At 67.8% G+C, this 922746-nt stretch carries 826 protein-coding genes, 19 tRNA genes, 3 rRNA genes, 2 other RNA genes, 103 pseudogenes and 1 riboswitch (1 of these 954 cut by a window edge); of the genes and pseudogenes, 536 read left to right on the top strand and 417 right to left on the bottom strand.

What is annotated here, in order from left to right:
- On the top strand, nt 1-589 hold the 3' portion of the coding sequence (locus tag K1X59_RS13555; RefSeq protein ID WP_396652590.1) for an ABC transporter ATP-binding protein. 131 nt of this gene lie to the left of the window's left edge; the window shows 589 of its 720 coding nt (coding positions 132-720); the start codon falls outside the window, past its left edge; it ends in the stop codon at nt 587-589.
- A gap of 56 nt (nt 590-645) precedes the next feature.
- A complete protein-coding gene (locus tag K1X59_RS13550; RefSeq protein ID WP_183150468.1) occupies nt 646-1905 on the top strand; it encodes an FAD-binding oxidoreductase in 1260 nt (419 codons plus the stop codon).
- 51 nt (nt 1906-1956) lie between these two features.
- On the opposite strand, the gene gndA is transcribed toward K1X59_RS13550, so the two are convergent.
- Entirely contained in the window at nt 1957-2955 is a 999-nt protein-coding gene (gene gndA / locus K1X59_RS13545; protein ID WP_244632602.1) for an NADP-dependent phosphogluconate dehydrogenase, read from the bottom strand.
- A pseudogene (locus tag K1X59_RS21595) lies at nt 2944-3364 on the bottom strand (NAD(P)-binding domain-containing protein); the annotation flags it as partial. The gene gndA and the pseudogene K1X59_RS21595, both read right to left, overlap by 12 nt.
- 215 nt (nt 3365-3579) lie before the next feature.
- On the opposite strand from K1X59_RS21595, the gene K1X59_RS13540 reads away from it, so the two are divergent.
- Nucleotides 3580-4638 carry a D-2-hydroxyacid dehydrogenase gene (locus K1X59_RS13540; protein WP_220173481.1) on the top strand — a complete coding sequence of 353 codons (1059 nt, stop codon included), beginning with the start codon at nt 3580-3582 and terminating at the stop codon, nt 4636-4638.
- Nucleotides 4635-5132: a gluconokinase gene (locus tag K1X59_RS13535; RefSeq protein WP_244632019.1), complete on the top strand. Its 498-nt coding sequence runs from the start codon at nt 4635-4637 to the stop codon at nt 5130-5132. Before K1X59_RS13540 ends, K1X59_RS13535 begins: the two co-directional genes overlap by 4 nt.
- 8 nt (nt 5133-5140) lie before the next feature.
- Here the strand turns inward: K1X59_RS13535 and K1X59_RS21590 are convergent, their stop codons facing one another.
- Entirely contained in the window at nt 5141-5266 is a 126-nt protein-coding gene (locus K1X59_RS21590) for a hypothetical protein (protein WP_258566847.1), read from the bottom strand.
- 227 nt (nt 5267-5493) lie between these two features.
- Between K1X59_RS21590 and K1X59_RS13530 the strand changes: the two genes are divergently transcribed.
- The gene (locus K1X59_RS13530; protein ID WP_183150467.1) at nt 5494-6108 is read left to right on the top strand and encodes a 50S ribosomal protein L25/general stress protein Ctc; all 615 of its coding nucleotides are present in this window, start codon (nt 5494-5496) and stop codon (nt 6106-6108) included.
- Between the two features lie 99 nt (nt 6109-6207).
- Complete coding sequence (gene pth, locus K1X59_RS13525) at nt 6208-6789, top strand: aminoacyl-tRNA hydrolase (RefSeq protein WP_220173480.1); 582 nt, start codon at nt 6208-6210, stop codon at nt 6787-6789.
- Nucleotides 6790-6844: 55 nt separating this feature from the next.
- Here the strand turns inward: pth and K1X59_RS13520 are convergent, their stop codons facing one another.
- Together K1X59_RS13520 and trpS are read right to left on the bottom strand one after the other, a co-directional pair.
- Nucleotides 6845-7282: a hypothetical protein gene (locus K1X59_RS13520; protein ID WP_220173479.1), complete on the bottom strand. Its 438-nt coding sequence runs from the start codon at nt 7280-7282 to the stop codon at nt 6845-6847.
- A gap of 305 nt (nt 7283-7587) precedes the next feature.
- Entirely contained in the window at nt 7588-8592 is a 1005-nt protein-coding gene (trpS, locus tag K1X59_RS13515) for a tryptophan--tRNA ligase (RefSeq protein ID WP_183150465.1), read from the bottom strand.
- A gap of 74 nt (nt 8593-8666) precedes the next feature.
- On the opposite strand from trpS, the gene K1X59_RS13510 reads away from it, so the two are divergent.
- Nucleotides 8667-9368 carry a DUF4166 domain-containing protein gene (locus K1X59_RS13510; protein WP_220173478.1) on the top strand — a complete coding sequence of 234 codons (702 nt, stop codon included), beginning with the start codon at nt 8667-8669 and terminating at the stop codon, nt 9366-9368.
- Here K1X59_RS13510 and K1X59_RS13505 read toward each other — a convergent pair.
- The 6 genes from K1X59_RS13505 to sdhC all read right to left on the bottom strand — a co-directional run bounded on the left by K1X59_RS13505 (nt 9362) and on the right by sdhC (nt 15063).
- Nucleotides 9362-10201, bottom strand: coding sequence for an exodeoxyribonuclease III (locus K1X59_RS13505; protein ID WP_220173477.1), 840 nt, complete (start codon nt 10199-10201; stop codon nt 9362-9364). The genes K1X59_RS13510 and K1X59_RS13505 overlap by 7 nt on opposite strands.
- Before the next feature lie 10 nt (nt 10202-10211).
- Nucleotides 10212-11423 (bottom strand): YihY/virulence factor BrkB family protein, encoded by a 1212-nt coding sequence (locus K1X59_RS13500; RefSeq protein ID WP_183150464.1) that lies wholly within the window; start codon nt 11421-11423, stop codon nt 10212-10214.
- 144 nt (nt 11424-11567) lie between these two features.
- Complete coding sequence (locus K1X59_RS13495; RefSeq protein ID WP_183150463.1) at nt 11568-12335, bottom strand: succinate dehydrogenase iron-sulfur subunit; 768 nt, start codon at nt 12333-12335, stop codon at nt 11568-11570.
- Nucleotides 12336-12337: 2 nt separating this feature from the next.
- Nucleotides 12338-14164 carry a succinate dehydrogenase flavoprotein subunit gene (sdhA, locus tag K1X59_RS13490; RefSeq protein ID WP_183150462.1) on the bottom strand — a complete coding sequence of 609 codons (1827 nt, stop codon included), beginning with the start codon at nt 14162-14164 and terminating at the stop codon, nt 12338-12340.
- Nucleotides 14165-14182: 18 nt separating this feature from the next.
- Entirely contained in the window at nt 14183-14629 is a 447-nt protein-coding gene (locus K1X59_RS13485) for a succinate dehydrogenase hydrophobic membrane anchor subunit (RefSeq protein ID WP_183150461.1), read from the bottom strand.
- Entirely contained in the window at nt 14629-15063 is a 435-nt protein-coding gene (sdhC, locus tag K1X59_RS13480; protein ID WP_072591539.1) for a succinate dehydrogenase, cytochrome b556 subunit, read from the bottom strand. Before sdhC ends, K1X59_RS13485 begins: the two co-directional genes overlap by 1 nt.
- Nucleotides 15064-15242: 179 nt before the next feature.
- Here sdhC and K1X59_RS13475 point away from each other — a divergent pair, with 179 nt between their 5' ends.
- The 11 genes and pseudogenes from K1X59_RS13475 (at nt 15243) to K1X59_RS21580 (ending at nt 26739) form a co-directional block, all read left to right on the top strand.
- Nucleotides 15243-16358 (top strand): mannose-1-phosphate guanylyltransferase, encoded by a 1116-nt coding sequence (locus K1X59_RS13475; protein WP_183150460.1) that lies wholly within the window; start codon nt 15243-15245, stop codon nt 16356-16358.
- A 160-nt stretch (nt 16359-16518) separates the two neighbouring features.
- A complete protein-coding gene (locus K1X59_RS13470) occupies nt 16519-17631 on the top strand; it encodes a BMP family protein (protein WP_183150459.1) in 1113 nt (370 codons plus the stop codon).
- 107 nt (nt 17632-17738) lie between these two features.
- Complete coding sequence (locus tag K1X59_RS13465; RefSeq protein WP_183150458.1) at nt 17739-19253, top strand: ABC transporter ATP-binding protein; 1515 nt, start codon at nt 17739-17741, stop codon at nt 19251-19253.
- A pseudogene (locus tag K1X59_RS13460) lies at nt 19250-20568 on the top strand (ABC transporter permease). Before K1X59_RS13465 ends, K1X59_RS13460 begins: the two are co-directional and overlap by 4 nt.
- Nucleotides 20565-21850, top strand: a pseudogene (locus tag K1X59_RS13455) (ABC transporter permease). The pseudogenes K1X59_RS13460 and K1X59_RS13455 overlap by 4 nt, the downstream one beginning before the upstream one ends.
- Before the next feature lie 27 nt (nt 21851-21877).
- Entirely contained in the window at nt 21878-22276 is a 399-nt protein-coding gene (locus tag K1X59_RS13450) for a cytidine deaminase (RefSeq protein WP_067119220.1), read from the top strand.
- Nucleotides 22273-23567, top strand: a pseudogene (locus K1X59_RS13445) (thymidine phosphorylase). The gene K1X59_RS13450 and the pseudogene K1X59_RS13445 overlap by 4 nt, the downstream one beginning before the upstream one ends.
- Before the next feature lie 51 nt (nt 23568-23618).
- Nucleotides 23619-24733, top strand: a pseudogene (locus K1X59_RS13440) (adenosine deaminase).
- A 100-nt stretch (nt 24734-24833) separates the two neighbouring features.
- Complete coding sequence (locus K1X59_RS13435; protein WP_244632018.1) at nt 24834-25841, top strand: polysaccharide deacetylase family protein; 1008 nt, start codon at nt 24834-24836, stop codon at nt 25839-25841.
- A gap of 27 nt (nt 25842-25868) precedes the next feature.
- A complete protein-coding gene (locus K1X59_RS21585) occupies nt 25869-26216 on the top strand; it encodes a hypothetical protein (protein ID WP_258566846.1) in 348 nt (115 codons plus the stop codon).
- A complete protein-coding gene (locus tag K1X59_RS21580; protein WP_258567225.1) occupies nt 26188-26739 on the top strand; it encodes a carbohydrate kinase family protein in 552 nt (183 codons plus the stop codon). The genes K1X59_RS21585 and K1X59_RS21580 overlap by 29 nt, the downstream gene beginning before the upstream one ends.
- An 11-nt stretch (nt 26740-26750) precedes the next feature.
- Here K1X59_RS21580 and K1X59_RS13425 read toward each other — a convergent pair.
- The 10 genes and pseudogenes from K1X59_RS13425 to K1X59_RS13380 form a co-directional block, all read right to left on the bottom strand.
- A pseudogene (locus K1X59_RS13425) lies at nt 26751-27487 on the bottom strand (alpha/beta hydrolase); the annotation flags it as partial.
- A 9-nt stretch (nt 27488-27496) separates the two neighbouring features.
- Nucleotides 27497-28462, bottom strand: a complete 966-nt coding sequence (locus K1X59_RS13420; RefSeq protein ID WP_183150456.1) for an NAD-dependent epimerase/dehydratase family protein — start codon at nt 28460-28462, stop codon at nt 27497-27499.
- Nucleotides 28462-29412: a bile acid:sodium symporter family protein gene (locus tag K1X59_RS13415; protein ID WP_183150455.1), complete on the bottom strand. Its 951-nt coding sequence runs from the start codon at nt 29410-29412 to the stop codon at nt 28462-28464. The genes K1X59_RS13420 and K1X59_RS13415 overlap by 1 nt, the downstream gene beginning before the upstream one ends.
- Nucleotides 29409-30578 (bottom strand): NAD(P)/FAD-dependent oxidoreductase, encoded by a 1170-nt coding sequence (locus K1X59_RS13410; RefSeq protein WP_258567224.1) that lies wholly within the window; start codon nt 30576-30578, stop codon nt 29409-29411. Before K1X59_RS13410 ends, K1X59_RS13415 begins: the two co-directional genes overlap by 4 nt.
- A 209-nt stretch (nt 30579-30787) precedes the next feature.
- A pseudogene (locus K1X59_RS13405) lies at nt 30788-31944 on the bottom strand (mannitol-1-phosphate 5-dehydrogenase).
- The gene (locus K1X59_RS13400; protein WP_183150453.1) at nt 31941-32375 is read right to left on the bottom strand and encodes a PTS sugar transporter subunit IIA; all 435 of its coding nucleotides are present in this window, start codon (nt 32373-32375) and stop codon (nt 31941-31943) included. The pseudogene K1X59_RS13405 and the gene K1X59_RS13400 overlap by 4 nt, the downstream one beginning before the upstream one ends.
- A pseudogene (locus tag K1X59_RS13395) lies at nt 32372-34005 on the bottom strand (PTS mannitol transporter subunit IICB). Before K1X59_RS13395 ends, K1X59_RS13400 begins: the two are co-directional and overlap by 4 nt.
- A pseudogene (gene ptsP, locus K1X59_RS13390) lies at nt 34002-35685 on the bottom strand (phosphoenolpyruvate--protein phosphotransferase). The pseudogenes K1X59_RS13395 and ptsP overlap by 4 nt, the downstream one beginning before the upstream one ends.
- Nucleotides 35682-35963: an HPr family phosphocarrier protein gene (locus K1X59_RS13385; RefSeq protein WP_220173476.1), complete on the bottom strand. Its 282-nt coding sequence runs from the start codon at nt 35961-35963 to the stop codon at nt 35682-35684. Before K1X59_RS13385 ends, ptsP begins: the two are co-directional and overlap by 4 nt.
- Nucleotides 35960-36277, bottom strand: a complete 318-nt coding sequence (locus K1X59_RS13380) for a PTS sugar transporter subunit IIB (RefSeq protein ID WP_183150452.1) — start codon at nt 36275-36277, stop codon at nt 35960-35962. The genes K1X59_RS13385 and K1X59_RS13380 overlap by 4 nt, the downstream gene beginning before the upstream one ends.
- A 165-nt stretch (nt 36278-36442) precedes the next feature.
- Between K1X59_RS13380 and K1X59_RS21575 the strand changes: the two genes are divergently transcribed.
- Complete coding sequence (locus K1X59_RS21575; RefSeq protein WP_258566845.1) at nt 36443-37174, top strand: HTH domain-containing protein; 732 nt, start codon at nt 36443-36445, stop codon at nt 37172-37174.
- 154 nt (nt 37175-37328) lie between these two features.
- Nucleotides 37329-38363: a transcription antiterminator gene (locus K1X59_RS21570; protein WP_258566844.1), complete on the top strand. Its 1035-nt coding sequence runs from the start codon at nt 37329-37331 to the stop codon at nt 38361-38363.
- 9 nt (nt 38364-38372) lie between these two features.
- Here K1X59_RS21570 and K1X59_RS13370 read toward each other — a convergent pair whose 3' ends face one another.
- The 3 genes and pseudogenes from K1X59_RS13370 to K1X59_RS13360 all read right to left on the bottom strand — a co-directional run bounded on the left by K1X59_RS13370 (nt 38373) and on the right by K1X59_RS13360 (nt 41136).
- Nucleotides 38373-38636: an HPr family phosphocarrier protein gene (locus K1X59_RS13370; protein WP_183150451.1), complete on the bottom strand. Its 264-nt coding sequence runs from the start codon at nt 38634-38636 to the stop codon at nt 38373-38375.
- Between the two features lie 2 nt (nt 38637-38638).
- Nucleotides 38639-40307 (bottom strand): annotated as a pseudogene (locus K1X59_RS13365) (phospho-sugar mutase).
- Nucleotides 40304-41136 (bottom strand): annotated as a pseudogene (locus K1X59_RS13360) (purine-nucleoside phosphorylase). The pseudogenes K1X59_RS13365 and K1X59_RS13360 overlap by 4 nt, the downstream one beginning before the upstream one ends.
- Nucleotides 41137-41184: 48 nt before the next feature.
- Here K1X59_RS13360 and K1X59_RS13355 point away from each other — a divergent pair.
- Nucleotides 41185-42633, top strand: coding sequence for an NAD(P)H-quinone dehydrogenase (locus K1X59_RS13355; RefSeq protein ID WP_183150450.1), 1449 nt, complete (start codon nt 41185-41187; stop codon nt 42631-42633).
- Between the two features lie 63 nt (nt 42634-42696).
- On the opposite strand, the gene K1X59_RS13350 is transcribed toward K1X59_RS13355, so the two are convergent.
- Entirely contained in the window at nt 42697-44463 is a 1767-nt protein-coding gene (locus K1X59_RS13350; protein ID WP_183150449.1) for a biotin carboxylase N-terminal domain-containing protein, read from the bottom strand.
- Between the two features lie 78 nt (nt 44464-44541).
- A pseudogene (locus K1X59_RS13345) lies at nt 44542-45179 on the bottom strand (Maf family protein).
- A 23-nt stretch (nt 45180-45202) separates the two neighbouring features.
- On the opposite strand from K1X59_RS13345, the pseudogene K1X59_RS13340 reads away from it, so the two are divergent.
- The 6 genes and pseudogenes from K1X59_RS13340 (at nt 45203) to K1X59_RS13315 (ending at nt 50896) form a co-directional block, all read left to right on the top strand.
- Nucleotides 45203-46449: pseudogene (locus K1X59_RS13340) on the top strand (class I SAM-dependent RNA methyltransferase).
- Between the two features lie 42 nt (nt 46450-46491).
- Entirely contained in the window at nt 46492-47151 is a 660-nt protein-coding gene (locus K1X59_RS13335) for a response regulator transcription factor (protein ID WP_183150448.1), read from the top strand.
- Nucleotides 47141-47986 carry a hypothetical protein gene (locus tag K1X59_RS13330; protein ID WP_220173475.1) on the top strand — a complete coding sequence of 282 codons (846 nt, stop codon included), beginning with the start codon at nt 47141-47143 and terminating at the stop codon, nt 47984-47986. Before K1X59_RS13335 ends, K1X59_RS13330 begins: the two co-directional genes overlap by 11 nt.
- Nucleotides 47913-48377, top strand: coding sequence for an ATP-binding protein (locus K1X59_RS13325; protein ID WP_220173474.1), 465 nt, complete (start codon nt 47913-47915; stop codon nt 48375-48377). Before K1X59_RS13330 ends, K1X59_RS13325 begins: the two co-directional genes overlap by 74 nt.
- Entirely contained in the window at nt 48374-49381 is a 1008-nt protein-coding gene (locus tag K1X59_RS13320; RefSeq protein WP_183150445.1) for a hypothetical protein, read from the top strand. Before K1X59_RS13325 ends, K1X59_RS13320 begins: the two co-directional genes overlap by 4 nt.
- A gap of 316 nt (nt 49382-49697) precedes the next feature.
- A pseudogene (locus K1X59_RS13315) lies at nt 49698-50896 on the top strand (ROK family protein).
- A 31-nt stretch (nt 50897-50927) separates the two neighbouring features.
- On the opposite strand, the gene K1X59_RS13310 reads toward K1X59_RS13315, so the two are convergent.
- The 4 genes from K1X59_RS13310 to K1X59_RS13295 all read right to left on the bottom strand — a co-directional run bounded on the left by K1X59_RS13310 (nt 50928) and on the right by K1X59_RS13295 (nt 54630).
- Complete coding sequence (locus tag K1X59_RS13310) at nt 50928-51170, bottom strand: acyl-CoA carboxylase subunit epsilon (protein ID WP_396652545.1); 243 nt, start codon at nt 51168-51170, stop codon at nt 50928-50930.
- Entirely contained in the window at nt 51167-52756 is a 1590-nt protein-coding gene (locus K1X59_RS13305) for an acyl-CoA carboxylase subunit beta (RefSeq protein WP_396652544.1), read from the bottom strand. Before K1X59_RS13305 ends, K1X59_RS13310 begins: the two co-directional genes overlap by 4 nt.
- A gap of 91 nt (nt 52757-52847) precedes the next feature.
- Nucleotides 52848-53861 (bottom strand): hypothetical protein, encoded by a 1014-nt coding sequence (locus tag K1X59_RS13300; RefSeq protein ID WP_244632016.1) that lies wholly within the window; start codon nt 53859-53861, stop codon nt 52848-52850.
- Nucleotides 53862-53937: 76 nt separating this feature from the next.
- Complete coding sequence (locus K1X59_RS13295; RefSeq protein ID WP_183150442.1) at nt 53938-54630, bottom strand: NTP transferase domain-containing protein; 693 nt, start codon at nt 54628-54630, stop codon at nt 53938-53940.
- Nucleotides 54631-54878: 248 nt separating this feature from the next.
- On the opposite strand from K1X59_RS13295, the gene K1X59_RS21565 reads away from it, so the two are divergent.
- Genes K1X59_RS21565 through K1X59_RS13280 form a run of 3 tightly spaced genes read left to right on the top strand, consistent with a single transcriptional unit; the run spans nt 54879 to nt 58625 of the window.
- Nucleotides 54879-56777: an ABC transporter ATP-binding protein gene (locus K1X59_RS21565; RefSeq protein WP_244632015.1), complete on the top strand. Its 1899-nt coding sequence runs from the start codon at nt 54879-54881 to the stop codon at nt 56775-56777.
- Entirely contained in the window at nt 56753-58318 is a 1566-nt protein-coding gene (locus tag K1X59_RS13285) for a hypothetical protein (protein ID WP_220173473.1), read from the top strand. Before K1X59_RS21565 ends, K1X59_RS13285 begins: the two co-directional genes overlap by 25 nt.
- Before the next feature lie 40 nt (nt 58319-58358).
- Nucleotides 58359-58625, top strand: a complete 267-nt coding sequence (locus tag K1X59_RS13280) for a DUF3039 domain-containing protein (RefSeq protein WP_026049764.1) — start codon at nt 58359-58361, stop codon at nt 58623-58625.
- Nucleotides 58626-58627: 2 nt separating this feature from the next.
- Here the strand turns inward: K1X59_RS13280 and K1X59_RS13275 are convergent, their stop codons facing one another.
- Nucleotides 58628-59953, bottom strand: coding sequence for a nicotinate phosphoribosyltransferase (locus tag K1X59_RS13275; protein WP_183150441.1), 1326 nt, complete (start codon nt 59951-59953; stop codon nt 58628-58630).
- Nucleotides 59954-60017: 64 nt separating this feature from the next.
- Here K1X59_RS13275 and murI point away from each other — a divergent pair, with 64 nt between their 5' ends.
- From murI to K1X59_RS13250, 5 genes are all read left to right on the top strand, one after another.
- Nucleotides 60018-60848 carry a glutamate racemase gene (murI, locus tag K1X59_RS13270; RefSeq protein WP_183150440.1) on the top strand — a complete coding sequence of 277 codons (831 nt, stop codon included), beginning with the start codon at nt 60018-60020 and terminating at the stop codon, nt 60846-60848.
- Between the two features lie 54 nt (nt 60849-60902).
- Nucleotides 60903-61640, top strand: coding sequence for a ribonuclease PH (gene rph / locus K1X59_RS13265; protein WP_220173472.1), 738 nt, complete (start codon nt 60903-60905; stop codon nt 61638-61640).
- 2 nt (nt 61641-61642) lie between these two features.
- A complete protein-coding gene (gene rdgB / locus K1X59_RS13260) occupies nt 61643-62236 on the top strand; it encodes an RdgB/HAM1 family non-canonical purine NTP pyrophosphatase (protein WP_183150439.1) in 594 nt (197 codons plus the stop codon).
- A 61-nt stretch (nt 62237-62297) separates the two neighbouring features.
- A complete protein-coding gene (locus K1X59_RS13255) occupies nt 62298-62876 on the top strand; it encodes a dihydrofolate reductase family protein (protein ID WP_183150438.1) in 579 nt (192 codons plus the stop codon).
- An 85-nt stretch (nt 62877-62961) separates the two neighbouring features.
- The gene (locus K1X59_RS13250; protein WP_183150437.1) at nt 62962-63882 is read left to right on the top strand and encodes a cation diffusion facilitator family transporter; all 921 of its coding nucleotides are present in this window, start codon (nt 62962-62964) and stop codon (nt 63880-63882) included.
- Nucleotides 63883-63907: 25 nt separating this feature from the next.
- Here the strand turns inward: K1X59_RS13250 and ligD (K1X59_RS21560) are convergent, their stop codons facing one another.
- Nucleotides 63908-64879 (bottom strand): non-homologous end-joining DNA ligase, encoded by a 972-nt coding sequence (ligD, locus tag K1X59_RS21560; protein ID WP_258566843.1) that lies wholly within the window; start codon nt 64877-64879, stop codon nt 63908-63910.
- The gene (gene ligD / locus K1X59_RS21555) at nt 64837-65880 is read right to left on the bottom strand and encodes a non-homologous end-joining DNA ligase (protein ID WP_244632009.1); all 1044 of its coding nucleotides are present in this window, start codon (nt 65878-65880) and stop codon (nt 64837-64839) included. The genes ligD (K1X59_RS21560) and ligD (K1X59_RS21555) overlap by 43 nt, the downstream gene beginning before the upstream one ends.
- Nucleotides 65881-65938: 58 nt before the next feature.
- Between ligD (K1X59_RS21555) and K1X59_RS13240 the strand changes: the two genes are divergently transcribed.
- A complete protein-coding gene (locus K1X59_RS13240) occupies nt 65939-66748 on the top strand; it encodes a Ku protein (RefSeq protein WP_183150436.1) in 810 nt (269 codons plus the stop codon).
- 35 nt (nt 66749-66783) lie between these two features.
- Here the strand turns inward: K1X59_RS13240 and K1X59_RS13235 are convergent, their stop codons facing one another.
- Together K1X59_RS13235 and K1X59_RS13230 are read right to left on the bottom strand one after the other, a co-directional pair.
- Nucleotides 66784-67563, bottom strand: coding sequence for a DedA family protein (locus tag K1X59_RS13235; protein WP_183152837.1), 780 nt, complete (start codon nt 67561-67563; stop codon nt 66784-66786).
- A 97-nt stretch (nt 67564-67660) separates the two neighbouring features.
- Nucleotides 67661-67742: transfer RNA gene (locus K1X59_RS13230), tRNA-Leu, on the bottom strand.
- 124 nt (nt 67743-67866) lie between these two features.
- Between K1X59_RS13230 and K1X59_RS13225 the strand changes: the two genes are divergently transcribed.
- The 8 genes from K1X59_RS13225 to K1X59_RS22910 all read left to right on the top strand — a co-directional run bounded on the left by K1X59_RS13225 (nt 67867) and on the right by K1X59_RS22910 (nt 72339).
- Nucleotides 67867-68382, top strand: a complete 516-nt coding sequence (locus K1X59_RS13225) for an ATPase, T2SS/T4P/T4SS family (RefSeq protein WP_220173471.1) — start codon at nt 67867-67869, stop codon at nt 68380-68382.
- Nucleotides 68383-68402: 20 nt separating this feature from the next.
- Nucleotides 68403-69056 (top strand): CpaF/VirB11 family protein, encoded by a 654-nt coding sequence (locus tag K1X59_RS13220; protein ID WP_258566842.1) that lies wholly within the window; start codon nt 68403-68405, stop codon nt 69054-69056.
- Nucleotides 69053-69820: a type II secretion system F family protein gene (locus K1X59_RS13215; protein ID WP_244632007.1), complete on the top strand. Its 768-nt coding sequence runs from the start codon at nt 69053-69055 to the stop codon at nt 69818-69820. Before K1X59_RS13220 ends, K1X59_RS13215 begins: the two co-directional genes overlap by 4 nt.
- Before the next feature lie 375 nt (nt 69821-70195).
- Nucleotides 70196-70843, top strand: coding sequence for a type II secretion system F family protein (locus K1X59_RS13210; RefSeq protein ID WP_258566841.1), 648 nt, complete (start codon nt 70196-70198; stop codon nt 70841-70843).
- 19 nt (nt 70844-70862) lie between these two features.
- A complete protein-coding gene (locus K1X59_RS13205; protein WP_244632004.1) occupies nt 70863-71075 on the top strand; it encodes a hypothetical protein in 213 nt (70 codons plus the stop codon).
- A 1-nt stretch (nt 71076) separates the two neighbouring features.
- Complete coding sequence (locus K1X59_RS13200) at nt 71077-71478, top strand: TadE/TadG family type IV pilus assembly protein (RefSeq protein WP_183150435.1); 402 nt, start codon at nt 71077-71079, stop codon at nt 71476-71478.
- Nucleotides 71471-71902 carry a TadE family protein gene (locus K1X59_RS13195; protein ID WP_244632003.1) on the top strand — a complete coding sequence of 144 codons (432 nt, stop codon included), beginning with the start codon at nt 71471-71473 and terminating at the stop codon, nt 71900-71902. Before K1X59_RS13200 ends, K1X59_RS13195 begins: the two co-directional genes overlap by 8 nt.
- 53 nt (nt 71903-71955) lie before the next feature.
- Complete coding sequence (locus tag K1X59_RS22910; RefSeq protein ID WP_183150433.1) at nt 71956-72339, top strand: hypothetical protein; 384 nt, start codon at nt 71956-71958, stop codon at nt 72337-72339.
- 83 nt (nt 72340-72422) lie between these two features.
- Here the strand turns inward: K1X59_RS22910 and K1X59_RS13190 are convergent.
- A pseudogene (locus tag K1X59_RS13190) lies at nt 72423-73631 on the bottom strand (MFS transporter); the annotation flags it as partial.
- 120 nt (nt 73632-73751) lie between these two features.
- On the opposite strand from K1X59_RS13190, the gene prfB reads away from it, so the two are divergent.
- Nucleotides 73752-74864 (top strand): peptide chain release factor 2, encoded by a 1113-nt coding sequence (prfB, locus tag K1X59_RS13185; RefSeq protein ID WP_183150432.1) that lies wholly within the window; start codon nt 73752-73754, stop codon nt 74862-74864.
- A 57-nt stretch (nt 74865-74921) separates the two neighbouring features.
- On the opposite strand, the gene K1X59_RS13180 is transcribed toward prfB, so the two are convergent.
- The 4 genes from K1X59_RS13180 to K1X59_RS13165 are packed head-to-tail and all read right to left on the bottom strand — an operon-like array spanning nt 74922 to nt 76921.
- Nucleotides 74922-75734, bottom strand: coding sequence for a septum formation family protein (locus tag K1X59_RS13180; protein WP_258567223.1), 813 nt, complete (start codon nt 75732-75734; stop codon nt 74922-74924).
- Nucleotides 75734-75937 carry a DUF2510 domain-containing protein gene (locus K1X59_RS13175; protein WP_220173467.1) on the bottom strand — a complete coding sequence of 68 codons (204 nt, stop codon included), beginning with the start codon at nt 75935-75937 and terminating at the stop codon, nt 75734-75736. The genes K1X59_RS13180 and K1X59_RS13175 overlap by 1 nt, the downstream gene beginning before the upstream one ends.
- A gap of 25 nt (nt 75938-75962) precedes the next feature.
- Nucleotides 75963-76550, bottom strand: a complete 588-nt coding sequence (locus K1X59_RS13170) for a hypothetical protein (protein ID WP_183150430.1) — start codon at nt 76548-76550, stop codon at nt 75963-75965.
- Nucleotides 76547-76921 (bottom strand): DUF2510 domain-containing protein, encoded by a 375-nt coding sequence (locus K1X59_RS13165; protein ID WP_183150429.1) that lies wholly within the window; start codon nt 76919-76921, stop codon nt 76547-76549. Before K1X59_RS13165 ends, K1X59_RS13170 begins: the two co-directional genes overlap by 4 nt.
- Nucleotides 76922-77105: 184 nt before the next feature.
- On the opposite strand from K1X59_RS13165, the gene ftsE reads away from it, so the two are divergent.
- The 3 genes from ftsE (at nt 77106) to smpB (ending at nt 79660) form a co-directional block, all read left to right on the top strand.
- Nucleotides 77106-78209 (top strand): cell division ATP-binding protein FtsE, encoded by a 1104-nt coding sequence (gene ftsE / locus K1X59_RS13160; protein ID WP_220173466.1) that lies wholly within the window; start codon nt 77106-77108, stop codon nt 78207-78209.
- A complete protein-coding gene (gene ftsX / locus K1X59_RS13155; protein WP_183150428.1) occupies nt 78206-79120 on the top strand; it encodes a permease-like cell division protein FtsX in 915 nt (304 codons plus the stop codon). The genes ftsE and ftsX overlap by 4 nt, the downstream gene beginning before the upstream one ends.
- Before the next feature lie 63 nt (nt 79121-79183).
- Nucleotides 79184-79660, top strand: coding sequence for an SsrA-binding protein SmpB (gene smpB / locus K1X59_RS13150; protein ID WP_183150427.1), 477 nt, complete (start codon nt 79184-79186; stop codon nt 79658-79660).
- Nucleotides 79661-79670: 10 nt separating this feature from the next.
- Here the strand turns inward: smpB and K1X59_RS13145 are convergent, their stop codons facing one another.
- Nucleotides 79671-81161, bottom strand: coding sequence for a prolyl oligopeptidase family serine peptidase (locus K1X59_RS13145; RefSeq protein WP_258566840.1), 1491 nt, complete (start codon nt 81159-81161; stop codon nt 79671-79673).
- A 563-nt stretch (nt 81162-81724) separates the two neighbouring features.
- Between K1X59_RS13145 and K1X59_RS13140 the strand changes: the two genes are divergently transcribed.
- A complete protein-coding gene (locus K1X59_RS13140) occupies nt 81725-82672 on the top strand; it encodes a methylenetetrahydrofolate reductase (protein WP_220173464.1) in 948 nt (315 codons plus the stop codon).
- Between the two features lie 21 nt (nt 82673-82693).
- Nucleotides 82694-85001: pseudogene (gene metE, locus K1X59_RS13135) on the top strand (5-methyltetrahydropteroyltriglutamate--homocysteine S-methyltransferase).
- Nucleotides 85002-85067: 66 nt separating this feature from the next.
- Here the strand turns inward: metE and lexA are convergent.
- Entirely contained in the window at nt 85068-85754 is a 687-nt protein-coding gene (gene lexA, locus K1X59_RS13130; RefSeq protein WP_029262496.1) for a transcriptional repressor LexA, read from the bottom strand.
- Between the two features lie 287 nt (nt 85755-86041).
- Here lexA and K1X59_RS13125 point away from each other — a divergent pair, with 287 nt between their 5' ends.
- The 6 genes and pseudogenes from K1X59_RS13125 (at nt 86042) to K1X59_RS13100 (ending at nt 90432) form a co-directional block, all read left to right on the top strand.
- Entirely contained in the window at nt 86042-86410 is a 369-nt protein-coding gene (locus K1X59_RS13125) for a LysM peptidoglycan-binding domain-containing protein (protein ID WP_183150425.1), read from the top strand.
- Between the two features lie 54 nt (nt 86411-86464).
- A pseudogene (locus K1X59_RS13120) lies at nt 86465-87558 on the top strand (histidinol-phosphate transaminase).
- Nucleotides 87559-87628: 70 nt separating this feature from the next.
- Nucleotides 87629-88171: an imidazoleglycerol-phosphate dehydratase HisB gene (gene hisB, locus K1X59_RS13115; RefSeq protein ID WP_258567222.1), complete on the top strand. Its 543-nt coding sequence runs from the start codon at nt 87629-87631 to the stop codon at nt 88169-88171.
- Complete coding sequence (hisH, locus tag K1X59_RS13110; RefSeq protein ID WP_183150424.1) at nt 88168-88803, top strand: imidazole glycerol phosphate synthase subunit HisH; 636 nt, start codon at nt 88168-88170, stop codon at nt 88801-88803. The genes hisB and hisH overlap by 4 nt, the downstream gene beginning before the upstream one ends.
- A gap of 103 nt (nt 88804-88906) precedes the next feature.
- A pseudogene (priA, locus tag K1X59_RS13105) lies at nt 88907-89652 on the top strand (bifunctional 1-(5-phosphoribosyl)-5-((5-phosphoribosylamino)methylideneamino)imidazole-4-carboxamide isomerase/phosphoribosylanthranilate isomerase PriA).
- Nucleotides 89636-90432, top strand: a pseudogene (locus K1X59_RS13100) (SseB family protein). The pseudogenes priA and K1X59_RS13100 overlap by 17 nt, the downstream one beginning before the upstream one ends.
- Nucleotides 90433-90471: 39 nt before the next feature.
- Here K1X59_RS13100 and K1X59_RS13095 read toward each other — a convergent pair.
- Complete coding sequence (locus K1X59_RS13095) at nt 90472-90870, bottom strand: DUF1844 domain-containing protein (protein WP_183150423.1); 399 nt, start codon at nt 90868-90870, stop codon at nt 90472-90474.
- 223 nt (nt 90871-91093) lie between these two features.
- On the opposite strand from K1X59_RS13095, the gene infC reads away from it, so the two are divergent.
- The 3 genes from infC to rplT all read left to right on the top strand — a co-directional run bounded on the left by infC (nt 91094) and on the right by rplT (nt 92433).
- Nucleotides 91094-91747 (top strand): translation initiation factor IF-3, encoded by a 654-nt coding sequence (gene infC / locus K1X59_RS13090; protein ID WP_183150422.1) that lies wholly within the window; start codon nt 91094-91096, stop codon nt 91745-91747.
- Nucleotides 91748-91819: 72 nt separating this feature from the next.
- Nucleotides 91820-92014, top strand: a complete 195-nt coding sequence (gene rpmI / locus K1X59_RS13085) for a 50S ribosomal protein L35 (RefSeq protein WP_017828564.1) — start codon at nt 91820-91822, stop codon at nt 92012-92014.
- 32 nt (nt 92015-92046) lie between these two features.
- Nucleotides 92047-92433, top strand: a complete 387-nt coding sequence (gene rplT / locus K1X59_RS13080; RefSeq protein ID WP_017202428.1) for a 50S ribosomal protein L20 — start codon at nt 92047-92049, stop codon at nt 92431-92433.
- On the opposite strand, the gene K1X59_RS13075 is transcribed toward rplT, so the two are convergent.
- On the bottom strand, nt 92408-92893 hold the full coding sequence (locus tag K1X59_RS13075) for a DUF2809 domain-containing protein (RefSeq protein ID WP_220173463.1): 486 nt from the start codon (nt 92891-92893) through the stop codon (nt 92408-92410). The two genes, rplT and K1X59_RS13075, sit on opposite strands and share 26 nt — an antisense overlap.
- Before the next feature lie 57 nt (nt 92894-92950).
- On the opposite strand from K1X59_RS13075, the pseudogene K1X59_RS13070 reads away from it, so the two are divergent.
- The 21 genes and pseudogenes from K1X59_RS13070 (at nt 92951) to argH (ending at nt 115122) form a co-directional block, all read left to right on the top strand.
- Nucleotides 92951-93762: pseudogene (locus tag K1X59_RS13070) on the top strand (TrmH family RNA methyltransferase).
- Nucleotides 93763-93798: 36 nt separating this feature from the next.
- The gene (locus tag K1X59_RS13065) at nt 93799-94470 is read left to right on the top strand and encodes a response regulator transcription factor (protein ID WP_183150420.1); all 672 of its coding nucleotides are present in this window, start codon (nt 93799-93801) and stop codon (nt 94468-94470) included.
- 3 nt (nt 94471-94473) lie between these two features.
- The gene (locus K1X59_RS13060; protein ID WP_183150419.1) at nt 94474-95850 is read left to right on the top strand and encodes a HAMP domain-containing sensor histidine kinase; all 1377 of its coding nucleotides are present in this window, start codon (nt 94474-94476) and stop codon (nt 95848-95850) included.
- Complete coding sequence (locus K1X59_RS13055) at nt 95847-96809, top strand: TAXI family TRAP transporter solute-binding subunit (RefSeq protein WP_244632000.1); 963 nt, start codon at nt 95847-95849, stop codon at nt 96807-96809. Before K1X59_RS13060 ends, K1X59_RS13055 begins: the two co-directional genes overlap by 4 nt.
- Nucleotides 96810-97061: 252 nt before the next feature.
- The gene (locus K1X59_RS13050; RefSeq protein ID WP_396652543.1) at nt 97062-97811 is read left to right on the top strand and encodes an amino acid ABC transporter ATP-binding protein; all 750 of its coding nucleotides are present in this window, start codon (nt 97062-97064) and stop codon (nt 97809-97811) included.
- A 64-nt stretch (nt 97812-97875) separates the two neighbouring features.
- On the top strand, nt 97876-98793 hold the full coding sequence (locus tag K1X59_RS13045) for a glutamate ABC transporter substrate-binding protein (protein ID WP_183150417.1): 918 nt from the start codon (nt 97876-97878) through the stop codon (nt 98791-98793).
- Between the two features lie 79 nt (nt 98794-98872).
- Nucleotides 98873-99520 (top strand): amino acid ABC transporter permease, encoded by a 648-nt coding sequence (locus tag K1X59_RS13040; protein WP_183150416.1) that lies wholly within the window; start codon nt 98873-98875, stop codon nt 99518-99520.
- Nucleotides 99517-100419 carry an amino acid ABC transporter permease gene (locus K1X59_RS13035; RefSeq protein ID WP_183150415.1) on the top strand — a complete coding sequence of 301 codons (903 nt, stop codon included), beginning with the start codon at nt 99517-99519 and terminating at the stop codon, nt 100417-100419. The genes K1X59_RS13040 and K1X59_RS13035 overlap by 4 nt, the downstream gene beginning before the upstream one ends.
- Before the next feature lie 42 nt (nt 100420-100461).
- On the top strand, nt 100462-101502 hold the full coding sequence (pheS, locus tag K1X59_RS13030) for a phenylalanine--tRNA ligase subunit alpha (RefSeq protein WP_183150414.1): 1041 nt from the start codon (nt 100462-100464) through the stop codon (nt 101500-101502).
- Nucleotides 101502-104006 carry a phenylalanine--tRNA ligase subunit beta gene (gene pheT, locus K1X59_RS13025; RefSeq protein ID WP_220173462.1) on the top strand — a complete coding sequence of 835 codons (2505 nt, stop codon included), beginning with the start codon at nt 101502-101504 and terminating at the stop codon, nt 104004-104006. Before pheS ends, pheT begins: the two co-directional genes overlap by 1 nt.
- A 115-nt stretch (nt 104007-104121) precedes the next feature.
- Nucleotides 104122-105087, top strand: coding sequence for an NAD-dependent epimerase/dehydratase family protein (locus tag K1X59_RS13020; RefSeq protein WP_183150413.1), 966 nt, complete (start codon nt 104122-104124; stop codon nt 105085-105087).
- A gap of 40 nt (nt 105088-105127) precedes the next feature.
- Nucleotides 105128-105222, top strand: a riboswitch (TPP riboswitch).
- Nucleotides 105213-106061, top strand: a complete 849-nt coding sequence (gene thiM, locus K1X59_RS13015; RefSeq protein ID WP_183150412.1) for a hydroxyethylthiazole kinase — start codon at nt 105213-105215, stop codon at nt 106059-106061. (Overlaps the previous riboswitch by 10 nt.)
- Nucleotides 106058-107423, top strand: a pseudogene (thiD, locus tag K1X59_RS21545) (bifunctional hydroxymethylpyrimidine kinase/phosphomethylpyrimidine kinase); the annotation flags it as partial. The gene thiM and the pseudogene thiD, both read left to right, overlap by 4 nt.
- Before the next feature lie 68 nt (nt 107424-107491).
- Nucleotides 107492-107905, top strand: a pseudogene (locus K1X59_RS22480) (thiamine-phosphate pyrophosphorylase); the annotation flags it as partial.
- Nucleotides 107906-107928: 23 nt separating this feature from the next.
- Nucleotides 107929-108204, top strand: coding sequence for a hypothetical protein (locus tag K1X59_RS21535; RefSeq protein WP_258567263.1), 276 nt, complete (start codon nt 107929-107931; stop codon nt 108202-108204).
- Nucleotides 108205-108444: 240 nt separating this feature from the next.
- Nucleotides 108445-109496, top strand: a pseudogene (argC, locus tag K1X59_RS13005) (N-acetyl-gamma-glutamyl-phosphate reductase).
- Entirely contained in the window at nt 109493-110650 is a 1158-nt protein-coding gene (argJ, locus tag K1X59_RS13000) for a bifunctional glutamate N-acetyltransferase/amino-acid acetyltransferase ArgJ (protein WP_183150411.1), read from the top strand. The pseudogene argC and the gene argJ overlap by 4 nt, the downstream one beginning before the upstream one ends.
- The gene (gene argB / locus K1X59_RS12995; RefSeq protein WP_183150410.1) at nt 110647-111564 is read left to right on the top strand and encodes an acetylglutamate kinase; all 918 of its coding nucleotides are present in this window, start codon (nt 110647-110649) and stop codon (nt 111562-111564) included. Before argJ ends, argB begins: the two co-directional genes overlap by 4 nt.
- A complete protein-coding gene (locus K1X59_RS12990; protein WP_183150409.1) occupies nt 111561-112766 on the top strand; it encodes an acetylornithine transaminase in 1206 nt (401 codons plus the stop codon). Before argB ends, K1X59_RS12990 begins: the two co-directional genes overlap by 4 nt.
- A complete protein-coding gene (gene argF / locus K1X59_RS12985; protein WP_183150408.1) occupies nt 112763-113692 on the top strand; it encodes an ornithine carbamoyltransferase in 930 nt (309 codons plus the stop codon). Before K1X59_RS12990 ends, argF begins: the two co-directional genes overlap by 4 nt.
- Nucleotides 113692-115122, top strand: a complete 1431-nt coding sequence (gene argH / locus K1X59_RS12980; RefSeq protein ID WP_220173461.1) for an argininosuccinate lyase — start codon at nt 113692-113694, stop codon at nt 115120-115122. Before argF ends, argH begins: the two co-directional genes overlap by 1 nt.
- Before the next feature lie 204 nt (nt 115123-115326).
- Here argH and K1X59_RS12975 read toward each other — a convergent pair whose 3' ends face one another.
- The gene (locus K1X59_RS12975; RefSeq protein ID WP_183150407.1) at nt 115327-116166 is read right to left on the bottom strand and encodes a type IV toxin-antitoxin system AbiEi family antitoxin domain-containing protein; all 840 of its coding nucleotides are present in this window, start codon (nt 116164-116166) and stop codon (nt 115327-115329) included.
- 498 nt (nt 116167-116664) lie between these two features.
- Complete coding sequence (locus K1X59_RS12970; RefSeq protein WP_258566839.1) at nt 116665-117249, bottom strand: DUF1349 domain-containing protein; 585 nt, start codon at nt 117247-117249, stop codon at nt 116665-116667.
- Nucleotides 117250-117308: 59 nt separating this feature from the next.
- On the opposite strand from K1X59_RS12970, the gene K1X59_RS12965 reads away from it, so the two are divergent.
- Both K1X59_RS12965 and K1X59_RS12960 read left to right on the top strand, forming a co-directional pair.
- Nucleotides 117309-117953 (top strand): SatD family protein, encoded by a 645-nt coding sequence (locus tag K1X59_RS12965; RefSeq protein ID WP_220173459.1) that lies wholly within the window; start codon nt 117309-117311, stop codon nt 117951-117953.
- On the top strand, nt 117950-118750 hold the full coding sequence (locus K1X59_RS12960) for a hypothetical protein (protein ID WP_183150406.1): 801 nt from the start codon (nt 117950-117952) through the stop codon (nt 118748-118750). The genes K1X59_RS12965 and K1X59_RS12960 overlap by 4 nt, the downstream gene beginning before the upstream one ends.
- Nucleotide 118751: 1 nt before the next feature.
- Here the strand turns inward: K1X59_RS12960 and K1X59_RS12955 are convergent, their stop codons facing one another.
- A complete protein-coding gene (locus K1X59_RS12955) occupies nt 118752-119111 on the bottom strand; it encodes a MerR family transcriptional regulator (protein WP_183150405.1) in 360 nt (119 codons plus the stop codon).
- Between the two features lie 54 nt (nt 119112-119165).
- Here K1X59_RS12955 and K1X59_RS12950 point away from each other — a divergent pair, with 54 nt between their 5' ends.
- The 3 genes from K1X59_RS12950 to K1X59_RS12940 are packed head-to-tail and all read left to right on the top strand — an operon-like array spanning nt 119166 to nt 122209.
- Entirely contained in the window at nt 119166-120119 is a 954-nt protein-coding gene (locus K1X59_RS12950) for an aldo/keto reductase (RefSeq protein WP_183150404.1), read from the top strand.
- Between the two features lie 38 nt (nt 120120-120157).
- Nucleotides 120158-121459, top strand: a complete 1302-nt coding sequence (gene tyrS / locus K1X59_RS12945) for a tyrosine--tRNA ligase (protein WP_183150403.1) — start codon at nt 120158-120160, stop codon at nt 121457-121459.
- Nucleotides 121460-121471: 12 nt separating this feature from the next.
- Entirely contained in the window at nt 121472-122209 is a 738-nt protein-coding gene (locus K1X59_RS12940) for a DUF4184 family protein (RefSeq protein WP_244631998.1), read from the top strand.
- Between the two features lie 40 nt (nt 122210-122249).
- On the opposite strand, the gene K1X59_RS21530 is transcribed toward K1X59_RS12940, so the two are convergent.
- Both K1X59_RS21530 and K1X59_RS21525 read right to left on the bottom strand, forming a co-directional pair.
- Nucleotides 122250-122891, bottom strand: coding sequence for a CoA transferase (locus K1X59_RS21530; protein ID WP_258566838.1), 642 nt, complete (start codon nt 122889-122891; stop codon nt 122250-122252).
- 54 nt (nt 122892-122945) lie between these two features.
- Nucleotides 122946-123302, bottom strand: coding sequence for a hypothetical protein (locus K1X59_RS21525; RefSeq protein ID WP_244631996.1), 357 nt, complete (start codon nt 123300-123302; stop codon nt 122946-122948).
- A gap of 880 nt (nt 123303-124182) precedes the next feature.
- Here K1X59_RS21525 and K1X59_RS12930 point away from each other — a divergent pair.
- The 21 genes and pseudogenes from K1X59_RS12930 to K1X59_RS12830 all read left to right on the top strand — a co-directional run bounded on the left by K1X59_RS12930 (nt 124183) and on the right by K1X59_RS12830 (nt 147127).
- Nucleotides 124183-125706: ribosomal RNA gene (locus tag K1X59_RS12930) — 16S ribosomal RNA — on the top strand.
- Between the two features lie 421 nt (nt 125707-126127).
- Nucleotides 126128-129232: ribosomal RNA gene (locus K1X59_RS12925) — 23S ribosomal RNA — on the top strand.
- Between the two features lie 108 nt (nt 129233-129340).
- A 5S ribosomal RNA gene (rrf, locus tag K1X59_RS12920) occupies nt 129341-129457 on the top strand.
- The 16S, 23S and 5S rRNA genes sit together here, the layout of an rRNA operon.
- 165 nt (nt 129458-129622) lie before the next feature.
- Nucleotides 129623-130576, top strand: coding sequence for a hypothetical protein (locus K1X59_RS12915; RefSeq protein WP_183150402.1), 954 nt, complete (start codon nt 129623-129625; stop codon nt 130574-130576).
- A 307-nt stretch (nt 130577-130883) separates the two neighbouring features.
- Nucleotides 130884-131687, top strand: coding sequence for a M48 family metallopeptidase (locus K1X59_RS21520; RefSeq protein ID WP_244631995.1), 804 nt, complete (start codon nt 130884-130886; stop codon nt 131685-131687).
- Nucleotides 131687-132724, top strand: a complete 1038-nt coding sequence (locus K1X59_RS12905; RefSeq protein ID WP_183150401.1) for an HAD-IIA family hydrolase — start codon at nt 131687-131689, stop codon at nt 132722-132724. Before K1X59_RS21520 ends, K1X59_RS12905 begins: the two co-directional genes overlap by 1 nt.
- A gap of 53 nt (nt 132725-132777) precedes the next feature.
- Nucleotides 132778-132954 carry a hypothetical protein gene (locus K1X59_RS12900; protein WP_183150400.1) on the top strand — a complete coding sequence of 59 codons (177 nt, stop codon included), beginning with the start codon at nt 132778-132780 and terminating at the stop codon, nt 132952-132954.
- Nucleotides 132951-133748, top strand: a complete 798-nt coding sequence (locus K1X59_RS12895) for a TlyA family RNA methyltransferase (RefSeq protein ID WP_183150399.1) — start codon at nt 132951-132953, stop codon at nt 133746-133748. The genes K1X59_RS12900 and K1X59_RS12895 overlap by 4 nt, the downstream gene beginning before the upstream one ends.
- Nucleotides 133745-134665 (top strand): NAD kinase, encoded by a 921-nt coding sequence (locus tag K1X59_RS12890; protein ID WP_183150398.1) that lies wholly within the window; start codon nt 133745-133747, stop codon nt 134663-134665. The genes K1X59_RS12895 and K1X59_RS12890 overlap by 4 nt, the downstream gene beginning before the upstream one ends.
- Nucleotides 134662-136352 (top strand): annotated as a pseudogene (recN, locus tag K1X59_RS12885) (DNA repair protein RecN). The gene K1X59_RS12890 and the pseudogene recN overlap by 4 nt, the downstream one beginning before the upstream one ends.
- Before the next feature lie 17 nt (nt 136353-136369).
- Entirely contained in the window at nt 136370-138076 is a 1707-nt protein-coding gene (locus tag K1X59_RS12880) for a CTP synthase (protein WP_183150397.1), read from the top strand.
- A pseudogene (locus K1X59_RS12875) lies at nt 138069-138649 on the top strand (NUDIX domain-containing protein). The gene K1X59_RS12880 and the pseudogene K1X59_RS12875 overlap by 8 nt, the downstream one beginning before the upstream one ends.
- Before the next feature lie 3 nt (nt 138650-138652).
- Nucleotides 138653-139553: pseudogene (gene xerD / locus K1X59_RS22475) on the top strand (site-specific tyrosine recombinase XerD).
- A 153-nt stretch (nt 139554-139706) separates the two neighbouring features.
- Nucleotides 139707-140540, top strand: a complete 834-nt coding sequence (locus K1X59_RS12865) for a ParA family protein (protein WP_181156631.1) — start codon at nt 139707-139709, stop codon at nt 140538-140540.
- Complete coding sequence (locus tag K1X59_RS12860) at nt 140524-141381, top strand: ScpA family protein (protein WP_183150395.1); 858 nt, start codon at nt 140524-140526, stop codon at nt 141379-141381. Before K1X59_RS12865 ends, K1X59_RS12860 begins: the two co-directional genes overlap by 17 nt.
- A gap of 1 nt (nt 141382) precedes the next feature.
- Nucleotides 141383-142000: an SMC-Scp complex subunit ScpB gene (scpB, locus tag K1X59_RS12855; RefSeq protein ID WP_396652542.1), complete on the top strand. Its 618-nt coding sequence runs from the start codon at nt 141383-141385 to the stop codon at nt 141998-142000.
- Entirely contained in the window at nt 141997-142800 is an 804-nt protein-coding gene (locus tag K1X59_RS12850; RefSeq protein WP_183150393.1) for a pseudouridine synthase, read from the top strand. The genes scpB and K1X59_RS12850 overlap by 4 nt, the downstream gene beginning before the upstream one ends.
- Nucleotides 142797-143932: pseudogene (locus K1X59_RS12845) on the top strand (prephenate dehydrogenase). Before K1X59_RS12850 ends, K1X59_RS12845 begins: the two are co-directional and overlap by 4 nt.
- Nucleotides 143925-144647 (top strand): (d)CMP kinase, encoded by a 723-nt coding sequence (gene cmk, locus K1X59_RS12840; protein WP_183150391.1) that lies wholly within the window; start codon nt 143925-143927, stop codon nt 144645-144647. The pseudogene K1X59_RS12845 and the gene cmk overlap by 8 nt, the downstream one beginning before the upstream one ends.
- Nucleotides 144648-144687: 40 nt before the next feature.
- The gene (gene der, locus K1X59_RS12835) at nt 144688-146160 is read left to right on the top strand and encodes a ribosome biogenesis GTPase Der (protein WP_258567220.1); all 1473 of its coding nucleotides are present in this window, start codon (nt 144688-144690) and stop codon (nt 146158-146160) included.
- Nucleotides 146161-146221: 61 nt separating this feature from the next.
- Nucleotides 146222-147127, top strand: coding sequence for an NUDIX domain-containing protein (locus tag K1X59_RS12830; protein ID WP_220173456.1), 906 nt, complete (start codon nt 146222-146224; stop codon nt 147125-147127).
- A 130-nt stretch (nt 147128-147257) separates the two neighbouring features.
- Here K1X59_RS12830 and K1X59_RS12825 read toward each other — a convergent pair whose 3' ends face one another.
- The 5 genes from K1X59_RS12825 to K1X59_RS12805 form a co-directional block, all read right to left on the bottom strand.
- Entirely contained in the window at nt 147258-148679 is a 1422-nt protein-coding gene (locus tag K1X59_RS12825) for an HNH endonuclease signature motif containing protein (RefSeq protein ID WP_183150390.1), read from the bottom strand.
- A 61-nt stretch (nt 148680-148740) separates the two neighbouring features.
- Nucleotides 148741-149109, bottom strand: coding sequence for an RNA-binding S4 domain-containing protein (locus K1X59_RS12820; RefSeq protein ID WP_183150389.1), 369 nt, complete (start codon nt 149107-149109; stop codon nt 148741-148743).
- Nucleotides 149109-149777 carry a lysoplasmalogenase gene (locus K1X59_RS12815; protein WP_258566836.1) on the bottom strand — a complete coding sequence of 223 codons (669 nt, stop codon included), beginning with the start codon at nt 149775-149777 and terminating at the stop codon, nt 149109-149111. The genes K1X59_RS12820 and K1X59_RS12815 overlap by 1 nt, the downstream gene beginning before the upstream one ends.
- Nucleotides 149778-149875: 98 nt before the next feature.
- The gene (locus tag K1X59_RS12810; protein ID WP_183150387.1) at nt 149876-150331 is read right to left on the bottom strand and encodes a hypothetical protein; all 456 of its coding nucleotides are present in this window, start codon (nt 150329-150331) and stop codon (nt 149876-149878) included.
- A 34-nt stretch (nt 150332-150365) separates the two neighbouring features.
- Entirely contained in the window at nt 150366-150950 is a 585-nt protein-coding gene (locus tag K1X59_RS12805; protein ID WP_183150386.1) for a GNAT family N-acetyltransferase, read from the bottom strand.
- A 187-nt stretch (nt 150951-151137) separates the two neighbouring features.
- On the opposite strand from K1X59_RS12805, the gene K1X59_RS12800 reads away from it, so the two are divergent.
- Nucleotides 151138-151211: transfer RNA gene (locus K1X59_RS12800), tRNA-Pro, on the top strand.
- 191 nt (nt 151212-151402) lie between these two features.
- On the opposite strand, the gene K1X59_RS12795 is transcribed toward K1X59_RS12800, so the two are convergent.
- The 24 genes from K1X59_RS12795 to dnaE (K1X59_RS12680) form a co-directional block, all read right to left on the bottom strand.
- Nucleotides 151403-152626 (bottom strand): site-specific integrase, encoded by a 1224-nt coding sequence (locus tag K1X59_RS12795; protein ID WP_183150385.1) that lies wholly within the window; start codon nt 152624-152626, stop codon nt 151403-151405.
- Nucleotides 152613-152822 (bottom strand): AlpA family transcriptional regulator, encoded by a 210-nt coding sequence (locus tag K1X59_RS12790; protein ID WP_120776674.1) that lies wholly within the window; start codon nt 152820-152822, stop codon nt 152613-152615. The genes K1X59_RS12795 and K1X59_RS12790 overlap by 14 nt, the downstream gene beginning before the upstream one ends.
- Nucleotides 152819-153496: a hypothetical protein gene (locus K1X59_RS12785; protein ID WP_202045248.1), complete on the bottom strand. Its 678-nt coding sequence runs from the start codon at nt 153494-153496 to the stop codon at nt 152819-152821. Before K1X59_RS12785 ends, K1X59_RS12790 begins: the two co-directional genes overlap by 4 nt.
- 124 nt (nt 153497-153620) lie before the next feature.
- Nucleotides 153621-154112 carry a single-stranded DNA-binding protein gene (locus K1X59_RS12780; protein WP_183150384.1) on the bottom strand — a complete coding sequence of 164 codons (492 nt, stop codon included), beginning with the start codon at nt 154110-154112 and terminating at the stop codon, nt 153621-153623.
- A gap of 79 nt (nt 154113-154191) precedes the next feature.
- A complete protein-coding gene (locus K1X59_RS12775) occupies nt 154192-155958 on the bottom strand; it encodes a type IV secretory system conjugative DNA transfer family protein (RefSeq protein WP_183150383.1) in 1767 nt (588 codons plus the stop codon).
- Nucleotides 155959-156039: 81 nt separating this feature from the next.
- Nucleotides 156040-156507 (bottom strand): hypothetical protein, encoded by a 468-nt coding sequence (locus K1X59_RS12770; RefSeq protein WP_183150382.1) that lies wholly within the window; start codon nt 156505-156507, stop codon nt 156040-156042.
- A gap of 74 nt (nt 156508-156581) precedes the next feature.
- Nucleotides 156582-157040 carry a hypothetical protein gene (locus K1X59_RS12765; protein ID WP_183150381.1) on the bottom strand — a complete coding sequence of 153 codons (459 nt, stop codon included), beginning with the start codon at nt 157038-157040 and terminating at the stop codon, nt 156582-156584.
- A 50-nt stretch (nt 157041-157090) separates the two neighbouring features.
- Nucleotides 157091-158614, bottom strand: a complete 1524-nt coding sequence (locus K1X59_RS12760; RefSeq protein WP_183150380.1) for an ATP-binding protein — start codon at nt 158612-158614, stop codon at nt 157091-157093.
- Nucleotides 158615-158670: 56 nt separating this feature from the next.
- Nucleotides 158671-160134 (bottom strand): SCO6880 family protein, encoded by a 1464-nt coding sequence (locus tag K1X59_RS12755; protein ID WP_183150379.1) that lies wholly within the window; start codon nt 160132-160134, stop codon nt 158671-158673.
- 180 nt (nt 160135-160314) lie between these two features.
- Nucleotides 160315-161730 carry a conjugal transfer protein TrbL gene (locus K1X59_RS12750; protein WP_183150378.1) on the bottom strand — a complete coding sequence of 472 codons (1416 nt, stop codon included), beginning with the start codon at nt 161728-161730 and terminating at the stop codon, nt 160315-160317.
- Between the two features lie 36 nt (nt 161731-161766).
- Complete coding sequence (locus K1X59_RS12745) at nt 161767-162090, bottom strand: DUF6112 family protein (protein WP_183150377.1); 324 nt, start codon at nt 162088-162090, stop codon at nt 161767-161769.
- Between the two features lie 86 nt (nt 162091-162176).
- Nucleotides 162177-162476 carry a DUF6112 family protein gene (locus tag K1X59_RS12740; protein ID WP_183150376.1) on the bottom strand — a complete coding sequence of 100 codons (300 nt, stop codon included), beginning with the start codon at nt 162474-162476 and terminating at the stop codon, nt 162177-162179.
- Between the two features lie 76 nt (nt 162477-162552).
- Nucleotides 162553-163686 carry a M23 family metallopeptidase gene (locus tag K1X59_RS12735; RefSeq protein ID WP_309491578.1) on the bottom strand — a complete coding sequence of 378 codons (1134 nt, stop codon included), beginning with the start codon at nt 163684-163686 and terminating at the stop codon, nt 162553-162555.
- A 46-nt stretch (nt 163687-163732) separates the two neighbouring features.
- Nucleotides 163733-164431 (bottom strand): hypothetical protein, encoded by a 699-nt coding sequence (locus K1X59_RS12730; RefSeq protein WP_183150374.1) that lies wholly within the window; start codon nt 164429-164431, stop codon nt 163733-163735.
- Nucleotides 164432-164507: 76 nt separating this feature from the next.
- Nucleotides 164508-164972 carry a hypothetical protein gene (locus tag K1X59_RS12725; protein ID WP_183150373.1) on the bottom strand — a complete coding sequence of 155 codons (465 nt, stop codon included), beginning with the start codon at nt 164970-164972 and terminating at the stop codon, nt 164508-164510.
- Entirely contained in the window at nt 164959-166083 is a 1125-nt protein-coding gene (locus K1X59_RS12720) for a ParB N-terminal domain-containing protein (protein ID WP_183150372.1), read from the bottom strand. Before K1X59_RS12720 ends, K1X59_RS12725 begins: the two co-directional genes overlap by 14 nt.
- A complete protein-coding gene (locus tag K1X59_RS12715) occupies nt 166080-166922 on the bottom strand; it encodes a hypothetical protein (protein WP_183150371.1) in 843 nt (280 codons plus the stop codon). The genes K1X59_RS12720 and K1X59_RS12715 overlap by 4 nt, the downstream gene beginning before the upstream one ends.
- Nucleotides 166923-167185: 263 nt before the next feature.
- Nucleotides 167186-167632, bottom strand: coding sequence for a hypothetical protein (locus K1X59_RS12710; RefSeq protein WP_183150370.1), 447 nt, complete (start codon nt 167630-167632; stop codon nt 167186-167188).
- Entirely contained in the window at nt 167625-168341 is a 717-nt protein-coding gene (locus tag K1X59_RS12705; protein WP_244632597.1) for a DUF2637 domain-containing protein, read from the bottom strand. Before K1X59_RS12705 ends, K1X59_RS12710 begins: the two co-directional genes overlap by 8 nt.
- A gap of 95 nt (nt 168342-168436) precedes the next feature.
- On the bottom strand, nt 168437-169315 hold the full coding sequence (locus K1X59_RS12700; RefSeq protein ID WP_183150369.1) for a bifunctional DNA primase/polymerase: 879 nt from the start codon (nt 169313-169315) through the stop codon (nt 168437-168439).
- Between the two features lie 245 nt (nt 169316-169560).
- The gene (locus K1X59_RS12695; RefSeq protein WP_220173454.1) at nt 169561-170676 is read right to left on the bottom strand and encodes a hypothetical protein; all 1116 of its coding nucleotides are present in this window, start codon (nt 170674-170676) and stop codon (nt 169561-169563) included.
- Between the two features lie 420 nt (nt 170677-171096).
- Nucleotides 171097-171597 (bottom strand): hypothetical protein, encoded by a 501-nt coding sequence (locus K1X59_RS12690; RefSeq protein WP_183150367.1) that lies wholly within the window; start codon nt 171595-171597, stop codon nt 171097-171099.
- Between the two features lie 88 nt (nt 171598-171685).
- Nucleotides 171686-172411: a helix-turn-helix domain-containing protein gene (locus K1X59_RS12685; RefSeq protein WP_210274175.1), complete on the bottom strand. Its 726-nt coding sequence runs from the start codon at nt 172409-172411 to the stop codon at nt 171686-171688.
- A 142-nt stretch (nt 172412-172553) separates the two neighbouring features.
- Nucleotides 172554-176081, bottom strand: a complete 3528-nt coding sequence (gene dnaE / locus K1X59_RS12680) for a DNA polymerase III subunit alpha (protein ID WP_183150365.1) — start codon at nt 176079-176081, stop codon at nt 172554-172556.
- 125 nt (nt 176082-176206) lie between these two features.
- Between dnaE (K1X59_RS12680) and K1X59_RS12675 the strand changes: the two genes are divergently transcribed.
- Nucleotides 176207-177142 (top strand): LysR family transcriptional regulator, encoded by a 936-nt coding sequence (locus K1X59_RS12675; protein WP_183150364.1) that lies wholly within the window; start codon nt 176207-176209, stop codon nt 177140-177142.
- A gap of 125 nt (nt 177143-177267) precedes the next feature.
- On the opposite strand, the gene K1X59_RS12670 is transcribed toward K1X59_RS12675, so the two are convergent.
- A complete protein-coding gene (locus tag K1X59_RS12670; RefSeq protein ID WP_183150363.1) occupies nt 177268-178344 on the bottom strand; it encodes a site-specific DNA-methyltransferase in 1077 nt (358 codons plus the stop codon).
- Between the two features lie 255 nt (nt 178345-178599).
- Nucleotides 178600-179244: a bifunctional 2-polyprenyl-6-hydroxyphenol methylase/3-demethylubiquinol 3-O-methyltransferase UbiG gene (locus tag K1X59_RS12665; RefSeq protein WP_220173453.1), complete on the bottom strand. Its 645-nt coding sequence runs from the start codon at nt 179242-179244 to the stop codon at nt 178600-178602.
- Nucleotides 179245-179430: 186 nt separating this feature from the next.
- On the opposite strand from K1X59_RS12665, the gene mobF reads away from it, so the two are divergent.
- Nucleotides 179431-182940 carry a MobF family relaxase gene (mobF, locus tag K1X59_RS12660; RefSeq protein WP_183150362.1) on the top strand — a complete coding sequence of 1170 codons (3510 nt, stop codon included), beginning with the start codon at nt 179431-179433 and terminating at the stop codon, nt 182938-182940.
- Nucleotides 182941-183142: 202 nt separating this feature from the next.
- Nucleotides 183143-183478 (top strand): hypothetical protein, encoded by a 336-nt coding sequence (locus K1X59_RS12655; protein WP_183150361.1) that lies wholly within the window; start codon nt 183143-183145, stop codon nt 183476-183478.
- Nucleotides 183479-183806: 328 nt separating this feature from the next.
- Here the strand turns inward: K1X59_RS12655 and K1X59_RS12650 are convergent, their stop codons facing one another.
- A complete protein-coding gene (locus tag K1X59_RS12650; protein WP_183150360.1) occupies nt 183807-185072 on the bottom strand; it encodes an MFS transporter in 1266 nt (421 codons plus the stop codon).
- The gene (locus tag K1X59_RS12645; RefSeq protein ID WP_183150359.1) at nt 185069-186724 is read right to left on the bottom strand and encodes an ABC-F family ATP-binding cassette domain-containing protein; all 1656 of its coding nucleotides are present in this window, start codon (nt 186722-186724) and stop codon (nt 185069-185071) included. The genes K1X59_RS12650 and K1X59_RS12645 overlap by 4 nt, the downstream gene beginning before the upstream one ends.
- Here K1X59_RS12645 and K1X59_RS22470 point away from each other — a divergent pair.
- On the top strand, nt 186675-187385 hold the full coding sequence (locus K1X59_RS22470; RefSeq protein ID WP_309491577.1) for a protein-tyrosine phosphatase family protein: 711 nt from the start codon (nt 186675-186677) through the stop codon (nt 187383-187385). The two genes, K1X59_RS12645 and K1X59_RS22470, sit on opposite strands and share 50 nt — an antisense overlap.
- A gap of 15 nt (nt 187386-187400) precedes the next feature.
- Here the strand turns inward: K1X59_RS22470 and K1X59_RS12635 are convergent, their stop codons facing one another.
- Nucleotides 187401-187844 (bottom strand): MarR family winged helix-turn-helix transcriptional regulator, encoded by a 444-nt coding sequence (locus K1X59_RS12635; RefSeq protein WP_183150357.1) that lies wholly within the window; start codon nt 187842-187844, stop codon nt 187401-187403.
- On the bottom strand, nt 187841-188224 hold the full coding sequence (locus tag K1X59_RS12630) for a hypothetical protein (protein WP_183150356.1): 384 nt from the start codon (nt 188222-188224) through the stop codon (nt 187841-187843). Before K1X59_RS12630 ends, K1X59_RS12635 begins: the two co-directional genes overlap by 4 nt.
- Before the next feature lie 169 nt (nt 188225-188393).
- Here K1X59_RS12630 and K1X59_RS12625 point away from each other — a divergent pair, with 169 nt between their 5' ends.
- The 4 genes from K1X59_RS12625 (at nt 188394) to K1X59_RS12610 (ending at nt 191072) form a co-directional block, all read left to right on the top strand.
- Nucleotides 188394-188936 (top strand): TetR/AcrR family transcriptional regulator, encoded by a 543-nt coding sequence (locus tag K1X59_RS12625; protein ID WP_202045244.1) that lies wholly within the window; start codon nt 188394-188396, stop codon nt 188934-188936.
- Nucleotides 188933-189763: an NAD(P)H-binding protein gene (locus K1X59_RS12620; RefSeq protein ID WP_183150354.1), complete on the top strand. Its 831-nt coding sequence runs from the start codon at nt 188933-188935 to the stop codon at nt 189761-189763. The genes K1X59_RS12625 and K1X59_RS12620 overlap by 4 nt, the downstream gene beginning before the upstream one ends.
- A complete protein-coding gene (locus K1X59_RS12615) occupies nt 189760-190338 on the top strand; it encodes a hypothetical protein (protein WP_183150353.1) in 579 nt (192 codons plus the stop codon). Before K1X59_RS12620 ends, K1X59_RS12615 begins: the two co-directional genes overlap by 4 nt.
- Before the next feature lie 212 nt (nt 190339-190550).
- Complete coding sequence (locus K1X59_RS12610) at nt 190551-191072, top strand: glyoxalase superfamily protein (RefSeq protein ID WP_220173451.1); 522 nt, start codon at nt 190551-190553, stop codon at nt 191070-191072.
- 91 nt (nt 191073-191163) lie between these two features.
- On the opposite strand, the gene K1X59_RS12605 is transcribed toward K1X59_RS12610, so the two are convergent.
- From K1X59_RS12605 to K1X59_RS12565, 9 genes are all read right to left on the bottom strand, one after another.
- The gene (locus tag K1X59_RS12605) at nt 191164-191754 is read right to left on the bottom strand and encodes a recombinase family protein (protein WP_183150352.1); all 591 of its coding nucleotides are present in this window, start codon (nt 191752-191754) and stop codon (nt 191164-191166) included.
- A gap of 126 nt (nt 191755-191880) precedes the next feature.
- Nucleotides 191881-192666: an AAA family ATPase gene (locus K1X59_RS12600; protein ID WP_227991656.1), complete on the bottom strand. Its 786-nt coding sequence runs from the start codon at nt 192664-192666 to the stop codon at nt 191881-191883.
- Nucleotides 192667-192790: 124 nt separating this feature from the next.
- Nucleotides 192791-194227 (bottom strand): Mu transposase C-terminal domain-containing protein, encoded by a 1437-nt coding sequence (locus tag K1X59_RS12595; protein WP_153244274.1) that lies wholly within the window; start codon nt 194225-194227, stop codon nt 192791-192793.
- A gap of 9 nt (nt 194228-194236) precedes the next feature.
- The gene (locus K1X59_RS12590) at nt 194237-194803 is read right to left on the bottom strand and encodes a recombinase family protein (protein ID WP_047253623.1); all 567 of its coding nucleotides are present in this window, start codon (nt 194801-194803) and stop codon (nt 194237-194239) included.
- Between the two features lie 184 nt (nt 194804-194987).
- Complete coding sequence (locus K1X59_RS12585; protein WP_183150351.1) at nt 194988-195359, bottom strand: cupin domain-containing protein; 372 nt, start codon at nt 195357-195359, stop codon at nt 194988-194990.
- A gap of 83 nt (nt 195360-195442) precedes the next feature.
- Nucleotides 195443-195922, bottom strand: coding sequence for a YbaK/EbsC family protein (locus K1X59_RS12580; RefSeq protein WP_183150350.1), 480 nt, complete (start codon nt 195920-195922; stop codon nt 195443-195445).
- A 116-nt stretch (nt 195923-196038) separates the two neighbouring features.
- Entirely contained in the window at nt 196039-196431 is a 393-nt protein-coding gene (locus K1X59_RS12575) for a DUF2000 domain-containing protein (RefSeq protein ID WP_244631990.1), read from the bottom strand.
- A gap of 114 nt (nt 196432-196545) precedes the next feature.
- Nucleotides 196546-197493 carry a cyclase family protein gene (locus K1X59_RS12570; protein ID WP_183150348.1) on the bottom strand — a complete coding sequence of 316 codons (948 nt, stop codon included), beginning with the start codon at nt 197491-197493 and terminating at the stop codon, nt 196546-196548.
- Between the two features lie 18 nt (nt 197494-197511).
- Nucleotides 197512-198732 (bottom strand): cysteine desulfurase-like protein, encoded by a 1221-nt coding sequence (locus K1X59_RS12565; protein ID WP_183150347.1) that lies wholly within the window; start codon nt 198730-198732, stop codon nt 197512-197514.
- A 125-nt stretch (nt 198733-198857) separates the two neighbouring features.
- On the opposite strand from K1X59_RS12565, the gene K1X59_RS12560 reads away from it, so the two are divergent.
- Nucleotides 198858-199808: a LysR family transcriptional regulator gene (locus K1X59_RS12560; RefSeq protein WP_244632596.1), complete on the top strand. Its 951-nt coding sequence runs from the start codon at nt 198858-198860 to the stop codon at nt 199806-199808.
- 225 nt (nt 199809-200033) lie between these two features.
- Here the strand turns inward: K1X59_RS12560 and K1X59_RS12555 are convergent, their stop codons facing one another.
- Complete coding sequence (locus K1X59_RS12555) at nt 200034-200510, bottom strand: RidA family protein (protein WP_183150345.1); 477 nt, start codon at nt 200508-200510, stop codon at nt 200034-200036.
- Nucleotides 200507-201621 (bottom strand): annotated as a pseudogene (locus K1X59_RS12550) (pyridoxal phosphate-dependent aminotransferase). The gene K1X59_RS12555 and the pseudogene K1X59_RS12550 overlap by 4 nt, the downstream one beginning before the upstream one ends.
- Nucleotides 201622-201756: 135 nt before the next feature.
- On the opposite strand from K1X59_RS12550, the gene K1X59_RS12540 reads away from it, so the two are divergent.
- Entirely contained in the window at nt 201757-202308 is a 552-nt protein-coding gene (locus K1X59_RS12540; protein ID WP_183150343.1) for a helix-turn-helix domain-containing protein, read from the top strand.
- Nucleotides 202309-202444: 136 nt separating this feature from the next.
- Here K1X59_RS12540 and K1X59_RS12535 read toward each other — a convergent pair whose 3' ends face one another.
- On the bottom strand, nt 202445-203116 hold the full coding sequence (locus K1X59_RS12535; RefSeq protein WP_183150342.1) for an SDR family NAD(P)-dependent oxidoreductase: 672 nt from the start codon (nt 203114-203116) through the stop codon (nt 202445-202447).
- Here K1X59_RS12535 and K1X59_RS12530 point away from each other — a divergent pair.
- Complete coding sequence (locus tag K1X59_RS12530) at nt 203066-203521, top strand: TetR/AcrR family transcriptional regulator (protein ID WP_183150341.1); 456 nt, start codon at nt 203066-203068, stop codon at nt 203519-203521. The two genes, K1X59_RS12535 and K1X59_RS12530, sit on opposite strands and share 51 nt — an antisense overlap.
- A gap of 41 nt (nt 203522-203562) precedes the next feature.
- Here K1X59_RS12530 and K1X59_RS12525 read toward each other — a convergent pair whose 3' ends face one another.
- The 3 genes from K1X59_RS12525 to K1X59_RS12515 form a co-directional block, all read right to left on the bottom strand.
- Nucleotides 203563-204447: a DMT family transporter gene (locus K1X59_RS12525; protein WP_183150340.1), complete on the bottom strand. Its 885-nt coding sequence runs from the start codon at nt 204445-204447 to the stop codon at nt 203563-203565.
- A 231-nt stretch (nt 204448-204678) separates the two neighbouring features.
- On the bottom strand, nt 204679-205215 hold the full coding sequence (locus K1X59_RS12520; protein ID WP_183150339.1) for a DUF2231 domain-containing protein: 537 nt from the start codon (nt 205213-205215) through the stop codon (nt 204679-204681).
- 103 nt (nt 205216-205318) lie between these two features.
- Entirely contained in the window at nt 205319-206053 is a 735-nt protein-coding gene (locus K1X59_RS12515; protein WP_183150338.1) for a VIT family protein, read from the bottom strand.
- Between the two features lie 139 nt (nt 206054-206192).
- On the opposite strand from K1X59_RS12515, the gene K1X59_RS12510 reads away from it, so the two are divergent.
- The 8 genes from K1X59_RS12510 to K1X59_RS12480 all read left to right on the top strand — a co-directional run bounded on the left by K1X59_RS12510 (nt 206193) and on the right by K1X59_RS12480 (nt 214002).
- Nucleotides 206193-207410: a ferric reductase-like transmembrane domain-containing protein gene (locus K1X59_RS12510; protein WP_258566835.1), complete on the top strand. Its 1218-nt coding sequence runs from the start codon at nt 206193-206195 to the stop codon at nt 207408-207410.
- Nucleotides 207407-207616, top strand: a complete 210-nt coding sequence (locus K1X59_RS21505; protein WP_258566834.1) for a hypothetical protein — start codon at nt 207407-207409, stop codon at nt 207614-207616. The genes K1X59_RS12510 and K1X59_RS21505 overlap by 4 nt, the downstream gene beginning before the upstream one ends.
- Nucleotides 207613-208149, top strand: a complete 537-nt coding sequence (locus K1X59_RS12505; protein ID WP_220173447.1) for an FMN-binding protein — start codon at nt 207613-207615, stop codon at nt 208147-208149. The genes K1X59_RS21505 and K1X59_RS12505 overlap by 4 nt, the downstream gene beginning before the upstream one ends.
- 8 nt (nt 208150-208157) lie before the next feature.
- Complete coding sequence (locus K1X59_RS12500) at nt 208158-208910, top strand: FAD:protein FMN transferase (RefSeq protein ID WP_196383412.1); 753 nt, start codon at nt 208158-208160, stop codon at nt 208908-208910.
- Nucleotides 208911-208942: 32 nt separating this feature from the next.
- Nucleotides 208943-209611: a response regulator transcription factor gene (locus K1X59_RS12495; RefSeq protein WP_196383411.1), complete on the top strand. Its 669-nt coding sequence runs from the start codon at nt 208943-208945 to the stop codon at nt 209609-209611.
- A gap of 11 nt (nt 209612-209622) precedes the next feature.
- Nucleotides 209623-210123: a hypothetical protein gene (locus K1X59_RS12490; protein WP_220173446.1), complete on the top strand. Its 501-nt coding sequence runs from the start codon at nt 209623-209625 to the stop codon at nt 210121-210123.
- The gene (locus K1X59_RS12485; RefSeq protein ID WP_309491656.1) at nt 210077-210829 is read left to right on the top strand and encodes a HAMP domain-containing sensor histidine kinase; all 753 of its coding nucleotides are present in this window, start codon (nt 210077-210079) and stop codon (nt 210827-210829) included. Before K1X59_RS12490 ends, K1X59_RS12485 begins: the two co-directional genes overlap by 47 nt.
- Before the next feature lie 1193 nt (nt 210830-212022).
- A complete protein-coding gene (locus K1X59_RS12480; protein WP_244631986.1) occupies nt 212023-214002 on the top strand; it encodes an ATP-binding protein in 1980 nt (659 codons plus the stop codon).
- Nucleotides 214003-214029: 27 nt separating this feature from the next.
- Here K1X59_RS12480 and K1X59_RS12475 read toward each other — a convergent pair whose 3' ends face one another.
- The gene (locus K1X59_RS12475; protein ID WP_183150332.1) at nt 214030-214842 is read right to left on the bottom strand and encodes a GIY-YIG nuclease family protein; all 813 of its coding nucleotides are present in this window, start codon (nt 214840-214842) and stop codon (nt 214030-214032) included.
- Nucleotides 214843-214920: 78 nt separating this feature from the next.
- Nucleotides 214921-215661, bottom strand: coding sequence for a hypothetical protein (locus K1X59_RS12470; RefSeq protein ID WP_183150331.1), 741 nt, complete (start codon nt 215659-215661; stop codon nt 214921-214923).
- Nucleotides 215662-216103: 442 nt separating this feature from the next.
- Between K1X59_RS12470 and K1X59_RS12465 the strand changes: the two genes are divergently transcribed.
- From K1X59_RS12465 to K1X59_RS12440, 6 genes are all read left to right on the top strand, one after another.
- A complete protein-coding gene (locus K1X59_RS12465; protein WP_183150330.1) occupies nt 216104-217285 on the top strand; it encodes a tyrosine-type recombinase/integrase in 1182 nt (393 codons plus the stop codon).
- Nucleotides 217286-217495: 210 nt separating this feature from the next.
- The gene (locus K1X59_RS12460; RefSeq protein ID WP_183150329.1) at nt 217496-219436 is read left to right on the top strand and encodes an ATP-dependent endonuclease; all 1941 of its coding nucleotides are present in this window, start codon (nt 217496-217498) and stop codon (nt 219434-219436) included.
- Nucleotides 219433-221091: a UvrD-helicase domain-containing protein gene (locus K1X59_RS12455; protein WP_183150328.1), complete on the top strand. Its 1659-nt coding sequence runs from the start codon at nt 219433-219435 to the stop codon at nt 221089-221091. The genes K1X59_RS12460 and K1X59_RS12455 overlap by 4 nt, the downstream gene beginning before the upstream one ends.
- Nucleotides 221092-221409: 318 nt before the next feature.
- Nucleotides 221410-223185: a site-specific DNA-methyltransferase gene (locus tag K1X59_RS12450; protein WP_183150327.1), complete on the top strand. Its 1776-nt coding sequence runs from the start codon at nt 221410-221412 to the stop codon at nt 223183-223185.
- Nucleotides 223182-225500: a DEAD/DEAH box helicase gene (locus K1X59_RS12445; RefSeq protein ID WP_183150326.1), complete on the top strand. Its 2319-nt coding sequence runs from the start codon at nt 223182-223184 to the stop codon at nt 225498-225500. The genes K1X59_RS12450 and K1X59_RS12445 overlap by 4 nt, the downstream gene beginning before the upstream one ends.
- A gap of 21 nt (nt 225501-225521) precedes the next feature.
- Nucleotides 225522-226547, top strand: coding sequence for a hypothetical protein (locus K1X59_RS12440; protein WP_220173445.1), 1026 nt, complete (start codon nt 225522-225524; stop codon nt 226545-226547).
- A 380-nt stretch (nt 226548-226927) separates the two neighbouring features.
- On the opposite strand, the gene K1X59_RS12435 is transcribed toward K1X59_RS12440, so the two are convergent.
- From K1X59_RS12435 to K1X59_RS12425, 3 genes are all read right to left on the bottom strand, one after another.
- Complete coding sequence (locus K1X59_RS12435; RefSeq protein WP_258566833.1) at nt 226928-227851, bottom strand: oxidoreductase; 924 nt, start codon at nt 227849-227851, stop codon at nt 226928-226930.
- A 73-nt stretch (nt 227852-227924) separates the two neighbouring features.
- Nucleotides 227925-228914 (bottom strand): zinc-binding dehydrogenase, encoded by a 990-nt coding sequence (locus K1X59_RS12430; RefSeq protein WP_202045241.1) that lies wholly within the window; start codon nt 228912-228914, stop codon nt 227925-227927.
- A complete protein-coding gene (locus K1X59_RS12425) occupies nt 228907-229500 on the bottom strand; it encodes a TetR/AcrR family transcriptional regulator (RefSeq protein ID WP_183150324.1) in 594 nt (197 codons plus the stop codon). The genes K1X59_RS12430 and K1X59_RS12425 overlap by 8 nt, the downstream gene beginning before the upstream one ends.
- A 102-nt stretch (nt 229501-229602) precedes the next feature.
- Here K1X59_RS12425 and K1X59_RS12420 point away from each other — a divergent pair, with 102 nt between their 5' ends.
- From K1X59_RS12420 to K1X59_RS12405, 4 genes are all read left to right on the top strand, one after another.
- Nucleotides 229603-229989 (top strand): MmcQ/YjbR family DNA-binding protein, encoded by a 387-nt coding sequence (locus tag K1X59_RS12420; protein ID WP_183150323.1) that lies wholly within the window; start codon nt 229603-229605, stop codon nt 229987-229989.
- A gap of 85 nt (nt 229990-230074) precedes the next feature.
- On the top strand, nt 230075-232141 hold the full coding sequence (locus tag K1X59_RS12415) for a carboxylesterase family protein (protein WP_220173444.1): 2067 nt from the start codon (nt 230075-230077) through the stop codon (nt 232139-232141).
- 29 nt (nt 232142-232170) lie between these two features.
- Nucleotides 232171-232695, top strand: a complete 525-nt coding sequence (locus tag K1X59_RS12410) for a hypothetical protein (protein WP_220173443.1) — start codon at nt 232171-232173, stop codon at nt 232693-232695.
- Nucleotides 232692-232874, top strand: coding sequence for a hypothetical protein (locus K1X59_RS12405; RefSeq protein ID WP_220173442.1), 183 nt, complete (start codon nt 232692-232694; stop codon nt 232872-232874). Before K1X59_RS12410 ends, K1X59_RS12405 begins: the two co-directional genes overlap by 4 nt.
- On the opposite strand, the gene K1X59_RS21500 is transcribed toward K1X59_RS12405, so the two are convergent.
- The 4 genes from K1X59_RS21500 to helR all read right to left on the bottom strand — a co-directional run bounded on the left by K1X59_RS21500 (nt 232871) and on the right by helR (nt 236707).
- Nucleotides 232871-233269 (bottom strand): MFS transporter, encoded by a 399-nt coding sequence (locus K1X59_RS21500; RefSeq protein WP_258566832.1) that lies wholly within the window; start codon nt 233267-233269, stop codon nt 232871-232873. The genes K1X59_RS12405 and K1X59_RS21500 overlap by 4 nt on opposite strands.
- Nucleotides 233270-233440: 171 nt before the next feature.
- Nucleotides 233441-234103 carry an MFS transporter gene (locus K1X59_RS21495; RefSeq protein ID WP_244631978.1) on the bottom strand — a complete coding sequence of 221 codons (663 nt, stop codon included), beginning with the start codon at nt 234101-234103 and terminating at the stop codon, nt 233441-233443.
- A 38-nt stretch (nt 234104-234141) separates the two neighbouring features.
- Complete coding sequence (locus K1X59_RS12395) at nt 234142-234480, bottom strand: metalloregulator ArsR/SmtB family transcription factor (protein WP_183150322.1); 339 nt, start codon at nt 234478-234480, stop codon at nt 234142-234144.
- A gap of 94 nt (nt 234481-234574) precedes the next feature.
- Nucleotides 234575-236707, bottom strand: a complete 2133-nt coding sequence (gene helR, locus K1X59_RS12390; RefSeq protein ID WP_220173441.1) for an RNA polymerase recycling motor ATPase HelR — start codon at nt 236705-236707, stop codon at nt 234575-234577.
- Nucleotides 236708-236872: 165 nt separating this feature from the next.
- Here helR and K1X59_RS12385 point away from each other — a divergent pair, with 165 nt between their 5' ends.
- Both K1X59_RS12385 and K1X59_RS12380 read left to right on the top strand, forming a co-directional pair.
- Complete coding sequence (locus tag K1X59_RS12385) at nt 236873-237457, top strand: NADPH-dependent FMN reductase (RefSeq protein ID WP_183150321.1); 585 nt, start codon at nt 236873-236875, stop codon at nt 237455-237457.
- 344 nt (nt 237458-237801) lie between these two features.
- Nucleotides 237802-238185, top strand: coding sequence for a hypothetical protein (locus K1X59_RS12380; protein ID WP_183150320.1), 384 nt, complete (start codon nt 237802-237804; stop codon nt 238183-238185).
- 12 nt (nt 238186-238197) lie between these two features.
- Here K1X59_RS12380 and K1X59_RS12375 read toward each other — a convergent pair.
- Nucleotides 238198-241657 (bottom strand): annotated as a pseudogene (locus K1X59_RS12375) (error-prone DNA polymerase).
- Between the two features lie 411 nt (nt 241658-242068).
- On the opposite strand from K1X59_RS12375, the gene K1X59_RS21490 reads away from it, so the two are divergent.
- A complete protein-coding gene (locus K1X59_RS21490; RefSeq protein ID WP_258567262.1) occupies nt 242069-242326 on the top strand; it encodes a hypothetical protein in 258 nt (85 codons plus the stop codon).
- Between the two features lie 185 nt (nt 242327-242511).
- Here the strand turns inward: K1X59_RS21490 and K1X59_RS21485 are convergent, their stop codons facing one another.
- Entirely contained in the window at nt 242512-242946 is a 435-nt protein-coding gene (locus K1X59_RS21485; RefSeq protein WP_244632661.1) for a hypothetical protein, read from the bottom strand.
- A gap of 1155 nt (nt 242947-244101) precedes the next feature.
- Here K1X59_RS21485 and K1X59_RS12365 point away from each other — a divergent pair.
- The 6 genes and pseudogenes from K1X59_RS12365 to K1X59_RS12335 all read left to right on the top strand — a co-directional run bounded on the left by K1X59_RS12365 (nt 244102) and on the right by K1X59_RS12335 (nt 248490).
- Complete coding sequence (locus K1X59_RS12365) at nt 244102-244572, top strand: A24 family peptidase (RefSeq protein ID WP_183150318.1); 471 nt, start codon at nt 244102-244104, stop codon at nt 244570-244572.
- A gap of 50 nt (nt 244573-244622) precedes the next feature.
- Nucleotides 244623-244835, top strand: coding sequence for a response regulator (locus tag K1X59_RS12360; RefSeq protein ID WP_183150317.1), 213 nt, complete (start codon nt 244623-244625; stop codon nt 244833-244835).
- Complete coding sequence (locus K1X59_RS12355; RefSeq protein ID WP_183150316.1) at nt 244828-245442, top strand: CYTH domain-containing protein; 615 nt, start codon at nt 244828-244830, stop codon at nt 245440-245442. Before K1X59_RS12360 ends, K1X59_RS12355 begins: the two co-directional genes overlap by 8 nt.
- Before the next feature lie 61 nt (nt 245443-245503).
- Nucleotides 245504-246664, top strand: coding sequence for a type III polyketide synthase (locus tag K1X59_RS12350; RefSeq protein WP_220173440.1), 1161 nt, complete (start codon nt 245504-245506; stop codon nt 246662-246664).
- The gene (locus tag K1X59_RS12345) at nt 246661-247386 is read left to right on the top strand and encodes a methyltransferase domain-containing protein (RefSeq protein WP_220173439.1); all 726 of its coding nucleotides are present in this window, start codon (nt 246661-246663) and stop codon (nt 247384-247386) included. Before K1X59_RS12350 ends, K1X59_RS12345 begins: the two co-directional genes overlap by 4 nt.
- Nucleotides 247373-248490, top strand: a pseudogene (locus K1X59_RS12335) (FAD-dependent oxidoreductase). Before K1X59_RS12345 ends, K1X59_RS12335 begins: the two are co-directional and overlap by 14 nt.
- 55 nt (nt 248491-248545) lie before the next feature.
- Here K1X59_RS12335 and lpdA (K1X59_RS12330) read toward each other — a convergent pair.
- Nucleotides 248546-249943, bottom strand: a complete 1398-nt coding sequence (gene lpdA, locus K1X59_RS12330) for a dihydrolipoyl dehydrogenase (protein ID WP_183150313.1) — start codon at nt 249941-249943, stop codon at nt 248546-248548.
- A 9-nt stretch (nt 249944-249952) separates the two neighbouring features.
- On the bottom strand, nt 249953-250609 hold the full coding sequence (locus K1X59_RS12325; RefSeq protein ID WP_183150312.1) for a copper resistance CopC family protein: 657 nt from the start codon (nt 250607-250609) through the stop codon (nt 249953-249955).
- A gap of 100 nt (nt 250610-250709) precedes the next feature.
- Here K1X59_RS12325 and K1X59_RS12320 point away from each other — a divergent pair, with 100 nt between their 5' ends.
- From K1X59_RS12320 to K1X59_RS12310, 3 genes are all read left to right on the top strand, one after another.
- A complete protein-coding gene (locus K1X59_RS12320) occupies nt 250710-251195 on the top strand; it encodes an FHA domain-containing protein (RefSeq protein WP_183150311.1) in 486 nt (161 codons plus the stop codon).
- A complete protein-coding gene (locus tag K1X59_RS12315) occupies nt 251195-251881 on the top strand; it encodes a MerR family transcriptional regulator (protein ID WP_220173438.1) in 687 nt (228 codons plus the stop codon). Before K1X59_RS12320 ends, K1X59_RS12315 begins: the two co-directional genes overlap by 1 nt.
- A 100-nt stretch (nt 251882-251981) precedes the next feature.
- Nucleotides 251982-252527, top strand: a complete 546-nt coding sequence (locus tag K1X59_RS12310) for a MerR family transcriptional regulator (protein ID WP_183150310.1) — start codon at nt 251982-251984, stop codon at nt 252525-252527.
- Between the two features lie 68 nt (nt 252528-252595).
- Here K1X59_RS12310 and K1X59_RS12305 read toward each other — a convergent pair whose 3' ends face one another.
- Complete coding sequence (locus K1X59_RS12305; protein WP_026049812.1) at nt 252596-253408, bottom strand: ParA family protein; 813 nt, start codon at nt 253406-253408, stop codon at nt 252596-252598.
- Between the two features lie 93 nt (nt 253409-253501).
- Between K1X59_RS12305 and K1X59_RS12300 the strand changes: the two are divergent.
- The 4 genes and pseudogenes from K1X59_RS12300 (at nt 253502) to def (K1X59_RS12285) (ending at nt 259201) form a co-directional block, all read left to right on the top strand.
- Nucleotides 253502-256908, top strand: a pseudogene (locus K1X59_RS12300) (pyruvate carboxylase).
- A gap of 66 nt (nt 256909-256974) precedes the next feature.
- Nucleotides 256975-257379, top strand: coding sequence for a hypothetical protein (locus K1X59_RS12295; protein WP_183150308.1), 405 nt, complete (start codon nt 256975-256977; stop codon nt 257377-257379).
- Nucleotides 257376-258710, top strand: a complete 1335-nt coding sequence (locus tag K1X59_RS12290) for a MinD/ParA family protein (RefSeq protein WP_258566831.1) — start codon at nt 257376-257378, stop codon at nt 258708-258710. The genes K1X59_RS12295 and K1X59_RS12290 overlap by 4 nt, the downstream gene beginning before the upstream one ends.
- Nucleotides 258710-259201 (top strand): peptide deformylase, encoded by a 492-nt coding sequence (gene def / locus K1X59_RS12285; RefSeq protein ID WP_183150306.1) that lies wholly within the window; start codon nt 258710-258712, stop codon nt 259199-259201. The genes K1X59_RS12290 and def (K1X59_RS12285) overlap by 1 nt, the downstream gene beginning before the upstream one ends.
- 70 nt (nt 259202-259271) lie before the next feature.
- Here def (K1X59_RS12285) and K1X59_RS12280 read toward each other — a convergent pair whose 3' ends face one another.
- Entirely contained in the window at nt 259272-261104 is a 1833-nt protein-coding gene (locus tag K1X59_RS12280) for a long-chain fatty acid--CoA ligase (protein ID WP_183150305.1), read from the bottom strand.
- Nucleotides 261105-261256: 152 nt separating this feature from the next.
- On the opposite strand from K1X59_RS12280, the gene K1X59_RS12275 reads away from it, so the two are divergent.
- Nucleotides 261257-261946, top strand: a complete 690-nt coding sequence (locus tag K1X59_RS12275) for a 1-acyl-sn-glycerol-3-phosphate acyltransferase (protein WP_183152827.1) — start codon at nt 261257-261259, stop codon at nt 261944-261946.
- A gap of 48 nt (nt 261947-261994) precedes the next feature.
- Nucleotides 261995-263335 carry a class II 3-deoxy-7-phosphoheptulonate synthase gene (locus tag K1X59_RS12270; RefSeq protein WP_183150304.1) on the top strand — a complete coding sequence of 447 codons (1341 nt, stop codon included), beginning with the start codon at nt 261995-261997 and terminating at the stop codon, nt 263333-263335.
- 65 nt (nt 263336-263400) lie between these two features.
- Here K1X59_RS12270 and pknB read toward each other — a convergent pair.
- A pseudogene (gene pknB, locus K1X59_RS22905) lies at nt 263401-265354 on the bottom strand (Stk1 family PASTA domain-containing Ser/Thr kinase).
- 77 nt (nt 265355-265431) lie between these two features.
- Complete coding sequence (locus tag K1X59_RS12260; protein ID WP_258566830.1) at nt 265432-266619, bottom strand: LysM peptidoglycan-binding domain-containing protein; 1188 nt, start codon at nt 266617-266619, stop codon at nt 265432-265434.
- Between the two features lie 129 nt (nt 266620-266748).
- On the opposite strand from K1X59_RS12260, the gene K1X59_RS12255 reads away from it, so the two are divergent.
- Nucleotides 266749-267108, top strand: a complete 360-nt coding sequence (locus tag K1X59_RS12255; protein WP_345941066.1) for an Rv2175c family DNA-binding protein — start codon at nt 266749-266751, stop codon at nt 267106-267108.
- A gap of 12 nt (nt 267109-267120) precedes the next feature.
- On the opposite strand, the gene K1X59_RS12250 is transcribed toward K1X59_RS12255, so the two are convergent.
- Nucleotides 267121-268209: a polyprenyl synthetase family protein gene (locus tag K1X59_RS12250; protein WP_396652541.1), complete on the bottom strand. Its 1089-nt coding sequence runs from the start codon at nt 268207-268209 to the stop codon at nt 267121-267123.
- Nucleotides 268210-268306: 97 nt separating this feature from the next.
- Between K1X59_RS12250 and K1X59_RS12245 the strand changes: the two genes are divergently transcribed.
- The 24 genes and pseudogenes from K1X59_RS12245 (at nt 268307) to K1X59_RS12130 (ending at nt 293789) form a co-directional block, all read left to right on the top strand.
- Entirely contained in the window at nt 268307-268681 is a 375-nt protein-coding gene (locus K1X59_RS12245; RefSeq protein ID WP_183150301.1) for a DUF3040 domain-containing protein, read from the top strand.
- 252 nt (nt 268682-268933) lie between these two features.
- Nucleotides 268934-269365, top strand: a complete 432-nt coding sequence (gene mraZ / locus K1X59_RS12240; RefSeq protein WP_017830220.1) for a division/cell wall cluster transcriptional repressor MraZ — start codon at nt 268934-268936, stop codon at nt 269363-269365.
- A 102-nt stretch (nt 269366-269467) separates the two neighbouring features.
- Entirely contained in the window at nt 269468-270406 is a 939-nt protein-coding gene (gene rsmH, locus K1X59_RS12235) for a 16S rRNA (cytosine(1402)-N(4))-methyltransferase RsmH (protein WP_183150300.1), read from the top strand.
- A 318-nt stretch (nt 270407-270724) separates the two neighbouring features.
- Nucleotides 270725-270964: a hypothetical protein gene (locus tag K1X59_RS21480; RefSeq protein WP_258566829.1), complete on the top strand. Its 240-nt coding sequence runs from the start codon at nt 270725-270727 to the stop codon at nt 270962-270964.
- A 27-nt stretch (nt 270965-270991) separates the two neighbouring features.
- Nucleotides 270992-272770 (top strand): penicillin-binding protein 2, encoded by a 1779-nt coding sequence (locus K1X59_RS12225; protein WP_183150298.1) that lies wholly within the window; start codon nt 270992-270994, stop codon nt 272768-272770.
- A gap of 27 nt (nt 272771-272797) precedes the next feature.
- Nucleotides 272798-274209: pseudogene (murF, locus tag K1X59_RS12220) on the top strand (UDP-N-acetylmuramoyl-tripeptide--D-alanyl-D-alanine ligase).
- Nucleotides 274206-275312, top strand: a complete 1107-nt coding sequence (gene mraY, locus K1X59_RS12215) for a phospho-N-acetylmuramoyl-pentapeptide-transferase (protein WP_183150297.1) — start codon at nt 274206-274208, stop codon at nt 275310-275312. Before murF ends, mraY begins: the two are co-directional and overlap by 4 nt.
- Complete coding sequence (gene murD, locus K1X59_RS12210; protein WP_183150296.1) at nt 275302-276837, top strand: UDP-N-acetylmuramoyl-L-alanine--D-glutamate ligase; 1536 nt, start codon at nt 275302-275304, stop codon at nt 276835-276837. The genes mraY and murD overlap by 11 nt, the downstream gene beginning before the upstream one ends.
- A complete protein-coding gene (ftsW, locus tag K1X59_RS12205) occupies nt 276806-278011 on the top strand; it encodes a putative lipid II flippase FtsW (protein WP_183150295.1) in 1206 nt (401 codons plus the stop codon). Before murD ends, ftsW begins: the two co-directional genes overlap by 32 nt.
- Nucleotides 278008-279116, top strand: a pseudogene (locus K1X59_RS12200) (UDP-N-acetylglucosamine--N-acetylmuramyl-(pentapeptide) pyrophosphoryl-undecaprenol N-acetylglucosamine transferase). The gene ftsW and the pseudogene K1X59_RS12200 overlap by 4 nt, the downstream one beginning before the upstream one ends.
- A 7-nt stretch (nt 279117-279123) precedes the next feature.
- Nucleotides 279124-280522, top strand: a pseudogene (gene murC, locus K1X59_RS12195) (UDP-N-acetylmuramate--L-alanine ligase).
- A gap of 312 nt (nt 280523-280834) precedes the next feature.
- Complete coding sequence (locus tag K1X59_RS12190; protein WP_258567218.1) at nt 280835-281461, top strand: FtsQ-type POTRA domain-containing protein; 627 nt, start codon at nt 280835-280837, stop codon at nt 281459-281461.
- Nucleotides 281462-281647: 186 nt separating this feature from the next.
- A complete protein-coding gene (gene ftsZ, locus K1X59_RS12185; protein ID WP_183150293.1) occupies nt 281648-282790 on the top strand; it encodes a cell division protein FtsZ in 1143 nt (380 codons plus the stop codon).
- Nucleotides 282787-283494: a YggS family pyridoxal phosphate-dependent enzyme gene (locus K1X59_RS12180; RefSeq protein ID WP_396652540.1), complete on the top strand. Its 708-nt coding sequence runs from the start codon at nt 282787-282789 to the stop codon at nt 283492-283494. Before ftsZ ends, K1X59_RS12180 begins: the two co-directional genes overlap by 4 nt.
- A 43-nt stretch (nt 283495-283537) precedes the next feature.
- Complete coding sequence (locus tag K1X59_RS12175) at nt 283538-284011, top strand: cell division protein SepF (protein WP_131491280.1); 474 nt, start codon at nt 283538-283540, stop codon at nt 284009-284011.
- Between the two features lie 3 nt (nt 284012-284014).
- Complete coding sequence (locus K1X59_RS12170; protein WP_183150292.1) at nt 284015-284314, top strand: YggT family protein; 300 nt, start codon at nt 284015-284017, stop codon at nt 284312-284314.
- A gap of 181 nt (nt 284315-284495) precedes the next feature.
- Nucleotides 284496-285095: a DivIVA domain-containing protein gene (locus K1X59_RS12165; protein ID WP_183150291.1), complete on the top strand. Its 600-nt coding sequence runs from the start codon at nt 284496-284498 to the stop codon at nt 285093-285095.
- A gap of 9 nt (nt 285096-285104) precedes the next feature.
- Entirely contained in the window at nt 285105-285785 is a 681-nt protein-coding gene (gene lspA, locus K1X59_RS12160; RefSeq protein ID WP_258566828.1) for a signal peptidase II, read from the top strand.
- 2 nt (nt 285786-285787) lie between these two features.
- A pseudogene (locus K1X59_RS12155) lies at nt 285788-286710 on the top strand (RluA family pseudouridine synthase).
- Nucleotides 286711-286758: 48 nt separating this feature from the next.
- Nucleotides 286759-287358, top strand: a complete 600-nt coding sequence (locus tag K1X59_RS12150; RefSeq protein WP_183152822.1) for a GNAT family N-acetyltransferase — start codon at nt 286759-286761, stop codon at nt 287356-287358.
- 31 nt (nt 287359-287389) lie between these two features.
- The gene (locus tag K1X59_RS12145) at nt 287390-287992 is read left to right on the top strand and encodes an RNA polymerase sigma factor (RefSeq protein ID WP_183150290.1); all 603 of its coding nucleotides are present in this window, start codon (nt 287390-287392) and stop codon (nt 287990-287992) included.
- 22 nt (nt 287993-288014) lie between these two features.
- The gene (locus tag K1X59_RS12140; RefSeq protein ID WP_210274172.1) at nt 288015-289046 is read left to right on the top strand and encodes a hypothetical protein; all 1032 of its coding nucleotides are present in this window, start codon (nt 288015-288017) and stop codon (nt 289044-289046) included.
- A gap of 60 nt (nt 289047-289106) precedes the next feature.
- The gene (gene dnaE / locus K1X59_RS12135; protein WP_183150288.1) at nt 289107-292625 is read left to right on the top strand and encodes a DNA polymerase III subunit alpha; all 3519 of its coding nucleotides are present in this window, start codon (nt 289107-289109) and stop codon (nt 292623-292625) included.
- A gap of 72 nt (nt 292626-292697) precedes the next feature.
- The gene (locus K1X59_RS12130) at nt 292698-293789 is read left to right on the top strand and encodes a hypothetical protein (protein WP_220173436.1); all 1092 of its coding nucleotides are present in this window, start codon (nt 292698-292700) and stop codon (nt 293787-293789) included.
- A 116-nt stretch (nt 293790-293905) separates the two neighbouring features.
- Here K1X59_RS12130 and K1X59_RS22900 read toward each other — a convergent pair whose 3' ends face one another.
- A complete protein-coding gene (locus K1X59_RS22900) occupies nt 293906-294052 on the bottom strand; it encodes a hypothetical protein (RefSeq protein ID WP_396652539.1) in 147 nt (48 codons plus the stop codon).
- Between the two features lie 62 nt (nt 294053-294114).
- Here K1X59_RS22900 and K1X59_RS22895 point away from each other — a divergent pair, with 62 nt between their 5' ends.
- The 4 genes and pseudogenes from K1X59_RS22895 (at nt 294115) to K1X59_RS12115 (ending at nt 296748) form a co-directional block, all read left to right on the top strand.
- Nucleotides 294115-294648, top strand: coding sequence for a histidinol dehydrogenase (locus tag K1X59_RS22895; RefSeq protein WP_396652538.1), 534 nt, complete (start codon nt 294115-294117; stop codon nt 294646-294648).
- Nucleotides 294549-295222 (top strand): annotated as a pseudogene (locus K1X59_RS22890) (histidinol dehydrogenase). The gene K1X59_RS22895 and the pseudogene K1X59_RS22890 overlap by 100 nt, the downstream one beginning before the upstream one ends.
- Nucleotides 295223-295232: 10 nt before the next feature.
- Nucleotides 295233-295703: a transcriptional regulator NrdR gene (gene nrdR / locus K1X59_RS12120; RefSeq protein ID WP_183150287.1), complete on the top strand. Its 471-nt coding sequence runs from the start codon at nt 295233-295235 to the stop codon at nt 295701-295703.
- Between the two features lie 10 nt (nt 295704-295713).
- A pseudogene (locus K1X59_RS12115) lies at nt 295714-296748 on the top strand (quinone-dependent dihydroorotate dehydrogenase).
- Here the strand turns inward: K1X59_RS12115 and K1X59_RS12110 are convergent.
- Nucleotides 296723-297274 (bottom strand): annotated as a pseudogene (locus tag K1X59_RS12110) (DUF3043 domain-containing protein); the annotation flags it as partial. The pseudogenes K1X59_RS12115 and K1X59_RS12110 sit on opposite strands and share 26 nt — an antisense overlap.
- A 65-nt stretch (nt 297275-297339) precedes the next feature.
- On the opposite strand from K1X59_RS12110, the pseudogene K1X59_RS12105 reads away from it, so the two are divergent.
- The 5 genes and pseudogenes from K1X59_RS12105 (at nt 297340) to K1X59_RS12085 (ending at nt 302361) form a co-directional block, all read left to right on the top strand.
- Nucleotides 297340-298742 (top strand): annotated as a pseudogene (locus K1X59_RS12105) (dipeptidase).
- Nucleotides 298743-298812: 70 nt separating this feature from the next.
- On the top strand, nt 298813-299175 hold the full coding sequence (gene erpA / locus K1X59_RS12100; RefSeq protein ID WP_183150286.1) for an iron-sulfur cluster insertion protein ErpA: 363 nt from the start codon (nt 298813-298815) through the stop codon (nt 299173-299175).
- Between the two features lie 108 nt (nt 299176-299283).
- On the top strand, nt 299284-300186 hold the full coding sequence (gene coxB, locus K1X59_RS12095) for a cytochrome c oxidase subunit II (protein WP_183150285.1): 903 nt from the start codon (nt 299284-299286) through the stop codon (nt 300184-300186).
- 3 nt (nt 300187-300189) lie between these two features.
- Nucleotides 300190-301923: a cytochrome c oxidase subunit I gene (gene ctaD, locus K1X59_RS12090; protein WP_183150284.1), complete on the top strand. Its 1734-nt coding sequence runs from the start codon at nt 300190-300192 to the stop codon at nt 301921-301923.
- 3 nt (nt 301924-301926) lie between these two features.
- Nucleotides 301927-302361, top strand: a complete 435-nt coding sequence (locus K1X59_RS12085; RefSeq protein ID WP_183150283.1) for a cytochrome c oxidase subunit 4 — start codon at nt 301927-301929, stop codon at nt 302359-302361.
- Nucleotides 302362-302420: 59 nt separating this feature from the next.
- Here the strand turns inward: K1X59_RS12085 and K1X59_RS12080 are convergent, their stop codons facing one another.
- From K1X59_RS12080 to K1X59_RS12050, 7 genes are all read right to left on the bottom strand, one after another.
- The gene (locus tag K1X59_RS12080) at nt 302421-302840 is read right to left on the bottom strand and encodes a rhodanese-like domain-containing protein (RefSeq protein ID WP_183150282.1); all 420 of its coding nucleotides are present in this window, start codon (nt 302838-302840) and stop codon (nt 302421-302423) included.
- Nucleotides 302841-302922: 82 nt separating this feature from the next.
- Entirely contained in the window at nt 302923-303399 is a 477-nt protein-coding gene (locus tag K1X59_RS12075; protein WP_309491575.1) for a GNAT family N-acetyltransferase, read from the bottom strand.
- 62 nt (nt 303400-303461) lie between these two features.
- Nucleotides 303462-303866: a RidA family protein gene (locus K1X59_RS12070; protein WP_183150280.1), complete on the bottom strand. Its 405-nt coding sequence runs from the start codon at nt 303864-303866 to the stop codon at nt 303462-303464.
- A 76-nt stretch (nt 303867-303942) separates the two neighbouring features.
- Nucleotides 303943-305760 (bottom strand): cytochrome bc complex cytochrome b subunit, encoded by a 1818-nt coding sequence (locus tag K1X59_RS12065; RefSeq protein WP_183150279.1) that lies wholly within the window; start codon nt 305758-305760, stop codon nt 303943-303945.
- On the bottom strand, nt 305757-306833 hold the full coding sequence (locus K1X59_RS12060; RefSeq protein WP_183150278.1) for a ubiquinol-cytochrome c reductase iron-sulfur subunit: 1077 nt from the start codon (nt 306831-306833) through the stop codon (nt 305757-305759). The genes K1X59_RS12065 and K1X59_RS12060 overlap by 4 nt, the downstream gene beginning before the upstream one ends.
- A 36-nt stretch (nt 306834-306869) precedes the next feature.
- Nucleotides 306870-307670 carry a c-type cytochrome gene (locus K1X59_RS12055; protein WP_183150277.1) on the bottom strand — a complete coding sequence of 267 codons (801 nt, stop codon included), beginning with the start codon at nt 307668-307670 and terminating at the stop codon, nt 306870-306872.
- A 20-nt stretch (nt 307671-307690) separates the two neighbouring features.
- Entirely contained in the window at nt 307691-308248 is a 558-nt protein-coding gene (locus tag K1X59_RS12050) for a heme-copper oxidase subunit III (RefSeq protein WP_205828862.1), read from the bottom strand.
- A gap of 288 nt (nt 308249-308536) precedes the next feature.
- On the opposite strand from K1X59_RS12050, the gene trpD reads away from it, so the two are divergent.
- Nucleotides 308537-309607 (top strand): anthranilate phosphoribosyltransferase, encoded by a 1071-nt coding sequence (gene trpD / locus K1X59_RS12045; RefSeq protein ID WP_183150276.1) that lies wholly within the window; start codon nt 308537-308539, stop codon nt 309605-309607.
- A gap of 3 nt (nt 309608-309610) precedes the next feature.
- Nucleotides 309611-310597, top strand: a complete 987-nt coding sequence (locus K1X59_RS12040; RefSeq protein WP_183150275.1) for a PHP domain-containing protein — start codon at nt 309611-309613, stop codon at nt 310595-310597.
- A gap of 17 nt (nt 310598-310614) precedes the next feature.
- On the opposite strand, the gene K1X59_RS12035 is transcribed toward K1X59_RS12040, so the two are convergent.
- The 3 genes from K1X59_RS12035 to K1X59_RS12025 form a co-directional block, all read right to left on the bottom strand.
- Entirely contained in the window at nt 310615-311553 is a 939-nt protein-coding gene (locus K1X59_RS12035) for a 5'-3' exonuclease (protein ID WP_183150274.1), read from the bottom strand.
- Nucleotides 311554-311632: 79 nt separating this feature from the next.
- Nucleotides 311633-312169: a hypothetical protein gene (locus tag K1X59_RS12030; protein ID WP_183150273.1), complete on the bottom strand. Its 537-nt coding sequence runs from the start codon at nt 312167-312169 to the stop codon at nt 311633-311635.
- Between the two features lie 221 nt (nt 312170-312390).
- Nucleotides 312391-312939: a hypothetical protein gene (locus K1X59_RS12025; protein ID WP_183150272.1), complete on the bottom strand. Its 549-nt coding sequence runs from the start codon at nt 312937-312939 to the stop codon at nt 312391-312393.
- Nucleotides 312940-313174: 235 nt separating this feature from the next.
- Between K1X59_RS12025 and rpsA the strand changes: the two genes are divergently transcribed.
- The 11 genes and pseudogenes from rpsA (at nt 313175) to K1X59_RS11970 (ending at nt 325075) form a co-directional block, all read left to right on the top strand.
- The gene (gene rpsA, locus K1X59_RS12020; protein WP_183150271.1) at nt 313175-314629 is read left to right on the top strand and encodes a 30S ribosomal protein S1; all 1455 of its coding nucleotides are present in this window, start codon (nt 313175-313177) and stop codon (nt 314627-314629) included.
- 144 nt (nt 314630-314773) lie between these two features.
- Nucleotides 314774-315621, top strand: a pseudogene (locus tag K1X59_RS12015) (ABC transporter ATP-binding protein).
- Nucleotides 315618-316657, top strand: a pseudogene (locus K1X59_RS12010) (aliphatic sulfonate ABC transporter substrate-binding protein). Before K1X59_RS12015 ends, K1X59_RS12010 begins: the two co-directional pseudogenes overlap by 4 nt.
- A complete protein-coding gene (locus K1X59_RS12005; RefSeq protein ID WP_244631965.1) occupies nt 316654-317511 on the top strand; it encodes an ABC transporter permease in 858 nt (285 codons plus the stop codon). The pseudogene K1X59_RS12010 and the gene K1X59_RS12005 overlap by 4 nt, the downstream one beginning before the upstream one ends.
- Nucleotides 317502-319510, top strand: a pseudogene (gene acs, locus K1X59_RS12000) (acetate--CoA ligase). Before K1X59_RS12005 ends, acs begins: the two are co-directional and overlap by 10 nt.
- Nucleotides 319507-320809: pseudogene (locus K1X59_RS11995) on the top strand (O-acetylhomoserine aminocarboxypropyltransferase/cysteine synthase family protein). The pseudogenes acs and K1X59_RS11995 overlap by 4 nt, the downstream one beginning before the upstream one ends.
- A gap of 61 nt (nt 320810-320870) precedes the next feature.
- Nucleotides 320871-321389 (top strand): CoA-binding protein, encoded by a 519-nt coding sequence (locus K1X59_RS11990; RefSeq protein WP_220173435.1) that lies wholly within the window; start codon nt 320871-320873, stop codon nt 321387-321389.
- Nucleotides 321390-321419: 30 nt separating this feature from the next.
- Nucleotides 321420-322019 (top strand): dephospho-CoA kinase, encoded by a 600-nt coding sequence (coaE, locus tag K1X59_RS11985; protein ID WP_183150269.1) that lies wholly within the window; start codon nt 321420-321422, stop codon nt 322017-322019.
- Between the two features lie 112 nt (nt 322020-322131).
- On the top strand, nt 322132-322671 hold the full coding sequence (locus tag K1X59_RS11980) for a hypothetical protein (RefSeq protein WP_220173434.1): 540 nt from the start codon (nt 322132-322134) through the stop codon (nt 322669-322671).
- A gap of 37 nt (nt 322672-322708) precedes the next feature.
- The gene (gene uvrB, locus K1X59_RS11975) at nt 322709-324781 is read left to right on the top strand and encodes an excinuclease ABC subunit UvrB (protein ID WP_183150267.1); all 2073 of its coding nucleotides are present in this window, start codon (nt 322709-322711) and stop codon (nt 324779-324781) included.
- A 15-nt stretch (nt 324782-324796) separates the two neighbouring features.
- Entirely contained in the window at nt 324797-325075 is a 279-nt protein-coding gene (locus K1X59_RS11970) for a TfoX/Sxy family protein (RefSeq protein ID WP_258566827.1), read from the top strand.
- A 72-nt stretch (nt 325076-325147) separates the two neighbouring features.
- On the opposite strand, the gene K1X59_RS11965 is transcribed toward K1X59_RS11970, so the two are convergent.
- Nucleotides 325148-325390, bottom strand: a complete 243-nt coding sequence (locus K1X59_RS11965) for a hypothetical protein (RefSeq protein ID WP_220173433.1) — start codon at nt 325388-325390, stop codon at nt 325148-325150.
- A 44-nt stretch (nt 325391-325434) separates the two neighbouring features.
- Here K1X59_RS11965 and K1X59_RS11960 point away from each other — a divergent pair, with 44 nt between their 5' ends.
- From K1X59_RS11960 to K1X59_RS11880, 17 genes and pseudogenes are all read left to right on the top strand, one after another.
- Nucleotides 325435-325878: a MarR family winged helix-turn-helix transcriptional regulator gene (locus tag K1X59_RS11960; protein WP_183150266.1), complete on the top strand. Its 444-nt coding sequence runs from the start codon at nt 325435-325437 to the stop codon at nt 325876-325878.
- A 69-nt stretch (nt 325879-325947) separates the two neighbouring features.
- Complete coding sequence (locus K1X59_RS11955; RefSeq protein WP_220173432.1) at nt 325948-326703, top strand: DUF4129 domain-containing protein; 756 nt, start codon at nt 325948-325950, stop codon at nt 326701-326703.
- Complete coding sequence (locus tag K1X59_RS11950) at nt 326700-327224, top strand: hypothetical protein (protein WP_220173431.1); 525 nt, start codon at nt 326700-326702, stop codon at nt 327222-327224. The genes K1X59_RS11955 and K1X59_RS11950 overlap by 4 nt, the downstream gene beginning before the upstream one ends.
- A complete protein-coding gene (locus K1X59_RS11945; protein WP_220173430.1) occupies nt 327214-328185 on the top strand; it encodes a MoxR family ATPase in 972 nt (323 codons plus the stop codon). The genes K1X59_RS11950 and K1X59_RS11945 overlap by 11 nt, the downstream gene beginning before the upstream one ends.
- Entirely contained in the window at nt 328182-329495 is a 1314-nt protein-coding gene (locus K1X59_RS11940) for a DUF58 domain-containing protein (RefSeq protein WP_258566826.1), read from the top strand. The genes K1X59_RS11945 and K1X59_RS11940 overlap by 4 nt, the downstream gene beginning before the upstream one ends.
- Nucleotides 329492-329704 carry a hypothetical protein gene (locus K1X59_RS11935; RefSeq protein WP_220173429.1) on the top strand — a complete coding sequence of 71 codons (213 nt, stop codon included), beginning with the start codon at nt 329492-329494 and terminating at the stop codon, nt 329702-329704. Before K1X59_RS11940 ends, K1X59_RS11935 begins: the two co-directional genes overlap by 4 nt.
- Complete coding sequence (locus K1X59_RS11930) at nt 329701-330063, top strand: hypothetical protein (RefSeq protein ID WP_220173428.1); 363 nt, start codon at nt 329701-329703, stop codon at nt 330061-330063. Before K1X59_RS11935 ends, K1X59_RS11930 begins: the two co-directional genes overlap by 4 nt.
- A 9-nt stretch (nt 330064-330072) precedes the next feature.
- Complete coding sequence (gene uvrA, locus K1X59_RS11925) at nt 330073-332961, top strand: excinuclease ABC subunit UvrA (protein ID WP_183150263.1); 2889 nt, start codon at nt 330073-330075, stop codon at nt 332959-332961.
- Nucleotides 332961-334865: an excinuclease ABC subunit UvrC gene (gene uvrC, locus K1X59_RS11920; RefSeq protein ID WP_183150262.1), complete on the top strand. Its 1905-nt coding sequence runs from the start codon at nt 332961-332963 to the stop codon at nt 334863-334865. Before uvrA ends, uvrC begins: the two co-directional genes overlap by 1 nt.
- Nucleotides 334866-334901: 36 nt before the next feature.
- A complete protein-coding gene (gene rapZ, locus K1X59_RS11915; RefSeq protein ID WP_183150261.1) occupies nt 334902-335774 on the top strand; it encodes an RNase adapter RapZ in 873 nt (290 codons plus the stop codon).
- Between the two features lie 67 nt (nt 335775-335841).
- A pseudogene (gene whiA / locus K1X59_RS11910) lies at nt 335842-336818 on the top strand (DNA-binding protein WhiA).
- A 212-nt stretch (nt 336819-337030) separates the two neighbouring features.
- The gene (locus tag K1X59_RS11905; protein WP_183150260.1) at nt 337031-337657 is read left to right on the top strand and encodes a superoxide dismutase; all 627 of its coding nucleotides are present in this window, start codon (nt 337031-337033) and stop codon (nt 337655-337657) included.
- A gap of 114 nt (nt 337658-337771) precedes the next feature.
- Nucleotides 337772-338782 (top strand): type I glyceraldehyde-3-phosphate dehydrogenase, encoded by a 1011-nt coding sequence (gene gap, locus K1X59_RS11900; protein WP_183150259.1) that lies wholly within the window; start codon nt 337772-337774, stop codon nt 338780-338782.
- 10 nt (nt 338783-338792) lie between these two features.
- Nucleotides 338793-340007, top strand: coding sequence for a phosphoglycerate kinase (locus tag K1X59_RS11895; RefSeq protein WP_220173427.1), 1215 nt, complete (start codon nt 338793-338795; stop codon nt 340005-340007).
- Complete coding sequence (gene tpiA / locus K1X59_RS11890; protein WP_183150258.1) at nt 339998-340789, top strand: triose-phosphate isomerase; 792 nt, start codon at nt 339998-340000, stop codon at nt 340787-340789. Before K1X59_RS11895 ends, tpiA begins: the two co-directional genes overlap by 10 nt.
- A gap of 81 nt (nt 340790-340870) precedes the next feature.
- Nucleotides 340871-341119 carry a preprotein translocase subunit SecG gene (gene secG, locus K1X59_RS11885; RefSeq protein WP_183150257.1) on the top strand — a complete coding sequence of 83 codons (249 nt, stop codon included), beginning with the start codon at nt 340871-340873 and terminating at the stop codon, nt 341117-341119.
- Nucleotides 341119-341472: an RNA polymerase-binding protein RbpA gene (locus tag K1X59_RS11880; RefSeq protein WP_183150256.1), complete on the top strand. Its 354-nt coding sequence runs from the start codon at nt 341119-341121 to the stop codon at nt 341470-341472. The genes secG and K1X59_RS11880 overlap by 1 nt, the downstream gene beginning before the upstream one ends.
- A 74-nt stretch (nt 341473-341546) precedes the next feature.
- Here the strand turns inward: K1X59_RS11880 and K1X59_RS11875 are convergent, their stop codons facing one another.
- Together K1X59_RS11875 and K1X59_RS11870 are read right to left on the bottom strand one after the other, a co-directional pair.
- Nucleotides 341547-342620, bottom strand: coding sequence for a hypothetical protein (locus K1X59_RS11875; protein ID WP_220173426.1), 1074 nt, complete (start codon nt 342618-342620; stop codon nt 341547-341549).
- A 285-nt stretch (nt 342621-342905) separates the two neighbouring features.
- Nucleotides 342906-342976, bottom strand: a tRNA-Gly gene (locus K1X59_RS11870).
- Nucleotides 342977-343099: 123 nt separating this feature from the next.
- Here K1X59_RS11870 and K1X59_RS11865 point away from each other — a divergent pair.
- The 12 genes and pseudogenes from K1X59_RS11865 (at nt 343100) to K1X59_RS11815 (ending at nt 353241) form a co-directional block, all read left to right on the top strand.
- Nucleotides 343100-343173: transfer RNA gene (locus K1X59_RS11865), tRNA-Pro, on the top strand.
- Nucleotides 343174-343236: 63 nt separating this feature from the next.
- Nucleotides 343237-344721, top strand: a complete 1485-nt coding sequence (gene tig / locus K1X59_RS11860; protein WP_183150253.1) for a trigger factor — start codon at nt 343237-343239, stop codon at nt 344719-344721.
- A gap of 71 nt (nt 344722-344792) precedes the next feature.
- Nucleotides 344793-345287, top strand: coding sequence for a tetratricopeptide repeat protein (locus tag K1X59_RS11855; protein ID WP_183150252.1), 495 nt, complete (start codon nt 344793-344795; stop codon nt 345285-345287).
- An 82-nt stretch (nt 345288-345369) separates the two neighbouring features.
- Nucleotides 345370-345963: an ATP-dependent Clp protease proteolytic subunit gene (locus tag K1X59_RS11850; protein WP_183150251.1), complete on the top strand. Its 594-nt coding sequence runs from the start codon at nt 345370-345372 to the stop codon at nt 345961-345963.
- A 20-nt stretch (nt 345964-345983) separates the two neighbouring features.
- Nucleotides 345984-346625 (top strand): ATP-dependent Clp protease proteolytic subunit, encoded by a 642-nt coding sequence (locus K1X59_RS11845; protein WP_183150250.1) that lies wholly within the window; start codon nt 345984-345986, stop codon nt 346623-346625.
- A gap of 153 nt (nt 346626-346778) precedes the next feature.
- Complete coding sequence (locus K1X59_RS21475) at nt 346779-347201, top strand: sugar-binding domain-containing protein (RefSeq protein ID WP_258566825.1); 423 nt, start codon at nt 346779-346781, stop codon at nt 347199-347201.
- The gene (locus tag K1X59_RS21470; RefSeq protein WP_258566824.1) at nt 347198-347713 is read left to right on the top strand and encodes a sugar-binding domain-containing protein; all 516 of its coding nucleotides are present in this window, start codon (nt 347198-347200) and stop codon (nt 347711-347713) included. The genes K1X59_RS21475 and K1X59_RS21470 overlap by 4 nt, the downstream gene beginning before the upstream one ends.
- Nucleotides 347714-347742: 29 nt before the next feature.
- Nucleotides 347743-348710 (top strand): annotated as a pseudogene (gene deoC / locus K1X59_RS11835) (deoxyribose-phosphate aldolase).
- A gap of 13 nt (nt 348711-348723) precedes the next feature.
- A complete protein-coding gene (locus K1X59_RS11830; protein ID WP_220173425.1) occupies nt 348724-350166 on the top strand; it encodes an aldehyde dehydrogenase family protein in 1443 nt (480 codons plus the stop codon).
- Nucleotides 350163-351014 (top strand): aldehyde dehydrogenase family protein, encoded by an 852-nt coding sequence (locus K1X59_RS11825; protein WP_183150249.1) that lies wholly within the window; start codon nt 350163-350165, stop codon nt 351012-351014. The genes K1X59_RS11830 and K1X59_RS11825 overlap by 4 nt, the downstream gene beginning before the upstream one ends.
- A 176-nt stretch (nt 351015-351190) precedes the next feature.
- Nucleotides 351191-352459 carry an ATP-dependent Clp protease ATP-binding subunit ClpX gene (gene clpX, locus K1X59_RS11820; protein ID WP_183150248.1) on the top strand — a complete coding sequence of 423 codons (1269 nt, stop codon included), beginning with the start codon at nt 351191-351193 and terminating at the stop codon, nt 352457-352459.
- Nucleotides 352456-353241, top strand: a complete 786-nt coding sequence (locus K1X59_RS11815) for a hypothetical protein (protein WP_183150247.1) — start codon at nt 352456-352458, stop codon at nt 353239-353241. Before clpX ends, K1X59_RS11815 begins: the two co-directional genes overlap by 4 nt.
- 74 nt (nt 353242-353315) lie before the next feature.
- Here the strand turns inward: K1X59_RS11815 and K1X59_RS11810 are convergent.
- Nucleotides 353316-355364, bottom strand: a pseudogene (locus K1X59_RS11810) (M3 family metallopeptidase).
- A gap of 121 nt (nt 355365-355485) precedes the next feature.
- On the opposite strand from K1X59_RS11810, the gene K1X59_RS11805 reads away from it, so the two are divergent.
- Nucleotides 355486-356109 (top strand): transcriptional regulator, encoded by a 624-nt coding sequence (locus K1X59_RS11805; RefSeq protein WP_183150246.1) that lies wholly within the window; start codon nt 355486-355488, stop codon nt 356107-356109.
- Entirely contained in the window at nt 356106-356324 is a 219-nt protein-coding gene (locus K1X59_RS11800; protein WP_220173424.1) for a hypothetical protein, read from the top strand. Before K1X59_RS11805 ends, K1X59_RS11800 begins: the two co-directional genes overlap by 4 nt.
- A 23-nt stretch (nt 356325-356347) precedes the next feature.
- Here the strand turns inward: K1X59_RS11800 and K1X59_RS11795 are convergent, their stop codons facing one another.
- Together K1X59_RS11795 and valS are read right to left on the bottom strand one after the other, a co-directional pair.
- Nucleotides 356348-356563: a hypothetical protein gene (locus K1X59_RS11795; protein ID WP_183150245.1), complete on the bottom strand. Its 216-nt coding sequence runs from the start codon at nt 356561-356563 to the stop codon at nt 356348-356350.
- Complete coding sequence (gene valS, locus K1X59_RS11790) at nt 356563-359178, bottom strand: valine--tRNA ligase (RefSeq protein WP_183150244.1); 2616 nt, start codon at nt 359176-359178, stop codon at nt 356563-356565. Before valS ends, K1X59_RS11795 begins: the two co-directional genes overlap by 1 nt.
- A 158-nt stretch (nt 359179-359336) precedes the next feature.
- On the opposite strand from valS, the pseudogene K1X59_RS22885 reads away from it, so the two are divergent.
- Nucleotides 359337-360382, top strand: a pseudogene (locus K1X59_RS22885) (P1 family peptidase).
- A gap of 38 nt (nt 360383-360420) precedes the next feature.
- On the opposite strand, the gene K1X59_RS11780 reads toward K1X59_RS22885, so the two are convergent.
- The 9 genes from K1X59_RS11780 to K1X59_RS21455 all read right to left on the bottom strand — a co-directional run bounded on the left by K1X59_RS11780 (nt 360421) and on the right by K1X59_RS21455 (nt 369929).
- Complete coding sequence (locus K1X59_RS11780) at nt 360421-361233, bottom strand: serine hydrolase (protein WP_220173423.1); 813 nt, start codon at nt 361231-361233, stop codon at nt 360421-360423.
- Nucleotides 361230-362063 (bottom strand): serine hydrolase, encoded by an 834-nt coding sequence (locus tag K1X59_RS11775; protein ID WP_183150243.1) that lies wholly within the window; start codon nt 362061-362063, stop codon nt 361230-361232. The genes K1X59_RS11780 and K1X59_RS11775 overlap by 4 nt, the downstream gene beginning before the upstream one ends.
- A complete protein-coding gene (locus K1X59_RS11770; RefSeq protein WP_220173422.1) occupies nt 362060-363013 on the bottom strand; it encodes an LD-carboxypeptidase in 954 nt (317 codons plus the stop codon). The genes K1X59_RS11775 and K1X59_RS11770 overlap by 4 nt, the downstream gene beginning before the upstream one ends.
- Complete coding sequence (locus tag K1X59_RS11765; protein ID WP_220173421.1) at nt 363010-364659, bottom strand: ABC transporter ATP-binding protein; 1650 nt, start codon at nt 364657-364659, stop codon at nt 363010-363012. Before K1X59_RS11765 ends, K1X59_RS11770 begins: the two co-directional genes overlap by 4 nt.
- A gap of 1 nt (nt 364660) precedes the next feature.
- Entirely contained in the window at nt 364661-365575 is a 915-nt protein-coding gene (locus tag K1X59_RS11760) for an ABC transporter permease (protein ID WP_183150242.1), read from the bottom strand.
- Nucleotides 365572-366615 (bottom strand): ABC transporter permease, encoded by a 1044-nt coding sequence (locus K1X59_RS11755; protein ID WP_183150241.1) that lies wholly within the window; start codon nt 366613-366615, stop codon nt 365572-365574. The genes K1X59_RS11760 and K1X59_RS11755 overlap by 4 nt, the downstream gene beginning before the upstream one ends.
- Before the next feature lie 72 nt (nt 366616-366687).
- Nucleotides 366688-368520, bottom strand: a complete 1833-nt coding sequence (locus tag K1X59_RS11750; protein ID WP_183150240.1) for an ABC transporter substrate-binding protein — start codon at nt 368518-368520, stop codon at nt 366688-366690.
- 288 nt (nt 368521-368808) lie between these two features.
- On the bottom strand, nt 368809-369795 hold the full coding sequence (locus tag K1X59_RS11745) for a M20/M25/M40 family metallo-hydrolase (protein WP_258566823.1): 987 nt from the start codon (nt 369793-369795) through the stop codon (nt 368809-368811).
- On the bottom strand, nt 369756-369929 hold the full coding sequence (locus K1X59_RS21455; protein ID WP_244631946.1) for a hypothetical protein: 174 nt from the start codon (nt 369927-369929) through the stop codon (nt 369756-369758). The genes K1X59_RS11745 and K1X59_RS21455 overlap by 40 nt, the downstream gene beginning before the upstream one ends.
- A gap of 119 nt (nt 369930-370048) precedes the next feature.
- Between K1X59_RS21455 and K1X59_RS11740 the strand changes: the two genes are divergently transcribed.
- The 13 genes and pseudogenes from K1X59_RS11740 to K1X59_RS11685 all read left to right on the top strand — a co-directional run bounded on the left by K1X59_RS11740 (nt 370049) and on the right by K1X59_RS11685 (nt 381902).
- Complete coding sequence (locus K1X59_RS11740) at nt 370049-370729, top strand: GNAT family N-acetyltransferase (RefSeq protein WP_220173420.1); 681 nt, start codon at nt 370049-370051, stop codon at nt 370727-370729.
- Nucleotides 370730-370823: 94 nt separating this feature from the next.
- Nucleotides 370824-371513 carry a MurR/RpiR family transcriptional regulator gene (locus tag K1X59_RS11735; protein WP_183150238.1) on the top strand — a complete coding sequence of 230 codons (690 nt, stop codon included), beginning with the start codon at nt 370824-370826 and terminating at the stop codon, nt 371511-371513.
- Nucleotides 371510-371992 (top strand): hypothetical protein, encoded by a 483-nt coding sequence (locus K1X59_RS21450; protein ID WP_258566822.1) that lies wholly within the window; start codon nt 371510-371512, stop codon nt 371990-371992. Before K1X59_RS11735 ends, K1X59_RS21450 begins: the two co-directional genes overlap by 4 nt.
- Entirely contained in the window at nt 371911-372657 is a 747-nt protein-coding gene (locus tag K1X59_RS21445; RefSeq protein ID WP_309491574.1) for an enolase C-terminal domain-like protein, read from the top strand. The genes K1X59_RS21450 and K1X59_RS21445 overlap by 82 nt, the downstream gene beginning before the upstream one ends.
- A gap of 137 nt (nt 372658-372794) precedes the next feature.
- Nucleotides 372795-373574 (top strand): aminotransferase class IV, encoded by a 780-nt coding sequence (locus K1X59_RS11725; RefSeq protein ID WP_258566820.1) that lies wholly within the window; start codon nt 372795-372797, stop codon nt 373572-373574.
- A gap of 18 nt (nt 373575-373592) precedes the next feature.
- A pseudogene (locus K1X59_RS22880) lies at nt 373593-374686 on the top strand (dipeptidase).
- A gap of 76 nt (nt 374687-374762) precedes the next feature.
- Nucleotides 374763-374990 (top strand): glutamine amidotransferase-related protein, encoded by a 228-nt coding sequence (locus K1X59_RS11715; protein WP_202045235.1) that lies wholly within the window; start codon nt 374763-374765, stop codon nt 374988-374990.
- 214 nt (nt 374991-375204) lie between these two features.
- Complete coding sequence (locus K1X59_RS11710) at nt 375205-375393, top strand: hypothetical protein (RefSeq protein WP_202045233.1); 189 nt, start codon at nt 375205-375207, stop codon at nt 375391-375393.
- The gene (locus tag K1X59_RS11705; protein ID WP_220173419.1) at nt 375390-376913 is read left to right on the top strand and encodes a serine hydrolase; all 1524 of its coding nucleotides are present in this window, start codon (nt 375390-375392) and stop codon (nt 376911-376913) included. Before K1X59_RS11710 ends, K1X59_RS11705 begins: the two co-directional genes overlap by 4 nt.
- A gap of 207 nt (nt 376914-377120) precedes the next feature.
- Nucleotides 377121-378617, top strand: a complete 1497-nt coding sequence (locus tag K1X59_RS11700) for an ABC transporter substrate-binding protein (RefSeq protein ID WP_244631940.1) — start codon at nt 377121-377123, stop codon at nt 378615-378617.
- A 28-nt stretch (nt 378618-378645) separates the two neighbouring features.
- Nucleotides 378646-379590: an ABC transporter permease gene (locus K1X59_RS11695; protein ID WP_258566818.1), complete on the top strand. Its 945-nt coding sequence runs from the start codon at nt 378646-378648 to the stop codon at nt 379588-379590.
- Nucleotides 379591-380040: 450 nt separating this feature from the next.
- Nucleotides 380041-380397 (top strand): ABC transporter permease, encoded by a 357-nt coding sequence (locus K1X59_RS21430; protein WP_244631938.1) that lies wholly within the window; start codon nt 380041-380043, stop codon nt 380395-380397.
- Complete coding sequence (locus K1X59_RS11685) at nt 380394-381902, top strand: ABC transporter ATP-binding protein (protein ID WP_220173418.1); 1509 nt, start codon at nt 380394-380396, stop codon at nt 381900-381902. Before K1X59_RS21430 ends, K1X59_RS11685 begins: the two co-directional genes overlap by 4 nt.
- Here K1X59_RS11685 and K1X59_RS11680 read toward each other — a convergent pair.
- On the bottom strand, nt 381892-382542 hold the full coding sequence (locus K1X59_RS11680; RefSeq protein ID WP_183150235.1) for a pentapeptide repeat-containing protein: 651 nt from the start codon (nt 382540-382542) through the stop codon (nt 381892-381894). The genes K1X59_RS11685 and K1X59_RS11680 overlap by 11 nt on opposite strands.
- A gap of 322 nt (nt 382543-382864) precedes the next feature.
- Between K1X59_RS11680 and ileS the strand changes: the two genes are divergently transcribed.
- The 4 genes from ileS to ndk are packed head-to-tail and all read left to right on the top strand — an operon-like array spanning nt 382865 to nt 388437.
- On the top strand, nt 382865-386257 hold the full coding sequence (gene ileS, locus K1X59_RS11675) for an isoleucine--tRNA ligase (RefSeq protein ID WP_183150234.1): 3393 nt from the start codon (nt 382865-382867) through the stop codon (nt 386255-386257).
- Nucleotides 386254-387606, top strand: coding sequence for a folylpolyglutamate synthase/dihydrofolate synthase family protein (locus tag K1X59_RS11670; protein WP_183150233.1), 1353 nt, complete (start codon nt 386254-386256; stop codon nt 387604-387606). The genes ileS and K1X59_RS11670 overlap by 4 nt, the downstream gene beginning before the upstream one ends.
- Nucleotides 387603-388019 (top strand): DUF4233 domain-containing protein, encoded by a 417-nt coding sequence (locus K1X59_RS11665; RefSeq protein ID WP_244631936.1) that lies wholly within the window; start codon nt 387603-387605, stop codon nt 388017-388019. Before K1X59_RS11670 ends, K1X59_RS11665 begins: the two co-directional genes overlap by 4 nt.
- Nucleotide 388020: 1 nt before the next feature.
- Nucleotides 388021-388437 carry a nucleoside-diphosphate kinase gene (gene ndk / locus K1X59_RS11660; protein ID WP_017830321.1) on the top strand — a complete coding sequence of 139 codons (417 nt, stop codon included), beginning with the start codon at nt 388021-388023 and terminating at the stop codon, nt 388435-388437.
- Between the two features lie 73 nt (nt 388438-388510).
- Here ndk and K1X59_RS11655 read toward each other — a convergent pair whose 3' ends face one another.
- Nucleotides 388511-389128, bottom strand: a complete 618-nt coding sequence (locus tag K1X59_RS11655; RefSeq protein WP_183150231.1) for a vitamin K epoxide reductase family protein — start codon at nt 389126-389128, stop codon at nt 388511-388513.
- 283 nt (nt 389129-389411) lie between these two features.
- On the opposite strand from K1X59_RS11655, the gene K1X59_RS11650 reads away from it, so the two are divergent.
- Entirely contained in the window at nt 389412-392096 is a 2685-nt protein-coding gene (locus tag K1X59_RS11650) for an Rne/Rng family ribonuclease (protein ID WP_183150230.1), read from the top strand.
- Here K1X59_RS11650 and K1X59_RS11645 read toward each other — a convergent pair.
- Complete coding sequence (locus K1X59_RS11645; RefSeq protein ID WP_183150229.1) at nt 392061-392327, bottom strand: DUF4031 domain-containing protein; 267 nt, start codon at nt 392325-392327, stop codon at nt 392061-392063. The genes K1X59_RS11650 and K1X59_RS11645 overlap by 36 nt on opposite strands.
- 245 nt (nt 392328-392572) lie before the next feature.
- Between K1X59_RS11645 and rplU the strand changes: the two genes are divergently transcribed.
- From rplU to K1X59_RS11595, 11 genes and pseudogenes are all read left to right on the top strand, one after another.
- Nucleotides 392573-392881, top strand: a complete 309-nt coding sequence (gene rplU / locus K1X59_RS11640; RefSeq protein ID WP_045258321.1) for a 50S ribosomal protein L21 — start codon at nt 392573-392575, stop codon at nt 392879-392881.
- Nucleotides 392882-392899: 18 nt separating this feature from the next.
- Nucleotides 392900-393157, top strand: coding sequence for a 50S ribosomal protein L27 (rpmA, locus tag K1X59_RS11635; RefSeq protein WP_017202370.1), 258 nt, complete (start codon nt 392900-392902; stop codon nt 393155-393157).
- A gap of 101 nt (nt 393158-393258) precedes the next feature.
- Nucleotides 393259-394757, top strand: a pseudogene (gene obgE / locus K1X59_RS11630) (GTPase ObgE).
- Nucleotides 394754-395538 (top strand): annotated as a pseudogene (gene proB / locus K1X59_RS11625) (glutamate 5-kinase). Before obgE ends, proB begins: the two co-directional pseudogenes overlap by 4 nt.
- A 9-nt stretch (nt 395539-395547) precedes the next feature.
- Complete coding sequence (locus K1X59_RS11620; RefSeq protein ID WP_220173417.1) at nt 395548-396801, top strand: glutamate-5-semialdehyde dehydrogenase; 1254 nt, start codon at nt 395548-395550, stop codon at nt 396799-396801.
- Between the two features lie 64 nt (nt 396802-396865).
- Entirely contained in the window at nt 396866-397090 is a 225-nt protein-coding gene (locus K1X59_RS11615) for a hypothetical protein (RefSeq protein ID WP_183150227.1), read from the top strand.
- 6 nt (nt 397091-397096) lie between these two features.
- Nucleotides 397097-397702: a nicotinate-nucleotide adenylyltransferase gene (gene nadD / locus K1X59_RS11610; RefSeq protein ID WP_183150226.1), complete on the top strand. Its 606-nt coding sequence runs from the start codon at nt 397097-397099 to the stop codon at nt 397700-397702.
- Nucleotides 397699-398502: a hypothetical protein gene (locus K1X59_RS11605; RefSeq protein ID WP_258566817.1), complete on the top strand. Its 804-nt coding sequence runs from the start codon at nt 397699-397701 to the stop codon at nt 398500-398502. Before nadD ends, K1X59_RS11605 begins: the two co-directional genes overlap by 4 nt.
- Nucleotides 398457-398867, top strand: coding sequence for a hypothetical protein (locus K1X59_RS21425; protein WP_258566816.1), 411 nt, complete (start codon nt 398457-398459; stop codon nt 398865-398867). Before K1X59_RS11605 ends, K1X59_RS21425 begins: the two co-directional genes overlap by 46 nt.
- Nucleotides 398867-399247, top strand: coding sequence for a ribosome silencing factor (gene rsfS, locus K1X59_RS11600; protein ID WP_028501610.1), 381 nt, complete (start codon nt 398867-398869; stop codon nt 399245-399247). Before K1X59_RS21425 ends, rsfS begins: the two co-directional genes overlap by 1 nt.
- 1 nt (nt 399248) lies before the next feature.
- Entirely contained in the window at nt 399249-399941 is a 693-nt protein-coding gene (locus K1X59_RS11595) for an SDR family oxidoreductase (protein WP_183150224.1), read from the top strand.
- On the opposite strand, the gene K1X59_RS21420 is transcribed toward K1X59_RS11595, so the two are convergent.
- Nucleotides 399907-400176 carry a hypothetical protein gene (locus K1X59_RS21420; RefSeq protein WP_258567216.1) on the bottom strand — a complete coding sequence of 90 codons (270 nt, stop codon included), beginning with the start codon at nt 400174-400176 and terminating at the stop codon, nt 399907-399909. The genes K1X59_RS11595 and K1X59_RS21420 overlap by 35 nt on opposite strands.
- Nucleotides 400177-400305: 129 nt before the next feature.
- Nucleotides 400306-401612 (bottom strand): annotated as a pseudogene (locus K1X59_RS11585) (ATP-binding cassette domain-containing protein); the annotation flags it as partial.
- Between the two features lie 169 nt (nt 401613-401781).
- Between K1X59_RS11585 and K1X59_RS11580 the strand changes: the two are divergent.
- The 8 genes from K1X59_RS11580 (at nt 401782) to K1X59_RS11545 (ending at nt 410037) form a co-directional block, all read left to right on the top strand.
- A complete protein-coding gene (locus K1X59_RS11580) occupies nt 401782-402987 on the top strand; it encodes a dipeptidase (RefSeq protein WP_202045229.1) in 1206 nt (401 codons plus the stop codon).
- Nucleotides 402987-404606 carry an ABC transporter substrate-binding protein gene (locus K1X59_RS11575; RefSeq protein WP_183150222.1) on the top strand — a complete coding sequence of 540 codons (1620 nt, stop codon included), beginning with the start codon at nt 402987-402989 and terminating at the stop codon, nt 404604-404606. Before K1X59_RS11580 ends, K1X59_RS11575 begins: the two co-directional genes overlap by 1 nt.
- A gap of 32 nt (nt 404607-404638) precedes the next feature.
- Entirely contained in the window at nt 404639-405601 is a 963-nt protein-coding gene (locus K1X59_RS11570; RefSeq protein WP_183150221.1) for an ABC transporter permease, read from the top strand.
- Entirely contained in the window at nt 405598-406497 is a 900-nt protein-coding gene (locus tag K1X59_RS11565; protein ID WP_258566815.1) for an ABC transporter permease, read from the top strand. Before K1X59_RS11570 ends, K1X59_RS11565 begins: the two co-directional genes overlap by 4 nt.
- A 9-nt stretch (nt 406498-406506) precedes the next feature.
- Nucleotides 406507-407685: a Xaa-Pro peptidase family protein gene (locus K1X59_RS11560; RefSeq protein ID WP_183150220.1), complete on the top strand. Its 1179-nt coding sequence runs from the start codon at nt 406507-406509 to the stop codon at nt 407683-407685.
- Between the two features lie 29 nt (nt 407686-407714).
- Complete coding sequence (locus K1X59_RS11555) at nt 407715-408614, top strand: alpha/beta fold hydrolase (RefSeq protein ID WP_183150219.1); 900 nt, start codon at nt 407715-407717, stop codon at nt 408612-408614.
- Nucleotides 408615-408637: 23 nt separating this feature from the next.
- On the top strand, nt 408638-409645 hold the full coding sequence (locus K1X59_RS11550; protein ID WP_244631932.1) for an Lrp/AsnC family transcriptional regulator: 1008 nt from the start codon (nt 408638-408640) through the stop codon (nt 409643-409645).
- A 107-nt stretch (nt 409646-409752) separates the two neighbouring features.
- A complete protein-coding gene (locus K1X59_RS11545; protein ID WP_183150218.1) occupies nt 409753-410037 on the top strand; it encodes a hypothetical protein in 285 nt (94 codons plus the stop codon).
- A gap of 78 nt (nt 410038-410115) precedes the next feature.
- On the opposite strand, the gene K1X59_RS11540 is transcribed toward K1X59_RS11545, so the two are convergent.
- The 3 genes from K1X59_RS11540 to K1X59_RS11530 all read right to left on the bottom strand — a co-directional run bounded on the left by K1X59_RS11540 (nt 410116) and on the right by K1X59_RS11530 (nt 411949).
- Nucleotides 410116-410688: a CueP family metal-binding protein gene (locus K1X59_RS11540; protein ID WP_258566814.1), complete on the bottom strand. Its 573-nt coding sequence runs from the start codon at nt 410686-410688 to the stop codon at nt 410116-410118.
- Nucleotides 410689-410806: 118 nt separating this feature from the next.
- Complete coding sequence (locus K1X59_RS11535) at nt 410807-411397, bottom strand: DUF305 domain-containing protein (protein WP_183150217.1); 591 nt, start codon at nt 411395-411397, stop codon at nt 410807-410809.
- Between the two features lie 24 nt (nt 411398-411421).
- Nucleotides 411422-411949, bottom strand: a complete 528-nt coding sequence (locus tag K1X59_RS11530) for a hypothetical protein (protein WP_220173415.1) — start codon at nt 411947-411949, stop codon at nt 411422-411424.
- Nucleotides 411950-411998: 49 nt separating this feature from the next.
- Between K1X59_RS11530 and K1X59_RS11525 the strand changes: the two genes are divergently transcribed.
- Complete coding sequence (locus K1X59_RS11525; protein WP_183150216.1) at nt 411999-412364, top strand: cupin domain-containing protein; 366 nt, start codon at nt 411999-412001, stop codon at nt 412362-412364.
- Nucleotides 412365-412401: 37 nt separating this feature from the next.
- On the opposite strand, the gene K1X59_RS11520 is transcribed toward K1X59_RS11525, so the two are convergent.
- Both K1X59_RS11520 and K1X59_RS11515 read right to left on the bottom strand, forming a co-directional pair.
- A complete protein-coding gene (locus tag K1X59_RS11520; protein ID WP_183150215.1) occupies nt 412402-412578 on the bottom strand; it encodes a hypothetical protein in 177 nt (58 codons plus the stop codon).
- Nucleotides 412579-412772: 194 nt separating this feature from the next.
- Nucleotides 412773-412845, bottom strand: a tRNA-Ala gene (locus K1X59_RS11515).
- Between the two features lie 135 nt (nt 412846-412980).
- Here K1X59_RS11515 and K1X59_RS11510 point away from each other — a divergent pair.
- Entirely contained in the window at nt 412981-414066 is a 1086-nt protein-coding gene (locus K1X59_RS11510) for an NAD(P)-binding domain-containing protein (protein ID WP_183150214.1), read from the top strand.
- Here K1X59_RS11510 and K1X59_RS11505 read toward each other — a convergent pair.
- Nucleotides 414053-415078, bottom strand: coding sequence for a DUF2804 domain-containing protein (locus K1X59_RS11505; RefSeq protein ID WP_244631928.1), 1026 nt, complete (start codon nt 415076-415078; stop codon nt 414053-414055). The two genes, K1X59_RS11510 and K1X59_RS11505, sit on opposite strands and share 14 nt — an antisense overlap.
- 104 nt (nt 415079-415182) lie before the next feature.
- On the opposite strand from K1X59_RS11505, the gene K1X59_RS11500 reads away from it, so the two are divergent.
- Genes K1X59_RS11500 through K1X59_RS11485 form a run of 4 tightly spaced genes read left to right on the top strand, consistent with a single transcriptional unit; the run spans nt 415183 to nt 418418 of the window.
- Nucleotides 415183-415974 (top strand): hypothetical protein, encoded by a 792-nt coding sequence (locus K1X59_RS11500; protein WP_183150212.1) that lies wholly within the window; start codon nt 415183-415185, stop codon nt 415972-415974.
- Nucleotides 415971-416498, top strand: coding sequence for a hypothetical protein (locus K1X59_RS11495; protein ID WP_183150211.1), 528 nt, complete (start codon nt 415971-415973; stop codon nt 416496-416498). The genes K1X59_RS11500 and K1X59_RS11495 overlap by 4 nt, the downstream gene beginning before the upstream one ends.
- Before the next feature lie 28 nt (nt 416499-416526).
- Nucleotides 416527-417183, top strand: coding sequence for an SDR family oxidoreductase (locus K1X59_RS11490; RefSeq protein ID WP_183150210.1), 657 nt, complete (start codon nt 416527-416529; stop codon nt 417181-417183).
- A gap of 26 nt (nt 417184-417209) precedes the next feature.
- Nucleotides 417210-418418 (top strand): glycoside hydrolase family 3 N-terminal domain-containing protein, encoded by a 1209-nt coding sequence (locus K1X59_RS11485; RefSeq protein WP_244631927.1) that lies wholly within the window; start codon nt 417210-417212, stop codon nt 418416-418418.
- 3 nt (nt 418419-418421) lie between these two features.
- Here K1X59_RS11485 and K1X59_RS11480 read toward each other — a convergent pair whose 3' ends face one another.
- The 3 genes and pseudogenes from K1X59_RS11480 to K1X59_RS11470 form a co-directional block, all read right to left on the bottom strand.
- Nucleotides 418422-419300, bottom strand: a complete 879-nt coding sequence (locus K1X59_RS11480; RefSeq protein ID WP_183150209.1) for a 3-methyladenine DNA glycosylase — start codon at nt 419298-419300, stop codon at nt 418422-418424.
- A 15-nt stretch (nt 419301-419315) separates the two neighbouring features.
- Nucleotides 419316-420340 (bottom strand): annotated as a pseudogene (locus K1X59_RS11475) (App1 family protein).
- Nucleotides 420341-420344: 4 nt separating this feature from the next.
- Complete coding sequence (locus K1X59_RS11470; protein WP_183150208.1) at nt 420345-421016, bottom strand: DedA family protein; 672 nt, start codon at nt 421014-421016, stop codon at nt 420345-420347.
- 41 nt (nt 421017-421057) lie between these two features.
- Here K1X59_RS11470 and K1X59_RS22875 point away from each other — a divergent pair.
- The 5 genes and pseudogenes from K1X59_RS22875 (at nt 421058) to holA (ending at nt 429131) form a co-directional block, all read left to right on the top strand.
- A pseudogene (locus K1X59_RS22875) lies at nt 421058-422387 on the top strand (anthranilate synthase component I family protein).
- Nucleotides 422388-422421: 34 nt separating this feature from the next.
- A pseudogene (gene leuS / locus K1X59_RS11460) lies at nt 422422-424997 on the top strand (leucine--tRNA ligase).
- 138 nt (nt 424998-425135) lie between these two features.
- A complete protein-coding gene (locus K1X59_RS11455; protein WP_183150207.1) occupies nt 425136-425735 on the top strand; it encodes a ComEA family DNA-binding protein in 600 nt (199 codons plus the stop codon).
- Nucleotides 425732-428086 (top strand): ComEC/Rec2 family competence protein, encoded by a 2355-nt coding sequence (locus K1X59_RS11450; RefSeq protein ID WP_258566813.1) that lies wholly within the window; start codon nt 425732-425734, stop codon nt 428084-428086. The genes K1X59_RS11455 and K1X59_RS11450 overlap by 4 nt, the downstream gene beginning before the upstream one ends.
- 9 nt (nt 428087-428095) lie before the next feature.
- A pseudogene (gene holA, locus K1X59_RS11445) lies at nt 428096-429131 on the top strand (DNA polymerase III subunit delta).
- Nucleotides 429132-429211: 80 nt separating this feature from the next.
- On the opposite strand, the gene rpsT reads toward holA, so the two are convergent.
- Complete coding sequence (rpsT, locus tag K1X59_RS11440) at nt 429212-429472, bottom strand: 30S ribosomal protein S20 (RefSeq protein WP_183150205.1); 261 nt, start codon at nt 429470-429472, stop codon at nt 429212-429214.
- Nucleotides 429473-429695: 223 nt separating this feature from the next.
- On the opposite strand from rpsT, the gene K1X59_RS11435 reads away from it, so the two are divergent.
- Genes K1X59_RS11435 through K1X59_RS21405 form a run of 3 tightly spaced genes read left to right on the top strand, consistent with a single transcriptional unit; the run spans nt 429696 to nt 432300 of the window.
- Nucleotides 429696-431069, top strand: coding sequence for a glycoside hydrolase family 1 protein (locus K1X59_RS11435; protein ID WP_183150204.1), 1374 nt, complete (start codon nt 429696-429698; stop codon nt 431067-431069).
- Nucleotides 431066-431767 (top strand): MFS transporter, encoded by a 702-nt coding sequence (locus tag K1X59_RS21410; protein WP_244631923.1) that lies wholly within the window; start codon nt 431066-431068, stop codon nt 431765-431767. The genes K1X59_RS11435 and K1X59_RS21410 overlap by 4 nt, the downstream gene beginning before the upstream one ends.
- Nucleotides 431650-432300: an MFS transporter gene (locus K1X59_RS21405; RefSeq protein WP_244632586.1), complete on the top strand. Its 651-nt coding sequence runs from the start codon at nt 431650-431652 to the stop codon at nt 432298-432300. The genes K1X59_RS21410 and K1X59_RS21405 overlap by 118 nt, the downstream gene beginning before the upstream one ends.
- On the opposite strand, the gene K1X59_RS22445 is transcribed toward K1X59_RS21405, so the two are convergent.
- The 6 genes from K1X59_RS22445 to K1X59_RS11405 all read right to left on the bottom strand — a co-directional run bounded on the left by K1X59_RS22445 (nt 432295) and on the right by K1X59_RS11405 (nt 438805).
- Nucleotides 432295-432477 carry a hypothetical protein gene (locus K1X59_RS22445; protein ID WP_309491570.1) on the bottom strand — a complete coding sequence of 61 codons (183 nt, stop codon included), beginning with the start codon at nt 432475-432477 and terminating at the stop codon, nt 432295-432297. The genes K1X59_RS21405 and K1X59_RS22445 overlap by 6 nt on opposite strands.
- Nucleotides 432474-433025, bottom strand: a complete 552-nt coding sequence (locus tag K1X59_RS11425; RefSeq protein WP_309491569.1) for an alpha/beta fold hydrolase — start codon at nt 433023-433025, stop codon at nt 432474-432476. The genes K1X59_RS22445 and K1X59_RS11425 overlap by 4 nt, the downstream gene beginning before the upstream one ends.
- A 74-nt stretch (nt 433026-433099) precedes the next feature.
- Nucleotides 433100-434815, bottom strand: a complete 1716-nt coding sequence (locus tag K1X59_RS11420; protein ID WP_183150203.1) for an ABC transporter family substrate-binding protein — start codon at nt 434813-434815, stop codon at nt 433100-433102.
- Nucleotides 434816-434956: 141 nt separating this feature from the next.
- Nucleotides 434957-436885, bottom strand: a complete 1929-nt coding sequence (locus K1X59_RS11415; RefSeq protein ID WP_183150202.1) for an ABC transporter ATP-binding protein — start codon at nt 436883-436885, stop codon at nt 434957-434959.
- Nucleotides 436882-437820, bottom strand: coding sequence for an ABC transporter permease (locus K1X59_RS11410; RefSeq protein WP_183150201.1), 939 nt, complete (start codon nt 437818-437820; stop codon nt 436882-436884). Before K1X59_RS11410 ends, K1X59_RS11415 begins: the two co-directional genes overlap by 4 nt.
- 1 nt (nt 437821) lies before the next feature.
- Complete coding sequence (locus K1X59_RS11405; protein ID WP_183150200.1) at nt 437822-438805, bottom strand: ABC transporter permease; 984 nt, start codon at nt 438803-438805, stop codon at nt 437822-437824.
- Between the two features lie 239 nt (nt 438806-439044).
- Here K1X59_RS11405 and lepA point away from each other — a divergent pair, with 239 nt between their 5' ends.
- From lepA to hemW, 3 genes and pseudogenes are all read left to right on the top strand, one after another.
- Nucleotides 439045-440898 (top strand): translation elongation factor 4, encoded by a 1854-nt coding sequence (gene lepA / locus K1X59_RS11400; RefSeq protein WP_183150199.1) that lies wholly within the window; start codon nt 439045-439047, stop codon nt 440896-440898.
- An 82-nt stretch (nt 440899-440980) separates the two neighbouring features.
- The gene (locus tag K1X59_RS11395; protein ID WP_183150198.1) at nt 440981-441634 is read left to right on the top strand and encodes a DUF1990 family protein; all 654 of its coding nucleotides are present in this window, start codon (nt 440981-440983) and stop codon (nt 441632-441634) included.
- A pseudogene (hemW, locus tag K1X59_RS11390) lies at nt 441634-442850 on the top strand (radical SAM family heme chaperone HemW). Before K1X59_RS11395 ends, hemW begins: the two are co-directional and overlap by 1 nt.
- Before the next feature lie 10 nt (nt 442851-442860).
- On the opposite strand, the gene K1X59_RS21400 reads toward hemW, so the two are convergent.
- The 3 genes and pseudogenes from K1X59_RS21400 to K1X59_RS21390 form a co-directional block, all read right to left on the bottom strand.
- The gene (locus K1X59_RS21400; protein ID WP_244631921.1) at nt 442861-443232 is read right to left on the bottom strand and encodes a hypothetical protein; all 372 of its coding nucleotides are present in this window, start codon (nt 443230-443232) and stop codon (nt 442861-442863) included.
- A gap of 448 nt (nt 443233-443680) precedes the next feature.
- Nucleotides 443681-444187, bottom strand: a complete 507-nt coding sequence (locus K1X59_RS21395) for a carboxylesterase family protein (protein ID WP_258566812.1) — start codon at nt 444185-444187, stop codon at nt 443681-443683.
- 19 nt (nt 444188-444206) lie between these two features.
- A pseudogene (locus K1X59_RS21390) lies at nt 444207-444275 on the bottom strand (hypothetical protein); the annotation flags it as partial.
- Nucleotides 444276-444377: 102 nt separating this feature from the next.
- Between K1X59_RS21390 and hrcA the strand changes: the two are divergent.
- The 12 genes and pseudogenes from hrcA to K1X59_RS11325 all read left to right on the top strand — a co-directional run bounded on the left by hrcA (nt 444378) and on the right by K1X59_RS11325 (nt 454438).
- The gene (hrcA, locus tag K1X59_RS11380) at nt 444378-445409 is read left to right on the top strand and encodes a heat-inducible transcriptional repressor HrcA (RefSeq protein ID WP_220173414.1); all 1032 of its coding nucleotides are present in this window, start codon (nt 444378-444380) and stop codon (nt 445407-445409) included.
- A 38-nt stretch (nt 445410-445447) separates the two neighbouring features.
- A complete protein-coding gene (dnaJ, locus tag K1X59_RS11375) occupies nt 445448-446563 on the top strand; it encodes a molecular chaperone DnaJ (protein WP_220173413.1) in 1116 nt (371 codons plus the stop codon).
- A 2-nt stretch (nt 446564-446565) separates the two neighbouring features.
- Nucleotides 446566-447294, top strand: a complete 729-nt coding sequence (locus K1X59_RS11370; RefSeq protein ID WP_183150196.1) for a 16S rRNA (uracil(1498)-N(3))-methyltransferase — start codon at nt 446566-446568, stop codon at nt 447292-447294.
- A gap of 63 nt (nt 447295-447357) precedes the next feature.
- Entirely contained in the window at nt 447358-447708 is a 351-nt protein-coding gene (locus tag K1X59_RS11365) for an HIT domain-containing protein (RefSeq protein WP_183150195.1), read from the top strand.
- Between the two features lie 58 nt (nt 447709-447766).
- Nucleotides 447767-448813: a PhoH family protein gene (locus K1X59_RS11360; RefSeq protein ID WP_183152817.1), complete on the top strand. Its 1047-nt coding sequence runs from the start codon at nt 447767-447769 to the stop codon at nt 448811-448813.
- Nucleotides 448810-449268 carry an rRNA maturation RNase YbeY gene (ybeY, locus tag K1X59_RS11355; protein WP_183150194.1) on the top strand — a complete coding sequence of 153 codons (459 nt, stop codon included), beginning with the start codon at nt 448810-448812 and terminating at the stop codon, nt 449266-449268. The genes K1X59_RS11360 and ybeY overlap by 4 nt, the downstream gene beginning before the upstream one ends.
- Nucleotides 449265-450560, top strand: a complete 1296-nt coding sequence (locus K1X59_RS11350) for a hemolysin family protein (protein WP_220173412.1) — start codon at nt 449265-449267, stop codon at nt 450558-450560. Before ybeY ends, K1X59_RS11350 begins: the two co-directional genes overlap by 4 nt.
- The gene (era, locus tag K1X59_RS11345) at nt 450535-451449 is read left to right on the top strand and encodes a GTPase Era (protein WP_220173411.1); all 915 of its coding nucleotides are present in this window, start codon (nt 450535-450537) and stop codon (nt 451447-451449) included. Before K1X59_RS11350 ends, era begins: the two co-directional genes overlap by 26 nt.
- A 54-nt stretch (nt 451450-451503) precedes the next feature.
- Complete coding sequence (locus K1X59_RS11340) at nt 451504-452025, top strand: RNA polymerase sigma factor (protein WP_183150192.1); 522 nt, start codon at nt 451504-451506, stop codon at nt 452023-452025.
- The gene (locus K1X59_RS11335; protein ID WP_183150191.1) at nt 452025-453005 is read left to right on the top strand and encodes a hypothetical protein; all 981 of its coding nucleotides are present in this window, start codon (nt 452025-452027) and stop codon (nt 453003-453005) included. The genes K1X59_RS11340 and K1X59_RS11335 overlap by 1 nt, the downstream gene beginning before the upstream one ends.
- The gene (locus K1X59_RS11330; RefSeq protein WP_183150190.1) at nt 453002-453475 is read left to right on the top strand and encodes a hypothetical protein; all 474 of its coding nucleotides are present in this window, start codon (nt 453002-453004) and stop codon (nt 453473-453475) included. The genes K1X59_RS11335 and K1X59_RS11330 overlap by 4 nt, the downstream gene beginning before the upstream one ends.
- Nucleotides 453476-453497: 22 nt before the next feature.
- Nucleotides 453498-454438, top strand: a pseudogene (locus K1X59_RS11325) (NADP-dependent oxidoreductase).
- On the opposite strand, the gene K1X59_RS11320 reads toward K1X59_RS11325, so the two are convergent.
- A complete protein-coding gene (locus K1X59_RS11320) occupies nt 454435-455082 on the bottom strand; it encodes a hypothetical protein (RefSeq protein WP_220173410.1) in 648 nt (215 codons plus the stop codon). The pseudogene K1X59_RS11325 and the gene K1X59_RS11320 sit on opposite strands and share 4 nt — an antisense overlap.
- A 193-nt stretch (nt 455083-455275) precedes the next feature.
- Between K1X59_RS11320 and leuA the strand changes: the two genes are divergently transcribed.
- Entirely contained in the window at nt 455276-457030 is a 1755-nt protein-coding gene (gene leuA / locus K1X59_RS11315; protein WP_183150189.1) for a 2-isopropylmalate synthase, read from the top strand.
- 66 nt (nt 457031-457096) lie between these two features.
- Here leuA and K1X59_RS11310 read toward each other — a convergent pair whose 3' ends face one another.
- Nucleotides 457097-457789 (bottom strand): trimeric intracellular cation channel family protein, encoded by a 693-nt coding sequence (locus K1X59_RS11310; RefSeq protein WP_183150188.1) that lies wholly within the window; start codon nt 457787-457789, stop codon nt 457097-457099.
- Between the two features lie 34 nt (nt 457790-457823).
- Here K1X59_RS11310 and recO point away from each other — a divergent pair, with 34 nt between their 5' ends.
- Both recO and K1X59_RS11300 read left to right on the top strand, forming a co-directional pair.
- Nucleotides 457824-458567: a DNA repair protein RecO gene (gene recO, locus K1X59_RS11305; RefSeq protein ID WP_220173409.1), complete on the top strand. Its 744-nt coding sequence runs from the start codon at nt 457824-457826 to the stop codon at nt 458565-458567.
- Complete coding sequence (locus K1X59_RS11300) at nt 458564-459367, top strand: isoprenyl transferase (protein WP_183150187.1); 804 nt, start codon at nt 458564-458566, stop codon at nt 459365-459367. The genes recO and K1X59_RS11300 overlap by 4 nt, the downstream gene beginning before the upstream one ends.
- Here K1X59_RS11300 and K1X59_RS11295 read toward each other — a convergent pair.
- Nucleotides 459307-459918 carry an AAA family ATPase gene (locus tag K1X59_RS11295; protein WP_183150186.1) on the bottom strand — a complete coding sequence of 204 codons (612 nt, stop codon included), beginning with the start codon at nt 459916-459918 and terminating at the stop codon, nt 459307-459309. The genes K1X59_RS11300 and K1X59_RS11295 overlap by 61 nt on opposite strands.
- Before the next feature lie 69 nt (nt 459919-459987).
- On the opposite strand from K1X59_RS11295, the gene K1X59_RS11290 reads away from it, so the two are divergent.
- Nucleotides 459988-460680 (top strand): DsbA family protein, encoded by a 693-nt coding sequence (locus K1X59_RS11290; RefSeq protein WP_183150185.1) that lies wholly within the window; start codon nt 459988-459990, stop codon nt 460678-460680.
- On the opposite strand, the gene K1X59_RS11285 is transcribed toward K1X59_RS11290, so the two are convergent.
- Entirely contained in the window at nt 460677-461171 is a 495-nt protein-coding gene (locus tag K1X59_RS11285; protein ID WP_183150184.1) for a glutathione peroxidase, read from the bottom strand. The two genes, K1X59_RS11290 and K1X59_RS11285, sit on opposite strands and share 4 nt — an antisense overlap.
- Nucleotides 461172-461230: 59 nt before the next feature.
- Here K1X59_RS11285 and dusB point away from each other — a divergent pair, with 59 nt between their 5' ends.
- The 5 genes from dusB to K1X59_RS11260 all read left to right on the top strand — a co-directional run bounded on the left by dusB (nt 461231) and on the right by K1X59_RS11260 (nt 466601).
- Entirely contained in the window at nt 461231-462385 is a 1155-nt protein-coding gene (dusB, locus tag K1X59_RS11280) for a tRNA dihydrouridine synthase DusB (RefSeq protein WP_183150183.1), read from the top strand.
- Nucleotides 462375-463760 (top strand): deoxyguanosinetriphosphate triphosphohydrolase, encoded by a 1386-nt coding sequence (locus tag K1X59_RS11275; RefSeq protein WP_183150182.1) that lies wholly within the window; start codon nt 462375-462377, stop codon nt 463758-463760. The genes dusB and K1X59_RS11275 overlap by 11 nt, the downstream gene beginning before the upstream one ends.
- Nucleotides 463760-465619 (top strand): DNA primase, encoded by a 1860-nt coding sequence (dnaG, locus tag K1X59_RS11270; protein ID WP_220173408.1) that lies wholly within the window; start codon nt 463760-463762, stop codon nt 465617-465619. Before K1X59_RS11275 ends, dnaG begins: the two co-directional genes overlap by 1 nt.
- Before the next feature lie 36 nt (nt 465620-465655).
- The gene (locus K1X59_RS11265) at nt 465656-466429 is read left to right on the top strand and encodes an ATP-binding cassette domain-containing protein (RefSeq protein ID WP_183150181.1); all 774 of its coding nucleotides are present in this window, start codon (nt 465656-465658) and stop codon (nt 466427-466429) included.
- Between the two features lie 96 nt (nt 466430-466525).
- A tRNA-Asn gene (locus K1X59_RS11260) sits at nt 466526-466601 on the top strand.
- A gap of 165 nt (nt 466602-466766) precedes the next feature.
- Here the strand turns inward: K1X59_RS11260 and K1X59_RS11255 are convergent.
- Together K1X59_RS11255 and K1X59_RS11250 are read right to left on the bottom strand one after the other, a co-directional pair.
- On the bottom strand, nt 466767-468203 hold the full coding sequence (locus K1X59_RS11255; RefSeq protein ID WP_183150180.1) for an APC family permease: 1437 nt from the start codon (nt 468201-468203) through the stop codon (nt 466767-466769).
- A gap of 46 nt (nt 468204-468249) precedes the next feature.
- On the bottom strand, nt 468250-469347 hold the full coding sequence (locus tag K1X59_RS11250) for an alcohol dehydrogenase catalytic domain-containing protein (RefSeq protein ID WP_220173407.1): 1098 nt from the start codon (nt 469345-469347) through the stop codon (nt 468250-468252).
- Nucleotides 469348-469463: 116 nt separating this feature from the next.
- On the opposite strand from K1X59_RS11250, the gene K1X59_RS11245 reads away from it, so the two are divergent.
- A complete protein-coding gene (locus K1X59_RS11245) occupies nt 469464-470882 on the top strand; it encodes a CdaR family transcriptional regulator (protein ID WP_220173406.1) in 1419 nt (472 codons plus the stop codon).
- A gap of 62 nt (nt 470883-470944) precedes the next feature.
- Here K1X59_RS11245 and K1X59_RS11240 read toward each other — a convergent pair whose 3' ends face one another.
- Together K1X59_RS11240 and def (K1X59_RS11235) are read right to left on the bottom strand one after the other, a co-directional pair.
- Nucleotides 470945-471451: a septum formation family protein gene (locus K1X59_RS11240; protein ID WP_244631912.1), complete on the bottom strand. Its 507-nt coding sequence runs from the start codon at nt 471449-471451 to the stop codon at nt 470945-470947.
- Between the two features lie 129 nt (nt 471452-471580).
- Complete coding sequence (gene def / locus K1X59_RS11235; RefSeq protein WP_183150178.1) at nt 471581-472147, bottom strand: peptide deformylase; 567 nt, start codon at nt 472145-472147, stop codon at nt 471581-471583.
- Between the two features lie 61 nt (nt 472148-472208).
- On the opposite strand from def (K1X59_RS11235), the gene K1X59_RS11230 reads away from it, so the two are divergent.
- Nucleotides 472209-473303: a DMT family transporter gene (locus K1X59_RS11230; RefSeq protein WP_183152815.1), complete on the top strand. Its 1095-nt coding sequence runs from the start codon at nt 472209-472211 to the stop codon at nt 473301-473303.
- Between the two features lie 31 nt (nt 473304-473334).
- On the opposite strand, the gene pgl is transcribed toward K1X59_RS11230, so the two are convergent.
- The 6 genes and pseudogenes from pgl to tkt all read right to left on the bottom strand — a co-directional run bounded on the left by pgl (nt 473335) and on the right by tkt (nt 481444).
- Nucleotides 473335-474114, bottom strand: a complete 780-nt coding sequence (pgl, locus tag K1X59_RS11225; RefSeq protein ID WP_183150177.1) for a 6-phosphogluconolactonase — start codon at nt 474112-474114, stop codon at nt 473335-473337.
- Nucleotides 474115-474119: 5 nt separating this feature from the next.
- Nucleotides 474120-475053: pseudogene (locus K1X59_RS11220) on the bottom strand (glucose-6-phosphate dehydrogenase assembly protein OpcA).
- Nucleotides 475050-476600 carry a glucose-6-phosphate dehydrogenase gene (zwf, locus tag K1X59_RS11215; RefSeq protein ID WP_183150175.1) on the bottom strand — a complete coding sequence of 517 codons (1551 nt, stop codon included), beginning with the start codon at nt 476598-476600 and terminating at the stop codon, nt 475050-475052. Before zwf ends, K1X59_RS11220 begins: the two are co-directional and overlap by 4 nt.
- 21 nt (nt 476601-476621) lie before the next feature.
- Nucleotides 476622-478228, bottom strand: a pseudogene (locus K1X59_RS11210) (glucose-6-phosphate isomerase).
- Entirely contained in the window at nt 478225-479337 is a 1113-nt protein-coding gene (gene tal / locus K1X59_RS11205) for a transaldolase (protein ID WP_183150174.1), read from the bottom strand. The pseudogene K1X59_RS11210 and the gene tal overlap by 4 nt, the downstream one beginning before the upstream one ends.
- Nucleotides 479334-481444 (bottom strand): annotated as a pseudogene (gene tkt / locus K1X59_RS11200) (transketolase). Before tkt ends, tal begins: the two are co-directional and overlap by 4 nt.
- A gap of 203 nt (nt 481445-481647) precedes the next feature.
- Between tkt and K1X59_RS11195 the strand changes: the two are divergent.
- A complete protein-coding gene (locus K1X59_RS11195; RefSeq protein WP_396652589.1) occupies nt 481648-482568 on the top strand; it encodes a heme o synthase in 921 nt (306 codons plus the stop codon).
- A 93-nt stretch (nt 482569-482661) separates the two neighbouring features.
- Here K1X59_RS11195 and K1X59_RS21385 read toward each other — a convergent pair whose 3' ends face one another.
- Both K1X59_RS21385 and K1X59_RS11185 read right to left on the bottom strand, forming a co-directional pair.
- Entirely contained in the window at nt 482662-483147 is a 486-nt protein-coding gene (locus tag K1X59_RS21385; RefSeq protein WP_244631910.1) for a hypothetical protein, read from the bottom strand.
- 64 nt (nt 483148-483211) lie between these two features.
- A complete protein-coding gene (locus K1X59_RS11185; protein WP_183150172.1) occupies nt 483212-484318 on the bottom strand; it encodes a heme A synthase in 1107 nt (368 codons plus the stop codon).
- Between the two features lie 233 nt (nt 484319-484551).
- Between K1X59_RS11185 and sufB the strand changes: the two genes are divergently transcribed.
- The 8 genes and pseudogenes from sufB to K1X59_RS11150 all read left to right on the top strand — a co-directional run bounded on the left by sufB (nt 484552) and on the right by K1X59_RS11150 (nt 491224).
- On the top strand, nt 484552-485970 hold the full coding sequence (sufB, locus tag K1X59_RS11180) for a Fe-S cluster assembly protein SufB (protein ID WP_183150171.1): 1419 nt from the start codon (nt 484552-484554) through the stop codon (nt 485968-485970).
- The gene (gene sufD, locus K1X59_RS11175) at nt 485971-487176 is read left to right on the top strand and encodes a Fe-S cluster assembly protein SufD (protein ID WP_183150170.1); all 1206 of its coding nucleotides are present in this window, start codon (nt 485971-485973) and stop codon (nt 487174-487176) included. It abuts the gene before it with no gap.
- On the top strand, nt 487173-487499 hold the full coding sequence (locus K1X59_RS11170; RefSeq protein WP_183150169.1) for a non-heme iron oxygenase ferredoxin subunit: 327 nt from the start codon (nt 487173-487175) through the stop codon (nt 487497-487499). The genes sufD and K1X59_RS11170 overlap by 4 nt, the downstream gene beginning before the upstream one ends.
- 3 nt (nt 487500-487502) lie before the next feature.
- Nucleotides 487503-488273, top strand: coding sequence for a Fe-S cluster assembly ATPase SufC (gene sufC / locus K1X59_RS11165; protein WP_183150168.1), 771 nt, complete (start codon nt 487503-487505; stop codon nt 488271-488273).
- A 9-nt stretch (nt 488274-488282) separates the two neighbouring features.
- On the top strand, nt 488283-488612 hold the full coding sequence (locus tag K1X59_RS11160) for a metal-sulfur cluster assembly factor (protein WP_017202280.1): 330 nt from the start codon (nt 488283-488285) through the stop codon (nt 488610-488612).
- A gap of 93 nt (nt 488613-488705) precedes the next feature.
- Nucleotides 488706-489858, top strand: a pseudogene (locus tag K1X59_RS11155) (MalY/PatB family protein).
- Nucleotides 489855-490118, top strand: coding sequence for a hypothetical protein (locus tag K1X59_RS21380; protein WP_258566811.1), 264 nt, complete (start codon nt 489855-489857; stop codon nt 490116-490118). Before K1X59_RS11155 ends, K1X59_RS21380 begins: the two are co-directional and overlap by 4 nt.
- A complete protein-coding gene (locus K1X59_RS11150) occupies nt 490073-491224 on the top strand; it encodes an MFS transporter (RefSeq protein ID WP_258566810.1) in 1152 nt (383 codons plus the stop codon). The genes K1X59_RS21380 and K1X59_RS11150 overlap by 46 nt, the downstream gene beginning before the upstream one ends.
- Before the next feature lie 54 nt (nt 491225-491278).
- Here K1X59_RS11150 and K1X59_RS11145 read toward each other — a convergent pair whose 3' ends face one another.
- Complete coding sequence (locus tag K1X59_RS11145) at nt 491279-491770, bottom strand: TetR family transcriptional regulator (RefSeq protein ID WP_258566809.1); 492 nt, start codon at nt 491768-491770, stop codon at nt 491279-491281.
- A gap of 84 nt (nt 491771-491854) precedes the next feature.
- Between K1X59_RS11145 and K1X59_RS11140 the strand changes: the two genes are divergently transcribed.
- Nucleotides 491855-492553: an energy-coupling factor ABC transporter ATP-binding protein gene (locus tag K1X59_RS11140; RefSeq protein WP_183150165.1), complete on the top strand. Its 699-nt coding sequence runs from the start codon at nt 491855-491857 to the stop codon at nt 492551-492553.
- Entirely contained in the window at nt 492550-493143 is a 594-nt protein-coding gene (locus tag K1X59_RS11135) for a CbiQ family ECF transporter T component (protein WP_220173405.1), read from the top strand. The genes K1X59_RS11140 and K1X59_RS11135 overlap by 4 nt, the downstream gene beginning before the upstream one ends.
- A 2-nt stretch (nt 493144-493145) precedes the next feature.
- On the opposite strand, the gene K1X59_RS21375 is transcribed toward K1X59_RS11135, so the two are convergent.
- The 5 genes from K1X59_RS21375 to K1X59_RS11115 form a co-directional block, all read right to left on the bottom strand.
- On the bottom strand, nt 493146-493559 hold the full coding sequence (locus tag K1X59_RS21375; protein WP_244631904.1) for a hypothetical protein: 414 nt from the start codon (nt 493557-493559) through the stop codon (nt 493146-493148).
- A 131-nt stretch (nt 493560-493690) separates the two neighbouring features.
- The gene (locus tag K1X59_RS21370; RefSeq protein ID WP_244631902.1) at nt 493691-494458 is read right to left on the bottom strand and encodes an acyltransferase family protein; all 768 of its coding nucleotides are present in this window, start codon (nt 494456-494458) and stop codon (nt 493691-493693) included.
- A 97-nt stretch (nt 494459-494555) separates the two neighbouring features.
- Nucleotides 494556-495227, bottom strand: a complete 672-nt coding sequence (locus K1X59_RS11125; protein WP_183150164.1) for a response regulator transcription factor — start codon at nt 495225-495227, stop codon at nt 494556-494558.
- On the bottom strand, nt 495224-496483 hold the full coding sequence (locus tag K1X59_RS11120) for a sensor histidine kinase (protein ID WP_258566808.1): 1260 nt from the start codon (nt 496481-496483) through the stop codon (nt 495224-495226). Before K1X59_RS11120 ends, K1X59_RS11125 begins: the two co-directional genes overlap by 4 nt.
- Nucleotides 496484-496488: 5 nt before the next feature.
- Nucleotides 496489-497100 carry a DedA family protein gene (locus tag K1X59_RS11115; RefSeq protein ID WP_183150163.1) on the bottom strand — a complete coding sequence of 204 codons (612 nt, stop codon included), beginning with the start codon at nt 497098-497100 and terminating at the stop codon, nt 496489-496491.
- Between the two features lie 164 nt (nt 497101-497264).
- On the opposite strand from K1X59_RS11115, the gene abc-f reads away from it, so the two are divergent.
- Nucleotides 497265-498863 (top strand): ribosomal protection-like ABC-F family protein, encoded by a 1599-nt coding sequence (gene abc-f / locus K1X59_RS11110; RefSeq protein ID WP_017202270.1) that lies wholly within the window; start codon nt 497265-497267, stop codon nt 498861-498863.
- Nucleotides 498864-498892: 29 nt separating this feature from the next.
- Nucleotides 498893-500191 (top strand): pyridoxamine 5'-phosphate oxidase family protein, encoded by a 1299-nt coding sequence (locus K1X59_RS22440; RefSeq protein ID WP_220173404.1) that lies wholly within the window; start codon nt 498893-498895, stop codon nt 500189-500191.
- A gap of 36 nt (nt 500192-500227) precedes the next feature.
- Here the strand turns inward: K1X59_RS22440 and K1X59_RS11100 are convergent, their stop codons facing one another.
- The 4 genes from K1X59_RS11100 to K1X59_RS11085 are packed head-to-tail and all read right to left on the bottom strand — an operon-like array spanning nt 500228 to nt 501987.
- Nucleotides 500228-501040 carry an SURF1 family protein gene (locus tag K1X59_RS11100; protein ID WP_183150160.1) on the bottom strand — a complete coding sequence of 271 codons (813 nt, stop codon included), beginning with the start codon at nt 501038-501040 and terminating at the stop codon, nt 500228-500230.
- Nucleotides 501037-501231 (bottom strand): hypothetical protein, encoded by a 195-nt coding sequence (locus tag K1X59_RS11095; protein WP_183150159.1) that lies wholly within the window; start codon nt 501229-501231, stop codon nt 501037-501039. The genes K1X59_RS11100 and K1X59_RS11095 overlap by 4 nt, the downstream gene beginning before the upstream one ends.
- Nucleotides 501228-501575 (bottom strand): DUF3099 domain-containing protein, encoded by a 348-nt coding sequence (locus K1X59_RS11090; RefSeq protein ID WP_183150158.1) that lies wholly within the window; start codon nt 501573-501575, stop codon nt 501228-501230. The genes K1X59_RS11095 and K1X59_RS11090 overlap by 4 nt, the downstream gene beginning before the upstream one ends.
- A 55-nt stretch (nt 501576-501630) precedes the next feature.
- Entirely contained in the window at nt 501631-501987 is a 357-nt protein-coding gene (locus K1X59_RS11085; RefSeq protein ID WP_183150157.1) for a DUF4190 domain-containing protein, read from the bottom strand.
- A 424-nt stretch (nt 501988-502411) separates the two neighbouring features.
- Between K1X59_RS11085 and K1X59_RS11080 the strand changes: the two genes are divergently transcribed.
- The gene (locus tag K1X59_RS11080) at nt 502412-503122 is read left to right on the top strand and encodes a beta-ketoacyl-ACP reductase (RefSeq protein WP_183150156.1); all 711 of its coding nucleotides are present in this window, start codon (nt 502412-502414) and stop codon (nt 503120-503122) included.
- A gap of 15 nt (nt 503123-503137) precedes the next feature.
- On the opposite strand, the gene K1X59_RS11075 is transcribed toward K1X59_RS11080, so the two are convergent.
- Genes K1X59_RS11075 through glgC form a run of 3 tightly spaced genes read right to left on the bottom strand, consistent with a single transcriptional unit; the run spans nt 503138 to nt 505804 of the window.
- Nucleotides 503138-503833 carry an alpha/beta fold hydrolase gene (locus K1X59_RS11075; protein WP_183150155.1) on the bottom strand — a complete coding sequence of 232 codons (696 nt, stop codon included), beginning with the start codon at nt 503831-503833 and terminating at the stop codon, nt 503138-503140.
- A 43-nt stretch (nt 503834-503876) separates the two neighbouring features.
- The gene (gene serB, locus K1X59_RS11070; RefSeq protein WP_220173403.1) at nt 503877-504512 is read right to left on the bottom strand and encodes a phosphoserine phosphatase SerB; all 636 of its coding nucleotides are present in this window, start codon (nt 504510-504512) and stop codon (nt 503877-503879) included.
- A gap of 50 nt (nt 504513-504562) precedes the next feature.
- Nucleotides 504563-505804, bottom strand: a complete 1242-nt coding sequence (glgC, locus tag K1X59_RS11065) for a glucose-1-phosphate adenylyltransferase (protein WP_183150154.1) — start codon at nt 505802-505804, stop codon at nt 504563-504565.
- A 46-nt stretch (nt 505805-505850) separates the two neighbouring features.
- Here glgC and glgA point away from each other — a divergent pair.
- From glgA to K1X59_RS11050, 3 genes and pseudogenes are all read left to right on the top strand, one after another.
- Nucleotides 505851-507033, top strand: a pseudogene (gene glgA / locus K1X59_RS11060) (glycogen synthase).
- Between the two features lie 17 nt (nt 507034-507050).
- On the top strand, nt 507051-507836 hold the full coding sequence (locus K1X59_RS11055) for an ABC transporter ATP-binding protein (RefSeq protein ID WP_183150152.1): 786 nt from the start codon (nt 507051-507053) through the stop codon (nt 507834-507836).
- Between the two features lie 91 nt (nt 507837-507927).
- Nucleotides 507928-508185, top strand: coding sequence for a type B 50S ribosomal protein L31 (locus K1X59_RS11050; RefSeq protein ID WP_021200734.1), 258 nt, complete (start codon nt 507928-507930; stop codon nt 508183-508185).
- 74 nt (nt 508186-508259) lie between these two features.
- Here K1X59_RS11050 and K1X59_RS11045 read toward each other — a convergent pair whose 3' ends face one another.
- From K1X59_RS11045 to K1X59_RS11035, 3 genes are read right to left on the bottom strand one after another with little or no spacing between them, the layout of a single operon-like run.
- On the bottom strand, nt 508260-508544 hold the full coding sequence (locus tag K1X59_RS11045) for a hypothetical protein (protein ID WP_183150151.1): 285 nt from the start codon (nt 508542-508544) through the stop codon (nt 508260-508262).
- Nucleotides 508545-508598: 54 nt separating this feature from the next.
- Entirely contained in the window at nt 508599-509852 is a 1254-nt protein-coding gene (locus tag K1X59_RS11040; RefSeq protein WP_202045227.1) for an alpha/beta fold hydrolase, read from the bottom strand.
- Complete coding sequence (locus K1X59_RS11035; protein WP_183150149.1) at nt 509849-511852, bottom strand: DUF262 domain-containing protein; 2004 nt, start codon at nt 511850-511852, stop codon at nt 509849-509851. Before K1X59_RS11035 ends, K1X59_RS11040 begins: the two co-directional genes overlap by 4 nt.
- A 176-nt stretch (nt 511853-512028) precedes the next feature.
- Here K1X59_RS11035 and K1X59_RS11030 point away from each other — a divergent pair, with 176 nt between their 5' ends.
- Together K1X59_RS11030 and K1X59_RS11025 are read left to right on the top strand one after the other, a co-directional pair.
- Complete coding sequence (locus K1X59_RS11030) at nt 512029-512802, top strand: hypothetical protein (RefSeq protein ID WP_021200730.1); 774 nt, start codon at nt 512029-512031, stop codon at nt 512800-512802.
- Nucleotides 512803-513008: 206 nt separating this feature from the next.
- On the top strand, nt 513009-513512 hold the full coding sequence (locus tag K1X59_RS11025) for a DUF3145 domain-containing protein (protein ID WP_183150148.1): 504 nt from the start codon (nt 513009-513011) through the stop codon (nt 513510-513512).
- 149 nt (nt 513513-513661) lie between these two features.
- On the opposite strand, the gene K1X59_RS21355 is transcribed toward K1X59_RS11025, so the two are convergent.
- Both K1X59_RS21355 and K1X59_RS21350 read right to left on the bottom strand, forming a co-directional pair.
- A complete protein-coding gene (locus K1X59_RS21355; protein ID WP_258566807.1) occupies nt 513662-514387 on the bottom strand; it encodes a pyridoxal phosphate-dependent aminotransferase in 726 nt (241 codons plus the stop codon).
- A 17-nt stretch (nt 514388-514404) separates the two neighbouring features.
- Nucleotides 514405-515064 carry a GntR family transcriptional regulator gene (locus tag K1X59_RS21350; RefSeq protein WP_258566806.1) on the bottom strand — a complete coding sequence of 220 codons (660 nt, stop codon included), beginning with the start codon at nt 515062-515064 and terminating at the stop codon, nt 514405-514407.
- A 95-nt stretch (nt 515065-515159) separates the two neighbouring features.
- Here K1X59_RS21350 and K1X59_RS11015 point away from each other — a divergent pair, with 95 nt between their 5' ends.
- Nucleotides 515160-515825 carry a YitT family protein gene (locus tag K1X59_RS11015; protein ID WP_183150146.1) on the top strand — a complete coding sequence of 222 codons (666 nt, stop codon included), beginning with the start codon at nt 515160-515162 and terminating at the stop codon, nt 515823-515825.
- 80 nt (nt 515826-515905) lie between these two features.
- On the opposite strand, the gene K1X59_RS11010 is transcribed toward K1X59_RS11015, so the two are convergent.
- From K1X59_RS11010 to aceE, 6 genes and pseudogenes are all read right to left on the bottom strand, one after another.
- Nucleotides 515906-517144, bottom strand: a complete 1239-nt coding sequence (locus K1X59_RS11010; RefSeq protein WP_220173402.1) for a beta-ketoacyl synthase — start codon at nt 517142-517144, stop codon at nt 515906-515908.
- 96 nt (nt 517145-517240) lie between these two features.
- Nucleotides 517241-517489, bottom strand: coding sequence for an acyl carrier protein (locus K1X59_RS11005; RefSeq protein WP_017202249.1), 249 nt, complete (start codon nt 517487-517489; stop codon nt 517241-517243).
- Between the two features lie 68 nt (nt 517490-517557).
- A complete protein-coding gene (locus K1X59_RS11000) occupies nt 517558-518559 on the bottom strand; it encodes a beta-ketoacyl-ACP synthase III (RefSeq protein WP_183150145.1) in 1002 nt (333 codons plus the stop codon).
- Nucleotides 518556-519475: pseudogene (locus K1X59_RS10995) on the bottom strand (ACP S-malonyltransferase). The gene K1X59_RS11000 and the pseudogene K1X59_RS10995 overlap by 4 nt, the downstream one beginning before the upstream one ends.
- Before the next feature lie 90 nt (nt 519476-519565).
- Nucleotides 519566-520762 (bottom strand): CdaR family transcriptional regulator, encoded by a 1197-nt coding sequence (locus K1X59_RS10990; protein ID WP_183152814.1) that lies wholly within the window; start codon nt 520760-520762, stop codon nt 519566-519568.
- 28 nt (nt 520763-520790) lie between these two features.
- Nucleotides 520791-523517 (bottom strand): pyruvate dehydrogenase (acetyl-transferring), homodimeric type, encoded by a 2727-nt coding sequence (aceE, locus tag K1X59_RS10985; protein WP_183150144.1) that lies wholly within the window; start codon nt 523515-523517, stop codon nt 520791-520793.
- Nucleotides 523518-523670: 153 nt separating this feature from the next.
- On the opposite strand from aceE, the gene K1X59_RS10980 reads away from it, so the two are divergent.
- Nucleotides 523671-523743 (top strand) — tRNA-Val (locus K1X59_RS10980).
- A 71-nt stretch (nt 523744-523814) separates the two neighbouring features.
- On the opposite strand, the gene K1X59_RS10975 is transcribed toward K1X59_RS10980, so the two are convergent.
- A complete protein-coding gene (locus K1X59_RS10975) occupies nt 523815-524258 on the bottom strand; it encodes a hypothetical protein (protein ID WP_183150143.1) in 444 nt (147 codons plus the stop codon).
- 63 nt (nt 524259-524321) lie between these two features.
- Here K1X59_RS10975 and K1X59_RS10970 point away from each other — a divergent pair, with 63 nt between their 5' ends.
- From K1X59_RS10970 to K1X59_RS10960, 3 genes and pseudogenes are all read left to right on the top strand, one after another.
- Complete coding sequence (locus K1X59_RS10970) at nt 524322-524879, top strand: dihydrofolate reductase family protein (protein WP_183150142.1); 558 nt, start codon at nt 524322-524324, stop codon at nt 524877-524879.
- A gap of 69 nt (nt 524880-524948) precedes the next feature.
- Nucleotides 524949-525833: pseudogene (locus tag K1X59_RS22870) on the top strand (TIGR01777 family oxidoreductase).
- A 54-nt stretch (nt 525834-525887) separates the two neighbouring features.
- Entirely contained in the window at nt 525888-526841 is a 954-nt protein-coding gene (locus K1X59_RS10960) for an L-lactate dehydrogenase (protein WP_183150141.1), read from the top strand.
- A gap of 33 nt (nt 526842-526874) precedes the next feature.
- On the opposite strand, the gene K1X59_RS10955 is transcribed toward K1X59_RS10960, so the two are convergent.
- Nucleotides 526875-527639 carry an SDR family oxidoreductase gene (locus K1X59_RS10955; RefSeq protein WP_183150140.1) on the bottom strand — a complete coding sequence of 255 codons (765 nt, stop codon included), beginning with the start codon at nt 527637-527639 and terminating at the stop codon, nt 526875-526877.
- A 100-nt stretch (nt 527640-527739) separates the two neighbouring features.
- Here K1X59_RS10955 and K1X59_RS10950 point away from each other — a divergent pair, with 100 nt between their 5' ends.
- On the top strand, nt 527740-528576 hold the full coding sequence (locus K1X59_RS10950; RefSeq protein ID WP_183150139.1) for a helix-turn-helix transcriptional regulator: 837 nt from the start codon (nt 527740-527742) through the stop codon (nt 528574-528576).
- A 6-nt stretch (nt 528577-528582) separates the two neighbouring features.
- On the opposite strand, the gene K1X59_RS10945 is transcribed toward K1X59_RS10950, so the two are convergent.
- Complete coding sequence (locus tag K1X59_RS10945; RefSeq protein ID WP_183150138.1) at nt 528583-529422, bottom strand: aldo/keto reductase; 840 nt, start codon at nt 529420-529422, stop codon at nt 528583-528585.
- A gap of 42 nt (nt 529423-529464) precedes the next feature.
- Here K1X59_RS10945 and K1X59_RS10940 point away from each other — a divergent pair, with 42 nt between their 5' ends.
- From K1X59_RS10940 to rnpB, 4 genes are all read left to right on the top strand, one after another.
- A complete protein-coding gene (locus tag K1X59_RS10940; protein ID WP_183150137.1) occupies nt 529465-529887 on the top strand; it encodes a YchJ family protein in 423 nt (140 codons plus the stop codon).
- Nucleotides 529888-529923: 36 nt separating this feature from the next.
- Entirely contained in the window at nt 529924-530658 is a 735-nt protein-coding gene (locus tag K1X59_RS10935; RefSeq protein WP_183150136.1) for a zinc ribbon domain-containing protein, read from the top strand.
- A 246-nt stretch (nt 530659-530904) separates the two neighbouring features.
- Nucleotides 530905-532380, top strand: a complete 1476-nt coding sequence (locus K1X59_RS10930) for a bifunctional 3'-5' exonuclease/DNA polymerase (RefSeq protein ID WP_309491566.1) — start codon at nt 530905-530907, stop codon at nt 532378-532380.
- 42 nt (nt 532381-532422) lie between these two features.
- An RNA gene (rnpB, locus tag K1X59_RS10925) (RNase P RNA component class A) lies at nt 532423-532779 on the top strand.
- A gap of 70 nt (nt 532780-532849) precedes the next feature.
- Here the strand turns inward: rnpB and ppgK are convergent.
- Nucleotides 532850-533596 (bottom strand): polyphosphate--glucose phosphotransferase, encoded by a 747-nt coding sequence (ppgK, locus tag K1X59_RS10920; protein ID WP_183150135.1) that lies wholly within the window; start codon nt 533594-533596, stop codon nt 532850-532852.
- Nucleotides 533597-533664: 68 nt separating this feature from the next.
- Here ppgK and K1X59_RS10915 point away from each other — a divergent pair, with 68 nt between their 5' ends.
- The 4 genes and pseudogenes from K1X59_RS10915 to K1X59_RS10900 all read left to right on the top strand — a co-directional run bounded on the left by K1X59_RS10915 (nt 533665) and on the right by K1X59_RS10900 (nt 539181).
- Nucleotides 533665-533889, top strand: a complete 225-nt coding sequence (locus tag K1X59_RS10915) for an SPOR domain-containing protein (protein ID WP_183150134.1) — start codon at nt 533665-533667, stop codon at nt 533887-533889.
- A 2-nt stretch (nt 533890-533891) separates the two neighbouring features.
- Complete coding sequence (gene glnA / locus K1X59_RS10910; protein ID WP_220173401.1) at nt 533892-535229, top strand: type I glutamate--ammonia ligase; 1338 nt, start codon at nt 533892-533894, stop codon at nt 535227-535229.
- An 8-nt stretch (nt 535230-535237) separates the two neighbouring features.
- Nucleotides 535238-538210, top strand: a pseudogene (locus K1X59_RS10905) (bifunctional [glutamine synthetase] adenylyltransferase/[glutamine synthetase]-adenylyl-L-tyrosine phosphorylase).
- Between the two features lie 50 nt (nt 538211-538260).
- Entirely contained in the window at nt 538261-539181 is a 921-nt protein-coding gene (locus K1X59_RS10900) for a diacylglycerol kinase family protein (protein ID WP_183150133.1), read from the top strand.
- A gap of 32 nt (nt 539182-539213) precedes the next feature.
- On the opposite strand, the gene K1X59_RS10895 is transcribed toward K1X59_RS10900, so the two are convergent.
- From K1X59_RS10895 to glnA (K1X59_RS10875), 5 genes are all read right to left on the bottom strand, one after another.
- Nucleotides 539214-540359 carry an AI-2E family transporter gene (locus K1X59_RS10895; RefSeq protein WP_183150132.1) on the bottom strand — a complete coding sequence of 382 codons (1146 nt, stop codon included), beginning with the start codon at nt 540357-540359 and terminating at the stop codon, nt 539214-539216.
- A 93-nt stretch (nt 540360-540452) separates the two neighbouring features.
- A complete protein-coding gene (locus tag K1X59_RS10890) occupies nt 540453-541268 on the bottom strand; it encodes a hypothetical protein (RefSeq protein ID WP_220173400.1) in 816 nt (271 codons plus the stop codon).
- Nucleotides 541184-541831 (bottom strand): serine/threonine-protein kinase, encoded by a 648-nt coding sequence (locus K1X59_RS10885; RefSeq protein WP_220173399.1) that lies wholly within the window; start codon nt 541829-541831, stop codon nt 541184-541186. Before K1X59_RS10885 ends, K1X59_RS10890 begins: the two co-directional genes overlap by 85 nt.
- A 203-nt stretch (nt 541832-542034) precedes the next feature.
- On the bottom strand, nt 542035-542307 hold the full coding sequence (locus K1X59_RS10880; RefSeq protein ID WP_183150130.1) for a hypothetical protein: 273 nt from the start codon (nt 542305-542307) through the stop codon (nt 542035-542037).
- A gap of 113 nt (nt 542308-542420) precedes the next feature.
- Nucleotides 542421-543845 carry a type I glutamate--ammonia ligase gene (gene glnA, locus K1X59_RS10875; RefSeq protein ID WP_183150129.1) on the bottom strand — a complete coding sequence of 475 codons (1425 nt, stop codon included), beginning with the start codon at nt 543843-543845 and terminating at the stop codon, nt 542421-542423.
- Nucleotides 543846-543992: 147 nt separating this feature from the next.
- On the opposite strand from glnA (K1X59_RS10875), the gene K1X59_RS10870 reads away from it, so the two are divergent.
- Nucleotides 543993-544421, top strand: coding sequence for an RDD family protein (locus tag K1X59_RS10870; protein ID WP_244631899.1), 429 nt, complete (start codon nt 543993-543995; stop codon nt 544419-544421).
- A gap of 7 nt (nt 544422-544428) precedes the next feature.
- On the opposite strand, the gene K1X59_RS10865 is transcribed toward K1X59_RS10870, so the two are convergent.
- Nucleotides 544429-544920, bottom strand: a complete 492-nt coding sequence (locus K1X59_RS10865) for a RimK/LysX family protein (protein ID WP_183150128.1) — start codon at nt 544918-544920, stop codon at nt 544429-544431.
- Between the two features lie 20 nt (nt 544921-544940).
- Between K1X59_RS10865 and K1X59_RS10860 the strand changes: the two genes are divergently transcribed.
- Nucleotides 544941-546128, top strand: a complete 1188-nt coding sequence (locus tag K1X59_RS10860) for a RimK family alpha-L-glutamate ligase (RefSeq protein WP_017202222.1) — start codon at nt 544941-544943, stop codon at nt 546126-546128.
- Between the two features lie 67 nt (nt 546129-546195).
- Here the strand turns inward: K1X59_RS10860 and K1X59_RS10855 are convergent, their stop codons facing one another.
- Nucleotides 546196-546906 carry a DUF4191 domain-containing protein gene (locus tag K1X59_RS10855; RefSeq protein ID WP_183150127.1) on the bottom strand — a complete coding sequence of 237 codons (711 nt, stop codon included), beginning with the start codon at nt 546904-546906 and terminating at the stop codon, nt 546196-546198.
- A 160-nt stretch (nt 546907-547066) separates the two neighbouring features.
- Between K1X59_RS10855 and K1X59_RS10850 the strand changes: the two genes are divergently transcribed.
- Both K1X59_RS10850 and K1X59_RS10845 read left to right on the top strand, forming a co-directional pair.
- Nucleotides 547067-547678, top strand: coding sequence for a hypothetical protein (locus K1X59_RS10850; protein WP_183150126.1), 612 nt, complete (start codon nt 547067-547069; stop codon nt 547676-547678).
- 586 nt (nt 547679-548264) lie between these two features.
- On the top strand, nt 548265-548537 hold the full coding sequence (locus K1X59_RS10845) for a hypothetical protein (RefSeq protein WP_220174230.1): 273 nt from the start codon (nt 548265-548267) through the stop codon (nt 548535-548537).
- 7 nt (nt 548538-548544) lie between these two features.
- On the opposite strand, the pseudogene sucB reads toward K1X59_RS10845, so the two are convergent.
- The 3 genes and pseudogenes from sucB to K1X59_RS10830 form a co-directional block, all read right to left on the bottom strand.
- Nucleotides 548545-550268: pseudogene (gene sucB, locus K1X59_RS10840) on the bottom strand (2-oxoglutarate dehydrogenase, E2 component, dihydrolipoamide succinyltransferase).
- Between the two features lie 67 nt (nt 550269-550335).
- On the bottom strand, nt 550336-551709 hold the full coding sequence (gene lpdA / locus K1X59_RS10835; RefSeq protein WP_183150125.1) for a dihydrolipoyl dehydrogenase: 1374 nt from the start codon (nt 551707-551709) through the stop codon (nt 550336-550338).
- A gap of 3 nt (nt 551710-551712) precedes the next feature.
- Nucleotides 551713-553183: pseudogene (locus tag K1X59_RS10830) on the bottom strand (leucyl aminopeptidase).
- 113 nt (nt 553184-553296) lie between these two features.
- On the opposite strand from K1X59_RS10830, the gene K1X59_RS10825 reads away from it, so the two are divergent.
- The 3 genes from K1X59_RS10825 to K1X59_RS10815 all read left to right on the top strand — a co-directional run bounded on the left by K1X59_RS10825 (nt 553297) and on the right by K1X59_RS10815 (nt 556337).
- Nucleotides 553297-554238, top strand: a complete 942-nt coding sequence (locus K1X59_RS10825; RefSeq protein ID WP_183150124.1) for a proteasome assembly chaperone family protein — start codon at nt 553297-553299, stop codon at nt 554236-554238.
- Between the two features lie 168 nt (nt 554239-554406).
- Nucleotides 554407-555645: an RNA polymerase sigma factor gene (locus K1X59_RS10820; RefSeq protein WP_244631897.1), complete on the top strand. Its 1239-nt coding sequence runs from the start codon at nt 554407-554409 to the stop codon at nt 555643-555645.
- A complete protein-coding gene (locus tag K1X59_RS10815) occupies nt 555645-556337 on the top strand; it encodes a coenzyme F420-0:L-glutamate ligase (RefSeq protein ID WP_183150123.1) in 693 nt (230 codons plus the stop codon). The genes K1X59_RS10820 and K1X59_RS10815 overlap by 1 nt, the downstream gene beginning before the upstream one ends.
- Before the next feature lie 62 nt (nt 556338-556399).
- Here K1X59_RS10815 and K1X59_RS10810 read toward each other — a convergent pair whose 3' ends face one another.
- Complete coding sequence (locus K1X59_RS10810) at nt 556400-557416, bottom strand: sugar-transfer associated ATP-grasp domain-containing protein (RefSeq protein WP_183150122.1); 1017 nt, start codon at nt 557414-557416, stop codon at nt 556400-556402.
- A gap of 80 nt (nt 557417-557496) precedes the next feature.
- Here K1X59_RS10810 and K1X59_RS10805 point away from each other — a divergent pair, with 80 nt between their 5' ends.
- Both K1X59_RS10805 and K1X59_RS10800 read left to right on the top strand, forming a co-directional pair.
- Nucleotides 557497-558201 (top strand): alanine racemase, encoded by a 705-nt coding sequence (locus K1X59_RS10805; RefSeq protein ID WP_244631895.1) that lies wholly within the window; start codon nt 557497-557499, stop codon nt 558199-558201.
- Nucleotides 558198-559238 carry an alanine racemase gene (locus K1X59_RS10800; RefSeq protein ID WP_220173398.1) on the top strand — a complete coding sequence of 347 codons (1041 nt, stop codon included), beginning with the start codon at nt 558198-558200 and terminating at the stop codon, nt 559236-559238. The genes K1X59_RS10805 and K1X59_RS10800 overlap by 4 nt, the downstream gene beginning before the upstream one ends.
- Before the next feature lie 18 nt (nt 559239-559256).
- On the opposite strand, the gene K1X59_RS10795 is transcribed toward K1X59_RS10800, so the two are convergent.
- Nucleotides 559257-559475 (bottom strand): hypothetical protein, encoded by a 219-nt coding sequence (locus tag K1X59_RS10795; RefSeq protein WP_183150121.1) that lies wholly within the window; start codon nt 559473-559475, stop codon nt 559257-559259.
- Nucleotides 559476-559655: 180 nt separating this feature from the next.
- Between K1X59_RS10795 and K1X59_RS10790 the strand changes: the two genes are divergently transcribed.
- Nucleotides 559656-561782 carry a type IIA DNA topoisomerase subunit B gene (locus K1X59_RS10790; RefSeq protein ID WP_183150120.1) on the top strand — a complete coding sequence of 709 codons (2127 nt, stop codon included), beginning with the start codon at nt 559656-559658 and terminating at the stop codon, nt 561780-561782.
- A 72-nt stretch (nt 561783-561854) separates the two neighbouring features.
- On the opposite strand, the pseudogene K1X59_RS10785 reads toward K1X59_RS10790, so the two are convergent.
- Nucleotides 561855-564295: pseudogene (locus tag K1X59_RS10785) on the bottom strand (DNA topoisomerase (ATP-hydrolyzing) subunit A).
- Between the two features lie 44 nt (nt 564296-564339).
- Here K1X59_RS10785 and K1X59_RS10780 point away from each other — a divergent pair.
- Complete coding sequence (locus K1X59_RS10780; protein WP_258566796.1) at nt 564340-565461, top strand: alkaline phosphatase family protein; 1122 nt, start codon at nt 564340-564342, stop codon at nt 565459-565461.
- 3 nt (nt 565462-565464) lie between these two features.
- Here K1X59_RS10780 and sepH read toward each other — a convergent pair whose 3' ends face one another.
- Nucleotides 565465-566505, bottom strand: a complete 1041-nt coding sequence (gene sepH / locus K1X59_RS10775) for a septation protein SepH (RefSeq protein ID WP_183150119.1) — start codon at nt 566503-566505, stop codon at nt 565465-565467.
- 198 nt (nt 566506-566703) lie between these two features.
- Between sepH and K1X59_RS10770 the strand changes: the two genes are divergently transcribed.
- Complete coding sequence (locus tag K1X59_RS10770; RefSeq protein WP_046747247.1) at nt 566704-566997, top strand: DUF4193 domain-containing protein; 294 nt, start codon at nt 566704-566706, stop codon at nt 566995-566997.
- Nucleotides 566998-567073: 76 nt separating this feature from the next.
- Here the strand turns inward: K1X59_RS10770 and K1X59_RS10765 are convergent, their stop codons facing one another.
- The gene (locus K1X59_RS10765; RefSeq protein ID WP_183152810.1) at nt 567074-567538 is read right to left on the bottom strand and encodes a DUF3093 domain-containing protein; all 465 of its coding nucleotides are present in this window, start codon (nt 567536-567538) and stop codon (nt 567074-567076) included.
- A 12-nt stretch (nt 567539-567550) separates the two neighbouring features.
- On the opposite strand from K1X59_RS10765, the gene dut reads away from it, so the two are divergent.
- From dut to dxs, 5 genes are all read left to right on the top strand, one after another.
- Nucleotides 567551-568024: a dUTP diphosphatase gene (gene dut / locus K1X59_RS10760; RefSeq protein ID WP_183150118.1), complete on the top strand. Its 474-nt coding sequence runs from the start codon at nt 567551-567553 to the stop codon at nt 568022-568024.
- Nucleotides 568017-568604: a DUF3710 domain-containing protein gene (locus K1X59_RS10755; RefSeq protein WP_183150117.1), complete on the top strand. Its 588-nt coding sequence runs from the start codon at nt 568017-568019 to the stop codon at nt 568602-568604. The genes dut and K1X59_RS10755 overlap by 8 nt, the downstream gene beginning before the upstream one ends.
- Nucleotides 568601-569335, top strand: coding sequence for a DUF3159 domain-containing protein (locus tag K1X59_RS10750; RefSeq protein ID WP_183150116.1), 735 nt, complete (start codon nt 568601-568603; stop codon nt 569333-569335). Before K1X59_RS10755 ends, K1X59_RS10750 begins: the two co-directional genes overlap by 4 nt.
- 153 nt (nt 569336-569488) lie before the next feature.
- The gene (acnA, locus tag K1X59_RS10745) at nt 569489-572323 is read left to right on the top strand and encodes an aconitate hydratase AcnA (RefSeq protein ID WP_396652537.1); all 2835 of its coding nucleotides are present in this window, start codon (nt 569489-569491) and stop codon (nt 572321-572323) included.
- A gap of 157 nt (nt 572324-572480) precedes the next feature.
- Nucleotides 572481-574421 (top strand): 1-deoxy-D-xylulose-5-phosphate synthase, encoded by a 1941-nt coding sequence (gene dxs, locus K1X59_RS10740; protein WP_183150114.1) that lies wholly within the window; start codon nt 572481-572483, stop codon nt 574419-574421.
- Nucleotides 574422-574469: 48 nt separating this feature from the next.
- Here the strand turns inward: dxs and K1X59_RS10735 are convergent, their stop codons facing one another.
- From K1X59_RS10735 to K1X59_RS10725, 4 genes and pseudogenes are all read right to left on the bottom strand, one after another.
- Complete coding sequence (locus K1X59_RS10735; protein WP_183152809.1) at nt 574470-575165, bottom strand: SPFH domain-containing protein; 696 nt, start codon at nt 575163-575165, stop codon at nt 574470-574472.
- A gap of 140 nt (nt 575166-575305) precedes the next feature.
- Nucleotides 575306-575602 (bottom strand): glycerol-3-phosphate dehydrogenase C-terminal domain-containing protein, encoded by a 297-nt coding sequence (locus tag K1X59_RS21345; RefSeq protein ID WP_258567215.1) that lies wholly within the window; start codon nt 575600-575602, stop codon nt 575306-575308.
- Between the two features lie 15 nt (nt 575603-575617).
- Nucleotides 575618-576757, bottom strand: a pseudogene (locus K1X59_RS10730) (FAD-dependent oxidoreductase); the annotation flags it as partial.
- Entirely contained in the window at nt 576754-577365 is a 612-nt protein-coding gene (locus K1X59_RS10725; protein ID WP_220173397.1) for a TetR/AcrR family transcriptional regulator, read from the bottom strand. The gene K1X59_RS10725 and the pseudogene K1X59_RS10730, both read right to left, overlap by 4 nt.
- A 20-nt stretch (nt 577366-577385) precedes the next feature.
- Here K1X59_RS10725 and K1X59_RS21340 point away from each other — a divergent pair.
- The 4 genes and pseudogenes from K1X59_RS21340 to K1X59_RS10710 all read left to right on the top strand — a co-directional run bounded on the left by K1X59_RS21340 (nt 577386) and on the right by K1X59_RS10710 (nt 581537).
- Nucleotides 577386-578170: pseudogene (locus tag K1X59_RS21340) on the top strand (FAD-binding oxidoreductase).
- A 5-nt stretch (nt 578171-578175) separates the two neighbouring features.
- Nucleotides 578176-579006 carry an FAD-binding oxidoreductase gene (locus K1X59_RS21330; protein WP_244631884.1) on the top strand — a complete coding sequence of 277 codons (831 nt, stop codon included), beginning with the start codon at nt 578176-578178 and terminating at the stop codon, nt 579004-579006.
- Between the two features lies 1 nt (nt 579007).
- Nucleotides 579008-579910, top strand: coding sequence for a YegS/Rv2252/BmrU family lipid kinase (locus tag K1X59_RS10715; RefSeq protein ID WP_220173396.1), 903 nt, complete (start codon nt 579008-579010; stop codon nt 579908-579910).
- Nucleotides 579907-581537: pseudogene (locus tag K1X59_RS10710) on the top strand (GMC oxidoreductase). The gene K1X59_RS10715 and the pseudogene K1X59_RS10710 overlap by 4 nt, the downstream one beginning before the upstream one ends.
- Nucleotides 581538-581618: 81 nt before the next feature.
- On the opposite strand, the gene K1X59_RS10705 reads toward K1X59_RS10710, so the two are convergent.
- From K1X59_RS10705 to K1X59_RS10690, 4 genes and pseudogenes are all read right to left on the bottom strand, one after another.
- On the bottom strand, nt 581619-583763 hold the full coding sequence (locus tag K1X59_RS10705; protein ID WP_220174205.1) for a 3-hydroxyacyl-CoA dehydrogenase NAD-binding domain-containing protein: 2145 nt from the start codon (nt 583761-583763) through the stop codon (nt 581619-581621).
- An 8-nt stretch (nt 583764-583771) separates the two neighbouring features.
- Entirely contained in the window at nt 583772-584977 is a 1206-nt protein-coding gene (locus K1X59_RS10700) for a thiolase family protein (protein ID WP_183150113.1), read from the bottom strand.
- A gap of 72 nt (nt 584978-585049) precedes the next feature.
- Nucleotides 585050-586242 (bottom strand): annotated as a pseudogene (locus K1X59_RS10695) (ribonuclease D).
- Nucleotides 586235-586816 (bottom strand): DUF3000 domain-containing protein, encoded by a 582-nt coding sequence (locus tag K1X59_RS10690; RefSeq protein WP_183150112.1) that lies wholly within the window; start codon nt 586814-586816, stop codon nt 586235-586237. The pseudogene K1X59_RS10695 and the gene K1X59_RS10690 overlap by 8 nt, the downstream one beginning before the upstream one ends.
- Nucleotides 586817-586841: 25 nt before the next feature.
- On the opposite strand from K1X59_RS10690, the gene K1X59_RS10685 reads away from it, so the two are divergent.
- Nucleotides 586842-588017, top strand: a complete 1176-nt coding sequence (locus tag K1X59_RS10685; RefSeq protein WP_183150111.1) for a S9 family peptidase — start codon at nt 586842-586844, stop codon at nt 588015-588017.
- Here the strand turns inward: K1X59_RS10685 and K1X59_RS10680 are convergent.
- Nucleotides 587980-588411: a SufE family protein gene (locus K1X59_RS10680; RefSeq protein ID WP_183150110.1), complete on the bottom strand. Its 432-nt coding sequence runs from the start codon at nt 588409-588411 to the stop codon at nt 587980-587982. The genes K1X59_RS10685 and K1X59_RS10680 overlap by 38 nt on opposite strands.
- Nucleotides 588412-588430: 19 nt before the next feature.
- Nucleotides 588431-589324 (bottom strand): sulfurtransferase, encoded by an 894-nt coding sequence (locus K1X59_RS10675; protein ID WP_183150109.1) that lies wholly within the window; start codon nt 589322-589324, stop codon nt 588431-588433.
- Nucleotides 589325-589469: 145 nt separating this feature from the next.
- Between K1X59_RS10675 and zapE the strand changes: the two genes are divergently transcribed.
- The 3 genes from zapE (at nt 589470) to K1X59_RS22865 (ending at nt 592483) form a co-directional block, all read left to right on the top strand.
- Nucleotides 589470-590507 (top strand): cell division protein ZapE, encoded by a 1038-nt coding sequence (gene zapE / locus K1X59_RS10670; RefSeq protein WP_183150108.1) that lies wholly within the window; start codon nt 589470-589472, stop codon nt 590505-590507.
- Between the two features lie 133 nt (nt 590508-590640).
- Nucleotides 590641-591879 (top strand): ammonium transporter, encoded by a 1239-nt coding sequence (locus K1X59_RS10665; protein ID WP_183150107.1) that lies wholly within the window; start codon nt 590641-590643, stop codon nt 591877-591879.
- Between the two features lie 298 nt (nt 591880-592177).
- Nucleotides 592178-592483, top strand: a complete 306-nt coding sequence (locus K1X59_RS22865) for a type II toxin-antitoxin system PemK/MazF family toxin (RefSeq protein ID WP_396652536.1) — start codon at nt 592178-592180, stop codon at nt 592481-592483.
- Between the two features lie 19 nt (nt 592484-592502).
- Here the strand turns inward: K1X59_RS22865 and K1X59_RS10655 are convergent, their stop codons facing one another.
- The 6 genes and pseudogenes from K1X59_RS10655 to K1X59_RS10630 form a co-directional block, all read right to left on the bottom strand.
- Entirely contained in the window at nt 592503-593012 is a 510-nt protein-coding gene (locus K1X59_RS10655; RefSeq protein WP_220173395.1) for a DUF1684 domain-containing protein, read from the bottom strand.
- Between the two features lie 367 nt (nt 593013-593379).
- Nucleotides 593380-594729 (bottom strand): acyl-CoA thioesterase/bile acid-CoA:amino acid N-acyltransferase family protein, encoded by a 1350-nt coding sequence (locus tag K1X59_RS10650; RefSeq protein WP_258566791.1) that lies wholly within the window; start codon nt 594727-594729, stop codon nt 593380-593382.
- A gap of 28 nt (nt 594730-594757) precedes the next feature.
- Nucleotides 594758-595731 (bottom strand): annotated as a pseudogene (locus tag K1X59_RS21325) (Ldh family oxidoreductase).
- Nucleotides 595732-595741: 10 nt separating this feature from the next.
- Nucleotides 595742-596557 (bottom strand): ABC transporter permease, encoded by an 816-nt coding sequence (locus K1X59_RS10640; RefSeq protein WP_183150104.1) that lies wholly within the window; start codon nt 596555-596557, stop codon nt 595742-595744.
- Complete coding sequence (locus tag K1X59_RS10635) at nt 596554-597318, bottom strand: ABC transporter ATP-binding protein (RefSeq protein ID WP_183150103.1); 765 nt, start codon at nt 597316-597318, stop codon at nt 596554-596556. The genes K1X59_RS10640 and K1X59_RS10635 overlap by 4 nt, the downstream gene beginning before the upstream one ends.
- Nucleotides 597315-598376 (bottom strand): ABC transporter substrate-binding protein, encoded by a 1062-nt coding sequence (locus tag K1X59_RS10630; RefSeq protein ID WP_183150102.1) that lies wholly within the window; start codon nt 598374-598376, stop codon nt 597315-597317. Before K1X59_RS10630 ends, K1X59_RS10635 begins: the two co-directional genes overlap by 4 nt.
- Nucleotides 598377-598558: 182 nt before the next feature.
- Here K1X59_RS10630 and K1X59_RS10625 point away from each other — a divergent pair, with 182 nt between their 5' ends.
- Nucleotides 598559-598945 (top strand): SPW repeat protein, encoded by a 387-nt coding sequence (locus K1X59_RS10625; RefSeq protein WP_183150101.1) that lies wholly within the window; start codon nt 598559-598561, stop codon nt 598943-598945.
- A gap of 67 nt (nt 598946-599012) precedes the next feature.
- Here K1X59_RS10625 and K1X59_RS10620 read toward each other — a convergent pair whose 3' ends face one another.
- Nucleotides 599013-599432, bottom strand: a complete 420-nt coding sequence (locus tag K1X59_RS10620) for a GIY-YIG nuclease family protein (protein WP_183152807.1) — start codon at nt 599430-599432, stop codon at nt 599013-599015.
- Between the two features lie 141 nt (nt 599433-599573).
- On the opposite strand from K1X59_RS10620, the gene K1X59_RS10615 reads away from it, so the two are divergent.
- The 3 genes from K1X59_RS10615 to K1X59_RS10605 all read left to right on the top strand — a co-directional run bounded on the left by K1X59_RS10615 (nt 599574) and on the right by K1X59_RS10605 (nt 603359).
- On the top strand, nt 599574-600656 hold the full coding sequence (locus K1X59_RS10615; protein WP_183152806.1) for a sorbosone dehydrogenase family protein: 1083 nt from the start codon (nt 599574-599576) through the stop codon (nt 600654-600656).
- 76 nt (nt 600657-600732) lie between these two features.
- Nucleotides 600733-601698 (top strand): TIGR03885 family FMN-dependent LLM class oxidoreductase, encoded by a 966-nt coding sequence (locus tag K1X59_RS10610; RefSeq protein WP_183150100.1) that lies wholly within the window; start codon nt 600733-600735, stop codon nt 601696-601698.
- A complete protein-coding gene (locus K1X59_RS10605) occupies nt 601695-603359 on the top strand; it encodes an alpha-amylase family protein (RefSeq protein WP_183150099.1) in 1665 nt (554 codons plus the stop codon). The genes K1X59_RS10610 and K1X59_RS10605 overlap by 4 nt, the downstream gene beginning before the upstream one ends.
- Nucleotides 603360-603364: 5 nt before the next feature.
- Here K1X59_RS10605 and K1X59_RS10600 read toward each other — a convergent pair whose 3' ends face one another.
- On the bottom strand, nt 603365-603730 hold the full coding sequence (locus K1X59_RS10600) for an SdpI family protein (protein WP_220173391.1): 366 nt from the start codon (nt 603728-603730) through the stop codon (nt 603365-603367).
- Nucleotides 603731-603888: 158 nt separating this feature from the next.
- Nucleotides 603889-603964, bottom strand: a tRNA-Val gene (locus tag K1X59_RS10595).
- Nucleotides 603965-604115: 151 nt separating this feature from the next.
- Here K1X59_RS10595 and K1X59_RS10590 point away from each other — a divergent pair.
- The 5 genes from K1X59_RS10590 (at nt 604116) to K1X59_RS10570 (ending at nt 606000) form a co-directional block, all read left to right on the top strand.
- A tRNA-Gly gene (locus tag K1X59_RS10590) sits at nt 604116-604188 on the top strand.
- Between the two features lie 54 nt (nt 604189-604242).
- Nucleotides 604243-604313 (top strand) — tRNA-Cys (locus tag K1X59_RS10585).
- A 27-nt stretch (nt 604314-604340) separates the two neighbouring features.
- Nucleotides 604341-604412: transfer RNA gene (locus K1X59_RS10580), tRNA-Val, on the top strand.
- A 162-nt stretch (nt 604413-604574) separates the two neighbouring features.
- A complete protein-coding gene (locus tag K1X59_RS10575; RefSeq protein WP_183150097.1) occupies nt 604575-605447 on the top strand; it encodes a hypothetical protein in 873 nt (290 codons plus the stop codon).
- Between the two features lie 61 nt (nt 605448-605508).
- Nucleotides 605509-606000 (top strand): hypothetical protein, encoded by a 492-nt coding sequence (locus tag K1X59_RS10570; RefSeq protein ID WP_183150096.1) that lies wholly within the window; start codon nt 605509-605511, stop codon nt 605998-606000.
- Here K1X59_RS10570 and K1X59_RS10565 read toward each other — a convergent pair whose 3' ends face one another.
- The 10 genes from K1X59_RS10565 to K1X59_RS10520 form a co-directional block, all read right to left on the bottom strand.
- Nucleotides 606001-606174, bottom strand: coding sequence for a hypothetical protein (locus tag K1X59_RS10565; protein WP_183150095.1), 174 nt, complete (start codon nt 606172-606174; stop codon nt 606001-606003). It lies immediately after the preceding gene.
- Nucleotides 606175-606225: 51 nt separating this feature from the next.
- On the bottom strand, nt 606226-606987 hold the full coding sequence (locus tag K1X59_RS10560; protein WP_183150094.1) for a hypothetical protein: 762 nt from the start codon (nt 606985-606987) through the stop codon (nt 606226-606228).
- A gap of 75 nt (nt 606988-607062) precedes the next feature.
- Nucleotides 607063-607287, bottom strand: coding sequence for a hypothetical protein (locus K1X59_RS10555; RefSeq protein ID WP_244631873.1), 225 nt, complete (start codon nt 607285-607287; stop codon nt 607063-607065).
- A gap of 431 nt (nt 607288-607718) precedes the next feature.
- Nucleotides 607719-608333 (bottom strand): GntR family transcriptional regulator, encoded by a 615-nt coding sequence (locus tag K1X59_RS10550; protein ID WP_183150092.1) that lies wholly within the window; start codon nt 608331-608333, stop codon nt 607719-607721.
- A 167-nt stretch (nt 608334-608500) separates the two neighbouring features.
- Entirely contained in the window at nt 608501-609145 is a 645-nt protein-coding gene (locus tag K1X59_RS10545; RefSeq protein WP_183150091.1) for a hypothetical protein, read from the bottom strand.
- Nucleotides 609142-611769: a phage tail tape measure protein gene (locus K1X59_RS10540; RefSeq protein WP_183150090.1), complete on the bottom strand. Its 2628-nt coding sequence runs from the start codon at nt 611767-611769 to the stop codon at nt 609142-609144. The genes K1X59_RS10545 and K1X59_RS10540 overlap by 4 nt, the downstream gene beginning before the upstream one ends.
- Nucleotides 611762-612289, bottom strand: coding sequence for a hypothetical protein (locus K1X59_RS10535; RefSeq protein ID WP_183150089.1), 528 nt, complete (start codon nt 612287-612289; stop codon nt 611762-611764). The genes K1X59_RS10540 and K1X59_RS10535 overlap by 8 nt, the downstream gene beginning before the upstream one ends.
- Nucleotides 612290-612440: 151 nt before the next feature.
- Nucleotides 612441-613349: a hypothetical protein gene (locus tag K1X59_RS10530; protein ID WP_183150088.1), complete on the bottom strand. Its 909-nt coding sequence runs from the start codon at nt 613347-613349 to the stop codon at nt 612441-612443.
- A 166-nt stretch (nt 613350-613515) separates the two neighbouring features.
- Complete coding sequence (locus K1X59_RS10525) at nt 613516-614103, bottom strand: hypothetical protein (protein ID WP_183150087.1); 588 nt, start codon at nt 614101-614103, stop codon at nt 613516-613518.
- An 18-nt stretch (nt 614104-614121) separates the two neighbouring features.
- A complete protein-coding gene (locus K1X59_RS10520; RefSeq protein ID WP_183150086.1) occupies nt 614122-614748 on the bottom strand; it encodes a hypothetical protein in 627 nt (208 codons plus the stop codon).
- A gap of 190 nt (nt 614749-614938) precedes the next feature.
- On the opposite strand from K1X59_RS10520, the gene K1X59_RS10515 reads away from it, so the two are divergent.
- Nucleotides 614939-615508 (top strand): hypothetical protein, encoded by a 570-nt coding sequence (locus K1X59_RS10515; RefSeq protein WP_183150085.1) that lies wholly within the window; start codon nt 614939-614941, stop codon nt 615506-615508.
- 162 nt (nt 615509-615670) lie between these two features.
- Here K1X59_RS10515 and K1X59_RS10510 read toward each other — a convergent pair whose 3' ends face one another.
- The 7 genes from K1X59_RS10510 to K1X59_RS10480 form a co-directional block, all read right to left on the bottom strand.
- Entirely contained in the window at nt 615671-616528 is an 858-nt protein-coding gene (locus K1X59_RS10510; protein WP_183150084.1) for a helix-turn-helix domain-containing protein, read from the bottom strand.
- A 244-nt stretch (nt 616529-616772) separates the two neighbouring features.
- On the bottom strand, nt 616773-616958 hold the full coding sequence (locus tag K1X59_RS10505) for a hypothetical protein (RefSeq protein ID WP_220173390.1): 186 nt from the start codon (nt 616956-616958) through the stop codon (nt 616773-616775).
- 71 nt (nt 616959-617029) lie between these two features.
- Entirely contained in the window at nt 617030-617215 is a 186-nt protein-coding gene (locus K1X59_RS10500) for an AlpA family transcriptional regulator (protein ID WP_183150083.1), read from the bottom strand.
- A gap of 372 nt (nt 617216-617587) precedes the next feature.
- On the bottom strand, nt 617588-618124 hold the full coding sequence (locus tag K1X59_RS10495; protein WP_210274168.1) for a helix-turn-helix domain-containing protein: 537 nt from the start codon (nt 618122-618124) through the stop codon (nt 617588-617590).
- On the bottom strand, nt 618114-618467 hold the full coding sequence (locus K1X59_RS22860; protein WP_183150081.1) for a helix-turn-helix domain-containing protein: 354 nt from the start codon (nt 618465-618467) through the stop codon (nt 618114-618116). Before K1X59_RS22860 ends, K1X59_RS10495 begins: the two co-directional genes overlap by 11 nt.
- Complete coding sequence (locus K1X59_RS10485) at nt 618467-618835, bottom strand: hypothetical protein (protein ID WP_183150080.1); 369 nt, start codon at nt 618833-618835, stop codon at nt 618467-618469. Before K1X59_RS10485 ends, K1X59_RS22860 begins: the two co-directional genes overlap by 1 nt.
- Before the next feature lie 84 nt (nt 618836-618919).
- Nucleotides 618920-620083 (bottom strand): site-specific integrase, encoded by a 1164-nt coding sequence (locus tag K1X59_RS10480; protein WP_183150079.1) that lies wholly within the window; start codon nt 620081-620083, stop codon nt 618920-618922.
- Nucleotides 620084-620503: 420 nt separating this feature from the next.
- Between K1X59_RS10480 and K1X59_RS10475 the strand changes: the two genes are divergently transcribed.
- On the top strand, nt 620504-621448 hold the full coding sequence (locus K1X59_RS10475) for a DUF1254 domain-containing protein (protein WP_183150078.1): 945 nt from the start codon (nt 620504-620506) through the stop codon (nt 621446-621448).
- Nucleotides 621449-621493: 45 nt separating this feature from the next.
- Here the strand turns inward: K1X59_RS10475 and K1X59_RS10470 are convergent, their stop codons facing one another.
- Nucleotides 621494-622843 carry a deoxyribodipyrimidine photo-lyase gene (locus tag K1X59_RS10470; protein ID WP_183150077.1) on the bottom strand — a complete coding sequence of 450 codons (1350 nt, stop codon included), beginning with the start codon at nt 622841-622843 and terminating at the stop codon, nt 621494-621496.
- Between the two features lie 90 nt (nt 622844-622933).
- Nucleotides 622934-623343, bottom strand: a pseudogene (locus K1X59_RS21320) (hypothetical protein).
- Between the two features lie 178 nt (nt 623344-623521).
- On the opposite strand from K1X59_RS21320, the gene thrS reads away from it, so the two are divergent.
- Complete coding sequence (gene thrS / locus K1X59_RS10465) at nt 623522-625447, top strand: threonine--tRNA ligase (protein WP_244632583.1); 1926 nt, start codon at nt 623522-623524, stop codon at nt 625445-625447.
- Nucleotides 625444-626007 carry an HIT domain-containing protein gene (locus K1X59_RS10460; RefSeq protein ID WP_183150076.1) on the top strand — a complete coding sequence of 188 codons (564 nt, stop codon included), beginning with the start codon at nt 625444-625446 and terminating at the stop codon, nt 626005-626007. Before thrS ends, K1X59_RS10460 begins: the two co-directional genes overlap by 4 nt.
- Before the next feature lies 1 nt (nt 626008).
- Here K1X59_RS10460 and pdxY read toward each other — a convergent pair whose 3' ends face one another.
- Complete coding sequence (pdxY, locus tag K1X59_RS10455; RefSeq protein WP_220173389.1) at nt 626009-626860, bottom strand: pyridoxal kinase PdxY; 852 nt, start codon at nt 626858-626860, stop codon at nt 626009-626011.
- A 45-nt stretch (nt 626861-626905) separates the two neighbouring features.
- Nucleotides 626906-628213: an aminotransferase class I/II-fold pyridoxal phosphate-dependent enzyme gene (locus K1X59_RS10450; RefSeq protein WP_220173388.1), complete on the bottom strand. Its 1308-nt coding sequence runs from the start codon at nt 628211-628213 to the stop codon at nt 626906-626908.
- A 91-nt stretch (nt 628214-628304) separates the two neighbouring features.
- On the opposite strand from K1X59_RS10450, the gene pdxS reads away from it, so the two are divergent.
- On the top strand, nt 628305-629195 hold the full coding sequence (gene pdxS / locus K1X59_RS10445) for a pyridoxal 5'-phosphate synthase lyase subunit PdxS (RefSeq protein WP_183150075.1): 891 nt from the start codon (nt 628305-628307) through the stop codon (nt 629193-629195).
- A pseudogene (gene pdxT, locus K1X59_RS10440) lies at nt 629185-629798 on the top strand (pyridoxal 5'-phosphate synthase glutaminase subunit PdxT). The gene pdxS and the pseudogene pdxT overlap by 11 nt, the downstream one beginning before the upstream one ends.
- Before the next feature lie 45 nt (nt 629799-629843).
- Here the strand turns inward: pdxT and K1X59_RS10435 are convergent.
- The 3 genes from K1X59_RS10435 to K1X59_RS10425 are packed head-to-tail and all read right to left on the bottom strand — an operon-like array spanning nt 629844 to nt 631923.
- On the bottom strand, nt 629844-630215 hold the full coding sequence (locus K1X59_RS10435; RefSeq protein WP_183150074.1) for an FtsX-like permease family protein: 372 nt from the start codon (nt 630213-630215) through the stop codon (nt 629844-629846).
- Complete coding sequence (locus K1X59_RS10430; RefSeq protein WP_220173387.1) at nt 630212-631186, bottom strand: ABC transporter permease; 975 nt, start codon at nt 631184-631186, stop codon at nt 630212-630214. Before K1X59_RS10430 ends, K1X59_RS10435 begins: the two co-directional genes overlap by 4 nt.
- Entirely contained in the window at nt 631183-631923 is a 741-nt protein-coding gene (locus K1X59_RS10425) for an ABC transporter ATP-binding protein (RefSeq protein ID WP_183150072.1), read from the bottom strand. The genes K1X59_RS10430 and K1X59_RS10425 overlap by 4 nt, the downstream gene beginning before the upstream one ends.
- A gap of 124 nt (nt 631924-632047) precedes the next feature.
- On the opposite strand from K1X59_RS10425, the gene K1X59_RS10420 reads away from it, so the two are divergent.
- Both K1X59_RS10420 and K1X59_RS10415 read left to right on the top strand, forming a co-directional pair.
- Nucleotides 632048-633328: a histidine kinase gene (locus tag K1X59_RS10420; protein WP_183150071.1), complete on the top strand. Its 1281-nt coding sequence runs from the start codon at nt 632048-632050 to the stop codon at nt 633326-633328.
- Nucleotides 633309-633970: pseudogene (locus K1X59_RS10415) on the top strand (response regulator). The gene K1X59_RS10420 and the pseudogene K1X59_RS10415 overlap by 20 nt, the downstream one beginning before the upstream one ends.
- On the opposite strand, the gene K1X59_RS21315 reads toward K1X59_RS10415, so the two are convergent.
- The 4 genes from K1X59_RS21315 to K1X59_RS10405 all read right to left on the bottom strand — a co-directional run bounded on the left by K1X59_RS21315 (nt 633946) and on the right by K1X59_RS10405 (nt 636381).
- Nucleotides 633946-634116: a hypothetical protein gene (locus K1X59_RS21315; RefSeq protein ID WP_258566784.1), complete on the bottom strand. Its 171-nt coding sequence runs from the start codon at nt 634114-634116 to the stop codon at nt 633946-633948. The pseudogene K1X59_RS10415 and the gene K1X59_RS21315 overlap by 25 nt on opposite strands.
- Nucleotides 634113-634478, bottom strand: a complete 366-nt coding sequence (locus tag K1X59_RS21310) for a phosphotransferase (RefSeq protein WP_244631872.1) — start codon at nt 634476-634478, stop codon at nt 634113-634115. Before K1X59_RS21310 ends, K1X59_RS21315 begins: the two co-directional genes overlap by 4 nt.
- On the bottom strand, nt 634454-634897 hold the full coding sequence (locus K1X59_RS21305; protein ID WP_244631870.1) for a hypothetical protein: 444 nt from the start codon (nt 634895-634897) through the stop codon (nt 634454-634456). The genes K1X59_RS21310 and K1X59_RS21305 overlap by 25 nt, the downstream gene beginning before the upstream one ends.
- Before the next feature lie 221 nt (nt 634898-635118).
- A complete protein-coding gene (locus K1X59_RS10405; RefSeq protein ID WP_309491565.1) occupies nt 635119-636381 on the bottom strand; it encodes an aminotransferase class V-fold PLP-dependent enzyme in 1263 nt (420 codons plus the stop codon).
- 140 nt (nt 636382-636521) lie between these two features.
- Here K1X59_RS10405 and K1X59_RS10400 point away from each other — a divergent pair, with 140 nt between their 5' ends.
- The 8 genes from K1X59_RS10400 to K1X59_RS10365 all read left to right on the top strand — a co-directional run bounded on the left by K1X59_RS10400 (nt 636522) and on the right by K1X59_RS10365 (nt 645148).
- Nucleotides 636522-637283, top strand: coding sequence for a YebC/PmpR family DNA-binding transcriptional regulator (locus K1X59_RS10400; protein ID WP_183150069.1), 762 nt, complete (start codon nt 636522-636524; stop codon nt 637281-637283).
- Between the two features lie 45 nt (nt 637284-637328).
- On the top strand, nt 637329-637913 hold the full coding sequence (gene ruvC, locus K1X59_RS10395; protein ID WP_220173386.1) for a crossover junction endodeoxyribonuclease RuvC: 585 nt from the start codon (nt 637329-637331) through the stop codon (nt 637911-637913).
- Between the two features lie 9 nt (nt 637914-637922).
- Nucleotides 637923-638543 carry a Holliday junction branch migration protein RuvA gene (gene ruvA / locus K1X59_RS10390; protein WP_220173385.1) on the top strand — a complete coding sequence of 207 codons (621 nt, stop codon included), beginning with the start codon at nt 637923-637925 and terminating at the stop codon, nt 638541-638543.
- Nucleotides 638536-639561 carry a Holliday junction branch migration DNA helicase RuvB gene (gene ruvB / locus K1X59_RS10385; protein ID WP_220173384.1) on the top strand — a complete coding sequence of 342 codons (1026 nt, stop codon included), beginning with the start codon at nt 638536-638538 and terminating at the stop codon, nt 639559-639561. The genes ruvA and ruvB overlap by 8 nt, the downstream gene beginning before the upstream one ends.
- A gap of 71 nt (nt 639562-639632) precedes the next feature.
- The gene (gene yajC, locus K1X59_RS10380; protein ID WP_396652534.1) at nt 639633-640034 is read left to right on the top strand and encodes a preprotein translocase subunit YajC; all 402 of its coding nucleotides are present in this window, start codon (nt 639633-639635) and stop codon (nt 640032-640034) included.
- Nucleotides 640035-640090: 56 nt separating this feature from the next.
- On the top strand, nt 640091-641839 hold the full coding sequence (gene secD, locus K1X59_RS10375) for a protein translocase subunit SecD (protein WP_183150068.1): 1749 nt from the start codon (nt 640091-640093) through the stop codon (nt 641837-641839).
- Nucleotides 641839-642828, top strand: a complete 990-nt coding sequence (gene secF / locus K1X59_RS10370; protein ID WP_183150067.1) for a protein translocase subunit SecF — start codon at nt 641839-641841, stop codon at nt 642826-642828. Before secD ends, secF begins: the two co-directional genes overlap by 1 nt.
- Before the next feature lie 67 nt (nt 642829-642895).
- Nucleotides 642896-645148 carry a bifunctional (p)ppGpp synthetase/guanosine-3',5'-bis(diphosphate) 3'-pyrophosphohydrolase gene (locus K1X59_RS10365; RefSeq protein WP_183150066.1) on the top strand — a complete coding sequence of 751 codons (2253 nt, stop codon included), beginning with the start codon at nt 642896-642898 and terminating at the stop codon, nt 645146-645148.
- On the opposite strand, the gene K1X59_RS10360 is transcribed toward K1X59_RS10365, so the two are convergent.
- Complete coding sequence (locus tag K1X59_RS10360; RefSeq protein ID WP_183150065.1) at nt 645135-645686, bottom strand: type IV toxin-antitoxin system AbiEi family antitoxin; 552 nt, start codon at nt 645684-645686, stop codon at nt 645135-645137. The genes K1X59_RS10365 and K1X59_RS10360 overlap by 14 nt on opposite strands.
- A 63-nt stretch (nt 645687-645749) precedes the next feature.
- Entirely contained in the window at nt 645750-647102 is a 1353-nt protein-coding gene (locus K1X59_RS10355) for a DUF349 domain-containing protein (protein WP_220173383.1), read from the bottom strand.
- A gap of 226 nt (nt 647103-647328) precedes the next feature.
- On the opposite strand from K1X59_RS10355, the pseudogene K1X59_RS22855 reads away from it, so the two are divergent.
- The 3 genes and pseudogenes from K1X59_RS22855 to K1X59_RS21295 all read left to right on the top strand — a co-directional run.
- Nucleotides 647329-647685 (top strand): annotated as a pseudogene (locus K1X59_RS22855) (FAD-dependent oxidoreductase); the annotation flags it as partial.
- Between the two features lie 71 nt (nt 647686-647756).
- Nucleotides 647757-648110: pseudogene (locus K1X59_RS22850) on the top strand (FAD-dependent oxidoreductase); the annotation flags it as partial.
- A gap of 67 nt (nt 648111-648177) precedes the next feature.
- Nucleotides 648178-648567, top strand: coding sequence for a hypothetical protein (locus K1X59_RS21295; protein ID WP_258566780.1), 390 nt, complete (start codon nt 648178-648180; stop codon nt 648565-648567).
- Between the two features lie 18 nt (nt 648568-648585).
- Here K1X59_RS21295 and K1X59_RS10340 read toward each other — a convergent pair whose 3' ends face one another.
- Nucleotides 648586-648894, bottom strand: a complete 309-nt coding sequence (locus K1X59_RS10340) for a hypothetical protein (RefSeq protein ID WP_183150063.1) — start codon at nt 648892-648894, stop codon at nt 648586-648588.
- Nucleotides 648895-648999: 105 nt separating this feature from the next.
- On the opposite strand from K1X59_RS10340, the pseudogene K1X59_RS10335 reads away from it, so the two are divergent.
- From K1X59_RS10335 to aroQ, 11 genes and pseudogenes are all read left to right on the top strand, one after another.
- A pseudogene (locus K1X59_RS10335) lies at nt 649000-650381 on the top strand (replication-associated recombination protein A).
- Between the two features lie 181 nt (nt 650382-650562).
- Nucleotides 650563-651192: a 30S ribosomal protein S4 gene (gene rpsD, locus K1X59_RS10330; protein WP_183150062.1), complete on the top strand. Its 630-nt coding sequence runs from the start codon at nt 650563-650565 to the stop codon at nt 651190-651192.
- Between the two features lie 111 nt (nt 651193-651303).
- Nucleotides 651304-651492, top strand: a complete 189-nt coding sequence (locus tag K1X59_RS10325) for a hypothetical protein (protein WP_017202147.1) — start codon at nt 651304-651306, stop codon at nt 651490-651492.
- 53 nt (nt 651493-651545) lie between these two features.
- A pseudogene (alaS, locus tag K1X59_RS10320) lies at nt 651546-654205 on the top strand (alanine--tRNA ligase).
- Nucleotides 654202-654675: a Holliday junction resolvase RuvX gene (ruvX, locus tag K1X59_RS10315; RefSeq protein ID WP_183150060.1), complete on the top strand. Its 474-nt coding sequence runs from the start codon at nt 654202-654204 to the stop codon at nt 654673-654675. Before alaS ends, ruvX begins: the two are co-directional and overlap by 4 nt.
- Nucleotides 654676-655009: 334 nt before the next feature.
- On the top strand, nt 655010-656176 hold the full coding sequence (gene mltG, locus K1X59_RS10310) for an endolytic transglycosylase MltG (RefSeq protein WP_244631866.1): 1167 nt from the start codon (nt 655010-655012) through the stop codon (nt 656174-656176).
- Nucleotides 656161-656985 carry a shikimate dehydrogenase gene (locus K1X59_RS10305; protein ID WP_183150058.1) on the top strand — a complete coding sequence of 275 codons (825 nt, stop codon included), beginning with the start codon at nt 656161-656163 and terminating at the stop codon, nt 656983-656985. The genes mltG and K1X59_RS10305 overlap by 16 nt, the downstream gene beginning before the upstream one ends.
- A gap of 59 nt (nt 656986-657044) precedes the next feature.
- Nucleotides 657045-658273 (top strand): annotated as a pseudogene (gene aroC / locus K1X59_RS10300) (chorismate synthase).
- Nucleotides 658257-658777: pseudogene (locus tag K1X59_RS22845) on the top strand (shikimate kinase). Before aroC ends, K1X59_RS22845 begins: the two co-directional pseudogenes overlap by 17 nt.
- Nucleotides 658774-659862, top strand: coding sequence for a 3-dehydroquinate synthase (aroB, locus tag K1X59_RS10290; protein ID WP_220173380.1), 1089 nt, complete (start codon nt 658774-658776; stop codon nt 659860-659862). Before K1X59_RS22845 ends, aroB begins: the two are co-directional and overlap by 4 nt.
- A complete protein-coding gene (aroQ, locus tag K1X59_RS10285; protein WP_183150057.1) occupies nt 659859-660293 on the top strand; it encodes a type II 3-dehydroquinate dehydratase in 435 nt (144 codons plus the stop codon). Before aroB ends, aroQ begins: the two co-directional genes overlap by 4 nt.
- Nucleotides 660294-660304: 11 nt before the next feature.
- Here aroQ and K1X59_RS10280 read toward each other — a convergent pair whose 3' ends face one another.
- A complete protein-coding gene (locus tag K1X59_RS10280) occupies nt 660305-660616 on the bottom strand; it encodes a hypothetical protein (RefSeq protein ID WP_210274167.1) in 312 nt (103 codons plus the stop codon).
- Between the two features lie 359 nt (nt 660617-660975).
- Between K1X59_RS10280 and efp the strand changes: the two genes are divergently transcribed.
- From efp to K1X59_RS10110, 34 genes and pseudogenes are all read left to right on the top strand, one after another.
- Nucleotides 660976-661536, top strand: a complete 561-nt coding sequence (gene efp / locus K1X59_RS10275) for an elongation factor P (protein WP_183150055.1) — start codon at nt 660976-660978, stop codon at nt 661534-661536.
- Between the two features lie 3 nt (nt 661537-661539).
- Entirely contained in the window at nt 661540-661950 is a 411-nt protein-coding gene (nusB, locus tag K1X59_RS10270; protein ID WP_183150054.1) for a transcription antitermination factor NusB, read from the top strand.
- A gap of 43 nt (nt 661951-661993) precedes the next feature.
- Complete coding sequence (locus K1X59_RS10265; protein ID WP_244631864.1) at nt 661994-664957, top strand: DEAD/DEAH box helicase; 2964 nt, start codon at nt 661994-661996, stop codon at nt 664955-664957.
- Nucleotides 664958-665038: 81 nt separating this feature from the next.
- Nucleotides 665039-666616 (top strand): Rieske 2Fe-2S domain-containing protein, encoded by a 1578-nt coding sequence (locus K1X59_RS10260; RefSeq protein ID WP_183150053.1) that lies wholly within the window; start codon nt 665039-665041, stop codon nt 666614-666616.
- A 38-nt stretch (nt 666617-666654) separates the two neighbouring features.
- The gene (locus K1X59_RS10255; protein WP_183150052.1) at nt 666655-666912 is read left to right on the top strand and encodes a hypothetical protein; all 258 of its coding nucleotides are present in this window, start codon (nt 666655-666657) and stop codon (nt 666910-666912) included.
- Nucleotides 666909-667289, top strand: a complete 381-nt coding sequence (locus K1X59_RS10250) for a PIN domain-containing protein (protein ID WP_183150051.1) — start codon at nt 666909-666911, stop codon at nt 667287-667289. The genes K1X59_RS10255 and K1X59_RS10250 overlap by 4 nt, the downstream gene beginning before the upstream one ends.
- A 69-nt stretch (nt 667290-667358) precedes the next feature.
- Nucleotides 667359-667889 carry a bifunctional pyr operon transcriptional regulator/uracil phosphoribosyltransferase PyrR gene (gene pyrR, locus K1X59_RS10245; RefSeq protein ID WP_183150050.1) on the top strand — a complete coding sequence of 177 codons (531 nt, stop codon included), beginning with the start codon at nt 667359-667361 and terminating at the stop codon, nt 667887-667889.
- Nucleotides 667886-668851, top strand: a complete 966-nt coding sequence (locus K1X59_RS10240) for an aspartate carbamoyltransferase catalytic subunit (RefSeq protein ID WP_183150049.1) — start codon at nt 667886-667888, stop codon at nt 668849-668851. Before pyrR ends, K1X59_RS10240 begins: the two co-directional genes overlap by 4 nt.
- Nucleotides 668848-670151, top strand: a pseudogene (locus K1X59_RS10235) (dihydroorotase). The gene K1X59_RS10240 and the pseudogene K1X59_RS10235 overlap by 4 nt, the downstream one beginning before the upstream one ends.
- Nucleotides 670148-670660 (top strand): hypothetical protein, encoded by a 513-nt coding sequence (locus tag K1X59_RS10230; RefSeq protein ID WP_183150047.1) that lies wholly within the window; start codon nt 670148-670150, stop codon nt 670658-670660. The pseudogene K1X59_RS10235 and the gene K1X59_RS10230 overlap by 4 nt, the downstream one beginning before the upstream one ends.
- Entirely contained in the window at nt 670657-671835 is a 1179-nt protein-coding gene (gene carA, locus K1X59_RS10225) for a glutamine-hydrolyzing carbamoyl-phosphate synthase small subunit (protein WP_183150046.1), read from the top strand. Before K1X59_RS10230 ends, carA begins: the two co-directional genes overlap by 4 nt.
- A pseudogene (gene carB, locus K1X59_RS10220) lies at nt 671835-675121 on the top strand (carbamoyl-phosphate synthase large subunit). The gene carA and the pseudogene carB overlap by 1 nt, the downstream one beginning before the upstream one ends.
- A pseudogene (gene pyrF / locus K1X59_RS10215) lies at nt 675118-675962 on the top strand (orotidine-5'-phosphate decarboxylase). Before carB ends, pyrF begins: the two co-directional pseudogenes overlap by 4 nt.
- The gene (gene gmk / locus K1X59_RS10210) at nt 675955-676866 is read left to right on the top strand and encodes a guanylate kinase (protein ID WP_183150045.1); all 912 of its coding nucleotides are present in this window, start codon (nt 675955-675957) and stop codon (nt 676864-676866) included. The pseudogene pyrF and the gene gmk overlap by 8 nt, the downstream one beginning before the upstream one ends.
- A 65-nt stretch (nt 676867-676931) precedes the next feature.
- Entirely contained in the window at nt 676932-677186 is a 255-nt protein-coding gene (rpoZ, locus tag K1X59_RS10205) for a DNA-directed RNA polymerase subunit omega (protein ID WP_017204385.1), read from the top strand.
- Between the two features lie 88 nt (nt 677187-677274).
- The gene (gene metK, locus K1X59_RS10200; protein ID WP_183150044.1) at nt 677275-678468 is read left to right on the top strand and encodes a methionine adenosyltransferase; all 1194 of its coding nucleotides are present in this window, start codon (nt 677275-677277) and stop codon (nt 678466-678468) included.
- A 16-nt stretch (nt 678469-678484) separates the two neighbouring features.
- Nucleotides 678485-680443, top strand: a complete 1959-nt coding sequence (locus K1X59_RS10195) for a primosomal protein N' (protein WP_220173379.1) — start codon at nt 678485-678487, stop codon at nt 680441-680443.
- Between the two features lie 20 nt (nt 680444-680463).
- Nucleotides 680464-681383, top strand: a pseudogene (locus tag K1X59_RS10190) (methionyl-tRNA formyltransferase).
- A pseudogene (locus K1X59_RS10185) lies at nt 681380-682874 on the top strand (RsmB/NOP family class I SAM-dependent RNA methyltransferase). The pseudogenes K1X59_RS10190 and K1X59_RS10185 overlap by 4 nt, the downstream one beginning before the upstream one ends.
- Before the next feature lie 4 nt (nt 682875-682878).
- The gene (gene rpe / locus K1X59_RS10180; protein WP_183150043.1) at nt 682879-683559 is read left to right on the top strand and encodes a ribulose-phosphate 3-epimerase; all 681 of its coding nucleotides are present in this window, start codon (nt 682879-682881) and stop codon (nt 683557-683559) included.
- Entirely contained in the window at nt 683556-683819 is a 264-nt protein-coding gene (locus K1X59_RS10175; protein WP_183150042.1) for a phosphoribosyl-ATP diphosphatase, read from the top strand. The genes rpe and K1X59_RS10175 overlap by 4 nt, the downstream gene beginning before the upstream one ends.
- Before the next feature lie 38 nt (nt 683820-683857).
- Nucleotides 683858-684700, top strand: a complete 843-nt coding sequence (gene hisG / locus K1X59_RS10170; protein WP_183150041.1) for an ATP phosphoribosyltransferase — start codon at nt 683858-683860, stop codon at nt 684698-684700.
- Complete coding sequence (gene hisF, locus K1X59_RS10165) at nt 684700-685461, top strand: imidazole glycerol phosphate synthase subunit HisF (protein WP_183150040.1); 762 nt, start codon at nt 684700-684702, stop codon at nt 685459-685461. The genes hisG and hisF overlap by 1 nt, the downstream gene beginning before the upstream one ends.
- Nucleotides 685458-685817 (top strand): phosphoribosyl-AMP cyclohydrolase, encoded by a 360-nt coding sequence (gene hisI / locus K1X59_RS10160; protein ID WP_183150039.1) that lies wholly within the window; start codon nt 685458-685460, stop codon nt 685815-685817. The genes hisF and hisI overlap by 4 nt, the downstream gene beginning before the upstream one ends.
- Nucleotides 685818-686010: 193 nt before the next feature.
- Nucleotides 686011-686400 (top strand): Trp biosynthesis-associated membrane protein, encoded by a 390-nt coding sequence (locus K1X59_RS10155; protein WP_244631862.1) that lies wholly within the window; start codon nt 686011-686013, stop codon nt 686398-686400.
- A gap of 47 nt (nt 686401-686447) precedes the next feature.
- The gene (locus tag K1X59_RS10150) at nt 686448-686678 is read left to right on the top strand and encodes an HGxxPAAW family protein (RefSeq protein ID WP_183150038.1); all 231 of its coding nucleotides are present in this window, start codon (nt 686448-686450) and stop codon (nt 686676-686678) included.
- Nucleotides 686678-687451, top strand: a complete 774-nt coding sequence (gene trpC, locus K1X59_RS10145) for an indole-3-glycerol phosphate synthase TrpC (RefSeq protein ID WP_183150037.1) — start codon at nt 686678-686680, stop codon at nt 687449-687451. The genes K1X59_RS10150 and trpC overlap by 1 nt, the downstream gene beginning before the upstream one ends.
- Nucleotides 687451-688719: a tryptophan synthase subunit beta gene (trpB, locus tag K1X59_RS10140; RefSeq protein ID WP_183152803.1), complete on the top strand. Its 1269-nt coding sequence runs from the start codon at nt 687451-687453 to the stop codon at nt 688717-688719. The genes trpC and trpB overlap by 1 nt, the downstream gene beginning before the upstream one ends.
- A complete protein-coding gene (trpA, locus tag K1X59_RS10135; RefSeq protein ID WP_220173378.1) occupies nt 688716-689519 on the top strand; it encodes a tryptophan synthase subunit alpha in 804 nt (267 codons plus the stop codon). The genes trpB and trpA overlap by 4 nt, the downstream gene beginning before the upstream one ends.
- A 10-nt stretch (nt 689520-689529) precedes the next feature.
- Nucleotides 689530-690555: a prolipoprotein diacylglyceryl transferase gene (gene lgt, locus K1X59_RS10130; RefSeq protein ID WP_183150036.1), complete on the top strand. Its 1026-nt coding sequence runs from the start codon at nt 689530-689532 to the stop codon at nt 690553-690555.
- Between the two features lie 146 nt (nt 690556-690701).
- The gene (gene gltB, locus K1X59_RS10125) at nt 690702-695225 is read left to right on the top strand and encodes a glutamate synthase large subunit (RefSeq protein ID WP_183152802.1); all 4524 of its coding nucleotides are present in this window, start codon (nt 690702-690704) and stop codon (nt 695223-695225) included.
- On the top strand, nt 695218-696684 hold the full coding sequence (locus K1X59_RS10120; protein WP_183150035.1) for a glutamate synthase subunit beta: 1467 nt from the start codon (nt 695218-695220) through the stop codon (nt 696682-696684). Before gltB ends, K1X59_RS10120 begins: the two co-directional genes overlap by 8 nt.
- A 57-nt stretch (nt 696685-696741) precedes the next feature.
- Nucleotides 696742-698190: a pyruvate kinase gene (pyk, locus tag K1X59_RS10115; protein WP_183152707.1), complete on the top strand. Its 1449-nt coding sequence runs from the start codon at nt 696742-696744 to the stop codon at nt 698188-698190.
- 109 nt (nt 698191-698299) lie between these two features.
- Nucleotides 698300-698956, top strand: coding sequence for a triacylglycerol lipase (locus K1X59_RS10110; protein WP_183152706.1), 657 nt, complete (start codon nt 698300-698302; stop codon nt 698954-698956).
- A 22-nt stretch (nt 698957-698978) separates the two neighbouring features.
- On the opposite strand, the gene K1X59_RS10105 is transcribed toward K1X59_RS10110, so the two are convergent.
- Nucleotides 698979-699061: transfer RNA gene (locus K1X59_RS10105), tRNA-Leu, on the bottom strand.
- Between the two features lie 101 nt (nt 699062-699162).
- Between K1X59_RS10105 and K1X59_RS10100 the strand changes: the two genes are divergently transcribed.
- Together K1X59_RS10100 and K1X59_RS10095 are read left to right on the top strand one after the other, a co-directional pair.
- The gene (locus K1X59_RS10100; protein WP_017202127.1) at nt 699163-699783 is read left to right on the top strand and encodes an ANTAR domain-containing response regulator; all 621 of its coding nucleotides are present in this window, start codon (nt 699163-699165) and stop codon (nt 699781-699783) included.
- Nucleotides 699783-700361: a GNAT family N-acetyltransferase gene (locus K1X59_RS10095; protein ID WP_183152705.1), complete on the top strand. Its 579-nt coding sequence runs from the start codon at nt 699783-699785 to the stop codon at nt 700359-700361. Before K1X59_RS10100 ends, K1X59_RS10095 begins: the two co-directional genes overlap by 1 nt.
- Here the strand turns inward: K1X59_RS10095 and K1X59_RS10090 are convergent.
- Nucleotides 700336-700764, bottom strand: coding sequence for a hotdog fold thioesterase (locus tag K1X59_RS10090; RefSeq protein ID WP_183152704.1), 429 nt, complete (start codon nt 700762-700764; stop codon nt 700336-700338). The genes K1X59_RS10095 and K1X59_RS10090 overlap by 26 nt on opposite strands.
- A 44-nt stretch (nt 700765-700808) precedes the next feature.
- Between K1X59_RS10090 and polA the strand changes: the two are divergent.
- The 7 genes and pseudogenes from polA to K1X59_RS10055 all read left to right on the top strand — a co-directional run bounded on the left by polA (nt 700809) and on the right by K1X59_RS10055 (nt 710094).
- A pseudogene (gene polA / locus K1X59_RS10085) lies at nt 700809-703440 on the top strand (DNA polymerase I).
- Nucleotides 703441-703480: 40 nt separating this feature from the next.
- Nucleotides 703481-705157 carry a DUF885 domain-containing protein gene (locus K1X59_RS10080; protein WP_183152703.1) on the top strand — a complete coding sequence of 559 codons (1677 nt, stop codon included), beginning with the start codon at nt 703481-703483 and terminating at the stop codon, nt 705155-705157.
- A 55-nt stretch (nt 705158-705212) separates the two neighbouring features.
- Complete coding sequence (locus K1X59_RS10075) at nt 705213-706247, top strand: LLM class flavin-dependent oxidoreductase (protein WP_183152702.1); 1035 nt, start codon at nt 705213-705215, stop codon at nt 706245-706247.
- 49 nt (nt 706248-706296) lie between these two features.
- A complete protein-coding gene (locus K1X59_RS10070) occupies nt 706297-707649 on the top strand; it encodes an MFS transporter (protein ID WP_183152701.1) in 1353 nt (450 codons plus the stop codon).
- Nucleotides 707650-707714: 65 nt separating this feature from the next.
- Complete coding sequence (locus tag K1X59_RS10065) at nt 707715-708470, top strand: SGNH/GDSL hydrolase family protein (RefSeq protein ID WP_183152700.1); 756 nt, start codon at nt 707715-707717, stop codon at nt 708468-708470.
- A 19-nt stretch (nt 708471-708489) separates the two neighbouring features.
- A pseudogene (locus tag K1X59_RS10060) lies at nt 708490-709234 on the top strand (formylglycine-generating enzyme family protein).
- Between the two features lie 47 nt (nt 709235-709281).
- Nucleotides 709282-710094 (top strand): arginase family protein, encoded by an 813-nt coding sequence (locus tag K1X59_RS10055; RefSeq protein WP_183152699.1) that lies wholly within the window; start codon nt 709282-709284, stop codon nt 710092-710094.
- Between the two features lie 24 nt (nt 710095-710118).
- Here the strand turns inward: K1X59_RS10055 and K1X59_RS10050 are convergent, their stop codons facing one another.
- Nucleotides 710119-711444, bottom strand: coding sequence for a nitrate/nitrite transporter (locus tag K1X59_RS10050; RefSeq protein ID WP_183152698.1), 1326 nt, complete (start codon nt 711442-711444; stop codon nt 710119-710121).
- Between the two features lie 74 nt (nt 711445-711518).
- On the opposite strand from K1X59_RS10050, the gene K1X59_RS10045 reads away from it, so the two are divergent.
- The gene (locus K1X59_RS10045) at nt 711519-711887 is read left to right on the top strand and encodes a VOC family protein (RefSeq protein WP_183152697.1); all 369 of its coding nucleotides are present in this window, start codon (nt 711519-711521) and stop codon (nt 711885-711887) included.
- 1 nt (nt 711888) lies between these two features.
- On the opposite strand, the gene K1X59_RS10040 is transcribed toward K1X59_RS10045, so the two are convergent.
- Together K1X59_RS10040 and K1X59_RS10035 are read right to left on the bottom strand one after the other, a co-directional pair.
- Complete coding sequence (locus tag K1X59_RS10040; RefSeq protein WP_202045627.1) at nt 711889-712416, bottom strand: RNA polymerase sigma factor; 528 nt, start codon at nt 712414-712416, stop codon at nt 711889-711891.
- Complete coding sequence (locus K1X59_RS10035) at nt 712413-713000, bottom strand: hypothetical protein (protein WP_183152696.1); 588 nt, start codon at nt 712998-713000, stop codon at nt 712413-712415. The genes K1X59_RS10040 and K1X59_RS10035 overlap by 4 nt, the downstream gene beginning before the upstream one ends.
- An 80-nt stretch (nt 713001-713080) precedes the next feature.
- Between K1X59_RS10035 and K1X59_RS10030 the strand changes: the two genes are divergently transcribed.
- Nucleotides 713081-714103: a GNAT family N-acetyltransferase gene (locus K1X59_RS10030; protein WP_183152695.1), complete on the top strand. Its 1023-nt coding sequence runs from the start codon at nt 713081-713083 to the stop codon at nt 714101-714103.
- Between the two features lie 299 nt (nt 714104-714402).
- Nucleotides 714403-714723, top strand: a complete 321-nt coding sequence (locus tag K1X59_RS10025; protein WP_183152694.1) for a hypothetical protein — start codon at nt 714403-714405, stop codon at nt 714721-714723.
- Nucleotides 714724-714774: 51 nt separating this feature from the next.
- Here the strand turns inward: K1X59_RS10025 and K1X59_RS10020 are convergent, their stop codons facing one another.
- The 3 genes from K1X59_RS10020 to K1X59_RS10010 are packed head-to-tail and all read right to left on the bottom strand — an operon-like array spanning nt 714775 to nt 718049.
- Complete coding sequence (locus K1X59_RS10020; protein WP_183152693.1) at nt 714775-717132, bottom strand: excinuclease ABC subunit UvrA; 2358 nt, start codon at nt 717130-717132, stop codon at nt 714775-714777.
- A 27-nt stretch (nt 717133-717159) separates the two neighbouring features.
- Nucleotides 717160-717567, bottom strand: coding sequence for a VOC family protein (locus tag K1X59_RS10015; protein WP_183152692.1), 408 nt, complete (start codon nt 717565-717567; stop codon nt 717160-717162).
- A 5-nt stretch (nt 717568-717572) separates the two neighbouring features.
- A complete protein-coding gene (locus K1X59_RS10010; protein WP_183152691.1) occupies nt 717573-718049 on the bottom strand; it encodes a helix-turn-helix transcriptional regulator in 477 nt (158 codons plus the stop codon).
- A gap of 104 nt (nt 718050-718153) precedes the next feature.
- Here K1X59_RS10010 and K1X59_RS10005 point away from each other — a divergent pair, with 104 nt between their 5' ends.
- Nucleotides 718154-718750, top strand: coding sequence for an HdeD family acid-resistance protein (locus K1X59_RS10005; RefSeq protein ID WP_183152690.1), 597 nt, complete (start codon nt 718154-718156; stop codon nt 718748-718750).
- Nucleotides 718751-718823: 73 nt separating this feature from the next.
- On the opposite strand, the gene K1X59_RS10000 is transcribed toward K1X59_RS10005, so the two are convergent.
- Complete coding sequence (locus K1X59_RS10000; RefSeq protein ID WP_183152689.1) at nt 718824-719588, bottom strand: SDR family oxidoreductase; 765 nt, start codon at nt 719586-719588, stop codon at nt 718824-718826.
- Nucleotides 719589-719710: 122 nt separating this feature from the next.
- On the opposite strand from K1X59_RS10000, the gene K1X59_RS09995 reads away from it, so the two are divergent.
- From K1X59_RS09995 to K1X59_RS09980, 4 genes are all read left to right on the top strand, one after another.
- A complete protein-coding gene (locus tag K1X59_RS09995; protein WP_183152688.1) occupies nt 719711-720184 on the top strand; it encodes an NfeD family protein in 474 nt (157 codons plus the stop codon).
- An 11-nt stretch (nt 720185-720195) separates the two neighbouring features.
- Nucleotides 720196-721125, top strand: a complete 930-nt coding sequence (locus K1X59_RS09990; protein ID WP_183152687.1) for an SPFH domain-containing protein — start codon at nt 720196-720198, stop codon at nt 721123-721125.
- Nucleotides 721122-721898 carry a glycerophosphodiester phosphodiesterase family protein gene (locus tag K1X59_RS09985; protein ID WP_220174176.1) on the top strand — a complete coding sequence of 259 codons (777 nt, stop codon included), beginning with the start codon at nt 721122-721124 and terminating at the stop codon, nt 721896-721898. The genes K1X59_RS09990 and K1X59_RS09985 overlap by 4 nt, the downstream gene beginning before the upstream one ends.
- 123 nt (nt 721899-722021) lie before the next feature.
- Nucleotides 722022-722405, top strand: coding sequence for an RNA polymerase-binding protein RbpA (locus tag K1X59_RS09980; RefSeq protein ID WP_029263398.1), 384 nt, complete (start codon nt 722022-722024; stop codon nt 722403-722405).
- Here the strand turns inward: K1X59_RS09980 and lnt are convergent.
- The 9 genes from lnt to K1X59_RS09935 are packed head-to-tail and all read right to left on the bottom strand — an operon-like array spanning nt 722402 to nt 732122.
- Nucleotides 722402-723925 (bottom strand): apolipoprotein N-acyltransferase, encoded by a 1524-nt coding sequence (lnt, locus tag K1X59_RS09975; protein WP_183152686.1) that lies wholly within the window; start codon nt 723923-723925, stop codon nt 722402-722404. The two genes, K1X59_RS09980 and lnt, sit on opposite strands and share 4 nt — an antisense overlap.
- Nucleotides 723926-723936: 11 nt before the next feature.
- Entirely contained in the window at nt 723937-726411 is a 2475-nt protein-coding gene (locus tag K1X59_RS09970; RefSeq protein ID WP_183152685.1) for an RNA helicase, read from the bottom strand.
- Entirely contained in the window at nt 726408-727166 is a 759-nt protein-coding gene (tatC, locus tag K1X59_RS09965) for a twin-arginine translocase subunit TatC (protein ID WP_183152800.1), read from the bottom strand. The genes K1X59_RS09970 and tatC overlap by 4 nt, the downstream gene beginning before the upstream one ends.
- A gap of 57 nt (nt 727167-727223) precedes the next feature.
- Nucleotides 727224-727460 (bottom strand): twin-arginine translocase TatA/TatE family subunit, encoded by a 237-nt coding sequence (gene tatA / locus K1X59_RS09960; RefSeq protein WP_183152684.1) that lies wholly within the window; start codon nt 727458-727460, stop codon nt 727224-727226.
- A gap of 44 nt (nt 727461-727504) precedes the next feature.
- Nucleotides 727505-728488, bottom strand: coding sequence for a YafY family protein (locus tag K1X59_RS09955; RefSeq protein ID WP_183152683.1), 984 nt, complete (start codon nt 728486-728488; stop codon nt 727505-727507).
- Nucleotides 728485-729477: a YafY family protein gene (locus tag K1X59_RS09950; RefSeq protein WP_183152682.1), complete on the bottom strand. Its 993-nt coding sequence runs from the start codon at nt 729475-729477 to the stop codon at nt 728485-728487. The genes K1X59_RS09955 and K1X59_RS09950 overlap by 4 nt, the downstream gene beginning before the upstream one ends.
- Nucleotides 729477-730406, bottom strand: coding sequence for a hypothetical protein (locus K1X59_RS09945; RefSeq protein WP_183152681.1), 930 nt, complete (start codon nt 730404-730406; stop codon nt 729477-729479). Before K1X59_RS09945 ends, K1X59_RS09950 begins: the two co-directional genes overlap by 1 nt.
- Before the next feature lie 10 nt (nt 730407-730416).
- Nucleotides 730417-731433: a tRNA (adenine-N1)-methyltransferase gene (locus tag K1X59_RS09940; protein WP_220174175.1), complete on the bottom strand. Its 1017-nt coding sequence runs from the start codon at nt 731431-731433 to the stop codon at nt 730417-730419.
- Nucleotides 731430-732122, bottom strand: coding sequence for an HAD family hydrolase (locus tag K1X59_RS09935; protein ID WP_396652585.1), 693 nt, complete (start codon nt 732120-732122; stop codon nt 731430-731432). Before K1X59_RS09935 ends, K1X59_RS09940 begins: the two co-directional genes overlap by 4 nt.
- A gap of 81 nt (nt 732123-732203) precedes the next feature.
- On the opposite strand from K1X59_RS09935, the gene K1X59_RS09930 reads away from it, so the two are divergent.
- On the top strand, nt 732204-733052 hold the full coding sequence (locus K1X59_RS09930) for a PAC2 family protein (RefSeq protein ID WP_183152679.1): 849 nt from the start codon (nt 732204-732206) through the stop codon (nt 733050-733052).
- 7 nt (nt 733053-733059) lie between these two features.
- Here K1X59_RS09930 and K1X59_RS09925 read toward each other — a convergent pair whose 3' ends face one another.
- Together K1X59_RS09925 and K1X59_RS09920 are read right to left on the bottom strand one after the other, a co-directional pair.
- The gene (locus tag K1X59_RS09925; RefSeq protein WP_183152678.1) at nt 733060-733884 is read right to left on the bottom strand and encodes an undecaprenyl-diphosphate phosphatase; all 825 of its coding nucleotides are present in this window, start codon (nt 733882-733884) and stop codon (nt 733060-733062) included.
- A 41-nt stretch (nt 733885-733925) separates the two neighbouring features.
- On the bottom strand, nt 733926-735221 hold the full coding sequence (locus K1X59_RS09920) for a M20/M25/M40 family metallo-hydrolase (protein ID WP_183152677.1): 1296 nt from the start codon (nt 735219-735221) through the stop codon (nt 733926-733928).
- Between the two features lie 112 nt (nt 735222-735333).
- Between K1X59_RS09920 and K1X59_RS09915 the strand changes: the two genes are divergently transcribed.
- Nucleotides 735334-735416, top strand: a tRNA-Leu gene (locus K1X59_RS09915).
- 93 nt (nt 735417-735509) lie between these two features.
- Here the strand turns inward: K1X59_RS09915 and K1X59_RS09910 are convergent.
- Together K1X59_RS09910 and K1X59_RS09905 are read right to left on the bottom strand one after the other, a co-directional pair.
- The gene (locus K1X59_RS09910; protein ID WP_220174174.1) at nt 735510-736604 is read right to left on the bottom strand and encodes a VIT1/CCC1 family protein; all 1095 of its coding nucleotides are present in this window, start codon (nt 736602-736604) and stop codon (nt 735510-735512) included.
- A gap of 156 nt (nt 736605-736760) precedes the next feature.
- Nucleotides 736761-738503, bottom strand: coding sequence for a DEAD/DEAH box helicase (locus K1X59_RS09905; protein ID WP_183152676.1), 1743 nt, complete (start codon nt 738501-738503; stop codon nt 736761-736763).
- Nucleotides 738504-738649: 146 nt separating this feature from the next.
- Here K1X59_RS09905 and K1X59_RS09900 point away from each other — a divergent pair, with 146 nt between their 5' ends.
- Nucleotides 738650-739477 carry an SGNH/GDSL hydrolase family protein gene (locus K1X59_RS09900; RefSeq protein WP_183152675.1) on the top strand — a complete coding sequence of 276 codons (828 nt, stop codon included), beginning with the start codon at nt 738650-738652 and terminating at the stop codon, nt 739475-739477.
- 5 nt (nt 739478-739482) lie between these two features.
- On the opposite strand, the gene K1X59_RS09895 is transcribed toward K1X59_RS09900, so the two are convergent.
- Nucleotides 739483-740283, bottom strand: coding sequence for an RNA methyltransferase (locus K1X59_RS09895; RefSeq protein WP_244632566.1), 801 nt, complete (start codon nt 740281-740283; stop codon nt 739483-739485).
- Between the two features lie 106 nt (nt 740284-740389).
- Between K1X59_RS09895 and K1X59_RS09890 the strand changes: the two genes are divergently transcribed.
- From K1X59_RS09890 to K1X59_RS09880, 4 genes and pseudogenes are all read left to right on the top strand, one after another.
- Entirely contained in the window at nt 740390-741223 is an 834-nt protein-coding gene (locus K1X59_RS09890; protein WP_396652584.1) for a Sir2 family NAD-dependent protein deacetylase, read from the top strand.
- A pseudogene (locus K1X59_RS21280) lies at nt 741220-741559 on the top strand (histidine phosphatase family protein); the annotation flags it as partial. The gene K1X59_RS09890 and the pseudogene K1X59_RS21280, both read left to right, overlap by 4 nt.
- 89 nt (nt 741560-741648) lie before the next feature.
- Complete coding sequence (locus K1X59_RS22840; RefSeq protein ID WP_244632580.1) at nt 741649-741804, top strand: histidine phosphatase family protein; 156 nt, start codon at nt 741649-741651, stop codon at nt 741802-741804.
- Nucleotides 741805-741886: 82 nt separating this feature from the next.
- Nucleotides 741887-743206 carry an erythromycin esterase family protein gene (locus tag K1X59_RS09880; protein ID WP_220174173.1) on the top strand — a complete coding sequence of 440 codons (1320 nt, stop codon included), beginning with the start codon at nt 741887-741889 and terminating at the stop codon, nt 743204-743206.
- Between the two features lie 5 nt (nt 743207-743211).
- Here K1X59_RS09880 and K1X59_RS09875 read toward each other — a convergent pair whose 3' ends face one another.
- The 5 genes and pseudogenes from K1X59_RS09875 to K1X59_RS09855 form a co-directional block, all read right to left on the bottom strand.
- Nucleotides 743212-744018, bottom strand: a complete 807-nt coding sequence (locus K1X59_RS09875; RefSeq protein ID WP_183152671.1) for a CoA ester lyase — start codon at nt 744016-744018, stop codon at nt 743212-743214.
- Complete coding sequence (locus K1X59_RS09870; RefSeq protein WP_183152670.1) at nt 744015-744503, bottom strand: MaoC family dehydratase; 489 nt, start codon at nt 744501-744503, stop codon at nt 744015-744017. Before K1X59_RS09870 ends, K1X59_RS09875 begins: the two co-directional genes overlap by 4 nt.
- Nucleotides 744504-744513: 10 nt before the next feature.
- Complete coding sequence (locus tag K1X59_RS09865) at nt 744514-745662, bottom strand: acyl-CoA dehydrogenase family protein (protein WP_183152669.1); 1149 nt, start codon at nt 745660-745662, stop codon at nt 744514-744516.
- 2 nt (nt 745663-745664) lie between these two features.
- A pseudogene (locus K1X59_RS09860) lies at nt 745665-747587 on the bottom strand (biotin carboxylase N-terminal domain-containing protein).
- Nucleotides 747587-749140, bottom strand: a complete 1554-nt coding sequence (locus K1X59_RS09855; RefSeq protein ID WP_183152668.1) for a carboxyl transferase domain-containing protein — start codon at nt 749138-749140, stop codon at nt 747587-747589. The pseudogene K1X59_RS09860 and the gene K1X59_RS09855 overlap by 1 nt, the downstream one beginning before the upstream one ends.
- Nucleotides 749141-749251: 111 nt before the next feature.
- Here K1X59_RS09855 and K1X59_RS22420 point away from each other — a divergent pair, with 111 nt between their 5' ends.
- Both K1X59_RS22420 and K1X59_RS22415 read left to right on the top strand, forming a co-directional pair.
- Nucleotides 749252-749533, top strand: a complete 282-nt coding sequence (locus tag K1X59_RS22420) for a helix-turn-helix domain-containing protein (RefSeq protein ID WP_309491653.1) — start codon at nt 749252-749254, stop codon at nt 749531-749533.
- Entirely contained in the window at nt 749521-749859 is a 339-nt protein-coding gene (locus tag K1X59_RS22415) for a hypothetical protein (protein ID WP_309491652.1), read from the top strand. Before K1X59_RS22420 ends, K1X59_RS22415 begins: the two co-directional genes overlap by 13 nt.
- On the opposite strand, the gene K1X59_RS09845 is transcribed toward K1X59_RS22415, so the two are convergent.
- Genes K1X59_RS09845 through pdhA form a run of 3 tightly spaced genes read right to left on the bottom strand, consistent with a single transcriptional unit; the run spans nt 749852 to nt 753362 of the window.
- Nucleotides 749852-751237: a dihydrolipoamide acetyltransferase family protein gene (locus K1X59_RS09845; protein ID WP_220174172.1), complete on the bottom strand. Its 1386-nt coding sequence runs from the start codon at nt 751235-751237 to the stop codon at nt 749852-749854. The two genes, K1X59_RS22415 and K1X59_RS09845, sit on opposite strands and share 8 nt — an antisense overlap.
- A complete protein-coding gene (locus K1X59_RS09840) occupies nt 751234-752244 on the bottom strand; it encodes an alpha-ketoacid dehydrogenase subunit beta (RefSeq protein ID WP_220174171.1) in 1011 nt (336 codons plus the stop codon). Before K1X59_RS09840 ends, K1X59_RS09845 begins: the two co-directional genes overlap by 4 nt.
- Nucleotides 752245-752246: 2 nt before the next feature.
- Nucleotides 752247-753362, bottom strand: a complete 1116-nt coding sequence (pdhA, locus tag K1X59_RS09835; protein WP_183152666.1) for a pyruvate dehydrogenase (acetyl-transferring) E1 component subunit alpha — start codon at nt 753360-753362, stop codon at nt 752247-752249.
- 168 nt (nt 753363-753530) lie between these two features.
- Here pdhA and K1X59_RS09830 point away from each other — a divergent pair, with 168 nt between their 5' ends.
- The gene (locus K1X59_RS09830; protein ID WP_028501915.1) at nt 753531-754004 is read left to right on the top strand and encodes an Lrp/AsnC family transcriptional regulator; all 474 of its coding nucleotides are present in this window, start codon (nt 753531-753533) and stop codon (nt 754002-754004) included.
- Here the strand turns inward: K1X59_RS09830 and K1X59_RS09825 are convergent.
- Nucleotides 753976-754875 carry an alpha/beta fold hydrolase gene (locus K1X59_RS09825; protein ID WP_183152665.1) on the bottom strand — a complete coding sequence of 300 codons (900 nt, stop codon included), beginning with the start codon at nt 754873-754875 and terminating at the stop codon, nt 753976-753978. The two genes, K1X59_RS09830 and K1X59_RS09825, sit on opposite strands and share 29 nt — an antisense overlap.
- A gap of 168 nt (nt 754876-755043) precedes the next feature.
- Here K1X59_RS09825 and K1X59_RS09820 point away from each other — a divergent pair, with 168 nt between their 5' ends.
- Both K1X59_RS09820 and K1X59_RS09815 read left to right on the top strand, forming a co-directional pair.
- On the top strand, nt 755044-755958 hold the full coding sequence (locus K1X59_RS09820) for a helix-turn-helix transcriptional regulator (RefSeq protein WP_183152664.1): 915 nt from the start codon (nt 755044-755046) through the stop codon (nt 755956-755958).
- Between the two features lie 175 nt (nt 755959-756133).
- Nucleotides 756134-756451, top strand: coding sequence for a hypothetical protein (locus K1X59_RS09815; protein WP_183152663.1), 318 nt, complete (start codon nt 756134-756136; stop codon nt 756449-756451).
- A gap of 39 nt (nt 756452-756490) precedes the next feature.
- On the opposite strand, the gene K1X59_RS09810 is transcribed toward K1X59_RS09815, so the two are convergent.
- Nucleotides 756491-756751, bottom strand: coding sequence for a DUF6458 family protein (locus K1X59_RS09810; protein ID WP_183152662.1), 261 nt, complete (start codon nt 756749-756751; stop codon nt 756491-756493).
- A gap of 304 nt (nt 756752-757055) precedes the next feature.
- On the opposite strand from K1X59_RS09810, the gene K1X59_RS09805 reads away from it, so the two are divergent.
- Nucleotides 757056-757730: a GntR family transcriptional regulator gene (locus K1X59_RS09805; RefSeq protein WP_183152661.1), complete on the top strand. Its 675-nt coding sequence runs from the start codon at nt 757056-757058 to the stop codon at nt 757728-757730.
- A gap of 37 nt (nt 757731-757767) precedes the next feature.
- Here the strand turns inward: K1X59_RS09805 and K1X59_RS09800 are convergent.
- Together K1X59_RS09800 and K1X59_RS09795 are read right to left on the bottom strand one after the other, a co-directional pair.
- A tRNA-Ile gene (locus K1X59_RS09800) sits at nt 757768-757841 on the bottom strand.
- A gap of 30 nt (nt 757842-757871) precedes the next feature.
- On the bottom strand, nt 757872-758408 hold the full coding sequence (locus tag K1X59_RS09795) for a gamma carbonic anhydrase family protein (protein WP_183152660.1): 537 nt from the start codon (nt 758406-758408) through the stop codon (nt 757872-757874).
- 130 nt (nt 758409-758538) lie between these two features.
- Here K1X59_RS09795 and K1X59_RS09790 point away from each other — a divergent pair, with 130 nt between their 5' ends.
- Nucleotides 758539-759024, top strand: coding sequence for a Dps family protein (locus K1X59_RS09790; protein WP_183152659.1), 486 nt, complete (start codon nt 758539-758541; stop codon nt 759022-759024).
- A gap of 64 nt (nt 759025-759088) precedes the next feature.
- Here the strand turns inward: K1X59_RS09790 and K1X59_RS09785 are convergent, their stop codons facing one another.
- The 6 genes from K1X59_RS09785 to K1X59_RS09760 form a co-directional block, all read right to left on the bottom strand.
- Nucleotides 759089-760585 (bottom strand): amidohydrolase, encoded by a 1497-nt coding sequence (locus K1X59_RS09785; protein ID WP_220174170.1) that lies wholly within the window; start codon nt 760583-760585, stop codon nt 759089-759091.
- On the bottom strand, nt 760582-761223 hold the full coding sequence (locus K1X59_RS09780) for an FMN-binding negative transcriptional regulator (RefSeq protein ID WP_183152658.1): 642 nt from the start codon (nt 761221-761223) through the stop codon (nt 760582-760584). Before K1X59_RS09780 ends, K1X59_RS09785 begins: the two co-directional genes overlap by 4 nt.
- 40 nt (nt 761224-761263) lie before the next feature.
- Nucleotides 761264-762748 (bottom strand): sodium:alanine symporter family protein, encoded by a 1485-nt coding sequence (locus K1X59_RS09775; RefSeq protein ID WP_183152657.1) that lies wholly within the window; start codon nt 762746-762748, stop codon nt 761264-761266.
- A 96-nt stretch (nt 762749-762844) separates the two neighbouring features.
- Complete coding sequence (locus K1X59_RS09770) at nt 762845-763843, bottom strand: Fpg/Nei family DNA glycosylase (RefSeq protein WP_183152656.1); 999 nt, start codon at nt 763841-763843, stop codon at nt 762845-762847.
- Nucleotide 763844: 1 nt separating this feature from the next.
- Complete coding sequence (locus K1X59_RS09765) at nt 763845-764330, bottom strand: ribose-5-phosphate isomerase (protein WP_183152655.1); 486 nt, start codon at nt 764328-764330, stop codon at nt 763845-763847.
- Nucleotides 764331-764368: 38 nt separating this feature from the next.
- A complete protein-coding gene (locus K1X59_RS09760) occupies nt 764369-765556 on the bottom strand; it encodes a ferrochelatase (protein ID WP_183152654.1) in 1188 nt (395 codons plus the stop codon).
- Nucleotides 765557-765725: 169 nt separating this feature from the next.
- Here K1X59_RS09760 and pepN (K1X59_RS09755) point away from each other — a divergent pair.
- The 4 genes and pseudogenes from pepN (K1X59_RS09755) (at nt 765726) to K1X59_RS09740 (ending at nt 771605) form a co-directional block, all read left to right on the top strand.
- Nucleotides 765726-768277, top strand: a pseudogene (pepN, locus tag K1X59_RS09755) (aminopeptidase N).
- A gap of 147 nt (nt 768278-768424) precedes the next feature.
- Nucleotides 768425-769498 carry a mechanosensitive ion channel family protein gene (locus tag K1X59_RS09750; RefSeq protein ID WP_183152798.1) on the top strand — a complete coding sequence of 358 codons (1074 nt, stop codon included), beginning with the start codon at nt 768425-768427 and terminating at the stop codon, nt 769496-769498.
- Entirely contained in the window at nt 769495-769944 is a 450-nt protein-coding gene (locus K1X59_RS09745) for a globin (RefSeq protein WP_183152652.1), read from the top strand. The genes K1X59_RS09750 and K1X59_RS09745 overlap by 4 nt, the downstream gene beginning before the upstream one ends.
- Nucleotides 769941-771605: an FAD-binding dehydrogenase gene (locus K1X59_RS09740; protein WP_183152651.1), complete on the top strand. Its 1665-nt coding sequence runs from the start codon at nt 769941-769943 to the stop codon at nt 771603-771605. Before K1X59_RS09745 ends, K1X59_RS09740 begins: the two co-directional genes overlap by 4 nt.
- A gap of 106 nt (nt 771606-771711) precedes the next feature.
- Here the strand turns inward: K1X59_RS09740 and K1X59_RS09735 are convergent, their stop codons facing one another.
- Nucleotides 771712-772377 carry a hypothetical protein gene (locus tag K1X59_RS09735; protein ID WP_183152650.1) on the bottom strand — a complete coding sequence of 222 codons (666 nt, stop codon included), beginning with the start codon at nt 772375-772377 and terminating at the stop codon, nt 771712-771714.
- 50 nt (nt 772378-772427) lie between these two features.
- On the opposite strand from K1X59_RS09735, the gene K1X59_RS09730 reads away from it, so the two are divergent.
- On the top strand, nt 772428-773318 hold the full coding sequence (locus tag K1X59_RS09730) for an acyl-CoA thioesterase II (RefSeq protein WP_183152649.1): 891 nt from the start codon (nt 772428-772430) through the stop codon (nt 773316-773318).
- Between the two features lie 30 nt (nt 773319-773348).
- Here K1X59_RS09730 and K1X59_RS09725 read toward each other — a convergent pair whose 3' ends face one another.
- From K1X59_RS09725 to K1X59_RS09710, 4 genes are all read right to left on the bottom strand, one after another.
- Nucleotides 773349-773834: a thioesterase family protein gene (locus K1X59_RS09725; RefSeq protein WP_183152648.1), complete on the bottom strand. Its 486-nt coding sequence runs from the start codon at nt 773832-773834 to the stop codon at nt 773349-773351.
- A 7-nt stretch (nt 773835-773841) separates the two neighbouring features.
- Nucleotides 773842-775521: an energy-dependent translational throttle protein EttA gene (ettA, locus tag K1X59_RS09720; RefSeq protein ID WP_183152647.1), complete on the bottom strand. Its 1680-nt coding sequence runs from the start codon at nt 775519-775521 to the stop codon at nt 773842-773844.
- A 63-nt stretch (nt 775522-775584) separates the two neighbouring features.
- Nucleotides 775585-776085 carry a DUF6993 domain-containing protein gene (locus K1X59_RS09715; RefSeq protein ID WP_183152646.1) on the bottom strand — a complete coding sequence of 167 codons (501 nt, stop codon included), beginning with the start codon at nt 776083-776085 and terminating at the stop codon, nt 775585-775587.
- A gap of 83 nt (nt 776086-776168) precedes the next feature.
- Nucleotides 776169-776684, bottom strand: coding sequence for a single-stranded DNA-binding protein (locus K1X59_RS09710; RefSeq protein ID WP_183152645.1), 516 nt, complete (start codon nt 776682-776684; stop codon nt 776169-776171).
- A gap of 209 nt (nt 776685-776893) precedes the next feature.
- Between K1X59_RS09710 and K1X59_RS09705 the strand changes: the two genes are divergently transcribed.
- From K1X59_RS09705 to K1X59_RS09665, 9 genes are all read left to right on the top strand, one after another.
- Entirely contained in the window at nt 776894-777163 is a 270-nt protein-coding gene (locus K1X59_RS09705; protein ID WP_183152644.1) for a hypothetical protein, read from the top strand.
- Nucleotides 777164-777259: 96 nt separating this feature from the next.
- A tRNA-Arg gene (locus tag K1X59_RS09700) sits at nt 777260-777332 on the top strand.
- Between the two features lie 266 nt (nt 777333-777598).
- Entirely contained in the window at nt 777599-778171 is a 573-nt protein-coding gene (locus tag K1X59_RS09695; RefSeq protein WP_210274257.1) for a hypothetical protein, read from the top strand.
- A 165-nt stretch (nt 778172-778336) separates the two neighbouring features.
- Nucleotides 778337-778963, top strand: a complete 627-nt coding sequence (gene orn, locus K1X59_RS09690; protein WP_183152643.1) for an oligoribonuclease — start codon at nt 778337-778339, stop codon at nt 778961-778963.
- Nucleotides 778964-778999: 36 nt separating this feature from the next.
- Nucleotides 779000-779072, top strand: a tRNA-His gene (locus tag K1X59_RS09685).
- 92 nt (nt 779073-779164) lie between these two features.
- Complete coding sequence (locus tag K1X59_RS09680; protein ID WP_183152642.1) at nt 779165-779794, top strand: LysE family transporter; 630 nt, start codon at nt 779165-779167, stop codon at nt 779792-779794.
- 40 nt (nt 779795-779834) lie between these two features.
- Entirely contained in the window at nt 779835-780182 is a 348-nt protein-coding gene (locus K1X59_RS09675; RefSeq protein WP_183152641.1) for a metallopeptidase family protein, read from the top strand.
- Complete coding sequence (clpS, locus tag K1X59_RS09670) at nt 780179-780475, top strand: ATP-dependent Clp protease adapter ClpS (protein WP_183152640.1); 297 nt, start codon at nt 780179-780181, stop codon at nt 780473-780475. Before K1X59_RS09675 ends, clpS begins: the two co-directional genes overlap by 4 nt.
- Before the next feature lie 17 nt (nt 780476-780492).
- Nucleotides 780493-780981 carry a DUF2017 family protein gene (locus tag K1X59_RS09665; protein WP_183152639.1) on the top strand — a complete coding sequence of 163 codons (489 nt, stop codon included), beginning with the start codon at nt 780493-780495 and terminating at the stop codon, nt 780979-780981.
- Here the strand turns inward: K1X59_RS09665 and K1X59_RS09660 are convergent.
- The 6 genes and pseudogenes from K1X59_RS09660 to gatC form a co-directional block, all read right to left on the bottom strand.
- Entirely contained in the window at nt 780978-781559 is a 582-nt protein-coding gene (locus K1X59_RS09660; protein WP_183152638.1) for a hypothetical protein, read from the bottom strand. The genes K1X59_RS09665 and K1X59_RS09660 overlap by 4 nt on opposite strands.
- Complete coding sequence (locus K1X59_RS09655) at nt 781543-781860, bottom strand: hypothetical protein (RefSeq protein WP_183152637.1); 318 nt, start codon at nt 781858-781860, stop codon at nt 781543-781545. Before K1X59_RS09655 ends, K1X59_RS09660 begins: the two co-directional genes overlap by 17 nt.
- A gap of 37 nt (nt 781861-781897) precedes the next feature.
- A pseudogene (dinB, locus tag K1X59_RS09650) lies at nt 781898-783155 on the bottom strand (DNA polymerase IV).
- A 47-nt stretch (nt 783156-783202) separates the two neighbouring features.
- The gene (gene gatB, locus K1X59_RS09645) at nt 783203-784717 is read right to left on the bottom strand and encodes an Asp-tRNA(Asn)/Glu-tRNA(Gln) amidotransferase subunit GatB (RefSeq protein ID WP_183152635.1); all 1515 of its coding nucleotides are present in this window, start codon (nt 784715-784717) and stop codon (nt 783203-783205) included.
- Nucleotides 784717-786234, bottom strand: coding sequence for an Asp-tRNA(Asn)/Glu-tRNA(Gln) amidotransferase subunit GatA (gatA, locus tag K1X59_RS09640; protein WP_183152634.1), 1518 nt, complete (start codon nt 786232-786234; stop codon nt 784717-784719). Before gatA ends, gatB begins: the two co-directional genes overlap by 1 nt.
- Nucleotides 786231-786530, bottom strand: a complete 300-nt coding sequence (gene gatC / locus K1X59_RS09635; protein ID WP_136031845.1) for an Asp-tRNA(Asn)/Glu-tRNA(Gln) amidotransferase subunit GatC — start codon at nt 786528-786530, stop codon at nt 786231-786233. Before gatC ends, gatA begins: the two co-directional genes overlap by 4 nt.
- Nucleotides 786531-786596: 66 nt before the next feature.
- Here gatC and K1X59_RS09630 point away from each other — a divergent pair, with 66 nt between their 5' ends.
- Nucleotides 786597-788297, top strand: a complete 1701-nt coding sequence (locus K1X59_RS09630; RefSeq protein ID WP_183152633.1) for a long-chain-fatty-acid--CoA ligase — start codon at nt 786597-786599, stop codon at nt 788295-788297.
- 47 nt (nt 788298-788344) lie between these two features.
- On the top strand, nt 788345-790180 hold the full coding sequence (locus K1X59_RS09625) for a DEAD/DEAH box helicase (RefSeq protein WP_396652583.1): 1836 nt from the start codon (nt 788345-788347) through the stop codon (nt 790178-790180).
- Nucleotides 790181-790252: 72 nt separating this feature from the next.
- On the opposite strand, the gene ligA is transcribed toward K1X59_RS09625, so the two are convergent.
- Genes ligA through K1X59_RS09610 form a run of 3 tightly spaced genes read right to left on the bottom strand, consistent with a single transcriptional unit; the run spans nt 790253 to nt 794905 of the window.
- The gene (gene ligA / locus K1X59_RS09620) at nt 790253-792586 is read right to left on the bottom strand and encodes an NAD-dependent DNA ligase LigA (RefSeq protein WP_220174169.1); all 2334 of its coding nucleotides are present in this window, start codon (nt 792584-792586) and stop codon (nt 790253-790255) included.
- 39 nt (nt 792587-792625) lie between these two features.
- Nucleotides 792626-793723, bottom strand: coding sequence for a tRNA 2-thiouridine(34) synthase MnmA (gene mnmA, locus K1X59_RS09615; protein ID WP_183152632.1), 1098 nt, complete (start codon nt 793721-793723; stop codon nt 792626-792628).
- A 9-nt stretch (nt 793724-793732) separates the two neighbouring features.
- On the bottom strand, nt 793733-794905 hold the full coding sequence (locus tag K1X59_RS09610; RefSeq protein ID WP_220174168.1) for a cysteine desulfurase family protein: 1173 nt from the start codon (nt 794903-794905) through the stop codon (nt 793733-793735).
- Between the two features lie 100 nt (nt 794906-795005).
- Between K1X59_RS09610 and glgX the strand changes: the two genes are divergently transcribed.
- From glgX to glgB, 3 genes are all read left to right on the top strand, one after another.
- Nucleotides 795006-797078, top strand: coding sequence for a glycogen debranching protein GlgX (glgX, locus tag K1X59_RS09605; protein ID WP_183152631.1), 2073 nt, complete (start codon nt 795006-795008; stop codon nt 797076-797078).
- Nucleotides 797079-797169: 91 nt separating this feature from the next.
- Nucleotides 797170-799215 carry an alpha-1,4-glucan--maltose-1-phosphate maltosyltransferase gene (locus K1X59_RS09600; RefSeq protein ID WP_183152630.1) on the top strand — a complete coding sequence of 682 codons (2046 nt, stop codon included), beginning with the start codon at nt 797170-797172 and terminating at the stop codon, nt 799213-799215.
- Nucleotides 799212-801416: a 1,4-alpha-glucan branching protein GlgB gene (glgB, locus tag K1X59_RS09595; RefSeq protein WP_220174167.1), complete on the top strand. Its 2205-nt coding sequence runs from the start codon at nt 799212-799214 to the stop codon at nt 801414-801416. Before K1X59_RS09600 ends, glgB begins: the two co-directional genes overlap by 4 nt.
- Before the next feature lie 29 nt (nt 801417-801445).
- Here glgB and K1X59_RS09590 read toward each other — a convergent pair whose 3' ends face one another.
- Complete coding sequence (locus K1X59_RS09590; RefSeq protein WP_183152629.1) at nt 801446-802369, bottom strand: tetratricopeptide repeat protein; 924 nt, start codon at nt 802367-802369, stop codon at nt 801446-801448.
- Nucleotides 802366-804306, bottom strand: coding sequence for a glycosyl transferase (locus K1X59_RS09585; protein ID WP_183152628.1), 1941 nt, complete (start codon nt 804304-804306; stop codon nt 802366-802368). Before K1X59_RS09585 ends, K1X59_RS09590 begins: the two co-directional genes overlap by 4 nt.
- A gap of 180 nt (nt 804307-804486) precedes the next feature.
- Here K1X59_RS09585 and K1X59_RS09580 point away from each other — a divergent pair, with 180 nt between their 5' ends.
- A complete protein-coding gene (locus K1X59_RS09580) occupies nt 804487-805548 on the top strand; it encodes an AI-2E family transporter (protein ID WP_183152627.1) in 1062 nt (353 codons plus the stop codon).
- Nucleotides 805549-805560: 12 nt separating this feature from the next.
- Here K1X59_RS09580 and K1X59_RS09575 read toward each other — a convergent pair whose 3' ends face one another.
- From K1X59_RS09575 to rpsB, 9 genes are all read right to left on the bottom strand, one after another.
- Nucleotides 805561-806277: an alpha/beta hydrolase gene (locus tag K1X59_RS09575; RefSeq protein WP_183152796.1), complete on the bottom strand. Its 717-nt coding sequence runs from the start codon at nt 806275-806277 to the stop codon at nt 805561-805563.
- Nucleotides 806278-806279: 2 nt separating this feature from the next.
- Nucleotides 806280-806567 carry a hypothetical protein gene (locus K1X59_RS21260; RefSeq protein ID WP_244632564.1) on the bottom strand — a complete coding sequence of 96 codons (288 nt, stop codon included), beginning with the start codon at nt 806565-806567 and terminating at the stop codon, nt 806280-806282.
- 9 nt (nt 806568-806576) lie between these two features.
- Nucleotides 806577-807248: a transglycosylase SLT domain-containing protein gene (locus K1X59_RS09570; protein WP_244632563.1), complete on the bottom strand. Its 672-nt coding sequence runs from the start codon at nt 807246-807248 to the stop codon at nt 806577-806579.
- 66 nt (nt 807249-807314) lie between these two features.
- Nucleotides 807315-807893, bottom strand: a complete 579-nt coding sequence (locus K1X59_RS09565) for a DivIVA domain-containing protein (protein ID WP_183152625.1) — start codon at nt 807891-807893, stop codon at nt 807315-807317.
- Nucleotides 807893-809035 carry a phosphatidate cytidylyltransferase gene (locus tag K1X59_RS09560; RefSeq protein WP_183152624.1) on the bottom strand — a complete coding sequence of 381 codons (1143 nt, stop codon included), beginning with the start codon at nt 809033-809035 and terminating at the stop codon, nt 807893-807895. Before K1X59_RS09560 ends, K1X59_RS09565 begins: the two co-directional genes overlap by 1 nt.
- Before the next feature lie 5 nt (nt 809036-809040).
- Nucleotides 809041-809595, bottom strand: coding sequence for a ribosome recycling factor (gene frr / locus K1X59_RS09555; RefSeq protein ID WP_029263480.1), 555 nt, complete (start codon nt 809593-809595; stop codon nt 809041-809043).
- Between the two features lie 68 nt (nt 809596-809663).
- Nucleotides 809664-810380, bottom strand: coding sequence for a UMP kinase (gene pyrH / locus K1X59_RS09550; RefSeq protein WP_017830711.1), 717 nt, complete (start codon nt 810378-810380; stop codon nt 809664-809666).
- A gap of 92 nt (nt 810381-810472) precedes the next feature.
- On the bottom strand, nt 810473-811300 hold the full coding sequence (gene tsf, locus K1X59_RS09545) for a translation elongation factor Ts (RefSeq protein ID WP_183152623.1): 828 nt from the start codon (nt 811298-811300) through the stop codon (nt 810473-810475).
- Between the two features lie 43 nt (nt 811301-811343).
- Nucleotides 811344-812285 (bottom strand): 30S ribosomal protein S2, encoded by a 942-nt coding sequence (rpsB, locus tag K1X59_RS09540; RefSeq protein WP_183152622.1) that lies wholly within the window; start codon nt 812283-812285, stop codon nt 811344-811346.
- Nucleotides 812286-812714: 429 nt separating this feature from the next.
- On the opposite strand from rpsB, the gene K1X59_RS09535 reads away from it, so the two are divergent.
- Entirely contained in the window at nt 812715-813107 is a 393-nt protein-coding gene (locus tag K1X59_RS09535; RefSeq protein ID WP_258567202.1) for a murein hydrolase activator EnvC, read from the top strand.
- Nucleotides 813108-813128: 21 nt separating this feature from the next.
- Here K1X59_RS09535 and K1X59_RS09530 read toward each other — a convergent pair whose 3' ends face one another.
- Entirely contained in the window at nt 813129-814031 is a 903-nt protein-coding gene (locus tag K1X59_RS09530) for a tyrosine recombinase XerC (protein ID WP_183152620.1), read from the bottom strand.
- Between the two features lie 255 nt (nt 814032-814286).
- Nucleotides 814287-814919, bottom strand: coding sequence for a hypothetical protein (locus tag K1X59_RS09525; RefSeq protein WP_183152795.1), 633 nt, complete (start codon nt 814917-814919; stop codon nt 814287-814289).
- Nucleotides 814920-815016: 97 nt separating this feature from the next.
- On the opposite strand from K1X59_RS09525, the gene K1X59_RS09520 reads away from it, so the two are divergent.
- Nucleotides 815017-815628, top strand: coding sequence for a helix-turn-helix domain-containing protein (locus K1X59_RS09520; protein WP_183152619.1), 612 nt, complete (start codon nt 815017-815019; stop codon nt 815626-815628).
- A 90-nt stretch (nt 815629-815718) separates the two neighbouring features.
- On the opposite strand, the gene dprA is transcribed toward K1X59_RS09520, so the two are convergent.
- The 8 genes from dprA to K1X59_RS09480 form a co-directional block, all read right to left on the bottom strand.
- A complete protein-coding gene (gene dprA / locus K1X59_RS09515) occupies nt 815719-816882 on the bottom strand; it encodes a DNA-processing protein DprA (RefSeq protein WP_258567201.1) in 1164 nt (387 codons plus the stop codon).
- A gap of 29 nt (nt 816883-816911) precedes the next feature.
- Nucleotides 816912-818435 (bottom strand): YifB family Mg chelatase-like AAA ATPase, encoded by a 1524-nt coding sequence (locus tag K1X59_RS09510; RefSeq protein ID WP_220174165.1) that lies wholly within the window; start codon nt 818433-818435, stop codon nt 816912-816914.
- Entirely contained in the window at nt 818432-818794 is a 363-nt protein-coding gene (locus tag K1X59_RS09505) for a YraN family protein (protein WP_183152618.1), read from the bottom strand. The genes K1X59_RS09510 and K1X59_RS09505 overlap by 4 nt, the downstream gene beginning before the upstream one ends.
- Nucleotides 818795-818921: 127 nt before the next feature.
- Nucleotides 818922-819248, bottom strand: a complete 327-nt coding sequence (locus tag K1X59_RS09500) for a DUF2469 family protein (protein WP_017204525.1) — start codon at nt 819246-819248, stop codon at nt 818922-818924.
- A gap of 60 nt (nt 819249-819308) precedes the next feature.
- Nucleotides 819309-819968: a ribonuclease HII gene (locus tag K1X59_RS09495; protein WP_183152617.1), complete on the bottom strand. Its 660-nt coding sequence runs from the start codon at nt 819966-819968 to the stop codon at nt 819309-819311.
- Nucleotides 819965-820690 carry a signal peptidase I gene (lepB, locus tag K1X59_RS09490; RefSeq protein WP_183152616.1) on the bottom strand — a complete coding sequence of 242 codons (726 nt, stop codon included), beginning with the start codon at nt 820688-820690 and terminating at the stop codon, nt 819965-819967. Before lepB ends, K1X59_RS09495 begins: the two co-directional genes overlap by 4 nt.
- Before the next feature lie 118 nt (nt 820691-820808).
- Complete coding sequence (gene rplS, locus K1X59_RS09485; protein WP_026050001.1) at nt 820809-821156, bottom strand: 50S ribosomal protein L19; 348 nt, start codon at nt 821154-821156, stop codon at nt 820809-820811.
- Nucleotides 821157-821326: 170 nt separating this feature from the next.
- Nucleotides 821327-821815, bottom strand: a complete 489-nt coding sequence (locus K1X59_RS09480; RefSeq protein ID WP_183152615.1) for an MFS transporter permease — start codon at nt 821813-821815, stop codon at nt 821327-821329.
- A 110-nt stretch (nt 821816-821925) separates the two neighbouring features.
- Here K1X59_RS09480 and map point away from each other — a divergent pair, with 110 nt between their 5' ends.
- The gene (gene map, locus K1X59_RS09475) at nt 821926-822708 is read left to right on the top strand and encodes a type I methionyl aminopeptidase (protein ID WP_183152614.1); all 783 of its coding nucleotides are present in this window, start codon (nt 821926-821928) and stop codon (nt 822706-822708) included.
- A gap of 30 nt (nt 822709-822738) precedes the next feature.
- Here the strand turns inward: map and K1X59_RS09470 are convergent, their stop codons facing one another.
- Nucleotides 822739-823476: a class I SAM-dependent methyltransferase gene (locus K1X59_RS09470; protein ID WP_183152613.1), complete on the bottom strand. Its 738-nt coding sequence runs from the start codon at nt 823474-823476 to the stop codon at nt 822739-822741.
- 70 nt (nt 823477-823546) lie between these two features.
- On the opposite strand from K1X59_RS09470, the gene K1X59_RS09465 reads away from it, so the two are divergent.
- A complete protein-coding gene (locus tag K1X59_RS09465; protein WP_258567199.1) occupies nt 823547-824140 on the top strand; it encodes a histidine phosphatase family protein in 594 nt (197 codons plus the stop codon).
- A gap of 33 nt (nt 824141-824173) precedes the next feature.
- Here K1X59_RS09465 and trmD read toward each other — a convergent pair whose 3' ends face one another.
- The 4 genes from trmD to rpsP are packed head-to-tail and all read right to left on the bottom strand — an operon-like array spanning nt 824174 to nt 826185.
- A complete protein-coding gene (trmD, locus tag K1X59_RS09460) occupies nt 824174-824893 on the bottom strand; it encodes a tRNA (guanosine(37)-N1)-methyltransferase TrmD (protein WP_183152611.1) in 720 nt (239 codons plus the stop codon).
- Between the two features lie 19 nt (nt 824894-824912).
- Nucleotides 824913-825530, bottom strand: coding sequence for a ribosome maturation factor RimM (rimM, locus tag K1X59_RS09455; RefSeq protein ID WP_183152610.1), 618 nt, complete (start codon nt 825528-825530; stop codon nt 824913-824915).
- On the bottom strand, nt 825514-825744 hold the full coding sequence (locus tag K1X59_RS09450; protein WP_183152609.1) for an RNA-binding protein: 231 nt from the start codon (nt 825742-825744) through the stop codon (nt 825514-825516). Before K1X59_RS09450 ends, rimM begins: the two co-directional genes overlap by 17 nt.
- A gap of 6 nt (nt 825745-825750) precedes the next feature.
- Nucleotides 825751-826185 carry a 30S ribosomal protein S16 gene (gene rpsP / locus K1X59_RS09445; protein ID WP_183152608.1) on the bottom strand — a complete coding sequence of 145 codons (435 nt, stop codon included), beginning with the start codon at nt 826183-826185 and terminating at the stop codon, nt 825751-825753.
- A gap of 208 nt (nt 826186-826393) precedes the next feature.
- Here rpsP and K1X59_RS09440 point away from each other — a divergent pair, with 208 nt between their 5' ends.
- Nucleotides 826394-827545 carry a glutamate--cysteine ligase gene (locus K1X59_RS09440; RefSeq protein ID WP_183152607.1) on the top strand — a complete coding sequence of 384 codons (1152 nt, stop codon included), beginning with the start codon at nt 826394-826396 and terminating at the stop codon, nt 827543-827545.
- A gap of 18 nt (nt 827546-827563) precedes the next feature.
- Here the strand turns inward: K1X59_RS09440 and K1X59_RS09435 are convergent, their stop codons facing one another.
- Entirely contained in the window at nt 827564-828535 is a 972-nt protein-coding gene (locus tag K1X59_RS09435) for a sugar-binding transcriptional regulator (RefSeq protein ID WP_183152606.1), read from the bottom strand.
- A gap of 103 nt (nt 828536-828638) precedes the next feature.
- Here K1X59_RS09435 and K1X59_RS09430 point away from each other — a divergent pair, with 103 nt between their 5' ends.
- The 3 genes from K1X59_RS09430 to glpK all read left to right on the top strand — a co-directional run bounded on the left by K1X59_RS09430 (nt 828639) and on the right by glpK (nt 832749).
- On the top strand, nt 828639-830348 hold the full coding sequence (locus tag K1X59_RS09430; RefSeq protein WP_183152605.1) for a glycerol-3-phosphate dehydrogenase/oxidase: 1710 nt from the start codon (nt 828639-828641) through the stop codon (nt 830346-830348).
- A 91-nt stretch (nt 830349-830439) separates the two neighbouring features.
- The gene (locus K1X59_RS09425; RefSeq protein ID WP_183152604.1) at nt 830440-831195 is read left to right on the top strand and encodes an MIP/aquaporin family protein; all 756 of its coding nucleotides are present in this window, start codon (nt 830440-830442) and stop codon (nt 831193-831195) included.
- Nucleotides 831196-831234: 39 nt separating this feature from the next.
- Nucleotides 831235-832749, top strand: coding sequence for a glycerol kinase GlpK (gene glpK / locus K1X59_RS09420; RefSeq protein WP_183152603.1), 1515 nt, complete (start codon nt 831235-831237; stop codon nt 832747-832749).
- A gap of 7 nt (nt 832750-832756) precedes the next feature.
- Here glpK and K1X59_RS09415 read toward each other — a convergent pair whose 3' ends face one another.
- On the bottom strand, nt 832757-833683 hold the full coding sequence (locus K1X59_RS09415; protein ID WP_183152602.1) for a LysR family transcriptional regulator: 927 nt from the start codon (nt 833681-833683) through the stop codon (nt 832757-832759).
- A 78-nt stretch (nt 833684-833761) separates the two neighbouring features.
- Here K1X59_RS09415 and K1X59_RS09410 point away from each other — a divergent pair, with 78 nt between their 5' ends.
- Nucleotides 833762-834676 carry an EamA family transporter gene (locus K1X59_RS09410; protein WP_220174164.1) on the top strand — a complete coding sequence of 305 codons (915 nt, stop codon included), beginning with the start codon at nt 833762-833764 and terminating at the stop codon, nt 834674-834676.
- A gap of 7 nt (nt 834677-834683) precedes the next feature.
- Here the strand turns inward: K1X59_RS09410 and ffh are convergent.
- The 4 genes and pseudogenes from ffh to K1X59_RS09390 all read right to left on the bottom strand — a co-directional run bounded on the left by ffh (nt 834684) and on the right by K1X59_RS09390 (nt 838042).
- A pseudogene (gene ffh, locus K1X59_RS09405) lies at nt 834684-836242 on the bottom strand (signal recognition particle protein).
- Nucleotides 836243-836255: 13 nt separating this feature from the next.
- Complete coding sequence (locus K1X59_RS09400; protein WP_183152601.1) at nt 836256-836762, bottom strand: RNA polymerase sigma factor; 507 nt, start codon at nt 836760-836762, stop codon at nt 836256-836258.
- Nucleotides 836759-837418 carry a hypothetical protein gene (locus tag K1X59_RS09395; protein ID WP_183152600.1) on the bottom strand — a complete coding sequence of 220 codons (660 nt, stop codon included), beginning with the start codon at nt 837416-837418 and terminating at the stop codon, nt 836759-836761. The genes K1X59_RS09400 and K1X59_RS09395 overlap by 4 nt, the downstream gene beginning before the upstream one ends.
- A 36-nt stretch (nt 837419-837454) precedes the next feature.
- On the bottom strand, nt 837455-838042 hold the full coding sequence (locus tag K1X59_RS09390) for a TetR/AcrR family transcriptional regulator (protein WP_220174163.1): 588 nt from the start codon (nt 838040-838042) through the stop codon (nt 837455-837457).
- Between the two features lie 96 nt (nt 838043-838138).
- Here K1X59_RS09390 and lipB point away from each other — a divergent pair, with 96 nt between their 5' ends.
- Entirely contained in the window at nt 838139-838795 is a 657-nt protein-coding gene (gene lipB, locus K1X59_RS09385; protein WP_183152598.1) for a lipoyl(octanoyl) transferase LipB, read from the top strand.
- A complete protein-coding gene (gene lipA, locus K1X59_RS09380) occupies nt 838792-839781 on the top strand; it encodes a lipoyl synthase (RefSeq protein ID WP_183152597.1) in 990 nt (329 codons plus the stop codon). The genes lipB and lipA overlap by 4 nt, the downstream gene beginning before the upstream one ends.
- Before the next feature lie 11 nt (nt 839782-839792).
- Here the strand turns inward: lipA and K1X59_RS09375 are convergent, their stop codons facing one another.
- The 3 genes from K1X59_RS09375 to smc are packed head-to-tail and all read right to left on the bottom strand — an operon-like array spanning nt 839793 to nt 844809.
- Complete coding sequence (locus tag K1X59_RS09375; protein WP_183152596.1) at nt 839793-840293, bottom strand: DUF2004 domain-containing protein; 501 nt, start codon at nt 840291-840293, stop codon at nt 839793-839795.
- A 44-nt stretch (nt 840294-840337) separates the two neighbouring features.
- Nucleotides 840338-841210 carry a signal recognition particle-docking protein FtsY gene (gene ftsY / locus K1X59_RS09370; RefSeq protein ID WP_183152595.1) on the bottom strand — a complete coding sequence of 291 codons (873 nt, stop codon included), beginning with the start codon at nt 841208-841210 and terminating at the stop codon, nt 840338-840340.
- A 53-nt stretch (nt 841211-841263) separates the two neighbouring features.
- Nucleotides 841264-844809, bottom strand: coding sequence for a chromosome segregation protein SMC (smc, locus tag K1X59_RS09365; RefSeq protein WP_220174162.1), 3546 nt, complete (start codon nt 844807-844809; stop codon nt 841264-841266).
- 524 nt (nt 844810-845333) lie between these two features.
- On the opposite strand from smc, the gene K1X59_RS09360 reads away from it, so the two are divergent.
- From K1X59_RS09360 to K1X59_RS09345, 5 genes are all read left to right on the top strand, one after another.
- Nucleotides 845334-845618 (top strand): hypothetical protein, encoded by a 285-nt coding sequence (locus K1X59_RS09360; RefSeq protein ID WP_183152594.1) that lies wholly within the window; start codon nt 845334-845336, stop codon nt 845616-845618.
- Nucleotides 845619-845714: 96 nt separating this feature from the next.
- Nucleotides 845715-846797: a GNAT family N-acetyltransferase gene (locus tag K1X59_RS09355; protein WP_183152593.1), complete on the top strand. Its 1083-nt coding sequence runs from the start codon at nt 845715-845717 to the stop codon at nt 846795-846797.
- 101 nt (nt 846798-846898) lie between these two features.
- Nucleotides 846899-847594 carry an ABC transporter ATP-binding protein gene (locus K1X59_RS09350; protein ID WP_183152592.1) on the top strand — a complete coding sequence of 232 codons (696 nt, stop codon included), beginning with the start codon at nt 846899-846901 and terminating at the stop codon, nt 847592-847594.
- Nucleotides 847591-847800 carry a hypothetical protein gene (locus K1X59_RS21255; RefSeq protein ID WP_244632560.1) on the top strand — a complete coding sequence of 70 codons (210 nt, stop codon included), beginning with the start codon at nt 847591-847593 and terminating at the stop codon, nt 847798-847800. Before K1X59_RS09350 ends, K1X59_RS21255 begins: the two co-directional genes overlap by 4 nt.
- On the top strand, nt 847800-848912 hold the full coding sequence (locus tag K1X59_RS09345; RefSeq protein ID WP_258567198.1) for an FtsX-like permease family protein: 1113 nt from the start codon (nt 847800-847802) through the stop codon (nt 848910-848912). Before K1X59_RS21255 ends, K1X59_RS09345 begins: the two co-directional genes overlap by 1 nt.
- 66 nt (nt 848913-848978) lie before the next feature.
- On the opposite strand, the gene mutM is transcribed toward K1X59_RS09345, so the two are convergent.
- The 6 genes and pseudogenes from mutM to K1X59_RS09315 all read right to left on the bottom strand — a co-directional run bounded on the left by mutM (nt 848979) and on the right by K1X59_RS09315 (nt 854070).
- Entirely contained in the window at nt 848979-849842 is an 864-nt protein-coding gene (mutM, locus tag K1X59_RS09340) for a bifunctional DNA-formamidopyrimidine glycosylase/DNA-(apurinic or apyrimidinic site) lyase (RefSeq protein ID WP_183152591.1), read from the bottom strand.
- Nucleotides 849835-850527 carry a ribonuclease III gene (gene rnc / locus K1X59_RS09335; protein ID WP_183152590.1) on the bottom strand — a complete coding sequence of 231 codons (693 nt, stop codon included), beginning with the start codon at nt 850525-850527 and terminating at the stop codon, nt 849835-849837. The genes mutM and rnc overlap by 8 nt, the downstream gene beginning before the upstream one ends.
- 10 nt (nt 850528-850537) lie before the next feature.
- Nucleotides 850538-850747, bottom strand: a complete 210-nt coding sequence (gene rpmF, locus K1X59_RS09330) for a 50S ribosomal protein L32 (RefSeq protein ID WP_017830754.1) — start codon at nt 850745-850747, stop codon at nt 850538-850540.
- Between the two features lie 2 nt (nt 850748-850749).
- Nucleotides 850750-851298 carry a DUF177 domain-containing protein gene (locus K1X59_RS09325; RefSeq protein WP_183152794.1) on the bottom strand — a complete coding sequence of 183 codons (549 nt, stop codon included), beginning with the start codon at nt 851296-851298 and terminating at the stop codon, nt 850750-850752.
- A gap of 71 nt (nt 851299-851369) precedes the next feature.
- The gene (gene coaD / locus K1X59_RS09320) at nt 851370-851867 is read right to left on the bottom strand and encodes a pantetheine-phosphate adenylyltransferase (RefSeq protein WP_183152589.1); all 498 of its coding nucleotides are present in this window, start codon (nt 851865-851867) and stop codon (nt 851370-851372) included.
- A 30-nt stretch (nt 851868-851897) separates the two neighbouring features.
- Nucleotides 851898-854070, bottom strand: a pseudogene (locus K1X59_RS09315) (ATP-dependent DNA helicase RecG).
- A gap of 61 nt (nt 854071-854131) precedes the next feature.
- Here K1X59_RS09315 and rsmD point away from each other — a divergent pair.
- Entirely contained in the window at nt 854132-854752 is a 621-nt protein-coding gene (gene rsmD / locus K1X59_RS09310) for a 16S rRNA (guanine(966)-N(2))-methyltransferase RsmD (RefSeq protein WP_183152587.1), read from the top strand.
- Here the strand turns inward: rsmD and K1X59_RS22410 are convergent.
- Together K1X59_RS22410 and K1X59_RS09305 are read right to left on the bottom strand one after the other, a co-directional pair.
- Nucleotides 854722-855012 carry a hypothetical protein gene (locus K1X59_RS22410; RefSeq protein WP_309491651.1) on the bottom strand — a complete coding sequence of 97 codons (291 nt, stop codon included), beginning with the start codon at nt 855010-855012 and terminating at the stop codon, nt 854722-854724. The two genes, rsmD and K1X59_RS22410, sit on opposite strands and share 31 nt — an antisense overlap.
- Complete coding sequence (locus K1X59_RS09305) at nt 855009-855716, bottom strand: AIR synthase related protein (RefSeq protein WP_309491650.1); 708 nt, start codon at nt 855714-855716, stop codon at nt 855009-855011. The genes K1X59_RS22410 and K1X59_RS09305 overlap by 4 nt, the downstream gene beginning before the upstream one ends.
- A 23-nt stretch (nt 855717-855739) precedes the next feature.
- Here K1X59_RS09305 and K1X59_RS09300 point away from each other — a divergent pair, with 23 nt between their 5' ends.
- Nucleotides 855740-856225 carry a DUF3515 family protein gene (locus K1X59_RS09300; RefSeq protein WP_183152586.1) on the top strand — a complete coding sequence of 162 codons (486 nt, stop codon included), beginning with the start codon at nt 855740-855742 and terminating at the stop codon, nt 856223-856225.
- A 16-nt stretch (nt 856226-856241) separates the two neighbouring features.
- On the opposite strand, the gene K1X59_RS09295 is transcribed toward K1X59_RS09300, so the two are convergent.
- The 6 genes and pseudogenes from K1X59_RS09295 to leuC form a co-directional block, all read right to left on the bottom strand.
- Nucleotides 856242-857330 (bottom strand): D-alanine--D-alanine ligase family protein, encoded by a 1089-nt coding sequence (locus K1X59_RS09295; protein WP_183152585.1) that lies wholly within the window; start codon nt 857328-857330, stop codon nt 856242-856244.
- Complete coding sequence (locus tag K1X59_RS09290; RefSeq protein WP_183152584.1) at nt 857236-858393, bottom strand: NAD(P)H-dependent glycerol-3-phosphate dehydrogenase; 1158 nt, start codon at nt 858391-858393, stop codon at nt 857236-857238. Before K1X59_RS09290 ends, K1X59_RS09295 begins: the two co-directional genes overlap by 95 nt.
- Nucleotides 858359-859123 (bottom strand): 1-acyl-sn-glycerol-3-phosphate acyltransferase, encoded by a 765-nt coding sequence (locus K1X59_RS09285; RefSeq protein ID WP_183152583.1) that lies wholly within the window; start codon nt 859121-859123, stop codon nt 858359-858361. The genes K1X59_RS09290 and K1X59_RS09285 overlap by 35 nt, the downstream gene beginning before the upstream one ends.
- Nucleotides 859120-860487 carry a UDP-N-acetylglucosamine 1-carboxyvinyltransferase gene (gene murA / locus K1X59_RS09280; protein ID WP_183152582.1) on the bottom strand — a complete coding sequence of 456 codons (1368 nt, stop codon included), beginning with the start codon at nt 860485-860487 and terminating at the stop codon, nt 859120-859122. The genes K1X59_RS09285 and murA overlap by 4 nt, the downstream gene beginning before the upstream one ends.
- 66 nt (nt 860488-860553) lie before the next feature.
- On the bottom strand, nt 860554-861150 hold the full coding sequence (gene leuD, locus K1X59_RS09275) for a 3-isopropylmalate dehydratase small subunit (protein WP_183152581.1): 597 nt from the start codon (nt 861148-861150) through the stop codon (nt 860554-860556).
- A 3-nt stretch (nt 861151-861153) separates the two neighbouring features.
- Nucleotides 861154-862598, bottom strand: a pseudogene (leuC, locus tag K1X59_RS09270) (3-isopropylmalate dehydratase large subunit).
- A gap of 190 nt (nt 862599-862788) precedes the next feature.
- On the opposite strand from leuC, the gene K1X59_RS09265 reads away from it, so the two are divergent.
- Together K1X59_RS09265 and K1X59_RS09260 are read left to right on the top strand one after the other, a co-directional pair.
- Nucleotides 862789-864084, top strand: coding sequence for an O-acetylhomoserine aminocarboxypropyltransferase/cysteine synthase family protein (locus K1X59_RS09265; protein ID WP_183152580.1), 1296 nt, complete (start codon nt 862789-862791; stop codon nt 864082-864084).
- Nucleotides 864081-865394, top strand: a complete 1314-nt coding sequence (locus K1X59_RS09260; RefSeq protein WP_220174161.1) for an LLM class flavin-dependent oxidoreductase — start codon at nt 864081-864083, stop codon at nt 865392-865394. The genes K1X59_RS09265 and K1X59_RS09260 overlap by 4 nt, the downstream gene beginning before the upstream one ends.
- A gap of 23 nt (nt 865395-865417) precedes the next feature.
- Here the strand turns inward: K1X59_RS09260 and K1X59_RS09255 are convergent, their stop codons facing one another.
- Entirely contained in the window at nt 865418-866422 is a 1005-nt protein-coding gene (locus K1X59_RS09255) for a TerC/Alx family metal homeostasis membrane protein (protein ID WP_183152579.1), read from the bottom strand.
- A 198-nt stretch (nt 866423-866620) separates the two neighbouring features.
- Here K1X59_RS09255 and K1X59_RS09250 point away from each other — a divergent pair, with 198 nt between their 5' ends.
- The 5 genes from K1X59_RS09250 to K1X59_RS09230 all read left to right on the top strand — a co-directional run bounded on the left by K1X59_RS09250 (nt 866621) and on the right by K1X59_RS09230 (nt 870893).
- On the top strand, nt 866621-867280 hold the full coding sequence (locus K1X59_RS09250; protein ID WP_244632557.1) for a TIGR00645 family protein: 660 nt from the start codon (nt 866621-866623) through the stop codon (nt 867278-867280).
- Between the two features lie 55 nt (nt 867281-867335).
- Complete coding sequence (locus tag K1X59_RS09245) at nt 867336-867896, top strand: RNA polymerase sigma factor (RefSeq protein WP_183152577.1); 561 nt, start codon at nt 867336-867338, stop codon at nt 867894-867896.
- Nucleotides 867893-868993 (top strand): DUF4349 domain-containing protein, encoded by a 1101-nt coding sequence (locus K1X59_RS09240; protein ID WP_183152576.1) that lies wholly within the window; start codon nt 867893-867895, stop codon nt 868991-868993. The genes K1X59_RS09245 and K1X59_RS09240 overlap by 4 nt, the downstream gene beginning before the upstream one ends.
- Nucleotides 868994-869103: 110 nt before the next feature.
- On the top strand, nt 869104-869652 hold the full coding sequence (locus K1X59_RS09235; protein WP_183152575.1) for a helix-turn-helix domain-containing protein: 549 nt from the start codon (nt 869104-869106) through the stop codon (nt 869650-869652).
- A complete protein-coding gene (locus K1X59_RS09230; protein ID WP_183152574.1) occupies nt 869652-870893 on the top strand; it encodes an MFS transporter in 1242 nt (413 codons plus the stop codon). Before K1X59_RS09235 ends, K1X59_RS09230 begins: the two co-directional genes overlap by 1 nt.
- Before the next feature lie 56 nt (nt 870894-870949).
- On the opposite strand, the gene K1X59_RS09225 is transcribed toward K1X59_RS09230, so the two are convergent.
- Nucleotides 870950-871022: transfer RNA gene (locus K1X59_RS09225), tRNA-Glu, on the bottom strand.
- Nucleotides 871023-871171: 149 nt separating this feature from the next.
- Between K1X59_RS09225 and K1X59_RS09220 the strand changes: the two genes are divergently transcribed.
- Nucleotides 871172-871810 carry an MBL fold metallo-hydrolase gene (locus tag K1X59_RS09220; RefSeq protein ID WP_183152573.1) on the top strand — a complete coding sequence of 213 codons (639 nt, stop codon included), beginning with the start codon at nt 871172-871174 and terminating at the stop codon, nt 871808-871810.
- Complete coding sequence (locus K1X59_RS09215) at nt 871807-872334, top strand: GNAT family N-acetyltransferase (protein WP_258567197.1); 528 nt, start codon at nt 871807-871809, stop codon at nt 872332-872334. The genes K1X59_RS09220 and K1X59_RS09215 overlap by 4 nt, the downstream gene beginning before the upstream one ends.
- On the opposite strand, the gene pepN (K1X59_RS09210) is transcribed toward K1X59_RS09215, so the two are convergent.
- Complete coding sequence (gene pepN / locus K1X59_RS09210; protein WP_183152571.1) at nt 872331-874829, bottom strand: aminopeptidase N; 2499 nt, start codon at nt 874827-874829, stop codon at nt 872331-872333. The genes K1X59_RS09215 and pepN (K1X59_RS09210) overlap by 4 nt on opposite strands.
- A gap of 46 nt (nt 874830-874875) precedes the next feature.
- The gene (locus tag K1X59_RS09205) at nt 874876-875889 is read right to left on the bottom strand and encodes a DNA topoisomerase IB (protein WP_183152570.1); all 1014 of its coding nucleotides are present in this window, start codon (nt 875887-875889) and stop codon (nt 874876-874878) included.
- A gap of 298 nt (nt 875890-876187) precedes the next feature.
- Between K1X59_RS09205 and K1X59_RS09200 the strand changes: the two genes are divergently transcribed.
- Nucleotides 876188-878146, top strand: coding sequence for an exo-alpha-sialidase (locus K1X59_RS09200; RefSeq protein WP_183152569.1), 1959 nt, complete (start codon nt 876188-876190; stop codon nt 878144-878146).
- A gap of 83 nt (nt 878147-878229) precedes the next feature.
- Here the strand turns inward: K1X59_RS09200 and K1X59_RS09195 are convergent.
- The 8 genes and pseudogenes from K1X59_RS09195 to K1X59_RS09160 form a co-directional block, all read right to left on the bottom strand.
- A tRNA-Gln gene (locus tag K1X59_RS09195) sits at nt 878230-878301 on the bottom strand.
- A gap of 183 nt (nt 878302-878484) precedes the next feature.
- Nucleotides 878485-879812, bottom strand: a pseudogene (gene gltX, locus K1X59_RS09190) (glutamate--tRNA ligase); the annotation flags it as partial.
- A gap of 148 nt (nt 879813-879960) precedes the next feature.
- Nucleotides 879961-880725 carry a class I SAM-dependent methyltransferase gene (locus K1X59_RS09185; RefSeq protein WP_220174160.1) on the bottom strand — a complete coding sequence of 255 codons (765 nt, stop codon included), beginning with the start codon at nt 880723-880725 and terminating at the stop codon, nt 879961-879963.
- Nucleotides 880722-881980: pseudogene (locus tag K1X59_RS09180) on the bottom strand (MFS transporter). Before K1X59_RS09180 ends, K1X59_RS09185 begins: the two are co-directional and overlap by 4 nt.
- Complete coding sequence (locus K1X59_RS09175) at nt 881977-882753, bottom strand: fumarylacetoacetate hydrolase family protein (protein WP_183152568.1); 777 nt, start codon at nt 882751-882753, stop codon at nt 881977-881979. Before K1X59_RS09175 ends, K1X59_RS09180 begins: the two are co-directional and overlap by 4 nt.
- Before the next feature lie 99 nt (nt 882754-882852).
- Nucleotides 882853-883953 (bottom strand): branched-chain amino acid aminotransferase, encoded by a 1101-nt coding sequence (locus K1X59_RS09170; RefSeq protein ID WP_183152567.1) that lies wholly within the window; start codon nt 883951-883953, stop codon nt 882853-882855.
- Between the two features lie 61 nt (nt 883954-884014).
- Nucleotides 884015-885058 (bottom strand): 3-isopropylmalate dehydrogenase, encoded by a 1044-nt coding sequence (locus K1X59_RS09165; protein ID WP_220174159.1) that lies wholly within the window; start codon nt 885056-885058, stop codon nt 884015-884017.
- An 80-nt stretch (nt 885059-885138) separates the two neighbouring features.
- Nucleotides 885139-886673 (bottom strand): annotated as a pseudogene (locus tag K1X59_RS09160) (MFS transporter).
- A 96-nt stretch (nt 886674-886769) separates the two neighbouring features.
- On the opposite strand from K1X59_RS09160, the gene K1X59_RS09155 reads away from it, so the two are divergent.
- On the top strand, nt 886770-887312 hold the full coding sequence (locus K1X59_RS09155) for a TetR/AcrR family transcriptional regulator (RefSeq protein ID WP_183152566.1): 543 nt from the start codon (nt 886770-886772) through the stop codon (nt 887310-887312).
- A 61-nt stretch (nt 887313-887373) separates the two neighbouring features.
- Here the strand turns inward: K1X59_RS09155 and serA are convergent, their stop codons facing one another.
- The 3 genes from serA to K1X59_RS09140 all read right to left on the bottom strand — a co-directional run bounded on the left by serA (nt 887374) and on the right by K1X59_RS09140 (nt 889898).
- Nucleotides 887374-888978, bottom strand: coding sequence for a phosphoglycerate dehydrogenase (gene serA, locus K1X59_RS09150; protein WP_220174158.1), 1605 nt, complete (start codon nt 888976-888978; stop codon nt 887374-887376).
- Between the two features lie 123 nt (nt 888979-889101).
- Nucleotides 889102-889437, bottom strand: a complete 336-nt coding sequence (locus K1X59_RS09145; protein ID WP_183152565.1) for a hypothetical protein — start codon at nt 889435-889437, stop codon at nt 889102-889104.
- The gene (locus K1X59_RS09140) at nt 889434-889898 is read right to left on the bottom strand and encodes a hypothetical protein (protein ID WP_183152564.1); all 465 of its coding nucleotides are present in this window, start codon (nt 889896-889898) and stop codon (nt 889434-889436) included. The genes K1X59_RS09145 and K1X59_RS09140 overlap by 4 nt, the downstream gene beginning before the upstream one ends.
- Nucleotides 889899-889981: 83 nt before the next feature.
- Here K1X59_RS09140 and K1X59_RS09135 point away from each other — a divergent pair, with 83 nt between their 5' ends.
- On the top strand, nt 889982-890923 hold the full coding sequence (locus tag K1X59_RS09135) for a hypothetical protein (protein ID WP_183152563.1): 942 nt from the start codon (nt 889982-889984) through the stop codon (nt 890921-890923).
- A 2-nt stretch (nt 890924-890925) separates the two neighbouring features.
- Here the strand turns inward: K1X59_RS09135 and K1X59_RS09130 are convergent, their stop codons facing one another.
- Complete coding sequence (locus K1X59_RS09130) at nt 890926-891588, bottom strand: GntR family transcriptional regulator (RefSeq protein WP_183152562.1); 663 nt, start codon at nt 891586-891588, stop codon at nt 890926-890928.
- A gap of 247 nt (nt 891589-891835) precedes the next feature.
- On the opposite strand from K1X59_RS09130, the gene K1X59_RS09125 reads away from it, so the two are divergent.
- Entirely contained in the window at nt 891836-894493 is a 2658-nt protein-coding gene (locus tag K1X59_RS09125) for an FAD-binding and (Fe-S)-binding domain-containing protein (protein WP_309491649.1), read from the top strand.
- 63 nt (nt 894494-894556) lie between these two features.
- Here the strand turns inward: K1X59_RS09125 and ilvC are convergent, their stop codons facing one another.
- The 7 genes and pseudogenes from ilvC to K1X59_RS09090 all read right to left on the bottom strand — a co-directional run bounded on the left by ilvC (nt 894557) and on the right by K1X59_RS09090 (nt 903333).
- Nucleotides 894557-895585, bottom strand: coding sequence for a ketol-acid reductoisomerase (gene ilvC / locus K1X59_RS09120; protein WP_183152561.1), 1029 nt, complete (start codon nt 895583-895585; stop codon nt 894557-894559).
- A gap of 78 nt (nt 895586-895663) precedes the next feature.
- On the bottom strand, nt 895664-896173 hold the full coding sequence (gene ilvN / locus K1X59_RS09115) for an acetolactate synthase small subunit (protein WP_183152560.1): 510 nt from the start codon (nt 896171-896173) through the stop codon (nt 895664-895666).
- 3 nt (nt 896174-896176) lie between these two features.
- A pseudogene (locus tag K1X59_RS09110) lies at nt 896177-897978 on the bottom strand (acetolactate synthase large subunit).
- Nucleotides 897979-898029: 51 nt separating this feature from the next.
- Nucleotides 898030-899676, bottom strand: coding sequence for a dihydroxy-acid dehydratase (gene ilvD, locus K1X59_RS09105; RefSeq protein WP_244632577.1), 1647 nt, complete (start codon nt 899674-899676; stop codon nt 898030-898032).
- On the bottom strand, nt 899559-900542 hold the full coding sequence (gene otsB, locus K1X59_RS09100) for a trehalose-phosphatase (RefSeq protein WP_244632552.1): 984 nt from the start codon (nt 900540-900542) through the stop codon (nt 899559-899561). Before otsB ends, ilvD begins: the two co-directional genes overlap by 118 nt.
- A 60-nt stretch (nt 900543-900602) precedes the next feature.
- Nucleotides 900603-902008: pseudogene (locus tag K1X59_RS09095) on the bottom strand (trehalose-6-phosphate synthase).
- Between the two features lie 11 nt (nt 902009-902019).
- Nucleotides 902020-903333, bottom strand: coding sequence for an MFS transporter (locus tag K1X59_RS09090; protein WP_309491648.1), 1314 nt, complete (start codon nt 903331-903333; stop codon nt 902020-902022).
- A 207-nt stretch (nt 903334-903540) separates the two neighbouring features.
- Between K1X59_RS09090 and K1X59_RS09085 the strand changes: the two genes are divergently transcribed.
- Both K1X59_RS09085 and K1X59_RS09080 read left to right on the top strand, forming a co-directional pair.
- Nucleotides 903541-904746, top strand: a complete 1206-nt coding sequence (locus K1X59_RS09085) for a PLP-dependent aminotransferase family protein (RefSeq protein ID WP_258567195.1) — start codon at nt 903541-903543, stop codon at nt 904744-904746.
- 9 nt (nt 904747-904755) lie between these two features.
- Nucleotides 904756-905109, top strand: a complete 354-nt coding sequence (locus tag K1X59_RS09080) for a hypothetical protein (protein WP_220174157.1) — start codon at nt 904756-904758, stop codon at nt 905107-905109.
- Here K1X59_RS09080 and K1X59_RS09075 read toward each other — a convergent pair.
- Genes K1X59_RS09075 through K1X59_RS09065 form a run of 3 tightly spaced genes read right to left on the bottom strand, consistent with a single transcriptional unit; the run spans nt 905079 to nt 907700 of the window.
- Complete coding sequence (locus tag K1X59_RS09075; RefSeq protein ID WP_220174156.1) at nt 905079-906263, bottom strand: acetyl-CoA C-acetyltransferase; 1185 nt, start codon at nt 906261-906263, stop codon at nt 905079-905081. The two genes, K1X59_RS09080 and K1X59_RS09075, sit on opposite strands and share 31 nt — an antisense overlap.
- Nucleotides 906260-906925: a CoA transferase subunit B gene (locus K1X59_RS09070; protein WP_183152553.1), complete on the bottom strand. Its 666-nt coding sequence runs from the start codon at nt 906923-906925 to the stop codon at nt 906260-906262. The genes K1X59_RS09075 and K1X59_RS09070 overlap by 4 nt, the downstream gene beginning before the upstream one ends.
- Before the next feature lies 1 nt (nt 906926).
- Complete coding sequence (locus K1X59_RS09065) at nt 906927-907700, bottom strand: CoA transferase subunit A (protein ID WP_183152552.1); 774 nt, start codon at nt 907698-907700, stop codon at nt 906927-906929.
- Nucleotides 907701-907805: 105 nt separating this feature from the next.
- Between K1X59_RS09065 and K1X59_RS09060 the strand changes: the two genes are divergently transcribed.
- From K1X59_RS09060 to K1X59_RS09045, 4 genes are all read left to right on the top strand, one after another.
- Nucleotides 907806-908594 (top strand): IclR family transcriptional regulator, encoded by a 789-nt coding sequence (locus K1X59_RS09060; RefSeq protein WP_183152551.1) that lies wholly within the window; start codon nt 907806-907808, stop codon nt 908592-908594.
- A gap of 36 nt (nt 908595-908630) precedes the next feature.
- Nucleotides 908631-909065, top strand: a complete 435-nt coding sequence (locus K1X59_RS09055) for a MarR family winged helix-turn-helix transcriptional regulator (protein ID WP_183152550.1) — start codon at nt 908631-908633, stop codon at nt 909063-909065.
- Nucleotides 909062-910291, top strand: a complete 1230-nt coding sequence (locus tag K1X59_RS09050) for an MFS transporter (protein ID WP_183152549.1) — start codon at nt 909062-909064, stop codon at nt 910289-910291. The genes K1X59_RS09055 and K1X59_RS09050 overlap by 4 nt, the downstream gene beginning before the upstream one ends.
- A 95-nt stretch (nt 910292-910386) precedes the next feature.
- Nucleotides 910387-910815, top strand: a complete 429-nt coding sequence (locus K1X59_RS09045; protein ID WP_309491647.1) for a YbaK/EbsC family protein — start codon at nt 910387-910389, stop codon at nt 910813-910815.
- Nucleotides 910816-910937: 122 nt separating this feature from the next.
- Here the strand turns inward: K1X59_RS09045 and K1X59_RS09040 are convergent, their stop codons facing one another.
- Nucleotides 910938-911288 carry a metalloregulator ArsR/SmtB family transcription factor gene (locus tag K1X59_RS09040; RefSeq protein WP_183152547.1) on the bottom strand — a complete coding sequence of 117 codons (351 nt, stop codon included), beginning with the start codon at nt 911286-911288 and terminating at the stop codon, nt 910938-910940.
- A 240-nt stretch (nt 911289-911528) separates the two neighbouring features.
- On the opposite strand from K1X59_RS09040, the gene K1X59_RS09035 reads away from it, so the two are divergent.
- Nucleotides 911529-911927: an arsenate reductase ArsC gene (locus K1X59_RS09035; RefSeq protein WP_183152546.1), complete on the top strand. Its 399-nt coding sequence runs from the start codon at nt 911529-911531 to the stop codon at nt 911925-911927.
- Between the two features lie 74 nt (nt 911928-912001).
- Here K1X59_RS09035 and K1X59_RS09030 read toward each other — a convergent pair.
- Nucleotides 912002-912074: transfer RNA gene (locus tag K1X59_RS09030), tRNA-Lys, on the bottom strand.
- 154 nt (nt 912075-912228) lie between these two features.
- On the opposite strand from K1X59_RS09030, the gene K1X59_RS09025 reads away from it, so the two are divergent.
- The 3 genes from K1X59_RS09025 (at nt 912229) to K1X59_RS09015 (ending at nt 914293) form a co-directional block, all read left to right on the top strand.
- Nucleotides 912229-913026, top strand: coding sequence for an inositol monophosphatase family protein (locus K1X59_RS09025; RefSeq protein ID WP_244632551.1), 798 nt, complete (start codon nt 912229-912231; stop codon nt 913024-913026).
- 20 nt (nt 913027-913046) lie between these two features.
- On the top strand, nt 913047-913616 hold the full coding sequence (locus K1X59_RS09020; RefSeq protein WP_183152544.1) for a hypothetical protein: 570 nt from the start codon (nt 913047-913049) through the stop codon (nt 913614-913616).
- Nucleotides 913617-913696: 80 nt separating this feature from the next.
- Complete coding sequence (locus tag K1X59_RS09015; protein ID WP_183152543.1) at nt 913697-914293, top strand: hypothetical protein; 597 nt, start codon at nt 913697-913699, stop codon at nt 914291-914293.
- Between the two features lie 72 nt (nt 914294-914365).
- Here the strand turns inward: K1X59_RS09015 and K1X59_RS09010 are convergent, their stop codons facing one another.
- Nucleotides 914366-914818, bottom strand: a complete 453-nt coding sequence (locus tag K1X59_RS09010) for an acetyltransferase (protein WP_183152542.1) — start codon at nt 914816-914818, stop codon at nt 914366-914368.
- On the opposite strand from K1X59_RS09010, the gene K1X59_RS09005 reads away from it, so the two are divergent.
- Nucleotides 914817-915116 (top strand): hypothetical protein, encoded by a 300-nt coding sequence (locus tag K1X59_RS09005; protein WP_183152541.1) that lies wholly within the window; start codon nt 914817-914819, stop codon nt 915114-915116. The two genes, K1X59_RS09010 and K1X59_RS09005, sit on opposite strands and share 2 nt — an antisense overlap.
- Nucleotides 915117-915339: 223 nt before the next feature.
- Here K1X59_RS09005 and ssrA read toward each other — a convergent pair.
- Nucleotides 915340-915709: a transfer-messenger RNA gene (ssrA, locus tag K1X59_RS09000) on the bottom strand.
- Between the two features lie 140 nt (nt 915710-915849).
- On the opposite strand from ssrA, the gene K1X59_RS08995 reads away from it, so the two are divergent.
- Nucleotides 915850-916515 (top strand): SIMPL domain-containing protein, encoded by a 666-nt coding sequence (locus K1X59_RS08995; protein WP_183152540.1) that lies wholly within the window; start codon nt 915850-915852, stop codon nt 916513-916515.
- 4 nt (nt 916516-916519) lie between these two features.
- Here the strand turns inward: K1X59_RS08995 and hflX are convergent, their stop codons facing one another.
- The gene (gene hflX / locus K1X59_RS08990; protein WP_183152539.1) at nt 916520-918031 is read right to left on the bottom strand and encodes a GTPase HflX; all 1512 of its coding nucleotides are present in this window, start codon (nt 918029-918031) and stop codon (nt 916520-916522) included.
- 68 nt (nt 918032-918099) lie between these two features.
- Between hflX and K1X59_RS08985 the strand changes: the two genes are divergently transcribed.
- A complete protein-coding gene (locus K1X59_RS08985) occupies nt 918100-918747 on the top strand; it encodes a class I SAM-dependent methyltransferase (protein WP_183152538.1) in 648 nt (215 codons plus the stop codon).
- Between the two features lie 41 nt (nt 918748-918788).
- Here the strand turns inward: K1X59_RS08985 and dapF are convergent, their stop codons facing one another.
- From dapF to miaB, 4 genes are read right to left on the bottom strand one after another with little or no spacing between them, the layout of a single operon-like run.
- Nucleotides 918789-919661, bottom strand: a complete 873-nt coding sequence (dapF, locus tag K1X59_RS08980; RefSeq protein WP_220174155.1) for a diaminopimelate epimerase — start codon at nt 919659-919661, stop codon at nt 918789-918791.
- Between the two features lie 22 nt (nt 919662-919683).
- On the bottom strand, nt 919684-920214 hold the full coding sequence (locus K1X59_RS08975) for a dihydrofolate reductase family protein (protein ID WP_183152537.1): 531 nt from the start codon (nt 920212-920214) through the stop codon (nt 919684-919686).
- Nucleotides 920215-920247: 33 nt separating this feature from the next.
- Nucleotides 920248-921183: a tRNA (adenosine(37)-N6)-dimethylallyltransferase MiaA gene (gene miaA, locus K1X59_RS08970; protein WP_220174154.1), complete on the bottom strand. Its 936-nt coding sequence runs from the start codon at nt 921181-921183 to the stop codon at nt 920248-920250.
- Nucleotides 921180-922727, bottom strand: coding sequence for a tRNA (N6-isopentenyl adenosine(37)-C2)-methylthiotransferase MiaB (gene miaB, locus K1X59_RS08965; RefSeq protein ID WP_183152793.1), 1548 nt, complete (start codon nt 922725-922727; stop codon nt 921180-921182). The genes miaA and miaB overlap by 4 nt, the downstream gene beginning before the upstream one ends.
- Nucleotides 922728-922746: the final 19 nt, after the last annotated feature.

The raw sequence follows: 922746 nt of genomic DNA, 5'->3' as shown, positions 1-922746 counted from the left end.
CATGCCCGGGGAGTTCGTCACGATCCAGGGTCCGACCGGCGGCGGGAAGTCGACCCTGCTGCAGCTCCTCGGCGCGCTCGACACGCCCTCCGCCGGCTCGCTCCTGCTCGAGGGCAGGGAGCTCGCGTCGGCATCGGCGAAGGAGCTCGGTCGGATCAGGGCGGCGGAGATCGGGTTCGTCTTCCAGGGGTTCAACCTGGTGCCGACGCTCACCGCCGCGGAGAACGTCGATATGGCGCTCGAGCCTCTCCGCCTCGAGAAGACGGAACGCCGCACGAGGGTCGCCGAGGCACTCGCCCACGTCGGCCTCGAGGACCGTGGCGCACACCTGCCCTCCGAGTTGTCCGGCGGTCAGCAGCAACGTGTCGCGATCGCCAGGGCCATCGTGAAGCGACCGCGCGTTCTTCTCGCCGACGAGCCGACCGGCAACCTCGATGAGAGCATGCGTGACGAGATCCTGATGCTGCTCGAGTCGCTGTCCGCCGAGGGGATCACCATCATCGTGGTGACGCACGACTCCGCGGTCGCGCGACGCGCGACGCGACGGCTGCGTCTCGCGAGGGGCGTGGTGCAGGACATCACGACCTAGGGCGGGCCGGGGCGGGACCGGTGCGCGATGTCGGTACCCGTGGCTACAGTGTCGGCATGGCTGACAGCATCGATGCTTCTGTTCCTCCCCGCCCCTCCGTCCACCGCCCTCGCACCGTCGAAGAACTCGCCGACGTCGTGCGAGAAGCCGCCCGTGAGGCCGTCCCCTTGACCGTGGTCGCCGGCGGACACGGCCCGTGGTCGCATGTCCCCGCCGACGGCATGCGTCTCGAACTCTCCGAACTGTCCGGCATCGAGGTCGACGGTGCCACCGTGCACATCGGCGGCGGCGCGGTGTGGGGTGACGTCGCCACCGCGTTGGCGGCGCACGGTCTCGCACTCAGCTCCGGCGACACCGCATCGGTCGGTGTCGGTGGTCTCACGCTCGGCGGCGGCATCGGATGGATGGTGCGAGCCTGGGGTCTCGCCGTCGATCAACTGGTCGGCGCGCAGGTGGTCACGGCATCGGGCGACGTCGTCGAGGTCTCGCCCGAGGCGCATCCTGAACTCTTCTGGGCGTTGCGCGGCGGCGGAGGCAACTTCGGCGTGGTCACCCGCTTCGACTTCGCCGCGCACCCGTTGCCGGGCATCGCCTTCGCCGAGAGCGTCGTCGACGGCGATGCCGCGGAGGTCCTCCGCACCACGAGGGAGCTGCTGCGTACGGCGCCGCGCGAGCTCACCGTGACGTACATGGACGTCCCGCCGATGGATCCGAGCGCTCCGGCTGGTGCGCGACTGAGCGCCGTCTGGGCAGCTCCGGAGCCCGATCGGCTGCGCGCGGTGTTGGCTCCGATCACCGCGCTCGACGGGGTGCAGACCGAGATCACCACTCCGGCATACCGAGACGTGCTGATGGAGATGCCGCAGCCGGAGGGTGACGATGCTCCCGCGCCTCCCGGGTTCATCGGCGGCAACGGCCTCTACGCCGATCTCGACGACGAGCTCATCGAGCGGCTCGTCGCCTTCCGCCGCGCGTATCCGGCCTCCGTCGTCTTCCTGCGGTCGCTGGGCGGGGCGTTCCACGACGTCGCGCAGGAAGACACCGCGTTCCCCGCGCGCACGGCGAACTGGTTCGTGATGGCCGGCGCGTTCGACATCCCCGGGATGCTCGACGAGGCCACACGCTCCGCGATCGAGGCAGACGGGGAGGCGATCCGCGCCGGCCGCCTCGCCGAGTACGGCAACTTCGCCGACACCGAACGACCGGAGGCGGTGCCGGGTATGTTCTCGCCGGCAGCGCTCACCCGGCTGCGTGCGACCAAGGCGGCGTGGGACCCGCAGAACCTCTTCCGCCGCAATCACAACATCCTCGTGTGACGCACGAAGGGCCGGGCACCTCGCGGTGTCCGGCCCTTCGATGGCACGAGGTCAGTGCGTGTCTTCCGCCTCGATCTCGGTGCGGTCTCCCGACCACAGCGTGTGGAAGGTGCCTTCCTTGTCGATGCGCTTGTAGGTGTGCGCGCCGAAGAAGTCGCGCTGACCCTGCACGAGGGCGGCAGGCAGGCGGTCGGCGCGGATGCCGTCGTAGTACGACAGCGACGACGAGAACGCAGGGGCCGGGATGCCGGCCTGGGCGGCGGTCACGACAACCCGACGCCACGACGCCTGTGCCCGCGTGAACGCCTCCGCGAAGTACGGTGCCGTCATCAGCACCGGCAGATCGGGGGTCGCGGCGTAGGCGTCGGCGATGCGGTTGAGGAACTGCGCACGGATGATGCAGCCGCCGCGCCAGATCTTCGAGATCGCACCGAGGTCGATATTCCAGCCGTACTCGGCCGCACCGGCGCGGATCTCGTCGAAGCCCTGCGAGTACGCGACGATCTTGGAGGCGTACAGCGCCAGGCGGACATCCTCGATGAACTGCTCGGTGTCGTCGGCTGCGACCGTGAACTCCTCGTCGGGGCCGGGGAGGCCGCCGGCGACGGCGCGCTGCTCGGGGTGCGATGACAGCGAGCGGGCGAAGGTGGCCTCGGCGATGCCCGACACGGGGACGCCGAGCGAGAGCGCGGTCTGCACGGTCCAGGCGCCGGTGCCCTTGGCTCCGGCCTGGTCGAGGATCACGTCGACGAGGGGCTTGCCGGTCGAGGCATCCACCTGGCGGAGCACCTCGGCGGTGATCTCGATCAGGTACGACTCGAGCTCGCCCTTGTTCCATTCGGCGAAGATCTCCGCGATCTCGGCGGGCGACTTGCCCGTGCCGCGGCGGATCAGGTCGTAGGCCTCGGCGATGAGCTGCATGTCGGCGTACTCGATGCCGTTGTGCACCATCTTGACGAAGTGGCCGGCGCCGTCGTGGCCGACGTGCGTCACGCACGGCTCACCCTCGGCGATCGCGGCGATCGACTTGAGGATCGGGCCGAGCGTGATCCACGACTCGTCGGAGCCGCCGGGCATGATCGACGGACCGGTGAGCACCCTCCTCGCCGCCGGAGATGCCGGCGCCGACGAAGTTGATGCCGGTCTCCCTGACCGCCTTCTCGCGGCGGATCGTGTCGGGGAAATACGCGTTGCCGCCGTCGACGATGATGTCGCCCGGCTCGAACACCTCGACGAGCGCGTCGATCACGGCGTCGGTCGGGCCGCCGGCCTTGACCATGATGATCGCGGTGCGCGGCTTCTGCAGCGAGTCGGCGAACTCCTGGTAGGTGCGCGCCGGGACGAAACCGGCCGCGGGGTGCTCGTCGAGGAGCGTCTGGGTCTTCTCGTAGCTGCGGTTGAAGATCGCCACCGTGTTGCCCTCGCGGCTGGCGAGGTTGCGGGCGAGGTTCGATCCCATGACGGCGAGTCCGACGACTCCGATGTTCGCTGATGCTTCGGGCACAGAAGGCTCCTCGATCGTGAAGAAGGGGTGGTTTCAGCGTATCGCTGTACGGGAGGTCGGCGCTCACCTGTGTCACGAGGCGACGGACGTCAGAGGTGGCGGCGAGTTCGGCGAGGCAGGCTGTGCCCTCTACGCTGGTCGGATCAGTGCCGTGCGCGGAGGGAGTCCCGATGACAGAGCCCGAGACCAAGGTGCGAGCGGTCGTGGCCGTTCCCCTTCCCGAAGAGCTGTGCCGGCTCATCGAAGAGCGTGAGCCGCGTCTCGAGGTCGTCCGCGACCACTCCGTGATGCCGCCCATGCGCGGCCCCGCCGACTGGACGGGGGATCCGGCGTTCGTCCGCAGCCCCTCACAGCAGGCGGCGTTCGACGAGATGGTCGACTCCGCCGACGTCCTGTTCGGCATCCCGGACGTCGATCCCGCCGCCCTCGCCCGCACGGTGGCCGCGAATCCCCGTCTGCGGTGGGTCATGACGACGGCGGCCGGGGGAGGCAGCTCGATCAAGGCGGCAGGTCTCGACCGTGAGGCGCTGGACCGGATCGTGTTCACCACGAGCGCCGGCGTGCACGGCGGCACCCTCGCCGAGTTCGCCGTGTTCGCGGTGCTCGCCGGAGCGAAGGGGCTGCCGCGTCTTCTGGCCGACCAGCGCGCGCGCACCTGGCCGGAGCGCTGGGAGATGCGTCAGGTCGACGAGATGACGGTCCTGATCGTCGGCCTCGGCGGCATCGGTTCCGAATGCGCACGCCGCTTCCACGCTCTCGGCGCCGAGGTCTGGGGCACGACCCGGTCCGGACAACCTGTCGACGGCGTCGACCGCCTCGTGCCACTCGATGAGCTGGTCGATGCGGTGCGGAAGGTCGATGCGATCGTCGTGACGCTGCCCGAGACCGCCCAGACGCGACACCTCATCGGTGCGGACGTGCTCGCCGCAGTGCGTCCGGGCGTCATCCTCACGAACGTGGGCCGCGGCAGCGTCATCGACGAGGCGGCCCTGCTTCCGGCGCTGGACGACGGACGCGTGGCCTTCGCGGCACTCGACGTCTTCGAGCAGGAACCCCTCGATGACACGTCTCCGCTGTGGGCGCACCCGAACGTGCTGGTGAGTCCGCACACCGCCGCGCTCAGTTCGAAGGAGGAGGAGCGGATCGCCCGCCGCTTCGCCGACAACGCGACGCGCCTGCTCGACGGACAAGAACTGCGTGCCGTCGTCGACACCGTGGAGTTCTATTGAGCCTGCGCATCGTGGTGATGGGGCCGAGCGGCAGTGGCAAGTCCACGGTCGGCAGCGCGCTGGCCGAAGCCGTCGGCGCACGCTTCGTCGACGGCGACGACCTGCACCCGCTGACCAACGTCGACAAGATGGCCGCCGGCATCCCGCTCGATGACGACGACAGGATGCCGTGGCTGCGGACCGTCGGCGTGACGCTTCGCAGCGAGGATCTCATCGTGGTCGCCTGCTCGGCGCTGCGGCGGAGGTATCGTGACGCGATCCGCGCGGAGGCGCCGGACGTGTTCTTCGCAGAACTGGTGGTCGATCGGGCGACGTTGGCGCAACGGTTGGATGCCCGCGAGGCACACTTCATGCCGGCATCGCTGCTGGACTCCCAGTTGGAGACGCTCGAGTCGTTGCAGCCCGGGGAGACGGGCGTCCAGGTTCAGGCGTCGCTCGGCCTGGACGAAGAAGTGCGGGTCATCCGGGACGCCGTGCGGTCGTCAGCGGCCTGACGCCGAGATCAGTCCTTGCGGTAGCCCGAGCGGCCCATGGCGAAGAGGGCGCCGAGGCTGCCCACGACGGCGCACACGCTCATGGCGCCGATCAGCCACAGCAGTGCGTGCGAGAAAAAGGCGCCGTCGAGCATGGGGGTTCTCCGTGTTCTGCAGAAAAGGACCGGTGTCTTCAGCCTACCGGGTCATCCGGTACCATTGAGGCTGTACCTCGGCGAGGGATGCTTCTGCGCGTGCGCGTTCATCCGTTATCGACGCGGCGAAGCAAGCCCGGTGGCTTTCCTCACGCGTCCGCGTTCGAGTCCCACAATTCCAAGACCACCGCGCGGCGCCTTCGCTGCGTGCCCCGAAGGAGAACCCCATGTCTGAAGACACCAAGGTCCACGCCGAGCTCCGCGAGAGCTTCGGCAAGGGCTTCGCCCGCCGCCTCCGCGCTGCCGGCAAGATCCCCGCCGTCATCTACGGTCACGGCACCGAGCCCGTGCACGTGGCGCTGCCCGGCCACCAGGTCTCGCTCATCATCCGTCGTGCCAACGCGCTGCTCGAGCTCGACATCGAGGGCAAGTCCCAGCTCGCCCTGGTGAAGGACGTCCAGAAGGACCCCGTGCACCAGATCATCGAGCACATCGACCTGCTCGTCGTGAAGAAGGGCGAGAAGGTCGCGATCGACGTCCCGATCGTCGTCACCGGCGAGTCCGCCTCCGGCACCATCGTGAACCTCGACGCGACCACGCTGTCGATCGAGGCTGAGGCCACCCACATCCCGCAGAACATCGAGGTCTCGGTCGAGGGTCTCGAAGAGGGCGCGCACATCACGGCCGCCGAGGTGAAGCTCCCCAAGGGCTCCACGCTGCTCTCCGACCCCGAGGTGCTCGTCGTCGCCGTCTCCGTTCCTGCTGCTCCCACCGAGGATGAGGACGAGACCGCGGCCGAGGGTGAGACCGCCGAGGCGTCCGACGAGGCCGCCGCGGAGTGATCTCCGGCTGAATCATCACAGAGGGGACGCGATCCGATCGCGTCCCCTCTGTCGTATCCTGACCGAGGCGTTTCGCCCGCGCAGGGAGAGGACGAGGACATGGCATCGACCTGGCTCGTGGTCGGGCTCGGCAACCCCGGTCCGCGGTACGAGAACACCCGTCACAACATCGGTCAGATGGTGGTCGACGAGATCGCTGCGCGCCGGAACGAGGCGTTCCGCGAGCACAAGGGCGGGGCACGCGTCGTCGAGACGTGGCTGCGACCCGGTGCCGACAAGCTCGTGCTCGCGAAGCCCAACACCTTCATGAACGTCTCCGGAACCCCGGTGGCCGCACTGGCGCGGTTCTACTCGGTCCCCGTCGAGCAGGTCGTCGTCGTGCACGACGAGCTCGACATCCCGTTCGACACCATCAAGCTCAAGACCGGGGGCGGGCACGGCGGACACAACGGCGTGCGCGATGTCGCGCGTGCCCTCGGTACGGCAGATTTCCCCCGTGTGCGAGTGGGTATCGGTCGGCCCGTCGGCCGTCAGGACCCGGCGGACTGGGTCCTCTCGCCTTTCGGCAAGGAAGAGCGGCCCAACCTGTCGATCCTCATCGACGACGCGGCCGATGCGGTCGAGCTGCTCGTCGGCGAAGGGCTGCTCGCGGCCCAGCAGAAGCACCACGCTCCACGGTGATGCCGGCGCGCCCGGTCGCGTGGGCCGACGCGCCCGGCTGGGCAGGCCGGCGCGATCAGGCGGGATAGCTGGAGAAGCCGACCGCACTGCCTGCGGCGAGGGCCGACACCAGGACGATGAAGAAGATCACGGCTCCGACCACGGCGATGACGAGTGCGGCGATCCCCGCGCCGCGACCCCGTTTCTTGGCGATTGCGAGTATCCCGACCACGATGGCCGCGATACCGAGGATCGTCCCCGCCCAGAACGAGAGCTCGGCCCACAACACCTGATCCCGCGCGGGCGCGAGCACGCTGAGGTCTTCGGTGGTCGTGGTCGAGACGCCCTGGGGCAGGACGCGTCCGATCTCGAAGGCGCTGATCCCGACCACGATCGCGGGGACCACGGCGGCGACCAGGGCGAGGATCAGAGCGAGCATCCCGAGGTACGCCGACGGGCGCGGGGCGGTCTCCGGCACGGAGTAGGCGCCGGCCGGAGCGGCATACCCGCCCACGGGGACCTGATACGCACCGGGAGGGGCGGCCGGCGCGCCCTGCGCGGGCGCGTACGGAGGCGTCTGCGGATACGCGGGAGCAGCCGTCGGATACGGGGAGCCGCCGCTGGGGTGGGCGGAGCTGCGGGGTACGCGGGAGGTGCCGCCGGATATGCGGGTATTGCAGCGGGCGGCGGGACCACTCCGGATGGAGCCTCCGCGGGGGCGGCCCCCGATGCCGTGGGTGGCACGAACGAGCCGGGGTTCTCGGCGCCGGACGGGGGAGGCAGCTGCGGATCTGTCACGCCCCCATCCTAGGGCGCGGCTCAGACGCGGCGGAGCAGCCCCACGCGGTCGTACACATGGGACAGGGTCTCGTCGGCGACGGCGTCCGCGCGGCCGGCGTTCTCCGCGAGGATGCGGTCGAGTTCCGCGGGATCGTCGAGCAGCTCGAGGGCGCGGGCGCGCACCGGCTCGAACTCGTTCACGACGACCTCGGCGAGGCCCTTCTTGAAGTCGCCGTAGCCGCGCCCCGCGTACTCGTCCTCGATCGCCGCGACCTGACGCCCGGAGAGAGCGGCGTAGATCGTCAGCAGGTTCGAGACCCCCGGCTTGTTCTCCCGGTCGAAGCGCACTGACCCCTCGTTGTCGGTGACGGCCCGCATGATCTTCTTCGCCGACTTCGCCGGGTCGTCGAGCATCCACAGCACACCTGCGTCGCTCTCGGCCGACTTCGACATCTTGGCCGTCGGGTTCTGCAGGTCGTAGATGCGGGCGGTCTCCTTCTGGATGACCGGCATCGGCACGGTGAAGGTCTCGCCGAAGCGGGAGTTGAACCGCTCCGCGAGGTCGCGCGTCAGCTCCACATGCTGCTTCTGATCGTCGCCGACCGGCACGACGTCGGTCTGGTAGAGCAGGATGTCGGCGGCCATGAGCACCGGGTAGGTGAACAGTCCGACGCTGGTGGCATCGGCGCCGTATCGGCTCGATTTGTCCTTGAACTGGGTCATGCGGCCGGCCTCACCGAAACCGGTGATCGTGCTGAGTATCCACGCGAGCTCGGCGTGGGCGCGGACGTGCGACTGCACGTACAGCGTCGACAGCGAGGGCTCGATGCCCGCGGCGATGTACTGTGCGGCCGTGCGTCGCGTCTTCTCCCGCAGCTCAGCCGGATCCTGCGCGACGGTGAGGGCGTGCAGGTCGACGACCGAGAAGTACGCGTCGTAGGAGTTCTGCAGATCTCGCCACTGGAGCAGCGCGCCGATGTAGTTGCCGATCTGAAGGGAGTCGGCTGAGGGCTGCATTCCGGAGTAGAGGCGGGGTTTCGTCACAGCATCAATCCTATGGGGTGCGTGCGCGCGCTCTACGATGGGCGCATGATCTCACGCTCCCGAGGGAACCGGGCATGACCGCTCGGGGTGCGGTCTTCCTCGAGGTGCTGGGGGCGCAGGCAGACCGACTCCATCCGGCGATCCTCGCGCAGCTGCGGACGACCGTCGACGACGATCAGGCGGAGGGGATCTTCGTCGTCGCCGGCAGCCGTTTCCGCGGACTCACGGCGCTGGCAGCACCCGTCGTCGGCCCTGGGCTGTGCGTCACGCGCTTCGCGCGCGACGTGCCCTTCCGGATCCGCACCGCCACGTCGCTTTCCGACTCGGGCCGATCCATCCTCCACACCAGGCGCGAACTCCGCTTCGCGAAGGGGACGCAGCACGTCGTGGATCGGCTCACAGCCACCGCGAAGCCCGGCGTGGTCCACAACGCCCTCGGGGCCCGCGGACGCGTGGAGATGCTCGAAGAGTGCTCGGTCACGCCGGAGGGAGCCCTGCGCATGCGTACGCTCGCGGTCGCGCTGCGACTGGGCAGGCGCCGGATCGCGCTCCGCGGCATCCTCGGCGTGCACGTGGATCTCGTCGACGGCTGGGATGAGGCCCACGGGCGTCGCACGGTGTCGATGAGGGCCAGGAGTCCCTTGCTGGGCACGGTTCTGGAGTACCGCGGGTGGTATCGGTACCCCGAGCCCGAGCCCGAGCCCGAGCCTGAGCCCGAGCCCGAGCCCGATCCCGAGCCCGAGCCCGAGCCTGAGCCGCGGACGAGCGCTCAGTAGCGGTAGTCGACGACGACCGGAGCGTGGTCGCTCCAGCGTTGGTCGTAGGCCGCCGCGCGGGCGACGTGATAGGTCTCGACGCGCTCCGCGAGAGCGGGCGTCGCGAGGTGATAGTCGATGCGCCAGCCGGAGTCGTTGTCGAACGCCTGCCCGCGCATCGACCACCAGGTGTAGGGGCCGTCGATCTCGCCGTGGAACCGACGTCCGACATCGACCCAGCCCAGACCGGTGCCGATCGTGCCGTCGACCGCGGTGACCTCCGCGCCGGACTCACCGAGGAACCGGTCGAAGTATGCGCGTTCTCGGGGGAGGAAGCCGGCTTTCTTGCGGTTGCCTCGCCAGTTCTTGATGTCGAGCTCTCGGTGCCCGACGTTGAGGTCGCCGGTCACGAGCGCGAGAGCGCCGTCGGAGCCGAGCTCGCCGAGGCGGGTGCCGAACGCGTCGAGGAACTTCCACTTCTCGTCCTGCTTCGGGGTGTCGGCCTCGCCGGAGTGCACGTACGCGCTCACCACGGTCAGCGGCTGGTCGCCGAGAAGGTAGTCGGCCTCGATCCAGCGCCCCTTGGAATCGAAGTCCTCCGGGCCGAAGTCGGTGCGCGATGCGAGCGCAGGCGTGCGGCTGGCGATCGCGACGCCGGCGCGCCCTTTCGCAGTCGCCTCGTCATGGACGAACGACCATCCGGGGAGGGCGGCCTCGAGGTGCTCGTCCTGCCCACGGACCTCCTGGAGGGTGAGGATGTCGACGCCGGCAGCATCCAACCAGGAGCTCATCCCGTTGCGAGCCGCCGCTCGGATTCCGTTGACATTGACCGTGGCGATACGCAGATGAGGCATGTCCACCAGCCTAACGAGCGCCCCCGACATCCCGAGACGACCTGTGGTTGAGCTCCGCGAGCAGGCGCTGCGCGAGCGGTGACGCGGCCTCGATCGGCGGAGGACGGGAGGCCTCGAGATCGGCCAGTTCGCTCTCCGCCGCCCGCAGAGCCCTCTTCGCGCCCCAAGAGCGGAACCACGGAGCAGCCTCGCGGGCGGACTGCGCCTGTCGAACACGTACGCGTGCCGCCGTCAGCAGTGCCTCGTACTCCGCGCGCCGCCGCTCGGCCTCGGTCTGCTGCATGAGCGGGAGGTCGCGATCCTGCGCCGCGACCGCGATCCACGACGATGCCACGAGCATCACGACGCCGTTGACGCGGAACCACAGCAGCAGACCGATGAAGATCGCGAACGTGGCCAGGAGGGGATTGGAGGGCGTATAGCTCAGCAGGAAGCCCGCGCCGTACTGCAGCACGGTCATCGCGCCGCCGCCCAGAAGGGCACCTGGCCAGATGGTGCGCCAGCGCAACGAGGTTCCCGTGAGGAATCGCACCATCGCTGCCAGGGCCGACGACAGCAGCGCGAACGAGACCACCACCGTTCCGATGCGGATGCCGAGGTTGACCCCGTCGGAGCCGAAGTCCCAGTCGAGCAGGCTGAGGAGCCAGCGCAGCACCGTGGCGCTCGCCGAGCTGAGGAGCGAGCCGACGATCAGGGAGACGCCGAAGATCAGAGCGGCCAGCAGATCGCGGGCCTTCAGGATGATGTAGCTGCGCCGGTCGGGCGGGAGACCGAAGATGTCCCTGGTCGCGCGACGGGAGAACGTCACCCACCCGATGGCCGTCCAGATCACGGTGCCGAGCGCGATCGCACCGGTGATGCTGAGGACGCCGGTGGTGTTGGCCGCGATCTCCTGCACCTGCTCGGGGGTGGCCACACCGCCCTCGGGGACGATCAGGTTGGGGATGTAGCTGTTGATGATGTCGATCAGACCGTTGACGGCGTCCTCGCTGCCGCCGAGCCAGAGCCCTGCGATCGCGAAGGCGAGGTAGATCGCCGCGAAGATCGCGAAGAGAGCCTGATAGCTGACGCCGGCCGCCAGCAGGAAGCCGTTGTGCTGGAGGAAATGCCGCCAGACGCGGACTGGGAACAGGCCGAGCGTGCGTCGGGTGATCGCGGTCGCGCGCTCGACGGCGGCATCGAGGCGGCGAGCCTCACTCGAGGCGCCATCGGGATCGGACACCTGCCTACCCTATCCAAGCGTCGATGGTGGGGAGTGCGGCCTCTCGAGGGCGGTGGTGCTCCGCGCGAGAACAGGCGATAACGCGAGAACAGGCGGTCCCGTAAGGGAACCGCCTGTTCTCGTGTGATCGCCTGAATCGGCGCGTCAGGGGCGACCGCGAAGGACCGCCTGCTTGACCTCGGCGATGGCCTTCGTGACCTCGATGCCGCGCGGGCACGCCTCGGAGCAGTTGAAGGTCGTGCGGCAGCGCCAGACGCCCTCCTTGTCGTTGAGGATGTCGAGGCGCACGGCGGCGTTGTCGTCGCGCGAGTCGAAGATGAAGCGGTGCGCGTTCACGATCGCCGCCGGACCGAAGTACTGCCCGTCGGTCCAGAACACGGGGCAGGACGAGGTGCACGCGGCGCAGAGGATGCACTTGGTGGTGTCGTCGAAGATCTCGCGGTCGGCGATCGACTGCGTGCGCTCCTTGCCCTTCTCCGGCACGGAGCTGGCGACGAGGAACGGCTGCACCTCGCGGTACGACGCGAAGAAAGGCTCCATGTCGACGACGAGGTCCTTCTCCAGAGGCAGGCCCTTGATGGCTTCGACGTAGATCGGCTTCGAGATGTCGAGGTCCTTGATCAGCGTCTTGCAGGCGAGGCGGTTGCGGCCGTTGATGCGCATGGCATCCGAGCCGCAGATGCCGTGAGCGCAGGAGCGTCGGAAGGTCAGCGAGCCGTCGACCTCCCACTTGATCTTGTGCAGCGCGTCGAGCACGCGGTCGGTGGAGAAGAGCTCCACGTCGTAGTCGACCCAGTGCGGCTCGGCGTCGACCTCGGGGTCGAAGCGGCGGATGTTGAAGGTGACGATGAAGGACTGGATGCCCGTCTCTTCCGTCGTGTCCGCGGGTGCTTCCGCGATGGCGTTCGACATGCTCAGTACTTCCTCTCCATCGGCGGGTAGTTGAACTCGCCCTTGTCGTTCTTGGTGAAGACGACGGGCTTCCAGTCGAGCTTGATGTGGTCGCTGGGGTCGGACGAGTGCGGGTCGCCCGTGAGGTAGGCCATGGTGTGCTGCATGTAGTTCTCGTCGTCGCGCTTCGGGAAGTCATCGCGCATGTGGCCGCCGCGGCTCTCCTCGCGGTTCTGCGCGGCGTAGACGACGACCTCGGCGATGTCGAGCAGGAAGCCCAGCTCGACGGCTTCGAGGAGGTCGGTGTTGAACCGCTGGCCCTTGTCGTCGACGTGCACGTTCTTGTAGCGCTCACGCAGTTCGGCGATGACGCCGAGCACGTGCTGGAGCGACTCGTGCGTGCGGAACACCTGCGCGCCCTTGTCCATCTCGTCCTGCAGCGTCTTGCGAAGGACCGCGATGCGCTCGGTGCCCTGGTTGTTGCGCAGGCCCTCGAGCATGTCGGAGACGAAAGCGGCAGGGTTCTCCGGCAGCGGGACGAACTCGGCCGTCTTGACGTACTCCACCGCGTTGCGACCCGAGCGCTTGCCGAACACGTTGATGTCCAGCAGCGAGTTGGTGCCGAGGCGGTTCGCGCCGTGCACCGAGACGCACGCGCATTCACCTGCGGCGTACAGGCCGGGCACGACGGTGTCGTTGTCGGCGAGCACCTCGCCGTTGTTGTTCGTGGGGATGCCGCCCATCGCGTAGTGCGCGGTCGGCATCACGGGCACCGGCTCGACGACCGGGTCGACGCCCAGGTACGTGCGGGCGAACTCCGTGATGTCGGGGAGCTTGGTCTCGAGCACCTCGGCGCCCAGGTGCGTGCAGTCCAGCAGCACGTAGTCCTTGTGGGGGCCGGCGCCGCGGCCCTCTGCGACCTCCTGCACCATGCAGCGCGCGACGATGTCACGCGGCGCGAGGTCCTTGATGGTCGGGGCGTAGCGCTCCATGAAGCGCTCGCCCGAGGCGTTGCGCAGGATCGCTCCCTCGCCTCGCGCTCCCTCCGTGAGGAGGATGCCGAGGCCGGCGAGACCGGTCGGGTGGAACTGGAAGAACTCGAGGTCCTCCAGCGGAAGGCCCTTGCGCCACACGATGCCGACGCCGTCGCCCGTGAGGGTGTGCGCGTTCGACGTCGTCTTGAAGATCTTGCCGAAGCCGCCGGTCGCGAAGATGACCGCCTTGGCCTGGAAGACGTGCAGCTCTCCGGTCGAGAGGTCGTACGCGACGACGCCGGAGACCTGGGTCTTGCCGTCGGCATCCTTCACCGTCAGCAGGTCGAGCACGTAGAACTCGTTGAAGAAGTTGATGCCGAGCTTGACGCAGTTCTGGAACAGCGTCTGCAGGATCATGTGGCCGGTGCGGTCGGCCGCGTAGCACGCACGGCGGACCGGGGTCTTCCCGTGCTCGGCGGTGTGGCCGCCGAAACGGCGCTGGTCGATCTTGCCCTCGGGCGTGCGGTTGAAGGGGAGGCCCATGTTCTCGAGGTCGATGACCGCGTCGATGGCCTCCTTCGCGAGGATCTCGGCCGCATCCTGGTCGACGAGGTAGTCGCCGCCCTTGACCGTGTCGAAGGTGTGCCACTCCCACGAGTCCTCTTCGACGTTGGCGAGAGCCGCCGCCATGCCGCCCTGTGCCGCACCGGTGTGCGAACGCGTCGGATACAGCTTGGAGATCACCGCGGTCTTCGCGCCGGGGCCCGCTTCGATGGCCGCACGCATGCCGGCGCCACCCGCCCCCACGATGACGATGTCGAACTGGTGGTAGTGCACGCCGTCACGGACGACGGAATCCTGCGTCTCGGTAGTCACTTCTTCTTAGCCTTCTTCTCAGTTCCCGACCAGCGCGGCGCATTCGGTCCACAGGACGCTGTCCTCGGTCACACCCAGGCAGGGGTCGAACGTGAAGACGACGAGCGTGCCGAGGATGATGAGCAGGCCGGCTGCGAGGCCGAGCGCCCAGGTGAGCGCTTTGCGAGCGGTGTTGTTCGTGACGTAGTCGTTCACGATCGTGCGCATGCCGTTGGCGCCGTGGATGAGCGCGAGCCACAGCATCAGCACGTCCCACCACTGCCAGAACGGCGTGGCGAACTTGCCGGCGATGAATGCGAAGTCGAGGGCGTGGATGCCTTCGCCGACCATCAGGTTGACGAACAGGTGGCCGAAGATCAGCACGACGAGCACGACGCCCGACGCGCGCATGAAGATCCAGCCCCACTTCTCGAGGTTGACTCCGCGGCGACGGCGAGCCGGTGCGGCGATGGTCTGGGCGGTCATCAGTGTCCCCCTCCGAACCCGGCGAACGCGAGCATCAGGTGGCGCGGCACGAACCCGGCCATGATGATGCCCCACACCAGCAGCACGCCCCAGAAGAGCTGCCGCTGATACTTGGCGCCCTTGGACCAGAAGTCGACCGCGATGATGCGCAGTCCGTTCATCGCGTGGAACACGATTCCCGCGACGAGGACGACCTCGCCGAGCGCCATGATGGGGTTCTTGTACGTGCCGATGACGGCGTTGTACGCCTCAGGCGAGACCCTGATCAGTGCCGTGTCGAGCACGTGCACCAACAGGAAGAAGAAGATGGCGACTCCGGTGATGCGGTGAAGCACCCACGACCACATGCCTTCGCGGCCTCGGTAGAGGGTGCCGCGGGGGGTCTTGGACGTGGTTTCCGAAATCGACGGTGTCAAGCGAGCGCTCGTGGACACGGTCGTCCTCCCTGATCGATGTGCGTCGGTCGCGTGCACTGCTCTCGTTCAAGTGTGAGCCTGTCGAAGTCAGGCACGCCCGATCGTCCTCCATCCTATTCCTGTCAGAACACTGGGAGCGACGAAGGGGAGCCTAAGTATCTCGATGTCGAGATGTTCTCTGCGGCTACCCTGTCAGGGTGAGCGAACCCATCAAGGATTTCTACGCAGTGATTCCCGCCGGCGGCATCGGCAGTCGGCTCTGGCCGCTCTCTCGCGCGGACGCGCCGAAGTTCCTGCACGACCTCACCGGATCGGGGCACTCCCTCCTGCGCGACACCTGGGACCGTCTGGAACCGCTCACCGGATCGGACCGGATCGCCGTCGTCACCGGTCGTGCCCACCGCGCTGCCGTCGAGGCGGAGCTCCCCGGCATCGCCGACCTCAACGTCTTCCTGGAGTCGGAGCCTCGGGAGTCGGCGGCCGCGATCGGGTTGGCCGCGGCCATCCTGCATCGCCGCGAGCCCGACGTGATCATCGGATCGTTCAGCGCCGACCACGTGATCCGCAGCACCCGGGTGTTCGAGTTCGCGGTACGCGACGCCGTCGAGGTCGCCCGCGAGGGGTACATCTGCACGATCGGCATCACGCCGACGGAACCCGCCATCGGTTTCGGCTACATCAAGAAGGGGGAGGAGCTCGTGGTCGACGGTGCGCGCGAGGCCGCCCTCGTGGAGAGCTTCGTCGAGAAGCCCGACCTGGAGACCGCGAAGGAGTACATCGCCGATCGGGGCTACCTCTGGAACGCGGGCATGTTCATCGCGAAGGCGAGCGTGCTGCTGGACGAGATCGCGGCGAACGAGCCGGAACTGCACGCCGGGCTCCTCGAACTGGCCGAGGCGTGGGACGACCGTGATCGACGCGGCCCCGCCGTCGACCGGATCTGGCCGCGTCTGAAGAAGATCGCCATCGACTACGCGGTCGCCGAGCCCGCCGCGCGTCGAGGACGCCTCGCCGTCGTCCCGGGCCACTTCGACTGGGACGACGTCGGCGACTTCGCCTCTTTGACGAAGCTCATCAACAACGGGCGCAAGAACGACCTCGCCGTGCTCGGGCCGAACGCGCGGGTGCTGACCGACGGCGCGAGCGGGATCCTGGTCAGCCAGACCACGCGCGTGATCAGCCTGGTCGGCGTGCAGGACATCGTCGTCGTCGACACCCCCGATGCGCTCCTGGTCACCACGGTCCAGCACGCGCAACGGGTCAAGGGCGTCGTGGAGTCGCTCAAGCTCACCGGTCGCGGAGACGTGCTCTGACTGGTGCGCTTAAGAGCACGCTCCGACGCTCATCGGCTGGCTTGATTTCAGCTTTGTAACCTTTGGCCAGCGCAAACCGCGCGAGAGTGCGCAAATGTCGAAACAGTAGGTAACTTTGATCGATCCGCGATGGCCGCGGTTTCGTTGAGGGAGGCATCCGTTGACCATCTCCACCACCAAGAAGCTGCTCGGCGCGACCGTCGCCGCGGGCGTCATCTTCGCACTCGCCGGTTGCGGCCAGGCGCCGGCCGACAAGCCTGAGGGCTCCGAGAAGCCGGTCGACTCCGACTTCGTGCCGTGCCTCATCTCCGACGCCGGCGGCTGGAACGACAAGTCGTTCAACCAGTCCGCCAAGGAGGGCATGGACAAGGCCGCCGACGAGCTGGGCATCAAGCCCCTCGAGTTCGAGTCGGCGAACGACAACGACTACGCGCCGAACCTCGAGACCGCCGTCTCCGAAGGCTGCTCGCTGATCGTCTCCGTCGGCTTCAAGCTGTCGGCAGCCACGGTCGAGTCCGCTCTCGCCAACCCGGAGATCGACTACGCGATCATCGACGACTGGGCCGACAACGACTTCGACGGCAACGTCGATGCCCCGAACATCAAGCCGCTGGTCTTCGACACGGCTCAGGCTGCGTACCTCGGCGGCTACGCCTCGGCGGCATGGTCCGCGCAGAGCGGCGTCAACAAGGTCGGCACCTTCGGCGGAATGCAGATCCCGTCCGTCGCGGTGTTCATGGACGGCTTCCAGCTCGGCGTCGAGAAGTACAACGAGGACAAGTCCGCTGCGGTCGAGGTCTTCGGCTGGGACCAGGAGACGCAGAAGGGCTCGTTCACGGGCGGCTTCGACGCGAACGACACCGCGAAGCAGACCGCACAGGGCGTGCTCGACCAGGGCGTCGACGTGATCCTCCCGGTCGGCGGTCCCGTCTACCAGAGCGCTGCCGCGGCGATCGCCGACAGCGGCAAGGACACCCTGATGCTGGGCGTCGACAGCGACCTGGCGGTCGCCGACCCTAGCGTCGCCGGCATCACGCTCGTCTCGATCATGAAGGCGATCGACGTGGCTGTGAAGGACGCGACCATCGCCGCAGCCAAGGGTGAGTTCGACCCGGCCCCGTACGTGGGCACGCTCGAGAACGAGGGCGTCAAGCTCTCCGGCTTCGGCGACTTCGAGTCGCAGCTGCCCGACGGTCTGCTCGACGAGCTGACCGCTCTCCAGGAGCAGATCATCTCGGGCGACATCACGGTGGAGTCCCCGAACTCCCCGTAAGTCGTCGCAGGTCCAGCACGGGGCGAGTGGTGAGCAGGCGGCCACTCGCCCCGTGCCGTGGACGGACGATGATTCTCCTGGATGACTCTTCTGGATAAGGTGCAGATATGAAGCTCGAACTTCGCGGCATCACCAAGCGATTCGGCAGCCTCGTTGCCAACGACCACATCGATCTGGTGGTGGAGCCCGGCGAGATCCACGCGCTCCTCGGCGAGAACGGCGCAGGCAAATCCACGCTGATGAACGTGCTCTACGGGCTGTATCAGGCCGATGAGGGCGAGATCCTCCTCGACGACGAGGTGCAGCGCTTCCGTGGCCCCGGCGACGCGATGGCGGCCGGCATCGGCATGGTCCACCAGCACTTCATGCTCGTCCCGGTCTTCACCGTGGCCGAGAACGTGATGCTCGGACACGAGCAGACCAAGGCGCTCGGCACGCTCGACATCGCGAAGGCACGCGAGCACGTGCGGTCGGTCGCCGCGCGCTTCGGATTCGACATCGACCCGGATGCGCTCGTGGGCGACCTCCCCGTCGGAGTGCAGCAGCGCGTCGAGATCATCAAGGCGCTGTCGCGCGATGCCAAGGTGCTCGTGTTCGACGAGCCGACCGCCGTGCTCACTCCACAGGAGACCGACGAGCTGATGAACATCATGCGCCAGCTGCGCGACGAGGGCACGGCGATCGTGTTCATCACGCACAAGCTGCGCGAGGTGCGCGAAGTGGCCGACAAGATCACCATCGTCCGCCTCGGGCGCGTCGTCGGCGAGGCCTCGCCCACGGCCACGAACGCCGAACTGGCCTCGCTCATGGTCGGCAGGGCGGTGGAACTGACCGTCCACAAGGACCCGCCGCGGCTCGGCGAGGGCGGATTCGAGGTCAAGGGTCTACGCGTCCTGACCCCCACGGGTGCGATCGTCGTCGACGGCATCGACTTCGCGGTCCGCCCCGGTGAGGTCCTCGCGATCGCCGGGGTACAGGGCAACGGGCAGACCGAGCTGGTGGAGGCCATCGTCGGTCTCGCCGCCCGCGTCGAAGGCAGCATCGTGCTCGACGGCACCGAGCTCGTCGGCAAGAGCGTGCGGGCCATTCTCGACGCCGGTGTCGGCTTCGTCCCCGAGGACCGCACGGAGGACGGGCTCGTGGCCGGCTTCTCCGTCGCGGAGAACCTGATCCTCGACCGTTCGGACGACCCGGAGTTCAGCCGTGCGGGGACGCTGCGCCGCTCGGCTCTCGACGAGTTCGCGCGCGCCCGCATCACCGAGTACGACATCCGCACCCAGGGGCCAGAGACAGCTGCGGGCACGCTCTCGGGCGGCAACCAGCAGAAGGTCGTCATCGCCAGGGAGATGAGCCGCGACCTGCGGTTGCTCGTCGCGGCGCAGCCGACCCGCGGCGTCGACGTCGGATCGATCGAGTTCATCCACAAGCGGATCATCGAGACGCGCGACGCCGGTGTCCCCGTGATCGTCGTCTCCACCGAGCTCGACGAGGTCGCAGCTCTCGCCGATCGGATCGCGGTGATGTACCGCGGCACGATCGTCGGCATCGTCCCCGGCGACACGCCCCGGGAGACGCTCGGACTCATGATGGCCGGTGCGGCCGAAGGAGAGGTGGCCGCGTGAGCGGAGCGACGCCCGGCGCGGGCGATGCGACGAAGGGGATCCCGCCGCAGGAGCTCGCCACGAGCACCGGCACGGTTCCGCGTGATCCGGCGGATGTGCCGCCACCCCCGCGGGGCAACGTCATCCTCAAGGAGATCCTCCGCGGCAACGCCGTCACCACGATCCTCGCGATCGTGCTGGCGCTCGTCGTCGGCGGAATCCTCATCGCCTTCACGAACGAAGACGTGCAGGCGGCATCCGTCTACTTCTTCGCGCAGCCCGGTGACACGTTCGTCGCCGCCTGGAACGCCGTGTACAACGGCTACGAGGCGCTCTTCCGCGGCGCGATCTTCAACGCCAGAGGCGCGGACTTCGCGGCGCAGATCCGTCCCCTGACGAACACCCTCGGCTTCGCCGCACCGCTGATCGCAGCGGGTCTCGGCGTCGCGCTGGCGTTCCGCGTCGGGCTCTTCAACATCGGTGCACGCGGCCAGATGCTCATCGGCGTCGCGGTGGCGGCGCTGCTGACCTTCTCGCTCGACCTGCCCATCTGGCTGCACATCCCGGTCACCCTCATCGCGGGTATCGCCGGCGGCGCGCTGTGGGGCGCCATCGCCGGACTCATCAAGGCGCGCACCGGTGCGCACGAGGTGATCCTCACGATCATGCTCAACTACATCGCGTACTACCTGCTGCTGTGGATGATCCGCACTCCGGGTCTGCTGCAGAAGCCGGGCACGAACCAGGCGCTCGGCTCGGCGACTCCCGAGAGTGCGCAGTTCCCGACGTTGCTGGGGCCGCAGTTCCCGCTCCTCGACCTCGGATTCGTGATCGTCATCGTGGCGACCCTGTTCGTCTGGTGGCTCATCGAGCGCTCGTCGCTCGGCATGCGCATGCGCGCCGTGGGGAGAACCCGCACGCCGCCCGTGCCGCAGGCATCAGCGTCCAGCGCATCTACGTGTACGCGATGCTCTTCGCGGGCGGCCTCGCCGGTCTCGCCGGCATGAACCAGATCCAGGGCGCCGTCACCACGGGTGTCACCGAGACCATCGACGCGGGCATCGGCTTCGACGCGATCACCGTCGCTCTCCTCGGACGCAGCCGGGCGTGGGGCACCTTCGCCGCCGGCATCCTGTTCGGCGCGCTCAAGGCCGGCTCGTTCTCGATGCAGGCCCAGGACATCCCGGTCGACATCGTGCTCGTGGTGCAGTCGCTGGTCGTGCTGTTCATCGCCGCGCCGCCGCTGCTGCGCTCGGTGTTCTTCCTCCCCAAGACCGATGCCGAGAAGGCCGCCAAGGCGAGAGCCAAGGCCGCGAAGAAGGCGGTGACGGCATGATGTCGCTCGTGCAGACCCAGGCCGCAGACGGCACCGTGCAGCTCGCGACGGTGAAGGAACGGCACCTCAAGGCGCCCATCGTGCTCGCTGCTGCCACCGCGCTGCTGGCTCTGCTGTTCCTCGCGGTTCCTCGCGACGGCATCAGCACCTTCCGCCTCTCCGACCAGTCCTCGGCGCTCGCGCTGCCCGACGTGGCGCTGCCGACGGCGTCGACCTTCTGGGTCGTGTTCGGCATCCTCGTGGTCTTGACGGTCGGCGCATTCCTGCGCGCCTGGACCTACCGCACGCCCTCGCTGTGGTTGGTCATCGCGTACGGCGTCCTCGCCGTCTTCGCGTTCCTCGTATGGGCGGCCGCCGGGGACTCGTCCCGGTCACGAGCCTGCTCTTCGGCGCGGTGTCGCTCTCGGTGCCGCTCGTGTTCGGCGCCCTCGGCGGCGTGATCGGCGAGCGCGCCGGTGTCGTCAACGTCGCGATCGAGGGCCAGCTGCTCCTCGGCGCATTCTCCGCCGCCCTGCTGTCCAGCATCACCGGCAACCCGTTCGTCGGCCTGTTCGGCGCGATGGTCGGCGGTGTCCTCGTGGCCAGCGTGCTCGCGGCGTTCGCGATCAAGTACCTCGTCGAGCAGGTCATCGTCGGCGTCGTGCTCAACGTCCTCGTCACCGGTCTCACCGGCTTCCTCTACGGTGCGCTCCTCGCGCCGAACGAGGCGACCCTGAACACGCCGGTGCGGTTCCCGCGTGTCGAGATCCCTGTGCTGAGCGACATCCCGATCATCGGACCCGTGCTGTTCAACCAGACGTTCATCGGGTACCTGATGTTCATCACGGTCGCCGTGGTCGCGTGGGGGCTCTACCGCACCAGGTGGGGTCTGCGGCTGCGTGCCGTGGGCGAGCACCCGCAGGCGGCCGACACCGTGGGCATCAAGGTGAACCCGACCCGATTCTGGAACGTGCTGCTCGCCGGTGCGATCGCGGGCATGGGCGGTGCGTACTTCACGCTCGTCTCGGTGCCGCAGTTCGGCAAGGACATGACGGCGGGTCTCGGCTTCATCGCCCTCGCGGCCGTGATCTTCGGGCGCTGGGACCCGATCCGCGCGACGCTCGCTGCCCTGCTCTTCGGCTTCGCGACGAACCTGCAGAACCTGCTGTCGATTCTGAAGACGCCGATCCCCGGCGAGTTCATGCTCATGCTCCCGTACGTCGTGACGCTCCTGGCGGTCGCCGGGTTCGCGGGGCAGATCAAGGCTCCTGCCGCGGACGGCAAGCCGTACATCAAGTCCTAGGTCTGCCGGGAAGAGGGAAGCATCGCAATGACGGACATCGACTGGGATGAACTGCGTCAGGTCGCCACGGAAGCCATGACGAAGGCGTATGCGCCGTACTCGCGCTACCGCGTCGGTGCGGCCGCACTCGTCGGCGACGGGCGCATCGTCGCCGGCTGCAACGTCGAGAACGCGTCGTATGGCGTCACGCTGTGCGCGGAGTGCGCGCTCGTGGGCGATCTGCACATGTCGGGCGGCGGGCAGCTCGTCGCGTTCGTGTGCGTGAACAACGACGGACAGACGATCATGCCGTGCGGGCGATGCCGGCAGCTGCTCTACGAGCACGCGATGCCCGGGATGCTCCTGGAGACGGTCTCCGGCATCCGCACGATCGACGAGGTGCTGCCCGACGCGTTCGGGCCGCGCGACCTGGAGGACGCACGATGACGACGGTGGAGCCTTTCGACGCGGTGGACGTGATCCGCGCGAAGCGCGACGGAGGTGCGGTTCCCGAGGCGGCGCTGCGGTGGATGGTCGATGCCTACACGCGCGGGTACGTCTCGGACGCGCAGATGGCGTCGTTCGCGATGGCGATCTTCCAGCGCGGCATGGAGCGCGACGAGATCCGCGTACTGACCGACGCGATGATCGCTTCCGGGGAGCGGATGAGTTTCGCGTCCCTGGGCAAGAAGACCGTCGACAAGCACTCCACCGGCGGCGTCGGCGACAAGATCACGCTTCCGCTCGCCCCGCTCGTCGCCTCGTTCGGCGTCGCCGTGCCCCAGCTGAGCGGCCGCGGGCTCGGCCACACCGGAGGGACGCTCGACAAGCTCGAGTCGATCCCCGGATGGCGTGCCGCTCTCAGCAACGAAGAGATGTTCGCGCAGATGCAGGGCGAGGTCGGAGCGGTCATCTGCGCGGCCGGATCCGGTCTCGCTCCCGCAGACAAGAAGCTCTACGCCCTCCGCGACGTCACCGGCACGGTCGAAGCCATCCCGCTGATCGCGTCGAGCATCATGTCGAAGAAGATCGCCGAGGGGACGGACGCGCTCGTCCTGGACGTGAAGTTCGGTTCAGGCGCCTTCATGCAGGACATCGACCGTGCTCGCGAGCTCGCGAGGACCATGGTCGCGCTCGGCACCGACTCGGGCGTGGCGACCACGGCGTTGCTCACCGATATGAACGTGCCGCTCGGGCTCGCGATCGGCAACGCCAACGAGGTGCGCGAATCGGTCGAGATCCTCGCGGGAGGCGGTCCCGCCGACGTCCGCGAGCTCACGCTGGCCCTGGCCACCGAGATGCTCGCGCTCGCGGGGCAGCCCGACGCCGACGTGGAGGCCGCCCTCGACGACGGTCGCGCGATGGACACGTGGCGGGCGATGATCCGCGCGCAGGACGGCGATCCTGATGCCGAGCTCCCCACGGCGAGGGAGACCCATGTGGTCACCGCGCAGGCCGACGGCGTGCTCACCCGGATGGATGCACTGCCGTTCGGCGTCGCGGCCTGGCGCCTCGGCGCGGGGCGTGCGAGGGCGCAGGACCCGGTGATCTTCGAGGCGGGGATCGACCTGCACGCGAAGCCCGGCGACCGTGTCGTGGCCGGCCAACCGCTGTTCACGCTCTCCGCGGCCGACGAGGCCAGATTCCCCGAGCGATCGACGCCCTCGACGGCGCGTGGGAGATCGGCGACGCAGCTCCGGCTGCCGGTCCGCTGGTCCGCGAGCGCATCACGGCGTGACCTCCCGACCGCTAGCCTGAACTGAGCACATCCGCGACCGAGAGGATCACCATGTCGATCGATGCGAACGGCGACGTCACGCTCCAGGGCGTCTCCCTGCGGAGCCTGCCCAAGGTGTCGCTGCACGACCACCTCGACGGCGCGCTGCGGCCCGGCACCATCATCGAGCTCGCGGATGCCATCGGACTCGAGGTTCCGGCGAGCGACCCTGCCGCCCTCGGTGCGTGGTTCGCGAAGAAGAGCGACTCGGGCTCCCTGGTCGAATACCTCAAGACCTTCGACCTCACCACGGCGGTCATGCAGACCGCGGAGGGTCTCACCAGGGTCGCGCGCGAGTTCGTCCAGGATCTCGCAGCGGACGGCGTCGTCTACGGCGAGGTGCGCTGGGCCCCCGAGCAGCACCAGGCGAGCGGCCTCACGCTGGAGCAGGCCGTCGAGGCCGTGCAGCAGGGCATCGAAGAGGGGAGGATGCGGCCGACCGCGGCGGCCGCAGCATCCGCGTCGGACAGCTGATCACGGCCATGCGTCACACCGATCGGGCGAGGGAGATCGCCGAGCTCGCCGTCGACTTCCGCGGCCGTGGCGCCGTCGGCTTCGACATCGCGGGTCCGGAAGACGGATTCCCGCCGTCGAACCACCGTGCCGCGTTCGACTACCTCGCAGAGAACTTCTTCCCGGTGACCGTGCATGCGGGGGAGGCGGCCGGTCTCGCCTCGATCCGTTCGGCGTTGCTGGACGGGCGCGCGCTGCGCCTCGGCCACGGCGTCCGCATCGCCGAGGACCTCCAGGTCGTCACCCAGGAGGGCGATGAGGTGCAGGTGCAGTTCGGCGACCTGGCCCGCTGGGTGCGCGACCGTGAGATCCCGCTCGAGCTCTCGCCGTCGTCGAACCTGCAGACCGGTGCGATCGCCGCGTGGGGCGACACCCTCGTCGATCACCCCTTCGACCTGCTCTACCAACTCGGATTCGCGGTGACCGTGAACGTCGACAACCGCACGATGAGCGCCACGTCGCTCACGCGGGAGTTGGCGCTGCTGGTCGAGACCTTCGAGTACGACCTCGACGACCTCGAGACCTTCCAGTTCAACGCGGCAGCCGCGGCGTTCCTGCCGGTCGAGGAGCGGGAAGAGCTCGTGGAGATGATCGCCGAGGGATTCGACATCTGATCGTGGCTCCCGGGGGGAAGCCGCGCTCGCGGACAGCGACCGTCGTCGGAGTCTGCATGGCCGTCGTCCTGCTGGGGGCGGCGCTGCGACCTTCGCCTGGGTGAGCCGCGCGCAGCCGGATCCGATCCCGAAGGCGCGCACCGCGGCGCTCGCGCACCCGTTGACGCCGGCACAGCAGCTCGCGGCGGATGCGGACGACCCGCGGGCCTGCGCGGTGTCCTTCGTCGGCGAGGGTGCACCCACCGCCCCCGTCCTGCAATGGCAGGAGGCCCTGTATCAGGGGCTGCCGATCCCGCAGCTGGACGGTCGCGTGTTCGCCGGATGGTACGCGAGTGCGGCGGATGCCGGAGCCTTCACGGTCGCCGCGCGCGTCAACGGCGCCGACCTCGTCGTGTGCGACGATCAGCAGATCGAACTCTTCGCGGCATGGAAGACCCCGGAGGAGAACGCGGCGGACGGCGTGCGCGTGCCCATCCTCATGTATCACCAGTTCACGGCCGACCCCGACGGCGAGAAGGGCTGGTTGCGCGGGAACTACGCCTACATCGGCGACTTCGACGCGCAGATGACCCACATCGCGACGACCGGCTTCTACCTGCCGACATGGGACGAGCTCAGTGCGTTCATCGACGGGCGCCTCTCGCTCCCCGCCCGGAGCGTGATCATCACCGACGACGACGCCGACCAGACCTGGTTCGACCTCGCGGTGCCGGTCGTCGACGAGCACCGACTGCTGGCCACCTCGTTCATGATCACCGCGTACCGCTCCGATCCGGCGCCGTCGATCTACGTCCTGCGCCGGTCGCACACGCATGACATGCACCAGGCGGGCGACAACGGCAAGGGCCGGATGGTCAACTGGACCGCCGAGCAGATCGCCGCCGACCTCACCGTCTCCGCCGACACTCTGGGTGTGCGCGAAGTCATCGCCTATCCGTTCGGGCACTACGACGACACGGCGAAACAGGGCGTCGCCGCGGCCGGCTTCGAGATGGCACGGACGATCGAGCCCGGCTATGTCACGGTCGGCACGGACAAGCTCGCGCTCCCCGTCGTGCGGATCGACTACGGGATGGGGTTGGACGAGCTGGTGTCGCGCATCGGCTGACCTGCTTCGAGGCGGCAGGATGGTCGCATGCCCGCCTCCGTCTTCATCGCCGGCCCCGCGTCCTGGAACACGATCGTGGTGCTCGACCGGCTTCCGGAACCGGTCCCGCACATGCAGTTCGCGGAGGAGACATGGGAGACGGTCGGCGGTACCAGTGCCGGCAAGGCGCTGAGCCTGACCGCGCTGGGGCGGGCGGTGGACCTGTACGCCCTGGCCGGCGCCGACCAGGACGGCGAGCGGGTGCAGGCCGCGTTGAAGGCGAGCGGTGTGCGCGCACACTGGGGCCACGGCGTCACCGAGCGGCATCTGAACCTCATGACGCGCGGGTGCCAGGGTGTCGCTCTACGTGTCGACTCCCGTGGCGACGGCCGGTGACGCGGATGTGTGGGTTCGCGACCGGATGACGGCAGCAGGGGCGGTCGTGCTCGACCTTGCGGCGGAACCGCTGCGTCTTCTTCCGCTCGCCCGCGCGACCGGTACACCCGTGTGGGTCGATGTGCACGACTACGACGGGGAGGCCGACTACCACCGGCCTTTCCTGGAGGCGGCGGATGCGGTCTTCTGCAACGCCGACCGGCTCGATGATCCGGTGGCTTTCCTGCGTTCACGCGTCGCCGCCGGTGCGAGCCTCGCCGTGTGCACCCTCGGGGCGGACGGCGCGGTCGCGGTGGACGGGTACGGGACGGTGCATCGGGTGCCCGCGGTGCCTGTCGAGGTCGTCGACACGAACGGCGCAGGGGATGCCTTCCTCGCGGGAGTCCTCGATGCCCGACTCGACGGAGCCGACGTCCCCGCTGCGCTGGAGGCCGGGGCGCGGACGGCCGCGTCCGTGTTGCGCTCGCGGCACCTGCATCCGCTCTTGGATGCGGTGCTCGATGCCGGAAGAGGGGCGTCGTGACGGTCAGGGGCGAGGGGAGAGAGGAAGTCGTCGACCAGCTGCGTGACCTCGGCGTGCATGTCCTCGGTGGAGATCGACGGGGTGCCGTCGCCGTCCTGCGGGCCGTAGTCGCCGAACGACGCATGCGATGCGCCATCGATCTCCACCATCTCGGCGTCGGCCGGAAGAAGGCCGCGCGCATCGGCGATCTTCTCGGGGTGGACAGGCCGTCCTCGCTGCCGGCGATGCTCAACACAGGGAGGTCGCTGTTCGACAGATCGTTCGCGCAGTACGACCCGAACAGCACCAGAGCGTCGGCATCCTCGGCGAGCTGGCACGCGCGGACACCGCCGAGGGAGTGCCCTCCCACACCCCACACGTCGACGTCCGCGGCGGCGGAGGTGAAGGCGTCGAGCCCCCGCGGGTCGAAGAACGCCAGGTTGAGCCACGGGCGGGTGATGACCACCGTGACGCCGTCTTCGGCGAGACCCTGCAGGATGGCGGCGTAGGCCCAGGGATCGACCTTGGCGCCGGGGATGAAGACGAGTCCGAGATCGGAATCGCCGTCGGCCGGGGCGAGCACGATGCCCTGCTCGGCGTCGGTCACGGTGATCTCGGGATTCTCCTGCACAGTGGCGAGCGGCCCCGGTTCCGCGGCCATGACGCCGATCTGGCTCCACGCGACCACGCCCCCGACAGCGAGCACCACCACGATGGCGAGGCTCCACAGCACGCGCTTCAGGATCCGGCGACCACGCTTCTTCTGCACCCCTCAACGCTACTGCGCGGCGGGGTCGCTCCGGACCACTGCGGGGTGCGTGCGCAGGTACTCCTCGAACGCCTCGCGAGAGGTGCGCGTCGGCTCGTAGCCGAACACCTCTTTCAGGCGCCGGTTCGCGAGCACGGGTCGGTAGCGCAGGAACGGGACCTTCTCCGGGCCGTGCGCGGTGAGGTGCAGCGTCCGTCCCAGCCGCAGGCTCACGCTCAGCGCCCACGCCGGGATCACGAGCTGACGCTTGCGCAGCCGTGCGGCGATCTCGGGCACCGTCATCCGCCCGTCGCCGGCGACGTTGAAGATCCCGGACGGCCCTTCGGTGGCGGCCTTCACCATCACCGCCGCCACGTCGTCCACCCAGACGAAGACGAAAGGCGAATCGGAGCCGGCGATGCGGAGGAGGCGTCGTCCGTCCCAGAGGCCGGTGATCTGGTTCCGCACGGAGGGACCGAGGATCGTCCCGATCCGGAAGATCACCTGCTCGAGCTCGGGATGCGCCCCCCGGTGCTCGGCGAGCATCTCCTCGACGAGTCGTTTGTGCCGCGCGTAGGGGAAGGCGTCGTTGCCGCGCAGCGGCTGGTCCTCGTCGATCCACTCCGGGTTGTCGGCGTGATATCCGTATGCGGCGCCGGAACTCGAGACGACGACCCGCCGCACGCCCGTCCGGACGCACGCGGCGAGGACGTTCGCAGACCCCGTCACGTCGACGCGGTACTCCGCATCGACGTCGCGCCCCGGGTTCACGATGGCCGCCAGATGGACGACCGTGTCGATGCGGTGCTCCTGCAGCAGTGGAGGGAGTGCTGCGGGGTCCGTCACATCGAGGATCGCGTCGACGATGCCGTCGCGCGGCGCGCCCGTCCGCAGATCCGCGGAGACGACGACGTCCACGTCATCGCGCGTGGCGAGGGCCGCAGCCACGTGCGAGCCGAGGAAGCCCCCGCCTCCCGTGATGAGCACGCGCGACATCAGGCGGCCTCGACGGCGGTGCGACCGCTGGCGTCTCCGGTGGCCGATCCCGTGCGCTTCCTCGTGTGCCGGGCCCAGAGCCCGGCCAGCACGAGACCGGCGACGATGTCCCAGATGCCCCACCAGCCCGCGACGATGGCCATGCCCCCGAGTCCGTCGAAGAACAGGAACACGAGCCCGAGCCCGAGGCCCGCATTGCGGATGCCGACTTCGAACGTCATGGCCTTGCGCTCGCGGGTGCCGAGTCCGCCGACGACCGCTGTGCCGTAGCCGAGCGCGAGGGCGACGGCGTCATGGACGGCGACCACGAGCAGGATGATGCCCAGCACCTGAACGAACACCGCCCAGTTGCCGACGAGAGCGGCGATGATGAATCCGAGGAGGGCGATCAGGCTGAACCACTTCACGAAGGGCTGCACCCGCGCGCTGAACCCGGGGGCCTTCGCCCTGAGAAGGAGCCCGAGCGCGAAGGGGAGGCCCACGATGAGCAGGATCTCGAGCAGCATCCGCCACGGGTCGACCGCGACGTCGCGCAGCAGGGTGCGCGCGGTGGGGTGCAGCGAACCCCAGAACGTGATGCTGAGCGGCATCGCGAAGATGTAGATCAGATTCCCGACCGCGGTGAGCGAGACGGACAGAGCGACGTTGCCGCCCGATCGATGCGTCAGGACCTGGGAGATGTTCCCCGGAGGGCAGCACGCGACCAGCAGCATCCCGAGCGCCATGGAAGGCGGGACCGGGAGCACGAGGGTCAGCAGGAACGTCGCGATCGGGAGCAGGAGGAGCTGAGCGAGGATCGCGATCGCGAACGGTCGGGGGTGCTTCGCCACGACGCGGAAGTCGCTCGGCGCGGTGTCGAGGGCGATCCCGAACATGATCAGGCCGAGCACCACGTTGAGGATCGTGAGGGTCCCCGGCGTGAAGGAGAGGACGACGTCGTCGACGTTCATACGGCTGCCCCCAGGGCTGCCTGCTCGTGCCGCACCGCTCGGCGGTAGGCGTCCTTGTTGACGTAGTAGGCCATCCGATCCAGGCCGAGGTAGTGGTATCCGCCCGTCACGTCGGGCCAGGCGGCGCCGGTGACACGTGCGCGGAAGCGGTGGGCGCGCGCGGGGTCGTTCTCGACGGCTTCCAGGTATGCGCCCAGGAGGTCCGCCTGCTCGTAGCGACCCTGCCACCCGATGCCGGACGCCTCGATCATGCCCATCACGTACAGGCCGTTGAACGACGAAGGGAACACGTTCAGGAACAGGCGCGGCGAGGCGCCGCGCCAGTGCAGGTGCTGTCGGTCGACGAAGGGGTAGTCGAGGGTGTATCCCGTGGCGAGCAGCACGAGGTCGTAGTCGTCGGCGCTGCCGTCGCGGAAATGCACGGTCGTCCCGTCGAAGCGGTCGATGTCGGCGCGGATGCGCAGGTCGCCCTGGCCGAGGTGGTTCAGGATCAGGGTGTTCACGATCGGGTGCGACTCGTAGATGCGGTAGTCGGGCTTCGGGAAACCGAACCGCACCGGATCGCCGGTGAACGCCCGCAGCACCCGGCTGTCGAGCGCCTGTTTGATCCGTGCCGGGAGTGGACGGCCCTGGTTGAGGGTGTCGCTGGGCTTTCCGAACAGGTACCGGGGGACGAAGTAGTACCCGCGGCGGACGCTCATGTCGACGGAGACGGCGTGATGCACGGCATCCACCGCGATGTCGCAACCGGAGTTGCCCGCTCCGATCAACAGCACGCGCTTGCCGCGGAGCTGCTCGGGCGACGTGTAGGCGCTGGTGTGCAGCAGTTCGCCCGTGAACTCGCCGCGGAACGTCGGCACATTCGGTTCGGCGAGCGTACCGTTGGCGAGCACGACCCCGGCGTACCAGCGGGTCTCCTCGCCGTCGGGGCCGATGCTCGTGAGATCCCATCCGCCGTCGCGGGGCTCGAGGCGCGCGACCCTGGTCGAGAACCGGAAGAGTCCGGTCAGGTCGAAGTGGTCGGCATACTCCTGGAAGTACTCCTTCAGCACCCGGTGCCCCGGATAGTCGACGCGCGACCGCATCGGGAACTCCGCGAACTCGGTCGTGGTGCGCGACGAGATCAGATGCGCGGACTCGTACATCGTGCTGCGCGGATTGGTGATGTCCCACAGCCCGCCGACCCCGTGCGAGGCCTCGTAGCCGTCGACGTCGATCCCGCGCCTGCGCAGTGCGCGCTGCGGCCAGGCCGGACGGTCCCGCGCCGATCACGGCGTATCTGTTCATGCTGCTCCCCGCACGTCGCTGTGCTCTGAAAACGCCCCCGTCCTCCCGATCGTATCGGGTGGACGGGGGCGTCGATTCCGGAGCGGCGTCAGCCGATGCCGAGGTCTCGCTGACGGGCGGCCACGGCGTCCCGCACGCGCGGGAACAGCGGATGCTCGGGATCGATACCCGTGGTGCGCACGGTGAACGCCGCGGCTTCCTCGGTGCGCAACAGCTCCTGCAGCTCTACCGACTGCTCGTCGGCCGGATCGTCGAACGCGAGGGCCGCGCCGATGGCGGCGACCAGCGCCGCGGTCGGCAGCGAGCGCTCTGCGGCCATCGCGGCAGGGCCGACGAAGCGCTCGTGCCGGGAGATCTTGCGCAGCGGCTGGCGACCCACCCGCTGGACAGTGTCGATGAGCTCCGGGTTGCGGAACCGATCGAGGATGGCAGCGCGGTAGGCGGCGAGATCGAGAGGATCGAGTCCGTGCTCGGCCACGAGGACGGCGGACGTCTCTTCGAGGGCCGCCGACACTGCGACCGTGATCGCCGGGTCCGCCAGCGCGTCGGAGATGCGTTCGATGCCGGCGCGCGCCCCGAAGTACGCGGTCGCCGCGTGCCCGGTGTTCACGGTGAAGAGCTTGCGCTCGATGTAGGGCGCCAGGTCGTCGACGAAGTGCGCGCCGGGGATGCTCGGCGGCGTATCGCCGAACGGACCGGACTCGATCGCCCACTCGAAGTAGGGCTCGACCGTGACGTCGACCCCGGCTCCTGGCGGCTGTGCAGGGACGATCCGGTCCACCGCGGTGTTCGCGAACACCGCACGACGCAGCAGCGCCTCGGCATCCGCACCCGCGGCCGCGGTGACCTCGCGCCGCAGCAGGTCCGTGGCTCCGATCGCGTTCTCGCACGCCATGACCTGCAACGGGGCGGCGTCGGGGGAGCGGAGCGCGAGCCCGGCGACGATGGACGGCGCCACGAACCGCAGCACGGTCGGGCCGACGGCGGTGGTGACGACATCGGCTGTCGACACCTCCTCGGCCACGCCCGCGGGATCGGTGCGGCTGTTCACGGCGCGGAACCCGGTCACGACGTGATCGGTCCCCCGGGGCCGGCCTCGTGCACGGTGTAGGAGTCGGCCGCATTGATCGCGTCGACCAGGGCGTCCGCGACGTCGGAGAAGACGACCTCGTAACCGCCCTGGCGCAGCAGCAGACCGACGAACCCGCGCCCGATGTTGCCCGCCCCGAAGTGGACCGCCTTCATCCCTCGTTCACCTCCGAGAGGAGGGCGTAGAGCTCCTCCGAGGTCTGCGCCGCCGCGAGGCGTGCCACGTCGTCCTCCTCGGAGAACAGGATCGCGATGCGCGACAGGATCTCGAGGTGCTCGTCGCCGACCCCGGCGATGCCGATCACGAAGGTCGCGGGGTCCCCCGACCAGTCGACGCCGCCGTCATAGCGGACGACCGAGAGGGCCGAGGCGAGGATCGCGTCCTTCGCGTCGTTGGTGCCGTGCGGGATCGCGAGGCCGTTGCCCATGAAGGTCGACACGGTCTCCTCGCGCTGTCGCATCGCATCGACATACGCCGGGGTGACGGCTCCGGCAGCGACCAGGATGTCGGTCGCCTCCTGGAGCGCCTCGTCCCGCGTGGCCCCTCCGGGGTGGATGCGGACCTGTTCGGGGGTCAGAACGCTCATTCTGTGTCCTTTCGCTGCTCGCGCACCATCTCGACGACCTCTTCGTACTTGGGCGAGTTCATGAAGTTGTCCACCGAGACATGTACCGAGTTCGGTGACTTGGCTGTCGCGCGCTCCGTGAGCTGCTGCTGCGTGATCACGACGTCGGCGGTGCCGTCGAGATTGGCGATCGCCTGGTTGGTGACGACCACGTCTTCGATCCCGGCCTTCTTGAGCTTGTTGCGCAGGACGCTGGCGCCCATGGCGGACGATCCCATCCCCGCGTCGCACGCGAACACGATGCGTTCGATCGGCGCCGCGGCGACGGCGGTCGTGCTCGGCGCCGCGACGGTCTCGGACGAGGAGGCCGCCGTCGACGTGCGCAAGGCATCCATGGCGACGGACGACTTGCCCTTGTTCGCCTCGGTCTGCGCGATCGCCGCGCCGAAGGTGTCGCCCTCCGCCTCGAGATCGCGCTTTCGCGACGCGCGCAGGATCACTCCGGTGATCAGGAAGGTGACCGTCGCAGCGATGATCACCGAGAGGTACACGACGAGGAGGTTCCCCGCGCCGGGTCCGATGGCGGCTGCCGTCACCGCGATGATGCTCCCGGGGCGGCCGGGAACGCCAGACCGCCGCCGAGCACCATGTTCGTCGTGACACCGGCCGCGCCACCCGCGATGAGGGCGAGGATCGTGGTCGGCTTGCTCAGCGCGTACGGGAAGTAGATCTCGTGGATGCCACCGAAGAACTGGATGATCGCCGCGCCCGGCGCCGACGCCTTCGCCGCTCCGACACCGAAGAAGGTGAAGGCGAGCAGCAGACCGAGGCCGGGGCCGGGGTTCGCCTCGATGAGGAACAGGATGGACTTGCCGGCCTCGGTGGCCTGCTCGATGCCCAGGGGCGTGAACACGCCGTGGTTGATGGCGTTGTTGAGGAACAGCACCTTCGCCGGCTCGACGATGATCGACACGAGCGGCAGCAGGTTCAGTGACACGAGCCAGTCGACCGCGGTGCCGAGCGCCGCGCTGACACCGAGCATGACGGGCCCGAAGGCGAAGAAGCCCACGATGGCCAGGAGCATGCCCAGGATGCCGGCGGAGAAGTTGTTCACCAGCATCTCGAAGCCGGGGCGGATCTTGCCGTCCCACAGCCGGTCCACTTGCTTCATGAGCCACGCCGCGATGGGGCCCATGATCATCGCGCCGAGGAACATCGGGATGTTCGTGCCGACGATCACGCCGACCGTCGCGATCGTCGCGACGACACCCCCGCGCTCGCCGTAGACCATGCGTCCCGCGGTGTTGGCGATCAGCAGCGGCAGCAGGTAGGTGACCATCGGTCCGACCAGGCCGACGTACGCGAGGATGTTGCCGTCGGCGCTCTCTGCGACGGCCGTCATCGCGCCCTGCCAGCCGATCACGGCGGAATCCCCGCCGCCACCGATGATCTCGGCGACTCCCGCCCAGTGCCAGTCGAACGGACTCTCCGCCCCGAAGAAACCCTTGGGGATGAAGAGCATCGTGATGAAGCCCCAGGCGATGAAAGCCGCGATGTTCGGCATGATCATGCCGGAGAGGAACGTGCCGAAGCGTTGCACGCCCACGCGGAGGCCGCCCGGTCGGGTGGCGGCAGGTGACGTCGTCGTCATGATGTCGTCTCTTTCTTGTGGAGGGGGAGAGCCGCGGCGAGCGTCGCTGCGGCGGTTCGGGCGGAAGGGGCGTCGTCGGCGGCCAGAGCGGCCTCGGCGAGACCCCGTGCCTCGGACAGGGTGTGTTGGGACAGGGTGTGCCGCACATCGGCCAGTGCCGACGGTGCCATCGAGAGGCTGGTCGCGCCCAGGCCGACCAGGACGACGGCGAGCAGCGGGTCGGCCGCGGCCTCGCCGCAGATGCCGACGGGCTTGCCGAGACGCGCCCCGGCGTCGCCCACCTCACGCACAAGGCGCAGCACGGCCGGATGCCAGGGGTCCTGGAAGCCCGCGACCGACCCGAGCATGCGGTCGGCCGCCATGGTGTACTGCGTGAGGTCGTTCGTGCCGATCGACGCGAAGTCGGCGTGTGCGAGCACCCGGTCGGCGAGCAGGGCGCTCGCGGGGATCTCCACCATGACGCCGGCCGTGCGCAGCTCGTACTCGCGGGCCAGCCCGGTGAAGTACTTCGTCTCCTCGACCGTGGCCACCATCGGCGCCATCACCCAGAGCTCGGCTTCGGTCTCGGCGTCGGCCTCGGCGAGGGCGGTGAGCTGTTCGCGGAGGATGTCCTCGCTCGCCCGGAGCGCCCGAAGACCACGGAGCCCGAGCGCGGGGTTCTCCTCGTGCGCATCGTTGAGGAAGGCGAGCGGCTTGTCGGCTCCGGCATCCAGCATCCGCACCACGACCTTGCGCCCGGGGAACGCGGCCAGCAGTTCGCGGTACGCCTCCCGCTGCTGGGCGATCGTCGGCGCCTGGGCCGAGGAGAGGAACAGGAACTCGGTGCGGAACAGCCCGACGCCCTCGGCCCCCGAGCGACCGCATCCGCGGCGTCTGCGGGCTTCCCCAGATTCGCGAGCAGTGCGACACGCGTGCCGTCGGCGAGGGCGCCGGGAGTCAGCGGGGCGGAGTCCGCGGAGCGACGAGCGGCAGCGCGCTGAGCCGCGCGAGTCTTCTCGTCTTCGGTGGGCTCTCGCGTGATGACGCCGGCGGCCGCGTCCACGATCACCGTCTCGCCTGTCTCGAGCATGTCGCCGTCTGCGGCGCCGACGATCGCGACGATGCCCTTCTCGCGAGCGAGGATCGCGGTGTGCGATGTGGGTCCGCCGTCGGTGGTGATCAGGGCGAGCACCTGATCGAGGTCGAGCAGCGCGGTGTCGGCCGGGGCGAGATCGCGCGCCACCAGCACGAAGGATGGCCCGGGGCCGGGACGCCGGGCGCCTCGACCCCGCGAAGGCGTGCGAGCACGCGCTGCGCGATGTCATCGAGGTCGGCGGCGCGCTCGCCGAGGTAGCCGCCGACGGCCTCGAGCGTGGCACGGAATCCGGCGAAGGCGTCATGCACGGCCCACTCCGCCGTCGCGCCGTCATCGATGCGGGCATCGACCTCGTCTTGGAGGGTCGGGTCCTCGGCGATCATCGCCTGCGCCTCGAGCACCTCCTGCGCCGATCCGCCCGCAGCCTGACCACGCGCGTTCAGCTCCTCCGCGACGATCGATACGGCCTCGCGGACCCGTGCGCGCTCGGCGTCGGCGCCCGCGGTGCTCGGCGTGTTCTCGGGTGCCGGCATCGCTTCGGACATGCGGACGACCGGCCCCTGGGCCACCCCGAGGCCGATGCCGACGCCGCGCAGCTCGCTCATCCGGCGGCGTCCTGGTCGTGGTCGGTGGTGAGCAGCTCGGTGAGGGTGTCGAGCACGTCCTCCGCGCCGTCGCCCTCCGCGGTGAGGGTCACATAGTCGCCGTGCTCGACGGCCAGGGCGATGACGCCGAGGATGCTCGCCGCGTTCACGGGCTTGCCGGAGTCCTTGGCGATGGTCACCGCGACGCCGGAGTCCTTCGCCGCCTGGGCGAAGAGCTTCGCGGGGCGGGCGTGCAGTCCGTGGGAGGAGCCGATGCGAACGGTGCGGGTGGCGGTCATGGTGTTCCTTTCGGGGTGTCGCCGGCGGCGGCGAGGATCGAGCGGGCGAAGACGAGCGTGCGTGATCCGTCGCGGTCGGCGAAGACGTCGGCCGGGAGCACCGCGACAGGGGCGCTCACGGCGCCGCGGATGGCTTCCACCCGCTCGCCGAGGTGGGGGCCGACGAGGACGAGATCGGGGTCCGCGTCGATGAGCGAACTCTCCATGCCGGCCGCTGCCTCCCAGTCGAGACCGGCGGCCGCTGCCGCGCTGCGCAGGCGCTGCGCGACGAATGTGCTCGACGCCCCGGCGCCGCACACCACGAGGATCCTCATCGATTCCCACCTTCCTGAGAACAGTCTGTGAACAGGGAGGGGCGCCGCGCCAACACGTTCCTTTCCGCCCCCGCGGAACAGCGCCTTCCGCCCTCGAGTACCGGCATGCTGACATCATGGAGACCACGTCGAGACAGTGCGGTCAGCACGCGGAAGGAGAGGACCATGTCGCGCCAGCGCCAGGACCAGCTCCTCGCGACGCTCCTGCGCCAGGAGGGATGGTCGACGGCAGGAAGCCTGGCCGATCTGCTGGGCGTCACGCCACGCAGCATCCGCTCCTACGTCGCCGCGCTGAACGCGCGCACTCCCGGTGCTGCCGCGATCGAATCCGGTCCGGCGGGGTATCGCGCAGGCTCCGGGGCGCGCGGTGCGCTGCGCACGCGGCAGACGGGAGAGTCGGCACCCCGTGACCGGCTGCACGCACTCGTCCGTTCGCTCCTGGACGAGCCGAGGGGGATCGACGTGTTCGACACGGCCGATGAGCTGCACGTCAGCGAGGCGACGCTCGAGGCCGACCTCGCGCGTGTGCGCGGGCTGCTCGAAGGAACCGACCTCCTGCTCGAGCGCGACCGCGAGATCGTGCGGCTGCGCGGCGACGAGGCGGCTCAGCGGCGGCTGCTCAGTCGACTCGCGCACGACGAGATGGACGATGCCTCGTTCCACCCCGAGACGTTCCGCCGTGCGCTCTCCGGCTCCGCGGTCGCCGCCAGCGCCGTTGGTCCGTTCAAGTCGGCCCTGGTGGGTGAGCTCGGCGAGCTGGGGTACTACGTGAACGAGCTGGCGATCGCCGACGTGCTGCTCCATATCGCCATCGCGGCGGACAGGGTCGCCGCCGGCCACGCTCTCGAGGCGCCTCCGGTCGGAGCCCGCGAGGAGATCCCCGGGTCGCAGCGGTGATCGCCCGACTCGCCGACGAGCACTTCTCCGTCGTTCTCGGGGACGGGGACAGCAGCCATCTCGCGTCGCTCGTGCTCACCCGCATCGTCGCGCCGGGGAGGACGCCACTCGCGAGGTCGCGCGCAGCGGGGTCGATGCTTCGGTGGAGGACGCGGTGCGCGCCGAGCTCGCGAGGGCGGCCGACGACTTCCAGGTCGACCTCGTCGACGAGACGTTCGTGCTCCGGCTCGCACTGCACGTGCAGAACCTCCTGCGCCGCGCGGAGGAGAGCGCCTTGACGCGCAATCCGCTCACCCGCTCGCTCAAGACGAGCTACCCGATGATCTTCGAGGTCGCGGTGTCGATCGCGAGTGGACTGCACGACCGCGTCGGCACCCCCATCCACGACGACGAGATCGCCTACATCGCCATGCACGTCGGCGGCCGTCTCGAACGCAGCAGGAAGGCCGAGTCGATCCTCACGGCGACGATCGTGTGCCCGGGATACCAGGAGCTGCACGAACTGCTGCGCTCGAGCGTCGACCGTTCGCTCGGATCGGCGATCGAGGTCACCAGCGTGGTCACGAACGTGGACCCCGACTGGGCGTCCTTCGACACCGACCTCGTGCTCAGCACGATCGAACCCGGGCGATCGGGAGACCGGTTCGTTCGCATCCAGCCGTTCCTGACCGATGCCGATGTGGACCGCATCCAGCAGGCTGCCGCGCGCGTACGACGGAGCAGGAGGCTCACACGGCTCCGCGGCGAGCTCGCCCGCTACTTCCTGGCCGACGCGTTCGTCTTCCCGCTGCCGGACGAGGGGGAGGAGGCGATCATCCGCCGCCTCGGTGGCCTCCTGATGCGTGCCGGACTCATCGGCGAGGACTACATCGAGAACACCATCGTGCGCGAGCGGATGTCATCGACCACGTTCACGGATGCGCTCGCCGTCCCGCACGCCTTGCAGATGACGGCCACGCGCACGGCAATCGCCATCGGCGTCGCCGACGGCTCGGCGGCGTGGGGCGGTGGGCGCGTGCAGGTCGTCGCCCTGGCCGCGTTCAGCGAGGGCGATCGTGCCGCCTTCCAGACCGTGTTCGAGCAGCTGGTCGAGGTGTTCAGCGAACGCGAGAGCGTGCAGAGGATCGTGCGGAGAGGTTCGACGTTCGAGGCGTTCCTCGACGAGCTCGTGGCCGTGATCGACGGCTGAGCCCGCGGATCACTCCCGGGGGGCGAGCACCTCGGCGAGTTGATCGAGGACGGCCTCCGATGTGTCGGACGGCGCGGTCTCGAGCACCACCGCATCGCCGGACGCGATACCGAGGTCCATCACCGCCAGGACGCTGCTCAGGTCGACCGTCGTGCCGTCCGCCGTGCGGAGGGTCACCGTCGTGCCGTGCGACTGCGCCAGACGGACGAGCTCGGCCACCGGTCGGGCGTGCGCGCCGTTGTGCGCGCTGACGATGAGGTGTCGCGTCGGCATGGTCAGGAGCGCTCGTCGAGCAGCGTCCGCACGCCGGCCTCGAGTTCCGCCACGGCCGCGCGTGCGCCCTCTGCCGTGTCGGCGCGCGCGTCGATGTAGACCTTGAGCTTCGGCTCGGTGCCGCTGGGGCGCACGATGACGCGCGAACCGTCGCCGAGGAGGTACCGCAGCACATCGCCAGAGGGACGCCCGGGGGCCGCCTGCAGCAGATCCTCGGCCGACGTGATCGAGCGGCCCGCGATATGGGTCGGGGGAGCGTGCGCAGGGCGAGCATGACGGCGCCGATGACCGAGAGATCGTCGACGCGCACCGAGACCTGTCCGCTGGCGAAGTGCCCGTACGTCTCGCCCAGCTCGGCGAGGAGGTCGACCAGCGTCGCGCCGCGATCGCGCGCTTCGGCGGCGAGGCCGAGCACCGCGACGGCCGCGGACACGCCGTCCTTGTCACGGACCGTCTCGGGGTTCACGAGGTAACCGAGGGCCTCCTCGTAGCCGAACACGATGCCGGGGGCACGCGAGATCCATTTGAAGCCGGTGAGCGTCTCGTGGAAGTCCAACCCGTGGTGCGCGGCGACGGCACCGAGGCCGGGAGACGAGACGAGCGAGCACGCGAGCGACGCACCCGGCGTGCCCTCCGCGGCACGGGCGGCTCTCGCGCCGAGCAGGAGGCCGACCTCGTTGCCGGTCAGTCGGCGCCAGCCGTCCGGTGCGCTCTCGTCCGGGACGGCGACGGCGAGTCGATCCGCATCGGGGTCGTTGGCGAGGATGAAGTCCGCCTTCACTCGGCGGGCCCTGGCGAAGGCGAGGTCCATCGCCCCCGGTTCCTCGGGGTTCGGGAACGACACCGTGCGGAAGGTCGCATCGGGAGCGAGCTGTTCCTCGACGACGAAGGGCTGCGGGTATCCGGCGTCCTTCACGATGCGCGAGAGCGTCTCCCATCCGACGCCGTGCATCGCGGTGTACACCCAGCGCATCCCCGTGGTGCCGGCCGGCGCGGGAGCCACGGCGGCGGTCGCGGCGATGTACGCCTCGACGACCTCTTCTCCGGCCGTCTCGTACGCCGTGGAGCGCGACAGCTCCGTCACGGATCGGCTGTCGGCGACGCGCTGGATCTGCGCCGCGATCTCGGCATCCGCGGGAGCCACGATCTGCGAACCCTGGTCGGCTCCGCCGAGGTACACCTTGTACCCGTTGTCGTTCGGGGATTGTGGCTGGCTGTCACCATCACTCCCGCATCGGCGCCGAAGTGGCGCACGGCGAACGCGAGCACCGGGGTCGGGAGCAGGCGGGGCAGCAGGATCGCACGCAGGCCGGCGCCGGCGAAGAGCTCGGCGGAGTCGGTCGCGAACACGCGCGAGTTGCGGCGGCCGTCGTAGCCGATCACCACGGTGGGGGTCGCATCAGGCGTCCTCGCGCGCAGATACGCGGCGAAGCCCGCAGCGGCCTGCGCGACGAGCACGCGATTCATCCGGTTGCTGCCGGCGCCGAGTTCTCCGCGGAGTCCTGCGGTGCCGAACGCGAGACGGGTGCTGAACCGATCGTCCAGCTCGGCGAGCGCGGCGTCCTCGCCGGCGGAGGCACGTGTGATGAGGCCGGCGAGCTCGTCGCGGGTCTCGTGGTCGGGGTCCTGCCGCAACCAGGCGCGTGCCTGGACGAGCCGATCCTCGCTCACAGCGCCTCGACCACCCTGGCCAGCAACGCGGAGATCACCGGCTCGGCTTCGCGTCCGGCCTCGATGACCTCGGCGTGGCTCAGCGGAGTCTGCTGGATGCCCGCGGCGAGGTTCGTGATGAGCGAGAAGCCGAGGATCTCCATGCCGGCCTCGCGCGCGGCGATGGCCTCGAGGGCGGTCGACATCCCGACGATGTGACCGCCGATGTGCTTGGCCATCTGCACCTCGGCCGGGGTCTCGTAGTGCGGTCCGCGGAACTGCGTGTACACACCTTCGTCGAGGCTCGGGTCGATGCTGCGGGCGATGTCGCGCAGACGCTTGGCGTACAGGTCGGTCAGGTCGATGAAGGTCGCGCCCTCGAGAGGGGAGTCCGCGGTGAGGTTGATGTGGTCGCTGATCAGCACGGGCTGACCGGGCTTCCAGGTCTCGCGGATGCCGCCCGCGCCGTTCGTGAGCACCATGATCGCAGCGCCCGTCGCGGCGGCGGTCCGCACGCTGTGCACGACGCGGCGCACGCCGTGGTCTTCGTAGTAGTGCGTGCGGGCGCCGATCACGAGGACGTTCTTGCCGCCGGGGTGCGGATGCTGCGGAGCGTGCCGACGTGGCCCTCGAGGGCGGGCTTGGAGAAGCCGGTGACCTCGGTGGCGGGGATGGTCGCGACGGTCTCGCCGATGATGTCGGCGGCCTTGCCCCAGCCGCTGCCGAGGGTGAGGGCGATGTCGTGCTTCTCGACGCCGGTCAGACGCGCGATGTCTGCGGCGGCCTCGGCGGCGACCTCGAACGGGTTCGCGGTCGGGTCGTCGAGGGGGTTGCTGTGCGTTTCAGGCATGGATCCACTCTAGGAAGGTGCAGGCTCGGGGGCCAGGATTGGGGAAGAATGGATTCCATGTCTTCCACCACTTTCGAGCGCACTCAGCGCGTCGCCGTCCTCGGCGGCGGTCCCGGCGGTTACGAGGCGGCCCTCGCGGCCGCTCAGCTCGGGGCCGAGGTCACCCTGGTCGAGCGGGTGGGCGTCGGCGGATCGGCCGTGCTCACCGATGTGGTGCCCTCGAAGAGCCTCATCGCGACCGCCGACGCGGCCGTCGCGATCTCCGAGGCGAGCGACCTCGGGGTGAACTTCTACGCCAAGGGAGAGAACGGCAAGCCGCTCAAGCCCGAGATCGCCATCAACCTCGCTGCCGTGAACAAGCGGCTCATCGCCCTCGCCGGCCAGCAGTCGGAGGACATGCGCGCCACGCTCCTCGACGCCGGAGTGCGCATCCTCTCCGGTCACGGCCGGCTCGAGGGACCGACGGCGATCGTCGTGTCGACCGGTCAGGGCGGGACCGACTTCGACCGGGTCGAAGCCGACACGATCGTGGTGGCCGTCGGTGCATCGCCCCGCGAGCTGGACTCGGCCAAGCCCGACGGCAAGCGCATCCTCACGTGGACGCAGCTGTACGACATGAAGTCGCTCCCCGAGCACCTGATCGTGGTCGGATCCGGCGTCACGGGGGCGGAGTTCGCTTCCGCCTACATGAACCTCGGCGCCAAGGTCACGCTCGTCTCCAGCCGGGATCAGGTGCTCCCGGGCGAAGACAAGGATGCGGCGAGCGTCCTGGAGAAGGTGTTCAAGCGCGGCGGCATGCAGGTGCTCTCCAAGTCCAGGGCCGACAAGGTCGAGGTCACGAAGGACGGCGTGACCGTGACGCTGTCGGACGGGCGCACGGTCGACGGCAGCCACTGTCTCATGGCGGTCGGGTCGATCCCGAACACCGCGGGCATCGGTCTCGAGGAGGCGGGCGTCGAGCTCGACGACTCGGGTCACGTGCGGGTGAACAAGGTCGCCCGCACCTCCGTCCCGAACGTGTACGCGGTCGGAGACTGCACGAACTTCTTCCCGCTGGCCTCTGTCGCCTCCATGCAGGGGCGCACCGCCGTGTTCCACGCGCTGGGCGACATCGTGATCCCGCTCGAGCTGATCAAGATCACCTCGAACATCTTCACCGCGCCCGAGATCGCGACGGTCGGCTACGGGGTCAAGGACGTCGAAGACGGCATCGCCGACGGCATGGTCTACAAGCTTCCGCTCGCGGCCAACCCCCGGGCGAAGATGATGGGCATCAAGGACGGCTTCGTCAAGCTCATCGCCCGCAAGGGGTCCGGAACCGTGATCGGCGGCGTCATCGTGGCGCCCAAGGCCTCCGAGCTGATCTACCCGATCGCGGTCGCCGTCGAGCGACGACTGACGGTCGATCAGGTGTCGCGCGTCTTCGCGGCGTACCCGTCGCTGTCGAGCAGCATCACCGACGCCAGCAGGGCGATGCACCTCGTCAACATCTCCTGATCGTTGCGGACATGACGAAGGCGCCCCACCTCGGTGGGGCGCCTTCGTCGTTGCGTCTACGGGTCAGCTGATCGTGAGGAGCTGGTGTCCGGCCGAGACGGTGGCGCCGGCATCCGCGTTGATGTTGCCGATGACGCCGTCCTTGTGTGCCTGCAGCGGCTGCTCCATCTTCATGGCCTCGAGCACGACGACGAGGTCGCCCTTGACGACCTGCTGACCGTCTTCGACGGCGATCTTGACGACCGTGGCCTGCATGGGCGACTTCACGGCGTCTCCCGATGCCCCCGCATTGGCGGTGGTGGCGTGGCTGCGGCGCGACGGCGGCACGGCCGCCGGGCGCCCTGCCGCGCCAGGAGCGACGGCGACACGGTCGGGGAGGCTGACCTCCAGGCGCTTGCCAGAGACCTCGACGACCACGGTGTGCCGCGCCTCGGACGGGGCCTGTGCTTCCAGCTCGCCGTCCCACGCGGGGATGTCGTTGACGAACTCGGTCTCGATCCAGCGGGTGAAGATGCCGAAGTCGCCGTCCACGGCGGTGAAGGCGGGGTCACGCACCACCTTGCGGTGGAACGGGATGACGGTGGGGAGTCCGGCGACCTCGAACTCGTCCAGTGCGCGGCGCGAGCGCTCCAGCGCCTCCGCCCTGTCCTTGCCCGTGACGATGATCTTCGCGAGCAGCGAATCGAACGCCCCGGAGACCGCGTCGCCGGCCGTCACTCCGGAATCGAGACGGATACCCGGACCGCCGAAGGTCTTGAAGACGTGGATCGGACCGGGCTGGGGGAGGAACCCGCGACCCGGGTCCTCGCCGTTGATGCGGAACTCGATCGAGTGGCCCTGCGGCTCGGGGTCTCCGTAGTCGATGGTGCCGCCGGCGGCGATGCGGAACTGCTCGCGCACCAGGTCGATGCCGGTGACCTCTTCCGAGACCGGGTGCTCGACCTGGAGGCGGGTGTTCACCTCGAGGAACGAGACGGTGCCGTCGGCGCCGATCAGGAACTCGCAGGTGCCGGCGCCGACGTAGCCGACCTCCTTGAGGATCGCCTTGGACGCGGAGTAGAGGAGGTCGTTCTGCTCATCGGTCAGGAACGGGGCCGGGGCTTCCTCGACGAGCTTCTGGTGGCGGCGCTGCAGCGAGCAGTCGCGCGTCGAGATGACGACGACGTTGCCCTCGGCGTCCGCCAGGCACTGGGTCTCGACGTGGCGGGGCTTGTCGAGGTACTTCTCCACGAAGCACTCGCCGCGACCGAACGCCGCGACGGCCTCCCGCGTCGCCGATTCGAACAGCTCGCCGACCTCGTCGAGCTCACGCGCGACCTTGAGGCCGCGTCCACCGCCGCCGTATGCCGCCTTGATCGCGATCGGAAGGCCGAACTCCTTCGCGAAGGCGATGACCTCGTCGGCGCCCTCGACGGGACCGGGCGTGCCGGGGGCGAGGGGCGCGCCGACCTTCTCGGCGACGTGACGCGCCGTGACCTTGTCGCCGAGGGCCTCGATCGCTTCGGGCGACGGGCCGATCCAGGTCATCCCCGCATCGATGATGGCGCGGGCGAACTCGGCGTTCTCGGCGAGGAATCCGTAGCCGGGGTGCACGGCGTCCGCGCCGGCGCGGCGGGCGATCGAGAGGATCTTCTCGATCTGCAGGTACGTCTCGGCGCTGGTGGAGCCTCCGAGCGCGTACGCCTCGTCGGCGAGACGGGTGTGCAGGGCGTCCCGGTCCTGGTCCGCGTAGACGGCGACGGAGGCGATCCCGGAGTCACGGGCGGCGCGGATGATGCGTACGGCGATCTCGCCGCGGTTGGCGACGAGCACCTTGGCGATAGCAGGCATGGTTGCCAGCCTAGCGAGAAGGACCCCGATCCCTTTGACGACTCCCCACAAGAAAGACGCGAAAACGTGGAGGGGAGTCTACGACCACAGGTCGGTCCACCGGACCCCGAGCTCGGCGGCCAGGCGCCGCACCGTCGACAGGGACATCCCGACGACCGTGGACGGATCGCCGTCCACCCGGGTGATGAACGCCCCACCGAGGCTGTCGACGGTGAAGGCGCCCGCGACGAGAAGCGGCTCGCCGGATGCGACGTACGCGTCGATCTCGGCGTCGCTCACATCCGCGGCGAACGTCACCGCCGCCTCGGCGACGGCGGTCGCTTCCCGGGGGCTTCGCCCGGCGCGACGCGGAAGACCGAATGACCGGAGTGCAGCACTCCGGTGGCGCCGCGCATCTCCCGCCAGCGGCGGGTCGCCTCGTCCGGGGTGTAGGGCTTGCCGTAGACCTTCCCGCCGATCGCGAACATGGAGTCGCCGCCGATCACGATGCCGTCGAACTCGCCGGCGGCGGCCAGATCCTGCGCGACCGCAGCGGCCTTGGCGCGCGCGAGCAGCAGCACCAGCTCCGCAGGGGCGAGGGAAGCGCCACGCTCGGCCTCCGCCGCGGCAGCGACCGCGTCCTCGTCGACGTCCGGCGACGCCGTGAGCGGCTCGATTCCGGCCTGGCGCAGCAGCATCAGTCGGGCAGGGGACGTGGAGGCGAGGCAGACGCGCATGTGCACCACCGTATCCTCGAAGGATGACTTCCTCCGCAGCCGACGTGCTCGAACTCGACATCACCGGCATCGCGCACGGAGGCACGTTCGTCGCCCGGCATGAGGGGCGCGTGGTCTTCGTGTCCGACGCGATCCCGGGGAGCGCGTCCGTGCCCGACTGATCACCCCTCCGGAGGGCTCGGATGCCGCGACCCGCAGCTTCTGGCGTGCGGAGACGATCGAGGTGCTCGACGCGTCGGAACACCGACGACCGCACATCTGGCCCGAGGCTGACCTGTCGCGTGACCCCGCGGAACGTCCAGGCGGAGCGGATCTCGGTCATATCGACCTCGACCACCAGCGGGTGCTCAAGCGCCAGGTGCTGGCGGAGGCGCTCGACCGGTTCGCCGGCCAGGGTCTCGTCGCGCCGGAGATCGAAGCCGTCGCGTCGGGAGACGGTACGGGATGGCGCACGCGGGTCACCCTGCACGTCGATGAGGCCGGCGTCGTCGGTCCGTTCGCCGCACGGAGCCACCGTGTGATCCCCGTCACCTCCTACCCGCTCTCGCGGCCCGCCATCGCCGAAGCAGCGCTCGCGCTGGGCGGAGAGGCACCGGGACGCATCGAGCTCGTCGAGCCCGCCGACGGCGAGGTGCGCGTGATACGACGCGAAGAGACGGAACGGCCCGCCCGCGTTGCGCGGGGCTTCCGGCGGCGTCCGACCCCCGAGGTGATCCAGGAGGTCGTCGGCGATCGTCGCTTCCAGGTCGATGCCACCGGATTCTGGCAGGTGCACCCGCGAGCCGCGTCGGTGCTGGATGCAGCGGTGTACGGCATCCTGGACGGGCATGTGGACCCCGAGCGCACACACTACGACCTCTACGGCGGTGTCGGGCTCTTCGCCGCGACCCTCGCCGACCTCGGAGGGTCGGACATCGTGACAGTCGAGTCGAGCGCTCGGGCCACGCAGCACGCCGTCGCGAACCTCGCCCCGGTCGATGTGACCGCGGTGACCGCGCGCGTCGACAGGTTCCTCGCGTCGCGCACCGGCGCCGGGCGCACGGGTGCCGTGATCCTCGATCCGCCGCGCGCCGGTGCCGGCCGTCAGGTGGTCGAGGCGGTGCATGCCTCGTCGCCCGAGGCCATCGCCTATGTCGCGTGCGACCCCGTCGCGCTCGCGCGTGACCTCGGCACCTTCCGGACTCTCGGATGGAACGTCGACCGTCTCCGTGGTTTCGACCTGTTCCCCCACTCGCACCACTTCGAGGTCGTCGCACTGCTCACCAGGTGACCGCCGCCGTGGGGGTCCGAGGGGACTCACTAGGCTGGGGGGATGAGCAGGGTGGCACTCATCGACGATCACGAGTCCGTACGCCTCGGCCTCGAGGCCGCGTGCGCGCGCGATTCGCAGACTGTCGTGTTCTCGGGAAGCACCGTCGTCTCCTACCTCGAGTGGCGCGCCGCGTCGGGGTCCGCGCCGGCTGACGTGGTCGTCCTCGACCTCACGCTCGGCGACGGCACCACCGTGACCGAGAACGTCACATCGCTCGTGAGCGACGGGGCGAGCGTCGTCATCCACAGCGTCGCCGATCGTCCGGCCGCCGTCCGCGAAGCGCTGTCGGCCGGAGCGGCAGGCGTCGTCAGCAAGTCCTCGGCCCTCGACGACGTCCTGGACGCGATCCGGACCGTCGCGCAGGGCGAGGCGCTCAACAACGTCGAGTGGGCGAGCGCGGTCGACGGCGATCGGGACTTCGCGGATGCGCAGCTCTCCACCCGCGAACGCGAGGTGCTCCGGTTGTACGCGGCGGGGCTGCCGTTGAAGGCCGTCGCCGAACGGCTCGGCGTCGCCTACTCCACGGCCAAGGAGAACATCACTCGCATCAGGGTCAAGTACGTCGAGGTCGGCAGGCCAGCGCCCACCAAGGTCGATCTTCTCCGTCGAGCGATGGAAGACGGCATCGTCGCGGCCGACGGGGCATCGAGTGCCCGCTGACCCGCTCAGCATCCGAGATGCCTGGAGCAAGATCCCCTCTCCCGGCGGCACCGAGACGGAGTTCGAGCGCTTCACCGGGAAGCGCATGGAGCGCATCCTCGCGATCGTCGTCGCGCTCGGCTCCGCGGTACTCGGTGCGCAGGCGCTGATCGGCGCGGTGAACTCGCTGTCGCGGGCCGATGTGGTGCACATCGTGATGCTGGTCGTGGTGTTCGTGCCGCTCGCCGCGATGCTGGTGGCCTGTCTGGTCGGCCGCGGGGTGCGCACCTTCTCGGGCGCATTCGCCGTGGTCTACGTGCTCGCGCTCGCCGCCTGGCCGACGGTCGTCGACCCTGCGGACAAGAGCGCGGGCGACCAACCATGGATCTTCTTCCTCGTCAACGTGGGCGTGGTCGCGGCGATGCTCGCCTTCCCGCTGTGGCTCCAGTTCGCCTGGGCCGCCGGGATGCCGCTGGTCTACGGCTATGTCCGTCTCGTGCAAGGGGAGTTCTCCCGGGAGTTCTGGGTGACGACCGCGTTCGATGTGTCTTTCACGTTGATCCTCGGCGTCGTCATGATCTCGCTCGGCTGGATGTTCCGTTCCGTCGCCGCGGGGGTCGATGAGGCCAGGGCGCAGGCCGTGTCCTCGTACTCGACCGCCGCCGCTGCCCGCCGCCGCCGAGGAAGAGCGTGTGGCGATGTCGGCGTTGATGCACGACAGTGTGCTGGCCGCGCTCATCGCCGCCGAGCGGGCCGAGGGCGACCGCGCGAAAGAGCTCGCGGTGGCGATGGCGCGCGAGGCTCTCACCCGCCTCGCGAACACGGAGGCGGCCGTCGCGCAGGAGGGGAGCGATGAGCCGGTCGGCACGGCGCAGATCGTGGTCGAGCTGCGCCGTTCGCTCTCGGAGCTCGGTGCCGACGCGGTGGTCGAGGAACGCGGGGGTATCGGGCTCATCCCCGGTCGGGCGGCCAGGGCTCTCGTGCTCGCCGCGCGGCAGGCGATCGGCAACGCCGTGGCGCATGCGCACGGGCGTGGTCTGCACATCGTCGCCGAGGGGCACGGCGACGAGGGGGTCGCGGTCACGGTGTCCGATACCGGACCGGGTTTCGACGTCGAAGCCATCGGGGCGGATCGTCTCGGGATCAGGGCCTCGATCTTCGCGCGTATGGCCGGTGTCGCCGGGACGGCAGACATCCGGTCGGACGAGCACGGCACGGTCGTCACTCTGGGGTGGGAGCGCTCATGAACCGCACGGTGCGCAGTGTCGCCACCTCGCTCGCGGTCGGGTTCGCCCTGTACTTCGTCGCTCGGGGAGTGTGGTGGATCGAGCAGCCAACGGCGCCGCTGCTGATGGTCCTCGCGATCGGCGTGTACCTGGTGGTGGTGAACATTGCGATCCTGGGTGATGCGACATCGGTGCGCATGCCTCTGTGGTCGGCCGTGCTGGCACTGCTGGCCAGCGCTCTGATCCCGACACTGGTCACCTTCTCGCTGGAGCCCGGCGACCGGACGGCGCCCTTCGCCACCTGGTACATCGGTGCGCTTGGGCTGCTCGGCGTCGTCTGCGTGGTGCGCCGTCGCTTCCTCATCGGCTGGTTGGTGCTCGTGGTGCTCGTGGTCGCCGCTTCCGCGTACCTCGGCGTCGGCGTGGCGCTCACCCTCGGTCTGGTCGGTTCGATCATGTGGGTCGCCGTCGCCAGACTGCTCGTGATGTTCTGGGACCGTGCGGTGCGCGATACCGAGCGCCTCGCCGAGATCCAGCAGGCGGTCTCGGCATGGCATGCCACGCAGCGGGTGCGGCAGCGCGAGAGGCGTCTGCGCACCCAGTTCGCTCTGGCCGTCGCCGGCCCCGTGCTGAGTCGGGTCGTCGCCACGCGGGGCGCCCTCGACGACGGCGAACGACGGGAGGCGCGTCTTGCGGAGGGGCGACTGCGCGACGAACTGCGCGGCGCGGACCTCCTCAACGATGCCGTGCGCAATGCGATCGATGTCGCGCGCAGACGCGGCGCCGTCGTCACCGTGTTCGACGAGGGCGGGTTCGACGGCATCGACGAGGCTCGTCGCGGCGCGATCAGAGATGAGCTGGCGGCGACACTCACCCAGGCCAAGGCTGCCCGCATCATCATCCGTTCCGCGCGTGATCCACGTGTCGCGGTGACCGTCGTCGGCCGCGCCGGAACCCGCTCCTCCGGCGACGATGACGCGGTCGACCTGTGGCACGAGATCCCGCGGGATCCCGCCGGAGGCTGATCACGGCGCGAGTCGCGCGCACGTCCTCGGCTCCGGCCCTGGGGAGGTGACCGGAGTCGAGGATGCGGAGAGAGTGGGCGAGGGGCGGCGAATCCGCCTGCCCCTCGCCGTGCGGACAGTTACCCGAAAACCGTCCGCTGGTGGCCGATCAGCGTCTGTCTACCCTGGGACAGAGAGACCAGCCGAACGCGAAGCGTCTCCCTTAGTCTGAACGGTCGCGCACGCGTTGTCTGTAGGTATTTTGGGGGACACGGTTTCCACGCCGATGGGCCATCATTGGACGATGGGAATGCGTCGAGGCACCAATCTTCCGCGGATGGGTGACTTCAATCAGTCCGTCGTGCTGGAGGCCGTCCGCCAGTCGGCCGAGGGGCTGAGCCGGATCGAGCTCGCTGCCGCGACGGGGCTGTCGGCGCAGACGGTCACGAACATCACGAGGCGCCTCCTGGACGACGGGTTCATCCGCGAGGCCGGGCGCACGATCAACGGCCCCGGCAAGCCCCGGGTCACTCTGCGCCTCGTCCCGGACAGCCGCTTCTCGGTGGGAGTGCACCTCGATCCCGCAATCATGACGTTCGTCCTGCTCGACCTGTCGGGGGCGGTGGTGCGGCGGATGAGCGTGCGCACTCCGGCGAAGGAGCCCCGACAGATCGTCGCCGCCATGGCCACGACGATCGAGGCGCTGATCACGGCGTCCGGGGTGGATCGGACCCGGATCGCCGGGGTGGGAGTGGCCGCGCCCGGCCCCTCGACGTCGAGAAGGGCACGGTGATCGATCCGCCCAAGCTCCTCGGCTGGCACCGGGTGCCACTCAGAGCGGTGCTCGCGGAGGCGACCGGGATGCCCGTGGTGTTGGAGAAGGACACGACCGCGGCGGCCGTCGGCGAGCTCTGGAGGCGAAGGGCCTCCGCTGACGACTCCTTCGTCTTCGTCTATCTCGGCACCGGGATCGGGGCGGCCGTGGCCCGAGACGGCAGGGCGATACCCGGGAGCACGCGCAACATCGGCGAGGTCGGGCACATCATCGTCGACCCGGATGGCCCCGCGTGCACCTGCGGTTCGCGCGGGTGTGTCGAGGTCGTGTGCACCCCGCAGGCGATCGTGGAGCAGGCGGAGCGTGCGGGGGTGTTCCGCGACGACCGCGAGGGGAGCGATGTCGAGGCCGTCGATGGGCGCTTCACCGCGCTGTGCGAGCGCGCCGCCGCGGGCGATGCTTCTGCCGTCGGCGTGCTGCGTCAGGCGGCGGTGCACATGTCGGTGCTGACCGCCGCGTTGACGAACATGCTCGACGTCGATCGCGTCGTCTTCGGCGGCCCGTTCTGGTCGCGGCTCGCCGCGGTGTATCTCGGCGAGATCCCCGAGAGACTGGCGCGCGCGAGTGCGACACGTGCGGTGCGGGAACTCCCCGTCGACGGGACGGTCGTCGGCGACGACGTCGGCGCGGTGGGTGCAGGATGCGTCGTGCTCGATTCCGTGCTCAGCCCGCGCGCATCCGTCCTGCTGCTGGACGGCTGAGACCACAGCGGCAGCCCCGGTCGGCGTCGTCTCAGCCGGAGAAGCGTCCCCAGGGGATGTCCCGACGCAACGGTCGGCGAAGGGGGCGCTGCGTGCGGGTCCAGGCCGAGACGGACGGCTCTTCGGCGACGGCGTCGGCGGCCTCGGTCGCGTATGCCTCGCTGATCACGGCGATGAGCGCGGCGAGTTCTTCCTCGGTCGCCGTCCCGCGCGTGATCTCCAGCATCGGCGCCGCCGGATCCGATGCCGCGCCGGGGGCTTCCTGCCCGGTCACAGGGGGATGTTCCCGTGCTTCTTGGGCGGCAGCTCCGCGCGCTTGCCGCGCAGAGCGCGGAGGGCCTTCGCGATCGAGACGCGGGTGTTCGCCGGCTCGATGATGCCGTCGAGCTCGCCGCGCTCCGCCGCGAGGAACGGCGACGCCACGTTGTAGGTGTACTCGTTCGCGAGCCGGGTGCGCACGGCGGCGACGTCCTCGCCCGCTTCCTCGGCCTTCTTGATCTCTCCGCGGTAGAGGATGTTGACGGCGCCCTGGCCGCCCATGACGGCGATCTCGGCCGTGGGCCAGGCGAGGTTGACGTCGGCGCCGAGCTGCTTGGAACCCATCACGATGTACGCGCCGCCGTAGGCCTTCCGCAGGATCACGGTGACCAGGGGCACCGTGGCTTCGGCGTAGGCGTACAGCAGCTTCGCCCCGCGACGGATCACGCCGGTCCATTCCTGGTCGGTGCCGGGAAGGTAGCCGGGCACGTCGACCAGGGTGACGATCGGGATCGAGAACGCATCGCAGAAGCGGACGAAGCGACTGGCCTTCTCGCCGGCCTCGATGTTCAGCGTTCCGGCCATCTGGGACGGCTGGTTGGCGATGACGCCGACCGAGCGGCCCTCCACACGGCCGAAGCCGATGACGATGTTCGGTGCGAACAGCGGCTGGACCTCGAGGAAGTCGCCCTCGTCGACGACGCGCTCGATGACCGTGTGGATGTCATAGGGCTGATTCGTCGAGTCGGGCACGATCGTGTTCAGCGTACGGTCGGCATCGGTGGTCTCGAACTCGAACGCGCTCTCGTACGACGGGAGCTCTGCCATGTTGTTGTCCGGCAGGAAGCTCAGCAGCGTGCGCGCATAGTCGAGCGCGTCGTCCTCGTCTTCCGCCAGGTAATGTGCGACGCCGGAGCGGGTGTTGTGCGTGTATGCGCCACCGAGCTCCTCCATGCCCACGTCCTCGCCGGTGACCGTCTTGATGACGTCGGGGCCCGTGACGAACATCTGGCTGGTCTTGTCGACCATGATCACGAAGTCCGTGAGCGCGGGGGAGTACACCGCACCCCCGGCTGCGGGGCCCATGATGATCGAGATCTGCGGGATGACGCCGGATGCGCGGGTGTTGAGGCGGAAGATCTCGCCGTACTTGCCGAGCGCGACGACGCCCTCCTGGATGCGTGCGCCGCCCGAATCGAGGATGCCGATGCACGGCATGCCGCCTGCGAGCGCGAACTCCATGATCTTCACGATCTTCTCGCCGGCGACCTCGCCGAGCGATCCGCCGAAGGTGGAGAAGTCCTGCGAGTACACGGCCACGGTACGGCCGTTGATGGTGCCGACGCCCGTGACGACCGAGTCGCCGTAGGGGCGGGAGCGGTCCATGCCGAACGCGGTGGTGCGGTGGCGCACGTACTCGTCGAACTCGACGAAGCTCCCGGGGTCGACGAGCAGCTCGATGCGCTCACGGGCGGTCATCTTGCCCTTGGCGTGCTGCTTCTCCTTCGCCTTCGCTTCTGCGTCGACGACGGCTTCGGTGTAGCGAGCGCGCAGGTCCGCGATCTTGCCGGCGGTGGTAAAGAGGTCGGGCTTGTCCGTCACGGATTCCACCCTAGCGTCGGGTCGCCTCGGTCCGTTGGATGCTCGGCACAACGAGGCGGCTGATCCTTTGGCGACGAGCGTGCAGTGTCCGTCAGCCCGCCGGCTCGTTCCGATCGCGTTCCACGGAGGGCGACGAGCCCGAGAGGGAGGTGAGGTCGTGGTCGCCGGTGTCGTGCGGGTTCGGCTCGAGCTGTTCGACAGCCGTGCGCCGGCTGGTGGCCAGTTCGCCCACGCGGTGTCCCACCCATCCCGCGCCGCGGGCCACGGTTCCTGCCGCACCCGCGACCGCGTTCCCGGCATAGCGGGCGCCGCGGAGCATCCGCAACTCCAGCTTCTCGGCCCCCGGCACGGGTTCCAGCTCGATCGGCAGGTCGATCGGAGCAGCGCCGAACGCCTTGTGCGAGGTGGTGAGCACGCGGCGTCCGAGGATGTGGTTCCCCGCGCCTCCGACCGCGGCGCCGATGCCGAACGGGAGGGCCTTGCCGATGACCGAGGCGCCGCCCTTCGCGGCGAACTGCTTCACGAACATGCTCTTGAGCTGATCGACGAGGGGTCCGACGGCTGCGCGGGGGAGCGACTTCGTGACGAGCTCGCCCCAGTACGACGACCGGCTCCCCCCTCGTCCTGCGACCTGACCCGCGAGCTGCCCGACCAGGTCGACGCCCTCCTTGCCGAGCATGAGTGTCATCACGAGCGCCCTGGCCCTGTCGGGGTTGGCGACCGCGATGCCGTGGACCTCGGCGACGGACTGGGCGAACAGTGCCGTCGACTCGACGAAGCCCACGGTCTCGACGCCCGAGAGCGCGAGGGTGACGCCCGTGCCGATGCCGGGGACGACCGCGGTCGCGCCGACGGCGGCCCCTCCGGTCGTCACCGCGGCGAGGTAGCGCCGTTCGAGGATCCGGATGATTTCGGACGGCGATGCCTGGGGGTTGCGCAGACGGATGCTGCGGATGTGCGCGAGGACGAGGGGACGCTGGATGGACAGCACCCTGTCGAGTCCGCGCACCATCATCGGATGCTCAGGAGAACCCTGGGGCGGCACGCCCTTGTCCCACGGGGCGTCATCCGGGAGGGAGTGGATCTTGTGCACCTTGGGGGTCATGCAGCGATCCTACGAAGCCCGACCGCGAAAACGCCGAAAGCCCGGCTCCTCGAGGAACCGGGCTTTCGGGAGCGGATCAGACGAAGAGGTTCGCCCGCTCGAGGTCTTCGGCGAAGTCGACCTCGACCGCGTACAGGTCGGAGACATCCATCGGCTCGAGGAGCAGACCATCTTCCGCGATCGCGAGCTCGAGCCCACGCTCGAAGTAGTCCTGATCCTCGACGCGCTGCAGCTGGCGCATGAACGCCTTCTTGTGCGTGGACGAGATGTAGTTGATGCCGACGGCCTCGCCGAGCCCGCCCTTGACGGTCTTGGACAGCTCGTTGATGAAGCCTTCGGCCGTGACCGTGTACTTCACCTCTTCGTCGCTGACCTTGGAGGTGTTGACGGTGACGAACGACTGGTCGCGCTCGATGTACGCCGCTGCGCGACCGAGGATCATCGGATCGAAGACCACGTCGCCGTTCATCCACAGGACGCCACCCCGTCCCGTCGCCCCGAGGGCGCGGAGCAGGCTCTTCGAGGTGTTGGTCTCGTCGTAGCGCTCGTTGTGGACGTAGTTGACCGAGGGGAAGGCGTCGATGATGGTCTCGGCGCGATAGCCGACGACCGTCGTGATGCGTGCGTCGGAGCCGAAGGCGGCGCGGATGTTGTCGTGCTGCTGGCCCATGATCGTGCGGCCGTCGCTGAGTTCGGTGAGCGGCTTCGGCAGCGCACGGCCGAGGCGCGAGCCCATGCCCGCGGCGAGGATGACGGTCTGAAGAGTCACGAGTGCTCCTAAAGGAAGTTGTGTTCACGGTCGATTCACCGACCAGACACTTCGTCGTGCCGCGTTCATGCTAGCGATTCAGCCTGAGAAGCTCCGGGTCCTGACGTCCCCGTTGCCATTTCGTGACCGAGTACACACCGGACGCACAGGGTCTTCGTCGGATTCGGATCTTTCCCGGATCTTCGGATCCGGGAGCGGAATGTTGCGCGGCGGCTTGGCTTGCGGCCGCCCATTGATACCGTAGGACGGTGACTTCTTCCCCTGACGACCGCACCGCCCAGGTGGACGATACCGAGACCGCGCCGCGAAAGGCAACGGTGAAGCGCGCTCCGGCCGCGAAGCAGACGGTCGGCACTCCGCCCGCGGCGGCGAAGACGACTCCGACGGCGAAGAAGACCCCCACGGCGAAGAGCGCCTCAGCCGCGCGTAAGGCACCTGCGGCGACGAAGAAGACCACGACTGGAGCACGCTCCACCGCGCAGCCTCGGTCCAGCGCGGCGAAGACCAACACTGCGAAGAACAGCGCTGTGAAGACCGCCACCGCGAAGGCAGCCGCCGAGAAGGCGGCACCATCCGCCGAGGTCGTCGTGGAGCCCCTGACGAAAGCCTTGGACCGTCCGTCCGCGGCACCGCGGACGGCGGCAGCCGCGCGTACAGCTGCGGCGAAGAACACGGCTGCGCGAGCGACGAAGAAGCCCGCGACGGCGGCTGCGGCCAAGACCGCTGCGGCCAAGACCGGTGCGGCCAAGACCGGTGCGGCCAAGACCGGTGCGGCGACGCCGGGTGCGGCCAAGGCCGGTGCGGCCAAGACTGCTGCCGCGAAGTCCGCTGCCGCGAAGTCCGCTGCCGCGAAATCGGCGGCGGCGAAGTCCACTGCCCGTTCTGCGACGGCGAAGACCACGGCGGCGAGGTCAGCGGCAGCAAAGGCGGCAGCCACCAGGGCGGCGAAGGCGGCCGCGGCCACGGCGGCCGAGGCCGAGCCTGAAGCGACGCCTGCGGCGGAGCAGGCTCCCACCGCCGAGTCGAGCTCGGCGGTCGAGTCGAACCCTGCGGTCGAGTCGAACCCTGCGGTCGAGTCGGACCTGGTGGTCGAGTCGGACCTGGTGGTCGAGTCGGACCTGGTGGTCGAGTCGGACCTGGTGGTCGATTCAAACCCGGTGGTCGATTCGGACCCGGCGGTCGAGGGTGCATCCTCTGCTTTGATGGCGGATGAGGGGGAGACGCCCGTGGCGAGATCCGACGATGACAGCGAACCGACCCTCGTCGCCGAGCCCGATCCCGCGCCGGAGGTGGAGCCGGACGCCGTCGTGATCGCCGAACCGGACGCCGTCGTCGATGACACGGCGTCCGACGACACGGCGGCCGGCGCCGTCGAAAGCGGTCCGGACACCGAGGCGATCAGCATCCGCGGACTCGTGAAGCAGTTCGGCGACAATCGGGCCGTCGACGGCATCGATCTGACGGTTCCCGCCGGGTCTTTCTACGGCATCGTCGGTCCGAACGGCGCGGGCAAGACGACCACGCTCTCCATCGTCGCCGGCCTCCTGCGCGCAGACGAAGGAAGCGTCGTGATCTGCGGCATCGACCAGTCGGCGCAACCGCAGGCGGCGAAGCGCCTGATGGGCGTGCTCCCTGATCGGCTCCGCACCTTCGATCGTCTCACCGGTCGTCAGCTGCTCTATTACTACGGACTTCTGCGGGGGCTGTCCTCGGACGTCATCGAGAAGCGCGCGACGGATCTGGCGCGCGCGTTCGACCTCGGAGACGCGTTGAGCCGGGTGGTCTCCGACTACTCGGCCGGAATGACGAAGAAGATCATGCTCGCCGGAGCGATGATCCACTCGCCGCGCGTCCTCGTGCTGGATGAGCCGTTTGAATCGGTCGATCCGGTCTCTTCCGCGGTCATCCTCGACATCCTGCGTGCCTATGTCTCGCACGGAGGAACCGTGATCCTGTCCAGCCACGGCATGGACTTGGTCGAACGTGTCTGCTCTCGGGTCGCGATCATCGTCGGCGGCGAAGTGCTCGCAGAGGGCACGATCGACGAGGTGCGCGCGGGTCAGACGCTCGAGGCACGGTTCGTCGAACTCGCCGGCTCCAGCGGAGAGGTGGAGGGGCTCGAGTGGCTGCACACGTTCTCCGACTGAGATTCGCGCTGCTGCTCGGGTCGTTGCGCGGCGATCGTCGGGTTCGCACTCTTCTCGCGTTCGCTGCCGTCGTCATCGTCACCGTCGTGGTCTGTCTCGCGGTGTTCAGCCTCGCCGACGCCTCAGTTCCCGTCGCACGGGCGGTCACCGTCCTCGGTGGCGGCGCACTTCTTCTCGGGTTCCTCGTCGGCCCGATCCTCGTCGGCGCCGTCGACCAGCTCGATCCGCGGCGCTTCGCGGTGTTCGGCGTGGACGAGCGGCAGATGCCGTGGGTGCTTGTGCTGGCGGCCTTCGTGAGCGTGCCGAGCCTCGCCCTCCTCGCGGTCTACGTGAGCGTCTGCGTCGTCGCCGTGTCCGCCGGCACCCCGTGGCCCCTCGCGGTGCTGTTCACCGTCGTCGGGGTGGTGACGACGGTGCTCATCGCGCGGATCGGCATGGCGATCAACGCCCTGCTGCTTCCGGAGCGGCGCTCCCGTGAGCTCACCGCGCTCTTCGCGCTCGCGCTGCTCGTGATCGCTTTCCCCGTGGCGGTGTTCCTGGGGTCGTTGCGCTGGGACGGCCATGTGCCGGAGTCGCTGGCGACACTGTCCACGGTGCTGGGGTTCACGCCGTTCGCCGCTGCGCCGGGGTTCCTCTTCTCGGCGGCTGCGGGGGAGACCGGATCGGCATGGGCGAGCGGTATCGTCGCGATCCTCACCATCGGTGTCCTCTGGCTGGTGTGGTCCTGGCTGGTCAGCCGCCTCCTCACGACCACCGAACGTCCGGTCGCCTCGCGAGAGCGCACCGGACTCGGCTGGTTCGGTCTTCTGCCGTCGAACGCGTTCGGGGCGATCGCATCCCGGAGCCTCGTGTACTGGCTTCGCGATCGCCGATACATCATGAACATCATCGTGGTCCCGGTCGCCGGGGTGCTCACGGTGTTGCCGCTCATCGTCGCGGGCGTGCCGCTCGAAGTGGCCGCTCTCGTGCCGGTCCCGGTCATGGCGCTGTTCTTCGGCTGGCTTCCGCACAACGACGTCGCCTACGACTCGACCGCGCTGTGGACCCACGTGGCCAGTGGCGTCCGGGGGCTGCCTGACCGTCTGGGGCGTCTGGTCCCCGTCCTGCTGGTGGCCGTTCCGGTCCTCGCGATCGCCGTGCCTCTCTCGCTCCTCCTCGTAGGCGACTGGAGTCTGCTCCTGCCGCTCGGCGGTCTCGCGGCGAGCCTGCTCTTCTGCGCGCTCGGACTCTCGAGCATCGTCTCGGTCGTGGCCCCGTATGCGGTGTCACGGCCCGGAGACAGTCCGTTCCAGCAGCCGCAGCGGCCGACCTCCCGCGGCGCCTACGGTCCGGCGGCGGCGTTCCTCGGCGCGATCGTGCTCAGCGTGCCGACCATCTGGCTGTTCGCCGCGTCGATCATCGAAGGCTCCGCATACGCGCCCGCGACGTTCTGGGTCGGACTCCTCGTCGGACTGGGCGTGCTCGCAGCGGGAGCGGTCATCGGCGGTCGCATCTTCGAGCGCAGCGGCGAGCGGCTCATGGAGTTCGTCGAGACCGCGTGAGGGCCGCCCGCGAGGCACACGACGACGCTAGACTCACGGGATGAGTACTCCGCTGGACAGCCCCGATCAGGGCGGCGTGGCAACGCTTGATCGCGAACTGGAAGAGCTCCTCCGTGAGGAGAACCTCGAGCCGGGCGACCATGAGCGCTTCTCGCACTATGTGAAGAAGGACAAGATCCTCGAGTCGGCGATCACCGGCAAGCCGGTGCGCGCACTGTGCGGCAAGAAGTGGACGCCGGGTCGCGACCCGGAGAAGTTCCCGATCTGCCCCACGTGCAAGGAGATCTACGAGTCGATGATCGGCTGACGTCAGTCGGCGTCGACGTAGACGGTGGGGATCGCCGGGTCGGACTTGCTGAGGGCGAGGGCGCGCACGGGAAGCTCTTCGCGTACCCGCAGGTGATGCGACCGTGCGGCCGCAGTCCCCTCGATCCCCTCGTAGGCGGTCTCGATCTCGCCGGCTTCCACGAACGTCACCTGCAGCGCACGCCCGTCCGGATGCTCGCTCGCCGTGTCGATCTCTTCGAACCCGTCGGAGACCGCGACGGTCTCGGCGGTCGCGACACCATCGACGAGCGTGCGGAAAGCGGCCTTGCGCCCACCGTGCGATCCCTTGTCCGCCGAGACCTTCGCGACGCCGATCCACGACCCGGTGGAGTCCTGCCGTGCCACCAGCTTGTAGACCATGCTCGCGGTCGGATAGCCCGATCCGGTCACCACCGACGTGCCGACACCGTACGCGTCGACGGGTGACGCGGCGAGGGCCGCGATCGCGTATTCGTCCAGGTCGCTGGTCACCGTGATCCGCGTCGACGTCGCTCCGAGTTCGTCGAGTTGTGCGCGCACATCGGCGGCGACGATCGGCAGGTCCCCGGAGTCGATCCGTACCCCGCCGAGCCCCGTGCCGGCGACGCGGATGGCCGTCTCGACTCCGGTGCGGATGTCGTAGGTGTCCACGAGCAGCGTGGTGCCGACACCCATGCTCTCCACCTGGGCACGGAAGGCCTCCTCCTCGGTGTCGTGCAGGAGAGTCCAGGAGTGCGCCGCCGTCCCCATCGTCGGGATACCCCAACTCCGCCCGGCTTCCAGGTTGCTCGTCGCCCCGAACCCGGCGATGTAGGCCGCGCGCGCCGCAGCGACGGCCGAGCGCTCGGCAGCACGCCGTGAACCCATCTCGGCCAGAGGGCGCTCACCCGCCGCGATGCTCATCCGTGACGCCGCAGTCGCCACGGCGGAGTCGTGATTGAGCACGCTCAGGGCGAGGGTCTCGAGCACCACCGCGTCGGCGAAAGACCCCTCGACCGTGAGGATGGGCGAGCCGGGGAAGTACAGCTCTCCCTCGCGGTAGCCGCGGATCGACCCTGTGAACCGGTAGTCCTCGAGGTACTTGAGCGACGCCGCATCGACGACCTCCTCGTCGCGCAGGAACCGCAGCTCGTCCTCTCCGAACCGGAACTCCCGCAGGAGTCCGAGCAGACGTCCGGTCCCCGCCACGACGCCGAATCGGCGCCCCCCGGACAATCGCCGGGAGAACAGCTCGAAGACGCTCGGCCGGAACGCCGTGCCGTCGCGGAGGGAGGCAGCGAGCATCGTCAGCTCGTAGCGGTCGGTGAGCAGCGCCGTCGACGTGGTCATGCGCTCAGCTTAGTGAGCGTCTTGATACGCGCGGTGGGGCCGCACGCGGGTAGGCTGGGGAGTCATGAACGACGCGCCGATCGGGATCTTCGACTCCGGTGTCGGCGGGCTCACGGTGGCGCGGGCCATCCGCGCCCAGCTGCCCCGTGAGTCTTTCGTCTACATCGGCGACACCGCCCACTCGCCGTACGGACCCAAGCCCATCGCCGATGTCCGCCGGTATGCCCTCGAGGTGCTCGACACCCTCGTGGATCAGGGTGTGAAGATGCTCGTGATCGCGTGCAACACCGCCTCGGCAGCGATGCTCCGGGACGCGAGAGAGCGGTACGACATCCCCGTCGTCGAGGTCATCGGTCCCGCCGTGCGCCGCGCCGTCTCCACGACGCGCAACGGACGCGTCGGCGTGATCGGCACGGTCGGCACCATCGGGTCGAGGGCCTACCAGGACATGCTCGAGGTGAACGAACGTCTCCAGGTCTTCACCGCCGCCTGCCCCCGGTTCGTCGAGTTCGTCGAGGCGGGGATCACGGGTACGCCCGAAGTCCTTGCGGTCGCCGAGGGGTATCTCGCTCCGCTGCGCGATGCGGGGGTCGACACGCTCGTGCTCGGCTGTACGCACTATCCGTTCCTGCGGGGCGCCATCAGCTACGTCATGGGCGAAGGGGTCACGCTGGTCTCCAGCGACGACGAGACGGCAGGCGATGTGTATCGCCAACTGGTGCGGGGTGACCTGCTCGCCTCGCCGAATGCCACTGCCACCTATGTCTACGAGGCGACCGGCGCCTCGACCGACGATTTCACCGCATTGGCCAATCGTCTGATGGGGCGCGAGGTGCGCGATGTGCAGCTCGTGCAGACCGGTGTGATCTCCGTTCCCCGCACCGCCTTCGAGTAAGACCCGCCTCGAATCGTCCCGACCGATTCGCTCACCCCGACCCGAGAGAAGCACATGACCGAAATCGTCCGCGTCGACGGCCGTTCCACCGATCAGCTCCGCGAGATCACCATCGAGCGCGGCTGGAGCGCACAGGCCGAGGGATCGGCTCTGATCAGCTTCGGGGGCACGAAGGTGCTGTGCACCGCATCGTTCACGAACGGGGTGCCCCGCTGGTTGACGGGCAAGGGCAAGGGCTGGGTCACCGCCGAGTACGCGATGCTCCCTCGGGCGACCAACAGCCGGAACGACCGTGAGAGCGTCAAGGGACGCATCGGCGGTCGGACGCATGAGATCTCCCGCCTCATCGGCCGGGCACTGCGCGCCGTCGTCGACACGAAGGCGTTGGGCGAGAACACGATCGTCATCGACTGCGACGTGCTGCAGGCGGACGGCGGGACCAGGACTGCCGCCATCACGGGGGCCTATGTGGCCCTGGCCGACGCCATCGAGTGGGGTCGTGACAAGAAGTTCATCGGCAGGAACTCGACGCCGCTCCTCGATTCCGTCGCCGCCGTCTCGGTGGGGATCATCGACGGCGAGCCCATGCTCGACCTGGCATACACGGAGGACGTGCGCGCGGAGACCGACATGAACGTGGTCGTCACCGGTCGCGGACTGTTCGTCGAGGTGCAGGGCACGGCGGAGGGTGCGCCCTTCGACAAGCTCGAGCTGGATGCGCTGCTCGAGCTGGGCCTCGCCGGCTGCGAAGACCTGAAGGGCAAGCAGCTCGCCGCGCTGGCGGGGGAGTGACGATGCAGGTGGTGCTCGCGACGCACAACCCGCACAAGGTCGCGGAGTTCCAGCAGATCGTGGCGCGAACGCGTCCTGACCTCGAGGTCATCGGGTACGACGGCCCGGAGCCGGTGGAGGATGGCGTGACATTCGCCGAGAACGCCCTCATCAAGGCCAGGGCGGCGTCTGCGCACACGGGGCTCGCGGCGTTGGCCGATGACTCCGGGATCTGCGTCGATGTGCTCGGCGGGTCTCCCGGCGTGTTCTCCGCGTACTGGGCGGGTCAGAAGAAGGACGCGTCCGCGAATCTCGAACTGCTGCTCGATCAGCTGCGCGACATCGCCGATCCCCATCGCACGGCGCACTTCACCTCGACCATCGCGCTGGTCCTCCCCGACGGGCGGGAGCGTGTCGTGGAGGGGCGATGGCCAGGACGGTTGGCGCACGCCGCTTCGGGCGGGGGAGGCTTCGGCTACGATCCGATCTTCATCCCGGATGGGCAGCCGACGGGGAACGAGCGCACCGTGGGCGATTTCACCGCGGAGGAGAAGCAGTCTCAGTCCCATCGGGCTCGCGCGTTCTCGGAACTTGTGCCCCTGCTCGCCGCGCTCTGATCCGCGGCTGTTGTAACCACTACCGTTGACGTACTGCACCCGTAGTGGTTAGTGTGACGGCATGCGTGAACTGACTTACTACATCGGCGTCTCTCTCGACGGCTTCATCGCCGGCCCCGCGGACGAGGTCGACTTCTACCCCGTGACCCCTGCCTTCGCGGAGACGCTCGGCACCGAGCTCGCCGACGTGCAGCCGACGTTCGCCCGGGCAGGCCGGGGTGGGGCGGATGCTCCGGTCACCCGCTTCGACACCGTGGTGATGGGACGTCGCACGTACGAACCGGCGTTGCAGGTGGGGGTGACCGACCCGTATGCGCACCTGCGCACGGTCGTGTTCAGCAGCAGCCTCCCCGATTCGCGCGACGGGAACGTGGAGATCGTCCGCACCGATCCCGTCGAGAGGGTGCGGGAGCTGAAAGCGGAAGCCGGTCTGGGCATCTACCTCGCGGGTGGCGCACAGCTGGCCGGTGCGCTGATCGACGAGATCGACCGACTCATCGTCAAGAAGTACCCGGTCATCGTCGGTGAGGGGATTCCGATGGCGCGCTTCGCCTTCGCCCCGGTGCTTTTCGAGCTGGAGGAAGCGCGCCCCTTCGACAACGGCTGCGTCGTCCTCACCTACCGGCGCGCTCGCGCGTGAACCCCCGGTGACGCTGAGAATCGTTACCCTTCCCGACTAGGCCGGATCGGCCTGTCGACCCGGTCGCGCGGTCTAGCCTGGTGGCATGCACGATCACGCACCCGCCGCCGGCGGCATCCGTTCGGCCAGCAGCCGACGCCTGCTGGCGATCTCGCTGTCGCTCACCGCGACCGTGATGGTGGTGCAGGTCATCGGTGCCCTCCTGACGGGCTCGCTCGCGCTGCTGGCAGACGCCGCGCACATGTTCACGGATGCCTCCGCTCTCGTGATCGCCTTGATCGCCGCCACCGTGGCCGCGCGTCCGGCAGACGACCGACGCACCTTCGGCTATCAGCGCGCCGAGGTGTTCGGCGCCCTCATCAACGCCGTGATCCTGATCGCGCTCGCCACCTGGGTCGCGGTCGAGGGTATCGGACGGCTGGTGAATCCGGGCGACGTCGAGGTCGCGGGCGGACTGATGCTGATCGTGGCCGTGGTGGGTCTGCTGGCGAACGCCGTGTCGATGTGGCTGCTGAGCCGCGCCCAGCGCACCAGCATCAACGTGCGCGGGGCGTATCTCGAGGTGATGGGCGACCTGATCGGATCCGCGGCGGTCATCGTGGCCGCCATCGTCATCCTCGTGACCGGATGGATGCCGGCCGACGCCATCGCGTCCCTGTTCATCGCGGCGATGATCATCCCGCGGGCCGTCGCGCTGCTCCGCGAAGTCTTCTCGGTGCTCGCGGAGTCCGCGCCGAAGGGGACCGCGGTCAGCGAGATCCGAACCCACCTGCTCGGCTACGGCGGTGTCGTCGGCGTGCACGACGTGCACGTGTGGCAGCTGACGCGAGGCGCACCCGTGTTCACGGCGCATGTGAGCGTCGACCCGCAGCTGTTCGCGGACGGCCGCTCCACGCAGTTGCTCGCCGATATGCAGGCGTGTCTCGCGGATCACTTCGACGTCGAGCACTCCACCTTCCAGATCGAACCAGCCGAGCAGTCCGACTGCGAACCGCACCACGCCTGAGCGGAGCCGGTGCGTCGACCGCCGGTCAGGACTCGACGACGATGTCGCCCGGTTCCTTGTCTGGGCGCAGCCCGCGCCATCGCGCATGGCGCAGCACTCCGTCGGGTGTCCAGTTCGCGAATTCGACCTCGCCGACCAGTTCCGGACGCACCCAGAGCGCATCGGAGGCGTCGAGGGCGGGGACGCCGTCGAGGGGCGCATCCGGGATCCGCAGCGGTTCCAGTCGCGCGAGGAGGTCGTGAAGGATGCGGTCGGTGAATCCCGTGCCGACGCGTCCCACGTAGCGAAGTCGGGGAGACGCCCCCGCGGAGGAGGATGCCCGCTCCGGCACAGCGAGCAGCAGCGAGCCGAGCGTGCTCTCCCGGTCTCCCTTTCCCGGACGGATCCCGACGATGACCGCTTCCTGCATCCGCGTGTGCTTGAGCTTGAGCCAGGAGGGGCTCCGCTGACCGGGGCGATACCTCGACTGCGGATCCTTGACCACGACACCTTCGAGTCCGAACTCCCCGCTGGCCGCGAGCGCCGCGTCGACATCGTCGAACACGGGAGGGAGTCGAACGGGTGCCTCGAGCTCGGAGATCACCTCTTCGAGCAGGGTGCGCCGTTCGCGCAGCGGCATCCCGGTGAGGTCATGTCCGTCGAGGCGCAGGAGGTCGAACACCATGTACACGATCGGCGTGCGCACCACCTCGCGTTCGATCTCGCGGGGCCGGGTCAGGTGCATCCGGTTCTGCAGCAGCGAGAAACTCGGTCGGCCATGACCGTCGAAGGCCACGATCTCTCCGTCGACGATGGCGTCCGACACCGGGAGGAACGGAGTGCCGTCAGCGGTGAGCTCCGGGTAGCGAGCCGTGATGTCGGTGCCGCGACGCGCGTGGAGCAGCATCCTGCCGTCCGCCCACGTGCCCATCGCCCGGATGCCGTCCCACTTCACCTCGACCCACGAGGGCGTGCTCAGGGTGCGCGCCACACCGGGCGTACCGTTCTCGGCGAGCATCGGGGGAGCGCGGCGACGGTGGCTGTTGCGGTCCGCGCTGTCGCCGGTGCCGGTGCGCTGCGCGGATGGCGGGAAGCGCGATGCCGCGGAGGAGCCGACGCCGGGGCGGCGACGAGAGGTCGGAGCGCCGCGAGGGGATCGACTCCGGCAGCGGCGCGGGCGAGCACCTCGTCGAGGTCGAGCTGCGCGAGCTCCGGTTCGTCGAGTTCGTCCCAGGTGCGGGGAGCCGCGACCCAGGGCTGCGCCCGGCCACGCAACGAGTACGGCGAGATGGTCGTCTTCTTGCCGTTGTTCTGGCTCCAGTCGAGGAAGACCTTGCCGCCGCGGACGGCTTTCGACATGACACTGGTCGCGAGATCGGGATGATCGTTCTCGATGAGGCGGGCGAGCTCCTTCACCACGGCGGAGATCTCGTCGCTCGTCTGCTCGCCGGGAAGTGCGGCGTAGAGATGGATGCCCTTGCTCCCGCTCGTCACAGGGAACGGATCGAGCCCCATGTCGGTCAGGATCCCTCGGGCGATGCGGGCGACCTCGGCGCACTGATCGAGACCGACCCCCGGGCCGGGGTCGAGGTCGAGCACGAGCCTGTCCGGTCGCCCCGGCAGGCCGTCGGGCGCGAAACGCCACTGTGGAACGTGCAGCTCGATCGCCGCCACCTGCGCGAGCCAGACGAGGGTCGGCACATCCTCGACCAGCGGGTACTCCTTCGGACCGTCGGAGTGCTGGATCGCCTGGCGGAGGATCCAGTCGGGTGCCCCGGGTTCGAGCTGTTTCGTGAAGAAGGCATCGGCCGGAGCATCCGTGGTGCCGACGCCCTCGACCCAGCGCTTCCGGGTCACGGGTCGGCCGTCGAGGAGCGGGAGGATGAGCGGTGCGATCTGCGTGTAGTACGCGATGATCTCGCCCTTGGTCGTGCCGGTGGCGGGGTAGACGACCTTGTCGAGGTTGGTCACGCGCAGTCGGCGGCCGTCGACCTGCACGATCTGCCCTTGTCCGACCATGCAGCCAGCGTAGTCAAGGGTCTGGTCGCGACGGCTCCGCCTGGTGTTCACTGGTGTCATGAGGACGATCTGGAAGGGCGCGCTGACGTTCGGGCTCGTGAACGTGCCGGTGAAGGTGTATTCGGCGACCGAGGACCACGACGTCCCACTGCATCAGGTGCATGAGAAGGACGGCGGACGCATCCGTTACCAGCGCACCTGCGAGGTCTGCGGCGAGACCGTGGCGTACGCCGACATCGATCGCGCCTACGTCGAAGACGGGCAGACCGTCGTGCTCACGAAGGACGACCTCGCGGCGCTCCCCGCCGAGAAGAGCCGGGAGATCGACGTCGTCGAGTTCGTGCCGTCGGATCAGGTCGACCTGCTCACGCTCGACAAGCCGTATTACCTCGAGCCCGATTCGAAGTCCCCGAAGGCGTACGTACTGCTGCGCAAGACCCTGGAGCAGACGGACCGCACCGCCATCGTGCGCTTCACCCTGCGACAGAAGACACGGCTCGCCGCGCTCCGCGTGCGGGGGAAGGTCCTCGTGTTGCAGACGCTGCTGTGGGCCGACGAGGTGCGCGAGGCGGAGTTCCCCGCGCTCGACGAGGATGTGCGGATCTCGAAGAAGGAGCTCGAGCTGTCGGCATCGCTGGTCGACAGCTACTCCGCCGACTTCGACCCGGAGGAGTTCGTCGACGAATACCAGAAGGAGCTTCGCACCCTCATCGACGCGAAGATCGAGGCGGGCGACACGTTCGACGTCGCCGAGACCTTCGGCGAGGCGGAGAAGGCAGCGGAGGGTGGTGAGGTCATCGACCTCATGGAGGCACTGCGCGCCAGCGTCGCCCGTACCAAGGAGGAACGCGCGAAGAACGCCGGCTGAGCGACGTCGGCCGCCTGCCCCCCTCTCGCGGGCAGTCAGTGCTTGCCGTCGCCGTCCAGGTCCGGAGCGCGGTCGAACACGTCGGCGTCGAGGACGAGTTCCTGTGCCTCCTCCGCATCCGTCACCACGTCCTCGCCCGCGGCCGCAGCCTTCTTGGCTTTGTGTCGCTCCGACAGGTAGTGCCACAGCGTGACCAGGGCGGTGCCGCCCACCGCGGCGAGGAGGATGAGGTCGATGTAGTCTTCGACGAACTTCGCGACCGGGGGGATGAACCCGATCACGTACCCGAACATCGTGAGCCCGAAGCCCCAGAGAACCGCACCGATCAGGTTGTAGAGCGTGTATCGACGCCACGGCATGTGGCCGACTCCTGCCGCGACGGGGGCGAAGGTGCGCACGATCGGCACGAAGCGCGCGAGGATCACCGTGATGCCGCCGAAGCGCTCGAAGAACGCGTTCGTGCGCTCGACGTTCTTCTTGCTGAAGAGACCCGATTCCTTGCGCTCGAACACGGCGGGACCGCCCTTGTGGCCGATCACGTATCCCACTTCGCCGCCGACGAAGGCCGCGAGACCGATCAGGAGCGCGACGAACCAGACGTTGATGCCGAAGACACCGTGTTCTGATCCGGCGATGGGGTGCGAGAGAAGCCCCGCGATCACGAGGAGAGTGTCACCGGGAAGCAGGAATCCGACGAGCAGACCGGTCTCGGCGAAGATGATGAAGCACACCACGAGCAGCGCCCATGGCCCGGCGGACCCGATGATCGTGGCGGGGTCGAGCCAGGGGATGAGGGCGGTCGGCGCGTGCAACATGGTTTCGAGCACTGGGAGAGTCCCGTCGGTCGTGAATGGTCGGCGGTGCGGCTGAGCGACGCGTTCGGCGGCCGTCGATCGGCACCGTCGTCTCTCGTGCGGAAGGTGGGACTTGAACCCACACGCCCTGGGGCACAGGAACCTAAATCCTGCGTGTCTGCCAATTCCACCACTCCCGCGCGGTGGCTTCATTCTAGTTGCCGGCGAAACCGCATGCCTGGGGATCGGCCCGCAGTCGTCCACGGTCCGGATGCCTGTGGATAACTTCGGGTCTCCGCATCGGGAACTTGCGAGGATGCCGGGGTGAGTCATCATCCCTCTGCGCTGGTCGCCGAACGTGTGCGGGTGCGATTGCGGGCCGAGGGCATCGACCCCGGTGTGGATCCGGCCGCCGCGACGCGGATCGCGCGCGCGGAGGTCCGCCGGCACGACGACCTCGCCGTCACCCGAGGCGATGGACTCATCGACGACGAAGAGGCGTGCGTCCGCGATGTGCTGGCTTCTCTCAGCGGGTTCGGCGCCCTGCAACCGCTCCTCGACGATCCCGACATCGAGGAGATCTGGCTCAACGGCGCGGGGCACGTGCACGTTGCGCGAGACGGGAAGGGCGAGCGGACCGCTGTGCGCCTCGACGACACCGCGGTGCGCGACCTCGTCGAGCGGATGCTCCAGTCGACGGGCCGACGCGTCGACATCAGTCAGCCGTTCGTCGACGCCTCTCTCCCCGACGGCTCGCGGCTCCACGTGGCGATCGCGGATGTCGTGCGCGGGGTTGGGCGGTCAACATCCGGAAGTTCCTGCCGAAGTACCGGTCGCTGAAGGCGCTCGTGGAGCAGGGGATGCTGCCGTCCTCCGTGGCGGAGATGCTCCGCGATGCGATGGACGACGGCCGCACCGTGATCGTCTCCGGGGCGACACACGCCGGGAAGACCACCCTGCTGGGTGCGTTGCTTGCGTCATGCGCGGCCACGCAACGCATCGTCACGGTCGAGGAGACCTTCGAGCTGGCGGTCGTCGGACCAGACCTGGTCGCGCTCCAGGGGCGCCAGCCGAGTCTGGAGGGCACGGGCGAGATCACCCTCCGTCGGCTGGTGAAGGAGGCGCTGCGCATGCGGCCGGATCGGCTGGTCGTCGGCGAGGTGCGCGACGCCGAGGCGCTCGATCTCGTGCTGGCGCTCAACACCGGTGTCCCCGGCGCCTGCACGGTACACGCGAACTCCGCGAAGGAGGCGCTCGAGAAGCTCAGCCTCCTGCCCCTCCTCGCCGGCCGGAACATCGACCGCGCGTTCATCGCGCCGGCCATCGCCGTGTCGGTCGACCTGGTCGTCCACTGCGATCGCGATCGCGACGGACACCGCAGAGTGCAGGAGCTCATCGCTCCCACCGGCGCCGTGGACGGCGGCACCATCCGGACCAGCAGTGTGTACCGCTCCGCCTCCTCTGCCGATGATCTCGCCTCTCGGCGGCGACGCACGACCGAGGTCGCCTCGTGACGCTCCTGCTCGGGGCCGCGCTCGCCGCCGGCGTGCTGCTGTGCATCTCCCCGTGGATGTGGCCGCGCCGTGCCGACGACACCGTCGCCTCGAGGACAGGACGCCTCACCCGGCTGATCGAAGAGGCCGGGCTTGGAGCGCTGTCCTCACGCACCCTCGTCACGGCGATCGTCGGGGCGGGAGCCATCGCCGCATCCGTGGTCTGGCTCATCACAGACCTGGCCGTACTCGCGCTGCTCGCCGGAACGGCGGGGGCGGCGGCGCCGGTCATGTTCCTCCGCGGTCGACGAATGCGCCTGCGGAGACTGCGACGTCAGCTCTGGCCCGACGTGTGCGATCTGCTCATCGCATCCATTCGTGTCGGTCTCTCGCTCCCCGATGCGGTCGCGACTCTGGCGGAGTCCGCACCCACGATGCTCCGACCGGCTTTCGCCGTGTTCGCGAGAGACCTTCGCGCGAGCGGCAGATTCGAGACGAGCGTCGACCGTCTGAAGACGTCTCTGGCCGACCCCATCGCCGACCGGATCATCGAGACGCTGCGGATGGCCCGGCAGGTGGGCGGAACCGAGCTGATAGGTGTGCTCCGCGCGCTCTCGACTTCGGTACGGGCGGATGCCGCGCTGCGTGGCGAGGTCGAGGCGCGACAGTCGTGGATCCGCGGTGCCGCTGTGCTCGGCGCGGTCGCGCCGTGGGTCATCCTGACCCTGCTCGTCCTGCGACCGGAAGGGGCATCGGCGTACGGGACGCCGGAGGGGTGCTCGTGATCTGCGTCGGCGCCGCGATCTCGCTGGTCGCTTTCCAGATCATGGTCCGCATCGGTCGGCTCCCCGAACCGCGGAGGTGGTTCGGTTGACCGGGGTCTCCTCTTTCGCCGCCGCGATCCTCATCGGCGGAGCCTTCGCGGGAGGTGTCATCAGCCTGCTCTGCGTGCTGCCGCGCTGGCGAGCTGCCTCTCTGCTGGTCCGCGTCGGACCCTATGTCCGCGACGTGGTGTCGGACGCGGACCTTCCGCGCGGGGCGCTGCCCACCGCGGGCGCGCTCCCCGCGAGCAGCCGGACGGTCTGGGCCGTGATCCGAGACGGCTTCGAGCGGATGATGGGCGGGGAGAGGTGTTGCGGCGACGCCTCGCTCAGGCGGGCGTGGCCCTGGACCCCGCGGCATTCCGGGGCAGGCAGCTCGGATGGGTGGTCGCCGGCATCGGCGCGGGCGCCGCTGTGCTGGTCGTGCTGGCCGTGATCGGGCGGCTGACCCTCCCGACGAGTGGCCTGCCGCTGCTGTGCGGTGCGCTCGCCGCCGTCTCCTACGACATGCAGCTCTCCGCGCGCGCCAGGTCCCGCCGCACCAGACTCACTGATGAACTTCCCACGACCCTGGAATTCCTCGCTCTGTGTCTGTCCGCGGGCGAAGGGTTCCTCGAATCGCTGCGCCGCGTCGCTGGGGTCGGTTCCGGCGAGCTGACCGCAGAACTCCGACAGGTGGTGCTCGCGGTCGGCACCGGATCGCCTGTGGCCGACGCGCTCGGCGAAGTGTCGCGGCGTCTCGAACTGCCCGGGTTGTCGCGCGCGATCGATCAGGTCATCGCCGCGCTCGAGCAGGGGGCGCCTCTTGCCGCTGTCCTGCACGCACAGGCGGGCGATGCGAGGGAAGGCGCGAAGCGCACCCTCATCGAGCAGGCAGGCCGCAAAGAGATCCTGATGCTCCTCCCGCTCGTCTTCCTCATCCTCCCGTTGTCGGTGCTGTTCGCCGTGTATCCGGGACTGTTCATCCTCCGCCTCGGTATCGGCTGATCCCCACGAAAGGACGACCATGACACCACGATCGCTCGCCTCCTGGAAGATCCCTTGGGCCACGGCGCGCGCACGCCTTCTCGGCCTGTTCCACGACGAGGACGGGGATGTTCCGGGCTGGGTGCTCGTCACACTCATGACGGCTGGGCTGGTGGTGCTGATCTGGGCCGTCGCCGGCCCTGCCCTGACCTCGCTTTTCGAGCAGGCGATCCAGCGGGTCTCAGGGCTCTGACATGCGCAGGGAGCGCCGATTCGTCGACGACCGCGGTTCCAGCGCGGTGGAGTTCCTGCTGGTCGGAACGCTCCTCACGGCGTTGACTCTCGCGGTCCTGCAACTCGCTCTCGCAGTGTACGTGCGCAATGTCGTGCACGACGCCGCGGTGGAAGGGGCATATCACGCGGCGCTCGCTGACACGAGCGAAGAAGAGGGGGCCGAGCGCACGCGAGAGGTGATCACGCGCGCTGTCGGTGCGGACTACGCGGAGGATATCCGGATCGCCACCTCCGGCACTGGGCGGCAGGCGACGGTCGCCGTGCGCGTGCGCTCGACGTTTCCGTTGATCGGCCTGATCGGTGTCCCGTTCGCGATGGAGGTGGAGGCGCATGCACCCGTGGAGGCGTTCGGCGATGGATGAGGACGGGTCGGCTGCACTCGAGTTCATCGCGGTCGGGGTGATCCTCCTCGTGCCTCTGACCTATCTCGTCATCGCGCTCGCGGGCATCCAGGAGCAGACGCTGGGAGTGGAGGCGGCTGCCAGACACGTGGCGCGGGCGGTAGCGCAGGCTCCGGACGCGGCTGCGGCCGCCGCGTACGGCGACGCGGTGCTCGCCGGACTCGTCGACGAGTACGGCCTCGACGCCGATGCGGTCGACCTGTCGTTCTCGTGCACCCCTTCGGGCGTCACGTGCCCGTCACCGGGAGCGGTGTTGACCGTGGATGTCGACACGCGGGTGCGACTTCCTCTCGTGCCCGACGTATTCGGGCTCGCGCATTCGGCTGCCGTTCCGGTTCACGCCGAGGCGGTGCAGAAGGTGTCGCGGCTGTGGGGCGAGCGGTGAGGGGAAACCGTACGCGCACTCCGCGAGACGCCGCACAGGACGACGGGAGCGTGATGCTGTTGACGCTCGGGTATGTCGTGCTCGCCCTGGCGGTGATCTTCGTGTGCGTCTGCGCGACCGACCTCTACATCGCGCAGAAGCGGTTGGATGCGCTCGCCGATGCCGCCGCGCTCGCCGGGGCCGACGGCTTCACGATCGTGGTGGAGGGCGCCGACCACGCGAGGGCGCAGCTCACCGACGACGGTGTCGAGGAACAGGCATCCGCCCTCGTCGGTGAGCTCCGGGGCGAGGCTGCCCTCGTGACGGCGGGCACGCCGGACGGGGTCTCGGCACGCGTCACGGTCGCCGTGGAATGGCATCCGCCCCTGCTCTCCCCGTTCGTCCCGGACGGCGTGCCCCTCGAGTCCACGGCGACGAGTCGCACTGCGCTGCGATGATGCGCGGTCAGATGGAGGGCAGCCGTCGCGAGCGTGGCGTCATCGCGGGTCCTCCGCGGTCGGGCCGTCGTCGGTCCGCTGCCGGGGACGAACTGCGGGATCCATCGCAGGAATCCCACCGCACCGACGAGGCCGATCACGCCCATCGCCGCAGCGGCGAAGGGGAGTGCGGCGATCGCGGTGATCGCCGACACGAGCAGTGGGGCCACCGCACCGCCGGCATCCGTCAGGGTCCGCCACGATCCGAGGAACGCCGCGGGTTCACGCTTCGGGGCGACGTCCGCGCCGAGTGTCAGGAGGATCCCGCTCGAGAGCCCGTTGCCCACCCCGAGGACCGCGGCGAACATGCCGAACCACAACACCGCCGCGTCGAGATCGTGCGTGAAAGACAGGGCGAGGAATCCTGCACCCATGAGCACCATCGCGGGCATCGCCGCCCAGAGCCTGCCGAATCGGTCCATCACCTGGCCGCTCGCATAGAACAGGGCGAAGTCGATGGCACCGGAGACGCCGACGACCAGGGCGATCGTCGAGGCGTCCAACCCCAGCGACAGCCCCCACAGCGGGAGCACGACCTGCCGGGCGGAGCGGACGGCGGACAGCGACGCGGCGGCGAGCCCCAGGCGCCCGAGCACCGCGCGCTGGCGCCACATGGTCTGGAAGATCCCCACGCGCTCGACCGTGGGGATCGACCCGCTGACGGCCTCGCCGGAGTCCTCCAGGAAGCGCTCGTGGGTGGTCGACGCGGCAGGGGGGATCGTCTTCTCCGGATCGGGACCGAACAGGACCAGCACGACCATGACCACGAGGCAGCCGAGGAAGAACCAGATCGCCGCATTCTCACTGCCGAAGAGCTGCAGAAGTCCCGCGGCGACGAAAGGCCCGATGAAGATGCCGAGCCGGAAGCTCCCGCCGAGCAGCGAGAGGGAGCGCGCCCGGAACGCGACCGGCACTCGGGTGGTCATGAACGCGTGCCGTGCGAGTCCGAAAGCCGCCGCGCAGATTCCGAGGAGGAAGACCGAGGCCGCCAGCACCCCGAGCGACGGCGCGAACACCATGCCGACCCCGGCGACGATAGCGATCACCCCGGCGATCACCATCGTGAAGCGCTCGCCGATCCTGCCCACCGCCCATCCGGCCGGCAGGTTGCCGCACAGTTGGCCGATGACGAGCGCTGACGCCACGAGCGCGGCGAACGCCACGTCGGCGCCCATGGATGCGGCGATGACGGGGATGAGGGGGATGACGGCCCCCTCGCCGAGTGCGAAGAGGATCGTCGGCAGATACACCATGGGCCCGAACTGCCGGAGGACCGTCGATGCACTGCTCACACCTTCACGCTACTCCCGCTGATCCAGCGCCCCGGACGACGGGTCCCCGCGTGGGCGGGCGGCACGTTAGGCTGAGGTGTCATGCTCGAACTAGATCTCTCCGCCGAAATCCAGGCGCTCAGGCACACCTTCGGCGACATCAGCGAGGTCGTCGATGTCTCCCGTCTCCGCGACGACATCGCGCGTCTCAGCGAGGAGGCCGGCGCTCCCGACCTCTGGGACGACACCGAGAACGCGCAGAAGGTGACCAGCGCGCTCAGCCACCGTCAGTCCGAGCTCGCCCGCATCACCGGTATCGCTCAGCGTCTCGACGACCTCGAAGTCCTCGTCGGTCTCGCCAACGAGATGGGTGACGAGGAGTCCGCTCAGGAGGCGCGCACCGAGCTCGCCGCTCTGACCGACGTGATCAACCAGCTCGAGGTGCAGACCCTCCTCGACGGCGAATACGACGAGCGGAGCGCGATCATCACGATCCGCTCCGGCGCGGGGGGCGACGACGCCACCGACTTCGCCGAGATGCTGATGCGGATGTACCTGCGCTGGGCGGAGCGGCACAAGTATCCGGTCAAGGTCATGGACACGTCCTACGCGGAAGGAGCGGGGATCAAGTCCGCGACCTTCGAGATCGACGCCCCTTACGCGTTCGGCACCATCTCGGTCGAGGCAGGCACGCACCGCCTCGCCCGCATCAGCCCCTTCGGCTCGGCCGACAAGAGGCAGACGTCGTTCGCCGCCGTCGAGGTGATCCCCCTGATGGAGGAGGCCACCGAAGTCGACATCCCCGAGAGCGACATCCGCGTCGACGTCTTCCGCTCCTCCGGCCCTGGTGGACAGTCCGTCAACACGACCGACTCCGCCGTACGCCTCACGCACCTCCCGACCGGGATCGTCGTGTCGATGCAGAACGAGAAGTCGCAGATCCAGAACCGTGCCGCCGCGATGCGCGTGCTGCAGACCCGACTGCTGCTGCTGCAGAAGGAGCAGGAGGCCGCGAAGAAGAAGGAGCTGGCGGGGAATATCACCGCGAGCTGGGGCGACCAGATGCGCTCGTACTTCCTCTACGGCCAGCAGCTCGTGAAGGATCTCCGCACGGGCCAGGAGTCGGGAAACCCTGCGGCCGTGTTCGACGGCGACCTCGACGACTTCATCTCGGCCGGCATCCGCTGGCGCAAGCGCAGGGACGACGACGACTGATCGCACGAGACGGGCCCCTGATCGATCAGGGGCCCGTTCCGTGTCTGCGGACGTCGCTCAGTAGCCGGCGTTCCGGAGAGTGCCGGTGACGTCGTCGTAGCTGAAGAGGATGCACTGCACGGTGCGGTCGTCCGCGCGAGCCCAGGAACCCTTCGTGGGCTGATACGTGTAGAAATCGATCGTCGAATCGTCATAGGGGATGCCGACGTAATCGTCGAACTGGGCGAGGCAGCCGTCCCACGCGGTCTCGCCGAGAGCATCGTCGCCTGGGAACGCGCCGTCCTCCACCTCGAAGATGAAGAAGACCTCGTCGGTGTGCGGGCTATCGCACGGGACGACCGGCAGCTCGTAGATCTGCTCCGCGTCCCCGTCGTCGACGAAGGGGAGGCAGTCACCCACCTCGAGCTCGGCGAAGGGCACCATCTCCGCACCCTCGATGTCGCCGGGACCGGCGCCCCCATCCGTCTCGGGCTGCTCGGTCGGCACCGCGAGCGGCGGTGGATCGTCGGTCGCGGCCGGCGGTGACGTCGCCACGAGCGTGATCAGGGAGACGGCGATCGCGAGGAGTGAGCCGACCGCACCGACTGCGAGTCCCGTGATCCCCGGCCACTTCCGTCCGCGCAGGAACAGGGACACGGTCGAGAGCACGAGTCCGATCGCCAGGATCGCCCAGCCGGCGATCGCGATCACCGGGACGCACGCGCACACCACGCCGACGACCACGACGATCACGGCGACGATGCCGAGGGGCGAGCTCCTGGCGGGTTCCGGTGTCGCGGCCGGGGTGCTGCCGTACAGGCCGGGGTAGCCCGCGGCGGGAGGGTATCCTCGCGTGCCGCCGGCCCCGATCGCCGGCTCGACCGACGGCATCACGTAGGGCGGGGTGAACGCCTCGATCCCGGGGAGCGGTCGCCGGGAACAGCCGCCGAGACGGACGGCGCCGCCTCAGGTGCGGGATCGGACGGCGCGGCCGCGGGAGGCGCCGCGGCCCGCACGTGCGCGGTCCACCGGGCGCCGTCCCACCAGCGCAGACTGCCCGAGCCGTCGTCGTACCATCCGGCTGGCGTGGTCATGCGGTCGTCCTGCTCGAGAGTCGGATCAGGGGACGAAGCACGCCGTGAGCGCCTCGGTGTCTCCGAGGACCTCGGCGAAACCGTACGCGGCATCGACGTCGGTCAGGGTTCCGTCGCTCTCGGCGATCGCGCGCAGAGCATCGTTGTCGAGCTCGGATGCGACGAGGAGGTCGGCGAGGCAGGTGATCTGCTCCTCGGTGTAGATGTCGGTGTCTTCTGCGGCCAGGATCGCCGCCAGGCCGACGGCCACCTCGGCCGAGGTCGGGCGCACGCCCTGGTCGGTACCGTCGGCGTCGCCCGTGTCGCTGGGCTCGGTGGCCTCGACGGAGGGCGAGGAGCTGGGCAGGTCGTCGATCTCGTCGCTCACTCCCTGCGCCACCGCGAAGAGGAACACCAACGACACGATGACACCGATGATCGTGCCGACGACCGAGAGGACGAGGCCGGTGATCCCGGGCCACTTCTTGCCCTTGAGGAACAGCGAGATCAGGGACACGATGAAGCCCGCGGCGAGCAGGAAGAACCCGACGACGCCGATCACGGGGATGAACACCAGGATCGTTCCGAGCGCGGCGAGCCCGAGCCCGACGAGTCCCAGGACCGAGATCTTCACGGGAGCGTCAGGCCCGGCCGGTCCGGTCGGTCCGACCGGCGCAGCGCCCGGGTAGCCGGTCGCAGCACCCGAGTAGGCGCCGGGGTAACCGGGGGCGACGCTCTGGGGCTGGGCGGCAGGGTCCGTGGTCGACGCCGCGGGGGCGCGTACGCGCCGAAGTCGTCTCCGAGCGGGGTCGTCGCTGCGGTCGCGGACTCCTCGGAAGGACGGATCACGGTGTCGTCGATCGCGTGCGTCTCCGAGGCGGCCGCCGGGGTCTGGTCTGCGGGCGCTGCAGCGTCCGGTGCGAAGTGCTCGGTCCACTGCTGGCCGTCCCACCACCGCTGGCGTCCGGAGCCGTCGTCGTACCAACCTGCAGGTGTCGTGGTCATGATTCCCCCGTCGAAGATGTCCGGCCGCACACTGGTGCGCCCGCACCATCATGTATAGCAGTGGGATGTGACGAGACAGGGGGCGTGCGGCGACGATCACGCGCTGCGGAATCCTCGACGCGGACGAGCCGTGCGGGGTGTCGCTCGCGGTGAGCCGGAGGGCCGCGCTTAGGCTCGAAGCGCCATGATTCGGTTCGAGAACGTCACGAAGCGCTACCGCGGGACGTCGAAGCCCGCCCTCTCCGGCGTCGACTTCGAGGTGCAGCGCGGGGAGTTCGTCTTCCTCGTCGGAGCGTCCGGCTCCGGCAAATCCTCCTGTCTGCGCCTCATCCTGCGCGAAGACGTGCCCACATCGGGTCGCGTCGCCGTCCTCGGTCGGGACCTGCGCGCGCTGGCGAACCGCAAGGTGCCGTACTTCCGGCGCCACATCGGCTCGGTGTTCCAGGACTTCCGGCTGCTCCCGTCCAAGACCGTCTTCCAGAACGTCGCGTTCACGCTGCAGGTCACCGGCTCCTCCCGCGGCTTCATCCAGCAGGCGGTGCCCGAGGCTCTCGCTCTCGTGGGCCTCGACGGCAAGCAGAAGCGCATGCCGCACGAACTCTCCGGCGGCGAGCAGCAGCGCGTCGCGATCGCCCGCGCGCTGGTGAACCGTCCGCAGGTGCTCCTCGCCGACGAGCCGACCGGCAACCTCGACCCCGCGACCTCCGTCGACATCATGCAGCTGCTCGCGCGCATCAACGCGGGAGGGACGACGGTGTTGATGGCGACCCACGAGGCAGGCTTCGTCGACCAGATGCAGCGTCGCGTGATCGAGCTGCGCGACGGCGAGATGGTGCGCGACGAGGTGCACGGCGGGTACGGAGACACCTCCAACATCCCGCGGCTCGTGCCGGAGGAGGTGCGCGGGGCCGCCGCGGCCGCCGCTCTCACCGCCGTCCAGGAGGTGCAGCGCCAGACCGCCGACCTCTCGGTCGTCCGCGCCGCCCTCGCCGAGGAACTCAGCATGCAGCGCAAGGCTGCTGCGGCCGGTGAGCGCGCGACCGACGACCCGGGCACCGCGCCGACTCCCGCTCCTTCGCAGACCGTCGAACCGCCCGAGCAGTCGCCGGCGACAGACGGCGCCTCGCCCGCGAACGTCGTGGAACCGCCCGAGGCGACACCTCCGGCTGTGGTCCGCCCCCGCACCCACCCCATCACGCTGCCGACCATCGACGTCGCAGAGCTCGGGGTCGCGGACCGTCTCGGCCTCTCCGACGAAGACGACGAGGAAGTGGGCCCGACCTCATGAGATTCGGTCTCATCCTGACCGAGGCCCTCGGCGGGCTCCGGCGCAACATCTCGATGGTGATCTCCGTCATCCTCGTCACCTTCGTGTCGCTGACGTTCGTCGGTGCGGCGATCCTGATGCAGGCGCAGATCGGCGTGATGCGCGGGTACTGGGCGGAGCGCGCGCAGGTCGCCGTGTACATGTGCTCGTCGGTGTCCGAATCCGACACCTGCATCGACGGCGCGGCCAGCGAGGAACAGGTCGCCGCCGTCCGCGCACAGCTCGAAGGCGATGCCCTCGCGCCCCTCATCAGCTCCATGACCTTCGACACGAAGGAGGAGACGTACGCCAAGCTCGTCGCCCAGCTCGGCGAGGACCAGGCGAGCGTGCTCACCCCGGATCAGGCGTTCGAGGTGTTCTTCGTCACGATGAAGGACCCCGGTCAGTCGCAGGTGCTCGCGGAGGCCTTCAGCGGACAGGCGGGCGTCGAGCAGGTCAAGGACCAGCTGCAGTATCTCGAGCCCCTGTTCTCTGCGCTCACCGTGGCGACCTATATCGCGGTCGGAATCGCGGTGCTCATGCTCATCGCCGCCACACTGCTCATCGGCACGACCATCCGATTGTCGGCGTATGCGAGACGCAAGGAGATCGGCATCATGCGCCTGGTCGGCGCATCGAACCGCTTCATCCAGACGCCGTTCGTCCTCGAGGGCGTGTTCGCCGCATTCCTCGGATCGGCTCTCGCCAGTGCCGCGGTCGTGGCCGGCATGCACTTCGGGGTCGACGGCTACCTGAGGGGACGGGTCCCGTTCATCACGACCTGGGTGACGATGCAGGACGCGGTGCTCGTCGTGCCCGTGCTGATCGGCATCGGCGTCGTGCTCGCCGCGCTGTCCGCCGGGTTCGCGATCCGGCGCTGGCTCCGCACCTGATAGCCTGAAAGGCTGCTCGACCGGAAAGATCGGCCGAGCTCGTCACGGCAACAGGAGAGCATCATGCCCAGGGAACGCGGAGAGAAGGTCGTCGCGACCAATCGTCGCGCACGTCACGACTACACGATCGAGAAGTCGTACGAGGCGGGGATGGTACTCACCGGCACCGAGGTCAAGTCGCTGCGCCAGGGCCGCGCGAACCTCAGCGACGGGTACGCGTTCGTCAAGGGCAACGAGGTCTTCCTCGACGCCGTGCACATCCCGGAGTACTCCCAGGGACACTGGACGAACCACTCGGCCAAGCGCATCCGCAAGCTCCTGCTGCACCGCGAGGAGATCGCGAAGATCGCGCACGCCGTCTCGGCGGGCGGATACACGCTCATCCCGATGAAGCTCTACTTCTCCGACGGCCGCGCGAAGGTCGAGATCGCCCTCGCCAAGGGCAAGCGCGAGTACGACAAGCGCCAGACCCTGCGTGAGCGTCAGGACACCCGCGAGGCCGAGCGCGCCATGCGCCTGCGCAACCGCGTGGGGGAGTAGCGCGAGGTCGTCACAGGCGCGGTTCGAAGCCGAACACGCGTCCGAGGAAGGTCAGTTCCCGTTCGAGCGCATCGATGATGTTCTCGGCGCTGCGGAAGCCGTGACCCTCGGTCGGATACAGGACGTACTCGTGATCGATGCCACGGGCGACGAGGGCGTCGCGGATGGCCTCGGACTGCGTCGGCGGCACCACGCGGTCTTCTCCGCCCTGCAGCAGGAGCACCGGCACGGCGATCCGGTCGACGTGGGTCAGTGGCGATCTCTCGATGTACACGTGCTCGTACGAGGGCAGCGGTCCGACCAGGCCGTCGAGGTACGACGCTTCGAAGTCGTGGGTCTCCGCCGCCAGCATCCGCAGGTCTGCCACGCCGTAGCGGCTCATCCCGGCAGCGAATGCGCCGCCGCGCACCAAGGCCGACAGCACGGTCCATCCGCCGGCTGAGCCACCGCGGATGGCGATGCGTGCGGCGTCGGCGAGCCCCGCATCCGCGAGCCCGCGGGCGGCGGCGATCACGTCGTCGACGTCGACGACGCCCCACTGCCCGTCCAACCGCTCTCGGTAGTCGCGGCCGTAGCCGGTCGAACCGCCGTAGTTCACGTCGAGCACCCCGACGCCGCGGCTCGTGTAGAAGGCGATGGTCGTCGAGGATGCGCCGGTGACGTGCGCGGTCGGTCCGCCGTGCACCAGCACGACGTACGGGGGCAGCTCGTCATCCGGCGCTTGGGCCCCGGGGTTCGCGGGTGGATAGGCGAAGGCATGCACGGTGCCGTGCGGGCCCTCGACCTCGATCGGCAGGGCGCGGGGCATCCACTCCGGCTCGACGGGCTCACCGCCGCGCACTGCGACGACCTCCCCGGAGTCGACGTCGACGCACCAGAGACCTGGCGCGACGACGGAGCCGTTGCCGGAGAGGAGGACGCGCGTGCCGTCGACGTCGTCCACGCTCACGTGGCCGTCGGCGGGGACATCGAGAGGACGGGCCGCACCATCGGGATCGATCACGACCACCGCGTCGCGGCCGTTCGTGCGGACGGCGACGATCCGTCCGTCGTCCAGCAGCTGGTACCAGCGGTTCCCGAGGACCCAGAGCCCGTAGCCGGTGTCGGCGTCGACAGCCGCGAACGGCTCAGGATCCGCCGTCGCTCCGTTCCCGTCGATCGCGACGCGGTGCAGGGCCCACCGGCCACTCGGGTCGTCGGCGAACAGAAGCTCCGCATCCGTCCGCCACTCGGGCTGCAGTGCCGCGTGCGAGGGGATCGTGCGGGCTTCTCCGCCTGCGAGTGCCGCGACGCGCACCTGGGCGGATTCCCACGGCATGCGACCGCGATCCCAGGCCACCCACGCGACCCGCTCGCCGTCGGGGGAGAGCGCGGGGTGGGCGAAGAACCCGTCGCCCTCGGAGACCACACGGATCGCCGAAGCGTCTTCGGCGGCCGAGCCGTCGAGCGGGATCTCGACGATCGCGCGAGTGTGCGGCTCTGTCGACAGGTCTTCGCGCACGGCGAGGAGGTGGCCGCCCTGAAGGCGCAGCCCCCGTGCGAGGGGCCGGGAGATGTGAGCGGAACGGGCTCTGCCCCGGCGTGAGCCGCCACACGCGCTGATCGCCCGCATCCACGAAGTACAGGCCGCCGACCGCATCGCTCGTCCAGGCGCCGCCTCCGTACTCATGCACCCGGGATCGCGCGCTCCACGGTGCGGGGAGGATCTCCGCACCGGACGAGCTCCGCACCGTGACCCGACCCTTCTCGGACGGGACGGACTCGCCCCACCAGATCTCGGAACCGACGAAGCGGGCGCCGTCGATCCGAGGGGAGGAGGCGGCGACGGACGCGGCGGAGAAGGGCGAGGACCAGGAACCGTACGGGGACGACATGCCTCGAGCCTATGCGGCGATGACACACGACGTCACACACGTGCACGGACCCTCCGCCGTGTTCTAGGTTTCTGGAAACGCACCGGTTCGCCCCGGAGCGTGGAGCGACAGCCGAGCCCGGCACCCGCCCGCGAACGACGCCATCTGTGTCGTGCGCGGTCCCCGGCCCGCCTTGTCCCCAGGAGAGAAGATGTCTTCCGAGACTGAGACCTCAGGCACCCCTCGAGTGCCCTTCTCCTTCGAGCTCTACCCTCCGCGTTCGGAGTCGAGCGAGGAGGCGCTGCACGAGACCGTGCTGCGCCTCGCCGCAGCAGGACCCGACTTCCTCTCCGTCACCTACGGCGCCGGCGGTTCGACGGGCGGCCGCTCGCTCGACGTGCTGCGCTTCATCAGGGAGCGCACGGATGTCGAACCGCTCGCGCACCTGACCTGCGTCGGCAACACCTATGCGGGCGCGGCGACGCTCATCCGCGAGTTCCTCGACGCCGGCATCCTCAGCTTCCTCGCCCTGCGCGGCGATCCGCCGGTCGGCCAGACCGAGGGGTACCTCGGCGACCTCGAGAGCGCGGCTCAACTCGTGCAGCTGATCGACCGCGTGCAGGCGGAGCGGGCTCCCTACGAGGAGTCCCCGGTGCCGGGCTTCCCCCGTGCGGCGCGCGTCGATCCGCGGCGCAAGGTGAACATCGCGGTCGCCGCGTTCCCCAAGGGGCACCCGCGCGCGACGCACCGGACGCAGGATGTCGAGGCCCTCCTCGCCAAGCAGGCCGCGGGTGCGACCTTCGCGATCACGCAGCTGTTCTTCCACCCCGACGACTACCTCGCATTCGTCGAGCGCGCTCGTGCCGCCGGGGTGTCGATCCCGATCCTGCCCGGCATCATGCCGATCACCTCGCCCGCCCGTCTGAAGCGCGTGCTCGAACTCACCGGAGAAGACCTCCCGAGCGAACTCGCGATCGCGCTCGACGTCGAGCCGACGGCGCAGGGCCGTCGCGAGATCGGGATCGAATGGGCCGCCCGGCTCGCCCGCGACGTCGTGGCCGGAGGCGCGCCGGGCGTGCATCTCTACGCGTTCAACCAGCACGAGACCGTCCTCACCGTCCTCGCAGAAGCCGGCATCCTCCCGGCTCTGCGCCACTGAGCCCCGCCGAAAGGAAACACCATGACCGCATTCCCTGAGGGCACCGTCCTCGGTTACCCCGTATCGGCCGTCGCCGCGAGCTCAAGAAGGCCGTCGAGGCGTTCTGGGCGGGTCGCATCGACGAGCAGGAGTTGGAGCGCACCTCCGCCGAGCTGCGTGCGGCGACACGCGACCGTCTCGCTGCCCTCGGGCTCGGACGCGACGACTCGGCCATCCCGGAGTCGTTCTCGTACTACGACCAGGTGCTCGACGCCGCCGTCACCGTCGGCGCGATCCCTGCGCGCTTCGAGAGCCTGCGTGCTGCAGACGGCACCGTCGGTCTCGCCGCGTACTTCACGATCGCCCGCGGCGAGGGGGACCGCGCGCCGCTCGAGATGACGAAGTGGTTCGACTCGAACTACCACTACCTGGTGCCCGAGATCGGTCCGGAGACCGTGTTCTCGCTCTCCAGCGAACGGCTTGTCGGGGAGGTCGCCGAGGGCATCGCCGCCGGCTTCGTGACCCGCCCGGTGGTCGTCGGTCCGGTGACGCTGCTCGCGCTCGCGAAGGCGTCCGACGATGCCCCGGAGGGCTTCGACCCGCTCTCGCGTCTCGAGGATGTGCTCCCCGTGTACGTCGAACTGCTCGCGAAGCTCCGCGCCGCAGGCGCGGAGTGGGTGCAGCTGGACGAGCCGGCGCTCGTGAGCGAGTCCCTTCCCGCGGACGTCGCGCAGCTGTCGGAGGCGGCCGCGCGAGCGCTGGCTGTGCTCGGCGGTGCGAGCGATCGCCCGTCGATCCTGGTCGCCGCTCCGTACGCCGAGCTCGGCGCGGTGTTCCCGGTGCTCGCGGCAGCGCCGGTCGAAGCCATCGCCGTCGACCTCGTGCGCGGGGGCGTTCCCGCCGCGGCGGCCGGCCTCGAGGGCAAGACCCTCGTCGGCGGCGTCGTCGACGGACACAACATCTGGCGCGGTGACCTCGCGAAGGCCTTCGGTGCGCTCGAAGAACTCCGCGCGCTCGGTGCGCCCGTCGCGGCAGCCACATCGACCTCGCTGCTGCACGTGCCCCACGATGTCGCGGACGAGTCGCAGCTCGACGCCCGATTGGTCTCCTGGCTGGCCTTCGCCGATCAGAAGGTCGAGCAGGTCGGTGTTCTCGCCCGTGGCCTCGTGGCGGGACGAGGCGCGATCGCCGCAGAGCTCGATGCGGCGTCCGCAGCACTCGCGGACCGCCTCACCGCCCCTGGCGTCCGTGACGGTGCCGTGCGTCAGCGCGCGCTGGGGGAAGCTGACTTCTCCCGCGTCTCGTACGAGGAGCGCGAGGTCGCGCAGGAGGCGCTGGGTCTTCCCGCGCTGCCCCTGACGACGATCGGCTCGTTCCCGCAGACCGGCGACATCCGTCGGGCCCGCGCGCGCTTCACGCGGGGGAGATCCCGGCAGAGGACTATGACGACTTCCTGCGCCGCGAGGTCGCCAGTGTCGTCTCGCTGCAGGAGGACCTCGGTCTCGACGTGCTGGTGCACGGCGAGCCCGAGCGCAACGACATGGTGCAGTACTTCGCCGAGAACCTCGACGGTTTCGCAGTCACGGAGAACGGCTGGGTGCAGTCCTACGGCTCCCGTGCCACGCGTCCCTCCATCCTGTGGGGCGACGTCTCGCGGCCGGCGCCGATCACGGTCGACTGGTCGACCTATGCGCAGTCGTTGACGACGAAGCACATGAAGGGCATGCTCACGGGACCCGTGACGATCCTCGCGTGGTCGTTCGTGCGCGATGACCAGCCGCTGGGCGAGACCGCGAACCAGGTGGCCTTGGCGCTGCGCGACGAGATCACCGATCTCGAGAGGGCCGGCATCGCGATCATCCAGGTCGACGAGCCCGCGTTGCGCGAGCTCCTGCCCCTGAAGAAGGCAGACCAGCCGGCGTACCTCGACTGGTCGGTGGCATCGTTCCGCCTCGCCACGGGCGGTGCTGCCGCCGGCACACAGGTGCACACCCACCTGTGTTACTCCGAGTTCGGCGTCGTGATCGATGCGATCCGCGCCCTGGATGCCGACGTGACCTCGATCGAGGCGGCACGCAGCCGGATGGAGGTCGTCGCCGACATCGCGGAGGTCGGCTTCGACCACGGCATCGGGCCCGGCGTGTACGACATCCACTCGCCGCGGGTGCCTACTGTCGAGGAGGTCGAGTCACTCCTGCGCCGGGCGGTCGAGGAGATCCCGACCCGTCAGCTCTGGGTGAACCCGGACTGCGGCCTGAAGACCCGTGGATACGACGAGACGACCGCGTCTCTGCGCAACATCGTTGAGGCGACCCGTCGCGTGCGTGAGGACGTGAACGTCACGGCCTGATCCGCCCGTACCGCGCGAAGGCCCTCCCGGATTCCGGGAGGGCCTTCGTCGTGAAGCGGCGGAGCGTCAGACGGCGCGGAGCACGGCCACGACCTTGCCCAGCACCACGGATTCGTCGCCGAGGATCGGTTCGAAGGAGGAGTTGCGGGGGAGGAGCCAGGTGTGGCCGTCGCGACGGCGGAGCACCTTGACCGTGGCCTCGCCGTCGAGCATGGCGGCGACGATCTCGCCGTTCTCCGCATTGTTCTGCGACCGAACGACCACCCAGTCGCCGTCGCAGATCGCGGCATCGATCATGGACTCGCCCGACACCTTGAGCATGAACAGGTCTCCCTTGCCGACGAGCTGGCGCGGGAGGGGGAAGATCTCCTCGACCTGCTGGTCCGCCGTGATCGGCACGCCGGCCGCGATCCGGCCGACCAGGGGGACGAGGGCGGCGTCTCCGACGGGAGTCGCCACATCGGCCGGGTTCTCACCGCTCGCCCCTGGGAGGTCGATCAGGACCTCCATGGCCCGCGTCTTGCCGGGGTCGCGGCGCAGGTAGCCGCTCAACTCGAGCTGCCCGAGCTGGTGCGTGACGCTCGAGAGGGACTTGAGGCCGACGGCGTCGCCGATCTCGCGCATGCTCGGCGGATAGCCGTGGTGCGCGATGGAGTTCTGGATGACCTCGAGGATCGCCATCTGCTTCGGGCTCAGGCTCTTGCGACGGCGCGTCCGCGGTGCCTCCGACTCGGGGGCCGAGTTCTCGCTCATGGTGCTCCTTAAGTGCGGTGATCCGACGTCGCTCTTCGAATGTCGGAGGCCCGTGGTGGGGTGTTCTTGTCGAAACCGTATCCGAGAATCGGCGCGATCTGGAAGATCTGTTCGAGCGTGTCGCCCGAAAAGCGGAGGTGGTTTCGAAGAATACTTGACAGATGTTCGAACTCGAAGATATCTTCGGTACGTAGCTTCGCATTCACGGCTCCCGGCCGAGTCGGGAATGCGAACGCTACGCCAACTTCCCCGAGGCTCCGGCCGAGGGACAGGCTAAGGAGCACGACATGAGCAGCATCAGCTTCAGCACCGCAGCGGTCATCCCGGCGCAGGCCCGACCGGCCACGCGACTCCGACTGACGGCGCGTGGACGTGGCGTGCTGCTCGCTCTCGCCTCCCTTCCTCTGGCCGCCGGCATCGCGTTCGCGGCACTCAGCGGGGGCAGCGCCGCCGCCTCCGGGGCGGATACGGCGGTCGCCGCGGTCGAGACCGTGACGGTCATGCCGGGAGACACCCTCTGGTCGATCGCCACCGCTGTCGCTCCGAACTCCGACCCCCGAGACGTCATCGGCGAGATCAGCCGCATGAACCTGCTGCGCAGCGGTGGACTCCAGGTCGGCCAGGAGCTCGCGATCCCGGCGGAGTACACGAACTGAAGCCTCGCGGGAGGCGACGCGACGTTTCGTCATCCGCACGACCAGCCGCTTAACATGGGGAGGGTGACCTTCTCCCTCAATGATCTTCCTCTTCGTGATGATCTTCGCGGTCTGACGCCCTACGGTGCACCGCAGGCGCCCCTCCCGATCGCGTTGAACGTGAACGAGAACACGCATCCGATCCCGGATGCCGTCGCGAGCGACATCCTCGACGACATCGCGGTGGCGATCCACGAGGTCAACCGGTACCCCGACCGGGAGTTCACGGCACTCCGGGAGGCCTTCGCCGAGTATCTGGGGCACGGCCTCTCCGCGGACCAGATCTGGGCGGGCAACGGATCGAACGAGGTGCTCCAGCACATCCTGCAGGCCTTCGGAGGGCCGGGGCGCACCGCGTTCGGCTTCGCACCCACGTACTCGATGTATCCGCTCATCACGCAGGGGACCGGGGCCCGTTGGATCGCCGGCACGCGGCAGCCCGACTACACGATCACCCCGAGGAAGCCGCGGAGCAGGTGCGCGCCGCCGACCCCGACGTGATCATCCTGTGCACGCCCAACAACCCCACGGGCACTCCGCTCGGACTCGATGTCGTCGAGGCCGTGTACGAGGCCGCTCGAGGGATCGTGATCGTCGATGAGGCCTACCAGGAGTTCGCGCCCCACGACGCCCCCTCGGCCCTGACGCTCCTCGACGGGCGTCCTCGCCTCGCGGTGTCCCGCACCATGAGCAAGGCGTTCGCCTTCGCCGGGGCGCGGGTCGGATACCTGGCGGCCGACCCCGCGTTCATCGATGCGCTGCGTCTGGTGCGCCTGCCGTATCACCTGAGTGCGCTCACGCAGGCGGCCGCGGTCGCGGCACTGCGCAATGCCGACGTGATGCTCGGGATGGTCGAGGAGATCGTCGAGCAGCGCGACCGGATCACCGCGACTCTCGAAGCGCTCGGCTATGCACCGCACGAATCGTGGTCGAACTTCGTCCTCTTCGGCGGGGTGGCGGACCCGCACACGACATGGCAGCAGCTGTACGACCGCGGCGTGCTGGTGCGCGATGTCGGGATCCCCGGACACCTCAGGGTGAGCGCGGGCACCGAGGCCGAGACCACGGCGTTCCTCGATGCGCTGGCCTCGATAGGATCGGCATCATGAGCACCCCGTAACGACGCCGCGCACCGCGAGCCGTGTCCGCAGCACGTCGGAGTCCACCGTCGAGCTCGAACTGAACCTCGACGGCACGGGTGCGAGCCGCATCGACACCTCGGTGCCCTTCTTCGACCACATGCTCACGGCCTTCGCGAAGCACTCGCTCACCGACCTCACCGTGCGCGCTTCGGGCGACACCGACATCGACGCGCACCACACGGTGGAAGACGTCTCCATCGTGCTCGGCCAGGCGATCCTGGAAGCTCTCGGCGACAAGTCCGGGATCTCCCGCTACGGTGACGCGCTCGTGCCGCTCGACGAGGCCCTCGCGCAGGCGGTCGTCGACATCTCCGGTCGGCCGTACCTCGTGCACAGCGGCGAGCCCGCGGGATTCGAGCACCACCTCATCGGGGGCCACTTCACGGGATCGCTGGTGCGTCACTCGTTCGAGGCCATCACGTTCAACGCGGCGTTGACGGTGCACGTGCGCGTGCTGGGCGGACGCGACCCGCATCACATCGCCGAGGCGGAGTACAAGGCCTTCGCCCGGGCGTTCCGCCAGGCCAAGGCGCTGGATCCGCTGGTCGAGGGCATCCCCTCCACCAAGGGGGCACTGTGAGCAGGACGCCCCGGGTCGCGGTCTTCGACTACGAGTCGGGCAATGTCCACTCGGCGGTCAAGGCGCTGGCCGCGGCCGGAGCGGATGCGGTGCTGACGCGCGACCGCACGGCGGCGCTCGAGGCCGATGGGCTCCTGGTTCCGGGCGTCGGTGCGTTCCAAGCCGTCCGCGATGCGCTGCACGCGCACGGCGGCGACGAGATCATCGATCGGCGATTGGCCGGAGGCCGCCCGGTGATGGGCATCTGCGTCGGCATGCAGGTGCTCTTCGCGCACGGCGTCGAGCGAGGGCACGACACCGAGGGCTTGGGCGAGTGGCCGGGAGCCGTCACCGAGCTCAATGCGCCGGTGCTTCCCCACATGGGCTGGAACACGGTCGAGCCCGGAGCCGACAGCGTCCTGTTCCGTGGACTCGAGGAGGAGCGCTTCTACTTCGTGCACTCCTACGCGGCGCAGTCGTGGGAGCTCGATGTCATCCCTCCGTTCCCCGAGCCTGTCCTCACCTGGACGACGTATGGCGATCCGTTCCTCGCTGCCGTCGAGAACGGGCCGTTGTCGGCGACGCAGTTCCACCCGGAGAAGTCGGGTGAAGCGGGCATCCAACTGCTGCGCAACTGGGTCGGGAGTCTCTGACCCCGACCGTCGACGTCATCCGTTTTGTCAGCCGCCCGTCGGCGGACTACCCTCGGTTCTCGTGCCCGGTCCGGGCCGCTGACCTTCCCGATGCAAGGACCCCATGAACGACTTCGCGCAGTCCCCCTCGCTCACGCTCCTTCCCGCGGTCGATGTCGCCGGGGGAAAGGCCGTCCGCCTCACCCAGGGTGAGGCCGGGTCCGAGACGAGCTACGGCGACCCGCTCGACGCCGCAGGGGAGTGGGCAGCGCAGGGCGCGAAGTGGATCCATCTCGTCGACCTCGACGCGGCATTCGGGCGTGGCAGCAATGCACCGATCCTGCGCAAGGTGATCAAGCAGTTCAAGGGCGTGAACATCGAGCTCTCCGGCGGCATCCGCGACGACGCGACGCTGGAGGCGGCACTCGAGAGCGGCGCCACCCGGATCAACCTGGGCACGGCAGCGCTGGAGAACCCCGAGTGGGCGGCCGATGTCATCGGCCGTTTCGGCGAGGCGATCGCGGTCGGCCTGGATGTGCGGGGCACGACGCTCGCCGCCCGCGGCTGGACCAAGGAGGGCGGCGACCTCTGGGAGGTGCTCGAGCGCCTGGAGGATGCCGGCTGCAGCCGCTACGTGGTCACCGACGTCACCAAGGACGGCACGCTCCGCGGCCCCAACCTCGAGCTGCTGAGGGAGGTCACCTCGCGCACGCCGAAGCCGGTCGTCGCGTCCGGCGGCATCTCGAACCTCGACGACATCGCGGCCCTCCGCGATCTCGTACCCTCGGTGTGGAAGGTGCGATCGTCGGCAAGGCTCTCTATGCCGGCGCGTTCACCCTGGCTGAGGCACTGGATGTCGCCGGAGACTGACGGGCACGCCTGCGGGCCGGAGTCGCACAACCACGGCGACTCGGCCGGAGTCCCGTGGGAGGGACGCAGCTTCGAGTCGAACCCGCACGCGGCGGATGACGGCTCCGCCGATCCCGCGCTGCTCTCCGCGCTCCTGCGTTTCCGCGCGGGGGAGGGCAGTCAGGTCGAGGTCGTCGACGCCTTCCGTTCCGCTCGCGTGCTGATCCCGCTGATCGCCGAGAAGGGCGAAGAGGGCGTCGCGCCGAACGGGCTCGCCGTCGACAAGACGCAGGAGCTGTCGATCGTGACGGTGGCCGCTCCGGATGGGCGCCGCGTGCAGCCGGTGTTCTCCTCGGTCGACGCGATGCAGAAGTGGGACCCCGCCGCGCGGCCCATCCCGGTCGAGGCGCTGCGTGCCGCGCTGGCCGCGTCGGCCGAAGACACCGATCTGATCGTGCTCGACCCGACCTCCGACACGGAGTTCGTGATCCGGCGGCCCGCGGTGGGGCGATCGCCCAGGAGCACCCCTGGGAGCCGAGCTTCCTCTCCACCGAGGTGTACACCGCGCTCCAGGAGAGCGTGGCGCACGAGTTGGCGGTGATCGACGTCGCTGTGGCATCCGGTGACCCCGATGCCCGCCTGCGCGGCCCCGAGCTGATCGTGATCCTGGAGCTCGTGGACGGCCTCGAACGCGAAGTGCTCGACGCGGTGATGTCTCGTCTGGCTCAGCGCTGGGCATCCGACGACCGGATCGCCGTGCTCGCGGACTCCCTCACCGTCAAGCTCCGCCGCAGCGCCTGACCGCAGCTTCTCGCCAACCTCCGGCGCCCGCGCGCCGTCTCATGTGACCGGGCCGGTCCACTTCTCGCCCGGGCCCTTGCCGATCGGGTCGGGGATCGCGGATGCTTCGCGGAACGCGAGCTGCAGCGACCGGAGCCCGTCTCGCAGCGACCGTGCATGCATGTCGCTGATCTCCGGTGCGCCGGCGGTGATGAGGCCGGCCAGCGCGTTGATGAGCTTGCGGGCCTCATCGAGGTCGAGCTGTGCCGCGGCATCCGGATCGTCGGCGAGGCCGAGCTTGACGGCGGCCGCGCTCATGAGGTGCACGGCGGCAGTGGTGATCACCTCGACCGCGGGGACATCGGCGATGTCTCGGGTGGCCGACGATGCGGCCTCCTCCTGACGTGCCCAGCGCTCTTCGCGCTCGCGTGCAGCCTCGTCCGGTGCCTGGTTCGTCACGTGCCTTGCTTTCTGTTAGACTTTGGCGGGCTTCGGGGCGTCACGCTCCGAATCGAAAGAGGATTCATTTCCCACCCGCGCTTGCCGTTCAAGGCTACCGGGTCTTGCACTCCACCGGTTCCGTCCCTGCGACGAAACCGGCAGACAGGGTGTGGAGCCGGCGTCTGAATGCCGGTGGGTGGGGGACGATTCCGATTTCGCCCGTGATGCAGACAGCATCGCGGTGGCCGAGATCACATCGTCTAAGGAGCTCCGCATCAGCGATCCCCGTACCAATGAGCGCATCCGCGTCCCCGAGGTCCGCCTCGTCGGCCCCGCGGGTGAGCAGATCGGCGTCGTCCGCATCGAGGCTGCACTGCGCCTCGCGCAGGAAGCCGATCTCGACCTCGTCGAGGTCGCCCCCAACTCGAAGCCGCCCGTCGTCAAGATCATGGACTACGGCAAGTTCAAGTACGAGGCCGCCCAGAAGGAAAAGGAAGCGCGCCGCAACCAGGCGAACACGATCCTCAAGGAAGTCCGCTTCCGTCTGAAGATCGAGGCTCACGACTACACGACCAAGCTGAAGCGTGCAGAAGGCTTCCTCAAGGCCGGCGACAAGGTCAAGGCCATGATCCTGTTCCGCGGCCGCGAGCAGTCGCGCCCCGAGCAGGGTGTGCGTCTGCTGCGCAAGTTCGCCGAGGACGTCGCCGAGTTCGGCACCGTCGAGTCGAACCCGACCATCGACGGTCGCAACATGGTCATGGTCGTCGCTCCGCTGAAGAGCAAGTCCGAGGCCAAGCAGGAGCAGAACGCCGTCCGTGACGCGCAGCGTGCCGACAAGAAGCAGGCCGCGCGCGAGGCGAAGAGCGAGTCCGCAGCTTCCGCACCGGCGGAGTAACCCCGCCCCCAGAACTCCCGCACCGCGGGTTGACACCGTCGCCTGAGAAGGCGCCATACGAAGGAAGAGAAGATGCCGAAGCAGAAGACCCACTCGGGTGCTAAGAAGCGCTTCAAGATCACCGGCAGCGGAAAGCTGAAGAAGCAGCAGGCCGGGATGCGCCACAACCTCGAGCACAAGTCGAGCCGTCGCACCCGTCGCCTCAACCAGGACCAGGTGCTCTCGAAGGCCGACACCAAGGTCGCGAAGAAGCTTCTCGGTCGCTGACGCGTCCGACGCACGAATAGGAACACAGGAAAATGGCAAGAGTCAAGCGGGCGGTAAACGCCCACAAGAAGCGTCGCGTCATCCTCGAGCGCGCCTCCGGATACCGCGGACAGCGTTCGCGCCTCTACCGGAAGGCCAAGGAGCAGGTCATCCACTCCCTGGTCTACTCGTACCGGGACCGTCGCAAGCGCAAGGGCGACTTCCGTCGTCTCTGGATCCAGCGCATCAACGCCGCTGCCCGCCAGAACGGCATGACCTACAACCGCTTCATCCAGGGCCTCGGCCTCGCGGGTGTCACGGTCGACCGTCGTATGCTCGCCGACCTCGCGGTCAACGACGCTGCCACGTTCACGACCCTGGTCGAGACGGCGAAGAAGGCTCTGCCCTCCGACGTCAACGCACCGAAGTCGGCTGCGTAAGCACCTCTTCACACAGGGCGCTCTCCTTCGGGAGGGCGCCCTGTGGCGTCTCTCGGCTCCGCGCCGGCCATCGCCCGGCTGACGGCGCCGTCGGTGAGAGCCGTCGCCGCGACGGCCACGGCGTACACGACGATGTCGCGCGCATCGAAGCCGGAGCCGAGGACGAGCGTGGTCGGAGGGAAGACCGACGCCAGCTCGCGGGGAGACCCGTGAGCTGCAACAGCTCGACGGCGGCGCACACGGCGAACGCGATGACCGCCACCGCAGCGGGATGAGCCCGTGGCGCGACGAGCGCGACGAGCAACGAGATCAGCACCGCGTAGAGCGCATCTCCCGCAATATCGCCCGGGACGCCGGTCACGGTGCGATGCACGATCAGTCCGGCCGCGACGGTGACGGCGGCGAGGACGAGGAGGACGATCCGCCGTCGAGCGATCGGCGTCACGGCATCCGCTCTCATGGGGGCATGCTATCTCGATGGTGCGGGAACCCGTCGTCGGTTCCCTAGACTGTGATCGTGCTGGAGAACCCCCGCTCACCCCGAGTCCGTGCCGTCGCGAAGCTGACCAAGCGCAGTGCGCGAACCGAGACCGGACTGTTCCTTCTGGAAGGCCCGCAGTCGGTCCGCGAGGCGCTCGTCTATCGTCCGGAGGCGATCGTCGAGCTGTTCGCGACGCCGAACGGCTGGGAGAAGCATCCCGACATCCGTGCGCGCGCGGCCGAGGCGGACGTCGACGTCGAGTTCGTGACCGAGTACGTGCTCAATGCGATGGCCGACACGGTCACTCCGCAGGGGCTCGTGGCGGTGGTGCAGCAGACGCCGACGTCGGTGCGTGACATCTTCGATGCGTCGCCGCGATTGGTGGCGATCTGCGAGGAGGTGCGGGACCCAGGGAACCTCGGCACGATCATCCGTGCCGCGGATGCCGCAGGCGCCGACGCCGTGGTGCTGACCGGTCGTACCGTCGACCCCTACAACCCGAAGGTGGTGCGGGCCACGACAGGTTCGCTGTTCCACCTCCCGGTCTCGATCGGGGAGACCTGTCCGACGTCGTCGATCGTGCGCACGCGGCGGGGCTGCGCATCCTCGCGGCCGACGTCAAGGGCGACGACCTGTTGAAGGCGCGGGCCGACGGCGTGCTGGCGGAACCCACGGGTTGGCTCTTCGGCAACGAGGCACGAGGGCTCGAGGACGACGCTCTCGCACTCGCCGACCAGGTGCTGCGTCTGCCCATCTTCGGCAAGGCCGAGTCCCTCAACCTGGCGACGGCAGCGAGCGTGTGCCTGTACGAGAGCGCGTTCGCGCAGCGGGCGCTGTCGCTCGACTGACGTTCCGACCGACGAAGGAAGCGGGAAGCGGGGTCGATGAGGATTCTGATCGTCGAGGACGACGACCGGGTCGCCGGTGCGCTGGAGGCCTTCCTCGCGCGATCCGGCTATGCCACGGTGCGGGCCGCCGACGGGGCAGCCGCGTTGGAGCTCCTCGGCGCGGACACCGAGGTCGTCCTCCTCGACCTCGGGCTGCCCGACATCGACGGCGTCGACCTCTGCCGTCGGATCCGCGGACGTTCCGAGGTTCCGATCGTGATCGTCACGGCACGCAACCAGGTCGCCGAGCGCATCAAGGGGCTGCGCGCCGGTGCCGACGACTTCGTGGTGAAGCCCTACGACGTGCACGAGCTGCTCGCCAGGATCGAGGCGGTGACGCGACGCTCGCGGCCGATGCGTCCCGAGTCCGACGCGCGGGTGCGGCTTCTCGACGGCGCGCTCGAGATCGACCTCGTGTCGCGTCAGGTGCTGTCGGACGGCGTACCGGTCGACCTCACCCGCAAGGAATTCGACATCGTCGCCGTCCTTGCACGGTATCCCGGTGTGGCGGTTCCGAAGGAGCGCCTGATCCGCGAGGTATGGAACACGGATTGGCGCGGATTCGGGCACTCCCTCGAGGTGCACGTCGGGGCGATCCGCAAGAAGACCGGCGCCCGCGGCGTAATCGAGACGGTCCGCGGCGTCGGCTACCGGCTCGCAGGATCCTGAGCCATGCGTCGCCGTCTGGTCATCGTGTTCCTCGTCCCCCTCGTGGCGATCCTCGTCGCCCTCGGCGGCGCGGCAGGCTGGAGTGCGGCCGGGAGCGTGCAGCAGTCGTTCTACACGCAGCAGCTCGGTGACCTCGGGTACTTCGTCACGAGCGCCCGCCAGGCGCTGCGGTCGGGGAGCGCGACGGTGATAGACGCCGAGGTGAGGCGGTTCCGAGAGGTGTACGGCATCGACGTCACCGTGTTCGACCTGGGCGGTGGCGTCTGGGCCTCCGGCGATCAGGACGCGGCGGCGCTCACGGACGAGGACGCGGAGCGGGTCAGGCTCGCTCTCTCCGGGCGTCGAGCGGAGCAGCCTGCAGCGGTGTACCCCTGGTCGGTCGCCGACGCCGCTCTCGCCGAACCGGTGTTCGACGATGGCGACGTGATCGGTGCGGTGATGGTCGCGGGCGATGTCGATGCTCCCCGTGCCGCCATCCTGCAGCAGATCCTGGTGATCTCCGCGATCGCGCTCGTCCTGATCGCGCTCGGGGTGCTGCTGGTGTTCCGCCTCGCCCGCTGGGTGCTGTCGCCGGTCGGACGACTCGACGAGGCGATGGTGGCGATCGAGCGCGGCGAGATGGACGCGCGGGTCGCGGAGGATGCCGGTCCGCCAGAGCTGCGACGGATGGCGCGTGTCTTCAACGGCATGGCCGACGAGATCGAGAGGGTGATGACGCGGCAGCAGGAGTTCGCGCTGAACGCGTCACACGAACTGCGCAATCCGCTCAACGCCCTGCTCCTGCGGGTCGAGCATCTGGCCACGGGACTGGGCACGGAATGGCGTGAGGATGTGGAGGAGACGAGGGAGGAAGGCCGACGGATGACGCGCATCCTCGAGACGCTCCTCGGACTCGCCAGAGGAAGCAGGGGTGATTCGCCGATGTCCGCGGTCGATCTGTCGACCCTGGCGGCTCGTCGCCGCGATGCCTGGCGCGATGTCGCCGGGAACCGTGGCATCACCCTGGTGGGGTCGGGGGAGGCCTCTGTGATGAGCGTGACCGACAGGACGATCGTCGAGAGCGCCCTCGACGCGGTGATCGACAACGCCGTGAAGTTCTCCCCGGATGGCGCGCCGATCGAGATCGGCGCGCAGCGGGAGGGCGGGGTCTGCCGCATCACGGTCCGCGATCACGGCCCTGGGCTCAGCGAAGAGCAGGCGGCGGCGGCGACCGGCCGGTTCTGGCGAAGTGCCGAGAGCGAGGACACGCCCGGCACGGGGCTCGGGCTCGCCATAGCGAGCGATCTGCTGGAGACGGTCGGTGGCGAACTGACGGTCGCGGCGGCTGCGGACGGTGGACTCGTCGTCGCCCTGCAACTGCACGACAGGACCACCCCGTGAACGTCGGGGTGCGGCGGGTGATCGCCGGGGCCATGGCTCTCGCGCTGCTGGGGGCCTTGGCGGCGTGCACCCAGCGGGCGAGCGAATGGACCGACGCGGAGTACGCGATCGCCAGCGGCGGATCGACGGGCGTCTACTACGACTACGGAAGCCATCTCGCGGCCGTGCTCTCCGGCGAGCTGGATGTCCGGATGACCGCCCTCGAGACGGCCGGTTCGGTGGACAACCTGCTGCGCGTGAGTTCGGGAGAAGCGCTGGTCGGTTTCGCACAGGGAGACGCCGCCGCAGATGCCGTGGCAGGGGCCGGGGCGTTCGAGCATCCGCTGGAGGTGCAGGCCGTGGCTCGTCTGTACGACGAGTACGTGCAGGTCGTGGTGCGCGGCGACTCGGAGATCGCGGACATCGGTCATCTCGCCGGGCGCACGATCTCGCTCGGCGCCGAGAACTCCGGGGTGAACGTGATCGCTGCGCGCGTCCTCGATGCGGCCGGTGTCGACCTCGCGTCGGTCCGCAACCCGAGGTTCGACCTCGGAGAGTCGATCCGCGCGATGGAACAGGGGGAGATCGACGGATTCTTCTGGGTCGGCGGGCTCCCCACCCCCGGCGTCTCGGAACTCGCCCAGGTGACGGCGGTGCGCCTGCTGCCGATCGAACAGGAATGGGTCGACCGTGTCAACGAGCGATACTCCGATGCGTATCGCCCCGCCGATGTGCCGGCCGGCACCTACGGCCTGACGGACGCTGCGACCACGATGGCGGTTCCGAACTATCTCGTCACTGCGTCCTCCACCCCCGACGGCGTGGTCCGCGACATCCTGACAGGCCTGTTCGACGCCCGGCTGCGGATGGCCGGTCAGGTGCCGACCGCGGCACTGCTGGACCGCCGCTCGGCGATTTTCACCGGCCCTGTTCCCCTGCATCCGGGGGCGATCGACTACTACCGGGATCTTCGCGGCTGACGGCTCAAGAAATCCTCAAGAAGTCTGACACGGGGGCCGCCTTCTGCCAGTGTGAGGGCGATCGCACACGATCGGAGGCCTGCCGCTTCACTGTCGCTGGGAGTGCAGCAGCGGGATGATCCCGCGGCCCGAGGGGGCGGGCCGTGGGGTGCCCATGCAAGGCAGCATTGGCACCGCGATCAGGTGATTACGAACGTGTAAATCTCACCGGAGTGCCTGGAACCACGCGTACGACGTGGCTAGTTTGGAGAAATGATGACCTCTGGTACACCCCTCGTCGTTGTCGAGAACGTTCAGAAGCACTACGGCGACTTCCAGGCGCTCGCCGACATCGATCTGACGGTCAACTCCGGCGAGGTCGTCGTCGTGATCGGCCCGTCCGGTTCCGGCAAATCGACCCTGTGCCGCACCATCAACCGGCTCGAGACCATCACGAGCGGATCCATCCTCATCGACGGCAAGGAACTGCCTGCCGAGGGCAAGGGCCTCGCCACGCTCCGTGCGGACGTCGGCATGGTCTTCCAATCGTTCAATCTCTTCGCCCACCTCACGATCCTCGAGAACGTGACCCTCGGTCCGATCAAGGTCCGCGGCCTCAAGAAGGCGGATGCCGAGGCCGAGGCGATGCTGCTCCTCAAGCGCGTCGGCGTGGACCAGCAGGCCTCGAAGCTGCCGGCACAGCTGTCCGGCGGGCAGCAGCAGCGCGTCGCGATCGCCCGTGCGCTCGCGATGCAGCCGAAGGTGATGCTGTTCGACGAGCCGACCAGCGCGCTCGACCCCGAGATGATCAACGAGGTCCTCGACGTGATGGTCGAGCTCGCCCATGAGGGCATGACCATGATCGTGGTCACCCATGAGATGGGCTTCGCACGCAAGGCGGCCGACCGCGTCGTCTTCATGGCCGATGGTCGGATCGTGGAGGAGGCGACTCCCGAGGAGTTCTTCACGAACCCGAAGAGCGACCGTGCCAAGGACTTCCTCTCGAAGCTCCTCACGCACTGAGCGCCTGACCTCAGCCCCTCGTACCCCACAGACCCTGCACACACAGCACACGAAGGAGACGCACATGCGACGCACACGGACACTGGCAGGCATCGGAATCGCAGCGGCGGCGCTGCTCGCCCTGACGGCCTGCAACAGCGGAACCCCGTCGAGCACGGGAGCGCCGGAGGACGGCGGCGACGACGACGCGTCCAGCGCCACGCCCTGGACGGTGTTGACGGACGTCAGCATCGACGGGAGTCCGACGTTCGACCGGATCTCGTCGTCGGGCACGGTCAAGGTCGGCGTCAAGGAGGACCAGCCGGGTCTGGGCTACCTCGACCCGGTCACCGGCGACCGCACCGGCTTCGACGTCGACATCGCCCGCTGGATGGCGGCCTCGCTCGGGGTCGACCCGGAGAAGATCGAGTTCACGGCGATCGCCTCGGCGAACCGCGAGCAGGCGATCGTGAACGGCGACATCGACTACTACGTCGGGACCTACTCGATCACGGACAAGCGCAAGGAGCAGATCTCCTTCGCCGGCCCCTACTTCGTCACCGGACAGGGCCTCCTCGTCGGCGCCGACAGCGACATCGAGAGCGTGGACGACCTGGACGCGTCGACCATCGTCTGCTCGGCCACCGGCTCCACGCCGATCCAGAACATCAAGGAGAACTACCCCGAGGTGAAGACCAAGGAGTACGACACCTACTCGAAGTGCGTCGAGGACCTCAAGAGCGGCCAGGTCGACGCCGTCACCACCGACGAGGCGATCCTCATCGGCTACGCGGCCCAGGACCCCGACAAGCTCAAGGTCGTCGGAGAGCCCTTCAGCGAGGAGCGCTACGGCATCGGCGTGGCCAAGGGCGATGACGCGCTTGTCGAGTACTTCAACACGCAGCTGACCGACGGCGGAGACATCTGGCAGCAGATCTTCGACAACAACCTCGGCGCGTCCGGCGTCGAGGCGAAGCAGCCCGAGGTCGACCCGGTCGGTTGATTCAAGGGGGCGGCCGACACCATCGGCCGCCCCTTCATCGGCAGGGCCATCGCGAGAACACGAATCGACAGGAGCAGCTGTGGGAGTCATCAGCGACCACCTCGACCTCTGGGGTGAAGCACTGTGGGGCACGATCGTGCTGTTCCTGGGCGGCGGGCTCATCGCCCTGGTACTCGGACTGATCGTCGGCGCGGCCAGGGTGTCCCCCGTGCCGATCGCCCGGGCGGTCGGCGGCGTCTACGTCAATTGGATCCGCAACACGCCGCTCACACTCGTCATGTTCTTCTTCGCGTTCTGCCTGCCGCTCCTCTTGGGGGAGCGCGTGAACCCGCTGATGTTGGCGGTCAGCGCCCTCGGCATCTACACCGCGACCTACGTCGCGGAGGCGCTGCGCGCCGGCATCAACACGGTGCCGGTGGGGCAGGCCGAGGCGGCACGGGCGATCGGCCTGAACTTCGGTCAGGTCATGCGCTACGTCGTGCTACCGCAGGCGACACGCTCGGTGGTTCCTCCGATGATGAGCGTCCTCATCGCCCTGATGAAGAACACCACGGTGGCCGCGGGCTTCTCCGTCGTCAACCTCGGCACCATCCGGGCGTCGCTGAGCGAGCGGGGTGAGAACGCGCTGGCTGTCCTGCTGTGGGTCATGGTCGTCTTCGTGGTCCTGGTGCTGCTGCTCGGCTGGCTGCAGCGCGTACTCGAGAACAAGTGGAGGATCGCACGATGACTTCCGTCCTCTTCGACGTCCCGGGTCCCCGTGCCGTCGTCCGGAACCGCCTCATCGGCGCGCTCACGGTGCTGGTCGTCCTGGCCGTGCTCGGCTGGGTCGTGTGGCGCCTGTTCGCCACCGGACAGTTCACCGCGGAGAAGTGGAACATCTTCACCTTCTCGGCCGTCTGGGTTCGGTTCGGCGAAGGACTCCTGGCCACGCTGGCCGCTTTCGCCGTCGCCGGTGTCGGATCCATCGTCCTCGGCTTCCTCCTCGGCGTCGGACGCCTCTCCGAGCACGCCTGGGTGCGCGAACCCGTCCGCTGGATCATCGAGGTGCTTCGGGCCGTGCCCGTCCTCATCCTCATGATGCTGCTGTATTACGGCCTTCCCGTGATCGGTGTGAAGATGCCGCCGTACTGGGCGGTCGTCATCGCGCTGATCGTCTACAACGGCTCCGTGCTCGCCGAGGTGCTGCGCGCGGGGATCGAGTCGCTGCCACGGGGACAGAAGGAAGCCGGATACGCGATCGGACTGCGCAAGACAGGAGTGATGTACTTCATCCTGATCCCGCAGGCGGTCCGGGCCATGATGCCCGTGATCATCGCGCAGCTCGTCGTCGCGCTGAAGGACACCGCGCTCGGATTCATCATCACGTACCAGGAGCTGCTCTACGTCATCAACCAGATCGGCAACCAGGCGCCCTACGGCTCCCCGCTGATCCCGGCGGCGATCGTCGGCGGATCGATGTACGTGGCCGTGTGTCTCCTGCTCTCCTACATCGCGTACCGTCTGCAGCGCCGAGCCAAGCGCTCGCCGAAGGCAGGACCTGCGGTGCCGGATCCCCGTCAGCACGGAGGCGAGACCAACACCTCGCTCATCGTGCTGCAGGGCGACGGGTCTGAGGCGCCGCGCTGATCCGCGAAAGGCACCCGCGCGCCCCCGGTAGACTCGATTCTCGTGTCAGAGTCTCCTGAAATCACCCCGGAAGCGGTCGAAGCCGCCGTCGCCGACGCCCTCGCGGCGATCGCCGCCGCAGCCGACACCGCCGAGCTGAAAGCGGCGCGTGCCGCCCACGTGGCCGAGGGATCGCCGCTCGCGGTCCTCAACGCCTCGATGCGCCAGGTCGCGCCCGAGAACAAGGCCGCGTTCGGCAAGCTCGTCGGCCAGGGGCGTGGACAGGTCACCCAGGCGCTCGCCGCCAAAGAGGCCGAGCTCGCCGCCAGAGAGGTCGCCGCGCGGCTCGAGGCGGAGCGCGTCGACATCACCGCCCTCCCGTCGCGCACCCGCGTCGGCGCCCGTCACCCGCTCACGCTGCTCCAGGACCAGGTGTGCGACATCTTCGTCGGGATGGGCTGGGAGATCGCAGAGGGACCGGAGCTCGAGCACGAGTGGTTCAACTTCGACGCCCTGAACTTCGACGTCGACCACCCTGCGCGTCAGGAGCAGGACACGTTCTACGTCGACCCCACCTCGCGGCACCTCGTGATGCGCACGCACACGAGCCCGGTGCAGGTGCGCTCGATGCTCGACCGCGATGTGCCCATCTACGTGCTGTGCCCCGGACGTGTCTACCGCACCGACGAGTTCGATGCGACGCACCTGCCGGTGTTCACGCAGTTCGAAGGCCTCGTGATCGACAAGGGCATCACGATGGCGCACCTCAAGGGCACGCTCGACCACTTCGCGCGCCAACTGTTCGGACCGGAGGCGAAGATGCGCTTCCGCACGAACTACTTCCCCTTCACCGAGCCGTCCGCCGAACTCGACCTGTGGCACCCGACCTTCAAGGGCGGCGCCCGCTGGATCGAGTGGGGCGGCTGCGGCATGGTCAACCCGAACGTGCTGCGTGCGGCGGGGATCGACCCCGAGGAGTACAGCGGCTTCGCGTTCGGCATGGGCATCGAGCGAGGGCTCATGTTCCGCAGCGACGTGCAGGACATGCGCGACATGGCAGAGGGTGACGTTCGGTTCAGCGAGCAGTACGGGATGGTGGTGTGATGCGCGTCCCGCTTTCGTGGTTGCGTGAGTACGTCGACGTGGCGACGGACGCCACCCCCGAGGATGTCCTCGCGGCGCTGGTGACCGTCGGCTTCGAAGAGGAGGACGTGCACCGCTTCGACATCACCGGTCCCGTCGTCGTCGGTCAGGTCGTCTCACTCGAGGCCGAGCCGCAGTCCAACGGCAAGACCATCAACTGGTGCCAGGTCGATGTGGGCGAGGCGCACGGCGGTGTCCGCGGGATCGTCTGCGGCGCCCACAACTTCGTCGCCGGCGACAAGGTCGTCGTGACCCTCCCCGGTGCGGTGCTGCCCGGTCCGTTCCCGATCGCCGCGCGCAAGACCTACGGTCACGTGTCCGACGGCATGATCGCCTCGGCACGTGAGCTGGGCCTCGGCGACGAGCACAACGGCATCGTCGTGCTGTCGGACCTCGGCATCGACGCGCCCGTCGGCACCGACGCGATCGCCCTGCTGGGCCTGGACGACGTGGCGGTCGAGATCAACGTCACGCCCGACCGTGGCTACGCCTTCTCGCTGCGCGGCGTCGCCCGTGAGTACGCGCACGCCACGGGGGCAGCCTTCCGCGACCCCGCGGAGCGCGACTTCGCCGAGCTGCAGCCCGGAAGCGGGCACACGACCGTCGTCGACGACGTCGCCCCCGTGCGCGGCCGCGTCGGCGCGAGCGAGTTCGTGACGCGCGTCGTGCGGGACGTGGATCCCTCGCGCCCGACTCCGCCGTGGATGATCGCGCGGCTCAGCCTCGCGGGCATGCGCTCGTTGGGCGTGCTGATCGACATCACCAACTACGTCATGCTCGAACTGGGGCAGCCGCTGCACGGCTACGATCTCGACAAGCTCGCGGGAGGCATCACGGTTCGCCGCGCCACCCCGGGCGAGAAGATGACCACGCTCGACGGGGTGGAGCGCGCCTTGCACGTCGAAGACCTGCTCATCACCGACGGGTCCGGCCCGATCGGTCTCGCCGGCGTCATGGGCGGCGGCACCACGGAGATGAGCGACACGACGAAGAACGTGCTCATCGAGGCGGCGACCTTCGATCCGACGACCATCGCCCGCACCGCGCGCCGACACAAACTGCCCAGCGAGGCCTCCAAGCGGTTCGAGCGCGGGGTCGACCCGCTCATCCCGTTCGTGGCCGCTCGCCGTGCCGCCGACCTCATGGTCGAACTCGCCGGCGGGACGCTCACGGACGAGGGCGGCGCGCTGTTCGCCGAGGTCTTCGTCCCCGAGATCGAACTGCCGGCCGATTTCGTGCCGGGGCTCATCGGTGTCGACTACACCGACGAGGAGATCGTTCGTGCGCTGACGACGATCGGAGCAGAGGTCTCGGACGCCGACGGCGGCTGGACCGTGATCCCGCCGACCTGGCGACCCGACCTGACCGACAAGTGGACGCTCGCCGAGGAGGTCGCCCGCATCCACGGCCTCGACCGCATCCCGTCGGTGCTGCCGACCCCGCCGTCCGGACGTGGCCTCACCGCGCACCAGCAGGGCCGACGCCGAGTGGCCGACGCCTTGGCCGCTGCGGGACTCGTGGAGACCCCGGCGTTCCCGTTCACGACCGAGGCGCAGAACGACCTCCACGGCTCCGCGACGGGCGCGCACCTGCCGAGCATCCGTCTGGCGAACCCGCTCGACGGGCAGGCGCCGTATCTGCGTCGCTCGCTGATCCCCGGCCTGCTGCAGACCGCGCACCGCAACATCTCGCGCGGACTCATCGACCTCGCGATCTTCGAGACCGGCGTGGTGTTCCTCCCCGAGCCCGGCGTCGAGTACGGCACCGACGACGTTCCTCCGCTGGGGGCACGTCCGTCGGACGAGACCCTCGCGGCGCTGAACGCATCGATCCCGCCGCAACATCGACACATCGCGGCGGTCCTGACCGGACACATCGCGCCGCGCCAGCCCGGCCGCCCCGCCGAGCCTGCGGGGATCGTCGAGGCATTGGACGCGGTGCGGGTGATCGCTGCCGCAGCGGGTGTCGACATCGACGTGGTGCAGTCCGAGCGTGCCGCCCTCCACCCCGGTCGGACGGGCTCGCTCCTGGTCGCCGGCGAAGAGGTCGGCTACGTCGGCGAACTCCACCCCGCGGTCGCAGAGGACGCAGATCTCCCCGGACGCGCGACCGTCTTCGAGCTCGACCTGGATCGGGTGCTCACGCTCGCGAGCGGTCGGGTCGTCGCCGCCTCGCTGTCGACCTTCCCTGCGGCGACGCAGGACGTCTCTCTCACGCTCCCGGCCGACGTGGCCGCCGCGGATGTCCAGGCGGCGCTCGCCGAGGGCGCCGGTGCGCTGCTGGAAGCCGTGCGACTCGTCGACGACTACCGTGGCGACGGCGTGCCGGAGGGGTCGAAGAGCCTGACCTTCGCCCTGCGCTTCCGCGCCGACGATCGCACGCTCACCGCGGCCGAAGCGACAGCGGCCAAGCTCGCCGGTGTCGAGGTTGCTGCGCAGCGCTTCGGGGCCGCCCTGCGCGACTGAACCCGGCACAGAGTGCGCGGCGCCCCAGACGGGTGCCGCGCACTTTCGCGTGGCGGGGGCTCCGCTCTGAGCGGAGCCCCTTCCCCTGACGCCTCGTCGCTGGTGGTATGAGGTCATGACGGATGTGCTGATCCTCGGAGGGACCGGATGGCTGTCGGGGCGGGTCGCTGCGCACGCCCTCGGGGCAGGGGCGACGGTCACGTGCCTGGCCCGCGGCGACCGGCCGGCGCCGTCGGGGGCGAGCCTCGTCCTCGCCGACCGCGAGGACGAAGACGCCTACGACGTCGTGTCGCGGACGGACTGGGATCACGTCGTCGATGTCTCGTCCAGGGCCGACCACGTCTCCGCGGCGGTGCGCGCGCTCCGCGACCGCGCGGCCCGATGGACCTATGTCTCGTCGATGTCGGTGTACCGAGACGACGAGGTCGTCGGCGCGGATGAGTCGGCTCCGCGGCTCCCCGCGGCACAGCAGGAGGACGACGATTACGGCCTCCAGAAGGTCGCGGCGGAGGACGCGGTGCTGGCGGGTCTCGGCGACCGGTCGCTGATCGTGCGACCGGGACTCATCGTCGGAGACGGCGACCCGAGCGATCGCTTCGGCTACTGGGCGGCGGCGTTCCTGAGAGCGCCAGATGAGCCCGTGCTGGTTCCGCCTCTCGAGTCTCGTACGGCGCAGGTCGTCGACGTGGATGATGCCGCCGCCTTCATCGTGTCGGCCGAGGTCACCGGAGCCGTGAACGCGATCGGCGACGTGCACGGTCTGGCCGACGTGATCCGGACCGTGCGCGATGCCGCGGGCCACACGGGTCCGATGGTCGTCGGTGTGGAGGAGCGTCTCGTCGCCGAGGGCGTCGCCCACTGGTCAGGGCCGCGATCGCTGCCGCTGTGGCTGCCGCCCGAGATGACCGGGTTCATGACCCGCTCGAACACGCGCTACCGACACAACGGTGGCACCCTCCGCTCGCTCGCCGACACGGTCGAGCGGGTCGTGGCGGACGAGCGCGAGCGCGGTGTCGACCGCGGTCGGCGCGCGGGGCTCACCAGGGCGGAGGAGCGCGCGCTGCTCGACGCCTTCGGCTGAGCGTCGCGACCGGTCGGTCCTGGCTCATCGCTAGACTGCCAGCAGTGACACGGGGTGCCGCGACCTGCGGCTGAGAACAGACCCGTCGAACCTGATCTAGTTCGTACTAGCGAAGGGATGTCGCGATGAGCGATCTTCTGCGTCCTGAAACCACCATCGACCTCGCCGACGGGGCTGCCGCACTGTTGGAGGTGCTGCGCGCGGCGCCCCCGTTGACCCACTGCATCACGAACACGGTCGTCACGGGCTTCACCGCCAACGTGCTGCTGGCTCTGGGAGCCGCCCCCGCCATGGTCGACATCGTCGACGAGGCAGGCACGTTCGCGGGTGTCGCCTCCGGGTTGTTGATCAATCTGGGGACGCCCACCCCGGAACAGCGCGCCGCGAGTCGGGAGGCGGTCGCCGGTGCCACGGCATCCGGCACGCCGTGGGTGCTCGACCCCGTCGCCATCGGCGCCCTCCCGGTGCGCACGGCGCTCGCGCACGAGCTCGTGGAACAGCGCCCGGCCGCGGTCAGGGGCAACGCCTCCGAGATCCTCGCCCTCGCGGGACTCAGCACCGGTGGTCGCGGGGTGGACTCCACGGACAGCACGGAGGCCGCAGCCGATGCCGCTGCCGCCCTCGCGCGCCGCACGGGTGCCGTGGTCGCGGTGTCGGGGCCGATCGACCTCATCACCGACGGAGCGCGGACGTTGCGTGTGGCGAACGGGCATGAGCTCCTGACGCGGGTCACGGGCGGAGGGTGCGCTCTCGGCGCCGTCATGGCCGCTTTCCTCGGGGCCGCCAGGGCCACCGAGCACGACGACCTCACGGCCGTCGCCGCCGCCGGTCTCGTCTACACGATCGCGGCCGAACGGGCCGCCGCGACCTCCTCCGGGCCTGGCAGCTTCGCTGTCGCACTGTTGGACGCGCTCGCCGCGGTGACCGCGGACGACATCAGGGCGGCCGCGCGCGTCGAGGTCGTCGCGCTGTGATCGCCGACCTGTCGCTCTACCTCGTCACGGATCCCGCCCTCTGCGGTGCGCGAGGGGTGATCGAGACCGTCCGGCGCGCGGTCGACGGCGGCGTGCGCATCGTGCAGTTGCGGGACAAGACCGCGACGGATGCCGAGACCGTCGAGCAGCTGCTCTCGCTCTCCGAGGTCATCGACGATCGGGCGCTCCTCGTGGTGAACGACCGTCTCGATGCCGCCGTCGCCGCCCGCGCACGCGGCGCCAGGGTCGACGGAGTCCACGTCGGGCAGAGCGATGCGTCTGCGCTCCGCGCGCGAGGTTCTGGGGCCGGATGCGCTGATCGGTCTCACCGCGAACACCACCGCCCACCTCGAGGCGGTCCGCGCGCTGCCGGCAGGCACGATCGACTACCTCGGCGTCGGTGTCATCCGCCCCACAGCCACCAAGCCGGACCATCCAGCGCCGCTCGGCGTCGAGGGATTCCGGGAGTTCGCCGCCCGCTCGCCGCTGCCGTGCGTGGCCATCGGCGGCGTCGACATCGACGACACGGAGCCTCTCCGCGCTGCCGGAGCCGCCGGGCTCGCCGTGGTCTCCGCGCTGTGCACCGCCGAGGATCCGGCAGCTGCAGCGGCCGAGTTCCGGAAGCGGTGGCTCGCCGCGTCGGTGCCGCGGGTGCTGAGCATCGCCGGTAGCGACCCCTCCGGAGGTGCGGGCATCCAGGCCGACCTGAAGTCGATCGCGGCGAACGGCGGATACGGGATGGCTGTCCTGACGGCGCTCACCGCGCAGAACACCCGTGGTGTGCGGGCGGTGCATGTGCCACCGGTGGACTTCCTCCGCTCGCAGCTCGATGCGGTGTCGGACGACGTCGTGATCGATGCCGTGAAGATCGGGATGCTCGCCGACGCCTCGGTGGTCCGGACGGTCACGGCCTGGCTCGATGCCGTCCGCCCGCCCGTCGTCGTGCTCGACCCCGTCATGGTCGCGACCTCGGGCGACCGCCTCCTGGATCCGGATGCCGAGCGGGGACTGCGAGCGCTGTTGAGCCGGGCGACCCTCATCACCCCGAACCTCGCCGAGCTCGCGATGCTGTCGGGCCGCGCGACCGATGACTGGGCCGAGGCCGTGTCCGCCGCGGAGCAGCTGTCGGACGAGGTCGGGGTCGCGGTCCTCGTCAAGGGCGGCCACCTCGGCGGGGAGCATGCCCCGGACGCACTGCTGGATGCCCGCAGGGGACTGCGCCGGGAGTTCACGGGCTCCCGCATCCCGAGTCGGAACACACACGGCACCGGCTGCTCGCTGTCGTCCGCTGTCGCGACCCGGCTCGCTCGCGGAGACGCCCCGGAAGAAGCCGTCCGCGCCGCCAGGTCCTGGCTGCGTGAGTCGCTCCAGGCAGGGGAGTCGCTGCGTGTCGGCGAAGGCAACGGACCGATCAGCCATTTCGCGGGGCTGTGGCGACGCGGCGGCACGGAGACACCGGGGATGCCGTCGACATCGTCGCGTCCTGGTGGCAGGACACGGCGGAGATCCGCGCAGACATCGACGATCTGCCGTTCATCCGCGCACTCGCCGACGGTACCCTGGAGCGCCGACCGTTCGTGTCGTACCTCGCGCAGGATGCGCTCTATCTGCGGGGGTACGCGCGTGTCCTCGCCGAGGCGTCGCGCCTGGCGCCCTCCTCGGCGGAGCAGGCCTTCTGGGCCGAGTCCGCGCGCGGCTCGATCGCGGGCGAGCTGGAACTGCACGCGTCCTGGCTGACGCCGGCGGAGGGCGTGGGTCCGGCGACCTTCACCGCGGAACCGGATGCGACGACGACGGCGTACCTCGATCATCTCCGCTCCGTCGCGTTCGGCGGCGACTATGCGGAGATCGTCGCCGCGGTCCTCCCGTGCTTCTGGGTCTACACCGACCTGGGGCGACGCCTGCACGCCGGGGAGTTCGAGAGTATGCCCGGGATCCGGAGCATCCCTTCGCGTCCTGGTTCGCGACCTACGCGGATCCCGCCTTCGAGGACGCGACCCGCACCGCGATCGCCTATGCGGGAGCGGCCGCGTCGTCGAGCGGTGCCGACACCGCGGAGCGCATGCGTCGGGCCTTCACGACGTCGAGCGCGCACGAGCGTGCCTTCTTCGCCGCGCCGATGGAGCCGCATCGCCTCGCATGACGCTCTGGATTTGCGGTGGCGGCCGAGCCCGCGCTACTGTCGCGACATGCCTTCGGCCGCCACTGCTCCTTCGACGCTCGCTCCGAGCGTCATCGCTGTGCGCCGACGCCGCGGCCGCCGACTCTAGGCGACCCCGCCCTTCTGCCTGCGCATGCGCGGCGGTCGAGTGCCGGTGTCGCCGCCTCCGGCCCCGCCCTCGGTCCTCCCTTCGCGGAAGGACCCGACCGTTAAGGTAGAAGCATGACGTATTCCGTCGCCGTCTCCGGCGCATCCGGCTATGCGGGAGGCGAGATCCTCCGTCTCCTGGCCGATCACCCCGACATCGAGATCCGCACCGTGACGGCGCACTCGAACGCCGGTCAGCCGCTCATCGAGCACCAGCCGCATCTGCGCTCACTCGCCCACCTCACCCTGCAGGACACCACCCCGGAAACCCTCTCCGGCCACGACATCGTGTTCCTCGCCCTCCCGCACGGCCAGTCCGGGCAGTACACCGACGCGCTCGGCGCCACGTCCCTGGTGATCGACGCTGGCGCCGACCACCGGCTCACGTCGTCCGCCGCCTGGGAGGCGTTCTACGGCGGGGCGTTCCATGAGCCGTGGACCTACGGCGTCCCCGAGCTCCTCGTGGCAGGGACGAAGCAGCGCGAGCATCTCCGTACGGCCACCCGCATCGCAGCACCGGGCTGCAACGCGTCCACCGTGAGCCTGAGCCTGGCTCCCGGCGTCGCCGCCGGGGTGATCGACGCCTCCGACATCGTGTCTGTCCTGGCTGTCGGACCTTCCGGTGCAGGCAAGAGCCTCAAGACCAACCTCCTCGCGAGCGAGATCCTCGGCTCGGCCAACCCCTACGCGGTCGGCGGCACGCACCGGCACATCCCCGAGATCCGCCAAGCGCTCGCCGCGGCATCCGGTGCGGACGCCGACGGCATCCGCATCTCGTTCACCCCGGTGCTGGTCCCGATGTCGCGGGGTATCCTCGCCACCTCGAGCGCGCCGATCGTCGACGGTGCGACGGATGAACAGATCCGCGCCGCGTGGCAGACCGCGTACGGCGACGAGACCTTCGTGCAGATTCTGCCCGAAGGGCGCTTCCCCGCACGGCCGACGTGCTCGGGGCGAACACCGCCTTGATCGGCCTCGCGATCGATCGGGCCGCGAACCGCGTGACGGTCGTCACCGCCGTCGACAACCTCGTCAAGGGCACCGCCGGCGCTGCCATCCAATCCATGAACATCGCGCTGGGCCTTCCCGAGACCCGCGCCCTCTCAGTGAACGGAGTCGCCCCGTGAGCGTCACCGCCCCCGCAGGATTCGAGGCGGCCGGTGTGGCCGCAGGACTCAAGTCCACCGGCAAGCCCGACGTGGCCGTCGTCGTCAACCGCGGCCCGCGCAAGGTCGGTGCCGCCGTGTTCACGAGCAACCGCGCCAAGGCGAACCCGATCATCTGGTCGCAGCAGGCCGTCGCCGACCGCGTGGTCGAGGCCGTCGTCCTCAACTCCGGGGGTGCGAACTGCTTCACCGGGAGCTTCGGGTTCCAGACGACGCATCAGACCGCCGAGAAGGCGGCCGAGCTCCTCGGGGTCAGCGCGGGCGATGTCCTGGTCTGCTCCACGGGACTCATCGGCACCGGCGATGAGGTCTTCCGCGCCAAGGTTCTGGACGGGACGGCGCAGGCGATCGCCGAGCTCAGCCCGGACGGCGGAGACACGGCAGCTCACGCGATCATGACCACGGACACCGTCGCCAAGACCGCGGTCGTGCAGCGGGACGGCTGGACCATCGGCGGGATGGCCAAGGGCGCGGGGATGCTCGCGCCCGGTCTCGCGACCATGCTCGTCGTGATCACGACCGACGCCGTGCTCGAGCCCCTCCAGGCCGACGAGGCGCTGCGCCGCGCGACCGGGAAGACCTTCGACCGGCTCGACTCCGACGGCTGCATGTCCACGAACGATCAGGTGACCCTGCTCGCGAACGGCGCATCCGAGGTCGTGCCCGATCTGGACGACTTCGCCGCGGCCCTCACCGAGGTGTGCCAGGAGCTGGCCGTGAAACTGCAGGGTGATGCGGAGGGCGCGAGCCACGACATCACGATCGAGGTGCAGCAGGCGGTGTCGGAGCAGGAAGCCGTCGAGGTCGGACGCTCGGTCGCCCGCAACAACCTGTTCAAGGCCGCCGTCTTCGGCAACGACCCGAACTGGGGGCGAGTGCTCGCCGCGATCGGCACCACGAACGCGCAGTTCGACCCCTACGACGTCGACGTGTGGATGAACGGCGTGCGTGTGTGCACGGGAGGCGGGCCCGACCGTCCGCGCGAAGAGGTCGATCTGACCCCCCGCGCCATGCACCTGGTGATCGACCTGAGGGCGGGAGACGCGACCGCGACCGTCCTCACGAACGATCTCACGCACGACTACGTGCACGAGAACAGCGCCTACGCCTCATGACCGACATCCAGGACACCACCCCGGACATCGCCGCGCAGAAGGCGACGACGCTGATCGAGTCTCTGCCGTGGCTGAAGAAGTTCCGCGACCAGATCGTCGTCGTCAAGTACGGCGGGAATGCCATGGTCTCGGACGAGCTGCAGGAGGCGTTCGCTCAGGACATCGCGTACCTCCGCTACGTCGGCGTCCAGCCTGTGGTGGTGCACGGCGGCGGCCCGCAGATCTCGAACATGCTCGAGCGCCTCGAGATCCCCAGCGAGTTCAAGGGCGGCTACCGCGTCACCAACACCGAGGCGATCAGCGTCGTGCGCATGGTGCTCACCGGACAGGTCAACCCGCAGCTCGTATCGAAGATCAACTCGCACGGGCCCATCGCCACGGGGCTCAGCGGGGAGGACGCCGGGCTCTTCGGCGGACGCCGTCGCGGAGTCATGATCGATGGCGAGGAGGTCGATCTCGGCCGGGTCGGCGATGTCGTCGAGGTCGATCCGACACCCGTGCTCGACCACCTCGCCTCCGGCCGCATCCCCGTGGTGTCGAGCATCGCGCCGGACCTCGACCATCCCGGCCAGTCGTTGAACGTCAACGCCGACGCTGCCGCTGCGGCACTCGCCGTCGCCCTGAACGCCCGCAAGCTCGTGATCCTCACGGACGTGCCTGGGCTCTACGCCGACTGGCCCAACCGCGACTCGCTCGTGTCGCATCTCACGTCGGAGGCGCTCGTCGAGATGCTGCCGACGCTCGAGTCGGGAATGATCCCGAAGATGCGCGCGTGCCTCGACGCGGTCGAGGGCGGCGTCGACGCGGCCGCCATCATCGACGGGCGGGTGCCGCACTCGGTGCTCGTCGAATTGTTCACCAGCAAGGGAATCGGGACCGAAGTGGTCCTGGGAGCGAAGGGAGCGACGGCATGACCGTCTGGCAGGACGACGCGGCACGTGATCTCGTGCTCAACGCGGGGGAGCGGCTCGCGCTGCTGGTCCGCGGTGAGGGCTCGTACCTGTGGGATGCCGACGGCCGACGCCACCTCGACTTCCTCGCCGGTATCGCCGTCACCTCGCTCGGTCACGCCCACCCGGCCTTCGTCGCCGCGGTGTCGACGCAGGCGGCCACGCTCGCGCACGTGTCGAACTACTTCGCGACGCCCCCTCAGCTCGCGCTCGCCGCGCGGCTCAAGCGTCTGGCGGGAGCGGGCATCGACGGACGTGTGTTCTTCTCGAACTCGGGCGCCGAGGCGAACGAGGCCGCCTTCAAGCTGGCCCGTCTGCATGGCGGCTCCGAGCGTCCGCGCATCCTCGCGCTGGAGAACGGCTTCCACGGACGCACCATGGGCTCGCTCGCCCTCACCGCGAAGGAGTCGATGCGCGCGCCGTTCGCGCCGATGCCGGGCGGCGTCGAGCACATCCCCGCGACCATCGAAGCGCTCGAGGCCGCGATCGACGACAGCGTCGCGGCGGTCATCGTGGAGCCCATCCAGGGCGAGGCCGGCGTCGTCGAACTGCCGGAGGGGTACCTCGCCGCCGCGCGGTCGCTCACCCTCGCGAACGGGGCGCTGCTGATCGTCGACGAGATCCAGACCGGAGCCGGGCGCACGGGTCAGTGGTTCGGTTTCAGCCACGAGGGCATCACGCCCGACGCCATCACCCTCGCGAAGGGCATCGGCGGAGGCTTCCCGATCGGGGCGCTGGTCACCTACGGAGCGGCCAGTGCGCTCTTCACCCCGGGTTCGCACGGTTCGACCTTCGGCGGCAACCCGCTGGCCACGGCCGTCGCCGACGCCGTGCTCGCCGAGATCGAGAGCGCAGGACTCGTCGAGAACGCCGCGCGCCGCGGTGCAGAACTGCGCGAGATCCTGCTCGGCATCGACTCTCCGCTGATCGAGGGCGTGCGCGGGCGTGGACTCCTCGTCGGCGTCGCGCTCGCGCAGCCCGTCGCGGGTGCGGTCGTCGCCGCCGCGCAGGAGCGCGGACTCATCGTCAACGCCGCCAACCCCGAGACCGTGCGCATCGCACCGGCTCTCACGATCGGCGACGCCGAGCTCGCCGAGTTCCGCGAGCTGTTCACCGCCGCACTCGCCGACGTCCAGGCCTCTGTCGCCGGAAAGGTATCCGCATGACCCGCCACCTGCTGCGTGACGACGACCTCACCCCCGCCGAACAGGCGGAGATCCTCGATCTCGCCCTCGAGCTGAAGAAGGACCGCTGGGCCGACAAGAGCCTCGCCGGTCCGCAGACGGTCGCGGTGATCTTCGACAAGTCCTCCACGCGCACCCGTGTGTCGTTCGCGGTGGGCATCGCCGACCTCGGGGGATCGCCCCTCATCATCTCGACCGCGAGCAGTCAGCTCGGAGGCAAGGAGACGCCCTCCGACACTGCGAGGGTGCTGGAGCGCCAGGTCGCCGCCATCGTGTGGCGCACGTACGCGCAGTCCGGGCTCGAGGAGATGGCCCGGGGCACGCGTGTCCCGGTCGTCAACGCGCTGTCCGATGACTTCCACCCGTGTCAGCTGCTGGCCGACCTGCTCACGATCCGCGAGCACAAGGGCGAGCTGAAGGGCCTCACGCTCACGTTCTTCGGCGACGGCCAGAGCAATATGGCGCACTCGTACGCGCTCGCGGGTGTGACCGCCGGCATGCATGTGCGCATCGCCTCCCCGGAGGACTACGCACCGCGCGCCGACGTGATCGAGGCGGCAGACCGTCGCGCGGCGGAGACGGGAGGCTCGATCACGCTCTTCACCGACGCGGTCGAGGCAGCGGCCGGCGCGGATGTGATCGTCACGGACACCTGGGTCTCGATGGGCAAGGAGGAGGAGAAGATCGCGCGCATCCGCGATCTCGGCGGCTACAAGGTCACGCCAGAGACCATGACTCTCGCCGATCCTGAGGCGATCTTCATCCACTGCCTGCCCGCGGATCGCGGCTACGAGGTCGACTCCAGCGTCATCGACGGTCCGCAGAGCGTCGTATGGGACGAGGCCGAGAACCGCCTGCACGCGCAGAAGGCCCTGCTGGTCTGGCTCCTCGGCAAGAAGGACGCGTGATGGCCGACTCGACCCACGAAGGCACGAACGAGGGCGCGCTCTGGGGTGCCCGCTTCGCCACCGGTCCGGCACCCGAGCTGGTCGAGCTCAGCCGGTCGACGCACTTCGACTGGATCCTGGCGCCGTACGACATCGCCGGCTCCCACGCACACGCCACGGCGCTCGAGGCCGCGGGGTACCTCGAACCCGATGAGGCGCGGCGGATGCACGAGGGACTCGACGCCGTCGCCCGCGCGGTGGCGGACGGAACCCTGCGCCCCGTGCCGACCGATGAGGATGTGCACGGTGCGTTGGAGCAGGCGCTGATCGCCGAGCTCGGGCCGGAACTGGGAGGGCGCCTCCGCGCCGGGCGCAGCCGCAACGACCAGATCGCCACGCTGGTGCGGATGTACCTGATCGACCACGCTCGGGTGATCGCGCGCGACATCCTGCGCGTGATCGATGCGCTGGTCGCCCAGGCCGAGGCGCATCCCGAGGCGATCCTGCCCGGCCGCACCCACTTGCAGCACGCGCAGCCCGTGCTCCTCGCTCACCATCTTCAGGCCCACGGCTGGCCGCTGGTGCGCGAGCTCGAACGTCTCGTGGACTGGCGTCGCCGCGCCGGTGTCTCGCCGTACGGTGGGGGAGCCCTCGCCGGCTCGACTCTCGGTCTCGACCCCGCGCTCGTCGCGACCGAGCTGGGCCTCGATCGCCCGGCCGAGAACTCGCTCGACGGCACAGCCGCCCGTGATGTCGTCGCCGAGTTCGCGTTCATCACGGCGATGACCGGTGTCGACATCTCGCGGCTCTCCGAGGAGATCATCCTCTGGAACACTCGGGAGTTCGGCTTCGTGACGCTCGACGACGGCTACTCCACGGGGTCCAGCATCATGCCCCAGAAGAAGAACCCCGACATCGCGGAGCTCGCCCGCGGCAAGTCGGGGCGCCTGATCGGCAACCTCTCAGGACTGCTGGCCACGCTCAAGGGGCTCCCGCTCGCGTACAACCGTGATCTGCAGGAGGACAAGGAGCCGGTCTTCGACTCGGTGCAGACCCTCGAGGTCGTGCTTCCCGCGTTCGCCGGGATGATCGCGACGCTCCGTTTCGACACGGCGCGGATGGCGGAGCTCGCCCCGCAGGGCTTCTCGCTCGCGACGGACGTCGCCGAGTGGTTGGTCAAGCGGCGGGTGCCGTTCCGCGATGCGCACGAGATCTCGGGCGCGCTCGTGCGTGCCTGCGAAGAGCAGGGCATCGGTCTGGAGGACGCCTCCGATGAGCTGTTGCTGTCCGTGTCGCCGCATCTCGTGCCCGAGGTGCGCGAAGTCCTCACGATCGAGGGGTCCGTGGCTTCGCGGACCGGGGTCGGCGGGACCGCTCCGGTCCGCGTCGCGGAGCAGCGCGCCGAACTCGTCGCGCGCGCGCAGGCCGCCGCCCACGCGCTCGGACTGTAACCTCCGCGCTGACGATCCGCCGACGCCCCGACGATCCCCCGAGGAATCTCCACGGATTCCTCGGGGGATTGTCGTCGGGTCAGCGGATTGTCGTCGGGTCGGGGGATTGTCGTCGGGTCGGGGGAATGTCGTCGGGTCGGGGGAATGTCGTCGGGTCGGGGGATTGTCGTCGGGTCAGCGGATTGTCGTCGGGTCGGGGGATTGTCATGCCGCCGGCCGCGAGAGTCTGTGCAGGGCGCCCAGCACAGCACCCTGCACTGTCGGCCAGTCGTGGACGATCTGCGCGTAGTCGAACCGGAGGGTCTCGTAGCCGAGACGTGAGGCCGCGGCGTCGCGAATGCGGTCGATGTGCCTGCGTGTCGTCGAACCGTGGTTCTCTTCGCCGTCCGCCTCGAGGATCAGGCGATCGCCGAGGACGAAGTCGACCCTCCCGACGCCGTCGATCCTCACCTGGCATCGCAGACGGATGCCCAGTACATGGAGCCGTAGGCGGAGAAGCGACTCCAGGCCGCTGTCTGCGTCCGCTCTGGCCAGCTCCACCAACCAATGCGCGCTGCGGGGCAGAGCCTTCCTGATGCGCGCCCGCGCCGCTGTGGAGAGTTTCTGCAGTCTCCAGGCCGATTCGTACGCGGCGAAGAAGGCTTCGTCTCCGCAGCACCGGCGGAGATGGAGCAGGGCCGTCTCGATCGTCGCGGAGCCGAGCGGCGGACGGCCGCGGTAATAGTGCGAACGGTAGGTGCACCCGGGGTGAGCGAGGGCGTGGTTGTCGGGTCCGAGCCAGACATGCGGACCGTCGTCTGCAGGGAGCACCCAGATCCCTGCGGATCGCAATACGCTCGCGCACGTGAGCGCGCCGCCGTGTGCCGTCGCTGCACGCACCTGCTCGTCGAGAGGGCCGGCCGCGAAGACCCCGTGCCGGACGCGATCGATCTCTCCCCGTCGCACCATTCCAGCGAGAGCCTGCCGGGTGAATCCGAGAGATCGCAGTTGCGTGCCTCGGGCGAGTCCGCCGAGGCTCCTGATGGTGTCTGTTGGCGAGAGCATCCGTCCACCGTGCCAGCCGGCCGACCCCGCTTCGGACCTCTGACCCGGGGCATGTGCACAGCCCGGCGATCGCTCGGCCCTGTGCAGCAATAGCCGTCGGCGCCGATTCCCGGACCACCCGACGATTCGCCGTGGAATCTCCACGGATTCCTCGGCGAACTGTCGTCCTCTCGGCGAACTGTCGTCCCGTCGGCGGACTGTCGTCCCGTCGGCGAACTGTCGTCCCGTCGGCGAGTCGTCGTCCCCTCGGCGAATCGTCCTCGCCCGCTCGATTGGCCGAGGTCCTGACGGTCCGCCGAACAATCTCCATAGATTCCTCGGGGGATCGTCGTCCGCCCGGGGGATCGTCGTCCGACCGGGGGATCGTCGTCCGACCGGGGGATCGTCGTCCGACCGGGGGATCGTCGTCCGACCGGGGATCGTCGTCCGACCGGGGATCGTCGTCCGACCGGGGATCGTCGTCCGACCGGGGGATCGTCGTCCGACCGGGTCCGGGGATCAGTGCAGGTCGGTGTCCGCCGTGGATCGCTCCCACCGCGTGAAGCGCACGGTCAATCCGGCTCGGGTCGGTGCGGCCAGGAACGGTCCGGCGGAGGCGGCTGCCTGGCCGTCGAACGGGGCGACCCTGACCAGCCTCCAGGCGCCGTCGTCCGCGCGCGCCCTCACGATCAGGGCGTCCGACCACCGGCTCACCCGCACGGTGATCTCGCTGTCACGCCACTCGTCGACCTGGCCGACCGACCAGTCCGAGTTTCCGGCGGTCACCACGGCGCCGAGTCCGAGGTGGTCGTCGGCGTACTCCAGACCGGTCTTCACCCAGTGCTCGTCGTCGATGCGGACGAAGACGCCCGCCTGGTCGAACTGACCGTCCCAGGGGGCGCGGAACGACACCTCCATCGCCTCGCCCACCCGGAGCGTCGCGAGGAGCGCGTGTGCGGAGTCGTGCACGAACCCGTAGGCGGTGTGTCGCCAGGCGTCGCTTCCTTCGGCCGCGGTCGCATCCAGGTGTTGGGCGACGGTGACGGCTGCGGGGGCGTGGGTCCAGGTCCCGTCTGCCCACGGGATCATGCGCGATTCAGGCATATTTCCTATCCATAACCATATACGGCATAACTCAGCGATATTCGTGATAAGGTTATCGCATGGTCATCGCCGTCATCGCCGACATCGTCGGATCCCGCGAACTGAGCGATCGCGGAGCAGCTCAACGGATCCTCGACGAGACCATCGCGCAGGTCGAGCACGACCTCCCCCTCGCGGTGCACCCGCTCACGCCCACGGTAGGAGACGAGCAGCAGGCCGTCTACCGTGCCCTCCCTGACGCACTCACCTCGCTCCTGATGATCCAGCTGCGGCTGCCGGACGGGATCGCCTTCCGATTCGGTCTCGGCATCGGGAAGGTCACCGCGGTCGAGTCGGTGCACGGCGAACTCGCCGACGGACCCGGCTGGTATGCCGCACGGGCGGCGATCGAGACCGTCCACTCCCGCGAGCAACGCGCCGTTCCGCGGACCCGCACCTGGATTGTCGGTGCTCCGGGGCAGGATGAGGTCATGGAGACCACCGTCGCCGCATCCAACGCCTATCTGCTCGTCCGAGACGAGCTGGTCGGCGCGATGAGCGCCCGCGAGCGGCGCCTCACCTACGGTCGAGCGGTCGGTCGGTCTCAGCAGGAGCTCGCTGCGCAGGAGCAGATCTCTCAGCCGAGTGTCTCGAAGTCCCTGCGCAGCGCCGGAGCCGCCGCCCTCCTCGAGGGCCTCGACGCGCTGAGGGGGCAGAAGGCATGATCGTCGCCGGATTCATCCTGCTCGCCATCGGAGCCGCCGACCTCGTGCGTCAGTTCGTCCCCCGACGATGGATCGGGTATGTCGCAGCCGCGGCCGTCGTCATCCTCCTCGGCATCGGCGGCGACGCGTTGCTCGCGGCGCTCCTCGGGCTCGCGGTCGGTGTCCTCTGGGTCTGGAGCATGCCGGACGAGGGACCGTCGCGTGCCGGATTCTGGCCGGCGGTCGTCCTCGCGGCGGTGAGCGTCGGGTCCGTCCTGTGGGCCGGAGCTCGGCCGGAAGCCGGGCTCATCGGCGAACTGTGGAGCCTGCGCTCACCGTTCGGCGTGGTGGAGTTCGACCTCGCCGTACTCGCGCTCGGTGCAGCGGTGTTCCTCCTGGAGTCGTCGAACCTCGTCGTGCGCGCCGCGCTCGACGGCGAGCACACCTGGCGTCCTGCCGATCCCGCGCAGCCCGCCGCGCAGCCGTCCACCGATCCCGCACCTGCCGAGCCTGCTGCCGGGCTCGACACCGCACCGACGGACGCCGCCAGCACGCCGCGGGCCGACCCTCGGAACGGATTCAAGGGAGGCCGCCTCATCGGACCGTTGGAGCGCATACTGGTCATGATCCTCACGCTCGCCGCCGCGTATCCCGTGCTGGCCGCGATGCTCGCGGCGAAGGGCATCGTGCGGTTCCCGGAGATCTCCCGAGACGGCGAGACGGGTGCCAGAGCCGAGTACTTCCTCGTCGGGAGTCTCGTGAGCTGGGTGATCGCGCTCGGCGCCGCCTTCCTCGTGTGGTGGGCCGCGCACAGCTGAATCAGTCGAGCTGCTCGCGGTACCAGGTCAGCTTCTCCGCGAGCCGGCGCTGCTGCGCGAGCACCTCGGCCAGCTGACGCTCCACGGTCTCGGCGTGCTCCTCCAACAGGGCGATCCGCTCGGGGATCGTGTCTTCACTCCGGCAGAGCTGACCGTAGCGGCGCAGTCGTTCCACCGGCATGCCCGTCTCCCGCAGGCACTTGAGGAACTCCAGCAGACCGAGCTCGGCGTCTGTATAGGCGCGATGCCCGCCCGCCGTGCGCGGAACCGCCGGAAGGATTCCCTCGCGCTCGTAGTAGCGCAGTGTGTCGATGCTGAATCCGGAGCGTGCCGCCGTCTCCGCGGGGGTGTAGGTGGTCATGGCGTCGATCCTAGGTCTTGACCTGGAGTGCGCTCCAGGTTGCAGGCTGAACCCATGACCGTTCAGAACACCTCTGTTTCCCCCATCGTCCTCGGCGCCATGTCCTTCGGGACGCTGGTCGACGAAGACGTCTCGTTCGCCCTGCTGGATCGTTTCGTCGAACGCGGCGGCGTGTGGATCGACACCGCGGATTGCTACAGCTTCTGGGCGAGTGACACCGGGCACGGAGGGGCGTCAGAGGCGGTGATCGGTCGCTGGCTCGCCGCGCGTCCCGGCATCCGCAGCCACGTGCGCCTCTCCACCAAGGTCGGCGCGGAGCCGCTGTGGCCCGGCTCGTGGCCCGAGCACCGCACCGGACTCTCGCCGCGCGCGATCCGTCAGGCGGTCGAGGGCAGCCTCGAACGTCTCGGCGTCGACGCCGTCGATCTCCTCTGGCTCCACCAGGAGAACCGCGCCGTGCCGATCGAGCAGACGGTCGACGGCCTCGCGGCGCTGACCTCGAGCGGGGCCGTCCGACGCGTCGGCGCATCCAACCACCCGGCGTGGCGGATCGAGCGGGCACGCGCGCATGCCGCGTCGATCCGCAGCATCCCGATCGACGCCTTCCAGCTGAACAGCACGTATCTGCGGGTCCGCCCCGGCACGCGGCCGCCCGGGGTGATCCACCCGTTCGGGGTGCTGAGCGACGAGCAGCGCGACTTCGCCGCCGCGAACGGGATGGAGACCTGGGCGTACACGCCCCTGCTGTCCGGTGCGTACGACAACGCGGCCAAGTCCGTCCCCGACGTGTACGAGCACCCGGGAACGGAACAGCGACTCGCGGCACTCACTCGGGTCGCCGATCGGCGTGGTGTGCAGCGCGGTCAGATCGTTCTGGCATGGCTGCTCGCGCAAGGCATCCGTCCTATCCTCGGCGGCAGCACGCTCGCCCAGCTGGACCTCGCCCTCGACACGGCGAATATCGAGCTCACCGCCGAGGAACGGGACGAGCTCGACGCACCAGCGTGAGGCGGGAGCGGCGTTCGCGCGCTGATAGCCTGGAGCGCGTGTCAACTCCCGCTCTGACGACCGCGACCCCGGCGATCGACCCCACGTTCGAGAACGTGTGGGACGAACTCGTATGGCGCGGCCTCGTCCACGTGTCCACCGACCAGGAGGCGCTGCGCGCCCTGCTCGCGGGAGACCCCATCACGTATTACTGCGGGTTCGACCCGACGGCGCCGAGCCTGCATCTGGGGAACCTGGTGCAGCTGCTGACGTTGCGCCGCATCCAGCTGGCCGGGCACAAGCCGCTCGGCCTGGTCGGCGGCTCCACGGGACTCATCGGCGATCCTCGCCCCACGGCGGAACGCACGCTGAACACCCGCGAGACGGTCGCGGAGTGGGTCGACCGGCTACGCGGCCAGGTCGAGCGCTACCTCAGCTTCGAGGGCGAGAACGCGGCCCGCATCGTCAACAACCTCGACTGGACGGCGCCCCTCAGCGCGATTGACTTCCTGCGGGACATCGGCAAGTACTTCCGGGTCGGCACGATGCTCAAGAAAGACGCGGTGGCGGCGCGGCTGAACTCCGACGAGGGCATCAGCTACACCGAGTTCAGCTACCAGATCCTGCAAGGCATGGACTACCTCGAGCTGTACCGCCAGTACGACTGCGTGCTGCAGACCGGGGGCTCCGATCAGTGGGGCAACCTCACCAGCGGCACGGACCTCATCCGACGTGCGGAGGGCGCCTCGGTGCATGCGATCGGCACGCCGTTGATCACCAACAGCGATGGGACGAAGTTCGGCAAGAGCGAAGGCAACGCGATCTGGCTCGACGCCGAGATGTGCAGCCCGTACCGGATGTACCAGTTCTGGCTCAGCACGGCAGACAACGACGTGATCGAGCGCTTGAAGGTCTTCACCTTCCTGAGTCGCGCCGAGATCGAGGAGTACGCCCAGCTCGTAGAGACCGAGCCGTTCCGTCGTGCAGCCCAGAAGCGCCTCGCGCTCGAGGTCGTCGCGACGGTGCACGGTATCGAGGCGACGGCGGCCGTGATCGCGGCGTCCGAGGCGCTGTTCGGTCAGGGAGACCTCACGGCACTCGATGCGGACACGCTCCGCACGGCGCTGGAGGAGTTGCCGAACGCGACGGTCGCGGCCGATGCTCCGGTGGTCGAGGCGCTCGTCGCCACGGGTCTCGTGGCGAGCCTGTCCGAAGCCCGACGCGCGATCGGCCAGGGCGGCGTCACTCTCGACGGAGAACGCGTCGAAGACGATTCCGCCACGATCCGAGGGACCCTGCCGGGCGGAGTCTCTGTACTCCGTCGAGGCAAGAAGACCCTCGCCGGCGTCTTCCTCGCCTGAGTCGTCAGCGGCATGCCCTTCACTCCGAGCCACGCGGTCGTCGCGCTGCCGTTCGTCCGCACACCCCTGGTGCCTGCGGCGATCGCGATCGGAGCCATGACGCCGGACCTGCCTCTGTTCCTCCGCGGGGTGGGTCTGAACTACGCGTTCACCCACACCTTCGGCAACGTCGTCTGGACCGCGCTGGGGGCGTTCGTGCTGTTCGTGCTGTGGCGCGTCGTGCTGCGCCCTGCCGTCCCCGACCTGTCGCCGGCGTGGCTCGCGCGCCTGCTGCCCACGGAATGGGACGACCGGGGGATGATCGCGGCCGGAAAAGCTGTCGGGGTGGGGGCGAAGCGCTCGTACCCGGTTCTCCTCGCGGTATCGCTGCTGCTCGGAGTGCTCTCGCACATCGTCTGGGACCTCTTCACGCATGAGGGCCGGTGGGGGGTGGAGCTTTTCCCCGGACTCGACGCGATGTGGGGCCCGGTGCCCGGATTCAAGTGGCTCCAGCACGGATCGAGCGTCATCGGCCTCGCCGTGATCGGCGTGTACTCGCTGATCTGGCTGCGCGGCCGACCCGCGCGGACCGACATCGAGCAATCGCTCCCCGGCGTCGTGCGCGTGGCGTGGTGGGTGTCGCTGCCGGTGATCCTCGTCGGCGCCTGGGTCTGGGGACTCGTGGTGCTCGGACCGCTGGATGCGCAGTTCACCGTCCAACACCTCGCCTACCGCGTGCTTCCCCGGCGTGCGCGCTCTGGGGTGCGTTGACTCTCGTGCTGTGCGTCGTGGTATCGGTGCGCGGCGGACGTCACCAGACGGGCTGATCCCGGCCCCATGAACGCGGCGCGGCGAAGTCGAAGCCGCTCAGCGCCGGCTTCGCGGTGACGACCTCGCGCCCGTCGACGACGAAGTGCACGAGGTGGGGGCGCGCATCGAACGCGGTCTCAGGTTCGGGCTCCCGGATGCGAGGCATGCCCAGGAGCTCCGCCGCGACCCGGCGCAGCGAGGTGCGGACACGCCACGTTCCGCCCTCGACGGCGCGGCGCTGTAGGAGCGCCGTGACAGCCGCGGCGAGGAGATACCCGGCACTGTGGTCGAGTGCCTGCGCGGGAAGGACGCCGGGTGTCTCCGCGTCCCGCAATTCGATGAGCGCGATGCCGGACTCCGCCTGCACGAGGCTGTCGAAGCCCGCCCGATCGGGGTGCTCCGCGCCCCACGCGCTGAGCTGTGCGATCACCATGCCGGGGTATCGGAGAGCGAGGTCATCCGGATCCAGTCCGAGCCGAGCGAGTGCGGCGGGACGATACCCGAGCACGACAGCGTCGGCCTCGCCGAGCAATTCGTGGATCCGCGAAGCATGGGCATCGAGCACCGCGGAGCGCTTTCCCTGTCCTGTGTCGAGATGCTGCCACTCCGGCTCCGGCAGTCGCGGGGGGTCGATGCGCAGCACGTCCGCGCCAAGGAGGGCGAGAGTGTGTGCAGACCGGTCCGGCGATGACCCTCGTCAGATCGAGAACACGCACGCCCCGCAGGGGAGGTGGGGCTGGTCCTCGGGAATGCGCCGTGGCGGACGAACCCGGCCGGGGAACCGGACGATGTCGAGGACCGGAGTGTCCCTCAGCGCGCGGTCCTCATCCGGACGCTCGGCCCGAACGGCGACCGCGAGTCCACCGGCCGTCGTGATCGCGGAGAGGGCATCCGACTCGGTCCGTTGCTCGAGCGCGGCGCGTACGGCGTCGGCATCGGCGTCGGGGGCGAGCTGCAGACCACGGAGCAGAGCCGCTGCGTGGTGAGGGTAGTTGCCGTGGGTGCGGATCCAACCGTCGTCCGTGCGCCAGAACCCCGAGTAGGGCGACCACACCGGGGAGCGGCACCACCGATCTGGAGATACCTGTCGCTGCGGTAGGCGACGGCGACGCGATGCGGGTCGATCGTGTCGGGCGTCCGGCCAGCGGCGACCTGTGCGGACGTGACGCAGGCCCAGGCCAGCTCACCGGTGGCGAGGCGTGAGGGGAGGGGGACGCGGTGCCCGCGGTCCGCGGTCGCCCCCTGGACCGGGAGTCCGATCTCGCCGAGGACACGAGCGAGCACGGATGCGCCCGGTCGTCGAGCGGGGGAGGGTGCGCGGGGGATCGACGGCATGGCGCGATCGTACTCCGCGCCGTGACTCCGCCGGAAACCTGCGCTGATCCGGCCGAAACCGCAAGCAGGTCGGGCGCGACACGCCCGGGGGGTGTGGCCCGATTTGCCAGAACCCTGGAATCCACGTAACTTATTACTTGTTCGCCCCACAGGGAAGCGGAGGAGCCGAGAGCTTCACCCCCCTCAAGCGGAGAACCACTCCCACACATCCTTCTCTCTTGAGAGATCAGACGCTTGCGTCTAGGATGGGAGATCCACCCCTTCTGCGGCTGTCAAAGGCTGCGCAGCGGATCACTGATTCGCCGGGCGCGTCGATTTGACAAGCGAGACAGGGTGGCTAAGATAGAGAAGTTGCCCTGCGGGCCTGGCTGTGATGGCTGGGTCGTGGGAGCATCCGATCCTTGAGAACTCAACAGCGTGCACTTGTCAAATGCCAAATTATCCTCGTCTCCACTTCGGTGGGGGTGAGAATTCCTTTGGATCAAAGACCAATCCCTTTCGGGGGGTTGGCATTGGATGAAGTCAGCAATGAATTTGTCTCTTTGGTCAGCATCAAACTCGCTGCGTCACCGTTTTCCCGGTGGGGTATGCATTTCTTTTTTACGGAGAGTTTGATCCTGGCTCAGGATGAACGCTGGCGGCGTGCTTAACACATGCAAGTCGAACGGTGAACACGGAGCTTGCTCTGTGGGATCAGTGGCGAACGGGTGAGTAACACGTGAGCAACCTGCCCCTGACTCTGGGATAAGCGCTGGAAACGGCGTCTAATACTGGATATGTGACGTGATCGCATGGTCTGCGTCTGGAAAGAATTTCGGTTGGGGATGGGCTCGCGGCCTATCAGCTTGTTGGTGAGGTAATGGCTCACCAAGGCGTCGACGGGTAGCCGGCCTGAGAGGGTGACCGGCCACACTGGGACTGAGACACGGCCCAGACTCCTACGGGAGGCAGCAGTGGGGAATATTGCACAATGGGCGCAAGCCTGATGCAGCAACGCCGCGTGAGGGATGACGGCCTTCGGGTTGTAAACCTCTTTTAGCAGGGAAGAAGCGAAAGTGACGGTACCTGCAGAAAAAGCGCCGGCTAACTACGTGCCAGCAGCCGCGGTAATACGTAGGGCGCAAGCGTTATCCGGAATTATTGGGCGTAAAGAGCTCGTAGGCGGTTTGTCGCGTCTGCTGTGAAATCCCGAGGCTCAACCTCGGGCCTGCAGTGGGTACGGGCAGACTAGAGTGCGGTAGGGGAGATTGGAATTCCTGGTGTAGCGGTGGAATGCGCAGATATCAGGAGGAACACCGATGGCGAAGGCAGATCTCTGGGCCGTAACTGACGCTGAGGAGCGAAAGGGTGGGGAGCAAACAGGCTTAGATACCCTGGTAGTCCACCCCGTAAACGTTGGGAACTAGTTGTGGGGTCCATTCCACGGATTCCGTGACGCAGCTAACGCATTAAGTTCCCCGCCTGGGGAGTACGGCCGCAAGGCTAAAACTCAAAGGAATTGACGGGGACCCGCACAAGCGGCGGAGCATGCGGATTAATTCGATGCAACGCGAAGAACCTTACCAAGGCTTGACATATACGAGAACGGGCCAGAAATGGTCAACTCTTTGGACACTCGTAAACAGGTGGTGCATGGTTGTCGTCAGCTCGTGTCGTGAGATGTTGGGTTAAGTCCCGCAACGAGCGCAACCCTCGTTCTATGTTGCCAGCACGTAATGGTGGGAACTCATGGGATACTGCCGGGGTCAACTCGGAGGAAGGTGGGGATGACGTCAAATCATCATGCCCCTTATGTCTTGGGCTTCACGCATGCTACAATGGCCGGTACAAAGGGCTGCAATACCGCGAGGTGGAGCGAATCCCAAAAAGCCGGTCCCAGTTCGGATTGAGGTCTGCAACTCGACCTCATGAAGTCGGAGTCGCTAGTAATCGCAGATCAGCAACGCTGCGGTGAATACGTTCCCGGGTCTTGTACACACCGCCCGTCAAGTCATGAAAGTCGGTAACACCTGAAGCCGGTGGCCTAACCCTTGTGGAGGGAGCCGTCGAAGGTGGGATCGGTAATTAGGACTAAGTCGTAACAAGGTAGCCGTACCGGAAGGTGCGGCTGGATCACCTCCTTTCTAAGGAGCATCTGACACTTTCGGGTGTCCAGAACCCAGATCGAAGGCACATGTTCTTCGCTGGGAGCTCATGGGTGGAACATTTGACATGGTGTGAAGGATGTTGTTCTTCTCCAGTACGCCGCTTCGGTGGTTGGAACGGGGAGGGTGGCGGATGTCGCACTTGCACGCTGTTGGGTCCTGAGGGACCGGATGCGCACTGGCCTTCGGGTCGAGTGCACAGTCGGTTGCTCTGGGCCTTTCGTTGTTTCCCCGGTGGGGAAGCGGTGAGGGGTACCGCCCGTACTTTGAGAACTACACAGTGGACGCGAGCATCTTGCAACAGCCTTCGGGTTGTTGCACAAGATGATCTTAAAGATCATTAGTCAATTTCATTCCAGGCTTTCGAGTCTGGAGTCGATTCTGATTCAAACTCATGTGATTTCAAGTCTTTAAGAGCAAACGGTGGATGCCTTGGCATCTGGAGCCGAAGAAGGACGTAGCAATCTGCGATAAGCCTCGGGGAACTGATAAGCAAGTTTTGATCCGAGGGTGTCCGAATGGGGAAACCCCGCTGGGCGGCGTGCCGACCTAGTGACTCCCGCCTGAATATATAGGGCGGGTAGAGGGAACGTGGGGAAGTGAAACATCTCAGTACCCACAGGAAGAGAAAGCAACCGCGATTCCGTTAGTAGTGGCGAGCGAAACCGGATCAGGCTAAACCTAGCGTGTGTGATAGCCGGCAGGCGTTGCACGTTGGGGGTTGTGGGACTTTTCAGTCATCTCTGCCGAGGTGGCGGCGTTACAAGAAGGTATAGACGAACGGTCTTGAAAGGCCGGTCATAGAGGGTGCCAACCCCGTAGTCGAAATGCTTCTCTTGGCGCGAAGAGTATCCCAAGTAGCACGGGGCCCGTGAAATCCCGTGTGAATCTGTCAGGACCACCTGATAAGCCTAAATACTCCCAGATGACCGATAGCGGACAAGTACCGTGAGGGAAAGGTGAAAAGTACCCCGGGAGGGGAGTGAAATAGTACCTGAAACCGTTTGCTTACAAACCGTTGGAGCCTCCTTAGTAGGGGTGACAGCGTGCCTTTTGAAGAATGAGCCTGCGAGTTAGCGATATGTGGCGAGGTTAACCCGTGTGGGGTAGCCGTAGCGAAAGCGAGTCTGAATAGGGCGATTCAGTCGCATGTCCTAGACCCGAAGCGAAGTGATCTATCCATGGCCAGGTTGAAGCGACGGTAAGACGTCGTGGAGGACCGAACCCACTTAGGTTGAAAACTGAGGGGATGAGCTGTGGATAGGGGTGAAAGGCCAATCAAACTTCGTGATAGCTGGTTCTCTCCGAAATGCATTTAGGTGCAGCGTTGCGTGTTTCTTGCCGGAGGTAGAGCTACTGGATGGCCGATGGGCCCTACAAGGTTACTGACGTCAGCCAAACTCCGAATGCCGGTAAGTGAGAGCGCAGCAGTGAGACTGTGGGGGATAAGCTTCATAGTCGAGAGGGAAACAACCCAGACCACCAACTAAGGTCCCAAAGCGCGTGCTAAGTGGGAAAGGATGTGGAGTTGCTGTGACAACCAGGAGGTTGGCTTAGAAGCAGCCACCCTTGAAAGAGTGCGTAATAGCTCACTGGTCAAGTGATTCCGCGCCGACAATGTAACGGGGCTCAAGCACGCCACCGAAGTTGTGGCATTGACATTATTGGTAGGCCTTCGTGGTCCAGCCGTGTTGATGGGTAGGAGAGCGTCGTGTGGCCAGCGAAGCGGCGGTGTAAACCAGCCGTGGAGGCTACACGAGTGAGAATGCAGGCATGAGTAGCGAATGACGTGTGAGAAACACGTCCTCCGAAAGACCAAGGGTTCCAGGGTCAAGCTAATCTTCCCTGGGTAAGTCGGGACCTAAGGCGAGGCCGACAGGCGTAGTCGATGGACAACGGGTTGATATTCCCGTACCGGCGAAGAACCGCCCAAGCTAATCCAGTAGTGCTAAGTGTCTGAATCCCAGTGACTGATCCCTTCGGGGTGACGCTCTGGGCCTAGCGCACGACCCCATTCTGGTGCGGTTAGCGTATTAACAGGTGTGACGCAGGAAGGTAGCCCAAGCCAGGCGATGGTTGTCCTGGTGCAAGTGCGTAGGCCGAGTCGTAGGCAAATCCGCGATTCATTGAGGCTGAGACACGATGCGGATAAAAAGTGGGTGATCCTATGCTGCCAAGAAAAGCATCGACGCGAGGTTCTAGCCGCCCGTACCCCAAACCGACTCAGGTGGTCAGGTAGAGAATACCAAGGAGATCGAGAGAATCGTGGTTAAGGAACTCGGCAAAATGCCCCCGTAACTTCGGGAGAAGGGGGGCCTTCGGCGTATAGGGATTTACTCCCGAAAGCGTTTGGAGGCCGCAGAGACTAGTGGGTAGCGACTGTTTACTAAAAACACAGGTCCGTGCCAAGTCGCAAGACGATGTATACGGACTGACGCCTGCCCGGTGCTGGAAGGTTAAGAGGACCGGTTAGCCGCAAGGCGAAGCTGAGAATTTAAGCCCCAGTAAACGGCGGTGGTAACTATAACCATCCTAAGGTAGCGAAATTCCTTGTCGGGTAAGTTCCGACCTGCACGAATGGCGTAACGACTTCCCAACTGTCTCAACCGCGAACTCGGCGAAATTGCATTACGAGTAAAGATGCTCGTTACGCGCAGCAGGACGGAAAGACCCCGTGACCTTTACTACAGCTTGGTATTGGTGTTCGGTGTGGCTTGTGTAGGATAGGTGGGAGACTTTGAAGCATGGACGCCAGTTCGTGTGGAGTCATTGTTGAAATACCACTCTGGTCACTCTGGATATCTAACTTCGAACCGTAATCCGGTTCAGGGACAGTGCCTGGTGGGTAGTTTAACTGGGGCGGTTGCCTCCCAAAAAGTAACGGAGGCGCCCAAAGGTTCCCTCAACCTGGTTGGCAATCAGGTGTCGAGTGTAAGTGCACAAGGGAGCTTGACTGTGAGACTGACAGGTCGAGCAGGGACGAAAGTCGGGACTAGTGATCCGGCAGTGGCTTGTGGAAGCGCTGTCGCTCAACGGATAAAAGGTACCTCGGGGATAACAGGCTGATCTTGCCCAAGAGTCCATATCGACGGCATGGTTTGGCACCTCGATGTCGGCTCGTCGCATCCTGGGGCTGGAGTAGGTCCCAAGGGTTGGGCTGTTCGCCCATTAAAGCGGTACGCGAGCTGGGTTTAGAACGTCGTGAGACAGTTCGGTCCCTATCCGCTGCGCGCGTAGGAAGTTTGAGAGGATCTGACCCTAGTACGAGAGGACCGGGTTGGACGAACCTCTGGTGTGTCAGTTGTTCCGCCAGGAGCACCGCTGATTAGCTACGTTCGGGATGGATAACCGCTGAAAGCATCTAAGCGGGAAGCCGGCCTCAAGATGAGACTTCCATACCTTCGGGTGAGAGGCTCCCAGCCAGACTACTGGGTTGATAGGCCAGATGTGGAAGTGCAGTAATGCATGCAGCTGACTGGTACTAATAAGCCGATGACTTGATAACACACCGTTTGTTGGTGCTACGCGTCCACTGAGTGGTTCTCGATGTACGGTCGAGAACCGCATAACAACAATGACTTTGTTATGTGTTTGATTGAAACATCAATAGTGTTTCGGCGGCCATAGCGTGAGGGAAACGCCCGGTTACATTCCGAACCCGGAAGCTAAGCCTCACAGCGCCGATGGTACTGCAGGGGGGACCCTGTGGGAGAGTAGGACACCGCCGGACTCCTTTTAAACAAAATGGCCACCCAACGCTGGGTGGCCATTTTGCGTTTTACGAAAAGAACAGGGAGCATCATGCCGGAAGAGGAAGAGCGCCGTCCGCGTCGCAACGACGACAGTGGATCGCGCGGTAACCGACCTTCTGGCGGTCGCCCCGAGCGCAGTCGCGATGGCAACGCCCCTCGTCGTGAGGGTGGGTATAACCGTGATGGTGGTGCTCCTCGTCGTGAGGGTGGGTACAACCGCGACTCCGGTGGCGCCCCGCGTCGCGAAGGCGGCTACAACCGCGACGGTGGTGCCCCTCGTCGTGAAGGCGGCTATAACCGCGATGGTGGTGCCCCGCGTCGTGAAGGCGGCTACAACCGCGATGGTGGTGCCCCGCGTCGTGAGGGTGGCTACAACCGCGACTCCGGTGGCGCCCCGCGTCGTGAAGGTGGGTACAACCGTGATGGTGGTGCCCCTCGTCGTGAAGGCGGCTATAACCGTGATGGTGGTGCCCCTCGTCGTGAGGGTGGGTACAACCGTGATGGTGGTGCCCCTCGTCGTGAGGGTGGGTACAACCGTGACGGTGGTGCCCCTCGTCGCGAAGGTGGGTACAACCGTGATGGTGGTGCCCCGCGTCGTGAAGGCGGCTATAGCCGTGATGGTGGTGCCCCTCGTCGTGAGGGTGGGTACAACCGCGACTCCGGTGGTGCCCCGCGTCGTGAAGGCGGCTATAACCGCGATGGTGGTGCCCCGCGTCGTGAAGGCGGGTACAACCGTGATGGTGGTGCTCCTCGTCGCGAAGGCGGCTACAACCGCGACTCCGGTAGCGCCCCCCGCCGTGAAGGTGGGTACAACCGTGATGGTGGTGCCCCGCGTCGCGAAGGCGGCTACAACCGCGACTCCGGTAGCGCCCCCCGCCGTGAAGGTGGGTACAACCGTGATGGTGGTGCCCCGCGTCGCGAAGGCGGCTACAACCGTGATGGTGGTGCCCCTCGTCGCGAAGGCGGCTACAACCGTGATGGTGGTGCCCCGCGTCGCGAGGGCGGTGACCGCGATCGTTCGCGTTCCTTCCCGCAGCGCGGGGGACGGGTCGGGAGCGTCCGACCCAGGCTGCGAACGAGCGGCCCCGGTTCGATGAGCCGCAGATCCCCGATGATGTCACCGCACGCGACCTGCATGCGTCTGCTCGAAACGAGCTCAAGACCCTGAGCAAGGAGAACGCCGAGCACGTCGCTCGCCACCTGGCGATGGCGTCCCGGCTGATCGACGAAGACCCGGCGCTCGCACACGAGCATGCGCTGGCTGCATCTCGTCGCGCCGGCCGTATCGCGATCGTTCGAGAGACCCTCGGCATCACGGCTTACGCCACCGAGGACTTCGCGCTCGCTCTCCGCGAGCTGCGCACCTATCGCCGTATCTCGGGCAAGGACGATCAGATCGCCCTCATGGTCGACAGCGAGCGCGGCATCGGACGTTCAGATCGTGCCCTGGAGACGGGGCGTGCCGTCGACCGTTCGACGCTCGAGACTCCCGTGCGCGTCGCATTGGCGATAGCGATGTCGGGCGCCCGACTCGACCAGGGCGATCTCGAGCTTGCGCTCGGCGAGCTCGAGATTCCTGAGCTCGACCCGGATCGTGCTTTCGAGTGGAGCCCGGCGCTGTTCGCCGCTCGCGCTGCGGTGCTCGAGGACCTCGGGCGTACCGAGGAGGCTGAATTCTGGGCCGAGCGTGCAGAAGTCGCCGCACAAGCACTCGGTATCGACGAGGCCGGCGACGAGGAGATCTACATCGAGGACGGCCTGATCGAGGGTGACTTCGACGACGATGAGCTCGTCTCTGATGTTGTCTCTGACGGTGATGTTGTCTCTGACGGTGATGTTGTCTCTGACGGTGATGTTGTCTCTGACGGTGATGTTGTCTCTGACGGTGATGTTGTCTCTGACGGTGATGTTGTCTCTGACGGTGATGTTGTCTCTGACGGTGATGTTGTCTCTGACGGTGATGTTGTCTCTGACGGTGATGTTGTCTCTGACGGTGATGTTGTCTCTGACGGTGATGTTGTCTCTGACGGTGATGTTGTCACTGGCAGTGACGGTGTCTCTGACGATGAGGATGCCGCTTCGCGGCGCCAGGGTACGGAGACGGAGCGCGTCGAGTCCGACGCTGAGCCTGCAGAGCCCACCGTCGAGGATGAGGTGCGCGAGCTCCTCGGTGAAGACGAGGCCGATGACGCGGATCCGGAGGCGTAGTGGCGCTGTTCTCTCGTAAGCGCGGTCTGCGCACGCCGCTCGACGGTGTCGACACGGTCTTGGCCGACCTGGACGGCGTCGTCTACGCCGGCCCCGGGGCGTTGCCCTTCGCCGTGGACAGCCTCAACGAGGCCGCGAAGACGGTTCGGCTCGGATACATCACCAACAATGCCGCCCGGACCGATGCCTCCGTCGCGGCGCATCTGAGCAGCCTCGGGCTCCGGGTGGACGCATCCGACGTCGTCACGAGCCCCCAGGCGGCGATGCGGCTGATGGCGCGGATCGTGCCCGCGCCCGCGACGATCCTCGTCGTGGGCGGCGACGGGCTCGTCGACGAGGTGCGCAAGGCCGGCTACACGGTGACACGCAGCGCCGAAGACTCGCCGAGCGCAGTGGTGCAGGGCTTCGCACCCGAGGTCGCCTGGACCGACCTCGCGGAAGCCGCGTTCGCGCTCAAGCTCCCCGAGGACGAGGGCGGCATCCCGTGGATCGCCACGAACACGGACTGGACGATTCCGCGCGAGCGCGGGGTGGCGCCGGGAAACGGCACCCTCGTGTCCGCCGTCCATACGGCGGTGGGTCGATTGGCGACCGTCGCGGGCAAGCCTGAAGCACCGATCTTCGAAGAGGCCCTGGCCCGCTTCGGGGCGCAGAAGGCTCTGTTCATCGGCGACCGGCTCGACACCGACATCATGGGTGCGAGCCGTGTCGGAATCGACTCGGTGCTCGTGCTCACCGGAATCGACCGCCCCAAGCACGTGCTGGCGGCACCGGAGGGCTCCCGTCCCACGTACATCCTCGGTGACCTTCGCGAACTGCACCTGCCGTACCCCGAGGTCACCGAACGAGACGGGGTGTTCCACGTCAACGGCGCTGCTGTGCGGGTCGAGGGAGCCGATGTCGTGATCGTGGCCGAGTCGGACCAGCAGATCGATTTGCTGCGCGCGGGGGCAGCCGCCATCTGGGCGTCGGGCACACCCGTGTTCGTGCTCCGGGTCCCCGAACGCCTCTACCTGGATCCCTTCCACCGCCCCTGAGCGATCTCGCGTGGGCTCCGTCGCCTGTCGCACGTCCCGCGTACAGTGGAAGGGTGAGCGAAGAGACGACGAGTGCGCCGACCGATGGTCTGTGGAGTCGCCTGCGGCTGATCGAGGGCCAACCGCTCGCTTCGCGTGCAGACGCCTACTCGGCGCTGCACGACGAGCTCTCGCGACGTCTGGATAGCGGTGCGAAGCTCGACCAGCGGGAGACTCCGGGATCCCGATGACGCGACTCGACGCCGCCCTCGCCGCCCGAGGACTCGCCCGTTCGCGTAGCCACGCAGCCACACTCATCTCCGAGGGGCTCGTGAGCGTGGATGGACGGCCTGTCGTGAAGGCGTCCACCGCGGTCGCCGACACCGCGGAGATCACGATCGCAGGCTCGGACCACTACGTCGGGCGTGCGGCGCACAAGCTGATCGCCGGTCTCGACGGCTTCGGCATCCCCGTCCAGGGCCGGCTCGCTCTCGACATGGGCGCGTCCACCGGTGGATTCACCCAGGTGCTGCGCGAACGAGGTGCCAGGAGAGTGCTCGCCGTCGACGTCGGGCACGGCCAACTGGCGGCGTCGATCGCCGCGGATCCGGGCGTCGCCTCCGTCGAGGGGTACAACGTGCGGCACATGACCCCGGAGAACCTCGCCGAGGCCACGGGTGAGACGGATGTCCCCGACCTCGTCGTCGGCGACCTCTCCTTCATCTCCCTCGAACTCGTGCTGCCGGCCGTCGCAGGGATCGCGCGACCGGACTCCGATGTGCTGCTGCTCGTGAAGCCCCAGTTCGAGGTGGGCCGCACCGCGGTGCGGGGCGGACTCGTGACCGATCCCGCAACCCGCGCGGATGCGGTCGCCCGCACGGTCTGGAGCGCGTGGGACGTGGGACTCGGAATGCTCGGCATCCTTCCCTCCCCACTGCTCGGCACGCATGGCAATGCCGAGTATCTGGTGCACCTCGCGCCGGGGCGGGGGAGCAATCCGACAGAATGGTTGGACAGCATCAACCGACTGGCAGGAGGACGATGAACGAGCGCAACATCCTGGTCGTCGCGCATGCCGGCCGTGTGGACACCGTCGAAGCGGCCCGTCGCGTGATCGATGCGCTGCGCGAAGCCGGTGCACGACCCGTGCTCGCCGCCGACGACCATGAAGCGCTCGTGGCAGTCGACGGGTTCTTCGCCGCGACCGACGTGCTCGGCGCCTCAGTCGATCCCGCCGAACTCGAACTCGCGATCGTGCTCGGCGGCGACGGGACGATCCTGCGCGCGGCGGAACTCGTCCGCGACGCCGGTGCTCCTGTGCTCGGCATCAACATGGGTCATGTCGGGTTCCTCGCCGAGATCGATCGCGACGACATGGACAAGGCCGTGCGTCGCGTGATCGATCGCGACTACGAGGTCGAGGAACGGCTCGCGCTGTCGGTGCGGGTGAAGGATGCGGCGGGCGACGTCGTGTACGAGACCTGGGCGCTCAACGAGGCGACCGTCGAGAAGGCCAGCCGCGAGCGGATGATCGAGGTGGTGCTCGAGATCGACGGTCGTCCGTTGTCGAGCTTCGGATGCGACGGCATGGTCATCTCCACCCCGACAGGATCGACCGCCTACAACTTCTCGGCGGGAGGACCCGTGATCTGGCCCAGCGTGGAGGCGATCGCGGTCGTCCCCCTCTCAGCGCATGCGCTGTTCGCCAAGCCACTCGTCGTGAGTCCCGACGCGGCGGTCGCGATCGAGATGCTCGAGCGCACCGACGGCTCGGGCATCCTCTGGTGCGATGGGCGACGATCTCATGATCTGCCGCCGGGTGCACGCGTCGTGGTGCGCCGCTCGTCGCGACCCGTGCGACTCGCGCGTCTGCACCCCACCGCGTTCACCGACAGACTCGTCCGCAAGTTCCAACTGCCCGTCGAAGGATGGCGCGGCCAGGCTCTGGGGACGCCGTCATGATCGAGGAGATGCGGATGCAGGGGCTCGGCGTGATCGCCGATGCCGTGCTGCCGCTGGGGCCCGGCTTCACGGCGATCACGGGCGAGACCGGTGCGGGCAAGACGATGGTGGTGACGGGGCTTGGCCTGCTCCTCGGCCAGCGCGCCGACTCCGGCGCCGTTCGCGCGGGCGCCGCCCAGGCGTCGGTCGCGGGGGTGTGGATCGTCCCCGAAGAGGGGGACATCGCCGAGATCGTGGCGGATGCCGGTGGCGAGCTCGAGCCTGCGGGCTCCGGAACAGCCGAGCTGTACGTCTCGCGCACGCTGAGCGCGGAGGGACGCAGCCGAGCGAGCGTGGGCGGCCGCGCCGCACCCGCCGGCGTGCTCTCGGCCCTCGCTGAGGAGCTCGTCGTGGTGCACGGGCAGTCCGAACAGCTGCGCTTGCGATCCGCTGCGGCGCAACGCGATGCGCTCGACCGCTTCGGAGGCAGCCGGATCACCGACGCTCTCGCGCAGTATGCGGAGTCCTTCGCACGCTGGCGGACTCTCGACGCCGAGATCACCGAGATCACCGAGAACCGTGACCGCCGGGCGGAAGAGGCTTCGCGTCTCAGGGAGGCGCTCGCGCTGATCGAGGCGACGGCGCCGGAGCCGGGGAGGACCAGGAGCTCGCCGGTCGGGCTGAGCGCCTCGCGAACGCGGAGGAGCTTCGGCTGGCGGCATCGCTCGCCCACGGAGCACTGTCGAACGAAGAGGGCGAGCCGGATGCCTCGGCGCTCGTCGCCGAGGCGCGTCGCGTTCTCGAGCGTGCAGGGGACGTCGTACTGACCGAGATCGGCGAGAGCGTCGCCGACATCGGCTATCGGATCGCGGATGTCGCCGGACAGCTGTCCGCCTACCTGGCCGACCTCGACGAGACGGGGCCGCACGAACTCGCAGCCGTCGAAGAACGTCGAGCCGCGTTGGGGACGCTGATCAGGGCCCACGGGTCCCTCGACGAGGCCCTGTCCCTCTGGCAGACCGGATCCACGCGGCTCGCCGAGCTCGACGACGACGGCGACCGCATCGAACGGCTGATCGCCGAGCGTGAGTCGGCACGGGCCGAACTCGACGCGCGAGCCGCAGCCCTCACCGCAGCACGCACGGAAGCTGCAGCGCGCCTCGGCGAGGCGGTGACAGAGGAGTTGCATGCCCTCGCGATGCCGGATGCGCGACTCGAGGTCGTCGTCTCCGAGGGGACGGAGAGCACCCACGGTCGCGACGACGTCGCCATCCTCCTCGCCCCGCACCCCGGCGCGGAGCCCCGCTCGGTCTCGAAGGGGGCGTCGGGCGGCGAACTGTCTCGCGTGATGCTGGCCATCGAGGTCGTCATCTCGGCGACCGATCCGGTGCCGACCTTCGTCTTCGATGAGGTCGACGCAGGTATCGGAGGGGCGGCAGCCATCGAAGTGGGACGACGACTCGCCCGGCTCGCCGAGAAGTCGCAAGTCATCGCCGTGACCCATCTGGCGCAGGTTGCCGCATTCGCGAACAATCACCTCTCCGTCGTGAAAGCCCACGATGGTGCGGTCACCGCCTCGGACGTACGGCGTCTGGAAGGGGGAGAACGCGAAGCCGAGATGGCCCGTCTCCTCTCCGGACTCACCGATTCCGACGCCGCTCTGACCCACGCTCGCGAACTTCTCAGCCTCCGCGTCCCCGCCGCCTGATAGGATCGAAGCCCGTGATGAACTCTTCTTCCGCGGGACCCAAGAACGACACGACCAAGCACATCTTCGTGACCGGTGGTGTCGTTTCGTCTTTGGGTAAGGGCCTCACCGCAGCCAGCCTCGGCAACCTCCTCACGGCCCGCGGACTCCGCGTCGTGATGCAGAAGCTCGATCCGTACCTGAACGTCGATCCGGGCACGATGAACCCGTTCCAGCACGGCGAGGTGTTCGTCACCGACGACGGTGCAGAGACCGACCTCGACATCGGCCACTACGAGCGCTTCCTGGACATCAACCTGTCCGAGGCCGCGAACGTCACCACCGGACAGATCTATTCGCAGGTCATCGCGCGCGAGCGCCGCGGCGAGTACCTCGGCGACACCGTGCAGGTCATCCCGCACATCACCGACGAGATCAAGCGCCGCATGCGTCTGCAGGCGTCTGAGGACCCGCGTCCCGACGTGATCATCACCGAGGTGGGCGGCACCGTCGGTGACATCGAGTCGCAGCCGTTCCTCGAGTCGGCACGCCAGCTCCGTCACGAGCTCGGCCGCGACAGCGTGTTCTTCGTGCACGTCTCGCTCGTGCCGTTCATGGGCGCGTCGGGGGAGCAGAAGACCAAGCCGACCCAGCACTCGGTCGCGGCCCTGCGCCAGGTCGGCATCCAGCCCGACGCGCTCGTGCTCCGCAGCGACCGCCCGGTGAGCGAGAGCAACCGCAACAAGATCGCGCTCATGTGCGACGTCGACGTCGAGGGTGTCATCAACACGGTCGACCTGCCGAGCATCTATGACATCCCGTCGACGCTCAACGAGCAGGGCCTCGATTCGTACATCGTGCGCCGCCTCGGTCTCGACCAGAAGGCCGCCGACGTCGACTGGACACGCTGGAACAAGGTGCTGCACGCCGTGCACAACCCGAAGCACGAGGTCACGATCGGCCTGGTCGGCAAGTACATCGACCTGCCCGACGCGTACCTCTCCGTGACCGAGGCTCTCAAGGCCGGCGGCTTCGCGCAGGAGACCAAGGTCAACATCCGCTGGATCCCCTCCGACCTGTGCGAGACGCCCGAAGGTGCGCAGGAGCAGCTCGCGGAACTCGACGGCATCTGCGTGCCCGGCGGCTTCGGCATCCGCGGCATCGAGGGCAAGCTCGGCGCGCTCAAGTTCGCCCGCGAGCAGGGCATCCCGACGTTGGGCCTGTGCCTCGGCCTGCAGTGCATGGTGATCGAGTACGCCCGCGACGTCGCAGGCATCGCCGGGGCGTCGTCGAGCGAGTTCGACCCGGAGACATCGGAGCCGGTCATCGCGACCATGGCGGAGCAGATCGAGATCCTCGACGGCGGCGACCTCGGCGGCACGATGCGTCTGGGGCTGTACCAGGCCGCTCTCGCCGAAGGATCGCTCGCCCGCGAGCTGTACGGTACGCCGGAGGCTGCCGAGCGTCACCGACACCGCTACGAGGTCAACAACGCCTACCGCGATCGCCTGACCGAGGCGGGGCTGGTCTTCTCCGGTCTGAACCCCGAGCTCGATCTGGTCGAGTACGTCGAGCTGCCGCGCGACGTGCACCCGTACTACATCGCCACGCAGGCACACCCCGAGCTGCGTTCACGTCCGACCGCGCCGCACCCGTTGTTCCGCGGGCTCGTCGGCGCCGCGATCGAGCGGCACCGTGCCAGCGAGCTGTTCGACGTGAGCGAAGACGTCGTCGCCGATGCCTGAGCAGGCCGACGGCCTCCGGGACGAGCCGTTCGAGCCTGAGGTGCTGCAGAGCGACCTCGTCTACGAGGGCAGGGTCTGGGACGTGCGCTCGGATCGTGTGCGTTACCGGGACGGCGAGATGGTCAGGCAGTACGTCGACCATACGGGTGCCGTGGCCATCCTCGCGCTCGATGACGAGGGCCGCGTCCTGTTGATCCAGCAGTACCGGCATCCGATCCGCCACCGCGACTGGGAGCTGCCCGCAGGGCTGCTCGACGTGGAGGGGAGGAGCCGCTGGCCGCCGCACGCCGCGAACTCGCGGAGGAGGCGGATCTCACAGCCGCGCACTGGGAGCCCCTGGTCTCGTCGTGGACGACCCCTGGCGGCAACGACGAGATGATCCACATCTTCCTCGCGACCGGTATCGCGGCGGCCGAGACCGCGCACGACCGCGAGGACGAAGAAGCCGACATCCGTGTGGAGTGGGTCCCGCTCGCTGACGCGGTCGATGCGGTCCTCGCCGGGCGGATGCGCAACGGCATCCTCACGATCGGCGTGCTGGCGGCGTCGCAGAGGCTGCGCGATCGGGGTTGAGGGATGCTGCTCGACCGCGCTCTCGACGCGTACCTGCGTCATGTGACGATCGAGCGCGGTCTGAGCGAGCACACGATCGCGGCCTACCGACGCGACCTCGGCGGTTATGTCGAATGGCTGACGGCCGAGGGCGTCGTCGACACTTCGGACGTGACCCCGGCGGTGATCGACCGGTTCGTCGCCGACCGCGCTTCGGCCGACCCGGCTCCGGCCTCGACGAGCCTGGCACGACTGCAGTCGTCCGTCCGCGGGTGGCACCGCTTCCTGGCGCGTGAGGGGATCGAGGACGACGACCCCAGCGGGAGGCTGCGCCCACCCAAGGCACCGCGTCGGCTCCCCAAGGCGCTGACCATCGACCAGGTCGAGCGCCTCCTGGCAGCCCCCGCCGGAGGATCCGCTCGGCGTCCGCGACCGCGCACTCCTCGAGCTCCTGTACGCCACGGGCGCGCGCGTCTCTGAGGCCATCGGACTCGATGTCGACGACGTGGCCCACGGAGACGTGCTGCGCCTGCGGGGCAAGGGCTCCAAGGAGCGGATCGTACCGATCGGGTCGTACGCCAGGGCCGCGGTCGACGCCTACCTCACCCGGGTGCGTCCGGCACTCGCGGCGAAGGGGCGGGCATCGGCGCGGCTGTTCCTCGGCGCGCGCGGTGCGCCCCTGTCGCGGCAGAGCGCCTGGCTGGTGATCCGGGCAGCCGCGGAGAAGGCGCAGATCACCGCTGAGGTGTCACCCCATACGCTGCGGCATTCGTTCGCGACGCACCTCCTGCAGGGCGGCGCAGACGTCCGGGTCGTCCAGGAGCTGCTCGGGCACTCCTCGGTCGCGACCACCCAGATCTACACGCATGTCTCCGTCGACACGTTGCGTGACATCTACGCCACCTCGCACCCCCGCGCACGCTGAATCCGGATCTCCGAGCGACCGGCTGCCGCGCGCCGAGGCGGCCGCCGAACGGGCTGCCCGGTACAATCGACCAAGCACGAAGGAGCAGGAGAACCGGTGGCTAAGAAAGTGGCGAAGTCCAGGGCGAAGGCGCAGAAGGCCGACGAGACCCCCATGGGACCCACCGGCCGCCCGTATCACGGGTTCCCGATCCCCGAACCGCTGAAGTCCCACGGGCCTGCGCGCATCATCGCGCTGTGCAACCAGAAGGGCGGTGTGGGCAAGACCACGACGTCCATCAACCTGGCCGCTGCGCTCGCGGAGTACGGTCGCAAGGTGCTCGCGGTCGACTTCGACCCGCAGGGCGCCCTGTCCGCCGGCCTCGGGATCCCCACGCACGACGTGCCGACGATCTACGACCTGCTGCTCGACACGAAGCGCGACGCACACGACGCCATCGTGCACTCCAGCGTCGAGGGTCTCGACGTGATGCCGGCCAACATCGACCTCTCCGCCGCCGAGGTGCACCTGGTCAACGAGGTCGCCCGCGAGACCATCCTCGCCCGCGTGCTGCGGCAGGTCGCGGGGGAGTACGACGTCATCCTGATCGACTGCCAGCCGTCGCTCGGCATCCTCACCGTGAACGCCCTGACCGCGGCGCACGGCGTGATCATCCCGCTCGAGTGCGAGTTCTTCGCGCTCCGCGGCGTGGCGCTGCTCATCGAGACGATCGACAAGGTCCGCGACCGGCTGAACCCCTCCATCACGATGGACGGTCTGCTGGCGACGATGTACGACCCGCGCACGCTGCACTCCCGCGAAGTCCTCGAGCGTGTCGTCGAAGCCTTCGGAGACGACGTGCTCGAGACGGTGATCGGTCGTACCGTGAAGTTCCCCGACGCCTCGGTGTCGGGTGTACCCATCACCGAGTTCGCCCCCGAGCACGCGGCCGCTCAGGCATACCTGCGGCTGGCGCGGGAGCTGGTCGCCCGTGGCGCCGTCGCCTAGCGAGGGTCCTGTCGACGCGACGCTCGAGGAGAGCGCGGGCGAGGCTGCGTCCGCGGAGAGCGCAGGTTTCCGGGTCTCCCTGTCGAACTTCGACGGCCCGTTCGATCTGCTGCTGAACCTCATCTCGAAGCACGAGATGGACATCACCGAGGTCTCGTTGAGCGCGGTCACCAACGAGTTCATCGCCTACCTCGGACAGCTCGAGGACGACGAAGAACTGGATCAGGCATCCGAGTTCCTCGTGGTCGCGGCGACGCTCCTCGACATGAAGGTGGCAGGCCTGCTCCCGCAAGGCGAGCTGGTCGATGCGGAGGCCGTTGCGCTGTTGGAGGCGCGCGACCTGCTGTTCGCCCGACTCCTGCAGTACCGTGCGTTCAAAGAGGTGTCGGCGTGGTTCTCCCGTTGCCTCCAGCGTGAGGATCGGCGGCATGTCCGAGCGGTGCGGCTCGACGAGAAGCACCGCCGTCAGACGCCCGAGCTCGTGTGGTCGCTGACCGCAGACGATTTCGCGGCGCTCGCGCTGCTGGCCTTCGCGCCCAAGGAGATCCCGCACGTCGGGCTCGATCATCTGCATGCGCCGCTGGTCAGCATCCGCGAGCAGGCCGCGATCGTCGTCACACTGCTTCGTGGCACCGAGTCGCTGAGCTTCCGTGAGTTGGTCGCCGGCGTCGCCGAGCCCGGCATCGTCGTGGCGCGCTTCATCTCGGTGCTCGAGCTGTATCGGCACGCGGCGCTGTCCTTCGAACAACTGGAACCGCTCGGCGAGCTGACGCTGCGCTGGGCAGCCGACTCCTGGTCGGACGAGACACTCGCGACCCTGGGGGCCGACTATGACCGATGAGATGACGGGCACTTCCGCCGAGGAGACGCCGGACGCGGCGACCCCGGACGAGGAGGCCACCGAGATCCCTCTCGCCGAGCGCATCGAGGCCATCCTGCTCATCATCGACGAACCACTCGGCCTGGTGGCGCTGGCTGCTGCGGTCGGCTCCCCGGTGCCCGCCGTCAGGCAGACGCTCGAGATGCTCGTCGACGACTACGACGGTAGAGGCAAGGGCCCGCGTCGAGGGTTCGAGCTTCGCGAGGTCGGCGGCGGATGGCGCCTGTACGTCAGGGAAGAGCTCGACGACGTCGTCGCTGCGTTCATCGGCGGGCAGGCCCCCGCGCGCCTGTCGCAGGCCGCGCTCGAGACACTGGCCGTGATCGCCTACAAGCAACCGGTGACACGCAGCCAGGTCGCGTCCATCCGCGCGGTGAACGTCGACTCCGTCGTGCGCACGCTCCTCGCGCGTGGTCTGATCACCGAGCTGTTCGCCGACTCCGAGACCGGCGCGATCAACTACGGTACGACCGACGCGCTCCTGCAGCACCTGGGCATCAACTCGCTCGACGAGCTGCCCCCGATCTCGCCTCTGCTCGACGACGGTGCAGACGGCTTCGACGAAGGGACCATCCGATGAACGCCCCGCACGGGAACGACGCCGCCGACGCACCGGAGGGCGTGCGCCTGCAGAAGGTGCTCGCCGCTGCCGGTGTGGCCTCCCGCCGCGTCGTCGAGCAGTACATCACCGAAGGGCGTATCCGTGTCAACGGCGTCGTGGTCTCGGAGCTCGGGCGGCGGATCGATCCGGAGCACGACCTCGTCGACGTCGACGGCACCGCCGTGCAGCTGGACGTCTCCAAGCGCTACGTGATGCTCAACAAGCCCACCGGCGTCGTCAGCAGCATGAAGGACGAGAACGGTCGTCCCGACCTTCGCCGCTTCACGGAGCAGTTCGAGGAACGGCTCTACAACGTCGGACGCCTCGACGCCGAGACCAGCGGTCTGCTGATCCTCACCAACGACGGCGCGCTCGCCCACGTGCTCGCGCACCCGTCGTTCGGGGTCACGAAGGTGTACATCGCCAAGGTCGAGGGGACCGTGCTGCCCCAGACGATCTCGAAGCTCACCAAGGGCATCGACCTGGAGGACGGACCGATCGCCGCGGACAAGGCGCGCCTGCTCGACACCTCGCGCGGGTCGAGCCTGGTCGAGGTGACGCTGCACTCCGGGCGCAACCGGATCGTGCGTCGGATGCTCGCCGCGGTCGGCCACCCTGTCACCGAACTCGTCCGCCGCCAGTTCGGCCCGCTCCACCTGGGAACCCTCCCGGCGGGGAAGACGCGGGAACTGAGTAAAATCGAACTCGGCGCGCTTCTTACCTTGTCGCGCCGTGATTCCGGTGTCGCCGAGGCGCCAGGCGAGCAGGAGAACGAATGACCGATACGACGAGTGCGCCCACGGTGCGGAGAGCAGGCGCCGTCGCGCCGCGTCTCTCCGGCACCGTCCGCGTCGTCGGCGCCGGTCTGCTCGGGGCGAGTGTCGGGCACGCGCTCCGATCCAAGGGCATCGACGTCGTGCTGACGGATGCCTCACCCGCGCAGCTGCGCCTCGCCGTGGACTACGGGGCAGGGCGCATCGCCGCGGATGACGACCGGCCTTCGCTCATCGTCGTCGCCGTGCCGCCGGATGTCACCGCCGACGTGATCCAGGCAGAGCTCGAACGCTTCCCCGAGGCCGTCGTCACCGACGTCGCCAGCGTGAAGCTCGAGCCGTTCCGCACGCTGCAGTCGCGTGGTGTCGATCTGACCCGCTACATCGGCTCGCATCCCCTCGCCGGTCGCGAACGGGGAGGGGCGATCTCCGCCCGCGCAGACCTGTTCGTCGGACGGCCGTGGGTGGTCTGCCGCGATGAAGACACGAAGGCCGCCGACCTCGCTCTGGTCGAGGCGCTCGCGCTCGACGTGGGCGCGATGCCGCTGGAGATGACGCCCGAGGAGCACGACCGTTCGGTCGCCCTCACCTCGCACGTGCCCCAGGTGGTCGCGAGCCTCCTCGCCGGCCGCCTCGCGGGTGCCGAGGAGAGCGCGCTCCGGCTCGCCGGACAGGGGTGCGCGACACGACGCGCATCGCCGCCTCCGCCCCGGAGCTCTGGGTGCAGATCCTCGGCGCCAATGCCGGCCCCGTCGTCGAGATCCTCGACGCCCTCGCGTCCGACCTCGGCGACGTCGCAGCCGCGTTGCGGGAGCCGAGTGCCCCGGGTGCGCGCCGCATCGTGGCCGAGACGATCCGTCAGGGCAACGACGGTGTCGAGCGCCTTCCCGGCAAGCACGGTCAGAACCAGCGGTTCGAGACGCTCGTGGTCATGGTCGACGACACCGCGGGCCAGCTGGGGCGCCTGTTCGGCGAACTCGGTGAGCTCGGCGTCAACGTCGAAGATCTCCGTCTGGAGCACTCGCCCGGCGCCCAGTTCGGTCTCGCAGAGATCAGCGTCGATCCCGCAGCGCTGCACGGTGCGATCACCGGGCTCCAGGAACGCGGCTGGCGAATCGCAGGGAACACGAATGACTGATACCTCCACCTCGTCCAGCGCACCGAGTCACGGGACCGATGCGGCGAAGTTCATCGCCATCGACGGCCCTGCCGGGTCCGGAAAGTCCAGTGTGTCCAAGGCCGTCGCCCGCACGCTCGGCTTCGGATACCTCGACACCGGCTCCGCCTACCGTGCCCTGGCCTGGCACGTCCTCGACCGCGGTGCCGACACCGCTGACGCCGATGCGGTTCTCGCCGCGGCATCCGACTTCCCGGTGCGTCTCGGCCTCGATCCCGACGACCGCACCGTACGGGTGGGCGACACCGACATCACGGAGGACATCCGCGACCCGCGGGTGTCCGGCGCGGTGAGCGGCGTGGCACGCGTGCCCGAAGTGCGGGCGCAGGTGAACGAGCTGTTCCGCACGCTCGTGGCCGAGGCGACCTATCCCGCTGTGGTCGTCGAGGGCCGCGACATCACGACCGTCGTCGCCCCTGATGCCCCCGTACGGATCCTGCTCACCGCGGCGCCCGAGGTGCGGGCTGCCCGCCGTGCCGGCGAACTCGCCGGTGAGAACGCGGATGCCGTCGCCGCAGCGCTTCACAAGCGCGATGCCTCCGACAGCGCCGTCGTCGATTTCCTCAACGCCGCGGAAGGCGTGGAGGTCGTCGACTCGACGGAACTCGATTTCCCCCAGACCATCGACGCCGTGCTCACGGTGATCGAACGACTCCAAGGAGCACACCGTGGCTGACGACGAATACGAAGGCGGCCCCGACCAGCTCGCCGAGAAGATGGAGAACATCGACGAGCAGCTCGCCGAGCAGCGCGCGGAGACCCTGCGCGCCGGCCTCGCCGACTACGAGCTCGACGATGAGGATGCGGCGCTCCTCGCCGGGATCACCCTCGGCGAGGACGGCATCCAGTACAGCCCTGCTCTGCCCGTGGTGGCGATCGTCGGACGACCGAACGTGGGCAAGTCCGCGCTCGTGAACCGCATCCTCGGCCGCCGCGAGGCCGTCGTGGAAGACACCCCCGGCGTCACCCGCGACCGCGTGACGTACAAGGCGGAGTGGGCCGACCGGCGCTTCTCGCTCGTCGACACCGGCGGATGGGAGCCCGACGCGCGCGGCATCGACCGTTCGGTCGCTGCCCAGGCGGAGGTCGCGATCGACCTCGCCGACATGGTGCTCTTCGTGGTGGACGCGATGGTCGGTGCGACATCGACCGACGAGCACGTCGTCAAGCTGCTGCGCAAGAGCGGCAAGCCCGTGTTCCTCGTCGCCAACAAGATCGACGACGCCCGGCAGGAGCCCGAAGCAGCCGCTCTGTGGAACCTCGGACTCGGCGAGCCGCACCCTGTGTCGGCGATCCACGGCCGCGGTGTCGCCGATCTGCTCGATGAGGTGCTGAAGAAGCTCCCCGAGGTCTCGGCCGTCGCGAAGCAGGAGATCGGAGGACCGCGGCGCGTCGCGATCCTCGGTCGTCCGAACGTGGGCAAGTCGTCGCTGCTGAACAAGGCAGCCGGCGAGGAGCGGGTGGTCGTCAACGATCTGGCCGGCACCACTCGTGACCCGGTCGACGAGGTCGTGGAGCTCGGCGGCAAGATGTGGCGTCTGGTCGACACGGCCGGCATCCGTCGGCGCGTTCACATGGCGCAGGGCGCGGACTTCTATGCATCGCTGCGTACCTCCGCAGCGCTGGAGAAGGCAGAGGTCGCCGTGGTCGTGCTCGACGTGTCGGAGACGATCAGCGAGCAGGACGTGCGCATCATCGACCTCGTGCTGGAGTCGGGCCGCGCGCTCGTGCTCGCGTTCAACAAGTGGGACCGTCTGAACGACGACGACCTCGAGAACGCCGACCGTCGCCGCTACCTCGAGCGCGAGATCGAGCAGGACCTCGCGCACGTCGCCTGGGCGCCGCGCGTGAACATCTCGGCGAAGACCGGCCGTCACCTCGACAAGCTCGTCCCGGCGCTGGAGACCGCGTTGGAGAACTGGGACCGTCGCATTCCCACGGGCAAGTTCAACGCGTTCCTCGCCGAGCTCGTCGCCGAGCACCCGCACCCGCTGCGCGGTGGCAAGCAGCCGCGCATCCTGTTCGGCACCCAGGCGTCGACCCGCCCGCCGACGTTCGTGCTGTTCACGACCGGGTTCCTCGACCCCGGGTACCGCCGGTTCATCCAGCGCCGCCTGCGCGAGCTGTACTCGTTCGAGGGGACGCCGATCGTCATCAACATGCGGGTTCGTGAGAAGCGCCAGCGCTGACCTGTTCCCGCACATGTCGCGCCGAGGTGCCGTGACCCCGATGCTGTGAAAGGCTGTGGGGGTGACTGTCGTACCTCCTGCCCCCGGTGAGCCGCGTCGCCCTGACGGGCCGCGGAATCCGGGCGATGCCTGGGTCGTCGCCGCGTCGGGGGAGAAGTACTGGGGACGCTTCGGCGCCGCCGGACTTCTCGCCGTCGACCCCGCACGCGGCATCCTGCTGCAGCACCGGGTGTCGTGGAGCCACTTCGGCGGCACGTGGGGTCTGCCCGGCGGTGCTCTGCATGAGGGCGAGAGTGCGATCGCCGGAGCCATCCGCGAGGCGCAGGAGGAGGCAGGCGTGCCGGACGGCGCGGTGCGCGCGCGGTTCACGAGCGTGCTCGACCTCGGCATCTGGTCGTACACGACCGTCATCGCGGACGTGCAGAGGGGCTTCGACCCGGTGATCAGCGACCCGGAGAGCGTCGCGCTGGAGTGGGTGCCTGTGGATGAGGTCGACGCCCGGCCGCTGCACCCCGGATTCGGTGCGGCTTGGCCGGCACTGCGCACGCAGCTCGAGGTGCGACCGCTCATCGTGGTCGATGCCGCGAATGTCGTCGGCTCGGTGCCGGACGGCTGGTGGAAGGACCGTGCGGGTGCGGCCTCTCGCCTGCGGGAGCGGCTGGCGGGGCTCGCGGTTCCCGCGGACGCGCTCGACCTCGCGGGCGACGTCTGGTTCCCCGAGGTGTCGATGGTGGTCGAGGGGCAGGCACGCCGCATCGATGCTGAGTCGAGTCCCGTGTCGATCATCCGAGCCGACGCCGGAGGGGACGATGCCATCGTCGCCGAGGTCTCGCGCCAGAGTCAGGTCGGACGAACGGTGGTGGCCGTCACGAGCGATCGTGAGCTTCAGGCGCGACTCGCGGACGCGGGCGCGGCACAGGTGCGCTCCGCCGGGTGGCTGCGGGACCTGCTCGAGCAGCACCACTGAGGCATCACGGCTGAGTCATCATCACGGCTGAGTCATCTCCACGGCTGAGTCATCTCCACGGCCGAGTCATCTCCACGGCCGAGTCATCATCGCGGCTGAGTCATCACGGCTCACGCGTCGGTGGCGTCGGTCAGACGAACATCACGCGGCGCGGTGGCGGGTCGGTGTAGGCGCGGCCGAGCGGACTGTGCCACGTGATGCTGCCGTCTCGCTCCTGTTGAGCCGTCCACCGGTACGGATCCGGGACGTCGGGGTGCTTGAGTGTGTGGTGGGCGCGGCACAGGTGGCCGAGGTTGTCGACGCGGGTTCGTCCGCCTTTGGCATGGTCGTGGGTGTGGTCGACGTCGCAGCGGTGCACCGGCATCCGACACCCGGGGAAGCGACAGTGCTGATCACGAGCACGGAGGAACCGACGCATCCCCTCGGTGGGGGTGTAGGTGTCGGTCTCGATCAGCATGCCGTTCGGATCGAGGAAGAGCCGCGTCCAGCCGGTGTTGCGTCCTGCAAGGTCGCGGGCGACGTCGGGGTGCAGGGGGCCGTGTCCGTCGAGCTGGGCGGGTCGATCGTCGACGCCGGCGAGCGTGGTCGCGGCGACGGTGACCTGAACGCGGGCCTGCACATGCTCGAGGTCAGTGCCGTGCACCGCGCTCGGGTCTGCCGTGAGCAGGAGATCGCTGAAGAGGTCTGCCTGCACCTGTGCCCATGTGCGCTGATCGGCAGGATAGTTCTCCACGTGCGGGTCGGTCGTGAACGTGTCGCCGTCCACGCTCGCGATCACCGCTTCGGAGTACGGGTCGAACGACGGATCGTCGAGCGCGAAATCTGCGAGGTCGAGGGTGTCGTGGTCATGGTCCGCCCACCAGGGCAGGGGCACGATCTCGCGGTCGGCTCTGGCGCGGATGACCTCGCGCGTCATCCTGCTCAGCCGGTCGGCGATCGCGGTCGCGATCCATTCGGGAAGCACCGCGGTGAGCAGGGCGAGTCCGTCGTCGAGGGACTTCACCGTCACGCTGCGCTCCCCGGCGGCACGACGGTGCCGCTGCACCAGGGTGTCGCCCACCAGGGCTGCGGCGACCTGTCGCGCGTGCGCCCGTGTGCGCGCAGGGTTCTCCTGTTCGGCGACCACGAGAACAGCGGTCTCGAACAACGTGAGCGCCGCCGCGTCTACGGCCTTGTTCCTGACGGCCTCGCTGACGATCGCACTCGCTCTGGCGATCTCTCGGACATGCGCCACGCTGATCGCGCCCTGCGCATACGCAGCCCTGACGGCGGGGAGATAGGCGTCGAGAGCGCGTGCGTCGGCGAAGGCGAAGTCCATCGACCCTGTCGAGAGGCGCCCCGCTGCGGAGTACTCGGCGACCATCGAGCGGTAGATCGCGTCGCGGTGCGAGGGACTCGCCGCGACGTCGGCATCGTGGATCGCGATCTGACGGATCAGGAGCTCCGCCGCTTCAGCCTCGAGCACGGCGATCTGCCGCCTCGTCTCGGCCCATTCGCCCAGCACGCGTCGCCGCTCCTCGGATTCGAGGTCGAGATCGGTGCGCGTGGCCATATCTCGAGGATAGAACGTAATTACGAACCTACCTCTGAAAATGGCCAATCATATAGGTATATTAGTACGAAGGATCGTCGCGGCCGCGTAGCTTGTCGATGTCGCGCCGTTCTCGTTTGGTGGGGCGACCGGCGCCGCGGTCGCGGAGCCCGAGTGCGGCCTGCGGCTCTCGCTCGGGTGTGCGGTCGTCATAGGCGAGAGCGGCGAGTGGCGCGCCGACGCGCTTGACCAGGAGCTGACGAACGATGAGGATCCGGTCGAAGCCGGCGATGCGGACGCGCAGCTCGTCGCCGATGCGGACCTGCTGCGCGGCCTTCACTCTGTCGCCGTTCACCCGAACATGCCCCGCACGGCATGCGGTGGTCGCGGCGGATCGCGTCTTGTAGATGCGGATGGCCCAGAGCCAGCTGTCGACGCGGGCGGCATCCATCAGGCGGCCTTCCTGCGCAGGGCGATCAGGGCTCCCGCGACGATGAGCCCCTGACCGAGGGTGTAGGTGAGCATGACGGCGGGGCTGCTCCATGCCGGGAGTCCGCCTGGCAGGAATAGTCGGAAGGCGAGCAACGTGTCGCTGGCGAGGAAGAACGCCCCGCCGACGGCGATCAGCGGTGTGCACCGTGCGGAGAACGCTGCCGTTCCCCCCAGGACCACACCGTACAGAGCAACGGCGATGAGCAGGCCGCCCGTGTGCGGGCCGAGGATGGCGATCATCGCGACCCACCAGACCGCGTAGACCAGAGCCCACCACGGCATCCGTCGTCGTGCGAGATGGCGGGCGAACAGCAGGATGTAGGCCACATGGGCGACGCCGAAGAACAACAGCATCAGGGGAAGCTCGGGAGCGGAGGGGAAGAAGGCGCCAGCGCCGTCGCCGAGCCAGGAGAAGAGCACCGCCGCGAGGAGCAGCACCAGCGCGGCGCGGGAGCCCAGGCGTCGGGCCGACAGCACGATCGGAAGAGCCAGGAGAGGCATCAGCAGCAGCTTCGTCGGACCCGCGAGAGGGCTTCCCTCCGCGAGGAGGACGACGTGCAGCACGGAGGCCGCGACATACGGGAGGAAGGCCCACGCGATCAGCGAGGGAGTGGTGCGGCGCGGCATCCCCTCATCGTATGGTCGGTCGCTCGCGGTGGCTGTCGGCGGGTTCGGCATGCGTCGGGGGAGAGGCGGGTCTGGATGCGGGCTCGGTCGTCAGGGGCTCAGGACTCGACGGTGACCTGGTCGACGGTGTCATCGAGGTTCAGGTGCGCCGCCGGCCAATATCCCTCAGGGAAGTGCTCGCCGCACTCGTCGTTCAGGTGCAGGATCGCGGTGCCGTCCGGAGCGATCTCGATCGTCTCGACAGCGAGGTCGGACGCGCCGTCGTCGAGGTCATGGGGCGCGGGCTCACCCGTCGTGAAGTTCGCGACCACGGCATCCGTCGCGATCCGGCGGAGGATGTCGAGTCGAGAGACGACATCGCGCAGACGGGGCAGCAGCGGCGCCACCTCGTCGGCATTCGCGCCCTCGAGCATGAGCTCCAGTTCGGACCCCTCGACCGAGAAGGTGCCGACGAACCAGTCGTGCGTGAGCACCGTGCCGTCGGTGAGCTCGGTGGTGGCGCGGGAGAAGGTTCCGAGTTCGGGATCGTCGATGGTCGCAGGGGTGTCGCTCATGGTCTCACGCTAGTGGGTGGGGTGCTCGACCCGCTCACGCGGAGAGGTCGAGCGCCACGAGCTTCCGCCCCGGCTTGAGCTCTGTCTTCTCGAGGAAGCCGGCGGCGAGGAACGTGCCGAGCGTCCCGTGGAAGAGGTCGTTCGTCCGCCGTTTCTCGCCTGCCGTGTCGACCGGGTACCCCTCGATGAGCCGCGCCCCCGACCCTCTGGCATATTCGACAGCGGCTTTGAGCAGGTCGAGGTTCAGCCCGGCTCCGCGGTGCTCCCGGCGGACGACGAAGCAGGTCACCGCCCAGACCGAGTCGTCGTCGAAGGGTTCGGTCGATGCGGCGGCGATGATCCGCGTGCGGGGGACCCGTGCCTGCCGGGTGCGCGGGCCGATCCGGATCCATCCGGCTGCCTCGCCGTCGACATAGGCGACGACTCCGGGCGACGGGCCCTCGGCGATCTCTTCGCGGAACATCTCGGTGCGTTGCGCCGTGGTCGTCGCATTCCAGTCCTTGTTGCTCAGCACCGGCCAGATGCACTGACAGCTCGCGCCGTCGCCGCCACCCGTGAGCGCATGCTGCACGTCATCCCAACGAGCGGACGTCGCCAACGCGGTCGTGATCGTCACCATGCACGCGACGGTACGCGCGGCGTCCGACACCCGCAACGGCTCGGTTCGCGGAGGGGTGCGACATGCGGCTAAGATAGGGGAGTTGCCTGCGCGAGAGCGAAGGACAACGGGCTGTGGCGCAGCTTGGTAGCGCACTTGACTGGGGGTCAAGTGCGGTAGCGGCTGGTTCAGCCTGAAAAGTGAACAACGGGATGTGGCGCAGCTTGGTAGCGCACCTGACTGGGGGTCAGGGGGTCGCAGGTTCAAATCCTGTCATCCCGACAGAAAAGCCCAGGTGAGAGCATGTTTCTCGCCTGGGCTTCGTCGTTTCCGTAATCCTCTTCGGAGGTGTTTATGGAAGCATCACACCAGTGAAGGCTGATGCCCTTCGAGACCCCCAGCTGCGGCTGTTGTGACGAGCCGGGACCTGGCCGGGACCTGGAGCCCGATTTCGTGTCGATCCGCGACCGTTTTCATCGCCCGGGTGCGGCTGTCCGATGGGTCTTGGCAGGAGGTTCGCGGGTGGGGGTTTCCTGTCCGTCGAGGAACGCGTTCGCGCGGGCAGCGGCGTCGGTGAGGTGTCTGGTGTCGGGGTGCAGGTAGCCGCGGGTGGTCTCGATGGACTTGTGTCCGAGGATGCCTTGGAGGACGTGGAGGGGGATGCCGGCGTCGGCGAGCCAGGTGGCTCCGGTGTGACGGAGGCCGTGCCGGGTGAGGCTCGTCAGTTCAAGGTCGGTGACGAGCTGATCCCATTTCGTTGCGTCCCGTACGGAGGCGGTAGTGAGCACGCCGCCGCGGGGTCCGGTCAGTAGTCGTTCCTCGGGTTCACGGTCGGCGGTGAGGCGCTCAAGTACGGGGGTGAGCGCTTGCAGGATGGGGACTTGTCGGATGTCTCGTCCCTTGGTCTGTTTGGTGACGAGCCCGCCTGCGCCTGGGTAGGTTTGGCGGCGGACCGTGACGATCCGTTGATCCCAGTCGATGTCGCCGACTTGAAGGCCTGAGATCTCGGAGCCGCGGGCGGCGAGGAGAGCGCAGAGCATTACGAAGTCGGAATAGCTTTGATGCACCTCCCCACACCGATCCGCCAGCGCCGTGAGCTCCGCGAGGTCTTTGAGCGCGTGGACGCGCGGTGACAGCTCGTTCTCTTTCAGGTTGAGTGCTGATTTCCCGAGGGAGCGTCTAGACCGGTTGCGGGCGGGGTTGCTGGGCAGGAGGTCGTCGCGGACGGCTTCGTCGAGGACGCGGACGAGGGGCGCGATGGTGTTCTTGATGGTCGACGCGGAGTGCAGTGTTTCCCACTGGTCGATGGTGCGGTCGATCATCCCGGCCGTGATCTGTGACAGTGGCAAATGTCCGAGGGCGGGGAGGACGCGGAGGCGGAGTCCGAGTTTGTAGCCGTCGACGGTGGACGTCGGGTCCAGGCCCCGCTGCCACCGGTCGCCGATCATCTCGACGTAGTCGGAGAACAGGATGCGTTTGTCGATCCCGAGTTCGGCGGAGGCCTGCAGGTATTGAAAGAACTCTTCGGCGGCGTCCTCGTCGGGGACGACGAGCGCGCGGGTGACCCGTTTGCGGGTGTGGGGGTCGATCCAGCGGGCGCGAGCACGGATCCCCGAGGCGCGGTGTTCAAGGTCGGTGGTGACCTTCACCCCGATCGGCGGCACCGGCAGAGGTGCGGTCGGTTCAGGCGTGCTCATCGGTGCCGAGGGAGGCGAGCCAGTGCTCGACCTGTTCGATGCGGTACCTGGTCACCCCACCGATCCGGATGAACGGGGGCCCTTTCTTCTCGGCCCGCCACCTCGACAGCGTCGATTCCGACACCCGCAGGAACGCCGCGATTTCGCGGCTGTCCCGCAACGGTGAAACGAGGACGTCACCGGTCTGTTCGGTCATGACTGCTCGCTCCAATCGATGTTCACGATTTCCCGGATCGTCGCGTCCTGCTCCGCAATCCGGGCCTTGACCTGCTCCTCGACGAACGCGAGGAAATCGTCCGTGCGCTTCGCGACGGGGCGTTCGGTGGTGTCGGGTTCTGTCCAGTCTTCGGCTTCGCCGCCGGGCCACACTGTGATGCGGGTGGGGCGGTCGCGGTCAAGGCGGGTGCCGGAGATCGTGACCCAGTCCCGTAGCCGTTCGCGGGCGACGCTGAAGTCGTGGTGCCAGGCGAGGGCCTGGTTGCCTTTGGCTTGTGGGTCGAAGCAGAACAGCCAGTGCTGGCGCAGGGCGGACAGTTCCCAGATGAGTTCGGGGTGGCGGTGCCACATCGGCGGGACAACTTGTGCGGGGAGGCCGTAGGTGTGGCGGAGCCAGTCGACCCATCCGTTCAGCTCGAGAAGCTCGTGCTCGAGGTCGGCGGGTGGGAGGGTGCGCCAGTTGATCGGGCGTGCCACCGCGGTGAGTGACTTCGCCAGGTCCGCCTGGAACGTTTGCTTCGCGAACTGCTTCGCTTTCTCAGCGACGTCTGCGGGGAGCTCGGACAGGTCAATCCCATCGAAGTCAGGCCCCGGCACGGCCGGCCTCGAGCTCTGCGGTTCGGTGTCGGGTGGGGCGGGGTTGTTGGTGGTCATCAGAAAACTCCCGGAACGTGGCGAGGCGAAGAAGGAGAGCCGCGAAGGATGCGGCGCAGGAAGGAGGCGGGTGCGGCGACCACACGGTGGTGGTGGTGGGGTGGCTGGTCGCCGCACCCGCGGCTTATCGGGCGACCGCGTCGCGCTGCGCGGACGCAGCGCTGGTCGCGGTGGGTGGTTCCGGGTCGAGCTGTCCTTCGCGGTCGGCGAGGGCCTGCTGCATCTGACCGCGTATCGGGGTCTCCTGTTGTGGGGTGTCTCGTTCGGGTGGGGTGCGGTCGACGGTGTAGCGGGTGATGTTGTTGTCGTGTCCGATCCGGGACGCTACGAACTGCTCTCGTTCGGTGCCGTCGCTGCCGGTGTAGGTGCGGGTCTCGCCCTCGGCGAGGAAGTTGTCACCCTTCTGGAACTGCTCATGCGCGAGCTCCGCGGAGCGCCGGAACATCACCAGGTCCGTGAACGTCGGCTCCAACGGGGTGAACGTCCCGTCGTCTTCGACCCGTGCCTGGGGCTGCCCGATCCGGGCGTAGAGGCGGGCATCGCCCTTGCTGGTGAACGTCAGCTCCGGGTCGGACGCGACGAACCCCGACAGGGATTCCTTCGTGCGAATAGTCATCGTGATGTCTCCCAACATGTCCATGTCAATCCCGCAGCCGCGGGCTCACCAGACAGGTACGACCAACACCCCGGCGGTACTATCGGGCACCGCCTTGGAGCGCCTGCTCGACCTCGCCCCGGTCCGTGCGGAGCTGTTTGGCATCCGCGCGGGTTGGCCACGGGCGCAGGTTCGTGATGATGGGGCGGGCGGTGCGGAGCATCACCACGCCCGTGCCGAACGGGAGGGTGCGGAGGACGTCGGGTGGGAGGATCGGGACGCGGCGGATCGACCGTTGCGATGAGTGCGCCCCATAGGCATCCGTCGTCATGCTGTCGGTGGTTTCGTCGCGGTCGCCGATGAGGGTGGAGAGGTCTTGGAGGTCTCGGCTGTTGGAGGCTCCGCCGAGGATGATTTTCACGATGGATGCGTCCCAGATCGCGTTCGCCTGGTTCTCACCCCACTTCTCCCGCGCCTGGGCAAGGGACTGCAACACCGGGAGTGGGGTGATGCCGGTGCCGCCACCTTCCGCCATCAACGTCGGCAGCGACGGCAGCGGGGCAAGGTTCCCAATCTCATCCAACGCCAGCAACAAAGGCGGGTCCATGCGTGCGCCAGGTGACCGTGCGGCGATCTTCCGGGCGGACTCGACGAGGTCTTCAATGAACGCCGCCACCAGCGCCGACGACGCGCCGGCGCCGGCACCGGTGGCGAGGAGGTAGAGGGTCCCGTTGCCGAGGAGAAACTCCTCAGGGTCGAACTCCTCACCCGGCCCCGGGGAAACCGCGTCCAGGACGCGGGGATCGGCAAGAGCAGAGAACGCGAGGGAGACACCCTGCCAGATCGAATCCCTCGTCCGCGGGTCTGCCTGCACCATCGCATCCAAGGAGTCCGCCCACCCTTCCGCCGCTCCCGGATGGGACGACAGCACCCTTACGGCGTCGGCGGCGAGGGTCGGGTTCAGCGCCCACTGGTACAGGGTCTTCGCGTTCCTACCGTCGAGAGCGGCGGCATGGAGAAGGGCTTGGATCGCGGCGGTCGTCTTCCCTTCCCAAAACCCCGCGTCCTGGACGCCACCGAACCCTGTGGCGGTGGCGAGGCCTTTCGCGCGGATCATCGCCGTGAGCGGGTCCTGGCAGCCGCGCACGGGTGACCACCGCATCCCCGCCGGGAGCCCTGGGGCGAGCTGCTGGGGGTCGAACACCGCGACCTTCCCCTTCTTCGCGCGCGCTTTCAAGGTCGCGGTGAGGTTGTCCGGACGGGTGCTGGTGGTGATGACGGCTCCGGGGGCGTCGAGGATCGCGTTGATCACTACATGCAGCCCTTTCCCCGAGCGGGGCGGGCCGATCAGTAGGATCGAGTCTTCGACGGTCGCCCAGATCTGCCCGCCTTTCCCGGTACCGAGCAGATACCCCACGTCTTCCGGGGCGGGTGTTCCGGTGAGCGAGGGCCGCAACGTCGCAGCCTTCTTCACCAGGGTCTTCGGGGAGGCGGCCCGGGCGACCTCGGCGGCGGTGGCGGTCCCGGCGAGCCGGTGTGGGTCCGATTTCGACCGGGAACGGTGAACCGCCCGAACCACGAAGAGGCCTGATGTTCCGAGCACGCCAAGAACCACGGCGACGACTGCCCAGTAGACGAACGGGTTCAAGCCTTCCGCGCCAAGCGCCGTCCCGGGGTCCGTTGGGGTGGCAAGGACACTGATCCAAGAGGTGAAACTGCCGGACGGTTCGGGCAGGCCGGTGAGGAATGCGGTCACGGAGCCCGCGACCCTTAGTATCCCGGTGAACACGGCGGCGGTGATGAGGGCTCCGAGGGTGAGGTTGATGAAGAGGTCGTTGGCGGGTTTCGCCTGCACAGGACCAGACATGTCGGCACCTTTCTGATCCCGCAGAAGGCACACGCGCGGGGTCAGGACAACAGGTACGACGACGAGCGGATAAGCGGGCGGTCAGTCGATGCGCTGCACCGAGGCGGTGCCAGAGATTCGCCCCAGCAAGATCACCTCACCCCTCACGCGAGGGATCTCGCCGCGGTCGACGAGGGCGCGGGCGGCACCGGTTGGGTCGGCCGAGCTGTGGCGGAGGATCAGGGCGAGGGCGACGTCTTCACCGGGGACGAACCCGTCCGCGGTGAACTCCAGAAGGCTCGGCAGTGCTACCAGTGCGGGTGCGGCGTCTTCTGGTGGAGCGAACGGCGACCGCGGCTCCGGCGCAGGTGGCGTGAGGATGTCTGCGTGGACGCTGCCGTCCATCTCTCGCACCTCCACCCGGGTTGGTGATCCGAAGCGCCCGACGAGCTCCGTCACCGTGGCTGTGATCTCGTCTCGGCGGATCGGGGTAGCGGCAAGGCGGTTACCGTTCACGGTCACGACGAGAGTGTCCGCGTTCACGGCTTCGAGGAGAATCTGCGGCAGCACCGCAGGCACCACCAACCTCGATTTCGGGGCCACGGGGTGTGTCTGGTTGCTGTTCTGGCGACGGCGTCGAAGGGTCATGCCAGGAAGGTGCGACCCGGCCCCGAACGCCCCACCCCGTCGTCTGCGACGGGGGCGGTGGTGAGGGCTTCCTCCCGGGCAATGAGCTCGCACAGCGCATCCGCCCACCCACCGGTGATGTGCAGCAGCGTCTCGTAGTCGGCGGAGGCGACTTCACCCTCGGAGAGCGTCACCCACGGCCAGCTCCCATCCGGCTGTGGAAGCCGCGCTTCGGATGCCCACGTCCAGGACACCGGGACACGGTCTTCATCGGACCAGTCGACCCCGGGCGGGTACTGCTCCTCGATCGCGAACCGCGGCGAAGACCCGTGCAGGGGATATAGCACGAAATGCCCAGCTCCGAACGTCTCCGGATCCTCATACAACAGGATCAACTGATCCTGGGATTGCTGCTCGATCCGATGCAACCCGTCATCGAGGGCCATCATGTTCCGCACCAGCTCCTCCTCTGACACGCTGCTCGTATCGTCCGAGCCCTGGTGCTCCGAGGCGGGGCCGTCTACGCTCAAGACAGCTCTCCGGAGCGCTCAGGATTCGTGAACTCGCGGGGATTCTGAGTCATCCGCTGGGTGGTGTCGAAGGCCCGCAGCTCATCAGGGTGCAACTGATGCTGGACGACGTATGACGACTCTTTGATCCGCCACAACCCCTGCCCGGTCCCCAGGGACGGCAGGAGTTTCTGCTCGGTGCCGGTGAGGCCGAGGGTCTTCCCGGTGGTGCCGATCTGGTCGGATTCTTGTCGGTAGATGATCCGCGACTCCGCATTGGCCAGCAGGCTGTTGGCGAGGGATCGCATGGCGGAGCCGTGGTCGCCGACGTTGTCGAGGTCGGTGAGCTTGTGGAAGATGAGCAGGTTCGCGATCCCGTAATGGCGGGCGAGCCGCCAGTGCGCGTCCATCCGCTTCAACAACGCCGGGTGGGATATGAGCCGCCACGCTTCGTCGTAGACAACCCAACGTTGCCCACCGTTCGGGTCCAGCAGTGCGGATTCCATCCATGCCGACGAGCAGGTCATCAGCACGCTGATGAGGGTGGAGTTTTCGACGACGCGGGATAGGTCGAGGGTGATCATCGGCAACGTCGGATCAAAGGTCACCGTGGAGGGTCCGTCGAACAGGCCTTGGAGGTCGCCGGAGACGAGACGGCGCAGGGCGTGCCCGACCATGCGGCCGTCCTCGGCAAGGCGGTCGTCATCTGTGGGGTCGGGAGTGAGGATGCGGTCAACGACCATCGGCAGGATCGGCACATCGTTACTGGCGACCACGGCCTGGAGGGCGATATCGATGACCGTGTGTTCCAGCGGCGACAACGACCGCTCGAGCACGGTCTCGGCGAGGGCGCCGATCAGGTCACGGCGACGCGACGCAACCGTGGACGCCCATTCGGCGTCGGTGAGCCCGCCGGGCCGGTAGCCCTCGTCGAGCGGATTGAGACGGTTCGAGAGGCCATGCCCGAGGACGATCGCTTTCCCACCCACTGCCTCCGCAACCGCCGTGTGCTCACCCTTTGGATCGCCGGGGACGTACACGCGACGCCCGAACGGGATGCTGCGGGTGTAGAGCGACTTGGCCAGCGACGACTTCCCACTGCCGACGATGCCGGCGAGGACGAGGTTTGGGGCGGTGATGATGCCGCGCTGGTACAGCACCCACGGGTCGTACACGAACGATCCGCCGGAGTACATGTCCTGCCCCACGAATACGCCCTGGGAGCCGAGGCCGCCTTCGGCGAGGAACGGGTACGCGCCCTGCAGCGCGGCCGAGGTGTCCTGATGCGAGGGAACCCGAAACCCCCGATACGACCGCAATCCCGCGGGACCTGGCTCGCCACCCCTGGGGAGGTAGTTCGTCGAGCGCGCTTCTGCCCGTTCCGCGGCGAGCTTCGCCTTCTCTGCGGCGCGTTGCTCGGCGTGCTCGCGGGCGATGACTTGCCGGGCGGCACGTTCCCGGGTCTTGCGGTTCTTCCGGCCGGTACCGTCTTCGACGAGGACGGTGGAGTGGAGCTTCTTCGGGCTGGTGTGCTGTCCCATGAGGGGTGGCCTTCCGACGGAGTGTGCAGTGACACCCGTCAGGTACGCCTCATGTCTCAGATTCCTCGGCAGAGCGGCAGGGCTGCCGCGACGAACGCCTGTGCCTGCTGCCCGACCAGGCGACGGGTTTCGCACGACGCCTGGATCGCTGCCTGCTCTATCGCCGACACTGCAGCTTCCAGCTCATCGGCGGTGGGTGCGGAGACGGCGAGGAGTCCGGTGTAGCGCAGGACGCCGTGGCCGCTGGTGAGGTCGGCTTCCTGCTGCAGCACGTCTTGGTATTCGGCGGATTGCTGCGCGTCTTCGATCTGCCCGACCTTCTGCCGCTGCGCCGCATCACTGATGTACTCGGTCTTCTTCTTCCGAATATCCCGCGCCGCCTGATCACTGCGGATCGGGTCGCACAGCAGCGTGAACGCTCGACGGATCCCGCTGGTCAGGAGTACGGGTGCGAGGAAGCCTGGGTAGACGAGTGAGCGCGGCCACTCACTGATCCACAACACCGCGTGATGCGCGCTGTCAGAGCGCAGCTGGTCCCAGGTCTCTTCGACCGCGACCGGGCCAGCCATGGCGAGGTCCTGCCCGATCTCCCCGGAGCGCTCCAGGGTTGCGGCGATCGCGGGGTCGTACGCACTGCGGAGCATGATTGCGAGCTGTCCTGGTGTGTACCAGTCGGAGGGTTTCAGGTCTGCGGTGCGGAGCGCGGTGGTGAGGGTCTCCATTTCTTGCTTGAGCACCACCGCGGCACCCTTGAGGCCACCGCCCGCGGTGCGGATAGTGCGGGATGCGGCCCGCATGTCCAGGCTGAGGGAGATGGTGGAGATGTGGCGTTCCCCGGCAGGGCCTGCCCGGTCGATGAGCTCCCGGTAAGTGCGCGCGACCCAGGAATCGTCGTCGTTGCCGTGCTCCGCCCACCACTGCGCGAGCCCCGACCCGGAGTCAGGGACGGTGCGTTCGAGGACTTGGAGGCGGGCGATCCGGGTGGACCGGCACGCAACGGACAGCACCCGACCCCAGGCGTGAACGCGGTGCTCCTGCTCACCCGGATCCAACAGAATGAACGAGGGATGGGTCACCTCCACCAGCGCCGTCAGGGTCTGCCCGTGCGGGTCATGCACCATCACCGCCCCGCTCTCGGGATCCTCGTACTGACGCAACGGCGCCGCATCTCCAGGCAGCGCGAGGGTTCCCGCAGGGCGTGGCTTCACAATCCGACGTCGATACCTCGTCTGCTGGAGGGCTTGCCGGAGCACCCAGTGCAGGGTGATCGGTACCCATTCGACGAGCTTCCGCCCACCGACCGGTACCCAGGCGAGGGCAGCGCCGGTGCCCCAGATCGGGGACGTGTAGAGCGCGGCGGGGCCTCCGGTGTAGAGGGAGGCGATGAACACGGCGACCGCGACGGAGAGGGCGATGACTTGTGGGAGGGAGAGGCCGAGGATGATCCCGCGTTTGGTGAGGCGGGAGAACTTCACCGCTGACAGCTCGAACTCGGTGCGGGTGGACGCAGTGCTGGCCATAAGGTGCTCCTGAATAGGCGAACGGATTGGGGTCGCCGGTCAGGTACGGACAGCACAGCGGGCGGTGACCCGTGAACCACCCCTGGGGTCAGGTCGTTTCTGACCACACGGGGTGTGCTGTTCACTGGCCACCGCCCAGATGACGGAACGTCACCTCCTTTCAGTGGCGGATCTCTCCGGTCAGGGCTTCGGCGGCGGCGGAGCCTGCCCACCACCGCTGTTGTTCGCGGGCGGGGTCTGCGGCTTCGATGCAGGCGCGCTCGGCGCCGGCGTGGTGGGGTGCGCGGGCGGCACTGACCGGTCAGGTGGTGGTGGCGTGGCCTGCCCCTCGCTGGCGGCTCCGGCGTGGCTGTCGGCGGTGCGGCCGATCGCGTCGCCGAGCTTCGGGCCGGCCTCCGCTGCGCCCTTGGCGATCTTCGCCCCGGCGACTGCGGCGATCCCGACCGGACCTGCCGCTGCAGCACCCGCCCCGGCTCCCGCTCCTGCACCGCCTCCGGCAGCGCCACCACCTACGCTGCTCCCCGCCGCTCCGGCACCACCTCCGCCGCCCGGCGAGGGTTTGGGCCCACCCCCTGGCGGGGGCGGCGGATTCCCTCCACCACCATCGTTCTTGCTGTCGCCCCCGCCGTCGAGGATCTTCTGTGGCCCGCCACCGTCGGGCTTGCCGGGGAGGGGCATGGGCCGGTTCATGGCCTGCTTCGACTCTTGCTCCGCACTCATGACGTGGTACATGTCGAAGCCGACGAAGGAGATGAACTTGTAGACCATGTAGGGCGCGAACGCGGCGATGAACATCAGCACAATCCCCGCGATCGGATCTGCAATCGAACTGAGGTCCATATCGATCGGCGCGTTGACCTGATTGATCGCCACCAGGAACACCACGACGATCACGAGTTTGGAGAAGATCAGCGCAAGCACAAACGACGCCCACTTCCCGAACCACCCCTTCGTCGCATCCCACGACGCTCCCGATAGCGCGATCGGTGCCATCACGACGGCGACCAGGATCAGCGCCTTCCGGATCAGGAGGCTGAACCAGACGATTGCTGCCGCGCAGATCGCGAGGAAGCTGAGGAAGATGGTGATGATCGCGCCGGCTCCGGGTGCGGTGAGGGTGATCGCGGTGAGACCTGCGACGAGGACCCCGATCTTCCCGCCCATCTCCTCCAACGTCGTCCCGGTCGCCTGGATGATCCCGATCGAGAGTTGGTCGACGATCTCGAGCAGTGTCGCGGTCAATGTGATGACCAGGAACGACCCGAGCACCGACTTCGCTAATCCGAGGGCGGCGCGGGAGAGGGCGGTGGGATCGCGTCTGATGAGGCCGGTGATGAGTTGCAGGCAGAAGAAGATCAGCATGACGAAGATCGCAATCCCGAAGATCACGTTGTACACGCCGATGTAGCCGGCCCCGGTGATGTCGACCAGGGTGGTCGAGTCGAACAGCGCCCACACGCCTTGGAAGATCCAGGACGCGGCCGCTCCGATCGCTTGGGCGAGCCAGTCGAATGGTGCAGCGACGAGGGTGGCTGCACCTTCGCCGACGGCGTCGCAGACGTTGCTGATGATGGGGACGTCACAGATACCAGCCACAACACCCCTCCCTTCTACGGGTCGAGATGGTGGTGGTTAGGAGACGGCCTGGCCGACGTTCCAGAAGAAGTTGATCAGCGTCACCGATGCGCCGGTAATGATCGCCGCCCCGCAGGAGATCAGCACCCCGACCTTCCCCCGCGACGCCAGATGCGGGTTGCTGCTGTTGGCGCCGAAGCCCCACACGACGGCGGAGACGATGAGGGCGAGGACGGACAGGATCAGCCCGATCGTCATCACCGCGCCCACGACCGTGCGCAGAGCGGCGATGCCGGGCAGCCCGGAGTCGTTCGGGGTGATGTCCACATTCGCGGGCAACACCGCGGCGAGAGTGGTGAGAGTGTCGAGAACGGCAAGCATGAATGGGCTCCTTCACAAGCGATCGCCCCGTACCCGGTCGTGCGGGGTCACTGGGACAGGTGCGATGCCGGAACGTGCGACCAGGCTCAGAGGGTGTCTCCGAGGTTCAGGAGGAAGTTCATCCATGCCACTCCGGCACCTGCGAGGGCGGCGGCTCCGAGGGCGACGAACACACCGACTTTCCCTTTCGCGGCGGTCTGCGGGTTCCCGGCGGAGGAGGACACCGCCCACACGATCCCGGAGACGACGAGCATGAGCACCGAGACGATCAACACGATCGTGAGCAGCGCGCCGACGATCTCGATGAGGGTGGAGCGGCCTCCGACACTGGAGAGATCGGGGTAGACGTTCTCAGCCTGTAGCAGGGCCAAGGTGATGGCAGGCATACGGTTCTCCTCACGACAACGGGGGTGGGTGGGCACCGGTCAGGTGCGCCACCCACCCCGCCAGGCCCCGCTCAGCTCAGCTGGTGCAGCCTGGCCCGCCACCGACCGGGGCGTCGATGCCCTCGACACCGCGTTCTGCGAGCCACGGTTCTGCGTCGACGGCGGGGGCGTTCGCGCCGCCGGGGTGGACTTGGAAGTGCAGGTGCGGGCCGGTCGAGTGGCCGCTGCTGCCGACGTCGCCGATGTGTTGGCCGGCGGTGACCCTGTCGCCAGTGGTGACGTGGATGCCGTGTGCCCACATGTGGATGTACTTCGTCGCGACCTTTTCGCCGCCGATGGTGTGCTCGATAGTGATCTGCCCCGAATACCCATCGACCATCCCCGCATAGGTGACCATGCCGTCGGCGAGGGCAAAGATCGGCGTCCCATCAGCGGCAGCCCAGTCAGTTCCGGCGTGCACGCGCGCCTCACCAGTGATGGGGTCAATCCGCGGCCCGAACGACGACGTGTGCACATAGCTGCCTGTCGGCAGTGGGAACACCAGCCGGCTCGTCTCGGGAATGTTCGTGTCCCCGGGCACACCGCTCCCGCCGCTGTTGTTGCGGGTGAGGGTGTCGAGGATGGTGCGGGCGACGGGCTCGTAGTTCTGGTACCGGTCCGGGTAGGCGGACACTTCGACGGCTTGGGCGGCCTCGCCCTTGTCCATCTGCTGCCACCCCGGAATATCGAGCAGCCCCCGCGGTGAGGGATGGTTCGGTCCGTCGGGTCCGCCATAGAACGCCCGCGCCTGATACGTGGTGTCCATGAGCTCGGCAACGGTGCCCCACCCGGACTGCGGGCGCATCTGGAACAGACCCAAGCTGTCGTGATCGGAGCCGTTCCCGTCGTTCGGGTAGCTCCCGGATTCGGGGTAGGTGCCGGTATTGGCGAGCTGCCGCAGCGTCGACTCCGTCAGCGCCGCCATCAACGCGATCAAAATCCCGTCCCGCCCCACCCCAGGAGTATTCGCTCCGACGGTGATCATCGTCCCGGCGTGGGTGAGCTGCTGCTTGTTGAGAGTGAACGTGTACCCGTCTTTCATCGTCACCTGGAGCGAGTCCGGGATCGGCCCGAGGGTCACACCGCTGGCGATGCAGTTCCCCTGGTTGAGGACGGCCGGGTTCACGAGCAGACCAATGCTGAGCAGCCCCAGCATCGGGGCGAGCAGCATAAACGTGGCTGCGGCAGCAAGGAGCTTCTTCATCCCGTGCCCCGGCCTATCGGAGGGGGTTGTCGAGTTCGGATAGGCGCAGCAGATGGCACCGGTTGAACACCGGCTGGCAGGACATGAACACCGTGAACGCCACCGCATGCTCGCTCTGGACGGGGTCGTCGTACCAGACGCCGTCCCGGTGCCTGATGCCTTCGACCGTGTACGCGACCGTGCCGTCGGTGATGTGCCCGCCGGAGGCGGCGACCGCTTCCTCCCACTGTGCGGGGACGAATACCCGGTCGATCTCAATGTGTTGGCGGGTGCGGTACTCGGCAAGATCCCGCCACGTCGACGCCGACGGGAAGTACCCGTCCATGTCCGCGATCAGCCCCGGCGTCTCCGTGCCGGACGGGTCCGCGTCCTCGATCAACACACCCCGGTGATCAGCAGGAGTCAGGAGGGTAAAGGTATCCCAGTCGAACAACGCCACAGCGACCGCGCGCACGTAGGTCTCGGGGTTATTCGTGCGCGGCAAGGCCGGCAGATCGGCCTCGCCCGGCTGCCCAGTCGGGTCGACGGGGTCGAGCGGTGCCGTGGACGAGGTGGGTGTGCGCTCCCCGGGATCCTCACTGCCGTGGGGGCCGGTGACGAGGCCGTAGATGCCGACACCGGCGAGCACCGCGATGACGAGACCGGTCGCGGTGAGGGTGATGATCAGACGGCGACGACGACGCTGCTGGTCGTCGGTGTGAGGAGAAGACATGAAGTGGGGCCTTCCAATAGAGGGGCGGGCGGGGTCACCCGATAGGTGCGCCGCCCGCCCGCCGTCCGTTCCGCTCTCAGCGCGAGAGGCCCCTGCTCTGGTTGGTGTGTCCGCTTGCTGGGGGTTCGGAGTCGAGGGCCTCTTCCCGTTCCACGAGTGCTTCAGCGAGCCCCACAGTTCGTGTCGGTGCGGCCTCGGGCTGCCAGGCGATCCGCCCGTTCTCGCTGTGAGCTTTCATCACGAGCTGGACCACCTGCTCCGCGGAGGCAGCGGCGATCGTCAACCAGCCACCGGCCTTGACCGCGTGATCGTGCCCCGCAGCCCGGTCACCGTTGTCGGTAGCAGCGAACGAGGCATGCCGGTCGTGCCAGGCCGCGAGCTGCTGCAGCCCCTGCTGGAGCCGCGACAACGTCAGATGCAATGACCCGAGCACTTCATACGTGTCCTCCGGGGTCCTGATCTGCCGGGTCGCATACGCGAGCCCGCGCGCTGCCTCCGCCAGCTCATCCGCGTCCAGGGACGGGTCCTCATACGTCGGCATCAGCGCTGTCCTCACTGGTGGTCATTCGTGCGGTGCGGGCCTGCTCGAGGAACCGGCTCGCTTCGGTGATGTAGCTCTCGACGAGTTCCCACTGCTTGGCGTCGGCGTATCGTCCGAAGTCTTCGGGGTTGTAGCGGTCCCACCAGCCGTGTTCCCGGCGCAGCAGATCGACGAGCTTGCGGATGGCGTGTTTCTGTCGCAGCAACGGGTCCGCGTCCTTCCACCCCTCTCGCGGCGCGAGAGCGGCGGCATCCCTCCGCAACTGCCCCACCCGAGAAATCGCCCGGGTAGCTTCCTTCATCGCATCCTTGGGATGCTCCTGCGCCTTCACCAGCTCGAGCTCCGCTGCGGCCGCCTCTCGGACTGCGTCGGGCTCGTCCGGGTCGAGTGCCCACCGCTGCAGGGCGTTCAGGGCTTGGAGGAGCTTCACTCGCAGGTAGCGGCCGTTGACCTTCCCATCCGTGTTCAACTCGAGCAGGGCTTCGGCGGCGCCCTGCCGCACCTCGGGATGCTCGTTGTCGGACGCGGCGATCTGCTTGAGCTCCACGACCTGATCGAGCATCGAGTGAGAGTCCCGCCCGGTCACGGCTTTCGCGGCTTGCACTCTCGTCTTCCCACCGCCCGTGGTGCTCGTCTGCTGCGGGGGTGTTGAATCAACACCCCCGTGCATTCCACCCTGTGGTGCGGCATCGTGGGCCTGCGCGATCCGTTCATCCCGGGTCTCGGAACCGAACCGGGTCGCAGTCTCCCGCCGTTCAGCTTCTTCGGCGTAGAGATGCTTGAGTTCCTCGTAGAGCTCTGCTTGTTCGATGGGGGTGAGCATCTTGTGGAGGGTGTTCTCGTCCTGGATCGCGAGGACGGTGGAGAGCTTGTCGGAGACTCCCTGCACAACCCATACGGGCACGGTGCGGTGTCCGAGGGCGCGCATGACGGCGAGGCGGCGGTTGCCGGAGATGAGGACGTTGCCGGTAGTGATCACAATCGGCGACAGCAACCCGAACCGGCGGATCGACTCCGTCAACTCCTCCAAGTCGCCGAGATCACGCCGGTAGGAGTGACCATCGATGATCTGATCCGTCGCATGCTCCAACACCAAATGACCCCGACTCATGACGCACCTCCGTTGCCTTCCTGCCCGGCAGGTATGGACGCCATCCGGCGGGAGGTTGTCACGAGGGTCTCGTCGCGAAGGAGGTCGGCGACATCGTCACCGAGCAGCACCCGGGCGAACAGCCCGTAGTCCCCGGCCTTCCGTTTCCCTGTCTTGGTGCCGACGACCAGGCGGACGAGGCTTGCCCATTCGTCGGGGGTGTAGCCGAGACGGATCGCGATGTGAAGCTCCTTGGCAACAATTTCCAGTGCGGAGGTGCCGGAGGAGAGGCCGGTGATGCGGTGGGCGATGTAGTCCACGGCCTGCTCGACGGGGCGGGCGGGCCAGTCGGTGAGGACGAGGAACACGCAGGTCGCGCGGATCACCCGATCCACCGACCTGTCCTCGCCGCCGTCGCCCCTGGCGTACAGGGTGTGGGCGTGGGGGTGGACGTCGTAGAAGAACTCCTCGTAGTGCCCGGCCCGCATCGGCTCCTCCGCCGGCCTCTTCGACGGACGGCGGGCCTTGTCCTGCGAGGTCATGTTGCGGTCGGCGTGGACTTCGGCGGCGATGCCGAGCGCGACCGCACGCGTGATCACCGCCCACGGATCATCCGCGCGCAGGGTGGTGGGTTGCCGCATCGCGAGGAACGCCTCGTAGGCGGCGTCGTCGGGGGTGCGGTGCCAGGCCTTCGCGATCGGCGCATACTTCCGTGTCGCGTAGACCATGAGCTCGGCCGCGACCGGGCTGTTCGCCCAGGCGTTGTGCTCGTTTAATTCCGTGAGCAGCTCGCGCAGCCCCTCGCTCGTGGTGAAGTCCGGCGACAGCGATGATGCCGGTGTGGTTGGGTGGTGGTTCATAGCGACTCCTGAAACGTGATGAGATCCGTCAACAGATAGGTGCGACACCCATCCCGACGAACTCCGCCATTGGGGTCACCGAGCACCGCCCACCGCAGGTACCACGGCCGTGCGGAGGCATGAGGGGACCACCAGACCCGCCCAGTGTGCGCGGGTCTGTGCGGTGCTGTCCGGTGCGACAGTGAGCAGCCGGAGCGGCTGGATGAGTGGTCAGGGGGTGTGGGTGTCGTGCGGCACTCGGGTGGTGCCGGGACAGGCAGCGATCACCGGCTCACCCCCGTTCTCCCGACCACACGCTCCCGCGCATTTGTCGGACTGCTCGAATCTGGGTCCAGGGCCTCCTGGCGGCGGACCAGACGCTCCTGCAACTGCGCACGCCCTTCACGAACCCCGTCAAGGACCGCATCACGCAGGCGCGTGTTCAGCTCCGCACCGCGGTCCAGAACGACGGCCCCGGCGCGGGCGGCGACATCGGTGGGGCGCACCCACTGCACGCCCGGACGAGGCGAGACCGGACTGGCGCCTCCTCCTCGGACGAGCGTGGGATCGCCGTGGGTAGCGAACTCCGATGCCCGCGCATCCTCAGCTGCCCCTGTTGGCGTCGATGTCGGTGGCGCATCGGTGTGCTTGCTCGCACCCGTCCGCTGGTCGTGATCCGCGAGGCGCTGGTGGTCGACGTGCTGGTGGTCGGGGGTGGTGGGGTCAGTCATGGGGGTCTCCGTCCTGTTGCCGGTCAGGTGCGTTTATCCATCGGCCTACCGTGGTCGGGTGCACGCCCAGCTGCGCGGCGATCTGCCGCTTCGACACACCCTCCGCACTCAGCGCGAGCGCCCGAGCACGCGCGTCTCCCTGCTGCCCACTTCCTCCACGGGATCTCGACGGCTGTTCGGTGACGCTCAGTTCCGGCGGCGCCGCCACCGTTATCTCCTGCGGCTTGGGTATCGCGTCCTGCTCGGAGCGATCCAGGGTTTCGGTCATTGCGACCGTGCTCTCGGTAGGGACCAGTGGTCGAATGCTCGGCTTCTGAATGGTCGGAGACGGTGCGGTGTTGCGAGTGAGTTCGACGGTGAGATGCGTCATCGCGAGCAGCACCAGCGGTGGCACCGACGCGACCAGCGCGGCGATCAGGGCGGGGACGCGGGTATCGGCGGCGACGACCGCGTGGGTGATGTTCGCCGCCACGCTCACTCCGGCACCTGCGCCCAGCAGGAGCCACGCGAACCGCCTCGCGGTGCGGGCGGAATCCCGCAGGGCGACGACACTGATCGTGGCTTCAAGGATGACGCCATCGACGATCAGCGGCCACATCCACGCTTGCCCCTCGGGAATCCCGGAGAGAACGGCGAGGTCACGGAGGGTGGTGAAGGACAGCCAGAACGCTCCCAGGGCGAGCAGGATCGTCCCGGTGACTGCGAGCACGATCACGAACCGCGACACACCAGCAACGGGGGCTCCGTCCGGGCTCAGGTCCAGATCGCGCGGGGCGCGAGCTGTCACTGCCGGGCCGGTCACCGCTACCTCCCGATCCCCGACAAAGAGCGAGCAGTCTGTGCGACGGGATCGTCGGGCACCTCAACGATCGCTGTGCGGTGGGCGGAGCGGATCGTTTTCGCGATCTCCCGCGGCTCGAGACCGGCGGCGGACGCGGCAGACTCAAGTACCCCGAGAGTGTCGGGCTCGGGCAGGCCGGCCTCGGCGAGACGGCATGCCGCCCAGAACAGGCCCGCGTTCCGGTTCCCCTCCGGTAGCGCGGCGACCCAGGCCGCGAGATGCTCCACCTCCCGCACCGCTAACGGATCGAGCCGGCGGGGCGGGTGCTCAGGCTGGGGCGTCAGCAGCTCACGGATCGTGTCCGCGTCAACTGGGCGCGGGTGACGGCCCCGGGCAATGATCTCGTAGTAGCGGGCTCCGTCGTCGGTGGTGATGGTGGAGGGTGGGGCGATGATGTAGCCGCCGGTGCCGCGGAAGTCCACATGCGCCCGCCCCCGCGACCACGATCGTTGAGCAGCGTCTGGGGCTGTCGGGTAGTACAAGTGCAGTCCACCCGATGGGGAGCGCACGGCCTGCCCCCACCCGCCGATCAGCCCCTCTCGTTGCAGGGTGCGGAGGATCGGGTATCCGCTGCCTGTGGCGTGTACATCCACGTCCAGCACGCCGATCACTGTCCCGGTGGGGATGCCGATATTCGCTTCCGGATGCCGTCCCCACCAGGCGGCGATTTGCGCGGGGTCGGTGGTGGCGTCCCGGAACCCATGCACGGTGAGCGGGCGCTTCTGACCGGGCGCGCACGGGAACACCGGGATGCCCGCCGCAGTGTAGACGGAGGCAGCGTGCGCGAGCACTCCAGGAAGCTCCGCGGGCATCGGCCAAACTTCGGGGTCGGTGATGACCATGCGCACCTCCTTCAGTACACGGCACGGGCCGGGGCTCGTGCGCGGTGTCACTGGGAAGGTGCGGGCAGCAGCCGTGCTGCCCGCAGAATCTCCGCTCTGAGCATCCCTTCTGAACCTCAACCCCTACCCGAACTCGCATGGTCGCCACGAGCGTTCCGGGGCAGGATGCGCCGTTTCGTCAAGAACATGCGCCAAATCGTCAAACACACCGGCACCCGCCTCCACCGGCCAACGGCGGCCCTCTGCTACAGGCTTCGGCCAGAATCACGATCCGGGGAGGGCGGCTCGGGGCCGTCAGGATCGGTGCTCAGGTGCTGCTCTCGTTCCGCGAGTAACTCGCTCAGCAGTGCCCCGCGTTCCAGCCTGGTCAGCGCCTGCTCGGGAGGGCGAATGTCCCCGGGAGCGGTGCCAGTGCGACCGGTAGCGAGGACTGCGGCGTTGATCCGATCAAGGACCACGGCCGGGTTGAGCTGTTCGGTGTCCTGCTCGAGGATGCGGGCGATCTCGTTCACCACGGCACTGTCATGCTCAACGGGTGGGAACGCCGACGATGCCGTCGCCCCATCGCCGACGGATACGCGGCCCACGACGAGTCGGAACTGGCCTTCTCCGTCGATCCCGGTCGCGTCGTAGACGCCGGGGACGATCCACGCATGCGCCTCCGACGCCAGCCCCTCATAGATCGGCACACCGACCGGATCATCCGGATCAGGAACGCTGACGTCGGGGTCGGCGGCGAATAACATCGCCTCCAGTTCTTCCCGTTCCCGCCGGTCCAACAACGGCCTGCCTTCCCCGGCCTTCTCCCGTTCCACGAGGACGCGGAGGGTCTGCAGGGCGATCAGATCCGACGGCACCCACTCACGGTGAAACCGCTCCGGAAGGAACATCGTCCGCGGCCCGCCCTCAGCGAGCAGTCCCTCCAATGCGTGTTCGCGTCGGAGCGCGGTTGCGGTGAACTCGGACCGCCACTGGGCGTGGTCGGATCTGAACCGCAGATCCTCAAACTCGCCCTCGAACGACGGGGAAACCGTGACGAGATAGTCCTCCTTCACCGGCTCCACGGGAAGATGCTCCCGCTCCAGAAGATCGGCCAGGCCGTCACGGACCCGTTCGGCCCGCTCCAACCGTTCCAACGTGTCCGGGAGGCGGGAGGCCTGTACAGCGAGCGAAAGACACTCGTCGCGCCACCGCTCGTGCGCGTCCTCAAACCCCTCCCGGTCGGGCGTGCCGTCTGGGAGGCGGAAGTCACCGGTGCTCGGTTCGGGTGGGAACATCTCCGCCACAATCTCCGGGATCCCCGACTCCTCGAACGCCTCCCACCCCACCGGCGGCAGCACCCGCGCGGCGGGCGAGGCCACGGGTGCGGGTATCCAGGAACGGATGTGCGGGACATCGTCGCCGAAGTCCTCACCGAACACCCGGTCGCCGTCTGTGCGGGGCTGACCGGGAGGGCCTGCGAGGTCTTCGATCAGCACCTCATCGACCATGTGTTGAGCCTCGGCCTGGGTGCGGGCGAGGACCTCGAACTCAACCACCACCCGGTGCGGGCGGGGCGGCTCAGGCGAATACCCCAACGGTGGGATCGTGGTGTCGGACATGATGAAGGCCTCCATTCACAGACAGATCGACAGAACACGCACCGCGCGCGAACGCTCAGCTGGCACGGGTGGTGCTGTTCCAGAGGTACGCACAGGAGCACGTCAAGGTCGAGGCGTCCGGGAGATGACGCGTCGAAACATCAAGAAGACGCGTGGAAACGTCAAACTCCCGCGATCGGGTCAGCGGGCGAGATATCCTCCAGTCGACCGGCCGACGTAAGTGCTCGGTGACGGGTCAGCGGTGAGAGCGGCTTCGCGTTCCTGCAGAGCATGCTGCAAGTACCGGTTCACGGCCGTGTGGTTCGTCCCGTCCGCACCACCGGTCATAGGCACTCGGTGGAACGAGTACGCCGGGTGCGGCGTCGCTTGCCGCAGCGCCTCCAACCATGCATCTACGTTTTCGGGCAGTACCCAATCCTGCGGCGGAGGATTTGACTGAAGGAACTCCGTCGCCCCGGCATACGCTTCGGAGTCTTCGAGCATCTCGTGAATTGTGACTGCAACCGCCCGCGCCACGGCGACCGGATTGCGGTCCGCGACCACCGTCGGATCAATCTCCGGGTCATCAGCCCACACAATCACCCCCAGAAACAGCGCACCCGGCAGGCTCGTCGCACCTCTGCGTGCTGTGGTGCCAGCAGGCGTCGATACTGCTGCCTCGTCAGGGTCAATGCTGCTCATGAGATTCCTTCCCTCAAGGTTCCCCGCGCGCGGTCGCGTCGGGGGCGTACCTGTCAGGTGGGCCCCCGATAGTGGGCGCTCAGACGGCCTAGGAAGATTGCTCGTGTGCTCGTCGGTACTGCTGCGGAGAGAGCCCGTACACGCGGCGGAACGCACGCGAGGCATGACTGGCGTCCAACCATCCGACCTGGCGAGCGGCTTCCTCGACACTAAGGCCACTGGAAAGCAGAAGATCGGCCATGCGACGCGCTCGCTCGTGGCGCAGGAACTCCGCAGGGCTTATCTGGAGGTGCTTGCGAAACAGTCGTGAGATCTGTGATCGAGACATCGCCGCCGAAACGGCGAGAGCGTCAAGAGTCCACGGCTGGTCGAACCGTTCGATGAGGATCGCCACTGCTCGCCGTACCGCTTCGTCGCCGACCCCGATCGCAGCATCCGACTGGGTAAGTACGTCGAGAAGCCCGGTAACAAGACTGAGGCTTCGGAGCGGCGAAACCTCGTGCTGCTGAATATCGAGCAGCACTCGGAATGCGGACTCTAGTTGCGGAAGCGTCCTGGGTGAGAGGCGGAACGTGACAGGATCCGACCCGCATTTGTTCAGAGAACCAAGAAGAGCGGGCGCGGCGGACTTGGGTATCCACCGTGCCTGCTCGTGAAGGAAGGTCGTGTCGATGTAGGCCGTCGTCGTCACCACCGTCCCGGAGGGGTCTCCCGAATACCAGTGACCAGGTCGCAGCAAGATGACGTCGCCTTCGACGGCCTTGAGCTCGCCGGACTGGTGCCTGAGCGTGGTCGCACCCGCGTTGACCATCATTACTTTCGTCGCAGCGAAAAGGACGCGGCCCGTGGGACCGGAATGTGTGGCACGGCGAACCGCCACCGGGAAAAGATCAGGTCGAGTAATTGGAGCGTCCGGCAGCAGGACTTTGGTGAACGGCTCCCTCACGATGCCTCGACTACATCTCGATGCTCTTTGCTCCGAGGAGCGACTTGACTTCGGCGTATAGGTCGGCGGTAACGGTGACAGGGTAGGGCGTCAAGGAGAAGAGGGACGCGGTGTCGGTCTTGACTAGCTTGAGGCGTGACTCAGTCTGGCCGGGGTGTCGGATGAGGATCTCGCGGAGTTCTGTGATGCGAGTCTCCGTTGCGGCTCGCTCTGGCATGACGATTACAAAGGGGCGATTTTGCATGTGGTCGGCCGACTCGATTTCTTCAAGGCCGTCGGCGTGGATTGTCACCCCGTCGTCGCGGAGACTTACTCGCCCGCTGACGAGCACGACGGAGTCAGCCTGAAGTGCTGATGAGTAGGCCTGATAGGTCTTTCCGGTGAACATAGTGCTGACCTCTCCGCCGAGGTCCTCGATTCGGACGAGGGCGTAAGGGTTGCCGGACGCTTTGGCGACGCGATGTTGAACGTTGGTCAGAAGACCGGCAACGGTCACCGACTTGCCGTCCTTCGGGGAACCTTCCCCCAGGAGCGCAGCGATCTGAGTGTTTGCGCGTTTGGAGAGCACCTGTTCAAGTCCACGAAGTGGATGGTCAGACACGTAGAGTCCGAGCATTTCTCGTTCGAACGCGAGTTTGTCGCGCCTGTTCCACTCGGGGAGATCAGGAATCTCAGTGTCGAAGGAGTCTTCCGCGTCGTCGCCGAGGGCGGCGAAGAGATCGAACTGTCCGTGAGCTTCTTGTCGTTTGATTCCGGCGACGGCATCGACGGCTTCTTTGTGGATGCTCAGCAGTCCACGCCGAGGATGCTCGAACGAGTCGAACGCCCCTGCTTTGATCAGCGATTCGACGGTGCGTTTGTTGGCGACATCGATGGGTGCTTTGCGGAGGAAATCATGGAAGCCGGCGTATCGTCCTTTGGCTTCACGAGTGTTGATGATCTGGGCGACGACGTTGCCTCCTACGTTGCGGATTGCTTCGAGTCCGAACCGGATATCTTCGCCGATGGCAGCGAAGTAGCGACCGGACTCGTTCACGTCTGGTGGGAGAACCTTGATACCCATCCGCCGGGTCTCGTTGAGGTAGAGCGCCATCTTGTCTTTGGATTCCCCGACGCTGGTGAGCAGGGCGGCCATGTACTCGGCCGGGTAATGGGCTTTGAGGTACGCGGTCCAGTAGCTCAGGAGTCCGTAGGCGGCGGAGTGAGCCTTGTTGAAGGCATAGTCGGAGAACGGGAGCAAGATGTCCCAGAGCGTTCGCACTGCCTCCAAACTGTACCCGTTGGCTTTCATCCCGGAGGAGAATGCCTCGAACTGCTTGTCGAGTTCTGACTTTTTCTTTTTGCCCATCGCGCGGCGGAGCAGGTCGGCTTGTCCGAGCGTGAAACCGGCAAGTACCTGCGCGATCGTCATGACTTGCTCTTGGTAGACGATCAGCCCGTAGGTCTTGCCAAGGACATCGGCGAGCGGTTCCGCGAGCTCGGGATGGATGGGGGTGATCTCCTGCTGCCCTGTCTTGCGGAGTGCGTAGTTGATGTGCGAGTTTGCGCCCATCGGCCCCGGTCGGTAGAGCGCGCCGACGGCGGTGATGTCTTCGAAGTGGTCGGGCTGGGCGAGGCGGAGGAGTGAACGCATTGCGTCGCCGTCGAATTGAATGACGCCGAGGGTGTCACCTCGGCGCATCAGCTCGAACACGGCAGGGTCGTCGAGGGGTAGGTCTTCCAGGGAAATTTGTTCGGCACGGTTGGTTCGGATGTTCTCGACCGCGTCGCTGAGGATGGTGAGGTTGCGTAGCCCGAGGAAGTCCATCTTGATCAGCCCGAGTGACTCACAAGCCGGGTAGTCGAACTGCGTGACGATCTGCCCGTCTTGCTCTCGTTTCATGAGCGGGATGACGTCGGTCAGCGGGGTGCTGGACATGATGACTCCGGCCGCATGGACGCCCCATTGCCGTTTCAGGCCTTCCAGCCCGACCGCGGTCTCGTAGACCGCTTTCGCGTCGACCTCAGATTCGATCAGGGTGCGGATCTCGGCGGCTTCGGCATAGCGGGGATCTTCGGAGTTGAAGATCCCCGCTAGCGAGATGTCCTTGCCCGACACGGTCGGCGGCATCGCTTTGGTGAGCTTGTCACCGGTGCTGAACGGGTAGCCGAGCACGCGGGAGCTGTCTTTGAGGGCCTGCTTGGACTTGATGGTTCCGTAGGTGACGATCTGCGCAACCCGATCGTCGCCGTACTTCTCAGTGACATAGCGAATCACCTCACCGCGACGCCGGTCGTCAAAGTCGACATCGAAGTCGGGCATCGATACACGGTCGGGGTTGAGGAAGCGTTCGAAGATCAGGTCGTGCACCAGCGGGTCGAGCCCGGTGATCTGCAGTGCGTAGGCGACCATTGAGCCGGCGCCGGAGCCTCGACCGGGGCCGACTCGGATGCCGTGGTCCTTCGCCCAGCCGATGAAGTCCGCGACGACGAGGAAGTACCCGGCGAACCCCATCTGGAGGATGATCCCGGTCTCGTACTCGGCGCGCTCTCGCACCTGCGCGCTTGCCCCGTCGGGATAGCGTTCCGCGAGGCCGCGCTGGATCTCCTTGACCAGCCAGGTCTCCTCGGTCTCGCCGACAGGGACGGGAAAGCGGGGCATGTAGTTTGCCGAGGTGTCGAACTCGACGTTGCAGCGCTCCGCAATCAGCAGAGTGTTGTCGCATGCGCTGGGGAAGTCCTTGAACAGGTCGCGCATCTGCGCCGGCGACTTCAGGTAGAACTCGTCAGCATCGAACTTGAACCGCTTTGGATCATCCACCGTGCTTCCGGACTGGACACACAGCAAGGCGGCGTGGCTCTTGGCATCATCGGCATGGACGTAGTGAAGGTCGTTGGTCGCGACCAGCGGGAGCGACAGCTCATCGGCCAGCCGCAGCAGGTCGGTCATGATCCGCCGTTCGATACCGAGGCCGTGATCCATAATCTCGCAGAAGTAGTTCTCCGCACCGAAGATGTCACGGAAGTCCGACGCAGCCTGGCGTGCTTCCTCGTACTGGCCAAGCCTCAGCCGAGTCTGAACCTCACCGCTCGGACACCCCGTCGTCGCGATCAGCCCCGCGCCGTGCTCGCTGAGGAGCTCACGATCCATGCGTGGTTTGAAGTAGTAACCCTCGATCGACGCCCGTGACGAGAGTCGGAACAGATTGCGCATCCCGGGCGTCGTCTCCGCGAGGAGCGTCATGTGCGTGTATGCACCGCTGCCGGATACATCGTCCCTCGAATCGGTGCCGTCACCCCACCGAACTCGCGTTCGATCCTGCCTCGCGGTCCCCGGCGTGATGTAAGCCTCAGTGCCGATGATCGGTTTCACCCCGGCGGCCGTCGCTGCACGCCAGAAATCGAACGCACCGAACACGTTGCCGTGATCGGTCATCGCGATCGCAGGCATGCCCTGCTCCGCGGCGGAGGAGATCAATGGACTCACCCGCGCTGCGCCGTCGAGCATCGAATACTCGCTATGCACGTGCAAATGGACGAATGAGTCCTGTGATGCCATCGGGTCTGGCTCCTGTCCACAACAGTTTGTTGTTCATGTCGATGGAACCAAGTAAGAATGGAGTTCAGCAAACAACGCTGGAGGCGGCGAGCCACAGCCAATAGTTGTGTTGATATGCTTTGGGGGTGGATGTTGAAGTAGTGCGAACCTTCGTAGCAGCTGCCGACGCGGGACAGTTCCAGGAGGCAGCGGTGGACCTCCACGTGACCCAGCAAGCGGTCTCGAAGCGCATAGCTGCACTGGAGCGCGAGCTGGGTGTTTCGTTGTTCAACCGTGCGGCTCGCGGGTCAGAACTCACGGTCGACGGACAAGCCTTCTTGCCTCATGCCCGAGAACTGCTCCGCATCGCAGTTCGGGCGGTCGAATCGGTGCAGCCGGGGACGCGAGCGCTCCGGGTTGATGTCGTCCATCGACGTATCGCTCCGGCAGTAGTTCTTCAGGACTTCTATCGAAGCAACAAAGAGATCCCGCTTGACGTCGTCACCCTCGGTTCGCACACCGCGGAAGGTGCCGTAGCAGCTGTCCGCGATGGCCTGATAGACGCAACATTCCGCGCCTGCGATATGAGCAAGCGACTGCCGATCGGTGTTGAAGTCGGCCCTACGCTCAACTCGGCACTCGAGCTACTTGTCGGCCCGGCCCATCCACTCGCAAATTTCAAAGAGGTCGAACTCAGCCAGCTTGGCGGGCATCGCATCTGGGTTCCAGGAATCACTGACGGCAGTGAGTGGGCCGTCTTCTACGCGCAACTCGCGAGGGCATTTGGCCTGTCAATCGATGCTTTAGGTCCGCACTTCGGAGACGAAGCACTCATGGATCAGCTATCCACTTCTTCGAACCTTGCGACGCTGGTAGGCGACCATGACCGGTACCTCTGGCCAACGCAGCATGACCTACGGCGTATCCGGATTCGTAACCCCACACCGGTGTATCCGCACTCCCTGATCTGGCTTAACACCAACCCGCACCCCGGACTCACTGCACTGCGGGCCTATCTTGAGAGCTACACCGCCCAAGAGGTTGCCACTGATATGTGGACGGCGGAGTGGCTCAAGAATTGACACGCAGCGACCATGGTTGGGTGCACCAAGTGCATATGATCGACGCCGCTTGCGAGGTGACGAACGTCTGGCTCAGCGTGATGCTCCCGCGTCAGGCGCCCCGCTGCGGGATTCGTCCGATGCGCTCACCACTGCATCCGCGAACTGATCAACGGTACATACGATGCGTCCTTCTCCGCTCCGACCACCCGGTGCCCGGCTTGCACAGCAGCTTCAATCGTCGTACCCGAACCTGCAAACGGCTCTAGCACGACACCTCCGCTCGGCGTGACGAGCGTGATCAGCCAGCGCATCAGGGCTAGCGGTTTCACCGTCGCGTGCGAGACTCCGAATGCGCGAGGGCGTTCATTGGCGTTGGGCTTGTTGTCGAGGCGGAAGATCGGGAACTTCCGCGACAGTGATTCGCCCTGCCACGTCCCCGTCAACACATCCAACGCATCCGCCTGCCCGGGGTCGAAAGCGACGTTCGTCGGCCACCGGCCGTCAGCGAACCTGCCGTCGTCGATGTTGATCCCGCCGACGCCATGCTTGAGGACGTTGCGGACGAGGTTTCCTTCGGGTGGTTTGCGGGCGATGATGATCGGCTCGAATGCCGGCCGCAACGCCGTACCCCACCCCTCCCACCGCTGCGCGTCCTCGGTCACCGGAGTGCCTTTGGACAGGACCGTGCGGGTCGCGCCGAGCACCCCGTCATGATCAGTGGTCTGCACGACCCGGTCGGTGCGTTGCGTGCCGTGGTGCTTGTCGATGGCGTGCGAGAGGTCCATGCTCTTGGGCATTCCGGTGGTGTGTAGCCATGCAATCTGGTCGCGGATCTCGAACCCTGCATTCTCGATCCCGCGCACCATCCGGTGCCAGGTGCGTGCACCACCGAACGCTGCAATATACGCACCCGGCTTGAGCGCATGCAATGCTCCTGCAGCCCACGCGGTGCACCACGTCTCGAACACCTCCGGTGCACTCATCGCACTTGTGTCGATGTGCGGGAGGGATTCCCGGAACCCGGATGCGTCATCCCATGCCTGCCCGTTGAAGCTCAACCCGTAGGGCGGGTCCGTGACCAGGGCGTCGATGCTCCCTTCGGGCAGGAGCGCGAGGAGCTCGACCGCGTCACCGAGATAGAGCGTCGCCCGTTCATCGGCGAACACCGGCTTGGGTAGTTCGGTCAGGCGTGCGGCGGGCGTCGGGGTGGAGTCGGGCATGACGGTGGCTCCCTGCTGTTCGGGGCCTGTCCGCGCTCGTGTGCGACGAACAAGCTCATCCGGCAGGTACGTGCCACACCGACGAAGTCGAGCCCACACAGCCCCAGCGTGGATGCCACGCGAGAGTCAGCGCCCGCGCGCCAGATCAGAGTTCCACGAGGTGCCCGGGCCTCGCTGATTCCCACTGCCAGATTTCTCCCACACACGATCGGCAATCAACGATCGAATGGGACCGTGAATGCCTCTGGACCGTCGCTACTCGTGTCTGGTGAGCGACGTGCTGATGGGTTTCTTCCAGGCAAGGAGGTACCGGTAGTAGAGCCCGCTGCGAACCGTGCGTCCAGGAAGGATATCCCGGCTCATCTGTCGGATTGCCACGAGGTTCTCCTGCGGTTCTGCGATGGGGACTCCGATGTCCGCCGTCTCGCGGTGTATGAGGGATCCGATCCTCACGAGCGGAAGGGTCGCTGCCGAGAGGATCCAGTCGACCAGGGTGTGGTTCGCCGCGAGCCCGACAACCATCAGGTGCCCTCCGGGGCGAAGCAACGATGCAGCTTTCTCGAGCGTCGGCTGAAGCTCCATGTGGTGGAGTGTCGCTACAAAGGTGATGAGGTCGAACCGTGCAGCACCGGGATGGAAAGACGCAAAGCTGGTGCACTGCAGCGAAACGTTCTCGGTGTCGCGCAGTCGGGTGCGTGCGCGCGCAATGGTCTCCGCGTCTGGTTCGATGCCGACGGCTGTGGTGACGTGCGGTGCAAGGCGCTGCAGCAGGAATCCGTCGCCGCACCCGACGTCCAGCACGTCACGCACGTCGTCGCGTAGGCCGGTGCGGAGAATCCACCCGTGGTATGCGGTGTTGTGATTCCAGTAGTCGCCCACATCACCAGTCTTCCAGGACACCGCTCTCCATGGCCCGTCACACCTTCACGGTGGAGGTGATTGTCCGAACACCGTTCGATAGGCAATTGACGCCTGGCTCGGATCATGGCAATCGCTCACTGGCGGCACTCTGACGTGCTGCAAAACGCAGAAAGGCACCGCTTCTTCGGCGTAGTCCGGTGGAAGGTCGTTGCGTACCTGCTGGATATGACGGTCTCCATCAGGGTGATGACCGCCGGTGACGGATACCGGTATCTACTCAACTCCGCCGTCACCGGCGACGGGGATCGTGACGCCGCTTCTGCGCTGACGAGGTACTACCTCGAGTCGGGGACACCACCGGGCACATGGACAGGATCCGGGCTCGTCGGGCTCCCCGGGGGCGTGGCCGCGGGCACGGCAGTGAGCGAGGAGCAGTTGCGGCGTCTGATGGGGTTCGGGCAGGACCCGAACAGCGGCGAGCAACTGGGTCGTCCATACCGGAAATTCGCCACCACCGCAGAACGTGTCGATCGTCGCGTCGAGAAACTCTCCGGCACTCTCACCGACGAGAAGCGCGCGATCCAGACCGCGCTGATCGAGGCCGAGGAGGCGGCGAAGCCGACGGGCGCACCGGTGGCGGGGTTCGATCTGACGTTCTCAGTCCCGAAGTCCGTCTCGACGCTCTGGGCGGTCGCTGACGCTGGGATACAGGCACTGATTGCCCAGGCGCATCACGTCGCGATCCAAGATGTGATCGCGCTGTTCGAGCGCGATGCCGCGATGACCCGGATCGGCGCGAAAGGGCCGCGGGGCGCAGTCGCCCAGGTCGAAGTCCGGGGTGTGATCGCGACAGCGTACGACCACTACGACTCCAGAGCATCGGATCCGCAGCTCCACACACATGTCGTCGTCGCGAACCGTGTTCAGGCCGTTCATGACGGAAAATGGCGGACCCTCGACTCCCGGGCGATTCATGCTGCGGTGACGGGGCTGTCAGAGCACTACAACGCGGTCCTCTCCGACCACCTCACCCAGGTTCTCGGGGTGGGGTGGGAAGCGCGGGAGCGTGGCGCTGGGCGGTCGACAGCGTGGGAGATCGCCGGCGTGCCGCAGAAGCTGATGGACGATTTCTCCTCCCGCACTCGCGATATCGAGCAGGTCAAGGACGGCCTCGTCGCCGACTACGTGACGAAGCATGGGCGGCAGCCGTCGCCGAAGTTGTTGTGGCAGCTCCGACAACAAGCCACATTGGAGACTCGACCCCCGAAGCAGCATCACTCGCTGAGCAGCCTCACCGCTGGGTGGCGAGATCGTGCGACCGAGCTTCTCGGTGAGGATGCTCCGACGTGGGCCACAACGCTCGTGGCCGAGAGCGTGGGGGAGCCGTTGCTGCGCGCGGACGACATTCCGCTCGGCGACCTTGATCAGGTTGCCGAAGGCGTGGTGGCGCGGGTGGGGGACCGGCGGGCGACATGGAAACGATGGAACCTTCACGCGGAGGCTGTCCGGCAGACGATGGGACTCCGGTTCGCGTCCGCGACTGACCGCGATCACGTCACCGAACAGATCGTCGACGCCGCGGAACGCGTATCGCTGCGGTTGACTCCGCCGGAGCTCGCGTCGAGCCCGCTGACCTTCCGCCGCGCGGACGCATCGAGCGTGTTCCGCCCGAAAGCCTCAACTGTGTTCTCATCCGAACAGGTGCTCGCCGCCGAAGACAGACTCCTCACCGCGTCGAACGACAGGAGCGCACCGACGGTGCCGCTTACGTGGGTCGAGCAGGCGGCGCGGAAGAGGAACCGAGACGGGCATGTGTTGTCACCGGATCAGGAGCGGGCGATCACGAAGATCGGCGTCTCCGCCCGCACCCTCGACGTGTTGGTCGGTCCAGCAGGAACCGGGAAGACGACGACTATGTCGGCGTTGCGGCGAGCGTGGGAGAAACGCCACGGCAGCGGTTCTGTGATCGGTCTCGCGCCGTCTGCGGCGGCAGCGGATGTCCTGGCAGGGGATCTGGGGATCTCGACGGAGAACACGGCGAAGTGGCTCCACGAACACCGCCACGGCAACTGGAACCTCACATCAGGCCAACTCGTCATCATCGACGAAGCCTCACTCGCAGGAACCCTCGCCCTCGACACCATCACCACCCACGCCCTGCAGGCTGGTGCGAAGGTGCTCCTCATCGGCGACTGGGCGCAGCTCGCGGCGGTCGATGCGGGTGGTGCGTTCGGGATGCTCGTCCGACACCGGGACGATGCCCCTGAGCTCACCGACGTGAGGCGGTTCCGTAAAGAGTGGGAGAAACAAGCCTCCCTCGGACTGCGCATCGGCGACACCGACGTCATCGACACCTACCTCGACCACGATCGCATCGCTCCAGGCCGATATGAGGACATCCTCGAGCAGGCATATCAGGCGTGGCGTGCCGACCAAGCCGAAGGGAAAGCGTCGGTGTTGATCGCTGAGGCCCTCGACACCGTCTCCGAACTCAACACCCGCGCCCGCACCGACCGAGTCCTTGCAGGCGACGTCGCCCTCGACGGCGTTCGACTCCATGACGGGAACGAAGCCTCCCGCGGTGACCTGGTCATCACCCGAAACAACGACCGACGACTCGCGATGGGGCGAGGGTGGGTGAAGAACGGCGACCGGTGGACCGTGACCCGCGCGAACGATGACGGATCTCTCACGGTCCGACGCGCCCACTCCAAATGGCGCATCACCATCACCCTTCCTGCCGCGTACGTGAGCGAACATGTCGAGCTGGGGTACGCGATCACCGCGCACCGCGCACAAGGTTCCACGGTCGATACCGCGCACGCGATCGTCTCGTCACCAGAAATGACCCGCGAGTCCTTCTACGTCGCGATGACTCGCGGCCGGGAATCCAACCACGCCTACATCGCCGCCGACCAACATCACCTCGAAGAACATCAACACCATGACGACCTGCAGATGACCGCCAGGAGCATCCTCTACGGCATCCTGCAACACGTCGGTGCCGAACAATCCGCCCACGACACCATCACCACTGAGCACGAAGCGTGGGGGTCGCTTGCGCAGTTGGCTGCCGAATACGACACCATCGCCCAAGAAGCTCAGCAACACCGATGGATCGCCCTGCTTGAGCAAGGTGGCCTCACCACCGAAGCGGTCGATGAACTCGTCCAGACCGAGTCATTCGGGGTCCTGACCACCGAGCTGCGGCGTCTCGAAGCCGCCGGCCACGACATTGAAAACCTCATGCCACGGGTCGTGCACGCAGGGAACCTCGACGAGGTCGATGATCTCGGGTCGATGCTGCGGTACCGGATCCAAAAGCTCACCAGCACCTACCCTCCCAGCGCTCGCCGAGTCGCAGGGCTCATCGCTGGTGTTGTCCCGCGAGCTACTGGCATCACTGATCTCGAGATGCAGCGAGCGCTCGAAGAACGCGAACACCTCATGGTCCAACGCCTTAACACTCTCACCACAGCAGCGCTCGAACAGCCTGTTCCCTGGACGGCAGGACTCGACGTTCTCGACGCCGAGGCTCGCATCGTCGCGGTCCGTGCGGTTGCTGCGTACCGTGACCGATGGGGCATTACCTCGACTCGCCCACTGGGGCCTGTACCCGCCGACGATGCGCAACGCATCGACTACGAACGCACCCGAGCCACGCTCACCCGCCTTCAACAGGACGCTAGCGAGCCCCAAGAGACCCCGCAGCGACGGGACGGGCCGACCCTCTAAGCACTGTGGCGCTGGAGCGCCTCAAAGTGCTCGCCCTTCCTTCTCGCTGAGCACTTGGGTATCCTGGCGGTGGCAGGAGCAACCACGCGCCAACCCCTCAGAACCAGGGAACGGCAGACCGTTCGAGAAGTACCTCGGGCACTCAACCACTCAGGACCGGCCACACCACCGTTGTCCTGCGTGCGAAAGTGAGGCCCACGTCATGCTCCTGAACCGGCTCTGGAACGCCAGCGTCCACACCCGCGTCTTCCTCCGCAGATGGATGCCTACCAACATCCTCCTCGACGTGCTCCGCTCCCGTCGCGGCCTCAAATGGGGCATCCCCGCGATGCTCCTCGGCGTCATCTACCTGCTGATCGCTGTGACCTGTACCGGACTCATCGAACAAGGGTGGAGCAAGTGGCTGTACCTCGTGTTCTTCCTCGCCCTGTGGAACGCGCTGAAGCTCATCCTCTTCGGGCCGTGGAGCCTTGTGCTCCTTGCGCGATCCCGGTCGCAAGAACGACGCGCCCGCTCAGCTGTCATCGTCCAGCGTTAGCGGCCTGGAACGAATTCGTCGGAACACGCCCCAACGTCCGCAGAACCAGTTGCCGATCGTAGGCCGAAAACGGCCGCGACAATGACGGCTACTTGTGCGGGTGCTTTCATGGTTGCGCGATCCGCACCGATCGGATGGTGATGATCTACCAGCTTCGACGCATGTTTATCGTCGGATAGTTCTCGGTCATCACGACATCACTATCCGCCTGCAAACGTTGACTGGCTGAAACCGCAATCGTTGCGGTCGTTTCTCACGCCGCAATGCACGGGGCGAGTCCGCAGCGGGCGCTACACCGGACAAGAGCAGCAGGACAATCCGTCTAGATCTAGGCGTCGAGCGGGCGTTGTAGCTCGGTGCTGCGCATCCGGCCCGCGGCCAGAGCTATGACGGCCAATGCTGGCGGCACGACGCCAACGACGATGAAGATCGTTTCCACGGGGAAGATCAGCGACAGCGGCCCGGCGATCGCGATTGAGACGGGCATGAATGCGATCGAGACGAAGAAGTCGAGGCTTGCGACTCGACCGATCATGTCGACGGGCACGAGGCGTTGCAGCAGCGTGCCCCAGATCACGACTCCCGCGCCGGTCGCTGCGCCAACGACGAACAGCGCCGCCAGCATGATCCCGAGGTTGTCGGCCACGCCCAGCACGACGAGGGGGAGGGTTCCGCCGCCCCAGCAGAGGATCATGAACGTCAGGTAGCGGCGCGGCAGTCTCAGTGAGGAGACGACGAGCGAGCCGACCGCGCCGCCGATCCCGAATGCTGCCAGGAGAATCCCGAACGTCGCTTCGGCGTCCTCGAATCGGTCGCGGGTGAGGAACGGCAGGAGAACTTCGATGGGCCCTTGGATGATGAGGGCGAGCGATGATCCGAAGATGAGCGTCCAGAGTAGCCACCGGGTGCTGGCGACGTACCGGACGCCCGCGCGCAGGTCGCCCCACACGTTCGTTTTCTCGGCAGGCGTCGCGGGGCCGGCTATCTCGTCGCGTCGGCTCAGGAAGAGCACGATGACGAAGGCGACCGCGTAGGAAGCGGCCACGATCACAGCGCCGATCGCGGGGAAGAACGCGCCGACGATGATCCCGCCGAGCGCAGGTCCGAGTCCTTGCCCCATCGAGGGGCGCAACGCACCTTCGAGCCCGTTTGCGGCGAGGAGCTGTTCGGGCGGAAGCACCTGGGGGAGATAGGCGCTGTAGGCGGGGTAGAAGAACGCACTGCCGGCCCCCATCGCGAACGAGGCGACGCCGACGTGCCACAGCTCGATCGTTCCGGTGAGGGACAGGGCCGCGACGGCGGCCATCACTACGGCGGTGCATCCCTGCACGGTGATGATGATGCGCCGTTTCGAGAACCGGTCAGCGACGACTCCGCCGAGGATCGAGGACGCGAACAGGCCGAGACTCATCCCCGTGGCGACGGCGGACAACGCCAGCGGGCTGTCGTTGAGGGCGAGCACCTGGAACACCATGACGATCGTCCACATGCCGGTGCCGAATACCTCGATCCCGACGGCGGCGAACAACAGTCGGTAGTCGCGGGTCGCGAGGGGTCGCAGCGCACGAAGGGCGCCAGGGTTCTTCCGGCTCATGCCCGTGGCTCACTCTCAGTCATCGCGCCGAGGCGCAGCGGGGGCCAGTCGTCGACGTCGCGGAGGAGCTGCCGGTCATGGGTGGAGAGCACCACGGCGGCTTGCGTCGCTCCGAGGGCGTCGGTGAGTTCGTCGACGAGCGCGATCGACAGATGGTTGGTGGGCTCGTCCAGCAGCAGGACGTGTGGTTTCGTCGCGAGCACCAATGCCAGGTCGAGTCGGCGTTGCTGTCCCATCGACAGCTCACCGATGCGTTTGCTCGACTCCCGAGCGCGCAGGAGGCCGAGCTGCGAGAGCCCGACCGCTTCGGCGGCAGTGAGTGTCCCCGCCGCCACGAGAGCGTCGACGTGGGCGGCGTAAACCTCGCTCGCTCGCCGTTGCAGCGGCAGATCAGTCTCCTGTCGCAAGAATCCGAGACGGACGCTCTGCGGCATCCGCACCGAGCCGGTATCGGGGTGCAGCTCGCCCGCGATCACGGCGAGCAGGGTCGATTTGCCGGCCCCGTTCGGGCCGGTCACGACGAGGCGGCCGCGGTGCGAGAGCGAGAACGACACCGGATGCGCCAGGCGGCCGGCGACGCTGACGTGCTCCGCGCTTAGCAGCACCGCGCCCGTCCTGGTCGGCAGATCGGGGAACCGGAAATGCAGCGGCGGTTCCGGCACGGTGACGGCGTGCGCTTCGAGCTGTTCCTGCCGACGGTGAACGCTCTGCACGAGCCCGCCAGCACGGGTCGCTCGGCCGTGCTTGTTGGTGCCCTTCTCCGGCCGCCACCCGGAAACGAGCCTGTTCTGTGCGGAACTGAGACTGTCCTGCAGTCGGGCGTGCTCGGCTTGTTGCCTGTCGAATTCCTGTTCCCACCGTTCCCGCTCGGCCTGCCGGCCCTCGCGATACCCGGCGTACCCGTTGCCGTAGATACGCACTCGGTCGTCGGGAGTGGGGTCGAGGTCGAGGATAGTTTCCGCGACGTCTGAGAGCAGCGCGCGATCGTGCGTGACGATGACGACCCCGCCGGCACGAGCTCGGAGCTGCGAGCTCAAAAACTCGAGGCCGGATCGGTCGAGGTGGTTCGTCGGCTCGTCGAGTAGCAGGAAATCATGATCCGCACCGAGCAGGCACGCCAGGCGCACCCGATACCGCTGCCCCACAGAGAGGTCAGCGAGCAGCCTGGCCGGATCGGTTTCGGCGTCCAGGGCGTCGAGCGCTATTCGCACCCGCCGCTCGGCGTCCCAGGCATCGAGCACTTCGGCATGCTCCAACGCGGCCGCGTAACGCTCATCAGCGCCGGCCCTGCCGGCCGAGAGCGCACGGGCGGCCTCGTCGAGCGATGCCAGGGCCGCGAGAGGTTCGGCTATCGCTTCCGCGATGGCCTGGCCCACGGTGCGGTCATCGTCCGCGGACATTTCCTGTTCCGCGACCGCGAGCGTTCCGGTGCGCTGCACCGTGCCGGCATCAGGAGCCAGCGTGCCGTCGAGCACATGGAGCAGCGTGGACTTCCCGCGCCCGTTCTCCCCGACGATCGCGAGCCGAGAGGCGGGCGTCACGGTGAGGTCGACATGGTTGAGGACACGGGTCGCTCCGCGCATCACGGAGACGTCGGAGGCGATGAGTTGGGCGCGCTGGCGCGCCGGTAGATGGTTGGTCGGGGTGAGCATTCGAATCCTTCGAGACGACGCACCAGCCAGCCCACGTGAGGGCGGTCAGGGTGCGCGGATGACGGCGACCCGCGGAGGGTCGAGAACGAGTGGCCGCCGCATGCTCGGATTACTCAACGAGCGCGGTGGGCCTCACTCAGCCGTCAGAGGAACAACAAATGCACCCTTCGATCGTACGGGACCGCCGCGGCGTCCCGCAAACGATCGACGATGCGACGATGTACAGATGGAACCGTGGGCGGCTGGGCTGAGCGGTGTGGTGTCCTTGCCGAGTGGTCGACTGGTGCGCGGGCGCGGGCTGAGAAGCGGCCCGGTCGACGCGGCTAACGCGCCGGATTTCGGGGTGTATCTCACGGCCCGCCTGCACCAGGAGACTTGGCAATCGCAGTGGATTGCGTGGCCGGACTTTCGTCTACCCAGAGAGCCGTCGAGCGCACTATCCGCCCTACGAGAGGCTTATGACCGGTCGGCCACCGAGAGGGTGGAAATTGCTTGCGGTGGCGGTACGGGGCGAACGGGAACCGCTCTGGCCATCCTCGCGCGATACGACGGGGTGCCGGCCGATGAGGCCGTGGCATGGGTGCGCGCTGCCTATCGGCACAACGCGGTCGAAACTCCCTGGCAACGCCGGTTCGTGCGCGAGGCACATCTACAGCTCTGACCCATCAACGATCGTCTAGGAGCTGCTGAGGTCGGGTGACTTTTCGACCAGGCGGCGCATGGCCTGTTCGAACGCTGCGCGTTCGCCGTCGGTCCATTCCGCCGTGAGTGCTTCAAACACGCTGTCTTGCCATACGTGCGCCGCGGCGAGGAGCTGGTGCCCGGATGCGGTGAGGGTGACCGTCCGCTGCCGCCGATCGACCGCTGAGCGACTGAGAGCCAGGTAGCCCGCCTCCGCTGCATGCGTCAGCAGCCGCGAAGCGTTCGACTGATCGAGCCCCAGCTCGGCCGCAACGTCATTCACTGTCGGGTCGCTGCCGTGCGAGAGTGCGTTGACGGCCTCGACCGCGAGAACGTCGCGGCCGCGAGCTGCACGCTCGCCGTCAGCGGTTCCGTTCCAGCGTCGCGACCAGTGCCGCACGAACGAGAACAGTGCTCGACCGGCCCCGGGCTCGCTCATTCTGTGGCCGCAAGTTCAGTGTACAGGTAGGCGAACTCCAACGCCTCCCGCAGCGCGGGAAAGTGCAGCGCGGCCGACACCTGATCGCCAGTGGCTCGGAACAACGTCGCTAACCGTGTGGGCTCCGCGTCCGCCGGCCATTGAGCGTCTTGCTCGACGACGATCACCCGATCGGTGATCGGGTGATACGAGCGCGGCCGCAGGGTGATTCCTGACCGAGTGATCCACTTGACGAAACCCTCATCGGTGATCGGCCCGGCCACCTTCGGGCCATTGATGACGATTGGGTTAGTGACGGTGCCGAGGGCGGCCGTCAGGTCTTTGCTGTTCACCGCGTCATGCCACCGGCCGATCGCGGCCTCTGTCTCTACTGCACTCATCCTCAAAGTGTATGCGACTCGCATTCATTTAGGCACGGGAAGGATTGAGCCCAAAATTCGTTGCTACCGAAAATCGGTACGGTGATACCGTATATGCATGACGATTGTAGAGACGCGACAGCGGAGAGCCGGCACGGGACGTCGGCGGGAGACAGCTCTTGATGCTGCGGTGACCGTGCTGGTCGAGCGGGGTTATGAGGGCACGCGATTCAAAGATGTTGCGGCGGTGAGTGGTATCGCGGTGAGCACGTTGCAGGTCTACTTCGGCAGCCGGGAAGACATGCTGGTCGAGGCGCTTCTGCGATCCACGGCCTCGGAAGTTGAGGCGATGGAGCGATCAGCCAGCCAGGTGGCCGATGGGAGCTGGGAGCGGTTGTCAGCGCTGGTTGACTACGGGTTGAACACGCCTGTCAGGGCTTGGCGGATGTTGATGGAGTTCTGGGGTGCAGCAGCTCACGACGACGAGCTACGTCGTCACAGCGAGACGCTGGCCGCACGCTACCGGGCACCTTTCGCTGACGCGATCAACGCAGGAAGCCGTGCCGGTGATTTCGTTCCTGTGACCGATGTGGATGCGATCGTGGACGTTCTGATCGCGACTCTGGATGGTCGCATGGTTCCCACGGTTCTAGCCCTGCACACCCAGGCGACGGATGCTCACCGTGGAGTGGTTCATGCGCAGCTTCGTGGGGTGCTGGGGGTGCGCTCATGACCGTTCTGGTGACGGGTGCAACGGGCAAGGTGGGGAGCCGCGTCCTCGCTCAGCTCCTCGCGGATGGTCGCGCAGCTCGCGCAGGAACGCGGCGCAGTGACATTCCTCTCGACTGGTCGATCCCGGCCACGTGGACGCCGGCACTCAGCGGCGTTGAAGCGTTGTTCTTCGTCCTGCCGGGTGGTGATGACGGGCACCGATCCGTTGCCCGCATCGGAGACCAAGCGCAAGCATTTCTCGAGGCCGCGAGCCAGGCCGGGGTGCGCCGGGTAGTGCTCATGACGGCACTTGGGATGAATTACGCTCCGAGCGAGGTTGACCAGCGCGCGGTCGAGCTGAGGTTGCAGGAGAGCGATTTCGAGTGGTCGATCGTCCGCCCGAATTGGTTCCATCAGAACTTCACCGAAGGGCCGCTGCGCGACCTCGCTGTGGCGAACCACGGAGTTTTGCGCATCCCCGCGGGGGAAGCGGCAGTGAGCTTCATCGATGCGAACGACATTGCCGCCGTGAGCGTCACCGCGCTTAGGGGCACCCACGGCAACCGAGAGTACGACGTCACCGGTGAGGAAGCCCTGACATTCACCCAGGCGGCAGCGATCACCGCACAGGCAGGGCTCCCGGTCACCGCCTACGAGCCGGTTTCCGATGAGGAGTTCCGACGATCTGCCGCGGCGCTGGGATGGCACCCGGAGTACGTCGACACTCTCAGTGGGCTCTACTCCGTCATCGCGAGCGGCGCGAACGCACACACCACGCCCGACGCCACCGACCTACTCGGCCGGCCCCTACGCACGCTGGCTGAGTACGCGGCCGCCCCTGGCGCATGATCCTGACCGACCGCGTGGCGGCCGGCGTCGCCGCCGGCAGCATCACGCTCGCCTTTCGACGGTGGATGAAGCCCCGCGTTCGACCCGGCTCCACCTTTCGCAGCACAGCCGGGGTGGTGACCATCGGTGACGTCTCGATCGTCGCCGCTCACGACATAACCGTTCGGGACGCCGAGGCCGCCGGAGCGGCCTCGGTTGAGGCGCTTGTCGGAACCTTTCGCGGCGATGAGGGAGACCCCGTATTCAGGATCGAGCTGGCAGCGGCCGGCCCCGACCCGCGCACAGAACTGGGCAACGACGCCGCCCTCACCGAGGACGACTGCACCGAGATCGACCGACGCCTCCGGCGACTCGATCAGCGCCCCCTTCACGGCGCATGGGCACTACGGACACTCCGACTCATCCAGGAGCGGCCCGGCCAGCACGCAGAATCGCTGCGCGGCGACATGGACAAGGAAACCTTCAAACGCAACGTCCGCAAGCTCAAAGAACTCGGACTCACCCGGAGCCTGCCCGAGGGCTACGAAATTGCACCGCGCGGGTCGAGCTACCTCGCCTACCGTGCGGGCCGCTGAGGTCTCCGCGTTTGGGGACTCCACATCCGGCCAGAACTGATCGTTTCGGATGAGGGGTCTTGCTAGGGTTGGTGTGGGTTGACGTACCCGCCGCTCGCAGCTTCGGCATGGTGAACGCGTCGCTTCGATTCGATCCGCGTGCATCCTCGTTCGAGCACGGCGACTCTGGCAATGCGAGCACCAGGACGGCCGCTCGATAACAAGGAGCAACCGTGATCCCTCTCACCATTGACGAAGCTAAGACTCTCGCGCGATCGCTACGCGACTCCCTGCCGAACGGCGTCGACCTGTCCCACGGTCAGAGTCTCGACCTCCTGTCGCGGACCCTCGGTTTCGCTGACTGGAACGAGCTTGCAGCACAGTACAAGCAACCAGGATTCGGTCCAGCGATGCCGGTCCTGCGCGTGTTCGACGTGGACCTTGCCCGCTCGTTCTACGTCGATGTTCTGGGGTTCACGATCGACTTCGAGTACCAATTCGAACCTGGTCTGCCGACCTTCCTCGGAGTCAGTCGCGGTGATACCTCGTTGGGCCTCAGCGAGCACCACGGGGACGGCACACCTGGGTCCGTTGTTTGGGTGCCGACCCGCAACCTCGACGACTACCGATCGCACGTAACGAGGGGCGCTGCGGGCAAGCTTCGGCCGGGCATTGACCGAGATGCGCCGGGTGGGCCGACGATGACCATCATTGATCCGTTCGGGAACGAGCTTCGATTCTGCGAGCCGGAGTAGGGCGTGCCGGAAACGATCGATTACGGCACGTCGACCAGGTTCAGCGCGGCGACTGTGAGTCGCAGCGATAAATGGCCGCATTCTCACAGCGCTAAATGGCGGCTTTCGGTGGCTGAGCTCGTTGGAGCTCGCGGTAGACCGTGGCGCGGGAAACGTCGAACAGCTCCGCCAGCTCTGTTTGAGTGTGCGTGCCGGCCGCATGCGTAGCAAGAAGATGACGGCGCTTTGTCGCGGTGAGCTTGGGTTGCTTCCCACGGAGTTTCCCGGCCGCCTTCGCGATCGCCATTCCTTCACGCGTTCTAGCGCGGATCAGATCAGCTTCGAACTCGGCGACCATTCCGAGCACGTTGAAGAGGAGCCGGCCCACCGGGTCGGCAGGGTCATAAAGTGATCCGCCGAGGCTGAGCGCGACGCCTTTTCGGGTGAGTTCGTCGGCGATGTCTCGCGCATCGGGCAGTGACCGTGCGAGCCGGTCGAGCTTGGTGACCACGAGTGTGTCGCCGGCGCGGACTGCAACTAACGCCTCGCGGAGCCCTGGCCGACTCCGGTTAGTACCGGAGAGGCCGTGGTCGACGTGGATGTGTTCGGGGTCGACGCCGAGGGTGATGAGTCCTTCGCGCTGAGCGGTGAGGTCTTGCCCGTTGGTCGAGACTCGTGCGTAGCCGACCCTTATTCCTGTCATGGAACCAGTGTTGCAGTTATGGTCCCATCATCGGGCATTTAATCGGGCGGGTTGTACGTGCATTACAGTGTCAGCAACTGCGTGGCCTGTGACTTGCGCCAGAAAATGTCGTGTTTACCGCGTCGCTTATCGTCCGATGAGGAGCGCTTCTTGGGCAGCGTCGACGGCCTCAGGGATGAGGTGCGTCTGCCTATTGATGTCGAGTATGCGGTTGATCTGGGTGACGAGCCTGTCGGCGAGGCGGAAGTTTCCGTTGGTGGCCCGGACTATTGCGGCGAGAGCTGCGGTGTGTGCGAGACCGGAGTCGTCTGGGTCGGGGTCCGGGAGGCGCTGCGCGACGACGGCCGTGAGCTCGTCACTGCGTAGCGCCCGGTACTCGTGAGCGAACCCGATGCGGCTGTATAGCTGGGGGTAGCGGGCGAGCCGTTTTTCGATGCCGGGCATGCCGATGAGGATGACGCCCATCCGGTGGCGGTCGTAGAAGTCGCGGACTTGTTCGAGGCCGGCGGTTTTGAGTCGGTCGGCTTCGTCGATGATGAGCAGTTCGGTGTTCCCGCTGTGTTGGGACTCGGCGTGCACGAAAGGATCAACGTGCCCGTGCTGGGCGTAGTCGATGGCCCAGGAGATGTGCTGGCATGCCCGGGGCAGGCCTTGATCAATCTGTTTGATGGACGCGGCGACGGTGGGTGTGAAGAACGCCGTGCGGCTTCGTTGTACCGCTTCGGGCACGGGTGGCAGTGCGCCTTTGCTGCGGGAGAGCGGGTACCACTGCTCCCATTCGTCGGTGCCGGCGTAGTTGCGTGCGGAGCGTGTCTTGCCGACGCCGGGTGGTCCGTAGCAGAGTCCGATGTAGCGGTGGGATCGGACGGTGTCTGCGAACTCGGCGAAGCGTCGGTGCTCACGTGTGGTCACGAATGTGGGCAAGGTATCTGCGCGGGGCGGGGGTGCATCGGTGAACTCGTCGAAATGACCGTTGAGGAATCGGCGTCCGTCATCGTCAGGCGTGAAGAGAAGAGACTGGGGCTTAGCGTCTGGATCAGTCACTGGCGTAGGTCCTTAATCCGTGTCGCGTGGGAGGTGTCGCGAGATGGTCAGGTGTGCTGTCGAGCATCGTTGCGATCAAGGGTTGGTGGCGCGTGTCTTCGGGAAGGGAACCCGCATGAGCGGTGAGCTCGCGGAGTTGCTGCTTCAGGGCGCGACGCCGCGCGTTCCTCGCGGTTTGCAGATCAGCAAAAGAGACGGTTTCCGAGGAGCGCTCGGGGGCAATTGCGCGGCAGAGGAATGCGTTGTCGTGGAAGATTCGTATCTCTCCGAGGTCGCGGGGGTCGTATCGCACCGTGACGTCTTCGCCGACGTATGCGGCGAGGACTGGTGAGATGTATCGGGTGGATGCGAAACGGATCCCGTCGCGTTGCACACGGCGGGTTGTCGCTGCGGTGAGTAGAAGCAGATTGATGTCTTCCGGGCGGGCGGGTGTTCGAGGGATGAAACTGTCGCTGCGCCATCGCTCGTGCGGGGCAGCGCCCGTCGATGAGTGGATGCGTTCGTTGTATTCGTCGACGATGAATCGCTCGAGAACGTCGTCGAGCTGGTGCAAGGTCAACCTGGGTTCGGTGATGGGCGATCCACCGGTGCCGTGCGGGATGAAGCCGGGTAGGTGCGGCAGCAGCTCGGTCGTGATCGTTCGGTAGAACCGTTCGATCTTGCCGCGTCCCTGCGGGACGCCGATCCGTGAATGAATCAAGCGCACGTGCACGTCGAGGCACACGTGTTCGATCCTGGTCGAGGTGAAGTCGGACCCGTGATCGCTGTAGAGGATGTCCGGGAGGCCCGACACCACCCACTTCGGGTTTCGTTTCCGAGTAATGGCCTGGTGGAACGCCAATGCGGAATGCTCGGCCGTGGGTGCTGAGACGCTGACCGCGTAGCCCGCGATCGCTCGTGAGTAGTCGTCGAGCACGATCGTGAGCCAGGGGCGGACGGCCTGCTGCCGGTCATCGAGAATCATCACATCGAGCAGAGTGTGGTCCATCTGCCACTGTTCATTCGGCGCAGAGGTTGTGCGGCGGTAGACCAGCTCGAACTTGTCTCGATAGGCCGCGTCCCCGCCGTCCGCGAGAGCAGTCAGGCCCGGGTCGAGCGCGTGCACGATTTCGCGGACCGTGGTGTACCCCGGGACGGATAGTCCTCGGCCCCTGGTGATATCACCGATGCGGCGGTGGATATACGCGATCGTCGGCGCGGGTCGCCGCACAGCAAGCGCCTCAATCGCCTTCACCAGCTCGGCGTCGATGCGCCTCGAACCCTTATCGCTGCGAGGTGCCCGTGAGAGCTGTCCCGTTTCCATCCGAGCGGCCCATCGTTGCAAGGTCCGCACCGCGACACCGGAGTGCGCCGCGAGCAGCGTCCAGGGCACCCCGTCCTGGTGTTGGCGCACAAGCTCGGCTTTCTGCCGGTCGCTGAGGTGCGCCATGATTCCTCGTTAGGCCCGCTCGACGTGCTCGGCCAGGTGCCGGTAGATCGTGGGCCGGGACACTCCGAACGTGTCGGCAATCTCTTGGACGGTGTGGCCGCCCTCGTCGTACATCGCCCGGGCCTGCCGGATCTTCGTTGGCGTCATCTTGAACTTCGGGCCGCCCTTTCGGCCCCGGGCGCGGGCGGCCGCGAGGCCGTCGTGGGTGCGTTCGACGATGAGGTCGTGTTCGAACTCCGCGATCGCAGCGAGCATGTGGAAGAACAGGCGACCTCCCGGCGTCGTCGTGTCGATGCCCTGCGAGAGTGCCTTCAAACCGACCCCGCGCTGTTGCAATTCGTCCGCGACCTGTTTGAGGTTTCTCACCGACCGGCCGAGCCGGTCAAGTTTCGTCACGACGAGCGAGTCTCCCTCGCGCAGATATCCGAGGGCTTCCGTCAGTGCCGGCCGTTTCGCCAGGGTGCCGGATGCGTGCTCGACGAAAATCTTGTCGCAGCCCGCCGCATTGAGCGCATCCGTTTGGCCGTCGGGATTCTGGTCTCGGGTTGAGACTCGGGCGTAACCGATCGTGGCCATGCCTCAGTGTAACGTGAACGCCGCTTGTTTTACATAGATTGCTGACACGGGTCGTGAGACACGACTCGCCGAACTGGCCGACCAAAATTCCGGATGACTCATGAACGGTCGATTGTGGACGTCGTCTTCGTTCCCCTAGCAATGCGATCGCATCCTCGGGGGCGGTGAGAACGGGATCAGGCGGTCAGGAGGGTTCAATATCTAGGAACTCCGCCGTCCGGTCACCACCGGCGTCGCCGGTGTTGACCGTTCCAGTCGGCTCGAAGAGGATCGCGTGCACCTCTTCGACTGCCTTCGGGCAGTGCTCCACGCCCTTCGGTACGACGAACACGTCGTTTGGGCGCAGAACTACATCGCGATCTCGAAGCTGGATGATCAACTCGCCACAAACCACCATGAAGAGTTCGTCGGTCGCGGGGTGAGTATGCCAGACGAACTCTCCCTGCATCTTGACCACTTTCAGCTCGTAGTCGTTGATGCTCGTTAGCCGGCGGGGTTGCCAGTGCGTGTTGATTGTCGAGAGAGCGTCCTGCAGGTTGTGTGCAGAGTCAGACATGATGGCCTTTCTGGGTGAGTGAGTCTAGAAGAGGGGTAGCTGCCGAGCGCGGCGCCCGATTAGCGGAGCGTCGCACTTGGGGCTCATGCTTCTACCGAATGCACGGCGCCGGCCGTCATCGAGACGAGCTCATCAAACGTGGTTGGGAAGACAGCATGCGGCGTACCAGCCGCGGCCCACAGCTGCGGATGCGCGCGCAGACCCTCGTCGACCACCGTTCGGATCGGTGCAGGGTGACCGACCGGTGCCACACCGCCGATCGCCTGTCCTGTAGCTGCGTGGACCTGTTGGGCAGATGCGCGCCGGATACGAGCAACCCGAAGGCGAGCCGCCAGAGCCTCGACATCAACCCGATGCGCACCACTCGTCATCACCAAGAGCGATTCGCCGTCCGCAAGGAAGATCAGGCTATTTGCGATCGCACCCACGTCGACGCCCAACGTGACTGCGGCGTCAGCGGCCGTCCTGGTCGACCCGGGCAGTTCGCGCACCTCTCCCGACGCTCCGAAGGCTGCGAGGGCATCGCGCACTCTGCGGACACTGCTCGACAGTGGCTGATCCATTGCAACCTCCGTGTTCTGTAAACAGAACAGTAGTTCCGTCAGGTATCCGAGTGCAAGTGGTCTGGCACGACGGCAGATAGAGCTGGGTACGGGCGTGTTGCGGCCCGTCTAGTCGGTCAATCGTGGAGGGCGGCTCCCTTAGTTAGTCGGTCGACAGCGTTGCGGGGCCCGTAGATTGCGACACCTACCAAGTCGAGTTGCTCCGCCCACTCATTTGCGACCGCTGCGCGGTTTGCTTCGTCGGTGCTCGTCGCGAAGAGCTCGCGGGTATAGATAGCGATCGACAGATCCCTCTGCAGCCCCTTCGATCTGATGGTCGCCAAGTGGTTGGCATTTGACGTCATCACGATGACTGGTTGGCGCAGCATCGGCAGGTATCTGTTCCCATCTTGGTCCTCGTACGGTCGGCCCGTGAGGCCCGAGTCGCACGTCGCTATCCCACTGATCAAGAAAGAGGTCACATTCAGCTCTTGCCACGAGGCAAGTTCCTCCAGCAGGATGACAACCACCTTGTTTGCTGGTCGTATGGACGCTGCAAAATCGGCTGGAGTTTCCTGATGTCGTAGATCAATGGAGCCTTGCATGGGTGTTCTCCCTCGTTTTCTGACTGTCAAGGAACGCGCTTACATGATCGCGATGGGGTTCATCGGTGCGCCAGAGCCGCCGACGATATGCAGCGGGGCCGCGATGTAGAACGACGAGTACCGCTGCTCCGAGGCGCAATAGGCGGCAAGGTCCTCGAGCCACAGCGCCTCGTGGAAGATGACGCCCAGATTCCGCTGCAGGAGCACGTGCAGCGGGAACGCGGCGGGCGTCGTGCTGCTGTGCGCCTCCTCGTTGCAGATGGTGTCGCTTCCGAGACCAGCGAGGTCATGCTCGCGGAAGAACTCTACGGTTCGGGGTTCGTAGACGAGGCCGGGTTCTGCGAAGTCGTCGTAGAAGCGCGCAGGACCCTCGTCATAGAACATGGTGAAGATCCCTGTGCGGAGTAGTAGCGTGTCGCCGGGCTTCAGCGCCACCCGCTGCAGCGCGAGCGCGTGCTGAATGTCGGCAACGGTGATCGAGGTGTGCATCGGCACGACGTCGACGCCGCGCGCCCGTGCGAGATCGACGAGCACGGCACGTCCGACGATCCCCTTCCTGGAGAGCGCCGCGATGTCGGCACCGTGCACTCCGTCCGCATCGGAATCCGCAGTGCGGCCGTTCCAACTTGTGTCAGCGGCGAACGCGTGGTCAAGCGCGTCCATGTGGGTGGTGCCGTGGCACGCGACGTCGATCCGGTCGTCCGCATACTGCATGCCGCCAGCTAGGGGGTGCGCGCGACCGTCGACGTAGTCGAGTGCGGACTGCGTCATGGTGTGCCGCGCCCCGCCGCGCCCCGGCAGGCGCGGGTCGCCACCCGGGGAGCCGATGGGCAGCGCCAAGCTGAACCGCTCGCCAGTCACGATCGACTGAGCGGAGGCCAGCACGCGCTGGGCGTCGAGGAGGTTCGCCCTGCCGATCTCGTCCTCTGCGCCCCACCGTCCCCACTCGTTCGGTTGCTCTGCGTAAGCGGGAAGATCGTCGGTCATGACAGCCCTTCGGATCGGTCAGGCGGCAGTGAGGAAGTCGGCCGCGGCGTTGAGCAGGCGGTCGACGTCTCCGCGATGGTTGTAGGGCGCGAGGCCGATCCTCAGGCCCCCGTCGTCCCCGAGGCCCAGCCGACGCGAGGCGTCGACGGCGTAGAAGTGACCGGCCGGCGCGTTGATGTCCTGCGCGGCGAGGAACTCGGCCATAGCTCGCGCCCGACCGTCGGCCAGTGAGACGAGGAGGGTGGGCGTGCGGCGCGCAGCGCGAGAGTGGATCGTCAGCTGCGGCATGGCGTGCAGCCCTTCCTCGAGCGCGACGCGAAGCGCAGACTCGTGGCGGTGGATGGCGCTCATCGATGCCTCAAGCTGCTTGCGACGGGTCTCGCCCCTGGGGGCGATCTGCGCCAGGAAGTCAACGGCCGCCGTGCAGCCGCTCAGCAGCTCGTAGGGCAGCGTGCCGAGCTCGAAGCGCTCAGGGATGGTGTCGGGTGAGACAAGCAGCTTGTCGGGCGACAGCTGCTCGAGGATCTCGGGTCGGCCAGCGACGACGCCGAGGTGGGGGCCGAGGAACTTGTACGGCGAGCACGTGAAGAAGTCGGCTCCGAGCGCCTGGACGTCGACGACGGCGTGCGCTGCGTAATGCACGCCGTCGACGAACACCAGTGCTCCGACCGCGTGTGCTGCCCTCGCGATCGCCGGGATGTCCGGTTGCGTGCCGACGACGTTCGAGGCGGCGGTGATCGCCACGAGGCGTGTGCTGCTCGAGAGCTGCGCCTCCACCGCGGCGGTGTCGAGCTCGGCCGACGACGGGTCGAAGTCCACCCAACGCACCATGGCTCCGGATGTGCGGGCTGCCAGTAGCCACGGCGCCACGTTCGCGTTGTGATCGAGTCGAGTGACGATGACCTCGTCGGATGGCCCCCACGATCGCGAGATCGTTCGCGCGAGGTCGAACGTCAGCGACGTCGCGCTCCGACCGAAGATGACCGCGTCGTCGGCGACGTTGAGAAAGTCGCCCATAGCTGCTCGTGCGCTCGCGACGATCGCAGATGCGTTGCGCTCTGCCCCCGTGACGTGTCCGCGGTTCGAGAGGGGGCGGGAGAGGGTGGCCCGAAGGGCTTCGCCGACGCTGGCTGGGGTCTGGGTTCCCCCGGGGCTGTCGAAGTAGGCGGTGCCGGCATCGAGCGATGGGAACTGCGCTCGCAGTCGTTCGATGTCGTAGGTGGGTGAGTCCGTGGTCATCGGAGTGCTCCTCATCGCTGCGTCGTCTGGCGCTCGCACCTCCCCGGGAGAGGTCTGCCACTCCATCCTGGGTCGTGCACACGTAACCGCACCGCGATCTTTCGAGAAGGTAGAGTTCACGTGTGATGAACCCATCCTGGGACCCGAAGGTGATTCGTACGTATGTCGCCGTCGTCGAGCACGGCTCGATGGCGGCCGCGGCCGCTGAGCTCGGCTATGTCGCATCGGCGGTGACCCAGCAAATCAAAGGCCTGGAGGGACAGCTGGGCACGCAATTGCTCGTCAGGAAGCCTGGCAGCCGGATCGCGCTCACCGCTGCGGGGCGTGCTGTCCATGCTGCGGCGAAGCCGCTGCTGCAGGCCCACGCGGAGTTTGGCGACGTCACCCGCGCCGTCGGGCAGCTCGACGCGCCGACGTTGATCTTAGGCACGTACGCGACCGCGATCCAATACTTACTGCCCCAGGTGCTGGACGCACTTCGCCTCGAGGGGCTGCTGCCGACGCTATCGATGCGCGAGATGGAGACGCCGGATGCGTTGCCGCTTATCCACTCGGGCGCCCTCGACATGCTGCTGGGATACCGCTACCTCAAGACCGACGACCCCCGTCCGTCCGAGGCGCTCTCCACGCGAGTGGTCGCCCGAGAGTCGATGCTGGTCGTCGCGTGCAGCGCCGAGCGGCGTTCGTTCGTCGACTGCCAGGCGAGCGACTGGTCGATCGGCGACCGGACGCTCGGTGACCGGCGGCTGCTGCTGCAATGGGCGGAAGGTCAGGGCTTCGACCCTCGGATCTCGTTTGAGACCTCCGATCCGAACTGCTCGATGACCTTGGTGTCGAGTGGATTGGCGGTCAGCTTGCTCCCGGCGACCGTAGTGCGCGCAGGACTGCAGCGCGGCGAGCGGATCAGCATCATCGACGTGCCCCGGTCGCAAGAGCTCTACCGAGAGATCTTCGTCGCAACGCGCCCCACCTTCGAACCAGCCGTCCTTTACCAGTTTCTCGATCTGCTGCAGGAGGCCGCATCCGACGCGAACGACTTCAGCGCGGAGTCGCTCAGGGAGCCGATTGGGCTCTGACTAGGCAAAGCCTCGGGGCTCGGATTCTCCAGAGTCCTCGCCTAGAGCGGTGCGATCTGGTGCGTCGCCAGCGGGCGCAACAACGCGGCGGTACCAAGCGTCTTGTCACATGCTGGTCCCTTCCGACCCGCCGAAGCTGTGAGAGCATCGCGCACCCTGCGGGCGCTGCTCGACAGGTGCTGCTCCATGGCAACCGCCAGGTTCTGTAACGGAACACTCGTTCGGTCATGCAGCGCCACGCAAGCGGTCGCCGCTGATGATCTGGTCCGGACCGACAGGTGGGATCCTGTGCACGAAGCGCCCTCGTCTAGTCAGCCGCTCTGAACCATCGGAGGGTTCGTGGATGGCGGCGATGGCTTGGACTTCAATCATGAGGCTGGGAAGCGCGAGGTTGGTGATGTGGGTCGTCCTGGTGGGAGCTGCGCCTGGCCAGCATGCTTCGAACGCCTGCGCCCATGCGGCAAGGCCCACGCTGGATGAGAGAAAAGCCTGGACCCTGAGGACCGTGCCGGCATCACCGCCGGCCTGCTGGATCGTCGTTAGCAACACCCGAAGGGCGCACGTCGCTTGCTGCTCAGCGTCGCGCGATTCGCCTCGGAGCGCATCCGGGTCGACGCAGCCGGAGGCGTAGATCACGCCCGCGCGGGTGATGGCGCCGGGGAACGCGGGCAGCTGGCCGGGCACTCGAGCGAGCGCGGTCATCGCACCCATGCCGCGTCGACGCGGGTGCGGAGATCTCCGAGGCGCTCGATGGGTTCATTGGCGAACACGAATCGCACGTAGCGTTCGCCCGCGGGCCCCCAGCCCGTCATGGGCGTGGCTGCGATGCGACCGCGCGTGAAGAGGCGGTTGACTGCCGTGTCCGCGGAGAGATCGAGGGCGGTGACGTCGATGAGCATGGACCACCCGCCGTCGGGTGGGATGACTGCGTAGCCGTCGAGCTCCTGCAGGATCAGATCTCTTCGGCGCTTCCAGATCGAGGTTGCGCGGGCCATGTCGGCATCGGCCGTCGGTGCGGTGAGGGCTGCGGCGACGGCCTCCTGGGCAATTCCCACGGGGCACACGACGTTGCTAAGCCCGACGAGGTTAACGTCGTGGACGATCTCGGCAGGGCCAACTACCCAGCCGATGCGCCATCCGATCATCCGCAGCTCTTTCGACGCCGCGCCGACCGTGATTGTGCGGTGCGCGAGTCCCGGCACTCGTGCGGGGTGCACGTGCTCTGCATCGTCGAAGCGAATGCGCTCCATTGCGGCGTCGTAAATGAGCCACGCTCGGGATCGGTCGAGTGCTCGAGCCAGCGCGACCCAGTGGGCGCGGCCGAGCACCGAACCGGTCGGCATCGCGGGCGACATCATGAGAACTGCAGCCGTCCGGTCGGTGACTGCTGCTGCCAGGCGCTCGGGGTCGAGCCGCCAGCCGATGCTTGTCGCTTCAAGGGGCACGAAGCGCGGGACGCCCCAGCGAGTCGGATGCGGTTGATGAGGCCGGCGTAGATGGGATCGACGATCACGACCTCGTCGCCCGGTTCCACGACGGCGAGCAGCGTGTTGAGGACGCCGTTGAGGCCTCCTGCCGTGACGACGCACTCTGTGGTCGGCTCGTAGGAGCGGCCCGCGGCGCGTCCGACGTGTGCAGCCGCCGCTACCCGCAGGCCGACCGCCCCTTGAAATGGCAAGTAGCTATTGGCGCTGTCCTCTCCAATGGCCTCGATCGTGCGCGACAGCGAGATGGCTGGGGGGCGGATGTCGGTGTCGAGATTCTCTAGTCGGAGCAACGAGCCGTCGGCCGACGCATCCGCTCGGTCCCCCATGACATCCACGCCGATCCCAGGGATGTGCTGTAGTCGGCTTACCGGCACGGTGACTCCTTCGTTCTGTTTGTGGAACAGTACACTCGGATCGTGCCCTCAGCGCAAGAGCCCAGCCCCGGTGGCGCGAGTCAGACGATGGCCGCGGCCGTCGGCGCCCGCATCCGCAGCACGCGCGTCGCGCGTCGAATCTCGCTCGGCTCGCTGGCGTCCGCCACGGGTCTCGGCAAGGGCACGCTGTCAGAGCTCGAACGTGGGCTCAGGAACCCCACATTGGACACTTTGTTCGCCATCGCAACATGTCTGGGCCTGCCCCTGAGCAAGCTGCTTGTCGATGACGATGCACCTGGCCGGGGGGCACCCGACGCTATTCACGCGTCGGGCCAGAGCGTCGACGCGCTGCTCGTTGATCGGTGGGCCGACGCCGCCGCGCTCGTCGAGGTCTACCGATTGACGATCAGTCAGGAGACACGTCACTCGCTTTCCCACGCTCCGGGCGTCGTCGAGGTCCTGACCGTAATCACCGGCCACGTCGAAGTGGGCGTCGAGGGCGACACCGTGCACCTCCGATCGACCGAGAGCCATCGCTTCGAGGGCGATCGCCCTCACTTGTACCGGGGTATTGCCGAAAAGTCTTCGGCAATCCTCGTCATGCGGTATGCCATGCCCGACAGAGTCCACGAGTCTTAAGGGACGATGCGTCCGGTTGCACCGTCGCCGACATGCCGTCGCGCCGGATGGCGGCTGACGGGCCGTTCTCGCCTCTCGCCTCTCGGGACGAGGGGTACGACCTGCGCTGACATGCGGTCGATGGCCGGTCGACCCACTACGACGACATGTGACGACATGCTGCGGCCCAAACCTGCAGGTCGGAAAGCTGGCCGCGGAGCTTGGATCCGATGCCGTCGATCGCATCCTTTCCTAGCGGCAGGCGAAGCGGAGCGTCACCGCTGGTGATCGCATCCACGATCGCGACCGCCGCCCTGTCCGGATCGCCCAGGGCGGCCGGTTCCATCTGCGCAAACGCCTGCGCCGGTCGTCCGACACTCGCCGCATAGTCCGGCAACGCCGGTGGGGTCACGCGCAGCGCACCACCGAAGCCCGTACGGAAGTCGCCAGGCTCGACGATCGTCACGCCGATACCGAGATGCGCGACCTCCTTCGCGAGCACCTCCGCAAACCCCTCAACGGCGAACTTCGACGCGGAGTAGGACGCCAGGCCAGGTGCAGGCGGTGCAACCCTAGCCAACGACGAGATCTGCGCCACGTGACCGCCTCGCTGGTGGCGCAACACTGGCAGGACCGCGCGGATCACGTTAAGCGAGCCGAAGAAGTTGACCTCAAACAGCTCTCTCACCTCAGCATCCGGCGTCTCCTCCGATGAACCGAAGGACCCGCGCTCCGCGCTGTTGACAACCACATCCACCCCGCCGAATAAGGACACCGCGTGGTCGACGCCGGCCTGCACCTCGTCGGACTGTGTGACGTCGAACTGCACGAGGCTGACGCGAGTGCCGCCCGCGAACTGCTGACGGATGGGGGACTTCCCGCGCTCACCGTCGACCAGATCGCCATCCGAGCAGGAGTGAGCAAGAACACCAGCCAGAAGCTCCGGGCCCCGTCCAGCGGTTCAGCGTTAGAGCGCTTCCGCACCCAGGTGCACCGAGTCGCTGCATTGATGAACGAGCCGAACGCACGCAGGCCCTTCGTCGCCCTCGTTGCGGCGAGCCAGCATGATCCCGAGCTTGCCACCGCCCTCCGGGACCGATTCATCGCAGATCGACGCGCGTCCGCAGCGGCACTCCTAACCGAAGTAGTGAGTGAACATCCATGCACTGCGGCCCTCGACCCGGACATCGTCATCGACCTCGTCTACGGTGCGCTCTCTGGCCCTGCAACCTAGGCGCCAGTCTCAGCGCGCTCTGTCGACGACGACCGTAATTCCTACAGGCGCGGTTGAGTGCGCCTCACATCTATGACCCCGTACGTGCCGATGAGCGCGACCAACAACACCAACAGTGCCCATGACGCGACCGTCGTGCGTGAGCCCAAGAGGATGGCCTCGGTGAGGAAGCTGATAGCGGGCAGCCCGGCCATCATCACCGTCGTCAACGTTGGGTCCGTGCGCATCATTCCCGACTGGATGAGAAAGAGCGGCAGCACAACCGCCGCGATCCCGAGAGGGACCATCCAAACCAGCGACCCCAGAAGGTCTGGAAGACCAACTTTGAGTGGGTTCTCCCGAAGGGCCAGGAGAAGCGCGACCACGTAGGCCAAGTGATAGCGCACGGCTAGGATGCTCGCCGCACTCACGCCACGCTTCCCGAGCCGATGAGAAACCAAGGCGAGGACCGCCATCCCTGCCCCGGCTGTCAGCGCCAGGGCTACTCCCGTGATGTATTGAGGTCCCGGGATGGCCAGGGCCTGATTCTGAGCCGCACCGAACGCAATCGAGCATGCGAGAACACCGAGTGCAAGCACCCAGGTGAGCGCCGGAACCCGCCTGCGAACTCGTAGGCCGATGAACAGTGTGATTAAGGGTGCAAACGCCGCTTCGATCCCTGCAACGAGGGAAGCAGGGATCCAAACCAGCGCCAGATAGAAAGCCCCGAACGTCATGAGCGTAGCCAAGTTCAGGGTGACGACCTCACGCCACGGGATAGCCGGCCAGAGCCGTCCTGAGCGAACCCGATGCGCCAACTGACCAGCGACGGACGCGCAGAAGAACGCAACAAACATGTAGAGGAACACGGTGTCGGCACCGATCATTGCCCCAATAATCGCGCTCGCCACGCCCATAGCCAGACATCCCAACGCGATCAAATGCATGGCTCGGAGCCTACGGCAGCCCACCACGGAACCGCCCTCCCTCGGGTCAGGAGACAGTACCCATCGGTCAGCTCGCCCCAGCTCGGAGCTGACACTTACCGGCGCGATAACACCGCCACTTTTTGACGGCATTCACAGCGTGGCCGCCATTTGGCCTTTGGGCCGCGCGGTGACCGACCGTCTATCGGGCACCAATTCTGACGGGTTTTCTGTGTCCGAGGCCGTGGTACCTCAGTCTGATTCATCGCCTCCCGATGTCGGCGTGCTCATGTCTTCGGTCCAGACAGCCGCGGCGCCGCTGTGGCCGATGAGAATGGCTTGCACGGTCGTTCCTCCCGAGACCACTAGGGCGAGAACGAGCAGCACGATTGGCGCCCACCGGGGGCCAGGCCGTGAAGCTACCGACGGTTTAACCTCCTCGGATGCTGTGAGCCGCGCGCGCTTCTCCCGGATGTTCCACCACAGCAGCGCGGCCGCTACGACGACGAGACCGATGACCCAGGGTAAGAGTCCGTCGGCCAGGTTGGCGTGAGTTTCGATGAGATCGTTCTCACCAACACGAGCCTCGAGTCGCTCGCCCGATTGTGTTGAGAGGGGAACGAGAACGAGCGCGACCAGCGAGGCGCCGAGCGGCAGATATCCCGCCCACCGACGGCATCGGGGCCAGACTGCCGTCAAGACGACGAGGACCGCAGCAAGCGGAACGATCACCTCTGTCGCGTGCACGATGAACGGATGCAGGGGAAGCCCAAAGAATGTGTCGAACATGATTCAAGGCTGGGCAAGAATTCTTCCAGAATTCTTTGAAGCGGCCATGAGCCGCGGACGGGGCTTACCCGTCACGCCCCGTCGATACCTCACGGCCGAGGAGTCAGACGACTCCGGATGCTCCTAGGAGCACCCCCACCCCGTAGGTCGCCGCGAGTGCCAGCGCTCCTCCGATGACGACTCGCAGCGTGGCCCGCAGCCGTGAGCTGCCGCCGATTGTAGCCGACAGCGTGCCGGTGACCGCGAGAGCCAGGAGAACGGCGACGAAGGTCACGGGGATGCGCCAGTCCGCCGGGGGAAGCAGGATGGCGAGCATTGGCAGGATTGCCCCGATGGTGAAAGCCGCCGCCGACGACGCCGCCGCATGCCAGGGGCTCACCACATCGTCTTGGTCGATGTTGAGTTCGATCGAGAGGTGCGCCGCTAGGGCGTCGTGCTCGGTGAGCTCAATGGCCACCTGGCTAGCAGTGCTCTCGCTCAGGCCCTTGGCTCGGTACAGGGCTGTGAGCTCGTCGAGCTCCTCGGCGGGCATGTCGCGCAGCTCGGCGCGCTCTTTCGCGATGAGGGCCTTCTCGCTGTCGCTCTGGCTGCTGACTGACACATACTCCCCGAGCGCCATCGAGATTGCGCCGCCGACCAAGCCCGCCACGCCCGCGGTGAGGATGGGACCGGTCGAGCTCGTGGCTCCGGCGACGCCCACGACGATCGCCGCCACCGAGACGATACCGTCGTTGGCCCCCAGTACGCCGGCGCGCAGCCAGTTGAGGCGCTGCGCGATGCCTCCCCGGTGAGGTTCGTTGGCGTGTAGCGGGGGTTCGGTGTATCCATCGGTCGACATGCGCTCACTCAAGCACCGATGTCCCGGCACTTCAACGTTGGTGAGGCTAAGCGACCCGGGGAATTTCGGCTAAGAAATCTGGAAGAATTCAGGACGATTGTAGGGAGGGTAGAAGACACTCACCCGAATCGAGAACACGATGACTCTCAGAACGGCACCCACCGTCCCCGTGCGCACCCGCCGCACAATCGACCCGGTCGACCGCACCCGGCGCATCCGCGGCCGGCGACGGATGCGCACGGCCGACGCGATGATCGCCCTCGTCTGGGCATCGGTCGCCGCCGCCGTGACCTTGTGGCTCGCCTACGGCGGCCTGAACACCGTCAGCGACCTCGGTACCGCACTGACCGCCGCGGGCATCGTGACCGGCCTGGTCGGCACCGATCTCATCCTGGTGATGCTCGTGCTCGCCGCTCGGATCCCGGCGATCGACCGGGTGGTCGGGCAGGACACCGCGATGGCGTTCCACCGGCAGCTCGGCAAGCCCGCGCTGTACCTGATCCTCGCCCACGGTGCGCTGCTCACCGTCGGCTCCGCGATGGCCGACGGGTCGAACGTCGTCACCGAGACCATCAGCCTGTTCCAGGGCCCAGACATGGCGCTCGCCTACCTCGGGCTGGGACTGCTCATCACCGTCGTGGTCACCTCGGTCGTCGCGGTGCGGCGGCGCTTCTCATACGAGGTCTGGCACCTCATCCACCTGCTGAGCTACGCGGCCGTGTTCGTGGCGCTGCCGCATCAGCTGAGCGCCGGCGGCGTGCTCGCCGACGGCACCGTGCAGCGGGTCTATTGGATCGCGCTATACGTCCTTGCGTTTGGCGCCATCGCCATGTTCCGCTTCGCGGTGCCCGCGCTGCGCAGTGCCCGCCACGGAATCCGGGTCACCGGTGTCGAGCAGGTCGCCCCCGGCGTCGTCTCGATCCACCTCACCGGGCGGGACCTTGACCGCCTGCAGACGACAGGCGGGCAGTACGCGATCTGGCGGTTCTGGACGAGCACCACCTGGTGGCACGCCCATCCGATCTCCTTCTCGGCGGTTCCTACGGCGTCGTCGGCGCGCCTCACTGTGCGCGACCTCGGCAGCGGCAGCGCGGCGATCTCCCGTGTGCGCCCCGGCACCCGGGTGTCGATCGAGGGCCCCTACGGCGTGTTCACCGAGGCGCACCGGGTGGCCCCGAAGCTGTCCGTGGTCGCGGCGGGTATCGGCATCACGCCGATCCGCTCGATGCTCGAGCACTCGACGCTGCGCCCCGGCGAGGCCACCGTGCTGCTGCGCGGCAGCGACCCTCGCAGAGCTTCCTGTGGAACGAGGTCGGCGCCCTCCGCAGCATGCGCGGCAATACGGTCTTCTCGATGATGGGCCCGCGACCCCATGGCCTCGCCACCTGGATGTCAGCCGAGTCACTCGCCCACGGGGTCACGATCGGTACGGTTTTCCCTGAGCTGCTGAACTCCGACCTTTACGTGTGCGGGCCGCAATCGTGGGCCGATCTGGTAATCCGCGACGCCCGGGCGGCCGGGCTGCCCGAGGACCAGATCCACGTCGAGAGGTTCGACTGGTGAGGGCGCGCGCACTGGCCCTCAGCATCCTGTCGTCGGCGGCCGTGCTAACCGTGGGGTGGCAGCTCGGCACCCAGGGCCAGACCTCGACGGCTCCCGATGCGGCGGCCCCCACGACGGCCAGCTCCGTGACGTCGGATCCCACCACGACCGCGACTCCGCGCGGCGGATCAACGCCATCCGCGGCAGCCACCCCGGCGCCCACCCCAACCGCCACCAACGGCAGCGAGTGTGCCGCAGCCCCGGCATCGGACGGCGCGTCGGGCACGTTCACCGGCACCTCCGTGCAGACCCGTTTCGGCGCCGTGCAGGTGCAAGTCACCGTCGCGAACGGCAGCATCACCGATGTCACCGCGCTACAGCTCACCGACAAAGATCAGCGCTCGGTGTCGATCAGCAACCGGGCCGCGCCGGTGCTGCGCCAAGAGGTACTGGCGGCGCAGTCGGCGAATGTGCAGGGCGTCTCGGGCGCCACCTACACCAGCGACGCCTACCTCAGCTCGCTCCAGTCGGCCCTCGACCAGGCCGGACTCTAACCGTGGGCATGCACGTGTTCGACACAATGGGCACGACGGTGAGTCTGCGCTTCGCCGGCGCGACCGCCCCAGTATCCGTTCTCGACGGGGTCGAGGGGGCGTTCCGCGCCTTCGACGAGCGGTTCAGTCTCTATCGGCCCGACTCCGAGATCAGCCGAGTGGCCCGCGGGGAGCTGCCGTTGACCCGGACCGGTGCTGAGCTGCGCGAGGCGTACGCTGAGGCCCTTGACTGGTCGCGCAGCACCGACGGCGCATTCACACCCCACCGCCCCGACGGCGTGATCGACCTCTCTGGCACCGTCAAGGCGAAGGCTATGGAAGCGGCGGCACGGGTTCTCGACTCGTCCGGCGAAGCCGACTGGATGCTCGTGACCGGCGGCGACATCCTCACCCGGGGCACTCTCGAAGGCCTGCCCTGGCGCGCCGGCGTCGTCGACCCCGATGACCGGGGCGCGCTGCTCTGCGCCGTCGAGCTCGTCGGCAGGCGCATCGCCCTGGCCACCTCGGGCACCGCCGAGCGGGGCGAGCACATCTGGCGCACCGGCGACCCCCGCGCGCTGCAGCGCTACCGACAGGTGACCGTGCTCGCCGGCGACATCGTCACCGCGGATGTGCTCGCCACCGCCCTCGTCGCGGGCGGGCCCGAGCGCTGCCCGGACCTGCTCAACCGCTTCGACATCGAGGCGATCACCGTCGACTACGCGGGGCACCTCACTGCGACACCAGGGCTGCATAGCGCCCAGGGGCTCACGCCGGCATGACCATCGCGCCCTCTTCTCCCTATACTTCGAGCATGCCGGAGCGCGCACGTATTCTGCTCGTCGAAGACGACGCGCGCCTGGCACAGATGCTCGAGCAGCTGCTCGCAGCCGAGGGCTACGACACCGTGCTCGCCCGAGACGGCCAGCGCGCCCTGCACGAAGGCCTGACGCACGAGTTCGATGCCCTCGTGCTCGACCGGGGGCTGCCGGTGATGGAGGGGCTGGACGTGCTGACCCGTCTCCGGAGCCGCGGCATCCTGACCCCAGCCCTCGTGCTCTCGGCGCTCGGCAACCCGGCCGACCGCGTAGAGGGCCTCGACCGGGGCGCGGAGGACTACCTCGCCAAACCCTTCGACATCGACGAGCTGCTCGCCCGCATCCGCGCCCTACTCCGCCGACACAGCAGCACAGTGCCGGTTCTGGCACTAGTGAGCGGGTCGCTCGATACGGCGAGTCGTACCGTGACGACGCGAGAGGGCGAGAACGTGACCCTCTCAGAGCGCGAGTCGCAGCTTCTCGAACGGCTCGCCCGCCGGCCGAACCAGGTGTTCGAACGGAACAGCCTGCTCGCGAGCGTGTTCCCCGACGCCGACGACCCCGGCGTGGTCGATACCTACGTGCACTACCTGCGAAAGAAGCTCGGCCGCGACAGCGTCAAGACGGTTCGCGGTATCGGGTACCGGCTCGGGCCGCTGCCGTGAGAGCGCTGCGCATGGGCGACGACCTGAGAGGCGCGTCGCTGCGGCTCACCGCACAATTCACCGCCCTCCTGTTAATCATCCTGGCGATCGTCGGCACGCTCGTCTACCTGATCGTCAGCACGAGCGTGACCGAATCGAACCAGCGGGCACTTGTCGCGGCCACTCGGCTCGACTCGCCCCAGGATGCGCCGAGCGGCACCTACCTCTCCCTGGTCGACACGCGCACCGGGGGCCAACTCATCTCCTCCGATGACCTACCGGAGGGATTGCTCGACACCGCGGCCATCCAGTCGGTAGCGGCCGGCGGCGAAGACGTGCAGGAGCAGCGCTCTGTCGACGGGCGCGACTACCTCCTCCTCACCACCTCGGCCACCGGGGACCGCAGCCACGACCGGTTCGTCCAGGTCGCGCTCGACCTGCACGAGAGCTCCGAAGAGCTGGGCCGGCTCGCGACCGCGCTGATCGCTGGCGGGCTCGTCGCGGCCATGCTCGCCTTCGCCACCGCCTACTGATGGCCCGCCGCGCCATCAGCCCCTGGCCGAGGCGCTCGCCCTGCAGCGCCGCTTCGTCGCCGACGCCAGCCACGAACTCCGCACACCACTGACCCTGTTGAGCACGCGGGCGCAATTATTGAAACGCCGAGGCGGCGATGAGCTCCCCGCAGACGTCACCGCCTCCGTCGACGAGATCGTCACCGATACCCGGACGCTCACCGAGATTCTCGAAGACCTCCTGATCGCCGCCGACCCGCGAACCGTGGTCGAACCGACCCCGGTTGACCTCGTGACTGTCGCCGAGAATGCGGTCGGGCTTCTCCGCGACGACGCAGGACGGCGTGGCATCTCCCTCGCCCGCGCGGGCGACCCGGAACCCATCATCATCCCCGGGTCGCGCGCCGCTCTGCTGCGCCTGGTGATCGCCCTGTCGACCAACGCGCTTGACCACGCCCGCACCGCGGTGACGGTCACCGTCTCGGCGTCGAACGGGAATGCAATCGTACGCGTGACGGACGACGGGCCGGGATTCTCATCAGAGGTCGCGTCGACAGCCTTTGACCGCTTCGTCAGCAGCCGGAACGTCGACAGCACCACACGCCACTACGGACTCGGATTGGCAATAGTCGCGGAAATCGTCCAGCGCCACCGCGGTACAGTCACTATCGAACAACCGAGCACCGGCGCATCCGTAACGTGCATATTCCCGCTCGGACCGGCATAGCTGCACTCCGCTATCGGATGACGACACTATGTCCCTTCAGACATCCCGGATCGAAACCTGAATCTGACCGGAGAACGAAAAGGGCGGCATGACGGCCGACCATATTTCTGAGCAGCAAAGGCGTAGGACCGTTGTCCCGTATTTCACGATGCTTTTTGTCGATCCGACCGCCCGTAAGACGGTGGTCATACGGGCATCAACGGAGCTGGGCAGAACCAAGTGCCCGTTGAAGGATCGGCCTACGGGCACGATTCCAATCAGCCTTATGAGGTCTAGCCGGGTTTATCCGAATCGGGTAAACCCAATCTGGGTGCGATCCGCCAAGGTGTCGGCGTGCCAAATAGTGCTGTGAAAACGCGGCCATCTAGCGCTGCGATTCACAGTGTCGGTCACATGTCTCGTAACCTATCCGTCTCGAAAGCCATGGGATGCGAGACGGTTTCGCGCCCGACCACGCCAATGAGCGATCACAGAACACCGCCACTTACCGATCAAGTCCACAGCGCGGCGACGTCGACACGCCGTGCCGAAACCTCTCACGTTCCGAAAATCACTACCGACCGTTTCGGAGCAAGCTGGTTCGCTCGACGCCGTACCGCAGGCACGCGCGACTCCGCCCGAGCGCTTGGCGTTCTTCGATGCAGCTCTCGCGTTGGCTGGCGAGGAGGTTACCGGCCGGGTGCCGCGCGCCCTCATGGAGAGCGCCGTTCGTAGCGAGCTGACGGGGGATGAGGCGTTCGCTCGCGCTTCCTCCTTCAGCGCAGCCGTCATCCGACGCTTTGCGGCCCGGGCTTCCTTCTGCTCCTCGGTTAGTGGCACCGAGACTCCCCACTTCGTCGGCCAATGTCGGAGGTCCCGGGCACAATGATCCCGTGGCAGACCTATACACGAAGAATGGCCGTCCGCTTCGACGTAGCGGTGACAAGTTGTTTGCGCGCTCGGGAACATACGTGGGCAAAATCAAGGGCGACTACGTATTCGACCCTTCGGGACGCTACGCGGGCACGATCGTGGGGGAGCGCATTGTCTATCGCTCCACGCACTCCTCGAGGATCGCGAGCCCGTCGGTATCGGCGAACCGCGGAGGCAGTGGTGCAGGAAATCGCGGCGCCTCCGGTATGTGGGGCGATGAGCCGCCCTTCACTGACTGAGTCGACGGGCTCAGCATGAGCGTTGGCCCTACAGTGAGTCTGGTGAGGGACCTTCCACTGTCAGCAGGCGGCGATCTAGTCACGCGCCTCGCGCGCGAGCGCGATCCCGTTCGCGCGGTCGTCGAGCTTGTGTGGAACGCCATCGACGCCGAGGCCGACACTATTCGAGTGCAGTTGGCGCGAACCGATATGGACGCCATCGAGCGTGTGACCGTCGAGGACGACGGTCACGGAATCACGTCGGACGAGGTGCAAGCCACGTTCGGGCGTATTGGCGGGTCATGGAAGGCGCTCGCCAGCCGCTCCAAGAACGACAAGCGCGGCCTGCACGGGAAGCTGGGCGAGGGTCGCCTGCGCGCCTTCGCGCTCGGCTCACGGGTGACGTGGGCGAGCGAGAGCGTCAACACGACCGGCGAGAGAGAACGTGTCGTCATCGAGGGTGCCAAGGAGCGGGCAGAGCCCTTCAGTTGGGAAGCTTCACCTTCGACCGAGGCGACGACCGGCACGGTCGTGACAGCTCTGAACGAACAGGACCGCAGCCTCAACTCCCTCCTCAGCGACACGACCCTCGCGACGCTCACGTCTCACTTCGCCCCAGTGCTTCTCAACGACGACTCGCTGACGGTGATCTTCGACGGCTCGAAGCTCAACCCGAGCGACGAGATCTTGGATGACACCACTGTCGAAGTGGGCCTCGACGTCATCCAGGACGCTGCGCTCTCAATCCGCATCATCGAATGGCGCACGGGCAAGCATCGCGCGATCTACTTCGGTGAGGACGCGGAGCGATTCGTCGTCGAAATGTCGGGAGCCGAACTCGAGAGCCAGACGGCCTACTCGGCCTACGTCACTTGGAACGGCTTCGACGTCGACTCGCTGTCGGAGCTCGGACTCGGCGAGATGGCTCCAGACCCGGCCGGCGCCGTTTGGCGTGCCACCAAGACTGCGGTCCGCGAGCACTTCGCGTCTCGGCGTCGTTCGCGCCGTCGGGATCAAATCGACGAGTGGAAGTCGAAGGGTATCTACCCGTACGAGGCGGAGCCTACGACTGAAGCCGACAAGGCCGAGCGAGCTGTCTTCGACATCGTGTCTAGTGCCCTCGTGCCGCAGATCCCGAAGCGGAAAGACGGAGCACAGCTGACCCTGAACCTTCTTCGCGATGCGTTGAAGACTGATCCGGAGAACTTGGCCCTGCTGGTCAGCGAGTTCGTCGCCCTCACCGAGCAAGATCGACAGGCACTCACCAAGCTGCTCAGCGAGACAACGCTCGCAGGTGTGATCCGAGCCGCCAACCTCGTGACAAGTCGCACGAAATTTCTCGCCGGGCTCGAGCACCTGCTCTTCGACCCAGACGACTCGAAGAAGGTTGGCGAACGCGACCACCTCCACAAGATTCTCGAGCACGAGCTCTGGATCTTCGGCGAGGAATACCACTTCATGAACAGTGAGCGAGGGCTCACACAGATGCTGCGGACGCACCTCAAGCTCGAAGGCTTGCCGACAGGCAAAGCCGAGCCCGTCAAACGATGGGACGGCAAGAGTGGACGAATAGATCTCCACCTCGCCGTCAAGGCAAAGGAACACGACCGAATCCGTCATCTCGTGATCGAACTGAAGGCGCCGGGCATCACTGCTGGACGCACCGAGCGGAACCAGATCGAGGACTACATCAACGTCGTCGCCGACAACGCCGCGTTCGCGAGCGACCGCTCGGTTTGGGAAGTCATCCTCGTGGTCACCGACTACGACAGTGTCATGGACAACTCGATCATCGGATCCGACCGCGAACTTGGACTGGTCTTCGAACCCGACAAAAAGCCCGGCCGTCCGACCGTGCGAGCGTACGTGCGCCGCTGGCGAGACATCATCGATGAGAACAAGAGACGCTTGGACTTCGTGACCAGCTCTCTCGAGTTCGACCCCTCGCTCGCCGAGGGCCTGGCATTCATCCGTGAGGAATATTCGGAGTTGATCCCGGATAATTTGGCCGCTGACGAGGAGCCCCGCGGCGGCGATAGCTAGCTGGGCCGGTTCGGTTGGACGTGATGCCTAGTTTCGGTTCAAGCCGTGTCGGCGACTGTCGAGAGCGTCCTTGAAGTGACTTTCAGCCGCATCGATGTCCCGAGTGGGCGTCGACGGGTCGAACACGCGCAGCAGCGAGAACCGGAAGCTGGACGGGTCCAGCCTGCGTAGTTCGACGTTCCCTCCGTGACCGTTCGTCGCGTACGCGTTCCAGCGCTGACGAATGCTCTCTGCACCATCCGCCTTGCCGACATAGTGACGCCCGTCGTCAGTGTCGGTGATGAGGTATATGCCGACGACCGAAGCCAACGCCGTACGCCACGACGCGTAGCGGTGCTCACGCATCACCGCTTGCAGCCGCGCATGACTCAGGACGAGCCGGTCGAAACCTGGGAAGGGGATCGGCTCGGCATCTGCAATTCCTACGACGGGATAGCTCGCTGCGGTGGTCGCGTTAATTCGCCAGGTGCGGGGGGATCGCCACCCGATCACTAGCCGGTTTCGCAGGTCCGCCATTAACTCGGACTCAACCACGTCGAACGTTCGGATGATCCCATTGTTCGCGATTTCACTGCGGTTCTCGACGACCGACCAAAGTCGCGCCTGGTCGCCGCCTTCCTTGATGAAGACCACCCACATGCCCGGCGGTACGGCCGGGAATCGCTTCGTGTCCGCGGATTGGTTGCGCGTGTATTCGAGAATCTCCGCATGCGTCGAGTCCGCGTGAAGTCCCGTCAGGCCGCTCTCCTCAGACTCCTGCGCAAAGGCATGGCGAATCACGAGAGCCCGAGCTGGGTCGATTCCCGCGTCGAGCAGCAGCGGTCCGAGAGTTAGCGCCATTGGTGAATCGCTCCTGCTTCCTCAACGTCGACCGCCCATACGGTCAGATTTGGCGGTGATGGTCTACTCATGGCGAAGCTATCGCTTCGCGGTGACCTGCTCGCGGATGATCTCGACGATGTTGTCACGGTAGCGCGGCTTCACCCGATGCCGCGTGCCGGCCTTCATCTCCTTGACAAGCTTTTCGATCGACTCGGCGTGGCGGAAGCTACCACCAACCGCGAAATAGGCGCGCAGCCAGGGGGCGGGCTCCACCGGATACCCTTCGGCTGCGAACGCACGAATGAGCTGCACGACAGCATCCTTACCGCGACTGGAACTGAGCCCGTTGTAATCCTCGTTCCGCATCATCTCGGCGGCAGCCAGCATTAGGGAATCGGCAGGCGCGACGCTCTCGCCCGCGTGCAGGTTCGTCGCCCCGAGCCCGTCGAGCCAGATCCGCACCATGTCGTGTCGAGACCAGATTAAGACGAACAACCTTCCCACCAAGTCCGCTTCCACAGCGCGGCGCACGGTCTCAAGCTCACGCTGCTCGAACGGATGCAACACAACGGCGGTATGGTCTATGACCTTGTCCTCGCGATCGAGCCGGGAAAGCTCGCTGATGCTGAAGACCTTGCGATCACCTGCTGCGGGGGCAATAAACTCGGCCGCTTCAACATCGGCGCTCCGGTCGTCATAGCTGAACTTCTTCACATCTGTCACAGCGAAGAGATAGGGCGCTTCACCAAGCCACTCACGAATCACGGCGCTCTGCGACACCATGGCGGTTCCGTGCTGGCCCCAGTCTTCACGGACCATGTACGCAAGTTCAGTCATGGCGAGATGTTCTCATATAGGTCTGACATTGTGGCCGCTCGTCACGCGGGCGGGCGGCCGTCTCGATTCGCTCTCGACAGTAGCTCCCGCCGTCCTTCCCTCCTCCATCGCGATGAGCTCGTCCGTCCGCCGTGCACTGGCGATCGAGGGATTAGCGCCGTCGACGGACGACTTTAGCGCGAGGACTCCTCGAGCCGGACTAGAGCAATTGGCTCTGCCTCGCCCCGTGGAACGTAGTCAACTTCCTCCGCTTCGGACCGTGGAGCCTCGTACTCCTCGCGATCGCGGTTACAAGAACGATGCGCGTGTCCGTCTGCCAGCATCCCAGTTTCGCAACGGCCCGGGGGAGCAGCCCAGACTTGACGGATGCACGCAATACAACTTCCCAGCGAGCTCGATCCCCCGCACCATTCGGGAACGACGACAGTGACGGCGGTGGCTGGTGGTTAGACCGCGCACTCCAATAGGTACTTTCGGCGCGATCACCACCGCCCAGACGAACGGAAGCCGTTACGTCGCGCGGACCCGCTACCGGGACTGGGACCGCAAGAGCCGCCATGTTCAGACCACCGCGGACACGCGCCCCGCTGCTGTCCGGGCGTTGAAGAAGAAGCTCGCTGAACGAGATCTTTTCCATCCGGGGTTTTCCGGGATGAGTGCCGACAGTTCCTTTCCCTCGCTCGTTTCCTACTGGCTCGATGACATGGACCTCGAAGACCGGCTCTCCCGAACGACCCGGTTGCTGTACGAGCGGAACATGCGCACCCTCGTCCTTCCGTACTTTCAGAACGTCACACTCCGTGAAATTGGCGTGGCCCGTTGCGACTACTTCCTCAAGCAACTCGCGAAGCAGAGTTACAACCGTGCCCGCCAAGCCCGCGTCGTTCTTCGCCTCGCCCTCGGACTCGCCGTCCGGCACGAAATTCTGCCACGCAACCCGATGGACCACGTCTCACGCCTGCGCAGGCCCACCCGCAGCCCCGACGTGTTCACCTGGGACGAGATCACGTCGATCCGTACCGCGATCCGCGACTGGGAGAAGCGGCCCATCCTCGCCGGACCCCGCCCCGACGGGCAGCTCGGCCAGATCGTCGAGGCCATGCTTGGCACATCCGCCCGCATTGGCGAAGTCCTCGCGATTCGCCTCACCGACCTCGACCTCGACGCACCCGTACCGATGGTCCGTATTGCGGGGACGATCGTCAGCCGCAAGGGCGAACCTACACATCGACAGGATCACCCGAAGACCGCACGATCGGTCCGTCGTGTCGCGCTCCCGGGGTTCGCGCTGCGCGCAGTCCGTGCTCGGGTCCGCAGCCTGCGTTTCGTCGGCCCGGAGACTTTGCTATTCGCCACTCGTGTCGGGACACCACATACGACGAACAACGTGCGCCGCCAGCTCCGTGACGTCATGGAGCAAGCCGGTATCGAGGACGTCACCCCGCACCGGTTCCGTCGCACCGCTGCCACCGCGATCAACGACATCGGTGGACTCCAGCTCGCCTCCGAGCTCCTCGGCCACAGCGACCCCGCGATCACCAGGGAGCACTACATCCGCCGCAACGAAACCGTGAACCCAGCTACCGCCGAGTTCCTGGAGCAGGCGTTCGGGAAGGCGAGCTGAGATAGCTGCTCCGGTGGGTCGTGCGCTTTCGACTCATCTCGGAGCGAGAACGGCGTGTTCGTTGCCTCACCATGGAGGGCACAAAGGAGAATGAGCGAAACGCCATTTATGCGCTCGACGTGATCATCCGGATGAAGCGCTTCCGCACTAACCCGCTGCCCGCTTGGTTCTAGGACCCTCCACGCGCGTGCAGAGAGACGAGGACGTCTGATGCAGCTCACTCACCTCCGGATTTCCGGCTTCCAGTCGTTCGGTCCGACGCCGACCACGATCGTACTGCGAGATGTCACCTACGTGCTTGGCCCGAACGGCGCCGGCAAGACGGCGGTGCTCGAGGCGCTGTCGCGACTGTTTAGCCCGCTACCTACGCAGCGCAAGATCCGACACTCCGACTTCCACATCGCCGCCGGTCGCACCGCTGCTGAGGTGCACGCAGATGGGCCCGAGCTCTGGATCGAAGTCGACATCGAGGTCCCGGAATCGGGCGAGGACGGCGACCATCCGACTGTCCCGCCGAACTTCGCGCACATGCGCATCGCAACTGAAGACGGAGTACCTCGGATCCGCGTCCGACTTACCGCCACGATCGCTCCGGACAATGTCATCGAGGAGAAGCTCCAGTACATCCTCGAAGCTGACATCGATGGGGCGCCTTCGCAGCGCGCTGATATGTCCCGATTTGATCGCGCCAACATCGAAGTGCACTACCTGCCTGCGCGCCGCGATCCCGCTGAGCACATCGCCTACACCACCGCTTCGCTCGTCGGACGGGCGCTGCGCGCTGCCGACTGGGCAGCGGAGCGCACCACGCTCGACACGCTGTCGAAGGATCTCACCGACTCGCTTGCAGGGAACGCAGCGGTCAAAAGCATCGGCGTGCAGCTTGCGGGGGAATGGTCTGGGCTTCACTCCGGCGCCTTCTTCACCGACCCTTCAATCGCGTTCGGCAGTGGCGACCTGGAGAGTGTGCTGCGTCAGCTGACGGTCTCGTTCGCGCCGTCTCCGGCCGGTTCGTCGCTGCCGTTCGATCGGCTCAGCGATGGCCAGAAGTCCTTGCTCTACATTTCGCTCGTGCTCGCCTGGCAGTCGCTCGCGCGGGAGGTGCTGAACGGCACGGAGACTGCCTTCGATCAGCACCGACTCCGACCGCCGGTGCACACCATCATCGCGCTGGAGGAACCAGAGAACAGCCTTGCTCCGCAATACCTCGGTCGCATCGTCCGGCAGCTCCGCAAGGCTGCGGAGCATGGAGACTCGCAGGCCCTGATTGCAACCCACTCACCTGCCCTGCTGCGCCGCGTCAATCCCGAGGCCATCTGTTTCCTCCGTCTTGACGGTGATCGTCAGTCTCAGGTGCGTCGGATCGTCCTACCGGCCAAGAACGACGAAACGGCGAAGTACGTTCGCGAGGCGGTATTGGCGTTCCCGGAGCTCTACTTCTCGCGCTTGGTCGTTCTCGGTGAGGGCGATAGCGAGCAAATCGTGCTACCGCGCGTACTCGCTGCGGCTGGCGTTGCGGAAGATGACGCGTCAGTCTCCGTTGTCCCGCTGGGTGGGCGCCACGTCAATCACTTCTGGCGCCTATTGAACGAACTGGAGATCCCGCACGTCACCCTGCTTGATCTGGATTCCGGCCGGTACCAAGGAGGCTGGGGCCGCGTGAGCAACGCGCTTAAGCAGTACAACAAACTCAACCCCGGTAACTTCACGGACGCCCAGATTGACGGGCTTTCGAAGTGGGACGACGTCGTCGATTTCCCCGTCTACAACGACGTGAGCTTCACGGACGGTCACGGCCCGATCTATGCGCTGGAGCAGAAGGGCGCCTACTTCTCGCACCCGGTAGACCTCGACCTGATGATGCTCGAGGCCTTCCCCGACGCATACGGGGCGGAGTCGGTTGGAACGCCCGACGAGAAGACAGTCGCCGCTGTGCTCGGCAAGTCTCACGCGAACGAGGACCACCTGCCCGAGGATGCCTTCGAGCTCTTCGATGACTACCACCGCTTGTTCGATCTCAAGAGCAAGCCCGCGTCGCACCTCAAGGCGATGGCGGCGCTGACTAACGAGGCACTCCTGGCGGAACTACCCGAAGTCTTGCAACGCTTGGTCGCGGACGTGCAGGCCAAACTCGAGGCGCTTCCCGAGTGATTCAGCCAGAGGACTGGACACCGGTCGGCGGGCTGGAGCTCGAGCCGAACGCTCTGAAAGCAGTTCGCGACACCAACGCGAACGTCGTCGTGACCGCTGGCCCTGGCGCAGGCAAGACAGAGCTTCTCGCCCAGCGCGCCGACTTCCTCTTTCGCACGGGAGCGAGCCCGTACCCGAAGCGCATCCTGGCAATCTCATTCAAGGTCGACGCCGCCCGCAACCTGCAGTCCCGCGTTCGCCTACGCTCCGGGTCTCAGTACGCCGCCCGCTTCGACAGCTTCACCTTCCACGCATTTGCCAAACGCCTCATCGACAACTACCGTCCGGCCCTCACAGGCCAGAACGCGCTGAACCCGGACTACCGGATCGATGCCCGCACACGCATCCAGAACCAACAGATCACCTTCGATGACCTCGTGCCCCTCGCGCTAGAGATCCTCGAGAAGAACGACTACGCACGCGGCGCGTTGCGGCAGACGTACAGCCACGTCTTCATGGATGAGTTTCAGGATGCAACGACGGCGCAGTACGCCTTCTTGAAAGAGGCCTTCGCAGGCACCGGCGTGCACCTCATCGGTGTCGGTGACACCAAGCAGCGCATCATGGGCTTCGCGGATGCACTCGAAGGTGTCATGGCGACCTTCGCCGAAGACTTCGATGCGACTGATCTGCAGCTCTATCAGAACTTCCGATCCAAGCCTCGGCTGCGCCGGATGCAGAACCGCATGATCTTGGAGATGGACCCGTCCGCCGCGAGCCCGGACGAAGACCTCGAAGGCGAAGAAGGCATCCTGAAAGTGCTCCGCTTCGACACCGACGAGGAAGAAGCAGCTGCGGTCACTGAGATGATCGGCGAGTGGCTCGACGAAGGAGTGCCGACCCGGGAGATCACGGTGCTGGCTCGGCAACAGCCGCACCTCATCACGAGCGTCTTGGGGGAGCGTCTCACCGCTGCTGGCATCCCGTACCGCAACGAGCAGCAGTCCCAGGATCTGACCGCCGAGCCCGCTGCCGCCCTCATCTTCAACTTCCTTCGGGTCGTTACGGATGACGGCCGTCCCGAGGCGTACTCGGAATTGGTGCGCGTGGTGACGCGCGGCGGAATCGAAGAAGCTGACGGCGTCCTGGACAGCAAGCTCCGAACGATCCTGCGTGGAGCACGGCAGACCGTGCGCGCTACCGGGTTTGGCGCGTCGGACTACGCCTCGTGGAAGCCGCTCATCAACTCGTTCCTCAAGTTCGTAACGCGTCCGGCGCTCAATGCGCTGTCGCCTTCGTATCAGCAGGGCTCGCGGCTCAATGACGTGATCAAGGAAGCCGCCGGTGCGTTCAAGCGCGAGCTGGCGGTCGACGGTGAGCCGGTCGCCGCGCTCGACCGGCTGTCGGAAGAAGATGCCGTCCGGATCCTGACGGTGCACAAATGCAAGGGCATGGAGTTCGAGAAGGTCATCGTTTTCGGCGTTGAGCCCCAGTTCTTCTGGGGCAAAAAGGACGCCGACGTAAAGGCCGAGTTCTTCGTGGCTATCTCGCGGGCGAAGGATGAGCTCGTCCTGACAACAGCGCGCCACCGAACGAAGCCGGACGGCGCGAACGCCTACTGGCGCGAGGATTCGCCGCCACATGAGGAGCTCCTTGGGTACGCAGATGAATCCTGAGCTGTCATCCCGCACCAGCCCGTTTGATCCGGGAATGCCGCGGGGAACTCACCGTCATTGATCTCGAGGAGCTCAAGTGCCCCTCGATCGCCCCCGGTCGATATCGAGCGGACACTCTCAGTCTGTGCTTCGGGCGATGCCGCCGTTTCACGCACTTCAATAGGGCTTCGCCGTGACCCGCAAGCTGGCCTCGGCTGTCAGCTCCTGAAAAACCCCAGGCTGCAGGCTCATCCTCCAGAGGAGCAGGAGACCTGAGCTCGACTCGCCTGTCCGACACGCGTCTTCGTGAAAGTCGGTGGTGACTGAGAGAATCGAGGCATGACTGACCACGCCCTGCCGGAGACCGAGTCCGTGCGCGAAGAAGCCGGACTACACCTGCATTGGCAGGGGCGTCGATCGTACAAGTCGCTCATCCCGGTGCCTCGCGTCCTTGAGCGTGACGATGAACTCTCGTTCCAGTCGGACCGCGGCAGCAACCTCGTGATCGAGGGGGACAACCTGCAAGTGATGGTCTCCCTGCGAACGCAGTACGCGGAGTCCGTGGACGTGATCTACATCGATCCGCCATACAACCGCGGCGGCAATGACTTCCGGTACAGCGACGCTCGATTCCAAGACCCAGACGCAGACGGAAGCGATTCGGAGTATGTCTCGAACGTTGATGGCGGGCGACACACCAAGTGGCTGAACTACATGGCTCCCCGCCTGGTCGCAATGAAGTCACTCATGGCGGAAAACGGCGTGATCTTCGTGTCGATCAACGACATCGAGCTCGGCCGCTTACTCATGCTCATGGATGAAATCTTCGATGAGAAGAACCGTATCGGCGTGATCACCTGGCGCGGCTCGGCCGACAACAATCCTTCGCGAATCCAGATCGAGCATGAGTACGTCATCTGCTATGCCAAGAACGTAACTCAGGTCGCCAAAGCCTGGACCACACCGGCCGACGAGATGAAAGAGACGCTGCTTGAGCAGTTCGAAGAGCTCCTCCAGAGCGAGCCTGACACTGCCAAACGCGCGAAGGCGTGGGGTTCTCTCGTTCGAGCCAACGGGCGAGATTCTCTTGGGCGACTCGCCCGCTACACGCACCTCGACGAAGCCGGCCCGTACCAGGTTGCGTATCGCGTGCATAACCCGAAAAAGGGTGGCTACCAGTACGGGGTCACCAAGAAGGGGGTCGTCGACAGTGTGAAGGCACGAGGTACCTATCGTGTGCCGGCAAATGGCTACCGCTTCCCGGCGCAGACCATGCAGCGTTACATAGACGAGGGGCGTATCGTCTTCCCGCGCCGGCTTGAGCAAATCGTCCAGATGAAGGACTACCTGAAAGACTTCCGAGGCACGCTCCGAAGCGTCATCGACCTTGATGCGCGTGCAGGAAGCTACCGACTCAAGCAGCTCTTCGGTGAGGACTTCGATGGATTTCGATACGCGAAACCGGTCGAACTGATTGAGCTTCTCGTAGGTGCTGCCGGTTCAAAGGATGCTCTGGTCCTGGATGCCTTCGCTGGCAGCGGTACGACCGGCGATGCCGTCATGAGTCTCAACGACAAAGACGGCGGTCGCCGCCGGTTCGTCATGATTGAGGAAGGTAGCGAGGAAGACCCGTACGCGAGAACCCTTGTAGCGCGTCGTCTTCGGTCCGCCATCGAAACGGACGGCTTCGATGCAGGATTCACATTCCTGACAACTGGTGCTCAGCTCGATCGCGAAGCCATCCTGACACTTGAAAAAGACAAGATAACGGCCGTGATCTGTCAGACCGACAGATCTGGTACGCGTTCCGGCATCCGCCAGATCGACGGTAGGAAATGGGTCATCGGGGCGAATCAGCGGGGCGAGGCTCTCGCCCTTGTTTGGCGCGGCGCCACTAACAGCCAGGTCAACGCTGACGTCATCAACGAGGCGCTCTCGGAGACGAAGGCGCTTGGGCTCAAGACTCCGATCCGCATCTACGGCACGACATGCAACATCAGCGAGACGAAGTCCTTCGTTTTTTGCCAGATTCCGGATGAGATTCTGGCCGCATTGCAGATCGAGGACGCGATTCCTGAAGACATCGAAGCCGAGCTGGAGGCGAGCAACGCGTGAGTAACACGATGCGCCTGTTTGAGTTTCAGGAGAACGCTGCGAATCAGATTGTCGAGGCTGCGGCGGACTGGGTTCAGTACTACGCCGAAGATGGACCACTCTACTTTGGTAAGACCCCGATTCCCTTTATTGGGCATCTGAAAGCAGTCACCGGCGCGGGAAAGACGCCGATCCTCGCCAAAATTGTTGCTGATCTCGGCCCAAGCATCGTGCTCTGGACTTCAAAGTCGAGTGCCGTCGCAGATCAGACCTACCGCAACCTCAACGGCAAATATGCTCATCTGCTTCCGGCCGGAACTAGGATTGTTCGCGAGCGACCCAGCAAATCGGAATGGGAAGAACTCCTCGAGGCGACGACGGGCCTGACGATTTGGGTTACGACGGTGGGCTCTTGGAATGAGGTCGAGTACGCAGCCTCCGAAGGTAGCGAGACTGCACGACTCAACATGCACCGCCCCCACACCGACTGGGGCGGTGATCGATCGCCATGGGATCAGCTGCGCACCGAACCGCAGCGGCCGCTCTGGATTGTCTACGATGAGAGCCACAATCAAACCTCGACTCAGCTCGAGCAGCTGATCGGACTGCGACCTGTGGGCTTTCTGCTTGCGTCCGCAACACCTCCGAGTGGCGGACAGTTCGATCGATTCGCCGAGGTCGTTGACGGGGACGACCGTGCTCGGGAAATCGCCGACCGCGCGCGCTACCACGTGAGTACACGCGATGTGGTTGAGAACGAGCTACTCAAGCACACGATCATGGTCGAGAACTTCGATTCGGACCCCGATCAGCTGCTCGACTCCACGGTGGCGCTGCACAAGGAACTTACTCAGGCCGCCACAGCTGAAGGCGCAAGCATCACGCCGAAGGCGCTATACATAGTCGAGCGCTCTAACCCGACCAAAGACGAGATCATCTCCCGCCCGGTTGCTATCTGGGAACACCTGCGCGCCAGAGGCGTTCCGGCCGAAGAGATCGCAATCTATACGCAGACGAAGGTCGTCCCAGACGATGCTGTCCGCGTCTCATCCTTGGCAGAGCTCCAGCCTCACCACACGCACATCATCTGTAATCGCGCGCTGCAGGAAGGCTGGGACGATCCGGAAGCGTACATCGAGTACTTCGACGACGAGTCCAACTCCTATATCCGTATCGCGCAGGTCATCGGTCGTGCACTGCGCCAGCCTGGGGCGCGTCATTACGAGGACGACCGACTCAACACCTCGACACTATTTGTCCGCGTGCCGAACCGTACCTTCGAAGGCATTGTTGACGGGTTGAAGGCCGAGCTTGCGCTCTATGCCATCGATGAGACGAATCCAGGCGCAAACCCGTCCATCCGCATTAAGACACGCAAGCAACCGTTGCCTGATGTGCCTCTGAAGACGGACCTGCCGGTCGCCCTTTCGTTGCCGCAGTATGTGCTGGGCGAAGCGGAGCTCGAGGACGAAAAGAAGAAGATCCAAGCAATGTCGCGCCAGCCGTTCGCAGATGAAGATCTCCTCGCGAGAGGGCGAAAGAGCATTCAGAAGATCTCCTTGCGCGGTGAGGACGATTCCACACGCTATGAACAGATCGCTGCGAGCATGCGTCGCAAGAACGGCGAGTACCTCCGGCGCCGAGTTCAGCTTCGCGCTCGCCACTGCGCTCACCTGCTCGAGCCCGAGCTCTTCACTGGTCTCGCATTCGATCAGTGGGCCTGTTCCGGGTCCGCAGCGCAGTCTCTGCTATCTGACCGTGCGGACGCGATCGCAGAGGCGTTCGAGAACGCAGTGGAGCTCGTAATCAACCAGATCCATGGCGAAGAAACCTGGACGCCTGCGGCACACACGCCCAGCGTCGACAAGTACCACTCGTTCGAGAACGCAATCCACTCGCGATACGCCCAGAACCAATTCAACACCGAGGAACTTGAGTTCGCGAAGGCTCTGGACTCCCTCGGACGGGGTGTGTGGATGCGGAACCCGACACGCGGCGACGGATACGGGGTGCTACTTCCCGTCAAGGTTGGAAGCTCCAACACCTTTTACCCAGATTTCCTGTGGTGGGTTGACGGTGAGTGCTTCGCAATCGATCCGACCGGTAAGCACATTCTCGAAGAGAAGGTTCGTGGAAAGCTGCTGACGATTGACCGGCCAAAAATCGCCCTGCTCACCCGAGGCAGGGTGAGCACGGACTTCCACTCTCTTTCGGACACTGACGGATACACGCTGGTGCGCCCTAGAAAAAACCGTGGTGCGGCGCCGGAGTATTTTTCATCAATTTCGGACGCACTACTGCGGCTTGCTCCCGAGCCCACTCTTGAAACCAGCTAAAACCGAGAGTGGGGAATGGCAATGAGCTCATCAAGCTCGAAGACGCGACGAGCTGCGCGGTCAGCGAAGGTGACAGCTCGTAGCGCCCAGAGCTCCGGCATCGTCAAGTGCTACATCGAGCGGTTCGAGAATGCCGCTGGCGCGCCCGACCTCCGCCTTCGCGAGAAGTCGACCCAACGGCTCGTGAGGGTTCTGACGAGAAACGAGATGTTCAGGTCATTCGCGCCATTGTCAAACCTGCTGCGAGACTGTTACGAGCATGGAGGCGGCCTCGTGGAGTCGCGGAGTCGTGCGGAGCACATCGCCATCTCCGCGCCGATCGTGACGCAAAATGCTCGGGAGATCGCTGTGGCGTTCGAGCGCTTATCGGTGCATGTCGACATCGTAACCGCGAACATCGCATCTCCTCCGACGTCCGTGTGGGCCTACATCGAGGAGTACACCGCCGAGGAAGGTGGCCTCGGACTGCGTCTTCGGGAGAAGATCACCGGCCGGAAAATCGAGATGTACGGCAAGAACCAGGACTATTTGCTCACATTCCTTAGCAGCCCGCACTTCACTGGTGCCCAAACACACATGGCGAACCTCTACCAGAAGGATGGCTTCGACGACTACGTCCTTGTCTCCGGAGGCACAGCCACAGATTCGTACGACGTGGTGCTGTATACGGATGGCGTCGAACTCACCTACTTGCTTGGCCCAACTCCTGATACCGCATACCGGGACGCGTTCCGGGCGCTGACGGAGGAGTCAGCGCCCAAGGCGCACGGGCGTACTGCGCAGATGCACTTCGATATGGGCCGGTACCGCGAGGCCATACTCTCCGCGCGACTCGCTGTCGAGACGGCTTGTGGTGGACGGGGGGCCGATGTGAAGCGCCGACTCGCCGATGCTCCCGCGGACGTCAAGGCCGCTGGTGATGCCCTTTACGGGAAGCGCCACGTCGCCGTTCACGAGGGCGACACGCGAGTCGAGCAGCCCGACGCGATACAGGCGATCCGTGCGATGCGCCGCGTGATGGACTACCTGGCTGACTACAGTTTCTGAGCCCTCAGCCCGGTGCGGCCACGTCCAGTTGCACGCACCGCACAACGTTGCTTCGATATGTGTGTTGGGCGCACCTTATAGAGAAGGCATAGGTGCTTCGAGCGCTTCCATAAACCTCTGACCAAATCGTCGACGATTATCAAGAGCCGGGACCTGGCCGGGACCTGATGCATGCAAACCATGCCATCCATGACGTGAAATGACGCCGTTTGAGGAGCAGGGACGTCCGGAAAATCAAGGATTCGGGTTGAACCGTCTACCTGGGGGTCAAGGGGTCGCAGGTTCAAATCCTGTCAGCCCGACCAAAAAGTCCCGGAAACTCTCGAGTTTCCGGGACTTTCTCGTCGCCTGGAATCGCCAAGGCAGCACACTCTCTCGGCTCAGCCCGGCCCGTCGCTCGTCGCCGCGAGGAGCGACGTGATGATGTCGCCGATCGGTGTCGGGATGCCGTGGGCGCGGCCGAGGCGGGAGATGACGCCGTTGCGCACGTCCCACTCCAGCGGGCGCCCCGCCTCGCGGTCGGTGAGGATCGATGTGCTCAGGTCGGCCGGGAAGGACCGGAAGCGCGCGAGGATCTCCTCGGGGACCTCGTCGCCGAGCTGCGCTCCCTCGGCGCGGGCGACGAGCACGCTCTCGCGCAGATAGGCGCGGGTCAGCTCGGCGACATCATCGCGGGCGAACATGCCGGAGCGTCGCCCGGTGAGCGCCATCAGGCCGGCGGCGGCGTTCTGGAGGAGCTTGCGCCAGGCGACCGAGAGGAAGTCGGAGGAGAGGTCGACGGCGCACCGTGTACCGCGCAGCACCTCGATGATCCGCTCGCTGTCACGGCCCGCGGGCAGGGTGAGTCTCGCCTCCCCGCGCAGGCGCACCGATCCGTCGGCGTGCGCCTGTGCAGGGAACCAGACCACGGACGGGAGGATCGACGTCTCCCGCCGCACATGGGGAGACCATGGCGGTCTGCTCGACGCCGTTCTGGAGGACGCACACCACGGTGTCCGGCCCGCAGAGCGCCGCCATCCAGGGGCTGCGCCGTCGATCTGGGTGGCCTTGACCGCGAGGAACACGACATCCGCGGGGTGCGACACCTGATCCGGGTCCGTCCGCACCGGCCCCGGCACGGTGATGCGGTCGTCGCCGGCGAGGAGCTCGAGCTCCGGGCGCGGCGTGCGTCCGTACAGGAGAGGCGTGCGCCCGGCCTCATGCAGGGCGGCGGCGATCGTCGTGCCGATCGCGCCTGGTCCGATCACGGCGATCTCCGGTGCCGCGGCATCGACGGGGGCGAAGGGAGTCTCACGGTCGGTCACGCGCAACACCGTACCGTGCCCCGGTGACGCGGAGACGCGGTGCCGCGGTTCCCCGGTGGCGCAGGTCCGCGGGTCAGGCCAGCACGACGACGTGCTTTCCCGGCTGCCGGCGGGACTCGAGGGCGCGGTGCGCCTCGGCCACGGCGTCGAGACCTCGATGGACTCCGGCGACCACGACGTGCAGGGTGCCTGCCTCGATGGCCCCCAGGTACCGGGCCAGCGCTTCGGCGGGGAGGTCGTCGGCCGCGCCGGCGTAGCTGGTGAGGTGCACACCCGTGGGGATCGTGAACGGGTCGAAGTCGGGGATGGTCCAGGCGCCGTTCAGCGCGCCGACGAAGCAGACCGTGCCGCCAGGACGGATCGACGACAACGTGGCGGGGAGGGCCGTCGCACCGACGAACTCGAGGGCCCCGTCGAGACCGTCGGGCGCGATGTCGCGGAGCGCGCTCTGCAGTGTGTCGTCGTCGATGAGGGCGTGGTCTGCCCCCACCTTCGCGAGAAGGTCTGTGCTGTCGGGATTCCGCGTGGTCGCGATGACCGTGGCGCCGAGTTCGTGCGCGATCGCGACGGCGGTCAGACCCACCGTCGAGGTGCCGCCGTGGATGAGGACGGTCTGGCCTGCTCTCAGCCCCAGTCCGGTGGTGAGCGAGCCGTGTGCGGTCTGCAGCATCTCGGGCAGAGCGCCGACGACACCCCAGTCCAGCTCGGTGTCGAACGGGATCACGTTCGCCGCGTCGACCACCGTGTACTCCGCATAGCTTCCGTCGATGCGTCGGCCGAGGCCGCCCATCATGGTGGCGACCTTCTGGCCGGGGGTGAGTTCGACGCCGTCGCCGACCGCATCGACGACACCGACCGCTTCGATGCCCAGGATCCGCGGGAACGAGAAGTCGGGACCGGATTCGCCTCGACGGCTCGTGACCTCGGACTCGTTCACTCCGAACGCCCGCACGCCGACGCGCACCCATCCCGGGCGCACGTCGGGGACGGGAACCTCGCTGACGACGAGGCCGTCGATGTCGACAGGACCGGTGAGCCGGATGGCGCGCATGGTTTCAGGCATCGTTCTTCTCCTTCTCGTGGAACGGGTGACCGGGGGCGGCCAGCGCCAGGAGCGCGGCGTAGGACGGGCGCACCGTGGCTTCGTCGAGCGTGCCGTCCACGTGCGCCAGCCGGTGACTCCACCAGCCCCAGAGCAGGGCGTTGATCGCGAGCGCGGTGCGGGTCGGGACGACGCGGTCGAGCATCACGATGGCATCGTCTTCGACCGCTTGGAGGACGTCGGCGATCTTGGGGTTCCGTGCGCCGTAGTGACGGATCTCCTCGTAGAGACGGATGTCGTCGAGGGACGGGCTCGTCGCTCCGATCGTCGCATCGACCAGCGCATCGACGACATCAGCGCGTGTGCGCGCCTGACGGAGCGGTTCCGCGTAACGAGGCTCGAGGTCGCTGCGCGTCGTGTCGAGTGCGCTCACGATGAGGCCCTCGAGTGTGGGGAAGTAATAGGTCATCGACCCCAGCGGCACTCCGGCGCGCGCGGCGATTCCTCGGTACGAGGCTGCCGCGATGCCGTCGTCTCTGATCACGGCGAGCGTGGCGTCGAGGATCCGGTCGCGGCGGCCGGGGTCGTTCGGTCTCCCTCGACGCATGTCCTTCTCCTTTGTCCGACCCAGTGCGTACACTGGTACACAACTTAGTGCGTACACCGGTACGTACCTGATCTCAGGGTAGTCCAGGAGGAGGGACAGCGCATGGAGGGCGAAGAACTGCAGGAGCAGGCCAGGGCACGTGTGCAGGAGCTGCCGGGCGCGGAGCTGGAGCACCCGTTCGGACCCGACTGGGAGGTGTACAAGGTCCGGGGCAAGGTCTTCCTGATGCTCACCGACCTCGGTGACGAGTCGATCCTGATCCTGAAGGCCGACCCGGAAGACAGCAAGGCTCTTCGGGAGCAGTACGACGACATCACGCCCGGCTACCACATGAACAAGAAGCACTGGATCACGGTGCGCCCCGGCGGCGACCTGCCGAAGCCCCTCCTCGACGACCTGGTCACCGACTCGTATCTGCTCGTCGTCGAGAACCTGCCGCGGGCGCAGCGTCCGGTCGATCCCGCCGTCTTCGGCAGGAGTGTCCGATGACGCATCACGATCTCGACCTGATCGAAGACCTCGTGCACGGCTCCTACGCGCTCGCCGACGACCGGACGGCGAAGGGGAAGCCCTGATGGACGATCGACAGCCCTCCCTCTTCGAGCCGGACGACGCCTCGCGCCCGCTGGCCGATCGGCTGCGCCCGCACTCTTTGAGCGACGTCGTCGGTCAGGGGCATCTGCTCTCCGCCGATGCACCGATCGGGCGGATGGTCGACGCGCAGCGGCTCGTGTCGATGGTGCTGTGGGGACCGCCGGGGTGTGGGAAGACGACGATCGCGCGGCTCCTCGCCGCACAGACCGAGCTCGCCTTCGAACCGCTGTCCGCGACGTTCTCCGGGGTGGCCGATCTCCGCAAGGTCTTCCAGGCGGCGAAGCAGCGACGGGAGATCGGCCAGGGGACTCTGCTGTTCGTCGACGAGATCCACCGTTTCAACCGCGCGCAGCAGGACTCGTTCCTGCCCTACGTCGAAGACGGCACCATCGTCCTCGTGGGTGCGACGACGGAGAACCCCAGCTTCGAGCTCAACGGCGCCCTCCTGTCGCGGTGCCAGGTCTTCGTGCTGAGACGCCTCGACGAGACGGCCTTGGAGACTCTCATCGGCCGCGCCGAAGACCTCATCGGCGCCCCGCTCCCGCTCGACGACGACGACGCCAGACGGTCGCTCATCGCGATGGCCGACGGCGACGGTCGATACCTGCTCAACATGATCGAGCAGATCCAGCACCTCCCCGCGCCGGTCGACACGACGGCCCTCGCCGCGGCCGTGCAGAGACGCGCGCCGCTGTACGACAAGTCGCAGGAGGGCCACTACAACCTCATCTCCGCGCTCCACAAATCGATGCGCGGCTCCGATCCGGACGCCGCCCTGTACTGGTTGGCCAGGATGCTCGCCGGCGGCGAGGATCCGCTGTTCATCGCGCGGCGCATCACCCGCTTCGCGAACGAAGACATCGGCATGGCCGATCCGCAGGCGATCCAGCAGGCGCTCGCCGCGTGGGACGTGTATGAGCGGCTCGGATCCCCCGAAGGTGAGCTCGCCATCGCCCAGGCCGTGCTCTACCTCTCCACGGCGCCGAAGTCGATCGGCGTGTATCGCGGTTTCAGCAGGGCCTCGGCTGCAGCGAAACGCACCGGTTCCCTGACGCCGCCGGCGCATATCCTCAACGCCCCCACCCGGCTGATGAAGAACCTCGGCTACGGCAAGGGCTACCGATACGACCCCGACACCGAAACCGGCTTCTCCGGTGCGGACTACTTTCCCGACGACATGGACCGGGAGACGTTCTACGAGCCGACCGACGCCGGTTACGAACGCGCCATCGGCGAGCGCCTGCGCCACTGGGCACGCCTCCGCGCCGAGATCTCCGACGGCACGGACGACTCCCCGCGCCCACCCACCCCTGACCTTCCCGACGAGGACTCACTCATGACCGACATCCCCTCCACTCTCAGCGACGAACACCCGGTGCGCTCCTGGCTGGGCATCCCGTTCGCCACCGCCGCACGCTTCCGCAGCCCCTCCCTGCTGCCCTTCGACCCTGACCTGCCATACGACCGGAAAGGGCCCGCCCCGTTGCAGGCGGGGGACACGAGCTGGCTCGAAGCCGATGCCGGATTCAGCGAGGACTGCCTGAATCTCAATGTCTGGGCACCGGAGGATGCGGGAGCGGAACCCCTTCCGGTCGTCGTCTACATCTTCGGCGGCGGATGGATGCTCGGCGCCAACACGCAGACCACCTCGAACGCATCGGGGCTCGCCGCGACCGGACGCGCGATCGGCGTCTCCGTCAACTATCGTCTGGGCGCGTTCGGCGCGCTTTCCCTCTCGCAGTACGGCGGCGCCCTCGCGGAGGCCACGAACCTCGGGTTGCAGGACGTCATCGCTGCCCTTCGATGGGTGCAGGCGAACATCGCCCGCTTCGGAGGAGACCCCGCCCGCGTCACCGTGACCGGTCACAGCGCCGGGGCGTTCTCCGCTCTCAGCCTGCTGGCCGCGCCCTCTGCCGACGGGCTCTACCACCGCATCGCGGCGTTCTCCGGCATGCCGTCCCGCCAGGTGCCCGCGTGGGGTGCCGAGGAACGCGCCATCGCGGTCCTCACGGCGCTCGGGATCCAGGACGCCCCGAGCAGCTTCTGACCATCGACGCCCACGTGCTCGCGGAGACGATGAGCAGGACCCAGTCGGCGGATCCCGGGGCCGCCCACGGCGTCGACAACGACGTCATCGCCATCGTCGACGACCGGAACCAGCCGGGCGGCATCCTCGACGACCATCCCCTGCGCGTGCTCGAATCAGGACGGCACCGCGACGTCGACATCCTGTTCAGCAGCACCACGCACGAGACCGACTGGTGGGTGCTGCACCGGACCGAGGACTTCGACCCGGGGACGATCGAGAACCTGGTCGAGGAGTTCGCGACCAGGAACCGCATTCCGCGAAGTCGGGCGCGCGCGATCGTCACGGCATACGACATCGAGGGGCGCACGCCCGTCGAGGTCCGCGGCGCTCTGCTCACCGACTACTCCTTCACGCTGCCGCAGACGCGGGGCGCACTCGCCCATGCCGCGGCGGGAGGTCGGGCGCACCTGCTCTCGGTCGGTTCCGTCGACGGCGCACACACGCGGTGCACGGCACGGAGATGTACGGCATCGTCGGGCAGAAGCGTTCCGGCGCCTCGGCCGAGCAGGTGACCCGCGACACGGTCGTCCGCGACGCGCTCCTCGCTCTCGCCTCGGGAGACTCGGCGGCGCTGTGGGAGCCGGTGTCCGCGGTCCCCACGGTGCGAGGCATCGGCGACATGCCCGCCGACCCCACGGTGCACGCGCGGCAGGTGCTCGAGACGTTCCGGGGATCGAGCGGCCGTAGCTAGCGGACGGTGTCGAGGTCGCCCTCGACCCGCACCGCCGGTCGCCTCCAGGCGACGGTCGTCAAGGCCGCACCGAGCACCGCGATGCCGACCAGGAGCAGCGCCACGGCGGGGAGTCCGATCGCGGCTCCGAGTATCCCCGCGAGGGGATAGGCGACCAGGAAACAGGCGTGCGAGAGCGAGAACTGGGCGGCGAACACGGCTGACCGGTTCTGCTCCGTGCTGTTGCGACGCAGCAGGCGGGCGGACGGTGTGAGGATCGTGGAGGTCGCCGCCCCGAGCAGCAGCCACGACACCAGCAGTGCGGCCCACTGCGCCGTGCCCTGCATCCAGGCGATCACCCCAGCGGCGGCCGCGAGGAGGATCGGGAGAGCGATCCCCGGCGAGCATGAGCACACGGTCGGACACCGCGTCGAGAAGCCGCGGGACGCCGAGCGCGACGAGCATCGAGCCGCCTCCGTACGCGCCGAGGAGCAGGGCGACATCGGTCTGCAGGCGGCCGAGGTCGCCCTGAACCAGTACGACGCTGTTCACGATCACCATCGCCGTGGTCGTGGCGACGACGAGGTTCAGGCCCAGGAGCCCGCGCAGCTCCGGCGTCGACCAGTAGGCCAGCGCTCCGCGGGTGAGGCGGTCGACGAAATGCGCCGCCGGGGAGCCTCGATGTGCGGGAACCGGGAGGAGACCACGAGGGCGGCCGAGGCGATGAACCCGATCACGGTGCCGACGAACAGGGTGTGGAAGCTGCTCGCCGTGAGCAAGGCGGCAGCGAGCAGCGGGCTCAGGAGCGACTCGAGATCGTAGGCGAGGCGGGACAGCGACAGGGCGCGGGTGTATTCGCGTTCGTCGGGCAGCACGGAGGGGATCACGGCCTGGAACGTGGGGGTGAACGTCGCCGAGGCCGATTGGAGCACGAAGATCAGGATGAAGATCTGCCAGGCATCGGTGACGAACGGGAGCGAGACGGCGACGCCCGCGCGGACGAGGTCGGCGCCGATGAGCACGGGCTTGCGCGGCAGTCGTGCGACGAGGGCGGTGGTGACAGGCGAGACCGCGACGTAGGCGACCATCTTGATCGTCATGGCGACTCCCAGCACGACGCCGGCATCACCGCCCGCGATGTCGAAGGCGAGGAGGCCGAGGGCGACGGTCAGCAGCCCCGTACCGAGGAGAGCGACGATCTGCGCGCTGAACAGCTTCGCGTAGGTCGGGTTGCGGAGGACGGCGAACATCGAGCACCTCGCTCGTGGGGGAAGGGGAGAGGAGGAGGTCAGTGATGCGGCGCGGCGTGGTGAGGCGGCGTCTGCCCGTTCGCGACGGCGTGTTGGGCCTGCTTGATCGCCTCGACGACGAGGGCGACCGCGTGCTCGTCGGTGAGACGGTACAGCACACTCGTGCCCTCGTGCCGGGTGGTCACCATGCGCACCATGCGCATCCGCGCGAGGTGCTGCGACACCCCGGACGGCTTCTTCCCGACGATCTCCGCGAGCGTGTTCACAGGGAGTTCGTCGGCCTGTCGAAGCGCGAGCACGATCTTGATGCGCGTGGGGTCCGCGAGGATCCCGAGAACCTCAGCCGCGAGGTCCACGTACTCCGACGCCGGATCCATCCCGCAAACCTTATTACCTGCATCCATACGCAGATACTAACATTGAGCGGGGCCTGCAGCGTCCCGCGGGGCGAGCAGCGTCGTCGCCCGATGCTCAGCGGAGGATCACGAGCTCGCGCGTCGTCCTCGTCATCGCCACGTACCGATCGACCGCGCCGGTCACGTCGTCGCCGAACTGCTCCGGTCTCACGAGCGCGACCAGATCGAACTCGAGCCCCTTGGCGCCTTCCGGTGTGAGCGACCGCACGCGTGCCGTCCCTACGTAGGCCGGGTCGCCGATTACACACGCCACGCCTTCGGGGTGCGCGTCGAGCCAGTCGTCGACGACCGTGGAGAGGGATGCCGCGTCACCGAGGCGCACGGGAACCCCGCTCTCGCGCACCGAGGTCGGCACGTTCGCGTCGGGGATCGCCGCGAGCACGGCAGGCGCGGCGACCTCCATCACCTCCGACGGGGTGCGATAGTTCACGCCGAGGTGGGCGATCCGGATGTCGCGGATGCCGAGCCGTGCGAGCCTCGCCTCCCAGCTCTCGGTGAACCCGTGTCTGGCCTGTGCGCGGTCGCCCACGATCGTGAAGCTGCGGGAGGAGCAGCGGGCGAGGAGCATCCGCCACTGCGCGTCGGAGAGCTCCTGGGCCTCGTCCACGACGATGTGCCCGAACGGCCCCGCGAGCTCATCGGGGGTGAGGGCGGGCGGGGCGTCGACGCCGAGCAGCACGTTCCTGGCGTCCTGACCGCGGAGGATCGACATCACCTTCATCTCGCTGTCGTCGTCTTCGATCAGATGATCCACGACGTGCGCCATCTGCTCCTGCGCCGCAGCGATCACGGCCTCGCGGCGATGCCGGGCGCGCACGGAATCCGGATCGCCGATCCGGCGGTAGGCAGCGTCCAGCAGCGGCAGGTCGGAGTCGGTCCACGGCGCCGCGACGTCGCGCTGCAGGAGGGCGATGTCGTCCGGCCCCAATTCGGGCGCGCACCGCTGCAGAAGCTCGGGCGAGCTCCACAGCCGCGCCACCGCCCACGTCGGGGAGAGCAGCGGCCACGCCCGGACGAAGGTTCCGGTGAGCTCCTCGTCCTGGCGCAGCCACCGCCGGACGACGTGGGGCGGCACCTCCTCGTCGTCCACCTGATCGACCAGCAGCTCCAGGATCTCCTCCCAGACCTCGTCGCGAGCCTCGTCATGCGACGCCGCGGGGTCGGCGCGGGAGAAGAGCTCGGCCCACTCCTCACGGCTCATCCAGAGGTCGGCCCACGGCGATTCCAGGCGCATCGCGTGCTGCGGAGGCCGCTCGAACTGCTTCGCGACCGCATCGAGCACCGCGGTGGGATCGAGAGTCTCCTTCAGACGTGCGACCCGAGGATCCGGCTCCGCTGTGGCGGTGGCGCCCTCGGGGACGAGATCGCGGAGGGTGCACAGGCGCACGGTGTCCTCGCCGAGGCTCGGCAACACGTCCTCGACGTACGAGAGGTAGTGCGCGTTGGGCCCGACCAGCAGCATCCCGCCGGCGCTCCGCGTGAGGCGCGGCTCGGCGTACAGCAGGTGGGCCGCACGGTGAAGAGCGACGACGGTCTTCCCCGTGCCCGGACCTCCGTCCACCACGAGCGCACCGGGGGAGGGCGTGCGGATGATCGCATCCTGGTCGGCCTGGATCGTCGCGAGCACGTCGCGCATCCTCGAGGTGCGGTGCGATCCGAGGCTCGCGATGAACGCGGACTGGTCGTCGAGGGAGGCGGCCCCGTCGAACCCCGCCGCCGTGAGGGCCTCGTCCCAGTAGTCGCTGATACGCCCGGATGTCCAGCGGTAGCGTCGTCGCGAGACGATTCCGCGCGGGTCCTCCATCGTGGCGGCGAAGTACGGTTCGGCCGCGGGTGCGCGCCAATCCACGAGGAGCCGGGTGCCGTCGGCGGCGGCCAGCCCGACGCGGCCGATGTAGACGGCCTCACCGTCCACCCTCGTCATCCTGCCGAGACAGATGTCGATCCCGAAACGCTCCAGCACCCGGAGGCGGCTGCTCAGGCGACGGATCCGGAGGTCGCGGTCCACGGCGGCGTCTCCGAACGTCGCCTCCTGGTGCCGCGCCTCGACCAGGCTCCGGGTGACGTCGGCGCGCTGCGCCGCCAGCGCATCGGCGATCTGCGCGAGATGTGTGCGGTCGGGGTCGAGGAGCTCGGGTGCGGCTTTCGCGCTCAGGTTCTCGGGCAGACGGAAGGGGTCGATGGGCATTGCTCTCCTTCGCACGCGTGCGCGGATGGCACGAGCGAGGGTCGATTCTGCCCCAGGAAGGGGGCCTTGCGGCAAGCCCCCATGGCGGCGATATCCTGGAAATGGAAGGACGCGGGGACCACGCTGACGGCACTCGAGCAACCGGCCCTCCCCGCGGAACGGACCATGACGCATCGCATCGGCTATCTCATCGGAAGTCTCGCGCACGATTCGATCAACCGCATCCTGGCGACAGCACTCGTGCGGCTGGCGCCTTCGAGCCTGGAGCTCGTCGAGATCCCGATCCGCGATCTCCCGCTCTACAACCGCGACGACGAGCTGGAGCCGGTGGCGGCGGTCACGGACTTCAAGCGCGCGATCGAGCAGTCCGAGGGTCTGCTCCTCGTGTCGCCCGAGTACAACCGTTCCATCCCCGGCGCGTTGAAGAACGCCATCGACTGGGGATCCCGACCGTGGGGGCACAACTCCTTCGCCCGCAAGCCCACCGGGATCATCGGGGCCTCGACCGGCGCCATCGGCACCGCCGTGATGCAGTCGTCCATGCGCAGCGTGCTGAGTTTCCTCAACGCCCCGCAGCTCAATGCGCCGGAGGCGTACATCACGTTCGATCCCGACGTGTTCGGCGACGACGGCGAGGTGAAGGATGACGGCACCGAGAAGTTCCTCCGGCACTACATGAGCGAATACGCCGCATTCGTCGAGCGGGTGCTGTCTCTCACCGCGCCCGGTCACGTGGGCGATCAGGACTGACGTCCGCGCCGCCTCCGTCGTCGCCGCTGCGCACGGACACGCCTGAGATCGCCCCGCTCCGCGGAGTCGGCCGGCTGAGCGTCGCGGGAGGTACGCCCTCCCGATGGCCCGCCCCAGACGGTGCCGTCGAGAGGGCTCACCGTCCTACCCGGACGGTCGGGGAGGCGGCGAAGATCTCGCTGCTCTCACGGCTGAGCCCCAGTCCTCAGCCTCGTAGCCCCCGCTACGGAGAGCAGAATATCGCTTAATCGGCTTGTCCGCCATTTGGGGGACAAAGAAATTTGCGAATGTCACTCCCGCGCAGGCCCTGTTGCCTTCCAGGAGCAGGTGCCTAGGGTGTATTCATGGACAGATTGCTCGTCTTCACCGCACAGGTCGCCATCGCTCACGGCCACCGGGTCGAGGTGACGGAGCAGGTCGATCCCCTCACGGAAGAGCCGGTGGTGCTCACCCTCGTCGACCTCGACACCGGCATCCGGTACCGCCGCAAGGAAGAGCCGGGAGGCGAGGTCTCGCGCTGGATCGGACGTGTCCTGGAGTGCACGATCACGCTCGGCGGATCGGGTGCCCGTACCGCGCTGCTCGTCGATCCGATCGGGCCGGGAGCCACCGGGGCCAAGGTCGCCCTGCGCGGGGCCGATGCGGCAGCGGATGCGGCCAAGGCCGAGGCCGACCGATGGGGAGGGGCGGATCGCCCCGCGCCGGTGGAGCATGAGCGCTTCTGGTGAGACCGTCGCCGCCTATCGGAAGTCCCTCGAGCGATGCGTGAGACCGGTGCGGAGATCCTCGAAACCATCCGCGAGGATGTTCACCACCCCCTCCGCCGACCGCTCCAGGATGCCGCGGATGATGAGCGCCGGTGACTCCCGGGCGACGCGGCGATAGCGGTTCCAGACCCCGGCCGAGCAGATGATGTTCACCAGCCCGCTCTCGTCCTCGAGGTTCACGAAGGTGATGCCGGCAGCCGTCGCCGGCCGCTGACGGTGGGTGACGAGACCGGCGACCTCGATCCGACGGCCCACCTCATGACGCTGCAGGTCAGCGGCGGTCAGCACCCCGCGTGCACGCAGCGCCTCACGGAAGTGCGCCATCGGATGGTCGTCCGTCGACACCCCGGTCGCCCAGAGATCGGCGGAGAGGCGCTCGTAGCTGGTCTGATCGGCGAACAGGGGAGGCTGCACGGCGACCGTGGTCCCCGGAAGGAAGCGCGACCGGTCATCCGCCGCCGCGCCGGCGAGCCAGATCGCCTCCCGCCGCTCCAACCCCAGGCAGTCGAAGGCTCCGGCCGTGGCGAGGGCCTCCAGCTGCGCGGCGGTGGCATCCGTCCGGCGCACCAGGTCGTTCAGGTCCCGGTACGGGCCGTTCGCGTCGCGCTCGGCGACGATCTTCTCCGCCATCGGCACACCGATCCCGCGGATGCCGCTGAGTCCCAGTCGCACCGCAGAACGACCGTCCCTCCGATGGGTCGCCGACTCGTCCGTGGCCCCTCTGTCGAAGCGGAGTGTGGGGGGCTGAGGATCGTCGAGGCAGTCCTCCCGCCCCGTCGGTCCGTTCGTCGCCGTGTCGTCGAGCGGCTCCAGGGTCTCCATCGCCCCTGAGGCGTGCAGGTCAGGTCGTCTGACCTCCACGCCATGCCGACGCGCATCGGCGGTGAGCGTCGACGCGGAGTAGAAGCCCATCGGCTGCGAGCGCAGCAGCCCGGCGAGGAAGGCCGCGGGATAGTGCAGCTTCACCCAGGAGCTGGCGTAGACGAGCAGGGCGAACGACAACGAATGCGACTCCGCGAATCCGAAGTTCGAGAACGCCTGGATCTGCGCGTAGATGCGGTCGGCGGCGTCACCGATGAGCCCGCGTCGCTTCATCCCGGCGTACAGCTTGTCCCTCACCTTCTCGATCTTCTCCAGGCCGCGCTTGGACCCCATGGCGCGCCGCAGCAGATCGGCCTCGTCCGCCGTGCAGTCGCCGATGGCCGTCGCCATCTGGATCAGCTGCTCCTGGAAGATCGGGATGCCCAGCGTGCGCTTCAGGATCGGTTCCAGATCGCTGTGCGGATAGGGGATGGGGAACTCCACCGGTTCCTCGCCGCGCCGCGCCCGCTCCCTGTTCTCCTCATCGATACGGTCCTTGGCCATCTTGCGTCGGACGAACGGGTGCACCGCTCCGCCCTGGATGGGCCCCGGACGGATGAGGGCGATCTGGATGGCGAGGTCGTAGAACGCCCGTGGTTGCAGTCGGGGGAGCAGGCCGATCTGCGCACGGGACTCCACCTGGAAGACTCCGATCGAGTCCGCACGACAGAGCATGTCGTACACCGCGGGCTCCTCTTTGGGGATGGTCTCGAGTCGCCACTCCTCGCCCGTGTTCTCCCAAATCAGGTCGAAGCAGTGCTGGAGGGCGGCGAGCATCCCGAGGCCCAGCAGATCGAACTTCACCAGCCCCATGAAGGCGGAGTCGTCCTTGTCCCACTGGATGACGGTGCGGTCCTCCATGCGGGCGTGCTCCACCGGCACGACTTCGCCGACCGGGCGCGCGGTGAGGACCATGCCCCCGGAGTGGATGCCGAGATGGCGGGGTGCCTTCAGCAGTTCGCCCGCATAGGCGAGCACGTTCTCCGGGATGTCATGCCCCTCGACGGGCTCCAGCCCCGTTCCCCAGCCGTCGACCTGCCGCGACCAGGCGTCCTGTTGTCCTGGGGAGTGCCCGAGCGCCCTCGCCATGTCGCGCACCGCGTTCTTCGGGCGGTACTGGATGACGTTCGCCACCTGGGCCGCCCGCTCCCTGCCGTACTCCCGGTAGACCCACTGGATGATCTCCTCGCGGCGGTCGGAGTCGAAGTCCACGTCGATGTCCGGCTCCTCCGTGCGGGTCGTCGCCAGGAACCGCTCGAACGGGAGACGGTAGAGGATCGGGTCCACCGCGGTGATCCCCAGCAGATAGCAGACCGCGCTCGCCGCGGCCGAGCCTCTGCCCTGGCAGAGGATGCCGCGTCTGCGCGCCTCGGCCACGATGCCGTGCACGATCAGGAAGTATCCCGGGAAGTCCTTCTCCTCGATCACGTCCAGCTCGCGTTCGATCCTCCGGTGACCGTCGTCGTCCAGTCTCGGGTACTTCGACGGCACGGCCTCCCAGACCAGGTACCGCAACCAGCTCATCGGCGTATGTCCCTCCGGCACCTTCTGCTGGGGGAGTGCCGGTCGGGCGAGTCGCAACGGGAACGCGGATGCCTCCGCCAGCTCGAGTCCGTGGGAGATCGCGCCGGGGTACCGCGCGAAGCGCCTCGACATCTCGGCTCCACTGCGCAGGTGCGCGCCTCCGTGCGCGGGCAGCCAGCCGTCGAGCTCGTCCATGCTGCGTACCGCGCGGACTGCGGCGACCGCCTCGGCGAGGGGGCTTGCGCCGGGGTCGCGTAGTGCACGTTGTTGGTCGCCACCACCGGCAGCCGCACCCGGCGGGCGAGTTCGGCGAGGGCGTCGTTGCGACGGGTGTCCTGCGGGTCTCCGTGGTCGAAGAGCTCGACGGCGACGTGCGCGCTGCCGAAGAGGTCGATCAGGGACCGCAGCGGGGTGAGACCGTCGCCGGCCTCGAGCCCGCGCCGCACCGCGCCCTTGCGGCATCCGGTGAGTATCGTCCAGTGGCCGCCGGCGCGCGCGGCGAGGTCATCGAGGTCGTAGACGGGACGCCCCTTCTCACCACCGCGCAGCTGTGCCGCGGTGATCGCGCCCGAGAGCCGGTGGTAACCCTCCATCCCGCGGGCGAGGACGAGCAGGTGCTCGCCGGCAGGATCCGCGTGCCCGCGCTGAGGCGCCGGCAGCTCCAGCGACAGCTCGGCTCCGAAGACCGTCTGCAGGGGGCTCTCCATGAGGTCGGCCAGTTCCGCGAAGCGTGCGGCGCCGTAGAAGCCGTCGTGGTCGGTGAGGGCGAGCGCGGTCAGTCCGAGGCGGTCGGCCTCGGCGAGGAGGTCCTCGGGAGAGGAGGCGCCGTCGAGGAAGGAGTACGACGAATGGGCGTGCAGCTCGGCATAGGGAACCGCCTCCTCCGGCCGTGCCACGGCGGGGGAGTGCGTGAGCGACGACGGCTCACGGGTCCAGGATCCGTCCGCTGACCCCGCGGTTCGGCTCCCGGCGGTACGGGAGGCGACTCCTCGCCGCTGAGGGTGCGCTCCAGGTCGTTCCAGGACAGGGGCGGGTTGTGCCAGCCCATCAGCGATACCTCCCCTCGGCCCACCAGCGTTCTCCGGTGTGGAAGACCAGCCAGGCACGGTCGCGGTCGTCGACGATCTGCAGTCGGTGTCCGCGCTTCCCCCGCCCGGTGCCCAGCGGCGCTCGTGCACGGGCCAGGGCCCGGCCCACGCCTGCACGACCGCTCCCTCGATGCGGACAGGGTCGTCCGAGAGCATCCCGCGGTCGTCGACGCCGACCGTGGTCTCGTTCGCGGCGAGCAGGCCGATGGGGCGCGGAGGCAGGAACACCTCGGCGGGCAGCGGATCGGGAAGGCTCCCCGGCCAAGGGGACTCCGGGTCGCGCGGGGGCACCGCGCGCTCGCCCCAGGGGTGAGCACCTGACGATCGGCGAGCCAACGGCCGCCGGACACCGCGGCGGTGACCACGCCTTGATGCCCCAGCATGGTCTGCACGCGAGAGACCGCATGATGCAGGCGCTCGTCGGTACCGGAGCCGAAGAGGCCGGGCTGATGGTGGGCGGCATCGTCGACCGCGGCGGGGACGATGCGCACCGCGACGATGCCTCCGAAAGCCCTCGCCTCGTCGATCGGGTCCTTCGCGGATTGCGCAGCCAGAGCCTCCAGCTGCCAGCGCACTCTGTCGACCAGGTCGGAGGCGTCGAAGCAGGTGGGGTGCAACCAGGAGCGTGAGAACACCACGCCGTTGTCGTCGGTCAGATCGATCCGCACCTCCGTGCAGACGACCGAGGCGTCACCGAGGGCGACCATGACCGCGTCCGCTGTCTGCCGCACCGCGAAGGCGACCTGGTCTGCGCCGCCCAGCGGGGAGTCGAACTCGATGGCCCGCACCAGCTCGGGATCAGGGGCGCGCGGTGTCAGCGGACGGGAGTCGGCGCCGGCGGCCAGTGCGTGCAGACGCGCACCGTGCTCGCCGAAGCGGTCGCGAACGTCGATCGGGGCGAGCGCGGTGAAGTCGCCGAGGGTGCGCACACCGAGCCGGATGAGGAGGCCGACGATCTGCTCGTCGCGCAGCACCTGCACGGGGTACGGCGCCAGGAAGTCCCGTGCCCCTCCCGGGGGACGACCGTGCAGGGAGAGGAACCGCGTGCGGCGATCTCGGCCGTGAAAGGGCCGTCGGCGACGCCGATGCGCACTTCGGGGAAGCCGGCTTCGGCGAGGACGGCAGCGAGAGCGTCGGCGGCCTCCGCTTCTCCACCGTGATAGCGGGAGATGCCCCTGGCGCGGAGGATGGCGAGCCCCGGCCGCAGCAGCGTGACCCCTGGCGCGTGCTTCTCGATGAGGTGCAGCACGGGCAGGAAGGCACGTTCATCGCGGTCGGCGTCGTGGGGAGCACCCGCAGCGACGAGAGGTGTCCCTGCGCGACCCGGCGACGTTGACCCGTGCGCACACCGTGCTCTCTGGCGGAGGCGGTGCAGGCGACGATGGTGTTCGCCTGGACGAGCGCGGTGGGCGGATGCGGGGGTGCGCTGCCGAGAGCGGCTCGCAGGGGCCAGTCGGGGAACCACAGGACGAGGACGCGGATCGGACTGTTCATCCGGCTTCCGCCCAGCGCAGGAGTTCTGGTGGTGCGGGCTCGCCGGGAACGGCGGCCTCGGGGAGAGCGGGGGCAGGGCGGTGAGCTCCGCCGCCACGGTTTCGACGGCGCCGTGGCCCCCGGCAGCTGGACGCGCACGCTCGAGGGGTGAGGGCTGTGCCGTGTCTGCGCGGTCACCGTCACCGTGCACTCGGAGAGCAGGCCCCACCCGGCGCCGAGACCGTGCCAGTGGGGATCGTGCAGACGGATGGTCCCCTCGCTCTGCGGCCAGCGCCCGGTGCCGGGGGATTCGGCGATCAGCAGGGTGCATCCGCGGTCGCGCAGCCGGGCGCTCAGCCGGGAGACGTCGGCGTCCCGCGCCCTGGTGGCAGGGTGCACGGCGATCAGCGGCACGACCTCGGCCAGCGCGGAGGTCGCGGCGAGCCAGCGCTCTCCGGGGTCGGGAACCAGGATCAGGCGGGCCAGATCGATGCCGAACGCGGCCGCCGCTTCGACGCCGAGCGTCGGCATGCCGATCACGGCGCACCACAGGCCCTTCTGCGATGCCGCGCCGAGCAGGGCGAGCACGAGACTCGGAGAGGGGGGAGACGGTGTAGGAGGTACCGGTCTGCAGTCCTTCTTCCGGGAGCAGGGCGGAGAAGGCGGGGTCGAGGGGGAGGAGGGTCTGATCGCTGCGCCGCCGCTGCATCCGGCTGATCTCTCGGCGCAGTCGCAGCACCTCTCCCGCGCGGGAGTCGCCCGCCGGAGAGAGCGAGGTGAGTGCGTCGAGCCCGATCACCCTGCATCCTTTCTCGAAGATATATTCTAATATACCAACTCGTGTGAACGACGATAGTTCGTACATCGGACATCGCGCCACGTTGTCCACAGGGGGTCGGAGGGCGCATCGCGGATCTCCTACTCTGCGGGGATGGAGATCCGGTCCGTCCTCGTCGTGCTCGCCCACATGGCGTTGATCGGCATCGGGGCATGGCTGATCGTGATCGACGCCCGCACGCATCGTCTGCCGAACCGGATCGTGCTGCCGACGCTCGCCTCGCTGCTCGCGCTCATCGGACTCGATGCCCTCGCAGGAGGGCAGAGCGGGTCGTGCGTCCGCGCGCTTCTCGGCATGCTGATCCTCGGTGGCTTCTACGCACTGCTGCGGGGGATCCGCAGTTCCGGGATGGGCGGCGGAGACGTGAAGCTCGCTGCCGTCATCGGTCTCGTGCTGGCCTGGCACGGGTGGCCGTCGCTCGCGATCGGTGCGGCCTCGGCCTTCGTGCTGGGTGCGCTCTATGCGCTGGTGCTCCTCCTGCTGCGTCGAGCGGAGCGGACCACTCGCATCGCCTTCGGACCGTGGATGATCGTCGGGGCGCTTCTCGGCGTCGTCCTCGGCTGAATCCGCCTGTCTCGCACCGATACCGCGACGACGGCGCTACCCTGAAGCACATGGCACTCGCACGGCTTCACGGCGGCCCGCTGGACGGGCAGATCATCCCCCTCGGCGATGCGGACGACAAGCTGATCGTCCCCTACAGCGAGACGCAGGTGGTGTACAACCGCCGCGGCGAACCGCAGAACACCGGCGCGGACGACGGCCCCACCGAGGTCGACTACTGGTTCGAAGAGTCTCTCGAGGACCTCACGCTCGACGATGACTGAGCCGTCCCGTACTGTCGAGGTCGAGCGCAAGTACGACGTCGACATCGAGACGCCTCTGCCGATCTGGAACGCGATCCCCGGGGTCGATGCCGTCACCGCCGGAGAGATCCGCGTTCTCGACGCCCGGTACTTCGACACCGACGACGGATCCCTGGCGCGCGCCGGCGTGGCTCTGCGTCGGCGCACGGGCGGTCCGGACGAGGGCTGGCACGTGAAGGGGCCTCGTCAGGGCGACGGCAGGCTCGAACTCGGCTGGCCGCTCGGCGAGGGAGACGCCCTTCCGCCCGCGGTCGCCGAGACGGTGTCCGCCTGGACCACCGCGCCCCTCACTCCGCTCGCCCGTATCGAGAACGACCGCACCGCCTACCTGCTCACGAGCGGTGACGGCGTGGTGGCCGAGTTCGTCGACGATCGGGTCCGCGCCACCGATCTCCGCCGGGGAGTGCGCCGCGAGTGGCGGGAATGGGAGATGGAGCTCGGTCCTGCCGCGCCCGCCGACGACGCGGGGCGCGCGGCCTTCTTCGACGCGGTCGAGCAGGCCGTGCTGGCTGCCGGCGGCCGTGAATCGGCATCCGGGTCGAAGCTCGCCCGCGCCCTCGGCTTCTAACCGGAGACCCGGTCGCGCGCAACCCCTTCCCCGGCATGGCGGGGAGTGCTTGAGTGACTGCATGAGCCGACCGCCTGTGCTTCGATCGCTGCAGACGATCGTCCCCGACACCGTCCTCGTGCAGGAGCAGGTGCGCGACGTCTTCGCGCAGCAGCCCGACCTCGGGAGGTTGGCGCAGCGCATCGTCACCACCTCGTTCAACGTCTCGGGCATCGATACGCGGCACACCGTGATCGACGAGCTGTCCCTGGACTCCGAGGTACCAGACCCCGTCTTCTTCGACCGTGGGTCGGGGCTGCTGCTGGCCCCGGGCACCAAGGCGCGCAACGAGCTCTACACCCGAGAGGCGACCAGGCTCTTCGTCGACGTCGCTCGGCGTGCCATCGATGCCGATCCCGCGATCGGTCCCGAGGATGTGACCCACGTCATCACGGTCTCGTGCACGGGGTTCCATGCTCCGGGCCCGGAGTACGAGATCGTGCGTGCCCTCGGTCTGTCCGACGCGGTGCAGCGCTTCCATCTCGGCTTCATGGGCTGCTACGCCTCCATGCCGGCGCTGCGAGCGGCCCGTCAGTTCTGCCTGGCCGACGAGAACGCCGTGGTCCTGGTGGTGAGCGTCGAACTGTGCACCCTGCATCTGCGCTCCTCCGAGGACCCGGACACGATCGTCGCCTCCTCGCTGTTCGCCGACGGGGCCGCCGCCGGAATCGTCACGGCACGCGACCTGCCCTCCTCGACGCCCGCTCTCCGATTGGATCGATTCCACACGGCGATCGCGCCGGAGGGCGAGAAGGACATGGCGTGGACGATCGGCGACAGCGGATTCGAGATGATCCTCTCGACCGCGGTTCCGCAGATCATCGGCGAGACGATCATCGGCGCACTCCGGCCGCTGTACGCCGCCGAGGACGGGCTCGCGGCGGCCTTCGAGGCCGGAACCGTGGGGGCCGCCGTGCAGCACTGGGCCATCCACCCCGGCGGCCGCAGCATCCTCGACAGGGTGCAGGAGCGGATGCATCTGACCGACACCCAGCTGCACCCGGCGAGGGAGGTCCTGCGCGAGAACGGGAACATGTCGAGCGCGACGGTGCTGTTCGTGCTGAAGCGGATCCTCGAGGTCGAAGGCGCCGGCGCAGGGGAGAGGGTCTCCGCGATGGCGTTCGGGCCTGGACTGACGGCGGAGAGCGCGCTGATGACGGTCGTCGCGCCCACCGGGTCATGAGTCCAGCCCTCACGGCGCGGGACGCCGGGGCCCGCGAACTCATGGATGATCCCGACGCCGACGCCCGGAAGCTCGCGAGGACGTACGGACGCTTCGGACTCGTGAACGCACTGGTGTCCCGTCCAGGCACGCTCTATCGGCGCGACATCCGTCCGCGGGCCGCACGAGCCGGGAGGCTGCGGATCCTGGACGTCGGTGCGGGCGGGGGAGACCTCTGCCGGATGCTGGCGTGGCGGTTGCGTGGCGACAGACTCGACGCCGAGATCACCGCACTCGACGCGGACGAGCGCGCGATCCGATGGGCGTCGGCGCATGATCGCGGCGCCGGCGTGCGCTACCGCCGTGCTCTCACGACCGATCTGGTCGCGGCCGGTGACACCTACGACATCGTGGTGTCCAATCACGTGCTCCACCACCTCGACGACGCCGAGCTCCACACGGTGCTCAGCGATTCCCTGCGACTCACGGCCCCCGACGGGCTGGTCTCGCACAACGACATCGCCCGGAGTGTGACGGCTCGAGCGCTCTTCGCCGCCGTGACCTGGCCGATCTCGCGCACCCTCCTCGCCGACTCCTTCATCCGCGAAGACGGCCTCATCAGCATCCGACGCTCCTACACCGTCGCCGAGCTCGCATCGATCGTGCCGGCCGGATGGACAGTGCGCGCAGGCGTGCCGGCGCGACTGGAGCTCCGATGGGAGGGAGGTCGTGCCGGAGCATGACGTGGTGATCGTGGGCGCGGGCCCGGTCGGTCTCCTGCTGGCGTGCCTGCTGCTCCAGGAGGGGCTGCGGGTGGCCGTCTGCGAACGTCGTGCGGAGGCGGACGACCGTACCAGGGCGATCGGGATCCATCGGCCGGGGTTGGACGCCCTGGATGCCGCGGGCGTCGGGGCAGCCGTTCGAGCGGAGGCTCTGCCTCTCCGCGGCGGCGAGGTGCGCAGCCGACGTCGGACGCTGGCGACTTTGACCTTCGCGCCGGACCGCGAGGTCCTGATCCTTCCCCAGCCTCGGACGGATGCCCTGCTCCGCGCACGTCTGCGGGTTCTTTCGGCTGCCGCGCTGGTCACCGGGTGCTCCGTGACCTCGGTCCACGAGTCCGTCGACGAGGTGCGGGTCGCGATGGAGACCCCGACGGGCTCCGCGAGCTGACGTGCTCCGTCGTCGTGGTCGCCGATGGGGTGCGGAGTCGTCTGCGTGGCGATCTCGGCATCGGGTGGCGTCGTCGTGCGGGGCATGCTTCGTACGCGATGCTCGACGTCGCCGAGGCGATGCCGGGTGACCGCGCCGTCCTGCACTGCGAGCCGGAAGGCCTCGTCGAGTCCTTCCCGCTTCCGGGCGGGCGTCGCCGATGGGTCGTGCGCGAGGGAGCGGAAGATCTTCGGACCGCCGCCGGTCTCCGCGCGGCGATCGCGCAGCGCACGGGGACCGTGCTCGAGGTGGACGAGGGAGCGGAGCCGGCCTCCTTCGTCGCCGCGCAGCATCGCGCGACGCGAGTGCACCGGGGGCGGGTGGTCCTCGTGGGCGATGCGGCACACGAGGTCAGCCCGATCGGCGGACAGGGGATGAACCTCGGGTGGGTGGACGCCGTGCGCCTCGCCGCGGAGCTCGCACGCGCGCTGTCGTCACGAGCTCCCGACCTGTCGGGGTTCGATCGCCAGGTGCGCAGGTCGGCGGCGAAGGCCCAGCGTCGCTCGGCTTTCTACATGTCGATGGGGGCCCCGGCATCGGCTCCGGTCGTGCGGGGAAGGGAGCTGCTCATGCGCACGCTCGGGGCGGCGCCGCTGCGTGGATGGACCGCCGGGCTCCTCACGATGCGCGGTCTCTGACGAGCGAAGGCCCGGTCCGCGAGGTGCGGGACCGGGCCTTCGAGAAGACGGCGGCTCAGAAGTTGATCATGTGGCCGGCGAGGCCGTGGAAGCCCTCCTGCAGTGCCTCCGACAGCGTCGGGTGCGTGTGCACGTTGCGCGCCAGCTCGAGTGCCGTGAGATCCCACTTCTGGGCGAGCGTCAGCTCCGGGAGCAGCTCCGACACGTCCGGGCCGATCATGTGGGCGCCGATGAGCTCGAGGTGCTCGGCGTCGGCGATCAGCTTGACGAAGCCGACGGGCTCGCCCAGACCGTGCGCCTTGCCGTTGGCCATGAACGGGAAGGTCGCAACCTTGATCTCGCGCCCCTCGTCCTTGGCCTGCTGCTCGGTGAGTCCGAACGAGGCGACCTGCGGCGAGCAGAAGGTGGCACGCGGCATCATCCGGTAGTCGCCGAGGGTCTGGGTCTCCGCGCCACCGATCGTCTCGGCTGCGACGACGCCCTGCGCCTCCGCCACGTGGGCGAGCTGCAGCTTGGCGGTCACGTCGCCGATCGCGTAGATGCCCTCGACGTTGGTGCGCATGTGGTCGTCGATGTCGATCGCGCCGCGCTCGGTGAGCTTGACGCCGGTGCTCTCGAGTCCGAAGCCCTCGATGTTCGGGGCGAAGCCGACCGACATGAGCACCTTGTCGGCCTCGATCGACGACTGCTGACCGTCCTTGCCGGTGTAGGACACGGTGACGGAGGAGCCGTTGTCGACGACCGACTCGACCTTGGTCGAGGTGAGGATGTCGACGCCGTAGTTCTTGTACTGCTTGGTGATCTCCTTCGACACGTCGGCGTCCTCGTTGGGGAGCGCGCGGTCGAGGAACTCGATGATGGTGACCTTCACGCCGTAGTTCGTCATCACGTAGGCGAACTCCATGCCGATGGCGCCCGCGCCGACGATGACGATCGACTTGGGGAGCTCGCGGGAAAGGATCTGCTCCTCGTACGTCACCACGTTGTCGCTGAGCTGCACGCCGGGAAGCAGACGGACCTTGGAACCGGTCGCGATGATGGCGTTGTCGAACGTGACCTCTTCGGTCGTGCCGTCGGCCTTGGCGACCGAGATCGCCTTCGGGCCGGTGAAGGTGCCGCGGCCGTCGTACTCGGTCACCTTGTTCTTCTTCATGAGGAAGTGGATGCCCTTGACGCGGCCGTCGGCGACCACGCGGCTGCGGTCGAACGCCTTGCCGTAGTCGATCGTGAACTCGCCGGAGATACCGAAGAAGTCCGCCTTGTGGTTCAGGGTGTGCGCGAGCTCCGCGTTCTTCAGGAGTGCCTTGGAGGGGATGCAGCCGACGTTGAGGCACACACCACCCCAGTACTTCTCCTCGATGATCGCGGTGGACAGGCCGAGCTGCGCGCTGCGAACCGCAGCGACGTATCCGCCAGGACCTGCACCAAGGATGACGACGTCGTAGTGTGGCATGCCTTAAGCCTATCGCTCCGATGGGGTGTCGGAATCGGTCGCGGATCGGCCGCCGCGACCGCGCAGCGCGAGCCAGGTCCCCGCTCCCGCCGCGACCAGGACACCGAGGATCGACACGATCCAGATCCACGCGGAGCCGCCGTCCGCGTCCTCGGGATCGGGCGCCGTGGTGGCGGTCGGCGCGGTGCTCGGCTCGGTGGTCGCGGACTGCTCCGGCGTCGGTGCCGCGCTGGTCGGCGCGGCGGTCGGAGAGGCTGTGCCGCTGTCGCCGACCGTGACGGTGAAGGAGTACTCGCCGGAGGTGGGGTGTCCGTCGCTGGAGACGACCTTCCAGATCACGTGGTACTCCCCGGCCGGTCCCTTCGCGGTGAGCGGTTGCGTGACGATCGCGCCCTCGACGGTCGCGGCGCCGTCGGCGACCGAGGTGCCGTCAGGGGCGGTCACCACGACCTCGGTCGCTCCCTCGCCCTCGATGAGCTTCGCGCTGAAGGTGAGCGTCAGGTCGGTCGGCACGGTCTCGATCACCTCGTCGGCGGAGGGCGATGACGACACCAGGGCGTCGTGCGCGGACGCCGGCAGCGGCGACAGGAGCACGAAGAACGCGGCGAGGAGTGTCGCGGCGAGAGCGATCGGGGCGGCCGGGTGGCGCAGAGCTTTGGTCTTCACGACTCCAGCCTATGAATACCCGGTATGTGACGGCTGAGTGTGAAAGCGGCCTCCCGCGACCGGCTCGGCATCCGTTAGTCTGGACAATCAGGAGGGCACAGTGACAGACAGCGACAGCCGACCGGCCGGAGAAGCCGCGATCCACCGTTCCGGTGAGCAGAAACACGACGTGACGCAGACGTTCGGACACGATTCGGACCTGTCTTTCGTGCCGTTCGGGGTGGAACTCACCGATGTCGAGCAGTCGGCGATCAACGCCCTGCCGGCGGGATCGGCGCTGCTGCTCGTCCGTTCAGGAGCCCTCGCCGGTGCGCGTTACCTCCTCGACACCGACGTCACCACGGTCGGACGACACCCCGAGGCCGACATCTTCTTCGACGACGTGACCGTCTCGCGTCGGCACGCCGAGATCACCCGCACCGGGTCGACCTTCGAGATCATCGATCAGCGCTCGCTCAACGGCACGTACGTCAACGGCGAACGTGTCGACCGCAGCGTGCTGGTCGACGGCTCGGAACTGCGTGTCGGAAAGTTCCGTCTGAACTTCTTCGCCTCTCCTCGCGATCGCGCGGCGGCGAACGACTGATGGCGGCTACTCCCGCCCGCGAACGTTCCGCGTCCGCGGGCTTGCTGAGTATCGGCCAGGTCCTTGCTCGGCTCACCCCGGAGTTCCCCGATCTGACCTCCAGCAAGCTGCGTTTCCTCGAGGTGCAGGGCATCGTCAGCCCGTCTCGCACGGAGTCCGGCTATCGCAAGTTCTCTGCGGCCGACATCGAGCGGCTGCGTCTCGGCCTGACCCTGCAGCGGGATCACTATCTGCCGTTGAGCGTCATCCGTGAACAACTCGATGAGGCCGCCGCGGGCGGGGAGGCTGCCGCTCTCGCGCCGCCGCCGTCGATCGCTCCTGCCGTTCGCCGTTACCGCCGCGACGAACTGCTCGCCGCGGCCGGCGCCGGACCGCAACTGCTCAACGACGCCATCAGTACGGGTGTCATCACCGCGCAGGAGACATATCCGGAGGCGACGGTGAAGCTGCTGCGGGGCCTGGTCGCGCTCGACAGGCACGGCATCGAGCCGCGGCACCTCCGTTCACTGCGCCAGGGAGCGGAGCGGGAGGTCGCGCTGATCGAGTCAGCGATGTCGGCGTTGCTGCGTCGCACGGATGCCGCGTCCCGGGCGAAGGCGAGCGAACTCGGCCCCGAGCTGGCGTCGCGCATCGACGAGGTGCGCGCTCTCTTCGTCAAGGACGCGCTCTCCCGAGTGCTTTCGTAACGAACTGATTGCGACACACCTTCGCGGTCGCGCGGATGTCGTTGCCGGTGCCACGGCACTGCTCTACCGTGGAAGATAACCGTTCCAGGGAGGATTTCAGATGAATGCGGATGAGCTCGCAGGCGACCCGCGGTTCGTGCCCGAACTCCTCTTCACGGATGGTCTCCCGGCCATGGATGACGAGGTCGGCTACCGCGGCGCTGTCGCGGCGCGAGCCGCCGGCATCACCTACCGCCAACTGGACTACTGGGCGCGCACCGAACTGGTCGAGCCCACCGTCCGCGGCGCCAACGGCTCCGGATCGCAGCGTCTCTACGGCTTCCGCGACATCCTCGTCCTGAAGCTCGTGAAGAGCCTCCTCGACACCGGTATCTCCCTGCAGCAGATCCGCACCGCCGTGGAAGAGTTGCGTCGCGCCGGTATCCGTGACCTCGCCGGCACGACTCTGATGAGCGACGGGGCATCCGTGTACCTCTGCACCTCGAACGATGAGGTGATCGACCTGGTCAGCCGTGGTCAGGGCGTCTTCGGCATCGCCGTCGGCAAGGTCCTCCGCGAAGTGGAGTCGACGCTCGTCGCCTTCGACGCGACCGCTCCCGACCCCGTCGACGAGCTCTCCGCTCGTCGCGCCAAGCGCTCCGCCTGACCGGGACCACAGACGCAGAACGGCCATCCTCATCGAGGATGGCCGTTCCTTTTCGCGCGACGTGGCGGTCAGCTCTGCGGACCGGACTCCGGAACCGGGATCCGGCCGGTGCGGATGATGCGGTCGAGCAGCGAGTCGAAGTCGGCCGCGAGCTCCTGAGCGGAATCGCCGGGCCAGATGTGCAGCGGCTTCGCGGCCCCCTGGGCCTGCTGCAGCGAGGTGCGCTCGGGGAGCTGCGGCGAGAGGACGAGCGGGCCGAACATGTCGCGGAGTTCCTTGATGCGGAACTGGTGCTCGATGGATTGCGGCCGCACGCGGTTCACCACGATGCCGAGCGGCTGGAGTCGGGGCGAGAGACCGCGGCGGATCTCCTCGATGGCGCGGAGGGCACGGTCGGCGGCTGCGACCGAGAAGAGTCCGGGTTCGGTGACGACCATCACGCGATCGCTCGCAGCCCACGCAGTGCGGGTGAGTGCATTCAGCGAAGGGGCGCAGTCGACGAGGACCAGGTCGTAGTCGGCCTCGACCGAGGCGAGCGCTTCCTCGAGCTTCCACACGTCGCGGACGCTGGGATGCGGGCCGTCGAAGTTGATCGCCGACGGGCTGCCGATGAGCACGTCGATCGTTCCGGGGTGCACCTTGGCCCAGCCGCTGGACGTGATGGCCTGACGGACCACCTTCTCCTTCGGGTTCGCCAGGACGTCGGCGATGTTGAGTCGTCCGGCCACCTGGATATCCATCCCGGTGGAGACGTCGGACTGCGGGTCGAGGTCGACGACGAGAGTCCGGACGCCTCGGGCGAAAGCCGCTGAGGCCAGCCCGAGTGTCACGGTCGTCTTGCCGACGCCCCCCTTGAGAGAGCTGACGCTGAGTACGTGCACGGACACCACGTTACCTTCCCCTAGGCTGGGGGAACACTCAGCCCCGCCCCATGCGCATCGAAAACGCTGCGCATCGAGCTCCCAGAGGTGTGCATGTTCCAGAAGATCCTTGTGGCGAACCGCGGCGAGATCGCGATCCGCGCATTCCGTGCCGCAGTCGAAGTGGGGGCGCGGACCGTCGCGGTGTTCCCGCACGAAGACCGCGGATCGGTGCATCGGCTCAAGGCCGATGAGGCCTACGAGATCGGCGAGCGCGGTCATCCCGTCCGTGCCTACCTGAACGTCGACGAGATCATCCGCGTCGCGCTCGAGTCGGGTGCCGACGCGATCTACCCCGGATACGGGTTCCTCTCGGAGAATCCCGAGCTGGCGGAGAAGGCGGCGGCCAACGGAATCGTCTTCATCGGCCCCCCATCGAATGTTCTCGAGATGGCGGGGAACAAGGTCGAGGCGAAGCGGCATGCGGTCGAGGCGGGCGTCCCCGTGCTCCGGTCCACCGAGGCGTCGAGCGACGTCGATGCGCTCGTCGCACAGGCGAAGGAGATCGGCTTCCCTCTGTTCGCCAAGGCCGTCGCCGGTGGTGGCGGTCGCGGTATGCGGCGCGTCGAGACCTTCGGTGAGCTCGCACCCGCTTTGGCCGAGGCCATGAGGGAGGCGGAGAGCGCTTTCGGCGATCCGCGGATGTTCCTCGAGCAGGCGGTCGTGCGCCCTCGGCACATCGAGGTGCAGATCCTCGCCGACAAGACCGGCGAGACCGTGCACCTGTTCGAGCGCGACTGCTCGGTGCAGCGGCGTCACCAGAAGGTGGTCGAGATCGCCCCCGCGCCGAATCTCGACGACAGCGTCCGCACCGCTCTGCACGGTTACGCGGTGGCCTTCGCTCGATCGATCGGGTACGAGAACGCCGGCACGGTCGAGTTCCTGCTCGAGACGGCGGGGGAGCGCACCGGTGAAGTCGTCTTCATCGAGATGAACCCGCGCATCCAGGTCGAGCACACGGTCACCGAAGAGGTCACCGACGTCGATCTGGTGCAGAGCCAGATGCGGATCGCAGCGGGCCAGACCCTCGCCGATCTGGGGCTGCAGCAGGATGATCTGCACCTGCGCGGAGCCGCGCTGCAGTGCCGGATCACCACGGAGGATCCGACGCAGGGGTTCCGGCCGGACACCGGCAAGATCACCACCTACCGTTCCCCCGGAGGTGCGGGTATCCGCCTCGACGGCGGGACGGTGCATCAGGGTGCGCAGATCAGTCCGCATTTCGACTCCATGCTCGCGAAGCTGACGTGCCGTGGTCGCGATTTCCCGGCGGCCGTCGCACGCGCGCGCAGGGCGCTGGCCGAGTTCCGCATCCGCGGAGTGTCCACCAACATCCCGTTCCTGCAGGCTCTCCTCGAGGATGACGCGTTCATCGCCGGGGACGTGAGCACCTCCTTCATCGATGAGCGTCCCGAACTCCTGCGCGGCCGGGTCTCGAAAGACCGGGGGACGAAGTTCCTGAACTGGCTCGTCGACGTCACCGTCAACAAGCCGCACGGGGCCCACCCCGGCCTGGCGGATCCCGCCTCGAAGCTCCCGTCGGTCGATCTCGGCACCGTGCCGCTGCCCGGCTCACGGCAGCGACTCCTCGAATTGGGCCCCGAAGGCTTCGCTCGCAGCCTCAGGGAGCAGACGGCCCTCGCCATCACGGACACGACGTTCCGCGACGCCCACCAATCGCTCCTGGCGACACGGGTGCGCACGAAGGATCTCGTCGCGGCGGCCCCGTACCTCGCGCGCCTGACGCCCGGACTCCTCTCGGTCGAGGCGTGGGGCGGGGCGACCTACGACGTCGCGCTGCGCTTCCTCGGCGAAGACCCGTGGGAGCGTCTCGACAAGTTGCGCGCCGCACTGCCGAACGTGGCGATCCAGATGCTGCTGCGCGGGCGCAACACGGTCGGCTACACCCCTACCCGACCGCCGTCACCGAGGCTTTCGTCGCCGAGGCGGCTGCGAGCGGCGTCGACATCTTCCGGATCTTCGACGCGCTGAACGACGTGGAGCAGATGCGCCCTGCGATCCAGGCTGTCCGCGACACGGGGACAGCGGTCGCGGAGGTCGCGCTCTGCTACACCGGAGATCTGCTCGATCCTGCGGAAGACCTCTACACGCTCGACTACTACCTGAACCTCGCGGATCAGATCGTCGAGGCCGGCGCGCACATCATCGCGATCAAGGACATGGCAGGCCTTCTCCGCCCCGCAGCCGCCGCGACGCTGGTCGCGGCCCTGCGTGAGCGATTCGACCTCCCGGTGCACCTGCACACCCATGACACGCCGGGCGGACAGCTGGCGACGCTCCTTGCGGCGAGTGCGGTCGGCGTCGACGCGGTGGATGCCGCTTCCGCACCGCTCTCGGGGACCACGAGTCAGCCGTCGCTGTCGTCCCTCGTCGCAGCACTCGCGCACACGGACCGGGACAGCGGCATCGCGCTCGACGCCGTCTCCGACCTCGAGCCCTACTGGGAGGCGGTGCGACGGCAGTACGCCCCCTTCGAGTCCGGGCTTCCGGGACCCACAGGGCGCGTCTACCACCACGAGATCCCCGGCGGTCAGCTGTCGAACCTGCGGCAGCAGGCGAAGGCGCTCGGACTCGCGGACGACTTCGAGCTCATCGAAGACATGTACGCAGCCGCCGACCGGATCCTCGGGCGCGTGCCGAAGGTCACGCCATCGTCGAAGGTCGTCGGCGACCTCGCTCTCCACCTCGCGGCGGTGCGGGCCGATCCGGCCGACTTCGAGGCGAACCCGGAGAAGTACGATGTTCCGGACTCGGTCGTCGGGTTCATGGCGGGTGAGCTCGGAGACCTTCCGGGCGGGTGGCCAGAGCCCTTCCGGAGCAAGGTGCTCGCTGGGCGCTCCGTCCGGGTGGGTCTCACCGAGATCACCGCCGAGGACGAGGCGGCACTCGCCGGCACCAGCGCCGAACGACGGACGCGGCTCAACACGCTCCTGTTCCCGGGCCCGAGCGCCGAATTCGCGGAGCGGCGTGAGCTGTTCGGCGACCTCTCCGTGCTCGACACCAACGACTACCTCTACGGTCTGGTCGCAGGCCAGGAGCACCTGATCGAGATCGATCGCGGCGTTCAGCTCTACGTCGGACTCGAGGCGATCGGCGATGCCGACGACAAGGGCATGCGCACCGTGATGACCACGCTCAACGGGCAGCTGCGGCCCGTCTTCGTGCGGGACAGGTCGGTCGTCGTCGATGCGCACGAGGCCGAGAAGGCGGACACATCGGTCCCCGGTCAGGTGGCGGCTCCGTTCTCCGGCGTGGTCACGCTCAAGGCCGAGGTGGGAGCGGCTGTCCGCGCAGGCGAACCCGTCGCCTCCATCGAGGCGATGAAGATGGAGGCCGCCATCACGGCTCCCGTCGACGGTGTCGTCGAACGTCATGCGATCGCCGAGACCCAGCAGGTGGATGCCGGAGATCTTTTGGTCGTGATCCGTCCCGCGCACTAACCTTGTGCGGGCGAGGCCTGCGCACGACGTGCGCACCCGAGGCTCGCACAGGCTTGGAGCGACATCGTGACACCGAAGAACACCATCGACCCCGACGACAACCCGCTGGGGGTGCTCGACGAAGCCGCGTCTCTCGACACGGCAGGAATAGGCATCCTCGGCGGGACCGCCCAGGTCAGCGTGACGCTGCCGATGGACGACGACGATGACCTCGCCGACGACGGCGTCGTCGAGGGCGAGGTCGTCGGCGATCTCGTCATCGACCCCCGGGCGTCGTCGAACCGACGAAGAAGTCCGCGCCGTCGGCGACGGTCCTCTCATCGGCCGCGCCGATCCGGCAGAAGTCGGTCGAGGGAGAGGCCCACGCAGTCGAGGAGCCGGAGACGACACCGTCCTCAGCGGGAGAGAACCCCGACGCGACCGTCATCGACGATGTCGCACTCGATGATGTCGCTCTCGACGAATCCGTGAGCGACGAATCCGAGACAGACGAGACGATCGTCGATGCGACGGTGATCGAGGAGCCGGCATCCGTCGAGACGCCGATCGTAGGCGCGTCGTCGGAGAAGGTCGTCGATGCCGAGGTGGTCGACGACCCGGAACCGCCCACTGTCGGCGACGACATCGAGAAGTCCGAAGAAGCGGAGGCTGCTGCACGCTTCCTCGCCAGGGCGAACGCCGATGTCGAGTCGACGCCCGCCGCGCCCGCGCGCACGCGCGCACCCCTCGAGAAGGAGAACCGGCCCGTGTCCACTCCCGACAAGACGACGTCCGCCGTGTCCCCCTCCGCTCGCGTCGCGGCGCGTACGGACGTGACGCTCACCTCCAAGCGCCTGGATGATCTCGGGGAGTCCTCGAGGGAATCGGCCGATCTGCTCACCGCCGATCGTCTGCTCGCCCCGAATCGGCTCGCCAAGCCCGAACCGGAGGGTACGTGGAGCCACTTCCTGTACGCGGTGTCCGGTCGACGGATCAACATCGGAGACGGTCGGCGCGCGCGCGAGCGCAAGGCGCTCTCGGCGAGGATCGCCGCCCCACTCGCCGGCGGGGCGCGTTTCGTCCCTGTGCTGTCCCGCAAGGGCGGCGTCGGCAAGACGACGATCACCGCTCTGCTCGGCATGGCGCTCGCCGACGCGCGTGAGGATCGAGTGATCGCCGTCGACGCCAATCCCGATCGAGGCACGCTCGCCGAGCGCATCGTCCGCCCGCACCACAGCAAGTCGGTGCGCGACCTCGTGCGCATCCACGACGATGTCAAGGGATACCACGACATCTCCGCGATCGTCGCGCGGGATGCGACCCGTCTCGATGTGCTCGCCTCTGACGCGGACCCGCGCATCGCCGAAGCCTTCAGCGACAGCGACTACCGTGACGTCGCCGGCGTCGCCGCGCACTACTACTCGCTCGTCCTGACCGACACCGGCACCGGCATCGTGCATTCCGTGATGTCGGCCACCCTCGATCTCGCAGACCAGATCGTCATCGTCTCCGGCCTCAGCGTCGACGAGGCGCGGCTGGCATCCGAGACGCTCACGTGGCTCGAGACCAACGGGTATGCGGAGCAGGCGCGCGAGGCCATCGTCGTGCTGAACCAGTCGACTCCGGGGGCGCCGCTCGTGCGTCTGAACGAGTTGCAGGCGCACTTCGCCACTCGTGCGCGCAGCGTCGTCCGTGTTCCCTACGATCCGCAGATCGCGGGCGGTGGGACGATCGTGTTCGCGAGTCTGCTGCCCGAGACCCGTATCGCGGCGCGTGAGCTCGCTGCGCTGCTGGTCGAAGGCCTGCGGGCCAAGGCCGCCTGATGGCGGTGCGTGAGATCCGCATCTTCGGCGACCCGGTTCTGCGCACGGTGTGTGCGCCGATCGAAGAGATCGACGAGGGCGTGCGTGCGCTGGTGGCAGACCTCGTCGACACCGTCGAGCTGCCGGGTCGAGCCGGGGTGGCGGCTCCGCAGATCGGTGTCGCGCTGCGTGCGTTCAGCTACAACATCGACGGAGACATCGGCTACGTGCTCAACCCGGTGCTGACCGAGGTGCGCGGAGAACCAGAGCCGACGGGCGAGGGGTGTCTGTCCGTTCCAGGGCTCTGGCATGACGCGCAACGTCACCCCTGGGCCCGAGTCGAGGGCATCGACCTCGACGGCAACGCCGTGGTGCTCGAAGGCGAGGGCCTGCTCGCTCAGGCTCTGCAGCACGAGACCGATCACCTCGACGGCACGCTGTTCCTGGCCCGGCTCGATCCGGAGACCCGCAAGGTCGCCATGCGCGAGGTGCGGGAGAGCTCCTGGTTCTGAACGCCCGCGCACGAAGGACGCAGGAGGAAGGGCCCCGCTCGCGCGGGGCCCTTCCTCATGCTCGGAGTGGTCAGCCGCCGATGGCGACGTTCGTCGTGGCGACGGGCTCGTCGTAGATCGCGGCGATCTCGTCGGCGAAGTCGTTCATGATGATGTTGCGCTTGATCGACAGCTTCGGCGTCAGGTGCCCCGAGGCCTCGGTCCACTCGGAGTCGAGGATCGTGAACTTGCGGATCGACTCCGCACGGGAGACGTGCGCATTCGCGGTGTCAACCGCGCGCTGCACCTCGGCGCGCACCGCGGCGTTCTTCGAGGCGTCGACGAGGGACATCTTGGCGTCGAGGCCGTTGTTCGCGAGCCAGGTCGGCAGCATCTCCGGGTCGAGCGTGACGAGGGCCGAGATGAACGGTCGCTGGTCTCCGACCACGACGACCTGACCGATGATCGGGTTGGCGCGGATCGGGTCCTCGAGCGCGGCCGGGGCGACGTTCTTGCCGCCGGCGGTGACGATGATCTCCTTCTTGCGGCCGGTGATCGTGAGGAACCCCTCGGAGTCGAAGCTTCCGATGTCGCCGGTGTGGAACCAGCCACCCTCGCTGAAGGCTTCGGCTGTGGCTTCGGGGTTGTTCCAGTACTCCTTGAACACGTTGATCCCGCGGACCTCGATCTCGCCGTCATCGGCGAGACGGACGCCGACGCCGGGGAGCGCGGGGCCGACCGTGCCGATCTTCGACTTGTCCGCCAGGTTCACGGTGGCGGGCGCGGTCGTCTCGGTGAGGCCGTAGCCTTCGAGGATGACCACGCCGAGGCTGTGGAAGAAGTGACCGAGACGGGAGCCCAGGGGAGCGGAGCCCGAGACGGCGTACACGACGTTGCCGCCCATCGCCTCCCGGAGCTTGCTGTAGACGAGCTTGTTGAACAGGGCGAACTTCAGCTTCGTCCCGAACGGGATCTTCTTGCCCTGCTCGAGGAGCTTGGAGTGCTCGATGGCGACGTCTGCGGCGGCGCGGAAGATCTTGCCCTTACCGCCTGCTTCGGCCTTCTGCTCCGCCGAGTTGTAGACCTTCTCGAACACGCGGGGGACCGCGAGCAGGAAGGTCGGCTTGAACGATCCGAGTGCCGGCAGGAGCTGACGGGTGTCCGGCTGGTGCCCGGTACGCACGCCGGCGTGGATGTCCAGGATGGAGATGAACCGGGCGAACACGTGCGCCGTCGTGATGAAGAGAAGCGTGGAGGCGCCGGGCGTCTGGACGACCGCGTCGAGAGCCTTCGCGGAATTGCGGGAGAGCTCGACGAAGTTGCTGTGGGTCAGTACGCAGCCCTTCGGGCGGCCGGTCGAGCCCGAGGTGTAGATGAGGGTCGCGATGTCGGACCCGACGGCGAGGGAGCGACGCCGCTGGATCTCGTCGTCGGACACGGACGCGCCCTGGGCGGTGAGGGTGTCGATCGCGCCGAGGTGCAATTGCCACACCTCGCGGATGAGGGGGAGGTCTCCGCGCACCTCGTCGACCCTGGCGAAGTGCTCAGGAGACTCCACGATCAGCGCGATCGCCCCGGAGTCTTCGAGGATCCACTGGATCTGCGACGGGGAGCTGGTCTCGTAGATCGGCACCATCACCGCGCCGGCGTAGAAGAGGGCGAAGTCGACGAGCGTCCACTCGTAGGTCGTGCGGGCGAGGAAGCCCACCTTCTCTCCCGGCTGGATGCCTGCGGCGGCGAAGCCCTTCGCGAGCGCGATCACGGCCGTCTGGAAGTCGGCGGCGGAGATGTCGCGCCAGCCGTCTCCTTCGGGCACGGAGAACAGCGCGCGATCCGGCGTGGCTTCCACGCGCTTGACGAGAAGGTCGGCGACGTTCGCGTCGGGATCGGCGGGGACGATCGCGGGGACTTCAAACTGGACCACGGCAGCTCCTTCGGTACCGGTCGGGCGGGGGTGCGATTTCGAGTCTAGGGCATGGAACCCGGTCGCGCCGGGGGTGAGACTGGGTCGCTCGTATGCGAGTGGCGACGGATGCACCGAGGCGCACGACGGCGGCGGCGCTAGACTTCACCTCGATGTTCTACTGGCTGATGAAGTACGTGGTGATCGGGCCCGTGGTCAAGGCGGTCTTCCGCCCGTGGATCGTGGGGCGCAAGAACGTGCCCGCGAGTGGCGCGGCGATCCTCGCGAGCAATCACCTGTCGTTCGCCGACTCGATCTTCCTGCCGCTGGTGATCGACCGTTCCATGTCGTTCCTGGCGAAGAGCGACTACTTCACCGGCCGAGGTGTCAAGGGCTGGGCGACGAAGTTCTTCATGAAGGCCACGGGCCAGATCCCGATCGATCGCTCCGGCGGCAAGGCGTCCGAAGCCTCTCTCAATACCGGGCTCCAGGTGCTCGGCGGCGGCGACCTGCTGGGCATCTACCCCGAGGGCACCCGGAGCCCCGACGGCAAGCTCTATCGCGGCCGCACCGGCATCGCCCGGATGGCCCTCGAGGCGAAGGTCCCGGTCATCCCCGTGATCATGGTCGACACCGACACGGCGATGCCGATCGGTCAGCGACTGCCCCGCATCGTCCGCGTCGGCATCGTGATCGGAGAGCCGCTCGACTTCTCCCGGTACGCGGGGATGGAGAACGACCGCTACATCCTGCGATCGGTCACCGATGAGATCATGGTCGCTCTGCAGCGTCTCGGCGAGCAGACCTACGAGGACGTCTACGCCTCCACTGTGAAAGACCGCCTCCCCGCCCGCGTCACATAGCCTCGCACGCGCGTCTGCGCGGTTCTCGCGACCACTAGGCTGGAACGCATGCTCCCGCACCACATCGACGCCCTTGATGCATGGCGCTCGCTTCCCATCAAGCAGCAGCCGCAGTGGCCAGACGCGGACCGCGTCGCCGACGTCTCCCGTCAGATCGCGGCCCTGCCGCCGCTCGTGTTCGCCGGTGAGGTCGACAACCTCCGCGACCGCCTCGCGCGCGCCGCCTCAGGCCAGGCCTTCCTCCTCCAGGGTGGCGACTGCGCCGAGACGTTCGCCGGTGCGACCGCCGAGCAGATCCGCAACCGCATCAAGACGGTGCTGCAGATGGCCGTGGTGCTGACGTACGGCGCCTCGATGCCGATCGTCAAGATGGGACGCATGGCCGGGCAGTTCGCCAAGCCGCGTTCGAGCGACACCGAGACCCGCGGCGAGGTGACGCTGCCGGCCTACCGAGGCGACATCGTCAACGGCTACGACTTCACCGAAGGGTCCCGCACAGCGGACCCCGGCCGGCTGCTCCAGGGGTACCACACGGCCGCGTCGACGCTGAACCTGATCCGCGCGTTCACGCAGGGTGGGTTCGCCGACCTCCGCGAGGTGCACTCCTGGAACAAGGGCTTCGCACAGAACCCGGCCAACCAGCGCTACGAGCGCATGGCGGCCGAGATCGACCGCGCCATCAAGTTCATGGAGGCCGCGGGAGCCGACTTCGACGAACTCAAGCGCGTCGAGTTCTTCACGGGCCACGAGGGCCTGCTCATGGACTACGAGCGTCCGATGACGCGTATCGATTCGCGCACGGACACGCCGTACAACACTTCGGCGCACTTCCTGTGGATCGGGGAGCGCACCCGTGAGCTCGACGGCGCGCACGTCGACTACTTCTCCAAGATCCGCAACCCGATCGGCGTCAAGCTCGGACCGACGACCACTCCGGAGACGGCGCTCGAGCTCATCGACAAGCTCGATCCGGAGCGCGAACCCGGCCGTCTCACGTTCATCACCCGCATGGGAGCCGGCAAGATCCGCGACGCCCTGCCGCCGCTGCTCGAGGCCGTCCGCGACTCGGGTGCGCAGCCGCTGTGGGTCACGGACCCGATGCACGGCAACGGCATCACCACGCCGACCGGTTACAAGACACGGCGGTTCGACGACGTCGTCGACGAGGTGCGCGGATTCTTCGAGGCGCACCGCGCCGTTGGCACGTTCCCCGGCGGCATCCACGTCGAACTCACCGGTGACGACGTCACCGAGTGCCTCGGCGGCTCCGAGCAGATCGACGAGGCCGCCCTCGCGACCCGGTACGAGAGTCTGTGCGACCCGCGTCTGAACCACATGCAGTCGCTCGAACTCGCCTTCCTCGTCGCCGAGGAGCTCGAGAAGCGCTGAGACACCCAGAGACACACGAAGAGGGGCCGGAACAACTGTTCCGGCCCCTCTTCGTGTGTCCGCCGTCAGCCGGAGAAGCTCATCGTCAGGGTGATGGTGGTGCCCTTGCGCTGGGCATCGGTCGGGCTGTAGGACTCGACCTTCGTGTTCTCGTTGGCGAAGAGGTCCCACACCGAGTCCGGGAGGCCTGTGCCGCTGGTATACGCCCATTTGAATCCGGCATCGTTCAGGGCGCCGGTCGCCTCGTCGCGGGTCATGCCCGAGACGTCGGGCACGTCGAACAACGGCGGTCCCTGCGAGACGATGAGCTGGACGGTCTCGCCGGGTCGCCAGGCCCCGGCCTCGGATCGGTCGGCGATCCCGATGACGCGATCTTTCCCGATGCTGTCGCTGGTCTGGTAGAGGTTCTCCGGATTGACCTTGAGTCGCTTGCCGGTGAGGGCGTCCGTCGCCTGGGCGACGCTGAGGTCGCTGACATCGGGCACCGGCCCGAGGGACACCTGGATCGTCGCGGTGTCCTGCTCGTGCACCGTGCACCCCTCGGCGCACGCGAACGCGTCCCCGCCGTCGCGCGGGGTGACCCGCACGTTGATGACCTTGCCGGCGTCGAGGTCGCCGAAGTACTCCTCGTCGTCGGTGATCTGGAGGTTGGCGGCTTCGAGGGATGCTCGCACGTCTTCGACGGCGACACCGGCGACCGCACTGATGTCGTGTGCGGCGGGCCCGGACGACACGATGACCGTCACGGTCGTCCCCTTGTCGAGTCGGGTGCCTTCTCCCGGGTCGGTCTCGATCACCGAACCGGCTTCGACGTCGACCGACGACTCGTCCTTCTGTGTCGGGACGAAGCCGGCATCCACGAGCACGGCTGCGGCCTCGTCGTACGTGGAACCGGAGACGCCGGGCACCGCGACGAGGGAGCCGGGGCCGGAGCCGAACCACCAGCCGACGCCGCCGGCGAGCATGGCCAGCAGCAGGACGAGAGTGAGGAGGAACGCTCCGCGCGCGGCGTTTCGCCGCGCGTCGACGGAGAAGCGTGGCGTTGTCGAGCGCGGCAGGCGCCGGAGCAGCAGGGTCGGCGATCACCATGGTGCCTGGCATGACCTTGGTGAGGTCGCCGGAGTCGGACGAGCTGTGCTGCGGGGCGGTGGCCCTGGCAGCGACAGGGGCGATCCCCAGGTCGCGTTCGATCTCGCGCAGCCGATCGAGCATCTGCTGCGCGTCGTCCGGACGTTCGTCGGGTGACTTCTCGGTGGCCCACAGCACGAGCTCGTCGAGTTGTTCGGGGACTGCGGGGTTGCGCACGCTCGGGCGTGGCACCGACTCCGTGGCGTGCTGGAAGGCGATCTGCATCGGCTGCTCGCCCTTGTACGGCTGCTCGCCGACGAGCATCTCGTAGAGCATGATGCCGAGCGCGTAGATGTCGCTGCGGGCATCGGCCGTGCCACGGGTCACGAGCTCGGGGGCGAGATAGGCGATGGTGCCCAGCAGCTGCTGTCCGGTCGCCGTGTTCGCTGTGGTGGCGCGCGCGAGTCCGAAGTCGCCGATCTTGATGCGTCCGTCTTCGGCGAGGAGCACGTTCTCGGGCTTGACGTCACGATGCACGATTCCGGCCCTGTGGGCAGCGGACAGCCCCGCGAGGATGGCGTCCATGATCGTGATGGTCTGCGGGATGGTCAGTCGCTTCTGCTCGCGCAGCAGTTCCCGCAGCGTGATGCCGGGCAGGTACTCCATGACGAGGTAGGCGAGTTCGCCGTCCTGCCCCTGATCGAACACGTTCACGACGTGGGGATCGGCGAGGCGGGCTGCCGCGCGGGCCTCTTGGATGAAGCGGCTCTGGAACGCGGAGTCGTCGCTGAGATGCGCGTGCATCACTTTGAGGGCGATGCGTCGTTCGAGGCGGAGGTCGGTGGCGACGTAGACCGTGGCCATTCCGCCGCGGGCGATACGTGCGCGCACGCGGTAGCGGCCGTCGACAAGCCGCCCGATGAGGGGGTCGGCCTGCTGATTGGTCGTCACGTCAGAATTCTATGGAGAACTGCCTGAAAGACAGGGGAGCGGCTCACCCCTCGCTCCGGCGGGTTTTCAGAATGTCGTCAGCTGTAGACGGCGAGCCAGGCATATGCTTGCGTCTCCCACTGCCCGTATTTGTCGGGATAGGCCGAGATCTGCACGGCCTGGGCTGCGGCGGTGAAGGGCATGCTCTCCCAGCCGGGGATGTCCAGGAGTCCTCGAGTGAGGTGTCCGTTCGGGTCGCCCTGCCCTCCGTAGAACACTCGCGCGCTGCGCTCCGCGTCCATGATCTGCGCGGGCGTTCCCCATCCCGTGCTGGGGCGCTGCTGGAAGATCCCCAGCGAATCGCGGTCACCCCAGTCGAGGTTGCGCAGCCCCGACTCGACCATGCCGGTCGCGAGGGCGATGGCGATGGCGCGATCGGAGACGCCGAGCTCGCGTCCGACCCGGATGATGAGAGCGGCGTTCGATGCCTGCTCGGCAGAGAGAGTGGCCGAACGCTGCCCGGTCGATGACGAGGCCGCCGCGGGGGTCGGCGCCGCCTTGACGATGAGCTTCTGGCCCGGGTAGATGATCGACGACGGTCCGAGACCGTTCAGCGCGAAGAGCGTCTTCGTCGAAGTGCCGTGCTTTTGTGCGATGGCGAAGAGCGTGTCGCCGGCGACGACGGTGTGTGCAGCAGCGGCGGCGGGAGCTGCAGCAGGCGAGGGAGCCGCTGCGGCGGCAGGGGCCGCCGGGGCAGCCGCCTGTGCGGTCGATGAGCCGGATACGGCGAGGGTCTGGCCGGGGTAGATCACCGATGCGCGCGTGAGCCCGTTCGCCGCGAGCACGGCGTCGACCGTCGTGCCGTGCTTCTGTGCGATCGCGAAGACGGTGTCACCCGCGACGACCGTGTGTGTCTTCGCTGTGGGGGCCTGAGCCGGTGCGGGCGCAGGTGCCGACGTCGTCTTCAGCGTCAGGGCCTGGCCGGGATAGATGACCGAGCGCCAGGACAGGCCGTTCCAGGCGAGGACGTCCGCAGTGCGCAACCCGAACCTCGCTGCGATCGACGAGATGGTGTCTCCGGGCTGCACGACATAGTTCGATGGTGCGGTCTGTGTGGGCACGAAGCGCACGGGCGCGAGGTCCCGTTCGACCGCACGGAGGTCGGTGGCGGTGGTGGACGCGGTGGCCGGCACAGCGGTGAGAGACGCCGCGAGGGCGCCGAGCACGGCCGCTGGCAGGCCGATCTGCACACTTCGCGTGCGACGTGCGGCGGTCTTGGTAGTCAAGGCTGGCCCCCTTTTCGAGCACTTCACGCTGACACGGATGTAAACAGAAGTCAACAGAAGTGACGCGAGTGAAGGATGTGACTGGAGCGTCGACATGCGACGACAGGAAGGAGGTGACATAGTGGCATCGTGTCTGAGAACGTTGCCGGAACCCCCTCCGCCGCTGCTGTCGAGTGGCTGACGATGCCCGACCTCGTCGAGGTGCTCGATGAGCCCCTCGGTCGCGTGCGCCGCCTGATCGATGAGCATTACCTGGTCGGATCCCGTCGTAGCGGCGTCTTCGCGGTGCCGGCGGTGTTCATCGTCGACGGGCATCCGCTCAGCTCGCTGCGGGGAACCATCATCGTGCTCCAGGACGCGGGCTTCTCCGACGATGAACTGATCGACTGGCTCCTCACGGAGGAAGAGAGCCTCGGCCGCTCGCCGATCGATTCGCTGCTCGCCGGACACAAGAGCGCCGTCCGCCGCCTCGCGCGCACCCTCGCCTGACGCGAGCGGTCCTCAGGCGGAACGGACCGTGGCTGCTCTGGCGAGCTCGCGCAGTTCGCCTACCGCCGCGTTGTCGAGTCGGGTGCCCGTGAGGGCACGGTCAGCCTCTCGCGCGTAGTCCGCGATCATGGTCTCCACCCGGTCGAGAGCGCCGGAGTCGGTGATCGTCGCCTGCAGAGACGACACCTGCGCGGGCGTCAGCTCCGCATCTCCGAGCATCTCGTCCAGGAGATTCCGCGCAGACGGGTCCAGCTCCTGGCGGGTGAGGGCGACGAGCACGGTGCGCTTGCCCTCGCGAAGATCATCGCCGGTGGGCTTCCCCGTGAGAGCGGCATCGCCGAACACGCCGAGGACGTCATCGCGCAGTTGGAACGCCATACCGACCGGGTGCCCGAAGCGCCGCAGGGCATCGAGCTGATCCGCGTCCGCGCCGGCGAGTGCGCCTCCGAGCACGAGCGGCTGCTCGATGCTGTACCTGGCGGACTTCAGCGACGCCACTCGCAGCGCCCGCTCGGCGTGGCTGCGCGGATCGTTGACGCTCCATGCGGATTCCTCGGCGATGTCGAGGAACTGCCCCGTCGTCACGTCCCGTCGCATCTTCGCGTACTCGGACCGCACCGCTCGCGCGTGCGGATGCCCGTCCAGCGCCGACTCCAGCAGGTCGTCGCTCCAGGCGACGAGGAGGTCGCCGAGCAGGACAGCCGAGGCGCGGCCGAAGGCTTCGGCATCGCCTGACCACCCGGATGAGCGGTGCGACTCCTCGAGGGCACGGTGTGCGGCCGGGCGGCCGCGGCGAGTGTCGGAGTTGTCGATCAGATCGTCGTGCACGAGCGCGGCCGACTGGAAGATCTCCAGCGACGTGCAGATGTCCCAGAGGACGTCGTTCTCGGTCGCGCGGCGGTCGTCGAAACGTGAGACGGCTCGCCAGCCGGCATGGCAGAAGCGTGCGCGCAGGCGTTTGCCTCCCTCGAGCGTCGCGGCGGCGGCGTCGAGGAACGCGGCGGCGTCGGGTCCGTGATCCGAGGATTCCTCTCGCATGCGTGCGAGGAAGTGGTCGAGACGAGCGGCGACGGCGCCGGGGACAGGGGAGGGAGACGGCACGACTCCCAGCATACGTAAAGGATGGGGAGGGCCTACGGCTAGCCCCGGACGCCTCGGCGCGCGTACACTGGAAGGCACGATACCCGAGGGGGACGAAATGCCACTCTCCGAACAGGAGCAGCGTCTGCTCGATGAGATGGAACGCCATCTCCTCCACAATGATGCCGACGTCGTCAGCGCGCCGTCAGGTGATCGCGCACTGAGCTACCGAAATCTCGTCTACGGTGCTCTGCTCCTGCTCGCCGGGGTCGGCGGCCTCGTGGCCGGCGTGATCCTCGGTGGCGTCTGGGGCATCGTGGTCGGCGTCATCGGATTCGCGGCGATGCTCGGTGGTGTCATGGTCGCCGTCACGCCCGTGCGACGATCGAGCCCGGCGGAGCCCCGTGAGCGCTCCACGACCAAGCGACAGGAATCCGCCTCGTTCATGGATCGCATGAACGACCGATGGGACCGACGCCAAGACGGACACTGATCCCCACAGAACTTAACGACAGAAGCCCGGATGCTGAGCATCCGGGCTTCTGTCGTTAACCCTTCGTCGCATTGACCACGGATTCCCTCCACTGGTCCTCCACCACGCTCCACCGCGGAATTCTGCGGTTCTTGGGAGTGTTCTTCGGCGTACCCACATGTCCGCGGCCGATTGGTCGTAGGTAAGTGGAGGAAAGTGGAGTAAAGTGGGGCGCAACCTCGAGTTGGCCGGACGCAGAGGGGGTGATGGCCGATGTTGCTGGGTACGCATTCTCCGAAGCTGGACGACAAGGGACGGGTCATCCTTCCCGCGAAGTTCCGCGAAGACCTCGGCGGCGGCATCGTCGTCACCCGAGGCCAGGAGCGGTGCCTCTACGTGTTCAGCACGGCCGAGTTCGAGGCGATGCACGAGCGGATCCGTCAGGCGCCGCTCGCGAACAAGCAAGCGCGTGACTTCATGCGTCTGTTCCTCTCCGGTGCGAGTGCGGAGATGCCCGACAGTCAGAACCGCATCACCATCCCCGCGCACCTCCGCCAGTACGCGGGACTGCAGAAGGAGCTCATCGTCACCGGAGTCGGCGCCCACGCCGAGATCTGGGATGCCGAGAGCTGGAACGCCTACCTCGCCGCCGGCGAGGAGACCTACTCCGACCTCGAGCAGGAGGTGATTCCGGGACTCTTCTGACCGTGGCTGTGATGCCCCGCCGCTCCCGCCCCGACACACTTCCCCGGTGCCGGGTCGAGAAGCGGAGGGGGATCAGAGCCCACGGTCACCCCGAGAAGGATCATGAACCTCCGCGACATCCATACCCCCGTCCTGCTCGACCGCTGCGTCGAGCTGCTCGCCCCCGCCCTCCATGCGGACGGAGCGGTGCTCGTGGATGCCACTCTCGGCATGGGCGGACATTCGGAGGCCCTTCTGGAGCGCTTTCCGAACATCCGGTTGATCGGGCTCGATCGCGACACCGACGCGCTGCGCATCGCGGGGGAGCGGCTCGCCCGCTTCCGTGACCGCATCACCCTGGTCCACGCCGTGTACGACGAGATCGGGCTGCATGCGCAGGGCGCGGCAGGAGTCCTCTTCGACCTCGGCGTCTCCTCCCTTCAGCTCGACGAGGCCGAGCGGGGATTCGCCTACTCGAAGGATGCTCCGCTCGACATGCGGATGGACCAGACGAAGGGCGTCACCGCCGCCGACGTGATCGCGACATACAGCGAGGGCAATCTGCGACGCATCTTCGAGCGCTACGGCGAAGAGAAGCTCGCCGGTCGGTACGCGCGCTTCATCATCGACGCGCGCCAGAAGCAGCCGATCACACGCTCGGGCGAGCTGGTCGAGATCCTCATCGCCGCGACGCCCGCCGCCGCTCAGCGCGCCGGTCACCCGGCGAAGCGCGTGTTCCAGGCGCTCCGCATCGAGGTCAACGCCGAACTCAACGTTCTCGCCGACGCGATCCCCTCCGCGATGGACGCCCTCGCGGTGAGCGGGCGCATCGTGGTGATGTCGTACCAGTCGCTCGAGGATCGTCTGGTCAAGCAGGCGTTCGCGGCGGCTGCCGCCTCGACCGCACCCGCCGGGCTCCCCGTCGAGCTCCCCGAGCACGCTCCGCGTTTCCGCATCCTGACCAAGGGCGCAGAACTCGCCGATGACGACGAGCGCGCGCGCAACCCGCGCGCGATCCCGGTGCGCCTGCGCGCCGCCGAGAAACTGCGGGAGAGCGCATGAGCCTGAATGCCGTCGTACGGAAGCCGACACAGCCGATCGCGCCGACACGCGAGCCGCAGCGGCGTCTGCAGCCCGTCACGCGACCGGCCGTCCGCCGCAAGCCCAAGCTCGCGTACGCCCTCGTCGCTCTGGCCGGGGCGCTGGCGATCGGCGCCGCGCAGGTCGGGCTGTCGCTCGCGATCACGCAGGACTCCTTCACCCTCGCCGGGCTCTCCTCCCAGCAGCGCGAACTGGACCTGCGCACGCACGCGCTCCAAGAGGAGCTCACCGGGCTCAGTTCGCCGCAGGTGCTCGCGAGCAGCGCCGCAGGCCTCGGGGATGGTGGTGGCCGGGTCGCCGTCGTACCTGCGCCTCAGCGACGGTGCCGTGTTCGGCACCGGTGCGGGTGCGGACTGGACGTCGACCGTGAACCCCGTCGGCGTGGGAGCCGTGAGCAACTCCTTGATCGTCGAGCCTCCGCCCGCGGAGACCACGACCGACGAGGGAGCGACCAAACAGACGACCCAGGAACTCCCGCCGGCGATCACCGACGGGCTTCCGAGCCCTTCCACCCACTGAGCCGAACACGATCGACGGAGAGATCCCATGACGACACGAGCCACCCGCGGTCCGCGGCGACGCACCGTCGTCGCCCTCGCGGTCATCCTTTCCGTGCTGGCGGCCTTCGTGGTGCGACTGGTCGACATCCAGGTCGTGAGCGCCGACGAGCACGTCTCGCAATCGTTGACCAAGATCGGCGTCGGCGAGACGATCTCGGGACAGCGGGGCTCGATCGTCGACTCGGGCGGCACCGTTCTGGCATCGAGCGTGATGGTCTACGACGCGCAGCTCAGTCCGAAGGTGATCATGCAGCTCGAAGAGAACGATCCTCGACTGCCCTGGGCTGAAGCCGCCGACAAGATCGCGGCCATCACCGGACAGACGGGCGACGAGGTCCGCGCGCTCGTCAGCGACGCACTCGCGAAGGATTCGCAGAGTCAGTACGCCCCGCTCAAGAAGTCCCTCACCACCGAGCAGTACATCGAGCTGCGCGACCTGAAGCGAGAGAACAACCTCGCCTACCTGCACATGGAGGGCCGGGAGACCCGGGTATACCCGAACGGTGCGGTCGCCGGAAACATCCTCGGATTCCTCGACAGCTCGGGGGCAGCGCAGGCCGGGATCGAGCAGTTGGGCGAGGGCTGCCTCGCACCGACCGACGGCGAGGAGTCCTATCGCACCGGTGCCAACGGCGTCGTGATCCCGGGCAGCGAGCGCACGGTGCCGGCGGTCAACGGCGGTTCGGTGCAGCTGACCCTCAACAGCGACCTGCAGTGGTACCTGCAGCAGATGATCGGCGAAGAGGCCCAGAAGCAGGGGGCCAAGGGCGGCACCGTGACGGTCGTCGACGTGAAGACGGGCAAGATCAGGGCGGCAGCGGAGTGGCCCTCCCTCGACCCCAACGACCTCGACTCGTCCACACCCGAGACGCGATACAGCCAGATCTTCCACAAGGATTTCGAACCCGGATCGACCTTCAAGGCGATCACCGCCGCTGCCGCGATCGAAGGCGCCGGGCTGACCCCGCTCAGCACGGTCAGCGCCGCATCGCGCGAGACCTTCCCCAACGGCGCTGTCATCAACGACGCGTTCAGCCACCCGGCATACAACTACACCCTCGCCGGCGGACTGATCGACTCGTCGAACGTCGCGCTGTCGAAGTTCGGCACCATGGTGAGCCCCGAGGTGCGATACGACTACCTGCAGCGCTTCGGTGTGGGACAGAAGACGATCGACTTCCCCTCGGAGGTCGGCGGTCTGCTGCACCCCGTCAGCGAGTGGGACAGCCAGTCGCTGTACACCACGACCTTCGGCCAGTACTACTCGGTCACGGCGGCACAGCTCGCCGGCGCGTACCAGGCGATCGCGAACGGCGGCGAGAAGATCGACCTGTCGCTCGTGGAATCCTGCACGGCCGAGGACGGCACGGTCGCGACGCCCGAGAAGCCGAAGCACGAGCAGATCATCAAGGAGCAGACGGCGGCCGAGCTCACTCGGATGCTCGAGAACGTGGCGGTCCAGGGTGGCAACGCCGATCGCATCCAGGTTCCCGGCTACCGCGTGACCAGCAAGACCGGTACGGCGCAGGTGTCGGACGGGAACGGCGGCTACAAGGCCGGGGTGTATTACACGAGCATGGTGGGGTTCGCTCCGGTCGATGACCCGCAGTACGTCGTCGTGGTCACCCTCGACGAGCCGACTAAGGTTGTATCGTCCGCGGCCACCGCATCCGCCTTCCAGAAGGCGATGACGCAGGTGATGAAGACCTATCGCGTGATGCCGTCCTCTGTCCCGATGGACGCGCTCCTTCCCAAGTTCGGATAGTCGGCGAGAGCCGCGCATGGAGATGAAATGATCGCCCTGACGCTCGCTGAGATCACCGCCGCTGTCGGCGGTGATCTGCGCGTTGCCGGAGATGATTCGGCCGAGACCGTCGTGGACGGTGTCGTCGACACCGACTCGCGCTCGATGGTCCCCGGATCGATCTTCGTGGCGAAGCCGGGCGCAGAGACGGACGGGCATCGCTTCGTCGGCGCCGCTGTCGAGGCAGGAGCCGTGCTGGCCATCGTCGAGCACGTCGTCGACGTGCCCGTAAGCCAGATCGTCGTCCCGGATGCCGTCGCGGCGCTCGCCGATCTCGCCCGTGAAGTCGTCGCCCGGGTCAGGGCCGGTGGCGGCCTGCGCATCATCGGCATCACCGGATCGAACGGCAAGACCACCACCAAGAACTTCCTCGCGCGCATCCTGCAGGATGAGGGCGAGACCGTCGCCCCGGTGAAGTCGTACAACAACGAGGTCGGCGCTCCCGTCACCATGCTCCGGGTCACCGAGAGCACCCGCTACCTCGTGAGCGAGTTCGGGGCGGCGGGTCCGGGGAGCATCGCGCACCTCGCCGGCCTCGTCGAGCCGGACATCGCCGTCGTGCTGATGGTCGGCCTGGCGCATGCGGGAGGGTTCGGAGGAATCGAGGCGACCGCGAAGGCGAAGTCCGAGCTCGTCTCGGCTGCACGCGTGCCCGGCACGGCCGTGCTCAACGTCGACGACCCCGGGTGTCTGCGATGCAGGAACTCGCGACCGCCCGCGGGCTGAACGTGGTCGGCTTCGGACAGAGCCCCGCCGCCGCGGTGCGGGCCTCCGACGTCACGGTCTCGGCGGCCGGTACGTCATGCACCATCGAGGTCGCGGATAAGCGGTTGCCCCTGCGGCTGCAGGTGCTCGGCGCGCATCATGTCACCAACGCCCTGGCAGCGATCGCCGCCGCGGTCGTGCTCGGGGTCGCGCCCGCCGATGCGGTCGCGCGCCTGGAGACGGTGGAGATCGCGGAACGGTGGCGGATGCAGCCCCTCGGCAACGACCGCGTCCGGATCATCAACGACGCCTACAACGCGAGCCCCGATTCGATGGCGGCGGCACTGCGCACGCTCGCGCAGATCTCCGGCCCCGAGGAGCGCACGGTCGCGGTCCTCGGCGCCATGAGCGAGCTCGGAGAGAGTGCGGGCGAGGAACATGACCGGATCGGTCTGCTCGCCGTCCGGCTCAACATCCGGCGCATCGTCGTCGTGGGTCCTGAGGCGCGTCGTCTGTATCTTGCGGCGGTGGGCGAAGGGTCGTGGGACAGCGAGGCCGTGCATCTGCCCGATCAGGATGCGGCGTACGAGTACCTCCGCGGCGAACTCCGCGACGGCGACCGCGTGCTCGTGAAGTCATCCAATTCCGTGGGCCTCAGGCATCTCGGCGATCGTCTGGGAGAATTGTTCTCGTGAGGTCACTCATCATGGCGGCGGCGATCTCGCTCGCCTTCACCCTGTTCCTGACTCCCGTCTTCCTCCGACTCTTCCGGAAGTGGGGCTGGGGGCAGGTCATCCGCACCCCGGAGTCCGTCCACAACCCGAGCCACGAGGCGAAGCGCGGCACCCCCACGATGGGCGGCGTGATCTTCATCGTCGGCTCGATCGTGGGCTACTTCACCGGTGTCTACGTCAGCGGCGAGGTACCAGCGCTCTCGGCGATCCTGGTGATCTGGCTGATGGTCGGCTTCGGCGCAGTGGGATTCATCGACGACTACATGAAGGTCCGCAGCCAGCGCAGCCTCGGCTTGTCGGGCTGGCGCAAGGTGATCGGCCAGTTGGTGGTCATCATCCCCTTCGGCATCGTCGCCCTGAACTTCCCGAACAAGTGGGGGCAGCTGCCGGCGAGTGCGTCGATCTCGCTCTTCCGCGACATCACCTGGCTCAACCTGTTCGCCTTCGGCATCGTGCTCGGGTGGATCCTCTACCTCGTCTGGATCTCGATCATCGGTGTCGCGACGTCGAACAGCGTCAACCTGACGGACGGCCTCGACGGGCTCGCTGCTGGAGCCGGAGTCATCGTCGTCGGCGCCTACAGCGTGATCGCCTTCTGGCAGTTCAAGCAGCCCTGCATCGGCGGCGATCCCGACGCGCTCGGCGGATGCTACGAAGTGCGCGACCCGTTCAACCTCGCGATCATCGCCGCCTCGTTCGCGGCAAGCCTGATCGGGTTCCTGTGGTGGAACGCCCCCAAGGCGAAGGTCTTCATGGGCGACGTGGGCTCGATGGCGATCGGCGGCGTCATCACGGCGATGGCGATCCTCACCCGCACCGAGCTTCTCCTGCTGGTGATCGCCGGTGTGTTCGTCCTGTCCTCCGGGTCCGTCATCCTGCAGCGGGCGTACTTCAAGATCACGCGCGGCAAGCGCCTGTTCCTCATGAGCCCTTTCCATCACCACCTCGAGATGCGCGGCTGGTCGGAGGTCACGATCGTCGTGCGCATGTGGATCATCGCCGGCCTGCTGGCGGTCTCGGCCGTCGGTCTCTTCTACGTCGAATGGCTCACCCGTGTCGATTGAGCGCATCGCCGGGCTGACCAGCTGGCACGCCGACTGGCGCGGGCTCAGAGTCGCGGTGCTCGGGCTGTCGATGACCGGCTTCTCCGCGGCTGACACGCTCGCAGAGCTCGGGGCCGATGTGTTCGTGTTCAGCGAGTCCGCCGAAGAGGAGTACGAGCGTCTGGTCCCCGTGATCGGTGCCCGGCTCGAACTCGGTCCCCTCGCCGCGGTCCCCGCCGCGCTGTCGGCCTTCGACCCCGAGGTGGTGATCGCCTCTCCCGGTTTCTCGCCGTCGCATCCGATCATCCGTTGGGCCCAGGAGTCCGAGGTCCCGATCTGGGGTGACGTGGAGCTCGCGTGGCGGGTGCGCGACAAGGTCCTCCGCGCCGACGGCACGCCTGCCGACTGGGTGCTCATCACCGGGACGAACGGCAAGACGACCACGACTCAGCTCACCGCCGCACTGCTCGTGGAGGGGGGACTCCGGGCCGCACCATGCGGGAACATCGGCGTCCCGGTGCTCGACGCCGTACGCGACCCTGGAGGCTTCGACGTCCTGGCGGTCGAGCTCTCGAGCCATCAGCTCTGGTACCTCGGCCAGTCGCGGCCCGAGGGGGAGCTGTTCCCGTACGCGGCCGTGTGCCTCAACCTCGCCGACGATCATCTGGTCTGGCACGGCAGCGCACAGGCCTATCGCGACGCCAAGGCGGTCGTGTACCGCAACACCCGGATCGCCTGCGTGTACAACAAGGCGGATGAGGCCACACGGCTCATGGTCGAGGAGGCGGAGGTCGTCGAGGGGGCCAGGGCGATCGGCTTCGACCTCGGCATCCCCGGCCCGAGCGACCTCGGCATCGTCGAAGGGCTCGTGGTCGACCGCGCGTTCCTCGACGACCGCGCGCGCAGCGCTCTCGAACTCACCACGGTCGCTGCTCTGGACGAGGCGGGGCTCGCGGCTCCGCACATCGTGCAGAACATCCTCGCCGCGAGCGCTCTCGCACGATCGCTGGGTGTGGAGCCGGAGGCGATCCACGATGCGCTGCAGTCGTTCCAGCTGGACGCCCACCGCATCCAGGTCATCGCACGGTTCGGCGGCATCACCTGGGTCGACGACTCGAAGGCCACGAACCCGCATGCCGCCGCCTCGTCGTTGCGGGCCTACCCCGGTGCGGTGTGGGTCGTGGGCGGAGATCTCAAGGGCGTCGACATCGCCGATCTGGTCGCCGATGTCGGCGGGACGGCGCGTGCCGCGGTCGTGATCGGCGTCGAGCGCACCGAAGTGGTCGCGGCATTCCGGCGACACGCGCCGACGGTCCCCGTGTTCGAGGTCGATGCTGGCGAGACTGATCAGGTCATGATCCGGGTCGTGGAGATCGCGTCGAGGATCGTCGAAGGCGAGGGCACAGTCCTGCTGGCCCCGGCTGCGGCGTCGTTCGACCAGTTCACCGGTTACGCGGATCGAGGGCATCGCTTCGCGGAAGCGGTGCGGAATTGGATAGACCGGGGGAGCGCCGATGACGCAGGTGTCCCGCCCTCCGCGTTCTGAGTCCGGCGGACTCGCCGCCAGGGTCTCGCTCGGCCGCCGGTTCACGCCGGTGTCGACCGAGTTCCTCCTGATCGCGTCCACCGCCCTGCTGTTGACGCTCTTCGGCCTGGTGATGGTGCTGTCCGCCACCAGCGCGACCGCCGTGGCAAGCGGCAACGACCCGATGGGCGGTGTCCTCCGCCAGGGGGTGTTCGCCCTGCTCGGGGTCCCGCTCATGTTCCTGATCAGCCGCACGCCGGTCGCGTTCCTCAAGAAGATGGCGTGGCCGGCGCTGTTCGGCGCCGTCGCGCTGCAACTGCTCGTGTTCACGCCGCTGGGCATCGCGGACGGCGGAAACCGGAACTGGATCCAGATCGCCGGCTTCACGCTCCAGCCTTCCGAGTTCCTCAAGCTCGCCCTCGCCCTGTGGATCGCGGCCGTGCTGCTGCGCAAGCAGGCGATGTTGGGCACGTGGCACCACGTCTTCATCCCCGTGATCCCGGTCGGTGCTCTGGCGATCGGAACCGTGCTCGCGGGCAAGGACCTCGGCACCGCGATGGTGCTGGTGCTCATCCTGCTCGGGTGTCTCTTCTTCTCAGGGGTCAAGCTCCGACTGTTCATCATCCCGGTGGTGCTCGGCGTCGCCGCGGTGCTCGCCTACGCGCTGTCGAGCCAGGACCGTATGCGCCGCATCACGGCGACCTGCGACAACATGGCCCTGTACGACACCGACTGCTACCAGTCGATCCACGGCATCTGGGGGATGGCGTCCGGGGGCATCTTCGGACTGGGCCTCGGCAATTCGCAGGAGAAGTACGGTTGGCTGCCCGCCGCGGGCAACGACTTCATCTTCGCGATCGTCGGCGAGGAACTCGGACTCATCGGGTGCATCGTCGTGCTCGCGCTGTTCACGTTCTTCACGGTCGGCGCCTTCCACATCATCCGGAAGACGCCGGACGCCTTCATCCGCGTCGCCGCTGGTGGTATCACGGTGTGGATCGTCGGTCAGGCCGTCTTGAACATCGGCGTCGTCATCGGCGTGTTCCCGGTGATGGGTGTGCCTCTTCCCTTCATGTCCCAAGGAGGCACGGCCCTGCTCGCCGTGCTCATCGCGTGCGGTGTCCTGCTCGCCTTCGCGCGCACGATTCCCGTGACCGAGAAGCAGTCAGCCGGCCGGGGTAGGGTCACCAGGTGACTTCGTATCTCCTCGCCGGCGGTGGCACCGCCGGCCATGTGAACCCCCTGCTCGCCGTCGCCGACGCCCTCCGTGAACGCGATGCCGATGCGGCTGTGCTCGTGCTCGGCACGGCAGAGGGACTGGAGTCTCGACTCGTCCCCGCGCGCGGATACGAACTGCTCATCGTCGACAAGGTCCCCTTCCCCCGCCGTCCGAACAGGCAGGCTGCCGCTTTCCCGCTGAAGTTCCGCCGCGCCATATCGCAAGTGCGTGCGCACATCCGCGCCCACGATGTCGATGTGGTGGTGGGCTTCGGTGGGTACGCCTCGGCGCCCGCTTATGTGGCCGCCCGTCGTGAGGGCGTGCCGTTCGTGGTGCACGAGGCCAACGCCAAGCCCGGACTCGCCAACGTCCTGGGCGCCCGCCGTGCCGCCGGCGTCGGCGTCGCGTTCGAGGGCACGCCGTTGCGTGGCAGCGAGGTCGTCGGCATGCCGTTGCGCCAGGAGGTCATCGCGCTCGATCGCGCGGCGACGCGGGCCGAAGCTGCGGCGTACTTCGGCCTCGACGCGGATCGCCCCGTCCTGCTGGTCTTCGGAGGATCGCTCGGCGCGCAACGACTCAACGACGCCATCGCGGGGTCCTGGCGGGACGTTCTGGAAGCCGGATGGCAGTTGCTGCACGTGACCGGCGAGCGCAGCGACCTGCCCGATCCGGGGTGGAGGGATACGCGCTGCGGCGCTACGTCGACCGCATGGACCTCGCTTTCGCGCTCGCAGACCTCATCGTCTCGCGGTCGGGGTCGGCGACGGTGAGTGAGGTCAGCGCCCTGGGAATCCCCGCTCTCTACGTGCCGTACTCGGTCGGCAACGGCGAACAGCGTCTGAACGCGGCCTCTGCGGTGGCCGCGGGAGCCGCTCAGCTCCTCGATGACGCTTCCTTCGACGGGGATGCCGTTCGGCGGATCGTGATCCCTCTGCTGGGAGACCGGGAACGGATCGATCGGATGGCCGCGGCAGCCGAGACCGCGGGGACCCGCAACGGCACCGCGAATGTGATCTCGTTGATCGACCGCGCGTTGGGTGCCGCCGGTGCGATCGCCTCGACGGAACGAAAAGTAGACTGAAGCGGACATGATCAGACCCGACCTCTCCCTCCCCATACCCGAGACGATCACCTCCGCACACTTCATCGGCATCGGCGGCTCCGGCATGAGCGGTCTCGCCAAGATGTTCCTCGATGCGGGCATCCGCGTCTCCGGCAGCGACCGCGCCGACAGCGACAACCTGCGCGCGCTGGCCGCGGCCGGCGCGACCGTGCACGTCGGTCATGACGCGGCGTATCTCGGCGATGCCGACACGGTCGTGCACACCGGAGCCATCTGGCCCGAGAACCCCGAATTCGTGACGGCGAAGGCCAAGGGCCTGCACGTGATCCACCGCTCCCAGGCGCTGCATTGGCTGATCGGCACACGTCGGCTCGTGTCGGTCGCCGGAGCGCACGGCAAGACCACCTCGACGGGCATGATCGTCACCGCGCTGCGTGAACTCGGTGCCGACCCGCACTTCGTCAACGGTGGGGTCATCGAACAGCTCGGGACCTCGAGCGCCACAGGTTCCGATGACCTGTTCGTCGTCGAGGCCGACGAGTCCGACGGCACGTTCCTGCTGTACGACACCGCGGTCGCGCTGATCACGAACGTCGACCCCGACCACCTCGATCACTACGGCTCGGATGAGGCCTTCCACGACGCGTTCGTTCGGTTCGCCGACGCCGCTTCCGAGGCCGTCGTCATCTCGAGCGACGACGCCGGAGCCCTCAGGGTCGGCGCCGGGCTCTCCCACCCCGTGTGCTGACGTTCGGCGAGGCGGAGGACGCAGATGTACGGGTGACCGACGTCGTCGCGGCCGGCCCTGTCGCGGCGACCATCAGCCATGGGGCGGAGCAGGTGCGCATGCAGCTCGCCGTGCCCGGGGTGCACAACGCGATCAATGCCGCGGGAGCGGTCGCGGTGCTCCTCGCGCTGGGTCACCCGCTCGCCGACTCCGTCCGAGCGGTCGAAGGATTCGCCGGGACGGTGCGCCGCCTCGAGCAGCACGGCATCGAACGCGGCGTGACGGTGTACGACGACTACTCCCATCATCCGACCGAGGTGCGGGCAGCGCTCGAAGCCATGCGCAGCATCGCGGGTGCGGGTCGGATCATCGCGATCCAGCAGCCGCACACGTACTCACGAACGCAGCACATGTACCAGGAGTTCGCCGACGTCCTGGAGCAGTACGCGGATCACACCGTGATGCTCGACGTCTACGGTGCGCGCGAAGACCCGGTCCCCGGCGTCACGGGCGAACTGGTGAGCGGTGCTTTCCGCGACCCGTCGCACGTGCACTACGTCGCCGACTGGCAGGACGCGGCCGACTACACGGCCACCGTCGCACGCGAGGGGACTACGTCGTCACGCTCGGGTGCGGGAACGTCTACCAGATCATCCCGCAGGTTCTGGAGTCGCTGCGCCGGACCGACGGGGCGTAGTCGATGCGTCGGCCTGCACCGCTTCCGAACAACCCGGAGAAGGAGGCCGCGCCGGAGGCGACGCGTCCGCCACGACGCGGCGCCGGCGCAGCGGACGAGGTCCCGACGCTCCAGAGCGCCCTGCAGGACGACGCGAGCGCCGACGTCTCGTCGACGGACGCGGCGTCGCCGGACGGCACGCAACCGACGTCGACCAGGGACGTCTGGCGCGCGGCGCGGGCCAGACGCAAGGCCCTTCGCTCGGAGATCCGCCGCTTCACCCAGAGGTCCCGCCGACGGAGGATCGTCTGGCTCGGCGGCATCGGGGCCGTCGTGGTCCTGATCGGCGGAAGCGTCGCCGCGGCCTACAGCCCGTTGTTCGCCGTGCAGAAGATCACGGTGGTGGGAGCGGCGAGCCTCGATCCCGCCGCGGTCGAAGCGGCTCTGAGCGATCAGCTCGGCACGCCGCTGGCCCTCGTCGACACCAGCGAGGTGAAAGCCTCGTTGCTCGCGTTCCCGCTCATCGAGACGTACGCGCTCGAAGCGCGTCCGCCCCACGACCTGACGGTGCGGATCGTCGAGCGCACCCCGGTCGGAGTGATCCGTTCGAGCGCCGGGTACACCCTCGTGGATGCGGCAGGGGTAGCCCTCTCCACCACGGCGGAGCAGCCGGCGGGGCAACCGTTGATCGACATCGACGGCGGTGTCGACTCGAAGGCGTTCCAGAGTGCCGGACTCGTGGTGCGCTCGCTCCCCGATGACATCCGCGCGACGCTCAGCGGGGTGAGGGCGACGACGCCGGACGACGTCACGTTGACCCTCAGCACCGGGATGACGGTGGTCTGGGGGAGTGCGGAGGAGTCGGCGCTCAAGGCGCTCACGCTCTCTGCTGCGATGGTCAAGAACCCGGATGCGGCATCGATCGACGTGACCTCACCCGACGTCGCGGTCGTCGGCTGACGCCTTTCGGTGACGGACGCCGCCGGGTTTCTCGGGGAATGGCGCGACACGCCCATGTGGTTGCGCGCGCGCAGGCAGGCGGCGCTTACCTTCGATCAAAGAGAACGCAATACCGGGAAATACTTTACACCTCTAGTTGAGGTTTAAGGTTCACCCGTTTCAGGCTCGAATAATCGGAGGCCGGCCATGAGCCAGAACCAGAACTACCTCGCCGTGATCAAGGTCGTCGGCGTCGGCGGTGGCGGCGTCAACGCCGTGAACCGCATGATCGATCTCGGTCTCCGCGGAGTCGAGTTCATCGCGGTCAACACCGACGCGCAGGCGTTGCTCATGAGCGACGCCGACGTGAAGCTCGACGTGGGCAGGGAGCTCACTCGCGGCCTCGGAGCCGGTGCTGATCCCGAGGTGGGTCGCCGCGCTGCGGAGGACCACGCCGAGGAGATCGAGCAGGCCCTCACCGGGGCAGACATGGTCTTCGTGACCGCCGGCGAAGGTGGTGGCACCGGAACGGGTGGCGCTCCTGTCGTGGCACGAATCGCGAAGTCCATCGGAGCCCTCACCATCGGCGTCGTGACCAAGCCGTTCTCGTTCGAAGGTCGTCGTCGCCAGAGCCAGGCGGAAGCCGGCGTCGCCAAGCTGAAGGAAGAGGTCGACACGCTCATCGTGGTGCCGAACGACCGTCTCCTCGAGATCAGCGACCGCGGCATCTCCATGATCGAGGCCTTCGCGACCGCCGACCAGGTCCTCCTCGCCGGTGTCCAGGGCATCACCGATCTCATCACGACGCCCGGTCTGATCAACCTCGACTTCGCCGACGTGAAGTCGGTCATGCAGGGAGCGGGTTCCGCGCTCATGGGCATCGGATCGGCGCGCGGTGCCGATCGCGCGATCAAGGCAGCCGAGCTCGCCGTGGAGTCGCCGCTCCTCGAAGCATCCATCGAGGGCGCGCACGGAGTCCTCCTCTCCATCCAGGGTGGATCCAACCTGGGCATCTTCGAGATCCACGATGCCGCCGACCTCGTCAAGGAAGCGGCTCACCCGGAGGCGAACATCATCTTCGGTACGGTCATCGACGACACCCTCGGCGACGAGGTGCGTGTGACCGTGATCGCGGCAGGATTCGACGGCGGGGAGCCCTCGCTGCGTCTGGACCCGATGGTCGTGTCGCGCCCTTCCGCGACGACCCTTCCCGAGGTGGCGCTGCCGGAGGAGGACGAGGCGAAGAACGAGACCGCCCCGGCCGAGCCCGTGCAGCAGCGCGTGCCGACCACGAGCATCGAGCCGGCCTTCGCGGATGACGACATCGACATCCCCGAATTCCTGAAGTGACCTCCACGGTCGGCGGGTCGGGGTCGATAGATCTCGCCGCGCGGCTGACGGCGATCGACGAGCGCATCGCCGTCGCCGCGCGGGACGCGGGCAGGGCACCGGAGGAGATCACCCGCATCGTGGTGACGAAGTTCCACCCGGCATCGCTCGTGCGTGATCTGCGCGCGCTCGGGGTCCGAGAGGTGGGGGAGAACCGCCAGCAGGAGCTCACGGCGAAGCAGGCGGAGCTGGCCGCCCTCGACATGACCTGGCACTTCATCGGCCAGGGGCAGACGAACAAGGCGGGGGCGATCCGACGCAGCGCCGATGTGGTGCACTCCGTCGATCGCGCACGGTTCGCCGATGCGCTGCACAGAGCGGCTACCGGCGACGATGTGCTCGACGTGCTCGTCCAGGTCAACCTCACGCAGGATCATGGTCGAGGAGGAGCCGAACCCTCCGAGGTGCGCACCCTCGCCGAACACGTCCTGTCACTGCCTTCGTTGCGTCTGCGCGGTGTGATGGCCGTCGCGCCTCTGGATGAGGAACCTGCCGCCGCCTTCGCGCGTCTGCGGGAACTGGCCGATGTGGTCAGGGAGATCGACCCGTCCGCACACTGGATCTCTGCCGGCATGACCGGAGACTTCGCCGAGGCCATCGCCGCCGGCGCGACACACCTGCGGATCGGCTCCGCAATCACAGGCCCTCGGCCCGACCGGGGTTAACCTGTGAAAAGACCAGCCCGAAACGTTCGAACCGGAGGACACGATGGGTAACCCGCTGAAGAAGACCATGGTGTATCTCGGCCTCGCCGATGAGGAAGAGGTCTACGAAGAAGAGACGCAGGCTCCGGCCCGCGCCCACCGCGAGCGCGATCGTGAACGTGAGGAGCCGGCACCGGCCCCCGTCACGCCGTTGCGTCGCCCCGTCGCCGTCCGCCAGCCCTCTGCAGGAGCCGTGAACGAGATCCTCACAGTCCACCCGAAGCAGTACCGCGACGCGCAGCTGATCGCGGAGAGCTTCCGCGAGGGCGTCCCCGTCATCATCAACCTCTCCCAGATGAGCGACGCCGACGCGCGCCGACTCATCGACTTCGCGAGTGGTCTCTCCCTCGGGCTGTACGGCCGCATCGAGCGCGTGACCTCGAAGGTCTTCCTGCTCTCGCCCGAGAACATCGCTGTGTCCGGTCATGGGGGCATCGCACACGCAGACGCTGAGTCTGCGGGCTTCGACCAGTCGTAAGCCGTGCAGCTGGTCTCGGTCATCGCGAGCATCATCCACCTGGTGCTGCTTCTGTACATCTTCGTGCTCTTCGCGCGCCTGATCCTCGACTACATCCCGATGTTCAATCGGGAGTGGCGTCCGAAGGGATTCGGGCTGGTCGCCGCTGAGGCCGTCTACACGGTCACCGATCCGCCCATCCGGTTCTTCCGGCGGATCATCCCTCCGCTGCGGATCGGCTCGTTGTCGCTCGACTTCGGCTTCACGCTCACACTGCTGGTGGTCTTGATCCTCATGAACGTCGCGAGACTCTTCATCCGCTGAAGTCCCGGCGAAACGCCCGGAATCCACCGGTCGAGTTCACGCAGTCTGGGTGTCGTGACATCGCGACGCCGAGGCGCGGGGGCTATGCTGGCACCCAGGTGCGCGCCCCGGGTTCGCGCCACATCACGACCACGCCATACATCGATACTGGCATTCGTACTCATCGAAAGAGGAGCCACTCATGGCACTTACCCCGGATGACGTCGTCACCAAGCAGTTCCAGCACGTCCGGTTCAAGGACGGCTTCGACCCGGACGAGGTCGACGACTTCCTCGACGAGATCGTCATCGAGTGGCGCAAGGCTCTCGAAGAGAACGTCGAGCTGAAGGCCAAGCTGGCCGCGTACGAGTCCGGCGAGACGCCCGAGGCTGCAGCACCTGCGGCCGCACCCGCCGTGACCGAGGCTCCGGCCCCCGTCGCCGAGGTGCCCGCCGAGCCCGCTCCGACCGGCTCCGCCACCGCGACCGCCGGCATCATCGGGCTCGCGCAGCGTCTTCACGACGAGCACGTGGCCGAAGGTGAGGCCAAGCGCAACGCCCTCATCGCCGAGGCCGAGACCGAGGTCGCACGTATCCGCACCGAGGCCGAGGCCAAGCAGCGCGAGGAGTCGGCACGCCTGGAGCGGGAGCGCAACACGCTCGAGGCTCGTATCACCGAGCTTCGCAACTTCGAGCGCGACTACCGTTCGCAGCTGCGCGGCTACATCGAGGGCCAGCTCCGTGATCTCGACGAGAAGTCGGCGTCCACGGACTCCACACCCGTCTCCGCGATCGGTCTGTAAGGCGCCCTCTTGTCAGGACGCCGTCCCCTTCGTCGGTCGGCGGCCGGTGCGATCGTTGCGATTCTCGCAGCGGTCGTGCTGGCCGCCGATCAGTTTGTGAAGTACCTCACGATCGAGAACCTCCCGCTTCAGGTGCCGGTTCCCGTGCTCGGAGAGTTTCTTCAGCTGTACTACGTGCGAAACCCCGGTGCGGCGTTCTCGCTCGGCTCCGAGGTGACCTGGATCTTCACGATCGCTCTGGCCGTCGTCGCCTCGGTGATCATCTGGAAGGCCTTCGGTCTGAAGTCCCGACTGTGGGCGGTCGTGCTCGGCTGCCTGCTCGGCGGGGTTCTCGGCAACCTCACCGATCGTCTCCTCCGCGAGCCCGGATTCCCGGTGGGCCATGTCGTCGACATGATCTCGATGCCGTGGATGATGCCGGCGATCTTCAATGTGGCAGACGTCTTCATCGTCACCGGCATGATCTCGGTGGCGCTGCTCGTGGTCTTCGGACTGCGATTCGACGGCACGCGCGAACGCGATCACGCCGTCGTCGAGACGGATGAGGAGGCGGAGGCCGCCGCGGAGGCCGCGGTTGTCGCCACCGAGGCCGATGCGGAGTTCGCGGATGCCCAGGCCGACGCGACCGACCGCATCGGGGGAGATGACTCGCCTCCGGAGGGTGCGGGACGCGCAGCAGGAGGCCGTTGAACGTGGAGTCCCGATCGTTGCCGGTTCCCGACGGCTTGGACGGCACGCGGGTGGATGCCGCGCTGGCGAAGCTCATGGGGTTCTCCCGGACCTTCGCGGCAGACGTGGCGGCCGCCGGGGGAGTACGGCTCGACGGAGTGACCCTCGACAAGTCGGATCGTCTCCGAGGCGGAGGCTGGCTCGAGGTCGAATGGCAGCCGAAGGAGGCGCCCAGGATCGTCCCGATCGCGGTGCCGGAGCTCGGCATCGTGTATGACGACGACGACATCATCGTGGTGGACAAACCCACCGGGGTGGCGGCGCACCCCTCGGTCGGATGGGAGGGCCCGACGGTGGTCGGCGCCCTCGCCGCGGCAGGCTTCCGCGCGTGTCGACCAGCGGCGCTGCGGAGCGCCAGGGCGTGGTGCACCGACTCGACGTCGGCACGAGCGGCCTCATGGTCGTGGCGAAGTCCGAGCACGCGTACACGGTCCTCAAGCAGGCCTTCAAGGAGCGCACGGTCGAGAAGATCTACCACGCCGTCGTGCAGGGGCATCCCGATCCGCTGGCCGGGACGATCGATGCGCCGATCGGACGGCACCCGAACCACTCGTGGAAGTTCGCCGTCGTCCCCGACGGGAAGCCCTCGGTCACGCACTACGAGACCCTCGAAGCGTTCCCCGGCGCTTCGCTGCTGGAGATCCACCTCGAGACCGGACGTACGCATCAGATCCGGGTGCACATGGCCGCACACCGGCACCCGTGCGTGGGGGATCCTCTGTACGGCGCCGACCCCACGATGTCCGCGCGCCTCGGACTCACACGCCAGTGGTTGCATGCGCACCAGCTGGCCTTCACTCACCCGACGACGGGGGACCTGGTGCAGTTCGAGTCCCCGTATCCCGACGACTTCCAACACGCGCTCGACGTGCTGCGCGGCGACTGACCCGGCACACCCGCGTGCGGTGTCGGCGACATGCGCGACACTGTTCGCATGGACATCGAGGTTCGCCCCGCAACCGAGTTCGACGACGTCGCGGCGCTCGTCGGGCCCAAGAAGCCGACGTCGAACGTGTGCTTCTGCCTGAGCTATCGCATCGGCAACAAGGAGAATGTGGCGCTGAGAGGGACTGCTCGTGCCGATCGCGTGCGCGAGTTGTGTCACCAGGACCCGCCTCCCGGTGTGATCGCGTATCTGGGTGATGAGCCGGTCGGATGGGCGGCGGTGCATCCGCGACGCGACACGAGCTTCGCGCGGAACCGGCTCATCCCGCACGTCGACGATCTCGATGTCTGGTCGCTGTGGTGTCTCCGTGTACGGCCGGGGCACCGGAAGCAGGGGATCTCGCACGCGCTGATCGCGGGGGCCGTGTCATATGCGAAGAAGCGCGGGGCGCCGGCGATCGAAGGATATCCGGTCGACAACGAGGGGAAGAAGGTGGATCTGACCATGGCGTACGTCGGCACGAGGGCGCTGTTCGAGGGAGTCGGGTTCGAGAAGGTCGCCGACACCGGATCGGTCCTCGACGGATTCCCTCGTGTGCTGATGCGGCTCGACCTCCGGGCATCCGAGAAGTCTTCGAGAAAAGCGTGAACCGTTTCCGCGACCTCGCCCAATACTCAGTGTGAGCACCGACAGCGAGATCATCGAGCGGTCGATCGACGACCCCGGAACATTCTCCGAGATCTTCGAGCGGCACGTCCGCCCCGTCGGCGGATACATCCGCCGACGCATCGGCTCGGACGCCGTGGACGACGTCCTCAGCGAGACATTCCTCGTCGCGTTCCGGCGGAGGGCCGCATTCGATCGGAGCTGGGCCTCTGCTCGACCGTGGCTTCTCGGCATCGCGACGCGTGTGGTCAAGAACCATCGAGCCGCTGAGGCCCGCCAATGGCGCGCTTTCGAGGCCTCGTCCTCGGCCGATGTCGTGGCGGAACCGCCGCAGACCGCGTCGGAGGCGCGAATGGACGCCGACGCCGCCTTGCGGGCGCTCGCACCGCGGATCGCTGCACTCGCCGCCAGGGACAGAGACACGCTGCTGCTGCACGCCTGGGGCGACCTCACCTATGAGCAGATCGCTGATGCCCTCGGTGTGCCCGTGGGAACGGTGCGGTCTCGGCTGAATCGTGTGCGTCGACAACTCGCGCCGCCCGGTTCGCGGGGTGCCACCCGCCTGACCTGGATGAAGAAGGAGGAGAGCGATGCCGCTTATGGAACAGGTTCGTGAGCTCGGGGCACACGAGTCCCGCGTGGATGACGACGACGTCCGCGCAGCCAGGTACGCGCTGACGCGGGAGATGGCGCGGGGCGCGCGGTCGCGGCGATCGGCTCGATCGCGACGCCGGGCCTGGGCCGGGGTTGGTCTCGGCGGGCTGGTCGCGGGAGCGGCGGTGACCGCGATCGTGGTGGGATCCGTGCTGGCGCCTCCGCGTGTTCCCGATGCCGCGGCGGCCGAGGTGCTGGAACGGGCATCCGCCGTCACATTCGGCGCGCAGGACACGACTCTGGTCACCGGACAGTATCTGCGCATCGAGACCGTCGGCGAACACGTGCAGTACTGGAGGGCGGACTGGGCCGAGGACGACGACGAGAACACCTTCGCGTTCAACGCCTCTCGCGACGACAGCGATGCCGCTGTGCGGGTGCGCGACACCCGCGTGCTCTACGTCCCGGCCGATCGGGCGGGCGACTGGTTCTACGACTGGGGACATGCGGAGGTCGTCGACTCGTTCGGCGCCCGCGGCGAAGAGGCGGCGCAGGAGTGGTCCTCGTGGCCGGGCGCGAAGGGTGTGGATCGTGACCGGATCGAGGTCCTTCCCGGTGGGGAGTATCTTGCGGTCGGAGGGGATGAGCCTCCGATGCCTTATCTGGCCGACCGATATCGTCCGTACTACGCCGAGATGCCGAGGCAGCCGCAGGAGCTGCTCGACTGGCTGCGTGCGCAGTCGGGGATGACCGGCCAGGAAGCGGACCGATGGCTCGTGGCCGGGCTCTCCGACCCCTCGGCGATCAACCTGATGCCGGCGGATCTGCGATCGGCCTTCTTCCTCGCGATTGCTCTGATCCCGGGGTTCGAGGTGCTCGCAGACGACGGCTCGACGGCGACGCTGCGGTACGTGGTCGACGGTCACCGGACGACCACGATCGCCGTGGACACCGCACAGGGGCTCGTCTCCTCCATCGCGGAGGACTACGGCGACGGGGGGCCCGCCGGAGACACGGTGGATTCTGTGACGACCGTGCTGACCTCGGTCGTCGACTCCGCGCCGCAGGGCGGGTGAGGTCTGCGAGGCTCCCGGCACCGACCTCCGGTGTCGGGGCCCCGCCTTAGACTCGAAGACATGGCATCCGACTCCTTCGTCCACCTGCACGTGCACAGCGAATATTCGATGCTCGACGGTGCGGCGAAGATCAACGCGATGACTCAGGCGGCTGCCGAATACGGCATGCCTGCCATCGCCGTGACCGATCACGGCAACACGTTCGCCGCGTTCGAGTTCTACAACGCGGCGCGTAACGCCGGGGTCAAGCCGATCATCGGTCTCGAGGCCTACATGACCCCGGGCACCCATCGCAGCGACAAGACGCGCGTGCAGTGGGGATCACCCGATCAGAAGAGCGACGACGTCTCGGGTTCGGGCGCCTACACCCACATGACGATGTGGAGCCAGAGCACTGAAGGCATGCACAACCTCTTCCGCATCAGCTCCCGGTCGAGCATGGAGGGCTACTACTTCAAGCCCCGCATGGACCGCGAGCTGCTCCAGACCTACGGCAAGGGGATCATCGCCACGACGGGGTGTCCGTCCGGCGAGGTGCAGACGCGGCTCCGACTGGGGCAGTACGACGCGGCACGGGCGGCAGCCGCAGAGTTCCAGGACATCTTCGGCAAAGAGAACTACTTCGCGGAGATCATGGATCATGGTCTCTCCATCGAGCGCCGGGTGATGACCGATCTGCTCCGGCTCGCGAAAGACCTGAACATCCCGTTGGTCGCGACCAACGACTCGCACTACACACATCAGCACGAGGCCGATGCGCACGAGGCACTGCTGTGTGTGCAGTCGGGCTCCACCATGGACGACCCGAACCGCTTCAAGTTCGACGGCGACGGGTACTACATCAAGACCGCCGCCGAGATGCGGCAGCTGTTCCGCGATCACCCCGAGGCTTGCGACAACACCCTTTTGATCGCCGAGCGCTGCGAAGTCGAGTTCGACACGTCCGCGAACTACATGCCGCGGTTCCCGGTGCCGGACGGCGAGACCGAAGACAGCTGGCTCATCAAAGAGGTCGAGACGGGGCTGCACTACCGGTACCCGGGTGGCATCCCCGACAAGGTGCGCAAGCAGGCCGAGTACGAGACCGGCATCATCCTGCAGATGGGCTTCCCCGGGTACTTCCTGGTCGTCGCCGACTTCATCAACTGGGCCAAGGACAACGGCATCCGCGTCGGTCCCGGCCGTGGTTCCGGAGCAGGATCCATGGTCGCGTATGCGATGAAGATCACCGACCTCGACCCCCTCGAGCACGGCCTGATCTTCGAGCGGTTCCTGAACCCCGACCGCGTCTCGATGCCCGACTTCGACGTCGACTTCGACGACCGGCGCCGCGGCGAGGTCATCGACTACGTCACGGAGAAGTACGGCTCCGAGCGCGTGGCCCAGATCGTCACCTACGGCACGATCAAGTCGAAGCAGGCGCTCAAAGACGCCGGTCGCGTCCTCGGCTTCCCGTTCAGCATGGGGGAGCGGCTCACCAAGGCGATGCCGCCGCCCGTCATGGGAAAGGACATGCCCCTCGACGGCATGTTCGACTCGGCACACCCCCGGTACAAAGAGGCGAGCGAGTTCCGTGCGCTGATCGAGACCGATCCCGAGGCCAAGACGGTCTTCGACCGCGCGCTCGGTCTCGAAGGCCTGAAGCGTCAATGGGGCGTGCACGCCGCCGGCGTGATCATGTCGTCCGACCCGCTGCTCGACATCATCCCCATCATGAAGCGGGAGCAGGACGGCCAGATCGTCACGCAGTTCGACTATCCGTCGTGCGAGTCGCTCGGGCTGATCAAGATGGACTTCCTGGGGCTCCGCAACCTCACGATCATCTCCGACGCGCTCGACAACATCCGGACGAACCGTGGCGAAGAGCTCGATCTCGAGCACCTCGGACTCGACGATCCCGGCGTGTATGAACTGCTCGCGCGCGGCGACACCCTCGGCGTCTTCCAGCTCGACAGCCCGCCGCTGCGCTCGCTCATGCGACTGATGAAGCCCGACAACTTCGGTGACATCTCGGCTCTGATCGCGCTGTACCGCCCGGGTCCGATGGGGGCGAACTCGCACACGAACTATGCGCTCCGTAAGAACGGACTTCAGGAGATCACCCCGATCCACCCCGAACTCGCCGAACCGCTGGCCGAGATCCTCCAGGAGTCCTACGGCCTCATCATCTACCAGGAGCAGGTCATGGCGATCGCTCAGGCGGTCGCAGGGTTCAGCCTCGGTCAAGCAGACATCCTCCGTCGAGCGATGGGAAAGAAGAAGAAGTCCGAGCTCGACAAGCAATACGAGGGCTTCGCGGGCGGTATGAAGGAACGTGGCTTCGGCGAGGCGGCGATCAAGGCGCTGTGGGACATCCTGCTGCCCTTCTCCGACTACGCGTTCAACAAAGCCCACTCGGCTGCGTACGGCCTCGTGTCCTATTGGACCGCGTACCTCAAGGCGCACTACCCGGCCGAGTACATGGCTGCGCTGTTGACCAGTGTCGGCGACTCCAAAGACAAGATGGCGCTGTACCTCAACGAGTGCCGCCGCATGGGTATCAAGGTGCTTCCGCCCGACGTCTCGGACTCGATCAACTTCTTCGCCGCCGTCGGCGACGACATCCGATTCGGCCTCGGCGCCGTGCGCAACGTCGGCAGCAACGTGGTCGAGGGCATCGTGCAGGCGCGGAAGGATGAGCGTTTCACGTCGTTCCATCACTTCCTCGACACGGTGCCGCTGCACGTCTCGAACAAGCGCACCGTCGAGTCGCTGATCAAGGCCGGCGCCTTCGACTCGATGGGAGACACCCGTCGGGCACTCATGGAGGTGCACGAGGACGCGGTCGAGGCGGCCGTGGATCGCAAGCGCAACGAGGCCCAGGGTGCCATCGGGTTCGACTTCGACAGCCTCTACGACGGTATGGAGGAGGCGGCGCCGGCGAAGGTGCCTGCTCGTCCGGAATGGATCAAGAAGGACAAGCTGGCGTTCGAGCGCGAGATGCTCGGCCTCTATGTGTCCGATCACCCGCTCGCCGGACTCGAGGTTCCGCTCGCGAAGCACGCGTCGATCTCGATCCATGACCTCAACAACTCCGAGGACCTGCAGGACGGCGACCAGGTCACCGTCGCGGGGCTCGTGACGAGCGTGCAGCACCGCGTCGCGAAGGCCAGCGGCAATCCTTACGGCATGATCACCGTCGAGGACTTCAACGGCGAGGTCACCGTGATGTTCATGGGCAAGACCTACACGGAGTTCCAGCACACACTGCAGCAGGATGCCATCCTCGCGGTGCGCGGCCGTGTGTCCCGGCGCGACGACGGACTCAATCTGCATGCGCAATCCGCGTTCGCGCCCGACATCGGCTCCTTCGACGCGGCCGGTCCGCTTGCCTTGGTGCTCCCCGAGCAGCGCGCCACCGAGCGCGTCATGACGGAACTCGCCGAGGTGCTGCGCCGTCACAACGGTGACACCGAGGTGCTGCTCCGGGTGCATCGTGGTGGCACCGCGAAGGTCTTCGAGGTGCCGATGCCGGTCAAGGTCTCCGCCGACCTCTTCGGTGACCTCAAGTCGCTGCTCGGCCCCAGCTGTCTCGGGTGAGCGGGTAGGATCGTGAGCCGTCGGCAGCACGACGATCTCCCCCCGTCGAGCACGGTGACGAAAGGACCTCCCATGAGCACGGACATCCCCGAGCCGGACCTTCCCGAGACGGATTCTCCCGCCACGGAGTTGGAAGATTCTATCTTCAGCGACGAAGACGGCGTCCTCTACGACGAGGAGGTGACTCCGGAGTTCGGGATACTCGGATTCACTCTGCGTGAACTCCTCATCGTCGGCGTGTGGCTGGTCTCGTTCATCCTCTCCTTCTTCCCCCTGACAGCGGGAGTCTCGCTCTGGGGCCTCGGCATCCAGTGGATACTCCCGATCGCCGTGCCGACGGTCGCGGTGTTCCTGCTCGTGCTGCGTCGGTTCTCGCCGGACGGCATCCGTCGCGTCGGCTCTCTCGGCATCGATCAGTTCGCCTCGGTCGCTTTCTCCGTCGCGGCGGTGGTGTGGGCGGGGAGCGTGTGGCTCGCGATCTCCGGCGTCATCGCCACAGGGTTTTGGACGCTGCCCTGGAACGGCGTGGCGATGTTCGTCCTCTCCGTGGCGCTCGTCGTCCTGACGGTGTTCGCGCCCATCATCCCCGGGGTGAAAGAAGACTTCCACGGGCGTCTCGTCACGCTCGCCCACCGCAACGCCAATCCGGTCCGCCCCGTTATTCCGCGCCCGCGCATCGAGTCCGTTCCCGCGTCTTCGTCCGAGGAAGCGGAGAAGTCAGAAGACGAACGGACCGACGTCATCGTCGATGGTGGGTACGGCGCCCCCGGCGCCGACCTCGACGTCGAGTCGTCCGGTCGACAGGCCACCGACGAGATCGCCCGGCTCGACCTCGCCGACCAGGTGCCCCTCACGGCGCACGCGTCCGGTGGCGGGCTCGGCACGGAGCCGTCGACGGCCGACGAGGAGTATGTGCCCGCCTATTCCCGGCGTTCCCGGGGCAGGAACCCGAGATCGTCTCCGACACGGGCAGCATCGAGTCATTGCTGGAGACGGCGGCGACGTACGAGGCCGCCGGTGCCGCAGACGACTCGGAGCCCTCGTGGTGGAGGATCTCGCCGGTCCCGACCTCGATGCCACGAATCCGCGCGAGGCCGCCGTCGCCGCTCAGCCGTTCTGGATCCTCGCACCATCCGAGCGCGACGTGCACGACGAGCGCGGTGAACCGCTGTTCCGTATCGGGCCGAGCGCGTGGGCTCTCGTGATCGAGGATCGTGGAGGGGCGTACGTCGTTCGACATGATGACGGGCGCATCGGCTACCTCCACGACATCTCCGACATCACGAAAGGCTGAAATGCGCACGATCGATCTGCGGGGGCGCGAGCTCTCGCCCGCCGACATGCTCGCCGCCGTTCCGCGCGCCGCGCAGGCGCGCGCCGCGGCGCTCGACACCGCGACCCGCATCGTCGAGGACGTGCGCGTCCACGGGAGGCCGCCCTCCGTGAGCAGGCCGAGCAGTTCGATCGCGTCAGAGGTCATGATGTGCGCGTGCCCGCCGCGCACATCGCCGAGGCCCTGGCATCGGTCGACCCCGCCGTGCGCGCCGCGCTCGAGGAGGCGATCCAGCGGGTTCGTCGCGGGTCCGAGGCGCAGGTGCCGGCTCCTCAGACCACCGGGATCGGTCCCGGCGCACGGATTCTGCAGCGGTGGCAGCCGGTCTCCCGTGCGGGGGTCTACATCCCCGGTGGGAAGGCACCGCTCGCATCGAGCGTCGTGATGAACGTGGTCCCCGCGCAAGTCGCCGGAGTGCAGAGCATCGCGCTGGCCTCTCCGCCGCAGGCGGACTGCGACGGCCGGATCCACCCGACGATCCTCGCGGCCGCCGGCCTGCTCGGCGTGACCGAGGTGTACGCGATGGGAGGAGCCGGGGCGATCGGCGCTCTCGCCTGGGGGTGGCGTCGATCGGTCTCGATCCGGTCGACGTGGTCTCAGGGCCGGGGAACAACTTCGTCGCGTCCGCCAAGCGCGCTGTCGCGGGCGTCGTCGGCACGGACTCGGAGGCGGGAGCGACCGAGATCCTGATCGTCGCCGACGCGACCGCGGACCCGCGGCTGGTCGCAGCCGACCTGATCAGCCAGGCCGAGCACGACGAGCAGGCCTCGGCCGTGCTGGTCACCGACTCTCCGGAACTCGCGTCTCGTGTCGCGGTCGAAGTCGAGCGGCAGGGTGCAGCAACCCGTCACAGCACACGCGTGGGCGAAGCTCTGGGCGGACCGCAGTCGGCGATCGTGCTCGTGGATGACAGGGAGATGGCCACGGCGTTCAGTAACGCCTATGCGCCGGAGCACCTCGAGCTGCACCTGTCAGACGCGGAGGAGGCCGCCTCCGCCTTCACGAGCGCCGGAGCGGTGTTCGTGGGGGATCAGACGCCCGTCAGTCTCGGCGACTACATGGCAGGCAGCAACCACGTGCTGCCGACCGGGGTCAGGCGCGCTACGCATCGGGCCTCGGTGCATATACGTTCCTGCGCCCGCAGCAGGTCATCACCTACGACCGCGCCGCGCTCTCCGAGGTGCGCGACGGGGTGGTCGCCCTCGCGAATGCCGAGGTGCTCCCCGCGCACGGCGAGGCGATCGAGGCGCGGTTCACCGCGTAGGATCTGTCAGATGCACTGCCCCTTCTGCCGTCATCCCGACTCCCGCGTCATCGATTCGCGCACCAGCGACGACGGTCTCTCGATCCGGCGTCGTCGTCAGTGCCCGGAATGCGGAGGGCGCTTCACGACCACCGAGACTGCGAGCCTCAACGTCATCAAGCGTTCCGGCGTGATGGAGCCGTTCAGTCGCGAGAAGGTGATCTCCGGTGTGCGCAAGGCGTGTCAGGGGCGACCGGTGACAGAGGCCGACCTGGCGATCCTCGCGCAGCGGGTGGAGGAGGCCGTGCGTCAGACCGGCGTCTCTCAGCTCGATGCGAACGAGATCGGTCTTGCCATCCTCGGTCCGTTGCGTGAGCTGGACGAGGTCGCTTTCCTGCGCTTCGCCAGCGTGTATCAGGCGTTCGATTCGCTCGAGGACTTCGAAGCGGCGATCACCGACCTGCGCGCAGACCACACCGAGCAGGAGCCCGTCGACCGGTAATCTGGCAGTGATGTATCCGCTGCTCTTCCGCGCTGTCCTCTCGCGCTTCGACCCCGAGTTCGCTCACCACGCCGGCATGGCGGTGATCCGCGTGCTCGGTGCGCCGCCTTTCTCCTGGGCGACGCGTGCGTTGACGGCTCCGGATCCCTCGCTGCGCGTCGAGACGCTCGGGCTGACCTTCCCGTCGCCGTTCGGCGTCGCTGCGGGCTTCGACAAGAACGCCATCGGTGTGCGCGGTCTGGCGGCGCTCGGGTTCGGGCATGTGGAAGTCGGCACGGTGACGGCGATCCCCAGGAGGGAATCCGAAGCCACGTCTGTTCCGGCTGATCGCCGACCGGGCGGTCATCAACCGGATGGGCTTCAACAATGCAGGCGCCGACGCTGCGGCGCGTCGCCTCGCGCGTCTCCGCCGAGGCGCTCCCGACACGGTGATCGGCGTCAACATCGGCAAGAGTCGTGTGGTGGAGGTCGAGGATGCGACGGCGGACTACGTCGCTTCGGCAACGCGCCTTGCCCCGCTCGCCGACTACCTCGCGGTGAACGTGTCCTCCCCGAACACTCCGGGCCTGCGCGGGCTGCAGGCGGTCGAGACCCTCGCCCCGCTGTTGCGGGCCGTCAAGAGGCGTCCGGTCGTACGCCGCTGCTCGTGAAGATCGCGCCGGACCTTCCTGACGAGGAGATCACGGCGATCGCGCGGATGGCCGTCGCCGAAGGTCTCTCGGGAATCATCGCTCACAACACCACGATCAGTAGAGAGGGCCTGCTGACGGATGCCTCGACGGTCGAAGCCGCTGGTGCCGGCGGACTGTCGGGCGCGCCGCTGAAGAAGCGTTCGATCGAGGTCCTGCGCGTCGTGCGCGAGGCCGTCCCTGCAGAGTTCTGCGTGATCGCCGTCGGCGGCGTCGAGACACCGGCCGACGTCCAGGAGCGTCTGGATGCCGGTGCGACCCTCGTGCAGGGCTACACGGCGTTCCTCTACCGCGGCCCGTTCTGGGGCCGCGAGATCAACAGGGGGCTGGTCAGTCGGGGTACTGCCCGCGCTTGACCTGCGGCTTCGGCAGGCGCATGAAGCGCATCTGCAGGGCGCGCATCGCGGCGTACCAGCCGAGACCCCGCTCGAGACGTTCCTTGCCGAACTTCGCGGCCGCCTTGCGCTTGACCCGCATCGCGAGGAGGACCATGCCGCCGATGGCGATGACGAGATACCCCATCATCACGAGGTAGGCATAGAACGAGATCATCATGTTCGACGGCAGGAGAGAGGCGAGGATGACCAGCACCATGACCGCCATCACGAACTCGGCGGGGTGCCAGCCGGCGTCGACGTAGTCACGCACCCAGCGGCGCTGAGGACCCTTGTCGCGCACCGGGAGGTACTTCTCCTCGCCCGCCGCCATTCCGGCCTGGGCACGGGCGCGCCGCTCGTTGAGGTCGGCCTTGGCGGCTGCCTTGGCCTCCTTCGTGTTGGCGACCAGGGGGCGGCGACGAGCTGCCTCCTGCTCCGCTCGGGTCGGCGTCGCGCGGCCCTTTCCGACGGCTGGCGTCTCGGGGGCGTCGTCGTTCGTCGAAGGGAGGCAGGGGTAGTGGACACGGAGTTCCTCGGTTCGCTGACGGGGATCACCTTAAGATTACTCGCATGACCTCTCCTGTTCCTCCCCGTGAGTCCGATGCCGCTGTTCTCGAGGCTGTGGCGACCGGGATCCCGTCCGCGCTCTCCGACCTCGGCCACCTGGTGCGCATCCCCGGGATGGCGTGGCCCGCGTTCGACCAGACTCAGCTGGAACGCAGTGCGCAGCAGGTCGCCGCGCTGGCGTCCGACTCCGGTGTGTTCGACGACGTGCGTGTGCTCCGTGCACGGATCCCCGGGACGGACGAGCTGGGGCAGCCTGCTGTGCTCGCCACACGGGCCGCGCGCAACGGCCGGCCGACGATCCTGTTGTACGCGCACCACGACGTGCAGCCTCCGGGGACGACTCCCTCTGGGAGACGCCGCCCTTCGAGCCGACGGTGCGCGACGGGCGCCTCTACGGCCGTGGCGCAGCCGACGACAAGGCCGGGATCATGGCGCACATCGCCTCTGTCCGCGCGGTGAGCGAAGTGCTGGGTGACGACCTCGACCTCGGCATCGCCATGTTCATCGAGGGGGAGGAGGAGTACGGCTCGCGGTCCTTCGCGCAGTTCCTCTCCGACAACAAGGAGGCTCTGCGCGCCGATGCGATCGTGGTCGCCGACTCCGGCAACTGGGACTCCGTGACACCGGGACTCACCGTCTCCCTGCGTGGCAACGCCCGCTTCACGATGCGGGTACGCACACTGGACCATGCCTCGCACTCCGGGATGTTCGGCGGGGCCGTGCCCGACGCGATGATGGCCACCGTCACCCTGCTGTCCACACTCTGGAACGCCGACGGCTCTGTCGCGGTCGCGGGCATGACCGAACGGGACGCGCCGACTCCGGAGTACTCGGAAGCGACCCTGCGCGACGAGGCGGGTCTCCTGCCCGGCACGACGCCCATCGGCGGCGGAACGATCCTCAGCAGGATCTGGAACAAGCCGTCGGTCACGGTCATCGGGATCGACGCCACGAGCGTGGGTGCAGCGTCCAACACCCTGCTTCCCGAGGTCACGGTCGTGATCAGCGCGCGTGTCGCGCCGGGGCAGACCGGGCAGGAGGCCTACCAGGCTCTCGAAGCACACCTGCGTGCACACGCGCCGTTCGGGGCGGAGCTCACGTTCTCCGACGTCGACCTCGGCGACGGCTTCCTGGTCGACACCAGCGGATGGGCCGTGGCGTTGACGCGCGACGCCATGCGCGATGGATACGGAGTCCCGTCGATCGATCTCGGCGTCGGCGGCTCGATCCCCTTCATCGCCGACCTCGTGCGGGAGTTCCCGACGGCTCAGATCCTCGTCACGGGGGTCGAGGACCCTCACTCCCGGGCACACAGTCCGAACGAGTCCCTCCACCTGGACACCTTCCGCCATGCCGTCGCGAGCGAGGCACTGCTCCTCGCCCGGATGAACACGGTCCGACTCTGAGCCGTTCTGCCGCACCGGCGGTAGAATTGCGCGAGAAGCCGTGCCCCAGCGGCCCGTCACAAGGAGCGACATGAGCGACACCACCCTGACCTCAGACATCACCAAGGCCCACGGGATCAGCCTGACCGGCGCCGCCGCGACCAAGGTGAAGAACCTGCTCGAGCAGGAAGGCCGCGACGATCTGCGTCTGCGCGTCGCCGTGCAGCCCGGCGGATGCTCTGGCCTCATCTACCAGCTCTACTTCGACGAGCGTTACCTCGAGGGCGACGAGACGGTCGACTTCGACGGCGTCGAGGTCATCGTCGACAACATGAGCATCCCGTACCTCGACGGCGCGTCGATCGACTTCAAGGACACGATCTCCGAGCAGGGGTTCACGATCGACAACCCCAACGCTGCAGGCAGCTGCGCATGTGGAGACAGCTTCCACTGAGTCGGCACGGCACCTGGCGAACGTTCTCAACCTGCGTGGTTGGCATGAATCAGGTGTGAGGTTGCCCTAGACTTGGGTGTGCTCTGTTCGCGATCTGAAAGGTGCATCGTGCCCTCGAAACGCAGCCTTCGTTGGGCCGCCCTCCCTGTGGGAGTTGCGGCAGCCTTGGCCCTGGCGGGATGTACTCCCACCGAGCTGAACGGCTTTCTTCCGGGCTTCGTGGAGGGCGGCCCCGCTGCCACCAATCAGACCGAGCGCGTGTCGTCACTCTGGGTGAACTCCTGGATCGTGCTTCTCGCCGTCGGCGTCATCACCTGGGGCCTGATGGCCTGGGCCGCGATCGCGTACCGTCGCCGCAAGGGGCAGACCGGCCTTCCGGTCCAGATGCGCTACAACATGCCGATCGAGATCTTCTACACGATCGTGCCGCTCATCCTCGTGCTGGGCATGTTCTTCTTCACGGCGCGCGACCAGACGGAGATCGAGGCGAAGTGGGACGACCCCGACGTCGAGATCACCGCGATCGCGAAGCAGTGGGCGTGGGACTTCCAGTACGACGGCGAAGAGGAAGACAACTCCGACGCCGTGTGGACGATGGGGATCCAGGCCCAGCCTGATGCGGAAGGCAACATCGACCAGTCGCAGCTGCCCACTCTGGTGCTCCCGGTCGACAAGAAGGTCACGATCGACCTGCAGTCGCGCGACGTCATCCACTCCTTCTGGATCATCGACTTCCTCTACAAGAAGGACATGTTCATCGGGAAGGACAACTCCTGGTCCTTCATCCCGACCCGCGAGGGCGAGTACGCCGGCAAGTGCGCCGAGCTCTGCGGCGAGTACCACTCGATGATGCTCTTCAACGTCAAGGTCGTCTCGCAGGACGAGTACGACGCGTACCTCGAGTCCCTTGAGGAGAAGGGCAACACGGGCGACATCACCGACGCTTACGACCGACTCTCCAATCTGCCTGGCACGTCCGGGCAGACCGAAACCGAGGAAGGAGAGGAGTAAGCAATGTCGACCACCGAAGCTCCTCGCACGGACGAAGCGCCTCGCTCCCGTCCCACCACTCTGCCGGCACGCCAGGCTGCTCTCATGAGCTCCTCGCGTGTGGAGCAGAAGGGCAACATCGTCGTCAAGTGGATCACCTCCACCGACCACAAGACCATCGGGTACATGTACCTGATCGCCTCGGTCCTGTTCTTCCTCCTCGGCGGCGTGATGGCCCTCGTCATCCGCGCTGAGCTGTTCGCGCCGGGTATGCAGATCGTCCCGACGAAGGAGCAGTACAACCAGCTGTTCACGATGCACGGCACGATCATGCTGCTGATGTTCGCGACACCGTTGTTCGCCGGCTTCGCCAATGCGATCCTCCCGCTCCAGATCGGCGCTCCCGATGTGGCGTTCCCGCGTCTGAACGCGTTCGCCTTCTGGCTCTTCCTCTTCGGCTCGACCATCGCGGTCGCCGGCTTCCTCACACCCCAGGGTGCGGCGTCGTTCGGCTGGTTCGCGTATCAACCGCTGGCCGGAGCGTCCTTCTCGCCCGGTGCCGGTGGCAACCTGTGGATGGTGGGTCTCGGTATCTCCGGATTCGGAACCATCCTCGGTGCCGTGAACTTCATCACCACGATCATCACCATGCGCGCCCCGGGTATGACGATGTGGCGCATGCCGATCTTCTCGTGGAACACGCTCATCACGAGCCTCCTGATCCTCATGGCCTTCCCGGTGCTCGCTGCAGCCATCTTCGCCGCGGCTGCGGACCGTATCCTCGGCGCTCACATCTACGACCCCGCGAACGGCGGCGTCCTGTTGTGGCAGCACCTGTTCTGGTTCTTCGGCCACCCCGAGGTCTACATCATCGCGCTGCCGTTCTTCGGCATCGTGTCGGAGATCTTCCCTGTCTTCAGCCGCAAGCCGATCTTCGGATACAAGACGCTCGTTTACGCCACGATCGCGATCGCCGCGCTGTCCGTGGCCGTGTGGGCGCACCACATGTACGTCACCGGCTCCGTCCTGCTTCCCTTCTTCGCCCTGATGACGATGCTCATCGCGGTGCCGACGGGTGTGAAGATCTTCAACTGGATCGGCACGCTCTGGCGAGGGTCGGTGACCTTCGAGACTCCGATGGTCTTCGCCCTCGGGTTCCTCGTGTCGTTCGTCTTCGGTGGCCTCACCGGTGTGATCCTCGCCGCTCCGCCGCTGGACTTCGCGCTCTCCGACTCGTACTTCGTCGTCGCCCACTTCCACTACGTGGTCTTCGGCACCGTCGTGTTCGCCATGTTCGCCGGTTTCTACTTCTGGTGGCCGAAGTGGACAGGGCGCATGCTGAACGAGCGCCTCGGCTACGTGCACTTCTGGATGCTGTTCATCGGCTTCCACATGACCTTCCTCATCCAGCACTGGCTTGGTGTCGACGGTATGGTGCGTCGCTACGCCGACTACTCTGCAGCCGACGGTTGGACCTGGCAGAACCAGGTCTCGACGATCGGCGCGATCATCCTCGGTGCCTCGATGCTGCCGTTCTTCCTGAACGTCTGGATCACGGCGCGCAAGGCACCGAAGGTCACCGTGAACGACCCGTGGGGTTACGGCGCTTCGCTCGAGTGGGCGACGTCGTGCCCGCCGCCGCGACACAACTTCACGTCGATCCCGCGCATTCGCAGCGAGCGTCCTGCGTTCGACCTGAACCACCCGGAGGCAGCCGAGTTCGCGACCACGGCGCCCGGCGAGCGAGAGGCCCACTAAGTCATGCGCGACAACGTCATTCTCTGGTGGATCCTGACGGCGTTCTTCGCTCTCGTCGGCGTCGTCTACACCGGCTGGCACATCCTCGCCACGCCTTCCGACAACTTCGCGGAGCGGATCGAATGGGTCGGCACCGTCGCCCTGTTCTTCGCAGCGTTCATGGCAGCCATGATCGCGTTCTACCTCGACCGCACGCACAAGGCGCAGAGGGGCGAGCTGCCCGAAGACATCCTGACGTCCGACATCGATGACGGAGACCCCGAGCTCGGCGAGTTCAGCCCGTGGTCGTGGTGGCCGATCGTGCTCGCCGCTTCAGCCGGAGTCTTCGTCGTCGGACTCGCTGTCGGTCATTTCCTGCTCCCGATCGGTCTCGCGATCTTCGTCGTCGCGATCGTCGGATGGGTGTACGAGTACTACCGCGGGAACTTCGCCCGCTGACACACTCATGAAGAAGGCCCCCGGATCCGTCCGGGGGCCTTCTCTTTTGCGGGTGTGGTTCAGGCGTGGGTGCGGACGCGTGCGATGCCGGTGAGGGGGTCGACCGGGCGACGGTGCACCCCGTCGGCATCCTCGACGGGATAGCCCTCGCGAACCCAGTACTCGAAGCCGCCGATCATCTCCCTGACGCGGTATCCGAGCTTCGCGAATTCGAGGGAGCCCTTCGCTCCGGCATTGCACCCAGGGCTCCAGCAGTACACGACGACGTCGGCATCGGCCGGGATCTCGACGGGGGCACGGTTCGCGATCTCGCTGTAGTGCATGTGCACGGCTCCCGCGACACGGCCCTGCGCCCATGCCTCGGCGGAGCGCACGTCGATGATGACGACGTTCTCGCCCGCCTTCTGCGCGGCGTGTACATCGCTCGGGTCCGTCTCGTACGAGAGCTTTGCGGAGTAATAGTCGGTGCGGTCGATCATGGCCTCAGCCTATGACGGGGCGGCCGCAGGCCTCGAGCACTTTACTGCCGTCGCGGGTGCGATTCCGGTCAGTTCGAGGCACTCACAGCACAGCGGTCATCTGCACACGGTGACCGTGTTCGAAGAGGCCGAGATCGGTCTCGATCCGGATCAGGCTGCGAAGCAGCGGGGTGTCAGGTTCGGTCACGATGAAGCCGCACGAGGCGTAGAACGGCGCGTTCCACGGCACGTCAGCATAGGTCCGCAGCGAGACACGGGGGTGTCCGCGGCGTCGAGCCTCCGCCAGCGCGGCCTCGACGAGTCGACGGCCGATGCCACGCCGTCCATGAGAAGGCAAGACGGAGAGCTGTTCGAGGTGCGCGTGACCGTCGATCTCGAGCACGTGCACGAAGCCCACGACCGTCGCATCCTTCGCACCGGCCGCATCGGTCGCATCGGTCGTCTCGATGGTCTCGGCGACGAGCACGAAGCCGGGCGCCGCGGTGCGCTCCTGCGGCGGAGTCGGGGGAGGCCAGTCCAACGCACCGAATCGATCGATGAGCACTGTGTCGGCGGCCACCTCGATCCGTCCGGTTGCGTCCTCGTCGGAAGGGGAGGCGGGACGCACGCGGAACACCATCGTCACTCCGCCACGGCCGCGATCGCTTCGATCTCGACGAGCTGATCGTCGTAGCCGAGTACGGTGACGCCCAACAGCGTGCTGGGGACGTCGTGGGAGTCGAACGCCTCTTGGACCACATCCCACGCCGCGACTAGGTCGGACTGTCGGGAGGATGCCACCAGGACGCGCGTGCTGATCACGTCGGTGAGGGTCGCACCCGCGGCGTGCAGAGCGGCCGTGAGCGTCACGATGCACCGGGCGGCCTGCGCGGCGTAGTCGCCCGGCGCCGTCGTCGTCCCGTCATCCTCCAGGGGGCAGGCGCCGGCGAGGAAGATCAGGCGAGATCCTGCCGGTGCGGTGGCAGCGTATGCATAGGGGGCATCGGCGAGGGTGTCGGCGCGGAGCAGTTGGACGACGGAAGGCATGGTCCGATCCTTTCACCCTCGGAGACGAAGAAGGCCCCGTCCGCGCGGACGGGGCCTTCTTCAGGAGGAGGAGTGGCTACTCGCCATCCTCTTCCGTGTTCTTGCGACGAGGCTTCTTCACCGGCTCGGTGGCGATCACCGTGCTGGGGGTGTTCGGCGTCTCGTCGACGTGCGTCTCATCCACCGTGAGGGGAGCGTCGGGGAAGCCCGCGCGCTCGTGAGCGCCCTGGATCTCCGCGGCCTCGGTCTCGTCGTTGTGAGCGGTGACGTGGTGCTGGTGCGCGTCGGCGGCTTCGACCTCTGCCTGCGTGAGCGGCGCGAGACGGTCCTCGAAGAACCAGCGGGAGATCGAGGAGCGGAGGTTCTCCGTCCACGGAATGCGTCCCTTGGCGTTCGGGCGAACCACGAGGGGCTCGTAACCGTCGACGTCGATGAGCTTCCAGCGGTCGTACTTGTCGACCGGCTGGTGCACTTCGATGAACTCGCCGCCGGGGAGGCGGACGATGCGGCCCGACTCGTATCCGTGCAGCACGATCTCACGGTCCTTCTTCTGCAGCGCGATGCAGATGCGCTTCGTGACGAAGTAGCCGAGGATCGGGCCGAGGAAGAGCAGTGCCTGGAGGGTGTGGATCACTCCCTCCATCGTGAGCATGAAGTGCGTCGCGATGAGGTCGGACGAGGCTGCTGCCCAGAGGACGGCGTAGAAGATGACGCCGGCGACGCCGATCGCGGTGCGCGTCGCCGCGTTGCGGGGACGCTGGGCCAGGTGGTGCTCACGCTTGTCGCCGGTGACCCACGCTTCGATGAAGGGGTAGATCGCGACGACGACGATGAAGAGGCCGAGGACCAGGACCGGCGCGATGATGCCGAACGACCAGGTGCGGTCGAGGAACACGATGTCCCAGTTCGACGGGGCCAGACGCAACGCACCATCGGCGAAACCGATGTACCAGTCAGGCTGTGTACCGGCCGAGACGGGGGACGGGTCGTACGGGCCGTAGTTCCAGATCGGGTTGATCTGGAAGAACGTCGCGATCAGCACGATCACACCGAAGACGATGAACAGGTACCCGCCCATCTTCGACATGTACACCGGCATCATCGGGTAGCCGACGACGTTGTCGTTCGTGCGACCGGGGCCGGCGAACTGCGTGTGCTTGTTGATGATCATGAGCATCAGGTGCACGACGATCAGCGCGATGACGAGCATCGGCAGCAGCAGGATGTGCAGCGTGTAGAGACGCCCCACGATGTCGGTTCCGGGGAACTCGCCGCCGAAGAGGAGGAACGAGGTCCAGGTTCCGATCAGGGGGAGACCCTTGATCATGCCGTCGATGATGCGGAGGCCGTTACCCGAGAGCAGGTCGTCGGGGAGCGAGTAGCCGGTGAAGCCCTCTGCCATCGCGAGGATGAACAGGATGAAGCCGATGACCCAGTTGAGCTCACGCGGCTTGCGGAACGCTCCGGTGAAGAACACGCGGAGCATGTGCACGCCGATACCCGCGATGAAGACGAGCGCCGCCCAGTGGTGGATCTGACGGACGAGCAGCCCGCCGCGCAGGTCGAAGGAGATGTGCAGCGATGACTCGAGCGCCGCGGACATTTCGATGCCGCGCATGGGCGCATAGGCCCCGGTGTAGTGGGTCTCGACCATCGACGCCTGGAAGAAGAACGTCAGGAAGGTTCCGGAGAGGAACACGACGACGAAGCTCCACAGCGCGATCTCGCCCAGCATGAAGGACCAGTGGTCCGGGAAGATCTTGCGCCCGAGCTCCTTGACGAAGCCCGAGAGGCTGGTGCGCTCATCGATGTAGTTCGACGCGGCACCGACGAAGCGACCGCCGAGGGGCGCCTTGGTGTCCTTGTCCTCTTTGGACAGCGTTGCGGTGCTCAATGGCGCTCCCAGAAGCTCGGGCCGACGGGTTCCGTGAAGTCGCTTCGTGCGACCAGGTAGCCCTCGTCATCGACGGTGATGGGCAGCTGCGGCAGCGGACGAGCCGCGGGGCCGAAGATGACCTTTGCGTGGTCCGTGACGTCGAACTGCGACTGGTGGCACGGGCACAGGAGGTGGTGGGTCTGCTGCTCGTACAGAGCCACGGGGCATCCGACGTGCGTGCAGACCTTGGAGTACGCGACGATGCCGTCGTAGGACCAGTCCTTGCGGTCCTCGGCCTCGATCAGCTGCTCGGGGCGCAGGCGCATCATCAGGACGATGGCCTTCGCCTTTTCTTCGAGGTAGCCGTCGTGGTGGCTGAGGGTGGCGAGATCTTCCGGGATCACGTGGAACGCCGACCCGAGGGTCACGTCCGCGGCGCGGATGGGCGTGCCGTCCGGGTCGCGGACCAGTCGCGCGCCCTTCTCCCACATCGTGTGCTTGAGCAGCACGACCGGGTCTCCTGCTGTGGGGTCGTCGGGCGTCGAGTGCGGGGCCAGGCCGCGGAACAGCGTGACGCCAGGGATGATCGATGCGACGATCGCCGCGAACAGGGAGTTGCGGATCACCGTGCGGCGTCCGAAGCCGGACTCCTCGTTCGCGTCGGCGAACGCCTTGATGGCGGCCTCGCGCGTCGAGTCCTTGCCCCGCGTCGGGTGGCGGTGCTCGATGTGCTCCTTGTCGGACATGAGCGCCTTCGACCAGTGGATCGCGCCGATGCCGAGTGCGAGCAGCGCGAGAGCGATGCCGAGCCCGATGAAGAGGTTGTTCTGCCGGATGTCGATGAGCGCGCCGCTCTCGATCGGGAACAGCATGTAGGCGGCGACCGCCCAGATGCTGCCGGCGAGCGAGAGGTAGAACAGCGTGTAGACGGTGCGGACAGCGGCCTTCTCAGCGCGCGGGTCCTTGTCGGTCATCCGCTCGCGATGCGGCGGAAGACCGGGGTTCTGCACGGGATCGCTGACTGCGACACCCAGCCCCGGAGAGGGCTGGTAGGCCCTGTCAAGAGCCTGCGAGTCGTCGTCGTGTGCCATGGTGCTCCTCGTACGTTCCTCTTCGATGAATAAGCGTCAGTTGGACTTCGCCGTGATCCACACGGTGATGGCGACGAGCGCGCCGATTCCGAAGATCCAGACGAACAGGCCCTCGGAGACCGGGCCGAGCGAACCGAGCGAGAATCCGCCGATCTGCACGGACTGCTGCTGGAAGAGCAGCGCCGAGATGATGTCGCGCTTGTCCTCGTCGGACAGGTTCATGTCGCCGAAGACCGGCATGTTCTGCGGGCCGGTGACCATGGCCGCGTACATGTGCAGTGCGCTGGTCTCGCTGAGTCCCGGAGCGTACTTGCCCTCGGTGAGCGCTCCACCGGCGGCAGCCACGTTGTGGCACATCGCGCAGTTGACACGGAACAACTCCGCGCCGTTCGCGACATCGCCCTTGCCGTCGAGGAGGTGGTCGGACGGGAACGTCGGACCGGGTGCCTCCGACTGCACGAACGAAGAGATCGCCAGGATCTGGTCTTCCGTGAACTGCGGTGCCTTCTGCGGTGCCTGCGGCCCCTGCATCTGCAGCGGCATGCGGCCGGTCGACAGCTGGAACTCGGTGGCCAGCTCACCCACGCCGTAGAGGCTGGGGCCGTTGGCCGTTCCCTGCAGGTCGAGACCGTGACAGGTCGCACAGTTCGCCTGGAACAGCTTCTCGCCGTCTTCGACCGTCAACTGGGTCGATGCGGTCTGCGTGTCGGACGCAGCGAACGCGGCGGTCGTGCCGGCATACACCGCGCCCGTGATCATGAGGCCTGCGCCGATGAGGGCGGCCGCCGCCAAAGGGCTGCGACGACCGCGGGAACGGCGCTTCTTCTCTCGTGCCATCTCGGGGATCAGCTCCGCTCTTATTTCAGGAAGTAGATAACGAGGAACAGCACGATCCAGACGACGTCGACGAAGTGCCAGTAGTAGGACACCACGATCGAGGAGGTCGCCTCCTTGTGCCGGAAGTTCTTGACGGCGTATGCGCGGCCGATGACGAGCAGGAACGCGACCAGGCCGCCCGTGACGTGCAGGGCGTGGAAGCCGGTCGTCAGGTAGAACGCGGATGCGTAGGAGTCGGCGTTGATGGGCATGCCTTCAGCGACCAGCTGGGCGTACTCCCAGACCTGGCCCGAGACGAAGATCGCGCCGAGGGCGAAGGTGAGGAAGAACCACTCGACCATTCCCCAGCCGAACAGGCGACGTCGGCCGGCGCCGTTCTTCTGGCCCTTGCCGATCTTGTACGGCTGCAGGTCTTCTGCCGCGAACACGCCCATCTGGCACGTGAACGAGGAGAGGACGAGGATCGCCGTGTTCACTGCGGCGAACGGGACGTTCAGCAGCTCGGTCCGGTCGGCCCACAGCTCCGGTGAGGTGCTGCGGAGGGTGAAGTAGATCGCGAAGAGTCCCGCGAAGAACATCACCTCACTGCCGAGCCACACAATGGTGCCGACAGCTACCGGGTTGGGCCGCTTGATCGTTCTCGCCGCCGGGGCATACGTCGCTGAGGTCGTCACCCCTCCATTATGGCCGATCCTCGAGCGTGATTCTTGCACCGGAGGCCGTTGTTTTGGCTGCGGATGACTTAGGGGACCCTAAGAAAACACTGCGAATACCCGGTGAATCCGCGGGAAACAGGGGGTGAGGCCCGCGCGCGCATGCCTGCGGATGCATCTGCATGTTTTCTCCGCGCCGATAGGATCGCACACATGGCTGATTCGCTGACCTGGTCCGATGTGCTCACCTCGTTGCTGGAGCGTCGCGATCTCAGCGTGTGGGAGTCCACGTGGGCGATGCGTCAGATCATGCAGGGCAGCGTGAGTGAGGCGCAACTCGCAGGCTTCCTGGTCGCCCTCCGCGGGAAGGGGGAGACGATCGACGAGATCGTCGGGTTCCGCGATGCCATCCTCGAGGCGGCCGTGCCGCTTCCGGTTTCCCCCGACGTGCTCGACATCGTCGGAACCGGCGGCGACCGTGTCGGCACGGTGAACGTCTCCACCACGGCCGCCATCATCATCGGCGCGACCGGGGTACCGGTCGTCAAGCACGGCAACCGTGCCGCGAGCTCCGCTTCAGGTTCCTCCGATGTCCTCGGGGCCCTCGGTCTCGAGCTCTCGCTCGATCCTGCTGCGGTGGCATCCATCCTCGACCGCACCGGGATCACGTTCGCCTGGGCGGGTGCGTTCCACCCCGGTTTCAAACACGCAGGTCCCGTGCGCGCCGAGCTCGGCGTTCCGACGGTCTTCAACATGCTCGGGCCGCTGTGCAACCCGGCGCGTGCCGAGGCCAATGCCGTCGGCGTGGCGCAGATCGAGCGCGTTCCGCTGATCACGGGCGTCTTCCGCACACGCGGCGCGACCGCGCTCGTGTTCCGCGGTGACGACGGCCTGGACGAACTCACGACGACGGGGCACAGCCGTATCTGGGAGGTCACTCGAGGCGACATCCACGAGCACGACCTGGACCCTCGCGACCTGGGCATCCCGATCGCCGACCTCGCCGACCTCATCGGAGGGTCGCCGCAGCACAATGCGGAGATCCTCCGGCGCACGCTCGCGGGCGAGACCGGGCCTGTGCGCGACATCGTGCTGTTGAACGCGGCAGCGGGCATCGTCGCTTTCGAACTGTCCCAAGACGCCGGGCAGGTGCAGCGACCTATCCTCGAGCGTCTGCGCGACGGGTACGACAAGGCGACGGCAGCGGTCGATGACGGCAGTGCGCTCGCGAAGCTCGATCAGTGGATCGATGTGAGCCGCGAGCTGGCGACACCGCAGGGGTGAGTCATGGATCCCGTCGACGCGTTGCTCGAGATCGCCTCCTTGTTGGAGCGCGAGCGCGCGTCGCGGTACCGCGCGAAGGCGTTCCGGCAGGCGGCAGCCACCTTCCAGGATCTGCCCGACGACATCACGGCGGATCCCACGAGGCTGCGCGCGGCAAAGGGGATCGGCGAATCCACGTTCGCCGTGATCCGACAGGCGCAGGCCGGACAGGTCCCCGACTACCTGGTCGAATTGCGCGGTGACGTCGAGCCCGAGCGGGTCTCGGCGCTTCGCGCCAAGCTGCGCGGCGATCTGCATGCGCACACCGACTGGTCGGATGGCACGACGCCGATCTCGGTGATGGCCGCCGCAGCGCGAGCCCAGGGACACGAGTACCAGGCGATCACGGACCATTCGCCCCGGCTGCGCGTCGCACGAGGACTCTCGGCCGAGCGTCTCCGTGAGCAGATCCCGCTGGTGCGGGCGGAGTCCGGCGAAGGATTCACACTCCTCGCGGGGATCGAGGTCGACATCCTCGAAGACGGTGCCCTCGACCAGGAAGACGCCCTGCTGGCAGAACTCGACATCGTCGTGGCCTCGGTCCATTCCAAGTTGCGCATGGACGCCCGGCCGATGACGGCGCGGATGATCGCGGCTGTCTCTCACCCGCGGGTGAACGTCCTCGGGCACTGCACAGGCCGTCTGGTGCAAGGCGATCGTGGCACACGTCCTCCCTCCGCGTTCGACGCGGCGGCGGTGTTCGCCGCGTGCGCCGAGAACGGTGTCGCCGTCGAGATCAACTCACGTCCGGAGCGGCAGGACCCGCCGGATGAGCTGATCGCCATCGCCCTCGAAGCGGGCTGCCTGTTCTCGATCGACTCGGATGCGCATGCCCCTGGGCAGCTCTCGCTTCTCGATCACGGCGCCGAGCGGGCCGAGCGGGCCGGCGTCCCCGTCTCGCGGATCGTGACGACCTGGGGCCTCGAGCGTCTGCTCGCCTGGGCGGGTTGACGCCGCCGGTCCGAGAGTCAGCCGGTCGGGAGGGCAGCTTTCGCTATCGCGGTGACTGCGCGCGTCATCGAACTGCCGAGATTCCACTTCTCCGCGAGGGCGGAAGCCGCGTCGGCCTCGGCGGGGTCGAGTACTCGCAGCGGGACGTCGGGTGCCGTGATCGGAAGGGAAGTGGCCACAGCGACCACGGTCGGGGCGACGTCGAGGTACGCGGATGCCGCGAGGACCTTCGCCCGGACGCCCGCACTCATACCCTCGCCCGCTTCGGCTGCGGCACGGATGCCTTCCAGGTCGCCGTGCGTCTGGAGGAGAGTGGCCGCTGTCTTCTCACCCACACCCGCCACGCCGGGCAGACCGTCGGACGCATCGCCGCGCAGCGTCGCGAAGTCGGCGTACTGCGACGGGAGCACACCGTACTTCGCGACGACGGTGGCGTCGGTCACGATCTCGAGGTTGCTCATTCCGCGTGCCGTGTAGATGACGCGGACGTCGCGCGCATCGTCCACGAGCTGGAACAGATCGCGGTCGCCGGTGACGATGTCTACGGGCATCGTGGCGTCGGTCGCGAGCGTGCCGATCACATCGTCCGCCTCGTGCTCCGCAACGCCGACGATCGGGATGCCGATGGCGGCGAGTGTCTGGCGGATGAGGGGGATCTGCGCCTCCAGCGGATCGGGGACCTCTTCGACGTCGGGTCCGCTGACCACGACCTCGACGACACGGTGCGTCTTGTAGCTGGGAATGAGGTCGACACGCCACTGTGGACGCCAGTCGTCGTCCCAGCAGGCGACGACGTGCGTCGGCTCGTAGAGGGTGACGAGCTTCGCGATGATGTCGAGCAGACCACGGGCCGCGTTGATCGGCGAGCCGTCGGGTGCCGTGACCTTGTCGGGCACTCCGTAGAACGCGCGGAAGTAGAGGCTGGCGGTGTCGAGCAGCATGAGGCGATCGGTCACGAACGACAGTCTGGCACGGCGGCGTCACGAGTCTCGATCGCGGCGAGGTGGTGCACGGGTCCGCGTGCGACCCCGGTGATCAGCATCCGGGGGCGGCGATTTGCTCGGTGCAGGTCCGCGCGACGAGCGCCGTGTCGGCCTCGTACACGCGAACCCGTCGAACAGAGCCGTCGATCGCCAGCTCACCCGTGACGGGAAACCACCCGCCTCCGATGTCGACCTCGGCCGTGTAGTGCATTGTCGCGTGCGTGAGATATGTGCCGCGAGCCCGATAGGTGTGGCTCGTCGGAGTCGGTGTGAACGATGCCTGGCCGAGTGCGGCCCAGGATTCACCGCCAGCGGTCGATGTCCGCGACTCGCCATCGCCGTAGACGAAATCGACGTGCGTGGGGGTGAACCGCACCGTGATCGGTCTGCCGAGGAGCGTGCCGCTGCGATTCTGCGCTGTCGCGCCGGCCACGAAGTTCATCGGCAGCCCCGCGACGCCGACATCTCCCGGTTCGGCGGCGGTGGTGACAGGCGACGGTGCGAATTGCGCGACATCGGTGATCGTCAGCGGGGCACCGGCGTCATTCGTGACGTGCACCGCGGAGAACTCGCACGAGGCCACACGCACGGGATCCGATGTACAGGGGGTAGGGGGAGTAGGTGGACCGTCGGATGGGTTGTGATGACTGTCCGGGGATGGTGAGTTGTTGCGTTCGGTTTGCGTCCCGGAGAGCGTCAAATGCGTCCCGTCGTTGGAGCATCCGATAGTCACGGAGATGGCTGCGTTGCAGTCGTTGCTTGCGGGCAGGGATGTGATGGTCAGAGGAATCAGCAACGAGCCAAGCAACATCACGGCGCGCACGTGAACTCCTCTGACGCATGAAGAGCGGAGATCGTCAGATTGTCCGCCTTAGAGTGTGCAACGAAAGTCACACCCATCGGTTGTTGTGGAGGGCGCTCTGCCGACACGATTGATGCGCCCGTCGCATCGACTACCGCAACCCGACTGACGTCAACGCAGACGTTTGCGTCGATGACTCCCTGGGCTAAATCCGCAGAGACTCCCGAGAACAAATAGAAGCGCGTGTCGCCGGTTGAAGTGATCCCCTTCGCATGAAACTCGCTAAAGGCCAGCCGCGTCGACTTGGCTGCGGTGTCCGACAACAATAGATAGACCGGCTCAAACGTCTCAGGATCGGCGTAATCGACATCATTGAGCGCATCCGTGTACGCGCGATACGTCGCTTCGGCGGCGGCGAAGGCCTCTTCCTCCGATGCGAAGGCGGGAGTCGGGGTCGGAGCGGGATCGGGTGCGCATCCGGCGAGGAGCAAGACAACGGCGGCGAGCCCCGCGATGCGGAGCGGGCGAGGCCGGGTGAGGGCGGTGAGCGACGGCACCAGGTCACCGTAGAAGGAATGGGGGAGCGCCGTCAGGAGTTATCCACAGAGGAAGGTCCAGATCGCGCTCCCTGCGGCATCCCAACTTCTGATAGCCTTAACCGTCACTCGTGGCGTGTATACGCGTGCCCTCGTGACGAGAAGCCAAAATCCAACCGCTGAGAACCATGCAGTCGGCCGTGCGCGGTCGTTGGGTCTCAGCCCGAGTCTCCATTCAACAAGGACAACCCACTACATGACTACCGCAACGACCGCCCCGGCCACCAAGCAGGTCGCCATCAACGACATCGGATCTGCTGAGGACTTCCTGGCCGCGGTCGAGAAGACCCTGAAGTTCTTCAACGACGGCGACATCATCGAAGGCACGATCGTCAAGATCGACCGCGATGAGGTCCTCCTCGATGTCGGCTACAAGACCGAGGGTGTCATCCCCTCGCGCGAGCTCTCGATCAAGCATGACGTCGACCCCAACGAGGTCGTCGCCGTCGGTGACCTGGTCGAGGCCCTCGTCCTCCAGAAGGAGGACAAGGAAGGCCGCCTGATCCTCTCCAAGAAGCGCGCACAGTACGAGCGCGCCTGGGGAGACGTCGAGAAGATCAAGGAGAACGACGGCGTCGTCACCGGTACGGTCATCGAGGTCGTCAAGGGTGGACTCATCGTCGACATCGGCCTCCGTGGCTTCCTCCCGGCTTCGCTCATCGAGCTGCGTCGCGTCCGCGACCTCACGCCGTACCTCGGCCAGGAGATCGAGGCGAAGATCCTCGAGCTCGACAAGAACCGCAACAACGTCGTCCTCAGCCGCCGCGCGCTGCTCGAGCAGACGCAGTCGGAGTCGCGCACCACGTTCCTGAACAACCTGCACAAGGGTCAGGTCCGCAAGGGTGTCGTCTCGTCGATCGTCAACTTCGGTGCGTTCGTCGACCTGGGTGGCGTGGACGGCCTCGTGCACGTCTCCGAGCTGTCCTGGAAGCACATCGAGCACGCTTCCGAGGTCGTCGAGGTCGGCCAGGAGGTCACCGTCGAGATCCTCGAGGTCGACCTCGACCGCGAGCGCGTCTCCCTGTCGCTGAAGGCGACGCAGGAGGACCCGTGGCAGGTCTTCGCCCGTACCCACGCGATCGGTCAGGTCACGCCGGGTAAGGTCACCAAGCTCGTCCCGTTCGGTGCTTTCGTGCGCGTCGCAGACGGCATCGAGGGCCTCGTCCACATCTCCGAGCTCTCCAGCAAGCACGTCGAGCTGGCTGAGCAGGTCGTGTCGGTCGGCGAAGAGGTCTTCGTCAAGGTCATCGACATCGACCTCGAGCGTCGTCGCATCTCGCTGTCGCTGAAGCAGGCCAACGAGTCGGTCGACCCCAACGGCACCGAGTTCGACCCGGCCCTGTACGGCATGCTCGCCGAGTACGACGAGAACGGCGAGTACAAGTACCCGGAGGGCTTCGACGCCGAGACCGGTGCGTGGAAGGAAGGCTTCGACGCTCAGCGCGAGGCATGGGAGCAGGAGTACGCTGCGGCCCAGGCTCGCTGGGAGGCGCACAAGGCTCAGGTCGTCAAGGCGGCCGAGGCCGAGGCGGCAGCCGGCGAAGACTTCGGCGGCCAGTCCTTCTCCAGCGAGGCAGCCGGTGCCGGCACCCTCGCGGACGACGAGGCTCTCGCCGCTCTGCGCGAGAAGCTCTCGGGCGGCAACGCTTAAGCAGCACTCTGAAACGGGTCGCCACCTCGCCTTCGGGCGGGCGTGGCGGCCCGTTTTCGCATGTCCCCGACACGGAACCCGGTTGCGTGACGCAACATTACGATCGCATTCGTAACAATCGATCCCCTCGGCCAGCATGAAGGTATGACCGCCCTGCTGCCCGCATCGCGCACTGCTGACGCCTCGACGACGGCAGGCGCAGCGCAGTCCGTGCGCCTGGACGACGTGGAGCGGTCGTTCCCCTGCCGCAGGGACGTCGTGACGTGCTCCGCGGCGTCGAGCTCGACATCGCTGCGGGCGAGATCGTCGCCGTCGTCGGTCCCTCCGGCTGCGGCAAGTCGACCCTGCTGCGGCTCATCGGCGGACTCGACGCCCCGACACGCGGCAGCATCCAGCTGGACGGCATCGGCGTGGCCGACGTGGACGAGCGCACCGCCGTCGCATTCCAGGAGCCTCGCCTGCTCCCGTGGCGCACCATCGCCCAGAATGTCGAGCTCGGTCTGCCTCGCGGCACCGCTCGTCGGGCTGGCCGTGAGCGCGTCGCCGAACTTCTGCACCTGGTCGGCCTCGATCATGCGGCGAATCAGCGCCCCCGCGAAGTGTCCGGAGGAATGGCACAGCGTGCCTCTCTTGCCAGAGCGCTCGCGCGCAACCCCGGGGTGCTGCTGCTCGACGAGCCGTTCGGAGCTCTCGACGCCCTGACCCGGCTTCGCATGCACGACCTGCTGCTGAAGATCCACGCCGCGGAGCCGACCACCATCCTTCTCGTCACCCATGACGTCGAAGAGGCCCTCTACCTCGCCGACCGTGTCCTGCTGCTGCGCACGCTGGGCGGATCCGGCGACGACGAATCATCCGTAGCCCGGACGGTCTCCGTACCGGGCGACCGCCCCCGCGACCGCGCCGATCGCGGACTCGCCGACCTGCGCGCCGACCTTCTCGAAGGCCTCGGCGTCGACACCCACCACCGCATCACCGAGGAGTCCCGATGAGCACCATCACCCGCCGAATCGTCCCTGCGATCGCGATCGCCGGCACGATGATGCTCGTCGCCACCGGCTGCGTCGCCGGAGAGAACGCCACCGCGTCGGACACCGAGAGCACGCCCGGCACGACCGAGTGGTCGTCCGACACCCTGTCGATCGACTTCGCGACCTACAACCCGCTGAGCCTCGTGATCAAGGACCAGGGCATCCTGGAAGACATCCTCGGAGACGACGTCGCCGTGGAATGGGTGCAGTCCGCCGGCTCGAACAAGGCGAACGAACTGCTGCGCTCCGGATCGGTCGACGTCGGTTCGACGGCCGGCTCCGCTGCTCTCCTCGCCCGTGCCAACGGCTCGCCCATCCAGGTCATCGACATCTACTCGCAGCCCGAGTGGTCGGCGATCGTGGTCGGGCCGGACAGCGACATCTCCTCGGTCGAAGACCTCAAGGGTGCGTCGATCGCGGCCACCAAGGGCACGGATCCCTACTTCTTCCTGCAGGCGCGCTCGAAGAGGGCGGCCTGTCCCTCTCCGATGTCGAGGTGCAGAACCTGCAGCACGCCGACGGCCGCGCCGCGCTCGACGGTGGCTCGGTGGATGCCTGGGCAGGCCTCGACCCGATCATGGCCGCCGCCGAGGTGGAGTCGGGCGACAAGCTCATCTACCGCAACGTGGACTTCAACACCTACGGGTTCCTGAACGCCACCGAGGACTTCATCACGAACCACCCCGACCTCGCACAGGCCGTGGTCGACGCGTACGAGCAGGCCAGGGAATGGGCGCTGGAGAATCCGGAAGACACGGCGGCGCTGCTCGCCGAGGTCGCCGGCATCGACCCCGACGTCGCCGCCACGGTGATCCAGGAGCGCTCCAACCTCGACGTCAGCGGCGTCCCCGGTGACGACCAGATCGCCGTGCTCGAGAAGATCGCCCCCGTCCTCGTCGAATCCGGCGATGTGCAGGGCGGCCAGGACTCCGTGGACAAGGCGCTCTCCTCGATCGTGAACGACACCTTCGCGAAGAAGGCGGTCGACGGCGAGTGACCATTCCCGACCGACTGATCGTTCCCGAGGAATCGCGCGACGCGCTCGATTTCGCGAAGGGTGTCGCGCAGCCTCGGCACAGGACTGCGCGGCGCGTGTGGGATCGACCGGCCGTGCGGATCCTCGCCGGGCTCCTGCTTCCCGCGGTCATCCTGATCACCTGGCAGGTGGCCACCACGAGCGGGATGGTCCCGCCGTACCGCCTGCCCCCGCCGGCTTCGGTGTTCCAGGCCGGCGTCGAGTTGGCTGAGACCGGACAGCTCTGGACGCACATCGCCATATCCGTGCAGCGCGTGCTGCTCGGATTCGCCATCGGATCGGTCATCGGTCTCGCCGTCGCCGGGGTGGTCGGACTCTCGCGCATCGGCGACGTACTCCTCAGCCCGACTCTCGCCGCTGTCCGCGCCGTGCCCTCGCTCGCCTGGGTGCCGCTCCTCATCCTGTGGATGCAGATCGGCGAGGAGTCGAAGGTCACACTGATCGCGATCGGCGCCTTCTTCCCCGTCTACACGACCGTCGCGTCGGCACTCCGGCACGTCGATCCGCACCTCGTGGAGGCCGGCCGCTCGTTCAGCCTCAGCGGCTGGTCGTTGTTCCGGATCGTGCAGCTGCCGGCGGTCGTGCCCTCGGTCATCTCCGGACTGCGGTTGGCGCTCGCGCAGGCGTGGCTGTTCCTGGTCGCCGCCGAACTCATCGCCGCGTCCATGGGACTCGGATTCCTGTTGACGGAGTCGCAGAGCAGTGGTCGCGTCGACCGCATCCTGCTCTCCATCGTGCTGCTGGCGCTCCTGGGCACCATCACCAACGGCATTCTCGTGCTGGTGGAGAAGTACCTGCTCCGTCGGTGGGTGTGAGCGTGACCGAGGCTCGACTGCAGGAGTCGCGCGCGTACGCCGCGCCCGCGGGATTCGTCGACGCGAACGTCACAGCGGAGGCGTACACGCGTGCGGAGTCCGACCCCGTCGGCTTCTGGGAGGAGGCAGCGCGCCGTCTCGACTGGTCCGAACCGTGGCACACGGCACACGAATGGGACCCTCCGGCAGGCGATGCCGTTCCCGCTGCGCGGTGGTTCGTCGGCGGCCGGCTCAACGTCGCGGTCAACTGCGTGGATCGTCACGTCGAAGCGGGACTCGGCGACAAGATCGCTCTGCATTTCGAAGGGGAACCGGGTGACCGGATCCCCGTGACCTACGCGGACCTGCTGCGGCGCGTGTCGCGCGCCGCCAACGCGCTCACGGCCCTCGGCATCGGGCCCGGCGACCGTGTGGTGATCTACCTTCCCGTGCTCGTCGAGACCATCGTGATCACCCTCGCCTGCGCACGGATCGGCGCGGTGCACTCCCTCGTCTTCGGCGGATTCTCCGCCGAGGCCGTGCGATTCCGCCTCGTGGACACCGGTGCGAAGCTGCTCGTCACGAGTGACGGGCAGTATCGCCGCGGAGCGGCCACCGAGGTCAAGTCGACGGCCGACATCGCCGCGGCCGACCTGCCGGCACTCGAGCACGTGCTCGTGCTGCGCCGCACCGGGCAGGACGTGCCGTGGACCGACGGTCGAGATGTGTGGTGGCATGACGTGGTCGACACCGCCTCGCCCGTGCACTTGGCGGAGTCGTTCGATGCCGAGCATCCGCTCTTCATCATCTACACCTCAGGGACGACCGGTAAGCCCAAGGGGCTGGTGCACACCTCGGGGGGGTACCTCACGCAGGCGAGCTGGGCGCATTGGGCCCACTTCGACGCCAAGGCCGACGACGTGCACTGGTGCACCGCGGACCTCGCCTGGGTGACCGCGCACACGTATGAGATCTACGGTCCGCTCTCCAACGGACTCACGCAGGTCATCTACGAGGGCACCCCCGACACGCCGCACCGAGAGCGCCACCTCGAGATCATCGAGCGCTACGGGGTGACCGTCTATTACACGGCGCCCACGCTGATCCGCACGTTCATGACCTGGTTCGGGGTGGAACTGCCCGCAGGACACGACCTGACGACCCTTCGACTCCTCGGCACGGTCGGCGAGGCCATCAACCCCGAGGCCTGGGTGTGGTTCCGGCGCAACTTCGGCCGCGACGAACTACCGGTGATCGACACGTGGTGGCAGTCGGAGACCGGTGCGGCGATGATCGCCCCGCTGCCGGGCGTCACGACGCTCAAGCCGGGATCGGCCTCGGTGCCGCTTCCCGGCATCGACGTCGCCGTCGTCGACGAGCGCGGAGAAGAAGTCGCCCCGGTCGATCCGGAACCCTGGTGGTCCGGCGTCCGTGGCCGGGGATGGCGCGCACCGTGTGGGGCGATCCGATCCGCTACCGCGATTCGTACTGGTCGACGTATGCCGGTCGGGGCGAGCACGGCGGATTCTACGTGGCCGGTGACGGTGCGACCCGGGACGCAGACGGCTACATCTGGATTCTGGGACGGCTCGACGACGTCGTGAACGTGTCAGGACACCGCCTCTCGACGATCGAGATCGAATCGGCCCTCGTCGCCCACGAGACCGTGGGGGAGGCGGGCTCCGCAGGCGTCTCCGATCCCGTCACCGGGCAGGCCGTCGTGGCCTTCGTCACGCCGTCCGGACGCGCCGACGTGACGCCCTCCGCCCTTCGCAGCCAGGTCGCAGAGGCGATCGGCCCCGTCGCCAAGCCCAAGCACATCGTGGTGGTCCCCGACCTGCCGAAGACCCGCTCGGGCAAGATCATGCGCCGACTCCTGGCAGAGTTGTGGGAAGCCGAGCAGGACCGGAGAGCCGGCCGTGATCCCCGACCGCTCGGAGACACCACATCGCTGCAGAACCCCTGGGCCGTCGACGACATCGCCGACGTGCTCGCCGCCGCCGAACTGAGGACAGCATGACGGAAGAACACCGCTTCGGATTCCGCACCCGAGCTCTGCACGCCGGAGGCACCCCGACGCGTCGACCGGCGCGAGGGCGGTTCCGATCTACCAGACGACCTCCTTCGTGTTCGACGACGCCGCCGACGCGGGCAACCTGTTCGCCCTGCAGAAGTACGGCAACATCTACTCCCGCATCGGCAACCCGACCGTCGCGGCACTCGAGGAGCGCCTCGCGTCGCTCGAAGGCGGCATCGGCGCCGTGGCGACTGCCTCGGGCATGAGCGCCGAGTTCATCACCTTCGCCGCACTGGTCGGCGCGGGGGACCACGTCGTCGCCGCCGCGCAGCTCTACGGCGGCACCGTCACCCAGCTGGACGTCACCTTGCGGCGCTTCGGAGTCGAGACCACGTTCGTCTCCTCCACCGACCCGGCGGACTACGCGGCCGCCATCCGCCCGGAGACCAAGGTCGTGTACGTGGAGATGATCGGCAACCCCTCGGGGAGATCGCCGACATCGAAGGTCTCGCCGCGGTGGCCCACGACGCCGGGGTGCCGCTGGTCGTGGACGCGACGCTGGCGACGCCCTACCTCGCGCGACCTCTCGAGCACGGTGCGGACATCGTCATCCACTCGGTCACGAAGTTCCTCGGCGGGCACGGGACCACGCTCGGCGGCGTCGTCATCGAGAAGGGCACGTTCGACTGGGGCAACGGCAAGTTCCCCCAGATGACCGAACCCGTCGACTCGTACGGCGGCATCAAGTGGTGGGACAACTTCGGCGAGTACGGGTTCCTGACCAAGCTCCGGTCGGAGCAGCTCAGGGACATCGGCCCCGCCCTGAGCCCGCAGTCGGCGTTCAACCTCCTCCAGGGGATCGAAACCCTCCCGCAGCGCATCGACGCTCACCTCGCGAACGCCCGCATCGTGGCCGATTGGCTCGAGTCGGACCCGCGGGTCGCCTACGTCACGTGGGCTGGACTCGACGGGCACCCGCATCGCGAGCGCGCGGCGAAGTACCTGCCGCTCGGACCCGGTTCCGTGTTCGCGTTCGGCGTCGCGGCCGAAGACGGTCGTGCCGCGGGGGAGATTCTCATCGAGAACCTCCAGCTCGCCTCGCATCTCGCGAACATCGGCGATGCCCGCACGCTCGTCATCCACCCCGCCTCCACGACGCACCGCCAGCTCACGGAAGAGCAGCTCGTCGCCGCGGGAGTGCGCCCCGACCTGATCCGCATCTCCGTCGGCCTGGAAGACGCCGAGGACATCATCTGGGACCTCGACCAGGCCCTCACCACCGCGACGGGAGCGAACCGATGAGCGCGACGCCGACCACCGAGGGAGACACCTGCAGCGTGCCGGCGTCGACGGACGCTGCGGCGTGCGCTCTGCCGGGGCTCCGGCAGCACACCCCGAGCGGACCTGGGAGGGGCCGAATCAACAGGCGCGATTCGCGTTGCTTCGTCGCGCGAAGTCGATCGCGATCGTGGGGGCCTCGAACAATCCGGCGCGTGCGTCGTACTTCGTGGCGACGTACCTCCTCTCCAGCACCGGCTACGACGTGTACCTCGTCAACCCGCGCGAGACCGAGATCCTCGGTCAGCCGGTGTATGCATCGCTTCATGATCTTCCCGTCATCCCCGACATCGTGGACGTGTTCCGCCGCCACGACGACCTTCCCGGGGTGGCGCAGGAAGCGATCGACGCGGGAGCGCAGACACTATGGCTGCAGCTCGGCTCCTGGAACGAGGATGCCGCCGCGATCGCCGAGGCCGCCGGCCTCTCGGTCGTGATGGACCGGTGCATCAAGATCGAGCACGCGCGGTTCCATGGCGGGCTGCACCTGGCCGGGTTCGACACGGGTGTGATCAGCTCGCGACGTCAGCTCCTCTCGCGCTGAGCCGCCTGGGCCGAACCCTAGACTGGCGGCATGCCTCTCATCGCGCTCACCGGCGGTATCGCGTCGGGGAAGTCGACCATTGCCAGACGGCTCGCCGAACACGGGGCGGTCATCGTCGACGCGGATCAGATCGTGCGCGATGTGCAGGCTCCGGGATCGCCGGTCCTCGACCGGATCGCCGAGTTCTTCGGATCGGCGGTGATCGCGGCGGACGGCACCCTCGACCGGGCGGCTCTCGGCGCGAAGGTCTTCGGAGACGCCGACCTCCTCGCGCAGCTGAACGCGATCGTGCACCCCGCCGTGCGGGCGGAGTCGCAACGGCGATTCGACGAGGCGTTCGCCGCCGACCCCGACGCCGTGGTGGTGTACGACGTGCCGCTGCTCGTCGAGGCGAGGGTCGACGATCCGTGGGACCAGATCGTCGTCGCGCACGCCCCGTCCGAGGAGCGTCTGCGGCGACTGGTCGCTCTCCGGGGTATGGACGAGCGCGCGGCGAGGGCGCGGATCGATGCGCAGGTCTCGGATGAACGCCGCCTCGCCATCGCCGACGTCGTGATCGATACCGGGGGCACTCTGGCCCACACGCACGAGCAGGCGGACGCACTCTGGGAGCGCATCAGCCGACCGTGACGACTGGACGGCAGTCCTCGACCCCACTGGTATTCTGGTTGTGGGCGTGGGGACGCACCAGGGGATGGTCTGCTGGGGGATAGCTTTTCCGCGCGCTCTGGGGAGTGGAAAAGTGACACAGGACAACCGTGGCATCTCGCGCCGAACAGTGATCCGAGGAGCCGCCTGGTCGGTGCCGGTGATCGCCGCAGCCGTCGCGATGCCGATGGCCGCCGCGAGCGGCAACGTCATCACCAACGACGCGGCGAACTACTACTGGGATGCCGAGGCGCAAGGCGGGTTCACCACCCTGGTGCCGGCGACGGGTGGGCTCAAGGCCACCTTCAGCACCCAGATCAGCTATCGCGCCGACCCGTGGGTGAACCCGCCGGCCGGGGCCTCTCTGGAGGTCGTCGTCGTGTTCAGCTCGCCCGTGACGCTGGACCCCGCCTCCCCGCTCGGCTCGTGGGCGTCCGTCCCGCCGGGAGGGTCGTCGGCCACGGTGTTCACCTTCACGAAGACACCGCCGAACTTCGGAGACGGACTGACCTTCAACGTGGTCGGCACTGCGCCAGGCACGCTGACCTCGACGGCGACGATGCGGCTCGTCAACGGCGGCACGACCACCTGGGCGTCCGAGCCCTCGGCGCAGACCGCGACCATCGTCGCCTGACGGCCTCGATGTCGGAGGGGCGGCCTACGCTGGAAGTATGCAACCCACGCGCAGCGTCCGCCCCTTCGAGGTCATCAGCGAGTACGCGCCCGCCGGCGACCAGCCGCAGGCGATCGCCGACCTCGCCGCGCGCATCAATGCCGGGGAGACCGACGTCGTGCTGCTCGGTGCGACCGGTACCGGAAAGTCGGCCACCACGGCGTGGCTCGTCGAGCAGGTGCAGCGCCCCACGCTTGTCCTCGCGCACAACAAGACGCTCGCTGCGCAGTTGGCGAACGAGTTCCGCGAACTCATGCCGAACAACGCGGTCGAGTACTTCGTCTCGTACTACGACTACTACCAGCCGGAGGCCTACGTCCCGCAGACGGACACCTTCATCGAGAAGGACTCCTCCATCAACTCAGAGGTCGAGCGGCTGCGGCACTCGACGACGAACTCGCTCCTCAGTCGACGCGATGTCGTCGTCGTGTCGACGGTGTCGTGCATCTACGGACTCGGCGCCCCCGAGGAGTATCTGCGCGCGATGGTCGCCCTGCAGGTGGGGGAGCGGTACGACCGCGACGCACTGATCCGTCAGTTCATCGCGATGCAGTACAACCGCAACGACGTCGACTTCTCGCGCGGGAACTTCCGGGTGCGCGGCGACACGATCGAGATCATCCCGGTCTACGAAGAGCACGCCATCCGCATCGAGCTGTTCGGCGATGAGATCGAGGCGCTGTACTCGCTCCACCCGCTCACGGGCGAGGTCATCGAGAAGCTCGATGCCGTCCCGATCTTCCCGGCGTCGCACTATGTCGCCGGCACCGATGTCATCCAGCGTTCCATCGGCACGATCGAGGCCGAGCTCGAAGAGCGCCTCGCCGAGTTCGAGCGCCAGGGCAAGCTCCTCGAGGCGCAGCGACTCCGCATGCGCACGACCTTCGACCTCGAGATGCTGCAACAACTCGGCTTCTGCTCCGGGATCGAGAACTACTCGCGTCACATGGACGGCCGCGCGCCGGGGGAGCCGCCGCACACGCTGCTCGACTTCTTCCCCGACGACTTCCTCCTCGTGATCGACGAGTCGCACGTCACGGTGCCGCAGATCGGCGCGATGTACGAGGGCGACGCGTCCCGCAAGCGCACCCTCGTCGACCACGGTTTCCGCTTGCCGAGCGCGATGGACAACAGGCCGCTTCGCTGGGACGAGTTCAAGAACCGCATCGGCCAGACCGTCTACCTCTCGGCGACGCCGGGCAAGTACGAGATGGGGATCGCCGACGGCGTCGTGGAGCAGATCATCCGCCCCACGGGCCTCGTCGACCCGCACATCGTCGTCAAGCCGTCGAAGGGACAGATCGACGATCTGCTCGAGGAGATCCGTGTGCGCGTCGAGCGGGACGAGCGGGTTCTCGTCACGACGCTGACGAAGAAGATGGCCGAGGAGCTCACCGACTTCCTCGGCGAGCACGGCGTCCGCGTGCGGTATCTGCACTCTGATGTCGACACCCTGCGCCGTGTCGAACTGCTCAGCGAACTGCGGGCCGGAGTGTACGACGTCCTCGTCGGCATCAACCTGCTCCGCGAGGGACTCGACCTCCCCGAGGTGTCACTCGTCGCGATCCTGGATGCCGACAAGGAGGGGTTCCTGAGGTCGGGCACCTCCCTCATCCAGACCATCGGCCGCGCGGCGCGAAACGTCTCGGGCGAGGTGCACATGTATGCGGACAAGATGACCGACTCCATGGCGAAGGCGATCGAGGAGACCGATCGCCGTCGCGAGAAGCAGGTGGCGTACAACAAGGAGAACGGCATCGACCCGCAGCCTCTGCGCAAGCGGATCGCCGACATCACCGAGGTGCTCGCGCGCGAGGGTGCGGACACGGCGGAGATGATGTCGGGTCGGGGGCGCGCATCCGGCAAGGGCAAGTCGCCGACACCGAACCTGCGTCGTACCGGGATCGCCGCCGAGGGCGCGCTGCAGCTCGAGGCCACGATCCAGGATCTGTCCGACCAGATGCTCGCGGCGGCTTCGGAGTTGAAGTTCGAGTTGGCCGGTCGGCTGCGCGACGAGGTGCAAGACCTCAAGAAGGAGCTCCGCGCGATGGAGCGTGCGGGCCACGCCTAGACGGGAGACCGAGAGATGGATGCTGCGGGGCACGAGCTGGCCGATCGGATCAGGGCGCTGCTGAGCGCCGACGCCGAGGTCGAGGAGCGGCGCATGTTCGGCACACGCGCCTTTCTCCATGACGGGCACATCCTCCTGGGCGCCAGGCCGGGCGGCGTTCTCCTGGTCCGCCTCGACGAGGAGAGCGGCGCGGCGCTGCTCACCAGGCCCGGGGCGACGCGCGCGGTGATGGGAGCGCGCACGATGAGCTCGATGGCTCGACGTCGTTCCCGGCGCCATCGCGACAGACGATGACCTGATGTTCTGGCTCGACGCGGCGCGAGAGTCGTCAGGATCCGCTGTCGAGGCGTCGGAGCGAGACTGACGCTACGGGCAGTGCACCAGCGTCTTCGGGCCTGAGCGGTCGATCTCGTGCTGCGACATCGGTGCGCCGCACAGGGGGCAGGCGCGCTCAGCGCGCTCAGCGGGACTGGGAGGCGGTGTCTTCTCGTACGGTCCGACGGACGCAGGACCTGCGAAACGGATCAGGTTCGAGTTCACCCAGGAGTAGAGGCCTCCGGCCTCGCGGATCCGCGTGCGGAGGGGAGGGCGTTCGGAGTCCTGAGCCATGTTCATTAGTGTACTAATCATTAGCGCGGTTGTATAGTCGCCTTGTGACCGCGACCGACGACCTGCTCAAACTGGAGAACCAGTTGTGCTTCGCCCTGGTGACCGCGGCGCGCAACGTCGTAGCCCTGTACCGCCCCATCCTCGAGCCTCTCGGCCTGACCCATCCGCAGTATCTGGTCATGCTCGCGCTCTGGGAGAGGGCGCCGCGCACCCTCAACGACCTCGCGGCCGATCTGGCATTGGAACCCGCGACAGCTTCGCCACTGGTGAAGCGCCTCGAAGCCGAGGGTCTCGTCGCCCGGCAGCGCAGCAGCGAGGACGAGCGACGCCTGGAGATCACGCTCACCCCGGCGGGCGCTGCGCTGCGCGAACGTGCTGTCGACGTCCCGCGCCAGGTCATGGCGGCGGTGGGGATGGACATCGACCAGATCTCGGCGCTCCGAGACGGCCTGGGGCCCTTCGCCGGGAGGCGCCCCGACCTCGCATGAGTATCCTCGGCTGTCCGATATCCGCGCCACAGAGCGGGGTTGCGCCGCCCCGCGCCTAGGGTGGGAGACATGTCGCGCACTGAAGCCCCGGTCGACGGCGACCGCCGCGTCGTGGGTCTCGGTGTGATCCGTTTCCTGCTTCCGTTGAGCGCCGTGGTCGGTCTGTTCGCGATTCTGATGTTCGCTGCCGCACAGCAGGGGCGTCCGCAGTTCGGTGTCCTGCCGGACGCCGAGCCCGAACGCATCGATGGCGAGATCATCGAGCCCCTGCCCTCGGAGACCACACCGCCGCCGATGGTGCCACCCGGCGATTCGCCGCTGCTCCGGATCATCGGCATCGTGATGGCGGTCCTCGTGACTGTCGCGGTGCTCGCACTGTTGATCATGGCCGCGCGCATGCTCGTCCGCTTTCTGAGGGGACTCTGGCGGGATCGCCCCCTGACGCGGCGCGAAGCGTCCGAGGTCGAGGCGACGCGGGGGATGGCCGTGAGCCGGGACCCCGAGCCCGATGCGGAGACGATCCGGCGGGGGATCGACGAGGCGATCCGCACGATCGACGCTCGCCCGTCGCCGGGCGACAGCATCGTGGCAGCCTGGGTCGGGCTCGAGGAGTCGGCAGCGGATGCCGGGGCGGGTCGCGGCGTGAACGAGACGCCCTCGGAGTTCACCGCTCGCATCATCGGACGTCGAGCCGGCATCGGCGCCGAGGTCGTCACCCTTCTGGGCCTGTACGAGCAGGTGCGCTTCGGCGGCCTCGACGCGGATGAGGGCGACCGTGCCGCAGCGGCGTCGTGTCTGCGCGGCATCCAGGCGGGATGGCGATGAGGCGACGATTCATCCTTGTCGCCCTGTGCACGGTCGTCGCCGTCGGCGGAGTGGCCGTCCTGGGAGCGCTGGGTGTACCGGTGGCGTTCGCCCTGTCCTGGGCGATGATCGTCCTGACGATCGTTCTCGTGAGTCGTCAGGTCTTCTTCGACGAGGGCTCGCTCTGGCCACCCGAACGCCCCCGGCACCCCGAACGCGGCTCCGAGGTGTCGCGCCTCGCCTGGTCCATCAACTCCCGAACCGGCGTGGCCGGACACGTCGTGGTGCGTCGAGTTCAGAACGTCCTCCGACGCCGGCTCGCTCTTCGCGGCCTCGACCTCGACGACCCCGAGGTGCGTGATCACATCGATGCCCTCCTCGGCGCGGGGGTGCGTGACGCGCTCCACATGCGCGAGGTGCGGGCTGATGATCTCGAACGCGTGCTCGACGCGATCGAGCGCCTGCCCGCCGACCCGCTTCAAGACACGGCCCCGACCCCCGACACGCCGTCCACCGACCGGAGGAACACCGATGAACACTGATGAGATCACGCAGATCGCCGCTCTCGGACGGCGTGTCCGCGAAAGCGTCGGAACCGCGGTCGTCGGGATGGAGGAGCCGCTCACGCTCGCCCTCGGGACCATCCTCGCCGGCGGTCACGTCCTGTTCGAAGACGTCCCAGGACTCGGCAAGACCCTCGCGGCGCGGAGCCTGGCGACGGCGCTCGGACTCGACTTCCGGCGGCTGCAGTGCACCCCCGACATGCTCCCCGGCGACGTGACGGGCTCCTACGTCTATGCGCCGGCGACAGGAGAGTTCCAGTTCCGCCCCGGCCCCATCTTCACCGGTCTCCTGCTGGCGGACGAGGTGAACCGGACCACGCCGAAGACGCAGTCCGCGATGCTCGAGGCCATGGCGGAGCACCAGGTCACCGTCGAAGGGAACAGTTTCCCGCTGCCGCAGCCGTTCCACGTCATCGCCACGTCGAATCCCATCGAGTACGAGGGCACCTATGCGCTCCCGGAGGCACAGCTGGATCGCTTCATGGTGCGACTCTCCGTCGGCTATCCCATCGTCGAGGACGAGACACGCATCATCCTCGATCGCGTGCGGAGGGAGACGGCGGATGTCGTCGTCGAGCCGGTCGTCGATGCCGAGGGCCTTCGGGCGATCCAGCGTGCCGTGGAGCGCATCCACGTGGACGAGGATGTCGCACGGTACTGCGTGGAGCTGGTCAGAGCGACGCGGGTCGCTGCCAACGTGTCGGTGGGCGCGTCGCCCCGTGGGTCGCAGTCGTTGGTGCTTCTCGGCCGCGCTCTCGCGGCCCTGGACGGGCGCGCCTACGTTCGCCCGGATGACATCAAGCGCATCGCTGAGCCGGTGCTCGCGCACCGGCTGACCCTCACACCTCAGGCCTGGGCCCAGGGCGTGGATCCACGCTCGGTGGTCGCGACGGCCGTCGCGACCACCCCGGTGCCTCCGACCGTGTCGGCGGCCCGGTGACCGACACGATGCGCACCACACGGCGCGTCACCCTCCACTGGCAGCGGACGCCTGTGGTGGCGGTCGGACTCGCCGGCGTCGGCCTGCTCGTGGGCGCGGGACTTGCGTTCTCCCGGCCCGACGTCATCGGCATCGCCCTGCCCCTCGCCCTCTCGACCGTGTGGATGCTGCTGCGCCGACCGGAGAGCGCCGACCTGCAGCTGGAGCTGCGCGCGCGGCCGGGTGGAGGTGAGGGGCAGCCGGAGGCGCGGGCAGACGTCGACATCCGCGTCGACGCGGAATGGGTGCAGCTGGCGATCGATCAGGACAAAGGTCCGGCGGGTCTCGCCGACGTCCGCCCCGGACGTGCCGTGCTCGAGTCGGCGACACGTCTGCAGCACTCCGGTCCGTTGGAGCTGCTGGCCGTCACGGCTCGCTGCGTCACGCTGGACGGCGCCTGGATCACGGAGGACGCACCGCGTGTGGGGATCCGCTGGAACACGCCCCCGCGGCTTCGACGCATCAGCCGGCTTCCCGTCGCGCCGCGCCTCGCGGGTCTGCACGGCTCCCACGAGGGAGGGCGTCCCGGTCAGGGCGGCGATTTCCGCGACATCCATCCGTTCGCGCCCGGCGACGAGTTGCGCCGGGTGGACTGGCGCGCCACGGCACGGGCCGCCCGGCGACCGGGTGAGCTGCTGGTGCGGAGGACCAATACGCTGAGCGAATCTTCGGTCGCGATCGCCGTCGACACGATCGAGGATCTGGGCACGGCAGTGGCGAGCTGGGATGCGGCCGACCCTGACCGGTCGGGCGTCACATCTCTCGACCTCGCACGCGAAGCAGCGCTCGCCATCGCGACAGCGGCGGTCGAAGAGGGAGATCGGGTCACGTATCACGCCCTGGCGGTCGGCGGGAGGAGCGTACCGTCCGGCGGAGGAGCGCGTCATCTCGCCCGGATACACGATGTCATCGCCGCAACCGGTCAGAGCGCGGACGGCACGAGCTATCGCCGGTCGCCGGTCGTGCCTGCAGGTTCCATCGTGTTCGTGCTCTCGACGTTCTTCGACGGGGTCGCCGCGCAGCTTGCGACACGATGGCGCGCCGCCGGCCATGCAGTGGTCGCCGTCGATGTGCTTCCGACGCCCGACACGGCGCGCCTCACGCGCGAACAGCGGATCGCCTTTCGGACAGTCCTGGCGGAACGCGCAGACATCCTCATCGAACTGCGCAGGACCGGGATCGAGGTGCTGTCGTGGGCTGAGCCCGATGCGGACGCCGCGATGCGCGTGGCGGCGCTCCGTCAACAGCGGATGCGAGCGGTGCGCCGATGAATCGCCGCGTCCGCTCCATCCGGGTGCCTGGCGCGGTGCGCGGCATCACGCTCCGACTGCTGCTCGTCGTCGTCGTGGGGGTGGGGGCGGCGGTCCTCGTACCATTCCCCCTGTGGCAGGGCGTCGCGCTTCTCGCAGCCGTGGTGTCGGTGATCATCCCCGGTCGCTCGCCGCCTGGGCGGCGGCCACGTGTCTCGTGTTCGGCGTGATCCTCACCGAGCCCGCACCGGGGCGGACGGCGATCGCGGTGCTGCTGGTGCACGCCGTGCACATCCTCGCGTCCCTGAGCCTGGTGGTGCCGATGGCATCACGCCTCGCACTGCAAGGGCTGCGTCCTACCCTCATGCGTTTCGCTGTCATCCAGGCGCTCTCGCAGCCGCTGGTGTTCGCCGCGTGGCTCCTGGCACCGAGCGGCGTCGACCGAGGCATCGCCTGGCTCGCGCCGGCCGCGGCGGCTCTGCTGCTCTGCGGCGTGCTGCTCGGACTGCGCGCAGCGAAGCGGGCGGACGCGGGCGTGGAGGCGGAGTCTGGGAGCCCATCCGGAGCCGATGTCCGTGGCCCCTCGTAGACTTGTTCGGTGCCCATCGTCCCCGTTGCTTCCCCAGGAAAACTCAGTGTCCGCGGTGCCCGCGTCCACAATCTCAAGAACGTCGACATCGACATCCCCCGCGACTCCCTCGTCGTGTTCACCGGCCTGTCCGGATCGGGGAAGTCGAGTCTCGCGTTCGACACGATCTTCGCCGAGGGGCAGCGTCGCTACGTCGAATCGCTGAGCGCCTATGCGCGCCAGTTCCTCGGGCAGGTCGACCGTCCTGACGTCGACTTCATCGAGGGCCTGAGCCCCGCGGTCTCGATCGATCAGAAGTCCACGAACCGCAACCCGCGATCCACGGTCGGCACGATCACCGAGATCTACGACTACATGCGTCTCCTCTGGGCGCGTATCGGCGTGCCCCACTGTCCGGAGTGCGGAGAGCGCATCCAGCGCCAGACCGTGCAGCAGATCGCCGACCAGCTCATGGAGCTGCCGGAGCGCACCCGCTACCAGGTCGTCGCTCCGATCGTCTCGCAGAAGAAGGGCGAGTTCGTCGACCTGTTCCGCGAACTCGGCGCGAAGGGCTACTCGCGGGCGATCGTCGACGGCGAGCTCATCCAGCTCGCAGAACCCCCGACGCTCAAGAAGAGCTACAAGCACGACATCGCCGTGGTCGTCGACCGCCTGGTCGCCTCCGACGACATCCTCGGCCGCGTCACCGACTCCGTCGAGACGGCTCTCGGGCTCGCCGGCGGCGTCGTGCAGATCAACTACGTCGACGGCGAGGGCGACGACGCGTGGCAGACCTTCTCCGAGAAGCTGGCCTGCCCCAACGGTCACGCCCTCACGCTCACCGAGATCGAGCCGCGCACGTTCTCGTTCAACGCACCGTTCGGCGCCTGCCCCGCATGTTCCGGACTCGGCACGCGCATGTCCGTCGACGTCGACCTGATGCTCGGCGATGAAGACCTGTCGATCCGCGAGGGTGTCATCATCCCCTGGACCACCCAGGGCAAGGGACTCTTCCAGTACTACGAACGGCTGCTCGAGGGCCTCTCGCGCGACCTCGACTTCTCGCTCGACACCCCATGGCGTGAGCTGCACTCCGATGTGCAGGACGCGGTGCTGCGCGGCGAGAACTACAAGGTCACCGTCAAGTGGAAGAACCGTTACGGTCGCGAGATGCGCTACGCCTCCGGGTTCGAAGGCGTCGTGCCGTACATCGAGCGCCAGTACCTCCAGGCGGAGTCCGACAACCAGCGCAGCCGGTGGGGCGAGTACCTGCGCGAGGTGCCCTGCCCGGTCTGCGACGGCAACCGCCTCAAGCCCGAGGTGCTCGCGGTGCAGGTCCACGGCCACTCGATCGCCGAGGTGTCGCACCTGAGCCTCGCCGATGCCCGCGCGTTCATGGAGACGCTGACCCTCACCGACCGCGAGGCGAAGATCGCCGCTCAGGTGCTGCGCGAGATCCGACTGCGCCTGGACTTCCTGCTCCAGGTCGGGCTCTCCTACCTCAACCTCAGCCGTTCGGCGGGCTCTCTCTCGGGCGGGGAGGCGCAGCGCATCCGGCTGGCGACGCAGATCGGCTCCGGCCTCACCGGGGTCCTCTACGTGCTCGACGAGCCGTCGATCGGACTCCACCAGCGGGACAACCGCCGTCTCATCGAGACGCTGCTCACGCTCCGCGACCTCGGGAACACGCTGATCGTGGTGGAGCACGACGAAGAGACGATCGAGGCGGCCGACTGGGTGGTCGACATCGGACCAGGAGCCGGCGTCAACGGCGGTGAGGTCGTGCACTCGGGGCCCTACTCGGCACTGCTCAGCGACAGCGAGTCGATGACGGGCGAGTACCTCTCCGGCCGCCGTGAGATCCCGATGCCGACCAAGCGTCGCAAGATCGACAAGAAGCGCATGCTGAGCGTCGTGGGCGCGCGCGCGAACAACCTCCGCAATGTGACGGCCGACTTCCCGCTGGGCGTGCTGACCGCGGTCACCGGCGTGAGCGGCTCGGGCAAGTCCTCGCTCGTGAACGACATCCTGTACCAGGTGCTCGCCTCGCGGCTGAACGGTGCGCGGACGGTCCCTGGCAAGCACACGCGCGTGACCGGACTCGACAACCTCGACAAGGTCGTCCACGTCGACCAGGCTCCGATCGGCCGCACTCCGCGGTCGAACCCGGCGACCTACACCGGGGTGTTCGACCGCATCCGCACCCTCTTCAGCGAGACGCCCGAGGCGAAGGTCCGTGGCTATCAGCCTGGTCGCTTCAGCTTCAACGTCAAGGGCGGTCGCTGCGAGGCGTGCTCGGGCGACGGCACGATCAAGATCGAGATGAACTTCCTCCCCGACGTGTACGTCGACTGCGAGGTCTGTCACGGCAAGCGCTACAACCGCGACACGCTGGCCGTGCACTACAAGGGCAAGAACATCGCCGAGGTGCTCGAGATGCCGATCGAGGAGGCCGCGGAGTTCTTCGAGCCGATCCAGGCGATCCACCGCTACATGAAGACGCTCGTCGACGTCGGTCTGGGCTACGTCCGACTCGGACAGTCGGCGACGACACTGTCCGGGGGAGAGGCTCAGCGCGTCAAGCTCGCGACCGAGCTCCAGCGGCGCAGCAACGGCCGCAGCATCTACGTGCTCGACGAGCCGACGACCGGTCTGCACTTCGAAGACGTCCGCAAGCTCCTCGAGGTGCTGAACGGCCTGGTCGACAAGGGCAACACGGTGATCGTCATCGAGCACAACCTCGATGTCATCAAGTCGGCCGACTGGGTGATCGACCTCGGCCCCGAGGGCGGTTCCGGCGGAGGCCAGATCATCGCCACGGGCACCCCGGAGCAGATCGCGCGTGTCGAGGAGAGCCACACCGGGCTGTTCCTCGGCGAGATCCTGGGTGAGGGGCGCGCCGCGCGGAAGGCCAGCTGATGGCCGATGTCCTGCCGTACAAGCCACGGCCGGGGGAGATCCCCACCGATCCGGGGGTGTATCGCTTCCGCGACGCCTCCGGCCGGGTGCTGTATGTCGGCAAGGCGAAGAACCTCCGGCAGCGGCTGTCGAACTACTTCGCACCGCTGCGGACGCTGCACGAGCGCACGCGCCGCATGGTCACCACGGCGGCGTCGGTGGAGTGGACCGTCGTGCCGACGGACGTCGACTCCCTGCAGCTGGAGTACATGTGGATCAAGGAGTTCGATCCGCCCTTCAACGTCCGGTACAAAGACGACAAGTCGTACCCGTTCATGGCGGTGACGCTCGCCGACGAGGCACCTCGCGTGATCGTCACCCGCAATCGCCGGATCCCCGGGGCGCGGTACTTCGGTCCCTTCCCGAAGGTGTGGGCGGTGCACGAGACCATCGACCTGATGATCAAGGTGTTCCCGATCCGCACGTGCAGCGACTCCAGCTACCGTCGCGCCATGCAGACCGGGAGGCCGTGCTTCCCCGGCCAGATCGGCAAGTGCGGCGGACCGTGCTCGATGACCGTGACGATCGAAGAGCACCGCGCGATGGTCGACGACTTCGTCGCGTTCATGGCCGGCGGCGACGAACGTTTCACGCGAGACCTCACGAAACGGATGCTGGCCGCGTCGGCAGCGATGGACTACGAGGCGGCGGCGAAGTACCGCGACAAGCTGTCCGCGATCGAGGCCGTGCTCGGCAAGAGCGCCCTCGTGCTCCCCGCCGACGAGGATGCCGACCTCTTCGGGATCGCGGAAGACGAGCTGGCCGCCGCCGTGCAGCACTTCGTGATCCGCGGTGGGCGAGTACGCGGCGTCCGTGCCCTGACGATCGAGAAGGAGATCGACATCTCCAGCGGTGAGCTCGTCGAGCAGGTTCTGCAGCAGGCGTACGGCGAAGCGCAGGATGTCCCTCGACGGATCCTGGTCCCCACACTGCCGGACGATGCCGTCGAACTGGAGATGTGGCTGCGCGAACGACGCGGCAAGAAGGTCGAGATCGCCGTCGCGCAGCGTGGTCAGCGTGCCGATCTGATGCGCACCGCCACCCTGAACGCGCAGCAGGCGCTCATCAGATACAAGACGAGGCGTACGACGGACTACGTCGCACGCACCCAGGCATTGACGGATCTGCAGGAAGCCCTGGGGATGAACGAAGCGCCGCTGCGCATCGAGTGCTTCGACATCTCGCACCTCGGTGGCACGAACGTCGTCGCGTCGATGGTGGTCTTCGAAGACGGGCTTCCTCGCAAAGACCAGTACCGTTCGTTCAACATCGCCGAGACGACCGACGACACCGACTCGATGTATCAGGTGCTCCGGCGTCGGCTCGCTCACCTCGACCGCCCGGAGGAGATCGAGGTGATCGATCCCACCACGGACGAGATCGTCGGAGAAGACCTCGGCGAGGCGACCGTGCGGCGCAAGCCCCGCTTCGCGTACCCGCCGCAGCTCCTCCTCGTCGACGGCGGCAAACCCCAGGTCGAGGCCGCGGCCAGAGCGCTCCGAGACGCCGGACACACCGAGATCGCCGTGTGCGGCATCGCCAAGCGCCTGGAAGAGGTGTGGCTGCCCGGCGAGGATTTCCCGGTGATCCTGCCGCGCACGAGCGAGGCGCTCTACCTGCTCCAGCGCCTGCGTGACGAGGCGCACCGGTTCGCGATCACCCACCAGCGCAAGAAGCGGCGGAACGACATCGGCTCGATCCTGTCTGAGGTGCCAGGGCTGGGGGCTTCGCGCATCAAGGTGCTGCTGAAGCACTTCGGCTCGGTGACCGCGCTCCGCGCGGCGGAGCCGGGCGAGATCGAACAGGTCCAGGGAATCGGGCCGGTACTCGCCCAGAACATCCATACGCACCTCTCCACTCGCTAGGCTGGAGCCAGAGGGGGAGAGGGAGCGCTGAGAGAGATGGCTGACGGGGAGAAGGGCGAGTTCCTCATCGTCACGGGGATGTCCGGCGCGGGTCGGACCACCGTGGCGAACGCGCTCGAGGATCTCAGCTGGTACGTCGTCGACAACCTTCCCCCGCAGATCCTGCGCCCCCTGCTCGACCTGACCGACATGGGCGGGGACGCGCTTCCGAAGGTCGCCGCCGTCGTCGATGTCCGCGGACGAAACCTGTTCGACGACTTCCCCGGCGTGGCGCGGGCGCTGCGCTCGCGGGGGTCCGTCCGGGTCCTGTTCCTCGATGCGTCCGACGATGTGCTGGTGCGCAGGTTCGAATCGGTGCGTCGACCGCACCCGCTCCAGGCTGGTGGCACGCTGCTCGACGGCATCCGCACCGAGCGGACCAGGCTCGCGCCGATCCGTGAGGCCGCGGATCTGGTCATCGACACCTCGGGCCTGAACATCCACCAGTTGGCCACCAAGGTGTCCGACATCTTCTCCGAAGAGGGTGAGGCCCGTCATCGGGTCACGCTACTCAGCTTCGGGTTCAAGTACGGGCTGCCGACCGATGTCGACATCGTCGCCGACATGCGGTTCCTCCCCAACCCGTTCTGGAACGAGGAACTGCGCGGACTCACCGGCCAGGATGAGACCGTCCGCGATTACGTCCTCTCGCGCGACGGTGCGATGGAGTTCCTCGACGCCTATTCCACGGCCCTCGTGCCTGTGCTGGAGGGCTACCAGCGCGAGAACAAGAGCCACTCCACGATCGCGATCGGGTGCACGGGCGGCAAACACCGCTCCGTGGCGATGTCGGAGGAGCTCGCTCGGCGGCTCGCCGCCATCCCCGGTGTGGCCGTGACCGTCCGTCACCGGGACCTCGGCCGAGAGTAGCGGGCCGCCCGGCCGAGTAAGCTGGACGTTTGCGCCGCGATCCGGCGCGTGAACGTGAAGGAGTGTCGTGGCACTAACCACCGACGTCAAGGCCGAGCTGGTCAGCATCCGCAACGCACCCCCGACGGTGCGTGTCGCGGAAGTGACCGCGATCCTCCGGTTCGCCGGTGGGCTGCATTCGATCGCCGGTCGCGTGGCCGTCGAGGCGGAGGTGGACGCGGAGACGCTCGCGCGGCGGGTGGCCAGAGACCTCGCGGAGATCTACGGTGTGCGCCCCGAGATCGCTCAGGTGCAGTCGAGCACCGCGAACGAGGGGGCACGCTGGGCCGTGCGCGTGATCGCGCAGGGGAGACGCTCGCCCGCCAGACCGGACTCCTCGACCAGCGTCGTCGCCCCGTGCGCGGACTGCCGAACCGACTCACCACGGGCTCCCGGGCGGAAGTCGCGGGTCTGTGGCGTGGTGCTTTCCTGGCCGCAGGAACGCTCAGCGAGCCGGGCCGATCGGCCATGCTCGAAGTCGTCTGCCCCTCGTCGGAGGCCGCGATGGCTCTGGTGGGCGCCGCCCATCGTCTCGGCGTGGCGGCCAAGGCGCGGGAGGTGCGTGGTATGCCCCGCGTCGTCGTCCGTGAGGGTGAGGCGATCCGCACGATCCTGAACGAGATGGGCGCGCAGAAGACGGCCGTCGCGTGGGAAGAGCTGCGCCAGCGACGCGAGGTGCGTGCCGGCGTCAACCGACTGGTCAACTTCGACGACGCGAACCTGCGGCGCTCGGCGCAGGCCGCGGTGGCCGCTTGCGCGCGCGTGGAGCGCGCACTCGAGATCCTCGCCGACGAGGTGCCGGATCATCTGAAGGTGGCCGGAGAGCTCCGTCTCGCACACCGCGACGCCAGCCTCGACGAACTCGGGCACCACGCTGACCCGCCCCTCACGAAAGATGCCGTGGCCGGACGCATCCGTCGCCTGCTGGCGATGGCCGACAAGCGTGCGCAGCAGGAGGGCATCCCCGGCACCGAAGCGGCCGTCCCGGTCGGTCTCGACGTCTGAGGGTACGGCGTCCGGCGGGCTCGGCATCGGTCGATGAGTCCGGGATCGCTGCTCTCGCCGACCAGGATGACTCGATGTGTCAACCCCCGGAAGGATCCCGTCCGACGCCGTGTTGTCGTCACTAGGATGAGAGATGTCCGCTCTTCGTCGCACATCGGCGGCGCGGAGGATCGGCAAGCGCCGCGGCGCGGCGCGGATTGGATGAAAGCGACATGGCGACCTACACGCTCCCCGACCTTCCCTACGACTTCGCAGCCCTCGAGCCGCACATCAGCGGCAAGATCATGGAGCTGCACCATGACAAGCACCATGCGACCTATGTCGCCGGCGCGAACACCGCTCTCGAGCAGCTCGCCGAGGCCCGTGAGAGCGGCAACCTCGCGAACGTGAACAAGCTCGAGAAGGATCTCGCCTTCAACCTCGGCGGTCACGTCAACCACTCGATCTTCTGGACCAACCTGTCGCCGAACGGCGGCGGTCAGCCCGAGGGCGAGCTGAAGTCCGCGATCGACGAGTACTTCGGCTCGTTCGAGAAGTTCCAGGCGCACTTCACGGCTGCGGCGACCGGGATCCAGGGCTCCGGCTGGGCAGTGCTCAGCTGGGACTCGATCGGATCGCGCCTCATCATCCAGCAGTTGTTCGACCAGCAGTCGAACACCGCGCAGGGCACGATCCCGCTGTTCCAGCTCGACATGTGGGAGCACGCCTTCTACCTCGACTACCTGAACGTGAAGGCCGACTACGTGAAGGCCGCGTGGAACATCGCCAACTGGGAGAACGTGGCGCAGCGTCTCGAGGTTGCCCGCAAGCAGACGAACGGCCTGCTGGTACTGTCGTAATCGGGTCGCGTCCCGACGGGCCACGGCTCGTCGGGACGCCCTCTCAGCCAAAAAATCCGCGTATGACGCATGCTGCCAAGCTGCGCACAGCGCACGAGAAACAGGGAGACCTGAGTGTCTGTCAAGATCGGTATCAACGGCTTCGGCCGCATCGGACGCAACTACTTCCGCGCGGCTCTCGCGCAGGGCGCAGACCTTGAGATCGTCGCGGTCAACGACCTCACCGACAACAAGACCCTGGCGCACCTGCTGAAGTACGACTCGGTCGGCGGCGTCCTCGACGCCGAGATCAGCTACGACGACGACAGCATCACCGTCAACGGCAAGGCGATCAAGGCCTTCGCCGAGCGCGACCCCGCCAACCTCCCGTGGGGCGAGCTGGGCGTCGACATCGTCATCGAGTCGACCGGCTTCTTCACGAAGGCGGAGCTGGCCAAGAAGCACATCGAGGCCGGGGCCAAGAAGGTCCTCATCTCGGCCCCCGGCACGGGCGTCGACGGCACGTTCGTCATGGGCGTGAACGAAGACACGTACAACCCGGAGACCGACCACATCATCTCCAACGCGTCCTGCACCACCAACTGCCTCGCGCCGCTGGCTCAGGTCTTCAACGACGCTTTCGGCATCGACCGCGGCTTCATGATGACGGCACACGCGTACACGGCCGACCAGAACCTGCAGGACGGCCCGCACAGCGACCTGCGCCGTGCCCGTGCGGCCGCGATCAACATCACCCCGGCTTCGACCGGTGCGGCCAAGGCCATCGGCGAGGTGCTCCCGGAGCTCCAGGGCAAGCTGAGCGGCTCGTCGTACCGCGTGCCGGTTCCCACCGGATCGATCGTCGACCTCACCCTCATCACCGACCGCGAGAACCTGACGGTCGACGAGGTCAACGAGGCCTACAAGAAGGCCGCTGCCGAGGGTCGACTGGCCGGGTACCTGCAGTACAACGAGGACCCGATCGTGTCGAGCGACATCGTGCACAACCCGCACTCCTCGATCTTCGACTCGACGCTGACCAACGTCAGCGGCAACCTGATCAAGGTGTCCAGCTGGTACGACAACGAGTGGGGCTACTCCAACCGTCTCGTCGACCTGACCGAGTACGTGGCCGAGCGCCTCTAAGCTCAGGAACATGACTCTGCGCACCCTGGACACCCTGGGGTCGCTCGAGGGCAAGCGCGTCATCGTCCGTTGTGATCTCAATGTCCCGCTCCGGGACGGGATCATCACGGACGATGGCCGCGTTCGCGCCTCGCTGCCGACCCTCAACGCACTCATCAACGCGGGAGCCCGCGTCGTCGTGTGCTCTCACCTCGGGCGACCGGATGGCGCGCCCGATCCGCAGTACAGCCTCGAGCCCGTCGCGCAGCGGCTCTCCGAGCTGCTCGGTGCTCCTGTCGCGTTCGCACGCGACACGGTCGGCGAGTCGGCACAGGAGGCCGTGGCCTCGCTCGAGGACGGCGGGGTCGTCGTCATCGAGAACCTGCGATTCAACCCCGGCGAGACGTCGAAGGACGCTTCGGAGCGGGGCGCGTTCGCGGCGGAGCTCGCGAAGCTCGGCGACGTGCTCGTCTCCGACGGGTTCGGCGTGGTGCACCGCAAGCAGGCGAGCGTGTACGAGCTCGCCGAACTGCTGCCATCGGCGGCCGGTCTTCTGATCGCGACCGAGCTCGACGTGCTCGACCGGCTCACCGAGAATCCCGAGCGTCCGTACGCGGTCGTCCTCGGCGGCTCCAAGGTGAGCGACAAGCTCGGCGTGATCTCGCACCTGCTGCCGCGGGTCGACAGGATCCTCGTCGGCGGCGGAATGCTGTTCACCTTCCTCAAGGCGCAGGGTCACGACGTGGCCTCGAGCCTGCTGGAAGAGGACCAGCTCGACACCGTTCGCGGCTACATCGCAGAAGCGGCCGAGCGCGGTGTGGAGCTCGTGCTCCCGACCGATGTCGTCGTCGCGGCGTCGTTCGGCGCTGATGCGGCTCACGAAGTCGCCGCAGCCGACGCGATCGAGTCGACCCCGTTCGGCGCCTCCGGCATCGGACTCGACATCGGCCCGGAGACGGCTGCGCGTTTCGCCGAGGTCATCCGCGCGTCGAAGACCGTGTTCTGGAACGGCCCGATGGGCGTGTTCGAGTTCCCGGCGTTCGCGGCGGGCACCAAGACCGTGGCGCAGGCGCTCACAGAGGTCGACGGCCTCAGCGTCGTCGGCGGCGGCGATTCCGCGGCTGCTGTGCGTCAACTGGGCTTCTCCGACGACGAGTTCGGTCACATCTCGACCGGCGGCGGCGCGAGCCTCGAATTCCTCGAGGGCAAGAAACTACCTGGGCTGGAGGTCCTCGGATGGGCGTGAACTCCCGTACCCCGCTGATCGCGGGAAACTGGAAGATGAATCTCGACCACCTTCAGGCGGTCGCCTTAGTGCAGAAGCTGCACTGGACGTTGAAGGACGCGAAGCACGAGGACGGTTCGGTCGAGGTGGCGGTCTTCCCGCCGTTCACCGACATCCGCAGCGTGCAGACGCTGATCGACGCCGACAAGATCCCGTTCGCGCTGGGTGCGCAGGATGTGTCGGCACACGACGCCGGCGCGTACACCGGCGAGATCTCGGGGGCTTTCCTGGCGAAGCTCGACGCGAAGTACGTCATCATCGGGCACTCCGAGCGTCGTGAATACCACGCCGAGGGCGACGACGTCGTGGCGGCGAAGGTGCAGGCGTCGCTCAAGCACGGCCTCGTGCCGGTGATCTGCGTCGGAGAGACCGCCGGCGACCTGGACAAGTTCGGAGCCAGCGCGGTTCCGGTGTCGCAGCTCGAGGCGGCGCTCCAGGGCGTCTCGCCGAAGGCGGACATCGTCGTGGCGTACGAGCCCGTATGGGCGATCGGCTCCGGTCAGGCGGCGACGCCGCAGCAGGCGCAGGACGTCTGCGCAGCCCTGCGCGCCGTCATCGCGAAGGTCCTGGGCGACGAGGCCGCCGCGCGCACGCGCATCCTGTACGGCGGTTCGGTGAAGGCGGCGAACATCGCCAGCTTCATGCGCGAGCCCGATGTCGACGGCGCTCTGGTCGGCGGAGCGAGCCTCGTCGTGGACGAGTTCGCCGCCATCATCCGCTTCGAGAAGCACGTCGGCGTGTGAGTGCAGCGGGGCTGCGGCCCCGCTGCACCGTATACTTGACCGTTACGGGGGCGCTCCGGCCCCAGCGAAAGGCTCTTTCTCGTGGCAATTCTCGAGTTCGTCCTGCAGGTCGTGCTGGGCATCACCAGCGTTCTGCTGACCCTCCTCATCCTTCTGCACAAAGGTCGTGGCGGCGGTCTGTCCGACATGTTCGGCGGCGGCATGACCTCCGCGGTCGGGTCGTCCGGCCTCGCGGAGCGGAACCTGAACCGCTTCACCGTCATCCTGGCCCTGACGTGGTTCATCTCCATCGTCGCCCTGGGCCTCATCACGAAATTCGAGGTCATCTGATGGCTACCGGTGGAAACGCGATCCGTGGAACCCGCGTGGGTTCCGGTCCCATGGGCGAGCAGGACCACGGCTACCACGCCGACCGCATCGCGGTCTCCTACTGGGACGGGCTCGGCAACGAGACCGTGCGCTACTTCGCCGCCGGCCTTCCGGAAGACGAGATCCCCGAGATCATCGATCACCCGCAGAGCGGTCTCCCGGCAGGTCGCGACAAGGAGAACCCTCCTGCTCTCGCGAAGGCCGAGCCGTACAAGACGCACCTCGCCTACGTGAAGGAGCGTCGCACCGACGAGGAAGCCGTCCAGCTGCTGGACGATGCGCTGACGCAGTTGCGCGAGCGCCGGGGGCAGTGACCTCCGCCTGACATCGAAGAAGCCGCCGCGAGTCATCGCGGCGGCTTCTTCCGTCTCCGGTCCGGGTCGAGGCCTCAGCGGCAGCCGGCCGCCGCGTCGATGTAGTTCTGTGGCGGGTAGCCGTATGCCCACACCCCGTTGGCGTCGTCCGTGAATCCCATGCTGATGGCCCAGGCCGTCGCCCACTTCTCGATGCTGTCCTGCGTCGACGAGTCGTACATGCCCTCGCATTTCACGCTGATCGCATGGCCGACCTCATGTGCGACGAGAGCCCTGCTCCGTTCTGCCGGCCATTGCTCGGCGACGGAGTCGGAGAGCTCGATCGTGGCGCGCCCTGGATCATCCCACCACCATGTCGTGTACCCGCCCATGCTGCCGTCGTAGCCGGCGCCGTTCACGACGGGAGACCAGTCGAACTCCAGCAGCACCCCGGGCGCGAGAGATCGGGCGAACGCCTCGATCTCCAAGCGCTGGGTCTTCAACGGCCCCGACTTCTCCGCCATCTCCTCCGCCTCGGTGGAGACGACCTGCGCCGCAGCCGTCTGCAGGGCGAGGTACGCGGAGGCCGCGGTGTCGTCCAGGACGGTCGTCTCCACGGCATCGGAGGCCGCACTCCGCAGGGCGATCACGGCCTCGTTGCGTGCCGAGCGGTGAGCTTCCTCGAAATCGGGGGCGGCCTCGCCCGCTGCGGAGACGAGCGACAGGCCGCCCTGCGTGACGCGCTCGTCGGCCGAGGTCATGTCGGTGATCGCCGCGCGCAGGTCGTCGTCGAGTTTCTCCACCTGGGTGAGACGGCGCTCCCAGAGCTCGGTGGCGCCGAACAACTCCCAGAACCAGATGGGCTTGTCTCCCATCGTGGGCACGTCGCCTGCCGAGGCGGCATCCGCCCTCGTCGCGGCGGTCTCGGCGTCGGCCACGGCCTCGCTCAGTGTCGCTTCGAGTTCCGGATCGACAGGGATGGCGCGCGTCTGTGCGCTGAGGATCTGCGACGCTGCTTGCGTGGTGACGCGCAGATCGGCCGCTTCCCGTTCGGTCTGCGACTTCGTTCCGTTCGTCGTCGTCGCGGCGTCTTCGTACCGCGCTGCCGCACTGTCGTACCCGAGGTTCGCCGCCAGTTGTGCCACCGCGATGGCGGCGATCACCGCCACGCCGCAGAGCAGCCCGATGACGAGGTTCTTGGCAGGCCGGCGCCGCGTGCGCGGTCGAGCGGGGAGTGCTCGCGGGAGGCGAACCGCTGCGGGAGCCCGTGATCGCCACCGTCCGTGCGCGGCGGCTCGTCGCCCTGGTGCGGCCGGGATGGGGCGGTCACGTCGTGCCCATTCGGAGTGCCTTCCGGTCGGAGACTGCGTACGTCAATGCTGTCAGGCTTTGCGACCACCCGACACGGGAATGCGAGAAGGCCCCCACCGTGTAGTGGGGGCCTTCTCAAGCGGAGGGGCTGACGGGAATCGAACCCGCATCATTAGTTTGGAAGACTAAGGCTTTACCACTAAGCTACAGCCCCGCGTCTCCGGGAAATCCCGGGAACGGGCCGGAATCTCATCTCCGGACTCATCGATCATAGCGGACTGTCGAGGGTGTTCTCGTCCGTTAGACTCGGTGGGGCTGAATCCGCGTGCGGATTCCCCGGGGCGTAGCTCAGTTTGGTAGAGCGCCCGCTTTGGGAGCGGGAGGTCGCAGGTTCAACTCCTGTCGCCCCGACACGGCCCCCACGGACCTTACGGCCGCGATACCGCGCGGAAATCACGAGGAGAACACACCAGCATGGCGAACAGCACCGTCGAGAAGCTGACCCCGACCCGGGTCAAGCTCAGCATCACGGTCACCCCTGACGACCTCAAGCCCAGCATCGCTCACGCGTACGAGCACATCGCCCAGGACGTCCAGATCCCCGGCTTCCGCAAGGGCAAGGTCCCGGCGCCCATCATCGATCAGCGCATCGGGCGTGGAGCCGTCATCGAGCACGCGGTGAACGAGGGCCTGGACAAGTTCTTCCGGGACGCGACCGCCGAGCACAAGCTGCGCGTGGTCGGTCGTCCGTCCGCAGACATCACCCAGTGGCCGAACGAGAAGGACTTCTCGGGCGACCTGCTCGTCGACATCGAGGTCGATGTCCGTCCCGACATCGAGCTTCCCTCCTACGACGGGATCACCGTGACGGTCGACGCCGTCGAGGCCGACGAGGCAGCGCTCGACGCCGAGCTCGACAACATGCGTGCGCGCTTCGGCACGCTGGTCCCGGTCGACCGCCCCGCAGCGAAGGGCGACTTCGTCGAACTCGACCTCGTCGCCACGATCGACGGCGCCGAGATCGACCGCGCTGAGGGCGTCTCCTACGAGATCGGCTCCGGCGAGCTGCTCGAGGGCATCGACGACGCGATCGAGTCGCTCACCGCCGGTGAGGACACCACGTTCCGCTCCGCTCTCGTCGGCGGCGACCACGCCGGCTCCGAGGCCGAGGTCTCCGTGACCGTCAAGGCCGTCAAGGAGCGCGAGCTCCCCGACGCCGACGACGACTTCGCGCAGATCGCGAGCGAGTTCGACACGATCGCCGAGCTCCGCGAGAGCCTGGCCGAGCGGGTCGCCCAGCAGGGCGTCTTCACGCAGGGCTCTGCCGCGCGTGACAAGCTCGTCGAGGTGCTCCTCGAGCAGATCGAGATCCCGGTCCCGCCGCAGCTGATCGAGGACGAGGTGCACAACCACCTCGAGGGTGAGGGTCGTCTCGAGGACGACGTGCACCGCGCCGAGGTCACCGAGGCGAGCGAGAAGCAGTTCCGCACGCAGGTGCTGCTCGACACGATCGCCGAGCAGGCCGACGTGCAGGTCTCGCAGGAGGAGCTCAGCCAGTACCTCATCCAGTCCGCTGCCCAGTACGGCATGGCGCCGCAGGAGTTCGTCGAGGCGCTGCAGTCCTCGAACCAGCTTCCCGCTCTCGTCGGCGAGGTCGCCCGCAACAAGGCGCTCGCGATCGCCCTCGGCAAGGTGAAGGTCGTCGACAGCAACGGCAAGGCTGTCGACCTGTCCGACTTCATCGTCACCGACGACGAGGCTGCTGACGCCGAGGCCGAGGCTGAGACCGAGGAGAAGCCCGCCAAGAAGACCCCCGCCAAGAAGCCCGCTGCCAAGAAGGCTCCGGCGAAGAAGGCCGCCGACGCTGACGCCGACGAGGCTCCCGCCGAGAAGCCGGCTGCGAAGAAGCCCGCTGCCAAGAAGGCTCCGGCCAAGAAGGCTGCCGACAAGGCCGAGTGATCGACACGATCCGGTGAAGAGGGCGGGTGCTGCGGCATCCGCCCTCTTTTCCATCCGAGGGGAGAGCGGCGATGAAGACGTGGGATGAGCGCATCGACGAGGTGTGGGACGACGCGACCGGCGAAGAGGTCGGCGACGACACGATCGCACGTATCGATGCGCTGGCGGCAGAGCGCGGTGCGGACGACGCCCGCGCAGAATTCGAGCGTGCCGGCGCGAGGGACTCGGCAGGACGGCCGGCAGAGGCCGTCGTGCTGTATCGGAGGGCTCTCGAGCTCGGGCTCGACGACGAACACCGTCCGCAGTGCGTGATCCAGTTGGCGAGCTCGCTGCGCAACCTGGGGGAGTACGAGGATGCTCTCGCCGTGATCCGCGCGGAGGAGGAGCTGTCGGCTGAGGGGCCGTACCGTGACGCGGTCGCGACGGTCCATGCGCTGATCCTCGCCAGTGCCGGGCGCCCTGCGCAGGGACTGTCGGTGGCGCTGCTGGCGCTCGTGCCGCATCTCCCGCGCTACCACCGGTCGATGACCGCATACGCCCACGAGATCGCGGACGCCGACACCTGATATGCCGACGGCGAACACGGCCTGGGTGCTGCGTTGTCGCCGGTAGATTCGAAATCACTGAAACACGGAACCAGGAGCTGACATGGCTGAACCCCTCGTCGCGACAAGCGTCTTCGACAGGTTGCTGAAGGACCGCATCATCTGGCTCGGCTCGGAGGTGCGAGACGAGAACGCGAACGAGATCTGCGCGAAGATCCTTCTTCTCGCCGCAGAGGACTCCGAGCGAGACATCTACCTCTACGTGAACTCGCCCGGCGGCTCGATCACCGCGGGCATGGCGATCTACGACACGATGCAGTTCGTGCCCAACGACATCGTCACGGTCGGCATCGGGATGGCCGCCTCCATGGGGCAGCTGTTGCTGACGGCCGGCACCAAGGGCAAGCGGTACATCACGCCCAACGCGCGAGTGCTGCTGCACCAGCCGCACGGTGGCTTCGGCGGCACGTCGAGCGACATCCAGACCCAGGCGCAGCTCATCATGTCGATGAAGAACCGCCTGGCAGAGATCACCGCCGCCCAGACCGGCAAGTCGGTCGAGCAGATCAACGCCGACGGAGACCGCGACCGCTGGTTCACGGCCGAAGAGGCGCTGGAATACGGCTTCGTCGACCACATCCGCGAATCGGCCTCCGACGTCATCGGCGGCGGCGGAACCGACCAGGACACCGAGTAACGGAAAGCGAAAGGACACTCATGTACACACCCACCTTCCGCTCAGCCGGCGACCTGCCCTCCAGCCGCTACGTGCTCCCGCAGTTCGAGGAGCGCACGGCCTACGGCTTCAAGCGTCAGGACCCGTACAACAAGCTGTTCGAGGATCGCGTGATCTTCCTCGGCGTGCAGGTCGACGACGCCTCGGCAGATGACGTGATGGCGCAGCTCCTCGTTCTGGAGAGCCAGGACTCCGAGCGTGACATCACCATGTACATCAACTCGCCCGGTGGCTCCTTCACCGCGATGACGGCCATCTACGACACGATGCAGTACGTCGCGCCGCAGATTCAGACGGTCGTGCTGGGTCAGGCGGCCTCGGCGGCCTCGGTGCTGCTCGCCGCCGGTGCTCCCGGCAAGCGTCTCGCTCTGCCGAACGCCCGCGTGCTGATGCACCAGCCGGCGATGGGGGAGGCCGGTCACGGACAGGCCTCCGACATCGAGATCCAGGCCGCGGAGATCCTGCGCATGCGCACGTGGCTCGAGGAGACGATGGCTCGTCACACCGGCAAGCCGGTGGAGCAGGTGAACCGCGACATCGATCGCGACAAGATCCTCTCGGCCAAGGAAGCGCACGAGTACGGCATCGTCGACCAGGTGCTCACCTCGCGCAAGCGCGCCTGAGCCCGTTCGATCCCGAAGGGCGTCCGTCATCTCGACGGGCGCCCTTCGTCGTGCCCGGCGGATGTGCAGGGCAACCCGTATCGCTGCGCATATGAGCAACATGATGCGCGAACGCAGGATCGGGCTTAGTCTGGAACGAGGAAGGAGGCTGCCGTGGAAGATGATCTGCTCATGGTTCGGGTCGCCGAGCTCTACTACGACGAGGACAAGACCCAGGATGAGATCGGCGGGCTCCTCAAGGTCTCCCGGTGGAAGGTGGGCCGCCTTCTCACGCAGGCCAAGGACCGCGGTATCGTGCGCATCGAGATCGTGCACCCGCGGGCGCGTCGACTCGGCCTGGAACGGCTCCTGGTGGAGCGGTTCGGCCTGACGGACGCCGTCGTCGTCCCGGCTCCCGACGGAGACGACGGAACTCTGGAACGGGTCGCACAGGCGGCGGCCGACTTCCTGACGGCGTTGCGGCCCGTCCCACGGACTCTCGGAGTCAGTTGGGGTCGCACGCTCCGCGCCGTCGCGGAGGCGCTCCCCGACGGCTGGGCCAACGGCGTCACCGTGGTGCAGCTCAACGGGGAGTGAGCCTCAACCGGCGATCGGGTGGCGCGGCGGGGCTCGCCGTCACGATCGCGCAGCGCGCCTCCGGCCAGGTCTCGCTTCTTCCGAGCCCCGCCATCCTCGAGCGGGTCGAGACGAAGCAGGCCATCGAATCCGACCGCACCGTCGCCGCCGTGCTGGAGGAAGCTGCCGAAGCGCAGGCCTTCCTCTTCACCGCCGGCCCGTGCGATGCCTCATCCGCGCATGTCGAGAACGGTTACCTCACCACGGAGGAGGTCGAAGAGCTCGCGCGACGTGGCGCGGTCGGAGACGTCCTGGGGCGGTACGTCGACGCCGAGGGCAACATCGTCGACTCGCAGCTCGACGCACGCACCGTCGGCGTCTCGCTCGACCGGTTGCGGGGAGCCCCGCGAGCGATCTTCGTCACGGCGGGCCCCGCCAAGCACGACATCGCACGGACAGTGGTGACCAGCGGCCTGTGCGGCGTTCTGGTGACCGATGAGACCACAGCACGAGCATTGTTGGAGGAACAGTGACCACCACAGCACTCAGCCGCAGGACGGCGGTGGATGTCCTCGGCGGAGAACCGGACGACGCCACCCTCCGGCGCTTTCTGCACGGACTCCCCGGCGTGGACGCCGTCGGACTGGAGCAGCGCGCCGCCGGACTCGGGACCCGATCGATCAAGACCACCTCGAAGGCGTGGGCGCTCGACACGATCATCAGACTGATCGACCTGACCACACTGGAGGGGGCCGACACCCCGGCAAGGTGCGCTCGCTCGTCGCGAAGGCGAAGAATCCGGATGCCGCCGACCCGTCCGCGCCTCGCGTCGCGGCCGTCTGCGTCTACGGAGACATGGTCGGCGACGCTGTCTCCGCCCTGGGCGGCCTGCACGGGGATCCCGACGACGGCCTCATCTCGGTGGCGGCCGTGGCCACGGCGTTCCCGAGTGGGCGCGCGTCCCTGGCGATCAAGCTCGCAGACACCGCGGAGGCGGTGGCCGCGGGCGCCGACGAGATCGACATGGTGATCGATCGCGGCGCGTTCCTCTCCGGCCGCTACGGCATGGTGTTCGATCAGATCGCACAGGTCAAGGAGGCCTGTCGCCGCGCGGATGGCTCGTCCGCCTCGCTCAAGGTGATCCTCGAGACCGGTGAGCTCAACACCTACGACAACATCAAGCGCGCGTCGTGGCTCGGGATCCTCGCCGGCGGCGACTTCATCAAGACCTCGACGGGCAAGGTGCAGCCCGCGGCGACCCTGCCGACGACGCTGCTCATGCTCGAGACCGTGCGCGACTGGTACCGCGGCACGGGGGAGAAGATCGGCGTGAAGCCGGCCGGCGGCATCCGCTCCTCGAAGGACGCCGTGAAGTACCTCGTCACGGTCGCCGAGACCGTCGGCGAGGAGTGGCTCCAGCCGCACCTGTTCCGCTTCGGCGCCTCCAGCCTCCTGAACGATGTGCTCCTGCAGCGCCAGAAGCTCACCTCCGGCCATTACTCGGGCCCCGACTACGTCACGATCGACTGACGGGAAGACGAACATGTCATTTCTGGAATACGCTCCCGCACCGGAGTCCACCGCGATCCTGAATCTCAAGGACAGCTACGGCCTGTTCATCGATGGAGAGTTCGTCGACGGCTCCGGCGCTCCGTTCGCCACGATCTCGCCGGCGACCGAGAAGCACATCGCCGAGATCGCCTCCGCGAGCGACGCGGACGTCGACCGTGCGGTCGCCGCTGCTCGTCGTGCCTATGACAAGACCTGGTCGAGGATGAGCGGCCGCGACAGGGGCAAGTACCTCTTCCGCATCGCGCGCCTCGTGCAGGAGCGTGCGCGCGAGCTCGCCGTCGCCGAGAGCCTCGACAACGGCAAGCCGATCAAGGAGAGCCGCGACGTCGACGTGCCGCTCGTCGCCTCCTGGTTCTTCTACTACGCAGGCTGGGCCGACAAGCTCGATCACGCCGGACTCGGTGCGAACCCGCAGGCGCTCGGCGTCGCAGGGCAGATCATCCCGTGGAACTTCCCGCTGCTGATGCTGGCGTGGAAGATCGCGCCCGCCCTCGCGGCGGGCAACACCGTCGTGCTGAAGCCCGCAGAGACCACGCCGTTGACGGCGCTGATCTTCGCGGAGATCCTGCAGCAGGCCGACCTCCCCGCGGGAGTCGTCAATATCGTCACGGGAGCCGGCGCCACGGGGGCGACCCTGGTGCGCCACCCCGACGTCGACAAGGTCGCCTTCACGGGATCGACCGGTGTCGGACGAGACATCGCGCGCGCCGTCGCCGGCACGAAGAAGAAGGTCACGCTGGAGCTGGGCGGCAAGGCCGCCAACATCGTGTTCGACGACGCGCCGATCGACCAGGCCGTCGAGGGCATCGTGAACGGCATCTTCTTCAACCAGGGACACGTCTGCTGCGCTGGCAGCCGCCTGCTGGTGCAGGAGTCGATCCACGACGAGGTCGTCGACCGGCTCAAGACGCGCCTGTCGACGCTGCGTCTCGGCGACCCGCTCGACAAGAACACCGACATCGGAGCGATCAACTCCGCGGCCCAGCTCGCCCGCATCCGCGAACTCAGCGACATCGGGGAGGCCGAGGGCGCCGAGCGGTGGACCGCCGATTGCGCGATCCCGGAGCAGGGCTTCTGGTTCGCCCCGACGATCTTCACCGGCGTCGAGGCATCGCACCGCATCGCCCGTGACGAGGTCTTCGGCCCCGTGCTCTCGGTGCTCACGTTCCGTACACCGGCGGAGGCGGTCGCGAAGGCGAACAATACGCCGTACGGCCTCTCCGCGGGCATCTGGTCGGATAAGGGATCCCGCATCCTCGCCGTCGCCGACCGCCTGCGCGCGGGCGTGATCTGGGCCAACACCTTCAACCGCTTCGACCCGTCGAGCCCGTTCGGCGGCTACAAGGAGTCCGGATACGGTCGCGAAGGCGGTCGTCAGGGACTCACCGCCTACCTCAAGGGAGCCGCAGCATGAGCAAGCGTCTGACCGTGCCGAAGACGTACAAGCTCGCGATCGGAGGCGCCTTCCCGCGCAGCGAGTCCGGACGCACGTACGAGGTGCTCTCCCCGAAGGGCGCATTCCTCGCGAACGCCGCCAAGGGCTCCCGCAAGGATGCTCGCGACGCGGTGGTCGCCGCTCGCGCCGCGGTCAAGGGCTGGTCGGGTGCGACCGCCTACAACCGCGGGCAGGTGCTCTACCGCGTCGCCGAGGTGCTCGAGGGTCGCCGTGCCCAGTTCATCGACGAGATCGTCGCGCAGCAGGGGCTGTCTTCCTCCGCCGCAGCAGCGCAGGTCGACGAGGCCATCGATCTCTGGGTCTGGTATGCCGGGTGGTGCGACAAGTACGCACAGGTCGCGGGCAATGCGAATCCGGTGTCTGGCCCGTACTTCAACATCTCGGTCCCCGAGCCGACCGGTGTCGTGGCGATCGTCGCGCCGCAGGACTCCGCATTGCTCGGGCTGGTCTCGGTCGTCGCCCCCGCGCTGGTCGCCGGGAACACGGTCGTCGTCATCGCGAGCGAGCAGCATCCACTCTCGGCCATCAGCCTCGCGGAGGTGCTCGCCACGAGCGACGTCCCCGGTGGTGTCGTCAACGTGCTGACCGGTTCGCCCGCCGAGATCGCCCCCTGGCTGGCATCCCACCAGGACGTGAACGCCCTCGACCTGGCGGGAGCGGGCGATCTCGAGTGGGTCGACATGCAGATCGCGGCCGCCGACACCCTGAAGCGCGTCCTCACTCCGGGTGATGTCGTCGCCTCGCCGGAGCGTATCGGCGCCTTCACCGAGGTGAAGACCGTGTGGCATACGAAGAGCATGGTCTGACGCGCTCCGCCGATCTCGTGAGGGGTCGGGAATCGCCGCTCCGGAACCGGAGATAGCGGCAGTTCCTGACCCTTCACGTGTCACGACCCGATGTCGAGTGCCTCCAATGCGGCCCGGTGTCGTATGCAGCGGTTAGGCTCGAAGGACGATCTCTGATCCCCCATAGGAGGACGCGCATGGCCCGTATCGGTGAAAGCGCTGACCTGTTCAAATGCTCGTTCTGCGGAAAGAGCCAGAAGCAGGTGCAGCAGCTCATCGCCGGCCCCGGCGTGTACATCTGCGATGAGTGCGTCGAGCTGTGCAACGAGATCATCGAGGAGCGGATGGCGGAGTCCTCCGCCGACGGCGTCGCCGAGTTCGAGCTGCCGAAGCCCCGAGAGATCTTCTCCTTCCTCGAGGAGTACGTCGTCGGCCAGGAGCCGGCGAAGCGCGCCCTCTCCGTCGCCGTCTACAACCACTACAAGCGCGTGCGCGCTCACGGCACGCTGCAGACGGCGGAACAGCGCGCCGAAGAGGTCGAGATCGCGAAGAGCAACATCCTGCTCATCGGTCCCACCGGTTGCGGCAAGACGTACCTCGCGCAGACGCTCGCCAAGCGCCTGAACGTGCCCTTCGCCGTCGCCGACGCCACCGCGCTCACCGAGGCCGGCTATGTCGGTGAAGACGTGGAGAACATCCTCCTCAAGCTCATCCAGGCCGCCGACTACGACGTCAAGCGCGCCGAACAGGGCATCATCTACATCGACGAGGTCGACAAGATCGCCCGCAAGGCCGAGAATCCCTCGATCACCCGCGACGTGTCGGGCGAGGGTGTGCAGCAGGCGCTCCTGAAGATCATCGAGGGCACCGTCGCCTCCGTGCCGCCGCAGGGGGGTCGCAAACACCCGCACCAGGAGTTCCTGCAGATCGACACCTCCAACGTGCTGTTCATCGTCGCCGGCGCTTTCGCGGGTCTCGAAGACATCGTGTCCGCCCGCGTGGGCAAGCACGGCATCGGCTTCGGAGCCCCGCTGCACGACAAGGGCAAGGACCTCGACCTCTTCAGCGAGGTTCTTCCGGAAGACCTGCACAAGTTCGGGTTGATCCCCGAGTTCATCGGCCGTCTCCCCGTCGTCACGAACGTCTCGCCCCTCGACCAGACGGCGCTGATCGACATCCTCACCGGCCCTCGGAACGCGCTCGTGAAGCAGTATCAGCGCATGTTCGAGATCGACGGTGTGCAGCTCGAGTTCGAAGAGGAAGCCCTCCGCTCCATCGCCGACCTCGCGGTCGAGCGCAAAACCGGAGCACGCGGACTCCGGGCGATCCTCGAAGACGTCCTCGGCCCGATCATGTTCGAGATCCCCTCGGCGGAAGACGTCGCGAAGGTCATCGTCACCCGCGCGGCTGTCGACGAAGGCGCACCGCCCACCATCGTGATGGAGCGCAAGCGCAAGAGCGCGTGACCTCTCGCCGCTCGCTGGGGCAGGGAGTCGCGACACTGCTCGCGATACCGGCGGCGGCGATCGTGCTCGCGGGGATCGTGCTCGTCACCGTCTTCCTGGTCTCCACGCGGGACAAGGACGGCGATGATGTGGCCGACGGCACAGTCGAGCACGTGGCGGATGCCCTGGCCGATGACCTGCGCGGCGCGCGAGACCTCACGGATGCCGCGACCGTCGCTGCCGAGATGTTCCACTCCCGAAGCGCGACCGTCGAGCCGCTGACCTGGAGTGGCACGCTCAGCGACGGCGGCGGCATCGTGATCGAAGCCCGCATCAGCGCCGTCGTCGAGGAGAGCAGCAGTGGGGCGCTCTTCGCGCCGTCGACGTCGGCGGGATCCTCCGAGCGGTGCTACCGGTACGCGGTGACCGCGTCGGGGAAGGTCGCCCACGAGGAGATCCCGTGCTCGGGGATCGCGGAGCCGGTCGCTCCTCCCGCGTCGACCCGTCCCGAACTGCCGCTGGACACGGTGGAACGCGTGGATCGGGTGCTCGCCGCCTCGGGCGGCACCGACCCGACCCAGGCGCTGCGGGACGAGTTCCCCGACGCCCACGTCATCGTGCAGGTCGAGCAGACCGCCGGCGGCGAGTGGGTCGTCGCGGTCGGTGTGACTCCGGGGACCGATTGCGTCCTCCGCGTGCGGCGGACGACGGGAGACGTCGTGTCGCCGCCCTACGATCGGATCTGGCTCGAGCCAGGGGAGACCGGTTGCTCGCCGGCGCTGTACACCGCACCGCCGCGCTGACGCGGCCAAGGCAGAGCCTCGACACCGCGTCAGGATCGGTCACCTGCGCGTCGCCCCGGAGCTGACGGGCTCTCTCAGGAGTCGAGTCCCCGGCGTTTCAACAGCGGCTCGATCGCGGCGTCGCGACCGCGGAAGTCCCGATACGCCTCGAGCGGATCCTTCGAACCACCGACGCCGAGCAGACGGTCGCGGAACCGGTCGCCGTTCTTCCTCGTCAGTCCACCGTTGTCTCGGAACCACTCCACCGTGTCGGCATCGAGCACCTCGCTCCAGATGTACGAGTAATAGCCCGCACTGTAGCCGCCGGAGAACACGTGGGCAAAGTACGTCGACGAGTAGCGTGTGGGTACGGCGGGATCGTCCAACCCGATGTCGGCAAGCGCCGCAGCCTCGAAGGCGGCGACATCGTCGACGTCCTCGTCGGCGGCCAGCCGGTGCCACGCCTGATCGAGCCAGGCTGCGGCGAGGTACTCGCTGGTCGCGTGTCCTTGATCGAACGTCTCGGTCGCACGCAGCCGCTCGACGATGGCCGGGTCGAGCGGAGCACCCGTCTCGAAATGGCGTGCGTAGTTGTCCAGGACCTCGGGCCAGAGGATCCACATCTCGTTCACCTGGCTCGGGAACTCCACGAAGTCACGGAACACGTTGGTCCCGAGAAGTGCGGGTACGTCACGGTCGCGAAGAGACCGTGCAGCGCGTGACCGAACTCATGGAAGAGCGTGGTGACCTCGTCGAGCGTCAGCAGCGTGGGTTCGCCCTCGCCGGGCAGGGGCACGTTGAGGTTGTTCACCACCACGGGGGAGGTGCCGCGCAGCCGGGATTGGCTCACCATCGCGTTCATCCATGCTCCGCCGCGCTTGGAGTCGCGGGTGTACAGGTCGAGCACGTAGAGGCCCAGCGGCGAGCCGTCGTCGTCGCGCACCTCGAACACGCGGGCGCCGGGATGATACGCGACCAGGTCGTCCCTCTCCGAGAAGGTGATGCCGTACAGCTGGGTCGCAGCGAAGAAGACGCCGTCCTGCAGCACCCTCTCCGCTTCGAACCACGGACGCAGCGCACTCGCATCGATGTCGTATCTGGCGGTGCGGATCCGCTCCGTGTAGAACGCCCAGTCATGGGCCTCGATCTCGAAGGGTTCGGCCTCGGTGTCGTCCACGACGGCCTGCAGAGCCTCCCGCTCGGACCGGGCGTTGCGGGCCGACGGTTCGGCCAGTCGCCGCAGCATCTGCTCCACGGCCTCAGGAGTTCCCGCCGTCTCGTCGGCGGTGACGTAAGCGGCGTGTGAACCGTAGCCGAAGGCTCGCGCGCTCGGCCCGCAGACCCACGATCTCGCGCAGCACGGCACGGTTGTCGTTCGCGTTGCCCCGCGAAGCCCGCGCCAGCGAGGCCGCCATGATGCGCCGCCTCGACTCCCGCACGCGCAGTTGGGCAAGGGCGGGATGACCGGTGAACAGAGGGAGCGTGAGGAGGAGCCTGTCGTCGAGCCCGCGGTCGGCGGCCGCGCGTATCGCAGCCGACAGCTCGCCGGCGTTGAGCCCGTCGAGCTCGTCCGCAGAGTCGAAGACCACGGCCAGAGCGTTCGTGTCGTTCAGAAGATTGCGCTCGAACGTGTTGGTCAGCGTCGAGAGTCTCTGGTTCAAGGCGGTCAGCTGCGCTTTGGCATCGTCGCCGAGCGCAGCGCCGGCGTGCGTCATCTCGCGGTGCCGGCGCTCCACCAGATATCTTTGCTCCGCGTCGAGGCCGAGGGCGTCCCGCTGCTCCCACACCTGCTGCACCCGCCAGTACAGCGCGCCGTCGAGCGTGATCGCGTCCTGATGTGCAGCCATGAGCGGAGCGAGATGCTCATCGATCTCCTGGATCTCGGACGTCGCGTCCGCCGAGCTGACGGTGTAGAAGGTGTGCGCGACGCGGTCGAGCAGCTCGCCCGATCGTTCCAGCGCCTCCAGAGTGTTCTCGAAAGTCGGCATCGACCGCACCATGGTGATGCGTGAGACCTCGCGCAGCTGCTCCGCGAACCCTGCCTGGAAAGCAGGGAGATAGTGCTCGGGGCGGATGGCTCCGTAGTCCGGGAGTCCGAAGGGGAGCTGCGACGGCTGCAGGAGCGGGTTCGTGGCGTCGGTCATGCTCCGAGCCTAGCCACCGGCCTGTCTGAGGATCGGGAGCGAAGCGCACAGGGAACGAGGGGGTTGAGAAGATGCAGAGGAACACTTGCAAAGAACTGTTTGCAAGGGTATCTTTGCATTCATGAACGAAGACATCCAGGTGCGGACACTCGATGCCGGAGCCCTGAAAGCGCTGGCGCATCCGCTCCGCGTCAAGATCTTCGACCTGCTCGCGGCACGCGGACCGCAGACCGCCAGTTCCCTTGCGGCGCTCGTCGGCGAGAACTCGGGATCGACCAGTTACCACCTCCGCGCCCTCGCCGCTCACGACCTCATCCGCGAAGTCGAGGGGAGGGGCACGGCGCGGGAGCGGTGGTGGGAGCGTCCCAAGGGGCGCATCGACGTGCCGGGGCCCGATGAGATGACATCGCCGGCGAACCGCGCCGCGGCGCAGATCGTGACCTCGGAGTTCTTCCGCCTGCGGCACGAGACGCTGATGGCTTATCTCAACCGGTCGAGCGCCGATGTCCCCGAAGAATGGCGCGACGTCGGCATGACGATGACGACCCATCTCGACCTCACGCCCGCTCAGGCCCTGGCGCTCAGGGGAGAGCTGGAGACGACCATCGAGCGCGCCATCGAGCGCTTCCGTGGGCAGACCGGTGCCGACGTGCGGCGGGTCTCCCTCCGCGCCGAACTCTTCGACCTGCCGACGCCGCAGTCAGCATCTTCCGACACGCCGGACGACGGGCGGACGGCATCATGACCAGCGCAACGCTGCCCCTGTCCGCCCCGACCCAGGCCGAGCGCGGCCTGCTGCGATTGGCGGCACGCCTCACGGCGTACGTCGAGCACCGCATCGACCGGCGTGCCACGAAGCGGAGTCTCGCGCTCGACCTTCTCCGCGAGCAGCAGGCGCGACGAAACGACCCGCGGACGGTGGACCATCTGCTCGCGCAGATGGGACTGAACCGGCGCTGACGGGTCGGCTCGACGCCGGGAGATCAGTCCTCGAAGGGACGAGCCACGACGTCGCCCGAGGCGGTCTGGAAGACCTCCCAGCCCGCATCGAGCTCGGCGATCGCGCGGCCCTCGAGCCAGGTGAGGGTCCAATGCCCGGTGAGGCCCTTCGACTCCACTTCGGCGATCGCGGGTCGCAGCGATGCGGGGACCGAGGCCGGAGCCTCCGATCCCGTCGCCCACCTCGTGCCGAGCTGCATCAGGAGGCCTCGACCGGGGCGAGCTCGATCGCGGTGACCGCGAACTCCTCGGCCTCGGTGATCTCGAGTTCCGCGATCCGGCCGACCGCGCGAAGATCGTCGGCGGCTGCACGGAGAGCCTCGACCTTCGCGGCCGGAGCCGCGATCGCTGCGCGGGAGACCGGAGTCTTCTGCGAAGCCTTCGCCTCGGTCTTCGCGCGACGGATGCCGATGAGCGCCTCGCTCGCCACCGCCAGCACGGCAGGATCGCCCTCGATGCCGAGCGCCTCCGGCCAGGCGGCGGTGTGCACGGAACCCTCCTCGAACCACGACCAGGCCTCCTCCGTGGCGAAGGAGAGCACCGGCGCGAGCAGTCGGAGCAGCGTGGACAGCGCCAGACGCAGCGCGAGAGCGGCCGATGCCTGCCCCACGTCGGTCTGGTTGTAGGCGCGCTCCTTCACGAGCTCCAGGTAGTCGTCGCAGAACGTCCAGAAGAACGCCTCCGTCACCTCGAGCGCCCGCGCGGCGTCGTAGCGGTCGAAGGCCTTCGTCGCCTCGGCCACCACCGCGTCGAGAGCCGCGAGCATCGAGGCGTCGAGCGCGTGGGTCACCTGTGCACCGGAGGGCACGGGGAAGGACAGCACGAACTTCGCCGCGTTGAGCACCTTGATCGCCAGGCGGCGGCCGATCTTCACCTGCGTCGGGTTCTGCGGGTCGAAGGCCGCGTCCATGCCCAGGCGGCTCGACGCCGCCCAGTAGCGCACCGCGTCGGAGCCGTGGGCGTCGAGCACGTCGGCCGGAGTGACCACATTTCCCTTCGACTTCGACATCTTCTTGCGGTCGGGGTCGACGATGAAGCCGGAGATCGCGGCGTTGCGCCACGGAGCGCGGCCGTCTTCGAGCGTCGAGCGCAGCATCGTGGAGAACAGCCACGTGCGGATGATGTCCTGCCCCTGCGGGCGCAGGTCGAACGGTGCGGTGAGCTGCCACAGCTCCTCGTCGCGCTGCCATCCGCCCGCGAGCTGCGGAGTCAGCGAGGAGGTCGCCCACGTGTCGAGGATGTCGGCCTCGGCGTCGAACCCTCCCGGCACGCCGCGCTGGTCTTCGGTGTAGCCCGCGGGGACATCCGTCGTGGGGTCGATCGGCAGCGCAGCCGCGTCGGGTGTCAGCACCCGCTCGTAGTCGCGGTCGCCGTTGTCGTCGAGGCCGTACCAGAGCGGGATCGGCACGCCGAAGAAGCGCTGGCGTGACACGAGCCAGTCGCCGGTCAGGCCGCCGACCCAGTTCTCGTAGCGCACCCGCATGAAGTCGGGGTGCCACGCGAGCTCCTGCCCGTGGGCGAGGAGCCGATCGCGCAGGTCGCCGTCACGCGCCCCGTTGCGGATGTACCACTGGCGGGTCGAGACGATCTCCAGCGGCCGATCGCCCTTCTCGAAGAACTTCACGGCGTGGTTGAAGGGCTTGCCGACGGCGGTCATGTCGCCGGTCTCCTGCAGCTTCTCCACGATCGCCCTGCGGGCGCTGAACACGGTCTTGCCCGCCACGTTCTCGGCGTACCAGGCGCGCGCGTCGGCGGCGGTCACGATCGACGGGGCCTCGGGGAGGAAACGGCCGTCGAGGCCGATCGCCGTCATGTTCGGCAGGGACTCGCCGGCAGCGGTGCGCAGCTCGCGCCACCAGATGATGTCGGTCACGTCACCGAAGGTGCAGACCATCGCGGCGCCGGTGCCCTTGTCGGGCTGTGCGAGGTGGTGACCGTGGATCTCGATCTCGGCGCCGAAGAACGGAGTGCGCACCTTCGTGCCGATGAGGTGCTTGTGCGGCCCCTCGGGGTGGGTCACGATCGCGATGCAGGCGGGGAGGAGCTCGGGGCGCGTGGTGTCGATCGCGATGGAGCCGGAGCCGTCCGCGAAGGGGAACTCGATGGTGTGGTACGCGGCCTGCTGGTCGCGGTCCTCGAGCTCGGCCTGCGCGATCGCGGAGCGGAAATCGATGTCCCACAGCGTCGGCGCGAGAGCCTGGTACGCCTCGCCGCGCTCGATGTTGCGCAGGAACGCGAGCTGGCTCTGGCGGATCGTGTCGTCGGAGATCGTGCGGTACGTCTGCGTCCAGTCGACGCTGAGTCCGAGCTGGCGGAACAGCGCCTCGAACTGCTTCTCGTCCTCGATCGTGAGGCGCTCGCACAGCTCGATGAAGTTGCGGCGGCTGATCGGCTGCTGGTCGGCGGCGCGGCTCGACTTGTTGTCGCCGCCCTCGAACGGCGGCGTGAAATCGGCGTCGTAGGGGAGCGAGGGGTCGCAGCGCACGCCGTAGTAGTTCTGCACGCGGCGCTCGGTGGGCAGCCCGTTGTCGTCCCAGCCCATCGGGTAGAACACGGTCTTGCCGCGCATGCGCTCATACCGCGCCTTGACGTCGGTGTGCGTGTAGGAGAACACGTGACCGATGTGGAGGCTGCCGGAGGCCGTCGGCGGCGGGGTGTCGATCGAGTACACGCCCTCACGACCGCGCTCGGCGGCGCGCAGACGGTCGAACAGGTACGTGCCCCGCTCCGCCCATGCCGCATCCCACTTCGCTTCGAGGCCTTCGAGTGCGGGCTTGTCGGGAATCGGGTTCTGCGCCGTTTCGGAAGCAGGCATGGAGGTCTCCTCGAGCGATTTATGCGGCACTGTGTGAGCGTGCCTGAGTGTGGGTGGTGCCGCCCAGTCTACCGATCGCCAGGACGGCATGCTCGACCGGCGAGGACCATGCGGCGCGGCGCGGGTGCACGCCGTCGCACGACTGGGAGGATCGGTGCATGACGTCGTCGTCGCCTTCCTCCCGTGCCCGCCTCGCCGACCTCGGCGTTCCCTCCGGAGCCTTCGCGCGCGGTGCGGCGAACGCCATCACGGATGTCGTCGGAGTCCGTGTCGGACACGCCACCGTGCACGGCGACGGCCTCCACACGGGCGTCACGGCCATCGTGCCCGATGCGCTGAGCGCCGAGCGTCGCAGCCTCCCGGCGAACCTCGCGGTCGGCAACGGATACGGCAAGCTCGTCGGCGCCACGCAGCTGCAGGAGCTGGGGGCGATCGAGACCCCGATCCTGCTGACCTCGACGCTCTCGGTCTTCCGTGTCGCCGACGCGTTCCTCGGCCACCTGCTGGCGACTCCCGCCCACGGCGCCACGACGACCCTGAACCCGATCGTCGGAGAGACGAACGACGGTTTCCTGTCGGACATCCGGCGTCGTGCCGTGGGGAGGAGCAGGTCGAACAGGCGCTGGCCTCGGCCTCGACCGGCGCCGTCGCGGAGGGAGGCGTCGGCGCGGGTGCCGGCACGGTCGCGCTGGGGTACAAGGGCGGCATCGGCACGGCGTCACGAGTGCTGATGCTCGACGGAGTGGAGCGCACGGTCGGGGCTCTCGTGCAGACGAACTTCAGCGGGACGCTGCGCATCGCCGGGGTGCCGCTCGCCGCCGAAGAGCTTCTCGCCCGGCCGCCCGCGGTGCCGGTGGGCAATTCCTGCATGATCGTGGTCGCGACGGACGCCCCGGTCGACGGACGTCAACTCGGACGTGTGGCCAACCGCGCCGTGTTCGCCATGCGCGGGGTCGGGGCGGATTATGCGCAGGGCAGCGGCGACTATGCGATCGCGTTCTCGGTGCACGACCTCGTCGAGGCGGGGCCCCTGCCGGACGACGCCCTGTCGCCGCTCTTCGCCGCCACGATGGACGCCGTGGAGGAGGCGCTGATCAACTCGGTCCTCGCCGCGGAGACCACGGTCGGCCCGGAAGGGCGCACCGCTCACGCCGTGCCTCTCGACCTCGTGCGTGAGCGGCTGGCCGCAGCAGGAGTCGTCTGAGGGACGCCGCGTCCTGCGCGATGCGCCGTGTTCCGCGCTCAGCCGATGAGCGCCGTGCGGATGCCGTCGCCGATCGCACGCATCGCGGCGAGTGCCGGACCGCGACCGTCTGCCCCGCTGTCCCACGTGGCGAGCACCGCGTAGGCGATCCTGCGGGTGGGTGACATCACGATCCCGGTGTCGGCGCGGACGCGGGAGATCGTCCCGGTCTTGTTGAGCAGCCAGATGCCGCGGTCGAACCCCCAGTGGGCCAGCGGGTCCAACTCGAAGGCCGACGCGACCATCGACAGGTCCATGCCGGCGCCGAGCCAGCGTCGCAGCGTATCGGCCGACGCCGGCGAGAGATCGGCACCGTCGGCGAGACGCGACATGAAGCGCACGAGTTCCGTGGCGTTCGCGTGCGACAGGGTGCGCGGGGCGCCGGGCGGGATCGGCCAGCGCACGATGTCGTCGAGTGCGGAGGCGGTGTAGCCGAGAGCGCGCGTGTGCTCCTGCACCTGGGGGATGCCGATGACGCGGCCCAGCGTGTTGGTCGCCGCATTGTCGCTCACGGCCCCGATGAGCGCGGCCACATCGTAGAGGGACAGCTCGTCCGCCTGCAGCAGGTACCAGAGGCCGGAGTCCTCGATCGCCTCGACAGGGCGGCGGGTCACGCGGTCTTCGAGCGTGCGTGTTCCCGCGTCGACCTCGCTCAGGAGCCGGTGCAGGAGGAAGATCTTGCCCACACTCGCCGTGTCCTGGACGCGTTCCGGCTCGTGGCGCAGCAGCACCTCGCCCGAGTCGACGTCCTGCACCAGCACCGACCACACGGTGCCGTTCTCGGCGGGCAGCTCCACCTCGATCGCGCTCATCCGGCGGACTCATCCCTGGCACGCGCGGTGACCTGGGCGCGGATGCGTTCGCCGATGGCCCGCATGTCGTCGAGCACCGGTGCGCGGAGGTCGACCGGCGACCCCTTCCAGTTCGCGGCCACCGCGTAGGCGATCGCGGCCTCCGGGCCGCGCAGGAGTCCCACGTCGACGCGCGCGAAGCCCACGCTGCCGGTCTTGTGGCGCAGCACCATGCCCTGGTACTCGGCCTCGACGTGGGCGAGGGGGTCGACGAGGAACGCGTCGGCGGTCATCGAGGTGTCGGTGTCGGCGGCGAGCCAGTCCAGCACGCGCGCGCTCACCGCGGGAGAGAACGCGTCACCGGTGCCGAGGCGTCGCATGACATCGGAGAGCTCGGCCGCAGTGCCGTACGACGGGGTCCAGGGAAGGTCGGGTGTGCGCTCGTTGCGGATGTAGTCGTGCAGCGAGGTCGCGCGATAGCCGAGTGCCGGGGCCACGGCCCGCACCTGATCGAGGCCGCAGAGGTGGATCAGTGCGTTGGTGGCGAGGTTGTCGCTCACGGCGCCGACCAGCAGGGCCGCGTCGTGCACCGTGACGCGCTGGTCCTGCATCCGGTACAGGAGCCCGGAGTCCTCGACTTGGTGCTCGTCGGGGATCTCGATCCGGTCGTCGGATGAGAAAATGCCGTCCTCGAGCCGCCTGGCGACCTCGAGGAGCAGGAAGATCTTGCCGATGCTCGCGGTCTCGCACTGCGTGTGAGGGTCGTGCTCGGCCAGGGTGTCTCCGGTGTCCGCATCCAGCAGTCGCACCGACCATGTGACGCGCGGATCGAGGGGCGGCAGGGTGATCATGCGGTGAGCCCGACGGTCAAGCGCGGCGCATCGCCGGTCGCATCCAGCACCCCGTCCACGCCGAGCGGGATCGTCAGCGCGTTCGGGTCGTGCCCGAAGCCCTGCTCCCAGAGCACAGGTACACCCGCATCCGCGAACTCCTCGCGCATCAGCGCGTGCACGAGCTCCAGGTCTCCGCACTCGTGCCAGGAACCGAGCACCACGCCGGTCGCCTGCGCCAGGCGCCCCGCCCGCCGCAGCTGGGTCACGAAGCCGTCGAGCCGGTATGGCTCCTCGGTGATGTCTTCCAGGAACAGGATGCCGGGTGCCGCAACGCCCGCCTCCGGTGCTCCGAGCCCGGCCGCGAGCAGGCTGAGGTTGCCACCGGTGAAGCGGCCCTCGGCCCGGCCCTGGGTCATGATCTCGGTCTTCGGGCCGATGAGCTCGCGTGCGCGCCAGGGCTCGAACAGCCACCGCTGCACGTCGTCGCGCACCTGCTCGGAGTCGCGGAACACGTTGTTGCCCGCCATCGGGCAGAACAGGGTCGCGATGTCGAGGTGCGCGCGCCACGTCTCGTGCAACGCGGTCACGTCGGATGAGCCCGTCAACAGCTTGGGTCGCCCGTCGCGACGGAGAGCGCCGCGACGCATGTCGGTCCAATCGATGCCGTCGAGCAATCGCAGCGCACCGTATCCGCCGCGCGCCGCGATGACCGCGTCGACATCCGGATCGGTCCACGCGGCGACGAGGTCGGCGCGACGCAGGTCGTCGGGGCCGGCGAGGTACGACGCGCGGGGATGGGGCGTGAGGACATGCTCTCCGACGCGGACCTTCAGGCCCCAGGACTCGTAGTACCCGACGGCGCGCTGCGTGTTCTCCTCGTTGCCCGGCCCGGACGGCGACACGATGGCCACCGTGTCGCCGGGCTGCAGGGGCGCCGAGTCGAGGTAGGGCGAGACCGTGCCGCTCACGCCGACTTCTCCTCGATACGGGGCGCCGCCGACAGCAGGTGCTTGGTATAGGCGTGCTGCGGGTTCAGGAGGACCTCTTCGGTGCTGCCGTGCTCGACGATCTCCCCGTGGTACATCACCGCCACGCTGTGCGCGATGTTCCATGCGAGGCCGAGGTCGTGCGTGATGACCAGGGCGGAGAGGCCGAGGCGACGACGAAGGTCGAGCAGGAGGCCGAGGATCTCACCGCGCACCGAGGCATCGAGAGAAGCGACCGGTTCGTCGGCGATCAGCATCTGAGGCTGCACGGCGAGCGCGCCGGCGATCACGACGCGTTGCCGCTGACCCCCGCTGAGCTCCTGCGGGATGGCCCCGAAGTAGCGCTCCGGCGGAGTGAGCTCGGCATCGGCCAGGCTCTGCGCCACGCGCTCGCGCTCATCGCCGGCGAACCGCTGCACGCGAAGCCCTTCGGCGACGGACTCGTACACGCTGTGCTTGGGGTTCAGAGCCGCCCACGGGTCCTGCAGCACGAGCTGCACCTGCGAGCGGAACCGGGCGAGTCCGCGTCCCTTGGTCGGGATGGGCGCACCGTCGAACAGGATCTGCGATCCCGGGTCTGCGGGTTGCAGGCCCATGAGAGCGCGCGCGAGCGTCGACTTCCCCGACCCGGACTGCCCGACGAGGGCCACGATCTCGCCCTTGCGCACCGAGAGGTCGACGTCGCGCACCGCGTGCACGGGCCTGCCGCCGGACCGGTAGGTGACGTTGACGCCCCTCGCCTCCAGGAGCACCTCGTCTTCGTGGGCGATCTCGGGCACCTCCTCGGCACCGCGGCCGTGCCGGGTGACCGGCGCCATCCGTGATGCCGGGTCACCGATGGTCGGGAAGGCGTCGGCGAGCTGGCGGGTGTACGCCTGCACGGGAGTCGTGCACACCGCGTAGCTCTCGCCGACCTCCACGAGCTCGCCGTCGCGCATGATCGCGATGCGGTCGCAGGCCGTCGCGAGCACGGAGAGGTCGTGACTGATCATGAGCATGGAGATGCCGCGCTCCGACACGAGCCGGGAGATCATGTCGAGGATCTGCTTCTGCACGATCACGTCCAGCGCGGTGGTCGGCTCGTCCGCGATGATGACCTCGGGGTCGCACGCGAGCGCCATGGCGATCATCACGCGCTGCTTCTGCCCTCCGGAGAGCTCGTGCGGGTACGACTCCGACTTCTGCGCCTGGAGGTCGACGATGTCGAGCAGCTCGAGGGCGCGTTCCTTGCGCGCATTCTCGGTCTTCCACCGATCGCCGGCGTGCAGCTCGAGCGCTTCGAGGAGCTGCCATCCGACGGTGCGCACGGGGTTGAGCGAGTGCATTGCGCCCTGGAACACGATCGAGGTCTTCGCCCAGCGCACCGCCCGCAGCTGTCCGAACGAGAGCGTCGCCACATCCTGGTCGCCGAGCAGCACGCGGCCGCTCAGCGTCGCGTTGCGGGGCAGCAGCCGCAGCACGCTCATGGCCAGTGTGGACTTGCCAGAGCCGGACTCGCCGGCGATGCCGAGGGTCTGGCCGGCGGGGAGCGTCAAGGAGACGTTGCGCACGGCGGCGACCTCGTCACGCCCCGAACGGCCGGAGGTGCGGTACGTGACGGAGACGTCGTCGAAGGTCAGATCGGGCATCTCAGCGGCTCCTCAGCGTCGGGTTGGTGATGTTCTCGACGGCGCGGCCCATCAGGGTGAACGACAGCACCACCAGGACGATCGCGACACCAGGGACGAGCACGTACCACCAGTACCCGCTCGTCGCGGCGGAGACGTCCATCGCGTTCTTCAGGATCGAGCCCCAGGACTGCAGGGTGGTGTCTCCGAGGCCGAGGAACGCCAGAGTCGACTCGGAGATGATCGCCGACCCCACGGTGAGCGTGGTGTTGGCGAGCACGAGCGGCAGCACTCCCGGGAGCAGATGCTTCATGATGATGTGCCAGTGCCCGGCGCCGAGGGCCCGGGAGCGCTCGATGTAGTCGCGCGACTCGACGGACAGCGTCTGGGCGCGCACCACCCTGGCCGTGCCGGCCCACGACGTGAGTCCGATGGCGATGATGATCGTCCAGACGCCGCGGCTCAGCACCGACGACAGCACGATGGCGAGGATCAGCGACGGCAGCACGAGGAAGAAATCGATGATGCGCATCATCAGGCCGCCGAAGAACCCGGTGAAGTGTCCCGCGGCGATGCCCACCAGGGTGCCGATGATCATCGACATCGCGGTGGCGGCGAGACCGACGAGCAGGGACACGCGCGCCCCCCAGACCATGCGCACCCAGATCTCGCGACCCTGATGATCGGTGCCGAGAGGGTGCTCCCACGAGGGCGGGGCGAATCGCTGCACGTCGACGAGCTTCGTCACGTCGAGCATGCTCGCGGGGGCGATCACCGGGGCGAAGATCGCGACCAGCGCGACGACGGTCAGGAAGACGAGCCCGACCATGCCCGCTCTGTGGTGGGCGAACTGGCGGCAGAAGTCGGCGAAGGCCGCACGGCGACGGTGCCAGGCCAGGGCTCTGGGTGAACGGATGGTCGGGGATGCCGTGGTCATGCGCGCCTCACCCTCGGGTCGAGCTGACGGTAGATGAGGTCCGCGACGAGGTTCATCGCGATGATGATGGTCGAGAACACCACGAAGGTGCCCTGCAGGAGGGGGAGATCCGGTCCTGAGATGGCTTCGAACGTGAGCTTGCCGAGACCGGGCCACGAGAACACGGTCTCGACCGTGACCGCGCCGGCGATCAGACCGCCGATGTGCATGAACACGAGGGTGACCGTGGGCAGCAGGGCGTTCGGCACCGCGTGGCGTCGGCGCACGAGGTCTTCGCGGAGGCCCTTGGCGCGGGCGGTGGTGAGGTAGTCGGCGCCCATCTCCTCGAGCAGGGAGCTGCGCATGACCATGAGGTACTGCGCGTACACGACCGCGACCATCGTGATCACCGGTAGGACCATGTGCGAGATGACGTCGAGCACCGCGCCGACCGGATCGGTGGGCGGGTTGGGGGAGACCATGCCGCCCGTGGGGAACCAGTGCAGCGTCCCGCCGAAGATCATGAGCAGCAGCAGAGCGAGCCAGAACGTCGGGACCGACCAGAACACGAGCGAGGTGCCCGAGACGATGCGGTCGAACGTGGAGCCGTGCTTCCACGCCGCCTTCTGGCCCAGCCAGAGGCCGAGGGCGATGGCGATGACGGCCGCGGTGCCCGTGAGCAGGATCGTGTTCCAGAAGTAGTCGCCGATGAGCTCGGACACCGACGTGCGGTAGACGTAGCTCGTGCCGAAGTTCAGGGTGAACACGTTGCCCAGGTAGTCGAAGAACTGCTGCCACAGGGGCTTGTTCAGACCGAGCTGCTCGCGGAGCTGTGCGGCCTGCTCCGCGCTCATGCCGCGTTCGCGAGCGATCGACGCGACCGGGTCGCCCGGCAGGATCTTGAAGGCGAAGAATCCGAGCAGGATGACCATAGCGAGGCTGATGGCTGCGCCGCCGAGCTTGACCAGGACGTAGCGGAGGGCGCCGACGCCCTTGGGCTGCTCCTCGGCCGCAGCGCTCGTGGCTATGGCGGAGGTGGATGGGGGAACCGCGTTGGACATGGGGGTCTCCTTACAGCGGACCGGGAGACGCCGCGGGGGCGGTTGCCCGCCACCCGCGGCGTCTCGCTGGGCTCATTCGACGTCGGCGATGTTGCGGCGTCGGATCAGGAAGAAGACCAGTCCTCCGATGAGGACCACTCCCACCACGATGCCTCCGATGATGAGTCCGGTGTTGGTGCCGGTGCCGCCGGCGGTCGCGCCCTCGACGGGCTCGACCGTGAGGTATCCCCAGTACCCGGCCTGGTTGGCGATGATGCCGCCGTCCTTGGGCTGGAGCGTGAACCCGGTGAAGCGGTCGGAGCGGTAGGCCTCGAGCGAGTTCGCGTACCAGGTGGCGACCTGTGCCGTGTCGGTGTAGTTCAGCGCGAGCATGTCGTGGACGATCTCCTGGCGCTTCTCCTCGTCGGTCTCGGAGCGCTGCTGGGCGTACATCTCGTCGAACTCGGGGTTGCAGTAGCCGTCCTGCGTCGTGCCGCCGGTCCCATCGGTCGCGGTCGGGAGGTTCATGCAGGTGTTGATGCCGAGCTGGTAGTCCGGGTCGGGGTTGACAGACCATCCGCTGAAGTACAGGTCGTAGTCACCGGAGGTGGCCTTCGCGCTGATCGTGTCGGAGTCGGTCGATTCGACCGTGATCTCGATGCCGATGTCCTTCATCCACGGGACGAAGAAGTCGGCGATGGACTGCTCGTTGGAGTCGTCGGCGTCCGTCAGCAGTCGCAGTGCGAGGCGCTGTCCGTCCTTCTCGCGGATGCCGTCCGCTCCGGCGGTCCATCCCGCGTCTTCGAGCGTGGCCATGGCCGCCTCGGGGTCGAAGCCGACGATCACGTCGTCATCGTCGGACAGGTGCCACTTCGGGAACGACGCGGGGATGAAGCTCGTCGCCAGGACGCCCTCGCCGGTGAGGACCTTGTCGAGCAGCGTCTTGGTGTCGGTGCCGAGGCGGATGGCCTGACGCACCTCGAGCTCCTTCAGGGCCGCGTTGCCCGTGCCGTAGGGCACGTTGTCCCGGGTCTGCTGGCCGACGTTGATGCTGATCGAGTGGTAGCGGCGGCCTTCGCCGGAGTGCGTCGTGATGCCGTCGACGCCGTCGAGCGCCTCGAACTGGGTCGGCGTGAGGCCGGTGACGAGGTCGACGTCTCCCGCCTTGAGCGCCTGCACCTGCGCGTCGGAGTTCGTGTAGTACACGTACTGGATGGCGTCGATCTTGGGGGCGCCGCGCCAGAAGTTCTCGTTCGCCTTGAGGGCGATCGACTGGTTGGCGGAGTAGCTGTCGAGGAGGAACGGGCCGGAGCCGACCACGTCGGAGTCGTTCGCGAACGTCGTGGGGTCGTCGACGGCCTCCCAGATGTGCTTCGGCACGATGGGGATCTCCGAGCCGGGGTTCGGCGCCTGCGGGGTCTTCAGCGTGATGACGACGGTCTTGTCGTCGGGGGTCTCGACGGTGTCGAAGTTGGAGACCAGGTTGCCGTTCGCGGTGCCGAGGGCCGGAACGGTCATCATCTGCTCGTACGTGTACTTGACGTCGGCGGAGGTGATCGGTTCCCCGTCCGACCACACCAGGTCGTCCTGCAGCGTGAAGGTCCACGTCTGTCCGCCGTCCGTGGGCTCCCACGAGTCGGCGAGGCCCTTCGTCGGCGATCCGTCCTCGGCGTCGTTCTGCACGAGGGATTCGTAGACGTAGCGGATGATGTTCGTCGGCGTCAGGTAGATCGAGATGAACGGGTTGAACGTGTCGACGAACCCCGACGTCGCGATCCGCAGTGTGGTCTCGGACGCGGGGGATTCGGTGGCCGCGCTCACCGACTGCGCCTGGGCGGCGCCGGCGGGAACGGCGATGAGGAGCGCGGAGGCGATCGCGGCGGCGGTCAGACTTCGCGCAGTTCTGGAGCGGGGGGCAAGACGCATGGAAGAAGTCCCTTCGGGCGCCGCCCGGATCCACTGTGAAGCCGGGTCGGTGCAGACCATGCAAGCGGAAGACGGCCTCTGGGTCAAGGGATCTGATGCGTATCGCCCAAGAAAAATCGAAAGAAGGCGACGAGATGCGCATGGATCATGCGGTGTAACACAGCGGAAACACGCGGATGGAAGGATGCGCGACACGAACACCTGAGCAGGAAAGCGCAGACGATGAGACCGACATCCGGAACGTATCCCTGGAAGCGGAGCCCGGGCGCGCGAACGGGAAGCGTATCGTCACACCGCGGGGATCGTGAGCACGGCGCGCAGGAGATCGATGCGTTCCCGCAGAGCGGATCCCAGGAAGTGCTCGTCCACGGCATGGGCGCCGCCGCCGCGGGGGCCGAACCCGTCGACCGTCGGCAGGCCGAGGGCTCCCAGGAGGTTGGTGTCTCCCGCTCCCGCTGCCGGACGCCCCGTGATCCGTTGTCCGAGGCCGTCGCCGACCGCGGCGATCCGATCGAGCAGAGCGGCGTCGTCCGGCGATGCCTGCCAGGCGGGCCGCGCGCTGAGCACGTCGACGGCGACGATCGCCCCGTCGCGCACGGGCGTCAGCGCGCTGAGGGCGCGAAGCACCGCCGCTTCGGTGGCGGGGTCGGTGAACCGGAGACCGATCTCGGCCGCCGCGTGCGCTGGCACGACGTTGGTGCGCGCTCCGCCCGCGATCGTCCCGACGTTGCTCAGCACGGGGCCGGGCAGGCCGGGGTCGGAGACGATCTCCCGAATCCGCAGCAGCTGGTCGACGAGCTCGTCCACCGCGGAGATGCCGTGCTCGGGGTCGAGCGCGGCGTGCGCAGCACGTCCGGTCACGGTGAGTCTGACGCGGGCGCTGCCGCGGCGGCCGACCTTGAGCGCCCCGTCGGGGTGCGGCGACTCGAACCCGATGGCGGCGGCGGCCCCATGTGCACGCTCGGCGAGCAGCGGGCCCGACTCCGGGGATCCGATCTCCTCGTCCGCGACGAGGACGACGCGGACCGCTCGTCGGCGATCGAGGGGCAGGGGCTGCAGCGCCCGCAGTGCTTCGAGCATCACGACGATTCCGGCCTTCATGTCGTAGGCGCCCGGTCCGCGCACGACATCGCCGTCGACCGACCAGGGCACGTCGCCTTCGAGCGTGCCGAGGGGCCAGACGGTGTCGGTGTGTCCGATGAGCAGCACCGGTGCGCCGGTTCCCGGCACGTCGATCACGAGATCGACCCCGGCGGCGGTGGGCGCCTGGTGCACGGCGCCCCCACCTCGCCGAACCAGCCCGCGAGGAGGTCGGCGATACGCGCGCTCGCGGCCGAGTCTCGGCTCGGCGTCTCGAGGAGCACGAGTTCCCGCACGAGTGCGATGATGTCGTCAGAAGTGTCGCCCATTGCACGATCCGCCGGATAAGTCGTCACGGTTACGAACCGTATCTGCCTCTTGATTGCACCGCAACCCGCCGATAACATCGCTCAGAGCAACAGAACTCGTCGATCTTAGGAAACGTATCGTGCCTCATTCCTCGGTGGCCGCCGACGCAGGCGTCGGCTTCGGCTGCCGCGACCTCACCCAGTACACGGAGTTCCGAGAGGCGTCGGCGCTGTATGCGCGGGTGTTCGCCTACACCGAGAGCGAATACGCGCTCAACGCCAATCTGCTCACCGCACTGGCGCGCAACGGCGGGTCGGCGGTCGGCGCGTTCACGGACGACGGCGCCCTCATCGGGTTCGCGTACGGCTTCGCCGGATGCGACGGCCGCGGCGACGTGTTCCATTACTCCCAGGCCGCCGCGGTCGACGAGGGGCACCAGGGGAGAGGGGTCGGCCAGGCGCTCAAGCAGGCCCAGCGCGAGGTGGCTTTGCGCTGGGGACAGCGGAGCATGCGCTGGACCTTCGATCCGCTGCTGGCCCGGAACGCGCATTTCAACCTGAACTCCCTCGGGGCGGTGGGCATCGCGTTCGAGCGCGACTACTACGCTCGCCCGGACACCGACCGCCTCGTGGTCGCCTGGGACCTCGCCGCCGAGCCTCCCGTGCGCTCCGCCCCGGTGGTCCCGCCCGCGCTCGGTCGTGACGACTGGGGGCGCGCGCTCGACATCGACGATGCCACCTGGATCGCCATCCCCGCGCGGCCCGAGAACTCCGTGCCGGGGAACGAGACGCGCTGCGATCCGACCTCGACCGGGCGATGAGCGATGTCTTCCGCCGCGGCGGAGTGCTGGTCGCCGCAGCACGCATCGATGACGACACGGCCGCCTACCGCGCGATACCAGGGGAGAGCACGACATGAGCGATCAGAATCACGAGGACCGCGATCTCGTCTCGCCGCGGGACCGCTTCGGCGAGCGCATCCGCACCAACCTCTCGGCGGAGAGCATCCAGGCGCGCATCATCGAGACCGAGCAGCGCTCGCTCGCGCAGACCTTCGAGGAGCTGAGCCGTTCGGCCCAGGTGCCGCAGGCGGCTGCGTTGCTGCTGGGTGCTCGACGCCGGTACATCGCGGGCGAGGGGAAGGCAGCCGCCTATGCCCAGCTGCTCAACGCCGATCTGTCGGCGACGTTGTCGAACGTGTTCCTGGTCGACGGCCACGCTCTGCAGCCGCTCACGGTCTTGACCGACGTGCGGTCCTCCGACGTGCTCATCGCGTTCTCCCTGCGCCGCTATCGCGAGGAGACCGTCCGCCTCGGGCGTCTGTTCCACGAGGCAGGCGGACAGCTCGTCGTCATCACCGACAGCGAGGACGCGCCGCTCGCGTCGATAGCGACATCGCTGATCCGCGTGCGCACAGGATCGGCCTCGTACGCGGATTCGCCGACCCCGGTGGCCGCCGTGTGCCACCTGCTGAGCGCCCTGACGACCGCGAGTGCGAAGGGGGCACGTCGGAGGTTGGCCGAGCGCGACCGTCTGGTCGCCCGCCTGGGACTCTACGGGCCGGAGCAGCCGCGGCCGCGAGCCGACGGGGAGGTCGACGCGTGAGGATCGAACGGATCCGGTTGTTCGTGCTGCGCCAGGACCTGCGCCACAGCTTCGAGACGAGCTCGCATCGCAAGTCGGGCATCGAGCACATCCTCGTCGAGCTGACGGATGCCGATGGACGGACAGGCTGGGGCGAGGTCGCCGCACCGAGCGACCCGTACTTCGGCGCGGAGACCACGGTCACGGCATGGGAGATCGCCACGCGCTACCTCGTCCCCGCCCTGCTCGGCGCCGAGGGAGAGGAACCCGCCGACCTGGAGGCCGTGTGGGATCGGATCCGCGGTCATGAGTTCGCCAAGGCAGGCTTCTCGGGCGCGGTGTGGGATCTGTACTCCCGCGCCAGGGGCTCGCGCTCGCCGCGGCCCTCGGCGGCACGCGCAGCGAGGTCGTCGCGGGTGTGTCGCTCGGGATCGAGCCGTCGATCGACGACCTGCTCGCGCAGGTGGAGGTCCAGCGAGCGGCGGGGTATCCGCGCGTGAAGCTCAAGATCGCGCCGGGGTGGGACGTCGAGCCGGTACGCGCCGTGCGCGCAGCGCATCCCGACCTCGACCTGCACGTCGACGCGAACGGCGCCTACCCGGACGATGCGGACTCGGCCGCGGTGTTCGCCCGCCTCGACGGCGAGGGGCTGACGATGATCGAGCAGCCGTTCGGGCCGCGCGAGTTGGTCGCGCACGCCGCGCTGCAGGCGCGCATCGGCACGGATGTGTGCCTCGACGAGTCGGTCGTCGCGCTGGGCGATCTGCGTTCGATGATCCGCCTGGGGGCCGGCCGCGTCCTCAACATCAAGGTCTCGCGGATGGGTGGTCTGAGCGTGGCCCGTGCAGCGCATGACATCGCGGTCGACGCCGGCATCCCGGTCTGGTGCGGGGGCATGCACGAGTTCGGGGTCGGGAGGGCCGCGAACGTCGCGATCTCGTCGCTGCCGGGCTTCCTGCTCCCGTCCGATGTCTCCGGGTCCGACAAGTACTACGCCGCCGACATCGTCGACCCGCCGGTGCGCGCGGAGTCGGGCCGTGTGAGTGTGCCCCAGGGGCCGGGCATCGGGCACGAGGTCCTCGTCGAGCGCATCGAGCGCGAGTCGTCTCGCACCTTCGACACCGCAGCGACCCACGTCCACGGCTCCGCCCTCGCGCGCGGCTGACGCCTCTTCTCTCCGGAACGGAATCCCATGCGCGCACTGCTGCTGTACCGGCTCGACCTTTCGGGCACGGCGTCCGTCGCGGACAGCATCCACCCCGTCGATCCTCGCGAGCCGATCGTGCGGGCGACGGACCTCGGGTGAACCGCGGTGATGGCGTGTTCGAGACGGCCGTCGTGCGGCACGGCAGACCGCAGGCCCTCGAGGCGCACCTCGCCAGACTCGAGCGCTCCGCGGCTCTTCTGGAGCTGCCGTCGCCGCGGCTCGACCTGTGGCGGACGGCGGTGCTGCGGGCCGCCGCCGCGGTCTCGGAGCCCGACGTGCTGCAGGCGGGCGAGCGGGCATCGATCAAGTTCGTGATGACGCGCGGCGACGAGATCGACCGCGCCGCTCCGACCGGGTGGGTGCTCGGCTTCGCGGGCAACGACCCCTCGGCGGTCAGGGCGACGGGGACCCGTGCCGTCGTGCTCGATCGGGGCTACCGGCACGATGTGATGCAGACCTCGCCGTGGCTGCTGCAGGGTGCGAAGTCGCTCGCGTACGCGGTGAACGAGGCTGCACTGCGGGAGGCGGCACGCCGCGGCGCCGACGATGTCGTCTTCATCAGCAGCGACGGGTTCGTGCTGGAGGGTCCGCGCTCGACACTGATCGCGCGTATCGACGGGCGGCTCGTGACACCGCCGCCGGAGTTCGGCGTGCTCCCCGGCACGACCCAGGCCGACGTCTTCGAGGGGATCGCCGATCTTTCCGTCGGCACGGCGGCGCTCGTGCGGGAGGATCTGGATCGGGCGGATGCCCTGTGGTTGTGCTCCAGCACGCGCGGTGCCGTTCCCGTGCGGGAGCTCGACGGCGTGGCGTGGACGTGGGACCTCGCGCTGACGGCGCGGATGAACGCGGTGCTGGATGCACGCGAGGACTGACCGGAAGGTGTGGAGCAGATGATCGACGGCGTGATCGACGGACACAACGACCTGGCGTGGGCGAGCAGGACGCTCCTCGGCTATCGCGTGGCGGAGCTCGGCGGCGACGTGCCGACGACGCAGACCGATCTGCCGAGGCTCACGCGCGGCGGAGTGGCCGGTCAGTTCTGGTCGGTCTGGGTCGACCCCGTGCTGGAGGGCGCGGAGCAGGTCGTGGCCACGCTCGAGCAGATCGACTTCGTGCGCCGACTGGTCGACGCGCATCCGGAGCGGTTCGCGTTCGCCCGGACGGCCGCAGACGCGCGTGCAGCCATGAGGGACGGTCGGATCGCCTCTCTGATCGGCATCGAGGGCGGCGATCAACTGGGCGGTTCGCTGGCGGTGCTGCGGCAGTTCGCCCGACTCGGGGCGCGGTACATGACGCTCACCTGGTCGCGGACGATCCCCTGGGCGGACTCCGCGACGGACGAGCCGCGGCACGGGGACTCACGGCCTTCGGGCGTGAGGTGGTTCGCGAGATGAACCGCATCGGGGTGCTGGTCGACCTCTCGCATGTGGCCCCGACCACGATGCGCCATGCACTCGAAGAGACGACGCGCCCCGTGATCGTCAGCCACTCGGGAGCGCTGGCGCTGTGCGATCACCCCCGCAACGTCCCCGACGACGTCCTCGCCGCGATCGGCGCGCAGGGCGGGGTCGTCATGGTCCCGTTCGTCCCGACCTTCCTCTCCCAGGCCCGCCGTGACTGGTGGGAGGCCGGGGGCGAGGGAGACGCCCCGCGTGTCGGGGTGCGCGACGTGGCCGATCACCTCGACCACATCCGCAGGGTGGCCGGGGCGCACGCGGTCGGGATCGGCGCGGACTACGACGGCTCCGACGCGATGCCGGAGGGACTCGCAGACGTGTCGGGGTATCCGACGCTGTTCGCGGAGCTGCGCACGCGCGGATGGTCGGAGGCGGACCTCGCCGGCCTCGCCAACGAGAACGTGCTGCGTGTGCTCGCGGCGTCCGACCAGGACCACGAGGCGTTCCTCGCAGGGACGGCCGGGGAACCCGCACCCGCGGCGCTCACTCCTGCCGTCGACACGACCGCTCGCGAGGGAGCGCTGTGAGCGCGCGTGTTCTCGTCGTCGTCAACTCCGCAGCCTCGGGGCCGCGCCGACTGGGGACCTGGCTCGCCGATCGGGGGTGACGGTCGAGGCGGTCGTCGGTGCGCAGCAGGAGCTCCCCTCGTCGCTCGAGGCATATGCCGGGCTGGTGCTCCTCGGCGGCGGCCTCATGCCGGACGACGACGACCGCGCCCCCTGGCTCGCTGCGGAGCGCGCACTCGCGGCGGAGGCGATCGATCGCGATCTCCCCACGCTGGGCATCTGCCTCGGCGGACAGCTCCTCGCCCACGTGGCGGGGGAGAGGTGAAGGCGAAGACCGGACCGGTCGAGCGGGGCGCGACGCGCATCCACCCCACGACGGCCGGAGGAGAGGACGCGGTCCTCTCGGTGCTCGGCGACGGTGCCCCCATGATCGAGAACCACCAGGACATGATCACGCGCCTCCCCCGGATGCCGTACTTCTCGCTTCGAGCGATGTCGTCGAGAACCAGGCGTTCCGGCTCGGGGCGCACGTCAGGGGCGTGCAGTTCCACCCCGAGGCCTCCGCCGCAGACCTCGCCCGCTGGGACGACGCGGCTCTGCGCGGCGAAGGCCGATCGCTGCCCGACCTCATCGCCGCCGCCGAGCGCGTCGACCCGCACAACACGGCGGCGAGTCGTGGCCTCGTCGATGCCTTCGCCGACGAGGTGCTCTCCGGGGTCGGCGCATGACCGCGGACGGCGGCTCCTCTGCGGTGACGGCGGTGGCGGACGATGTGCTCGACAGCGTCCTCGACGCCCGGGCTCGGCGCGTCGCGCCCGCGTCGATCGTGGCCGTGTGCGAACGCGGAGAGGTCCGCGGTGTGCACACGTACGGGCACCCGCGCGGCGACGACGGCTCGACCACGCGCGACACCGTGTTCCGGATCGCCTCGATGTCGAAGAGCTTCCTCGCTGCGACCGTGCTCGCGCTGCGCGACCGCGGGCTGCTCGACCTGCAGGCGCCGATCACGGAGTATGTGCCGGATGTGCGGGCACGGTATCGAGGAGACTCCGCCGTGCTGACCGGTGAACTCCTGCTGTCGAACCGCTCGGGGCTGGGGGAGGACAACGCCTGGGTCGATCGACACCTCGGTGCGACGCGCGAGGACATCGCCGCGGTCTTCGCCGAAGGCGTGCTCCTCGCCGCCGCGCCCGGCACGACGTATCAATACTCCAACCTCGGACAGTCGCTGCTCGGCAGGGCGGTCGAAGTCGTCACCGGTCGTGCCGTGGAAGACGTCGTACGCGACACGCTGATCGTGCCGCTCGGACTGCACCGCACGGCGCATGCGCCTGACCCATACCGTGCCGAGGACCTCGCGGGCGGATTCCGCACCTTCGACGACGGCGCGACCTTCCTCCCCGAGCCCTTCGTCGGTTCCGGTGCGCTGGGCTGCATCGGCAGCATGTTCAGCACGGTCGACGACATCGCGACCTGGATGTGGTTCCTCGGCTCGGCCTTCACCGACGGGCCCCTGGCCCCGGAGGTGCTGGCGCCGGCGTCGCGGCGGGAGATGCAGCAGCCGCGGACGCCCATCCCTGTGCCGTCGGCGATGTTCGACGGGCGCGACCTCGCGGGAGCGGGCTACGGCTACGGACTCTTCGTCGAGGAGGACCGCCGTTTCGGCCGCGTGGTGCAGCACTCGGGAGGCCTTCCCGGGTTCTCCGCGCACATGCGGTGGCACGCGGCGACCGGTACGGGGGTCGTGGCCTTCGGCAACTCGGACGAGTTCGCGGCACGAAGGGTCGCGGGTGCGGCGCTTCAGGCCGTGCTCGAGCGCACCGAGGCGCCGTCAGCGGTGGTGCACCCCTGGACGGAGACGGTGCGAGCCGCACAGGCCATCGATGCCGCGATGCTCGACGGGCTGTCTGCGGCGGAGTATCCGTTCCTCGCCGAGCACGTGCTGCAGGATGTGCCGGCGAAGGTGCGCGATGCGCGGCTGGCGGCACAGCAGGCAGAGGTCGGTGGCGTGCGGGCGCACCAGCCGCCCTTCGCCGAGCGCGTGGTCACCGCGGCGAACGAGGCCGAACTGCGTTGGCGGATCCGCGGAGAGCGCGCGGACCTCCGCGTCGAGGTGCGGCTGGTGGGCATCGCCGCGCCCCTCGTGCAGAGCGTGAGCGTCGTGGTCGTCGGTTCCGGCGAGCGCCTGACAGCGGATGAGCTTCCGGCCGCCGCTGATCACCATCGCGTGGTGCTGCCGACCAGGTGAGTGGAGCGGGACAGGGGCTCGTCGCTTTTCGACCCCGTCCAAGAAATGCCCATAGACTGGAGGCATCCCGACCGCTTTCTGAGGAATCGTCATGCCCGCAAAACCCGTGCGTCGTCTCCTGCCCTTCGCCGCGCTCGCCGCAGCCAGTGCCCTCGTGCTCAGCGCATGCGCTGCTCCCGGCTCGCAAGACGACGCCGGGGAGAACTGGTGTGGTCGATCGAGGGCGCCAACCTCGCGGCCGGCCACATGGACCCGCAGGTCAGCCAGCTCGACGTCTCGGGGCTCGTGCAGAGGGCCGTGCTCGACTCGCTGGTGTTCCAGGAGGCGGACGGCACGTTCACCCCGTGGCTCGCGACGGACTGGGACGTCTCCGATGACGGCACCGCCTACACGTTCACGCTCCGTGACGATGTGACGTTCACCGACGGCGAGCCGTTCGACGCGGCGGCGGTCAAGGCGAACTTCGACCGTATCGTCGACCCCGCGACCGCCTCGAAGCAGGCGGCGAGCATGATGGGCGCCGACTACTACGAGGGCACCGAGGTGGTCGACGACCACACCGTGAAGGTCAGCTTCACCCAGCCCTACGCGCCGTTCCTGCAGGCCGCGAGCACCCCGCAGCTCGGCTTCTACTCCCCGGCCGTGCTGGCGGAGTCGGCCGACCAGCTCGCGGCCGGTAGTCCCGGTATCACGGTGGGCACAGGACCGTTCGAGCTGACGGAGTACACCCCCGACCAGGAGATCGTGTACACCCGCAACGACGACTACGCCTGGGGCCCGCATGACGAGAAGGCGCCGTCGATCGAGACCCTCCGCGTCGAGATCCAGCCCGAGGCGTCGGTGCGCACCGGGGTCGTGGAGAGCGGAGAAGCAGACCTCGCCAGCAACATCCCGCCGAACCTCGCCAAGGACCTCGGCGAGGGCATCACGGTCGACTCGATCGAGTACCCGGGACTGCCCTACTCGCTGTACCTGAACGAGGAGTACGGCGTCTTCGCCGACGAGAAGGTGCGGCAGGCGTTCGCCAGGGGCATCGACATCGACGCCGCGGTGGAGGAGATCTACTTCGGGCAGTTCCCCCGCGCGTGGAGCGTCCTCGGATCGACCACCCCCGGGTACGACGCCTCGCTCGAGAACAGCTGGCCCTTCGATCAGGACACCGCGAACGCGCTGCTCGACGAGGCGGGATGGACCGAGCGCGATGCGGACGGCATCCGGATGAAGGACGGCGAGCGCCTGTCGGTGCGCTGGATCGCCTGGACCCCGGTCCCGGACGACCGTGCCGCCCTCGCGAACGCGATCCAGTCCGACCTCAAGGAGATCGGCTTCGAGGTGAAGCGCGAGGTGCTCGAGCCGGGTGCGTACAACGCGCAGTACGAGCCGAAGACCTTCGACCTCACAGACTGGGGCTTCTCGGGCGTCGACGCGGACTTCCTGCGCGCTCACCTGCACACCGACGGCTTCCAGAACGCCTCGCAGGTCAGCGACCCGAAGATCGATGCGCTCCTGGAGCAGGCGGTCGCGAGCAGCGACCAGGACGAGCGCAACGAGCTGTACACCCAACTGCAGCAGTGGAACGCCGAGTACACGGCGATCGTGCCGTTGTACACGCCGTCGGCGATCACCGCGGTCGGCGAGCGTGTCGAGGGACTGCAGTACGACCTGTACGGTCGGCCCCTGTTCTACGATGTGACCGTCGGCTGAACCGCCGGCTGAGCGGAGGGCACGAGTGGTGAAGGCTGCTCTCGTCCGTCTCGCCGGTCTCGCCGCGTCCGTCGTCATCGTCCTGTGGGGTGCGGCGACGGTCGCGTTCCTCGCGTTCCGGGTCATCCCCGGCGACCCCGTCTCGGTGATGCTGGGACCGCTGGCCCAGGTGAGCGATGCGGTGAAAGACGGGATCAGGGCGGAGCTGGGTCTCGATCGACCGCCGCTCGAGCAGTACGTCGTCTTCATCGGACAGCTGGCCAGGGGCGACCTCGGCGAGTCGTACCAGCTGCGGATGCCGGTGACCGATGTCATCGGAAGGCAGCTCGGCCCGACGGTGCAGCTCTCCCTCCTGGCGCTGCTGATCGCGGTCGTGCTCGCGCTGGCGGTCGCGGTACTCGTCCGCGGTCGCACCGCTCGCGCGGTCGCCTCCGGGGTGGAGCTCATCGTGCTGTCGTCCCCGGTGTTCTGGATCGGTCTCGTGCTGTTGAGCGTCTTCGCGTTCGGGCTCGGATGGTTCCCCGTATCAGGCGCGCGCAACCCGGCGACGCTCGTGCTTCCGGCGATCACCCTCGCGCTTCCGGTCGCCGCATTGCTCAGCCAGGTGCTGCGCGACGGGCTCACCCAGGCGGAGCGGATGCCGTTCGCCGAGACGGTGCGTGCGCGCGGAGCGAGCCCGTCGTGGTTCACGCTGCGGCACGGCCTGCGTCACGGTGCGGCGTCGGCTGTGACTCTCGCCGCGTACCTGACCGGTTCCGTGCTCGGAGGCGCCGTGCTCGTGGAGACGGTCTTCGCCCGTCCCGGCCTCGGCAGGGTGACCCTCGCGGCGATCAGCGACCGGGACCTGCCTGTACTCACCGGGATCATCCTGCTGAGCGCCCTCGTGTTCGTGGCGGTCAACATCGTCGTCGAACTCGTGCACCCGCTGATCGACCCCAGGGTGCGCGTGCTCGGGGCAGGGGGCGTCCGGTGAGGCTCGCGCAACGCGTGCTGCTCGGAGCGGCCGTCGCCGTCCTCGCCCTGATCGCCGTCGCCGCCGTATGGCCCGGTCTCCTCGCGACAGCCGATCCGCTGCAGACAGACGTGCGGTCGGCCCTGCTCCCGCCGAGTTCCGAGCACCTCTTCGGCACCGACCAGAGCGGGCGCGACGTGTACTCGCGCGTCGTCCACGGGGCAGGGAGGTCCGTCGGCATCGGTCTCCTCGCCACCGGGATCGCGCTCGCTGTCGGCCTCGTCATCGGCGCCGTCGCCGGCACGGCACCACGGGCCGTCGACACCGCTGTGATGCGCGTCAACGACGTGCTGATGGCCTTCCCGGAGTTCCTCGTCGCGTTGGTGGTGGTCGCGGTGCTGGGGCCGGGGCCGGTGAACATCGCCATCGCGGTGACGCTCGCCGCCGTCCCCGTGTACATCCGACTCGAGAGTGCAGACGCAGACGCTCCGGGTCGCGGAACACGTCGAGGCCGCGCGGATACTCGGTGTCCCTCGCGTGCGCGCGTTCACACGGCATGTGGTGCCCGGTGTCCTCGGCGCGCTGAGCGTGCTCGCGACGATCGGCATCGGATCGAGCATCCTCGCGGCGGCGGGACTCAGCTTCCTCGGACTCGGGCCGTCAGAGCCGACGCCGGAATGGGGACTCATGCTCGCCGGCGGACGCAACGTGCTCGGGCAGGCGTGGTGGATCTCGGTGTTCCCCGGCATCGCGATCACCCTCACCGTCGTGTCTGCGACGGTCGTCGGACGGATCCTCCGGGCACGCGCAGACGGGAGCACGACGTGACCGCGGCGCTCGAGGTGCGGGGACTCCGGATCGCCTTCGAGGGGACACCGGTGGTCGACGGCGTGTCCTTCGTCGTCGACCCTGGAGAGTGCGTCGCGATCGTCGGCGAGTCCGGGGCGGGCAAGTCGCTCACGGCCAGAGCGTTGCTCGGCCTCACGCCCGCGAACGCTGCCATCACGGTCGACCGGCTGGCCATCGGCGGGACGGACGCGACGTCGCTCTCGGAGCGCGCGTGGCGACGTCTCCGCGGAGCGGGCATCGCGCTCGTCTCGCAGGACGCCCTCGTGTCCCTCGATCCATTGCGTCGGATCGGAGCCGAAGTCGCCGAGCCGCTGCTGCTGCACGGCATCGCCCGAGGTCGTGCGACCAGGGCGGCGCGCGTGCAGGACCTCCTCGGCAGGGTGTGGATGCCGGAACCTGCGCGCCGGGCGCGACAGCATCCCCATCAGCTCTCCGGCGGTCTGCGGCAGCGGGCGCTCATCGCCTCCGCGCTCGCCGGCGACCCGGCGGTACTCGTGGCCGACGAGCCGACGACCGCCCTCGACGCCACCGTGCAGGCCCGGATCCTCGGCCTGCTGCGGGAGATCACGGATGCGGGAACCGCCCTCGTCTTCATCAGTCACGACTTCGCTGCCGTCCGCAGGGTCGCCGACCGCGTGCTGGTGATGCGCGGCGGGGTCGTCGTGGAGTCGGGCCCCGTGGGCGAGGTCCTGCACGATCCTCGGCACGAGTACACGAAACAGCTCATCGCGGCGACCATCCACGAACCCCGCTCCACGACCCCGGCGAGTTCGGAGCCGGTGCTGGTGGCCACCGGCGTCTCGCGCAGCTTCGACGCGGTTCCCGCCGTCGTCGACGCCTCCTTCACCGTGGCAGACGGTCGGACGCTGGGCATCGTGGGAGAGTCGGGCTCGGGCAAGACCACACTCGCCCGCATGGTCGTGGGCGTGGACGCACCGGACAGCGGGACCCTGAACTGGGTGCGGCAGCGGCGGGTGCAGCTCGTGCACCAGAACCCGCTCGGCGCATTCGACCCCCGATGGACCATCGGCCGTTCGCTGCGCGAAGCGCTCGAAGCCGGAGGAGTGCCCCGCGCACAGCGGCGGGCGCGCGTGGCGGAACTCCTGGCCGAGGTCGGTCTCGGGCCGGAACTCGCTGACAGGCGTCCGGCTGCGCTCTCCGGGGGACAGCGACAGCGGGCCGCGATCGCCCGGGCACTCGCTGCCGACCCCGAGGTGCTGGTGCTCGACGAACCCGTGTCCGCGCTCGATCCCTCGGTGCGCGAGCGCGTGCTCCGGCTGCTCGCCCGGCTGCAGGAGGAGCGCCGGCTCACGATGATCCTCGTGTCGCACGACCTCGACGTGGTCGGTGCCGTCGCCGACGACGTGCTCGTGATGCAGGACGGCCGGGTCGTCGAGCAGGGCGTCACGGCGGAGGTGTTCGCCGCTCCGCAGCATCCCTTCACGAGGGAGTTGCTTGCGGCGAGCGGTCCCGTCAGTCCTTGACCTGGATGCCGATTCCGGCCGCGAGGATCGGCGCCAGCTGCTGCACCTGGAACGAGGTGAGAGTGGCACCGCGGAGGCTGTTGGCGTCGAGATAGGCCAGGGCGTCGAGGCCGCGCAGGTCCAGGTCCTTCGCCCGCATGCCGCGGGTGTCGACCTCGTCGCTCGACGTGGAGTCGAACCGCACACGGGTGAGCTCGGCCTGCGGCATGTCGATCGTGCGGATGGCGCAGCCGCAGACATCGAGGTCGGTCACCTTCGCGGCACCGAGGTTCAGGTAGTCGATCCGCACGTCGCGCAGCTCGAGTTCTGCGATGCTCGCGGTGCTGAGGTCGAGGGTGCCGATCCGGCCGCCGCTGATCCGCACTCGTCGGACGCCGGCATCCCGCAGGCGGAGCGAGGCGATGCGCACACCTGGCAGGTCGACGTCGACCACCGTCGCACCCGTGAGGTCGACCGCGTCCGCGTCCGCGCTCACGACGCACTGCTCGAGTGTCGAGTATGCGAGATCGACCGTGCCGGAGAGATCGAGCCGAGCGGCGATCACGTCCGCGCGGCGGCCCGGGGCTGCGGACTCCAGCACGGGCGGCAGGTCGGGAGCGGAGACACGGGGCGCGGCGGGGGAGTCGGCAGTGCGGGGCATTCCACGAGGCTAAGCCCTGCCCCCGACGCCCGAGCCGTGCGCCTGCCTGCGCGTGAGGTCGCAGATTCGGGAGTGGGGGAGAGCGGGCGTGCGCACCTGCGTACAATGGAGGCACGAGCATCGATCCGGCATCACCGGGGAGCTCTCGGAAGAACAGCTCGGCGACGGGCCCAGTAGAACCGAGCGGGGCAGGCCCGTCACAGCCGCAGTGAGAGTGGCGCGAACCGACCCTCCGGGGGAAGCAGCGCACGCGAGGTGGTACCGCGGTCCGCGAGGGTCGTCCTCGCAGGAGCATCCGCCACGACGACCACTGCGAGACACGATGACCTACCCCCGTTCCTCCTTCGGCCCCGCCGCCGACGCCTCGACCAGCCCCGTCGCCCCGAGTCCTCGCTTCCCGCAGATCGAGGAGGAGGTGCTCGCCTTCTGGGAGGAGGACGACACGTTCCGCGCCTCCATCGCTCAGCGCGAGGGCGCACCCGAGTGGGTGTTCTACGACGGCCCTCCGTTCGCGAACGGTCTGCCGCACTACGGCCACCTCCTCACCGGCTACGCGAAGGACGTGTTCCCCCGCTTCCAGACGATGACCGGACACAAGGTCGACCGTGTGTTCGGGTGGGACACGCACGGCCTGCCCGCCGAGCTCGAGGCGATGAAGCAGCTCGGGATCACCGAGAAGGCCGAGATCGAGGACATGGGCATCGACGTGTTCAACGCCAAGGCCAAGAGCTCGGTGCTGGCGTACACGCACGAGTGGCAGGACTACGTCACCCGTCAGGCGCGCTGGGTCGACTTCGACCGCGGGTACAAGACCCTCGACCTGGGGTACATGGAGAGTGTGCTCTGGGCGTTCAAGACCCTCTACGACAAAGGCCTCGCGTACGAGGGCTACCGCGTCCTCCCGTATTGCTGGCGCGACGAGACCCCCCTGTCCGCGCACGAGCTGCGCATGGACGACGACGTCTACCAGATGCGTCAGGACCCCTCCGTCACGGTCACGTTCCCGCTGACCGGCGCCAAGGCGGAGGCTCTCGGCCTCACCGGCGTCCGTGCCCTCGCCTGGACGACCACGCCGTGGACACTCCCGACCAACCTGGCGCTCGCCGTGGGGCCCGACATCGAATACGTCGTCGTCCCCGCCGGTCCGGCCGGTGCCGCCGATGTGCACCAAGCTGCCGGAACCACGGATGCCGCTATCGAGTCGTCCGCGCACCGCTACCTGCTCGCGAAGGAACTGCTGGGCGGCTACGCCAAGGACCTCGGCTACGAGAGCACGGATGACGCCCTCGCTGCGGTCGACGCGACCGTCCGCGGGTCGGAGCTGCAGGACGTCACCTACGACCGCCTGTTCGACTACTACGCCGACACCGAGACGTACGGCACCGAGAATGCCTGGCGCATCCTCGTGGACGACTACGTCACGGTCAGCGACGGCACCGGCATCGTCCACCAGGCCCCGGCCTACGGTGAAGACGACCAGCGGGTCGCGGGCGCTGCCGGCATCCCCACGATCCTCTCTCTCGACGACGGCGGGAAGTTCCTCCCGAACGTGACCGATGTCGCTGGACAGCTGTGGATGGAGGCGAACACCCCGCTGGTCCGCCTCATCCGCGAGAACGGCCGCCTGATCCGGCTGCAGAGCTACGAGCACTCGTACCCGCACTGCTGGCGCTGCCGGAACCCCCTGATCTACAAGGCCGTGTCGAGCTGGTTCATCCGCGTGACCGACATCAAGGACGACATGCTCGCGAACAACGAGCAGATCACCTGGGTGCCAGAGAACGTCAAGCATGGCCAGTTCGGCAAGTGGCTCGAGGGCGCGCGCGACTGGTCGATCAGCCGCAACCGCTACTGGGGCTCACCCATCCCGATCTGGAAGAGCGACGACCCGGAGTACCCGCGCGTCGACGCCTACGGTTCGCTCGAAGACCTGGAGCGCGACTTCGGCACGCTGCCGCGCAACCCCGAGGGCGAGATCGATCTGCACCGCCCGTACATCGACGACCTGACGCGGCCGAACCCGGACGACCCCACCGGCAGGAGCACGATGCGCCGGATCGAGGACGTCTTCGACGTGTGGTTCGACTCCGGATCGATGCCGTATGCGCAGGTGCACTATCCGTTCGAGAACCAGGAGTGGTTCGACTCGCACGCGCCGGCGGACTTCATCGTCGAGTACATCGGTCAGACCCGCGGCTGGTTCTACGTCATGCACGTGCTGTCGACCGCGCTGTTCGACCGCCCGGCGTTCACCGGTGTCAGCTGCCACGGCATCGTGCTGGGCAGCGACGGCTACAAGATGTCGAAGTCGCTGCGCAACTACCCCGATGTGTCGGAGGTGCTCGACCGCGACGGGTCCGACGCCATGCGCTGGTTCCTGATGTCGAGCTCCGTGCTGCGCGGCGGCAACCTCGCCGTGACGGAGGAGGGCATCCGCTCGGGTGTCCGCGAGTTCCTGCTGCCGCTGTGGAACTCGTGGTACTTCTTCGCGACATATGCGAACGCGTCCGGTGCCGACGGATACGAGGCCGAATGGCGCACGGACTCCACCGACGTGCTCGACCGCTACATCCTGGCCCGGCTCGGAGATCTCGTGCGCGAGGTGCGCGCCGATCTGGAAGGCCTCGACTCGACCACCGCGTCAGCCCGCCTGCGTGACTTCGCCGAAGTGCTCACGAACTGGTACATCCGTCGTTCGCGTGACCGTTTCTGGGTCGGCGTGACGGACGACCCGAAGAGCCGCGAAGCCTTCGACACCCTCTACACCGTGCTCGAGACGCTCACCCGCGTCGCGGCGCCCCTTGTGCCGCTGGTCAGCGAGCGCGTGTGGCAGGGACTCACGGGCGGGCGCAGCGTGCACCTGACCGACTGGCCGGATGACAGGCAGTTCCCTGCGGCTGACGACATCCGCGACGCGATGGATGCCGTGCGCGAGCTGTCGAGCGTCGGCAATGCGCTGCGCAAGAAGGAGAAGCTGCGCGTGCGACTGCCGCTGGCGAGGCTCACGGTCGTGTCCCCCCTGGCCGGCTCGCTGGGCCAGTTCGAGGACATCCTTCGGGAGGAGCTGAACGTCAAGTCGGTCGAACTCGTGCCCTTGCAGGAGACGACTGCGGGCGAGTACGGCATCACGCACCGGTTGAGCGTCAATGCGCGCGCGGCCGGTCCGCGCCTCGGCAAGAACGTGCAGACCGTGATCAAGGCCGCCAAGGCGGGGGACTGGTCCGAGGAGGGCGGGGTCGTCACCGCGGGCGGGATCACGCTGGAGCCCTCCGAGTACGAGCTCGCGCTCGAGACCACAGGGCGTCCGGAGGGAGAGGCGCTCGCGATCGTGCCGTCCGGCGGCTTCGTGCTGCTCGACACGCAGACGACGCCGCAGCTCGAGGCGGAAGGCCTCGCCCGCGATGCGATCCGTGTCGTCCAGGAGGCGCGCAAGAATGCCGGACTCGACGTGAGCGATCGCATCGTCCTGGCGCTCAACGCCGCGCCGGATGATGCCGCCGCGCTGGAGGCTCATGCCGAGCTGATCGCCGCGGAGACGCTCGCGGTCGCCTTCGCCGTGCAGCCGACCGACGACATCGAGGCCCTGGTCGACGAGGTCACGAGCCCCGACGACGGCGTCTTCCGTTCGGGAGCGCGGGCGCTGGGGTCGACGAAGGCACCGGTGATCGTGACGATCGATGCGACAGCGGTCGTGAGCGGAAAGGTCGGAGCATGAGCGACAGGGATCGCGCAGATGCCGTGTACGAGGCGCTGCTGAGCCGAGCGGGGGAGCGGTGGGTACAGCCGCGCAAGGAGCGCACGGCGCGCATCCTCGCGTTCCTCGACGATCCGCAGCGCACGTACCGCGTCGTGCACATCACAGGCACGAACGGCAAGACGTCGACGGCGCGGATGATCGAGAGCCTCCTGCGTGCGCACGGCCTGCGCACCGGACTGTTCACCAGCCCGCACCTCGAGCGTTTCACGGAGCGGATCATGATCGACGGCGAGCCCATCGCCGACGAGGCGATCGCCGATGCCTGGGACGAGATCGAGCCGTTCGTCGACATCGTCGACGCCGAGTTCGAGGCCGCGGGCGACGCGCCCCTGACGTTCTTCGAGCTGCTGACGGTGCTGGCGTTCGTCGCCGTGGCGGATGCCCCCGTCGATGTGCTGGTGCTCGAAGTCGGCATGGGCGGGGAATGGGACTCCACGAACACAGCCGACGGCGACGTCGCCGTCTTCGCACCGATCGACATCGATCACGCGGATCGACTCGGCGACACCATCGAGGAGATCGCGCAGGTCAAGGCGGGCATCATCAAGGAGGGTGCGGCCGTCGTCTCGGCGCAGCAGCCTCCGGAGGCCGCCGCGGTGCTCCGTCGGGTCGCGGCGGAGCACCATGCGACCATCTCGTTCGAGGGTGAGGAGTTCGGGCTCACCGAGCAGAAGCTCGCCGTGGGCGGGCAGCTGCTCACGATCCGCGGGCTCGCGGGCGAATACGCCGAGGAGTACCTGCCGCTGTACGGTGCGCACCAGGGCCACAACGCCGCTCTCGCCGTGGCAGCTGTGGAGTCGCTCATCGGCGGCGCATCGCAGGCCATCGCCGGGGACATCATCTCCGACGGTCTGCAGGGCACCACCTCGCCGGGACGACTGCAGCTGCTCGGCATCGCGCCGACCGTGGTCGTCGACGCCGCCCACAACCCGCACGGAGCCGCCGCTCTCGCGCAGGCCCTGGACGACAGCTTCGACTTCGACGAGTGGGGCCTGGTGCTCGGCGTGCTGGCCGACAAAGACGCCGCGGGCATCGTGGAGCGTCTCGTTCCCGCGGTCGCGCACGTCTTCGCGACGGCTCCGGACTCCGACAGGGCGAGCGACGCCGATGCGATCGCCGACCTCGTGGAGCAGAGCGGTCAGCGGGCGACCGTGCACCACTCCCTGGCCGACGCGGCTGATGCGGCGCGCGAGTGGGCGGCCTCGTCCGATCGCCGCGCCGTCGTGATCGCCGGCTCGGTCGTGCTCGCGGGCGAGGCGATCGTGCTCGCCGAGGACGAGGACTGGAAGTCGGGGTGGCGCGCATGAGCGCGGATGCCGCGCGACCGGCGCGCGCTCCTCGGCCGCCGCGCACCCTCGTGCAGAAGCTCGCCCCCATCGTGCTCGGTTTCGAGGCGATCGTGGTGTTCCTCGTCGGGCTCACGATCTTCGGCCTGCGTCAGCTTCCCGCCGGCATCGAACAGTGGTGGGGCATCGTCGGGGGAGCGGTGCTCGCTCTCGCGTGCATCGCGATCGCGGGGATGATCACCAAGCCCTGGGCGCTCACTGCGGGGTGGGTCGTGCAGGCGATCGTCGCCCTGTCGGCGTTCTTCGTCCCGGCGATCCTGCTCGTCGTGTTGATTTTCGGCGGGATGTGGGCGTATGCGACCATCGGAGGGGCCCGATTGGACGCACGACGCCCCGCCGAGCCCACGACCGAGACTCAGACAGAGAGTGAATGACATGGCCACCGAAGAAACCCTCGTCCTCGTCAAGCCCGACGGCGTCGCCCGCGGCCTCACCGGCGCGATCCTCGCACGCATCGAGGCGAAGGGGTACGCCCTCGTCGACATCCGCCTGGTCGAGCCCGACCGCGACCTCCTCGCTGAGCACTACGCCGAGCACGAAGGAAAGCCGTTCTACGAGCCGCTGCTCGAGTTCATGCTCTCGGGTCCGTCCGTCGCGATCCGCCTCGCGGGAAACCGCGTGATCGAGGGCTTCCGTTCTCTCGCCGGCACGACCGACCCGACGACCGCTGCGCCGGGCACGATCCGGGGCGACTTCGGTCGTGACTGGGGACTCAAGGTCCAGCAGAATCTCGTGCACGGGTCGGACAGCCCCGAGTCGGCGGCCCGCGAGCTGGGCATCTGGTTCGACTGACACCTGCGATCACACGAAGAAACCCGCCGCCGATCCTCGGATCGGCGGCGGGTTTCTTCGCGTCGAAGTGGGATCAGAAGATCATGCCGATGACCTCGCCGAGGAGGTCGAGTCCGCGCAACTGGGCGAGCAGGATGACGACGGCGTAGGCGAGGATCGTCGCCAGCGGAACCCAGGCCATCAGCCGATTCGCGCGCTCCTGCACCTTCTTGTTGCTCGTGAAGCTGCCATTGCGTGTCAGGTGCAGCATGGTGGCGAAGAAGGTCGGGATGGTGACCGACCAGGTGAGCATGCACCAGGGGCACAGCACGCCGAGATTGGGGGCGTAGATGCTCTGCCAGATCAGCCAGCAGACGAGGCCGAACGCGAAGGTCACACCAGCGCCGAAGGTCAGCCAGAACCACCGAGGGAACCGCGACCCGGCCAGCAGTGCGACGCCCATGAACAGGGGCGCCATCCATCCGGCGATCCCCATGATCGGGTTGGGGAAGCCGAAGACCGCGCCCTGCCAGGACTCGAGGTTCTTTCCGCACTGGATCATCACGCTGACGTTGCAGCTCAGTGCCGCATCCGGATTGGCCGCCAGGACGAACTTCTCGACCGTGAGTTGGAAGGCGGCGAACCAGCCCACCACGCTCGCGAAGATCAGCCAGACGGCGTAGAAGACGGGGCGGGTGCGCTGCTCGCTCATACCGTGGATTATCCCAGCGACTGCTATGGATGTGGCGAGAACAGGCCGGAGAAAACGCGCTGGTCGCGCCGGGATGCCATGAACGCGACGACTTGGTGCGATAATGGCCTGTGACGCGATGAACGGCCTTGCCGCGACACGCGTCGACGCAGACTTCGGGGCCCCATGCCCCACGCGATCAGAGCCATGAGCCGGTCGCACACCGAGTGAGTTCGCGGAACCCGCGGGTACCGCATGAGATTTCATGGAGCACCCAGTGCTCCGTGCAGGGAGTAAGCCAGAGATGGCCGATGAGAACAATGACAACAACGTACCCGCCCTCGACCTCCCGGCTGACGCCGCGGAGCCGCTGACGGAGTCCACCGCTCCCGAGCCCGACACATCGGCGGACGAAAGTGCCGCGGGGTCGGATGCGGCAGATGTCGCCGCCGATGCCGCGGCCGACGATGTCGCCGCCGGTTACGCCGCTGCCGAGGATGCCGCGGCCGCAGCCGACGACGCCGAGGCCGCAGCGGATGCTGCCGCAGCGGATGACGACGAAGCTGCCGACGCCGCCGCCGAGGACGCCGCGGTGATCGCGGCAGAGGCGGCGATCGAACGAGAGGCCGCCGAGACTCCCTCCGAGAGCGCCGGCTCCGAGAACCTCTCGGACGCGGATGCCGAGGTGGTCTCCGAGGCGATCGTCGAGGAGGATGCCGCTGCGGCTGCCGATGGCGCTTCCGTCGAGGACGCTCCTGCCGACGACGCTCCTGCCGACGATGCTCCTGCCGACGAAGCTCCCGCGCAGGAAGCTCCCGCCGAGGAGACGCCTGTCGAGGAGGCTCCTGCCGCGCCGGAGGTTCCTGCCGCGGTGACCGCCGTGTCGCTGGGCCTGCTTCCCGAGGTGTTCGTCTCGCAGGTGTCGACGCAACTGCACTTCTACGCGCCCGAGGTCGTGCCGCTTCCTGCACGTCCGGGACGCGAGCGCATCTTCGATCGGATCGCCGACCGTGAGCAGCCGCAGGAGGAATCGGCGCCGCGCGGTCGCGGACGTCGTCGCCGCGGGGGATCCGACGGCGATGAGCAGCGGGATGAGCCGCGCCAGCGTCAGCGCGTGGTCGAGTACATCACCGAGCCGAAGGCCATCAAGGGGTCGACGCGGCTCGAGGCGAAGAAGCAGCGTCGTCGCGACGGGCGCGATGCGGGACGCCGTCGACCGGTCGTCACCGAGGCGGAGTTCCTGGCTCGTCGCGAGTCGGTCGACCGCAAGATGGTCGTGCGCTCGAAGAACGGCCGCACGCAGATCGGCGTCCTCGAAGACGGCGTTCTCGTCGAGCACTATGTCGCTCGCAATCAAGACGCCTCGCTGATCGGCAACGTGTATCTCGGCCGCGTGCAGAACGTGCTGCCGAGCATGGAGGCCGCGTTCGTCGACATCGGCCGCGGACGCAACGCCGTGCTGTACTCGGGCGAGGTGGATTGGGATGGCGTCGAGACGGGCAACCAGCCGCGTCGCATCGAGCTCGCCCTCAAGGCGGGCGATCGTGTGCTCGTGCAGGTCACGAAGGACCCGGTCGGCCACAAGGGTGCCCGTCTGACCAGCCAGATCTCGCTCCCCGGCCGTTACCTGGTGTACGTCCCTGGTGGGTCGATGAACGGCATCAGCCGCAAGCTCCCCGACAACGAGCGTGCGCGGCTCAAGCGCATCCTCAAGGAGGTTCTCCCCGAGTCGTCCGGCGTGATCGTGCGCACCGCGGCAGAGGGCGCGACCGAAGACCAGCTCACGCGCGACGTGCAGCGTCTCACCTCGCAGTGGGAGCACATCCAGAAGCAGGTCGAGAACCAGCAGGCGCCTGCGCTCCTGCACGCCGAGCCCGACCTTCTCGTCAAGATCGTCCGCGACGTCTTCAACGAGGACTTCACGAAGATGCTGATCCAGGGCGAGGATGCGCAGCAGACCATCCGTGCCTACCTGGAGAGCGTCGCCCCCGATCTGCTCGAGCGTGTCGAGGCGTATGAGGACGAGATCGACCCGTTCGATGCGTTCCGCATCACGGAGCAGATCGAGAAGGCCCTCGACCGCAAGGTATGGCTGCCGTCGGGCGGATCCCTCGTGATCGACCGCACCGAGGCCATGACGGTGGTGGACGTCAACACCGGGAAGTTCGTCGGCTCCGGCGGAAACCTCGAGGAGACGGTCACCAAGAACAACCTCGAGGCGGCCGAGGAGATCGTCCGCCAGCTGCGTCTGCGCGACATCGGCGGCATCATCGTCGTCGACTTCATCGACATGGTGCTCGAGTCCAACCGCGACCTCGTGCTGCGCCGTCTGATCGAGTGCCTGAGCCGCGACCGCACGAAGCACCAGGTCGCCGAGGTCACTTCGCTCGGCCTCGTGCAGATGACCCGCAAGAAGCTCGGTCTCGGGCTGCTGGAGACCTTCAGCGAGGCCTGCGAGGTGTGTGCCGGCCGTGGTGTCATCGTCCACCATGACCCGGTCGTGAAGCACCGCTCGAGCAACAACAGCAACGGCGGCAACAACAACGGCAGTGGCAATGGCCAGAGCGGTCGTCGTCAGCGTGGCGGCAACGGCGGCAACGGCCAGAGTCAGAACGCGCCTGCGGCGCCGAACGTCACGCACAGCATCACCGAGGGTGCGAAGTCGGCGTTGGCTCAGATCGCGGCGTCCACGATCGCTCCGGCGGCGGAAGGTTCGGCAGAGGCCGAGCGGGCAGACGTGGCGAGTGACGCGTCGGTCGCGACGGATCGGCCGAAGAAGGCCCGCAAGAAGCGCGGCGGCGAGCGGAAGGCACCGAAGTCTCCCGCCGAGCAGCTTCTCGACTCGGTTCTCGACGCCCTTCCTGAGCCGAAGGCTCCGGGTCAGGGACGAGGGCGCCGCCGGGTGAGCACGGCTGCGCTCACGGGCACTCCGGTGTCGGTGAACTCCGAACCCTCAGCGCCGATCGCGACCTCGGACTCGGAGTCCTGAGGCGATAAGGCGCCGCACCAGCTCCTTGCCTTTCACCTGATGGGCGCCGGCGGCGACGAGCCGGGGGATGAGTTCCTCCGGCACGTCGTAGTGGTCGAGGTCGAACGCCCGTGCGGGCACGTCGTTGGCTCTCGCGAAGGCGTGGAGCTCGTCGATGCTGTCGTCGCTGACCAGGTGCGCCCACAGGCGTCCGTGGGCGGGCCAGATGGGGTCGTCGACGAGTACGGTCACCTCGTCAGCCTATGCGCGCGTCGGCGGGGAGGGTGCGTACGGGTGCGAACGTGCCGGAATCGGCCCGCTTTGCGACACCGTCCCGCATCCGGTAAAGTAGTCCCTTGGTGCGTATGCCGCGTCGTCCTCGCCGGACGGAGCGGAGAGCCTTGCGTTCGCACCCGTCGCCCTGCGGCGCATGCAAGCAACAGTCTTCCCGTGACATTCTCGGAGCCGCTGTGCTCCCCAACGAAACAAGGTATGAAGTGGTTTACGCAGTAGTGCGCGCCGGTGGGCGGCAGGAGAAGGTCGAGGTCGGCACGATCGTTCAGCTCGACCGTGTGCAGGCTGCCCAGGGCGAGAAGATCGAGCTTGCCGCTGTGCTGCTCGTCGACGGCGCCACGGTGACCACCGACGCTGACAAGCTGGCGAAGGTCAAGGTCACGGCAGAGGTTCTCGGCAACCTCCGCGGCCCGAAGATCATCATCCAGAAGTACAAGAACAAGACCGGCTACAAGAAGCGTCAGGGCCACCGCCAGGAGCTCACGCGCGTCAAGATCACCGGCATCAAGTAAGACCGAGGAGACCAGGACATGGCACACAAAAAGGGCGCAAGCTCCACCCGCAACGGTCGTGACTCCAACGCACAGCGCCTCGGCGTGAAGCGCTTCGGCGGTCAGCAGGTTCTCGCCGGCGAGATCATCGTCCGCCAGCGCGGCACGCACTTCCACCCCGGCGTGAACGTCGGCCGTGGCGGCGACGACACGCTGTTCGCACTGGCCGCCGGCGCGGTCGAGTTCGGCGCGAAGGGCGGCCGCAAGGTCGTCAACATCGTCGCTGCAGCTGAGTGATCTCAGCGCGACACTAGTCATCCGGTTCGGGGCGGGCTTCGGCTCGCCCCGTCCGTGTATCTGCACACCTTCACCACCTACGAATCCAGGGGAACTCGCACATGGTCACGTTCGTCGACACCGTCACACTGCACCTGCGTGCGGGTAAGGGCGGCAACGGCTGCGTCTCCGTCCACCGCGAGAAGTTCAAGCCCCTCGGCGGTCCTGATGGTGGCAACGGCGGTGACGGCGGCGATATCGTGCTCGTCGCCGACACGCAGACCGGCACCCTGCTCTCGTACCACCACTCGCCCCACCGCTCGTCCGGCAACGGCGGACCGGGGATGGGCGATCACCGCTCGGGGTTCCTCGGCGAGACGCTCGAGCTTCCCGTGCCCGTCGGCACCGTGGTGAAGAACACGGCAGGCGATGTCCTGATCGACATGATCGTGCCGGGGAGCGGTTCGTCGTCGCCAAGGGCGGCATGGGCGGACTCGGCAACGCCGCCCTCGCCACGCCCAAGCGCAAGGCACCCGGTTTCGCGCTGCTCGGCACACCGGGGCATGAGGGCGACGTCGTCCTCGAGTTGAAGACCGTCGCCGACATCGCCCTCGTCGGCTACCCGTCAGCGGGCAAGTCGAGCCTGATCGGCGCGATCTCCGCCGCCCGTCCGAAGATCGCCGACTACCCGTTCACCACGCTGCACCCGAACCTCGGCGTCGTGCAGCAGGGCGACTTCCGCTACACGGTCGCCGATGTGCCCGGCCTCATCGAGGGCGCGAGCGAGGGGCGGGGGCTCGGTCTCGAGTTCCTGCGCCACGTCGAACGCTGCACCGCGCTGTTGCACGTGCTCGACTGCGCCACGCTCGAGCCCGGTCGAGACCCGATCTCCGACCTCGACGTGATCCTCGCCGAGCTCGGGGCCTACGAGGTTCCCGAAGGTCAGACGCCGTTGCTGGAGCGCCCGCAGCTCATCGCCCTGAACAAGGTCGACGTCCCCGAGGCGCGCGACCTCGCCGAGCTCGTGCGGCCGGAGCTCGAGGCGCGCGGGTTCCGCGTGTTCGAGATCTCCACTGTTTCGCACGAGGGGCTCCGCCCACTCACCTTCGCCCTCGGCGAGCTGGTCGAGAAGCACCGTGCCGAAGCCGCCGTCGAGGCCCCGCCGGAGCGTGTCGTCATCCGCCCGCGCGGTTCGAAGAAGGAGTTCTCGATCCGCGTCGAAGGAGGAACGTACGGAAACCTGTACCGCATCCTCGGCGAGAAGCCGGTGCGCTGGGTGCAGCAGACCGACTTCCAGAACGAGGAGGCCGTCGGATACCTCGCCGATCGTCTCGAGAAGCTGGGAGTCGAGGACGAGCTCTTCCGCCTCGGTGCCGTGCAGGGCTCGACCGTGGTGATCGGCGAGGGCGACAGCATCGTCTTCGACTGGGAGCCCACCATGACCTCCGCGGCGGAGCTGATGACGGCGCCTCGTGGCACCGACCCCCGTCTCGCGCCCAACGCGCGACGGACGACGTCGGAGCGTCGGGAGCAGTACTACGAGCGCATGGATGCCAAGGCGGAGGCACGGGCCGAGGTGGAGACCCAGCGTCTGGCCGCCTACCGCGAGGACGGCGAGTGACCGCACGCACCCGCGCGGATCTCGCGACCGCGTCCCGTATCGTCGTGAAGGTCGGCTCGTCGTCGATCAGCGGAGAGTCGTCCTGGCGTATCCCCGTGATCGTCGAGGCACTGGCGGCGGCGCATGCCCGAGGTGCGGAGGTCGTGCTGGTCTCGTCCGGCGCCATCGCGTCGGGCATCCCGTTCCTGCGTCTGGACGCGCGCCCCACAGACCTCGCGACGCAGCAGGCGGCGGCCGCCGTCGGGCAGAACATCCTCGTCTACCGGTACCAGGAAGCGCTCCGTCCGTTCGACATCGTCGCAGGACAGGTGCTCCTCACGACCGGCGACCTCGAGAATCCGACGTCGCGTTCGAATGCCCGTCGCGCGATGGAGCGGTTGCTGGGTCTGCGTACCCTCCCGATCGTGAATGAGAACGACACCGTCGCGACGCAGGAGATCCGCTTCGGCGACAACGATCGACTCGGCGCGCTCGTGGCTCAACTGATCGAGGCCGACGCCCTCATCCTCCTGAGCGACATCGAGGCGTTGTACACGAAGCCGCCGACCGACCCCGGCGCGGAGCCGATCGACATCGTCGCACCCGATGCCGACCTCACCGGACTCGAGTTCGGAGCGACGGTCGTCAACAGCGTCGGCACCGGGGAGCCGCGACCAAGGTCTCTGCGGCGCGTCTGGCCGCGGCATCCGGCATCGGTGTGCTCGTGACGAGCGCCGATCTCGTGGACAAGGCTCTCTCGGGGGCCGAAATAGGCACCTGGTTCGAACCGGCCACCTCATAAACTGGGCGGATGACCGACCAGACCCCGCAGGTGCGCCTCGAGCGCGCCAAAGAGGCCTCTCGAGCCACCGCGGCTCTCACCAGCGACGACAAGGCGCGTGTCCTCGAGGCGATCGCCCTCGCCCTCCTGGATGCTGCTCCGCGCATCATCGAGGCGAACGGTCGTGACATCGATCGCGGGCGCGAGGGCGGCATCGGGGAATCCCTGATCGATCGGCTGCGGCTCGATGAGAAGCGCGTCGAGGCGTTGGCCGCGGCAGTGCGCGAGGTCGCGGCCCTGCCCGACCCGGTGGGACGCGTGGTCGGCGGTCACCGGATGCCCAACGGTGTGGCACTCGAACAGGTTCGGGTGCCGTTCGGCGTCGTCGGAGCGATCTACGAGGCCCGTCCCAACGTCACAGTCGACATCGCTGCGCTGGCCCTGCGCTCCGGCAACGCGGTCGTCCTGCGCGGAGGGAGCGCCGCCCGCGACTCGAACACCGTGCTCGTCGATGTCATGCGCCGAGCGATCGCCGACGCCGGTCTCACCGCCGAGGCCGTTCAGACGGTCGACGATTTCGGCCGTGACGGGGCGAAGGCGCTCATGCACGGTCGCGGCTTCATCGACGTGTTGATCCCGCGGGGGAGTGCCGGCCTCATCGAGACGGTCGTCACGGAGTCGACCGTGCCCGTCATCGAGACCGGGGCGGGCAACGTCCACATCTTCCTCGACGAGACCGCACCTGACGACTGGGCACGCGATATCGTGGTGAACGCCAAGGTGCAGCGTCCGAGTGTCTGCAACGCGGTCGAGACCGTTCTCGTGCACCGCCAGGCGGCCCCGCGGCTCATCCCGCTGGTCGCCAGCGCGCTGCAGAGCGAAGGGGTGGCCATCCACGGCGACGACATGGTCCTCGGCCTCATGTCGAACGTGATCCCCGCCACTGAGGAGGACTGGGCGACGGAGTACCTGAGTCTCGACATCGCGATCAAGGTCGTCGAGTCGCTCGACAAGGCGATCGCCCACATCCGCCGCTACAGCACCGGCCACACCGAGTCGATCATCACCACCGATTCCCGCAATGCCGACCGGTTCCTCGCAGAGGTGGACTCGGCCGTCGTGATGGTCAACGCCTCGACGCGATTCACCGACGGTGGCGAGTTCGGCTTCGGTGCGGAGGTCGGCATCTCGACGCAGAAGCTGCATGCTCGCGGACCGATGGGGCTCGCAGAGCTGACCAGCACGAAATGGCTCGCGCGTGGGTCGGGGCAGACCCGCGGCTGAGGGCTAGACTGGGGGACGCTGTACCCCGCAGGACCCGAACAGCACGCCACGAAACGGAGCCAGGATGAACCTCGTCGCACAGATCGCGATGGCCGCCGCCGAGACCGAGCACCACGGCAACGTCGCGCTCGAGACGCTGATCTTCGGGGTCATCGCCGCGATCGTGTTCGCGGCGCTGGGCTTCGTGACGTTCTCGTACAAGAACGTGGCGAACCGTCACTCGGCGAAGGCCGAGGCCTGGGCCGCGAAGCACGGCAAGGACGGTCACGAGGCGGGACACGGCCACTAGGCCCCCATGAACGACGCTGCGACCACGCGCACCCCGCGCATCGGCGTGATGGGCGGAACGTTCGACCCCATCCACCATGGCCACCTGGTCGCAGCCAGTGAGGTCGCGAACTCGTTCGACCTCGACGAGGTGGTCTTCGTTCCGACCGGGCATCCGTGGCAGAAGTCGGGTGTCTCCCCGAGCGAGCACCGCTATCTGATGACCGTGATCGCGACCGCGTCGAACCCGCAGTTCACCGTGAGCCGCGTCGACATCGCCCGCGAAGGCCCCACCTACACGATCGACACCTTGCGCGATCTGAAGCGTGATCGCCCCGATGCGGAGTTGTTCTTCATCACCGGCGCGGACGCCGTAGCGCAAATTCTCAGTTGGAGGGACCATGATGAGTTGTGGGAGTTGGCCCACTTCGTCGCGGTCTCGCGTCCAGGACATGTCCTGAGCACAGACGGCCTCCCGAGCGACAACGTCAGCCAACTGGAAGTGCCGGCGCTGTCGATCTCGTCGACGGACTGCCGTGAACGCGTTCGCGACGATCAGCCGGTCTGGTATCTGGTCCCTGACGGGGTCGTTCAGTACATCGCGAAGCATCACCTGTATCGGAGCAAGGCATGAGCACATCGGATCAGCAGGAGCAGGGTCCGCTGACCCGCAAGCAGCTGCGGGAGATCCGGTTGACGGGTTCCACACCTGTCATCTCCAGCGAGGAGGCTGCGGCAGCGGCCGAGGCGGCGGTCCCCGCGCCGCCATTGCCGCGCGCCGCCGAACCCGTCGCGACCGCCGCGCCGCCGGTACCTGAGCCCGTCGCCGCAGACCAGCGTGCCGATGCCCCGCTGACCCGACGGCAGGCGCGTGAGCAGGAGAAAGTCCGCACGGCCTCCGTCCCGGTGGTCGGAGCCGACGCCGAAGAGGCGGACGACTCGGCTGAGTCGGCGGACGAACCTGCGTCCGAGCCCGTCATCCCCGCACCGTCGCCCGTCGTCGCGCCTGCCGCCATCGTCTCGGGGATCCCGGACTTCAGCCGCACCGACCTCGATGATGACGATGTCGTCGATGACGAGATCGCGGTCGTTCCGGTGAGCGCGTCCGCCGCCGCCGACTCCGTGGGTGCGGTCCCGCTCGAGGCGGAAGAGGCGCCATCGGACGAGGCCCAGAGCGCGCACGACGTCGAGGCCGTGCTCGGACTCGACGCGGAGGACTCCGAGACCGCGCCCGACGACGACGTGCTCGCGGACGTCGACGAAGCCGTCGACGACACGGAGACCCCGGTGTCCGCCCCACGGTCAATTCGGCATTCGGCGAGGGGATCCTCGCGGACGCGCCCGATCCCCACGCCCCGTTCCGTCCCTCGTTCGACGATCTCCTCACGGTGGGCGATTCCACGGGTTCGCAGCACTCCGCCCCGAACGCGTTGATCTTCACGCCGTCTCCGGGCGAGGGGTCGTTGTCCGGCCCGGTCGCATCGACCGGTGAGATCCTGGTCACCGGCTCCTACGAGTTGCCGCAGGGCATGGGCTCCCAGGGGCACGCTCTCGGCACGACCGACGGCAAGGACGTCGACGCGGTCCTCATCGACGGTGAGCTGCCCCCGGCATCCTCGCCCACGCCGATCGCCGCGAGTTCGGCCGTCAGCACCATCAAGCCCGCCGGTGAAGTCATCCGGCCCCCGGCCCCTGAGAAGGGCAACCGTCTCATGCTGACCCTGGCGATCGTCGCCGGAGGGCTCGCCCTCGCCTTGGGCGTCGCCCTCATTTTCGCCTTCACAACGAATGTGCTCTGATGCAATCACCTGAAACCGCCGAAGAGATGCTGCGCCTTGCAGCACAAGCCGCGATCGACAAGGGCGGTGAGGATCTCGTCGCACTCAACGTCTCGGAGCCCCTTCCGCTCGTCGACATCTTCCTGCTGGTCACCGGAAACAGCGAGCGCAACGTCGCCGCGATCGCGGACGAGATCGAAGACCGGCTGATCGAGTCGGGCCACAAGCGCGTGCGCCGCGAGGGGCGCGCGGAAGCCCGCTGGGTGCTGCTCGACTTCGGCGATCTGATCGTGCACGTCTTCCACCAGGAGGAGCGCGTCTACTACGGGCTCGAGCGCCTGTGGAAGGACTGCCCGGTCGTCCCGATCGACGTCGTCGAGCCGGCCGCAGACCCCAGCTGACATGGCGACGCACCTGATCACCGGAGCGGGCTCCGGAATCGGCGCGGTGCTCGCGAGGCGGCTGCTGGATCGCGGAGACGACGTGGTCGTCCTGGCACGTGACGTGGGTCGGGCCACCCAGATCGCTGCCGACCTTCCTGGGGCGACGCCCCTCGTGGGTGACCTGTCCCAACCGGGGCGCCTCTCCTGGGCGCTGTCGAAGCAGCACCTGCCCGACCGCATCGACTCGCTCGTGCACGTGGCCGGGGTCGTCGACCTCGGCGATGTGGCGGACCTCCCCGCCTCCCTCTGGGAGCAGCAGCTCGCAGTGAACCTCGTCGCCCCCGCCGAGCTCACTCGACTCCTCCTTCCCGTTCTGCGCGTGTCTCAAGGCCAGGTGGTGTTCGTGAACTCGGGTGCGGGGCTGCGCGCCAACGCCGGCTGGTCGGCGTACGCGGCGTCCAAGCACGGTCTCAAAGCCCTCGCCGACGCACTGCGCGCAGAAGAGGCGGAGCACGGTGTGCGGGTGACGTCGATCTTCCCCGGGCGCACGGCGACTCCCATGCAGGAACGCGTCCACCATCAGGAGGGCGCGGACTACGACGCCGATCGTTTCATGACGCCGGATTCCGTCGCCTCGACGATCCTCACCGCACTCGACCTTCCGCGCGACGCGGAGATCACCGATCTGACGGTCCGACCCGGCAGCCGCTGAGGAGCGGGAATCGCCCCTCAGGCCGTGAGGCGTGTCCGACGCTGCAGCATGCCGCGATCGGCACGCGTCTGCGGCGGATGGCGGACAGCAGCGACCGCGTGTACGGGTGCTCCGGGTGCCGGTAGACCTCTTCCGTGTCTCCGATCTCGACCATCTCGCCGAGATACATCACGGCGACCCGGTCGGCGATGTGCCGCACGAGGGACAGGTCGTGGGCGATGAAGACGATCGACATGCCCAGCCGCTCGCGTAGCTCGCACAGCAGGTCGATGATCTGCGCGCGGATCGACACGTCCAGCGCGGACACGGGTTCGTCGCACACCAGGACGTCCGGGTCGAGCGCGAGCGCCCTGGCGATGCCGATGCGCTGGCGCTGGCCGCCGGAGAACTGGTGGGGAAAGCGCGAGCCCATCTCGGGGTGAGCCCGACGAGCGCGAGCAGCTCGGCGACGCGCTCACGCCGGCTCGCGGGGGAACCGGTGCGCGTGGCCGCGAGGGGTTCGGCGATGATCTGCTGCACGGTCATCCGCGGGTTGAGAGACATGTACGGGTCCTGGAACACCATCTGCACCCCTCGTCGCAGGATCTTCCTGTCCTGCAGACGGCCGCGTGTCACGTCCTGGTCCCGATAGCGCAGCGTGCCCGCATCCGGTGCATCGAGGCCCACCAGCATCCGGGCCAGCGTCGACTTCCCGCTGCCCGACTCGCCGACGATCGCGAGGATCTCGCCCTGCCGGAGCTCGAGGTCGACCCCGGCGACCGCGGCGACGCGGTGGGCGCGTCGCCCGCTTCCCGAGCGGAACGTGCGCTCGAGGCCACGACCTTCCAGGATGGGCGCCGTGCCGTCGTCGTCGGCAGCCGCGCTCACCTCGCGCGGCATCGAGTCCAGGAGCTGGATCGTATAGGGATGCTGCGGCTTCGTGAGCACGTCATCGGCCGTGCCGGACTCGACGATGCGACCCGTGCGCATGACCGCGACCTGGTCTGCGACCTCCATCACGACACCCAGATCGTGCGTGATGAGCAGGATCCCCATGCCGAGTCGTTCCCGCAGCGACAGCAGCAGATCGAGGATCTGCGCCTGCACCGTCACATCGAGTGCCGTCGTCGGCTCATCCGCGATGATGAGATCGGGATCCAGGGCGATCGCCATCGCGATCAGGATGCGCTGGCGCTGGCCGCCGGAGAACTGGTGCGGGTAGTCGTGCACGCGCTTGTCGGGGGTGGGGATGCCGACGAGACCGAGCAGTTCCACCGCGCGCTCTTCGGCGGCGCGCCGGCTGATGCCGCGGTGAGCGCGGATGAGGTCGATGATCTGGTCGCCGATGCTGAGGACCGGGTTCAACGCGGAGAGCGCGTCCTGCATGACCAGGCTCACCTGCACGCCCCGCAGGCGGCGATGCTGCTCCGGCGAGAGCGAGAGGAGGTCCGTTCCGCCGAGTGCCATGGTGGTCGCCTCGACGTCTCCGTTGTCGATGAGGCCCATGATCGCCCGGGCGGTCATCGACTTGCCCGACCCTGATTCGCCCAGCAGTGCGAACACCTCGCCTCGGCGGACGGCGATGTCGATCCCGTCGACGACGCGATTGTGACGGCCATCGCCGGTCAGGGTGACGGTGAGTCCCTCGACGTCGAGGACGACGGCGTTCGCGGTGTCGGAAGTGTTCTCCATGGATGCCATCATGCCAGCTTCCGAGTTCTGAATTGTTTCGAACAGGAAACATTTCAGCCGAAGATAATCACAAGAGTTGACTTCTATGCCGAATTCCTCCAGATTCGAGGAATCTCCCGCTCGTCGATCGGGAGTGGCATCCGCATCATCGAACCGAAGGAGCGCATCCGTGCTCGAAGAAGCAGGCCGGTACACCGGCTACACCGCCTACGACTACCTCGAAGCTGGCAAGGACTACCGCGAGTTCCGCTATGCCAAGCAGATCGGCCGCGTGCCGGCGTACGACCTCGGCCTGAGCGACGCGCAGCAGGAACGCACCGAGCGCCTGCTCCGTGAAGAGACCGTGATCTCGCTGCATGAGCACGTGCAGGTGTTCCCCGAGGACATGGGCGAACTCCGCGACCACATCCGTCAGGGCCGCGAACCCACCGGCTACCAGGGCCTCGCCCGCTCCGGTCTGACCGCCGTGTTCGACAACGGTATGGACGGCACCTGCTGCATCTCCAGCGACGCCGGATGGAAATACCAGGACGTGCTGTTCGACCTGGGCGTGCGCATGGCCGACCTCGCGCATCAGGACTTCGTGATCAAGGCCGAGTCGATCAAGGACATCCGCCACGCCGCCGAGACCGGTCGTGTCGCGCACATCTTCGCGCTCGAAGCCTCGACCATGATCGAGAACGAGGTCGACCGCCTCGACGTGCTCTACGGCTTCGGCGTGCGGCAGATGGGCATCGCCTACTCCGAGGCCAACATGCTCGGCGGCGGGCTCAAGGAACGCGGCGACGGCGGACTCACCTACTTCGGCGAGCGCGCGGTCGAGCGGATGAACAAGCTCGGCATCGCCATCGACATCTCGCACTCCGGCGATCAGACCTGTCTCGATGTGATCGCGCATTCGAAGAAGCCGGTGTTCATCACGCACGCCGGCGCCCGCGGGCTGTGGCCGACGAACCGGATGAAGACCGACGAGACGATCATCGAGTGCGCGAAGCGCGGTGGGGTGATCGGCATCGAGGCAGCTCCCCACACGACCATCTCGCCCCAGCACCCGAAGCACTCGCTGGAGTCGGTCATGGACCACTTCCAGTACTGCGTCGACCTGGTGGGTCTGGAGCACGTCAGCTTCGGTCCGGACACCCTGTTCGGCGACCATGTCGGCCTGCACGACGCGTTCTCCTCGAACCTGTCGCTCGGACAGGCGCACGCCAACGTCGACTATGAGAAGCAGCCGTACGTCGACGGCATCGAGAACCCGGCCGAGGCCTTCTACAACATCATCGGCTGGCTCGTGAAGCACGACTACTCCGACGACGAGATTCGCGCCGTCGTCGGAGGGAACACCATGCGCGTACTCGAGGAGGTCTGGGTCTGATGAAGTACAGCAAGTTCCTCGCCCTCGGCGCGGCCACGGTTCTCGCCGTCGGTCTCGCCGCGTGCGCCCCGTCCGCGCCGGAACCGGGGGAGTCGTCCGGCTCCACCGGTCCCAGCGATGAGACGCTCAGCATCGGCACCACCACCGATGTCGTCAACTTCAACCCGGTGCTCGGCAACAGCCGCACGGACTCGTGGATCACGAACCTGATGTATCCGCACCTGCTGAGCATCAGCGACGACGGCACCAAGGAAGCCCACGTGGCCACCGACTGGGGCTACGTCGACGACACCACGGGGTTCTACGAGATCCGCGACGACCTCACCTGGAGCGACGGCGAACCGCTGACCGCCGAGGACGTGGCCTGGACCCTGAACGCGGTCAAGCGCGATCAGGCGCCCGGCACGTTCTACGGACAGCTCGGCAATCTCGAGACCGCGACGGCCGTCTCCGACACCAGGGTCGAGCTCACGCTCACGCAGCCGGACTCGTCCATCATCGACGAGATCGGGTTCTGGGGCGTCGTCGTCCCTCAACACGTGTTCGAGCCGAAGGGCTCGATCGCCGAATTCGCGAACGACGGCAGCGACGGCCGCTGGGTGGGCATGGGGCCGTTCATCATGAGCGACTTCCAGGTCGGCCAGCACTACACGCTCGAGCGCGTCGAGGACTATCCCCTCGTCGACGGCGGCGTTCCCGGCCCCGCCGAGGTCGTCTACCGCGTGTACCCGGATGTGAACACCGAGATCCTGGCGCTGCAGAGCGGCGAGATCGACGTGATCGCCAACGCCCTGCCGCCCGCACAGGTCGAGCAGCTCAGCAGCACCGACGGCCTCCAGGTCATCGAGGCTCCCGGCCTCGGCTACGCGCACCTCGTCTACAACATGGACAAGCCCGACCTCGCGAAGACCGAGGTGCGTCAGGCGCTCGCCCATGCGGTCGACTATGACGCGATCCGTACCGTGGTGCTGCAGGGCCAGGCCGTGTCGACCGGGTCCAGCGCGCTCATGCCCGTGCTCGCCAAGTACTACGACGACTCGGTGACCGAGTACGAGTTCGATCCGGAGAAGTCGCGCTCGTTGATGGAGGAGGCCGGTTACACCGCCGGTTCCGATGGCACCTTCCCGGTCTCGTTCCGGCTGATCTACTCCCTGCAGGACAGCGTGACGAGCCAGTGGGCGCAGATGGTCAAGGACAGCGCGGCCGAGGCCGGCATCACGATCGCGCTGCAGGGCACGGAGCGGAACACGTACCTCTCGATGACCAACGAGGGCGACTACGACATCTACGCCGGCAACTTCGCCATCATGGACGACCCGGTGACGAACTTCGCCCTCTCGTACCTGCCAGGCGGCGCGATCAACTACACGCACGTGGACGACGCCGACCTGAACGCCCTGATCGAAGAGGGCATGGTCACGTTCGACGAGGACGAGAAGATCTCGATCATGCGCGAGGCGAACAAGATCGTCCACGAGCAGGTCTACGACAACATCATGTACACGCAGAATCTGTTCTTCGCGGCCAGCGACGAATGGGCCGGCTTCATCTCGAAGCCGAGCGAGCTGCTCTCGATCGTGAACCCGCTCTCGCTCGCGAGCGCACACCCGGTCGAGTAACCACCACCGCACTCTCGAGGAAGGTCGCCCGGGTGTCCCGAGCATCGTTCATACTCCGTCGCGCAGGGAGAGGTCTGCTCACGATCTGGTTCGCCGTGACCGTGACGTTCCTGCTCCTGCGCCTGCTCCCCGGCGATCCGGCCCTGGCGCTGGCGAGCCCGAACATGACGGACGACATCCGGGCGACCATCCTCGAGCAGTACGGGCTGGACCAGCCCCTGATCGTGCAGTACGGCTTGTACATGTGGCAGCTGCTGCAGGGGAACATGGGGATCTCGTTCACCCAGTCGATCCCGGTCACCGATGTCCTGCTGCAGCGACTGCCGTGGACCCTGCTGCTGACGATCACCGCGCTGGTGCTCACGATCGTCATCGGCGTCCCGCTCGGGGTCGCGGCCGCCTCGCACAAGGGACGCTTCATCGACAGGGCGGTGCAGGTCGTCGGCGTGACGGGACAGTCGCTGTTCGTCCCCAGCGTCGCGATCCTGCTCCTGTTCGTCTTCGGCCTGAACCTCGGCTGGTTCCCGATCGGCGGGGCGTACACCAACAACACCTACGGCTTCGAGTGGTACCTCAGCGTCGCACAGCACCTCGTGCTGCCCGCCGTGTCGCTCATGCTGATCCAGGTCGGCTCGTACGTGCTCACGATGCGCTCGACGTTGATCGAGACACTCGGCGAGGACTACATCCTCCTGGCGAAGGCCAACGGCATCCGCGGCGGTCGCATCCTCTGGAAGCACGCGCTGCGCAACGCCCTGCTGCCGACGACGACGCTGATCGGTCTGCAACTCGGATTCCTGGTCGGCGGTGCCGTGCTCACCGAGACGGTGTTCGCCTATCCGGGGATCGGCCGCGGCATCTACGAGGCCGTCACCCAGCTCGACTTCCCCGTCCTGCAGGGAGCGTTCCTCATGCTCGCCGTCACCGTGGTCGTGGCGAACACGATCACCGACATCATCTACGGCTACCTGGACCCGAGAGTGAAGACCTCATGACCGCTCCGATGCCCTCCTCAGAGACCCTCGCCCCGAGCGAGCCGACCGCCGCGGGGAGCGAGCGGGCGAGCGCCCACACCTGGCGTGCGTTCCGCCGCGACCCGCTCGGCATGATCTCCCTCGGGCTGCTCGTGCTGCTCGTGATCGTCGCCCTGGCCGCCCCTCTGATCGCACCGTACCCGGCCAGCTACGGCCCCGACGTGCTGCGTCCGCCGAGCGGTGATCACTGGTTCGGCACCGACGCGCTCGGCCGCGACGTGTTCTCCGAGGTGATCTGGGGGACGCAGCAGAGCGTGCTCGTCGCGGTCGCCGCATCCGTGATCGCGATCGTGTTCGGCACGATCATCGCCGTGCTCGGCGCCTACTTCCGCCGACTCGACAGCGTCATCAGCGTGATCGTCGACATGACGCTCTCGCTGCCGGTGCTGCCGCTCATGATCCTGATCGCCGCCCTGGTCGGGCCGAGCACATCGACGATCATCTTCGTGGTCGCGGCGTTCTCCTGGCCCGAGGTCACGCGCCTCGTGCGATCGCAGGCCCTGACCGTGGTCGGCCTTCCCTACGTCGACGCCTCGCGGTTGATGACGACCTCCCCCGTGTGGATCATCACCAGGCACGTCCTTCCGGCGGTGACACCCGTGGTGGTGGTGTCCGTGGTCGTGACCGCGTCGCGGGCCGTGCTCTCGGCGGCAGGACTCGCGTTCCTCGGCCTCGGCGACCCGACGACCTGGTCGTGGGGTCGCATCCTGTACGAGGCTCAGCAGGCCGGCGCGATGGTGAGCGCGTGGTGGCTGACGCTCTTCCCCTCCATCGCGATCCTTATCCTGGTGCTCTCCGCGACCCTCCTCTCGATCGCCTATAACGACGCGCGCAACCCGCGTCACCTCGCCCGATAGGAGCATGAGATGGCCGAATTCGATCAGCGGCTCGCACCCGAGTTCTTCGACCGCGTGCAGGCACGTGTGCGTGCGCAGATGGCGGAGGAGGGGTTCGACGCCTTCCTCACCGATCATCCGGAGGACATCGCGTACCTCACCGGCTTCTTCCACCACCCCTCAGAGCGTCCGGTGGCGATATGGATCGAGGCCACCGGCCGCATCGTGATGCTGCTGCCGGAGCTGGAGCGGGAGTACGCGGACTCGCAGTCGTCCAGGGCCGAGCTCGTCGCCTTCTTCGAGTACCCGGGCGTGGTCGCGCCGTTCGAGGTGCTCGCCGCCGCGGTGATGCCGCGCGGGCGGGTCGGCTTCGCGTCGACGATGCCGTACCAGCGGCTGTCCGCGGCGCAGGCCGCCATGGGGCAGGCGGCACTCGTCCCTTCGGACCTTCTCACACGGATCCGGTACGTCAAGTTCCCCGAGGAGGTGGCGCTGCACCGCGAGGCGGCACGGGTCACGGATCGGATGCTGGACGCCGGTGTGCAGCTGGTGGTTGATGCTGTTACCGCCCGGGGCGAGCTCCCCACCGAGGCCGAGCTCGAGCGCCATGTCACCGCGACGGGCACGGGCATCATGTACGCCGAGCACCGCAACGTGGTGGTGGCTTCGCTCTTGGCGGGCGGCCTGGTGTACTCGGGGGCGAACTCCGCGTTCCCGCACGGCCTGCCGTCGGTGAACCGCCTCAAGGCGGGAGACACCTTCATGCTCTCGCTCGGGTGCGCGGTCGGCGGCAGGTTCATCGAGGGCGAGCGGACCTTCGTGCTCGGGGAGCCGACCGCCGAGCAGCGGCGCTATCACGACACGATCCACGCGGCACAGCTGCGCGGACGCGAGACGATCCGCGCCGGACTCGAGTGCCGCGAGGCGAACCGGCTCTGTCTCGACGTGATCCGCGACGCCGGGCTCGGCGAGTTCATCCGCCATCGCCAGGGGCATGGCATCGGACTCGGCATGCACGAGGCCCCGTGGCTGGAAGACGGCGACGCCACGCTGCTGCAGGAGGGCATGGTCGTCTCCAACGAGCCGGGCATCTACGTCCCCGGCCATGCGGGGTACCGCATCAGCGACAGCATGCTCGTGACCGCCACAGGTGCCGAGCCTCTGACCACCTTCCCCCGCAGCCTCGACGACTGCATCATCGCGCTCTGACGCCCCGGAACCGAGAGAGAGACCACGACATGACATCCACCCCGCCCGTATCCCCGGAGTTCGCCGCAGCGACCAGCGCCCACGAGTGGGTCGAGATCAACGGCAACCATCTCGCCGTCGAGGTGCTCGGCCCGGAGGGCGCGCCCGTCATCATCACGCACCACGGCGCACCGGGGCTCGGCTCCCGCGCGGAGCCTCGGGCCAGCTTCGGGCGCCTCGCCGACGAATACCGTGTCGTGGTGTTCGATGCTCGCGGGAGTGGCCAGAGCGAGGGCGAAGGCACCTACAGTCACGAGCAGTGGGCCGCCGACATCGACGGTCTGCGGGAGTGGATCGGCGCCGACAGGATCGCGATCGCCGGCGGCTCGTACGGCGGCTTCATGGCGATGGAGTACGCGTTGCGGTACCCGGATCGGGTGGCTGCGATGGTGCTGCGGGACACATCTCCCGACAACTCCAACGCTCACCTTGCGCGCGAGAACGCCCTGGCCTCCGACCGCGTGACGATCGACATGGAGAAGTTCGATCGCATCGACGTCGGTCAGGTCCGCGACGACGAGGACCTCAAGGACTGCTGGCGGGAGATCCTGCCGCTCTACGACTTCACCTACGACCCGGAGGCCGTCGAGCGGAAGGTGCAGGCGACGCCGTACCGGTACCGCGCCCACAACTACGCCTTCTCGGTGAACCTCCCGAACTACGACCTCAAGCCGCGACTGCCCGAGATCGGTGTGCCGACACTCATCACGGTGGGGCGGACGGACTGGATCACGCCAGTATCGTGTAGCCAGACGATCGCCGATCTCATCCCGGACTCCGAGATGGTGGTGTTCGAGAAATCGGGGCACTCCCCGCAGATCGAGGAGGCAGAGGCGTGGACGAAGACGGTGCGCACGTTCCTGCACCGGGTGTACCCGCCGACCCGATGAGCGGTATCCACCTGACGAGGGAAGTGAGCGACCTCGACCGCCGGATCGTCGTCGCGTTGCAGCAGGACGGACGGGCGAGCTGGACCTCGATCGCCGAGTTCGCCGGTGCTCCGGTGTCCACCGTCACGCGCCGCGGTCAGCAGCTGCTCGCTGAGGGACTGGTGCGGGTCGGGATCGTGCCGACGCTCGGCAGCGAAGGCCACGTGGAGACGTTCTTCGTGCGGATCAACTGCACCCCGGGCTCTCAGCTGGGCGTCGCGCAGGCGCTGATCGGGTCGCCGTACGTGCGATTCGTGACGCTGGTCACCGGGAAGTTCGACGTCTTCGCCGAGGTCGTGATCCCGGGTGACTCCGCGACGTACGCGCACGTGCTCACCGACCTGCAGGCCATACCGGGAGTCGAGCGCTGGCGCAGCGATCTCGTCGTGCACACCTACAAGGTGAGCTTCGACTGGGGGCGGCAGCTCTACGACGCACATGCCGAGGCCACGACCGACCCGCAGTCGTACATGCCGGCGCCCAACACCTGCGATCCGACGCACTTCGACGACGCCGACCGGGCGATCGTCGAAGAACTGCGTCACAACGGCAGGGCGTCGTTCCAGTCCATCGGCGACACGCTCGACATGAACGAGAGCAGCGTTCGTCGCCGGTACGAGCGGATGCGCAACGCGGGCTGCCTGACCACGGTGACGATGGTGCCGGCATCCGCACTGGGGATGAGCGCCGAGACGCTGCTCATCCTGCGGGTCGAGCCCTCGCGGATCGCGGCGGTGGCGCAGACGCTCGCCCACCACGTATCGGTCCGATTCCTCGCGGCCGCCCTGGAGGAGAACTCGCTGTACTGCGAGATCATCCTGCCGAGCACCGAGACGCTGCACGACTTCCTCACCGGGACGATCGCGCATCTCAAGGGCGTCCGCGGGTGGAACGCGGCGATGGAGCTGGTCTTCATGAAGCGCGGCTTCATCGAGACGCCGTGGTGGCGTGCGCAGGTCGCGTCCGCCGGCGGGGTCGAATCCGTGTCGTAGCGGCGATCGTCCGCCCACCGCATCCTCGGCGCGCGGTGTCAAGGGGCTTCCCCAGCCACGGTCAGGGCCGCACTCTTGAGGAAGAGAGAGTCCTGGAGGGCCCCCAGATGTCTGAACTTCCGGATCCGCGGTTCATCTTGAACCGCATCACCGCGTCGGAATGGGTGATCAACGATCTTCGCTACGCACCCAACGATCCGCGACATGTGGTCGCCTGCGTGTACGAGCTCGCCGAGACCGAGGTCGAGGTGACCTGGCTGCGCGACCTTCCGCTCGCGAGCCGTTACGGGACCGTCTTCGAGGTGCTCGAAGACGTCGAGAGGATGCGAGGGTCGAGCAGGGCGACACGCCCGATCTCGATCGCCCATCGTCCGCCGCTCGCGACCACGTAGCCGCCGCGCCGAGAGCTGTGGCAGAAGCGCGCCTCCTCGATCGTCGAGGAGGCGCGCTTTCCTCTTCGTCCGCGATTCTCAGACCAGCTGCAGGTTCGTGATGCAGGTCGGATCATCGGGTGATGTGGTGGAGATCGGCGCGCTCCCTGTGCGTCCGGCGTGCTCGATCGTGAGTGTTGCCGAGACGCCGCGGGGCACCCAGAGTCCCGCGAAGCCGTTGTCGTACGTGCGCCGTGTCTCGTCGATCAACACCTCTCCGTCGTCGCCGGTCAGGATGACGCGGAGCTCTGTGTCGGCGAGTTCTCCGACACAGGTGGTGAGGCTGTGGAAGTGGCACTCGTGGGTCTGTTCGCGGAACGGCGCGACGGAGATGTACACCTCGTCCGCGGGGAGAGGCATGCGCGTCTCTCGTCCTGTGTCATCGCGTAGCACGAGGGAGTCCGGTTGCACCGACGCGAGCAGGTCGGTCGGGCGGTCCTCGATCGGCATCGCGTCGAGCCGTTCGATGACCTCTCCGACGTCGAGGCCTGCGAGGTCATAGCGGGCGAGGATCTCGTCCGCAGGTGCGGGTCCGGCGGCCTCCGGGGCGGGGGCGGCGCATCCCGCGAGGGTGAGGCCGGCGACCGCCAGCACGGCGAGCACTGCCGACATCCTCCATCGGCGAGAGGATACGGGAGACGTGGGCCCGGGGTTGTTCATGGTGTGGTCCTTCGTACGGGGTGGGGCCGATGCCGGCCGAACGCTCCGGCACCGGCCCCGTCGAGCGTCGTCAGAGAGCGGCCAGGAGGTCCTTCATCTCCTGGATCTCCTGGTTCTGGGCGTCGATGATCGCCTGGGCGAGCTCGACCGCTTCGGGGTTCTCCCCGTCGTCGACCTGCGCCTGGGCCATCTCGACCGCGCCCTCGTGGTGCACGATCATCTGCTCCAGGAACAACCGCGACGCCTCAGCGCCGTCGGCGGCCTGGAGGGCGGCGAGGTCGTCGTCGCTCATCATCCCGTCGCCGTGGTCCATCCCGACGGCGTCGCGGTCCTCGGCCTCGACGCCCCACTCGTCCAGCCAGCCCTCGAGCTGCTCGATCTCGGGGCCTTGCGCATTCTTGATGCGCTCGGCGAGGGCGGTCACCGCCGGGTCTACGTCCTCCGCGGCGAGCACGATGTCGCTCATCTCGATCGCCTGCTCGTGGTGCACGATCATCATCGAGCCGAACATCACGTCGGCGTCGTTCGCCTCGGTGGATGCGGCGCTCGAGCCATGGTCCATGCCGGGCGTGGAGCCGTCATCGGCGCCATCGGCGCAACCGGACAGGATCAGGACGGCGGACAGGGTGAGTGCGGACACGGCCGCAGCACGAATCTTCATGTGTTCTCCAAATGTGCATAGTCGTCAGCGCGGCCGGATGGCGTCGCGCCGGTGCGAGCGGTGAGCCTGGCGTGGGAACGTCGGCTCGTGTCGGCTCAGGTACGACTGATGCAGAGAACGTGCAGAGAGGGCGCGTGGGGAGGACCCGCGCCCCGGCACCCCGTCGAGAGGCGACCAGAGAAACAGTCGCGTCCATGCCCGCAGGAGGTGCGGCGGGGCGACCAGGAGCAGGAGCAGCAGGAGAGCGAGCACACACGCCATCGCCATGCCCGCGTGATCGTCGGTTCCGCACCCCGCACAGGACATGTCGCGGTCGCCTGACCCGTGACCGGAGTCGTGCGCCGCCGCGCTGACGTGGTGTGCCGCAGCCGGCTCGGAGACGGACGCCGAGAGAGACGTAGGGGCGTCCGCCGCTGCGGTGCCGTGCAGATTCAGGGTGTGCATCGCCAGGAGACCGACGATGATCCCGGTGGCCAGCAGCCCGACCAGCAGCACGCCCTGGAAGACGCCGCGAAAGCTCTTCCCGGGTCGTGTCGCCAACGCGGAAGCCATGTCTGGAAGTCTACGTGCGTCGTGCGGGCGCCCGGATAGGCTCGAGTGCATGGCAGACGACGTCCGCAACGTGCACGAGGCCCTTTCCGCGATCACCGAGCACTGGCAGCCGCATCGGCTGACGAGCATCAACGACTACGACGTCAAGGTCGTCAAGCTTCAGGGCGAGTTCGTCTGGCACACGCACCCCGACACCGACGAGCTGTTCCTCGTGGTGAGCGGGCAGTTGACCATCCAGCTCCGCGATCGCGATGTCGTCCTCGATCCGAACGACGTGTTCGTGGTCCCGCGCGGTGTCGAGCATTGCCCGAAGGCCACAGAGGAGGTCCACGCGATCCTGTTCGAGCCGAAGGGCACGGTCAACACGGGGGACGCAGGCGGAGACATGACGTCGGATCTGCGGGAGCTCTCCTGACGCCCGGACCTGACGCTCAGACGCTCGGACCTGACGCTCAGACGCCCGTGTCCTCGTCGTCTCCGGCGGCGACGCGGTCGGCCTCGGCACTGTCGATCAGAGCATCGTCGACGTCCTGATCGAGAACGCGCTCCCCGTCCACTTCTCGGGTGGGCACTTCGTCGTTGCCACCAGTGGACACCGGGGGCACGGGAGGGATGAGGGGATTCGACATGAGCGCTTCCTTTCGTCGGATGCCGCTCACGGTACGTCGCCCGTCATGCGGACGCGATCGGGTTGACGCGCACCCAGGAGCGCGGTAGACGCAGCAGCCCCGGTCTCACGGCTTCAGGTGCCTGGCGAGGTCCGCGAGCGACGAAACAGGATCCGCAAACGAAGAAAGCCCCCGGATATCCGGGGGCTTCTCGGTGGACCTGAGGGGACTCGAACCCCTGACCCCCTGCATGCCATGCAGGTGCGCTACCAGCTGCGCCACAGGCCCAAACGCCGCTCCGAAGTAGCCGGAGCAACTTGAAAAGAGTACTACACGAGTCAGCGCCAGCACCAATCGGTGCGGAGCGCCCGGGAGTGTCGTCGTCGCCGGAACATCCCCGACCTTCTGGGCGTTCTGTTCATCGTGAGCATCCTCGACAGTCTGGTGATCGGCGCAGGGCAGGCCGGTCTCTCGGCGTCGTTCCACCTCTCCCGGCTGGGCATCTCGCATGTGGTGCTGGACGCGAACGAGCGTCCGGGTGGCGCCTGGCAGCATCGGTGGGACGCGCTCACGATGCAGGATGTGCACGGCGTCGCAGAGTTGCCGGGCGACAGTCCTCCGCCGCGAGACACCGCACGCGCCAACGCGGCCGTCCCCGCGTACTTCGGCGCCTATGAGCGGGCGCATGCGCTCCCCGTGCTGCGTCCGGTGCACGTCGAACGGGTCGAAGACCAGGGCGGAATGCTCGTCGTACGGGCGCACGAGGGGGAGTGGACGACACGCACGCTCGTGAACGCCACCGGAACGTGGTCGCATCCGTTCCTGCCGCACTTCCCCGGGATGGAGACGTTCCTGGGCGAGCAGCTGCACACCGTGGACTACCCGGGGCCGGAGCACTTCGTCGGCAAGCGGGTCCTCGTCGTCGGAGGCGGAGCGTCGGCCGTGCAGTTCCTCGGCGCCCTCGCGCCGCTCACCGAGACGCTCTGGGTCACCCGCCGCGAGCCGGTGTGGCGGAACGACGACTTCACCCCCGAGGCCGGGGCGGCGGCCGTGGCCCTCGTCGAGAAGCGTGTCGCCGCAGGGCTCCCGCCCGAGAGCGTGGTCAGCGTCACCGGGCTCATGCTGCGTCCGCAGGAGCGCGAAGCCGAGCGCCTCGGCGCCTACGCCGCTCGACGGCCGATGTTCCAGCGCATCGAGCCCGATGGCGTGCGGTGGGCCGACGGGAGCTTCGAGCGCGTCGATGTGATCCTGTGGGCGACGGGTTTCCGGCCGGCGATCAGTCACCTCGCGCCCTTGCGCCTGCGGACCGCGGCAGGTGGCATCCAACTCGACAGGAACGGCCGCGGCACGACCGCCGTCGTGGACCCGCGGGTTCAGCTCGTGGGGTACGGACCCTCGGCGAGCACGATCGGCGCCAACCGTGCGGGGCGCTCGGCGGCGAAGGGCGTGCAGCGGGCACTGCGGTCCGCAGACGCGACCGTCACCACCGGGGCCGTCACCAGCGGTTGAGGACTTCCTCCGCGAATCCCTCGATGCCGTCGACGCGCACGCGGGCCCCGGTGTCGTCGGTCACCCACCCCGACCATACGCCGAACAGCTGATCTGTCCTGCTCGCGATGACCACGGCGTCGGTGCGCGAGCGCTTGTCGTAGAACGGGGTGAAGGCGAGATCGGCGGTCGTCCCGTGCACATGCCAGGGCTTCATGAAGGCCTGCGGGTCGTAGTCCCAGACGAGCTCTTCGCTGATCTTCGACAGGTGGCCGTCGACGAGCAGCGCGTTCTCGGTGGCGCCGGAGCCATCCGTCCACTTCGCGCCGAGCTGCAGACCGATCACGCGACCGTCGACGAGTCCGCTCCCTGCCGCCCAGTTCCAGTGCACGCGGTAGGGCCAACGTCCGCGGCCGTGGTCGAGCACCGCCCAGCTCCCCGGCGGCACGTCATGCGGGGTGCCGTCGATCGTGACGGTTCCGGTGACCGGCCGCGCCACATCCTTGACGGTGTACTGGAAGCGGGAGATCTCGTCTCCGCGCCGCCACGGCACCACGACGCCGAGGGACTCGTGCCCCGGCGGGCGGGTCGCGAGCATGTCGAACGACACGCGAGGAGCGGTTCCGCGCAGCCGAGTGCCGTCGAACGACTCGTCGACGTCCAGGGTGATCCGGCGGGTGCGTGCGCGGGCGGGCCCGTCTCCGAGCGACGGCGGGAGCGTGGCGCTGCGCCCTCCCGGTGAGATCGTCGTCGTGCCGATCTCCTCGCCGGTCGCCCGGTCCAGCACCCACACCTCATGCAACGCCATGTAGTCGACGCACGAGACGGTGAACGCGATGATGTGGGACGCCGTCATGACGTTCCAGTACTCCCACCGCTTGTTGCGGCCCCAGTGCCCACGTCCGGGGATCCCCGACGTGTCGTGCAGCGGCGTCCGCGACCAGCCCAGCGCGTCGTGATTCAGACTTCCGTCGGCGGTGGTGAGGGCGACGGGCGCGGTGATCTCGCGCTCGATCAACGGTGTGGGCATCATCGTCCTGGTGTCGAGGGGGCGCCGTGTCGGGTCGGCGTTGAGCCGAGTGTAGAGGACGAGGGCGTGGGCCGGAGCCGGAGTGATGCATCGGTACGCTGATCGTCATGCTCCGCATCATCCTCCTCATCGTCTGGCTCCTCCTGTCGGCGTGGCTCGCGATCTGGGTCGGGGAGGGGCTCTTCGGGGTCGACCAGCGACACTCGATCCTGCCGTTCGCCGGAGAGGACACGCTCGGCGCTCCGATCATCATCGGCGTCGCGTGGGGACTGCTGCTGACGTTCGGCGGAATGCTCTCCGGACTCGGGCGTCGGAGGAGCGTCCGAGGTGAGGCGCAGATCGGGGTCGGCACGATCGTCGAGGTCTCCCGCACCGGGGTGACGGTGAACGACGTCCCGCAGTACGACATGTTCATCCGCGTGACGCCGAGCACGGCTGAGGAGTTCATCGGGCAGTTGCGGATGCTGGTGGATGCGTCCGAGATCGGCACGCTCCAGGTGGGACTCCCCGTTCCGGTGCGCTACAGCCTGACCGACCAGGACACGGTCGAACTCGCCGACCTCAGCGACCCCGAGGTCCGCGACGCGATGCTGCAGTGGCGGATCGATCGCGGCCTGATCGATCCGACCCAGGTGCGGGCGCGAACGAGCGGCATCCCGGTGCCCGCCTCGGTGCTGGAGGTGCGCCCGACCGGTCGACGACGGGAGGGGCAGAGCGAACTCGCGCTGCGCGTGTTGATGGCTCCCGAGGACGCGGCGACCTGGGAGGCCGACACCACGGTGTTCGTGTACCCGCAGGCGATCCCGCATCTCCAGGTCGGTGCTCCCGTGTGGGCGTATTACCGGCGGGAGGACCCGCAGACCGTCGCGGTGACGATCGAGAAGGAGGCGACGCGATGAATCCGATGGACACGCTCATCTGGCTGGTCGATTTCCCGGCGTCGCACGGCTATGCCGTCGTCTTCATCGCGGGGTTCTCCACGCTCGGTCTGTTCGCGCTGTCGGCGCGGGGCGCGGTGCCCGGTGAGGCGCTGCGTCGTGTCCGCGAACGCGAGGGCCTGCTGCGCTCGGCAGGCCGCCCCCGAGGAGAGATCGGGGGCCGTGTCTTCCGTGTCGCGGCCCGGTTCCTGGCCTTCCTGATGGTCGGCTCGCTCGCGATCGGCATCCTCAGCCTGACCGGTGTCCCCGTCACGCGTGCCTACATCCACGACCACGGCCGTCCGACGACCGCGACGATGGACGGAGACTGGGTGACCTTCACGACCGCGGAGGGTGTGGAGTACACGCTCGAGAGCAACTTCTTCACGCCCGCCGTGTATCCCGACCGGGATGTCTACCTTCCCAGCGGTGAACCGGTCGTCGTGCGCTACCTGCCGAGCCACCCCCAGGCGTTCGTGATCGACAGCGAGCAGACCCCGCGCTGACGTCGGGACGGGCGCGTAGGGTGAAGGTATGTCGCGCATCATCGTCTTCGGCGGCCACGGCCGCATCGCCCTCCTGCTCGCACCGCTGCTCGTCGCTCAGGGCGATGAGGTCACGGGAGTGATCCGCAACCCGGAGCACGCGCCCGAGGTCGAAGCGGGTGGAGCACGAGCGCTCGTCGCCGACGTCGAGAACATGGACGTCGAGGCGCTCGCCGAGATCATCCGCGGGCACGATGCCGTCGTCTGGTCGGCAGGTGCCGGCGGCGGATCGCCCGAGCGCACCTACGCGGTCGACCGCGACGCGGCTCAGCGGTCGATGGACGCGGCAGAGCGCGCCGGCGTCCGCCGCTACGTCATGGTCTCGTGGCTCGGCTCCACTGCCGATCACGGTGTTCCCGAAGGCGACTCGTTCTACCCCTACGCCGACGCCAAGTGGGCTGCAGACGAGCACCTGCGCGCGAGCGGCCTCGAAGGTACGATCCTCGGCCCCGGCACGCTCACATTCGACGCCCCCACCTCGCGCATCCGGATCGACCCGGACGGAAGCGGTGCGGTGTCGCGCGCGGATGTCGCCGCGGTCATCGCAGCAACACTCCACGCGCCGTGCACGATCGGGCGCACGATCCGCTTCGGCAACGGCGACCCGGAATCGTCGGTGCCCATCACCGAGGCGCTCGGTTGCTGACGCGGCGTCCGCGCGCAGGAGTCCTCATGTCCCGGTACCGCAGACGGACGGCGGGGGCGGTGGTCATCGCTGCGATGGTCGGCCTGTGCGCCACGACCACGGCGTCGGCATCCGTCGTTCCTGCGACATCGACCCCGGCTCCCGTTCCGGCCGCGACGTCGAGCACGACTCCGGCCACGACGCCATCCGCGCGCGCTGCTTCGCTGGTGCAGGGGATGACGGTGGCCGAGCAGGCGTCGACCGTGGTCATGGGGCACGTCGCGGGAACCGATCCGGCGGCGCTCCGCGCCTATATGGAGTCAGGGCTCGGCGGCTTCATCCTGATGGGGGCGAACATCCCGGAATCCGAGGCCGCACTGCAGGGCCTGACGAGCGCGCTGACCCTCGATCCCCGACTTCCTCCACTGATCGCCGTCGACCAGGAGGGGGGAATCGTGTCGCGCCTGCACGGCGACGACTTCGCGGCCTCGACGTCGCTCAAGAATCGTCCGGTCTCCGACACGGCGGATGCGTTCTCGGCGCGCGGTGCCCTGGTCGCACGCGCGGGCATCACGGTGAACTTCGGGACCGTGGCGGATTTCACCCCGGATGCGGGCAGCTTCATCTATGGTCGGGCGCTCGGCACCGACGCGGTCGGCGCTGCAGACAGGGTCGCGGCTGCGACGGCGGCGCAGGAGCAGTTCGTCGCGTCCACCCTGAAGCATTTCCCCGGACACGGTGCCGCGCCGGGAGACTCCCATCACGCGATCCCCACGACGGACAGGGGACTCGACCAGTGGCGCGAGACGGAGGCTGCCCCCTTCCGGGCGGGTATCGATGCGGGGGCGGATCTGCTGATGTACGGACATCTCGCCTACACCGCCGTCGATCCGCTGCCCGCGTCCCTCTCGCCGAGGTGGCACCAGATCGCCAGAGACGATCTCGGCTTCGAGGGGGTGGCGGTGACCGACGATCTCGGGATGCTGCTGTCGTCGGGGAATCCGGCCTACGCCGACCCGGTCGCGAACGGTGTGGCCGCGATCGCCGCCGGCAATGACCTGGTGCTCATGATCGCCGGCTCCGACACCCGGACGGCGCAGAACATGGCGGCGGGGATCGCGGCGGCCGTCGATGCCGGGACGCTGCCGGCGCAGAGGCTCGAAGAGGCTGCTGTCCGGGTGGTCACCCTCCGGATGCGGGTGGCGGCGAGCACCGCGCACTGGGCGGTGTGTCCCGACTGCGATCCCGTGGGGTGAGGCTCACGCCGCCTCGGGTGCGCCCTCGCCGAGCCAGGCGTTCAGCAGCGCGGTTCGCAGGGCGGCTCCGCGCTCCGCGAAACCTCGCTGTCGCCGCACGTACTCCGCCTTCCCCTCGGGCGTCTCGATCGGCACGGGAACGACGTCCCACGCGGCGAGGTCGTACGGCGCGGCCTGCATGTCGAGGAGACGGATATCGCGCGCGAGCTCGAACGTGTCGAGAAGGAGCTCGCCCGGGATCAGCGGCCCGAGCTTGGTGGCCCACTTGTACAGATCCATGCCCGCGTGGAGACACCCTGGCTGCTCGAACAGCGGCTGGTCGTCACGGCTCAACGGGGTGCGATTGCGCGGGACCGCTTGCGGGGTGAAGAACCGGAAGGCGTCGAAGTGCGTGCAGCGGAGGTCGTGGCTCTCGACGACCGCATCCGTGCCTGCCTGTCCGAGCCGAAGCGGCACGGCATGCCGATGCTCCTCCGCGCGATAGACCATCGCCCACTCGTGCAGCCCGAAGCATCCGAACTGTCCAGGACGGGATGCCGTGCGGCGCAGCATCCGCTCCACGAGGGCGGCGAGCTCGGGCTTGTCCGCGCCGAAGGAGTCGGCATCGGGGACGACGGACCCCTCCTCGGATCCGGGAGAGTACCAGCGCCACGAGAGACGCTCCCTGGCATCCTCCAGCTCGATCCCGGCACCCGGATGCCAGCGTCGCAGCTGCGCCGGCTTGAAGGAGTAGTAGGTGAAGAGGAAGTCCCACACGGGGTGCTTCTCGTCGTGCGCCGCGCGCCGGCGATGCGCAGCGGTCAGCGCATCCGCGCGCGCCTGATGCGTCTGCTCCCGCAGGAGCCATGATTCGCGGGTCAGCGCCCCGTCAGCGAGGTTCATGTCGACAGGTGCTCGTCAGCGCAGGATGCCGGCTTCACCGAGCAGATCTCGCAGCCCGGCGCCGTCCTCCGCGCTCACCCACGGCGCGACATCCTCGGAGTGCGGTTCCCGCCCCGCACGCCCGCCCGCGAGCACAGCCTCGGCGGGCAGAAGACGCCGGATGGCGACACCCGCGACCGATTCGGGGTGCTCCTCCATGAACTGGCTGTAGATGGCCTCGTCATGCTGACCGTCGTCGCCGATCAGGAGCCACTTCACGTCGGGGAACTCGGTGGCGAGCCGGCGCAGGTTGGTGAGCTTGTGCTCGCGGCCGCTGCGGAACCAACGCTCGTGCGTCGGCCCCCAGTCCGTGAGCAGCATCGACCCGGCGGGGAAGAGATGACGACCGAGGAAGCGCCACAGCGTCGGTGCGACGTTCCACGCCCCTGTCGACAGGTACACCATCGGTGCGCCAGGGTGCTGACGCAGCAGCTGGTCGAGAAGCACGGCCATGCCGGGGACAGGCAGACGCGCGTGCTCATCCAGAACGAAGGAGTTCCAGAACGCGATGAACGGACGAGGCAGCGCGGTCACCATCACCGTGTCGTCGACGTCGGACACGACGCCGAACCGCGTTCCCTCGGCCACGACGAACGCGCGCGCCTCGATCGGCTCCTGACCCTCGACCGAGAAGGTGAACGTCTGCCACCCCGGTTCGAGATCCACGCGGATCATCGCGTCCACGACGCCGCCGCGATCGGCGACCACCTGATGCGTGGTGTCGCCGAAGTGCACGCTCACCGAGGCGAAGCCGACCGGGATCCCGACGAAGCTCCGCCATCCGCGCACGCTCGCCGGCTCGCCGTCGCGGGTGCGACGCTGCGGGGGACGATCAGCACGCGGCCGACCACACGGACCCAGCCCGGCCCGCCGTAGCCGGGGAACGGCAGGATCGTCGCGACGCGGCCGCGACGGCGCGCGCGACCTTCTCGCCACACATGGAAGCGGTGTTCGAGTCGGGCGAACCAGTGGATCCGGGGCGCCGGGGGTGCGGATGCCATTGGTTCAGTCTTTCACGTCGGCGTCGACCTCCGCCTCCGGAGCCTCCAGGTGACGAGCCTCGAGGCGTTGCAGCAGCTTCTTGCCGAGGTAGGCGAGGAGCAGGAAGAGGGCGATGACCCCGACGAAGATGTACCCCGCGAAGTGCACCCGGTCGACGAGCTCGCGGAAGCTGCCGGCCGCGAGCGACGTGACGCTCACGTACGCGGTCGCCCAGAGAGCGCAGGCGGGGGCCGTCCATGCCAGGAACCGGCGATACGGGTACTCGCTCATGCCGACGGTGAGCGGGACCAGGGAATGGAGCACCGGCAGGAAGCGGGAGAGGAAGATCGCGATGCCCCCACGGCGGGCGAGGTAGTTCTCGGCGCGCACCCAGTTGTGCTCGCCGATCTTCCGCCCCAGCCAGGACACGCGGATGTGGGGGCCGAGCCAGCGACCGAGCCAGAACCCGATGCTCTCGCCGATCAGCGCGCCGATCACGACCGCGACACCCATCGCGATGCCTTCCCACACCGTGGCGACGCCCATCGAGGCGATGATGACGATGGTGTCGCCGGGGACGATCAGCCCGATCAGGATGCTGGTCTCCAGCATGACGGCGACACCGGCGACCAGAGTGCGCGTGACCGGATCGATCGACTGCACGGTGTCGAGGAGCCAGAGCAGGAGGTCGTCCACGTGATGAGAATACGGGAGCGGACCGGACCTAGGCTGGAAAGGTGCCGGAACAGCTGAGTGCGCGACCGCTTCCCGTCTGGGCGGAGCCGTCTGCGGTGTTCGCGATGCTCGAGGCGCGGGCCTCCGATGTGTTCTGGCTCGACGCGGGCGCGGAGGCGACGGAGGGGTGGAGCTTCGTCGGGACAGGGGAGCGCTCGACGGTTCCCGTCGACACGCGGCTCGACGTCACTCCCGCCGATGACGACGCATCCCTGCCGCCGTTCCGCGGCGGCTGGGTGGGCTGGCTCGACTACGAGAGCGGAGCCACCGCCGCCGGAGCTCCGATCGCCGGACCCGTCGACACCACGGGCGGGGCCTGGGTGAGGGCCACCCACGTCGTCGCCTTCGACCACGCTCGCCGGCAGACCTGGGCGCTTTGTGATGACGGGGAGATCGAGACCTGGGCGGCGGACACCCTCCGTGCAGGGGCTCCCGCCGAGGGCATCGCTCCGCCACGCGAAGACCTCGGAGACCTCCATCTGGTCGCCGAGCCCCGACACGATCCCCAGGAGTACGAGGCGCTGATCGAACGGTGTCGAGACCTCATCCGCGCCGGCATCGCCTACCAGCTGTGTCTCACGACCCGCTTCACCGTCGCCGGCGTCCACGATCCGGTCGCCGTGTACGCCAGACTCCGATCCGCGACCCCGGCGCACCACGGGGATTCGTCCGCATCGGCGACCGCACCCTGTTGAGCGCGAGCCCCGAGCAGTTCCTCCGCGCCGAAGGGGAGTCCTCCGCACGCGCCCCATCAAGGGCACCCGTCCCCGCGGTGCAGACCCGGTGCAGGATGCCGCGCTCGCCGCGGAGCTCGCGGTCGACCGCAAGGAGCGGGCGGAGAACGTGATGATCGTCGACCTCATGCGCAACGACCTCTCGCGGGTCTGCGTGCCTGGCAGCATCCGCGTCGACGGGCTCTGGGTCGTCGAGAGCTATCCCGCCGTGCACCAGCTCGTGAGCACGGTGAGCGGTGTCGCAGCGGAGAGGACCACGGTCGGCGCGCTGCTCGACGCGACCTTCCCCGCCGGGAGCATGACGGGCGCCCCCAAACTCTCGGCGATGACCAGGCTCCACGAGCTGGAGGGCGGACCGCGGGGTGTCTACGCCGGGTGCTTCGGCTACATCGGCGTCGACGGCGCGCTCGACCTCGCGATGGTCATCCGCAGCATCGTGATCGAACCGGAGCAGGCTGTCGTCGGCGCGGGCGGAGGCATCACATGGCTCTCGGTCGCCGCCACGGAGGTCGCTGAGGTCGCGACCAAGGCCAGGGCGCCGCTCGCGGCGTTGGGCGCCGGAATGCCCGCCCTCTGGGGTTCCGATATCCTGAACTGATCCCGCTTTTTCCATCAGATTGGTCGTGCGTTCGTTGTCTGAGAACCTGTCCACCGCTCCTGCCGACGACGAGACTCCGTCGGCGCACGCCATCCAGAAGAAGTGGCAGACGTACTGGGCGGAGAACGGGACGTTCCTCACCGGCGGCGACGACGACACACGACCGCGGCGCTACGTGCTCGCGATGTTCCCCTATCCCTCGGGCGACCTGCACATGGGGCATGCGGAGAACTACCTGTACTCCGACATCGTCGCCCGATTCTGGCGCCACCGCGGACACAACGTGCTTAACCCGATCGGCTGGGACTCCTTCGGGCTGCCCGCCGAGAACGCGGCGATCCGTCGCGGAGCCGATCCGCGCGAATGGACCTATCAGAACATCGCGCAGCAGAAGGAGGGATTCCAGGCCTATGGAGTCTCGTTCGACTGGACGCGTGTGCTGCACACCTCCGACCCCGAGTACTACCGCTGGAACCAGTGGCTGTTCCTCAAGCTGTACGAGCGCGGCCTGGCCTATCGGAAGAAGAGTCCGGTCAACTGGTGCCCCAACGACCAGACGGTGCTGGCGAACGAGCAGGTCGTCGACGGGCGCTGCGAGCGCTGCGGCGCCGAGGTCGTCAAGAAGAAGCTCACGCAGTGGTACTTCCGCATCACCGACTACGCCGACCGTCTGCTCGACGACCTGAACCAGCTCGAGGGCTTCTGGCCGCACAAGGTGCTGCAGATGCAGCGCAACTGGATCGGACGCTCGGTCGGCGCCGACGTCGACTTCGTGATCGAGGGCCGGGACGAGCCTGTCACGGTCTTCTCGACGCGGCCGGACACCCTGCACGGCGCGACGTTCTTCGTCGTGGCACCCGACTCCGACCTGGCTGCCGAGCTCGCCGCCGGTGCGCCGGACGAGGTGCGGCTGCGCTTCCAGACCTATCTGGAGCAGGTGCAGAAGGAGACCGACATCGATCGGCAGTCCACGGACCGCCCGAAGACCGGTGTCTTCCTGGAGCGCTACGCGATCAACCCCGTCAACGGCGAGAGGCTGCCGGTGTGGGCGGCCGACTATGTGCTCGCCGATTACGGCCACGGCGCCGTGATGGCCGTCCCCGCGCACGACCAGCGCGACCTGGACTTCGCCCGCGCCTTCGACCTGCCCGTGAAGGTCGTCGTCGACACGACGGCACCGATCACGGGGGCGATGCCGGTGATCGAGGTCGACGAGGACGGGGTGCCGATCGACACGGGCGCCGCACTCGACGAGCAGAACCCGGCATCCACCGGAGTGGCGCTGACGGGCGAGGGTCGCATGATCAACTCGGGTGCGCTGAACGGCCTGTCCAAGCGGAACGCGATCGCGCGGGCGATCGAGCAGCTCGAGGCGTCGGGCACCGGACGTGCCGCGAAGAACTACCGTCTGCGCGACTGGCTCATCTCGCGTCAGCGTTTCTGGGGCACGCCGATCCCGATGCTGCACGCCGAGGACGGTCGGATCATCCCGGTGCCGGAGAACCAGCTGCCGGTGAAGCTGCCGAGCGTGGAAGGCCTCGACCTCGCCCCGAAGGGCACGTCGCCGCTCGGTGGCGCGGAGAGCTGGGTGCGCACGACCGACCCCGAGACGGGTGACCCCGTTCTGCGCGACCCCGACACCATGGACACCTTCGTGGACAGCTCCTGGTACTTCCTGCGGTTCCTCTCGCCGAACAGCGACACCGTGGCTTTCGACCCGGCGCAGGCCGACCGCTGGGCGCCCGTCGACTCGTACATCGGCGGGGTCGAGCACGCGATCCTGCACCTGCTCTACGCGCGCTTCATCACGAAGGTCCTGTTCGACATGGGGCTGATCGACTTCACGGAGCCGTTCTCGAACCTGATCAACCAGGGCATGGTCATCCTCAACGGCACCAAGATGTCGAAGAGCAAGGGCAACCTCGTGCTGTTCCAGGAAGAGCTCGACGCGCACGGCGCGGATGCGCTCCGCGTCGGTCTGGCGTTCGCCGGCCCGGTGGAAGACGACAAGGACTGGGCCGACGTCTCCACGACCGGCGCGCAGAAGTTCCTGGCGCGGGCCATGCGCATCGCCGGCGAGGTCTCCAGCGCGGTGGACGTGGTCTTCGACGGCGGAGACGCCGCGCTGCGACGTGCGACGCACAAGCTGCTGGCCGAGGCGCCCGCCCTCGTCGAGCAGACCAAGTTCAACGTGCTCGTCGCGCGTCTCATGGAGCTCGTCAACGTCACCCGCAAGACGATCGACGGCGCCGCGGGTGCCACAGACCCCGCCGTGCGCGAAGCAGCCGAGACGATCGCCGTCATGCTCGACCTCATCGCCCCGCACACGGCCGAGGAGATGTGGGAGATGCTCGGGCACGAGCCTTCCGTCGGCCTCGTCACCTGGCGCTCGGCCGACCCGGCCCTGCTCGTCGAGGATTCGGTCACCGCCGTGGTCCAGGTGGGGGCAAGGTCCGTGCACAGCTCGAGGTTCCGGCGCGCATCGGCGAAGCGGAGCTCGAAGCACTGGCCAGGGCCGACGAGCGCGTGATCCGCTCGATCGGCGACCGGGAGATCGTGAAGGTCGTGGTGCGGGCGCCGAAGATCGTCAGCTTCGTCGTCGAGGGCTGAGCGGACTTTCATGCCGGTCGATCCTGGGTGATCGCCGGCGCGGCGCCGCCGTCCTCCACAGCGGTCGATCCTGCCGGCTTGTCCACGCCGGCCGTCTCTCGGGTGAGAGGGGCCGGCGCACGCGCTTAGCGTGGCCGGATGACGTCCCCGCAGACTCCTCCACGTCCTCCTCGGCGTCGGCTGCGTCTGAGCGTCGGGGCCGCCGTGGTGCTCGCCCTGGTCGTGCTGTCGGCGGCTGTGGGGTTCGGTCTGCTGCGTGGCCAGGCGCCCCCGTCGGACTCCCTGTCGTTGACGGACGTCACGACGACCGACGCGCCCGCCGGTGAGCTCTATGTGCATGTGCTGGGCGCAGTCGCGCGGCCGGGGCTGTACGTCCTCGACCTGAACGCCCGCCTCGTCGATGCCGTCGCGGCTGCGGGCGGGACGACCGATGAGGCCGACCTCGCGGCGGTGAACCTCGCGCGCACTCTCGAAGACGGGGAACAGATCGTGGTGCCGACGGTCGGCGTCGCGACCGATGCTCCCGTCGCGGACGCACCCGGCGATGACCGGGTCGATCTCAACACCGCCGACCAGGGGGCGCTGGAGACCCTGCCGCGGATCGGCCCCGCGCTTGCCGAGCGGATCATCGCTTGGCGAGAGGACAACGGTCGGTTCCGGTCCGTCGACGATCTCTTGGCCGTCCCCGGCATCGGCGAGAAGCTTCTCGCCGGTCTGCGCGATGCGGTCAGGGTGTGAAGCCACGCGATCTGCGGCTCGTGCCGCTCGTCGTCGTGGTCTGGGGCGTCGCCCTGCTGTGCGTGCTGGTGCCGACCGTCGCGTGGGGCGTGGTGGCGGCGGGGCTCGCGGGGCTCGTGGTGCTCGCGCTGTTCGTTCGTTCTCGCCGTGGCAGGTCGTCCGTCGCGGCTGCCGGGCTCGCACTGCTGCTGCTGGCAGGTGGTGTCGGCAGCGCCCTCGCGGTCGGCATCGCCTCACCGGCCAGGGAGGAGGCGATGTCATGGGACGGTCGCGTCGTAGAAGTCACCGCCGACATCACTTCGTCGGCGTCGGTCGGACGCGACGGGCGGATGTGGGTCGAGGCGTCCACGTCCGCGATGGGTGCTCCCGGGCACCCGACGGCGCTGTCTTCGGCCGTGCGCATCGGGGCGCCCCCGATGGACGGACTCGATCTCGGGGCTCGGCTCCGCGTGGTCGGTGAAGCGGCAGTGACGGAACCGGGTGAGCGGTCGGCGCTGGTGATCTTCGCGAGCGAGACAGAGATCGTCGTGCCGGCGTCCGGGGTGTTCGGAGCGGCGGCGGCGCTCAAGCGCGCCTTCACCGAGCGATCGTCGCGGCTCCCGGAGCCCGGTGCCGGCCTCCTCCCGGGACTCGCGGTCGGCGACACCCGAGCGGTCTCGATGGAACTGAACGACGACATGCGTACGAGCGGGCTGAGCCATCTCACCGCCGTGTCCGGTGCCAACTGCGCCATCGTCGTCGGCGGGATCTTCTGGCTGGTGGCTCTATGCGGGGGCGGTCGCGCGATGCGAGCTCTTCTCGCACTCGTCGGTCTGGGCGGATTCGTCATCCTCGTCACGCCGGAACCGAGCGTGATCCGTGCGGCGGTGATGGCTGCGGTCGGGATGCTGAGCGTCCTGCTGGGCAGGCCGAGCGCCGGAGCAGGTCTGCTCTCCCTCTGCACGGTGGGGATACTGCTCGCCGATCCCTGGCTCGCGGCGACACCGGGGTTCGCCCTTTCCGTGGCGGCATCCGGAGCGCTCATCCTCCTCGCACGTCCGCTCGCCGGAGGACTCGGCAGAGTCATGCCTCGACCGGTGGCGATGGCGGTCGCCGTGCCGGTGTCGGCGCAGCTGGTCTGCGGGCCGATCATCGCTCTGTTCGCGGAGCAGCAGTCGTTGATCGGGATCGCAGCGAACCTCATCGCCGAACCCGCGGCTCCGATCGCGACCGTCGTCGGCCTCCTCGGCTGCCTCGCCGCGCCGGTGCCGCCGCTTGCCGACCTGCTCGTGTCATCCGCCTGGCTGCCAGCGGCGTGGATAGCCACGACGGCCACGACGACCGCTCGTCTTCCCGGCGCGCAGCTGCTGCTTCCGGCAGGGGTCGGGAGCGCTGCGCTGGTGGCACTCGTGAGCGGGGCGATCGCCGTCGTCGTGATCCGGCTGCCCGCAACAGGGCGAGGTCCGCGCGCCGCACGCGGGTTCGCGTTCGTGCGGCGCGCTGGTGCCGCGGTCGTGATCGTGGTGCTCTCACTGTCGGGGGCCCGCATCCTTCTCGACGGGCCGCTGGCGACGGCGACGGCGCCCGGTGGCTGGTCGATCGCGGCGTGCGACGTCGGGCAGGGTGACGCGATCCTGATCCGGTCGGCGGGCACGGTGGCGCTCATCGACACCGGGCCGGCCCCTGAGCCCCTGGCCGCGTGTCTCCGCGCGCTGGGGGTCGAGCGGATCGATCTACTCGTGCTCACCCACTACGACCTCGATCATGTGGGCGGGACCTCGGCGGTCATGGGGCGGGTCGACGCGGTGCTCCATGGGCCCGTGTCGGAGGAGTCGGACGGCCGTCTCCTCGACGGACTCGCCCGCGCGGGTGCGCGCGTCGACGCGGCATCGGCAGGCCAGCACGGGATGCTCGGCGGAGCGAGCTGGCGGGTCCTGTGGCCGCAGCGGGACTCCGTGGCCTTCCCTCCCGGCAACGACTCGAGCGTGGTGATGGAGTTCGACGGGGAGGGGTGCCCCGCTCCCTCTACCTCGGCGACCTCTCGGCCGCGCCGCAGCGCATGCTGCTCCGCACAGCCCGACTGGGTCGATACGACGTGGTCAAGGTCGCGCATCACGGCAGTGCGGATCAGGATCCTGGGCTGTACCAGGCTGTGCACGCGCGGGCGGCGCTGGTCAGCGTCGGTGCGGACAACGACTACGGGCACCCCCGCGCAGAGACGCTCGACCTGCTCGAAGCCTCCGGCTCGCAGGTGCTGCGCACGGAGCGGCACGGCCGCATCCTCCTGGGCGTGCAGGGCGACGAGCTGCGAGTGTGGACCGAGAAGACGACGCGATGACGCCGAGGGAAGCGCTGTCGGTGGGCCCCGGTAGGCTGGAGACATGGCAGCTTCGCGTCCCCCTTCCCGCGGTGGAGCGAAGCCGACCAAGATCCCTCAGGTGTCGTGGCGAGAACCCCGTCCCGCGCCGCTCGTGCTCGTCTCCGGGCCCGAAGAGGTCTGTGCCGAACGTGCGATCGCCGGGGTCCGTGACTACCTCCGCGCCGAGGATCCGGCTCTCGAGGTCAGCGATGTGCGTGCAGACGACTACGCTCCGGGCACGCTGCTGTCGCTGACCTCGCCGTCGCTGTTCGGTGAACCGCGTCTCGTGCGCGTCTCCGGGGTCGAGAAGTGCTCCGATGCGTTCATCCAGGAAGCGGTGTCGTACCTCGACAACCCCCAGGAGGGTGCGACCGTCATCCTCCGCCACACCGGTGCGAGCGTGCGCGGAAAGAAGCTGCTCGACGCCCTCCGGGCCGGCAACGGCGGGGGCATCGAGATCGCCTGTCCGGCGATCAAGAGAGACGGCGATCGGGTCGACTTCGCCGCGGGCGAATTCCGCGCCGCGAAGAAGCGCATCGCCCCTCCGGCTCTCCGGGCGCTGGTCTCCGCCTTCGCCGACGACCTGACCGAACTCGCGGCCGCCTGTCAGCAGCTCATCGGAGACGTCGAGGGCGACATCACCGAAGAGACCGTCACCAAGTACTACGGCGGTCGCGTCGAGGTCTCCGCGTTTGTGGTCGCAGACACGGCGATCGCCGGGCGATACGGCGAGGCCCTCGTCGCGCTGCGGCACGCTCTCTCGTCCGGGGCTGATCCCGTACCGATGGTGGCGGCCTTCGCGATGAAGTTGCGCACCATGGCACGCGTCGCGGGCAACCGCGAGCCCAGCCGACAGCTCGCTCAGCGCCTGGGCATGAAGGACTGGCAGGTCGATCGTGCGCGCCGCGACCTCGCAGGCTGGAACGAGCGGTCGCTCGATGGCCATCCAGGCCACGGCGCGCGCAGACGGCGAGGTCAAGGGTGCGGCACGCGACCCGATCTTCGCTTTGGAGCGGATGGTCACGGTGATCGCGACCCGTCAGCCGTTCGGCGAATAGTCGACTGCGCGCCGAGTTCGCTGCAGGCACGAAGAAGGCCCGCCCCGGTGACGGGACGGGCCTTTCTCAGGTGATTCGGCTCAGAGAGACGCGACCTGCTTGGCGAGGGCCGACTTGCGGTTCGACGCCTGGTTCTTGTGCAGGACACCCTTGCTGACGGCCTTGTCGAGCTTGACGGAGGCCTTCTTCAGACCTGCCTCGGCTGCCGACTTGTCGCCGGCGGTGACAGCCGTGCGGGTCGTGCGGATGACGGTCTTGAGCTCGCTCTTGACCGCCTTGTTGCGCTCGCGAGCCTTCTCGTTGGTCTTGTTGCGCTTGATCTGCGACTTGATGTTTGCCACGTGTGGACGCTTTCTGTACAGGATTGTTCGGAATGCCGGCAGCAGAAGAGGGCTGCTGCACAGCGGTCGTGAGGGAAGAACCCACACGCAAGCCAAGAGTCGAGTCTACCAGCAGACGGGCCGCCGACGCGAAACGACCGGAGATGCGCGAAACTCGGTCGCGCACCTGCTGGCACTGGGTGCAGAATCATGACTATCCCGACGTCGATGTCAAGGAAGCCAGATGATCCGCGAATCCCCCCGCCCGTCCCTGCCTGGCCGATTCCGCTGGTCCGCGGCGACCTCCGCCTTCCAGATCGAGGGCTCTCGCCCGACCGGGGCGAGAGGGCGTTCGATCTGGGACGACTTCCTCGAGGTGCCGGGTGCGATCATCGACGGGTCGACCGCCGAGCCCGCCTGCGACAGCTACCGGGATCCGGAGAGCGATGTCGCCCTCGCCGCGGGATTGGGACTCGACCGCTATCGATTCTCGATCCCGTGGGCACGCGTGCAACCGGACGGCAGAGGAGCAGGTGACACCGCGGCGCTCGACCACTACTCCCGCCTCGTCGATCTTCTGCTCGAGTCCGACGTGGTCCCGTTCCCCACCCTCTTCCACTGGGAGATGCCGAGCGCTGTCGAGGCCGAGGGCGGCTGGCTCGACCGGGACACGGCCGATCGCTTCGCCGAGTATGCCGAGATCGTGGCCGATGCGCTCGGGGACAGAGTCGAACACTGGTACACGCTGAACGAGCCCGCGATGACGACTCTCCAGGGTTACGCGGTCGGTGCGCTCGCGCCGGGGAGACAGCTGCTCTTCGGCGCGCTGCCGACGGCGCATCACCAGCTTCTGGCGCACGCTCGAGCTGCCACCGTGCTGCGTGGCCGCGGAGCCAGAGCCGTCGGACTCGTCAACAACCACACCTGGGTCCTGCCCCTGCGCGACACGGCCGAAGACCGGCGAGCGGCGGCGGCCTACGACCTGATCCACAACCGTCTCTTCAGTGAGCCCCTGCTGGAAGGAGGGTATCCGGACCTCGAAGAGCTCGGTCTGCCGCCGATGCCGGTGCGTGAGGGAGATCTTGCGGAGATCGGCCACTCGATCGATTTCTACGGCATCAACTTCTACAACCCGACCACGGTCACCGCGGCGGAGACGCAGAGCCCCGTCCCGTTCGACATCGTGCCGACTCCGGGCGCGCCCGTCACCGGATTCGGCCCGGAATGGCCGATCATGCCTTCGGCCCTGCGGGATCTCCTCGTGGACCTGCACACACGGCATCCCGACCATCCTCCGGTCATCATCGGAGAGAACGGTGCGTCGTTCCCCGAGCCGGATCGTGCGGCGCGCATCGACGACGCCGACAGGATCGAGTGCCTGTCCGGGCATATCGAGGCCGTGGGCGAGGCAATCCGGGCCGGGGTTCCGGTAGAGGAGTACACGGTGTGGTCCCTGCTGGACAACTGGGAGTGGGCGGACGGCTACACCCAGCGCTTCGGGCTCGTCCACGTGGACTTCGCGACCGGCGAGCGCACACCCAAGGCGTCATACGAGTGGTACCGCGATCTCATCGCGCGTTCGCGTTCGGCGGCATCCGCGGCGGAGGTGGCCGGATGAGCGGGGTCACGGGGACGCGCACCGTGCGGGCGGGAGCCCGCTGGATGTCGCTGTTCACGCTGGCATGGCTGGCGATCTGGACCGTGCAGCTCACGCCGGTCCAGCTGCTCCTGCCGCTGCAGCTGGACACGCCGGAAGACGACTGGATCCGCGGGGTGGTCTCGTCCGGTCTCGTGCTCGGCATCGGCGGTCTCGCCGGCATCATCGCGGGTCCGGCCGCCGGCGCACTCTCCGATCGCGGGGCTGCCGGGCGTCATCGCCGTCGTCCCTGGGCTCTGGGTGGCGTCGGTCTCACGGCCGTCTGCCTCGTCCTCACGGGTATCGCCGAGGGGCCGTGGGCCGTGGGCGCGGGATGGGTGGGGGTGTCGGTGGGCGTCGCGGTCTCGTCCGCGGCGTTCACGGCACTCATCGCCGATCAGCTCCCTTCGTCGCAACGGGGCGCCGCTTCTGCCGCCGTCGGTTCGAGTCAAGCGGTGGGGATCGTGCTCGGTGTCGGTCTCGTCGTTCTGCTCGGCCTCGGCATCAGCGAGGATACCTGCTGCTCGCGGCCGTCATCGCCGTCGTCGGATCCGCGGCAGCGCTGCTCCTGCCGGACCCGCCGACCACCGAGGCGCTGCGCCCGAAGCCGCTCGGACGTCGTCCGCTCGCCTCGTTGCGTGATCGCGATTTCGCCTGGATGCTCTCCGGCCGTCTGGTGACGAACATCGGTAACGCGTTGGGGACCGCCCTGTTCCTGTTCTTCCTGCTGCACGGCCTCGGCCAGCCGAGTGCCACCGCGCAGGACAATCTCCTGCTGCTGATCGTCGTCTACACCGTGTTCGTGGTGATCGCGTCGGTGGTGACCGGGATGGTCTCGGATCGCACAGGGAACCGGCGAACGCTCGCCGTCGCGGCCACCGTCGTGCAGGCGGCGTCCGGCGTGGCCATCGCGCTCGTCCCGACGTTCGAGATGACGCTGGTCGCCGCGGCGCTGATGGGCCTCGGCTACGGCGCGTTCTCGACGGTCGGGCTGGCATTCGCCGCTGATCTGCTGCCCGACGAGCAGGACCATGCACGCGATCTCGGGATCGTCAACGTCACTGCGGCTCTCGGGCAGTTGATCGGCCCGGTGCTCGGAGCCGGGCTGGTCGCGTTGGTCGGCGGGTTCTGGCTGGTCTTCGTCGCCGCGGCTGTCCTCTCGATCGTCGGAGGAGTGCTCACCGCGTGCGCACGGCAGCCCGCGCGCTCATGAGCCCGCGGGTGCCTGTTCGACTGTCGCGATCGCGAGCTGCAGCACGGCGTTGAATATCCTCGGCCGCATGGCCGTGACCAGATGGGTCGTGCGGGGCACGATGATCAGTTCGGCGTGCGGCGCGAGTCGGCGGAACAGGGACTCGTTGAGCCGCAGCTGATCGTACTGACCGTTCACGAACCAGAGCGGGACCGTGATCCGGGGAGGGCCGCGGCGATGTCGAGTGCGGCGAGGCTGCGGAGCGCGGCGTCCTGTGTGTCGAGTGCATAGCCGCCCGCAGCGAAGTCGGACCGCGTCTCGAGGGGGATAGTGGCTTCGAGCATCCGTGCGGTGAGCCACATCCCGCGGTCGGGAAGCGCGTCGACGGCCCTGGCGAACAGACGGTAGGCCCGGAGCCCGGCACCGTGGGGGAGAGAGGTGCACGCGGCCGCGACCAGTCCCGCGACCGGCGGGCGCTGCGCCCCGCCCGTGTATGCAAGGCAGAGCAGACCGCCCATGGAGTGCCCGACGAGCACGACGGGCCCGTTGGCTGCGGCCGCGCGCACAGCCGCATCGATCGTGTGGAGGGCTTCGTGGAGAGTGAAGTCCTCTTCCATCCGGGTGCCGTGGCCCGGCAGGTCGACGGCCGTGACGGCGTACCCGCGCGCATCGAGGTAGGCGCGCTGCGCACGCCACATGGTCGCGGACGTGCGGATGCCGTGGACGAGGACGATCTGGGCGCTCACGCGTTCAGCATAAGGAAAGCGGGGCCGGTGGATCACCACCGGCCCCGCTTCGACACGATTCGTGTCAGAGGGTGTTACTTCTCCCAGCCGAGGTTCTCGACCGGAGTGACTCCGAAGAGGTCCAGGCCCACGTAAGGCTCCGGCGTGAGGTTCGCCAGGCCCTCCTGGACCACGTAGATCGACGGACCGTTGTAGAGCGGGATGACGCCCCAGGTCTCCTCGATGATCTTCGGCTCGAGGTCCATGGCGGCCTTGGTCCAGCTCTCCGAGTCCTTCTGCGACTCGACCTCGTCAGCGATCTGCTTGTCGATGTCGGCCGTGCCGGTCGCAGAGAGGTTCAGGCCACTGTCGGAGCAGTAGATCTGGCACATCCACGCCGGTCCGAACGGGTCGGAGTCGGTGAAGCGGAGACCGAAGATGTCCCAGTTCTTGGACGTGAAGTCGTCCGAGAAGTCAGCGGATGCACGAACCTCGACCTGGAGGTCGATGCCGAGCTCCTTCTGCTGAGCCTGCAGCGACTTCGCGAGCGCCTCCTGGACGGGGCTGTTGCTGAAGATCGGGTAGACGACCGAGAACTTGACGCCGTCCTTCTCACGGATGCCGTCATCGCCTTCCACCCAGCCGGCGTCGTCAAGCAGCTTCTTGGCAGCTTCGACGTCGTACTTCAGTCCGGCCTCGCCGAACGCGTCTTTCCAGCCGTCCTGGAACGAGTACATGTTCAGCGAGCCTGCCGGCTCCTCCTCGTATCCGAGGCCGTTCCACGCGATCTGCTTCTGCTGGTCGATGTTGACGCCCATGAAGAACGCCTTGCGCACGTTCACGTCCTCGAACTGCGGCTTGTCGCCGTCGACCATGAGAACCGTCTTGGCGGTCTGCTGAGCGCGACGGACGACAGCGCCGTCGACGTCCTCGACCTGCTTCAGACGCTCTTCGCTGCCGGCCTCGACCTGGTCGATCTCACCGTTCTTGAAGGCGTTGATCGCGGCGTCGTCCTCGAGAGCCGTGAAGGTGACCTTGTCGAGCAGGGGAGCGTTGCCCCACCACTCGGGGTTCGGCTTGAAGGACACGAAGCCCGCGTTCGCGTCGAACTCGTCAACCGTGTACGGTCCAGCGCCCCACTCGGCGTTGAGGTTGCCGATGTACGCGTTGTTGAACGTCTCGACGTCGGCGTGCTTCGGGTTCAGCACTCCGCCGGTCAGGAACGCCATGGAGGGCCAGGCGTAGACGCCGTCGAAGGTGACGACGGCCGTCTTGGCGCTGTCGCCCTGCTCGACCGAGGTGATCTGCTTGTAACCGTCGGTCGCGTTCGGGTTGAAGCCCTCGTCGTAGGAGCGGTTCGCCTTCCAGGTGGCGTCGATGGCGGTCCAGTCCATGTCCGTGCCGTCGTTGAAGTGCGCCTCGTCCGTGAACGTGAAGGTGACGGTCGTGTTGCCGTCCGCCTCACCGATCTCGTACTCGTCGAGGTAGGCGTCGTTCTTCTGCACCTCGCCCTCGGGCGTGACCAGAAGCAGCTGCGGCATGTAGTAGTACCACAGACGTGCGGTGTCGGCGCTCGCGTCGCTGTTGAAGGCGTTCAGCTGCTCCGGAACCTCGTTGATCTCGAAGTTGACCTCGCCGCCCTCCTTCAGGTTCTCGCGCGGCTGCGGGTTGTAGTCGGCCGCCTTGGTCTCGACCTTCTCGCCGCCGTCGTCCCCGCCTCCGTTGTTCCCGGAACCGCTCGCGCAACCCGCGAGGGCGAGTGCGAGGGCGCCGCTGATCGCGATCGCCCCCAACAACTTCTTGTTCTTCATGGTGCTCCTTTCGCCTTTCGGCGTTTCATAAGGGGAAGAATAGTTCGGCCCTGGACGTATCACAGCGGTCGAAAGTGAATACCGCCTAACCGTTATCGGACGGTGACCCACATCAGGTGGCATCCGGTTTCAGGTCCGCCCTCACACACTCACGGGACGGGTGCTCATGGTCTCGGCGTCGAACACGACCCGTCGACGGGTGCGCTCGATGTCGGGGTCCGGGACCGGGATCGCCGAGAGCAGAGCCTGCGTGTAGGGGTGCTGCGGGTTCTCGAACACGTCGTCCACATCGCCGTGCTCGACGAAGTCGCCGAGGTACATCACGGCCACGCGGTCCGCGATGTGGCGGACGACCGAGAGGTCGTGGGCGACGAACAGGTACGACAGGCCCAGCTTGGCCTTGAGCTCGTCCAACAGGTTGATCACGCCGGCCTGGATGGAGACGTCCAGGGCCGAGACCGGCTCGTCGAGCACGACGATCTTGGGGTTGGTCGAGAGCGCGCGTGCGATGCCGATGCGCTGCCGCTGACCACCGGAGAACGCCTGCGGGAAGCGGTCGCTGTGCGCCGGGTTCAGCCCGACGAGGTCCATCAGCTCGTCGACGCGTCGATGAGCCTCCTCCTTCGGGGTGCCGATCGCGAAGAGCGGCTCCGAGATGATGTCCGCCACGGTCATGCGCGGGTCGAGGGCTCCCATGGGGTCCTGGAACACGATCTGGATGTCGCGTCGCAGTTTCCGCTCGACCTTGTGGCTGTGGATGTCGTTGACGCTCGTGCCGGCGATCACGATGTCGCCGTCGGTCTGCTTGACCATGTCCATGATCTGCAGGAGCGTGGTCGTCTTGCCGCTGCCGGACTCGCCGACGATGGCCATCGTCTCGCCCTCGCGCACGTCGAAGCTGACGCCCTTGATCGCGTGCACCTCGCCGACCTTGCGCTTGAGGAAGGCACCCTTGAGCAGCGGGAACGTCTTGGTGAGGTTCTTGACCTCGAGCGTGATCGGACGCTGTTCGCGAGGAACTTTGGCCAGGTCGCTCTCCGGGATCTCGCGGACCGGGTACACGGGAAGGCCGCCGAGGAGTCCCCCGTCCTCGATCTCGTGCGACCGGATGCAGGCGGCGCGGTGCGCATCGCCGGAGCCTGTGGCCACGGGCAGCAGCTCGGGCTCTCGCGTGCGGCATGCGTCCATGACGATGGGGCAGCGGTCGGCGAAGGGGCAGGCGTCGGGGAGGTTGATGAGCAGGGGAGGGTTTCCCTTGATCGGGGTGAGCGGTTCCTTCTCCGCCTTGTCGACGCGGGGGATGGCCCCGAGGAGGCCGATCGAGTACGGCATCCGGGTCTTGTGGAACAGTTCGTGCACCGGCGCCTGCTCGACGGGCTTTCCTGCGTACATGACCATGACGTCGTCCGCGGTGCGGGCGACGATGCCCATGTCGTGGGTGATCATGATCACGGCGGCGCCGGTCTCCTGCTGCGCCTTCTCGATGAGGTCGAGGATCTGGGCCTGGATCGTGACGTCCAGGGCTGTGGTCGGCTCGTCGCAGATGATCAGCTTGGGGTTGTTCGCCATCGCGATCGCGATGACGACGCGCTGACGCATTCCTCCCGAGAACTCATGTGGGAACGACTTCATGCGGCGTTCGGGCTCGCTGATCCCGACGAGCGTGAGAAGTTCGATCGAGCGGTTCCACGCATCCTTCTTCGAGAGGCTGCGGTGGACGGTGAGGGCTTCGATGAGCTGGTCGCCGATCGTGAACACCGGGGTCAGCGACGTCAGCGGGTCCTGGAACACCATCGACATGCCGTTGCCGCGGATCACGGAGAGCTGCTTGTCGGTCATGCCGAGCAGCTCCTGGCCGTCGTACATGATCGAGCCGGTGACCTTGGCGTTCTCGTCGAGCAGGCCCATGATCGCGAGCGAGGTGACCGACTTGCCGGATCCGGACTCGCCGACGATGCCCAGAGTCTTGCCCGCCTCCAGGTCGAACGACACGCCTCGCACGGCATCGACGCGGCCGGCCTCGGACGCGAAGCTGACGGTGAGATCGCGGACGGAGAGTACGTTGCTCATGCTCGGCCTCCAGCCGCAGAGGTGGGATCGAGGGCGTCGCGCAGACCATCGGCGATCAACGCCATGGAGACGGTCAGCAGGGTCAGAGCCGCGGCGGGGAAGTAGAACAGCCACGGCGAGGTGATGAGCGAGCTCGATCCGGCGCCGATCAGCGCACCGAGCGACACATCGGGGATCTTCACGCCGAACCCGAGGAACGAGAGTCCGGTCTCGGCCACGACGGCGTTCACGACGCCGAGGGTGAAGTTGATCACGAGCAGGGAGCCGATGTTGGGCAGCAGGTGGCGCACGACGATCCGCATGCCGCGGACTCCCATGTACCGCGCGGCGCTGACGTACTCGCGCTCGCGGAGCGACAGCGCCATCGTCCAGATGACGCGGGCCGGGAAGTACCAGCCGATCACGAAGATCATGATGAACGCGATCACCCGCCAGTCGCCACCGGACTTGTTCGAGATCATCGCCAGGATGAGGAAGCTCGGGATGACCATCATGAAGTGGATGACCAGCAACGTGACCCGCTCGGTCCAGCCGCCGAAGTACGCGGCCGCCGTTCCGACCAGTGCCGACACGATCGTCACGCCCACGGAGACGGTGACGGCGATCATCAGGGACCGCTGCAGCCCGACGGCGACCTGAGCGAACAGGTCGTTGCCGGCGTTGTTGGTGCCGAACCAGTGCTCGGCGCTCGGGGGGCTGCTCAGGTGCAGGAAGTCGAGCTCGATGTGGTCGTAGCGCGCGATGAGCGGTCCGAAGATCGCGAACAGCACGAGCACCACGAAGATGATGAGACCGGCGACCGCGCCCTTGTTGCGGGCGTAGCGGCGCGAGTACAGCGTCCACTTCGACAGACGGCGGGTGGCGACGCGCGTCGTCTCAGGACCGGGAGCGACCTCGGAGGCCTCGACGGTGGGGTCGATCATTTCGGAGGTCATGTCAGCTCACTCTCACTCGAGGATCGAGAACCACGACGGCGATGTCGGCCAGGATGGCGCCGATCGCCGTGAGCACTGCCCCGAAGGCCGCGATGGCGACGGTGCCATGGATGTCGTTCTTCGTGATGGCGTCGATGAAGTACTTGCCCATGCCGTTCCACGCGAAGATCGTCTCGGTGAGGACGGCGCCGGTGAACACGGCGGGGATCGTGAACGCCACCTGCGTGGCGACCGGGATCAGCGAGGTCCGCAGTGCGTGCTTGCGGATCGCCTGCTGCTTGGTCAGCCCCTTCGCGCGGGCGGTCCGCACGTAGTCGGCGCTGATGTTGTCCAGCAGGAGCGACCTCTGCAGGAAGTGGATGCCCGCGTAGCCGATGAGCACCAGGGCTATCGTCGGCAGCGTCAGATGTTGCAGCACGTCTATGAGCACGGGGAAGAATCCCTCGACTCCGCGGCTCGCGTTTCCGGTCACGTAGAAGATGCGCACGCCCGTCGCGTCGTTCAGCGCGATCGCCATCAGGACGATTCCGAAAGCCGCGACGACGATCGGGATGTTCATGGTGATGATGCTCGTGGCCTGGCCGATCCGGTCCGCGAGCTTGTACTGGCGTGACGCGGTGTACACGCCGAGCGCGATGCCGAGGATCGTGGTGAGGATCGTCGCTCCGAGCACCAGTTCCGCGCTGACCCACATGCGGTACGCGACCTGCTCGTTGACGGAGCCGCCGGTCGGACTCACGCCCCAGTCCCAGCGCAGCAGGATCGCGGTGAGCCAGTTCCACCACCGCTCGATCAGCGGGACGGTGTCGCTCAGGTTGCGGGGTTCGAGGACGTTGACGATCTGCTCTTCGGTGAGCGGCGGGCGTCGTCCCACGTAGTTGCTGCGCGGATCGAGGAATCCCCACGCCAGGAAGTACGTGAGGTTCGTCGCGACCACGATCATCAGCAGCCAGCCGAGTGCTCGGCGCAAGAGGTACTTGATCAAGGGGCAGTCTTTCTCTTCTACAGACGCGCTCGGGATCTGCCGACGCAACGCTGAGTCGGGTGGGAACAGCTTCTTTCTCCACCGTCTCCCGCGACGCGACGGCCGTCACGGGGTCTGTGACGGAGTCTTATCGCTTACGGGATCCGGTGTCACGGATTTTTCCCGGGCAACTTCGGGAGACTATCACCGGAATGCCGGAATCGGGGATTAGCGCCGCCTGACCGTACAATCGAGTGGACATGTCCCCACGCGCTCTCACACCCCTTCAGCCTGCCTCGACGCCGGCTGCGCAGATCCGCAACTTCTGCATCATCGCCCACATCGATCACGGCAAGTCGACCCTCGCCGACCGGATGCTGCAGATCACGGGCGTGGTCTCCGACCGTGACATGCGCGCGCAGTACCTCGACCGCATGGACATCGAACGCGAGCGCGGCATCACGATCAAGAGCCAAGCCGTGCGCATGCCGTGGGAGCTCGACGGACAGACCTTCGCGCTCAACATGATCGACACCCCGGGGCACGTCGACTTCACCTACGAGGTCTCGCGCTCGCTGGCGGCGTGCGAGGGCGCGATCCTGCTCGTGGACGCGGCGCAGGGCATCGAAGCCCAGACGCTGGCGAACCTCTACCTGGCGCTGGAGAACGATCTCCACATCATCCCGGTCCTCAACAAGATCGACCTTCCCGCCGCGGACCCCGAGAAGTACGCGAAGGAACTGGCGTCGCTCATCGGCGGCAAGCCCGAGGACGTGCTGCGGGTCTCCGGCAAGACGGGCGTCGGCGTCGAGGATCTGCTCGACCGCCTCGTGCAGGAGATCCCCGCGCCGGTCGGCGACGCGGACGCCCCGGCACGGGCGATGATCTTCGACTCCGTCTACGACGCGTACCGCGGCGTCGTGACATACGTGCGCATGGTGGACGGGAGCCTCTCGCCTCGCGAGCGCATCCAGATGATGTCGACCGGCGCGAACCACGACGCTCTCGAGGTGGGGGTGTCCAGCCCCGAGCCGACGCCCACCAAGGGACTCGGAGTCGGTGAGGTCGGCTACCTCATCACCGGTGTGAAGGACGTGCGCCTGTCGAAGGTCGGCGACACGATCACGACGGCGAGGAAGCCCGCATCCGATGCGCTTCCCGGCTACACCGACCCGAAGCCCATGGTCTTCTCCGGTATCTACCCGATCGACGGCAGCGACTACGCGGAGCTTCGCGAGGCGCTCGACAAGCTCAAGCTCTCCGACGCCTCGCTGCAGTACGAGCCGGAGACCTCCGTGGCCCTCGGCTTCGGATTCCGCTGCGGCTTCCTCGGCCTGCTGCACCTGGAGATCATCACCGAGCGTCTCTCGAGGGAGTTCGGCCTCGACCTCATCACGACCGCGCCGAGCGTGATCTACGAAGTGCTCACCAGCGACACCGGCGAGACCGTGACGGTCACGAACCCGAGCGAGTATCCGGACGGACGCATCGGCTCGGTCTCGGAGCCGATGGTGAAGGCCGCGATCCTGCTGCCCAAGGACTACGTCGGCACCGTCATGGAACTGTGCCAGACCAGACGCGGCACGCTGCTGGGCATGGAGTACTTCTCCGAGGAGCGTGTCGAGCTGCGCTACAACATGCCGCTCGGCGAGATCGTGTTCGACTTCTTCGATCAGCTGAAGTCCAAGACGCAGGGGTATGCCTCGCTCGATTACGAACCCTCGGGCCAGCAGGAGGCCGACCTCGTGAAGGTCGACATCCTCCTGCAGGGCGAGAAGGTCGACGCGTTCAGTTCCATCGTCCACCGAGACAAGGCCTACGCCTACGGCACGATGATGGCCGAGCGGCTGCGCAAGCTCATCCCTCGTCAACAGTTCGAGGTGCCGATCCAGGCGGCCATCGGCGCGCGCATCATCGCTCGCGAGACGATCCGCGCCATCCGCAAGGATGTGCTCGCCAAGTGCTACGGCGGTGACATCACCCGCAAGCGCAAGCTCCTCGAGAAGCAGAAGGAGGGCAAGAAGCGCATGAAGATGGTCGGACGCGTCGAGGTCCCCCAGGAGGCGTTCATCGCTGCGCTGTCGGGCGACGTCGAGGGCAAGGAAAAGAAGTAGCACGGCGGATCGGATCAAGCGATGTGTCGTCGTGCGGCGCGTGGGGGTGTTCGCTCAGGTGACGCGAAGTAGGCTGGAACTCATGCGGCGCGGGACTTTCCGAGACGACACGGTGGACTATGCGGCCGTGGGTGCGACCCATGCGCCCGATCTGATGCAGTACCCGCCGGAGCGGAGCGTCCCTGCGGAGGAATCCTGGCGCATCGGCAGCGGCAGCGAGAGGTTCCAGACCGCCGGCGAGGCGCTTCTCTCCTGGACGGCTCAACGCGCCGCCGGGCTCTCGGTCGAAGACGTGCGTCCGGCGCCGGGCCCCGCCTACGCGGGAGTGAGCTTCGATGCGGCGGGGAACCCCATCGCGCCGAGCAAGCGCGATGTGGAGCCCCGGTACGACGCGGAGGGCATGCCGTTCGTCGGTGCGGGGATGACGCTGCACCTGCGCGGCCGGGTCGCAGGCATGCGCGCCGATGCCGAGCTCCGTGTGATCTCGGTCACCGAGGAGACGCGGCGCATCGGCTTCGTGCTCGGCACGGTCGGCGGTTCCGTGGTTCGCGGCGAGGAGTCCTTCGACGTCGACTGGCGGGAGGACAACGACGAGGTCTGGTTCACCGTCCGCGCCTTCGACGCCCCCAACGCACTGCTGTACCGCACGGTGCCCGCACTCGTGAAGCGCCGCCGTCGCGAGCTCTTCGCGCGCTACCTCCGCGCGATCTCCCCGCTCTACGCGACCCCGCTGTGATGGCGGGCCCCCTCCCTCTCGGAGACCCGGCACCGACGGACGGGCGACTGCCCGTCGATCTTCCGATCGACACGAGTGCGCCGTTCTCGGCGTACCTTCATATTCCTTTCTGCACGGTGCGCTGCGGGTACTGCGACTTCAACACCTATACGTCGACCGAGCTGCGCGGGGCGAAGCAGGAGGACTACGCATCGACGCTGATCGCCGAGATCCACCTCGCTCGACGCGTGCTCGACGGTGCCGGGGCGCTGCGCCCGATGGACACGGTCTTCTTCGGCGGAGGCACGCCCACCCTCCTCCCCGCCGAGACCTCGCCCGCATGCTCGATGCGGCCTCCTCGGCCTTCGGGCTGGCTGAGGGTGCCGAGGTGACCGTCGAGGCGAATCCCGACACCGTGACGCCTGCGGTCGCGCGCACCCTGGCTGAGGCCGGAGTCACGCGGATGTCGGTCGGCATGCAGTCGGCGGTGCCGCATGTCCTCGCCGCCCTCGACCGCACCCACCGGCCGGAGAACGTCCGCACGGCCGTCGCCGCCGCGAAGGATGCGGGCCTCGCCGTGAGCGTCGATCTGATCTACGGCGCGCCCGGGGAGTCCCTCGCCGATTGGGAGTCCTCGCTCGATGCGGCGCTCGCGCTCGAGCCCGACCACATCTCCGCCTACGCGCTCATCATCGAGGACGGCACGAAGCTCGCGCGCCAGATCCGTCGCGGCGAAGTGCCGACGCCCGACGACGATCTTCAGGCGGACATGTACGAGCTCGCCGATGCGCGCCTCGCGGACGGCGGCTTCGACTGGTACGAGGTCAGCAACTGGGCCCGCACGCCGGACCGACGTTCCCGGCACAACCTCGCCTATTGGCGCGGCAGCGACTGGTGGGGCTTCGGTCCTGGTGCCCACAGCCACATGGCGGGGCTGCGATGGTGGAACGTCAAGCACCCCGCCGCATACGCGCAACGTCTCGCGGCCTCCGAGTCGCCGGCAGCCGGAACCGAGCGCCCCGATGCCGAGTCGCGCACATTGGAGCGCATCCTGCTGCTGAGCCGCATCCGCGAGGGCATCGCGGTCGACGAGGTGCCTGCGGCGAACCGGAGCCGTGTCGCCGGTCTGATAGCCGATGGACTGATCGATCCGGTGGCTGCCCTGCACGGGCGCGTCCAGCTGACGTTGCGCGGTCGCCTGCTCGCGGATGCCGTGGTGCGCGAGCTCACGGACTGATCGGCCGGCGTCACCCGGGGAGCAGGTCCATCCCGGTGGTGCGGCGCTGCGGAACCGTCGAGCTGACCGTGTCGAACAGGCGCGTCTGCCGGCCGGGACCGTACGGCGGCCAGCCGGGTTCGCCGTCGGTCACGAAGCCGACCCAGGCAGCGTTCATCTCGGTCGCGAGGTCACGCGGGGCATCCGGTCCGGCCAGGCGCCTGGCCTCCTCGTCGTCGAGACGATCGAACACGAACCCGAGTTCGAGCGCGTGGGCCGCGCGAAGGTCTCGCACCGGGCTCGGCCACGCGAACTCGTAGACGTGCGTCGTCGCGGGACGGGCAGCCGCGACACGGCTCAGCGGCGCACGCAGCATCATGTCGGTGACGAGCTGCCCGAACACCTCACCCGTGCCGGCACGGGGAAAGCCGAGCGGTACTCGGATACGGCGCGACGGGGATCCGGGAGAGCAGCCGGGCGGCCTGAAGCTTGAGCTCGCCGATGCCGGCGAGCGCCTCCGGCGGGAACCAGAGCCGGTACTCGTCGGTGTTGCTGCCGATCAGCAGCGGGGTGTCGATCTCGCCGAGAACCTCGTGCGGAGACCGCGGCAGGCTGTCGGGATCGATCGCGAACTGGAACCCGGGAGCCCCGCCGAGCGGTGACGAACCGGCGGACTGGGCCGCGCGCGCGTCCAGCAGCTGTCCGGGGAGAGCGCGGCGAAGGAATCCCGATCCGCGGTGACGCCGAGTCGCTTCGCCAACTGCGCCGTCACGCGCCCCGCCTTCTTCGGAGTCTGGGCCGTGAGCGGCCCGGATTCGATGATGGCGCGGGAGATCAGCGCGCGGGAGTCGTCACGTGCGAAGCCCGGCGACGACGGCACCGCCGGCCGACTCGCCCATCGCGGTGATGCGCGCGGGGTCTCCGCCGAAGGCCGCGATCTCGCGATGCACCCACTCCAGCGCAGCGGCCGCATCGCGCAGCCCGAGGTTTCGAGGTGCGCCGTCGAGCACCGAGAAACCCTCGGAGCCCAAGCGGTAGTTGATCGACACGAACACGACGCCCGCGTTCGCGAAGACGGTTCCGTCGTAGAGCGGCAGGGCCGCCGTGCCGCGTTCGAGCGCACCGCCGTGGATCCACAGCAGCACCGGCGCGCCGGATGCCTCGGTCGGAGCCCACACGTTCGCCGTGAGGATGTCGTCACCGTCGATGCGCACGGACCCCAGGAGTTCGCCGATCTCGCCGGCGTAGGGGTGCTGGGGTGGCGTCGGGCCGAACCGGGTCGCCTCCCGCACGCCGTGCCACGCGGTCGTCGGCTGCGGGGCTCGGGAACCGGTTCTCGCCGAAAGGGGCAGCCGCATAGGGGACGCCGAGGTAACGGGCGACGCCCTCGCTCTCGGTGCCGCGGACCACGCCGCTCGACAGGGTGGCCCGGGGTGAGGTGGTCATGAGCGTCATCCTAGGGTTGCGGCCCCGCCGTACGGAGAATCACGAGCTGCTCGGGGTAGGATTGGCACTCTGAACGTCCGAGTGCCAGCGGAAGGGAAGGCGATGGTCACAGAGCGAGGACTCCAGGTTCTCCGCGCGATCGTGCAGGACTACGTCGAGACCCACGAACCGGTCGGCAGCCGTTCCATCGTCGATCGGCATTCGTTCGGCGTGTCGGCGGCGACGATCCGCAACGACATGGCGCTGCTCGAAGACGAAGAGCTCATCACGGCGCCTCACACCTCGTCTGGTCGTGTGCCCACCGACAAGGGCTACCGCGTCTTCGTGAACCACCTGGCCCAGTTGCGGCCGCTCTCGTCGGCACAGCGATCGGCGATCGAGTCGTTCCTGGGCGAACCTTCCGACCTCGACGACCTGATGGTGCGCACGGTACGGGTGCTGACGCAGCTCACCGGGCAGGTCGCGCTCGCTCAGTACCCGTCTTTCGCTCGCGCCCATGTCACGCACATCGAACTGGTCGCGCTGGCGCCGAACCGGCTCCTGATCGTGCTGGTCACGGATGCCGGGGGAGTGTCGCAGAGGATCGCGCCTCTCCCTGAGGCGATCGACGAGACGGCGATGGCGCTGCTGCGTGCTCGCGTCTCGGCCCTGATCACGGGTCAGGCGATCGCAGACGCCTCCGACCGACTCCAGACCCTGCTGGCGGCGGCTGAACCGCCGAAGGATCCGGTGCTGCACGCGATCGCCGGTGTCGTGCTCGACGAACTCGGCGGGTTCCGGCAGGAGCGCCTGGTGATGGCGGGAGCTGCCACGTTGGCGCGTCGCGAGCAGGACTTCCGCGGCAGCATCCATCCCCTCCTCGAAGCGATCGAGGAGCAGGTGACACTGCTGCGGCTGATGAGCGAGATGGTGACCGACGAGCACGGCCTCGCGGCGAGCATCGGAACCGAGAACGCGCCGTTCGGGCTCGGCGAGGCATCGATCGTCGCCAGCAACTACGCCGCCCCCAGCGGCACGGCGCGCGTCGGCGTGATGGGGCCGACGCGCATGGACTATCCGAGCAATCTCGCGGCGGCGCGGGCAGTCGCCCGCTATCTGTCGCGGATGCTCGATGAAGACGAGGCCGGCCGCTGACGCGGTCGCGACCGGAAGACACACGCAGAAAGGCGATCGTGGCGGACCACTATGAGGTTCTCGGGGTGTCCCGAGACGCTTCCACCGACGAGATCAAGAAGGCATACCGTCGCCTCGCGCGACAGCTGCATCCGGATGTGAACCCGGGAGAGGATGCGGCCGAGCGATTCAAGCTCGTGACGCATGCGTACGACGTTCTCAGCGACGACGACTCGCGTCGCCGCTACGACATGGGCGGCGGTGACGGCGCCGCGGGCAACTTCGGCGGCTTCGGCGGCTTCGGAGACATCTTCGAGACGTTCTTCGGGGCTGCGCAGGGCGGAGGGCGCGGGGCACGCCCGCGGTCTCGTCGGGAGCGTGGCCAGGATGCCCTCGTCCGTGTGACGCTCGAACTCGGCGATGTCGTGTTCGGCGCGCACCGCGACATCGAGGTCGACACCGCGGTGCTGTGCGAGACCTGCCAGGGATCGTGCTGTCAGGAGGGGACGTCCCCGGTCACGTGCGACATCTGCGGCGGCTCCGGTCATGTGCAGCGCCAGGTGCGCAGCCTGCTCGGCAACGTCGTCACCTCTCAGCCGTGCGGTACCTGCGAGGGCTACGGCACCACGATCCCTTACCCCTGCGGCACGTGTGGCGGCCAGGGACGTGTGCGCTCGCGCCGGACGGTGTCGCTCGACATCCCCGCCGGCGTCGAGACCGGTCTCCGGCTCCAGCTGCCCGGCTCCGGAGAGGTCGGCAAGGCGGGCGGTCCGAACGGCGATCTGTACGTCGAGGTGACCGTGAACGCGCACCCGGCGTTCAGCCGTGAGGGCGACGATCTGCTCGCGACCCTCGAGGTGGCGATGACGGACGCCATCCTCGGGACCGAGACGACCATCCAGGGCTTGGACGGCGAGGTCGAGCTGGAGATCCGCGCCGGCGTGCAGTCGGGCGACGTGCTCACGATCAAGGGCCGAGGGATCACGCCGCTGCGCGGCACCCAGCGCGGTGATCTGCGCGTCGGCGTCCAGGTGCTCACACCCACGAGGCTCGACTCGGCGCAGCGGGCGCTCATCGAGGATTTCGCGAAGAAGACCAAGGCGCCGGATCCGCAGCTCGCGCAGTTCCAGCAGGGACTCTTCTCGAAGCTCCGCGACCGCTTCCGCAGCCACTGATCATGGCGCTGCACTTCCTGGTCGAGTCGTCGACGGATGTTCGCGTCGGCGAGGTCGTGACGCTCACCGGTGCCGAGGCGAAGCACGCGGCCGTGGTGCGGCGGCTGCGTTTCGGCGAGGCCGTCACTGTCGGCGACGGTGCAGGCATCTGGCTGTCGGGCGTCGCCGAGGAGGTCGCGCCGACACGCGTCGATGTCCGCATCACCGCGCGCACGGAGCATCCGGCCCCCGAGCCGCGGATCATCCTGGTCCAGGCGCTCGCGAAAGGGGACAGGGATGAACTGGCCGTCCAGGCCGCGTGCGAGCTCGGCGTCGACGAGATCGTGCCGTGGCAGGCGAGCCGGAGCGTCTCGCGATGGGAGGGCCCGAAGGCCGTGAAGGGGAGGGACCGCTGGGCGACCATCGTGCGCGAGGCGGCGAAACAGGCGCATCGTGCCTGGGTCCCCGACGTCACGGCGCCCGTCTCGACGCGTGAGCTCGCAGAGCGGGCGACCTCGCAACGTGTGCTGCTCCTCGATCCCACGGCGTCCGCGCGCCTGTCGGAGATCACGTCCGACGGCCGCGACCTGGTGCTGGTCGTGGGGCCCGAGGGGGGAATCTCAGGGGAAGAGCTCGACCGGATGGTGGCCGCGGGTGCGGAGCGAGTGCGTCTCGGAGACACGGTGCTGCGGACCTCGACCGCAGGACCTGCTGCCATCGCCGTGCTCGCGGTGGCGCTCGGTCGTTGGTGACCGGCATCGTCTCGTCGCGATGCTCCGGGCTGCACCGTCGTCGCCATCGGTAGACTTGACCGCATGACGGAACCCTCGATCTTCACGCGCATTCTCAACGGGGAGATCCCCGCCGAGATCCTCGGCGAGACGGATCGCCTCTTCGCTCTGCGCGACATCGCTCCGCAGGCACCCGTCCACCTGCTCGTGGTGCCCAAGACCGCGGAGTACCGCGACGTCGCGGAGCTCGCCGCAGGAGACCCTGCGTTGCTCGCCGAGATGATCGCGTTCGCCGGTCAACTGGCGGCGGAGCACACGGACGACGGCGACTTCCGCCTCGTCTTCAACACCGGCGCGAACGCCGGACAGACCGTTTTCCACGTCCACGCACATGTGCTGGCCGGTGGCTTGACCGAGAAGAGCGTCGGTGCCTGAGAATCACGAACCGCAGGAGCGGAGCCTGGGCGCTCGGCCTCCGGAGTCGGTGGAGAAGATGTACGCGGACGGCGTCGCGATGGTGCAGCTGCTCGGCCCGCAGGACCGTCTGCTGAGGATGCTCGAGAAGGAGCATCGTGACGTCCAGGTCCTGGTCCGCGGCAACGAGATCACCCTGAGCGGCTCGCAGGACGATGTGGCGAAGGCGAAGGCACTGGTCGAGGAGCTGCTCGCCATGACCAGGGCGGGACACGACCTCGCTCCGAGCGACGTGTCGAGCTCCGCGCGGATGCTGCGGCAGGAGGGCGGTCCGCGTCCGAGTGAAGTGCTCGGCGAGGCCATCCTCACCACGCGCGGTAAGGTCATCCGCCCGAAGACGCTCGGTCAGAAGGAGTACGTCGACGCGATCGAGGAGAACACGATCGTGTTCGGGATCGGGCCGGCGGGCACGGGCAAGACCTACCTCGCGATGGCGAAGGCCGTCCAGGCGCTGCAGCGCAAGGAGGTCACCCGGATCATCCTCACGCGTCCGGCCGTCGAGGCCGGAGAGCGTCTCGGGTTCCTCCCCGGCACTCTCACCGACAAGATCGATCCCTACCTGCGGCCGCTGTACGACGCGCTCAACGAGATGATGGACCCCGAGATCGTCCCTCGTCTGATGGCGACGGGGACCATCGAGGTCGCACCGCTCGCCTACATGCGCGGTCGCACGCTGAACGACTCGTTCGTCGTCCTCGATGAGGCGCAGAACACCACTCCCGAGCAGATGAAGATGTTCCTCACGCGCCTCGGCTTCGGCACGAGGATGGTCGTCACAGGCGACATCACCCAGGTCGATCTGCCGCAGGGCTCGTCGGGGCTCCGTCTGGTCACCCGCGTGCTCGACGGCATCGACGACATCCACTTCTCCCGGCTCACCAGCGACGATGTCGTGCGTCATTCCCTGGTGGGGCGCATCGTCGACGCCTACAGCGAGTACGACGAGAAGCGCACAGCGCAGCGGTTCGAGCGTGAACAGGCCGCCGAATTCGCCAACCGTGCCGAGCGCAGGGGAGCGCAGCGGCCCGGCCCCCGTGACCGCATGCCGAAACGAGGACTCTCATGATCGAGATCAACAACGAGTCGGCCATCGACGTCGACGAGACGGTGCTGCAGCGCCTGACGGACTTCAACCTCGCGCAGCTGCATGTCAGCCCTGACGCGGAAGTGGCGATCGTCCTGGTCGACGAGGGCGCCATGGAGGCACTCCACGTGCAGTGGATGGACGAGCCGGGCCCGACCGACGTGCTGAGCTTCCCGATGGATGAGCTGCGCCCCGGCACCGAGGATCGTCCGACGGCTCCCGGTCTGCTGGGCGACATCGTGCTGTGCCCGCAGGTGGCGGAGACGCAGGCTCAGGCCGCGCACCATACGCTGATGGACGAGCTGATCCTCCTCACCACCCATGGTCTGCTGCACCTCCTCGGTTTCGATCACGCGGAGCCCGATGAGGAGCGTGAGATGTTCGGACTGCAGAAGGAACTGATCCAGGGCTTCGCCGCCACCGAACGTCGCCGATGACGGCCGTCCTCCTCCTCATCGCCGCCGTCCTGCTGGTGGCGTTCGGCGGTCTCATGGCTGCGATCGACGCCGCGTACGGCGTGACCTCGCGCGCAGGGCTCGCGGACATGGCGACCGAGGGCCGCCGCGCCAAGGCGCTGGGCCGGATCGCGACCGACCTCGACGCGCACGTCAATGCTGTGGCGTTCATCCGCGTGCTCGCGGAGGTGACGGCGGCGGTGCTCGTGACGGTCGCTTTCACGATCCTCATCGAGAACAACTGGTGGGCGATGCTCGCCGCGGCCCTGCTGATGACCGCCATCACGTTCGTGCTCGTCGGCGCGAGCCCGCGGTCGTTCGGGCGACAGCATGCAGAGGGCATGATCCGCGGCACCGCCTCGATCGTCCGTGGACTCCGGATCTTCCTCGGTCCCCTTGCACAAGGCCTCGTGCTGCTCGGAAACAAGGTGACCCCGGGAACCGGGCGCAGCTCCTTCACAAGCGAAGACCAGTTGCTCAGCATGGTGGATGAAGCGGCATCGAACGATCTCATCGAGGAGGACGACCGCGACCTCATCCACTCCGTCTTCGACTTCACCGACCAGTTCGTGCGCGCCGTGATGGTGCCTCGCACCGAGATGGTGACGGTCGATGCGACAGCGACGACCGACCAGGCGATGTCGCTCTTCCTGAACCGGGGCGTCTCGCGGATGCCCGTGGTCGACGACGATGCCGACGACGTCGTCGGGGTGCTCTATCTCAAGGACCTCGTGCAGTTCGCGTACCGGGATGACAGCGCCTGGCGAGCGGCATCCATCCGGCCGATCTCCCGTCCGGCGACCTTCGTGCCGGAGTCGATGCGTGCGGAGACGCTGCTGCAGCAGATGAAGCGCGATGCCGTGCACGTGTGCCTCGTGATCGACGAGCACGGCGGGATCTCGGGTCTGGTGACGCTCGAGGACCTGATCGAGGAACTCGTCGGCGAGATCTCCGACGAGTACGATCAGGTATCGGCGGAGTTCGTCGACCTGGGTCACGGACGTTATCGAGTGAGTTCCCGTCTCTCGCTGGAGGACGTGGGCGATCTCTTCGGTCTCGAGCTCGAGGACGAGGACGTCGACTCGATCGGCGGACTGCTCGGCAAGGCTCTCGGACAGGTGCCGCAACCCGGTGCGACGGCGACCGTCGATGGCCTGGTCCTCACCGGAGGAGCCTCTCGCGGACGCGGCCGTGGGATCGCGACGGTGTTCGTGGAACGTGCGACAGGAGAACCTGACGCTTCGCAGGATGAAGGAGATCGACACGATGGCTGATGAGACTCGAAGCGGGTTCGTGACCTTCGTCGGCCGCCCCAACGTCGGCAAGTCCACCCTGACGAATGCTCTCGTCGGCGAGAAGATCGCGATCACGAGCGAGAAGCCGCAGACCACGAGGCGGGCGATCCGCGGCATCGTGAATCGGCCGGAGGGTCAACTCGTGATCGTCGACACCCCGGGCATCCACAAACCGCGCACACTGCTCGGCGAACGGTTGAACGACCTGGTGGAGCAGGTGCTGGGCGATGTCGACGTCATCGGGTTCTGCGTTCCGGCTAACGAGAAGGTCGGTCCCGGCGACCGCCGCATCGCCGCTTCGCTCGATGGATACCCGCGCGCCAAGAAGATCGCGATCGTGACGAAGACGGATGCCGCTGGTCGAGACGAGATCACCGGCAGGCTGGTGGAGGTCGATGCGCTGCGCGACGACTGGGCGGCTGTCATCCCGCTCTCCGCGCTGACCAGGGACCAGCTCGACGTGCTCTCCGACGAGATCCTCCAGCTGATGCCGAAAGGCCCCGCTCTGTACCCGGAGTGGATCACGACCGACGAGTCGCAGGAAGACCGCATCGCCGAGATGATCCGCGAAGCCGCCCTCGAGGGCGTGCGCGATGAGCTTCCGCACTCGATCGCCGTGGTGATCGACGACATCGCGCCGCGCGAGGGCACCGACCTGACCGACGTGCATGCCTCGATCGTCGTGGAGCGTGACAGTCAGAAAGCCATCATCATCGGGCACAAGGGCAAGCGCCTCAGCGACGTGGGTGCACGCGCTCGCGCAGGGATCGAGGATCTGCTGGGTACGCGTGTGTTCCTCGGCCTGCACGTCAAGGTCGCCAAGGAGTGGCAGCGCGACCCGAAGCAGCTCGGCAGACTCGGCTTCTGAGATGCGCCCAGGTCACGCGTCGAAGGCGGCGGGAAGACCGCCGACCCCGACGATATGAACGTTCGCAGCGAAGACCCGAATCCGCTGCGAAACGAGGTCTTCACCCGCGTGTTCGATGCGCACTGGGCGGCAGTGCGCCACCACGTCGAAGGTGTGGTCGGCGACGACGAGGAGGTCACCGAGATCGTCTCGGAGGTCTTCTTCCACGCCTGGGCACGCCTCCGACCCGCGCGACCACCAGGACGCGTCTGGCTGCTGCGTGAGGCGGACCGTCGTCTGCGCTCGCGCACCACCCGATCATCCATGCCGCACGGCGCTCTCGATGCCGTGCACACGGGCGTGTCAGGGGACGAGCAGCAGCTGGGTCGATTCGGCCGCGTCGAAGTCGTTCGCGCTTTGGGTGTCCTCACACAGCCCCAACGGCGTATCATCATGCTCACGTACTGGGATGGACTCGCGGTGGGGGAGATCGCCGAGCTGTTGCGCGCTTCTGAGTCCCGGGTGCAGAAGACGCTGAGCCGAGCGCAGGATCGCCTGCGGTCGGAGCTGGGCCTGGAGGGGGCTGGTGACGGGTGATGACGCAGAACGCCGTGCTCGAGCGGATATTGAGCGATGCCGACCCCGCGACGACACCACGCGACGCTCTGCCGGACGCACGTGCCCGTGCGACGCGTGACCGCATCCTCCGCACGGGTTCGGCTCCACGGCGTCGCCGCACCCGGACGATCGGCTGGACGGGCGGAGTCACCGCGGCCGTCGCCTCGACGGCGCTGGCGTTCGCGATCTTCTCGCCGCAGGGCGCGGCGGTCGCCGGGACTCCGGCGCCCCTCGACTTCAGCGGATCCAACACCATCGCGCAGCTCGTCGACGATGCGGATGCCGCTCTGGCCGAGACCCCCGGCCCGACGATGCCGCTGCGAACCGTCAAGACGGCATCGTGGTCGTTCTCGGTCGACGTCGACACCAAGACCTCGACGGTCGCTCCGCAGCTCTCCACACTGACGTGGGAGCCGGACGGTTCGGGACGCATGATCATCCTCGCCGGCGTCCCCTACGACCCCACCGATGCGGTCGCCAGCAACGCTGCGGAGGTCACGAGCAGCGGAGAGGTGGTCACCGACCTCGTCATGGCGCCCGGCGATTTCGACACCCCCTGGACGGCCGTTCCCGGTGAGACCCGCGACGACATGGTCGCGATGCTCCGTGCATTCGGAATGCCCGAGGACCCGACGGCATACGAGGTGGAGATGGCGTTCGCGGCCGTCCTCGACCAGTGGACCTTGACGGACGCACAGCACCGCGAACTCCTCCTTCTTCTCGAGGAAGCAGGCGGCGGCGATGCTCTGGGCACGTCGACCGACCGTCTGGGACGCACGGTCACGGGGGTCCGCGTCCAGTCGCCCGACGGAGCCGTGAGCGATCTGGTCCTGGTGTCTCGCGACACGGGACGGATCGTCGGCGTCGAACGCACCGTGCTGACCGCCGATGAGCTGTTCCCCGCGGGGGCGATCATCTCCTACCAGATGTGGGATCTCGATGAGGAGACCATTCGATGAAACGAACGACCGTTCTCGCCACAGCGCTGCTGGGCATCGCCATGATCCTGGGCTCTGCTCCGGCCTACGCCGCCGCTGACGCTCCCCGCGATGTGGATCCGCAGATCGCGGCCGTCCTCGAAGAGGTGCCAGGCGGCATCGTCATCGATTCGACGCATGCGGTGTGGCCGAAGCTGGACATGGAGCTGAGCGTGCCGAGCGCATCCGACCTCGCGGCGCGGTCCGTCGGCAGCTGCGCGACCGGACGGATCTGCGCCTACAACGCCTCCTCTCTCGGGGGCGGCGTGCTGTCGTTCGGCACGTGCGCCGTCCACACGATCCCGTCGAGCTTCACCGCCAAGTCCGTGGCGAATGCGCGCAGCGGCGGGTACGTCCAGGTCCGTAACGGGAGCACGGTGCTCAAGAGCGTGAACGCCGGGACCTGGGCGAACGTCACCGGCACCGTCACGAATCTGCGCTGCATCCTCTGAGCGGCTCGGTGAGACGGTGACAGTGGCACACCACTGGGTGGCGACGCGATGGGGTTCCCCCGACACCTGGAAGTTCGTCGCGCATGAGGTCGCGGCTCCGGAGGCAGGCGAGGTCACGATCCGCGTGCGGGCGGCCGGCGTCAATCCTGCGGACGCGAAGCACGTCGCGGCCGCTCGGTCGGACCTCGATCTCCCCGTACCGATCGGCTACGAGGTGTCCGGGGAACTGAGCGCACTCGGTCCGGACACGCGGATCGGGTCCGGTGCGGCATCGGTCGGCGACGAGGTCATCGCGTTTCGAGTGCGCGGCGGCTATGCCACCGAACTCACCGTTCCTGCCGAGAAGGTGTTCGCGAAACCTTCGACCCTTTCGCACCCCGAGGCCGCGAACCTGTTGCTGGTCGGAACCACGGCGGCGGAGATGCTCGCGATCGCCGGTGCGGGTCCGGGAGAGACGATCCTGCTCCATGGGGCGTCGGGGGCGGTCGGCGTGAGCGTTCTGCAGCAGGCTCGCCTGCGCGGCGTCCGCGTGATCGGGACGGCGAGCGCGGAGCGCTTCGACGAGGTGCGACGGTTCGGCGGCATCCCGGTGCGCTACGGCGACGGCCTCCGTCAGCGTGTGCTCGAGGTCGCAGACGGACCCGTCGTGGCGGCCCTGGATGCCGTGGGCACGGACGAGGCCGTCGATGTCTCTCTGGAGGTGGTCACCGACCGCCGACGCATCGTCACCATCGCCGCGTTCACGCGAGCGGAGTCCGAGGGATCGTGGCCATCGCGGGCTCGATGCCGGACAGCGCGCGTTTTCGCGACGAGGTGCGCAGCGAACTCATCGCCCTGGCTCAGAACGGCGACCTGGTGGTGCCGGTCGCGCGGACGTTCCCGCTCGCTCAGGCGCCTGAGGCTCAGCGCCTGCTCTCGGCCGGACATCCCGGCGGAAAACTGGCGCTGATCCCTGAGGCCTAGTCGGTCTCGCGCAGCGCCGAGGTGACGATCACCACCCCGTCGCCGTACTCGGCGTCGGCGGCATCCTGCATCGTCCCGTCGTCCCACACGACGGTCAGCCAGACGTAGCCGCGGTCGGTCGCCACCGTGAGCGCTTCTGATCCCAGACGAGCGGCGATGTCGTCCTGGACCCGCACGAGCTCGTCCTCCGCCGTGGTCCCCTCGACGCCGCCGGTCGGGTCCTCCGGGGCGACCGTGTCGTAGAGGGCGAGCATGATCGGCTGGTCGGTGTTCGTGAGTCGTTCGCCGTCGTACGAGGCGTACACCGCGTATTGACCCCAGGTGGTCGTGCCGCTGGTCTCGCTGCCGTCGACGCCGTCCCATGTCCACCCGTCGAGGGGCACTCCCTGGCACTGCGGCGGGTACGACTCCATGATGACCCCCATGCACAGCTGCACGTCACCCGCGACATCGAGCACCGTGCCGACACCGATCACGCGCCCGTCCGGCAGGCCGGGGTGAGCCTCTTCGAGGCGCTGATCGGAGGGGACCGTCGTGCTCGTGGGGGCCGGGGTGCTGCCGGGTCCTGAGGCGCAGGCGCTCAGGAGCAAGACTCCGGCGGCAGTCGCTGCGGCGAGGGCGAGGCGACGGTGCGATGTACTCATATCGGGGAGTGTCACCGGCCGCGCGATCGTCTCAGACCCGTCGAAAGTGCCGCACCATCCCTGCTAGCATGACCACATGCCTTTCGGCGGTCTGCTTCTTCTTAGCTGCCGCGACGAGTCCTAAAGCTAGGGCCTTCCTCGTCGCGGCGCTTGTGTTGGCCCGTTCATCTTGACGAAGAGAAGAAGCCCCATCATGCAGAACACTCAGCGCCCGTCCGCGATGCCGATCCACAAGTATCGGCCGTTCCACGAGCAGATCACCGTCCACCTGCCTGACCGCACCTGGCCAGATGCCCGCATCACCGAGGCTCCCCGCTGGTGCGCGGTCGACCTCCGCGACGGGAACCAGGCCCTCATCGACCCGATGTCGCCCGAACGCAAGCGGGTCATGTTCGAGCTGCTCGTGAGCATGGGGTATAAGGAGATCGAGGTCGGCTTCCCGTCGGCGAGCCAGACCGACTTCGACTTCGTGCGGCAGCTCATCGAAGAGGATCTGATCCCGGACGACGTCACGATCCAGGTCCTGACCCAGGCGCGCGAACACCTCATCGAACGCACCTACGAGTCCATCGCCGGGGCGAAGCAGGCCATCGTGCACCTCTACAACTCGACCAGCGTGCTGCAGCGCGAGGTCGTCTTCCGCACCGACAAGCAGGGCATCATCGAAATCGCGCTCGAGGGCGCACGGCTGTGCCGCCGGTTCGAGAAGACGATCCCCGACACGAAGGTCTACTACGAGTACTCGCCCGAGAGCTACACCGGCACCGAGCTGGAGTTCGCCGTCGACATCTGCAACCAGGTGATCGAGGTCTTCGAGCCCACGCCTGAGCGCAAGGTGATCATCAATCTCCCGGCGACCGTCGAGATGGCCTCGCCGAACGTGTACGCCGACTCGATCGAGTGGATGAGCCGCCACCTGAACCACCGCGAGAACATCATCCTCTCGCTGCACCCGCACAACGACCGCGGCACCGCGATCGCGGCCGCGGAACTCGGCTACATGGCCGGGGCCGATCGCATCGAGGGCTGCCTGTTCGGCAACGGCGAGCGTACGGGCAACGTCGACATCGTGGCACTGGGCATCAACCTCTTCACACAGGGCATCGATCCGCAGATCGACTTCAGCGACATCGACCAGGTCAAGCGCACGGTCGAGTACTGCAACCAGCTGCCGGTGCCCGAGCGCAGCCCGTGGGCGGGCGACCTGGTCTTCACCGCGTTCAGCGGTTCGCACCAGGATGCGATCAAGAAGGGGTTCGAGGCCATGGAGGCCCGGGCCGCCGCAGAGGGCGTCACGGTCGACGAGATCGAGTGGGCGGTCCCTTATCTGCCCGTCGACCCGAAGGATCTCGGCCGCTCCTACGAGGCGGTCATCCGTGTGAACTCGCAGTCGGGCAAGGGAGGCGTCGCCTATCTGTTGAAGTCGGACCATGCGATCGACCTGCCGCGCAAGCTGCAGATCGAGTTCTCCGGGGTCGTGCAGGCCAAGACGGATGCCGAAGGCGGCGAGGTCACCTCCGACCAGATCTGGTCGATCTTCAACGACGAATACCTGCCGTCCGACGATTCGGCGGCCAAGTGGGGACGTTTCGAACTCCTGGCGACGCAGACGCGCAGCGACATGTCCGGTGATGTGGTGCTCGACGTCGTGTTGCGTGACGGCGAGGAGCAGGTCGCCGTGTCGGGTAACGGCAACGGTCCGGTCGCCGCCTTCGTCGAGGTGCTGCGTGGTCAGGGCTTCGACATCACGGTGTACGACTACGTCGAGCACGCTCTCAGCGCCGGTGGCGACGCGCAGGCTGCCGCCTACGTCGAGTTGCAGGTCGGCGACCAGCGGCTGTGGGGCGTCGGCATCGACGGCGACATCTCGACGGCATCCCTCAAGGCCATCGTCTCGGGCGTCAACCGGTCGATCCGCACCCGCGAGCAGGAGCTCGCGGCGGTCTGATCGTCCCCGGAGGCGAACCGCGGCCGGCATCGTGTGGATGTCGGCCGCGGTCGTCTGATCAGCGGATCAGTCCTGCGGCTTCACGATCGCGATCGCGCCCGTCTCCGCCGCGACCTTGCGACGGTAGATACGACGCTGCTCCGGCAGGGAGACGTCGAACGTCACCGCGAGAATGCGGATGACGGTGGTGACGGCGATGCCGACGACGGCGGCGATCGTGATCGGCATACCGACGGCGACGGCGATCACGATGAAGGTGCACCCCGCTCCGGCGGCGACCGCGTACAGCGACCCGACGTGCATGATCGCGGTCGGCAGACCCATCAGCATGTCGCGGAGCACGCTGCCGCCGACCGCGGCGCAGACGCCGATGAAGACGGCGGGCACTTCGGGAATGCCGAAAGCCAGCGCCTTGCTCGTCCCGAACGCACCGAACATCCCGATCACGACGGCGTCCAGCACGACGATCGCGGTGTTCAGACGGGTGAAGAGCCCGGCGAGCAACATGCCGAGCAGTGCCGCGCCGGCGGCCGTCACCAGGTACCACTGATTCTGCAGCGTCGCCGGCGTCTGCCCGAGGAGGATGTCGCGGATCAGGCCGCCGCCCATGCCGATCATGATGCCGATGATCGCGACACCCAGCCAGTCGAGGCGCCGCTGCCCCTGGAACCCCGAGGCGAACATCGCGCCCTGGACGCCGCCGAGGCCGACGCCGAGGAGGTCCGCCCACAGCGGAATGGTGAAGAGCGGTTCGGTCACGCCCCCATTCTCGCGTACGGAGGATAATCGAGGGGTGCCCACCTACCGAGACGAAGCGGTGATCCTGCGCACTCACAAGCTCGGTGAGGCGGATCGCATCGTCACGATGCTCTCGCGGCGTCACGGCAAGGTCCGAGCCGTGGCCAAAGGGGTGCGCCGCACCTCGTCGAAGTTCGGGGCCAGGCTCGAGCCGTTCATGGTCGCCGACGTGCAGCTCTATCAGGGCCGCTCGCTCGACATCGTGCAGCAGGCCGAGTCGCTCGGCTCGTACGGCAGCGACATCGCGGCGCACTACGACCGTTTCACCGCGGCGAACGCCATGGTCGAGACGGCGGATCGCCTGAGTGATGCGGAAGCGACGCCGGATCAGTACCTGCTCCTCGTCGGCGGACTGCGCGCCCTGTCGCGCGGTGAGCACGTCGCGCGCAGCATCCTCGACTCCTATCTGCTGCGGGTCATGTCGCTGTCGGGGTGGGCGCCGTCGCTCGACGAGTGCGCGCGCTGCGGCACGCCGGGTCCGCATTCGCGATTCGTCGCGCAGCTGGGCGGACTGGTCTGCGAGAACTGCGCTCCCGCCGGAAGCCCGCGCGTCTCGGAGAAGACGCTGAGGCTGCTCCGCGCCCTGATCGCGGGGGAGTGGGACGTGATCGACGCGTCGCCTGCCGCCGATACCGCAGCGGCCTCCGGACTCGTCTCCGCCTACGCCCAGTGGCACATGGAGCGCGGCATCCGCTCGCTCGCCCATGTGTCGGACACCTCGTCGGAAGGATCACGGTGACCCCGAAGCCGTACACGCACAAGGACGCCGTGGCCTATCGCCCGCTCGATTGGACGGGGGTGCACCCTCCCACGTTCCGAGCCGTGCCCGAGCATGTCGCGATCGTGATGGACGGCAACGGTCGATGGGCGAATCGTCGGGGGTTGAGTCGGATCGAAGGCCACAAAGCTGGAGAAGAGGTGCTCCTCGACGTGGTCGCCGGCGCGATCCAGGCCGGTGTGAAGCACCTTTCGGTGTATGCGTTCTCCACCGAGAACTGGGCGCGGTCCCCTGAGGAGGTGCGCTTCCTCATGGGCTACAACCGTGATGTGCTGCACCGGCGGCGCGACCAGCTCAACGAGTGGGGCGTGCGCATCCGCTGGGCGGGCCGCAAGCCGCGGCTCTGGGGCAGTGTCATCAAGGAGCTGCAGCACGCCGAGCAGCTCACGCGCGGGAACGACGTGCTCACGCTCACGATGTGCGTCAACTACGGTGGCCGCGTCGAACTGGTCGACGCGATGCGGTCGATCGCCGCGGAGGTCGCTGACGGACGTGTCAAGCCGAAGGCGATCACCGAGAAGATGATCCGCCGGAACCTGTACGTGCCGGATATGCCCGACGTCGATCTGTTCCTGCGCAGTTCGGGGGAGCAGCGCACCTCGAACTTCCTGCTGTGGGAGTCCGCGTACGCCGAGATGGTCTTCCTCGACACGCTCTGGCCCGACTTCTCTCGTGAGGAGCTGTGGCGTGCGATCGGCATCTACCTTTCGCGTGACCGCCGCTTCGGTGGGGCCATCGACGCCCCCGACGCGTCTGCCTGAGCACGCAGCCACTTCTCCGCGTCGCGCGGATGCCGGAGCCGCACGATGACGAGGTGCGGAAACCGCTCCATCAGGTCAGGGAAGCGCCCTGCCCACGTGTGCAGCGTCGCGGTCTGCCACGCGAGGATGTTCTGCTCGGGATCGCGGTAGAAGAGACTCCACGGACCCTTCTCACGATTGCCGTTCCAGAGTTCGCGTCGCAGGATGCCCCTGGCGAGGGTGCGTCCGATCAGACGGCGGCGCACCACGCGGTGGGGATAGTCCAGCCAGATCGCGAGCTGCGCTCGAGGCGGGAGGATCTCGTCGGTTCCCTTGCTCGTGTACTGCCACTCGGTGACCCAGCGCTCCTCCGCGGCGAATGCGCGCACGTCGTCGAGGAACGCGGGCCTCGGCGTCCAGTCCGGCCCGTGGAACAGCCCGTCGATCTCGACATGACGGAGTCCCCACACCCGCCCGAGGCGACGGGCGAGCGTCGTCTTGCCCGAGCCGGAGACGCCGGCCACCAGCACCCGCGACGGCACGAACGGCAGCGGGTCGTCGGCGGAGAGCATCCGAGCATCCTAGCCGCGGGGCGGGGGAGAGGCGGAATAGCTCGTGGGCGCATGCGGTTGGATGAAAGTGTGACTGAACCCATCTCCATCGACATCTGGTCCGACATCGCCTGCCCCTGGTGCTACATCGGCAAGCGCAACCTCGAGAAGGGTCTCGAAGCGGTCGCGGCCGACGAGGACGCACCGCAGGTCAACATCACCTTCCACTCCTTCGAGCTCTCGCCCGACACACCTGTCGACTTCGACGGCGACGAGATCGACTTCCTCGCGGGCCACAAGGGCATGCCGAGGGAGCAGGTCGAGCAGATGCTGTCGAACGTGACGGGCATCGCCGCGAACGCCGGACTCCAGTACCGCTTCGACCTCCTGAAGCACACCAACACGGTGAAGGCGCACGAACTGCTGCACTTCGCCAAGGCCGAGGGACGGCAGCACGAGATGGAGGAGCGGCTGATGTCCGCCTACTTCACCGAGGGCAAGCACGTCGGACGCATCGAGGACCTCATCGAGCTGGCGACCGAAGTGGGGCTTGACGCAGACCGTGCACGCGCGGCACTCGAGAGCGAGCAGTACCTCCCCGCGGTGCGTCAGGACCAGGCTCAGGCCCGCGCGTACGGCATCCAGGGCGTGCCGTTCTTCGTCGTGGACGGTCAGTACGGCATCAGCGGCGCGCAGCCGCCCGAGGCGTTCGAGAACGTGCTCCGCGACCTCTGGTCGAAGCGCGGAGACGTCGAGGCGGAGGCCGAGGCCGAGGCCGTCTAGCGGGTCAGTGCCGCTTCGATCGCGCTGACGATCTCGGGGGCGTCCGGCTTCTGCTTCGGCCGGAAGCGAAGGACGTCCCCGTCCGGCAGCACGAGGAACTTCTCGAAGTTCCACTCGACGCGACCGGCCTTCCCGCCGGCATCCGGGGTCTCCTTGAGCGCCTTGTAGAGCGCCGATGCGTTCTTGCCGTTGACCTTCACCTTGTCGTTCACGGGAAAAGTGACGCCGTAGGTCGTCGAGCAGAACTCGAGGATCTCGTCCACCGATCCGGGCTCCTGACCGAAGAACTGGTTGCACGGGAACCCGACGACCGTGAAGCCGCGATCGCCGTAGGTCCGCTGCAATTCCTCGAGCTGCTCGTACTGCGGAGTCAGCCCGCACTTCGAGGCGACGTTCACCACCAGCACGACATCGGCGCCGAGATCGTCGAGGGTCTTCTCCTCGCCCTTCGCATCGGTGAAGGGGATCGTACGGAGCGCGGAATCGGTCATACTCACAGCCTAAGTCGCCGAATGCCTCGTTGCTCTGCGTCTGGGAGAATGGAAGCGACATGACTCTCGCCACCGCCCCCGCCCGCCCTCTTCGCATCGGCCCGATCGCCCTCGACGTGCCGGTCGTCCTCGCGCCCATGGCCGGCATCACGAACACCGCCTTCCGGCGTCTGTGCCGCGAGTACGGCGCCGGGCTCTACGTGAGCGAGATGATCACCTCGCGCGCTCTCGTCGAGCGGAACGAGACCACGATGCGCCTGATCCGTCATCATGAGTCCGAGACGCCGAGGTCGATCCAGCTGTACGGCGTCGACCCCAAGACCATCGCCGAGGCCGTGCGCATCATCGTCGCCGAGGATCATGCCGACCACATCGACCTCAACTTCGGCTGCCCTGTGCCGAAGGTCACGCGCAAGGGGGGCGGAGCCGCGCTCCCGTGGAAGTCGAAGCTCTTCGCCGACATCGTCGATCAGGCCGTCAGGGCCGCGGGCGACATCCCGCTCACCGTGAAGATGCGCAAAGGCATCGACAAGGATCACCTGACGTTCCTCGATGCAGGCCGTGCCGCCGAAGACGCGGGAGCGGCAGCGGTCGCGCTGCACGCGCGCACGGCGGGGGAGTTCTACTCCGGGTTCGCGGACTGGAATGCGATCGGCGAACTCAAGCAGGCCGTCACGAGCATCCCGGTGCTGGGCAACGGCGACATCTGGTCGGCCGACGACGCCGTGCGCATGATGGAGCAGACCGACTGCGACGGTGTGGTGGTCGGACGCGGATGCCTCGGTCGCCCCTGGCTGTTCGGCGAGCTGGCCACCGCGTTCGGCGGCGAGGGCAAGACCGTCGACGCCACGCTCGGATTCGTCGCAGACGCCTTCCGTCGCCATGCCGAGCTCCTCGTCGAGTTCTTCGAGGACGAGGACCGCGGATGCCGCGACATCCGCAAGCACGTCTCCTGGTACTTCAAGGGCTATCCGGTCGGCGGCGACATCCGCACCGGACTCGCGACCGCGTCCAGCCTTGCGGAGATCGATGACTTCCTCGGGCGACTCGACCGCTCGGCGCCGTACCCCGGCGCCGACGCCGAGGGGCAGCGGGGCCGCTCGGGACACCCCAAGCGGACGGCGCTTCCGGACAAGTGGCTGGAGTCGCGCGAGCTCGCCTCGTCCGCCTCCGAGATGATGCGTGGAGCAGAGATCGAGAACAGTGGTGGTTGACACGACGAACGCCGCGCGCGACGACGGCTACCACCCCCGAGACGCAGAGCGCTTCTTCGCCGAGACCCATCGATCCGAGCGCGATGACTTCGCCCGCGATCGTGCGCGCGTCCTCCACTCCGCCGCGCTCCGACGACTTGCGGCCAAGACGCAGGTGCTCAGCCCCGCCAGCACCGCGGACTTCGCCCGCAATCGGCTCACCCACTCGCTCGAGGTCGCCCAGGTGGGGCGAGAGCTCGCGACGGCGCTCGGCGTCTCGGCAGACGTCGTCGACACCGCCTGCCTCAGTCATGACCTCGGGCATCCGCCGTTCGGACACAACGGTGAGCGCGCGCTCAACGAGTGGGCGGAGCACATCGGAGGGTTCGAGGGCAACGCGCAGTCCCTGCGCATCCTCACTCGCCTCGAGGCGAAGGTGCTCGACGACCACGACCGGTCGGTGGGACTGAACCTCACGCGCGCCAGCCTCGACGCGACCTGCAAGTACCCCTGGACGGTCGACAGCCCCGTGCCCGACCCCGGCGGTCGGCTCAAGTTCGGTGTCTATCCGGAGGACGAAGCGGTCTTCCGTTGGATGCGCGAAGGGGCGCCGGGAAGACTCCGCTGCATCGAGGCGGAGATCATGGATCTCTCGGACGACATCGCATACTCGGTGCACGACTTCGAGGACGCGATCGTCAACGGCTACGTGGATGTCGCTCAGCTCGCGGATCCCCGCGCGCACGACGCGCTCGTCGGACGGATCCAGCAGTGGGTCGGGTACGACTTCACCCGTGACGAGCTCGCCGACGCGATGTACCGACTGGCGTCGCAGCCGATGTGGCTGGCCTCGTTCGACCGCTCGCGACAGTCCCTCGCGCGACTCAAGAACCTGACGAGCGACCTGATCGGGCGTTTCGCGCGGGCCTCGGTGTCGGCCACCAGGGATGCGTACGGCACAGCGCCGCTCGTGCGGTACAACGCCCACGTCATCGTTCCGCGGGTGGTCGAGGTCGAGATCGCCGTCCTCAAGGGCATCATGGGCCAGGCCATCGTCACGATCGAAGCCCGTAAGGGCGTGTACAAGGAGCAGCGCCGCGTTTTGAAGCGCCTCGCCGACGCGCTCTGGTCCACGGACGCGTTGTGGTCTGCGGGGTCCGATGTGCTCGAGCCGGCGTTCGCCGCGGATTTCGTCGACGCAGAGGACGATGCGCAACGCGCCAGGGTCGTGGTCGACCAGATCGCGAGTCTCACCGATCAGAGCGCCATCGACTGGCACAACAGACTGGTGGGGGAGATCGATCCGGCCGAGGTCGGGATCTGGACGCCTCGGCATGCTCGTCCCGGCGCCCGCGCGCACGCCGAGAGGCGGCCCGTCGCCGAAGGGGCGCACTGATGCCGCGGATCCTGCAGGCTGATGTCGACGAGGTCAAGGCGCGCACGAACATCGCCGACATCATCGGCGAGCGGGTCGCGCTCAAGTCGGCCGGCGTGGGGTCGCTGAAGGGCCTGTGCCCGTTCCACGACGAGAAGAGCCCGAGCTTCCACGTGCGTCAGCAGGTCGGGTACTACCACTGCTTCGGCTGCGGTGAATCGGGCGATGTCTACTCGTTCCTGCGGGAGATGGATCATGTGAGCTTCACCGAGGCGGTCGAGCGTCTCGCAGGGCGCATCGGGTACACGCTCCACTACGAGGATGGCGGGTCGGCGCCGGAGACGAGCGGCCGGAGCCGCCTCTACGCCGCGAACACGGCGGCGGCGGAGTTCTTCCGCGCGCAGCTGCTCACCGCGGATGCCGAGGCCGGACGACGGTTCCTCGGGGAGCGCGGATTCGACGCGGGCGCGGCCGCGCACTTCGGCGTCGGTTTCGCGCCGCGGGGCTGGGACGGCATGCTCAAGGCGCTCTCCGCGCAGGGGTTCACCCGCGAAGAGCTCAGCACCGCAGGACTGGTGTCGACCGGGCAGCGGGGTGTCTACGACCGATTCCGCGGACGACTGGTGTGGCCGATCCGCGATGTGTCTGGCCAGACGATCGGCTTCGGCGCACGCAAGCTGTTCGATGACGACAACGGGCCCAAGTATCTGAACACCCCCGAGACGCCGATCTACAAGAAGGCGCAGGTGCTGTACGGCCTCGACCTCGCCAAGCGCGACATCGCCCGCGGCGACCCTCGTCGCGTCGTCGTGGTCGAGGGGTACACCGATGTGATGGCCTGTCACCTGGCGGGGCTCACGACCGCAATCGCGACCTGCGGCACCGCGTTCGGGACGGAGCACATCAAGGTGCTGCGCCGGGTGATGGGTGATGACAACGCCTCCGGCGAGGTCGTCTTCACCTTCGACGGGGACGAGGCCGGTCAGAAGGCCGCGCTGAGGGCTTTCACAGAGGACGACCGGTTCAACGCGCAGACCTTCGTCGCCGTCGCTCCCGACGGCCTCGACCCGTGCGACCTGCGTCTCCAGCGTGGGGATGCCGCCGTGCGCCGGCTCATGGACACCAAGCAGCCGATGTTCGAGTTCGCGATCGACCGCAAGCTGGGCGGCTTCGACCTTTCGACGGTCGAAGGCCGGGTCGGCGCGCTCAGGGCCGCAGCACCCATCGTGGCCGAGATCCGCGATCAGTTGCTGCGTCCGGGGTATGAGCGCGTGCTCGCGCGTCGGCTCGGCATGGACCCGACCGAGGTGCGCAGCGAGGTCGAGCGTGCGGCCAGGGGTGGATCGACGCCGCTGCACACGCGCCGCGAGGTGCCGCAGGTCGATCCGACGACGGGAGCGTCGGGGATCGCCCCCGTGACCCTGGCGAGCCTGCCGCGCAGCCCCGACATGGCCGTCGAGAGAGACGCTCTGATGGGGGCGCTGCAGTACGGGCATCAGGTCGACCAGGCCTTGCTCGATCGGGCTCTGGGCGCGCCCTTCCGCACCACAGGGCTGGAGGCGGTGCGCGAAGCGGTGGCGGGTGCCCCCGATCGCACGCGCGCAGGATGGGTGACCGAAGCGGTCAACAGCGTCCGCGAGCCGTATCGCTCGCTCGCCGGTGAGCTGTTGATGACGCCGTTCCCCGCGCGCGATGAGGAGCGCGCCGTCGCGACGGTCGCCGACCTCGCCCGACGACTCGTGCTGCGCCAGCTCGAGAACGAGAAGCAGGAACTCCTGGGCGCCGTGCAGCGGGTGCCGGCTGACTCCGACGGAGGGCGGGCGCTGCGCATGCGGTTGCGGGACATCGACGCCGAGCGTCAGCGCTTAGCCGAGTCGTAACGCCGAGGGGCGGCGCGCAGAGGGCAGGATGGACACATGTCCCGCCGGCCCGAATCCCCGAACGCGATCGACTGCTCGGATCTGGTGATCGACCGGATCGGCCACGGGATGCCGACGCGCGCGGTCGACGGCGTCACGTTCTCGCTCGCCCCGGGAGAACTGATCTGCGTCGCCGGTCCGACCGGGTCGGGGAAGTCGACCTTGGTCGCAGCCTTGGCGGGATCCACGGATCCCTCCGTCAAGGTCGTCGGCGGCAGCGCGCAGGTGTGTGGTGTCGACGTCCGCCGGCCGGGCCGGAAGCACCGCATCCTCACGTACCGCACGGGTTTCGTGCCTCAGGGTGCGGGAGCGGACCTGCCGCCGCGCCTGACCGTGAACGAGGTGATCGCCGAGCCGATCCTGATGAGGGAGCGGAGGGTCAACACCAAGGCGCTCTCGATCCGCGTGGCCACTCTGCTGGACGAGCTGCACCTCCCCCTGGGGACGGCGGCGAAATTCCCGTACGAACTCAGTGCGGGCATGCGGCAGCGCGTGGCGATCGCCCGCTCCTTCGTCTTGGAGCCGAAGGTGCTCATCGCCGACGAGGTGCTCGCGAACCTCGACCTCGAAGTCCGGCCCGTGGTGTTCGACGCGATCACCCGCCGCCGCCGGGAGCAGTCGATGGCGGCGCTGCTCGTCACGAACGACGCCGACTTCATCCGGGAGCTCAACGCCGAGACCTTGATGCTCCGCGGTGGCCATGTCGTAGCGAGGGGCGTCGGTCGAGACCTGCTCTGGGTGCCCAATGCGGAGTCGGATTCGCGTCACTGATCTCGACACGCCCGGCATCCTCGAAGGGCGCCATGGTGGCATGAAGTCCGTCCGGAGTTTGCTAAGCTTGTCGAGTTGCCCGCTCAGCGGACACATTCCTCGGTAGCTCAATTGGCAGAGCAGCCGGCTGTTAACCGGCAGGTTCTTGGTTCGAGTCCAAGCCGGGGAGCCAACGAGAAAAGCCCCCTCCTCGGAGGGGGCTTTTCTCGTCCCGCGCACGGTGGGGTGTAGCGAGTGCGGTGTATGCGAGTGCACGGCTTCGCACCGAGCGGGCGGGGTTCTCGCGAGGAGAACCCGTGCACTCGGTGCGAAGCCGTGCTGTCAGGAGGTGTGCGGGTCAGCCGACGCCCTCCATTGCGCTGGTCTCCGTGTTGCCGATCCGGGCGATCACGTCGGGACGTCGGCGGGCGAGGTAGGCATACCGTGTCAGGGCGAGCGCGACCGTTGCAAGGAACACATACGGGATCACGTTGTACGGGAAGGCCGGCACCGGCCAGACGTTCGCGAAGAAGACGTACGCCATGGTGACGACGGCGACGGTCGCGCACACCTTGACGAGACCGTTCCGCATCTTCGCCCGCTGCGTGTACACCACGCAGGCGATCGCGACGAGGGCGTAGGCGACCATGTAGCCGTACGTTCCCCAGGTGTTGACCCAGACCAGGATGTCTCCGGTGGCCGCGCCCGAGAGCAGGAGCACGATGTCGACCGCGATGGCTGCGGCGCCGGCGATGATCAGCACACGATGCGGAGTCAGGTGCTGCTCGTGCGTGCGGCCGAACCGCTCGGCGACGACGCCCTCCTTGCCCATCACGTAGACGATGCGTCCGATCACGTTGAGCGGCGCGACCACCACGGCGAAGAACGACGCCGAGACCCCGAATGTGAGCACGGCCGCGAACCAGCCGGGCATCCCGATCAGCGCAGACATGCTCTCCAGCGGGCTCGCCGAGGTGGCCAGATCGTCGCCGAGCACCGCGATCTGCGTGTATGCGGCGAACACGTACAGCACGCCGACGCCGAGGGCGCTCCACATGATCGCGCGGGGGATGGCCTTGTATGGCTCCTTCGCCTCGCGACCGAGGGCGTCGGCGGAGGAGAACCCGACGAAGCCCAGGATGCCGAGCACCATTCCGGACGCGATGCCCTGGAACGAGGATCCGGCCGCGAGCACCTGGGCAGGATCCCAGGCGGCGGGGCCCGCCCACGCGAGGGCGGCGATCAACAGGATGAGGATGATGCCGACCGAGAGGAGCTCGAGCACGAGCGACACCCGCGCCGAGAGGCGGATGCCGCGGATGGTGAACAGCGTCGCCAGCCCGCCGAGCACGATGGCGAGGCCCATGTCCCAGCCCAGACCCTGCGCGGGAAGGCCGAGCATGCTGAGGAACTGGGCCATGTAGCTGACGGACCCGCTGAGCGATGCCGCCGCGATGCCGAAGCAGCCGATCAGCAGCGTCACACCGGCGAGGAAGGCGCCGAACGGACCGAGACCCTTGGACACGTAGGTGTACAGCGAGCCGGCCGACGCGTGCTTGCGTGCGAACACCACGACGCAGTATCCGACGCACAGGATCACGATCGTGGCGAGGGCGAAGGCGTAGATGGTGCCATTGCCGGCGCCGAGGAAGATGGCCGCGGCCGTGAAGGCGATGACGGCGCTGGGGGCGATATTGGCGATGGCCTGGGCGGCGAGCTCAGGACCGCTCATGACGCCGGTGCGGAGACCGGCGTCCTTGGGGGCGCCAGGTGGGGCGACGACGGTGTCTGACATGGTTCTCCTGGATTCGGGTTTCAGGGACGGTGACAGCCGGAGGCGGTCAGGGGATGAGAAGGGTGCGCAGGGCGGAGCCGGCTTCGAGGTCATCGAGGGCAGCGGCCGCCTCCGACAGAGGACGACGTCCCGAGATGAGCGGGTCGATCTTCAACTGTCCGTCCATGTACCGGTCGACGAGGGCGGGTACGTCGATCGACGGACGGACCGACCCGTAGTTCGAACCGAGGATGCGCTGGTCGGCCTCGGCGAGCACGAGCGGCTCGAACGACGCGCGCGCGCCCGTCGGCGGCAACCCGACGATGACCGCCGCGCCGCCAAGCCCCAGCATCTGGATCGATTGCTCGGTGGTGGTCGTGCGTCCGATCGCGTCGAAGGCGTAGTCCACGCCGTCGGGGATGAGCTCGCGCAGCTGCGCAACGGCATCGCCCTGGGAGGCGTCGATGCGGTCGGTCGCACCGAACTGCAGAGCCATCTGCGTCTTCTCCGGGCGGACATCGATCGCGATGATGCGCTCGGCACCCGCGAGGCGCGCCCCTTGGACGACGTTGAGGCCCACGCCGCCGCAGCCGATCACGGCGACGGTGGAACCCGGCTCGACGGCAGCCGTGTTCAGCACAGCGCCGACGCCCGTGGCCACGGCGCAGCCGACGACGGCGACGACGTCGAGCGGGGCGTCGTCACGCACCTTGACCGCGCCGGACGCGGGGACGACGACCTCCTCGGCGAAGGAGGAGACACCGAGGTAGTGGTGCAGCTGCTCACCGTCACGGCTCAGGCGCGAGGTCCCGTCGAAGAGAACTCCGAGGGGTGCGACCACCGTGGCGACCTTCTGGCACCTGGCCTCGTGTCCCGCGCGACAGTACCGGCACTCGCCGCACGGCGGAACCCAGCTCAGCACGACGTGGTCTCCGACAGCGAGTGTCGTGACACCTTCGCCCAATTCTGTGACGACGCCGGAGCCTTCGTGTCCCATGACCAGAGGAGCGGCGGCATCCCATTCGCCGCGCTTGACGTGCAGGTCGGAGTGGCACACGCCGGCCGCGGCGATCCGCACCCGTACCTCACCGGCCCGGGGAGGTGCGAGATCGACGTCGACGAACTCGATGGGCGACTGAGGGTCGCGGAACACAACAGCTTTCATGACTTCCTTCGGATGGAGAGGGGCTGGGCACGATGCTAGGAGAGACGGCGAGGCATCGGCATTCGACAAAACGATGGATACCGGCTCGCTCTTTCGACAATCGGTATGATCGAGAGATGGCTCGTGACGTCGCCTCCGTGGCCCGATATCTGCGCGGCGAGCTTCTGCCCGGTGCGGTCCCCGGAGCTCGTGCGGTGAACGCGGTCGTCGACCTCGAGTCCTTCGGTGCTCCGACGGATCACCTCTTCGCGACGCTCGTCGCAGCCGACGAGCGAGAGATCCTCGCCCTCCGCGGCGACCCTGATCGGCGTGCCATGCTGCGCGATGCCGTCGTGGTCACCGGCGCAGACGGTTCCGCCGTCCGCGACGCTCTGCGCGAAGCCGAGATCACGGCGGCCGTCGGCGCGGCCGTGGCCCAGGAGTTGCTGACGCCGACGCTGTCGACGCTCCTCGCGGTCGACCAGGCGGCCGAGGCGCGGGCCATCACGTCGGCGATGCGGGTCCTCACCCTCGCTGCGCGGCGCAGCGGCATCACGGGGGTCATCGCCGAACTCGCGCACCGCATCGATGGATGGGCGGTGCTCCTCGATCGGCACGGCGAGGTGATCACCACGGCCGGGGCAGGGAGCCTGCACATCGACGACGCGATCGCCGTCGCCGTCGGCCGACCGGTCAGGGTGCGCCACCGCGCCCTGCAGGTGCATCCCGTCGGTCCAGGGCAGGACATCACCGCGCAGCTGGTCACTGCTCCTCGCAACGACAGCTCGGGGAGGGGCAGGGAGCTCAGCTCACAGGCGGCGGCGTTGCTGGACCTCCTGATGCGTACGCGCGACAGCAGTCATCTCGAGCGTCTCGGACGTTCGATGATGTTCGAGACCGTGCTCCAGGGTGGGGAGGGGGCGACACGTCTGCTCCGGCGCTGGGGTGTGCACGAGCGCACCCTGGTGGGGTTCGCCCTCGCGTCGCGGACGAGTGGGGTCGACGTCGAGCACCTTCTGGCCCTCTGGCTCGACGAGCTGGGTGCCGAGCATGTCTTCACCTCGCAGCGCGGGCTGGTCCTCGGGGTGGTGCGGGAGGACCACGCGCAGCAGGTGGCGCATCGGGCGCGCACCTACGCCTCGACGCTCTATCTCGGGCTCGGGAGGCCGGCCGATGTCGACGCACTCGCCCGCACGGTCGACGAGGCACGTCACGCCTGCGAGGCCGCGCGCACCGGCGGCGATCGGGTCGTCCGCTACGAGGCGATCCCCACCGTGTCCCTCGTCCTCGGTCAGCTCGACCGGGAGCAGACCCGGCGCATCGCTCGGCTCCTGGACCCGCTGCGCGCAGCAGATCGTCCGGACGAGCTCCTCCAGACGCTTCGAGTGTTCCTGGCCGCGAACGGCGCATGGGGCGACAGCGCGGCACGGCTGCACATCCATCGACAGACGCTGACGGCGCGCATCCGTCGGATCGAGGACCTGACGGGCCTTTCGCTCACGGACCCGGACGATCGCGTGGCGGTCTGGCTCGCTCTGCGCGCGGCCGACGGCTGAACGGGCCGACCGACGGAGAAGGGCCCCGCCGATCGGCAGGGCCCTTCCTCGGAAGACATCGATCAGCGCGCGACGCCCTTCAGCGAACCGGTGGTCTGTCCGGCCGGGTCCATGATGATGCACTGGATCACGCGGTCGTTGCTCTGTTCCCAGGATTCCTGGCTGGGCGTGAGCGTGGTCACGTCGAAGGCGGAGTCCTGGTAGCTCACGCCGACGAACGCGGTGTACGCGTCGCCGATGCAGCCTTCGGAGGCCGCGTCGATGTCGGCGTCGGAGAACTCGCCGTCCTCCATCGTGATCTCGTGGTAGACCTCCTGGTCGTGCGGCTCGGAGCACGGGAGGATGTCGGCGTCGGTCAGCATTCCTGAGCCGGTCTCGAGCATGCAGTCGCCGAGCTTGATCGAGAAGACGTCGACGTTCGCGCTCTCGGTGACCTGACCGGTCTCCTCATCGCGATTCGCGTCGCCGGAGCCACCGCCCAGGATCCCGTTGATCGCGCTGCAGCCGCTCAGAGCGACCGAGAGCGCGACCGCGGAGCCCGCCAGCATCAGAGCACGTCGAGTGCGCATCTTCATCATGGTGTGTTTCCCTCCCAGGTGTCACGGAGGCATGCGAAACGGCCCCCGCCGCGAACACGCTAGCGGGCAGGGAGTCTATGACGCAACTCGAAGGATGCTGTGGACCGGCTGAGAGCGGCGTCAGCCTTCGAGGTCGTCGACGCCGGGCATCCAACTCGCTCCCGGTCGGCCCCACCCCCGCTTGCGCGCGATCTTCTGCACCGTCTTCCAGTCTCCGTCGGACAGGCGATCCACGTAGAGGATGCCGTCGAGGTGGTCGAACTCGTGCTGCATGATCCGCGCACGCCAGCCGTCGACATCGATCGTCACCGGTCGCCCGTCGAGATCGGTCGCCGTCACGTGGACCCGCTCCGAGCGGCGCAGGGGGAATCGCTCGCCCGGGAACGAGAGGCAGCCTTCGGACTCCAGATCGGGGTCGGGGTCGCCCGGCTCCAGGGGTGTCATCCAGAGCACCGGGTTGATGAGGACGCCACGCCAGGGCTGGTCGTCATCGTCCACGTACGCGTAGGTGTAGATGCGCAGCGGGACGCCGACCTGCGGGGCGGCGAGTCCGACACCCGGTGCGGTGTCCATGGTCTCGAACATGTCGGCGACGAGGGTGCGGATCTCGTCCGTGACCTCTTCGACGGGAGAAGCGGGGGAGTGCAGGACGGGGTCGCCCATGATGCGAATCGGAAGTACAGCCACGTCACAACCCTAGTCCGCGCCGGTCGACGGGTAGGCTCTTAGCGTGACTGCTGGGGTGTGGATGAACGCGGTGGAGGATGTCGGCGACCAGCTCGTCGGCGCCTTCCAGAACCCCGGACTGCTGCTGGGCATCCCCCTCGCCCTCGCGGGTGCGGTCTTCATGTCGCTGGGAGCGCAGTACCAGCATCGAGGAGTCGAGAAGGTCGAACGTCTCAGCGGTGCCGACGGCGCATCGGGCCTGACCTTCGATCAGATCAAGCGCCTGCTGACACGTCCGTCGTGGCTCCTCGGCACCCTCATGCTCGGACTCGCCGTGATCTGCCAGCTCGCCGCGCTCGTGAAGGCTCCGCTGATCGTCGTCCAGCCGCTCGGGGCGATCGCCCTCGTCATCACGACTCTCCTCAACGCCAGAGTCTCCGGGCACGCACCGACGCGGCAGTCTCTCACCGCCATCGTGTGCTGTGTCGGCGGCATCTTCCTGTTCGTGTTCTTCGCTGCGATCTATGCGACCGAACAGGAGGTGACGGATCGCGAGCTCTTCGTGATCCTCGCGCTCCTGCTCGTCGTGATCATCATCCTCGGCGGCGGATGGCTGATCCTTCGGCACCGCATGCGCGCGCTGTTCTATGTGATCGGCGCCGGCGTGCTCTACGGCTTCGTCGCCACACTGGCGAAGGTGGTCATCAAGCGCATCGAGGCAGGTCAGTTCGAGTGGATCACCGCGATCTGCGTGCTCGCGCTGCTCGCCGCGGCGGCCGTGGGCGGCTACTTCGTGCAGACCGCGTACAGCTCGGGCCCGCCCGACCTCGTGATCGCCGGACTGACGGTCGTCGACCCGCTCGTCGCCGTCCTGATCGGCATGGTCGTCCTGGGTGAAGCCGCTGCCGCTCCGCCGTGGGTCATGGTGATCTTCGCGGTCGCCGGCGCCATCGCGGTCTGGGGTGTGGTCGGCCTCGCCCGCTACCACCCGCAGGTGCTCAGCGAGAGCCAGGAGCTCGGTATCGAGCGAGGGAGCACGCCGACGGGTCAGGGAGACGCTGGAGCCGACTCTTCCGCGGCCGCACGGGCCACCGATTCCGGTGCACCGGAGCGCTCGGAGGATCCCGAAGCGCCCGGCACTCCGCCGTGGCGAGCGGGCTCCGGGGAACAGCCCTGAGCGGATCAGGGCTTCAGCCAGGGACGTCGGCTCAGTACGCCTGATCGATCAGATCGGGTGAGACCTCGGATGCCGCCGCCTCGTCGACGAAGAACACCGTGCGCTTGCGGCCTTTCGCGCCCGCTGCGGGCACACTCGTGTAGCTCGCCCCGGCGAGTGCGAGGCCGAGTGCCGACGCCTTGTCCGCTCCGGTGAGCACGAGCCAGACCCGCTTCGACGAGTTGAGCACCGGACGCGTGAGTGTGACGCGCTCCGGAGGCGGCTTCGGGGAGTCGCGCACGGCGAGCACAGCGGCATCGGTGACGGTGACCTCGTCGCGGTCGGGGAAGAGCGACGCGATGTGGCCGTCGGGGCCGACACCGAGGAAGCAGACCGCGAACGACGGCCACGGGTGCTCGGTGGTGCCGAACCCGGCGAGTTCCTCGGCATAGGCCGCGGCCGACTCGTCGAGGGTCAGCCCTGTCTCCGGCCCCGACACCTCGTGCACGTTCTCCGCAGGGACGGCGATGTGATCGAGCAGCGCCTGACGGGATTGCAGGGAGTTGCGGTCGTCGTCGTCGCGGGGGACGAACCGCTCGTCACCCCACCAGAAGTGCACCAGTGACCAGTCGATGTCTGCCGCTCGCGGGTCTTCTGCGGTCGCGCGAAGCACCGCGCCACCCATGGAACCACCGGTGAGGGCGATGTGCGCCAGCCGTCCGTTGCGCGTGCGCGCACGCACGCGCGACAGGAATCGGTCGGCGACACGATGGGCGAGAGCGGTAGGGGTGGCTTCCACCACGACCCGCTTCTCTGCGGACGATACCGGCATCGACGTCACTCTCCAGTCTCGGGCGGACCCAGTTTCTCCCAGCCCTCGGTGATCACTCGACCGTACAGGACGTCGGGGTCGAGCCTGCGCAGCTCCTCCGCGAGGCACTCGCGCAGCGTGCGCCGCGGCAGGTGCAGATCATGGTTCGGCTGATCGGGCTGCGTGAGGATCGCGATGCCGGGGGAGGGGCGCTCGAGCGTGATGTCGCCAGACGCCCGAGTGAGCCGCACGGACTTGATCCCCTCCTGCCAGTGCTCAGGGTCTTCGTACGACCAGTGCACGCGGACGTCGAGGGCCATCTGCAGCCACGCGGCGAGCAGCGCGGTCGACGGAGACGCGGAGCCGCCGCGTACCTCCACACCCGTGATGGGTTCGAACGGCGGCTGGTCGAGCACCGCGGCGAGCTGCTCGCGCCAGTGCGTCAGGCGGGTCCAGGCGAGGTCGGTGTCGCCGGGGGCGTGGGTGCGCCCGAGCAGCGCGAGTCGATCACGCACATCGGGAGACGTCGCGGCGTCGGTGATCCGGCGCTGGGCGATCCGTCCGAGGGGATGTCGCCGGCGAGGTCGGAGCCTCCTCCGGCCACCAGGCGACGACCGGTGCATCCGGGAGGAGGAGTCCCGTGATGAGGCTCTCCTCGTTGCTCGCGGCGTCTCCGTAGGCGCGCAGGACCACGACCTCGCTGGCGCCGGCGTCTCCGCCCACGCGGATCTGCGCGTCGAGGCGGGATTCCCCTTCGCCCGTGGTGATCACGATGACGCGCATGGGGTGCTCGCGGGAGGCGTCGTTCGCCGCGTCGATCGCCGCCTCGGCCACGCCGTTGCGGGCCGCGATGACGAGCGTGAGCACGCGCCCGAGAGCGACCGCTCCGCCCTCTTCGCGCACCTTGACGAGCTGCTTGGCGACCTGACTGACCGTCGTGTCGGGAAGATCGATGATCACGGGCGTCTCCAGACTCGTCCGTCGCGGGCCAGCAGGTCGTCGGCGGAAACCGGTCCCCACGAGCCCGGAGCGTACTGTTCCACCGGGCCGCCCACAGCCGCCCAGTACTTCTCGACCGGGTCGAGGATCTTCCAGGAGAGCTCGACCTCCTCGTGCCGCGGGAACAGGGGCGGGTCGCCGAGGAGGACGTCGAGGATCAGACGTTCGTACGCCTCGGGGCTCGCCTCGGTGAACGCGTGGCCGTAGCCGAAGTCCATCGTGACATCGCGGACGTTCGTCCCGCTGCCCGGCACCTTCGAGCCGAAGCGGATCGTGACGCCCTCGTCGGGCTGCACCCGGATGACGAGAGCGTTCTGGCCGAGCTCTGAAGCGTTTCCCCGCCCGAAGAGGTGCTGCGGCGCGCGCTTGAAGACCACGGCGATCTCGGTGACGCGGCGGCCGAGGCGCTTGCCGGTGCGCAGGTAGAACGGCACCCCGGCCCAGCGTCGGGTGTCGATCTCGAGCTTGATCGCGGCGTAGGTCTCGGTGGTCGACTCGGGGTTCATGCCCTCCTCGTCGAGGAAGCCGGTGACCTTCTCGCCACCCTGCCACCCGCCAGCGTACTGACCGCGAGCCGTCGCGATCGACAAGTCGTCGGGCACATGAACCGCGGCCAGGACCTTCTCCTTCTCGGCGCGCAGGTGCTCGGCAGACAGGCTGATCGGCTCCTCCATGGCGGTGAGGGCGAGCAGTTGGAGCAGGTGGTTCTGGATCACGTCGCGCGCCGCGCCGATGCCGTCGTAGTAGCCCGCGCGACCGCCCACACCGATGTCCTCGGCCATCGTGATCTGCACGTGATCGACGTAGTTGCGGTTCCAGATCGGCTCGTACAGCTCGTTCGCGAAGCGCAGCGCGAGGATGTTCTGCACCGTCTCCTTGCCGAGGTAGTGATCGATGCGGAAGATCGAGTCGGCGGGGAAGGCGACCTCGAGTGCGGCGTTGAGAGCGCGCGCGGATTCGAGGTCGTGGCCGAACGGCTTCTCGATGACGACGCGACGCCAGCGCTCGTCGTCGTCGCTGTCCTCGCCGACGAGACCCGAGTCCTTCAACTGCTTGGCGACGAGCGGGAAGTCCTTCGGCGGGATGGACAGGTAGAACGCGTGGTTTCCCATCGTGCCGCGCTCGACATCGAGCTTCTCGATCGTGTCACGCAGCTTCCGGAACGAGTCGGGGTTGTCGAATTCACCCGACACGAACCGGATGCCCTGCAGCAGCTGCGTCCACGTCTCTTCACGGAACGGGGTGCGGGCGTGCTGCTTGACCGCGTCGTAGACCACCTCGGCGAAGTCCTGGTCCTCCCAGTCGCGACGGGCGAAGCCGACCAGGGCGAACCCCGGGGGCAGCAGGCCGCGGTTGGCGAGGTCGTAGACCGCCGGCATGAGCTTCTTGCGCGACAGGTCCCCGGTGACGCCGAAGATCACGAGGGCACTGGGCCCCGCGATCCGGTTGAGGCGGCGATCGTCGGGGTCGCGCAGCGGGTTGTGCCCGCGCGAGATGGGAACAGACATCGGTGGGGGATTCTCCTGCTGTTACTTCTGTGCGGCTTCGAAGAGGGCGAGCACGTCGTCCGAGGACTCGGTGATCGTCAGCGAGACGACGGGTCGGCCGTGCTCGGCGAGCACGGCCGCGTCGCCTGCGGCCTGGGCCTGGATGAGCTGGCCGAACGTGAAGGGCCGCTCCGGGATCTCGAGGTCGACCTCGGTGCGCTCGAGGATCTGCAGGAACACCCCCTGCGCCGGTCCGCCCTTGTGGTACTGACCGGTCGAGTGCAGGAATCGCGGACCCCAGCCGAACGTGGTGGGGCGCCCGGAGTCCGCAGCGACCAGCTCGCGCAGGCCCTGGAGCTGCGGCACTTCGAGACGGTTGACGTATGCCTGGATCGACACATAGCCGTCGGCGGGGAGCTGCGCCCAGAGGGCGTCGAGCACACCCTCCACGGTTCCGGACGCCGCGAGGGCCGGGTCCGAGACGCGCACCTCGACACCGTTCTCGACGAAGGCCGGGGCGGTGGGCTCTGGGCGGGCGTCGAGAAGACCGCGCGCGGCGATCTTCGCGGACTCGACGTCGGGCTGGTCGAAGGGGTTGATCCGCAGCAGGTGCCCGGCGATCGCGGTGGCGTACTCCCACACGATGAACTGGGCGCCGAGGGTGCCGCTGACGAGGATCTCGCCTTCGTGGCGTTCGTGCAGATGGAACTCGTTCGCGTCGTCGACGAGTCGGACCACCTGGAGGTCGGCGGGCACGGGGTCGAGCTCGGGGGAGACCGGGAGCAGGACGACGGGGAGGATCCCGGTGCCCTCCTTGCCGGTGGACTCCGCGATCAGCTGCTCGATCCAGTCGGGCAGACCGTTGATGTGCGTGCCGTCGGTGATGAGCCCCAGCTTGTCGCGCCGCGGGGTGGTCGCAGCGATCGCGGCGCCGAGGCGCAGGGCCGGGTTCTCGGCCGAGTCGACCGCGACCTCGAGCAGGGAAGCCTCGGCCTCGTTCAGCAGCTCGTCGATGTCGACGCCGGCGAGGCCGGAGGGGACGAGCCCGAAGGCCGTGAGTGCGGAGTACCGGCCGCCGACGTTGGGGTCGGCGTTGAACACCCGGTATCCGGCCTCGCGTGCCGAGGCATCGAGCGGCGAGCCGGGGTCGGTGACGACGACGATGCGCTCGGCCGGATCGATGCCGAGGTCGCGGAAGGCCGCCTCGAAGGTGCGACGCTGGGAGTCGGTCTCCACGGTCGAGCCCGACTTCGACGACACGACGAGGACCGTGTCGTCGAGGCCCTCGTCGAGAGCCGCGAGGACCTGTCCGGGGGCAGTCGAGTCGAGGATGGTGAGCGGCACACCGGAGGTCTGGGCGATGACCTCGGGGGCCAGGGACGATCCCCCATGCCGGCGAGCACGACGCGGGTGACGCCCTTCGCGTTCAGGTCGGCCCGCAGCGCGACGATCTCGTCCACGAGGGGGCGCGAGACCGAGACGGCCTCCACCCAGCCGAGGCGCACGGCGGCTTCGGCTTCGGCGTCGGGACCCCAGAGCGTGGAATCGCCGCTGGTGATGCGCGAGGCCACGAGGTCGTGCACCAGTGCAGGGACGGTCTCGTCGATCGCGGCACGCGCGGCGCCGGAGGTGTGGATCGCGAAAGTCATCGCTGGGCCTCCAGCGCTTCGGAGACCTGGCTGAGGAGGTCGTGCCAGGAATCGATGAACTTGGCGACGCCCTCCTCTTCGAGCACCTGGGTGACGTCGTCGAAGTCGATTCCGAGTTCCTTGAGCCCGGCGAACACCTCGCGGGCCTCGTCGTAGCCGCCGGTGATCGTGTCGCCCGTCACGACACCGTGGTCGAAGGTGGCCTCGAGTGTCTTCTCCGGCATCGTGTTGACCACGCCCTGCGCGACCAGCTCGGTCACGTACAGCGTGTCGGGGAGGGCCGGGTCCTTGACCCCGGTCGATGCCCACAGCGGGCGCTGGAGGTTCGCGCCGACCGCGATCAGGTCCTGCGCGCGCTTCTCGGCGAACTTCTGCTCGAAGAGCTCGTAGGCGAGCCGCGCGTTGGCGAGGCCGGCCTTGCTCTTGAGTGCTTCGGCCTCAGCGGTTCCGACGGCCGACAGGCGCTTGTCGGTCTCGGTGTCGACCCGGGAGACGAAGAACGATGCGACCGAGTGGATGCTCGACAGGTCGAAGTCGCCGCTGTGCGCGCGCTCCAGCCCCGCCAGGTAGGCGTCGATCACGTCGGCGTAGCGCTCCAGGCTGAAGATGAGCGTGACGTTGACGCTGATGCCGTTCGCGATCGCCTCTGTGATCGCGGGCAGGCCAGCCTTGGTCGCCGGGATCTTGACGAGCAGGTTGGGACGATCGATCTTCGCCCACAGCTCCTTGGCCTGGGCGACGGTGCCTGCCGTGTCGTGTGCGAGGTCGGGGGAGACCTCGATCGAGACGCGACCGTCGACGTGGTTCGATGCCTCCCACACAGGACGGAACACGTCGAGTGCGGCCCGGACGTCCTGCGTCGTGGCGGCGAAGACGGCCTCTTCCGCAGAGGCTCCCGAGGCGGCGAGCTCGGATACCTGGGCGTCGTAGGACGTGTCGTTCTTGTCGGTGATCGCGTTGGCGAAGATCGTCGGGTTCGTGGTGACACCCACGACGTTGCGCGACGCGATCAGCTCGGCGAGGTTGCCGGAGGAGATGCGGGTGCGGGAGAGATCGTCGAGCCAGATGCTGACACCTGCGGCGGCGAGCTGTGCGGTGGGGGTGCTCATGCGTTCTCCTTGGTGCTGTGTGCGGCGATGGTCTCGCGTGCGGCCGCGATGACGGCCTCGGTGGTGATGCCGAACTTCTCGAACAGGGTCTTGTAGTCGGCGGAGGCGCCGAAGTGGTCGATGCCGACCGATCGGCCGCGGTCGCCCACGATGCCGCGCCACGTGAGCACGGAGCCGGCCTCGACGGAGACGCGCGCGGTGACGGACGACGGAAGCACGCTCTCGCGGTAGGCCTCGTCCTGCTCCGCGAACCACTCCAGCGAGGGGGGGAGACCACACGGACGTTGATGCCCTCGGTCGCCAGCGCCTCGCGGGCATTGACGGCGAGCTGCACCTCGGAGCCGGTGGCGACGATGATGACGTCTGGCGTGCCGTTCGGCGCCTCGGCCAGGACGTAGGCGCCCTTGGCCGCGTTGTCGGCGGAGGCGAAGGTGTCGCCAGAGGCCGCGCCCTCGCCGCGCGCGAACACCGGGATGTTCTGACGGGTCAGCGCGATGCCTGCGGGGCCCTCGTGGCGGCGGAGGATCTCCAGCCACGCCGCGGCGGTCTCGTTCGCATCGGCTGGACGGACGACCGTGAAGTTCGGGATCGCGCGGAGCGTCGCGAGCTGCTCGACCGGCTGGTGGGTCGGGCCGTCTTCACCGAGCGCGACCGAGTCGTGCGTCCAGACGAAGATGCTCGGCACGTTCATCAGCGCGGCGAGGCGCACCGAGGGGCGCATGTAGTCGCTGAAGATGAGGAAGGTGCCGCCGAAGGCGCGTGTCGGACCATGCAGGACGATGCCGTTGATGATCGCGCCCATGGCGTGCTCGCGGATGCCGAAGTGCAGCACACGACCGTACGGGTTGCCCGACCACTCGTGGGTCGACCACTCGGCAGGGATGAACGACGGGGCGTCCTTGATGGTGGTGAGGTTCGACTCGGCGAGGTCGGCCGAGCCACCCCACAGCTCCGGCAGCTCTGCGGCGAGGGCGTTGATGACCTGTCCGGATGCGGCGCGGGTCGAGACCTCCTTGCCTGCCTCGAACACGGGCAGCGCGCTCGCGATGTCGGACGGGAGCTCGTGAGCCTCGACGCGGTCGAGCAGCTCCTTCTTCTCCGGGTTCGCAGCGGCCCACGCGTCGAACGACTCCTGCCACGCCGCGCGGGTCTCGGCGGCGCGGGCGGCCAGTCCGCGGGTGCGCTCGAGCACGTCGTCCGCGACCACGAAGGTCTGCTCCGGGTCGAAACCGAGGACCTTCTTCGTGGCCGCGAGCTCGTCAGCGCCGAGGGCGGAGCCATGGATCTTGCCGGAGTTCTGCTTTCCAGGCGACGGCCATCCGATGATGGTCTTGAGGATGATCAGGGACGGCTTCGACGTCTCGCTCTTGGCGGCTTCGATCGCGGCGTGGAGTTCGGCCACGTCTTCGACGTACTCGCCGGTCTTCTTCCAGTCGACGACCTGCACCTGCCAGCCGTACGACTCGTAGCGCTTCGCGACGTCTTCGGTGAAGGCGACGTTCGTGTCGTCCTCGATCGAGATCTGGTTGGAGTCGTAGATCGCGATGAGGTTGCCGAGCTGCTGGTGGCCCGCGAGCGAGGAGGCCTCGCTCGTCACGCCCTCCTGGAGGTCTCCGTCGCCGGCGATCACGTACACGAAGTGGTCGAACGGGCTGGTGCCCGCTGCGGCGTCCGGGTCGAACAGGCCGCGCTCGTAGCGCGCGGCGTAGGCGAAGCCCACGGCGGAGGCGAGTCCCTGACCCAGCGGGCCCGTGGTGATCTCGACACCCTTGGTGTGTCCGTACTCCGGGTGGCCAGGAGTCTTCGAGCCCCAGGTACGCAGCGACTTCAGGTCGTCGAGCTCGAGTCCGAAACCGCCGAGGTAGAGCTCGACGTACTGCGTCAGCGAGGAGTGGCCAGCAGAGAGGATGAAGCGGTCGCGACCGAGCCAGTCGACATCCGCCGGATCATGCCGGAGTACGCGCTGGTAGAGGAGGTACGCGGCAGGAGCGAGGCTCATGGCCGTGCCGGGGTGACCGTTTCCGACCTTCTCCACGGCGTCAGCCGCCAGGATTCGAGCGGTGTCCACCGCGCGTCGATCGATCTCATCCCACTGCAATTCCGACACGTTCATGCCCTTTCCGACAGTTTCGAGGGCGCCCGTATTCCCTGGCGCATCCGCATCATCACGGAGTGGTGTGCACTTCGCCGGGCGCGAGTGTTTTCAGCATAGCGGTGACGTGAGATGCGCTACGCGGGCCCGCGAGCCGGATCCCGTCATCCCGTGTCATACACTGGAGAGGTTGTCCGGTCACACGTGCGGAGGAGGCGATCGAGATCTCGACGATGTCTGATCAGACCGTGAAGGAGTCGTCCATCGGTCGCACGGTGAAGGCGTATGTCACGCTCACCAAGCCCCGTGTCCTCGAGCTGCTGCTCGTGTCCACTGTTCCCGTGATGTTCCTCGCACAGGGTGGGCTCCCGAATCTGTGGCTCGTGCTGGCGACCGTGATCGGCGGGTCGCTGAGCGCCGGGTCCGCCGCGGCGTTCAACATGTACCTGGACCGCGACATCGATGCGCACATGCACCGCACCGAGAACAGGCCGCTCGTGACCGGCGAGGTCAGCCCTCGTGGCGCGCTGATCTTCTCGTGGACGCTCGCGATCGCATCGACGGTGTGGCTGCTCGCCACGACCAACTGGCTCACGGCGACGCTCTCCGCGACGGCCATCTTCTTCTACGTCGTCATCTACACGATGATCCTCAAGCGCCGGACCGAGCAGAACATCATCTGGGGCGGCATCGCAGGATGCTTCCCCGTGCTCATCGGCTGGTCCGCCGTCACCGGGTCGCTCGACTGGCCGGCATTCATCCTGTTCCTGCTCGTGTTCCTCTGGACGCCGCCGCACTACTGGCCGCTGTCGATGAAGTACAAGGACGACTACGAAGACGTCGACGTGCCGATGCTGGGCGTCACGCGAAACGCCTCGCAGGTCGGTCTCCAGGTGATCCTGTATGCGTGGGCCACCGTCGCCTGCTCGTTGCTCCTCGTCCCGATCGCCGGGATGGGCCTCATGTACACCGTCTCGGCGGCGGTGTTCGGCGGATGGTTCATCTACGAGTCGCACCGCCTGTACAACCGTGCCGTGCACGGGACGGAACCGCGCCCGATGCGCGTGTTCCACGCGTCGATCACCTATCTGACGCTGATCTTCGTCGCCGTCGCGATCGACCCGCTGCTGCCGTTCTGACGTCCCCTCCGGTGTGACGAACGAGGCGGCGTCGATCTCTCGACGCCGCCTCGGTCTCGTTCTGGAGTTGCGGTCTCTTGCTGGCGATTGACGTCAGCGCGTGAGGGGCTGCTCCGACGACGAGTCGTCCTCAGAGGAGTCGGCGGCGGAGGAGTCAGCGGACGACGAGTGGTCGTCCGCGGGCGTGAGGGGTGCGTCCGTCACGGTGTCGCCGGTGTCCGCGAGGGGCGCGCCGCTGGTCGATGTCGGAGCCGCCACGGCGGTCTGGTCCTCGGTCGGCGCGGTCGTCCAGTCGATCGCCTCGACGACCGCCGGGGCAGGCGTCGGGACGAGTGAACGAGCAGCGACGAGTCCGAGCGTCAGCAGGATGCCGACGATTCCGGCGGCGAGGACTCCGGCGCCCACGACGACCAGCGACTGACCGACGTACACCTCGACGCCGGTGGCCGTGCCGTCGAGAAGGGTCGTCGTCATCGTCGCGATCTGACCGGAGATGAGCCATCCGCCGACCGCCGTCGTGGCGAGGGACACGACCAGGAGGAGCCAGAATCCGATGCTGCGTGAGAGTGACTTGTTCATGCCCCCACTATCGCTGCGGCTCCGGTGAGTCTGCGATGTGCGAGCTATGGATCGACTGTGGACGTCACTCTTCGATGCGTGCGGGGCGCTTCAGGTGCAGCACGACCACTGTGTACGCCGCCGCCGAGAGCGATGCCAGCACCATGTGGATGCCGACCAGCAGCGGCGGCAGTCCTTCCCGTGCCTGCCAGACCCCGACGCCGACCTGCACGAGGATCGCGATGACCAGGACCAGCAGCCACCGCCTCGGCTCCAGGCGCAGTACCCAGGCGGACACCGTCAGGAACAGGACGAGTGCGGCGAGCACGTATCCGGGCCAGGAGTGCACGTGAGCCAGCACGGTCGCGTCGAATCCGTGCCGCAGCACATCGGCGTCTCCCGAGTGCGGGCCCGATCCCGTCGTCAGGACGCCGAACACGATGGTCACCGCCAGAGCAAGGCCCGTGACATGGGTGACCGCGGCGAACCACGACGGGACGGCGCGCTCTCGCGGGCCCGGGGCGGCCTTCAGCCGGACCAGGAACGCCGCGGTGACGCAGACGAGGAGAAGAGACGACGTGTAGTGGAATCCCACGATGAAGGGGTTGAGACCCGTCAGTACGGTGATGCCTCCGACGAGTGCCTGCGCGACCACGCCGATCAGCACGAGCCACGCGAGCAGCACCAGATCGCGCCGAGTCGGGGTCGTCCGTACGGAGTGCACCGCGGCTGCGATCACCGCGATGAGCAGCACGCCGAGCGCGATGGGCGAAGCAGGGAAGTGGAACGGTGTCGCGATCGCGAAGGCGGCACCGGCGGCGATGATCCCGGCCAGCGCGTACCAGAGCGCCGTCTTGAGCGCACGCGCGCCGCTGATGGTGTGCAGAACCAGCAGGACGACGACGAGGGCGATGATGCCGACCACGCCCGTCATGAGCCGATTCCCGAACTCGATGAGTCCGTGGATGCCCTGCACTTCGAGGATCGGCACGAGCGACTCCGGCGTGCACAGCGGCCAGTCGGAGCAGCCGAGTCCGGAGCCGGTGAGGCGCACAGCACCGCCCGTGCCGATGATGATGGTCTCGCTGACGAACGAGAGCCACGCGAACACCGTCAACGCGCGACCCCACACCGCGGAGCGAGGCGGAACCGCTCGCGTCGTCGAGGAGGCGGGCATCGTCGTATCGGTCATGTGTCCTCCGGACCGCGCGCGAACGGGCGGGCATGGCCCGTCTGGCAGGCGGAACCTGTAGAATCGGATTGTTGCGATGAGCGCTGACCGCGCTGAAGCATCGTCAACAGTTTAGGCGCGATGGAAGCGCCAGTGATGAGGGCCCACCAACGGCACCCGCTCCCGCAGACTCGACGGGGATCAGGTGTGTCGGGGCGGATGACACCGTTTGGGACCTGTGAGGAGAGTGTTGGATGTCGGATGTGCTGATCGACCGCCCGGAGCTTGACGGGCTGGGGGTGTACGAGTTCGGCTGGCACGACGAGGACGCTGCGGGTGCCGTCGCCAAGCGCGGGATCTCAGAGGAGGTCGTCCGCGGGATCTCGGCTCTCAAGAACGAACCCGAGTGGATGCTGAAGACCCGTCTCAAGGGCTACCAGCTCTTCGGCCGCAAGCCGATGCCGACCTGGGGTGCCGACCTCAGCGACATCGACTTCGACAACATCAAATACTTCGTCCGCTCCACCGAGAAGCAGGCGCAGAGCTGGGAAGACCTCCCCGCCGAGATCCGCGAGACCTACGAGCGCCTCGGCATCCCCGAGGCCGAGCGTCAGCGCCTCGTCGCGGGCGTCGCCGCGCAGTACGAGTCCGAGGTCGTCTACCACCAGATCCGCGAGGACCTGGAGGAGCAGGGCGTCATCTTCATGGACACCGACACCGCGCTGCGCGAGCACCCGGAGTTCTTCGAGGAGTACTTCGGCACGGTCATCCCCGCCGGTGACAACAAGTTCGCGGCGTTGAACACGGCCGTCTGGTCGGGCGGCTCCTTCGTCTACGTCCCCAAGGGCGTGCACGTCGAGATCCCGCTGCAGGCCTACTTCCGCATCAACACCGAGAACATGGGGCAGTTCGAGCGGACCCTGATCATCGCCGACGAGGACAGCTACGTCCACTACATCGAGGGCTGCACGGCGCCGATCTACAAGTCGGACTCCCTGCACTCGGCCGTGGTCGAGATCATCGTGAAGAAGAACGCGCGCGTGCGGTACACGACGATCCAGAACTGGTCGAACAACGTGTACAACCTGGTCACCAAGCGTGCGGTCGCACACGAGGGCGCGACCATGGAGTGGGTCGACGGCAACATCGGCTCCAAGGTGACGATGAAGTACCCGTCGATCTACCTGATGGGTGAGCACGCCAAGGGCGAGACGCTGTCCGTCGCCTTCGCCGGTCCTGGGCAGCACCAGGACGCCGGAGCGAAGATGATCCATATGGCGCCGTACACGCAGTCGTCGATCGTCTCGAAGTCGATCGCCCGCGGCGGAGGCCGTGCGGGCTACCGTGGCGAGGTCCGCGTCGATGCCAATGCGCACCACTCCGCGAACACTGTGCGCTGCGACGCACTCCTCGTCGACACCAAGTCCCGCTCCGACACGTACCCGGCGATCGACATCCGCGTCGACGACGTGCAGCTCGGCCACGAGGCCACGGTCTCGAAGGTGAGCGAGGAGCAGCTGTTCTACCTGCAGTCCCGCGGCATGCCGGAGGACGAGGCGATGGCGATGATCGTGCGCGGCTTCATCGAGCCGATCGCCCGGGAACTGCCCATGGAGTACGCGATGGAACTGAACAAGCTCATCGAGATGGGCATGGAAGGATCGGTCGGCTAAATGGCGGCCTCGACGACCGCGCCCAGCGAGGCGCAGCACACGAACGCGCACATCGACCCGGCAGCCCAGGTGGCCGACGCCGGATTCGTCCCGGTGCAGACCCGCTCCGAGCGTCCGCACTCCTTCGAGCCGGCCGACTTCGGGTCGCCCACCGGCCGCGAGGTCAACTGGAAGCACACTCCGGTCGCCCAGCTCGCGCCGCTGTTCACCACGGCCACGGCGAACGACGGCGTGGACGTGACTTTCGTCTCCGGCGGAGAGTACGCCGCTTCCGGCCTGAAAGCCGGTGACGCCCCGCGCGGAGAGGTCTTCCTCGCGGAGGACGTCACCGCAGCCGTGGCATGGCAGGGGAGTACCGACGCCCTGCACGTGCGCATCCCGCGCGAGGAAGAGGTCGCGGAGCCGATCCTCGTCGCCCTCAACGGTCTGGGCGCCGATCGTCGTGCGGATGCGCACATCGTGATCGAGGCGCTGGAGCACAGCGTCGCGACCGTCGTGCTGCAGCACAAGGGCTCGGCCCAGTACGCGCAGAACGTCGAGATCATCGTCCGCGACGGCGCGAAGCTCACCGTCGTGTCGGTCCAGCAGTGGGACGACGACGCCGTGCATGCCGCGGCGCACCAGGCCCGCGTCGGTGCCGATGCCACCCTCAAGCACTTCGTGGTCAGCTTCGGCGGCGGCGTCGTGCGCGTGAACCCCAGCGTGGAACTCGCGGGCTCCGGGTCGGAAGGCTACCTCTACGGGCTTTCCTACGCCGATGCCGGGCAGCACCTCGAGAGTCAGGTGTACCTGCACCACAAGGGCCCGCACACCAAGGGCGACGTGCTGTACAAGGGCGCCCTGCAGGGTCAGAGCGCCCACAGCGTCTGGATCGGCGACGTGCTGATCGGCGCCGACGCGACAGGAACAGACTCCTACGAGGCCAACCGCAACCTGGTGCTCACCGAGGGCGCGCGCGCCGACTCGATCCCGAACCTCGAGATCGAGACGGGTGACATCCTCGGTGCCGGTCACGCGAGTGCCACCGGTCGCTTCGACGACGAGCAGCTCTTCTACCTGCAGGCCCGCGGTATCACCGAGGAAGAGGCCCGACGGCTCGTCGTGCTCGGATTCCTCACCGACATCGTGCAGCGCCTCGGCATCCCCGCCCTCGAGACCGAGCTGCTGGCGGCCATCGAGACGGAGCTCGCCGAGGTGAGCGCATGACCGCGGAGCGCGTCTGCGGCGTCGCCGACCTCGAGCAGGACACCCCCCTGCGTGTCGAGCCGAGTGGAGTGCCGATCACCGTGATCAAGGACGGGGAAGGTGTGATCCACGCGATCGGCGACACCTGCACCCACGGTGACATCTCGCTGTCCGAGGGCTTCGTGGAAGGCGACACGGTGGAGTGCTGGGCTCACGGCTCCGCATTCTCCCTGCTCACCGGCAAGCCCCAGAATCTCCCCGCATATGAGCCCGTTCCGGTCTACGTCGTCCAGATCGACGGCGACGACGTGCTCATCGATCCGACTGTGATTAAGGAAGTCTGAAGAATGTCTGTTCTCGAGATCCGCGACCTGCACGTGACGGTCGAGACCGAGGCGGGGACCACCCCGATCCTCAACGGAATCAACCTCACCATGAACACCGGTGAGACGCACGCCATCATGGGCCCCAACGGCTCCGGCAAGTCCACCTTGGCCTACACGATCGCCGGTCACCCGAAGTACACGGTGACCTCCGGCTCGATCACGTTCGACGGCCAGGACGTCCTGGCGATGAGCGTCGACGAGCGCGCTCGCGCCGGGCTCTTCCTCGCCATGCAGTACCCGGTGGAGATCCCCGGCGTCACGGTGACGAACTTCCTGCGCACCGCGAAGACGGCGCTCGACGGCGAAGCCCCCGCGATCCGCGGCTGGACCAAGGACGTCAAGGCCGCCATGTCGAACCTGCGCATGGACCCGAAGTTCGCGCAGCGCAACGTCAACGAGGGCTTCTCCGGTGGCGAGAAGAAGCGTCATGAGATCCTGCAGCTCGAGGTGCTGAAGCCGAAGTTCGCGATCCTCGACGAGACCGATTCCGGCCTCGACGTCGACGCGCTCAAGATCGTCTCCGAGGGCGTCAACCGCGCGAAGGAGTCCACCGGACTCGGCGTGCTGCTGATCACGCACTACACCCGCATCCTCCGCTACATCCGCCCCGACTTCGTCCACGTCGTCGTCGCCGGGAAGATCGTCGAAGAGGGCGGACCCGAGCTCGCCGACCGGCTGGAGAACGAGGGATACGACCGTTTCCTCGACCCTGCAGCCCCTATCGAGGCGTAGGCTGATCGCATGACAGCGACCCTCACGGACGAGAAGTACGACGCGGTCACCGAGGCTCTCAAAGACGTCATGGACCCCGAGCTCGGGATCAATGTCGTCGACCTCGGCCTCATCTACGACCTCGCCTGGGATGACGAGAACGATGCTCTCGTCATCCACATGACGCTGACCAGCGCGGGCTGCCCTCTCACCGACGTCCTCGAAGACCAGACCGCTCAGGCGCTGGACAACGTCGTCGATCGGTTCCGGATCAACTGGGTCTGGATGCCGCCGTGGGGTCCGGAGCGGATCACCGACGACGGGCGCGACATGATGCGCGCGCTCGGCTTCGCCATCTGACCCCGCACGAGAGCACCGTCGAGAGGCGGTCTGTGCGCGCGCGTCGGCTCCGATGACACGGCGACGGCGCGTGTCGGAACCTCGGGAGGACCCATGCTTCAGGTGAAGGCCCTGTCTCTGGCGGAGCTTCGTGAGCGCAGCAGCGAGAAATGGCGGGAGTACCCCGCAGACGTCCTTCCGCTGTTCGTCGCCGAGACCGACTTCCCGCTCGCCCCCGCGATCACCGCGGCCCTGCAGCGTGCGGTCGAGCTCGGAGACACGGGCTACGTCGCGTCGAGGACACCGCTCGCCGCCTCCTTCGCGGCGTTCGCTAGCCGACGGTACGGGTGGGAGCCCGACCCTGCGCGTATGCGCAGCACGGCGGACGTGAGCATGGGGATCGTGGAGCTTCTGCGGCGCGTCACTCAGCCGGGGAGCGCGTGGTCGTCACGCCGCCCGTGTACCCGCCGTTCTACGACCTCGTGGAGGAAGCCGGCGCCGAGGTCGAGCGTGTGCCGCTCCGCGACACCGGAACGCGGTGGGAGCTCGACCTGGACGGCATCCGCGAGGCATTCGAGGGCGGGGCCACGGCGATCCTGCTCTGCAACCCGCACAACCCGACCGGCACGGTGCACGATCGAGAGAGTCTCCCGCGCTCGCGGAGCTCGCCGAGGAATTCGGTGTGGCGGTGGTCTCCGACGAGATCCACGCGCCGCTCGCACAGCCCGGTACCGGCTTCACCCCGTTCCTCGCGGTCAGCGACGCCGCAGCGCGCGTCGGCTACGCGGTCGTCAGCGCCAGCAAGGCCTTCAATCTCGCGGGCCTCAAGTGCGCTCTGATGGTGACGGCAGATGACGAGACCAGCGCGGTCGTTCGAGGACTCCCGGTGGAAGTCGAATGGCGCACGGGCCAGTTCGGGCTGCTCGCCGCCGTCGCCGCGTTCTCGGAGGAGAGCGACCCGTGGCTCGACGGGTTGCTGCGCACACTGGATGAGAACAGGGTGCTCCTCGAAGACCTCCTCGCCGCGCACCTTCCCGCCGCGCGCTATCGGCTCCCCGACGCCGGGTACCTCGCGTGGATCGACCTCGCCGCACTCGAGTGGGGTGAGAACCCCGCACGACGCATCCTCCGGGACGCGAAGGTGGCCCTGCACTTCGGTCCGGCGTTCGGCGCGGAGGGAGCCGGGTTCGTGCGGCTGAACTTCGGTACCAGTCCGGAGATCCTCACCGAGGCCATCGAGCGCATCGCCGCGCTCGTGGGCCGATGACGCCGCCCGCCGACGTCGCCACGATCTGGGATCGCCACCGCATCTGGGTCACCCTCGGCGCGGTCGCGCTGATCTTCCTCGCAGCGATCGAGGCGCTCGCGGTGACGACGGTGATGCCCATCGTCAGCGCGGCGCTCGACGGGGAGGCCCTGTTCGCGGTGGCCTTCGCCGGCACGCTCGCCACGAGCGTGATCGGCATGGTCGCCACGGGGGCGTGGTCGGATGCGCGGGGGCGCGCGGCGCGCTCTACGTCGCCGTGACGCTGTTCATCATCGGGCTGCTGCTGTCGGGCTTCGCGGTGACGATGCACCAGTTCCTGCTCGGCCGTCTGGTCCAGGGGCTCGGCACGGGCGGTCAGACGGTGGCGCTGTACGTCGTCGTCGCCCGGTTGTACCCGCCGCACCTGCACGGCAGGATCTTCGCGGCCTTCGCCGCGGCCTGGGTGGTGCCGTCGATGGTCGGTCCGTTCCTCGCCGGGGCCGTGGCAGAGTACCTGGATTGGCGCTGGGCGTTCCTGGGAGTCGCGGTCCTCACCGCTGCGGCCTTCCTGATGATCGCCGTGCGGCTCCGCGGTGTCGACCTCGGTCACGGGGAGCCACAGGATCGTGGTGCGCTCGTCGTCCGCCTCCTGCTCGCCGTCGTCGTGGCGGTGCTGGCCGTCGTGGTCGGCTTCTCGGCCGACATGACGCCGTCCGTCGGGTGGCCGGTGGCGCTCGCTGCGGTCCTCGCCATCGGAGTCGCCGTCCTGCCGTTGCTGCCCCGACGCACGCTTCGGGCGGGGCGCGGGCTCCCGAGCGTCGTGTTGATGCGCGGCATCGCGGCGGGAGCGTTCTTCGCCGCCGAGGCCTACATCCCGTACCTGCTGATGAAGAAGTTCGGCTTCAGCGCGACCTGGGCCGGTATCGCCTTGATGCTCGCGGCGCTGGCGTGGGCGGGTGCATCCGCACTGCAGGGACGCTTCGGCGAGCGGCTGGGGAACCGTCGCATCACCCTGATCAGTCTCGGTATGCTGCTGATCGCGCTCTCCTGCGTCTTCGTCGCCGCGGTCTTCGACGTGTCTCCCCTCCTGGTCGTGGTCGGCTGGGCGTTCGCCGGCGGTGGCATGGGGCTGCTGTACCCGCGACTCACGGTGCTGACCCTGGCCTACTCGGATGAGACCAACCAGGGCTTCAACTCCTCGGCGCTGTCGATCTCGGATGCCACCGGTTCCGCCGTCGCGATCGCCCTCGCGGGTCTGGGTGTCGCGTCTCTGGGCGGCGAGGCCGGCGCGTTCGGGGTGGTGTTCGCCTTCTGCATCGCTCTGCTGGCGGTTGGGGTGGTGCCCGGCCTCAGGCTCGGGCACGCGGCGGAGTCGCCCGTTCGCTGAGGTCTCCTGCGAGAGACGCGACCCCGAGGTCGAAGACGCGATCGAGTCCTGCGGTCACATCGGGCTCGGCTGCGGCGGGCAATGCGCCGTGACTGTCGGCATGCATGCGCTGCTGCACGAGTGGGCGTGTCCGAGCACGAAATGCAGGAGCGCCGCTCCGCGGTCGTCGGCATCGTTCGCGCCCTGTGCGCGGAGGGCCTCCGTGAGCACGCCCTGCGCGTGCGAGGAGCCGAGCTGGAGGGCATAGGTGCTGAGCACGAGCTCTGCACCGTCCCGGTAGGCGAACAGCGCGTCACGGATGCCACGGGCGGTCGCGAGCACGCCGCGGCCGTCCCCGGGGATCGAGGCTGTGATGCGGTCGGCCAGTTCGGCGAGCAGCTCCTGTTTGTTCGCGAAGTGCCAGTAGAGCGCACTGGGCTGTACGTCGAGCCGGGCGGCGATGCGTCGCATCGAGAGGTCGGCGAGTCCGACCTCGTCGAGGAGGGCGAGTGCGCTGCGGGCGACGCTGTCGCGGTCGTGCCGTGCCTGATTCGTCTCCGGACTCATGCTCCGATTATAGTGAACGACGTTCAGGTGAACGGTGTTCAGGACTGATCCGAGATACGGGGACGATTGCGGGGAGGGGGCGTCATGACGGGCGCAGCGGAGGTCACGGTGGCATCCATCTCGCTCGACCGCGTCTCGGTGCGGCTCGACGAAAGGCCGGTCCTGCACGACATCTCGGTGGAGCTGACCGCTCCGACGATCGCCGTGATCGGTGCGAACGGATCGGGCAAGTCGACGTTCGCGCGACTGCTGAACGGGCTGGTGGCCCCCACCAGCGGGAGGGTCTCGGTGCACGGGCTCGACAGCGTTCAGGACCGCGTGGCCGTCCGACGGCGCGTCGGGTTCGTGTTCACCAACCCGGATGCGCAGATCCTGATGCCGACGCCGGCCGAAGACCTCGCCCTGTCGTTGCGCGGGCGTCCGAAGCAGGAAGTGGCCGACCGGGTGCGTGCGACGCTCTCTTCGCACGGACTGGGCGCGCACGCCGACGTCCCCGCGTCGAGCCTGTCCGGTGGTCAGAAGCAGATGCTCGCCCTCGCCTCCGTGCTGATCACCGAGCCGAAGCTGATCGTGGCCGACGAGCCGACGACGCTCCTCGACCTGCGCAATGCGCGGCGCATCGGCGATCTCCTGCTCGCACAGGAGGCACAGGTCGTGGTGGTGACGCATGACCTCGACCTGGCAGCTCGCTGCGAGGCTGTCGTGCTGTTCGACGAAGGGCGGGTCGTCGCATCGGGCGACCCCGCTGCCGTGATCGACGCGTATCGGCGGGCGTGCGCGTGATCGCGCTGTACCGTGACGGCACCGGCATCCTGCATCGTGCTCCGGCTGGCCTCAAGCTCGCCGCGCTGGCCGTCGGCGCGCTCGTGCTGTCGATGTATCCGCACGACGCCGTGAGCATCGCTCTCTCGCTCCTGGTGGTCCTCGGTTTGTACGGCGTCGCCGGCCTGTCGTTCCGGGTCCCGGTCGCGGAGATCTGGCGTCTGCGGTGGATCATCCTCGTGCTCGCCGCCGCGCTCGTGATCTTCGTCTCGCCGCTCGCTGCGTGGATCAACACGGGGCGCGTCGTCGCCGTGCTGCTCCTTGCGAGCCTGCTGACGCTCACGACACGCATGTCCGATCTCCTCGCCGTCCTGCATCGGCTTCTGCGTCCGCTCCGTCGGTTCGGACGGGATCCGGATGCGGTGGCGCTCACGATCTCGCTGACGATCACGACGGTCCCGGTGATCGCAGGGTTCGCCCACCGCGTGCGAGAGGCGGAGCGGGCGCGAGATGTGCGGCTCGGCGTCCGCACGGTCGTCCCCGTGCTGGTGATGGCGCTGCGGCATGCGGACGACGTGGGCGACGCGCTGGCAGCGCGGGGCATGGGCTGACCCTACGCAGGGACGAGCGTGGGCGCGCCGGACGAGGGGAGCGACCCGCCCGCGGCGGCGAGTCTGAGGGCTCCGACGATCAGCGCCACCGCGAGCAGCGCCGTGGCGACCGACGTACCGAGGGCCAGGAGCAGCACGACGCCGACCAGACCGCTCACGGCACCGACCGCGAGGCGAGTCGCCGAAGCGGTGGCCCGCGGTGCCGGCTCCGATTCGAACCGGGCCAGGGCCACGGCCACGAGCCCGGTGAGGGCCAGCGAGGTCGCGAGCCAGAGCGGACGGGCCGCCCACCAGTCCGGGCTGTCGAGCGCCGGGAGAACGGCGCCGGTGGTCAGTGCGTAGACGGCGGTCGCCCCGGCCATCACGAGCAGGACGGGCATGTGCCAGAGGTAGATCGTCATCGTGCGTGCGGTCACGAATCCGGTGAAGGCCGCGACACGCGGGCGGCGACTGAAACGCTCGAGGCGTTCGCGGTGCAGCGACAGCAGACTGGTGTGCGCGATGCCGACGAGCAGGAGTCCTGCGGTCGGCGGGTTGATGTTCGCGATCAGGTCGGGGAGTAGAGCCCCGTCACGAACGTGAGGAGGAGGAGGAGGGACAGGGCTCCGATGCCCGCGACGGCCCTGACGCGGCGGCTGAGGGCGTCGATGCGTCCGTCGGCCAGGAAGAAGCCGAGTTGCTGCAGCGCCATCCACACGAATGCGAGGTTCAGGAAGCCGAGCCCGTCGAGCCCCGTCGCTGCACGCAGCATGTCGACCGCGACGGATGCCGCGGCCAGCGCACCGATCGTGCGGAAGGGGGCGTGCTCGTGGGCCGAGGCCAGCAGAGGAAGCAGCACCTGGCAGAGCAAAAAGACGCCGAGGAACCAGAGCGGCTGCCCGTAGCGGAAGCCGGCCGTCGCGATCAGGTCGGCCGGAACACCGGAGATCGTCAGGAGCGCGAGTCCGACACCGACGACCGCGATCGTGAAGACGGCCGGTCGCAGCAGGCGGTGAACGCGGCCGGCGACGAACCCGACCGCCGTCCCGCCGCGTTCGCGCATCCGACGGTGGGCGAGCAGCCCGGAGAAGCCCCCGATCACGAAGAACAGCGGCATCACCTGGAGCAGCCAGCTGAGCGGGGCGATCCACCCGGTGCCGTCGCTGGCGTTGTCGAACACGGGACCGCCGTCGGAGACCGTGACACCGACCATGATCGAGTGCAGCACGACGACGCCGACAACGCACAGCGCCCTGACGAAGTCGATCCCGGTGTCGCGGGATGCGTGCCGCGATGGTGCGGAAGCGACGGTATGCGGCGCCTGGACGATGGCCATGGGTCCTCCTCGGGAGCGGTGTCCCAGGAGACTATGGACGCGGTGGCCGCGGGGACATCACCCTCGGGTGCTGTTGCGCCCCCTACGGCGGGGTGAGTCAGGAGGACGGCTCGACGAGTCCCGTGTCATAGGCGAGGATCACCGCATGCACGCGGTCGCGCAGGGTCAGCTTCGCCAGCACCTTGCCAACGTGCGTCTTCACGGTCTGCTCGGCGATGAAGAGGTCGCCGGCGATCTCGCTGTTCGAACGCCCCTTGCCGATCAGGATCAGCACCTCTCGCTCGCGGTCGGTCAGCTCTGCCAACGCGGTCGACGAGCGCGGGGCGCGCGGGCGACGACCGGCGAACTGCTCGATCATCCGTCGAGTGACGCTCGGAGCGAGCAGGGCATCTCCGCCCGCCACGACCCGCACCGCGTGCACGAGCTCCTCGGGTAGAGCATCCTTCAGCAGGAAGCCGCTGGCACCGGCCTCGAGTGCGTCGTATACGTAGTCGTCGATGTCGAAGGTGGTCAACATGAGGATCCGCGGGACGTGCGCTGCCGGGTAGGACGGACCGAGGATGCGCCGGGTGGCCTCGATGCCGTCGAGCTCCGGCATGCGCACATCCATCAGGATCACGTCGGGGTCCAGGCGAGCCGCCAGCGCGACCGCCTCGGCGCCGTTCGCGGCCTGGCCTGCCACGCGGATGCCCTCGTGAGCGCCGAGGAGTGCGGCGAAACCGGCTCGCACCATGGCCTGGTCGTCGGCGATGAGCACGCTGATCGTCACGGAGTCTCCTTGTCGAGTGCAGGGGAGGGGGCATGGGGGCACCGGGGTCGAGGGGAGCACGGCATCCACATCCCATCCGCCGTCCGCCGCAGGTCCGGCGGAGAGGCTTCCCCGAGGATCTCGGCCCGCTCGCGCATGCCGCGGAGGCCGTATCCGCCCACGTGTCCCTCCGGGCGGTGCGGAGGTGCGGCGTTGTGGACACGGATGCGGATGCTGTGGGCCTCGGCGTGCAGGCGAACGGCGATCCGGGCGCCGGGCGCGTGGCGTACCGCGTTGCTCAGGGCCTCCTGGACGATTCGGAAGGCGGCGATCTGCACGGCCGAGGGCGCTCCGGCGGCGGCCTCCCCTCCTTCGAGCACCAGCCCGACCTCGACACCGGCGCGACGGATGCTCTCGACGAGGGCGGGGATGTCGTCGATGCCCTGTTGCGGTGCCAGCTCGGCCGTCTGGTCCTCGGTACGCAGCACTCCGAGCATGCGACGCATCTCGGTGAGGGAGCTGCGAGCCGTCGCCGCGATGTCGTCGAACTCGGCGGTCGCCGCGTCTGTGAGGTCCGGGATGCGGTAGCGGGCCGTGGAGGCCTGCACCTGGATCACCGACATGCTGTGAGCGACCACATCGTGCAGCTCACGGGCGATCCGGGTGCGTTCCTCCACCAGGGCGCGTCTGGCCTCTTCGAGAGCGCTGTGCTCCTTCTCACGCGAGAGCTCGGCGGCGACCCGCACACGTCCGGCGACCAGGGCGGCGATGAGGAACATGGCCGACGCGACAGCGGTGGTGACGATGAGGTCGGCCGTGGCACTCGCCGAGGACTCGGGCAATGCGACCATGTCGGGACGGAGCACGGGCGCGAGGAGCGAAGCGATCGCGCCGAGGATCAGTGCGAACGCTCCGAGTCGTGCGCCGTGGAGGAAGGTGACGACCCCGACGAAGACGACGAAGACCAGGAGGGCGGGCACGGACCACGGCCAGGGCGATTGGATCGCCGACTCGGGGATGACGATGAGCGGCAGGACGAGTGCAGCGGCGGTGAAGAGGCCGATGGCCCACACCGGGCGGGCGATCGCGAGCAGAGGTGACCCGCACAGCGCGGCCCCGAGGACGAAGGACAGCGGCAGCGGTGTTCCGTAGAGGACCGTCTGCAGCGGCACGAGGGTCGCGTACAGCGCCACGACCGCCGCACCCAGGGCGACGAGCGCGGCGGTGCGACGGTTGATCCGTTGGCGCAGCGGTGGGCGCTCTCGGCGGCGTGCCATGACTTTCATCCTGCCAGTCGAGGAGACGGTGCGCGGCGGCGACGGGCCGCGGCGACCCGGTCGATCGCGAAGCCGATCACGAGCGCGATGCCGATGCCGGCGCTGAGCAGCGGCTGGTCCTTGATCCACGCCCCGGCGAGGAGGCCGATGACGAGGCTGAAGATGCTCCAGCTGACGCCGGCGATCAGACTCAGCGGAAGGAAGCGGCGCCAGGGGAAGCCGAGAGCGCCGGCCGACATGTTGACGGCCACGCGCCCCACCGGGATGTACCGGGCCCCGAGGATGAGGGTCGCGCTGCGTCGATCCAGCGCACGCTGCGCGTGTTCGAATGCCGCGGCGATCCGAGGGCGCTTCATCCAGGCGAACCGGGTCGTGCCGAGTCCCCTGCCGATCACGAAGGCGATGTTGTCGCCGATGGCCGCGCCCACGGCGGCGACAGCACCCAGGAGCAGTAGATTCCCTTCTCCGGTGGAGGCGGTCACGGCTGCGGCGGCGACGAGCACGGTCTCGCTCGGCACGGGCGGGAAGAAGCCGTCGATGACGGTGACGGCGAACAGGACCAGATACAGCCAGGGCGAGGCGATGGCCTGCATGATGAGCTCGTTGAGGATGTCCACTCGAGCACGTTATGCAGCGGGTGCGTCGGCGGGCATCACTCCCGAGTATCGCTCCCGTCACTCTCCGGAGTGATCTTCCTGACCGTCGCTCCCTGCCGCGCCGCTTATACTGGGAGGCTGGCCGATCGGCCGAACACACCTCCCTGGAAGAACGGACGTCCGCTGTGCTTGCCGTGCACGACCTCGAGATCCGCGTTGGCGCGCGCCTGCTGATGGAGAACGTCTCGTTCCGTGTCGCCGACGGAGACAAGATCGGACTCGTCGGCCGCAACGGGGCCGGCAAGACCACACTCACCAAGGTGCTGGCCGGTGATGTCCTGCCCTCCGGTGGCAGTGTGACCCGCTCCGGCGAGCTCGGCTATCTGCCGCAGGACCCGCGGTCCGGCAACCCGGAGGACCTGGCGCGCACGCGCATCCTGGATGCTCGTGGCCTCGGCCAGCTCAACCTCGGCATGACCGAGGCGGCGCTCGCGATGGGCTCGGACGACCCCGCCGTCGCCGACAAGGCCATGAAGCGCTACGCCCGTCTCACCGAGCAGTTCGAAGCGCAGGGTGGATACGCGGCCGAGGCCGAGGCGGCGTCGATCGCCAACAACCTGTCGCTGCCTGATCGCATCCTCGACCAGCCGCTCTCGACCCTGTCCGGTGGTCAGCGGCGTCGTATCGAGCTCGCCCGCATCCTCTTCTCCGACGCGCAGACGATGATCCTCGACGAGCCGACGAACCACCTCGACGCCGACAGTGTCGTGTGGCTGCGTGAGTTCCTCAAGGGCTACAAGGGCGGGCTGATCGTGATCAGCCACGATGTCGAACTCGTGGGCGAGACCGTGAACCGTGTCTTCTACCTCGATGCGAACCGTCAGGTCATCGACACCTACAACATGAACTGGAAGAACTACCTGCGCCAGCGGGTGGCCGACGAGGAGCGCCGCAAGAAGGAGCGCGCCAACGCCGAGAAGAAGGCGACGACCCTGCAGCTGCAGGCCGCCCGCTTCGGGGCGAAGGCCTCGAAGGCCGCGGCCGCGCATCAGATGATCGCGCGCGCCGAGAAGCTGCTCGCCGGACTCGACGAGGTCCGCCAGGAAGACAGGGTGGCGAAACTGCGCTTCCCCAAGCCGGCGCCCTGCGGCAAGACGCCGATGATGGCGAGCGGGCTGTCGAAGTCGTACGGTTCGCTCGAGATCTTCACCGATGTCGACCTCGCGATCGATCGTGGTTCCAAGGTGGTCGTGCTCGGGCTCAACGGCGCGGGCAAGACCACGTTGCTGCGCATGCTCGCGGGCGTCGATCAGCCCGACACGGGACAGCTGGAGCCGGGGCACGGTCTCAAGGTCGGCTACTACGCCCAGGAGCACGAGAACCTCGACGTGAATCGCTCGGTGCTCGAGAACATGGTCTCGGCCGCACCCCACATCACCGAGACCGAGGCGCGCAAGGTGCTGGGCTCGTTCCTCTTCACGGGAGACGACGTCCTCAAACCCGCGGGTGTGCTGTCGGGCGGCGAGAAGACGCGTCTCTCGCTGGCCACGCTCGTCGTGTCCTCGGCGAACCTGCTGCTGCTCGACGAGCCGACCAACAACCTCGACCCCGCCTCGCGCGAGGAGATCCTCGGTGCGCTCGCACACTACGAGGGTGCGGTGGTGCTCGTGTCGCACGACCCTGGTGCCGTGCAGTCGCTCAACCCCGAGCGTGTGCTGATCCTGCCCGACGGTGTCGAAGACATCTGGAGCCAGGAGTACCAGGACCTCATCGAACTCGCCTGAATGTCGGTATCGGCTTGTAGCGTGACGGAATGGACTTGGATCGCATCCGTGCCGTGTGCTGGGACTGGAACGGCACGCTGCTCGACGACACGGAGATCTGCCGGCAGGTGATGAACTCCGTGCTCGAGGAGCACGCGCTCCCGGTGCTGGCCGACGGGCACGCGTACCGGTCGGTCTTCCGGTTCCCGATCCGTGATTTCTACGGCGCGGTTGGACTCGGCGACGACCTGTTCGTGCCTGCCGCGACGTCGTACCTGGAATTGCTCGCGGCGCGCGTCGGAGAAGCGCAGCTGCATGCCGATGCGCGTTCGACGCTGTGTGCACTCCAGGCGTACGGCCTCCGCCAGGTTCTCGCCTCAGCGACCCTTCCCCAGGCCCTCGCTCGTCAGATGGAGCCACACGATCTCGGCGCTGTGTTCGAGCAGGTGCTGTCGATCGACGACCCGTATCGCGCCTCGAAGCACGAGGTCATCGGCGCGTGGCTCGCCGCGTCGGGGCTGGCGGCGAACGAGGTCCTCGTGATCGGCGACACCAACCACGACCGGGAGATCGCTCACGATCTCGGCGCCGTCTTCCTCCACTTCGACGGCGGTCATCAGGCCTGGTCCGGCGACACCCCGCGCATCGAGGCGCTGGGGAGTTGGTCGACCTGCTGGCTCCGCTCCGCGTGCGCGTCGGTTCCGTCGAGGTCGACTGAACCGAGGTGTCGGCTGCCCTCCCATGGCATAGTCGGATGCATGGCGGCACGACAGACTCCTTCTTCCTCGGAGTTCCGCGAATGGCTGCGCGCGCAACCGGCTCTCACCGGCACCGCACCGCGTCTCGACCTCACCGACCTCCCCGACGATCCGGTGCCGATGTTCCTCGAATGGATCAGGACCGCTGCCGCCGGCGGGGTTCCCGAACCCCACACGGCGACGCTGGCGACGGTGGACGGGGCGGGGGTGCCGGATTCGCGCACCTTGATCCTGAAAGACGCCGATTCCCGCGGGTGGGCGTTCGCCGGGACGCGATCGTCGGGTAAGGCTGCGCACATCGGCGCGCACCCCGTGGCGGCGCTGAACTTCTGGTGGCAGCCGCACAGGCGGGCGGTCCGCATCCGCGGACGGGTCGAAGAGGTGTCGCCGGCCGAGAGCGAGGCCGACCTCGCCGCACGTTCCGCCGCGGCGCGTGACGGCATCGCCCCCGGAGACTGGGTTCTCTGGCGGATCCTCGCGGAGCGTGTCGAGTTCTGGCAGGGCGCGCCCGACCGCAACCACACGCGGATCGTCTACGAGCGTCGGGGTGGCGAATGGTCGCGCACGGTGACCGGCACGACTCTCGTCTGACAAGCAGACCCGAAGGCGGTGAACGCGCCCGCGTGCTCAACGCACGTCGAGCAGCTCGTCCTCCACGTCGGCATCGTGGTCCTTGCGTTTCGACTTCTTGACCGGAGCGGGGATTCCCTCGACCTCTTCGCGGTGCTTCACGATCTCGGTGCGGATGATGTATCCGATGAAGATGAAGCCCATCAGGGCGAACAGGATCCACTGGATCGCGTACGACAGGTGAGGGCCGGGGTCGTCCGTTGGCGAGTCGAAGCCGCCCAGTGCGACGCTCCCCGCAGGGTCCTCGCTCATCAGGCGTCCATAGGCGCCGGTGATGACCTCGCCGTCGACCTGTTCAGCGATCGACGGCAGGTTGATGGTAGGCACCTGGCCGTCGGGGGCGCCTCGCCCGGACGCAGGCAGCTGCTCGCCCGGTCGCAGACGTGCGGTCACCACGACCTCGCCCTCCGGCGGTGCGGGTACGGCGTCGGGCGCATCGCCCTCACCGGGCGGCACCCATCCGCGGTCGACGATGAACACGCGGCCGTCCACGTCGCGGAAGGGCACGAGCACCTCGAATGCACTTGTCCCGCCGTGTGGACGATTCCGCACGAGGAGCTGCTGCTCGGCGAGGTATTCGCCCCGCAGGGTCACGGGGTGCCATTCGTCCGACGGGTCGAGTTCGCCGTCCTGGCCGATCAGGTCGGCGAGCGGCACCGGCTCCGCGTCGTAGTTCTGCTCCACGAGCTCGATCTGTGCCGCGCGGTCCTCGTTGCGTTCGAACTGCCAGTTCGAGAGGAAGACGCACGCGATGGCGAATCCGATGGCGATCAGTACGTAGACGGCCCACCGGGTCAGTCGTCGACTCATCCGGGAACCCCGTCGCGCACCGTCACCGGGAAGTCACGGGCGGCGAGGTAGTCGCGGAGGAACCCCACGTGCTCGTCGCAGGCCGGCCAGATCTTCTCGCGGTTGGCGGCATGGATGCGGGGGTTGCGCCATACGACGTGGCTGGTGGCGGCGCTCCGGCACCCGGCGCGCGCGCATTCGAGGTCTGTCATCGGTCCTTCGGGCCTTCATGGATCGTGAACACGTGCGTTGCGGGGGCTTCGCCCTCGATCGGAGTCGGCTCCGGGGCATCGAGCTCGCGAACGGGGGACTCGGCCGTCGTCTCGGTGCTGTCGCTGCCGGCATTCGCGAAGACCACGGCGATATACGGAAGAACGGCCGCCGAGATGCCGAAGACCCACGTGTACCACCCATACGGCTGCACGAGCACCATGAGGCCGAAGCACACGATGCGGATCGTCATCGTCAGGGCATAGCGGCGCACGCGATGGTCTGCCTCGTCCCGCGGGGACTGCGGCAGTGAGGTGACAGCCGGGACTTCACGCGTGTTCTTCACGATGACTCAAGCCTACGCCGGTGCGGGCGCGCCGGCATGCCGGTGTGCCTTCGGCTCAGCTCGAGAAGACGAAGGGAAGTGTGAACGCTCCGAGGAACAGGAAGCTGATGATGGTGCTGACGAGCACGAACGCTCCGATGCCGACCACCGCGTAGCCGAGGATGAGGCCGGTGATGGCCAGTCCGCGGCCGCCGATCGACGGATCGCGCTTGGTCTGTCCGAGCGCCATGTGGCCGGTGATGACGGCCGCGATCGAGGCCAGCAGCGGGATGATCGCCCAGAACAGCGCGACTCCGGCGATGCCGCAGACCAGGGACGTGATGGCCAGTCCGCTTGTGGGGCGTTGCGCGACTCCGGGGTACCCCTGTGCGCCGTAGGGTGCGTACCCAGGCTGCTGCGGTGCCGGTTGCATCGGAGCGACAGCGTACGCGGGCTGGGCGAGAGGTGGGGCGTAGCCGGCCTGCGGCGGTGCCGCGGGCGGGGCGCCATAGGCGGACGGGCCGGCTGCGGGGGAGGGCGGCGTGGCCGCCGGATAGGTGGGCGCGGCGCCCGGGTAGCTCTGGATCGGCTGCGGCGCGGGCTCTACCGGATGCGCCGGGAGGGCGGGCGCTGCCGTCGGCTCGACCGGAGGTGGCGGCGGCGGGGGTGGGGTGAACGATGACTCATCGCGGGGGAGGGGGCCTGATTCTCGCTCACGGTGCAGCCTTTCGTCTCATTCAGGGTTCCAGTCGTCGCAGCGTCTGTCAAACGGTCTGCGATGGGCGCTGCCGGCATCGTCGGTAGGATCGGATGTGGCCCGGATCCCCGTGCCGTCGGCCCCTGTCAGGAGTGTGTCCATGAGCGCTGAGCGCGTCGTCCTCGTCACCGGCGGAAATCGCGGGATCGGTCGCGCGATCGCGGAGCGGTTCGTGCGTGACGGCTATCGGGTGGCCGTCACCGCCCGCAGCGGCGAAGGCCCCGAAGGAACGCTCACGGTCCGCGCCGATGTGACGGACGCGGCCGCGCTCGACGCCGCGTTCACCGAAGTGGAGCAGCAGCTCGGACCGGTCGAGATCGTCGTCGCCAACGCAGGCATCACCAAGGACACTCTGCTTCTCCGCATGAGCGAAGACGATTTCGACAGCGTGGTCGCCACCAATCTCGGTGGCACGTTCCGTGTCGTCAAGCGTGCGTCGAAGGGGATGCTCCGCGCGCGCTTCGGCCGCATCATCCTGATCTCGAGCGTGGTCGGCCTGTACGGTTCGGCAGGCCAGGTCAACTACTCCGCGTCGAAGAGCGCGCTGGTCGGATTCGCGCGATCGATCACCCGGGAACTCGGCGCACGGGGGATCACCGCGAACGTCGTGGCTCCCGGGTTCATCGAGACCGACATGACCGCCGAGCTGCCCGAAGAGACGCAGAAGCAGTACAAGGCGAACATCCCCGCAGCGCGCTTCGCGACTCCGGACGAGGTGGCTGGCGTCGTGACGTGGCTCGCGGGTGACGACGCCGGATACATCTCCGGCGCTGTCATCCCGGTCGACGGTGGCCTCGGGATGGGGCACTGACGCCGTCCCCGATCCTCAGCGCGCGATCGCGGCGTCGATCAGTTCGCCGAGGCGCTGCGGCACGGAGAACTGCGGCCAATGGCCGGATCCGATCCGCACGACCTCGGCGTCATCTATCGCGTGGAACTCTGCCGCGTATTCCTGCCACTGATCGATCATCCCGTCGAACGTCGACGAGTCGAGGCCGCCCATCAGCAGTGTCACCGGCACTCGGTACCGTCCGGGATCCGTGAGGGCGATGCCATCGGTCGGAACGCGAGCGGGAACGCCTCGCGTGAGCGGTAGCGTGTGTGCCCTGGTCTCCGCATCGAGATCCTCGATGTCTTCCTCGGGGAAGAAGTCCCAGCCGGGGAAGGGCACGACCCCGTCGACGACGTCGAACTCGCTGATCCCGTTCCCGGGCGGGGGCGGCACGGTGTCGATGAAGATCACCCGGCTCACGTGATCAGGCCGGGCATCCGCGACGCCCCAGGCGACGTTCCCGCCACCGCTGTGTCCGACGACCGCGACGTCGCCGTCGACCGAATCCACGGCCGCCACAGCCGCAGTGACCCAGTCGGCGATGCCGATGTCGCCGGAGTCGGATGCCGGTGCACCCCAGCCGGGCATGGTGAGGGCGTGCACGCGGTGGCCGGCCCGTTCGAGTGTGGGGGTCACCTCGTCCCAGCTCGATGCGTCGAGCCAGAGACCAGGGATGAGGATGATGTCCATGAGCCGACGCTAGTGGCGGGCGCGGACATTCACCACGGTGGTCCTACGGCAGCAGTGCGATGACCTCGGACAGGTCCTGCGGGCCGATCACGAGGCTGGCGGCCTCCCGCACGGCGGGTTTGGCGTTGAAGGCGAGCCCGAGTCCTGCCACCGCCATCATCTGCAGGTCGTTCGCCCCGTCGCCGATCGCGATCGTGGCCCGAGGAGTCACACCGAGCTCTGCCGCCCACTCCTGCAGGGACGAGGCTTTCGCGACACCGTCGACGATGTCGCCGTCCACGCGTCCGGAGAGCGACCCCGCGACCACCTCGAGGCGGTTCGCGCGCCATCGGTCGACGCCGAGTGCGGGCGCGACGTCGTCGAGGATCTCGTGGAACCCTCCGGAGACGACGCCGACGATGCCGCGGCGTTCGTGGACGGCAGCCGTGAGCGCACGCACACCAGGGGTCGGCTCGACGCGTGCCTTGACACGCTCGAACGCCGAGAGGGGCACACCTTCGAGGGCCGCGACCCGGGAGCGGAGGCTCGTGGCGAAGTCGACCTCGCCCCGCATCGCCGCTTCCGTGGCGGCCTGCACCTCCGCACGCCGCCCCGCCTCGTCGGCGAGCAACTCGATCACCTCGTTGCGGATGAGGGTGGAATCGGCATCGAGGACGACGAGGAAACGCGCGGCGGTCACGGGTTCGAGCCTATCGAGCGCTCGAGCATGCGATGTGCCGCATGACGTCGTCAGCGTTCGATGAACACGCCCTTGCCGACCACGGTGATGCCGGACTCGGTGACGGTGAAGCCGCGCGCGAGATCACGCTCGCGGTCCACGCCGACGGTGGCCCCGTCCTCGAGGACCACGTTCTTGTCGAGGATCGCACGGTGGATGCGGGCTCCCTGGCCGACCTGCACGTGATCGAAGACGACCGAGTCGGTGATCGTCGACCCGCCGCCGGCGAGGGTCCACGGCCCGACGACGCTGCGCTCCAGGTGCGTTCCGGACAGCACGGAGCCGAGCGAGACGATCGAGTCGATCGCGTTGCCGATGCGGCCGACCGAGTCGCGGACGAACTTCGCGGGCGGCGAGTTGACGGCCTGCGAATGGATCGGCCACTCCATGTTGTAGAGGTTGAAAACGGGCAGGGTCGAGATCAGGTCGCGGTGTGCGTCGAAGAACGAATCGATGGTTCCGACGTCTCGCCAGTAGGAGCGGTCCCGCGGTGAGGATCCCGGCACCTCGTTCTGCTTCATGTCGTAGTACCCGGCCTCGCCCCGATCGACGAAGTACGGCACGATGTCGCCGCCCATGTCATGGCCGGAGGTGGGGGATTCGCCATCGGCCTCGACCGCGGCGATGAGCGCATCGGCATCGAAGATGTAGTTGCCCATCGAGGCGAGGACCTCGTGGGGGGAGTCCTCGAGGCCGGCGATGTCGGTCGGCTTCTCGAGGAACTGCTTGATCCGGCCGGACTCCGCGTCCGCGTCGATCACGCCGAACTGCGAGGCCAGGGCGAGCGGCTGGCGGATGCCGGCGACGGTCGCCTTCGCCCCGGACTCGATGTGGGCTTCGAGCATCTGTCGGAAGTCCATCCGATACACGTGGTCGGCGCCGATCACCACCACGATGTCGGGCTTCTCGTCGTTGATCAGGTTCATGCTCTGCAGGATCGCGTCGGCGGAGCCGGAGAACCATCGCTTGCCGAGCCGCTGCTGCGCCGGGACCGAGGTCACGTACGAGTCGAGGAGCGCCGACATGCGCCAGGTCTGTGAGATGTGCCGGTCGAGGCTGTGGGACTTGTACTGCGTCAGCACCACGATCTGGCGCAGGCCGGAGTTGATGAGGTTCGAGATCGCGAAATCGATCAACCGGTACTGTCCGCCGAAGGGCACTGCGGGTTTCGCGCGATCCGCGGTGAGCGGCATGAGTCGCTTGCCCTCGCCGCCGGCGAGGATGATCCCGAAGACCTTCTTTGGAGCGGACATGGCTCCACCATAGATGCGTTCCCGGCCGCTGTACTAGCGTTCAGACATGCGAGTCGAAATGATCACGAAGGAGTACCCGCCCGAGGTGTACGGCGGTGCCGGGGTGCACGTGGCGGAACTCGTCGCCGCGCTTCGCGAACACGTCGACGTGCGGGTCCGTGCGTTCGGGGGACCCAGGGACGAACCGGATACCTTCGCCTATCGGGCGCCGTCGGAACTCGCCGCCGCCAACCCCGCGCTGCAGACCCTGGGCACGGATCTCGAGATCGCCGCCGCCGTCGCCGATGCCGACCTCGTGCACAGCCACACCTGGTACGCGAACTTCGCAGGACACCTCGCCTCTCAACTGCACGGGATCCCGCACGTGCTCACGGCGCACAGCTTGGAGCCCCTCCGCCCCTGGAAGGCCGAGCAGCTCGGCGGCGGCTACGCGATCTCCAGCGGCATCGAGAAACTCGCCTACGAGAACGCCGCAGCCGTGATCGCCGTGAGTGCAGGGATGCGTGCCGACATCCTGCGCAGCTACCCGCAGGTCGACCCGGCGAAGGTGCGCGTGATCCACAACGGCATCGACGTCGAGCGGTGGCGGCCGGTGCGCGACACGGCTTTCCTGCAGTCGGTCGGACTCGACCCCGCGCGGCCGTCGGTCGTGTTCGTCGGGCGCATCACGAGGCAGAAGGGTCTGCCGTATCTGCTGCAGGCTGCGCGGCTGCTGCCTCCGGAGGTGCAGCTCGTCCTGTGCGCAGGCGCTCCTGACACGCCGGAGATCATGGCGGAGGTTCAGGAAGGCGTGCGGGCGCTCCAGCAGAGCCGGGACGGCGTCATCTGGATCGAGCGCATGCTGCCGCGCGACGAGCTGTCGGCGATCCTCACGGCGGCGACGACCTTCGTGTGCCCGTCGATCTACGAGCCTCTCGGGATCGTCAACCTCGAGGCGATGGCGTGCGGCGCGGCCGTCGTCGGCACCGCCACCGGGGATTCCCGAGGTCGTGGCGGACGGCGTCACCGGCCGGCTCGTCCCGATCGAGCAGCTGCAGGACGGCACAGGCACGCCGGTCGATCCGGAGCGCTATGTGGCCGACCTGGCCGCGGTCCTCACCGAGGTGGCCATGGATCCGGAACGCGCACGCGCCTACGGCGAGGCCGGGCGGGTGCGCGCACGAGACGAGTTCAGCTGGGCGGCGATCGCGGAGACGACGCGCGCGCTCTACGCGGAGCTGACCGCCTGAGCCGATAGGCTGGGAGCATGCCGAGCGCTCTGGAATTCACCGACGTCGTCGTGCGCCGTGAGGGGCGCAACATCATCGATCACGTGACGTGGGAGGTCGACGATGACCAGCGATGGGTGATCCTCGGCCCGAACGGCGCGGGCAAGACCACGCTTCTGCAGCTGGCCGACACGCTCATGCATCCGACGTCGGGAACGGTGACCGTGCTGGGGGAGACCCTCGGCCGCACCGATGTGTTCGAGGTGCGACCGCGCATCGGGTTCGCGTCATCCGCGATGGCGAAGCGCGTCCCCCGCGACGAGACCGTCCTCAACACCGTGCTCACCGCCGCGTACTCCGTTCTCGGTCGCTGGAACGAGAACTACGAGGACATCGATGAGCGTCGTGCGCTCCGCGTTCTCGGGGACTGGCGTCTCGACCACCTCGCCGACCGCACGTTCGGCACGCTCAGCGACGGCGAGCAGAAGAGGGTCCAGATCGCACGCGCGGTCATGACCGACCCCGAGCTGCTGCTCCTCGATGAGCCGACCGCCTCGCTCGATCTCGGCTCCCGGGAGGAGCTCCTCGCGCTTCTCAGCGGCTACGCGTCATCTCCGACCACTCCGGCGATGCTGATGGTGACCCACCATGTGGAGGAGATCCCCGTCGGGTTCACCCATGTGATGTTGATCCGCGACGGCGCGGTGGTCGCGGCAGGGCCGATCGCCGAGACGCTCACAGCGGAGACTCTCACCGACACGTTCGGCATGCCGATCGTGCTCAGCAGCGACGACGGACGCTACGCCGCCCGCGCGGCGTCCTGATCAGGGTCTGATAGAATCGACCCTTGGTGCTCTCTGCACCGCAGACTTCCCTCGTCCCTGGCACAATCCAGGGCAGCAACTAAGGAATCCCATGAAGACTGACATTCACCCCGAGTACAAGGCTGTCGTGTTCCGCGACCTCGGCTCGGGCGAGACGTTCCTCACCCGTTCGACCGTCTCGAGCGACAAGACCATCGAACTCGACGGCGTGGAGTACCCCGTCATCGACGTCGAGATCTCCTCGGCCTCGCACCCGTTCTACACGGGCAAGCAGCGCATCATGGACTCGGCCGGCCGCGTCGAGAAGTTCAACCAGCGCTTCAAGGGCTTCGGCGGCTCGTCCAAGTAACGACTGCCACGAAGAAGGCCCCATGCTCCTCGGAGCATGGGGCCTTCTTCGTGGTCGACTCCCCGGCGCGGTTCTCAGACGTCTATGACGATGCGACCGGCGTCGATGCGGTTCGGCGGATCGCCTGGCGCCGGCGCCGGCGCCGTCCGCTGCGTCTGGCGGTCCCGTTCCTGGCTCGCTTCATGCGCAGTGGGCGACCACACGCTGTCGAACACCCCCACCAGGCCGCCGTTCGCGACGTGCTCGTACTTCTTCTCCACCGGCTTGCGCGAGAACGTGTGCGTGAGACCCACGATCAGCAGGGCAGGACCCATGGCGAGCACGCCGATCACCGTCGCCCACGCCATCACGTCCTTCATGACAACAGGATAGGCAGCCTGGCGGGCAGCGGCATCCTCCTCGCGGGGGACACGTCAGCGGATGCGACGCCCCTGCGCGAGGTCGATGAGGCGCGAGAGCACAGGTCCCGAGCGGAGGCCGTTGTGCTCGTGCTCGCTGGTCTGCCAGAGCTGGACCCCGGGAATGAGCCTCGCCGTCTCGATCGAGAACTCGTACGGCACGTACACGTCGTTGACGTAGACGGCCGCCGCACCGGTCGCACCCGACGCGGTGATGGCTTCGGCGTCGTAGATGCGTGGCCACTCGAACTCCGCGAGGGCGAGCGTGACGTCTCGCCAGGGCCGGAACGCCGGAACGGTCTCGGTCCAGTCCCGGCGGATGTGCTCGCCCGTGAACAGGGTCGGGTCATCGCGGAAGTCCGTGGGTTCGGTGCGCTCGGCCGACCACCGGGTGGCGTGACCGTCGGCGTAACTCGACTCGTGGAAGGCGAAATACAGCGGGTTCCTGCCGTCGAACGGCATCGCGTGCAGGAGGTCGTACCGGAAGGCGTTCGAGGAGGGGTCGCGCTCGAGCAGGGACCAGACGGTCTGCCAACCGTCGTCCGTGCCGAGTGCGGAGCCCATCGAGCGGAGCCGCGAGCGGGAGACGACCTCGCCGTCGGGAAGCACGATGTCGCCGGCGTCGGCCAGGTCGATCAGACGTCGCATCGCGTCTCGGTGCTCGGGGAAGCGGCGGTAGTAGCGCTCGGACGCGACGCGCATCTTGTCGTAGCAGAGGGCGTAGACGTCGTCGGGGTGACGGCCCACGGCGCTGAGGCCGCCGGTGATGAAGACGTCCGCGAGGGAGGCGGCATCGGACGAGAGGTAGGCGAGGGTCGTGAAGCCGCCGAAGGACTGCCCGAGCACGCTCCAGGTGGGCGCTCCCAGGTGCTCGCGCATCGCCTCGCAGTCGCGCACGATCGCATCGGCGCGCAGATGAGTGAGGTGCTCGGCCACGGCTTCGGCGCCCTGCGCGAGACCGCGGTCGCCGACGGGAGTCGACTGCCCGGTGCCGCGCTGGTCGAGGAGCACCAGGCGGTAGTGGGCGAGCGCCTCATCGAGCCAGGCCGGGGACGTGGAGGAGTGGAATGGACGGGGAGCCTCGTGTCCTGGACCTCCCTGCAGGAAGACGAGGTAGGGGAGGGTCTCACCGCCTTCACGGGAGACCACGCGCGCGAAGATGTCGATGGTACGGGAGTCGGCGGGGTCGCCCCAGACGAGCGGGACGGTGAGCGTGTGCTCTTCGACGGTGAGATCCAGCAGCGTGCGGACGACTGTGCTCATGGTCACATCACATTCCCGATGTAGGAGTACTTGACGAAGACCTCCGAGGCGATGCCCGACTCCTCGAGCACGCCCTGCACGGCGGTCATCATGTAGTTGGAGTCCCAGCCCATGTAGAGGAAGTGCCCCTCGTCGAGTTCATCCCACTGCCCCTTCCAGGCCTTGTCCTGGTAGATCGGGCCGCCATGGGCGGCACAGTAAGCGAGTGCCGCGTCACGGGTGTCGGTCCAGGCCCGTCGGAAGACCCGGTTGAACAGGTACTTGACGTCGGGAACCTCCCAGCGCTCCCCGCGGTATTCGACGTAGTCGAACTCGCGCTCCCATCCGGTCGGCCACCCCCGGCGGCGGACGGCGTCCAAGATCGGCGTCAGGCCATCGTCGTCGATCTCCGGCAGTGCAGGCCGCGCCCAGACGCGGATCAGATCGGATGTGAGTGCGACGGTGCGCTGCGTGATCGCGGACGTGCCCCACGCCGTGACTTCGGCGAGGTCCCGCGTCGCGGGCACCGAGCTGCGGGCATAGGCCTCGGCCCGCTTGACCGGGAAGGCCGCGCCGAACACGCGCTCCGCGAGCGGCTGCTCCAGGAGCGTCAGATTGCCCAGGGTCGGTGCCAGCGCGCGGTGGCTGTTCTGCTCGTCCTCGGAGTACGCGCTCCAGGGGCGTTCCCCATCACCTGACCAGGCGTCGCCGGGAACCATCGGCACGATGTGCTCCACGTCGAAGGCGTCGAGGTTCTCCACGCCTTCCAGTCGCCCCAGGACGTAGGCGGGGTGAGGGAGCTCGCTGTACTTCAGCACGGCGCTCACGCGCTCGTCCGACGGGGTGATGCGGGCGAACGCACGAGCCAGGGAATCGCGTCCGTCGTCGCGCGCGCGGCACAGTCGGGCGATCAGGCGCTCGGCCGGAAGGTTGACCAGCGCTCGACGCAGGTACAACGTCTGCAGCCATTCCAGGGTCTCGATGAGCTCCGCCCTGTCGATGACGCCGCGGACGTGGTCGCTGTACGCACTCATCACGAGCGGGGCCGAAGAGCGGCCGAAAGTGGCCACGTGGCGCAGCTGCTGCGCGATCTCAGGGTCCTGCTCGCGGGAGGGGTCGAGGAGGATCCCGTAGATCTCCGCGTAGTGACGCCACTTGGCGGCATCAGCCTGCAGGTGGGCGATGTCGACCCGGGGGAAGGACTGGCGGAAGGCACTGTACACGCCGTGTTCACCGTTCGCGGCGACCTCCCTGCCGGTCACCAGCACGAGGTAGTGCCGCCAGAACGCGCCGATGGCTTCGCCCGTATGTTGTTCGATGGGCGCCCAGAACCGGTTCTCGACGTCGACCTGCTCCGCGTGGCTGAGCCCCATCAGGATGTAGTTGTGGATGAGCTCGTGATCGCGCAACGGCTCGCCCGTGGAGTTCAGACTCTCGAAGATCTGCTGCGCATTCGCCTTTGCGCCCAGCGTGATCGACACGTGCTCGAGCTTCTGCAGGCCTTCCCAGATGAGTGGCACCTCATCCGCGTGGATCTGGCTGCGGAAGAACGCGTAGTTGTCGTCGAAGCGGGATTCCCGGTCGGCGTCCCCACGGCGGTCGAGCACGACAGACTCATAGAGGTCGGCCCAGGCGTCGTGGGGGCGCAGCTTGGTGCGGGTCGGCGCATCGGCGCGCACCAGGACGCGTTCGAGCTCGGCGCCCAGCAGGGGATCGGAGTCGCGGACCGCATGATGCAACGCGGCGACGAGCAGCATGAGCGTGGTGATGCGCTGCTGCCCGTCGATGAGGATCAGAGCCGCGTCGGCGGATGTGCCGTCCTCCGCAGAGAGGATCGAACCGATGAAGTGACGGTGCGCCTGGTCTTCCCGGGCGACGGCGCGGATGTCGGAGAGGAGCCGCTCGCACCCGCCGATGTCCCAGCGGTACTGGCGCTGATAGACCGGGACCACGATCGTGGTGGTTCCCGTCGCGAGCCACTCGATCGTGTTGACTGCTGTCGCCTCGACGTTGGTCGCGGTGCTCATGCTGGTGTCTCGTCCTCCCGTAGCGACGGGTGCCGAGGCCTCGCCGGGCGCCCCGATCAGTCTATTCGGTTATGCACGGCCGACCTCCGGAGGGCGCGCAGGCTTCGCTGTTAGGCTTGCCTTATCAGGGCCTGTTAAAACGTGCTGGCCCCCGATGAAAGGAACATGACTCGATCATGGGTTACATCAAGTCTGCTGCGCTCGAGGAAAAGGGATTCGTCGTCCTCGACAGCTACAACCAGGAGCTCGACCCCAAGGAGTGGCTCGACATCGAGTACAACGACTGGAAGTCGTCGGGGGACACCCGTTTCGCCCCGCTCGCCAGTGCCTTCGGTGACATCGAGTGCAACGGCTTCTGGAACCACAAGCCACCGCGCACCGACAAGGACGGCGTCTGGATCGACTCGCAGACCGAGAAGGCCCCGAACCTGACGCGCCGTGCGCAGGAGCCGGGCGCCAACGTCGGTCGCTGCCGCGTGATCGAGCTGCAGCCGACGCCCTACGGCGACTGCCTCTACAACCTGCACCAGGACGACAACAACCGCCTGAACCCCGACGGCACCGGCTGGGTGGTCCGCGGGTTCTTCAACCTGACCGACGACAAGGACAGCTACTTCGTCCTGCGCGAGAACCGCACCGACCCGAGCATCGAGTACCGCATCGCCCTTCCGGCCGGCGCGCAGCTCATCGTCGACACGCAGCGTCTGTGGCACGCCGCCACGCACAACGGCACGGAGCCGCGCTATTGCCTGATCACGTCGTGGACCTCTGGCCCCGAGCTCGACGCCTACATCGAGAAGTACCACGGCACCGACGATGTGCCCAACTACGAGGTCGACCAGGAGACGCTCGAGTTCGGTTACGCCGAGCAGGCGCGCAAGGATGCTGCGCGCGCGGCCTACTACGCCGCGAAGGGCCAGCAGGTCAAGCAGGCCATGAGCGAGGCCTGATCCTCTCTCGCTGAGCTCCGACCCGTTCGGTCGCCGAGCTCGTCGAAGCGCACGAAGGCCCCGGTCCGCGCGACCGGGGCCTTCGTGATGAATGACACGCTTGTGATTTCCGACGAACTCGGCGAGAATGGGCGCATAACCGCATATTCTCGCCACTTCGTGGTTCAGGTCGTTGGGGAAGACGCACCTGATGAAACGGAGAGATCATGGCGACGGCTTACGCACGCGGAGTGGTGTTCATCCACTCTGCGCCTCGCGCGCTCTGCCCGCACCTCGAATGGGCGGTGGGTCGCGCTATCGGGCGTGCAGTGAACTTCGACTGGACCGAACAGCCGGTGCTCGAGGGTGCGCGGCGCGCCGAGTTCTACTGGGACGGTCCGGTCGGTACCGGTGCTGCCCTCGCGACATCGATCCGCGGATGGGAGCACCTCCGTTTCGAGGTGACCGAAGACCCGACGCCCCGAAGCGACGGAGGGCGCTGGTTGCACACTCCCGATCTCGGGATCCACTACGCGCAGACCGACGCGGCGGGCAACATCGTCATCGGTGAGGACCGCATCCGGTACGCGATGGAGATCGCGGCCGGGAGTGCCGTCGAGCTCCAGCGCGAGCTCGACATCGCTCTCGGCTCCGCCTGGGACGAGGAGCTCGAGCCGTTCCGCCATGCCAGCGATGACGCACGGGTCGTCTGGCTCCACAAGGTCGGCTAGTCCGGCACCGCAGGCCGGGAGCGGGGGAGGCGTGAGTATCGGATGCCGGTGAATCATCCCGGACGCTGAGAAGACGTATCCCCGCTCCGACGACGAGGACCCCGCCCCGCGAACCGAGGTGGGGTCCTCGTCGTGTGGGGCCGTCGAGGTCATATGACGGCGGCGTGCTCCAGTTCGTCGGGACGCGACGACGCCCCTCCCCGAACGTCGTCCCAGGCCAGCGCCAATCGCTGCATGGCATCCGTCGCGCGCTCGGGCGGGAGGGTGATGGGTATCCGCAGCCGCCGTTCGAGCACCCCGCCGGTCGTGAAGCGAGGGCCGGGTGGGAGGATCAGACGTCGTTCGCGGGCGGCGAGAGACAGGGCGGTCGACAGCGGGGTGCCGATGTCGATCCAGGCGGAGAGCCCACCGGGAGTGGGCGGCATCGAGAAGCCGGGGATCCGGGCGACGCCGGCTTCGACCGCAGCGCGGCCTTCCTGGAGTCGGCGGCGCACATGGGCCGTGAGCGCGGGCATGTCGCTCAGCAGCTCCACCGCGATGCACTGTTCCAACAGGGCGGTCCCGAGTTCGAACGACGGGCGCACGGCCAGTAGACGAGCGATGATCGAGCGCTCGGCGCGGATCCAACCGATGCGCATGCCGCCCCAGGCGATCTTCGACATCGATCCGACGGTGATGACGTTGGGACCGTTCGCGCCCATCGGGGCGGGTGACCATCCCCGGTCGATGTCGAGCTCGGTGGTGGTCTCATCGACGATGAGATGCGTACCGACGTTGCGCGCCGTCGTCACCAGGCGCGAGCGCTCCTCGTCGGGGAGTGTCGCACCGGTCGGGTTGTGGAAGTCGGGGATCAGGTAGGCGACATGGGGTCGCACGCTCAGGAGTGTGTCGTTCAGGTGCCGCGTGTCCCAGCCGTCCACGTCGACGGGCGTCGGCACGAGCCGGTACCCGTGGCGGTGCAGGGCTTCCAGAGCGTGGGGAACGTCGGCTGCTCGACGAGTGCCCGCTCGCCCCGCCGGCCGATCCCCGTCAGGATCAGGTTCACGGCGTTCAGTGCGCCCGAGGTGATGATGATCTCCTCGGCGGAGGTCGGCGCACCGCGTTCGGTGAAGCGCTGCGCGACCGCGTCGCGGAGCTCGGGAAGACCTTGCAGCGAGTACCCGCTCGTACCGCGCAGTGCGGCGAGACGCGGAAGTGATCGCACCGTCGCATCGTAGAGTCCCGGAGTCGAGTCCATCGATGCGATCGACAGGTCGATCGCATCGTCGATGGCGTCGGAACCCGGCGCAGCGTGGCCGTGCGGGAGCGTCACGCGGGTGCTGCCGCCGTGCAGGCGCGAGACGTAGCCGTCGGAGTCCAGCAGCCCGTAGGCGCGAGTGATCGTCGAGCGGGAGCGCCGTAGTTCGAGCGCGAGGGCGCGCTCGCTGGGCAGACGCTCGCCCACGGTGAGTCGTCCGTCCAGGATCAGTGCACGGATCCCATCGGCCAGGGTGGCCGCGCCCGCTCCGGCGATGTTGGTCGCTCCGAGCTGTTCCACGAGTCGTGATCCCATGTTTCCAGCATGGCCTAAAGTGGCCTGGAAAACGCAGACCACTTTCCCGAGAGTGGTCTCCCTGATGGAGTGGACGAAGACGTCAGAGTGGAGTCATGTTCCTCTGTGCTGTCCTCCTGCCTGTCACTGCCACATCACCGCGAGACCTCATCGAGCGCCTCGTGCAGCTGGTGGTCGGACTGTTCCTCTACGGGGTGGCGCTCGGCTTCATGGTGCGCGGCGGCATCGGCGTCTCGCCGTGGGACGTCCTGGCACTGGGCCTGGCGGGACAGACGGGGGTCGGCTACGGCGTCATGACGGTGTTGATCTCGATCGCCGTGCTGCTGCTCTGGATTCCGCTACGGCAGCGCGTGGGCCTCGGGACAGTGTTGAACGCGCTCCTGGTGGGTCCCAGCGCCGATCTCGCTCTCGCGGTCATCCCCACGCCTGACTCGGTCTGGATCGGCGCCCCCATGTTCGTGTTCGGCATGCTGCTGCTCGCCTTCGCAACAGGCCTGTACATCGCCGCGGACTTCGGCCCTGGCCCGCGCGACGGTCTGATGACCGGGCTGGTGAGGCGCACCGGCTGGGCGGTGTGGCTCGTGCGCACCCTGATCGAAGGCGGCGTGCTGCTCGTCGGATTCCTGCTGGGTGGACCCGTGGGCGTCGGCACGGTGCTCTTCGCGTTCGGCATCGGACCACTCATCGGATGGTTCCTGCCACGCGTCACGCGCATGCGCGAGTCGCGCTCTCGCCAGCTAGCCTCGGCACCCCGCACCTGACGCGCTGCGGCGGACGCCGTGCACCGAAGACGAAGAGAGCCCCTCGGAATCCCGAGGGGCTCTCTTCGTGTCCGCGGAGGTCAGTCGGTGCCGGCGACCACCAGAACGGCGTTGTGTCCACCGAATCCGAAGGAGTTGCTGATCGCGATCTGCGGTCCGTCACCGAGCGGCGTCGCCTCCCCGGACAGCCGGAACGGCACAGCCGGGTCGGGCTCTGTCATGTTGATCGTCGGCGGTGCGACGCGATCGCGCAGGGCGAGGAGCGAGAAGATCGCCTCGAGCGCGCCGGTGCCGCCGAGCAGATGCCCGGTGGATGCCTTCGTCGCAGATACCGGGATCTCGTCGATCCGATCGCCGAACACCTTCTTGAGCGCGACGTACTCGTTGGGGTCGCCGACCGGCGTCGAGGTCGCGTGCGCGTTGATGTGCGTGACCTGGTCGGCGGTGATGCCGGCCTCCTCGAGCGCCTGGGTGACGGCGCGCGCTGCGCCCTTTCCCTCGGGGTCGTTACCGGTGATGTGGTACGCGTCGGCCGTGACGCCGCCGCCGAGCACATAGCCGTAGATCTTCGCGCCGCGCGCCGTGGCATGCTCCTCGGTCTCGAGGATCAGCGCGGCGGCTCCCTCACCCATCACGAAGCCGTCTCGGTCGATCGCGCCGGGGCGGGAGGCGTGAGCAGGGTCGTCGTTGCGACGTGAGAGCGCCTGCGCCGAGGCGAAGGAGGCCATCGTGATCGGGTGGATCGCGGACTCGGTCCCACCGGCGATGACGACGTCGGCCAGGCCGTCCTGGAGGTGGTGGTATGCGTGGATGATGGACTCGGTGCTGGACGCGCACGCGCTGACGACGGTCTGCGCGTAGGCGCGGGCCTCGAACTGCAGCGAGAGGTTGCCCGCAGCAGCGTTCGGCATCAGCATCGGCACCGTGAGCGGCATGACCCGGCGCGGGCCCTTCTCACGGAGCGTGTCCCAGGCGTCGAGCAGCGTCCACAGGCCGCCGATCCCGGTGGCGAAATCCACGCCGAGGCGTTCGGGGTCGACCGCGGGGGAACCGGCGTCCGCCCAGGCCTCGCGCGCGGCGATGAGCGCGAACTGCGAGGAGGGGTCGAGGCGCTTCGCCTCGTGACGGGGGAGAACCTCTTCCGGACGCACGATCGCCTCTGCGGCGAAGGTGACGGGCAGCTCGTACTGCTGGACCCAGTCGTGTTCGAGGGTGCGGGTGCCGGACATGCCGGCCAGCAGATTCGTCCAGTTCTCGGGGGCCGTGCCGCCGATGGCGGACGTGGCGCCGATGCCGGTGACGACGATGCGCTTGGTCATGGGGTGTGGTTCCTTGTCGAAACGAAGTCGAACGAGTGGGAGGGCAGGGCGGAGGATGCCACACCCCGCGATCGCAGGGGTGGCATCCTGCCGGGATTACTCCTGACCCGCGACGATGAAGTTGACGGCGTCGCCGACGGTCTTCAGGTTCTTGACCTCGTCGTCGGGGATGGTGACGCCGAACTTCTCCTCGGCGTTGACGACGATCGTCATCATCGAGATCGAGTCGATGTCGAGGTCGTCGGTGAACGACTTCTCCAGCGCGACCTCGGAGGCGTTGATGCCGGTCTCGTCGGTGATCAGTTCTGCGAGGCCGGCGAGGACCTCATCGTTGGTGAAAGCCATGTGGTCTTCCTCTTTCTTGCGGGTTGTTTTCGGAACCGTGGAACAGTCTAGGGAAGGTCAGCGCATTCTCAGGGAAGGACGACGACCTGTGCGGCGAACACGAGTCCTGCGCCGAATCCGATCTGCAGCGCGAGGCCGCCGGAGAGTTCGGGGTGCTCGGCCATCAGCCGGTGGCTCGCCAGGGGGATCGATGCGGCCGAGGTGTTGCCCGTGGTCTCGATGTCACGGGCGATCACCGTGGTCTCCGGCAGCTTCAGCTGCTTGGCGAACTCGTCGATGATGCGCATGTTCGCCTGGTGCGGGATGAACGCCGCGATGTCGGTCGGTTCGACGCCCGCTCTGTCGAGCGCCTCGCGCGCGACCTTGGCCATCTCCCAGACCGCCCAGCGGAAGACCGTCTGGCCCTCCTGGCGGAGGGTGGGCCACGGCACCACGCCGTCCCGGAAGTCGGTGAGAATGCCGTTCATGCCCACGGCGTCGGCCTTGGAGCCGTCGGAGCCCCAGACCGCGGGTGCGATGCCCGGCGTGTCGCTCGGACCGAGCAGCGCGGCCCCCGCGCCGTCGCCGAGGAGGAACGAGATGCTGCGATCGGTCGGGTCCACCACGTCGGACAGCTTCTCGGTGCCGATCACGAGGGCATACCGTGCCGCGCCGGCCTTGATCAGCGCGTCGGCCTGTGCGATTGCGTAGGCGTAACCCGCGCACGCCGCGTTGATGTCGTACGCCGCTGCGGGATTCGCCCCGACACGGTCCGCGACGATCGCCGAGACCGACGGCGTCTGCTTCGGATTGCTGATGGTCGCGACGATCACCAGATCGACCTGGTCGGCGGCGACGCCGGACCTCTCGATGGCTTCGGCTGCTGCCGCGGTCGCGAGGTCGATCGCGTCAGTGCCCTTGTCGGCGCGGGCGCGAGTGACGATACCGGTGCGCTGGCGGATCCACTCGTCGCTGGAGTCGATCGGACCGATCAGGTCTTCGTTCGGCACCGCGTTCTCACCGCGGGCAGCACCGTAGGAGTAGATGCGCGTGTACGCGGGACCTGTGGCCTGGGCGAGGGTGACGCTCATGCGGCTGCTCCGTTCAGCAGCGCGACGGCTGCGTCGAGGTCTTCGGGGGTCTTCACGGCGACGGTCGGTACGCCGCGGAGACCGCGCTTCGCGAGCCCCACGAGGGCACCGGCCGGGGCGAGTTCGATCACGCCGGTGACTCCGGCATCGGCGAAGGACTGCATGCACAGGTCCCACCGCACGGGGGACGAGACCTGGTCGACGAGGTAGTCGAGCGCCTGCGCGCCGTCGGCGACAGCGGAGCCGTCACGATTGGTCCACAGCGTGATGTCGGGGTCCTGGGGATCGACGTCCGCGACCGCGTCGCGGAGCGCGGAGACCGCTGCGGCCATGTAGCGGGTGTGGAATGCGCCGGCGACCTGCAGGGGATGACGCGCGTGCCCTTCACCGGCTCCTCCGCGAGGGCGGCCAGGGCAGGGAGCGCACCGGCGACCACGATCTGGCCACCTCCGTTGTAGTTGGCGGGGGAGAGGTCGAGCTCGGCGAGACGGGCGAGGAGGGTCTCCTCGTCGCCGCCGAGAACCGCGCTCATGCCGGTCTGCTCCTGCGCAGCCGCATCGGCCATCGCGCGGCCACGGATACCCACCAGACGCATACCGGTGTCGGCATCGATCACCGTGCTCCCGACGAGTGCGGCGATCTCGCCGACCGAGTGTCCGGCGATGCCGTCGGCGCGTCGACCCGCCCGCTGCGTGAGGGCGTCACCGGCGATCAGCGACGCGGCCACGATGAGGGGCTGCGCGATGCGCGTATCCCGGATCGTGTCGGCGTCGGACACCGTGCCGTGTTCGCGAAGATCGACTCCGGCGGCGTCCGAGTATGCGGCGAGGCGTTCGGTCACCCCGTCGAGCTCGAGCCAAGGGGCGAGGAATCCGGGGGTCTGCGAGCCCTGACCTGGGCATAAGACGACAATCACCCACCCAGTCTGCCAACGTTTGCGGCAGAGCGGTGGATGATCCATCACAAGATTCGGAAAAACCCTTGTGTGTGGCGTACAAACACGCGCTCAGCGCTGCGGGCGCCGGAGCGGTGCGCGTCGACGTACCTGATCCGCGGCGCCGATCGACCCGAGGATCAAGGCCGTCTGCAGGATGAGCGCTTCGCGAGGGCCGGTGGCGTCCCAGCCGATGACCTCGCTCACGCGCTTGAGCCGGTAGCGCACGGTGTTGGGGTGCACGAAGAGCTCCCGCGCCGTCGCCTCGAGGGACCGGCCGTTGTCGAGGTAGCTCCACAGGGTGGTGACCAGATCGGTGGAGTGCGCCTGAAGGGGACGGTAGATGCGCTCGATCAGAGTCTGCTTCGCCAGCGGGTCGCCGGCGAGGGCCCGTTCGGGGAGAAGGTCGTCGGCCTCGACCGGACGGGGAGCGCCACGCCATGCTCTGGCGACAGCGAACCCCGCGAGCGCGGCACGAGCGCTCTGGCTCGCGTCCACGAGTGCGGCCACGGCCGGTCCGAGCACGACGTATCCCGGTCCGAACGACGGCTCGAGGCGAGTGGCGATCTCCTGGAACCCGAGTTCATCGTCCTCACCCTCCTGGCCCTCGGCGCGAGCGCGTCCGAGCACGAGGACGAGCCGAGAACCCTGCACGCCGATGAGCACGTCGACAGCGAGCTTCCTGGCAGTTCGACGGACGAGATCCACATCGAACTGCGGGGGCGTCGTGCCGACCAGCACGGCGACCTCGCCATGACCGTGCCATCCGAGGGCGGCGATCCGGCTCGGGAGCTCTTCGTCCGCCTCTCCGGTGAGGATCGAGTCGACGACGAGGGCTTCGAGGCGGGCGTCCCAGAGCCCACGCGCCTCGGCGGCTCGCGCATACACATCTGCCGCAGCGAAGGCCACATCGCGCGAATAGAGCAGGATCGCCTCGCGGAGATCGTCTCCTCGCCCGGCGACGCGCTCCTCGGTGACCTCGACCGTCACGCGGATGAGCTGGAGCGTCTGCTGGAGGCTGACACTCCGCAGCAGTTCTCGGGGAGCCGCGGCGAAGATGTCGGCGGCGATCCACGGCGTGGAGGTGGGATCTTCGTACCACTGGATGAACGACGTGATGCCCGCCTGCGCCACCAGCCCGACCGCAGAGCGGCGGGCCGGTGGCATGTCGGCGTACCACGGGAGGGTGTCCTCCAGGCGCTTGATCGTCACCGAGGCGATGTCACCGGAGATCCGGCGCAGCCAGGTGAGCGTCGCGGCCTTGTCCATGCCGGAAGGGGATCCTGTCACCGAAGGCTCAGCTTTCGCCGCCCGCGTTGCCGCTGGTTCCGGCGTTCACGTCGTGCAGGCGGTACTTCTCGATGGCCTGCGCTGCGAGCGAGCGGTCGACCTTGCCGTCCTCTGCCAGCGACTGCAGCGTGCGGACGACGATCGACGGTCCGTCGATCTTGAAGAAGCGACGGGCCGCTGCGCGCGTGTCGGAGAAGCCGAAGCCGTCGGCGCCGAGTGTGGCGAAGCGGTTCGGCACCCAGGGACGGATCTGGTCCTGCACGGCGTGCATGAAGTCGCTGACGGCGACGACCGGTCCCTCGGCACCCTGGAGCTTCTGGGTGAGGTACGCGGTACGCGGCTCGGCCTCGGGGTGGAGGAAGTTGTGCTCGTCGGCGGCGAGGCCGTCACGGCGCAGCTCGGTCCAGGAGGTGACCGACCAGACGTCGGCGATCACGCCCCAGTCGTTCTTCAGCAGCTCCTGCGCCTCGAGGGCCCAGGGGAGTCCGACGCCGGAGGCGAACAGCTGTGCGCGGTGGCCTTCGCCCTCGCCGACGGAGACACGGTGGATGCCGCGCACGATGCCGTCCACATCCACGCCCTCCGGCTCGGCAGGCTGCACCAGAGGCTCGTTGTAGAGCGTGATGTAGTACATCACGTTCGGGTCTTCGTGCTCACCGCCGTACATCCGCTCGAGGCCCGAGCGCACGATGTGCGCGATCTCGTAGCCGTACGCAGGGTCGTACGACAGCGTCGCGGGGTTGGTGGCCGCGAGCAGGTGCGAGTGACCGTCGGCGTGCTGCAGACCCTCACCCGTGAGCGTGGTGCGGCCGGCGGTCGCACCCATGATGAACCCGCGGGCCATCTGGTCTCCGGCGGCCCACTGGGCGTCACCGGTGCGCTGGAAGCCGAACATCGAGTAGAAGATGTAGATCGGGATCAGCGGTTCGCCGTGCGTTGCGTAGGAGGTGCCTGCCGCGGTGAAAGCCGCGACGGCCCCGGCCTCGTTGATGCCGACGTGCACGATCTGGCCCTGCGGGCTCTCCTTGTAGGCGAGGAGGAGCTCACGGTCGACCGAGGTGTAGTGCTGGCCGTTCGGGTTGTAGATCTTCGCCGTCGGGAAGTAGGCGTCCATGCCGAACGTGCGAGCTTCGTCGGGGATGATCGGCACGATGCGGTGACCGAAGTCCTTCGAGCGCAGCAGATCCTTGAGCAGTCGGACGAACGCCATGGTCGTGGCGATCTCCTGCGTGCCGGAGCCCTTCTTGGGGAGGGCGTACGCGGTGTCGTCGGGCAGCGAGAGGCCGACGTGCGTCGACCGGCGCTCCGGGAGGAAGCCGCCGAGCGCCTGGCGACGCTCGAGCATGTACTGGATCGTCTCGTCCTGGGGTCCCGGGTTGTAGTACGGGGGCAGGTACGGGTTCTCCTCGAGCTGCGCATCCGTGATCGGGATGTGCATGGCGTCGCGGAACGTCTTGAGGTTGTCCAGCGTCATCTTCTTCATCTGGTGGGTCGCGTTGCGGCCCTCGAAGTGCGGACCGAGACCGTAGCCCTTGACGGTCTTCGCGAGGATGACGGTGGGCTTGCCCTTGTGCTCGGTCGCAGCCTTGAACGCGGCGTAGACCTTGCGGTAGTCGTGGCCACCGCGCTTGAGGTTCCAGATGTCGTCGTCGGAGTAGTCCTTGACGAGGGCGGCTGCGCGCTCGTCGCGGCCGAAGAAGTGCTCCCGGATGTACGCGCCGGATTCGGCCTTGTACGTCTGGTAGTCGCCGTCGGGCGTGACGTTCATGAGGTTGAGCAGGGCGCCCTCTGTGTCGCGGGCGAGAAGGTCGTCCCATTCGCGGCCCCAGACGACCTTGATCACGTTCCAGCCGGCGCCGCGGAAGAACGACTCCAGCTCCTGGACGATCTTTCCGTTTCCGCGCACGGGGCCGTCGAGACGCTGCAGGTTGCAGTTCACCACGAAGGTGAGGTTGTCGAGGCCCTCGTTGGCGGCGACCTGAAGCTGTCCGCGGCTCTCGACCTCGTCCATCTCGCCGTCGCCGAGGAACGCCCAGACGTGCGACTGGGACGTGTCCTTGATGCCGCGGTTCTCGAGATACTTGTTCGACATCGCCTGATAGATCGCGTTGATCGGGCCGAGGCCCATCGACACGGTCGGGAACTGCCAGTACTCCGGCATCAGACGCGGATGCGGGTACGACGGGATGCCGTGCGGCGCGTGGGACTTCTCCTGGCGGAAGCCGTCGAGCTGGTCCTCGCTCAGGCGTCCTTCGAGGAACGACCGGGCGTAGGTGCCGGGGGAGGCGTGGCCCTGGATGAAGATCTGGTCGGCGCCGCCGGGGTTGTTCGCACCCTTGAAGAAGTGGTTGAAGCCCACCTCGTACAGGGCAGCGGAGGAGGCGTACGTCGAGATGTGACCGCCGACGCCGATACCCGGGCGCTGCGCGCGGTGCACCGTGATCGCTGCGTTCCACCGGATCCAGGCGCGGTAGCGGCGCTCGACCTCTTCGTCGCCGGGGAACTCCGGCTCGTTCTCCGGGGCGATCGTGTTGATGTAGTCCGTCGTGGGGACCATCGGCACGCCCAGGTGCAGCTCCTTCGAGCGCTTGAGCAGGCTGAGCATGATCTCGCGGCCGCGGCCGTGGCCCTTGGCATCCACCAGCTCATCGAGGGACTGCTGCCACTCGCCGGTCTCCTCCGGATCGCTGTCGAGTGGGCCCTGGGAGTACGGATCCTGGTCGTGCACGGTCACGGGGGAACCTTTCGTCAAGCTGGCAGGTCATGCCAAGGAAACGGGAAGCGACACGGGCAGCCTTGTCAGCTGTGCACAACGCGCGCCGCCATCAGCCTATCCCTCTTCTCCGACGCGGGTGCGCACCGGACGACCGATAGACTGACGGCACCAGGGCCTTTAGCTCAGCTGGTAGAGCGCCACGTTTACACCGTGGATGTCGTCGGTTCGATCCCGGCAGGGCCCACCGTGAAAGCACTCCGCGAGTTCGGCTCTGGCCGGCGTTCTGTCCCCGCCGCCCGCGAGCCATCGTCATGACTACTGGGATCCGGCCGCGATCAGCGAGCGGGGGACGTGCCCTGCGGCGAGCACGACCGCGGCGAGCGCGATCCAGGGATTTCCGAGCCACGCGGCACCGGCGAGGAACGCCGCGACCGGCAACACCGCCATCGGCACCGGAATGCCGAGAGCCGGAGCGAACAGGGAGGCACGCCGTCTGCCCGAAGCCAGGAATCGCACCCACAGCGCCCAATAGCCGGCGACGCAGAGGATCACCGGGACCACCGCCCACCAGAGCACGAAGGCCCCGACGGTGATGGCCGGAAGGGTGACGCAGAGCGCCTGCCCTGCGCGCTCCAGGATCTCGACGATGAGGGGTGCGTCATCGTCGTCGATCGCGGGCCGGGGCGGAAACCACAGGAGGAGAAGGTTCGGCGCGAAGACGGCGAGGCTCAGCGCCAGCCCGAGCACGGAGAACCCCATGGTCGCGAGCGTATCGGCCGCTCAGCCCTGGCGGGTGCTTCCGCACGGATCTAGGATCCCCGCATGGGACTCTTGACCTTCAGCATCAACGTCACCCTCGACGGCTGCATCGATCACGAAGTGGGGATCGCCGATGACGAGACCCATGCCTACTTCACCCGGCTCATGGACGAATCCGGCGCGATGCTGTGGGGCCGCACGACCTACGAGATGATGGAGGCGGCGTGGCCCGCCGTCGCCCGCGGAGACATGGAGGCACCGCAGGCGCTCCGTGACTGGGCGGTCAAGCTCGAAGCCAAGCCGAAGTACGTGGTGTCATCCACCCGGCAGGATTTCCCCTGGAACGACACCCACGTGATCACGGGAGACCTGCGCGACAGCGTGCAGGCGCTCAAGGATGCGATCCCGGCCGGCGTGCTCCTCGGCAGCGGGAAGCTCGCGACCGCGCTCGACCGGCTCGACCTGATCGACGAATACCGCTTCCTCGTGCATCCGCGGATCGTCGGACACGGCCCGACCCTGTACGAGAGCGGCCTGCTCGCAACCAGGCGGCTCGAACTGGTGTCGACAGCGTCCATGAGCAACGGTGTCATCATCACGCACTACCGACGCGTCGACTGAGTCCCGTCCGCGCGCGACGCGTACGCTGGGTCCACGACCGAGCTCGTGGTCGTGGGACGGAGAACCTCAATGGCGCGACGGATCGTCATCAGCGGAGCGTCCGGCCTGATCGGGTCGGCGCTCGTCTCCTCCCTCCGTGCCGACGGTGTCGAGGCCACGACACTGGTCCGTCGCCCGCCGCGGTCCGAGCACGAGACGCAGTGGGCCCCCGGGGAAAGTGCCCTCGACCCCGAGGTGCTCGACGGCGCTGAAGCCGTCGTCGCGCTCGGCGGGGCGAGCGTGGGACGACTGCCGTGGACGAAGGGCTATCGCCGGGAGCTCATCGACTCACGATTGCAGGCGACGCGCACCCTCACCACCGCGCTGCGCGCGTTGCGCACCGATGCGCCGGCGCTCGTGTCCGCATCCGCGGTCGGTTACTACGGGTCGGCTCCGGGCGAAGTCCTCACGGAGGAATCGGCTGCGGGGAGACGTTCCTCGCCGACCTGACGGTGCGCTGGGAGGCAGAGGCGCGACGGGCCGAAGACCACACCAGGGTCGCGCTGCTGCGAACGGCCCCGGTCATACACCGTCGCGGTGTGCTGAAACCGTTGATCCAGCTCACGCGATTCGGCGTCTCCGGGCCGCTCGGGCGGGGAACCCAGGTGTGGCCGTGGATCTCTCGACGATGAAGTGCGCGCGGTCCGCCACGTCCTGGACCGGAAGATCTCGGGGCCGGTCAACCTGTCGGGACCCGCGTCCGCGACGGCGAACGACATCGGCCGTGCCCTCGCCGCGCGGATGCATCGCCCGTTCTGGCTCCCCGCGCCCGCGTGGGCGTTGCGGCTCGCGCTCGGCGACGCTGCCGAATCGCTGCTCCTTCCCGACGCCGACGTCCGCCCCGCGGTGCTGGAGCGGTCAGGCTTCCACTTCCTGCATCCCACGGCGACGGATGCGGTCTCGGCGGCGCTCTGAAAATCACGGTCTCCGCCCCTCCCGGATCATCCGCCCCGCTGCGAGACTGAGCGCATGGAGATCATCGAGAACTCGAAGCTCACGGTCGTCGGTGCGGGAAGCGTCGGTTCGAGCGTCGCGTACGCCGCGCTGATCCGCGGTTCCGCCCGCCACGTCGCGCTGTACGACATCGCGACCGAGAAGGTCGACGCCGAGGTGCTCGACCTCGCCCACGGCACCCAGTTCACCGGCTCGAGCGACATCGTCGGCGGCAGTGACATCGCGGTGGCAGCAGGCTCGCACGTCGTGGTGATCACCGCGGGCGCGAAGCAGAAGCCGGGTCAGACGCGCATCGAGCTCGCCGAGGTCAACGCGGGCATCATCCGCGGCATGATGCCGCAGCTGCTCGAGGTTGCCCCGAACGCGGTGTACGTGATCGTCACGAACCCGTGCGATGTCCTCACGGTGATCGCGCAGGAGGAGACCGGTCTCCCCCCGGAGCGGATCTTCGCCTCCGGTACCGTGCTCGACACCTCCCGGCTGCGGTGGAAGCTGGGCGAGCGTGCCGGCGTGTCGACGGCGAGTGTCCACGCCTACATCGTCGGGGAGCACGGCGACACGGAGTTCCCGCTGTGGTCGCGCGCGACGATCGGCACGGTGCCGATCCTGGAGTGGGAGACACCGGGGCACCCGCGCTTCACGCTCGACGAGTTGGACGACATCGCCGTCGACGTGCGTGACGCCGCCTACAAGGTCATCCTCGGCAAGGGGGCGACCAACTATGCGATCGGCCTGTCGAGCGCCCGCATCGTGGAGGCGATCCTCGGCGACGAGCACGCCGTGATGCCCGTGAGCACCGTGCTGCGCGACTTCCACGGACTCGACGGTGTCGCGCTCTCCGTGCCGTCGATCGTGAGCGCACAGGGCGCGGTGCCGATTCGGAACACGTCCTTCTCCGACCAGGAGCTGGCGCTGCTGCGGCAGTCCGCGGACGCGCTCACGGCAGCGGCGGCATCGCTCCGGCGTTGATCGACCACCGATGCGGATCCGCTGTCATGGAAGTCAGCGCCCGTGGGGGTCGGTGCGGTTGAGCGTGGCGACGACCTGCTCGTAGTCGCCGCGTGCCTCGCCGTAGCGGAGGAACTTCACCCGCTCCACCTGGATCTCGGTGGCATCCGGCTGCGACTCGATCAGGGCCATCACCTCGTCGATGAACTCATCCAGCGGCATCGCCGCTTCGTTCACCTCGTGTCCCGGCATGAGCGGCGTGCGCACGGCGGGCGGTTCCAGTTCGAGCACGGAGACGTTCGTCTCCGACAGCTGCAATCGCAACGACTCGCTGAGCATGTGGATCGCCGCCTTGCTGGCGTTGTACGTCGGCGTCACCCGGAGCGGGGCGAAGGCGAGCCCGGACGAGACCGTCATGATCGTGGCGTCGGGCTGCGCGCGCAGATGCTCGATGAAGGCGGCGATGAGTCGGATCGGACCGAGGATGTTCGTCGTGACGGTCTCTTCCGCGGTCGTGAGGAATCCGTCGCGGATGGTCCAGTCCTCGGCACGCATCACACCCGCCATCGTGATGAGCACGTTCACAGCCGGGTGCGCGGTGAGCACCGTGCGGGTCGCCTCGTCGATGCTGCGGGGATCGGTCGTGTCGATGCGCACGGTGTGGAGACCGGGATGCTCGGCGGCGATGGCCGTGAGCCGCTCCTCCCGACGGCCCCCGACGATCACGGTGTTGCCCCGGTCGCGGAGCCGCAGCGCGAGTGCGAGACCGATACCGCTGGTCGCGCCGGGGATGAAGATGGTGTTTCCGCTGATGTTCATGGGTTCAGCCTCGCCGGGCAGTCGGAACAGCTCCAGAGAGCACTCATCCACGGAGCGAGCGTCCCTGGTTCGGTCGTCCGCATCGGGGCATACTGCAGGGGTGGATCGTGACGCTCTGGCCGAATTCCTCCTCCGTCGGCGTGAGGCCCTGACGCCCGCGGACGTCGGGCTCGCGGCAGGGGCCAGGAGGCGTACCGCCGGACTGCGTCGCGAGGAGGTCGCGCAGCTGGCGATGATGTCGACGGACTACTACACGCGCCTCGAACAGCGACGCGGACCGCAGCCCAGCGTGCAGATCCTCGCCGCTCTGGCCAGGGCGCTGCGGCTGACCGAGGACGAACGCGACTACCTGTTCCGACTCTGCGGGCACAGCGCCCCCGACCGAGCGCACGCCACCGAGTACGTGCGCCCTGGGATCCTGCGCGTGCTCGACCGATTGCATGACACTCCGGCGTTCGTCGTCTCGCTCCTCGACGAGGTGCTGGTGCAGAACGACGCCTCGCGAGCCCTCATCGGCGATGCGAGTGGCCTCGTCGGCTTCGACCGCAGCGGGATCTACCGGTGGTTCGCCCACCCGGAGGAGGAACGACGACGGTACCGGGAGGTCGATCATGCCCGCCAGTCCCGTTCCTTGGTGGGGTCGCTTCGGGCGGCTCACGGGATCATGGGAGCGCGGTCGCGGGCAGGGGAGATCGTCGCGGAACTCTCCGCCCGCAGCCCTGAGTTCGTGGGGCTGTGGGAGGCGCACGAGGTGAGCCGCCGGTTCGAGCAGCACAAGGTGATGGTGCATCCTGAGCTCGGCGAGATCGAGGTCGACTGTCAGGCGCTCTTCACCGAGGATGAGTCCCAAGCGCTGGTCGTTCTCACGGCGGCCCCGGGAAGCGAGGCCGCCGGCAAGCTCGAGTTCCTGCGCGTGCTGGGGACGCAGCGGATCTGACCGACCTCAGGACTCCTCGTGGGTGCGCGGGTCGGCGCCGAACAGGCGACCGTCCGGCCGTCCGAGCGCGGTGATCGCGGTCACCTCGGCATCGTCCAGCGCGATCTCGGCCGCCGCGAGGTTCGCCATCTGGTGCTCGAGCGAGGACGCCTTCGGGATCGAGACCGTGCCGCGCGCGACATGCCACGCGAGGACCGTCTGAGCAGGGGTGGCGTCGTGCGCGGACGCGATCTCGCGGATCACCGCTTCGTCGAGCAGTTCCTTCGCCCGACCGAGCGGGCTCCACGCTTCCGTGAGGATGCCGTGCTCGCGGTGGTACGCGAGCTGCTCCTCCTGGGGGAAGAACGGATGCACCTCGATCTGGTTGAGCACCGGTCGCACGCCCGTCTCCTGCTCGATGCGCTCCAGGTGCTCGGGCAGGAAATTGGAGACTCCGATCTGCCGGACGACGCCGCGGGCCTGCGCGTCGACCAGCGCCGCCCATGCCTGCACGTACTCGTCCTGGCTCGGGTTCGGCCAGTGGATCAGGTGCAGATCGGTGGCGTCCAGACCGAGACGCGAGCGGCTCTCCTCGATGCTGGTGCGCGCCTTGGCCGTCGGGTGGTGGCGGCCCGGGAGCTTCGTCGTGACGATGATCTCCGCGCGATCCACATCGGAGGCGGCGACTCCGCGTCCGACGGACCCCTCGTTCTCGTAGTTGAACGCGGTGTCGACGAGCCGGTAACCCGCCGCGATCCCGCGGGTCACGGCGGCGGCTCCTGCATCGCCGTTGAGGCCGTACGTGCCGAGACCGATCGCCGGCAGCGCGAAGCCGTTGTGGGCGGTGAAGGTGGGGACAGTGGTCATCGTGACTCCTTCGGGGCGTTTCCTCGAGCGTACGCTGAGGGGATGACAGCGGACGCGGAGATGGCGGCGGATGACGTCGTGATCGACGATTCGGCGCGGTGCCCATGCGGGTCGGGCGACATCTTCGGCGGATGCTGCGGGCCGTTGCTCCAGGGGGCGCCCGCCTCGACGGCCGAGCGGCTCATGCGTTCCCGTTTCACGGCCTTCGGCCTCCGCGACGCGGCGCATCTCGTTCGCACCTGGCACGGCTCGACGCGGCCGCGCACCGTCGATTTCGAACCCGACATGGAGTGGCGTCGACTCGTGATCCTCGATCGGCATGCCGGCGGTCCGTTCGACCGCGACGGCATCGTGGAGTTCGAAGCGTTCTGGCGGCAGGGTACGCAGCGAGGCGCGTTGCATGAGCGCAGTCGCTTCGTCAGAGAGGATCGGCAGTGGTACTACGTCGACGGCGACGTGAGCTGATGGGCGGATGTCGTCGCAGCGACTAGATTTGAGAGCGTGAACGCCAGCCCCGAGAACCAGCGCACCCTGCTCGACATCGCCGACCTCGATCGACGCATCGCGCAGGCCGAGCGCGCCCGCACGAAGCCGAGCCAGGCGGGGCGGATCACCGAGCTCGTCGCCATCCGTCAGGACCAGCTCCGCGAACTCACCGCGCTCACGGGCACCCGCGACGACGTCCGCACCGAACTCACGCGGCTCGAGTCCGATGTGGCTCTCGTCGAGCAGCGTCGCAACCGCGACGCCGAGCGCCTCGCCACCGCCACCAGCCCCAAGGATGCGCAGGCGCTCGAGCACGAACTCGCGAGCCTCGCCAAGCGTCAGAGCGACCTCGAAGACGCCGAGCTCGATGTCATGGGTCGCCTGGAAGAAGCGGAAGCGGCCGTCGCCGCTCAGCAGGCTCTGCTGCAGACGACCACGGAGGAGGGGACGGCCCTCACCGCACAGGCGAAGGCCGACGTCGCCGCGGCGACCGAGCTGGGTGCGCAACTGGCGCGCGACCGCGCTGCCGTCGCCGAAGGCGTGTCGCCGCAGCTGCTGGCCGAGTACACCCGCCGTGCGGCGAACAGCGCGGGCGCGGCGCTCCTCACGCGGGGGACCTGCGAAGGCTGCCGCATCGTGCTTCCCAGCACTGACCTGAACGACATCCGACGGGCCGCGGACGACCTCGTCGTCTCGTGCCCCGAGTGTGGGTGCATCCTCGTGCGCACCGAGGAGTCCGGTCTCGCGTGAGCCCGATCCGCGCGCACCGGAGATGACGGCGCCGGCGTCGCCTGTCGAGCGGCGCATCGTGCTCCTCTCGGTCGGTCCGCAGGACTACGTCGCGATCGAGCTCGACGGCGAAGACGAAGAGTCCGGGCGCACCCTGCTGCGATCGGATGGCCTCGCCGAATGGGTGGCGTCGATCGAGGTGAGCGACGCCCCGCGGTGGATCATCCGCACGGCCTCCGAGACCTACGCCACCTTGCTCGCTGAGGGGTGCGCGTCCGTCGCAGCCATGATCTGGTGCTGTGCCACGCCATCCTGCGCGACACCGCCGCGGTGGCATCCCCACTCCCCGGATCCGCGGCGTGGGAACGGCGCGAGTCCACGGTCTCGGCGCCGTCGCTGTTCGACGCCTTCGAGGTGGAGAGCGGCGAAGACACGATCGCCGCGACGCTCGAGCAGTATCGTGCTCAGCGCCGCGTGATCGCCACGGCGCCGGACGGACGTCTCACGCTGCTGTGCGCCGCTGAATCGGCAGGGGGACTCATCGCCGAGGAGATGCGCGTGGCCGGGCTGCCGTGGGACGAGCGCGTGCACGATGCGATCTTGACCGAGACGCTCGGCATCCGGCCGATCGCAGGAGGGCTGCCGAGCCGGATGGTCGCACTCGGCGACCAGGTACGGCAGCAGCTGGGCGACGCCACGCTCCATCTCGACAGTCAGCAGAAGCTGCTCAGGGCGCTGCATCGCGTCGGGGTCGATGTCGAGTCCACGAGCCGGTGGGAGCTGGCCGAACATGATCATCCGGCCATCGAGCCTCTGCTCGCCTACAAGAAGCTCTCCCGACTGCTCAGCGCCAACGGCTGGGCCTGGCTCGCCGAGTGGGTGCACGACGGAAGGTTCCGTCCCGTCTACATCCCCGGCGGCGTTGTGACCGGGCGATGGGCGTCTGCGGGTGGTGGCGCGCTTCAACTGCCGCGCAGTCTGCGCCCTGCCGTGCGTGCCGATCCCGGATGGACGCTGGTCGTCGCCGACGTGGCTCAGCTTGAACCACGGATGTTGGCCGCGATGGCTGCCGACGAGGCGATGGCCCAGGCTGCGCGAGGCCGCGATCTATACGCCGGAGTGGTGGCCTCCGGCGCGGTCGCCTCCAGGGAGGAGGCGAAATACGCCGTTCTCGGTGCGATGTACGGCGCGACGACCGGCGACAGCGGGCGGCTCGTCCCGCGTCTGCGAAAGGTGTATCCGCGGGCGATGGCTCTGGTCGACGCCGCCGCGCGGACGGGGGAGGACGGCGGGATCGTGTCCACCTGGCTCGGCAGATCCTCCCCGCGCCCGTCTGTGGAGTGGATGCGACTGCAGTCCGACGCGACGGGAGCGGACGCCGACCCCGCGGTGGTGGCTCTTGCTCGTCGTCGAGCCCGAGACTGGGGACGCTTCACCAGGAACTTCGTGGTGCAGGGCACTGCCGCGGAGTGGTCTCTGATCTGGCTCGCCGAGATCCGACACCGCCTGCAGCAGCTCCCGGAGGTGTTCGGGGAGGCACCGGCATCGGGGCCGTTCGCGCGGGTGCCTCATCTGGCGTTCTTCCTGCACGACGAGGTCATCCTGCACGTCCCGCTCGAACATGCGGAGTCGGCGGCGACGGCCGTGAAAGAGGCCGCTGCCACGGCGACGACGCGGTTGTTCGGCTCGTTCCCGATCGATGTGCCCCTCGATCTGCGTATCGCGGAGTCGGCGGAGAAGTAGCCGCAGACCGTCGGGCCGGAGAACGTAGAATGGACATGCGAATGGGTCGACTGGACGGCCGCGTTGCGGGAGACCGCACCGAGGAACGTCCGGGCTCCTCAGGGCAGGACGGTGGGTAACGCCCACCCGGAGCAATCCGCGAGAAAGTGCCACAGAGAGCAGACCGCCCCGCAAGGGGTAAGGGTGAAAGGGTGGTGTAAGAGACCACCGGGGGCCATGGTGACATGGCCCGCCAGGTAAACCTCGTCCGGAGCAAGGTCAGACAGAGGATGTTGACGCGGCTCGCCGAGTCCTCGGGTAGACCGCTAGAGTGCCACGGCAACGTGTCGCCGAGAGAGATGGCCGTCGAAGGGGCGAAGAACCCCGGAACAGAACCCGGCGTACAGGTCGGCCCATTCGCCTCACACGAAACGAAGGACCCGATGACGACGAGTCATCGGGTCCTTCGCGTCGTCGGAGTGGGCGAGGGTCAGTCCCCGGCGAGCGAGGCCGCGCCGATGATTCCCGAGTTGTTGCGGTGGATGGCCGGGACGATCGGGGTCTTGAGGTCGAGGAGCGGCAGGAAGTCTCCCGCGTTCTTCGACACACCGCCGCCGACCACGAAGAGGTCGGGGCTGAAGAGGAACTCGATGTGCGAGTAGAAAGCCTGCAGGCGTTCCGCCCACGCCTCCCAGCTGAGGTTCTCGCGCTCACGTGCGGACGTCGCGGCATAGGTCTCGACGGACTCGTACTCGCGGAAGTTGAGATGGCCGAGCTCGGTGTTCGGCAGCAGCACGCCGTCGTACAGGAATGCCGAGCCGATACCCGTGCCGAGCGTGGTCAGCAGGGTGAAGCCGAGCACGTCGCGGGCGGCACCATGGCGGGCCTCGGCGACACCGGCGGCATCGGCGTCGTTCACGAACACGATGTTGCGGCCGAGGCCGTCGCGGAAGAACCGCTCGGCGTCGAAGTCGATCCACTCCTTCGAGACGTTCGCCGCGGAGAGGGTCTTCCCACGCTTGACGATCGCGGGGAAGGCGACACCCAGCGGCAGCGTCGACTCGTGCACGTCGAGGGTCTTCAGCACCGTCTGCACGGCGATGAGCACGTCTTCCGGTGCGGCGCCCTCCGGCGTCGGGACACGTACCCGATCAGAGGCCATGGTGCCGTGTTCGAGGTCGACGATTCCTGCTTTGATACCCGTGCCGCCGATGTCGACGCCGATCGCTTTTGCCATGGCCGATAGCTTAGCGACCACGGTGCACGCCAGTAGGATCGATGACATCACGTGAAGAAGGGACAGACATGTCTGACGGTGACCACAAGTACTGGTACAACTCCGAGACCGGCGAGGTCGAGTTCGGCATGATCTCGCCCTCCATCGACCGGATCGGCCCCTTCGACACGGAGGCCGAGGCCCGCCGCGCTCCTGAGGTGCTCAAGGAGCGCTCGCGCGCCTGGGCCGAGGAGGAGGCGGTCGAACAGGGCTGGGACGTCAAGGGCGAGGCAAAGGGCCGGGGCGCAGAGTAGCCATGGACAAGCAGAGGGACTTCGTCCTCCGCACGATCGAGGAGCGCGGCGTCAAGTTCGTGCGACTGTGGTTCACCGATGTCATCGGAACGCTCAAGTCCGTGGCGATCGCCCCTGCCGAGGTGGAGGGTGCGTTCGCGGAGGGCATCGGGTTCGACGGCTCCGCGATCGAAGGGCTCACGCGCACGTATGAGTCCGACCTCCTCGCGCAGCCGGACCCGACGACCTTCCAGACGTTGCCGTGGCGGGGCGAGATCGACCCGACAGCGCGCATGTTCTGCGACCTCACGACGCCGGACGGCCAGCCGGCCGTCGCCGACCCGCGGCATGTGCTCAAGCGCACGCTGGCGAAAGCCGCAGACGCCGGGTTCACGTTCTACACGCATCCCGAGATCGAGTTCTACCTTCTGAAGTCCTCGTCGTTCGGCCCCGACGGCCCGGTGCCCGTCGACTCGGCGGGCTACTTCGACAACGTGCCCGGTGGCACGGCCCACGACTTCCGCCGTCGGTCTGTCCGCATGCTCGAAGACCTCGGCATCTCGGTCGAGTTCAGCCACCATGAGGGCGGACCCGGACAGAACGAGATCGACCTCCGGTACGCCGATGCGCTGACGACGGCCGACAACGTCATGACGTTCCGCACCGTGATCAAGGAGGTGGCGATCGAGCAGGGCGTCTATGCCACGTTCATGCCGAAGCCGCTCAGCGGGCAGCCCGGCAGCGGGATGCACACGCACATGTCGCTCTTCGAGGGCGACCAGAACGCGTTCTACGAGGAGGGAGCGAAGTACCAGCTCTCCAAGACCGGACGCCACTTCATCGCCGGACTCCTCAAGCACGCGAACGAGATCTCCGCGGTCACGAACCAGTTCGTGAACTCGTACAAGCGGCTCTGGGGCGGGGATGAGGCTCCGAGTTTCGTCACCTGGGGCCACAACAATCGATCAGCGCTCGTGCGGGTGCCGATGTACAAGCCCAACAAGGGACAGTCCTCCCGCGTCGAGTACCGCGCACTGGACTCTGCAGCGAACCCGTACCTCGCGTACGCGCTCATGCTCGCCGCAGGGCTCAAGGGCATCGAGGAGGGCTACGAGCTCCCGCCCGAGGCCGAGGACAACGTGTGGGCGCTCAGCGACGCCGAGCGCCGTGCGCTGGGCTACTCCGCTCTACCTGCGAGCCTCGACCACGCTCTCGAGTACATGGAGGCGTCGGAGCTCGTCGCCGAGACCCTCGGGGAGCAGGTGTTCAACTACGTGCTGCTCAACAAGCGCAAGGAGTGGGAGGCCTACCGCGGGCAGGTCACTCCCTTGGAGCTGAAGAACAACCTCGAGCTTCTCTGAGGCCCGGCATGGCCCGCCCGGACGACTCCGTCTCGCTCTCCGCCCTGGCCAGGCTCGGGTTCGCCGACCTGAGCGAGGCCGCCGCATCCCTGACGGAGCTGGCGACCATCCTCGACCGACCCCGTGGGGTGCTGCTGGAGGCCTCGGACGCCGCGGATCCGGACGCCGCCGTGCGGGGTCTCCTCCGGGTCGCGCGTCGGAACGAGGCGCCGTTGCGGCGTCTCCTGGACGACGAGGCGACACGCCGGCGCGTCTGGCGCGTCTTCGGTGCGTCCGAGGGCTTGGCCGAGTTCTTCCTGCGGCATCCGGAGGAGCTCACGGTGCTGGAGCAGGCGGTCGACGTGCTCCCGTCCGCGGAGGCCTTGCAGGAGCGGATGCTGGCAGCCGTCGATGCCCGTGACGGGTTCGCGCGAGCAGGGGATGACGACGCGATCGCGGCGATCCGAATCGCCTATCGTCGCGAGCTGGCCGCCATCGCGGCTACGACCTCATGCATGCGGTACCGCAGAACGTGGTGGCTGCTGTATCCGCCGCACTGGCCGATCTCGCCGGAGCGGCTCTCGAAGCCTCTCTCGCCGTGGCCAGGACGCGCCTCGGCGATGCGTTCGCGCGCGCCGACCTCGCCGCGACCAGGCTCGCTGTGATCGGCATGGGGAAGGCGGGGGCTCGGGAGCTGAACTACGTCAGCGATGTGGATGTGATCTTCGTGGGGGGCAGCCGTGACGAGGAGACCGTGAGCGAGGCTCGCGCCATCGACATCGCCACCCGCCTGGCACGAGAGACCATGCGCAATCTCAGCGCCATCGAGGTGGAACCCCCGCTGTGGGAAGTGGATGCCGCGCTGCGACCCGAGGGGAAGCAGGGCGCGTTGGTCCGCTCTCTCGCCTCGCATCTGGCGTACTACGACCGTTGGGCGAAGAGCTGGGAGTTCCAGGCGCTCCTGAAGGCGCGGCCGCTCGCGGGCGACCCCGAGCTCGGTGCGGAGTACATCGCCGCCGTGCAGCCGAAGATCTGGTCGAGTGCGGCTCGGGAGGACTTCGTCGAAAGCGTGCAGCGGATGCGTGAGCGCGTGATGGAGCACATCGATCCCGAGGACGCGCCGTACCAGCTCAAGCTCGGCGCCGGTGGACTGCGCGACATCGAGTTCACCGTGCAGCTGCTGCAGCTCGTGCACGGGCTCACCGACGAGTCGCTGCGCACGCGCGGGACCCTCGAGAGCCTCGACGCCCTCGTCGAAGGCGGGTACATCGGACGCGTGGATGCGGCAGCCTTCGCCGACGACTACCGTCTGCTGCGGTTGATGGAGCACCGGCTGCAGCTGCGGGAACTCAGCCGCACGCACCTGATGCCGCGCACGCCTGCGGGCCTGCGGATCCTCGCCCGCAGTTCCGGGCTGGCCGACAGCGGCGAGGGTGTGTGGGCGCGGTGGGAGGCGGTGCGTCGGGAGGTGCGCGAGATCCACACGCGCCTGTTCTACCGGCCGCTGCTCTCCGCGGTCGCCGGTTTGCCGGAGGAAGAGCGCACGCTCTCCGCCGCCCAGGCCCACGACCGTCTGGCGGCGATCGGGTTCCGGGACCCAGCGGGGGCTCTGCGTCACATCGGCGCCCTCACGAGCGGACTCAGCCGCAAGGCGACCATCCAGCGGCATCTGATGCCGGTCATGGTGCGGTGGTTCGCCGACGGCAGCGATCCCGACTACGCGCTCCTCGCGTTCCGCCGCATCAGCGAGCGTCTGGGCGACACCCCTGGTTCCTGCGGATGCTGCGCGACTCGTCCGGGGCTGCCGAGAGTCTGACGCGCCTGCTGTCGTCCTCGCGGTACGTCGGGGAACTGTTGGAGTGGATCCCGGAGTCGGTGGCATGGCTCGACAACTCGGAGCGCTTGCGTCCGCGCGGGGCATCGGCACTGGACGACGAAGCGCGTGCGATCCAGACCCGACACGACACGATCGGCGATGCGCTGCGAGCCGTCAGAGCCCTGCGCCGGCGCGAGCTCCTGCGCACGGCGATGGGAGCCGTGCTCGATGTGCTCACGATCGAGGAGGTCGCCACGGCACTCACCGAGATCACGGCGGCGACGATCCAGGCTGCTCTGCGCGCGGTGATGCGTGAGGTCGTCCCGCCGCAGGACGAGGCGCTGGACTTCGCCGTGATCGCGATGGGGCGCTTCGGCGGCGCCGAACTCGGCTTCGGGTCGGACGCGGACATCCTGTACGTCTACGACGCGAACGGCGTCGACCCCAGCGTGCGCAACGCCATGCGACGCAGATCGTTGCCGGCCTGCGGGAACAGCTCACGGATCACCGCCTTCCCCTCGATCTGGACGCCGGGTTGCGTCCAGAGGGCCGGAACGGGCCTCTGGTGCGGTCGCTCGACGCCTACGCCGAGTACTACCGCCGCTGGTCGCTGTCATGGGAGGCGCAGGCGCTGCTGCGGGCGAGGGGAGTGGCAGGCAGCGCGAAGCTCATCGCGCGCTTCATGACCCTGGCCGACGCGATCCGCTACCCGGAGTCGGTCGATCTGCAGGGCACGCGCGAGATCAAGCGGATCAAAGCCCGGGTCGAAGGGGAGCGCCTGCCTCAGGGAGCCGATCCTCGACGGCATCTCAAACTCGGCCCTGGAACTCTCAGCGACGTCGAGTGGCTGGTGCAGCTGCTTCAACTCCAGCACGCGTATGCCGTACCCGGTCTGCGCACGACATCGACGCTCGGAGCGCTGGACGCGGCGGTCGCCGCGGACCTCGTCCCCGAGGAGGACGCCGTGCGTCTGCGTGAGGCGTGGTTGCTCTCGAGTCGGCTCCGGTCGGCGATCACCCTGCTCACCGGCCAGACCAGCGATGTCCTCCCTGCGGATCGCCGGCAGCTCGATGCGATCGGACGCCTGCTCGGGTACCCCGATCGTTCGGCGAGCGAGCTCGAAGAGGACTATCTCGGGGTGACGCGGCGCGCCAGGAGGACGTTCGAGCAGTTGTTCTACGGGTAGGCCGCGGCGATGAGTTTGCGGTATCGGACGTCCTGTCGCAAGCTGACGATATGACCCACTCGCGCATCGGCATCATCTGGAACCCTTCGAAGGTCGAGAAGGGGGTTCTGCAGACAGCCGTGAACGAGGTGTTCGGCGATCAGCAGGACATCCGCTGGTGGGAGACCACGCCGGAGGATCCGGGCAGGGGCATGGCCCGCGAGGCGCTCGAAGACGGCAGGGAGATCGTCATCGCCGTGGGCGGCGACGGCACGGTCCGCGCGGTCGCGGAGTCGCTCGCCGGCTCGGATACCGCACTCGGCATCGTTCCGCAGGGCACGGGAAACCTCCTCGCGCGCAACCTCGAGGTCCCGTTGAACAACGTGACAGCGGCTCTCGAGCGGATCCGCGACGGAGAGCCTCGTCGTATCGACCTCGGATGGGTGTCGTACGACGGCACGGAACATGCTTTCGCGGTGATGGTGGGTTTCGGCATCGACGCGCAGATGCTGGTGGAGACCGATGACGATCTCAAGTCGAAAGCAGGATGGCTGGCCTACGTCGAGGCGATGGGGCGTGCCCTCGCCGGCACGGAGATGACCGATCTCACGATCGCCATCGATGGGGACAAGGCGGTCGCTGTGCGCGGGCACACGATGCTCATCGGCAACTGTGGGATGGTGCAGGGCGGAATCCGCCTGCTTCCGGACGCGGTCCTCGATGACGGAAAGCTCGACGTGCTCATGATCAGCGCGGATGGCGCGCTCCAATGGCTGGAGACCCTCCGCTCCTTCGTGTGGGACAACGGGATCCGTCGGATCTTCGGAGCCACGGATGAAGCCGTCAGCACGGACTCCGCGCGTCACCTCCCTGTCGAGACCGTGTCGGTCGAGCTGAAGACGCCTCTCGTGTTCGAGATCGACGGCGAGGAGATGGGCGAGGTCTCGGCATTCGACGTGCGCGTCGAGCCGGGCGCGCTGCTCGTGCGCTGAGACATCGCCCCGGAGCGCGGGTGCCCTGGCCGTCAGGACGTGGTGATCACCGGCGGTGCCTTCTTCCGATCCTGGGAGGGGAAGATCACCTTCTGGACGATGATGATGATGCTCGCCGCGATGGGGATGGCGACGAGCGCACCGAGGATGCCGCCGAGGGCACCGCCGGCGACGGCAGCGATCACCACCAGGGCTCCCGGCACCGCAACCGCACGGCTCATGATGCGTGGCGAGAGGACATATGCCTCGATCTGCATGTAGACGAGGTAGTACCCGAACGCGATGAGAGCCGTCACGGGTGAGACGAACAGGCAGATCAACGAGTTGATGATCGAGGCCGTGAGCGTTCCGACGAGGGGGATCATCGATCCGATGAAGGCGATGAGCGCGAGGAGCGCCGGGACGGGGGCTCCGATGATCGAGAGGACGATCAGGCTCAGCACGCCGTTGATGAGCGCCAGGCTCGCCTGCCCCATCACGTAGCGGCCGACCGCGCCCGAGACGTCCTCGAGGAGCTCGCTGAAGGTGTCGCGCTGGTAGGCGGGGACGAAGCGCGCGGCTGTGCGCTTCATGCCGCGCAGTGACGCCATGAAATACAGCGTCAGGATCAGGACGATCGTGACCCCGGTGAGACCGCCGGCGATGCCCGCCCCGACCGCGAAGACGCCGCCGCCGATGTCGAGGAAGTTGTCCGGATCCTGGACGAAGTCGAGCACGCCCTGCGCCGCGTCCTGGATGGTCGTGCCGAACTGCCCGCTCACATCCTTGAACCACTGGCTGTCCATGAACTCCTCGACCATCTTCGGGCCGTCCTTGATGAGGTTGCCGATCTGTTCGACGAGCACGGGGACGATCGCGAGGATGATGCCGGCGAAGGCGAGGATGACCACGGCGACCACGATGGTCACGGCCGCTGGGCGGGGGAGCTTCTTCTCGATGAACGTGACGATCGGATCCAGGCCCAGCGCGAGGAAGAGCGCGACGCCGATGTAGACGAGCACGGTGGCGAGCTGGTCGACGATCCCGCCGATGGCCAGCGCCACCAGCACGCCGAGGGCGCCGAGCAGACCGAACATGAACGGGTTGGCGCGTGCTGCGGCGACGACCGTGGTCGTCGATCTGCGCTGGGCCGCCGTCGTCTGCGGTTCGTTGGGCGCGATCACTCTCTTGCGGCGCATGGGCCCTCCCTCTTTCCGGACTCAGTCGATCTTCCTCCACGCGGGCCACGCGCGCACTGAGCGACACCCTGCGTCCTCACGGGCGGTGCCGGATCACTTGTCGGGGTCCGTGCCCGGCTTGTCCGCGCCGGAGTTCTCCGCGCCGGGCTTGCCCTTGCCTGGTTTGTCCTCGCCTGGCTTGTCCTTGCCTGGCTTGTCCTTGCCTGGTTTGTGCTGGCCTGGTTTGTGCTGGCCTGGTTTGTCCGTGTCGCCCGACCCCTTGTCGGTTCCGGGTGTCTGGCTGTCGTCGTTCGACGATACGGGCGTCACCGCGGTCGGCTCCTGCGGCGTGGGCTCCGACTGCCCGGCAGGAACCACTGCAGGGTCCTGCCGTGGGGGAGCTGTCGCAGCCGTTCGTGCGATCTCCGGCTCCGCGCTTCCGCTGGTCATCCACGCGACCGAGGCCGTCGATCCGACGATCACTGCGGCGACCGCAGCGCCCACGAGGCCGAGACGTCTCCGACGACGTGCATCCGGTCGACGGCGGAGCCTGCGTGTCGAGTGCTCGAGCGTCTGCGCGTCGACGGCAGGCAGAGGTCTCGTACGCGCTGGTTCGCCAGACGACGGCGCGACGGCGGCGATCCGCGGTCGCGCGACGGCGGCCAGGTCTCTGATCGAGCGCGCCGCCTCGAGCGCATGCGGACGGGTGTGGGGATCGAGAGCGGTCATCCGGGTGAGAAGGGCGACCCACTCGGGTCCGAGCGTCTCGGGGATGTCCGGGGGGATGTGCAGTCGCGCCAGAGCCGACTGCACGCCGAGCCCGGAGGGGAAACCCGGCTGTCCGGTCAGAGCCTCGAGCAGCACGAGTCCGAGCGCATAGATATCGAGCGACGGACGGATGTCCGCGTTCCGAAGCTGCTCGGGTGCCATGTAGGCCACCGTGCCGAGGACGAACCCGGGGAGGTGACCCGGGACGCGTCCAGTGCGCACGCGATGCCGAAGTCCGCGAGTTTCGCACGCCAGCGGTCGCCGTCGGATGAGGGCGGCACGAGAAGCACGTTCGACGGTTTCACGTCGCGGTGCACGATGCCGGCCGCGTGCACCGCGTGCAGCGCCTCGGCGATGTCGGCCCCGATGTGGGCGACCTCCGCGGGAGGGATGGGTGACCGTGCCATCCTCGTGCTGAGGGCGGGCCCGGCGACGAACTCCATCACCAGATACTGTTCGCTCCCCGGATCCAGCTTGGCATCGAGCAGTGTCACCAGGCAGGGATGATTGAGGGAGGCGAGCAGCGCCTTCTCGGTGTGGGCGCGATCTGCTGAGCCCATCACGGAGCGAGGCTCGCGTCGGATCACCTTGACCGCGACTGTTCGGCCCAGGAGAACGTCCTCGGCGCGGAAGACGGTCGCCATGCCGCCCTCGCCGACCATCTCGGCGAGGCGATAGCGTGCATCGAGCAGCGCCTCGGTCGGCGCCGCATCCTCGGTCCACATCGCTGCCTCCTGGCCGCACGGATCGGGTCATCCCTGCGACTCCGGAGAGACTACGGGTGCCGCGCACGCGGGGCACCGGGCTTGACGCCGAGACCGCGACCTGCAAGCCGGAGGCGCGGCGGCGGTTCGACGAGTGCCCGCCTCGCTCCGCAGGACACCGCGCACCGCATCAGCGTCGCCACGGGCGACGTCGCGCGCCGCTACTATTGTCTGCCCGCGTCCGGCCCGTGCTCGTCTTCGAATGCACGGACCTTGCGACGGTAGTCGAACCAGAGTTTCACGCCGTAGAGCGCGAGGGCGAACGTGACGATCAGCATGACCCCGTCGACGATCGAGCCCGCATCGAACGTGATCGCGCGAAGTACGGTCATCACGCCCCAGCCGATCATCATGATCAGCGCACCCAGACGCCAGCGTCCCAGTTCGAGGCGCTGCTGGATCAGCGACGGGGTCGGCTCAGCGTCGGGTTCGGACATGCGCAGAGCCTAGCGCGAGATCAGCACGGCGGATGCTGTTGCGCGGGATGCAGAAGAGCCCGCCACGGCGGACCGTGACGGGCTCTTCGGGAGACTCTGCGGAGTCCGGTGGATCAGACGCCGAAGTACAGCTCGTACTCGAAGGGGTGCGGGCGCTGGGCCATCGGCAGGATCTCGTTCTCGTACTTGTACGAGATCCAGGTCTCGATGAGCTCCTTGGTGAACACGCCGCCCTCGAGGAGGAACTGGTGGTCGGCCGCCAGCGCGTCGAGCGAGTCGAGCAGGGAGTTCGGCACCTGGGGGATGTCCTTGGCCTCCTCGGGCGGGAGCTCGTAGAGGTCCTTGTCGACCGGCTCGTGCGGCTCGATGCGGTTCTTGATGCCGTCGAGGCCCGCCATGAGCTGCGCGGCGAAGGCGAGGTACGGGTTGCCCGACGCGTCGGGAGCACGGAACTCGATGCGCTTCGCCTTCGGGTTGGAGCCCGTGATCGGGATGCGGATCGCGGCGGAGCGGTTGCCCGCCGAGTACACCAGGTTCACCGGAGCCTCGAAGCCCTTGACCAGGCGGTGGTAGCTGTTCAGCGTGGGGTTCGTGAACGCGAGCAGCGCCGGCGCATGTGCCAGGATTCCGCCGATGTACCAGCGCGCGATGTCGCTCAGCTGGCCGTAGCCTGCCTCGTCGTAGAACAGCGGCTTGCCGTCGTTCCACAGCGACTGGTGGGTGTGCATGCCCGAACCGTTGTCGCCGTAGAGCGGCTTCGGCATGAAGGTCGCGACCTTGCCCCACTCGTTGGCGGTGTTCTTGACGATGTACTTGAACTTCAGGATGTCATCCGCCGCGTGCACCATGGTGTCGAAGCGGTAGTTGATCTCCTGCTGCCCTGCCGTGCCGACCTCGTGATGCGAGCGCTCGAGGATGAATCCCGCCTCGATCAGCTTGAGGGTGATGTCGTCGCGCAGGTCGGCGGTCTTGTCGACCGGGCTGACCGGGAAGTATCCGCCCTTGTACGGCGTCTTGTTGGCGAGGTTCCCGCCCTCTTCCTCACGGCCGGTGTTCCAGGCGGCCTCTTCGGAGTCGACCTTGTAGAAGCTCTCGCCGGCGGTGACCGAGTAGCGCACGTCGTCGAAGATGTAGAACTCCGCCTCGGGGGCGAAGAAGGCGGTGTCGGCGATGCCGGTCGAGGCCAGGTACTTCTCGGCCTTCTTGGCGACCTGACGCGGGTCCTTGGAGTAGATCTCGCCGGTGCGGGGGTTGTAGATGTCGAACAGCATCACGAGAGTGCTGGCCTCGCGGAACGGGTCGACGTAGGCCGTCGTGACATCCGGGATGAGCTGCATGTCGGACTCGTGGATGCTCGCGAAGCCGCGGATCGAGGAGCCGTCGAACAGCTGGCCGTCCGTGAAGAACGCCTCGTCCACAGTCGATGCAGGAATGTTGAAGTGCTGCTGTACACCCGGGAGATCGGTGAAACGGATGTCAAGGAACTTGACGTCGTTCTCCTTGATGTAGGCCAGTACCTCGGACGAATCTTTGAACATGTACGACTCCTGTAATGCGGATCGATGGCTTCACGGCCATTCTGCAGAGTACGGACGGGGGATTTCTCTACGGTATCCGCTTTGTTTCGGGCGTGTTACAGGAGCCGACGGGACGGGGCCGTCTGTGACCCTCGATAGGCTGGGGGAGTGACGGATGCTGTGAACACGTACCCCGGCGAGCGACTCGGGCTCCCCGAATCCGGTTCCGGGAGCATCGCACGTCCCGGTCGTCGCATCGGAGCACTCCTGATCGACTACGCGGCTGCCACGATCATCGCGACGGGTTTCCTCGGTTACGACCAGTTCGCGCTGCCCACCGAGGCCGGACTGACGCAGTTCGCCCCGATGCTCGTGTTCGCTGTCCTGCAGATCGTCTTCATACCGACGGCGGGCGGAAGCCCTGGCCACCGGATCCTCGGGATGCGTCTGGTCCGACGCGACGGCGGGTGGATCGGGCTGTGGCGTCCGATCGTCCGCACGCTGCTCCTCGTGGTCGTGGTGCCAGCGGTCATCTGGGATGCGGATCAGCGAGGCCTCCACGACAAGGCGGTCGGCACGATCCTGATCCGCACCTGAGCCGTGATCAGGCCCTGCCGCGGTTGCGGCGACGCGCTTCCCGTGGTGCGCGGCCGCCGAGGAACGACCGTGCCGGGTCGACGGAGAATCCCTGTCGCAGAGCTTCCCGGCCGATGAGCATGCGGAAGCCCATCTCGTCGCGGTTGCTGAGCGTCACCTCGGCGAGGACCTCCCGGTCGACGAGTCGGATCAGCAGCTCGACGACGAACCGTTCCTGCGCATGTCCTGAGGAGCTGCGCACCGCGCGACGATCGTGTACAGGACACTCGACGACCACCGCGTCCTCCTGGCTGTCCTGCCAGGGTTTGACCTTGAAGCGGACCCAGGGCTGGTCGTCCTGCTCGAACTCCACGACGTCGAATGCGTGCAGGGAAGACGTGCGCGCGCCCGTGTCGATCTTGGCTTTGAGCCAGTCGACCCCGAGATCGGGCAGGCTCACCCATTCTCGCCACCCCGTAAGGGTGTTTGAATGGGGGGTAGTCCTACTCACCTGATACATCCTGGCAGGAAAAATCCCCCGTGAAGATCGCAGTGCTCTCCCGCGCGCCGCAGGCGTACTCCACCCAGCGTCTGCGTGCAGCAGCGCTCCAGCGCGGGCACAACGTGAAGGTGCTCAACACGCTGCGCTTCGCGATAGATCTGACCTCGGATGAACCCGACCTCCACTATCGAGGTCGGCAGCTCAGCGACTACGACGCGATCCTGCCGCGCATCGGCAACTCGATCACCTACTTCGGCACCGCGGTCGTGCGGCAGTTCGAACAGATGGACGTCTACACGCCGAACACCGCGAACGGCATCTCGAGCGCCCGCGACAAGCTCCGCGCCAACCAGATCCTCTCCCGGCACAACATCGCGATGCCGCCGACCGCGTTCGTCCGCAACCGTGCCGACGTGCGTCCGGCGATCGAGCGCGTCGGCGGGGCACCCGTCGTCATCAAGCTGCTCGAGGGTACTCAGGGCATCGGTGTGATCCTCGCCCCCCAGGTGAAGGTCGCGGAGGCGATCATCGAGACGCTGCACTCCACCAAGCAGAACGTGCTGATCCAGAAGTTCATCTCCGAGAGTCGTGGTCGCGACATCCGCGCGCTGGTCGTCGGCGACCGCGTGGTCGCCGCGATGCGGCGTTCCGCCGCCGGTGATGAGTTCCGGTCGAACGTGCATCGGGGCGGCTCGGTCGAGGCCATCGAACTCGACCCCGTGTACGAGCGCGCCGCCGTGCGCTCGGCCCAGATCATGGGCCTGCGCGTCGCGGGCGTCGACATGCTGGAGGGCGACGACGGACCGCTCGTGATGGAGGTCAACTCCTCGCCGGGCCTTCAGGGCATCGAGACCGCGACCAAGCTCGACGTGGCGGGTGCCATCATCGACTACATCGCCGGACAGGTCGCGTTCCCCGAGATCGATGTGCGCCAGCGGCTCACGGTCTCGACGGGCTACGGCGTCGCAGAGCTGATGGTGCACGGCGCTGTCGATCTGGTGGGGAAGACCCTGGGCGAAGCGGGGCTCTGGGAGCGGGACATCACGGTGCTCACGCTCCACCGCGGGGTCAGCGTGATCCCCAACCCCCGCAAGCACGTCGTTCTGGAGGCCGACGACCGGCTGTTCTGCTTCGGCAAGCTCGACGAGATGCGCTCGATGGTTCCCGAGCGTCGTCGACGCCGCGCGAAGGTCCGTCGTCTGCCACGGCAGCCGCTCTCCGAGTGAGCACACAGAACGCGGCCGCCCTCCGAGGAGGACGGCCGCGTTCTGCGTGCTTCTGCGGTACGGAGACTCAGCGTGGACGCTGGGAGCGCACCTTGGTCGGATCGATCCCCTTCGGGATCGGCAGCGACGACAGCGACTGCGACACCGAGTCGACGCGGCGGATGACAGCGGCCATCGTCGCCTTGTCGATCGCCTTGGGGAGCTTCTTGATGGTCTTCGCGAGGTCGGCGATCGCGACTTCATCGTCGCCGTGCCCCACGTAGAGGACCGTGACGGGAACGCCGTGCGCGACGCGCTGAGCCTTGCTGCGCTCTTCGTTCACCAGCCGGGTGAGTCGACCACGCGCACCTTCGCCGACCACCACGATGCCGCCACGGCCGATCGTGCGGTAGACGGCTTCCTGCGTCTTGGGGTTGATGCCGACGGGAGTCTCCGACGCCTGCCAGCTACGGCCGAGGCTCGTGCTGAGCACGTGGCCGGTGGCGCCGGGCATGCCGTCGATCTTCGTGTACATCGCCGACGTCGACATGCGCGTCATGAGGAAGAGCGCACCGAGGATGCCCAGCATGAGCCCGGTGACGCCCCACAGGATGAGCGTCCAGATCTGGAACGGCGGAATGAGGTATCCGGCAAGCAGACCGATCAGGACGCCGCCGAGGAGGATCGCGAGCTGCGCCCAGGGAAGCCACGGGTAGGCCTCGCGGGTGAACCGGAAGAGGGACTTGATCTGGGAGAAGAACCCAGGACGCTTTTCGGGTTCAGGAGCACGCTTTGCCATGGAGACCAGCCTACCGAGTCCGCGGGCCGCGTGATGTCGACGTTCGCGTGAAGCGGAGCGGGCGGGCGGACTGCTCCTGCACATCGGGACTTCGAGCGATATCGACGCACATCGCCCAGGAACGAAGAACGCGCGCCGGCAGGTGAGCTGTGATGGAGGAATGGCAGACATCAGGACCGAGGAGTCGGGGGAGACGGCGCTCGTTCCGAGAGCGCATCGCGTGGTCCGGACGCTCGACCCGGCGGAGGGGCCTTTCCCCGGGTCACTGGTGACGTGTGGGAGCGCGGTTGCCGTGCGCCGGGATGCCGAGGAACTCGACGGCTGGGTCGGCTGGCGCTATGCCGGTGCCGAGCACATCGCGGCACCGATCGACGTGATCCGCCGCAGGGGAGGACACGACGTGCTGCTCCCGTGGTGCACGGAACGGATATCGGCGTTCGTGGTCCGCCGCGTGGCTGCGGACGCACCGCTGACGCCGGGAGAGTCGACCACCCTCGTGATCAGCATGCTGCGAGGGCTGGACGAGATCGGCGTCGAGGGGGCCAGCGGGGGCGAGTGGTGGTTGACCGATGGTGGACGACCGGTGTTCGTCTTCGGTGCAGGGACCGACGCTCGCGCGGGAGCGGAGGCGGTCGTCGCCCGCCTGTCGGAGCACAGCTTCGACAAGGTCATGGTGCGTGCTCTGGGAGTGGTGGAGCGCGCACTCGCGAGCTCGGCAGGTCAGCCCCGGGTTCCGCGGAAGCTGCTCGAGGCGGGGAGGTCGAGCTGTTGAACGTGGCCGCACCGCAGCCCCTCGATCTCAGCCTGCACGCGCCAGAAGCCCCGAGTGACGTCCTTCACGCCCTCAGGCCACGCGGACAGACCTCACCGCGCGCGGAGCTGCGACGCAGATCCGAGGCCGACACGGCGACAAGCGGCCTCGGTCGGGTCGCTCTCGGCCTGCAGGCTGGTGTCACCGCGGTCGTCGCCCGCGCCGAGGAACTCTTCAGGTCTGTGTGGCGGCCGCGACGAGCGCCTCAGAAGGCGGGAACCAGCCCGGCTGACATGCGGCGTGGTAGACGGCGGCGGGCGATGATCATCGCGGGGACGGCTGCTGCGGCCGTGCTCGTGGGCGGAATGCTCTGGCCGGTCGGAGGTGCGGAGGGCGCACCCGAGGACAGGTCTCGCCATGCGGTTGCGGACACGCGACCGGACGCCCCCGGTACGCCACGTCGCCCGGGCGATACGCGGGCGGATCAGAGCGACCTCGGAGAAGGCGGATCTGACGAGTCCGGCGCCGTGCCGACACCCCCGGTCTCGTCGCCGACCGACCCCAGCCCCGAGGTTGCGGCCGTTGCCGTGCTCGAGACGATCGCAGATTGTCGCGCTCGGGGGATGCGACCTGCGCCGAGGGAGTGGCGGCCGGGGCAGAAGGCGTGGTCGCCGCACTCGGCGCGGCCGCCGATGCCTCGCCGGGAATCGAGTTGGTTGACGAGTACGGAGATGTCGCCGTGGTGCGACTCCTCGTCGACCCGACAGCGGAGGGGAAGGCGGATGCGGACACAGCCGAGCAACTCATGGTCGTGCTCATCCGCGCACATGAGAAATGGCTGGTCCGCGACGTGTATGACGTCGCGGACCAGCCAGGATGATTCTCTGTCAGGCGCCGAGCTGAGAGGCGAACTGCGCCGACTCGAGTCGAGACTTGACCGCGCCGAGGAAGCGGGCGGCGTCCGCACCGTCGATGATCCGGTGATCATACGACAGGGCGAGATACACGTAGGACCGGATGGCGATGGCGTCTGCACCTCCGACCTTCACCAGACCGGGACGCTTGACGACGGTGCCCGTTCCGAGGATCGCGGACTGCGGGAGGAAGACGACGGGCGTGTCGAACAACGCGCCGCGCGAACCGGTGTTGGTGAGGGTGAACGTGCCACCGGCGAGCTCGTCGGGCTTCAGCTTGTTGTCGCGGGTGCGCGCGGCGAGGTCGGCGATCTCGTGAGCGATCTCGGCGATGTTCTTCGAGGCCGCATCCCGGAGAACTGGCGTGAGCAGGCCACGCTCGGTGTCGACCGCGATCGAGACGTTCTCGCTCGCCGGGTAGACGATGTTCTCGCCGTCGACGGTCGCGTTCACGATCGGGAACGCCTGCAGAGCCTCGGCGGTCGCGAGCGCGAAGAACGGGAGGAACGAGAGCTTGTCGCCCGTCTTCTCGAGGAACGACGCCTTCACGCTGTCGCGGTACTCCGAGAGGGCGGTGACGTCGACCTCGACGACTGTCGTGAGCTGAGCGGTCTGCTGCATCGACTCCACGGCGCGCTTTGCGAGCACCTTGCGCAGACGCGACATCGGCTGCGTCGTGCCGCGCAGCGGAGAGACCTCCAGCGGAGCGGGAGCCGCAGCGGAAGCCGCGGGGGCGGTCGCTGCGGTCTCCGCAGCCTTGAGGACGTCTTCCTTGCGGATGCGGCCACCCACGCCGGTGCCCTTGACGGAGGCGAGATCCACACCCTGCTGGGCAGCCAGCCGGCGGACCAGCGGCGTGACGTAGAGGTTGTCGCTCTCGGTCGGCAGCGTGAGCTTCGGTGCGGCCGGAGTTTCGGCAGGCGCGGGAGCGGCTGCAGGTGTTGCGGAGCGGCTGCAGGTGCCGGAGCAGCAGCGGCGGGTGCCGGAGCAGCAGCGGCGGGTGCCGGAGCAGCGGGCGCTTCCGCGGCGGGAGCAGCAGGCGCTTCGGCGGGGGCGGCAGGAGCGGCACCCGAGCCGACACGTGCGAGCACGGCGCCGACGGCGACCGTCTCATCCTCCGCGGCGACGATCTCCTGCAGCACACCGGCGATCGGCGACGGGATCTCGGTGTCGACCTTGTCGGTCGAGATCTCCAGCAGAGCCTCGTCCACCGCGACGGTGTCGCCGACCTGCTTCAGCCAGCGGGTGACGGTGCCTTCGGTGACGCTCTCGCCCAGTTCGGGAAGCACGATGTCGGTCGCGTCTCCGGCCGGTGCTGCCGGGGCTGCTTCGGGTGCCGGCGTCTCTGCGGCCGGCGTCTCGGGCGCGGGAGCCTCGGCGGCGGGCGCGGCCTCGGCCGGTGCTTCTTCGGCAGCGGGCGCAGCGGCTTCGGGAGCGTCCGCAGCAGGAGCTGCTCCGCTGCCGTCGCCGATGCGCGCGAGGAGGGCGCCGACCTCGACGGTCTCGTCCTCGGCCACGAGGATCTCCTCGATCACACCGGTGACAGGGGAGGGGATCTCGGTGTCGACCTTGTCGGTCGAGATCTCGAGCAGGCCCTCATCTGCCTGCACGGTGTCTCCCACCTGCTTGAGCCAACGGGTGACCGTACCCTCTGTGACGCTCTCGCCGAGAGCGGGGAGGACCACGGATGTGCTCATGACTGAGTCTCCTTCAGGAAGTTGTATGACGCTTGTCTAGCTTAGTGACTCGGGCACCGGTTGGTGCTCAGAGGGCGTGCAGGGGCTTGCCGGCCAGTGCCAGGAAGGCTTCGCCGAGTGCCTCGCTCTGGGTCGGGTGGGCGTGGATCAGCGGGGCGATGTCTTCCGGGTGCGCCTCCCAGGCGACGGCGAGCTGGCCTTCGGTGATGAGTTCTCCCACCCGATCGCCGAGCAGATGGACACCCACGACCGGGCCGTCCTTGAGACGGACGACCTTCACGAGACCGCTCGTCCCGATGATCTCACTCTTCCCGTTGCCTGCGAGGTTGTACTCGTAGGCGACGATGGCGTCCGCACCATGCTCTTCCGCCGCCGCGGCCTCGCTGAGGCCGACGGATGCGACTTCGGGGCTCGAGTAGGTGACCTTCGGGATCTGCGCGTCGGGGATGTTCGCGGGCGACATGCCCGAGATGCGCTCAGCGACGGCGATGCCCTGCTGGAAGCCGCGGTGGGCGAGCTGGAGTCCCGGAACGATGTCACCGACCGCCCACACGCCGGGCGCCCCGGTGCGCAGCTCCTCGTCCACGGTGACGAAGCCGCGATCCAGAGTCACGCCGGCTTCCTCGAAACCGAGATCGGCGGTGACCGGACCGCGTCCGACGGCCACCAGGAGGTAGTCGGCGGAGAACTCCTTGCCGTCCTCGAGCGTGACGGTGACGGACGCGTCATCCTGCCGAGCACTCTGGAACCGGATGCCGAGGGAGTACTGGATCCCGCGGCGACGGAACGCACGCTCCAGCCCCTTGCTGAGGGTGATGTCCTCATTCGGAACCAGGTGCGGCAAGGCCTCGATGATCGTCACCTCTGAACCGAACGACCGCCACACGCTGGCGAACTCGACGCCGATCACGCCTCCACCCAGGATGAGGACGCGTTCGGGGATGACGTCGAGTGCCAGCGCCTGCTCGCTCGTGAGGATCCGACCGCCGATGTCGAGCCCGGGGAGCGAACGGCTGTAAGAGCCGGTCGCGAGCACGACGTCGGCGCCGACGTACACGTCGTCACCCACACTCACGCTGCGGTCGGGGTTGAGCCGACCGAGGCCGGCGACGGTCGTGATGCCGCGCGCCTTGACGAGCCCTTCGAGACCCTTGAACTTCTTGGCGACGATCCCTTCGCGGTAGGCGCGGACTCCGGCGGGATCGATGCCCTCCAACGTCGCGGTGACGCCGACCGATGCGGCGTCGCGCACGTGCTCTGCGACCTCGGCCGCGTGCAGCAGCGCCTTGGTGGGGATGCATCCGCGGTGCAGGCAGGTGCCGCCGACCTTGTCCTTCTCGATCAGGGCGACGGACTTGCCGAGTTCACTCGCGCGCAATGCAGCGGCGTAGCCACCGCTGCCGCCGCCCAGGACGACGATGTCGAAGGTGTGGGTTGTCATGTGTCATGCCTCCGTGTGGGATGCGTCGGCGAAGGCGACGATCGATCGGACCATCGCCCCCGTTGGGCCCTTCTCAGTGAAGCCGTACGCTGCGCCGGCGTGCTCGCCGGAGCCCGCGATGTCGAGATGCACCCAGGGGATGCGGGGGGCGTCGTCGGCATCCGATGTACGACCGACGAAGCGGCGGAGGAACAGCCCGGCGAAAGACGCGCCGCCCATCCGATCTCCCATGTTCGCGTTCTGCAGATCGGCGATGGGTGATTCGAGCGACTCCTCCATGTAGGCGGGGAGGGGCATGTGCCAGGCAGGCTCATCCACCTGTTCAGCGGCGGCGAGGAACTCCGCGACCGTGTCGTCGTCGCCGAAGACACCCGTATGCCGGTGGCCGAGCGCCGCGACGATCGCGCCGGTGAGCGTGGCGACGTCGATGATGACGTCAGGGTGCTCGCGGCTCGCCGCCACGAGTCCGTCCGCGAGTACGAGGCGGCCCTCGGCGTCGGTGTTCTGGACCTCCACGGTCGTGCCGTCCAGGATGCGGATGACGTCGCCAGGGCGCAGAGCGCGGCCGGACGGCATGTTGTCGGTGATGCACAGCCACGCGGTCACGTGCACGGGGAGACCCAGCGTCGCGATCGCTCGCAGGGCCGCGAGAGAGGTCGCGGCTCCCGCCATGTCGAACTTCATGCCCACCATCGACGCCGCCGGCTTCAGCGACAACCCGCCGGTGTCGAACGTGATGCCCTTGCCGACCAGAGCGATGTGACGCGTGGCGTCGGCGGGGAGTAGTCGAGGCGCACGAGTCGAGGTGGCCGGTCCGAGCCTTGGCCGACACCCAGGATGCCGCCGAAGCCCTGGTCGGCGAGCGCCTTCTCATCGAGGATGTCGACGGTGACGTCGAGGTCGGCGACACTCTCGGCTGCGCTCTGCGCGAGCTGGGCCGGACTCTGCCACTCGGCTGGGACGTTCACCAGGTCCTGATGAGCCCCACCGCGTCGCCGATCACCTGCGCGCGCGCAGCACCTTCGTCGGTGAGCGCGGCGTGGATCGTGACCGCGGTCGCGCGCGTCTTGCCCTTCTCGGAGCGGTAGCCGTCGAAGCGGTGGCCGCCGAGCACGGCGCCTTCCGCGGCCGCGTCGGCGAACGTCTCGAGACCGTCGGCGAGGCCGAGCGCGATGTGGTCGAATCCGGTGAGCGAGCGAAGGGCCGCACCCGCCGCACGGCGCACCGCGCCGGCATCCGGTGTGTCGCCGGCGCCCACGACGGCGAAAGGCACCGGAGAGACATCGGGAAGATGGACCCGCGCGAAGGATCCGGCTGAGCCGGTGAAGCCGATCCCGGCCAGCATGTCGGCGAGGCCGGGGTACGAGGCGAGCGATTCCGCCGACTCGGGAAGAGCCGAGACGACGAGCACTGCGGCATCTGCAGCGCTTCCGGGGAACTGATCGGTGGTGTGCGAGAGCACGGGAAGCGTCATGCCTCCATCCTAGGATCACCGTCCGAGCGCGGACGTACGCCCGCGGCCCGCGTGTTCGCTCTCAGCGAGACGGGCCGGGGCCCGGCGCGGAGACGTGCTCGTAGCATGGAGTCATGCCCTTCTCCGGTGAGATCCACGAACGCGTCGCGAATGCGCCGACGGTGCCGCATGGCCTGCCCCTTGTGCTTCTCCTGACAGGTTTCACCGACGCCGGCAGCGCCGTGTCCGGACTGATCGATCATCTGCGCGAGACGGCGTCGCCGGAACCGGTCGTCATCTTCGACAACGACGCGCTCCTGGACTATCGAGCCCGCCGCCCGGTGATCGCGTTCGATCAGGACCACCTCACCGAGTTCCGTCCGCCGCGCCTCGAACTCTCCCTCGCGACGGACGCCCTCGGACGCCCGTTCCTCCTTCTGGCCGGGTACGAGCCGGACTTCGCCTGGAACGGCTTCGCGAGCACGGTGCTCGACCTCGCGGCGGAGTTCGAGGTGTCCGGTCTGCACTGGGTGCACTCGATCGCCATGCCCGTGCCGCACACCCGGCCGATCGGCACGACGGTGAGCGGCAACCGTCGCGAGCTGACGGTCGCTCATTCGGTGTGGCGCCCGCGCACCCAGGTCCCTGCGACGGCGGGGCACCTGCTGGAGTTCCGGTTCGTCGAGCGCGGAGAACGCGCGGTCGGCTTCGTGCTGCTCGTTCCGCATTACCTGGCGGAGACCGAGAACCCGGAGGCTGTGATCGCCGCGGCGGAGCGTCTGATGGCGTCGACCGGTCTCGTGCTGATGCTCGACGCCGTACAGGAACGCCGAGAGGACTATCTGGCGCGCGTCGACGAACAGGTCGCCGGTAACGACGAGCTCCAGCAGATGGTGCACAACCTCGAGCGTCGCTATGACGCGTACATGGCGGGGCGGAATCCGGACGACGACACCTACGACGAGGGCGGGTTCAGCGAACGGGACCTGCCGAGTGCAGACGAACTGGCGGCCGAGTTGGAGCGCTATCTGGCCTCTCGTCCTTCCGGTGACGAAGACAAGCCGGGCCGCGGCTGACTCCGATCGGAGAGAACTTCGCCGGAATGCGTCCGCATCGCCACACGTGTGCGATACTAGGACTCCGACCCGTTGTCAATCAGTGTTTTCGAGCACTGGACTTGACAAGGGTCTTACTAGTGTCCGAAATGTCCCGGGGCTACACAGCAGCCCCGTGAAAGGCGAAACGTGACTCCTGCCACGACGAAGAACACCCGGACGAAGAAGGCTGCCGAAGAGACGACCGCCGACGCTCCGGTCGAGACCGATGCGCCAGAGAAGCCTGCGCCTCTGAGCGCGGCGAAGCGTGCTGCCGCGAAGCGCGCCCCCGTCAAGAAGAAGAAGTCCGAGGACGTCGTCGAAGAAGACGAGGCTCCCGCAGCTGCTGCTGTCGAGGACGACGAAGACGAAGACGCCAAGCCAAAGTTCACCGAGCCGCTGCCGACCGGCGCCATCGTCATCTCGTCGAACGACGACGAAGACGTCCCGGTCTACTCCACGCAGATCACCGGCGCCACGGCCGATCCGGTCAAGGACTACCTGAAGCAGATCGGCAAGGTCGCACTGCTGAACGCGGCCGAAGAGGTCGAGCTCGCGATGCGCATCGAGGCCGGACTGTTCGCCGAGGAGAAGCTCTCCGCGATGTCGGCTGCGGAGAAGACGAGCCAGCTCGGTCTCGATCTGCAGTGGGTGGCGCGCGACGGACAGCGGGCGAAGAGCCACCTGCTCGGTGCGAACCTGCGTCTCGTCGTCTCGCTCGCCAAGCGCTACACGGGCCGCGGCATGCAGTTCCTGGACCTGATCCAGGAGGGCAACCTCGGCCTCATCCGCGCCGTCGAGAAGTTCGACTACACCAAGGGCTTCAAGTTCTCGACGTACGCCACCTGGTGGATCCGTCAGGCGATCACCCGCGCGATGGCCGACCAGGCGCGCACGATCCGCATCCCGGTGCACATGGTCGAGGTCATCAACAAGCTCGCCCGCGTGCAGCGGCAGATGCTGCAGGACCTCGGTCGCGAACCCACTCCGGAAGAGCTCAGCCGCGAGCTGGACATGACCCCGGAGAAGGTCGTCGAGGTGCAGAAGTACGGCCGCGAGCCGATCTCGCTGCACACGCCGCTCGGTGAAGACGGAGACAGCGAGTTCGGTGACCTCATCGAGGACACCGAGGCCGTCGTCCCGGCAGACGCCGTGGGCTTCACGATGCTGCAGCGTCAGCTCGAGCAGCTGCTCGACTCGCTGTCGGAGCGCGAGGCCGGCGTGATCCGCATGCGCTTCGGCCTCGGCGACGGTCAGCCGAAGACGCTCGACCAGATCGGCGACACGTTCGGCGTGACGCGCGAGCGCATCCGTCAGGTCGAGTCCAAGACGATGGCGAAGCTGCGACACCCGAGCCGTTCGCAGTCGCTGCGGGACTACCTCGAGTGATGCAGGCGAACGACGGCAAGGCGCTCGAGACGAGCGTCGACGGAAAGAGCTATGCGCGCATCCCGCTGCGCACCCGCGTGGTCATGCCGGACGACGACCTCGATGCCATCATCACCGAGTACGCGAAGGATGCGGTACAGCCGGGCGACCTGTTGTTCGTGACCGAGAAGATCGTGGCGATCACGCAGGGCCGCTCCTACCGCCTCGACGAGATCAAGCCGCGCAAGCTCGCCCTCTTCCTGTCGAAGTACGTCACCCGCACGCCGTACGGCATCGGACTCGGCATGCCGGAGACGATGGAGATGGCGCTGCGGGAGTGCGGCACTCCGCGGATCCTGTTCGCATCGGCCGTGGCCGCGGTGACCAAGGCATTCGGCCGACGCGGTGACTTCTACCGCATCGCCGGCGACAAGGCGAGGGCGATCGACGGTCCCACCAAGCACACCATCCCTCCGTACAACGAGGCTGTCGTGCTCGGGCCCAAGGATCCGGATGGCGTCGCTGCCCGCGTGAAGGCTCTCATCGGCGGCCAGGCGGAGGTCGCCGTCGTCGACATCAACGACCTGGGCGGCAACATCCTCGGTTCGACACTCGACAAGGCCGGCGAGAATCGGCTCGTCAAGATCCTCGGCGACAACCCGCTCGGCCAGGGCCTGGAGTCCACGCCGCTCGGCATCGTCCGCGCGATCTGAGAACTCCCGTCATGACGAAGGCCCCGGATGCTCGGCATCCGGGGCCTTTCGCCTTCGCGGCCTCAGAAGCCGATGACCTCGCGATAGCGCGGCTTGTGACCGGTGCGGATGCCCGTGACACTCGGCTTGTTCTCATAGACGCCCGCGCCCCAGTTGCCCTCCACGAGCACCGGGCCGTCTGGGGATACGACGATGTCCCAGCCGACGTACTGCACCTGGGGGACGACGCGGGCGACCTCGTCGATGAATGCGCGCACCTGGTCCATGTACGGCAGTTGGAAGTCCGCGATGCGGAAACCCGAGTCGGGGTGCGTCTCGTGCACATGGCCGTGCGAGTCGTACCCGGCGCCGACCGCATGGCCGTTCTCGTCGAGCATGGTGTAGAAGCCGCCGAAGGTCATCTGGTCGCTCACCGCGCCACGGCCGAACTTCTGGGCCATCGCGAGGATGTGCGCCTTCTCGCCATCGAAGAACGCGGTGATCCTGGTCGTGTTCACGGTCCCGGGGCACACGGCCGCGAGAGCGTCGTGCTGACGGATCACCTCTTCGATGAGGAGCTCGCCGCGCTCGAGGAGGCCACGGTGGAAAGCATCCCAGTCATCGATGTCGGCGGCGTGGTAGCGGTGCACGCCGGTGCCCGCCTGGCCGACCGGTTCCTTGGTGACGATCGTGCCGAGGCGCTGCGTGAGCTCGCGGACGGCATCGGCGTTGCCCGCTTCCACGACCAGCCATTCGCGCCGCAGGAACGGCGAGAACTGCTTGTCGAACTCGACCTTGTCCTGGAAGATCCAGCGATAGTCGGGGTGGTCGTACCGCTGTGAGAGCTGGTTGGAGACCGGGTGGGTCATGTACGTCTCGCGCTCGGCCTTCGTCAGCATCGCGAAGTCGTAGTCGATGTAGTCCTGGAACCCGACGTTGTGACGCGCGGCAGACCACAGCATGTCGACGACGATCGCGGGAACCGCCTTGTGGTGCTGCTCGGACGCCTCTTTGGCGCGTTCCACCACCGATCCGACATCGATGCGGCGGGCACGTCCCAGCAGGTAGCGGATGCGGGGCGCGAGGGAAAGACGAGACATGAGGCTCCAGGGTCGGGGTCCTCACCAGTCTACGGGGGCACGGACGCTCGACCTGGGAGCCGGAAGCTAGGCTGGAGAACGTGTGTGAGACGACCTCCAGCGCCCTGCCGCTCGCGATGATCTCCCGGTCGGCCCTGGCATCCGCGGCCTCCGTCGCCGTGGCCGCCGGAGGTCGCACGGCAGATCTCCGGCGTGATGCGTGGGGCCACGGACTCCTCGCTGTGGCACATGCCGTCACGGCGGCGGGCGCGGAGAAGGTGCTCGTCGATGCGCCCGGAGAAGTCGAAGCGCTCCGCCTGGAAGGCATCCTCGGGGTCACGTCGGCAGAGCCGGACATCGATTCGACGCTGCTCTACGGTCTGCCCGATGCGACGGGAGCCCTCGCGACGCGCCCCGTGATGCGCCTGACCGGCCGCGTCATGTCCACCAAGAAGCTCCACCCCGGTGACGCCGTCTCCTATGGGTACACGTTCCGGGCCGAGGTCGCCACCACCGTCGCGCTCGTGACCGGAGGATATGCCCAAGGCATCGTGCGAGCGCTCGGGAACCGCGCCGATGTCGAGGTCGATGGAACGGCACATCCGATCATCGGGCGCGTGGCGATGGATGTCTGCGTCGTGGACCTGCAGGGCGACGACGCCGCGGTCGGAGACGAGGTCACCTACTTCGGCGGCACGGGTCCGGTTGCCGCGGGAATCGCACGATGGGCGGAGATCACCGGTTTGGAATCCTCGGAGCTCGTCACCGTCTCGGGGGCCCACGCGGTGCGGGGGTGGGAGGCGTGACGCGTCCGGAGCTGCGACTGCGCAGCAGCATCCTCCGTGCCAACATCGTCGCCGTGCGCGAACGGGTGTCGCCTTCGGCCCTCATGATCGTCCTGAAAGACGACGCCTACGGACACGGGCTCGCCTGGGCGGTCGAGAACGCTCTGCGCGTGGGCGTCGACTGGTTCGGCAGCTACGACATCCGCGGCGGGATCGTCACCCGTCAACTCGTCGGCGGTGAAGCCAGGATCTTCGCCTGGGCCACCTCGACCGACACCGAGATCGACGATGCGCTGCTGCAGGACATCGACCTCGGAGTCGGGACCGTGGAGTATCTGCGGCGGATCGTCGCCCGTGCCTCCGTCCTCGGCGCGCGTGCCCGCGTTCACCTCAAGATCGATACGGGACTGCACCGCAACGGTGTGCTGGCGGAGGACTGGGCATCGGCGATCGCGGAGACGCGCGCAGCGGAACAAGCGGGCCTCGTGGAGCTCGTCGGCGTGTGGAGCCACATCGCCGAGGCGAGCGATGCCGAGGACGACGAAGCGCAGGCGATCTTCCTCGACGCGGTCCGTGTCGCGGAGCAATCCGGCACCGCGCCGTCGGCTCTGCACCTGACCGCCTCAGCAGCATCGTGGTGGCGTCCGGAGCTGAGGGGCACGGTCTCGCGGATCGGCGCCTTCTGTTACGGCATCCGCTCTGCCGAGGGGCCCGACCTCGACGGCGTGACGCCCGCCGCGCAGCTGGTCGCCACCGTCACCGAGACGCGAGAGGAGGCGGTGACGATCGACATCGGCAGCTTCGACGGTCTCCCCTCGACGCTCGCCGGAGTGACCGTCGGAACGCCCGCCGGGGGGCGAACCCTCCTGCGGGTGAACCGCACATCGTCCGTGGTGGACGCCTGGACCGGCGCTCGCGTCGGAGAAGAGGTCGTGCTGTTCGGCCCTGGAACCTCGGGGGAGCGTTCGGCGACTGCTCTCGCCGAACACATCGACACGGTCGGCGAAGAGATCCTCACCAGACTGACGTCGCGGGTGCGCCGAGTGGTCATCGACTGACCAGCGGCGCCCTCGCGATCAGGGGGTGTCGATCAGACGCGCGGTCTCGTCGTGCCAGCTGGTGGCGACGCTGCGGAGCTTCTCTTCGTACTTGCGTCCGTGGTGGGCGCAGAACAGGAGTTCGGATCCGTTGACCTCCGCGGCGATGTACGCCTGAGCGCCGCAGGAATCGCAGCGATCCATGGCCGTCAGACGGAACTCGACGGTGGAGGTGTCACGTTCGGTCGTTGCATTCATCTCGGCGCCTCCTCGGGTGTCGGCTTCGCGGGGGATTTGGTCAATACAACCATGCTGTGCCTGTGTGCATGCCCGGTTTGCGGCGTGTTTCGCTCAGCGCGTACGGGCAGGCACCCGGCTGATGCCGTCCGGGGAGTGTCTGCGGCCGGAGTCGGGGTGGCGAGAATAGACTCGGAGATTGTGAATGCCGAGTATTCCGCCCATCATCTCCAGGTCCTCGAGGGACTCGAAGCTGTCCGCAAGCGCCCCGGGATGTACATCGGGTCGAACGGCTCGCCGGGACTCATGCACTGCCTGTGGGAGATCATCGACAACGCCGTCGACGAGGCCGTGGCCGGCAACGGCTCGAAGATCGACGTCATCCTGCATGCCGACGGCAGCGTCGAGGTGCACGACCGCGGGCGCGGCATCCCGGTCGACGTCGAGCCGCGCACCGGCCTGACGGGCGTCGAGGTCGTCTACACCAAGCTGCATGCCGGCGGAAAGTTCGGCGGCGGATCCTACGCGGCCTCCGGCGGTCTGCACGGCGTCGGCGCCTCCGTCGTCAACGCGCTCTCCGAGCGGCTGGATGTCGAGGTGGATCGCGGCGGCAAGACCTACGCGATGTCGTTCCACCGTGGGGAGCCCGGCATCTTCACGGACTCCGGCGAGAAGCGCCCCGATGCGCCGTTCACGCCGTTCGAGGAGAACAGCGAGCTCCGCGTGATCGGGAAGACCCCGCGCGGGGTGACCGGCACGCGCGTGCGCTACTGGGCGGATCGGCAGATCTTCACCAAGGATGCCGCTTTCCAACTGGGCGACCTCGAGACGAGGGCGCGCCAGACCGCGTTCCTCGTTCCCGGGCTCGAGATCGTCGTGCGGGACGAGCGGACCGACCGCACGGCGGATGTCGCCGGTGACGCCGAGGACATCACCGCTCAGACCGGTGTCGTCGAGACCTCGTACCTCTACGAGGGCGGGATCTCCGAGTTCGTCGACTACCTCGCCATCGACCCGCCGGTGACCGACACCTGGCGCATCCAGGGCGAGGGCACCTTCAAGGAGACCGTCCCGGTGCTGCAGGCGGACGGGCACATGGTCGCGACCGAGGTGGAGCGCGTGTGTGCCGTCGACCTCGCGATGCGCTGGGGCACCGGCTACGACACCCGCGTCCGATCGTTCGTGAACATCATCGCGACTCCCAAGGGGGGAACGCACCAGCAGGGCTTCGAGCAGGAGCTCCTCAAGGTGCTCCGCACGCAGGTCGAGCAGAACGCGCGCCGGCTCAAGGTGGGCAACGACAAGCTCGAGAAGGACGACGTCCTCGCCGGGCTCACGGCGGTGCTCACGGTCAACGTGCCAGAGCCGCAGTTCGAAGGCCAGACCAAGGAGGTTCTCGGGACCCCGGCGGTGCGGCAGATCGTGGCGCAGGTGATCCGCAAGGACCTGGCGCAGCGTTTCGGGTCGACCAAGCGCGACGACAAGAATCAGGCGTCACAGCTTCTCGACAAGATCGTCTCCGAGATGAAGGCGCGTGTGTCCGCGCGCGCACACAAGGAGACGCAGCGCAGGAAGAACGCCCTCGAGTCCTCGACTCTCCCGACGAAGCTCGTCGACTGCCGCACGAACGAGGTCGAGCGCAGTGAGCTCTTCATCGTCGAGGGAGACTCGGCGCTCGGCACGGCGAAGAACGCGCGAAACAGCGAGTTCCAGGCCCTGCTGCCGATCCGCGGCAAGATCCTCAACGTGCAGAAGGCGTCGGTCGGCGACATGCTGTCGAACGCCGAGTGCGCGTCGATCATCCAGGTGATCGGGGCGGGCTCCGGTCGCACGTTCGACATCGGCGCCGCGCGGTACGGGAAGATCATCCTGATGAGCGATGCCGACGTCGACGGCGCACACATCCGCACGCTGCTGCTCACACTGTTCTTCCGCTACATGCGCCCGCTGATCGAAGACGGTCGCGTGTTCGCCGCTGTTCCGCCGCTGCACCGGATCATCGTGATGAACCCCGGCTCCAAGCCGAACGAGACGATCTACACGTACAGCGAGCAGGAGATGCATGCCCTGCTGGCGAAGCTCCGCAAGGCGGGCAAGCGCTGGCACGAACCGATCCAGCGCTACAAGGGTCTCGGCGAGATGGACGCCGAGCAGCTGGCGAACACGACGATGGACCGCTCCGGACGCCTTCTGCGTCGTGTGCGGATGGAGGATGCCGAGGCCGCGGGTCGCGTCTTCGAACTGCTCATGGGCAATGAGGTAGCCCCGCGTCGGGAGTTCATCATCGACTCGTCGGATCGACTGTCGCGCGAGTCGATCGACGCCTGAGTCGGCCGGACGGATGAGAAGAGGGACCAGGTCGCCCTGGTCCCTCTTCTCATCCGAGTCGCCGGTGGGGCGTCAGACGAGGGTCCGGCCGATGCTGCCGATCACGCCGTCGATCGGCTGGCCCGAGGCATCTCGGCGAGCGCCCGTCTCCGGCAGCTTGCGCACTGCTCCCGTCGGGTCGACGGCCTGGGGCGGGCTCGCTCCGACCCAGGCGACCGTGAGGCGGTCTTCGCCCTTCAGGAAGGCATGTGCGCGCACGCCACCCGTGGCGCGGCCCTTCGCGGGATACTCCGCGAAGGACGACACCTTCGCGCGGCCGGGGTCCGTTCCGGGGAGGATGCTCTCGCCGCCGGACACGGTGGCCACGACGGCGTCCGTCGTCGGGTCGACGGCGCCGAAGAAGAGGACCGACGCCCCGGAGCCGAGCTTCACGCCGGCCATGCCGCCAGCCGGGGCACCCTGCGGACGAACCGTCGATGCGGGGAAGCGGAGCAGTTGGGCGTCGGTGGTGACGAAGACGAGTTCGGTGTCGTCCGAGGCCTCGGCCGCACCGACGACGGTATCGCCCGGCTTCATCCCGATGACCTCGAGGTCGGGTCGCACGGGCAGCGAGGAAGGCACGATGCGCTTGACCGTCCCCTGCGCGGTTCCGAGCGCGATCGGGGTATCGCTGTCGAAGCGGACGAACCCGAGGACCTTCTCACCCTTGGTCGTGATGCCGAGATAGTCGCGCAGCGGCGTGCCAGCGGCGAGCTGCACCGATGTCGACGGCACGGACGGCAGGTCGACCGGAGAGAAGCGCACGACACGACCCAGACTCGTCACCGCACCGATCTCCGCGCGGACCGTCGTCTCGATCGTGGTGAGGATGGCGTCGTGCTTGCTTCGCCGTGCAGGGACGCCGAGTTCTTGACCCTCGCCGAGGTCGACCCGCACGGCGCGACCGGTGGTCGACAGCACGAGCACGGTGGGGGCGTCGGCGATCTGCAGGTCGACGGCACCCTTCGTGGCCCGCGGCTTGGGGGCGCCGCGTTCATCAAGAGGGTTCGACGAGGCGTGCCATAGGCGTCGGCGGCGGCATCGAGCTCGCGCGCGACGACGGCGCGCAGCAGCACCGGACTCCCGAGGAGTTCTCGCAGCGACGCGATCTCCGCCAGCAACGCGTCGCGTTCGGTCTCGAGTTCGATGCGCGAGAACTTGGTCAGACGACGCAGGCGCAGCTCGAGGATGTACTCGGCCTGCAGCTCGCTGAGATCGAAGACGGAGCGAAGCCGCGTCCTGGCCTGCTCCGAGTCGTCGGAGGAGCGGATCACCTGGATGACCTCGTCGATGTCGAGGATCGCGATGAGCAGTCCCTCGACGAGGTGCAGGCGCTCTTCGCGTCGCGCGAGGCGATAGCGACTGCGACGCGTGATGACCTCGAGGCGGTGCCCGACGTAGACGCTCAGCATCTCTTTGAGGCCGAGAGTGCGCGGCTGGCCGTCGACGAGCGCGACGTTGTTGATGCTGAAGGAGTCCTCCAGCGGGGTCAGACGGTAGAGCTGCTCCAGGACGGCATTCGGGTCGAAACCGGTCTTGACCCCGATCGCCACGCGCAGCCCGTGGTTGCGGTCGGTCAGGTCGGTGACGTCGCTGATGCCCTGCAGCTTCTTGGCCTGCACGGCGTCGCGGATCTTCTCGATCAGTCGTTCGGGTCCCACCATGTAGGGGAGTTCGGAGACGATGATGCCGGTGCGTCGAGGGCCGAGCGGCTCGATCGAGGTCTTGCCGCGGACCTTGAGAGCGCCTCGGCCGTTCGTGTATGCGTCTTTGACCCCGTCGAGCCCCATCAGGATCCCGCCGGAGGGGAAGTCGGGTCCCGGGACGAACTCCATCAACTCCTCGGTGGTCGCGTCCGGGTTCTCGAGCAGGTGGGTGGCAGCGGCGACGACCTCGATGAGGTTGTGCGGGGCCATGTTGGTCGCCATGCCGACGGCGATGCCGCTGGCGCCGTTCACGAGCAGATTGGGGAACGCCGCGGGGAGCACCGCGGGCTGCTGGAACTGCCCGTCGTAGTTCGGGATGAAGTCGACGACGTCTTCGTCGAGATTCTCGGTGAGTGCGAGGGCAGCGGCGGCGAGACGAGCCTCGGTGTATCGGGCGGCGGCAGGCCCGTCGTCGAGCGAGCCGAAGTTGCCGTGGCCGTCGACGAGGGGCACGCGCAGAGCCCACTCCTGTGCCAGACGCACCAGGGCGTCGTAGATCGCCGAGTCGCCGTGCGGATGCAGCTTCCCCATCACCTCGCCGACGACACGGGCGCTCTTGACGTGTCCGCGGTCGGGGCGCAGGCCCATCTCGGCCATCTGGTAGAGGATGCGCCGCTGCACCGGCTTGAGGCCGTCACGGGCATCGGGCAGGGCCCGTGAGTAGATCACCGAGTACGCGTACTCGAGGAACGAACCCTGCATCTCCGAGGAGAGGTCGATGTCCTGGATGCGCTCCTCGACGGGCTCGGGCGGCGGCGTTTTCGGCATGGACTTCCTGAAGGCGTACGGGAGCCTGTGTCAGACTGGCTCGGATGTCCCTCATGCTACCGTCCGAGTCGCCGAGCGTTCGGAGCGTCGTCGGGGTGGCGGCGGACCTGTCATCCGCGCTCCGCGGTGAATCCGCTGCGCTCCCGCGCGTGGATGCGGCTGTCCTCGTCGTGATCGACGGACTCGGTGCGATCAGCCTGCGCAGTCATGCCGGACATGCGCGCGCTCTGACAGCCGGGATGGCGAAGAAGGACGTCGCCCGAACCGTGTTCCCTTCCACGACGGCAGCGGCGCTCACGAGTATCGTCACGGGTGTGTGGCCCGGCGAACACGGACTGGTGGGCTATCGTGTGCGGGATGCGAGCCGCGACATCCTCGTCAACCAGCTCAGCGGCTGGGAGACGGACGGCATCGACCCGCTCACCTGGCAGGCGGCAGAGACGATCTTCGAACGCGCGGGTCGCGACGGGCACCCGAGCTTCGCGGTCGGATTCGGCGGCTACGCGCACAGCGGGTTCACCAAGGCGACCCTCCGAGGGGCGGAGTTCGTCGCAGCGACGACGGCTGCCTCGCGCATCGAAGCCGCGTACGCACTCGCCCAGGGGAGTGCGGGTTCACTCGTCTACTGCTACCTGCCTGAGGTCGACAAAGCCGGTCACAAGTACGGCATCGCCTCGCGCGAATGGGTCGCCGCGCTCGAGGACATCGACGCCGCACTCTCGGCACGCGTGCCTCCCGGAGTCGGCGTACTCGTCACATCGGATCACGGGATGGTCGATGTGCCGGTGAACCGCCAGGTCGTGCTCGACGCAGAGCATCTCGCCGGGGTGCGCCACATCGGCGGCGAGCCTCGGATGCTCCACGTTTATCTCGAACCCGACGCCGACTCCGCCGCGGTGACTGCGCGTTGGAGAGCCGATCTCGAGGGTGTGGCCGACGTGATCACTCGCGAAGAGGCCGTTCAGCTCGGACTGTTCGGACCGACGGTGACTGAGGCGGCCGCGTCGCGGATCGGCGACCTGCTGGCGATCGCACGCGGCGCATGGGCCATCTACGACGGTACGGCTGCGGACCAGCGAGGGCGCGGAATGATCGGCCAGCACGGCGCTCTCACGCCGGAGGAGCGGAACGTGCCGCTGCTGCGCCTGGGGGCGTTCGCGCGCTGACCGTCACTCGTCGGTGCGTGCCCCGAAGACGATCTCGTCCCATGAGGGCATCGCGTTGCGTCGACGTCGCCGACCGCTGGAGTCGCCCGTCTCGGAGGGTGATGGCTGAGAGGTCTGCGTCGGCTCCGGTTCGTCCTGCTGCTGCTCGAGCGCATCGAAAAGCGCGATCGGGTCGGAGTGATCGTCGTCTTCGGTGTCTTCGAGAACGGGCGCCGTCTCGCGCTGACCGCGCCGGCGACGGAGCGCCTCGAGCAGATCGGCGGTCTCCGGGTTGGTGCTCTGCGCCGAGGGTGCGCGTTTGATCGCCGCATCCTGCGCGGCGACGTCGGAGCGCGCCGGAAGGGCGGGGTCCTCGAGCTCCGCCTCGGGTGCCGGGAGCAGGCGGGGGCCGAACGCCCCGGAGTCGAAGCGGCTCTCATCCTTGTAGGGAGACGTGGCACGGTCGGCCTCGACGGCCCGGAGGCGGGGGATGAGGCCCTCGGGAAGGGAGCCTTGACGTGAGAGCTGGGTGGCATCCGCGTTCAACGGCGAGAGGGCGCTGCGACGCGGGTCGAAGCTCCAGCGCGCATCGTGCTCGACGTCGTTGGCGGTGAACTCGAGCTTGACCGTCCAGCCCGCGTCTCCCTTCCAGCTGGCCCAGCGTTCCGCGGTGGCCGCGACCTCATCGAGCTTCGCGCGGACGGCGGCGCCGAAGGTGGGCTGGGCGTCGGGCTCGACCTCGCTGCCGATGAGGACGGGGACCGCGAGGGCCTGACCGATGATGTGCTCCCGCTCGGCGAGGACCGGGCCCTCGAACCGTGCGACGTCGTCGACGCTGATGCCGAGGAGTTCGGCGACCTCCGGAGCCGTGAGACCGGCGCGGATCTGCGCCTGGATGTCGCGGGGACTCGCGGCGAGCTTCTGGGCGGTGGGCTCGGACTGGCGCGTGGCGCGACGGATCTCCCGCTGCAGCATGTCGTCGATGGGCAGCGCGAACCGCTCGCCCGACTCGGTCGCGAGTACGAGGACTCCTGCTTCAGTGCCGACGATGGTGACGTTTTCCATGCGAATGCCCCTCTGATGGGTGTCCGTTCATGGTGTCACGCGACGAGCGCAGCGGCGGGGAATACCCTGGGCGTGCCGTGAGTTTGCTCTGTCGCACGGACCCGCATTTGCGTTATGCCTTTGCGTCGTGCAAACTATGGCCGCCGAATACCCGACGGCGCACCACCCACTCGCACCATGAAAGTGGAGATCTACCGCATGGCAACCGATTACGACGCCCCCCGAAAGAGCGAAGACGACTCCGAGTCGATCGAAGCCCTCAAGGAGCGTGTGCCGGACAAGAACTCCGGCTCAAGCGGGGACGAAGACTCCGACAACCCGTCGAGCTTCGACCTTCCGGGTGCCGACCTTTCCGATCTCGAGCTCGATGTCGTCGTGCTGCCTGCGCAGCAGGACGAGTTCACGTGCATGAGCTGCTTCCTCGTGAAGCACCGCTCGCAGCTCGACCACGAGGGCGCATCCGGGCCCATCTGCAAGGAGTGCGCTGCCTAGCAGTCCTCCGAGCGACGTCTCACGCGCCCCCGACCCTCCGGTCAGGGGCGCGCTGTCGTTCCCGGGCGCGTTTCCGTCAGGCGCGGGCGGCCCGGATAGCCGCAGCCAGGCGATCGGGCGTGCGGCTGGAGATCGTCCAGGCGACGACGGGATCGTCCGCATCGATGTTCGGCACGATGACGATGCCGTCGATGCCGCCGCGGATCAGGTGCCAGCCACGGGCCGGGAGATCGGGACCGCGCGCCTGTCTGGCCTCTTCTCCGGTCAACGCCACCGGTTCACCGAGGAATCGCGCGTCGATGTGCGCGCGTCCGACGCGGAGCACCGTGCCCTCCACGGCGACGACGGGCGTCGCGAGCACGAACCCGAGCACGAGGAGCGCGGAGACCACCGCTCCCAGCACGAGCGCGAACGTCGAACCGATGGGGACGAAGACGAGTGACACCATCGGTCCGGCAACCGCGACGGTGACGAGAAGCCACAGGCTCGGGGAGAGCCGTTCGCGATAGCGGGTACGTGCGTCTGTGGCGGGGTTCTGCATTAGCCTCATGGGGTGACCGATTCCGTTGATGTCCCCATTATCGCCGCAGTCACTCCCGGGTACGCGCATCCGGGAGACGCCGGTGCAGATCTGGTCTCGGCCGAGGCCGTGCATCTCGAGCCGGGGGAGCGGGCTCTGGTCGCGACGGGCGTGCGCATCGCGCTCCCGGACGGGTACGCCGCCTTCGTGGTGCCGCGGAGCGGTCTCGCCGCGAAGCACGGCATCTCGATCGTCAACTCGCCCGGCACCGTCGACGCCGGATACCGCGGTGAGATCAAGGTGAGTCTGATCAACACCGATACCCGCAGCGCGTACGATGTGGCGGTCGGCGATCGCATCGCGCAGCTGATCATCATGCCGGTGACGCGTGCCACGTTCCTCCCGGTCGATGAGCTGCCAGACAGCATCCGCGGCGACGGGGGATTCGGTTCCACCGGATACCAGGCGGCGCTCCACCAGAACGAAGCAGGACAAGCCAATGACTGACAACAACGACACCCCTTCGAAGTCGGCGCCCGAGAACCGCGCCACCGATGGGCCCTTCGACGACTCCGAGGCGAACCCGGTCCGGCCGTACATCGATCTCGGGGGGATCAAGATCCTTCCGCGTGAAGGCCTGAACCTGCGACTCGAGGTGGAGGAGCAGACCAAGCGCATCGTGGCCGTCGGCCTGGACTACGCCGACTCCTCGTTGCAGGTGCAGCCGTTCGCGGCGCCGCGATCGGGCGGTCTCTGGGATGAGACCCGCGTGCAGCTGCGCGATCAGGTGAAGGCGCAGGGCGGCCGCGTCGAGGAGCGCGACGGTCCGCTGGGCAAGGAGCTGCTCGCCGAGGTCCCTGCGACCGCGAGCGAGGGTTCGGGTCTGCGTCTCGCGCGCTTCATCGGCATCGACGGGCCGCGGTGGTTCCTGCGTGGGGTCATCGGCGGCGCCGGCGCGTCGGATCCGGAGGCCGGGGCCAAGGTCGAGGACCTGTTCCGATCGATCGTCGTCGTGCGCGGTGGTTCTCCCATGCCGCCGCGCGACCTGATCCCGCTGAAGATGCCGGCGACACCGGGCTCGGCGTGAGCACGCCGGAACACGAGCCGGAGCGCGAGAAGCGCACCTCGGAACTCCTCGGGGAGGCGCTCGGCAGTGCGGCTCGCCGTGCCGGACTCGACCCGGCGGAGAGCGCCAGCACCCACAAGGTCGTGTGGTCGGCCATCGGCGGGGTTCGCGGCATCCTCGAATCGGTGCTGCCCAGTCTCGCCTTCGTCGTCATCTTCACGATCCGCCCCGAGCCGCTGATCCTCTCGCTGGGGATATCCGTCGGCCTCGCCGCGATCTTCACGATCGTGCGTCTGCTGCAGAAGTCCCCGCCGTCCGCCGCCATCGGCGGGCTGGTCGCCGCGGTGGCTGCGGCCGGACTGGCACTGTGGACGGGGCGCGGCGCCGACAACTTCGTCCCCGGCCTGATCACGAACGCCGTGTACGGCTCGGTCATCCTGGTGTCGGCCCTGATCGGATGGTCGCTGATCGGCCTCGCCGTCGGGTTCCTGATGGGGGAGGGCACTGCCTGGCGGAACGATCGGCGCAAACGTCGCGCGTACTTCTGGCTCGGCATCGCATGGGCCGCGCTGTTCTTCGCGCGGCTCGCGGTGCAGCTGCCGCTCTACCTCGCGGGTGACGTCACGGCGCTCGGCACGCTCAAGCTCATCATGGGGCTGCCGCTGTTCGCGCCCCTCATCGCCGTCACCTGGCTGGTCGTCCGGGCTCTCCATCCTCGGGGGCCGTCGCGCGAGGATACCGCCGAGGCATGATAGATTTATCTTGACATCAAGATAAATCGCAGGCTTTCGCCGGCGGGCCGCGCGGAGCAGACTGGTTAGGTCCGCCTTGCTAGCCGCAGGAGCTCGCTGGCGAGCAAGATGGAGGCGCCTGTCGCTCCCATCCGAATAGAAGGAGACGGATTCGTGTCCACGGTGAACAGCTTCGGTGCCAAGAGCACCCTGACAGTCGGCAGCACCGACTACGAGATCTTCCGCATCGACACGGTGCCCGGTTTCGAGAAGCTCCCCTTCAGTCTCAAGGTCCTCCTGGAGAACCTGCTTCGCACCGAGGACGGCGCGAATGTGACGAAGGCGCAGATCGAGGCGCTGGGGTCGTGGGATGCCGCGGCAGAGCCCAACACCGAGATCCAGTTCACGCCGGCCCGCGTGGTCATGCAGGACTTCACCGGTGTGCCCTGCATCGTCGACCTCGCCACCATGCGCGAGGCCGTGACGGCGCTCGGCGGAGACGCGAACAAGATCAACCCGCTCTCGCCCGCCGAGATGGTCATCGACCACTCCGTGATCGCCGACCTGTTCGGCTCCGAGAACGCCCTCGAGCGCAATGTCGAGATCGAGTACGAGCGCAACGGCGAGCGCTACCAGTTCCTTCGCTGGGGGCAGACCGCGTTCAGCGACTTCAAGGTCGTCCCGCCTGGAACCGGCATCGTCCACCAGGTGAACATCGAGCACCTCGCGAAGGTCATCTACGACCGGGACGTCGACGGCGTGCTCCGCGCATACCCCGACACCTGCGTCGGCACCGACTCGCACACCACCATGGTCAACGGCCTCGGCGTGCTGGGTTGGGGCGTCGGCGGCATCGAGGCGGAGGCGGCCATGCTCGGCCAGCCCGTGTCGATGCTCATCCCGCGCGTCGTCGGCTTCAAGCTGTCGGGTGAGATCCCCGCCGGCGTCACTGCCACCGACGTCGTGCTCACGATCACCGACCTGCTGCGCAAGCACGGCGTGGTCGGCAAGTTCGTCGAGTTCTACGGTGAGGGCGTGGCATCCGTGCCGCTCGCGAACCGCGCCACGATCGGCAACATGTCGCCCGAGTTCGGCTCCACGGCCGCGATCTTCCCGATCGACGACGTCACCCTCGACTACCTGCGCCTCACCGGCCGCAGCGAGGAGGCCGTCGCACTGGTCGAGGCGTACGCCAAGGAGCAGAAGCTCTGGCACGACGCCTCGCACGAGCCGACCTTCAGCGAGTACCTCGAGCTCGACCTCGGCACGGTCGTGCCGTCGATCGCCGGCCCGAAGCGCCCGCAGGACCGCATCCTCCTCTCCGAGGCGAAGACGCAGTTCGAGCAGGACATCCTGAGCTATGCGACGCCCTCGACGAGCGACGACATCGTCGACCTCGAGTCGAAGCACTCGTTCCCGGCGTCCGACCCGGGACAGGTCCCCGGCGAAGAGGAGCCGACGACGCGCCCCGTGCACATCAGCAGCGGTGCGCCGACGAACGCCTCCAACCCGGTTCCCGTCACCACGCCGTCGGGGGAGAAGTACATCCTCGACAACGGAGCCGTCACCCTCGCCGCGATCACCTCGTGCACCAACACGTCGAACCCGTCGGTCATGATCGCGGCCGGTCTCGTCGCGCGCAAGGCGCTCGAGAAGGGCCTGAAGCAGAAGCCGTGGGTCAAGACGACTCTCGGCCCCGGCTCGAAGGTCGTCACCGACTACTACGAGAAGTCCGGTCTGGACAAGGACCTCGAGGGCCTCGGCTTCTACACCGTCGGCTACGGGTGCACGATCTGCATCGGCAACTCGGGCCCGCTGATCGAAGAGGTGTCGGAGGCGATCAACTCGCACGACCTCGCCGTCACCGCCGTGCTCTCGGGCAACCGCAACTTCGAGGGTCGCATCAGCCCCGACGTGAAGATGAACTACCTCGCCAGCCCGCCGCTGGTCATCGCGTATGCGCTGGCCGGGTCGATGCACTTCGACTTCGAGAACGACGCGCTCGGCAAGGGCAGCGACGGACAGGACGTCTTCCTGAAGGACATCTGGCCGACGCCCGATGAGGTGCAGGAGATCGTCGACTCGTCGATCTCGCGCGACCAGTTCATCAAGCAGTACGCGACGGTGTTCGACGGCGACGAGCGCTGGCGCAACCTGCCGACGCCGGACGACGACACGTTCCAGTGGGACGAGAACTCGACCTACGTCCGCAAGGCGCCGTACTTCGACGGCATGACGATGGAGCTCACCCCGGTGAAGGACATCGAGGGTGCTCGTGTCATGGCGACGCTCGGCGACTCGGTCACGACCGACCACATCTCGCCGGCCGGAAACATCAAGCCGGGCACGCCGGCGGCGCAGTACCTCACCGAGCACGGCGTCGACCGCAAGGACTTCAACTCCTTCGGTTCGCGTCGTGGCAACCACGAGGTCATGATCCGCGGGACGTTCGCGAACATCCGTCTGAAGAACCTCATGGTCTCGGCCGTCAACGACGGACAGGTCGTCGAGGGTGGATTCACGCGCGACTTCACGCAGCCCGGCGGCCCGCAGTCGTACATCTACGACGCGAGCATGAACTACCAGGAGCAGGGTACCCCTCTCGTCATCTTCGGCGGCAAGGAGTACGGCTCCGGCTCGTCGCGCGACTGGGCGGCCAAGGGCACGAGCCTGCTGGGCGTCAAGGCCGTCATCACCGAGAGCTTCGAGCGCATCCACCGCTCGAACCTGATCGGCATGGGCGTCGTCCCGCTGCAGTTCCCTGCCGGCGAGAGCTGGGAGTCGCTCGGACTCGACGGTACCGAGATCGTCTCGATCTCGGGTCTGGAAGAGCTCAACAACGGCGTCACGCCCAAGACGGTCAAGGTCACGGCCACCCCGAGCGAGCACTCGCCCGAGGGCAAGCAGACCGTGGAGTTCGACGCGGTCGTCCGCATCGACACCCCCGGTGAGGCCGACTACTACCGCAACGGCGGCATCCTGCAGTACGTGCTGCGTTCGCTGGTCTGATCGCACAGACGAAAGGGGCTCGGGTCTTCGGACACGAGCCCCTTCCGCCTGTCAAGGGGGTGTCTGTGCAGCGTGCTCTGCGGAGCCCGCGGGGTAGGATCGAGAGGCGCCCGCACCCCCGTCGGGTGCTTCCGGCGGAGCCTGTGAGGAGGCGCAGATGACCATTCTTCCGAGCATCTCAGGACCCCGTGATCTGGACGCCCTCTCGGCCGACCAACTGGAGCAGCTCGCTGCAGAGATCCGAGAGTTCCTCGTCGACAACGTCTCCCGGACGGGAGGCCACCTCGGTCCGAACCTCGGAGTGGTCGAGCTGACCATCGCGCTGCACCGGGTCTTCTCCTCCCCGGACGATCCCTTCATCTTCGACACCGGTCACCAGTCCTACGTGCACAAGCTGCTCACCGGGCGCCAGGACTTCTCCGCCCTGCGGGTGCGTGGCGGTCTCGCCGGGTATCCGCAACGCGGGGAGAGCGCCCATGACGTCGTGGAGTCCTCCCACGCCTCGAGTTCGCTCAGCTGGGCCGACGGCATCTCCCGGGCGCTCACCGCGACCGGTCGGGCGGATCGGCATGTCGTCGCGGTCGTGGGCGACGGTGCGCTCACGGGCGGCATGACGTGGGAGGCGCTGAACAACATCTCCGACGACAACGACCGCAATCTCGTGATCGTGGTCAATGACAACGGACGCTCGTACGCGCCGACGATCGGCGGCATGTCGCGGTACCTGAACCGGGTGCGCACCGCCGCCGCATACAAAGACCTGCACCAGCGCTCCGACCGCCTGTTCCGCGCCTTCGGCCCGGTCGGCCGAGCGGTGTTCCGCGGCGTCCGCGGGGGAACGCACGGTTTCCTGTCGCGGTTCACGAACAACGAGGCGCTGTACTCCAACCTCGACATCAAGTACCTGGGTCCGGTCGACGGGCACGACCTCCCGGCACTGCTCGAGACCCTCGAGCTGGCGAAGTCGTATGGTGCTCCGGTGATCGTGCACGCGATCACCGAGAAGGGGCGCGGTTACCAACCGGCACGCGATGACGAAGCCGACCAGTTCCACGCCGTAGGGAAGATCGACCCGACGACCGGAGAGACACTGTCGTCCGGCGGCCGAGGATGGACCGATGTGTTCTCCGATGCGCTCGTGTCGGTGGGCGAGCAGCGCAGCGATGTGATCGCGATGACGGCCGCCATGCTGCGGCCGACAGGTCTCGCTCCGTTCGCGGAGCGGTTCCCCGATCGGGTGTACGACGTCGGCATCGCCGAGCAGCATGCGGTCGCCTCTGCGGCCGGACTCGCTTTCGGCGGGCTGCACCCGGTGGTCGCGCTCTACGCGACATTCATGGGGCGCGCGTTCGATCAGGTGCTGATGGACGTGGCTCTGCACCGCGCCGGCGTCACCTTCGTGCTCGACCGCGCAGGGGTGACCGGCCCGGACGGCCCCAGCCACCACGGCATGTGGGACCTCGCCATGCTCCAGATCGTCCCGCACATCCGCATCGCCGCCCCGCGAGACGGCGCCCGGCTGACGGAGGCCCTGAACGAGGCCGTCGAGGTCGACGACGCCCCCACGGTCATCCGCTTCCCCAAGGGCGAGGTCGCGCAGGATCTTCCGGCGATCGAGCGCCTGCGTGACGGCGTCGACGTGCTGGCCCGCGGCGAGAGCGAAGACGTCCTGATCGTGGCGATCGGTCCCTTCGCGGAACTCGCGTTGGACGTCGCCGATCGTCTGCGCGCGCAGGGGATCGGGGCGACCGTCATCGACCCGCGCTGGGCTATCCCGGTGCAGCCGTCCATCGTCGAGCTCGCCGGGCACCACCGCCTCGTCATCACGCTCGAAGACGGCATCCGCGTCGGCGGCATCGGCACCCGGGTCCGCCAGGCCCTCCGAGAGGCCGGCATCGACACGGCGGTCGACGAGCTCGGCCTGCCCGACGAGTTCATCGACCATGCGAGCCGCGACCAGATCCTCGCCGATGCGGGACTCACACCGTCGAAGATCGCGCAGGACATCGTCGCCCAGGTTCTCGGAACCCGCATCCCGAAGGCCCGCCACGCGGGGGAGACGGGCGCGATCGACCTTCCGCTGCACGAGCGGCACTGAGCCGAGCGGCCCGAGCCGACGTCTTCCCCGGCACCGCGTCGGCGGGCGTCAGTTCAGTGCGTGCAGCGCGGCGACGGCTTGAGCGCCCCGATCGACGTCGCGGAGTGCCGTCGAGAGGAGATACCCGTCGGTCAGGGCGTCACCGGTCACCATGACGCGCACGAGTTCCACACCGCAGGCGCGGCGCACCTCATCGGCACTCGCGGCGATGACCCTGGTGTTGATCTCGTCGTTGTGCGGCAACTCGGTGCCCTCGAGCCCGCGGATGACATCGCGCAGCGCTGCTCCGACGATGTTCGAGGCCCGCTCCTTGACGTTCACGACGTCGAGCTCGAACACTCGCAGATCTCGACCGCTCGGTATCGGTCGCCATTCGAACGACGCGTGGACCCGGTGCTGGTGACCGTTCGCTCCTCCCATCTCCCGCACCGGGAGATCGGTCGCCCGACAGCGGACGTCGATCAGCCGGTACCAGTAGAACAGCGGGAACGCGCCGTGCGAGCCCGGATCGAGCACGACCACCTCGCCGACCGCGCCCCCGCGATTGGTCGGGCGTCGCTGGGGGCGATTGCGGATGATGGGCTTGCCGTTTCGCGTCCGGATGGCCGCCCAGCCCTCATCGACAGTGACGATGAAGAGCTTCAGGAGAGCGGGGAGTACCAGGAGGGTCGTGAGGATCGCTGTTCCGGTCTTCAACAGCCCTGACATCCCTTTGCCGCCCAGCATCGTGAAGAGCATGTCCATGACACCACTGTGCACGCTCGCGGCGGGCAGTGCGTCGCGTGGGGACCGCGGTCGAGGGGAGTTCATGCGCTGTTCTCCCGCCGTTACCCGCGTTGCCGTGCCGTCGAACCGGGAGCGCTCGGATCCGCCTCCGGAAGGAATCAGGCCCCGTCTGCGAGCGACCTCTGGACGATGGCTTCGACGGCTGCGCGGCACCGTTCTCGGTCGGCATCGACGAGCCCGATGCGGGTCCGCCGGTCGAGGACGTCCTCGACCGTCATGGCGCCCTCGACACGCACGGCGTACTCGACCTCAGCACTGGTCAGGCCCGTCTCCTCGTCGACCGGCTCTCGAGCAACGGGAACCCTGCGGTCGACGAGACGCAATGACGCGGTCCGGCTCGGTGGGGCCGTCAGCCCGCGGGTGTGCAGCGCCAGATCGACCGCGTCCTCGGCCATCCGTCGATAGGTGGTCAGCTTCCCGCCGAGGACCGTGACGAACCCCGCGCCGGACACGGTCACGAGGTGTCTGCGCGAGATGTCGGCCGTCGGAGCCGTGCCCCGGTCGACGAGAGGTCTAAGGCCCGCGAACGCGCCGCGCACCTGCTCGCGTCGGATCGGCGACGCGACCACACGATTGAGGTTCGTGAGCAGGAAGTCGATCTCACGTTCCGTGGGCTGCGCAACCCGGGGCACGGCGTCCGGAGCATCCTCGTCGGTCAGCCCGACGATCACCCGACCGTACGCCTGCGGCAGCGCGAAGACATATCGGCTGATCGACCCTTCGTGGGGGATCGTGAGGGCCGTGTGCGGCGCCCCGAGGTCGTTCGCGTCGAGGACGATGTGCGTGCCCCGGCTCGGGCGCACCCGGATCGCGTCGTCGAGCGAGCCCGCCCACACGCCGGTCGCGTTGATGACGGCGCGCGCTCTGATATCGAGACGCTCTCCCGTCAGCGTGTCCTCGGCGGTCGCGCCGTCGCCACGCAGCCCGAGAGCTCGGACTCGGGTGAGGATCCGCGCTCCGAGCGACGCGGCTGTCCGCGCCACCGTGACCACGAGCCTGGCGTCGTCGTCGAGCTGGCCGTCGTACTAGAGCATGCCGCCGCGCAGACCACGGCGTTCCAGGGCCGGCGCGATGCGGGCGGCCGTGCGCGCGGACACCAGAACCGGAGCCGGGAGCACGGCCCGGGAGGTGTGCGCTCTCATCCGCAGGAGGTCACCGAGCCCCATGCCGAGAGCGCCGGCCGTGCGCTGGCGGAGCGTGATGCCTTCGCTGAACGGGAGCAGCTGTCCGAGCGGACGGATCAGGTGCGGGGCGATGGTGGTCATGAGAAGGTGTCGCTCGTGCGCGCTCTCCCGTGCGGTGGCCACGTCCCCGGTGGCAAGGTAACGCAGGCCGCCGTGCACGAGTTTCGAGCTGAACCGACTCGTGCCGAAGGAGAGGTCCTCCGCGTCGATCAGCGTGACGGAGAGGCCGCGAGCTGCGGCGTCCAGGGCGACGCCGGCGCCCGTGATCCCGCCGCCGATGACGAGAACATCCACCGTCTCCTCCGCCGCTCGTGCAAGGTCGCCCCGACGCCGTGACCCGTTCAGCGCAGAGGATGTCGTGGTCATGGGCGCAGAAGCCCGTCGAGAGTCGTCCGCAGTTCGCGCTCCCATGCGGCCTCGGAGATGAGCTCCGCGACGGTCCCGTGCGAGAGGACGGCGGACTGGGCCACCAGCAGCACCATGACCGCGATCTCTCCGGCCGGATCAGCGCGGACGGACCCATCGGTCTGGGCTGCGGCGATGGCGGCGGCGAGCCAGCGCAGTATCCGGCGCTGACTCGACCCGACGCGCTGCAGCGTGTAGCGGGTGAAGGCCTCCGGCTCGTCGGCGAGCAGACGCGCATACACCGTGTCGCCGCGGAAGAGCGTGATGAACCGCATGACTGCGTCGACCACCGACGCGCGGGTGCGGGCGGGGTCCGGCGGCAGCATCTCGATGAGCCCGATCACCCGACGAAGCAAAGCCGAGCGGACGACGTCGTCGGCATCGGACCAGCTGCGGTAGATCGTCGGACGGCTCAGCTCGGAGCGCCGTGCGAGCTCGGCGATCGTCACGCCGTGCACACCACGACGGCTGATCAGGGCGTCGGCAGCGTCGAGGATGCGGGTCTGGGTGGCATCCCACGCGGGGAGCTCGTCTTCGCTCTTGTCGACTTCTGGTTGACGTTCTTCCATGATGTGTCACACTGTAACGCATGGAGCAGGAGAGTGGCAGCGGCGCCGACCATGTCGCGATGCGGTGGAACGGCTGGGGCGATCCTCGCAAGGCCAAGGAGCTGCCGCGCGCGGTCCGCACCCTGCTGCCGCTTCTGCTCGGTCGCATCCGTCGGCCAGAGGAGCCGGTGTCGCTGGACGCCGTCCGCATCGATGACAGCGCTCTGACGGCGGAGGATCTCGACGCTTTCCGCTCCGTCGTCGGCGCGGAGCACGTGGACGAGTCTGCGGAGGCGCGCATCCGCCACGCGGGCGGGCGGTCGACTCCGGACCTGTTGCGACGCCGAGCTCGGGAGCAGCGTGTGCCCGATGCCGTCGTGCGCCCGGCCGCTCACGACGAAGTACGTGCGTGCCTGGAGGTGGCTGGTGAGCGCGGGGTCGCGGTGATCCCCTTCGGCGGTGGTACGAGCGTCGTCGGTGCCCTCGACCCCGACCGCGGGACGCACCACGGTGTCGTGACCCTCGATCTGCGCCGCCTGACCGGCCTGGTGAGACTCGATGAGCTCAGCGGCGAAGCCGTGCTCGCCGCGGGCACCACAGGGCCCGAGGCGGAGTCGCTGCTGTCGGCGCACGGTCTCGAACTCGGACACTTCCCCAGAGCTTCCGCTACGCGACGATCGGCGGCTTCGCGGCGGCGCGTTCCTCGGGCCAGAACTCGGCAGGCAACGGACGTTTCGAGACGATGGTGACCGGGATCCGCGTGGCGACGCCGACGGGGACCTCGAACTCGGGCGCTCACCCGGCTCGGCGGCGGGGCCCGACCTGATCCGTGTGTTCCTCGGCTCCGAGGGCATCTTCGGTGTGATCACCGAGGTCAAGGTGCGCGTGCATCCGATTCCTCGCGAGCGGTTGTTCGAATCGTGGACCTTCCCCGACTTCGAGAGCGGCGTCGAAGGGCTCCGGCGAGTGGCGCAGTCGGGCGACGGCCCTACCGTCATCCGGCTCTCCGACGAGGCGGAGACCGCGGTGAGCCTCGCCCAGGTGGGGAAGATCGGGAAGGCCCTCGCGAAGGGAGCGAGCGCGGTGACGGTGTACGAGGGCGAAGACATCACCGGTCGGCGGGCCAGGGCGAGTGCCCAGCTCGCCGCAGCCGGCGGCACGTCTGCCGGGGAGGGCGCGGCGGAGGAGTGGCTTCAGGGCCGCTTCGACGGTCCGTATCTGCGGGATTCGCTGCTCGACGCGGGTGTGTTCTGCGAGACCCTCGAGACCGCGACGACGTGGTCGAACCTGCGGCCCCTGCGCACGGCCGTCGAGACGGCGCTGAAGCACGGTTTCGCCGATGCCGGAGCGAAGACGTATGTCATGTGCCACGTCTCCCACATCTACCCCACAGGAGCGTCGCTCTACTTCACCGTGCTCGCCGGTATCCGTGCCGAGCCTCTCGGCGTCTGGGAGGCGGTGAAGGCGCGCGTGAACGACGCGATCATCGCGTCCGGCGGCACCATCAGCCATCACCATGCGGTGGGACGGGACCACGCGGACTGGCTCGGTCAGGAGATCGGCGACACCGGCATCCGCATCCTCACCGCGATCAAGCGCGAGCTCGATCCCGCAGGCATCCTGAACCCCGGTGCCGTGATCCCCGTCGAACGGACACGCTGACGTGGCAGAGCACATCGCCGTGCTCGCGAATCCCTTCTCCGGCAAGGGCCGCGGCAGGAGAGCTGCGGAGATCGCCGTCTCTCATCTGCGCGAACGAGGTGCGGATGTGCGGACCTACGCCGGCGCGTCAGCCGACGACACCGTCCGGCTCGCCGCCACGGCGCTCGCAGAGGAACCGCGCGCACTGGTCGTGGTGGGCGGCGACGGCACGCTCTCCGGCGTCCTCGACGTCGTCTGCGCGGCATCCGTTCCGGTAGCGCTCGTGGCAGCGGGCACCGGGAACGACTTGGCGCGGGCGCTGGGCCTGCCCCGTCGCGACGCCAAGGCTGCCGCGGAACTCGCGCTCACCGGGGTGCCGCGTCCGATCGACGTCGGAGAGATCCGCACAGCGACCGGTCGCAAGAAGTACCTGACCATCGCTGCTCTCGGCTTCGATGCGAAGATCAGCGAACGCACGAACCGACTCCGCTGGCCGCACGGCGCGCCCCGCTACTACCTCGCGCTGCTCATCGAACTCGCGCGTCTGCGCCCGATGGACTTCACGATCTCCGTCGACGGCGAGATCCCGAGGATGTCTCCCGGCACGCTGATCGCCGCGGGCAGCACAGCGAGCTACGGCGGAGGCATGCCGATCTGCGTCGGAGCGCTGCCGGACGATGGCCTGCTCGACATCGTGCAGGTCGCGCCGCTCAGCCGTGCGCGCCTGCTTCGGCTGTTCCCGCTGCTCCTGCGCGGAACCCACCTGGATCGGCCGGAGGTCGTCCATCGACGGGCGCGAGCTGTCACGATCTCCGCTCCCGGGCTCGTCGTCTACGCGGACGGGGAGCGGGTCGGTGAGGATGAGTGCGCGATCTCCGTGTTTCCCGGGGCGCTCACCGTCATGGTGTCGGAGGGAGGGCGATGACCGGGTTCGACGAAGACGTCGTGATCGTGGGGTCGGGGTTCGGCGGGTCCGTCGCGGCGTTGCGGCTCCGAGAGAAGGGCTACCGGGTCAGGGTCTACGAAGCGGGACGTCGCTTCGAGGACGAGGACTTCGCGAAGACCAGCTGGAACCTGCGGCGTTACCTGTGGGCTCCCGCGCTCGGCTGCTTCGGGATCCAGCGCATCCATCGCCTGCCCCACGTGATGATCCTCGCGGGCGCCGGCGTCGGAGGAGGCTCGCTCAACTACGCGAACACGCTGTATCAGCCGGGAGTCGCGTTCTTCCAGGACCCGCAATGGCGTGACATCGCCGACTGGGAGTCCGAGCTGTCGCCGCACTATCGCACGGCGAAGCGGATGCTGGGGGTCGTGGAGCGCTATCCGCATACCGGCCCCGTCGAGCGGATCATGGCCGGTGCGGCGGAGGACCTCGGGGTGGGTTCCACGTTCCGCCATGCGCCGGTCGGCGTGTGGTTCGGGCGACCGGGGAGCGCGTCGCCGATCCTTATTTCGACGGCGAGGGACCTGAGCGCACCGGGTGCACGCTCTGCGGCAACTGCATGGTCGGATGCCGCGTCGGAGCGAAGAACACCCTGATGAAGAACTACCTCGCGCTCGCGGAGCGACGCGGTGCGGTGATCGAGCCGATGCGCACGGTCATCGACATCCGCGAGCTCCCGGCCGGGGGCTTCGCAGTCACGACCCGGCGCAGTGGTTCTCGGCTCCGGCGCACGCGGAGAACGGTGACCGCGGAGCAGGTGGTGCTCGCCGCGGGCACCTGGGGCACTCAGCAACTGTTGCATCGGATGAAGGCGTCCGGCGCGCTGCCGAGGATATCCGATGCCGTCGGACGCCTCACCCGGACGAACTCGGAGGCGCTCGACGGCGCGGTCGCCACGAGGGTGCCGGATTCCCTCGAGTTGGCGAGGGGTGTGGCGATCACCACGTCGTTCCACGTGGACGACCGTACGCACGTCGAGAACGTACGCTATGGACCCGGGTCGAATCTGATGGGAGCGCTCGCGACCGTGCTGGTGACCGGCGAGCGCTCGCTCGGCGCACGAGTGGGGAGCCTTGCCCGTCAGGTGATCCGTGCGCCGCTGCGACAGTTCCGGTTGGCGAACCTGCGCAGGTGGAGCGAGCGGGGCATCATCGCGCTCGTGATGCAGACCGCCGACAACTCCCTGACGCTGTCGCTGCGTCCACGTCTCGGGCGACTCGTCATGACGAGCGAGCAGGGGCATGGTGAGCCGAATCCGAGTCACCTGCCGCAGGCCCACGCGGCCGCAGCGGCGATCGCGGCGCGGATGCAGGAAGAGGGCGGCGTGTCGGCGGAAGCACGAGGATCGTGGCCCGAGGTGTTCGGCATCCCGCTGACCGCCCACTTCCTCGGGGGAGCGGTGATCTCTGCGACACCCGAGGCGGGCGTCATCGACATGTACCACCGTGTGTGGGGGCACCCCGGTCTGCACGTCCTCGACGGCTCGGCCGTCTCGGCCAACCCCGGCGTGAACCCCTCGCTCACGATCACCGCTCTCGCCGAACGGGCCCTGGCGTACTGGCCCCGTCACGGTGAGACCGACGGGAGGCCGCCGCACTCACCGAACTGAGCGCCTGCACGCGCGTTCGCTCTTCACGACGAAGCGCCCCACCGCGAACGGCGGGGCGCTTCGTCATGAAGAGCGTGCGACTCAGCGGCTCTCGACACCTCGGATCTGCGGGGTGTGGAAGGATCCGCCGAACGCGCGCTCGGATGCCCCCTCGCGATCGAGGTAGGGCGACGCACCGCCGTCGATGAACGGCCAGCCGGCCCCGAGGATCAGGCACAGATCGATGTCCTCGACCTCAGGGACGACCCCCTCGTCCAGCATCAGCTTGATCTCCTGAGCCAGCCCGTCCTGCACACGCTGGAGGATGGTCGCCGCCGGCGCCGGGGTCTTGCCGACGGCGGGCTTCAGCACCTTCTCGGCCTGCTTGCTCCAGCCGACGACTCGTCCACCCTTGTCCTTCTCCACGACCTGATCGAGCTCGGCGAGCGCGTGGAAGTTCTCGTTGGCGTAGAACCGGTCGGGGAAGGCGCGCACCATCGTGTCCTGCACGTGGGCGGCGACCTTCCAACCCACCAGGTCGATCAGCTGGAACGGACCCATCGGCAGGCCGAGCGGACCGAAGGCCTTCTCGACGTCGGCGATCGGCGTGCCCTCGTAGACGGCGCGGGCGGCCTCGCCCATGACCTTGGCGAGCAGACGGTTCACGACGAAACCGGGCGCGTCGGCGGTGAGGACCGCGTTCTTGCCCAGACCCTTCGCGATGACGAAGGCCGTCGAGAGCGCGGCGTCGTCGGTGGCGGGCGTCTTCACGACCTCGATCAGCGGCATCACCGCCACCGGGTTGAAGAAGTGGAAGCCGACCAGTCGCTCGGGGTGGGCGAGCTTCGACCCGATCTCCTCGACCGACAGCGACGAGGTGTTCGTGGCGAGGATCGCATCCTCGGCGATGATCTTCTCGATCTCGCCGAACACCTGCTGCTTGACGCCGACCTCTTCGAACACGGCCTCGATCACGAAGTCGCAGTCCGCGTAGAGGCTCTTGTCGGTGGTGCCCGTCACGAGCGCGCGCAGCTTGTTGGCGGAGTCGGAGTCCAGCCGACCCTTCGCCTCGAGCTTGCCGATCTCGTCGTGGATGTACGCGACGCCCTTGTCGACGCGCGCCTGATCCAGGTCGGTGATGAGCACGGGCACCTGGAGCTTGCGCACGAACAGCAGCGCGAACTGGCTGGCCATGAGTCCGGCGCCGATGATGCCGACCTTGGTGACCTTCTTCGCCAGGGCTTTGTCGGGAGCGCCGACGGGCCGCTTGGCGCGCTTCTGCACCAGGTCGAACGCGTACATGGACGCGGCGAACTGGTCGCCAGTCACGAGTTCGGCCAGCGCCTCGTCCTCGCGGGCAAAGCCCTCCGCCTTCGTGCCGCTCTTCGCCTTGTCAAGGAGGTCGAGTGCCGCGTACGGCGACTTCGGGACGGTCCCGATCTTCGACTCCAGCATGCCCCGAGCCATCTTGATGGCGATCGGCCATTTGGTGAGGCGCTCGATCTTGCCGGGCTCGTTCCTGCGCTCGACCTTTTTGCCGCCGAGCACCGCGTCGGCCCACGCCAGCGAGTTCTCGAGGTAGTTCGCGGCGGGGAAGATCGCGTCGAAGATGCCGAAGTCGAACGCCTGCTGCGGCTTCAGCATCCGGTTCTGCTTGAGCGGATTCGAGATGACGACCTCGAGGGCGTTCTCGATGCCGATGAGGTTCGGCAGCAGGTACGCGCCGCCCCAGCCGGGGATGATGCCGAGGAAGACCTCGGGCAGGGCGATCGCAGCGGCGGACGCATCCACCGTGCGGTAGCTGGAGTTCAGTGCGATCTCCAGACCGCCGCCCAGCGCGAGGCCGTTCACGAAGGCGAACGACGGCACGCCGAGGTCGCCGAGCTTGCCGAGCACCTTGTGGCCGAGCTGAGCGATGAGGCGCGCGTTGTCGCGGGAGCCGACCTTGCTGATGTCCGAGAGATCCGCGCCGGCGGCCATGATGTACTGCTTGCCGGTGATGCCGACCGCCTGGATCTCGCCGGCGGCCGCGCGTGCCTTGAGCCCGTCGAGGGTCTCTCCGAGCTGCGTGAGCGTCGCAGGACCGAGTGTGTTCGGGCGGGTGTGATCGCGACCGTTGTCGAGCGTGATGAGCGCGAGGACCTTGCCGGAAGCGAGGCGGATGTCGCGCACGGGGGAGTGCGTGATGACCTCGCCGTCGGTGAGGGCCTGGATGGGGGAGAAGTCGATGTCGTCGTAGTTCGTCACGGGGGCGCTCACTTCTTCTTCCTGCCGTCGTAGTGCGGGTTCTCCCAGATGACCGAACCGCCCTGCCCGAGCCCGACGCACATGGCGGTCAGGCCGTAACGGACATCGGGGCGCTCGGCGAACTGCGCCGCGAGCTGGATCATCAGACGGACACCGGATGCCGCCAGCGGGTGTCCGAGCGCGATCGCGCCGCCCCACTGGTTGACGCGGGGGTCGTCGTCGGCGATGCCGAAGTGGTCGAGCAGGGAGATCACCTGGATGGCGAATGCCTCGTTGAGCTCGAACAGCCCGATGTCGGCGATCGTGAGACCCGCCTTCTTCAGAGCCTTCTCGGTCGAGGGGATCGGCCCGATGCCCATGATCTCGGGCTGCACGCCGGCGAAGGCAAACGACACCATGCGCATCTTCGGCGCGAGTCCGAACTCCTTCACCGCACCGCCGCCGGCGAGCAGCGACATGGTCGCGCCATCCGTGAGCGGAGACGAGGTACCTGCCGTGACGCGGCCATGCGGACGGAACGGCGTCTTGAGGGCGGCGAGGTCCTCCATCGTCGTCTGCGGACGGCGGCCCTCGTCCTCGGTCGCGAGGCCCCAGGCGCCGTCGACGCCCTTGGTGGCGACCGGAACCAGGTCTGGCTGGATCTTGCCGGCGTCATACGCCGCCTGCACCTTGTGCTGGCTGAGCATGCCGAAGCGGTCGGAGCGCTCCTTGGTCAGATGCGGGAAGCGGTCGAAGATCCTCTCGGCCGTGACTCCCATGTTGAGGGCGCCAGGATCGACCATCTTCTCCGCGACGAAACGCGGGTTGGGGTCGGCGTTGCCGCCGATCGGGTGGTGCCCCATGTGCTCGACGCCACCGGCCAGGGCGAAGTCGTACATGCCGACGCCGATCGATGCGCCCATGGTGGTGACGCTGGTCATCGCCCCGGCGCACATGCGCTCGACCGCGAGTCCCGGCACGGTCTGCGGGAGTCCGGCGAGGATCGCCACCGAACGGCCGAGGGTCAGCCCCTGGTCTCCGGTCTGGCTCGTCGCCGCGATGGCGACATCGTCGATGCGGTCCGCCGGGACGGCGGCGTTGCGCTCCATCAGGCCGATGGTCGCCTTGACCGCGAGGTCATCCGCGCGGGTGTTCCAGTACATGCCCTTTTCGCCGGCGCGCCCGAAGGGGGTGCGTACTCCATCGACGAAGAAGACGTCCGAGATCTCGGCCACTCTGCCTCCAAGTTAGTGCGTGACCTCAGTCTATGAAGCCCGAGAAACGGGGAGGAATCGGTTGGATCGAACCTACGAAGCCGGTGCGGGGGTGGTGTCGGGCGATTGCGCGGCCTCTACAAAGGCGTCCGCGATCTTCTGTGCAGTACGTGCAACCTGCCACGGACGAGCGCCGAGTGCCGTCAGCGCTCGGGCGATGTCTTCTGCCGTCTCGCCCGGAAGCTCCCAGGCAACGCGGCGCAGGTACTCCGGTGTGAGGAGGTTCTCGGTCGGCATCCCGAGCTCCTCGGCGACGGCCTCCACGACGGGCCTGGCGGCCTTGAGGCGCGCGTCGGCCTCGGGGTTCCGATCCGCCCAGGCGCGCGGCGGCGGAAGAGTGTCGCTCGGGACGCGTTCGCGCGGGAGGTCTTCGGCCGCGCGGCCGTCGACGATGGCCTGCCACCAGCGGTCCAGCTGGGTGCGGCTCGCGCGCCCCTGGAACTCCTTGACTCCTGCGAGGGCCTGTTTCGACGGCGGGTTCGCCATGACGGCGGCGACGAGGGAGCGATCCGGCACGAGTCGACCGGGGAGACGTCCTGCTGCTGCGCGTACATCTCCCTGGCTTCCCAGAGCGCTCGGGCGACCGCGAGGTTGCGGGATCCGCGCACCTGGTGCAGGCCGCTGAGGCGCCGCCACGGGTCCTCCCGCGGCGGCTTCGGCGCACGGGCCAGCGTCGCGGCGAACTCCTCGGCGGCGATCGCCGTCTTGTCCTGTTCCTCCAGTTCGAGGACGAGGACGTCGCGGACGTCGACGAGATGCAGCACGTCGAGCGCGGCATACTCGAGCCACGAATCGGGCAGCGGTCGAGTCGACCAATCCGCCGCCGAGTGCTCCTTCTTCAGAGTGATGCCGAGCGCGTCCTCGACGACGGCCGCCAGCCCGACGCGCTCGTGGCCCAGCAGACGCGACGCCAGCTCGGTGTCGAAGATCACGGTGGGCTCGAGGTGGAGTTCCCGGAGCGAGGGGAGATCCTGGCTCGCTGCGTGCAGCACCCACTCGGTCTCGCCGATCGCCGCCTGCAGCGGGGCGAAGTCGCCGATCGCCGGCGGGTCGAAGAGGAACACGCCGGCGTCGCGGCGGAAGACCTGCACCAGGTAGGCGCGCTGCGAGTACCGGAAACCGGACGCGCGCTCCACGTCGACGGCGACGGGGCCGGTGCCTGCGGCGAGCACGGCGCAGGCGGCGCGGAACTCCTCGGCATCCGAGATCACGGAGTATTCAGTCACGTACAGCCTTTCGCGCGCCGATCACGGCGATGCCCTCGGAGCCGGGCGGAAGTCCCGCCAGCATTCCGACCAGCTCGGCCCATGCTTCGACGTGCGGTCGGATCGGGCCCTCCGGTGTCCAGGACGCACGCAATTCTATCTGGGCGCCGTCGCCTTCGACCGCGAGACCTCCGAAACCCTTCGACAGGGTCTTCGTGGATGTGCCGGATGCGGAGTGATAGATCGCTCCGCGGGAGTCGAGGGCGTCCACGAGCCAGGACCACGTCACATCCGCGAGGAGAGGGTCGGTGCCGATCTCCGTCTCGAGTGGTGCCTGCGCGAAGACGACGATGCGCCAGGGGCCGCCCCAGGCGCCGGGCGCTTCCGGGTCGTGGAGAAGGACGAACCGTCCGGTGCCGTACACCGACTCCCCGTCTCCCTCAGGGCGCACGTCGGCGGCCAGTGCATGGGCGAACGGCGCGAGGCCCTGCGGCGTGGCGATCTCGCGGACCGTGATGTCGTCACGGAACACGGTCTCGCGCAGGTCGGTCACAGCGCTGTCGAATGGCGTCCCGGCTTCGGGGTGTGCGGTCACGGCAACAGGCTAGAGTCAGGAAGCGATGAAGAGTCTCAGGCACGCCGTTACGCTCCTTGTCCCCGCCGTGCTCGCGATCGGCGCCGCAGCGGCCTTTCTCGTGTTCGCCGTCGCCCGTCGGGTGGTCACACCCATCAGGCGTGCCATGGACACCCAGATCCTCGCGGTCGACACGGGCGCGCAGACGATCGAACTGCAGCGCACCCTCGACACCGAGCTGCCGGGTCGGTACGGGCTCTTCACGACAGGCACATACGGGTACGTCAAGGTCGGCGCGGTCCTGAGCGCCGACGGCGCGAGCGTCCGCCGCAAACTCCTGACGCAGATCAAGCCGGGCGCCCGCGTGGACCGCGCCGCCGCTTTCAGCGGCTACTACTACTCATCGCCGAGCGAACTCCATCTGCCCTGGGAGAACCTTCTCATCGGTTCCCCCGCCGGACCCTGCCCCGCCTGGTTCTTCCCCGGATCATCGTCCACCTGGGTGATCCAGGTTCACGGTCGAGGCGCCACGCGCGCAGAGTGCCTGCGTGCCGTCCCCGTCCTGCACGCCGCGGGACTGCCCACACTCGTCGTCTCCTACCGCAACGACGGTGAGGCCCCCCGCACCAGGGCCGGAGCATACGCTCTCGGCGCCTCGGAGTGGCGGGACGTGGACTCCGCGATCGCCTATGCCCTCCGCCACGGTGCCGAGCGGGTGATCCTGATGGGCTGGTCGATGGGCGGCGCTGTCTCTCTGCAGGCGGCCGTGACCTCGGGGCATCGCGACCGTATCGCGGGGATCATCCTGGAGTCGCCGGTCGTCGACTGGCGCACGGTGCTGCGGTTCCAGGCACGAATGGCCGGAGTGCGCGCACCTCTTCCGACACTCGCCATGGGTGCTCTGCAATCACCGTTGACAGCGCGTCTCAGCGGCGCCGACGAGCCGATACGCTTCGATCGCCTCGACATGGTCGCGCGCGCGGACGAGCTCTCTGCTCCGATCCTGATCCTCCACAGCGACGACGATGGATTCGTGCCTGCGGACTCCTCGCATGCGCTGCAGGAGGCGCGTCCGGATCTGGTCACCATGCCGAGGTTCACCGTGGCACGGCACACCAAGCTCTGGAACTACGACGAGATCGGCTGGAGCACGGCGATCACCGAGTGGCTCGACGCGCAGGGGCTCAGCGCTTCTGGACGACCTGGTTCTTCGCACGCATGAGCATGCCCGTCATCCCGCCGATCCGCAGCAGCGAGACCGCCTTGGTGAGCCCGATCGACTGAGGGTAGTCGTTCGGGATCGCCAGTACCTCGTCGGCGGTGAGTCCGGTGAGACCCTGCACCAGGATGCTCGCGAAACCACGCGTGGTCGGAGCCTCCGGGGGAGCCGTGGCGTGCATCGTGACGATGTCGTCGTGCACCTCGACGTGGATGTAGACGGGGGACTGGCACTCCGCGACCCGCTCGTACATCTCGGGGTGGGCGGCGACCTCCTCCGACACGTCGGGGAGCTCGTCGGAGTACTCGAGCAGCAGCAGGAGCCGATCGGACTCCGGAGTCTCCAGGAAGCCGTCGCGGATCTCGGCCAGTGCCTCAGGAACTTCGCTCGCGCTCATCCCTGACATTCTCCCACGATCAGAGGGATCCCGGCTCGGTCCCCGTGACGATCGGAACACGGACGGCGCTGCCCCACTCGGTCCACGAGCCGTCGTAGTTGCGCACGTTCCCGAAGCCGAGGAGGTGCTTGAGAACGAACCACGTGTGGCTCGAGCGCTCACCGATACGGCAGTACGCGACGACGTCATCGCCGTCGCGGAGTCCGGCGCCGTCGCGGTAGATCGCGTCGAGTTCGGCACGGCTGCGGAATCCGCCGTCCTCGGCGACGGCCTTCGCCCACGGCACGCTCTGCGCCGTGGGGATGTGTCCGGCGCGAAGTGTGCCCTCCTCGGGGTAGGCAGGCGCTGTCGTGCGCTCACCGCTGTACTCCTCGGGGGAACGGACGTCGATCAAGGGGCTGCCGATGTGCGCGAGCACGTCCTCCTTGTATGCGCGGATCACGGAGTCGTCGCGCTCGACGATGGGGTACTCCGTCGCGGGACGGTTCGCGGGCTCGCGGGTCAGCTCACGACCCTCGGCGATCCATCGGTCGCGGCCGCCGTCGAGGAGGCGGACATCCTCGTGACCGAAGAGCGAGAACACCCACAGCGCGTACGCCGCCCACCAGTTGTTCTTGTCGCCGTAGATCACCACCGTGTCGTCGCGGGCGATGCCCTTGCGGCTGAGCAGCGCGGCGAAGCCCTCCCCATCGACGTAGTCGCGCACCACCGGGTCGTTGAGCTCGGTGTGCCAGTCGACCTTGACCGCGCCGGGGATGTGTCCGGTCTCGTAGAGGAGCACGTCCTCGTCGGACTCCACGACCACGAGCCCCGGCGTCCCCAGCCGTTCCGCGAGCCACTCGGTGGTGACGAGGCGGCCGGGCTCGGCATACTCGGCGAACTTCGGGGAGGAGGAATCGAACTCGACGGCCATGGGATCTCCAAGCATTGCGCGGGCGAACGGGCGGGTGCGGACGGCGTAGTGTTGATCCGTCCCCTTCGACGATAGATCCCCGCTGAGCCGCCTGCGCCCGATTCGTAAGACTTCGACACAGGCAGGCACCTGATCCAGGACCGTGATGACCGACCCGACCAGCCGCACGGGAATCGTGCACCTCACCGAGCGTCAGCCGACCGTCAGCGGACCTGAGATGCTGGCGAGCCTGGTGCCCCCGCCGCAGTTCGACTCCGCGACCTTCGACAGCTACCGGGTCGACCCCGCGTATCCCTCCCAGGAAGAGGCGAAGCAGACGCTGATGCGGTTCGCCGGACGCGGTGCCCCCGTCAAGCGCGGCGGCTTCTTCCGCCGAGCCAAGAAAGAGCCGGAGCTCAAGCCCGGTGTATACCTCGACGGCGGCTTCGGTGTCGGCAAGACGCATCTGCTGGCCTCGATCTACCATGCGATGCCTGCACGTCGGAAGTACTTCGGCTCGTTCATCGAGTACACGGCCCTGGTGGGCGCGCTCGGCTACAAGAACACCGTCGATCTGCTCAAGGGCGCGGATCTGCTCTGCATCGACGAGTTCGAGTTGGATGATCCGGGCGACACGATGGTGATGACCAGACTCATCGGCGAGCTCGTCCCCACGGGCACGCGACTCGCAGCGACGTCGAACACCCCGCCGAACGCGCTCGGCGAGGGCCGCTTCGCCGCCCAGGACTTCCTCCGGGAGATCCACGCCATGTCGGACAGCTTCCAGACGCTCCGCATCGACGGGGTCGACTTCCGCCAGCGCGCACTCGACGGTCATGCGCTCGTGCTCGACGACGACACCTACGCTGAGGTCTCGGCGAAGGCCGGCGCCGAGAGCATCGTGTCAGACGACCGGTTCGACGACCTCATCCGTCATCTCGCGCAGGTTCACCCCTCGCGGTACATCCGCCTCATCGAAGGCCTCGATCGGGTCGGCCTCCGCGATGTGCATCAGCTCACCGACCAGTCGGAGGCCCTGCGTCTGGTCGCCTTCGTCGACAGGGTGTACGACGCGCAGATCCCGATCATCGCGACGGGCCTGGGCCTCGACTCCGTCTTCTCCGAGGAGATGCTGGCGGGTGGATACCGCAAGAAGTACCTTCGCGCGGTGTCGCGTCTCAACGCCCTGACACATTCTGCGTAAGCCCGCAGGCCCGCGTAACGCGATGTTCACACCCGGGGCCCCGCTGTAACCCTGCGGAAACAAACCCCACGCATCCGCGAAACGGCGCGTCGTCACACTGAAGCTTCAATTACTTCGGATGTGAGGTTTTCCTATGGATGCTCCCGGCAACATCTCGTGGGCGATCACCGCCACGGCGCTGGTCCTGCTCATGACGCCCGGCGTCGCCTTCTTCTACGGCGGTCTCGTCAAGGCCAAGAGCGTCGTCAGCATGATGATGATGAGCTTCGGCTCCATCGGACTCGTCGCCGTGCTGTGGATTCTCTTCGGCTTCTCGATGAGCGCCGTCGACAGCCCGACCGCCTTCGCCGGCAACCCGTTCGCGGACTTCGGTCTCTCGAGCCTGGCCTCCGGTGAGGGATCCAACGTGGCGCTCCTCGGCGTCGCCTACGGCGCGACCTTCGCGATCATCACGGTCGCGCTGATCTCCGGCGCGATCGCGGACCGTGCGAAGTTCGGCAGCTGGCTGATCTTCGCCGGCATCTTCGCCACCGTCGGCTACTTCCCGGTCGCCGCCTGGGTCTGGGGCGGAGGCTGGATCATGAACCTCGGCACCACGCTCTTCGGTGAGGACAGCGGGATCGGCGTCATCGACTACGCCGGTGGAACGGCGGTGCACATCAACGCGGGCGCTGCGGCCCTCGCCCTCGCCCTCGTCCTCGGCAAGCGCATCGGCTTCCAGAAGGGCATCCTCAAGCCGCACAACGTCCCGCTCACGCTGCTCGGCGCCGCGCTGCTGTGGTTCGGATGGTTCGGCTTCAACGCCGGTGCGGAATGGCTCGCCGAGGACATGGGCGGCGTCGGACTCATCGGCCTGAACACCCTCGGTGCGACGGCGGCCGCCATCCTCGGCTGGATCCTGATCGAACGCATCAAGGACGGCAAGGCGACCTCCGTCGGCGCCGCCTCCGGTGCGGTCGCGGGTCTCGTCGCCATCACCCCGGCATGCGCCAACCTCACCCCCGGGTGGTCGCTGCTGCTCGGTGCCGTCGCCGGTATCGTCTGCGCGCTGGCCGTCGAACTGAAGTTCCGTCTCGGGTTCGACGACTCGCTCGACGTGGTCGGCATCCACCTCGTCGGCGGTCTCATCGGAACCCTCTACCTCGGGTTCTTCGCCACGGGCACCGGCCTGTTCGTCGGCGGCGACGCCCGTCAGCTCGCGGTCCAGGTCATCGCGGCGCTGGGCGTGCTGATCTACTCCTTCGTGGTGGCGTTCATCATCGGCTTCGCGATCCAGAAGACGATCGGCTTCCGCATCACGAACGAGGACGAGATCGCCGGCGTGGACCAGGTCGTCCACGGCGAGGAGGGCTACGCACTCGCGGACGCGTGATCAGCGGTTAGGGTGACCGTGTGGGCAAGACCAACGGCATCCTGACAGCACTCGCAGAGATCCTGCTCAAGGCGGTGGGATCGAACCGGGCGTCTCGGACATCACCTCCGAGGCGCCCGGATGCGCGTCTGCGGACCTCTGGCGAGCGATCGACGGCTGCGGAAGGCGCGACGGACCAGGGTCGTGCCCGGGGACCGAGACGGTCCGCATCGACCCGCACCGGATCGGCGACCTGCGGGTCGCGTATTCTCCGCAACGCGACGGCGCCCCGGATGCGGGCGAAGTCGTCTGGACCTGGGTGCCGTACGAGGAGAACGACGGACGTGGCAAGGATCGCCCTGTGCTCGTGATCGGCCGGGAGTCGGCGGACCGTGTGTACGCCGTGCGGATGACGAGCAAGCCGCACGACGGCGATCGCGACTACCTCTCGATCGGCAGCGGCGCGTGGGACTCGCAGGGACGCGAGTCCTGGGTCGACATCGAGCAGCTGTACAGCGTCCACGAACGGGGCCTGCGGCGTGAGGCCGCCGTGCTCGATCGCACGCGCTACGACCGGGTGAGCGCCGCGCTCACCCGGCTGTACGGGTGGACCGCCGCCGTGTGAGCGCACGGATGGCGTCCGATCAGGCGCTGTGGAACGTGAGCACTCGATCGATGTCGACGGCCGGCTTCTTCTCGCCTGCCTGCACTTCGAAGTCCAGGTGATTCTGGCTCGGCGGAAGCGGACACGTGACGAAGTTGGTGAACGCGCAGGGGAGCGCGGTCAGGTAGTTGAAGTCGATGTGGTCGATCTGCTCACCGTGCTCGTCGGCGAACTGCAGCTCGACGACGCGCCCGGCACCGTACGTCGTCTTCCCGCTGGTCAGGTCGCGGATGTGCGCGACGGGCTGCACGCCGTACGAGGCGTCTTTCCCGATCAGCGCGAGTTCGTACCCGCGGCCGCCGTACTCGAAGGAGAGGGTGCCGATGCGCGCTGTGGTCTCGCGGACGCCCGTCTCGACCGTGACCTGCTCCACGTCTTCACGCACCGCCGGGGTGAAGCGCGCCGGGATGCGCCAGGCAGGGTCGTAGTCGTAGGCCGCGAGGCCGGAGAAGTCCTTTCGGGCCGACTCCCGCGGGTCGCGCACACGCACGGCGAAGATGCGGTCGCCGTCGTCGGTCGTACGGGGATGGTCTCCACTTCGCTCACGCCGAAGTAGACGGGCACGCTGCGGCCGTGCCCGTAGGTCTGATTGCGCCCGGGGATGATCTCGACGGGCGCGGTGGGGTACTCGCCGTCGACGACGAGGTTCGGCCCCTCGGATGGCGGTGTGTACAGGACACGTCCGTCTTCCACGCCCCAGGTGCCGGGGAGACCGTCGAGGACGAGACCCGACTCCCCGTCGCGCAGCCAGTGCTGGGCGACCAGAGCCGTCCAGCCGTACGGGCGCGTGAGCTCCGAGACGCGGGCGTGCCGCCACTCCCGCCACTGACCTTCCAGATGCTCCTTCGCGGGCATGGCTACCGTCCTTCGTGGTCGATGTCGATCGCGTCGGCGGCGGCGGCCGCGTCGGCGGTGCGGTGGATGAATGCGCAGATCTGCTCGAACGAGTGCTCGCTCGCGACGGCGTTGCCGCGGGGAGTACCGCCGTTGGAGTAGTGGACGCCGGAGACGGGGTGCACCCGCTCGATGTCGGTGCTGGGGAGGTGGGGGAGCGCGATGCCGTGCCCGGCCTCCTCGTAGTCGAGGTGCAGACGCTCGGCGCCGTGTCCGTGACGCTCCAAGGTGTCGAGCACGATGCGCGAGGCCATGTTCGACGGCCATGCGCGATCGTCCAGCCCCGACACGCACGCGACGGGTCCGGAGAACCTCTCGATCGGGATGCGCGAAGCCCGGGCGAGTTCGCGGTCATGGAGGCCGTCGACGTATACGTCACGATGCCGCGTGGGCGCGGGCGCATCGTTCCAGGGCTGCCAGGTCACGCCGCTGTTGTCGTGCCAGAGGTGGTCGAGCGGTTCACCACCTCGCGTCCACGTCGGCCCGTCCCACCCCTCGGCGGGATCGGCTGCCCCCTGAGCGCCGAAGACGAAGGCACCGGGAACGAACGGCGCGATCCCGAGGATGAGCTCGGGATAGGTGGCGGCCAGCAGGAGCGACAGCTCACCGCCGCGGGACTGACCGCTCACGAGCGGCAACCCGCCTTTCGGGGACAGGGTGCGTGCCGCGTATCGCAGCGCGCGTTCGAAGTACTCCAGCGGCGTGCGGGAGATGTGCTCGGGAAGACCCGGGGCGCGGAAGTACCCCAGGGCAAGTGCCTGCACACCCCTGGAGGCGTATTGCGCCGCGCGGGCCTCGTTGATCCCTCCTCCGGAGCCGTTGAGCACGATCACGGTGGGGAGCGGGCCGACGCGACGAGGGCGGAACAGTGTTCCCACGAGACCGTCCGTGCGGACTCCGGTGCGCTCGACGTCTTCGCTGCGGACCCACTGCGTGACGCCCACCGTGACCTCCGCTGCGGGAGCGCCATCGCCCGGAGCGTCCAGGTGCCCCGTTGCAGGCTCTGTCCACGCCGTGAAGACGGTCGAGATCGGCCGATCGACATCGGTCGGCTCTGCGGATCCGGTCGTGCCCGGTTCCCGGCGCTGCGACCAGAACAGACCCATCGAGTCCGCGACCCGGTAGTCGCCGGACACCGGAGCCTGGGTCGCGAGGTCGACCACCCCATGACGGTCGGCGAGGAACGTCGCCTGCGCCGCCCAGTCGCCGCCATCTCTGGCGGTGACAGCACGCACGGTGGCCAGTGATCCGGGGACGGCGCCGGTGAGCCGGAGCGATCGACGCTCCCACAGTGGGCCGATCTGCGGAGTCACGGTGAGGGCGAACGTGGGGAGGAACCGCTCATGCCCGTGTGGTCCCCGAAGCCGTGTCGCGGAGCCAGGCCACGTCGTCGCCGTCGAGGTCGACCGACGTCGGCAGGTGTGCGGCCCCGGTCGCCAGGATGTCGAAACGCGCGGGCAGGTGACCGCCTGCTGCGCGCCAATCGCGATCGAGCGCGGATGCGGCAGCCGCGGCATCCGTGCCACCCGCGCGAGCCGGGTCGAACGCGATGAGGAGCGCTCCGCGGCTCGACGGCAGTCCAGGGTCGGTGACCCGCCCGCCCACCGCGACGCCCGCGAGAAGCTCGACCACGAGACCGGTCAAGGAGCCCACGAGCCCCGCGGGGAGCAGCGCCGCGACGGCAGCGGGGTCGATCGTGGATGCGCCGTCCGCATCGACGGCTCCTCCCTCGGGAAGCAGGACTCCGGAGGCACGTGCCTCCCGGACTGCGGCGAGTGTCAGCGCCGACGTCGCATAGTCGATCACGAGAGGTGAGGCATCGTCACGCGGGACCCCAGAGCGAGGGGATTCGTGCCGATCGCGGCCGCGTGCGCGCCCCACGGCGCGACCGACGCCGGCGACTGTGCGGCGAGGAGCGCGACCGTTCCGTCGGCGGCGAGCGACCGCGCGGCAAGCCCGAGGATCCCGAGCGCTCCGGCACCGCGGATCCCGACGATCGCCAGCCCGTGCGCCTCGACGCTCCGACGAGCACGCCGCACACCGGTGGCCAGGGCGACCACGCCGGGCACTCCGGTCGCATCGACGGAACCGATCGCCGCACCGTCATCGCTCGGCGTCACACCGGGACGGCCGAGGTCGGCGAGCCGGTCGAGGTCGCGCCGCAGCATCCGGATGCCGAACTCCGGCAGGTCGAGCATCTCCGCCTGAAGCACCCAGAGCGCCGCCAGGGCGACGTCGTCCGGCTCGGCCTCCGCGACGGCGCTCCGGAGCAGGTCGCGGAGCGCCGCGAGTGCCTTCTCAGCCTCGATGTTCATAGCACCCCGCTCAGTACTTCACCCACGGGACGACGCGACGCTCCAGGAGCGCCCACAGCGCGGTGGCGGCGTAGCCGAGTACCGAGATCGTCACGATGCCGACGTACATCTTCGATACGGCGAACGTGCCCCACGAGCTCCAGATCATGTAGCCGAGACCGCTGTTCGCACCGACGAACTCGGATGCGGCGATGATGACGAAGGCGCCGCCGGTGGCGAGCTTGATGCCGGTGAAGATCGAAGGAAGCGCATACGGGAACGACACGGTCATCCAGCGCTGCAGTCGCGTCGCACCATTGGCATTGGCCACGTCGTTCAGCAGCGGCGGCGTCTGCATGACGCCGCCGAGCGTGTTGAAGAGCAGGTAGAAGAACACGCCGATCGCGACGATGACGTACTTGCTCGTCTCGCCGAGGCCGAAGATCAGCAGCAGCAACGGGAAGATGGCGACCTTCGGCACCGGCAGCAGCGCGGAGAAGATCGGATCGAGCAGAAGTCTCAGCGTGCGCACGGACCCGAGGAGGATCCCGAGGACGATGCCGGGGATCGCGCCCAGCACGAAGCCGATCGCGATGCGGGACAGTGTGATTCCGATGTTCTCCAACAGGACGCCGGAGACCAGGAGCTCGAAGAACGTCTCGATGATCGAGGTCGGCGCCGGGAAGAACCGCGCATCGAGGATCCCGGTGCGGCTCGCGATCTCCCACACGACCAGGATGAGCACAGGGGTGTAGGGGCCGAGCCGACGCACCCACACGGATCCCCGCTCGGCGCGCACGGCTTCCTTGAGCTGTGCTTCGATCTGCGGGTCGGCGATCGTCGTCATGACGCCAGCTCCTGTTCCGTCGCGTTCTCGAGCAGCGACCACAGTCGAGCCGTGATCTCGCCGTATCGGGGATCGCGACGCAGGCCCGCGATGTCACGCGGCCGACCGAACGGGACGAGGATGTCGTCGATGATGCGTCCTGGTCGATGCGACATGACGACGACACGGTCGGCGAGCATGAGAGCTTCGTCGACGCTGTGGGTGATGAACATGACCGATTTCGACGTGCGCTCCCAGATCTGCAGCAGCTCCTGCTGCAGCGTGACGCGGGTCTGCTCGTCGAGGGCACCGAACGGCTCGTCCATCAGGAGCAGGTCGCCGTCGTCGGCGAGGGCGCGCGCTACAGAGGTGCGCTGTCGCATGCCGCCGGAGATCTGCGCGGGGTAGAACCCGCCGAAGTCGGACAGCCCCACGAGGTCGAGCAGCTGGTCCACCCGGTCCTTCCGCTGCGCCCGGGAGAGGCCACGGAGCTTCAACGGATAGCCGATGTTCTGCGCGACGGTCAGCCAGGGAAACACTCCGTGCTCCTGGAACACCACCGATGGCCGGCTGGAGGTCTCGATCGTGCCGAGGCTCGGCTTCTCGAGCCCCGCCGCGAGACGCAGCAGGGTGCTCTTGCCGCATCCCGACGGCCCGAGCACGCAGACGAACTCGTTGTCGGCGATCTCCAGGTCGATGTCCTGCAGGGCGACGAGGAGGTCGTCCTTGCGGTCGGCGTTCGCATAGGCCTTCCAGAGGCCCTGGACGCGGAGGCCGCTCATTTCTTCGAGGAGGCCAGGTCGCCGCTCTCCTGCAGCGCGATCGCGTCCTTCAGGATGTCATCGCGGTAGATGTCCTTGATCCCGGAGTCCCCGTCGAACTCGAGAGCATCGCGGTCGCGGAAGAACTGCTCCTGCCGGGCGACATCGGTCCAGTCGATGGCGCCGCTCGGGTCCTGCGTCGTGAGCGCGATGGATGTCAGCGTCTCGACCGGCAGGTCGGTGTACTCGGCGATGATCTCCTGCGTCGCGGGATCGCTCCAGCCTCCGTCTTCGAGTTCCTTGACGGCCTGGAGGTAGGCGGCGGTGAAGGCGGTGACGGCAGCCGGGTGCTTCTCGACGTACTCGGTGTTGAACACCATGGCCCCCAGCTCCACGCCCGCCTGGTAGTCGATGGGGAGCACTTCGTGGGCGATGCCCTGCGCGATGACGGCGGAGGAGATCGGCTCGATCGACCAGCTCGCGTCCACGGAGCCGTTCGCGAGAGCGGCGGGGATGTCGCCGGGGCTCAGGTTGACGAGCTCCACATCGTCGACGCTCAGGCCGGCGGACTCGAGCGCGAGCGCGACGGAGTAGATGCCGAATCCACCGTCGCCGGGGATGCCGATCTTCTTGCCCTCGAGGTCTGCGGCATCCTTCACGTCCGAGGCGTCCGACGCGATCAGCGGTGAGGGGTTCGCCCCCGACTCCGGGATACGCGAGACGCTGGCGATCACGGAGATCGAGGCTCCCGACTTCGTGGCGTTGAAGAGGCCTGCCCCCCAGGTCGCACCACCCGCGGTGATGTTGCCGGTGCTCACCTGCTGGTAGGTCTCGCCGGAGCTGCCGCCCTTGGCCACGAGCTCGACGTCGAGCCCTGCGTCCTCGAAGTACCCCTTCTCCTCTGCGAGGAAGAAGGGGGCGTAGTCGGCGTAGGGGGAGTAGAGGAAGGTGATCTTGGGAGCGTCCTCCGCCTTCTCGGTCGCCGCGTCGCCCGAACCGGACGAGCTGCAGGCGGTGACCAGGAGCGCGCTGGTGAGGACGAGAGCGGCGCCCACGAGGGCGCGGCGACGAGAGGTCATTTTGTTGCTCCAGGGGTTCGGGTGAGGTGCACGGGCAGCACCTGCTCTCGAATCTATCGATTCCGCGGACCTCCGAGATCGCGCCGCCGTCATATTCGGAAACCGGGGGGGGGCAATCCGATCCGGCGCGTGCGCCGAACCAGTGGTGAGTCGCGCTGAGCGACGCCACACAAGGAGGAATCATGCGCTTCATCCCCACCAAGGTCCACGGAGTCCTCGACTACATCGTCGGCATCGCGCTGATCGCCGCACCCTGGCTCTTCGGCTTCGCCAACGTCGGCGGTGCCGCCGTCGTCATCCCGATCGTGCTCGGCGTCGGGTTGATCGTCTACAGCCTCTTCACGAAGTACGAGTGGGGCCCGTTCGGGTTCATCCCGATGCCCGTGCACCTCGTGTTCGACATCGTCGCGAGCCTCTTCCTGGCGCTGTCCCCGTGGTTGTTCGGCTTCGCTGACGAGGCGCTGAACGTGTGGTTGCCGCACGTCGTCGTCGGCGCTGCCGTGATCGTCGTCGTGCTGTTCTCGCAGCCGCAGCCGGCGACGACGCGGGGGCGCGCAGCCACCGCCTGATCTCCGCGAGACGCGATGCCGGGTGACGGGACTTCTCCGAGCCGTCACCCGGCATCGTCATACGTGGTCAGCCGCGCAACGCGGAGCTGAACCATCGGGCGTACAGCTGCCAGGGATCGCCCGCTCGGCGCAACTCGGCGACGTGCGTGCGGACCTCACTCGAGTACGTGAACCATTCGCCGCCCTCCCGGAGCGCCGCGAACTCCCGATGCCGCTGCTGCTCGAGCGCCCGCCCGCCCTGCTCGAAGGCCAGCACTTCGTCGTGGCGGATGCTCGAGAGTCGCTGACGCGGACGGCGGCTCGTGCCGATCTTCACCCGACGGTCGAAACGGATGTAGTAGACCACGTCGACGCGCGGGAGAGGGAGTTCGGGGTCGGGCGCGTCGCCGTAGCGCCACCCGCACAGGGCGCAGTACCACGCGTCGTCGATATGCGTGCCCGTCGTGCTCGCGCACAGCGGACACGGACCGGGAAGGGTGCGTTGCATGGCCACGGTCGCACCCTACGACCGACCTCGGACACCGACGGAAGAATGCTGCGTCGAGACACCTTCCGCGCAGCGTGCCGCGAGCCTAGGGTCGAAGCGGGCGTGGACCACGTCAGCGCCAGGGACGGAGCCAGGATGACGATGACGGGTCGCCGCGGATGGGCCGCGTTCCTCACGGTGTCTGCCGTCGCCGGCCTCCTCGCCGCGTGCGCTCTTCCCGACCCCGTGCCGCTGCCGTCGCCCGCTCCGTCGACGACCGCCGGTGAGTCGCGTTCGCTGCAGGAGGTCACGATCGCGGACGGCCTGGCGGCGCCATGGTCCATCGCCTTCCACGACGGCACCGCATTGATCAGCGAACGCGACAGCGCGCGGATCGTGGAACTCACCGCAGACGGCACGATTCGCGAGGTCGGGGAGATCGCCGGCGTGGAGACGCGTGGAGAAGGAGGGCTGTTGGGGATCGCCGTGCGCGACGACAGGCTGTACGCCTACTCCACGACGGCGGCCGGCAACCGTGTCCAGCGTTTCGTCGTGAGCGGAGCCGCCGGGGCGCTCGAACTCGGCAAGTCCGAGACGATCCTGTCCGGCATCCCCGCAGGGACGAACCACAACGGCGGACGGATCGCATTCGGTCCCGACAGAATGCTCTACGTGACGACGGGGGATGCCGGAGACCGTCGGAGTGCGCAGGATCTGGAGTCGCTCGCGGGGAAGATCCTCCGCATCGCGCCGACGGGATCGATCCCCGCCGACAATCCTTTCGAGGGATCGCCCGTCTACAGCTACGGGCACCGCAACCCGCAGGGACTCGCATGGGACGACGACGGGACGATGTACGCGAGCGAGTTCGGTCAGGACACCTGGGACGAGCTGAACGTGATCGAGGCAGGCAGCGACTACGGGTGGCCCGACGTGGAGGGCATCGCCGATCGGCCGGGCTTCATCGATCCTGTCCAGCAGTGGTCGCCGTCCGACGCCAGCCCGAGCGGCATCGCGATCACGGACGGGCGCCTCTTCATCGCGAACCTGCGGGGCGAGAGGATTCGTGAGACTCCGTTGGACGATCTGGCTGCTTCCCACGAGCATGTGACGGGCGTGTACGGGCGGCTGCGTGACGTGGTGGTGGCCCCCGACGGAGTCGTGTGGATGCTCACGAACAACACGGATGGGCGCGGTGACCCGCGACCAGGGGACGACCGGGTGCTCCGCCTGACCCTCGGCTGACTCCACCCGCTGCCACTCCTCGACGGCTCCTGTCAACCACCACGGAGAACCGGGCGGCGGTCGGCAGACTCGGCGCATGGTCTTCATCGGATTCCACGCCTCGCACGAGCAGATTCCGCCGAGTGCACTGCTGGAGGCGGTCGTGGCGGCGGAGGACGCGGGCTTCGACGGTGCGATGTGCTCCGATCACCTCTCGCCCTGGCTGCCGGAACAGGGCGAGTCGGGTTTCGCCTTGAGTTGGATCGCTGCCGCTCTGGCGCGCACGGCATTCCCGATCGGCATGGTCAACGCGCCGGGACAGCGCTACCACCCCGTCGTGGTCGCCCAGGCGTTCGCGACGCTCGAGGAGATGTTCCCCGGGCGGTTCTGGGCCGCGCTCGGCAGCGGAGAAGCCATGAACGAACATGTGACGGGTGACGGGTGGCCCGCGAAGTCGGTGCGCAATGAACGCCTGGGAGAGAGCGTCGGCATCATCCGTCGTCTGCTCCGAGGCGAAGAGGTCAGCCATGACGGCCACGTCCGCGCGCATCGGGCGAGACTCTGGAGCCTCCCGGCGCAGCCGCCGCCCCTGTTCGCGACCGCAGTGAGCGCCGAGACCGCGGCATGGTCGGCGTCGTGGGCCGATGGGCTCGTCACGGTCGCCCAGCCGCCCTCGGTGCTGCGACGCGTCGTCGAGGCATACCGCTCCGCCGGCGGCACCGGTCCCTGTTCTCTTCAGCTGCACCTCAGCTGGGCGTCCACCGATGCGGAGGCGTTCGCGCTCGCACGTGAGCAGTGGCGCAACGGCGTGCTCGCCCCGCCCCTGACGTGGAACATCGAGCAGCCGGAGGAGTTCGACGAGGCGGTCGGGGCGGTGGATGAGACCGCTCTCCGAGGCGCCGTCCTGATCGATCACGACGCGTCGTCCCTGGTCGATCGGATCGCCGAGCTGGTGGCGGTCGGATTCGACCGCCTCTACCTGCATCACGTCGGGCAGGAGCAGGCGGGCTTCCTCCGCTTCGCGCACTCCGACCTCATCCCCGCGTTGAAGGGACGACTGTGAAGATCACGGACACGAGCGACCTCTGGTGGAAGACCGCGGTCGTGTACTGCCTCGATGTGGAGACGTTCCTCGACACGGACGGCGATGGGGTGGGCGACCTCCGCGGCCTGGCGCAGCGGATCGACTACCTCGCGCAGCTGGGGGTGACGTGCCTCTGGCTGATGCCGTTCTACCCGACCCCCGACCGCGACGACGGCTATGACGTGAGCGACTTCTATGGTGTGGATCCGCGACTGGGCGATCACGGCGACTTCGTCGAGGTGATCCGCACGGCACGGGATCGCGGCATGCGGGTGATCGTCGACCTCGTGATCAATCACACCTCGGATCGGCACCCGTGGTTCCTCGCGGCGAAGCGCAGCGTGTCTTCGCCCTATCGCGACTACTACGTCTGGCGGGACGACGCCCCGCCGAAGGGGCAGAAGAACGCGGTGTTCCCCGGGCAGGCCGACGGCATCTGGACGAAGGACGAGGCGTCAGGGCAGTGGTACCAGCACAGCTTCTATGAGCACCAGCCCGACCTCAACATCGCCAACCCGGCCGTGCGCGACGAGATCGCGAAGGTGATCGGGTTCTGGCTGCAACTGGGAGTGTCCGGATTCCGCGTCGACGCGGTGCCTTTCCTCCTCGAGGTCCCACGCGGAGCGGACATCCCCGATCCGCATGAGCTGCTGCGCGACATCCGACGGTTCCTCCAGAGGCGGTCCAGTGAGGCCGTGCTGCTGGGCGAGGTGAATCTCCCGTATCGCGAGCAGATCGACTACTTCGGGGGATCCGACGGCGACGAACTCACCATGCAGTTCGACTTCGTGGCGATGCAGGCGTTGTACCTGTCGCTCGTGCGGAGGCAGCCTGCTGCATTGATCGAGGCGCTGACCGCGCGGCCCGCGCTTGGGCCCGAGGTACAGTGGGCGAACTTCCTGCGCAACCACGACGAACTGACGCTCGACAAGCTGGATGATGCGGAACGGCAGGAGGTCTTCGAGGCGCTCGCACCCGATGAGAGGCAACGCGTTTTCGGTCGCGGTATCACTCGTCGTCTTCCCCCGATGCTCGAAGGCGACCCGCGACGCATCCGGATGGCGTACAGCCTGCTCTTCACCCTGCCCGGAACCCCCGTGCTCTTCTACGGCGAGGAGATCGCGATGGGGGAGAACACCGAGGTGGAGGGCAGGGAGGCGGTGCGGACCCCGATGCAGTGGTCGCCCGGGCGCAACGGAGGGTTCTCGGATGCGGCGCCGTCGCGCCTGGCGTCGCGCCCTCCCGCTGACGGATACGCGCCGGAGCATGTCAACGTCGCGGACCAGCTCGACGATCGAGGGTCGATGCTGCATTTCATCCGCGAGCTCGCCGCGCGCTATCGGGTCTCACCCGAGCTCGGCTGGGGGGAGTTCGCGGTGATAGAGCAGGCTGCCGATGCCGTGCTCGTGCACTCGCTCACGGCGGATGTCGGCAGGCTCATCGCGGTGCACAACTTCGCTGAGGTGCCGGCGACCGTGAGGTTCCGGCTCGAGAGCGAACCGGAGGGGACCGAACTCGTCGGTCTGCTCGAGTCCGAGCGCTCGGCTCCGGACGCAGATGGCGAGGTGGTCTTGGAGGTGCCGGCGTACGGCTACCGCTGGCTCCGGGTCGCGCGGCCGGGAGGCGGGCGCATCGCCTGAGGTGACTACGACCCCGACGTGTCCCGGGTGGACCGGGCTGCCGAGGCGGCCGGAAGTGCGGACCCGATAACTAAGACCAGCCCCCACACGACTGCGCCGCCGAGCAGTACTCGACCGACATCCGCGTGCCCGACCAGGACCGCGGTCGCGGCGGCGAGTGCGGCCAGGACGACCCCGCCTCCGGCGACGAAGAGCAGGGGCGCCATCGCCCGATGAGCGGAGACCCAGGCGTCGCCGTCGCGGAGTGTGCGCGACGTCCGGTACCCGAGTATCCGCTGCCGCGGGAAGGTGCCGCGACGGCTCGCGCGGGCCCACCAGAGCAGGGCTGCCCCGAACAACACCATGACGCCGGCGCCTGCGATCTCCATCATCGGTCCTCCTGCTCCCTGCTGTCGTCTGCCTTCGAGGCTACGGCGGTGCACGAGGGGTGATCGACATTCCACGGTGCCGATCGCCGCCCTCCGCGTCGTACCGCGGTATGACTGCGGGCGGGTGATCCGGGGCCGTTTCCGTGCCGGGGGAGTAGTCGTGGTGGGCGATACCGGACTCGAACCGATGACCTCTTCCGTGTGAAGGAAGCGCGCTACCAACTGCGCCAATCGCCCATACCCGTGGGGTACGTCACCCGATACTACCCGACGCCGTGGCGCCCTGTTGACCAGTCTGAGAGACACGCGCGAGAATCGCTGCCGGTTTGGCGAAGGGCAGATCTTCGGCTAATGTTTCATGAGTGCCCGGGACAACCGGGAATGAAATGCGGATGTAGCGCAGTTGGTAGCGCACAACCTTGCCAAGGTTGGGGTCGCGAGTTCGAGTCTCGTCATCCGCTCGAGTGCAGCAGGTCTTCTGTCGAAGATCCGCGGCACGTGGGGTCAATCCACACGGTGGCGTGGCCGAGCGGCTAGGCACCGGCCTGCAAAGCCGTTTACACGGGTTCGAATCCCGTCGCCACCTCACGGGAAAACTGAATAGCCCCAACGGGCGCGATTGGCGCAGCGGTAGCGCGCTTCCCTGACACGGAAGAGGTCACTGGTTCGATCCCAGTATCGCGCACAGACAAACCCCCGGTTCTCCGGGGGTTTTTTCGTGCCCGGGTGGGCGTGGGCAACATCTGGGCAACACGATCCGGCAATAGTGCGGCCCGAAACTTTCTTGGTTACAACTGTGTCTCGACGGCGGAGACCTTCTGATGCTCCGCCCAGACAGGGGCAGGCCATGAAGAACCAACCATCGACCGTCGCGCAAGGACCTGGCGGTGAAACGGCTGAGTACGTGTTCGTGACACCGGAACTCGCAGTGAGTTGGCTCGCGCTGAACATCGACAACAACCGCAACGTGCGCAAGAGCCGCATCAACGGTTACGTGCGCGACATCCAGAGTGACCGCTGGGTCGTCACCGGCGAAGCGATCAAGTTTGATACAGCAGGACAGCTCGTCGACGGCCAGAACCGATGCCAGGCGATCGTCGCAGCCGGTAAGGGTGCCTGGGTGCTCGTCGTGCGAGGGATCAGCGAGGATGCGCTCGTCGTCCTGGATTCCGGGTCAGCACGCAACGCAGGCGACATGCTCGTAATCACGGGTCTCGCCGACCGGGCGGACGCGAAGGACGTGGGTGCGATCGCACGCCTGTACTCGGCGTACCAGGCTGGTGATGTAAAGCACGCGGCTTCCAATCTTGGAGGAAGTACCGGCATCACCAAGTCCGAGCTTGCGGACGCCGTGCTGGCGATCCCCGACATCGAGTTCGCGGCCCGTCACGCCCGCGGCATGTATCGGTATCTTCGACTGCCCGTTAGCGCGCTCGGAGTGGCATTCCTTGAGTTCTCAAAGCTCGACGTCGATGACACGGCAGAGTTCTTCAATCGGATCCGTGACGGCATCCAGAACGGCCCTGGTGACCCATTCCTAACACTCGCGCGCCGGGTGTCCAACGACCTTCAGGCTGGCGCCTCCCGGCGCATCGTGCCGGGCCAGGCGCTCTTCTACCTCTTCCGCACTTGGAACGCCTTCCGGGAGAGGGAGTCCCTCGTGAAGCTGCAGATTGGTTCGCCCCAGGCTGGCTTCACGCCGATCCCGGTGCCAAAGTGAATTGGGAACGTTCATGGCGGCACGCTTGCTCGCTCAGCATCGACTACAGAAGAGAGTGATCGTGAAGACGTACGAAGTCACTGCGGAGCGCGACGGCAAGTTCTGGTTCGTGCGCATCCCCGAGCTCGAGGGTGTGACGCAGGCGCTGACCGAGGAGGAGATTCCGGTGATGGCGCGTGACTACATCGCCGTGACACTTGGTGTCCCGGGGGACTCGTTCGAGATCGCCCTCAACCTCTGGCGATCTGAGCCGCTTCCCAACGGCGTGGACGAGATCATTGAGTATCTGGCGAGGAAAGCCCGGGGGTACAACAACCGTCTCAAGTGGAACGAGCAGGAGAAGCTGAAGGCCGACCTGATGAACGAGCCAAACCGCTGGCTTGTCGTCACGCCTGAGCGACTTCGAGCACGAGCCGAGAACGCAGGGATGCGCTCAGAAGATGCGGCTCTGATCTCTGATTACCTACGCCGGAGGAAGCAAGGGCGGCGGCTAGTACCTAAGGCAAGCTACCGCGAGTTCAAGTTCGGGTACGTAGTGGACACTCTTCCTTGACTAGGAAGCTGCGGCCTGGAACTTTTCGAGCAGGAGGCGCGTTCGGCGGATGCGCTGGGATGAGGGGACGCGCTCATCGCGGAGCGCCTTGGCCAGAGCTTCACGTTTGACAGCTGCGAAGTACTCCTCGTCGAGGACCACCTCAACGTCCTGCGTCTGCGAGATGTCAATCATGTTGCTCCCTTCACATCGAGTGTACGTCCGGAATCCGACATTCGGCTGATTTCATCGCTTCCTGGTGGGTGCAGGCCTGTAACCATGAGCTGCCGCCTCGGCCATGCTGAGCACGGCGGCAAGCGCGCCGACGATGGCTACGTCGGCGGGTTCAAATTCATTCGGATTGAGTGAGTTTACGGTCAGGACGCCGACGCCCGCGTCGCCCATCTCGATTCGAAACGTGAGAAATCCCTTGTAGACGTGAGCGTTCGCGTCCCAACCGGCCGGCGCAGAGACGGTGAGGTTCGGATAGATGACAGGTCCGTGGCCGTCGAGAGCCTGCCAGATCTCACTTTGCGGATCATCGGCTTCGACGAACTCGGTTGTCGCGTTGTCGCGGCGGTTGTCAGAGTAGTTGTATTCCGTCCCCCGCATGGCGCGGCGGCCCACTAGCGCGGTGCGGTCCTCCAACATGAAGTAGGTGGCCCGGGCCGTCTTGGAAGCGACTAGCTGCGCCGTTGAGATGACGACGTTAAGGCGGAGGGCGTGCAGTGATTCCTGGCGCTTGGCCGGAGCGCGAAGCGCCATTCGCTGCACCTGCGCGATCATCCGATTCATCGGGCCATCGAAGACTTCGTAGAACTGTGCTCGAAGTGCCTTGATGTCTTCTTTGCGACTATGCACCACGACCAGGTCAAGAATTTTCGTTAGCACGCCGAAGACCGCGGTGGCGATGCCAGTCACCAACAGCCCAACACGAAGGCTGCTGGCATCTATTGCAGGCGTGAGCGCCACAGCAAACGTAAGGAAGGCGGTGACGATACCCGCCAAGCCAGTGAGGATCGTCGTCGACCACCGCAATATGGACACAAGGCCAATATGGCACTGGGCACACCTGGATCCAAGTCAGTCGTAGGTGCGGTGGACGTGCCATCCGTCTTCACCCTTGTAGACGTCGAAAACGAACGAGATTCCCGCCTCGTCGGTTCCTTGGAATCGCCACCCGTAGAGCCCGTGGTGGGGTTCGTCGAGGGGGAGGGTCCAGCTCGAGTGTCGCAGCCGGGTGGGGGTGTCGGTGACGCGCCATCGGCGACCCGCGTAGACCATCCTCGTGGGGATGTCCTTGACCATCCATAGAGTTGCGACGTGTTCGATCGTTGGCGTGTCCATGGGTTAAGAGAATAGAACAGATGTTCGATACTTGCTACCCTTGACCCCAGGCCGGGGAAGAAGGGTGCCGGTGCGGGAAATCCAGGAGCAACACTGTCCGCGTACCGTGACATGCAGTCGCAAGCACGGTCAGTCCTGGAAGCCGCGAAACACGGCCCGTTGCAGTCGCTCACTGACCGGGAGATGGACGTTCGTGGGCAACCGTTGACGATCTACCCTCACGCGTTGCAGAAGCGTGTGCGGGCGTGGGTGAGGTTCGGTCCCGAGGCGGTGCGGGTTGACGCGAAGCTCGTACGCTCCACGCCGCTCGCCGCAGGTATCGAGTTCCGCGCCGAAGACCAAGTATTCCGGTGCTGGGTGTGGGGAAACGCCGTGACTCTGCAGGGGGATGCCTAGGCCGCGGCGCCTTCCGCTCGGACCGTGTCAATGAACGTGACGATGGCGTTGACGCCGGTGCTCTGATCGCCGGTCTTGAGCGCCTGGGCGATGCCGTTCGCGAGGTCTTTCCCTGCGGTCCAGTCGAAGGCGTGGGCCGAGGCAAGCCAGTACCGGGAGACCTGAGCGGCGAGCTGTTCAATGGCCGCCTGCCGAGCCGGGTTGCCCTCGATCCGCGCGTACTCGGAGGCGATCGAGAACAACCCGGTGGCGAACGCACCCAAGTCGTGGCGGCTCACCGCCGAGGAAAGTCCCTTCACCAACCGATTGAGTGCGCTCGCATCGGCCTTCTCAAGGGTGCTGCCGACTCTGCGCGCCGCCCCACCCCAAGTGTCACCGAGAACGTCGAGCGCGTTCGCCACCTGATGAGGATCAATCGCAGCGACACGGGAGTAGCGGTTGCGCTGAATCTCCACGAGGCCCTGTTCCCCCAGGCGGTCAAGGGCATGGCGGATAGGCGTCTTCGACGTCCCGAACGTCTCCGCGATCTCAAAGTCCCGAAGCGGCTCACCGGGAGGCAACTCGCCACTGATGATGGCATCACGGAGTCGGGCGTAGGCCTCGTCACTCATCGATCGACGCTCGAGCGGACCACCGGATAGTGCCATGAGTAACCTCCATGTCGGGATCCCTCGATGATACCTGCTGAAGTTCTACCCCATTGGCGAATGCCACATGTCGAAAGCCAGAGATCGTTGGAGACGGCCCGCCCCAGTTGAGGCCAGGACGGGCCAGAGTGTCACATTCGAACGGATGGCAGACTCTGGTCGTAGTCCGGAAACCTGTGCCAGACAGCTTGGTCCACACGCCCGTTGGACACGTGGGTGGCTTGCAGCTCGCCGCCGATACGCACGAAGGCTTTGCCTTCCTCCCTGAACCTTTCCTGCTCCTCACGGATGCGGCACGCGAGGTCGATCTTGGCCTCGTACGTCTCGGGATAGTCAAGCGTGAACTCCTGCGGTCCAGGCTTCACGGAAACCTTCCCGAGTTCCTCCCGCTTTGACTCGAACTCTGCACCATCCCGCGATGTGTACGAGTAGACGCTTACATGCTCTGAGCCATTAGGGAAGCCGAACAGAGTGATCGTAGAGATCCCGTCGTCGGGGCGCTGCTCCTCAAGGCCGTCCCTGATGTGCCGCAACAGCTCCGGCGCAACGCCATTCACCGCCTCAATATCTTCCCCAGCATCAACTTGCATCAGGGTCCGGTAGAGGTGTAGGCCGATCTCAGCCGTGCCCATCGTCGCCATCGCCAGGTTCAATCCAGGGAGCGCCGACACCTTCGACTGATAGCAAACGGGCGTCACGCCGTCCCCGGCCGTGACCAATGTGTCAGACAGCATTTGCACGTAGTTCTCGTGGTGCTCCCAGATCAGAAGGCTCATGACCTTCCTCCTTCCCAGCGTCCGATCATTGCTGACGGTATCTCCATCACGTGTTCCGGGCTATCGGCAGTGAGTGCATAATCACTTCGAGCGCCTGTCAGCAGTGCTCGCCACTCGCCGATCGCGCTGTGCCCTCCAGCGGCGTCAACTTCGTCCGCAGTGAGCACGTGTTCACCGGGCGCGAGCATTCGGAGCTCTGAGTCTTTGCCCTTCGGCCCCGGCCCGCGCACCGGACCACCCGTCGACATGCCAGGGGCGACTGTGGTGCTGCCCACCCTGAACGATTGACCGCCCTGAGCATCAACGAACACCTTCACCCGCCGGCCATTGTTCAGCGTCACGAACCTGTCGATCTGTGACTGTGCCGTCGCGGTCTCGACGAGCGCGTGAAACTCTTTCTCAGTCGGCATCTGGAAGATCCGGTCAGCGAGCGCCTTCACCTGGTTAGCGTTGTAGCCAGCACTCACGGCCGAGTCGATGAATGCCTGACGCTGAGATGCGAGCGTAGCCGCGTATTTCTTCGCGGACTCATCAGCGCTCATCGTGGTCACGTCCTGCTGTAGCTGCGCCTCAGCAGCCGCCCGGGCCTTCTCCGCGATCTCACCCATTGCGGCAGCGTTCGCTGACCCCGAAACCGTAGACTCGTCCAGAGACAACCCCAACTTCTCCGCCTGACCTTTAAGTCCGTCCATGGCCGACAAGTAATTGGCGTTCGCCGTGATCGCATCGACAGCAACACCGTTCGCCGCGTTGATCCTGTCGATCAAGCTCGTGAGCTGCGAGTTCAAATCCTGAATGGCGTCAGCCTGCTCGATGTACGCACCCGCAGCGCTCTGTGACTGTGCCGTGGCTGCCGAGTTCGCCTTCTCCTCCTGCCCTTTCAGCCTGAGTCCGTCGTCGATCGCGGCGTTCTGCTCCTGGATGCCACCGATCATCGCCTCAAGTGCAAGACGCGTCTCGTAAGCGTTCATACCCGTGTCGCCCTGGATCTTGTTGAACGCCTCCTGGTCGCCACTGAGCGCCGCGTAGTACGTGCTGAGCTGGTCGATCGCGTCGGCATTCTTGAGGGCCGCGTCGGTGACGACATCCGCACCCACACCGAGCTTCTCGGCGGCGTCGTAGGCGGACTGCCAGTTGAACGTGAGCAGTTCCCCGCCCTTCTGGAGTTCGTCGATCGCGGTGGCGCGGGCGGCTTCGGTGAGCTTGTTCGTGCCGTCCTCGATCGCATCGGCGTACTGCTGTGCCCGCTGCTGCGCCTGCTGGTGCTTCGCCGCGAGCTCGCCCACGATCATGAACAGGCCACCGAGGGCGAGGGCCGCGCCGCCCGCGGCGAACCCGATCCCCTTCATCGTCCAGGTGGACGCTTCCACGGTGGCTTTGAACTCCAGCCACTTCGGGATGGCGAGGAACGCGGCGCCACCTGTCAGGGCGACCGCTGCGGCTGCACCGCCGAGAGCCATCACGGTTCCTTGCACGGGGGCGGGGAGATCGTTGTACATGCCGATGAGGCCGGTGAGTGCCTGGACCATCGTGCGGAGGGTGTCGTTCGCCGTGGAGCCTGTATCGATCAGGGCGGTCTCGAATGCCCCTCCTAGGGCTTCCACGTCACCCTTGAGGTTGTCGAGCCGCATGGCGGCTGTGGAGGCCGCGTAGCCCTGGTCATCGACGGCCTGTGTCCACTCGGTGATGCCCTCAGACCCTTGCTGGTACAGCACGGTCGCCGCGCGCACCGCGTCGGCTCCGAAGATCGTCTTGAGGGTGGCGTTCTGCTGCTCGGTGCTCAGACCGGACAGGCCCGCCTTGAGCTTCCCGGCGTACTCGGCGAGGCCCACGAAGTTGCCCTGTGCGTCGTACGCCTGGAGGTTGTAGCGTTCCATCAGTTCGGCGGCCTGAGCCGATGTCGGGTTGAGGGACTGCAACATGCTCTTGAAGCTCGTCCCCGCATCCGATCCCAACAGACCCTGCGCCGCGAACGCCGACAGGCCCGCAGTCGTCTCCTCGATCGAGAGACCCGTCTGCTTCGCCACAAGGGCCGACTGGTTCAGCGCCTGGGACAGGTCGGTGACATCGCCCATCGCCTTACCGGCGCCCGCCGCCAGAAGATCAGCAACATGCGACATCTCGGAACCGTTGAGATTGAACTGCTTGAGAGCCGTAGCCGCAATCCCGGCCGCAGTCGCTACGTCCAGACCACCGGCAGCAGCCAGATCCAAAGCGCCCGTCAGACCCCCACCAAGAATGTCTGCGGTCGAGACGCCCGCCTTCGCCATCTCCTCAATAGCCTGCGCTGACTCCGTCGCGGAGAACACGGTAGCTTCACCCGCATCCAACGCCGCCTGACGAAGAAGATCCATGTTCGCGGCGCTCTCGTGTGTCGACGCTTGAACATTGGACATCTGCGCATCGAAGTCCGCAGACGCCTTCGCAGCCAACGTCAGACCTGCCGTCAGCAGAGTTCCCATCACAAGTCCAGTACTCCCGAGCTGCTGGAAGGCTTGCTTCTTCTGAGCCAGCTTCTCCGCCTCGGTCCCCACCGTCGCCGTCGCATTCGCAGCATCACGCATCGACTTCTCGTAATCCGACACGACCGCCGATAGGCGTACCTTCACGATCCGATCAGGCATTCGGGTCACCTCCTTCTGCGATGAAATCGACAAGCTCCTCGAGAGGCAGATCCCCGACCTCTTCTGCCGGGTCGCCGTCCCGTTCCTTCTTCGCCTCGCGGCGCTGCTTTGGCTCCCAAATATGCAGAGCCCACACCGCCATCCGAAAGTTCTGAGCGTCCTCCGGTGGCATCTCCTTGTAGATCTCAGGCCAGATGTAGACGGCCTCCTTGTCGCGCACTCGATACAGGTCATCGACCTCGTCGCCGACGACCAACGTCATTCCGGGGTAGTTCATCGCGACCTTGTCCAGCGAGAACCACAGCGACGCATCTATGGGGCTGCGCCCGGGAGGGAAGCGCTCTGTCAGTTCGTTGAATTCGTGCGGGTGTACGAACGGTACCCGGAACGTCGCCGGGGTTTCCCCGAAGACGGTCTCGACCTCGACCGGCTCGATCGCCTCGTAGTACGCCTTCGACTCAGCGACAAGCTCCTCAGTGAACTGCTTCTGCTTCTCGATGAGCTCCTTGATCTTGCTCATGGTGATCCTTTCAAACGAAGGACGGCGCCCACCGGAATTGGTGGGCGCCGTATAAAAAAACGGGCTCAGTGCGCACGCATAACGGGAGCGGCTATTCCCGGCGACCTTTTGGGGTGCTGAGGGAGTCCCCCGCACCCCTTGCGGTGTTGGTTCAGTTCGTGAACGCCTTTCGTACTGCGTCTTCGACCCGAGTCGCGTCGTTGACGTTCGTGGGTGTGACGCGCTCGGGCTGTTCTTGCGGACGCGTGTCGACAGGGAAGCGCTTGAGGGTGTGCTTGGACTCGTCGGGGATCTGTCCGTCGATGAGTTCGGCGTGACCGTCGTGAACGAACTTCGCGAGGACTCCTAGGGAGTGGGTGCGGGTGGTCAGTACGGTGCCTGCCTTGTTGCCGCCGAGGTTCTTGAGCAGGCGGACGGCGGTGGTGCTTCCGAGTGCACGACCACGGGTGTCGGAGCTCGGAAGGTTGGCTGGGTCGATGGCCATATGAGCGCTGTCGCTGTGCTTCTGTGTTGTGTGGCGGATGTGGCCAGCGACGGAGCCGATCGTGGAGACGCGGCCACCGCCGATCGTGATGGTTGTTCCGGTTGGGCCTGCCGACGAGATGTGGATCTCGTCGCCGTTAACGGTGAGGCCGGTATCCGGGACGCCGAGTTGCCGCAGTCGGGTGACCCAGCCGGTGATAGCGCTGTTGCGGGTTTCGTTGGCGGTGGTGATGTCTGCGAGTGCCTGTCGGAGCTTGCTGATGGCGTCTTCGATGGGCGTGGTCGCGAGAGCCGGGTCGTCGAGTAGTTCAGCGATCGCGTCGGCGATGCTGTTCCGGTCGGCGAGGTTGTTGAGTTCGGCTTCGGCGGCGTGACGGGCGGCGTCTACCCGCATCGTGGCGAGGTTGAGGCGGTCGGTATGTGCTGCGAGCGTTTCGGCGCCGAGGTTGCCGGCGAGTGCGGAGGCCCTGAGAGTGTCGGTCTGCGCGGTGAGGTTCTCGAGTTCGGCTTCTGCGGCTTCGAGCGCTTCCGTGCGAGGGGATCGCAGGTCGATTGTGTGCTTCTGGATCTTCGTCATGGTGTGAGTTCCGTTCTTCGGGACAGGCCCGTTCTGAGGAAAAAAATGTCGGGGAGGGAGGACGGCAAGCCCCAGAGACCCGCTGGTCGTGGGGTTTGGGGTGCCCTCCCCCTGGGTAGGCGAGAGGGCTCCACGCGTGTGCGCAGAGCCCTCATCGTGTTGCTGCTTACATGTATGCGACAGCTCGGTTGAAGCTGGCGTCGTGAAGCTCGTGCAGCTTCTGGACGTCATGGACGAGCTGTGCCACAGCAGGGTTGTCGGCGGCGAAGGCTTGGCTTGCGTCGTTCCACCGGTTCTCGACTGCGCGCCGATAGAGCGCGTGAGCGAGCGTCCTGTCGTTGGTGCGGATGGCGCGTGCCATGACGGTTGCCGCCTTGTCAGGATCGTCGATGTTCTCGGCCCTGTCCTGCGCATCACGGAATGCCATGATGTTCTCGCTCGTGTAGCCCACGTACCCGTCGAGGCGTCGCTCGAGCTCGGAGATCTTTGTGGTGATGATCTGCTTCTCGGTTGCGATACCGGCTTTGCGTTCGGTGGCTCGGGTGCTTTCGAGTGCGTCGATGCGTTCCTTCTTGCCCTGGTCGCTGAGGCTGGGATCGTTGTTGATCGCTTGAATCGCTCTGCTGTGTGCGGTGCTCGCGGCGGTGTTCGACTCTCGGAGGGTCTTGATGCGGGTGGCTACCTCGACGAGGTTCTCACTGTCGGTGGATCGGATGGTGACGTTGCTTCCGTCGCGGAAGTTCATTGTGGTCATGGTGTCTCCTCGTGTTGGTTAGGCCAGTTCGCCGGTTGCGATCTTTTGGATTCCGGCGTCATTGAGGTTGCCGCCGATTTCTCGGGGAGGTGTGACGGAGTAAATGGCGCCGTACCCGTCGAACCCGTTCTCCTCCTGCTGTTTCGTCCAGCGATCGATGTTGGTGAGGTCTTCGAGGGGTTCCCGCTGGTGGGGGTAGTTGTCGGTGTAGGTCCCGATCACTCCGACCCACTCGAAGTGGAGGGCCCGGGATAGGACGGCGGTGGCGAGTGTGTCGTCGCGGCTGATGCGGGCGCTGATGAGCAGGGCGAGAGCGTGGTCTTCGTCGTCAGGTCCGAGACGAAGTGCTCGGTCTTGAGCATCGCGGTAGGCGACGACTCCCGCGGGGCCGATATCCCGCTGACCGAACAGGTTGCGCTCCACTTCGTCGCGCTTCTTTGCGGTGGTCGTGCGTTCCTCGCTCAGTAGAACCTCCAGCTTCTGCTTGGCTGCGAGGTAGTGCTGTGCGATCTCCTGGCGCTTGGCCTGTGGCGTCAGTCGCCCGTCGTTGCGCACCTTGTCGAGAGCGGTGTCCAAGGTGTCCTTGATGGGTTTTGCGCGCTCGCGGATGGCGTCGATCCGGTTCTCGAGTGTGGTGAGGGCCATGTGGTTCTCCTTTAGTTGGTGTGGTCGGGGCAGGTGTTGGTCCAGTGCCCGTTGGTATTGATGGAGGTCCAGCCGGCGGCGTGTGCTTGCCTGCTGAGTCCTCCGTGTGGTTGTCGTCCGTCTGGGACGTAGACGTTGTCGCATGTGTCGCAGAGGACTGCGGTTCGAATGGTCATGGTTTACTCCTTTCATGGACATCGATCCGCAGATCATTGAGTTGGGTTCGCGACTGGCTGAGGCTGCGGCCCGTAATGGCGCATCGCTGGTGACGGATCGCGTGCGTGGCTTGCTCGCGTCGGGGAAGAAGGACGACACGATCGCGGGCCTTGAGCAGCTCGTCTCGGAGCTCGTTTCTGACAAGAACGAGATCACTCGTATCGCGCAGGCTTATCAGTCGGAACTCGTGGCTCAGCGGCTCAACAGCGGCGACGTGCAGTACATCGCAAACACTGTGGTGCCGCTTCTCGAAGAGTTCGCTGACTCGATGGGCGGCGCAGAGGGAGCGAGCTTCCGGGCGAGCATCAATGGTCTGAAACCGTTGTTGTCTGTCGAAACGGTCAACATTCTCCAGCTGCTCGGCTTCAACTTCCGGCGCGCGATTGGTGAGCCGTTGACCGAGCTCGTGGCCCATCTGATCAGTTCTCGTACGCAGGAGCCGAACGCGTTGCAGGTGGAGAACTTGAAGAACCAGCAGGCGCTTGCAAAGCTCGCGATGGACCCCGACGCCTACGATCGGTTCCGGTCTCTTTTCGGGGCGTAGCGTGCTCCTCCTTTCAGTGGCTTGACCGTTGGATCTTCGGGTAGACGGTGCAGTGCGGTTCGTGTTGTTCCTGCCTGACCCGTGCGCCTGATCCGGTGCGGAACCACCTGACCCACGGCCAGCAAGTGACGCACGTAGCGGGCATGATGCTCACTGGTCGATTCATGCGCTGTTCTCCTTCATCCCGAATCCGTACTCGAACACTGAGTCGGGTTGGCCTGCTGATTCCGCGAAGGCTTTACCTGCGTCCGTGAGCGCGAAGAACTCTGGGTCGCCGGCTTGCGGGTAGTACATGTCGTCGGGTCGGCCGAGCTCTTTGAGGTATCCGCGGATTCTCTGGTCTGCTTCATCGCGGGTGAGGTTGCGCCACCGTTGTAGTTGCAGGTCGTTAGGGATGCCTCCTCCTGTCGCGTAGTTGAGGTGGATGGCAAGGTCTTTCAGGTACGCCACCTGCTTCTCGGTTGCTTCGTCATGCTGTGCATCGCTGAATGTGAATCTGTCTGACCCGACTTCCTCGAAGGCGGGTGTTACAGCTTGTTCATGGATCTGGTTCTTGTAGGTCTTGTTTGGGTGACTCCGAGTCACTGGTGTAGGGCCTGCTTTGTCACTGGCCGGTGACTCGGAGTCACCGGGTTGATCGATTGCGGCTTCAATCAGTGACTCGGAGTCACTAGTGACTCGCTTTGGGATTCTTCGTCCTCTGGCGCTCGTCTCCCAGATCCGGTCAGGTGCTTCGTTCGCGAGCGCGACGGTGTAGATGTTCGGCTTGTTGTCCTTGATCGTGCTTCTACGCTCGACTTTGACCATCTGGCGCTGCTCGAGGCCTTCGATGGCCCGCATGACCGATCGGCGAGAGATGCGCGCACAGTCTGCGATCGTCGACATCCCCGGGTAGCACTTTCCGGTCTTTTGGTTCCGGAACCTGAGAAGAACGATGTACACGATCAGTTCGTGCGCGGAGAGGTCCGCGTCATCGATCAACCAATTGGGGAGTCGGACGAACCCGTCTGTCTTTGCCACGCGTCATCCCCTTTCGCCCGCTGCCGACTCGACGCGATCCGCTCGCGCGCTTCGTGGAACTCCCTCATGCGTCTCTGGAACGCGGTCTCCTTTGTGTTGCGTCTCATGTGAGCCCCTTTCGCGGGGTGATGTTCAGTTGGAGCAGACAACGCCCCTCATCGGCCGGGATGAGGGGCGTCGGTTCTGCTGTGTCGTGTCGGTGGAGTGCTGCCAGAATGTGTGTCCGGTGTCGCGATTAGGGCGCTCACCGCAATGTCCGCATGAAGTCCACCCGTTGCGCCGCGAGCTCGCCCGTCGGGTCCGGGATACCCGTGTGCGTCAGCACGTGCAACTGCTGATGACTGATCGCTCCCCGCCTTAGCGCGTCGATGAGTTGGACCGTTCGGACGAACCCGATCGACCGGAGCGCTTTGCGGATGATCTTTGTCATCTTTGCGGGGGGCACTGCGACCGCATGTCCGGCGTATGAGTAGCGGATGAGCCGTTCAACAGGACCGAGGGTCACGCCACGTCCCGGGTCAGTGGGCGGGTCCACCTTTCAACGCTAGCCATATCAATTCGGATGAGTCGAGGGCCGAACTTCACGGCCCGGATTGTCCCGTCCGTGATGCGGCGCCGTACGGTGTCGGTACTGACCCCCATATCGCCTGCTACCTCAGCGATGCTTCTCCACTCGGTGTGCGACATTCCTACCTCGATTCCATGTTCTAACCGGGGCAGGTAGCCTGTTGCCACCCACTCCGACACCTAAGCGCGTCTCCGTGGTAGCGCCCGCTCAACGCTCTGACCTGTTGAGCGGGCGCGCTTGTACCGCGAAGCTCTTCCGTGTACTGCACGGCACGAGGCCGCATAACTATTAGAGCGGGTCACCGTGACCTTCGCTGGTGCTAGGTCCAAAGCGAATATCGGCGTCTACCTGCTTCCAAGGCACTTATTGTCGCTGTATCCCCGTAATTCCGCGCATTTTCATTGAGGCCGAAGTTGGCGCCGCTGTGAGTTATCCACACGTTATACACAAGTTTTCCGCTTGTGTATAAATGGAACCTGTGTATGGACCGGTCACGGAATGATCTTGTCGGACTCCAACACCGGCTTGAGAATGAACGGGTCTCGGATCGGGTAGCGGCGTCCGATCGTGTACGCGAGGTCATGGAGAGCCCACATGAGCGCTAGCTGTTTGCGGACAGGGGTCCAGAATCGGTTGTCGTCTCGGAACATGTTCTGGTCAATGGCGAGCACGATGAAGTCCGGGTCGTCGGCTCCAACCCAGAGAGACGCGGCGATCCTTCGTCCCACCGCTCGTGTCTGCTCGTCCTCATCAGGTTCGACCACGCCTGTCGTCGGACAGGATTTGGCGCGTTCTTCCGCTTCCCTGAAGACCGAGGGGACGTCTAAGCCGAGTGCGCCGCACATGCGGACCACTTGGTCGATCGGGATGGATGGCCCCATTGGTTTCAACCGAACGCTCACTTGCGCTTGAGACATCCCGGCGGCGGAGGCGAGGTCTTTCTGAAGCATGTGCTTCTCTCGCATCGCCTCCCGGATGATGGCAACGATGTGATCGTCAACGCGGGAACGGGGTCTCTTAGCAGGCATCAGCTATGTCCTCTCGCCACCCGCGCCCGACGCGGCGGACCATGGCCGCGAACTGTCCAGCCTGCGTCTGGTTCCACGCATAATGCGGCCAACGTCTCGAGAGCGTCTTGTTGGAGCAGCCTACGGATCGTGCAGCCTCGCTGATAGAGGCCCCGTCTTCCAGGAGCCGCAGCGCTGTCGCCAGCTTCTGTTGCGGCAGGGGAGAGGCCGGTGGACAGTGGGTCTTGCCTGTTGAGTGCCGCCACCGGACGACTGTTCGGCTGGATACTCCGCAGATCTCTGCGATTGCTCGAGCCGACAGCCCGTCTCGTTCGAGAGCGTAGAACCGCTCATGCACGGCCATCAAACATCTCGATCCGCGAGAGCACTTGTAACGTCTGGGTGGCGCCGAAGTGTTGGCGTAAGTTCGTCGGCGAACTGGTCATACAGGTCCGCAGCTTTCGTAAGGACTGCGGCCAGGTTGCGCAACGTGTTTGTGGGCTCGCCGGGCTCGAGCCAGATTGAGCCCTGGCTGATCTCGAAGTCGAGGCGAGGTTCTCCGTTCCTTACCTCGAGCGTAAATCGTTCCTCGACGTCGCCGACCTCTATGTCGACCCGTTTCTCGTGAACGCCGTCGACCTCGGGGTCGCGGTGATCCAGCTCGCACCACGAGTGCTCGGTGCATTGCTGGTGGTCGTCCGTACTTGCGGATGGGATACTTGAGTTGGTCATTTCGACTCCCAGTTGTTTGACCTAGCCCTCGCCGAGCTGCAACTCGACGGGGGCTCTTCATATGGCGACGGGCGCCGCCACGACTTACGCGAGTTCGCTCATGCGCCTCGCGAGCTCTTCATCCCTGCCTGCGGTGTGCTGGTAGCGCATCGCGGCGGCCACCGTCGAGTGCCCTAGCCGCGCCTGGAGCTCTTTGAGAGTGGCGCCCGCAAGTGCGGCCCTGGTTGCGCCGTAGTGCCGCAGCGCATGCCAGGGCATGTCTCCTCTTCCCGCTGTTCTGCGAGCAGGGTCCCAGTGTTTGTAGAAGGCTGACTGAGCGAGGTGTCCGCTGCCGTCCGCGGATGGGAACAGGAGGCTGTCGGCAGACCGTCCAACGTGTTCATCCAAGTGGGACTCGACGATCTCGTTGACGTGTGGTGGAAGGACGATGGTCCGCACGCCAGCTTCCGATTTAGTGCGCCCAATCACGAACCCTTGGCCGGAGACGTGGGCAACTGCACGCGACACGTTGACGACGATCGAGCCGGGTCCCTCTTCTGTGTCGAGGGCCTCGATGTCACGCCGCCTAAGCTCCGTGAGTTCGCCGTAGCGCAGGCCAGCCCATGCGGCGAGGATAACAGCGGCACGGAACTTTGGTGTGATCGCGTCCACGATGGTTTGCAGTTCGGAGGCCGTAGGCGGCTCGACTTTCTTCCCCGTCGACGCAGACGCAGCGCCGCGTATTTGACACGGGTTCGTCTTGATGCGGCCATCGGCAACCGCGGTGGTGAGGATCGCCTTGAGCAGCTCGTACGCTCGCGCGGCCTGAGTCTTCGTTCCGGACGCGATGAGCGAGGAGTACCAGGCGCGCACCTGGTCGGGGGTGATCGCGGAGAGGCGTGAACCTGCGAAGGGGGATAGGGCGCCTGCAAGGAGCCGGCGGTACTCGGCTGCTGTCCGTGGGCGCAGGTGTTCACCGTTCCGATTGGTGCGGGTGGCAACCCAATCTTCGCCATACTCGGCGAATGTGGCGCCGCGGCCCTTTCCTGCCTGTTCTGCGCGCACCGTTTCGAACTCGGACCAGGTGCCATCGAGTATCCGTGCCTGCTGAACGGCTAGCCACCCGCGTGCGTCAGTGATTCCGTCGAATGTTTGCGGTGCATTGTGACGTCGACCGTCCGGGCCAACGTAAGACGCCTGATAGCGGCCAGAAGAGCGCTGCCTGATGGCGCCGAACGATTCGCGCCTCTTTCGTCTTGTGCCGGCCATGCGGTCCTCCCTGGGCAACAACGGGCAATATCTACTGCGTGCCTGTGCGTCTTCGTGCGTCCCAGTGACCTTAACACGGCTCGGCCCGATCCGCACTATAGCGCGGAGGAACCGCGAGATGGCGCGGCTTCGCCCAGTGTCGCTCATACTGTTTCGATCCCAGTATCGCGCACAGACAAACCCCCGGTTCTCCGGGGGTTTTTTCGTGCTTGGGGGAGTCCGTCCGCGATGGTGCTCACCGGTCCCCACTTCCCGTATCGTCGGGGCCTCCACCAAGCCAGCAGAGACCTTCGCGGCTCGCTGCCGACGACTGAGACGCACTGCTCTCGGCGCTCGCTGGGTCATCCGCCCTCTCGGTGATCCGACTCCCGGCGACCGTCACCCGATAGGGTGTGCCAACAGAGCAGCGAGGAGTCCCTGATGAGTGCACAGATCGTCGATGTCGACAATTTCACGCGGGTCGAAACCGACACGATGATCGAGCGGATGCTGCCGATCATCGGCGGAGTGGGCGTTTTCCATCATGACCGCGCGCTCCCTCCTCTGGACCAGCAGCCGGTGATTCGGCAGAATCGCGACACGCTCTATTCCGTCGCCATCATCGATCTCAGCGCGGGGCCTGTCACCCTCACCCTGCCGGAGGTCGGAGATCGGTATCTCTCCGTCATGATCATCAACCAGGACCACTACATCAATCGCGTCTTCCACCGGGCCGGTACCTACTCCCTCACGATGGAGGATTTCGACACCCCGCACGTGATCGCCGCAGCACGGATCCTCTTCGATCCGGCACGTCCGACCGACCTCGAAGCGGTAAATCGGATCCAGGATCAGATCATTCTCTCCGCGAGCGGTGTCCAGGCATTCTCACATCCCGAGTACGACCACGAAAGCTACATCCAGGTTCGTGAAGCCCTGCTGGTCCTGGGGAAGACGATGGGCGGTCTGGCGAGATGTTTCGGGGCGAAGGAACACGTCGACCCGGTGCGTCATCTTGTCGGCACGGCGCTCGGTTGGGGTGGCCTTCCTGATGCGGAAGCGTCGTACATCAACATCGACCCGAAGCTCCCCGTCGGGCGTTACAGCATGACCTTCCGCGACGTGCCCGCCGACGCGTTCTGGTCGGTGAGCGTGTACAACGCCGCTGGCTACTTCGAACCAGGACCGACCGGCACCACGAACGTCAACTCCGTGTTCGCCGCGAGGAATGACGACGGATCGACCACGGTGCGCCTCGGAGATGACCGCGACGGTGCCCTCAATGCCATTCCCCTCCCCGAGGGATGGAACCTCCTGATCCGGCTCTACCGTCCGCGTCTCGATGAACTCGCCTCCTGGAAGGTTCCGGAGATCATCGCTGCCTGACTCGACCCAGCCGCGGCATGATTCGAATCAGCGCCGAGGCATGCCTCAGGAAGGTTCGCGGGGGGCGCGTCTGACGGCCTCGTACGCCGCGAGGGCCGCCTTGCGCGTCTCGCCCAGGTCGACGATCGGCTCCGTCGGCGCGTCTGCGGCCCAACGCGAGATGTAGAGGTGCTGCGGGTCGAACTTCTTCGCCTGCAGCTCAGGGTTGAACACGCGGAAGTACGGCGCGGCGTCGGCTCCTGACCCGGCGACCCACTGCCAGTTGAACGGGTTGTTGGCTTCGTCGGCGTCGACCAGCGTGTCCCAGAACCACTCTTCGCCGAGGTGCCAGTCGACGAGCAGATTCTTCACGAGGAACGACGCCACGACCATGCGGACGCGGTTGTGCATATAACCCGTGTGCCAGAGTTCGCGCATCCCGGCGTCGACGAGTGGAACACCCGTCTCTCCGTGCTGCCATGCGTCGAGGTGTGCGGGGTCGAGAGGCGGCCACGGGAAGGCGTCGAATTCCGGACGGAGGTTCTTCGTCGCCAGGTCGGGGGAGTGGTAGAGGGTATGCCAGGCGAACTCGCGCCATCCCAGCTCCGACAGGAAACCGCCGGCTCCATCCACCTCGACCGCTTCGTGCCACACGGTGTGCGGACTCACCTCACCCCAGCGCAGCCGCGGAGACAGCATCGAGGTCGCGCCCGCCGCCGGCTCATCCCGCGCGCGGTCGTAAGAGGGCAGGTCGCTCTCGAGGAACTGCTGCAGGCGTCGTCTGGCCGCGGGTTCGCCCGGTTCCCATGTCTCGCGCAATCCCGAGGCCCAGTCGGGAGCGGTCGGGAGGAGCTCCCATGCGTCGAGCGCGTCGGACTTCGGTGGAGCGGCGACTCCTCGGATCTCCCGGGGTTCGGGAAGCGGGGCGCGCGGTGCGGGAAGCGACTGGCAGGCGCGCCAGAACGGCGTGAACACCGAGTAGTGCGTGCCGCTGCCTGTCGTGACGGTCCACGGTTCGTGCAGGAGGGATCCGGCGAAGGAGGCGACCTCGACTCCTCGTGCACGCAACGTCGCCTTGAGCGCGGCGTCGACCTCGCGCTCCGGGCCGCCGTAGCGGCGGTTCCAGAACACCGCCCCGGCACCGACCTGCGCCGCCAACTCGGGGATCACGCGGCCTGCCGGGCCGCGTCGGAGGACGAGAGTGCCGCCGCGCTCGACGAGCCGCTCGGCGAGCGAGGCCAGCGAGTGATGCAGCCACCACCGCGCCGCGCCGCCGAGACGCCGGAACCCGGGCGATTCCTCGTCGAGGAGGAACACCGCGACGATCGGCTCGTCGCGATCGATGGCGGCGCGCAGGGCGGGGTTGTCTGCGAGGCGCAGATCGTCGCGGAACCAGACGAGGGAAGGCGAGGACATCGCCCCATTCTCGTCGAGGGGGCATCATCCGCCGTCGGGGGTCGAACCCGCGCCGAGAAGCTGCTAAAGAGATCGAGGCAAGAGCACGGTCTAACGACGGGTCGGCCTGATGCGTGCTCCGGAATCGGACGTCGCCCACAGCGCCCACGCGACGAGGACCGGCTGCAGGAAGAGCCGCCCGAGTCGCCGACCGTCGGTGTCGAGCCCGGGGTGGAGCGCCGCGTGCGCCATTGGTGGACGTTTCCCGGGAACACCGCGACGAAGAAGGCCGCTGTCGCCCATCCGATCCGGCGGCGCTCGCGAGGCAGAGCGAGGAGTCCTGCGGCGAGCGCGACCTCTGCGGCACCGGAGGCGACCACGATCGCATCCTTGTCCAGACGTGTCAGCCTCGATGCCCAGTCGGGCACCACCACCCGGAATCCTCGTGTGCTCAGGAAATGGGCCACCCCGATGCCCCCGAGCGCGATGGCGAGGATCCAGCGCGCGACTGCTCTGCTCATCCGCTCACGCTACAGGGCGATCCCGTCGCGCGCCCGCCGCATCTGCGACCTCGGCAGCGGTCAGGACACGGTGCTCATGCGAGTAACCTGGGTACCGACCAGATGGAGAGTTTCTGTGCCTGAAAACGCCCGGCCGAATGACGGCTTCGCCCTGTTCACTGACCGAAACGTCGTCGCGATGCGCGTCAACGGCGATCTCAAGGATCTCGCCACGACCGTCACGGACACCGACGAGGTCGAGGCGGTCACGATCGACAGCGCCGACGGGCTGAACATCCTGCGTCATTCTGCGGCCCACGTGCTCGCCCAGGCGGTGCAGCGCATCAACCCCCAGGCGAACCTCGGCATCGGACCTCCCATCACCGACGGCTTCTACTACGACTTCGGCGTCGACACCCCGTTCACCCCCGAAGACATCAAGGCCATCTCGAAGGAGATGCAGCGCATCGTCCGGGAGGGGCAGCGCTTCGTGCGCCGTGTCGTGACCGACGATGAGGCGCGCGCCGAGCTCGCGGACGAGCCGTTCAAGCTCGAGCTCATCGGACTCAAGGGCGGGAAGGAAGCCGCCGAGGGCGCCTCGGTCGAGGTCGGCGAGGGCGAGCTGACGATCTACGACAACACCACCCGCGACGGCGAGGTCGTCTGGAAGGACCTCTGCCGCGGACCTCACCTGCCCAACACGCGCATGATCGGCAACGGCTGGGACCTCACCCGCATCGCCGCAGCATACTGGCGCGGGAGCGAGAAGAACCCGCAGCTGCAGCGCATCTACGGCACGGCCTGGCCGACCAAGGAGGAGCTCCGCGAGTACCAGCACCGCCTCGAGGAGGCCGCAAAGCGCGACCACCGGCGCCTGGGCAAGGAGCTCGACCTGTTCTCGTTCCCCGAGGAGATCGGTTCCGGTCTCTCGGTCTGGCACCCGCGCGGCGGCGTGATCCGCGGCGAGATGGAACAGCACGCCCGCACGCGCCACATCGAGGGCGGGTACACCTACGTGTACACGCCGCACATCTCGAAGGAAGACCTGTTCCTCACCTCGAACCACCTCGTCACCTACAAGGACGGGATGTTCCCGCCGATCGTGATGGACGAGGAGCGCGACGACGAGGGAAACATCACCAAGCAGGGCCAGGACTACTACCTGAAGCCGATGAACTGCCCGATGCACATCCTCATCTACAAGGAGCGTGCGCGCAGCTACCGGGACCTGCCGCTGCGGTTCGCCGAGAACGGCACCGTCTATCGCAACGAGCTCTCCGGTGCGTTGCACGGCCTCACCCGCGTGCGCGGCTTCACTCAGGACGACTCGCACCTCTTCGTCACACCCGACCAGCTCGAGGCGGAGGTCGCCAAGGTCCTCGAGTTCATCCTCTCGATGCTGCGCGACTTCGGTCTGACCGACTTCGAGCTCGAGCTGTCGATGAAGGACGACGAGAAGTCGAAGTGGATCGGCTCCGACGAGTTCTGGGAGTCGTCGACCGACGCGCTGCGCCGCGTCGCCGTGGCCTCCGGGCTCAAGCTGACCGAGGTGCCCGGCGAGGCCGCGTTCTACGGCCCGAAGATCGACCTCAAGACGCGCGACGCGATCGGACGCACCTGGCAGCTCTCGACCGTGCAGGTCGACCCGAACCTGCCCGAGCGCTTCGACCTCGAGTTCATGGACAAGGACGGGCAGAAGAAGCGCCCGATCATGATCCACCGCGCCCTGTTCGGCTCGATCGAGCGGTTCTTCGCGATCTTGCTCGAGCACTACGCCGGCGACTTCCCGGTGTGGTTGTCTCCCGTTCAGGTCGTGGGCATCCCGGTCGCCGACGACTTCGCCGACTACCTCGGCGACGTGATCGACACCCTCCGCTCGCAGGGCGTGCGAGCCGAACTCGACACCTCGGACGACCGGATGCAGAAGAAGATCCGCACCCACACGACCGGCAAGGTGCCGCTGCTGCTCATCGCGGGGGAGAAGGACCGCGACGCGGGCACCGTCTCGTTCCGTTATCGCGACGGCTCGCAGGAGAACGGCGTGCCGATCGCGGATGCCGTCGCCCGCATCCGTGCTGTCATCGACAGCCATGGACTCGTGCAGACAGCGGGGGATCTGGCGTGACCGACGGGGAGCAGCCGCTGGAGGATGCCGGGCGCCTCGCCGGCGTGCCGGACCAGTTCCAGCGGCTGTGGACCCCGCATCGGATGGCGTACATCCAGGCCGGACCCGAGCCGCTGCGCGAGGAGTGCCCCTTCTGTGAGGCGCCGAAGTACCCGGACTCCGAGCGGCTCGTCGTGGCGCGGGGGAAGACCGCCTATGTGCTGTTGAACCTCTTCCCGTACAACTCGGGGCACCTGCTCGTGTGCCCGTACCGCCACATCGCCACTTACGACCAGGCGACTGCCGAGGAGGTCGCCGAGATCGGCGCGCTGACGCAGACGGCGATGCGAGTGCTTCGGGAGGTGTCGCACTGCGACGGCTTCAACCTCGGCATGAACCAGGGCGCGGTGGCCGGTGCCGGTGTCGACGCCCACCTGCACCAGCACGTGGTTCCGCGGTGGGCGTCCGACGCCAACTTCTTCCCGATCATCGCCAAGACGAAGGCGCTCCCGCAGCTCCTCGGCGAGGTGCGCGACGCCGTCGCCGCGGCCTGGCCTCCGGCGGACGCGGCGACGGCGTGATTCAGCGCACCTGGCGGGCCGTGAACTGCATCCGCGGGTGGGCGTAGAACTCCTGCGCCTCGACGAGCTGCAGCTCCCGCGCTCCGGACTCCAGGGTCGCCGCGAGCAGGTCGTACACACTCGATGCGGTGCGCTCGAGGGCGATCTTCGCGCTCCCGGTCTCGACGTAGTGCGCGGTGAACAGCGCGGCGGTGACATCGCCCGACCCGTTCGCCTTCATCGGCAGGTGCGGAGTCTGTACGAGCCAGGCGCCCGTGTCGTCGGCAGCCAGCATCTCGATGGTGCCCTCTTCGCGGTCAGGGCGTTCGACGCTGGTCACGAGCACGGTGCGCGGACCCATCGCGTGAGCCAGATCGACCGACGCGAGGGTGCTCTCCAGCGTGTCGGGCTCTGTGTCTGTGAGGAAGCCGAGCTCGAACTGGTTCGGCGTGATGATGTCGGCGACGGGGACGACGCGTTCGCGCAGCAGGACCGGAATCGCCGGGGCCACGAAACAGCCGGACTTGGCATTGCCCATCACCGGGTCGCAGGCGTAGACGGCGTTCGGATTGGCGGTCTTCACCCTGGCGACGGCATCGATGATCACGTCGCCGATGCCCTCGCCGCCCTGATAGCCGCTGAGCACGGCATCGATCTCGCCGAAGACGCCGCGCTCCTCGATGCCGGTGATGACCTCGCGCACATCGTCGGGAGCGATCATCGGTCCTCGCCAGGCGCCGTAGCCGGTGTGATTGGAGAAGTTCACGGTGTAGACCGGGAGCACTTCCACACCGATGCGCTGCAGCGGGAAGACGGCAGCCGAGTTGCCGACGTGGCCGTGGGCGACGGCGGACTGGATGGAGAGGATCTTCATTCTCCGACTCTTTCGTTCAGGCGGACAGGCGTCCGCGGCAGGTGGTCATCGTCCGGCGGCGACGAGGTCGGCGACCAGGGTCCCGGCATCGTCGTCGGACAGATCGTGCACGGTGAGGCGCAGGTGGTGCGAGGGTTCCGCACTCTCGTCCAGCGCGAAGTCGTCTCCGGTCCTGGCGAGCCATCCGCGCCGCATCAGCCGCTCGGCGACGATGCGTGCCGGTTGCGGGAGCCGGACCCAGAGGCTCAGGCCGTCGGAGACCGTGGCGTCGATGCCTGCCGTCCGCAGCCGTTCTGCGAAGGCGGTGTTCCGCGCGGCGTAGTGGCTCGCTGCCGCGGCGACCTGCGCCATGACGGAGTCGTCGGTCAGCTGGGTGAGGGCGAGCCGCTGCAGCAGATGGCTCACCCACGTGGTGCCGGGGCTGAGGCGCATCGCCAGCCGGCCGGCGGTCTCCGCATCCGTCGCGGCGATCGCAAGGCACATGTCGGGTCCGAGGAACTTCGACACCGAGCGCACGAGCGCGTACCGCCGGTGTTCGGGGCCGATGAGCGACTCGTAGGGTCGCTGTGACAGCACCGAGAAATGGTCGTCCTCGATGATGAGCACGTAGGGGTGATCGACCAGGAGCGCGCGGAGCTGCGCCGCACGGGCGGGCGTGAGGCTCGCCCCTGTGGGATTCTGCGCGCGGGGCGTGCAGATGATCGCGCGGACACCGGCGTCCAGCGCCGCCCGCAGTCCCTCCACCGTCATCCCCTCGGCATCGACCGGAACAGGGACTGCGCGGTACCCGCCCAGGCGGACGGTGTGGATGCTCGCGAGGAAGCACGGGTCTTCGAGCGCGACCGCGTCGTCGCGCATCAGCGCCTGTGCGAGAAGGCGCTCCACCGCATCGACCGCGCCACTGGTGACCGTGATGCGGAAGTCGTCGTCGTCCAGGTCGACCGACATCCACTCCCGCGCCCACTCCTCGAGCCCTCGATCGATCACGGGTTCGCCGTAGAGGACAGGGCGGGAGGCGATCGTCATGAGCGCAGGCGCCGGATCGGGGATCAGACGTGGATCGGGGTTGCCGGTGCCGATGTCCCGCAGCACCGTATCGGGCGCGTACCCTTCCTGGGCGACGGATCCGAGGCCGGCGATGACCGTTCCCGCGCGTCCGCGGGAGACCACGAGCCCCGCTTGGGCGAGCTGCCGGTACGCCGCGACCGCGGTGTTGCGGTTCACGCCGAGCGTGGCGGCGAGTTCCCGCACCGGAGGCAGAACGCTCCCTGCGCGAAGGATGCCGCGGTCGTGCAGCGCACGCACGCTGTCGGCGATATCCGACGCCGAGGTTCCGCTGATCTGGTCGCTCATGGTCCTCCTCGACGATTCTAGGTCGTCGCCGACAGTGTTATGTTTGACCTAGATCAAACCTGTTTTCGGATCATCCCGATAGGAGCTCCACATGACCGAGACCACCACCGGATCCTCGCGCGTCAAGCGCGGCCTCGCCGAGATGCTCAAGGGTGGCGTCATCATGGACGTCGTCACCGCGGAGCAGGCGAAGATCGCCGAAGACGCCGGCGCCGTCGCCGTGATGGCGCTCGAGCGTGTCCCCGCCGACATCCGCGCGCAGGGAGGGGTCTCGCGGATGAGCGACCCCGACATGATCGACAGCATCATCGACGCGGTGTCGATTCCCGTGATGGCGAAGGCGCGTATCGGGCACTTCGTCGAGGCGCAGGTGCTGCAGGAGCTCGGCGTCGACTACATCGACGAGTCCGAGGTGCTCTCCCCAGCGGACTACGTGAACCACATCGACAAGTACGGTTTCACGGTGCCGTTCGTGTGCGGAGCCACCAACCTCGGCGAGGCTCTCCGGCGCATCAACGAAGGCGCAGCGATGATCCGGTCGAAGGGAGAGGCCGGCACCGGCGACGTGTCGGAGGCGATGAAGCACATCCGCAAGATCCGCGGTGAGATCGCGGCTCTCACCGCTCTCCCCAAGGACGAGCTCTTCGTCGCGGCCAAGGAGCTGCGGGCGCCGTACGAGCTCGTGGCAGAGATCGCGGAGACCGGGAAGCTCCCCGTCGTGCTGTTCGTGGCGGGCGGTGTCGCCACTCCCGCGGATGCGGCGATGATGATGCAGCTCGGCGCCGATGGCGTGTTCGTCGGTTCGGGCATCTTCAAGTCGGGGAACCCTGCCGAGCGCGCGAAGGCGATCGTCAAGGCGACCACGTTCTACGACGACGCAAAGGTCATCGCCGAGGTCTCACGCGGACTCGGCGAGGCGATGGTCGGCATCAACGTCTCCGACCTCCCCGCTCCGCACCGGCTCGCCGAGCGTGGCTGGTAGTCCTCGCGTCGGAGTGCTCGCGCTGCAGGGCGACGTGCGCGAACACGCCGCCCTGCTGTCCGGACTTTCGGCGCCGATGTCGCCCTGGTGCGCCGCCCCGAGGAGCTGTCGACGCTCGACGGGCTCGTGATCCCCGGCGGCGAGTCGAGCGTGATCGACAAGCTCTCCCGCGTCTTCGGGATGCAGCGCCCCATCCGCGACGCGATCGGCGCCGGCCTGCCCGTCTACGGGACATGTGCGGGGATGATCCTGCTCGCCGACGCCGTGCTGGACGGCATCGACGGACAGGAGTCCTTCGGCGGGATGGACATCGACGTGCGCCGCAATGCCTTCGGGCGTCAGAACGAGTCGTTCGAGACGGAGCTGGACGTCCCCGCCCTGGGCGCGCCGACCGTGCATGCGACGTTCATCCGTGCCCCCGTCGTCGACCGTGTCGGTGCAGGCGTGCACGTCCTCGCCTCGCTGGCGGACGGAACCGTCGTCGCCGTCGAGCAGGGGGCCCTCCTCGGCACGAGCTTCCACCCCGAAGTCGACGGCGAGACCCGCTTCCATGAGCGCTTCCTCGACAGTGCCCGGGTGTTCCGGGCGGCACGGGAGGGGTAGGCCCTCGGTCTGCCGCGCCGTTCCCGGCGAGCCGCTCCGGTGGCATCACTCGACCGCGAGCGCGCGCGGCACCTCGGTGCGAAGCGCCGCGGCAGTGGGGAACACGGTGGCGGCGAGAAGCAGGAGCAGTCCGCCGCCGGAGATCAGGCCCATGGCGGGGAACGAGACGGCGGCGCCGGGCAGGTCGAGCGCATCGGCGATGAGGAACCCGCCGATGCCGGTGGCCGCGGCGCCCAGGATGACCGCTGTCACGGCGTAGGCCACGGCCTCCCAGACGGCGACGAGGAGGATGGTCGGCGGCGTGGAGCCGACCGCCTGGATCAGCGCGAACTCGCGTCCTCGGGCATGACTCGACATGAAGACCGTGGCGGCCGCGGCGACACCGGACAGGAGCAGCGGGCCGCCGAGCAGGATCACGACCCCCTCGGGGGCGAGGGAGAACCCGGCATCGCTTCCGGTGCGCGCGGCCTGCGCTGCGGCCGTCGTCTGCGCGGTCGTGTAGAGACCCCGGCGAGGGCGATCGCCACCATGAGGGGACCGATCGCAGCGTTGGAGCGGCTGAGTCGATAGCGCGCCGAGTTCCTGGCCAGCAGCCATGTGGCAGACGCACGCGCGGGTATCGCCGCGGTCCATGCGCGCAGGACGAGCGGGAACAGGAGAGGTCCCGCGGCCGCGAAGACAGCAGCGATCAGCGGTGTCAGCAGCACAGCTTGCCCGGAGAACGTCGACATCGATGCGCCGCCGTCGAGATTCAACACGAGAGCGACCACTGCGCCCACCGTCGCGACGGTGAGAACGATCCGGAGCCAGCCCATGCGCATGCGCGGCGGCTCCGCATCACGCAGCGCTTCGATCGGCGGTGTGCGGGCTGCGCGCCGCGCGCTGCGGAGTCCGCCGAGGAGCACGACGACGCCGATGGCGACGGTGACGATGAGGATGCTCACGCCGCCGAGATGCACGCTGATCCCCTGCATGTCCGGCCACTCACGGAACACCCAGACGAACAGCGACGGGAAGACGGGGAGGGCGAGGAGGCATCCGACGAACGCGCCGACGAGTCCGACGATGCCGAGCTGGGCGAGGACGACGACGCCGACGAGAGCCGGTCTCACCCCCACGAGCTGCCACAGCACGTAGGTGCGGAGCTGGAGTGAGATCGTGAGGTTCGCTGCAGATCCGAGCACGACGAGAGCCGTGATGACGGTGAACATGATGACGGCGGACGCGGTGCTCGAGAGTCCCTCCTGCACGGCGCCCCCGTGGACGCTCCCGGTCTCCAGGAGGGCCGCCGTGATCGCCCCGACGAACCCGGTGGCGATGATGACGAAGAGGACACCGAGCCACACTCGTGACTGCCGGACCAGATCGCTCACGACGAGGCGGATCATGCGCCGGCCCCTGCCCTGCTCACGGATTCGAAGACCTGTTCCGGTGTCGGGTGTCGCAGCTCGTCATGGATGGTCCCGTCGCGGAGCACGAGAACGCGATCGGCGAGCGCGGCGGCCTCGAGGTCATGCGTCACCATCACGACCGAACGCCCGTGCCCGGACGAGGCGCGCAGGAGTCGGAGCACGTCTGCGCCCGTGGCGGTGTCGAGCGACCCGGTGGGCTCGTCGGCGAAGACGATGTCCGGACGGAGGGCGAGCACGCGCGCGATGGCGACCCGCTGCTGCTGTCCTCCGGAGAGCTGTCCTGGTCGATGGCCGCCTCTGTCCGCCAATCCGACATCGCTCAGGGCGCGGTCGACGTCCGCGCGCTGCACCTTGCGTCGGGCGAGCCGAGCGGGCAGGGCGACGTTCTCCCGTGCGCTCAGCGACGGGATCAGGTTGAAAGACTGGAACACGAAGCCGATGTGGCGACGGCGCAGGGCAGCCGATGCGCCGCGACGCAGCGCCGCGAGGTCCTGACCGGCGACGTGGATGGTACCGGAATCGTAGGACTCGAGACCGGACAGGCACGAGAGCAGGGTGGATTTGCCGGATCCGCTGGGTCCGACGATGCCGATCATCTCGCCGGGATGAACGTCCAGGGAGATGCCGCGCAGCACGGGCACCCGTGGCTGCCTCCTTCCGGCGCCGGGGAAGGTCTTGTGCAGGTTCGCGGCATGGATCAGTGGCTCGGTCACCTGCTCATTCCAGGGGATCCCCGCGATCCGCGCGAGGGAGTGGGGACGAGGATCCTGGTAGAGCTGGGTCTACTCTTCGTGGGAGATGAGCGCCGCAGAAGCGTCCGCTCCCTAGGGTGGAGGCATGGGGGACGAGACCGTATGGCATGCGATGATGCGTGCGCCGTGGCGTTTCCTGGTCGGACGCTGGCCGTGGCGCGTGCTCCTCTACCTCGTGGCCAGTGCCCTGATCGGGGTGCTGCTCCTGCCCGTCCTGATCGTGTCGGTGCTGCTGGTGCCGCTGTGGGGAATCGTCATCGGCGCGATCGAGCGTCGTCGCACCCGCTGGCTCGGCTTTCCCGCCCAGGCGTCGGGGCACGTGCCGCTGGCCCGGGAGCAGCGACACATCTGGCTGGCGGTGCGGATGAGTGAAGGCGCGACGTGGCGCGAGGCGGCGGCTGTGCTCGTCGACCTGCTCATCGGCTGGGTCGTGCTGGCTGTCTTGTTCTTCGAAGGTCTCGGGGCGGTGCTCCTGGTCTACATCGCCGTCTCCGGTGCCCGCGGCCCCACGCGCATCAACCTCTTCGGCGACGCATGGGTGCTCGTCGCTCCCGACACCTGGTGGCCGGTCGTCCCGATCGGGCTGATCGCCGTCTGCGCGATCGCCTACGTCAACGCCGTGCTCGCCGCCGGGCAGGCGTCGCTCCTGCGCGGGCTCTGCAGCCCGCGGCAGCACGAGCTCGTCCGCAACATGGAACGTCTGATCCAGTCGCGCGTGACGCTCGTCGAGGCGTTCGAGACCGAACGGCGGCGCATCGAGCGCGATCTGCACGACGGTGTGCAACAGGAACTCGTCACGCTCGCCGCGCGGCTCGGCCTGGTGAGCCTCGAGCTCGACGACCTCGAAGCGCGAGGTGCAGACACACTGCCCGCTCGCGAGGCCCTCGAGGCCGCGCAGAGCCAGGCGGAGCAGGCGATGGGGACGCTTCGGGACACGGTGCGCGGCATCCATCCCGTCGTCCTCATGGACCATGGGCTTCGTGCCGCACTCGACGAGCTCGCCGACCGTGCCCCGGTGGCGTTGCGTCTCGAGGTCGACGTCGGCAGGCTTCCCGTCGCGGTCGAGACCGCCGCCTACTATCTGGTGACCGAGGCGATCAGCAACGCCGCCAAGCACAGCGTCGCGACGAGGGTCACCGTGCAGGGGCGTGTGGAGCACGGTCTGCTGTCGATGGTCGTCACGGACGACGGGCACGGAGGTGCGGATGCGAACGGCGGCACCGGACTACGAGGCCTTCGCGAGCGCGCAGAGACACTCGGCGGGCGGTTCGCGGTGGTGAGTCCCGCCGGAGGACCGACGACCCTTCACATGATGCTGCCCCTGCTCACGGACGGAACGGTGCCGAATGCGATTGCTGCTCGCTGAGGACTCCGCGCTCTTGCGCGAAGCGCTGACCGCACTGCTCGAGCGGCTCGGCCATACCGTCACGGCGACCGCGCAGTCGGCGCCTGGACTGCTCGAGGCGCTCGGCCGCGCGGCGGACGCCGGAGACCTGCCCGACCTCGTGATCACCGACGTACGCATGCCGCCGGGGAACAGCGACGACGGGCTCCGTGCCGCACTCCGTATCCGCGCCCTTCACCCGCATCAGCCGATCATGGTGCTCTCGCAGTACATCGCCGACACCTACGCCCGCGAACTGCTCACACTCCCGGAAGGTGCGATCGGGTACCTGCTCAAGGACCGGGTGAACCGGGTGCGCGACTTCGCCACCGCGCTCGAGAGCGTCGCCGCAGGGGGACGGTCATCGACCCTGAGGTGGTGCGGCATCTTCTCGGCTCCTCGCGGCCGGGGCCGCTCGACACCCTCACGGTGCGAGAACGTGAAGTGCTCGCGCTCATGGCAGACGGTCAGTCGAACACCCAGATCGCGGCGACGCTCACCCTGACGGACGCCGCGGTGAGCAAGCACATCGGCAACGTCTTCACCAAGCTCGGCCTCGGACCGGTCGAGGAGAACCGCCGGGTGCGGGCGGTGCTGACCTACCTCGACTCCGCACGTTCCTGAGTCTGTGTCAGCAGGACGTCGAGCCAGCGCAGCGCGGGGAGCGCCTGTGCGCGCTGAAACGCCCGGAGCCCGGGGAGCTGAGGAATGTCCGGCTGCGCCTGCGCGTACCAGAGGAACGACGCGAATCCGGAGATGATCGCGATCATCTCCGGGGCGGGCGGGGCCCCGTGCTCTTCGAAGACGCGCCACGCGTCCTCGCACGAGGGACCCCGGCCGCCTCGATGCTGGGCAGCAGGCAGGGGAGGTCCACCCACGGGGCGCCCCTGAGCGCATGCGGCCAATCCAGGAGATGTGCTCGCCCGTCCTGCACGAGGATGTTGTCTGCGCGCACGTCGCCGTGGACGATCACCCGCCCGCTCACGGCGTCGCCGAGACCGCGCTCGATCCGCAGCAGCTCGGCGATCCGCTCCTTCAGCCCGTCGGGAAGGCCGTGCGCCAGGTGTTCGTCGTCGGCGATGTCGCGCCAGCGCGTGAAGCCGGGGATCATGCTGTCGGTGGCATCGGGCATCCCGACGGGCGCGGGGGTCGAGGCGAGAACCCGAAGGCGCTCCGCGATGGCATGAAGGTCATCGACCACCCAGGGGTCCCCGGGTGACGGCCGTCGATGGCGGCGAGCAGGAGTGCAGCGCCGACCGGTTCATCGACGTCGCCCAGCACGGTGGGAGCGATCTCCGAGGGCAGCACGGCGAGTACTCGCATCTCCGCACGGAGATAGGCGAGGGAGTCCTGGTGGCCGTCGTGCGCACAGGCCTTGACGAATGCCGTGCCCCTGGTCGTGGTGACCACCCCTGCGTAACCCGCGCTGAATCCGTTCTGGGCGGGAGCATCTCTGACGAAGCGCCCTCCGATGGCGTCCACGATGCGGGCGCGGAGGAGGAGGGGGAGTGCGGACCACTCAGGTCGGAGTCGGTCGGCGCCTGCGTTCATGGTGTCGTTCCCTTCGCTCGCAGCGTCGCGGCCCCGGGGCACGGGTTCCTCGACGCTAGCAGCACTCCGCGAGCGGGCCGACCGGCGAGATCACGCTCTGCGCGGTGCGGACGCCACGAGGCCCCGGATGGCGTGCACCGTGCGGTCGACGTCTTCGGCGGTCGTCGCCCATGACGACATCGAGCATCGCAATGCCGCACGACCGCGCCACTCGGCACCCGTCACGGCGGCGGTCCCCTCGTCCAGGATCGCCGCGCCGAGGGCACGGGTGCCTTCGTCGGAGTCGAGGGAGAACATGACCTGGGTGTACCCGACCTCGTTGCGGACCTCGACTCCGTCGATCGTCTCGAGACCGGCGGCCATCCGAGCGCGTTCGCATGGAGGCGATCCATCAGCGCCGCGACGCCGGACCTGCCGAGGCTGCGGAGAGCCGCCCACGCAGGCACACCCCGAGCCCGCCGTGACAGCTCGGGGGTGACGTCCCACGGGTCGAGACCCGAGTAGATCAGGTAGTCGCCGCCGGTGCGGAACGCGGCGATCGAGTCTGCGGGGTCGCGCACGATCGCCATGCCGCAGTCGTACGGGACGTTCAGCGTCTTGTGCGCGTCGGTGGCCCAGGAGTCGGCGGCGGCGATCCCTTCGGTCAGATGGCTCAAGGAGGGTGCTGCCGCCGCCCAGAGCCCGAATGCCCCGTCGATGTGCACCCAGGCGCCATGGGCGTGCGCGATCGCGGTGAGAACGTCGAACTCGTCGAACGCCCCTGTGTGCACCTCGCCCGCCTGCAGGCACACGATGAGCGGACCCTCTCCGTCGGCGAGTGCGGGCTCGAGTGCGTCGGCGCGCATCCGCCCCTGGTCGTCGGACGGGACCACGATCAGCTCAGAGCGTCCGATGCCGAGGAATCGCGCCGCGCGGTCGATCGATCCATGACGGTCGGAGCCCACGACGAAGCGCATTCGGGGTGCGTCGCGCATCCCGCTCTCCGCGAGGTCCCATCCGGCGCGGGAGAGCACGGCCTGCCGGGCGGCGGCGAGGCAGGTGAAGTTCGCGAGCTGGCCGCCCGTGACGAATCCGACGCTGGCCGTCGGAGGGAGGCCGAAGAGGTCGAGCATCCACTGCCCTGCGATGCGCTCCATGGCGACCGTCGCGGGGGCCAGCATGGATGATCCGGAGTTCTGGTCCCACGCGGAGACGAGCCAGTCGGCGGCGAGTGCGGCAGGGTATGTCCCGCCGATGACGAAACCGAAGAACCGCCCGCCGGGGATGGCGACCAGTCCGGGATCGGCGTTCTCCGCGATCTCCTCGATCACCTCGGCAGGGTCGATCCCCGTTTCGGCGAGCGGCCCGCCGAATGCGGCGAGCATGTCATCGAGAGAGGCTCGAGGCCAGACCGGGCGCTCGTCGACGGAGTCGAGGAATCGCAGGGCCGCATGATGGGCCGTCTCGAGTGCGTGCGCTCTGTCGTCAGGAGAGTTGCCGGTCATGTCTCAGGACTACACCTGCACGCGTCGGGACACCAGGGGATGAGCGCCCTCATACGGCGCCATTCGGGCGGCTGCGGCGATTCGATAGAATGGACGACGCCCTGGGCACGCTCCGGGGCGGATACGACGAGCGGAGACTTATGTCCGGGCATTCCAAGTGGGCGACCACGAAGCACAAGAAAGCCATCATCGACTCCAGGCGCGCGAAGTCCTGGGCCAAGCTCATCAAGAACATCGAGGTCGCGGCCAAGCTCGGCGGGCCTGATCTCGCGGGCAACCCGACTCTGTTCGATGCGGTGCAGAAGGCGAAGAAGACCTCGGTCCCCAAGGACAACATCGACCGCGCGGTCAAGCGCGGTGCGGGCATCGGCGGTGAGGCCGTCGAGTACCTCTCGATCATGTACGAGGGCTACGGACCCAACGGGGTCGCCCTCATGATCGAGTGTCTGACCGACAACAAGAACCGTGCGGCCGCCGAGGTGCGTACCGCTCTCAGCCGCAACGGCGGCACTCTTGCCGACCCCGGCAGCGTCGCCTACAACTTCAGTCGTAAGGGCGTCATCGTCGTCGGCTCCGAGGGCACGACCGAAGACGACGTCATGATGGCGGCGCTCGAGGCCGGCGCCGAGGAGATCGAGCCGCACGCCGAGGGCTTCGAGATCGTCACAGAGGCGACCGACCTGGTCGCCGTCCGCACGGCGCTGCAGGAAGCAGGCATCGACTACGAGTCGGCGGACGTCGAGTTCGTCCCCAACCTCAAGGTCGAGATCGACGCCGACACCGCACGTAAGATCTTCCGGCTCATCGACGCGCTCGAAGACAGCGAGGACGTGCAGAACGTGTTCACCAACTTCGACCTCACCGCAGAGGTGCAGGCGGAGTTGGAGAACGACGACGCGTAGGCGCGCCGGACGGCCCCTGTCGGCGCTGCGGCCTAGCCTGAGGGGATGACCTCCTCTCTGCGCGTGCTCGGCATCGACCCGGGCCTCACGCGGTGCGGGGTCGGCGTGGTCGATGTCGATCGCTCGCGTCGCGGCACCCTGGTGCACGTCGGAGTGATCCGCTCGTCGCCGGATGCCGAGCCCGGCGATCGTCTCGCCATCGTGGCGGCTGGCATACGCGCCGTGATCGCCGAACACCGCCCCGATGCCGTCGCGGTGGAACGGGTGTTCGCCCAGCAGAACACCCATACGGTGATGGGCACCGCGCAGGCGAGTGGTGTCGCGCTGCTGGTCGCCGCCGAGTCGGGGCTCCCCGCGGCCACCCATACGCCGAGCGAGGTGAAGGCGGCGGTGACCGGCTACGGCGCGGCCGACAAGCGACAGGTGCAGACGATGATCGCGCGGATCCTGCGGCTCGACGCCCTGCCGCAGCCGGCAGACGCCGCCGATGCTCTCGCCATCGCTCTGTGTCACGCGTGGCGTCGCGGAGGGCCGGCAGCGGCGGGGCAGGGGGCGCTGACTCCCGCGCAGCGCGCGTGGGCGGATGCCGAGAAGCGTGTCGCTCGAACATATCTACGAGCGACGCCGTAGGCTGGCACGATGATCTCCTCACTGCACGGTGTCGTCCTGCATGCGACAGCCGATCAGGTCGTCATCGATGTGGGTGGAGTCGGATTCTCCGTCGCGGTCCCTGCCGATGTCGCGCACACGGCGGCCGTGGGGGAGAAGATGCTCCTTCACACGAGCCTCATCGTCCGCGAAGACGCTCTCTCGCTGTTCGGCTTCGCCGATCGGGGTGAACTGGAGATCTTCGGTCTGCTGATCAGCGTCACCGGAGTGGGGCCCAAGTCTGCTCTCGGCGTGCTCTCACACCTCACCGCGGAGCAGATCGCCGAAGCCGTGACGGCGGAGGACGACGCTCCGTTCCGACGAGTGTCCGGCATCGGGCCGAAGACCGCCAAGCTCATCGTCGTGCAGCTCGCGGGAAAGGTGCAGGCCCTCGCCGCCGCTCCGAAACCCGCCGCTTCGGGCGGGACGGACGTCGTGACCCAGGTGGCGGCGGCCCTGATCGGTCTGGGCTGGTCGGAGAAGGTGGCCACCGAGGCCGCCGTCCAGACCGCTGCCGATGCGACGGAGTCCGAGCGTGCCTCGGTGGCATCGCTCCTCCGACGCACTCTCGCCCTGCTCGGACCGGCACAGGGGGGTCAGGCACGTGTCTGATCCGCTCGACGCCACCGAGCCCTCCGACGAGACCGAGCTCGCGATCGAGGGCGCGCTGCGGCCGACGAGCCTCGGTGACTTCGTCGGTCAGCAGAAGGTGCGCGGCCAACTGCAGCTGCTGTTGGATGCTGCGCGCATCCAGAGCCGGCCCGCCGACCACATCCTGCTCGCCGGTCCTCCGGGGCTCGGGAAGACGACTCTCGCGATGATCGTGGCCCACGAGAGCGAGCGGCCGCTGCGGCTGTCGAGCGGGCCCGCGATCCAGCATGCGGGCGACCTCGCCGCGCTGTTGTCGAGCCTTGTGCCCGGTGAGGTCCTCTTCATCGACGAGATCCATCGCATGGCCCGCTCCGCCGAGGAGATGCTCTATCTGGCGATGGAGGATTACCGGATCGACATCATGGTCGGCAAGGGTGCGGGCGCCACGAGCATCCCGCTCGAACTCTCGCCCTTCACCCTGGTGGGTGCGACGACGCGCTCCGGCCTGCTGCCGAACCCCCTTCGCGACCGGTTCGGCTTCACCGGACACCTCGAGTTCTACGAGGAGTCGGAACTCGAGCAGGTCATCGCCCGTTCCGCCGCCGTGCTCGGTGTCGATCTGCCGACCGACTCGCTCTCCGAGATCGCGCGACGCTCACGGGGGACACCCCGGATCGCCAACCGTCTGCTCCGCCGGGTGCGTGACTACGCGCTGGTGCACGGCGGGGGAGCAGCGGACATCCACGACGTCCGTGCGGCACTCGAGCTGTACGACGTCGACGCCATCGGTCTCGATCGGCTGGACCGTGCGGTCCTGGATGCGCTCGTCCGTCGATTCCGGGGCGGCCCCGTGGGCTTGAGCACGCTCGCTGTCGCCGTCGGCGAAGAGGCGGAGACCGTGGAAAGCGTGGTGGAACCGTATCTCGTGCGCATCGGCTTCCTCGGGCGCACTCCGCGTGGGCGTGTGGCGATGCCCGAGGCGTACGCCCATCTCGGTATTCCGCATCCGGACGGGATGCTTAAGTTGGATGACCTATAATCGCTGAAGACTTCCCGGTTATCTTCGCGCGCCCAAAGGCTGGAGCGTGCACCTGAGAAAGGCGCTACCTCATGCCCATGGAATTCCTGCTCTTCGGACTTCTCGCCGTCCTCCTCGTCTTCATGATCTTCAACACGCGCAAGCGCACGAAGCAGATGAAGGCTGAGCAGGAGGAGAAGGCGACCAAGACGGTGCCCGGCGCCAAGGTGCTCCTCCAGGGCGGCATCTACGGGACGATCGTCTCCTACGACCCCGAGGACCTCGACACGCCTGCCCTGGTCGAGATCGCTCCGGGCACGATCATCGACGTGCACAGCCAGGCCATCCTGCGCGTCGTCGAGCCCAAGGACGCGGTCGTCGAGGCGCCGGTCGACGCCACCGACGAGCCCGCGCTCGACGAGTCGGTCGCTCCGGCCGTCGAGACCCCGGAGGAGACGCGCGCCCGGCTCGAGCGCGACGCCGACGACAAGTGACCTCGCGGCCGACGCGGCCTCTTCGGATCTCCGTCCTTCCAGAAAGCTGAACACACGTGGCTTCATCCTCTCCCGTCCGTCACGCCTGGCGGGTCCTTCTCGGCCTGCTCCTCGTGACGGGCGTGCTCTTCGGCATCAACTCCCTCGGCGTATTCGTCTTCACCGACAGCGAGGGCGCGCCGGCGAGCTCCTGGACCCCCGAGCTCGCGCTCGACCTCCAGGGTGGCACGCAGATCGTCCTGAGCGCCGAGACGGAGGACGGAACGGCTCCTACGCAGGAGCAGCTCGACCAGGCCGCGGCGATCATCCGCCAGCGCGTGGATGCGTCGGGTGTGGCGGAAGCCGACATCACGACCGAGGGCGGACAGAACATCGTCGTCCAGATCCCCGGCGAGGCGGACGCGCAGACGCGTGAGCGCATCCAGGCCAGCGCACAGCTCGAACTGCGGCCGGTTCTCTACACGGACGCCGCCGGCACCGAGTTCGTGGGCGAGGACGGGAACTCCACTCCGTTCCCGACTCCGGATCCGACTCTCAACGCCACGCCGACGGCCGAGCCGACCGACGCGAGCGACCTGTCCTGGGTGACGGAGAAGCTCGCGGCGGAGTTTCAGGCCTACGACTGTGCGAACCCCGACAACGACCCGTCGCGCGAGCCGAAGGATCAGCCGGTCGTCGCCTGTTCGCCGGACGACGCGCAGAAGTTCCTGCTCGGGCCCACGGAGCTCGACGGCACCGCGATCACCGATGCCTCCGCCGGTCGTGACCAGAAGTCCGGCGCCTGGATCGTGCAGCTGACCATGAACGGCGAGGGCGGAGACGCCTTCGGCAAGGTCAGCACACGCCTGAACCAGAACCGCATCGACGGCCTGTCGCCCCGCGACCAGTTCGCGTTCGTTCTCGACGGCGACGTGATCAGCGCACCGCGTATGAACGGCGTGATCCTGGACGGCCGCCCCAGCATCTCGGGGAGCTTCACGCAGGAGACGGCGACCACCCTTGCCGACCAGTTGAAGTTCGGTGCTCTGCCGCTCAGCTTCACCGTGCAGAGCTCCGACACCATCTCCGCCACGCTCGGGACCCAGCAGCTCCAGATCGGCTTGATCGCCGGACTCATCGGTCTCGCGCTGGTCGCGATCTACTCCCTCATCGTGTACCGCGCGCTGGGCTCGGTGATCATCGCGTCGATCGCCGTGATGGCCGTGCTGACGTACATCATCATCTGCATCCTGGCGTGGCGTATCGGCTTCCGCCTCTCGCTCGCCGGTGTCGCGGGTCTGATCGTTTCGATCGGGTTCACCGCGGACTCGTTCATCGTCTACTTCGAACGAATACGAGACGAACTCCGCGACGGCAAGTCGATCACCGCGGCCGTGGAAGACGGCTGGGGCCGCGCGAAGCGGACCATCTACATCTCGAAGTCCATCAACATCCTCGCGGCGCTGGTGCTGTACATCCTCGCCGACGCCACGGTGAAGGGCTTCGCGTTCACGCTCGGTCTCACGACGCTCATCGACGTCTTCATCTTCGTGATCTTCACGCACCCGGTGATGCAGCTGCTCGCGCGCACCCGGTTCTTCGGCGGGGGGCACAAGCTCTCCGGACTCGATCCCGAAGCGCTCGGCGCCGTCTACCGCAGCCGCTCTCAGTTCCGTGAGGTGGCCACGGCCTCCGCAGGGCGCGGAGCGCGGAACGCACGATCCCGCGGTGAGGCCGACCGCAGGCAGACCATCGCGGAACGCAAGCGCGCCGAAGCGCTCGCGGGCGACAAACCGAACAATGCCGGAAGCGAGGGAGACGCCTGATGCCTTCCATGAATGAATTCGGCAACAACCTGTACTCGGGGAAGACCTCCTTCCCGTTCGTGGGCAGGCGCCGTCTGTGGTTCATCATCGCGATCGTCCTGGTCGTCGGGTCCGCTCTCGTGCCCCTGTTCCGCCCCGTGCAGTTCTCCATCGAGTTCACCGGCGGGTCGCAGTTCACCGTGCAGGCGCCGGACAGCGTCGACCAGGACACGGCGACCGAAGCCGTGCAGTCCGTCGTCCCCGGCGCCGCCACCAAGGTCGTCGTCGTCAACGACACGGACATCCGCGTCCAGACGGATCAGATGAGTGCGGCCGAGACGCAGCAGGTCGCAGACGCACTCGCCGATGCCTATGGCGTCGAGCCGGGTGACGTCACATCGTCCTTCATCGGACCGGCCTGGGGCGAGAACGTCACCAAGCAGTCGCTGTGGGGCCTCGCGATCTTCCTGGCCCTCACGTTCCTCATCCTCGCGATCTACTTCCGCACGTGGAAGATGTCGGCCGCCGCGATCATCGGACTCCTCGACGTCCTGGTGATCACCGTCGGCGTCTACGCGCTGGCCGGCTTCGAGATCTCGCCCGCGGCGGTGATCGGCTTCCTGACCATCCTCGCGTACTCGCTGTACGACACCACCGTGGTGTTCGACAAGATCCGAGAGAACACGACGGAGGACGGGGAGAAATCCGCGCGCCTCTTCGGCGAATCCGTGAACCTCGCGGTCAACCAGACGCTCGTGCGTTCCATCAACACGTCGGTCGTCGCGGCTCTTCCGGTCGGTGCGGTGCTCTTCATCGGCGCCTTCTGGCTCGGGGCGGAGTCGCTCACCGATATCTCGCTCTCGATCTTCGTCGGCATCCTGGTGGCTACCTACTCCACGCTGTTCGTCGCGGCTCCGCTGTACTCGCTGTTCCGCGAGAACGAGCCACAGCTGAAGGAGCGGGACGCGCGCATCCGCGAGGCTCGCAGTCGCGCGTCCGTCGACGCCTGAACGACGCCCAGGGCGGGGCCGAGCCCTGCTCCACACGCGTAGGATGAACTGATCGGGAGGTGAGTTGATGGCGGAACCGCAGACGTCATCGCAGGGTTCGAGTCTGCGACGACTGGTTCCCCGCATCTTCTCCCGCGCGTCGAGGATCAACGACCTCGACAACCTGATCCGCACGGTCCGCGTCAACCACCCCAAGGGCGACTTCTCCGTGATCGAGCGCGCGTACGCGGTCGCGAAAGAGAAGCACGAGGGCCAGAAGCGCCAGAGCGGCGAGCCGTACATCACGCACCCGCTCGCGGTCGCTCAGATCCTCGCGGAGCTCGGTCTCGGTCCACGGGCGATCGCCGCGGCGCTGTTGCACGACACGGTCGAAGACACGGGGTACGCCCTCACCGATCTCACGGCGGAGTTCGGCGACGAGGTCGCGATGCTCGTCGACGGCGTGACCAAGCTCGACAAGGTCAAGTACGGCGAGAGCGCTCAGGCCGAGACCGTGCGCAAGATGATCGTCGCGATGTCGAAAGACATCCGGGTGCTGCTCATCAAGCTCGCCGACAGGCTGCACAACGCGAGGACATGGGGCTTCGTCCCGCCTGAGAAGGCGTCGAAGAAGGCCAAGGAGACCCTCGAGATCTACGCCCCACTGGCGAATCGCCTCGGAATCCAGGCGATCAAGTCGGAGCTCGAGGACCTCTCCTTCGCGGTGCTCCATCCGAAGATCTACAACGAGATCCACAGCCTCATCGCGCAGCGCACTCCCCAGCGCGAGAAGTACCTGAACCAGGTGGTCGAGGAGATCGACGAAGACCTGCGCGATCTCCGCATCCGCGGCAAGGTGGTCGGCCGCCCGAAGCAGCTCTACTCGGTCTACCAGAAGATGGTCATCCGCGGCCGCGAGTTCGACGACATCTACGACCTGATCGGCATCCGGGTGCTCGTCGCCTCCGTGCGCGACTGCTACGCCGTGCTGGGTGCCATCCATGCACGGTGGACGCCGCTGCCTGGTCGTTTCAAGGACTACATCGCCACGCCGAAGTTCAACCTCTACCAGTCGCTGCACACCACGGTGATCGGCCCCGCCGGGCGCACGGTCGAGATCCAGATCCGCACGCACGAGATGCACCACCAGGCCGAGTACGGCGTCGCAGCGCACTGGATGTACAAGGAGCGCATGAACGGCGGGGGCAAGACGGAGGTGCGTGCCTCCGACACCGACATGGCGTGGCTCGCGCACATCTCCGACTGGCAGGCGGAGACCGCCGACCCCGGTGAGTTCCTCGACTCCCTCCGTTTCGAGATCGGCGCGAAAGAGGTCTACGTCTTCACTCCGAAGGGTCGGGTGATCGGCCTCCCCTCCGGCGCCACGCCGGTGGACTTCGCCTACGCCGTGCACACCGAGATCGGCCACCGCACGATGGGGGCCAAGGTGAACGGCCGCCTCGTGCCGCTCGAGTCGGAACTCAAGAGCGGTGACGTGGTCGAGGTGTTCACCTCGAAGAACCCGGACGCCGGTCCCAGCCAGGACTGGCTCGGTTTCGTCGCCAGCACGCGCGCCCGCAACAAGATCCGCGGATGGTTCACGAAGGAACGGCGGGAGGAGGCGATCGAGCAGGGCAAGGAGGCGATCGCCCGCGCGATGCGTCGCCAGAACCTGCCGCTGCAGCGCCTGATGAGCCAGGACTCGTTCGCCGAGGTGGCCAGGGGCCTGCACTACGAAGACGTCTCGGCGCTCTACGCCGCCGTCGGCGAAGGACATGTCTCGACCCAGTCGGTGTTGGAGAAGGTCACCGCACTCGTGGCGGCGAACGATCCCACGACGGGGGCGATCGACCTTCCCGGCAGCGTGCAGACCCGCGAGCCCCGTTCCGGGGATTCGGGTGTGCTGGTGCGCGGTGCCAACGACATCCTCGTCAAGCTCGCGAAGTGCTGCACTCCTGTTCCCGGTGATCAGATCGTCGGGTTCGTGACGCGCGGCAGCGGTGTCTCCGTCCATCGGGCGGACTGCGTCAACGTGAAGGCCCTCAGCTCGGAGCAGGACCGCTTTGTCGACGTCTCGTGGGCGCCGACCACGAAGAGCGTGTTCCGTGTGCAGATCCAGGTCGAAGCGCTGGACCGCTCCGGCCTGCTCTCGGATGTCACGCGTGTACTCAGCGAACACCACGTCAACATCCTCTCGGCGACGGTCTCGACGACCGATGAGCGATTGGCGTTGAGCCGGTTCGTGTTCGAGATGGGCGATGCCGTGCATCTGGACCGTGTGCTCAACGCGGTGCGGAGAATCGACGCCGTGTACGACGTCTACCGCGTCACCTCCTCCTGACCGAGACCCGCCGCAACGCCGACAGCCCGGCTCGACTTCCCGGCACGCGCCTCAACTCGTGGAGCGCGTCCGCTGCGGCATCCGCGACATCGGGGAAGACGATCGCAAGGCGGTGCATCCACACCAGGACCCGAGGATCTCGATGCAGCGTCGTGGCGAGGTCGAGCATCGTCCGTACGGGTCGGGACACCGCGATGCCGCCGACCGTGGCGATGTCTGCCGCGGGGAGCACCGTGTCGTGGAAGACGAGTCGAGAGCTGGTGCCGAGGCGTATCCTGCGGTCGATGCTGCGCTTGACGTGATGCACCGCTGGTGGGGCATCACCTGCACCGTGGACCCATGCCGCCGTCTGGTGCGACGCCGCGGTGCCGGGACGGATCAGTGCGGCGATGCTGCTCGCTCGGACGTCCGGTGCCTCCACCAGGTCGGCGGGGACGTATGCGTCGCCCATCTCGACCACGTGGCCGTCGATGCGCGCGGCGCTGAGTTCGCTCTGGCTCAATCGCTCGCCGGGCAGATAGAGGAACGCGGGGTGCACCACGCCAGTCTGGCGCAGCGCACCCCGCGTGCTCGATGGTCGCGGAGACCTGTGGAGAAGTGATCAGCCGCCGAGGGCACTCAGCCAGGCGCGACGGGCTTCGAGCGCGTCAGCGGCGGCCTTCGCGGCCTTCTTGTCTCCGGCCTTCTCGGCCGCGGCGACCTCGGCCTCGAGCTTCTCGATCGCCTCGAGAAGCTGCGAGCTCATGTCGTTCGCGCGTGCCTTGGTCTCGGGGTTGTTCCGCTTCCAGTCGACGTCTTCGCGGCCCTTCAGCGCCTGTTCGATCGCCCGGAGCTTGTCGTCGAGGGCCCGCTCCTTCTCCCGAGGGAAGATGCGGCCGATCTCGTCCCACTGACGCTGGATCCGCGTCAGAAGCGCGCGAGCACGCTTGATGTCGGATTCGTCGGCGACAGCCTTCGCCTCCTCGAGAAGCGCCTGGCGTGCCTCGATCTTCGGAGCGGAGTCGGCCTCCTCGGCAGCGGCCTGTTCTGCCCGTGCCGCGTAGAGGGCATCGCCCGCGGCCTTGAACCGTGCCCAGAGGGCGTCGTCCGCCTTCCGACCAGCGCGTCCGGCAGCCTTCCACTCGTCGAGAAGGGTGCGGTAGGCGGGGATGCCGTCCGTTCCGCGAGGAGCCAGAGCTTCGGCGCGCTCGACGAGTCGTGTCTTCGCATCCCGGGCACTCTTGTGCGCGTCGTCGAGCTCGGAGTAGAACGCGCGCCGCTGCTTGTCCACGACAGCCCGCGCGTCGCGGAACCGTTTCCAGAGCTGCTGCGAGATCCCCTTGGAGAGCCGGGGGCCGCCCTGCTGCTGGGCCTGCCAGGCGTCGAACAGCTCGCCGAGCTCGGCCGTGACCTGCTTCCACTGCACCTTGCTGAGGTCGCGCGCCGCGATGGCTTCGGCCTGTTCGACGAGAGCGGTGCGGTCGGCGATCGCCTTGTCGACGAGTTCCTTCGCCTGCTGCGCCTCCTGCTCCGTCGCTTCGGAGAGCGAGGCGGTGAGTGCGTTCAGACGCTCGCGGAGGCCCGCCAGGTCTCCGACGGCGGCGGCGTCGGTCGCCTCGTCGATGAGGTGCCCTGCCTGCTTCGCAAGATCGCTCGCAGAGGCGCCGCCGGACTGCTGACGCTGTTCCAGGGCGCGCACCTTGAAGGCGATGTCGTCGAACTTGCGCACGAAGTAAGCGAGCGCTTCTTCGGGGGTGCCATCCGGGTACTGGCCGACGACACGCCAGGTCTCGCCTTCGCGGACCTCCACGGTGCCGTCGTCGGAGACGCGGCCCCATTCGGCGGATGTCGATGACGCGGCCGGGACCGGAGCGACGGACGCGACGGCAGCCGGACTCGGCGCCTTTCGCGGCATCGGCACGGCCGGCGGTGCGGGGACGGGGGGAGTCGGCTTCGAGGGCTCGTTGGCAGACACGTGATTCTCCTTGCGCGGTCAGGCCGCGGGAGGCGGAAAGGACGAGGCTCAGCCTAGTACGCCCGACCGGAAGCCGTCGGATCGTCTCGTCCGATGACCGAGCACCCTCGTCCAGGAGCGTCGCAGATCGTTCACCCGCAGGAAACACATTCCGTGACATTCGGGAAACACGACGCGCATAGCGTCAGGGGCGACGGCATGACCGCCGGTGAAAGGAGCTGCCCTGATGTCGACCCGACCGTCACCCCTCGAGATCGTCGTCGTCGGAGCGGGGATGGCCGCGCAACGGTTCGTCGCGCGGCTCGTGGCGTCAGAGTCGGCGCCGGTGCGTGTCACGGTGATCGGGGATGAGAATCGCCCGCCGTACGACCGCACCCGGTTGCGTGAGCTGTTCCTCGGCGCCGCGGCAGGCGACCTCCGGTTGCCGTGTCCGGCATTCGAGGACGACCGGGTCTCCGTGATCCTGGACGACCGTGTGCTGCGCATCGACCGTCGTGCGAAGACGGTGCGTACGCGATCCCGTCGCGTGTACAGGTACGACATGCTGGTTCTGGCGACGGGGGCGTACTCCGCCAGGGTCGCGGTCGAGGGGCGGCGCTGCCTGGGTGCTTCGCCTACCGGACGATCGACGACGCGAAAGATCTGCGACGGTTCGTGCGGACCCGCAGCGACGAACTGGGACGCTCTCTCCGCGGCGTGGTCGTCGGCGGTGGTCCTCTCGGGCTCGAGGCGGCGGGGGCGTTGCAGACGATGGGGATCGCCGCGACCGTCGTCCAGTATGCGGAGCGACTGATGGATGCGCAGCTCGACGTCACAGCGGGAAGCATCGTCAAGCGGCATCTCCAGGCGCGGGGCATCGCCGTCCGCACGGCCACCAGGGTGACCAGGATCGACCCGGACGAGTCCGGAGCCGTCACGGCGATCGAGTTCCAGGACGGATCGTTCCAGAGGGTGGACGTCGTGGTGTTCACGGTCGGGATGCGGGCGCGTGACGAGCTCGCCCGCAATGCCGACATCGAGGTCCACCCGCGCGGGGGCGTCGTGATCGACGAAGGATGCCGTACCGGACGCCGCCGTGCTCGCGATCGGCGACGTCGCCTGTTTCGAGGGTCGTCGCGCGGGTCGTACCGGTGCGGCCTACGACATGGCGGAGGTCGCAGCCGAACGACTGCTCGGCGGTACGCGGTCGTTCATCGGATCGGACGAATCGGCGGCGGCGACCGTGGCAGGGGTCGAGGTCGCGAGCTTCGGTGATGCGTTGACACGGACACCGGATGCCGTGGACGTGCTCTACGCCGATCCCGTCGCGGGCGTCTACCGGAAGCTGGTGCTCGCCGAAGATGCGCACACCCTGCTGGGCGGGATCCTGGTGGGAGACGCGTCGGCGTACGGCGCACTTCGCACACTCGTCGGCGCCCGTCTGGAAGAGGACCCCGCGTCCTACGTGCTTCCCGTGCGGGGCTAGAGCCGCCAGGACGCTCGGCTATCCGGCCGGAGTCTCCGTGCTGTCGGGGAGCGGTGTCTCGGTCGGCGTCGCGGAAGGGTCGACTGAGGGAGTGGGCTCCGGTTCCACGGTCGGCGTCGGGGTCGGCTCGGGTGCGGTCACCTGAGCGTGCACGACCTGGCTGCCGATCGCAGCGACCACGATGAGGCCGCCGGCGATCGCGGCGATCGTGTTGTCGCGGACGCGACGTCGGATCTGCCCCTCATGCCATTGCGTGCGGGCGGTGTGCAGTCGCGCGCGCTCCGCCGAGGTGCGCGCCTGTGCGTTCTTCGAACCGCGTGCGGCCATGCCCTGGATCTCCCATCCCGACGCCGGTGCGCGACGTCGGGAGAGAGCCTACCGGGACGTCGGTGCGTTGCCCGAAGTGTCGGCAGCCGCCGGTAGCCTGGAGGGATGACGTCCCCTGCCGCGCTGCTCTCCGGGCAGACGCCTCTCGCCGTGCGCATGCGTCCGGTCTCGCTCGACGAGGTCGCGGGGCAGCGCCACCTTCTGCGCGCAGGTTCTCCCATCGTCGCCCTCGCCGATCCGGAGGCGAATTCGCCCGGTGCGGTGTCGATCATCCTCTGGGGTCCGCCCGGCACGGGGAAGACCACCCTCGCTCAGGCGATCGCCCGCTCGTCGGGGCGCCGGTTCGTCGAGCTCTCGGCGATCACCGCGGGGGTCAAGGACGTGCGAGAGGTGATGCAGGAGGCGATCACGCAGCGTGATCTGTACGGGCAGACGACGATCCTCTTCCTCGACGAGATCCACCGCTTCACGAAGGCGCAGCAAGACGCTCTGCTTCCCGGCGTCGAGAACGGCTGGGTCATCCTCATCGCCGCGACCACGGAGAACCCCTCGTTCTCGGTGATCTCGCCGTTGCTGTCGCGCTCACTGCTGCTGACGCTCCAGCCGCTCACCGACGACGACATCGGTGTGCTCGTCGACCGCGCCGTCTCGGATGCGCGCGGACTCAACGGCGCCGTCGTGCTGAGCGACGAAGCGCGGGCGTCGCTGGTCCGCCTCGCCTCCGGTGACGCGAGGCGCGCGCTCACCGGGCTCGAGGCCGGAGCGGCGGTCGCGCTCTCTCATGCGACCTCGGCCGAACGCGACGCCGGAGAAGACGAGGGCGATGCGACGGCCGAGGGCGGGGGAGTCGTACCGGAGGTCTCGGCCGACGACGTCGCGCAGGCGGTCGACAAAGCGCTGCTGCGCTACGACCGGCAGGGCGATGAGCACTACGACGTGATCAGCGCGTTCATCAAGTCGATCAGGGGCTCCGACCCCGATGCGGCGCTGCACTACCTCGCGCGCATGATCGAGGCAGGAGAAGACCCGCGCTTCATCGCGAGGCGTCTCGTGATCTCCGCCTCCGAAGACGTGGGGCTCGCCGACCCCAGGCCCTCGGCATCGCGGTCGCCGCCGCCGACGCGGTCGCGTTCATCGGCATGCCCGAGGGGCGCATCCCGCTCGCCGAGGCTACGGTCTACCTCGCGACCACGGCGAAGTCCAACGCCGCGTACGTCGGCATCGATGCCGCGATCGCGGACATCCGCGCCGGCGGCTTCGGGCGCGTCCCGTTGCACCTGCGCGATGCGCACTACCCCGGCGCGAAGCGGCTGGGACACGGTCGCGGTTATCGGTACTCGCACGACAGCGAGTACGGCATCGTCCCGCAGCAGTACCTGCCGGACGAGCTCGACGGCAAGCACTACTACGAACCCAAGAACCTCGGCGCCGAGCGCGACATCGGCTCACGGCTCGAACGCATCCGCCGGATCCTCGGCGACCGCTGAGGGCGCGATCGGCGCGGGAATCACGATCTGTTAGACTTGAGCGGCTCGAAACCGAGTTTTCGGGCATCTCCTCGTTCACACCACACCTTGCTGGCGCCCCGGCGTGCGCTCCAAGGCAGAACGCGGACGATACGTCCGTGAGTCGTGAAAGACGCGACCACGTCATCGGAAGGATAACTTCGTGACCACGAAGTCCCAGGACCGCCGCAAGGTGCGTCTCAGCCGCGCCCTCGGCGTCGCTCTCACCCCGAAGGCCGCCCGCTACCTCGAGAAGCGTCCCTACGCTCCGGGCGAGCACGGCCGCACCAAGCGCAAGGCAGACAGCGACTACGCCGTCCGTCTGCGTGAGAAGCAGCGTCTGCGCGAGCAGTACGGCATCCGCGAGAAGCAGATGCGCAACACGTTCAACGAGGCCCGTCGTCACGACGGTCTGACCGGTGAGAACCTGGTCGAGCTGCTCGAGATGCGTCTCGACGCGCTCGTGCTGCGTTCGGGCTTCGCCCGCACCACCGCGCAGGCTCGCCAGCTCGTCGTGCACCGTCACATCCTCGTCGACGGCCAGCTCGTCGACCGCCCGTCGTTCCGCGTGAAGCCGGGTCAGCTCATCCACGTCAAGGCCAAGAGCGAGGGCACCGAGCCCTTCCAGGTGGCAGCAGCCGGCGGTCACGCCGAGGTCCTGCCCCCGGTTCCCGGCTACCTCGAGGTCGAGCTCGACAAGCTCCAGTCGCGTCTGGTTCGTCGTCCGAAGCGCGCTGAGGTCCCCGTGACCTGCGAAGTGCAGCTCGTCGTCGAGTACTACGCGGCTCGCTGATCCAGCGACAGAGAACACAGGCAGGAGGCGTCGGGGATTCCCGACGCCTCCTGTCGTTTCCGCATACGATGGAGGCACCGCGCCCTCGCGGGTAAAGGCAAGGATGGCGACATGAAGAACGTGCTGTGGTTCCTGATCGGCGTGATCGGCGGCTTCGTCGCGGCTCACTTCATGAACAAGGACCCTCGCGGCCACGACATCCTCGCCGAGGTCGATGCCAGGATCAACGGGTTCACCGCGATCCTCGGCGATGCCTACCGCGAGCAGGAGGCACGGCTCACGGAGCCGGGCGACAACTGAACCACCGCAGCGCTCCGGCGCGGCATCTTCACGCAAGGACACCCGGCACCCCTATGAAAACTGCGGAGATCGCGCAGCGTTACCTCGACTTCTTCGAGAAGAACGACCACCTCATCGTCCCCTCGGCCTCTCTCGTCAGCGATGACCCGTCGCTGCTGTTCACGGTCGCCGGGATGGTGCCGATGATCCCGTATCTCACGGGTGTCGTCCCCGCCCCGCATCCGCGCATCGCCGATGTGCAGAAGTGCATCCGCACCAACGACATCGAAGAGGTCGGTCGCACCGCGCGTCACGGCACGTTCTTCCAGATGCTCGGCAACTGGTCGTTCGGCGACTACTTCAAAGAAGGCGCGATCCGCTACGCCTGGGAGCTGTTGACGAGCTCCGAGTCCGACGGCGGTCTCGGCTTCGACGAGAAGGACCTCTGGGTCACCGTCTATGAGACCGACGACGAGGCCGAGGCGATCTGGCGCGACATCATCGGCTTGAAGCCCGAGCGCATCCAGCGTCTCGGGCGTGCGGACAACTACTGGAACACCGGGCAGCCCGGCCCAGGCGGCCCCGACTCCGAGATCTTCTTCGACCGGGGTCCTGCGTACGGCAAGGACGGCGGTCCCGCGGTCGACGACTCCCGGTTCCTGGAGATCTGGAACCTCGTGTTCATGCAGGACTTCATCGAGAACATCCGCAGCAAGACCGAGTTCGACATCGTCGGCGAGCTGCCGATGAAGAACATCGACACCGGCATGGGCCTCGAGCGCGTCGCGTTCCTCAAGCAGGGCGTCGACAACATGTACGAATCCGACCAGGTGCGTCCGGTGCTGGACCGCGCCATCGAGCTCTCCGGTCGCCGCTATGGAGCGGTGCATGAAGACGATGTCCGCTTCCGCGTGGTCGCCGACCATGTGCGCTCCTCGCTCATGCTGCTCTCCGACGGCGTACGCCCCTCCAACGAGGGACGCGGATACATCCTCCGGCGCCTGATGCGTCGCACTGTTCGCGCGATGCGTCTTCTCGGCGTCGACGAGCCGGTGTTCCCCGAGCTGTTCGCCTCGTCGCGTGACGCCATGAAGTCGGCGTACCCGGTTCTCGAGAAGGACTGGTCGGTGCTGTCCGCGTCGGCGTTCGCGGAGGAGGAGACCTTCCGCCGCACGCTCGCCTCCGGGTCGACCATCCTCGACCTGGCACTCGACGAGACGAAGAACCGCGGCGGCAAGACCCTTAGCGGACCTGAGGCCTTCCTGCTGCACGACACCTACGGCTTCCCGATCGACCTCACCCTCGAGGTCGCAGAGGAGGCCGGCCTCGACGTCGACCGCGCGGCCTTCGACTCGCTCATGCAGGAGCAGCGGCAGCGCGCCAAGGACGACGCCCGCAACCGCAAGCGTCAGCTCGCCGACGTGTCGGTCTACCGTGACCTGCGCGCGCAGGGCGAGACCGGCTTCGACGGCTACACCGCGCTCGAGGTCGAGTCTCGTGTGATCGGACTCCTCGTCGACGGTGTTCCGGTCCGCAGCGCATCCGAGGGGCAGATCGCCGAGGTCGTGCTCACCGAGACCACGCTCTACGCGGAGTCCGGCGGGCAGGTCGCCGACAAGGGCACCATCGTCGGACCCGGCTACGAGCTCGAGGTGCTCGACGTGCAGAAGCCAGTGCCCGGATTGATCAGTCACACGGTCGAGGTCGCGCGCGGAAGCGTGGCGATCGACGACGTCGCGACGACGATCGTGGATGCGGCCAATCGCCGGGCCGCACGCCAGGCCCATTCCGCGACGCACCTGGTGCACGCGGCTCTGCGCGACACGCTCGGCCCGACCGCGACGCAAGCGGGCTCCCTGAACCGTGCCGGCTACATGCGCTTCGACTTCTCCTGGTCGCAGGCGCTGTCCGTCGACACCCGCAGTGAGATCGAGGACATCACCAACCGTGCGGTCCAGGATGCCCTCGAAGTGACCACGCGCATCGTGTCGCTCGACGAGGCGAAGGAAGCCGGAGCCATGGCGCTGTTCGGCGAGAAGTACGGCGATGTCGTGCGCATGGTCGACATCGGCGGCCCGTGGTCGCGTGAACTCTGCGCCGGAACCCACGTGAGCACGAGCGCGGAGATCGGTCTGGTGAGCCTGGTCGGAGAGTCGTCCGTCGGAGCCTCGAACCGCCGTATCGAGGCTCTCGTCGGCGCGGATGCGTTCCGCGAACTCGCCGCCGAGCGCGCGATCGTGTCGCAGCTCACCAGTTCGCTGAAGACCCCGCGCGAGCAGCTGCCGGAGCGGATCGCCGACCTCACCGCGAGCCTGAAGGCGGCAGAGAAGCGCATCGCGCAGTTCGAGGCGAAGGAGCGCGCGGGACAGGTCCCTGCCATCGTCGAGGCTGCGACGCGAGTCGGTCCGTTCCGTCTGGCGTCGCAGAGCCTGGGCGAGGTGGCGTCGGCAGACGACGTGCGCGATCTCGTGAACGGTGTCCGCGATCGCCTCGGATCCGATGCAGCGGTCGTCGCGCTCGGCGCCGTCGTCGGTGGCCGCCCGGTCGTGGTCGTGGCGACCAACGATGCTGCGCGGGCCTCCGGAGCGAAGGCCGGTGCGCTGGCGAAGCGTGCCGCAGGCGTGCTCGGCGGCGGGGAGGCGGTCGCGATGACGTCGCTCAGGGCGGCGGCTCCGACGCAGCGGCTCTGCCGGCTGCGTTGGACGCCATCGCGCAGGAGCTGCGCCTCGCGTGAGCGGCTTCCGCCGCGGGGTGCGGCTCGGCATCGATGTCGGCAGGGCGCGGGTCGGAGTCGCACGCTGCGATCCCGACGGGATGCTCGCGGTTCCGGTGGAGACCGTGCCGCGCGACGAGGCGTCGATCGACCGCATCCTGCAGATCGCGGGCGAGTATGACCTGCTGGAGTTCGTGGTCGGATTGCCGGTCAACATGCAGGGCGCCGACACTCTCTCGACCATCGACGCGCGGGACTTCGCTGCGGCTCTGCACCGGCGCAGCGGGGTTCCCGTCCGGCTGGTCGACGAGCGGCTGAGCACGGTGACGGCGCACGCGGCGTTGCGCAGTTCCGGGAGATCTCAGAAGAAGTCTCGTAGCATTGTGGATCAGGTCGCCGCCGTGGTGCTTCTGCAGCAGGCGATCGACATGGAGAAGAGCACCGGAAACCCGGCCGGTGCCATGATCCCGTCCGACGAGGAGCCCGCCTGACGATGTCCGAACGTGACAGCGCTACCCCCCGGCACGACCCCGAATCGCGCTTGGGCGACCTGTTCGAGAACCTCCCGGAGCCGACTCGACAGATCCCGACCGTCGACAACAGCGCGCCTGCGCCAGGATCGCGCCGCGCCGCCCGCGAAGCAGCAGCGGGTGCGCCAGGATCGGCCCCGAGCCGTCCCCGGTACCGGTGCGGGCCTCCGCCGACGGCGCCATCCCTTCGAATGCCGGAGGCCCGTCGCCGATCCCGGTCCGTGCGTCCGCCGACGCTGCGGACACTCCCACCCGTGCCGTTCCCCGGATCCCGTCCGAGGCGTCGGCCCCCACCGTGTCCGACGCTCCCGAGCCGGTCATCGGCGGTGGATTGGACGACCTCTTCGCCCCGCACGACGACCACGTCGACACGACGCCGAAGAAGAAGCGCCGCAAGGGATGTCTGATCGCCCTGATCATCGTCCTTGCGATCCTCGGCGGCATCGCGGCCGCCGGGGTGTGGGTGGCGAACACGTACGGCGACAAGATCGCCGACGCGATGGGGTGGGGCGAGCCGAAGGACTGGGAGCCGGGGTTGGCGACCGGTGAGGCCTTCGTCACGATCAAGAGCGGCGACACGGGCTCTCCGGTGTCGAGCGCGCTCTACGAAGCGGGCGTCACGAAGACCGAGGACGTGTTCTACGACTACCTCGTCGACGAGAACGTCGCCGTGACCTTCTACCCCGGCGTGTACCGGCTTCAGCAGAAGATGACGGCCGAGGCCGCTCTCGCGGCTCTGCAGGACGACGGAAACAAGATGGCGAACACGGTGCTGATGTCGGAGGGGGCGACGATCGTCTCGTCGCTGCCCACGATGGCCGACACGCTCGGCATCCCCCTCGCCGACTTCGAGGCCGCGGTCAAGGACCCTTCCGTGTACGGCGTCGACGCGCCGAGCCTCGAAGGCTGGCTGTTCCCGGCGAAGTATGAGTTCGATCCCGACGTCACCGCGACCCAGGTGATCCAGCGCATGGTGGACCGGACGCGCGAGTCGCTCACGAAGGCCGGCGTGCCGGAGGGGGACGCGCAGCGCGTGCTGACGATCGCCTCGATCATCCAGCGTGAGGGCCGGACGGATGACTTCGCGAAGGTCTCGCGGGTGATCCAGAATCGCCTCGACATCGACATGAAGCTGCAGATGGACTCGACGGCGCAGTACGGCTACGGCACCTTGCACCAGGGTGTCGTGTCCAGCTCGGCCGAGGCATTGGAAGATCCCAACGAGTGGAACACGTACTACCACACGGGCCTTCCGGCTACTCCGATCGCGAGTTCGAGCGATGCGGCGATCGATGCCGCGATGCACCCGGCGGACGGACCGTGGCTGTATTTCGTGACGGTCAACCTGGCCACGGGTGAGACGCAGTTCTCCGAGACCTACGAGGAGCATCTCGCCGGCGTCGAGAAGTGGCGTGCGTGGTGCCGAGACAACCCGGACAACGGCGGATGCGCGGCAGGCTGACCGGGAACCGACTCGCCGTCTGGGGCGACCCGATAGCGCACTCCAAGTCCCCGGATCTGCACGCGGCCGCCTATCGCGTGCTCGGACTGGACTGGGAGTACGGTCGGCGGCAGGTGTCTGCCGAGGCGTTCCGCTCCACGGTGGGCGCACTCGACGCGACGTGGCGTGGCCTCTCGCTCACGATGCCGTTGAAGGAGGAGGCGTTCCGAGTCGCCGCAACGAAGGATCGCCACGCGGAACTCAGCGGGGCGGTCAATACGCTGCTCCTCGGCGACGCTCCCGTCGGCTTCAACACCGACGTCGGCGGCATCGTCGATGCGCTGGGCGAAGCGGGAATCACCCGGGTCGGATCCGTGCGCATCCTCGGTGCGGGAGCGACGGCGGCGTCTGCGCTCGTCGCGGCGGCCGAGATGGGCGCGACCCATGTCGAGGTGCGAGCTCGGCGGCCGGAGCGTGCCGCCGGACTGCGGGCCCTCGGTGCCCGTTCCGGCGTCGTCGTGGACACCAGCTCGCTCGACGACGTACCGGCGGCCGTCGAGCTGACGATCGCCACGTTGCCCAGCGGCACGGAGCTCCCCATCGATTCCGCCTCCGCGCTGGCAGAGACCGGCGGCGTGCTGTTCGACGCGGCCTACGCGCCGTGGCCCTCGGCGCTCGCGTCGCGGTGGGGCGATGGCACCGTCGTATCCGGACTCGGGATGCTCCTGCATCAGGCTGTACGTCAGATCCGCATCTTCCGCCACGGCGACCCCACGATCGCGCTCCCCGGCGAGCAGGCGGTTGTCTCCGCCATGCGCGCCGCACTCTGACCTGCACCGAGGACGAAACGCGGCGCAGCGGGCACCCGAACCCGTGGGAGACTGGAGCAATGCTCCGCGTGCTCACGGCCGGCGAATCGCACGGCCCAGAACTCATCGCCGTCATGGAGGGTCTGCCCTCCGGCGTCCCGGTCTCGTCCGAGGCCATCCAGGCCGACCTCGCACGACGCAAGCTCGGTTACGGCCGCGGCTCGCGCATGAAGTTCGAGCAGGACGAGCTCACCGTCTCCGGCGGCGTCCGTCACGGCAAGAGCCTGGGCAGCCCGATCGCGCTGCGCATCGGCAACACCGAGTGGCCGAAGTGGATCGAGGTCATGAACCCCGAGCCCGTCGACCTGACCGACAAGTCACGCGGGCGCAGCGCCCCGCTCACGCGTCCTCGCCCGGGGCATGCCGACCTCGTCGGTATGCAGAAGTACGACTTCGACGAGGCGCGTCCGATCCTCGAGCGCGCGAGCGCTCGGGAGACGGCCGCGCGCGTCGCCCTCGGAGCGATCGCCCGGTCGTTCCTCGACGAGCTGGGCATCCGCCTTGTGAGCCACACGCTGTCGATCGGCCCGGTCCAGGTGCCCGCGGGCTCTCCGCTGCCGACGCCGGACGACGTCGAGGCCCTCGACGCCGACCCGCTGCGGTGCTTCGACCCCGCGACGTCCGCTCTGATGGTAGCCGAGGTCGATGACGCCAAGAAGGACGGCGACACGCTCGGCGGCATCGTCGAGGTGCTCGCCTACGGCCTGCCGCCGGGACTCGGGTCGCACGTGCACTGGGACCGTCGTCTCGATGCGCGGCTCGCGCAGGCGCTCATGAGCATCCAAGCCATCAAGGGCGTCGAGGTGGGCGACGGCTTCGAGACCACGCGACGCCGTGGATCGGCCGCGCATGATGAGCTGTTCGCGACCGCCGACGGCATCACTCGAGGCTCGGATCGGGCGGGCGGCACCGAGGGGGCATGTCGACGGGGACCGTGCTGCGCGTCCGCGCGGGGATGAAGCCGATCGCCACCGTCCCGCACGCGCTGCGCACGATCGACATCGCGACGGGCGACGACGCGACCGCCCACCATCAGCGCTCCGACGTGTGCGCCGTTCCCGCTGCCGGTGTGGTCGCCGAGGCCATGGTGGCGGTCGAACTCGCGAACGCCGTGCTCGAGAAGTTCGGGGGCGACAGCATCCGCGAGACGCGACGCAACCTCGAGGGATACCTCGACGGCATCCCGGCGGAGCTGCGTACGACACCGGCGTCCGAGGCGGCGCTCATCGCGCATGACGAGCGCGGCTGATCCGCTGACGCTGGTGCTGGTCGGCCCGATGGCCGCCGGCAAGACCAGCGTCGGTCGCCGCGTCGCGCGTCGGCTCGGCGTCGCCTTCATCGACACCGACAAGCGCATCGTCGCCGAGCACGGTCCCATCCCCGGCATCTTCGCCGAGCAGGGGAGGCCTACTTCCGCGACCTCGAGCGGGCGGCCGTGGCCGAGGCGCTCTCCGACGGCGGTGTGATCTCGTTGGGCGGGGGAGCAGTCACCCAATCCGGAACCCGTGATCTGTTGAAGGATCATCCGGTCGTGTTCCTCACGGTCAGCCCTGAGGCGGTGGCCGACCGGCTGCGGGGCAGCAACCGCCCCCTGCTGGCCGGGGAAGAGGATCCGGTGGAGCGGTGGAAGAAGATCTTCGAGGACCGTCGGGGGTGGTACGCCGAGGTCGCCTCGACGACCTTCGACACCTCGCGTCGTCCGATGCAGAAGATCGCGGACGAGATCGTGGCATGGAGGAGAGAGCAGCGATGAGCACGACGACCATCAGCGTCACCGGGAACGACGCCTACGGCATCACGATCGGACGGGGAGTCCTCGACCGGGTATCGGCGGCCCTCGCGCCAGGAGTGCGCAAGATCCTGGTCGTGCACCCGCCGACGCTCGCCGCACGCGCGGCCGAGCTCCGCGATCGGCTGCTCGCCGACACGGCAGACGGCCCGCGCGAGGTGCTGCTCGCCGAGATCCCTGACGCGGAGCAGGGGAAGCGCATCGAGGTCGCGGCGTTCTGCTGGCAGGTGATGGGGCAGGCGGACTTCACGCGCAGCGATGCCGTGGTCGGTTACGGCGGGGGAGCGGTGACCGACCTCGCCGGGTTCGTCGCCGCGACCTGGCTTCGCGGCGTGCAGCTGGTCCAGGTGCCGACCACGGTGCTCGGCCTCGTCGATGCCGCGGTCGGCGGCAAGACGGGTGTGAACACGGCCGAGGGCAAGAACTTGGTCGGTGCCTTCTGGGCGCCGAGCGCCGTGATCGGCGACCTCGACGAGCTCGCGAGCCTCAGCCCGAACGAGGCGACAGCGGGCTTCGCGGAGGTCGTCAAGGCGGGGTTCATCTGGGCGCCCGAGATCCTCGACATCGTGGAAGCCGATCCGACGCGCGCTGTCGACACCACCACCGAGGAGTTCCGTCGCGCGGTGGAGCTCGCCATCGACATGAAGGCGAAGGTCGTCTCGGACGATTTCCGTGAGGCGGGGCTGCGCGAGATCCTCAACTACGGACACACGCTCGGCCACGCGATCGAGCACGCGGAGCGGTACCGCTGGCGACACGGTGCCGCGATCTCGGTGGGCATGCTGTACGCCGCCGAGCTGTCGCGTCTCGCCGGCCGACTGTCGGATGCCGCCGCGGAACGACACCGCACCATTCTCGAGTCGCTGGGCCTTCCGACCTCGTACCGGGCCGGCGCGTGGCCGCAGCTGCTGGCGACGATGCAGCGCGACAAGAAGAGCCGCGGCGGGATGCTGCGGTTCATCCTGCTCGACGACATCGCGAAGCCGACCGTGCTGCAGGCGCCCGATGAGTCGCTGCTCTTCGCCGCGTATCAGGAGGTCGGAGCGTGACACGTCGCATCCTGCTGGTCAACGGGCCGAACCTGAACCTGCTGGGCACGCGGGAGCCGGAGGTCTACGGCACGTCGACCCTCGCGGACGTCGAGCGCATCACCGCCGACGCGGCAGCGGAGTTCGGCTTCGAGGTGCGCGCGGTGCAGAGCAACCATGAGGGCGTGCTGATCGATGCGATCCACGCGGCGCGCGGCGAGTGCGAGGCGATCGTGATCAACCCGGGCGGCCTCACCCACACCTCGGTCGTGCTCCGCGACGCGCTCACCGGGGTGTCGCTCCCGTTCGCCGAGGTGCACATCTCGGATGTCTACGCGCGTGAGGAGTTCCGTCACCACTCGTACCTGCACGATGTCGCAGCGGTGCGGGTCATCGGGCGAGGCGTCGACGGGTACCGCGATGCGGTGCGGGATCTGATCGCGCAGCTCTGACGAGGCACCGATCATCCCGTCAGGGGGATCCACACGATCATCACGCAGATCACCATCCCGAGGAGGGCGATCAGCGCCATCGCGAGGAAGCACCCCGCCATGGCGCGAAGCCGCGGCGGTCCGTCGCGGAGGGTCGACCGCAGCACCACCATCGCGACGAGACTGCACACCACCAGGGTCGCCGTCACGAGGGCGACCGACCCGGCCGGACCGCCGTTCGTGACGATCGCGATCAACGGCACCAGGCTGAGCGCGGCGAACAGCGATCCCACGATGATCCAGATGGCGCCCGAGGACGAACGAAGCGCCGGCTGACTGGTCACCAGCGTGGGATCCAGGCCGGAACCCTGATCCGTCCTGCGCCTGCGTGCGGCCCTTCCCGACATGAGTGCACCTCCTCTGCGCCCAGGGTGAGCGTCGAAGAGCCGCACGTCAACGGGGTGTTCATGCGATGCGTCGCCGCACTATGTTCTCGTGTGGCTGCCGCATTCGACGCGCTTCGCCTCGGGGTCCCGCAATCTCGGGACCACATCCGGGGTGGTCCTTCGAACGTTCGCGGCGTCGTCGGTCGCTCGGGAACGCGGGTGTCGCGCCCGGACGTGCGGGGCCGAGCCGCTGATCCCGTAGAATCGACTGTCGGCTCCGCCCGACCCCGCAGACACACGAACGGAACTCGCAGCGCATGGCATCTACCGCAGACATCAAGAACGGCGTCGTCCTCAGCATCGACGGGCAGCTCTGGAGCGTCATCGAGTTCCAGCACGTCAAGCCCGGCAAGGGCGGTGCGTTCGTGCGCACCAAGCTGAAGAACGTCGTGTCGGGCAAGGTCGTCGACCGCACCTACAACGCCGGCGCGAAGATCGAGATCGAGAACGTCGACCGCCGCGACTACACGTACCTGTACACCGACGGTGATGGCTACGTCTTCATGGACCAGACCGACTTCGACCAGATCACGGTCGGCGCTGCCACGGTCGGCGATGCGAAGAACTTCCTTCTCGAGAACCAGAACGTCACGATCGCCCTCAACAACGGCAACCCGCTGTACATCGACCTCCCGGCCTCGGTTGTCCTGGAGATCACCTACACCGAGCCGGGCCTGCAGGGCGACCGCTCGTCGGCCGGCACCAAGCCCGCGACGCTCGAGACCGGCTACGAGATCCAGGTGCCGCTGTTCGTCGAGGCCGGTACCAAGGTCAAGGTCGACACCCGCACGGGCGACTACCTCGGCCGCGAGAAGTAAGGCGTGAGCGCCCGGACGAAGGCGCGCAAGCGCGCTCTCGACATCCTGTTCTCGGCTGACGTGCGCGGGGATGACCTCGCGGTGACTCTGGCCGCCGAGGCGAAGCGCGCGGCGAGCGAGCCCGCCCGCGAGGCTTCGTGGCTGTATGCCCGCGAGATCGTCGACGGCATCATCGACTCGCGCGACGACATCGACGAGCAGATCACCACGCACAGCCGCGATTGGAAGCTCGAGCGGATGCCTGCGGTCGACCGCGCCCTGCTCCGCATCGCCGTCTGGGAGATCCTCTACAACGACGAGGTGCCGACGGCCGTCGCGATCGATGAGGCCGTGGAGCTGGCCAAGGAGTTCTCGACCGACGACTCCGGCGCGTTCGTGCACGGCGTCCTCGCGCGGGTGGCCCGCGCCGCCTGATCTTTCCGACGCACGGCAGTGTCGGCGGTGTCGGAGAGGATGGGTGCATGGCTCTCCCGCTCGATCCCTCCCGCTCCGAAGGAACTTCGGCCGGCGACTGGCGGTCGATCCTCGGGGGCGACGCGATGAGGCGCAGACGTCGCTCGCGCTCGGCATCGAACTCCGGGTGCGCGACGGCAGCGGTGCGAATCCCTGGGCATCGCGTCCTCCACGCACGGCGACCGCGCGCGACGTCGCGAAAGGCACGGGCGAGATCCTGTTGGGGATCCGCCCGCTCGAGAAGAGCCTGGCGTCTGGCGCGTGGGTGCAGGGCACAGCGACCTGGGATGCGGTGCGACGCTCTCCGACGCAGTACGGACGTGATCGCTCCCGATGGTTCGCCGATCTGCTCAGCATCGCCCGTGACACACTCCTCTCCGGCACAGCGGGCGACTGGCTGGTCGCCGACCTGATCGAATCCGGCCTCCTGTGGGGGCATCTGCGGACCGGGGCGGACATCGGCATCCCGCTGGTGGCCGCGCAGAAGAACACCACCGTCGAGCTCGCCGAGGACGCCACGATCAGGGCGACCGTTGGCCGGGACGACGATGGCGGTCTCGTGGTGCGCCCCACGATCGCCTTCGGCGGCCGCGACGTGGACCCCGTCACCGTCCGGGCGATCGGGCACAGCGGTGTCTACGAGGTCGCCGTGCTCGGCACGCAGCTCCGCGTGGCTCTCGCCGAGCTGCCGATGAGCGAACCGGTCCGTGCCCTGCTGGGCGGCCGCGGCGGCGTGGACGTGCCCGCGCAGGACGAGGCGGCGTTCTTTCGCGATGCCTACCCTCTGCTGGCACGGCGTATCGAGGTGCGCCCCGTCGGCCGCGTCGAGCTGCCGGTGCTGCCCCCGCCGAAAGCCGTGCTGGGTCTCTCCTTCCTCCGCGGCGACACCGTCAGGTACGCGTTCGAGTGGGACTACCGCGGTTTCGGGCGGGTGCCCTTCACCTCGAGCGGGCATGCGGTGCGAGATCTCCCCGCAGAGCAGACAGTGCGCGATGCGCTCCAGTCCGTCTGGACGGAGCACCGGGGAGAGCCGCTCGCCGCAGCGGGCTCCTTCCACGACATCGAGGCCGCCGAGTTCATGACGCGTGTGGTCCCTGCGTTGGAAGCCGCGGGCGTCGAGGTCGCCGTCTCCGGACGGCGCAAGACCTACCATGAGCTCACGGGCGAACCGGAGATCACGGTCTCAACCGTCGAGAGCACCGATCCCGACTGGTTCGATCTCGGTGTCCTGGTGAAGATCGACGGGCGCACGATCCCGTTCGAGCCTCTGTTCACGGCTCTCAGCAAGGGGAGGAAGAAGCTGCTCCTGGTGGACGGCAGCTATTTCTCACTGAACCATCGGGCACTCGATCGGCTGCGGGAGCTGATCGACGAGTCGGGTGATCTCGACGAGTGGGAGACGGGTCCGCGGATCAGCCGCTATCAGACCGATCTCTGGGAGGAGTTCGAAGACCTCGCCGACGAGGCACTGCCCGCCGTGAGCTGGCGCGCGACCGCGGAGAGCCTGCGGAGTGCGACCTCCGTGCCCGCTGTCCCGGCGCCGAGCGGAATCACCGCCGGGCTCCGCCCGTATCAGCAGGACGGACTGAACTGGCTCGCGTTCCTGTGGAGCCATCGGTTGGGCGGCATCCTCGCGGACGACATGGGTCTCGGCAAGACGCTCCAGCTTCTCGCCCTCATGGTGCACGCCCGAGAGGCGGGGGAGAAGCGCCCGTTCCTCGTCGTGGTGCCGACGTCGGTGCTGGCCACCTGGCGGGATGAGGCCGCACGATTCGCGCCGACGCTTCGCGTGCTGCTGCGCCCCAGTACGCAGGGGCCGCGCCTGGACAGCGCCCTCGCCGACGTCGATGTCGTCATCACGACCTATGCGGTCGCGCGCCTCGACGAGGTCGCGTACGCAACTGTGGGGTGGGCGGGTCTGATCCTCGATGAGGCGCAGTTCGTGAAGAACCCGGCGACCAAGTTGCACCGTGCGGTCTCCTCGTTCCAGGCCGATGTGACCTTCGCGGTCACCGGGACCCCGATGGAGAACAGCCTCAGCGAACTGTGGGCGCTGCTCAAGCTCACGGCGCCGGGACTCTTCGCATCGGCGCGGAAGTTCCGCGAGCAGTACATCCAGCCGATCGAGCAGGGAAAGGTACCCGAGAACGAGGAAGGGGGGCCATACCGTCGACGCCGCCTCGAGCAGCTGCGCAGACGCATCCGCCCTCTGCTTCTACGACGTACCAAGGAACATGTCGCTCCGGAGCTTCCGGCCAAACAGGAGCAGATCCTCGAGGTCGAACTGAGCTCGTCCCACCGGGCACTCTATGAGACGGTGCTGCAGCGTGAGCGGCAGAAGGTGCTCGGCCTGCTCGAAGACCTGGACCGCAACCGGTTCATCGTGTTCCGCTCTCTCACTCTGATGCGCATGCTCAGCCTCGCCCCCGGACTCATCGACCCCGAGGACGCGAAGATCGGTTCGCGCAAGCTCGACGTGCTGCTCGAGCGCGTGGTCGAGTTGCAGGCCGAGGGGCATCGGGCGCTCGTGTTCAGCCAGTTCACGTCGTTTCTGGACCTGGCGGCCGCGCGCCTGGACGCCGCCGGCATCCCCTACGCCCATCTGGACGGCTCGACCCGCCGCCGACAGAAGGTTGTCGACGGGTTCACCGCGGGGGAGCAGCCGGTGTTCCTGATCAGCTTGAAGGCCGGCGGATTCGGACTCACACTGACCGAGGCGGACTACGTCTTCCTCCTCGATCCGTGGTGGAACCCGGCGGCGGAAGCACAGGCGATCGACCGTACACACCGCATCGGACAGGGCAGCCAGGTGTTCGTGTATCGGATGATCGCGACCGGGACGATCGAGGAGAAGGTGCTCGACCTGCAACGCCGCAAGGCTCGCCTCTTCACAGCCGTGCTGGATGACGAGGCGCTGTTCTCGCAATCCCTCTCCGCCGACGACATCCGTGGACTCTTCGGGGGCTGACCGGATTACTCCCGGCCCGGTCGACGGGGCGCACAGGGAGCCCTCGGTACAATCGAACCGTTCACTTTCGGGAGGAATGCAATGCGGATCACGGGACTCGGCCACGCCGGGATGTTCATCGAGACGTCGGGCGGGAACATCATCTGCGACCCCGTCCTCGGGCCGTCGTTCTACGGATCGTGGTTCCCGTTCCCCGACAACAGGGGTCTCGACTGGGAGCGTCTCGGGCGCGAAGCCGACTTCCTCTGGATCTCGCACCGCCACCGCGACCACTTCGACCCGAAGCTCCTCGAACGTTACATCCGCAAGGACATCGAGGTGCTGCTTCCGGAGTACCCGACCGACGACCTGGAGCAGGACATCCGTGCCCTCGGCTACACGAACATCACCTACGCTCCGGCCGGCCAGGTGATCCAGCGCGGTGAGCTGAAGATGATGATCACACCGCTGCGCGCACCCAGCGACGGCCCCATCGGCGACTCCTCGCTGAGCGTGGACGACGGCACCGGGTCCATCCTGAACCAGAACGACTCGCACCCGCTCGACCTCGAGAAACTGCTCGACTTCGGCACGCCCGACGCCTACTTCACCCAGGTCTCCGGTGCCATCTGGTGGCCCATGGTCTACGACCTGCCGCTCGACGCCAAGCAGAACTTCGCCCGCCTCAAGCGCGAGGCGCAGAACAAGCGGGCCATGTACTACATCGAGAAGGTGGACGCCCCGCACGTCTTCCCGATGGCCGGTCCGCCCATGTTCCTGCGCGACGAACTGTTCCAGTACAACGGGGTGGGCAAGAACGGCGAGTCGATCTTCACCGATCAGAAGCAGTTCCTCGCGCATATGAAGGAGCTCGCGCCGCAGTACGACGGCCAGCTCTTCATCCCCGGCACGGTCGTCACGGTCGAAGGCGGCGTCGTCAGCACAGAGCAGACGCTGTACACCGAGGCCGAGATCGCCCACATCTTCGACGACAAGTGGGAGTACCTCGAGGAGCAGCGCGCCAGCCGCCAGCAGGAGATCCGTGACGAGGAGGCGACTCGCGCGGAGATCATCCCGCCCGCCGAGATGCTCGCGGCGATCAAGGAGTGGTGGGAGCCGCTCCTGAAGAAATCGCGCACGATCCGTCTCGGCGTCGGAGGGCATGTCCGCTTCCGCATCGGCGACCTCGACATGGTCGTCGACTTCCCGCGGGCGAAGGTCCGGGAGTACGCAGGCGAGGAGTGCGTCTACTGGTACACCATTCCGGCAGACCTCGTCTCGACCAACATCCGCGACCACGAGATCGACTGGTCGAACTCGATCTTCCTCTCCATGCAGTTCTCGGTGGGACGCAGCGGCAAGTTCAACGAGTTCCTCACGACGTTCCTCAAGTGCCTCTCGGTCGACCGCATCGAGTACGTCGAGAACTGGTACCAGGAGCAGACCGATCAGACCGAGGACGCCGAGATCGGCGACTGGGTGGTGCAGCGCCGCTGCCCGCACCTGCGTGCCGACCTCACGAAGACCGGCAAGGTCGATGACGACGGCATCCTGACGTGCAGCATGCACGACTGGAAGTGGGATCTGAAGACCGGTCGCTGCCTGTCGACCGCCGGACACCCGATCCGCTCCTCCAAGATCGACGACGTCACCGACCCGGTGCTGCAGGAAGCCAGCTGACCTGTACCACCTCGGCGCGCCGGTGGTACTCTGCTGACATGCCCACCGCATTGACCCGCATACAGGTTACGCAGACCGCGCAGCTTCGGGACGCGTTGGAACTCGCGGCGCAGGAGTGGCCCGGCATCCCGAAGTCCGAACTGGTCGCCAGACTCGCGAGTCTGGGCGCCGAGACCATCGCGGGGAGGCGCTCAGCTAAGCGGGCGGCGCGACGCGCTGCGCTGGAAGCGACGAGAGGCACGGTCGCCTACCCGCCCGGCTATCTGGACGACCTTCGGAAGGACTGGCCGGAGTGATCGTCGTCGATGCCGGAGTGCTCATCGCGCATCTGTCCATCGATGACGTCCACCAGGATGCCGCGTTCGGGATCCTCGATACGGAGGAGGATCTGGTGATCCATCCGTTGACGCTGGCGGAAGCTCTGGTCCACCCCGCACGCCACGGGACCGAGCTGACCGACCTCGCCAAGATCGATTCCCTCGGGCTGATGCGACGAGAGGAACCCGTCGACGAGCCCGTGCACATCGCGCGTCTTCGCGCGACTTCCTCACTGAATCTGCCGGATTGCGCCGTCCTGGCGACAGCAGAAGCCTTCGGCGCCACGCTCGCCACCTTCGACCGTCGTCTGGCCGACGTCGCTCGCGCACGCGGCGTCGCTGTCGTCGGTGCGTGAACGCTCCGATAGACTGACATCACAAGCAACCTTTAACACCGTCCTGTGAGGCGGAGAAGGGAGCGGCCGATGAGCATGCGCACTGTGCTGCACGAAGCCGACATTTCACGAGCGCTGACCCGTATCGCGCATGAGATCCTCGAGTCCAATCGAGGAGCCGAGAACCTGGTGCTGCTGGGCATCCCGACCCGCGGCGTCGCTCTCGCCCACCGCCTCGGTCTGCTGATCAGCGAGATCGCGCAGCAGTCCGTCCCGGTCGGGGCGCTCGATGTCACGCTGTTTCGCGATGACCTCGCCAAGCACCCGACTCGTTCTCCGCAGCCCACGGAGATCCCCGTCGGGGGCATCGACGGCAGGACCGTCGTGCTCGTCGATGATGTGCTGTTCTCCGGCCGCAGCATCCGCGCCGCCCTCGACGCGATCCAGTCGATCGGCCGCCCCTCGGTCGTGCGTCTCGCGATCCTCGTCGACCGCGGGCACCGCGAGCTCCCGATCAGGCCCGACTTCGTGGGCAAGAACATCCCTTCCGCCCGCACTGAGCGGGTCAACGTGCGCCTGTTCGAGAACGACGGCGCCGAAGAGGTGACGATCGGCGAATGAGACACCTCCTTGACACCCGCACCCTCGACAGAGCGACGGCCCTGCGCATCCTCGACGTGGCCGAGGACATGTCCGACACCCAGTCGCGCGAGGTCAAGAAGCTGCCGACCCTGCGTGGCAAGACCGTCGTCAACCTCTTCTTCGAGGACTCCACCCGCACGCGCATCTCGTTCGAGGCGGCCGCGAAACGGCTCTCCGCCGACGTGATCAACTTCGCCGCGAAGGGTTCCAGCGTCTCGAAGGGCGAGAGCCTGAAAGACACCGCGCAGACGCTCGAGGCGATCGGCGCCGACGCGGTCGTGGTCCGGCATCCCGGGTCCGGCGCTCCGCAGACGCTCGCGACGAGCGGCTGGATCTCGGCCGGCGTCGTCAACGCCGGCGACGGCACTCACGAGCACCCGACGCAGGCTCTGCTCGACGCTTTCACGATCCGCAAGCGTCGTTTCGGCGTGGACAGCCGCGGTCGCGACCTGTCCGGGATGCGGGTCGTGATCGTGGGCGACGTCCTGCACTCGAGGGTCGCCCGGTCCAACGTCTGGCTGCTCACGACGCTCGGCGCCGAGGTCACTCTCGTCGCGCCGCCCACCCTGGTTCCGCAGAACGTGTCGCTCTGGCCCGTCCGCGTGGTCTACGACCTCGATCAGGCTCTGGCGGAAGACCCGAACGCGGTGATGATGCTGCGCATCCAACTCGAACGGATGAGCGCCGCGTATTTCCCGACTGAGCGGGAGTATTCCCGACGTTGGGGGCTGGACGCGCGGCGCGTGGCCGCTCTGCCGGCAGGTAGCATTGTCATGCACCCCGGGCCCATGAATCGGGGACTGGAGATCTCTTCGGAAGCTGCCGATTCCCCGCGCTCGACGGTGCTGGAACAGGTCACGAACGGGGTGTCCGTCCGCATGGCGGTGCTGTACCTGCTGCTGGCAGGAGAACGAGACGACGAACGAGGGGGAGACCTGTGAGCGAGACCCTCGTCATCACCGGTGCACAGCTGCTCGGTGCCGAGAGCGCCGACATCATCATCGAGGACGGTCTGATCACCGAGATGGGCACCGGGCTCACCCGCTCGGGCGCCCGTGTCATCGACGCCGACGGACTCGTCGCGCTGCCGGGACTCGTCGATCTGCACACCCACCTGCGTGAACCCGGCTATGAGGCGTCCGAGACGATCCTCACCGGCACCAGGGCCGCGGCGGCCGGGGCTTCACGGCCGTGTTCGCGATGCCGAACACCTCGCCCGTCGCCGACACCGCCGGGGTGGTCGAGCAGGAGCTGGCCCTCGGTGAAGCCGCCGGGTACGCCACCGTGCAGCCGATCGGCGCGGTGACGGTCGGCCAGAAGGGCGAACGTCTCGCGGAACTCGGAGCCATGGCCTCCTCGCGCGCGAGGGTGCGCGTCTTCAGCGACGACGGCTTCTGCGTGTTCGACCCGCTCATCATGCGTCGCGCCCTGGAGTACGTGAAGTCCTTCGGCGGTGTCATCGCCCAGCACGCTCAGGACCCTCGACTCACCGAGGGCGCGCAGATGAACGAGGGCACGGTCTCCGCCGAGCTCGGTCTGACCGGATGGCCTGCGGTCGCCGAGGAGTCGATCATCGCCCGTGACGTGCTGCTCGCCGAGCACGTCGGATCCCGGCTGCACGTCTGCCACCTCTCGACCGCCGGATCGGTGGACATCATCCGCTGGGCCAAGAAGCGCGGCATCGACGTCACGGCCGAGGTCACCCCGCACCACCTCCTGCTGACCGACGAACTCGTCCGCGGGTACGACGCGCGTTACAAGGTGAATCCGCCTCTGCGTCGTGAGGAAGACGTTCTCGCGGTGCGCGAGGGTCTCGCCGACGGCACGATCGACATCGTCGCGACCGATCACGCGCCGCACCCCAGTGAGCACAAGGCCTGTGAATGGCAGGCGGCAGCGAACGGCATGGTCGGCCTCGAGAGCGCACTGCGGGTGGTCCATCAGTCGATGGTGCAGACCGGTCTGCTGGAGTGGACGGACGTCGCGCGAGTGATGAGCGCCACGCCGGCACGGATCGGACAGCTCGCCGGGCACGGCACACCGCTCGAGGTCGGACAGCCCGCGCAGATCTCCCTGTACGACGCCTCGGTCGACGGGGTGTTCACCGAGGCGGACCTGCACGGTCGCAGCGTGAACTCGCCCTATCTCGGCCGTGCACTTCCCGGACGCGTGGAGTACACGATCCACGGCGGCATCATCACGGTGGACGGCGGCAGCGTCGTCGAGGAGCTTCGCGCATGAGTGCTCGGGACCTCGCCGTCGCGATCACGATCGCGGTCGCTCTGCTGGTGCTGCTGGCGATGTTCGTCGCCTGGCGACGACGAATCCGCCGCGACTCCGTGTTCACGGCCCCGCTCGGGGTCCCGGAGCACGCGGAGGTGTCCCGCCGCGATGAGGTGCTGTACGTGTCGACGACACGACATGATCAGCCTCTCGAACGCCTGGCGGTCTCGCCTCTCGCGTACCGGGCCCGCGGGGAGCTCGCGCTCACGGATCGCGGCTTCGCGCTCTGCCTCGACGGCGCGCCGACGGTCTTCCTCTCGAAGGACAGGCTCAAAGCGGTCGACCGCGCCACGGTCACCATCGACCGCGTCGTCGAGTCCGGTGGCCTCGTGCGCATCGCCTGGAGCGTCGACGACGACACCGTCGTCGACAGCTATCTGCGCCTCACCACCGGTGACCCCAGGAATCTCATCTCCGACATGCGGCGGCTCGTCCCCGCCGCCCCCGACACAGGAGCAACGTCATGACACTCTCCCCCTCCTCCGGACACGCCCTCGCGGCCCGGCTGCCGGATCCCGCCGTGCTCGTCCTCGAAGACGGCACCCGCCACGCAGGACACGCCTATGGCGCCCGCGGTCGCACCCTGGGCGAGGTCGTCTTCGCCACCGGCATGTCCGGATACCAGGAGACCATCACCGATCCCTCGTACGCGGGACAGATCGTCCTGCAGACGGCGCCGCACATCGGCAACACCGGGATGAACGATGAAGACGCCGAATCCCGCCGCATCTGGGTCGCCGGTTACATCGTCCGCGACCCTTCGCGAGTGGTCTCCAACTGGCGCGCGAACGCATCCCTCGACGAGGTGCTCGTCGAGGACGGCATCGTCGGCATCAGCGGCATCGACACGCGGGCGATCACCCGTCACATCCGTTCGGCAGGCTCCATGCGGGGCGGGATCTTCTCCGGCCCCGACGCGGCGCTCGACGCCGATGAGCAGCTGCGTATCGTCCGCGAGGCGCCGGAGATGGCCGGTCAGAATCTGTCGGCAGAGGTCTCGGTCGATGTCGCGACGGTCACGACCGCGATGGGGGAGCGGATCGGAAACCTCGCCGTGCTCGACCTCGGGGTGAAGCAGGCGACGATCGACAACCTCGCCGCCCGTGGCTTCGAGGTGCACGTCCTCCCGCAGAGCGTCACGATCGATGAGATCCGGGCGGTCGACCCGGTCGCGGTGTTCTACTCGAACGGCCCCGGAGACCCCGCGGCATCGGGTGACCACGTCGAACTGCTGCGCTCGGTCCTCGACGAGGGACTGCCGTTCTTCGGCATCTGCTTCGGGAATCAACTGCTCGGACGCGCGTTGGGTCTCGGCACGTACAAGTTGCCCTTCGGACACCGCGGCATCAACCAGCCCGTTCTCGACAAGCAGACCGGCAAGGTGGAGATCACCGCGCACAACCACGGCTTCGCGGTCGAGGCCCCGCTCGAGGGGTCGTTCGACAGCCCGCACGGCTACGGCAAGGTCGAGGTCAGCCACGTCGGCCTCAACGACAACGTGGTCGAGGGCCTGCGAGCTCTCGACATCCCGGCGTTCTCGGTCCAGTACCACCCCGAGGCGGCGGCGGGCCCGCACGACGCCAACTACCTCTTCGACAGGTTCCGCGACCTGGTCATCGCAAGCCAGAAGGATTCCAAGTAATGCCCAAGCGCGACGACATCAACTCCGTCCTCGTCATCGGCTCCGGTCCGATCGTCATCGGTCAGGCCTGCGAGTTCGACTACTCCGGTACCCAGGCGTGCCGCGTGCTGCGCGAGGAGGGCGTCAGGGTCATCCTGGTCAACTCCAACCCGGCGACCATCATGACCGACCCCGACTTCGCCGATGCGACATACATCGAGCCGATCACCTGGCAGGTCATCGAGACGATCATCGCCAAGGAGCGCCCCGACGCGATCCTGCCGACCCTCGGCGGTCAGACCGCTCTGAACGCCGCGATCGAGCTGCACAACCACGGCATCCTCGAGAAGTATGACGTCGAGCTCATCGGCGCGAACTTCGAGGCGATCAACAAGGGTGAGGATCGCCAGATCTTCAAGCAGCTGGTGCTCGACGCCGGTGCGGACGTGGCGGACTCCCGCATCGCCCACACGATGGACGAGGTCCTGGCGGCCGCCGATGAGCTCGGATACCCGCTGGTGGTGCGTCCGAGCTTCACGATGGGCGGCCTCGGCTCCGGCTTCGCCTACGACGAGAGCGACCTGCGGCGTATCGCCGGCGCCGGACTGCGCGACTCGCCCACCACCGAGGTGCTCCTGGAGGAGTCGATCCTCGGGTGGAAGGAGTACGAGCTCGAGCTCATGCGCGACACGGCCGACAACACGGTGGTCGTCTGCTCCATCGAGAACGTCGACCCGGTCGGCGTGCACACCGGCGACTCGATCACGGTCGCCCCTGCGCTGACCCTCACGGACCGCGAGTACCAGAAGATGCGCGACATCGGCATCGACATCATCCGTGCCGTCGGCGTCGACACCGGTGGCTGCAACATCCAGTTCGCGGTGGATCCGTCCAACGGTCGCATCATCGTGATCGAGATGAACCCGCGTGTCTCGCGCTCCAGCGCCCTCGCCTCGAAGGCCACGGGATTCCCGATCGCGAAGCTCGCGGCCAAGTTGGCCCTCGGCTACCGTCTCGACGAGATCCCGAACGACATCACGGGCGTGACGCCGGCGAGTTTCGAGCCGACGCTCGACTACGTGGTCGTCAAGGTCCCGCGTTTCGCCTTCGAGAAGTTCCCCGCCGCCGACGCCACACTGACCACCACCATGAAGTCGGTGGGCGAGGCCATGGCGATCGGCCGCAACTACGCGACCGCGCTGCAGAAGGCGCTCCGCTCGCTGGAGAAGCGCGGATCGAGCTTCCACTGGGGCGCCGAGGACCGCTCGGTGGAGGAGCTCCTCGAGATCTCGAAGATCCCCACCGACGGCCGCATCGTGACTCTGCAGCAGGCGCTGCGCAAGGGAGCCACGGTCGAGCAGGCGTTCGAGGCGACGGCGATCGACCCGTGGTTCCTCGACCAGATCGTGCTGATCAACGAGGTCGCCGAGATCGTCCGGACAGCCCCCGAGCTCGACTCCGCGACGCTCCGCTACGCCAAGGAGCACGGCTTCTCAGACGCACAGCTGGCCGAACTGCGAGGCACGACCGAGGCAGAGGTGCGCGGCGTCCGGCATGGCCTCGGCATCCGCCCGGTGTACAAGACGGTCGACACCTGCGCGGGGGAGTTCCCGGCTCTCACGCCGTACCACTACTCGAGCTACGACTTCGAGACCGAGGTCGCGCCGTCCGAGCGGACCAAGGTCGTGATCATCGGCTCCGGTCCGAACCGCATCGGTCAGGGCGTCGAGTTCGACTACTCGTGTGTGCACGCCTCGTTCGCGCTGTCGGACGCCGGGTTCGAGACCGTGATGGTCAACTGCAACCCGGAGACCGTGTCGACCGACTACGACACCTCCGACCGCCTGTACTTCGAGCCGCTGACGCTCGAAGACGTGCTCGAGGTCCTCGACGCGGAGGCGGCGAGCGGCACGATCCTCGGTGTCGTGTGCCAGCTCGGCGGCCAGACCCCGCTCGGACTCGCCAAGGGCATCGAGGCGGCCGGATACAAGGTGCTCGGCACCAGCCCCGAAGCGATCGACCTGGCCGAGGAGCGCGAACTGTTCTCACGCCTGCTCGATGAGGCCGGCCTGGTCGCACCGCGCAACGGCACCGCGATCGACGTCGAGGGGGCCGTGCGCATCGCCGAGGAGATCGGCTACCCGGTCCTCGTGCGTCCGAGCTTCGTCCTCGGTGGCCGCGGCATGGAGATCGTGTACGACACCGCGTCGCTGCGCGACTACTTCGTGCGCACAGCGGGCGAGGTCATCATCGAGGAAGGCAAGCCCCTTCTGGTGGACCGCTTCCTGGACGACGCGATCGAACTCGACGTGGATGCGCTCTACGACGGGACCGATCTGTTCATCGGCGGTGTCATGGAGCACCTCGAGGAGGCCGGCATCCACTCCGGCGACTCCAGCTGCACCCTGCCGCCGATCTCGCTCGGCCGCACCGACGTCGACCGTGTGCGCGAGGCCACCCTGGCCATCGCGAAGGGCGTCGGCGTGCGCGGGCTGCTGAACGTGCAGTTCGCGATCAGTGCCGGTGTGCTGTACGTGATCGAGGCCAACCCCGGGCGAGCCGCACCGTACCGTTCGTGTCGAAGGCCCTCGGTATCCCGATGGCGAAGGCAGCGAGCCGCGTGATGACCGGTTCCACGATCGCCGAGCTTCGCGCCGAGGGCATGCTTCCGGAGCAGGACGGCTCGCGCGTGCCGATGGACGCACCGGTCTCGGTCAAGGAGGCCGTGCTCCCGTTCAAGCGGTTCCGCACGGCCGACGGCAAGACCGTCGACTCCGTCCTCGGCCCGGAGATGCGCTCGACCGGCGAGGTCATGGGCATCGACCGCGACTTCCCGACCGCGTTCGCGAAGAGCCAGGCAGCGGCGTACGGCGGCATGCCGACCTCGGGGACGGTGTTCATCTCGGTCGCCGACTCCGACAAGCGCGCCGTCATCCTCCCCGCGCACCGGCTGCAGCAGCTGGGCTTCACGATCGTCGCGACCGAGGGCACTGCCGAGATCCTCGCGCGCAACGGCATCGCCGTCACGGTCGTCGAGAAGTACAGCGAGACGCAGGAGTCCGGGGCGAAGAACATCGTCGACCTCATCAACGAGGGAGAGATCGACATCGTCGTGAACACCCCGTCGGGTGGGGCTGCCCGTGCGGACGGGTACGAGATCCGCGCCGCAGCAGTGGCGGCCGACAAGGCGCTGTTCACGACGATGGCGGTGCTCGGCGCTGCCGTGAGCGGCATGGATGCGGCACACGAGGGCTTCCAGGTCAAGAGTCTCCAGGAGTACGCCCTGGAGCGGAAGGCGGCACTGTGAGCGAGAGCTTCGGCGAGCGGGTCCGTTCCGCGCTGCGCGCGCGGGGACCGCTGTGCGTCGGCATCGACCCGCATGCCGCGCTCCTCGCGGCGTGGGGGTTGACCGACGATGCGCAGGGCGTCCGGGAGTTCGGGCTGCGCACCGTCGAGGCGGCGGCGGGGCGCGTGGCGATCGTGAAACCTCAGGTGTCGTTCTTCGAGAGGTTCGGGTCGCAGGGCATCGCAGCGCTCGAAGACGTCCTGGCTGCCGCCCGAGCTGCCGGGTTGCTGGTGATCGCCGATGCCAAACGCGGCGACATCGGTTCGACGATGGACGACTATGCCCGCGCGTGGCTCACGCCAGGGTCCTCCTTGGAGGCTGACGCGCTCACGGTGAATCCGTTCCTCGGAGTGGGCGCCTTGGACGGTGCCTTCGCTCTCGCGGCGCAGCACGGCAAGGGCCTCTTCGTGCTCGCCGCGACCAGCAACCCCGAAGCGCAGCACCTTCAGCGCTCGACGGACCGCGCGGGCACGACTGTGTCGGCGTCGATCATCACCGAGGTCTCGGCCCGGAACGCCGAGACGAGTCGCACAGGGGAGTGGGGAGCTTCGGCTTCGTCATCGGCGCGACGGTGGTGTGGGGCGAGGCCGGTATCTCCTCCTTCGCGCCCGCAGCCCCGATCCTCGCGCCAGGCTTCGGTGCTCAGGGCGCCGCTCCGGCCGATCTCCGGCCCCGCTTCGGGCCCATGGCCGATGCGGTGATCGCGAGCGAGAGCCGCAGCATCCTCTCCGCCGGTCCCGACGACTTGGCGGACGTCGTCGCCGCTCGTGCTGCCGAGTACCTCGAGGTGGCAGGTGTCTGACGCGCAACGGACAGTGCCGGAGGTCGACAGAGCCGCGGCCGCGCGCCGTGCTGTCGAACGTCGCCGTGCCAGGGCGTCGGTCAAACGTGATCTGACGATGCGGGTCGTGACACCCCAGACCGTGCTGCATCGCGCCACCGCGGATGCCGATTCGGTCGAAGGGTCGATGCGGATCACCGACTTCCTGCTCGCGCTCCCGGCCATCGGCGCGGGCAAGCGCGACCGTGTGCTGGAGGAGCTCCACATCTCGCCGGTCAAGAGGCTCGGCGGTCTCGGCGCGCGTCAACGTCGTGTTCTCGAGGAGTGGCTCGACACGCGGTTCCCCGTACCGTCCCCGCGCGGCGCCAGGAGCAGACTGCTGGTTCTCGCCGGCCCCACCGCCGTGGGCAAGGGCACCGTGGCCGCGCACATCCGTGAGCACAATCCGGAGATCCACCTCTCGGTCTCGGCGACGACACGACCGCCGCGCCCTGGGGAGGTCGACGGCGTGCATTACTACTTCGTCGACGACGCGGAGTTCGACCGACTGATCGCCGATGATGAGCTGCTCGAGTACGCCGTGGTGCACAACCGCTCGCGCTACGGCACGCCGAGGGCCCCGATCGACGCAGCGCTGGCCGACGGCAAGACCGTCCTGCTCGAGATCGATCTGCAGGGGGCACGCCAGGTGCGGGCAGCGGAGCCCGCCGCGACACTGATCTTCCTGCTGCCGCCGAGCTGGGACGAACTGGTGCATCGCCTGGTCGGTCGCGGTACTGAGGAGGCCGAGGAGCGAGCCCGTCGACTGCGCACCGCGAAGGTCGAACTCGCCGCTCAGAACGAGTTCGACCACCTCATCGTGAACGAGGACGTCGCCACGGCGGCTCGCGAGGTCGTAGAATTGTCTTCAAGCTCTGCGCGCTGAGCGTCTTCGCGCGCCTTTCGCACCGTCTTCGCGACGATCCCGTCGCCTGATCAGGAGGTCTCACCATGGCCGGACACAACAACGGCATCATCGATCCCCCCATCGACAACCTGCTCGACCGCGTCGACTCGAAGTACGAACTCGTGATCTACGCCGCCAAGCGCGCTCGTCAGATCAACGACTACTACTCCGACCTGCACGAGGGCAACCTCTTCGACAACGTGGGCCCGCTCGTCGACTCGTCGGTCGAGGACAAGCCGCTCACCATCGCGCTGCACGAGATCAACGAGGACAAGCTCCGCCTCCGTCACGCGGAGTGATATTCGAGACTGCGCCTCCCGTGCTGTCGGAGGCGCAGTCCAGAATGGGTTCACACCCTCTCCCTGTCCGTCCCGTTCTGGAGTATCGATGAGCGCCCTGCGTCTGTTCACGTCCGAGTCCGTCACCGAAGGGCACCCGGACAAGATCTGCGACCAGATCTCGGACAGCATCCTCGACGGGCTCATCGCGAAAGACCGCGGCTCGCGCGTCGCCGTCGAGACCCTCGTCACGACGGGCCTCGTCCATGTCGCCGGTGAGATCCGCACCGAGGCGTACGTCGACATCCCCACGATCGTCCGGCAGGTCGTGAACGGCATCGGCTACACGTCGAGCGAGACCGGCTTCGACGGCGACTCCTGCGGCGTCAGCGTCTCGGTGGGGGAGCAGTCGACCGACATCGCGCACGGTGTCGACAGCGCTCAGGAGCACCGCGACGGCTCGTCCGTCGATCCGCTCGACGGCCTCGGCGCCGGAGACCAGGGCATCATGTTCGGGTTCGCGACCAACGAGACCCCGCAGCTGATGCCGATGGCCGCCTGGACGGCCCATCGCCTGGCGGAGCGTCTCACGGAGGTGCGTCGCAGCGGAGAACTCCCGTTCCTGCGGCCCGACGGCAAGACGCAGGTGACGCTCGGGTACGACGGTTTCACACCGAAGACCGTCGATGCCGTCGTGCTCTCCACCCAGCACCACCCCGACATCTCGCAGGAAGACCTGCAGGCGCAGGTGCGTCGTCACGTGATCGACCCCGTGCTGGCGACGACGGGCCTCGACCTCGACGATGTGACGTTCTACATCAACCCGGCCGGTCCCTTCGTCACCGGAGGCCCGAAGGGCGACGCGGGGCTCACCGGACGCAAGATCATCATCGACACGTACGGCGGAGCCGCACGGCACGGCGGCGGCGCCTTCAGCGGCAAGGATCCCTCCAAGGTCGACCGCTCCGGCGCCTATGCCACGCGATGGGTGGCGAAGAACGCGGTCGCCGCGGGTCTGGCCGATCGTCTCGAGGTGCAGGTCGCCTACGCGATCGGCGTCGCCCGTCCGGTCGGTCTGTACGTCGAGACCTTCGGCACCGGGAAGGTCTCGGACGAGGCCATCACGCGCGCGATCGACGAGGTGTTCGACCTCCGTCCTCAGGCGATCATCGAACAGCTCGACCTCCTGCGCCCCATCTACGCCCAGACCGCGGCGTACGGGCACTTCGGTCGCGAACTCCCCGACTTCACCTGGGAGCGCACCGATCGCGCTGAAGAGCTGCGTCGCGCTGCCGGCCTCTGATGGGACTGCGGTCCTGATGCCCCCGGAGAGCCGGCGCATCGCGCGCGTGCTCCTCGATTCACCCCTGCCTCAGCTCGATCGTCTCTTCGACTACGCTCTCCCGGCGGCTCTGGGTGATGTTCCGCGAGGTGTGCGGGTGCGAGTGCCGCTGCGCACCGCGGGTCGGGTGATCGACGGCTACGTCATCGATGTCGACACGGAAGACGACGCGGAACGTCCGTTGTCGGAGGTGGAGACCGTCGTGTCGGCCGTGCCCGTGCTGCCGGAGCGCCTGCACACGCTCGCTCGACGGGTCGCCGATCGTGCGGCCGGGTCCGCGTCCGACGTCCTCCGGCTCGTGATCCCGAAGCGGCAGGTGCGCGTCGAGAAGGCATGGACGGCCGACTCGCCGGTCGTCCGGCCCACGGCCGAGGCGCTCGCCCAGGCGGAACAGATCATCGCGGTCTACGACGGTCTCGCCGATGTGCTCGACGAGGCCGGGCGTGCAGCGGTGGAGGCGGTGCCGCGGCTCGACGACGGAGTACAGGCATGGGCACGGCTGCTCGCGGCGTCGGCGGCGCGGATGCTCGCGGCCGGGAAGTCGTCGATCCTCGTGGTCCCCGACCACCGAGACCTCGATCGGCTCCTGGCCGCGCTGGATGCGCTCGTCCCCTCCGAGGCGGTCGTGCGGCACGACTCCCGTCAGACGAACCCGGATCGGTACCGGGCGTTCCTGCGGACCCTCGAGGATGCGCCGTGCATCGTCGTCGGCAACCGTTCCGCGGTCTACGCGCCCGTCGTCGCCGGACTCGTCGCGATCTGGGACGACGGCGATCCGCTGCTCGGGGAACCGCTGTCGCCGTACGTCAATGCCCGCGATGCGGCTCTGCTGCGCCAGGAGCTGGAAGGGTCGGCGCTGCTGTTCGCGGGTCATACCAGGACGACGGACGTGGAGCGTCTGGTCGTGCTCGGTTGGCTTCAGGACGTCAGGGCGGCACGGCGGGTCCTGCCGCGGGTCGTGCTGAGCACGCCGCAGGAGATGGAGCAGCCGACCGCCCAGCGCATGCCGTCGTCCGCGTTCCTCGCGGCGCGTGATGCCGCGGCGGAGGGACCGGTCCTGGTGCAGGTCTCGCGTCCCGGCTTCTCCCCATCGCTCGTGTGCGCGCAATGCCGGGCTCCGGCGCGCTGCGCCCATTGCGGAGGACCGCTGGGGGCACGGCATCGCGGCGCGGTGCCGGTGTGCGGCTGGTGCGGTCGGGGCGCGAGCGCGTGGGCGTGTCCCGCATGCTCGTCCACGAAGGTGCGGCTGGCCTCATCGGGGAGCGAGCGGACGGCCGACGAACTCGGTCGCGCGTTCCCCGGAGTGCGAGTGATCGTGGCGGACAGCGCACACCCCGTCGAACGTGTCGGCGACAGGCCCGCACTCGTGGTCGCGACCCGCGGGGCCGAACCGATCGCCGACGGCGGCTATCGCGCTGTCGTGCTCCTCGACGGGCCGCGCATGCTCCAGGCACCCGACCTGCGGGTGGCCGAGTCGTGTCTGCGCTGGTGGTCCAATGCGGCCGCTCTCGCCGCGCCCGGGGCGCCCATCCACCTCGTCGGCGTGAACGGCGCGGCCGCGAAGGCCCTCGCCACGTGGAACCAGGCCGCTCACGCGCGCGCCGAGTTGGAGAGCCGGGCACCTCTGCACATGCCGCCGACGACGCGTGTCGCCCTCGTGCAGGGTTCCGTCGCCGCCGTCGGGCGTGCTCTCGGGATGCTCACCGAGCTCGCTCTGCCCTCCGACGCGGTACTCGGTCCTGTCCCTGTCGAGTCCGATGAGGTGCCTCCCCGCGTGCGGGCGCTCGTCCGCTTCGACTACGCTTCCGGCGCCCGCGTGGCCACCGCACTGCGCGCGGCCGTCGTCGCCGAGGCCGTGAGCGGTCGCCGCGGCCGCGGTCGCACGACCAAGAGCACGCTCTCGGTTCGTCTCGATATCCTCGATCCAGAGCTCTGACCCTTTCCGGAGAACCTTTCATGCGCCTCGTCTTCGCCGGCACACCCGCTGCCGCCGTGCCCACCCTCCGCCGTCTCGCGACCTCGCACGAGATCGCGGCCGTCGTCACTCGGCCGGATGCGCCTCTCGGCCGCAAGCGCGTCCTGACCCCGTCACCCGTGGCTCAGGCGGCCGTCGACCTCGGTCTTCCGCTCATCAAGACGGCTCGGCTCGACGAGGCGGCGACCGCGCAGATCTCCGCGCTGGAGCCCGAATTGGGTGTGATCGTCGCGTACGGCGGACTGGTCCGCGAACCGCTGCTGTCGGCGCCGGCCTTCGGCTGGATCAACCTCCACTTCTCGCTGCTGCCCGCGTGGCGGGGCGCCGCCCCGGTGCAGCGTGCACTGATCGCCGGAGACCGGGAGCTCGGCGCGAGTGTCTTCCAGCTGGTCGCGGAACTCGACGCCGGTGACGTGTTCGCCATGCGCTCCGTCGACGTTCCGACGACCGCGACGGCGGGTGAGGCTCTCGAGCTGCTCGCGGTCGACGGTGCCGACCTCACGGCAGACATCGTCGACGCCATCGCATCCGGCACGGCGGTCGCGGTCCCGCAGAGCGGGGAGCCGAGCTTCGCCGCCAAGCTCACGCATGTGGATGGGCTTCTCGACTGGACGCAGCCCCTCGACGCCGTGTTCGCGCGTTTCCGTGGGGTGACGCCCGAGCCCGGTGCGCATACGACCGTCGGGGACTTTCGCTCAAGGTCCTCGAAGCGGCGCCGGCCGCAGACGCGGAGCCGTTGGCTCCCGGCCACCTCCGCGGGACGAAGTCCGAGCTGCAGATCGGCACCGCATCAGGGCCGCTCGCGGTCACCCGCGTGCAACCGGCGGGGCGCGGCGCGATGAACGCCGTCGACTGGTGGCGGGGCCAACGTGGCGGCGAAGAGCTGAGGGCTGGGTCATGAGCGACGCGGAACGGTACCGGCGGTCCCCGCAGTCGCAGGGTCGACGGATGGACGGGAGGGGTTCGGGCGAGCGGCGTCGCAGCGAGCAGCGCGGTCCGACCCGGACGGTGCAGCCCGCACGTCGCGTCGCCTTCGATGTCCTTCGCGCCGTGGCGGTCACCGACGCATATGCCAACCTCGTGCTCCCGCCTGCGATCGCCGAAGCGCGCCTGAATGCTCAGGACGCTGCGCTCGCGACCGAACTCACCTACGGGACCCTGCGGCGGCTGGGCACCTACGACGCGATCATCGCGGCGGCCGCCGACCGTTCGACCGACAGCATCGATCCGGCGGTGCTCGACGCCCTGCGCCTCGCCGTGCATCAGCTGCTCGCGACGCGGGTGGCGCCGCACGCCGCGGTGAACGAGTCCGTGAACCTCGTGGCCACCGTCTCCGGCCGTGGCGCCGCGAGCTTCGCGAACGCCGTACTGCGGCGGATCACCCGGGAATCGGGCGCGGTCTGGCAGGAGCGCATCGAGGAGCAGGCACGGTCCGACGACGAACGTCTCGCGCTGCGATCCGCGCACCCGGTATGGGTGATCAGGGCTCTCCGCCGAGCACTGGCAGCCGAGGGGCGCGTCGACGAGCTCGACGCGCTGCTCGAAGCAGACAACGCGTCGCCGGACGTCACCCTCGTCGCACTCCCCGGGCTCGCCGAGCCGGGGAGCCGCGTCTCCCGTACGCACCGACCGCCTTCGCGTCACCTGGTGGAGACCCCCGCGGTCCGGTCGAGGCATCCGGTGGCACGATCCGTGTGCAGGACGAGGGTTCGCAGCTCGTCGCGCTCGCGCTGGCGGGTGCACGTCGGATCACGTCAGGCGAGCGCTGGCTGGATCTCTGCGCCGGCCCCGGGGGCAAGACCGCCCTGTTGGCCGCGATCGCTCGCGAGAACGATGTGGTCCTCGAGGCGAACGAGATCGTTCCCGTCCGTGCGCGACTCGTTCGCAAGGCGCTGCGCGCCGTACCGGGAGATGTGGTGGTGCACGAGCAGGACGGACGAGCTCTCGCCGCGTCTCGGCCGGGGGCGTTCGACCGCATCCTGGTCGACGCCCCGTGCACGGGGCTCGGTGCCCTGCGGCGCCGTCCGGAGGCCCGCTGGCGGAAGACGCCCGCCGACGTCGCGGAACTGGTGCCGCTGCAGGTGGAGCTGCTCTCGGCAGCGCTGGATGCGCTCGCGCCCGGCGGCATCGTCGCCTATGTCACGTGCTCCCCGCATCTCGCGGAGACCACGGGGTCGTGCAGGAGGTGCTGCGCACCCGGTCCGACATCGTCGAGCTCGATGCACGCGCAGCTGTCGCGGAAGTCGCCCGCTCTCCGATCGACCTCGCTGCGGACGGTCGCCCAGGAACAGGGAGCGCGCAGCTGTGGCCCCACCGGCACGGCACCGACGCGATGTTCCTCGCGCTCCTGACGCGCCCCACAGCCGCCGGCACCTCAGGTAAGGAAGACTAGGACCGTGGAACTGCCCCGCGCCCCGCGCATCAACCCCAGCATCCTCGCCGCCGATTTCGTGAACATGCAGGCGGAGCTCTCCCGCATCGCGACGGCGGACTTCGTGCACGTCGACGTGATGGACAACCACTTCGTCCCGAATCTCACCTTCGGCACGCAGATGGTCGAGCGGATCCAGGCCACCAGCCCGGTGCCGCTCGACGTGCATCTGATGATCACGGAGCCCGAACGGTGGGCCCCCGACTACGCCGAGATCGGTGCGGCGAGCGTCACCTTCCATCTCGAAGCGGCCGCCGACCCGGTCTCGCTCGCCAGACGGCTCCGTGACATCGGCGCGAGGGCGGGGGTCGCGGTCAAGCCCGCGACTCCGGTGGAGGGCCTCTACCAGGTCCTCGACGAGTTCGACCAGATCCTCGTGATGACGGTCGAGCCGGGCTTCGGCGGACAGGGCTTCATGCCTGAGACTATGCCCAAGCTGCGCGCTCTCGCCGAAGAAGCCAGACGCCGAGGTTCGCAGGTCTGGCTGCAGGTCGACGGGGGGATCTCGGCCCGCACCATCGCGATGGCCGCGGAGGCAGGAGCCGACACCTTCGTCGCGGGATCCGCGGTGTACGGCGCCGATGATGTCGAGGCAGCCGTCTCCCGGCTCAGAGACCTCGCTCGAGCCGCTAGCCTGGAACTGTGAAGACTTTCGACGAGCTGTTCGCCGAGCTCCGTGTCAAGGCCGAGTCCCGTCCTGAAGGATCGGGGACGGTCGCCGAGCTCGACGCCGGTGTGCACACCATCGGCAAGAAGATCGTCGAAGAGGCGGCCGAGGTGTGGATGGCCGCGGAGTACGAATCCGATGAGGCGGCCGCGGAGGAGATCTCGCAGCTGCTCTACCACCTCCAGGTGATGATGCTCGCGAAGGGCCTCACTCTGCAGGACGTCTACCGACATCTGTGATGCGCTCCGTTCCGATCTCCTCGAACTGAAAGCCATCCATGCTGCGCATCGCTGTTCCCAACAAGGGCTCGCTCTCCGAGACCGCCGCCGACATGCTCGCCGAGGCGGGCTATGCCGGCCGCCGCGACCCGAAGACCCTTCATGTGGTCGACGCCGAGAACGACGTCGAGTTCTTCTTCCTCCGCCCCAAGGACATCGCGACCTATGTCGGTTCGGGTGCGATCGACGTCGGGATCACCGGTCGCGATCTGCTTCTCGACGCCCGGATGCCGGGTGCCAGGGAGATCGAGGCGCTCGGCTTCGCCGGGTCGACCTTCCGGTTCGCGGCCCCCACCGGCCGGTACAGCGACGTGCAGGAGTTGGACGGACTCCGCATCGCGACCTCGTACCCGGGGCTCGTCGACGCGTTCCTCGATCAACGGGGCATCGCCGTGGACCTCGTACCCCTCGACGGCGCGGTCGAATCTGCGGTCCAGCTCGGGGTCGCCGATGCCGTCGCGGATGTCGTGGAGACGGGAACGACTCTCCGCCAGGCGGGGCTGGAGGTGTTCGGGCCGGTGATCCTGGAGTCGGAGGCCGTGCTCATCGCGGGGCCCGCCGACGCCGCGGGAGCCGAGACGCTGCTGCGCCGTCTGCGCGGGGTCATGGTCGCTCGACGTTACGTGATGATCGACTACGACCTCCCGGTCGCTCTCCTCGACGACGCGGTGAAGATCGCGGGCGGCGTGGAATCGCCGACCGTGTCTCCGCTGCGCGACCCGGAGTGGGTCGCGGTCCGCGTCATGGTGGCCCGGTCGCGCGTGAACCCGGTCATGGATGCGCTGTATGCGCTCGGCGCTCGTGCCATCCTGGTCACGGCGATTCACAACGCGAGGCTCTGATGACGCTCGCCAGTCGTGTCATCCCGTGTCTGGACGTGGCCGAGGGTCGCGTCGTCAAGGGAGTGAACTTCGAGAACCTGCGTGACATGGGAGACCCTGTCGAACTCGCCAGGCACTACGCGGCGCAGGGCGCCGACGAGATCACGTTCCTCGATGTGACCGCGACGGTCGACGCCAGAGCTACGACGTACGACGTCGTCCAGCGCACGGCGGAGCAGGTCTTCGTGCCGCTGACGGTGGGTGGGGGAGTGCGCAGCGTCGACGACGTCGCGCGCCTCCTCTCGGTCGGGGCCGACAAAGTCGGCGTGAACTCTGCGGCGATAGCGCGTCCTGAGCTCATCGGCGAGATCGCAGACCGCTTCGGAGCCCAGGTGCTCGTGCTGTCGCTCGACGTGAAGCGCGCCGACGCGACGCCTTCCGGATTCGTCGTCACGACGCACGGCGGTCGAACGCAGACGACGCTCGATGCCCTCGCGTGGGCCCGAGAGGCCGTCGAGCGGGGTGCGGGTGAGTTGCTGGTGAACTCGATCGATGCCGACGGCACCAGGGACGGGTTCGACCTCGAGCTCGTACGCCTCATGCGCGAGGTCGCGTCCGTTCCCGTAATCGCCTCCGGTGGCGCTGGCCGGGTGGAGGACTTCGCCCCGGCCATCAAAGCGGGCGCGGATGCCGTCCTCGCGGCGAGCGTGTTCCACACCGGCGCTCTCACGGTCGGCGACGTCAAAGACGCGCTGCGAGAAGAAGGAGTGGTGGTCAGATGACGTCCGTGGATGAGCGCATCGCACAGGTGGCCTTCAACGCGGACGGTCTCGCGCCGGTGATCGTGCAGCAGTGGGACACGCATGAGGTACTGATGCTCGCCTGGGTGGACGCCGAGGCTCTTCGGCGCACGCTGACCTCTGGACGGGCGACCTACTGGTCGCGGTCCCGCCAGGAGTACTGGCGCAAGGGCGACACCTCGGGCCACATCCAGGTGGTGCACGAGGCGCGCCTCGACTGCGACGGCGATGCGATCCTGCTCCTCGTGGCGCAGACCGGTCCGGCGTGCCACACCGGTACCAGGACGTGCTTCGACACGACCGACCTCGAGGCCGTGGCAGGGACGGACCGGACGTGACCTTCGCGCAGCGCGGCCGCTCCCTCTCGGTCTCCGGGTTCCTTCTCGCCGGGGCGATCGGGATCATCTCCTCGACGCAGACGTGGTTGACCGTCGAACGCATCGATGCCGGCGAGGACATCCTGGTGCCCGGCGCGTCGGCCCTCGTCCTGCTCGCCCCCTCAGCCTTGCAGTCCTCGCCCTCGGCGCCGCGTTGGCGATCGCGGGCAAGGCCGTGCGCCTCGTGTTCGGTGTGCTCGCCGCGGCGACTGCCGTCTTCCTCGGCTGGTCGACGCTCCAGCTGCTGCTGGCGGAACCGTTCGATGCCATCGCGGCGACAGTGACCGAGGTCACCGGTCTCGCGGGAGGCCGCGCGGTGCATGAGGTCGTGGCGAGCATCGTCCCTTCCACGTGGCCGTACATCGCACTCGTCGGGTGGGCGATCCTGCTCGCCGCGTCGCTCGTCGTCCTGACGACGTGGCGAGGATGGAAGGCCGGAGGACGCCGCTACCGCACGGATCCCGTGGATGTCGCCCATGACGGTCCCGTCGACGCCGTCGATTCCTGGGACGAGCTGTCGCGCGGAACCGATCCGACGCGCTGACCCCGATAGACTGAACTCGAACTGCACGCCGTCCCCCGGAGGAGAACATGACCAACCCGATCGCCGATCCCGGCCACGGACACTCGCCTGCCGCCTGGACCGCTGTCGTGATCATGCTGGTCGGCGTCACCGCCGGCACCGTCGCGTTCTGCTTCGAGCAGCCCGCACTCGTGTGGGCGTCGGTCGCCCTCATCCCGATCGGTGCGATCGTGGGTTGGGCGCTGGCCAAGGCCGGCTACGGCGTGAAGGGTCCGAAGTACGCTCCGAAGGCGCACTAATGGTCCTCGCCGACCTGACGGCCGGCGCTGTCGCTGACGCAGAGCGTCGTGCTCTGTCGCGCCCGCTCGCCGTCGTCGAACGCGCGGCGCTGGAGCGTCCGGCAGCCAAGGATGCGCTGTCGTATCTCGCCCCCGCCGATCGCGTCAAGATCATCGCGGAGGTCAAGCGCGCGAGTCCGTCGCGCGGTGCCCTCGCAGAGATCCCCGACCCGGCACTCCAGGCGTCCCTCTACGAGACCGGTGGCGCGTCGGCGATCAGCGTGCTCACCGAGGAACGCCGCTTCGGCGGCAGTCTCGCCGATCTCGAGGCCGTCACGGCGAAGGTCTCCCTTCCCGTGTTGCGCAAGGACTTCATCGCCACGCGCTACCAGGTGCTCGAAGCGCGGGCCGCCGGCGCCGACCTCGTGCTGCTGATCGTCGCCGGACTCGAACCCGCTGTGCTCCGTGACCTCTTCGCGTTCATCACGGACCTCGGCATGACACCGCTCGTCGAGACGCATTCCGGGGAGGAGCTCGAGGCGGCGATCGACCTCGGTGCGCCGCTCATCGGTGTGAACGCGCGGGATCTGAAGACCTTGGAGCTCGACCGCGACCTTTTCGGGCGGCTCGTGGAACGGATCCCCGACTCCGCGGTGAAGATCGCGGAGTCCGCGGTGCTGACCCCGGCCGATGTCGTGCACTACCGTTCCGCCGGCGCCGATGTCGTCCTCATCGGCGAGGCGCTCGTGACCGGAGACCCGGTCGCCACCCTCAAGCGTTTCCTGGAGGCATGATGAGTCTGCGTGCGCAGCACGGCCCCTTCTTCGGCGAGTTCGGCGGGCGCTTCATGCCCGAGTCGCTGATCGCCGCGATCGACGAGCTGACCGTGGCGTACGAGGCCGCGATCGACGACCCGGAGTTCCGGACCGAACTCGCTCAGCTGCTGCACTCCTACGCCGGTCGACCGTCTCCGATCACCGAGGTGCCGCGGTTCGCCGAGCATGCCGGCGGCGCGCGCATCTTCCTCAAGCGCGAAGACCTGAACCACACCGGGTCCCACAAGATCAACAACGTGCTGGGGCAGGCTCTGCTCACCAAGCGCCTGGGGAAGACCCGGGTGATCGCCGAGACGGGTGCGGGGCAGCACGGCGTCGCGACCGCGACGGCGGCCGCATTGTTCGGCCTGGAATGCACGATCTACATGGGCGAGGTCGACACCGAGCGGCAGGCCCTCAACGTCGCCCGCATGCGCCTGCTGGGCGCCGAGGTGATTCCGGTGACCTCGGGCTCGCGCACGCTCAAGGACGCCATCAACGACGCCTATCGCGATTGGGTGGCCTCGGTCGAGACGACCAACTACATCTTCGGCACCGCCGCGGGACCTCACCCGTTCCCGGCGATGGTCCGTGATTTTCAGAAGATCATCGGCGAAGAGGCACGCGCCCAGCTGCTCGACGAGGCCGGTCGGCTCCCCGACGCGGTCGTCGCGTGCGTCGGCGGCGGGTCCAATGCGATCGGCATGTTCGATGCGTTCCTCGACGACGACGACGTCAAACTCTATGGCGTGGAGGCCGCGGGAGACGGGGTCGACACCGAGAAGCATGCGGCATCGATCGAACGCGGCCGTCCCGGCGTGCTGCACGGCGCGAAGACCTACGTGCTGCAGGACGAAGACGGGCAGACGGTCGAATCGCATTCGATCTCGGCAGGCCTCGACTATCCCGGCGTCGGCCCGGAGCATTCCTGGCTCGCAGACATCGGGCGCGCCGAGTACATCCCCGCCACCGATGACGAGGCCATGCAGGCTCTGCGCCTGCTCAGCCGCACCGAGGGGATCATCCCGGCCATCGAGTCGGCTCATGCCCTCGCCGGCGCGCTGCGGATAGGACGCGAGCTCGGCCCCGAAGGTCTGATCGCCGTCTGCCTCTCCGGGCGCGGCGACAAGGACATGGACACCGCCGCCCGCTACTTCCAGCTGTACGACGAGGCCGCTCTGGAGCACGACGTCTCGGCGGAGAGCGACGACGAAGAAGCGGCATCGAAGGGGGAACCGCAGCTATGAGCCGCGTCGAACAGGCGATCCAGAAGGCGCACGACGCCGGCCGCAGCGCGTTCGTCGGCTACCTCCCTGTGGGGTTCCCCGACCTCGACACCAGCATCCGGGCAGCCATCGCCCTCGCCGAGAACGGCGTCGACATCATCGAACTGGGCCCGCCGTACAGTGATCCGGTGATGGACGGCGCGATCATCCAGGAGGCGACGACCAAGGCTCTCGCCGCGGGATTCCGGATGGCCGATCTGTTCACCGCGATCCGTGCGATCACGGCCGCGACGGACGTTCCCGTGCTCGTCATGACGTATTGGAACCCGGTGATGCAGTACGGGGTCGACCGCTATGCCGACGACCTGCTCGCCGCGGGGGGCGCCGGGCTCATCACACCCGACATCACGCCGGAGGCCGCGGGGGAGTGGATCGCCGCCAGCGAGCGGACGGGCCTCGACCGGGTGTTCCTCGCGGCGCCGACGTCGTCCGACGAGCGCCTCGACCTGGTCGTGAAGTCGTCGACGGGCTTCGTCTACACCGTCTCGACGATGGGGATCACCGGAGAGCGGGCGGAACTCGACCGTGCTGCGCGTACCCTCGTCGGTCGGCTGCGCGCGCACGGCGCCGTTCGCGCCTGCGTCGGTATCGGCATCTCGACCGCCGAGCAGATCGCCGGAGTCTCCGAATACGCGGATGGCGCGATCGTCGGCACCGCACTCGTCCGCGCCCTCCGTGACGGCGGCGTACCCGCCCTCGCCGAGGTCACCCGAAACCTGGCTGCCGGTACCGCGTCGGCACGCCCCGAGACCGAGAACTAGAATCGCACTCATGTCCCTCGCGTTCCCCAGCACCTTCACGAGCGTGCTCGCCAGCATCCCGAGCCCCCTGGTGTCCTACTTCGACCTCGGGCCGGTACGGATCCACTTCTACGCGCTGTGCATCATCGCCGGCATCATCGCCGCCACGCTGCTGACCAACCGTCGGCTCACGAAGCGCGGAGCCGAGCCGTGGGTCGTGATCGACATCTCGATCCTGGCCGTGCCGCTGGCCATCATCGGCGCCCGCATCTTCCACGTGCTCACGCACCCGAACTTCTACTTCGGTGAGGGGAAGAACACCTGGAACCCGTTCGAGCCCGGCTCGGTGTGGGCCATCTGGGAGGGCGGCATCGCGATCTTCGGCGCGCTCATCGGAGGCGCCATCGGCGCCTACCTCGGTTGCCGCTGGACCGGGATCCGGTTCTGGACGTTCGCGGATGCCCTGGCACCCGGTCTCCTGCTCGCTCAGGCCATGGGGCGCTTCGGGAACTGGTTCAACCACGAGCTCTTCGGTCTCCCCACCGACCTGCCCTGGGGACTCGAGATCGAGTCGACGAACTCCGCCTTCCCGCCCGGTCTCCCGGAAGGGACGCTCTTCCACCCGACGTTCCTCTATGAAGTGATCTGGAACGGGCTGGGTGTGCTGGTGCTGCTGTGGCTCGGGCGGAAGCTCTTCTTCCAGTGGGGCCGCCTGTTCGCGATCTACCTCATCTGGTACAGCGCAGGACGCATCGTCTGGGAGTCGATCCGCATCGACCCGAGCGAGATCATCCTGGGTCTGCGCAGCAACGTGTGGGCGGCCATCCTCGGCGTCGTCGTCGGTCTCGTCATCCTCATCGTGCAGACACGCCGTCACCCCGGTCTCGAGCCCTCGCCGTACCAGCCCGGTCGCGAGAAGACCGACGCCGGCGCTGATGTACAATCGCAGAACAATCCCTCTGACTTCGTGGACGTGAGCGAGCCTCCGACCGAGGAAGTCACCGCAGGAGCCACTGCCACAAGCACCGCTCCCACGAGCGAGGACGGCTCCCGATAAACAACGCCACCTCGTGGCGGGAGAACCATTGCACTGAACGAGCGGGCCGACGTCGTCCCCGGGTTTCACTGAAGATCTGAGGACGGTAACTGGTGTACTTCCAGCCACCCTACGGCGCGTCCGGCGCCTACCCCCCGAAGCAGGGAATGTACAACCCGGCGTTCGAGAAGGACGCCTGCGGCCTCGCCATGGTCGCGACCCTGCGCGGCGAAGCCGGGCACGACATCATCGCGTTGGCCCTCGAGGCCCTGCGCAACCTGGAGCACCGCGGGGCCATCGGCTCCGACGCGGGCACCGGGGACGGCGCCGGCATCCTGACGCAGATGCCCGATGCATTCCTCCGCGCTGTGACCGGCTTCGAACTGCCGCCCGTCGGGGAGTACGCCGCAGGACTGGCGTTCCTGCCTCGCGATTCGAGCGAGCGTCGCCAGCAGAAGGCCGGGATCGAGAAGATCGCCCGTTCCGAGGGACTTCGCGTCCTCGGCTGGCGCGAGGTCCCCACAGCCAACGAGAACCTCGGCAAGCTCGCCGACGAGGCGCGTCCCGCGTTCGAGCAGCTGTTCGTGAGCGCCGGTGGGGCGACCCACGCCGACGCACCGCTCACGGGCATCGCTCTCGATCGCGTCGCCTACCGCCTGCGCAAGCGCGCAGGACATGAGCTCGGCGCCTACTTCGTCTCCCTGTCCGCCCGAACCCTCGGCTACAAGGGCATGGTCACGACGCTCCAGCTGGAGCCGTTCTACCCCGACCTGCAGGACGAGCGCTTCGCCTCCGAGCTCGCGGTCGTGCACTCCCGCTACTCGACGAACACGTTCCCGTCCTGGCCTCTGGCGCAGCCGCTGCGCATGCTCGCACACAACGGCGAGATCAACACCGTCGGCGGCAACCGCAACTGGATGCGCGCGCGCCAGTCGCAGCTCGAATCCGAACTGCTCGGCGACATCGCGCCCCTGCTGCCGATCTGCACCGACGGCGCCAGCGACTCCGCCTCGTTCGACGAGGTCCTCGAGCTGCTGACCCTGACCGGGCGGAGCCTGCCCCACGCCATCATGATGATGGTGCCGGAGGCCTACGAGAAGCAGTCCGACATCACGCCGGAGCTGCGCTCGTTCTACGAGTACCACTCGAACCAGATGGAGCCGTGGGACGGACCCGCTGCGCTGATCTTCACCGACGGAACCCTGGTGGGTGCGACCCTCGACCGCAACGGACTGCGCCCTGGACGCTGGACGGAGACCACCGACGGTCTGGTCGTGATCGGCTCCGAGACCGGGGTGCTGCACTTCGAGCCGGAGCGCATCAAGCGCCGCGGACGTCTGCAGCCGGGCAAGATGTTCCTCGTCGACACCTCGCAGCGTCGCATCGTCGAGGACAGCGAGATCAAGCGCGACCTCTCCACGATGCACCCGTGGCAGGAGTGGCTGGATGCCGGTGCCGTGCGTCTCGCGGAGCTTCCGGAGCGCGAGCACATCGTGCACCCGCCGGCATCGATCACCCGACGCCAGCGCACCTTCGGCTACACGGAGGAAGAGGTCCGCATCCTCCTCACTCCGATGGGTCAGACCGGAGTCGAGCCACTCGGCGCCATGGGGTCAGACACCCCGATCGCGGTGCTCAGCAAGCGTCCGCGTCTGCTGTTCGATTACTTCACGCAGCAGTTCGCCCAGGTCACGAACCCGCCGCTCGACTCGATCCGTGAAGAAGTCGTCACGAGCCTCAAGCTGGGGCTCGGACCGGAGAGCAACCTGCTGTCGTGGGGCCCCGAGCACACTCGCACCGTCTCGCTCGACTTCCCCGTCATCGACAACGACGAGCTCGCCAAGATCCGCCACATCGACAAGGCCATGCCCGGACGATGGAGCGCGACGATCCGCGGCCTCTACCACTTCGACGCAGGTCCTCAGACGCTCCAGGACCGTCTCACGGAGATGTGCGCGGAGGTGGATGACGCCATCGAGAACGGCGCCGAGTTCATCATCCTGTCCGACCGTGACTCGAACAAGGACCTGACGCCGATCCCGTCGCTGCTCATGGTCTCGGCGATCCACCACCACCTCATCCGTCGTGAGAACCGGATGAAGGTCGGGCTCATCGTCGAGGCGGGCGACGTGCGCGAGGTTCATCACGTCGCGACTCTCATCGGCTATGGCGCCTCCGCCGTCAACCCGTACCTGGCGATGGAGACGGTCGAACACCTCGTCCGCACCGGGTTCATCACCGGCATCACTCCCGAGAAGGCCGTCGAGAACCTGATCTACGCGCTCGGCAAGGGCGTGCTCAAGATCATGTCGAAGATGGGCATCTCCACGGTGTCGTCATACGCGGGCGCCCAGGTGTTCGAGGCGATCGGTCTCAGCCAGGAGTTCATCGACGCGTACTTCACCCGTACGGAGTCGAAGCTCGGCGGCATCGGGATCGAGGAGATCTTCGCCGAGAACCAGGCACGTCACGACTACGCCTATCCCGAGGATGCCGCCGCCCGTGCGCACGAGCGTCTGTGGACCGGTGGCGAATACCAGTGGCGCCGTGACGGCTCGCCGCACCTGTTCAACCCGGAGACGGTGTTCAAGCTGCAGCACTCCACCAGGACGCGGCGCTACGACATCTTCCGTGAGTACACCGCACTCGTCGACGAGCAGGCCGCCGAGCTGAAGACCCTTCGTGGTCTCTTCCAGCTGCGCACCGGCACCCGCAAGCCCGTCCCCCTGGACGAGGTCGAGCCGGTGTCGTCGATCGTCAAGCGTTTCTCGACCGGGGCGATGAGCTACGGCTCGATCTCCCGCGAGGCGCACGAGACCCTCGCCGTCGCGATGAACAGCATCGGCGCCAAGTCGAACACGGGTGAGGGCGGCGAAGACCCCGACCGGCTTGTCGACCCCGAGCGTCGGAGCGCCATCAAGCAGGTGGCCTCGGGACGATTCGGGGTGACGAGCCTGTACCTCACCGAGGCGGACGACATCCAGATCAAGCTCGCCCAGGGCGCCAAGCCGGGCGAGGGAGGGCAGCTGCCTCCGACCAAGGTCTACCCGTGGGTCGCCCGTACCCGGCATGCCACCGCGGGCGTCGGCCTCATCTCGCCTCCGCCGCACCACGACATCTACTCGATCGAGGACCTCAAGCAGCTCATCTTCGACCTGAAGCGTGCGAACCCCGAGGCGCGCATCCACACCAAGCTGGTCAGCCAGTCCGGTATCGGTGCGGTCTCCGCCGGTGTGGCGAAGGCGCTGAGCGATGTGATCCTGGTGTCCGGTCACGACGGCGGCACAGGCGCGAGTCCGCTCAACTCGCTCAAGCACGCCGGCACGCCCTGGGAACTCGGCCTCGCCGAGACCCAGCAGACGCTCATGCTCAACGGCATGCGCGACCGCGTCGTGGTGCAGGTCGACGGCCAGCTGAAGACAGGTCGTGATGTCATCATCGGCGCGCTGCTCGGCGCGGAGGAGTTCGGCTTCGCCACCGCTCCGCTCGTGGTCAGCGGGTGCATCATGATGCGGGTGTGTCATCTCGACACGTGCCCGGTCGGCGTCGCCACCCAGAACCCGGTGCTGCGCGACCGTTTCACCGGCAAGCCGGAGTTCGTCGTGAACTTCATGGAGTTCATCGCCGAGGAGGTCCGCGAACTGCTGTCCGAGCTCGGCTACCGTTCCCTCGACGAGATCATCGGACGGGCCGACCTCATCGAGGTCGACGCCGCGGTCGAGCATTGGAAGGCCGAGGGCCTCGACCTCAGCCCGGTCCTCGAGGGTCCTGCCTTCCCCGCCGGCGAAGCCCGTCGCAACGCACGCGCCCAGGACCACGAACTCGACAAGCATTTCGACGTCCGACTGATCGATATCGCCAAGAATGCTCTGCTCAATGCGGAACCCGTGGTCGTGGAACTCCCGATCGCGAACACCGAGCGCGCCGTCGGCACGATGCTCGGCCACCAGGTGACCTCCCGGCACGGCGCCACCGGTCTTCCGGAGGGGACGATCGACGTCACGCTCCATGGAACCGCAGGACAGTCTCTCGGCGCCTTCCTGCCGCCGGGCATCGTCCTTCGTCTCGAGGGCGACGCGAACGACTACGTCGGCAAGGGGCTTTCGGGCGGCGACATCACGATCCGACCGCCTCGCGGCTCGTCGATCGCTCCGCACGAGAACGTCATCGCCGGCAACGTGATCGGTTACGGTGCGACATCGGGCACGATGTTCATCTCCGGCGTCGTTGGCGAGCGCTTCCTCGTACGCAACTCGGGCGCCACGGCGGTCGTTGAGGGTGTGGGCGACCACGCTCTCGAGTACATGACCGGAGGCCTGGCGGTGATCCTCGGCTCGACAGGACGCAACTTCGGTGCGGGGATGTCCGGGGGAGTGGCGTATGTCCACGCTCTCGACGCCGGCAAGGTGAACGCGCAGTCGCTGGGCAGCGGCGAGCTCCGTCTCGAGCCCCTCGACCGTGCAGACCTCGAGGTGCTGCGCAGCCTGCTCGTCGCGCACGTCGAGCGCACGGCATCGCCGCGAGCCTCTGCTCTCCTGGAGAGCTTCGAGGAGAGTGCGTCGGAGTTCGTGAAGGTGCTTCCTCGAGACTTCGCCGCCGTGCGGAGCATGCGCGAGGAGGCGCTGGCCGAGGGGATCGACCCCGACGGCGACATCGTGTGGAACCGCATCCTGGAGGTGACCGGTGGCTGATCCCAAAGGCTTTCTGAAGGTGACCGAGCGGGAACTTCCCGCACGACGTCCGGTGCCGGTGCGCATCATGGACTGGAAAGAGGTCTATGAGCCCGGCGACAAGGCGGTCCTGCGTCGCCAGGCCGGCCGCTGCATGGACTGCGGTGTGCCGTTCTGCCATCAGGGCTGCCCCCTGGGCAACCTGATCCCGGAGTGGAACGATCTCACCTGGCGGGGAGAGGGGCGCGCCGCCATCGAGCGGCTGCACGCCACGAACAACTTCCCGGAGTTCACCGGTCGTCTCTGCCCCGCACCGTGCGAGAGCTCGTGCGTGCTGGGCATCAACCAGCCTGCGGTCACGATCAAGCAGGTCGAGGTCTCGATCATCGACGAGGCGTTCGCGAAGGGCTGGGTCGAGCCGGAGCCACCGGAGCGTCTGACCGGGAAGACCGTCGCCGTCGTCGGGTCGGGGCCTGCGGGTCTCGCGGCCGCCCAGCAGCTCACCCGCGCAGGGCACACCGTCGCGGTGTTCGAGCGCGACGACCGGATCGGCGGCCTGCTCCGCTACGGCATCCCCGACTTCAAGATGGAGAAGACGCAGCTCGAGTCGCGCCTTCGCCAGATGCAGGAGGAGGGCACCCGGTTCCGCGCCGGTGTGGAGATCGGCAAGGACATCTCCTGGCCCGACCTGCGCGCCCGTTACGACGCCGTCGTGATCGCCACCGGGTCGACGGTTCCGCGCGACCTGGCGATCCCCGGCCGCGACCTCGACGGCGTGCACTTCGCGATGGAGTACCTGGTCGAGTCCAACCACGCGGTCGCCGGCGACAAGGTCACCGACCAGATCAGCGCCGAAGGCAAGCACGTCATCGTGATCGGCGGCGGCGACACCGGTGCGGACTGCATCGGCACCGCGCACCGCCAGGGGGCGCTCAGCGTCACGAACCTCGCGATCGGCAAGCAGCCCGGCGACACCCGCCCCGACCACCAGCCGTGGCCGATGATGCCGACGATCTTCGAGGTGTCCTCCGCGCACGAAGAGGGTGGCGAGAGGGTCTTCCTCGCATCCACGGTCGAGTTCCTCGGCAACGAGGTCGGCGAGGTCCGCGCGCTGCGGGTCGCCGAGACCGAGTACGTCGACGGACGTCGTGTTCCCAAGAGCGGCACCGAGCGCGAGATCCCCGCCGATCTGATCCTCATCGCGATGGGCTTCACCGGACCGGAGCAGGACGGGTACACCGAGGAGACCCTTCCGCAGGTGAGCGACCGCGGAGCGTTCCGCCGCGATTCCTCGTACGAGTCCACCGTCCCCGGTGTGTTCGTCGCCGGTGACGCCGGCCGCGGGCAGTCGCTCATCGTGTGGGCCATCGCCGAGGGTCGCGCTGCCGCGGCGAACGTCGACCGGTACCTGATGGGAACGACCGTGCTCCCCGAGCCCGTGCGCCCGAGCGATGTCGCGATCGGACTCCAGCCCGCGTAGGCTGAGGCCGGCACCGTCGCCTGATCTACATCCCCCACTTCTACCCTGGAGCAATCTTTGAGACGCGCGAAAATCGTCGCCACCCTGGGCCCCGCCACCTCCACCTATGAGACGGTGCGTGCACTGATCGATGCGGGGGTGGACGTCGCACGCCTGAACCTCAGCCACGGTGACTACTCCGTGCACGAGAACAACTACGCCAACGTGCGTCGTGCGGCCGAGGATGCCGGCCGTGCCGTCGCGATCCTCGTCGACCTGCAGGGCCCGAAGATCCGCCTCGGCAAGTTCGAGGGCGGACCGTACGAGCTCGCCAAGGGCGACCTCTTCAAGATCACCACCGAGGACATCGTCGGGAACAAGGAGATCTCCGGCACCACATTCAAGGGCCTCCCCAACGATGTGAAGCCGGGCGACTTCCTGCTCATCGACGACGGCAAGGTCCGCGTCGAGGTCGTCGAGACCGACGGCGTCACCGTCACCACCAAGGTGATCGTCGCGGGCGCCGTGTCCAACAACAAGGGCATCAACCTCCCGGGTGTCGCGGTGAACGTGCCTGCTCTGAGCGAGAAGGACGAGGACGACCTGCGCTGGGGGCTCCGTATCGGAGCCGACCTGATCGCGCTGTCCTTCGTGCGGAACGCGGCCGATGTGACCCGCGTGCACGAGATCATGGCCGAAGAAGGCGTCAAGGTCCCCGTCATCGCCAAGGTCGAGAAGCCGCAGGCGGTCGACGCGCTCGAGGAGATCGTGGATGCCTTCGACGCCATCATGGTCGCCCGTGGAGACCTCGGTGTCGAGCTGCCGCTCGAGGCCGTGCCCATCGTGCAGAAGCGCGCCGTCGAACTCGCCCGTCGCAACGCGAAGCCCGTCATCGTCGCGACGCAGATGCTCGAGTCGATGATCAACAGCCCCGTCCCGACGCGCGCCGAGACCTCGGACGTCGCGAACGCCGTGCTCGACGGCGCGGACGCCGTGATGCTGTCCGGCGAGACGAGCGTGGGCGACTACCCGGTCGTGGTCGTCGAGACCATGGCCCGCATCATCGAATCGACCGAGGAGCACGGGCTGGAGCGCATCGCGCCGCTCACGACCAAGCCCCGCACCCAGGGCGGTGCGATCACCCTCGCCGCGCTCGAGGTCGCCGAGTTCGTCGATGCGAAGTTCCTCTGCGTCTTCACGCAGTCGGGCGACTCCGCGCGTCGCCTGTCGCGTCTGCGGTCGCGCATCCCGATGATCGCGTTCACCCCGGAGCCGGGTATCCGTCGTCGTATGGCGCTCACCTGGGGCATCCGCTCGACGCTCGTCGACATGGTGCAGCACACCGACCTGATGTATCACCAGGTCGACGAGTATCTGCTCGGCAACGGACTGGCCGAGGAAGGGGACAAGGTCGTCGTGATCTCGGGTTCCCCTCCCGGGATCATCGGATCGACGAACGACCTTCGCGTGCACAAGGTCGGCGACGCGATCCGCGGTGCAGCACCGATCTACAAGGCCGGCGTCTGACACACGGCATCCAGTGGGGGCGGGACTTCGGTCTCGCCCCCACTGTCGTGCGGCCCGGTAGTTTTACTCTCATGAGCCGAAGCTGTGCGACAGGGCGTGTGTCATCGGCATGCTGAGGAAGGCCGCTTGGTGGATCGCCGACTACGTATACGCGGGCTACTGGCAGCTGCGAGCGACGTTCGACCGCACCGATCCCGCGACTTTCGGATCAGGGAGCCGAGCGAACATCGTCGTGCTCCCCGGAGTGTACGAGACGTGGAAGTTCATGCAGCCCCTCGTGGAGCAGATGCATGCGAGGGGGCACGCCGTCCACATCGTCGACACGCTGCGTCGGAACGAGCGTCCTGTGGCCGACATCGCCGCGGCCGTCGCGGAGTTCGTCGAGCGTCACGACCTCACCGACGTGATCCTCGTCGCGCACAGCAAGGGCGGGCTGGCAGGCAAGCTCGTCATGACCGGGCATGCGGGGGAGCGGGTTCGTTCGATGCTCGCGATCGCGACACCGTTCGGCGGCTCGCGTTACGCGCGGCTGATGCTGTCGCGCACCCTGCGCGCGTTCTCGCCAGAGGATCCCTCGATCGTGGGCATGGCCCGACAGCTCACGGTCAATGAGCGGATCGTGTCGATCTACGCGGCGTTCGATCCCCACATCCCGGAGGGCAGCGAGCTGGCCGGTGCGAAGAACGTGCGACTCGAGACAGGCGGGCACTTCCGGATCCTCGCGCACCCCCGCGTCCTGGCCGAACTCGCTGTGCTCGCGGAGTGATCTCGGGTCGTCGATATCTGTGTGCCGGCGGTGGGACTCGAACCCACACGCCCTTTCGGACAAAGCATTTTGAGTGCTCCGCGTCTGCCATTCCGCCACGCCGGCTCGTGTGTCGCGTCTACGACTTTAGCGCAGGGGGCGGGGTGCGTTCGCCGCCGCCGACGCCCTACGGCTCCCTGACAGGGGCACTCCACTAGGATGGTCATGTGACAGAGCACGAAGAGCAGGCCGAACAGCCCACGTCATCCGCACCCCGACGCGTCGTCGTCGCCGAAGACGAGTCGTTGATCCGTCTCGACATCGTCGAGATCCTCCGCGACAACGGCTTCGATGTCGTCGGCGAGGCTGGTGACGGAGAGACGGCGGTGGCGCTCGCGACCGAGCTGCGGCCCGACCTCGTCATCATGGACGTCAAGATGCCTCAGCTCGACGGCATCAGCGCCGCGGAGAAGCTGCACAAGGGCAACATCGCACCCGTGGTCCTCCTGACGGCGTTCAGCCAGAAGGAGCTCGTCGAGCGCGCGAGCGAGGCGGGCGCCCTGGCATATGTCGTGAAGCCGTTCACGCCGAACGACCTCCTTCCCGCGATCGAGATCGCGCTGGCTCGTCATGAGCAGATCATCACGCTCGAGGCCGAGGTCGCCGACATGGTCGAGCGCTTCGAGACCCGTAAACTCGTCGACCGGGCCAAGGGGCTGCTCAACGAGAAGATGGGTCTGAGCGAGCCCGAGGCGTTCCGCTGGATCCAGAAGGCGTCCATGGACCGTCGCCTGACGATGCAGGACGTCGCCAAGGCGATCATCGAGCAGCTCGCGCCGAAGAAGTAATGGTGGCGGCCGGGGTCCTCCGGCTCGACGCCGAGCACATCCTTCGGCCGGTCCGCCTCGGTGACGGTGCTGCTCTCTCGCGGGCGTATCTCGCGAACCGGGAGCATCTCGCGCCGTGGGAGCCGATCCGCTCCGAGGCGTTCTTCGCCGTCGCCTCGCAGGAGCAGCACGCGCAGCAGTGCGTGGAGGACGCAGCCGCCGGCCGCAGCGTCCGCTTCGTGATCGAGTCGGATGACGGCGAGATCCGCGGGCGGATGAACCTCAACAACATCGTGCGCGGTGCCTTCTGGAGCGCGGATCTCGGCTACTGGATCGATGCGTCACGCCTACGCCGAGGACTGGCGAGTCGGGCGGTAGGAGAGATCGCGGGATATGCGCGGGATGAGCTGCGCCTGCATCGCCTTCAGGCCGCGACGCTGCTGCACAACCTCGGCTCCCAGCGCGTGCTGCTCGGCAACGGCTTCGAGCGCATCGGACTCGCGCCGAAGTACCTGCTGATCGCGGGGGAGTGGCAGGACCACCTGCTGTTCCAGCGGCTGCTCGAGGTGCCGCTCAGCTCCCCGAGGGAAGGTCCTTGATCATGTTCGTGATCCGGATCGTCGAGCACCGACGTCCCTGATCGTCCGTCACCACGATCTCGTGCACCGTGATGCTCCGCCCGAGGTGGACAGGGGTGCACACGCCGGTGACGACTCCCGACGTCGCCGATCGGGTGTGCGTCGCGTTGATGTCGACGCCGACCGCGAGTCGACCTGCGCCCGCATGCAGATTGGCTGCCATCGACCCGAGCGACTCGCCGAGCACCACGTACGCTCCGCCGTGCATGAGGCCCACGGGCTGGGTGTTGCCCTCGACAGGCATCGTCGCCACGCAGCGATCAACGCTGAACTCGACGAACTCCATGCCCATCTTCTCGGCGAGAGCGCCCATTCCGCGGGCCGTGGCCCACTCGAGCCCTTCGCTCGTCGCGACGTCGCTCATGATCCTCCTCAGCGGGTGTCTGTCGTCCTCGTTAGGCTGACAGGGTGACGGACTCCGCAAAGCCTACCCTCATGGTCGTCGACGGCCACTCGCTCGCCTACCGTGCCTTCTTCGCCCTCCCGGTCGAGAACTTCACGACCAAGGACAACCAGCACACGAACGGCATCTACGGTTTCCTGTCGATGCTGGTGAACCTCATCAAGGCCGAGCAGCCGACGCACCTGGCCATCGCCTTCGACACCTCGCGTCACTCGTTCCGCACAGACGAGTACCCGGAGTACAAGGCCACCCGCTCGGAGTCGCCGCAGGAGTTCAAGGGACAGATCCCTCTTCTGCAGGACTGCCTCGCCGCCATGTCGATACCGGTGCTGACGAAAGAGGGGATCGAGGCCGACGACATCCTCGCGACGCTGGCGTCTCAGGGTGCCGAGCAGGGCTTCGAGGTGCTCGTCGTCTCCGGCGACCGCGACACCATCCAACTCGTGAACGACGACGTCACCCTGCTCTATCCGTCGGTGCAGGGCGTCTCCCAGCTCAAGCGCTACGACCCGGCCACGGTGCAGGAGCGCTACGGCGTCCGGCCCGAGCAGTACCCCGACATCGCGGCTCTCGTAGGCGAGACCAGCGACAACCTCCCCGGTGTGCCGAAGGTGGGCGAGAAGACCGCGGTCAAGTGGCTGACGCAGTTCGGCTCCCTCGATGAGCTGATCGCGCGCGCCGACGAGATCAAGGGCGTCGTCGGCGGCAACCTCCGCGACCACATCGACGACGTGCGGCGCAATCGCAAGCTCAACCGCCTGCTCACCGACGTCGAGCTGCCGGTGGGACCCGCCGACCTCGTCGTCACGCCCATCGACGCACAGGCGGTGCGCGACATCTTCGCCCGCCTCGAGTTCCGCACTCTGCTGCCCCGAGTCTTCGAAGCCGTCGGAGCAGGCGAGGTGGCGGACGACCCCGCGTCCGTCGTCGTGCTGCCCACCCCCGTCGAGGTCTCGGAGACAGACCTCGCGACCTGGGCGGCCGCGCAGGACGGCGACGTCGCGATCCGACTCGCGACGCAGGGGTGTGCCAGTGCGCATCGGTGCCGCGACGGCGAGCGAGGTGCGCGAGTCCGCCTGGCCGGATGCTGCGGCCGATGCACTTCGCGGATGGCTCGAGTCCGACGCGCCGAAGGTGCTGCATGACGCGAAGCCGCAGGTGAAGGCGCTGATCCGTCAGGGCATCCGCCTCCGTGGCCTCGCTTATGACACGAGCCTCGCCGGATGGCTGCTGCGCCCGAGCTTCCCCGACAAGACGCTCGCCGACCTGGTCGAGCGCTATCTGGGCGAGAAGCTGCCGGAAGCCGACCCGACGCAGCTCGTTCCCGAGACCGAGGGCGCGACGCCCTCACAGGAGGCGTGGTTCGCCCTCCGGGTCGCGGACGCTCTGCGGGAGGATCTCCCTGAATCAGTCGCCACGGTACTGGTCGACATCGAGCTGCCGACGCTGCTCACCCTCGCCGACATGGAGGTCGCCGGCGTGGCGGTATCCCACGAGGTGCTCTCGACGTTCTCGGGTGAGCTCGCCACGCGCGCCGAGGGGCTCGCGCAGGAGGCGTTCTCGGTCGTCGGACGCGAGTTCAACCTCGGCTCTCCCAAGCAGCTGCAGGAGGTGCTGTTCGAAGACCTCCAGCTGCCGAAGACCCGAAAGACGAAGACCGGCTATTCGACGGACGCCGCCGTGCTCGCGGACCTGCAGGAAAGCCATCCCCATCCGTTCCTGAGCCTGCTGCTGCAGCACCGCGAAGCGACTAAGCTCCGTCAGATCATCGAGTCGCTCGACACGGCCATCGGAGCCGATCACCGGGTGCACACGACCTATGTCCAGACCGGGAGCCAGACAGGGCGGCTGTCCAGCACCGATCCGAACCTGCAGAACATCCCGGTGCGCACCGAGGAGTCCCGCCGCATCCGAAGTGCCTTCGAGGTCGGCGAGGGGTACGAAGCTCTTCTCACGGCCGACTACTCGCAGATCGAGATGCGCATCATGGCGCACCTCTCGGGTGACGAAGGGCTGATCGAGGCGTTCAACAGCGGCGAAGACCTGCATCGCTTCGTCGGCGCGCGCGTGTTCGGCGTCGACCCGAGCGAGGTCACACCCGCGATGCGCACCAAGGTCAAGGCGATGTCGTACGGCCTGGTCTACGGGCTGTCGGCATTCGGGCTGTCGAAGCAGCTGCGCATCGAGCAGTCCGAGGCCAAACAGCTGATGGTGGAGTACTTCGCGAGGTTCGGTGCCGTCCGCGACTACCTCCGCGCGTCTGTCATGAAGGCCAAGGAGGTCGGGTACACCGAGACCATCTTCGGCCGCCGTCGGCCGTTCCCCGACCTCGCGAGTCCCAACCGCGTGCTGCGCGAGAACGCCGAACGTGCCGCTCTCAACGCCCCGATCCAAGGCAGTGCGGCCGACATCATGAAGATCGCGCTGCTGCACATCCATGACGACCTGCACACGGAGGGTCTCGCTTCTCGGGTTCTGCTCCAGATCCACGACGAACTCGTGGTCGAAGTCGCCCCGGGGGAGTGGGATGCCACCGAGCGCATCGTCCGGGCCCGGATGGGTGATGCCGCCGAACTGTCGGTGCCGCTCGACGTGCAGGTCGGGCGCGGACGCGACTGGAACGAGGCCGCGCACTAGGCACCGGTGCGGCGAGGGGTCGGGGATTAGGCTGAAGGGTATGACTTCAGCTCCCCGCACTCCCTCCGCCATCGACGCCGTCGCCGATGAATGGGTCGACACGATCGCGGTTCTGGCGCCCACGCTCGGCACCTACATCGGTCGCGACGAGGTCAACGATCGGTTCGGCGACCTCAGCCCCGCCGGTCACGACGAGATCGCAGCGGCGACCCGAGCGACTCTCGACAAACTGTCGGCGCTCGAACCGACCGACGCCATCGACGAGGTCACGAAGACCGATCTGAGCTCTGAGCTCCGTCTGGATCTGGAGTTCCACGACGCGAAGTGGCATCTGCGCGACCTCAACGTGATCGCTTCGGCACCGCAGGATGTCCGCTCCGCGTTCGACCTCATGCCGACAGCGACCGTCGACGACTGGGACGTGATCGCCACGCGCCTCGCGGCCGTTCCCGCGGCGCTTCGGGGGTACGTCGAGACGCTCCGCACCGGCATCGCCGAGGGCATCACTCCTGCCCGCCGTCAGGTCACAGAGGTCGCGCTCCAGATCGACCGCTACACCGCGGACGACGGTTTCTTCGCGGCTTTCGTCGCGCACGCCGACCCCGACGAGGGTCAGCTTCCCGCGTCCCTCGCCCGGACACTGGCAGACAATTCCGCGGCCGCACGGGTCGCCTACGACGAACTGCGTCGGTTCCTCGCTGAGGAGCTGGCTCCCGTCGCCGGCGAGGTCGATGCGGTGGGGCGCGAGCTCTACGCCTTGAACTCCCGCCGATTCCTGGGGGCGACGATCGACCTCGACGAGACCTACGAATGGGGGCGCGAGGAGCTCGATCGCATGGTGGCGGAGCAGACCGCGATCGCGAACGAGATCCTACCTGGCGCGTCTGTGGAAGAAGCGGTCGCCCACCTGGAGGCCGATCCTTCGCGCAAGCTCGTCGGCACCGACGCGCTCCAGAAATGGATGCAGGAGACCAGCGATCGGGCAGTGGCCGAACTCGCCGCCTCGCATTTCGACATTCCGGAGGCGATCCGCACCATCGAGTGCATGATCGCCCCGACTCAGGAGGGCGGGATCTACTACACGGGTCCGACCGACGATTTCTCACGCCCCGGCCGGATGTGGTGGTCGGTCCCAGAGGGCGTGACGGAGTTCGATACATGGCGGGAGTTGACGACCGTCTATCACGAGGGCGTACCGGGACACCACCTGCAGATCGCTCAGGCCGTGTACAACCGGGCCGAGCTCAACTCCTGGCGTCGACTGCTCGCCGGCACGTCGGGTCACGCCGAGGGCTGGGCGCTCTACGCCGAGCGTCTGATGGAGCAGCTCGGGTACCTCGATGATTCGGCTGACCGCCTCGGCATGCTCGACGGTCAGCGGATGCGCGCCGCCAGAGTGGTGCTCGACATCGGTGTGCACCTCGGCAAGCCCCGCCTCGATGGCACCGGCGTGTGGGATGCCGAGTACGCGCTCGAGTTCATGCGCCGCAATGTCAACATGTCGGATCAGTTCGTCCAGTTCGAGGTCAACCGCTACCTCGGCTGGCCCGGTCAGGCGCCGTCGTACAAGGTCGGTCAGCGCATCTGGGAGCAGGTGCGCGATGGGGTGCGTGCCGCCGAGGGCGAGGCGTTCTCGTTCAAGGCGTTCCACACGCGCGCGCTGGACATGGGCGGCGTGGGGCTCGACACCCTCCGCACCGCGTTGCTCCCACGCTGAGGGGAATGCGCGGCGTACCCCCGGTGTTCATTCACCTGAATAGGAAAGGGATGACATGAGCATCGAGTTCGGGCTGGACACCTTCGGCGACATCACCCGCGATGCGGACGGGGAGCTTCTCACCGGAGCTCAGACCATCCGCAACATCGTGGCACAGGCGGAACTGGCCGACACCGTCGGCGTGGACTTCTTCGGCGTGGGGGAGCACCACCGCACCGAGTTCGCTGTCTCCGCTCCGGAGATGGTGCTCGCGGCGATCGCGGCGCGAACCGAGCACATCCGGCTCGGAACCGCGGTGACCGTCTTGTCGTCGGACGATCCGGTGCGCGTGTTCGAGCGCTTCTCGACGCTCGATGCGCTCTCGAACGGACGGGCGGAGGTCGTGCTCGGTCGCGGCTCCTTCATCGAGTCGTTCCCGTTGTTCGGCTACGACCTCCGCGACTACGATGCGCTCTTCGAGCAGAAGCTCGAGCTCTTCGTCGAGTTGCTCAAGGAAGAACCCGTCACGTGGTCCGGCACGATGCGCGCGCCTCTCGAGAACGCGAACGTCTTCCCCAAGACCGAGAAGGGACTGCGCACGTGGGTCGGTGTCGGCGGGAGCCCTGAGTCCGTCGTGCGCGTGGCTCGTCATGGTCTCGGATTGATGCTCGCGATCATCGGCGGGCCGGCTCATCGGTTCAAGCCGTTCGTCGACCTCTATCACCGTTCGGTCTCGTCCTTCGGAACGACCTCGCATCCGGTCTCCGTGCACTCGCCGGGGCACATCGCCGCGACGGACGACGAGGCGTGGGAAGCCGCGTACTCGGGCTTCGAGGCGATGAACAACACGATCGGGCGGGAACGCGGCTGGCCCGCGTACAGTCGGGCGCGGTTCCAGAACGACGTGGGACCGGAGGGCGCCATCTACGCGGGCTCTCCGGAGCGGGTCGCGACGAAGATCGCCGATACGATCACGACGCTCGGGCTGGGGCGCTTCGATCTGAAGTACGCCACCGGAACCCTGTCGCACGAGTCGATGATGCGCAGCATCGAGCTGTACGGCACGGAGGTCATCCCGCGCGTTCGGAAGATCCTCGCCGACCGGGCCTGACGCGTCATCCGACGCAGGGCGGTATCGGCACGGCTCTACGATGAAGAGCATGGCCAACACCGCCCTGCCGAGTCGATCTTCGCTCGCCGAGCGCCTGGACGTCCTGCCTTTCACGCGTCGACACCTCCGTCTGCTCACCGGTTCTGGGCTCGGCTGGGCGCTGGATGCGATGGACGTCGGGCTCATCTCGTTCATCCTCGCGGCGCTGACGCAGCAATGGGGTCTGACCAAGGGGGAAGCCGGCTGGATCGCGTCCGTCGGGTTCCTCGGCATGGCGATCGGAGCCACCCTCGGCGGACTCCTCGCTGACCGCTTCGGGCGCCGGCAGGTGTTCGCGATCACCTTGCTCGTATACGGCATCGCGACCGGTGCGAGCGCCCTCGTCGGGGGCCTCGCCATGCTCCTGCTGCTGAGGTTCTTCGTCGGTCTGGGGCTGGGTGCGGAGCTCCCGGTCGCGTCGACGTATGTCAGCGAGTTCGCTCCTTCGCGCATCCGCGGGCGGTTGATCGTGATCCTCGAGGCCTTCTGGGCGCTCGGGTGGACAGCGGCTGCGGTGATCGGATTCCTCGTCATCCCGGCGTCCGACGACGGCTGGCGTTGGGCCTTCGCGCTCGGGGCGATCCCTGCCGTCTATGCGATGTTCGTGCGGTGGGGTATGCCGGAGTCGCCGCGATGGCTCGCCTCTCGGGGACGTATCGCCGAAGCCGACCGCATCGTGTCGGCCTTCGAAGCGGATGCGGGCGCTGTGTCCGGCCCCGCGATCCGGAAGGAACCCGCGTCGCGGACCATCGCCGCCACGACCAGAGCGCGCCTGGCCACGCTGTGGAATCCGGAGTTCCGGGTGCGGACGCTGTGCCTGTGGGTGGTGTGGCTCGGGGTGAACTTCGCGTACTACGGGGCGTTCATCTGGATCCCCAGCATCCTCGTCGACGCCGGCTTCGATCTGGTCACGTCGTTCGGATACACACTCATCATCACTCTCGCGCAGTTGCCGGGCTATGCTGTCGCGGCGTGGCTGATCGAAGTGTGGGGAAGGCGGCTGACGCTCTCCCTCTTCCTGGTCGGGTCTGCCGTGTCGGCGGTGTTCTTCGGTACCGCCGACACCGAAGGGGCGATCATCGCGGCAGGAATGGCGCTGTCGTTCTTCAACCTCGGCGCCTGGGGCGCGCTCTATGCCGTGACACCGGAGATCTATCCCACATCGTTGCGCGGGACAGGGGCGGGATGGGCGGCCGGCGTGGGCAGGATCGCCTCGATCATCGCGCCCCTCTCCGTCCCCGTCATGCTGGTCGCCGGCGGAGCGCCCCTCCTCTTCGCCGTGTTCGGGCTCTGCTTCGTCGGCGCGGCGGCCGCGGCGTGGGGCCTGGTCGACCGCGGCGGCGTCGCGCTCGACGATCGCTGAACCGCAGCCTCGTGTGCACGCTTCTGAGACGATCTCCCCGCCACCAGCAGCAATAGGCTGGGACGATGGCAGATGTACGCTTCGTGGCGATCGGCGATTCGTTCACCGAGGGAGTCGGTGACGTCCTCCCGAATGGACAGGAGCGCGGCTGGGCCGACATCGCGGCTCAAGGCTGGGCCGATGCGGCCGGGCACGGAATCCAGTACGCGAACCTCGCGATCCGCGGCAAGCTCGCCTGGCCCATCGTCGAGGAGCAACTCGAACCCGCACTCGCGCTACGCCCCACGCATCTCTCCTTCAACGGCGGCGGCAACGACATGCTCCGACCGCGCACCGATGTCGAGCACATCGCCGACGCCTTCAGCCGCGTTCTGCGACGCTGCGACGAAGAGGGCGTGACCATGATCCTCCTCTCCGGCGCCAACCCGAGCGGTCAGCTCCCGATGGGAAACCTCGTGCAGCGCAGGGGCGACCTCCTCTCTGACGCCGTGCTGCGCCGGATCGAGGACCGTCCTGACGTCGTTCGCGCTCTCAACTGGCCCGACCACGAGCTGTCCCGAGGGGCGTACTGGGCGGATGACCGCCTGCACATGAACGCGGCGGGCCATCACCGTGTGGCGGCGCGTGTGCTGCACGCCCTCGGTTTCGAGCCCCCAGAGACATGGTGGGCGCCGAGTGATCGTCTCGACGGAGGACCCTCAGGACTCGCGTACTACCGCGAGTTCGTCGGGCCGTGGGTGCGACGTCGTGTGACGCGGACGTCGTCAGGCGATGGCCGGTCGGCGAAGTACCCCACCTGGGTAGACCGAGTGCCCTCATGAGCGACACCACCGGGTCCGTATGACCGACTTCGAGCTCGCACGCATCCCGGCAGGGACGATCACACTCCGTGATGCGCGCCGGGGCGAGCAGCGCGACGTGATCCTGGAGTCGTTCGAGATCGGCGTGTACCCGGTCACCGAAGAACAGCTCGCAGAGGTTCTCGGCGTGCCGGCTCGTCATCCGCGTCGCCCGGCTGCCGACCTCAGCTGGCTGCGTGCCGTGCATCTGAGCAATGCCCTGTCGGAGTGGGAGGGGCTCGATCCGGTCTACCGGTTCGACGGCGAGGAAGTGAGCTGGGACACGACAGCCGAGGGCTATCGCCTCCCCACCGAAGCGGAGTGGGAGTTCGCGTGTCGCGCAGGCTCGACAGGCCCGCACTACGCGCCCCTCGCGGATGCGGCCTGGACGGGAGCGGACGGAGTGTCGTCCCCTCAGGACATCGGCGGCAAACTGCCGAACCTCCACGGACTCTTCGATACGCTCGGCAACGTCTGGGAGTGGTGCTGGGACCTCCTGGATCCCGCTCGCTACGACGACTACCGCGTGTTCCGCGGAGGGGGTTCGCCGATGACGCGTGGAGCGTCCGGGCGTCGGTTCGTCGCGGGGAGCGCCCCGCATGCACCATGAAGACGTCGGGATCCGGCTCGCCCGTGGAGCCTTCGACACCCCGGGCGAGGCGCAGGGCTGGTCGGCGCGCGCCGATCGGGAGCGCGCCGTGCAGGAGGGTCCGCTGCCCTCCGGGTGGACGCCGCGCCGTCGCTGACCAGCCGCGTTTTGGACGAGGTGGCCCTCGAATGCCAGGCTGGAGAGATGTCCGATTCGTACTCGCTCATCATCTCTCAAGGCCGCGTCGCCGACCGTACCGACGGTGCTCTCGTCGGTGCGCGTCGAGTCGGTGACGCGGTCTCCTCGCTGCTCGGTCTGGAACCCGAGGTCATCGGCAGCCCGGAGCCCAGCAGAGTCGATGACTGGTCGACCGCGCTCCCGGAGGCACAGGAGACGTTGACCGGTCTCCGCCGCGCGGTGCGTGAGGCGATCCGCGCAGGCGCGACGCCCCTGATGATCACGAACACCTGCGCGGCGAGTCTGGGCACGCTGCCGACCGTCGCGGAGCAGCACCCCGATGCCGTCGTGCTGTGGATCGATGCCCATGGCGACTTCAACACGCCGGCGACCACGGAATCGGGCTACCTCGGCGGCATGGTTCTCGCCGCCGCCTGTGGACTCTGGGACAGCGGGCACGGTGCGGGGCTCGACCCGACCAAGGTGGTCGTCGTCGGCGGTCGCGACATCGAGACCGCGGAGGCCGAGCTGCTGGTTGGTGCGGGCGTCACGGTCCTCGCGCCGGAGGACAGCACCCCGGAACGCGTCCTCGAGCTCATCGCCGGGCGTCCGGTCTGGATCCATGTCGACTGGGACGTGCTCGAGCCCGGCTACATCCCCGCGGCCTATCGCGTGGGTGGCGGACTCCTCCCGCACGACATCGCTGCGATCTTCGCCGCCGTGCCGCAGGGCTCGGTCCGTGGGGTGGAACTGGCTGAGTTCGAGGCCGGGGATGCCGAGGTCCCAGAGCGGGTGAGCGTCGAACTGATCGTCGAGACGCTGCAGCACCTGCTCCGCTGACAGCGCGCTGCGCGGGCTCGGCCCTCAGCGTCGACGCTCGGGGTCCAGGCCCATGCGGATGCGGGTGCGCTTGCGTTCGACAAGGATGAAGAACGTCCCGACGATCCAGAGCGGGATCGGCATGAGGAAAGCGACCCGGAACGCGTCGAGCGTGTAGGTCTCTGGAGTGCCGGCGCCCTGCAGGTCGAGGGCGAGTCCGATCAGGAAGATGGCGATGAGGGCCGCGATGAAGCCGCCGGCATTCGTCACGCCGGTCGCGGTGCTCAATCGGTGGCTGGGATTGTGGGTTCTGGCGTGATCGAACGCGATCATCGAGGCAGGACCACCGGTCGCGAGCGCGATCGCGAGGACGTACAGCAGCCAGATCGGCGCGGGGGTGGGGAACGCGACCACGACGATCCAGGCCGTCATCTGCACTCCGACGGCGGGGAGGACCAGTGCGAGGGAGCGGTAGTTCGGCAGCCTCCGAGAAAGGTCGCCGATGACCGGCCCCAGAAGCATGCCGGCAACGACATATACGGAGATGATGCCCGCGGCATGGGCGGTGTCGAGCCCCTCTGCCGCAGTGAGGAAGGGCATCCCCCACAGCAGCACGAATGCGGTTCCGGCGAATGGCGTGGTGAAGTGCGACCAGAACGCCAGACGTGTGCCCGGGTGCGCCCACGCTGCGCGGATGCCCACACCCGTGTCGATCGCCGAGGTGACGACGCGGACGACACCGGTGTCCGTGTTCACGGTGAGATCGGCGCCGCGTTCGGCCGGGTGATTGCGGATGACCAGCGCGACGAGGATGGTGAACAGGACGCCGAGCCCGGCGATGCTCCCGAACGTGATGGTCCACGATGTCGCGTGCAGGAGTGCCGCGAGCGGAACGAGCGCGATCAACTGCCCGCCCTGGCCGATGATGCCGGTGAACTGCACCATGAGCGGCCCGCGCTGCGCGGGGAACCAGGTCGCGACGAGACGCAGCACGGCGGGGAAGATCGCCGCATCCCCGGCGCCGAGGAGCACACGAGCGAAGATCGCGATCCCGATGCCGGGGGAGAGGGCCATCGTCAACTGCCCAGCGGCCATGAGCAGCATGCCGATGGTCATGATCGGACGGGAGCCGAAACGGTCGAGGAGCACTCCGACCGGGATCTGCATGCCGCCATAGACGGCGAGCTGCACCACGGCGAACAGCGCCAGCGTGGACGCGTCGGCGTGGAACCGGTCGGCCGCTTCCACGCCGACGGCACCGAGCGAGGTCCGGTTGGTGATCGCGAGCACGTATGCCGCGACGCCGACCGACCAGATCACCCATGCGCGCCATCCCGGAATCGAGGCGGGGGAGCGGGAGACCTGCGGCACGTCTCAACGCTACTCCTGCGAAAGACGTTGCCCTGCCCGAGCACGATGTCGGTGGCGGGGATTACGGTGACGCCATGACCAGCACACCGCTTCACCATTCACTCGACTATGTCGAACTCGTCGTCGCAGATCTCGACGCCGCGAAGCGCTTCTTCGCCGACGCGTTCGGGTGGGCGTTCAAGGACTACGGCCCAGGTTATGCAGGGATCCTCTCGCCGCGCAGCGACGGCAGCGAGGTCGGTGGCCTCATGCGTGCCGAGGAGCCGAGACCCACGGGCGGACCACTCGTCCTTCTCTATTCGGACGACCTCGACACCACCAGGGACGCGATCACCGCGGCCGGCGGCGCGATCCTTCAGGAGCCATACGCATTCCCGGGCGGGCGTCGTCTGCATTTCTCCGACCCGAGCGGGAACGAGCTCGGGGTCTGGTCCGTGAGCTGACTCAGCGCCTGTCCCCGGCGTACGCATCTGCGAGTTGGTGCCGCAACCTCTCACGCGCGCGGTGATACCGGCTGCGCACCGTGGCTGACTTCAGACGGAGGACACCCGCGATCTCCTCGAGCGACAGGCCGTCCCAGTGCAGAAGGGTGATGATGTCGCGATCCGTCTCGCCGAGCGCACGGAGCGCGTCGTGGAGTTCGTCGAACGTGGGAGCATCCGCGAAGCCGGGACGGGGCTCGGTGCACAACTGACGACGAAGACGTTCCGCGAGAGCATGTCGGCGCGCGGCACTGCGCCGGTGGTGAAGAAGGATGTTCCGTGCGATGCCGAACATCCAGGGACGGATCTCCTCGTCGCGCGCAGGGAGGGCGTTTGCACGCCTCCACAGGGTGAGCAGGGTGTCGGCGAGAAGGTCGGCGGCCATGTCAGGAGGTTCGACGCGTCGCACGAAGTAGGCAAGCAACGCGGGGGAGTGCATCGTGACCGCCCGCTCGACGCGCCGTCGCTTCTCATCAGCGCGCGCGCTCACGGCGTATCCACCCGGCAGCTGAGACCCATGGCACCGATCGCGACGGTGTCGCCGCTCTCGCCGAGAGTCAGAACGCCCGGTATCGCCTCTCTCGTCATCTCCACGAGTTCGGGATACAGCTCGTTGCCCACTCGGAGTTCGCTGTCGGGGTCATCAGCGACGACCGAGCCGCGATCGTAGAGGTCCTGACCGAATCCGACCCAGTCGCGCGCCCGGATCGCGGCATCGAGTGCGGCGAGATCGCCCGCGCCCGTGTTCCGCAACTCGACGTAGCCGCCGCAGACCTCGACATGCCCTTCATCGGTCGTGTACTCGATGGGGATCCGAATACTGCGCTCGAACCCGTCGGGGAGACTCACCCAGGGCCAGACGGCGAGCTGAGCGGTGGTGATGCTGGCAGCGCCTGTCAGGGCCACGGTACCGGCGACGATCACCGGCATCAGCCAGCGCGGCCGTGGCATATGCCCGCGACGTAAGCGGTCGGGCTTCGTCACAGACGCCAGCGCCGTCGCCCCTGAACCCACTGAGGGCGCAAGAGGGGCGATCGAGTCCGCCAACAGCTCGTCGAGCTCGCGTTCGTTCATGGTCACTCCGTTCGTTCCTCTGCCAGTACATTCCCGGCAGAGGGCGAAACGTTGCACGGCGTCACTGCGACAATACGAGAGTGACTCTCACCCCGGCGATGCCGCAATTGCAGACGCGTCGACTGACCCTGCGTCGTCAGACGGTGGCCGATGCGCCGGTCTTCCACCGAATGTGGACCGAGCGCGACGAACGGGTGCCTTCCCATCGGAGGCTCGACGACGAGGGACATCCCGATGTGCAGGAGATCGCCGCGCACATCGCCGCGGCGGGGGAGGAGTCGTGGCTCCAGACTGCGCAATGCGCGTCGACCGGCGAGGCGATCGGATACTGCGGACTCGTCTTCGGCGGTGCGGTTGTGGGCGATGAGCCCGAGCTGGCATTCGAGTTCCTGCGGGCCGTGCACAACAACGGCCTCGCCACGGAAGCTGCCGAGGCCGTGCTGAGATGGACCGACGAGCTCGGACACCCGCGGGTGTGGGCCGGAGTCTGGGAATGGAACCTCGCATCTCGAAGGGTGCTCGAGAAGCTCGGATTCGAGGAGTCGGGGGAGGAGCGCCCACCCTCGGCGTATGGACGCAACCTTCTGATGGTGCGGAGGAGTCCAGACTCACCGCTGTCAGCGATGGGCGAACGGAGGACCACGATGACGCACACCGTCCGCGCAGGGGTCGCGGCAGACGTCGGGCCCTGCGTCGATCTCTGGGTCGAGGCTCTGCGCCACCGCGACGGTCAGGTGGACGCTGCTCCCGTCGCCGAACGCACGAGGGCGCTCTTCAAGACGCCGCTGCTCAGGTTCGCGATCGCGGGGGAGCCGCTCGATGGTTTCGCCGTCTCGACCACGAAGGGGAAAACCGGGCAGACGGCAGTGTTGGAGCGGCTGGCCGTGCGACCGAGTGCCGCGGGGCGCGGGATCGGACGCATCCTGCTGCATGACGCCTTCTCCGCAGCGAGGGAGGGCGGGTATCAGCGCGTCGAGTTGGCTGTACGCACGGGGAATCCGGCCGTTCGGCTCTACGTACGGGAGGGGTTTCGCGCGGTGTCCACTCCGATCCCGCACCCGCTAGGAGGAGAACCGATGGTCACGTACTCTCGCGATCTCTGAAAGCCCGCGGTGCGACAGGCGTTCCTGGCGCCGACCTTCGCCCTGAGGGACCACGGGTGCGTCATCGAAGTGAACCATCCAGGCGTGAACCTTCGTCCTACCGGAGCCGATGGGAACGGGCGATCCATCGCCGTCGAGGCCTGAGTCGCTCCGGGGAACCGGAGTGGGAGGTGCAGGTGCCTCGGCGAACGCCGCTGCGCCCGGTGGGAGAGTGTCCTTCACGATTCATACTGACATAATGTGCATTATCGGATATCCCGGAACCGCGCTGGTTCCGTGGCCGGTGCCACAATCAGAGCATGACAGACGGTTCCTCCTCCATCACGCTGTGCTGCCTTCTGTGGGCGCGACCAGGACACGCGACTGACTTGACGGCGTATGAAGACAGCGTCCTGGCGTTGCTCGCTGACCACGGTGCGACCGTCTTGCATCGCGTCGTGACGATCCAGGACCCCAGCGCAGCCGACGATCGGCCGGACGAGGTCCAGACGTACAGTTTTCCGAATCAGGCGGCGCTGGATGCGTATCTGTCCGATCCGCGTCGCCGGGATCGATCAGGCGAGCGGGATCGCGTGATCGCACGCACGGTGTTGTTCCCCGTCGATCTGCACGGCGACTGACGGATCCCGGCGCCGTGCGCCCACCCTCACCGCACCCCGCTGTCTGCGCTCCTACGCGCCGACGTAGGCTGCGAGGTGCTCCCCCGTCAATGTCGATTTTTGGGATACCAAATCCGCCGGTACACCTTCGAAGACCACCCTTCCACCGTCGTGGCCGGCCCCGGGACCGATGTCGATGATCCAATCGGCGTGCGCCATGACCGCCTGGTGATGCTCGATCACGATCACGGTCTTCCCGGAGTCGACGAGACGATCCAGCAGACCGAGGATCTTGTCCACGTCGGCGAGGTGGAGCCCGGTGGTCGGTTCATCGAGCACGTAGACATCCCCCTTCTCCCCCATCTGGATGGCGAGCTTTATACGTTGGCGCTCGCCCCCGGAGAGAGTCGAGAGCGGCTGTCCGAGCGACAGATACCCGAGCCCCACGTCCTCCATCCGCCCGAGGATCGCCGCAGCCGCAGGGAGTTTGGCCTCACCGTCTCCGAAGAACACCCGCGCCTCGGACACCGGCAGATCGAGCACCTGCGTGATGTCCTTGCCTGCCAGCTTGTACTCGAGCACTCCGGCTTGGAAGCGCTTACCACCGCAGTCCTCGCACGGCGTCTCGATCGTGTCCATGAAGCCGAGCTCGGTGATGATCACACCAGCGCCCTTGCAGGAGGGACATGCGCCCTCCGAGTTCGCGCTGAACAGGGCCGGCTTCACCCCGTTGGCCTTCGCGAACGCCTTCCGGATCGGCTCGAGGAGGCCCGTGTACGTCGCGGGATTGCTTCGACGGGAGCCCTTGATCGCTGCCTGGTCGATCGCCACGACGCCCTCGCGCTTCGACACCGACCCGTGGATGAGGGAGCTCTTGCCTGATCCTGCCACCCCGGTCACCACGGTCAGGACACCGGTCGGAATGTCGACGTCGACGTCCTGCAGGTTGTTCGCTGAGGCCCCTCGCACCTCGATCCGTCCCGTGCCCGCGCGCACATCGTCCTTGAGTTGCGCACGGTCGTCGAGGTGATCACCTGTCTTCGTGCCGCTGGCCTTGAGGCCATCGACGGACCCTTCGAAGCAGATCTCTCCGCCGCCGCTCCCCGCCCCGGGGCCGAGATCGATGACGTGGTCTCCGATCGCGATGGTCTCCGGCTTGTGCTCGACCACCAGGACGGTGTTGCCCTTGTCCCGCAGCTGCAGCAGCAGGCCGTTCATCCGCTGGATGTCGTGCGGGTGCAGTCCGATCGTCGGTTCGTCGAACACGTAGGTCACGTCAGTCAGGGACGATCCGAGATGGCGCAGCATCTTGATCCGCTGAGCCTCTCCCCCCGATAGGGTTCCCGACGGGCGCTCCAGGCTCAGATAGCCGAGGCCGAGCGTCACGAACGCATCCAGGTTCGCACTGAGCGCCTGCAGGAGCGGCCCTGCTCCTGGGAGATCGAGTCCGCGGACCCAGTCGGCGAGGTCGGTGACCTGCATCCGGCATGCATCGGCGATGCTCACTGCGTCGATCTTGGAAGAGCGCGCCCCCTCGGTCAGGCGCGTCCCGTCGCACTCGGGGCACACCGCGAAGGTCGCCACCCGCTCGACGAAGGCGCGGATGTGCGGCTGCAGCGCGTCGAGATCCTTCGACAGCATCGACTTGGTGATCTTCGGGATCAGACCCTCATAGGTCATGTTGATCCCCGAGATCTTCACCTTGGTCACCTCGCCGTACAGGAACAGGTGGCGCTGCTTCTCCGTGAACTCGGCGATCGGCTTGTCCCCCGGGTAGAACCCCGACTGCGAGAACCCCTTCACCATCCAGCCGTCAGCGGTGTAGCCGGGAACCATGATGGCACCCTCGTCGAGCGACTTCGACTCGTCGACGATCTGAGCGAGGTCGAGGTCCGAGACCGCTCCCCTCCCCTCGCAGCGCGGGCACATGCCACCGAGGTAGATCGCGTCCTTCACGATCTTCTTCTCGCCGCCGTGGCCGGTCATGACACCGCTCGCCCGCTGCGTGGGGATGTTGAACGAGAACGCCGTCGGGCCGCCGATGTAGGGCTGTCCGAGCTTGCTGAACAGGATGCGCAGCATCGCGTTGGCATCGGTGACGGTGCCGACGGTCGATCGAGGGTTGGCGCCCAGCCGCTCCTGGTCGACGATGATCGCGGTGGTGAGCCCCTCGAGGACATCGACATCCGGCCGGGGTACAGACGGCATGAAGCCCTGCACGAAAGCGCTGTACGTCTCGTCGATCATCCGCCGGGACTCGGCCGCGATCGTGTCGAAGACGAGCGAGCTCTTCCCCGAGCCGGACACTCCCGTGAACACCGTCAGCCGCCGTTTCGGTATGTCGACGCTGACGTCCTTCAGATTGTTCTCGCGCGCGCCCTGCACGCGGATCATGTCGTGGGTGTCAGCGGGGTGCGCGTCGACGGTCATGGCGTCCTTCGATGTCTCGGGTGAGGCTCAGGCCTGGTTGATACGGAGCAGATTGCCCGCGGGGTCTCGGAAGGCGCAGTCACGCACCCCGTACGGTTGGTCCATCGGCTCTTGGACGACGTCTGCCCCGCCCTCGACGAGGCGATCGAAGAGTTCGTCGACGTCGTCGCTCGCCAGCGTGAGCGCCCCGTAGCTGCCCTTGGCGATCAGCTCGAGGATCGTCTGGCGCTCGACGTCGGTGATGCCGGGGTCCGTCGCCGGCGGATGCAGGACGATCGATGTCTCCGGTTGCCCTTCTGGGCCCACCGTGAGCCAGCGGAGACCGTCGTAGCCCACATCGTTGCGCACCTCGAAGCCGAGGGTGTCCCGGTAGAAGGCGAGGGCAGCGTCGGCGTCGGTGTGCGGCAGGAAGGCGTAATGGATGCTGATCTTCATGGTGTTCACGTTAGGTGCGCGTCGGTGCGCGGCGCTTCTCGATTCCTGATCGGTCTGGTGACCTGTTTGGCCTGGAACGCCGGGATCCCCTCGACATTCGCGGCGCGTTCACGGTACACGCTGGGTGCGACACCGACCAGTTCCGAGAATCTCGTGCTGAAGGTTCCGAGCGAGGAGCAGCCGACTTCGAAGCAGACTTCCGTCACAGAGAGGTCCCCTCGTCGCAGCAGAGCCATCGCGCGCTCGATCCTCCGCGTCATCAGATACGAGTAAGGCGACTCACCGTACGCGTCGCGGAAGCGCCGGCTCAGGTGGCCGGCCGACATGTGCACGCCGCGCGCCAACGCCTCCACGTCGAGCGGCTTGGCGTACTCGCGGTCGATGCGGTCCCTGACCCTGCGCATGATCGCGAGTTCGCGCAGGCGGGAGTCGTCCGGGACTGTCACGAGTCGATCCTGCCATGTCGTCACGTGTCCGCACATGACTTGGAGAAACGCGGGCGAAGTCTCCTCCCCATCCCGGCCCACGAGGGCGCTACCCTGAGGGGGCATCCTCACAGGATCTTTTCAGAAAGGGGTCCCCAACCATGTCTGAACCACTCAACGAAGCCAAGTCCCTGTTCAAGTCGATCCGCGTCACGCTCGCCGTCGCGGGCGTGCTGGCCCTCCTCGCCGGCATCGTCCTCCTCGTGTGGCCGGTGAAATCCGCCGTCATCGTGACGGCGATCTTCGCGTCCTACCTGGTGATCGCCGGTCTCGTCTACATCGGTCTCGGCATCTTCTCCAGCGCCAAGGGCGGGTGGGCCCGTGTCGGTCACATCGTCCTCGGGCTCCTCTATGTCGTCGCCGGCGTCATAGCCTTCTTCAATCTCAACGTCGCCGCGGCGACGCTCGCATTCGTCGTCGTGATCTTCATCGGCGTGAGCTGGATCGTCGACGGCGTGGTCGCCCTGACGCTCCTCGGCAGCGACGGCTCGCGCGTGTGGACGGTGCTCTACGCGATCCTCAGCATCATCGCGGGCATCATCGTGCTGTTCTCGCCGATCATCGCCGGATTCGCGTTCTGGCTGCTGCTGGGTATCTCGCTGGTGGTGCTCGGGATCATCCAGATCGTCCGTGCGATCACGATCGGCAAGGATGAGAAGGAGTACGTCTCGGCCGTCCAGGGCGGCGCCGCGAGCTGACCGCAGCCTCGACGAAGGGATCGGCCCCGTTCCGCATCGTGCGGGACGGGGCCGATCCCCTTTGTCACGGGGCCTACTCAGCGGCGAATGCGCTCACGTCTCCGACGAGACGGGTGTTGTCGGAGGGCACCGGCTCGACTGTGGCCTTGGCGACCTCTGCCGCGAACTCGGAGACGTTGTAGAGCTTTCCCGCGGACTCGCGACGTTCGGCGATAGCACCGGGATTCGCCCGCTCGAGCAGAGTGGCTGTGATCGTTCCTTCGATCATGTCGCCGGAGACGACGGTGAATCCGATCCCCTTCTCCGCCAGCCCGGGGATGAGCTCGCGCAAGGCGTCCTCCCCTGCGCGCTTCGAGAGAGCGACGGGCTCGTACTCGGGCATCGTCGGCGTCGTGCGGATGAAGTGCGCCTGGTGGCTCGTCACGAACACGACGCGAGCACCGTCACCGAGCAGCGGTGTCGCGGCGTCGAGGACGTTGAGCTGTGCATCGCGATTCAGCGTGAGGGCGTAGTCCTCGGCCATGCCCGATTCCATCCCGCCCGACGCATTCAGCACCAGGACGTCGAGGCGCCCGTACTCCGCACGGATCGCGTCGAACATCTCCGCCACGGAAGCGGGATCGGTGAGGTCTGCGCCGACCACCAGCGCGCGCCGACCGAGCTCGCGCAGCTGCGCGGCGAGCTTCTCCGCCCGAGGCGCCTTGTTCCGGTAGTTGATCACGACGTCGGCACCGGCCTCAGCGAGGTAGCGGACGGTGTCGGCGCCGATGCCCCGCGATGAACCGGTGACAAGGGCGACCTTGCCGTCGAGGGATCCTGCGGGAAGAACGTCGGTCACGGTGACTCCTCATGATGCGTGAAAAAGCCGTGATCGCACGGCCCCCTCACACTACCAACCGCACGTTGCGGCACCGCGATCAGCACCCTCGTGCGTGATACGTTGACCACAAAGGAGGCCGCATGGACAACTTCGCGACATTCGTCACGTTCATCGACCAATGGGCTTGGATCGGCTGGCTGGTCCTGATCGCCGTCTTCCTCGTCATCGAGATGCTCTCGCTCGACTTCACGTTCCTCATGCTCAGCTTCGGCAGCGTCGTCGGGCTCGTGACCGATCTCCTCGGCGTGCCGGTGTGGGTGCAGGTGATCATCGCCGCGGCTGCGGCCGCCCTGTTCATCCTCTTCCTCCGCCCGCCTCTCATCAGGCGGCTCCATCGCGGCGAGGACCCCACGAAGTCCAATGTCGATGCCCTCCTCGACCTGAGAGGGATCGCCTTGAGCGAGATCACGCAGATCTCGGGGCAGGCGAAGCTCGCCAACGGCGACACCTGGACCGCGCGCAGCTCGACCCCCGTCCCCATCCCTGCAGGCGCGCCGATCGCCGTGAGCGTGATCAACGGCGCGACCGCCATCGTCCGTCCCGTCAACGACTAGGAGTACCACCCATGGACGACGCCTCGTTCATCCCCGCTGCGATCGGATGGATCCTCGCGATCGCGGTGCTCATCTTCGTGGTGGTCACCGTCGCGCGTGCGATCCGGATCATCCCGCAGGCCACCGCCGGCGTGGTCGAGCGTCTCGGTCGTTACCACAAGACGCTCACCCCCGGTCTGAACCTGCTGGTGCCGTTCATCGACCGTCTCCGGCCGCTGATCGACATGCGCGAGCAGGTCGTATCGTTCCCTCCGCAGCCCGTCATCACCGAGGACAACCTCGTCGTGTCGATCGACACCGTGGTGTATTTCCAGGTCACCGATGCTCGCGCCGCGACGTATGAGATCGCGAACTACCTCGGTGCCGTGGAACAGCTCACCACCACCACGCTGCGAAACGTCGTGGGTGGGCTCAACCTCGAAGAAGCGCTGACGAGCCGGGACAACATCAACGGGCAGCTCCGCGTGGTGCTCGATGAGGCGACCGGCAAGTGGGGAATCCGCGTCGGCCGAGTAGAGCTCAAGGCCATCGACCCGCCCATCTCCATCCAGGATTCGATGGAGAAGCAGATGCGCGCAGAACGTGATCGTCGCGCCGCGATCCTCACGGCCGAGGGAACCAAGCAGTCCGCGATCCTCGAAGCGGAGGGTGCCCGTCAGGCGGAGATCCTCCGCGCAGAGGGAGATAAGCAGGCCGCCGTTCTTCGCGCGCAGGGTGAGGCAGAGGCGATCCAGAACGTCTTCAGCGCCATCCACCAGGGCGAACCGGACGACAAGCTCCTCGCGTACCAGTACCTTCAGATGCTGCCGAAGATCAGCGAGGGGCAGTCCAACAAGCTGTGGATCATCCCGAGCGAGCTGACGGAGGCTCTCAAGGGCATCGGCAGCGCCTTCACGCCCAAGCCGGGCCAGGGCCCGACGAACACGCTGCCGGGCGCGTGACGCACCCGTACTTCTCCAAGGCACGGCACCCCCGAGTCCTCGCCCACCGCGGTCTGATCACCACGGCGGGCGAGGACTCCGGTGTCTGGGAGAACTCGGCGGCCGCGTTCGGGGCCGCGCACGCCGCGGGCGCCGAGTTCATCGAGACCGACTGTCAGGTGACCGCGGACGGTAATGTCGTGCTGTTCCACGACGCTACGCTCCATCGGCTGACCGGCGACGCCCGCGCCGTTCGCGAGGTCGGCACGCGGGAGCTCCGAGCGACTTTCGCGGATCACGGAGGTCTGCTCACAGTCGAGGAGGCTCTCGCGTCGTTCCCTGAGGTCAGATTCAACATCGATGTGAAGACCCCGGCCGCCGCCGAGCCCCTCGGTCCGGTACTCGCCGAGCACACCCACCGCGTCCTCGTCACCAGTTTCGCCGACACCAACCGCCGCGCGACCCTCGATGCCGTGCGAAGAGCGGGCGCCTCGCTCCGGCCGGCGACCTCCGGTGGCAGTCGCACGATCGCAGCATTACGGGCGTACTCTGCTCTGCACCTCTCCCCCGCGGGAGTCCTCCGCGAGATCGACGCGCTGCAGATCCCTGAACGCCACTCGGGCATCAGAGTGCTCACGCCTGCCCTCGTGCGGGCCGCACACCGGTTCGGGGTCGAGATCCACGTCTGGACGGTGAATGATCCCGACGACATGCGCCGACTCGTGGGATCGGGTGTGGACGGGATCGTCACCGATCGTGCGGACGTCGCCGTGCGCGCCTTCGCCGCCCTCTGACGCCGACGCGCCCCATAACCTCCGGCGCTGGGATTCCGCTGTGAATTCCGCCGAGAAGCCGCCCGCGTGGATGAAGCGCACAGGCTGGAGCGTTATACCTGACAGCGACGAGAGGACCACAAAATGGCAGATCGCAGCCTGCGCGGCATCCGACTCGGCGCCCAGAGCCTACAGAGCGAAGAGGGCGTCGTTTTCATGGAGCGCCGTGAGACCACCTACACCTGTGACACCTGCGGCCACGTCACGAACCTGATGTTCGCGGCGGACGCCGAACCGCCCCAGACCTGGGAGTGCCGCGCCTGCGGCGCAGAAGCACGCCTGAACGTCGACGGCCAGGCCGTCACGCTCGAAGCGAGCGATGAGAAGGCAGCACGCACGCACTGGGACATGCTCATGGAGCGTCGCACGCGCGCGGAACTCGAAGAGCTTCTCGAAGAGCGACTCGCTTTCATCCGCGCCCGCCGAGGCGCAGGAGAAGACCCCACCCGCGAGAAGATCGGGGCTTAGCCCCTCCGGGCGCGCCACCACCCGACGACCAACGCGCCCAGCCCACCCCACAGCAACAGCTGTTGGACCCAGGGCCCCAGAACCACACCAGCCGTGAGGCCGGAGCGGAGCTCGACATCCTCGAGCATCGCCCCGGCCTCGCCTGCGTCGAGGCTCGTCACCGTGGTGCCGTTCGCGCGGATCACCTGGCTGGTGCCGACGGTCGAGACGTTCACGACGCTGCGTCCGGTCTCGATCGCGCGCATCCGTGCGAAGGCCAGCTGCTGCAGGTTCTCGTCCGTCCCGCGGAAGTCGGCGTTGTTCGTCTGGAACACCAGCACTTCCGCGCCGTCACGGAGACCTTCCCAGATCACATCGTCGTAGATGACGTCGAAGCAGATCGCCAGTCCGATGGGGACACCATCGACTTCAACGGTCGGCGGGTTGGAGCCCGGCGTGTATTCACGCTGGATGAGACCGATCAGGTCGGGCGCCAGGGCGTTGAAGAAGGCGCGATCCGGGACGTACTCTCCGAACGGCACCGGGTGCCTCTTGTCGTGCAGCTGATCCGCTGTGCCGTCGTCCTGCCACAGCATCGACGTGTTGAAGTACAGCCCGTCCCGGCCGGTCGCCGCGTTGGCGAGCACGGGCGCGCCGATTCGGTTCGATACCAGAGTCAGGCGCCGACCCATCGAGTCGTCCTGAAACGGGTCGCTGTCGAGTGATCCCTCGGGCCAGACCAGGAGATCCACATCGTCCCCGTACAGCGGAACCGTCGCCTCGGTCTGGGCGTCGACCACAGCGAACGGCTCGCGTTCGTCGAAATACCCGGTCGGCCCGTTCCCCTGCACCGCCGCGATACGCATGGATCCTGCAGAGGCCGTGGGGTACAACGGGGTGAGCAGCAGAACCGCCACGAGCACGGCGGGAGTCACCAGCAGCAGCGGCCGACGCCACGCCCGCAGACGCACAACCTCGACCGCCATCGCGACGAACAGCACCATGAGGAAGCTGAGACCACTCACTCCCAGCCACGACGAGATCGGCGCGAGCGGACTCTGGGCCTGGCTCATCCCGATACGGGCCCAGGGGAAGCCTCCGTAGGGCCAGGAGCCGACGAACAGCTCTCGCCCCACCCAGAGGGCCGCCACAGTCGCGGGAAGCCCCAGAAGGCGTCCCGCGGTGCCGGGGAAAGCGCGGGGCAGCCAGCGGTAGGCCAGCGCGATCGGAATGAGGCCGAGCGCCGTGAGGGTGCCCTCCACGACACTGAGCGCCGCCCACGGGATCGGGCCGAGGTAACGGGAGGTCCAGGAGACCAGAAGCGCGAAGAACACGATGCCGTACACGAGTCCGACCAGTACCGCTCCCCCGAGACGTCGTCCGATCAGAGCGATCAGCAGGAGCGCCGTCGCCGGAAACGCCAGTACCCAGACGGCCGCGTCCGGGTAGGCGAAGTCCATCGTCACGGCGGAGAGGGCGGCGCTCAGGACCGCAGCCCACAACGGCAGGATGGCGCGCTGCGGCGCTCGGGAGTCCGGCATCGTCATCCTTCTCACATCGACGAGTACGCCACGATGCCGCGCCGGACACCGTCGAGCGCGCTGCGGGCGGTGCGGGCGAGTGCCGCGTCTTCCGCGACGATCGAGAGCTGATCGAGCAGATCGATCGTCTGCTTCGCCCAGCGCACGAAGTCGCCTGCCGCCATGTCGGCATCGATCAGTACCCGATCGAGCATCCCGCCACGCGCCCAGCTGTGCATGGCACCGGCAAGACCCGCCGCGAGTGGTTCGCTGCCGGGGAGATGATGATCCTGCTCGAGGTCGTCGAGCTCGGCCCAGAGCGTCGTGGTCTTCTCATAGGCGGAACGGAACGCCCCTCGAGGAAGGCCTCGCTCCCCCGAGTTCGCCTCGTCACGTCGAGGTTCGTACACCAGGCAGCACGCCATCGCTGCGAGCGACGGGGCATCGAGGCCGGCCCAGAGTCCCTGTCGAAGTGATTCCGCCACGAGGAGATCTCGTTCGCCGTAGATTCGCCGCATCGTGCGTCCGGCATCCGTCAAGATGGTCTCTCCGTCGTGCTCGGTGAGGTATTGCAGACTCTCGAGCACCTCCACGACGCGGTCGAAGACCCGAGCCACCGTTCCGGTGCGGGTCTCGATCTGGCGCCGTGTCCGATCGGTCTGACGCTTGAGCTTCCAGTACCTCTCGGCCCACCGGGCATGCGCCTCGCGATCGGGGCAGCGATGACACGGGTGACGCTGCATCTGCGTGCGCAGAGTCTGGATACGCTTCATCCGCTTGTCCCGCGAGGCCCTGGGGGCGCTGCTGTCCTGGCGGTTCTTCTTCTCGAGGTCGCTCAGCTCGCGACGGATGGCCGCGTACTCGGGGAAATCCCCGCGCTCGCACGCCATCGCGCTCTGGTAGCCGGCGAGGGACTCTTCCGCCTCGCGAACCTGTCGCGCCAGCCCGACGACGGCGCGATCGGCCTGGAACTGCGCGAATGACGATTCGAGGATCTGCCGTGCTCTGGCTTTGCCGAACATGTCGATCAGGTTCACGGCCATGTTGTAGGTCGGCCGGAAGCTCGAGTTCAGCGGATACGTGCGACGTGACGCGAGTGCGGCCACGGCCTGCGGGTCCATCCCCTCGGACCACTGCACGACCGCGTGCCCCTCGACGTCGATCCCCCGCCGCCCCGCTCGTCCGGTGAGCTGGGTGTACTCCCCCGACGTGATGGCGACCCGCGCTTCGCCGTTGAACTTCTCCATCTTCTCGAGGACGACGGTGCGTGCCGGCATGTTGATGCCGAGGGCCAGCGTCTCGGTGGCGAAGACCACCTTCACGAGCTTGCGCTGATAGAGCTCCTCGACGACCTCTTTGAAAGCGGGAAGCAGGCCGGCATGGTGCGAGGCGACACCGCGCTCGAGGTTGTCCAGCCACTCCCAGTATCCGAGGACGTCCAGGTCCTCATCCTGGAGCGTCCTGGTGCGCTCCTCGACGATCGCGCGGATCTCCGCGCGCTCCTCCGCCGACGTCAATCGGAGTCCCGCACGCCGCACCTGCTGCACCGCCGCATCGCAGCCCACACGACTGAAGATGAAGAAGATCGCCGGAAGCAGGTTCGCTCGTTCGAGCAGGTGCACGACCTCCGGTCGGTCCATCCGCTCGATGCGACGGGCGTTGGCTGCGCGGACCGGTCGCCGACCGCCGCGCGACGGTCGCTGAGCCTGACGCCCCGCGTGCCTGGCGCTGCGGTACGACTGCGTCTGACGGTTGCCGTCGTAGTTCGAGCCGGTCGACGACCGGATGCGCATCAGTTCCTGATTGACCTGCGCGGTCGCGAGCCCGGCGCGGTCGTCGAAGAGAGGCAGGAGGTCGTCCCGCACGAGGACGTGCTGCTCGAGCGGCACGGGCCTGATCTCCGAGACGATGACCTCGGTGTCGCCGCGTACCGTGTCGAGCCAGTCGCCGAACTCCTCTGCGTTCGAGACCGTGGCGCTCAACGAGACGAGTCGCACCCGCGGGGGAAGGTGGATTATGACCTCTTCCCACACAGCCCCTCGGAACCGGTCGGCGAGGTAGTGGACCTCGTCCATGACCACGAACCGCAGGTCGCGGAGTGCCGTGGAGTCGGCGTAGATCATGTTGCGCAGCACCTCGGTGGTCATCACCACGATGCGCGCGTTGCCGTTGATGTTCGTGTCGCCGGTGAGCAACCCCACCTGATCGGCACCGTAGACATCGACCAGTTCGCGGAATTTCTGGTTCGAGAGCGCCTTCATCGGAGTCGTGTAGAACGCCTTGTCGTTCGGCGTCTGCATCGCGAGATGGATGGCGAACTCACCGACGATCGTCTTGCCGGCGCCCGTCGGTGCGGCCACGAGCACGCTGCGCCCGTTCTCCAAGGCGTGGCATCCCGCGATCTGGAAGGGATCGAGTTGGAACTTCTGCAACGCCGCGAAGGCCGTCGACTCCGGATGCTCCGCTGACTGCTGCGCCTGCGCGTACCTGTCGGAGGGCGAGCTCATACCGGATCCGGCAGTAGCCCGGTCGCCTCGTCGCGCTTGCGCTTGCGTCGGTCGAACAGCAGCGAGAGTCCCGCCGCTGCGAAGAAGAGCACGATCAGGATCCCTGCGAGCATCAACATGCTGACGACGTCGGCCGCAGGGGTCGCGAGCGCCGCGAACACCGTCGCGATGATGATCGCGATGCGCCAGCCTTTGAGGATCGCGCGTCCCGACATGACTCCGGCGAGGTTCAGTGCGACCAGGAACACGGGGAGCACGAAGGAGACGCCGATGACGATCATCAGCTTGAAGACGAAGTCGTAGTACTCCTGCGCATAGTAGAAGTTGGTCGCCCCGTCTGGCGTGAAGCTCCACATGAGTTCGATGACGTGAGGCATGATCATCACGCCCAGGTAGCAGCCGGCGAAGAAGAGCGGGACTGCGGCGACCACGAAGCCGATCGTGTACCGGATCTCCTTGCGGGTGAGACCCGGCATGATGAACGCCCAGATCTGCCAGAGCCAGATCGGTGCCGAGATGAAAAGGCCGATCGAGAACGCGATGCGCATGCGCATGTCGAAGGCCGCCGTGACGGTGCCGAAATTCAACGCACTGAAGTCATCGCCGCGCTTCTCGGTGATGATGCGGATCGGCTCGGTGATGAAGTGGATCACCGGATCCGCCACGATGAACGCGACGACCATGCCGACGACCAACGCCAGCGCCGCATACATCAGGCGCTTGCGCAATTCGACGAGATGCGCGCCGAGCGACATCCGCCGATCCCGCTCCGCCTTCGGCATCACGGTCGGTTCGAGGGCTGCCACGGCCGGTCAGGCGCGAGGCGGAGTCTCAGGGTCTGCGCCCGAGTCCTTGGCCGACGTGGGATCCACGGCGGTCGAGTCGGCGCGAGACGCGTCCTCATCCTTCATCGCCTTCATCTCGCCCTTGAAGACGCGGGCGGACTGGCCCATGCTCTTCGCCAGTGCCGGCAGCTTGGCGGCACCGAACAGAAGGAGGATCACGGCGAGCACGATGAGGAGGTGCCAGCCTTGCATTCCAGCGAACATGTCAGGATTCCCGTCGTCGGTGAGCGTTCGGTTCAGTCTACAGATCAATTCTCTGCATCGGGGCGGTGATAGAGCGCGAGTCCCGAAGCGGCCCACTCCCTCGTCGCGCACCGGGCGATGCCCGGATCGAGGACCTCCATCGCGCCGCCGAAACGGCCGGCAAGCCGCTTGATGCCGCGCGGATCCGCAAGATGGAGCTTGGTCGTGACGGCGCCGCCGACGACCTCGATCGTCTCGGTCGGAACGAAGCCGTTCAGCAGCGGAGCAAGACGCTCGGCGACGCGCACCGTGACCTCGCGCTCATCGCTCAGACCGGCGAACGCCTCGGGCACCTGATCACCGCCGTGCGTGATGGGGATGTCGGTCAACGTGGGTTCGCTGACCCTGTCGAGGTGAAATGTCCGCATGGCCTGCCGCATGTGGCACCACCCCTGCAGATACCACTGGCCGTTCGTGATGAGGATCTGCATCGGATCGACGGTGCGGGTCGTCGGAGCGGCATCGGGCGCCTGGTAGGTGAAGGAGATCGCGACGCCCTCATGCAGCCCTCGCGCGACCGCCTCCCGGACCTCATCGACGGCGCTGGGCGCCACGACCACATCGGCGGGGGCATCTGCTGCGCCACGGGACAGCTTCGAGATCAGCCCGGCGACGAGGCCGGAGTCCGAGACCGCCGGCACCGCGGCGACCATCTGCAGACCGGCGAGCAAGGCGGCGGCCTCTCGCGCCGTGAACCGGGGAACGCGGCGGAGCGCGACGTCGTTGGTGATCTCGATCACGTCTTCGAGGTCGAGGAGGTCCCAGTTGATGTCGAACATCTCCTGGGGCTGCTGCCAGTACCCCGCCTCGCCCGGGAGACCGATGACCGTGAGCTTCTCGACCATTCCCCGCATCTCCTGCGGGGTGACTCCGAACTCCTCCGCAGCCTCGGCGAGCGACACCTGACCGTGTTCGAGGAGATACGGCACGAGGGTGAGGTAGAGCCGCACGCGATCCGCCGCGAGAAGTGGCTTCGACTTCGCGTTCATCGTGTGCCCTCCCGATCGGTGTGGGTGTCGACGACGACCCGCAGACGGGCGATCACGGCCTCACGCAGAGCTTCGGGTTCCACGACGCGGACCTCGGGACCGTAGGACGCGAGCTCGTCGGCGAGGATGTGCAGATCGACGAACGCGACGCGGATCCCCTGCGCCGCCGACGTCGCCCGCCTGCCGAGGCGGAGCGCGGCCTCGGTGCCCGGGGTGACCTCCAGCAGCGCGGAGTTCTCGGCAGCGACCCGCTCGAGACCCGCGAGGGCCCTCTCCCCCGCCCCGTCCCTGAGCGCGGAGTCGAAGGGCGTCGAGGTCACCTTGACGTCGCCGACGATGCGACTGAGCAGGAAGGTGCGGTCCTCGTCGACATCCACGTCCACGCCGAACACGTGCCAGCGCGCTTCGTAGTCGAGCAGTGCCAGCGGGCGGATCCTCCGACGTCGAGGGGCGTCCTCTCCCGGCTTCAGATACTCGAACGTGACCACTCTGCATCGTTCGATGGCGTCCTGCAGCGGGGCGAAGGCGGCGTCGCGAGCAGTGATACGGGGCGCGAAGCCGATGATCGGTTCGTCACCGTCGATGCCGAGAGCACGGATCTTGCGGACGCCGGATTGCGCGTCCCCGGAGACCGACTCCGCGCTCCAGACGCTGCCGGCGAGCCGCAGCACTGCCAGCTCGGCCGGAGAGAATTCGATGTCGCTCGGAAGATCGTATTCCGCCTGAGGAATACGATAACGGGCTTCACGCAGATCGTTCGGATCGGCCGCATCCCCGATGGTCTCGATCGGCACCCCGAGAGTCCGCAGCTCGTCCTTGTCGCGCTCAAACATCTTCTCGAGTGCGTCGGACCGCGTTCCGGCGTCCGCGCGCTGGCGGTACCCGGAGACGTTGTCGAGGATCTGCTGCTTCGTGAGCCCGATCTCCGTGGCCATCAGCGCCACGACGAGATTCGTCAGGCGCTCCTCCGCGGGGATCCGGGTGGCCATCACTGCGTCGGCGCCGTGACCGCGCCCAAGATGTCGACAACATAGGCGACGGCGGGACCGGAGTCGCCTGCGGGCGTCACGACCAGGATCTGAGAGCCGACCGTCTTGCCGATGATCGCCTCGGCGACGCTCGGAGCGGACGACAGGTCACCCGTCGGGCCCTGACCCCACGTGCTCGTCACGACCTTCTTGTCGTCCCAGCCGACCGCCATGACGTTCAACAGCGGGACCTGCCCGGTCGCGACCTCTTCGCCCTCACCCTTGATGAGCGTCTGCACGACCTGCTCCTCCGGGGCGGCACTGTCGGGGATGATGACGCCGGGCGTGCCGTCGGGGGCCCGCACGACGGTGGGCATGCCCTTCGCATCATTGAACTGGGGAGCACCCTCCGCACGCGAGAGGAACACATCCACCACGTCGATCACGAACACGACGTTGTCGTCCGCTGACAGTCCGAAACCTTCGAGATTGTTCGCGCCGAAGTCGTCCGGCGTCAGGCCGGCGACGATCCGGGAGCCCGCGGTCGCGCAATCGAAGACCGTCGCGAGCCCCGGCGACTGCGTGGCCCAATAGCCGGCCGTGGAGACCTGACCCTTGGACTCGTCGTACGACGTCGCGAACACCTGCTTGCCCGTCTCCCCGCTGAAGATCGAGATCTCGGCGACGATCGCCTGGTTGTCGTCCACGATCGTCCGCCCATCGCCGACCGTGGCGTCGGCGAAAGCCGATCTCTTCAGATGAAGTGGGCTGAAGACGCTGACATCCGGGGTGGTCCCGACTTCACCGTCGATCGTGACGGCATCGCGGATCTCGGTCGAACCGACACCGCGATCGCAGGTCGCGCTGCTGTCGGGCGCTGCGGCAGCGCACCCGGTCAGAGCGACAACGGCAAGGCTGAGAGAGGCCAGAACGGCGGACGTTTTACGCACGCGCTCCAGTCTATTCCGTCGTGTGCCCGGAATCGCGCGCAGCGGCTGCCAGGCGCGCCCCCTCCGCGGCTCTCTCCGCCTCCCGCGCCCGCTTGCGCAGGTTCTTGTCGCTGATCTCGCGATCACCGACAGCCCCGGGAGTCCACGCCTCCACGTCCTCGTCGCCATAGCTGCTCTTGGAGGCACGGCGTTTCACCGACGGCGCGACCGCACCAGGTGCGAGCCGCCTCGCGGTGAGCAGGAAGCCGGTGTGGGCGACCATGCGGTGGTCGGGTCGTACCGCGAGTCCTTCCACATGCCAGCCGCGGACCATGGTCTCCGAGGCGTCGGGGTCGGTGAAGAGGCCGGTGCCTCGGATGTACTCGGCGACTCGGGAGAGCTGGGTGGCGGTCGCCACGTAGCAGAGGACGACGCCCCCCGGCGTGAGCGCCTCCGCGACGACGTCGATGCACTCCCACGGGGCGAGCATGTCGAGCACGACGCGATCGACCGAGCCGGCGTCGACCTCCTCCGGGAGTGCGGCGACCAGGTCGCCGACGACCACGCGCCATGTGTCCGGCTGCTCACCGAAGAAGGTCTCGACGTTGCCGCGTGCGACGTCGGCGAACTCCTCGCGTCGCTCGAACGAGATCAGCGACCCCGCCGACCCCACGGCACGCAGGAGCGCGAGCGAGAGTGCACCCGATCCGACTCCGGCTTCGACGACGACGGCTCCGGGGAAGATATCGGCCTGCATCACGATCTGAGCCGCGTCCTTCGGATACACGATCGCCGCGCCGCGGGGCATCGACATCGCGAAGTCCCGCAGCAGCGGACGTAGTGCCAGGTACTCGTGACCCGAGCTGTTGGCGACGACGGAACCATCCGGGAGTCCGATCAGGTCGCGGTGGCGAAGGACCCCCTGGTGCGTGTGGAGTTCGCCGTCCTCGCGCAGAGTGACGGTGTGCAGTCTCCCCTTCGGACCGGTGAGCTGCACACGGTCCCCCGCCCGGAAGGGGCCCCGCGGGCGCTGCGCGGAATCATTCATCGATCGGCTCCTGTCGGGGTGGTCACTCGGTCGAAGAGATCGGTGAGATCTTCAGCGCCTCTCCCGGCGAGGGTGGTCCAGAGCTCGTGCGCTCCCAGGTGGTCCAGCGGCAGGATGTGCGGCACCGCGAGGGTGAGCGCCCCGGAGGCCAGCCCGGCACGGACGCCGGTCGGCGAGTCCTCGATCACGATCGCCTCCGTGATGTCGATGTCGAGGAGCGCGGCACCTTGGAGGTACGGCTCAGGGTGGGGCTTGGGGTTGTCGACGTCGTCACCCGCCACCACGATGTCGAACGCCTCGAACTCGATCAGGTCGACCACGCTCAGCGCCATGCGGCGCAGGGACATCGTCACGAGGCCTGTCGGTATGCCCGCGTCGCGCAGATCGCGCAGCAGCTCTCGTGCTCCCGGCCGGAACGGCACCCCCTGCGTGCGCAGCGAGTCCTGCACGGCATCCGTCAGATGCGACACGATCGCCACGGCGTCCATCGTGACGCCCGCCTTCTGCAGGATGACGGCACTGTCGAGCAGACCGCTGCCCACGAGCTGCAGCGCATCCTCGTGACTCCAGGTTCCGCCGAAAGACTCGACGAGCGCCGTTTCGGCGGCCATCCAATACGGCTCGGTGTCGACGAGGGTTCCGTCCATGTCCCACAGGACTGCGCTGGGCTTTCTGCTCACTGAACCCATGCTAGCCGGGGCACCGCCCGCATCCCGCCGTCGCGGACTAGCCTGGAAGGATCACGTCCGCGATCTCGAAGGGAGCCCTCGATGGATGTTCTCGGTCCGCGCATCGTCATCGCCGCCTTCGACGGCTGGAACGATGCAGGGGAAGCGGCCAGCGGTGCCGTCGAGGCACTCCGTGCCGCATCGGACTACGACCTCGTGCACTCGGTCGATCCCGAGCTGTATTTCGACTACCAGTACACGCGGCCCTCGACCCGTATGGATGCCGAAGGCCGACGTCAGCTGAAATGGCCGGAGGCCGGACTCTGGCGCCCACGCGATCCGGGGCCCGGGCCGGAGTTCTGGTTGCTGACCGGTGCCGAGCCTGCGCGCACCTGGCAGGCGTTCGCCTCTGAATTCATCGATGTCGCGCTCCGCGACGACATCACCGGGTTCGTCACCCTCGGGGCCATGCTCTCCGATGTCCCCCACACCCGCCCGATCTCGATCTTCGCGTCCAGCCAGAACGAGCAGGTTCGTGAAGCCCACGGCCTTGAGCGTTCGCTCTACGAGGGACCGGTCGGGATCCTCACCGTCTTCGAGCACTTCGCCGAGAACGCGGGAATCCCCACGGCGAGTCTGTGGGCGAGCGTGCCGCATTACGTCGCCTCGGCGACGCCCTCCCCGAAAGTGACGCTCGCGCTCCTCGACCGTCTCGAGGAACTCACCGGAGTCGACGTCGACCGCCACGCCCTCCGCACCGAGGCCGCGGCGTGGGAGGCCTCGATCGACGCCGCAGCGTCGGAAGACGAAGACATGGCGGAGTACATCCGTCAGCTGGAACGGACGCGCGACACCTGGGACTCCCCCGAAGCCTCGGGCGACGCCATCGCTCAGGCGTTCGAGCGTTATCTCCGCCGACGCGACGACGGTCCAGGCGACCGCAAGCGCTGAGGAGACCTCATGCTGCGATCACTCCGGTTCCGAGCAGAACCAGCAGCACCGTGCCGAGCAGGATCCGGTAGATCACGAACGGCAGGAAACTCCGCTTCGAGATCCAGTTCATGAAGAACGCGATGACCCCGAGCGCCACGACGAAGGCGATGCCCGTCGCCGCGAGGGTGTCGCCGAATGAGAAGAACGACGGCTCGTCCCAGCTCTTGAACACCTGATAGAAGCCGCTGCCGAACACAGCGGGGATCGCGAGCAGGAAAGCGTAACGGGCGGCAGCGGCGCGCTCGTAGCCGAGGAACAGCCCCATCGTGATGGTCCCGCCCGATCGGGAGACACCCGGGATCAGCGCGAGCGCCTGCGCGAAACCGAAAGCGATGCCGTGGGGGTACGTCAGGTCGTCGAGCTTGCGACGCTTCGCCCCGACATAGTCCGCGACCCCGAGCAGGATGCCGAACACGATCAGCATGATCGCCACGATCCACATCGAGCGGAACACCGTCTCGATCTGGTCCTGGAACAGCAGCCCGAGCACGACGATCGGGATGCTGCCGATGATGATCATCCACCCCATCCGAGCATCCGGGTCGGTGCGCGGCGTCTTTCCGACCAGCGAACGGAACCACTGCGTGATGATGCGCACGATGTCGCGCCAGAAGAACACCACAACGGCGGCCTCGGTGCCGATCTGCGTGATCGCCGTGAAGGCCGCTCCCGGGTCTTCTCCCGAGGGGAGGAAGGTGCCGAGGATGCGCAGATGCGCGCTGGACGAGATCGGGAGGAACTCGGTGAGTCCCTGGACGATGCCCAGGATCAGTGCTTCGAGCAGGTGCATGGAGAGGCCTTCGGTGTCGTGGCAGCGCGGAGCGGTCGCGCTCAGTACGTGCGCAGCAGATCGGCCAGCACACGCTGGCCGAAGACAAGCGATTCTACGGGTACTCGCTCATCGACTCCGTGGAACATGCCTGTGAAGTCGAGGTCGGCCGGGAGACGCAGCGGCGCGAACCCGTAGCCGGTGATCCCCAGCGCGGCCAGCGCCTTGTTGTCGGTTCCCGCCCCGAGAAGGTACGGGATCACGGGGACACCCGGGTCGTGGCGACCGATGCTCGCGACCATGGCCTCGACGAGCTCGCCCTCGAAGGGCGTCTCCATGCCGATGTCGCGGACCACGGTCTGGATCTCGATGTCGTGCCCGACGACGCTCTGCAGCTCCGCGAGCACCTCGTCTTCGGTGCCGGGAATCACCCGGACGTCGATGAGCGCCTCGGCGCGCTCCGGGATCACGTTGTGCTTGTACCCCGCAGTCAGAGCCGTCGGGTTCGTCGTGGTGCGGAACGAGGAGCGCAGGAACGCCTCCGCGGGGCCGGCAGCGGACGCGAGAGCGTCAGGATCATCGGTGCTGCGGCCGCTGAGCGTGCGGAGTCCCTCGAGGAGAGCCTCGGTGGTGGGCGTGAGCCGGAGGGGCCAGCGGGTCCGCCCGATCGCCGCGACGGCCTCAGCCAGTCGCGTCACCGCGTTGTCCTCGTGCAGACGGCTCCCATGTCCGGCGCGCCCCCGCGCGACCAGTCGGATCCAGATCAGCGCCTTCTCTCCCACCTGGAGCAGGTACGCGCGTCTGTCGTCGACCGTGATCGAGTATCCGCCGACCTCGCTGATCGCGGCTGTGGCGCCGGCGAACCACTCCGGACGCTGCTGGACGACGAGCGCCGATCCCTCGACACCGCCGTTCTCCTCATCGGCGAAGAACGCCAGGATCAGGTCTCTCTCCGGCTGCTCCCCCGCGCGGAGGATCTCCGCCACGGCAGTGAGGATCATCGCGTTCATGTTCTTCATGTCGACGGCGCCACGCCCCCAGAGCATCCCATCGGCCACGGTGCCGGCGAATGGATCGACGCTCCAATCCTCCGCCATGGCGGGCACGACGTCGAGGTGTCCATGCACGACGAGCGCCGGCTTGTCACGATCACGGCCGGTCACGCGTGCCATCACGTTGGTGCGGCGCGGGATCGGCTCGAAGTACTCGACCACGAGACCGAGTCCTTCCAGGTAGGCACCGACGTACTCCGCCGCCTCGCGCTCCCCCTTGGCGTTCCCGCCGCCGAAGTTGGAGGTGTCGAATCGGATGAGGTCGCTCGCGATGCGCGCGACCTCCGGCAGCAGGGGATCGATCATGTGCCCCAGGCTATCGAAACCGGACGCCACGCCCGGGCGTATGGCTCGGTTCGAGAGGCTGCTGAGGACGTGGTAATGTCATTCTTCGGTCGGCAACGATCATCCAACACCTGCGCGGGTGGCGGAATGGTAGACGCGCTACGTTGAGGTCGTAGTGCCCGTAAGGGCGTGGGGGTTCAAGTCCCCCTCCGCGCACAGGTAATGAGAAGGCCCCGGATCTGAGGATCCGGGGCCTTCTCTGTCGTGTCCGTCGGGGTCGGTCCTCCGCGAGGACCGACCCCGACGGCATCACACTGCGCCGACGCCGAAGAGCAACCCGAGGGCGTAGGTGATGGCGGCGGCGCCGAATCCGATCGCGAGTTGCCGGAGAGCACGGCGCAGTGGCGGACCGCCCGAGAGGACGCCCACCATCGCGCCCGTGCTCAGGAGGGCGACGCCGACGAGCACGAGCGCGACGATGATCGCCGTCGCCCCCTGAAGGCCGAAGATCCAGGGCAGAACGGGGATGATCGCCCCGGACGCGAACAGCAGGAAGCTCGAGATCGCCGCCGTCCAGTCGCTGCCGACGATCTCATGGTCGTCGCCGCCCTGGATGTCGACGGGCCCCGTCGCTGCGCGCCGGACCCCGGCGCGGGCCGCGGTCACGATCCGCCGAGCGCGGGCAAGGGACTCCTCCTGCGCCATCCCGCGCGCTCGGTAGACGAGCGCGAGTTCGTTCTCATCGATGTCGAGATCCCCGGCCGCGGCCGCCGCATCCTCATTCGCCTCGGTTGCGGCGAGCAGCTCCCGTTGGGACCGCACCGAGACGAACTCGCCGGCCCCCATGGAGAGCGCACCCGCGAGGAGTCCTGCGATGCCGCTGAACAGGACGAACCCGGAACTGACCCCGGTGGCACCGATCCCGAGGACCAGCGCGAGGTTGCTGACGAGCCCGTCATTGGCGCCGAACACCGCCGCGCGGAATGATCCGGAGAGCCGTCTCCGTCCCCGCGCGGCGAGGCCGCGCACGACCTCGTGGTGGACCTTCTCGTCAGCCCGCATCGCCGGCGTCGCGTACTGTTCCGCGTCGTATGGGGAGCGCGCCTCTGCGCTCTGGGCGAGCGCGAGAACGAAGATCGAACCGAACCGACCCGCCATCCACGCCAGCATGCGCGAGCGGATCCCCGCCCGGGGAAGCCGTGCGGGTTCCGTGCCGAGGAGGTCGAGCCAGTGCTGCTCGTGTCGGCGCTCGGCATCGGCGAGGCTGAGCAGGATCTGGCGTTCCTCTCCCTCTCGGCGCATGGCGAGGTTCTGGTACACCGCACCCTCGGCGCGCTCCTCGACAAGGTAGCGGGCCCAGCGGCGGCGATCGGCGGGCGTGGGGGCGGCAGCGGGCGCTGTCATGGGTCCTCCCGGAGATGATGGTGCCCGATGCGCGGGCAACCGTTCCACGCTATCCGCGGACGACGACGTGAGCCCTGCTCCGACGCGGATTGACAGCATTTCGGGAATCCGAAGCGGGACATCGAAAAGGCGCCCGTGCGGCGTAGGTTCCCGCGCTCAGGAGCGGACGCGCTTGCGCAGGACCTCGATGCGCGACTGCAACTGCGTCACGGTCGCCTGAGCCACCGCGGGTCCTCCACAGATGCGTCGCAGCTCGGCGTGCACCGCTCCGTGGGGCTCGCCGCGCTGTCGTGCATAGAGCCCCACGAGGCTGTTCAACAGCTGGCGCTGCTCCTTGAGCGTGCGGTGCAGCGGCGGCGGCAAGGTGGTCGACTCCGTCGGTCCCGCCGAAGCCTCCCTCGCCTCGCGCAGGCGGGATTGGCGACTCTGACGTTGCATGAGAAGCTCGTGCACGTGCTCGGGCTCGAGCAGGCCGGGGAAGCCGATGAACTCCTCCTCCTCGGGGGTGCCCGGCTCCGCCAGCTGTCCGAACTCCTGACCTTCGAACACGACGCGATCGAAATGCGCGACGGACGAGAGCGCCTGATAACTGAACTCCTGCGTCAGCGCGTCGGAGGTCTCCTCCTCGCGGTTCGCGCTCTCCAGCAACGAGTCGTCGAGCCCGTCGTCTTCCTTCGACTGCCGGTCGAGAGCGTGGTCGCGCTGCTTGTCCATCTCGTTCGCGAGACCCATGAGAACCGGCACCTGCGGCAGGAACACACTGGCTGCTTCTCCGCGCCGTCGTGCCCGCACGAATCGGCCGATGGCCTGCGCGAAGAACAGAGGGGTGGACGACGATGTGGCGTACACCCCGACAGCGAGCCGTGGCACGTCGACGCCCTCTGACACCATGCGGACGGCCACCATCCACCGGGCATCGCTCGCGCTGAACTTCTCGATGCGCTCCGAGGCCGTCGCGTCGTCGGACAACACGACCGTCGGCTGCTGGCGAGTGATGCTGTGGAGGATCTTGGCATAGGCGCGAGCGACCGTCTGATCGGTGGCGAGCACGAGGCCGCCGGCGTCCGGGACGTGGTGACGGATCTCGGTCAGGCGACGATCGGCCGCCGACAGCACGGCGGGCATCCAGTCGCCCTCGGGATCGAGTGCCGTCCGCCACGCCTGAGACGTGACGTCCTTGGTGTTGTCTTGACCCAGATGAGTCTCGAGCTCATCACCCGTCGTCGTGCGCCAGCGCATCTTGCCTGCGTACATGTGGAACAGCACGGGACGCACGACGCCGTCGGCCAGTGCCCGCCCGTATCCGTAGTTGTAGTCGGTGCGCGAGATGCGCGCACCCGACTCGTCGGGGTGGTACTCGACGAACGGGATCGGCGCGGTGTCACTGCGGAACGGGGTGCCCGACAACAGCAGACGCCGCTTCGCGGGCCCATAGGCGTCGCGGATGGCGTCGCCCCAGCTCAGCGCGTCTCCGCCGTGGTGCACCTCGTCGAGGATCACGAGGGTCTGCGCATCCTCGGTGAGATGCCGGTGCACCGAGGACTTCGCCGCGACCTGCGCGTAGGTGACGACTGCTCCGTGATAGTGCCGTGCCGGAGCCCAATCGCTGTTGCGGAAACGAGGATCGAGGCGGATGTGCACTCGCGCAGCGGCGTCGGCCCACTGGGTCTTGAGGTGTTCGGTCGGCGCCACCACGATGATGCGATTGACCTCGCCGATGCGCATCAGCTCGACGGCGAGGGTCAGCGCGAACGTCGTCTTGCCTGCACCGGGCGTCGCGGCGACGAGGAAGTCCCGCTGATCGTCGCGGAAGTACTGTTCCAGCGCCTCCTGCTGCCAGGCACGCAACTTGCTCGCGGTTCCCCAGGGGGCACGTTGAGGAAAGGACGGAGAGAGCATCGAGTCAACGATAATCGGTGCCGGCGACACCGGCTCACCCGCCACGACTCCCCCGCGCGCCCCTCCCTCGTGTGCGCCGCTGCGGGTAGGCTCTGTCACTGCGTCGCGGCCACCGCCGTGCGCGCACGTTCGCGAAGGAGAGCTGGATGACCGACCAGGATTCGACTCGGACCCCGTACGTACCGAACGAGAGCGCACACCCGTGGCGCCGATTCGTCGCGGTCGGCGACTCGTTCACCGAGGGCATCGGCGACCCCGATCCCGCCAACCCGGGGAACCACAGGGGCTGGGCCGATCGTGTTGCGGAAGTCCTCGCCTCTCAGGTCGACGATTTCGCCTACGCCAACCTCGCCGTCAGGGGCAAGCTGATCGCGCAGATCGTCGCAGACCAGATCGAGCCTGCCGTCGCCCTGCGACCGGACCTCGTGTCGATCTGCGCGGGTGGAAACGACGTGATCCGACCGGGGACCGACCCCGATGCGATCGCGAGCCAACTCGAAGACGCCGTGGCGCGGCTGTCATCGACAGGGGCCGCCGTTCTGCTCTTCACCGGAATCGACACCGGTTTCACACCCGTGTTCCGTGCATTCCGAGGCAAGGTCGCCATCTACAACGAGAACGTCCGCGCCATCGCAGAGCGCCACGACTGCATCGTCGCGGACCAGTGGGCGCTCAAGGTCGTGCAGGACATGAGGTTCTTCGACGACGACCGACTCCATTACAACGCGCTCGGTCACCATGAAGTCGCCCGGATGGTGCTCCGTGCCTTGAACGTTCCGAACGACCTCGAAGCGATGCAGCCGGAACCGCTCCCCCTGCGCACCTGGAGAGAAGCACGGTCGGAGGACCTCGGCTGGGCGCGCGAGCACCTGGTGCCGTGGGTTCTGCGCCGACTGCGCCACCAGTCGTCTGGTGACAACGTGATGGCGAAGCGCCCAGACCCCTCGCCGATCATCCTGCCGGGCAGGGACTGAGAGCGTCAGCGCCGCACAGCCCAGAGCGCGACGGCCGCGGCTGACGCGACGTTCAACGAATCGACGCCACCGAACATCGGGATGGTGACGACCGTGTCCGCGCTGTCGATGGCCGTGCGGGAGAGGCCGTCACCCTCTGAGCCCATGACGAGCGCGACGCGATCCGGACGGTCGGCGACGTAGGCGTCGAGCGTCACGGCGTCATCGCTCAACGCGAGTGCGGCGATGTCGAACCCGGCATCGTGCAGGTCAGCGATCGCGGCCTCCCAGTCGACGATGCGGGTCCACGGCACCTGGAAGACGGTTCCCATGCTCACGCGAACGCTCCGTCGATACAGCGGATCCGCTCCCCGAGGCGCGACCAGGACGGCATCCGCACCGAGTCCCGCCGCCGCACGGAACGCCGCTCCGACGTTCGTGTGGTCGCCGATGTTCTCGAGGATCAGGACGACCGATGCTCCCTCGATGACGTCGCGCACGCTCGGGAGCTCCGGCCGATGCATCGATGCAATCGTCCCGCGGTGAACCGCGAAGCCCGTCACCGCCTCCGCCACCTCGTCGGGGACGACGTACACGGGCACGTCGAGCTCACCGACGATGGCGCCGATCTCGTCCACGCGACGCTCCTGAACCAGAACCGAGCGCGGCAGATGGCCTGCCGCGACAGCGCGGGCGATGACCTTGGTCGACTCGGCGATGTAGAGTCCGCGTCCAGGGTCTCCGAGCGATCGCAGCGCGACGTCGGTGAGTCCGCGATAGTCGTCGAGGCGTCGGTCCGCGGCATCGGTCACAGTCTGCAGGTGCACGGCATCCACTCTGCCACCGGCTCGACGGTGCCGCGACCGCGCATGACGGCGATGAAGGCCGGCCTCGCCGCCACGCCGTAGACTCGCTCGAGGAGGTCCTGTGAGCGTGTCGAACACTGCTGAGCTGTCGGGCACCATCGCCCATGCCGCCGAGCTGCTGCGAGAGAAGCGCATCGCCCTGCTGACCGGCGCCGGGATCTCGACGGACTCCGGCATTCCCGCCTATCGCGGAGCAGGTGCACGCACGCGCAGCGATCCGATGACCATCCAGACATACCTGGGCGACGAGGCGGCTCGCAGACGCTACTGGGTCGGTGGACATCTCGGGTGGCGGGCATTCGCTCAGGCGGCTCCGAACGCCGGTCACATCGCCCTCGCCGAGCTCGAAGCGACGGGACGAGTATCGGGAGTCATCACCCAGAACGTCGACGGCTTGCATCTCCGCGCCGGCAGCTCTCACGTGATCGAGGTGCACGGCACGATGCGTCGGGTGCTGTGTCTCCAGTGCGGACAGGTCTTCGACCGCCGTGATGTGGCGGTGCAGATCGAGGAGCTCAATCCCTGGATCACCGTTCCCGAGAACGTGGCCCTCGCTCCGGACGGCGATGTCCTCCCCGAGACCACGGATGGCTTCGTGGTCCCCGTGTGCACCGTGTGCGGCGGGATGCTGAAGCCCGACGTCGTCTTCTTCGGCGAATACGTCCCTCAGGATCGGTTCCGTGCGGCCGAGTCACTGCTCCGCTCCAGCTCGGCGCTCATCGTCGCGGGCTCATCGCTCGTGGTGAACTCCGGCGTGCGTCTGGTCGAGCGCGCACGTCGCCGCAACATCCCACTGATCATCGTCAACCACGAGCCGACGCGCGCGGATGCCTGGGCGGATGTCACCATCGCCGCAGGCACCAGCCATGTGCTCCCCGCCCTTCAGGAACTGCTCACGTGACACATCTCACTCTCGTCCGCCACGGTCAGACCGACTGGAACCTCGCTCGCCGCATCCAGGGGTCCACCGACATCCCGCTGAACGCGACCGGTCGCGAAGACGCTGCACGGGCTGCGGAGCAGCTCGCCACGAGCACCCATCACGCCGTGTACACGAGTCCGCTGCTGCGCGCGCGAGACCGCGGAGATCATCGCCGACCGGTTGGGCCTCGAGGTCGCCGGTGTGGTCCCGGACATCCGCGAACGAGAGTTCGGCGAAGGTGAAGGCATGCTCGTCGAGGACTACATCGGCGCGTACGGCGACTGGCACGCCGAGGTCGCCGGCGCGGAGACCCTGCAGCAGGTCGGAGAGCGCGCGATCGCCGCGCTGCATGCGATCGCCCGGCAGGCACGTCGGCGGTCGGCCCCCGAGCGGAATCCGTCCTCGTGGTCGCGCACGGAGGCGTTATCCGCGCAGTCATCGACCATGTCTCCGGGGGCACGCTCCCTCGAGAGGGCGACGTGCTGCGCAACGGATCGGTTCATCGCTTCGTGGCGACCCCGGGCTATCTGCGGCTGCTCGAGGAGTCACCCGTCGGCTGACACCTCCGGCCGGCGCACCAGCCCGCTCTGCTGACGGCGAACCCTGCCGAGAATCGAGCCACGACGGCATATCGTCGATGCCATGAACGGCGACGCGTTGACGGAGTGGCTTCGACTCGACGCTCATCCCCTCGCCGGCGAAGACCCCGAGGATGTCTCCGACACCGCTCTGGCGCCGGTGCTCGACATCATCGGCGACAGCCGTGTGGTCGCCCTCGGCGAATCCATGCACCGCACACACGAGTTTCCGGCATGGCGTCGGCGCCTGTTCCGATTCCTCGTCGAGAACGCGGGGTTCTCAGCGATGGTCATCGAGAGCGGGTTCCCGGAAGGCGCCCTCGTTGACCGATGGGTGTCGTCCGGGACGGGGTCGCTCCGACGCGCCCTCACAGAGGGGATCACGTATCACTTCGGCAAATGCCAGGAGGCGCTCGACCTCGTCGTCTGGATGCGCGAACACAACGCCACTGCGGTCGCTCCGCTGCACTTCTACGGCATGGACATCCCTGATTCGGCCGCCTCTCCCCTGCCGGCGCTCACCACCGTCGCCGACGCCCTCGACGGCATGGATCCCGCGTACGCCGAACACCTGCGCCGCACGCTCATCGCGGCGCACGACTTCCTCCCTCCGACCGTTCAGGGCTCGCGCGCGCCCCCCGCGATCCACAGCTATCTGGCTCTCGACGCACCACGGCGTCACGCCATCACGGCGGGAATCGCCGCCCTCGTCGAGCGGCTACGAGCGCGCCGCACCGACTACCTCGCCGACGGCGCCGAGGCAGACACCGTCGATCACATGATCCGTGTGGCGGAGACCGCACGGGGTGCGGATGCGTTCCTTTCCGCCATGCTCGACGGGGCGACCCGCACCTGGCCTGCGGCGAACATCCGCGACCTCACCATGGCCGATACCGTGCAGTGGATCCTGGAGAGGGAGAAGCGGATTCTCGTTTTCGGCGCGAACGGACACGTGCGCAAGACGTCCTACCTGGCGCCGCCCTTCGTGACGCAGCCCCTGGCTACGGTCGGCACGCACCTGCATGCCCGTCTGGGCGACGACTACACCGTGATCGGCACCACGTTCGGCGAGGGGGAGGTCTGGTTGCACAGCCCATCGCCCGATGACCTTCCCGGGCACTCGACGCCGTTCCTCCAGGAGCTCGGCACCCTCCGTCCGGAGAGCCTCGACGCGCATCTCGCGGGATCCGGACTCGGTGCCTTCCTCGTGGATCTGCGAAGAGCATCCCCCGCGGCTTCGGCAATCCTCGACCGGGTCCACGGAACGCACAACGGACCGGAGCTGGAACCGGCCGACATCAGGCGATCGTTCGATGCGGTTCTGCACGTCGAACGTGTCTCCCCGTGGCACACGTGGATAGACGAGCGCGGACGCTGGAGCTGATGCCGTCAGGTTCTTCGCGCGACCACGGATCGTGCGTGGCGGAGGACGGGTTCGTCGATCATGCGCCCCCGGAATTGGAAGACGCCGCGCTCGTGACCGGCCGCCTCGAGCACGTCAGTCGCCCAGGCGACCGTCTCTGCGTCGGGGCGGTATGCGGCTCGGATCACCGCGACCTGATCGGGATGGATGCACGCCGTGGCGTGGAATCCGGAGGCGGCGGCATCCGCGGCCTCCCCCCGAAGTCCGTCGACGTCCGCGATGTCGATGTGCACCGCGTCGATCGCCGCCTTCCCGTGCGCACCGGCCTCGAGCAGAACGCGTGACCTGGCGTAACGCGCGATGTCGCGGTAGCCGCCGTCGGTGGTTCGCGACGAGGTTCCGCCGAGGGACGCGACGAGGTCCTCGGCGCCCCACATCATCGCCGAGACCAGCGGATGGGCAGCGATGCTGTCGGCTGCGTGGACCCCTCGGGCGGTCTCGCACAGCGCGATCAGTGTGTAGCCTTCGTCGAAGACCGAGAGAGAGCGCGCGCTCTCGGTCTTCGCGACCATCACCGTGCGGAAGGCCGTGCGCGCGAGCGCATCGAGATCAGCAGCGAACGCGTCGCTGGACGGAGCGTTGACGCGCACGATGACACGCTCGGGGTCGAGATCCGCACGAACGATGTTCTCCCGGGCGGTGGCTTTCGCGTCAGGGAGGACGGCATCTTCGAGATCGAGGATGATCGCGTCCGCGCGCTCGAGCGCCTTGCCGAAACGCTCCGGCCGGTCAGCCGGACAGAACAGGAGCGCGGGTCCGAGGCTGAACGTCATGCGGGCGATCCTTCCGGGAGACAGTGCACGAGAACCGACCGCACAGCGGTTGCGACGACCGTATCGTCCTGATTGCGGCCCGTGTGTGCGATCGTCACGATCCCCTGTCCGGGCCGCGACGACGACAGGCGCTTGTCCGCCACGACGCTTTCGGTGTACAAAGTGTCCCCAGCGAACAGCGGGTGCGGGAAGGTGATCTCGCCGAACCCGAGCTGCGCGACCAGGGTCCCCTGAGTCAATTGCGCGACCGACGCCCCCACCATCGTGGACAGCGTCCACATCGAATTCATGAGCCGCGCGTGAAAGGGCGCCTGCGCATCTGCGAACGCCGCATCGAGGTGCAGCGCCTGCGTGTTCATGGTGAGCGTCGTGAACAGCACATTGTCCGCCTCGGTTGCTGTGCGTCCTGGCCGATGCAGATACCGGGCGTCGACGACGAACTCCTCGTAGTACAACCCCCGCTGAAGGATGTCATGCGTGGTCATGGGGCCCACGCTACCCGGCGAGTCCGAGCCCACGCGCGATGACGAGGAGCTGCACCTCGGTCGTGCCTTCGCCGATCTCGAGGATCTTCGAATCACGGAAGTGCCGCGCAACGGGGAACTCGTTCATGAAACCGTTGCCCCCGAAGATCTGGGTCGCATCCCGCGCATTGTCCATGGCCGCTTCCCCGCCGACGAGCTTCGCGATGGCTGCGGCCTCCGCAAAGGAACGGCCCGCGTCCCGCAAGCGCGCGGCATGGTGCCACGCGAGTCGGGCGGTGTGCACGCGCGCTCGCATGCGCGCCAGCGTGAACTGGGCGTTCTGCCTCGTGCTGAGTGCCGCCCCGAAGATCGTCCGGCTCTTCGCGTACTCAACTGCCGCCTCCAGGCATCCTTCCGCAGCGCCGGTCGACAGCGCAGCGATCGCGATGCGACCTTCGTCGAGGATGCTGAGGAAGTTGCGGAACCCGGTCCCGCGCGCGCCCAGCAGATTCGATGCGGGCACCCGCGCGCCGTCGAAGGTGAGCGGGTGGGTGTCCGACGCGTTCCACCCCACCTTGTCGTAGGGAGCCTCGACCGTGAAGCCGGGAGTGCCGTTCGGGACGATGATGGTCGAAATCTCCTTGCGACCGTCGTCGTTCCCGGTCACGGCGGTGACCGTGACGAAACGGGTGATGGGCGTTCCCGAGTTCGTGATGAACTGCTTCGAGCCGTCGATCACCCACTCGTCGCCGTCGAGCCGCGCGGTCGTCCTGGTCGCGCCCGCGTCGCTGCCCGCCTCGGGCTCGGTCAGTCCGAATCCCGCCAGCGCCCGCCCCGCGAGCAGGTCGGGAAGGAGCTCCTGCCGCTGGTCTTCGGTGCCGAAGCGGTAGATCGGCATCGCGCCGAGACTCACCCCTGCTTCGAGCGTGATCGCGATCGACTGGTCGACCCGGCCGAGTGCCTCGATCGCGATGCCGAGCGCCATGTAGTCCCCGCCCTGACCGCCGTACTCCTCTGGGAACGGCAGACCGAACAGCCCGAGGTCGCCCATCTGCGACACGACATCCATAGACAGCGTGTGGGTGCGGTCGGCCTCGTACGCCTGCGGTACCACGACGGTGTCCGCGAACTCGCGCACCATCGCCGCGAGGTCGCGCTGCTCCTCTGACAGGTCTTCCATCGTCAATCCTCCTCCGTGGTCACGCGGGCGACCGGTTGGTCACGCCGCACCTGATCGCCCACCGCGACCAGCAGTCTCACGACCCCGTCGTGCGGGGCGAGCACCGGGTGCTCCATCTTCATCGCCTCGATCGAGACGAGCGGCTCCCCCGCAGACACGGAATCCCCGTCCGCCACGTGCACGGCGACCACGCTGCCCGGCATCGGCGCCCGCCCCTCCGGTTCCGTGGTCGCAGATCCCGCGTCACGCGCAGAGAGGCGGAGCCGCATCCGCTGCTTCCTGTCCAGGGGCGCAGCCGCACGGTACGACCGTCCTCGGCGACCCATACCGCCCCGTCGCCGTCACGAGCGGAGTGCACCGACGAGAGCGACCGCGTGGTCGAGAAGTCGTCGAGCTCGACGATCTCGTCGTCGTCGGTGAGCGCCGCGAAGGGCGCGCGGGCCGCGGCGTCGGCGCCGAGGCGCCACCCGGGAAGGTCCCGCCACAGCCCACCGGCGCGTGCCGGCTCTGCGCTCGCCGACGCGGCGTCTCGCGCCGCGGCGAGCTGTGCGGACGACGGCCGCTGAACCGCCAGGGGAAGCAACGACTCGATCAGGCCTGTATCGAGGTCGCCGCGGATGACCCGGGAATCCTGACAGAGCGTCCGCAGGAAGGCGATGTTCGTCTCGACGCCCAGTACGACCGTTCGCGCGAGCGCCTCATCGAGCCGTGCCAACGCCGTCGCGCGGTCGTCCGCGAAGGCGATGATCTTCGCGATCATCGGGTCGTAGAACCCGGTCACCTCGCTGCCGCTCTCGATCGCCGCATCGACGCGGACTCCGGGCGGCGGATCGAACAGGAGCACCCTCCCCGTGGACGGGAGGAATCCGCGCTCCGGAGATTCGGCGTATACCCGCGCCTCGACCGCGTGGCCGCGAAGGCGGGGTGCGACATCCAGGGGAAGCCCATCGGCGACGCGGAGCTGCAGCGCGACCAGATCCAGCCCCGTGACCTCTTCGGTGACGGGGTGCTCCACCTGAAGACGTGTGTTCATCTCGATGAAGAACACCTCCTCGGGAGCATCCGCGTCGATCAGGAACTCGACCGTGCCGGCACCGACATAGCGGACGCTCTCCGCGGCGAGCACGGCCGACGACAGCCCGTTCCCGCGTCTGCGCGGGAATTCCCGCCGACGGCGCCTCCTCGATGACCTTCTGGTGACGCCGCTGCAGCGTGCATTCGCGCTCCCCGAGGGCGATCACCGTGCCCTCCACGTCTCCGAAGACCTGGACTTCGATGTGTCGCGGTCGTCTGATCAGGCGTTCGAGGATGAGCGAGTCGTCTCCGAAGGCAGCAGCGGCGATGCGACGGGCCGACGCGAGGGCTCCGGCGAGACCGGACGCATCCGCGACCACCTCCATACCTTTACCGCCTCCGCCGGCGCTCGGCTTGACCAGGAGCGGATAGCCGACGCCGTCCGCCTCCTCCGCGATCTCGGTGTCGGACAGTCCCTTGGCGTCGAACCCCGGTACGACCGGGACGCCGTACCGGAGCACGTGATCTCTCGCACGCGCCTTGTCGCCCATCACCTGAAGGGCCTCCACGGACGGTCCGATGAACACGATCCCGCTCTCGGCGCACGCCTGCGCGAGTCCGACGCTCTCTGAGAGGAAGCCGTACCCGGGATGGATGGCGTCCGCCCCTGTGGAGCGTGCCGCAGCGATCACCGCATCGATGTCGAGGTAGGACTCGGCGGCCGGCGCCGGACCGATCCGCACCGCGGTGTCGGCTTCGCGGACATGGGGCGCGCGCGCGTCCGCGTCGCTGTACACCGCGACGCTGCGGATACCGAGCGCCCGCAAGGTCCTGATGACCCGGCGCGCGATCTCCCCACGATTGGCAACGAGGACGGTGCGAAACGAGATGGTGCTCGAAGACATGGCCATCACATCCGGAAGAGGCCGAACCGCGGTTCGGGAAGAGGGCTGCGGGAGACGACGTCGAGGGCGAGTCCCAGAAGATCACGGGTCTGGGCGGGATCGACGATCCCGTCGTCCCAGAGCCGGGCGGTCGCGTAGTAGGGCTCGCCCTGGCTCTCGTACTGCTCGCGGATCGGAGCTTCGAACTCAGCGCGAGCTTCGGCGCTCCAGGACTGCCCTCTGGAGGAGAGCTGATCCTCCTTGACGGTTGCGAGCACGGAAGCGGCCTGTGCACCTCCCATCACCGATATGCGACTCGCCGGCCAGGTCCACAAGAAGCGCGGCGAATATGCGCGCCCGCACATGGAGTAGTTGCCTGCGCCGAACGAGCCGCCGATGATGACGGTCAGTTTCGGCACCCTGGTGCTGGCGACGGCGGTGACCATCTTCGCTCCGTCCTTCGCGATTCCCCCGGCCTCCGCCTCCGAGCCGACCATGAATCCCGTGATGTTCTGCAGGAACAGCAGAGGGATGCCCCGCTGATCGCACAGCTCGATGAAGTGCGCGCCCTTGAGCGCGGACTCGCTGAACAGGACTCCGTTGTTCGCGACGATGCCGAGGGGATGCCCGTGCAGACGTGCGAAGCCGGTGACCAGGGTCGTGCCGTACTCGGGCTTGAACTCGAGGAACGAGTCAGCGTCGACAAGGCGTGAGATGACCTCGTGCACGTCGTACGCGGCGTTCACGTCGACCGGCACCGCGTCGTACAGGGACGAGAGGTCGGACGGTGCACGGCTGCTCAGCACTTCCCAGGCGGGAGACGCGGGAGGAGGCAGGGTGGCGACGATGTCGCGGAGGATCTCGAGCGCGTGCTCATCGTCCTCCGCCAGGTGGTCGACGACCCCGCTCCGCCGCGCGTGCCGTTCTCCCCCGCCGAGCTCTTCCGCGGTCACGATCTCACCGATCGCGGCTTTCACGAGCGGCGGTCCGCCGAGGAAGATCGTCCCCTGACCGCGGACGATCACAGTCTCGTCGCTCATCGCGGGAACGTAGGCCCCGCCGGCGGTGCACGACCCGAGCACGGCTGCGAGCTGCGGGATGCCCTCGGCCGACATCCGCGCCTGATTGAAGAAGATGCGTCCGAAGTGCTCCCGGTCCGGGAACACCTCGTCCTGCTTGGGCAGGAACGCACCGCCCGAGTCGACGAGGTACAGACACGGCAGCCGGTTCTCCAGAGCGATCTCCTGCGCGCGCAGGTGCTTCTTCACCGTGAGCGGGTAATACGTGCCGCCCTTCACCGTCGCGTCGTTGCAGACGACCATGACGTGTCGTCCGTGGACCAGGCCGATGCCGGCGATGACTCCCGCCCCGGGAGCCTCTCCCCCGTAGAGTCCGTCGGCGGCGAGAGGCGCCACCTCGAGGAACGGGCTCCCCTCGTCGAGAACCCTGGCGACCCTGTCTCGTGGGAGCAGCTTCCCCCGCGCGACATGGCGTTCGCGAGAAGGCTCCGGCCCCCCGAGTGCAGCCGTCGCGAGGCGCTCTCGCAGTTCCTTCGCGAGAGTCTCCTGAGTTGCGGCCATCGTGACGTCCTCCTTGACTCACGTTCGCGCGGGCGAAGCCCTGGCGCGGTACAGGCATTCTCGGTTAGTGTTCACTAACCCGTTGATTCAGGTTAGCGAGGATTAACTGAGATGACAAGCCCGGTCACCGCCCGAGACCGCGCCAAAGCCGAACGGTCCGATGCGATCCTGCACGCCGCCGCGCGGCTCTTCGCCGCGCGTGGATACAGCGGGGTGAGCCTGGAAGACATCGGCACCGCGGTGGGCGTCTCCGGACCCGCCGTATACCGTCACTTCGCGGGAAAGCAGGCGCTGCTCGGCGCCGTGCTCATCAAAGTCAGTGAAGACCTGGTCAGCGGAGGTCGTCGCGTCGCGGCGGCCGCCGACGCCCCGAGGAGCGGATGCGCGCGCTGATCGGCTTCCACGTCGAGTTCGCCCTGGGGAACGCCGAGGTCATCCAGGTGCAGGACCGCGACGTCGCCTTCCTCTCCGACACGGATCGCGCGGAGGTTCGCCGACTGCAGCGCACCTACATCGACCTCTGGATGGACACGCTGGCGCCCCTGCATCCGATGCCCGAGAGCCTGGATCAGGAAGAGCTGCGTCTGCGCGTCCAGGCCTGCTTCGGGTTGATCAACTCGACGCCGCACAGCACTCGCTCTGCATCGAGACGGCGCGCCGCCGCCACCGCGGCCGTGTTGACCGCGATGGCGGATGCGGCGTTGCGGGCGACTATCTGAGGAGCATCGCGCGACCGGGTTCCTCCAGGACATCAGCGACGTCCTTCAGGAACCGTGCGCCTTCCGCCCCGTCGACCAGCCGGTGATCGAACGAGAGGCTCAGGGTCATCAGCTGCCGCAGGGCGATCTCGCCGCGGTGCTCCCAGGGCTGCCGGCGCACGGCCCCGACGGCGAGGATGCCGGACTGCCCCGGCGGGAGGATGGGAGTACCGGCGTCGACCCCGAACACGCCGATGTTGGAGATCGAGAACGTCCCGCCCGCGAGCTCCGCCGGCGAGGTCCTGCCGGAACGCGCGACCTCCGCCAGCGACCTCACGGCGTCCGCCAGACCGACGAGGCTCAACCGGTCCGCGTCTCGGATCATCGGCACGATGAGCCCGCGCTCGGTGGCCGCCGCGATGCCGAGGTCCACGTAGTTGTGCTGGACGATCTCACTCGCCGCCTCATCCCAGCGCGAGTTGAGACCCGGGGTCCGGCCGAGGGCGAGACACACGGCCTTCGCCACCACTGCGAGCGGACCGATCCGGTGCTCCGCGAGTGCACGGTCCTCGCGCAGGTTCGCCAGCAGGTCCATCGTCGCCGTCACATCGACGGTGTGGAAGACCGTGACGTGCGGAGCGGTGAAAGCGCTCTGCACCATCGCCGCCGCCGTGTGCTTGCGGACACCTCGGATCGGGATGCGTGTCTCCCGTTCTCCTTCGACGAGCGCGGCAGGGCTCGACGGCACCGAGCTCGACCCGGCAGTCCTCCCCGGAGTGGCCGATTCGAGCGTCGGACGCGCCACGACACCTCCGCTTCCGACGCGTTCCGCATACGCGTCCACATCACCGCGCGTGATGAGCCGGTCGCCCACCTCGGCAGCGACGAGCACCAGGTCGATGCCGAGCCGCTTCGCGTGCGCACGCACCGGCGGAGTGGACCGGGGGCGCTCCATCACGACGTCGGCGGCGGCAGACGACACGGCGTCGTGCGGTGCCGCTTCGAGAACCGCGGTATCCCCTCCGGCCTGGTGCCCCCGGATTCGACGCGCGCGCCGAGCGGGCTTCCCCGCGGTCGAAGGCGCGGCACCGTATCCCACGAGGTTCGGCTGTGCCTTCTCTCCACCGACCGACACGGGCGAAGGACCTTCCCCCTCCTCGCCGACCACCTCGAACGCGATCAGCGGAGCGCCGACGGCGACGGTCTGGCCGGCTTCAGCGTGCAGCGTCGAGACCGTCCCTTCATAGGGCGAAGGCAGTTCAACGATGGCCTTGGCCGTCTCGACTTCCGCGAGGGTCTGGTTGAGGGCGACGGAATCGCCGGGGGAAACCAACCAGCTCACGACCTCGGCCTCGGTCAGCCCCTCCCCGAGGTCGGGAAGACGGAACTCCGCGATCATGCTCCCGCTCCCGTCAGGCTGTTCGGCCGGTCCAGCACGCGATCGACCGCGTCGAGCAGTCGGTCCAGGTCAGGAAGGTGATACTTCTCGAGCTTTGCCGGCGGGTACGGGATGTCGTGACCCGTGACCCGCAGTGGAGCGGACTCGAGATACTCGAAGCAGCGCTCGGTGATGCTCGCGATCACCTCCGCAGCGACGCCCGCCTCACGGGATGCCTCGTGAGCGACCACGACACGCCCGGTCTTGCGCACCGACGCGGCGACCGAGTCGTAGTCGACGGGCGAGAGCGATCGGAGATCGATCACCTCCAGGGACACCCCCTCGTCCTCCGCGGCCTCGGCAGCCTGCAGCGCGGTGGCTACCATCGCGCCGTAGGTGATGAGTGTGGCGTCGGTGCCGTTGCGGACCACCCGCGCCAGCCCCATCGGTGGCGCATCCGCAAGAGGGGCGTCCAGGTCGACATCGCCCTTGTGGTGGTAGAGCCTCTTCGGCTCGAAGAAGATCACCGGATCGTCTGATGCGATCGCCTGCCGCAGGCTGCGATACGCATCCTCCGGGTTCGAGACCGCGATCACACGCAGACCTGCGGTGTGCACGAAGTAGGCCTCGGGCGATTCCGAGTGGTGCTCGGCGGCCCCGATGCCGCCCGCCCACGGGATCCGGATGGTGATCGGCATCTTCACGCGTCCCTGCGTACGGTAGTGCAGCTTCGCGACCTGGGCGACGATCTGATCGAAAGCCGGATACACGAACCCGTCGAACTGGATCTCGACCACGGGACGGTAGCCGCGGAACGCGAGGCCCACCGCGGTGCCGACGATCCCGGACTCGGCGAGGGGCGTGTCGATCACGCGCGCTGCACCGAACTCGTCGAGGAGCCCGTCGGTGATGCGGAACACCCCGCCGAGCTTGCCGATGTCCTCGCCGAGCAGGACGACCCTGTCATCGTCGCGCATCGCCTGGCGAAGCCCCGCACCGAGTGCCTTCCCGAGCGTCATCTCGGTCATGATCAGGCCTCGCTCTCGAAGCTCGCGAGGTACGCGGCGTACTCGCCACGCTGGCGCTCGAGACCGGTGTGGGACTCCGCGTAGACCCCGTCGAACACAGCGAGCGGCGGGCGCGTGACCATCCCGAGACATGCGGCGCGCATCTCCTTCGCCACGGCGTCCGCGGCGGACTGCGTCTCTGCGAGATGCTCTTCCGTGAGTTCGCCGGTTGCGCGCAGGTGCGCTTCCAGGCGCACGATCGGGTCGCGTCGACGCCAGGAGTCGAGCTCGGCCTCGTCACGGTAGCGCGTCGGGTCATCCGCCGTCGTGTGGGGCCCCATGCGATAGGTGACGGCCTCGATGTACGCGGGTCCCTTCCCCGATCGCGCGTGCTCCAGTGCCCAGCGCATCGCGGCCATGCAGGCGAGGACGTCGTTGCCGTCGACCCTGACACTGGGGATGCCGAAGCCCGGTGCGCGTCCGGCGATCGGGTACTGCGACTGCACGGTCACCGGCTCGGAGATCGCCCAGTGGTTGTTCTGACACACGAAGACCACGGGAGCCTGGTACGAGGCGGCGAAGATCATCGCTTCGTTGACGTCGCCCTGACTCGTCGCTCCGTCACCGAAGTAGGTCACCGCGACCTCGTCGGCACCATCGTGCTGGATGCCGAGCGCGTAGCCCACCGCATGGAGCGTCTGCGCCCCGATGATGATCTGCAACGGCGCGACGCCCAGCGCGGCCGGGTCGTAGGCCGCACCCTCCTCACCGCGCCACATGCGGACGTAGTCGCCCGGCTCGGCACCGCGCGCGTAGATCACTCCGGTCTCGCGGTAGCTGGGGAAGACGTAATCGCGCTGCGCGATCGCGCGGGCGGTGCCGATCTGCGTGGCCTCCTGGCCCTGGCAGGGCGCCCAGAGGCCGAGCTGTCCCTGGCGCTGGAGCGCGACGCCCTCGGCGTCGATGCGACGGAGGATCACCATGTCGCGCAGCAGGGAGCGCAGCTGGGCGGCATCCACGTCGGCCACGAAAGGGTCGAGCCGAGGGTTGGAGATGCGGCTGCCATCCGGAGCGAGCATGCGCTCGGACAGCTCCAGGTCCTGGGCGGTGTCTGCGATGGGGGTGATCTGCGGTGACATCGTCGTCCTCCTCCTCGGCGGCCCTCGTGAGGCTCCGCGCGGTGGTGCCGGCGTCATCACCGGCATGCTCTGAGAGTACGTCCGCTCAACACCTCGCTCAAGCATTCTCAGAGGCCTTGAGCATGTTGCTCAATTTGTGGCGATGGCATGCTGCTAAGGTTTGGCACTATGCCAGGACTGGACCGCATCGATCTCGAGCTTCTCGCCGCGCTGGCGGACGATCCGAGGACCACCATCGTCGCGCTCGCCGAGAACCTGGGACTGTCGCGGAACACGATCCAGGCGCGGATGGCCCGACTCGAGCAGAGCGGGATCTTCCTCTCCTACGAGCGGTCGTTCTCCCCCGACGTCCTCGGCTTCCCCCTTCAGGCGTTCGTGAGCATCGGTGTCCGTCAGACCGAGTTGCCCCGCATCATCAATGAACTCGCCCGCATCCCCGAGGTCGTGCAGGCGCACGGGCTCAGCGGTTCCATCGATCTGCTCGCTCGAGTGGCCTGTCGCGATGCACGCCACCTCTTCGACACGGACGCCCGCATCCTCTCGATCGAGGGAGTCGAGCGTACGGAGACCTCCCTCGCGATGGGCGAGGTCATCCCGTTCCGGGTCGCCGGCCTCATCGGCCTCGCGCGACGGGAATCCTGAGGAACTGCCGGATCGCGCCCGCCGCTTCGGCAGGCGTCTCGTAGTGGATGAGATGCCCGACGTGGGCGATCTCGACCAAGCGCGAGTCAGGGAACAACGCCGCCAGGGTGCGTTCCGCCTCGATGGGAGTGATGTCGTCGCGCTCAGCGGCCACGAGCAGCGTCGGCACGTGGATGTCCGGCGCGAACTTCCGTACGTCGTTGGACACGCTCGCGACGAAGGCATCGCGAAGCACGTCCCGATCGGAGAACCGGGAGAAGTACGTGTCGTGCTGGTCGTGGATGAAACGACGAAGCTCGGGATCCTTCGTCTTGGCCATCGTCACGCTCATCACCCGGACGATGAGGCGGTTGCGGAGCAGAGCCGTTCCGAGCCTCTCCGGAAGGCGGGCGCCGAGCGCGTAATAGAGCACGGCGAGGCGCGTCATGAGCCCCTTGGGGCCTTCGAGAGCGGGAGCTCCGATCGGATTCAACAGGATGAGTCGAGGCGTCTGCAGGCCTCCCGCGACGGCAGCAGCGGTGACGATCGACCCGAAGGAGTGTCCGAGGATGACGGCGCCCGGCGCCACAGCCGTCGCGAAGTCGGTGAGCCAACCGGCGTACTCGTCGAGGTCGTGCCGCCGACCAGGCAGCGGATCCGACTCTCCGAAACCGGGAAGGTCGGCGGCGATCACACGGACTTCGGGAAGGTAGGCCAGGACGGGTTCGAGCCCGTGGTGCTCACCGCGGAAGCCGTGCGACGCGATCACCGTCGTCTCTGCATCCTCTGGTCCGTACACCCAGTACGCCGTCGTCGCGCCTCGCAGCTCGATCTCTCGGCGCTGCACAGGGAGTCGACGAAGACGGTCCTCGTAGGGGGAAGGCACGGTCATGCTGCCAGTCTACGAGCCGCCGTGCGCCGTGTCGGAATGTCCGAGGGCGACCGTAGCGTGGGTTCCAGCCGCCATCCGTGGAGTGCTGCCACGCGCACCCGCGATTCGGACGTGGTGAGGTAGCCTCGCGAAGAGATGGTGTCGATGCGAGAACACAAGGAGCAGCGCATGCAGTTCACGTCCACCGACGTCGACCAGGTGGAGTCCACATGGCAGCAGTTCGTTCCGTCGGCATCGCTGCAGAACGCAGACCCTCGCCGCTTCCGATTCGACTGGAGGTCCGAGGAACTCGACAACGTGGCACTGGTGAACTATCGCCTCGCCGCCCAGGTGCAATGCCTCGCCGAACCGCATGACCAGCTGCTCGTGTGCCGCGTCGACGCGGCGGACGCACACGTCTGGTCCTCGCGCCAGAACTTGGATCCGCGTGTCCCGTGGATCTCCGACGGGACGCGGGTCGAGGCCAAATGGGAGCGCACCGCTGACGTGCGCGCGTTCGTCATCGATCGTCGCGCCGCCGAGATCAGGGCCCGTCAGCTGACGGGCGACGACAAGGCGGAACTGCGGGTGAACGGGCTTGCGCCGCACTCGGCGGACGATGCGCGCCGCTGGGAGGCCGCCTTCTCGTATCTCGTCGATGCCGCAGGAACGGTCTCCGCGAACCCGCTCGTGGTCGCGGAACTCGAGCGGCACGCCATGATGATGATGCTCACGGGGTTTCCCACCACGTTCACCCACGCGCTCCAGCGGCCGGCGCAGCGCTCGGGCGCACCAGCGTCCGTGCGCCGTGCCCTGTCCTACATCGACGAGAACGCGCATCGCGCCATCACGATCGACGACGTCGCCGCGGCATCATTCATCTCGACGCGCGGCCTGCAGTATGCGTTCCGTCGCGCCCTCGACATCACGCCGGCCGACGCCCTGCGTCGTGCGCGGCTGGACGGAGCGCACCGAGACCTCCGCGCCGGCAACGGCCGCAGCGTCGCCGAGGTGGCACGACGATGGGGCTTCAGCAACTCGTCACGCTTCACTTCCGCGTACCGAGAGGCCTTCGGCGCGCCACCCACGCTGCGCGCATCGTGACAGCGCGCGAAGACCTCTGTTCGCGTCCGACGGCGAGTCGTTGCTCGACGGCAGGCTCCTGAGACTTCTTTGGCTAGAGTTCGAGTATCCCGGACCGCCTTCTCGGTCCTTCGAGCACTTCATCGAGGAGCACCATGGTCGACGCCTTCTTCGCCGCAGAATCGCGCGCTCGCTGATGGGGAGCCTCTACTACGGCGACGCTCAGACGCCCATCCAGATCGAGGACCGCGCACTCGCACACCTCAAGGTCGTGATCGCGACCAAGCTTCGTCGCAACGAGAGCTTCACCCTCTCGTGGCGGCACCCCGACGGCGAGACTCCCGGACGCTCCACCTTGTGGCTGCACCCCTCGATTCCTCTGCGATTCGTGTTCCAGGAGCCGGAGTCCCCCGAACTGAGCAGAAGGTGGATCGAAGAACTCGCCCACTCGGCGAGCTCCACCGGAGGCATCACTCTGGTCGAGGAGCACCTCGAAGCGGGCGCAGCGGACTGACGGCCTGCAGGCGTCGCGCGTGCAGGCCGTCAGCTGAATTCACACGGTCTCGTCACCACTGGAGCTGACCGAGCGACGTGTGGTCGGCTCCCCGGTCGCGGGGTCGACATACGTCCGTGAGACCGTCTCGGTCCGACGACGACGTGCAAGGAGCACGATCCCGATGAGGAAGATCACGACTCCCGCCCCCATCAGGATGTAACCGACCATGTCGAGGTTCACCCAGGGCACGTCCACGTTGACCGCGAAGACCAGGATCGCTCCGATCACGAAGAGTGCGATTCCACTGCCGATGCTCATGATTCCTCCCGTTCCGCGACACGGTGCCGCCTCATCGGAGGATGGCGCGACTCCGATCCGCCCGCGAGGGGCTTGACAGGCGGCGCCGGGCAGGGGGAATGCGCCCGTGAGCTCAGGCAGCGTGCGGGACCGGCCGCCGCGGCATCGGCTGAGACGAGACCTGACGCCCTGGAACTCGTGTGCGGCATGCACGTCAGCAATCGCTTCGGCTCCGACCACCGGGCCCTCGAGAGAGTGACCCCACGGGCTCACGAAGTTCCGGTACCGTTCTCACCAGGACGAACCCAGAAACGGGGTGGTGGCGATGTTGCTTTCCGGCGGACCACTGGAGCGACGGTCCATCAGCGATGAGGTCTACGCTCGACTACAGAACGCGATCGTCAGCGGAGAGCTCGTCCCGGGGCAGCTCCTGAGGGATTACGAACTCGCTGAGCGCTTGGGAACGTCGAAGACTCCGATACGTCACGCGCTGGATCGGCTTGCCGACATCGGGTTGGTGCAGATGCAACGCAACCGGTACACGCGGGTTGCTCCGATCGAGGTGGACCGTGTCCGGAATGCGGTCGATCTCTTCGGCGACATCTGGATCGGCTCCGTGCGTCATGTGATGCCACTCGTCGAAGATGACGACATCGCCTACCTGATCGACCTGTCTGACGACCTCGCCGTCTCCGCCGGGGCCGCGAACGTCGAGACGTTCGGGAGCGCACTGCGCACGATCGCGACGGGGTTCGCTCGGATCGAAGGCAACAGTGCACGCGTCACGGTCATCGATCTGCTCAGCCCCCAGATCCGACGTTTCGGTCAGCACGCGCGAAGCGCCATCGATTGGACTTCGGTCGAGAGCTTCGCCTCCGAACTGCGTCGCTCTCTTAACGACAGGGATGCTGTCGCCGTCCGCGCCTGCCTCGTCACGCTGTTCGACGATCTGCTCCCGGCCGCGATCGCCCGGGCCTCCCTCTCTCCCTCTACGGAGTGAGTTGTGCCGTTCGAGCGGAAATGCGCGGGCTGCGAAGTAGGGCGGGCGGGACTTGAACCCGCGATCGTTGGGTTATGAGCCCACTGCCTTAACCAGCTTGGCCACCGCCCCGTACGCGCTCAAGCCTAGCGCCAGGGGTGGTCAGAGCCGTGTCGCAGCGTCGTGAGTCCCGACGTGTCCGAGATAGGCATCGGCGTTCCCGATCAGTCCCGCACGTTCGTCGTCGCTGAGGGCGCGGCGGACCTTCGCCGGCACACCGGCGACCAGCGAGCCGGCGGGGATCTCGGAGCCGCCGAGCACCACCGCGCCTGCGGCGATCAGGCAGCCGGCACCGATCACGGCTCCGCTGAGGACAACCGCTCCCATGCCGATGAGAGAGCCTTCGCCGATCGTGCACCCGTGCACCACCGCATTGTGTCCGATCGACACGTTCGCGCCGACCATGACGGGGTGCCCGGAATCCACATGCACCGAGACGTTGTCCTGGACGTTCGCGCCGGGACCGATGACGATCCCCGCGGAGTCTCCCCTGAGCACCGCGTTGTACCAGACGCTGCTGTCGGCCCCCAACAACACGTCGCCGACGATGCGTGCACCGTCGGCGACGAACGCCGTGTCGTCGATGGACGGCACGCGGTTCGGCAAGGCGAGGACCGAGGCTCCGGAGGCGATGCTCATGAGGCGAGACTACCCTCACTTCCGCGGAATCACGCGGAAGTGAGCCGAGCCTCAGCTTGCTTGCGGAATGTCTCAGGCTGAGTAGCGTTGTCTTCATCAGATACGAGAATTCGTTCCGGAGGAGCACAAGATGAGCAAGGCACAGACCGTTTCCACCACCGCCATCGACCCGACCGTGGCTGCAGGGGCGGCCCAGTTCCTCTCCCCTGTCGTCCTCGGCCTGCAGGCGTTGACCATCAACGGCAAGCAGGCGCACTGGCACGTGCGCGGCGCCAATTTCGTCGGGGTCCACGAGCTTCTCGACACGATCGTCGCCCACGCCGGGGATTTCGCCGACACCGCGGCAGAGCGGATCGTCGCGCTCGGCCTGCCGATCGACGCGCGTGTGAGTGCCGTCGCCGAGAAGTCCGGCGCGACCACCGTGCCCGCGGGCTTCACGCAGTCCGACGAGCTGATCCGCGCCGTCATCGCCGACATCGACGCGATCCTGACCGATGTCAAGGCGGCCGTCGAAGGCCTGGACGAGGTGGACCTGACCAGCCAGGACGTCGCGATCGAGATCCAGCGTGGCCTCGAGAAGGACCGCTGGTTCCTGGTGTCGCACATCGCCGCCTGAACAGCTTCATAAGAAGGGCCGGTTCTCCGTCGAGGAGAACCGGCCCTTCGCCTGTCGGCGACCGCTAGCTCGAGTGGGTGACTCGCCCTCCCAGCAGAGTCGCTCTCACCGGCATGGTCCGGAGCTCCGCGCCGTTCGCGGTGCGGGGGTCCACACCGCACAGCGCCAGGTCTGCCGGTGCACCGGGGCGGAGGGCTGTCCGTACGCTCGCCGCGAGCGCCTCGTCGACGGTGATGCGCTCCTCCGGATGCCACGGAGCGCGATCGTCGTCCGTCCGCGACACGGCTGCCGAGATCGCGTGCCACGGATCGAGCTCGGACACCGGGGCGTCCGATCCGAAGCGAAGCTCCGCACCGGCATCCCGCAACGAGGCGAGCGGGTAGCCGATCGCCGTCTGCTCACGCCAATGACGGTCCACGAGGTCGCGGTCGTCGACGGCGTGCTGCGGCTGGACGCTGGCGACGATGCCCAGACGTGCGAACCGCGCGAGATCGGTGTGCCGAACGAGCTGCACGTGCTCGATCGAACCGACCGCACCGGTGCTCGTGAAAGCGTCGAGTGCCGATGTCACTGCCCGATCGCCGATCGCGTGCACAGCGACGGACAGACCCGCCCCGGTCGCGCGGGTCAACAACGCCACGAGTTCGTCGGAGGGCACGGTCAACATGCCGAAGTTCTCCGGATCACCGGGATAGGCATGAGAGCACGCCGCGGTCCGCGTGCCGAGTGAACCGTCTGTGATGACCTTCAAGGGTCCGACGTGCACGAGCCCGTGTCCGGCCTCCGGCGTGTCGGGTGACTCCCGCACCTCGCCGGTGCGCAGCTCCGCGGCGATGGCCCGATCGAGGTCGAACGGGTACACGGCGAATTCGACCCGATGGGATGCGAAGCCGCCCTCGATTCGCCGCGGCCACGCCTCAGCGCTCCACGCCATGTCGAAATCGACGAGGCCGGTGACGCCCCGTGCAGCAGCCTGCTCGCCGGCGCGAGCCATCGCCCGGTCGCCATGAGCAGCGTCGACAGCGTTCAGGCGACGCGAGATCTCGAACGCCTCGGTTTCGCGCAGGATCCCGTCGTCACCGCGGAAACCCTCACGCGCGAGCGCTGCGCTGTTGAGCCAGACGCTGTGCACGTCGGCATTGATGAGATAGGTCGGGACCAATCCCGTGGCCGCATCCAGCAGGGCGAGCGAGGGTCGGTCCGCCCACATGGCGTCTCGGAATCCGGTGCCAACGCGACGTCCGTCCGGGAGCGGATCGACCCCGCTCATCGCGCGCGCGGCCTCCGCCGCGGATTCGACATGCCCGAGGGGTGCGCGCTCCGATGTCAGCGCCCACTGCACCGTGTGGACATGGTTGTCCCAGAGCCCCGGGACAACCCACGCTCCGTCGGCTTCGAGCACCTCGCCGTGGGCAGCGAGAGCTCCGGTCGGCGCGATGTCGGCGATGCGACCGTCGACGATGTGCACGTCGACCGGCTCGTCATCGATCAGGAACTCACGCCCCGGCCCGGCGATCCTGACAGCGCGGACGGTGCCGATGAGCGCTCCGCGGTCGATCACTGCTGCACGCCCCGCCGCGCGTCCTGTGCACGGCGCATCTCCGCCGCCAGATCCGCATTCGCGTACGGACCCGGCGCGGAGAGCGCGGCGATCACGGTCTCGATCGTCTCCGCGGATTTGTTCTGGCTGAGCTTCCGCTTGGCGACGACTCGTGTCGGGGTCAGCCGGAAGCCCACGGTCCCGGCGGCGAGTCGCTGGACGAACGCGGTGTCATTCGGCCGCTCCCACATCATCCGTGGATCCGGCATCCGCGATTCGAATCGGGCCACCAGCTGGTCGAGCACGGCGAGGTTCTCCTCCTCGGTCAAGATCTCGGGCACTCCGCTCAGGTGCACGGCGGTGTAGTTCCACGTCGGCACCGCAGGCACGTCGCCGTACCAACCAGGCGACACGTAACCGTGTGGCCCCTGGAAGACGACGAGCAGCTCGCGTTCTCCCAGGCCATGGATGAGGTCATCCGGGCGCCCGACATGGCCGACGACCGTCAGGTCGTCGCGCGACTCGTCCAGGAGCACCACGTAGTGCGACGCGACCAGACCGTCATCGCCCGCGCTCGTGATGGTCGCCCAGGGATTCCCCTCGACCACTCGGCGCATCTCGGTCACATCGGCCAGCGTGAAGCTGGGGTTCTGTCGCATACGAACAGCCTAGAGCCGAGATGCGGACTGGCCCCGCGTCTCAGCCCCGGCGGCGTGGGACTACCGGTACCGCCTGCGTCTTCCACTCCTCCCACCCTGGCGTGCCCGCCATGAACGACTCGATCTGATCGCGATCCGCCCGCAGCTTCGGGTCGTTGTCCAGGTACTTCTTCGTCTCCCTGGCGACGAGTCCGGAGAGGACCAGCAGGCCGATCAGGTTGGGAAGAGCCATCAGCCCGTTCATCGCGTCCGAGAATGCCCAGACCACGCCGAGCTGCACGGTGCAGCCGATGAAGACCACGAGGGAGAACAGGATCCGGAAAGGCATCACGGCGCGTCGTCCGATGAGGCGCTCGATGTTCCGCTCACCGTAATACGACCATCCCAGGATGGTCGACCCCGCGAACATCACCAGCCCCACCGTCACGATGATGTGCCCCCAGTCGCCCGGAAGCCCGTGGGAGAACGCAGCGCCGGTCATCAGGGCCGGGCTGAGCTGCTCCCCCGTCTCCGGATCGATCTCCTTCCAGGTGCCGGTCGAGATGATGACGAGACCCGTGCAGGTGACCACGATGATGGTGTCGATGAACGTCTGCGTCATCGACACCAGTCCCTGCCGGACCGGATGGCTCGTCTTCGCTGCGGCAGCAGCGATCGCAGCGGACCCCATTCCCGACTCGTTGGAGAAGATGCCTCGGGCGACGCCGAACTGCACGGCGACGATGATGGCCGAGCCGGCGAATCCGCCGACCGCGCTCGTCCCGGTGAACGCCTCCGAGAAGATCTGCGCGAAGGCAGCGGGAAGTGCACCGACGTTCGCGATCAGGATGTAGAGCGCCCCGAGCACGTAGAAGATGATCATGATCGGCACGAGACCGGCTGTGACGCGGCCGATGGACTTGATCCCACCGACCAGCACCACCATCGCGAAGGCGGTGAGGACGATGCCCGTCACCCAGGTCGGCACATCGAAGCTCGCCTCGAGATTCTGGGCGATCGAATTCCCCTGCGTCATGTTCCCGATGCCGAAACAGGCGATCACCGCGAACACGGCGAAGGAGAGCGCCAAGACCTTGCCGAACGGTCCGCGGATCCCACGCTCGAGGTAGTACTGGGGGCCGCCGGACTTCTCGCCCGCGTCATCTGTCTTGCGGAACCGCACCCCGAGGAAGGCCTCCGAGTACTTCGACGCCATTCCCAGGAGTCCGGTGATCCACATCCAGAAGAGTGCGCCGGGACCGCCGATGCCGATCGCCGTCGCGACACCGACGATGTTCCCGGTGCCCACGGTGGCAGCAAGCGCCGTGGTGAGCGCTTGGAACTGGGAGATGTCGCCATCTGCGCCCGGATCCTTGCGTGTGAGGAGTCCGAGACGCAGCGCCGAGCCGAGACGCACGAACTGCAGTCCCCCGAGTCGGATCGTGAGGTAGAGCCCCGTGCCGAGAAGCAGCGGGATGAGGAAGAACGGGCCCCAGATGAACCCGCTGACGTTCTCGAGGATGGTCTGGAGGGCAGTGAGATCCATATCGGCTCCTGTCTGTGGGGGCGCAAACGCTGTCACCATATTCACAGGGACCGGAATATGACGCGCCGATCGTCGCGCGTGTCCGATGAACCGGCGTCAGGCCTGGCAGCGCGGGCACCAGTACAGCTTGCGTGCCCCGATCTCCTCGAGAGCGATCTCGGTGCCGCATACACGACACGGCAGACCGGCGCGGTGATACACCCAGTGCCGGTCGTCACGGTTCGCCATCGCCGCCCGATAGTCCTCGCCGGTCAACCCGTCCATGGTCATCATCTGCCCGGTCTCGACACCCACGGCGAGCAGCCGCACCCAGTCGTGCCAAAGCGCGCGCACGACATCCTCCGGGACGTCCCGGCCAGGGGTGTGCGGGTTCAGGCGCTGCCGATACAGCATCTCGGCGCGGTACACGTTGCCGATGCCGCTCACGACGGATTGATCCATCAGCAGCAGCGCGATCACCGTCGACTTCTTGCGCACAGCTCGGACGAATCTCTCCTCGTTCTCGACCGGGTCGCCCACCAGCGGGTCCGGTCCGAGCTTCGCGATCGTGGCCAGCATCTCGTCCGGCGTCTGGAGGACGCACGCGGTCGGACCCCGGAGGTCGGCGGCGGTGATGTCGGTCATCAGGCGAAGACGGACCTGTCCGACGACCGGCGGCGGCCATTCCGCACCTTCGTCAGCCAAGCCCTTCGTCTGCTCGGACATCCGCACGTGCACGCGGGTGCGCCGGGGGGCGCCGATCGACGCGAGTGAGTTCTCTCCTGCGTCATCGAGGATCGGCTCGTCGAGCACGGTGCCGCGTTGATTCGTCTGCCCCATGCGGCCGTTGGCCGAGGCGATCGTCGGGTCGACGAGGATCTCTCCCGCGAAGTCCCACGCGCCGTAGAGCCCGAGGTGCACTCGCAGCCAGAGGTCGCCCTCCGTCTCGAGGAACATCTGCTTTCCGACGGCCTGCACACTCACAGCGGCCCGTCCGTCGAGAAGAGCCGCCCCTTCAGCGAAGCGGCCTTGCGGACTCGACGCACTCAGGGTCTTGCCGACGAAGTTGCGATCGAACTGCCGCGCGATCCGGTGTACGGAGTGACCCTCGGGCATGTCAGGCCCGCGGGTCCGGAAGCAGGGAGCCGTCGCGCTCGAAGTCCGCGATCTGGCCGATGCGGCGGATGTGGCGCTCGTCGCCCGAGAACGGCGTCGCGATGAATCGATCGATGAAGGCGGTCACGTCCTCGTAGGTGTGCTGGCGCGCACCGATCGAGATCACGTTCGCATCATTGTGCTCACGTGCGAGCTCGGCGGTCGAGAGGTTCCAGACGAGCGCGGCCCTGATACCTTCGACCTTGTTCGCCGCGATCTGCTCGCCGTTGCCGGAACCGCCGAAGACGACGCCCAGCGCCTCCACTCCTGCGCTCTGGTCGGCGACCACTGCCTGCGCGGCGCGGATGCAGAACGCCGGGTAGTCGTCCACCGCGTCGTACTCGATCGGGCCGTGGTCGACGACGTCGTGTCCTGCCCCGCGCAGATGGTCCTGCAGCTTCGTCGAGAAGTCGAGACCGGCATGATCGGTGGCGATGTGGATGCGCATGGCTCCCATCCTAGAAGTCGCGGATCACCGGCTGCGCCTCAGGGCGCGACGCCGGCTGCGGCGGGCTTGAACCCGACGCGGACGTTCTCGCAGCACCCCGGACGGCAGACGTCGAATCCCCCGGGCAACGACGTGACGTGCGCTCGCTCCTCGTTCGGACGGCCCCGAAGGCGCTCTTCGATCAGATCGACGATGCCCGAGACGAATGCCGGTCGCACACCCGGCGTCGGTGTGCGGGTGAACGCGAGGTCCGCCTCTTCCGCGGCCTCGGCCGCCTCCGTGTCGAGATCCCAGAGAACCTCCATGTGGTCGCTCATGAATCCCACCGGAACCACGATGACGGCCTTGCGGCCGCGGGCGGGCAGTTCCCCGATGACGTCGCACACATCCGGCTCCAGCCACGGCTGCGAAGGGGGGCCGGAACGCGACTGGTAGACCAGCTCCCACGGCACATCCGCTGCTGCGGGAAGAGCGGCGCGCACCTGGTCCATGGTCCATGCCGCGACGGCGAGGTGCTGCGCGGCGTAGGCGCCGCCCTCCCCTCCCCAGTCGATGTCGCGGGCGCCCGAGCGCTCGGCGTCGGCAGTGGGGATGCTGTGCGTGGAGAAGAGGACCTGGATCTCGATCGCCGCGATGCCCTGATCGAGATAACCCTGCACGGACTCGCGCACGCCGGCCTCGAAGGCCTCGACGAACCCGGGGTGGTCGTAGAAGGGGCGGATCTTGTCGATCGTCACGCTCTCTCCGAGGCCCGTCTCGGTCAGCACGCGTGCGAAGTCCTCGCGGTACTGGCGGCAACTGGAGAAGGAGCTGTACGCGCTGGTCGCGAATGCGAGCAAGGTCGTGTGGCCGTTCGCCGCAGCCTCGGGGACGACATCCTCGAGGTAGGGACCCCAGTTGCGGTTGCCCCAGTACACCGGCAGGTCGATGCCGCGCTCGACGAGTGCATTCTCGAGCGCTTCCTTCAGCACCCGGTTCTGGCCGTTGATCGGACTCACGCCGCCGAAGTGCCGGTAGTGATGTGCCACCTCCTCCAGCCGCTCGTCCGGGATGCCACGACCTCGTGTGACGTTCCGCAGGAACGGGATCACGTCTTCCTGCCCCTCGGGCCCGCCGAAGCTCGCCAGCAGGATGGCGTCGTAGTCGACCGGAGTCGGCACGAAGGGTGCGCCGTCCGCGGCGGCGGGCGAAGCAAAGGGAACGACATTCGGCTCGATCGCAGTCACCCTCTCATCTTCCCACCTCCACGGCGAGCCGATGTCCGCGTCTCCTGCATCCCGGTAGCGGAATCGGAACGTGAGCGGATCCTTCGCTCTGGCGTAGGCTGTCATGGTTGCCGTCGGCGCCAACTGCGCCCAGCCGCGGTGACGTCCCCTCACCCCTGGGAGTACAGCTGTGCCTGGAGAGAACCTCACCCGTGTCGAAGCGCAGGAGCGCCGCAGCGTCATCGACACGCAGTCCTACGAAGTCGCCCTCGACCTGACCAAGGGCGCCGAGATCTTCGGCTCCCGCAGCGTCGTGCGCTTCACGGCGACGCCGGAGAGCTTCACCTTCATCGACCTCATCGCCCGCGACGTCCGGGAGATCTCGCTCAACGGCGAGCAGCTCGACCCGAACGAGGTCTTCGCCGACTCGCGCATCGCGCTCACGGGGCTCCAGGCGGAGAACGTCCTGGTGGTCGACGCCGACTGCCTCTACACGAACACCGGTGAGGGCCTGCACCGCTTCGTCGATCCTGTCGACGGTGAGGTCTACCTGTACTCGCAGTTCGAGGTGCCGGACTCCCGACGCGTGTTCGCGGTCTTCGAGCAGCCCGACCTGAAGGCGACGTTCCAGTTCACGGTGACGGCGCCTGCCGCGTGGAAGGTCGTCTCCAACTCCCCCACTCCCGAGCCCATCGTGCATGACGACGACGTCACGGCGACCTGGGGCTTCGAGCCGACGCCGCGCATCTCCTCGTACATCACGGCCCTCGTCGCAGGACCGTACGAGTCGACGTTCTCGGAGTTGACGAGCGCTTCGGGTCGCGTGATCCCGCTCGGCGTCTACGGCCGCAAGAGCCTGTGGCAGCACCTCGACGCCGACTACATCTTCGACAAGACCCGCGAGGGCTTCGCCTACTTCGAGTCGAAGTTCGGCGTCCCGTACCCGTTCGCGAAGTACGACCAGCTCTTCGTGCCCGAGTTCAATGCGGGTGCCATGGAGAACGCCGGCGCGGTGACGTTCACAGAGACCTATGTCTTCCGCAGCAAGGTGACCGACGCCGTCAAGGAGCGTCGCGTCGTCACGATCCTGCACGAGCTGGCCCACATGTGGTTCGGCGACCTCGTCACCATGAAGTGGTGGAACGACCTCTGGCTCAACGAGTCGTTCGCCGAGTGGGCATCGACCATCGCCACCGCAGAGGCCACGGAGTGGACCGAGGCGTGGACGACCTTCAACGCCATGGAGAAGACCTGGGCCTACCGTCAGGACCAGCTCCCCTCGACGCACCCGATCGTCGCCGAGATCAACGACCTCGAAGACGTGCAGGTCAACTTCGACGGCATCACCTACGCCAAGGGCGGTTCCGTCCTGAAACAGCTCGCCGCCTGGGTCGGCATCGAGGCGTTCTTCGCGGGTGTCTCGCAGTACTTCCAGAAGCACTCCTGGGGCAACACCGAGCTGAGCGACCTTCTCGCGGAGCTCGAGGCGACAAGCGGTCGCGAGCTGAGCACCTGGTCGAAGAAATGGCTCGAGACCGCGGGCGTCAACACGCTCGAACCGGTCATCGCAGAGGACAACGACGGCGCGATCTCTCGCTTCGCCATCACGCAGACCGCCCCCGCCGACTACCCCACGATCCGTCCGCATCGCCTCGGCATCGGCTTCTACACCTTGGCCGACGGCTTGCTCACGCGTACGCACTACCTCGAGGTGGACGTCGACGGCGATCGCACCGAGGTCCCCGAACTGCACGGGATCGCACGCCCCGACCTCGTCCTCCTCAACGACAACGACCTCGCATACACGAAGATCCGCCTCGACGAGAGGTCGCTCGCCACCGCGATCGCCCACGTGGCGGACATCCACGACCCGCTGGCGCGTTCCCTGGTGTGGGGCGCCGCATGGGACCAGACGCGCGACGCCGAGACCGGCGCCTCCGCGTACATCGACCTCGTCCTCGGGAACATCGGCAGCGAGTCCGAGTCCACCACGGTGCGCACCACGCTGGCGCAGCTGCGCACCGCGGCGACCCTGTATGTGGCCCCTCACCAGCGCGAGGCCGCGCGACTCAAGATCGCCGACGGCCTCTGGGCGCTCGCCGAGTCGGCCGAAGCCGGCAGCGACAGCCAGCTGCAGTTCGTCACCGCATTCGCGAACGCCCTTGTGACGCCTGAGCACGCCGGCATCATCGGGCGTCTGCGGTCGGGCGAGGAGACGCTCCCGGGCTCGAGATCGACGCCGATCTGAACTGGCAGCTGCTCGTCGGCCTTGCCACGATCGGTGCGACCGACGCCGCCACGATCGACAATGCTCTGGCCGCCGACAACACCGCCAAGGGCGCCGAGTTCGCCGCGCAGGCTCGCGCCGCCCTGCCCGACTCCGCGTCGAAGAACGCCGCCTGGGACTCGCTCATCGAGCGCGACGACGCACCGAACACGATCGTGCGCTCTGCGGCGCTCGGCTTCGTGCACCCGGCGGGCGCGTCCGTCCTCGGCGAGTTCGTCCCGAAGTACTTCGACATGCTCCTGCCCGTGTGGGAGTCGCGCAGCTACCAGATCGCGCAGTACCTCGTCGTCGGCCTGTTCCCCACTGCGCTCGCAGACGTCGCCCTCCGTGACGCCACGCGCTCCTGGCTCGCTGCCAACCAGGACGCCCCGCCCGCACTCCGACGCCTCGTCCTGGAGAACCTGGCAGACGTCGAGCGGGCCCTCGCTGCCCAGGCGCGCGACGCCGAGGACTGAGCGCCCGAGGCATCCGTCACGGAGACCATCCGTCCTGTCGCAGGCGTGTCGCACCACGACGCGGCGCGATCCCGGGGCGGATGGCCTCCGCTCGGGCGCTGACACCGTCCAGCCGACGCAGAGGCCCGATCGATAGGATCGTGGGTGATGATCCTTCCCTTCGATGTCACTGAACCGCCGACGGAGACCCCCCTCCCCGACTGGCTGGTCGGCCTGCTCGACGTGCTCGGCAAAGTCGGGATGAAGGCTCTCGCCGTCGCTCTGATCATCATCAGTTGCGTCGTGATCGGTCTCATCCTGCGCCTGGTCATCCGCCGCGTCGTGCACCGTATCGTCGACAGCGCGAAGAACAAGGCCTCGGTCGACGACACGCAGGCCCTCGAGCGCTCGCCGCTCGCCGACATGCGTCTGGTGCAGCGGACTCGCACGCTCGGCACGATCCTGCAGAACATCGTCAACGTGATGCTCGTCGTGATCGCGATCGTGCTCATCGTCAACGCTCTCGACTCGAGCCTCCTCGGCTCACTGACCCTGCTGACGGCGGCCGTCGGCGCCGGACTCGGTTTCGGCGCGCAGAACATCGTCAAGGACGTGCTCAACGGCATGTTCCTGGTCGCAGAGGACCAGATCGGCATCGGCGACGTGGTCGATCTCGGTCTTGCGAGCGGTGTCGTCGAATACGTCAGCGTCCGCATCACGCAGGTCCGCGACGTCAACGGCACCCTCTGGTACGTCCGCAACGGCGAGGTCACCCGCATCGGCAACATGTCGCAGGGGTGGGCGCGATCGATCATCGACATCGGCGTCCCCGCCGACTCCGATCTCGACCAGGTCGAGCACATCATGCTCGAGACCGCACAGGGACTCGCGAAGGACCCGAAGTGGCGCACCCGCATCATCGAGAAGCCGGAGCTGTGGGGACTCGAGTCGGTCGACGGCGACGCCCTGGTCGTACGCATCGTGATCAAGGCGCGCGCGAACGCGAAGGATGACGTCGCGCAGGAGCTCCGCCGCCGCCTCCGGGCTGCGCTCCTGGAGAAGGATATCGGCGTTCCGCGCATGTCCGACGTGGTGCCGACGGGCCTCGATGGAGCACGCCGGGTCCGAGGCGCGAATCCGCCGCGGACAAGACCCAACGCGGTCACCGGGGTACCGGTCATCCCCGACCGCGGCATTTGGCGTCGCAAGAAGCCGACAGACGACGGGAGCCCGCAGAAGTGACGTTCTATGACGAGGTCGGAGGGCACGACACCTTCCGGAAGATCGTGTCGGTGTTCTACCGAGAGGTCGCACTCGACCCCGTGATGAAGCCCATGTATCCCGAGGACGACCTCGGACCTGCTGAAGACCGGCTTCGGATGTTCCTCGAGCAGTACTGGGGAGGCCCGACCACCTACGGTGACACGCGCGGCCACCCTCGACTGCGAATGCGGCACATGCCCTTCCACATCGACACGGATGCGCGTGATCGTTGGCTTCGTCATATGCGCACGGCTGTGGACGAAGCGCAGTTGTCGCCCCTGCACGAATCGACGCTGTGGGACTACCTGGAGCGCGCCGCCTATGCCATGGTGAACACATTCGAGCCATCCGGGATCGGCGCCGCGCCCGGGGGGCGACCGACGATCGAGACCCGATCACGTCAGGAATCAACGGAGAAGCCATGACGACACAGCCCCTGTCCACAGATGTCCTGGTGATCGGGTGGGGGCTCGCGGGACTGGTCGCCGCCGCTGAGGCGCTCGATGCGGGAAAGCGCGTGATCCTGCTCGATCAGGAGCCGCGGACGAACCTCGGTGGTCAGGCCTGGTGGTCGTTCGGGGGCCTGTTCCTCATCGACTCCCCCGAACAGCGACGGTTCGGGATCAAGGACTCCCTGGAACTCGCGACACAGGACTGGTTCGGCAACGCCGGTTTCGACCGTCCTGAAGATGAGTGGCCTCGGCGCTGGGCGGAGGCGTATCTGCAGTTCGCCGCAGGCGAGAAGCGCTCCTGGCTTCGCGAACGCGGCGTCGGGTTCTTCCCGGTTGTCGGCTGGGCGGAACGCGGCGGCTACGGTGCGATCGGCCCCGGCAACTCCGTCCCGCGGTTCCACATCACCTGGGGCACCGGACCCGGTATCATCGCGCCCTTCGCCGCGGCAGTGGAGCAGGGCGAACGCGAAGGTCGACTGACGGTACTCCCTCGGCATCGGGTGACAGCGCTCATCGTGACCGACGGCGCGGTCGTGGGCGCGCAGGGTCGCATCCTCGCGAACAGCGGCGCGAAGCGGGGAGTCGTCTCCTCGCGCGACTCCATCGGCGAGTTCGAGATCACGGCACGGTCCACCGTCGTGTCCTCCGGCGGGATCGGCGGCAACCACGACCTCGTACGTGCTGCGTGGCCGGCACGCCTCGGCACGGCACCGACGCACATGCTCACCGGCGTTCCCGCATACGTGGACGGCTCCATGCATGCGGTGAGCGAGGCCGCGGGCGCGCGCCTGATCAACGGCGATCGGATGTGGCACTACGTCGAAGGCATCACGAACTGGGACCCGGTGTGGCCGTCCCATGGCATCCGCATCCTCCCCGGACCTTCTTCGCTCTGGCTCGATGCCACAGGCGTACGCCTCCCGGTCCCGCTGTTCCCCGGATTCGATACGCTCGGCACGCTCGAGCATCTGCGGAGGACAGGCCACGATCACTCCTGGTTCGTCACGTCGAGGCAGATCGTCGAGAAGGAGTTCGCCCTTTCCGGCAGTGAGCAGAATCCAGACCTCACCGGCAAGGACGTCGGCCTCCTCCTCAGGTCGCGGCTGGCGAAGGGTCCGACCGGGCCTGTGCAGTCGTTTCTCGACGAAGGCGAGGACTTCATCGTGGAGAACGACCTCGAATCTCTCCTGGAGCAGATGCAGCGGCATCAGGGCGGTGAACTCCTGGATATCGACAACGTCCGCCGCGAGGTCCTCGCCCGCGACAGGGAGATCGACAACAGCTTCACCAAGGATGCGCAGATCGGCATGCTGCGTTCCATGCGCGAGTACCGCGGCGACAAGCTGATCCGGACGGCGGTGCCGCACCGGCTGCAGGACCCGTCAGCGGGCCCGCTCGTCGCCGTCAAGCTGCACGTGCTGACTCGGAAGTCCCTCGGCGGCATCAACACCGATCTCGACGGACGCGCTCTCGATGCGCAGGGAGACCCGATCCCCGGTCTCTACGCCGCGGGTGAGGCGAGCGGATTCGGCGGCGGCGGGGTGCACGGTTACCGCGCACTGGAAGGCACCTTCCTCGGAGGGTGCCTGTTCTCCGGACGCACTGCGGGACGAGCAGCCGCAGGCGCGAGCTGACCTGTCGCTCGTGCCGCGCCCGGCGGCTCACCGGTGGCAGAGCGGAGAAGGTCCCGTCTACCACGAGAGACGTCGACCCTGCGATGTCGAGGCCGCGCGGCGGCGGTCAGTCCGAAGTGCCGGTGTCGCGGACGCCGGTCAACCCTGACGCGACGGGGCCGCGGGCCAGCACGTGACCGCGACGGAACGCCAACCGCGTCCAGCGTCCGGACCGCGTCACCGGAACCTGCTCCTCGCCGGAGATGAACCCCATCGCATCCGCTGCGAAGGCGATACCGCGCGGCAACCCGCCGAGATCGGGATCCGGCTCCCCCCACACCGCGGCACGAAGCGCGCGAACCGCCTCCTCCCCCGATCCGACTCCGGCACCGCGTGCCACGGCGGAGATCCCCCACTGTGCGCGCTGCGCGATGACCGACGCGGCCAGAGTCCCCTCCGACGTCCACCCGCCCCGGGGCGGCGCGATCCCCGCCCATGCCGGTGATAGTCCCGTATCGGGAAGGACCAGCTCGTCTGCTTCTTCGGTCGTCGACAGCCGATCCACGACGATGTCGCACTGAAGCTCCGGATCGGCGTGCACGATGCGCATCGCGAGAACCGTCGGCGTCTGATCGAACAGTCCGTGCGGCGCGAGGGCTGCGGTCGTCAGCGCGAGCACTCCACTCGCCGCCTGCAACCGCACGCCTTCGTCGGTGATTCTCGTCGCCCGCCCGACGAACGTGAGGACGTCCTTCGCGGTATCCGGGTCGGCGAGGAGGAGGTGATGCGGCACGCGTTCTAAACTACCAATGGAGCGGCATGTGCGGTCGCGGGGAGGAACTCATGAGCGCGACAGATCACGCCACCCGTACCGTCGAGCGACTGCTCGAGGTCCTCGATCTCGATGCGACACAGGCCAGGACGACAGAGGACATCTTCACAGGGGCCTCGCACCCGATGCCGAGCGGTCGCATCTACGGCGGCCAGGTGCTCGCCCAGACCCTGCTCGCCGCCGAGCGCACCCTTCCGGAGGACCGAGCGGTGCACTCGATGCACGGCTACTTCCTGCGTCCCGGCGACGCGAGTCACGGCATCACGATCGCCGTCGACCGCATCCACGACGGACGTTCGTTCTCGACGCGGCGGACGCAGGCGTATCAGAACGGTGTACCGATCTTCTCGATGATCGCATCGTTCCAGGACGGCGACCCCGGCGTCGAGCACGCGGAACCGATGCCGCAGGGCATCCCCGATCCTGAAGAGCTCGCTCCGGACGAGGAGCGCGTGCGAGGTCTCGCAGAGGCGACCACCCGGATGCTGGCCGAACGCGCCGCGGACATCCGTCACGTCGAGTCTCCCCTGTACGGCCCGAGCGGAGATGACCGCGTCGCCCGGCAGGCGGTGTGGATGCGCCTGCGTGCGCCTCTCCCCGACGACCAGCGGCTGCATCGCGCCGCTCTCGCCTATCTCAGCGACATGACCATCCAGGAATCGATCCTTCGCGCGCACGGCGTGTACTGGGCGCTGCCCGGCCTGAAGGTCGCCAGCCTCGATCACGCGATGTGGTGGCATCGACCGGCACGAGTGGACGACTGGCTGCTCTACGTGCAGGAGTCTCCGAATGCGCGCGGCGGTCGCGGACTCGCGACGGGGCGGATCTACGCGCGCGACGGCGCTCTGATCGCGAGCGTGGCGCAGGAGATCATGATCCGCGTGCCCGACGAACAGCCCTGACCCGCACGCCGCCTCCGAGAGACGGCCGACTCACCGGTGCGTGTACTCGATCGACGGACCGACGAAAGGCTCCCAGGCGTCGCGCATCTCCTGCGTGAGGCGGGTCGGCCGACCGGTCTGCGCGTCGACGAGAACGATGACCGCCGTCGACCGGGCGTAGAGCTGTCGTGGCTCTGCCGTGGGGTCGTTGTGGACCTCGTAGCAGACTTCGACACTCGAGCCGCCGAGCTTGCCGAACCACATCTGCACTTCGAGCGGGCGCCGCTGATAGGGCACCGGAGCGAGATACTCGATCTCCTGGCGGGCGATCAGCGTGAGGATGCCTTCGTCGATGCCGGAGTCGAGAACGGCGGTCGATGGCGCCGCTTCGCCGGGGCCCGCACGCCAGAATGCCCTGACACGCGCCTCTTCGAGGAGTTTCAACATCGAGGTGTTGTTCACGTGATTGAACGCATCCAGGTCACCCCAGCGGAGGTGGATCGGGATGTGCAGGCGCGACCCGGGCGAACTCGACACCTCAGCCTCAGTCGCGCGTCAGCTTGCGGTGCGTGGACCGATGCGGCTTCGCGGCGTCCGGGCCGAGGCGCTCGATCTTGTTCTCCTCGTACGCTTCGAAGTTGCCCTCGAACCAGTACCACTGATCGGGCTTCTCGTCGGTGCCTTCGTAGGCGAGGATGTGCGTCGCGATGCGGTCGAGGAACCACCGGTCGTGCGTGATGACCACGGCGCAACCGGGGAACTCGAGCAGCGCGTTCTCGAGCGAGCTCAGCGTCTCGACGTCGAGGTCGTTGGTCGGCTCGTCGAGAAGCAGCAGGTTGCCGCCCTCTTTCAGCGTCAGGGCGAGGTTGAGGCGGTTGCGCTCACCACCGGACAGGACGCCGGCCTTCTTCTGCTGGTCAGGTCCCTTGAAGCCGAACTTCGACACGTAGGCACGCGACGGGATCTCGGTCTTGCCGACCGTGATGTAGTCGAGTCCGTCGGACACGACCTCCCACAGCGTCTTGTTGGGATCGATGTTCGAGCGGGACTGATCGACGTAGCTGATCTTGACCGTCTCACCGATCTTCAGGTCGCCGCCGTCGAGCGGCTCCAGACCCACGATGGTCTTGAAGAGCGTGGTCTTGCCCACACCGTTCGGACCGATGACGCCGACGATGCCGTTCGGCGGCAGGCTGAAGCTCAGTCCGTCGATGAGGGAGCGGCCGTCGAAGCCCTTCTTCAGGTTCTTGGCCTCGATCACGACGCTGCCGAGACGCGGACCCGCGGGGATCTGGATCTCTTCGAAGTCGAGCTTCCTGGTGCGTTCCGCCTCAGACGCCATCTCCTCGTACCGGGCCAGACGGGCCTTCGACTTCGTCTGACGGCCCTTGGCGCTGGAGCGGACCCACTCGAGCTCCTCTTTGAGGCGCTTGGCGAGCTTCGCGTCTTTCTTACCCTGGATCTCGAGGCGCTCGCCCTTCTTCTCCAGATAGGTGGAGTAGTTGCCCTCATAGCCGATGAGGCGACCACGGTCGACTTCGGCGATCCACTCGGCGACGTGGTCGAGGAAGTACCGGTCGTGGGTGATCGCGATGACGGCACCCTTGTATGCCTGCAGATGCTGCTCGAGCCAGAGAACGCTCTCGGCGTCGAGGTGGTTGGTGGGCTCGTCGAGGAGCAGCAGGTCAGGCTTCTGCAGGAGCAGCTTCGCCAGAGCGACGCGACGCTTCTCACCGCCGGAGAGAGGGGCGATCGCTGCATCTCCGGGAGGTGTGCGGAGCGCATCCATCGCCTGCTCGAGCTGCGAGTCGAGATCCCAGCCGTCGGCCGCGTCGATCTCTTCCTGCAGCGAACCCATTTCGGCGAGCAGGGCGTCGAAGTCCGCCTCGGGGTCGGCCATGAGCGCGGAGATCTCGTTGAAACGGTCGACCTTCGCCTTGATCGCGATCCCATCCTGGATGTTCTCGAGGACGGTCTTGGTCTCGTCGAGCTCAGGCTCCTGCATCAGGATGCCGACGGTGAACCCGGGCGACAGCTTCGCCTCACCGTTGGAGGGAGTGTCCAGCCCGGCCATGATCTTGAGGATCGTCGACTTGCCCGCGCCGTTCGGACCGACCATGCCGATCTTGGCTCCGGGGAGGAACGCCATGGTGACGTCGTCGAGGATGAGCTTCTCGCCCACTGCCTTGCGCGCACGCACCATCGAGTAGATGTACTCAGCCACCGAAAACCGCTCCTTCTGTTGGCGTCGAAGATCGACACTCCAGCCTACCGGCCTCGCGTCATGTCACCAGTCGATCGGGCGCGTGGTGCCGACGAGGCAGCGCCCTTCCGCAAGCTGCGGCAAGACCGTCGTGACCACCTGACCTGTGGAGGGACCCACCTGTCCGACCAGACACTCGGTCTCTCCCCATCGCACCGAGAACTGCAGGCTCTCGGCGGGATTCCCGACCGTCGACCGGTCTTGCGTCACCTGCATAGCACCGCGGTCGAAACCCGCACCGATCAGCGCATCGATGTAGGCGCGCCCCGACCCTCGCTGATCGGTCGCCCAGACCCCCTCGGCGATCGCGGTGAACAACGGGAGGTTCTCTTCCGCGGTGCCGTCGGGCACCAGCACCGGTCCCGCGGGCGCCGAAGGTGCTGGGCTGGGCGACACCGCGGACGTCGGCGAGGCCGAGACCGACGGCTCCGCCGACGTGCAGCCGGACAGCAGAACGAGGGCGGCGACCGAGGCGGCGAAGACACCGACCGTACGCGCCGGCGAGGAGACCGATCGACGAAGCACGAGCCGAGTCTACGTCGGCGCTGTGGCTCGGATGCAGGGAGGCGCTGTCGCATGTGCTCGTGGCGGGTGGATTCCCCGGCACCTCACCGCGATTCCGTGATCGGCGTCGGATGCTCCCACGACAGGGCGAGCGGCGTGGTATCCGGTTCCTCGCCCTCGGGCCTCTGCGTGTCGTCCGCGGTCTCCTGAACCGCGACCGTCGCCGCGGAGCTCCGTGCGGCATCCGGCTCGCTGCTGGTCGATCGCGGCCGCGGTCGATAGGCCGTCGTACCCCACCGCAGATCATGCCCGATGGCGTCGGCCTCGATGTCGACGCTGGTGCCGTGTCTGCCGTTGCTCTCCCAGTCGCGGATCTTCAGCCGCCCGGTGACGATCACGCTGTCTCCCGTGCGCAGAGAAGCCTTCGCATTCTCGCCCAACTGCCGGAACGCGGCCACCGAGAACCAGTTGGTCCCCGAGTCCGACCATTCCTGAGTCGCGAGATCGAATCGTCGGTGCGTGCTCGCGACACGGAAGTTCGTGACGGGCACGCCTCCCGCCGTCTGCGCCTGCGTCGGGTCCGTGGCGACTCTTCCCACGATGGTGAGGGTGTCGATCATGTCTTGTCCTTTCGGTGACCGGAGCAGCAGTCGTCCGGGTCGCCCCAGCCTGCAGCACACGAGAGCGACTGCGGCACCTGTTTCCCGCGTTCCGTGGACAGTTCGCGGGATCGCCGAACAGTGCAGAAAAGGCAGGTCAGCGCGCATGTCGAGGAGAGCGCTTCAATGTCGGTGGTCGGTCATACGTTCGAACCAGGAAAGGAGTTCCGATGTCCGACAGCCTGATCACGTCTCTCCCCGAGGTGCCCTACGCCACGCCTCGCCTCGCGTCCGCCGGCGAGCACCTCGTCCGTGCGGCTGACCACCTGTGGAGAGTGCAGGATCGGAGGGAGCACGTGCTGGGGCACCTGCGCATCGTCGCCCACCCTCTGGGGCTCCGATACCGCGCAGAGCGTCTGCATCTCGCGACGAGTCACTTCCGCGTCATCGGCGAGTTCTGGAACGCCGACGATGCGGTGGCAGCACTCCGCTACTGCTGACGCCGTCGCGGTTCTGCGGCGCGAGGGCGCGCGCAGTGCGTCTCGTTCCGCTCCGGGTTCCGGAGACGTCGGGGAGGCGGGTACCCTAGATGCCGCCCCCTCGTAGCTCAATGGATAGAGCAACGGCCTTCTAATCCGTCGGTTGCGCGTTCGAGTCGCGCCGAGGGGACAGTCCACGCGAGAACGCGCTGGTCACTTGGAATCCCCTCGCCGCGCTAGCGCCATCGAGGGGATTCTGCGTCCACGCCACCGCGCTCTTGTGCCGCCGCAGTGTTCTTGTGCCGCCGCAGTGCTCTTGTGCCGACTACCTCGACGGGAATGGCTCTCGCGTCACTTCTCCTGCCCCTCCGACTCCTTTCTCATGGACGACGTCTGGGTCGTCTGGAACGAGAGGAACGTGAACCGGTGGTAGACAAGAATGCGCAGCAATCTGGCGTGAGCAGGAGGACGATCGTCAAGGGGGCCGCATGGTCCGTGCCCGTCGTCGCTCTGGCTGTCGCGACGCCGCTTGCCGCCGCGAGCGGGCCCATCCCGCCACAGGCAGCGCCGGGCGGGGGCCTGTCCGAGTGGCAGGGGTCGACGTCCGTGGGAACGTGGACGGTCTCGCAGCCGAACCGGGTGCAGATCAACGTCGCCCAGAACGTGGGGTTCAACGTTCTCGACCCCGACACGGGCGATGTGGCAGATGCAGGAAAGTACACCTCAGGCGTCGTGAGCGTCACGATCCAGTGGGGCCCGGGCAGCGGGGTGACCACCCCGACGAGCTACCGCATCGAGGAGCGGAATCTGAACGGCTGGGTTCGCGTCGGACCGCTGCCGGCAGAGGGGACTTCCGGCACGGTCGAATACACCCACGCGGGGATCCTCAACGGCGCAGCGAACATCGCCCAGCTCCCCGTCGTGTGGCTCTACCCGAGCGCGGGCGGGGCTCTCACGCCCACGTACGTCAACACGACATTGTCGGCCGAGTTCCTCAGCGAGAAGACCTCGGGAGCGCGCGTGCCCTAGGCAGCTTCCGAGACTCGTACTCCGCGCACACGCGTCCGACCCCTGCCCGGCCCCGACGGCCAGGTGGGGGTCTCTCGCGTCGCGCGCGTCGCAGCGGCCGAGACCTACCGGAGCACGGGACGCACTCCCGACGGTCTATGTCGGAGCCGTCGATAGTATGGCGAGATGGTATCTGCGTCCGACAATGATCGTCTCGTCTGGATCGACTGCGAGATGACGGGGCTCGATCTGGCAGTCGACGAGCTCGTCGAGATCGCCGTCGTCATCACAGACTTCGAACTCCGCCCCGTCGATCCCGGTTTCCAAGTGGTCATCCGACCCAATGACACCGCGCTCGCGAACATGAACGACTTCGTCACCAAAATGCACGAGACGTCGGGGTTGATCACGGAGATCCCGCACGGAGTCTCACTCGAAGAGGCCGAAGCCGAGACGCTCGCCTACATCCGTCGTTTCGTGCCCATGGAGCGCAAGGCGCCCTTGGCAGGCAACACGATCGGCACGGACCGCATGTTCCTCGCCAAGTACATGCCGAAGATCGACCAGTGGCTCCATTACCGGAACGTGGACGTCTCCAGCATCAAGGAGTTGTCCCGACGCTGGTACCCGCGAGTGTTCTTCCAAGCGCCGCTCAAAGACGGCGGGCACCGCGCTCTCGCCGACATCCTCGAGTCGATCCGCGAACTCCGCTACTACCGCGAAGCCGTGTTCGTCGAGGAGCCCGGCCCCTCGAGCGACGACGCACGTGAGATCGCCGCGCGCACGGTGTCCGAGTTCACTCCGAACATGTAATAGACTCGTATGGTTGCCTGCTCCGGCAGGCACATGGTGGGTATAGCTCAGCTGGTAGAGCGCTGGCTTGTGGTGCCGGATGTCGCGGGTTCGAGTCCCGTTACTCACCCTCTCAGAGAAGGCCCGAATCGCGAGATTCGGGCCTTCTCCGCATCCGGCACGACAAATGGATCGACCCCGCCGCACCCCTAGACTTACAAGGTGTCACTTGCGGTCTGGTTCTCACTGCTGACCGCGAGCGTCGTGATCAGCTTCACCCCTGGCGCGGGTGCGATCAACACGATGTCCAATGCCCTGAACCAGGGATGGCGGCGCTCCATCTGGGGCATCATCGGACAACAGATCGCCCTCGTGGTGCACGTGGCGATCGTCGCTGCCGGTGTCGGGCTTCTCGTGTCCCGCTCCGAATTCCTCTTCAATGCGATCCGTTACGCCGGCGCCGCCTACGTCGTGTTCCTCGGCATCCGCCTCATCCTCACACGTCCCGTCGCCGACGTGGACGACGGCGACGTTCCCATCGACTCCAGGGAGAGCCACTGGTCGATGATCCGCAGAGGGTTCTGGGTCAACCTGTTGAACCCGAAGGCGATCGTCTTCTTCCTCGCGTTCATCCCGCAGTTCATCCGCCTGGATCAGCCGCCGATCCCCCAGTACCTCACGCTGATCGCCACGGTGATCGTCGTGGACGTGATCGTGATGTGGGGATTCTTCGCCGCTGCGGCCCGTCCCTTCCGACGGCTCACCCGCTCCCCGCGCGGTCAGCGGATGCTGAACACCGTCTTCGGCATTCTGTTCATCGCCGTTGCGGGCATCCTCGTTCTTCTGCACTGAACGGTGACGATGTCGAGTGTCCGGCTCTAGGCTGGAAGAGATGGAGATCGATACCGCCGCCTTCGAGGAGATCGTGATCGACGAACTCGATCGACTGCCCGATGACATGGTCGAAGGGTTGGAGAACGTCGTGTTCGTCGTCGAGGATCGCCCGGAGGACGGCAGCCTGGATCTGCTCGGACTGTACGACGGCCTGGCGCTCACGGAACGGACGCAGTACGGGATGGGAGAACTCCCCGACCGGATCGTCGTCTATCGCGAACCGCACTTGGCGCAGTGCGAGACCGAGCAGGAGCTCAGGGACGAGATCCACACGACCCTGGTCCATGAGATCGCCCATTTCTACGGTATCGACGACGAGCAGTTGCACGAGATGGGGTGGGCATGATGGCGCCGACGGCCGTGCCAGCGCTCTCCGAAGACACAGACCTCAGCGCGGCACCGCTGGAGCCGTGGCAGGTCGTGGTGTGGAACGACCCCGTCAACCTCATGAGCTATGTCGTCCGGGTCTTCCGCACCTACTTCGGCTACTCCCTCGATCGCGCGACCGCGCTGATGCTCGCCGTCCATCACGAGGGACATGCGATCGTCGCCTCCGGACCGAGAGAGACCATGGAGGTGCATGCTCAGGCGATGCACGACTTCGGTCTCTGGGCGACTGTGCGTAAGGCGGCGCAGTGAAAGGCGGGACTCTGGTCATGAGCATGACGTTGATCGAGGAGATCCACCTCGCACGCTTGATCGACGACTTCATCGAGCTGGTCGACGGGTCTCGCGACACCGACGATCCTGCCATCGGACGACTGACCCCGAGCCCGTATCCGGAGGACTCCGAGGCGGCAGCCCAGTTCGCGGACTCGACACGCGATGATCTCCTCGAGCGCCGTCTCGCCGACGCGCGCCACGCACGCGTCGCACTCGATGAGTTCGCGTCCGGTGCTGACCAGCTCACGGAGGAAGAGGCGATGAGCATACGCGAGGTTCTCGTCCCCTCCGCAAGCATCGACGCCTGGCTTCGGACGCTCACGGCCATTCGTCTGGTGATCGCCACGCGGCTCGGGATCGCGGACGACGACCACGCCGGAGGATCCGGGCCTCATGACGTCTATGAATGGGTGGGGTACCGCCTCGAGATGATCATCCAGGCGGCTGACGACGCAGATGATCTCGACGGCCACGACCTCTAGGGAACTTCGACGATCCTCGTCGCCAGCGACCGCGGATCGTCGCGCTCGATGTGACGTCGTTCCTGAGCCGCCCATCTGTCCCAGTGCGGGCGGTAGGTATCGCCGTCGCGTGCGAGAGCGCGGGCCTTGCGAGATTCCTCCCCCGACTCCACCCACACCCTGACATCCGCGAGGCCTGCCGTCGACGGGCGCAGGATGCCGCTGCCCTCGACGATCACGCCGAGAGCAGGATCGACGGCGTGGCTCTCCGCCTCCTCCTGCGCCGCCCAGTCCCACCGCCGCCACGTTCCGAGGTATCCCCGACCGTGCGGACGCAGGATCCACTGGAGTGCGCGCTCCGCGCCGTCGTCGAGCCCGTCCCAACCGGGATAGAGCGAGTCGAGCGCGATCAGCTGCACGTTCCCGAGGACGGGCCACCGGCGCACGAGCCGCGCAGCGAGAGAGGATTTGCCGGCGCCGCTGCCCCCATCGATCAGGACGACAGGATTCGCCGCAGCAACGGCACGAACGTCCTGCTCGATCAGCGCGGCGGCATGCTCGAGCGCCGTCGCGACCGGGTCGTCACTTCTTGAGGGCACGGATGATGCGGGAGAGAGCTCGGCCGGCGACCCAGACGAACGGCACAGCCACCACGAGCAGCGTGACGATGTTGGGTTCGAAGCGCAAGCCTTCTTCTCGCCGGACATATACACCCACCGGGACCGAGATCCCGCCGCCTCCTCCACCCTCTCCACCCTCGGCGCTCCCGCCGCCGAATCCGGAGTAGGTGAACGCGACCGGCGTCACGCTCACTCCGTCGACGTCTTGAGGCTCTCCGTATGCGCTCTTCACGCCGAAGGCCGCGGCCTGCTTCCCGAGTTCCAGTGCAATGTTCGGCATACCCCCACGGTAGTCGAGGAACGCAGCCCCCGGGGGATCAATCCAGGCCGTGCGCCTTCGGATGCTGCACAGCACCTCGACCGTCTCCGCGACCGATGTGCCGCGCGCGACTGATCGTCGCTGTACCGAATCGTGCAACGGCCTCATCGACCGCTCCCTCGACCCGGCGCCAGTCCGCGTCGTCGTCCCAGAGTCCCATCCCGCCCCCTCCTGCCGGACGTAGATTCTCGGCGCGGACGCCGACCAGGCGCACCGGATCACGCCTGTCGATCTGGTCGAACAGGGAACGAGCTGCCTCGCCGATGCGCTGACCGACCGCCGTCGGTTCGCTCAGCGTCTGCGACCGACTGAGCGTGCGGAAGTCATCGAAACGGATCTTGATGGCGACCGTCGACGTCTCCCAGTCCGCCCGCCGCAGGCGCGCGGCGACGCGATCAGCGAGTCGGAGGAGCTCGGCGCGGAGGAAAGAGCGGTCGACGATGTCCTGATCGAAGGTCTCTTCATGTCCGATGCTCTTCTCCACCCGCTGCGTGTCGACGGCGCGTGCGTCTTCTCCCCGCGCGAGCTGCACGAGACGTGCGCCGAGCGCCGGGCCCACGGCACGATCGACCATGTCACGCGGGGCATCGCGAACGTCTTGCACCGTGCGGATGCCGCGGGCCTCCAGAGCCTCCGCCGCCTTCGGCCCCACTCCCCACATGGCGCGGACCGGTCGAGGCGCCAGGAAGTCGAGGGTCGCGCTCCCCGCGACGACGAGCATCCCCGTCGGGCTTCGCGATCGTCGAGGCCATCTTCGCCACGTGCTTCGTCGCCGCGACGCCGACACTGCACGTGATCCCGACCTCGTCGCGCACCCTTTCGCGGATCAGCTCCGCGATACGAGCCGGACTCCCCCACAGCCGCCGCACACCCTGCACGTCGAGGAACGCCTCGTCGACAGACAACGGCTCGACCAACGGCGTGAACGACTCGAAGATCGCCATCACCTGCCGCGACACCTGCTGGTAGCGGTGGAAGTGCGGAGGGACGACACGAGCGGAGGGACACAGCCTCAGCGCCTGCGAGACGGGCATCGCTGCGCGCACACCGTAACGCCGCGCTTCGTACGACGCACTGGAGACGACCGACCTGCCGTCGGGCGCACCGATGATCAGGGGAAGCCCGCGAAGCGTCGGATCGTCGAGAACCTCGACGGCCGCATAGAACGCATCCATGTCGACGTGCAGGATGCGAGTACCGGTGTCATCGGCGTCGGCGAACGAGACGACGCGCCCTCGTCCGTCACCGTGTCCCATCGGACCATTCTCCCCCGGACCTCGGACATGAGGCCCGGGGTGACGCGCTACTGGGCCGCGCGCTCGAGAATGAGCTCACGGACGCGGGCGGCATCCGCCTGCCCCTTCATCGCCTTCATGACCGCGCCGATGACGGCACCGGCCGCCTGTACCTTGCCGTCCTTGATCTTGGCCATCACATCGGGCTGAGCCGCGAGTGCATCATCGATCGCTGCGATCAGGGCACCGTCGTCCGAGACCACGGCCAGACCACGTGCGTCCACGACCTCCTGCGGAGTCCCCTCACCGGCGATCACACCTTCGAGGACCTGGCGGGCGAGCTTGTCGGTCAGCGTTCCCGCATCGACGAGCGTCTGCAAGGCCGCGACGTTCTCGGGGCTGATGAGTTCGGTCGCTTCCTTCTCCTGGGCGTTGGCCAGACGACTGATCTCTCCGGTCCACCACTTGCGCGCTGTGGCCGGGGTCGCGCCGGCGACGATGGTGGCTTCGACCGCCTCGAGCAGTCCGCCGTTGCGCACGTCCTGGAACTCCAGGTCGGTGAAGCCCCATTCGGTCATGAGACGGCGCCGACGAGCGACGGGCTGCTCAGGGAGGGCCGCGCGCAGCTCGGCGACCAGATCGGCAGGCGGCTCGACCGGCAGCAGGTCCGGCTCGGGGAAGTACCGGTAGTCGTCGGCGTCGGACTTCGGGCGTCCGGGAGAGGTGGTCCCCGTGTCTTCGTGCCAGTGTCGCGTCTCCTGCGTGATCGTTCCGCCGTCTGCGAGGATCTGCGCCTGACGCTGGATCTCGTACCGCACGGCGCGCTCGACCGATCGCATGGAGTTGACGTTCTTCGTCTCGGTCCGGGTTCCGAGCTTCTCCTGGCCACGGGGGCGCAGCGAGACGTTCGCGTCGCAGCGCAGGTTGCCGCGTTCCAGACGCGCTTCGGAGATGCCGAGGCCGCGCACGATGTCGCGGATCGCCTGGACATACGCCTTCGCGACCTCCGGAGCACGGTGCTCGGTGCCGAAGATCGTCTTCGTCACGATCTCGACCAGCGGGACGCCCGCACGGTTGTAGTCGACGAGCGAGTATTCGGCGCCCTGGATGCGCCCGGTCGCTCCGCCCATGTGGGTCAGCTTGCCGGCGTCCTCCTCCATGTGCGCGCGCTCGATCGGGATCGTGATGAGCGTGCCGTCTTCCAGTTCCACCTCGACCGATCCCTCATACGCGATCGGTTCGTCGTACTGCGAGATCTGGTAGTTCTTGCCGAGGTCGGGGTAGAAGTAGTTCTTGCGGGCGAAACGACTCGACTCCGCGATCGAGCAGCCGAGCGCGAGACCCAGACTGATCGACGAGCGGATCGCGGTCTCGTTCACGACGGGCAGCGAGCCGGGCAGACCGAGGTCGACCGGAGCGATGAGGGTGTTCGGCTCGGCCGCGTGATACGCCTCGTTGGCCGGGTTCGGCGCGTCGGAGAACATCTTCGTGTTGGTGTTGAGCTCGACGTGCACCTCGAATCCGAGGACCGGCTCGAACAGCTCGAGCGCCTTGTCGAAGTCCATGAGCTTGGCGGCGGCCATCAGCGGTTCCCTCCTGCGAGCTGCGGTGCGCGGGTGAGCAGCGGCGCACCCCACGAGTCGACGAGCAGCGTCTCGAGCGCGGCGCCGACCTTGTAGAGACGCGCGTCCTCGCGTGCCGGAGCGATGAATTGGATGCCGACAGGCAGCCCGTCCTCCTCGGCGAGACCACTGGGAATCGAGATGCCCGGCACGCCGGCCAGGTTCACAGGGATCGTGGTGATGTCGTTGAGGTACATCTGCAGCGGGTCGTCGATCTTCTCGCCGAGCTTGAAAGCCGTGGTCGGCGCCGAGGGCGTCGCGATCACGTCGACCTCGGCGAAGGCGTTCGCGAAGTCCTGCTGGATGAGCGTGCGGACCTTCTGGGCGCTGCCGTAGTAGGCGTCGTAGTAACCCGCGGAGAGGGCGTACGTGCCGAGGATGATGCGGCGCTTGACCTCGTCGCCGAAGCCGGCGTCGCGCGTGGCGGACATGACGTCCTCGACCGTGGGGTTCCCCTCAGGTGTGACCCGGAGGCCGAATCGCACGGAGTCGAACTTGGCGAGGTTGCTCGATGCCTCCGCAGGCAGGATCAGGTAGTACGCGGCCACTCCGTACTCGAAGTGCGGTGCGCCGATCTCGACGATCTCGGCTCCCTGCGCCTCCATGAGCGCGAGGGCACTGCGGAAGGATGCCGCCACACCGGGCTGGAACCCGCTGTCCGGGAGCTCCCGGATCACGCCGACCTTGAGTCCCTTGAGCACGTCTCCGCGCGCTCCCTCACGAGCAGCTTCTGCGAAGGACGGCCAAGCGTCGGTGAGCGACGTGGAGTCCTTCGGGTCGTGCCCGGCGATCGCATCATGCAGCAGTCCGGAATCCAGGACGGTCCGGGAGACAGGGCCCACCTGGTCGAGGCTGGAGGCGAGAGCTATCGCGCCGTAGCGGCTCACACCGCCGTAGGTGGGCTTGACACCGACGGTTCCGGTGACGTGCGCGGGCTGACGGATGGAGCCGCCCGTGTCGGAGCCCAGCGCGAGCGGAGCCTCGAACGCCGCGACGGCGGCAGCAGAGCCGCCGCCGGAACCGCCGGGGATGCGATCGAGATCCCACGGGTTGTGCGTGGGACCGTAGGCGGAGTGCTCGGTCGACGACCCCATGGCGAACTCGTCCATGTTGGTCTTGCCGAGCGGGATCATGCCGGCGGCACGCGACCGCGCGACGACGGTGGCGTCGTACGGCGAGCGGTAGCCGTCGAGGATGCGCGAGCCGCTCGTGGTCGGCTGGTCTGTCGTGACGAGGACGTCTTTGATCGCGAGCGGCACACCGGCGAGCGGACCGAGGGCCTCACCGGCGGCGCGGCGGGCGTCGATCGCGGCAGCGGCCTCGATCGCGCCCTCGTTGACGTGGAGGAACGCGTGGACGTCACCGTCGACGGCGGCGATGCGATCGAGGTGCGCCTGCGTGGCCTCGACGCTCGACACTTCGCCCGCAGCGAGCTTCGCCGCCAGGTCGGACGCGTTCAGCCGGATGATGTCGCTCACTGCTCTTCTCCCAGGATCGCGGTCACACGGAAACGGCCGTCGGCGGCATCCGGGGCGTTCTGGAGCACCTGCTCGTGCGTGAGCGTCTGGCCCACCACGTCGGGCCGGAACACGTTGCTCAGCGGGATCGGATGACTCGTCGCTGCGACGTCGGCAGTGGCGACCTCCGACACCTTCGCGATGTTGTCGACGATGGCGTCGAGCTGGCCCGTGAGCCGCGTCACCTCGTCGTCGTTCAGCTGGATGCGCGCGAGCACGCCGAGATGGCGCACAAGATCAGGGGTGATTTCAGACACTCCCCCAGTCTAGTTGGCGTGCCTCCAACTCCCGAGCCCTCGTCACAAGCGTCCTATGCTGGGCGGGTGAGCACGTTCCACCCTCCTCGCCCTTGGATCGCCAGCTACGCCGCCGGAGTCCCGGACGACCTTCCTCCCGTCGAGGGGTCGCTGGTCGACATCGTCGCCGCCTCCGCACGCGACTACCCCGATGCGCCGGCGCTCCAGTTCTTCGGACGCGAGACGACCTACGCCGAGCTGCAGGCCGCGATCGACCACGCTGCGGCGGGTCTGCGCGACCTCGGCGTCCGTGCAGGCGACCCCGTCGCGATCGTCCTGCCGAACTGCCCACAGCACATCGTCGCCTTCTACGCCGTGCTCCGCCTCGGCGCCGTCGTCGTCGAGCACAACCCCCTCTACACGCCTCGCGAGCTGCGCAAGCAGTTCGAGGATCACGGCGCGAAGCATGCGATCGTGTGGAACAAGGTCGTATCGACCGTGCAGGAGTTCCCGGCCGACCTGGCCGTGACGAACCTGATCTCCGTCGACGTGACGCGTGCCATGCCGTTCCTCACCCGCCTCGCGCTTCGACTTCCCGTCGCGAAGGCGCGGGAGTCCCGTGCGGCGCTGACCCAGAAGGTACGCGGAACGATCGCCTGGGACTCCCTGCTCTCGACCGCCCCGCTGCCCGCGACGCATCCGCGACCGCAGACCGATGACCTCGCGATCATCCAGTACACCTCCGGCACGACCGGCACACCGAAGGGTGCAGCGCTCACGCATCGCAACCTGCTCGCGAACGCCGCTCAGGCGCAAGCCTGGGTGCCCTCGATCCAACGCGGTAAGGGATGCGTCGTGTACGCCGTCCTGCCGATGTTCCACGCCTACGGGCTCACGCTCTGCCTCACGTTCGCGATGTCGATGGGAGCGCGACTCGTGCTCTTCCCCAAGTTCGACCCCGATCTCGTGCTCGACGTGGTGAAGAAGCACCCCGCCACGTTCCTTCCGCTCGTGCCCCCCATCGCCGATCGTCTCCTCACGGCGGCGAAGACGAAGGGGGTGTCGCTCGACGGCATCGAGGTCGCGATCTCCGGCGCCATGGCGCTGCCGCACGAACTGGTGGTCCCGTTCGAAGAGGCGACGCACGGCTTCCTCGTCGAGGGCTACGGGCTGAGCGAGTGCTCGCCCGTCCTCATGGCGAACCCGGTCGCCGACAACCGTGTACCGGGCACCGTCGGGCTCCCCCTGCCAGGCACCGAGTGCCGGGTCGTCGACCCGGAGAACCCGAGCGAGGACGTGCCGGCGGGATCAGCCGGCGAACTCGTCGTCCGAGGCCCGCAGGTCTTCTCCGGCTACTACGGGAAGCCCGAAGAGACCGAGGCGGTCTTCATCGACGGCTGGTACCGCACCGGGGACATCGTCACGATCGATGAAGCCGGCTTCGTGCGGATCGTCGATCGCATCAAGGAGCTCATCATCACCGGCGGCTTCAACGTCGCTCCCACCGAGGTCGAGAACGTGCTGCGTCAGCATCCGCAGGTCGTGGACGCGGCGGTCGTCGGCCTCCCCAACGAGCACTCGGGCGAAGAGGTCGTCGCCGCGATCGTGGTCGATGCCGGGACCGACGTCGACGTGGAAGCGATCCGCGAATTCGCCCGCGGCATCCTGACGCCCTACAAGGTGCCGCGACGCGTGTTCATCGTCGACGAACTCCCCACATCGTTGATCGGCAAGGTGCTCCGACGCCAGGTGAAGGAGAAGCTGGTCTCCCTGACGACCGGGGCCTGAGGTCGCCCTCACAGGCATCGATCGCCGCCGCGCGCTACCCTTGGGAAGTGACCCCTGAAGATGCAGTGCTGACCGACGCCCCCGAGGACTCCCCCGCGACCCCCGGATTCGAGGAGCTCGGCATCACCGGGCCTGTCCTCAAAGCCATCAAGGACCTCGGCTACGAGACCCCGTCGCCCATCCAGGCGGCCACCATCCCCACGCTTCTCGCCGGCCGCGATGTCGTCGGCATGGCCCAGACCGGAACCGGCAAGACCGCGGCGTTCGCACTCCCCGTGCTCGAGCGCCTCGACGTCTCGCAGAAGACGCCACAGGCCCTCGTCCTCGCCCCCACCCGCGAGCTCGCGCTCCAGGTGTGCGAGGCCTTCGAGTCCTACGCCTCGAAGATGAAGGGCGTGCACGTCCTGCCCGTCTACGGCGGGCAGGGTTACGGCGTGCAGCTGTCGGCCCTGCGCCGCGGGGTGCATGTGATCGTGGGAACACCCGGCCGCATCATGGACCACCTCGCCAAGGGCACGCTCGACCTGTCGCAGCTGCAGTACCTCGTGCTCGACGAAGCCGACGAGATGCTGAAGATGGGCTTCGCGGAAGATGTGGAGCAGATCCTCGCGCAGACGCCCGAGGAGAAGCAGGTCGCGCTGTTCTCCGCCACGATGCCGCCGCAGATCCGCCGCCTCGCGCAGAAGTACCTGCGCGACCCGGAAGAGATCAGCATCAAGTCGAAGACCGCGACCGGCACGAACATCACGCAGCGTTACCTCGTGGTGTCGTACGCGCAGAAGGTCGATGCGCTCACCCGAATCCTCGAGGTCGAGAACTTCGACGGCATGATCGTGTTCGTCCGCACCAAGAACGAGACCGAGACGCTTGCCGAGAAGCTGCGAGCACGCGGCTACTCTGCCGCTGCCATCAACGGCGACGTCCCCCAGGTGCAGCGCGAACGCAGCGTCAACCAGCTCAAGGACGGCAAGCTCGACATCCTCGTCGCGACCGACGTGGCGGCCCGCGGCCTCGACGTCGAGCGCATCAGCCACGTTGTCAACTTCGACATCCCGACCGACACCGAGTCGTACGTGCACCGCATCGGCCGCACCGGACGCGCCGGACGCTCCGGGGATGCCATCAGCTTCATCACCCCGCGCGAGCGCTACCTGCTCAAGCACATCGAGAAGGCCACGCGTCAGCAGCCGACCCAGATGCAGTTGCCCAGCACCGAGGACGTGAACACCACGCGTCTGAACCGCTTCGACGACGCGATCACCACCGCACTGTCGGAGACCACCCGCATCGAAGCCTTCCGCGACATCGTCGCTCACTACGTCCGTCATCACGACGTCCCCGAAAGCGACGTGGCTGCTGCGCTCGCCGTCGTCGCGCAGGGCGACAAGCCGTTGCTTCTCGACCCGGCCGACGACCCCCTGTCGAAGGCGGTCGAGGCCGACAACCGACCGCCGCGGGAACGCGCCGCCAGAGACTCCCGCGAGCCGCGCACGGAGCGCCGCGGACGCGGCGACTACGCGGCCTACCGCATCGAGGTCGGCCGCCGTCACCGCGTCGAGCCCCGTCAGATCGTCGGCGCACTCGCCAACGAGGGCGGACTCGGTCGTGACGACTTCGGAGCGATCAACATCCGACCCGATTTCTCCATCGTGGAGCTTCCTGCGAACATGGATCGCTCCGTGCTCGAGAAGCTCCGGGACACGCGCATCTCCGGACGCCTGATCGAGATCAAGCCCGACCGGGGACCCGGCGGTGCCCGCCGGAGCGGTCCGCGGGACGGTCGCGACTCCGGCGACCGATTCGAACGACGCGACCGCGACGACCGCCCGGCCCGCGACAGCCGCGACGAGAAGCCGTTCCGCAAGCCGCGCCACAAGAACTGACGCTCTCGCGCGGAGCGGGGTTCTCCGCTCCGCGCGAGTCGAGGCGCGCGCTCGGCCAGCCCTGGGTGACGATCACACCCCGTCGGTCACGGGCGGGAGCGCGTCGGGCCCCTGCGTCACCAGGATGTGGAACTGTGCGGCGTCGAGGATGCGGAGCCCGAGCTCCTCGGCCTTCGCGAGCTTCGAACCTGCCCCCGGACCCGCTGCGACGTAGTCGGTCTTCTTCGACACGCTGGACGCGGCTTTCCCGCCGGCGTTGATGATGGCCTCCTGCGCGCCGTCGCGCGTGTACCCGTCGAGGGAACCGGTCGCGACGACGGTGAGTCCCTCGAGCACACCTCCGGCGGCGACGGCGGCACCGGGGCCGGGGTGGCCGGGCGTCGTCCATTGCACGCCCGCGTCGGCCCACCGCTGCACGATGTCCTGATGCCAATCGACCTCGAACCAGGCGAGCAGCGAGTCGGCGATGATGCCGCCCACTCCCTCGACCGCGGCGAGTTCCTCTCGCGATGCGGTCCGGATCGCGTCGAGCGAGCCGAACCACTGGGCGAGAGCCCGCGCGGCGACCGGGCCCACGTGACGGATGTTCAGGGACACGAGCAGACGCCACAGATCCTTGGTCTTCGCCTTCTCCAACTCGGCGAGCAGCGTGAGCGCCTGCGACGACGGCTGAGGCCCCTCGAGACCCGCCTTCTTCTCGGCCGCCGTGGGATTCCGACGGAACGGGGCACGCGTCTTCACGAGCCCGTCTTCGTCTTCTTTGGGCAGCCCGGTCTCGGCGTCGCGGACGAACAGCTCGATGGGTACGAGCTCGTCGAGCGTGAGCGCGAAGAGTCCCGCCTCCGTCTCGAGCGGAGGCACCGCAGGAGACGTCGGCTGCGTCAGCGCGGCTGCGGACACCTCGCCGAGCGCCTCGACATCGAGGGCGCCCCTGGAGCCGATGTGCTCGACACGTCCGCGGACCTGCGCAGGACAGGACCGGGCGTTCGGGCACCGCAGGTCGATGTCGCCCTCCTTCATCGCCCGGAGGGGCGTTCCGCACTCGGGGCACTCGGCTGGCATGACGAACTCCCGCTCGCTGCCGTCGCGCTTGTCCACCACCGGACCGAGCACCTCCGGTATCACGTCGCCTGCCTTGCGGAGGACGACGGTATCGCCGATCAGAACCCCCTTCGCCTTGACGACGTCCTTGTTGTGCAGGGTGGCCTGGCGGACGACGGACCCCGCGACGTGTGCGGGCGCCATCACGGCGAACGGTGTCGCGCGACCGGTGCGCCCGACCGAGACCACGATGTCGAGCAGCGTGGTCTGCACCTCCTCGGGCGGATACTTGAAAGCGATCGCCCAGCGGGGCGCACGGCTGGTCGCCCCGAGTTCGTCGTGCAGCTCGAGTTCATCGACCTTGACGACGATGCCGTCGAGCTCATGTTCGATGTCGTGACGGTGTTCGCCGAAGTACTCGACGAACTCCACCACCTCGTCGATCGTGCGGCACACCTTGCTGTGCGGACTCGTGGGCAGGCCCCACTCCGCAAGCAGGTCGTACACCTCGCTCTGCGCAGCGACAGGAGGATCGGCCCATGCCCCGACGCCGTGCACATAGAGCGCGAGCGACTCGATGCGCAGCAACCCGGCCTCGAGCTCGAGGCCGTTCTTCTTGTCGATCTGCTGACGAAGGCCACCGCTCGCCGCATTGCGAGGGTTCGCGAACGCAGGGAATCGGCGAGCGGCCGCCGTGCGCGCCTTCTCCTCGTCGAACGGCTTCTTCGCGCCACCGCGTGACTCCCACCGCTCGAGCGCATCGGCGTACGCGCGGTCGCGGAAGGCCGCCTGCGCCGCGTTGAGCCGCTCGAATGCGGCGACGGGGATGAACACCTCGCCGCGCACCTCGACGATCTCGGGGTGGCCTTCTCCTCTCAGACGTTGAGGGATCTCCGGGAGGCGCAGCGCGTTCTCGGTGACGATCTCGCCGACGCGACCGTCACCACGGGTCGCGGCTGAGGTCAGGACCCCGTTCTCGTAGCGGAGGTTGATCGCGAGCCCGTCGATCTTCAGCTCCGTGAGCCAGGCGACCTCTCGCCCCGCAGACGCCTTCGTCTTCGCCGCCCACTCCCGCAGTTCATCGACCGAGAAGACGTTGTCGAGACTGAGCATGCGCTCGGCATGCTCGATCGTCGCGAGGCCCGTTGCCTCTGCCGCTCCGACCATCTGCGTCGGCGAGTCCTGCCCCTGAAGCTCGGGGTGCAGACGCTCGAGCTCCTCCAGGCGGTGCATCCACCCGTCGTAGGTGAAGTCGTCGACGATCGAGGTGTCGTGGCCGTAGTAGGCCTCTTTCGCATCGAGGATGCGAGTGGTCAGCTCGTCGGCTTCGATTCGGGCGTCTTCCAGCGAGATGTTCTCCGGCACTCCGTCAGTCTACGAGCGGGTACGGACACTGCAGAGGATCTACGCGCCGACGGGCACAGCCGACACCGTCGTGTCGATCGTGAACTGTCCGAGCACACGCGTGCCGATGTAGAGGACCGCGGTCTGCCCGGGCGCAACGCCGTCGAGCGGCACGTCCGGAGTGACCCGGACACCCGAGTCCGACACCACAGCCCGCGCGGCCACCGGTTCCGCATGAGCGCGGATCTGCACGTGACATTCGAAGGACGACTCTCTCGGCGCCGCTCCAGCCCAGCTGAACCGCTCCCCTGCGATCTCGGCGATCGCGAGCGCCTCCTTGGGGCCGACGACGACGGTGTTCGAGACGGGGCGCACCTCGAGGACGAACCGCGGTTTGCCGTCGGCCGCGGGAATGCCCAGCTTGAGACCGCGCCGCTGACCGACCGTGAACGCGTGTGCGCCCTCGTGCGCACCGACGACCTCACCCGTGCGATCCACGATCTCGCCCGTGGCCGTTCCCACCTTCTCGGCGAGCCAGCCGCGCGTATCACCATCGGGGATGAAGCAGATGTCGTGGCTGTCCGGCTTCTGGGCGACGCTGAGGCCGCGCGCTTCGGCCTCAGCGCGCACGAGGGCCTTCGAAGGAGTGGTCCCCAGCGGGAAGTAGGTGTGTGCGAGCTGCTCTGCCGTCAACACTCCCAGGACATAGGACTGATCCTTGGCATTGTCAGAGGCGCGGTGCAGCTCGAGGCCGTCGGGCCCGTCGATGAGAGTCGCGTAGTGTCCGGTGCACACCGCGTCGAACCCGAGTTCGATCGCCCGCTCGAGCAGCGCGGCGAACTTGATCTTCTCGTTGCAGCGCATGCACGGGTTCGGGGTGCGACCGGCCTGGTACTCCGAGATGAAGTCCGCGATCACGTCGTCGCGGAACCTCTCAGAGAAGTCCCACACGTAGAACGGGATGCCGAGCATGTCGGCGGCGCGACGGGCGTCGAGCGCGTCTTCGATCGTGCAGCATCCGCGGCTTCCCGTGCGCAGGGTTCCGCCGGCCCGGGAGAGCGCGAGATGCACGCCGACGACGTCGTGCCCCGCCTCCACGGCCCTGGCAGCCGCGACGGCGGAATCGACACCACCGCTCATGGCCGCAAGGATCCGCATGACACCAGTCTACGAGCGTGCGCCTGTGCCGGCGCCGGATGCGCGGGCGTAGGTGTCCGCGATCACGGCGAGCACAGCATCGACGTCGGCGTCGGTCGAGGTCCGGCCGAGCGAGAACCGGAGCACGCTGCGCGCGTCCCGTTCGCTTCGTCCCATCGCCATGACCACATGCGAGGGTTCGGCGACGCCGGCCTGGCAGGCCGACCCCGTCGACGCGGCCACACCCGCGACATCGAGCAGGAACAGCAGGCTCTCCCCCACCGCGCCGGGGAAGAGCAGGTGCGCGTTCCCCGGGAGGCGGTCGGTCTGGTCGCCCAGGAGCACGACGTCCGGCACAGCGGTCCGGATGCCGCTCACGAGTCGGTCACGCAGGGTGCGCAGTCGACGCCCCTCCTCCTCGCGCTCGACCTCGGCGAGCTCGAGCGCGGTGGCGAAGGCCGCGGCACCGGGGACATCCTGCGTCCCGGCACGCAGCCCTCGCTGTTGTGCACCGCCGCGCAGCAGTGCCGTCAGGCGCGCCGTCCGTGCGGTCACCAGCGCCCCGACGCCGACGGGTGCGCCGATCTTGTGCCCGGCGAGACTCATCGCGACGAGTCCGACGCCCGGGCCCGCCTCTCCCCGCAGAGCACGGAACGACAGCGGAAGATGTCCGAGAGCGGCGACCGCATCGAGGTGGAGCGGGACATCGGCCCCGGCGGCGGCCCGAGCGAGCGACGCGGCTTCGTTGATCGTGCCCGCTTCGTTGTTCGCGACGAGTGCGGTGGCGAGGGCCGCCCCCGCGAGCTGCCCCTCGAACTGCGCCGGGTCGATCCGCGCCTGCTCCGTCACCGGGACCCGCCGCAACTCCGCGCCGTCATCGACGAGACCCGCCGCAGTGTCCATCGTCGCGTGATGCTCGGCATCCGGCAGCACGATCGCCGATGTGCCGTTCGCGCGCGTGCCACAAGCCCTGCAGCGCGAGGTTGATCGACTCCGTGCCCCCGACGTGAACACGATCTCGATCGGCTCGGCATCCAGCACGGCTGCGGCGCGCTCGCGCGACTCCTCCAGCAGGCGCCGGGCGTCCTGTCCCGCGGCGTGCGTCGATGAGGCGTTGCCGACGGTCTCGGACGCATGCAGCCAGGCATCGCGCGCTTCCGGGCGCAGCGGCGTGGTCGCTGCGTGATCGAGATAGTGCCGCATCCTTCGATTCTCTCGCGAAACGGCGGCGTGGGGGGTCGCACGTCGGGAACCCGGTACCGGCTGTCATGAGACGGCAACACATCGCGCCTAGTGTGTACTCATGCCCGTGTCCCGAGACCTCGCCGCGCCCGGCGGCTCAGCCCTCGACAACCTCGGCGTCCGTCTGCACGACGGCGTCGGAACGCTGCGCGTCTGGTCGCAGAACGCCTCGTCCGTGGAGCTGGTGGTCTTCGATGCCACCGACCTCGATTGGGCGACGGACGAAGTGCCTCTCGAACGCCTGGCTGGCGGCGTCTGGGAAGTCACCACGGCGCTGCTCCAGCCCGGGGTCCGCTACGCCGTCCGCGTGGGTGGTCCGCACGGACCCGGCAACACCTTCAACCCCGAGACGCTGCTCCTGGACCCTTACTCCCGCGGCCTCGCCCAGGGTGACGGCTACGAGGAATGGCGATCCGTCGTCATCGTGGACGGCTTCGACTGGGGAGAGTCAAGGAAGCCACGCGTGCCCCTCGACCGCACTGTCATCTATGAAGGACATCTCAAGGGCCTCACCAAGCGGCACCCCGACGTTCCCCCGGCGCTGCACGGCACATACGCCGGTCTCGCCCATCCCGCGATGATCGCGCATTTCCGCTCGCTCGGGATCACATCGATCGAGCTTCTCCCCGTGCATGCCTTCGTCCCGGAGCCCCGCCTTCTCGAGCGTGGGCTGACCAACTACTGGGGGTACAACACCCTCAACTTCTTCACTCCGCACACCGCCTATGCCACGGAGGATGCCCGCAAGGAAGGTCCGGAGGCCGTGCTCGCCGAGTTCAAGGGCATGGTGCGCCTGTTGCACGAGGCCGGACTCGAAGTGATCCTCGATGTGGTGTACAACCACACCTCTGAGGAGGGCATCGGCGGCCCCCGCTCGAGCCTGCGGGGCATCGACAACGCGAACTACTACCGCCAGGACGAGTCCGGCGTCTACGTCGACACCACGGGCTGCGGGAACACCCTCAACACCGCGACCGATGCCGGGGCGCGACTGGTGCTGGACTCGCTCCGCTACTGGGCACAGGAGATGCAGATCGACGGCTTCCGGTTCGATCTCGCCACGGCGATCGCGCGGGACGACACTCACACGTACACGCCCGACCACCCGCTCCTCGCTGCCATCGCGGCGGATCCGATCCTCGCCGAGACCAAACTCATCGCCGAACCGTGGGACGTCGGCCTCGGCGGTTGGCAGACCGGGAACTTCCCGGCGGGCTGGCACGAGTGGAACGATCGCTACCGCGACCGGGTGCGCAACTTCTGGCTGAGCGACATCGACTACGCACGACGCGCATCGGCGCCCGTGGGCATCGGCGGGTTCGCCACCCGCCTCGCCGGATCCTCCAACACGTTCAGCGAGGATCGGGGCCCGCTCGCCAGCGTGAACTTCGTCACGGCTCACGACGGTTTCACCCTGCACGACCTGGTGTCGTACGACGTGAAGCACAACGAGGCGAACGGAGAGCAGAACCGCGACGGCGCCGACATGAACCGCGCCTTCAACCACGGCATCGAGGGGCCGACCGACGATCCGACGATCCTGGCAGCGCGGCGAAAGGCCATGCGGAACCTCCTCGGCACTCTCCTGCTCTCGGCAGGCATCCCGATGCTGACGGCAGGAGACGAGGTCGGACGCACGCAACGTGGCAACAACAACGCCTACGCGCAGGACTCCGCGCTGACGTGGCTCGCCTGGGAGTTCGAACCGTGGCAGGAAGACCTCCGCGCTCACGTCTCCCGCCTCATCCGGCTCCGGCAGGACAACCCGGCGCTCCGACCCAGCCGCTACGCACGCCTCGGCGAGCACATCCCCAACGCCTCCGTCATGGACTGGTACGACCAGAACGGCGAGACGATGGAACAGGGACAGTGGGCGGACCCCGGCAACCGCACGCTGCAGTACGTCGCCGCATCCACTCCGGACACCGAGGCGTACAACCGTATCCTGCTCATCGTGCACGGCACCGAGTCTCCGATCGACGTGCGTCTGCCCGACGAGATCGAGGATGCGACGCGCTTCGTGTCGTTGTGGTCGAGTGCTCTGGAGCGCCCGACCGATGAGGAGGAGGTCTTCGCACCTGGTGATGTCCTCCCGGTGTCCGGTACCTCGATGAGGCTCTTCCGCGTCGAGTGAGACCCGCGCCGACGCACCGCGCCGCGCGCTACCCGTGACCTCCTCCGCGCGGTACATTCGGGATGTGCCTGCACGTGCTGGAACTCGGTCCATGACTCTCCGGAGTCCCTCTCAGATCCCGCCGCGCGCCGCGGATGACGCCGATACGCCCGGCGTACTCCGGACGACGCGCATACCCCTGCTGCAGCCATCGCCCGCTGTGCCAGGCGGGTTCACGCCCAAGGCCTTCGTCGGCGAAGTCGTCCCGTTCAGCGTGACCTCGTTTCGAGAGGGCCACGACATCATCGGTGTACACGTCCGGCTCACGTCGCCGTCCGGCGAAGAGACTCTTCATCGACTCTCGCCGCGTGACGACGGCACCGACACCTGGTCGACGGACATCGCTCTCGACGAGCAGGGCGCGTGGCGGTTCCGGTTCGAGGCCTTCTCTGATGACTTCGCGACCTGGGCGCACGCCGCCGAGCTCAAGGTGAGAGCGGCGGTCGACGTGCCCGTCATGGCGGCCCTCGGGGCCGATCTGCTCGCTCGGGCGGCCACCGAGAAGGACCGTCCCGCCGCGCAACGGAAGCACTTGGGCGACGTCGCTCTGGCGCTGCGCAGCGGCAAGGCCGACACGACGCTCGCCGTCTCGACGGATGCGCGACTCGTGCAGATCTTCCGCGAACGTCCTGTGACGAGCCTGCGCTCCGCCTCCTCCGATCAGACGGTGAACGTGGATCGCCTCGCGGCGGGAACCGGCGCCTGGTACGAGTTCTTCCCGCGGTCGGAAGGCGCCCGTCGCCTGAAAGACGGCACCGTGAAAAGCGGGACCTTCCGCACGGCTATGAAGCGCCTCCCCGAGGTCGCAGCGATGGGGTTCGACGTCGTCTACCTGGTGCCCGTCCACCCGATCGGCACCACCCATCGCAAGGGGCGCAACAACACTCTGGTCGCTGAGCCCGGCGACCCCGGCTCCCCTTACGCGATCGGATCCGCAGCGGGCGGCCACGATGCGATACACCCCGACCTGGGCACGCCGGCAGACTTCCGCGCGTTCGTCCGCGCAGCACAGAAGGAGGGGCTCGAGGTCGCCCTGGATCTCGCGCTCCAGGCATCCCCGGACCACCCGTGGGTCAGCGCACATCCCGAATGGTTCACGACGCTCCCCGACGGCACGATCGCTTTCGCGGAGAACCCCCCGAAGAAGTACCAGGACATCTACCCCCTGAACTTCGACAACGATCCGGAGGGGATCGCCGCAGAGATGTTGCGGATCGTGCAGCACTGGGTCGGTCAGGGGGTGAAGATCTTCCGCGTCGACAATCCGCACACCAAGCCTCTGCAGTTCTGGGAATGGCTCATCGCAGAAGTGAACGCGGTCGATCCCGACGTGATATTCCTCGCCGAGGCATTCACCCGACCAGCCGTGATGCGCGCACTCGCCGCCGTGGGCTTCCAGCAGAGCTACAGCTACTTCACCTGGCGCAACACCAAGACAGAGCTCGAAGAATTCCTCACCTCCGTGTCGCACGAGACAGCCGACTACATGCGTCCGAACCTCTTCGTGAACACGCACGACATCCTGACCGAGTACCTGCAGTTCGGCGGAAGGGCCGCGTATCGTATCCGCGCCTGCATCGCGGCCACGGCCGGTCCGGTGTACGGCGTGTATGCGGGATATGAGCTGTTCGAGAACGTGGCGCGTCCCGGCTCCGAAGAGAACATCGACAACGAGAAGTACGAGTACAAGTTCCGGGACTGGAACGGCGCAGAGGCGCGAGGCGAGTCCCTCGCGCCGTTGCTCCGCCGTCTCAACGAAATCAGGCGAGACCACCCGGCGCTGCGGCAGCTCCGCACCTTCTCGACGCACTGGAGCGACGACGACGCCGTGCTCGTCTACAGCAAGCACCTCGACGCGCCCTTCACCGGGACCGGTCGTGCAGACACCATCATCGTGGTCGCCAACGTCGATCCGCACTCGGTGCGCGAGACGACCGTCCACCTCGACACCACGCGATGGGGTGTGCCGCTCGGCGATCGGTTCGAGGTGGAAGATCTCCTCACCGGGGCGGTGTGGACCTGGAGCGACCACAACTACGTGCGGCTCGACGCCTTCGCCGAGCCGGTGCACATCCTGAAGGTGAGGGAGCGATCATGAGTTACGCGGAAGACGTCGCGGCATCCACCGAGTGGGAGGCGATCGCCGCGGCGACCCACCATGACCCGCACTCCGTGCTCGGTGCACACGCCCGCAAGGACGCCGCCGATCGCACGGTGACGGTGATCCGCGTGCGACGCCCACTCGCCGCGCAGGTGGCCGCGGTGTTCGGCGACGGCAGCAGGCTCGAACTCGCGCACGTCGCGCACGGGATCTGGGAGGCGCAGCATGTCGGTCCCCCGCTGCCGTACCGGGTCGCGACGAAGTACGCCGACCACGAGGAGACCCTCTCGGGCGACCCCTATCGTCATCGCCCCACTCTGGGCGACCTGGACCTGCACCTGATCGCGGAAGGACGACACGAGCGGCTCTGGGAGGCGCTGGGAGCACACCCGCGGACGCTCGACGGCGAGCAGGGCACCTCGTTCGCGGTCTGGGCGCCCGACGCCACCGCCGTCCGCGTCGTCGGCGACCATGACGACTGGAGCGGCGAGGCGCACGCGATGCGCTCCATGGGGGTGAGCGGCGTCTGGGAGTTGTTCATCCCCGACCTCCCGATCGGCACGCGGTTCAAGTACCAGATCCGCACGCGGGACGGAGCGTGGATCCTGAAGGCCGACCCCATGGCTCTCGCCGCCGAGGTTCCGCCGAACACGGCATCCGTCGTGACCGCATCGTCGTATGCGTGGTCGGACGGGGCGTGGATGACCCGCCGCGCGGCGACCCACGCCGTCGCGCAGCCCTTGTCGGTCTACGAGGTCCACGTCGGCTCATGGCGCGAGGGACTCGGGTACCGCGAGCTCGCAGCGCCGCTGATCCAGCACGTGACGGATTCAGGGTTCACCCACGTGGAGTTCATGCCCCTCGCCGAGCACCCGTTCGGCGGTTCCTGGGGCTACCAGGTCAGCGGGTACTACGCTCCGACGAGCCGATTCGGCTCCCCCGATGATCTGCGCTACCTGATCGACCGCCTCCACCAGGCCGGCATCGGCGTGATCATGGACTGGGTGCCGGGACACTTCCCCAAGGATGCCTTCGCGCTGGCGCGCTTCGACGGCCAGGCGCTGTACGAGCATCCGGATCCCCGCCGAGGGGAACATCAGGACTGGGGAACGCTCATCTTCGACTACGGGCGACCGGAGGTCCGCGGCTTCCTCGTCGCCAACGCCCTCTACTGGCTCGAGGAGTTCCATGTGGACGGGTTGCGCGTCGACGCCGTCGCCTCGATGCTGTACCTCGATTACTCCAGGGCCGCCGGCGAGTGGGAGCCGAACATCCACGGCGGCCGCGAGAACCTCGAAGCGATCCGCTTCCTGCAGGAGGTCAACGCGACCGCGTACCGACTGCATCCGGGGATCATGATGATCGCGGAAGAGTCGACGAGCTTCCCCGGCGTCACTGCACCCACCGATCACGCCGGTCTGGGCTTCGGGTTCAAGTGGAACATGGGCTGGATGAACGACTCGCTCCAGTACATCGCGCGCGACCCGATGTACCGTTCGCATCACGAGGGAGAGATGACCTTCTCGTTCGTCTACGCGTTCGGCGAGAACTACCTGCTTCCCATCAGCCACGACGAGGTCGTGCACGGAAAGGGAAGCCTTCTCGCGAAGATGCCAGGCGATCACTGGCACAAGCTCGCGAACACGCGTGCGTACCTGGCCTACATGTGGGGTCACCCGGGAAAGAAGCTCCTGTTCATGGGGCAGGAGTTCGGGCAGCTCGCCGAGTGGTCGGAGGCGCGCCAACTGGACTGGTGGCTCCTCGACCAGCCGTCGCACGCACAGCTTCAGGACTTCGTCGGCGCGTTGAACCGCACCTATCGCGCCCAGGCGCCACTGTGGGAGCGCGACAACGAGGCTTCGTCATTCCGTCGGCTCGGCGCACCGACCTGGGATCCGTCCGTGATCGCCTTCGAGCGACGTGACGCGCACGGAGGTCGACTCGTCGTCGTCAGCAACTTCGCAGGCACGGAGCTGACGGCACACCCGCTCGAGCTCCCGCGTGAGGGCGTCTGGCAGGAGGTGCTCAACACCGACGCCGCCGAGTACGGGGGCCGCGGGTCCGGCAACCTGGGCATGGTGTACGCCGGATCCGCAGACGGCGGGAGTCCGACAGCCACCATCACGCTGCCCGCGCTGACGACTCTGTGGCTGCGCCACCAGTCCGACCCGCACGTGCCGACCGTGAATCACGGCTGACGACCCTCTGCTCTGCCGCCCGACGCGTTCTAGAACAGCAGCGACGACAATCGGTTGCGGGCGGACACCACGCGCGGATCGGCGGCGCCCACCAGGCCGAACAGCTCGATCAGCCGCTCTCGCACGGGCGTGCGCTCCTCAGACGGCAGCTGCGCGAACAGGTCGAGCAGACGGGCGAAGGCGTCTTCGACATGTCCACCCGAGAGATCGAGGTCGGCCACGTCGAACTGCGCCTGCACATCGAGGGGCGCCGCAGCTGCCGCATCGCGCGCCGCCTGGAGGTCGAGTCCCTGCACGCGGTCGAGCAGACGCACCTGACCGAGCCCGGCGCGAGCATCCTCGTCGCGCGGGTTCTCTGCGAGCGCCTTCTCGTATGCGCGGATCGCGGCCGCGTAATCGCCGGTCTCGATCGCCGCGAACGCCTCGGCATGCAACGGCGGCAGTTCCGGCTCGGCGGGAGCGGCCGGAGCCTCTCCTTGCTCCGCGACCGACAGCGAACCCGTGACACCGTTCTGCGCAGCGACCTGCAGCAGCTGGGCGAACACGTCGCGCACCTGCTGCTCCGGCACCGCACCGGTGAACATCGGGACGGGCTGGCCAGCGATCAGCGCCACGACCATCGGGATCGACTGCGCGCGGAAGCTCTGCGCGAGCTGCGGGTTCGCGTCGACGTCGACCTTGGCGAGCAGGACGCGCCCCTGGAGCTCGCGCGTCACCTTCTCGATGATGGGGCTGAGCTGCTTGCACGGCCCGCACCACTCGGCCCACAGGTCCACCACGACCGGAACGGTGCGGGAGAGCTCGAGTATCTGACCGAACGTCTCATCGGTCGCATCCACCACGACGTCCACGACATTCGGTGCCGGGGATCCCTCGGCCGACGACGCAGGACGATTGCGCAGGCTTGACAGGTCGACCGCGCCGCGCAGCGCGGACGGAGAGATTTCACTCATTTGATCACCTTCACCGAGAGGAGGTCCTGGTGCACAGCCAGGAGCCTGATCTGCTCCGTCGATCCCTGTGCGGGGACGGAGAAGAAGAGCTGGAATTCGTAGGTCGTCTCGACGCCCTTCGCCGACTCGGTCGCACCCGTCAGAGCCTTGGCCTGTGCGTTGTCACCGAACCGGATGACCACATCCGAAGCCGTGGGCGTCACCGTCTCGGTGTCGGTCATCGAGATCGCCACGATCGCGCCGCTGTCCAGGGTCGTCATGGAGATCGGCTCGGCCGTCGTCGGAGCCATGTCGAATGCGGCTTTCGAGGTCTTGGATGCGCCCTTGTCCGCCAGACCCTGCACGACGGCCTGGCGGCTGTCCTTGATGGACTGAGCGAGGTTGAGCGAGAGGTCGTCGAACAGCCCGTAGAACTCGCTCGACTCCCCCGCATCGACGACGTCGGCGAAAGCGGGAGCGAGCTCTGCCGGGGGGACTGTCAGGAAGGCGGAATCGGAGGGCACGAGCGACGTTCCGAGCCAGGTGGCGGCGACATCGGGGAACACGGCATCCGCCGACATCTCGGCCATGTTGCTGACCTTGTAGTTCGCCCACGGGTCAGCCTGGGTCATCATGAGCAGCACGGGAGGAACCGTGTCGTCGCCCGTGCTCTTCGAGAGCATGAGCACCGTGCGCGGCCAGCGATCGGTCGCTTCGGGCAGCACCACCTCGAAGTCGTCGGTCGGAATCGCTGCGGGAGGAGCCGTGTCCGGCAGCTTGGTGCGCAGTGCATACTCGGTGGTCCGCGCCGCGAGAGCCGGGCCGTCCAGACGCGTCGCCGCAAGGTCGGCGTCGCGAGCGGTATCGGCTTCGACCAGAGTGTCGGAGACCGTCTGGAGGATGCGCTTGGCCTGCGCCTCCGTGACAGCAGGCGGCTTCTGGTTCTCGGGAGCGATCACCGTGGGACTGGGTGAAGGAGACGCCGAGACGTCGCCCAGCTGCGGCCAGGATTCAGCGGAGCATCCCGCGGCGAGGAGCGCCGTGAGGCCGAGCGCGGGAATCACGAGCAGTCTGCGGCGGCGAGCAGGCCGAACCGCACGCATGGCGTTCTTCGAATCGGATCCCTTGGTGTCGTCCACGATCTCCGCGTCCTCGATCTCGGTGTCGCGCACCTCGTCTCGCTCGGCAGGAGCCGGGGAATCGGGCTTCTCCTCGGGCGCCTCGATCGCCGCCCGCTCTTCCGGCGGGAGCACGGCGACGTCGATCGGTTCGGTCACCGGAAGCGGGCCGGGGCCCTTGCGGCGGGGACCACGTCCGCGGCGCTGATGGCGGATCGCGAGGACGTACAGGATGAGGCCGACGAGGAGAACGAGCCCACCGGCGACCATGAGCGGACCCGCCCACGGAGTGGTGTTGTCCAGCGGCCAGGACACGACGATGTCGTCGGGTGCGTCCTGGGTTCCGTCATAGGCGATCAGCATGCTGGTCCCCTCGGGGAGCTGCATGTTGTCGGCGACGAGGCGGTTCTCCTTGTCGAAGGAGTCCAGCCACAGATCCGAGCCTCGAGGATCGCGTCCGGCGGTCTCGTCCGTCGGCGCTTCGCCATCACCGCCATCGGCCTGATCCGAGGACTCCTGCGCAGTGACGTGCTCGACGACGAACTCTCCGTCGTCGTCGACGGTGACGTGGTTGTAGTCGGAGTCGGCGAGCCATGCCTGCATGTCTGCGGTGCGGCCGTAGCTGCCGAAGACATCGCCTTGGCCGCGAACGATGAGCGTCTGTGCGCCGGGGTTCGTCCTGAGCACGTCGCCGTCAAGCAGGACGAAAGGCGCCGGTTCATCGATCGCGACTTGCGTCTGCTGCGAATCGGGCCCGATGAACAGGGTGCGCTGGGCGATCCCGGCCCCGATGAGCACCGCAGCCAGCACGAAGGCCACCACGGCCCATACGAAACGCACGAATAGTCTCCTCACGCATCACGGACATCCACCCGCGACGCAACACTCGACATTTCAGACTAGCGAAATCACCTGTGTGTTGCCCACGAGCAGATGCAGTGCGGGCAGGATCGGCACGTCGCCGACCTCGCGGAGGAGCACCTCGATACCCTTGCTGAATCCGTTTCGAGGAGTCGACAGATGAAGATCCACAATCCCTTCCGCACTGCCCTGGTGGCGACTCTCGGCGTGGGATTGGGCATCCTCCTCATCAGCAGTGTGCAGACGTTGTCGAGCGTCCTGCTCTACGTCGGCACCGCGCTGTTCCTGAGTCTGGGACTCGACCCACTCGTCTCCTTCCTCGAACGTCGCAGACTCCCCCGCTGGCTGGCCGTGCTGGTCACGATCCTCGCGGTCCTCGCGGTGTTCGGCGGGATCGTGCTGATCATCCTCCCGGTGCTCGTCGACCAGATCTCGCAGCTGATCGCGCAGATCTCGGCGATCGTCTCCCGGGGGAACCTGATCCCCGATCTCAAGGAGTGGATGCAGGACACCTTCCCGAACCTGCTGGTCGACGACGTGTTCACCTACGTGACGGACTGGCTGACGACGAACCTCGCCGAGATCGGTGGTTCCATCGGCCAGGGAGTCCTCGTCGCCAGCGGCGCCGTTCTCAGCGGACTGTTCGGCGCCTTCATCGTCCTCATCCTGACGATCTACCTGACGGCTTCCACCCCGTCGCTCAAGCGGGCCGTGTACCAGCTGGCACCGGCGTCGAAACGCGATCGCTTCATCGACCTGTCGGAGCAGATCACCGATTCCGTGGGCTACTACGTCATGGGCCAGGTCACCCAGGGCGTGATCAACGGCGTGCTCAGCGCGATCTACCTCACGATCATCGATGCCCCGTTCCCGGCGGTCCTGGCGATCATCGCGTTCTTCTTCTCGCTGATCCCGCTCGTCGGCACCCTCACCGGTTCGACGATCATCGTCCTGGTGTGCCTGATCCCGGGTCTGGGTTCTCCCGGCATCGCGATCGCCGCAGCCATCTACTACCTGATCTACATGCAGATCGAGGCGTATGTGATCTCCCCGCGCATCATGAGCCGGGCCGTGGCCGTGCCCGGCGCCGTCGTCGTCGTCGCAGCTCTCGCCGGGGGAAGTCTGCTCGGACTCCTGGGTGCGCTCATCGCGATCCCGGTGGCAGCGAGCATCCTGATCCTCTACCGGCAGGTGCTCATCCCGCGCATGAACGAGTTGTGAACCGGGAACTGCTCAATCGACCGGCGGCCAGTGCGTGGCCAGGGGCAGCGCTGAGGGGTTGACCGCCGCGACGATCTCGGTGAGAACCCGCCGCGTCTGCGACTCCCCCACCCACAGATGCTTGCCCCCTTCCACCGCGATCAGCTGCGCATGCGGAATGGATGCGAATCGCTCACGGGCCTCCGCCGGACGCAGATAGTCGTCCAGTTCCGGGACGAGCACGACGACCGGCACTTCGCTATCGGCCCATGCCGCGACCTCCGCATCGGTGGCCCGGTGCAACGGCGGGGAGAGCAGGATGATGCCCTCGATGGCGTGCTCCCTGCCGTATTTCAGAGCGAGCTCCGTGCCGAACGACCATCCGAGCAGCCAGGGGCGCGGAAGGGAACGCTCCTGCACGAAGTCCATCGCCGCGGCGACATCGAGCCTCTCCGCAGCGCCGCCGTCGAACGCTCCGTCGCTCGTGCCGCGAGGGGACGTCGTTCCCCGGGTGTTGAACCGCAGGACCGCCAGATCAGCGAGCGCAGGCAGCCGAGCCGCCGCCTTGCGGATGATGTGCGAGTCCATGAACCCGCCCGCTGTCGGGAGCGGATGCAGGGTCACCAGAGTCGCCTCGGGCGTCGCGCCCTCCGGCAGAGCGAGTCCACCGACCAGGGTGAGACCATCCGCGGTGACCAGTTCGATGTCCTCACGCACCGCCGGGAGTTCCAGGGGTCCTCGGATCTCCATGCTCATGCCATCCTCCAGCAGTGTGTGTGCCAGTGCCGCCGAGCGGCGAGGTCCGCCGCATCGCCCAAGACGCCGTCAGCCCGCCACGCCACGAGGTGAGCCGTGCCTGCCTCGATCTGTCGCCCGCACCCCGGACACAGGTAGTCCTTCTGCGCCTGCGCGGCGGAGACGGGCTGCACCGTCCACTCACTGCCGCGTCGGGTCTCGGATCGCTTCCATCCGGCGAGCAGTCGGTCCAACGAGTCGTCGGTGTCAGGGCGCGCCGGAGGGCGTCTGCGGGAGCGTGGCATCGCGCCTGCTCACCACCAGTGGTTGTTGGTCCAGAAGTTGTACGCGCCGGCCCAGCTGCCGTACCGTCCCGTGGCGTATCCCGTGGCCCACCGCAGGTTGTCGACGGGGTTGTACCCGTTGCCTGGCACCTTGCTGCACGGCAACGCCTGCACGAGGCCGCAGGCACCGGACGACGAGTTCGTCGCGTTCGGGTTCCACCCGCTCTCTCGCGACACGATGTAGTCGACGTACTGCCAGTCGCTCTGAGCGATACCCGCCGCGGCCATCCACTCCGCGGGTGCTCCCCCACCGGAGTACGGGGGCAGCGAGGAACCGCCGGAGGAGCCGCCCTTGGAGGTCGACGCCACCGTCGGCGCGGGCTTCGGCTTGGGCTTCGGCTTGACGTACACCTCGAAGGTGCCGCGCTCGACCGGGGTGATGGCCGCTCCGCTCACGGTGACCGTGAGGTTCTGCGTGTCTGCGAGGGCCAGCGAATACGCGGAATCGGGAGCATCCGCCTGCACGGGCTCCGCGAGTGCCACTCCCGTCGGTGCGACGAGCGCGCCGGCGAATCCGACGACGGCGAGGGCGCTGAACACACTGACGACTCCGCGGCGGCGTGACCACCGCCGGGCATCGGAGCGCGCCGAACTCACCTTCGCTGCGGGCACCGGCGAAGAGACGCTTCTTTCGAGATTCATGTCGTTTCGGGAGTTCACGATGAGGGACAGTCTACGCAAAGACAGCTGGATCGACCATCAGGAAGCTCAACGCACAGCGAGAATGACCTCGATCGTGGCGTCCAAGAGCGCGTCGACCTGCTCCTCGCGGTACCCACCGCGTTGCATTCTGAAAGCTGCCGAGCGGAGCTGTTCGGCACTCAGAGCATCGCCGTCGCGGAGGTAGCGCACGATCCGTGTCGACACATGATCGACTTCATCCATGCGGTAGCCGAAGGTGAGGACGCCGGTTCGAGCGAAACGATGCCGCTGCGGTCGAGCCAGATGATCGAGGATGACCTGCGCGTCCGCTCGCGCCTGCTCGACCCAGGCACCGGCTCCCTGAGTGCGCACCACACGCTCGCGCTCCCGTGCTGCGAAGGCGTCTTCCACCCGCCCGAGAGCGGCATCCACGTCCGCGACGACGTAGCCTCCCTTGACGAGCGGGAACGAGGCCGTGCGCACATCCTCAGCGCCGAGTTCTTCGTTCCCGGCTTCGAAAGCTCTCCGCGCGGAGGCGAGGAACGTGTCCACTGCCGCCCGGTGGTATCCGCGCTCACGCCCCGACGTCAGCGCGAACGCCGGCGGCGTCTGCGTCGCGGGCTCCACGAGTCGATCATCGGTCATCACAGCACCACCCAGGGAGAGAGGAGGAAGTAGAGGCAGAGCGCCGGGATCGTGGAGGGAAGGATGCTGTCGAGCCGATCGAGCAGGCCGCCGTGCCCCGGCAACCAGGAGCTCATGTCCTTGATGCCGAGATCGCGCTTGAGCATCGACTCGCCGAGGTCGCCGAGCGTCGCCGACAGCAGGATGGACACGCCGAAGATCAGCCCCGCCCACCAGGGGAGCTCGAGGAGGAAGATCGCCAGGAGCACGCCCGCGATGAGCGAGGCGACCACGGCGCCACCGAATCCCTCCCACGTCTTCTTGGGACTGATCTTCGGAGCCATCGGATGCCTGCCGAAGGCGAGTCCCGCCGCATAGGCACCCGTGTCAGCCGCGACGGCGATGGCGATGAAGCTGAGCACCCACCATTGACCGCCCTCCTGCTCGAGGAGGATGAGGGCGACTCCGGCGAGGAACGGCACGTAGACCTGCACGAAGCCGCTGATGACGGCATCGCCGAGCACGTCGCCGTACGTACGACCGTCCTTGGCGACCATCTGAGCGATGAGGCGCCACACGATGACGAAGGCGACCGCGACGAACAGCATCACCCAGGAGAGCCATGGTTCCGCGAAGTACGCGGAGAGCACGAGGAAGGCCGCAGCTATGAGTTGTGGAACGACATCGACCCGTCGCCCGGACGCCCGCAGCGCCCGAGACAGCTCGTATACACCGAGCAACGCGGCGGCGAGGGCGAACGGCACGAAGAGCGCCTTGATGAACAGCAGCGACCCGAGCAGTGCCGCCCCGAAGGCGAGACCGATGAGGATCGCGAGAACGAGGTCTCGTCCCGTGCGCTCCTTGATCCGCTCGTTGGCCTGGTCGATCTGGTCGCGGGCATGCGAGACGTGGGTGCCCAGCTCGTCCCTCGCCGCACGCCACTGCTCGCGGATCGCGTTGTGGTCGGCGGTGTCGAGCGGTCCGGCGGCCAGCGCCGGGGCGCCGGCAGACGAGGGAAGAGGCGGACGCGGCGGGATCGCTTCCGCGTCGAATGACGGGAACGCCTCGTCCGCGAGCGGGACGCCGTCGGGCAGCGTGTCGTCACGCGCCTCACGGCGCGTCACCGGCCTGCCGTCGTCGGCTTCTCGCTTTTCGTCAGTCATCCTGACTACACCTCGAGGAGTTCGGCCTCTTTGCGCTTCAGCGCGTCGTCGATGAGGTCGACGTGCTGACGCGTCAGGCCGTCCAGCTCCTTCTCGCCGCGCGCGATCTCGTCCTCGCCGAGTTCGCTCTTGAGAGCGTCCAACTCGTCCTTCGCCTTGCGACGGATTCCGCGGACGTGCACCTTCGCGTCTTCGGCCTTCGTCTTGACGAGCTTCACGTACTCCTTGCGCCGCTCCGCGGTCAGCTCCGGCATCGTGACACGGACGAGATTACCGTCGTTCGTCGGGTTGACCCCGAGGTTCGGCATGTCGCGGATGGCCTGCTCGATCGCCTTCAGCGCCGACTTGTCGTACGGCGTGATGATGAGGGTACGAGCCTCCTGATTGGCCAGCGAAGCGAGCTGAGCGATCGGCGTGGGGGTGCCGTAGTAGTCGACGAGCACCTTCTGGAACATCTGCGGGTTCGCACGACCGGTGCGCACCGTGGAGAAGTCCTCCTTGGCAGCTTCGACCGCCCTGTTCATACGAGTGGTGGTTTCAGCGAGGACGTCCGCGATCACGGTGACTCCTATCGTCGGGGTGTTCTGCAAATTCTATCGGGCGAAGCCGTCTCCGCCGTGTCACACGCTCAGGCGGTGACGAGGGTGCCGATCGGCTCGCCGAGCAGCGCACGGGTGACGTTGCCTGCGGGCTCCATGCCGAACACCCGCATGTCCATGCTGTTGTCCATGCAGAGGCTGAAGGCTGTGGAGTCGACGACCTTGAGGCCACGCTGCAGGGCGTCACGGTAGGTGACGCGTTCGATGCGCTCCGCGTCGGCGTGCTTGTTCGGGTCGGCGGTGTAGATCGCGTCGACGCCGTTCTTGGCGACGAGGACCTCGTCTGCGCCGATCTCGAGCGCACGTTGCGCTGCCACGGTGTCGGTGGAGAAGTAGGGCAGACCGGCGCCCGCGCCGAAGATCACGACGCGGCCCTTCTCCAGGTGACGCTCGGCGCGACGCGGGATGTAGGGCTCTGCGACCTGGGTCATCGAGATCGCCGACTGCACGCGCGTCGCTGCCCCGGCCTGCTCGAGGAAGTCCTGCAGAGCGAGGGCGTTCATGACGGTGCCGAGCATGCCCATGTAGTCGGCACGTCCGCGATCCATGCCACGCTGGCTGAGCTCCGCGCCGCGGAAGAAATTGCCCCCGCCGACGACGATCGCGACCTCGACGCGGTCGACGGCCGCGGCGATGTCGCGGGCGATCTGAGAGACCACGTCAGGGCTCACACCCAGCTGTCCGGCCCCGAAGGCCTCGCCGGAGAGTTTGAGAAGGACGCGGCGGCGTCCGGTGCGTTCAGTCATGGGTGGGTGTCCTCTCGTCCCGATTCAAGATAGTGCCTCGTGGGCATGAAGAAGGGGTTCGGATCTTGGCGATCCGAACCCCTTCGACGTTGCTACGCGCCGACCTTGAAGCGCGCGAAGTCCGTCACGGTGATACCGGCGTCCTTCGCGACCTGGGCGACAGAGAGCTTGTTGTCCTTGGCGTAGTCCTGCTCGAGCAGGGCGACCTGCTTGATGAACGCGGAAACGCGACCTTCGACGATCTTCGGGAGAGCCGCTTCCGGCTTGCCCTCGTTGCGGGAGATCTCGGTGACGATCTCGCGCTCCTTCTCGACGGCGTCGGACGGGACATCCTCGCGGGACAGGTAGGACGGGTTCGCGAACGAGATGTGCTGCGCGATGCTGCGCGCGGTCTCGGCGTCGTCACCCGAGTAGGCGACGACGACGCCGATCTGCGGCGGCAGGTCCTTGCTGGTGCGGTGCAGGTAGACCTCGACCTTGTCGCCGGTGATCGTGCGCACGCGGCGCAGCTCGACCTTCTCGCCGATGATGGCGGCCTCTTCCGAGATGACCTGCTCGACGCTCTTGTCACCGGCGGATGCGGCGAGGGCGGCGTCGACCGAGTCGGCCTTGACCGCTGCGGCGGCGTCGGCGACCTTGTCGGCCAGCGCGATGAAGCGCTCGTTCTTCGCGACGAAGTCGGTCTCGCAGGCGAGTTCGATGAGCGTCACGGCGCCGTCCTGCTCGCGAGCGACGATCAGTCCCTCGCTGGTGGAGCGGTCAGCGCGCTTCGCGTTGCCCTTCGCACCCTTGAGACGCAGGATCTCGGTGGCCTTCGCGACGTCTCCGTCGGCCTCCTCGAGCGCCTTCTTGGTGTCGACCATTCCCGTGCCGAGCTGCTCACGCAGCGCCTTGAGGTCAGCGATGGTGAAGTTGGCCATGTGTGGTGGCTCCTTGCTTCGTTATGTATGTGTGTACGAGGGATTACTTGGCGTCTGCAGCCTCGGCAGCGGCGACCTCGGCGGTCTCCTCACCGGAAGCGGCGGCGATCGCCTCGTCGTGCGCCTCGGCACCGGCCTCATCGGCAGCGGTCTCGTCGGCAGCAGGCGTCTCGACGACAGCAGCCGCGTCGTCGGCGGTCACGATCTCGGCGGCGTCGGCGGACTCCTCGACCGGGGTCTCGAGCAGTTCCTTCTCCCACTCGGCCAGCGGCTCTGCGTCGCCCGACTCCGGGTTGTGCTTCTGCTGAAGGCCCTCGGCCGCAGCGTCGGCGATGATACGCGTGAGCAGCGACACGGAGCGGATCGCGTCGTCGTTGCCGGGGATCGGGTACTGGAAGTCGTCCGGATCCGCGTTGGTGTCGAGGATGCCGATCACCGGGATGCCGAGCTTCTTGGCCTCGTCGATCGCGAGGTGCTCGCGCTTGGCGTCGACGACCCAGATGGCCGACGGCGTCTTCGTGAGGTTGCGGATACCACCGAGGGACTTGTGCAGCTTGTCGAGCTCGCGCTTCTTGAGAAGCAGCTCCTTCTTCGTGAAGCCGCTGTTCGCCGGGGTCTCGTAGTCGAGCTCCTCGAGCTCCTTCATGCGTGCGAGACGCTTGGAGATCGTCTGGAAGTTGGTGAGGAGTCCACCGAGCCAGCGCTGGTTCACGAAGGGCTGGCCGACGCGGGTGGCCTGCTCGGCGAGGATCTCCTGCGCCTGCTTCTTGGTGCCGACGAAGAGGATCGTGCCGCCGTGTGCGACGGTCTCCTTGACGAAGTCGTAGGCCTTGTCGATGTAGCCGAGCGACTGCTGGAGGTCGATGATGTGGATGCCGCTGCGCTCCGTGAGGATGAAGCGCTTGACCTTCGGGTTCCACCGACGGGTCTGGTGTCCGAAGTGCACGCCGCTGTCGAGCAGCTGGCGGATGGTGACCACAGCCATGGTCGTCTCCTGGTTCTGGCGCGATTCTGCGCCCTTGAGGTTGTCAAGCCGATCGGATGATCGGACTTCCTGGTGCCCGGCGCACACCCGCCTCCTCGGAGAGAAGGACCTGTGGATGTGGATGCCGCGAATGAATCGCTGTGGGCACGCGTAGTCACCCCGATATCGAGGTGCTCCCCCAGCATACAGGATGGCGCGGCTTCACTCCCCCTGCACTGCCCGTGGCACGTGGGTCTTCTCCCTCCGCCCCGTTCTCGGGCTGGCGTCGACGGATCGGTCGCTCCCTCGGCGCCAGAGGATGGCCTCGTGCCTTCTCTCGTTCGAGCGCTGTCCGCATGCGCAATCGCCGTCGTGCTGTGCCTCACCTCCCCCACCCATGCACCCGCCGCGTCGGTCGCGTCCGGGAGCCTCCCGCAGTGGAGGTGGCCGGTGGCAGGGGCGCATGTCGTCACGCAGCCCTATCGCGCCCCGGCGAGCGAATACGGTGCAGGCCACCGTGGCATCGATCTGGGCACCTCGATCGGGGCGGAGGTTCGCGCACCTGCCGACGGAGTCGTGGCGTTCCGCGGCACCGTGGTGGATCGGCCTCTCCTGACCATCGCCCACGCTGACGGACTCGTGTCGACGTACGAACCACTGGGATCGTCGCTCGAGCCCGGCGACTCTGTCGCTGCCGGCCAGGACATCGGGACCGTCGACGTGGGCGGGCATACCTCGCCGGGTTCCCTCCACGTCGGGGTGAGGCGCGACGACGCGTACATCAATCCGATGCTGCTCTTCGGCGGTGTTCCCCGCGCGGTGTTGCTCCCCTGCTGCACCTGACCCGCGGCCGATGGGTGCGGATCACGCGCGCGGGTGAGCCAGCCGGTACGTGGCCGTCAGACGCTCTGCGGACACATGGGTGTAGATCTGCGTGGTCCCGAGACTCGCGTGACCGAGGATCTCCTGCACCGCTCTCAGATCCGCACCGCCGTCGAGGAGGTGCGTTGCCGCGGTGTGTCTGAGCGCATGGGGCCCGATCGTCTCGGCGCCGACGATCGGCGCGAGGACACGCGCGACGAGCTGATACACCGTGCGCGGGCCGATTCGCGCCCCGCGGCTTCCCAGGATCACGGCGGGTGTGAAGCTCTTCGACCGCGCCACGAGGGCTGGCCTCCCGCGACTCAGATAGGCATTCAGCGCATCGCGTGCGGGGACGCCGAAGGGGACGATGCGCTCCTTCCCGCCCTTGCCCAGCACGCGGGCGGTTCCCCGGTCCAGGTCGAGGTCGTCGATGTCGAGGCCGCAGAGTTCCGACACACGCACGCCAGAGCCGTAGAGCACCTCGAGGATCGCATGATCCCGCAGAGCGATCGGATCGCCGGCTTCTGCCGCGGCCCGGTGCGCGTCGAGCAGAGTCGTCATGGCGTCACGGGAGGCGATCGTCGGCAGGGTGTGCCCCTTCTTCGGGGCGATGAGCCGCAGACTCGGGTCGTGCGCGATCAGCCCTTGTTCCTGCGCCCACCGGAAGAAGGACCGCGCGGCCGCGGATCGCCGCGCGAGTGTCGATCTCGCATCCCCCCGTTGCGTCGCACGCCACAGCCAGTCTCTGAGAGTCTCGAGGTCGATCTCTTCGAGAAGCATGCCGTTCGCCGCGGCGTGCAGGTCGCGCAGGTCCGACCGATACGCCTTCGCGGTCGCCGGAGAGAGCCGACGCACCCTCTCGAGGTGATCGACGAACGCCTCGGCAGCGACCGCGAGATCCATGCCTCCAGCTTGCCCCGTGACCGATTCGGACCCCCGCAGCCTCGCCGGAGTGGGGTCGTGACCCCGGGGCAGGGTGACTCTCCGGATGGGTGATGCGCTGGTCGCGGCTCGTGACCCTACATCTCGGTCGCGACGGCATCAGCGGTCGCAAGGGGTGTGCGGTCGGGTGAGGGCTGAGCCGACCTTCCGGGTCCACCACGGGTTCGGGAGCTGTTCTCGAGGCTGTTGTGCCTGTCGGGTGCTTCCGTGGGATCTTCAGCTGGCGAGTTCATCGATCCAGCTCGATCGCATCCGCAGGGCTCGCTCCGTACTGCCGACGACCGCTGCCAGCCCGATCATCAGATTGATGTGGAGGGGAAGGCGAATGGGAGAGATGAAGGTGCCGATCGATTCGGCGACCGGCGGGATCTGTGAGAGGGCTTCGATGATCTGGGGCACCTCCACGCACAGTCCGATGATGACGAACGCAATGGAGAGAAGGCTGATCAGGCGACTCGCACCGGGGTGCCGCCGATGCAGCCGGGCGCGGCGACCTTCGGCCGACCGCGGATCGGGCGCAAGCTGCTGTTCCACGCCGTCCCTTGGCACGAAGTGGCATCGCTTGAGTCCGAAACCTGTGATCGCCACCTCGATGTGGCCGCCCGGCACCGAGAAGCGGGTGGGCATCTTCGCGTACGACTGCAGCGAGCCATCGACGTAGAGGCGCGCGCGAACCTCGCCGTCCGTCATGTCGCCCGCGTGGCGGACCTCGACGGTGTAGATCGACGTCCCGCCGTCTTCCTCCGTCAGCGTGATCGAGCGGACGGACCGGCTGAACATCTGCCACCAGCGGTACCGCCGCAACGGTTCGCCGGACCCGGCGCGGACGCGGCGATTGCGCCAGTTCATGATGCCCAAGTCGTCGTCCCCTAAACTAGTACAGCGTGATAGCCACGAGCGACCTAAGCTAGCACACTGTAATAGGCACGTCATACGAAGGACGGACATGGATGTCGAATCGAAGGAACCGGGAACGCGATCGAAGATCCTCGTCGCCGCAGCGACGATGCTCGGAGAGAATCCCACCGCGCGCCTGAGCGTGCGGGCGGTAGCCGCCCGCGCCCAGGTGAGCACAGGCTCGTTGCGCCACTTCTTCCCGACGCAGCGCGCACTCGTCGAGACGGTGGTCGCCGCGATGTACGACCTGAAGATTCCCGACGATCCGATAAATGATCACTCCCTGACGCCGGAAGAGCGCCTCCTCGCGTGCCTGCAACTGCTCCTCGCCCAAGTCGGAGTGGGCGACCGGGCCCGGCAGCAGTGGGGCGCCCTCTACGAGGCGTATGTGGCCACGTCCCCGTCCGAAGACGAGGCCGCGACGTACCTCGCTCTGGAACGCATGGGGCGCCACCGGATCGAGCAGTGGCTCACCGCCCTGGTCGACGAAGGCGCGATCCCCGCGGGTCGCATCGAGGCACGAGCCCGGTTCCTGGCTACGGTGACGTCCGGCATCGCGACCGAACGCGCACTGCCCTCGGAGACGGTGCGCGTCGACTCCGAGACCGAGACCCTGCGTCTCGCAGTCCGCGCGATCACGAGCGGGTGGCCCGCCGCGTGAGCTCTCTCCTCCACGGGTCTGCGGTGCGGGCGATCCCATGACCGATGCACTCCGCCGCGGCCTCACCGGAGCAGAGGCGGATACCCGGCATCATGACCCCGAGGCCGACCGGGCCCGATGCCAGCCCACCTCATCGAGCGCGACATCTCCCTCGAGATGCAGCAGACCCAGGAGCGAGCGCACACGATCGGGTGACATGCCAGACCGACGGGCTATCTCCTCGACAGAGACCCTCGACCTGGCGCCCATCGCATCGAGTACCCGCGCGCGGTCCGGGTGTCTCGCCGCATCGGCTGTGTCGGAGGTCTCGACCCCGACCGGCGCCCACAGCTCTCTCACCTCACGGGCGGACGTCACGCATTGCGCGTCGTACTCACGGAACAGCCGGTGACATCCGGCCGAGGACGCGGAGGTCACCGGTCCGGGAACGGCACCGAGCGGGCGGCCGAGCGACGCAGCGTGCCCTGCGGTGTTCAGCGAACCGCTGCGCCACCCGGCCTCCACGACGACCGTCGCCTGCCCGAGCGCAGCGATCAAGCGATTGCGTGCGAGGAAGCGCCACTTCGTCGGCGCGGTTCCGCACGGCGGCTCGCTGACCACCGCGCCATCGCGGGTGATCTGCTGCAAAAGCCTTCGGTGGCCGATCGGATAGGCCCGGTCGACCCCGCCGGCGAGGAACGCCACGGTCGTGCCCTGAACGCCGAGCGCCGCGCGATGCGCGGCCCCGTCGATGCCATAGGCGCCTCCCGACACGATCACAACGCCGGCGGATGCGAGATCTCCCGCGAGCTCCGCTGCGACTTGCTCCCCGTACCCGGTGGCGGCGCGGGCACCGACCACGGACACACGCGGTGCGCAGGAGAGGGCAGACGCGTCACCACGCACCCATAGTGCGATCGGCGTGTGAGGTCCGAGATCATCCAGGGACGCAGGCCAATGCTCATCGCCCGGTGTCAGCAGACGCGCTCCGACCTCGTCGGCGCCGCGGATCGCCTGTCGCAGGGCGTCGCCTCGCGCCCGAGGCCGCCACCGGGCACGCCCCTCCGCAAGGACGCGGGAGGCCCGCCCGGTGGCGCTCCATTCCGATGACTGGAGGCCCGCCCCCAATGCAACCGCCAACGCGTCCTCCGGTCCCAGCGCCTCGATCAGAGCACCGGCAGCGGCGTCTCCCGGCTCGGCGATCACCGTCCACGCCGCCCTCGCGAGACATTCGGCGACGTCATCACCCGGGTGGATGCGATGTAGTGCGGCCACAGTGTCCGGGTCTCGGAGCGCTTCGTCCATCATCGGAGGAGCCCTCCCCGCAGGTGCAGCGCGAGACCGACCTCGTCGATCCCCGGCCTGTCGAGTCCCGCCAGGTCGGCCATCGTCCATGCCACCCTAAGCACACGGTCGTAGCCGCGGAGAGTGAGCGCTCCGCGTTCGAGAGCGCGATCCAGCGGGAAGCGTGTCGCCGCGGAGAGTCGCAGCTCCCCCTGGCGGAGCCATGTTCCCGGAACCTCGGCATTGCGCCGCCAGGGTGTGCTCTTCCACCGCTGTGCGGCGCGTGCACGAGCGGTGACCACCTGCGATCTCGCCTTCGATGTCGTCGTGCGTCCGACTCCCGCCGCCCGTGACGCGGCGACGCGATTCACCTGCAGGCCGATGTCGATGCGGTCTCGGAGGGGACCGGAGAGACGGCCGGAGTACCGACGGATCGACATCGGTGGGCACGTGCACTCGGCGCCCCTGACGCCGTGGTTGCCGCACGGGCAGGGGTTCATCGCGAGAAGCAGTTGGAAGCGCGCGGGGAAATGCGCCGTGAAGCCCGCGCGATTGACCTCGATCACACCGGCCTCGAGCGGCTGACGCAATGCGTCCAGCGCGACACGTGAGAACTCCGCCGCTTCGTCGAGGAACAGCACACCGCAGTGGGCTCGTGCGATAGCCCCGGGTCGTGCCGCACGGGAGCCGCCGCCGACCAGCGCAGCGACGGATGCACTGTGATGCGGCGCCTCGAGCGGTGGCACTCGATCGAGCGTGGCCACGTGCTCACCGCTGAGAGACTTGACCGAGGCGACCTCGAGCGCGTCCTGCTCATCGAGCGGCGGCATGATCCCTGGCAGCCTTCGAGCGAGCATCGTCTTGCCCGCTCCAGGGGGTCCGCTCAAGAGAAGGTGGTGGCCGCCAGCGGCAGCGACGATGAGTGCGTCGACGGCCTCTTCCTGCCCGACGATCTCGGACAGGTCCAGATCGGCTCCTTCTCGCATCGCCACAGCGGGCGGGTGGACGGTCGCGACGTCAGGCACCTCCACGTCGGCCCCGTGCCATACGGCGACCTCGGCGAGAGATGCGGCACCGCGCACCTCGATGCCTGTCACCAGCCTCGCCTCCGCCTCGTTCCCTCGTGGAACGATCACCGCGTCGAAGCCCGCACGAGCGGCCGCGAACACCGCGGGGAGCACGCCGGGAACCGGCCGGACTCGACCATCGAGGCCGAGCTCGCCGATGTGCACCGTCGCCGCGATGGAACGCGCCGCGAGCGAACCGCCGGCTGCGAGCGAGGCCACCGCGATCGCCAGGTCGAATCCCGCTCCGTGCTTGGGCAGGCTCGCGGGCGACAGGTTCACCGTGAGCCTGCGCCGCGGCAGGTCGAGGCCCGTGTTCTTGCACGCGTTGTGGACCCGCTGGACGGCCTCTCCGAGCGATTTGTCCGGCAGCCCGATGATCCTGAACTCCGGGGTCTGATTCGACAGATCAGCTTCTACCTCCACGAGGTGCCCGTCGACACCGGCGAGAGCGACCGCCCAGGTCCGCGCCGTGCTCACGCGATGTCCTCGAGATGCTCGAGCGTACCGGTCGCCGGATCCGTACCGATGATGCCGATCACGTCGATGCGCACGACGAGACCACGAACGGCGTCTGGATTCTCGGCGATCCAGGCCTGCGCGAGTTTCCACAGGCGACGACGCTTTCGATGGTCGACCGCCTCGAACGGATGCCCGAAGGCCATCGACCGACGAGTCTTCACCTCCACCACGGCGAGATGCCCGCCGCGAGCGGCGATGATGTCGAGCTCGCCCTGCGCACACCGCCAGTTTCTGACGAGCACGCGGTATCCGCTGTCTGTCAGGTGCTGTGCCGCTCGGGCTTCGCCTGCCCTGCCGAGTTCATCCTTCTCTGCCATGCCCTCAGCATCATGCGGCGCGACGACGAGATCGCGAGGTCCTCAGTCGCTCGCGCGCCTCCTGGGGAGAACCGCGGGAATCGAACAGATGTGGAGGGCGGCCGTGGACGCGCTCCACAGCCGTAGATCACTCTCCGTCGAGGGAGAGCTCCTGCGGCAGTTCGAATTCGCGCCGCTGCAGCTCCTCGACGTTGACGTCCTTGAACGTCAACACCCGGACGGCTTTCACGAAGCGATCGGCACGATAGATATCCCACACCCACACGTCGCTCATCGAGATCTCGAAGTAGAAGTCGTGCTCGGTGTCGCGACGGACGACATTGACCTCGTTCGCCAGGTAGAACCGGCGCTCGGTCTCGACGACGTACTGGAACTGGGAGACCACGTCCCGATACTCCCGGAACAGGGCCAGCTCGAGTTCGCGGTCGTAATCGTCGAAGGCTTCCTCATCCATGATGTGTCCATCCTAGAGTCGCGCGCGGTGCGGTGCGGCATCGGCGGCTCCCCCGGCTCTTCAGAACAGGGTGGGAGCGTCGGCGATGGCCCAGGACGCCCGATGGAACGGCGACAGACCGTTGTGGCGAATCGCGTCGCGGTGCTCGGGGCTCGCGTACCCCTTGTTCCGATTCCACTGATACGCGGGATGGCTCTCGTGGAGTTCCGCCATGTAGGTGTCGCGCGCGACCTTCGCGATGACCGACGCCGCGGAGACCGACGCGCAGTCGCGGTCGGCCTTGATCACCGGACGGACGCGCAAGGGCTCGGGGTGCACTCTCGACACGTAGTCGTGGTTGCCGTCGAGCAGGACGAGGGCATCGCCCAGGGCCGCGCCCTGATCGGCGATCGCCTGCACGGCTCGTGACGCCGCGAGGCCGAGCGCTCGCATTATGCCGACCTCGTCGACCTCCTGCGCACTCGCCCAGCCGACTGCGGACGCCTGCACCCACGCCGCGGCACGAGCCGCGACCTGCGGCCGACGCTTCTCCGTCACGAGCTTGGAGTCGCGAAGCCCTTCCGGTACCCGTCGACGCGCACCTGCAGCGTCCATCATGGCCGCGCCGACGGCGACAGGACCGGCAAGCGCCCCCCTGCCGACCTCGTCGAGCGAGATGATCAGCTCGCACTCCCCCAGGAGCCTGCGCTCCAGGGTCAGCTTCGGCGTGATGACGGTCATTCCGCGTCCGGAACTCCGTTGAAGATGTCATGGTGCCCGTCGATGGGTCCCAGCCGGTTCAACGGCCACGTCGTCAGGAAGGCCTTGCCGACGATGTTCTCCATCGGTACGAATCCGCCGCTGGGCAGCTCCTGATGCGCGCGGGAATCACGCGATCGGTCACGGTTGTCGCCGAGCAGCCACACCGAGTCCTCAGGGACGACCACGTCGAACGGCTCGTTCGACGCGGCAGTGTCGCCCTCAGGGAGGTTCAAGTAGCTGAGTTCGTCTATCGGCGCGCCGTTGATGGTGATCTGGCCGAGCGCATTGCAGCATACGACGTGATCGCCGGGAAGGCCGATCACGCGCTTGACGAGGTGGTCCTGTGAATCGGTCGCGGAGATGCCGACGAAGTTCAGCACCCAGTCGACGGCCTGCACCAGCGGAGGCTGTGGCGGCGTCTGCGGCTGCACATCGAGCCATCCACCCGGGTCCTTGAACACGACGACGTCGCCGCGCTCGTACGCGGTCCATCGTGGGGTGAGCTCGTCGACGAGGATGCGGTCCTTCACCAACAGAGTGCGCTCCATGGACGCCGACGGGATGTAGAACGAGCGGACGACGAAGGTCTTCACCACGAAGGACACCAGCGCGGCGATCACGATGATCACCAGGACGTCTCGGAGGAAGATCAGGAACCCGCGTCGTCGTCTGGAAGTGCGCGCGGTCGGCGATTCAGTCATCAGGTTCCTTCTCGAGTCGTACACCGCTCTGGCGCGACCGTATCAAGGGTCGCACACCGGGGAGAGAACACAGCACCCCGGGACATCGTGTCCCGGGGTGCTGTGGAGCAGCTGCGACTCAGCGGTCGCGCTTCTCCTTGATCTTCGCCTTCTTGCCACGGAGCTGGCGGAGGTAGTAGAGCTTCGCGCGACGCACGTCACCGCGGGTGACGACCTCGATGTGGTCGATCACCGGGGAGTGCACCGGGAAGGTACGCTCGACGCCGACCTGGAAGCTGATCTTGCGGACCGTGAAGGTCTCGCGGACGCTGTCGCCCTGACGGCCGATGACCACACCCTGGAAGACCTGGATACGGGAGCGGCTGCCCTCGGTGATGTTGACGTGCACCTTGACGGTGTCGCCGGGACCGAAGTCGGGGATGTCGGAACGGAGGGAAGCCGCGTCAACGGCATCGAGGATCTGCATGATCGTCTCTCTCTGCACTCGCCTCAGGTCGGATGCATGATTTCGGAAGGAACAAGAAAGGGGGTGTGCCGTACGGCGCTGATGCGTCCGCGGGCTCCCCTGAGGCAGAACCGGTCACGGCACAAACACCCATTCTGCCACGGATGCTCTGCGCGGCCAAAACCGCGGCCTCAGTCGCGGATGTCCGTCTCGCGGACGACGATGACCTCGTGCGCGCGCGTCGGCGGGGCCTGCTCGTCGGCTGCGGGGATCGTCGACCATGAGATCGTCTCGCGCAGCCTCGTTCCGCTGCCCTTCGCCTCGTTCCACAGCTGCCACAGTTGCAACCAGATGAGACCGATGCCCGCGACGATGGCTCCGGTGAGCAGCCACGGGAACGCCCCGTCGATGAAGAACCCGACCGCGATGGTGAGGCCGTTCCAGACGGTGAAGCCCGCGACATCCCACCAGGACACGGCGCGCTCGATTCGCACCGAGGGGCGGGAACGGGTGAGCAGGGTGAGCAGCAGCTGCCCGAGGAAGACGGAGGGCATCGCGATCAGGAGCACCCAGAGGATCGACCAGCCGCCTTGGAACACCCCCCAGCCGATCAGCAGCCACAGCGGCAGCAGGAAGGCTGCCGGGAGGAGCCAGCGGAAGAAGGCCTGTCGCAACCACATGCTCAGATCGTACGTCGTCTGTTCCGCCCGAGGTGCGGTGTTCGCTGAGAGCGGGCCGCGGAACCCTGCCCTCGAGATCAGGGAGAATGGGAGAGACGAGAGGACACCCGATGATCGAATTGCGCACCCCTGCCGAGATCGACGAGATGCGCGCTGCCGGACGTTTCGTCGCGGAGACGCTCGCGACGCTCCGAGACGACACGAAGGTCGGGACGAATCTCCTCTCGATCGATCGGCGCGCACACGACATGATCCGCAAGGCGGGTGCCGAGTCCTGCTACATCGACTACCACCCGTCCTTCGGCGCCAGCCCGTTCGGCAAGGTCATCTGCACGTCGGTGAACGATGCCGTGCTGCACGGTCTCCCCCACGACTACACGCTTCGCGACGGCGACCTCGTGACCCTCGACTTCGCGGTCGCGGTGGACGGATGGGTGGCCGACTCCGCCGTCTCCTTCGTCGTCGGCACTCCGCGGGACGAGGACCTCCGTCTCATCGACACGACAGAGCGAGCTCTCGTCGCCGCGATCGAGACCTCGACGGTCGGCAACCGCATCGGGGATATCTCTGCAGCGATCGCCGCGGTGGCGCACGGCGAGGGCTACTCGATCAACACGGACTTCGGCGGGCACGGTGTCGGACGCACGATGCACGGGGACCCGCATGTGGCGAACGATGGGCGACCGGGGCGGGGCTTCCCGCTCCGCGCGGGACTCGTACTCGCGCTCGAGCCCTGGTTCCTCGCGACCACCGATGAGCTGGTCACCGACCCCGACGGCTGGACGTTGCGCAGTGCCGACGGCTCCCGGGGCGCGCATTCCGAGCACACCATCGCGATCACCGAAGAGGGACCGATCATCCTGACCGACCGGTCGTTCCTCGGGGTCGACTGACGAGTCCCGTCGCCGAGGTCGGGGCGGGTCTCAATCGCTCCGATAGATGTAGACGTCAGTCACGTGCGGAAGGTCGAACTCGTCCCGACCTCGGGTGTCGACGGCGTCATCCAAGACCGCCTCGATGGCACTCGACATCCGGGCGGCGGTCTCGTCGTCGGCGGTCAGAAAGGTGCTCACGGTCGACCAGCGGCGAAGGTAGTGCTCGCGCGTGAGGCGCTCCACCCAACGCACCTCTTCGTGCCGGGTGAACAGGAAGCCGGGGAGGGCACTGTCGGCGCTGTCGGTGGTGGCGTCGGTCTCGGTCACGGCGGGATGCGCGATGCGGTGGCACGCCCGGTCCCACGCGCACGTGGGATCCGCGTGATTCCACACGAGTCCGAGCGTGCCGCCGTCGACCAGGACTCTCTTGATCTCCGTGCAGGCGACGTCGCGATCGAACCAGTGGAACGCCTGCGCGACCGTCACGACCTGCATCGATGCGTCCGCCAGCGGGATGTGCTCCGCCGTGCCGAGCCACGACTCGACCTCGGGGAGCTTCGACCGGAGCACCTGGATCATGCGCTCGGACGGTTCGACCGCGACGATGCGCTCCGCCCTCCGCGCGAGCATCTCGGTGAACTTCCCCGTCCCCGCTCCCAGGTCGAGCACCGCAGTCACACGCTCGGGGATGATCGCCGACGCGGCGGCCTCAGGGAATCCGGGCCGATAGCGGTCATAGTCGCCCCCGATCAGTTCGAAGGATCTGGCCAGGACGTCATCAGGCATGTCTCGACGCTATCAGCGGTCCGACGAGCAGTCCCGCGACCGACGGCGCCGGGTGTGCCATATTGAGTCCATGATTCCGCAGGACCGTCACGTGCCGGAGCGACTGCTTCTGGCTCGCCATGGCCAGACGACCTGGAATCTGGAGCGACGACTGCAGGGGCAACTGGACTCGCCGCTGACCGCAGAGGGTATCGAGCAGGCCCGTGCGCTGGCGGAGCGCCTCGCCGATGTCGGTGTCGTCAGCGTGTGCTCGAGTCCCCTCGGCAGGGCCTGGCAGACCGCCATCATCATCGCCGACCGTATCGGTGCCGACCTGATCGAGGTCCCGGAGCTTGCGGAGGTCGATCACGGCGAACTCGCCGGCATGACCTGGGAGGAGATCGACGAGGCCTATCCCACAGCCAGGGAGGAACGCGCCGCCAACCGCTATGGGTGGGCCTTCCCCGGGGGCGAGAGCTACGCACAGGCACGCGCCCGTGCCCGAAAAGCACTCAGCAGTTGCGGATGGGCATCGACGGGCGTCCCCCTGCTCGTGAGCCACGAGATGATCGGTCGCATGCTGAGGGCCGAACTGCGGGGACTGGACGCGACGAACGCGCTGGCGCTGCGACACCCGCACGGGGTGGTCTTCGAGATCGACCGGACCTCCGAGCGGATGCTCTGATCCGGAGGGCGGCGGAGAGTGCTGCGCGCCCGGTCAGGGCTGCGGCGTGTCGTCGCTCGGCAGGAGGTCGGGGCGACGACGACGTGTGCGTTCGAACTGCTGGTCCCGCCGCCAGGCGGCGATCGCCGCGTGGTTGCCGCTCAGCAGCACATCAGGAACCGTACGTTCCCGCCACGACGCGGGCTTCGTGTAGGAGGGATACTCCAGCAGACCATCCTCGTGCGATTCCTCGACGAGGCTCTCGGGATTGCCGACGACCCCGGGGATGAGACGCCCGATCGCTTCGATCATCGCCATCGTGGCGACCTCTCCTCCGTTGAGAACGTAGTCCCCGAGGCTGATCAGACGTACTTCGCCGAGCTGCGAAGCGTATTCGAAGACGCGTTCGTCGATGCCTTCGTAGCGACCGCACCCGAAGATCAGGTGCTCACGCGTCGCAAGGTCGCGCGCCGTCTTCTGCGTGAAGACCTCGCCGGCCGGGGACGGGAAGATGATGGTCGGCGGCGCGGCCTCGCCTGCAGCGACATCACCCGCGATCTCATCGAGGGCGAGCCCCCACGGTTCGGGCTTCATGACCATGCCTGCGCCGCCGCCGTAAGGCGTGTCGTCCACGGTGCGGTGGCGGTCGAAAGCCCAGTCCCGAAGGTCGCGCACGCGGAGGTCGAGGATTCCCGCGTCCTGCGCCTTCCCCAGGAGGGAGAGAGTCAGGCCGTCGAAGTAGGACGGGAAGATGGAGAGGACGTCGATGCGCACGGGGGAACCGTATCAGCGGTCACTCGGACGCTTCAGCATCCGGAGTCGCCTGCGGTCCGGCGTCGGCGGCGTCCGCGAGATCTTCGAAGAGCCCTGGAGGCGGCGTCACGATCAGCCGTCCTTCAGCGACATCCACCGTGGGGACGATCGCCGAGACGAAGGGGACCATGACCTCATGATCGCCGCTCTTCACGATGAGGAGATCTTGCGCGGGGAAATGCTCGACGCGCACGACCCGACCGATGACGAGGTCGTCGCGGACGACGTCGAGCCCGACCAGCTGGTGGTCGAACCACGCATCGTCTTCGACCTCGTCGACATCCTGGTCGATCCAGAGGATCGCTCGGACGAGGCTCTCTGCGGCGTCGCGGTCGTCGACATCTTGGAAGAACACCACGGGGTTGCCGTTCATCACGCGGTACTCGCGAACGGTGACATCCTTGCCGTGCCACGGCGATGCCTCTGGCACCTGCAACGTGAAGCCGGCACCCGGGACGAAACGCCCCTCGGGGTTGTCGGTGTAGAGCTCGAGCTTGAGTCCGCCCTTGAGTCCGTGCGCCTTCACGAGGCGACCGACGCGCAGCTGGTTCTTGCCCTGGTTGCGGTCCTTCGGCACCACGTCAGTCGTCCGCGACATCGACGCGGACCCGACGCCCGTCAGCGAGAGCGCTGATGAGGGTGCGAAGGGCCTTCGCGGTGCGGCCGCCGCGCCCGATCACGCGTCCACGGTCATCGGGGTGCACGCGCACCTCGAGGAGGTCGCCTCGCGGCGAAGTGGATTCGTTGATACGCACATCTTCCGGGTGATCGACGATCCCCTTGACGATGTGTTCGAGCGCGGCGGCGAGCACGACGGATTACTCTGCGTCTGCTGCGGGAGCCTCAGCGGCCTCCGCGTCGGCCGCGGCGGGAGCCTCCTCAGCGGGAGCCTCCACCTTCTTCTCGACCTTGGGCTTGACGACGGACTTCTTGGAGGCGTCGATCTCGAAGGGGACCTTCGGCTCGGCGACCTTGAGCGTGGACTTCGCGTCCTTGTCGCCCTTGAACTTGCCCCAGTCGCCCGTGATCTTGAGGATGGCGGCGACCTGCTCGGTCGGCTGCGCGCCGACGGAGAGCCAGTACTGTGCACGCTCGGAGTCGACCTCGATGAACGAAGGCTCCTCGGTGGGGTGGTACTTGCCGATCTCCTCGATCACGCGACCGTCGCGCTTGGTCTTCGAGTCGGCGACGACGATGCGGTAGTAAGGCGCGCGGATCTTGCCCAGGCGCTTGAGACGAATCTTGACAGCCACGATTCTCCTGAATTGTGTGGAAGGAAACGAACTGATCGCCTGGAGAGTGGGGTGCACACCCGGCGGAAGCTCAAATGAGTGTGGACGAAAGCTGGATAGAGGGTCGAGCAGCCGTCCGACCCTCTATTCTGCCAGATGCGAGCCTCGGGCGCGAAACGTGAGGCAACGACGTTGTCGTGTCGCGCCGCACGCGTGTCAGACTGTGCGGGTGAAGCTCGAGTTCGCCTCTTCCGCCCGCTCCACCGTCGGTCTCGAATGGGAGATCATGCTCGCGGATCCCGTGAGCGGTGACCTCGTCGGACGCGCCCCGGAACTGCTCGCCGCGCTGGAAGCCGAGAGCGAGGACGAGCGACACACCGTCACGGGCGAGCTGCTGACGAACACGATCGAGGTGACGAGCGGCATCGGCGACTCGGTCGCGCACGCCGTCGACGACATCGCGAACGCGATCACCGCCGTGCGATCGGCGACCGATCCGGCCGGCATCGAGTTGCTCTCGGCGGGTAGCCACCCGTTCGCACAGTGGTACGACCAGCAGGTCACCGACAAGTCCCGCTATCACACCCTGATCGAACGCACCCAGTGGTGGGGCAGGAACATGATGATCTGGGGAATCCACGTGCATATCGGCGTCGAGGATCACCGCAAGGTCTTCCCGATCATCAATGCACTGTCCGCCTTCCTTCCCCACCTGCAAGCCCTCTCCGCGTCGAGCCCGTTCTGGGCGGGAGAGCGCACGGGGTACGCGTCGAACCGTGCGCTCGTGTTCCAGCAGCTCCCCACCGCGGGTCTCCCCTGGCCGCTGCGCGACTGGTCCGAGTACGAGTCGTACCTCGACGACATGGTCCGCACCGGGGTGATGGCGGACGCCACCGAGGTGCGATGGGACATCCGACCGGCGCCACGCTGGGGAACCATCGAGGTCCGCGCGTGCGATGGGCTCTCGACGTTGCCCGAACTCGCCTCCGTCGCAGCACTGGTCCAGGTGCTCGTCGAGCACTTCTCCCGCATGCTCGACGAGGGCAGGCGACTCCCCCAACTCCCCGCCTGGTTCCACCGCGAGAACAAGTGGCGCGCGGCACGCTACGGACTCGACGCGCGGGTCATCGTCGATGCCGAGGGAACCCAGCGCCCGGTGCGCGACCATCTCTCGGAGGCCCTCGAGGAACTCGCTCCCGTCGCCGTCGAACTCGGCTGCGTCCGCGAGTTCGGCGGCAACGCCGAGACGCTCGAGCACGGCGCCAGTTACGAGAGGCAGCTCGTCATCGCCAATGCGACAGCGGGCGATCTGACGGCGGTGGTGCAGCACCTCATCCGCGAGTTCCGTTCGGGACCCGAATCGTCCACCGACGGGACGTAGCGCGAGCGGGCATCCCCCTCAATCCTCGATCAGACGCCTGGCGAGCCCCTCGTCGAGCACCACGTCCGTGATGAGGCCGGCCGACAACGCCGCGCGAAGACTCACGAGCTTCGGGATGCCTGACACGATGCACACCCGGCGAGGGACACGTCGGAGTCGGTCGAGCCCCGGGCCCGTGGCACGCGCATTGACACGGATGTCGCGCCAGGAGCCGTCCGACCGGAAGAACACGGTGGCGACGTCGCCGATCGCGTGGTCCTCGCGGAGGCTGCGATAGTCGTCGCGTCCGAGGTAGCCGCCGACGTAGACGCGGCTCGGCACCTCAGCGGCCGGCGAACCGAGGCTGAACACGGCGACGTCCATCTTCGCCTGCAGATCCAGCACGCGGCGGGTGCTCCGTTCGCGCCACATCGCTTCGCGTGTCGCCGGGTCGTCGAAGAACGCGGGGACGGGGAACTGCTGCACCTGCGCGCCGAAGGCACGGCCGAAGCGCTGGAGGATGTCGCTGGAGTACTCCACCCCGGTCGTCTGCGTGTTCCCTGCTCCATTGAGCTGCACGAAAGTCGTGTTGTGCGTCTCCTTCTGAGTGAGGCCCCGACTGACCGCACTGATCGTCGACCCCCAGGCGACGCCGATCACCATGTTCGAGTCGACGAACTGCGACAGCAGACGACCCGCCGTGAGCGCGACGCGTTCGAGTCTTTCGACTTCGCTGAGGATCTCCGGCATGGGTACGACGTGTGCCGCGACACGATGGCGGTCGCGGATGCGCTGCTCCAGCATCCCGAGCCGCTCGAGCGGAGAATTGATGCGGATGTCGACCAGGCCGCTCTCCCTGGCGAAGCTCAGCAGCCGGGATACGGAGGACCGCGAGGTCCCGAGCTCCTTCGCGATGACCTCCATGGTCTTGTCCTGCATGTAGTAGAGCTGGGCGGCGGTGAGCGCCGCGATCAGCTTGCTGTCGCGAGATTCCGCGCCTGCACCGGCCATGACTTCCTCCTCGACCTCGATCCTTGCACATATGTGCAATGGGCTTGCGCGGGATGCCACACAGGTCGATGCTGGTGGGCAAGCAAGGAAGAGAGGGTCGACGATGATCGATTCGACACACTCGTCAGCGGAGCGCGCAGAGGTTCGCGCCGTCCGCGAATCCGGACGCACGAGCGTCCTCGTCATCGGCGGCGGGATCAACGGCATCTCCACATTCCGCGATCTGGCGCTCCAGGGCGTCGACGTCGTGCTCGTCGAACGAGGCGACTTCGCCTCCGGGGCATCGTCCGCGTCGAGCCACATGATCCATGGCGGAATCCGCTATCTGGAGAACGGCGAGTTCCGACTCGTCCGCGAATCCGTCGAGGAGCGCAACGGCCTTCTCAAGATCGCCCCGCACTACGTCAAGCCGCTGCAGACGACGATCCCGATCTACTCGACCTTCTCGGGGATCCTGTCCGCTCCCCTGCGATTCCTCACGCACAAGAGCGGCAAGCCGCAGGAGCGCGGCGCATTCCTCATCAAGGTCGGCTTGACGATCTACGACACGTTCTCGCGTGACGGCGGGACGGTCCCGCGGCACCGCTTCCTCGGTCGCAAGAAGTCGCTCGCCGAGCTTCCCTCACTCGACCCGAAGATCAAGTACACGGCGACCTACTACGACGCATCGATGCACGACCCCGAGCGGCTCGCCCTCGATGTCCTTCAGGACGGCCGTGGCGCGCATCCCGGAGCGCAGGCACTCAACTACGTCGAGGCGATCGCCCGTGAGGGTGACGAGATCGTCCTGCGCGATCGCGAGAGCGGCACCGAGTTCTCGCTGCGCGCCGCCGTGGTCGTGAACGCCTCCGGCCCCTGGACCGACCTGACGAACGACGCGTTGGGCGCCGACACCCGCTTCATGGGCGGCACCAAGGGATCCCACATCGTGCTCGACCACCCTGAGCTGCTCGAGGCGACGCGCGGTCGAGAGATCTTCTTCGAGCACTCCGACGGTCGGATCGTCCTGATCTATCCCCTCAAGGGTCGCGTCCTCGTCGGCACGACCGACATCGACGCCGATCCCCGCGAGGTCCCGGTGTGCACCGAGGAGGAGGTCGACTACTTCTTCGACCTGATCCACCATGTGTTCCCGACCATCGACGTCGCGCGCGACCAGATCGTGTACAAGTTCTCGGGGATCCGGCCGTTGCCGCGTCACGAGGACACCGCACCCGGATTCGTGTCGCGCGACTATCGCATCGAGGTCGACGAGAAGGGCGCCGTGCCGCTGGTGAGCCTTGTCGGCGGCAAGTGGACGACGTTCCGCGCGCTCGGCGAGTCCCTGTCGGACATCGTGCTCGGACTGATCGACCGCACGAGGACCGTCTCGACCGTCGGCCGCGCGATCGGAGGAGGCCGCGACTTCCCCCGGACGGAGAAGGCCCGACGCATCTGGATCCAGGAGAACCTCTCCGGCGCCGGAGAGCGTGCCGACCAGTTGCTCGCGCGGTACGGCACCCGCGCCGCGCAGGTGTGGGAGTACGTGGAGCAGGGCGCGGATGCCCCCCTCGCCAACGGCGACCTGTCGACCAGGGAACTCGAGTGGATGGTTCACAACGAGATGGTGACCCGGCTCGAGGACATCGTCCTCCGTCGCACCAGCATCGCCTTCACCGGCGGCGCCGACGCCGAGGTCCTCGACGAGATCGCTGACGCGGTCGCCCCGCTCCTCGGCTGGGACAGGTCTCGCCACGACGCGGAGCTCGAGCAGACCCGGCAGCTGTTGAACGAACGACACGGACTCGATATCCCGTCCCGCACGCGCGGCTGACGGGGTCTCGGACTGCCGCCCTCCTTGCGGCGCACCCCCATAACGTGTCGGGGCAGAGGGGCCCCGACACACAAGAAAGGTCAAAGAAGACATGGCTGATGTGAATCTCGGTCTCTACTTCCTCTCCGAACTGGTGGGCACCGCGATGCTCGTCCTGCTCGGATGTGGTGTCGTCGCCAACGTCGCTCTCGCGAAGAACAAGGGCTTCGGCGGCGGCTTCCTGATGGTCAACTGGGGATGGGGTCTGGCGGTCTTCGCCGGTGTGCTCGTCTCCGCCTACTCCGGCGCCATCCTCAACCCCGCTGTCGGCATCGGCCTCCTGGTCGCCGGCAAGATCAGTTTCGTGATGTTCCTGACGGCCACCGCCGCAGAGCTCGTGGGAGCCGTCCTCGGCGCCATCGTGGTGTGGCTGGCCTACAAGCAGCACTTCGATGAAGAGCCGGAGGCGGCGAACAAGCTCGGCGTCTTCTCGACCGGCCCGGCCATCCGCTCCTACGGCTGGAACCTCGTCACGGAGATCATCGGAACGTTCGTCCTCGTGTTCGTCATCTTCGCCTTCGCCGACTACGGCGACATCGAGGTCGGCACGCCTGGGGGCCTCGGACCGCTCACCGCGCTCCCGGTTGCCCTCCTCGTGGTGGCCATCGGCGCGTCCCTCGGTGGACCGACCGGGTACGCCATCAACCCCGCCCGTGACCTCGGACCGCGCATCGCGCATGCGATCCTGCCGATCAAGGGCAAGGGCGCGAGCGACTGGTCCTACTCGTGGGTTCCCGTCGTCGGCCCGCTCATCGGTGGAGTGATCGCTGCACTCGCCGCACCCGTACTGCTCGGCCTCGCCGGCTGACGCACATCCCGTCCACACTGGAATCAAAGGAGAGCACAAGTGGCTGACTACATCATCGCGATCGACCAGGGAACGACGTCGAGTCGCGCGATCATCTTCGACAAGAAGGGCAGCATCGTCGCGACCGGTCAGAAGGAGCACGAGCAGATCCTTCCGAAGGCCGGCTGGGTCGAGCATGACGCGGCGGAGATCTGGCGGAACGTCCAAGAGGTCATCGGCCTCGCTCTCGGCCGTGCCGACCTGACCCGGCACGACATCGCCGCCGTCGGCATCACGAACCAGCGTGAGACCGCCGTCGTCTGGGACAAGAAGACGGGCAAGCCCGTCTACAACGCGATCGTGTGGCAGGACACGCGCACGCAGGAGATCGTGGACCGTCTCGCGGCCGATGGCGGGGTCGAGCGCTTCAAGCCGATCGTCGGGCTGCCGCTGGCGACCTACTTCTCGGGGACCAAGATCGCGTGGATCCTCGAGAACGTCGAGGGCGCGCGCGAGAAGGCGGAGGCGGGAGACCTGCTCTTCGGCACGACCGACTGCTGGGTGCTGTGGAACCTGACGGGTGGGGCCGACGGCGGCGTGCATGCGACCGACGTCACGAACGCCTCTCGGACCATGTTCATGGACCTCGAGACGCTCGAATGGCGCGACGACATCCTCGAGGCATTCGGCGTCCCGCGTTCGATGATGCCCGAGATCCGTTCCTCTTCGGAGGTCTACGGCACGGCCGAGAGCTCGTCTCTCCTCCGTGAGACGCCGATCGCCGGCATCCTGGGCGACCAGCAGGCTGCCACGTTCGGCCAGGCCGCCTTCCAGACCGGAGAGAGCAAGAACACCTACGGCACGGGCTGCTTCCTGATCTTCAACACCGGTGAAGAGGTCGTGCACTCGAAGAACGGGCTGCTCACCACCGTCGGCTACAAGCTCGGCGACGGTCCGACGCACTACGCCCTGGAGGGATCGATCGCCGTCACCGGATCGCTCATCCAGTGGCTGCGTGATCAGCTCGGCATCATCTCCTCGGCCCCCGAGGTCGAGAAGCTGGCCGAGCAGGTCGAAGACAACGGCGGCGTGTACATCGTTCCCGCGTTCTCCGGCCTGTTCGCACCGTACTGGCGCCCGGACGCCCGCGGAGCCATCGTGGGTCTCACGCGTTATGCGAACAAGAACCACATCGCGCGCGCAGCCTTGGAGGCCGTCGCGTTCCAGACACGTGATGTGCTGGATGCGGTGAACGCGGATGCCGGGGTGGATCTCACCGAGCTCAAGGTCGACGGCGGTATGGTCGCCAACGATGCGCTCATGCAGTTCCAGGCGGATGTGCTGGGCGTGCCAGTGGTGCGACCGGTCGTCGCCGAGACCACCGCACTCGGAGCCGCCTACGCCGCCGGGCTCGCCGTCGGGTTCTGGAACGGGCTCGACGACCTCTCCGCCAACTGGCAGGAGGACAAGCGCTGGGAGCCGTCGATGGACGAGGCCGAACGCGACCGTCAGCTGCGCCTGTGGCGTAAGGCCGTCACCAAGTCGATGGACTGGGTCGACGACGACGTCAAGTGATCTGAGGTCACTCGGAAGCGGGTCCGGAGTTCGTCTCGGGACCCGCTTCCGCATTCTCTGACCCGACAGCATCAGCGAACGGAAGGAACGCCCTCGCGACACTCCGGGGCGCTGCGGCATCCCACGCGAGGTACTCCACGCGCACGGGCCCGTCGCGAACGTCCGCGGTCGCCACGTCGACTCCGGAGCGCGCGACTGTTCCCGGAGCCAGCAACGTCACCGCCAACCCGGCGGCGACCAACCCGAGGATCAGCATCGCGGAGTCCGCCTCGAAAGCCACATCCCTCGTCAGACCCGCCGAGGCGAAGGCGGCATCGCTCTGGGCCCGACCGGAGGTGGCGGCGGGAAAGTCTGCGAACGACAGCCCCGCGAGGTCCACGAGGTCGACGGTGCCCCGTTCCGCCAGTGGGTGGTCCCGTGGGAGCACCGCCACGAGCGGGGTGCGAGCCAATGCGCGCCACGCCACTCCGGAAGGTTCCACGCCCTCGCGGAGACCGAGCAGCGCGACGTCGAGATCGCCATGACGGAGCGCAGCAGCCAGAACATCGCTGTTCCCTGCCTGCAGTTCGACCCGGGCGTGTGGATGGGCCGCGCGGAAGGCCGCGAGCACAGCGGGAATGTCGATGGCCGTCACCGTCGGGATGACCCCCATCCGCAGCGTGCCCATCACGAGGCCCTCTGCTGCGGCCGAGGCCTCTTTCGCCCGCTCCGCCGCGCGAAGCGCCGCGCGCGCGTGCTCCGCGAATGCCGTCCCCGCCTCGCTCAGACGAACGCTTCGACTCGAGCGCACGAACAGACGCTGACCCAACTCGCGTTCGAGAGCCGCGATCTGATGGCTCAATGCCGACTGGGTGACGAAGCATCGTGCTGCCGCCCGAGTGAAGCTCCCGGTCTCGGCCACCTCGACGACGTAGCGGAGCTGTTGCAGGTCCATCAATTCATGATGACGCGTCATGAATGAGATGACAACCATGCGTTGGACTCATACTTCGAGCGCGCCCATGCTGAGACCATGAACCGTCCGCTTCTGGTGCTGACCACCGCCCTCGCTCCTCTCGCCTGGGGCACCACCTATCTCGTCACCACCGAACTTCTCCCTCCGGGGCATCCCCTCTTCGCCAGCCTCCTCCGGTCGCTGCCGGCCGGTCTGGTCGCGGTCCTCCTCACACGTCGGCTACCGCGCGGCACCTGGTGGGCGAAATCCTTCGCGCTCGGGGCGCTCAACATCGGCGCGTTCTTCCCCCTGCTCTTCCTGGCTGCCGAACGACTTCCCGGCGGTGTGGCGGCCGCGGTCGCGGGGGTGCAACCGCTCATCGTCCTGGTCCTCGGAGCGCTCGTCCTGCGCGAACGGATCCGGCCCCTCGCCGCGGCGGCGGCCGTCGTCGGCGCCGGTGGGGTCGCACTCGTCGTCGTGGGGCCGTCGGCACACCTCGACCTCTGGGGCGTGCTCGCCGCCCTCTGCGGGGTCACCGCGACAGGAGTGGGCATGATCCTCACCAAGCGCTGGGGCCGACCCAGTGATGTCGGGCCCGTCACCTACGCGGGGTGGCAGCTGAGCGCCGGCGGGCTCCTGCTGCTCCCCCTGACCTTGACGCTCGAAGGCGTGCCGTCCGCGATCGATGCGGGCGCCGCGCTCGGCTATCTGTGGCTCGGCACCGTCGGCGGAATCATCGCCTACACGCTCTGGTTCCGGGGCATCCAGCAGCTTCCGGTGATCGCGCCCGGCCTGCTCGCGCTGCTCTCCCCGCTCGTGGCCACCACTCTGGGAGTCCTGGTCGCCGGAGAGAGGTTCACCGTGATCCAGGCGATCGGGATCGTCCTCGCGATCGGTGCGCTGACCGCCGGTCAGCTCATCGCCCGTCCACCCCTGGCGCGCCACGGAGAGGGTCGCGCGCCGGTGACGGCGACGACATCAGCACTGCCGTGAGGAGCGCTCAGCCCTTGCCGAAGAGCTTCTGGATCTCTGCGAGGTCCGCTTCACTGGGAGCCTGAGCACCGCCGCCCCCGAGACCGAATCCCGAGCCGGTCGGAGTGGAGGTCGCCGCGACGCCGGCGTTCTCGGCTGCGCGCTTTGCCGGGTTACCCGAACGGGAGCCGCCCGAGGACTTCCCCTTCTTGCCCCGCTTGGACGATGCGCCGGGACGCCCCATTCCGGGCACCGGTCCCATACCAGGGATGTTCGGCGTTCCTCCGCGCGCGACCGTCTTCATCATCTTCGCGGCCTGCTCGAAACGCTGCACGAGCTGATTGACGTCGGTCACGGTCATGCCGGAGCCGCGGGCGATACGAAGGCGCCGCGATCCGTTGAGCACCTTCGGGTTGCGCCGCTCCCCCGGCGTCATCGACCGGATGATGGCCTCGGTGCGATCGATCTCACGCTCGTCGAAGTCGTCGAGCTGCTGCTTCATCTGCCCCATGCCCGGGAGCATCCCGAGCATCTTCTTCATCGAGCCCATCTTCTTCATCTGCTGAAGCTGGTCGAGGAAGTCTTCGAGCGTGAACGCCTCCGTGGCGAGCTTCTCGGCCATCTTCATGGCCTCTTCCTCATCGAAGGCCTGCTGAGCCTGCTCGATGAGGGTCAGGATGTCACCGAGGTCGAGGATGCGACTCGCCATGCGGTCGGGGTGGAACGGCTCGAGATCCTCGAGACGCTCACCCGTCGAGGCGAAGATGATCGGGCGCCCTGTGACGGAGGCCACGGACAGCGCCGCACCGCCGCGGGCATCGCCGTCGAGCTTCGAGAGCACCACACCCGTGAAGTCGACCCCCTCCTGGAAGGCCTTCGCCGTGTTCACGGCATCCTGTCCGATCATCGCGTCGATGACGAACAGCACCTCGTCGGGGTTCACCGCCTTGCGGATGTCTGCGGCCTGCTTCATGAGCTCGGCATCCACACCCAGGCGGCCTGCGGTGTCGATGATCACCACGTCGTGCTGTTGGCGACGGGCATACTCGACTCCGTCGCGAGACACCTTGACGGGGTCCCCGACGCCGTTGCCAGGCTCCGGAGCGAACACCGTCGCCCCGGCCTGCTCGGCGACGACCTGCAGCTGGTTGACGGCGTTCGGACGCTGGAGGTCGGCGGCGACGAGGAGCGGCGTGTGACCCTCCCCTCGAGCTGCCTCGCCAGCTTGCCGGCGAAGGTGGTCTTACCCGAGCCCTGAAGGCCGGCGAGCATGATGACGGTCGGGGCGGTCTTCGCGAACTGCAGACGACGCTGCTCTCCGCCGAGGATCTGCACGAGTTCCTCGTTGACGATCTGCACGACCTGCTGCGCCGGGTTCAGCGCCTTGTTGACCTCGTCGCCGAGCGCCCGCTCGCGCACCTTGGCGGTGAACTCCTTGACGACGACGAGCGCGACGTCGGCGTCGAGCAGCGCGCGGCGGATCTCGCGCACGGTGCCGTCGACGTCGGCCGCGGTGAGCTTTCCCTTCGTGCGCAGGTTGCGGAAGGTGTCGGTCAGCCGATCGGAGAGCGTGCCAAAGGTAGCCATGGTGCTGTCGATTCTACGCGAGCGGAGCCTCCATGCTCAGCGCGGCACGGAGCTCGGCCTTCGCCCGCTGGTAGCGACCCCGCGCCGTGGATGCCGGCACGCTCAGAAGCTCCGCCGCGTCGGTCAACGAGAAGCCGTCCCAGTGCACGAGGCGGACGAGTTCGGCGAGGTCGGGGTCGAGGCGCGCGATCGCGTCCCTGACATCCGCGCCCGCGTCCGCCGGCGCCGAAGAGAGCACGTCGTCGGCGTGAGAACGCAGGCGATCGGCCAGCGCCCAGCGCCGGCGTTCTCCGCGAGCATGGTTGAGCAGTGTGCCTCGCGCGACGCCGAACAGCCACATCCGTGCGCGCTCCGGCTCGTCCGGCAGTCGGCGCACGCGTCGCCACGCGACGACCATCGTCTCGCCGAGGAGGTCCGCCGCGTCGTCCGGGCCCACTCGACGCGAGAGATACGCGAGCAGGTCTGCCGCGTTCGCCTCGAACGCAGCGATAAGCGCCTCGTCCGCAGGGTGCCGCGTCACGGAGTACCACCTTCGCCGCCCCAGTCCTCCCCCTCGCAATGAAGTTGGCTGTGCGACTCCGTCCCTTCCAGATCGCCGCGACCGCTGTCGATCCCGTGAGCCTTCAGTTCGTCGCCGAGTGCCATCGCGAGTGCTTGATCATGAGCCAGCCACGCATTCAGATCGGGGCGTCTCGGGTCCGCGTCCTCGTGCTGCGCACGCTGGTCCGCCTCGATCTGTGCGAGGTACGTCGCGACATACGGTTCCGCTGCTGCCTCGACGTCGACGGTGGCGAACCAGTCGTCGATGATCCGATCGACCTCGGCCTGGATCAGCGGATTGTGCGTGTTCCAGCCGCTGTAGCGGATCTCGCACTGACCCCACGTGGGTGACGTGTAGGTGTAGCTGCGATCGGGGTTCTCCAAGCCCGCACCCCAGAGCCAGTCCGACGATGCGGTCGCCACGCCCGCCCCGCCGAGCAGCAGGAGCGCCACCGCGCCGCTGAGCACCGCTGCCCTGCGCGGCGTTCGACGCGGGAACACGATCGTTCGCGCGTCGTTCATCATCGTGCGCACTTGTGCGGCGTCGATCGCCATGGATGGCGGTCGCGATGCGTCCAGCCGGTCGTCCAACGGATCCTGGATCATGAGTTCCTCCTCGGGGGTGGGTTCACTCATGACCTGTCCGGCATGCCGCGATTCGTCCGCGACGGTTCAGTCGGACCAGGGCAGATCGTGAATCGCCCCGAGTGCGTCCTTCAAGACGACCTCCGGTGTACCGAGACCTGCGCCCTGCTCTGCCCAGACCCGAAGTGCCGACAACACGGCCGCGGCGTGGGCTGCTCCGAGGATGTCAGCGCGGATGATCTCGATGCCCGCAGTGCGGGCGGCCGCCGACACGGCCTGGGAGAGGCGCGCGAGGCGCAGTCCCGTGTCGCGGACCAGTTCGTCCTCCAACCCCATCGCTGCGGCATTGCGCAGCGCCAGCGCGAGGGGATCAGGGGCGAAATCGCGTACGACGAGCAACAGGATGTCGCGGACCGCCGCGCCCGTCGCCGTCCGTCCGAGGAGTTCGAGAGAGCGGGTGGCGAGGCCGATCCGCTCGTCGACGCCCGACCAGAGCACGTCGCTCTTCGACGAGAAGTAGTTGAAGAAGCTCGACCTGCTCACGCCGGCACGCTGCGTGATGTCGGCGACAGAGGTGGCGTCGTACCCGCGCTCGAGGAAGAGTTCGCACGCCGCTTCGGCGAGCGTCTCCCGCGATGACGCCTTCGGGCGTCCGGCCCGACCGGTGGAACTCATGCCCACACGTTACCCGGAGGCAAGGGTCGCACATGCCCATGGCCGACAGGAGGGGTATTGTTGACCTCAGTCCATTTACACGACGAAGGTGGCACCGTGACGCTCGAGATCCTCACCCCCGGATTCGCACCGACGCCCGTCCCCTACCTCGACGGGTGGGATCTCCAGCGCCGCATCCACTCCGAGGTGGTCCAGAGAACGAGGGCGGACACTCTCATCCTGCTCGAACACGAAGCGGTGTACACCGCGGGCAAACGGACCGAACCACAGGAACGCCCGCAGGACGGCACACCGGTGATCGACGTCGACCGCGGCGGCAAGATCACCTGGCACGGACCGGGTCAGCTCGTGGGATACCCGATCGTCCGGCTGGTCGAACCGATCGACGTCGTCGCGCACGTGCGTCGACTGGAACGGCTCCTGATCGATGTGCTGCGCCCCTTCGGTGTCGAGGGGTACCAGGTCGACGGACGGAGCGGCGTCTGGGTACGCCGGCCTCTGTCCGAGGACAAGGTGGCGGCGATCGGCGTGCGGGTGCAGCAGGGCGTGACGATGCACGGATTCGCGATCAACTGCGACAACTCGTTGGCCGGATTCCGCGGCATCATCCCCTGTGGCATCACCGACGCCGGCGTGACGACCGTGAGCGAGGCATCGGGGACCGCGATCGCGCCCCTCGATGTCGTCGACGCCGTGAAAGACGCCTTCCTCGCCGAATACGCCACCCCCGAACTGTCAGGAGCACACGCATGACCGCCGCACCCGAAGGCCGCAAGCTGCTCCGGCTCGAGATCCGCAACGCCGAGACCCCGATCGAGCGCAAGCCGGAGTGGATCAAGACCAAGGCGAAGATGGGCCCCGAGTACACCGCGCTGCATTCGCTCGTGAAGAGCGAAGACCTCCACACGGTGTGCCAGGAAGCCGGCTGCCCGAACATCTACGAGTGCTGGGAGGACAGGGAGGCCACGTTCCTCATCGGCGGCTCGCAGTGCACGCGACGCTGCGACTTCTGCCAGATCGACACCGGCAAGCCCGACGCCTACGACACCGACGAGCCTCGCCGCGTCGCCGAGAGCGTCGCGCGAATGAACCTCCGCTACGCGACCGTGACGAGCGTGGCCAGAGACGACCTGCCCGACACGGGAGCGTGGCTCAACGCCGAGACCGTGCGGAAGATCCACGAACTCAACCCGAACACGGGCGTCGAGCTGCTGGCGAACGAGCACAACGCGGATCCGGGTTTCCTCGGGCAGATCTTCGATGCGCGCCCCGAGGTGTTCGCGCACAACGTCGAGACCGTCCCCCGGATCTTCAAGCGCATTCGTCCCGCATTCCGGTACGAGCGGTCCTTGGACGTGCTGACTCAGGCACGGAACGCGGGGCTGATCACCAAGTCGAACCTCATCCTCGGCATGGGCGAGGAGCCGGAGGAGGTCGTCCAGGCGCTGAACGACCTGCACGACGCCGGGTGCGACATCATCACCATCACGCAGTACCTGCGTCCCACCCCGCGTCACCATCCGGTCTCCCGATGGGTGAAGCCCGCGGAGTTCGTGGAGTTCAAGGAGGAAGCGGAGCGCATCGGCTTCCTCGGAGTCCTCGCCGGACCCCTGGTCCGTTCCTCGTACCGTGCTGGACGCCTCTGGGCGCAGTCCATGGTCTCGAAGGGACGAGTGATCCCCGACCATCTCGCCCACATCGCCGAGAGCGCAGACCTCGGCTTCGCGCAGGCGGTCTGATCGGGCTCGAGTCAGTCGGCGCTCATCACCGACTGAACGGTGCCGTCGGAGCCGAGGTTGACCAGGAGCACATCGTCGGTCGAGCTGTCGTCGAGCGCGTACTCGAGGACGGCGAACGGCTCGGACCCGCCGTGCTCGTCCGCCAGGATCGTCATGCTCATGAGCCGGAGCGACCGGATGATGTCGACGGCCGCATCGCCTGACACGTCCACGAGCACATCAGCGAGATCGTCGCCGTACGCTTCCTGCTGTTGCAGGATGTACTCGGTGACTTCGCTGGTGCGGTCGTCGACCTCGGCGAGCATTCCTCGACGGGCTGTTCCGTCGACGTTCTCCAATCCGGCGATGAGCCCGGCGGCGATGTCGAGGGCGTCCGCGGACACATCATCCTGGTCCGGGGCGGTCAGATCGACGGTGACGCTCTGGTCGCCGAGCTCGACGGTCTCCGACCAGAAGATCGAGCCGTCGGGGCCCGAGGACAGGAGTCCGAAGTAGTCGTGTTCGATCGCCATAACGCTATGAAACCAGCCCGGTGCTCACGGCGGTAGTCCTGTCCTCAACCGACCAGCGACTGGACGAACACATGAGGCGTGAATCCGGTGAGATCGTCGATACCCTCGCCCTGGCCGAGCAGCTTGACGGGGATGCCCGTGCGTTCCTGGACGGCCAGCACGAACCCGCCTTTCGCCGAGCCGTCGAGCTTCGTGAGGACCAGCCCCGTCACTCCAGCGTGCTCCAGGAACGCCTCGGCCTGCATCACGCCGTTCTGGCCCGTCGTGGCGTCGAGGACCAGGAGCACCTCGCTGATCGGCGCCTGCTTCTCGATCACGCGCCGCACCTTGGAGAGCTCGTCCATGAGACCGCCCTTGGTGTGCAGGCGCCCCGCGGTGTCGATGATCGCGATCTCGATGCCTTCGCGCTTCGCGTACTCGACCGTCTGGAAGGCGACGGATGCGGGATCCTGCCCCTCCTGTTGCGGGCGGACGATCGCTGCTCCCCCGCGCTGCGCCCAGGTGGCGAGCTGATCGACTGCTGCGGCGCGGAACGTGTCGGCGGCTCCCACCACGACGCTGCGCTGATAGCCGCGCAGGAATTTCGTGAACTTGCCGATGGTCGTGGTCTTGCCGACGCCGTTGACGCCCACCACCAGGACCACGGCGGGCCGCTCGGTGAGCTTCAGGGTCGTGTCGAACTTGGCGAAGTGCTCTTCGAGCGTCTCCCGCAGCATGCGCTGCAGATCTTTCGGGTCCGTTGTGCGGTAGCGATCGACCTTCGCGCGGAGCTCGTCGACGACGCGCTCGCTGATGTCAGGGCCGAAGTCCGCCGTGATGAGCGCGGTCTCGAGGTCCTCCCATGTCGTCTCATCGATCGTGGGCTTGACGAACATGCCGCGCAATGCGCGACCAAGAGACCAGGACTTCTCCGCCATCCCTCCAGCCTACGGGTAGCACGGACGATCGTCCGCCCGCGCGCCGACCGAGATCACACCGCCGATGCGGCCCGGTCACCCACCCGCTGACCCACGACCGCGGACACGCCGTCCTGCCGCATGGAGACGCCGTAGAGGGCATCGGCGATCTCCATCGTGCGCTTCTGATGCGTGATGATCAGCAGCTGCGAGCTCTCCCGGAGCTGCTCGAAGACCGTGAGCAGTCGGCCGAGGTTCGCGTCGTCGAGTGCCGCCTCGACCTCGTCGAGGATGTAGAACGGGCTCGGGCGCGCCTTGAAGATCGCGACGAGCAGCGCGACCGCCGCGAGCGAACGTTCGCCACCGGAGAGGAGCGAGAGCCGCTCGATCTTCTTCCCGACCGGACGCACCGACACCTCGATGCCGGTCGTGAGCATGTTCTCGGGATCGGTGAGCGAGATGCTCCCCGTGCCCCCGGGGAACAGCAGAGGGAAGACCTGACCGAAGGCCTCCTTCGTGTCTTCGAAGGCGCTCGCGAAGATGGTCTGCATCCGCTCGTCGAGGTCGGCGATGATCGTCAGGAGGTCTTGGCGGGTCTGTGTGAGATCCGCGAGCTGTTCGGTGAGGAACGCGTGGCGCTGCTCGAGCGCGGCGAACTCCTCGAGGGCCAGCGGGTTCACTCGCCCGAGCTGAGCGAGCTTGCGCTCCGCTTCGGCGAGTCGGCGCTGCTGGATGCGTCGATCGAACGGGATGGCGGTGTCGTCGAGCAGCTCGCCGTCCGCGGGCTCGATACCCGGATCACGCGGAACCAGCTGATCGGGGCCATATTCCGCGACAAGAATATCTTCGTCCAGCGAAAGCTCGGACGAGACTCGCTCCAGCAGGCTGCTCAGATGCAGCTTCTTCTCGTGGATCTGCAGTTCGAGTCCATGCACGCTCTCCGTCAGGCCGGCCAGACGCTCGCGCAGGGACGTCTCCTGGGCGCGGAGCGCGACGAGCTCCTCGTTCTGGGCGGACCGTGCCGCCTCGGCCTCGGCGAGGACGACGCGCGCTTCGGTGACCGATCGGTCGAGCGAGTCGAGGATTCGGGGAAGCTCTTCTGTGACGCCCGATGCCGCTTCCCGCTGTGCTCGACGGATCACCGCACGTCGGGCCGCCTCCGCCGCCGCGTCGCGTTCGTGTTCCCTCTGGCGCTCCAGGCTCACGACGCGCGCCTGCGCAGCGCGGACACGCTCGCGCAGCGTCTCGACCTCCAGTCGTGCTCGTACCTCACCCTCACGTGCGAGCTCCAGCGCCTCCAGCAAGCCGTCGCGCGCGGACGCATCGAGAACCGGTCGAGGCGCCGCGACCGCGTCGTCCAGCGCGGCCTTGGCACCCTCCGCTTTCGCCTCCGCCTCCGCCACAGCGGCCTGGGCTTGCGTGAGTCCGGTCTCGAGCCGCTCGCATTCCGCGACGGCAGCCTCGTGACGGACCGTGACCCGGTTCACCTGCTCCGCGTGGGTCGCGAGAGCGGCGTCGTGCTCACGGAGAGCACGCAGTGCGTCCTTCGCCTGACGCCGCGTCGTCTCGACCGCTTCGTTCGCATCCTCCCGGGCTTCGCGCAACGAGTCCACCACGATCTGGATCTCGGCGAGGCGCTCGGTCGCCGCGTCCCGCTCGGCCGCGAGTTCGAGGCGTGAACGCTCACCGCCCGACCCCGTGCGCAGGGTCTGCGCGGTGACCACATCGCCGCCCACCGTGACGATCGTCGTCGCCGTGTCACCCGCCGCATCCAAGGCCGCGCGGGCGGCACGTGCCGCATCGAGATCGTCCGCGATGAGCACATGCGACAGCACGCCGAGCACGCCGTCGGGGGCCGTCACGGTGTCGACCGCGGGGATGACGCCCGGTACCGATGTTGTGACGGATTCGGGCCGCCGGGCGTCGGCCACGACGAAGTCGACCACTCCCCTGCGGTGAGCGGCCGCTTCGAAGGCCTGCGCGAAGGCATCGTCCACCGTGTCGATGAGGACGCCCTCCGCAAGCGGCCCGAGGACAGCGGCGATGGCCGCTTCGTACCCGGCACGCACCTGCACGGCGTCGCCCACGAGGCCCCGCACGCCCTTCCCACCGGCCTCGACGATCTCGGCCGCGCCGCCGGACAACGACAGCGCGCTGCTCAACGCCGCGGCCTTCGCCGTCAGGGAGTCCACCTCGCGCTCCGCCGCGTGCAACCGCTCGCGCAGCGTCTCTCGCTCGGCTTCCGCCGCCGTCGCGGCGCGCTGCGCGCTCTCATAGGCCGCGGCATGCTCGACCGCCGTGCCCTCGGGCGCCTCGGCGTCGTCGATCGCTTCAAGGGCATCAGCAGCTTCGCGACGGCGCGCATCCGCGGCTTCGAGTGCGTTCTCCTGGCGAAGCACCGCTCCGCGGACGGCGGCAAGAGCCGAAGCAGCGGCATCGGCAGTGCCGCGCAGCGCCGAGAGCCGCATGTCATACTCCGACACCAGCGCACTCTGCTCCGCGATGTCGACGTCGAGAGTGTCGAGTTCGGCACGGGCGTGCACCACCTCGCGACTCGCCGCCGCCGCCGCATCCTGCGCATCGCCGAGCCCCGCCGAGATCACGTCGATCTCATCCTTCGCCTCGTCGATCGTGCTCTGCGTCACCGTGACGGCGGTGACCGCGGCATCTTCATCCTCCGAGCCGAGCAGCGCAAGACGCTGATTCGCCAGGGTGTAGAGCCCTCGCATCCGCTCCTGAACCTGCTCCAGTCCGAAGGCCACTCCGCGTGCCTGGTCGACCGCGACCGAGTTCTGGTCCTGTTCGAGCCTCGCGATGCTCGCTCGGACGGTCTCCGCCTGATCGGACAGTACAAGTCGCTCGGTATGGCGTTCGTGCTCGGTTCGCGTGTGGTCCGCGAGTGCGGTGCGGAGCGCGACGACGTCGTCGGCAAAGATGCGCGCCTTCGCATCACGCACGACAGCCGCGATCGTCTGGGCCTCACGCGCGATCTCGGCCTGGCGTCCGAGGGGCTTCAGCTGACGCCGGATCTCCCCCGCCAGGTCGCTGAGACGTGTGAGATTCGTCTCCATCGCGTCGAGCTTGCGGAGGGTCTTCTCCTTGCGCCGGCGATGCTTGAGGATTCCCGCGGCCTCCTCGATGAAGCCGCGCCGGTCTTCCGGGGACGCCTGCAGCACGGTGTCGAGTCGTCCTTGACCGACGATCACGTGCATCTCGCGACCGAGACCGGAGTCGCTGAGCAACTCCTGCACATCGAGCAGACGGCAGCCCTCGCCGTTGATCGCGTACTCGCTCGACCCGTTGCGGAAGAGCGTGCGACTGATCGTCACCTCCGCGAATTCGATCGGCAGCGCGCCGTCGGCGTTGTCGATCGTGAGCTGCACCTCGGCACGACCCAGCGGACCCCGCGTGGATGTTCCGGCGAAGATGACATCCTCCATCTTGCCGCCACGAAGCGTCTTCGCTCCCTGCTCGCCCATGACCCAGGCGAGGGCGTCGACGACGTTCGACTTGCCGGATCCGTTCGGTCCGACGATGCAGGTGACGCCGGGCTCGAACACGAAACTCGTCGGCTGCGCGAACGACTTGAACCCTTTGAGCGTCAGGCTCTTCAGATGCATGCGGGCACCGCTCGTCCGGGGAGAATCACGCCGCTACGCTATCGGAATCCCGGCCGACAGCCGTCATCCCGCGCGGGGAGGGACCGAACGCGCAGCGACTCGCGACACGCCGTGGGAGCGGAATGTGCTTGACGTCGTCCAAACGGGTTCGCTACGGTTGCCTCCGGATCGCCACACGAAAGGAGGTTACCGATGATGATCACTCAGCTCAACGCACAGGCCACTGGCCTCGCCGGGCCCGCGCCTTTCGCGCCGCGCTTCGCGTTCTCGGTAACCGCCGGCGTCCGCTCCAGCGCGCTCTCGTAGCAACGCACCGAGATTCCAGGCCCGTAGTGGGCCTCCCGGCCCCGTTCCTCCGCGCCCACCCTCTGATCCGCATCCCGGATCTCAGGTCTCCGCCGCCATTCGCAGACCACGTCCCGTGGTTCGACATGAGCAGCTTCTTCTCGCGCCGTTCCCGACCGCTCCGCCGTCGATGCACGGTGCTTCCGCACCCCTTTCCACCACCACTCGAAGGACCGACCGTGAACACCACGTTGCACCGCAGCGTCTCCCACCCGCCCGATATCGAGGACCGTGAGGTCCTCCAGATCCCTCGCCCCGACGAGTTGCGGCGTCTGTCGTTCGCAGACCGTCTCTCCCTCCGGATCGCTCTCTGGCTGTTCCAGAGGGCACAGCGTCCGCGGCGGCAGCGCCGCGGCCTGTACATCGATCCGGCCGACCTCCTGCTCCTCGGCGAACAGCGTCACCGCTCCGCTGCTGAGTCGTACGCGATGCTCACGTACGACATGCAGCGCGGCATGCGCTGACGGCAGGCCGGTCATGACCGCCGCACAGTTCCCCGCACCCGCCCCTGGCGGGTGCGGGGATCACCCCGCCCCACGCTGCGAAACGAAGGAACCGACATGAAGACGAACACCACGCCGACGATCACGCCGCTCATCGTTCCGGCCTCGTTGCACGCGCCGGACGCCGCGGAGTTCCTCGCGTTCGGAGAACTCAATCGCCGCGTCTGCGACGAGCAGGTGGGCCTCCCCGACCTCGCCCCGGATGCGGCGCAGATGCTGCCGGACTGGCAGGATCAGACCGACTCGCTCGACCTCGGCTTCGTCGCGCGCATCGACGCGGAGATCGTCGGAATGATCACGCTCTCCCTGGCGCTCGAACCCGAAGCCCATGCCGCCGAGATCGACATGCTCGTCCCGGAGAAGAACTGGGGGCGCGGCATCGAAGAAGCGCTTCTCGCGCGTGCCGAGGCGGAAGCGGGCGCACGAGGACGCCGCACCCTGCAACTGTGGAGTCTGCACCGTCCCGAGGAGTCGGAGCGGATGCTCGTCCCCCGCACAGGCTGGGGCCGCATTCCGGCGACACCCCTCTCCGATCTGGCCGAGGCTGCGGGCTTCAGCCTCGAGCAGGTCGAGCGCAACAGCGAGTACGACCTGCGCGGAGACAGTGCTCCGCTCCGCGCCGCCCTTTCCGAGGCGACCGCATTCGCGGGTGCGGAGTACCGCGTCGTCACGTGGGACATGCCGACGCCGCCGGAACGGCGAGACGGTTTCGCTGCCGTGCTCGCACGACTGTCGACGGACGCGCCGAGCGGAGACATGGACTTCGCTGAGGAGAGCTGGGACGCCGACCGTGTCGTGCGTCGAGAGGCGCGGCTCCTCGGCGCCGGTCAGGCTGTGTCCGTCGTCGCCGTGGAGCATGTGCCGACAGGCGAGCTGGTCGCGTACAACGAGCTGCTCATCGCTGCGGATCGCACAGGTGTGACGCATCAGTTCGGCACGCTGGTGCGCAAAGACCATCGCGGCCACCGCCTGGGCATGATCGTGAAGAGCGCGAATCTGCTCCGGTGGCGTGAGCTGATGCCACGATCGACCGTGGTCTCCACATTCAACGCCGAGGAGAACCGCCCGATGTTGAGCATCAACGAGGCTGTCGGCTTCGTCCCTGTCTCGTACGCCGGGGCATGGCAGAAGAAGCTCTGATGGAGGCGCGGACCCGATCTCATTCCTGCGGATGATGTCGGGTCCGCATCGTCATCCGCCGGAGCGACGACATGGCGAGGCGGGATGACGAGGCTGGGAACATGAACATTCCCGTGATCGAAGCCCACGCCCTCACCAAGAACTTCGGCTCGACCCGTGCGCTCGCCGGTGTCGATCTCGCGATCCACCGCGGGGACTCGATGGCGATCATGGGCGCATCCGGATCCGGCAAGACGACACTGCTGCACGTGCTCGCGGGAATCACCTCGCCCGATGCGGGGAGCGTCGTGTTCCGTCCGGGCGTAGGCGCACCCATCGAGGTCACCGCGCTCGGCGAGTCCGCGCGGTCCCGGCTTCGTCGAGAGCGATTCGGGTTCGTCTTCCAGCAGGGTCTGCTCATCCCGGAGCTGACCGCGGTGGAGAATGTCGCCCTCGCCTCGATGATCAACGGGGTCCCGCGTCGTGACGCGATGGGTCACGCGGCATCCTGGCTGGCGTCGCTCGGCCTCAGCGGCATGGAGGACCGTCGCATGGGGGAACTGTCCGGCGGCCAGGCACAGCGCGTCGCGATCGCACGCGCACAGGCTACGGGAGCTGAGCTCGTCTTCGCCGACGAGCCCACGGGCGCCCTCGATTCGCAGACGTCCGCCGAGGTGATGGATGCCCTCCTGTGGTCGACCACTGGTCAAGGACGCACGCTGGTCGTGGTCACCCACGATCCTGAGGTGGCTGGTCGCTGCACCCGCACGATCGCGGTGCGCGACGGCCGCATCGTCTCCGCGGCGGTGAGCGCGTGAACCGCAACGTCCTGGCCCTGCTCCTCCGGCCGGCACCCGGTCAGAACAGCGTGCTCGCCCTGCCCGTCGTCGCATTCGGCGTGGTGACGGCTCTGGTGCTCACCGTCATCGGCGGAGCGCAGTCCTTCTGGGGCTGGACGGACGAGTATGCCCCCTCTACCAGGCCCTCGCGGCCATCGCGCTCGTCCTCCTGGTGGTCCCGTTGATGTCGCTCGGCGGAGCGGCAGCCCGGTTGTCTGCCCGACGTCGGGACGAACGCCTCTCGACGCTCCGCCTGCTCGGCGTCTCGCCCGCGGGTGTGACCGTCGCCACCGTGACGGAGTCCGTCTTCGTCGCCGCCGCCGGAGCACTCGTCGGGGTGATCGCCCACATCGCGATGAGTCCCCTCATCGGCCTGATCCCGTTCCGCGGCGAGCCCCTCGGATTCACCGCCGTCCTCCTGCCTCCGCTGCAGATCGCTCTGGTGTTCGTCGGCGTCCTCATGGTGTCCGCCACGAGTGCCGTCGTCGGTCTGCGTCGCGTCGTGATCTCTCCGCTGGGGGTCCGCACCCGCACGGACGTCACGAAGGTGCATTGGCTCAGAGCGGTCTTCGCCGCAGGAGCGGTCGCCATCGCCTTCGTCCTGATCAAGGTGTTCCCCTCGATCGGCGGCCTCGTGACCACCATCGTCGTGGTCGCCGCACTGTTCGGTGCGGTGCTGGCCGTCCTCAACCTGGTCGGCCCGTGGGTGCTGAAGGTCTCGGCGTCACGGCAGCTCCGGCGTGCCGAGCGCCCGGACCGCCTGCTCGCCGCCCGCATCGGCCTCGACTCTCCCAAGGCGGCTTGGCGTCAGGTCGGCGGCATCGCCATGGCGAGCTTCATGGCCGTGTTCGCGGGGACGGGCGTCGCACTGATGAACGTGATGACGGGGCCTGAGGCATCGTCGACCGATTTCGCGCTCGCGCAAGACATCCGCACCGGCCTCATCATCACCCTCATCGGCTCGTTCCTCATGGTGGCGGCCTCTGTCGGGGTCAACCAGGCGTCCGATGTGCTCGACCAGCGCGAACTGCACCGCAGCCTCCATCATCTGGGCATGCCGCTGGAAACCGTCGACCACGCCCGTCGACGCGCCATCATGTCGCCTCTGCTGGTCACGGCGATCGGTTCGGCGCTCGTCGCCGCGGTGCTGGTCTTCCCCTTGGTCGGACTCGCGCTGATCACGGCGCCCGCGTCGCTGATCACGATCGCCCTGATCGTCGCGATCGGCGTCGGCGTGGTGTGGGCGAGCACCTGGGCGACGCGACCGCTGCTGCATGGGGCGTTCCGGACGGCATGACCCACAGGAGGGCCGCGGACTCGTCCGCCGTCGCGAGCCAGGTCTGCGTGGCAGGGTGTGCGACGGTCAGCGCCGCCGCTGGCACCTCGGGCAGAAGTGCGACGACCGGTTCATGAAGGCGACACGCGTGATCGGCGTTCCGCAGCGCGGGCACGGCTGTCCGCCACGACCGTAGGCGTTCAGGGAGTGCGCGAAGTAGCCGGCCTGCCCGTTGACGTTGACATACTGGGCGTCGAAGCTGGTGCCGCCCTCCGCCAGCGCCTTGGTGAGAACGAGTCGGACCTCTGCGAGCACTCTGCTCGCAGAGACGGTCGAGAGCTTGTCGGCGGAGGTCTCCGGATGGATGCGCGCCGCCCACAGCGACTCGTCGGCGTAGATGTTCCCGATCCCGCTCACGAGGCCCTGGTCGAGGAGCACCCTCTTGATCGCACTCCGGCGGCGCGACAGAGAGGCCAGGAAGGCACGATCGTCGAAGGCGTCGTCCAACGGATCCCGCGCGATATGACGCACCTGGCTCGGCACGAGGGAGTCCCCGTCCTCGACCAGGGCGTCGACCGCGAGAGAGCCGAACGTCCGCTGGTCTGCGAAGACGACGGCGAGTTCGCCGTGGCTGGGATGTTCGATCCCGATACGCACGCGCTCGTGCCGCTCCGCCTCCGCGCCCGGGGCCCGCAGAAGCATCTGGCCGCTCATCCCGAGGTGCGCGATCAGGGCCGACTCCGCGTCGTCGAGCGGAAGCCAGAGGAACTTCCCGCGACGGGATGCCGCCGCGAAGGAACGGCCTTCCAGCCGGGAGACGAAGTCCGCCGCCCCCGCGGCGTGGCGTGTGAGCGCGCGCTCGTCGAACACGCTGACCGCCGTGATCGTCGATCCGACGACAGCCGGCGCCAGACCGGCCCGGACGACCTCGACCTCGGGGAGCTCAGGCACGGTCGCTGAGAGTGCGCCAGGCGCTGAGTGCCGCCGCCATCTCCGCGGTCTTCTTGCTGCTGCCCGTGCCCGTCATGCGCACATCTCCGACCACCACGGTCGCCGTGAACCGGCGGTCGTGGTCGGGACCGCTCGCCTCCACGGAATACTCGGGCGGTGTGGAGCCGACTCGCGCAGCGAGTTCCTGCAAGCTCGTCTTCGGATCCATCGCCGCGCCGTAGCGCTCCGGGTCCGCGAGCAGGGGCTTCGTCAATCGCAGTACGAGGTCGGTCGCCGCGTCGGGTCCGGCGGAGAGGTACGTGGCGCCGATCACGGCTTCCATCGTGTCGGCGAGGATCGAATCCTTGTCACGGCCGCCGGTCTGCTCCTCACCGCGTCCGAGCAGCAGGTGGCTGCCGAGATCGATACCCCTGGCCACCTCGGCGAGGGCGACCGTCGACACGACACTCGCGCGCCGTTTCGCCAGTTCCCCCTCGTCGAGGTCGGGATGCGTCGTGAAGAGCATCACGGTGACGGCCTGTCCGAGCACGGAGTCGCCGAGGAACTCGAGGCGCTCGTTGTGCGGGATGCCGCCGTGCTCGTACGCGTAGGACCGGTGAGTCAGAGCCAACTCCAGAAGCTCCGCGTCGATGTCGACGCGGAGCTTCTCTGGGAGAGGTCTCGTCCCCCCGGGGACCTCCGTCACAGTACGCGACTCAGACGTCGGCGACCTTGCGGCCCTTGTACTCGAGGAAGAGCTCGGTGCCCTGGGAGTCGGTGACGACCTTCGCCTGGTGAGGGCGGCTGTAGACGACCTGACCGTTCTCGATGGTCTTCACGAGGGCGACCGGAGCCGCCTTCCACTGCGCGCGGCGCGAGCGGGTGTTCGAACGGGAAACCTTGCGCTTCGGGGGGTTACCAGCCATGACTAGCTCTCTTCTTTCTCGGCGGCACGAGATTCTTCCGTGCCGTCTTGGTCTGTGATGTTCTGGAGCGCACTCCACCGAGGATCGATGGGAGCGGCTTGCTCCGTTCCGGTGCTCACGGTCAGCCGTTCACCCGTTTTCGGGTCGAGACCCGGGCAATCCGGCTGACACACCGGCTGAAAAGGAAGGGCCAGTACAGCCGCATCCCTGACCAGAGTTTCAAGATCCACGTGGTCGTCTTGAACCTCGAAGTCAGTTTCTTCCTCACCAGGATACGCGAAAAGCTCCTGGAACTCGACTTCGACGGGCCGAGCGATGTCGATCAGGCATCTGCCGCACACGCCGACGTACTCCGCATCGGCTGTTCCCGACACCAGGATGCCTTCGTGGACGGACTCCAGACGGACATCCAGGTCCATGTCGGAACCGGCTTCGAACGTGACGATGCCCTCGCCCCAGGATTCTTTGAGGGCGACGGAGAACTCGTGTTCGCGCATCTCCCCCGGTCGGCGGACGATGTCACGGACGGGGAGCACGAAAGGACCGTTCATTCGAGAGCGCACCGTTCCATGCTACCGGCCGGCACCCACGGTCGCTCTGACCGCACACTCAGGGAACCGGCTCAGATACCGCGACCACCGGTGTCGAGGAAGTCCGCGACGGCAGGCGGGACGAAGGGCGTCACATCACCGCCGAGGGACGCGACCTGGCGAACGAGCGAGCTCGAGACCATGGCGTGCGAAGGATCGGGCAGGAGGAACACCGTCTCGATGCCGGCGAGGTGCCGGTTGACGATCGCCATCGGGGATTCGTAGGCGACATCGATCTGCGACCGGATGCCTTTCACGAGCACGCCAGCACCCACATCGCGCGCGTAGTCGACCAGCAGACCCATGCTCCAGGAACCGATCACGATCTCCCCTGCCATGCCGTCGTCGGCGATCGACCGCTCCAGGAGCGACAACCGCTGCGCGATCGGCAGCATGGCCTCTTTGCCCGGGTTGTGCACGACCAGCACGTGCAGCTCGTCGTACAGGGCCGCCGCACGGCGGATCACATCGAGGTGACCCAGGGTGGGCGGATCGAAGGAACCCGGGACGACGGCGATCCTGCTGCTCATGCGACCAGCCTAGGGCACACGAGGAACGGGTCAGTTCTTCGCCAGAGCTGCCCGATCGTCGTCGCTCACCCTGCGGGCGATGGCCTCACGCAGGCCCGCGTGCTCGTCGAGCGCGGGGTCGCGCGCCAGGATCGTCTCGGCGATCTCGCGGGCCCGCGTGATGAGTCCCGCGTCTTTCACGACCCGGAGGAGCTTCAACGATGAGCGGACGCCCGCTTGCGCAGCGCCCAGGACATCGCCCTCTCCCCGCAGTTCGAGGTCGACCTCGGCGAGGGCGAATCCGTCGAGTGTCGCGGCGACGGCGTCGACACGGTCGCGGGCGAGCGAACCCGACTCCGCCTCCGTGACGAGCAGGCAGAGACCGGGGACACCGCCACGCCCCACTCTGCCGCGGAGCTGATGCAGCTGCGAGACCCCGAAGCGATCCGCATCCAGCACGATCATCGTGGAGGCGTTCGGGACATCGACGCCGACTTCGATCACCGTCGTCGCCAGAAGGAGGTCGATGTCGCCGCGCGCGAAAGCCTGCATGACGGCGTCCTTCTCCTCTGACGGCATGCGCCCATGCAGCACCGCGCGGCGGACACCTCCCAGAGTGGGATGCGTCGCCAATGCCTCGTCGAGCTGCACCACCCCCCAGCGGGGGCCATTGCCCCCTCGGGCGCGAGCGCGGCCTGCTCCCCCGCCTCCGCCGTCTTCTTCGTCGTGTCGATGGCGGCGCACACCGCGAAGACCTGCCGCCCCTTCGCGATCTCTTCGGCCGCACGCTCCCAGACACGGTTGAACCATCCCGGGTGTTCCGCAAGAGGTGCGACGAAGGACTCGATCCCCGCGCGGCCGGCCGGCATCGTACGGATGACCGAGGTGTCGAGATCGCCGAACACGGTCATCGCCACCGTCCGTGGGATCGGCGTCGCCGTGAGCACCAGCGCATGCGGACTGGAGCCCTTCGCCCGCAGCGCCTCACGTTGCTCGACACCGAACCGATGCTGCTCGTCGACGACGACCAGGCCGAGGTCTGCGAACGTCGTCTTCTCCCCAGCAGCGCGTGGGTGCCGACGACGATGAGCGCCTGACCGGATGCGACCCGCAGCGCAGCCTTGCGCCGCTCGGCAGCAGGCATCTGCCCCGTGAGCAACGTCGGCATGAGCAGGGGCGCCAACTCGGGGCCGAGCATCTTCGCGATCGAACGCAGATGCTGCCCCGCCAGCACCTCGGTGGGAGCGATCAACGCCGACTGACCGCCGCTCTCGGCGACCTGCAGCATCGCGCGCAGCGCGACGAGCGTCTTGCCCGACCCGACTTCTCCCTGGACCAGGCGGTTCATCGGCCACGCGCCGATGAGGTCCTCGGCGATCTGGCCGCCCACCGTCTCCTGGTCGGGCGTGAGCGTGTACGGCATCGCCGCGTCGAAACGCTCGAGGAGCCCACCGGCCCCGGCAGGGCGCGAGGTCGCGGAGAGCGCGCGAACCGCATCACGCTGTTGGAGCAGAGCCGTCTGCAGCGTGAGTGCCTCGTGCATACGCAACGTCCGCACTGCAGGGTCGATGTCGTTGCGGGTGCGAGGTCGGTGGATCAACTCGAGCGCCGCTCCCGCCGTGAGCAGCTCGTCCCGTTCTCTGATCTCGCCCGTCAATGGATCGGGAACCTCGACGAGGTCGTCGAGCACTCGTCCGATGAGCCGAGCGATCTGCCAGGTCTGGATGGTCGACGTGGCCGGGTAGATCGGGATCGGCACCGCCGCACGCGCATCCGCACTGCGCCGCGCCGCGTCTTCGTCGTCGAAGAGCTCGTACTCCGGATGAGCGAACTGCGTGACGCCGTTGAACTCGCCGACCTTGCCGGAGAACACCCCGCGACGGCCCACCGTCAGATCTTTCGAGCGCCACTCCGCCGCGCCGACGTTCTTTGCGAAGAAGGTCAGGGACATGCGCCCGATGCCGTCGCCGATCACGACGTCGACCATCGCACCCGGTCGGTTGCGCATCCGACGGAAGCTCGACGACAGCACCTCGGCGACGATGGTCACCGTCTCACCCAACGGCAGATCCCTGATCGGCGTGAGCTCGCCCGGATCGGCGTAACGGCGAGGGTAATGGGAGAGCAGATCGCCGACGCTCTGCATGCCGAATGCCCGCCCGAGCGTCTTCGCGGACGCCGCACCGAGCGCGTCCTCCAACGAGGAATCGAGCGTGAGCGACATGTTCCGAGTCTAGGGACAGGGACCGACACCTCGGACATCCGTCCTGTCGTATCGTGAACGGGTGACGAGGATCATCGCAGGAGCCGCACGGGGCGCACGACTCGAGGTCCCCGGTGCCGGCACCCGACCGACGAGCGACCGCGTGCGCGAATCGCTCTTCGGCGCACTCGAGTCGCTGAGCGCGATCGCCGGAGCCAGAGTGCTCGACCTGTACGCCGGGTCGGGGGCACTCGGGCTCGAGGCCCTGAGCCGCGGGGCGAAGAGCGTCGACTTGGTCGAGCGAGGGCGCCAGGCCGCAGCCGTCGTCCGACGCAATGCCGCGGTCGTCGCGAAGGCCGGAGCCCTGCCGGCCGGGCGCGTGCACGAGACCGCGGTCCACGCCTTCCTGCTGAGAGCATCGGGGCCGTTCGACCTCGTCTTCACCGACCCGCCCTACGATCTCGACGACGCGGCGATGACCGCGGATCTCGTCGCGCTCGCCCCGCTTCTCTCCGCGGACGGCGTCGTCGTCGTCGAACGAGCTCGACGGTCGACAGTCCCCGACTTCGCCTCGGCGGGACTGGAGCAGTTCCGGGAGAAGACCTACGGCGACACCGCCCTATGGTGGGCCGAGCCCGCCGAAGACGGCCGAACGGATCGACCCGCCGAGGATCAGCCGCCGACCGCGTCCCAGTCCCGGTAGGGATCCCAGCCGCTGACGTCCACCGGCCGGCCGTCGCAGAGCAGGTCGTGTTCCTCCCGAGGCCGCACGCGTCCGATCATGCGGAACCCCGGCGGCAGCGCGTCCTCAGCGAACGTCGCGAGCAGAGCATGATCCTCGCCGCCGGCCAGGGCACGATCGGGCGTGGCCCCCAGAACCGCTCCGTCGAGGGCGATCGTGACTTCGGATGCCGCCGCCATCCGCCGCGCATCGAGCGCGAGCCCGTCAGAGATATCCATCATCGCGGTCGCTCCGGCCATCGCAGCCACCGCGCCGAGACCGATCGGAGGAGAGGGCCGCAGCTGTGCGGACAGCGCCGCACTCTCCCCGGTGCCAATGTCGTGACATCGACGGGGACCGGAACGTCACCGTCGCGGAACCGCCCGAACAGGACCGCGAGCCCGTGCGCCGCGAGACCGAGCTCACCCGCGACCGCCACGACATCGCCCGGACGCGCACCCGACCGGGTGACCGGAGCACGCCCCTCGAGGTCGCCGAGCGCCGTGACCGCGATCGTCAGCACATCGGACACGGTGAGATCACCGCCGATGACCGCGCACCCAGGCGCCAGAGCGTCACAGGCCTCCCGGAAGCCGTCGGCGAGCCGCTCCACGAAGGAGAGTCGGAGATCGCGCGGCACGGCGAGTGCCACCAGCAGCGCCGTCGGACGCGCGCCCATGGCAGCGACGTCTGCGAGGTTCACGGCTGCGGCCTTCCATCCGAGGTCGTAGCCGGTGGACCACGCGAGCCGGAAGTCCGGGCCGTGCACCAGCGTGTCCGTCGTCGCCACCACCGACCCCGACGGCGTCGCGAGCACGGCCGCATCGTCTCCGGGACCGATGAGGGCGTGCGCCGCCCGCGAGGTGCGACTCAGGATCGCCTGGAGGATCCGCCCCTCGGATACATCGCCCAGGCGCGGATCATCGTCGTCGGGTCGGGAGAGCATGCTGTCAAAGGTAGCCTGGAAGCATGCCTCGTTCCCGTCGCCTCGCTGCCCTCGCAGGCGCGGTGATCCTCTCCGCAGCCCTCGCCGGATGCTCGACGACCGTGCACCTCGAGCCCGCCGACGATGCGGACAACCCCGCCTGCGCCTCCGTCTCCGTCTTGCTCCCGGACAACGTGGCGGGCTTTGACCGCGTGTGGACGGATGCCCAGGCCACCGGCGCGTGGGGTGAGCCCACCACCATCGCGCTGCGCTGCGGAGTCGAGCCGCCGGCTCCGTCCGCCCTCGTGTGCACCACCCTGGGCGGCGTCGACTGGCTCGTGCTCGAACAGGAGAAGGAACGTCAGCGGCTCGTCACCTACGGCCGCGACCCCGCGGTCGAGGTGAACATCCGACGCGGCGAGCAGATCGACTTCCAGTCGATCGTGGACTCGCTCTCCACCAGCATCCAGTCCGGCCTCGCGCCCGCGACGGCGAAGTGCACGGACCGCGTGGAGTTCCCCGCGAGCTGACCCGCGGGGACCCCGATCAGCGGCTGAGACCGGTTTCGATGAGCTCGGTGATGAGATCGCCGTAGCTCAGACCGGAGGCGACCCAGCACTTAGGGAACATCGAAATGGGGGTGAAGCCGGGCATCGTGTTCAGCTCGTTGACGACGAGGTCGCCCGCAGGGGTGACGAAGAAATCGACCCGCGCGAGCCCCTTTCCGTCGACGGCTTCGAACACGCGGACAGCCGTGTCGCGCAGCGCGCCGATGAGCTCATCGTCGACATCGGCCGGGCAGACGATTTCGACGCCGTCACCACCCAGGTACTTGCCCTCGAAGTCGTAGAAATCACGCGTTGTCAGTACGACCTCGCCTGGCAGAGAGGCCCGCGCGCGCTCGCCATCGCGTCCGGCGAGAACTCCGACCTCGATCTCGCGGCCCTCGACGCGGGACTCGACCAAGACCTTCTCGTCCTCCGCGAAGGCGATCTCGAACGCCGCATCCAGCCCCTCGCCGTGGTCGACCCGAGAGACGCCGACGCTCGAACCCGCACTCGCCGGCTTCACGAACACCACGGGGCCGAGGTTCTCCACGCGCGCGCGGATGGCCTCGGAGTCGGCGTGCCACTCCGCGCGACGCACCATGATCCCCGGAGACACCGAGATGCCCGCCGCAGTGAGGGCGACCTTCGTGAAGTGCTTGTCGAGCGAGACCGCCGAGTCGAGGATGCCGCAGCCCGCGTACGGCATGTCGATCACCTCGAAGAAGCCCTGGATCGCTCCGTCCTCACCGTGCAGGCCGTGCAGCAGAGGCAGCACGACGTCGACCGTGCCGAGACCCTCGGTCCTTCCATCGGGGTGCACGACACGGAGGGTACGGTCGCCGCCCGGCTCCGGCCACCGCACGCGCGTGCCGTTGTCGACGACCTCGGGCAGGTGGGCGGCGTCGAGCGGGAACTTCGCAGGATCGTCGTCTTCCAGGACGAAAGCGCCCTCACGGGTGATCCCCACGGGGATCACGGCGTAGCGGTCGCGATCAATCGCTCCCAGCACGCCCCCCGCCGTTGCGGAACTGATCGAATGCTCGCTGGAGCGCCCGCCGAAGAGCACCACCACCGTCTGCTTGTCCATGGTTGGTCCTCTCACCCTGCGGGGTGTCGTCGTCCGTCGTCAGGTGGGGTGCGATGTCGCGCGGATCCATCTTGCCGTCGAGCACCATCTTGACCTGCTCGACGATGGGCATGTCGACCTCGGCCTCGCGCGCGAGCTGCAGGATCGGTGCGACGGACGCCAGGCCCTCCGCAGTCTGCTGCATCTGCTTCACGACATCCTGGAAGCTGTATCCCTGGCCCAGCAGGCGTCCGGCCGTGTTGTTGCGGCTCAGGGGCGACTGGCAGGTCGCGATCAGGTCGCCGAGGCCGGCGAGACCCTGCAGGGTCTCAGGGTGTGCGCCGTTCGCCACGGCGAAGTCCGTCATCTCGACGAGTCCGCGCGTGATGATCGACGCTTTCGTGTTCTCTCCGTAACCGACGCCGTCGACGATGCCGATCGCGACGGCGATCAGGTTCTTGAGCACGCCGCCGAACTCGGTGCCGATCACGTCGGTGTTCACGAACGTGCGGAAGTAGCCGTTGCGGGCCGCTCTCGCGACGATCTCGGCGGTCTCCTGGCTGCGCGAGGAGATCACGGCGGCGGTCGGCTGCTCGCGAGCGATCTCCAGCGCGAGGTTCGGCCCGGATGCCACAGCGATGCGATCGGGGTCACACCGCAGTTCCTGCTGGATCACCTGACTCATGCGCAATCCGGTGCCGCGCTCGACGCCCTTCATGAGGCTGATGATCTTCGCGTCGCTGTCGGCGAGCAGCGGTCGCAACGCCTTCAGATTCTCGCGCAGCGATTGGCTCGGCACGGAGAGGTACACCTGGTCGACGCCGTCGAGCGAGGTGGCGAGCTCATGGGTTGCGGCCATGGTCCGCGGCAGGTTGATCCCCGGCAGGTAGCGCGAGTTGCGCTTGGCCTCATTGATCTCCTGCGCCAGTTCGGCACGACGAGCCCACATCGTCACCTGCGCGCCGCCGTCGGCGAGGATCTTGCCGAAGGTCGTCCCCCAGCTCCCCGCGCCGATGACCGTGACCCGCGGTCCGGCGGGAACGGTTCTCTTAGGAGTCAAGGCGTCCGGTCTCCTTCTGGCCATGGCTCGCGGGGTTCCACCGTTCGGCGGGAGCCTTCTCGTCACGCAGTTCCTCGAGAAGCGCGGTGATCGCGTTCATGAGACGACTGGTCGCCTCAGTGAGCGCCGCGGGCTCTCCGGCGCGCCCGCGCAGGTCCGAGACGTCCACGGGGTCGCCCACGAGCACCTGGACGGGTTTGCGCAGCGGCCACAGGCTGAGTCCCTTCTGGTAGCGACCCATGATGGCCTGCGTGCCCCACTGCGCCATCGGGATCAGCGGGATGCCGTCGGCCAGGGCCAGGCGGACCGCTCCGGACTTGCCGCGCATCGGCCACAGGTCAGGATCACGCGTGAGCGTGCCCTCGGGGTACACGATCACGCCGCGTCCGTGCTCCACAAGCTCCTGCGACTGCACCATCGTCTGGCGTGCGGAGGCGGCCGACGAGGTGCGGGCCACCGGGATCATGCCGGTGCGGTGAAGGAACCATCCGAGGACGGGAACCTTGAACAGGCTCTCCTTTGCCATGAATCGGGGGGCACGGCCGATCCGCCAGACCGCCACCGCCACGACGAGAGGATCGAACTCCGAGTAGTGGTTCGGCGCGAGGATGAAAGCACCCTCCTGAGGGAGCTTCTCCGCGCCGCGCACCCGGATCTTCGCGATCAACGCGACCGGCGGGATCACCAGAGCCGCGAGCGGCCAGAACACGCTCGGCCGCGTCGTCTCCGCAGACCGCCTCGCCACCCGGGTCACCGGATGACGTCGAAGTCGGCGCCGAGCGCGTCGAGCTTGGCGAGGAACTTCTCGTAGCCGCGGCTGAGGATGTCGACGCCCGACACCTTCGACTCGCCGGTGGCGGTCAGCGCCGCGATGATGTGGCTGTATCCGCCACGGAGGTCGGGCACCACGATGTCGGCGCCGTGCAGCGGTGTCGGGCCGGTGATCACCGCGGCCTGCTCGAGGTCACGACGCGGAACGCGCCGGGGGCCATCCTGCAGTCCCCGAGGGTGAACGACGATGTCGGCGCCCATCTTGACGAGAGCCTCCGTGAAGCCCATCCGGTTCTCGTACACGGTCTCGTGCACGACGGAGCGGCCGTGCGCCTGCGTCAGGGCGACGACGAGCGGCTGCTGCCAGTCGGTCATGAACCCCGGATGCACGTCGGTCTCGATCACGACGGGCTTGATCTCACCGTCGCGACGGAACAGGATGCCGTCTTCCTGGATGTCGAACCAGCCGCCGGCCTTGCGGAAGACGTTGAGGAACGTCAGCATCTCCTGCTGCTTGGCGCCGCCGACGAAGATCTCGCCATCCGTCGCGAGTGCGGCGGATGCCCAGGACGCTGCCTCGTTGCGGTCGAAGATCGAGCGGTGGTCGTAGCCGCGCAGCTTCTCGACACCCTCGATCACGATGACCCGGTTGGGCTCGTACGAGATGATGGCGCCCATCTTCTGCAGCACGGCGATCAGGTCCATGATCTCCGGCTCGATGGCGGCGTTGCGCAGCTCCGTGACGCCCTCGGCGCGGACAGCCGTGAGCAGCACCTGCTCGGTCGCACCGACGCTCGGGTACGGCAGGTGGATGTTCGCACCGTGCAGACGGTTGCCTCCCGTCGAGAGACGGATGCCGCTCGGGAGCTTCTCGACGATGGCCCCGAACTTGCGCAGCGCGTCGAGGTGGAAGTCGATGGGGCGGTCGCCGATGCGGCATCCACCGAGGTCGGGGATGAACGCCTGGCCGAGGCGATGCAGCAGCGGTCCGCAGAAGAGGATCGGGATGCGGGAGGCCCCGGCATGCGCGTCGATCTCCTCGAAATGCGCGGACTCGACATCGCTCGGGTCGAACACGAGCGAACCGGGCTCATCGCCCTCGCTGACGCGCACTCCGTGCACCTCGAGCAACGAGCGCACGACGGCGACATCGCTGATCGCCGGCACATCGCGCAGGGTGCTCACGGTCTCGCCCAGGAGCGAGGCGACCATGGCCTTGGTCGCCAGGTTCTTCGCACCCTTGACGTCGACGCGACCGCGAAGCGGACGCCCGCCTCGAATGGCGAGGACGTCTCCGGTGAGTGCAGGGACTCCGTCCGGGAGAGCGTCGCGCACAGGTGTCGTCATTCGGAGCCTCACTTCGTTCACGGATTTCGGGGGCGGGTTGCCCCTGGGCTCCCCCGCCCCCACCGTCTACTGGACGGGAAGGGTTCGGGGCCGCCACGACTCGCGACGGGCCTCGAACTGCGCGATCTTGTCTTCGTTGCGCAGCGTGAGCCCGATGTCATCGAGCCCTTCGAGGAGCCGCCATCTAGTGTAATCGTCGATCCCGATCTCGGCCTGGATGTCGCCGATCGACGCGCTGCGCGCCTCGAGGTCGACCGTCATCTGAACGCCGGGACTCTTGTCGATCTCGGCCCAGAACCGCTCGAGATCCTCTTCCGAGATCGTCGCGGCGAGCAGACCCTGCTTGCCGGAGTTGCCTCGGAAGATGTCCGCGAAGCGAGGGCTGAGAACGACCTTGAAGCCGAAGTCCCGGAGCGCCCAGACGGCGTGTTCACGGCTCGATCCCGTGCCGAAATCAGGCCCGGCGAGAAGCACGGAGGCACCCTGGAAAGGTGCCTGATTGAGGACGAACTCGGGGTCCTGCCGCCAACCGTGGAACAGCGCATCCTCGAAACCTGTCTTGGTGACGCGCTTCAGGAAGACAGCGGGGATGATCTGGTCGGTGTCGACGTTCGAGCGCTTCAGCGGTGCGGCGATACCGGTGTGCGTGGTGAACTTCTCCATGATTCAGAACCCTTCCGTCAGGTCGCTCGGGCTGGACAGCGTGCCACGGATCGCGGTCGCCGCGGCGACGAGCGGCGAGACGAGGTGCGTGCGACCGCCCTTGCCCTGACGGCCCTCGAAGTTGCGGTTCGACGTCGAGGCGCAGCGCTCCCCGGGGCGAGCTGGTCGGGGTTCATCCCCAGACACATCGAGCAGCCGGCGAACCGCCACTCCGCACCGAAGTCCTTGATGACCTGGTCCAACCCCTCCGCCTCGGCCTCCAGCCGAACCCTCGCCGAGCCCGGGACGACCATGACGCGAACGCCATCGGCCTTCTTCTTGCCCTGGATGATCGACGCGAACGCACGGAGGTCCTCGATGCGGCTGTTCGTGCACGAGCCCATGAACACGGCATCGACCGGCACCTCCTTGAGAGGCGTGCCCGGCGTGAGGTCCATGTACTCCAGTGCACGCTCGGCGGCGGCGCGCTCGTTCGGGTCGGCGATCTCGGCCGGGTTCGGCACCGCGGACGACAGCGAGGTGCCCTGACCGGGGTTCGTGCCCCAGGTGACGAACGGCTCCAGCTCGTCGGCGTCGATGAAGACCTCGGCGTCGAACGTGGCGCCGTCGTCGGTCGGCAGCGTGCGCCAGTAGGCGACCGCATCGTCCCAGTCCTGACCCCTCGGCGCGTGCGGACGGCCCTCGAGGTACGCGAACGTCGTCTCGTCGGGCGCGACCATGCCGGCACGGGCTCCCGCCTCGATCGACATGTTGCAGATCGTCATGCGGCCCTCCATCGAGAGCGCGCGGATGGCACTGCCGCGGTACTCGAGCACGTAGCCCTGGCCGCCTCCGGTGCCGATCTTCGCGATCACGGCGAGGATGATGTCCTTCGCCGTGACGCCGGGCCGCAGCGTGCCCTCGACGTTGATCGCCATCGTCTTGAAGGGCTTGAGCGGCAGCGTCTGGGTGGCCATGACGTGCTCGACCTCGCTCGTGCCGATGCCGAACGCCATCGCACCGAACGCACCGTGGGTGGAGGTGTGCGAATCGCCGCACACGACCGTGATGCCGGGCATGGTCAGTCCGAGCTGGGGTCCGACGACGTGCACGATGCCCTGCTCCGCGTCGCCCAGCGAGTGCAGGCGCACCCCGAACTCGGCGGCGTTGCGGCGGAGGGTCTCGATCTGCGTGCGGCTGGTCAGGTCCGCGATCGGCTTGTCGATCTCCCACGTCGGGGTGTTGTGGTCTTCCGTCGCGATCGTCAGATCGAGGCGGCGCAGCGGCCGCCCCTCGCTGCGCAGACCGTCGAAGGCCTGCGGGCTGGTGACCTCGTGCACGAGGTGCAGGTCGATGTAGATGAGGTCGGGTTCGCCGTTCTCGCCCTTGACGACGAGGTGGTCGTCCCAGACCTTCTCGGCGAGCGTCCTGCGGCGTGCGGAATCGGCACCATGTGCGGGGGTGGTCATTGCGTGTCTCCTGTGGCTGGCGGTTCGGCCCACGATGGACTCCGCGACGAGGAGGGGCTCTAGATCGAGGTCTCGCCGCGGCCGCTAAGAAGAAGGAGCACGGTCCGCATGACGTCAGATTACCACCGCGCGGACGTGCTCCGACCCGACATGACACTCTGTTGAGCACCGAACGACCGAGAGGCACCGCATGACCGTCGACACCGCCCGCTTCGCCACCCGTGCGGTCCACGCGGCGCGCAGTCGCGAGACGGCGTCATCTCGTGCGACGCCGATCTACCTGACGGCGGGCTTCGAGTTCGACGACTTCGATCACGCCGCCGATCACTTCAGCACCGGAACCGGGTTCGGCTACACCCGCACGGGGAACCCCACCGTCCGCGCCGTGGAACGCCAGCTCGCCTCTCTCGAGTCGGGCGCCGACGCCGTGCTGGTCGCGAGCGGACAGGCCGCGGTCGCCACCGCCCTGCTCACGGTCGCGGGCGCCGGCGATCACATCGTGTCGTCCACGCACATCTACGAAGGCACGCGCGGACTCTTCCTCGACAACCTCGCCCGTCTCGACATCGAGACCAGTTTCGTCGACGACATCGCAGACCCGGAGGCTTGGCGTGCGGCGATCCGCCCGAATACCAGGGCACTGTTCGCCGAGTCCCTCGCCAACGCACGCAACGATGTGCTCGACGTTCGGGCCATCAGCGACATCGCCGACGAGTACGCCATCCCGCTGATCGTCGACAACACCCTCGCCACACCGGCGCTGCTGCGTCCGCTCGAACACGGCGCAGCGATCGTCGTCCACTCCGCGTCGAAGTTCCTCGCCGGACACGGGTCCGTGCTCGGCGGAGTGATCGTCGACGACGGACGCTTCGATGCCGACCACGCCGGCCACAACGCGCCCCACCTCGTACTGCCGGGCCGGGGCGATACCCCGAGCGTGTTCGCGCGCCACGGAGGGCGTGCACGGATCGGGTACGCCCGCGAATCGGTGGCCCCGCGATTCGGCGCCTCTCCTTCGCCGCTCAACGCCTTCCTGATCGGCCAGGGGGTCGAGACCCTCGGACTGCGTGTCGAGCGGCAGTCCCGGAACGCCCTCCGGATCGCCCGGTGGCTGGAAGAGCACGCGGCCGTCGAGAGCGTCGACTACGTCGGCCTGCCCTCGCACCCCGACCACCGGACCGGTACGCGATACCTCGACGGCGGCTACGGCTCCATCTTCACCTTCACCCTCCGCGGCGGTCTGCCTGCCGCACGGCACCTGGTCGAGAACGTCCGGGTGTTCACCCACATGACCCACATCGGGGACGTGCGCTCCCTGGTGCTGCATCCGGGGACGACCAGTCATGCCCAGCGCACGGAGGAGGAGCGCGCGGTGCTCGGCGTGCGCCCGGGGACGCTGCGACTGTCGATCGGCATCGAAGACGTCGACGACCTCATCTCCGACCTCGCCCAGGTGCTCCAGGCCGTGCGGGAGACGGTGGCATGAGCCGGCCCCAGCACTTCGGATGGTTCCTCGCGCGCGGCTTCGGACCGCAGGGCTGGGGCTATCCGTCCCTCGACTGGGACTACGACTGGACCCGCCCCGACGTGTACCAGGACGCTGCGCGCACACTCGAGCAGGCCGGTTTCGATCTCGTGATCATCGAGGACGCGCCGTCGCTGGGGTCGCCGTCCACGATCGACCTGCGCGTGCGACATGCGTTCGGCGGACCGAAGCACGATCCGCTCCTGCTCGCCCCGTACCTGTTCCAGGCGACGCAGCACCTGGGCGTCGTTCCGACGGTGAACCCGGCCGCGTACCTCCCCTACACGGCCGCTCGTCAGTTCGCGGCGCTTCAGCACCTCAGCGGACATCGCCTCGGGCTGAACGTCGTGACGGACACGGGGAGCGCCCGCCACTTCTCCGACGCACCTCAGCTCGGGCACGACGAGGCATACGACCGTGCGGAGGAATGGCTCGCCGGCATCCGCGCGCTCTGGCGCAGCTGGGACGACGGAGCCCTCATCGCCGATCGGGAGACCGACGTGTTCGCCGACGGCACCCGGTTGCGGGCCGTCGAGCACCGCGGCGAGTACTTCTCCTTCGACGGCCCGCTGAACGCGGTGCCGTTCACGGACGGCGACCCGGCGATCGTCTCCCCTGGGGGTTCGGGTCGCGGACTGGGCTTCGCGGGCGCGAACTCCGACGTCCAGCTCGCACTCGCCCCGTTGCACGAGAGGTCCGTGCGCGACTACCGCGCCAAGGTGCACGACGCGGCGATCGCGAAGGGGCGCCGCCCGGAAGACGTCAAGATCCTCTTCGCGATCCAGCCCGTCATCACCTCGTCGAGTGAGGAAGCCGACCGCATCGTCGCCGCGTCGGCGCATCCCGATGACACAGCACTCGTGCAGATCGCCCGGAAGCAGTCCAGCGACCTCGAGACCGATCTGACCCTGCTCGACCTGGACAAGCCCCTCGACCTCTCGATCTTCGGAGCGCACGTCTCGCGAGGGAGCATCCAACGCCTGGTCGGCGACCGCGACGACCAGGCTCCGCTGCGTGCCCACCTCACCGCGCTGGCACGTGCCGGCCGGATCTCCGACCGCACCGGGTTCGTCGGCACCGCGGACGAGTTCGCCGATCTGATCGAAGAGCTGGGCGAATGGGGCAACGACGGAGTGCTGCTGTGGGGCGACTTCCACCCGGTCACCCTGCACCGCACCCTCGACGAACTCGTGCCGATCCTGCGCCGCCGCGGGATCCTGCGGCGGCACTACGCAGACGGTGGTCTGCAGGCGAACCTGCGCGCGTTCTGACCCGCCCGCAGGTCCCCGCGCGACTATTCGCTGACGACGGCGTTCTTCTTCGCCCGCTTCTCACGCGACGACGCGATCAGGCTCGCGACCGTGGCGATCGTCATCGACGCCAGGATCACGCCGAGCGAGACCATGTTGCTGATGTCGGGCACCCATTCGACGTGGTGGCCGCCGTTGATGAACGGCAGCTCGTTCACGTGCAGGGCGTGCAGGATCAGCTTGATGCCGATGAAACCGAGGATGACGGCGATGCCGTAGTGCAGGTAACGCAGACGGTCGAGCAGGTCTCCGAGGAGGAAGTACAGCTGCCGCAGACCCATGAGGGCGAAGATGTTGGCCGAGAAGACCAGGAAGCCGTTCGTGGTGATCTCGAAGATCGCGGGGATCGAGTCGATCGCGAAGATCAGGTCGGTCACGCCGATCGTGATGAAGACGATGACCATGGGCGTCCACATGCGCTTGCCGTCGACCGTGGTGCGGATCTTGGATCCGTCGTACGTCTCGCTGATGTCGACCCGGCGACGCAGCAGGCGCACGATGAAGTTCTCGCGCTGCACCTCCCCCTCGTGGTCGCCGTCCGGCATCGCCTGACGGATGGCCGTGTAGATGAGGAACGCCCCGAAGATGTAGAAGATCGGCGAGAAGTTCTCGACGATCGCGACGCCCGCGAGGATGAAGAGGCCGCGCAGGATGAGCGCGATGATGATGCCGACCATGAGGACCTGCTGCTGCAGGCGCCGCGGCACCGCGAACTGGGCCATGATCAGCACGAAGACGAACAGGTTGTCGATCGAGAGACTGTATTCGAGCGCCCACCCCGTGATGAAGTCGCCCGCGTTCTGCCACCCCCCGACATTCCCCAGCAGCACCGCGAACAGCAGCGCGAGCCCCACGTAGAACACGACCCAGAGCGTGGATTCTTTCGTCGAGGGGATGTGCGGGCGAAGCCGGATCAGGAGCAGGTCGGCGATCAGGATGATCGTGAGGACGACCATCGAGGTGATCTCGAACCAGACGGGGATTTCCAAGGGCGCACTGCACCTTTCGCGGAGGGGTCGGGAATGAGTCGAAAGTCTCTCCCCCGCACTGGTGTGCGTCGCGCGCCCGGAGCAACGATGACGGTGCTCGTGATGACGTTACGCGCGTATCCGGGATACTCCCTCTCGCCCGGGCAATGCTACCGGAGCCGTGGCACCGAGCAGTAGCGCCGTGGTGAAATGGTCGGCGTGACTTCGACCCCCTCCCTCCACGACCCCGAGCACGGCATCGCACCGCTCGAGGCAGCCCCCCGCAATCCCTGGGCCCGTTCCATCGGCTCCCTCATCTTCGTCAGCCGTTGGCTGCAGGCCCCGCTCTACCTCGGCCTCATCGTCGCCCAGGTGGTCTACGTCGTCGTGTTCATGGTGGAGTTGTGGCACCTGATCGCCGAAGACGTGTTCGGCGATATCACGCACATCGACGAAGCCACGATCATGCTGACCGTGCTGGGACTGATCGACGTCGTCATGATCGCGAACCTGCTGATCATGGTGATCATCGGCGGCTACGAGACCTTCGTGTCGCGCATCGACACCGAAGGGCATCCGGATCAGCCGGAGTGGCTCTCCCACGTGAACGCCAATGTGCTCAAGGTCAAGCTCGCGATGGCGATCATCGGCATCTCCTCGATCCACCTGCTCAAGACCTTCATCGAGGTCGGCGGAATGGGCGAGGGCGGCATCAGCACGGACGGGGAGAAGTACACGCCGATCGGCGTCCTCTGGCAGGTCGTCATCCACTGCGTCTTCATCCTGTCCGCTCTCGCCCTCGCCTGGATCGACAAGATGTCGCAGAGCACGGCGAAGGCGGCGCACGAGGCCGCGCAGAGCCCGACGCACGGAATCTGAGACGATGGGGCATCGAGCGACACTTCCCGTTTGAGAGACACCGAACGGATTCAGGATGCCCGCGCAGACGAGTGATCAGAGATGGGCCGCCCAGGCTGCGGTCGGCGACGAGAGCGCCTTTCGCGAGCTGTACCGCGCGCACGTGCGGCCCGTGTACTGGATCGCACAGGGAATACTCGGGTCGGCGCCGGACGCGGAAGATGTGACGCAGGAGACGTTCGTCGTCGCCTGGCGCAAGCTCCCCGCCCTCGAGCTCCGCGGAGAGTCGATCCTGCCCTGGCTGGCGACGATCTGCCGCTTCCAGGCCGCGAATCGGCTTCGACAGCGACGCCGTGATCACGCACACACCGCCGAGGCGGTGGACGAGACGGCGCTCCCCGACACGATCAGCGTGGAGGAGCAGGTGATCACGTCCGCGCTCGCCGCACGGATCGCCGCCGAGGTGGGCACTCTGAGCGACCTGGATCGCGAGATCTTCCGCCTCTGCGCCACCGAGGGGTACGCGTACCAGGCCGCGGCGGATCGGCTCGGAGTCACGCATGCCGTCGTTCGCAACCGTCTCTCCCGAGTGCGCACGCAGCTGCGCGGCGCCGTGAACGAAGTGAGAGACGCATGAACGACCAGATCGATGACGACAGCCTGCCGGAGCTCTCGGAGGAGAAGATCGCCCGCATCGAATCAGCGGTCTTCGCGGAGATCGCCGCCGAGCGCCCCCGAATCCGACCGGAAGCGCTGCGTGCACGCACCCGTCGTCGGCGATGGTTGACCGCTGGGGGCATCGCTGCAGCCTTCGTGATCGGTGTGCTCGTGACTCCCCCGATCCTCGGCGCTGTCGGCGGCGGCGGATCCGTCACGGCCGACGGGATGAGCATGCCGGGCGGCGTCAGCATGGATTCGTCGTCCGGCGGGACGGCCGAGTCCGCTCCCGAGGTCCTCCCCGGGAGCGTGTCGGACTCGGCGATCGCCGGCAGCGTCGACGCCGATCGAGAGATCATCGCGACGGCGCAGGCGACTGTGCAGGTCAAGAGCATCCCCGACGCCGCCTCCGCGATCGGCGCACTCGCCGAAGAGCACGGCGGCTATGTCGAGAGCACCGAGATCGGGAAGTCGGTCGCCGTGGACGGCACCTCGAATCCGGCTCCGGCCGATTCCTCGTACGGCTGGATCAGCATCCGCGTGCCGTCCGCCGATCTTCCGGAGGTGGTCGCCGCGCTCCGCGACACGGGCGATGTCCTGTCCTCATCGACGTCGAAGCAAGATGTGACAGCGATCTCGATCGACCTGCAGGCACGCGTCGACTCTACTCGGGCGTCCGTCGAGCGCTTGACGGAGCTGATGGCGCAGTCGGGAAGCGTGTCGGAGCTGATCGAAGCGGAGGTCGCGCTGACTGATCGGCAAGCGCAACTCGAGTCCTATGAACAACAGCTCGAGTCGCTGCAGGATCAGGTCGCCATGTCGTCGTTGCAGGTGCAGTTGACGCGCGAAGCCACCGCGACCACCGCTGACCCCGCAGGCTTCACCGACGGTCTGCTCGCCGGCTGGAACGGTCTCGTGGCGTCGTTGAACGCGCTCGTGATCGCCCTCGGCTTCATCCTCCCGTGGCTTGCGATCGCCGCCGTGGTCGTGCTGATCGTGTGGCTGTTCCGTCGCGCGCGTCGGAACGCCGGGAATGCACGCGCCTCCGCTGAGGACACCAGCGCAGACCAGGGCTGATCCGCCCGGTGCACGAGTCGCAGGCGACGATACGCCCACGTTCTCGTTGAATTTCCGGGGTATACAAGAACCCTTGTGAGTTTGAGACACCGGGAATAGCGTCGTCTCCCGTGGAAGAAATCTCTGTGATCACGGCCGTGCACCATCCGCTGCGCCGCCGCATCTATGACTACCTCCTGCTCTACGACACATCCCAGGTGACGGCGATCGCGCGTGCGCTCGAGAGCCAGGTCGGCAGCATCAGCCATCATCTGCGGATGCTGGAGCGAGCCGGTCTGGTGGATCGTGCCGTCGACCCGTCGGGAGACAAGCGCACGAGCTGGTGGACCATCGCCCGCCGCGGTCTCACGTGGTCGACCGACGACTACGCCGATGCTCCTGCCGACGCCCTGCTCGCGAGAGAGGCACAGCGCCAGGGAATCCGGATGCAGATCGATCGACTGCAACGCTGGCACCGTCGCCGCAACGATCCGGCCTACGCGCAGTACGACGGATCCAACACCGAGACCACAGCCTGGGCGTCTCCGGACGAGCTGCGAGACCTGTCGGCGCGGATCCTCGGCACGATCCGCGAATGGCAGGAGGACATCGACCTCAGAGACGGCACGCCACGGACACCCGTCTTCGTCTTCGCGCACGCCTTCCCGACGGAGCCGTGATGTCCTCGGTCGACGCCCCGGTCGAGATGATCGCGCCGCCGCCGTTCGCCCGCGACCGGATGGTGCATGCGTGGATCGGCGTCAAGGCGCTCTCGGACGCCGGAGACTCCATCTGGACGATCGCGCTCACCTGGACCGCGATCCAGGTCGCCTCCCCTGCCGTCGCTGGCCTCATCGTCGCCGCAGGGACCGTGCCGCGTGCAGTGATCCTGCTCTTCGGGGGTGTGCTCGCGGATCGCGCTGATGCCCGCCGGGTCATGATGGTCTTCAACGTGCTCCGCGTCGGCGTGCTGATCGCGGTCACGGCGTGGGTGCTCGCGGCGCCACCCACCGTCGCACTGCTGCTGTGCGCAGCGGTCGCCTTCGGGGTGTGCGACGCGTTCTACGAGCCCTCGGCCGGGACGATCGCCAGGCAGCTCGTGCGGGCGGCGGATCTCGCCTCGTACGGTGCCGCAGCCCAGACCGCCTCCCGCCTCGGCACGATGTGCGGCGCAGCGATCGGCGGGGTCATCGTCGCCCACGCGGGCCTGGCAGGAAGCGCCTCGGCGAACGCGCTCACCTTCACCGTCGTCGTCGCCTTCATCGCCATCTGGCTCCGCCCGAGATTCCGGCTCGCGCGCGCCGAGAAGGAGTCCGCGCTGCGGGGCATCGGTCGGGGATTCGCGCACCTCGCCGCCAATCCGACGACCCGGACACTCGTGATCGCACTGTCGGGCCTGAACCTCGCCGTCGGGCCCGCTGTCGGGATCGGACTCGCGCTGAGGGCGCACGCCGAGGGGTGGGGCGCGCAAGCGGTCGGTCTGTTCGAAGCGCTGCTCGGACTCGGCGCAGCGATCGGTGCCGTCTCGGTCGCGAGGTGGCGGCCCCTGCATGAGGCGCGCGCCGGCTTCTGGGCGCTGGTCGTTCAGGGCGCAGGCATCGTGGCGTCGGGTTTCGGACCCGCGTGGACGGTCGCTGCGGCGGCATTCGCGATCGGGGCGACCGCAGGCTACGCATCCGTGCTGCTGAGCGCGACGTTCTCCGCCACCGTCGACACCGCCTACCTGGGACGGATGGGTTCACTCACCCGCCTCGGCGACGACTGTCTGATGCCGCTGGCCATGGCCGGCTTCGGCGCGCTCGCGTCGGTCACTGCGCTCTGGGTGCCGTTCGCCCTGTTCGGCGGGGCGATGATGGCGCTCATGATCCTGCCGTTGCGCAACACGACCTTCCGGAGCATGTCGCTGCGGTCCGGGAGCTGACCGGTACCGGAAACAGAGAAAGCCTCCGGGGAACCGGAGGCTTTCTCAATGTCGTGTGACCCCAGCGGGATTCGAACCCGCGTTACCGCCGTGAGAGGGCAGCGTACTAGGCCGCTATACGATGGGGCCGTCTGGCGAGACGTTTCCGTCGCGCGACAACCGTTCAAGTATGCCATGGCGATTCTGGCTGCGCCAAATCGACGCCGCCCAGACCAGGATCCCGGGCGTGGCGCACCGTTCTGTTTGCCGTGCGGCAGCGGAAGGAGTTGACTCTTCCCATGCGCGTCACCAAGTTCGAACATGCCGCCCTCCGCCTCGACTCCAACGGGAAGACCCTCGTCATCGATCCTGGCTCGTTCACGGCCCCCCTGATCGATCTGGACGACCTGGCGGGGATCGTGATCACCCACGAACACCCCGATCACTGGACGTCGGACCACTTCGATCGCCTCTTGCGTGCCGCGCCAGGCACGCCGATCTTCGCACCATCGGGAGTGGCGCGCGCCGCGGACGGGTACGACATCACGGTGGTGTCGCCCGGCGAGACCCTCGAGGTCGGCGGATTCACCCTGAGGTTCTTCGGCGGGACGCACGAGGTCATCCACTCCTCGCTCCCGGTCGTCGAGAACGTCGGCGTGCTCGTGAACGACGAGCTCTACTACCCCGGCGACTCCTATGCGGTCCCAGAGGGTGTCGATGTCGGGACTCTCGCGGCGCCCCTCGGTGCCCCGTGGCTGAAGATCGGCGAGGCGATGGACTATGTCCTCGCCGTTGCACCACGCCGCGCTTTCGGCACCCATGACATGACGCTGTCGGTGATCGGGAAGAACATGCATCGCCAACGCCTCCAGTGGGCGACCGAACAGGGTGGCGGCGAGTTCTTCGTGCTCGAACCCGGCGAATCCCTCGACCTGTGAACGCACCTCGTCGCCTCCTCCCCGGACCGACCGCACGGCTCGTCTTCCGGGAGATGACGGAGAACGATCTGGACGCGATGGCCGACATGCTCGGCGATCCCGAGGTCATGGCGTTCTTTCCCGCACCGAAGACCCGCGACGAGAGCGCGGAGTGGATCGCCCGCATGCAGCAGCGCTATCGGGAGCACGGGCACGGGCTCTGGATCATCGAGACGCACGACGGCGACTTCGTCGGCGACTGCGGACTGACCTGGCAGTCGGTCAACGACGAGCCCGTGCTCGAAGTGGGGTACCACGTCCGCCGGGCGATGCAGCGTCAGGGCTACGCCACCGAGGCGGCCCGCGCCTGCGTCGAACTCGTCACACGAGAATTCGCGCCGACTCTGCTGACCGCGATCATCCACCCGGCCAACGACGCCTCGCGCAGGGTCGCCGAGAACCTCGGCATGACGCACATCGACGACGACCGGGCGCACCCGTGGATCATCCGCACAGTGATGGGGATGCAGGTGACCGCCCGCTAGACCGCTTCGGGGCTCTCCCCCGCTGTGCGCACGCGGATGTCGCGCGCCAGGTGGTCGCGCTGCTCGATCACGAGTCGCCGAAGCGCTGCCGGGGCCGCGGGGTTCGCTGCGAGCCACTCGTCTACCGGCTGCAGCGTGTCGCTCGCCGGGAAGAACCCCAGGACGAGCCTCTTCGCGATCTCGATGCTGCGTCGACTCCAGACGTCCCCGATGCGGTCGAAGTACTCCGCGTCGAAGTCCGCGATCAGGTCGCGGCGCCCACCCGCTCGGAAACCGGCGATCTCGGCGTCCAGGTGGTCGTTGCTCAGGGTGAGGTCGTCCCACGCCGCGTTCCAGGCATCGCGTCGCACGGTGGCGTCAGGGCGCGCGGCCCGCGCTCGTCGTGCCGCGGTGCGCCCGGTACCCGTGTCATCACGCTCCTGCTCTGCCGCGACGTCCGCGAGGTCGGCATGCCCGGTGATCACGAGCGCCGTGAGGAGCTGCCATCGCAGATCGGGATCGACGACGAGGCCCTCGGGCACATCGCCGTCCAGCAGCGCGCGCACGCCCTCGTGGTGCACATCGTCGAAGGCCGAGGCCGTCGCGAGCGCCCTGGCCCAGGAGAGCTGCGCATCGCTGCCCGCTTCCGCAGCCCAGAGGGAACGCCATGTCGTGTCCGTCCACGTGTGCTGCTCCTCCTGCCGGCGCGTGGAGACGAGGAAGTGACGGATCGCGTACGCCGCGTTCGCGAGCACTCCCGTCAAGAGTCCGATGTTCGACTCCGCGCTCGCATGTGCGCGCACGATGGCGAGATAGCGTGCGGGGTCGAACTCGGCGTCGCGCGTCGCGTTCCACAGCGACGACCACACCAGGGCTCTCGCCAGGGGGTCCTCGATCGACGAGAGAGAGTCCTCCACGGTGCGCAGCGACGTGTCGTCCAGTCGTGCCTTCGCATACGTGAGGTCGTCATCGTTGAGGAGCACGAGGTCGCCCTCGGGGATCGTCACCTCGGTCCGTTCGCCGATCACGTCCAGCTCCTGCTGCTCGGTGCGCACGATGCGCCCGTCGACCCGCACGTAGGTTCCGATGCGCAGCCGGTGCGGACGCGGATCGGTCTGCACTAAGAAGCTCCGTCCGTCGTCTTCGGTCTCGATCCACAGGGTGGACACACCTGTCGTCTGCAGCCACGCCGCCGACCAGTCGCTCATGTCCCTACCGGACACGGCGCTCAACTGCACCAGGAAATCGGAGAGCGTCGTGTTCCCGAACGCGTTGGCGGCGAAGTACCGACGTGCGCCTTCGAAGAACGCGTCGTCACCGACGAACGCGACGAGCTGCTTCAGCACGGCGGCGCCCTTGGCGTACGTGATGCCGTCGAAGTTGAGTTTCGCGGCCTCGAGGTCGGTGATGTCCGCGACGATCGGATGCGTCGTGGGCAGTTGGTCCTGCTGGTAGGCCCACGCCTTCCGACTCGCGGCGAACTTCACCCAGGCATCGTCGTATCGCGTCGCGACGGCCGATGCGTGCGCACCCATGTAATCGGCAAACGACTCCTTGAGCCACAGGTCGTCCCACCACGTCATCGTCACGAGATCGCCGAACCACATGTGAGCCATCTCGTGCAGGATCGTGTTGGCACGCGCTGCGCGCTGCGCGTCGGTCGCCGCGCCCCGCGAGAGGTACGACTCGGTGAAGGTCACCAGGCCAGGGTTCTCCATCGCGCCGAGGTTGTACTCGGGCACGAAGAGCTGATCGTACTTGCCCCACGGGTAGGGGTAGGCGAAGGCGTCGGTGAAGAAGTCGAGCCCTTGCCGCGTGACCTCGAGGATCTCGTCGGCCTCCAGGTGCGGGGCGAGCGACCGCCGCACGAACACGCCGAGGGCGATCGACTGCTCGTCACGGCTCCAGGCGCCTTCCACCCGCGTGTAGGGCCCCGCGGCGACCGCCGTGATGTAGCTCGAGATCGGCGATGTCGGCGCGAACTCGACGCGTTGCACCCCCACGCCGAGGTCGGTGTGGGCAGGAGACTGATTGGAGAGCACTTCCCACCCGGACGGCGCATCGACCACGAAGGTGTATTCGGCCTTCATGTCGGGCTGCTCGAAGCACGCCATGACCCGCCGGGAGTCGGCGGGTTCGTACTGCGTGTACAGGTAGGTGTGGTCGTCGACGGGATCGTGGAAGCGGTGCATCCCCTCGCCCGAGCGGCTGTACGCCCCGACGGCCTCGATGCGCACGACGTTCGTCGCCTCGAGGCCTGCCACCGTGATCCGCGCTCCGTCGTGGACGACCTCCTGGTCGACGCCGTTCACCGTGACACGGAGCACGTCTTCGCCGATGAAGTCGAGCCACGTCGTGTCGGTGGTGGCGTCGAACTCGAGCGTGGTCGCGGTCGGGAATCCCGTGCGAGCCCGTTCCGGCGCTCCCGTCAGATCGAGCTCTACGCGGACGCGGTGCAGGGTGACGGCTGCGGATCGCGCTGCGGTCTCCTCGCGGGTGAGGTTGGCGGTGTCCATGCTTCCATCCTGGCATCCTGGCATGCGGCCGACCGCCTGTGCGGTCTCATCGCCGTCGTCTGGATGTCCCTCGACGGCTCACCTTGCGGGATGTCTCCGGCCCGCCGAGCAGCCGACGGATCGCCGTCTCCGGCGTCACGTCGAGGTCGAGAGTGCGACCACGGACGTACTGGCGGAAGACCCGGGGGTCGATGTAGCTGTTGCGGGCGACCGCCGTCGTGTTGCCGAGTGCTGTCGCAGCCGCCTGGACGGCGAGCCGCTCTGCCCGCGCCCGCTGTCCGCGCCGATCCAGCGGCCCGATCCGGGCGAGGGCGTCCGCCGCGATGATCGTGCCGTGCAGGGTGCGGAAGTCCTTGGCGGAGAAGGTCGCGCCCAGCACATCCTTCAGATAGGTGTTCACTTCGGCGGGGGTGATCTTCACGCGCCGGCGCCCCTTCCGATATGCCAGCAGGAAGGCGTTCGAGGCGCCGACCGCGAAGTCCGTGAGGGCGTCGGCCAGGGACTCGTCAGTGATCTCGATCGACGCGGTCCGGCCGCTCTTGGCGGGGAAGGACATAGCCACGTCACGGCCGTCCACCCGCACGTCGCCGCGCCGGAGCGTCGTCAGCCCTCGGCTGCCGTGCCGCGCGAGGTAACGCTCCGAACCGATCCGGAGCGCCGCATCGTCGAGCAGACGGAAGGCGATCGCCAGCGCGCGCTCCCTGGACTGCCCCTCCTCGCGCAGCGCCCTCGTCACCTGGGCTCTGGCGCTCGGGAGTGCCGCGGCGAGATCGAGAGCGCGCACGAACTTCCGCCGGTCACGCGAGACCCGCCACAACGGGTGATACAGATACTGCTTGCGCCCTGCGCCGTCGATGCCCACGGCTTGGATGTGCGCGAGGGGGTCCGCGGCGATCCATACGTCGTGCCACGCCGGCGGGATGACCAGATCTTTGATCCTCTCCCGGTCTGCTTCCGGCGCGGACTCACCGACGGGGTCGACGTAGCGGAAGCCGGATCCGGAACGCACACGCCGGAATCCGGGGTCCTCCCCCGGAACCACCCGAACCAGTCTCGCCATCGTCCAGCCTCCTTCATCTGCGTGAGATCGACGATGCCGATACTCGGAGGCCCGCGAAAGGGAGTGGCGTGCAGGTACCCTCGCGTGCTATCCCGCACACAGCAGGCGGAGACTCCTCGGCTCGGCCGGTATCGGACGGCGCAGGTCGGGGCGACCGGTGAAATGTCTCGATGTCTGCGCCCCTTGACATCGCGAAGGAGTCATGGTGTCCTCTATTCATTCAATAGAACTGCTAGTTTCACTAGTCGAAACGTCTAGGTGGACGAGTGTTCGACGACCACCCCGTGAGGAGCCCGCAATGAAGCAGTCCCGCCGCACGACGCTCACCCTGGCCACCGTCCTCGCCCTCGGTGCGGGACTCCTCGTGTCCGCGGGTCCGGCGACCGCCGCCTCCGACCCGGGTCTGGTGGTGAGCGACGCCTGGAACGTGACCTCACCGTCGACGTTTCCAGAACTCGGCGGCGGAGTCCTCCCCGCCTATCGACCCGCGATCACCCAAGCTCCGAACGGCGACGTTCTCGTCGGATTCAACACCACGACAGATGCCCAGCCAGGCGGACAGCTCCGTTTGATCCGGTCGACAGATGAAGGCGCGACCTGGAGCGCATCCGAGGTCCTTGCCGAACCGACGCTCTTTCCGGGCGGGAGCATCCATCTGCAGCGCGGCATGACCACCCTGGACGACGGCACGATCCTGCTCCCCTACAACGACTCCGTCAACAACGTGACCTACACCGACCGTGAGGCAGCGCTCTTCGTCGCCCGGTCATCCGACAACGGCGTGACCTGGGACGGCACCGACGATCCGATCACCCTGCCCGTCCCCTTCCGCGAACTGTGGGGAGGCGGAGGGCGGATCCTCGAGTTGCAGGACGGCACACTCGTGCAGAGCGTCTGGGGCATCCGCGAACTCACACCCGACTGGGCGACGGATCCCGACCGATACGAGGCGGGTGTGTTGATCTCCCACGACGGCGGCGAGACCTGGCCCGACTACCGTCAGGTGCTCAAGGATCCGCATTCACCGCCTTACGACGCATGGGGGTCGCTGTTTCCTGGCGGAGCGAACGAGAGCACGATCGAGCTGCTCCCCGACGGCACACTGCAAGCCTTCGTGAGGTTCGAGACAGCGGTGGGCGGAGCCGTGGGCCGCTTCTACATGTCTCGGTCTGTCGACGGGGGGCAGTCCTGGAGTCGCGCGGTGACGAGCACCATGGTGGGGTCGACGCTCTCTGCGACAAGCTCTCCGTGCACAGCGCACCTCGACGGCAGCGCGTCGAAACTCGTCCTCGGCTACCGCGGCCCCGGGAGCATCGCCACCGTGAGCGTCTCTTTCGATGAGGGGACGACATTCGCGTCGCCTGTCCGGCTCAAGGATCCCAACACCGGCGGCACGACGTCGCAGTCCGCCGAACCCGACTATCTTCACCTCGCGGACGGACGCATCCTCACGGTGTTCCAGCTTCAGACCGGGACTGCGCCGTTCCGCCTCGTCGCGAACATCCTCGAGGACACGGACGACCCGAACGAGTGCCGAGCTCAGGCGACCGCAGCCGCGGCTGCCGCGACGTCGAATCCCACGATCGTCGTTCAACGGGAAGACCGCGACGACTGGTTCCTGCCCATGTCGAACGTGCGTGCAGCGCACCCGGCGACCAGGACGGTGGCCCAGGTGATCGCGGCACACGCCCAGCAGCTCGTGTGCCTCCCGACGGACTCGCTCGTCCTGAAGGACGCGAGCGGAAACGTGCTCCCGCCGGCGTCGACACTTGCCCAGGCCGGAGTCCAGCACGGGGACACGCTCACCCTGTCGGGGACGGCCGGCGGAACGAACGGCTTCGAGTTCGGATACACCGAACTCGACATCGCTCCGACCGACCGCCACATCGCGAACTGGGACGACGCGTGCGCGCCTGCCCGCATGGCCTTCGACTACCGGAACCGCAGCCTGGGCCTGAAGCTGCTTCCGCCGGTGGGCGAGGTGACCACGGCGATCGAACTCAGAGACGAGGATGCGTCGAGCAGGCTGGACGCGTCGAGCTACACCCTCCTGACCAGCACAGATAACGTGACCTACACTCCGGTCACCGGGTGGACGCTCGTGTCACGACTGGAGTCCGGTCGACTCATCCATCGCTTCGAGGGACTCGCGGTGAGCGCTCCTTATCTCAAGATCGCGCAGAAATTCTCGGACAGCAGCTTCAGTTTCGTCCTCGCCAACCCTCGCAACGACGTGAGCGTCGAGTTCGCGCCCTAGGCGACGGCCGCCGAACCCGCCGACCATCCACAGAGCGCGGGAAAAACAAAGAAACCCCCGCCTGAGCGGGGGTTTTCTTTATGCTGGGGTACCTGGACTCGAACCAAGAATAACGGAACCAGAAACCGTCGTGTTGCCAATTACACCATACCCCAAGGGCGAAACCAGGGCCTCGCACCGAGAATCAAGCCTACCCGAGCGGCGGCGGATCACCAAAACCGCCGGCGTGCGCCGCCGCCCGGGCGCGTCGCGCCTCAGTCCGCGAGGAACGCGGAAAGAGCACGTAGGCGACGCAGCGATTCGTCCTTACCGAGCAGCTCCATCGACTCGAACAGCGGCGGCGAGACCCGACGCCCGGTGATCGCGACACGCGGCGGACCGTAGGCGACCCGCGGCTTCAGCTCGAGCTTCTCGACCAGCTCGGCAGCCAGCGCCTCCTGGATCTTGTCGGGGTGAACTCCGCCAGCGGCTCGAGCGCGCGGACGCAGGCGTCCAGCACCTCGGCGCCATTCGCCGGCAGACCCTTCAGCGCATCCTCGGCGTATGAGACCTCGTCGGCGAACAGGAAGCCGACCATCCCCGGCACCTCGCCGAGGAGCTGCACGCGCTCCTGCACGAGGGGCGCGACACGGAAGGCCATCACGAGCTGCTCGTGCGTGGGCTCATCGAAGAGCCCCGCCGCCGCGAGGTACGGGATGGTGCGCTCGGCGAAGTCCTTCTCCCCCAGCATCCGGATGTGGTCGCCGTTGATCGACTCGGCCTTCTTCTGGTCGAAGCGCGCCGGGTTCGGGTTCACATTCACGATGTCGAACGCGGCGGTGAACTCCTCGAGCGAGAACACGTCACGGTCGGGGCCGATCGACCAGCCGAGCAGGGCGAGATAGTTCAGGAGACCCTCGGGGATGAAGCCGCGATCGCGGTGCAGGAACAGGTCGGCCTGCGGGTCGCGCTTGGAGAGCTTCTTGTTGCCGATCTCACCGAGCACCAGCGGCATGTGCGCGAAACGCGGGACGAACGTCGTGACACCCGCCTCGATGAGCGCCGCGTACAGCGAGAGCTGACGAGCGGTCGACGGCATCAGATCTTCGCCGCGGAGCACATGTGTGATGCCCATGAGCGCATCGTCGACCGGGTTCACGAAGGTGTACAACGGCACACCGTTCGGGCGCACCACCACGAAGTCGGGGAACGAGCCGGCCGGGAAGGTGACCTCGCCCCGGATGAGGTCGACGTATGTGAGGTCTTCGTCCGGCACGCGCAGGCGGAGCGCGGGCTGACGGCCCTCGGCACGGAAGGCCGCCTTCTGCTCGTCGGTGAGGTCGCGGTCGAAGTTGTCGTAGCCGAGCTGCTTGGCGCGACCCGCAGCCTCGTTGCGGGCGTCGATCTCCTCGGCGGTCGAGTAGCTCTCATACAGCGCGCCGGTGGCGATGAGCTTGTCGATCACGCCGCGGTAGATGTCATGACGCTCCGACTGGCGGTACGGCGCGTGGGGCCCGCCGACCTCGACGCCCTCGTCCCAGTCGATCTTGAGCCAGGTGAGCGCGTCGATCAGCTGGCGGAAGCTCTCTTCGCTGTCGCGGGCGGCATCGGTGTCTTCGATGCGGAACACCATCTTCCCGCCGTTGTGGCGGGCATAGGCCCAGTTGTAGAGGGCCGTGCGGACCATGCCGACATGCGGCAGCCCGGTCGGCGAAGGACAGAAGCGGACGCGGACATCGGCACCAACGGCAGTCGTGGTGAGGGGGTGAGGGGTAGCCATAGCCCTTCGATTCTACGGGGACGGCCGCGCCGCGCCCTGCGAAGAGCGGCGGTCTTCAGAGAGCAGCACTCACGGCGACGGCAGCGCGATGTTCGAGCAGCAGCACCCCGCCCACGCTGCGTTCATCGACCACGGCCTCGAACGCGGCACGGAAGCGCTGACGTCCCCTTTCATCGAGTCCGGCATACAGAGCACCGGCGCCGGCCACACCTCCTTCGACGGAGCGCCAGAGGGCCTCCGGCCGAGCGGGCCAGACCCACTCGACCTCGCTCACGGCGAGACGCTGCAGACCGGCTTGTCGCAGCATCCTCTCGAACCCGTCCGCCGTCCGCTCGAAGTCCTCGTCGGCAGGGAGCCGCTCACCCGCGAAAGGCGGGATGCCTGACCGTTGCGTGATCTCGGCCCAGAGCCACGAGGGCGACAGCGTCCAGGTCGTCGCGACGACCGCTCCGCGACTGACGCGCCGTAGTTCCGCGGCAGACGAGCGAGGAGACGCGACGTGGTTCAGCACGAAGTTGGCGGCGGCGACATCGAACGATGCGTCCGCGAACGGGAGCTCCGGCAGCCCTCCGGCGACCACCCCGATCTCGGGATGCCGCCGATGCGAGGCCGCGCGCATGCTCGGCTCCGGTTCGCACGCTGTCACGCTCCACCCTTCGCTCGCCCAGGCAGCGGCGAGAGTCCCGTCCCCCGCACCGACATCGACCAGGCTTCGCCCTCGTGCGTCGCCCAGAGCGTCGCGTAGCGCGGGAAGGGTCCCGGCGCACAGCGCGGCGTACGACGCGGAGTAGGCCTCGCCGACACCGACCCAGTCCTTCATCGCGTTCCGGAGCGCGCCAGCGGAGACAGCACCACGATCGCGATCACCAGGATGAACGCCGCGACACCGAGCCCCGAGTACTGGAAGTTCGACAGCACCACGCCGGCCAGGACCGATCCCGCCGCAGCGGACAGGCTCATCAGGGAGTCGCTGCGCCCCTGCCTGCGCGTGCGCAACTCGGGTGCCGATGCCTCGGTGAGCAGCGCGGCACCGGCCACCGTCGCCGCGCTCCACCCGAGGCCGAGCAGGATGAGGGCGACCATGACGCCCCACGCCTCCGTGCCGGTGAAGACCGCGAAGGCGAGCGCGCCGGCGAGCAGCACCTGTCCGAGCAGGACGACCTTGAGCCGACCCCAGCGGTCCGCGAGCACTCCGAACAGGGGCGACAGCGCATACATGCCGCCGACGTGGAGCGCGATCGTGATCCCCACCAGAGCGGAGACATCGGCCGGGGTCGCCGCCATCCCGTCAGAACCGTGCGCCATGTGCGACAGGTGAACGGGCGTCATCGCCATGACCGACGCCATCACCACGTGAGAGCCGGCGATGGCGAAGATCGCGTAACGCGCGACCCGCGGGCGGTCGACGACCGGGGTTCCCACGGCAGCGGCGGTGGCCTTCGCCAGCCGCTGCGCCGCCAGAAGCGGGTCCGGACGCAGCGCGACGATGTAGAGCACGAGCGCTGCGCACTGGGCGACGAACGAGAACAGATACGAGCCGGTCTGCGGCGGCATCCCGACGGCCTGTCCGACGACCTCGCCCGGCCCGAGCAGCAGCGGTCCCGCGACGCCTCCGATGGTGGTCGACCACACGACGATCGAGAGATCGCGCCCGCGATGCTGCGGGGCGGCGAGATCCGTGGCCGCGAACCGTGACTGGAGGTTGCCGGCGTTGCCCGCTCCGATCATCAGGATGCCGGCGAGGAGGAGGGGGAGACCCGCAGCGAAGCCGCGAGGATGACGACGGCGATGCCGACCAGCGCGAAGAGGTTGCCCAGCGTGAGAGCACGACGACGTCCGACGCGCGCAGCGAGTCGAGCGAGCGGGATGGCGCAGGCTGCGGCCCCGAGCGTGACGGAAGCCGTCGCCAGGCCTGAGAGCGCCTCGTTCCCCGAGATGTCGGCCGCCAGAAGCGCACCGAGTGAGACCGTGGCTCCGAACGCGATGCCGCCCAGCACCTGCCCCAGCGAAAGCACCAGGACCGTGCGCCGCTGGACCGCTGTCTGCTGCGCGGCGGTCAGGGCGACGTCGGTCATGACACGGGTGCGGCGTCGCGCGCGGTGTTGCGCAGGATCCCCAGTCCGGAGATCTCGACCTCGATGATGTCGCCCGCCTCGAACGTGCCGACACCTGCCGGGGTGCCCGTCATGATGACGTCGCCGGGCAGCAGCGTGAACACCGCGGAGGCATACTCGATGATCGACGCCACCGAGTGGATCATGTCGGTCAGCGGTGCATGCTGGCGCACCTCGCCGTTGACCCGCGTCTCGATGGTCGCCGTCGACGGATCGAAGTCGGTCTCGATCACGGGCCCGAGCGGGCAGAAGGTATCGAAACCCTTCGCTCGCGACCACTGACCGTCCTTGCGCTGCAGGTCGCGTGCGGTGACGTCGTTCCCGATCGTGTACCCCAGCACGTAGTCGAGCGCGTTCTCCGCCTTCACGTTCTTCGCGATCTTCCCGATCACGACCACGAGCTCGCCCTCGTACTCGGTGCGCTCGGAGAGGATCGGGCGCACGATCGTGTCGCCGGGGCCGATCACGGCGGTGTTCGGCTTGAGGAACAGCAGGGGTTCCTCCGGAGCCACTCCCCCCATCTCGGCCGCGTGATCGTGATAATTCTTGCCGACACACACCACTTTGGAGCGAGGGATCACCGGCGCGAGAAGTGCGGCGTCCGCGAGGGGCACCCGTGCACCGGTGGTCTCGTATCCCGCGAACATCGGATCACCGGCGAGCACCACGAGCTCCCGCTCGTCGATGATCCCGTACATGATGGCTTCGTCGTGGCTGAACCGGGCGATCTTCATGGAATCCAGCCTAGCGAGCGCAGAAGACCCCGAGCAGAGGGTCCTGCTCGGGGTCTCCTGCGGAAGACGGTCTCGACGTGACGCCGAGAAGCGGAATGCTCAGGCGTCGAGGCGCAGGAGCCAGCCGTGCTTGTCCTCGCGGCGGCCGTACTGGATGTCGGTGAGTTCCTCGCGCAGCGACAGGGCGAGCTCGCCCAGCGGCTGCGGCTCGTCGAAGCCCTCGCCGACGAGTGCGCCGATCGGGGTCACGACCGCGGCCGTGCCGCACGCGAACACCTCGACGATGTCGCCCGAGGCGACGCCCTCACGCCACTCGTCGATCGAGATCGGGCGCTTCTCGACCGTGTAGCCGCGGTCCTCGGCGAGCTGCAGCAGCGAGTCGCGTGTGATCCCTTCGAGGATGCTGTCGGACTCCGGCGTCACGACACGGCCGTCCTTGAAGACGAACACGACGTTCATGCCGCCGAGCTCCTCGACGTCGCGGTTCTCGTTGAGGAAGACGACCTGGTCGCAGCCCTTGGCACTGGCCTCGGCCTGCGGCAGGAGGCTGGAGGCGTAGTTGCCGCCCGTCTTCGCCTTGCCGGTGCCGCCGCGGCCCGCACGGGCGTAGTCCTCGGAGAGCCAGATCCGGACCGGCTTCACACCGCCGGTGAAGTACGCGCCGGCGGGGCTCGCGATCACGTAGTACGCGACCTTCTGCGCCGCCCGCACGCCGAGGAAGGCCTCCTTGGCGAACATGAACGGCCGCAGGTACAGGCTCTGGTCAGCACCGGACGGGACCCAGCGGCCGTCGACCGCGATGAGTTCACGCAGCGACTGGATGAAGTACTCGGTGGGAAGCTCCGGCAGAGCGAGGCGTCGCGCGCTCGCCTGCAGGCGTGCGGCGTTGCGGTCGGGCCGGAACGTGTGGATCGAGCCGTCGGCATGACGGTAGGCCTTGATGCCCTCGAAGATCTCCTGAGCGTAATGCAGGACGGATGCCGCGGGGTCGAGCGGGATCGGCCCATAGGGCTGCACGCGCGGACGGTGCCACCCGCCGTTGGCGGACCAGCAGATGTCGACCATGTGGTCGGTGAACACCACACCGAAGCCCGGGTTCTCCAGCACCTCGGCGATGCGGGCCGGGGAAGCCGCATTGAGGTTCTTCGTCACGGCGAACTCCAGGGGAGCCACGCTCGTCTCGGCGTCGATCGTCGTCATATCGTCATCCATTCCTCGTGGGTGGGCGCATCCTCGCGCCCTGTCAGCCTACGCCCGCCGTTCAGAGACGGGCAGTGATCGCGGAACCGATCTCCGCAGTGGTGCGGGCACCCCTGCGGGCGGCGATGTCCGCCTCGACCGCGGCGCTCACACGCGCCGACTCGGCAGGAAGGCCGAGGTGGTCGAGCAGCAGCGCGATCGAGAGGATCGCGGCGGTCGGGTCGGCCTTCTGCTGGCCCGCGATGTCCGGCGCCGAGCCGTGCACGGGCTCGAACATCGACGGGAAGACGCCATCGGGGTTGATGTTCCCTGAGGCGGCGAGGCCGATGCCGCCCGTGACGGCGCCGGCGAGATCGGTGAGGATGTCACCGAAGAGATTGTCGGTCACGATCACGTCGAAACGCGCGGGATCGGTGACCAGGAAGATCGTGGCTGCGTCGACATGCAGGTAGTCGACGGCGACGTCGGGGTGCTCGGCGGCCACTTCGTTCACGATGCGCTGCCAGATCGCGCCGGCGTGCACGAGCACGTTGGTCTTGTGCACGAGCGTGAGCTTCTTGCGACGGCGCTCGGCGAGGTCGAAGGCGTAGCGCACGACGCGCTCGACACCGAAGGCGGTGTTCACCGAGGTCTCGTTCGCGACCTCGTGCGGCGTCCCCGTGCGGATCGCACCGCCGTTGCCGACGTACGGCCCCTCTGTCCCCTCGCGGACCACCACGAAGTCGATCGCGCCCGGTTCGGCGAGCGGGCCAGGAGCACCGACGAAGAGCTTCGACGGGCGGAGGTTCACGTAGTGATCGAGGGTGAAACGGAGCTTCAGCAGCAGCCCGCGCTCGATGTTCGCGTCCTTCAGACGCGGGTCTCCCGGGGTGCCGCCGACCGCGCCGAGGAGGATCGCGTCGTGCGCCGAGATCGCCGCGAGGTCATCGTCCGTGAGGGTGTCTCCCGTGTCGAGGAAACGCGCTGCTCCGAGGGAGAACCGGGTCTTGTCGAAGACCACCTGGCTGTCGGCCGTGACCGCGTCGAGCACCTTCTCCGCCTCGGCGACGACCTCGGGACCGATGCCGTCTCCGGGGATGACGGCCAGCTTCACGACACGCGACATGACACTCCTTGCGCACTGCACGGGATGGACCGGCCCTGACCCGCCGTGAGGCGAGCGGACCGGTCCTTCCAGCGTACTGGTCAGTGCGAGGGTGCCTTGCGCAGTGTGACGGCCGCGATCACGGCGGCGACGACCACGAGGCCGGCGCCGATCAGGGACGTCACCATCACCCCCGAGCCGAACGCCGCGGCCGCGGCATCCCACAGCGCCGTCCCGAGCTGGCCCGGGAGCGCCTCAGCGGCGGTGTACGCACCGGCCAGGGTCTCCCCGCCGCATGCGCGACGTCCGCAGGAAGGCCCTCCGGGAGCACGAGCGCCCCGCGGTAGAACGCCGTGATGATGCCGCCCAGCACCGCTGTACCCAGCACAGCACCGAGCTCATAGGCGGTCTCCGAGACGGCGCTCGCTGCGCCCGCCTTGGCGGCGGGGGCGCTCGACAGGATCAGTTCGTTGGAGATGGTCTCCGCCGCACCGATGCCGATGCCCAACACCACGAACGCCACGACGAGTGGGAGCACGCCGTGCTCATGGGTCGTGAACGCCACGATGAGGTACCCGGCCACGGAGAACGCGAGCGCAACGGGGATCACGATGTGCGGCGGGATCCGTCGCGACACCGGGACGACCGAGAGTCCTGCGACGATCATCGCGAGCATTCCCGGCACCAGTGCGAGGCCCGCCGTCATGGGCGACAGACCCAGCACGAGCTGCAGATGCTGCGACACGAAGTAGAGGAAGCCGACCAGGGCGACGACGCTGAGCAGGTTCACCAGGATCGCCCCGGAGAACGAACCGCGGCGGAACAGCGCCATGTCGAGCATGGGCGTGTCGGCGCGCAGTTGACGACGCACGAACAGGTACCCCATCGCGAAGCCGAGCAGCGCCCACGCACCGGCCGTGAGGCTCGGCCCGTCGACGGCGAGCGACTTGATCGCGTAGACCACCGGGATCATCGTCGCCATCGACAGCACGATGCTGACCAGGTCGATACGGCCCGGGTTCGGGTCGCGGCTCTCCGGAACGAGGAGCGGCGCTGCCACGAGCAGCGGGATGAGCACGGGGACGGCGATGAGGAAGACGGAGCCCCACGCGAAATGCTCGAGAAGGAACCCGCCCACGATCGGTCCGAGCGCGGAACCGGCCGAGAATGCCGACGCCCACACGGCGATCGCCATGCGTCGCTGGTCCCGGTTCTGGAAGATCGAACGCAGCAACGAGAGGGTCGAGGGCATCAGCATGGCGCCGAAGAACCCCAGAAGCGCACGGGCGGCGATGAGCAGCCCGGCCGTGGGAGCGAACGCGGCGAGAGCAGACACCGCCGCGAAGCCCGTCGCGCCGATCAACAGGAGCTTGCGCCTGCCGAAGCGGTCCCCCAGGGTCCCCATGGTCACGAGGAGCCCGGCGAGCACCAGGGGATACACGTCGATGATCCACAGCTGCTCGGCTCCACTGGGAGCGAGTGCGATGGAGATCTCGGGGAGCGCGAAGCTCAGCACCGTGTTGTCCACCGATACCAGCAGCACCGGCAGCATGAGGACGATGAGCGCCGCCCAGCCGCGCGCCCCGACGCGGGGAGCATCCGTCTCTGTCGTCGGAATCGACGCAGTACGGGTCATGGAACACCTCTCAGGATCGTGATGGCACGGTTAGTGAACCGTCCGGATGGTATAGTAACAGAGTTCCCGTCACTCCCCCTGTGCAGAGGATCCACGATGCCCCGACCTCCCCTCGCCCGCGAGAAGGTGCTCGACGCCTTCGAAGCGATCCTCATCGCCGATGGCGAGCGGGCCGCGACGCTCGACGCGACAGCCAAGGCCGCCGGTGTGTCGAAGGGTGGTCTGCTCTACCACTTCGGGTCGAAGGAAGAACTCGAGGCCGGGCTGGTGGAGCGCCTCGACCGGCTCACGACACTCGACCTGGAGCGCATGGCAGCCGCCGAGGAGGGACCCGTGTCGTACTACGTGCGAACCTCGGTGATGGAGGACGACGCCCTCGACCGCGTGCTCATCGCGGCCACGAGGCTCGCCCAGGGCGGCTCCATCCCCGCCGCCGACATGCTGCGCGACACGAGACGCCGCTGGGCGGAGACGATCCGACCCCACGTGCGCGACAACGCCAGTCTCGACCTGGTGATGCTGGTCAGCGACGGCCTGTACTTCAACAACTCGCTCGACGTGCACGGGCCGGAACGCCTCGTCCCTCGCAGCCACGAGCTCGCCGATCTGATCGCCCTGGTGCTGAAGGCGACAGACTGACCCACTGACACGAAGGAGGGCGGGAGCATCGCGCTCCCGCCCTCCTTCGCGTCGCAGTCGGTCAGACCTCGGTGATCTCGATCTGACGGAACAGGTCGGCGTCGATCGCGTCGCGGACGTCGTCGAGCAGCTCATCGGACACGGGCGAGTCGAGCGTGAGAACACTGAGCGCCTGTGCGCCGGCCGCCTGTCGGGCGATCTGCATCCCGGCGATGTTGATGCCCGCCTCGCCGAACTTCTGCCCGTAGACGGCCACGATGCCCGGCCGGTCGGTGTAGAGCATCACGACGTGGTGCTTCTCGATCGGCAGCTCGAGCGTGTGGTCGTTGATGCCCACCAGCTTCTCTGCCTGCTTCGGACCCGTCAGGGTGCCGGAGACCGAGAGCTGCGTGCCGTCGGACAGCGCACCGGTGAGGGTGATCACATTGCGATACTCGTCGCTCACGTCGTCCTTGAGCAGACGCACCGCGATGCCACGCTGCTCGGCCAGCAGCGGAGCGTTCACGTACGAGACCGTCTCGCTCACGATGTTCGTGAAGACGCCCTTGAGCGCCGCCAGCTTGAGCACGCTCACGTCGTAGTCGTTGAGCTCGCCATGCACCTCGACGTCGAGGCTGGTGAGCGGCGACGTCGCGAGAGCGGCGAAGATCTGACCGAGCTTCTCGACGAGGGAGATGCCGGGACGCACGTAGGGGTCGATCACACCGCCCGCGACGTTGACCGCGTCGGGCACGAGGTCGCCCCCGAGGGCCAGACGCACGGAACGCGCGACCGAGACACCGGCCTTCTCCTGCGCCTCTTCGGTGCTCGCGCCGAGGTGCGGCGTGACGACGACGTTGGGCAGCTCGAGGAGCGGACGGGCCGTGCCGCCTTCCGCGGGGGGCTCGGACGTGAACACGTCGAGCCCGGCGCCGGCGATCTCGCCAGCGACGAGCGCCGCGTGGAGGGCCTCCTCGTCGATCAGTCCGCCACGGGCGACGTTGACGACGAACGCGGTCGGCTTCATGGCCTTGAACTGCTCGGCGCCGATCATCCCGGTGGTCTCCGGCGTCTTCGGCATGTGGATCGTGAGGAAGTCGGACTCCGCGACGAGCTCGTCGAGGGAGAGCAGCTGCACGCCGAGCTGCTGCGCACGCGCGGATGTCACGTAGGGGTCGTAGGCCACCACACGCATGTCGAACGCGGCGAGGCGGGCGGCGACCAGCGCGCCGATGCGGCCGAGGCCGACGATGCCCACGGTCTTCTCGAAGAGCTCGGCACCGGTGAAGGAGCTGCGCTTCCACGCACCGGCCGACAGCGACGCGTGCGCGGCGGGGATGCGGCGCGCGAGGCTGAGGATGTGACCGACCGTGAGCTCCGCGGCCGAGACGATGTTCGACGTCGGCGCATTGACCACCATGACGCCGGCGGCCGTGGCCGCCTTGATGTCGACGTTGTCGAGACCGACGCCCGCGCGAGCGACGACCTTCAGCTTCGGGGCGTGACTCAGCGCCTCCTCGTCGATGCGGGTCGCCGAGCGGACCAGCACGGCATCGGCGTCTGCGAGAGCCGTGAACAGCGCCTCACGGTCGGTGCCGTCGACGTTGCGGACGTCGAAGTCGGGGCCGAGGGCCTCGATCGTGGCGGGAGAGAGTACTTCGGCGATGAGCACGACAGGCTTCGGCACAGTGGATCCTTCGGGGCAGCGCGGCAGGCGGGAGGGGCCGATGCGCCGCACACCATGGGGGCGCGATCGCGTCAACTCTACCCGAGCGCTCGGTGCTCTCCGTGACGTGTGACCGTGTGAGACTCAGGCGCTCGGCATCGTCAGGCTCAGCGCGATCAGGCTCATCCAGAACACCGCGACGACGCCGAGACCCGCGAGGAACACCAGTGCGAGCTCGCCCACCCTGCGCCGGCGGCCGATCACGTAGGCGAAGGCGAACACGATGGCGGGGAACGCGACGCCGAACAGCAGCGTGGCCCACCCGGCGCCGGTGAGGCCGGTCTGCGCCATCGTGATGAGGTGCGCGACGGCGTTCCACACGGCGTACGCGTAGAACAGGCCAGCCAGCCCGATGACGAGTCCGACGAGCCACCGGGGCGAGCCCGCCGCGACGGGCTGAGTGGCCTGAGGCGCGCTCATGATCCGATCACCCCCACCGTGACGAAGGGCCACGGAACCAGCAGGACGACACCGGCGAGAAGCACGGCGACCCGGATCCACGCGGGCCTCGCGCGCGTGAGCACCCAACTGGCGAGGAACCAGAGCGCAGGAGCGGCGATCGCCAGGACGAACCAGGGCAGGAACATCGCGTCGGTGACGAGGAAGGATGCCAACGGCTTGAGCCGCAGCCCTCCGACGATCCAGCCGATCGTGTAGAGGAGGTACACGCCGCCGACCACTCCGAGGATCAACAGCATCGGGGTGCTCAACCCTGCCGGTTCGTCCGAGCCGACGGGGGTGACCGTGCCGTCATCCTCGATCGTTCCGACATCTTCGCTCCCCTTCCCCACGGCGTTCCAGCCGTGCGGAAGGGCGGGATCCTTCGGTGTCGGAGTCTCGTCGCCCTCCCAGTTGAGGGCGTCGTCGGAATCGGAGGTCATGTCCCCAGCGTAGGACACCCCGTCCACTAGGCTCAGGGTTGCCCTGAGCCGGATCGGCGGGCATCGGAGGGAAAGGGAACACCGTGGCCGAGAGCGACAAGACGGACGCCGGCGTCGATCAGCCCACGCAGGGCGGCGCGACCACGGAGCCGCCCGCAGGGTGGGTACCCACCCCAGAGGCCAAGGCGAAGGCGACGCGCTTCCGCTTGATCGCCGGGATCCTCTGGGCGCTCGCGATCATCGGCGAGGCCGTCGGTATCTTCTGGCTCCTGCGGCAGCGGGTGTACGTCGGCGAAGACGGGAAGCTCGTCCGCGACCCCGACACGGGCCTCCTCGAGGAGACCGGCGTCACCGCGCAGTTCCCGCAGTGGGCGTTCATCGCCCTCCTCGTGCTGCTCGTCGTGATCGCCGCGCTGTCGATCACCGGCTCGGTGCTGTGGAAGAAGGCCACCCGTCTCGACCCCGCACGCCGGTCGGACAAGGCACGGTTCTTCGTCCAGAACCAGCTCGGCGCGATCATCGCGATCGTCGCGTTCCTTCCGCTTGTCATCCTCATCTTCCTCAACAAGGACATGGACAAGGGACAGAAGACGACCGCGGGCATCGTGGGCGTCGTCCTCGCGGGCCTCGCCGTCGTGCTCGGCATCGACTTCGCCCCGGCATCCGTCGAGCAGTACACCGCCGACCAGTCCGCGGTCATCCAGCTCCTGGGCAAGGACGAGGTCGTCTGGGTCGACGGAGGAAAGGTCTATCACGTGTGCGACGAGGTCTCCGCGATCCAGACCGGAAGCGAGATCCGCACCGGGACGACCGCTCAAGCCGTCGAAGCGGGCAAGATCCGCCTGACGTTGCAGTTCGCCTCGGAACTGCGCGCGTGCGACCTTCCGGTACCTGAGAACGACGAAGAGATCGCCGAGGCACTGCGGCAGATCCAGGCGGGCCAGGTCGACACGGTCCTGCCTGCACCCGAGTGGGCCGACTCCACCGAAGCGCCCATCGTGGTCGAGGAGGCCCCGGCCGAGTGAGGCTAGTCCGCGTCGAGCGCTTCCACGAGGCGTTCCTCCGCCGACGAGAGGTGCGCTTCGAGAAGAGCCGCCGCCCGCTGTCCTTCGCCTGACGCGACCGCATCGAGGATGTCGGCGTGCTGGGCGGCGATCTCCGCAGCGTCGAGCAGTCGTCTCCCCTGCACCTGAGCCATGCACAGCCGCACCTCGTCGAGGACGCTGCGGTACATGCGACTTGTCCGTTCGCTGTGGAGCCCGTCGATGAGAGCGGTATGGAATCGCAGATCGGGGTCGACGGTCGCGGGATCCGGCCCCGGCGGCATCGCCAGGATCTCGGCATTGGCCGCGCTCGCGAGGTCGGGGACGTTCCTGGTGCGGGCGAGATCCCGCAGGGCTGCGCTCTCGAGGCGCGTCCTCGTCCGGTAGACGTCGCGCACGGTGTCGGCATCGATCCCCACGACGCGCGCGCTCCGGTGAGCGGTCCGCACGAGGAGCCCGCTCGCGACGAGCTGCTCGATCGCCGCTTTCGCGCTGGGCCGCGCCACCCCGAACGTGTGCGACACCGCGGCCTCGGTGAGCGGTGATCCCGAGCGGATCTCTCCGCTCAGGATGCGCGCCCGCAGCTGGGCGGTCACGGCATCCACGACGCCGACGATCCCGAGCGTCGGTTCGCTGGTCGTGATCATCGGGACAGCCTATCGAAACCTCCACCTCTCGGTACACTTGTCAGACAATCTCGACGGAGCAGAGGAGCACCGTGCCGACCACACTCGCCGAACCGCTGGACCCCGCCCTGCTGGGGCCGACCACGGAAGTGCACTCCCGGTCCATCGACCGGTTCGCCCGCGCACATGATGCCTCGCACTACCTGCTGATTCCGGACGCGGTGCTGTCCCCCGTCGATGCCGAGGGGTCGCGCGAGCCTTCGGCGCGGTGCGCAGTGCCGGTCGCACGCTCACCTTCCGCTCCGGTGGCACCAGCCTCTCCGGGCAGAGCGTCAGCGGTGACATCCTCGTCGACACACGCAGCCACTTCCGAGACATCGCGGTGGAGGAGGACGGCTCCTTCGTCCGGGTCGGACCCGGCGCGACGGTGCGGCAGGTCAACACCCGACTCGCCCGCCATCGCCGCAAGCTCGGTCCTGACCCGGCAAGCGAGATCGCCTGCACCATCGGCGGCGTCGTGGCCAACAACTCCAGCGGCATGGCATGCGGCATCACCGAGAACTCGTACCAGACCATCGACTCGATGACGATCGTGCTCCCGAGCGGCACGATCCTCGACACGGGACGGTCGGATGCGAACGACGTGCTGCGTGCCGCCGAGCCGGCGATCGCCGACGGTCTCCTCGCGCTGCGCACCCGCCTCCTCGACTCGGCTGATCATGTCGCGTTCCTCCGTCAGCAGTTCTCGATGAAGAACACCATGGGCTACGGGCTGAACGCGTTGCTCGACTTCGACGACCCGGTGCGCATCCTCGAGCACCTGATGATCGGCTCCGAGGGCACCCTCGGGTTCGTCGCAGAGGCCCGCTTCCGCACGATCGAGGTGCGGCCGGCGATCGCGACCGGCCTGCTCGTGTTCGAGACGCTGTCAGCCGCGATGACCGCACTCCCCGACCTGACCCGCCTCGGCCTCGCCACGATCGAGCTCATGGATGCCGCGTCCCTGCGGGTCGCACAGGGACTGAGCGATGTGCCGGCGGCGATCGCGGAGATCGAGGTCCAGGGGCACGCCGCACTGCTGGTCGAGGTCCACGCTTCCGACGCCGACGCGCTGGCGGCCTCGAGCGCGGCGGCGCAGGTGCACTTCGACGCACTGCCGCTCGCCGTGGCTCCGCGCCTCACGACGGATGCCGCCGAGCGCGCCGGTCTCTGGCATGTGCGCAAGGGCCTCTACACCGCGGTCGCCGGCGCACGCCCCTCGGGGACGACCGCGCTGCTCGAGGACATCGTGGTGCCCGTCCCCCGGCTCCTCGCCACGTGCGAGCGCCTGATCGAGCTGTTCGCCGAGCACGGCTACGAGGGCTCGGTCATCTTCGGCCACGCCAAGGACGGGAACGTGCACTTCCTGCTCAACGAGCGCTTCGACGATGCGGACGGCGTGGCACGATACCGCCGCTTCACCGACGATCTGGTCGAGCTGGTGCTCTCCCAGCAGGGTTCACTCAAGGCGGAGCACGGGACGGGACGGATCATGGCGCCGTTCGTGCGCAGGCAATACGGCGACGACCTCACCGACATGATGTGGGAGATCAAGCGCCTGCTCGACCCCGAGGGCATCCTCAACCCCGGCGTGGTCCTCTCGGACGATCCGGACTCGTACCTGCACGACCTCAAGCGCGTGCCCACCGTCGAGAAGGAAGTCGACCGCTGCGTCGAGTGCGGGTACTGCGAGCCCACCTGTCCCAGCAAGAACATCACCCTCACGCCACGGCAGCGCATCGTGATCCGCCGCGACATGGCGTGGGCCGAGGAGCAGGGCGACACCGATCTGCTGCGCGACCTGCAGAAGGACTACGACTACGACGGCGTGCAGACCTGTGCCGTCGACGGCATGTGCGGCGTGGCGTGCCCTGTCGACATCAACACCGGAGACCTCGTCCGCCGTCTGCGCGCCGAGCAGTCGAACGCCGTCGAGGGCGCACTCTGGGGCACGGCGGCGAAGCACTGGGGCACCGTGACGCGCGCAGGTGGGGTCGCGCTCACCGTCGCCGATGCGCTCCCGGCGCCGCTGGTGCGCGGAGTGACACACCTCGGCCGGGCCGTGCTCGGCGCCGACACCGTACCGCTCTACGATGGCGGACTCCCCCGCGGTGGCACGAGGCCCCCGCGGGCAGGAGGGCCCGATGATGCCGAGGTCGTCTTCTTCGGCGCGTGCATCGGCACGATGTTCGGCGCCGAGGGCGCGGGGCACGGATCACGCGATGCGCTGCGCGACCTGCTCGATCGCGCAGGGATCCCGGTCGCGGTCCCCGAAGAGAACGGAGGCCTGTGCTGCGGCACCCCCTGGAAGTCGAAGGGTCACCTCGACGGCTACCGACAGATGTCTGCGCGTGTGCTCGACTCCCTGTGGGAGGCGAGCCGTCACGGCGAACTGCCCGTGGTGTGTGACGCCGCCTCCTGCACGGAGGGCCTCGACGTGATGCTCGCCCAGTCCGTCGCGGAGAACCCGAAGTACCAGGGACTCCGTATCGAGGATGCGACGACGTTCGTCGCCCGGGAGGTGCTCCCGCGGTTGTCTGTGTCGACGAAGCTCTCGACGGTGGCCGTGCATCCGACGTGCTCGACGACCGCACTCGGGGCGACGGGGGCGCTGACAGCCATTGCCGAGGCGGTCGCGGAAGAAGTGTTCATCCCGGAGGGTTGGGGCTGCTGCGCCTTCGCCGGGGACCGCGGCATGCTGCATCCGGAGCTCACCGCCAGTGCGACGGCGCAGGAGTCCGCGGAGATCGCCGCCGCGGATGGTGAGCGGGGCGGCTTCGATGCCTTCGTCTCCGCGAACCGCACGTGCGAGATCGGGATGACGCGGGCGACCGGCCGCCCGTACCGTCACGTCATCGAGATCCTCGAGGAGCTCACCCGACCCTGACGGGTCGAGAACGAGAGAACGGGCGCCCCGGAAGGGACGCCCGTTCTTTCGTCGATGAGAGGATCAGCGCGCGGCGCTGCCGTCGACGTAGTCCTCGTCCTGCTGCTTCCACGCGAAGAGCGATCGCAGCTCCTTGCCGGTCACCTCGATGGGGTGCTGCTCCTCCTTGGCGCGCAGCGCCAGGAACTCCTCGGCGCCGTTGTCCTGGTCGTCGATGAAGCGCTTCGCGAAGGCACCCGACTGGATGTCGGCCAGCACGCCCTGCATGCTCTCCTTGACGCGCTCGTCGATCACGCGCGGGCCCGAGACGTAGTCGCCGAACTCGGCCGTGTCGGAGATCGACCAGCGCTGCTTGGCGATGCCGCCCTCCCACATCAGGTCGACGATGAGCTTGAGCTCGTGCAGCACCTCGAAGTAGGCGATCTGCGGCTGGTAGCCCGCCTCGGTGAGCGTCTCGAACCCGGCCTGGACGAGGTGGCTCACACCACCGCAGAGCACGGCCTGCTCGCCGAACAGGTCGGTCTCGGTCTCTTCGGTGAAGGTCGTCTTGATGACGCCGGCGCGGGTGCCGCCGATGGCCTTCGCGTACGAGAGCGCCAGGTCCCAGGCGTGACCCGATGCGTCGCACTCGACGGCGATGATGTCCGGGATACCGCGACCGGCGACGAACTCGCGACGGACCGTGTGTCCAGGCGCCTTCGGGGCGACCAGGATCACGTCGACGCCCTCGGGAGCATCGATGTAGCCGAAGCGGATGTTGAAGCCGTGCGCGAAGGCGAGGGTCTTGCCCGCCGTCAGGTTCGGCGCGATGGACTCGCTGTAGATGATGCGCTGGTGCTGGTCCGGCGCGAGGATCATGATCACGTCGGCCCACTCGGTGGCCTCGGCGACGGTCTTGACCGGGAATCCGGCCTCCTCCGCCTTGGCTGCGGACTTGGAGCCCTCCTTGAGCGCGATGGCGACCTCGACGCCCGAGTCGCGCAGGTTCTGCGCGTGGGCGTGGCCCTGCGAGCCGTAGCCGACGATCGCGACCTTCTTGCCCTGGATCAGGGACAGGTCGGCGTCGGCGTCGTAGAAGATCTCGGTGCTCACTTTGTGTTTCTCCTTGTTCGTTGCGATTCGTGTCGTATCGGGGCCCACGGCAGCGCGGTACCCGGTGAGTTTCTCGGTTCAGCCGCGCAGGACGCGCTCGGTGATGCTCTTGCCGCCGCGGCCGATGGCGAGGAGGCCGGACTGCGCGATCTCCTTGATCCCGAATGGTTCGAGTGCACGGAGCATCGCGTCGACCTTGCCCTTGTCGCCGGTGACCTCGATCACCAGGGCGTCGGCGGCGTAGTCCACAACCGACGCGCGGAAGAGGTTCACGACCTCGATCACGTTCGACCGTGTGGCGTTGTCGGTCCGCACCTTCACGAGCATGTGCTCGCGCTGGACGGAGGTCGAGAAATCGAGCTCGACGATCTTGATCACGTTGATCAGCTTGTTGAGCTGCTTCGTGACCTGCTCGAGCGGGAGTTCGTCGACGTCGACGACGACGGTGATCCGCGAGATTCCCGGCACCTCGGTCACGCCGACGGCGAGGGAGTCGATGTTGAAGCCGCGGCGGGCGAAGAGCCCGGCGACACGGGTGAGAAGACCGGGGGTGTTCTCCACCAGCAGGCTCAGGACGTGGGTCGACATGGCTCAGTCCTCCTCGTCGAATGCGGGCGCGTGGTCACGGGCGTACTGGACGTAGCTGTTGCTGACACCCTGCGGCACCATCGGCCACACCATGGAGTCGGCGCTCACCACGAAGTCGATCACCACGGGGCGGTCGTTCGTCTCGAGAGCGAGCTGGATGGCGGCATCCACCTCCTCCTCCTTCTCCACGCGGATCGCGAGGCAGCCGTACGCCTCCGCGAGCTTCACGAAGTCGGGGATGCGGATCGTGCCGTGCCCGGTGTTGAGGTCGGTGTTCGAGTGACGTCCGTCGTAGAACAGCGTCTGCCACTGGCGGACCATGCCCAGAGAAGAGTTGTTGATGATCGCGACCTTGATCGGGATGTTGTTGATCGTGCAGGTCGCGAGTTCCTGATTCGTCATCTGGAAGCAGCCGTCTCCGTCGATCGCCCAGACCGGACGCTCCGGCTCGGCGACCTTCGCCCCCATCGCCGCGGGCACGGAGTATCCCATCGTGCCCGCACCGCCCGAGTTCAGCCAGGCGTTCGGACGCTCGTACTTGATGAACTGCGCGGCCCACATCTGGTGCTGTCCGACGCCCGAGGCGAAGATGCCCTCGGGGCCGGTGAGCTCGCCGATCCGCTGGATCACGTACTGCGGGGCGAGGAGACCGTCGGTGGTCGGTGCGAATCCCAGCGGGAACTCGGTGCGCAGCCCATCGAGGTACGACCACCACTCCTCGATGTCCGGCGTCGTGCTGGCCGTCGCACCGCGGAACGCGGCATCGAGGTCGGTCAGCACATCACGGACGTCACCCACGATCGGGACATCGGCGGTGCGGATCTTGGAGATCTCGGCCGGGTCGATGTCGACGTGCACGACCTTTGCGTTGGGCGCGAAGAGCGCCGCCTTGCCCGTCACGCGGTCGTCGAAGCGGGCGCCGAGCGACACCAGGAGATCGGCCTCCTGGAGGGCCAGCACCGCAGGAACCGTGCCGTGCATGCCCGGCATGCCGAGGTGCTGCGGGTGCGAGTCGGGGAAGGCACCGCGCGCCATGAGCGTGGTGACCACGGGAGCACCGGTCGACTCGGCCAGCTCGAGCAGCTCTGCCGACGCCTTGCCGCGGATCACACCGCCGCCGACGTACAGCACCGGCTTCTTGGCCTCGGCGAGCAGAGTCGCGGCTGCCTGGATCTGCTTGCCGTGCGCCTTGGTCACCGGACGGTAGCCTGGCAGGTCGATCTTGGGCGGCCACACGAACGGCGCCGTCGCCTGCTGCGCGTCCTTCGTGATGTCCACGAGCACGGGTCCGGGTCGACCGGTGCCCGCGATCTCGTAGGCTGCGGCGATGGCGCCGGGGATGTCGGCGGCGTCCTTCACCAGGAACGAGTGCTTGGTGATCGGCATCGTGATACCCACGATGTCCGCCTCCTGGAATGCATCCGTCCCCATCAGCGTCGAGAACACCTGGCCGGTGATGGCCAGCATCGGCACCGAGTCCATGTAGGCGTCGGCGATCGCGGTGACGAGGTTGGTCGCCCCCGGTCCCGAGGTCGCGATGCACACGCCGACCTTGCCGGACGCCGATGCGTAGCCCTCGGCCGCGTGTCCTGCGCCCTGCTCGTGGCGCACAAGGATGTGGCGCAGCTCGGAGGCGTCCATCAGCGGGTCGTAGACGGGGAGGATCGCTCCCCGGGAAGCCCGAACACGTCGGTGACGCCGAGCAGCTCGAGGGAACGGACGACGGCCTCGGCGCCGGTGATCTCCGGCGCAGACGATTGACGGGCGGGCGGCCTCGGCACGGCCGGGGCGGAGTCAGCAGTCATGACTTTCCTTCTGGTGATCTGTGGAGGACGCCGGATGCCGGAGCGTCCGGGTCAGCCGGTGGTCGCTCCCTCGGCGGCGGACCGCACGAGGCGCGAGTACTTGGCAAGAACGCCTCGGGTATAGCGCGGGGGAAGCGGCTCCCAGCCAGAGCGGCGGGAGGCGAGCTCTGCCTCATCGACGAGTAGATCGAGAGAGCGAGCTGCGATATCGACCCGTATCAGATCACCATCGCGCACGAAGGCGATTGGACCTGCGTCCACCGCTTCGGGTGCTATGTGGCCGATGCACAGGCCGGTTGTGCCGCCTGAGAATCGTCCGTCAGTCAAGAGTAGTACATCTTTTCCGAGCCCCGCGCCCTTGATGGCGGCGGTGATCGCGAGCATCTCCCGCATGCCGGGCCCGCCCTTGGGACCCTCGTAGCGGATCACGATGACCGTGCCCGGCTCGATCTCACCCTCGGCGACGGCATCCATCGCGGCGCGCTCACGCTCGAACACGCGCGCGGGTCCTTCGAAGACGGCCGCATCGAACCCGGCGGTCTTGACCACGGCGCCCTCAGGGGCCAGCGATCCGTGCAGGATCGTGAGGCCACCGGTCGCGTGGATGGGGTTGTCGAACGTGTGGATGACCTCGCCGTCGATCGGCTGCGGGTCGAGACCTGCGAGGTTCTCGGCGAGCGTCTTGCCGGTGACGGTCAGCGCATCGCCGTGCAGCAGGCCCTCGTCGAGCATCGCCTTCATGATCACGGGGATGCCCCCGTGGCGGTCGACGTCGTTCATGACGTACTTGCCGAACGGCTTCATATCGGCGACGTGCGGCACCTTGTCGCCGATGCGGTTGAAGTCGTGCAGGCTCAGCTCGACGTCGGCCTCACGGGCGATCGCGAGCAGGTGCAGCACCACATTCGTCGAGCCGCCGAGAGCCATCGCCAGCGCGATCGCGTTCTCGAACGCCTCCTTGGTGAGGATGTCGCGGGTCGTGATGCCCTGGCGCAGGAGGTTCACGACGGCCTCGCCCGAACGGTGGGCGTAGTAGTCGCGGCGGCGGTCTGCGGCGGGCGGAGCGGCCGACCCCGGGAGGCTCAGCCCGAGGGCTTCCGCGACCGAGGCCATGGTGTTCGCGGTGTACATGCCGCCGCAGGCGCCTTCGCCCGGGGCGATCGCACATTCGATGCGCTTGAGGTCTTCCTCGCTCATGAGACCGGCACGGCACGCGCCGACCGCCTCGAACGAGTCGATGATCGTGACGTCCTTCTCGGTGCCGTCCGAGAGCTTGACCCAGCCGGGGGCGATCGAGCCGGCGTACAGGAACACGCTCGACAGGTCGAGCCGCGCACTCGCCATGAGCATCCCGGGGATCGACTTGTCGCAACCGGCGAGCAGCACAGAGCCGTCGAGGCGCTCGGCCATCATGACGGTCTCGACGGAGTCGGCGATGACCTCACGGGAGACGAGTGAGAAGTGCATCCCCTCGTGGCCCATGGAGATGCCGTCCGACACCGAGATCGTCCCGAACTGCAGCGGGTAGCCACCGCCGGAGTGCACGCCTTCCTTGGCGCCCTGCGCGAGTCGATCGAGGCTCAGGTTGCAGGGTGTGATCTCGTTCCAGCTGGACGCGATGCCGATCTGCGGTTTGTCCCAGTCGGCGTCACCCATCCCGACGGCACGGAGCATGCCGCGGGAGGTCGTGGCCTCGATGCCGTCGGTGACGACGCGGCTGCGGGGCTTGATGTCGATGGGCGCGCTGCTGGAGGGATCATGCGAGGACATGACGGAAGTCTATTGCTGTGCGGAGGTGCGTTCGTCCGCGAGCGCCTCCAGAAGCGCGGCGATCTGTTGTGGAGTCTCCACACGGAGTGTCGCGGCGCTCTCCCCGGGCCGACCCTGACGCCGAGGTCGCCTGCGCCGAGCACGCGCATCGCATCCTCGTCGGTGACGTCGTCGCCGGCGAACAGGATGCCGGTGGCGTCGAACCGCTGCCGGAGGGCGCTCATCGCCGCGTCCTTGCCCTCGGCGCGCGAGGAGAACTCGAGCACACGGTGTCCTGCACGTCGACGCCAGTGCGGGAACCGCTCGCGCACCAGTGCGTCGATCTCCGCGAACACGCGCTCCTCGGTCTCGGGGTCCGCCCGACGCGTGTGCACACCCATGCCGAAGGTCTTGGGTTCGAACTCCGCGCCCTCGTAGCGGTCGATGATCGGCTTCGCGGCGGCCCAGAGCTCTTCGCGCGTGCCGTCCTCCTCGGCCTGACCTCCCGCGTCGGTGTCACCCTCACCGGGGAACCAGTACTGGACACCGTGCGAACCCGCCAGGGCGATCGCCGAGTCGTCGGTGTGCTCGGTGATCACACGGAGGTCGTGCATGCTCCGCCCAGACACGTAGGCGACCACGGTATCGGGCAGCGCGGCGAGCCGTTCGACCTGGGCGGTGACCTCTGGCAGCGCCCGCGCCGCCATCGGCTCGGGGACGAGCGGGGATGCGGTCCCGTCGAAGTCGAGCGCGACCACCAGGCGCGGGGTCGCGGCCAGCGCTGCGAGATCGGCGTCAGCGGTTCCGGGGTCCAAGGGCGCGTCACGGCGTCTCCAATCACAGGGGTGAACCCAGTATCACGGGGTCGAGGGATGTCAGCGGGCCCGTACTTCGGCGAGGGCGGCGAGGAACGACGACGACCAGGCGTCGACGTCGTTGTCCAGGACACGCCTGCGCAGAGAACGCATGCGACGTCCCTGCTCCGCCGGGGGCATCTCCACGGCCGTCATGATCGCATCCTTGAGGCCCTCGATGTCGTGCGGGTTGACGCGCACGGCCTGGCGCAGCTCGTCCGCGGCCCCGGTGAACTCGCTCAGCACGAGCACGCCGCGGTCGTCGACGCGGGTAGCGACGTATTCCTTGGCGACGAGGTTCATCCCGTCACGGAGAGCCGTCACCAGCATCACATCCGCGGCGAGGTAGAGCGCGACCATCTCCTCACGCGGATAGCCCTGGTGGAGGTAGCGGATCGCGGAGTGGCCCATCGTGTCGGTGTCGCCGTTGATCCTGCTCACGGCGAGTTCGATCTCGTCCCGCAGGTGCACATAGGCGTCGACCCGCTCTCGGCTGGGACTCGCGACCTGGACGAGAGTCACATCCTCGACCTTGAGCCGGCCTTCCGCGAGCAGTTCGCCGTATGCCTTGATCCGGTGGCGGATCCCCTTGGTGTAGTCGAGACGGTCGACTCCGAGCAGGATGCGCTTCGGGTTGCCGAGGCTCGCGCGGATCTCGGCGGCGCGTGCTCGCACGTCCTCGCGCGCGGCGAGCTCGAGGTAGGGCGTGGTGTCGATGGAGATCGGGAACGCGCGTGCCAGCGCGGTGCGCACACCGTCGCCCTCCGGGACGGCGATGTTCGGTCCTTTGACCTCGTAGCGGAGTCGGCGGCGGACCGCGGTGAGGAAGTACGTCGCGTCCTGCGCCCGCTGGAAGCCGATGACGTCGGCTCCGAGGAGGCCACGCAGCACCTGGTCGCGCCAGGGCAGCTGCGCGTAGAGCCCATGTGCGGGGAACGGGATGTGGTGGAAGTACCCGATCGTCACGTCGGGGCGGAGTTCGCGGACCATCTGCGGCACGAGTTGCAGCTGGTAGTCATGCACCCAGACGGTGCCCTCCTCGGCCACGACAGCGGCCGCCGCCTCGGCGAACCGGCGATTCACCGTGACATACGCCTCCCACCACTCGCGGTGGTACTGCGGCGGAGCGATCACATCGTGATACAGCGGCCAGATCGTGTCGTTCGCGAATCCTTCGTAGTACTCGGCCACCTCCTGGGCGCTCAGCGCGACCGGAACGAGGTCGATCCCGTCGGCTTCGAACGGTGCGAGTTCGACGTCGGCCTGCCCCGGCCAGCCCACCCAGGCGCCGTTCGCGGTGCGCATCATCGGCTCGAGTGCGGCCACCAGCCCTCCGGGGACGTGCGCCAGATCTCCTCGCCGTCAGGTCCCTCCACCCGGTCGACGGGCAGCCGGTTAGCGACGACGACGAAATCTGCAGCGGTCAAGTGGGGGCTCCTCACGCCAGCGGTTGACTCCAACCTATCGAGGATGGCGCGATCGTGCCGCCGACGGCCTCAGCCCTTGACAGGCCGGCGGGCGGGATGCTCTGCGCTGAGGAACCAGTTCGCCACACCGGCGGCGAAGGCGATGAGAGCCGCGACCATCGGCAGGACGAGCGCCGCAGCTGTGCCGAGGTTCTCCGCGATCTCCCCGCGACCGCCGCACCGATCGACTGCCCCACTACGACTCCCGAGCCGAGCATCGTCATCACGGTCGCCGAACGACCGCGCGGGCTGCGCGCGGCCCCGAAGCTGTACTGGGTCACCAGCGTCGGGCCGATGCCGATCCCCATGATCGCGAGCGCCACCATCATGGTGGCGGGAGAGTCGACGAAGCCGAGCAGCAGCGTGCCCGCCAGCAGGATGCCGGCGAAGACGAGCCACCGAGCGCGCATCGAGAACCGGGCAGGCAGCCACGCGACGCCCAGGGCGAGAAGCGCCGAGCCGACGCCCATGACCCCGTAGAGGAGACCGGCCTGTTCCGGCGCACCTCGATCGGCCATGAACGACGTGAGCGAGGTGAGCATCGTGCCGAAGAAGATCCCCACCCCGAGGATCCCGAGGACGACGATCAGCACCGCGGGACGGAACAGTTCGGAGACGGCCGACGGCGCACGGCCGTGCGCATCCCGATCCTGCGAGACGTGGCGGCCGCTGGGGTGCAATGCGAAAGCCCCGACGAACACCACGGTGAGCACGGCGGCGCCCACGAGAGGTGCCCACGGCGCGATCGCGGACGCGAGGATGCCGACCAGGAACGGCCCGAACACGAACACGGTCTCGTCGGCGGCCGACTCGTAGGCCATCGTGCCCGAGACGGTCTTGTCGCGTCGGGACTCGGGCATCCGCTCACCGATGATCGTGACCAGGCGCGACCGCGAGAGCGGAGCCACCTGCGGAGCTGTCGCGCCGATGCCCACCGCCGCCAAGAGCACGAAGCCGTCCGCCGCCGCGCCGTAGACGACGGCGGTGAACAGCAGGAGCATCGCACCGTTCGCGAGAGCGAGCACCACGAGCACTACACGCTGGCCGAAGCGGTCCGCGGCGGCGCCGAGGAGAGGACCGAAGCATGCGGTTCCCAGTCCCACTGCGGCCGAGGTGAGTCCGCCGAGCGAGAGGGAGCCCCGCGCCGAGACCACCACCGTGAGGACGCCGACCACCATCATGGCGAACGGAAGCCGCGCGATGAAGGCGATGAGGAAGTAGGGAAGACCGGCGAGGCGGAGCAGGCTCGGCTCCAGGGTGCGCGGGGATGCTGTTGCGTGTGTCATGGCTCTCGCGCGTCGACGACGCGATATCGGGTGCCGCCGCTGTCCGTCGGAGTGCCGACGGCCGGTAGATACACGGTGTGCGGCCGCGGGCGAGCCGCGACGGTCCCAGGATAGCGGACGCTCCCGAGAGCCGGCACTGAGACGATCGGTGCGCGACGGGTCTAGTCTGGCGTCACCCCGCACCCGCTCGTTCCGAGGAGGATCCCCGTGCCCCCAGAGCCGCAGGCCGCCGTCCCGACGCTCGATCTCCCCGCGCGGTCGCAGCGCGTGGGGAGCGCGAAGACCTCTCCGGTGCGGGATCTGCTGGCCCTGACGCAGCGTCCCGAGGTCATCTCGTTCGCCGGAGGACTCCCCGCACCCGAGCTGTTCGACCTCGAAGGGATCCGGAGCGCGTTCGATGCGGCGCTGAAAGCCCCCGGCGCGCTCCAGTACTCCACTTCGGAGGGAGACCCGCGCCTGCGGGACGAGATCGCAAGGCGCTACACCGCCGGCGGGCTTCCCACCGAGGCCTCCGACCTGATCGTCACGACCGGCTCGCAGCAGGGTCTCGGACTCATCTCGACGGCGCTGATAGATCCGGGCGACACCGTGCTGGTGGAAGAGCCTTGTTACCTCGCAGCGCTGCAGACCTTCGCGCTGGCGGGTGCTCGGGTGATCGGTGTTCCCTATGTGGACGACGAACTCGATCTCGATGCCCTGGAGCAGCTCGCCGCCGAGCACCGGCCGCGGTTCTTCTACTCCGTGCCCACGTTCCAGAACCCCACCGGCCGGACGCACGATGTCGCCGCCCGCAGCGGGATCGCGGACATCGCTCGACGCCGGGGGTTCCGCATCGTCGAAGACGAGCCCTATCGCGAGCTGCGTTACTCGGGCGATCCGTTACCGTCGCTCGCCGAGTACGCGCCGGAGCACGTCATCAGTCTCGGGAGCTTCTCGAAGGTGATCGCCCCCGGCCTGCGCATCGGCTGGGTCAGGGCGACTCCGGACATCCGCCCCTCGATCACGATCGCCAAGCAGGCCGCGGATCTCCACACCTCGACCGTCGACCAGGCGGCTGCAGCGCACTACCTCGCCTCCGGCCGCAGCGATTCCGCGCTCGCACGCATCCGGGAGGCGTACGCGGCTCGACGCGATGCGATGCTCGATGCCCTCCCCGACGCGCTGCCCCCCGGGAGCGCTTGGAACCGACCGGACGGCGGCATGTTCGTCTGGGCGCGACTGCCGGAGGGGTTCGATGCCGCAGAGTCGCTCTCGGGTGCCTTGAGCAACGACGTCGCCTACGTCCCCGGCCTCTCGTTCTACTCCGGAACCCCGGATCCGCGGACACTCCGTCTGTCGTTCACGACGTACGCCCCTGCCAGGATCACCGCGGGCTTGTCAAGGCTCGGTGCGAGCTGGGGTACGGGAAGGTAGCGTTGGGGAATGCGCTACCTCTTCAGCACCGGACTCATCGCTGCGATCTCAGCAGGGATCTCGCTGTTGCGAGGCAGCCGCGAACAGCCCATCACCTGGCGTGCCCTGCTGTCCTGGCTGAGCTGGGGCATCACGATGGCACTGGCCGTGGGTGCGGTGGTCGACATGAACCGCGAACGACGCGGCGTGCTCGTCGATGCCGACTCCCCGCAGTCCGTCAAGAAGGCGAAGAAGGCCCAGCGGCTCCAGTTCCGCTCGCAGAAGGCGCTCGCCGACACTCAGGACCACGCCAGGACGCTCGGCGCTGACACCGGGCGCCCTCGGCGCAGGACTCACCGCGTGAGGATCAGCGCCTCGCCCTGACCGCCGCCACCGCACAGCCCGACGGCCGCTGTCCCGCCTCCTCGGCGCACGAGTTCGTGGACGGCGTGCACGACGAGGCGATTGCCGGATGCGCCGATCGGATGCCCGATCGCGATGCCCCCGCCGTGCACGTTCACGATTCCCTCGTCGAGGCCGAGTTCGACCTGTGACCGCGCCACGACGGCACCGAAGGCCTCGTTGATCTCCACGACGTCGAGCTTCGACGGAGCGATCCCCTGCTTCTCGCACGCGCGCTCGATCGCCCGCGCCGGCTGCGCCTGCAGGGAGTTGTCGGGTCCGGCGGTCTGTCCGCTCGCCCCGATCGTCGCGAGGACCGGCCAGTTCCTGCTCTCGGCCGTGCGCCGGGTCGTCACGACCACGGCGGAGGCGCCGTCGGAGATCTGAGAGGAGTTTCCCGCCGTGATCGATCCTCCCTCGGCGAATGCCGCTCGGAGCCTGGCGAGGGTCTCTTCGGTCGTGTCGGGGCGGACGCCCTCGTCCGTCGTCACCCGCACGGGCTCACCGCGCCGCTGCGGCACCTCGACGGGGATGATCTCCGCGTCGAACACGCCGGCTTCCTGAGCCGCGTCCGCGCGCTGGTGCGACAGCGCCGCGACCCGATCCTGCGCCTCGCGCGTGAGCTCATACCGCGCGTTGTGCCGCTCGGTGGAGGCGCCCATGCTCTCCCTGTCGTAGGCGTCCGTGAGTCCGTCATACGCCATATGGTCGAGGACTTCCACGCTGCCGTAGGCCCAACCGTCGCGGGATCCCATCAGCATGTGCGGGGCGCGGGTCATCGACTCCATGCCCGCAGCGACGACCACCTCGGCATCGCCCGTGCGGATCATCCGTGCCGCGTCGATGATCGCCGTGAGGCCCGAGAGGCAGACCTTGTTCACGGAGTGCGCAGGCACGTCCCAGCCGATACCGGCGCCGATCGCCGCCTGACGCGCCGCGTTCTGTCCCGAGCCGGCGGCGAGCACTTGCCCGACGATGACGGCGTCCACCGCCGCCGGATCGACGGCAGCCTGCTCGAGAGCTCCGCGGATCGCGAGCGCCCCGAGCTGCGGGGCCGTGAACGCGGCGAGCTGCCCCTTCAGCCGTCCCTGCGGGGTGCGCGCCGCGGCGACGACGACGACATCGTTCTCTGTCATGATTCCTGGGTCCTTCCGTTGTGGAGAGCGGGGGCGAGGGTGAGCGGTGGCTGCGTGGCGGTGATGACGTCTTCCACGGTGACTCCCGGCGCGGTCTCGACGAGCACGAGTCCTGCGGCCGTGACGTCGATCACGGCGAGGTCGGTGATGATACGGTCGACCACTCCCCGACCGGTCAACGGCAGGGAGCACTCGTCCACGATCTTCGCGGTGCCGTCCTTCGCGACATGCTCCATGAGCACGATGACCCGACCGGCGCCGTGCACGAGGTCCATGGCGCCGCCCGGTCCCTTGACCATCTTCCCGGGGATCATCCAGTTCGCGAGGTCGCCCGTCGCTGACACCTGCATGGCGCCGAGGATCGCGGCATCGATCTTGCCGCCGCGGATCATGCCGAAGCTCGTCGCCGAGTCGAAGAACGCGGCACCGGGCAGGGTGGTGACCGTCTCTTTGCCCGCGTTGATGAGGTCCGGGTCGACGGCGTCCTCCCGCGGGTACGGGCCGACGCCGAGGATTCCGTTCTCCGATTGGAGCACGACCGTCACATCGCTCGGCACGTGGTTGGGCACGAGCGTCGGCAGACCGATGCCGAGGTTGACGTAGGAGCCGTCACGCAGCTCCGCCGCCGCCCGCGCGGCCATCTGGTCTCTGGTGAGCGCCATCTCAGGCTCCTTCCGTGGCGACGGTGCGCCGTTCGATGCGCTTCGGGATGTCGCTCCCGACCTCGACGATGCGATGCACGAAGACACCGGGCAGGTGGACCGCGTCGGGATCGAGTTCTCCCGGCTCGACGAGCTGCTCCACCTGCGCGATGCAGATGCGTCCGGCCATGGCCGCGAGCGGATTGAAGTTCCGGGCGGATTTGTTGAACACGAGATTGCCGTGCCGGTCTCCGCGTGCCGCGTGCACGAGCGAGAAGTCGGTCGTGATGGCCTCTTCGAGGACGAAGTCGCGCGGAGTGCCGTCGACATCGAAGGTCCGCACGTCCTTCACCGGGGACGCGACCGCGACGCTGCCGTCAGGGTTGTATCGGCGCGGCAGTCCACCCTCGGCGACCTGGGTCCCCACTCCCGTCTGCGTGTAGAACGCGGCGATGCCGGAGCCTCCTGCTCGGAGCTTCTCCGCAAGGGTGCCCTGTGGTGTGAGCTCCAGCTCGAGTTCGCCACTCAGGAACTGCCTCTCGAACTCCTTGTTCTCCCCCACGTACGACGACGTCATCTTGCGGATGCGCTGCGCGGCGAGCAGAACGCCCAGACCCCAGTCGTCGACGCCGCAGTTGTTGCTCACCACGCTGAGGTCCTTGGTCCCCTGCGCGAGCAGCGCCTCGATCAGCGCGATCGGGTTGCCGGAGAGCCCGAACCCGCCGACCGCCAGGGAAGAGCCGTCCGGGATGTCGGAGACGGCTTCGGCGGGAGAGCCCCATTGCTTGTCGATCACGTCTGCTCCTTCGGAATCGTGTCTTCTCCCAGCATCCGCCCTCCGTGACCACCTGCACCCGTCGGATCTTGCGATGTGGGCAGATCCGAACGTAGTGTCCACGATATGGACTCACCCTCACGCTCCGTGCCCGGCGCACAGGCGATCGCCCGCGCGGCGCGACTCCTCCGCCTCGTGACTGCCGCCGGCGCCGACGGAGCGACGTTGCAGGAGCTCGCCCGTGCGGCCGACTTGTCACGCTCGACGGCCCACCGCCTCCTGAGCGCCTTGAAGCTCGAAGGGCTCGTCGACCGGGAGGACGAGAGCACGAGGTGGATGCCCGGCCCGGAACTCTTCCTCATGGGCTCTGTGGCCGCCGCACGATATGACGTGACATCTCTCGCGCGCGATGTGGTGCGCTCGCTCGCCGTCAAAACCGAGGAGAGCGCATTCTTCTCGGTGCGCCGCGCAGACGAGACCGTGTGCCTTCTCCGGGAGGAAGGGTCCTTCCCGATCCGCTCCTTCGTCCTGAGCGAAGGCGTCAGATTCCCCCTGGGCGTCGCCAGCGCCGGTCTGGCGATCCTGTCGTTCCTTCCCGACCACGATGTGGACAGCTATCTGGAGAGACACCCTGAGCTCGAGGACCGGTGGGGACGCTCCCACCGTCGATCCGCTCTGCGCACGCGCCTCGCCGAGACCAAGGAGCGCGGATACGCCGTCAACCCCGGCTTGATCGTGGAGGGCAGCTGGGGAATCGGGGCCGCGGTGTTCGATCGTTCCGGGCGCCCGGAGTGGGCGCTGAGCCTGACCGGAGTCGAGTTCCGGTTCGGGCCCGATCGCATGGCAGACCTCGGACGCACCCTGCTCGCCCATGCGCATCAGCTCTCGGCCCGGATCGCCGGTTCCCGACGATAGGGAGATATACATACCACTGGGTATATACTCGGTGGTATGAATCGCTCGGAGGTCATCTCATCCCTGGTTCTCTCTGGGTATGCACTGGGCCGCATCGCGGCTCAGGACGCCGGGAACGAGGCTCCAGCCGCCCAGTGGCGCGTGCTGAGCCTGCTGGAGCAGGCAGGGTCGCGCAGAGTGGGCGAACTCGCCATGGCTGCGCGCACCACACAGCCCGGCATGACACGTCTGCTGGGCGGTCTGGAGCGCGAAGGACTCGTGCTCCGCTCCCCCGACCCCGACGATTCACGAGCGACAGTCGTCGACATCACACCGGGAGGCGCTTCGGCGCTCGCGGAGTGGCGCACGGAGTTCCGCGAGACACTCGCCCCGAGGTTCGCCGCGCTCACAGATGACGACTGGTCGACCCTCACCCGCGCTGCGGAGATCCTCGCCGCGCACACCACTGATCGAACAGGAGAACCCCGGTGAACACCCCCGTCACCCCCTCGGTGTGGAAGCAGCCAGCGCAGGTATGGGCGGTAGCCTTCGCCTGCGTCGTCGCCTTCATGGGAATCGGTCTCGTCGACCCGATCCTCCCTGCCATCGCGGAGTCTCTTCAGGCGTCGCCTGTCGAGACGGAGCTGCTGTTCACCAGCTACCTCCTCGTGACGGGGCTGGCCATGCTCGTGACCAGCTGGATCTCGAGTCGGATCGGTGCGAAGGCCACGCTGCTCATCGGTCTCGGGCTGATCGTCGTCTTCGCGCTGCTCTGCGCACTGAGCGGCAGCGTGGACGCGGTGATCGGTTTCCGCGCCGGCTGGGGACTCGGTAACGCCCTCTTCATCTCCACCGCGCTCGCGACCATCGTCGGGGCGGCATCCGGCGGGAGCAGCGCGGCGATCATCCTGTATGAAGCGGCGCTCGGCCTCGGCATCGCCGTCGGTCCGCTGCTGGGTGGTCTTCTCGGCGAGCAGAGCTGGCGCGGACCGTTCTTCGGCGTCGTCGCTCTGATGGCGATCGCCTTCGTCGCCGTGCTCGTCCTCCTCCGCGGCCCGGGCGAGAAGCGCACGCCCGTCCCCTTCTCGGCACCGTTCGTCGCCCTTCGTCGACCGGCCCTCGCGATCCTCGCCGTGACGGCGCTGTTCTACAACATCGGTTTCTTCGTCCTCCTCGCCTTCTCGCCGTTCCCCCTCGGCTTCGGTGCGATGGGCATCGGATTCACGTTCTTCGGCTGGGGTGTGGCGCTGGCGGTCACGAGTGTCTGGGTGGCACCGGTCCTGATGCGCCGGATGGCGCGCACGCGCATCATCCTCGTCGTGCTGCCCCTCCTCGCCGTCGACCTCATCGCAGCTGGACTCGTCGTGAGCAGCCCCGCGGCACTCGTGACGTGCATCGTCATCGGCGGCCTGCTCCTCGGCGTGATGAACACTGTGCTCACGGAGGCGGTCATGGAGGCGACCGACCTTCCGCGCTCGGTCGCGTCCTCTGCCTATTCCGCAGTGCGCTTCCTGGGTGGCGCGATGGCTCCTCCCATCGCCGCACTGCTGTGGCATGCGTTCAATGCGACGGTGCCCTACCTGTTCGCCGCGGCTTCCGTGCTGCTCGCCGCGCTGACGATCTTCCTCGGGCGGCGCGTGCTCGCACATATCGACGACGCTCCCGCGGATCCGACCACCGAGGATGCTGCGGCCATCCTCATCGGCGACGCGGCCTGACTTCCATCGGGACCGGACCGGATCATCGCGGTCCGGTCCGGTCTTCGCTGTCCGCTGTCCGCTGTCCGCTGTCCGCTGTGGGTATCGTGGGGGCGATGAGCGACGACGCACTCCTCCCCGAACGCAGCAGAGTCGTGCGCCGGCACCTGTCCGAAGCCGGGATCGAGGTCGCCATCCGCGTCCTGCCCGACTCGGCGCGCACAGCCGTCGAGGCAGCGGCCGCCGTCGGGTGCGACGTCGCGGCGATCGCGAACAGTCTCGTGTTCCTCGCCGACGGCGAGCCCGTGCTCGTGATGACCAGCGGAGGGCACCGCGCGGATCTCGCCGTCCTCGCTACGAGCATCGGTGCCGCAGAGGTGTCGATGGCCCCGGCGTCCGTCGTCCGCGCCGCCACGGGGCAGGCGATCGGCGGCGTCGCCCCGTCGGACACCCGGCCCCGTTGCGCACCTACCTCGATGACGCGCTTCAGGATCACGGCACGTTGTGGGCGGCCGCCGGGCACCCGCACACCGTCATGCCGGTGACCTTCGCACAGCTGCAGCGGCTGACCGGCGGGACGGTCATCACGGTCGCGTGACCTCGCGGATCTCTGGATGCGGGCGGAGGACCCGCAGTCCCCCGGGACAGCGACGGGCCCTCGTGAGGTCTACACCGTGGTCAGGAGTCCGGCGATGCCGTCGAGAGAACCGGGCACGAGCCGGTAGTAAGCCCAGGTGCCACGCTTCGACCGCGTGAGGAATCCCGCCTCGGCGAGGACGCGGAGGTGATGCGACACCGTGGGCTGCGAAAGCCCCAGGGGTTCCGTGAGGTCGCAGACGCACGCCTCACCGCCCTCGTGCGCCGCGACCATCGAGATCAGCCGCAGTCTCGCGGGGTCCGCCAGAGCTCGCAGCGTGCGCGCCAGGGACTCCGCGGTGTCCTGCGCTATCGGTTCCCGCGTCAACGGAGCGCAGCACGCTTGAAGGTCGCGGACAGGGAGCAGTTCACCGACGGGCATGAAACATAGACTCTCATGAATATTGACAGTCGTCTATGTTTCATCGCACACTTGCTCATGCATCGATAGACATCGATGAAAGGAGGTGAGCATGATGGATACCAACACCCTCTGCATCGAGCTGGGCTGCCCGCCCGAACTCGACCAGGAGTGCTGCCCGCCGGGCTGCTGCTGACATCACCGGTCGTCCCTGAGTGCACCAGGGACGACTGCACACGCCTCGATCAGAAGGAGACCGAGATGCGCGAGACACCCACCGTGCTGTTCGTCTGCGTCCACAACGCCGGCCGTTCGCAGATGGCCGCGGCGTACCTCCGGGAGCTGGCAGGAGAGCGCGTGCGCGTCCTCTCTGCCGGCAGTGAGCCCGCCGACCGGATCAACCCGGTCGCGATAGCGGCAATGGCCGAGGAGGGCATCGACATCACCGAGAACACCCCGCAGATCCTCACGACCGACGACGTGCGGGTCTCCGACGTCGTCATCACGATGGGGTGCGGCGACGCCTGCCCGATCTTCCCCGGCACGCGTTACGAGGACTGGGAGCTGGACGACCCGGCGGGCCTGGACCTCAGCGCCGTGCGCCCCATCCGCGACGACATCAAGCGCCGCGTCACGGACCTTCTGGAGGGCCTGGCCTGAACCACTCGCGGGGAGGCCTCGGGTGGACAGCAGAAAAGCCCCGGAGACTGGCGAGAGTTTCCGAGGCTGATCCGTGCACCCCCTCGGACTTGAACCGAGAACCCACTGATTAAGAGTCAGTTGCTCTGCCGATTGAGCTAGAGGTGCGTGGCCCGGGATAACCCCGACCGAGGAATTACATTACCAGCCGCGCGGCCCCATGCGAAATCGAGGCGACCCCGGGCGCGCCCCGCCACTGCTGACGTCGGATCATGGCCTTTCGGCTCTCCGGCGCCGTGAAGGCGACGACTATTCTGAGAGGGTGACCCCCTCCCCCTTCACCGATGACCTGCGCCACGATCTCGATCTCGCGCTCCGCCTCGCGGATGCCGCCGACGCACAGTCGCTCCCCCGGTTCGACGCGGCCGACCTCGAGATATCGACCAAGGCCGACAACTCCCACGTCACCGACGCGGATCTCGCGACCGAACGGGCGATCCGCCGCATTCTCGAGGCCGAACGGCCCGATGACGGGATCTTCGGCGAGGAGTTCGGCGCGCAGGGAAGCACACACCGGCAGTGGATCGTCGATCCGATCGACGGGACGGCCAACTTCCTGCGCGGAGTCCCCCTGTGGGGAACGATGATCGCTCTGGCTGTCGACGGCGTGCCCCAGGTCGGCGTCGTCAGCATGCCCGCGCTGGGGCGTCGCTGGTGGGCGGCCACGGGCGCAGGGGCATGGACCACCGTGGGAGCAGAACCCCGTCGGATCCAGGCCTCGGCGGTGTCGTCGCTCGACGACGCGAGCGTGAGTTTCCAGAGCATCGCGCAGTGGTCGGATGCCGGCCGGATCGAGACCCTGCTGAGGGTCGCCGGGCGCGTCTGGCGCGATCGCGCGTATGGAGATGTGTATTCGTACATGCTCCTCGCCGAAGGTCGACTCGAGATGGTCGCGGAGTTCGATGTGAAGGAGTACGACATCGCCGCCGCCGTGCCGATCGTCCGGGAGGCCGGCGGCAGGATGACCGCAGCAGACGGGGCTGAGACGATCTCGGCGCGATCGACGCTGGCAACCAACGGCCGTCTCCACGACGACTTCCTGCAGCTCATGAACGACTGATCCGAACCACGAGGCCCGCGATGATCTCCCGCATCACATCCGCCGCTGCGGGCGTCCTGCTGATCATCGTCGCGCTCACAGGGTGCGGGGCGCCCGCGGATCCATCCGCCACCTCGACGCCCGACGCGATAGTCCGCACGCCCGCGCCGACACCCGATCCTGTGGTGTCGAGCGCCCCCGAGACGCCCGCAGCGGAACTCACCTGCGAATCCATGATCTCCGAGGGAACGGTCGCCGCCCTCACCGACGAGGGGTGGACATCGCAGCCCAAGGAGTTCGTCGTCGGCGGCGTCGAACTCACCGATGGCATGTTGTGCTTCTGGGCCGACTACAGCGTCGCCTCCGACCATGGTCAGCTCTATGGGTGGTCGGCGCTGAGCGCGGAGGATGCCGCGGACGCTCAAGCGGGCCTTCTCGCCGAGGGCTGGAAGCGTGAGGACGGCACGGATGGGGTGTACTTCACCGAAGACCCGCAATACGCGATGGGCCTCGACGACGACGGGTACGGGATGACGTATCTGTTCGGCGACGGTTGGGTGAAGTTCGCTGACACGCGACAGGGGCTGATCCTCGTCGAGTGGGCAGGCTGACGGCACTCGAGACCCCCGCTCTGCTACTCTCTGTTCGCCCCGAGGCCCACGCTGGCGCCCCGTCCACTGAAGGATCCCCATTGTCTGAAGACCGTGCGCTCGCCGAGCGTTCTCCGATCTCTCGCCGCACCCTCATCGGCGCAGCCGTCTGGTCCGTTCCGGTGATCGCCCTCGCGGTGGCTGCTCCGGCCCACGCCGCCAGCGGAGGTGCTCTCGACGCCAGCGGTGTCGTGCTGACCTTCACCGGTCCGCAGTGGAGCTCCGAATTCGCGTTGAGCGGGCAGCTCTCGCTGTCTCCCGTCCCTTCCTCCCCCGTGGACGTGACGGCGACCATCACCTGGCAGGGCACGGGCGCGAACGCGGGCGCCGAAGGTCTGTACCTCTACAAAGGCAACATCCCCGGCGGAGACGCGGGCATCATCGGATGGACGCTTCGGCAGGGAGCACCAGACGATCAGCTTCACCGCACGTTCGTGTTCGGCACCATCGTCGCCGCGGGCACCGCGGCGGTGCCCACGGTATCGAGTTATGACGGCGACACGACCAGCGCCTTCATGTTCGGGGCGGAGACCCCGAACGGCGGCAGCGCCTTCTGGGACGGCATCATCACGATCCGGTTCTCCGCACCGGGGTTCGCCGACGCGGTGCTCGCCACGCCCTACGTCCAGGACGTCTGAGCCCTTCGGGTCAGCGGACAGGACGATGCCCGTGCGCAAACCCGCCACAGAGGGGCGAGGGGTGGGCTGGGGTCAGAAACGCTCGCCGAGCTTCATGTGGAGCAGCGGATAGGGCCGGCCGGCTTCGTCGGTCTCGCTGCGGCTGACGACTTCGAATCCGCGGTGGAGGTAGAAGCCGACCGCTGAATCGTTCTGCTCGTTCACATCCACCTTGGTGACACCGTGCTCCGCGATCGCATGGTGCAGAAGGGCGGTGCCGATGCCGCTGCCGCGCTGTGCGGCGTCCACGAAGAGCATCTCCAGATTTCCGTCCAGAACTCCGGAGAATCCCACCGGTCGGGCGTCGAGATCTGCGACCGAGATGGTGACCGCAAGGAAGTAGTCGGACTGCAGGTGGCTTTCGATCTCGTCGCGGTGAGCATCCGTGAGGAAGCGGTGTGTCGCATCCACGGCGCGGCGCCAGATCGCAACGAGTGCCGGATAGTCCGCAGGTCCGATGGAGGGCCGGATACTCACAGCAGTCATGATGTTCTCCCTCCGGCATGCAGTGTGCTCATCCGTTCAGTCTGGCATCGTTCACGAGTCGTCCACATGGTCCGCACCGCTGATCGCCGTCGCGATCACAACTCCGCTGGCTGAGCATCCCGCCGGCAGCCCCACCGTTCTTCCGATCACGTGGCCTTCGCAGGCGAACTCCGGATTGCTCTTCTCGACGGCCGACGCGGTGAAGAATCTCTCTGTGGTGTATGACCTCGGGGTGGGTGTCGAAACGGGAGTACCTGGGGCGGTCCGCACCATGGTCGCTCCCGCGGTCATTCCCTGAACCTCTCCCTCGGCAGGCACGAGACCTCCGAAGAAGCCCTCGTCCAAGGCGCGCCGTCCCGTCACAGACCTGCTGCGCCGGCACGTGCACGTGAATCGGGCTGCGGTCAAGGTCGACGGTGTGGCGAGGTCAACCCCGCCAGATGAGTCATCCACAACGCAAGAAAGGCCCACCTCCCCAGTGAGCACTAGGGAGGTGGGCCTCTTGTTGAGTGACAACGGCTGGGTGGAGCTGGGGGGAATCGAACCCCCGTCCAACGCTGAGTCTCCACGCCTTCTCCGGGCGCAGTCTGTGAAGACGTTCTGCTCGGCTCCGACCTTTGTCACAGACACCTAAGTCGACAAGCCCAGCCTGGGAAGAGTCCCACGTGACGTCCAGACGCCGTCACGCAGCAAGATTCCTAGATGACGCCAGGATCCGTATCGGAATCACATACGGCCTGACGGACTATCGGGCTCGCTTATGCAGCGAGGGCGAAGTCGTTGCGCTTGGTTTCGGCAACTATTTTTTTGCAGAGAGCGTTTACGAGATAACTCTGCATCCTCGGCCCGCTTCTCGTGGATTCACAGGCGCTGTCGAAACCGATCAGCCCCGTGGTCCTTCTCTCGAAGGAGCCGCTGTCACACTGTGGAATTACCAGCTCGAGCGAGAAACACCCGAGCATCACAGACTACAACGTTCGACGCCGCCGCGCCATTCCGCGCGAGCCCTCCGGCGAGCGTAGAGTCGCCCCATGAGCGAAGTCACCATCACCGTCCGAGGAGAACACGAAGCTCGCGTCGCCCCCGAACGCGCCACCGTCCGCGTGAGCCTGCGGACCGAAGGCGCCGAGCGCCAGGACGTCGTCTCGAGTGTGATGCAGCTCGCCGAACCGATCCGCAGCAGCATCGCCGAGCGTGCGGCAGGCGGCGTGGTCATCGAATGGAGCAGCACGCAACTCGGCGTGCGGGCGGAACGGCCGTGGAACAGCGAGGGCAAACGCCTCGCGCCGGTCTATCACGCGAGTGTCGACTTCACGGCGACTTTCGCGGAGGCGTCCGAACTCTCGCTCTGGGTGACGGATGTCTCCGCATCGGACGGAGTCGAGGTGGGCTGGGTCGACTGGCACCTCACTGCGGCCACTCGTACGCGCGTCGAGCAGGAGGTCGCGGCCGAGGCTGTCCGCGTTGCTGCCATTCGTGCGAGGGCGTATGCCGGCGCTATCGGACTGAAAGACATCGTTCCCGTCGAGATCGCCGATGTCGGGTTGATCTCGACGGGTCAGCCGCCGCAGGGGGCGCCTCTGATGAAGGCTCGTGGCGGAGTCGCATTCGCGGCCGATGCCGCTCCGGCGATGGAGTACGAGCCACAGGAGATCGTCCTCTCCGCGACAGTCGAGGCACGCTTCCTCGCGCGTTGAGGGGTCAGGCCGGCGTCACGAACGGCGCCAGCTCGGCAGCAAGACGCTCGGACACGCGTGCGTGCACAGCGGTGCCCGCTTCCCGGTGATCTACGGAGAGCAGCATTCCCGTCTCGTGGATCGCGGCGACAAGGTCGCCTCGGTCGTACGGGATCACCGCGTGCACCTCGACGGCGGGTTTAGGAAGCGCCTCCTCGATGACGGCGCGGAGTTCGGCGATGCCCTCGCCCGATCGGGATGACACGAAGTGGGCGTGCGGCTGAAGGCCACGCAGAACCAACCGCTCGTCGTCGTCGATCAGATCGGCCTTGTTGAAGACCACGATCTCCGGGAGGTCACGCACGCCGACGTCGCCGAGGACATCACGGACCGTCTGCAGCTGGCCCGCCGGGTCGGGGTGTGATCCATCCACCACATGGAGGACGACATCGGCCTCACCGACCTCTTCCAACGTCGAGCGGAACGCTTCGACGAGCTGGTGAGGGAGGTTGCGCACGAAGCCCACGGTGTCGGTCAGCGTGTAGACGCGGCCGTCCTCGGTCTCGGAACGCCGCACGGTCGCATCCAGCGTCGCGAACAGCGCGTTCTCGACCAGGACGCCGGCGCTGGTGAGGGCGTTGAGAAGACTCGACTTGCCGGCGTTCGTGTATCCCGCGATCGCCACGGAAGGGATCGTGTTGCGCTTGCGCTCTGCACGTTTCGCCTCGCGTGCCGGACCGAATTCGCGGATCTGTCGCCGGAGCAGCGCCATCTTCGTGCGGATCCGCCGACGGTCGAGTTCGATCTTGGTCTCACCGGGACCGCGCGATCCCATACCCGCACCACCAGCGCCGACCTGGCCACCGGCCTGGCGGCTCATCGAGTCACCCCAGCCGCGCAGTCGTGGCAGCAGATACTCGAGCTGGGCGAGTTCGACCTGAGCCTTGCCCTCGCGGCTCTTCGCGTGCTGGCTGAAGATATCGAGGATCACGGTGGTGCGGTCGATGACCTTGACCTTGACGACGTCTTCGAGCGCGCGACGCTGACTGGGGGCGAGTTCGGTGTCGGCGATGACGGTATCGGCGCCCACCGCGGCAACGATGTCCTTGAGTTCCTGCGCCTTTCCGCGGCCGAGATACGTCGCGGCATCGGGATGCGGCCGGCGCTGAAGAACGCCGTCAAGCACAACAGCTCCCGCAGTCTCCGCCAGTGCGGCGAGTTCACGCAGGGAGTTCTCCGCGTCTTCCTGAGCGCCCTGGGGATACACACCCACGAGGACGACGTTCTCGAGACGCAGCTGCCGGTACTCGACCTCTGTGACGTCTTCGAGTTCCGTCGAGAGTCCGCCCACACGGCGAAGAGCGTGGCGGTCCTCGAGATCCCACTGCACACCGTCCGTGTCGCCGTGGGAAGCGGTGGATTCGTCTTGCAGCGCCTGGGCTGCGCCGAACACGTGGACGTCTGAACGCTTCTCTGCGTTGGCGAGCACGCGATCGACCGTGTGGTCGTCGGTGGAGGGGGTTGTGGTCTCCGTCATCCGTTCCTTGTCTCTGGGTTTCATAGCGAGCCTTAACCTTAGCCCGCGCAGTCCGGTACGCTCGCCGTATGGGGTCCGATCACTACTTCACTGCGGCCCCGGCAAGCCCCGAGAATCTGCGTAGGATCCGCGTCACGCTCGCGGGTCGTGAGCTCGAAGTCACCACCGCTGGTGGCGTCTTCAGCCCGGATCGTCTGGACGCCGGCACTGCAGTGCTCCTCACCAACATGCCCCCGGTGCCCCCGGGCGGCGATCTTCTCGACCTCGGCAGCGGCTGGGGACCGGTCAGTCTCTCGATGGCCCTCGCTGCACCACATGCGACGGTATGGGCCGTCGATGTGAACGAGCGAGCCCTCGATCTCGTCCGTCGCAACGCGGCGGCTCTCGGGCTCACCAATATCAACGCGTCACTTCCCGACGATGTTCCCGAACACATCTCGTTCCGCACGATCCGCTCCAACCCGCCCATCCGCGTCGGCAAGAACGAGCTGCACGGACTCTTGGAGAGGTGGATCCCCCGACTCGATGAGCGCAGTGACGCCTGGCTGGTCGTGCAGCGGAACCTCGGCGCCGATTCGCTGCAACGCTGGATCGGATCCACGTTCCAGCCCGGATACAGCGTCTTCCGCACGGCGACAGGCAAGGGCTACCGGATCCTCAAGGTCCGAAAGCACGGGACACCGCCCACGGAGCCGATCGCTCTCTCAGGTCTCTGAACGCGGCCGATACACCGGCCTCGCCCACGGAGCTCGCCGCCTCAGAGCAGGTCGATCTCACCGCTGAAGACGAGTTGGGCCGGCCCGGACAGCGCGACGTGCTCACCGTCTTCGGCGGGGAACATGCGCACTCCGAGGGTTCCGCCCGGCACCTCGACCTGCCAGTTGTTAGGGGCGCTTTCGCCCGCCCAGTAGCGGACGGCGAGGGCCGTCGCAGCAACGCCGGTGCCGCAGCTGAGCGTCTCGCCCACTCCCCGCTCGAAGACACGCATGCGCACATGCCCGACGGCGTCGCGCACCAGGGGCTCACCGGGCACGACGAACTCGACGTTGGCGCCCGCCGGCAGCGAAGGGTCGAGTTCCGGCGCACGGTGCAGCTCCAGCGACGCGAGCTCGAATTCGGACGCGAGCGCCACCACGACGTGCGGGTTGCCCACGTCGATCCCCAGGCCAGGGCGCGTGACCGAGAGTCCGTCGACCCGCACGAGCGGGTCATCGCCGGAGAGCTTCCACCGTCCGAGATCGACCTGGTAGCCGGTCGCGCTCCGCGTCACGTCGCGCACGCCTGCCCGAGTGCCGATGGGGAGCGTCGACCCCGGCTCGATGGTCGCGAGCCCTGCGCGCACCAGGTAGTGCGCGAAGACACGGATCCCGTTACCGCACATCTCCGCGATCGAGCCATCGGCGTTCCGGTAATCCATGAACCACTCGGCCGCGGGCTCTTCCGCCAACGCGGCGGCACCGTCGGCGATCGCCGAAGAGCGCACCACGCGGAGGATGCCGTCTGCGCCGATCCCGAAGTGGCGATCGCAGAGCACCGCGACCTGCTCCACAGAGAGATCGGACACTCCGTCAGGGTCGGCGATGATGATGAAGTCGTTGCCCGTGCCGTGACCCTTGGTGAATGCGACCATGCGTCCAGTCTAGAGAGCGCGACTAGGGGTGAGAGACGACGGCGTAGCGGCCGCACAGGAAGTTGCGGTTCCGTGCCACCTCGAGCAGCTCCAGATCGAGCCGCCGCGGCAGCAGCGGCGCCCCGGATCCCAATGTGACCGGCGCATACTGCACCCAGACTTCATCCAGAAGTCCGGCGTCGGCGAACTGTCCGGCGAGATCTCCCCCTCCCACGATCCAGATGTCCCGGTCTCCGGCGGCCTCGAGCATCTCGGCATGCACCGCGTGCACGGCGTCCTGCGTCAGACGCACATCGGAGCCCTGAGGAAGCTCGAGGTCACGGTGAGTGAAAACCCAGGTGGGCTGGCTGTATCCCCATCGTCCCTCTTCGTGCCGCATCACCCATTCGTACGTCGACGCCCCCATCGCCAGCGCGCCGATGTTCTTCTCGAACGCGTTGTAGCCCATGGGCCCGTCGGGATCGACGTCTTGTGTGAGCAGCCAGTCGAGGGAGTGCTCGTCGGTCGCGATGAAACCGTCGAGGCTGGAGGCCGTGAAGAAATGAGTGCTCATGTGTCCACCATGGCACCAGCCGCCGACACCAGGTCAGACGTCGCCCGGGGCCACAGGTGGGGAATCCAGAAGCGCTTCCGCGTTCCCTGGCGCGTCCCACCACTCCAGCTCCGGATACCTCTTGAACCACGACACCTGCCGTCGGGCGTAGCGACGGGTCAGCGCCTGCGTCTGAGCGATGGCCTCGGCCGTCGTGAGCGCGCCATCGAGCTGTCCCAGTGCCTGCGCGTACCCGATGGCCCGAGGAGCCGTGGTGCCCTTTTCGAGACCGTGCGCGCGGAGGTCTGCGACCTCGTCGACGAGACCCGCCTCCCACATCTGCTCGACACGGGCGTCGAGTCTGGTCACGAGAGCGGCCCGGTCGACATGCAGCCCCACGATTCGGGTATGCGGATGCCACGGCACCGGCTGCGCGGGCAGTGCTGCGCCATGGGTGTTGCTCCCCTGCTCGAGGATCTCCAGGGCGCGGATGACCCGTCGGCTGTTGCGCGGGTCCACCTTCGCGGCGGCCTCGGGGTCCAGCCTGTGCAGACGCTCCAGCAGGCCGGCCAGCCCCTCGGTCTCGATCTCCTGCTCGAGCCGGGCCCGGATCTCGGCGTCTCTGGGCGGGAAGTGGAACTCGTACACGACGCTCGAGACGTAGAGACCGGAGCCGCCGACGAGGATGGCGTCTCCGCCGTTGTCGTGGATCCTCTGGATAGCGGCCCGCGCCGCTGGTTGGTACCAGGCGACCGCCGCGTCTTCGTGGACCTCGCGGACGTCGAACAGGTGGTGCGGTATGTCGCGACGCTCGGCGACGGGCAGCTTGGCCGTGCCGATGTCCATGCCGCGATACAGCTGCATCGCGTCGGCGTTCACGATCTCGGCCGGGTTGCCCCGCGCACGCAGCGCCTCGGCGAGGTCGAGCGCGAGGTCGCTCTTCCCCGTGCCCGTCGCCCCGACGATCGCCCAGAGGCGAGGTTCGGTCACACGCCGACGCGGAGGGTCGGAAGCCCGAGAGACACCGCACGTGGACCGCCGTCGGCGGCGGGGGTCGGTACGGCACAGGACTCCGCCTGCGAACGATCCCAGGCGTCTCCCCCGCGCGTGCGACGAATCCGCAACGGAGCCCCGGTGGGGTCGTCGGCAAGAAGGTGGAACGGTGCGCCGTGCGTGACGGTCACCGTGACGACGTCGCCGGGCCGCGGGAGATCGGACCCCGTTGGCACCTGGAAGTGCACGAGGCGATTGTCTTCGGCGCGGCCCGTCAGCCGGTGGGTCTCGGCGTCCTTCTTGCCCTCGCCGGTCGAGACGAGCACCTCGATCTCGCGGCCGACCTGCTTCTGGTTCTCCTCCAGGGAGATCCGCTCCTGCAGGGCGATCAGGCGGTTGTAGCGCTCCTGGACGACCTCTTTCGGCACCTGGTCTTCCATCGTCGCGGCGGGTGTCCCCTCGCGGATGGAGTACTGGAACGTGAAGGCAGCAGAGAAGCGAGCCTGCTCGACGACCCGCATCGTGTCCTCGAAGTCCTCCTCCGTCTCGCCGGGGAACCCGACGATGATGTCGGTGGTGATCGCGGCATTCGGGATGCGGGCGCGAACCCGATCCAGGATGCCGAGGAACCGCTCGCTGCGGTAGGAGCGTCGCATCGCCTTGAGGATGCGGTCGCTGCCTGACTGCAACGGCATGTGCAGCTGCGGCATCACGCTCGGCGTCTCGGCCATGGCGTCGATCACATCGTCGGTGAAGGCTGCCGGGTGCGGGCTGGTGAAGCGGATGCGCTCCAGCCCGTCGATCTCGCCGGCCGCACGCAACAGTTTACCGAAGGCCTGACGGTCCCCGAACTCGACCCCGTAGGAGTTCACGTTCTGTCCGAGGAGCGTGACCTCGATCGCACCATCGTCCACGAGCAGGCGGATCTCGTTCAGGATGTCACCGGGACGACGGTCCTTCTCCTTGCCGCGCAGGCTCGGCACGATGCAGAACGTGCAGGTGTTGTTGCACCCGACGGAGATCGACACCCATCCGCTGTGGGCGGAGTCGCGCTTCGTCGGCAGCGTCGAAGGGAACACCTCGAGCGACTCGAGGATCTCGAGCTCCGCGTCGCCGTTGTGCCGCGCGCGCTCCAACAGACCAGGAAGTGAGCCCATGTTGTGCGTGCCGAAGACGACATCGACCCACGGAGCCTTGTCGAGCACGGCCTGCTTGTCCATCTGAGCGAGACAGCCGCCGACGGCGATCTGCATGCCCTCCTTGCGGCGCTTCACGGAAGCGAGGTGCCCGAGCGTGCCGTAGAGCTTGCCCGCCGCGTTGTCACGCACCGCACAGGTGTTGATGATCACCACGTCGGCTTCGGTGCCGTCGAGGGCTCGCACGTAGCCGGCGCTCTCCAGCGACCCGGAGAGTCGCTCGGAGTCGTGCACGTTCATCTGGCACCCGAAGGTGCGCACTTCATACGATCGCTGTCGCCCGTCGACGTCGACGGCCGCCGACGAGGCGCTGATGATCGTCGGTTCGCTGCGCGGAATAGTCATGATTGAACCATTGTACGAG

It is taken from the genome of Microbacterium sp. Se5.02b (assembly GCF_019464375.1).
Classification (GTDB): Bacteria; Actinomycetota; Actinomycetes; order Actinomycetales; family Microbacteriaceae; genus Microbacterium.
The sequence above is the reverse complement of the archived record's forward strand: the minus strand, read 5'-3'. Positions and strand labels throughout refer to the sequence as shown.

Bases quoted from the DNA above. Each gene is read 5' to 3' on its own strand.
- K1X59_RS13550 (WP_183150468.1), top strand. From the start codon at position 646: ATGGCTGACAGCATCGATGCTTCTGTTCCTCCCCGCCCCTCCGTCCAC.
- K1X59_RS13540 (WP_220173481.1), top strand. From the start codon at position 3,580: ATGACAGAGCCCGAGACCAAGGTGCGAGCGGTCGTGGCCGTTCCCCTT.
- K1X59_RS21590 (WP_258566847.1), bottom strand. From the start codon at position 5,266: ATGCTCGACGGCGCCTTTTTCTCGCACGCACTGCTGTGGCTGATCGGC.
- K1X59_RS13530 (WP_183150467.1), top strand. From the start codon at position 5,494: ATGTCTGAAGACACCAAGGTCCACGCCGAGCTCCGCGAGAGCTTCGGC.
- pth (WP_220173480.1), top strand. From the start codon at position 6,208: ATGGCATCGACCTGGCTCGTGGTCGGGCTCGGCAACCCCGGTCCGCGG.
- K1X59_RS13510 (WP_220173478.1), top strand. From the start codon at position 8,667: ATGACCGCTCGGGGTGCGGTCTTCCTCGAGGTGCTGGGGGCGCAGGCA.
- K1X59_RS13505 (WP_220173477.1), bottom strand. From the start codon at position 10,201: ATGCCTCATCTGCGTATCGCCACGGTCAATGTCAACGGAATCCGAGCG.
- K1X59_RS13495 (WP_183150463.1), bottom strand. From the start codon at position 12,335: ATGTCGAACGCCATCGCGGAAGCACCCGCGGACACGACGGAAGAGACG.
- K1X59_RS13485 (WP_183150461.1), bottom strand. From the start codon at position 14,629: ATGACCGCCCAGACCATCGCCGCACCGGCTCGCCGTCGCCGCGGAGTC.
- K1X59_RS13465 (WP_183150458.1), top strand. From the start codon at position 17,739: ATGAAGCTCGAACTTCGCGGCATCACCAAGCGATTCGGCAGCCTCGTT.
- K1X59_RS13450 (WP_067119220.1), top strand. From the start codon at position 21,878: ATGACGGACATCGACTGGGATGAACTGCGTCAGGTCGCCACGGAAGCC.
- K1X59_RS21585 (WP_258566846.1), top strand. From the start codon at position 25,869: ATGCCCGCCTCCGTCTTCATCGCCGGCCCCGCGTCCTGGAACACGATC.
- K1X59_RS13420 (WP_183150456.1), bottom strand. From the start codon at position 28,462: ATGTCGCGCGTGCTCATCACGGGAGGCGGGGGCTTCCTCGGCTCGCAC.
- K1X59_RS13415 (WP_183150455.1), bottom strand. From the start codon at position 29,412: ATGAACGTCGACGACGTCGTCCTCTCCTTCACGCCGGGGACCCTCACG.
- K1X59_RS13400 (WP_183150453.1), bottom strand. From the start codon at position 32,375: ATGAGCGTTCTGACCCCCGAACAGGTCCGCATCCACCCCGGAGGGGCC.
- K1X59_RS13385 (WP_220173476.1), bottom strand. From the start codon at position 35,963: ATGACCGCCACCCGCACCGTTCGCATCGGCTCCTCCCACGGACTGCAC.
- K1X59_RS13380 (WP_183150452.1), bottom strand. From the start codon at position 36,277: ATGAGGATCCTCGTGGTGTGCGGCGCCGGGGCGTCGAGCACATTCGTC.
- K1X59_RS21575 (WP_258566845.1), top strand. From the start codon at position 36,443: ATGTCGCGCCAGCGCCAGGACCAGCTCCTCGCGACGCTCCTGCGCCAG.
- K1X59_RS13370 (WP_183150451.1), bottom strand. From the start codon at position 38,636: ATGCCGACGCGACACCTCATCGTCAGCGCGCACAACGGCGCGCACGCC.
- K1X59_RS13355 (WP_183150450.1), top strand. From the start codon at position 41,185: ATGGATTCCATGTCTTCCACCACTTTCGAGCGCACTCAGCGCGTCGCC.
- K1X59_RS13350 (WP_183150449.1), bottom strand. From the start codon at position 44,463: ATGCCTGCTATCGCCAAGGTGCTCGTCGCCAACCGCGGCGAGATCGCC.
- K1X59_RS13335 (WP_183150448.1), top strand. From the start codon at position 46,492: ATGAGCAGGGTGGCACTCATCGACGATCACGAGTCCGTACGCCTCGGC.
- K1X59_RS13320 (WP_183150445.1), top strand. From the start codon at position 48,374: ATGAACCGCACGGTGCGCAGTGTCGCCACCTCGCTCGCGGTCGGGTTC.
- K1X59_RS13300 (WP_244632016.1), bottom strand. From the start codon at position 53,861: ATGACCCCCAAGGTGCACAAGATCCACTCCCTCCCGGATGACGCCCCG.
- K1X59_RS13280 (WP_026049764.1), top strand. From the start codon at position 58,359: ATGAGTACTCCGCTGGACAGCCCCGATCAGGGCGGCGTGGCAACGCTT.
- K1X59_RS13275 (WP_183150441.1), bottom strand. From the start codon at position 59,953: ATGACCACGTCGACGGCGCTGCTCACCGACCGCTACGAGCTGACGATG.
- murI (WP_183150440.1), top strand. From the start codon at position 60,018: ATGAACGACGCGCCGATCGGGATCTTCGACTCCGGTGTCGGCGGGCTC.
- rph (WP_220173472.1), top strand. From the start codon at position 60,903: ATGACCGAAATCGTCCGCGTCGACGGCCGTTCCACCGATCAGCTCCGC.
- rdgB (WP_183150439.1), top strand. From the start codon at position 61,643: ATGCAGGTGGTGCTCGCGACGCACAACCCGCACAAGGTCGCGGAGTTC.
- K1X59_RS13255 (WP_183150438.1), top strand. From the start codon at position 62,298: ATGCGTGAACTGACTTACTACATCGGCGTCTCTCTCGACGGCTTCATC.
- K1X59_RS13250 (WP_183150437.1), top strand. From the start codon at position 62,962: ATGCACGATCACGCACCCGCCGCCGGCGGCATCCGTTCGGCCAGCAGC.
- ligD (WP_258566843.1), bottom strand. From the start codon at position 64,879: ATGCTCGCCGAGAACGGTACGCCCGGTGTGGCGCGCACCCTGAGCACG.
- ligD (WP_244632009.1), bottom strand. From the start codon at position 65,880: ATGGTCGGACAAGGGCAGATCGTGCAGGTCGACGGCCGCCGACTGCGC.
- K1X59_RS13240 (WP_183150436.1), top strand. From the start codon at position 65,939: ATGAGGACGATCTGGAAGGGCGCGCTGACGTTCGGGCTCGTGAACGTG.
- K1X59_RS13235 (WP_183152837.1), bottom strand. From the start codon at position 67,563: ATGTTGCACGCGCCGACCGCCCTCATCCCCTGGCTCGACCCCGCCACG.
- K1X59_RS13220 (WP_258566842.1), top strand. From the start codon at position 68,403: ATGCTGCCGTCCTCCGTGGCGGAGATGCTCCGCGATGCGATGGACGAC.
- K1X59_RS13205 (WP_244632004.1), top strand. From the start codon at position 70,863: ATGACACCACGATCGCTCGCCTCCTGGAAGATCCCTTGGGCCACGGCG.
- K1X59_RS13200 (WP_183150435.1), top strand. From the start codon at position 71,077: ATGCGCAGGGAGCGCCGATTCGTCGACGACCGCGGTTCCAGCGCGGTG.
- K1X59_RS13195 (WP_244632003.1), top strand. From the start codon at position 71,471: ATGGATGAGGACGGGTCGGCTGCACTCGAGTTCATCGCGGTCGGGGTG.
- K1X59_RS22910 (WP_183150433.1), top strand. From the start codon at position 71,956: ATGCTGTTGACGCTCGGGTATGTCGTGCTCGCCCTGGCGGTGATCTTC.
- prfB (WP_183150432.1), top strand. From the start codon at position 73,752: ATGCTCGAACTAGATCTCTCCGCCGAAATCCAGGCGCTCAGGCACACC.
- K1X59_RS13180 (WP_258567223.1), bottom strand. From the start codon at position 75,734: ATGCCGTCGGTCGAGCCGGCGATCGGGGCCGGCGGCACGCGAGGATAC.
- K1X59_RS13175 (WP_220173467.1), bottom strand. From the start codon at position 75,937: ATGACCACGCCAGCCGGATGGTACGACGACGGCTCGGGCAGTCTGCGC.
- K1X59_RS13165 (WP_183150429.1), bottom strand. From the start codon at position 76,921: ATGACCACGACACCTGCAGGTTGGTACGACGACGGCTCCGGACGCCAG.
- ftsE (WP_220173466.1), top strand. From the start codon at position 77,106: ATGATTCGGTTCGAGAACGTCACGAAGCGCTACCGCGGGACGTCGAAG.
- ftsX (WP_183150428.1), top strand. From the start codon at position 78,206: ATGAGATTCGGTCTCATCCTGACCGAGGCCCTCGGCGGGCTCCGGCGC.
- smpB (WP_183150427.1), top strand. From the start codon at position 79,184: ATGCCCAGGGAACGCGGAGAGAAGGTCGTCGCGACCAATCGTCGCGCA.
- K1X59_RS13140 (WP_220173464.1), top strand. From the start codon at position 81,725: ATGTCTTCCGAGACTGAGACCTCAGGCACCCCTCGAGTGCCCTTCTCC.
- lexA (WP_029262496.1), bottom strand. From the start codon at position 85,754: ATGAGCGAGAACTCGGCCCCCGAGTCGGAGGCACCGCGGACGCGCCGT.
- K1X59_RS13125 (WP_183150425.1), top strand. From the start codon at position 86,042: ATGAGCAGCATCAGCTTCAGCACCGCAGCGGTCATCCCGGCGCAGGCC.
- rpmI (WP_017828564.1), top strand. From the start codon at position 91,820: ATGCCGAAGCAGAAGACCCACTCGGGTGCTAAGAAGCGCTTCAAGATC.
- rplT (WP_017202428.1), top strand. From the start codon at position 92,047: ATGGCAAGAGTCAAGCGGGCGGTAAACGCCCACAAGAAGCGTCGCGTC.
- K1X59_RS13075 (WP_220173463.1), bottom strand. From the start codon at position 92,893: ATGAGAGCGGATGCCGTGACGCCGATCGCTCGACGGCGGATCGTCCTC.
- K1X59_RS13065 (WP_183150420.1), top strand. From the start codon at position 93,799: ATGAGGATTCTGATCGTCGAGGACGACGACCGGGTCGCCGGTGCGCTG.
- K1X59_RS13060 (WP_183150419.1), top strand. From the start codon at position 94,474: ATGCGTCGCCGTCTGGTCATCGTGTTCCTCGTCCCCCTCGTGGCGATC.
- K1X59_RS13050 (WP_396652543.1), top strand. From the start codon at position 97,062: ATGATGACCTCTGGTACACCCCTCGTCGTTGTCGAGAACGTTCAGAAG.
- K1X59_RS13045 (WP_183150417.1), top strand. From the start codon at position 97,876: ATGCGACGCACACGGACACTGGCAGGCATCGGAATCGCAGCGGCGGCG.
- K1X59_RS13035 (WP_183150415.1), top strand. From the start codon at position 99,517: ATGACTTCCGTCCTCTTCGACGTCCCGGGTCCCCGTGCCGTCGTCCGG.
- pheT (WP_220173462.1), top strand. From the start codon at position 101,502: ATGCGCGTCCCGCTTTCGTGGTTGCGTGAGTACGTCGACGTGGCGACG.
- K1X59_RS13020 (WP_183150413.1), top strand. From the start codon at position 104,122: ATGACGGATGTGCTGATCCTCGGAGGGACCGGATGGCTGTCGGGGCGG.
- thiM (WP_183150412.1), top strand. From the start codon at position 105,213: ATGAGCGATCTTCTGCGTCCTGAAACCACCATCGACCTCGCCGACGGG.
- argB (WP_183150410.1), top strand. From the start codon at position 110,647: ATGACCGACATCCAGGACACCACCCCGGACATCGCCGCGCAGAAGGCG.
- K1X59_RS12990 (WP_183150409.1), top strand. From the start codon at position 111,561: ATGACCGTCTGGCAGGACGACGCGGCACGTGATCTCGTGCTCAACGCG.
- argF (WP_183150408.1), top strand. From the start codon at position 112,763: ATGACCCGCCACCTGCTGCGTGACGACGACCTCACCCCCGCCGAACAG.
- argH (WP_220173461.1), top strand. From the start codon at position 113,692: ATGGCCGACTCGACCCACGAAGGCACGAACGAGGGCGCGCTCTGGGGT.
- K1X59_RS12975 (WP_183150407.1), bottom strand. From the start codon at position 116,166: ATGCTCTCGCCAACAGACACCATCAGGAGCCTCGGCGGACTCGCCCGA.
- K1X59_RS12970 (WP_258566839.1), bottom strand. From the start codon at position 117,249: ATGCCTGAATCGCGCATGATCCCGTGGGCAGACGGGACCTGGACCCAC.
- K1X59_RS12965 (WP_220173459.1), top strand. From the start codon at position 117,309: ATGGTCATCGCCGTCATCGCCGACATCGTCGGATCCCGCGAACTGAGC.
- K1X59_RS12960 (WP_183150406.1), top strand. From the start codon at position 117,950: ATGATCGTCGCCGGATTCATCCTGCTCGCCATCGGAGCCGCCGACCTC.
- K1X59_RS12955 (WP_183150405.1), bottom strand. From the start codon at position 119,111: ATGACCACCTACACCCCCGCGGAGACGGCGGCACGCTCCGGATTCAGC.
- K1X59_RS12950 (WP_183150404.1), top strand. From the start codon at position 119,166: ATGACCGTTCAGAACACCTCTGTTTCCCCCATCGTCCTCGGCGCCATG.
- K1X59_RS12940 (WP_244631998.1), top strand. From the start codon at position 121,472: ATGCCCTTCACTCCGAGCCACGCGGTCGTCGCGCTGCCGTTCGTCCGC.
- K1X59_RS12915 (WP_183150402.1), top strand. From the start codon at position 129,623: ATGGCAACGCCCCTCGTCGTGAGGGTGGGTATAACCGTGATGGTGGTG.
- K1X59_RS21520 (WP_244631995.1), top strand. From the start codon at position 130,884: ATGGTCGACAGCGAGCGCGGCATCGGACGTTCAGATCGTGCCCTGGAG.
- K1X59_RS12895 (WP_183150399.1), top strand. From the start codon at position 132,951: ATGACGCGACTCGACGCCGCCCTCGCCGCCCGAGGACTCGCCCGTTCG.
- K1X59_RS12890 (WP_183150398.1), top strand. From the start codon at position 133,745: ATGAACGAGCGCAACATCCTGGTCGTCGCGCATGCCGGCCGTGTGGAC.
- K1X59_RS12880 (WP_183150397.1), top strand. From the start codon at position 136,370: ATGAACTCTTCTTCCGCGGGACCCAAGAACGACACGACCAAGCACATC.
- K1X59_RS12865 (WP_181156631.1), top strand. From the start codon at position 139,707: ATGGGACCCACCGGCCGCCCGTATCACGGGTTCCCGATCCCCGAACCG.
- scpB (WP_396652542.1), top strand. From the start codon at position 141,383: ATGACGGGCACTTCCGCCGAGGAGACGCCGGACGCGGCGACCCCGGAC.
- K1X59_RS12850 (WP_183150393.1), top strand. From the start codon at position 141,997: ATGAACGCCCCGCACGGGAACGACGCCGCCGACGCACCGGAGGGCGTG.
- cmk (WP_183150391.1), top strand. From the start codon at position 143,925: ATGACTGATACCTCCACCTCGTCCAGCGCACCGAGTCACGGGACCGAT.
- der (WP_258567220.1), top strand. From the start codon at position 144,688: ATGGAGAACATCGACGAGCAGCTCGCCGAGCAGCGCGCGGAGACCCTG.
- K1X59_RS12825 (WP_183150390.1), bottom strand. From the start codon at position 148,679: ATGGCCACGCGCACCGATCTCGACCTCGAATCCGAGGAGCGGCGACGC.
- K1X59_RS12820 (WP_183150389.1), bottom strand. From the start codon at position 149,109: ATGGATGCCGCCCGCGTCGACAGCTGGCTCTGGGCCATCCGCATCTAC.
- K1X59_RS12815 (WP_258566836.1), bottom strand. From the start codon at position 149,777: ATGCCGCGCCGCACCACTCCCTCGCTGATCGCGTGGGCCTTCCTCCCG.
- K1X59_RS12810 (WP_183150387.1), bottom strand. From the start codon at position 150,331: ATGAGCGACACCCCTGCGACCATCGACGATCCCGAACTCGGAACCTTC.
- K1X59_RS12805 (WP_183150386.1), bottom strand. From the start codon at position 150,950: ATGGTGACGATCACGACCGCGTTGGCGACGTCCGCTCGTTGGGATGAC.
- K1X59_RS12795 (WP_183150385.1), bottom strand. From the start codon at position 152,626: ATGAGCACGCCTGAACCGACCGCACCTCTGCCGGTGCCGCCGATCGGG.
- K1X59_RS12790 (WP_120776674.1), bottom strand. From the start codon at position 152,822: ATGACCGAACAGACCGGTGACGTCCTCGTTTCACCGTTGCGGGACAGC.
- K1X59_RS12785 (WP_202045248.1), bottom strand. From the start codon at position 153,496: ATGACCACCAACAACCCCGCCCCACCCGACACCGAACCGCAGAGCTCG.
- K1X59_RS12780 (WP_183150384.1), bottom strand. From the start codon at position 154,112: ATGACTATTCGCACGAAGGAATCCCTGTCGGGGTTCGTCGCGTCCGAC.
- K1X59_RS12775 (WP_183150383.1), bottom strand. From the start codon at position 155,958: ATGTCTGGTCCTGTGCAGGCGAAACCCGCCAACGACCTCTTCATCAAC.
- K1X59_RS12760 (WP_183150380.1), bottom strand. From the start codon at position 158,614: ATGGGACAGCACACCAGCCCGAAGAAGCTCCACTCCACCGTCCTCGTC.
- K1X59_RS12755 (WP_183150379.1), bottom strand. From the start codon at position 160,134: ATGGCCAGCACTGCGTCCACCCGCACCGAGTTCGAGCTGTCAGCGGTG.
- K1X59_RS12745 (WP_183150377.1), bottom strand. From the start codon at position 162,090: ATGCTTGCCGTTCTCGACACTCTCACCACTCTCGCCGCGGTGTTGCCC.
- K1X59_RS12740 (WP_183150376.1), bottom strand. From the start codon at position 162,476: ATGCCTGCCATCACCTTGGCCCTGCTACAGGCTGAGAACGTCTACCCC.
- K1X59_RS12735 (WP_309491578.1), bottom strand. From the start codon at position 163,686: ATGCTGCTCGCCCCGATGCTGGGGCTGCTCAGCATTGGTCTGCTCGTG.
- K1X59_RS12730 (WP_183150374.1), bottom strand. From the start codon at position 164,431: ATGTCTTCTCCTCACACCGACGACCAGCAGCGTCGTCGTCGCCGTCTG.
- K1X59_RS12725 (WP_183150373.1), bottom strand. From the start codon at position 164,972: ATGCCGACGTATGAGGACCCGTCCCTGGACGCGGATGAGCTGGCGGAG.
- K1X59_RS12720 (WP_183150372.1), bottom strand. From the start codon at position 166,083: ATGAGTCGGGGTCATTTGGTGTTGGAGCATGCGACGGATCAGATCATC.
- K1X59_RS12715 (WP_183150371.1), bottom strand. From the start codon at position 166,922: ATGAACCACCACCCAACCACACCGGCATCATCGCTGTCGCCGGACTTC.
- K1X59_RS12710 (WP_183150370.1), bottom strand. From the start codon at position 167,632: ATGACTGACCCCACCACCCCCGACCACCAGCACGTCGACCACCAGCGC.
- K1X59_RS12700 (WP_183150369.1), bottom strand. From the start codon at position 169,315: ATGGTCATCACCGACCCCGAAGTTTGGCCGATGCCCGCGGAGCTTCCT.
- K1X59_RS12690 (WP_183150367.1), bottom strand. From the start codon at position 171,597: ATGAGCAGCATTGACCCTGACGAGGCAGCAGTATCGACGCCTGCTGGC.
- K1X59_RS12685 (WP_210274175.1), bottom strand. From the start codon at position 172,411: ATGATGGTCAACGCGGGTGCGACCACGCTCAGGCACCAGTCCGGCGAG.
- dnaE (WP_183150365.1), bottom strand. From the start codon at position 176,081: ATGGCATCACAGGACTCATTCGTCCATTTGCACGTGCATAGCGAGTAT.
- K1X59_RS12670 (WP_183150363.1), bottom strand. From the start codon at position 178,344: ATGCCCGACTCCACCCCGACGCCCGCCGCACGCCTGACCGAACTACCC.
- mobF (WP_183150362.1), top strand. From the start codon at position 179,431: ATGACGGTCTCCATCAGGGTGATGACCGCCGGTGACGGATACCGGTAT.
- K1X59_RS12655 (WP_183150361.1), top strand. From the start codon at position 183,143: ATGCTCCTGAACCGGCTCTGGAACGCCAGCGTCCACACCCGCGTCTTC.
- K1X59_RS12650 (WP_183150360.1), bottom strand. From the start codon at position 185,072: ATGAGCCGGAAGAACCCTGGCGCCCTTCGTGCGCTGCGACCCCTCGCG.
- K1X59_RS22470 (WP_309491577.1), top strand. From the start codon at position 186,675: ATGAGTTGGGCGCGCTGGCGCGCCGGTAGATGGTTGGTCGGGGTGAGC.
- K1X59_RS12645 (WP_183150359.1), bottom strand. From the start codon at position 186,724: ATGCTCACCCCGACCAACCATCTACCGGCGCGCCAGCGCGCCCAACTC.
- K1X59_RS12635 (WP_183150357.1), bottom strand. From the start codon at position 187,844: ATGAGCGAGCCCGGGGCCGGTCGAGCACTGTTCTCGTTCGTGCGGCAC.
- K1X59_RS12630 (WP_183150356.1), bottom strand. From the start codon at position 188,224: ATGAGTGCAGTAGAGACAGAGGCCGCGATCGGCCGGTGGCATGACGCG.
- K1X59_RS12620 (WP_183150354.1), top strand. From the start codon at position 188,933: ATGACCGTTCTGGTGACGGGTGCAACGGGCAAGGTGGGGAGCCGCGTC.
- K1X59_RS12615 (WP_183150353.1), top strand. From the start codon at position 189,760: ATGATCCTGACCGACCGCGTGGCGGCCGGCGTCGCCGCCGGCAGCATC.
- K1X59_RS12605 (WP_183150352.1), bottom strand. From the start codon at position 191,754: ATGACAGGAATAAGGGTCGGCTACGCACGAGTCTCGACCAACGGGCAA.
- K1X59_RS12595 (WP_153244274.1), bottom strand. From the start codon at position 194,227: ATGGCGCACCTCAGCGACCGGCAGAAAGCCGAGCTTGTGCGCCAACAC.
- K1X59_RS12590 (WP_047253623.1), bottom strand. From the start codon at position 194,803: ATGGCCACGATCGGTTACGCCCGAGTCTCAACCCGAGACCAGAATCCC.
- K1X59_RS12585 (WP_183150351.1), bottom strand. From the start codon at position 195,359: ATGTCTGACTCTGCACACAACCTGCAGGACGCTCTCTCGACAATCAAC.
- K1X59_RS12580 (WP_183150350.1), bottom strand. From the start codon at position 195,922: ATGGATCAGCCACTGTCGAGCAGTGTCCGCAGAGTGCGCGATGCCCTC.
- K1X59_RS12570 (WP_183150348.1), bottom strand. From the start codon at position 197,493: ATGACCGACGATCTTCCCGCTTACGCAGAGCAACCGAACGAGTGGGGA.
- K1X59_RS12565 (WP_183150347.1), bottom strand. From the start codon at position 198,732: ATGACCACGGACTCACCCACCTACGACATCGAACGACTGCGAGCGCAG.
- K1X59_RS12560 (WP_244632596.1), top strand. From the start codon at position 198,858: ATGAACCCATCCTGGGACCCGAAGGTGATTCGTACGTATGTCGCCGTC.
- K1X59_RS12555 (WP_183150345.1), bottom strand. From the start codon at position 200,510: ATGACCGCGCTCGCTCGAGTGCCCGGCCAGCTGCCCGCGTTCCCCGGC.
- K1X59_RS12540 (WP_183150343.1), top strand. From the start codon at position 201,757: ATGGCCGCGGCCGTCGGCGCCCGCATCCGCAGCACGCGCGTCGCGCGT.
- K1X59_RS12525 (WP_183150340.1), bottom strand. From the start codon at position 204,447: ATGCATTTGATCGCGTTGGGATGTCTGGCTATGGGCGTGGCGAGCGCG.
- K1X59_RS12520 (WP_183150339.1), bottom strand. From the start codon at position 205,215: ATGTTCGACACATTCTTTGGGCTTCCCCTGCATCCGTTCATCGTGCAC.
- K1X59_RS12515 (WP_183150338.1), bottom strand. From the start codon at position 206,053: ATGTCGACCGATGGATACACCGAACCCCCGCTACACGCCAACGAACCT.
- K1X59_RS12510 (WP_258566835.1), top strand. From the start codon at position 206,193: ATGACTCTCAGAACGGCACCCACCGTCCCCGTGCGCACCCGCCGCACA.
- K1X59_RS21505 (WP_258566834.1), top strand. From the start codon at position 207,407: ATGATGGGCCCGCGACCCCATGGCCTCGCCACCTGGATGTCAGCCGAG.
- K1X59_RS12500 (WP_196383412.1), top strand. From the start codon at position 208,158: ATGCACGTGTTCGACACAATGGGCACGACGGTGAGTCTGCGCTTCGCC.
- K1X59_RS12495 (WP_196383411.1), top strand. From the start codon at position 208,943: ATGCCGGAGCGCGCACGTATTCTGCTCGTCGAAGACGACGCGCGCCTG.
- K1X59_RS12490 (WP_220173446.1), top strand. From the start codon at position 209,623: ATGGGCGACGACCTGAGAGGCGCGTCGCTGCGGCTCACCGCACAATTC.
- K1X59_RS12475 (WP_183150332.1), bottom strand. From the start codon at position 214,842: ATGGCGCTAACTCTCGGACCGCTGCTGCTCGACGCGGGAATCGACCCA.
- K1X59_RS12470 (WP_183150331.1), bottom strand. From the start codon at position 215,661: ATGACTGAACTTGCGTACATGGTCCGTGAAGACTGGGGCCAGCACGGA.
- K1X59_RS12460 (WP_183150329.1), top strand. From the start codon at position 217,496: ATGCAGCTCACTCACCTCCGGATTTCCGGCTTCCAGTCGTTCGGTCCG.
- K1X59_RS12450 (WP_183150327.1), top strand. From the start codon at position 221,410: ATGACTGACCACGCCCTGCCGGAGACCGAGTCCGTGCGCGAAGAAGCC.
- K1X59_RS12440 (WP_220173445.1), top strand. From the start codon at position 225,522: ATGAGCTCATCAAGCTCGAAGACGCGACGAGCTGCGCGGTCAGCGAAG.
- K1X59_RS12430 (WP_202045241.1), bottom strand. From the start codon at position 228,914: ATGCCTGAAACCATGCGCGCCATCCGGCTCACCGGTCCTGTCGACATC.
- K1X59_RS12425 (WP_183150324.1), bottom strand. From the start codon at position 229,500: ATGCGTCGAGGGAGACCGAACGACCCCGGCCGCCGCGACCGGATCCTC.
- K1X59_RS12420 (WP_183150323.1), top strand. From the start codon at position 229,603: ATGGAGGGCGAAGAACTGCAGGAGCAGGCCAGGGCACGTGTGCAGGAG.
- K1X59_RS12415 (WP_220173444.1), top strand. From the start codon at position 230,075: ATGGACGATCGACAGCCCTCCCTCTTCGAGCCGGACGACGCCTCGCGC.
- K1X59_RS12410 (WP_220173443.1), top strand. From the start codon at position 232,171: ATGAGCAGGACCCAGTCGGCGGATCCCGGGGCCGCCCACGGCGTCGAC.
- K1X59_RS21495 (WP_244631978.1), bottom strand. From the start codon at position 234,103: ATGTTCGCCGTCCTCCGCAACCCGACCTACGCGAAGCTGTTCAGCGCG.
- K1X59_RS12395 (WP_183150322.1), bottom strand. From the start codon at position 234,480: ATGGATCCGGCGTCGGAGTACGTGGACCTCGCGGCTGAGGTTCTCGGG.
- helR (WP_220173441.1), bottom strand. From the start codon at position 236,707: ATGCCCATCGACCCCTTCCGTCTGCCCGAGAACCTGAGCGCGAAAGCC.
- K1X59_RS12385 (WP_183150321.1), top strand. From the start codon at position 236,873: ATGACGCATCGCATCGGCTATCTCATCGGAAGTCTCGCGCACGATTCG.
- K1X59_RS12380 (WP_183150320.1), top strand. From the start codon at position 237,802: ATGGACAGATTGCTCGTCTTCACCGCACAGGTCGCCATCGCTCACGGC.
- K1X59_RS21490 (WP_258567262.1), top strand. From the start codon at position 242,069: ATGCCCCAGCATGGTCTGCACGCGAGAGACCGCATGATGCAGGCGCTC.
- K1X59_RS12365 (WP_183150318.1), top strand. From the start codon at position 244,102: ATGGAGATCCGGTCCGTCCTCGTCGTGCTCGCCCACATGGCGTTGATC.
- K1X59_RS12360 (WP_183150317.1), top strand. From the start codon at position 244,623: ATGGCACTCGCACGGCTTCACGGCGGCCCGCTGGACGGGCAGATCATC.
- K1X59_RS12355 (WP_183150316.1), top strand. From the start codon at position 244,828: ATGACTGAGCCGTCCCGTACTGTCGAGGTCGAGCGCAAGTACGACGTC.
- K1X59_RS12350 (WP_220173440.1), top strand. From the start codon at position 245,504: ATGAGCCGACCGCCTGTGCTTCGATCGCTGCAGACGATCGTCCCCGAC.
- K1X59_RS12345 (WP_220173439.1), top strand. From the start codon at position 246,661: ATGAGTCCAGCCCTCACGGCGCGGGACGCCGGGGCCCGCGAACTCATG.
- lpdA (WP_183150313.1), bottom strand. From the start codon at position 249,943: ATGCCACACTACGACGTCGTCATCCTTGGTGCAGGTCCTGGCGGATAC.
- K1X59_RS12315 (WP_220173438.1), top strand. From the start codon at position 251,195: ATGGCGGCTACTCCCGCCCGCGAACGTTCCGCGTCCGCGGGCTTGCTG.
- K1X59_RS12310 (WP_183150310.1), top strand. From the start codon at position 251,982: ATGAATGCGGATGAGCTCGCAGGCGACCCGCGGTTCGTGCCCGAACTC.
- def (WP_183150306.1), top strand. From the start codon at position 258,710: ATGGCGGTGCGTGAGATCCGCATCTTCGGCGACCCGGTTCTGCGCACG.
- K1X59_RS12275 (WP_183152827.1), top strand. From the start codon at position 261,257: ATGTTCTACTGGCTGATGAAGTACGTGGTGATCGGGCCCGTGGTCAAG.
- K1X59_RS12270 (WP_183150304.1), top strand. From the start codon at position 261,995: ATGCTCCCGCACCACATCGACGCCCTTGATGCATGGCGCTCGCTTCCC.
- K1X59_RS12245 (WP_183150301.1), top strand. From the start codon at position 268,307: ATGCCACTCTCCGAACAGGAGCAGCGTCTGCTCGATGAGATGGAACGC.
- mraZ (WP_017830220.1), top strand. From the start codon at position 268,934: ATGTTGCTGGGTACGCATTCTCCGAAGCTGGACGACAAGGGACGGGTC.
- rsmH (WP_183150300.1), top strand. From the start codon at position 269,468: ATGAACCTCCGCGACATCCATACCCCCGTCCTGCTCGACCGCTGCGTC.
- K1X59_RS21480 (WP_258566829.1), top strand. From the start codon at position 270,725: ATGGTGGTGGCCGGGTCGCCGTCGTACCTGCGCCTCAGCGACGGTGCC.
- K1X59_RS12225 (WP_183150298.1), top strand. From the start codon at position 270,992: ATGACGACACGAGCCACCCGCGGTCCGCGGCGACGCACCGTCGTCGCC.
- ftsW (WP_183150295.1), top strand. From the start codon at position 276,806: ATGACGCAGGTGTCCCGCCCTCCGCGTTCTGAGTCCGGCGGACTCGCC.
- ftsZ (WP_183150293.1), top strand. From the start codon at position 281,648: ATGAGCCAGAACCAGAACTACCTCGCCGTGATCAAGGTCGTCGGCGTC.
- K1X59_RS12175 (WP_131491280.1), top strand. From the start codon at position 283,538: ATGGGTAACCCGCTGAAGAAGACCATGGTGTATCTCGGCCTCGCCGAT.
- K1X59_RS12165 (WP_183150291.1), top strand. From the start codon at position 284,496: ATGGCACTTACCCCGGATGACGTCGTCACCAAGCAGTTCCAGCACGTC.
- K1X59_RS12150 (WP_183152822.1), top strand. From the start codon at position 286,759: ATGGACATCGAGGTTCGCCCCGCAACCGAGTTCGACGACGTCGCGGCG.
- dnaE (WP_183150288.1), top strand. From the start codon at position 289,107: ATGGCATCCGACTCCTTCGTCCACCTGCACGTGCACAGCGAATATTCG.
- K1X59_RS12130 (WP_220173436.1), top strand. From the start codon at position 292,698: ATGAGCACGGACATCCCCGAGCCGGACCTTCCCGAGACGGATTCTCCC.
- nrdR (WP_183150287.1), top strand. From the start codon at position 295,233: ATGCACTGCCCCTTCTGCCGTCATCCCGACTCCCGCGTCATCGATTCG.
- erpA (WP_183150286.1), top strand. From the start codon at position 298,813: ATGAGCGACACCACCCTGACCTCAGACATCACCAAGGCCCACGGGATC.
- ctaD (WP_183150284.1), top strand. From the start codon at position 300,190: ATGTCGACCACCGAAGCTCCTCGCACGGACGAAGCGCCTCGCTCCCGT.
- K1X59_RS12085 (WP_183150283.1), top strand. From the start codon at position 301,927: ATGCGCGACAACGTCATTCTCTGGTGGATCCTGACGGCGTTCTTCGCT.
- K1X59_RS12080 (WP_183150282.1), bottom strand. From the start codon at position 302,840: ATGATCGACCGCACCGACTATTACTCCGCAAAGCTCTCGTACGAGACG.
- K1X59_RS12070 (WP_183150280.1), bottom strand. From the start codon at position 303,866: ATGCCTTCCGTCGTCCAACTGCTCCGCGCCGACACCCTCGCCGATGCC.
- K1X59_RS12060 (WP_183150278.1), bottom strand. From the start codon at position 306,833: ATGGCACACGACGACGACTCGCAGGCTCTTGACAGGGCCTACCAGCCC.
- K1X59_RS12055 (WP_183150277.1), bottom strand. From the start codon at position 307,670: ATGGCACGAGAGAAGAAGCGCCGTTCCCGCGGTCGTCGCAGCCCTTTG.
- K1X59_RS12050 (WP_205828862.1), bottom strand. From the start codon at position 308,248: ATGTTCTTCGCGGGACTCTTCGCGATCTACTTCACCCTCCGCAGCACC.
- trpD (WP_183150276.1), top strand. From the start codon at position 308,537: ATGGCTGATTCGCTGACCTGGTCCGATGTGCTCACCTCGTTGCTGGAG.
- K1X59_RS12040 (WP_183150275.1), top strand. From the start codon at position 309,611: ATGGATCCCGTCGACGCGTTGCTCGAGATCGCCTCCTTGTTGGAGCGC.
- rpsA (WP_183150271.1), top strand. From the start codon at position 313,175: ATGACTACCGCAACGACCGCCCCGGCCACCAAGCAGGTCGCCATCAAC.
- coaE (WP_183150269.1), top strand. From the start codon at position 321,420: ATGCCTCTCATCGCGCTCACCGGCGGTATCGCGTCGGGGAAGTCGACC.
- uvrB (WP_183150267.1), top strand. From the start codon at position 322,709: ATGCAACCCACGCGCAGCGTCCGCCCCTTCGAGGTCATCAGCGAGTAC.
- K1X59_RS11970 (WP_258566827.1), top strand. From the start codon at position 324,797: ATGGATGCTGCGGGGCACGAGCTGGCCGATCGGATCAGGGCGCTGCTG.
- K1X59_RS11965 (WP_220173433.1), bottom strand. From the start codon at position 325,390: ATGGCTCAGGACTCCGAACGCCCTCCCCTCCGCACGCGGATCCGCGAG.
- K1X59_RS11955 (WP_220173432.1), top strand. From the start codon at position 325,948: ATGTCGCGCACTGAAGCCCCGGTCGACGGCGACCGCCGCGTCGTGGGT.
- K1X59_RS11950 (WP_220173431.1), top strand. From the start codon at position 326,700: ATGAGGCGACGATTCATCCTTGTCGCCCTGTGCACGGTCGTCGCCGTC.
- K1X59_RS11945 (WP_220173430.1), top strand. From the start codon at position 327,214: ATGAACACTGATGAGATCACGCAGATCGCCGCTCTCGGACGGCGTGTC.
- K1X59_RS11935 (WP_220173429.1), top strand. From the start codon at position 329,492: ATGAATCGCCGCGTCCGCTCCATCCGGGTGCCTGGCGCGGTGCGCGGC.
- uvrC (WP_183150262.1), top strand. From the start codon at position 332,961: ATGGCCGATGTCCTGCCGTACAAGCCACGGCCGGGGGAGATCCCCACC.
- rapZ (WP_183150261.1), top strand. From the start codon at position 334,902: ATGGCTGACGGGGAGAAGGGCGAGTTCCTCATCGTCACGGGGATGTCC.
- K1X59_RS11905 (WP_183150260.1), top strand. From the start codon at position 337,031: ATGGCGACCTACACGCTCCCCGACCTTCCCTACGACTTCGCAGCCCTC.
- K1X59_RS11895 (WP_220173427.1), top strand. From the start codon at position 338,793: ATGACTCTGCGCACCCTGGACACCCTGGGGTCGCTCGAGGGCAAGCGC.
- tpiA (WP_183150258.1), top strand. From the start codon at position 339,998: ATGGGCGTGAACTCCCGTACCCCGCTGATCGCGGGAAACTGGAAGATG.
- K1X59_RS11880 (WP_183150256.1), top strand. From the start codon at position 341,119: ATGGCTACCGGTGGAAACGCGATCCGTGGAACCCGCGTGGGTTCCGGT.
- tig (WP_183150253.1), top strand. From the start codon at position 343,237: ATGGCGAACAGCACCGTCGAGAAGCTGACCCCGACCCGGGTCAAGCTC.
- K1X59_RS11855 (WP_183150252.1), top strand. From the start codon at position 344,793: ATGAAGACGTGGGATGAGCGCATCGACGAGGTGTGGGACGACGCGACC.
- K1X59_RS11850 (WP_183150251.1), top strand. From the start codon at position 345,370: ATGGCTGAACCCCTCGTCGCGACAAGCGTCTTCGACAGGTTGCTGAAG.
- K1X59_RS11845 (WP_183150250.1), top strand. From the start codon at position 345,984: ATGTACACACCCACCTTCCGCTCAGCCGGCGACCTGCCCTCCAGCCGC.
- K1X59_RS11830 (WP_220173425.1), top strand. From the start codon at position 348,724: ATGTCATTTCTGGAATACGCTCCCGCACCGGAGTCCACCGCGATCCTG.
- K1X59_RS11825 (WP_183150249.1), top strand. From the start codon at position 350,163: ATGAGCAAGCGTCTGACCGTGCCGAAGACGTACAAGCTCGCGATCGGA.
- clpX (WP_183150248.1), top strand. From the start codon at position 351,191: ATGGCCCGTATCGGTGAAAGCGCTGACCTGTTCAAATGCTCGTTCTGC.
- K1X59_RS11805 (WP_183150246.1), top strand. From the start codon at position 355,486: ATGAACGAAGACATCCAGGTGCGGACACTCGATGCCGGAGCCCTGAAA.
- K1X59_RS11800 (WP_220173424.1), top strand. From the start codon at position 356,106: ATGACCAGCGCAACGCTGCCCCTGTCCGCCCCGACCCAGGCCGAGCGC.
- K1X59_RS11795 (WP_183150245.1), bottom strand. From the start codon at position 356,563: ATGCAGCTCGGCACGAGGTGGGCGACGGGATCGGAGGCTCCGGCCTCG.
- valS (WP_183150244.1), bottom strand. From the start codon at position 359,178: ATGCCTGCTTCCGAAACGGCGCAGAACCCGATTCCCGACAAGCCCGCA.
- K1X59_RS11780 (WP_220173423.1), bottom strand. From the start codon at position 361,233: ATGAGCGCGATCGAGGTGGAGCTGCCCGCCGAGAACGGCACCGTGTGG.
- K1X59_RS11775 (WP_183150243.1), bottom strand. From the start codon at position 362,063: ATGATCACCCTGCCGCCCCTCGATCCGCGCGTCACATGGTCGGTGCGA.
- K1X59_RS11765 (WP_220173421.1), bottom strand. From the start codon at position 364,659: ATGCCCGATCTGACCTTCGACGACGTCTCCGTCACGTACCGCACCTCC.
- K1X59_RS11760 (WP_183150242.1), bottom strand. From the start codon at position 365,575: ATGACCACGGCATCCCCGACCATCCGTTCACCCAGAGCCCTGGCCTGG.
- K1X59_RS11755 (WP_183150241.1), bottom strand. From the start codon at position 366,615: ATGTCCAACGCGGTTCCCCCATCCACCTCCGCCATAGCCACGAGCGCT.
- K1X59_RS11750 (WP_183150240.1), bottom strand. From the start codon at position 368,520: ATGCGTCTTGCCCCCCGCTCCAGAACTGCGCGAAGTCTGACCGCCGCC.
- K1X59_RS21455 (WP_244631946.1), bottom strand. From the start codon at position 369,929: ATGGGCGACACTTCTGACGACATCATCGCACTCGTGCGGGAACTCGTG.
- K1X59_RS11735 (WP_183150238.1), top strand. From the start codon at position 370,824: ATGAGCGATCAGAATCACGAGGACCGCGATCTCGTCTCGCCGCGGGAC.
- K1X59_RS11705 (WP_220173419.1), top strand. From the start codon at position 375,390: ATGACCGCGGACGGCGGCTCCTCTGCGGTGACGGCGGTGGCGGACGAT.
- K1X59_RS11680 (WP_183150235.1), bottom strand. From the start codon at position 382,542: ATGCCCCGCACTGCCGACTCCCCCGCCGCGCCCCGTGTCTCCGCTCCC.
- ileS (WP_183150234.1), top strand. From the start codon at position 382,865: ATGACCTACCCCCGTTCCTCCTTCGGCCCCGCCGCCGACGCCTCGACC.
- K1X59_RS11670 (WP_183150233.1), top strand. From the start codon at position 386,254: ATGAGCGACAGGGATCGCGCAGATGCCGTGTACGAGGCGCTGCTGAGC.
- K1X59_RS11665 (WP_244631936.1), top strand. From the start codon at position 387,603: ATGAGCGCGGATGCCGCGCGACCGGCGCGCGCTCCTCGGCCGCCGCGC.
- ndk (WP_017830321.1), top strand. From the start codon at position 388,021: ATGGCCACCGAAGAAACCCTCGTCCTCGTCAAGCCCGACGGCGTCGCC.
- K1X59_RS11655 (WP_183150231.1), bottom strand. From the start codon at position 389,128: ATGAGCGAGCAGCGCACCCGCCCCGTCTTCTACGCCGTCTGGCTGATC.
- K1X59_RS11650 (WP_183150230.1), top strand. From the start codon at position 389,412: ATGGCCGATGAGAACAATGACAACAACGTACCCGCCCTCGACCTCCCG.
- rpmA (WP_017202370.1), top strand. From the start codon at position 392,900: ATGGCACACAAAAAGGGCGCAAGCTCCACCCGCAACGGTCGTGACTCC.
- K1X59_RS11620 (WP_220173417.1), top strand. From the start codon at position 395,548: ATGACCGACCAGACCCCGCAGGTGCGCCTCGAGCGCGCCAAAGAGGCC.
- K1X59_RS11615 (WP_183150227.1), top strand. From the start codon at position 396,866: ATGAACCTCGTCGCACAGATCGCGATGGCCGCCGCCGAGACCGAGCAC.
- nadD (WP_183150226.1), top strand. From the start codon at position 397,097: ATGAACGACGCTGCGACCACGCGCACCCCGCGCATCGGCGTGATGGGC.
- K1X59_RS11605 (WP_258566817.1), top strand. From the start codon at position 397,699: ATGAGCACATCGGATCAGCAGGAGCAGGGTCCGCTGACCCGCAAGCAG.
- rsfS (WP_028501610.1), top strand. From the start codon at position 398,867: ATGCAATCACCTGAAACCGCCGAAGAGATGCTGCGCCTTGCAGCACAA.
- K1X59_RS11595 (WP_183150224.1), top strand. From the start codon at position 399,249: ATGGCGACGCACCTGATCACCGGAGCGGGCTCCGGAATCGGCGCGGTG.
- K1X59_RS21420 (WP_258567216.1), bottom strand. From the start codon at position 400,176: ATGTCGATCGTCTTCATCGCCCACGACCTGTCCCTCGTGCGGCACATC.
- K1X59_RS11575 (WP_183150222.1), top strand. From the start codon at position 402,987: ATGAAGTACAGCAAGTTCCTCGCCCTCGGCGCGGCCACGGTTCTCGCC.
- K1X59_RS11565 (WP_258566815.1), top strand. From the start codon at position 405,598: ATGACCGCTCCGATGCCCTCCTCAGAGACCCTCGCCCCGAGCGAGCCG.
- K1X59_RS11560 (WP_183150220.1), top strand. From the start codon at position 406,507: ATGGCCGAATTCGATCAGCGGCTCGCACCCGAGTTCTTCGACCGCGTG.
- K1X59_RS11555 (WP_183150219.1), top strand. From the start codon at position 407,715: ATGACATCCACCCCGCCCGTATCCCCGGAGTTCGCCGCAGCGACCAGC.
- K1X59_RS11545 (WP_183150218.1), top strand. From the start codon at position 409,753: ATGTCTGAACTTCCGGATCCGCGGTTCATCTTGAACCGCATCACCGCG.
- K1X59_RS11540 (WP_258566814.1), bottom strand. From the start codon at position 410,688: ATGTCGGCAGTGCTCGCCGTGCTGGCGGTCGCCGGCCTCACCCTCGCG.
- K1X59_RS11535 (WP_183150217.1), bottom strand. From the start codon at position 411,397: ATGAAGATTCGTGCTGCGGCCGTGTCCGCACTCACCCTGTCCGCCGTC.
- K1X59_RS11530 (WP_220173415.1), bottom strand. From the start codon at position 411,949: ATGGCTTCCGCGTTGGCGACACGACCCGGGAAGAGCTTTCGCGGCGTC.
- K1X59_RS11525 (WP_183150216.1), top strand. From the start codon at position 411,999: ATGGCAGACGACGTCCGCAACGTGCACGAGGCCCTTTCCGCGATCACC.
- K1X59_RS11520 (WP_183150215.1), bottom strand. From the start codon at position 412,578: ATGTCGAATCCCCTCATCCCTCCCGTGCCCCCGGTGTCCACTGGTGGC.
- K1X59_RS11505 (WP_244631928.1), bottom strand. From the start codon at position 415,078: ATGATGCCCACACCGTTGATCGAGCGCGAGATCACCGCGCCCGTCGCC.
- K1X59_RS11500 (WP_183150212.1), top strand. From the start codon at position 415,183: ATGCTCCGCATCATCCTCCTCATCGTCTGGCTCCTCCTGTCGGCGTGG.
- K1X59_RS11495 (WP_183150211.1), top strand. From the start codon at position 415,971: ATGAATCCGATGGACACGCTCATCTGGCTGGTCGATTTCCCGGCGTCG.
- K1X59_RS11490 (WP_183150210.1), top strand. From the start codon at position 416,527: ATGTCGCGCATCATCGTCTTCGGCGGCCACGGCCGCATCGCCCTCCTG.
- K1X59_RS11485 (WP_244631927.1), top strand. From the start codon at position 417,210: ATGTCCCGGTACCGCAGACGGACGGCGGGGGCGGTGGTCATCGCTGCG.
- K1X59_RS11480 (WP_183150209.1), bottom strand. From the start codon at position 419,300: ATGAACCTCGCTGACGGGGCGCTGACCCGCGAATCATGGCTCCTGCGG.
- K1X59_RS11455 (WP_183150207.1), top strand. From the start codon at position 425,136: ATGACGTCCCCGCAGACTCCTCCACGTCCTCCTCGGCGTCGGCTGCGT.
- K1X59_RS11435 (WP_183150204.1), top strand. From the start codon at position 429,696: ATGATCCGCGAATCCCCCCGCCCGTCCCTGCCTGGCCGATTCCGCTGG.
- K1X59_RS21410 (WP_244631923.1), top strand. From the start codon at position 431,066: ATGAGCGGGGTCACGGGGACGCGCACCGTGCGGGCGGGAGCCCGCTGG.
- K1X59_RS11420 (WP_183150203.1), bottom strand. From the start codon at position 434,815: ATGAAGAACAAGAAGTTGTTGGGGGCGATCGCGATCAGCGGCGCCCTC.
- K1X59_RS11415 (WP_183150202.1), bottom strand. From the start codon at position 436,885: ATGAGCAACGTACTCTCCGTCCGCGATCTCACCGTCAGCTTCGCGTCC.
- K1X59_RS11410 (WP_183150201.1), bottom strand. From the start codon at position 437,820: ATGACCTCCGAAATGATCGACCCCACCGTCGAGGCCTCCGAGGTCGCT.
- lepA (WP_183150199.1), top strand. From the start codon at position 439,045: ATGTCCCCACGCGCTCTCACACCCCTTCAGCCTGCCTCGACGCCGGCT.
- K1X59_RS11395 (WP_183150198.1), top strand. From the start codon at position 440,981: ATGCGGCGCGGGACTTTCCGAGACGACACGGTGGACTATGCGGCCGTG.
- K1X59_RS21395 (WP_258566812.1), bottom strand. From the start codon at position 444,187: ATGCGGCTGCCCCTTTCGGCGAGAACCGGTTCCCGAGCCCCGCAGCCG.
- hrcA (WP_220173414.1), top strand. From the start codon at position 444,378: ATGGTCACAGAGCGAGGACTCCAGGTTCTCCGCGCGATCGTGCAGGAC.
- K1X59_RS11370 (WP_183150196.1), top strand. From the start codon at position 446,566: ATGGCGCTGCACTTCCTGGTCGAGTCGTCGACGGATGTTCGCGTCGGC.
- K1X59_RS11365 (WP_183150195.1), top strand. From the start codon at position 447,358: ATGACGGAACCCTCGATCTTCACGCGCATTCTCAACGGGGAGATCCCC.
- K1X59_RS11360 (WP_183152817.1), top strand. From the start codon at position 447,767: ATGTACGCGGACGGCGTCGCGATGGTGCAGCTGCTCGGCCCGCAGGAC.
- ybeY (WP_183150194.1), top strand. From the start codon at position 448,810: ATGATCGAGATCAACAACGAGTCGGCCATCGACGTCGACGAGACGGTG.
- K1X59_RS11350 (WP_220173412.1), top strand. From the start codon at position 449,265: ATGACGGCCGTCCTCCTCCTCATCGCCGCCGTCCTGCTGGTGGCGTTC.
- era (WP_220173411.1), top strand. From the start codon at position 450,535: ATGAAGGAGATCGACACGATGGCTGATGAGACTCGAAGCGGGTTCGTG.
- K1X59_RS11340 (WP_183150192.1), top strand. From the start codon at position 451,504: ATGAACGTTCGCAGCGAAGACCCGAATCCGCTGCGAAACGAGGTCTTC.
- K1X59_RS11335 (WP_183150191.1), top strand. From the start codon at position 452,025: ATGACGCAGAACGCCGTGCTCGAGCGGATATTGAGCGATGCCGACCCC.
- K1X59_RS11330 (WP_183150190.1), top strand. From the start codon at position 453,002: ATGAAACGAACGACCGTTCTCGCCACAGCGCTGCTGGGCATCGCCATG.
- K1X59_RS11320 (WP_220173410.1), bottom strand. From the start codon at position 455,082: ATGAGTACATCGCACCGTCGCCTCGCCCTCGCCGCAGCGACTGCCGCC.
- leuA (WP_183150189.1), top strand. From the start codon at position 455,276: ATGCAGAACACTCAGCGCCCGTCCGCGATGCCGATCCACAAGTATCGG.
- K1X59_RS11295 (WP_183150186.1), bottom strand. From the start codon at position 459,918: ATGCTCTCCGCCGACGACCCGCTGCCGTTCGTGCCGTCGCGGGTGCTG.
- K1X59_RS11285 (WP_183150184.1), bottom strand. From the start codon at position 461,171: ATGACCGATTCCGCGCTCCGTACGATCCCCTTCACCGATGCGAAGGGC.
- dusB (WP_183150183.1), top strand. From the start codon at position 461,231: ATGACTCTCGCCACCGCCCCCGCCCGCCCTCTTCGCATCGGCCCGATC.
- dnaG (WP_220173408.1), top strand. From the start codon at position 463,760: ATGCCGCGGATCCTGCAGGCTGATGTCGACGAGGTCAAGGCGCGCACG.
- K1X59_RS11265 (WP_183150181.1), top strand. From the start codon at position 465,656: ATGTCCCGCCGGCCCGAATCCCCGAACGCGATCGACTGCTCGGATCTG.
- K1X59_RS11255 (WP_183150180.1), bottom strand. From the start codon at position 468,203: ATGTCAGACACCGTCGTCGCCCCACCTGGCGCCCCCAAGGACGCCGGT.
- K1X59_RS11250 (WP_220173407.1), bottom strand. From the start codon at position 469,347: ATGAAAGCTGTTGTGTTCCGCGACCCTCAGTCGCCCATCGAGTTCGTC.
- K1X59_RS11245 (WP_220173406.1), top strand. From the start codon at position 469,464: ATGGCTCGTGACGTCGCCTCCGTGGCCCGATATCTGCGCGGCGAGCTT.
- K1X59_RS11240 (WP_244631912.1), bottom strand. From the start codon at position 471,451: ATGCGCACTCGACGTGCTCTGATGCTGGCGGGCTCCGCGGTCGCGCTC.
- K1X59_RS11230 (WP_183152815.1), top strand. From the start codon at position 472,209: ATGAACGCGGTGGAGGATGTCGGCGACCAGCTCGTCGGCGCCTTCCAG.
- pgl (WP_183150177.1), bottom strand. From the start codon at position 474,114: ATGCCGGTATCGTCCGCAGAGAAGCGGGTCGTGGTGGAAGCCACCCCT.
- zwf (WP_183150175.1), bottom strand. From the start codon at position 476,600: ATGTCTGTTCCCATCTCGCGCGGGCACAACCCGCTGCGCGACCCCGAC.
- tal (WP_183150174.1), bottom strand. From the start codon at position 479,337: ATGAGCACCCCCACCGCACAGCTCGCCGCCGCAGGTGTCAGCATCTGG.
- K1X59_RS21385 (WP_244631910.1), bottom strand. From the start codon at position 483,147: ATGAACAAGTCACTCTCACGCAGCATCGGATTCTGGCTCCTCCTGGTC.
- K1X59_RS11185 (WP_183150172.1), bottom strand. From the start codon at position 484,318: ATGACCGATACGACGATGCCCGCCTCCTCGACGACGCGAGCGGTTCCG.
- sufB (WP_183150171.1), top strand. From the start codon at position 484,552: ATGTCGGATGTGCTGATCGACCGCCCGGAGCTTGACGGGCTGGGGGTG.
- sufD (WP_183150170.1), top strand. From the start codon at position 485,971: ATGGCGGCCTCGACGACCGCGCCCAGCGAGGCGCAGCACACGAACGCG.
- K1X59_RS11170 (WP_183150169.1), top strand. From the start codon at position 487,173: ATGACCGCGGAGCGCGTCTGCGGCGTCGCCGACCTCGAGCAGGACACC.
- sufC (WP_183150168.1), top strand. From the start codon at position 487,503: ATGTCTGTTCTCGAGATCCGCGACCTGCACGTGACGGTCGAGACCGAG.
- K1X59_RS11160 (WP_017202280.1), top strand. From the start codon at position 488,283: ATGACAGCGACCCTCACGGACGAGAAGTACGACGCGGTCACCGAGGCT.
- K1X59_RS21380 (WP_258566811.1), top strand. From the start codon at position 489,855: ATGACGCCGCCCGCCGACGTCGCCACGATCTGGGATCGCCACCGCATC.
- K1X59_RS11145 (WP_258566809.1), bottom strand. From the start codon at position 491,770: ATGAGTCCGGAGACGAATCAGGCACGGCACGACCGCGACAGCGTCGCC.
- K1X59_RS11140 (WP_183150165.1), top strand. From the start codon at position 491,855: ATGACGGGCGCAGCGGAGGTCACGGTGGCATCCATCTCGCTCGACCGC.
- K1X59_RS21370 (WP_244631902.1), bottom strand. From the start codon at position 494,458: ATGGCCATCGTCCAGGCGCCGCATACCGTCGCTTCCGCACCATCGCGG.
- K1X59_RS11120 (WP_258566808.1), bottom strand. From the start codon at position 496,483: ATGGCACGCCGCCGAGAGCGCCCACCGCTGCGCCAACGGATCAACCGT.
- K1X59_RS22440 (WP_220173404.1), top strand. From the start codon at position 498,893: ATGGACTTGGATCGCATCCGTGCCGTGTGCTGGGACTGGAACGGCACG.
- K1X59_RS11100 (WP_183150160.1), bottom strand. From the start codon at position 501,040: ATGAGTCGACGACTGACCCGGTGGGCCGTCTACGTACTGATCGCCATC.
- K1X59_RS11095 (WP_183150159.1), bottom strand. From the start codon at position 501,231: ATGACAGACCTCGAATGCGCGCGCGCCGGGTGCCGGAGCGCCGCCACC.
- K1X59_RS11085 (WP_183150157.1), bottom strand. From the start codon at position 501,987: ATGCAACCGGCACCGCAGCAGCCTGGGTACGCACCCTACGGCGCACAG.
- K1X59_RS11080 (WP_183150156.1), top strand. From the start codon at position 502,412: ATGAGCGCTGAGCGCGTCGTCCTCGTCACCGGCGGAAATCGCGGGATC.
- K1X59_RS11075 (WP_183150155.1), bottom strand. From the start codon at position 503,833: ATGGACATCATCCTCATCCCTGGTCTCTGGCTCGACGCATCGAGCTGG.
- glgC (WP_183150154.1), bottom strand. From the start codon at position 505,804: ATGTCCGCTCCAAAGAAGGTCTTCGGGATCATCCTCGCCGGCGGCGAG.
- K1X59_RS11055 (WP_183150152.1), top strand. From the start codon at position 507,051: ATGCCGAGCGCTCTGGAATTCACCGACGTCGTCGTGCGCCGTGAGGGG.
- K1X59_RS11050 (WP_021200734.1), top strand. From the start codon at position 507,928: ATGAAGACTGACATTCACCCCGAGTACAAGGCTGTCGTGTTCCGCGAC.
- K1X59_RS11045 (WP_183150151.1), bottom strand. From the start codon at position 508,544: ATGAAGGACGTGATGGCGTGGGCGACGGTGATCGGCGTGCTCGCCATG.
- K1X59_RS11035 (WP_183150149.1), bottom strand. From the start codon at position 511,852: ATGAGCACCGCGACCAACGTCGAGGCGACAGCAGTCAACACGATCGAG.
- K1X59_RS11030 (WP_021200730.1), top strand. From the start codon at position 512,029: ATGGGTTACATCAAGTCTGCTGCGCTCGAGGAAAAGGGATTCGTCGTC.
- K1X59_RS11025 (WP_183150148.1), top strand. From the start codon at position 513,009: ATGGCGACGGCTTACGCACGCGGAGTGGTGTTCATCCACTCTGCGCCT.
- K1X59_RS21350 (WP_258566806.1), bottom strand. From the start codon at position 515,064: ATGGGATCACGACTCGTGGAACAGCTCGGAGCGACCAACATCGCCGGA.
- K1X59_RS11015 (WP_183150146.1), top strand. From the start codon at position 515,160: ATGTTCCTCTGTGCTGTCCTCCTGCCTGTCACTGCCACATCACCGCGA.
- K1X59_RS11010 (WP_220173402.1), bottom strand. From the start codon at position 517,144: ATGACCAAGCGCATCGTCGTCACCGGCATCGGCGCCACGTCCGCCATC.
- K1X59_RS11005 (WP_017202249.1), bottom strand. From the start codon at position 517,489: ATGGCTTTCACCAACGATGAGGTCCTCGCCGGCCTCGCAGAACTGATC.
- K1X59_RS11000 (WP_183150145.1), bottom strand. From the start codon at position 518,559: ATGAGCGTCACCCTCGCCCAGGCCACAGGTCCCGCGTACACGCGCATC.
- K1X59_RS10990 (WP_183152814.1), bottom strand. From the start codon at position 520,762: ATGGACAAGGCCGCGACGCTCACCTGGCTGCGCCGGATCTCCGGTGAC.
- K1X59_RS10975 (WP_183150143.1), bottom strand. From the start codon at position 524,258: ATGGGGTTCTCCGTGCTCGGGCTGGCGCTGAGCCTCGCCGTCTTCGCG.
- K1X59_RS10970 (WP_183150142.1), top strand. From the start codon at position 524,322: ATGGGACTCTTGACCTTCAGCATCAACGTCACCCTCGACGGCTGCATC.
- K1X59_RS10960 (WP_183150141.1), top strand. From the start codon at position 525,888: ATGGAGATCATCGAGAACTCGAAGCTCACGGTCGTCGGTGCGGGAAGC.
- K1X59_RS10955 (WP_183150140.1), bottom strand. From the start codon at position 527,639: ATGAACATCAGCGGAAACACCATCTTCATCCCCGGCGCGACCAGCGGT.
- K1X59_RS10945 (WP_183150138.1), bottom strand. From the start codon at position 529,422: ATGACCACTGTCCCCACCTTCACCGCCCACAACGGCTTCGCGCTGCCG.
- K1X59_RS10940 (WP_183150137.1), top strand. From the start codon at position 529,465: ATGACAGCGGACGCGGAGATGGCGGCGGATGACGTCGTGATCGACGAT.
- ppgK (WP_183150135.1), bottom strand. From the start codon at position 533,596: ATGGCAAAAGCGATCGGCGTCGACATCGGCGGCACGGGTATCAAAGCA.
- K1X59_RS10915 (WP_183150134.1), top strand. From the start codon at position 533,665: ATGTCTGACGGTGACCACAAGTACTGGTACAACTCCGAGACCGGCGAG.
- glnA (WP_220173401.1), top strand. From the start codon at position 533,892: ATGGACAAGCAGAGGGACTTCGTCCTCCGCACGATCGAGGAGCGCGGC.
- K1X59_RS10900 (WP_183150133.1), top strand. From the start codon at position 538,261: ATGACCCACTCGCGCATCGGCATCATCTGGAACCCTTCGAAGGTCGAG.
- K1X59_RS10895 (WP_183150132.1), bottom strand. From the start codon at position 540,359: ATGCGCCGCAAGAGAGTGATCGCGCCCAACGAACCGCAGACGACGGCG.
- K1X59_RS10890 (WP_220173400.1), bottom strand. From the start codon at position 541,268: ATGGCACCCGAGCAGCTTCGGAACGCGGACATCCGTCCGTCGCTCGAT.
- K1X59_RS10885 (WP_220173399.1), bottom strand. From the start codon at position 541,831: ATGTGGACCGAGGATGCGGCGCCGACCGAGGCGCTGCTCGATGCACGC.
- K1X59_RS10880 (WP_183150130.1), bottom strand. From the start codon at position 542,307: ATGTCCGAACCCGACGCTGAGCCGACCCCGTCGCTGATCCAGCAGCGC.
- glnA (WP_183150129.1), bottom strand. From the start codon at position 543,845: ATGTTCAAAGATTCGTCCGAGGTACTGGCCTACATCAAGGAGAACGAC.
- K1X59_RS10865 (WP_183150128.1), bottom strand. From the start codon at position 544,920: ATGTATCAGGTGAGTAGGACTACCCCCCATTCAAACACCCTTACGGGG.
- K1X59_RS10855 (WP_183150127.1), bottom strand. From the start codon at position 546,906: ATGGCAAAGCGTGCTCCTGAACCCGAAAAGCGTCCTGGGTTCTTCTCC.
- K1X59_RS10850 (WP_183150126.1), top strand. From the start codon at position 547,067: ATGGCAGACATCAGGACCGAGGAGTCGGGGGAGACGGCGCTCGTTCCG.
- lpdA (WP_183150125.1), bottom strand. From the start codon at position 551,709: ATGACAACCCACACCTTCGACATCGTCGTCCTGGGCGGCGGCAGCGGT.
- K1X59_RS10825 (WP_183150124.1), top strand. From the start codon at position 553,297: ATGCCCTTCTCCGGTGAGATCCACGAACGCGTCGCGAATGCGCCGACG.
- K1X59_RS10815 (WP_183150123.1), top strand. From the start codon at position 555,645: ATGCAGGCGAACGACGGCAAGGCGCTCGAGACGAGCGTCGACGGAAAG.
- K1X59_RS10810 (WP_183150122.1), bottom strand. From the start codon at position 557,416: ATGTCTCGTCTTTCCCTCGCGCCCCGCATCCGCTACCTGCTGGGACGT.
- K1X59_RS10795 (WP_183150121.1), bottom strand. From the start codon at position 559,475: ATGAATGCAACGACCGAACGTGACACCTCCACCGTCGAGTTCCGTCTG.
- K1X59_RS10780 (WP_258566796.1), top strand. From the start codon at position 564,340: ATGTCCCTCATGCTACCGTCCGAGTCGCCGAGCGTTCGGAGCGTCGTC.
- sepH (WP_183150119.1), bottom strand. From the start codon at position 566,505: ATGGAAAACGTCACCATCGTCGGCACTGAAGCAGGAGTCCTCGTACTC.
- K1X59_RS10770 (WP_046747247.1), top strand. From the start codon at position 566,704: ATGGCAACCGATTACGACGCCCCCCGAAAGAGCGAAGACGACTCCGAG.
- K1X59_RS10765 (WP_183152810.1), bottom strand. From the start codon at position 567,538: ATGCAGAACCCCGCCACAGACGCACGTACCCGCTATCGCGAACGGCTC.
- K1X59_RS10755 (WP_183150117.1), top strand. From the start codon at position 568,017: ATGACTGACAACAACGACACCCCTTCGAAGTCGGCGCCCGAGAACCGC.
- dxs (WP_183150114.1), top strand. From the start codon at position 572,481: ATGACCATTCTTCCGAGCATCTCAGGACCCCGTGATCTGGACGCCCTC.
- K1X59_RS10735 (WP_183152809.1), bottom strand. From the start codon at position 575,165: ATGGACATGCTCTTCACGATGCTGGGCGGCAAAGGGATGTCAGGGCTG.
- K1X59_RS21345 (WP_258567215.1), bottom strand. From the start codon at position 575,602: ATGGCCGAGGACGCGGTCGATCTGGCGCTGCACACCCGCGGGCTGACG.
- K1X59_RS10725 (WP_220173397.1), bottom strand. From the start codon at position 577,365: ATGGAAGAACGTCAACCAGAAGTCGACAAGAGCGAAGACGAGCTCCCC.
- K1X59_RS10685 (WP_183150111.1), top strand. From the start codon at position 586,842: ATGAAGAGTCTCAGGCACGCCGTTACGCTCCTTGTCCCCGCCGTGCTC.
- K1X59_RS10680 (WP_183150110.1), bottom strand. From the start codon at position 588,411: ATGAGCGCGAGCGAAGTTCCTGAGGCACTGGCCGAGATCCGCGACGGC.
- K1X59_RS10675 (WP_183150109.1), bottom strand. From the start codon at position 589,324: ATGGCCGTCGAGTTCGATTCCTCCTCCCCGAAGTTCGCCGAGTATGCC.
- zapE (WP_183150108.1), top strand. From the start codon at position 589,470: ATGACCGACCCGACCAGCCGCACGGGAATCGTGCACCTCACCGAGCGT.
- K1X59_RS10665 (WP_183150107.1), top strand. From the start codon at position 590,641: ATGGATGCTCCCGGCAACATCTCGTGGGCGATCACCGCCACGGCGCTG.
- K1X59_RS10640 (WP_183150104.1), bottom strand. From the start codon at position 596,557: ATGACGACGATCGCCGACCCGCAGATCGAAGCACAGCTCAAGGAAGCC.
- K1X59_RS10635 (WP_183150103.1), bottom strand. From the start codon at position 597,318: ATGAGCGGCCTCCGCGTCCAGGGCCTCTGGAAGGCCTATGCGAACGCC.
- K1X59_RS10630 (WP_183150102.1), bottom strand. From the start codon at position 598,376: ATGACCTCTCGTCGCCGCGCCCTCGTGGGCGCCGCTCTCGTCCTCACC.
- K1X59_RS10625 (WP_183150101.1), top strand. From the start codon at position 598,559: ATGCGCTTCATCCCCACCAAGGTCCACGGAGTCCTCGACTACATCGTC.
- K1X59_RS10620 (WP_183152807.1), bottom strand. From the start codon at position 599,432: ATGCAACGCACCCTTCCCGGTCCGTGTCCGCTGTGCGCGAGCACGACG.
- K1X59_RS10615 (WP_183152806.1), top strand. From the start codon at position 599,574: ATGACGGGTCGCCGCGGATGGGCCGCGTTCCTCACGGTGTCTGCCGTC.
- K1X59_RS10610 (WP_183150100.1), top strand. From the start codon at position 600,733: ATGGTCTTCATCGGATTCCACGCCTCGCACGAGCAGATTCCGCCGAGT.
- K1X59_RS10600 (WP_220173391.1), bottom strand. From the start codon at position 603,730: ATGATGGAGATCGCAGGCGCCGGCGTCATGGTGTTGTTCGGGGCAGCC.
- K1X59_RS10575 (WP_183150097.1), top strand. From the start codon at position 604,575: ATGAAGAACCAACCATCGACCGTCGCGCAAGGACCTGGCGGTGAAACG.
- K1X59_RS10565 (WP_183150095.1), bottom strand. From the start codon at position 606,174: ATGATTGACATCTCGCAGACGCAGGACGTTGAGGTGGTCCTCGACGAG.
- K1X59_RS10555 (WP_244631873.1), bottom strand. From the start codon at position 607,287: ATGGTCAAGGACATCCCCACGAGGATGGTCTACGCGGGTCGCCGATGG.
- K1X59_RS10550 (WP_183150092.1), bottom strand. From the start codon at position 608,333: ATGAGTGACGAGGCCTACGCCCGACTCCGTGATGCCATCATCAGTGGC.
- K1X59_RS10545 (WP_183150091.1), bottom strand. From the start codon at position 609,145: ATGAGCCTTCTGATCTGGGAGCACCACGAGAACTACGTGCAAATGCTG.
- K1X59_RS10540 (WP_183150090.1), bottom strand. From the start codon at position 611,769: ATGCCTGATCGGATCGTGAAGGTACGCCTATCGGCGGTCGTGTCGGAT.
- K1X59_RS10535 (WP_183150089.1), bottom strand. From the start codon at position 612,289: ATGAGCAAGATCAAGGAGCTCATCGAGAAGCAGAAGCAGTTCACTGAG.
- K1X59_RS10530 (WP_183150088.1), bottom strand. From the start codon at position 613,349: ATGACGAAGATCCAGAAGCACACAATCGACCTGCGATCCCCTCGCACG.
- K1X59_RS10525 (WP_183150087.1), bottom strand. From the start codon at position 614,103: ATGACCACAATGAACTTCCGCGACGGAAGCAACGTCACCATCCGATCC.
- K1X59_RS10520 (WP_183150086.1), bottom strand. From the start codon at position 614,748: ATGGCCCTCACCACACTCGAGAACCGGATCGACGCCATCCGCGAGCGC.
- K1X59_RS10515 (WP_183150085.1), top strand. From the start codon at position 614,939: ATGGACATCGATCCGCAGATCATTGAGTTGGGTTCGCGACTGGCTGAG.
- K1X59_RS10505 (WP_220173390.1), bottom strand. From the start codon at position 616,958: ATGACAAAGATCATCCGCAAAGCGCTCCGGTCGATCGGGTTCGTCCGA.
- K1X59_RS10500 (WP_183150083.1), bottom strand. From the start codon at position 617,215: ATGTCGCACACCGAGTGGAGAAGCATCGCTGAGGTAGCAGGCGATATG.
- K1X59_RS10495 (WP_210274168.1), bottom strand. From the start codon at position 618,124: ATGCCTGCTAAGAGACCCCGTTCCCGCGTTGACGATCACATCGTTGCC.
- K1X59_RS22860 (WP_183150081.1), bottom strand. From the start codon at position 618,467: ATGGCCGTGCATGAGCGGTTCTACGCTCTCGAACGAGACGGGCTGTCG.
- K1X59_RS10485 (WP_183150080.1), bottom strand. From the start codon at position 618,835: ATGACCAACTCAAGTATCCCATCCGCAAGTACGGACGACCACCAGCAA.
- K1X59_RS10480 (WP_183150079.1), bottom strand. From the start codon at position 620,083: ATGGCCGGCACAAGACGAAAGAGGCGCGAATCGTTCGGCGCCATCAGG.
- K1X59_RS10475 (WP_183150078.1), top strand. From the start codon at position 620,504: ATGAGTGCACAGATCGTCGATGTCGACAATTTCACGCGGGTCGAAACC.
- K1X59_RS10470 (WP_183150077.1), bottom strand. From the start codon at position 622,843: ATGTCCTCGCCTTCCCTCGTCTGGTTCCGCGACGATCTGCGCCTCGCA.
- thrS (WP_244632583.1), top strand. From the start codon at position 623,522: ATGCGCGTCAACGGCGATCTCAAGGATCTCGCCACGACCGTCACGGAC.
- pdxY (WP_220173389.1), bottom strand. From the start codon at position 626,860: ATGAAGATCCTCTCCATCCAGTCCGCCGTCGCCCACGGCCACGTCGGC.
- K1X59_RS10450 (WP_220173388.1), bottom strand. From the start codon at position 628,213: ATGAGCGACCAGATCAGCGGAACCTCGGCGTCGGATATCGCCGACAGC.
- pdxS (WP_183150075.1), top strand. From the start codon at position 628,305: ATGACCGAGACCACCACCGGATCCTCGCGCGTCAAGCGCGGCCTCGCC.
- K1X59_RS10430 (WP_220173387.1), bottom strand. From the start codon at position 631,186: ATGATCCGCCTCGTCGTGAGCGATCTGGTCCGGCAGTCACGAGTGTGG.
- K1X59_RS10420 (WP_183150071.1), top strand. From the start codon at position 632,048: ATGGGGGACGAGACCGTATGGCATGCGATGATGCGTGCGCCGTGGCGT.
- K1X59_RS21315 (WP_258566784.1), bottom strand. From the start codon at position 634,116: ATGATCGCGATCATCTCCGGATTCGCGTCGTTCCTCTGGTACGCGCAG.
- K1X59_RS21310 (WP_244631872.1), bottom strand. From the start codon at position 634,478: ATGCCCGATGCCACCGACAGCATGATCCCCGGCTTCACGCGCTGGCGC.
- K1X59_RS21305 (WP_244631870.1), bottom strand. From the start codon at position 634,897: ATGAACGCAGGCGCCGACCGACTCCGACCTGAGTGGTCCGCACTCCCC.
- K1X59_RS10405 (WP_309491565.1), bottom strand. From the start codon at position 636,381: ATGACCGGCAACTCTCCTGACGACAGAGCGCACGCACTCGAGACGGCC.
- K1X59_RS10400 (WP_183150069.1), top strand. From the start codon at position 636,522: ATGTCCGGGCATTCCAAGTGGGCGACCACGAAGCACAAGAAAGCCATC.
- ruvC (WP_220173386.1), top strand. From the start codon at position 637,329: ATGACCTCCTCTCTGCGCGTGCTCGGCATCGACCCGGGCCTCACGCGG.
- ruvA (WP_220173385.1), top strand. From the start codon at position 637,923: ATGATCTCCTCACTGCACGGTGTCGTCCTGCATGCGACAGCCGATCAG.
- yajC (WP_396652534.1), top strand. From the start codon at position 639,633: ATGCCCATGGAATTCCTGCTCTTCGGACTTCTCGCCGTCCTCCTCGTC.
- secF (WP_183150067.1), top strand. From the start codon at position 641,839: ATGCCTTCCATGAATGAATTCGGCAACAACCTGTACTCGGGGAAGACC.
- K1X59_RS10365 (WP_183150066.1), top strand. From the start codon at position 642,896: ATGGCGGAACCGCAGACGTCATCGCAGGGTTCGAGTCTGCGACGACTG.
- K1X59_RS10340 (WP_183150063.1), bottom strand. From the start codon at position 648,894: ATGGCCGCACGCGGTTCGAAGAACGCACAGGCGCGCACCTCGGCGGAG.
- K1X59_RS10325 (WP_017202147.1), top strand. From the start codon at position 651,304: ATGAAGAACGTGCTGTGGTTCCTGATCGGCGTGATCGGCGGCTTCGTC.
- K1X59_RS10305 (WP_183150058.1), top strand. From the start codon at position 656,161: ATGCGCGGCAGGCTGACCGGGAACCGACTCGCCGTCTGGGGCGACCCG.
- aroB (WP_220173380.1), top strand. From the start codon at position 658,774: ATGAGCACGACGACCATCAGCGTCACCGGGAACGACGCCTACGGCATC.
- efp (WP_183150055.1), top strand. From the start codon at position 660,976: ATGGCATCTACCGCAGACATCAAGAACGGCGTCGTCCTCAGCATCGAC.
- K1X59_RS10260 (WP_183150053.1), top strand. From the start codon at position 665,039: ATGCGGATCACGGGACTCGGCCACGCCGGGATGTTCATCGAGACGTCG.
- K1X59_RS10255 (WP_183150052.1), top strand. From the start codon at position 666,655: ATGCCCACCGCATTGACCCGCATACAGGTTACGCAGACCGCGCAGCTT.
- pyrR (WP_183150050.1), top strand. From the start codon at position 667,359: ATGAGCATGCGCACTGTGCTGCACGAAGCCGACATTTCACGAGCGCTG.
- K1X59_RS10240 (WP_183150049.1), top strand. From the start codon at position 667,886: ATGAGACACCTCCTTGACACCCGCACCCTCGACAGAGCGACGGCCCTG.
- K1X59_RS10230 (WP_183150047.1), top strand. From the start codon at position 670,148: ATGAGTGCTCGGGACCTCGCCGTCGCGATCACGATCGCGGTCGCTCTG.
- carA (WP_183150046.1), top strand. From the start codon at position 670,657: ATGACACTCTCCCCCTCCTCCGGACACGCCCTCGCGGCCCGGCTGCCG.
- rpoZ (WP_017204385.1), top strand. From the start codon at position 676,932: ATGGCCGGACACAACAACGGCATCATCGATCCCCCCATCGACAACCTG.
- metK (WP_183150044.1), top strand. From the start codon at position 677,275: ATGAGCGCCCTGCGTCTGTTCACGTCCGAGTCCGTCACCGAAGGGCAC.
- K1X59_RS10195 (WP_220173379.1), top strand. From the start codon at position 678,485: ATGCCCCCGGAGAGCCGGCGCATCGCGCGCGTGCTCCTCGATTCACCC.
- hisG (WP_183150041.1), top strand. From the start codon at position 683,858: ATGCTGCGCATCGCTGTTCCCAACAAGGGCTCGCTCTCCGAGACCGCC.
- hisF (WP_183150040.1), top strand. From the start codon at position 684,700: ATGACGCTCGCCAGTCGTGTCATCCCGTGTCTGGACGTGGCCGAGGGT.
- hisI (WP_183150039.1), top strand. From the start codon at position 685,458: ATGACGTCCGTGGATGAGCGCATCGCACAGGTGGCCTTCAACGCGGAC.
- K1X59_RS10150 (WP_183150038.1), top strand. From the start codon at position 686,448: ATGACCAACCCGATCGCCGATCCCGGCCACGGACACTCGCCTGCCGCC.
- trpC (WP_183150037.1), top strand. From the start codon at position 686,678: ATGGTCCTCGCCGACCTGACGGCCGGCGCTGTCGCTGACGCAGAGCGT.
- trpB (WP_183152803.1), top strand. From the start codon at position 687,451: ATGAGTCTGCGTGCGCAGCACGGCCCCTTCTTCGGCGAGTTCGGCGGG.
- trpA (WP_220173378.1), top strand. From the start codon at position 688,716: ATGAGCCGCGTCGAACAGGCGATCCAGAAGGCGCACGACGCCGGCCGC.
- lgt (WP_183150036.1), top strand. From the start codon at position 689,530: ATGTCCCTCGCGTTCCCCAGCACCTTCACGAGCGTGCTCGCCAGCATC.
- gltB (WP_183152802.1), top strand. From the start codon at position 690,702: ATGTACAACCCGGCGTTCGAGAAGGACGCCTGCGGCCTCGCCATGGTC.
- K1X59_RS10110 (WP_183152706.1), top strand. From the start codon at position 698,300: ATGCTGAGGAAGGCCGCTTGGTGGATCGCCGACTACGTATACGCGGGC.
- K1X59_RS10095 (WP_183152705.1), top strand. From the start codon at position 699,783: ATGGTGGCGGCCGGGGTCCTCCGGCTCGACGCCGAGCACATCCTTCGG.
- K1X59_RS10090 (WP_183152704.1), bottom strand. From the start codon at position 700,764: ATGAGCGACGTCGCGACGAGCGAAGGGCTCGAGTGGGCCACGGCCCGC.
- K1X59_RS10080 (WP_183152703.1), top strand. From the start codon at position 703,481: ATGACTTCAGCTCCCCGCACTCCCTCCGCCATCGACGCCGTCGCCGAT.
- K1X59_RS10075 (WP_183152702.1), top strand. From the start codon at position 705,213: ATGAGCATCGAGTTCGGGCTGGACACCTTCGGCGACATCACCCGCGAT.
- K1X59_RS10070 (WP_183152701.1), top strand. From the start codon at position 706,297: ATGGCCAACACCGCCCTGCCGAGTCGATCTTCGCTCGCCGAGCGCCTG.
- K1X59_RS10065 (WP_183152700.1), top strand. From the start codon at position 707,715: ATGGCAGATGTACGCTTCGTGGCGATCGGCGATTCGTTCACCGAGGGA.
- K1X59_RS10055 (WP_183152699.1), top strand. From the start codon at position 709,282: ATGTCCGATTCGTACTCGCTCATCATCTCTCAAGGCCGCGTCGCCGAC.
- K1X59_RS10045 (WP_183152697.1), top strand. From the start codon at position 711,519: ATGACCAGCACACCGCTTCACCATTCACTCGACTATGTCGAACTCGTC.
- K1X59_RS10035 (WP_183152696.1), bottom strand. From the start codon at position 713,000: ATGAACGAACGCGAGCTCGACGAGCTGTTGGCGGACTCGATCGCCCCT.
- K1X59_RS10025 (WP_183152694.1), top strand. From the start codon at position 714,403: ATGACAGACGGTTCCTCCTCCATCACGCTGTGCTGCCTTCTGTGGGCG.
- K1X59_RS10020 (WP_183152693.1), bottom strand. From the start codon at position 717,132: ATGACCGTCGACGCGCACCCCGCTGACACCCACGACATGATCCGCGTG.
- K1X59_RS10015 (WP_183152692.1), bottom strand. From the start codon at position 717,567: ATGAAGATCAGCATCCATTACGCCTTCCTGCCGCACACCGACGCCGAC.
- K1X59_RS10010 (WP_183152691.1), bottom strand. From the start codon at position 718,049: ATGTGCGGACACGTGACGACATGGCAGGATCGACTCGTGACAGTCCCG.
- K1X59_RS10005 (WP_183152690.1), top strand. From the start codon at position 718,154: ATGTCTGAACCACTCAACGAAGCCAAGTCCCTGTTCAAGTCGATCCGC.
- K1X59_RS09995 (WP_183152688.1), top strand. From the start codon at position 719,711: ATGGACAACTTCGCGACATTCGTCACGTTCATCGACCAATGGGCTTGG.
- K1X59_RS09990 (WP_183152687.1), top strand. From the start codon at position 720,196: ATGGACGACGCCTCGTTCATCCCCGCTGCGATCGGATGGATCCTCGCG.
- K1X59_RS09980 (WP_029263398.1), top strand. From the start codon at position 722,022: ATGGCAGATCGCAGCCTGCGCGGCATCCGACTCGGCGCCCAGAGCCTA.
- lnt (WP_183152686.1), bottom strand. From the start codon at position 723,925: ATGCCGGACTCCCGAGCGCCGCAGCGCGCCATCCTGCCGTTGTGGGCT.
- K1X59_RS09970 (WP_183152685.1), bottom strand. From the start codon at position 726,411: ATGAGCTCGCCCTCCGACAGGTACGCGCAGGCGCAGCAGTCAGCGGAG.
- tatC (WP_183152800.1), bottom strand. From the start codon at position 727,166: ATGTCGCTCGGCGCGCATCTCGTCGAATTGCGCAAGCGCCTGATGTAT.
- tatA (WP_183152684.1), bottom strand. From the start codon at position 727,460: ATGTTCGCTGGAATGCAAGGCTGGCACCTCCTCATCGTGCTCGCCGTG.
- K1X59_RS09955 (WP_183152683.1), bottom strand. From the start codon at position 728,488: ATGAACGCGAAGTCGAAGCCACTTCTCGCGGCGGATCGCGTGCGGCTC.
- K1X59_RS09950 (WP_183152682.1), bottom strand. From the start codon at position 729,477: ATGGCCACCCGGATCCCCGCGGAGGAGCGCCTGACGAATCTCGTCGTG.
- K1X59_RS09940 (WP_220174175.1), bottom strand. From the start codon at position 731,433: ATGAATGATTCCGCGCAGCGCCCGCGGGGCCCCTTCCGGGCGGGGGAC.
- K1X59_RS09935 (WP_396652585.1), bottom strand. From the start codon at position 732,122: ATGGGTTCAGTGAGCAGAAAGCCCAGCGCAGTCCTGTGGGACATGGAC.
- K1X59_RS09930 (WP_183152679.1), top strand. From the start codon at position 732,204: ATGGATGTTCTCGGTCCGCGCATCGTCATCGCCGCCTTCGACGGCTGG.
- K1X59_RS09925 (WP_183152678.1), bottom strand. From the start codon at position 733,884: ATGCACCTGCTCGAAGCACTGATCCTGGGCATCGTCCAGGGACTCACC.
- K1X59_RS09920 (WP_183152677.1), bottom strand. From the start codon at position 735,221: ATGATCGATCCCCTGCTGCCGGAGGTCGCGCGCATCGCGAGCGACCTC.
- K1X59_RS09910 (WP_220174174.1), bottom strand. From the start codon at position 736,604: ATGACAGCGCCCGCTGCCGCCCCCACGCCCGCCGATCGCCGCCGCTGG.
- K1X59_RS09905 (WP_183152676.1), bottom strand. From the start codon at position 738,503: ATGCTCTCTCCGTCCTTTCCTCAACGTGCCCCCTGGGGAACCGCGAGC.
- K1X59_RS09900 (WP_183152675.1), top strand. From the start codon at position 738,650: ATGACCGACCAGGATTCGACTCGGACCCCGTACGTACCGAACGAGAGC.
- K1X59_RS09880 (WP_220174173.1), top strand. From the start codon at position 741,887: ATGAACGGCGACGCGTTGACGGAGTGGCTTCGACTCGACGCTCATCCC.
- K1X59_RS09875 (WP_183152671.1), bottom strand. From the start codon at position 744,018: ATGACGTTCAGCCTCGGACCCGCGCTCCTGTTCTGTCCGGCTGACCGG.
- K1X59_RS09870 (WP_183152670.1), bottom strand. From the start codon at position 744,503: ATGACCACGCATGACATCCTTCAGCGGGGGTTGTACTACGAGGAGTTC.
- K1X59_RS09865 (WP_183152669.1), bottom strand. From the start codon at position 745,662: ATGGAAGACCTGTCAGAGGAGCAGCGCGACCTCGCGGCGATGGTGCGC.
- K1X59_RS09855 (WP_183152668.1), bottom strand. From the start codon at position 749,140: ATGGCCGCAACTCAGGAGACTCTCGCGAAGGAACTGCGAGAGCGCCTC.
- K1X59_RS22420 (WP_309491653.1), top strand. From the start codon at position 749,252: ATGACAAGCCCGGTCACCGCCCGAGACCGCGCCAAAGCCGAACGGTCC.
- K1X59_RS22415 (WP_309491652.1), top strand. From the start codon at position 749,521: ATGCGCGCGCTGATCGGCTTCCACGTCGAGTTCGCCCTGGGGAACGCC.
- K1X59_RS09845 (WP_220174172.1), bottom strand. From the start codon at position 751,237: ATGATCGCGGAGTTCCGTCTTCCCGACCTCGGGGAGGGGCTGACCGAG.
- K1X59_RS09840 (WP_220174171.1), bottom strand. From the start codon at position 752,244: ATGACCGAGATGACGCTCGGGAAGGCACTCGGTGCGGGGCTTCGCCAG.
- pdhA (WP_183152666.1), bottom strand. From the start codon at position 753,362: ATGTCACCGCAGATCACCCCCATCGCAGACACCGCCCAGGACCTGGAG.
- K1X59_RS09830 (WP_028501915.1), top strand. From the start codon at position 753,531: ATGCCAGGACTGGACCGCATCGATCTCGAGCTTCTCGCCGCGCTGGCG.
- K1X59_RS09825 (WP_183152665.1), bottom strand. From the start codon at position 754,875: ATGACCGTGCCTTCCCCCTACGAGGACCGTCTTCGTCGACTCCCTGTG.
- K1X59_RS09820 (WP_183152664.1), top strand. From the start codon at position 755,044: ATGCAGTTCACGTCCACCGACGTCGACCAGGTGGAGTCCACATGGCAG.
- K1X59_RS09815 (WP_183152663.1), top strand. From the start codon at position 756,134: ATGGGGAGCCTCTACTACGGCGACGCTCAGACGCCCATCCAGATCGAG.
- K1X59_RS09810 (WP_183152662.1), bottom strand. From the start codon at position 756,751: ATGAGCATCGGCAGTGGAATCGCACTCTTCGTGATCGGAGCGATCCTG.
- K1X59_RS09805 (WP_183152661.1), top strand. From the start codon at position 757,056: ATGTTGCTTTCCGGCGGACCACTGGAGCGACGGTCCATCAGCGATGAG.
- K1X59_RS09795 (WP_183152660.1), bottom strand. From the start codon at position 758,408: ATGAGCATCGCCTCCGGAGCCTCGGTCCTCGCCTTGCCGAACCGCGTG.
- K1X59_RS09790 (WP_183152659.1), top strand. From the start codon at position 758,539: ATGAGCAAGGCACAGACCGTTTCCACCACCGCCATCGACCCGACCGTG.
- K1X59_RS09780 (WP_183152658.1), bottom strand. From the start codon at position 761,223: ATGCGACAGAACCCCAGCTTCACGCTGGCCGATGTGACCGAGATGCGC.
- K1X59_RS09775 (WP_183152657.1), bottom strand. From the start codon at position 762,748: ATGGATCTCACTGCCCTCCAGACCATCCTCGAGAACGTCAGCGGGTTC.
- K1X59_RS09770 (WP_183152656.1), bottom strand. From the start codon at position 763,843: ATGCCCGAGGGTCACTCCGTACACCGGATCGCGCGGCAGTTCGATCGC.
- K1X59_RS09765 (WP_183152655.1), bottom strand. From the start codon at position 764,330: ATGCGCATCCACATCGCCACCGATCATGCCGGTCTCGACTTCTCGACG.
- K1X59_RS09750 (WP_183152798.1), top strand. From the start codon at position 768,425: ATGATCCTTCCCTTCGATGTCACTGAACCGCCGACGGAGACCCCCCTC.
- K1X59_RS09740 (WP_183152651.1), top strand. From the start codon at position 769,941: ATGACGACACAGCCCCTGTCCACAGATGTCCTGGTGATCGGGTGGGGG.
- K1X59_RS09730 (WP_183152649.1), top strand. From the start codon at position 772,428: ATGAGCGCGACAGATCACGCCACCCGTACCGTCGAGCGACTGCTCGAG.
- K1X59_RS09710 (WP_183152645.1), bottom strand. From the start codon at position 776,684: ATGATCGACACCCTCACCATCGTGGGAAGAGTCGCCACGGACCCGACG.
- K1X59_RS09705 (WP_183152644.1), top strand. From the start codon at position 776,894: ATGTCCGACAGCCTGATCACGTCTCTCCCCGAGGTGCCCTACGCCACG.
- orn (WP_183152643.1), top strand. From the start codon at position 778,337: ATGGTATCTGCGTCCGACAATGATCGTCTCGTCTGGATCGACTGCGAG.
- K1X59_RS09675 (WP_183152641.1), top strand. From the start codon at position 779,835: ATGGAGATCGATACCGCCGCCTTCGAGGAGATCGTGATCGACGAACTC.
- clpS (WP_183152640.1), top strand. From the start codon at position 780,179: ATGATGGCGCCGACGGCCGTGCCAGCGCTCTCCGAAGACACAGACCTC.
- K1X59_RS09665 (WP_183152639.1), top strand. From the start codon at position 780,493: ATGAGCATGACGTTGATCGAGGAGATCCACCTCGCACGCTTGATCGAC.
- K1X59_RS09655 (WP_183152637.1), bottom strand. From the start codon at position 781,860: ATGCCGAACATTGCACTGGAACTCGGGAAGCAGGCCGCGGCCTTCGGC.
- gatB (WP_183152635.1), bottom strand. From the start codon at position 784,717: ATGGCCGCCGCCAAGCTCATGGACTTCGACAAGGCGCTCGAGCTGTTC.
- mnmA (WP_183152632.1), bottom strand. From the start codon at position 793,723: ATGCGGATCCTTGCGGCCATGAGCGGTGGTGTCGATTCCGCCGTCGCG.
- K1X59_RS09610 (WP_220174168.1), bottom strand. From the start codon at position 794,905: ATGCGGCACTATCTCGATCACGCAGCGACCACGCCGCTGCGCCCGGAA.
- glgX (WP_183152631.1), top strand. From the start codon at position 795,006: ATGCCCGTGTCCCGAGACCTCGCCGCGCCCGGCGGCTCAGCCCTCGAC.
- K1X59_RS09600 (WP_183152630.1), top strand. From the start codon at position 797,170: ATGACTCTCCGGAGTCCCTCTCAGATCCCGCCGCGCGCCGCGGATGAC.
- glgB (WP_220174167.1), top strand. From the start codon at position 799,212: ATGAGTTACGCGGAAGACGTCGCGGCATCCACCGAGTGGGAGGCGATC.
- K1X59_RS09590 (WP_183152629.1), bottom strand. From the start codon at position 802,369: ATGAGTGAAATCTCTCCGTCCGCGCTGCGCGGCGCGGTCGACCTGTCA.
- K1X59_RS09580 (WP_183152627.1), top strand. From the start codon at position 804,487: ATGAAGATCCACAATCCCTTCCGCACTGCCCTGGTGGCGACTCTCGGC.
- K1X59_RS09575 (WP_183152796.1), bottom strand. From the start codon at position 806,277: ATGGAGATCCGAGGACCCCTGGAACTCCCGGCGGTGCGTGAGGACATC.
- K1X59_RS21260 (WP_244632564.1), bottom strand. From the start codon at position 806,567: ATGCCACGCTCCCGCAGACGCCCTCCGGCGCGCCCTGACACCGACGAC.
- K1X59_RS09570 (WP_244632563.1), bottom strand. From the start codon at position 807,248: ATGAATCTCGAAAGAAGCGTCTCTTCGCCGGTGCCCGCAGCGAAGGTG.
- K1X59_RS09565 (WP_183152625.1), bottom strand. From the start codon at position 807,893: ATGACCGATGATCGACTCGTGGAGCCCGCGACGCAGACGCCGCCGGCG.
- K1X59_RS09560 (WP_183152624.1), bottom strand. From the start codon at position 809,035: ATGACTGACGAAAAGCGAGAAGCCGACGACGGCAGGCCGGTGACGCGC.
- pyrH (WP_017830711.1), bottom strand. From the start codon at position 810,380: ATGACTGAACGCACCGGACGCCGCCGCGTCCTTCTCAAACTCTCCGGC.
- tsf (WP_183152623.1), bottom strand. From the start codon at position 811,300: ATGGCCAACTTCACCATCGCTGACCTCAAGGCGCTGCGTGAGCAGCTC.
- rpsB (WP_183152622.1), bottom strand. From the start codon at position 812,285: ATGGCTGTGGTCACCATCCGCCAGCTGCTCGACAGCGGCGTGCACTTC.
- K1X59_RS09530 (WP_183152620.1), bottom strand. From the start codon at position 814,031: ATGGATCTCGCGGTCGCTGCCGAGGCGTTCGTCGATCACCTCGAGAGG.
- K1X59_RS09525 (WP_183152795.1), bottom strand. From the start codon at position 814,919: ATGAACTGGCGCAATCGCCGCGTCCGCGCCGGGTCCGGCGAACCGTTG.
- K1X59_RS09520 (WP_183152619.1), top strand. From the start codon at position 815,017: ATGGATGTCGAATCGAAGGAACCGGGAACGCGATCGAAGATCCTCGTC.
- K1X59_RS09505 (WP_183152618.1), bottom strand. From the start codon at position 818,794: ATGGCAGAGAAGGATGAACTCGGCAGGGCAGGCGAAGCCCGAGCGGCA.
- K1X59_RS09500 (WP_017204525.1), bottom strand. From the start codon at position 819,248: ATGGATGAGGAAGCCTTCGACGATTACGACCGCGAACTCGAGCTGGCC.
- K1X59_RS09495 (WP_183152617.1), bottom strand. From the start codon at position 819,968: ATGACCGTCATCACGCCGAAGCTGACCCTGGAGCGCAGGCTCCTGGGG.
- lepB (WP_183152616.1), bottom strand. From the start codon at position 820,690: ATGACTGAATCGCCGACCGCGCGCACTTCCAGACGACGACGCGGGTTC.
- rplS (WP_026050001.1), bottom strand. From the start codon at position 821,156: ATGCAGATCCTCGATGCCGTTGACGCGGCTTCCCTCCGTTCCGACATC.
- K1X59_RS09480 (WP_183152615.1), bottom strand. From the start codon at position 821,815: ATGTGGTTGCGACAGGCCTTCTTCCGCTGGCTCCTCCCGGCAGCCTTC.
- map (WP_183152614.1), top strand. From the start codon at position 821,926: ATGATCGAATTGCGCACCCCTGCCGAGATCGACGAGATGCGCGCTGCC.
- K1X59_RS09470 (WP_183152613.1), bottom strand. From the start codon at position 823,476: ATGCCTGATGACGTCCTGGCCAGATCCTTCGAACTGATCGGGGGCGAC.
- K1X59_RS09465 (WP_258567199.1), top strand. From the start codon at position 823,547: ATGATTCCGCAGGACCGTCACGTGCCGGAGCGACTGCTTCTGGCTCGC.
- rimM (WP_183152610.1), bottom strand. From the start codon at position 825,530: ATGTCGCGGACGACTGACGTGGTGCCGAAGGACCGCAACCAGGGCAAG.
- K1X59_RS09435 (WP_183152606.1), bottom strand. From the start codon at position 828,535: ATGGCCGGTGCAGGCGCGGAATCTCGCGACAGCAAGCTGATCGCGGCG.
- K1X59_RS09430 (WP_183152605.1), top strand. From the start codon at position 828,639: ATGATCGATTCGACACACTCGTCAGCGGAGCGCGCAGAGGTTCGCGCC.
- K1X59_RS09425 (WP_183152604.1), top strand. From the start codon at position 830,440: ATGGCTGATGTGAATCTCGGTCTCTACTTCCTCTCCGAACTGGTGGGC.
- K1X59_RS09415 (WP_183152602.1), bottom strand. From the start codon at position 833,683: ATGGACCTGCAACAGCTCCGCTACGTCGTCGAGGTGGCCGAGACCGGG.
- K1X59_RS09410 (WP_220174164.1), top strand. From the start codon at position 833,762: ATGAACCGTCCGCTTCTGGTGCTGACCACCGCCCTCGCTCCTCTCGCC.
- K1X59_RS09395 (WP_183152600.1), bottom strand. From the start codon at position 837,418: ATGAGTGAACCCACCCCCGAGGAGGAACTCATGATCCAGGATCCGTTG.
- K1X59_RS09390 (WP_220174163.1), bottom strand. From the start codon at position 838,042: ATGAGTTCCACCGGTCGGGCCGGACGCCCGAAGGCGTCATCGCGGGAG.
- lipA (WP_183152597.1), top strand. From the start codon at position 838,792: ATGACCGCCGCACCCGAAGGCCGCAAGCTGCTCCGGCTCGAGATCCGC.
- K1X59_RS09375 (WP_183152596.1), bottom strand. From the start codon at position 840,293: ATGGCGATCGAACACGACTACTTCGGACTCCTGTCCTCGGGCCCCGAC.
- ftsY (WP_183152595.1), bottom strand. From the start codon at position 841,210: ATGGCGGAGAAGTCCTGGTCTCTTGGTCGCGCATTGCGCGGCATGTTC.
- smc (WP_220174162.1), bottom strand. From the start codon at position 844,809: ATGCATCTGAAGAGCCTGACGCTCAAAGGGTTCAAGTCGTTCGCGCAG.
- K1X59_RS09355 (WP_183152593.1), top strand. From the start codon at position 845,715: ATGAAGACGAACACCACGCCGACGATCACGCCGCTCATCGTTCCGGCC.
- K1X59_RS09350 (WP_183152592.1), top strand. From the start codon at position 846,899: ATGAACATTCCCGTGATCGAAGCCCACGCCCTCACCAAGAACTTCGGC.
- K1X59_RS09345 (WP_258567198.1), top strand. From the start codon at position 847,800: ATGTCGCTCGGCGGAGCGGCAGCCCGGTTGTCTGCCCGACGTCGGGAC.
- rpmF (WP_017830754.1), bottom strand. From the start codon at position 850,747: ATGGCTGGTAACCCCCCGAAGCGCAAGGTTTCCCGTTCGAACACCCGC.
- K1X59_RS09325 (WP_183152794.1), bottom strand. From the start codon at position 851,298: ATGAACGGTCCTTTCGTGCTCCCCGTCCGTGACATCGTCCGCCGACCG.
- coaD (WP_183152589.1), bottom strand. From the start codon at position 851,867: ATGAGCAGCAGGATCGCCGTCGTCCCGGGTTCCTTCGATCCGCCCACC.
- K1X59_RS22410 (WP_309491651.1), bottom strand. From the start codon at position 855,012: ATGATGGATATCTCTGACGGGCTCGCGCTCGATGCGCGGCGGATGGCG.
- K1X59_RS09305 (WP_309491650.1), bottom strand. From the start codon at position 855,716: ATGCTCTCCCGACCCGACGACGATGATCCGCGCCTGGGCGATGTATCC.
- K1X59_RS09300 (WP_183152586.1), top strand. From the start codon at position 855,740: ATGCCTCGTTCCCGTCGCCTCGCTGCCCTCGCAGGCGCGGTGATCCTC.
- K1X59_RS09295 (WP_183152585.1), bottom strand. From the start codon at position 857,330: ATGGACAAGCAGACGGTGGTGGTGCTCTTCGGCGGGCGCTCCAGCGAG.
- K1X59_RS09290 (WP_183152584.1), bottom strand. From the start codon at position 858,393: ATGGCCAGAAGGAGACCGGACGCCTTGACTCCTAAGAGAACCGTTCCC.
- murA (WP_183152582.1), bottom strand. From the start codon at position 860,487: ATGACGACACCTGTGCGCGACGCTCTCCCGGACGGAGTCCCTGCACTC.
- leuD (WP_183152581.1), bottom strand. From the start codon at position 861,150: ATGGAGAAGTTCACCACGCACACCGGTATCGCCGCACCGCTGAAGCGC.
- K1X59_RS09265 (WP_183152580.1), top strand. From the start codon at position 862,789: ATGACCGTCGACACCGCCCGCTTCGCCACCCGTGCGGTCCACGCGGCG.
- K1X59_RS09260 (WP_220174161.1), top strand. From the start codon at position 864,081: ATGAGCCGGCCCCAGCACTTCGGATGGTTCCTCGCGCGCGGCTTCGGA.
- K1X59_RS09245 (WP_183152577.1), top strand. From the start codon at position 867,336: ATGCCCGCGCAGACGAGTGATCAGAGATGGGCCGCCCAGGCTGCGGTC.
- K1X59_RS09240 (WP_183152576.1), top strand. From the start codon at position 867,893: ATGAACGACCAGATCGATGACGACAGCCTGCCGGAGCTCTCGGAGGAG.
- K1X59_RS09230 (WP_183152574.1), top strand. From the start codon at position 869,652: ATGTCCTCGGTCGACGCCCCGGTCGAGATGATCGCGCCGCCGCCGTTC.
- K1X59_RS09220 (WP_183152573.1), top strand. From the start codon at position 871,172: ATGCGCGTCACCAAGTTCGAACATGCCGCCCTCCGCCTCGACTCCAAC.
- pepN (WP_183152571.1), bottom strand. From the start codon at position 874,829: ATGGACACCGCCAACCTCACCCGCGAGGAGACCGCAGCGCGATCCGCA.
- K1X59_RS09205 (WP_183152570.1), bottom strand. From the start codon at position 875,889: ATGGCGAGACTGGTTCGGGTGGTTCCGGGGGAGGACCCCGGATTCCGG.
- K1X59_RS09200 (WP_183152569.1), top strand. From the start codon at position 876,188: ATGAAGCAGTCCCGCCGCACGACGCTCACCCTGGCCACCGTCCTCGCC.
- K1X59_RS09185 (WP_220174160.1), bottom strand. From the start codon at position 880,725: ATGAAGGACTGGGTCGGTGTCGGCGAGGCCTACTCCGCGTCGTACGCC.
- K1X59_RS09175 (WP_183152568.1), bottom strand. From the start codon at position 882,753: ATGAAGATCGCCCGGTTCAGCCACGACGAAGCCATCATGTACGGGATC.
- K1X59_RS09170 (WP_183152567.1), bottom strand. From the start codon at position 883,953: ATGACGACGATCGACGCCGAGACGAGCGTGGCTCCCCTGGAGTTCGCC.
- K1X59_RS09165 (WP_220174159.1), bottom strand. From the start codon at position 885,058: ATGTCGCGTGTCGTGAAGCTGGCCGTCATCCCCGGAGACGGCATCGGT.
- K1X59_RS09155 (WP_183152566.1), top strand. From the start codon at position 886,770: ATGCCCCGACCTCCCCTCGCCCGCGAGAAGGTGCTCGACGCCTTCGAA.
- K1X59_RS09145 (WP_183152565.1), bottom strand. From the start codon at position 889,437: ATGAGCGCGCCTCAGGCCACTCAGCCCGTCGCGGCGGGCTCGCCCCGG.
- K1X59_RS09140 (WP_183152564.1), bottom strand. From the start codon at position 889,898: ATGACCTCCGATTCCGACGACGCCCTCAACTGGGAGGGCGACGAGACT.
- K1X59_RS09130 (WP_183152562.1), bottom strand. From the start codon at position 891,588: ATGATCACGACCAGCGAACCGACGCTCGGGATCGTCGGCGTCGTGGAT.
- ilvN (WP_183152560.1), bottom strand. From the start codon at position 896,173: ATGTCGACCCACGTCCTGAGCCTGCTGGTGGAGAACACCCCCGGTCTT.
- K1X59_RS09090 (WP_309491648.1), bottom strand. From the start codon at position 903,333: ATGACACACGCAACAGCATCCCCGCGCACCCTGGAGCCGAGCCTGCTC.
- K1X59_RS09080 (WP_220174157.1), top strand. From the start codon at position 904,756: ATGCGCTACCTCTTCAGCACCGGACTCATCGCTGCGATCTCAGCAGGG.
- K1X59_RS09075 (WP_220174156.1), bottom strand. From the start codon at position 906,263: ATGACAGAGAACGATGTCGTCGTCGTCGCCGCGGCGCGCACCCCGCAG.
- K1X59_RS09070 (WP_183152553.1), bottom strand. From the start codon at position 906,925: ATGGCGCTCACCAGAGACCAGATGGCCGCGCGGGCGGCGGCGGAGCTG.
- K1X59_RS09060 (WP_183152551.1), top strand. From the start codon at position 907,806: ATGGACTCACCCTCACGCTCCGTGCCCGGCGCACAGGCGATCGCCCGC.
- K1X59_RS09055 (WP_183152550.1), top strand. From the start codon at position 908,631: ATGAATCGCTCGGAGGTCATCTCATCCCTGGTTCTCTCTGGGTATGCA.
- K1X59_RS09045 (WP_309491647.1), top strand. From the start codon at position 910,387: ATGAGCGACGACGCACTCCTCCCCGAACGCAGCAGAGTCGTGCGCCGG.
- K1X59_RS09040 (WP_183152547.1), bottom strand. From the start codon at position 911,288: ATGCCCGTCGGTGAACTGCTCCCTGTCCGCGACCTTCAAGCGTGCTGC.
- K1X59_RS09035 (WP_183152546.1), top strand. From the start codon at position 911,529: ATGCGCGAGACACCCACCGTGCTGTTCGTCTGCGTCCACAACGCCGGC.
- K1X59_RS09020 (WP_183152544.1), top strand. From the start codon at position 913,047: ATGATCTCCCGCATCACATCCGCCGCTGCGGGCGTCCTGCTGATCATC.
- K1X59_RS09005 (WP_183152541.1), top strand. From the start codon at position 914,817: ATGATGTTCTCCCTCCGGCATGCAGTGTGCTCATCCGTTCAGTCTGGC.
- K1X59_RS09010 (WP_183152542.1), bottom strand. From the start codon at position 914,818: ATGACTGCTGTGAGTATCCGGCCCTCCATCGGACCTGCGGACTATCCG.
- K1X59_RS08995 (WP_183152540.1), top strand. From the start codon at position 915,850: ATGAGCGAAGTCACCATCACCGTCCGAGGAGAACACGAAGCTCGCGTC.
- hflX (WP_183152539.1), bottom strand. From the start codon at position 918,031: ATGACGGAGACCACAACCCCCTCCACCGACGACCACACGGTCGATCGC.
- K1X59_RS08985 (WP_183152538.1), top strand. From the start codon at position 918,100: ATGGGGTCCGATCACTACTTCACTGCGGCCCCGGCAAGCCCCGAGAAT.
- dapF (WP_220174155.1), bottom strand. From the start codon at position 919,661: ATGGTCGCATTCACCAAGGGTCACGGCACGGGCAACGACTTCATCATC.
- K1X59_RS08975 (WP_183152537.1), bottom strand. From the start codon at position 920,214: ATGAGCACTCATTTCTTCACGGCCTCCAGCCTCGACGGTTTCATCGCG.
- miaB (WP_183152793.1), bottom strand. From the start codon at position 922,727: ATGACTATTCCGCGCAGCGAACCGACGATCATCAGCGCCTCGTCGGCG.